This is a genomic window from Bacillus sp. FSL K6-1560 (assembly GCF_038592935.1).
Classification (GTDB): Bacteria; Bacillota; Bacilli; order Bacillales; family Bacillaceae; genus Bacillus; species Bacillus subtilis.
The window spans coordinates 2333209-3255954 of the sequence record NZ_CP151946.1 but is presented as its reverse complement, the minus strand read 5'-3'; the positions used below and the strand labels follow the sequence as shown (position 1 = coordinate 3255954).

The window sequence follows — 922746 nt, the reverse complement described above, 5'->3', positions numbered from 1 at the left end:
GGATGGCCGTCCTTCATCAAGGCGATCGGACGAAGCTTGAAATCAGCCCGAATCTGTGGGCGGGGATCGGCCTGGTCAGAGGAGGGGCAGGAACAGCTCTTGTCGGTGATCCGCAGACGATTGCCGACCGGATAGCGGAGTACCAGGCACTCGGCATAGAATCGTTTATATTCTCCGGCTATCCGCATTTAGAAGAAGCGTATTATTTTGCAGAGCTTGTATTTCCGCTTTTGCCGTTTGAAAATGATCGGACGAGAAAGCTTCAGAACAAAAGGGGAGAAGCGGTAGGAAACACTTATTTTGTCAAAGAGAAAAATGCATGAGTTTAACTAAAATACAGCCCCCCGAACATGGTATGATATTCAAAAAAAGGGGGCTTTTTTTCTGAAAACATTGAGAAGCGCGGCAGTCATTTGCCTCATAGCTATGCTGTCAGCATGCGGACATTCAAAACAGATGGAAATCAAAGCGGCGGACATATCAGATCTTGAAAAAAACAGAATGGATGTCGCAGCTTCACAGGCATTCACTGCCGAAGCCGTCAATATCGGTGAAGGTATTTCTTCAGCTGACATGTACATCGAACATTATCAAAAGGGAAAGCTTGTTGAGAGGTTTGGACCGGTTCGTGCAGATTATTCAGAGGAAAAACCCGATACCATACAATTTGTTTATTTTGAGAATGAAGAGGGGGAAGGAAAGAATAAACATACCACCATTCATTTTGGCATTGTGGATAAACAGGGAAATATAGCGGCTGATTCATCGGTGAAACGCGACGATAGCACAACACAGGAAATGACTCAGAATATTTCATCGCCGGAACCGATTACTTTCGAGAAGCCTGCTTTGATCGGCAGCAGTATTAGAGGGACTGACGAGACAATGCACACCTCTGAACATAAAAAAGAGCTCATTAAGCATCAAGATGCGTTACTGTATTATGTGGAATTGCATCATTAGAGTGGGCGGCTTCAAGCCGTCTGTTTTACAAAGCGGTATGCTTGCTTTTTTGAATGGTGCATGATACATTTTAAATCGTAACAATTTCGATTTAAAGGGAGGCTATGTGACTTGGCTAAAAAATCAAAAGTGGCAAAAGAGTTAAAACGCCAACAGCTTGTTGAGCAATACGCTGGTATTAGACGCGAGTTGAAGGAAAAAGGAGATTACGAGGCACTCAGCAAGCTGCCAAGAGATTCAGCACCGGGAAGGCTTCACAACCGCTGCATGGTAACGGGGCGCCCGAGAGCATATATGAGGAAGTTTAAAATGTCCAGAATCGCTTTCAGGGAGCTGGCCCATAAAGGCCAGATTCCCGGTGTGAAAAAAGCAAGCTGGTAAGAAAAAACTCCGGCCGATTACAGCGCGCCGGAGTTTTTTTCGTTTTTCTTGAAAGAGATGACGTAGGAAAGGTGCTGGATGATCATGATGATAAACACAATAATAATAGGGAAAAACGGAATGCGCGATTGAAATAGCGGATAAAAAATGAGAAGAACCGCTGCGGCAGGCAGCGAGAAGTAGACAGCGATATATGACGCGCGACATGCTTTTGCCGTCATCATCTGCTCTCTTTCATCCTGCTCTTCAAACTCATCAGGCAGAAGAAGCTGTTTTCTGGCAGGGCGGCTTTTTTTCTGTAAGTACAAATAAACCGCAGACGCCGCAACAAACAGAATAAAGGGGGTGAGGTTTAATTCAAACACCATCCCGCCGCTCTTTGTGCGAAAAAAAGATGCAATTCCTTCTGACGCTTCAAAGTATGCAATCAGCGTCCAGCATGCAAGGCCAAATAACACAAGTTGAAAAGCTGCTTTTGTTTTCATGCTCATCTTAGTTTTCCTCCTCTAACCAAAAGACATCCTCCATTTTCATGGAGAAGGCTTTGCAGATTTTCAGTGCTAACAGCAGTGAGGGAACATAATCGCCTTTTTCAATCGCTGCCACAGTCTGTCTTGTGACGCCGACTGTTTCTCCTAGTTTTTCCTGAGAATAGCCGAAGCGTGCCCTCAGCTCTTTTACTTTATTTTTCATCATGACGTCTGTCCCCTTCACAATCTCGATTGATTATATTGTATAGTATACTTAACATTATGTAAATGGAACTTAACAACTTTACAAAAAGATAACTTTTTTTCGACAAAATTTTTATATTCCCTTGACGAAAAATAAATAAACATGTAATATAAAAAAAGTCAGAGCGGTACTGTTGCTGACAATCATAAATGCGGGTGTAGTTTAGTGGTAAAACCTCAGCCTTCCAAGCTGATGTCGTGAGTTCGATTCTCATCACCCGCTCCATACATACGTTATTAACGCAGTGTTTCGTTTCTCAGATAAACGAAGTATTGCGTTTTTTTATGTAAAAAAGAACACGACATTCGTGTTCTTTTACGTAAGCCAATGTACTGTATGGGTGCCGCCGTGAATTTGTTCAAACATTTTCGTTAATGATGATAAGAGGTTAACAGCGCTGCTTTTCTCAATCGATGGCGGGAAAAAAATGATTTGCAGCATATTCTTAGTCTCGTTTGAAACGGGATAGTGGTTGACGTTGTTTTTGAAATCGCCAAAAATGCCGTTTTCATCAGAGAAAAGCAGTATGTTTTCTTTTTCTCCCAATGAGATCCGGACCGGCTCATGAAGCTTTCCGGCATCATAAATCATAATAGGCAGAGAATATTTTAATGCGAAAAAATCGATTGTGTCATGGGCCGAGTCTTTACTTTCCATGAATTGTTCCTTGGATATCGGGACCAGCATGTCCTCCATTGGGGTTGTTTCTCCCTCAAATGAAGGGTTAAGCTGTTTAAAGAGTTCCTGCCATTCCTTGACGAAGGATTCATCGGATATACCGCCGTCCGCATAGTCGAAAAACAAGGATTCTTGAAACAGGCGGAGTCTGCCTTTCAGCATTTGCGGTGAGGAGCCGACTTCGATATTCTCATAAATGACAGCAGCTGCATGTAAGCCGGCCGCACGTTCAGTAATAACAGAATCAAGTTTGATATTCACTAGCATTCACTCCAGTTACGTGATATCAACCTATTATAAACGCTGTATCGTTTTATCACAAAGAAAGGAGGCTGTGCAAAACATGAACGTTTATCAGCTCAAAGAAGAATTAGTTGAATACGCGAAAAGCATTGGCGTGGACAAGATTGGTTTTACGACCGCTGATACTTTTGACAGTTTAAAAGACCGTTTGATTCTTCAAGAATCACTCGGCTATCTCTCCGGCTTTGAAGAGCCGGATATCGAAAAAAGGGTGACGCCGAAGCTTCTTTTGCCGAAAGCGAAATCAATAGTGGCAATTGCTCTCGCATATCCTTCCAGAATGAAGGATGCGCCGAGAAGCACGAGAACTGAGCGCAGGGGCATTTTTTGCAGAGCTTCCTGGGGAAAAGACTATCATGATGTGTTGAGGGAAAAGCTTGATCTGCTGGAGGATTTTCTAAAAAGCAAGCATGAGGATATCAGAACGAAGTCAATGGTTGATACAGGTGAATTGTCTGATCGCGCCGTTGCGGAACGTGCCGGAATTGGATTCAGTGCGAAAAACTGTATGATCACAACACCCGAGTATGGCTCTTATGTGTATTTGGCGGAAATGATCACAAATATCCCTTTTGAGCCTGATGTGCCGATTGAAGATATGTGCGGGTCCTGCACGAAATGCTTGGATGCCTGTCCGACGGGAGCCCTGGTTAATCCCGGGCAGCTTAATGCGCAGCGCTGCATCTCTTTTCTAACCCAGACAAAAGGATTTTTACCTGATGAATTCCGGACAAAAATCGGAAACCGCCTGTACGGGTGCGATACGTGCCAAACGGTATGCCCTCTCAATAAAGGGAAGGATTTTCATCTTCATCCGGAAATGGAGCCTGATCCTGAGATTGCCAAACCGTTATTGAAGCCGCTTTTGACCATCAGCAATCGGGAATTTAAGGAGAAATTCGGGCATGTCTCAGGTTCTTGGCGCGGGAAAAAACCGATTCAGCGAAACGCCATTCTCGCGCTAGCGCATTTTAAGGATGCTTCCGCACTGCCTGAATTGGCGGAACTGATGCATAAGGATCCGCGTCCTGTCATCAGGGGGACAGCCGCATGGGCAATCGGAAAAATCGGAGACCCCGCATACGCGGAAGAGCTTGAAAAAGCGCTGGAAAAAGAGAAGGATGAAGAGGCAAAGCTGGAAATTGAAAAAGGAATTGAGTTGCTAAAAGCTTCAGGCATGACTAAACAAGGCCTGTCCTGACATACGTATAGAGCAGAAGGAAAAAACACTTGAGATCATCCAAGTGTTTTTTCTCTATAAAAAAGTATGGCGGGTGGGGTGAACTTGAAGTACATTTTAGAACAATTAGCGGAGGAGCGGCTGGGCTTTCTGGTTAACGGGCATGCTATGAGACAGGAGTCTCAAGTCGGAGACCTTAAAGTCATGGAGCGTAAGAAAAAGCTTCTGGAAAAACGTAAAGTTGACATCATAAAAGCGAAAGCAAAGGCCGTGATTAATCATGTGCGGGTTGAGGATGACGGAACGACCTGCCTTTCGTATACCATCCATTACGAATACGTGTGTAAGGAACAAGATGACAGCTTGTATATAGAAGAGCACATAGAGGAGCGAATGGCTTTCCTGTATGATCACATTTTGATTAGTGATCAGGAAATTGCGAAAAAGCCGGCTGGATTTCATGAAGGGACCAGTATTATTGACTATTCTGAAGCTGAAGAGGAAAGAGAAGCGTTTGGCAGGGCTTTTCAATACGATCGTCTCGGCGCTGTCCAATATGCCGAGAAATTTTGGAACAAGCGCAATCCTGCTTATAAAAATTTCAGCGATAACTGTACAAATTTTATTTCTCAGTGTCTTCATGCAGGAGGCGCGCCGATGCGCGGTCATCCGAACAGGGGATCAGGCTGGTGGATGAAACAAAGCTCATGGAGCTACAGCTGGACGGTGGCTCACTCTATGAAAATGTATTTGTCGAATTCAAAGGCCGGACTGCGTGCGGTGCGGGTGAAATCAGCGGAAGAACTGATGCCGGGCGATGTGATTTGCTATGACTTCGAAGGAGACGGCCGGTTTAATCATACAACGATTGTCGTGGCAAAGGACAAAGGCAATATGCCGCTTGTCAACGCCCAGACCTATGACAGCCGGATGAGGTATTGGTCATATGAGGATTCTACGGCATACACGCCGTCAATACGATATGCCTTTTTTCATATCGTTGATGATACGACAAAAGAGTAATTAATGTTATAATGATGGGCGGATAAGAAAAACAGAGGTGAACATTGTGGCATTACATGTCGTTTTATATCAACCAGAAATTCCCGCTAACACAGGGAATATTGCACGTACTTGTGCAGCAACCAATACAACGCTACACCTGATTCGTCCGCTCGGCTTTTCAACGGATGATAAAATGCTGAAGCGTGCCGGACTCGATTATTGGGAGTTTGTTAACGTTGTGTATCATGATTCGTTAGAAGAATTGTTTGAGGCATATAAAAAAGGCAAGTTTTTCTTTATTACAAAATTTGGCCAGCAGCCTCATACATCATTTGATTACACTGATCTTGACGAGGATTATTTCTTCGTGTTCGGAAGAGAAACAAGCGGTTTGCCAAAAGATTTAATTCAAAATAATATGGACCGCTGCCTGCGTCTTCCGATGACAGAGCACGTCAGATCGTTAAATCTGTCCAATACTGCCGCGATTCTTGTTTATGAAGCGCTGCGCCAGCAAAATTACCGTGATTTAAAATAGTGAAAAAACCCGCTCATCGATGATGGGCGGGTTTTTTTGCGGATGTTGAAATGCTTTGTTTCGTTTTTGGGCTTAACAACGTAACAGTGTTATGTTACAATGTACCCATCAAAGGAGCTGGACTTATGGAAAAACAATTAATCTCTAAAAAAGAATTACTTGAAAGAACATCGATTTCATACGGTCAGCTGTATCGATGGAAGCGGAAAAACTTAATACCTGAGGAATGGTTTATTCGTAAATCCACATTTACAGGGCAAGAGACGTTTTTTCCGAGAGAGGAGATTTTAAAACGTATATCAATGATTCAAAAGATGAAAGAAAATTTGTCTTTGGATGAAATGAGGGAAATGCTGTCGCCGAAAATGAAGGATGTCAGCATGACCGCTGATGAATTGCTTCATAAAGGTTTGGTTTCAAGGCCTGCTCTTGAAGCCTATTCAGAAGACGGAGGAAGTCCGGTTTTTTCATCCAGCGATTTGCTTTCGCTGTTTGTACTTGAGGGCCTGCTGCAGTCTGGAAATGTCAGCCTTGCAGAAGCAAAAATGGCTGCAGAGGTATTAAAGAAGCATGATACTGAAGAGATTGAAAAACAGACGGAGCTGATTGTGCTCCGCAAGCTCGGTGTTACAACTTGTTTTATAGCGGCTGCGGCGGACAGCATTTTGTTTGAATCATCCGTAAAGGTTGTGGAACGGGTAGATTTATTAAAAGCTTCAGAGGAATTAAAAACAACATTTATGCAGGAGGGCCATCAATGGATGTAGTGGAAAAGCTGGTGATAAACGGATCAGGAAGTTCAAAGGGAGGAACATTTCAATCTGTTGAGATTAATGGCAGCGGGACAGTGGCCGGGGACGTGGAGTGTGACACTTTTTCTTTTAATGGAAACGGAAAAGCCGACGGCAGCGTCAAAGCGAAAGCGGTAACCATCAGCGGTTCAGGAAAGATACATGGAGACGTTGAAGCAGAATCTATCCGGATGAATGGCACTGGTTTTATTCAAGGAGAGGTATCTGCAAAACAATTGAAAATCGCTGGATCATCAACATTTGGCGGCACTGTCAAGGCTGATGGCATTGACATTAGCGGAAAAGCTGTCATGGAAGCAGATTGTGAAACAGAAACCTTTCAATCAGAAGGGAAATGCAAAATCAGCGGGCTTTTAAATGCAGACCAGGTGATCATTAAGCTTTCTGCAGGGGAAAGCTATGTGCGGGAGATCGGCTGCCGCCATCTTCAAGTGACCTGCAGAAAAGGAATGCTGACATTGCTCAGATTAATGCCGCAGCCTGTTCTAACAGCAGAGCTGATCGAAGGTGACGTGATTGAACTGACAAATACAAAGGCGAAAACCGTGCGCGGAAATAAAGTGGTCATCGGCCCGGATTGCCAGATTGAAACCGTCGAATACAGCGGGGACTATACCTGTGACCCAAGCGCGTCGGTTGAAACATCCACAAAGTTGTAAGGAGGATCGTAATGGAGACAACAAAACTGGGAAATTTAAAATTATATGGCGCTGGGCATGCCGCAGGAGGCGCGTATCACAATGTCAGCATCAAAGGAGAAGGTGTAGTTGGAGAAGGGCTGTCTGCTGTAGGCTGCCGCATATACGGAACGGGCCTTTTTCTCGGAAAAGCAGAGACTGAGCGGCTGCGTGTGCTCGGAGAAAGTGAATGTAAAGGCGATCTGACAGCTGGCAAAATCAATATATATGGGACAATGAAAGTCAGCGGCTCACTTCAATTTGATCGATTCAATCTGAAAGGCCAGACTGAAATTGGCGGGAATATGACTGGAGAATCCTGCGATGTGAAAGGGAAGCTTAGCGTAATAGGTGATTGTGAAACAGAAATGTTCCATGTCACAGGCTGTGTTGATGTATCGGGGTTATTAAATTCGGGTGAGATCAAGCTGAGATTGAGCCATGATATAAGCCATGTGCAGGAAATCGGCGGAACAACAATTACAGTGAAAAGACGCGCGAGTTTTTTTAGCCGGAAGAAAGGGAAGCTGATCGCCGATGTCATAGAAGGAGATCGGGTTTATTTGGAGAATACCGAAGCGGCAGTTGTCAGGGGAAAAGAAGTGATCATCGGGCCGGGATGCAGCATCGGAACGATTGAGTACGAAAACAAATGTGAATGCGATCCGCATTCACAGATTAAAGAAAAAACAAAACTGTAAAACATTGTTCTGTTATACAAAAAGGTGCTCTTTCAGGAGCACCCTTTTTTATTCTTTTCCAGGCTTGCTATCGTATCCTGCGGTAAAAATTGATACTAAAAAAGTGACAATGACACCCATCATGATGATTGTTTTCACCGTCTCTCCCCCTCTTCAATTTTTCCGTGCTGTCCGAGTCTGGATGATTCTGTATTTTTCTTTATTATGAACGGTCGCTGTCTGCCTTGTCAACGATGTATAAGTATCTTTATTTTTAAGAAACCAAAGCATGTATCACGGGATGGCGGCATAGATTGTATCAAAGTACCTTATTTGCATAGTGTATCAAACATGATAGAGGAGGTCCTTATGGATATATTAAAGAAAATTGAACAGTACAGAGAGGAAGAGCAGCGGCTGAAATGGGAAGGAACTTTCGCCGATTATTTGGAGATTATTAAAGAAAATCCGATGGTCGCGCAATCTGCTCATTCTCGAGTTTTTAATATGATAAAAGACAGCGGGATAGAGGAGATTGACGGACGCAAGAAGTACAGTTTTTTTGACCGCGAGCTGTTCGGGCTTGAAGAATCTCTGGAGCGTCTTGTGGAAGAGTATTTTCATCCGGCTGCCAAACGTCTAGATGTCAGAAAGCGGATTCTATTGCTGATGGGGCCTGTGAGCGGTGGTAAATCTACGCTGGTCACAATGCTTAAAAAAGGTCTCGAAGCATACACGCTGACAGATAATGGCGCTGTATATGCGATTAAAGGCTGCCCGATGCACGAGGACCCTCTACATTTAATCCCCCATCATTTACGCGATGACTTTTACAGAGAATACGGCATTAGAATAGAAGGAAGTCTTTCTCCTTTAAATGTCATGAGGCTGGAGGAAGAGTACGGAGGAAGAATTGAGGATGTGAAGGTGGAGCGCATCTTCTTTTCAGAAGATAAGCGTACGGGAATTGGAACATTCAGTCCCTCTGATCCGAAATCTCAAGATATCGCCGATTTGACGGGGAGTATTGATTTCTCAACAATCGCCGAGTACGGTTCCGAATCAGATCCGCGCGCTTACCGGTTTGACGGAGAGCTGAATAAAGCGAACCGCGGGATGATGGAGTTTCAGGAGATGCTGAAATGTGATGAGAAATTTCTCTGGCATTTGCTTTCCTTGACACAGGAAGGGAATTTTAAAGCTGGGCGGTTTGCGTTAATTTCTGCTGATGAGCTGATCGTGGCTCACACGAATGAAACGGAGTATCGCTCATTTATTTCTAATAAGAAGAATGAAGCCCTGCACTCAAGAATCATCGTGATGCCGGTTCCTTATAATTTAAAAGTGTCTGAGGAAGAGAGAATTTATGAAAAAATGATCGCAGAAAGCGATGTGGCGGATGTTCATATTGCCCCGCATACGTTGAAGGTCGCCGCGATGTTCTCAATCCTTACCCGGTTAAAAGAGCCGAAGCGGTCGGATATTGATCTGGTCAAGAAAATGAGACTGTATGATGGAGAAAGTGTGGAAGGATATAATTCTGTCGACGTTGAGGATATGAAAAAAGAATATAATGATGAAGGCATGAGCGGCATTGATCCGCGGTACGTGATCAACCGGATTTCTTCAACGATTATCAGAAAAAATATGGAATCGATTAATTCTCTCGATGTCCTTCGCTCCTTAAAAGAAGGTCTTGATCAGCACCCATCAATTTCAAGCGAGGACAGGGAGCGGTATTTGAATTTTATTTCTGCCGCCCGCAAGGAATATGACGACATTGCGAAAAAGGAAGTTCAAAAAGCGTTTGTGTATTCGTATGAAGAATCAGCAAAAACACTTATGGACAATTACCTCGATAACGTAGAGGCTTATTGCAATAAAAATAAGCTTCGTGATCCTTTGACAGGAGAGGAAATGAACCCTGACGAAAAGCTGATGAGATCCATCGAAGAGCAGATCGGCATTTCGGAAAACGCCAAAAAAGCGTTCCGCGAAGAAATTTTAATCCGCATCTCGGCCTATGCGAGAAAAGGCAAGCGGTTTGATTACAATTCCCATGAAAGACTGCGTGAAGCTATTCAGAAAAAGCTGTTTGCTGATCTGAAGGATGTCGTTAAAATTACGACCTCAACAAAAACGCCGGATGAGCAGCAGCTGAAAAAGGTAAATGAAGTCGTGGCCCGTTTAATTGATGAGCACGGCTACAACTCGACGAGCGCCAATGAGCTGCTGAAATATGTCGGCAGCCTGCTGAACCGATAAGCAACGTGACCCGTCCGAATAGGGCGGGTTATTTTGTCCCATTTTCTAAATAGTTTGTCAATTAAACGTGCATATGTGCATATGATGAATATAAATCTTTCAAAAGACTTGTTTCATAATCTGGCACAAGCCGGAATACGTATGTATCACGACCACAAATGGTTAAGGAGGGGAATTCATGTCCCAAAATGACAGCGGCCATTTTTTGATTTCTGAGGAAAACTGGTCCCTCCATCGCAAAGGCTTCGATGACCAGCAGCGCCACCAGAAAAAAGTGCAGGAAGCGATCAAAAACAATCTTCCGGACCTCGTAACTGAGGAAAGCATTATTATGTCTAATGGAAAAGATGTAGTGAAGATCCCAATCCGTTCACTTGATGAGTATAAAATCCGTTATAACTATGATAAAAATAAACATGTAGGGCAAGGAGACGGCGAGAGCCAGGTTGGAGATGTTGTGGCCCGGGATGGATCAGACAAAAAACAAGGGCCTGGAAAAGGGCAGGGTGCCGGTGATCAGGCAGGCGAGGATTATTATGAAGCGGAAGTTTCATTAATGGATTTAGAAGAAGCGCTTTTTAAAGAATTAGAGCTTCCGAATCTCCAGCAAAAAGAGCGGGACAATATCATTCATACAGATATCGAGTTTAATGATATCCGTAAAACAGGGTTAACCGGTAATATTGATAAGAAAAGAACGATGATGTCAGCCTTTAAACGAAACGCAATGTCAGGAAAACCGTCGTTCTACCCAATTTATCCGGAGGACCTGAAATATAAGACGTGGAATGACATCACAAAGCCCGAATCAAAAGCCGTCGTTTTAGCCATGATGGATACAAGCGGCAGTATGGGGGTTTGGGAAAAATACATGGCCAGAAGCTTCTTTTTCTGGATGACCCGTTTTTTGCGGACAAAATACGAGACTGTGGAAATTGAATTTATTGCCCATCATACAGAAGCAAGAGTGGTCTCGGAGGAGGATTTTTTCTCAAAGGGAGAAAGCGGCGGAACCATTTGTTCTTCCGTATATCGGAAGTCGCTTGAGCTTATTGATGAAAAGTACAATCCCGCCCGCTATAACATTTACCCGTTTCATTTTTCTGACGGTGACAACCTGACATCTGATAACGCGCGCTGTGTGAAGCTGGTCAATGATATTATGAAGAAGGCCAATCTGTTTTGCTACGGCGAGGTCAATCAGTACAACAGGCATTCAACGTTAATGTCTGCATATAAAAATGTAAAAGATGAGAAATTTAAGTACTATATTTTAAAACAGAAATCTGATGTTTTTCAGGCTCTAAAGAACTTTTTCAGAAATGAAGAGTCTGGTGTAAGCCATCAATTTTCGTAATGAAAAGCCCATTTCAGGGCTTTTTTTATTTAATAAAAGCAAGAAAACGCTTGCGAAAAAAATACGGGAGAAAAAGAAATTTTTCCTTTGACAAATCTTCTTTCATTTATTAATATTTTATCTTGTGAACTATTATTGAGGAATGAGGTGAAAAGGAGTTGACTGAATCAGAACGTGCTTTGCTCACTTTTGAACAGCTCTTCGATACGTCTCGGGCGATATATAAAAAACAGAAGAAGATATTGGAGATTGTGCTTGAGCCTTTTGATATTACAGTCCTTCAATATTTGCTGATGTTTAAAATTCATCAAAGCGGAAGCACCCCGCTAAGCAAGCTGGCAATGTCGCTTGATCTTAAGCCTGCTTCTGTGACGCGGATGACAGATATTCTGTATAAGCGCCAATTGATGAATCGATATGACAGTCCGGATGACCGCCGTATCGTCATGATTCAGTTAACCGAAGAGGGGGAAGAACTGATAGAAAAAGCCGCTGTGCAATATGCAAAAATGGGTGCTGGCTTGTACCAAAAGCTTGATACCTCCCAGCTGCAGTATTTGCGCAAACTAGCCGGAAGCTTAACGAAGCTTGCTGAAGGCTGTTCAGAAAAAAGCGGTAATTAAAAACTTCTCACATATTTTCACCAGCTTTCCGCAAAATGATAGAGGATGAAACGAAAGGAGAAAACAAAATGAACAGAGGACGTTTAATTCTGACCAACATTATCGGTTTGATTGTTGTTCTTGCAATTATAGCTGGAGGTGCTTACTACTATTATCAAAGCACAAACTACGTAAAAACAGATGAAGCAAAAGTAGCGGGCGATATGGCTGCTATTACTGCTCCAGCGGCAGGTAAAGTATCTGACTGGGATCTGGACGAAGGAAAAACAGTGAAAAAAGGCGACACAGTTGCAAAAATCAAAGGCGAACAAACTGTTGACGTAAAATCCATTATGGATGGAACAATTGTGAAAAACGAAGTGAAAAACGGACAAACCGTACAAGCTGGTACAACAATTGCACAAACGATTGACATGGACAACCTATACATCACAGCAAATATTAAAGAAACAGATATTGCGGATATTGAAGTAGGAAATAGTGTAGACGTAGTAGTTGACGGAGATCCTGATACTACATTTGACGGTACTGTAGAAGAAATTGGTTATGCGACTAACTCAACTTTTGATATGCTTCCTTCTACAAATTCAAGCGGAAACTACACAAAAGTAACACAAAAAATTCCTGTGAAAATTTCAATCAAAAACCCATCTGATAAGGTGCTTCCTGGAATGAATGCATCTGTTAAAATTTCTGAGTAAAACAGATCAGTCATCAAACCATGAAAGGAGGTTGTCTTAGATGGCTACAGGCAAAGAAAAAAATGCAAAAAACCCTATGTCATTGCTGATTGTGCTAATGGCGGGTTTATTTTTGGCAATTCTAAACCAAACACTGCTTAATGTTGCAATGCCGCACTTAATGACTGAATTTGGCGTAAGTGCAACGACGATTCAGTGGCTGACAACAGGTTACATGCTTGTTAACGGTGTATTGATTCCGTTATCTGCTTTCCTGATTACACGATTTGGCCAGCGGAGTCTCTTTCTCGTCGCGATGTTTTGTTTTACGCTCGGTACGTTAGTCTGCGGTATCGCACCTAACTTCTCTACAATGCTGATCGGCCGTTTGATTCAGGCCGTGGGCGGAGGTATCTTGCAGCCGCTCGTTATGACAACCATTCTGTTAATTTTCCCGCCTGAAAGCAGGGGGAAAGGAATGGGGATTTTCGGGCTAGCGATGATGTTTGCTCCAGCGGTCGGCCCGACTCTTTCCGGGTGGATTATTGAGCATTATACATGGCGCATTATGTTTTACGGACTTGTGCCGATCGGCGCAATTGTTATCATTGTGGCTTTCTTCATCTTTAAAAATATGGTGGAGCCGCAAAAAATCAAACTCGATACTCTTGGCGCAATCCTCTCGATTGTCGGATTCGCCTCCTTATTATACGGAGTCAGTGAAGCCGGGTCTGACGGCTGGACCGACCCGATTGTATTGTCTACAGTTATTATCGGAGCCATTGCAATTGTTGCTTTTGTTGTTCAGCAATTGCGTCATGATGATCCGATGCTTGATTTCAGAGTGTTTAAATATGACATTTTCTCACTCTCGAGTGTCATTAATATCATTATAACAGTGGCACTTTACACTGGTATGTTCCTTTTACCGATCTATCTGCAAAACCTGGTCGGCTTTACGGCGCTTCAATCCGGTCTGCTTCTGCTTCCGGGTGCGATCGTTATGCTGATTATGTCACCGATCTCAGGTATTTTGTTCGATAAATTCGGACCGAGACCGCTTGCGATTATCGGGCTTCTCGTGACAGTGGTAACAACCTATCAATACACGCAATTGACAATTGATACACCATATACACACATCATGCTGATCTATTCAATTCGTGCATTTGGTATGTCTCTCTTAATGATGCCAGTCATGACAGCCGGGATGAACCAGCTTCCTGCCCGTCTGAACAGCCACGGAACGGCGATGAGCAACACGCTTCGCCAAATCAGCGGATCAATCGGAACAAGTTTAATTACGACGATTTATACAAACCGGACGACATTCCATTATTCACAAATTGCAGATAAAACAAGCACGGCGGACCCGAACTTCCTCCATGCGTTCCAAAATGCAGTTTCGAATTTAATGGTGAATATGAATGTGTCTTATGATACGGCGAAAACATATGTGTACTCACATATTTATAAACACGCGTCACTCGATTCCAATGTCATGGGGATAAATGATGCCTTTATGTGGGCAACCTTATTCTGTGTAGCAGGTTTGATTTTAAGTATCTTCCTGCGTGACGTCAGAAAAGATAAATTGCGTAAGAAGAAAAAAGAGGAGCTTTCATTACTTCCTGCTCCAAAAGAAGCTAAGGAATCTTAATCTGTACAGGGAGGTTTCCTGAATGAAAATTTATGTAGTGTATGATAGTGAAGGCGAACATACTAAAGTGCTTGCAGAAGCGATTGCTGAAGGCGCGAGAGAAAACGACGCGGCTGAAGTGTTCATCGACCATGTAGATCAGGCTGATATCCGCAAGCTTAAAGATATGGATGCGATTATTTGGGGATGCCCAGGGCATTTCGGAACAATCAGCTCCGGTCTTAAAACTTGGATCGACAGACTTGGCTACTTGTGGGCTGAAGGCGAGCTGATCAACAAAGTCGGTGCTGTCTTCTGCACAACGGCAACAACACACGGCGGCTTGGAAATGACAATGCACAATTTAATCACGCCGATGTTCCACCAAGGCATGATCGTTGTCGGACTGCCTGGCAACGTGCCTGAAAACGCACTTTATGGCTCTTATTACGGAGCAGGTGTCACTTGTCCGGTAGACAGTGATGAGTTAATGTCTGAGGAAGGTATTCAGCTTGGACGCGCGTTGGGAAGACGTGTCAGCCAAGTCACAGGAAACCTAACAGCAGGACAGTAAGGAGAGGTTGAAATGGCCATTATTATAGCAATTATTGCTGCTGTCATTGTCATTGCGGCCCTTATTACATTTAATGTCCGCAGCGCCTCACCTGGACCTGAGAAGCAAGACGCAACTGATAGAATCGCACCTCCAGAAGAGGAAAAAAACGAAGCGCATTACCCTGCTGAAGCAAGGGCTGCCGAGCATACGCCATCCGTTGTCAAAAACGATTCCCCAAAAGAGAAGCGTGACACAATGGGTGATGATATTTACAGGCAAGCGCTGCAAAAGTTTAAGCATTCTGATGAAGTTCATGCAGAAGAAGAGGTCACTGAGGAAAGTGACAAAATGCAGGACCGCAGCTATCGTGATGCGCTGCTCTCTATGAAAAATAAGAAAAAGTAATGAAAAAGGCAAATCCGTTTACTCATGCGGGTTTGCCTTTTTTGCTGTTTCCATCAATTATGTTTTTATCAAATAAATCCATGGAATATGTTGTATTCCACCTTGATCTAGTGTACTATGTTACTCATACACCGAGGATTTTTTCCGGGAGGTAAAGACATGAATTCTTTTTTAGGTTTATTAAAGAAAGATATCAAGCTTTCAAGAATGTGGCTGCTAGTATGGATATGCGGAATCATTTTCTTATTGGGAACAGGCCATATTATAGCTTCTCGCACGAAAGAACCTCTAGTCATTTTTGGTTTTTTTGTTGCAGTTGCTTTTTTTCTGCTTTTCTTATCTCCTGTTTTTGTGTTTTATCACCTTCGCAAGGAAGGGAAATCACAGCTTTGGCTGTACAATCCAAATGGCGGCTTATGGCTGTTTTCTTCTAAATTGGCAGCATCTTTGCTCTATCAATTTGTGATTCAGTTGGCATTAACAGCCTATGGCATATGGATGTATCATATGCTCTCTGTAAAAAATCTGCTGGAGCATCAAGTTGATATAACGAGTACAGTGGCTTTGCTGAATATGTATGGGCTTATTTCTTCGTTAGATATGTCAGTAACAGTCATTGTATTTTGGACTGTTTTTCACTCTCTCAGAAATTGGCGCGGAATGCGGTGGGCTGCGATGGTTCTGTTGGTTGCAGTGTGGTTATTCTTCGATGAATACATCATAAGCCCTTTGGTTGAATCTCAAAAGCATTTCTGGCCTGTAACAGTCTATTGCAATTTTGATTTCCACTTCCACAATGTTTGGAGATTGGAACTAAAACCTATCCATCTGTCTGTGCTAGGGTTTCCTATTGCTATAGTCATCACGTTCTTGCTGCTCATCATGGCTTCAAAACTGCTTGATCGTAAAGTAGAGGTGTAAATATGGACAATCAATTCCAATCCTCGAAACCGATTTATCTGCAGATCGCTGATCAGATCTTTTATAGGCTGGTCAGGAAGGAGCTGCTCCCAGGAGACAAGCTTCCTTCAGTAAGAGAAATGGCGATTCAAACTAAGGTAAATCCCAATACAATTCAAAGAACGTACAGTGAGATGGAAAGGCTGGGTATTGTGGAGACAAGAAGAGGTCAAGGGACGTTTATTGCGGAAAAAGCAGAAATCGTAGACGAGCTGAAAGACAAGCTGACACGAGAGGTGCTGGAAGGCTTTGTCAAGCAAATGAAAGAGCTAGGGCTAACGAAAGAGGAAATGTTAGAAGGGATTAAAACATTCACAGAGGGAGGCTAAAATGGAAATCAAGCTAGAACATGTATCAAAAAAATACGGCCGCCATACGGCCGTCAATGATGTGTCAATCACCCTATCATCCGGACGGATTTATGGCCTGATCGGACCGAACGGCAGCGGCAAGTCAACGACCCTGAAAATGATGGCTGGCCTTCTGTTTCCGACTTCAGGATTTGTGAAAGTTGATGAAGAGCAGGTTACGAGAGAAATGGTGCGTCAAACGGCTTATCTTACTGAGCTTGATATGTTTTATCCGCATTTCACTGTTAAAGATATGGTGAATTTTTATCAGTCGCAGTTTCCTGATTTTCAAACAGAACAGGCTTATAAGCTATTGAATGAGATGCAGCTGAATCCGGAAAAAAAGATCAAAAAGCTATCAAAAGGAAATCGGGGCCGGCTGAAAATCGTTCTTGCTTTAGCGAGACGGGCAGACGTCATCTTGCTTGATGAACCTTTTTCCGGGCTTGATCCGATGGTCAGGGATTCCATCGTAAACAGCCTTGTGTCGTACATTGATTTTGAGCAGCAGATTGTCGTGATCGCGACACATGAAATTGATGAAATTGAGACTTTGTTAGACGAAGTAATCATCCTCGCCAATGGAGAAAAAGTTGCGCAGCGTGAAGTAGAAGATATTCGTGAACAGGAAGGCATGTCTGTGTTGCAATGGTTTAAATCAAAAATGGAAGTTTGCTAGAAAGAGGAGGAATATGATGAAAACAGTGTTGGAATTGAAAAACGTGACTAAAAACATCAGAGGCCGAACGATCATTGATGATCTCAGTTTTACGATTCGTGAAGGCGAGGTATTCGGTTTTTTGGGACCAAACGGAGCGGGGAAAACGACAACCATCCGGATGATGGTGGGGTTAATGAAGCTGTCGAAAGGTGATGTCCTCATTTGCGGCCAATCAATTACGAAAGAATATGGCAAGGCGATTAAGCATATTGGAGCGATCGTTGAGAATCCCGAGCTGTATAAATTTTTGAGCGGATATAAAAATCTCCAGCAATACGCAAGGATGGTCAAGGGTGTCACGAAGGAAAAAATTGATGAAGTTGTTGAACTGGTCGGTTTAACAGACAGAATCCACGACAAGGTGAAAACATATTCTCTGGGGATGAGACAGCGTCTTGGCTTGGCACAATGCCTTCTGCACGATCCGAAAGTGCTGATTTTGGATGAACCGACAAACGGCCTTGATCCGGCGGGGATCAGAGAAATCAGAGATCATTTAAAGAAGCTGACCCGAGAAAGAGGAATGGCTGTCATCGTTTCAAGCCACCTGCTGTCAGAAATGGAACTGATGTGTGATCGAATTGCGATTCTGCAAAAAGGAAAGCTGATCGATATTCAAAATGTAAAAGATGAAAACATTGATGAGAACGATACATATTTCTTCCAGGTTGAGCAGCCGAATGAAGCCGCTGCTGTTTTAAATCAGTACGATTTGCTGAGTAAGACAAATGGTGTAGAAATCAAACTGGCTAAAGACGAAGTCCCTGCGGTTATTGAATTGCTGGTGATGCAGCAAATCCGTATTTATGAGGTCAAGGTCATAACAAAATCATTAGAGGACCGTTTCTTAGAAATGACAGGTGAAACAAAAGAGGAGGTTCAACATGCTTAATTTGATTTATAATGAGTGGCTCAAAATTTTCAGCCGTGCCGGAACATGGGTGATGATCGGAATTCTGGGGCTGACAATGGTTGGATTTGCATTTTTGGCGAATCATTTTTCTGCTGGTGAATCAAATTCCCATTGGAAACAAGAACTTCAAGCACAAAACGCCGAATTAAAGAAAGAAATCAAAGAAGATCCTTCACTGAAAGATGGGTATAAAGAAACAATCACACTCAACGACTATCGCATCGAGCATAATATCCCTAGTGACACGGGCTATACGGTATGGTCTTATGTAACGGATTCAGCAAACTTTACAATCCTTACCGGTCTGTTTACTATTATCATCGCGGCCGGAATTGTCGCGAACGAATTTAATTGGGGAACGATTAAGCTATTAATGATTCGGCCGCTCAGTCGTTTTCAAATTTTGATGTCCAAATATATTACAGTTCTCCTGTTTGGGCTCCTGTTGCTGTTGATTTTATTTATCGGTTCTACTTTATTAGGGTTGATCTTCTTCGGAACGGGTGGTGAAACCGCCGCGAATATTCATTTAATCTATAAGGATGGCCATGTCATTGAGCAAAACATGATGGGGCATTTGGCCACAACGTATCTTTCTGAATCCGTCTCGGCTTTAATGGTGGCGACGATGGCGTTTATGCTGTCTGCGGTATTCAGAAACAGCTCTCTTGCGGTTGGTTTTTCCATCTTCTTGTTGGTTGCCGGTACGACTGCAACTGCATTTATTGCAGCGAAATTTGACTGGGCAAAGTATATATTGTTTGCTAATGTCGACTTGACTCAGTATGTGGATGGCACACCGTTAATAAAAGGGATGACTATGACGTTTTCTCTCGTCATGCTGGCGATCTACTTTATCATCTTCCTGTTGCTTGCTTTCGGAATCTTCATGAAGCGGGATATTGCAAACTAATAAATAAAGCTGTTTTGCTTATGCAAAACAGCTTTTTTGTCAAAATAAAAACTGCAGGTTTGCACCTGCAGTTTTTCATATCAATTTATGCTTACGCTTCTTTAGTAACGTTAGCAGCTTGTGGTCCGCGGTTTCCTTCAACGATTTCAAAAGAAACAGCTTGGCCTTCTTCTAAAGTTTTGAAGCCTTCGCCTTGAATAGCAGAGAAATGAACGAATACATCGTCTTGACCTTCTACTTCGATGAATCCGAAACCTTTTTCAGAGTTGAACCATTTTACTTTACCTTCTAACATGAAATTTCCTCCTAAAGCGATCATAACGCTTAAATTCACTATTCTTGCTCTTAACAAACTTTCAAGACGAAAACTCTTACAAAACTTTCTTCTTAAAGATAGTTCGAACAAAAATAATTACCTTTACTCTACCAGTAATCTTCAGAAAAAACAACTGCTTATTGAAACTTTTTTCGGAAAATACCATATTTATTTTTCAATTTGATATTTATTTGCGGTAATTCATCTGCTTTCTCGATATGTGATCATACGTTTGCCTTAGTATTCCTTCATTTTGGGAAGATAAGTAATAGGAATTGACAACCTTATTGGATATGAGTAAGGTAAAAGTTAATCAATATTACAAATGACAACGTTTATCAACTAAGAGAGCGTATGATTTTTATGTCTGATATTGCTTGCATGCTCTAATACATAGATAGGAGTATGGTCACAATGAAAAAGTGGCTTATATGCAGTTTCGTCCTTGTTCTTCTCGTTTCATTTACTGCATGTTCACCGTCTGCAGAACATGAATCGATAAAAATCGGGATTGCTGAGTCTGACGAGGCAATATGGAACTATATTGCTCAAAAGGCTGAAGAGGCAGGGCTGGATATTCAGCTGATCCCTTTTTCTGATTATGCGGAGTCTGATATCGCACTTGCTAACAAAGAAATTGATGCCAACGCCTTTCAAACCATTTCATATTTTCAGTCGTTCACCCAAAAATACAAACTTAATTTGACGCCGCTCGGGACGACATACATAACGCCTATGGGCATTTATTCAAAACGATATGACCGAATCCAAGATATACCGCGAGGAGCTGTCGTTTCTGTTCCGGATAGAGCGTTCGATTTTGGCAGGGCGCTTACGGTGCTCCAGGAAGCGGGTTTGCTAACGCTGAAAAACGGATTTAACGGAACAGGTTCAGTTGATATGATTAAAGATAATCCGAGACACCTGAAATTAAAAGCTGTCCGGCAACAGGATGCAGTGAGCGGTGCCGACGTGTTTGTCATGAAACCATCAGAAGCAAAAAAAGCGGGCCTGAACCCGAAAAAGCATACGCTAAAGAGCGGCGGACTCATGTCTGGGGAAGAGATGAATTTGATTGTTGTCAGAGCGGAGGATCAAGATCGGGAAGCGCTGCAAACCATTCTTGAGCTTTATCAAGCTGATGATACAGCGGCATTTATAGAAAAAGAATATCAGGGAGATCTTGTCCCGGCTTTTCTGCCTTTGAAACGTCTTTCAGATTGGAAGAATGAATTCGAACATTGAATTCATTCTTTTTTTTCTGAAAAACACACTCTGTTCCGTCCCGTTTCTTTGGCTTTGTAAAGCATTTGATCGGCAAGAATGGGCAAGGATCCTGGCTGTTCCGTATTATTGGGGTAATGAGCGGCCCCTAGTGATATCGTAACTGAAAGTTCTTCGCCGTTTGTTAATACAATCGGTACATCGCTTACAGTGCTCCTGATCCGTTCAGCGATCCGGGCTGCTTTATCAAGAGAACAGTTCGGCAGGAGAACGGCAAATTCTTCACCGCCGATCCGAGCGGCAGGATCTGTATTTCGGATGCTCTGCTTCAGACGTAACCCCAGCTCTTTGAGCACCTGATCTCCTTCATGATGGCCATATTGGTCATTGATGGTCTTAAAATGATCGATATCCATATAAATCAGTGCAAATTGAAAATGCGGGGTATCGGCCGCCTGCTGATACAGAGCTTTTGTGGTTTCTTCAAACTTTCTTCGGTTATACACGCCTGTTAAAAAGTCAAAGTGCGCCTGAAACTTATATTGTTTAAAAAGAAGATGTGCATTTGTTTCATGATCAATAATATATAAACTGAGCATGCCGCCCGCTATTGATATGATCCAAAAATACAAATGAAGTTCGTATGAATGTAAATCTATAAGAAAATAAAAGGAAAAGGAGATCAAGCTATTTGTGATTATTAAAAGATAGAAAGCATGTTTTAGTTGAACTTTTTTTCTTCTAGAAACAATGAGTGACGGAATGGCAGCGATACAAATGATAATAACCGAGTATAGTGCAGATGTGTTCATCGTAATCAGCAAGCGGCCTGCAGTGATCATGGCCAGGGCCGTTGCCGTTGAAACCCAGCCTCCATAAAGAGCGGCAATCATAATAGGGATATTTCGAAGATCAATAATTGAATGCTGATAGGTAAATCCAAAAACCATCAGAATAACCCCGAGCAAACCGCAGGCCAGTCCTTTAACAGCTTGAAAGGATATGCTGTCTTTTTTATGTACTAGCCTTTCTTTAAACAGGTGGGTGAAGAGATAATTAAATGTGATTAAAATGGTCAAATTTACAAACAGTTCTTTCAGCAAATATTATCACCCTTATATAAGGTACTAAAGATGGAAGGGAAAGAAAAGAACAAAAAAGGCATTATATAAGGTTTTTTTACTTGAATTGACAAGTTAAAATAATTCGCACTTGACCCATCGGAATTAGTGTAATATAGTAAATGAGAAAATTTGAAGGGAGAGTTTACCTGCTTTGGAGACTTTACTGGTTGTATTACATGTATTTATTTTATTTTTACTTATCTTAGGGCTCTTTGTTATGCAGAAAAAACATGTTTCCTTCTCTAAACGTGTATTTACTGCGCTGGGGCTGGGGATTGTATTCGGATTTGCGCTTCAGCTGATTTACGGCCCGACTTCAAATATAGTCATTCAAACAGCCGACTGGTTTAATATTGTCGGGGGCGGATATGTCAAATTGCTTCAGATGGTTGTCATGCCGCTCGTCTTTATTTCGATTCTCGGCGCATTTACAAAGCTGAAGCTGACAAAAAATCTTGGAAAAATCAGTGGTTTGATTATCGGGATTTTAGTAGCAACAACAGCTGTTGCTGCAGCTGTCGGTATCGCGTCCGCGCTTTCATTTGATCTGCAGGCGATTCAGGTTGACCAAGGAAGTACAGAGCTTTCACGGGGACAGGAGCTTCAGCAGAAATCAGAGGATATGACAGCGAAAACGCTGCCGCAGCAGATTGTTGAACTGCTGCCTGGAAACCCGTTTTTAGATTTCACGGGAGCTAGACCGACTTCAACGATCGCTGTCGTTATTTTTGCCGCTTTCCTTGGAGTGGCATTCCTCGGCGTAAAACACAAACAGCCGGAACAGGCAGAAACATTTAAAAAACTGGTTGATGCCGTTTATGCCATTGTTATGCGTGTTGTCACACTCATTTTGAGACTGACGCCTTATGGGGTGCTGGCCATCATGACAAAAACAATTGCCACGAGTGATCTTGACAGCATTCTAAAACTGGGCATGTTCGTGATTGCTTCATATGCCGCGTTAATCACTATGTTTATCATTCATTTGCTGCTGCTGACGTTCAGCGGCTTGAATCCGGTGATTTATTTGAAAAAAGCGGTGCCTGTACTTGTATTTGCATTTACGTCAAGGTCTAGCGCAGGTGCTTTACCGCTGAATATTAAAACACAGAGAAGCATGGGTGTACCGGAGGGAATCGCAAACTTTGCCGGTTCATTTGGTCTTTCGATCGGCCAAAATGGATGTGCCGGCATTTATCCTGCGATGCTGGCGATGATGATTGCTCCGACTGTCGGCCAAAATCCATTTGACCCGGTGTTTATTATCACTGTTATCGCAGTCGTTGCCATCAGCTCCTTCGGTGTTGCCGGAGTCGGCGGCGGAGCGACATTCGCGGCGCTTCTTGTTTTATCATCATTAAACATGCCTGTCGCGCTCGCAGGTTTATTAATCTCAATTGAACCGTTAATCGACATGGGGCGTACTGCTTTGAATGTCAGCGGAAGCATGACATCCGGTCTTATTACAAGTAAGGTCACAAAGGAAATTGATCAAGGGGCATTTCATGATCAATCCAGAGTGATTGAAGCTGAAGAAGCGTAACATATGAAAACGTGTAATCCGACAGGATTACACGTTAATAAGACCCATGAACCTTGTAATATAAAGGTTTCATGGGTTTCTTTTTCTCATTTTTGGGGAAGATCAGCCGGCATTGCTGATCAATGGATTGATTTAATTGAAATGAAAATTGCTTTTTTAACGAGTATTCATGGTATCTTGGAAGACGCTAACTAATCTGAGGCACACATAAAAGATTCCTGCTAGAAGATGAGTATCCAAATCTAATTCAATCGTGCTTCATTGAATTAAAAAAGTTCATAATGAACCTCTTCGCATTATTTTTCTATTAACATTGAATACTTTCGATACACTTTATAGAAACTGGCCGCAAATAAAACAACCATAAGGGCGGGAAGCGACCTCAAAAGAGCAAATGGAGTTTCAAATAAAAATGCTTTCCAAAACCATTCACCTTTCATACTCCAAAGACCTTCAGTTAAATATAAACCTGAATCCTTATAGATCATATAAGAAAAAAACAAACACATGAAACCTAAACCAGAAGAATAATTCATCAATCTTTTATAATAATTACTCTTTGATTGGCGATCCGAGAAGATTTCATTTTGACCATCATCTTCTTTTTGCCAATATCGAATCCCACTAAGCCAAGGGCCATTTATATAATTCCAACCGAAGTCTTCATATATCCCTTTGTAATCTTGGAACTTTTTCTTTGGTAAAATATCTTGGTAATCCAGTCTGATCACATATCTCTTGTCGGTTTTTACGAAAGTGTATATTCCTAATCCACTAATATTTGTACAACGATAGCCTTTTTGTAATTGCTCGTTCAGCCATTGTTCCTCTTTTTCAATATCAAAAAACATCTTAAATTTCTTCATTCGATTCACTTCCTTCGTACAAGGATAAAATATGCAATAACCTATCTTGTTCCATTTTTAAAATGGCGCTTCCTTCTTCAGTTATCATGTAAACTTTTCTCCGGCCTGACTCTCCAACAGGTTCAATCCAACCATGCTTATTCAAGTTTTCAATTGCACCGTATAATGTACCCGCTGCTAAAATAACAGTACCGTTACTTATCTTTTCTATCTTCTGCATTACGGCATAGCCATGGAGCGGCTCACGCAGAGCTAATAAAATATAATGCATGGTTTCAGACAATGGTAATAATTTGTGTTTCATATCTGCACCCTCTATTCAGTTCGACTATATAGTTCAACTTAATAATAATGTAATACAGTTCAACTGAATAGTCAACAGTATTTTCCAACGCTCGAGTAAATTCTAAATGTTGAGTGTTGAAGCAAGAAACAAAATGAATAGTGTTCTGTCCTTTTCAGCTTGATGAGGGAGCTAATAATGAATCGATAAAGATTGCTTCGGATAGAGTGGCAGCATAAACAAAAAAATCCTTCAAACGTTCTCATTGAACGAAAGAAGGATTTTTTTAGCTCATCAATTGCACTCAAAAACAGGCGGGGAAATATAGAAAATTTAAAAGAAAAAACCACCTTAAAGGGCAATATAATTAACTATTTGAGCCCTTATGCAATCTGACAGGTTACACGTTTTTTTAACGGCCGGGTTCTAAGTCCTCCAACATTTCCATCATCGTGTTGTCGTCCATGACATTCATTGCGCTTTGTTCAAAATGGATGGGTTCAGCATAATGCGGCTGTCTTTTTTTCGCGGCTGTCTCAGTTTGCCTAGTTTGAGACTGTGTATGCTGATGCTGTGGTTGCTGCTGTCCTGCGTGCTGGTGCTGACGGCCATTTTGCCGCTGGCTTTGATGCTGCGAACGGTCCTGGTTATCACCGCTGCCGCCGCCAAATGCTTGTTTGACTATGTTTCCTACATTAGAAGCATCAAACGTGTTATTTTCTGAATTTCGTCTGTTCATTTGTCCTGTGATAAACCCGCTGATTCTGTGGCGGATCTGAGGTGATAATGCAGCAATAAGCATAGTTGATCCTATGATCAATGCTGCGGTGCTGATTCCTCTTCGCTGGTTGAACAACATGATCCCTCCTTTGCAGTGTATTCATATTTTCCCCCTCATTAGACAAATTAACCGTTATATTTCCCGGGAAAGCATTTCCTCCAGATTTGCATGCATAATTAAAGCCAGTTAGAAAAACCTATACGTAAAGTGATAAAGGAGGAATTCACATGCTTGGAAAAAAACAAGTTCTTGCGTCTGTGCTTCTTATCCCTTTGCTTATGACTGGCTGCGGTGTGGCCGACCAAGGTGAGGGCAGACGTGATAATAATGATGTAAGAAATGTAAATTATCGAAATCCGGCCAATGACGATATGCGCAATGTAAACAACCGGGATAATGTTGACAACAATGTTACTGATAATGTCAATAACAATAACAATCGTGTAAATGACGATAATAACAACGACCGGAAACTCGAGGTTGCTGATGAAGCAGCTGATAAAGTAACAGACCTAAAAGAAGTAAAACATGCCGATGTCATTGTTGCTGGAAATCAAGCTTACGTTGCAGTCGTTTTAACTAATGGAAATAAAGGTGCAGTAGAAGACAATTTGAAGAAAAAAATAGCCAAAAAGGTAAGATCTACTGACAAAAACATTGATAATGTTTACGTTTCAGCTAACCCTGATTTTGTAGAGCGTATGCAAGGATATGGAAAGCGCATTCAAAATGGTGACCCAATCGCCGGATTATTTGATGAATTTACACAAACTGTACAGCGCGTATTCCCTAACGCTGAATAAATAAAAAAAGCCGCACAATTTGTGCGGCTTTTTCTTTGCGTTAATGACACACTGCGAACTCAGGCTGCATAGAGTAAAAATAAAAAGGTACAAGACGGACCGGCTCAGGGAGGGAGACGTTTGCGGGATGGCATAGGAAAGCGTGCGGCATCCGCTCTATTCCTGTGCGGAGTCCTTGTGATGCTGGCTGTAAGCTCAGCCATCGTATCAAGCGCGATGTATATCCTGTCTTTTCCAGGTCAGGCATCTGGAATAACAAAAGACCAAGTGACGAAGCACATGAAGAAAGAGTCATTCAAACAGGCCGATATTTATTACACTTCTAAGGAAAAGCCCCTACTGCCATTGACGAAAAAAACGCTTGAATATGCGGTCAGTATTAATCAGATTATGATTGGATATTCGAATCAAAAGCCTATTGACATTATTTTTTTTCCTAATGAAAAACAGATGGAGGCTTACTCCGGTTTATTGGATGTAGTTGGTTTTTATTCTGAACGGGAGCAGCTGATCGGATTGTTGCCTGAAGAGAAAAAGAAACTGTTAGAAGGGGACGAGGTAGCGGTTTATTTGTACCAGAGATTGTTGATTCATGAATACTCGCACCATGCGTTTCATCAGAAATTGAAGGAGCTTGAGACGGATCCCGATGAGTTTCCGTTATGGTTTCATGAAGGGTTAAGTGAGTGGATTGCGAACTATGAATTGCTCATAGACCCGATCACGTTTTCTGTCGTGCCCTTTGACCGTTTGCAGACTGATCGAGACTGGCAGGAAGCCAGAGCCGAATATGACACTGATGTCTATTTGCAAAGCTTTTATATGATCGATGAGCTGACCGGCAAATACGGGAAAGACATTATTTCAGAAATGATTAAGGAAACAGCAAAAAAAGGGGACTTTGAAAAAGGGTTTAAATCAGCAACAAAGGAAAGTCTTGATCAATTTGAAAAAGATTTTAAGAAAAAATTCGAAAAAAACAGTGCGGCATTGGATAGTATCTATCCAATGCCTTTGTTATTAGTGAAGTCCTTGCTGACCCATTCCGCCTTGTGTCGGAGGTATTTGTCCTTGGGCAGGGGCGAATGAATTTCTCAGCTGTTCCATATCCTGCGCATCAAGCTGAGGAACCTGGTAATAGCCGTGTTTGTTTTGGTATAGGAAAATTTCAAATGCCATTTCAACATACTCCTGAATTTGCGCAGACAGTACGCGTCTTACGGCCGGATTTGTCATTTCCAGAGAAGCCATCGTCAGCATAGAAGCTTGTGCTTTAATCGCGCAAAGCATTTGTCGGCTGATGATGCTGTCATCAATATCATTCATGGATTGAACAGGTTTTTTAGGCTGTGACGGCTGCATGCCGTAAACAGTCTGATTGTCTTCCTTCATCATATAAGTTGCTGTTTTTTGTGAAGGTTCGCTTCCTGTTTTGAAGCATTCTGCAGTTATATTGTATTGAGATGTGATGAATTGATGTTGACGATCAAGGATGTTTAATAATTCTTGATCCTTACAGAATTGTCTCAGCATCATAAACTGATCAAGCACAGTAAGTGTTCCGGAAAGCACCTCATGCATATCAAACATTTCATGTCCGCCATGGTTTTTATGCGGTTTGCCAGGAATACCTTTGTTCATTTGGGATTGCTGCTGCTGATTGAACTGATCCAAACCGAATTCCTCCTTTTTTTTCAGATCAGCTGTATTTTGTGTCAGTCTGCCGCTTATTATGCAGAAGCCTGAAAGGAATTATATGCTGTCTGTCGAAATGATAGACAGACAAAGTCATTGTCATTATGTGTATATTAAGGGAGGAAATATGATGAGGCGTATTCTGCATATTGTGTTGATCACGGCATTGATGTTCTTAAATGTAATGTACACGTGCGAAGCTGTAAAAGCAGCTGAACCGCAGCAGCCTATATCAGTTGAGAAGGCAATACAGCAAAAAGAAGGACAGGCGCTTATCGAAGGATATGCAGTCGGCCAGACTGTTTCCCCACTGCATTATAAGCTGACAAGTCCTTTTTCAAATGATTATAATGTCGCGCTGGCAGACCGTAAAAACGAGACATCGCCTGATCACATCCTTCCTGTGCAAATCCCCTCCGCCTTCAGAAGCCAATTTGGGCTGCAAACCAATCCGCTTCTTCTTGGGAAAAAGATAACGGTTCAAGGAAAGCTTGAAAATTACTTTAACACGACAGGACTTAAAAACGTTCAGTCGATGAACGTAACCGATGACACGAAAACTCCGCCGGCTGAACAGCCAGTGACCATAAATGAAGCACGGGGAAGGCTGAATGAAGAAGTAACGATAAAAGGGATCATTACAGCTGATCAAAACGCAATCGGAGGCGGGAAGCTGTCGACCTTTTTGCAAGATGAAACCGGAGGCATTAACATTTATTCGCCATCCCCTGAACAATTTCCCGAATTAAAAGAGGGTATGGATGTCACGGTGACAGGGAAAATCACGTCTTACCAGGGGCTGAAAGAAATCGTTCCAAGCTCATCAGGCATCAAAATCAACCAGTCAAATCAATCCCTCCCCGCCCCCAAACACTTAACAATCAATGAACTTATTAACGGCAGCCTAGGTGATCAGTATGAAGGACGCCTTGTGAAACTAACCGCTTTTGTTTCCTCAATTCCAAGTTCTCCTGCCGGCGGCGGTTACAATGTAACAATGATTGATGACGACCATCATGCAATGACGCTCCGGGTTATGAATGAAACAGGGGTGATAGACGAGCTTGATGAGGGCAAATGGTATGACTTTACCGGTGTGTTAAGCAGATACCAAACCTTTCAGCTGCTTCCGCGAAAATTGGCTGACCTGAAGCTGCTTGAAGAGCAGCCTGCACCTCCGTCTGCGGAGGGAGAATATGAAGGGATTGTTGACCGGGTCGTTGACGGCGATACCATTCATCTCAAATCTCCGGTGCTTGGCACGACAAAAATCCGGTTTGTAAATGTAGATACACCCGAAACATATCACACACCAAAAAATGACGCAGATGAAAATCAATTAAGATTTGGCAAAAAAGCATCTGACTATCTAAAAACGGTTCTGTCCCCAGGTGATAAAATTACTGTCAAGGTCGGAAGTGAAGCCAAGGACAGCTATGGCAGACTTCTCGGACAAGTCATAACCGAATCAGGATCAAACGTGAACTTAGAGCTTGTGAAAAATGGATATGCTCCGACGTATTTTATTTGGCCGGTTGACAATGAAGAGGATTACCAGCAGTTTCAGGCCGCAGTAGCCACTGCAAAAAAAGACCAAAAAGGAATCTGGAATGAAAACGATCCGCTCATGGAAATGCCGTTTGAATTCAGAGCCAGAGAGCAAAGGAAAGGCTTGACAAGATATGTAGGGGATTCGTCGAATAAAACATATGTGCAGCCAGCTGACTGGAAGAAGGTAGCTGTGGAAAACAGAATTTTCTTCGCTTCAGCAAGTGAAGCGGAGAGCGCGGGATATAAAAAAAGGCAAACGGCACCTCAAGAACATGTGCCGCTTAGAATTCTCAGCATGAATGATTTGCATGGCAAAATTGATCAGCAATATGAGCTTGATCTTGATGGAAATGGAACTGTAGACGGCACGTTTGGACGCATGGATTATGCCGCCGCATATTTAAAAGAAAAAAAGGCTGAAAAGAAAAACTCGCTGATTGTGCACGCAGGAGATATGATCGGCGGAAGCTCTCCAGTTTCCTCTCTTCTTCAGGATGAACCGACTGTAGAACTGATGGAGGACATCGGATTTGATGTCGGAACCGTGGGAAACCACGAATTTGATGAAGGCACGGATGAACTGCTGAGGATCTTAAATGGCGGTGATCATCCGAAAGGCACAAGCGGTTATGATGGACAGAACTTTCCCCTTGTATGTGCCAATTGTAAAATGAAATCAACTGGAGAGCCCTTTTTGCCGGCTTATGACATCATAAATGTGGAGGGCGTACCCGTTGCTTTTATCGGAGTTGTCACACAGTCGGCAGCTGGCATGGTTATGCCTGAAGGAATAAAAAATATCAAGTTTACAGATGAAGCAACAGCGGTGAATAAGGCGGCCAAAGAGCTGAAGAAAAAAGGCGTGAAGGCCATCGCGGTTCTCGCACATATGTCAGCTGAACAAAACGGCAACGCCATTACCGGTGAGTCCGCTGATCTTGCAAACAAAACAGATTCTGAAATTGACGTGATTTTTGCCGCGCATAATCATCAGGTTGTTAACGGTGAAGTGAATGGAAAACTGATTGTTCAAGCGTTTGAATATGGAAAAGCGATAGGTGTCGTTGATGTAGAGATCGATAAAACGACAAAAGACATTGTCAAAAAGTCCGCGGAAATCGTATATGTTGATCAAAGTAAAATCGAACCGGATGTCAGCGCGTCAGCCATTTTAAAGAAATACGAAACAATTGCGGAACCGATTATCAGCGAGGTAGTCGGCGAAGCCGCTGTTGATATGGAAGGGGGGTATTCAAATGACGGCGATACACCTCTTGGAAACCTGATTGCGGATGGTATGAGAACTGCCATGAAAACGGATTTTGCCCTTATGAATGGCGGCGGCATACGTGAAGTGTTGAAGAAGGGCCCAATTACGTGGGGAGATCTTTACAATATTCAGCCATTTGGAAATGTGTTAACGAAGCTTGAGATTAAAGGAAAAGATTTAAGAGAGATTATCAATGCTCAAATCTCGCCGGTTTTTGGGCCTGACTACAGCATCAGCGGGTTTACGTATACGTGGGATAAAGAAACCGGAAAAGCAGTTGATATGAAAATGGCAGATGGCACCGAGATCCAGCCCGATGCCACATATACATTGACCGTCAACAACTTTATGGCGACGGCGACAGGAACCAAATATCAGCCAATCGGACTGCTGGGAAAAAATCCGGTGACAGGGCCTGAGGATTTGGAAGCGACAGTTGAGTACGTGAAGAGTTATGATGAGCCAATTGCGTATACAAAAGAGGGAAGAATTAAGCTTGCTGAAGCCAGTGATATTGAAGACCCTGTAACAGAAGACCCTATTACGGAAGAGCCTGGAGATGATCCGGTGACGGAGGATCCGATTAAAGAGGATCCAAGGCCAGGTGAAGATTTGCCTGATATAAAAGAAACTCCGGGAACAGCACCGGTTCATCAGCTGCCGCCTTCAGCCATTTCGAGATTCAATGAAATACCAATCAACAACACAAAAACCGCTGATACTGCTAATAGCATCAGCACATTGCCGTTACGAAACGAGGGCGGGGAAAGCGGGTCTGAGCATCCGCTTCCAGATACATCAGCAAACTACTATAACTTTATCGTAATGGGTGCGGCGGTGACATTGTCAGGAACTTATCTATATGTCAGAAGAAAAAGGAGCGCCTCCAGAACGTGAAAAAAGTTATTCCACTATTCATCATTGCTGCCGGCCTAGTGATCGCAGGCTATGGAGGCTTTAAATTGATCGATACGAATATGAAAACAGAACAGACATTAAAAGAAGCAAAACTGGCGGCTGAAAAGCCGCAGGAACTTTTGGGGACGAAAAATAGCACAGATCAAGCAAAGAACAAAGCATCATTTAAGCCTGAGACCGGCCAAGCGAGCGGCATTTTGGAAATACCGAAAATCAATGCAGAGCTTCCGATCGTGGAGGGCACCGATGCTGATGATTTAGAAAAAGGTGTCGGGCATTACAAGGACAGCTATTATCCTGATGAAAACGGACAAATTGTGCTGTCGGGGCATCGGGATACCGTGTTTCGCCGGACGGGAGAGCTGGAAAAGGGGGATCGGCTCCGCATTCTCCTGTCATATGGAGAATTTACATATGAAATTGTAAAAACAAAAATTGTCGATAAGGATGACACATCTATTATCACGCTCCAGCATGAAAAGGAAGAGCTGATTCTGACGACCTGTTATCCGTTTTCATACGTCGGAAATGCCCCGAAGCGCTATATTATATATGGAAAACGAGTGACTTAAAAAGCCGAGGCAGTGCCTGCGGCTTTTCTTCATGAAAAATATATGCGGCAAAGGTTTTCCATATCAGCAGGGAAAGGGGCTTCAGCAACTATGAGCTCGTCTGTTATCGGGTGAACCGCTTGTACTTTATTGGCGTGCAGTGCCTGCCTGTTTAGCAGCTTGCTCCCGCCTCCGTAAAGCGAGTCTCCTGTCAACGGATGGCCGAGGCTCGCCAGATGAACACGGATTTGGTGTGTTCTGCCTGTTTCCAGCTCTAATTCAACGAGTGACAGCCGTTCTTTCGCATTGCTGGCCATTACCTTGAAATGAGTGACGGCTGTTTGCCCGCCTGGTGAAACCCGGCGTCTTGTCGGGTGTGACCGGTCTCTGCCGATTGGTGAATTAATTGTCCCTTTTTTCGTCCGTAGCTTACCTTCAGCGATGGCGGTATACGTACGCTTCAGCGTCTTTTTCTCTAACTGCTGGTCTAAGATGGCGTGTGCCAAACGATGCTTGGCAAAAACGATAGCGCCAGATGTATCCTGATCAAGACGATGGACGTGGCGCACCTTACATGTTTCGCCATTTATCTGATAATGATAAGCGATCAAATTAGCCAGTGTGCCGGTTTGCCCATCCTCATTCGGATGCGTCGCGATGCCAGCGGGTTTATTGACGATGAGCATATGATTGTCCTCATATAAAATATCAAGCTCGCCATACTCCGGAATGACCGAAGATGCTTCACTTTCCTGAAGATCAATGAACACACGGTCTCCCTTTTTTACAATCATATTGTTTAAGACGGATTCGTGATTGACCTTTATCTGTTGATGGGACATCCAGTCTTGTATCACTGGTTTAGAAGCTTTGAGCGCTGTTTTGAGTACGGAAAACAGCCATTGGCCGTCCTGTTTTTCATTGATGAGGATCTCAAGCCCTCTGCCTTTTTGGTTCATGTTAAATGGCTCCTTTTCGAAGCGGAAGGCTGCTGTTTCTCATAGGAAACACTTACCTTAGCTTTCGCGTTTTTTTCTGTGCTATTCTTGAGTAAGACTTAGGATATTCGATGGCAAGAAAGGTGATTGACGTGAGAATTGTGAACGCAGCAACTGCAGAACAGGAGAGCTTTATCAAGGAGCTGTCTATGGAGCTGATCCATGATGTATTTCCTCTTTATTTCTCCGAACTGGACATTCAGCGCTTTAAAAAGAAAGGCGTTCTGTCTTTAAATAACCATTATTACCAAGGAACATTAAAAGAAGCATTTCAAATTATGGCTTGTCTGCAAATGATACATATTATCCTGACCAAGCCTTCGCCGCACTCTGATTTGAGTGATCAGGCGATTTTTGAAAAAAACAGCAAGATGCTGAATGATTTTGGGATTTATTTTCCGTTTGCTTTTTCTGACTTTCAAAAGAAGACTAACAAAGCCTTTTTCGGTCAAAGAAGGCTGATATAATCATGCGGCAAGGGCTTTTCTATTTTTAGAAAAGCTCTTTTTGTATCAGAGAAATCATATCATAAAACCTTTCCTCTAACTCCCTTTTTAAACGGCTCGTGTCTGAACATACTAATGATTGAAAGGGGTGCTGACAATGAGTTCAGTTAAAGATACAATGACAACGCAGGTGGCAACCGTTTCTCCGAATCAAACGATTCAGGAAGCGGCTTCTCTAATGAAACAGCATAACGTCGGGGCGATCCCCGTTGTAGAGCAAGGTGTTTTAAAAGGAATGCTGACTGACCGTGACATTGCATTAAGAACTACAGCTCAGGGCCGTGATGGCCAGACACCCGTTTCAGAAGTGATGTCAACAGAACTCGTATCAGGAAACCCTAATATGAGTCTGGAAGACGCGTCGCAGCTGATGGCCCAGCACCAAATCCGCCGCCTTCCTATTGTAGATCAAAACAATCTAGTCGGGATCGTTGCGCTTGGAGACCTGGCAGTCAATCAGATGTCGAACGAGTCTGCGGGATCAGCGCTGACAAACATTTCTCACCAAAACATTCATTAATAAGAAAGAGCTTGCAGTGTGCAGGCTCTTTCTTCACATAAAACCTTACTTTTTGAAAGCAGACTTGTTTCGGGGTATAGTTGAGTGTATACATATGTCTCAATTCGGACTAAAGGAGTTGTACCCAGTGATTAAAGCGTTAATTTTTGATTTTGACGGGCTTATTCTAGATACAGAAACACACGAATATGAGGTTCTTCAGGAAATATTTGAAGAGCACGGCTCAGTGCTGCCGCTATCTGTCTGGGGGAAGGTCATCGGAACTGCTGCGGGTTTCCGGCCATTTGACTATTTAGAAGAGCAGATCGGGAAAAAGCTGAACCATGAAGAGCTCACACAATTGAGAAGAGAGCGGTTCGCCAAACGCATGGAAACAGAAAAAGCGAGACCTGGTGTCGAAGCGTATTTGAATGCGGCAAAGGATTTAGGCTTAAAAATAGGCCTTGCCTCCAGCTCTGATTATAAATGGGTTTCCGGCCATTTGAAGCAAATCGGCCTGTTTGATGATTTTGAAGTTATTCAAACGGCTGATGATGTGGAAGAGGTGAAGCCGAATCCTGAACTCTATTTATTGGCGGCAAAGAACCTCGGGGTATCGCCAGCGGAATGTCTCGCGTTTGAGGATTCTGTCAATGGTTCGATTGCTGCGAAACGTGCAGGCATGAAGTGTGTCATTGTCCCGAATAAAGTAACGGGTACCTTGATGTTTGAAGACTATGATCACAGGCTTGAATCAATGGCGGAGATGGAGCTCGCCCTATTGCTTGATCATCTGAACTCACAAAACTAGAAAGGAGCGAGTAGGTTGTCTGAGAAATTAGATTTGACCCGGTTTGAAAAGAAAATGGTGATCCGCAATATCGAAGAGAAAGACATCGACAAGATTATCGATCTTCAAAAGGACTGCTTTCCAGGAATGGAGCCTTGGAAGCGGGAGCATTTAATCAGCCATTTGGAGCATTTTCCAGAAGGGCAGTTTTGTGCAGAATTCGAAGGTGAAATTATCGGTTCGTGCTCAAGTCTCCTGATTAACTTTGATGAATATGATGACCGCCATACGTGGCAGGACATTACAGATGACGGTTATATCACCAACCATAATCCTGACGGCTTGAATATGTATGGAATTGAAGTCATGGTGGACCCGAAGTACAGACGAATGAAGATTGGCCACCGTTTGTACGAGGCGAGAAAGGACTTAGCCAGACGCTTAAACCTGAAAAGCATCATCATAGGCGGACGGATTCCAAACTATCACAAATATGCAGAGGAAATGACAGCGAGAGAGTATGTTGAACAGGTGACACGCCACCAAATTTACGATCCGGTTCTTTCTTTTCAGCTGATGAACGGCTTTACCCTTATGCGAATTAACCCGAACTATCTCCCGGATGATACAGCTTCGATCAAGTATGCGACGCTGATGGAATGGAATAATGTCGATTATCTACCGCAGCAGACAAAACGCTATTATAAATCGGCGTTCCCTGTTAGAATTTGTGTGATTCAATACGAAATGAAGAAAATTTATTCCTTTGAGGAATTTGCGAATCAAGTAGAATACTATGTCGATGTTGCTTCCGACGCAAGATCTGATTTTGCGGTGTTCCCGGAAATTTTTACAACCCAGCTGATGTCCTTCCTTGAGGAACGGTCACCGAGCTTGGCGGTGCAGAGAATTACCGAGTATACAGAAGATTACATCAGCCTGTTTACTGACTTGGCTGTGAAGTATAACGTCAACATTATCGGCGGATCTCATTTCGTCGAAGAGGAAGGCAAGATCTATAATATCGCTTACCTGTTCAGACGGGACGGAACAATCGAAAAGCAATACAAACTCCATATTACGCCGAATGAACGCAAATGGTGGGGGATCAGCGCAGGAGACCAAGTTCGCGTGTTTGATACGGACTGCGGGAAAATCGCGATCCAGATCTGTTATGACATTGAATTTCCTGAGCTTGCCCGGATTGCGGCTGATAAAGGAGCCAAAATCATCTTTACGCCATTTTGTACAGAAGATCGTCAAGGCTATCTGCGTGTCAGATACTGTTCGCAGGCTAGAGCGGTTGAAAATCAAATTTATACGGTTATCTCTGGAACGGTCGGAAACCTTCCGCAAACGGAAAACATGGATATCCAATACGCCCAGTCAGGCATCTTTGCCCCGTCTGATTTTGAATTCGCTCGTGACGGCATTGTCGGCGAAACAAACCCGAATATTGAAATGGTCGTCATCGGCGATGTTGACCTGGAAATTCTCAGAAGACAGCGCCAAAACGGTACAGTGCGCCAGCTAAAAGACAGACGGCGTGATATTTATCATATTCAATATAAAAAATAATTCCCAAAAAACCTGCCTGAATTGGCGGGTTTTTTAAAACAAAAGCGGAATTGTTTAGGTGCTATCTTTAAAATAAAAGTAGGTATAGTGGAGGTGCCTTATAGAGTTTCTGTATTTTCGCCATTTCCTATATCATACAGAAAACGGCTAGGCTTCACATTGCTATTGCAATGGCTGTCCAAGTTGTTTCGAGTGCGACCTTTATCAGTACGATGCTGAGCATTGCCACTTTGCCTGTTTTGCTTTGGAAGCTGCATCCTCTTTCTTCTTGAGAAAGGGGATGTTTTATTATTTACGCGGTTTATTGACTCTGACCCGGTCTGGCTTTATATTGAAGGCAGGGAAATCATCACCAAGACATCACATAAAGAGAAGGTCTGTTTCAATTGAATTGGCATTATAGGGAACGCTAATGAAATGGAGATGATGGGGATGGAAAACATTCAGCAAAATCAGGGATTAAAGCAAAAAGATGAGCAATTTGTGTGGCATGCCATGAAGGGAGCGCATCAAGCGGACAGCCTGATAGCCCAGAAGGCCGAGGGGGCCTGGGTAACCGACATAGACGGACGCCGCTATTTGGATGCGATGTCCGGTTTGTGGTGCGTCAACATTGGTTACGGCAGAAAGGAGCTTGCGGAGGCTGCCTATGAGCAACTAAAGGAGCTGCCTTACTACCCGTTAACGCAAAGTCACGCACCCGCAATTCAACTGGCGGAAAAGCTGAATGAATGGCTTGGCGGCGATTATGTTATCTTTTTTTCCAACAGCGGATCGGAAGCAAACGAAACTGCTTTTAAAATTGCCCGCCAGTACCATCTGCAAAACGGCGACCACAGCCGTTATAAATTCATCTCAAGATATCGGGCATACCACGGCAATACATTGGGAGCGCTCTCAGCTACCGGACAGGCGCAGCGGAAATATAAATACGAGCCTTTGAGCCAAGGATTTCTGCATGCAGCTCCGCCAGATATATACCGGAATCCTGATGATGCAGACACGCTTGAAAGCGCAAATGAAATCGACCGCATCATGACATGGGAATTAAGCGAAACGATTGCCGGGGTCATTATGGAGCCCATCATTACAGGCGGGGGCATCCTAATGCCGCCGGACGGATATATGAAAAAGGTGGAGGACATTTGCCGGCGCCACGGAGCCCTTTTGATTTGCGATGAAGTGATCTGCGGGTTTGGACGGACAGGTGAGCCGTTCGGGTTTATGCACTACGGTGTGAAGCCTGATATCATTACGATGGCAAAGGGAATCACAAGCGCGTATCTGCCATTGTCAGCGACTGCTGTGAAACGGGACATTTTCGAAGCGTATCAAGGGGAAGCTCCTTATGACCGTTTCCGCCACGTAAACACGTTCGGCGGAAGCCCGGCTGCCTGTGCTTTGGCGTTGAAAAACCTGCAAATTATGGAGGACGAACAGTTGATTCAGCGATCCCGCGATCTTGGAGCAAAGCTTTTAGGTGAGCTTCAAGCTCTGAGAGAACACCCGGCAGTCGGGGATGTTAGAGGAAAAGGGCTGCTGATCGGAATCGAACTCGTCAAAGACAAATTGACTAAAGAGCCAGCTGATGCCGCCAAAGTAAACCAAGTGGTTGCGGCGTGCAAAGAAAAAGGGCTGATCATCGGCAAAAACGGCGATACAGTCGCCGGCTACAACAATGTCATCCAGCTTGCGCCGCCATTTTGTCTGACAGAAGAGGACCTTTCCTTTATCGTGAAAACGGTGAAAGAAAGCTTTCAAACGATATAATATAAAAGTGAATTATTAAAGGAGCACATGATGAGTTTTCACAACCAGCCGATCTTACCGGCTATTCGCAATATGAAGCAATTTGATGAGTTTTTGAGCAGTTCGTTCTCTTACGGTGTTATTCTTGATATTCATCTCGGGCAGCTGAAGGGCGTGATCAAAGAAGCGCAAAAGCACGGAAAGAACATGATGGTGCACGTCGATCTCATTCAAGGGATTAAGCATGACGAATACGGTGCGGAATTTATATGCCAGGATATCAAGCCCGCTGGGATTATTTCCACAAGATCGAATGTGATTGCCAAAGCGAAGCAGAAGAAAATTTATGCCATTCAGCGCCTGTTTTTGCTTGATACAAGCGCGATGGAGAAAAGCATGGAGTTTATCGGCAAGCATAAGCCTGACTTCATCGAAGTGCTTCCCGGCATCGTTCCGTCACTCATTCAGGAAATAAAAGAGAAAACAGGGATTCCCATCTTTGCCGGGGGTTTCATCCGTACGGAAGAGGATGTAGAGCAGGCATTGAAAGCGGGGGCTGTAGCTGTCACAACGTCTAATACCAAATTGTGGAAAAAATATGAAAACTTTTTGACGGAAAGTGATTGACACCGCTTTCATGCACTGATACAATTGCACTAGGTTAATACATTGTGATGGAGAACTCGGAGACCACAGCAGCTCTTTACGGCAAATGTTTATGCATCCGTAAAGCGGTTTGTTGTGGTTTTTTTATTCTCTTCTTCTCTATCATGCTTTTTAATCGTGACTTTAGGAGGAATGTGCTATGACAGCATTTTGGGGAGAAGTCATCGGTACGATGCTGCTTATCATTTTTGGTGCAGGTGTTTGTGCAGGTGTCAATTTAAAGAAATCGCTTTCATTCCAGTCTGGCTGGATTGTTGTTGTATTTGGATGGGGATTGGGTGTTGCCATGGCGGCATACGCGGTTGGCGGCATCAGCGGTGCCCATTTGAATCCGGCGCTAACGATAGCGCTTGCATTTGTAGGAGATTTTCCTTGGAAAGAGGTTCCGGTTTATATTGCGGCGCAAATGATCGGAGCGATCATCGGTGCGGTGATTATTTACCTGCATTACCTCCCGCACTGGAAGTCAACGGATGATCCCGCTGCCAAGCTGGGTGTTTTCTCAACAGGGCCCAGCATTCCGCATACATTTGCAAACGTTTTAAGCGAAGTGATTGGGACATTTGTCCTTGTACTTGGAATCTTGGCCATTGGGGCAAATCAATTTACAGAAGGACTTAATCCTTTAATCGTCGGTTTCCTCATTGTAGCAATCGGTATTTCTCTGGGAGGCACCACCGGCTATGCTATCAATCCTGCACGTGACTTAGGTCCGCGGATAGCCCACGCCTTTCTTCCGATTCCGGGGAAGGGCTCATCAAACTGGAAATACGCATGGGTTCCGGTAGTCGGCCCGATTTTAGGCGGATCATTCGGCGGCGTATTTTACAACGCTGCATTTAAAGGGCACATCACAAGCAGCTTCTGGATTGTAAGCGTTATATTGGTTGTGGTATTGTTAGGACTCTATGTTTATACGAAATCACATTCTGCTAAAACATTATCAAATTCTAAATATATTTAAACAAAGGGGAGACATCTTATGGAAACGTACATTTTATCCTTAGATCAGGGGACGACAAGTTCAAGAGCGATTCTGTTTAATAAAGAAGGCAAAATTGTCCACTCTGCTCAAAAGGAATTTACACAATACTTCCCGCATCCTGGCTGGGTTGAGCATAATGCCAATGAAATTTGGGGCTCTGTCCTCGCGGTTATCGCCTCAGTCATCTCTGAATCAGGAATCAGCGCTTCTCAAATTGCCGGCATCGGCATCACGAACCAGCGCGAGACGACGGTTGTGTGGGATAAAGATACAGGAAGTCCTGTCTATAATGCAATCGTTTGGCAGTCCAGACAGACGTCCGGCATTTGTGAGGAACTTCGTGAAAAAGGATATAATGATAAATTCAGAGAAAAAACTGGGCTTTTAATCGATCCATACTTCTCCGGCACGAAGGTGAAGTGGATTTTAGACAATGTGGAAGGCGCGAGAGAAAAAGCGGAAAAAGGCGAGCTGCTGTTTGGAACGATTGATACGTGGCTCATTTGGAAAATGTCAGGCGGAAAAGCGCATGTGACCGATTACTCCAATGCCTCAAGAACACTGATGTTTAATATTTACGATTTAAAATGGGACGATGAACTGCTCGACATTCTAGGCGTACCGAAATCCATGCTCCCTGAAGTGAAGCCGTCCTCTCATGTGTATGCGGAGACTGTTGATTATCACTTCTTCGGAAAAAATATCCCGATTGCTGGAGCGGCAGGCGACCAGCAGTCCGCATTGTTCGGCCAGGCATGCTTTGAAGAAGGCATGGGGAAAAACACTTACGGCACAGGATGTTTCATGCTGATGAATACCGGGGAAAAAGCAATTAAGTCCGAACACGGGCTTTTGACAACAATCGCTTGGGGCATTGACGGAAAAGTGAACTATGCGTTAGAAGGAAGCATTTTTGTCGCAGGCTCTGCCATCCAGTGGCTTAGAGACGGTTTGAGAATGTTCCAGGATTCATCGCTAAGCGAATCTTATGCAGAAAAAGTGGATTCAACTGACGGCGTGTATGTCGTTCCGGCCTTTGTCGGACTGGGAACGCCTTACTGGGACAGCGATGTGCGCGGTTCGGTTTTCGGCCTGACAAGAGGGACAACAAAAGAGCACTTTATCCGTGCGACACTGGAGTCATTGGCTTATCAGACAAAAGATGTGCTTGACGCAATGGAAGCAGATTCAAACATTTCATTAAAGACGCTTCGTGTAGACGGAGGAGCTGTAAAAAACAATTTCCTAATGCAGTTCCAAGGAGACCTGTTGAATGTTCCTGTGGAGCGCCCGGAAATTAATGAAACGACTGCACTTGGCGCGGCTTATTTGGCAGGTATCGCTGTGGGATTCTGGAAGGACCGTTCTGAAATCGCGAACCAGTGGAATCTGGATAAACGGTTTGAACCTGAATTAGAAGAAGAAAAACGAAATGAGCTGTATAAAGGCTGGCAAAAAGCCGTAAAAGCAGCTATGGCTTTTAAATAAAGTAATACTATGGTATAATGGTTACAAGTTAATAAGAACGGTCCTGAGATGAGGAGAGACCACAGCACCAAAGTGTAAGCATGCACTTTGGCTGTTGTGGTCTCTTTTTCTATTTACCGTGACAACAAGGAGGAAACGTAATGATGAAACATCAATTTTCAAGTCTTGAAAGAGATCGCATGCTGACAGACATGACGAAAAAAACATATGACCTATTTATTATCGGAGGAGGAATTACAGGAGCCGGAACAGCTCTTGACGCGGCATCAAGGGGAATGAAGGTCGCACTAAGCGAAATGCAGGACTTTGCGGCGGGAACATCAAGCCGATCAACGAAGCTGGTACATGGCGGCTTGCGCTATTTAAAACAATTTGAAGTCAAAATGGTCGCTGAGGTAGGAAAAGAGCGGGCGATTGTGTATGAAAACGGCCCGCATGTCACTACACCGGAATGGATGCTGCTTCCGTTTCATAAAGGCGGCACATTCGGTTCATTTACAACATCTATTGGGTTAAGGGTTTATGACTTCCTTGCAGGTGTGAAAAAGTCAGAACGAAGAAGCATGCTTTCAGCAAAAGAAACGCTGCAAAAAGAGCCTTTGGTGAAAAAAGACGGCTTAAAAGGCGGCGGGTACTATGTGGAATACCGCACTGACGATGCGAGACTGACCATTGAAGTCATGAAGGAAGCGGTGAAATTCGGGGCAGAGCCTGTGAATTACTCCAAAGTGAAGGAGCTTCTTTACGAAAAAGGCAAAGCCGTCGGCGTATTAATTGAAGATGTGCTGACAAAGAAAGAATATAAAGTGTATGCGAAAAAAATTGTCAATGCTACAGGCCCTTGGGTCGATCAGCTCAGAGAAAAAGACCATTCGAAAAACGGAAAGCATTTGCAGCATACAAAAGGCATTCACCTTGTATTTGACCAGTCTGTCTTTCCGCTGAAACAGGCTGTATATTTCGATACACCTGATGGCCGGATGGTATTTGCGATTCCTCGTGAAGGCAAAACATACGTGGGAACAACAGACACTGTTTACAAAGAGGCGCTGGAGCATCCGCGGATGACAACGGAGGATCGTGATTATGTCATCAAATCAATCAATTACATGTTCCCGGAACTGAATATTACTGCGAATGACATCGAATCCAGCTGGGCGGGGCTGCGTCCGCTGATTCATGAAGAAGGCAAAGATCCTTCTGAAATTTCACGGAAAGACGAGATTTGGACATCTGACTCAGGCCTGATCACCATTGCCGGCGGAAAACTGACTGGATACAGAAAAATGGCGGAGCACATCGTTGATCTTGTCCGTGATCGCTTAAAAGAAGAGGGCGAAAAGGATTTTGGACCATGTAAAACGAAAAACATGCCAATCTCTGGCGGGCACGTCGGCGGTTCGAAAAATCTTATGTCCTTCGTTACCGCGAAAACAAAAGAAGGAATTGCAGCCGGTTTATCAGAAAAAGACGCAAAACAGCTTGCGATCAGATACGGCTCTAACGTAGATCGCGTCTTTGACCGGGTAGAAGCGCTGAAAGATGAGGCCGCGAAACGCAACATTCCGGTTCATATTCTTGCTGAGGCAGAATACAGTATAGAAGAAGAGATGACTGCAACCCCTGCTGACTTCTTTGTCCGCAGAACGGGACGTTTATTTTTCGATATCAATTGGGTAAGAACATATAAAGATGCCGTTATTGATTTTATGAGCGAGCGATTCCAATGGGATGAGCAGGCGAAAAACAAACATACAGAAAACCTCAACAAGCTTTTACACGATGCGGTCGTACCGCTTGAGCAATAAATCATAACGGGCTGTCTGCAGCCCGTTATTTCTTTTTGCGTGCCGAAAGGGCCAGATCTCAGGTTATCAAGTGACAGAGGCACCCGCTTCATATAAAATAATGGCATAAGCTGATACATAGGAGGACGAATATGACTTGGAGAAAGAGCTATGAACGCTGGAAACAGACAGAACATTTAGATCCGGAATTAAAAGAGCGCCTTATTGAATTAGAGGGAGATGAACAGGCCCTTGAGGACTGTTTCTATAAAGACCTTGAATTCGGTACCGGCGGAATGCGCGGGGAAATCGGCGCCGGGACAAATCGGATGAATATTTACACTGTGCGCAAAGCATCGGCTGGGTTTGCGGCATACATCTCGAAGCAAGGTGAGGAAGCGAAAAAACGGGGCGTTGTCATTGCTTATGATTCCCGCCATAAATCTCCGGAGTTTGCGATGGAAGCGGCAAAAACACTTGCGACACAAGGCATTCAAACATACGTGTTTGATGAGCTTCGCCCGACGCCAGAGCTGTCATTCGCTGTCAGACAGCTGAACGCTTATGGGGGAATTGTAGTAACGGCAAGCCATAATCCGCCTGAATATAACGGCTACAAAGTATACGGGGATGATGGCGGCCAGCTGCCTCCAAAGGAAGCGGACATCGTCATTGAGCAGGTAAACGCGATTGAAAATGAGCTAACGATCACAGTGGACGAAGAAAATAAGTTAAAAGAAAAAGGCTTAATCAAAATCATCGGTGAAGATATTGATAAAGTTTATACAGAAAAACTGACGTCCATTTCTGTACATCCTGAATTATCGGAAGAAGTAGATGTAAAGGTTGTTTTCACACCGCTGCATGGAACTGCAAATAAACCGGTCAGACGCGGTCTTGAAGCACTCGGCTACAAAAATGTAACGGTTGTCAAAGAACAGGAACTGCCGGATTCAAACTTCTCCACTGTTACCTCGCCGAACCCGGAAGAGCATGCGGCATTCGAATATGCCATTAAGCTTGGGGAGGAGCAGAATGCAGATATTCTCATCGCGACAGATCCTGATGCTGACCGCCTTGGCATCGCGGTGAAAAACGATCAAGGCAAATATACAGTGCTGACAGGAAACCAAACCGGAGCGCTGCTGCTTCATTACCTGCTTTCTGAAAAGAAAAAACAAGGCATCCTGCCTGATAATGGTGTTGTTCTCAAAACGATCGTCACAAGCGAAATCGGCCGTGCTGTAGCTTCTTCATTCGGCCTTGATACGATTGATACGCTGACAGGCTTTAAGTTTATCGGTGAAAAGATTAAGGAATACGAGGCATCAGGCCAGTATACCTTCCAATTCGGTTATGAAGAGAGCTACGGTTATTTAATCGGGGATTTTGCCCGCGATAAGGACGCCATTCAGGCTGCGCTTTTGGCAGTTGAAGTTTGCGCGTTCTATAAAAAACAGGGAATGTCATTGTATGAGGCGCTCATCAATCTCTTTAACGAGTATGGTTTTTATCGTGAAGGGCTGAAATCCCTGACGCTGAAAGGCAAACAAGGAGCAGAGCAAATTGAAGCGATTCTTGCTTCCTTCAGACAAAATCCGCCGCAGAAAATGGCGGGCAAACAGGTTGTCACAGCAGAAGATTACGCTGTAAGCAAACGGACGCTTCTGACTGAAAACAAAGAAGAAGCTATCGACTTGCCAAAATCAAATGTACTGAAATACTTCCTGGAAGACGGGTCTTGGTTCTGTCTTCGTCCTTCTGGAACTGAGCCGAAGGTTAAATTTTATTTCGCCGTAAAAGGGTCATCTTTAGAAGACAGTGAAAAGCGACTTGCCGTCCTTTCTGAAGATGTAATGAAGACGGTTGATGAAATTGTTGAGTCGACTGCAAAATAATTCAAGTATGAGCTGGGTCATTGTAAATGATCCAGCTTTTTCTTTTTCTCATCCAAAAGTCTGAAAGAAAATCATCCCATCAGTGAAGTAATGAAATACAAAAAACTGGTATAATCTTAAATACAAGATCAATGCCGGAGTGAGAAACGTGAGCAAAACGAGGATGGAAAAATTAAAAACGCTGAAAACGATTGCGGAAACCTTAAATCAAGGGCACGATATCAAAGCAACACTGGATGAGGTTTTAAAAGAGTTGCTGAGTCTGACAAACCTTCAATCCGGATGGATTTTTCTGATCGAAGAAGATGGGTCTTATACGTTAGCGGCCGACGCTTATCTGCCCCCGGCTTTAAGCCGCAAGGAAAAAGTGCTGATGTGCGAAGGGGAGTGTTACTGCCTGACGAAATTCAATAACGGAGGGCTTAGAAAGGCTGCAAATATCATGAACTGCAAACGCATCGAATCAGCAGAAAACCTGCATTGTTTTGACACAGAAGGGATTACGCATCATGCAACTGTGCCTTTAGAAGACGGGGACAGAAGATTCGGATTGTTAAATGTAGCGGCGGCCGGAAAAACCATGTTTGATGAGGAAGAGCTGCATTTACTCGAGTCTGTCGCCTTTCAGATCGGAACGGCAATCCAGCGTATGAGGCTTTCTGAATATCAACAAAAAAATGCTCTTTTAATGGAGCGTAACCGCCTCGCTCAGGAGCTTCACGATTCAGTCAATCAAATGCTGTTTTCCGTCAGTTTAACTGCCAAAGCTGCGAAGACACTAACAAAAGATGAAAATTTACAGCAGATGATTGATTTCATCCAAAACCTATCACAGGACGCGCTCGCAGAAATGAAAGCGTTAATTTGGCAGCTTCGCCCCGGAGGATTGGAAAAAGGGCTGGCTGAAGCCATTAAAAGCTATGGTGCGCTCATTGGATTGAAGATCATTTTTACACAAAAAGGCTGTCCTGTTCTGACTGATGAGCAGGAGCATATGCTATGGCGTGTCGTACAGGAAGCTTTAAATAACTGCAAAAAGCATGCCGGAACGGATACGGCGTATGTTAGTCTGACTGCTTCTTTGTGCCATGCGGAGCTGGATATCATCGATCATGGGGCAGGATTTCGCTATGAAGCCCATGCCGATCTGCCTTCACTTGGCATCAAGGGTATGAAAGAACGAGCGGAAAAAGCCGGAGCTAAGTTTTGGATTGAGTCAGCGCTTGGAACTGGAACAAAGCTGTCCATCAGGCTTCCGCTAACAAGCCGAAAAGGAGGGGCGGTATGAAAATTGTCATTGCTGATGATCATCATGTTGTCAGAAAGGGTCTGCGTTTTTTCTTTGCCACCCAGGATGATATTGAAGTTGTCGGAGAAGCTGCAACTGGAATAGAAGCTCTCCGTGTCATCGAAGAGACAAAGCCGGATCTTGTGCTAATGGATCTGTCTATGCCCGAGATGGACGGCATTCAAGCCATTAAAAAAGCAATACAGCAATTTCCGGAGATGAATATCATTGTGCTGACGAGCTACTCTGATCAGGAGCACGTCATCCCCGCGCTTCAGGCAGGCGCGAAGGCGTATCAATTAAAGGATACGGAGCCCGAGGAATTGGTGAAAACACTAAGACAAGTGCATGCTGGCGAATACAAGCTTTCTACAGCTATTATGCCCCATGTGCTGACACATATGAAAAATCAGCACGACCCGGAAAAAGAAAAATACTATCAATTAACAAGAAGGGAAAAAGACGTTCTGACTGAAATAGCGAACGGGAAAAGCAATAAAGAAATCGCAGCATCCTTGTTTATTTCAGAAAAAACAGTAAAAACCCATGTATCGAATCTTTTAGCAAAACTTGAAGTGGCCGATCGCACGCAAGCAGCGCTTTTCGCAGTGAAATATAACCTGAATGGAGAGATCTTAAAATGAACATGTTAGTCATAAATGGCACGCCTAGAAAACATGGCAGAACAAGAATTGCAGCATCCTATATTGCAGCTCTGTATCACACGGATTTGATTGATCTAAGCGAGTTTGTATTGCCGGTTTTTAACGGTGAAGCGGATCAATCTGAACTGTTGAAGGTACAGGAGCTTAAGCAACGCGTTACAAAAGCGGATGCGATTGTATTATTATCGCCTGAATATCACAGCGGCATGAGCGGCGCTTTAAAAAATGCCTTGGATTTTCTAAGCAACGAACAATTCAAATATAAGCCCGTTGCATTATTGGCAGTAGCGGGAGGCGGAAAAGGCGGCATCAATGCGCTGAACAATATGAGAACTGTGATGCGGGGTGTCTACGCCAATGTCATCCCAAAGCAACTGGTGCTTGATCCGGTGCATATTGATGTTGAAAATGCTACAGTGGCTGAAAACATTAAGGAAAGCATAAAAGAGCTTGTCGAAGAACTCAGCATGTTCGCAAAAACAGGAAATCCCGGCGTCTAAACGCCGGGATTTGTTTATGTGAGAAGGGCTATTTGATCTTCATAAGTCAGCTCAGTGGCATGATCAATATAACGGAGAAGGGAATACAGCATCTTTTCTAAAACGGCGTAATCCTGTTCAAAATGATACGCATGCAGAAAATGCTCAATTCGTTTTGATAACAAATCGTCCTCTGTACGCACCATTAAAATTAATAAATTATCCCATTGAGAACGATGGGTGTAATAAAGCGCTTTATCGTAATCGGCATAATCCATGAATCGCTTCTCCTTTCTTGGGTGAGAAGTTCATGATTAGTTTATGCCGCATCTTCTGTTATTGACGGGGCAAAACTTGCCGTCTGCGTCAGTAAAGGGGTAGCAATATGAGGGAGACATAAAATCAAAATGCCTGAATGAAGATATCGCTTTTGGTAAACCTATGAGGGAACATATTCTGGGTACAGGAGACTGAAAAAATGAAATCTCTGCCGTATACCATTGCGCTTCTTTTTTGCGGATTGATTATCGTGTCAATGGCCGCAAAAGGTCATTCAACGGACACAAACGAGTCCGTTCAAAAGTGGGAACAGCTTGCCTGGAGCAAAATTCAGGATGAATATAAGGGCGCTTCATTTTCTGATTATGCTTATATGGGGCGTACAGAGGTGAATGATCAGCAGACGAAAGATGTCTTTCGGGTGACAGTCAGACAGAAAGATGACACTTTTTCTGTTCGGGCCGAAGTCTATTTTCATCCGGTGACAAATCATATGATCAGCATCAACGTCTTTAGGCTCTAATAAAAAACTGTACAGCCGTTAAGGCCGCACAGTTTCTGTTTTTAGAAATATCGTTTTGCACCGAGATAGCGCTGTTTCCAGTAAGAGTTATTCATATTGGAAATGACAACTCCGGAATCGTTGGCATTTATGAATTCCCCGTTGCCTAGGTAAATTCCGACGTGGGAAGGGCCGGCTTTATATGTTGTAAAGAAAACGAAATCTCCGACAGCAGGCTGGCTAACTGATTTCATTGTGTTCCAATATCCCGCTGCCGTTAATCTAGATACGGATGTGACTTTGTTCAGTACATAGTAAATGAATCCGCTGCAGTCAAACCCGGACGGTGTCGTGCCTCCCCAGCGATACGGAACCCCAAGCTGCGCTTTAGCGGCCGAAATCATTGTGTTAATCTTCGCACTCGTTGAGCTGGTGGTGTTTGAAGAACCGGATGAAGACGATGATGAAGCTTTTCCGGAAATGACCAGCTTTTGGCCAACCTGCAAGACATCCGTTTTTAAATTGTTTTTCTCACGAATCTGCTGAGCTGTTACATTAAATTTTTGTGCAATCACCCATAAGGAATCACCGCTTTTCACCGTGTATGTAGTCGTCGTGCCGGAGCTTGCATTTGACGAAGAAGACGACGATGATGAAGAGCCTGAAGATGCTTTACCTGTCAGCTTCAATACTTGTCCAACGTAAAGCACATCTGATTTCAGATTGTTGATATTTCGGATTTGCTGTACAGTCAGGTTATAGTTATTTGCGATTTTCCAAAGTGAATCACCGCTTTTAACGGTATATTTAGTTGTTGCTGAAGTTTGGTTCGATTTGGATGAATTGTCTTTAGAAGACGTATCAGAGCCGCTTGATTTTGTTTTCAACACCTGATTCACGTAAATGATGTCTGATTTTAAGTTGTTCAAGACCTTCAATTCAGCGATGGACATATTGACTTTGTTTGCAATTTTCCAAAGTGAATCTCCAAGCTGCACCTTATATGTTCCCGTAGAAGATGAAGAACTTGAACTCTTATTAGAACTGCTTTTTGAACTGGAGCTTGAACTCTTATTGGAACTGCTTTTTGTACTGGAACTTGAAGAAACAGTACCGGACACCTTTAATTTCTGCCCAGCACGAATTAAATCGCTGCTTAGTCCGTTTAATTTTTTCAGTTCCTGCACCGTCATTTTAAACTCATTTGCGATCAGCCAAAGTGAATCTCCGCTTTTCACTGTGTAAACAGAACTTCCGCTCTTCTTGGTTGTTGAGCTTGAAGTAGATGAAGAAGTGCTGGATTTGCTGCCTGGAATAGTAAGCGTCTGGCCGATCGACAGAACAGTAGTCGAAAGATGATTGGCGGATGTGAGGGCCGCCACACTTGTGTTATAGGTTTGGGCCAGTTTCCATAAAGAATCTCCGCTTTTGACCTTAATCGTTGCTGCTTCAGCTGGTGTCACTACTAAAGTTGTGCCGACAATCGCAGATGCTGTCAGCCCTGCTGCTAATTTCTTTTTCATCTTAGCTCTCCTTTTTCCCCCAATGATTTTGCATTTGCTGTTTCTTTTTTATATCGGCACATTTGTCTCATCGTTTTGCCTTTTTATAAAATTAGCCATATTATCTTAACAATAAGGGGGAAAAAGGGCATAAAAAAAAGAAGGAATCTTGATTCATTCCTTCATTTTTAAAAGCATCATGATATCTTCTTTGTTTTTGACGAGGTCGCGCAGTGTGTATCTGTCTAAAACTGCGAGGTAGGCCAAAAGCGCTTCATTCAGCACATGTTTTAAGCCGCACACCGGGGAAATAACGCAGAGATTCTTGTTCGCATCAAAACATTCAACAATATTAAAATCGTCCTCCGTTTTTCTGACAACCTCACCGATGTTGATGTCTTCAGGGTCCATGCCTAATCGTATGCCGCCGCCCCGTCCGCGTATCGTTTCTACGTAGCCGAGCTGGCCGAGCCTGTATATGACTTTCATGAGATGATTTTTTGAAATAGAATACGTTTCGGCAATCTGTTTTATATTTGAAAGTTCTCCGGGACGCTCTGCAGCCAGAAAAATCAACACTCTTAATGAATAATCTGTATAATTGGTTAACTTCATAATAAGACCTCAGAATAAGACATTTTCTATATCTTATCATAATCGATTGAAAAATGAAAAAAAAGGAATTAAAAAACATGCACCCAGCTGGGTGCATGTTTTTTGCTTACATGTCATTCGGCGGATTTTGGTTTTTACGGTTTTTTTCGATTTCTGTGTTTTGCATTTTGCGTTCAAATGTAGACAGATAACGTGATGCAAAATCCTTACCGCCAAGGCCGAAGGATAAACCAAAAGCAAGTGCGAAGCCGCTAAGAACGATGATGAACGCGGAATTGACGATTGTCGCAGCGACACCAAGCTGATCCAGGGCCATAAAGAAAGCAAGTGCGATAATCGTATATTTAGCAATAGGCGCTAAAGACTTGAATTCCTGGCCTTTTATCATGCTTGAGAGCACTTTTCTCACCAATTCTCCTGCGTAAAGGCCGAGTCCGAGAATGAATACTGCGACAAGGACATTCGGCAGATACGCGATGATGCCGGTGGCAATTTCTACGAGGAAGTGCAGCCGAACAATTTGAAGCGCCTCAGCTGTAAAGAGCAGAATGACAATGATTTGCGCAATCATACCGACAACTTGAGACAAGGACAGCTTTGCAGGCGTTCCGGCTTCCATGCCCATTTTCCCTAAGACAGAATCAAAGCCTGCGCGATGGAGCAGTCCGGACACCATGGATTTCACCCATTTTCCTGCCCAGATACCCGCTAATACAAGCACGATGGCAATCATGATGTTCGGAAGCATGTTTAAAATCGTATTCAGCATAGAGACAGCTGGTTTTGAAATGCCGGCGACATCCAGCTGATCAAGCGCTGAAATGACCACCGGAATCATAATGAGCACATAAGCGATTGTTCCGATGACTGCTGAAAGGCTTGTGTCTTTTAAGTAAATTGATAAACCCATACGTGCCGCGAATCTTTCCGTGCCGATGCTTGCAAGGAAATTCGTAATGATATCACGGACAAGGCGGGCAACAAGCCAGCCGATTAATACGATAAGCGCCGCTGCAAATAATTTCGGCAGAAAAGCGAGCACGCTTTCCATCATATTTGTAAAAGGACCTGAAATGCCGCTGATTTTCAAAGAAGATAAGACCCCTGGCAGAAAAACAAGCAGCACGAGATAAAAGACAATTTGTGAAGCGGTATTGACAGCCTGGTGAATATCTTTTCCTTCAGACACCAAATTCCACTTGCGCAGTTTGTCACTCGTGTTCAGCTTCATCCCGATTTTTTTGACAAGGAAGCTCAAAACAGAGGCTGCAGCCCATCCTAACAGCAGAATGAGTCCGGCTTTCAGCACGCTTGGGATCGCAGCTGCAATCGCCGAAAGCATACTGACAAACGGCGATGCCACTGTTGTCAGGTGCAAAATGTTAAAGAATAAAATAAAGACGATGATCAGTGCGATAAAATAAACGACCTTGCTTATAACTTTTTCTGAGGAATAGCGTGAAGGCTTTTTCCCAGCAAAGAGCTTGTCGTCGATTTTTGTTTTGCTGAGTCCTTTGTATACCGCTTTTTCAATGATTTTAGCAATAGCCCAGCCGATTAATAAGACGAGTAAAGCAATGATTACGTTTGGCAGCTTACTGAGATAAGAAGAAAGCACGTCTGCTACATTCAATTGGTATCGCTCCTTTTTCGTAGTATGGTGTGTGTTTACCCACTGATCCAATAAGCAAACAGATGAATGTGCCGGGGGAATTTTTTCTTGCCCGAGTGAGACTATCATCTTTTGTATGGCGGGCTCATACATTATAGATAAGTCCAAGTAGGGGGGATTCGGTTGAACGCGGAGGAGAAGAAGGGATTACAGCGGGCAATTGAGGAAATTACCGAAATTGCAAAAGGATTCGGCCTTGATTTCTACCCGATGAGATATGAAATCTGCCCGGCTGAAATTATTTATACATTTGGCGCGTACGGGATGCCGACAAGATTCAGCCACTGGAGCTTCGGCAAGCAGTTTCATAAGATGAAGCTGCACTATGATCTAGGGTTAAGTAAGATCTATGAGCTGGTCATTAACTCAGATCCATGCTACGCTTTTTTACTGGACAGCAACTCACTGATCCAAAATAAATTGATTGTCGCACACGTTCTTGCCCATTGCGATTTCTTCAAAAACAACTGCCGTTTCCAAAACACGAAGCGCGATATGGTGGAAAGCATGGCGGCAACAGCTGAACGGATAAAACACTATGAACAGGTTCACGGGATAAAAGAAGTGGAATCTTTTTTAGATGCGATCCTTTCGATTCAGGAGCATATCGATCCGTCGTTGGTCCGACCAAAGCTCCAATGGAGTGTGGATGATGAGGAAGAGGAGATTGAAGAGGCAGCCACGCCTTACGATGATCTATGGTCTTTGGATGAAAAGAAACCGAAAAAACAAGTGAAAAAATCGAAAAAACCGTTCCCGCCGCGGCCTGAAAAAGATATCCTGCTTTTTATCGAGGAGCATTCCCGGGAGCTGGAGCCATGGCAGCGTGATATATTAACGATGATGAGAGAGGAAATGCTTTATTTCTGGCCTCAGCTGGAAACCAAGATTATGAATGAGGGCTGGGCTTCCTATTGGCACCAGCGAATTATACGTGAGCTTGATTTAACCTCTGATGAAGCGATCGAGTTCGCCAAGCTGAATGCAGGTGTCGTTCAGCCGTCCAAAACAGGCATTAATCCTTATTATTTAGGGCTGAAAATATTTGAAGACATTGAGGAGAGGTACAACAACCCGACGGAGGAAATGAAGAAAATGGGCGTGCAGCCTGACTCCGGCCGGGAGAAAATGTTTGAGGTCAGGGAGATTGAATCCGATATCTCTTTCATCCGCAATTATTTAACCAAAGAATTAGTCATGCGCGAGGATCTTTATTTGTTTCAAAAACAGGGCCGAGATTATAAAATCATCGATAAACAGTGGAAGTCGGTGCGCGACCAGCTCGTAAGCATGCGGGTAAATGGCGGTTTTCCATATTTGACAGTAAACGACGGCGATTATATGAAAAATAACGAGCTCTATATTAAGCATTGGTATGAAGGAATAGAGTTAGATTTGAAATATTTGGAGAAGGTGCTTCCTTATTTATTCCAGCTTTGGGGAAGAAGCGTGCACATTGAGTCTGTGCTTGAGGATAAGGAAGTCATGTTTTCGTACGACGGAAAAGGTGTTCACCGCAGATATTTATAAAAAAGAGGATGCAGCGTTCTGCATCCTTTTTATTTTCCAGTTTTTAAAATCTTAAATATGATGTTTGCCTGGTCCGTATTGTTAATCAATCCGCGGAATTTTTCTTTTCCGGGGCCGTACGCGTATACCGGTACTTCTTCGCCGGTATGATCGGTACTCGTCCATCCGCTGTTGGAGCGAGTATTAAAAATCTTGATGATGGCTTTGTAGGCCCCTTTGCTTTTGTCAGCCTGTGCAGCTGCTTCAACGCTTTTGATTTCTTCAGATGTGACTTTCAGATTGCCATAGCGGGCGAGCACATCTTTAACCGGCTTGCCTTCACTGATTTTTTTGGCCATGAATTCAGGTGTTTTCTTAGCGGAGAGAATCGGTTCTGCGTGCCAATTCTTTTCCCCGTTTGCGCCAATGGTAAAGCCGCCGGTTGTATGGTCAGCAGTTGCAATCACAAGTGTATGTTTGTCTTTTTTCGCAAATTCAATCGCGGCTTTATAGGTCTGTTCAAAATCTTTAACCTCGCTCATGGCTCCTACTGTATCATTGTCATGGGCCGCCCAGTCAATCTGGCTCCCTTCGACCATCAAGAAAAATCCTTTTTTATTTTGGTTCAGGCGATCAATTGCTGAAACCGTCATGTCTTTGAGAGACGGTGTTTTACTGTCACGGTCGAGCGCTTTAGCAAGCCCTCCATCTGCGAAAAGCCCGAGCACCTGCTGATCTTTATTTTTTTTCAATGCTTGTTTAGTTGTCACATAGCTGTAGCCGGCTTGTTTGAATTCCTTTGTCAAGTTTCTGTCCTTGCGGTTAAAATAAGATTTTCCGCCGCCGAGCAGCACGTCTATTTTATGTTTGCCTTTTATTTTGTCATCCATATAGCTGTTGGCGATTTGGTCCATGTTTTTCCGTGATTCATTGTGAGCGCCATATGCGGCTGGAGTGGCGTGGTTAATTTCAGACGTGGCGACAAGCCCTGTTGACTTGCCTTGCTGTTTGGCCTCTTCAAGTACAGATTTCACTTTTTTTCCGTTTTTATCGACGCCAATTGCATTGTTATATGTCTTAACGCCTGTCGCTAATGCTGTTCCGGCTGCTGCTGAATCTGTAATATTATAGTCAGGGTCATCCGGATGCGTCATCATCATGCCTGTCAGGTTCCGGTCAAATTCTGTTAACTTCGGGTTATTCGGTGTGTCACCGTTATTTTTCATGGAACGGTAGGCTCTTATGTAAGGCGTCCCCATGCCGTCGCCTATCATCACAATGACATTTCTGATCTCAGCTTTGTCTTGTTTTTTGGCGCTGGCCTTTTCTGTTTGCTGAAGCTCAGCTCCGGCAAAGATTCCAGCTGTAAGGACAGAAACAGCGGCGATTGGCAGAAGTTTTGATTTCATATTTTGAAACAAACTCATTTTTTTCATGCCTCCTTTAATGTATTCCGTTTATCATGTTAGGGAAATTTTGTTAAATGCGGCTGTTGATCATGTAAACAATAAGTAAAGCCTTGTAAGGAAATGAAAAAACGCTTTTCGTTATCTTGCCTTATTTGATGTAAAGCATTCATTTTTCAGAAAAATCTTTACCTCTCTGTCTTTGCATGATATGTTTGTTTAAATAAAAAAACTGCGGATAACCACAGCTCTCCTCGAATATTCTTTATCACTCATTTTTCCGATATATGAGCCGACCCCGAAAGTTTTTCATTTATTTCCTTTATGTTGAAAAACATCCCATAAAACATGACAAAAGCACTCGTTTTTTGTCACCTTTGCAACGAAAATGAAATATTTAATACCCTTAAAAACTTTTTTTTAGAACGAATAATTAAGAAATTTGTCACATGAAGTCAAGACTATTTCTGATGGGAATCTATCCTTATAATAGAAGTCAATAAGATTAATTAAAAAAAGAGATACATATATAGAGAGTTAACATTTGGGGAGGAAAATATGAAAAAGCAAATCATTACAGCTACGACAGCAGTTGTTTTAGGATCGACGTTATTTGCAGGAGCGGCATCTGCACAAAGCATTAAGGTGAAAAAAGGCGACACGTTATGGGATCTTTCAAGAAAATACGACACAACGATCAGTAAAATTAAATCAGAGAACCACCTTCGTTCAGACATTATTTATGTGGGACAAACTTTATCGATTAACGGCAAATCTACAAGTTCAAAAAGCAGCAGTTCTTCTTCCTCTTCTTCTACATACAAAGTAAAGAGCGGGGACAGCCTTTGGAAAATTTCAAAAAAATACGGCATGACAATCAATGAACTGAAGAAGCTGAATGGCTTAAAATCAGATTTGCTTCGTGTTGGACAAGTCCTGAAACTGAAAGGTTCAACTAGTTCAAGCAGCTCCAGCTCATCAAAAGTGTCATCGTCTTCAACTTCTACTTATAAAGTGAAGAGCGGAGACAGCCTTTCTAAAATTGCGAGCAAATACGGTACTACGGTTAGCAAATTAAAAAGCTTAAACGGCTTAAAATCAGATGTAATCTATGTCAACCAAGTATTGAAGGTGAAAGGTACAAGCACAAGCAGCTCAAAACCTGCTTCATCTTCATCATCTTCAAGCAGCAAAACGTCATCTACATCACTTAATGTGAGCAAGCTGGTTTCTGATGCAAAAGCGTTAGTCGGAACGCCATATAAATGGGGCGGAACGACAACTTCAGGCTTTGACTGCAGCGGATTCATTTGGTACGTACTGAATAAACAAACAAGTGTGGGCAGAACAAGCACTGCAGGATACTGGAGTTCTATGAAGAGCATTGCCAGCCCGTCTGTTGGTGATTTCGTCTTCTTCACAACATATAAATCCGGCCCTTCTCACATGGGGATTTACATTGGAAACAACAGTTTCATTCATGCAGGATCTGACGGCGTACAAATCAGCAGCCTGAACAACAGCTACTGGAAGCCTCGTTACCTCGGTGCGAAAAGATTCTAATTTTTAGAGAAAACCCGTTCATTGGAACGGGTTTTTTTCATTAGACGGAGCACAGGCGTTTTGGTTGCTCCTAAAAATGAAAATGTGATAAAAAATCCAAGAATTTTTTTTCTTTCTTATTTTCATAAAGGGCAATCGCGTAAGCGCCGGCATAGGGCAGCTGTACAGACTGATAAGGAATTCTGATCATCTGTTTCTCTGCTAACTCACGCTTTACTGTAGATAAAGGCAGAAATGAAACTCCGAGTCCTTCCTTGATAAACCGTTTCGTTATATGTGTTTGAGTGACCTTCATTGTTCTCACAAATGGAAAAGTCATTCTGACTTGACGGAGCAAGTCGTCCCAGTAATCAGGATGATTGTGGGTCAAAAGCAGGTATTGTTCGAGCACCTCTTTGGCATCAATTTCGTTGTCTTCTATGAAACGCTTATCGGGCGGGGCAACAAGGACGACAGGGTCTTTGTATAAGCAGTGGCAGCTTAAAGAAGAAGACTGTACCTTTAAACAGCTTAGTCCGATATCTGCTTCCCCGGCTTTAATCAGTGACGCGATTTCCGCTGATTCGAAAATCGTAACCGCCATTTCTGTTTCCGTATTCATTGCTGTGTACCGTTTCATGACAGAAGGAAGCACAGTATCTGCAATAAGCGGAGAAACCGCGAGCTGTAAGGTTTGAGAGTAGCCTTGTCTCACTCTGTGAAGTTCTGCCATGCTGTTTTCATAATCATCAAGAAGCCTGAGCGCATACGGCAAATACGCCCTGCCTTCATCAGTCAGCTGGATTTGCCTGCCTTTACGCTCGAACAGCTTGCAGCTGATTTCTTTTTCTAATTGCTTGATATGTACGGTCACAGTGGGCTGAGATAAGAAAAGCGTTTCCGCCGTTTTTCGGAAGTTTTCATATTTTGCAGCGGTCACAAAGGTGTGAAGCCATTTGAAATCCATTTCTATTCTCCCTCTGATTAATATTTTTAATTAATTCCCTTTAAAATATTCATTATTTTTTAAATATTATATTTACTATAATAACAGAAAAGGATAGGGGGAATACAAATGGTACATTACGGATTAAAGGGAATTACATGTGTAGAAACATCCATCAGCCATATTGATGGTGAAAAAGGGCGTCTGATTTACAGAGGACATCATGCAAAAGACATCGCACTGAATCATAGCTTTGAAGAAGCGGCTTATTTGATTTTATTTGGAAAACTGCCTTCAACTGAAGAATTGCAGGTATTTAAAGATAAGCTGGCTGCGGAACGGAATCTTCCGGAACACATTGAGCGCTTGATTCAATCACTGCCAAACAACATGGACGATATGTCGGTGCTGAGAACGGTTGTTTCAGCATTGGGGGTAAATACGTACATATTCCATCCGAAAACAGAGGAAGCAATCCGGCTGATTGCAATCACGCCTTCCATCATCGCATACAGAAAAAGATGGACGCGCGGTGAACAAGCAATTGCACCTTCTTCCCAGTACGGACATGTCGAAAACTACTATTATATGCTCACAGGTGAACAGCCTTCAGAGGCAAAAAAGAAAGCGCTTGAAACCTATATGATTCTGGCCATGGAGCACGGCATGAACGCATCCACTTTTTCGGCACGAGTCACGTTATCAACAGAGAGTGATTTAGTGTCAGCCGTCACGTCTGCTCTCGGCACGATGAAAGGTCCGCTGCACGGAGGCGCTCCTTCTGCGGTGACAAAAATGCTTGAAGACATTGGAGAAAAAGAACATGCTGAAGCATATCTGAAAGAAAAACTCGAAAAAGGAGAGCGCTTGATGGGATTCGGCCACAGGGTGTACAAAACAAAAGACCCGCGGGCAGAAGCTTTAAGACAGAAAGCAGAAGAGGTGGCCGGCAATGACCGTGATCTTGATCTTGCGCTGCATGTAGAAGCAGAAGCGATTCGTTTGCTTGAAATCTACAAACCGGGACGAAAGCTGTACACAAATGTTGAATTTTACGCGGCTGCAGTGATGAAGGCCATCGATTTTGACGATGAATTGTTTACTCCGACCTTTTCAGCAAGCCGAATGGTAGGGTGGTGCGCCCATGTGCTGGAACAGGCAGAAAACAACATGATTTTCCGCCCGTCAGCGAAATATACTGGTGCCATTCCCGAGGAAGTTCTTTCATAACATATTTTGGCGTTTATTCATTTCTGTCGTGTGGTAACGTTCAGTATCAACCACATGTCTAGGAGTGATGAATGTGAACCCAATGGACAGACAAACAGAAGGACAAGAACCGCAGCATCAGGACAGACAGCCGGGCATTGAATCAAAAATGAACCCGCTGCCGCTGTCAGAGGACGAGGATTATCGAGGAAGCGGAAAACTGAAAGGAAAAGTCGCGATCATTACTGGAGGCGACAGCGGAATAGGGAGAGCAGCAGCTATTGCCTTTGCTAAAGAGGGGGCTGATATCTCCATTCTATACTTAGACGAGCATTCGGACGCAGAGGAAACACGTAAACGGATCGAAAAGGAGAATGTCCGCTGCCTGCTTATCCCGGGAGATGTCGGGGACGAGAACCATTGTGAACAAGCTGTGCAGCAAACAGTGGACCATTTTGGTAAACTTGATATCTTAGTGAATAACGCCGCTGAACAGCATCCGCAGGACAGCATTCTCAAAATTTCAACAGAACAGCTGGAAAAAACCTTTCGCACAAATATTTTTTCCATGTTTCATATGACGAAGAAAGCTTTGCCTCACCTGGAAGAGGGGAGTGCCATTATTAATACGACATCGATTACCGCTTATGAAGGGGATACGGCGTTAATTGATTATTCCAGCACAAAGGGTGCGATTGTCTCCTTTACGCGTTCCATGGCGAAGTCGCTTGCAGATAAAGGCATCAGAGTGAATGCGGTGGCGCCCGGTCCGATTTGGACACCGCTTATTCCGGCGACATTCCCTGAGGAAAAAGTGAAACAGCACGGCTTGGATACCCCAATGGGAAGACCGGGACAGCCGGTTGAGCATGCAGGCGCCTATGTTCTGCTGGCGTCTGACGAATCTTCCTATATGACAGGGCAGACCATTCATGTGAATGGCGGCCGTTTTATTTCAACGTAATCAACGAAAAACCAGCTCCAGAGCTGGTTTTTTTGTATGGTAAAAAATTTCAAAATAAAAAATTTGTCGATTTTTCTAACAATTTTGTTTTCATTTTTGCAATTTTATATATAATATTGAGTAGGAGAAAGGAATGATTCGCGACCAGTACAAATATAGTAGAAAAAAAGAAAAATGACCATTGTTGCTCATGAATTCAGAAAATTCAAATAAAATATATAAAAATAGATGATCGGGAGTTGAAGGGGAATGAAAGGGAGCGTTTTTAGGAAGAAGAGCATTCAGGATTTAATCGCTGCGACGAGCGGAGAAAAATCTTTAAAAAGAGAATTAGGGGCATTTGATTTAACATTGCTTGGAATCGGCGCCATTATTGGCACAGGGATTTTTGTTCTGACGGGAACAGGTGCAGTCACGGCCGGTCCCGGGCTGACGATTTCATTTGTTGTGGCGGCGTTGGCTTGTTTATTCGCTGCCCTGTCTTACGCGGAATTTGCGTCAAGTGTGCCTGTTTCAGGTTCGGTGTATACATTCACTTATGCGACATTGGGAGAGCTTATGGCCTTTATTATCGGGTGGGATTTAATTTTAGAATATATGCTGGCGGTAAGTGCAGTGTCGGTTGGCTGGTCTGGTTATTTCCAATCGTTTTTATCAGGGCTCGGCATTCATCTTCCGGTTGCTTTAACAGCGGCACCGGGCGCAGTGAAAGGCACCTTTACCCTGTTTAATCTTCCTGCATTCGTCATTGTAATGGCGATCACATATTTGCTTTATTTAGGCATCAAAGAATCAAAAAGAGTCAACAATATCATGGTTATCTTGAAGATACTGGTTGTTCTGCTGTTTATCGCGGTGGCAGCCGTTTACGTGAAGCCGCACAACTGGCAGCCGTTTATGCCAATGGGCTTTGGCGGCGTGTTCAGTGCAGCGGCGCTCGTATTCTTTGCTTTTATCGGATTTGACGCTGTATCCTCTGCTGCGGAAGAAACGAAAAATCCCGCGAAGGATCTGCCTAAAGGCATTATTTTCTCTTTATTGGTTTGCACGATTTTATATGTCACCGTATCAGCGATCATGACTGGGGTTATCCCGTTTGCTCAATTTGCGGGTGTAGATCATCCGGTTTCTCTAGTTCTTCAAAGCGCAGGGCAAAATTGGGTGGCAGGCATCATTGATATTGGCGCCGTGCTGGGAATGACAACAGTTATGCTCGTCATGCTTTACGGGCAGACACGCGTCATGTTTGCCATGTCGCGTGACGGGCTTGTGCCGGACTCACTTTCTAAAGTGCATCCAAAGCACAAAACACCTTATGTAGCCACTTGGTTTTTCGGAACGATGTCGGCGCTTCTCGGCTCACTTGTTCCGCTGGATGAACTTGCAAAGCTGGTGAACATCGGGACGCTGTCGGCATTTGTACTGATTTCTGTGGCAGTTATCGTTTTGAGAAAGAAGCAACCGGATCTTCCGAGAGCCTTTAAATGCCCGGGAGTTCCGTTTATCCCAGGCCTGGCGATTCTGTTCTGCCTGTTCTTGATTTTAAATCTGGGGTGGGTGACGATTGTTCGCTTCCTAGTGTGGCTGTTAATCGGCTTGGTAATCTATTTCCTGTATTCAAGAAAGCATTCAAAATTAAATCAATAACCTTTTGATAAAGAGAGCGGCCATACAGGCCGCTCTCTTTTCTGTTCTTGGCAAATGAATCTATAGAAATGAAGACAAAAATAAGAGATAATATAGGCTGGAAAGGAAGTGACGTTTATTGTCTGAGCAAAAACCAGTCCAATGGGCTTCGAAAATCGGTTTCGTCATGGCAGCGGCCGGCTCGGCTATCGGCTTGGGCGCGATTTGGAAGTTCCCTTACGTAGCGGGGACCAATGGGGGAGGAGCCTTTTTTCTTATCTTCGTGTTATTTACCATCCTCTTAGGCTATCCGCTTTTGGTGGGGGAATTTATTTTTGGAAGACGGAACCAGACGAATGCCATTGATGCATATAAAAAAGAAGCGCCGCGATCAGCTTGGTTTCTTACAGGGTGGATCGGCGTAGCCGCGTGTTTCTTAGTGCTGTCGTTTTACAGTGTAATTGGGGGATGGATTTTACTGTATATCGTAAAAACGGCGTCAGGCTCACTGTCCGGGCTTTCTCAAGCACAGTATGGCTCTCTTTTTGCTTCTATTATCCAAAATCCGGTGCAGACGCTCGCGGCTCAGCTTGTCTTTATGGTACTTACTGTCATCGTTGTCGCAAGAGGGGTTCAAAAAGGGATTGAACGGGTAAGCGCGGTGATGATGCCGATTTTGTTTTTATTGTTTATTCTGCTCGTTCTTCGGTCTCTTACGCTTAATGGTGCAATGGAAGGCGTAAAGTTTCTGCTTGTGCCTCATTTCGGCGATCTGACTCCGGAATCCATATTATTCGCGCTGGGACAGGCCTTCTTTACGTTAACACTGGGGGTTTCGGTGATGGTGACCTACAGCTCCTATTTGCCGAAAACACAAAATATCCCTCGTTCGGCAGCCTCCATTGTCTTGATGAATATCATTGTGACACTCTTGGCAGGTTTGGCTATTTTTCCGGCGGTTTTCTCATTCGGTTTTCAGCCAAATGAAGGACCGACACTGCTGTTTACAGTGCTTCCGGCCGTTTTTGAACAGCTTCCGTTCGGCACGTTGTTTTTTATCGGTTTTCTCGTTGCATTTTTATTTGCAGCCTTAACCTCAGCATTTTCGATGGTTGAAATTATCGTTGCCACAATCGGAAAAGGGGACGAAAAGAAGAGAAAAAAACTGTCATGGACGAGCGGGCTTTTGATCTTTTTGGTCGGAATCCCATGCTGCTTGTCTTATGGCGTATTGAGTGATGTGCACCTATTTGGCAAAACATTTTTTGATATTGCCGATTTTTCCGTCAGCAATGTTTTGATGCCTTCAGGCGCTCTGTTAATTTCTCTATTTATCCCGCTGAAAATATCGAAAAGCGAACTCTTGGCTGAAATGCGAAATGGATCAAATGCAGGTAAAGCATTCTTTTACACGTGGTTTTATTTGCTTCGTTTTATCGTGCCGCTTGCCATTATTATCGTGTTCTTAAATTTAATCGGAATTTTATCTTTTTAAAAAACAGGCTCCGTTTCCGGGGCCTGTTTTTTATTTAATAAGATGATATCAACGGTGCCCATGCCGTTTTCAGTTTTTGGATGCCGAGCCTGATGTCCTCTTCTGACAAACCGCCATAACCGATTAAGACAGAAGCAAAAGGCGTCTGTTCTTTATATGAGGGAGACACGGGATAGATAGTTACACCGTGGTCTGCGGCTGCTTGTATTGCTTCTTCCTCACTTGCTGGAAACAAAAGGCGCAGCAGAATGTGAAGCCCCGAGTTCTTACCGAGAATCTCAACGGTGTTTCCCAGTTCAGAGCGAATGGCTTCTAACAGGATAGTGTGTTTTTTTCGGTATAAGCTTCTCATTCTATTTATGTGTTTTTGCCACTCTCCGGTTTCGATGAAGTCTGCCAGTGCCAATTGCGAGTGGGCAGAAACGGTCTGCTTCATTAACTGAGCATTGTTTTGGATCGGTTCCATGAGTTCAGGGGGCACAATCATGAAGCTGAGCCGCAAGGAAGGCAGAAGTGACTTTGAAAAAGTGCCCAGATATATGACTCTGCCATTCGGATCAAGACCCTGTAAAGACGGAATGGGATGGCCGCTGTAGCGAAATTCTCCATCGTAATCATCTTCTATAATGAATGAATTTGTTCCTGCCGCCCATGCCAGCAGCTCCTGTCTGCGGGTAATCGTCATAATGGTCCCAATCGGAAACTGATGCGAAGGAGTCGTATACATGAGATAAGGATTCTGACGGTAGAGCTCATCCGGCAGGACGCCTTCTGCATCAGAACAAATCGGAGTGACATCCATGTGATTTGCTTCAAACATCCTTCTTGAACGGTAAAAGCCTGGTTCTTCAAAACCGATTTTTGTACCTGGCTTTAGCGAAAGGCAAAGAATTTGCAGAAGCACGGTGGTTCCTGCGCCGATGATAATCTGGCCGGGTTCGCAATTTACTCCCCGAGACAGCTTGACGAATCGGGCAATCATGTGCCTGAGTTCGTATTCTCCTTGAGGGTCGCCAGAGGTGTGAAACGATCTGGAATAGCGATCAAGACTTTTTACTATGCTTTTTCTCCATGCGTTAAAGGGAAAGAGGGTCGGGTCAACGTTGCCCTGATGGAAGTCAATAGCAGGTGCGTTCTTTTCATGTAATCCCGGCTGTACAGACTGCTGAAAATGGTCAGGAGCTGTCGGGAATCCTTGTTCTACTTCCGCCGCGAACCAGCCGATTTTCGTCTTGCTTTTGACATAGCCCTCAGCAGTTAATTGCTCTTAAGCCCGTTCTATAGTTGCCGTGCTGACATCGAGCAAGCTGGAGAGCCTGCGTTTTGACGGAAGTCTTGTTCCCTTTGTTATTCGCGCATGTGAAATTTCTTGTTTAAAAAAGGTATAAAGCTGCTCATACAGCGGTGTTTTGCTCTTTTTATCAAGAAACGGCGTAATATCCATCTCATGTCTCCTTTATATCTGGCATGGTCATTTTTTCTGATATTGGCTATTTGGCTAATGCCATTTATTAGCTATGATCATTGTAACGAAAGGAAAGGGGATTGAGAAGATGATCCATATGAAACAATTAACCTCGAAAGAAGAATGGGCTGAGTCGTATCCGATTATGAGTGAATTGAGAACAGAACTGGATATAGAGACGTATTTACAAAGGCTTGAAGCCTGTGTGCAGAAAGAATCGTATATGCTGTTTGCCTTATATGAAAATACAGCAATCAGAGCGCTGTGCGGGGCTCTGCCGAGAGTTTCCATTCATAAAGGAGAGCACTTGTGGATTGCGGATCTTGTTACAACGGCACCTTGCCGATCAAAGGGATACGGCAAAATGCTTTTGGATTATGCCTCAGACTGGGCGAGAAAAGCCGGACTTGGTTTTGTCAGTCTTTCATCTGGCCTTCAGCGTAAAGACGCACATCGATTTTATACAGATAAAATGGGTTTTACTATAGAAAGTTATTTGTTCCGAAAACCGGTGTAATGAAAAAAAGACGCCTGAAAAGGCGTCTTTTTTAAAAGCCAAACTGTAAATTCGTATCTACAGATACAATGGTATACACACAAATAATCACAAAGAGATTAAGGATGACGCCGAGCAGGCCGGGACCTGTGCGCCCTCTCTTGATGAAGAGTTCAACAACGCCGAACGGAACGGCAGCCATGGCGAACGGAAGCATTTGATAGGAATAAAACGTGACGTTGCTGATAATGGCCAAATTCAGCAACAGCAGGGACAGAACCGCTGTCCCGACAGAGATCCAGCCGAATACATTGTGTTCTTTAAAAATTCTTACCAGTTCCATAATTCCACCTCGCCGACATTCGCTGATTTTACAGATTTATTTTTCAGCATGCGCTGGATTTCCTTGGTTGGCCCTGTAACGACCGAACCGTATACATTGACACCGTTTTTCTCTACATAATCTAATCGGTTATCTACATTCAGGTCTTTCCGTTTTGAAATGACCTGAGCCCATTTTTCGTGTTTGGACATGAATTTTAGGGCGTTGATAAACTGATCGCCATTCGACTTGCCTTTTGTATTAAGGGCGGCCAAGAACTTTGAATCCTTTCCAGGATAGCCAAGAGGTTCTGTGGAAGCTGTCTTATTTGTGTTTTTCTCTGTTTCGATTGCGTTCCACAAAAAGCTCACATCATAGCCTTTGAATTTGTTATACACGTCTTTTGTCGGATATGCACGGTCATATGAAAGGTAGACCTCTGATACCGTTCCTTCAGGCAATGTGCTTAACGTTTTTTCTGCTTTTGCGGTCGTTTGTTCAGACTTGTTTGAAGGATGTGTAAAGTAATGGCCGGTTTTATTCACTTCTAAGTCATAGTAGTTTACTGCCGGCGCTTTTACTTTGTTATAAAACATTTCAACCCGTTCATTCCCTACGGCAGCCGTCTTCGTGCCAATCTGCTTTTGCAGCGGGAATTCCGTATTCATTCCAAATAGCTTCACTTGGCTTTTCAGTCCGGAAGTATCAACAAGAACATTCGGCATGGTCAGGGCTACAGTGACCGCGGCAGTTTCCATAAACTCATTGCCGGTGCTATGTTTTCCACCCATTCCGTAATAGAGGTAGCTTCCCAGCGTACAAAGCGGCAAAATCATCAATGTCGAAATGACGGCAAGCACAGAAATTCGCAAATAAGACTTGCGTTTGCCGTAGGCTAAAATCGCTTTTTGTTTTTCAGGACTGATGCTGAGATCCCAATCGTTATCGTCCTCTAGTTCGCTGTCAATCAGTTCCTGATATACTTCGAGCTTCTCAAGTTCTTCCTCAAATGCAGTCATTTCCTGGTCGCTCATTTCCCCATTTTTATATTGATCAAAACGCTTTTTAAATTCTTCATTCATCATTAACACCTCTATTATAAAGTGCTTTCAGCCGCTGTCTGGCACGAAATAAAACACTTTTAAAATTCGCCTCTGAAATATTCATAATATGGGATGCTTCTTTGTAGTTTAACTCTTTTAAATAATATAGCGTTAAGGCCTCCCGATAATTATCGGGGAGCTCGGACATATAACCAGTCAGCACTTCCTTTATCTCTACCTGATGGGCAGGACTTTGAACAGCATTTTGAAAGAGGCTTCCGATTAAGTCATCAGAAATGGTTACTTCTTTCTTATGCTTTCTGACGTAATCAATGAAGGCGTTTCGCGCCACTTGAAAAAGCCAGGGCTTTACTTTGCTGTGATCATAGGAGTGAATGTGTATGTATGCCCGCATAAAGGTTTCCTGCAGTAAGTCTTCAGCAAGATGCTTGTCTTTTGTCATGGAGAGCAGGAACCTGTAAACATCATTCATGTACATTTGGTAAATTTCATCGATCGTCACTGCCTTTTCTCCCCTCTATGTTATACACGCATAAGAAAGGTTTAAAGTTGCACATTACATGCAAACGGCTTTTTTATACCTAATCAAACACCATTACTATATAGTACCCAAAAATGGCCGCAAAAGATAGTGCGGAGAAAGGTTTAACATTTTTTCCAGAGGGGAAAAGATAGTGAAAAAGTGAAGGAGTGGCACAATGGAATATACCAGTATAGCAGATACAGGAATAGAAGCCTCCAGAATCGGCCTCGGCACATGGGCCATTGGCGGAACGATGTGGGGAGGCACTGACGAAAAAACATCGATTGAAACAATCCGCGCCGCTCTTGATCAGGGGATTACACTGATTGACACCGCGCCGGCTTACGGCTTCGGGCAGTCCGAGGAAATTGTCGGAAAGGCAATCAAAGAGTACGGCAAAAGAGACCAGGTGATTCTCGCAACGAAAACGGCTCTGGACTGGAAGAACAACCAGCTGTTCCGCCATGCGAACAGAGCGAGAATTGTAGAGGAAGTTGAGAATTCTTTGAAGCGGCTTCAAACAGACTATATTGATCTTTATCAGGTGCATTGGCCCGATCCGCTTGTGCCAATTGAAGAAACGGCTGAAGTCATGAAGGAATTATATGATGCGGGAAAAATCCGGGCGATTGGCGTCAGCAATTTTTCAATTGAGCAAATGGATACATTTCGCGCCGTCGCACCTCTCCATACGATTCAGCCTCCATATAATCTGTTTGAAAGAGAGATGGAAGAGAGTGTTCTTCCTTATGCGAAAGATAACAAGATAACAACATTATTATACGGCAGTTTATGCAGAGGGCTGTTAACAGGCAAAATGACCGAAGAATATACATTTGAGGGCGATGATCTGCGTAATCACGATCCAAAATTCCAGAAGCCCCGCTTTAAAGAGTATCTTTCTGCTGTCAATCAATTGGATAAGCTGGCGAAGACACGTTATGGAAAATCAGTGGTTCACTTGGCTGTCAGATGGATCTTAGATCAGCCGGGAGCGGATATCGCTCTTTGGGGAGCAAGAAAGCCTGGGCAGCTTGAGGCCCTATCTGAGATTACAGGCTGGACGCTGAACAGTGAAGATCAGAAAGATATCAATACTATATTGGAAAATACGATATCAGACCCTGTCGGACCGGAGTTTATGGCCCCGCCGACCAGAGAGGAAATATAACAAAAGCTGAGGGCGAATCCTCAGCTTTTTGGCGTTTTAACGGGAGAAATCTTAAAAATTAGTACCAGGTAATAAAAAATGTTGTTATAATAGATGACAGAAAGAATCATTGATTACGACAAAGGAAGTGCGATATGTATAAGTTTTGTGCAAATGCTTTAAAAGTTATTCTTTCTCTTCGCGGAGGAGTGAAGGTGTATAACAAAGAAAACCTTCCGGCCGATTCAGGTTTTGTCATCGCGTGTACACATTCCGGCTGGGTTGATGTGATTACACTCGGAGTCGGGATTCTTCCTTATCAAATACACTACATGGCGAAAAAAGAGCTTTTTCAAAATAAATGGATCGGTTCGTTTCTGAAGAAAATTCATGCCTTTCCGGTAGATCGGGAAAATCCCGGGCCAAGCAGTATTAAAACGCCGATTAAGCTGCTGAAAGAAGGAGAGATCGTCGGTATCTTCCCAAGCGGAACAAGAACCTCTGAGGATGTGCCTTTGAAAAGAGGTGCGGTGACGATTGCGCAAATGGGGAAAGCGCCGCTTGTCCCCGCTGCATATCAGGGCCCTTCAAGCGGAAAAGAATTATTCAAAAAAGGAAAAATGAAGCTGATTATCGGTGAGCCTCTTCACCAGGCTGATTTTGCCCACCTGCCTTCAAAGGAAAGACTTGCAGCAATGACAGAGGCTTTGAATCAGCGGATTAAAGAACTAGAGAATAAACTTGATCAGCTATAAGGCGTTCTGAGAGATTACCCTGAACTGTAAAAATAAGAAAAGCACCTTATACAAGGTGCTTTTCTTATTATGCTTCCTGCTGGTTAGCTGTCTCCAGAAGTTCTTCTTCTTGAAGCTTTTTCACTTCAATATATGCGACGTGGTGGCCGTCAATTTCATTAATAATGAATTCGCAGCCCTCTTCGATGATGGAATCATCTTTTTCAACATCGTATTTTTGAGTAAGGAACCAGCCGCCGATTGTATCGACTTCTTCGTTCTCTAAATGAATGCCTAGCAGGTCGTTTACTTGGTCAATTAACACTTTTCCGTCAAGAATATAATGGCCTTCGCCGATTTTGCGGATTTCGCTAATTTCATCAATATCAAATTCGTCGCGGATTTCACCGACAATTTCCTCAATGATGTCCTCAACCGTCACAAGCCCGGCAGTACCGCCGTATTCATCAGACAAAATGGCCATGTGGACCCTCTCTTTTTGCATTTTGACAAGCAGGTCTTGGATCGGCGCAGATTCAATGACATGAATGATAGGGTTGACGAATTGAGAAATGGTGGAATCAACAGATACCTCACCGCTGATGCAGGCGGTCAGCACTTCTTTAATGTTAATAACCCCGATAATGTTATCTTTATCGCCCTCTTCCACAGGGTAGCGGGTATATTTTTCAATCTGAATGATGTCCATCATTTCAGAAATCTTGATATCATGCGGAAGGCTGACAATTTCGGTCCGCGGAATCATAATTTCTTTCGCGAGCCTGTCGTCAAATTCAAAGATTTTATTCACATATTTAAACTCTGATTGGTTGATTTCACCGCTTTTATAGCTTTCAGACAAAATGATTCGCAGCTCTTCTTCTGAGTGAGCCAGTTCGTTTTCTGAAACGGTCTCCAGGCCAAATGCTTTGGTCAATAACCGTGCGGAATTGTTCAAAAGCCAAATGAATGGGAACGCGATGCGGTAAAACCAAATCAGCGGTTTCGCAAACAGCATAGACACTGCTTCCGCCTTTTGGATAGCGACTGTCTTAGGTGCAAGTTCTCCGACAACAACGTGTAAGAACGTGATAATGGCATACGCAAAAATAAACGATATGACATGTGAAAGGGAACCTGGAACGTTCATTTGTACGAAAAGCGGGTGAAGCAGCCTTTCAATCGTTGATTCACCTAAAACCCCTAATCCGATGGAAGTCAATGTAATTCCGAGCTGACACGCAGATAAATATTCATCAAGATGCGTGGTCACTTTTTTTACGGCTATTGCTGCTTTATTTCCTTCCGCGATCAGCTGATCGATCCGTGAGCCTCTGATTCTGATAATGGCAAACTCAGATGCCACGAAAAATGCCGTCAGGGCGATTAAAACAGCAATTAAAATCAAATTCACTATGTCCAATTAGAACCTTCACTCTAGCAATGAGAATGAAGGTAACACCTCCTGTTAGATAAAATGGTTTTAACTTAACAGCAGCATAAATGATTGGAACACGGCGAGCTTTTCAGGCGGGAGTTTGCTTTTCAGCTTGTCACGATCCTCGGGCTTCAGCCGTTCAAACCGATGCAAGATTCCGGAGATGTTTTGATTCATATGATCAATTTCTAATGCCAGATTTCCAATTTCATCATCAAGTTTAGCTGAAGAGGGAAACTGGTTCTCCAGTCGATCTTTAATATCGGACAGGGCCAATCGCTGCTTCTTGCAATCTACAATAAATATAAGTCGTTTGAGTGCATTTTCGTCGTAGTAACGGTAATTTGAACAGGATCTGGCCGGCGTAAGCAGACCGAGATTCGTATAATAATCAACTGTCCGTTTCGTTACTCCGGCGAGTGCCGCTAGTTCACTGATGCGATAAGTCTCAGCCCCATCTATATCCCTCCCAACCATCACGTTATAGTTATGAGAATAGTTTAATATATGAACGGTGTCTTGCACAAGTTTATTGTTTTTTTCAGACCGGAATTGGAAGTTGTGGAATTCATCATCTGATTGAAGTAACATAGGAAGATAGAATTTTCAAATTTTTTATATGCGGAAGGGACAGATGAAATTGGCTGGGTTATCCCGGGAAGTTGAAGAAAACTTAAATAAAGGATCATGGATTCGCAAGCTGTTTGATGAAGGTGCAAGGCTGAAGAAGGAGTTCGGGGAAGACCAGGTATTTGATTTTTCACTCGGCAACCCGATTGTTGAACCGCCTGAAGCTTTTAAGAGAGCGTTAATAGAGGAAGCTGAAAAAGGCAGCCACGGATACATACAAAACCAAGGGCTTCCTGCAGCGAGAGAAAAAGTCGCGCAATTTCTGGGGGCGCGTTTTGAAGCTGATTTCTCAGCGGAGCGTATCGTCATGACGGTGGGCGCGGGAGGCGCTTTGAATGTTGCGTTAAAAAGCATCGTAAACCCTGGGGAAGAGGTCATTATTCTCGCACCTTATTTTGCCGAATATAAGTTGTATATTGAGAACTACGGGGGAAAGGCCGTCAGCTGCCCGTTGACAAGCCGGTTTGAGATCGACATTGAAGCGGTAAGGCAATCGATCACTCCACAGACGAAAGGGCTGATCCTCAATACACCGCATAACCCCACAGGCACGGTTCTCAGCCGGAAAAATATAGACGATTTAGGCGCTTTATTAAAAGAAATAGAAGAAAAGAGCGGCCAGACGATTTATGTGCTGTTTGATGAACCGTACAGTCAATTAATCTATGATGAAGAGCTGGCAAATCCGTTTCAATCGTACCATCGTGTGATATTGGCTAGCTCATTCAGTAAAGATCTCGGCATAGCCGGGGAGCGGCTCGGATATATCGGATTGGACAGCCGAATGCCGGATGCGGACCTTTTGATCAACGCTTTTGTGTATTGTAATCGAACGCTTGGATTTGTGAATGCCCCTGTCATGATGCAGCGGGCTGTGGCACGAATGGATGATTTAAGAGTAGACGCGAGCGCTTATAAAGAGCGCCGGGATTTAATGGTAGACATTTTAAAAGAAGCCGGTTTTGAATTTGAAATGCCAAAGGGAGGTTTCTTTGTTTTTCCGAAATCGCCGATTGAAGATGAAGTTGCATTTTGCGTGCATGCCGCCCAAAAATACAAATTATTAATTGTGCCGAGCAGCGGTTTTGGAATGAGCGGGCATTTCCGATTATCCTTCAGTGTGCCGATCGAGCAGATTAAAAACTCACGGGACATTTTCATTTCTTTATATAAAGATTTTGCTTAAGAAGGCAAAGAAAAGAAAACAGTTTTCAAGGCTGTTTTCTTTTTATATCCGCAAAATCCTTCCTCTTCGAATCCAGACAGGCGCAGAATTGACAAGCAGGCATGCAGTTAAGGTTTTCTTCATGATAAAAGTCTAAAAATTAAAAATCATTTTTGGAATGAGTTGTGTTACAATAAAATATACAATTTATAATCAAACTTTGACTTTTGGAGGTGGTATGATGGGGCCCTCTGCTTAGGCAACAATACACCGCGTACCTCAATGTTAAGGAAAAATGATTATATCAGGAGGTGACTCCTTATCCTTTGTTGAGAGGATAGGGTTAAATGGACGATATTGACAGTCTGATTTTAATTGGCGTGCTCATTGCTTTAACCGCGTTTTTCGTTGCAAGCGAGTTTGCGATTGTTAGAGTGAGGAGATCCAGAATAGATCAGCTTATCACAGAAGGAAACAAACGGGCGATACTCGCAAGGCGTGTCATTACAGATTTGGATGAATATTTATCCGCATCCCAGCTAGGCATTACATTGACATCAATCGGGCTTGGCGTACTGGGTGAGCCGGCCTTTGAACGGCTGCTGCATCCACTGTTTGAACCGCTCGGCTTGCCAGACTCGGTTTCACATGCAGCCTCTTTTGCAGTCGCGTACGGCTTGATCACGTTCCTGCACGTTGTTGTAGGTGAACTGGCCCCGAAAACGGTCGCGATTCAAAAGGCAGAACAGCTGACTTTACTGATAGCGGGCCCTTTGCGTTTATTCTATTTGCTCCTGTTTCCGTTTATTTGGATCCTCAATGGATCGGCGCGGCTTTTATGCGGGATGTTCGGTTTGAAGCCTGCGTCAGAACATGATGGTTCCCATTCTGAGGAAGAACTCAGGATGCTGTTATCTGAGAGTTTAAAAAACGGAGAGATTAATCCGTCTGAATATAAATATGTGAATAAGATTTTTGAATTTGATAATCGGATCGCCAAAGAAATTATGATACCGCGGAAGGAAATGGCTGCTGTGTCAACTGAGATGACGATGGCCGAGATGCTTGAAGTCATGCTGAAGGAAAAATACACGCGCTGGCCAGTCACAGATGGAGACAAAGACAGTGTGATCGGTTTGGTCAATACGAAGCATTTGTTTTCTGATTTGCTGTTTATGACAGAAGAAGAACGAATGAAGATGACGATCCATCCGTATGTGAGGCCGGTCATCGAAGTGATTGAAACGATCCCGGTTCATGACTTGCTGATTAAAATGCAGCGCGAGCGCATTCATATGGCTATATTGTCGGATGAATACGGAGGAACCTCGGGACTTGTGACGACAGAGGATATTCTTGAGGAAATTGTCGGAGAGATCAGAGATGAATTTGATGAAGATGAACAGCCGCTGATCCAAAAGCTTGGCGACGGCCATTATGTGATGGATGGAAAGGTTCGGATCGATCAGGTGAACAGCCTTCTTGGCGCATCGATTCAAGAAGACGTCGATACGATCGGCGGGCTGATATTAAAAGAAAACATCGATATTGAGGCTGGTGAATCCATTCGCATCGGTTCATATACGATAAAGGTGCTGAAGATGGACGGCCGATTAATCAAGCAAATCGATATAAAAGAAGAAGCCGGCAACACAACCGGGATTACGGCGCACCACAAGCTGCCGCTGCCTGAGCCTGTGATGCTGAACAGTGCAACCTTGAGCGAGAAATAAGCTCAAGGTTTTTTTACATTGTGATTGTCCAGCCGCACCAAAATGCCAAAAGCGATCCGCAAAGTGTCAGGGCGATGTACAAGATGCTTTCTATTACACGTTTGGCCATAAGGAGTTGAATACTTTCAACGCTGAAGGTGGAAAAGGTCGTAAAGGCGCCAAAAAACCCCGTGCCGATGATAAGCGAGACCGAAGCATTTGCAACGTGAAGTCCTGTAAATATTCCGAGCCCGAGAGCACCGAGAATATTGACTGTCAGTATGCCAATGGGCAGGCTCAGACCTTTGGTTTTGGCGGTTATGACATTGCCAAGCCAGAAGCGAAGCATTGCGCCAAGTCCGCCCCCTATGAAAATACCCGCTAGTGTCATCTTTCCTGCAGCCCCTTTCTTTGCTGAATGCCTGCTATGCGCCGTCCCGCAAAAACACCAATCAGTGCAAATATGATCCCTGATATCAATGAGGCTGCCACATATAAAAGAGCCAATGAGGGTTGTCCTTGCAAAAGCATCACTGTTTCCTTAGAAAACGTGGACATTGTTGTGAAGCCTCCGCAAAAGCCGGTGCCTAAAAAAGCCGACTGCAGAGGCCGTTTTGCCCCGATCATAAAAAATCCGGTCAAAATGCCTAATAGAAGGCTGCCTGCCGCATTTTCCAGCCAGGTTGCCGCCGGGAACTGACCGGTGTGTATCCATAAGTTTAATCCGTATCGGAGGCAGGCGCCAAGCGCGCCTCCGATAAAAACCGCGCTATATATTTTCATGTTTGCCATCCTTTATGATGAAATCCGGGTAATCTGTAACGATGCCGTCCACGCCCATGGCTTGTAATTTTGCCGCTGTCTTTTGATTGTTGACAGTCCATGCAAATATGTTTAAGCCATTTTTATGGACGGAGCCGATCATCAGACGGTTGAGCCGTGTGTATTTTATATTGACATAGTTTGCAAAAGAGCGGAAGGCCTTCATCTGATTTCTGGACAGCATGCCAAAGTTGGGCCTTGTAATGACCGCTGTCGGAATCGAAGGATAAAGCTCGCGGAACCTTTGGACGGAGCGGAACTGAAAGGATTGAACAATATTATTGATAGAAAAAGAAAATTGCCCTAATAGCTGTCCTACCTCTTCTTCAATTCCGACTTGAGACGGATGGCCTTTTAGTTCAATTAAAAGGCCGATTTTTTTGTGGTAGCGCTTGAGCACCGCTTCCAGGGTCGGAATACGCTCTCCTTGAAAAGCGGGACCGTACCAGCTTCCTGCATCGAGTTTTTGCAATTCCTCCAAGGTAAAATCCTTAACAAAGCCCGATCCGTTTGTTGTTCGGTCAACCCTGTCATCGTGTATCACAACAATCTGCCTGTCTTTTGTAAGCTGGACATCCAGTTCGATCATATCTGCATTCATTTTCACCGCAAGGTCAAATGCGGCAATCGTATTTTCCGGAGCGTAGCCGGATGCTCCGCGATGGGCAATGATGTACAAGCTAAGTCAGCTCCTCGTATGGGCATTTCTGTTATTGTATCAAATCCATATATGCACCGCGATACAAACTGGTGAATTTTTTCTGCCATATCGGAATGGTCCGGGCTGAGGAATGCGTATAACTAAAAAAAGACACTCAGCGTATCAGAACACATTTCGTCAGAAAATTAGGTCTTTCGACATGTTCACAACAAAATATGATCCTTTATAATAGCAAAAAAGGAGGCGAGATCATGGGAAAAGGGAGAATCAGAGTGGAGGAAAGAATTAAAGCCGAAACGGATGCTGAAATGCAAAAAGCAACTCTCCTTGATCAGACACAAACGAAAAAAGGTAAGTGACTGTCCCTATTGAATCTGGCTGATAGATGAATTGAGAAATGACCCCGGCGTTTCGCCGGGGTTTTGTGCTGCAAAAGACATTTAAATGAACATCCTTACGAATATTTTAGTATAATAAACAATTGATTGGGATAGAGGGGAGACAGTCATGCCGGATTATCTGCAGCAGTATTTTACGCTTGATATCATCATTCAAATCGGCATCAGCTTGGCGATTTTGCTGGTGTTTCTTATACTTAGAAAATTATTCACAAGATATTTCTTTAACCTGCTTTTTAATTTGACAAACCGGCCGAAAACAGAAATTTTTAAACAGGTGGTTCTGGCGTTTGATAAACCGGCCAGATGGTTTTTTGTTGCCCTTGGGCTGTTTTTAGCGATCCGGTATTCACCGTTTTTAGATGCGCAAATGCCGGTCATCAGCAAAATATACCGCTCACTGATTGTGGCGCTCTTGTGCTGGGGTCTTTGTAATTTGACCGCAACATCGTCGTTTATCTTCCATAAGGTGAATCAGCGCTTTGAGCTTGACATGGATGACATTCTGGCCCCGTTTTTATCCAAATTGCTCCGTTTTGTGATCATTGCGCTCAGTGTCAGTGTGATCGCTCAGGAATTCAATTATGATGTCAACGGATTTGTAGCGGGCCTTGGTCTTGGCGGACTGGCTTTTGCGCTTGCCGCGAAGGATACCATCAGCAACTTCTTCGGCGGTATTATTATTATTACTGAAAAGCCGTTTACAATTGGTGACTGGGTGGAGACGTCGACAGTAACAGGATCAGTCGAGGATATTACCTTTAGGAGCACGAGATTCAGAACAGCACAGGGGGCGCTTGTAACGGTGCCGAACTCTACGCTGTCGATGGAAGCGATCACGAACTGGACAAGAATGACCAAACGCCAGATTACGTTTTCCATCCATGTGTCCTACGCTACGCCGATTGAGAATCTTGAACGCTCCATTCATTCTCTCAGAACAATGCTCTTAGAGCATGAGGGCGTTGATAATGAAACAATCATGGTCAACTTTGATACGTTTGCCGACAGCTACTACAATTTATTTTTTAACTTCTATACAAAAACGACGGTTTGGGCTGAAAACCTTAATATTAGAGAGGATATCAACTATAAAATTATTGAGATTTTAGGTGCAGAAGGTGTCCAGTTTGCGTATCCCGGCCAAATGGTTGTTGTCAAGCAAAAGCACGAAAGCGACCCATTCCAGGTGAATCTAAATAAAGAGGAAAAGGAACGGGCTTAAAAGAGAGACTTCGTCTGACAGAGGCGGAGTCTTTTTCATGGTAAAATAAGAGAAAAAGGCGGTGTTGAGTTGGAAGCATTCAAAAATATTCTACATGAAGCACAGCGAATTGTTGTGCTGACCGGAGCGGGAATGAGCACAGAATCAGGGATTCCCGACTTTCGTTCAGCAGGGGGCATTTGGACGGAAGATGCCTCAAGAATGGAAGCGATGAGCCTTGATTATTTTTTAAGTCATCCGCGTCTGTTTTGGCCCAAATTCAAAGAATTGTTCCAGATGAAAATGAGCGGCAGCTTTGAACCGAATGAAGGACACTTGCTTTTAGCTGAGCTGGAGAAGCAAGGGAAGCAGGTCGATATTTTCACGCAAAACATTGACGGTCTTCATAAAAAAGCGGGGAGCAGGCATGTATACGAACTGCATGGTTCTATCCAGACAGCAGCTTGTCCGGCATGCGGCGCCCGATATGATCTTCCCCATTTGCTGGAGCGGGAGGTGCCGGAGTGCACGGCGGCCGGAAACAATGGGGACATTTGCGGAACGGTATTAAAAACCGATGTTGTTCTCTTTGGCGACGCCGTCATGCACTTTGACACCCTTTATGAAAAGCTGGATCAAGCAGATCTTTTATTGGTTATCGGCACGTCTCTCGAAGTGGCTCCGGCTAGATTTGTGCCTGAGGATGCAAGTCTGATTCCCGGCATGAAGAAAGTCATCATAAACCTTGAACCAACGTATTGCGACAGCTTGTTTGACATGGTCATCCATCAAAAAATCGGTGAGTTTGCCCGAAGTTTGGGAATAAAAAAGTGAGCCGCCTTATGCGCCTCACTTTTTTATTCATGAACAGGAACCATTGTGTCCTCTAACACTCCGAAGGAATAGCCTTTTTCTTTTAATTTATTGATTAGTACCGGCAGCGCGTTTACGGTAGCGGGAAGATCATGCATGAGAATCACATTCGGGCGGCCTGAAGAGCTGTGTTCCATATTTTCAAGCTGCTCTAACACGGCCGTCACATACTTTGAATTTCGGTATTTCCAGTCCATGCTGTCAATCGTCCAATCCCAGTACACAAAACCGTCTTTCTCAAGATTGCGGATTTGTGAGGGGGTTAGTGACGGCTTGCTTCCGTATGGCGTTCTGACAAGAGCGGTTTTATATCCTGTAATGTCCTGCAGCGTGTCACGCGCCTCCTGCATTTCTTTTAGCGGAGATGTCGGTGTTTGATAGAACAATCTGTTATTGTGGGTAACGCCATGTAAACCGAGTGCGTGGCCTTCCTTTTCTGCTCTTTTCACAGCTTGTTTGAATTCGTTCATCCGCGGTGACAGCATAAAAAACGTCGCTTTTACATCAGCGCTTTTCAGCACATCGAGCAAGCGGTTTGTAAAGGCTGACGGGCCGTCATCGAAGGTTAAGTAAACCATTTTATCTCCCATGTCCTGCTTTGTCTGCAGATGTTTTATCAGCAGATCGGGGGAGTCGTTTTTCAGCTTAAGGCTTTCCTTCTCATCTCGAAGCTGTCCGTTAGTTGTGACAGTGACTTCCTTTGCTTTCGTTGAACTGTTAGAATAACCCAAAATCACCATAAGCAAAAGCAGCACACATAAAACTGCTAAACTTGCAAATTTAAAAGCAAGCGAAACTGCAGAAGGAGAAGCCTCTCCTCTCGTTTGTCGCATAACAATCTCTCCATTGGCATAAAATCTCTACATAATGCTGTACAGCAGGCAGCTTATGAAGATGCCTTATGTTTACAACCTATGTATTACCAGTCAAGTATACAGGAATAAAACTGGAAAGCACATAGAAAATTTGTCGAAATGTCAGATTTTAAGGAAAAAATAAACTCCTTTCCGCTATAGATCTCTTGATCTTTCTGTTTTTCAGCTTGTCCAATATGGTAGAATTAGTGATAATGACAGCTTGAATGACATCAGGGACATCTCGAAAAGGGAGGGCTTTTATGAAGGTTTTAGTCAATGGCCGGCTGATTGGGCGTAGTGAAGCATCAATCGATTTGGAAGATCGCGGTTATCAGTTTGGTGACGGCATCTATGAAGTGATCAGGGTGTACAAAGGAGTATTGTTCGGCTTACGTGAGCATGCAGAGCGTTTTTTCAGAAGTGCTGCTGAAATCGGAATTTCACTGCCATTCAGTATAGAAGATCTCGAGTGGGACCTGCAAAAGCTTGTACAGGAAAATGCGGTCAGTGAGGGAGCGGTATACATTCAGACAACAAGAGGTGTGGCCCCGCGAAAACACCAGTATGAAGCCGGCCTCGAGCCGCAGACTACTGCCTATACGTTTACGGTGAAAAAACCGGAGCAAGAGCAGGCATACGGAGTGGCGGCCATTACAGATGAGGATCTTCGCTGGCTAAGATGTGATATCAAAAGTCTGAATTTACTGTATAATGTCATGACGAAGCAAAAGGCCTATGAAGCGGGAGCATTTGAAGCCATTTTACTTAGGGACGGCGTTGTTACGGAGGGTACATCCTCTAACGTTTATGCCGTTATCAACGGCACGGTGCGAACACATCCGGCTAACCGGCTCATTCTCAATGGAATTACACGGATGAATATTTTAGGACTGATTGAGAAGAATGGGATTAAACTGGATGAGACTCCTGTCAGTGAAGAAGAGTTGAAACAGGCGGAAGAGATCTTTATTTCGTCAACGACGGCAGAAATTATTCCGGTTGTGACGCTCGATGGACAATCGGTCGGAAGCGGGAAACCCGGACCGGTGACCAAACAGCTTCAGGCTGCTTTTCAAGAAAGCATTCAACAGGCTGCTAGCATTTCATAAATGAACGAAGAAAAGAGCCCGCTTTTTACAGCGGGACTCTTTTTATTTTTTAACAAATCCAATCAAAATGGAGATCATTGGCGATATATAGAGGAAGAACGTAAACGGGATGTAGTCTATGACTGGAACACCAAGTGCGCTCGCCATAAATGCGCCGCTGACGCCCCAAGGAATCAATGGGTTAATTAATGTTCCGCCGTCCTCTAATGATCTTGTCAGAAATTTTCGCTGGATGTTTCGTTTGTCATATAAAGATTTAAATGATTGTCCCGGTATTAATATCGATAAATACTGTTCGCCCGTTGCCAAGTTGACGCCGATGCTTGAGCAGACAGTTGCTGCAACAAGACGGCCTTTTGAGCGGATGCCTTTCATGACGCCTTCCAATAGTGCAGAAATCAATCCGATTTTCTCCATCAATCCGCCGAGTGCAAAAGCAATCATAATGAGAGAGACAGAGCCCATCATGGATTGCAGTCCGCCTCTGTTAATAATTTTAGCGGCTGCCTCATTGTCAGTTTCGAAAGTTGTGCCATTTTGCAAAGCTGTCATAAACGCCTGCAGGCTGCTGTCGGGTACAAAAATAGCAGTCAAAATTCCCGAGGAAATAATTCCGGCAGTCAGAACGGGGATTACTGATACCCGTTTTATTGCCAGCAAAACGACTAAGAGCGGAGAAAGAAGGGCCCACGGTGTCACGTTTGCGGCATCTTTTATTCCGGTTATGACCTGCTGAATATTCTCGGTTGAAGCAGCGTCCGCTGACACTGATGAACCGAGAAAGTAAAACAGAACGACAGTGATGAGCAAAGCTGGAATGGTTGTGCCCATCATATGGCGAATGTGTTCAAAGATCGGTATTTCGCCTATTCCGGCTGCAAAGTTGGTTGTGTCCGACATCGGCGACATTTTATCCCCAAAACAAGCGCCGCATATGACTGCGCCTGCTGTCCATTCAAGCGGAACGCCAGCCGCGCTCGCCACGCCGATCAGCGCTACTCCGATTGTGCTTACAGTTGTCAGGCTTGAGCCAACAAGTGTGCTGATGATCATACATGAAAACAAAGCAGTCAACAGAAGGTGGCTTGGTTCAATAAAGGATAGGGCATAAACTGTCACAGTCGGTATTGCGCCGCTGTACATCCAGGCGCCGATTAAGATGCCGATCAGCGCTAGAACAATAATCGGCTGTACGCCGTTTTTGATCCCGTCTACAATCCCTTTTTCAATACTCTTCCAGGAAAATCCAAACCATAAAGCTGCTGCTGAAAGCATGACAACACTTAAAAACAGCGGGATATGAGGTTCTACATGAAGCAAGAATAAGCAAGAAATAATAATGCATAACATCAATATAAATAAACCGACGGCTAACGGAAACGTCAGCTTTTTTTGAGAATCCAAAATAACACCCCATATTTATCTTTAATGCTTTTGTGCTTTTGGGCACGAAAGCATTATAACAGAAAAAAACGAAAATCTATGTTTTTTCACAATTATGAATATAAAAGAAGTGAGCACAGGGCGTGCTCACTTTACAATCAGGACGGGTATATCCGATTTCGCTGAAAGCTTTTCACTTACACTTCCGAATATTAGCTTTTTCAGCCTGTTTTGGTCTCTGCTTCCGGTTACGATCATATCGGCAGAAATGCGGTTTGCATGCTCGATAATTGATTCAGCCGGATCGCCTTCTAATATATCGATATCTCCATCTGCCTGCTGTTCATTCAGCATCATTCTTGCTTCGGCGATGACTTCTTCCGTACGGTCTTCATAGATCATTGGCTCAGGTGATGTTACATCCGATATCAGCGGATCAGGAACACTTGTCATGCCTCCGCTGATATAGCTTGCCTCAGCTGCGGGTCTGGGCGGGTCGATGACGGTCTGATTGTCTTTCATATCATGTGAATGGGCGACGGTAATAGCGGCATTTACGGTTTTAGCAAGATCAATGGCTGTCTGAAGCGCTTTCTTACTATTTTCACTTCCGTCAAACGCAACAATGATACGGTCAGCATGGAACATCCTTCTCACCCTTTCAAAGCGTCTTACAACACTACTACCCGAATTTGAGCACCATTAACCTTTTCCTATTCAAGTAATGATTGACAATAAAAGGTTTTGTTTATATGATGATAAAAAGATGAAATCAGAATGGAAGGAGGGTTTGCTATGCCAAGGAATTTGCGTGTCTATCAAACAGTTTCATATTGGCGCGGCAAACCTTTTGTTCTGTTTTCGTGAACGGTTTTTTAGGTCGGACCGCGCGCTGAAAAGCGCTGTGCGTAACATATCGGTTAAAAAAGGCATGGAGCTGACGCTTCATGCCTTTTTTATATACAAAATCTAAGGAAAGACAGGTGTATGGGATGTGAAGACCAATACAGAGGCGAGGGCTGTTCGTGCCAAGTTGGATGAAAAAAGCTGCAAGGAAAAAATAGAAGGCGGCTGATGAGGAGATGGGGATAGATGTTTTCAGTTTTGAAAAAGCTTGGCTGGTTTTTTAAGGCGTACTGGCTGCGCTATACGATTGCGATTGTCCTTTTATTAGCAGTCAATGTCATTGAAATGTTTCCGCCTAAGCTCTTGGGGAACGCCATAGATGTTATGAAAGCAGGGGCATTTACTGCGGAAGGGCTGCTGTTTTATATCGGTATCTTTTTTGTGCTGACGGCGGCCGTGTATATCATGTCTTATTTTTGGATGCATCAGCTGTTTGGCGGAGCGAATCTGATGGAGAAAATTCTTCGTACGAAGCTGATGGGGCATTTGCTGACTATGTCGCCGCCGTTTTATGAAAAAAACCGAACAGGCGATTTAATGGCACGAGGGACAAATGATCTTCAGGCCGTCAGTTTAACCACAGGGTTTGGCATCTTGACGTTAGTTGATTCTACGATGTTTATGATGACGATCTTTTTGACAATGGGGTTTTTGATCAGCTGGAAGCTGACCTTTGCCGCCATTATCCCGCTTCCAGTCATGGCGATTGCAATCAGTCTATATGGAAGTAAAATTCATGAGCGGTTTACTGAGGCCCAAAACGCGTTCGGGGCGCTGAATGACAGAGTGCTGGAATCTGTTTCAGGCGTGCGGGTGATTCGCGCGTATGTTCAGGAAACAAACGATGTTCGCCGGTTTAATGAAATGACCGCTGATGTTTATCAGAAAAATATGAAAGTGGCTTTTATTGATTCACTGTTTGAGCCGACGGTGAAACTGCTTGTCGGCGCAAGCTATCTGATTGGGCTCGGCTACGGAGCGTTTCTTGTATTCCGGAACGAGCTGACGCTTGGAGAGTTAGTGTCCTTTAACGTTTATCTCGGCATGATGATTTGGCCGATGTTTGCAATCGGTGAACTCATTAACGTGATGCAGCGCGGCAATGCGTCATTAGACCGGGTAAATGAAACTCTTTCTTATGAAACGGATGTGACAGATCCAAAACAGCCCGCTGATCTTAAAGAGCCTGGAGATATCGTTTTCAGTCATGTCAGCTTTACATATCCAAGCTCAACAAGTGACAATCTTCAGGATATTTCATTTACGGTGCGAAAAGGGCAGACTGTCGGGATTGCAGGTAAAACCGGGAGCGGAAAAACGACAATTATTAAGCAGCTTTTGCGCCAGTATCCTCCAGGTGAAGGGAGCATTACATTTTCAGGTGTACCGATTCAGCAAATCCCTCTTGACCGTCTCCGCGGATGGATCGGATATGTGCCTCAGGATCATTTACTGTTTTCACGGACTGTAAAAGAAAATATTTTATACGGAAAACAGGATGCAACTGATAAAGAGGTTCAGCAAGCCATTGCCGAAGCACATTTTGAAAAAGATTTGCACATGCTTCCGTCCGGTCTGGAGACAATGGTCGGTGAAAAAGGCGTGGCACTGTCAGGCGGGCAGAAACAAAGAATTTCGATTGCGAGAGCACTCATGGCGAATCCGGAAATCTTGATTCTGGATGATTCACTATCCGCTGTAGATGCCAAAACAGAGGCTGCAATTATCAAGAACATCAGAGAAAACCGCAAAGGAAAAACGACATTTATTTTGACACACCGATTATCCGCGGTAGAGCACGCTGACCTGATCCTTGTGATGGACGGCGGCGTCATTGCTGAGAGAGGCACGCATCAAGAACTGCTGGCCAATAATGGGTGGTATCGGGAACAATATGAAAGACAGCAGCTGTTCACTGCGGAAGAAGGGGGAGCAGGGGCATGAAAATAGGAAAAACGTTATGGAGATACGCACTTCTTTATCGAAAATTGCTGATCACAGCCGTCCTTTTGCTAGCTGTCGCCGTCGGTGCAGAACTGACTGGGCCCTTTATTGGCAAAAAAATGATAGACGACCATATCCTCGGCATTGAGAAAACATGGTATGAAGCTGCGGAAAAAGATAAAAATGCCGTTCAGTTTCACGGCGTCTCATATGTCAGAGAGGACCGGTTGCAGGAGCCTGTTTCAAAAGCAAAAGAAGCGCATATTTATCAAGTGGGAATGGCGTTCTATTTTGTTGATCAGGCTGTCAGCTTCGACGGGAATAGAACGGTTTCTGACGGGAAGCTGACGATCACAAACGGAGACAAGAGCCGGGCATATGCTGCCGAAAAGCTGACTAAGCAGGAACTTTTCCAGTTCTATCAGCCGGAAATAAAGGGAATGGTGTTTCTGATCTGCCTGTATGGGGGCTTGCTTGTGTTTTCGGTATTCTTTCAATACGGACAGCATTATCTGCTGCAGATGAGCGCCAATCGGATTATTCAAAAGATGAGGCAGGACGTGTTTTCGCACATACAGAGTATGCCGATTCGCTATTTTGACAACCTTCCGGCCGGAAAAGTCGTTGCGAGGATTACCAATGATACGGAGGCTATCAGGGATTTATATGTCACAGTGCTTTCAACATTTGTGACAAGCGGAATCTATATGTTCGGGATATTCACGGCTTTGTTTCTGCTTGATGTGAAGCTTGCGTTTGTATGTCTGGCAATTGTGCCGATTATCTGGCTGTGGTCTGTCATATACCGGAGATATGCGTCATATTACAACCAAAAAATCCGCTCGATCAACAGTGACATTAACGCAAAAATGAATGAGTCAATTCAAGGCATGACCATTATTCAGGCTTTCCGCCATCAAAAGGAAACAATGAGAGAATTTGAGGAATTAAATGAATCACATTTTTATTTCCAAAACAGGATGCTGAATTTAAACTCCTTAATGTCCCATAATTTGGTCAATGTCATCCGCAATCTTGCGTTCGTCTGTCTGATCTGGCATTTTGGCGGTGCGAGCCTGAATGCGGCCGGGATTGTTTCTATCGGTGTGCTGTAAGCGTTTGTCGATTATTTGAACCGGTTATTTCAGCCGATCACAGGCATCGTCAATCAGTTTTCAAAGCTGGAGCTTGCAAGGGTCTCCGCCGGGCGTGTTTTTGAACTGCTTGAAGAAAAGAATACGGAAGAAGCGGGTGAACCGGCGAAGGAGCGCGCGCTGGGGCGGGTTGAATTTCGTGATGTGTCATTTGCGTATCAAGAAGGTGAAGAGGTATTAAAGCATATTTCCTATACTGCGCAAAAAGGCGAAACCGTAGCGCTCGTCGGCCATACCGGATCAGGAAAAAGCTCGATTTTGAATCTGCTGTTTCGTTTTTATGATGCGCAAAAAGGTGATGTCTTAATTGATGGAAAAAGCATTTACAACATGTCAAGACAGGAACTCAGATCCCATATGGGCATTGTGCTTCAGGACCCGTACTTATTCTCGGGTACAATCGGATCTAACGTAAGCCTGGATGACGAAAGAATGACTGAAGAAGAAATAAAAAATGCACTGCGGCAAGTCGGTGCTGAGCCTCTTCTTAAGAAGCTTCCTAAAGGCATTAATGAGCCCGTGATTGAAAAAGGCAGCACGCTATCCTCTGGAGAGCGGCAGTTAATTTCTTTCGCTAGAGCTTTGGCGTTTGATCCCGCGATCTTGATTTTAGATGAGGCAACGGCGCATATTGATACAGAGACAGAGGCCGTGATCCAGAAGGCGCTTGATGTCGTCAAACAAGGACGCACCACCTTCGTCATCGCTCACCGGCTTTCCACAATCAGAAATGCTGATCAGATTTTGGTTCTTGATAAAGGAGAAATTGTTGAGAGAGGGAACCACGAGGAACTGATGGCATTAGAAGGCCAATATTATCAAATGTATGAACTGCAAAAGGGACAGAAACATTCCATTGCATAACGCTCAAAAACCCAAAACAATCGTGTTTTGGGTTTTTGGTTTATGTAGTCAATAAGCCAGTCCGACACGGTATCCGACATACTCACCTGTAACGAGCTCACGATATAAAAAGTCCGCAGTATCGCCGACCGAAATGCTTGTGCCGCCCTCAGGCAAAACGTTACGCTCCGTACGATAAACGCCGGTTGCTGTTCCGTCCGGGAGGTAAGTGGGGCAGATGATTGTCCAGTCTAATGATGATTCTTTAAGCATTTCGTATACTTTTGCATGCTCCTTGGCTGCGCGGGTCTGCTTTCGTTTCGATTCATTTGTTTCAAACCGGTATTTTCCCGGTTCATATCGGGAATCTAGGATCCCTGCGGTGCCGATCGTAATAAGCCGTTTGATATGCTGTTCCTCCATAGCGGAAAGAATGTGTGCCATAGCAGTTGACAAGGTATCATCACCATCTGTGCCTAGACAGCTGATCACGATTTCAGCATTCTCCATTATTTTTTTCACATCTTCTAAGCGGCGGGCGTTCCCCATGATGGTTCTGTCTTTTGAAAGGGGAAGACAGCATGTTGAGATCTGATCAGAGCGAAAATATCAAATCTTTCATCTGCTGCAGCTTGTGTTAAAAAGGCTTGTCCGACGCGGCCGCTGGCTCCTAATAAAGCGATTTTCATCAAAAAACCTCCTCGCCTTTCATTATAAAAGGATGTTCTCAGTTTGAACAGCGCGGGAAAGAATACCTGTACAAATAAACAGAACGATGGGAAACATATTCATGAATCATGGATACACTTACGAATTGAACCAGCTCCCAATTCACAATGGTGATGAATGACACCCCGATTCCCTCCCTTTTTTTCTAGGATATGTGGAGCAGGAAAAAAGGGTGACAAAATAAAGAGAGCGCGGAAACCGCGCCCTCTATAGCCATATATTGAATTGTTATTGAACTCTGCCGCCCATTTGCTGCTGAGCGAAAGATACTAAACGTTTTGTGATTTCTCCTCCGACAGAACCGTTAGCGCGAGAAGTTGTGTCCGCTCCAAGGTTAACGCCGAATTCAGAAGCGATTTCAAGTTTCATTTGATCGATAGCCTGAGCTGCGCCAGGAACTAGTAAGTCATTTGAAGAGTTTTGGTTAGCCATGTGTAAAATCTCCTTTTTATTTAGTATGGTTGGGTTAACTGGAGTTGCACCAATCTGTGAACCCTTCTCGGGTGTCACTGCCGCCTCGGCGTAACCCAATGCTTTGCCGGCTTGTTACTACGTATTATGTTAAAATGGCCGGAAACTCATGCGGAGAATTGTGTGGTAAATCTTGAGAAAGCAAAAAAAGCTTAGCCGTTTAGGCTAAGCTAGTCATAAATATGAAAAAGCATCAGTTCATGTATCTCGTTTGTAAGAGCAGGCTCGTCAGCGCGGGTGGGAAACAAGTCTCCCCATTCAATCTCACCGCTCTTATGATAGATGCCTTCATAATGGGTCCCTTTATAATAAAATGAAATTTTCCATCCGGGCAGCTTTTCTTTTGGGAACAAAGGTTTCCAGCTGAAATGAGAAATCATTACGGCCACGCTCCTTACATTTGGTATCAATTGACCTAAATAAAAACGGCTTATGTTCATTGTATCATTGTTTCAGAACATCATTGAAGAGGCCTTAATATGCAGATTGTCCCAGATTTGGATAAAGATAAGCCCGCTTTATTAAAAAAGCGGACAGGTTACGAAGGCCACAATGCTTCAGGAGATGTGATTGCCTTCTCAGATAAATATGACGCGTATTCAAAGCTTCTTCGTTTTGTAAGAGAATCAACATGATGCAAATTTGGATGAGAAAAAATGCTTCGGCCTGGGCGCGAATTCGCTTCAAACATCCATACTTTACCGTTCTGATCAATGCCAAAATCGAAACCAATCTCCCCGATAAACCCCTCGATATGATCATGAAGGACATGGCTTGCCGTCAGTGCCGCTGCAGAAAGCTTTTTTATGACCTCAACTCTTTCAGCGGGATCATCGTATACTTCCGCAAGTGTCTTTACAGTGCCGCCGTTAGAAAGATGTGTTGTAATGCTGTTCTTTCCGGAAATTTTTACGGCGATTGCTGTCACTGTCCATTTTCCTTTTCTGTTTTTATTGGTATGGACACGGAAATCCGCTGGTTTGCCTTGAAATTCGATGAGATCAACACCTTGCTGAATGAGAAAGTCGGACGTGTTGTGCTGTTTTTGAAATTCTGCAAGGAATGAGGCGGCATCGGAATAATCAATCGAAGTAAATGTTTTGGCGTCATTCGTATGCTTTACCGTCAGGCCGCCATCTGTTCTTTTCAGCTGATAAATGCCGGTGCCGAGTGCTCCATTTGCCGGTTTGATATAGACTTTTTTGTATGCGCCACAGAGCTCATCTATCAGCTCCACAGACGGTGTCAGCTCGGATCTAGGCAAAAAGGGTGCCGTTCTCGGATCTTTTTCGAGCAATTGATGAACGTTCCATTTATTGAAAAACGTTTTATTAAACCATGGGATCTGATATTCATCGATCAGCCTCTTTTTTGTATGTTGCAAGAGAAGTGAATCTTCAATTTTTCGGTTCGGCAAACGGTCATAAACGACGTTCGGCAATGGAACAATTTTTTTCTCCCAGCCGTTTTCCCTGTAAAGGAGGCCTTCAATTGTGCCTTCCTCCCAATTGATTTGGTGCGCGCCAAAAACGAAGCAGTAGCCTCCGGCTTGCTCGTGTAACGTGACAAGTTTAGAAAAAAAGAGGGAACGATCCTTAAATGGACGTTCAAGAGATACAGTAAACCCTGCCGTAAAGATGCCGACTAACGGCCCGATATGCACTGTATGATCATGAATCAGTATATCAGCCCTGCTTCGGTGGGGGAGCAAAAGCTCATGAAACAGATTTTCAGAGAGCAGCACGGTTTGTTCCAGATGCCGTCTGTAAGCAACGTGGCATCTGACAACCTTCGTTCCGAATGCGGCATGCAAAAGTCCGTCTCGCTTCAGCGAAGAGGGCAGAAACAGGGTGTTTTCACTGGTTTTGTCTATGCCGATCAAAAACCGTTTAGGATTCACGCGGAAGAACTCCTTTCTGGCTTTGCTCAGAAAACAGATATTGGCAGCGCTTTAGGGGACAAGTGTACAGATGTTCTTTTTGCTCGGGAGAGACACGCAGGATTGACTTCCTGCCTGGTTTGGAATTGATATCTAAAATCCAAATTCTCCCGTCCTTAGCAAGACATATATCAAGACCGAGTTCAAACAACGGCCCGTAGCGCTCGTCAAGATAATACGGAACCGATTGGGTAATCGAAAACACATCATCTAGTAAAACCACTTGCTGTTTTTTCGGTATATCTTCAAACCAGGAGTCAAATGTCAGCGCATCAGATCCGCCTGACAAATTGGCCAGCAGCCCGTGTTTGTATCCGCGTCTTACTGCCTTTCCGACTGTATTCCATTCACCTGCTTCGTTTTTTTCCATAAACAGACGAATATCACAAGGGTATTGTTCCTTATCTTGAATGTTTAAGTAAGGCTGAAGCAAATATTGATGCTGAAGCACTTTTTTGCACCATGTTTTAAAAGAAGTCTGGTTGGAAAACGTTTTTGTCTGCTTATCCTTTCCGATGTGATAAGTAGCAGTGATGTTTTTCTTGCCCAGCTTCAAAAGAATCACGCCTCTGCCTCCCGCGCCGAATGCCGGTTTAAGGATGCAGGCTTTTTCTTTGGATAAAAAGGATTGAATTTGTTCGTAGCGGTTCACCTTTATCGTTTCGGGAATATAGGGATTGATTACAGAGTGCTGCTGCAAATCGTGAAGGACGGTCCACTTATCAGGAAGACCCCGCCCGATAAATTCCGTTTTCGGATATTTTTTGAGCCACTCAACGATTGGTTTTGCTTTTTGGGAATGTGAATCCTTGCCGTAAAAACAGCGATCATAAATATAATCTGGAATCGCCATTTCAGTTTCGTTCCATGTGCTGCTGGCCGAATGATAGACCGATGCTTTGACACGCAAAGTGTCAGGTAAAATATCAAATGGTGTAAACCGGATGAAACGTATGCCGAATTCGGGTGCTCTTTTGGCCAGTTCTGCGGAATAATCCGCTTCATGCTGGCGGGATAAGGACATAAAACCGAGTGTTATCATGGTGAGACTCCCCCTTTTATTCAAAAGCTGCCGGCGGGTGTCCGCAGCTTTACACTAAATACATGTAAGACGAACGCAGCTGACGGTATTCTACTTTACAGAATACGATTCTTCACCTTGCCCTATTCCAAAAGAACAAGCTGATTTTCTAAGAACAGGAATTTGTCTCCTCGTTTGCTAAGTGATTGCATGAGCCTCTATAATACGTATAGGTACATAATCTATATGAAAAAAGCTGAAGCACAGATGGAGGAAGATGAATAGGAATGGGTATTGCAGGAACCTTTATTTTTATGATCGTGATCGGCGCTGCCATTGGAGCGGTGACCAATCATTTAGCAATTCAAATGCTGTTTAGGCCGTATAAAGCGTACTATTTGTTTGGGAAGCGAGTTCCTTTTACGCCCGGGCTGATTCCAAGACGGCGAGATGAGCTTGCAAAACAAATGGGACTGATGGTAGTCAATCATCTCTTAACCCCTGAAGGCATTAAAAAGCGGCTCGTCTCTGATGCAGCCAAAACGCAGGCTCTTCGAGTGGGGGAACAGCTGATTCAAAAGCTGTCACTTTCTGAAGTGACAGTAAAAGAAGCTCTTGAAAAAGCTGGGATGAAGCGCCCCGAAAAAGCTGCTGATGCATGGATCAGCAGCTGGACCGATGATAAGTTGAATGAGCTTTTCCGCCAATACGGGGACCAATCGTTAAAAGAGCTGGTGCCTATAGAGGTGCAGGAAAAGCTTGAGGAAAAAATTCCGATGATTTCAGGATATATATTGTCACGGAGTGTCCGTTATTTTGAAAGTGATGAAGGAAAAATCCGTCTTGGCAATATGATTGATGACTTTTTAAAAGAGCGCGGCATGCTTGGAAGCATGGTGCAAATGTTTCTTGGCAATTCAAGCCTTGCGGATCGCGTGCTGCCGGAGCTGCTGAAATTCTTGCGGAATGAGGAAACAAATAAATTGCTTTCTGATCTCTTAAAAAACGAATGGGGCAAGCTGAGGGAGTATACGTTTAATGAAGCAGACGAAAAATGGAATGCAAAGGCGCTCATTTTCAGTTTGAAACGAAGAATGCTGCAAGCATTTTCGACTGCCCCTTTCTTCAACAATACGATTGGCACGCTTACCGTCCGCTATGAATCTGAGCTGACCCAGCAAATGCTGCCGGCACTGTTAGACAAATTGCTTGAAGGGATTTCGTCCAACCTTGAAAGTGTCTTAAAACGGTTGCGTCTTGAGGAAATCGTCAAGGAGCAGGTGGATCAGTTCCCGGTGGAGCGTCTTGAAGAAATGGTGCTGTCCATTTCAAAAAAAGAATTTAAAATGATTACCTATTTGGGGGGGCTTCTCGGCGGAATTATAGGCGCGATTCAAGCACTGTTTGTCATCCTTTTTTAAGAAGAAATGGGTTTTGATTAATGAAAGGATCTCCATAGTCTGTTATAGTGGAGTGGTATGTCAAACGGCAATGATGAAAGGAGCTATTTACAATGGCTGTTAATTTTTATGATGTAGCGTATGATCTGGAAAATGCATTACGCGGGAGCGAAGAGTTCACCCGTTTAAAAAACCTTTACGACGAAGTTAACGCAGATGAATCAGCGAAGCGCATGTTCGAAAACTTCCGTGATGTACAGCTTAGACTCCAGCAAAAACAAATGGCAGGAGAAGAGATTACACAAGAAGAAGTGACGCAGGCTCAAAAAACAGTTGCGCTTGTACAGCAACACGAAAAAATTTCTCAGCTGATGGAAGCGGAGCAGCGCATGAGCATGCTGATTGGTGAATTGAACAAAATCATTATGAAGCCTTTGGAAGAGCTTTACGGCAGTGTTGAAGGCTAATAAGCAAAATCCCTTCTTGGATAAGAAGGGATTTTTTATTCATTCAGCAAACTTGGAAATCCAATGAATCTTTTACCTCTCCATTGATGATGACTGATAATGTATGAATTCCTTTGTAATGCTTTCTGGTGGTTAAATCCTTAAAGGATTGGATTCTTGTGTATGATTTCGTTTCGTTTTTTCGTAAATTTGTTTCTGTTATTTTAAATACTTTCTGATGACGCTGGCCTCTTGCTTTTACAAAATCAATTGCGTACTCAATTCTTACTTTTTGATCCCTGTCTGAATGAATATAGAAAGAAAATTCTAGGCTTTCGCCAATAACTATACGTTTGGGCTGGCATGTTAAATCATGTAGTTGTATCGAATCAGCATTTTCATAACCAAAAAGCGCTAAGGCCTGTTTATCACCCTTTTTTAATAAGGTCCGATAGGCGTGTTTGATAATCCAGTCTGTATGGGGATATGTTCCGTACCATTGATCTGCGACTTTACTCAGTAAATGAGGATGCGTTTTTGATATATCATTAAGGTTGTTGGCCACGCTTTTCCTTACATATAAGGACTCGTCCTGCATCAGCTTCTCAAGGATCGGCAATACGGGGGAAGGGTCCGATTTCAAAGCTGGTATCGATTTTCCCCATGGCAGGCGGGGCCTGCTGCCTTCGCTCGCAAGTCTTCTCACGTGTTCATTTTTATGCTCAGACCATGCAAGCAATTGGGCAATCATCTTTTCTTGATCTAACAGCAAAAAAGGCCTTACAGCAAATTCTGAGGTCGAATATTGCGTAAAGTATTCCAATGCCTTTATTGATTCTTCCCAATGCGCTAACCCGTACTGTTCCACATAATCTGGAAATAAAATTCCGCTGAGTCCTTTAAAATGAGGGGCTGTATCCCGTAAAATTGTGAGCGCTTCAACGTATTGTTTTGGCAAAGTTTCGTATAAAGAAACTGTCACGCGGCGCATCCGCTCTTTTAAAGTGAGTTCAGGCCAGTCCTCCAGCCGTAATGTATCCAAGAATCTGTTTTTGTTAAAATCAGGATAGGATGACCTTACATGATGGATCAACTGAGATATCAGTTCTTCATTATATATTTCTTTTAAATCAGCCATATAAACACCGCTTTTTCGTTTATTATTTATATTGTATGGGAATGTACGTTCTGGATCAAGTGTATAGTCCTAAAAATTAACAACTGATCCTACCACGGATATACAAAAGTTGGTTACTTTTTTTAGTTAAAAAAACCCTTGTCATCGGAAAGGAAAACTGAGATAATAACATTGAAAGCGCCTACACTTACCTATTTCAAATGGATACGGTCGCATATCATGCCGTTATATAGAGGGGATAAGCAACAGAGAGTAAGTGTTCGGAGCGCATCATTGGTCAAACAAGGGGTTCCTGATACATGATTTTTCGTAAATCGAAATAACGATATTAGGGAGAATGGCTGCTTCGATCGTATCCTATCAACAAGCCATACATAAAGTCTGCTGAGCCAGGCTTTTTTTGCTTTAAGAAAAGGTTGTTCTAAACACAGAGACAGGGTCATATCCTATACACAAGTACAGTCATCAAGGAGGGGGACATCTCTGTGTCAAAACAATTGCTTGCCTTAAATATAGATGGAGCGCTGCTTCGGTCGAACGGGAAGATTCATCAGGCAACGAAAGACGCGATTGAATATGTAAAGAAAAAAGGGATTTACGTCACACTTGTGACCAACCGTCATTTTCGCTCAGCACAGAAAATAGCGAAATCGCTAAAGCTTGATGCCAAGCTGATCACCCATAGCGGGGCATATATCGCTGAGAAAATTGACGCCCCGTTTTTTGAAAAAAGAATTTCTGATGATCATACCTTTAACATTGTTCAAGTGCTGGAGAGCTATCAATGTAATATTCGGCTTCTTCACGAAAAGTATTCCATCGGAAACAAGAAAAAGGTGAATTCGAATTTATTGGGGAAAGCACTCATTCATCCGTCTGACCCGATCTTTTATCCAGTCCAGTTCGTTGAATCATTAAGCGATCTCCTCATGGATGAGCCGGTGAGTGCACCCGTCATCGAGGTGTACACGGAGCACGACATTCAGCATGACATTACAGAAACGATTACAAAAGCCTTCCCTGCGGTGGACGTGATTCGCGTAAACGATGAGAAGCTGAATATCGTCCCGAAAGGTGTCTCGAAGGAAGCGGGTTTGGCCCTCGTCGCTTCAGAGCTGGGCCTGAGTATGGATGATGTCGTGGCCATTGGGCATCAGTATGACGATCTGCCGATGATCGAACTTGCCGGTCTTGGGGTAGCGATGGGGAATGCCGTTCCGGAAATTAAGAGAAAGGCAGATTGGGTTACAAGGTCCAATGACGAGCAAGGTGTCGCTTATATGATGAAGGAATATTTCCGAATGCAGCAGCGAAAAGGATTTCTTGATAAGTTCCACATGAAACGTGTGTAAAAAAGCCGCTCGCGCCCTGACAGGTGCGGCGGCTTTTTTGCCGGATTGATTTTAGCAGTTTATTTCTGTACACTAAAGAAAGTTTTGAATCTGATAAATTAGGTGATGAAGTTGCAAATTAAAATAGAAGGCATACATGATGACCGCCTGCATCGGCCTCTGCAAAATATTGCAAATTTGTTTTATGAAGAGTGCGAGCTTGCGTATGGCGGAGAGGAGCCCGCAGATTTTGTCATTTCTTTAGCGTTGTCACAAACGGATGAGCATGTGACGGTTTCGGGAGAAGTGAAGGGTACTGGCATAAAGGAACAGCATACAAAATTCTTTTCTCCCGGCATGAATGAAAAAGAAGCTTTTAAGCAAGTGAAAAACACAATTTCTTATGTGTATCTCAATCTTCTTCAGGCGCATACGGGCATTACGCAGAAGTGGGGAATCCTCACAGGAATCCGGCCCACAAAGCTGCTTCATAAAAAACTGCAAAGCGGAATGTCCAAGGAGCAAGCGCATGCTGAGTTGAAAAAAGACTATTTAATTCATGATGAAAAAATCATGCTAATGCAGGAAATTGTTGATCGTCAGCTGGCGGCAGTGCCGGATTTGTACCGAGTAAAGGATGAAGTCAGCATTTATATCGGCATTCCGTTCTGCCCGACAAAATGCGCGTATTGCACATTCCCTGCGTATGCCATCCAGGGACAGGCAGGCAGAGTCGGCTCATTCCTATGGGGACTGCATTACGAAATGCAGAAGATCGGTGAATGGCTGAAGGAGCATGATGTTAAGGTTACAACCATTTACTTTGGCGGCGGGACGCCGACAAGCATTACAGCGGAGGAGATGGATCTGCTGTATGAAGAAATGGTCCGCTCCTTCCCGGATGTGAAAAACATTCGTGAGATTACGGTGGAGGCCGGTCGTCCTGATACGATTACAGAAGAAAAACTCGCCGTTTTAAACAAATATGACATTGATCGGATCAGCATCAATCCGCAATCCTATGAAAACGAAACGCTAAAGGCGATCGGGCGGCACCATACGGTTGAAGAGACCATTGAGAAATATCATCTGTCACGCCAGCACGGCATGAATAATATTAACATGGACTTGATTATTGGTTTGCCTGGGGAAGGCGTGAAGGAGTTCAGGCACAGTCTTTCAGAAACAGAAAAACTGATGCCGGAATCCCTTACCGTTCATACTCTTTCATTTAAACGGGCGTCAGAAATGACGAGAAACAAGCATAAGTACAAAGTTGCCGGCAGGGAAGAGGTTTCTCAAATGATGGAAGACGCGGTAGCCTGGACGAAAGAGCATGGGTACGTGCCTTATTATTTATACCGCCAGAAAAACATTCTTGGAAACCTTGAAAACGTCGGATACTCTTTGCCGGGACAAGAAAGCATCTACAACATTATGATTATGGAAGAGGTCCAGACGATTATTGGCATCGGCTGCGGTGCTGCTAGTAAATTTATTGATCGGGATACAGGGAAAATTACGCATTTTGCGAATCCGAAAGATCCGAAATCGTACAATGAGCGCTTCGAGCACTACACGGACGAAAAAATCAAATATTTAGAGCAGATTTTTGAAAAAACGACAAAGCAGCACTGATTACAGTGCTGCTTTTTTTATCCCTGTTTTTTTGCGGGCTGAACCTCAGGCTTCCATTTAAATACCTTGTTCAGCAAGCGGTAAATTCGTTTTGATTCCTTTGTGACAAGCGGTCCCAAAATCGCCAGAATGAGGACATATAATGCGGCAAACGGCTTTAATGTGGCTGACAGTCCGCCGGCTATTCCGAGATTCGCAACGATAATCGAAAATTCTCCCCGCGATACGATCGTCAGCCCGATATTCGATGAAGCCTTATGAGAAAGCCCTGCGCGTCGTCCTGCCACCATTCCGGCGATAAAATTTCCCAGAATGGTCAAAATCACTGCCCCCAACGCAAGCCAAACCGCTTCACCAAGCGAAAACGGATCGATACTGAGGCCGAAGCTGAAAAAGAACATCGCACCGAAGAAGTCGCGAAACGGAACAACGAGGTGTTCAATCCTATCGGAATGCTCTGTTTCTGAAAAGACCAAACCGAGCAGCAGCGCGCCGATTGCTTCTGCTACATGAATCGTCTCGGAAAACCCGGCGATAAAAAAGAGTGCTGCGAAAATGACGATAATAAACACTTCGTTTGAGCGAATGTCCAACAGTTTGTTCAACAGCGGCGGGAGTTTTCTTGCTGCGATAAAAAACAGCAGCATATAACCGAAGGCGATCAAAATGGACAAGAGTGCACTCCCTACGGATGTCGCATCACCTAGTATAAGGCCGGAAACAACGGACAGATATACGGCAAGGAAAATATCTTCAAACATGATGATGCCGAGAATCAATTCGGTTTCCGGGTTGGCGGTCCTTTTTAAATCAACGAGCACTTTTGCGACAATCGCACTTGACGAGATTGTGATGACTCCTGCGAGGATGAGGACTTCCAGAAAGGAAAATCCGGTGATAAACCCGTAAAGCAGTCCGAGGCTGAAGTTAATCAAAATATAAATCGTCCCGCCGACCGCGATTGATTTTCCTGATTTGATTAACTTCCCGACAGAGAATTCGAGTCCGAGATAGAAGAGGAGGAACAGTACGCCCATTCGCCCGAAAAACTCGATGATTTCACTGCTTTGAATAAATGTTAGATCAATAATCCCCATTTTCGGCGCGTGCGGTCCAACAAGCATTCCCAGCACAATCAGAAACGGAATAATCGAAAATTTAATTTTATTGGCGATCACACTGGCGATTGCTACAAGGACAAGTGCAGTTCCGACTTCAAATACAAGATGGTCCATCGGGGCTCACACGCCCTCTCCAGAAAGAAAATCGTGAATCAGTTTCTTCAGATGCTTTCTCTCACCTGAGAGGACAAGGGTGTCATTTTCTTCAATAATCGAATCGGCTCCGGGATTTAGGAGTTTTTCCTGGTTGTGTTTGATAATGGCAATCACAGTGACATCGTAATTCTGGCGAACATCAAGCTCTCCGAGTGTGCGCCCAATCGATTTGGCGCCTTTTTCGACCTTAAACCATTCAATAATAAGATCGCTGAAGGCCATTTCGATGGACTCCAGAGCTTGCGGTTTATAGACCATGCCCCCGAGAATAGCTGCAATTTGCCTTGCTTCAGAATCATCCAATGAAATATTTGAAAGAAGCTCATCCGGGTCCCGGTCATTAAACCGGTAAATTTCCCTTCTTCCGTCATCATGAATGATAATCGTCATTTTTTCGTGGCTTCTTGTTTCGATTTCAAACTTTTTGCCGATGCCCGGCAGATCGTTTTCTTTAATATTCAATGAAAATCCCTCCGAATGTAGTGTTGGCAGTATGGGGTGAGTTACAAATAAAACTTGAGCAAATTATATTCGGAGGTAATTAGACTGGTATTTGACAGGGACGGCCCAAGCCTTTTCCAGCCTGTTTATCAGCGGTTCGTCAAGTGGTTTGACAGAGAGCTGCCTGACAGACTGTGCCAGCGGGCTGTACTCTTTGATCAGCTCAGCCGGGTGCATGCTGCCCGGCGACGGCGTTTTTGCCGATTGTGTTTCCTGCGGATATGAAGTCATAGGCACATAGCTGTCAGTGCTTGCTTCAAACTGGGAAGGCAGAACCACGTCCGAAGGGGGAAAGTACACCATAAATAAACTTAACAGAAAACTGATCAGCAATTTATCCATGTTCCTTTCCTCCCTTCTCATCAAGATATCCCTTCTTTTTCACTATATAAAACTTTATGTTTCCATTCAAACAATATGCATTTTTCAGTATCTATTGACCTTGAAAAATAAAAAGGTTTATTTGAGGATGGCGGGGAATGTATAGGAGAAAGAAAAAAAGTAAGCGCATACATGGAGGTGCTTTATATGGAGTTTGTTCAATATGCATGTAATGGGGCTGTTGCAGAGATTATCCTGAATCGGCCTGATGCCCATCACGCCCTGAATGAACAGATGCTGTCTGAATTGAAGGAGGCAGTCGAAATGGCGGCTGCAAGCGAGGCGCTCATCGTTCTCCTGAGAGGAAGCGGGAAAGGCTTTTCGGCCGGCGGTGATATCAGGATGATGACGTCAGAGCATGACTCTGATCAATTTAAACGGCTGATGGATACGATTGAGGCTGTCACCCTGAATTTATATCAGATGAATAAAGTGACAATTGCAGCCATTCATGGCGCTGCTGCGGGACTGGGCCTGAGTTTGGCGCTTTGTGCGGACATTGTGCTCGCTGAAAAAAACGCCGTCCTCGCGATGAATTTTATCGGCATTGGGCTTGTTCCGGACGGCGGAGGACATTATTTGCTGAAGAAAAGAATCGGTGAAGCAAAAGGGAAAAAACTGATTTGGAGCGGAAAAAAACTATCTGCCTCAGAAGCTGCCGATATGGGGCTTCTTGATGGGACATTTGCCGGAGATCCTGCCGAAGGCGCAAGACCCATTATCGAAACCCTGTTGGCCTCCCCTCTTTTGGCGATGATCGAAACGAAAGCTATTTTTCAAAGCCTCCAGATTGAAGAACTGAAAAAAGTGCTATCCCTTGAGCGCAGCGCCCAAGAGAGAATGAGAAGGACCAAGGATCACCAAGAAGGAATCCGTGCCTTTTTAGAAAAACGGGAGCCGAAGTTTCAAGCGTAACAGATCAGCCGGAAAGCTGATCATCTGTGAAACAAAATCAGCTTTCCGGCTGCATTGACTAAACGATGAGAATGACTATGAAGCTCTTTTTCTTTTAAGAGGGCTTCACCATGCGTTTTTGCCGCTTCTTCATGTTCTGCCTCGAATCGCTCGTTTACCAGCGTGTTCCCCGAAGGATCAAATACGGTAAGGAAATAATCAGCCATCAGGTTTCTCCTCCATTTTAAGGTTTATCAGTCTTTCTTCATTTATATTCTAAAAAGGAAATCAAAATCCTTTATTATGCTTTATCCAAAATTAGTATATAATGGGTCAGGGAAGGAGGAGATTCAGTGCTTACAATTGATCACGTAACGAAGACATTTGGAGATTATAAAGCCGTTGACGGATTGGACTTAGATATTCCGGAACAGCAAATGTTCGGTCTGTTAGGCGCAAACGGAGCGGGAAAAACGACGACGTTTCGCATGATCCTAGGATTATTAAGCATTACGGAGGGCTCAATCAGCTGGAAGGGCCGACCTGTGAATTATCATATCAGCAACAAAATCGGTTATTTGCCGGAAGAGCGGGGCCTTTATCCGAAAATGAAGGTAAAGGATCAGCTTGTCTATCTCGCCAGATTAAAAGGGATGGAGAAGCGGGAGGCTGTAAAAGAGCTCGGGACATGGCTTGAACGCTTCAATATTACAGATTACGAGAATAAGAAGGTGGAAGAGCTTTCAAAGGGGAATCAGCAAAAAATCCAATTCATTTCGGCAGTTTTGCATAAGCCGGAGCTGCTTATTCTTGATGAACCTTTCAGCGGCCTGGACCCTGTCAATGTTGAGCTGCTAAAAGAGGCTGTGATCTCGCTGAAAAACAGCGGCGTTTCTATTTTATTTTCAAGCCATCGGATGGAACATGTGGAGGAGCTTTGTGAGAACCTTTGCATATTGCAGAAAGGAAAACCGGTTGTACAAGGCAAGCTGAAGGAGATCAAGCGTTCTTTCGGTAAAAAGAATGTTACCATTCACTCCGATGACGATCTGCGCTTTTTGCAGTCCCATGAAGGCATTCTTCAATGGAAGGAAATGGCAGACGGCGTCAAGCTGCAGATTGCCAATGAAGACATTTCTCAAGAGATTTTTGCTATGCTCCAAGGAAAAGGGTTTATCAGAAAGTTTGAGCTTGAAGAGCCGTCACTGCATGATATTTTTATAGAAAAGGTGGGGGCCGTCTATGAATAAATTTTGGATCATGCTTTCTCATACATACAAAAATAAGATTATGGCAAAATCCTTTATTATTTCGACTGTCATCACGGTGCTGCTTGTTTTAGTTGTAACGAATCTGGAGTCGATCATTTCTTTGTTTCAAGGTGACGATGCGAAAGAAAAAATCGCCGTTGTTGATGAAACAAACGAATTATATCCGGTTTTTTCTAAGCAGCTGAAAGCGGTGGATACTGACGGCGATCTTGATGTGAAGCTGTCGAAGCAATCGGAGGATGAGGTCACAAAGCAAGTCAAAGATGAATCACTCGATGGCATGCTCATCATCAAACGAGATGAAAAAGGGACCATTTCAGGAATATATAAAGCGTTAACGATTTCTGATGAAAGCACGTATCAAACACTGCAGCAGGCGCTGACGCAAACCAAAACAGCTGTCGGAACAGCGGAGCTCGGCGTGTCGCAGGAAACGATTAGCAGCCTTTATGCGCCCGTTACTGTGGGGCAGAAGGCGCTGAAAGAAGGGGCAAAGTCTGAGGAAGAGCTTGGCCAGACGGTAGGGCTTGTTTACATTATGCTGTTCGTCATTTATTTTTCGGTGATTATGTATGCCAGCATGATAGCGATGGAGGTCGCTACAGAAAAATCTTCGCGAGTTATGGAAATCCTGATCTCAAGTATGCCGCCGATCCAGCAAATGTTTGCAAAGCTGCTTGGTATTGGGCTTGTCGGGATCACACAGCTTGCTATTATTATAGGAGCCGGCTCTCTGTCGCTTAAGCTGAACCAAAAGAGCGAAACGGCTTCATCTGTCGGCGGATTCCTTAATTTGACCGACGTATCTGCAACCACTGTCATCTATGCTGTCATTTTCTTTTTGCTCGGATACTTTTTGTACGCGACACTTGCCGCGTTTCTTGGCAGTGTCGTCAGCAGAATAGAGGACGTGCAGCAAACGATCACGCCGATGACGCTTTTGGTTGTCGCCGGTTTTATGATCGCGATGTTCGGTTTGAATGCGCCTGACGCAGGATTTATTACGGTAACTTCGTTTATTCCGTTCTTTACGCCAATGATTATGTTCCTGCGCGTCGGCATGCTTGATATTCCGTTCTGGCAGGCTGCTGTCGGAATCGGAATCACACTGCTCACCATTGTCATACTGGCCGTTATCGGCGCCAGAATTTATAAAGGCGGTGTATTAATTTACGGCAATTCAAGCGCGTTCAAAGCGATCAAACAAGCGCTTCGTTTAGCGAAAAACTGATTGGAAAACAGCCTGGGGATTCTCAGGCTGTTTCTTTATTGACAGAACGTGCATTCGCAAGAATTCGGTGCTAAAATAAGGGTACTTCATCCTGGGAAGGAGCAGAATGTTGACTGATCTAACCTTTATTCATGCGGCAGATCTTCATCTTGACAGCCCGTTTTACGGGATATCGCATCTGCCGGAGCCGATTTTTGCCCGGATTAAAGAAAGCACGTTTGCAAGCGTGAGACATATGATAGACGCCGCAGTGAGAGAGCACGTTGATTTCATTTTGCTGGCGGGAGATCTATTTGATGAAGCCAATCGAAGCTTAAAGGCTCAGCTCTTTTTGAAAAAACAGTTTGAAAGACTCAGAGAGTGCGGGATTTCGGTATACGTCATCTTTGGGAATCACGATCATCTTGGCGGGGAGTGGACGCCGATTGAATGGCCTGAGAATGTCCATATTTTTTCGTCCGCTGTTCCAGAAGAAAAATCGTTTTTTAAAGAAGGCAGGCGCATAGCAAGCATTTACGGTTTCAGCTATCAAGCAAGAGCAGTGACGGAAAACCAAGCCGCCCGCTATCGGAGATCAACTGACGCACCGTTTCATATCGGCATGCTCCACGGCACGCTGTCAGGATCTGAAGGACACGATCCGTATTGCCCGTTTACACATGACGACCTCGTGAAAAGCGGGATGGATTATTGGGCGCTTGGCCATATACATAAACGCCAGGTTCTATCTGCCGAGCATCCGGCAGTCATTTACCCGGGAAACACGCAAGCACGCCATATAAAGGAGACGGGAGATAAAGGTTATTATCTCGTTCATGTGACAAACGGAGATATATCTTATGAATTTCAGAGAGCGCATGATGTCCTGTGGGAAAAAGCGGCGGTTGATGTGACGGAGGCAAAGAATATGACAGCCCTCTTCCAAATGGTGGAGGACACGTTTTCGAAGCTGCGGAAAAAGGGGAGCCCTGTTTGTGTAAGGCTTGTTTTACAAGGGACGGCGCCGGAATGGCTGCTGGAGGCGCCAAAAGGCACCTTGGATGAGTTTCTTGAAGCTCTTCAGGAACAAGAAGCGGAAGAGGAACATTTCGTTTGGCCTCTTAGATTGGACGATGAGACAGAAAACGAAGCAAACCTAACAAACCTTGATCCTTTTTTTGGCGGTTTATTTGAAGACATTGATCGCAGCGATCTGTCAGACGTGCTGGAAGGGCTTGAGCGGCATCCAGTGTATAGAAGGCACGCGGACCGGTTTAGCCAAGAGGAGGTAAAGGAAATAAAAGAGCAGGCACAGATATTATTGAAAAGACAGCTTAAGGTGCTTGATACATGAGGCGGTGACAGCTTTGCGAATTATATCTTTACATATCTACCAATACGGAAAATTTTCCAATCGAACCTTTCACTTTTCCGCCTCTCCTGTCCAAGTCATCTACGGATTAAATGAGGCAGGAAAAACGACGATGATGTCATTCATTGAAAGCATGCTGTTCGGTTTTCCGAAAACGAAAAAATATGAACCGAAAACAGGCGGTGTCTACGGCGGTGTTCTTGAAGCTGAACATCCTGAGTATGGGGTGCTGAAGATCGAACGGACGAAAGGGACTGCCGAAAAACTAAGCGTGTACACAGAAAAGGGCGAAGTAAAGCAGGGAGATGTTTTAAAGCAGCTGTTCCAGGGCACAGACAGGTCGTTGTACAAAGCCATATATTCGTTCGACGTATTCGGGCTGCAGGAAATTCACGCCTTTAATCGGGACAAGATAGGGGAATTTTTGCTCTTTTCCAGCTTGTTTGGTGCTGAAGCCGTATCAAAGCTTGATTCAAGGCTGACGAAGGAAAGCGAAAGGCTCTATAAACCAAATGGGCGAAACCCTCAATTGAATCAGGAGCTGGAAACGCTTAAGCAGCTGGCAGTGAAGCTAAAACAGGCTGAAGCAGAGGAAGCGGGCTATCATCAGCTTCTCGGGGAAAAACGAATGCTTGAAGCCCGCCTTGCAGCCGCGGAAACCGAATTGAAAGAGACGGCGGGACATATCCGAATGATTGAGGGAGCGATTGAGCGAAAACCATTGCTAAATGAAAAAGCGACACTCGAACAGGTGATTGCAGAATTTCCGGAACATGTAGGACAATTTCCTGCTGACGGCCTGCATCAGCTGGAAAAATATGAATCCCATCTTCACCCGAAATCAGCACAGCTTGAGGCGCTTCGGGTGAAGATGGCGGAGTTGGACAAACAGAGGCAAAAGCTTATCCCCGATAAAGAACTATTGGCGAAAGAAACGCTGATACAAGAGCTTTCGGCAGCGTTTCATATGTACCAATCCTGGGGAGAACAACTGGCAGCCATTCAGGCACAGCTGCGCCAGACGTCTGCGCAGACAGCGGCAGGGCTGGAACAGCTCAATAAAACGGATGAAAATGAGCTCCTGAATATGAACACCTCATATGATTATGAATGGCAGCTTCAGCAAGCGGTGCAGCAATATGTACAGGCAAGAGACAGAAAACGGCAACTTGACGAGACATTTGAACTTGCCCGGCAAGAGCTGGAAGACACGGAAAAGGCCGTTCGTGCCGCTTCGTCCGCGATTCTTGAAGATAGCCAAAGAAAAGATAAAGAAGCTGCTCTTAGAGCATATGATGAAACACAGGGGCAGCACCAAGAGCAAGCGAAGCTCAGAGAACAGCTAACGTTTTTTGAAAGACAGCAGGCTAAACAGAAAAAGACTGTCATTGCAGCTGGTATGTTGTTCATCGTTCTCTTTTCTCTGCTGAGGCAATGGATTCCCGCCATAAGTTTCGGCGCTGCACTTATTGTGTATTGGCTTGTATCAGGAAAATCGTCTTCTCGAAACAGCCGAGAGACAAGACAGCCCATGACGGATATTTCACCAGCAGAAGCTGAAATGCTTAGAGAAGCGTTATGGGAGGATGACCGCAATAAGCAGCACCTTCTCACACAGCGTGCAGCGCTCCAGCAAAAAGAGGCGGCGTATGAAAGGGTCATCCAGCAGTTTGAACAGTGGGAAGCCGATATGGCCCCGTCCTTTACACAGGTCGAGCGTTTTATGAATGAGCTCGGATTTAAGGAAGATCCATCATTTTTGCTTGATGCATACAGCTTAATGAAGGATGTCAAAAAAGAAGTGAAAAAAAAGCATGAGCTGACCATTGAAGCAGGCAGGCTGAAAAAGCACCGGAGAACATTCGAAGAACGCGTCAGTATGCTTCTTCCCGTGAATCAGAGTCAGGATATCTCCATTTCGGACGCCCTTCACACATTGCGGAAAAACATTGAACGTGAAAAAGAAATCGAGAAGCAAAAAAAGGAAATTGAAACAGATATTCATTATACAAAGGAACAGATGCTTGAGCTTGAGCAAGAAATACAATATTTCCACGCACAGATCGAACAGTTATTTGCCGCGGCTGCTGCAAAAGACAGAGATGCGTTTTTTGCCATAGCCGACATCAGCAGGCAATTGAAGGATACGGAGAACAAGCTTCATCACGTAAACGCACAGCTTCAAGGCGGGTACCCGGAGGAACTTGAACTGGCGGATTCCAATACGCTTTCTGAATTGAAAGATAAGCAATTTGTTGAGAATGAAAGAAAAGAGCGGCTGACTGAGGAGATCGAGCAGCTCCGCAGCCAAATCGCACTGCTCTCAGTCAAACAGGAACAATTAGAGGCTTCGGGATTGGTCTCAGACCTCAAGCTTCAAACCGAAATGCAAAAAGAACGTGTAAAAGAAACGGCTAAAAAATGGGCCTCGATACAAATGGTCAAACAGGTGATCAGAAACAAATTGGAGCGGCATAAAAAAATCGAGCTTCCGCGCCTTCTGGAGACGGCAGGAGAATTCTTCCGCCCTCTGACTGACGGAAACTACCAAACCATTTATTTTTCCGAAACGGATGATTCGATCATGGTTATGCATCGCGATGGAACTGTCTATCATGCGGAAGAGCTGTCACAAGGGACGTGTGAACAGCTGTATACAGCGATCCGATTTGCTTTGGCCGTTACGCGCCAGGGTGGGTCAAAGCTTCCATTCCAGCTTGACGACAGTTTTGTTCATTTTGATCAGGAAAGGCTGAAACGTGTATTACAAGTTCTGTATGATTTATCTGAAGGCGGTAGGCAGATTTTATATTTTACATGCCATGAGCACGTAAAAGATGCATTTCATAGCAGCCAAATCATCCATTTGGTGTCATAAAAGAGGTTCTATAGCTGAAAATCGGTATGTGATATACTGGTATTATGTAAGATACGGAGGGAGCTTTAATAGAATGGCTAAAGGGATTATGCTACATGAGGTTGGCGAACAGGTGGACCAGTATCTATTGATTAAATCCTCGACGAAAGGGATTGCAAGCAATGGAAAACCGTTTCTGACGCTGATGCTGCAAGACCAGTCAGGCGATATTGAAGCGAAGCTGTGGGATGCCAAGCAAAGTGATGAAGTGACCTATGCGCCGCAGACGATTGTCAAGGTCGTCGGCGATGTTCATCATTATCGCGGACGCACCCAGCTGAAGCTTAGAAATATCAGACCGGTAAGCGAGCAAGAAAACGTCAATATTGATGATTTTTTAGAAACCGCGCCGATTCCGAAAAATGAAATGATGGATACCATCACTCAATATATATTTGAAATGAAAAATCCGAATATCCAGCGAATCACAAGGTTTTTGGTTAAAAAACACGAAGCTGAGTTTATGGATTATCCGGCGGCTACGAAAAACCACCATGAGTTTGTCTCAGGTTTGGCGTATCATGTTGTCTCTATGCTGAACCTGGCGAAAGCAATAGCAGATTTATATCCGTCTCTCGATCGTGATCTGCTTTACGCCGGTGTTATCCTGCATGATCTTGGAAAAGTGAAGGAGCTGTCCGGCCCTGTTTCCACTTCATATACGGTTGAAGGCAATTTGCTCGGCCATATTTCAATCATGGTGACAGAGCTTTCAAAAGCGGCTGAGGAGCTTCAAATCGATTCTGAAGAGGTGTTAATTCTTCAGCATTTGATTTTGAGTCATCACGGCAAAGCAGAATGGGGCAGCCCGAAACCGCCGATGGTGAAAGAAGCGGAAATTCTTCACTATATAGACAATCTGGATGCAAAAATGAATATGATGGACAGAGCGCTTGAACGCGTGAAGCCGGGCGAGTATACTGAACGTGTATTTGCACTGGAAAACCGTTCCTTTTATAAACCGACATTTCATAAATAACGTAAAAAGGACTGATGCTGACATATTCAGCTCAGTCCTTTTTGATGCGTCTTTCCCGCACATAACTCGTCTCATTCCCGCATATGGTTAAGAATAAAGAATCTATGCAAAGGGGGAGGAGCCCGTGTTATTTTTTCCGTGGTGGGTGTATCTTTGTATTGTAGGCATCATTTTCAGCGCATATAAACTTGTGGCGGCAGCCAAAGAGGAAGAAAAAGTAGACCAGGCTTTTATTGAAAAAGAAGGGCAGATTTATATGGAGAGGATGGAAAAGGAGCGAGAACGCCGCAGTTCTCAGCAGCATGAAGAAGAAAATCAAAACCATTCCATCGCATAAAAAAAGCTGTGCGGCTCAATGAGCCTGCACAGCTTTTTTATTATTTGGAACTGCTTGAAGAACTGCTAGTAGAAGCAGAAGTGTTAAATGTATCCTTCAAATCTTTATCCTTCACATCGATGTCAGCTTTTTTCATTACTTTTTGAACGGCTGCTTGCACAGCTGTGTTGTCATTAAGTTTTTGGTCGAGAACATCAGATTTCAGCTCTTTTTTCATATCTTCATATTTTCCGCGCTCTTCAGTCTTTTTGATGATATGGTAGCCAAATTGTGTTTTCACAGGATCGCTGACTTCGTTTGTTTTCAACTTGAATGCAGCTTTTCTGAATGTGGCATCCAGTTGTTCGTTATCTTTTGAAATCCAGCCAAGTTCGCCACCGTTTGTAGCTGAGCCTGTGTCTGTAGAGTATTCCTTCGCAAGAGCATCAAATTTCTCGCCTTTTTTCAGCTTTTTCTCTATTTCCTCAGCTGTCTTTTTGTCAGCGACAAGGATGTGGCTTGCGCGAATCTGGCCTTTTAAGCCTTCCCAGTATTCTTTAATTTCATCATCTGTAACTTTGATGTTATCTTTAGCCGCTTTTTGTGTCAGCAATTCATATTTTACTTGTTCTTTCAGGTAATCTTTGCCATATTGCTTTTCGAGGGCAGTATATTGATCGCCAAGCTGCGTTTTGTATTCTTTCAGCTTGTTGTCAATTTCTTTATCCGAAACTTTATACTTCTTGTCCAATACTTTTTCTTGCACTAGCTGTGTCAGTACGCTTGCGCCAGCTGTTTTCTTCATGTTTGTGTAAAGCTCGCCTTTTGTTACATCGCCTGCGTCTGTTTTTGCGATGACTTCTTTGTCGCCGCTGCTGCAAGCACTGAGAGCGAGGATGCTTGTAGCAGTGATAGCTGCTATTGCGATTTTCTTCATTGTTTTCAAACACTCCTAATCATTCCAAATTAAATTACCTATGCGTATCATAACATATTGTGGCTTTCTGTAAAAAGATTTTAAATAAAGGGCATTCGTCTAGTCAAACTTTTGCTGATGACATACTTATATATTGATCAAGAAAAGGAGGTATGTAACATGAGCGGAGGATACTCTAACGGATTCGCGTTGCTCGTAGTACTGTTCATTTTGCTTATCATCGTAGGTGCAGCTTACATCTACTAAGCAGACCGAGGATCGCTTGCAACATAAGCGATCCTTTATTTTCACTAGCGCCTAATCGTTTCAAACATGAATTGCATAACATGTAATTGGTAAATAAAGCTTATTACAGGAGGTGCTTTTTAAGATGGGTGAAGTATTTGCAGGCGGATTCGCTTTATTGGTTGTGTTATTTATTTTATTGATTATCATCGGCGCTTCTTGGCTGTACTAATCAACATAAAAAAGCATAGCTGCTTAATCAGCAGCTATGCTTTCTTTCGTATTTACACTGTAAAGGAGATCTCCACAAACGAAGAGATCAGTAAAATTAATATAGATACATTAATAAATCGGAATACCTTATCTTGCCGCTCTTCAGGAATCTCTCTGACAAGGCATAATGTATTGGTGAGCCTGTTTATGAAATATAAAATAAACACGGCAGCCACGATAAAATAGAATAAAATGATGGGAGATTCCCCCTCTCTCTGAACTGTCCCATATTACATTACCAAATATTTATTAAAAAAGATAGAATGCAAATTGAAAAATCGCCACCAGCACCAGGGTTTGACTACTTTTCAACAAGAATATCCAAGCCGTCTGCTTCCTGATCAATAAAAGCGGTTTTCGGTGCTTTTATCAGCTTGAGAGCCAGCAGGAAATCAGGCAGACAGTAGCCGGCGTGAATGCCCGAGATCATGCAGAAATAATGAGCATGATTCGGAAATGCCAGTGCTGCGTAAAACAATACCGGTGTAATCAGCAAGAACGGGCTGACCAGTGAAATGAGCATTGTTGTTTTTGGTATACGTTTCCATGTGCGCATGCGCAATATGTAAAACTTTTTTTCTATTTTTCTTTTTTTGCAGATGATTGGCAGGACATGGATGACTTTATGTACAAATAAAATAACGACGAGCAAACCGCCGAATAAAGATACATATTCATCGCTTAAGCTTGTGCCAGGCCGCAGCAGCTCAAAAGCTAAAAAGGTAGATATAAAAACCAAAATCATAAAACATACAGCAGTTAATATTATGCGAACGGCGCCATAATCCTTCATGAGATTTATGGTCTTCCAGCAATTCATCAAAGTCATCCTTCCATACATCTTGAATAGAATCTCAAAATAATTTACTCCTCCCAAGAGAAAAAATCAATGCTTTTTTAAGAAAAAATATCATCCGGCAGGTATTTTTTTGAAACAAGCAAACAAACTGCGAAATATGGGGTTAGAACTTTCTTCTCAGTGAATTATCAGCTAAAATAAGATTAAAGATAGAAAGAAGTGGTGTGGATGGATTCGATGGATCATCGCATTGAGCGATTAGAATATTACATACAATTATTAGTGAAAACAGTAGATATGGACAGGTACCCCTTCTATGCGCTTCTCATTGACAAAGGGCTGAGCAAGGAAGAAGGGGAAGCGGTTATGAGGATATGCGATGAATTGTCGGAAGAGCTGGCAACACAAAAAGCGCAAGGATTTGTAACCTTTGATAAGCTCCTTGCGCTTTTTGCCGGACAGCTGAATGAAAAATTAGATGTTCATGAAACGATTTTTGCCCTGTATGAGCAGGGGCTTTATCAAGAGCTGATGGAAGTCTTTATCGACATCATGAAGCATTTTGATTAACTGTTTACAGGTTCGAGCTCTTCAGCCGGTTCATCCGCCGCACTGTCCTTTGCTTTTTTCTTCAGTTTTCCGTTTACGCTTTCAAAGTCATTGTCAATATTGGTGAGTGACGTTTCGAAAATTTCCATAAAATCATCGCCGTAGATATGGCGTATCATACACATCATTTCTGCCACTTCAGGAAATTTTCCGAATAAATGATACAAAGGCTGTGACCCTTTAAAAACAGCGTTGCGTGTCGGATCAAATTCCTCAAGCAAGCTCCAGAATACCTCGGTACCTTCCTCAGTCAATTGGACATATGTGTTCCGTTTATCATTCAGCCGTTTGGAGAACCTTAAATATCCCCGTTCTTCCAGCTTTTTTGAAAAGTTGAATGCGGTTGATACGTGCATGACCCCGAACTTCGCGATTTCAGAAATGGAAGCTCCATTCAATTGATACGCAATCCATAAAATATGATGCTCATTAATATTCAGGTCATACGGTTTGAGCCATTGCTGCCAATCCTTCTCGATTGATTTCCAAAGAGCCTTGCTAAGCTGAGCCATTTTCTGGGTGAAGACTAGAGCTTCTTTCACATCATAGGGCGGTTCCACTCGATTCATTACGTCACCTGCTTCTCTTTTTCTTTTTCTCTATTATGCCAATAAAATAAAGATTAATAAAGATGAAAATGTAAGAATTTTTTAATAAATTCACAAACCATTGCGGCGGAAGGGTTTTTCGGCCAAAAAAAATACGGGTCCAATTTTGGCCCGCATTTTTTTCTTTTGAATAGGATATTAGTTTTGTAAGGTTTTCTCCAGCTGTCTGATTTTCTCTTCGATATCGGCAATTTCTTTTTGCAGATCCTGCTGGTGGGGCTTGATCTCTTCCTGCCATTTTTTAATTGACGTTTGGAGCTCGCCGCCCACGTCTTTAATAACATCCGTGCTTTCTTTTGCCGCTTTGATCAGCTGGTCTTTTAATGCAAGCCCGTCTGACTTTAAGCGTTTGATTGTTTCTTCAAAAGAATCATAATTGGTTTTCATTTTTTCACGCAGCTGCTTTCCTGAGGAAGGTGCAGTAAGAAGAACCGCTGCTCCTCCGATGATGCCGCCTACGAATAGTCCTGTTAATAGAGAACGTCCGCTCGCCATTACAATCACCCCGTCTTTTTCTTCAAATAGGATTCATTCAGCATTTTTCATTTTTGTTGAAAGCCTGAACTTCTATACATAGCTTGCTTTATTTTAGCATATTTTTTAAGTGAAAAGGAGGGAGAAGGTTGTCTGTCTTTTTGATTGTGTTATCCTGCATCACCCTTGCCTTCGCTTCAGGCGCTGTTTACTATATCAGACTTCTCAGCCAGGCTGCTTCTTATCCGCCCAAGAAAGTCATCCGGCAGAAAGCGCTTGTTTGTTCAACCGGAACCGCCTTTACACTATGTCTTATCTTTTTCACAAAACTCCTCGCTTAAAACATGCTGACATGCTGCGAGCGCTCTGTTCAAAAAAACCTCTCCCGGAAGCGGAAGAGGTTTTGTGTGACAATTATTTAGCAGCTTCCATAAAGCTTGAACGTCTTAAAATGGTTTGCACAATCGGATAAATAATGATCATTGAGATTGTATTCAGCACAGCGGCCGGCAGAACAACAGCCGCGAACAATGCGGCGAAACCGCCCGGCAAACCGACGATCAATAAAGCTGACGATAGAAACACAATTCCTGATAAGATGGTCCCGATCACTGTCAGCACAGCGGCTGCACCTGTTTTGCGGCTCTTTCTGAACAAGAGAAACAGGGAGAAGAACAGAAACGCTGATACCGGTTTATCAATGATGTTAGGGATCTGTCCAGCTGGAAACGCGGTTGTAAGCGCGGAAATGATTCCGGTCACGATCCCGATGACGAGTACATTTTGCACTCGCGGGAACAGCAGAATGCCCATGAACATCATGATCAGCATCATATCTGGTTTCATGCCGCCTAAAAAGGGCGGAATAATGGAATGAAGCGCTGCGCCGATTGCGGCAAACAGAGCCATAATGACTAACTCTTTTGTTTTCATAACTATGCTCTCCTCTGCTAAGCTTTTTGCCCTCCAATAATATGCTCATCATTTATTGCGAAGGCTTTACAGAATGTGTTATGCAAACAGTATACCAAACGGACGGTTTGCATAGCCAGACTTTTTACTCATTTTCCTGCTGGAATTTCTTCATGAACGCAGCTAATTTTTCACAGTCTTCGAGAGAGACCGCGTTATAAATAGAAGCGCGGCAGCCTCCCACCGAACGGTGTCCGCCAAGGCCGATCATCTTCGCATCTTTTGCTTTCTGGACGAATGTTTTCGTTAATTCGTCATCCCGAAGCGTGAAGGTGACATTCATGCGTGAGCGGCTGTCTTTTCTGGCATGTCCTTTATAGAAGCCGTTGCTTTCATCAATACAGCTGTAGAGAACCTGCGCTTTTTGTTCATTGCGCTGTTCAACAGCTTCCACACCGCCGTTTTCCTTGAGCCATTCCAGAACGAGGCTCAGCATATAAATCGCAAATGTCGGCGGAGTGTTGTAGAGTGAATCCGCTTTGACATGCGTGGAATATTTCAGGATTTTTGGGACGTTCGCATTTTCATTTTGCAGCCAGCTTTTTTTCATGATGACTACAGTCACGCCGGAAGGACCGAGGTTCTTTTGGGCGCCTCCGTAGATCACGTCAAATTTAGACACATCGATTTTTCTGCTTAAAATATCGCTGGACATGTCGGCTACGAGCGGAATTGGAGAATTCGGAAACTCCTGCCACTGAGTGCCGAAAATTGTATTGTTGGATGTGATATGTAAATATGCGCCGTCTTTTACATCCGTAAGGTCAACCTCTGGAATATAGCTGTAATTGTCTGTTTCACTTGTAGCGGTGATAGACGTGTTTCCGAACAATTTCGTTTCTGCCAGTGCTTTTTCAGACCAAGCGCCTGTCATGACAAAATGTGCGGTTTTTTCAGGTGTTAAAAAGTTCATCGGAAGCATTGAGAATTGAAGGCTTGCCCCGCCTTGAAGAAACAAGATATCGTAATCTTCCGGAATGCCCATCAGTTCGATTAAGAGGCTTTTCGCTTTTTGGTGCACCGCTTCATACTCTTTGCTGCGGTGGGAAAGCTCCATAACAGACATGCCGGATTCGTTAAAATCAATAAATTCTTTCTGTGCTTTTTGCAGAACTTCCAGTGGCAGCGCTGCAGGACCTGCGTTAAAATTCGTTGTACGTTCCATTATGATCTCTCCCTGTTTTCCACGTTAATGTATAAAATAATACAATTATCCTATCACAAAAATTCAGTTTTTTGATAAAAAATTAGAATTATCAAAAGAAATTGACGGATGTTTGCGAAATGTTCACAAAATAAAATAACCTCATCTTATGATGAGGCCAGGCGTTTTGCGATAGAGGAAGAGATGTTCTGCAGATCCTCCGGTTTATAATCATCAGCATGCGTTTTCCAAACCGCTCCGAATCCATCTCCTTTTCCGTAGCGAGGGATAATATGCATATGGTAGTGGAACACAGATTGTCCAGCTTTTTCGCCGTTATTGTTCAGCGTATTTAAGCCGATCGGTTCAAATTCATCCCGGATAGCGCGGGCGATTTTCGGAACAGCATGGAAATATTGTTTTGCTAATTCATCTGTAAATTCATATACATTCTCAATATGTGTTTTCGGAATGACAAGCGTATGGCCTTTTGTCACTTGGCTGATATCAAGAAAGGCAAGTACATGTTCATCTTCATACACCTTCGCGGATGGAATGTCGCCGGCAATAATTTTACAAAAGATACAATTCTCTGCACAATGCATGAGGGTTCCTCCTTATGAAATTGTTTAGTATGTATACATTCATCGTACCACAGAAATGCAGAAAATAGAAAACAGGATGAACGGCGAGCGTTCACCCTGAATGCAGAGGAAGAGCTTATATGAAGAAAATGTGTTATGCCTTTGGTAAGCACCTCATTTGTCAATAAAATGAAGACTTGTTTAATGCCTAACGATTCCTGCGATAAACACCTCATTTGACAATTTGCTTCATACATGAAGAATTCATCAATTCAGTGAAGAGAAATGGTTTGAGCATTGGACATGTTTATTTTCTATCCAACTGTTTCTAAGACGTCTTTGACAAACACCTCATTTTTCAGTTGATATGCTTTTCCTCTACAACTATTATGATGTCCAGAACCCTGTCTCTTTATGACAGCAAATTCATCATTTGTTAAAAGGGAATTGTTTCAAATCAGGCCTTGTTTTTGGTACTATGAAGAAAAACACTATAAGGGGAGAAACTATGTCTCTGCTATCGGTAAAAGACTTAACCGGCGGATATACAAGGAATCCGGTTTTAAAAAACGTATCATTCACCCTTGAACCGAATCAAATTGTCGGCTTGATCGGGCTGAATGGTGCTGGTAAAAGTACAACAATCAGACATATCATCGGGCTGATGGACCCGCATAAAGGTTCAATCGAATTAAACGGTAAAACGTTTGCTGAGGATCCGGAAGGCTACCGTTCACAATTTACCTATATACCTGAAACACCTGTTTTATACGAAGAATTGACGCTGATGGAGCATCTTGAACTAACAGCCATGGCATATGGACTGTCAAAAGAAACGATGGAGAAAAGGCTGCCTCCGCTTTTAAAGGAATTCCGAATGGAAAAGAGGCTGAAGTGGTTCCCGGCCCATTTTTCTAAAGGAATGAAGCAGAAGGTTATGATTATGTGCGCATTTTTGGCAGAGCCTGCGCTCTACATTATTGATGAGCCTTTTCTAGGGCTTGATCCGCTTGCCATTAACGCGCTGCTTGAGCGGATGAATGAAGCGAAAAAGGGCGGGGCGAGCGTGCTGATGTCAACGCACATTTTGGCAACGGCAGAACGCTATTGCGATTCGTTTATTATTTTACATAACGGCGAGGTGCGGGCGCGCGGCACGCTGTCAGAGCTCAGAGAGCAGTTTGGAATGAAGGACGCGGCGCTGGACGATTTGTATCTTGAGCTTACAAAGGAAGACGCTGGCCATGAATAATATGCTTGATATTTGGCAGTCGCGGCTGCAGGAGCATATCAAAGAAACAAGAACATACATGAAATATATGCTCAATGATCACCTCGTCATTGTTTTGATTTTTTTTCTAGCGGGCGCTGCAAGCTGGTACAGCAAATGGATACGGGACATTCCCGCTCACTTTCCGTCCTTTTGGGTGATGGCCGTGCTGTTTTCGCTCGGGTTGACAAGCTCTTATGTGCGAACGCTTTTGAAGGAGGCTGACCTTGTTTTCTTATTGCCTCTTGAAGCAAAAATGGAGCCTTACTTGAAGCAGGCGTTTGTCTACAGCTATGTGTCTCAGCTGTTTCCGCTTATTGCGCTGAGCATCGTTGCGATGCCGCTTTATTTCGCAGTCACACCGGGGGCTTCGCTCGTATCGTATGCCGCGGTCTTTGTCCAACTGTTGCTGCTGAAAGCGTGGAATCAGGTAATGGAATGGCGCACGACTTTCCAAAACGACCGCAGCATGAAACGGATGGACGTCATCATTCGATTTGCGGCGAATACACTCGTTCTTTATTTTGTTTTCCAATCTGTTTATATGTATGCGCTTCTCGTCTATGTCATTATGGCTGTTCTTTATCTGTATATGTCTTCCGCAGCAAAACGGAAAACATTTAAATGGGAAAGCCATATTGAGTCCGAATTGAGACGAAAGCAGCGTTTCTATCGGATTGCCAACCTGTTTACTGATGTGCCGCATTTGCGAAAGCAAGCCAAACGCAGAGCTTATCTCGACTTTTTGCTGCGGCTCGTGCCGTTTGAACAGCGCAAAACATTTGCCTATATGTTCACCCGCGCCTTTTTGCGTTCGAGTGATTATTTGGGCATTCTTGTCAGATTAACGATCGTTTTCGCGCTGATCATTATGTATGTCTCAGCCAGCCCGCTGATTGCCGCGGTTTTGACTGTGTTTGCCATTTTCATTACGGGCATTCAGCTTCTGCCGCTCTTCGGCCACTTTGACCATCTGGCGCTTCAAGAGCTGTACCCTGTGAAAAAAGAAACAAAGCTGAAAAGCTATTTCTCTCTATTAAAAACTGCACTTAGTATTCAAGCGATGCTGATGTCTGTTGCATCTGCCTATGCAGCCGGCTTGACCGGTTTTCTGTACGCGCTGATCGGTTCTGCCGTTCTGATTTTTGTTGTTTTGCCTGCTTATATGACAACCAGGCTGAAAAAGCACGGAAAGCTGTGAACTGAAAAGAGGTAATCAAATGACAGATAATCAGCTGCTGATGCAGGAAGCTTTGGAATGGAAAATGCATTTTTTGCGAAAGGATTCCATGTTTGAACGCTTTTCGAAGCGTGTCCAGACGAAGGTGAATGAACGGATTCCTGAAAAAATCCATACGGTCGTCACCGAGAGTGTGAGAAAAATGGTAGAAGCGACAATGGCCGGCTCCAATATCATCACTTATAAAAAGGATACAAGTGCACTGTCGCTCAGTGAAAAAAATGAATTGGCGAAAAAAACGATTGTTTCTTATCAGAAAGTGGCAGCTGCTGAGGGAGTCGGCACCGGAGCGGGCGGCATTTTTTTAGGCATTGCTGATTTTCCGCTGCTGCTTTCAATTAAGATGAAGTGTTTATTTACCTTGTCTTCCATTTACGGCTTTAATGTCAAGGATGCACAAGAAAGGATGTTTTTGCTGCTCGTGTTTCAGCTTGCGTTTTCGAGTGATGATGGCCGTAAATCGCTTTTTTCTGTCATCGAAAATTGGGAGACGGAGAAAAAGAGCATCGACTGGAGAGTGTTCCAGCAGGAATATCGCGATTATATCGACGTCGTGAAGCTTTTTCAGCTTTTGCCGGGCGTTGGAGCGGCAGTCGGCGGAATTGCCAATTATAAGCTGCTTGCTCAGCTTGGAGAAACGGCAAGACATGTTTTTCATCTGAGGATATTAAAGGAAACAGCCGGAGAATAAACACTCCGGCTGTTTTTTTATAGCTGATGATAGGTGATCGCAGCGCCGGCAAGGACCTTGGCCGCTGTCAGCATGGCTTTTTCGTTGATATCAAATTTCGGATGGTGGTGGGAATAAACTCGGTCTGGCTGTTCGGGAGCGGCACCTGTAAAGAAAAAAGTGCCTTTCACGTTTTGTAGGTAATAAGCAAAATCCTCGCCGCCCATTTGCGGTTCACCGTCAATGACCTGCTGAACGCCCTCGGTATTCTTTGCGGTGCTCACCAAGTGGCTCGTTTCGGCAGGATGGTTCACAACCGCCGGATAACCCTGTTCATAGGTGTACTCATAGGACGCGCCGTGCATGCTGCATATTCCTTTTACAACCGCTTCAATTTCTTTCTCCAGAATGTCCCGGACATTTTCATCAAAAGAACGCGCTGTGCCGATGAGTACTGCTTGGTCTGCGATGACATTAAACGGATTGTCGGCGATGAAGGAGCCTGTCGAAATGACGGCGGATTGAATCGGATTGACTTTGCGGCTGACAATGTGCTGCAAAGAGGAAACGATTTGCGAACCGATCAGGACGGCGTCTTTAGTATCATGCGGATGAGCGCCGTGGCCGCCCTTTCCGAAGACTTTAATCGTAAATCGGTCTGCCGCCGCCATTACGGCGCCGGGGCGGCAGAGAATAGTTCCGAGCGGCTCAGTTGCCCAAAGATGAGTGCCGAATATCACATCCGTGTTTTCTAGACAGCCGTCATCGATCATTGGCTTTGCGCCTCCCGGATAATATTCTTCTGCATGCTGGTGGATCATCACAAATGTTCCCTTCAGTTCATGTCTGTTTTGGTGAAGGACCTTGGCCACTGCGAGAAGAGCTGCGGTGTGGCCGTCGTGGCCGCATGCATGCATGACACCAGGCACTTTGGAGGCGTAAGGGACATCTTTTTCATCTTGAATGGGGAGAGCGTCAAAGTCGGCCCTCAAAGCGACTGTAGGGCCGGGTTCGCTTCCTTCTATATATGCTAAAACCCCTCTGCCGCCAACGTTTGTGCGGATTGGGACTCCTAACGATTCATAATAGGAAGCAATAAATGCGGCGGTTTTTTCTTCTTGAAATGAAAGCTCAGGATACATATGAAAATGGCGCCTGATCTCAACCATTTCTTCAAAACAGCCGTCGAGCTGTTTGTTTATCTCTTTCTGCAGTGTGGATATGGACAAAGCCGCTTCCCCCTTTTCTATGTTTTCCATGATTGTATAGAAAAAGTCTGAATATTTCAACTCGTGCTGTTTTAAAGCATCATCACAGCTGCGAGGGTTGTCACCAAAAGGCCAATCGCGACGGGAATGAAGTTTTTTCTGGCAAGCTCAAAAGGATCAACTTTGCAAATGGCCGCCGCGGGAATCAACGCCCATGGGACCAGTGTTCCTCCGCCCACCCAGATGGCAGAGATTTGTCCGAGCGCGGTCAGAACGGCGGGATCGGCATGGAGAGCGGACGAAAAGAGCTTTGCGATGGAGCCGGCGAGAGAAATGCCAGAAAATCCTGAGCCGTCAAGGCCTGTTATGGCTCCAGCGGCAGTTAATGCAGCGGCGGCAAGCTCCTTTGACATAGGCATCATATGGGATAAAGCAATGCCAAGATCGTTGACAATGCCGTGGGAACCTTTAGGGAGTGAAGTGCCCAGTATGCTCTCATAGCCTGAGTCGCCAAGATAAAAGAAAGCGGCAATCGGGATGACGGGGCCGAAAACCTTAAAACCGAACTTAAATCCGTCAATAAAATAGCCGGTGATTTTTTCAAGCCCTTTATGCTTATACACGAAAAAATGAACGGTAAAGAGGATACAAATTGCAGACCCGCCAATTAACGCGGTGGCATCATTTCCTTGTAGGTTAAACAAGAGCATGCAGGCGATATCTGCAAGAAAGGCAAGCGGAATCAAAAAAGCCAGTATGGACCGCAGGCGTTTTGGCAAGTACAGCGAGTTGTCTTGTTCGCCGGAAAGAACGGGGGAAAAAGAAGCGAGATGCTTCTGCTTTTTGCGTTCGCGCTGAATCATGATAAAGGCAGCGGTTGTTGTTGTCACACCCATAATCAGCACAAGCGGAATGCTGGCCGAGACGACATCACCGACTGGAATGCCTGCTGCATCTGCAGTCAGCTTTGGCGCCGCCTGAATGACAAAGTCTCCTGAGAGGGCAAAACCGTGTCCGAATAAGTTCATGGCCATGGCCGCGGCAAGAGGCGTCAAACCGGCACGTGCGGCTGCGGGGAGCAGGACGGCGCCGATCAAAGCGACACCTGGAGAAGGCCAGAAGAAGAGAGAAATGGCGAACATCAGGCCTCCAATCAGCCAATAGGCAGTCACAGGCCCTCTCACAAGGCTTGCAAAGGGAGAAATCATCGCTTCATTTATCCCTGTTTTTGTTAACAAATCACTCATCGAAACGATAAAGCAAATGATGAAAATCGTGGGCAGCAGTTCGCCGGCCGCATAGATAAAGCTGTGGAATAAACTGCTGACAGAAGCTGAAAGTGAATGGCTGGCCCATAGCGATATGATAAAAATGCCGAATAGAGAAATAAATGTCGTGTCTTTTCTCAGCAGCATAAATAGGATAATTGCTCCGATAAAAAACACATACAGAACATGGACAGACAAAATCCCGACTTCCATCATCGATCACTCCTTCCGCTTACAGATTATTCATAGGCGGGCGGAAGGTGCCGGGACAGAGGGGAGGGTTATGATGGAAGATGAACATTGATCTGTTTCAGCTGCTCAATCAGATGATGCCTTAATACTCTATTCGCTTTTTGCAGATGTTTTGGGAAGCATTCAGGAGAAAAAAATGACGCACCCTTCAGCAAGCCAGTTTTTTCTATAGGCGATGCTGCTTTCCGATGGCTCTAAATATGAATCATCCTCGTGCTGCATTTCGTAATCATCAAATCCGAACTGAAAACCGCAGCACGGGCAGATTTCATGAGAATGATTGCCTTCATGATCATATGGCGGTTCAGCCAATCCCTTAAACCCGCAGACTGGGCAAGTATGCTTCATTTTGCTTTCCTCCCAATAAAATAAGCTGCCGGACATGCCGGCAGCTATTCGACAGCGAAATATGTGGTGACATAGGAAGGCCGGGAGAAGATCGACGTTGTGTCAATTCCGGCAGATGTATCGCGTTTTTTGTGGGCTTCTTTGTAAGAACCGGACTGCTGCCAGTCTTGAAAGGCGCTTTCCGTTTCCCACAAGGTCAGAATGACATAGGTGTCACTGTCAAGCGGACGGAGCACTCGAATTGCTTCAAAGCCAGGCTCGTTTTCGACTTTTCCCGCTCTGTTTTTAAATCTGTTTTCAAACAGCGGACGCCCTTCCTGAGTAACGGCAATATTGTTCAATACTGCAAAACCAGGATGTTTGATCTCTCCGACTTGGTCAATGACTTCATAAGCGTGTGGTGCCTGGAAAACGGTATCTCCGTTTGTTTCATGAATTAAAATGGCGTTTTCCTGCCCCTGCATCAAAAGGATATTTTCTGAGGGATGCTTCTGTACGATCGTTTTTAAAAAATCGGCTGTCCCATATGTAATATAAACCTTCATATCAGCCACCTCCTGCTTGCTAGTATATCAAAACAATGGTATAAGTTTCTATTGGCGAGTGCTTCGAACATAATTCCAAACAATTTTTCCCATACTACCTTTAGAAAGGCGAGGTGAGTTCATGTTTAAGATAAAGAAAAAGAAACTTTTTATACCTATCATTATTTTAGTGTTAACTGCTTTTCTCGCTTTAATAGGATATATTTCAATTATTTTTCTCGGCCATTATGTCATAGATGAAAAAAAGCTTATTCTTCATGCTTCTTCAAAAATTGTTGATCAAAACGGAGATGAGGTTGCAAGCCTGTATACAGAAAATCGCGAGCCGGTCTCGATCAATGAGATTCCTAAGCAGGTCAGAGAAGCGTTTATCGCTGTTGAGGATAAAAGGTTCTATGAGCATCACGGCATTGATGCAAAATCTGTCGGAAGAGCAGTGTATCGCGATATATTAGCAGGCGGAAAGGTGGAAGGCGGAAGCACGATCACCCAGCAGCTTGCCAAAAATATTTTTCTGACACATGACAAAACGTTTCTAAGAAAAACAAAAGAAGTGATCATTGCGATCAATCTTGAACGGGATTACAGCAAGGACAAGCTGCTTGAAATGTATTTAAATCAGCTTTACTTCGGACATGGGGTTTACGGCATACAAGCGGCGTCCCACTATTATTTTAATAAAGAAGTAAAAGATTTGACTGTATCTGAAGGCGCTGTTTTGGCCGCTATTCCGAAGGCGCCTTCTACGTACTCTCCAATTTTGCACCCTGATAAAAATAAGGAGCGGCGTGATACAATTCTAGGTATGATGAATGACCAAGGCTATATCAGTGCGAAAGAGGCTGTCACCGCACAGGGCCGAACGCTTGGACTGCACGTGAAGAAACAGTCGGAAACACCTTGGTTTGACAGCTACATTGACCTTGTGATCAAAGAGGCGGAAGACAAGTATTCCATTTCCGGAGAGCAGCTTCTTCAAGGCGGATACACGATCAAGGTGCCGCTCGATTCGAAGCTGCAGAAGACGGCTTACCAGGTGATGAAAGAGGGAAGCTATTATCCCGGAACAGATCAGAATGCCGAGGGAAGCGCGGTCTTTATTAATAACAAGACAGGCGGTGTAGAAGCGGCCATCGGCGGAAGGGATTACACATCCAAAGGATATAACCGTGTCACAGCTGTCCGCCAGCCGGGTTCCACATTTAAGCCGCTTGCTGTATACGGACCGGCGATGCAGGAAAAGAAATTTAAGCCATATTCTCTATTGAAGGATGAGTTGCAGTCCTACGGAGATTATACGCCGAAAAACTACGACAGCCGGTATGAGGGCGAAGTCACTATGTCTGACGCCATTACGTACAGCAAAAACGCGCCGGCTGTCTGGACGCTGAATGAGATCGGCGTCGAAACAGGAAAATCTTATTTGAAAGCAAACGGCATTGATATCCCTGATGAAGGACTTGCTCTCGCTCTAGGCGGCTTGGAAAAAGGCGTTTCGCCGCTCCAGCTTGCCGGCGCGTTTCATACATTTGCCGCGAATGGAACGTATACGGAACCCTTCTTTATCTCGAGCATAATAGATGAAGACGGAGAAACAATAGCCGATCATAAAGAGGAAGGAAAGCGGGTTTTCAGCAAGCAGACGTCTTGGAATATGACGAGAATGCTGCAGCAGGTAGTCAAAAAGGGAACGGCCACGTCCGGCACCTATCACGGCGACCTGGCGGGAAAAACAGGTTCTACATCTTATACAGGCGTCTCCGGCGCGACAAAGGACGCCTGGTTTGCAGGCTATACGCCGAAAATAACCGGGGCAGTCTGGATGGGCTATGACAAAACGGATCAAAACCATTATTTGAAAGCCGGGAGCTCATACCCGACGCGGCTGTTTAAGGATATTTTGACACAGGCAGGAGAAACCGGTCATGTGTTCACAAAGCTTAAAAACGTTAAAGAACTGGAAAGCCCGATTGAGCTGAAGCCGGTCAAAACACTCACAGCCGATTACACATTTAAAGCAGCGGGGCTCTTTACTATTGAATTAAAGTGGGACGCTCAAGAGGATGATCGGGCCGTATACAGAATTTATGTAAACAAGGACGGCGAGGAGTCGCTTCTTGATTCGGTTGAAGGGAAGGGAAGCTATGAAATTCCTTATGCCAACTTATTTTCGGGCGCGTCTTATAAAATTGTGCCTTATAATACACAGACAAAAAGAGAAGGGGAAGGAACCGATTACGTTCAGCCAAAATTGTTTTCCTCTTAATGGAATTCGGCGATTTTTTGAACTTTGAGCTACATTTCTATACCATTTGCCTAAAACAAGGTATAGTGTAATAAGTCAAGAAATACGAACGTATGGTTGCCGTATGAAAGGTGGAAATCAGATGAGTAAACGAGAAACGTTTAACGAGACGTTTTTAAAAGCTGCGCGGGGAGAAAAAGCGGATCACACGCCTGTGTGGTATATGAGGCAAGCAGGGCGCTCACAGCCGGAATACCGCAAGCTGAAGGAAAAGTACGGATTGTTTGAGATTACCCATCAACCCGAACTTTGTGCGTATGTCACAAGACTGCCGGTTGAGCAATACGGAGTCGATGCTGCAATCCTTTATAAAGATATCATGACGCCGCTGCCGTCAATCGGTGTGGATGTTGAAATCAAAAACGGGATCGGTCCTGTGATTGATCAGCCAATCCGGTCTCTGGCGGACATTGAAAAACTCGGCCAAATTGATCCGGAACAGGACGTGCCGTACGTGCTTGAGACAATTAAACTGCTTGTCAATGAGCAGCTGAACGTCCCGCTCATCGGTTTCTCAGGTGCGCCTTTTACGCTTGCAAGCTATATGATCGAAGGCGGCCCGTCGAAAAACTACAATAAAACAAAAGCCTTCATGTACAGCATGCCAGATGCATGGAATCTGCTGATGTCCAAGCTTGCCGACATGATCATCGTGTACGTGAAAGCGCAGATTAAGGCAGGCGCAAAAGCGATTCAAATCTTTGATTCGTGGGTCGGCGCATTGAATCAGGCAGATTACAGAACATACATCAAACCCGTAATGAACCGGATTTTTTCAGAGCTCGCAAAGGAGAATGTGCCGCTGATCATGTTTGGCGTCGGCGCAAGCCATCTTGCAGGTGATTGGCATGACCTTCCTCTCGATGTTGTCGGGCTTGACTGGAGACTCGGCATTGCTGAAGCCAGATCAAAAGGAATTACTAAAACAGTGCAGGGCAACCTGGACCCGTCCATTTTGCTTGCGCCATGGGAAATCATTGAGCAGAAAACGAAGGAAATACTTGATCAGGGTATGGAGTCAGACGGCTTCATTTTCAATCTTGGCCATGGGGTATTTCCTGATGTCAGTCCCGAGGTTTTGAAAAAACTGACAGCATTTGTCCATGAATATTCACAAAACAAAAAAATGGGTCAATATTCCTAAGCATATCTTTTGGTATCTTAATGATATCCTGTCAAAATGTTTGTATCAGATCATTAAAGAGGGTGTAAACAGTGAGTAGAAAGAAAATGGGGCTTCTCGTGATGGCGTACGGCACGCCTTATAAGGAAGAAGATATTGAACGTTATTATACACATATCAGAAGAGGCAGAAAGCCTGAACCTGAAATGCTTCAAGATTTGAAAGACAGATACGAAGCGATTGGCGGCATTTCACCGCTTGCCAAAATCACAGAAGAGCAGGCGCATAATCTGGAACAGCACTTGAATGAAATTCAGGATGAGATTACGTTTAAAGCGTATATCGGACTGAAGCATATCGAGCCGTTTATTGAAGACGCCGTAGCAGAGATGCATAAGGATGGCATTACAGAAGCAGTCAGCATCGTACTGGCGCCGCATTTCTCCACGTTCAGCGTTCAGTCCTACAACAAACGCGCCAAAGAAGAGGCTGAAAAACTCGGCGGCTTAACGATTACGTCAGTTGAAAGCTGGTACGATGAACCGAAGTTCGTGAAATATTGGGTTGACCGAGTGAAGGAAACATATGCGTCAATGCCTGAGGATGAAAGAGAAAACGCAATGCTCATCGTATCCGCACACAGCCTGCCGGAAAAAATCAAAGAATTTGGAGACCCGTACCCGGACCAGCTGCATGAATCGGCGAAATTGATTGCTGAAGGCGCAGGCGTTTCCGAATATGCTGTCGGCTGGCAAAGTGAAGGGAACACGCCTGATCCTTGGCTCGGACCCGATGTTCAGGATTTAACACGTGATTTATTCGAACAAAAAGGCTATCAAGCATTTGTATATGTTCCTGTTGGATTTGTCGCGGATCACTTAGAAGTGCTTTATGATAATGATTATGAATGCAAAGTGGTGACTGACGATATCGGCGCAAGCTATTACCGGCCGGAAATGCCAAATGCCAAGCCTGAATTTATTGATGCTTTGGCAACAGTCGTATTAAAAAAATTAGGACGTTAAAGAAGGCGATGAACATGAGTGACGGCAAAAAACATGTAGTCATCATCGGCGGCGGCATTACCGGTTTAGCCGCCGCCTTCTATATGGAAAAAGAAATCAAAGAAAAGAATCTGCCGCTTGAACTGACGCTTGTTGAGGCAAGTCCGAGAGTCGGCGGAAAAATCCAGACTGTCAAGAAGGACGGCTATATCATCGAAAGAGGGCCAGACTCATTTCTGGAACGAAAGAAAAGCGCCCCGCAGCTTGTTAAAGACTTAGGTCTTGAGCATTTGCTTGTCAACAATGCGACCGGACAATCCTATGTGCTTGTAAACCGCACTCTGCATCCAATGCCGAAGGGCGCTGTAATGGGGATACCGACAAAAATTGCGCCGTTTGTTTCTACGGGTCTGTTTTCTTTGTCTGGGAAGGCGAGAGCTGCAATGGATTTCATCCTGCCTGCTAGCAAAACAAAGGATGATCAGTCATTGGGAGAATTCTTCCGCAGACGTGTCGGAGATGAAGTGGTCGAGAACTTAATCGAGCCGCTTCTATCAGGGATCTACGCAGGCGACATTGACAAGCTCAGCCTGATGTCGACATTCCCGCAATTTTACCAGACGGAACAAAAGCATAGAAGCCTGATTCTCGGCATGAAAAAAACAAGGCCTCAAGGCTCAGGCCAGCAGCTGACGGCAAAAAAACAAGGGCAGTTCCAGACTCTGTCAACCGGTTTGCAGACCCTTGTAGAAGAGATCGAAAAGCAGTTAAAGCTGACGAAGGTGTATAAAGGCACAAAAGTGACCAAACTCAGCCATAGCGGCTCTGGCTATTCGCTCGAACTGGATAACGGCGTCACACTTGATGCTGATTCAGTAATTGTGACTGCTCCGCATAAAGCGGCTGCGGGAATGCTTTCTGAGCTTCCTGCCATTTCTCATTTGAAAAATATGCACTCCACATCCGTGGCAAACGTCGCTTTAGGTTTCCTTGAAGGCTCCGTCCAAATGGAGCATGAGGGCACGGGTTTTGTCATTTCAAGAAACAGTGACTTTGCGATCACAGCCTGTACGTGGACGAATAAAAAATGGCCGCACGCAGCGCCGGAAGGCAAAACGCTGCTTCGAGCATATGTCGGAAAAGCTGGAGACGAATCCATTGTCGATCTATCAGATAATGACATTATCAACATTGTGTTAGAAGACTTAAAGAAAGTCATGAACATAAACGGCGAGCCGGAAATGACATGTGTCACCCGATGGCATGAAAGCATGCCGCAGTACCATGTCGGCCATAAGCAGCGTATCAAGGAGCTGCGTGAAGCACTTGCATCTGCGTATCCGGGTGTTTATATGACAGGCGCTTCTTTCGAAGGTGTCGGCATTCCCGACTGCATTGATCAAGGAAAAGCTGCCGTGTCTGACGCGCTTACCTATTTATTCAGCTAAAACCTCCGCTTTATCGCGGAGGTTTTTTTGATGTGCAATGGCAATATTGTGTAAAAAAATGATTGAATTGAACAGCAGGTTATGATACATTTGCATATGTACTTAATGACTAAAATGTTCAAACGGTCAGTTTCGAGGTGAATACAATGTCAATAGATCGAAAAAAGCTCATTTTGGAGGCGGCTACAAAGTCTTTCACGCAGTTCGGGTATAAAGCGACGACAATGGATCTTGTCGCAAAACTTGCGAACGTGGGGAAGGGAACCATTTATACTTTTTTCAAAAACAAAGAAGAGCTGTTTGACGAGATTTTCACTACTTTATTAAAGGAAATGAAGCAAAAAGCGGATGAAGCGATGGAGCCGAACCTTCCGTTCCATGAAAATGTGCACAGAGCGCTGTTTGCCATTCTGGAGTTCAGGAAAACACATCAGCTGACGATTAAAATTTTCCAAGAAAATGCCGAGATTGGTACAATGGCAGTTCAGGAAGTGATCCAGAAAATGGAGCGAGCCATACTGTCTTATATCAAAAGTAAGATTGAAGACGGGATCAAAAGCGGCGCAATCAAGCCGTGCGACCCTGAACTGACAGCCTTTGTGATGCTGAAGCTTTATATCGCGCTCATTTTTGACTGGGAAAAACAACACCCCCCGCTTGATAAAGAGACAATTGCGGGACTGCTTGAATTGTATGTTGTCAAAGGATTGTCAGCGAACTAGATAATCCTTTCTCTTTGCAAGAAAATGACCATTTTTCATGATGAGTCAGTTTTAGAATGGAGGCATCAGGATGAACACAATACGAAGTCAGTGGAAAGACATCGTAACAAGTAAAAAATTATTGATTCCCATCATCGCCATTTTGTTTGTCCCGCTTATTTACAGCGGCGTATTCTTAAAGGCTTATTGGGACCCGTACGGCACAGTTGACCAGCTGCCTGTCGTTGTCGTCAACCAAGACAAGGGAGCAACGTATGAAGGAGAAAAACTTCAAATCGGTGATGATCTGGTCAAAGAATTAAAAGATAATAACAACTTTGATTGGCATTTTTCCAATGATCTCGACCAATCGTTAAAGGACTTATTGAATCAAAAATATTATTTAGTTGTCGAGATTCCTGAGGATTTTTCTAAGAATGCCAGCACTGTATTAGACAAAAATCCGAAAAAATTGGATCTGAAATACCACACAAATGCAGGTTCTAACTATGTAGGGGCAACGATCGGCGAAAAAGCGATTGATAAACTGAAAGCCTCTGTTTCAAAAGAAGTGACCGAGCAATATACGAAAGTTATTTTTGATAACTTTAAAGATATCGCAAAAGGTTTGAGCGACGCGAGCAGCGGCGCGAAAAAAATTGATGACGGCACAAAGGATGCGAAAAACGGAAGCGCACAGCTGAAAGAAAATCTGGCGAAGCTGAAGGAAAGCACCGCTACCATCAGTGACAAAACAGCGCAGCTTGCAGATGGAGCGGCTCAGGTGACGAGCGGCATCCAATCACTTGACAGCTCGCTCGGTAAATTCCAGGACAGCAGCAACCAGATTTATGATAAATCTGGTCAACTTGCAGCAGGATCAGGCGAACTGACAAGCAAGATGAATGAACTTCTTGCTGGACTTCAAAATGTGCAGAAGGGTGCGCCTAATCTTACTAACGGGCTGGATCAGCTCAACAGTAAAGCGCAAGAAGAGTCGGAAAAAGCAGCAAAAGCGGAAAAACTCATAAATGCGCTCGATTTAACGAAGCTTGAAACTGCTGTAAACAATCTGGAAAAATCAGAAACTGCGATGAAGGAATTTAAAAAACAGCTGTCTGACTTTGAAAACAGCTTAAAAAACCGTGATCAGGCATTCAAAAATCTCATCAATTCGAGTGATTTCTTAACAGCGGAGCAAAAAAGCCAGTTGATCAGCTCTGTTGAAAAGCAACTTCCGAAAGTTGATGCGCCTGATTTTGATGAAATTTTAAGTGGACTTCCTGCAGCTGATCAGTTGCCTGACATCGCAACGATAAAAAGCTCTCTTGAAGACGTGAAAGCGCAGGTGGCGCAGGTGAAAGCCATGCCGGAAGCTACATCTAAGCTTTATAACGGCGCAAAAACAATCCAAGATGCAATTGACAGATTAACTGAGGGAGCTGATAAGATATACAATGGTTCACAGAAGCTGACAGATGGCCAAACTAAACTGACAGCGGGTATCGGTGAATATAATAAGCAGTTCGCAAAAGCAAAAGCGGGCTCAGAGCAATTGGTGACAGGAAGCAGCCAAGTATCCGGCGGATTGTTTAAGCTGTTAGACGGGTCTAAACAGGTCCAAAGCGGATCATCAAAACTTGCAGACGGATCTGCATCACTTGATACAGGTTTAGGCAAGCTATTGGACGGCACAGGAGAGCTGTCTAGTAAGCTGAAGGATGCGGCTGATCAAACAGGAGATATCGATGCTGATGATCAAACATATGGCATGTTTGCGGATCCGGTTAAAACCAAAGATGATGCCATTCATTCCGTTCCTAACTATGGAACAGGGCTGACACCTTATATCCTGTCAATGGGCTTGTATGTCGGCGGCATCATGCTGACGGTTGTCTTCCCGCTGAAGGAAGCGTCAGGACGTCCGAGAAACGGTTTTGAGTGGTTCTTCAGCAAATTCAATGTCATGATGCTTGTAGGAATCATTCAATCATTGATTGTGGCGACGGTTCTTCTATTGGGAATTGGTCTCGAGGTAGAGAGCACGTGGAGATTTTACGTGTTTACAATCATTACGAGTCTCGCTTTCCTGGCGATGATTCAATTTTTGGCTACAACGATGGGCAACCCTGGACGTTTTATCGCAGTCATTATTTTAGTGCTGCAGCTGGGAGCGAGCGGAGGAACCTTCCCGCTTGAATTGCTCCCGAATTTCTATCAGGTCATCCATGGCGCATTGCCGATGACCTACAGCATTAACGGATTCAGAGCGGTCATTTCAAACGGTGACTTTGGCTACATGTGGCAGATGGCCGGCGTCTTAATCGGCATCGCCCTCGTCATGATTGCACTAAGCATTACTTACTTTACAATGTTAAGCCGAAAGGAAGAAACATCAGAAGAACAGCCGGCTTCATAAAGAAAAAGAACTTGTTTCCTTGGAAACAAGTTCTTTTTTTGTTACATTCCCCATTTAATTATCAATCCTGTATAGGTTAATCCGCCGCCAAACCCGAAAAGCAAAACGATTTGATCTTTTTGCAGCTTCCCGGCTTTCACTGCGAGATCGAGCGCCAAAACAATTGAAACCGAAGACGTGTTTCCGTAATGCTCAACACTAGTGAGCGTTTTTTCAATCGGGAACGGTGTTTTTTCACAAATTGACTCGATCATGCGCAAGTTGGCGCTGTGAGGAACAAACCAATCGAGATCATCAGAGCTGAGTCCTGCTTTATGTAAAAGCCGTTCAAATTCGCCAGGGACGGTTCTTGCGGCCCATTTATATACCTCGCGTCCGTTTTGCACCATTTTTCCAGAACCGACAAGCTGCACACCGTTTATTTCATTTCGCAGTCCGGCACGATACAAAATATCGCCGCCGTTCCCGCTTGTTCCTTGTACAGACGCAAGAAATCCCGGCGTCTCTTCATCTCGTTCCACTAACAGCGCACCAGCGGCATCGCCGAACAGAACGCATGTCGTTCGATCGGTATAATCCGTTACCTTTGATAACGTCTCTCCGGCGATCACGAGAATTTTTTGATGAAGGCCAGATGTGATCAATCCATTTGCCAAATGGAGGCCGTAAGTCAGCCCGGCGCATGTCGCATTAATATCCAGCGCGCCGGTGCTTTCCCAGCCGAAATATTCCTGTACGCGGCATGCCGTACTTGGAAAGGCGTAATCGGATGTGGTTGTGGCAACGAGGATCATATCGACATCATCAAGTGTTCCTTTATAACGGCTCTTGAGATTCTTCACCGCTTCTATGCATAAATCAGAGGTAAATTGATGTTCATCTGCAATCCGGCGTTCTCTCATTCCTGTGCGCTGAACGATCCATTCATCAGAGGTATCAACGATCTTTTCTAAATCTGCATTGGTTAAACGTCTGCTCGGCGCATAGGTGCCGATAGCTGTAATTTTTGCTTTTGACATATGAATCACTCCTTATGGTCAGATTATAACACTAGATATTAGTATCTGGTACTAAAAAGAAGGTTTTTTTACAAAAAAAGAGAAGTGTAGAATAGGGAATCTATGAAAAAGAAAAAGGAGGCTGAAAAATGGTCAGTCAAGAAGCAGTAGTCTTTTTGGCATTATCCGGGGCTATTGCGTTTCTGTTGCCAATCGGGCTGATTGTATGGTTTAAGCGAAAGTATGGCGCCTCGCTTAAGGTGTTTTTTATTGGCGCTCTCACGTTTTTTGTCTTCGCTCAGCTGCTGGAAGGCGGCGTTCATGTTTATGTACTGCAAGTGAATGAAATGACGAAAGAAGTGATGCAACATCCATTATGGTATGGCGTTTACGGCTGCTTGATGGCCGGAATTTTTGAGGAGTGCGGAAGGTATATGATGATGCGATTTTTTATGAAGCGCCATCATACCTGGGCGGATGGTCTGGCTTTCGGGGCAGGCCATGGCGGGCTTGAAGCCATCCTGATTACAGGCTTGTCCTCTATCTCACTTATTGTATACGCATTTGCAATCAATAGCGGGACGTTTGAACAGCTTTTGGTCAATGGCGACGTCAAACAGGCGCTTTTGCCGATACAGGAGCAGCTGCTGCATACTCCTTCGTATGAATGGATGCTGGGCGGAATAGAAAGAATCAGTGCCATTGCCGTCCAAATTGGGCTGTCTCTGCTTGTTTTGTACGCGGTTAAAAGCCGCCGGCCGCTGTTTTTGTTGTATTCTATTCTTTTACATGCACTGTTTAATGTACCGGCGGTTTTATATCAGAGAGGAATCATAGAGCATGCTGCAGCTGTTGAAATCATTATTGCTCTTATAGCGGCTTTATCAGTTTATTGGATTGTAAAAGCAAAAAGGGTGTTTCAATAAAAGGTCCAAGCAGCAGCAATGCCCGCTTGGAAAAATGTGAATGGAAATATTCATTAAGCATGGGTCATCAGAATATTTCTGATTCAGTCTTTAGCAATGACAGCAAGAATGTCTGTGTTTTTTACAAGAGAAACAATGGTGTTTCTTTTTCTTCTTCTCGCAAGGGTCATGGCATTCTTTCTTTTTCTTGCAATGGTCGTGGAAATCTTTATCGAACCACTCGTCAAAGAACCAAAAATCATCGAACCAATCGTGACAACGACATTTCTGTTCATGTGAATGACGACAGCACATAGAAATCCCTCCTCTTCCCATGCTCTCTACAGCATATGAGAGATTGATAGGAAAAGATTGGACGGGTCCCTCGGGAAAAGAGTATATTTTAAGTAGAAAATAAAAGGAGGAATGCCCTATGACGTCTGTACGTAAAACGATGGAGCTCATTAAAGAACTGGTATCGATCCCAAGCCCGACCGGAAATACATATGAGGTGATCAATTATATTGAAAGCCTTTTAAAAGAATGGAAGGTAGAAACGGTTCGGAACCACAAGGGCGGCTTAATTGCAACGCTTCCAGGACGCGACACATCCCGGCATCGCATGCTGACTGCGCACGTTGACACCCTCGGCGCTATGGTAAAGGAAATTAAAGCGGACGGCCGGCTGAAAATCGATTTAATCGGCGGGTTCCGCTACAACTCGATTGAGGGGGAGTATTGCCAAATTGAAACCGCCTCAGGAAAAACGTACACAGGCACAATCTTAATGCATCAAACGTCTGTGCACGTATACAAAGACGCGGGAAAGGCTGAGCGGAATCAAGAGAATATGGAGATCCGCCTAGATGAACCTGTTCACTGCCGGAAAGATACGGAGGAGCTTGGCATTGGCGTCGGAGACTTTGTGTCGTTTGATCCACGTGTCGAGATCACATCAAGCGGATTTATTAAATCGCGCCATTTGGATGACAAAGCAAGCGTCGCCTTATTGCTCCGCTTAATTCATGAAATTCAAACAGAAGACATTGAGCTGCCGTATACAACCCATTTTCTTATTTCCAATAATGAAGAAATCGGTTACGGCGGGAATTCGAATATTCCTCCTGAAACAGTTGAATATTTGGCGGTTGATATGGGCGCTATCGGTGACGGGCAGGCGACAGATGAATATTCAGTATCAATCTGTGTGAAGGATGCGAGCGGGCCGTATCATTATCAGCTCAGAAAGCATTTAGTTCAATTAGCCGAGAAGCATCATATCGACTATAAGCTTGATATATATCCGTACTACGGGTCTGATGCGTCAGCAGCGATCAAATCCGGGCATGATATTGTGCATGGCCTCATAGGGCCGGGAATTGACGCTTCCCATGCATTTGAACGTACCCATAAATCATCTCTTCGCCATACCGCTAAGCTTCTGTATTACTATGTACAGTCACCAATGGTATAAGGGGGAGGGCCAATGAAGATTTATAAGCTGAAAAGCACATTCGGCTGGGAAGGTGATGACGGGTTGGGAGAACAGCTGATTCAGCAGATCCTTGCCGGAGAAAAAACCGCCACGTGCGCGCCGAAATCATTGTATTCAAAAGATGAATTGAGGGACGTTTATCAAACAGCGGGTCAGCTTGTTACCGTTTATGATAAACATGACAATCCAAGATGCAATATAAAAGTGACAGATGTCTTTGAAACCACCTTTGGTGCGCCTGATATGAGGTTAGTCAAAGGAGAGGGCAATGGAGACCGAATTGAGGAGTTTCAAGAGGATCATCGGATGGCATGGGCGGAACTGATCAAAAGCGGTGAACTGGAGCTGAATGAGGATACTGTTTTGATTACAGAGCTGTTTGTGCTTGTTAAAGATTAAAAAAAGCCTGCGGGGCAAGAACCCCGCAGGCTTTTCATTAACCAGAAATGGTTGCGTTTTGTTCTGTTTTCGATTGGGACATAACAGTTTCTGCTTTCGCAGGATTAAACATGCCTTCCCATTTAGACATCACAACGGCAGCAAGCGCGTTACCAGTCAGGTTGACAACTGTACGTGCCATATCCATGATGCGGTCTACGCCGGCAATAAAGGCAAGTCCTTCAGCCGGAACGCCGATGGTGCCAAGCGTTGCAAGCAAGACAACAAAAGAAGTACCAGGTACGGCAGCCATCCCTTTGGATGTCACCATTAAGACGAGCACAAGCGTAATTTGGTGCCAAATCGTCAAATCAATGCCATATACCTGTGCTAAAAAGAGTGCGGCAATAGATTGATAGAGAACGGAACCGTCTAAGTTAAACGTGTAACCGATCGGAATGACAAATGAAACAATGCCTTTTGGACATCCGATTTTCTCCATTTTTTCCATGATGCGCGGAAGAACCGTTTCAGAGCTGGACGTACTGAACGCCAGTAAGATTTCGTCCTTCATGTAAGCAAGGAACTTGAAGATGCTGATGCCGGCAATTTTTGCGACAATCCCGAAAATAACAATTAAGAAGAAAGCAAGCGCGACATAAACCAATCCGACGAGCTTTCCGAGAGAGATAAGAGAACCGAGTCCGAATTTAGACACAGTCACTCCGATAAGAGCGAAAACGCCGAATGGCGCCACTTTCATCACAAGGTTTACAACGTGGAACATGGCATGGGATACACCTTCAAAAAAGGCTAATACAGGCTTGCCTCTTTCACCGATCGCGGAAATACCCAATGCAAATAGTACTGTAAAGCAGATGATGGCTAGAAGATCCCCTTCGACCAATGACTGGAAGAAGTTTGTCGGCACAATATGGAGGAACGTTTCTGCCACTGATTTATTACTTTGTTCTTTTTCAGTTTCAACATATTGACTGATGTCCGATTTTTGAGCTTCGTGTATATTAACTCCTGTACCCGGATGGAAGATGTTTGCAAGGGCTAGTCCGAGAATAATGGCAAAAGTCGTGATGATCTCGAAGTACAGAATCGTTCTGAAGCCTAATTTACCGACTTGCTTTCCATTTCCTGCACCGGCTACACCGATGATTAAGCTGGAGACAACAATAGGAATCACTATCATTTTGATTAAGCGTAAAAAGAGATCCCCGATTGGCTGCAGGTAAGTAGGCAATGCTGGGTTGCCATACCAAATGACGCCAACAATGACACCTAGAATAAGTCCAACGAATATTTGTGTGGCTAATCCAAACTTAATTCTTTTCATAGATTACCTCCCAAAAAACAAAGTATCAACATATATCATGAATAGACATATATTTAATCTCACTATTAGATCAAATTATAATAGATAAGAAATCAATTCGTCTATAGTAAATTATATTTCGAAAATAAAGAATATTCAATGACATTATGATAATCACCAGAATTATCTAAAAACAGGTGAACTTTGACCTAACCTGACTATTATTTCAAAATTAAGAGATATGTGAAAAAATAAGAAAATCCCACGCGTAAGGCGCGGGATTTTCGCTCATTACAAATCGTTTACTTTTATACAGTCATTGCAGATATTACCATAACACTCATGCTGCTCTTCTATCTTTTTTCCGCATTCCGCACACTTTTTCGAAGGCAGGTTTCTAAAAAATTCTGTGATTTTCCCCAGCATAACCAATCCCTCTTTCCCCTTTGTAGTGATTTCATTGTAATATAACAGATCGCAAAAATCAATAACTGTTTTGATACAATGTTTAAAACATGCTTTTTTCAAGAAAAATGGGTATATTGAAGGAGGATCAATTTTTTTTGAAAAGATAGGAGGACATTATGAAAGTTACAGTTATCGGATGCTATGGCGGTTTTCCGGCCGCAAATGAAGCGACGTCAGGCTATTTGTTTCAGTCAGGTGATTACTCTCTGCTTGTTGATTGCGGCAGTGCCGTTTTGTCTAAGCTGTTCGGATATGTGCCGGCGGAAAAGCTGGATGCGGTCGTTCTGTCTCATTATCACCATGACCATATCGCTGATATCGGACCGCTGCAATTTGCCAAGCAAGTCGGTTCGTTTCTCGGCAAAGGAGAGCATACGCTTCCGATTTACGGACATGATGCTGATATAGAACAGTTTCAAAAGCTTACATATAAAACACATACAAAAGGGATCGCCTATCAGCCGGATCAGCCGTTGACTGCCGGTCCGTTTACGATCACCTTTTTAAAAACGATTCACCCGGTGACGTGCTATGCCATGCGGATTACTGACGGCAGCCACACTGTCGTTTATACTGCTGATTCCAGCTATCAGGATTCATTTATACCGTTTTCGAAAGATGCTGATTTATTGATCTCAGAATGCAATTTTTATGCCGATCAAGACGGAACAAGTGCAGGCCATATGAACAGCCTGGAAGCCGGGCGCATTGCAAAAGAAGCGGGAGCGGGAGAACTGCTGCTGACCCATTTGCCGCATTTTGGCGTGCATGACAACCTTCGCAAAGAAGCGAAAACCGTTTTTAACGGAGAAGTGAATATTGCGAAATCAGGTTTTGTGTGGGAAGGATAAAGGAGGAGCACCATGTTATTTATAGACAATCAAAATATCAATGATCCGCGGATCAATCTTGCTATCGAGGAGTACTGTGTAAAGCATTTAGACCCTGAACAGCAATATTTGCTCTTTTATGTGAATCAACCGTCTATTATCATTGGGAAAAACCAAAATACAATAGAAGAAATCAATACAAAATATGTTGAGGAAAACGGGATTATCGTCGTCCGCCGTTTATCAGGCGGGGGCGCTGTGTACCATGATCTGGGGAACTTGAACTTCAGCTTTATTACCAAGGATGACGGGGACAGCTTTCATAACTTTAAAAAATTCACTGAGCCAGTGATTCAGGCGTTACATCAGCTTGGGGTTGAAGCCGAATTAAGCGGCCGGAACGACATTGTAGTAGATGGCCGGAAAATATCCGGAAACGCTCAGTTTGCAACGAAAGGCCGTATTTTCAGCCACGGCACCCTCATGTTTGATTCAGCCATTGATCATGTTGTATCAGCATTAAAGGTGAAAAAGGATAAAATTGAATCAAAAGGCATCAAATCGATCAGAAGCCGAGTGGCAAACATCAGTGAGTTTATCGATGATAAAATGACCACCGAAGAATTCCGCAGCCATTTGCTTCGCCATATTTTTAACACAAACGACATTGGAAACGTGCCGGAGTATAAGCTGACGGAAAAAGATTGGGAGACCATTCATCAAATTTCGAAAGAGCGCTATCAGAATTGGGATTGGAACTACGGCCGCTCACCAAAATTTAACCTTAATCATTCGAAGCGTTATCCGGTTGGATCGATCGATTTGCGCCTGGAAGTCAAGAAAGGCAAAATCGAGGACTGCAAAATCTTCGGAGATTTCTTCGGTGTCGGTGATGTATCTGAAATTGAAAACCTGCTGGTCGGAAAACAATACGAACGCAGCGTCATCGCTGATGTGCTCGAAGGTGTGAATCTCAAGCATTACTTTGGGAACATTACGAAAGAGGATTTCCTTGATCTGATTTACTAAGGCAAAACACATCGTTTGAAAGAGCGGTTGTGTTTTTGAAATAATGGAGGCAGGAGGGATTCACATGAAAGTGTTTTTAATCGGAGCGAACGGACAAATCGGGCAAAGACTCGTCTCTTTATTCCAAGATAATCCTGATCATTCCATCAGAGCGATGGTCAGAAAAGAAGAACAGAAAGCGTCTCTTGAAGCTGCCGGTGCAGAAGCTGTGCTTGCGAATCTGGAGGGCAGCCCGGAAGAAATCGCCGCTGCGGCAAAAGGTTGTGACGCGATCATTTTCACAGCCGGTTCCGGCGGCAGCACAGGCTATGATAAAACGCTGCTGGTGGATCTTGATGGAGCGGCAAAAGCCATTGAAGCTGCGGCCATTGCCGGAATCAAACGGTTTATTATGGTCAGCGCCCTGCAAGCCCATCACCGTGAAAATTGGAATGAGGCACTCAAGCCTTATTATGTGGCCAAGCATTATGCTGATAAAATTCTGGAAGCGAGCGGTTTAACCTATACGATTATCCGTCCGGGAGGCCTTCGCAATGAGCCTGGAACGGGAACTGTTTCAGCAGCGAAGGATCTGGAGCGGGGATTTATTTCCCGTGATGACGTTGCAAAAACGGTCATTGCCTCTTTAGATGAGAAGAATACGGAAAATCGGGCCTTTGATCTGACAGAAGGAGATACGCCGATTGCCGAAGCATTGAAGAAACTATGACAGTACTGACACTCAGGGCTTTTTGCTCTTGAGTGTTTTTTTCTGTTTCTCTATAATGGAGAAGAAAGCTTGGCTTCAATAATGAATGACTATTCATTCACTTAAGGGGTGGGAGAATGAATCTTGTTTCAAAATTGGAAGAAACAGCATCTGAGAAGCCCGACAGCATCGCATGCAGGTTTAAAGATCACATGATGACGTATCAAGAGCTGAATGAATATATTCAGCGATTTGCGGACGGCCTTCAGAAAGCCGGTATGGAGAAAGGGGACCATTTAGCTTTGCTGCTTGGCAATTCGCCTGATTTTATCATCGCGTTTTTTGGCGCTTTAAAAGCTGGGATCGTGGTTGTTCCCATCAATCCGTTGTACACGCCGACAGAAATTGGTTATATGCTGACAAATGGCGATGTAAAGGCAATCGTGGGCGTTAGCCAGCTTTTGCCGCTTTATGAGAGCATGCATGAGTCGCTGCCAAAGGTTGAGCTCGTCATTTTATGCCAGACGGGGGAGGCCGAGCCGGAAGCTGCGGACCCAGAGGTCAGGATGAAAATGACAACGTTTGCAAAAATATTGCGGCCGACATCTGCCGCTAAACAAAACCAAGAACTTGTCCCTGATGATACCGCGGTTATTTTATATACGTCAGGAACGACTGGAAAACCGAAAGGCGCGATGCTGACTCATCAGAATTTGTACAGCAATGCCAACGATGTTGCAGGCTATTTGGGAATGGATGAGAGGGACAATGTAGTCTGCGCTCTTCCCATGTTTCACGTGTTTTGTTTAACCGTCTGTATGAATGCACCGCTGATGAGCGGCGCAACTGTCTTGATTGAGCCTCAATTCAGTCCGGCATCTGTTTTTAAGCTTGTCAAGCAGCAGCAGGCGACCATTTTTGCCGGTGTGCCTACAATGTATAACTACTTGTTTCAGCATGAAAACGGAAAGAAAGATGATTTTTCTTCGATCCGGCTGTGCATTTCGGGAGGCGCGGCCATGCCAGTCGCGTTGCTGACGGCGTTTGAAGAAAAATTCGGTGTTACCATTTTGGAAGGCTACGGGCTCTCGGAAGCATCACCCGTCACGTGCTTTAACCCGTTTGACAGGGGCAGAAAGCCGGGCTCCATCGGGACAAGTATCTTACATGTCGAAAACAAGGTCGTAGATCCGCTCGGACGCGAGCTGCCCGCTCACCAGGTCGGTGAATTGATCGTGAAAGGCCCCAATGTGATGAAGGGCTATTATAAAATGCCGATGGAAACAGAGCATGCATTAAAAGACGGGTGGCTTTATACGGGGGACTTGGCAAGACGGGATGAGGACGGCTATTTTTACATTGTTGACCGGAAAAAAGACATGATCATTGTAGGAGGATACAATGTGTATCCGCGGGAGGTGGAGGAGGTGCTGTACAGCCATCCGGACGTCAAGGAGGCGGTTGTCATCGGCGTGCCGGACCCCCAAAGCGGGGAAGCGGTAAAGGGATATGTGGTGCCGAAACGCTCTGGGGTAACAGAGGAGGACATCATGCAGCACTGCGAAAAGCATCTGGCAAAATACAAGCGGCCTGCCGCCATTACGTTTCTTGACGATATTCCGAAAAATGCGACGGGGAAAATGCTCAGACGGGCACTGAGAGATATTTTGCCCCAATAAAATGAAAAAGCGAAGCGGTTAGCTTCGCTTTTTCATTTTCAATCCTTTGCTTCTTTTTTAATAATATTTAGCAGCGCCTTTGTATCATTTTTGCTCAATTTGTAGTATGTGCCATCCTTCGAAAAAACGGCTTGCTGGCTGCCGTCAATCCATAGTCTGAATGAGTCATACCGGTCTTTATGAAACTTGATTGTCCCTTCGTAATCAGGGGCTGATGTTTTTTCTGTCTTCACCTGTTTTCCCTGATTCATAATATCCAGCATATCTTTGACGTGCTGTCTTTTTTCAATCTCGATATCTTCCTGGCCGCTTGAAGACAGTGTGATCAAATCCGCGTCTACCGATTGATACACATCGCCTGATCGGCTGTAAAGATAAAAAAATGCGATAAACACAAGACCGATTACCACGATGGCTGCCACTATTTTTTTCATTTGCATCACTCCAAACATTGTTAGTTTTCCCAGCGATCGGGCTTTCCATGCTTAAAAGGGTGGAAAAGTGCGGAACACAGCTTGGTTCTAAGAATTTGAATTTATGATTACAATAGAAGTAACGGGTTGATGTGAGGAGTGAGGCGTTATGCGCAAGTGGATTGCGGCAGCAGGACTTGCTTACGTGCTGTACGGGCTGTTTTTTTATTGGTATTTTTTCCTGTCGGGTGATTCCGCAATACCGGAAGCCGTGAAAGGGACGCAGGCTGATCCGGCTTCTTTCATGAAGCCGTCTGAGTTGGCAGTGGCCGAGCAGTATTCGAATGTCAAGAATTTTTTATTTTTTATCGGGGTACCACTTGATTGGTTTCTGTTTTTTGTTCTGCTTGTCAGCGGTGTTTCAAAGAAAATCAAGAAATGGATCGAAGCGGCCGTGCCTTTTCGTTTTTTGCAGACCGTTGGTTTTGTGTTTGTGCTTTCGCTGATTACAACATTGGTGACGCTGCCTTTAGATTGGATAGGCTATCAAGTATCGCTTGATTATAACATTTCCACACAGACAGCGGCCAGCTGGGCTAAGGATCAGGTTATCAGCTTTTGGATCAGCTTTCTAATCTTTACGCTTTGCGTTCTCGTATTTTATTGGCTGATCAAAAGGCATAAAAAAAAATGGTGGTTATACGCCTGGCTGTTAACAGTGCCGTTTTCGCTGTTTCTGTTTTTTATTCAGCCGGTCATTATCGATCCTTTATACAATGATTTTTATCCGCTGAAAAACAAAGAGCTTGAAAGCAAAATTTTAGAGCTGGCAGATGAAGCCAATATTCCGGCTGACCATGTATATGAAGTGAACATGTCAGAAAAAACAAATGCGCTGAATGCCTATGTTACAGGAATTGGGGCCAATAAACGGATTGTATTGTGGGATACGACGCTGAACAAACTTGACGATTCAGAAATTCTGTTTATTATGGGCCACGAAATGGGCCATTATGTCATGAAGCACGTTTACATCGGTCTGGCTGGCTATTTGCTCGTGTCGCTCGCCGGATTTTATGTCATTGATAAGCTTTACAAGCGGACGGTTCGCCTAACCCGCAGCATGTTTCATTTAGAAGGGCGGCATGATCTTGCGGCACTTCCGCTGTTATTGCTTTTGTTTTCTGTTTTGAGCTTTGCGGTGACGCCTTTTTCTAATGCTGTCTCACGTTATCAGGAGAATAAGGCTGACCAGTATGGGATCGAGTTGACAGAGAACAGAGAAGCCGCTGTTAAAACGTTTCAGGATTTGGCCGTGACGGGGCTGAGCCAGGTTGATCCTCCGGTGCTTGTGAAGATTTTCAGAGGCAGCCATCCGTCGATCATGGAACGGATTCAACATGCGGAGAAAGAAGAGAATGCGCCGGAACATCAGGATGCTGACAAATAAAAAGAAGCAGGTATGGAGGAACCTGCTTCTTTTTACTATTATTGTGCAGCTGCTTGTACGTTGATTAACCCTTTTCCATAGTAGAAAGAGTTTCCAAGATATGTTGCAGTGCTTTCTAAACGATCACGGACTTGCGCGTTTGTCCAAGTCGGGTGCTTAGAAAGAATTAACGCTGCTGCTCCGGCAACGTGAGGAGTCGCCATGGACGTGCCGTTGTAAGCACCGTAAGTGCCTCCAGGAAGTGTGCTTTGGATGGATACGCCAGGAGCCATCACATCAAGCTCAGAACCTGCGCTTGAGAATGAAGCTCTTTGGTTGCTGCTGTTTACCGCACCTACCGCAATAGTAGAAGGATATTTTGCAGGGTAGCCGACTGTGCTTGAGCTTCCGGACGAACCTTCGTTTCCGGCAGCGGCAGCAACGACGATACCGCTGGAAACGGCTTTGTCAACGACTGTTTTCAGCGCTGTAGAACCAGTAGGTCCGCCAAGGCTCATGTTGATAACATCCATATTGTTGGAAATGGCCCACTCAATGCCGTTAATAATCCAGCTATATTGGCCGCTTCCTGTTGAATCAAGCACTTTTACTGCATATAATGATGCGCTTGGCGCTACGCCCAGAACACCGATTGAGTTATTAAGAGCGGCAATCGTACCGGCTACATGCGTACCGTGAGAACTGCCGTCCTGGTATGGGTTTGTTTCAGAAGGTACGAAGCTTGCTCCGCCTCTGACGTTTAAGTCAGGATGAGAAGAGTCAATTCCGCTGTCAATAACAGCTACTTTTACGTTAGAGCCTGTGTAGCCTTGAGAGTGAAGAGCCGGCGCTTTAATTTGAGAAATGCCATAAGGAACAGATTGCGCATATTCATGTGCAATATGATCTTCTTCCACATATGCAACGCTCGGATCTTTTTTCAATTCTTTTACAGCTTTTTCATCCAATGTTGCTGCGGCCGCGTTAACATACTTAAATTGCTTTTGAACCTTTCCGCCTTTTTCAGAAATAACATCCTTTTTCTTGGCGGAACTCATGGCACTCATTGTCTGTTTAAATCCGACAATGTATTTCTTTTCTGTACTGCTTTTTCCGGCAGCCTGCGCAGACATGTTGCTGAATGCCATCGTAAAGATTAACGTTAACGCAAACAACAAGCTGATCCACAATTTTTTGCTTCTCACTCTTTACCCTCTCCTTTTAAAAAATTCAGAGTAGACTTACTTAAAAGACTATTCTGTGAATTTATTGTAATAGATGGAATAATATTTTAGTAGACCCATTTTTTTGAGATGATTTTATCTCTATTTAGGTATATCATCTCTCGCTATTTCCGTAGAGACTCGAAATAACTATTTTCATACAGAAAAGAACGAAAATAGACATGAGTAAATGTTCATTATGCTGAAATGTCATGCTTTTTTAGGTTAAATGCTCCTGAGTCCCGGCAAATTCCTGTCGAAAAAATTCGTTCAAATGACCTGCATATGCTTCCGTGAGAACAATGGATATTATCGTGATATTTTTTCAAAGCATGATGATAAAAGTATTCTGAAAAATAAACTTTACAGAAAATGGATATAATGAAAAAATTATTGAGAGGGAGGAAGAAATAAGATGAACATTCGCCAAGCAAAGACATCAGATGCGGCCGCCATTGCGCCGTTGTTTAATCAATATCGGAAATTTTATAGACAGGCATCCGATTTGCAAGGGGCGGAGGCTTTTTTGAAAGCTCGTTTGGAAAATCACGAGTCTGTTATTTTGATAGCAGAAGAAAATGGAGAATTCATAGGCTTTACCCAGCTCTATCCAACGTTTTCTTCTGTGTCAATGAAAAGGATCTACATATTAAATGACTTATTTGTCGTTCCTCATGCGCGTACAAAGGGAGCCGGCGGCCGGCTGCTTTCTGCCGCAAAGGATTATGCAGGGGAAAACGGGGCAAAATGTTTAACGCTTCAGACTGAGCACCACAACCGGAAGGCAAGAAGCTTGTATGAGCAAAACGGCTATGAAGAGGATACCGCATTTGTCCATTATTCTCTCAATGTGCCGGCGAAGTGAAAATGGCGGCTTGATGATTTGGTTTTTTGAACGTTCTTCGGTTACGATATAAATGAAAAGGAGTGTGCCGAATGTCAACGTTATTTCAAGCATTGCAGGCAGAAAAAAATGCCGATGATGTTTCAGTCCATGTGAAAACCATATCAACAGAGGATTTGCCGAAGGATGGTGTCCTGATTAAAGTTGCTTATTCCGGCATTAATTACAAAGATGGTCTGGCCGGAAAAGCAGGAGGCAATATCGTCAGAGAGTATCCGCTTATTTTAGGCATTGATGCTGCGGGTACGGTCGTCTCTTCCAATGATCCGCGTTTTGCGGAGGGGGATGAGGTGATCGCGACAAGCTATGAGCTCGGTGTCTCCCGTGATGGCGGATTAAGTGAATACGCTTCGGTGCCTGGTGACTGGCTGGTGCCTTTGCCACAGAATCTTTCGTTAAAAGAAGCGATGGTGTACGGAACGGCGGGATTTACTGCGGCGTTATCAGTGCATCGGCTTGAACAGAACGGTCTGTCTCCGGAAAAAGGCAGCGTGCTAGTCACAGGAGCAACCGGCGGTGTCGGCGGAATTGCGGTTTCGATGCTGAACAAGCGGGGCTATGATGTGGTGGCAAGCACCGGAAACCGGGAGGCGGCTGATTATTTGAAACAGCTCGGTGCAAGCGAAGTAATCAGCAGGGAAGATGTCTATGACGGAACGCTTAAGGCGCTGTCCAAGCAGCAATGGCAGGGAGCGGTTGATCCAGTCGGCGGAAAACAGCTTGCCTCGCTTTTAAGCAAAATTCAATACGGTGGATCTGTCGCAGTGAGCGGCTTAACCGGCGGAGGAGAAGTTCCGGCAACGGTGTATCCCTTTATTCTTCGCGGAGTAAGCCTGCTCGGAATCGATTCAGTATACTGTCCGATGGACGTCAGAGCCGCTGTTTGGGAGCGCATGTCTTCTGATCTCAAGCCTGATCAGCTGCTGACCATCGTGGACAGGGAAGTATCATTGGAAGAAACGCCGGGTGCGTTAAAAGATATTTTGCAAAATCGCATTCAAGGAAGAGTGATTGTGAAGCTTTAACAGGATCAGCTTGCAGAGAATGTTATTTTTCTGCAAGCTTTTTTGTGGACAGGATGATCAGCTGCTGGACTGCTGTGTCGCGAAACAAGATTTTCATGTAAGCGGAACTTTCTCTTCTCATTTTAAAAAATAATTGGTGATAATGATTCTCATTCCGTGTTATACTACTCTTGGACATCTTAACCATAGAAACTACCAACAGGAGAGACTGGAACATATGAAAAAAACACTGATTATTCTTACAGTTTTACTTCTTTCTGTCTTAACGGCTGCTTGCTCGTCTTCAAGCGGCAATCAAAACAGTAAAGAACATAAAGTGGCGGTAACACATGATTTAGGGAAGACAAATGTGCCTGAGCATCCGAAGCGGGTTGTTGTTCTTGAGCTTGGTTTTATTGATACACTGCTTGATCTCGGCATTACGCCTGTCGGGGTTGCCGATGACAACAAAGCGAAGCAGCTGATCAACAAGGATGTGCTGAAGAAAATTGACGGCTACACATCTGTCGGCACTCGCTCACAGCCAAGCATGGAAAAGATCGCTTCATTAAAACCCGATTTAATTATTGCTGACACGACCCGGCATAAGAAGGTGTACGATCAGCTGAAAAAAATAGCGCCGACGATTGCGCTTAATAATTTAAATGCTGATTATCAGGATACAATTGACGCTTCACTTACGATTGCAAAAGCAGTCGGCAAGGAGAAGGAAATGGAGAAAAAGCTGACGGCGCATGAAGAAAAGCTTAGCGAGACAAAGCAGAAAATCAGCGCGAACAGCCAGTCCGTGCTTTTGATCGGAAATACAAATGATACGATTATGGCCAGGGATGAAAACTTCTTTACATCAAGACTTTTAACACAGGTCGGCTATCGATATGCAATCAGTACGTCAGGCAATAGCGATTCAAGCAATGGCGGCGACTCTGTGAATATGAAAATGACACTGGAGCAGCTGCTGAAAACAGATCCGGATGTGATCATCCTGATGACAGGAAAAACAGATGACCTCGATGCCGACGGTAAACGCCCGATCGAAAAGAATGTCCTTTGGAAAAAACTGAAGGCAGTGAAAAACGGGCATGTATACCACGTGGACCGTGCGGTGTGGTCTCTGCGCCGCAGTGTAGACGGGGCGAATGCCATTTTGGACGAGCTTCAAAAAGAGATGCCGGCTGCTAAGAAATAAAAGAAAAGACAGGCAAACGCCTGTCTTTTTCTTATTTGATAAAGCCGGATAAGTGGCTGTTAATATTATAGTCTTTTATCCGCCATTTTTCTTCTGCAAATTCAATGTTGCTGAGGCAGGCGTTGACGAGACGGGTGCTTTGAAGCTCCGGGTCACCGCCGGATATTTCCGTCAGCAGGGCGTGAATTGCCGCACCGTGCGCCACGATCAGCACCTTCTTGTTTGGATACGCCTGGTTCACTTTTGCCAAACCGCCCATCAGCCTGTCAGTGAGTTCTTCTAACGTTTCCATATTCGGATAGATGTTATCTGGATAGCGCTTTGTCCGTTCCTCCAGCGGCATGCCCTCCGCGTCGCCGTAATCGCGTTCCTTAAAATCATCCATCTCGACTATCGGAAGATGCAGATATTCATTAATAATTTCCGCGGTTCTTTTCGCTCTTTTCAGCGGGCTCGTCACAATAATATCCCAAGAAAAGTCCTTTACATATTCTCCGGTTTCTCTGGCTTGGCGTTCACCTGTTGCGTTTAGCGGAATATCGGTTTTGCCTTGGCATTTTTGCTGCAGGTTCCAATCGGTTTCTCCATGTCTTACTAAACAAACGGCTGTCATAAAATCCCCTTCCTGACTTTATTCATATCACTATTATACTAAATCGAAAGCGTGCATCCTATGAAAAAGCCTATGCAAGAACTTCAAATAATAACGCCAGCCCGATTCCGCCGCCGCTTCCGATGGCTGCAACAGCATATTGACAGTCTGTCCGTCTTTTCGCTTCATAAAACAATCTGGTTACCAGAGCTGCACCTGATGCACCGTATGGATGGCCAAGAGCTAATGCGCCGCCGCGCACATTGATTTTTGAAAAGGGAATGCCGAGTTCTTTCGAGCAGACACAAATTTTGACGGCAAAGGCTTCATTGATTTCAAATAAACCGATATCCTCAGGTGTTACATCGTGTGTATGTAAGAGGTTACGGATCGCATCAACCGGTGCCGCGGGCGGATAGTTGGGGTGAATCCCACTGACTGCGCTGCCGATAAACCGGAGCACAGGCTTAAGTCCCAGGGCTGCCGCTTTTTCTTCTTCCATTACCAAAAGAGCCGCTGCTCCGTCTGCTATGCCGCTGCTGTTGGCTGCTGTGACTGTTCCGGAGCTGGTGTCGAAAACCGGCTTTGCACGGGGAATAATCGCTTCTATTGGCCGCGTTTTCAAAAATGCTTCGTCCGTCTCCAATTCCCCGAGAGGAACAATTTCTTCACGGTAAAATCCTCCATCATGCGCGTTCCTGCTGCGTTGATGGCTGAGAAGGGCGTACTCATCCTGCATGCTTCTGCTGATGGAATAGCGTGCAGCCGTATATTCTGCCGCAATGCCCATGTCTGGATCGCCGATGGCATCTGGAGAAAAGCGGGCCCGTTCTGAAAAAGGGGATTGGCTGCTGCTTTCTGAGCCGCCCGCGATATACATCGTGCCGGCTCCCGCTTGAATAAGGCTGCAGGCATAGCGCACAGCTTCAAGGCCGGAGCCGCACTGTCTGTCAATTGTCATTCCGGGAACCGATAAAGGCAGTCCGGCTTGAAGGGCTGACAGTCTGGCGAGGTTGCCGCCTCTGCCGGTAGCGTTTCCGAGAATGACCTCGTCAATTTGATCCTCTAGCTTTCGGCTGAGACAGCGGATGATGGAAGCTGACAAATCCTCCGGCAGGAAGGGCTTCAGCAGTCCGTTTTGATTTCCAAAGATCGTTCGTTTTGCATCAACAATAACCGCATTCATTTATACTGTATACTCTCTTCCAGCCATTTTTTCACGCTGGAACGGGCAATTTTTCCGCTGCTCGTTTCCGGCAAGCTGTCTGCAAACACCCATTTTTTCGGAATTTTATAGGAGGCTAATTTCTGTTTACACAAGGCTTTCAGTGTTCTGGCATTAGCGTTTCCATGAATGACAGCTACAGCGATTTCTCCCCAATACTCGTCGGGAATGCCAACGACAGCCGCGCTTTCAACCTCTGGGCAGGCGAGAAGCACACGTTCAATTTCTTCTGGGAAAATATTTAATCCTCCGTACACGATCATCCCGTTTTCTCTTCCTGATATGTATAGAAAGCCCTCTTCATCAACATAGCCCATATCATCCACTGTCATCCATTCATCTGGTGTGCTGCCGTTCACATAGCCGGAAAACCGCATCGGGCTGTTGACAAATATTTTTCCGACTTCGCCTGGCTGACAGCGTTCTCCTTCAGCGTTGCGGATTTCGATCCGGACATTATGAAAAGGGCGGCCCGCTGAATGCGGTTTCCGTTTGCTGTCTTCCGGTGAAGAAAACGTCACAAAACTAAGCTCTGATGTGCCGTAAAAATCGTACAGCTTGAGATGAGGCCATGCAGCGGCAAGCTTCTCCTTGGATTCTGCCGGCCAGTCTGCGCCGGATGAAATGATTTTGACGGGACTGTCGGGAAAACCCTCAATCCTTGTGAGGGCGTCTGTCATCGTCGGTACGGTATAGAGAACACTGATGGATTCACGGCACAGCCATTCCTTCGCTTTGGCAGGAGAAAACTTTTTCAGCAAACAAACGGTTCCTCCGAGAAACAAAGTGCTGACTGCCCCGTATAAGAAGTGAGAGGACATTAACGTCCCGGGAATCAATACCGTGTCATTTGATGAAATCGAAAAATCTGTTTCTGTACAGGTAAAGCTCTCTATCCATGAGCGGTGAGATCGCCTAAAGGCCTTCGGTTTTCCTGTCGAGCCCGACGTAAATCCCATATAAAAAGGGTGCTCCGGATCAATGGTAGGCAAGGGATCAGCGGTTGCTTCAGAAATATCTGCCATACAGTTATCCAGCAAAACAACAGGTGTCTGGCTATCTGCCAGTTTGTTTTTGAAAAAGGCTAAAGTAACCACAAGATCCGCATTGCTTATGGACAGCCGCTCCTTACATTCAGCCGGGCTCCAGCGTGTGTCGATGGGAATGGCTGTGCATCCAGCTGCTGCGGCTCCGGCAAACAGCTGTAAAAACGCCAGACTATTTGGGAGCAGGATCGCCACACGATTCGGCATGCTCGGCTGTGACCGCAGCCAATTTGCGGTTTGAGAGACAAGCCGATCCCAATCATGGTACGTGATTTGCTCCGAATCAGTCTGGATCGCTACACGGCCGGGCGATGTTTCGGCAGTAGATGAATAGGTATGAGTAATTGTCATGTAGTGTCATCCTCCTTTTGTAAACATCGTATCAGAAAGAGACAAGGCTTGAGTGATTTTTATCGCCAGAAATGCAGATACAGCCGCTTTTATCAAATCACCAGGCACATATGCAAGGCTCATGAAGGCGGCCTGTGACAAATCAATATGCATGATAAAAGCTTGTACCGGTATACCAAGCAGATAAATAAAGATGATGCCGAATACGATATGAGTGAAAAAGAGACGCAATACTGTCACCTTCCGCAGCCTGTTAGCGGCTAAACTGATCAGCCATGAAGCGAGGGGATAAGCAATCAAAAAGCCTGCGCTCGGTCCGAAAAACACACCAAAACCGCCTCGTCCGCCGGGCAACAGCGGCGCTCCGAAGGCGACGAGCAGCAAAAAGACAAGCTGGCTTAAGAAAGCAGACTTTGGCCTGAGGATGCTGCCTGCCAACATGACACCAAGCGTTTGCAATGTAATCGGAACGGGTGTAAAGGATAAGAAGAGAGGGGGCATAAAGCCGAGCACTGCCATCAGCGCGGTGAAAATCGCAATATGCATCATGTCGATTAATTTCAGCATGTGAAATCCTCCAAACAGTAATCAAATATGGTTATACAATAAATGCAGGTAATTATTATGTCAACTTATTTTTAATTTGAGTTTACATAATGAACACAAAAAAACCGGCCGTATGGCAGACCGGTTTTTGATGGTTATTCTTCTGTCAGGATGACAAGCGAATCAACGGAAGCGGCCACATGGGAAACGGCGCGGCTGACTTCCTGAAGCCCTCCAAGAAAGGCTTGCAGATCGACGTCGATTTTGCCTGATTGCTCTTTGCTGATTTTCATGCTGTGGACGATTTCATCGAATAAGCGGTTAATTTGCGTCATTTTTTCTTTACTTTCGCTGACTAGCTCATTCACGTCTTTGATATGCTTGGATACAATGTTGATTTGTGTATTCGTATTGTTCACAAGCTCAGAAACAGTTGAGACGGTTTTTTTCGTGTCCTCAGAAAGCTTCCGCACTTCATTTGCCACGACAGCAAAGCCTTTGCCGTGTTCTCCGGCGCGGGCGGATTCAATAGATGCATTGAGCGAGAGAAGGTTTGTTTGTTCAGCTATACCTGTGACGATGCCGAAGATTTTTTCAATTTGCTGCGCGATTTCATCCAGCTTGACCATTTCTTTTTCGATTTGGACAAGGCTTGTATCAATTTTGTTCATCTGTTTTTGCTGGACTTCTAGCTCTTTTTTTCCGCCGATCGACTTTTCTTCAACAGTGCTGGATGTTACAGTGCCGGCTTTGGATGCTTGAGAAATGCCTTCAGATTTGTCCACAAGCTCTTGAACTGACCTGCTTGTTTCTGAAAACAGATTGGCAATCGATCCAGAGGTTTCTTGAATTTTCTGATGAAGAAGGTTTTTCTTTTCTTCTTGTTCATCACGGGTCTGGTTGTACTCGCTTTGAAATGCTTCAAGGACAAGCTGCTGTTCTAAGTTCAAGATTTTTGTTGTTGCTTTAATGGCTTTCAGCAGTTCTTGCTGATTTGTAATGGATGCTTCATAAATGTCAATCATTGACAAAAGAAGCTCTTGAAACGCACCCATATACCATTTTGGCAAAAGGCCGATTCTTAAATGGATGGAGGCGATTCGGTTACGCTTTTCAATGAATTCATCATCGATAACGCCTGCAAACATTTCCTGAATATGCCGTTTTAACGTTTGTTTTAAGCGGTCAACTGAGCTGTGATCATTAATGATATCCATCAATGAGCTTTCATGGTCAAGGTTTTTATAAAACGCATCAACGATATTTACGATATTTTCTTGAATGAGTGGCTGAAGCTGCTCTAACACGTAAAGCTCAGCATCTCCCAACCTGACCATTTTGAGCTGTTTTTTGACATCTGCATGTTTGTTTGTGAGCTGAATGCGGTTTTTTTGCTGTCCGTTTGAATCTGAAAAGTAAGCTGTTTCTTGTTTTCTGTCTTTTTTAAATAACAATACAATGATCCCCCTTGGGAAAAATATAATTTTTACTTTTTGGCTTTTTAAGCCTTTTACTTTTTTATCGGCCAAGGGAAACATGAATGAAGCTGCAGATGAAAAATATTTGAAAACCGTTCATTAAAATGAACGGTTTAATCGAGATCTATTTGTTTTAATGGTTTAATGGCCGGGCCCTCTACAACTTCGCCAGATGGCTTAAAGCGTGATCCGTGGCACGGACAATCCCACGTATGCTCACTGTCGTTCCACTCGACCTCGCAGCCTAAATGGGTACAAGTCGTATCAACGAGATGGAGGCAGCCTGTCTCATCCCGAAATGCTCCCGCTCGCCTGCCGTTTATGGTGACGGCTTTCCCTTCTCCTGGCGAAATGTCTTCAAATTGGACATCTGGCCTCTCAAGCTTTCCTTTAATCAAATGCTTGGCGACATCGGCATTGTAGGAAATCACTTTCTGCAAGCCGGGATTCAGATGGAAACGGGACGGCGTGAAAATGCTTTCGTATGGATTGTCTTTTTTCTCCACAAGGTCTGACAATAAAGTGGCTGCGACAGCTGATGACGTCATGCCCCATTTTTTGAACCCGGTCGCTACTAGAATATTGTCCTCATTTTCCGACATCGGCCCGATAAACGGGATTTTGTCGATCGTCACTAGATCTTGTGTGGACCAATAATATGGAATGCTTTCGATGCCGATGGAGCTTTCGGCCAGTTGTCTCAGTGTTTCATAATGTGTAGACATGGCTTTTCCCTGGCCTGTTTTATGGCTTACTCCGCTGAAGAGAATCAGCTTTTCACCGTTTACAACCGTATAGCGGAGCGCCACTGACGGCTGATCGATACTCAAATACATGCCCTCGGGATACTCGATCTTCGGCTTGATGGCAAGGACATAAGATCTGTCGGAGTACATTCTCGCAGCATATAATCCGCCTCCGTCATAAAAAGGGAAGTGGGAACAGCATATGATAAAGCGGCTCTTAATGGCGTGCCGGCTTTTTGTTACCACTTCGGGCCTTTCGCCTTTTTTGATATCAAGCGCAACGGTCTCTTCATAAATTCGGCCGCCTTTTTGAACAATTTGCTCCAGAAGCGCTTTTAAGTATTGAAGCGGATGAAATTGAGCTTGATTCTTCATGACAAGCGCCAGCTTAGAACCTAAGGGAATTGGAAGATCCTTGATAAGGTCTCTTTCAATTCCGAGCTTTGTGTATGCCTCATGCTCGGTGCGGATTTTTTGAACAGCGTTTTCATTTGCCGTATAAAGATATGCGTCTTGCTCGATCCATTCACAATCAATTTGATGTTCATCCACAATGCCTTTTATGTAATCAATTGCGTTTTGGTTTGCTTCATAATAAAGCCTCGCATGGTTTAATCCGAAATGGCGGATAAATTCATCGTATATCATGTCATGCTGTGCGGTAACTTTAGCAGTTGTATGTGCAGTGGTTCCGTTAAGAACCTGATTTGCTTCAATCAAAACGACACGGAAGCCTCTCTTCGTAAGTTCATATGCCGTTGTGATTCCCGTAATCCCGCCTCCGATAATGGTGACGTCACATTCAGTGTCCTCTTGAAGCGCAGGAAAAGAAGGCAGGTCAGTTGATGTTTTCCAGTATGTTTCAGGTGCTTCCTTTGCAAAATGTTGATTAGCCAAGCCGTTATACCTCCAATCAGATTTATTCTTAATTTTTCCATATTCTATCTTTTCATACATAGGAAGCAGGCATTGTTCATAACATAATAAGGTTGAAAAGGAGTGATTTCATTGGCGAATCAAAAAAAGAAAACATTACCGCCTCAGCACCAGAACCAGCAGCCTGGTTTTGAATATCTGATGGACCCGCGTCCGGTTTTTGATAAGCCGAAGAAAGCGAAAAAATTAGAGGGCAAAACCGCTATTATTACTGGAGGAGACAGCGGGATTGGACGCGCTGTCTCGGTGTTATTCGCAAAAGAAGGGGCTAATGTGGTCATTGTGTATTTGAATGAACATCAGGACGCCGAGGAAACAAAGCAGTATGTAGAAAAGGAAGGGGTAAAATGCCTGCTGATTGCAGGAGATGTCGGGGATGAAGCGTTTTGCAATGATGTGGTCGGGCAGGCAAGCCAAGTGTTTCCATCCATTGATATATTGGTTAACAATGCGGCTGAGCAGCATGTCCAGCCCAGCATTGAAAAAATCACCAGCCACCAGCTGATCAGAACCTTCCAAACAAACATTTTTTCCATGTTTTACTTAACAAAGGCAGTGCTGCCTCATTTAAAAAAAGGGAGCTCTATTATTAATACCGCTTCAATTACCGCCTATAAAGGCAATAAAACGCTGATCGATTATTCAGCGACAAAAGGCGCGATCGTTTCGTTTACAAGGTCCCTTTCCCAGTCGCTTGTTCAGCAGGGCATACGGGTCAATGCAGTGGCACCGGGTCCCATTTGGACACCGCTTATCCCGGCCAGCTTTGCCGCAAAAGACGTGGAAGTGTTTGGTTCAGACGTGCCGATGGAACGCCCGGGACAGCCGGTCGAAGTGGCGCCAAGCTATCTATACCTTGCCAGCGACGATTCCACATACGTCACAGGGCAGACGATTCACGTCAATGGCGGAACAATTGTGAACGGATAATAAAAAGCCAATCCTTGAAGGATTGGCTTATTCGCTCTGCTTGAGCGCTGCATATTCTTTAGAGAGCGTAAGAAACGCATCTTTATCTTTTTCGTCCAAGGCTTTGTTAATTTGGTCCGTCAGCATGGCAAGCCGACGGTTATACAAGGATTCATCGAGCACCATTTGAATGTAAATATCCGTCATTGTGACATCGAATTCTTTTGTTTTTTGCGTGTTGCGGGACTTCATGAGCTCAGTGTACGATTTTTTCTCTTTCATAAAGAATCCCCCCAATGCCTTTTTTATAGTATATGGATAACGGTCGAAAAAATCAATAAATTTTTATAATTTTTAGACAACTAATACTTGGCAATCTATCGACATATCCTGCAAAATGCCGTAAACCGGCAAATCTTATGAAAGTAAAATCGGTTTATTACTAGTCATTTAGTACCATTAAATATCATTAAAAGATGATTTTATCTTAAATGTTAAAAAAACCTGTCGTTTTACAAAAACAGATGATAGATTATTAGTATAAATTTTGCAGAAAAAGGATGGAGGCCATAATATGAGTCAGAAAACAGACGCACCTTTAGAATCGTATGAAGTGAACGGCGCAACAATTGCCGTGCTGCCAGAAGAAATAGACGGCAAAATCTGTTCCAGAATTATTGAAAAAGATTGCGTGTTTTATGTCAACATGAAGCCGCTGCAAATTGTCGACAGAAGCTGCCGATTTTTTGGATCAAGCTATGCGGGAAGAAAAGCAGGAACTTATGAAGTGACAAAAATTTCACACAAGCCGCCGATCATGGTGGACCCTTCGAACCAAATCTTTTTATTCCCTACACTTTCTTCGACAAGACCCCAATGCGGCTGGATTTCCCATGTGCATGTAAAAGAATTCAAAGCGACTGAATTTGACGATACGGAAGTGACGTTTTCAAATGGGAAAACGATGGAGCTGCCGATTTCTTATAATTCGTTCGAGAACCAGGTATACCGAACAGCGTGGCTCAGAACCAAATTCCAAGACAGAATCGACCACCGCGTTCCGAAAAGACAGGAATTTATGCTGTACCCGAAAGAAGAGCGGACGAAGATGATTTATGATTTTATTTTGCGTGAGCTCGGAGAACGGTATTAGAAAAATAGGAAGGAGCTGACCGAACAGGGCAGCTCCTTTCATAAAGCTATGCCGTCGGAATTCCTCCGGTGATGCCATATACCTGAGATGTCACATAGCTTGAATTCTCTGAAGCTAGAAATACATAAACATCGGCCAATTCCACTGGCTGACCAGCGCGATTTAATGGAGCTGGCGGCGTGCCTTGTCCGAATTTCGGGATGTTTTCCGTCGGCTGTCCGCCGGAAATTTGCAGCGGTGTCCAAATTGGTCCGGGTGCAACTGAATTTACTCTGATGCCTTTGGAAGCAAGCTGTTTTCCCAGTCCAACGGTAAAGCCGATAATGGCGTTTTTTGTTGCTGCGTAATCTAACAACATCGGGCTTGGATTATAGCCTTCAACTGAGGTAGTTGTGATAATTGAAGCTCCCTCCGGCAAATACGGAAGCGCCGCTTTTACAACCCAGTAAAGGGAAAAGACGTTCACTTCAAATGTTTTATAGATTTGTTCAGTAGGCAGATCTTCGATGTTTTCGACCGCTTGCTGTTTGCCTGCAACGAGCGCTAGCACATCAAGTCCGCCGAGTTTGTGATGCGACTGTTTGACTAGATCTTGGCAAAAGGATTCGTCGCTCAAATCTCCGGGGATCAGCACTGCTTTTCGGCCTTCTGCTTCAATCAGCTCTTTTACCTCTTCAGCATCTGGCTGTTCCTCGGGCAAGTAGTTAATGGCCACATCGGCACCTTCTCTGGCGTAAGCAATCGCGGCAGCGCGGCCGATACCGGAATCGCCGCCCGTGACAAGCGCTTTTCGACCCGTTAGTTTACCTGATCCTTTGTAGCTTTTTTCTCCGCAATCAGGGACAGGCTTCATGTTCTTTTGCAGGCCTGGCGGCTCTTGATATTGTTCAGGAAATTCATCATGAAAAAATGCTTTTATAGGATTCGTAAGATTTGAATCAGACATCATCAACGCTCCTTTTCTGTTTGGTGTACATTCGTATGTGTACCCCTGAGCATAAGCAGAAAAACATGTTTTGGCAGTTTGAATAGTGAAGGAAAAAGAAAACAAGAAAAAACAAAGACTTCTTCCATATTTATCTTGTCAAATAAGACTATATGAATTATGATAAATTCGAGCTATAAATCAACTAAATATTGGGTGTTGGGGGAGTGAATCGTCATGAAAAAAGCGGCCGCGGTTTTGCTGTCACTCGGTCTCGTTTTCGGTTTTTCATACGGAGCTGACCATGTGGCGGAAGCCAAAACAAAGGTGAAGGTCTATAAGAACTGCAAGGAGTTAAACAAAGTATACAAAGGCGGAGTGGCTCGCACTTCGAAGGCGAAAAACAAAGGCGGAAAAACAAAGTACAAGCCTTACGTTTCTAAGGCGCTTTACGATGCCAATAAAAAGAAAGACCGCGATAAAGATCTTATCGCCTGTGAACGGTAAATAAGAAAAAGCAATCTGGTGTCCAGATTGCTTTTTCTATTGCTTAAGCCGCCTGATCGGCCGCAGCGCTTTTCGCCTTCCTTGTCATAAGGCTGACTGCCATCATGACCGAGATATTCAAAAGCAGGGCAACGATGCCTACATTCAAGTCTTTTGCGGCTTGCGGCAGCGCCGGAAATAAAGTGCCGATCGTCGTTTCCGTCATTGTAATATAAGTAACTGCTCCGACACCTGCAATAATGCCGGCGAAGGCTCCTTGCTTTGTCACCATATTATGCTTGAACAGGCTGAACAAAAGGGCGGGGAATAGCTGTGTGACAAGGCTGTAGCCCATCAAAAGCAACGTAACGATGGTATTCCCGCCTTTGATGGTAAAATACACCGAAATCAACGCAATCACCGGCACTAAAAACTTAGCAAGAGCCGATACCTGTTGTTCTGTCGTGCGGGGCGCAATTACCTTGTACACATTTTTTGCAAACAGCGTGGAGGCGGACATTAAGATCATAGACCCTGGCACAAGTGCTGTCAGCAGTCCGGCAGCACCGATAATTCCGACAAACCAAGGGTCAAATGCTTGCAGAGACAGTCTCAAAAGCGATAGATCCCCGTCTGCGCCTTTCAGATCTGGAACTTGCAGGATAGCCGCGAAGCCGACGAAAAGGACGAAGAGCAGGACCAGCTGGTACAAAGGCATGATGATGGCGTTTTTACGAAAGACTTTTGGGTTTTCGGCTGAATACGAAGCGGAAAACGTGTGAGGCCACATGTAAAACCCGAGCGCTGTCAAGAGTACGGTTGAACTGAACCAGGCCACACTTTGTCCCGATTCGGGGAGCGTAAGAAAGCCAGGCTTTGCCGTTTCAATCTGCTGAAACATGTCTTGAAATCCGCCGTAGTAATGAATTGGCAAATACACACCTAAAAACAGAACGACAACCAGAATCATGATGTCCTTCACAACCGATATCCAGGCAGACCCGTGAATGCCTGAAACCATAACATAAACCGTGATGGAAACAGCGCCGATCCAGATGGCGGCGGTCGGGGTGATTTTGCCGTACGAGGTTTCCGATACAATCAGCCCGAGGCCTTTCAGCTGCAGCACAAGATAGGGAATGAGTGCGGCGATGCCGACCAGTGAAACGAGAATGCCAAGCAGCGGACTGTTGTATTTTTTTGTGAAAAAATCAGACTGCGACATTAGTTTATGCTGTTTCGCGTACGTCCAAACTGCTGGAAGAAGCCAGTAAGAAAGGATGTAGGCCAGACATCCGTAGGCGATGATATAAAAGGCTGGACCGCCCTTTCCGTAGGCCCAGCCGCTGCCGCCGAGAAACGTAAAAGTAGTATAAATTTCGCCTGCCATCAAAAGGAAGACGAACACAGTTCCGAAGCCGCGCCCTCCAACCGTCCACTGCTCCAGGTTCATGTCTTTTCCTTTTTGGGCGCGTATACCGAGAAAAATACTCAAGAGCAGGACACCGAAAATGATGATGAGAGCTGCATTCATTCTGCTTCCTCCTTTTTATTTTCCTTGTCGAGGACATACACAATCGCCATCAGCGCAGAGGTCAAAAGAGCCCACATCACAATATAGGCAAGAATAAACGGCATGCCGAACACATAGGGGGTCACCTTATTTGCAAAAGGGATGCCGAGTAAGATTCCGATAAAGGGCAAAGCGGCAAGAACGTGAATCAGTTTCATAGAATCCTCCTTCTATTTAGGATTGGGGTGTACAAGCCCAAGCGTACTGAAAATGATGTCGCAGATATGGCAGCACATGTCACTTTTTAGGGTGAAAGGCTGTGGTTCGAATTATAAATAAATTTATTTTGTTTGTATAGTGTGAATTGTCTGAAATTAATGCTCTGAATCGCCCGAAGAGGGAACGGGCAGTATGATTCAAAAGGCTCGGAGTCTGTCCGGGGCAAATAGATAGTATGTTAATAATTCGCTGACCTGCTCACGGATTCGCGGATTAAAATAGCGATGGTTTTCTTCATAACCGTCGATGACAAATGTATAGAACGTAAAGGCTTCATCGCGTTCCGTCTCGCGGATTGCAATTTTTCTTTTCCTCAGTTCTTTTCTGACCTCCATCAAATCCTTTTGTGCTATTTTTAATGATTCGCTGATAAGCTGTTTATAAGGATGCTTCAATTTTAATGTGCTTTCTTCAATTCCGGCGAGATCACGGTTAAAAATCGTAATGGCCATGGGCAAAAAGAGAGCCCGTTCAATTAAATCGTATATTTCCTCCTGCAGATTTGGCATGTTGACTCCTTCTTTCTAAGGGAACGTTTGTTCTATTTGTATTCTATATCGGCTGGTGAAATGTTTCAAGACAGAAAAAATCACCAAAACTTTTTAGTTTTCTGCTGATAATGTGTAGAATAAGGATAGACAAACCCGGTAAGGAGTATAAATGTTGGAGCATTTTTTATCCTATTTGACACAAGAACATTTAACTGAATTATTTCAAAGCTATAGGGCTTTCGGTCCGCTCATAGCTGTGCTGCTGCCTTTAATTGAAGCATTTCTCCCGTTTTTGCCGCTGATCGTGTTTGTGGTGGCGAATACGAACTCGTTTGGCTTGTGGGAAGGATTCATCCTGTCTTGGGCGGGATCAACTGCTGGTTCCATTCTCGTATTTTTGATTGTCCGTCAATACGGACAGAGAAAATTGCTTGGATTTATCCGCAGTCATCCGTCTGTCAGAAAGCTGATGTTATGGGTGGAAAGACACGGCTTCGGTCCCATGTTTCTTCTGCTTTGTTTTCCATTTACACCGTCAGCCGCGGTGAATGTTGTTGCCGGTTTGTCAAGGATCGGAACGCGGCCGTTTATTTTGGCGGCAGCCTCGGGGAAGCTTGTCATGATTTTTATGATCAGCTTCATCGGATATGATCTGCACGCGCTGATTACACAGCCGATTCGAACGGTCATCGCCGTATTGGTGATCACTGTCTTATGGTATGTCGGCAAAAAGGTGGAGCGGTATCTGCATGTAAGAGCCAGTCATCGTGAGCATGATGGAGGGAGACAGTAACATGAAAAAACGGTTTTGGTTTCTTGCCGGTGTAGTGTCCGTTGTTCTCGCCATTCAGGTTAAAAATGCTGTCTTTATTGATTACAAGGTAGAAGGCGTCAGTATGAACCCGACCTTCCAGGAAGGAAACGAATTGTTGGTCAATAAATTTTCGCATCGATTTAAAACCATCCATCGTTTTGACATCGTCCTTTTTAAAGGCCCTGATCATAAAGTGCTGATTAAACGGGTAATCGGCTTGCCCGGTGAAACGATCAAATATAAAGATGATCAGCTGTATGTGAACGGAAAGCAGGTTGCTGAGCCATTTTTGAAGCATTTGAAATCTGTTTCTGCCGGCAGCCATGTAACGGGTGATTTTTCTTTGAAAGATGTGACGGGAACAAGCAAGGTGCCGAAAGGAAAATATTTTGTCGTTGGAGATAATCGCATATACAGCTTCGACAGCCGGCATTTTGGTCCGATAAGAGAAAAAAATATTGTCGGTGTGATTTCTGATGCCGAATAAAAAGACGCTAATGGAAGAGGCGTCTTTTTGTATGCCGTTTGGAAAAATGTGTTGAAGAAAAATTTGTAAGGAGCTATAATCAAAATTGTTACATGTGTAACAAAATTTATATATATTTTGATTGGAGGGCCGTTTTTATTGGTTTTTGTTCGTTTTTCATGAAACAAAAGGAGTGGTGAATGATGAAATATGAAGCAGTGATTATAGGAGGAGGACCGGTTGGATTTATGCTGGCTTCTGAGCTTGCGATGGCCGGAGTGGGAACATGTGTGATTGAACGGCTTGAAAAACCTGTTCCGCATTCCAAGGCGTTGACGCTGCATCCCCGAACGCTGGAGCTTCTTGAGATGAGAGGGATTTTAGAGCGGTTCGTATCCAAGGGAAGCAAGATACCTTCCGGACATTTTTCAATGCTGGATACCCGTCTGGATTTTTCAGGCTTGGATACGAGCTGTCCTTACACGCTTTTGCTCCCGCAGTCCAAAACAGAAAAGCTGCTTGAAGATCATGCACGAAGCCTGGGAACAGAGGTGTTTCGGGGTGCCGAGGCGCTGGCGGTTACGCAAAACGGGGAAGCGGTCCAAACGATTTTTAAGGATCGGGACGGCAGTGTACGGACGATCACAAGCAAGTTTGCCGTTGGTGCAGATGGCGCCGGGAGTACCGTCCGGAAACAGGCGAAAATTGAGTTTCCGGGAACAGACAGCACTGTCACCGCTGCGCTTGGGGATGTGGCGCTCCTTTCTCCGCCGGCGTCAGGCGTGCTGTCCCTTTGCACAAAAGAGGGCGGTGTTATGATTGTTCCGTTATCTTCAGACCGATATCGTGTCGTTGTGATCAGCCCTTATTGCACGCAAACGCCGAAAGATGTGCCTGTGACTGAGGAAGAGCTGAAAGCTGACCTCCTGCGAATTTGCGGAACTGACTTTGGTTTAAGCGACCCTTCGTGGATGTCGCGGTTCGGGAACGCCGCGCGCCAAGCGAAACGGTATCGGGACGGCAGAATCTTTCTTGCGGGTGATGCCGCGCATATTCATTTTCCAGCGGGCGGGCAAGGACTGAATGTCGGCCTTCAGGATGCAATGAACCTCGGGTGGAAACTGGCGGCGGCCATCAAAGGCTCTGCGCCTTCATGGCTTTTGGACAGCTACCATGACGAGCGGCATCCGGCAGCTGAAGGGCTCCTGAGAAACACGGAGGCACAGACAAAGCTGATCGATTTCACTCAAGCAGGCCTCCATTTGCGAAGCATGATGTCGGAGCTGCTGGCCTTCCCTGATGTCAATCGATATGTAGCGGGGCAAATTTCTGCGCTCGATGTCAGATATGAAGCTGATCGTACCATGCCGCCGAATCGTTTGAACGGGGCACGGCTCCCTGACATGAAGCTGATTCTTTCCGACGGCAGTTCGGAATGGCTGTACAGCTTTCTCCAAAACGGGACATTCGTTTTGCTGTCATTGAGGCAGGAAGCTGATGATCATATCGAAGTGAAAGGCTTACGTACGGTAACCGCCTCGCTTGCAGAACCGAATGAAAAGTTGCGGGATGTGCATACCATATTGATTCGTCCTGATGGACATGTAGCCTGGGCGGTGGATGCATCAGCGCCCGATTGTGCCGAGGTGATTCAAAAAGGGATCAGCCGCTGGTTTTCCGTCACCAGCCGAGTATAATTCAATTCGATTGTTTCATCTGTAACAAAACGGTATGATAGAAGAAACAATCGAATGAAAAAGGATGGAAGACTCGATGAACACAGATCATACGAAACGCAATCTTTTTGAATTGTATGCGGAGCTCATACATCAGCAGGAGAAATGGGAGGGGCTTATTAAAGTCTTTTTATCTGACGAATTGAGGAAGCTGGATGTAGAGCACGGGAGTAAATCTCAATTGACGATGACAGAAATTCATTTTCTATCCTGTGTCGGGGACAATGAACCAATTAATGTCACGTCGATAGCAGAAAAAATGAATACGACAAAAGCGACTGTATCACGCATCAGCACAAAATTGCTCGGCGCAGGCTTCCTTCACAGAACACAGCTCAGCGATAATAAAAAGGAGGTCTACTTCCGATTGACGCCTGCTGGAAAAAAGCTGCACAGTTTGCACAAATATTATCATCAGAAGGCTGAACAGCGTTTTCTGTCATTTTTTGACCGCTATACCGAGGAAGAGATTCTTTTTGCGGAACGGCTGTTTCGGGATCTGGTGACAAAATGGTATCCGTCGTCAGAAGAAATTGAAGGGGGGCTTCCTAGCATTTTTAAATAAAAAAACACGCACTGCGGTGCGTGTTTTTCACTTTTTTCTATCTTTTTCAAGGCTGTAACGTAAATCAGATTTCCTCTTGAAGAATGAAATTCAAGATGTTCAGGAATTTGCACTGCTTATACGATATGTCTATTAGTATCTTTATTTTATACGTTTTTTACTGTGTTTTTGATGCTTTGTTTTCAAGTGAAATAGGGTCTTCTGTTTTAGTTCTCCTAATCTTTACAGAAATACCTACTAGAATGACCGCCATAGTTGTAAATATTCCCATGGTTAATAAGATCGTATCCTGATTTAAACTCCATCCAATTAAGAAAGAGATGATCGCTCCTCCGAAACTTGCCGAGGCAATAAATAAACTTGTAACTTCGTCAATGTACTTCTGAATAATGATTGATGCTAGTGTTAAGGCGATGGGAAATATCCCCGCTATACTTAGGCCAATCAAAAATGTACCACTCAATTGAAGTATTGGGTTACTTATATAAGAGAAGGCAATCAACAAAACAATTAAACAACTACAACTAAAAAGAAGGTATTTGGAAAAATCAAGCCTTCTACTTACGAAACCAATTAGTATTCTTCCTATGATGATCCCCACCCAGAAAAAGGAGACACTTATAAGACTAATTTGTTCATTGTCTTGATTTATCATGATTGAAGGTAAAAAATTGGCAAAATTTGTTTCAATTCCGGCATATAGGAAAGCAAAAAATACAAAAAAGCCTAATTGCTTTGATTTTTTTCTATCTCCTATAAAGTATTGAAATGCTCCCCCATCTGGAAAGGTCACTTGTTGGTTAGCATTCTTAGCGTACTCTCGGTTCTTAGACAAGAAAATTAACCACCCTACGAATAGGACGAATAAAAAGGTGAATATACAGTAATACGGTAAAAACCAGTTATTGATATCTATGAAGGAATTAATTAATAATGGGAAAGATAAAGCGCCTAATCCAAAGAGAACTTCCAGCTTACTCATTTTTTCTGCATTACTTTCGAAATTAGCAATAACAAATGAACCAACTGTCGTTTCTAATGTGCCTGCCCCATATCCTAAGAGAAAAGCCATTACAACAATATAATACCAATCCTTAGTTAGAAAAAAGATACTTAACGCTACAAGCATTATTGTCAAAGCTAAAGTAAGTGTCCTAAAATGACTGTATTTCTTAATCATTAACGGTGCGATTAATACTCCGCTTAGAAATCCGGTAAACTGAAAGAAGATTATGACCGAAATATCATCTGTTGTCTTGTTAAAAGCCTCTAATAGAAATGGTGTCAAACTCCCTGTTGATATATGGATAATACCTACTGTAAAAAAGAAAGCATATCCGAATAAATATGTCCCTCTTAACATTCATTACACCCCTATATGAAAAAGCAGGAAAGTAAATTCCTGCTTTTTTAGTAACTTCTCTCTTTGAAATACTAGTTGACTGCTGAAACAGACATTGGTTGAGAGTTGCTGTCTTTCTCAAAGAACATTTCTAATACTTCCTGAGATCTAAAACCATCACTAAAAGAAGGGATCTCAACCCAATCATTCTGAGTTGATGCAATCCAATTGATTAACTCGCTTCTAAAAGAATCAGCCCATCCATAAAACTCGTTTGGCGGATCGTTTAATAGGCTTTGCGGTACTGGGCAGTCTACCACGTTCAAGCCATCTATGAGTTTGTAAACGTGAGGATTACTTGTGTGGTATTTAAACTCTTTTTTGTGTCCAACTACCTCAATGCTAAAACCACAGTCTTCAGGTACAGAACATTTTGATGTGATGATATTTACAAATACCTTGTTCTTCAGCTGGCCATAAATTTCTGCATAGTCATCTACAAGTACCTGTTTATCCTCTTTTGTTTTTACATTTGTGTTCATCTTTGCCCTTACTGATTCTGTGATGAAATCACTCTCGAACAAATACCATACCATGTCAATAAGGTGAATACCCAGATCCCCCAATGACCCGCTGGTTTTCTTACTATTAGCGTCATCTCTCCAAGTAAACTTCTTACGTCTAAGGGCACTATTTTTCTTGAAGTGTACTTTTATGGACAGGATGTTACCTAGTTCATTATTGATAATTAAGCTTTTTAAGATATTTACGTAAGATAAATATCTATAATTAAATCCCATACTGGCTCTTACGCTCAACCTTTCAGCAGTATCTTTCATTATGCCTGCTTCTTCAAGAGAAATAGCCATAGGCTTTTCACACAAAACATGCTTATGTTTTCCTAATGCTTGCAAAGCATGTTCTTTATGGCAAAAGTTTGGTGATGCTACAATTAAACCTTCTGAGGCATCAATTAGTTCATCTACGTTTTCAAATGACTTCCCGCCGAAAGTTTTCACAAAGCTTTCCGCGTTTTGTTGATTTATGTCATATACCCCTACTAACTCTGCATTTTTTATTGTAGATAAAGCAGTTGCATGCGCTCTTGCAATACCACCTGCACCTATGATGCCTATCTTGTTCATTTTTATTTCCTCCTCATGATCCAATTAATTTTTTTAAGGTATTAGTAATTCCTTTTGAGTACTCACTATCAGTTATAAGGTGGTGCAAGTTTTTGGCTTCCTGTGTTGCATTTTTTAGCAGATATCCATTCCCTACTGTCTGTAACATACGAACATCATTTCCACTATCCCCAAATGCGATAGCTCTTTCGGTATTTAGGTTGTATTTCTCTAACATAAACGTTACAATTTCATTCTTTCCTGTCCCTATGGGGATAAAATCTACATCATAGCTGTCTTCTGGATCGCCTGCTAAGGGATTACACCGATTTATATTTACTGAAACGCCGTATTCTTCGCAGATTTTTTCAATTGCTAATAGGTTTTTCTTGTCGTTTATTTCATCTTGTTCCTGATAGTAGAAGTTATGCTTATACCGTGACTTTCCTAATTGAGTTTGAGGATTCAAAAGAATGTTATGATTTTCATGCAGCTGTTTCACAAGTTTTTCAACCTTTTCTTTACTAAACCCTTCATTTATGCGACTGTTCCACTTGTTATCTTGCTGACCGAAGTTATGCTCTGAAAAGTACGTAATTTCAGTTCCAAGATCACTAGCTATAAAATGCGGAAAATATCTAAATTTTCCTCGTCCCATTTTATCGATAATAGATTCTATACTGCTCCCAGTAACCCATCCGATTATTAGTTCCCCATCTTTACTTTTTTGTTCTAGATAGTCTTCGAGTTCATAAATGTCTTGTTGTTTTTGTTCGTCGATTGTATGCGGAAAATACGTTTCATCAAAATCACAAAAAACAATATACTGAGGATGTTCAACCGTGGATAACGTTTTATACTCCGATTTCTTGCTTAATAACATGAAACAGTCCCTCCATTACTCTGTCTTGTTCTTCTAAAGTAAATGACGGATATAAAGGCAAATGCAGTACCTGACTATGAGCCTTTTCCGTATGAACCAATGGGAGTCCTGCATACTTGTCCTGTACTAAAGGAGTTTTTTGCATATGAGACAGTATTGGATAATATACATCTGTTTGAACACCAAAATCTTCATTTAATTTAGTCATGATATCTGCCCTATCTTCTGTTCTTACCTTAATAGGAAACAGATGCCATACATGATCTTCACTTAATTCTGGTAATTCAATAAAGCCTTTATTCTGCAACTCTGCTAATTGGGTAATGTATCTATCCGCCAAGAACAGTCTTTTGAAGTTGTTTAATGAAAGGTACTTCATTCTCTCTAAACCAATTGCTGCCTGTAAATTGTCCATTTTTGAATTAAATCCAAAATTGATGACTTTCTTATTTTTCACATTTACTTCAAAACCATGATAACTAAATTGAATGCATTTTTTAGCGAGTTCTTCATTATCAGTTGCTATTGCCCCAGCCTTGCCACATACACTAAAATTCTTATAGGGATTAAAACTTAATGTAGTGATGTCTGCATACTTTCCTAAGTCTGTCAGTCCAATTCCTTGGCAGGCATCTTCAATTACTTTTAATTTATAACGATTTGCGATTTGACGGATATGCTGCATGTCTGAATGTTTTCCGTATAAATGCACAGGTAGAATAAACTTTGTATAAGGAGTTATTGCTTCTTCAATTTTGTCAGGATCGATGCAGAATGTTTGTGGGTTAATATCTACATATATAGGAACGCCTCCCACAGCTAACACAGCATTTTCAGTAGCTGAAAAGCTATTAGCCGGCATGATAACTTCATCCCCTGGGTTTAACCCTAAAGCCAATAAACCTATCATAATAGCATCGGTTCCACTGCTTGTTGCAATTACATACCTTTTATGTAAATATGTAGATAAAACGTTTTCGAATTGCTCTAAATAGGGACCACTCGTAAATTTTCCAGTTGGCAAAACTTCAGTTAATGTATTTAAGATATCTTCCACTTCATCATTGGTTATTAATCTGTCTACAGGCAAAAAAGGGACTTTACTGATTTCACGATTTTTTTGATAGTTGAAAAGATCATGTTCAATATCTATCTTTTCCTTTAATACTTGTTTCCACCGCTCGTTTACAATACTGTCTTCAATAACAAGTTCTTTTCCTTGTACGTCACCTTTTAAGTGTTTTAATAGTGACATGTTTTCTTTGCTTTTACCTGAAATCTTAACCTGTTTTTGCATGAACAGTACCTCCAATGATTTTATAATCTAAAAATTTATTACAAATTTATCCTAATTTCTGAAATCGGTAACATGTCAACAACTTTTTTAAGGAAGGGAAAATATGCCTACAATTGATGAAATAGCAAAATTATGCAATGTGTCTAAAACCACAGTGTCAAGAGTATTGAATAATCATCCGTATGTGTCGAAAGAAAAAAGAGATATGATCTTAAAGGCAATTAACGATCTTGACTACACTCCCAATTATTTAGCTCGGAATTTTAGGAGAAATAAGACACAAACGATAGCTTTATCGGTTCCGAGTATTGACCATCCATTTTTTGCTCAATTAATAAAAGGGGTCTCACATGAAGCACTGTTTAAGAATTACAAGGTAATTGTATTTCAGACCTTTTATGACAAACAGACAGAGCTAGAATTGTTAGAGTTATTGAAGCATAAAGAAGTGGATGGTATTATTCTTGGAACTTTAGAAAATGAATGGGATCAGATATCCCCTTTCTTAAAGTATGGTCCTATCTTATTATGTAATGAATATCATCACTCAGCGGACATAACGATAATTGGGTATGATGAATTTGAAGCTACATACATGGGGGTAGTACATTTAATTGAAAGAGGGCATAAAAAAATTGGGTTTTGTTTTGATACTCCATATAGCGAAGCTCAATGTCAGAGGAAAGAGGGTTATTTGAAAGCTTTACAAGATTACGATTTACATCATAGAAGCGAATGGATATTCGGCGAAATGTTTAATATCGAGGATGGCTTTCGTGTTTTTCATAAGATAAAGGATCTAAAGGACAGACCCTCAGCAATATTTACAGGAAATGATCAAGTCGCCGCAGGGATTATTAAACAGGCGATGAAAAATGGCTTTAAAGTTCCAGAAGACTTAGCTGTAATTGGTTTTGACAACCAATTGATCTGCCAAGTCGTTACTCCGACCATAACAACAATTGATATCCCCGTAATAGAATTAGGTCAACAGGCTGTGTTGAAAATCATCGAGTCCATTTCGGGTAATGCCACTTTAAACAGAAGAATTATTAAACTGCCAACAAAGCTTATTATAAGAGAATCAACGTAACGATAGATTTCCCTTTATCATTTTATATCTTTATATAAGAAAAAGAGGTTATTCATTTTAACCTCTTTTTCAATCGTAAGTCGTCAATTATTTCTTTCATTTCACCCTCTGGCAGCACTCACTTCAAACCTGATCCATTAACAACGAAATATCCGCTTATATTTCCCCATCTCGATGGTTTGCGAATTAAAAGTTCTTGAACCCTTTTTTCAACTAGGCACTACTGCCGCTGATTGAGCTCTTTTTGTCTTTTTTTTCACCATGAAGATGGTGAAGCAGGCGATAAAACGGCGGCAGCAGGGCAATAACCAGAATGACGCGAATGACCTGAACCGCAACGACAAAGGTGGAATCAGCATGTAAGGTAACTGACGTCGTCGCCATCTCTGCAATCCCGCCGGGCGCAAATGCCAGAACAGAAGTGATGAGCGAAATTCCTGTCAGCTCGGAAACGATCACGGCGCTCAAAAACATTGCTGCAATTAAACCGACGGAAGAGACAAACCCGACGATGATAATACGAGTGACGCCGGCAAACATGCTTTTGTACATCTTAGAGCCGATCGTTGCCCCGAGAAATACTTGTGATACATGGTTAGCTTGTGACGGCCACCATGCCATCATGTCGTGCCCTGTCACCGCAGCTCCGCCAACATGTACAATTGCTACACCGAGCATGCTGCCGAGCAGCCATGGAGCTGGAAATTTTAAAAATTTCGCAGCTTTGCAAGCTCCCCAGGCAGCGAGAATAAGAATGATGGTCCACAAAACGGGAGCGAGCCTAAAATCTGTCGTTGCAGAAGAAATTGTCTCTGCTGCGGCACTTGCGGTACGATCTTGTTTTGTATAGATCAGAATGACTAAAAACGGAATGGAAAGCACCACGAGTAGCACACGCATCATTTGAACGAGGCTGACTATAGCGGTATTGGCGCCTACTTCCTGTGCGATGCTCGGCATGGCGGAAAGTCCGCCGGGAGCGGTGCCGACAAAGCTAGTCATCATATCCGTTTTGCTGAAACGCCAAAGCACATATCCTGATAGCATGGCCAGCAGGATAGACAATATCAGCATAACGCCGACTGAAAACCAATGGTCTTTGAGAACAGAGAGAACGGATAAATTCAGCTTTTGGCCCAATTCGATGCCGAGGATCATCTGCCCGAGGGCGAGCCATCGTCGGTTAATTCCTTTTTGGTCTGGTGCCATCATCAGCCATGCCGGCCGTATCATGGCGAGGCAGCAGGCGACAATCAGTGTTCCGATCATCCATCCAATTGATATTCCGGTTAATGAAAGAATAAACCCCCCGGCTGCACTGATTGCGATAAACCATAGATCTTTGAGGAGATTTTCGTCTTTCTTCAATGTAAAACCCTTCTTCCTTTTTCACGTAACACTCCAATTGTTCACGTAGTGAATGTATTTATTACTATAGTATATTTTTGTTGATAAAGAAATTATGAATTATTTTCTATAAGCGATTCACTTTTCTTATGACCTTGTGTTCGAGCTTTTCTATTGTGTAAGTCAGAGATAAACCCGCTGTCAGCAGACACACGGCAAGAGCGTAAAAAATCACTTCTCCGCCAAATGATGTCAGGATCAGCCCACCTGCCAGCGGTCCGATTGAGCGGGATATATCCCAATGCAGACCATAGACAGCATAAAACCGGCCCAGCAAATGAGGCGGCGCCAATTTAGATATGAAGGTCTGGATGTGGGTTAGCCCGATGCTTTCGCCAACCGTCATCACCGCTGCCGTCACTATAAGCATTGTCAGGGAGGTTGAGCATGCAAAACCGGCAGCCGCAAGGGAGTAGCAAATATAAGTAATGAAAAGGATTGTTTTCATTGAAAGCTTTTCGGTCCCTTTGACAAGAGGAACTTGGAGAACAAAGCTGAATAAAGCTTTTGCCGCCGAGTAGATCGTCAGTATTGACAGATAATCAGAAAACATGTTTTTGCTGAAGAGCCTGTATGTTGTTTCTGTTTGTGCATATAACATGCTTATGGGGAGAGAAAGCAGCAAAAGAAGCAGGACAGGCCTGTATATCATAAAGCTCGCAGATATTTTCGGGGTAACAGCTGGGTGTAGCGGCTTTGTCTCAGGCAGTTTCAGTGCAGCGATCAGAAAGTAGATAAACAATGCCGCAGCATCTAATGCGAATATCCACACGGGGTTATGATTGTAAAGAAGCATCCCCACTAGCGGCCCTGCCGTCAGACCCGCCGAATAGATCGCATTGATGACCGCAAACACTTCCGAACGTCTGCTTTCCGGCGTGCTTTCAGCGATTTGGGCGCGGGAAGCGGGAATGTACAACGATCTTCCGATGCCATTCATGACATAGAGAATAGCGAAAACATACGCATGCTCAGCAAATACAAACCCTGTCATTGCCGCTGATTGAAGAAGCAATGCGGTCAAAATCGCTGTGCACCGCCCAATCCGGTCCGCCGCCTTTCCTGCAGCGAGCGTCAGGAAAATATCAGCAAATGGCTGAAGGCTGATGATCAGCATTGGCATCATGATACTGCCGTTTAATTGTTCATGCAGATACAGCACCATAAAAGGTCCCATCATTGCACCTGTCAGGCTTGTCAGCAATTCGCCGAAAAAGCGGAGCCGAACGGGAGCGGTATATCTCGATTTTATAGAGTGAAAACTGGTCAACATGTGATCGCCGCCTTTCGCTGTTTGATATAGTAGTAGTGTATAGAAGGGGCGGCGGCCCAAAAAGTGAAGAAAAGAAGAGATAAAAGTTCCCCTTTTGTCGGGAGGTGCGGGGATTGAAGCTGATAGAGCACTATGTGGCGCTTGTAAAAACAGGCTGCGCCGAGTATGGACAAATGAACGAAATGACGCTCACTGAGATTGCCGACTGTTTATTTTGTACAGTAAGAAATGCAAAGCTCATTTTACATAAGCTAGAGAACAGCAATTGGATTATCCGGGAAAGCGGGGCGGGGCGCGGCCGTAAATCTAAAATCGCGTTTCTTCGGAGGCCTGAGGAATTGCTTCTTCAAACTGCAAAGGAATATACCATGTCAGGAAAGCTTAAAAAGGCAAAGGAGCTGCTTCAGCAGTATCAGTCCGCATTTCCGGGGCTTCAAAACGAATATAACATGTGGCTTTCAGAGGTGTTCGGATTTGTGACGGAGACGGGCGAGAATGGGGCGAAGGATGTTCTGCGGCTGTTCATCGCGCCTGAATCTGTCAGCAGTTTGGATCCATGCCAAATATTTTTGCGGTCTGAGGGCCATTTCGTCAAACAGATATTTGATACACTCTTGACGTTTGATTCGGATATACAGGAGCCGAAGCCTCATTTGGTTCATGGATGGGAAGAGGTCGGAAAAAAACAATGGAGATTTTTTCTTCGAAAAGGTGTGACATTTCATAATGGACAGCCGCTGACATCACGGGACGTTGCGTTTACGTTTCAGCGCTTTTTGGAACTGGGTGACAACCCGTATAAATGGCTTCTGCACGGAGTGAAACAAGTCTTAGAAAAGGGCCCTTATTGTGTGGCACTCATACTCGATAGGCCGAATGCGCTTTTGCCGTATGCTCTTTGTGATGAACGGCTGTCCATACTGCCGGCAGAACAGGGCGGCGGGAAAACTGGAACAGGGCCTTTTCAGGTGAATCAGCAACACAGCGGGATGCTTGTGCTTGAAGCCAATGAGCGCTACTTCAAGGGACGCCCCTATTTGGATCGCGTTGAGTTTGTGTTTTCTGAGCAAGCCGGAGAGATGAACGGTTTTACCATTCAAGAAAAACAAACATGTCCTGAGCAGCAAACTGTTTTTGATGAGCGGCATGTTCAGTATTTGTCGCTCAATCTGAAAAAGAAGGGGCCTCTTCAGCACCAAAGCTTTAGAAAAGCGCTCCGGCTGCTGATTTCCTCTGAACGGCTCGTTCGTGAAGCGGGAGGGCACCGAAGAATCCCGGTTACGTCCTTTTTGCATCCGAGTTCTTTTGAGTGGGAGGGCGTTTCGCCATCTGAATTGTTGAAGAAAAGCGGTTACGAGGGCGAAACAATCGTGCTTTATACCTTTTCGGAAACGGATCATCGTGAGGACGCCGAATGGATTCAAAATATTTGCGCCCAGCACGGTATCAGGCTTACACTTCAATTCTGTGATGCTGCTGATCTGCGACGGCCGGAAACCGTGCAGATGGCGGATATCATTCATGACAGTGCGACGTTTTATCAAGACAGCGAGTTTGGTTTTCTGCATTTGCTGCTGTCGGAGAACAGTTTCTTGTATCAGCATCTATCTGAAAAGCTGACACAGATTTGCTCAGGAATGACAGAGCGGATGTTTTCCATGCCTGATCGCTGTTCGAGAATCAACATCCTGCGTGACATTGACCGGCAGATGATACAGGAGCTGAACGCGATCCCGCTGTATCAAAATGTGCTCCAGGTGACATCAAGTAAAAATGTAAAAGGCCTGGTGCTTGATGAAGAGGGATGGATTGATTTGTACTCCGTATGGCTGTCCAAATAAAAAGAGGGTTCTTTTTTGAACCCTCTTTTTTACGCTGCCATGCTGCGGCATTGTTCAGCACAGGTGAAGCAGGCTTTCGCACATGCTTGGCAATGATCATGATCGTGCTTTCCGCATTCAGTGCCGCATGCTTCACAAATATCGGCGCAAAGTGCACAAATTTCTTTCATAAACGGGCTGTCCGTTTGCATGGCTTTGACCGCCAGCGCGCAAATATCCGCGCATTCCCTGTCAAGCCGGATGCATCCGCTGAGATGATGCTGCACGCTTTCTTCCAAGCATTTAGTGAAACAATGATTGCAAGCCTTCATGCAATCGCTGCAAGCCTCAATACAAGCTTCAGAATATTGCTCCATGGTTGATCCCCCTGTATGGAAGTATATGGTTTTATGTTTCCCGGCTGCATTTGAAAAAAACAGGGGAGTGTGTTTTTAGCTAAGGGGATATGTACATATACCCTGAACGGGTATATCTAACGTTCCATCAGATAGTATAGGAACCAGACAGCGTGATTTTGTTCATCACGTGCTGCGCGCGTAAAGACGCCTTTCGCTTTTAAGTTTGACGTTTCCTCGGCCGCACGCAAGTAAAAGTCGACGGTTTCTTGTTCATCTTTAAAAGCGGCGTCCAGTCCTCTTGTGAAATTGTCCGGGCATTCTTCCGTTTGTTTCGGCATGATGTGTTTGCCGGTAATTGAACCATACAGTGTGGAAAATTCACGGAGGTGGCGAATCTCGTCACGCCTGATTTCTTCAATCTGTTTTCTGACCTCATCGCTGTGGGCGAGTTCGGCAAGCTTGCGGTAGCATTGAATGGCACTGAATTCTCCGTTGATGGCCTTCTGCAAATTCCGAATCAAAACAGGATCTTCCCTGTATGGCACCGGATAGGGATAGTAGCTGTAATGCAAGGGGATTCAACTCCATTCTTAGGAATTGGGCTTCTGTAAAAGTATATGTTGGGCAGGGAGAGATGTGCGGAGATAATCAGCTTTTTATATGTGAAAAGGCCGTTTTTACCAATAGATCAGATTGGTCATTTTCGTCAACATTCGATAAAATATATAGAGATAAAAAGAGAGGGGTCTTCTAATTTGGGAGCAGAGTTTTTAGTAGGCAGGTCCGGGAGTGGAAAAACGAAGCTGATCATCGACAGCATTCAGGATGAATTGCGCCGGGCTCCATTCGGGAAGCCGATCATTTTTCTAGTCCCGGATCAAATGACGTTTTTAATGGAATACGAGCTTGCTAAAACGCCAGATATGGGCGGGATGATACGCGCTCAAGTATTCAGTTTTTCACGATTGGCCTGGCGCATCCTCCAGCATACGGGAGGAATGAGCAGGCCGTTTCTGACGAGCACCGGCGTACAAATGCTCCTGCGGAAGCTCATTGAGGAGCATAAACAGGAGTTCAAAGTCTATCAAAAAGCGAGTGACAAAAGCGGGTTTACCGCACAGGTTGAGCGGATGCTGACAGAGTTTAAGCGCTATTGTCTGGAACCGGAGGATATCCGCCGGATGGCGGAAAGCGGAACGGCTTCCGAGTATCGCGGAGAACGAGTTTTATCTGAAAAGCTCCATGACTTATCAATTCTGTATCAGCAAATGGAAAAAAGCCTCGCAGACCAATATCTTCACTCTGAGGATTATTTGACATTGCTGGCAGAGCATATCCCGCTTGCGGAAGATATAAAAGGCGCCCATATCTATGTGGATGGCTTTTATCAGTTTACACCGCAGGAATTCAGGGTGTTGGAGCAGCTTATGGTTCATGCGGAGCATATCACGTTTTCGCTCACAGCGGACAAGCCGTCATATGAGCGGGAGCCGCATGAACTGGAATTGTTCAGAATGACGGGGAAAACCTATTACCGCCTGCATCAGAAGGCGAAGGAACTGAATTTGGACATTACGTATAAAGAGCTGAGCGGGACTGAGCGGCATACAAAGACGCCGGAATTGGCGCATCTAGAGGCACAGTATGAAGCGCGTCCGGCCGTTCCATACGCAGAAAAACAAGAAGCCCTTACTGTGATGCAGGCCGCAAACAGACGGGCTGAGCTGGAAGGCATTGCCCGGGAAATTCACGCCCTAGTCAGAGAGAAGGGATATCGCTATAAGGATGTAGCCATTCTTGCGCGCCAGCCGGAAGACTACAAGGATATGGTGAAGGAAGTTTTCGCAGATTACGAGATTCCTTATTTCATTGACGGAAAAGCATCTATGCTGAACCATCCGTTAATTGAATTTATCCGGTCAAGCCTTGATGTTCTGAAAGGGAATTGGCGTTATGAAGCGGTGTTTCGCTGCGTGAAAACCGAACTGCTATTCCCGCTCAATGAACCGAAGGCCAAAGTGAGAGAACAGGTCGATCAGCTCGAAAATTACTGTATCGCCTATGGTATTAAAGGCGACCGCTGGACAAAGGGCGATCGGTTCCAATACAGGCGTTTTGTGTCATTGGATGATGATTTTGCGCAGACTGATCAGGAAATCGAAATGGAAAACATGTTGAATGACACCCGCGATTGGATTGTTCCGCCGCTTTTTCAGCTTCAAAAACGCATGAAAAAAGCGAAGACGGTTCAAGAGAAGGCGGAGGCGCTCTATCGTTATTTAGAAGAGACGGATGTGCCGCTGAAGCTGGATCAGGAAAGGCAGCGTGCTGAGGATGACGGCAGAATCATTGAAGCGCAGCAGCATCAGCAGGCGTGGGACGCAGTCATTCAGCTGCTTGAGGAGTTTGTTGAAATGATGGGAGATGATGAGATTTCTCTTGATTTGTTTCAGCAAATGATAGAAGCCGGCGCGGAGTCGCTTACATTTTCTTTAATTCCGCCTGCGCTTGACCAGGTGTTTGTCGGCAATATGGATTTGTCCAGAATGTATGGCACCTCCTGCACCTTTGTGCTCGGGGCAAACGACGGCGTTCTGCCGGCACGCCCTGATGAAAACGGAGTCCTGTCGGATGATGACCGGGAATGGCTGAAAACGATTGGGGTTGAGCTATCCTCAGGCGGACGGGAGCGTTTGCTTGATGAGCATTTCCTCATCTACATGGCATTTTCAAGTCCGTCTGACCGGCTTTACGTATCGTATCCGATTGCTGATGCGGAAGGAAAAACGCTTTTGCCGTCGATGATCGTTAAGCGGCTGGAAGAACTGTTTCCATATCATAAGGAGCGCCTGTTAACAAATGAACCTGAACAGGTCAGCGATGAGGAACAGCTGATGTATGTCGTGAATAAAAGCGTGGCACAGTCCTTTACCGCGAGCCAGCTCAGGTTATGGACCCGGGAATACGACATCAGCGACGTCTGGTGGAGCACGTACAATGTGCTGATGAGTGAGCCGGACAGGCTGCAATCGAAAAAGCTGTTCTCAAGCCTGTTTTTCCGGAATGAAGTGAAGCAGCTTGAACGCAGCGTGTCGAGACAGCTCTATGGAGAACGCATTCAGGGCAGTGTATCGAGAATGGAAACCTTTAACGCATGCCCGTTTTCCCATTTTGCGTCACACGGGCTGCATTTGAAGGAACGGCAATTCTTCAAGCTTGAAGCACCGGATATCGGCCAGCTGTTTCATTCCAGCTTAAAGCTGATTTCTGACAGGCTGCGTGAGCAAAAGCTGGATTGGCGCGATTTAACGAAGGAGCAGTGCGAGCTGTTTTCCTATGATGCGGTAGAACGGCTGGCACCGAAACTGCAAAAGGAAATTCTGCTCAGCTCAAACCGGCATTATTATGTGAAGGAAAAACTGCAAAAAATTGTGACACGTGTGTCCGGCATTTTAAGCGAGCATGCGAAAGCGAGCGGATTCGTACCGATCGGGCTTGAACTGGGCTTTGGAGGAAAAGGGCCGCTTCCGCCGCTGACCTTTCAACTGAAAAACGGCTGTACGATGGAACTCGTCGGGCGAATTGACCGTGTTGATAAGGCTGAAAGCTCAAAAGGCCTGCTCCTCAGGATTGTCGATTATAAATCAAGCGACAAAGGCCTTGACTTAGCGGAAGTATATTACGGATTGGCACTGCAAATGCTGACGTACCTTGATTTATCGATTACACATTCAGCTGACTGGCTCGGGATGAGGGCGACGCCTGCCGGAGTGCTGTATTTCCATATTCATGACCCGATGATTCAATCTAATCTCCCGCTTGGGCTTGACGAGATTGAACAGGAGATCTTTAAGAAATTTAAAATGAAGGGCTTGCTCCTCGGTGATCAGGAAGTGGTTCGCCTCATGGATACAACCCTTCAAGAGGGACGTTCAAATATCATAAACGCCGGCTTGAAAAAAGACGGATCTCTTAGATCAGACTCGGCCGCAGTCGGTGAAAAGGAATTTGATCTTTTGACAAAGCATGTGCGCCGCACCTTCCAGGAAGCGGGCGAACAAATCACCGACGGACGCGTATCCATTGAGCCGTACAAAATGAAGAACAAGACGCCGTGCACATACTGTGCGTTCAAATCAGTATGCCAATTTGATGAATCACTGGAAGAAAACGAGTATCGCCCATTAAAGGCTGAAAAGGACAAGACGATACTTGAGTGGATAAAAAAGGAGGCGGATGGCAATGAACATTCCTAAACCGGCAGACAGCACATGGACAGATGACCAATGGAATGCCATTGTTTCAACCGGCCAGGATATTCTTGTGGCAGCGGCTGCGGGCTCTGGTAAAACCGCTGTGCTCGTTGAACGAATGATTCGGAAAATCACCGCGGAGGAAAACCCAATAGATGTAGACCGTCTTCTCGTTGTGACATTTACAAACGCCTCAGCGGCAGAGATGAAGCACCGAATCGCAGAAGCCTTGGAAAAAGAGCTTGTACAGCGCCCCGGCTCGCTGCATATCAGACGCCAGCTTTCTCTTTTGAACCGGGCCAGCATTTCGACGCTCCATTCCTTTTGCCTGCAAGTGCTGAAGAAATATTACTACTTGATCGATCTTGATCCGGGCTTTCGGATAGCTGATCAGACGGAAGGTGAGCTACTGGGGGATGAAGTGCTTGACGAGCTGTTTGAAGACGAATACGCAAAGGGCGAAAAGGCGTTTTTTGAGCTTGTTGACCGCTATACGACAGACCGGCATGATCTGGATCTGCAATTTCTCGTTAAACAGGTGTACGAGTATTCCCGATCCCATCCAAACCCGGAGGCGTGGCTGGAAAGTTTTGTTCATTTGTATGATGTATCAGAAAAGAGCGCCATCGAGGAGCTGCCGTTTTATCAATATGTCAAAGAAGATATTGCAATGGTGCTTAACGGGGCGAAGGAAAAGCTCTTGCGCGCGCTTGAGCTGACGAAAGCGCCGGGCGGCCCGGCGCCGCGTGCTGACAATTTTCTTGATGATCTTGCGCAGATTGATGAACTGATTCAGCATCAGGACGATTTCAGTGAACTATATAAGCGGGTGCCCGCCGTCTCTTTTAAGCGTGCCAAAGCAGTAAAAGGGGATGAGTTCGATCCAGCGCTCCTTGATGAGGCGACAGATTTGAGAAACGGTGCAAAAAAACTGCTTGAAAAGCTCAAAAACGACTACTTCACGCGAAGTCCTGAACAGCACTTGAAAAGCCTAGCCGAGATGAAGCCTGTCATTGAAACGCTCGTACAGCTTGTCATCAGCTATGGAAAACGATTCGAAGCTGCGAAACAGGAAAAATCAATCATCGATTTTTCTGATTTGGAGCATTACTGTTTAGCGATTTTGACAGCTGAGAATGACAAAGGTGAACGTGAGCCGAGCGAGGCTGCGAGGTTTTATCAGGAACAGTTTCATGAGGTGCTCGTTGATGAATATCAGGATACCAACCTCGTGCAGGAATCGATTCTGCAGCTCGTCACAAGCGGTCCGGAGGAGACTGGTAACCTGTTTATGGTAGGAGATGTCAAACAGTCGATTTATCGATTCAGGCTTGCGGAGCCGCTTCTTTTCCTCTCTAAATACAAACGGTTTACAGAGAGCGGAGAAGGCACGGGGCGGAAAATCGATTTAAATAAAAATTTCCGAAGCCGGGCTGATATTTTAGACAGCACAAACTTTTTATTTAAACAGCTGATGGGCGGCAAAATCGGTGAGGTCGATTATGACGAGCAGGCTGAGCTGAAGCTTGGTGCAGCGTATCCGGACAATGACGAGACGGAAACAGAGCTGCTGCTGATCGACAACGCAGAAGATACGGATGCAAGCGAGGAAGCAGAAGAGCTTGAAACGGTGCAGTTTGAGGCAAAAGCCATCGCTAAGGAAATTCGCAAGCTGATTTCATCGCCGTTTAAGGTGTATGACGGAAAAAAGAAAACACATCGCAATATTCAATACCGAGATATCGTGATTTTGCTCCGTTCGATGCCGTGGGCTCCGCAAATCATGGAGGAGCTGAGAGCACAGGGCATACCGGTTTACGCCAATTTAACGTCAGGCTATTTCGAAGCGGTCGAAGTCGCCGTCGTGCTTTCTGTGCTGAAGGTAATCGATAATCCGTATCAGGATATACCGCTTGCCTCTGTGCTGCGCTCACCGATTGTCGGAGCAGATGAAAACGAGCTGTCTTTGATCCGGCTTGAAAATAAAAAAGCGCCGTACTATGAGGCGATGAAAGACTACCTGGCTGCTGGTGACCGGAACGATGAGCTTTATCAAAAGTTAAATACGTTTTACGGACATCTGCAAAAATGGCGCGCGTTTTCGAAAAACCACTCAGTATCTGAGCTGATTTGGGAAGTGTACCGCGACACCAAATATATGGATTATGTCGGCGGCATGCCGGGCGGAAAACAGCGCCAGGCCAATTTGCGTGTTCTTTATGACAGGGCGCGTCAATATGAATCAACGGCATTTCGCGGCTTGTTCCGTTTCCTGCGGTTTATCGAACGCATGCAGGAGCGGGGCGATGATCTTGGTACGGCGAGAGCGCTCAGCGAGCAGGAGGATGTTGTCCGCTTAATGACGATCCACAGCAGCAAAGGGCTCGAATTTCCAGTCGTGTTTGCAGCAGGTCTCGGCCGGAATTTCAACATGATGGATTTAAATAAATCGTACCTGCTGGATAAGGGGCTCGGATTTGGCACGAAGTATATTCATCCGCAATTACGCATCAGCTATCCGACACTTCCGCTCATTGCGATGAAGAAAAAAATGCGCAGGGAGCTGCTGTCAGAGGAATTGCGTGTGCTCTATGTTGCATTAACGAGAGCGAAGGAAAAGCTGTTTCTGATTGGCTCATGTAAGGATCATCAGAAACAGCTTGCAAAATGGCAGGCATCCGCGTCCCAAACTGATTGGCTTCTGCCGGAATTTGACCGCTATCAGGCGAAAACGTATCTAGATTTCATCGGCCCGGCTCTTGCCAGGCACAGAGACTTGGGGGATTTGGCTGGTGTGCCAGCACACGCTGACATCTCAGATCACCCGGCTCGTTTTGCCGTTCAAATGATCCATTCCTATGATTTGCTTGATGATGATCTGGAAGAAAGAATGGAAGAAAAAAGCGAGCGCCTAGAAGCGATCCGCCGAGGTGAACCAGTTCCCGGCTCGTTTGCGTTTGATGAAAAAGCCCGCGAGCAGCTGAGCTGGACATACCCGCATCACGAGGTGACGCAAATTCGGACAAAGCAATCGGTTTCTGAGATCAAAAGAAAAAGAGAGTACGAGGATGAATACAGCGGCAGGGCCCCTGTAAAACCGGCTGATGGAAGCATTCTGTACAGACGTCCCGCTTTTATGATGAAAAAAGGCCTGACAGCGGCAGAGAAAGGGACTGCCATGCATACGGTTATGCAGCATATCCCGCTGTCACATGTGCCGTCGATAGAAGAAGCTGAGCAGACGGTTCACAGGCTTTATGAAAAAGAGCTTCTCTCTGAAGAACAAAAAGACGCTATTGATATAGAAGAAATCGTGCAATTTTTCCATACAGAAATCGGCGGACAGCTGATCGGTGCTAAGTGGAAGGACCGGGAAATACCATTCAGCTTAGCGCTTCCGGCCAAGGAGATCTATCCTGATGCACAGGAGGCAGATGAGCCGCTTTTAGTGCAGGGTATCATTGACTGTCTCTATGAAACTGAGGACGGATTATATCTATTGGATTATAAGTCGGACCGGATTGAGGGCAAATTCCAGCATGGATTTGAAGGAGCGGCCCCGATCTTGAAGAAACGATATGAAACGCAAATTCAGCTGTACACGAAGGCAGTGGAGCAAATTGCAAAAACAAAGGTAAAGGGATGTGCGCTTTATTTCTTTGACGGAGGGCACATTCTGACATTATAGCGAGATCCATAAGCTCCGGAATTTCAGGCGGAGCGGGTCTCGTTTTCTATATAAAAGAGAGGTGAAAGTATTTGCGGATTTTACATACGGCTGACTGGCATCTTGGAAAAACGCTTGAAGGAAGAAGCAGGCTGAGTGAACAGGCCGATGTGCTGGATGAACTGAATACGATTGTAAAGGATGAGCAGATCGATGCCATTGTAATGGCGGGGGATGCATTTGACACCGTAAACCCGCCAGCTTTAGCCGAGCAGCTGTTTTATGAAAGCCTGTCTGCGCTTAGCGACAGAGGAAAGCGCCCGATCGTTGTCATTGCCGGAAACCACGATAATCCTGACCGTTTGTCCGCCGCTTCACCGCTGACACATGAAAACGGCATTCATTTAATCGGTTATCCGACAACAGAGCCGATTCATATTGAAGTGCCTTCAGCAGGAGAGCTTTTGGCGGTTGGAGCACTGGCGTACCCATCTGAAGCGCGGTTAAATGAAGTGCTATCCGATACGTTTGATGAAAAGCTGCTCCGTGATCACTATGATGTGAAAATCAGGCAGGCGTTTGAGCATATGACAAGCCGGTTCCGGAACGATGCAGTGAAGATTGCCGCCAGCCATATTTATGTGGCAGGCGGAAACCAAACCGATTCAGAGCGGCCGATTGAAGTCGGCGGTGCATACACGGTGGCTGCTGAAAGCCTGCCGGCAGATGCCGCTTACGTTGCGCTCGGCCATTTGCATCGCCCGCAAACGATCAAGCGGGCGCGGACGCTTGCGCGTTATTCAGGATCTCCGCTCGCCTACAGCTTTTCTGAAGCGGGCTACGCTAAATCAGTGACGATTGTGGACGCAAAGCCTGGGGAAGAGGCCACTTGGCAAGAGGTGTTATTATCAAGCGGCAAGCCACTTGTGAAGTGGAAAGCGGCAAATGGATTGAGTGAGGTGTACAGCTGGCTGGATGAAGGCAGAGATCAGAATGCTTGGATTGACCTGGAAATCCGTGTCGCGGACCAGCTGTCACTTGAAGAGATTCACAGGCTGCGGAAGGCGCACCCGGGCTTTATCCATATCAGGCCGGTTTTTGAAGAACAGAACAAAGACCGGGAACGGATCGAGGTTAAACATGTCTCAATCGAGGACCGCTTTAAGAAATTTTATGAAAAACAAACTGGCGGTGCGGTGCCGGATGAAGAAATGGTGAAGCTGTTTTTAGAGCTTGCATCAGGCGTTGAAGAGGAGGATGCGAAATGAAGCCGATCGCCTTAAGCATTAAGGGGCTCCACAGCTTTAGAGAGGAGCAGACGATAGATTTTGAAGGCCTTTCCGGTGCTGGTGTTTTCGGCATTTTCGGCCCGACAGGAAGCGGTAAATCCTCTATTCTCGACGCAATGACGCTTGCTTTATACGGAAAGGTGGAACGGGCGGCGAATAATACGCACGGTATCTTAAACCAGGCGGAAGATACGCTGTCTGTTTCCTTTACCTTTGCGCTTCAGACGAATCACCAAATCTCATACAAAGTCGAGCGTGTGTTTAAGAGAACGGATGAAATGAAGGTAAAAACGGCACTTTGCCGCTTCATCGAAATCAAGGACGAGCATACGGTGCTGGCTGATAAAGCCAGCGAAGTGAATAAAAGAGTTGAGGAGCTCTTAGGGCTGACGATCGACGATTTTACGAGAGCGGTGGTGCTGCCCCAAGGGAAATTTGCTGAATTTCTGTCTTTAAAAGGGGCAGAGCGCAGGCATATGCTTCAGCGTTTATTTAATTTGGAGCAATATGGAGACAGGCTTGTGAAAAAGCTGAGACGGCAGGCGCAGGAAGCCAATGCGAGAAAAAATGAAATGCTTGCTGAACAGTCCGGTCTCGGTGAGGCGAGCTCAGAGGCAGTGGAGCAGGCTGAAAAGGCTCTCGAACAAGCTGAAGCCCGGCTGGAAGCGATGAGGAAGAACCGTGATCAGGCGAAGGAGCGGTTTACAGAGCATCAGGAGATATGGAATGTCCAAAAGGAAAAATCCGCTTATGAAGAAGAGGAAAAACGTCTCGCAGAAGAACAGCCGCATATAGACAGCATGCAAAAACGCCTGCTGGAAGCAGAAACAGCAGCAGCTCTTAAGCCCTATGCGGACCGGTACGCAGAAGCGATCCAGCATGAGGAACAAGCTGAAAAGGAACAAACGCTAGCCCAAAAGGATTTAGCAGACCGGACAGCTTTCTTTCAGCAAAAACATGACGAGTATGAAGCGTGGCGCCAGCATAAAAGCGAGAAAGAGCCTGAGCTTTTAACAGAGCAGGAACAGCTTTCACGCTTGCAGGAAATCGAAATCAAACTGAGTGAGGCCAAGCAAGAGGAAGAGCGCAAAAAGACTGAACTCCAGCAGAAAGAAGAGGCTCTTCAATCTGTCATGAATGAATTGGAGACGGTAACAGACCGCCTGACACGAGGGCAAAACAGACAGACAGAATTGAAACAGCAGCTCAAATCCCTGCAGGTGACATCCAATGAGCGAAAAAGCTGCCATCAGGCCGCAGAAATGGCATTGCGCATCAGACAAACCGAGGAGCAAATCAAAAAAGAGAAAAAACGAAGTGAAGAATTGAACCTCGTGCTGCAGAAGATGAATGAAGAGAAGAATACACTCGTTCAAAAGACGGAAGCGGAAGAAAACAACATCATTCAGGCATATGAGGCAGTTCAAACTGTGTACCATTTGGTGTGCGAAACGGAACGCTCATTAACACGTATGACGGAAGAGACTAGAAAGAGCCAACACACGCTTCACTTACAGCGTGAAAAAGCAAGGGTGGCACTGCTGACAAAAGAGTTAGCCCAAAAGCTGACTGCCGGTAAGCCTTGCCCGGTATGCGGTTCAACCGATCATGATCCATCTGCCTCAGTACATGAAACATATGAAGCCGACAGCCATCTTGAAGAGGACATTAAGCAGACAGATGTATTATTGACGGAAGCTGCAGCTCTCAGCCAGGAGATTCTTTCAGCCAAAATTACGCTTGAAGAACAGTCCGCGCGCTTTATTGAACAGTGTCCGTTTTTGCAGACAATTCAAGCGCAGAACCTTGAAGCGGCAGCTTCCTTCGAAAATCAGCCGGTGTATGAAGCATTTGAAACTGCCAAATTTGAATGGAAACGAATCAAGCAGGACATTCTTTCTGTTAAGACACGAATGGCACAAATAATCGGCGCCTATCAGGAATCTTTAAAAAAGGCCGAGCAGCTTAATGAAAAAATCGGTTTTGAAAAAAGAGAAGCTGACCGTATTGAAAGCATCATCAACGAGCTTCAATCCTCAATGGACAGCAGTCTGAACATGTTTAAAGAAGCATTTCAGAATCAAACTGTGGACGAAGCAGAAAAATGGCAGCAAGCCATTGAAGAAAAGGACCGGGCTGCAGAAGAATGTGAAAAACGAATTGAGAAGAGTATCGCGTTTCTTGCTGAGCATGAAGCACAAAAGGAAAAACTGCGGGAATTGGGACACCGGCTTGAACGGGAAAAGCTGGAGCTTCATTATGCGGTTGAACGAATCAAGAGCGTGATAGCTGATTATGAGCACGAACTCGGAGATTATGCAAAAGGAGATTCGATTCAAATCAAACTCCGCTCTGTCCAGCAGGATCTAAAGCTGTTAAAGGAAAAAGAACAATCTTTATATGAAGAACTGCAAAGCGCCCAAATGAAGCTCAACCAGGCGAAAAGCCGCGCTTCGGCAAGCGAGCTCACTCTTCAAGAGGCGAAGGGCAGATTGGAAAAAGCAAAAGCTGCTTGGCTTGAGCATACAAAAAACACCTCCATTACCCGGACTGAGGAGGTTGAACAAAGTCTCATCCCAGCCGATGAACTTGAAAAGATGAAAACCGGCATAGACCAGTTTATGGATAAACTGAAGCAAAATGCTGCAAACTTAAAACGAGTAGCAGAGATACTTGCCGGCAGAGCATTATCAGAGAGCGAATGGAACGAAACCGTTGCAGCATTACAAGAAGCTGAGGACGCATTTGGCGCTGCTATAGAGGAAAAAGGCGCGGCCGCAAAAGCACTGGCTGTCATTCGCGACCATCATAAACGGTTTAATGAAATTGAAGCTGAACTGAAAAAATGGCAGACGCATATCGACAGGCTGGACAAGCTGCAAGCTGTGTTTAAAGGCAATACCTTCGTCGAATTTTTAGCTGAGGAGCAGCTTGAAAGCGTTGCGAGGGACGCCTCAGCAAGACTCAGTATGCTGACAAGACAGCGCTATGCCATCGAAGTAGATTCAGAAGGCGGCTTCGTGATGCGGGATGACGCGAATGGAGGCGTAAGACGCCCGGTTTCCAGTTTGTCTGGAGGAGAGACCTTCCTCACCTCGCTTTCACTTGCTCTTGCGCTGTCTGCGCAGATCCAGCTTCGCGGGGAATACCCGCTTCAGTTCTTTTTCTTAGACGAAGGCTTCGGCACACTGGATCAAGATCTGCTTGATACGGTTGTAACGGCCTTGGAAAAACTTCAGTCAGACAATCTGGCTGTCGGTGTCATCAGCCATGTGCAGGAACTGCGTGCACGGCTTCCGAAAAAGCTGATTGTCCATCCGGCTGAACCGAGCGGCCGCGGTACGCGGGTATCACTTGAGTTGATGTAAGGGAGGAGCGGATATGGCAAAGCAGACTGCCGGAATATGTGAGCTGTGCGGCCGGAGCAATGTCCAGCTGACAGAGCATCATCTCACACCGAAAGAGGAAGGCGGAACGTTTTTGCCGACAGCGATGCTCTGTATTCCTTGTCATAAACAGATTCATGCCTTATATACCAATCAAGAGCTCGCTGTACGTTTAAACGGAATGGCTGAACTCAGAAGCGATCCAGAGCTTGCCCGGTTTGTCAAATGGATCAGAAAACAGCCGCCTGAGAAGCTGATCAAAACTAAGAAATCAAATGAACGAAAAAAGAAAAAATGACTAAAAAGCAGCCCTCTCTTTGCAGAGCGGCTGCTTTTATCCGTTTCCAACCATATCCTGATCGTTGACATCGGGGTCTATATAATTTGTCGCGTTGACTGCATTATTTAATAGAAGGAAATCTCCCGTGTTTCCTGCTCCCGAACCGAGCGCAGATTTTGAAGAGCTTTTCGGAGAAAGGTAAAAGGAATCACCAAAGTTTACGACTCCGCCCGATATGGAATTGATAGCTATAGGCCCGACAATTGCTGGCATAAACGACACCCTTTATCGAAGTCTCTGTTTATTATATGTTCTTGGCGGGCGATTGTGAGCGCGGAGACTGAATCTGTCTGATATGTTTGATTCTCGCATCACCGCGGATAAGCGAAGCTGAACCAGCATGTAAAACAGAAGAGGCGGACACCCCTTGAATTTTGATGCTGCGAACATAAATAGCCGGCACCTCGTGGCAAAATGCGCTTTGTACACCTGTTTCGCGAATCGGCTTCACTGCCTGCTGCTGAAAGATTTGGTACTCCTTTTTGTTAAATGAGCCTTCATTATTGTAAAACGTGGACAGAGAACGCTGAACAGCAAATACTTTTACACTCATATCGATTTCATTTGTGTCGCCAACTTGAAACACACTTGCGATCCCGAGGGAATTACACTTAACTAGTCTGATGCGTGATATGCGTTTAAGCATTATTCTGGCGTAATCGGAGCAAACGGCCCGATAATAAGAGATTCAGGCGGTGTATCAAAAATAGAAGACAGGTAGATGGATTCAGTGTCTCCGATGTGGAAAACGGAGGAACTGGACACACCGTTCATCCGGATGTCCCCGACTTCCAAGCTGCGGTTGATGACTGTAAAGATCATGCTTGCTCATCTCCTTTCATTTCTGATGGAATATGCTCCAGAAAGTGTTCTACAGCGCGGATGACATCACGCTTCACATGCTCAGCGATATGTTCTGCATATTGTGCAGGCGGTGTATTTTCTTCTTTTTTGATATGGGACATATAATAGTGAATCCGGCTGTCCATTTGTTTTCTGATGTCTTCAATAACATGATGTCTGTTTGTATCGTCAAGTCTGCTGTCATATTGGTTTTCAAGCTGTTCCAAAATATCTGGGATTTCTTCGGTTAAGTACATGTCGACATTCTGGCGGATCTGCTGCATGAGCTGAGCGCTCTCTTCCTGCTGCATCATCCCGATTTGCGGTGTCGACTGGCTGACTTCAAAGTTTTGGACGCTGTTCGGGTCAGTCGGATTTAAGCCGATATTCAAAGTCCCGTCGAGCCTTTCAATTTTCAGCTGATCAAATTTATACTCCACACGCTCAATGGTAGTGGCCGGCCGCTGTTTCATCGTATTCATTTCAGTTTGAATCTCTTTCAGCTGACGTTCGAGCTGCTGAATGTGAATCGCCTGCTGCTGAACGAAGGAATTCAAGTTTTGCAGGTAAGAGGAAACAGATTGATCATACATGTTCTTTCACCTCTTTCATATGATTAACGGCCAGGAGGCTGGAGCGGGACCAATGAACCTGTGTCGGGCTCCTGCAGCTGGAGCGGTTGCCCTGAGCCAGAAACTTCTGGTGCCGGTTCTACATAACTCCCTGTATTATACAAATTTGACAGAGACTTGATTGATCCGGCGCTCCCGATTTGCAGAATGGAGGAGTTGCTGATTGATTCCAGCCGGAGATAGTTGATTTGAATGGTTTGATTAATATAGAAGTTCATGAGCCTCACTCCTTTTACGCATTGGCCACGATCGGCTGATCAACCGCATCATTGTCATACACATTCGTCGCGTTTTGATAATTCATCACCTTGAGGCTGTCGCCGGTATTAAAGCGCTGCCAGCACCGGCAAACGTTCTGACCTGAGCCTGAGGAGAAATCGTAATGCAGTCCCCGATGTGAACGACTCCGCTCGTACCAATCGCATTAATTTTAAACGCTCCGACAATGGCCGGCATACGAGCACATCCTTTGTTGAAAAATTAAAAAAAGACAGGTAAAGTGAAATGACAATTCTGATTTCAATTGGGCTATTCACGATAGCTTATGACAAACGCACATATGTGTGAGAGAAATTTTAAGGGGACATATCGGCTCTTTGTGAAAGCGTTTTATTTTTTCGGGCCGTTATGTTTAAACATGGCAAAAGAGGATGTTGGGTATAAATTGAGCGGAAATGCGGCGAAGGATGCCGCTATCCGCCTATGGTGATTTTTGTTTATTTCTTTGGTGTTTTTGCGTGTAGAATGCTTTTTGGAGTATGTCGTGCTGCGGTATTCGATTTTTGGGCGGGCACATTCTCGCCCTGAGGTATATCTCAGAAGTGCTGAGCAAAAATCGGAGTTACATGTGGTGTATTCTAATTGTTATAGAAAATGATTTACATACGGGAGTTTTCAAGATATCTCCCAAAAATCATTTCTTCTTTAATCCGGGTATTCAGCAGGATATCCAGCTCTTGGCTGCATTGAATCGTTTCTTTTGAATTCATGCCGTATTTTTGTGCGGTTTCAATTAGTGTGATCCTCATTTCTTCAATTTTACTGTTCATTACGCTATCTCCAATTCTAGATTTTATTTTGATATAAATACAGGATATCGTTAGTATAACCTATTTTGGCTCAAAAGGTTGCCTTTCGTCAATTTGACTAAAATAGCGACAATTTTTGCTGCGGCCTTTTTTAATGGAGAAAGGACTAAAGTCTTGCTAAGTGTGCTTGCAAAAAGTCCTGCCGTTCCTCAATTTCTCTAAGTATGTTGGTCTGCTCCTTTTCGATTTGAAAGGGGCTTTTTTTGATAAAAGGATCATCAGCAGCACTTTGACAAATGTCAAGGTGCCATTCGTTGATGAGAGGAGATAATCGTTCAATAGTAAACGACCGCTTCAGCACGTTTTTCATTAAGGTGTGATATTGCGACCTGAAGGCGGGAATGGATAGAAGCCTTGACGAAAGCGTCTTTCCTTTTGTCAGAAGCGGGTCTTCTTCATACCATTCTTGTACGGCAAGCGATCTTGTCTCCATCGGGGAAACGTAAAGCCGACCGGATTCGTTTAAACAAACTGTGTAGTAAAAGCCTTGATTGGTGCAGGCGTTGCCGATCAGCCACAAAAAAAACAGCTTGACATCCAGATACAATTTAATCCTTTCAGCCAATTCGTCATCTCCGGCTGTGCGGATCAGTATGAAAAATTCATGTAAGAATGCCGAGAAATCATTGTTAAAAAGGGACAATGGAACCCTTGGATCGGCCGTCTTCACTCCGTAACTCCTTTTACCGGCTGGCTGATGGTTCTTGATGTTCAAATAAATGCCTTCAGGCTGGCCATTGATGGTCAGAAAGCTGTACGAGGCAGCGGGAGCAGGTACGCCGATCTGGTCAAAAAAACAATAGGCGAGTCTGCGCCGCATCAGGGACGGATCATCCTGTTCTGCATTCAAAAAAAGTGTCCTTTCACCAAGCAGAGACTTTTCCCAGCTGATTTCATAGGATGCCTTTTCCGCTCTGTCACGCTGTGTGAGAAGAATGGGAGAAACAGATCGATCTGTTACGAAAAGCCCCTTGGCTGTACCTTTCCTTTTCAGCTGCTCCCGATGAAAAAATAAATGCACGCGCTCCATATTCTTTCCTCCTTCTCAAAACGACATTTGTATGATATGTAGAGCAAGCCCGTCCTGAAACGAAATGAAAACGGAATTGAGAAAAAGGGATTTCAGCATTCGACAGAGAATACATGAAGGAGCATTCTGATTTAAAAGATGATGGAGGAATAACATGAAATTTGCGACAGGGGAACTTTACAACCGAATGTTTGTCGGCCTGATCATTGACGATGAGAAAATTATGGATTTGCAGAAGGCTGAAAAAAAACTGTTTGAACTTGAGACGATTCCGGGATCGCTGATTGAATGTATCGCAGAAGGGGATAAATTCGTTGCGCATGCAAGGCAGCTGGCCGAGTGGGCAAAGAAACCGAATGATGAGCTGGGATCATTTATGTATTCATTATCTGAGGTGAAGCTCCATGCACCCATTCCGAAGCCATCAAAAAATATCATCTGCATCGGCAAAAACTACCGGGATCACGCGATTGAAATGGGGAGCGAGGCTGATATTCCGGAGCATCCGATGGTATTTACAAAATCGCCGGTAACGGTTACGGGGCATGGTGATATCGTAAAGAGCCATGAAGAGGTTACCTCCCAGCTTGATTATGAGGGAGAACTTGCTGTCGTGATCGGAAAAAGCGGGACTCGCATTTCAAAAGAAGATGCATATGACCATGTTTTCGGATATACGATTGTGAATGATATCACGGCGCGTGATCTGCAAAAAAGGCATAAGCAGTTTTTTATCGGAAAAAGCTTGGATACGACATGTCCGATGGGGCCCGTGCTTGTACATAAATCATCTATTCAGGAGCCAGAGCGCCTCAAGGTTGAAACAAGAGTCAACGGCGAGCTGCGCCAATCCGGTTCGGCAAGCGATATGATCTTTTCCATTCCGGAATTAATTGAAACCCTCTCAAAGGGGATGACGCTTGAAGCGGGCGACATTATTGCCACCGGTACGCCGTCTGGTGTCGGCAAGGGGTTTACGCCTCCAAAATTCTTGCGGTCAGGTGACAAAATTGATATTACAATTGATCCGATCGGAACGCTGTCAAACCAAATTGGCTGAATAAAACTGAAGGGCGGACCCGGACCCGCCCGTTTTTTCTGATAATCATCTTTGTGACAGAGGACAAGTTCATGGTACTATAAGTGGGGTAATTTATCTGATAGGGGGAACATATATGACACACCTACATATTACGACATGGGTGGTAGCGCTGATTCTGCTTTTCGTCAGCTACTCGCTGTATTCGTCAGGAAGTGCAAAGGGCGCAAAAATCACTCATATGATTCTGCGGTTATTCTATATCCTTATTATTTTGACAGGAGCTGAGCTGTTTGTCCGTTTCGCCAACTGGAACGGAGAATACGCCGGCAAAATGATTCTGGGCATTATCACCATCGGCCTGATGGAAATGCTCCTCATCCGCAAGAAAAAAGAAAAATCAACAGGAGGCCTGTGGGTCGGCTTCGTCATTGTCCTTTTGCTGACAGTGCTGCTCGGTCTGCATTTGCCAATTGGTTTTCAATTGTTTTAATAGAAAAACCTATGAACCCGGCTCTTTGATAGAGTTGGGTTTTTTTATATTTATCCCCTCATATTCCAAATCATTTAAAATAACCTTAAAATTCCCTGTAAGCGGTATCTCGTCCTATGAAATTATGATACCTTCAAGGAGATTCATTATTTTGCAGGAGGGATAACATGAAACGCAGAAAATTCAGCTCGGTTGTGGCGGCAGTGCTTATTTTTGCACTGATTTTCAGCCTTTTTTCTCCGGGAACCAAAGCTGCAGCGGCCGGCGCGATCGATCAGGCGGCTGCTCTGGAAAACGGCAAAGAGCAGACAGGCGCCATGAAGGAGCCGGAACAGGTGAAATGGTACAAAGTGACCCCGGGAGCAACGGATATTCAGAAAAACTCACATATGGCACTGACCGTAAAGAGTGATTCAGTACTGAATGTATCTGTATATCCAAGTAAGGAAAAAGCGCTTAAAGATGAGACGTTTGAGATGTACCGTTCTTTCACAGCGGAGGATGGAAAAAGCGAAGTCATCTTTCCATACGCGTGGAACGGCCCTTACTATGTAAAAGTTGAATACCTCGGAGAAGAAGAGCCAGAGGACGACGGAACGGCAGAAGCAGCTGCAGAAGCTGCAGAAGCCAAGTATACGATCGGGTATAAAGGCACCAAAAAACAGCCGTCAGATTTAGAAGAGGAAGAAGCTTGTCCGGTTGAAATGAGTGTCGATCAGAAGAAATCAGGAAAAGGCATACTGGATAAGCTGAGAGCGATTCGTGATGAGCAGCTGAGCCAAACAGCAGAAGGCAAAGAACTGACAAGCCTTTATTACAAAGCAGCACCGTTTATCGTTGCAAAACTCGCACTCAATAAAACAGCAAGAAATGAAATCTATCAGGATCTTGTGACATTAAAGCCGTTATTTGACGATGTGTCAGAAAACGGAGCATCATCTTCGTATAAGGTAACTGAAAAAGATCAAAAAGCGATCAACCGGCTATATGATAAAGCTTTGCAATCAGTCCCGTCTTTCCTTAAAGAGGAGATAAAGAAACAAGCGGACCGACTAAATATGAAGCAGCTGCAAGGCAAAACAGCCGGAGCCATTTTAACAGAAAACAATATTGCAGCAAAAAGTGAAGTTCAGACAACAAAGGTTATTTTCAAGGTGAAGGACAATAAAAGCCTCTCATCCGTACATAATGAAATGAAGGGCTTTTCTGCAAGCGCGCAATCGAAAAAAGACATATCCAATGTGAAAAAGGCAAAGAAACTGTTTGACAATCTGTATTCATTTGAACTTCCGAAAGACGAGAAACAGAACGGCGCATATACGGCAAGCGCCAAAAGGGTCAAAAGCGCTGCTGCGACACTATCCAAGATGTCCAATGTAGAGTTTGCGGAACCCGTGCAGGAATACAAAAGCCTGGCAAACGATATTCAGTACCCTTATCAATGGCCGCTTAAAAACAACGGTGAAAACGGCGGTGTCAAAAATGCGGATGTGAAATATGAGCCTGCCAACACATTGCTGTCCAAACGCAAGCTTAACGATACACTCATTGCAGTAGTAGACACAGGCGTAGACAGCACGCTTGCTGATTTAAAAGGAAAAGTAAGAACAGATCTCGGACACAATTTTGTCGGACGGAATAACAATGCAATGGATGATCAGGGGCATGGGACGCATGTCGCAGGCATTATTGCGGCCCAAAGCGATAACGGCTATTCAATGACTGGATTGAATGCCAAAGCAAAAATCATCCCTGTAAAAGTGCTTGATTCCGCAGGTTCCGGAGATACTGAACAAATTGCTCTCGGCATCAAATATGCTGCTGACAAAGGAGCAAAGGTGATTAATTTAAGTTTAGGCGGAGGCTACAGCCGCGTGCTTGAATTTGCTTTGAAGTACGCAGCTGACAAAAATGTCTTGATTGCCGCAGCCAGCGGGAATGATGGAGAAAATGCCTTATCTTATCCTGCATCTTCTAAATATGTGATGTCAGTCGGCGCAACGAACCGCATGGATATGACCGCTGATTTCTCTAACTATGGAAAAGGTCTGGACATCTCTGCTCCAGGGTCTGATATCCCGAGCTTAGTGCCGAACGGAAATGTCACGTACATGAGCGGAACGTCTATGGCGACGCCGTATGCTGCCGCTGCTGCAGGATTGCTGTTTGCTCAAAATCCTAAGCTGAAAAGAACAGAAGTTGAGGATATGTTGAAAAAGACGGCAGATGATATTTCCTTTGAAAGTGTCGATGGCGGAGAAGAAGAGTTGTATGACGATTATGGCGATCCGATTGAAATTCCGAAGACACCTGGTGTAGACTGGCATTCAGGCTACGGGCGGCTGAACGTCATGAAGGCTGTCAGCGCAGCTGATTTACAGCTTAAGGTCAACAAGCTGGAAAGCACTCAAACAGCTGTCAGAGGAAACGCGAAGGAAGGCACACTTATCGAGGTGATGAACGGCAAAAAGAAACTCGGCAGCGCCAAAGCCGGAAAAGACAATGCGTTCAAGGTTAATATCGCGACTCAAAAACAGGATCAAGTACTGTATGTGAAAGCAACAAAAGGCGATGCGAAAACATCGTATAAAGTTGTCGTCGTCAAAGGAAAACCTTCCGGCACACCGAAAGTAAACGCGGTGAAAACGAAGGATACGGCAGTAAAAGGGAAGGCAAACAGTAAAGCGATGATCAGAGTGAAAAACAAATCAAAGAAAGTCATTGCTTCTGCCAAAGCTGACGCAAAAGGAACGTTTTCGGTGAAAATCAAAAAACAAAAAGCCGGAACGGTGCTGTACGTCACGGCTGCGGATACAGATAAAAAAGAAAGCAAGGAAGCAAAAGTTGTTGTTGAAAAGTAACCAAAAAGCGGTGCTCGATGCACCGCTTTTTTATTTGCGCCCCCGTTGGACTGCTGAATACATAATGGATCGCTTTCCGTTTGAAGCCGTCCATTCAAAACGGTCTCCTGTCCCTTCGTTGCTGTAGTGATGCTGCATCGCGCATTGTGCGGTGTCATTTGAAAAGTGATAAAAGGACACACCCTGCCCCGCCGAAGTATTCGAAAAGACTCCTTTATTATAAGAAAAGACGCAATCGAATACCGATAAGCCGAAGCTGTGCAAGTGCTGCAGAAATGCGAGAAAGGTTTCGTCGTCAAGCGAATCCAAAAGCGCCATAAGCGGCCGCTTGACTGATTTCTCATAGCGGATGCGTTCTCCCCCGGAAAGGGAGATGTTTTCTTCACCGCATGCCAGAACCAATTGATCCTGGAAGCCGGCTTGCTCCCACTTTCCTTTATGATGGACCCAGATTGGGCTGTGTTGGAGAGTGTCCGCCAAAAGTATATCACCTTCTCCGTTTTCGATTAAACAGATGCCGTCTTCAATGAGGATGGTGCCGTATTCCCATTTTCGTTCCTCTGTATATATCAATTGTTTCCGTTTCATGCATGCTGTCTCCTTTTTCTTCATTCCTCTCTTTTCTTTCCAATTCAAGCCTGTCCCATACAACTCTTTTATGGACAAATCAACTATCTGCCTATAGATGCATAAACTTACTAAGGTGCTGAAAGAAACGAAATTGTTACGACAGAAACGGGATTGGAGCTGATATCACATGTGTGGAATTACGGGTTGGGTCGATTTTAAAAAGCAGCTCGTCCAGGAAAAACAAACGATGGACAGAATGACAGACACTCTTTCCAAACGAGGGCCTGATGATTCAAACGTTTGGGGGGAGCACCATGTTTTATTCGGACATAAAAGACTTGCGGTTGTTGATATTGAAGGCGGACGCCAGCCGATGGCGTGTACCTATAAAGGGGATACGTACACCATTATTTACAATGGCGAGCTTTATAACACGGAAGATTTGCGCAAAGAATTGCGGGCGCGGGGACATCAATTCGAGCGTACGTCAGATACCGAGGTGCTTCTGCACAGCTACATCGAATGGCAGGAAGACTGTGTCGACCATCTCAATGGCATATTCGCTTTCGCTGTGTGGGATGAAAAGCGTAATTTGCTGTTTGCCGCGAGAGACCGTCTCGGCGTAAAGCCGTTTTTTTACACGAAGGAAGGCTCTTCATTTCTCTTCGGGTCGGAAATCAAAGCAATCCTCGCGCACCCTGATATAAAAGCGCGAGTGGACAGAACGGGACTTTCTGAAATTTTCGGTCTTGGACCGTCCAGAACCCCGGGCACTGGCATATTTAAAGGCATAAAAGAAATCCGCCCGGCTCATGCGCTGACATTTTCCAAAGACGGACTTAATATTTGGCGTTATTGGAATGTTGAAAGCGAAAAACATACGGACAGTTTTGATGACACGGTTGCCAATGTCAGATCGTTATTTCAGGACGCGGTGACGCGGCAGCTTGTATCGGATGTGCCTGTTTGTACGTTCCTATCAGGCGGTCTGGACTCAAGCGCAATTACAGCGATTGCGGCGGGCCATTTTGAAAAGGAAGGAAAAGCACCGCTTCATACTTATTCGATTGATTACGAAGAGAACGATAAATATTTTCAAGCAAGCGCATTTCAGCCGAATGATGACGGACCATGGATTGAAAAAATGACAGAGACTTTCGGCACGACGCACCACAAATGCGTCATCAGCCAAAAAGATCTCGTTGATCATTTGGAGGAAGCTGTACTGGTCAAAGACTTGCCGGGAATGGCGGATGTCGACTCATCCCTGCTGTGGTTTTGCCGGGAAATCAAAAAGGACTTTGTCGTCAGCCTATCGGGAGAGTGCGCGGATGAGATTTTCGGCGGGTACCCGTGGTTCCATACGGCAGATGTTGAGTCTGGCTTTCCATGGATGAGATCAACGGAGGAGCGGATCAAGCTGCTTTCTGACTCATGGCAGAAAAAATTGAATCTGAAAGAATACGTAAATGGCAAATATGAAGAAACCTTGGCAGAAACGCCATTATTAGATGGTGAAACGGGTGTGGATAAAGCAAGAAGACAGCTGTTCTATTTAAATATGCTTTGGTTTATGACGAACCTTTTGGATCGGAAGGATCGCATGAGCATGGGGGCGAGCCTGGAAGTGCGGGTGCCGTTCGCCGATCACCGGCTTGTGGAATATGTTTGGAATATTCCGTGGGAAATGAAAATGCATGATAATCGGGAAAAAGGCATTTTACGCAAAGCGCTTGAAGGTATTTTGCCTGATGACATTCTGTATCGCAAAAAAAGCCCGTATCCGAAAACCCATCATCCGGAATATACAAAAGGCGTCAGCGAATGGCTGAAAACGATCAGAAGCCAAAAGGACTCCGTGCTCCATACCTTGCTAGACAGAAAACAATTAGATCAGCTTTTAGAAACGGAAGGCTCCTCCTTCAAGGTGCCGTGGTTCGGGCAGCTCATGAAGGGGCCTCAGCTAATCGCCCATCTTGCTCAAATTCATACATGGTTTGAAGCGTATCGCATTGATATTGACGAGAGGTAGGTTCAATGCAAATGTGATTAAAATCCAGAGATGTATAGATTTAAATAAGAAGGATAGATGAGCAGGGAAATATATGCTCTATCTATCCTTTTTTGTACAACGCACTATCGAATTGCCCCCGCATTCCTTCAATAAGAATGAATAGGTTTTAATGTTCTGCCGATAAAACTAGCTGATACCGGGCTTAACTTTAATTCCCTAGCCCATACAGAAAGTTGACCAATATGGTGAATTTCGTGAGCGATGATATGGTGTAATATTTCATCTCGCGTATATAAAACACCTGTCTCCCAAGGAACGCTTACAAGTTCATCTTTTATTTGATCTGAATGTGTTTGTAAAACATCAATTATTTCAGTTCGGAATGTATTTGAGAGAGATTTCACTTTATTGAGTGTTTGATAATCAGCGAACTGAACAGCGATATCTTCTTTTCCTTGGATAGCACGAATCCAACTATATTCCACATCAATAATATGAAAAAGGGTATATAAAATATTCTCTACTCCGCCAAGACGGTTATTAAGTAATTCTTCAGTGGTTAGTTGATGACACCAAGTAAACCATTGATCTCTAACCTGCCAGTTATATTCAAAAAATTTTATCACTGAACTCACTCCAATACTATCATGTATCCTAACAATTAGCCCTTTTTTCCGTGATTCCTCTATTATTGAAGTGATGATTGAGAAATGTTTACATTCTACCTGTTGTATGGCATTAAAAATAATAATGTATATCTCGTCGATGATGCTGTACGTCTTGTTACTTTTACAAAGTAAGAATCGGCATTTTCTTCATATACAATTAGGAAAAAACATACTAGACTTGAAGAAGCAGTGATACATAGGAGTGAGAAAAATGAAAGAGATAAAAGAAGCTTACCAGCAATGCGGACAGATTGTTGGCGAATACGCGCCAGCCTGTTTCAAAGCATTATCATATCTCCCGCTAAAGCAAAGACAAGCCTCTTGGGCAGTATTGTCGTTTTGCCACACGGTGGCCAGTGCAGACGAAAAGGTATTGCCCGCATTTGAAGCTAAAGCTGATCATGTTTACCAAAGGACAAATAACGGTAATCAACATCTATGGAAGGCTTTTGATCATGCGTATCGGACCTTTACATTGGAAAGCGAACCTTTTCGGGAGTTTATTGCCGCACAAAAAGAAGACGCCAAGCCGTATGATGACCTTGATGAACTGCTCATGTACGCATATCGGACGGGCGGTTCTGCCGGATTGATGCTGCTGCCGATACTGACACGCCGAAAACAAGATCTGCTCAAACAAGCAGCCGTCTCTCTAGGCTTGGCCATACAGCTGGTTCGCTTCTTAAGTGATCTTGGCACAGATCAGCAAAAAAACCGCATTCCCCGTCAGGTAATGCAGCAATTCGGCTATACAGAGGCTGATCTCCAAAAAGGCACCGTAAATAAAGCGTTCACAATGACGTGGGAGTATATCGCTTTTGAAGCAGAAGCCTACCTTGAAGAGTGTCAGGATGCCTTGCCGCTATTTCCGCAGTATTCTCAAAAAACGGTGAAAGCCGCTCTTCATTTGCACCGGGCTGTTTTAGAAAAAATCCGGGCAAAGCAGCACGATGTATTTCAACATCACTTCGCTCTTACAGAGACCGAAGTGAAGCAGATTCTGTCTGATATCTAAAAAACACCCGGCCTTGATTGAGCCGGGTGTTACGCCATACCTTTTTGTATCCAGATACGTGAGCGCCATCTTCTGTACATTAAGATTCCCCGGACCCATTCATCCGCGATAAAAGAAATCCAAATGCCGGCAAGACCGAAACCGAGGTGGATGCCGAAAAGATAAGCAAGCGGGAGGCCAATGCCCCACATTGAAATCATTGCCATGTAAACCGGGAATTTCGCATCCCCCGCAGCCCGCAGAGAGTTAATGATAATGACATTAAACGAGCGGCCTGGTTCAAGAATAATGGTCATGGCAATCAATAGGCTTGCAGTTGCTATAATGTCAGGGCTTTGTGTGAAGAGTCCGATCAGGTCTTTTGAAAAGATTGTCATCAAAACAGAGGTAGCCGCAGCAATTCCGAGTGCCCAATATAAGCTCTTCATGCAGCGCTCATAAGCGGCATCAAATTGTTTGCCGCCGATATAACGGCCGATTAAGATTTGTGTACCCTGGCTGATCGCAGTGCCGAACAGCAAAATAAACATCGTAATATTTTGCGTATACACTTTTGTTGTCAACGCCTGCGCGCCCATGATGGCGATAAAATACGTGACTATCATTTGCGACAGGTTGTATGAAAGCTGCTCTCCCGCAGAAGGAATGCCGATTTTCAGCAGCTTGCGCAAATGCTCTTTATGCATATGAAAGACTTTTTTCAGCGACATCTTCAGCTGGATGCGTTTGTTGACAATCACAATCATCGCGATTAATCCGATGACGCGGGCGATAGATGTGGACATGGCCACACCGGCAACGCCGAGGACAGGAAAGCCGAACAAACCGAAAATCACAACAAAGTTTCCGGCAATGTTTAAAATGTTCATGCCGATAGTGACAAACATTGTATCTTTTGTGTAGCCGTAGCTTTTTAAGATCGCGCTGAATGTCATGATTAAAGCCTGAATAAAGGACAGACCTCCGACAACTTGTAAAAAGACTTTCGCATCAGGCATCAGTGCGTTTGATAATCCCATCATATGAAGCAGAGGGACAGCCGCGAAAAAGACGACGGCGCTGATGGCCAGGCTGATGAAGAAGTTGGCGCCGATTGACACATAAGCGACTTCCATGGCTTCTTTCTTTTGCCGTGAGCCTAGAAATTGTGAAATGATAACGGTCGTTCCTGTTGCGATAAAGCTGAACATCACGATAATTAAATTTAAAATCTGGTTGCTGACGCCGACTGCTGCCACGCTGTTATCCGAGTATTGGCTGAGCATCAGTGTATCGGCATTACCCATAAACATATATAATGAGACCTCAATAAAGATCGGCCAAGTAAGCGAAAATAATGAGAACGTTTTGTCAGCGGGTTTTTTCAAAGCAGTTGATTTGAAGACAGCTTGTTTCATAGTGTCTAACCCCTTTCGTAAATAAAATCAACGTTTTAAAGTGTACCTCCATTTCCTTATAATAAAAAGGGATAGAAACGATACTTCTTGTAAAAATCCGACTTAAAAAGGAGGATGATTCAAATGCCTCGCATCCTGTTTACAGTCCCGCCTTTTCCGGTATTTATCGCAGCTGGGGAAGGAGTTTTTAAAAAAGGAGAAACCCATGTGAAACGTGTATTCTCCGTGTTTGATCTGATATATGTCAAACAGGGAACGTTATATATAACGGAAAATGAAACATCGTTTTCTGTTGAAGGCGGCGAGTACATCTTGCTTTCTCCCGGTCTTGAACACTACGGGACGAAGGGCAGTGATGAAGCAACCTCCTACTATTGGCTTCACTTCGATGAACATCGATATGAATTTACGGCAAAGGGAGGCAGCAACTGGTCTGAGCTTCAGCAGGAAAAAGGGAGCTTCGAAGAGCCGGCCCGCTACGGATTGGCTTTGCCGAGAAAAGGCAAGGTGCAGCGCCCGCAGTTTATGGCCCAGCAGTTTGAAAGACTGATTGATTACTCCGCGGAAAACTCCGATTTGCCGCTCAGAAAGCAAATCTTATTTGAGGAGCTGATGCTGCATCTTCAAAAAGAAGCGTTCCAAATACCGTCTGCGAAAGAGCGGGTAGCCTGGGAGGCGGCCCGGTACTTACAGGAGCACTATAAGGAAAAGACGACAATCAAGGATCTGTCGCTCGCCCTTCACTATCATCAGGATTATGTGAGCCGCTGCATGCAGCAGGTGCTCGGCGTAACTCCGGCACAATACACGAACCGGGTGAGAATGACGGAAGCGAAGCGTCTTTTATCCTCTACAAATGATAAAATGGGCGTTATTGCGGAAACGGTCGGAATGGAAGATCCGACATACTTTTCAAAACTCTTTAAGCAGATAGAAGGCATTTCACCAATTGAATACCGGAAAATTGTCAGCCGGAAAGTTCAATAACCAGACGAGGGATGAACATGAAAACAACAATTTACGATGTGGCAAAGGCGGCGGGTGTCTCGATCACAACTGTGTCCCGTGTGATAAACAATACGGGGAGAATCAGCGATAAAACACGGCAGAAGGTCATGAATGTCATGAATGAAATGGCATACACGCCCAATGTCCACGCCGCGGCGTTAACGGGAAAACGAACGAATATGATTGCTCTCGTGGCGCCTGATATTTCAAATCCGTTTTACGGCGAACTGGCCAAAAGCATTGAGGAAAGAGCGGATGAGCTCGGTTTTCAAATGTTGATTTGCAGCACCGATTACGATCCGAAAAAAGAAACAAAATATTTTTCTGTGCTGAAACAGAAAAAGGTGGATGGCATTATTTTTGCAACAGGGATTGAAAGCCATGACAGTATGTCTGCTTTGGAGGAAATCGCCAGTGAACAAATTCCGATTGCCATGATTTCTCAGGATAAGCCGCTTCTTCCGATGGATATTGTTGTGATAGATGACGTTCGTGGCGGATATGAGGCTGCCAAGCATCTTCTGTCACTCGGCCACACGAACATCGCCTGCATTATCGGAGACGGGTCAACGACAGGCGAAAAAAATAGAATCAAAGGCTTCCGTCAGGCGATGGAGGAAGCGGGCGTGCCCATTGATGAATCACTTATCATCCAGACGCGGTTTTCCTTGGAAAGCGGCAAGGAAGAAGCGGGAAAATTACTCGACAGGAACGCTCCGACTGCTATTTTTGCCTTCAACGACGTATTGGCTTGTGCCGCCATACAAGCTGCGAGAATAAGAGGCATAAAAGTGCCGGATGATCTTTCTATCATTGGTTTTGATAATACGATACTCGCAGAAATGGCGGCTCCGCCCCTGACAACCGTAGCCCAGCCGATAAAAGAGATGGGGCGGAGCGTCATCGAACTGCTGGCAGAAGCAATAGAGGGAAAACGAAAGGCGAAACAAAAAATAGTGCTCCCGCCTGAGCTTGTAGTCAGACATTCTACATCACCGCTCAACACATGAGCCCGCTAATGAGCGGGTTTTTTCATTATGACAGTTGAAGCAAAAAAAAACATATTGCGTGTAAACCAATGGCAGTGTAAAATGAAACCATCTTTTGAGAAAGCGCTTGCGCAAAATGGCAGAGCGGATAGAACCGCTGTTTTTTTAGCTGTTAAGAGAAAGCGCTTTCTCAAAGCGAGCCTGAAATGAGATAAAGGAGAGGATGGGACGTGGAACATCAAGTAAGATGTGCAGTATTGGGATTAGGAAGGCTCGGTTATTATCATGCGAAAAATCTCGTCACCAGTGTGCCGGGGGCAAAGCTGGTTAGTGTCGGTGATCCGTTAAAAGGGAGAGCGGAGCAGGTTGCCAGAGAACTCGGTATCAAAAAATGGTCAGAGGACCCGTATGAAGTGTTAGAAGATCCCGGCATTGACGCTGTCATTATCGTAACGCCGACAAGCACACATGGTGATATGATCATCAAAGCAGCTGAGAACGGCAAACAGATCTTCGTTGAAAAACCGCTGACATTAAGCCTTGAGGAATCAAGAGCAGTTTCTGAAAAAGTGAAAGAGACAGGTGTCATCTGCCAAGTCGGCTTTATGAGACGGTTCGATCCCGCATACGCAGATGCCAAACGGCGGATCGACGCTGGAGAAATCGGCAAACCTATCTATTATAAAGGCTTTACGCGCGACCAAGGCGCGCCTCCCGCAGAATTTATCAAACACAGCGGTGGAATTTTTATTGACTGTTCCATCCATGACTATGATATTGCCCGTTATTTGCTAGGGGCGGAAATCACTTCTGTTTCAGGCCACGGCAGGATTCTGAACAATCCGTTTATGGAGCAGTATGGCGATGTGGATCAGGCGCTGACGTATATTGAATTTGACTCCGGCGCAGCGGGGGACGTCGAGGCAAGCAGAACCTCTCCATACGGACATGACATCCGGGCGGAGGTGATCGGGACAGAGGGCAGTATTTTCATAGGGACATTGAGAAATCAACATGTGACCATCCTATCGGCTAAAGGGAGCAGTTTTGATATCATTCCAGACTTTCAAACTCGTTTTCATGAAGCCTACTGCTTGGAGCTTCAGCATTTCGCCGAGTGTGTCCGGAATGGAAAAACACCGATTGTGACTGATATTGATGCGACGATCAATTTAGAAGTGGGTATCGCCGCAACCAATTCCTTTCGAAGCGGCAGGCCGGTACAGCTAGATGTGAAGCGCGCTTATACAGGTATGTAAAAGCTAATATGTTGCATTTGAGGCTTTCCGCAAAAAAAAGCAAGGACATTTTAGCCCTTGCTTTCTCTTTTCTCATATAAATAGTACATATAATCAGTAGGTACGCCTAAATGGCCCAGCTGTCTCAGCATGGCGGTTACGTTCCCTCTGTGGTAAGTGCCGTGATTGACGACATGCAGGATGGTGTCTGCATAGGTTGATTCCAGTGTACCTAGTTTCGGATGCTGCATTGTGAAGGTCTGTTCTAAGTCCGTCTGGCGGCTGAAGAAATCATGATACTGTGACTCCAGCTCGGCAGCGTGCTGTTTAATCGCTGCCATATTACCTTGCGCGGACTCTAATTTGCCTGCGCTGTCTATAATCTCTTGGTAGGCCACTCCCGAAAGAACATTCAGCCAAATGTAGTCAGCCCTGCACATATGAAGCAGCACGTCGCTGACAGAAGGAAATACGCTCTTTACTTCTTGATAGGCAGTTCCCTCCGGCAGGTTTTCGATATGGTTAAATATTTTCTTGTTTGCCCATGAATGATAGTCATAAAACTGTTTTGCATCAGTCATCAGCATGCCTCCTTTTCTAAGAAATTCGTTGTTTTCATTCGTTTCTCCTTCAATTGTAAAAGAGTGACACCCCAAAATATCCTGCCGCTGCCCACATTACCGCTGCAGAGCATTTGTTTACGATCACCATTAGCCTGCCGCTCGTATCTATCGTCTGAAACAACCGGCCCGCTATTGCAAGGCTGATAAACCAAATCCAAGACACAGCGATGCAGGCGGCCATAAAGAGCCATTTCTCAAGCCCCGAATATTGAAGAGAGCTCGTGCCGATGACGCCGATCGTGTCCAGAATGGCATGCGGGTTTAAAAGAGAAACAGCGGCCGCAAATGCAACTTGCTTTTTTGGTGTGAACGTATGTTTCTCATTTTGGCTTGTGTTCGGACGGCTGTTCCAAGTCACCCAGCCCATATAGAGCAAAAATAAAAATCCGCCGGCCATCATGACTGTCTCAAACACAGGCAGCTCCTGCACAATGACAGACATGCCCGCAACGGCTAATACGATTAACATGGTATCGCAGACTGAAGCACTGATGACAGCTGGGAGAGCCCGCCAAATATGCTTTTGCCACGCGCCTTGCTGAAAAATAAACACATTCTGCACTCCCAGCGGCAAAATTAAGCCAAACGCGAGCACAATTCCGTGAATGATTGCATTCATGCTGAAAAAGCTCCCTTCACATTTTTTTCAATCATAAGAGAGATTGTCACTAAAGTCTCCAGCCATTTGGTTGGGTTAGGAACCAGCCAAATGTATAATGTGTAAAAAAGGGGGGCATGACCTTGTCGCAATGGCAGCCAAGCCGAAAGTCGGATGTTCCGCTGCATCGGCAGATCGAACAATATATGAAAGACAAGATTCTTCACGGAGAGTGGGCTGTAGGGACGAAAATCCCCTCACAGAGAACGCTGGCCGGCATGTTTCAAGTCAACCGCAGCACAGTCACAGCAGCCATAGATGAACTCACGTCTCAAGGCTTGTTAGAGGGAAGAAGAGGCGGCGGTACGAAGGTTGTAAACAGTACTTGGAGCGTGCTGGCGGCTGAGCCTCCGCTTGATTGGAGCGATTACGTCCGTTCGGGCATTCATCGCGCCAATTCTTCCATCATTCAAGCTATTAATCAGAACGAACCAAGAGCGGATATCATCAGATTAGGGACTGGAGAACTTTCACCGGATCTTGTGCCTGCTGACACAATTGGACGGATGTTTCAGCAAATCAATCCGGGCGTCCTGTCTTTAGGATATGAGCAGCCGAAAGGAAACCGTAAACTGCGGGAGGCAGTGGCCGACCATTTAAAAGGAAAGAAGATCCATGTGTCACCGGCTGCAATTTTAATTGTGTCCGGTGCACTTCAGGCACTTCAGCTCATCTCAATTGGACTTTTAAAACGAGATTCTGTCATTTTGACGGAGAAGCCGTCCTACCTTCAATCCTTGCATGTATTTCAATCAGCTGGGATGCGGCTTCGCGGCTTGCCGATGGATGATGAAGGGGTCAAAGCGGGGCTTGTTTCTTCTAATCGAAAACAATATGGAGGACAGCTGCTTTACACGATTCCGTCGTTTCATAATCCGACAGGCACAGTCATGTCAGAGCAGCGAAGGAAAGAGATCATCAGCCTGTCAAAAAAAGAGCAGATGCCCATCATTGAGGATGATGCGTACGGTGATTTATGGTTTGAAGAAAAACCTCCGCAGCCGTTGAAAGCAATGGATCATGAGGGCAATATTCTGTATCTGGGCACGTTTTCAAAAACGGTTAGCCCCGGTCTGCGAATCGGCTGGCTTGCCGGTCCGGAGCCGGTTATTGAAAGGTTGGCGGACATTAAAATGCAGACAGACTACGGATCAAGCGGCCTGTCCCAGTGGGCGGCTGCCGAGTGGCTGTCACAGGGGTATTATGAAGAGCATCTGACTTGGGTACGCAGGAAGCTTAAAGAAAGGAGAGGCGCCGCCGTTCATTTTCTCGAGCGGTATGCCGGGGACATTGCCACGTGGCGGATTCCCGCAGGCGGATTTTATATTTGGGTGACATTTCACAAAAACCTGCCTGTCAGCCGTTTCTTTTATGGATTGCTGAAACGGCAGGTGCTTGTGAATCCCGGCTACATTTATGACGGTGAAGACCGAAACAGCATCAGGCTGTCATATTCCTATGCATCTCTTGGAGATTTGGAAACTGGCATTAAAGCGGCAGCTGAAACAGCACGCCGCCTGATGATGTCCTAGGCTTTGGTTATACGATGACAGCTCCCAGTGCCCTGGCGAAGGCAATCGCGTGCTCAGGTGCGATTTTGCAGCCTTTCAATTTGTCGAGGGAGACATGAAGCTGTTCAAAACGGCACGTGCTGATGTCCATGTTTTGAAGGGACGTGCCGGTAAAGCTGGCGCCTTCCAATTCGCATCCGTCAAAGTGTGTCTGCTGGAGCACCGTATCGCTGCATTCACTTTGCATAAGAGCACAGTGATCAAATCGAACTTGTTTCATATTTGAATACGAAAATGAGCTGAAATGTCCGTGGCATTCCTCGAATGAAACATTCCGCAGCGTTGCTTCCGCCACATTCATTCCAACCATTTTTGACTGCTTAACTGAAGTTCTGTGAATGACAGCCCCGCTGAAATCGGCGTTTGATAAATCGCACTTTTCAAAGATCACATCGGTCAGTTCAATATGCCGAAAAGACACATCGATAAAGACGACATTTCTGAATACCGTTTTTTCAACACAGAGTCTTTCGATATCTTCGCCGCAGATTGTACAATCTTCAAACAGATGCATGCTGATTACATCATCCTGCGTCACGGCATCATGAAAATCTGCGGTTTGCAGGTTTTCTGGTATGTTTGGTTTTTGAATTGCGATTTTATTCATGTGATGACATCCTTTGCTGCCCGAAAAACAGAGGCTTCCGGGTTCAATTTAATAGATCGTTAAGGAAATTGATACATATAGTAAATCGTGAAGAGCCTTTTCTTGGTATAGCAGCCCGCTTGTTTTGTAAGCATAAATGGAAAGATTCCTATACGTCAAGGCGTTTACAGGCCGGGAAAGCCAAAGGGAACAGGAGGAATGCGGAATGGGGCATTACATCAAAACCGAGGAGCATGTGACACTGTTTGTAGAGGATATCGGACATGGAAGGCCGATCATCTTTTTGCACGGGTGGCCGTTGAATCATAAGATGTTTGAATATCAAATGAATGAGCTTCCGAAAAGGGGATTTCGTTTTATCGGCGTTGATTTGCGGGGATATGGGCAATCTGACCGCCCTTGGGAAGGCTACGATTATGACACGATGGCCGATGATGTGAAAGCAGTCATTTATACGCTGCAGCTTGAGAATGCGATTCTCGCCGGTTTTTCAATGGGCGGCGCCATTGCAATTCGTTATATGGCAAGGCATGAAGGAGCCGATATTGATAAGCTGATTTTACTGTCTGCAGCGGCCCCCGCGTTTACAAAACGCCCGGGTTATCCGTACGGGATGAGGAAGCAGGATATTGACGATATGATTGAATTGTTCAAAACGGATCGGCCCAAAACACTGGCTGATTTAGGGAAACAGTTTTTTGAGAAAAAAGTGTCTCCAGAGCTTAGGCAGTGGTTTCTCAATCTGATGCTGGAGGCTTCCTCCTACGGGACGATCCACTCGGGCATCGCATTAAGAGACGAAGATCTCAGGAAGGAACTTGCTGCAATCAAGGTGCCGACGCTGATCCTGCACGGGAGAAAGGATAAAATTGCGCCGTTTGATTTTGCGAAAGAGTTGAAGCGCGGCATCAAACAGTCGGAATTGGTTCCGTTTGCAAACAGCGGGCACGGAGCATTTTATGAGGAAAAAGAGAAGATCAACAGTTTGATTGCGCAGTTCTCCAACTCATAAGAAAAAACCCGACATTGATCGGGTTTTTTATATAATTCCTCTGTTTTGAAGTGCGTTAATGATGAGATCAGCTCCATCGGAAATAGAGGTCTGGTCTGACTCAATGATGAAATCGGGTGAAAGCGGCGCTTCATACGGAGAATCGATCCCGGTGAAATGTTTGATCTCTCCGTTTCGCGCTTTTTTATAAAGCCCTTTTGGATCGCGCTGTTCACAAACATGCAGCGGGCACTTCACATAAATTTCGAAGAACTCACCTTTAGGAAAGAGTGCTCTAACCATGTCCCGATCCTCTCTGAATGGAGAAATAAAAGCCGTTAAAATCATTTGCCCGCTGTCGACAAACAGCTTCGCCACTTCTCCGATCCGGCGGATGTTTTCAATCCTGTCACCAGTCTGAAATCCAAGATCTTTGTTTAAGCCGTGGCGGATATTATCACCGTCAAGCACGTAGCTCTGAATGCCCTTGCGGTAAAGCTTTTCATCGACTGCATTGGCCAGCACCGATTTTCCGGAGCCGGACAAACCTGTAAACCAGAGGACGCAGCTTTTGTGTCCGTTTAAGGACTGTCTGTCAGACTTTGAGATGGCAGCGGGATGCCAAATGATGTTCGGATTGTGTGTCATTGCAATTCCCCGCTGTTTTGTTTGATGGCAACAGGCTGTTGGTGAAGTCCCTTGATCAGCACGGCTGCGACCTCAGGCCGGCTGAATTCTTTAGGCGGCTTTTTGCCTTGGCGGAGAAGCTCTCTCACTTTTGTGCCTGATAAGTGGATGTGGTCTCTTGAGCTGTGCGGACATGTTTTGGAGGTGCCCATGTTTCCGCATTTTCGGCAATAAAAGCTGTGCTCAAAAAACATCGGCTTGATGCCCAGCTCTTCCTCTGTGAATGATTGAAAAATATTTTGGGCGTCGTATGTTCCATAGTAGCTGCCGACACCCGCGTGATCACGGCCTACAATAAAATGGGTGCAGCCGTAATTTTTTCGGACGAGCGCATGGAAAATCGCTTCCCGCGGACCTGCATAACGCATGGCGGCAGGGAAAACCGATAACATGACACGATCCTTTGGATAATAGTGATTAAGCAAAGCCTGGTAGCTCTCCATTCTGATATCGCTTGGGATATCGTCTGACTTTGTTTCTCCGACAAGCGGGTGAAGCAGCAGACCGTCGACCGTTTCTAATGCTGTTTTTTGAATGTATTCATGCGCTCTGTGAACAGGGTTCCTGGTTTGAAAGCCGACAATCGTCTTCCAGCCGAGTTTTTGAAAGGCCGCTCTTGTTTCTGCGGGCGTTGCATAAAACTGTTCGAAAGATTTGTCAGGCAGGCGGCTGACCGTGATAGGCCCTCCGATATAGTAATCCGGGCGCGCCAGCAATTTTTTTACGCCTGGGTGGGCAGGATCGTTTGTTTTAAAAACAGACAGTGCTTCTTGTGTTTTATCAGGCTGGTATATATCGGTGACTGTGATCATGCCGTAGGTAACACCGTCTTTCACAAGCTTGACGTGATCTCCGGCAGACAGCTGTTTTGCTGTTTTTTCTCCGACAGGCAGCGTAATCGGCAGGCTCCACGGCAAGCCGTTTGCCAGCCTCATTTCCTTCACAACACGATGATAATCTTTTTCTCCCAAAAAACCTGTTAACGGGCTGTATCCGCCGATCGCGATAAGCTCCAGATCACTCAGTGCAAGCTGATCCAGCTCTGCTTGGCACGCGCACCCTTCAAAATGGCATGCGGGATCACAGCGGTTGATTAATACCCCTCCATGGGGTTCGTTTCCATTCAACGTGTTCAACCTCCATTTATACGTTTCCTTGTTTTCTTTTCTGCAGTTAATTAAAGTTTGACATCAGCGTCTCAACATCATTTCGATTCTCACATCAAGAACCTGCCGTCCGCTATTCTTGATGCAGGCCGCATTCTGTTTTCTCCCGTCCGGCCCATCTTCCAGCCCTCTCATCGTTCGGGTCCGGGGAAGGCAATGTACACATTTCACAGCCTATGCTCGGATAATGTTGATCGTGCAGTTTGTTATAAGGCAAATTGTGCAGGCGGATGTACGTCCAAACGTCATCCCATGTCCAGTGGATGAGCGGGCAAATTTTGATGAGCTTAAACTTCTGGTCCAGGTTTACGTATTGAATATGCTTTCTCGTTGGCGACTGCTCCCGGCGCAGTCCTGAAATCCAAGCTGTCATGCCGGACAGGTGCTTTTTGAGCGGTTCAATTTTCCGCAATTGGCAGCAGAGGTTCGGGTTATGCTTCCATAGCTCTCCGCCGTACTTCGTCCGCTGTTCTGTTAAGCTCAGATCGGGTTCGAGCATCTGGATTGCAAATCCCGGATATCGCTCTTTGACGGTCTCGATCAGCTCATATGTTTCCTGAAAATGAAGCCCGGTATCCAAAAAGATGATGTGTGCGTTTTTGTTGATTTTTGATATTAAGTCTAGAAGCACCATTCCTTCTGCGCCAAAGCTGCATGCGTACACAATCTTTTCTCCGTACGTTCGGTAAGCCCACTTCAACACATCGAGCTCATCGATCAATTGATCCGTTATCTGTTTGGACAGCATGTCGTTCCATGTGTCATATGTGATGGTTTCGTTCAACGTTTTCCCCCCGTTTGCATCTGCTTTTTTTATCTATTGATCGAGTTATAGGCAGACTATTCATTTTTTGCATAAAGGTTCAGGGTTTTTACGTGCCGCGCCCGCCTAAAATGAGGTGCGGAACCATTAAGAGCCCGGCTGAATATGCTTTTTAGCAAAATGGTTTTATGCCCAAGGAGAGGTAGTATGCCGATTGCCATTTATCAGGGGCATCATCATTCGCTTGCCCCGGCGGACATTAACATCGTCATTGATGTCATCAGAGCTTTTACGGTCGCCCATTATGCGTTTATCGGCGGGGCGAAAGAGATTTTGTTGGTCCGGACAGCTGATGAAGCCTTTGCGCTGAAAGACACCTATCCGGATTATGTTTTGACGGGAGAGGAAAAGGGGGTCGGTATCAGCGGATTTGATTTAGATAATTCTCCAAAACGTATGGCTGGGCTGGATATGGCGGATAAGCGCCTAATCCAGAAAACAACAAACGGCGTCACAGCAGCATTGGGGGCGCTGAACGCAAAGCATCTGTTCGTAACTGGATTTTCCAATGCCAAAACAACGGCAGAGCATGTGAAAAAGCTCGCCGCAAACGATTGTGTCGTGAACATTGTGGCTTCCCACCCATCAGGTGATGACGATATGGCGTGTGCGGAGTATATCAAAGGCATCATTGAAGGGACAAATGCGGTAACGGCTGCGGAGGCGATTCAAAGAATAAAACGCTCTTCTGTTGCAGAGAAATTTTTTGACAGCCGCCAGCCATTGTTTGATTCGGAAGACATCGTTTACTGTACAAAAGAACTGACGGGCGATTTTGTGATGAAAGTGAAACAAGATGGAGAAGTTCCAACGATAGAGAGGGTCATAATATGAATGATTTTTCACTAGAATTGCCAGTGAGAACAATTAAGCCGAGAGAAACCGGACAGTCCATTTTAATTGATAACGGCTATCCCTTGCAATTTTTCAAAGATGTCATAGCCGGAGCGTCCGACTATATTGATTTTGTGAAATTCGGCTGGGGCACATCATTACTTACGAAAGATCTTGAAGAAAAAATCAGCACACTGAAAGAACATGACATTACATTTTTCTTTGGCGGCACACTGTTCGAAAAGTACGTAAGCCAGAAAAAAGTGAATGAATTTCATCGGTACTGCACCTATTTCGGCTGTGAATATATTGAGATCTCAAACGGTACGCTCCCGATGACAAATAAAGAGAAAGCGGCTTTCATTGCCGATTTTTCTGATGAATTTCTTGTGCTCAGTGAGGTGGGCAGCAAGGATGCGGAATTAGCAAGCCGGCAAAGCTCTGAGGAATGGCTTGAATATATCGTTGAGGATATGGAAGCGGGCGCAGAAAAAGTGATTACAGAAGCCAGAGAAAGCGGAACGGGAGGGATCTGTTCCAGCAGCGGCGATGTCAGATTTCAAATTGTTGACGACATCATTTCCTCGGATATTGATATCAACAGGCTGATTTTTGAAGCGCCTAACAAAACGCTTCAGCAAGGGTTTATTCAAAAAATCGGGCCGAATGTGAATCTGGCCAATATTCCATTTCATGATGCCATCGCGTTGGAAACGCTGCGTTTAGGGCTAAGATCCGATACCTTTTTTCTGTAAAATAGCGGCTGCGGGGCTCTCGTCGTGAAGAGAGCCTCTGCCTATTATTTTTTATGGCGGTACATAGGCGTGAGATAGGGAAGTGAGGTCAGACGGATGTTGTAGATGAAGTCGATGACTCTTGTCGATATCACTTGGCATATGAGGGCTTGAATGACGATGCCCCAGTCAATAATAGACGCGGTGACCATAAAAATGATGCAATTCATGATGAGCAGGATCGTTCCGGGATTCCCGCCGCGGTAGATAGAAATCATCAGAGCAAGTGCTCCGAACCCTCCGTTTGAAATTTTATATTTGTATAAAAGTCCGATGCCGAGTCCCAATAACACTGCGCCGCTTGCCAGATCAAGCCACAGATTAGATGTGATATCCGGAAAAACCGCATCAAAGATCAATACCGAGACAGAGGTGACGGTGATAGAAGCGAGGGTGCCGGTGAATGTTCTCATCTCCAGCCATTTTAAAGCGGTAAAAAGCATTGATACATTCACAGCCCACACTGAAAATCCGTGGGGGATTTGAAACAGATAATGCAATAGCACCGCAATACCTGCTGCACCGCCTGTTGGGATATCATGCGGAAATAAAAACAAGGACATGCCGAGTCCCTGTAGTACGCCGCCTACGACAATCATAAACGTAAGTTTTGCTTTCATCAGCAGTTCAGCCATTAAGTCATTTGCTCCTTTATGAAAAGACTTGTCCGCTGTTTTCATTTTATGAGGCTGTCCATTATTTATGTCTCAAAATAAAGAAATGGCCCAGCTTAATATGCTGAGCCATCCCACTTGTAGCGATTGACGATCTCCATATTGATCTCTGTTCCAATGCCTTTTCCTTTCGGGATGTGGACCATTCCTTTTGAAGGCTGCAGGCTGACGAGATCTGTAAAAGGATTCTCCATGACGTCCCACTCGATCGGTTCAATGTGATCGTTCTTCATTTTAGACCATGGGGGCAGACAGGCTTGTGCAAATAAAGCATAGAGCCGTGAGAGCGATCCGTCATATGCATGGGCGGATGCTCTGACGCCGAAATAACGCGCGAGCTGGAGGCAGTCCCGAAACTCATCAATTCCGTTGACATGCATGACATCGGGCTGAATGATATCCAAACAGCGCTGTGAAAGGAGAGGCACATATTGCGCCGGGCCTTTCATGTTTTCTCCACCGGCAACAGGAACAGACAAACGGCTTCGAAGCATAGCGTAATCCTGCGGGTGATCAAAGGGCAAAGGCTCCTCAAGCCAGCCAATGTTCGTCCATTCGGAGAAATAGCGCTCCCATTTAAAAGCCGCAGCGGCATCGTAGCTTTGGTTTGCGTCCAGAATCATCGTAATGGAGCTGCCTGCTGTATGCTGCAGCGCATTGATGTGCCGGACATCCTCCTTGAATGAAGTCCCGCCAATTTTGACTTTGATTTGCTCAAACCCTTTTTTCAACTGGGCTTCAACATTGGAGACTGAGCGGCTGATCCATTGCGGGGAATCTGAGTACGATTGAAAAGACGCGTACACAGGAATCTCCTCTCTGTATCGCCCGCCCCATAATTCGCAAACCGAACAATCCGCAGCTTTGGCTGCAATCTCTGTCAGCGCCATGCTTACAGCGGAGGCCGCCCGCTGGTGCCATTTTTGAATCGTGCGCACTAATGACAGGCGGCTGCCGGCCTGTTTTCCTAATAGAAACGGGATGATCCGCTTCGTAAAACCGACATGGAGAGCAGGGAGCCAATCAACGCATTCTCCCCAGCCGTCTATCCCGCTTTCGGTGATAATCCTAATGAGATAACAAGTCCGATATCGTTTAAACCCATTGGCATCTCCGTATGGCTTTTCTAATCGGTGAAATAGCGGAAAGGTTTCAATCCGTACAATTTTCAAACTGGGTGCTACCTTTCCTCAGCGGGCTGGAGCCGATTGCCAGCCATTTTAGGGTCTTCTTTTTCTTTTGTTTCTTCATTGTTTTGCTTCACATGGATGAGCATCATCACAAGAATCCCGACAACGAGAGTCAATCCCGCGATGCTTAAAAACATGCCGGGTCTGGACCATTGCATCAGGCGGCCGAAAATCGGAGGACCGATCGCTACCCCTAAGAAACGTACAGAGCCGTACAGCGAGGTGACAAATCCCCGTCTTTCTTTGCCGACAGCCCCGGTAATAAAACTGTTCACACAAGGAAGGACAAGACCTGAGCCTATACTGCTCAGTACAAGAACACTGATAAAAAGGACAAGATTTTCAATGAATGACAGTGCCGCGTAGGATACGGTCATGAACGCCAATCCAAGTACGATCAGCTTTTTCATTAACGATTGCTTTTGCCCGATTTTGCTTCCTGTTGTATAGGACGTCACACACATAACCAAAAGCGGGATCGCTAAAATCAAGCCTTTTTTCACGCCGTCGGTGTCGTAAGTTTTTTCAAGAACATCTGAGAGATAAAACAGGATGCCGAATAAAGTAAACAAACAGGTCGCACCGGCTAAATAAGCGGTAAACAGCCATCTGCCTTCATGTTTAAAGACACTTAACAGCCCTTTTGCATATTTTCCGATTGGTGGCGGTTCTTTTTCCTTTTTCTTTTCTTTAATAAAAATCCAAGTCAGTACGATCGAAATGATACAAAACACAGGAAAGGCAAAAAACGCGCCATACCAGACAAGCAGGGCGATCAGCGAGCCAATGATCGGCGATAGCACTTTCCCCATGCCGTTTGAAGCTTCAACAAGGCCGAGCACCTTGCTCTCCTGGGCGCCTTTAAACAGATCTCCCGTCAGTGCCATGGCAATTGGGCCGGTTCCGGCTGCCCCGATTCCCTGTAACGCTCGTCCTGCCATGACCCAAGGATAGGCATTGTCAAAAAAACCTGCCGCAAACCCGGCTAACAAACCGCCGGCACCATACAAAATTAAGCAGGGAATAATGATGACTTTCCTTGAGAATCGGTCTGCGAGATAACCGACAATCGGAATCGCAAAAGCTGCAATCAAGGAAAATACTGTGATCACGAGACTGACTTGAAATTGTGATAAATGAAGTTCAGATTTCATTTTTGGCAAAATCGGAATAAGCATCGAGTTTCCTAGGGTTAATATTAAAGGGATTGAACCGATTGCTACAACCGTCATTCCGTTATTTTGTTTTGATGATTCCATCTCAGAGCACACTCCTTTTCTTCTGCTTAGAATGTCCCTGATGGCTTCGTTTATTCAGCGATCAGACAGCAAAAAACCGAACAGAAGATACCTGTTCGGGAAAAAAGAGGGTTAACCGAGAGCCTGTGAAATCAAAGCATATAAGTGTCCATTTTGAATAGGCGCTTTTTTCTGATAGAACAAAAGCGGAGGTTCATCATCTTTACGAAATCCCATTTCTATCAGGCTGTCATGCAGAGACGTGTGTTCACTCGGTATATCGATTCGCATGGGCCCTTGTTTGCCGGCCGCCAGCCTGTTAATTATTTGTGCTGCAACATCTGATGATGGAGCGATGATAGGGCCGAATTTCAAATTGGCCGGTGTCTGTACAGAAAGTCCGTAGCCAATTAGCTGTCCGTCATGATTTCTGGCGATGATACATTCGCATGAAGCAGAAATAAGCTGCTGCAAAAGATTTGATCGATCTCCGCCAAAGGCAGCCAGATCCGCCGCGGTTAAGTCGTGAAAGTCTTGTTCTCTAAAGGATGTCAGTTCAGCATCAAGCTTTTTTGTATAAGGTTGAAAACTGTGACAGCTGTACTTTCGCACTGAACCTGCCGTATGAAAACCTGCTTTTTCATAAAGCGGCAAACCTTCTTTTGTGGCGCAAAGCCTGATGGCGGTGTTTTCACCCGTTTGGGTGATACAGGCGTTTACCATACGCCGGCCGAGGCCGAGCCGTTGATATTCTTTGTCCACGATCACGAGGCCGATAGAAGCAAGCCGGCCAAACAAAAACAAGCCGATGCAGGAAATAATATCACCGCTGACATTTTGATAGCCGAAAAAGCGTCCTTGCTGGACAAGCAGTGCCAGCTCTTGTTCGCCGTAATCCGGCCACCCGGCTTGCCTGCAAAGCCGCAATAGACTAGGGATATGTTCTTCATGAAGCTTAATCAGCTTATCGATTACCCTCATACAGATCACCTGCTTGTTTCGAGTTTTTTATACATGATGATATGAGTGCCTATGCCGGGAATCTCAAACGGTTCGCCGAGTACTTCCCACCCAAGCTTTGAATAGTAGCCTTTCACATGGCTTCTGGCATTGCACCAGACTGCCTGAACGCCGTTCTCCGCCAGTTTCTCTTCCGCGTGTTTGATCAGCGTGCTCCCGCCTTTTTGATCGCGATATCCTTCAAGCGTTGCCATGCCTCTCAGCCGATATGCTGGGGATTCTGTTATTAATGGCTGATTTTGCGGGGAAAAAGAAGCGATGCTGATCAGCTTTCCTTCAAAAAATGCGCCGAGATGAAAGGAGCCTTTTGCATGATCCTCTTCATATTTGCATTGTTCAATGGATTGATGGGGACGCAGAATGCGGTGCCGGATTTCATATGTATCTTCCGCGGAAATGGTTTTGACTTCGAGCATAATGTTCCTCCTCATGACTGTTTTTCTATATCGTAACACGAATCCCGTTGAAAAAGACCGCCCGATTGGATCAGACAGTCTTTTAAGGGATTAATGCAAAAAGATATTTTGGCGCTGCTCATCTTTTTGCTGAATATAGGAAGTGAGCTCGGCGGTTAAGTCAGATCTGAGGAAAGGCGTTATCAAGTAGATGCCGTTAAACAGCTCGCATGCCGTATCCAGCAGGGAGCGTGCAATCGCAAGGCCTTCCGCCTTTTGCTTTTCTTTATCTTCACCGGCATGGGCCATTTTTTCGCGAATCGTATCAGACAGCTTAATGCCGGGAATTTCATTATGGATGAATTCGGCATTCCGGCTGCTTGTCAGCGGCATGATGCCGATATAGATCGGCGTCTTCAGATGTTTTGTTTCGTTATGGATATCGACAAGCTGCTGCTCGGAATAGACAGGCTGAGAAACAAAATAATCTGCGCCGCAATCTATTTTTTTCTCAAGCCGTTTTACCGCTTTATCCAGATGGCGGACGTTAGGATTAAATGCGGCGGCAACCGAGAAATTCGTTTTCTTGCCGAGCGGTTTTCCAGACAGAGACAGACCTTCATTGAATTGTTTGATCAGCCTGATTAAATCAAAAGATGTTAAATCATATACAGACGTCGCACCAGGAAAATCCCCAATTTTAGAAGGGTCACCTGTAATAGCAAGCACGTCATTCAGCCCTAACGTATCAAGGCCCATTAAATGTGACTGTAAGCCGATAATGTTACGGTCACGGCACGTAATATGGACAAGGGAACGCATATCGAGCTGCTGCTTGATGAGAGCGCCGCAGGCAACATTGCTGATCCGCGGGGTCGCCAGAGAATTGTCGGCGAGTGTCAGGGCATCGATTCCCGCTTCTTTTAATTCGGCAGCAGCGGACAGAAATTTGTCAAAGCTCAGTTTTTTCGGCGGATCCAGTTCTACGATAATAGAGCGTTTTTTCGCCGCGATCTCATCCAGGCCGGGCTCGGTTCGCTCGTGATGAACAGAAATGAATTCTTTCGCCCGGGTTTTGACTTCTTTTTCTGTAATCGGAGCCAGTCCGCCAACTGCTTCCGCCATCGCCCTGATGTGATTCGGCGTTGTGCCGCAGCAGCCGCCGATAATCCGCGCGCCTTGCTTACGGAATTCTGACGCGCTGTTTTGAAAATACGTGTCGTCTGTTTCATAGACGAGCCGTCCCTCTTCAAGCGAAGGAAGACTGCTGTTCGGATAAACGGATAAGAAGACGTCATCAAAAATTGGCACTTCGCTGAGCGCTTCAATCATGTGATAAGGGCCGAGGCGGCAGTTAATGCCGACGATATCAGCTCCGAGATCCGCAATCGAGCGCAATGCGTCAGAAAGCGGCGTTCCGTCCTGCAATACGCCTTGCTCGTGCATGGAGACATTGAGCATAATCGGAAGATCAGTCTCTTTGCGCGCGATTTTCAGCACTTCACGGGCTTCTTCCAAATCATAATATGTTTCTAACAGCAAGCCATCCGGCTCTTCATGCAGCAGCAGATACAACTGCTCGCGGAAGCTGCGCTTAATTTCGTCAAGACTGTACGCGTTTTTATTAAATGTCCGTATGCCGCCCATCGTTCCAAGCACGTATGCATCGCCTGCTGAAGCCCGCGCGATCTTTACGGCCTCCTGATTCATTTTTTTGATGTCATCCTCAAGACCGTGTCTGGATAATTTAATATAGTTGGCCCCGTACGTATTCGTTTGAATAATGTTGGCTCCCGCTTCAACATACGCTTTATGTATGCGCTGAATTTCCTCCGGCTTTGAAATATTGAGCTCCTCAAAACACCTGTCAATGCCATAGGAGTAGAGGAGTGTCCCCATGGCGCCGTCACCGATTAACACCTGTCTTTGCAAATCTTCTAAAAGTCCCATTGTCTGCCTCCTTTATTCACGTCAGCAAGGAAAAAAGAGAAATAAAAAAAGTCCTCTTAAGAAGAAGACTTTGTCAGTGATTTTGTCTCTTCTTATCTTCCAAGCTGTTCGAGCTTGCTGGATTTAGCACCTTGGTCATGGCTGATCGCCATTACACCGGTTGCTGAAGCTTCGTCGGGCCAGTCCCTCTGCTTCTCTTGATAAGAACGGATATGAAATTTTCGTGTCAGGAAGTGCCAAAAGATACCTGGCGTTTTTCCCTTTCTCCAAATTTACCGAAAATAAAGACAATAATCAATAGGAATCAGAAAATTTATCTGAAATTTATAAATTGAACGTCAATTGGCAGGTCTGCTCCCCGCACAGCTGAGATAATCTGCTGCAGGTCATCTTTGTTTTTTCCGGTGACACGCACTTGATCATCCTGCACCTGAGACTTTACTTTCAGTCCGGAGTTTTTGATGATCGTATTGATTTTTTTTGCGTTGTCCTTGTCAATGCCTTGAACAAGCTTTGCACGCTGGCGCACCGTTCCGCCTGACGCGTTTTCAACCTTGCCGTACTCAATGTTTTTTGTCGGTACGTTTCGTTTAATCAATTTGCTGACCAGCACATCTTTCAGCTGGCTTAATTTGAAGTCGTCATCAGAAACGAGGACCAGCTCCTCTTTATCTAAAGAAATGTCGCTTTTGCTGCCTTTAAAGTCATATCGGGTACTGATTTCCTTCAGTGCGATTTGGATTGCGTTTTGCACTTCAGGCAATTCTACCTTGGATACAATATCAAATGAGCTTTCTTTTGCCATATGAAAACCTCCATAACATTTAACTTATGTGTTGATTATAGTAGAATAAAGAGAAACTTCCAACAGAACAAAGAATCAATTTGTGATGATTGGAAAAAATGTTAACAAAATCCGCAGAGAATAAGCGGAACAGGAAGGACGATAGCATGAGACCAGGGCAGCAATTAACCTTGAGTATAGATCACCAAACCGACTTCGGTTACTTTTTAACCGATGGGGAAGATACGATTCTCTTACATAACAGTGAAATGACTGAGGATATCGAGGACAGAGACGAAGTAGAAGTCTTTATATACGTAGACCAGCAGGAAAGGCTTGCGGCCACGATGAAAATTCCGGTCATCAGCGCGGATGAATATGGCTGGGTTGAAGTGGTGGATAAAGTGGAAGATATGGGCGTTTTCGTTGATGTCGGTTTATCGAAGGATGCACTAGTCGCAACTGAGCATTTGCCGCCGTATGAAGATGTCTGGCCGCAAAAAGGGGACAAACTTTACTGTATGCTGAAGGTGACGAACCGGGGGCGCATGTTTGCGAAACCAGCGCCGGAAGATATCATCAGCGAACTGTTTACCGACGCTTCAGAAGATCTGATGAATAAAGAGCTGACAGGTACGGTGTACAGGCTGATCGCATCGGGTTCATTCGTGATCACGGATGACGGTATCCGCTGTTTTATTCACCCGTCAGAAAGAAAAGAGGAGCCAAGACTCGGTTCAAGAGTCACAGGCCGGGTGATTCAAGTGAAAGAAGACGGTTCAGTCAACTTGTCGCTGCTTCCAAGAAAACAGGATGCAATGTCAGTTGATGCTGAGTGCATTCTAACGTATATGAGAATGAGAAACGGTGCCATGCCGTACAGTGACAAAAGCCAGCCTGACGATATCAGAGAACGTTTTAATATGAGCAAAGCCGCCTTTAAACGCGCGCTGGGCCATTTGATGAAAAACGGAAAAGTGTATCAGGAAAATGGATGGACATACGAGAAAAAATAGCATGAAAACGGCTCGCCTGCAGCAGACTGCGGAGCGAGCCGTTTTTTTATGTCTAGTTTAATTCATCAACCAGCGTTCTGATTGCCATTTCGCGATCCACATTGTCTGAAATCGCAATCGGCGTAATATCAATGGCGAGAATGATCAGAATCAGGGCACCTGCTGCAGCAACATAAGAAACATAATAGAAATAGTTAGCGGTATCAACAGTGTTGACAAGCTCGGCCTGAACTCTGGATGTATCATCCTTGGAAGCGGCGATTTCCTTTGCAGCTTCTACTTTTTCTTCAACGATTTGACCTGCTTTTTTCAGCAGTTCATCTACTTTCAATGCATCTTTGCTGTAAACAGCTTTCTTCAGGTTATCAAAAAAGTCAGCATCCTCTTTTTTAATATCAGCGACAACCTGATTGGCAAAAGCCTTTGCCTGTTTTGTGTTGAGTTTGTCTGTCATCGCTTTATTAAAGACCTCTGGAAGCTGTTTGCCAACTTCCCCTTGGGCAAACACAAAGCCTTTAAAAATTTCCTCACCTGAATACTCAAGCTGCTTTGCCTGTGCCACACTTTCTTGCTGCTTCACCAAAAACACAGTCGTCACCAATACAACCGACAAAAAAACTAGAAACGCCTTCTTCAAACTGAAACCTCTCCCTTCTTGTGTTTTTTATTCCACAACAGTCTGCGAATATATGTAAATTGAATCGTGGAATCGATAGGAGTGAGATACAATATCAAAATGCCGGCCATGATAATGGAAAAACTGATAAGGCCTAGCATGATTGCAAAAATCTCATGCATAAAAACAGCGATAATCAAAATCAATCTCCAATGCCTCTTCGGCGCAAACAGCGCCGCGAAGATGACAATTTGAACCAGCAGCGTCCCCCATGTCGGAATCACCACGAACGGACTTGTTACAATTGGCTTCGTTAACGCCTGAAAAAAGCCGTTGAAGCCAATGGTTTTTTCCTGGGCAAAATAATAGACGGCCGTTCCGTCCACCCATTCCTGCTGAGACAGCTTAGCGACGGTAGAGTGAAAATAAAGCACCGCCACTTGGATTCTGATCACAAAATAAGAAATAAAAGCTGTTATTTTTCCAAGTGTTCTTTTGCCCTCTATAGGTCTCGTGCTCCAATGCCATTTTCTCGGATCGGTCAGCGTGATGGGAAGCAATAAAAAGGTCATGACGGCTGCTGCCTGCTCGCCTCCGTCGATGACGATCAGCGATGACTGCAGGCTGTAACTGACATACCAATGCAGAACCCCGGTGATTCTGGGGCGCCAGCCAATGACAACAAGCACCAGAATGGCAATGAAGACCCATCTGAAAAGATTTAACATCATATAGTTATTTTCGCCGAGGCAAAAGAGACTGAGATTCATTTTACAAGCTGGATAGCTGCTGATACCGCTGGCTGGCTTCATAATGAGGCTCGGGTGATTGATGAGCAGCGTCAGCAGGCTGGATAGCGCAATGATGCTTCGCGCGAGGCCGTATACATTTGTCCACGGGTTTCTTTCGTCCCATCTGGTGATGGTCTGTTTTATGTTTTCGAGCATGAAATCACAACCTTGACTATGCTTTTTACCTGATAAGACGAAGGGGTGTATTTAGAATAGCTCCAAGGAACAATATCCTCTTTCGTCAAATAGTAGCTGCCACAAAGCAGCGGGCGGGGAGCGGGTGTTTTTAATTGCACGGTTTTGGCTTTGCTTTTGCATGCACCGAGGTCCTTTTTTTTACATGCTGTCCACTGTTCCTTGCCGACTTGGCTGTAGATCACGCCCATTTCAACGCCTTGTGACCGCCCATACCGATACAGGCCGAATAGGTTGTCAGCCCTCATATTGGGCCATCTGACCTTGGCGCTGGCATTTTCAGCCTCATATAAGCCGATTGCAGTATCACGCGGATTTTTGCTAAAAAAGCCCCAGCCCTGAGGGAGGATGCTGGACATGAGAAATTTGGAGTCCTTTGTCAGCGGAATCGGGGTTGTCCCTAAGCTGCCAATAATAGAAAACAGAAATAGCGAACCCCAAAGGATTGAAAAAATGACAAAAAATGATATCGATTTCTGCATTCGACTGCTCCTTTTAACCTGAAGAATCGTTTTTACACTTTTCATAATATAAAAACATTTATGTAATAAAAAGGTTAAAAAGTATGAGAAATTCCATTTTTGTTAAAAGGAAAAACAGGACATTTTACACTGCTATATGTGATTGATATATAGTGGTTTTTTCGATATATTTAAACCATGAAAACGAATCAAGTTAATGACCGCTGGATTGTTCAATTTCGAAAAGGGATTTTCGAGCTGGCCATCCTATCCCTTCTGCGTTCTAAACCGATGTACGGTTATGAGCTGACGTCATCCTTAAAAACCACCTCGGCGCTGGCTATTTCAGAGGGAGCGATTTATCCGATTCTGAAACGTATGACCGAGAAGGGATGGATCGAATTTTTTTGGGAAGATTCACTGGACGGCCCGAAAAGAAAGTATTACAAAATGACGCAAAAAGGAGAAGAAATGTTAAAAGAACGGCTGGAGAAATACCTGGAAACCCATCAAGCCTTACTGTCTTTATCGGGGGATTTGCTATGAATGGACAGCTTATCATTGACCGATACATGGAGGAACTAAATGCAGAGCTGGCGAATATGCCTGATGTAGAGAGAGAAAACGCTATCGACGAATTAAAGGGGCATATCACCGCTTTCGTTCAAGACAGAATCAAAGCCGGCCTTAGTGAAGAGGAACTGCAGGAAGCTGTTGAATCTGAATTTTCTCATCCGAAGGAGCTTGCCGAATTGATGATGGGTGATGGGGGAGAGACGAAAAGGAGGAGGTCTTTATTGGGCAAAAGCTGGCTTTCGGTCCTTCTCATTGTCACGATTATTGCCCTGCCGCTGCTGCCGTCCGACTTCAGACAGCTGCCGCTGGCTGTTTATTTAATGGTGCTCGCCGGATATGTATGGAAGCGAAAAAAATTGATGATGTTTGCAGGTGTCAGAAAAAACAAAATGCGCTCTCAAAAGGAGATTGTTACGATTTCGCGAGTCGGTGCGGTTTATCTGCTGTTTTTAGCAGTGCTGCTTCTTTTGAGCCCGTTCCTCAATGCGCTTGTCGTCCTGCTGCTGATTGCAGTAAGCTGCGCCGCTTTTTTTCTTTTTCTTAACATCAAGTAATCTTGTAGGAGGCTGTAAGATGGAAATCAGCATCAATTATCTATTAATTGTCATCGCGCTTTTATTCTTTGTGGTTGCCTATTTTGTCGGAATCAAAAAACAAACCTGGATGCTGGCTGGGTTTAACGAGGCGCGTATACGGGATAAAGACCGGCTGGCCAGAATAGCAGGCTACTTTTTCTTGAATTCCGGTTTGTTCATTTTGCTGAATAGTTTTATCTCATTTCAAGGTCAGGAGCAGCTCATACCTCCGCTTATACTGGCATATGGAGCAGGGGTTATTATTTATGTCAATAAAAAATTAGTAGAGTAGAAAAAGAAGGGCAGAGCGAAATATCTCCGCCCTTCTTTTTTGGGAAAATAAGAACGAAGCACCACATACAAGTTTTTGTATTTTTGATAGGATGAAGAAAAATGGTAGATTCCAAAATAGGAAGGATGTGGTGTTTTGCGCAACCTGACCAAGACATCTCTATTACTGGCCGGCTTATGCACGGCGGCCCAAATGGTTTTTGTAACACATGCCTCAGCTGATCAAAGCATCAAATACGACCATACGTATCAAACCCCTTCATACATCATCGAAAAGTCATCGCAGAAGCCGGTACAAAACACAACCCAGAAAGAATCGCTATTTTCCTATCTTGACAAGCATCAAACGCAGTTTAAGCTCAAAGGGAATGCGAACAGTCATTTTCGCATTTCGAAAACCATAAAGGATCCAAAAACAAAACAAACGTTTTTTAAATTAACGGAGGTTTACAAAGGAATTCCGATTTACGGCTTTGAACAAGCGGTCGCGATGAAGGAAAACAAACAAGTGAAAAGTTTCTTTGGAAAGGTGCATCCGCAAATCAAGGACGTCTCCATCACACCGTCTATTTCTGAGAAAAAAGCAATACATACAGCAAGGCGTGAGCTCGAGGCTTCCATTGGAAAAATCGAATATCTTGATGGGGAACCAAAAGGCGAATTATATATCTATCCACACGACGGTGAATATGATCTCGCCTACCTTGTGAGACTCTCGACATCTGAACCTGATCCTGGCTATTGGCATTATTTCATCGATGCCAAAAACGGAAAGGTCATTGAGTCCTTTAATGCCATTCATGAAGCGGCAGGTACAGGAATCGGCGTATCAGGTGATGAAAAAAGCTTTGACGTCACAGAACAAAATGGGCGCTTTTATTTGGCTGACGAAACAAGGGGAAAAGGGATCAATACATTTGACGCGAAGAACCTGAACGAAACCTTGTTTACGCTTTTGTCTCAACTAATCGGGTATACGGGCAAAGAAATAGTCAGCGGCACGTTCGTATTTAATGAACCTGCGGCTGTAGACGCACACGCAAATGCGCAAGCCGTTTACGATTATTACAGCAAGACATTTGGCCGTGATTCTTTTGATCAAAACGGAGCAAGAATTACGTCTACCGTGCATGTCGGCAAACAATGGAACAATGCTGCGTGGAACGGTGTCCAGATGGTATACGGGGATGGAGATGGTTCGAAATTTAAGCCGCTGTCTGGATCGCTCGACATTGTCGCGCATGAAATCACACACGCAGTCACACAGTATTCCGCCGGTCTTTTATATCAAGGAGAACCCGGTGCATTAAATGAGTCCATTTCTGACATTATGGGCGCGATGGCTGACCGTGATGATTGGGAGATCGGCGAAGATGTCTATACTCCTGGTATTGCAGGAGATTCATTGCGGTCATTGGAGGACCCATCTAAGCAGGGAAATCCAGATCATTACTCGAACCGCTACACAGGAACAGAGGATTATGGCGGAGTCCATATCAATTCGTCCATTCACAATAAAGCAGCTTATCTTCTTGCAGAAGGAGGCGTGCACCACGGTGTACAGGTTGAAGGGATTGGGCGTGAAGCAAGTGAACAAATTTACTATCGGGCTTTAACATATTATGTAACGGCATCTACAGATTTCAGCATGATGAAGCAAGCGGCGATTGAAGCTGCCAATGATTTATACGGTGAAGGCTCGAAGCAATCAGCTTCAGTCGAAAAGGCGTATGAGGCTGTCGGAATTCTATGAGCAAACAAAAACAGTCAGACTCTGTGTCCTGACTGTTTTTGTTTGCTCATTTTCTTAAAAAGAATATCGCCAATGTACCTGGACCGGCATGCGAGCCGATTGCTGAACTGATTGGATGCATAATGATTTCTTTCGGCTTGAACGCTTCCTCAATCAGGTGTTTCATGTCCGTGGCTTTTTCTTTGTTCGCGGCGTAGCTGATCCCGACGGTTTGATTGCTCCAATCATCCCCGCGCTCTTTCATAAGCTCGATGATCCGTTTGAAAAGTTTCTTCTGTCCGCGGATTTTTTCCAGAGGCACAAGCTTGCCGTCCTCCATCTGAAGCAGCGGTTTAATATTCAACAGGCCGCCGACAAAAGCGGACGTTTTGGATATCCGGCCGCCCCTCGCGAGATATGTTAAATCATCAACGGTAAAAATGTGTTCAAGCTGGCTGCAAAAGTTCTTTACAGACGTTTCAATTTCTTGTATTGTATTCCCGTTGATACAGAGATCGGCAGCATGCCGGACAGCCAGACCGTATCCTAATGAAGCGCATTTGGAATCAATGACCCGCAAATCGAAATCGGGGAATTCCTCCTTCACTTCATTGGCGATCATTACAGCTGTCTGATACGTGCCGGAGAGACCTGAGGAAAAGGCAATGTAAAGAGCGGGATCACCTGTTTCGGCATATTGCAAAAACACATTTTTAATCGTTTGCGGTGAGGCTTGGGACGTCTTAGGGGTTTCTCCATTTTGCATCGCTTCAAATATTTGATCCGCATGAATTGTGACTGCATCTTCGAATTCTTTATCGCCGAGAGAAACCCTGAGCGGAATAAAGCCAATGCCTTTTTCTTCAAAATAAGAACGAGGCAAATCAGTGGCGCTGTCAGCGATGAGATGAACTGTCATATTGCTTCCCTTCTTTCCGTTATCGCTCGTTATCATGAGAGTTAAGCCAACTATATCATATTAATTTGCCAAAATCGTGTTCAAATATTTGTTTTAAGGGAAAACATAATAAAGAAGAAAGAGCGGAGGAACATGCCATGGTACTAGATCAAACAAAAAAATTACTCATCGTCATCATCGGCGCTTTACTCAATGCTGCCGGGCTGAACTTATTTTTGATACCTGCAGATGTATATGCCAGCGGATTTACAGGTGTTGCCCAGCTTTTATCAAGCGTCGTTGATCAATATGCCCCCTTTTACATATCGACGGGAACGCTCTTGTTCCTCTTAAACATTCCGGTCGGTATTTTAGGATGGCTGAAGGTCGGCAAATCGTTTACAGTGTACAGCATTTTAAGTGTCGCACTCACTACTCTGTTTATGGGGATCCTGCCGGAAACAAGCCTGTCACATGACATTTTGCTGAACGCGGTGTTCGGCGGCGTCATTTCCGCAGTCGGTATCGGCTTAACATTAAAATACGGAGCTTCGACAGGCGGGCTTGATATCGTCGCCATGGTACTTGCAAAGTGGAAGGATAAACCCGTCGGCACGTATTTCTTCATTCTGAACGGGATTATCATCTTGACGGCAGGATTATTGCAAGGTTGGGAGAAAGCATTATATACCCTGGTTACACTATATGTGACAACGAGGGTGATCGACGCCATTCACACTCGCCACATGAAGCTTACGGCAATGATTGTGACGAAAAAAGCGGACGAAATCAAGGAAGCCATTTACGGAAAAATGGTGCGCGGCATCACAACTGTTCCGGCAAAAGGAGCTTTTACGAACGAACAGAAAGAAATGATGATTATCGTCATCACGAGGTATGAACTGTACGATTTAGAAAAGATCGTCAAAGAAGTTGATCCGAAAGCATTTACGAACATCGTTCAAACGACAGGGATTTTTGGTTTCTTTAGAAAAGACTGACGAAAGCAGGTGGAAGTCGTGAAACGGCTGCTTGTGATGCTTCTCCCCGTGCTGCTTTTGATAGGCTGCGGGAAAGATGAGCAGACAGAACCCGATAAGGAGGTATCAGGCGGAATGGAGAATCAAGAGGTTGTTTTATCTATTGACGCAATTCAGGAGCCTGAACAAATCAAGTTTAACATGTCGCTGAAGAACCAAAGCGAACGTGCTGTCGAGTTTCAATTCAGCACAGGGCAAAAATTTGAACTTGTCGTGTATGATTCTGAGCACAAAGAAAGATACCGTTATTCGAAAGACAAAATGTTTACGCAGGCTTTTCAAAACCTGACGCTTGAATCTGGAGAAACATATGATTTCTCTGATGTGTGGAAGGAAGTCCCTGAGCCCGGAACCTATGAGGTCAAGGTGACATTTAAGGGCAGGGCGGAAAATCTCAAGCAGGTTCAGGCTGTTCAGCAGTTTGAAGTCAAATAAGAGGCTATGGCGAGTCGCCATAGCCTTTTTTTATTGCAGTTTGTCCAGCTGATTTTGAAATTGATGCAACTGTTGACGTTCCGCATCTGTCGAATTGGCATACGCAGAAGATACAGCATTTTTGGCTCTCAGAATCGCTTGCTCCTGATCGCCTTCCTCAAAGCCGTTTGTCACCATGACCGCCTGTTGAACAAATGATTTTGCCTGCTGAAATAGTTCATTTCTCATTTAATATTCATACTGCCTTTCAGCCGAGTCTCGTGCCGCGGCATGCTGGTGAGCTTCTTCTAAAGTAGACCGATATGGAAATCTTGCGGCGTGTAGCCCGATGGAGTCTTTACCCTGCTGAATAAACCTTCTGGATTTGCTTCGTTTACCCATTTTGAGACTGCCCCCTTCCATACTTTGACGAGATGAGTCGTCTTCAATAGTATGGTGGGGGAAAGTAAGGTTTATGAGTGGGAAAAATTAATACGGACCTTCTTTAAAGTGAGAAATATTCTTTCAAAAACCTTGCCACGCCGTCCTCTTCATTTGTGGCCGTAGTTCGGTTGGCAATCTGCTTGACCGCGTCAATTCCATTTCCCATTGCAACGCCGCAGCCTGCAAATTCAAGCATTTCCAAATCGTTATCCTCATCTCCAAAAGCAATGATCCGCTCCCTAGGCACGCCGTAATAATCGCTGATTTTCTGCAGGCCGACCGCTTTATTCATGCCGCTTTTGATAATTTCAATGACATGCCACGGAGCGGCCCATCTTCTATGGTCGATCACCTCGGCATGCACATCCGATAAATATGAGCGTATTGCCGGCACATCCTCTTCCTTTGCATGTATGAGTACGGACGTCACATCTTCACCGAGATTTTCCCGCAAGTCTCCGACCGTTACATTTGTTGTGTTCATGTTAAAGGCATCAATCAGGTGCTCATCATGGTAATGAAAGTATACGTCATCAATGACTTCAGCAAGCACGTTATGTACGTTGTAGCTCTCGCTGATATCCACGAGCTGTTTGACAACATCAAGCGGCAGCGACGTATGATACCGTCCCCAGCTGTCGTCTTGCGGATGATGGACAAATGCTCCGTTAAAATTGACAATTGGCGTTGTCAGCTCCATCTGCTGGTAGTACATGGAACTTGAACGATACGGACGGCCTGTTGAGATGCAGACATGATGCCCGTCATCTTTTAGGCGCTGTATCGTCTGAAGGGTGTTTTCAGATATGGTTTTATCATCCTTTAATAATGTTCCATCTAAATCTAATGCGATTAAATAGGGTTTTGTCTCCATGAAAAGCTCCTTTAACCTTAGATTTTGCTTGTTTTGCCTTACTTACAGTGTAGCTTTTTACCATCTTTATTGTCTACATGTTACACTTATGATTATGGTTATCCTAAGGAGGGGCACATTGTGATACAAATTGAGAATCAAACCGTTTCCGGTATTCCGTTTTTACATATTGTAAAGGAAGAGAACAGGCACCGCGCTGTTCCTCTTGTGATCTTTATCCATGGTTTTACAAGCGCGAAGGAACACAACCTTCATATTGCTTATCTGCTTGCGGAGAAGGGTTTTAGAGCCGTTCTGCCGGAGGCTTTGCACCATGGGGAACGGGGAGAAGAAATGGCTGTCGAAGAGCTGGCGGGGCATTTTTGGGATATCGTCCTAAACGAGATTGAAGAGATCGGCGTACTTAAAAACCATTTTGAAAAAGAGGGCCTGATAGACGGCGGCCGCATCGGTCTCGCAGGCACGTCAATGGGCGGCATCACAACGCTTGGCGCTTTGACTGCGTATGATTGGATAAAAGCCGGCGTCAGCCTGATGGGAAGCCCCAATTACGTGGAGCTGTTTCAGCAGCAGATTGACCATATTCAATCTCAGGGCATTGAAATCGATGTGCCGGAAGAGAAGGTACAGCAGCTGATGAAACGTCTCGAATTGCGGGATCTCAGCCTTCAGCCGGAGAAACTGCAACAGCGCCCGCTTTTATTTTGGCATGGTGCAAAAGATAAGGTCGTGCCTTACGCGCCGACCCGGAAATTTTATGACACGATCAAATCCCATTACAGCGAGCAGCCGGAACGCCTGCAATTTATCGGAGATGAAAACGCTGACCATAAAGTCCCGCGGGCAGCTGTGTTAAAAACGATTGAATGGTTTGAAACGTACTTATAAAGCACGAAGTTATTAACAAGAGCTGAATTTACGTTATACTGTAGAAAAAAGGAGTGAGGGAACGTGGAAGAAGCATTAAAAGAAAACATCATGGGCGCCCTGGAACAGGTTGTCGATCCTGAGCTTGGCGTTGATATCGTGAACCTTGGTTTGGTATACGACGTTGACATGGATGAAGACGGCTTAACGCACGTGACGATGACACTGACATCAATGGGATGCCCTTTAGCGCCGATTATCGTGGATGAGGTGAAAAAAGCATTAGCGGACCTTCCTGAGGTGAAAGACACAGAGGTTCACATTGTATGGAATCCGCCTTGGACTAGGGATAAAATGTCCAGATACGCAAAAATTGCGCTTGGCATTCAATAAAACAAAAGAGGACAGCCTGATATGTGAGGCTGTCCTTTTTTACAGCTGAAAGGAGTGAAAGGAAATGATGTACCTGCTGGCAGTTTTATGCCCGCCGCTTGCTGTTTTGTTTTCGGGAAAACCGTTTCAGGCCTTGCTGAATCTCATATTGACCTGTATCTTTTGGCTGCCGGGCGCGATTCACGCCTGCTTTATCGTCGCCGACCACCGTGCCGAAAAACGGGCAAGAAGATAATTTGGAAAAATGAGGACGCAGTCATGGTATAATGGTTATAAAAAACAGCAGGGAGAGCACTATGAAAAAGAAATTGCTTGCATTCGCGCTTTGTACTGGCGCGTATGCGGCCCTGTTTGCGTACTCTGTGAACCCAGAGCAAAAAACAGACACAAGCGAGATGACGGATGTCAGCCGCCTGATGCCTGTAAAAATAAAGCAGACAGTGAAAGGGCAGGAAGAGGAAACGCTCATTGACACAGTCAAAGAGGCAAATCGAAAAAACATAAAAATTTCAATCGCCGGGGCCCAGCACTCCATGGGCGGCCATACATATTATGAGGACGGCATCGTTCTCGACATGACGGGCTACAACAAAATCCTGTCACTCGATCAAGAGAAGAAAACCATCAGGGTGCAAAGCGGTGCAACGTGGAATGATATCCAGAAATACGTGAATCCATACGGACTCGCGGTAAAAGTCATGCAGTCACAAAACATTTTTACAATCGGCGGATCTCTCAGCGCAAATGCACACGGACGTGATATTCGCTACGGCTCGCTGATTGATACAGTCAAATCATTTCGGCTTTTAAAAGCTGACGGGACGATTATCACTGTCACTCCAAAAGATGATTTGTTTACGGCGGTCATCGGAGGGTACGGCCTTTTTGGCGTGATTCTTGATGTAACGCTTGAGCTGACAGATGATGAGCTGTATGTCATGAAGACAGAAAAAATGAATTACAGCACATACTCAGACTATTTTTCAAAGCATGTAAAAGGAAATCCAGATGTCCGAATGCATCTGGCGCGAATTTCAACAGCGAAAAAAGGATTTCTGAAAGACATGTATGTCACGAATTACGTATTGGCTAATCATCAGGATCAGCTGTCCTCATACAGCGAACTTAAAGAAGACGAGTATACGGGAGCCACAAAGTTTGCACTCGGTTTGTCAAGACGGTATGAATGGGGCAGGAATTGGCTGTGGGACACACAGCAATCCTATTTCCTGAGCCAAAACGGCACAGAGATTTCACGCAATAACGTCATGCGGTCCGAATCAAAGTTTCTTGAGTATGAAAACAATGACAACACAGATGTTTTGCAAGAATACTTTGTGCCCGTGAAGGAGTATGGGTCCTATATTGATGACCTGAGACAAACGCTGTCGGACGAAGATCTGAACCTGCTGAACATTACGATCCGCTACGTGCAGAAAAATGAAAAGGCCGACCTTTCCTATGCGAAGGACGATATGTTTTCGCTCGTACTATTAATAAACGAGGGCTTTTCAAAAGAAGACCAGGCAGATACTGCCCGAATCATCAGGCACATGACAGACGTTGCCATCAAGCACGGCGGCAGCTATTATCTGCCTTATATGACCTACCAGACAAAAGCGCAAATGAGACAGGCATATCCGAAAAGTGAAGCGTTTTTTCAGAAAAAACGAACCTATGACCCGGATGAGCGCTTTATGAATTACTTTTATCAGAGGTATAAATAATGGGGAAAAACAAATTAAAATGGCTGACATTATCACAAAGCAGCGTGTTTTTCGCAAGCAGCTTAATCTTTCCGTTTTATATTCTGTTTGTGAAAAATATCGGCTCAAGCTACACACAGTTCGGTTTTTCCTACGGATTGTTCGGGTTGAGCGGAGCGCTCATTTACCCGCTCCTCGGACGGCTGTCTGAAAGGTTTGACAGCCGTTATTTTCTGCTTCTGAACTCGTGGGGGATGGCTGTTCTGCTTTTATATGTCCCGCATATCGGAAGCGTCGTTCAAGTGTACATCGTCCAAGTGCTGTTAGGGCTCTTTGGAGCGATGCAAAAGCATGGAGAAAAAGTGCTGATCGCTAATTTTACAGACAGCGGAGAGCGTGGAAAGAAGATTGGAAATTACCATTTTTGGACAGCTGTCTTTTCAGCAGCAGCCATTATGCTCGGGGGCTTTCTCGCTGACTTTTTTACAGTGCAAATGATTTTTTATGCAAGCTCTATTCTATATTTTTTGAGTGGATTGATGATGATGAAAACAGGCTGACGCGGTCAGCCTGTTTTTTTTATGCGTCTGAAATGCGGCGCCGCATCAACGTTTTTGTGCTGGAGTCGTGCTGATTTTTTTGAGCGAAATTTCCATTGAACAGAAAATTTATAAATGAATAAAAATATTAAATATACGATTGAATTAATTTTTATTCATGTTATAATGTTAAATAATTTCACAAAGACCAAGAGGGTGAACTTGTTTTGAAAATAGGAATTGTAGGTGCTACAGGATATGGAGGCACCGAACTTGTCAGGATTCTTTCGCATCATCCTCATGCAGAGGAATGCATACTTTATTCATCCAGCGGAGAAGGGAATGTCTATAGCGAGGGTTATCCTCATCTTACCGGCTTAGCGGATCAGCAGCTGAAGCCGATTGATATGAATACGATCAAACACGAAATAGATATCATGTTTCTCGCTGCGCCGCCCGGAGTATCAAGTGAATTGACTCCAAAGCTGGCAGAAGCGGGAATTCCGGTTATTGATCTGTCAGGTGATCTGAGGATACAAGATCCGGCTGAATATGAAAAATGGTATAAACGGACAGCGGCACCGAAGGCGGTGATTCAAGAGGCGGTATACGGTCTGGCAGAACTGAATCAACAGCAAATTCAACAGGCGAAACTCATTGCCAATCCAGGCTGTTTTCCAACAGCTGTTTTGCTTGGCCTCGCACCATTGGCTCAAAAGAAACTGCTCGATGAATCTTTCGTTATCGTTGACGCGAAGACGGGTGTTTCCGGAGCGGGAAGAAAAGCATCCATGGGAACCCATTTTTCTGAGCTGAACGACAATTTTAAAATTTACAAAGTCAATGAACATCAGCACACGCCGGAAATTGAGCAGGCGCTGAATGAATGGCAGCCAGGCCTCGGGCCCATTACATTTTCGGCTCACTTGGTTCCGATGACAAGGGGCATTATGGCGACGATGTATACCAGATTAACCTGTGATCTATCAGCAGATGACCTGCATGATTTATATTCGGAATTTTACCAAGATTCATATTTTGTGAGAGTGAGGCCAAAAGGTCAGTACCCGCAAACGAAAGAAGTGTACGGCAGCAATTTCTGTGATATCGCCGTGACCCTCGATGAGAGAACGAACAGAGTCACGATCGTCTCGGTAATCGATAATTTAATGAAGGGTGCCGCCGGTCAGGCAGTGCAAAACTTTAATTTGATGAATGGCTGGAATGAAGAAACTGGACTCACCATCACGCCAATTTATCCATAGAACGGGAGAGAATCGAACCATGATTCAGTTAAGTGAAGATCAAATTGTAAAAGTAACAGGTGATGTATCCTCGCCAAAAGGGTTTCAGGCAAAGGGTGTGCATTGCGGACTGCGCTACTCGAAAAAAGACCTCGGCGTCATTATCAGCGAGACACCGGCCGTGAGTGCAGCGGTTTATACCCAAAGCCACTTTCAGGCTGCTCCGATCAAAGTGACACAAGATAGCTTAAAGCACGGACCGACACTGAAAGCCGTCATCGTCAACAGTGCCATTGCCAATGCCTGCACGGGAGAACAAGGCCTAAAGGACGCATACACAATGCGGGAGAGCTTTGCTTCACAGCTTGGCATTGAGCCGGAGTTTGTCGCTGTTTCATCAACGGGTGTCATCGGCGAGCATTTAGACATGGAAAAAATCCACGCGGGGATCGAACTGCTGAAAGAAACACCTGCGGGATCAGGCGATTTTGAGGAAGCCATTTTAACAACTGATACGGTGATCAAGCAGACGTGCTATGAACTGGCAATCGGCGGCAAAACAGTCACGATCGGCGGAGCGGCCAAAGGCTCAGGGATGATACACCCGAACATGGCCACGATGCTGGGATTTGTGACAACTGACGCGGCAATCGAAGAAAAAGCGCTGCAAAAGGCGCTTCGAGAAATCACTGACGTTTCATTTAACCAAATCACAGTTGACGGAGAAACATCCACGAACGATATGGTATTAGTTATGGCGAATGGCTGCGCCGAAAACGAGTGCCTGACAGAAGACCATCCAGACTGGCCGGTCTTTAAAAAAGCACTCATGCTCACTTGTGAGGATCTAGCTAAAGAGATTGCCAGAGACGGAGAAGGCGCGACAAAACTAATTGAAGCACAAGTACAGGGAGCGAAAAACAATCTTGATGCAAACGTCATTGCCAAAAAGATTGTCGGCTCAAATCTCGTGAAAACGGCAGTATACGGAACAGATGCCAACTGGGGGCGGATCATCGGAGCCATTGGACACTCCGCAGCTCAAGTGACGGCAGAAGAAGTAGAGGTTTATCTTGGCGGCCAATGCCTGTTTAAGAATAACGAGCCTCAGCCATTCTCTGAATCTCTCGCCAAGGAATACCTTGAAGGAGATGAAATCACCATTGTCATCAAGATGGATGAAGGGGACGGAAACGGGAGAGCGTGGGGCTGTGACCTGACCTATGACTATATCAAAATTAACGCGAGCTATCGCACGTAATAAAGGGGAGCGAAATGAAGAAAACAATCGTTTTTAAATGCGGGGGAAGCGTCATCCGTGAGCTGTCGGAGGAATTTTTTCAAAATCTGAAAGAGCTGATGGCGTCAGGCTGGAAGCTGGCGATCGTACATGGCGGGGGACCGGAAATCACGAATATGCTGAAACGGTTAAATATCAAGACAGAGTTTTCGGGCGGACAGAGGAAAACAACGAAGCCGGTGCTGGAAGTGGCGGAAATGGTTTTATCCGGTTCTGTCAATAAATTTTTCGTTGCTGAGCTTGCCAAACACGGACTGCGAGCCGCAGGCATTTCTGGAAAGGATGGAGGTCTTTTGGAGGCTGATTATCTAGATCCGGAAACATACGGAGAAGTGGGAGAAATCAAAAAAGTCGATGCGTCCATGGTGAACGCGCTGATGGAAAATGGCATCATCCCCGTTATTGCGCCGCTGTCTATGACAAGCGACTGCAAAACGCTGAATGTAAATGCTGATCTGGCTGCTTCAGCAGTCGCCGGAGCGCTTGAAGCCGATAAGCTGATGTTCGTAACGGATGTCGATGGAATCATGAAGGAAAAGCAGCGTCTGGACGTCCTGACCCCTAAGGAGATTCAGATGCTGATCAAGCAGGAAGTGATCACAGGAGGGATGATCCCGAAGGTCAATTCAGCCTTGTCAGCTTTATCAGATCAGGTGTCTGAAGTCATGATCGTAAACGGAAAAGGATCATTCTTCGCAGAACAAACCTTTCAAGGGACAAAAATCGTCAAAGCAAAGGAGGCTGTTTCATGAGCAGCTTGTTTCAAACCTACGGCCGTTGGGATATTGACATCAAAAAAGCAAAGGGAACGTACGTTGAGGATCAAAACGGCAAAACGTACCTTGATTTCATTCAGGGGATTGCGGTATCAAATCTAGGACACTGCCATGAAGCGGTGACAGAGGCAGTCAAAAAACAGCTTGACAGCGTATGGCACGTATCAAACCTGTTTCAAAACAGTCTCCAAGAGCAAGCGGCGCAGAAGCTGGCAGCGCATAGTGCGGGAGATCTTGTCTTTTTCTGCAACAGCGGCGCGGAGGCGAATGAAGGTGCGATAAAGCTTGCCAGAAAAGCAACTGGAAAAACAAAAATCATCACTTTTCTTCAGTCGTTCCATGGCCGCACGTATGCAGGGATGGCTGCGACCGGACAGGATAAAATCAAAACAGGCTTCGGCCCGATGCTTGAAGGCTTTCACTACCTGCCATACAATGATCCTTCTGCTTTTAAAGCTCTTGGGGAGGAAGGCGATATTGCCGCGGTGATGCTTGAAACAGTGCAGGGAGAAGGAGGAGTCAATCCGGCGAGTGCTGAATTTTTATCAGCCGTACAGTCGTTTTGCAAGGAAAAGCAAGTCCTTCTTATCATTGATGAAATCCAGACCGGCATCGGACGGACGGGAAAAGGCTTCGCATATGAGCACTTCGGACTCTCACCGGATATCATCACAGTCGCCAAAGGATTGGGAAACGGCTTTCCGGTCGGCGCTGTCATCGGAAAGAAACAGCTTGGAGAAGCGTTTACCCCTGGTTCTCACGGAACGACTTTCGGAGGAAACATGCTGGCGATGGCTGCTGTGAATGCCACATTGCAAATTGTATTCCAGCCTGACTTTCTGCAAGAGGCTGCTGACAAAGGGGCGTTTTTAAAAGAACAGCTTGAGGCAGAGCTAAAGAGCCCTTTTGTTAAACAAATCCGAGGTAAAGGATTAATGCTTGGAATTGAGTGTGATGGCCCGGTTGCTGACATTATTTCTGAATTGCAGACATTAGGCTTGCTTGTATTGCCGGCCGGCCCGAACGTGATTCGGCTGCTGCCGCCGCTCACCGTGACTAAGGATGAAATAGCAGAAGCCGTCAGCAAGCTGAAACAGGCAATCGCTCATCATTCCGCTGTAAACCAGTGATTTTTTTCGATATAAAGGCATAAAAATTCATTTTTATAATTAATTATTCATCAAGAGGTGGGCTGTTAGATGGAAGGTTATTTAGTGTTAGAAGATGGGACATCGTTCAGCGGCGAGCTGGACGGTCATGAAAACTGTACGGGAGAAGCTGTTTTTTTCACAGGAATGACAGGCTACCAGGAAGTGCTGACAGATCCATCATATAAGGGACAGATTATTGTATTTACCTACCCGCTGATTGGCAACTACGGCATAAATGAAAAGGATTTTGAAAGCAAGAAACCGCAAGTAAAAGCCGCGGTTGTCTATGAGGCGTGTGATCACTTTTCTCATTATGAAGCGGTATACAGCCTCAAGGAGTATCTACAGAAATGGAACATTCCGCTGTTAACCCATGTTGATACGAGGGCTGTCGTGAAGAAAATCCGGGCAAACGGGACGATGGGTGCGACAGTCACAGCCTCTAAAGAAGGAGCTGAGATTGCCCTTCAACCAGAGAATGTGGCAGAGCAGGCTTCCGCCCAGGAAATCAGCACATTTGGCGACGGGAATAAACATATCGCTCTCATTGATTTTGGCTATAAAAAGTCAATCGCATCATCACTTGTCAAACGAGGCTGCAAGGTTACCGTGGTGCCATACCAGCAAATGGAGGCCGTATACAACATCAAACCCGATGGCATTGTGCTATCGAACGGACCTGGAGATCCGAAAGCAATCCATCCATATTTAGGAAAGATCAAAAGCATCATCAGCCGCTTTCCGACTCTAGGCATTTGTCTCGGACATCAGCTGATCGCGCTCGCGTTTGGAGGGAATACTTTTAAGCTGCCATTCGGGCACAGGGGAGCTAATCATCCGGTCATCGACCGTGAGACGAAACGGGTCTTTATGACAAGCCAAAACCACAGCTATGTGGTTGATGAACAGTCGATTAATGAAGAAGAGCTCACGATCAGGTTTCATCATGTCAATGATACGTCAGTTGAAGGGCTTGCCCATAAAAAACTGCCTGTCATGAGTGTTCAATTCCACCCGGAAGCCCATCCCGGACCTGCGGAAAGCGAATGGATTTTTGATGATTATCTAAAGAATGTGATACCAGCAAGGAGAGAAATCGCGCATGCCTAAAGACACCAGTATTTCAAGCATATTAGTAATCGGCTCAGGCCCGATCATCATCGGGCAGGCGGCAGAATTTGATTATTCAGGCACTCAAGGGTGCATCGCGCTGAAGGAGGAGGGCTACCGGGTCATTCTCGTCAACAGCAATCCGGCGACAATTATGACTGATGAAGCCTTCGCTGATGAAATTTATTTTGAGCCTCTGACAGCAGAAAGCCTGACAGCCATCATTAAGAAAGAACGGCCTGATGGGCTTCTTGCCAATTTAGGCGGTCAGACCGCGTTGAATTTAGCGGTGGAGCTTGAAGAAACGGGTGTTTTAAAAGAGCACGGCGTCAAACTCCTCGGCACATCCGTTGAAACGATACAAAAAGGAGAGGACCGGGAAAAATTCCGTTCGTTAATGAATGAATTAAAACAGCCCGTGCCGGAGAGTGAAATTGTTGATAACGAGGCCGATGCCCTCCATTTTGCGGAATCCATCGGTTTTCCTGTTATTATCAGACCAGCTTACACATTAGGCGGAAAGGGCGGAGGAATCGCCCCTGATAAAGAAGCCTTTACAGCTATGATTAAGCAGGCGCTATTAGCAAGCCCGATCAATCAATGCCTTGTCGAAAAAAGCATTGCCGGCTTTAAAGAAATTGAATATGAAGTCATGCGTGACAGCAATAACACATGCATTACCGTCTGCAATATGGAAAATATCGATCCGGTCGGCGTGCATACAGGTGACTCTATCGTTGTGGCGCCGTCACAAACATTGACAGACGAAGACTATCAAATGCTGCGGACAGCAAGTCTGACGATCATCTCAGCACTTGATGTTGTAGGCGGCTGTAACATTCAATTCGCGCTTGATCCATTCAGCAAGCAATATTACGTCATTGAAGTGAATCCGCGTGTAAGCCGGTCATCGGCTCTCGCATCTAAAGCGACCGGTTATCCGATTGCGAAGATGGCCGCGAAACTGGCAGTCGGATACACCCTTGACGAGCTGAAAAATCCGCTCACAGGCTCGACTTACGCAAGCTTTGAACCGGCACTGGACTATGTGATCGTCAAATTTCCGCGCTGGCCGTTTGATAAATTCAAAAACGCAGACCGCAAGCTTGGCACAAAAATGAAAGCCACCGGTGAAGTGATGGCGATTGAGCGGAATTTAGAAGCGGCGATACAGAAGGCAGCCGCGTCCCTTGAGTTAAAAAATATCGGAACACACCTTCCAGAGCTCAGCGGGTTGTCAATTGATACGCTATGGGATTTGGCAATCACTCCGGATGACCGCAGATTTTTCGTTGTCATGGAGCTGTTGAGCCGCAGCGTGACGATTGATGACATTCATGCGAAAACAAAAATTGATCCGTTTTTCCTGCATACCTTTAACAACATCATCAAATTGGAAAACCGCCTGATGGAAGCAGGGAGTGATCTCTCTTTTGAATTATTGAAAAAAGCAAAGGAAAAGGGATTCTCAGACGCAACGATTGCCTCACTGATCGGCAAAACAGAGGTAGAGGTGCGCGCGCTTCGCAAGGAGATGGGCATTACACCTTCCTTCAAAATTGTCGATACATGCGCGGCTGAGTTTGATGCGAAAACAAACTATTTTTACTCCACATATTTCGGAGAAACCGATGGAGACATCAGCCGCAAAGAGAAAAAACGCGCGCTCATTATCGGATCAGGCCCGATTCGGATCGGCCAAGGCGTTGAATTTGATTACAGTGCGGTTCACGGCGTGCTGACACTGCAAGAGCTTGGGTTCGAAACCATCATGATTAACAATAACCCGGAAACGGTCAGCACCGATTATGAAATTGCGGATCGCCTGTATTTTGAACCGATGACAACGGAGCATATTGTAAACGTGGCGGAGCAGGAGAATATTGATTTTGCAATTGTGCAATTCGGCGGCCAAACTGCAATCAATGCTGCTGAAGCACTCGAAAAAGCCGGCATTACCCTTCTCGGCACTTCGTTTGAAACGCTCGATGTGTTAGAGGATCGGGATCAATTCTATCAACTTCTTGATGAGCTGGGATTGAAGCACGCAAAAGGAGAAATTGCCTATACAAAAGAAGAAGCCGCTTCAAAAGCGAGTGAGATCGGCTATCCGGTGTTAATCCGCCCATCTTATGTTATCGGCGGAATGGGCATGATCATTGTTGACTCGCAAGCCCAGCTTTCTCAGCTGCTGAATGATGAGGACAGCATGCCATACCCGATTTTGATTGATCAGTATGTGTCTGGAAAGGAAGTCGAAATTGATTTGATTTCCGACGGCGAGGATGTCTTTATCCCGACATATACCGAGCATATTGAACGGGCGGGTGTCCATTCGGGGGACAGCTTTGCCATTCTTCCGGGACCGTCCATCACGAGCGGGCTGCAGCAGGGCATGAAAGATGCGGCACAAAAAATTGCCCGGAAACTTTCATTTAAAGGCATCATGAACATTCAATTTGTGATCGACAATGGAAACATACTCGTTCTTGAAGTGAATCCGAGAGCGAGCCGCACGGTTCCTGTCGTCAGCAAAGTAATGGGCGTTCCGATGATTCCGCTCGCCACACGACTGCTGGCGGGAGCGTCCTTAAAAGATCTAAATCCGGCAGTTCAAAATCATCATGGAGTTGCCGTGAAGTTCCCTGTTTTTTCTTCTCATGCGATCCAAGATGTGGATGTCAAGCTTGGGCCGGAAATGAAATCAACGGGAGAAGGCATGTGTGTCGCATATGATGCTAACAGTGCCTTGAAAAAAATCTATACAAGAGTCTGGAGTCAAAAAGGCAGCATTTATTTGCAAAACGTTCCGGAAGATGTGAAGGAGTTAGCAGAAAACGCAGGTTTTACAATACATGAAGGAACATTTGCCTCATGGATGGAACAGGAAGGAAAATCGCTCCACATTAATCTGAGCGGTTCTGAAGAAGCACGCAAAGAACGTTTGGAAGCCATGACGCACGGCATCCCCGTCTTTACAGAAGAAGAAACTGTGCGGGCGTTTTTACAAAGCGGTTCAGGCCATCCGCAGCCTGTATCTCTCAAAGACCTCTATAAAAAGGAAGTGGCATCATGCACACAGTGACGCAAACCAGTTTATACGGAAAAGATTTATTAACGTTAAAGGACCTTAGTGAAGAGGATATAAACGCCTTGCTCGCAGAGGCCGGTGAGCTGAAACAAAACAAAATTCAGCCTATATTCCATGGCAAAACCTTGGCGATGATTTTTGAAAAATCATCAACGCGGACACGTGTTTCATTTGAAGCGGGCATGGCGCAGCTCGGCGGGAACGCCCTCTTTCTAAGCCAGAAAGATCTGCAGCTGGGGCGCGGTGAGACTGTCGCTGATACGGCAAAAGTGCTGTCAGGCTATGTGGATGCCATCATGATCCGGACCTTTGAACATGAAAAGGTGGAGGAACTTGCCAAAGAAGCTGACATTCCGGTGATCAATGGACTTACTGATAAATACCATCCATGCCAGGCGCTGGCGGATCTCTTGACGATTAAGGAGATAAAAGGGAAGCTTAAAGGCGTAAAAGTCGCATACATCGGTGACGGAAATAACGTGGCGCACTCCTTGATGATCGGCTGCGCGAAAATGGGCTGTGATATCTCGATCGCTTCGCCAAAGGGATATGAAGTGTTAGATGAAGCAGCTGAAGCGGCAAAAACATATGCACTTCAATCCGGCTCTTCTATCACGCTGACAGATGATCCGATTGAAGCTGTAAAAGACGCGGACGTGATTTATTCTGATGTGTTTACAAGCATGGGGCAGGAAGCGGAAGAGCAAGAACGTCTTGCTGTCTTTGCGCCTTATCAGGTGAATGGGGCGCTAGTCAGCCATGCCAAGCCTGACTATACATTTTTACATTGTCTCCCTGCGCATCGTGAGGAAGAAGTGACTGCGGAGATTATTGACGGGCCGAACTCTGCAGTGTTCCAGCAGGCGGAAAACCGTCTTCATGTGCAAAAAGCACTGCTGAAGGCCATTTTATACAAAGGGGAATCATCAAAAAACTGCTGAGCCAAACTCAGCAGTTTTTTTGATGGCAACATATTCACAGCCGCTTAGGCGCATACTACAGCAAAAAGGAAAAGGAGGAAAAACAGTGGGACAGCAGCACCAATTCCGGCCCGGACAGAAAGCGCCTAATAACGGTGTCTACGTAGAAATCGGCGAGACAGGGAGCATGGTTAAAAACCCTCAAAAGGTCCATCTGTCAGCAGGGGAAATGTTTCCCGAAACATCAAACCACAACCGGTTGTGGACCTACAAAAGAAAGCCGTGACCACTAAAAAACCCAAAACAATAAATGTTTTGGGTTTTTTGGCTTTTTAATGCTGGCTTGCATTTTTGTTCATAGGCATGATTTCTGCTAAAACCATGATTAAGACATACAGTACAACAGCAATGACAGATGATGTTTTGAAATTATACGTAACGCTGTTCATGCTTGCAACCAAGTAGCATGCCATATGTGATAAAAGGAACGTCCAAATAAAGGCAATAATATATCGCACGTTTCCACCTCGTCCTTCTCATTCTATTCTAAAAGTTATCATACCATACAAAAAGCGAAGGGGGAATCCAATTTTAGCAGAAAGTGAGGTGACAAAAGAGTCTGATTCGTCACACTTTAATGGTAAAATATAAAACGTCAATCAGTATAATAGCCAAAAATGCAAAAGGCTAGGACTTTACCTTATTCGTTTCTTTTCTATTTACATAAGATAGCGTGAGATGAAGTGTGAAAGGAGGCGGGCAAGCGATGGGAATAACGGAAAGATACTTTCAACTGGGAACGGAGCATAATGTCATTCATCTGCCCTATCGCCCGAACGGCTTCGGCATCTTTATCTTGGGGGACAGAACCCACTTTGTCGGACATCATTCAAGCTTTTGGCAGCAGCATTATGGCAGAAATCAGCTTCTGAGCATGTTGATGAATGAAGGATACACTCTTTTTAACAGCAATCTGTTCGGAAGGCATTGGGGGGCGGAAAAAGCAGTCACCTATGCCAAACAGCTGATACATTCTGTGCTGAAGCAGGAAATCCTCAATCCGAAGATTCATATTTTAGCAGAAGGCATGGGTGCTCTCGTGGCCGATGAACTGCTTCGTTTTTCCCCGGATCATATCCGCTCAGCCGCAATGTTGAATCCTTGTCTCGATCTTCAGGCACATTATGAATCGGAAAAAGAAAATAAATTTTTCTATAAGCAATTTTTGAAAGAAGTATCGAAAAGCTACGGAATTTCTGAAAAAGAAGCGGAAGCGCTTCGTTATAAAACAATTCAAAGCTACCCGAGCGGCGTACCGGTTCATATATGGCAGCGTATGACCGGAGCTCCATATCCCTACAGTGTACATGCGGAAGTTTTCAAGGAAAAACAGCAAAAGCAAGGCTCACCGGTCGACATGACATTTCATTTATTTGAGCATCCAAGCAGAATTTATGCATCAATTTGCAAATTCTTTCACAGTCATGAAAAAGAATTATAGAGAATATAATGACAACAGCCTTCTCTTTTGCGGAGGCTGTTTTGTTTTGGGAAATGAAAAACCGGAAGGGCGGCAGATGCAATGGAATCAACGCTGATTGTAGGTGCGGACGAATTTTTCGGCCTTTCATTATGTGAGCGAATGATGGATGAAGGCATACATGTTGACGTTGTTCTGGCGGAAACAGAAGATAAAATGAGACAAATGTACTTAGAAGAAAGACTCATGTGGCTTGGGAGAAATGAACTCTTTCGCCAGCTTGAGCACATTGGAGATCAAAAGTATGATACAATTTGTATCCAGTTCGGAAGTTTTTTGCCTTTAGACCAATGTGATTCTCCTTATATTTTAGTATATGAAGAAGACCGAAAAGAATGGGAAAAACGTGAAAAAACAGGCTTGGAAAAAACCGTGATCCTGCCGAAAATGTATGGGCCATGGAAAGAAGAAACAGAGGGAAAAGGCTATTATACAAACGACGTGGCTGACGAGTTGCTGAGATTCCTGTTAGAACCAAGCCGTCATAGCAAAGATCAGCTTTTTGAATTGCAAGTCACAGAGAAAACCTCAAAAGAAGAAGCAAAAACAAAAATTATCGAGTGGAAAAGACAATTTTCATCAATTTTCGACAAATATTAAGAAAAACCTTCCATGTTTCGAGTTTTCTAGATACAATAAACGTATAAAAATAATACATGTTATAGCTTGTCAAAAGGAGTTGAACATGACTTGATCACAAGGCTTGTCATGATCTTTTCTGTCCTCCTTTTATTGAGTGGATGTGGACAAACTCCGTTCAAAGGAAAAATTGAGAAGGTCGGCATGCTCTTTCCTGATACGATTAATGACCTCGTATGGGGCACAAAAGGGTATAAAGGATTACTGAATATACAATCCAAATACAATGTGGACGTCTATTATAAAGAAGGCGTTAAAACAGAAGAAGATATCATAAATGCGATTGAGGATTTTCATAAGAGGGGCGTCAATCTGCTCTACGGCCATGGGAGTGAATATGCTGAGGTGTTTAACTTGGTCGGCGAAGATTATCCAGATATGGAATTCGTCATTTCCAATGCGAAAGCGAAAGCTGATAATGTAACGAGTGTCCATTTTAGCGGAGAAGCAATGGGCTTTTTTGGAGGAATGACTGCTGCCCATATGTCGAAAACGAATCAGGTCGGTGTAATTGCCTCCTTTACGTGGCAGCCTGAGGTTGATGGTTTTATCAAAGGGGCCAAGTATGAAAATCCGGATATAGAGGTAAATACGAAATATACGGATCATTGGGATGATGATACAACAGCAGTAAAGCTTTATCAGAAAATGAAGAACGAAGGCGCGGATGTTGTGTATCCCGCCGGAGACGGGTATAATGTTCCTGTTATTCAGCAAATCAAAAAAGACGGTCTTTATGCCATTGGCTACGTCACAGATCAATCGGATCTGGGCGAGAATACCGTATTAACCAGCACGGTGCAAAATGTGGACAAGGCCTATGAAATCATTGCTGAACAATTTAACAAAGGCACCCTTGAGGGCGGCGACCATTACTACGACCTGAATACGGGAGTCGTTGAGATGGGGACATTCAGCCCGCTCGTCGATAAAGACTTTCAGCAAAGAATCGCCAAGCTGATCAAAACATACAACAAAACAGGCGAGCTGCCAAAAAACGAATAATGGAGTGACGTCACATGCAGCACGAAAAATCACTTGAATTCTTGCAAATTGCCATGAAATATCTCCCTGAAGCGAAAGAACAGCTTGAGAAATCAGGCATTGAGCTCTCAATGGAGGCCATCCAGCCGTTTATGAATCTATTTACAACGGTAATGGCGGAAGCTTATGAGCTTGGCAAGTCTGACGCTAAATCTGAAACAGAATAAGAAGAAGCCACTTTTTTGAAAGTGGCTTTTCACATGATTTTCTTTTTAATAGCGGAGAGCATGGGCGCAAGCTCCTTTAAAGCGGGCTTGATTTGATCAAGAGAGTTCATAATTGAACCGATTTGGTCCATAATATGCATGTAATGAATCGTCTCTTCGTCGTTTGTCTGAGAAACCTGAGAAACCTCCTCTTGCTGTTCCTCCTTCTCTTCTGTTGGTTTTGCTGCATCGCCGAACATCATTCTTGAAAACACATCCAACTGCATACGCCTCCTTTCCATATACCATACTCTATGAGTAAGATGAACTGATAGTTTAGACGAATATATTGCCATGTGAAAAAAAATAGGATAGAATTAGTACCTGATACTAATAATTGATCACAACCTGATTGATCTTCTAAATTTAAGATATAAAGGAGTCTTCCCTTATGAAAGCTGGAATACTTGGTGTTGGACGTTACATTCCTGAGAAGGTTTTAACAAATCATGATCTTGAAAAAATGGTTGAAACTTCTGACGAGTGGATTCGTACAAGAACAGGAATAGAAGAAAGAAGAATCGCAGCAGATGATGTGTTTTCATCACATATGGCTGTTGCAGCAGCGAAAAATGCGCTGGAACAAGCTGAAGTGGCTGCTGAGGATCTGGATATGATCTTGGTTGCAACTGTTACACCTGATCAGTCATTTCCTACGGTCTCTTGTATGATTCAAGAACAGCTCGGCGCGAAGAAAGCGTGTGCTATGGATATCAGCGCGGCTTGTGCGGGCTTCATGTACGGGGTTGTAACCGGTAAACAATTTATTGAATCCGGAACCTACAAGCATGTTCTAGTTGTCGGTGTAGAGAAGCTCTCAAGCATTACCGACTGGGAAGACCGCAATACAGCCGTTCTGTTTGGAGACGGAGCAGGCGCTGCGGTAGTCGGGCCAGTCAGTGATGACAGAGGAATCCTTTCATTTGAACTAGGAGCCGACGGCACAGGCGGTCAGCACTTGTATCTGAATGAAAAACGACATACAATCATGAATGGACGAGAAGTTTTCAAATTTGCAGTCCGCCAAATGGGAGAATCATGCGTAAATGTCATTGAAAAAGCCGGACTTTCAAAAGAGGATGTCGACTTTTTGATTCCGCATCAGGCGAACATCCGTATCATGGAAGCTGCTCGCGAGCGTTTAGAGCTTCCTGTCGAAAAGATGTCTAAAACTGTTCATAAATATGGAAATACTTCTGCCGCATCCATTCCGATCTCTCTTGTAGAAGAATTGGAAGCCGGTAAAATCAAAGACGGCGATGTGGTCGTTATGGTAGGGTTCGGCGGAGGACTAACATGGGGCGCCATTGCAATCCGCTGGGGCCGATAAAAAAAGGTGAGGTGCACACAAGATGACTAAAAAAAGAGTAGTTGTTACAGGACTTGGAGCATTATCTCCACTTGGCAACGACGTCGATACAAGTTGGAATAACGCAATCAACGGTGTGTCCGGAATCGGTCCGATCACTCGTGTTGACGCTGAAGAATATCCGGCAAAAGTTGCCGCTGAATTAAAAGATTTTAATGTTGAAGATTATATGGATAAAAAAGAAGCCAGAAAAATGGACCGCTTTACACAATATGCGGTTGTGGCTGCGAAAATGGCGGTTGAAGATGCAGATCTTAACATTACCGATGAGATCGCACCGAGAGTCGGTGTTTGGGTAGGCTCCGGTATCGGCGGACTTGAAACACTAGAGTCTCAATTTGAAATCTTCTTAACAAAAGGCCCAAGACGGGTAAGCCCGTTTTTCGTGCCAATGATGATTCCTGACATGGCGACAGGCCAGATTTCTATTGCATTAGGAGCAAAAGGGGTGAACTCTTGTACGGTTACAGCATGTGCTACAGGAACGAACTCCATCGGTGACGCGTTTAAGGTTATTCAGCGCGGCGATGCAGACGTGATGGTCACAGGCGGAACAGAAGCGCCGCTGACAAGAATGTCATTCGCCGGCTTTAGTGCCAACAAAGCGCTGTCTACTAATCCAGATCCGAAAACAGCGAGCCGCCCGTTTGATAAAAACCGTGATGGCTTTGTCATGGGGGAAGGTGCAGGGATTATCGTTCTTGAAGAACTTGAGCATGCCCTGGCCCGCGGCGCTAAAATTTACGGAGAAATTGTCGGCTACGGATCAACCGGAGACGCTTATCATATCACAGCGCCGGCCCAAGACGGTGAAGGCGGAGCGAGAGCGATGCAAGAAGCCATTAAAGATGCAGGCATTGCACCTGAAGAAATTGATTACATCAATGCTCACGGGACAAGCACGTATTACAACGACAAATACGAAACAATGGCGATTAAGACCGTTTTTGGCGAGCATGCGCATAAACTTGCGGTAAGCTCTACAAAATCGATGACAGGCCACCTCTTAGGAGCAGCCGGCGGTATTGAAGCCATTTTCTCTATCCTGGCCATTAAAGAAGGCGTGATTCCGCCGACAATCAATATTCAAACACCTGACGAAGAATGTGATTTGGATTATGTGCCTGATGAAGCCCGCAGACAGGAACTTAATTATGTTCTCAGCAACTCATTAGGATTCGGCGGACACAACGCAACATTAATCTTTAAGAAATATCAATCATAATCAAGCCAAACCGGCTGCCCCCAAAAGGTAGCCGGTTTTTTTTGTGTGCATAGGATTAAAAGAGGAGGCGATCACATGAGTGTAGAACAAACATATAGCTGGCTCAGGAAGGCTGATTCAATAGTTGATTTGGCGCATTACATTATCCCGCTTTTTTCAGGTGCGGAGAAAAAGAACTGGAAGGGCATTCTGGGACACCTTCAGCATCATGGGATGTTTAAAAACATAAAAGAGGGTATTCAGACTGTTTCCAAGCTGAAGGAAAAAGGTTTTTACGGACATATCCAAAAGGAAGAACAGTACCTCAAAAACAAATGGCAAGGTCCTGATGTACCAATTGTCACGCTGCCGGTTGATGAACGAAACAGGAGAATTCGTTTAGAATTCGGATCAAAATCAGGACTCGCCTTTCAAGACAAAATGTTCCTTTTTCTTTCGTCAGATTTAGATTTTGGGTCAGTATCTGCCCTTATGACGCATGAGTATCATCACGTTTGCCGGTTAGGTCATCTGACAAAAGAGGAAAAGGATGTCACATTACTTGATACAATCATCATGGAAGGGCTGGCGGAATATGCTGTTTATGAGAGGTTCGGCCGAAGTCAAACGGCTGAATGGACGACTTGGTATACACCGGAGCAGCTTCAGGTTTTATATGAAAAAAAGATTGCGCCCCATCGGGATATCAAACGGGATAATCGATTATTTCCCCAGCTGTTATTCGGCAAAGGATATCAGCCAAAAATGCTTGGATACGCAGTTGGATTCAATATTGTAAAAAAATATTTAACTGCCAGTAAGGCAAGCACCGCAGACGGACTGTCCATTCCTGCTGAGACCTTTTTGGATGCAATGCTTTAAAAGGATAAAATAATGGAATTTCATTAATAATATTACATTTATCCTAAAAAATTCTTGATTTTGCAAAATGATTGTAATAATATACAACTATAAAATTTTTCGATAATTCAATATTATTTATTATTTCTGAATAAAGGGATTGCTTTCTCTTGAAAACGTTTGACAACAAGAGGGGGGAAAGGGGAGCTAGCATGAGCACACTTTTAGAAGTGAATAATTTAAAGACTTATTTTTTCAGGAAAAAGGAGCCGATCCCTGCGGTTGACGGAGTCGATTTTCACATCAGCAAAGGCGAAACCGTCGCACTTGTAGGTGAATCGGGCTCCGGAAAAAGCATTACTTCTTTATCAATTATGGGCCTCGTCCAAAGCTCAGGCGGAAAAATCATGGACGGCTCTATTAAACTCGAAGACAAAGACCTCACCTCATTCACTGAAAACGATTATTGCAAAATCCGCGGTAACGAAGTATCCATGATCTTTCAGGAACCAATGACCTCCCTTAATCCGGTGTTAACAATCGGAGAACAAATTACCGAAGTGCTGATTTACCATAAAAACATGAAGAAAAAAGAAGCCCGTCAACGGGCTGTTGAACTCTTGCAGATGGTCGGTTTCTCCCGGGCGGAGCAAATTATGAAAGAGTACCCGCATCGGCTGTCCGGCGGTATGAGACAGAGGGTGATGATTGCCATCGCACTGAGCTGTAATCCTAAACTGCTCATTGCCGATGAACCAACGACAGCGCTGGACGTGACAATACAAGCCCAGGTGCTGGAGCTCATGAAAGATCTCTGTCAGAAGTTCAATACATCGATTCTTCTGATCACACACGACTTAGGTGTCGTGTCTGAAGCTGCCGATAGAGTGATTGTCATGTACTGCGGACAAGTCGTGGAAAATGCTACCGTTGATGACTTATTTTTAGAACCGCTTCATCCGTATACAGAAGGCCTGCTTACGTCAATTCCTGTTATAGATGGAGAGATTGATAAATTAAATGCGATTAAAGGCAGTGTGCCTACACCGGATAATCTGCCGCCGGGATGCCGTTTTGCCCCAAGGTGCCCGAAAGCTATGGATAAGTGCTGGACAAATCAGCCTTCGCTTTTGACACACAAAAGCGGAAGAACGGTGAGATGCTTTTTATATGAGGAAGAGGGTGCCGAACAATCATGACAGCAGCTAATCAAGAAACAATCTTAGAGCTTCGTGACGTAAAAAAATACTTTCCGATCCGGTCAGGCCTTTTTCAAAGAAAAGTCGGTGATGTAAAAGCGGTGGATGGTGTTTCATTTTCGTTAAAAAAAGGAGAAACACTCGGAATCGTTGGAGAGTCGGGCTGCGGAAAATCGACTGCCGGCAGAACGATGATCAGACTGTACAAACCGACAGAGGGCCAAATTCTTTTTAAAGGGCAGGATATTTCCAATCTGTCAGAGGAGAAGCTGCGGAAGAGTGTCCGCAAAAATATTCAAATGGTTTTCCAAGATCCATTTGCTTCGTTAAACCCGAGAAAGACCCTGCGTTCCATCATAAAGGAGCCGTTTAATACGCACAACATGTATACCATGCGTGAACGAAACGAAAAAGTTGAAGAGCTGCTTGCAAGAGTAGGGCTTCACCCGTCGTTTGCCAGCCGTTATCCCCATGAATTTTCCGGCGGCCAGCGCCAGCGGATCGGCATTGCCAGAGCACTCACTTTGAATCCAGAGCTGATCATTGCAGATGAGCCGGTTTCCGCACTTGATGTATCCATTCAGGCCCAAGTGATTAACTTGATGGAGGAATTACAGGAAGAATTTAATCTTACGTATCTATTTATCTCTCATGATCTGAGTGTCGTCCGCCATATCAGCGACAGAGTCGGAGTAATGTATCTTGGCAAAATGATGGAACTGACCGGCAAGCATGAGCTTTATGACAACCCGCTTCACCCATATACCCAAGCGCTTTTATCCTCCGTTCCGGTTACAAGAAAAAGAGGATCTGTCAAACGTGAACGCATTGTCCTGAAGGGAGAACTGCCTAGTCCGGCCAACCCGCCAAAAGGCTGCGTATTCCACACAAGATGTCCTGTTGCAAAATCGATATGCAAGGAACAAATACCAGAATTTAAAGAAGCTGCTCCCAGCCACTTTGTGGCTTGTCACCTTTATAGCTAATGTTGCCCGCACAGCTTTGAGAGGGGGTATGCACACTACATAAACAACAGCTGAGAAGAACGAACATTTCAAGAGGGGGAATATCTAATGAAAAGACGGAAAACCGCACTGATGATGCTAAGTGTATTGATGGTTCTGGCCATCTTTTTATCAGCCTGCTCGGGATCAAAATCAAGCAACAGCAGCGCGAAAAAATCAGCAGGCAAACCGCAGCAAGGCGGGGATTTGGTTGTAGGGTCAACTGGGGAGCCAACATTGTTTAATCCACTCTATTCTACAGACGTTTCCAGTTCAGATATTGAAGGGATGATCTATAGTACATTATTAGAAACGGATGAAAAACTAAATGTGAAACCTGCTTTAGCTGAGAAAGTAACGGAATCCAAAGATGGCCTGACTTATGATGTCAAAATTAGAAAAGGTGTAAAATTCCATGATGGAAAAGAACTTACAGCCGATGACGTTGTTTTCACTTATAGCATCCCTTTAAACAAGGACTATAATGGTGAACGCGGTTCTGGTTTTGAATCACTAAAATCTGTTACAAAAAAAGGTGATTATGAAATTGAATTTAAATTAAAGAAAAAGGATGCGTATTTTTACAATGTTGTTTTAGGCAGTTACGGTATTCTGCCTAAACACATTTTAGGGAAAGTGCCTGTTGCAGATTTAGGCGAAAATGAATTTAACAGAAAGAATCCAATTGGTTCGGGTCCATTCAAGTTTGTTGAATGGAAAAAGGGTGATTATGTAAAACTTGAAGCAAATGATGACTACTATGGCGGAAGACCGTATTTAGATACAGTGACAGTTAAGACGATTCCTGATTCTAATGCCGCTGTTGCTCAATTAAAAGCTGGGGATATTGACTTCTTTGTTGTACCAGGCACAGACATTGAGACAGTTAAAACATTTGATAATGTTCAAGTTAAATCAGATCTTGGTTTGAACTACAGCTATATTGGATGGAATGAAAAAAACGAATTATTTAAAGACAAAAAAGTCCGCCAAGCTCTTACGTATGCGCTTGATCGAAAAGCAATGGTAGATCAGGTGTTAAATGGTGATGGTAAAGTTGCAAACGTTCCTGAAAGTCCGCTTTCTTGGAACTATCCAAAAGGTGATGTACCTACATTTGATTACAATCCTAAAAAAGCTAAAAAGCTCTTGGGAGAAGCAGGATGGAAAGATACAGATGGAGACGGTTACCTTGATAAGGACGGAAAAAAATTCTCATTTACCATTAAAACTAACCAGGGTAATAAGATTCGGGAGGATTTAGCAGTTGTTGTTCAGCAGCAACTTAAAGAAGTAGGAATTGAAGCAAAACCGCAAATTGTGGAATTTAGTGCTCTAATCGAACAGACAAATCCACCAAATTGGGATTATGATGCATTGTTGCTTGGATGGAGTCTAGCTACGTTCCCTGACCAATACACGATCTTCCATTCAAGTCAGTCTAAAAATGGATTGAACAATATTTGGTACAAAAATCCTGAGGTTGATAAACTTTTAGTTGAGGCAAAGTCAATTACAAACAGAGAAGAATATCAGAAAAAATACGAAGAAATCTATAAATTGATTGCTGAGGATCAGCCTTATTCATTCCTGTTTTATTACAATTATCATAGGGCAATTCCGACAAACATGCATGGATATGTATTCCATCCGAAAAATGACTTATATCATATTGAAAAATGGTGGCTTGAACAATAATAATTAAATCCCTAGAGAGGGGAGGATCAAGCAAGCATCCTTTCCTCTTTATCCTATTTTAGAAAAGGGGACAAGAATATGGTTACATATATTGTTCGTCGAACATTAATGTCTCTGCCAATTCTTTTGGGCATTACAATTTTATCATTTGCGATAATGAAAGCGGCGCCAGGTGATCCGATGTCACTTATGATGGATCCGACAATCAGCCAAGCTGACAGAGCCAAATTTATTGAAAAGTATGGACTCAATGATCCAGAACCTGTTCAGTACTTAAAATGGCTTGGGAACATGCTCCAAGGCGACTTTGGGACATCTATTGTGAAAAAGGGGACACCAGTTTCCGATCTAATCCTTTCACGTTTGCCAAATACTCTGGTGCTTATGGTTTTTTCAACTCTTGTTGCTCTTCTGATTTCAATTCCTTTCGGTGTTCTTTCTGCAAAACGCCCTTATTCTAAGCTTGACTATGGTATAACCGTCACGTCATTTTTGGGGCTGGCAATACCAAATTTCTGGTTCGGATTAATTCTTATTATGGTTCTTTCCGTAAATCTCGGTTGGTTTCCTACGGGAGGTGTCGGCACTTTAAACGCTGACTTTAACATTTTTGATAGGCTCCATCATTTAATTTTACCTGCGTTTGTTTTAGCAACTGCGGATATGGCAGGTATTACTCGTTATACAAGATCAAGTATGCTTGATGTATTAAAGCAAGATTATATAAGAACAGCTCGAGCCAAAGGATTCAAAGAAAATAAAGTGATTTTCAAACATGGTTTGAGAAATGGCCTGCTTCCTGTTATTACAATTTTCGGATTGATGATTCCATCATTTATTGGCGGTGCTGTAGTAGTTGAACAGATTTTTACTTGGCCGGGATTAGGGAAGTTATTTATTGATTCGGCATTCTCTCGAGATTATCCGGTTATTATGGCCATGACTGTGATTTCTGCTGGTTTGGTTGTACTGGGGAACTTGATTGCAGATATTTTGTATGCATTAGTTGATCCGAGAATTGAATATTAAAAGGGGGTGGCACACATGACACATCCAAACACTGCGGCTCCCTCTAATGAGGTAAAGCTAAAAGAAAATATTAGAAAAAAACCAGAAACAATGACTAAGATCTTTTTTGAGAAATTTTTTAAAAATAGGCTTGCTGTTGTTGGGGGTATAATTTTAACAGTTATCATCTTAATGGCGGTCTTTGCTCCTTTTATTGCGCCTTACTCGCCTGAGAGTCAATCTCTTTTAAACAAACTGAAGCCGCCAAGCGCTCAAAATCTAATGGGGACGGATAAGTTTGGGCGCGATATATTTACAAGGGTGTTATATGGTGCCCGTGTGTCTTTATTAGTTGGTTTTGCTTCCGTAATTGGTGCGATTACAATTGGTACGGTTGTTGGAGCCTTAGCAGGATACTTTAGAGGAATAGTAGATGCTGTATTGATGAGGGCTGTCGACGTAGTTTTATCTATTCCGGATATTTTTCTGCTTATTACCTTAGTTACAATTTTTCAACCGGGAATGGATAAGTTAATTTTGATTTTTTCTCTGACGGGCTGGACTACAACAGCGAGACTAGTCAGAGGAGAGTTTCTATCCCTACGGTCAAGGGAATTTGTATTGGCTGCTAAAACAATAGGCACAAAAAATCACAAAATTATTTTTTCGCATATATTGCCGAATTGTATTGGGCCAATTATTGTTTCCGCAACTCTAAAAGTAGGCAGTGTCATTCTAGCTGAATCAACGCTAAGCTATTTGGGTTTCGGTATCCAGCCGCCAATCGCTAGCTGGGGAAACATGCTTCAGGATGCTCAAAACTTTACAGTAATGATTCAAGCATGGTGGTACCCGTTATTTCCCGGGCTATTTATTTTAATGACCGTTTTATGCTTCAACTTTGTCGGTGATGGCCTGCGGGATGCGCTTGACCCGAAAAATATTAAATAAAAATGAATATCATATCTGTTATAAAATATCACCAAATCAGAAAAAAGCAGGTCTCCTTTTGTCAGAAAATATACAAAGAGATCTGCTTTTTATGATTCTTACATAAACCCAGTGATTCCAGATTTCCTCAATCTCTTTGGAATAATTTCTCTATCCCTTGCCTATACTGTGGACAACAGTTTTTATAAAAGTGAGGGGTTAGAGATGTTATTTCTTCATGATGTGTGGGTCAATTGGTTTGAAGGGGAAGAAAATGGCTACAATGTATGCCACTTTCACGAATGGCGCAAGGAAGATACGGTTGAGCTTTTGGATCAGGTGCCGCTGTTAAGGGTGCCGTCAGTACTGTTTCATTACATAGAAAACGATTTGTCAGAGCTTCCGAAAGGTTTGCTTGAAGACGTACATCAGAAATCGTACATTCGGAAAAATCATGAGCGGACAAAGCTTGAGTATTGTTTTGTCGTAACAGACGGAATCGGCATTTTAGCTGTAGACACGATCGGCTACACGATCCCTGTCAGAAAAAGCCGTCTGATCCCAAGACAGGAGCAGCTCGTTTATGAAATGGTAAAAGATGTAGAGCCTGAAACATATGAATTTGAGCCAAAGAAGCTGGAATCCTCCAAGGAATATCACATCTTATCATTAGCACCAGAACATGTCAGAGGACTTACAAGAAAAGAACGGCAAATTAAGCAGCTGATGTTTATGGCGCTTGACCAATTAAAAGGGCTGAAAAACCGAGCGGAAATTGGCTACTGGTACACAGAGTGGAATCCGCATATGTATGAACAAATCAAAAGGATGAGCTTTGAAGAGATTTGGGACATGCTGTATAACGAAACAATTGAAGGCTGGTCGGACAAGCACCTAGCTTTTTGCGAAAACCTAATAAAAGGACAGCCTTTTTTCGAAAAGCTTTGGGAAATGGAAAACGAATCAAAGGTCAACTAAAAAAACCGCTCTTTGCAAAGAGCGGTTTTTTGATTAGCGTCTTTTTCTTCCAAGACCCATGGCATTCTCCATTTTTTTCAGCATTTTGTTTGCTGTCCGGTTCGCTCGTTCCGCGCCTTCATCAAGAATCCGGTCTAATTCTTCAGATTCTATCAGCTCGTAATAGCGGTCCTGGATCGGTTTTAATGCGTTCACCACGACTTCTGCCAAATCACCTTTAAACTCGCCGTAGCCTTTTCCTTCGTACTTTGCTTCAAGCTCTTCAATTGTCGTATTGCCGAGGATTGAATAAATTGTAAGAAGGTTGGAAACGCCCGGTTTGTTTTCCTTATCAAATTTGACAATGCCTTCAGAATCCGTTACAGCGCTTTTGATTTTCTTTTCAAGCTGCTTCGGCTCATCCAGCAGGGTAATATAAGCTTTCTGGTTCGGATCAGATTTGCTCATCTTCTTCAGCGGATCATTCAGAGACATGATACGTGCACCGACTTTTGGAATTTTCACTTCCGGAATCGTGAAGATGTCGTTGTATTTTTTGTTGAAGCGTTCTGCGAGATTCCGCGTCAGCTCAAGGTGCTGCTTTTGATCCTCACCGACAGGCACAAGATCCGTTCCGTACAGCAGAATATCAGCGGCCATCAGCGGCGGATATGTTAACAGGCCGGAGACGACAGCTTCATTGCCTTTGGATTTGTCCTTAAATTGAGTCATCCGCTCAAGCTCGCCGATATATGCGACACACTGCATCATCCATCCGGCCTGCGCATGCGCGGGGACCTCTGATTGAATAAACAATGTTGCTTTTTCTGGATCAAGTCCGACAGCTAAGTAAAGCGCTGCGAGATTGCGGATATTCTTTCTAAGCTCAAGCCGGTCTTGAGGAACAGTTATCGCATGCTGGTCCACGATGCAAAAATAGCTATTATAATCATGCTGCAGTTCGACAAACTGCTTCATTGCACCGATATAGTTGCCGAGCGTCACTGAGCCGCTTGGCTGAATGCCTGAAAAAATCGTTTGTTTCATGAAAACATCAACCTCATTTCTTAAAACATAATAAAAAAGGCTCATTCTTCCCCTGTAAAAAAGGGACGAATGAACCGTGGTACCACCCTGATTATTCCATTAAAATGAAATCACTCTGACGTTTGTAACGGAGACTGCTCCGGCTGAGCCTACTTTTTTCCAGTTCGGTCAGCTGCTCCAAAGTCCATTCCACATTGCCCGTTATCTGCTCCCAGCACCGCAGACTCTCTTCAAACAGGTGAAATGTGTACTACTCTTTTTCATAGCAAGCTTTTCTTTTGATTGCTTCATTATAAATCAATTATAACCAATTGTCATCATGAAAAAACATTCTTTTTTCCAGTAAAATTGTAATAATATAAATAACATGCTTGTTGTAAAATCCTTAAATGATAACTGCTATCAGCGTAAAAACAGGCAGATATTATATGTAAAAAGCAATATGGGCAGAAAACACATGAAAAAGTTTTTAATCAATTTATGCTTTAAATGGTAGAAGGATATTATGTTCATGGAAGAAAAACTAACGAAGTTTAAATATTTTAAATTGATAAAATAATATTGCAATAAATTATTTGTTTCATTATAATGAACTTGTTCACTCTATTGTTACAGCTTTTTTACAAAAATAATCAGAAAAGACGGAACAGAATAAAAGTTGTGGAAACTCAGGTTCATTTGTCTGATATTTCTGAGGATTTAGCCGTAAGGAGCTGAAAATTATTATTAGGGGGTTTGCGAATATGAAAAAACGTTGGTCGATTGTCACGTTGATGCTCATTTTCACTCTCGTGCTGAGCGCGTGCGGCTTTGGCGGCAGCGGATCAAACGGTGAAGGGAAAAAGGACAGTAAAGGAAAGACGACACTTAACATTAATATTAAAACTGAGCCGTTCTCCTTACATCCGGGATTGGCAAATGATTCAGTATCAGGCGGTGTCATCCGTCAGACTTTTGAAGGATTGACACGCATCAATGCAGATGGGGAGCCTGAAGAAGGCATGGCATCCAAAATCGAAACAAGCAAGGACGGTAAAACATATACATTCACTATTCGTGATGGTGTGAAATGGTCTAATGGAGACCCTGTAACAGCACAAGATTTTGAATATGCTTGGAAATGGGCGCTTGACCCTAATAATGAATCACAATACGCTTACCAGCTCTACTACATAAAAGGTGCTGAAGCGGCGAATACCGGAAAAGGCAGCCTAGACGATGTGGCAGTAAAAGCTGTGAATGACAAAACGCTGAAGGTTGAATTAAATAACCCGACGCCATATTTCACTGAATTAACTGCGTTCTATACGTATATGCCGATCAATAAGAAAATTGCAGAGAAAAATAAAAAGTGGAATACAAATGCCGGAGATGATTATGTATCAAACGGGCCGTTCAAAATGACGGCATGGAAACACAGCGGTTCTATTACTCTCGAAAAAAATGACCAGTATTGGGATAAAGACAAAGTCAAACTGAAGAAAATCGATATGGTTATGATCAACAATAACAATACGGAACTAAAAAAATTCCAAGCTGGCGAACTTGATTGGGCCGGTATGCCGCTCGGACAGCTTCCGACAGAATCCCTGCCGACCCTGAAAAAAGACGGTTCTTTACATGTTGAGCCGATTGCAGGAGTGTATTGGTACAAATTCAACACTGAAGCTAAGCCATTAGACAACGTCAATATCCGTAAAGCTTTAACATATTCGCTTGACCGTCAGTCGATTGTTAAAAACGTTACGCAAGGAGAGCAAATCCCGGCAATGGCTGCAGTGCCGCCTACAATGAAGGGATTTGAGGATAACAAAGAAGGATACTTCAAAGACAATGATGTCAAAACAGCAAAAAAATACCTTGATAAAGGCCTAAAAGAAATGGGCTTAAGCAAGGCATCTGATTTGCCAAAAATCAAATTGTCTTACAACACTGATGACGCACACGCGAAAATCGCTCAAGCAGTACAAGAAATGTGGAAGAAAAATTTAGGCGTTGATGTTGAGCTTGATAACTCAGAGTGGAATGTCTATATTGATAAGCTCCACAGCCAAGATTATCAAATCGGCCGTATGGGCTGGCTCGGCGACTTCAATGATCCTATCAACTTCCTTGAATTGTTCCGTGACAAAAACGGAGGAAATAACGATACAGGCTGGGAAAATCCAGAATTCAAAAAGCTTCTGAATCAGTCACAAACTGAAACAGATAAAACAAAACGTGCAGAGCTGCTGAAAAAAGCAGAAGGTATTTTCATTGATGAAATGCCGGTTGCCCCAATCTATTTCTATACTGATACTTGGGTACAGGATGAAAACCTAAAAGGTGTTATCATGCCAGGTACTGGTGAGGTTTATTTCAGAAACGCATATTTTAAATAAGGCTACGTCTGAAAATAAAAGACCTCAAGGTATATGGGGAGAAAAGCCCCATATACCTTTCTTACTGATGGAGTATAAAAATGTAAAAACCATGGAGGTGTTCCCCCTTGCTAAAATATATCGGAAGACGCTTAGTCTATATGATTATCACACTATTTGTGATTGTAACTGTGACATTCTTCTTAATGCAAGCAGCACCGGGCGGGCCATTTTCAGGTGAGAAAAAGCTTCCGCCTGAAATTGAAGCAAATTTAAATGCGCATTATGGCTTGGACAAGCCGCTGTTTGTACAATATGTCAGTTATTTGAAATCAGTTGCAATGTGGGATTTCGGACCGTCATTTAAATATAAAGGTCAGAGTGTTAACGACCTGATCAGTTCAGGTTTCCCCGTTTCATTTACTCTTGGAGCAGAAGCTATTCTCCTCGCTTTAGCGTTAGGTGTATTGTTTGGGGTCATTGCAGCCCTTTACCATAATAAGTGGCAGGATTATACCGTCGCGATTTTAACGATATTTGGTATTTCGGTTCCGAGCTTTATCATGGCGGCTGTTCTGCAATATGTGTTCTCCATGAAGCTTGGGCTGTTTCCGGTCGCGGGGTGGGATTCCTGGGCATACACCTTTTTGCCTTCAATCGCACTTGCTTCCATGCCGATGGCGTTTATTGCCAGACTTTCCCGTTCAAGCATGATCGAAGTGTTAAACAGTGATTATATCCGCACAGCGAAAGCGAAAGGGCTGTCCCGCCCAGCGGTTACAGTGCGGCACGCCATTCGAAACGCGCTTTTGCCGGTTGTTACATATATGGGCCCGATGGCCGCACAGGTCTTAACGGGGAGCTTCATTATTGAAACCATTTTTGGGATCCCGGGGCTTGGTGCACACTTCGTCAACAGTATTACAAACCGTGATTATACGGTCATTATGGGTGTAACGGTGTTCTTCAGCGTCATCCTGCTATTGTGTGTATTAATCGTAGATGTGTTATACGGCATTATTGATCCAAGAATCAAGCTTTCCAAAGCAAAGAAAGGAGCCTAGGCCATGCAGAACATTCCAAAAAACATGTTTGAACCAGCCGCAGCGAATGCCGGCGATGCAGAAAAAATAAGTAAAAAGAGCCTTTCCCTCTGGAAAGATGCGATGCTTCGCTTCCGCAGCAATAAGCTTGCAATGGTCGGGCTTATCATTATCGTACTTATTATCCTTATGGCAATTTTTGCGCCGATGTTCTCAAGGTATGATTATTCAACTACTAATCTCTTAAATGCGGATAAGCCGCCTTCAAAAGATCACTGGTTCGGAACAGATGATCTTGGACGGGACATTTTCGTCCGTACATGGGTAGGGGCGCGAATCTCAATCTTTATCGGTGTTGCAGCCGCTGTTCTTGATTTGCTGATCGGTGTCATTTGGGGGAGCATTTCAGGCTTCCGCGGAGGCAGAACGGACGAAATCATGATGCGAATCGCTGATATCCTTTGGGCAGTTCCTTCATTATTAATGGTTATCTTACTGATGGTTGTTCTTCCGAAAGGTCTATTTACGATTATTATTGCCATGACGATTACAGGCTGGATTAATATGGCCAGAATCGTGCGCGGACAAGTGCTGCAGCTGAAGAATCAGGAGTATGTGCTTGCATCACAGACACTGGGTGCAAAAACATCCCGTCTTCTGTTTAAACATATCGTGCCAAACGCAATGGGTTCTATTTTGGTCACGATGACACTGACAGTTCCTACTGCAATTTTCACAGAAGCCTTTTTAAGCTATTTGGGACTTGGTGTTCCGGCTCCGCTGGCAAGCTGGGGAACGATGGCTTCTGACGGATTGCCTGCATTGACCTATTATCCGTGGCGTTTATTCTTCCCTGCCGGATTTATCTGCATTACAATGTTTGGTTTCAACGTTGTCGGCGACGGATTAAGAGACGCATTGGATCCTAAGTTACGTAAATAAGGGAGTGATACGGGTGACACGCCTATTAGAAGTAAAAGATTTAGCAATTTCATTTAAAACATATGGCGGAGAGGTCCAGGCGATCCGCGGAGTGAATTTCCATCTGGATAAAGGGGAGACGCTGGCCATTGTTGGAGAATCAGGTTCCGGAAAAAGTGTAACCTCTCAAGCGATTATGAAGCTGATTCCAATGCCTCCGGGTTATTTCAAACGCGGTGAGATCCTGTTTGAAGGAAAGGATCTGGTGCCGCTGTCCGAAAAAGAAATGCAAAATGTCCGGGGAAAAGAGATCGGCATGATATTCCAAGATCCGATGACCTCTTTAAATCCAACGATGAAGGTCGGTAAACAAATTACGGAAGTGCTTTTTAAACACGAAAAGATCTCGAAGGAAGCGGCTAAAAAACGCGCGGTTGAACTGCTGGAATTAGTCGGTATCCCAATGCCGGAAAAGCGGGTGAACCAATTTCCGCACGAATTTTCAGGCGGGATGAGACAGAGGGTTGTCATTGCCATGGCGCTTGCAGCGAATCCGAAACTTCTGATCGCCGATGAGCCGACAACTGCTCTTGATGTAACGATTCAAGCGCAAATTCTGGAATTGATGAAGGATTTGCAAAAGAAAATTGATACGTCCATCATCTTTATTACACACGATCTTGGTGTTGTGGCAAATGTTGCTGACCGGGTCGCTGTCATGTACGCGGGACAGATTGTAGAAACAGGTACGGTAGACGAAATTTTCTACGATCCGAGACATCCGTATACTTGGGGGCTTCTTGCATCCATGCCGACACTGGAAAGTTCAGGAGAGGAAGAGCTGACTGCCATTCCGGGCACACCGCCTGATTTGACAAACCCGCCAAAAGGAGATGCTTTTGCCCTGCGGAGCTCTTACGCGATGAAAATCGATTTTGAACAGGAGCCGCCAATGTTTAAGGTATCCGATACTCATTATGTAAAATCGTGGCTGCTTCATCCTGACGCGCCAAAGGTAGAGCCGCCTGAAGCGGTAAAAGCGAAAATGCGTAAACTGGCAAACACGTTTGAAAAACCTGTCTTAGTGAGAGAAGGTGAATAAATTGACTGAAAAACTATTAGAAATCAAACATTTAAAACAGCACTTTGTCACGCCGAGGGGAACGGTTAAGGCTGTAGATGATTTATCATTTGATATCTATAAAGGTGAAACATTAGGGCTGGTTGGTGAATCTGGCTGCGGTAAATCGACAACAGGCCGAAGCATTATCAGGCTGTACGAAGCAACCGATGGTGAGGTGCTGTTTAACGGTGAAAATGTGCACGGGAAAAAATCGCGGAAAAAGCTGCTGGAATTCAACCGCAAAATGCAGATGATTTTCCAAGACCCATATGCATCCCTGAATCCGAGAATGACAGTTGCTGATATTATTGCTGAAGGCCTTGATATTCATAAGCTGGCGAAAACGAAAAAAGAGCGGATGCAGAGGGTCCATGAACTATTGGAAACAGTTGGTTTAAACAAGGAACACGCGAACCGCTATCCGCATGAATTTTCCGGCGGCCAGCGCCAAAGAATCGGGATTGCCAGAGCGCTTGCTGTTGATCCGGAATTCATTATCGCGGATGAGCCGATTTCCGCTTTGGATGTATCCATTCAAGCGCAGGTCGTGAATTTAATGAAAGAACTGCAAAAAGAAAAAGGGCTCACATACCTGTTTATTGCCCACGATTTATCGATGGTCAAATACATCAGTGACCGCATTGGAGTCATGTATTTCGGGAAACTGGTTGAGCTTGCGCCGGCAGATGAGCTGTATGAGAATCCGCTTCACCCATATACAAAATCATTGCTTTCTGCGATTCCGCTTCCTGATCCGGACTATGAGAGAAATCGCGTTCGCCAGAAATATGATCCGTCTGTCCATCAATTAAAGGATGGGGAAACGATGGAATTCCGTGAAGTCAAACCGGGACATTTTGTGATGTGCACGGAAGCCGAATTTAAAGCTTTTTCATGATTCATCAATCCTTCAAGAGATTTCTCTTGAAGGGTTTTTTTGCGTCCTCATAGAAAGTGAGAATGATAACATTTACAATTAGAGGAAAAAGCGGAGGCGAAATACCATTCAATTTCTGCATAACAAAAATGTTTTTGCGCTATTGCTGTCTCAATCTTTTCAATCCTTAGCAGGAGTCCTCGTCACAATCGTTTTAATGGTCCGGGTCTATCAAATGACTGACTCCGTTTTTTTGGCGGGCCTTATTTTATCGTTCATGTCGTTTGCGAGTATAGCAGCAAGCTTTTGCGTCTCTCCGGTGCTTCGCATTCTCGGTTTTAAAAAGGTGCTTGCGGGAGCGAATCTGCTGAGAGCGGTCTTTACAATCCTGATGGCATACAGCGTCACTCATCACGGACAGGCATTCTTTTGGATTACGCTGCTGTTTGTGTTTTGTTTTTCCTTCGCGGGCGCTTTTTTTCAGCCGGCAAGATTTGCGCTGCTGCCGATTATTGTTCCAAAGAAGCAATATGTAAAAGCGAATGGTGTGATCTCCCTCTCGAATCAATTGTTCTTAACAGCAGGCTGGGGCCTTGGAGGCCTTCTGACGTACGCCATCCCTTTTGAACTCGTTGTCGGCGCTGCCATTTGCCTGTTTGTTCTATCGGGAGCTTCCATCAGTGTGCTGCATGTTAATGAAGAAGAGGATGCAGGAACTGCTGAAACAGCATCTGTCAGAAGTATATGGAAGGATTTAATGATCATCCCTATTGTAAGAGACATTACTGTAATGGACATGATAGAAGCTTTGGCGGGTTCCGTATGGTCATCTGCTATTCTCCTCGCATTTACTGCGGCTGTTTTGCATGAAACAGAGGTGTGGTGGGGGATGTTTAACGCTTCCTATTTTATAGGCGCAATTGTCGGCAGTGTGATTGCCATTCGTTTTTCTTCTTTTTTTGAGCGGAATATGGGCTATGCCATTATGTTCAGCTCGCTTGTAATGTCGGCGCTGACCCTTTTGTTTTCATTTTCTCCAGTCCCATTTTTATGCGCTCTGGCTTGTGCTGCAATGGGGCCTTTTTATCAGGTGCGTGATATTTGCCAGGAAACCATGCTGCAGGAGGTTATTCCCGAGCAGAAACGAATCGGAATCATGGCTGCAAAAAATGCGATTTTGACTCCTTGGTCAGGCGTCACCTACTCCATTATGGGGCTAGTGGCTGATGCTGCTGGTGCGAAAATAGCTTTTATCGCGGCTGCTGCATTATATATCATGACATTTCTGATTGCACTGGCGCAGCCCCGCCTGATTCATTACAGGCGGGAAAACCGAGTTCAATGAGATACACTTCAAAATGAACGGAGCAGCTGGCTCCGTTTTTGCTGAAAAAAAATGAAACCATGGCGGAAGTTCGCACGTCTTTATAGATGTAAGGCTGTTTAAACAAGAAGAAATGGGGTATATCTAAAAGTATGAAGACAACGAACTCATAAGGAGCAAATCAATGAACTGGTATGAAAAGCTTAGCGAGTACTTTCCAATTGAAGAAATGAAATCAAAAGCGCATATGGAAGCTCTTCTGAAAGAGCGAAGCGATATTTATCATAAAGATGAAGGCAAACATCATATTTTAATGTTTGCGGAATTCGATTCTTTTATCTTCGTTGATTATCTGTATGTGTCTAAGGATGCAAGAGGGCAGGGGCTTGGCGGCAAATTGATCGCGAAGCTGAAAAAGAAAAATAAGCCCATATTGCTCGAGGTGGAACCTGTGGATGAAGATGATACTGATACAGAAAAACGCCTGAGGTTTTATCAAAGAGAGCATTTCAAGCATGCTCAGTCAATTGGGTACCGGCGCCGGTCATTGGCTACGAATGAAGTAAACAAGATGGAGATTCTGTACTGGTCACCAAAAACAGAATCAGAAGAAGAAATTCTTGAAGCCATGAAACAAACATATGAAAACATTCATACTTATAAAGACGAGAAATGGTACGGGGAATCGTACGAAAAAACGGATGAAGTCCTGAAACTCATTGATGAAGAAAAACAAAAAAATATTTTCGATCAGTTAAGCTAATTGAGAATTAGAACATATCATGAACATTAAAAATTTGCTGGATTGACACATTTTTTTCTTAGGATACTGTTCACACTTACTTTTTTATAGTATAATACCTGTAAAGATTCCTTTTTTAGAGTAATTTCAATTTAAGAATAAAATAGATGTTCATCCTACTAATTAGAGGAGTGAAGATGAATGGTTACACTATACACATCACCAAGCTGTACTTCATGCAGAAAGGCGAGAGCGTGGCTCGAGGAGCACGATATTCCATTTGTAGAAAGAAACATTTTCTCTGAACCTTTATCAATTGATGAAATAAAACAAATTCTTCGAATGACTGAGGATGGAACAGATGAAATCATCTCAACCCGTTCAAAAGTATTCCAAAAACTGAATGTGAACGTTGAATCTATGCCGCTGCAAGATTTGTACCGCTTGATCAACGAGCATCCAGGTTTGCTTCGCCGTCCGATCATCATTGACGAAAAACGTTTGCAGGTCGGATATAACGAAGACGAAATCAGACGTTTCCTGCCAAGAAAAGTTCGCTCTTTCCAATTAAGAGAAGCACAGCGTTTGGCAAACTAATAGATCGTATCATCAAAAGAAGGCTGAGTCATCAGCCTTCTTTTATTATTTTTCAACCTGCTGGTAATAAATGCTCGCAAGAATGACAAACGCAACCGTCAAAATGGGGAGGAGCGTTTCAACTGTGCCGTGCTGCGCCATAAAAAGCGACAGCTTTTTGTCTCTGACAATCATTTCTCCGCCAGTATAAGCAAGCAGCCCGCTTCCCGCGTAAATCAGAAGCGGTATTTTCTCTAGTGCAATATGGATGAGTTTGCTGCCCCAAATAATAACCGGAACCGATACACACAAACCTATAACAACGAGAGAAAACTCACCGTGTGATGCTCCCGCAACTGCGATGACGTTGTCCAGCGACATAAAGAGATCTGCAAGCACAATCGTTCGTATCGCTCTCCACAGGGAGGTGCTGCTTTTAATGTGTTTCGTGTCTTTTTTTTCAATCAGCAGCTGATATCCTAAATACAGCAGGAAAATTCCGCCGGCGCACTGCAAGAACGGAATGTTCAAAAGATATACTGCTGCACTTGTTAATCCGATTCTCATGGCAACGGCAATAAATGTTCCGAGAATAATGGCTTGCTGTCTTTGCTTGTCCGGCAAATGTCTGCTGGCCATGGCAATAACAACCGCGTTATCTCCGCCGAGGATCAGGTCAATCCCAACAATGACAAGCAGAGAAATCAGATAGTCATGCTCCATGAAGCGGCACCTCGCTTTCAGTCCTTCGCTTGTACTACTACTATATGAGACAGGTCGTATTTTATGATATCAGCCGCCTGAACTGCCGTTTTTTAGGCAAAGGTGCATTTTTATTTCTTTTGTGACTGTTTTATCATAAAATAGAAATACAAAGGAATTCACACTGGCCTTGGTTAAGGTTAAGATGTGGACGGAATGGGTAAAGTGTAGTAAAGTACAATTAATCGGGAGCTTAGATGTCCCTTCAACATCTTATATAGAAGGGAAGGTTGGCAAATGGAAATTGAAAGAATTAACGAGCATACAGTAAAATTTTATATGTCTTACGGAGATATTGAAGATCGCGGTTTTGACAGAGAAGAAATTTGGTATAACCGTGAGCGCAGTGAAGAACTATTCTGGGAAGTCATGGATGAAGTTCATGAAGAAGAGGAATTCGCTGTGGAAGGCCCACTTTGGATTCAAGTTCAGGCACTGGACAAAGGATTAGAAATCATCGTCACAAAAGCCCAGCTTTCCAAAGACGGACAAAAGCTCGAACTGCCGATTCCTGAGGATAAAAAGCAAGAACCAGCATCTGAGGATCTTGACGCCTTGCTGGATGATTTCCAGAAAGAAGAGCAAGCCGTCAATCAGGAAGAGAAGGAGCAAAAGCTTCAATTTGTCTTGCGATTTGGCGATTTTGAGGATGTTATTTCTCTATCTAAATTGAACGTTAACGGAAGCAAAACGACTTTATATTCGTTTGAGAACCGATATTATTTATATGTAGATTTTTGCAATATGACTGATGAAGAGGTTGAAAATCAGCTAAGCATCCTGCTGGAGTACGCAACTGAATCCTCAATCAGCATACACCGTCTTGAAGAGTACGGCAAGCTGATTATTTCAGAGCATGCTCTAGAAACGATAAAAAAACACTTTGCATCATAGCAAACCGATTTCCTTCCGGAAATCGGTTTTTTTTATGCACGAAAATGCCATTTTAGAGATGTGAAAAATCAAAAACATATAGACAAGCAGAAAATACAGCGAACAGGAGTTGATCATCTTTTCCAGAAAGTATACTTCATCTGGAAAGGAGAGATGACAATTGTTTAGTGCTGTGACTGAAGACGGCCAACTGTTTCACCTTCTAGGCGCTCAGCAAAACCAGAAATTAAAGCGGAGACGGTTCTTCTGTCCGGTATGCGGGGGAGAGCTAGCTGTGAAGCTCGGACTTCAAAAAGCGCCGCATTTTGCCCATAAACAGAACAAGTCCTGCTCCATAGACATCGAACCGGAAAGCGCCTACCACTTAGAAGGAAAAAGACAGCTGTATGTATGGCTGAAAACACAACGGGCTTCACCAATATTGGAGCCGTATATAAGGACAATCAACCAAAGACCGGACGTCATGGCAAGGATCAAGGAGCATATGCTTGCTGTTGAATATCAATGCGCCACTATCGCTCCAGATGTCTTTCAAAAGCGGACAGAGGGCTTCAAACAAGAAGGAATCATCCCGCAGTGGATTATGGGATACAGCCGCTTAAAACGGACTGCTTCGTCCTTTTATCAGCTTTCAGCTTTTCATTGGCAGTTTATCAATGCAAGTCCATACAGAGAACTGATATGTTATTGTCCTGAAAGGCGTTCTTTTCTCCGGCTCAGCCACATCATTCCATTCTACACAAACCATTCTTATTCCTCAGTCCAAACGATCCCTATCCATCGTGCAGGTGCAGGCGATCTTTTTTTCACTGAACCGAAACCCTCAATTCAATATTCAGGCTGGACGAAAGCGATTCACCGTTTTCGCCATAAACCCCATCGGTTTAACTCAAAGGAAATAAATCGCCTTAGGCTGCTGTTTTATGAGAAGCGGCAGACGCCTTTTTCTTTTCTGCCAACTGAAGTGTTTGTTCCTGTTAGAAAAGGGGCAGTTTTTAAGAGTCCGGTTTTTGTGTGGCAAGGGTTTCTTTATTTGTTTATGACGGATCTTGGAGATAAACGTGCGCCAATTCGTTTTTCAGCCGTTTTGCAGCAGTGCAAACTGCACATTTATAATAAGTACATTGCACTCAGGTTTGAATGCAGCGAAGAGTGTCTTTCAGAAGCGGTTAAACAGTATATTGATTTTTTGTGCAAGAAGGGATTTTTAAGGGAGACTCAGAAAGAAGTATATGTGCTGAATCAGCCTGAAGGCGGCATACACTCAATGCAGGATCTCATAGAAAGAGACCGCAGCTGTTTTATAGAATGAGTTTGTCTTATTTGGCTCACCCTAAGACAAAGGTGGTGGGCAGGCTGTGAAAGGCACAAAAGGAAAGGTTTTTCGTGTTTTTACTGCTTTTTTGGCATTCGTTCTCTTCATTACTGCATATGATTTGACAAAAGGCAGTGAAAAACCGGAAGATATTCACAACACAAGTTTATTGAGAAACAGCTGTTTTTTCAATTGGCTTGAATCAAAGAAGACGAGGGGGATCACCATGACTGAGGAAAAAAAAGCAAACCAACTGCCTGACAGAAGTGAGGTAAAGGCAGAAGACACATGGAGACTTGAGGATATTTTTCCTAGTGATGAGGCCTGGAATAAAGAATTTCAAGCTGTAAAAGAATTAATTCCGAATTTATCTAAGTATAAAGGAAAGCTGGCAGATTCAGCTGATCATTTATACGAGGCTCTTACGTATCAAGATAAAGTGATGGAGCGGCTGGGTAGGCTGTACACATATGCGCATATGCGCTCAGACCAGGATACTGGGAACTCCTTTTACCAGGGGCTGAATGACAAGGCGGGAAACCTGTATACACAGGCCGCAAGCGCGACAGCTTATTTGGTTCCGGAGATTTTATCCATAGAAGAAGACAAACTGCAGCAGTTCATTCTTGAAAAAGAAGAATTAAAGCTGTACTCTCATGCGATTGAGGAGATTACAAAGGAACGTCCGCATGTGCTGAGCGAGAAGGAAGAGGCGCTGCTTGCTGAAGCTTCCGAGGTACTGGGGTCATCTTCAAATACATTCAGCGTGTTAAATAACGCAGATATTACGTTCCCGTCCATTAAAGACGAAGATGGGAATGAAAAACAGATCACTCACGGCAATTTTATTAATTTCTTGGAAAGTGAAAACCGTGAAGTCCGCAAAAATGCGTTTGACGCAGTGTATAAAACGTACGGACAATATAAAAACACAATGGCCACGACGCTAAGCGGCACTGTGAAAAAGGACAACTTCTACGCGAGAGTGAAAAAGTACAAGTCCGCGCGTGAGGCTGCGCTTTCTAACAACAGTATTCCTGAGGAAGTATACGATAACCTTGTTAAGACGATTAATAAGCATTTGCCGCTCCTGCACCGCTATATTGCGCTAAGAAAGAAAGTGCTTGAGCTTGATGAAGTGCATATCTATGACCTGTATACACCGCTTGTGAAAGATGCTGGGATGAAGGTGACATACGAGGAAGCCAAAGATTACATGCTGAAAGGCCTCGCACCTTTAGGGGAAGAATATGCCTCTATCCTAAAAGAAGGACTGGAAAACCGCTGGGTGGACGTTTACGAGAATAAAGGCAAACGCAATGGGGCTTATTCATCAGGAGCTTACGGCACGAATCCGTATATTTTGATGAACTGGCATAATAACGTCAATAATCTCTTTACGCTCGTGCACGAGTTTGGACATTCCGTACACAGCTACTATACGAGAAAGCACCAGCCTTATCCATACGGCAATTACAGTATCTTTGTCGCGGAAGTTGCCTCTACGACAAATGAAGCTCTCCTTGGCGAATATTTGCTGAACAATTTAGAGGATGAAAAACAGCGCTTATATATTCTCAACCATATGCTTGAGGGCTTCAGGGGAACGGTCTTCAGACAAACGATGTTCGCTGAATTTGAACATCTGATCCATACAAAGGCGCAAGAAGGCGAGCCGCTTACACCTGAGCTTCTGACAAATGTCTATTACGACCTGAATAAAAAGTATTTTGGAGACGGCATGGTGATTGATAAGGAAATCGGCCTTGAATGGTCGCGTATTCCGCACTTCTATTACAATTACTATGTGTATCAGTATGCGACAGGGTACAGCGCTGCCCAAGCATTAAGCAGCCAGATTTTGAAGGAAGGAAAGCCGGCGGTTGACCGTTATATTGACTTCCTGAAAGCGGGAAGCTCACAATACCCGATTGATGTCCTGAAAAAAGCGGGTGTTGATATGACGTCTCCTGAGCCAATCGAAGCCGCGTGCAAAATGTTTGAAGAAAAACTTGATGAAATGGAAGAGCTGCTGATGAAAGTCAAGCAGTCTTAAAAAAGTAAGCCTGTGCGGGACGCACAGGCTTTTTTAAAACCCTTTAAAGGTTTTCCGGTGATTCAAGCGGTAGAGGGTAAACAAAATAGACAGAAACAGCAGAGGAGAGGTAATATAAAGCGGCAGCATATGCATCATGCCTAAGATATTCAAGCAGAAAAAAACAGCAATGCACACAATTGAGATCAAAGTAGACATCATGGCGGTCCTCCTCGTCCTTTTTCCTTATAAGGATATGAGTGAATGCACTTCGTTATGTTTTGTGACAAAAATATGAACATTAAGCATAGAGGTTGTCAAAAGTCGACATCTTTTGTTATCATAAGGATGTGAAATTGATCACAAACAAACATTACCCCTTTGTTTGACCGTGAAAAATTTCTCCCATCCCCTTTGTTGTCGTTAAGACATATGAAACCGCGCTTATCCCGGCGCGGTTTCTTTAGTGCTAAAAACAGAACATATGTTTGGTTATGGCGTAAAAAAACAGCCTCAAGCATATGCACGCCTGCGGCTATTTTTCACATGATTGATATTCATCAGAATAAGTGCTGAGAGACTTCCAAAACATTCCGTGTTTGGCTTCCACTTTGGCAACCTTTTTAGCAAACGCCAGTTTTTTCATTTCTTTTTCTACCTCTTCAAGGCTCAGGTCATATACAAGAGCAATTTCCTTCGAGGCAACGAAGCGGAAATATTCAATAAAACATTCTAAAGGCGGTGTTTCCGACGGCTTCGGCTCGTCGCCAAGCATCTCAAATAAAATTTCTTCATATACATCATATGAGTAGCTGCCAGGAACTTTAAGCCCTTCATCCTCATGCTGCGTATTAAAAAACGTCAGTGTCGGATTAACAGAAACATCCATCTCAGCAGCAATTTTCATGTCACATTGAAGCGCCTTGACCGCACTTTGAGAATGCAGATCTTTTTTGAATTCTTCAAGATCGAGACTTGTATTTTCAGCAATCTCCAAAAGCACGTTTTCATCCGTAATATTTTTCTTTGAAACAAATAGGCTCTCCTGCATATTTCTGAGAAATTGCATGCCGGCTTTTCGTCCTTGCAATTCGGCTGCTTTAAAAGCGAGAGCAGCCATATAAGGCGATGAAAGCGGCTGATCCTGTTCGAACCAGACATTGCCGTCACATGACATGCCAGAGCGGCTCGCGATCTTTTCCCATGCTTCTGCGAGAAGATGCTTTTTTCGCTTTTTATTTAAAGCGGTAAGGCTTGCGGAAGCGATAATGCGTAAGGTGAAAAAACGTCCGTATCTGATTTTCAGCTTTTTGATGACGGGCTCTAAGGACCAGCATTCAGGACATAAAGGGTCTACAAACATATAAATTTCAAGCGGTTTTTTTGGATGACCGTGGCAATGGGCGAAGTATAGCTCATGCTGATAGTTTGTCAAGATGATCGATCCTCCGCTTCCGTTTGATTCACCATATGCCTTGCTGTCAACTCCAGCCGGCCAAACAAAAACTCACGAATTTCGCCCTCCAGCCCTACATGGTCCATTGCGTCCTTCATACAGCTGAGCCACGCATCAGCTCTCTCGTTTGTAATTGGAAAGGGAAGATGCCTTGCTCTGAGCATAGGATGGCCGTGCTCCTCAGTATAAAGCGGAGGCCCGCCTAAATACTGAGTTAAGAATTGCTTCTGTTTCCTAGCGGTTTCTGTCAAATCGCTAGGAAAAATCGGCTTCAGCAAAGGATGAGACGCGACACGCTCATAAAAAGTATCAACAAGTTGCGATAGAAGTTCTTCTCCAATCGCTTCATAAGGTGCGTTAAACGATTGTCCCATGTTGACTACTCCTTTAAATATGGCTAATAGGAATCATAAATCCTATTGCAAAAAGTAATTTTCTGTATTTCATTGTTTCATCTAGATTTATTTTAGCAACAAGGCATCATTTCTACAAACAAACTGCCTTTTATGCGTTTGATGACTCATTTCGGCTGACAGCCGGGGTTTGTATTTCATATCATATCACATAAAAATCAGGAATGCGTAAGATTTCACTTCGCAAAAAAACCAGAGGGAAAGAGCACCTCTGGTTACGCGTAATAAGCTGAAGTTATTTTTTTTACATAGTTTTGCGTTTCTTGGAAAGGAGGAATGCCTCCGTATCGGTCAACATTCCCCGGTCCGGCGTTGTAAGCCGCTAATGCCATAGACACATTGCCGTCGTATTTATCCAGCATTTGTTTTAAATATTTCGTTCCGCCCTCCACATTTTGCTGCGGATCAAGCGGATTGGAAACGCCAAGTGAGCTTGCTGTTGACGGCATCAGCTGCATGAGGCCCATCGCACCTGCTCCGCTGACCGCTTTTGCATTAAAGCCTGATTCCTGTTTGATGACGGAACGGATCAGTTTTTCATCAACGCCATATTTATCAGCGGCTTTTTTAATCGCACTGTCAATAGAGAAGTCTCCCGAACTGATCTGATTTGCTTCATGTTTGTTTGAAGCTGAATCTGCAGCAGCTGTTTCAGTGCTTTCTGCCGCTTTTGTGACTGAACCTGAATTGCTGCTCGTATATGAGTTAAGCCCATACGCTGAAAGCAGTGACGGCGTTGTTGTATTCGCGCTGTTCAGCATGCTGAGCGGGCTTGGCGATGAAGAAGGTGCTGATTGCTGAGATGTCAGACCGTTTGTATATTGGCTGAGCAAAGAGCTAAAACTTGAAAGCGGGCTTTCCGTATTCTGAGTGTCCGAGCTGCTGCGTGCATTAGATATGGACTGTAGTGCCTGAAGCTGAAGTAAAGCTGCCCAATTCGTTACATTCACGATGTCATTCCACCTTATATAGACTTTCGTTTTTCTTCATAAAAACGCAGAATTTTATTTTTGGTTTCGCGCTGAGGAATGCTGAATTGCTGAAGCAGCTTTTCGAAGGCTTGTCTGCCCTCATACCAATCCGCCGCCTCAAATTCAATTTCATAGTCCTCTTTATTTAAATATCGGCTGTGGTCTAAAACTATTAAGCCTTTTTCTGTTTCTTTTTCCGCACGGTTTGTTGCTAAAGATCCAAAGTATTGAATGGCATCCGTATCGATCTGAAGCTTGTGCAGCTGGTCCTTCACGGGGCCCTCGGGAACTGAAAATCCAGCGAGATCTGATATCTCTGAAAGCTGCTGGTGCGTTTCCAGAAGCCCCACATCAGCCGGCTCCTTTAATGTAAGGACATACTTTCCGTTTTTTCTGCGGATACGAAGCGCAGCATGTTTTTGTTTCAGCGCGAAGCTGTCTGTATCAAAATAATGATTCTTTTGATCTGTAAAATCTTTTTCTGTCAGTTGGAGTGCCGATGCTATGTTTTTGAATTCTTGTTTGGTCAGCATATTTTTAAATTCGATTTCAATCTCTTGGCTCATGATGCTCTTCCTTTCCGCCCTGTAAATCTTATTTTTACTATTATCTCTTTAGATGTTAGGTTTATCAATATCGAGCTCGATATGATAAAATGAATCTGTACTTTGTTTAAAAAAGGAGAGCATTATGCAAAACAGAATCGAAATTTTGAATGCAACATTATCGGATGATCAGCTTCGCCTTGCCTGTCAGACAGAAGGAAACGAAGCGGAACGCAAGCCGTCAGGTCAAATGCTTGTTGATTCTGACCACTTTGCTTTTGTATACATACTTGAATTAGCTGATTCTTTTGAATATGTCATTATAAAGGAACATGTATGGCCAGAACTGAAGCAGGCCCATGCACAAAAAACACCGGTTGTTTTAGAGGCAGGAGACCAAACAATTGAACTGGCAGGCCTGCATGAGGAGCTGGAATATCTTTTAGAAAATATAAAAGATAATGCAAACTATGGAGAAGAAATGGAAGAAAAAGTGAAACGCGTGTTTTTATAGAAACTGGTTCGGAATTGGGGGATGTATGATGGATGACAAACAATGGGAGCGTTTTTTAGTGCCGTATCGCCAGGCTGTCGAAGAGTTGAAAGTGAAGCTCAAGGGGATCCGCACACTATATGAATACGAGGACGACCATTCACCGATCGAATTTGTGACCGGACGCGTCAAGCCTGTGGCCAGCATACTTGAAAAAGCGAGACGGAAAAGCATACCGCTGCATGAAATTGAAACCATGCAGGACATTGCTGGCCTTAGAATCATGTGCCAATTTGTCGATGACATCCAAATCGTAAAAGAGATGCTTTTTGCCAGAAAAGATTTCACCGTTGTGGATCAGAGGGATTATATTGCGGAACATAAAGAGAGCGGATACCGATCATACCATCTTGTTGTGCTGTACCCTTTGCAGACGGTATCCGGAGAAAAGCATGTTCTCGTAGAAATACAGATCCGTACACTGGCGATGAATTTTTGGGCGACCATTGAGCATTCATTGAATTATAAATACAGCGGAAACATTCCTGAAAAAGTAAAACTAAGGCTTCAGCGCGCTTCTGAAGCGGCTTCCCGGCTTGATGAAGAGATGTCGGAGATCAGGGGTGAAGTACAGGAAGCTCAAGCTGCCTTTTCAAGAAAGAAAAAAGGAAGCGAGCAACAATAGGTAAAGGGGAAGAAGAGCATGAAATTTGCCGTATCATCAAAAGGAGATCAAGTTTCTGATACGCTGAAAAGCAAAATACAGGCGTATTTATTGGATTTTGATATGGAACTGGATGAAAATGAACCGGAAATCGTTATTTCAGTCGGAGGCGACGGAACGCTTTTGTATGCTTTTCACAGATACAGCGACCGCTTGGACAAAACAGCATTTGTCGGCGTTCACACAGGTCATCTGGGTTTTTATGCCGACTGGGTTCCTCATGAAATTGAAAAACTTGTTCTTGCCATCGCGAAAACGCCGTATCATACAGTCGAATATCCGCTTCTCGAAGTCATTGTGACCTATCACGAAAACGAGCGGGAAGAAAGATACTTAGCTTTGAATGAATGTACGATTAAAAGCATCGAAGGAAGCCTTGTTGCTGATGTGGAAATCAAAGGGCAGCTCTTTGAAACCTTCCGGGGCGACGGCCTCTGCCTGTCAACTCCATCAGGCAGCACAGCCTACAATAAGGCGCTGGGCGGAGCGATTATCCATCCGTCTATCAGGGCGATCCAGCTTGCGGAAATGGCTTCAATTAATAACCGCGTGTTCCGTACGGTGGGGTCACCTCTGCTTCTCCCATCCCATCATGATTGCATGATTAAGCCGAGAAACGAAGTTGACTTTCAAGTGACGATTGACCACTTAACCCTTCTCCATAAGGATGTAAAGTCGATCCGCTGCCAAGTTGCATCCGAAAAAGTGCGGTTTGCGAGATTCCGTCCGTTTCCATTTTGGAAAAGAGTCCAGGATTCGTTTATTGGAAAAGGTGAATAGAAAGAGGACATATCGTGGAGCATTTTTTTATCAGAAAGAACATTACTTCCGCTGAGGACGGGATGACTGTAAAGGAATATGCCAGTGAACTGGGAATTTCAAAACGTCTGCTGACCGATATTAAGTTTGGCGGGGGCGACCTGCAGATTAACGGTGAGCATGTGACGGTCAAATACGTTTTGAAAGAGGGAGATCTTCTTATCGTGAAGTTTCCTGAGGAGCAGGTGAGCGAGACGCTGTTGGCAGAGCCTGTTCCGCTCGATATCCTTTATGAGGATGAACATGTGCTTGTGATAAACAAGCAGCCGTATGTGTCATCAATCCCTTCGAGAGAGCACCCCTCCGGCAGCATTGCCAATGGAATTATTGATCATTATCAAACAACCGGAGTGAGGGCGACAGTTCATCTTGTCACCCGGTTAGACCGGGATACATCAGGTGTCATGCTTGTTGCCAAGCATCGATTTGCCCACTCCATTTTATCGTCTGCGCAAAAAAACGGCCTTGTGAAACGCCGGTATGCGGCAGTGGTTCACGGGCGGATGGCACAGATGGAGGGAACAGTCGATGCTCCGATTGGCAGACATCCTGACAGTATAATTGAACGGACGGTAACGCCAGACGGCCAGAAGGCTGTTACGCATTTTTACGTCACATGTGCAAATGACGATATGACCTCGGTGACGTTGCAGCTTGAGACTGGACGAACCCATCAAATTCGTGTTCATATGAGTTATCTCGGGCACCCGTTGTGCGGCGATACACTGTACGGCGGAACGAGACAGGAAATTGGCCGGCAGGCTCTGCACAGCGAGCATCTTTCGTTTATCCATCCGCTGACACAGGAGAACATGACGTTTCATGCTCCACTGCCTCAGGATATGAGAAAACTGATAAAAGGAGAGAATCATTGATTCTCTCCTTTTTTATATGGGGCGAAATCTTGATTCGTCGTAAGGCAGGGAGCTTGGAACAGAGACGGTTTCTATTTCTGGAAAGCGAAAGCCTGTCAGTTGATTTCCGAACACGCAGCCTGTATCAATGTTGATGGTGCGATTGACCTTCCGAGGCTCTTTCACAGGTGTATGACCGTATACCACCCAAGCCTTTCCGTTATAGGCTGCCGCCCAATCACGTCTGACGGGTCTGCCGTCCGGATATGTTTCACCCGTCACGTCACCGTAAAGCACAAAGTCCTTCACTCTCCGGGTATATTTGCCGATATCGTCAGCTCTTATGCCAGCATGGGCGACAACTAATTCTCCATTATGTAAGATGTCGTAAAGCGGCGCTGTTTCGTACAGCTTCATAAACTGTTCGCTGACTGATTTTCTCTCATCTTTAGAAAGTTCCTCAAGCTCTGCCGCTGTTGTTTCGAGACCATGCATCACTTTTACGGGATTTCCTTTTAAGTAACGATATAATTTATTGCAATGGTTTCCCGGGACATAACGCACAGCGCCTTTTTCGTAAGCGCCGGCTACAAATCGGATGACCTCTATCGATTTGGGCCCTCTGTCAGTTAAATCTCCGGCAAAAACAAGCACCCTGCCTTCTTCATGGATAGGTACTCCATTTTTGATTGTATAGCCAAGCTTTTGGATTAATGCAGTCATTTCGTCATAGCAGCCATGAATATCGCTGATGATATCGTAAGCCATGCGGTATCCTCCTTACCGATTGTTTTATTTATTATGAAGCAAAGTGTTGTGAGTCATCACAAGCTTTTATGTGCAAATTATAGAAGAAGAATCATTTTCTAAACAGGATTAAGACCTTATCACTTTATTTTTCATCATCACCCTTGTTAAAATCGCGTTATGTTTTTTAAAAATGAGGTTTTGTTCTCTGAGTGAGAACTAGCATAACCCTGACTTAAAAAGGAGGTTCTGATTATGGCGCATACATCTGTCGCATCTTTAGTTGTTGTACTTATCGTTGCATTTTTGACACCCATCCTTTTGCATCGGTTTAAACTCAGCATCCCGGTTGTTGTTGCTGAAATCATTATGGGGCTGATTATTGGGAAAAGCGGCCTTAATTTAGTTGTGGAGGGTGACACCTGGCTCCAGACACTCTCTATGCTCGGATTTATCTTTTTAATGTTTTTAAGCGGGCTTGAAATTGATTTTTCGTCGTTTGAGAAAGGAAAGAAAAAGCAGTTCCTGCCGAATGGCAAGGAAGCGCCGAATACGTTTGCTGCGGCATCTGTTATTTTCGTCGGTATTTTTATTTTATCATTGCTCTTGTCCTATGGGTTCGTCTTGGCCGGATTTATCCAAAATGCATTTTTGATGACCCTGATTATTTCAACGATTTCATTAGGCGTTGTCGTTCCAACATTAAAAGAAGAACGGATCATGAATTCGAATATCGGGCAGATTATTTTACTTGTTGCTGTCATTGCTGATTTGGCCACGATGATTCTTCTTGCTGTTTTTTCTTCTTTATACGGAGAGGACAGCGGAAACATGTGGCTCCTGATGATTCTGTTTGCGGCCGGAGTGGTGCTTTACTTTTTCGGCCGGGTCTTCAAACATCGCTCTTTTGTTCAATCCATGTCAAAAGGGACGATCCAGATCGGGACGCGTGCCATTTTTACGTTAATCATTGTACTCGTTGCCCTGTCTGAATCACTTGGGGCGGAAAATATTCTCGGCGCTTTCTTAGCGGGGGTTCTTGTTTCCCTGCTTTCGCCAAACAAAGAACTTGTTCAGCAGCTGGACTCATTCGGTTATGGGTTCTTAATACCGATTTTCTTCGTGATGGTCGGTGTGAAGCTTGATATTTGGACTCTTTTCCAGGATAAAACAATTTTAATCATGATTCCGCTCCTGCTGCTGGCGCTGTTAGTCAGCAAAATCATTCCTGTCATGTACCTAAAGAAGTGGTATGATAACCGAACCATTTTCGCGTCTGGTTTCCTGCTGACATCAACGCTTTCGCTCGTGATTGCCGCTGCAACAATCGGCCAGCAGCTTCACGTGATCAGTGCAAATATGTCAGGAGCGCTAATTTTAGTAGCTGTCATTGCAAGTATTTTTACGCCGATCTGTTTTAAAAAATTATACAAACGGGAAGAGCAGCCGGAGGAGAAAAAGACGATTACGTTCATTGGCGCCAATCAAATGACTTTGCCTGTTACACTTGAATTGCCAGAGGAAGAGTATGACGTGCGTGTTGTACACGTCTACCAAGAGAATGCGGAGGAAAAGCTGTCAGAATCAGTGTTTGCTGTTGAAACAATTTCTGACTATGAACACGAGACGCTTGAATCACTCGGCATTTTTGAAACGGATATCCTCGTTGTGGCGACAGGAAATGAAGATATGAATGCAGACATTGCATTACTTGCAAAAGAAAAAGGCACAGAAAGAGTCATTGCAAGCGTAGGATCACCGGAGCATGAAGCAGCTCTGAAGGAGCAGGGAATCAGCATCTTTTCTATTCTGCTGTCGACAAAAACGCTGCTTCGCGCACTGATTGAAGCGCCTGGCGTCATGAAGCTGCTCACGAACCAAGAGTCTTCGCTGTATCAAATTAATATGGAGAACAGTAAATATGATGGTGTCATTTTACGGGAATTCCCTTTAACAGGTGACGTCATCTTTGTCAGGGTCTTCAGAGGTGTGGACAGCATCGTTCCTCATGGGGATACAAGGCTGAAACTTGGAGACCGTTTAATTGTCACCGGATCTCGGGGGTACGTAACGGATCTTAAGAAAACATTGGAAGGATAAATCTTGACCAAATAAGGATTCGTGTTAATATAGAGGTGCAGAACAATTCAATATGTATTCGTTTAACCACTAGGGGTGTCCTTCATAAGGGCTGAGATAAAAGTGTGACTTTTAGACCCTCATAACTTGAACAGGTTCAGACCTGCGTAGGGAAGTGGAGCGGTATTTGTGTTATTTTACTATGCCAATTCCAAACCACTTTTCCTTGCGGGAAAGTGGTTTTTTTATTTTCAGAGGGGGAATGATTTGTGAAGTTTTCAGAAGAATGCCGCAGTGCAGCCGCAGAATGGTGGGAGGGGAGCTTTGTCCATCCGTTCGTTCAAGGAATCGGTGACGGAACGCTTCCGATTGACCGTTTTAAATACTACGTACTTCAGGATTCCTATTATTTAACGCATTTTGCAAAGGTGCAGTCATTTGGCGCCGCTTATGCGAAGGACCTTTATACAACGGGGCGGATGGCAAGCCATGCCCAAGGTACATATGAGGCGGAAATGGCGCTTCATCGGGAGTTTGCCGAGCTGTTGGAAATCAGCGAGGAAGAGCGTAAGGCGTTTAAGCCGTCTCCTACTGCGTACTCTTATACATCCCATATGTACCGTTCGGTTTTGAGCGGGAATTTCGCTGAAATCTTAGCGGCCCTGCTGCCATGCTATTGGCTCTATTACGAGGTTGGTGAGAAATTGCTGCATTGTGATCCGGGGCATCCAATTTATCAGAAGTGGATTGGCACATATGGCGGTGATTGGTTTAGACAACAGGTCGAGGAGCAAATCAACCGCTTTAATGAGCTGGCGGAAAACAGCACGGAGGAAGTGCGTGCCAAGATGAAAGAGAATTTTGTCATCTCCAGCTACTATGAATATCAATTTTGGGGAATGGCCTATCGAAAAGAAGGCTGGTCTGACAGCGCCATAAAAGAGGTGGAGGAATGTGGAGCTTCACGCCATAACGGATGACAGCAAGCCGGTAGAAGAGCTAGCGAGAATCATCATTACGATTCAGAATGAAGTTGATTTTATTCATATTCGGGAACGCTCAAAATCGGCGGCGGATATTTTGAAACTGCTCGAGCTTATTTTTGAAGGCGGTATAGATAAACGAAAACTGGTGATGAACGGGCGCGTGGATATTGCGCTTTTCTCTACTATTCACCGCGTGCAGCTGCCAAGCGGCAGCTTTTCACCAAAGCAGGTCAGAGCCAGATTTCCACACCTTCATATCGGGAGGTCGGTGCATTCACTGGAGGAAGCGGTTCAAGCAGAAAAGGAAGACGCGGACTACGTGCTGTTCGGCCATGTGTTTGAAACGGATTGCAAAAAGGGTCTTGAAGGCAGAGGAGTATCTTTGCTGTCAGATATCAAACAGCGGATTTCCATCCCGGTTATAGCCATCGGGGGGTTGACGCCGGACAGGTTAAGAGACGTAAAACAAGCAGGGGCAGACGGCATTGCTGTTATGTCAGGAATTTTCTCTTCCGCTGAGCCCTTGGAAGCAGCCAGACGATATTCCCGCAAGCTAAAGGAGATGCGCTATGAAAAGGCATTATGAAGCAGTGGTGATTGGAGGCGGAATTATCGGTTCCGCGATTGCTTATCATTTGGCAAAGGAAAACAAAAGCACCGCATTGTTTGAAAGCGGAACAATGGGCGGCAGAACGACAAGTGCCGCCGCCGGTATGCTGGGCGCCCATGCCGAATGCGAGGAACGTGACGCGTTTTTTGATTTCGCCATGCACAGTCAGCGTCTGTACAAAGGTCTTGGAGAAGAGCTTTATGCATTATCTGGTGTGGATATCAGGCAGCATAACGGCGGTATGTTTAAGCTTGCATTTTCTGAAGAAGATGTGCTGCAGCTGAGACAGATGGACGATTTGGACTCTGTCAGCTGGTATTCAAAAGAAGAGGTGTTAGAAAAAGAGCCGTATGCGTCTGGTGACATCTTTGGTGCATCTTTTATTCAGGAGGATGTGCATGTGGAGCCTTATTTTGTTTGCAAGGCATATGTGAAAGCAGCAAAAATGCTTGGGGCGGAGATTTTTGAGCATACGCCTGTCCTGCATGTCGAACGTGACGGTGAAGCCCTGTCCATCAAGACCCCTAGCGGAGACGTATGGGCTAATCATGTTGTCGTTGCCAGCGGAGTGTGGAGCGGGATGTTTTTTAAACAGCTCGGACTGAACAATGCTTTTCTCCCTGTAAAAGGGGAGTGCCTGTCCGTTTGGAATGATGATATCCCGCTGACAAAAACGCTTTACCATGATCACTGCTATATCGTACCGAGAAAAAGCGGCAAACTGGTTGTCGGCGCGACAATGAAGCCGGGAGACTGGAGTGAAACACCGGATCTTGGCGGATTGGAATCGGTTATGAAAAAAGCAAAAACGATGCTGCCAGCTATACAGAATATGAAGGTGGATCGTTTTTGGGCGGGACTCCGGCCGGGAACAAAGGATGGAAAACCGTACATCGGCAGACATCCTGAGGACAGCCGTTTTTTATTTGCGGCGGGCCATTTCAGAAATGGGATCCTGCTTGCTCCCGCAACGGGCGCTTTGATCAGTGACCTCATCATGAATAAAGAGGTCAACCAAGACTGGCTGCACGCATTCCGAATTGATCGCAAGGAGGCGATTCAGATATGATCCTACAGCTGAACGGTAAAGACGTGAAGTGGGAAAAAGACACAGGTACAATTCAAGACCTGCTGGCGTCTTATCAGCTTGAAAATAAAATTGTTATCGTGGAAAGAAATAAAGAAATAATCGGGAAAGAACGCTATCACGAGGTTGAGCTTTGTGATCGTGATGTCATTGAAATTGTCCATTTTGTAGGAGGCGGATGAGCATGTTAACAATTGGCGGAAAATCATTTCAATCAAGATTGCTGCTGGGCACGGGGAAATACCCATCGTTTGACATTCAAAAGGAAGCAGTAGCTGTTTCCGAGTCTGATATTTTAACATTTGCTGTGCGGAGAATGAACATCTTTGAAGCATCTCAGCCGAATTTTCTGGAACAGCTTGATTTATCCAAATATACGCTTTTGCCGAATACAGCGGGCGCCAGCACTGCTGAAGAAGCGGTTCGGATTGCAAGGCTGGCGAAAGCGTCAGGCCTTTGTGACATGATTAAAGTTGAAGTCATCGGATGCAGCCGTTCCTTGCTGCCTGACCCTGTTGAGACATTAAAAGCGTCTGAACAGCTTCTTGAAGAAGGCTTTATTGTGCTCCCGTACACGTCGGATGACGTTGTGCTGGCGAGAAAGCTGGAAGAGCTCGGCGTTCATGCCATCATGCCGGGTGCATCTCCGATTGGATCAGGACAAGGAATCTTAAATCCTTTGAATCTGTCGTTTATTATTGAACAGGCGAAAGTGCCGGTCATCGTGGATGCTGGAATCGGCTCGCCTAAAGATGCGGCATACGCAATGGAGCTTGGAGCGGATGGCGTACTGCTCAATACGGCTGTATCGGGAGCTGACGATCCTGTGAAAATGGCTCGTGCCATGAAGCTCGCGGTGGAAGCAGGACGCCTTTCTTATGAGGCGGGCCGAATCCCGCTTAAGCAATACGGAACGGCAAGCAGTCCGGGAGAAGGTCTTCCTGTATGACGGGCAGGTATTCAAGGCAGGAGCTGTTTGCTCCGATCGGCCCATCCGGCCAGAAAAAATTGAAAGAAGCGCGCGCCGTGATTATCGGCGCCGGCGCGCTCGGAACAGCCAGTGCAGAAATGCTGGTGAGAGCGGGAGTCGGCTCTGTGAAAATTGCCGACAGAGATTATGTTGAATGGAGCAACCTCCAGCGCCAGCAACTTTATACAGAAGATGATGTCAAAAAAGAAATGCCGAAAGCAGCCGCTGCGGAGCGCCGTCTCCGTTCGATTAACAGCGATGTTGATGTGACCGGCCTTGTCATGGATGTGACAGCAGAAAATATCTTCGAGCTGGTTAGGGATGCATCGATTATTGTGGATGCGGCTGATAATTTTGAAACCCGCCTGATCGTAAATGATGCTGCGGTAAAGGAAGGGATTCCTTTTCTTTACGGTGCCTGTGTAGGGAGCTACGGCCTCACCTTTACCGTGGTGCCGGGTTCTACTCCTTGCCTGCATTGCTTGCTCGATACACTTCCGGTTGGCGGAGCAACATGTGACACAGCCGGCATCATCAGTCCGGCTGTTTTGCAGGTAGCAGTCTTTCAGGTAACAGATGCACTGAAGCTGCTGACGGGAGAGGAGTGCGAGCCGGTGCTGCGCTCCTTTGATTTGTGGAAAAACGAGCGGTCAGAAGTGAGAGCGGCCAGTCTCAAACATGACGCATGCCCAAGCTGCGGCACAAAGGATTTTCCGTTTTTATCTTATGAAAATCAAACAAAAGCGGCTGTATTGTGCGGCAGGAACACGGTGCAGATCAGATCATCTATTACGAAAGAAGCGGATCTTGAAGCGCTTGCCGGTCAGCTGAGGCAGGCCGGGCTTGAAGTAGCTGCGAACCCGTATTTAATTTCCTGCCGCTCGGATGATATGAAAATGGTGCTGTTCCGGGACGGCAGAGCTTTGATCCATGGAACAAATGATATTGCCCGGGCAAAATCCATTTATCATAAATGGATCGGGTAATAAAAGGAGTGTAGTGTAATGAGTATATATAAAGCATTGACAATCGCCGGATCAGATTCAGGCGGCGGCGCAGGGATACAGGCTGATATTAAAACCTTTCAGGAGCTTGATGTATTCGGAATGTCTGCGATTACAGCGGTAACCGCACAAAATACGCTTGGCGTTCATGGGGTGCATCCGCTGACTGTAGAGGCGTTGAGACAGCAAATTGACGCTGTTGCTGAGGATTTGAGACCGGATGCAGTCAAAACGGGAATGCTCTGGAATGCCGACATGATTGAAGAAGTGGCAAGAAAAATTGACGAGTACGGATTCAATCGTGTAATTGTTGATCCGGTTATGATCGCAAAGGGCGGGGCATCCTTGCTGCGTGATGAGTCAGTTGCCACCTTAAAGGAGTTGCTCATTCCAAGAAGCTACGCGATTACGCCGAATGTCCCGGAAGCAGAAACGCTGACAGGAATGACAATCAGCTCGCTGGATGACCGGAAAAAAGCAGCGGAGCAGCTCGTCAAGATGGGTGCGCAGCATGTCATTATCAAAGGCGGGCACCAGCCTGAGGACAATCACATTACTGACCTTCTTTTTGATGGCAGCATGTTTATGCAAATCACCCATCCTTATATCAATACGAAGCATACGCATGGCACAGGCTGCACCTTTGCTGCGGCTTTAACGGCCCAAACGGCTAAAGGAGACAGCATCCATCAGGCATTTGAGGTTGCGGCCAACTTTGTCCGTGAAGCGGTGGAAAATACGCTCGGCATCGGATCGGGACACGGGCCGACAAACCATTTCGCTTTTAAACGAAACAGCTTAAATACAAGCCGATGAGATCACCAGCTGATGGTGATCTCTTTTGCGTTTGCTACGGTATGCGCTTTTCATCTGGACAAGGTTATGATATGATAGGAATTAAGATCAGGTACTAATACTATGTCTTTATTAAATATAGGAGGCTTTATACATATGAATTTTTCACTTGAAGGCCGCAACATTGTTGTGATGGGGGTAGCCAACAAACGCAGCATCGCCTGGGGCATTGCGCGTTCTTTACATGAAGCGGGTGCACGTTTGATTTTCACATACGCTGGTGAACGCCTGGAGAAATCCGTTCACGAGCTTGCCGGAACATTAGACCGCAACGATTCCATCATCCTCCCTTGCGATGTTACAAACGACGCAGAAATCGAAACTTGCTTCGCAAGCATTAAGGAGCAGGTCGGTGTAATCCACGGTATCGCGCATTGTATCGCGTTTGCCAACAAAGAAGAGCTTGTCGGCGAATACTTAAACACAAATCGTGACGGCTTCCTTTTGGCTCATAACATCAGCTCATATTCTCTGACTGCTGTTGTCAAAGCGGCACGTCCGATGATGACTGAAGGCGGAAGCATTGTCACTTTGACGTACCTTGGCGGAGAGCTTGTGATGCCAAACTACAACGTCATGGGTGTAGCAAAAGCTTCTCTTGATGCAAGTGTGAAATATTTAGCTGCTGACTTAGGAAAAGAAAATATCCGCGTCAACAGCATTTCTGCCGGCCCGATCAGAACATTATCTGCTAAAGGCATCAGCGATTTCAACTCTATCTTAAAAGACATCGAAGAGCGTGCACCGCTTCGCCGCACGACAACACCTGAAGAAGTGGGCGATACAGCTGCGTTCTTGTTCAGCGATATGTCCCGCGGGATTACAGGTGAAAATCTTCACGTTGATTCTGGTTTCCATATCACTGCCCGCTAAGCAGGATCTATATCAAGCAATCCCGAATAGGGATTGCTTTTTTATTTCTTCTGATTTTCAGCTTTCTGTCATATAGATAGAATATGACACAATCGGAGGGATGAAGATGTCTAATAAGAAAAGAAACGCGGATAAAAAACCGCTCATGTATATTGTTCAGCCGGATTATGCAGAAACTACAAGGTCATCCATGCAGGAGATTGTCATCAAAAGAAAGGCCGACAAACCCGCTCCGCCAAAAGCTGAGGAAAAGCCGGCTTACCATGAGAAGCAGCAGGAGGAAGCCGTGGCACAGGATGTCCTGCAAGAAGACCAAAAGCCTGCAGCCGAACCAGTGAGTCAGCAAACACAAGAGGCGAGAGAGCCAGAGAACATAAAAAGCCAAGAGGAACAGAAGGCAGAGCCGCAGGCCGTAGAAGAAACCGTTGAACACGAGCCCCCGAAAGCAGAAAAAAAGGAAGAGCCTGCACTTGAGGCCCGGAAGCCTGAGAAAGAACCGGAAGCTGTCCATAGTGCTGATAAAGCGGAGGAAAAAGCACCGCCGGCACGAAAAGTGAAAAAACCGATGAGCAAGATGACGATCCACGAAAAAATTGATTTTTTAACAAAGCTGCCTCATAACATGCCGAGAGCGCTCTGTTTGATTGAAGCCAATGGAAGAACGTACAGGGGCGTAATTGTCGGAAGAAGAAATGATTCCGTCCTGCTTCGAACAACCGGAAACGGAGCCCCAACCGAACTGGCAATCGATGATATTACCTCTTTGCACCCGCTCGGTTTTTAACGGAAAAGAAAAAAGCTGCCCGGCTGATGTTGCCGGACAGCTTTTTTTACATAGAGAAAAGCCTGCAGGCCTGCAAGCTTTTCCAGCTTATGATTAATGATGATGTGTACGATTGATTAATCGAGGATTTAAGCAGTTGATTGCGCAGAAGCAGTCTAAATCAACTTCAATACAGTAGTTCGTTTTTTCGAGTCGGAACACTTCACACACCGTATCTTTATCGGTGAAGTCCAAAATGTGTTTGTGTTCGTCAAATGCGATTAATAATGACAGTGTTGCGCAGCTTCCATGCACTCTTTCGACCCTGAAAAATACTGTATTAAAGCAAGGGCCGTTATCGAGTTCGCCGACATTTCCGAAGGCGACTAATGGCGTTGATTTTGATGTAAATATTGCAAAAGGCACTGTGTCGCCTAACGAATGGCTTACAGATAAAAGCTTAGAGTGGCAGCCGGTCGGGCAGTCTTCTTCAACAGCGTTTTGCAGATCTTCAATATTTTCTACAGCTTCACGCACGCAGCTTGATGTTTTCTGGCTCATATTATCCCTCCTGCCTTATAAATTTGAGACTGGCGAAATGATGGAGAGTCAGCTGCCTCACGCTGGAAGCAGCTGAATGATTTGCACCTGTAATAGAGTTTGGAAGGGGATTCCTCTTTACAAGTGTTTATCCATTGTGATGATGCTTTTTATCTTTGTGAGGCGATGTTCTGTCAACTAGCTCTGGTGACAGGCACTGAATCGCGCAGAAGCATCCGAGATCCACTTCAATGCAGAAATCTGTTTTTTCTAGCCCGAAGAAATCCGGGTCGCAAGGGTGGCAAACACTTAAGGTATCGCCTTTGACATCGACCGGGCGTAAAATAGAAAGTGTTGCACAGCAATCGCATAATTTTTCGACGCGGAAGAAAATGGATTCAAAGCATTGCATATCATCCACAAATCCCCCTACGTTTCCGAATGTGGAGAACAATCCGCCTTTTTTATCAAAAACGAGAAACGGAATTGTGTCTTTTCCAGCAATCGTAGGGTTTAAAAGGTTGGTATAGCAGCCAGTCGGACACTGTTCTTCAACTGCCTCCTGCTCTGCTAAAATCTTTTCCACTGCATCGCATACACAGTTCTCATGCCGGCCATGGGTTTTTCCGCAGCTCATTGATTTCAGCTCCTTCTTTATAGGGTATTTGACTTTAGTCCTTAACAACATATGTACCCGTGCCCCACTTGGTGTGGGTGAACGTCTATATATTCATCATATGCTTGGAAAATAAGAAAAAGCAGAGCGTTTTTAGCTCTGCTTTTAGAGTTAGAGGATTCCAACTGCGATAATTGTAGCGGCAAGTGTCTGTGTCAGTGTTTGGATCGATAGTGCAATATCTGTATCGGTTGTTGTGACATTAACATTTCTAGAGTTTTCAATCACTAGTTTTTGACGGTTTGACTGCTTGTTAACAGATTGTTGCACTAAGTCTTGGATGACTTGATCTGCTAAATCACCGTCTGCTATTGATAAGTTTACAATTGTAATGACAGCAGTTTGGAGGGCGGCTTGAATGGATGCAGCAACTTGAGTGTCAGTAGACGTAACATCAATGTCGCAAGAATCTCTAACGATAATCATTTCTTCAGATGTTTGTTTGTTAAGGCTTAGCTGATCAAAATCTTGAAATGCGTTAGCATCTTCTCCTCCAGAACAAACGTCATGACAAACCGCTTCTCTTTTATAGCCGCTACCCGGGTGTGTACATGAATTATCTAGGGCAACCCATGAGTAAGGTCTTGATTCCATTTGTTTTCCTCCTTTCGTTTACTTTAGTAGATGATGACAGTTCATATTTTGTATAAGCAAATATCATGGTTTTAGATACCTATTTTAAATATTATCGTTTTTTCTTTGACGTACGCGATCTCTCAGTGTTGTTCGACGTCTTTTTTGCGGCGCTGCTTCTTGTTCTGCTTTTTCAGCATCTGCCTTTTTCTTATTGACTCTTTCAACAAATTCGTTAGCCTGTTTTTGAAGGTCATTTACCATTGTAATAATCGCTTGTTTTTGAGCTTCTGATAAGTTGCGTTTTTTATCTTCTGTTACATTGTTTTTGTTCAGTACATCTGAAACAAGAAGTTTCGTTAGGGGGTCGATATTTGCTTCTAGTTCTTCTTTGTTTTTTTGCAGTGCATCTTTTTCTTCGGACATGTTATTCACCTCGACTTCTATAAAATTAGAAAGAAAGGGCTACAGAATGTCAGCTTCTGTTATAAGAGCGATTAATGTTTGGGTTAAGAGCTGAACGGATGCCATGATGTCTGTAGCTGATAAAGTGATTGTGATATTATAGCAGTTTATAATTTTGATTTTTACTTTCTTTCGGCTATGTGCTGTAGAGCGTGCTATCAGATCACTCGCAACAATGTCTGCTATATCGCTATCGCTGATAAGAAGCTGGGTTGTAACAGTGATTAAAGCTGAAACTGCTGATTGCAATGAAAGTGCAAATGTGGTGTCTGATTTATGAATCGTAATCTTTTCAGAATCAATAATTTCTATATAATTATCATGTTCTTCAGCCAGTTCTTTAAACATTTTTGAGTAGAGTGTGTCAACATTTTCTTGGACAGACATAACCTTCACTCCTTTCTTATCCATACTCTATATAATGCAAATGGGGTGCAGAGCGGAATAATAAAAATAACCAATTTTCTGCCGGACAAGATACAATTCATGAAGAATAGGGTTTTGGCATATATGTGAAGGGATCATGATTGGCAAAGGAGTGAACGAGTGGTTATAAATGGGCTGACAATTGTTCTTCTATCGCTTGCGGTCTTTCGGCTCGCCCGCCTGCTGGTGTTTGACACGATTATGGCGCCGCTTCGCAGTCTGTTTCATGAAGAGAAGGAAGAAAAGGATGCGGACGGGAACATTGAAACCTATATCGTGATTAAGGGAACCGGTGTCAGGGCGTTTATTGGTGAATTGCTGAGCTGCTATTGGTGCACAGGCGTGTGGTGCGCCGGCTTTTTGATTTTATGCCAGGCGTTGATCCCGCAAGCGGCGCAGTGGCTGATTTTACTTTTGGCGATCGCCGGCCTTGCCGGCATCATAGAAACGCTCGTATCAAAATGGCTGCAAGAATAAGGCGTTACTACCAGCAACTTTCTGTCAGAATACGCATAAAGTAGCATATATGACATAAGGAAAGGAAGGGGACAAAAATGAATCAGCATCATAAACCTTCCCAAAAATCTCCATATACAGATTCATCGTATCAATCAAAAAAGATAAAAAAGAAAGGCTGCGGGTGCGGAAATAAAAAGAAAAAGCCTCAATAGCCTGGCAAAGAAACCGGAGAACTCCGGTTTTTTGTTTTTTTAACGGGGCGGCCTTGCTCAGCATATATCATAAGCGGGGGGATAAAAGTGAATGAGTTTGAAAAATGGATAGAAGGAAGATATGAACCTCACGAACAAAAGCAAAAAAAGCATGAAGACACGATGGGCAGTATCAGAAAAGACTTGGATGCATTTGATAAAGCCGGTCTGGAATTTGAAGATGAGATTGAAGAGCTGGCTGAAAAAACAGAGGCCTTACTTAAAAAACATCAAGCTCAATATGATCAATCGTAAATCCGCAAACGCCCTATGCGAATATCCAAGCCGATCCCAGCAGCTCACATAGTGTATAGAGAGTAAAGGAGGTGCTTATCTATGGGCTTTGGATACGGATTCGGCGGCGGCTACGGCGGCGGCTGTTATGGCGGTTATGCTGGCGGTTACGGCGGCGGCTATGGTTCAACATTTGTTTTGTTGGTCGTATTATTCATTCTCCTCATCATCGTAGGTGCATCTTTCTTTTAAGATGTATTGAGGAAGTACGGGTTATAACCCGTGCTTCCTTGCCTTGTGTTTATTTTTTAAAATGTTGGAAAAGCACATTGTATTATGTGCATTCATACAATACCGTATTACTCCGCCAAAAGGAGGCGCATTATGGATAATCAATTTTTTAAGAACATCGAAAAGAAAACAGGTGTGAAGATGCAGGATGTAATGAATCTTGCCGGATCACTCCAAAACGCTAATTTTAAAGATGAAAATACAGTGCGCAGTGTGATTAACCGCGTAGCGCAGATGGCAAACAGACGCGTGCCAAAAGAATTAGAAGATAAAATTGTGGAATCTATTACAAGCGGAAAAGAAAAGCTTGATTTTGGCACGATTTCTAAAATGATGGATAATAAATAAGTGGATGGCCTGGCTGACTCACTGCAGCGGGCCTTTTTTTACAGTAAAAACCCGGCAGTAATCTGCCGGGCTGTTAATGATGCAAGGGCTGTCTTGCTTTCTGTAGAAGGGGATACAAAAATCTTGAGCGGTTGGCTGTTTTGCCGCGCCTGTTAGCGGGGCAAGACAAATATAAATGCTGTTTCGCCCGGGTCATGGCTACATATAAAAGGCGTCTTTCCTCCTCAAGAGCGGCCTCGTCTCCTTTTCTTGCCGTTTCTAATGAGAAATCGTGCGGAATCGAGCCGTCTACAGTGCCTAACACGTAGACTGTTTTGAATTCAAGGCCTTTTGACCGGTGAATGGTCATCAGCTGAACGCCATGTTCATCCGTTCTGTTTTTCTCAGCGGCCCTCATATGGTCTACGTGGGCAAGAAAGTCAGGAATCGTTTTGAACTTCTTGGCGACAACCTTGATGTCGCGCAGGTCATCGGAACCTTTTTCCAGCTTGTTGCCCTCATTGCCCCGCTTTTTTAAATACTCGGAGAAGCCCATTTTTCCTTCTGCAAAGGTGATGGCTTCTACGGGCTTCATCGTGCGGAGGCTTGCAAAAAACGGTACGATTTTCTTGATTTTGTCCAGCTGGAATGGCTTCAGATCAGGCAATTTGGCCAGCGCTTTGATCATGGTACAGTCCTCTGTGATCGAGAGCGCCTTCAGCGTATTCAAAGCGGACTGTTTTAAAAACAAGGCGGGAAGCAAGTGTTTAATCGCCTCGGTGTCATCCTCATTTTGGCTGGCGTACAAGTAGGCGAGAATCTGGCGGACGATCCGTCTGCTATAAAACGATTGGACGCCGCGGTCAGCTGTATACGGAATTGACGATTGATGAAGCCTTTCATATATAGCACGGCCTCCGCTGTTTGTGCGGTAAAGAACCGCAAAGTCTTCTGGACTGGCTCCATTTTGAATTTTTTCTTTGATATCGGAAACGACCATTGTGGCTTCTTCCTCTTCATCATAAGGATAAAACAGCACAGGGACCTGAATGTCATCGCGGGCCGCTTCAAGCGTTTTGGCATATCTGTTTTTGTTCTTTTTCACAACGATATCAGCACTAGAGACGATCGGGTGCGTAGACCTGTAGTTCGCAGTTAAATAGATCGTCTTCGCTCCCGGATAATCCTTTTGAAAATCAAGAATGAAAGACGGGTTGCTTCCGCGAAACGCGTAGATGGACTGGTCATCGTCTCCGACACAGCACAGGTTTTGCTCCGGGCTGGCGAGCATTTGCATGATTTTGTATTGAACCGGATTAATGTCCTGAAACTCATCAATTAAGATATACGTAAACCGAGATTGATATTGTTCCAGAAGGTCAGGCCGCTCGATAAACAATTCATAGCAGGCTGAAGCCATGTCATCAAAATCAAATTGGCTGTGTTCTTTTTTCTGGCGTTCATAATGTTCATATAAACGATAAACTTGTTTTTCCCACTCATCTTTTAGAGGGATGCGTTCATTTGGGACATAAGTGTTTTTCCAAAAACCGATCTGCTGCAGAGCTTGGTCAACTGGGAATTCTTTCTCATCGATGCCTTCTTCATAGAGTGCTTTTTTGATATATTGTTCCCGCTGCCACTCCATTTTCAGCAGATGCTCACCGTTCCATTTAGCAGAATTAGAGTGATACAAGATCTTATAAAACAGACTGTGGAATGTTCCTGTCACAAGTCTTCTGACTTTTGCCGGCTGTAATCCGTACTGGTTCGCCATACGCTCTTTCATTTCAGCGACAGCTTTTGTTGTAAAGGTGACAAGCAGCATATTTTCAGGCGGTATGCCTAAGTGTTCGATCATGTGGGCGGCACGGGCTGTCAGCACCCGTGTTTTTCCGCTCCCCGCACCTGCAAGCACAAGCAGCGGGCCCTCTGTTTCCGTGACAGCTTTCAGCTGATCCGTGTTTAAACCGACAGACGGAAAAAGGCTCGTATCGGGTTCTATTGTTTTTGGCACAAATGGTGTTCCTGGTTTAATGCTTCTAGGACGGTGCCATTCTGTAACAGCTGGGGACGGGTCAGCGGCGATCGCTTTTCCCTTGGGTAAACGAATGACACCAGATTCCTGATCATCTTCTTTTTTCCCCTCTTTAGAGGGCTTCGGTTCGCACGCCTCCTCACATGCCGGAAAATCGCCTGGCTGGCGATGGATAAACTCTGGCGGATCGGCGATGTTAAGCCGTAACAAAACGGGCTTTCCGCAATGAGAACAAAATAAATGTCCTTTTATTCCCTCTTCAAAGAGGAATTGATAATGTTCTCTCGAATATGTATGTAAATGTATGATTCTATCATTCAGTCGGGCGCATTTCAAAAAGGGGTCCTCCCAATCAAAAGGTGTTCATTACAGACAATGACTATCATATCAAAAGAAATGTGTTTCAAAAAGTAAGTTTAAGGGAAAAGAGACAGCAGAGGGGTGGGTATTGTATGATATATGCAGGTCAAATTCAGAACCAGCAATACGCTCAATATGCTAATAGAACGATTGGACATAAGCAGGATTATGCCGGAACCGAAAAAATCAGCTATGTCCCGTTTCAGCGGGTATACAAAGAACTGGAAAAGCAGCAGGAGAATCAAACGGCAGCTGAAAGAAAAGTAAACGAGATGAAACGTAAGCGCTCTCTTTATAAGAGATTGCGAGAAAAAGGAATGGGCACATATATTAATCGATATGTATAAAAAACCGTTCATACCAGAGAACGGTTTTTTTATATGCAGTAAAAATCCGGATCTCAAAAGATCCGGATGCGTTCAGTCCTTCATCATTTGTAAGTGCGGAATGCCGGCATCGAGGAATTCTTTTTCAGAAAGCACGCGATACCCGTGTTTCTTGTAAAACGGCACAGCCTGTGTTTGCGCGTTTAAAATGAAACCGGAAGCGCCTCCGTCTGCCGCGGCTTTTTCGAGCGCTTTCATAATGATGCCGCCGACACCGGCTGAGCGGTGGCTTTTCAGTACGCAAATCCGCTCTAACTTGCCGTAGCCGTCCTTCATGCGCCATCTTCCGGCACCGACTGGCTTTTCACCGTCATACACGACGATATGCTCTGACTCATTTTCAAGTTCGTCAATTTCTTCTTCAGCAGGCACGTTTTGTTCTTTGACAAAGACTTCTTCTCTTACATAGAATGCATCTTTCAGTTGTTCTTCATTTTTTGCGATAACTGCTTTCAAACATTATTCTCCTCTGCCTAGCAAGAAGGTTTCATATACTGTCCACGATCCGTTTTCCAACTGGTAAAGCAAGTGGAAACGGTCAACGATTTCTTCATGCGACACTTCCTGCATTTTTAATTGTCCCAGCACATCTGAATGCTCATCGTCGGAAAGATTTTGGCCGACCGTCACATGCGGAACGAAATTATATTCCTGTTCTCCTGCCAACACACCGGTGTATAGCTTTTCATTGAGTGTTTTTAACTCTTCCGTCGGTTCTGCTTTGATGTAAATGACATTATTGACAGGCGCAAATGAGCTGTATTTTGTCATTTTGAGAACGAGTGGGTGGGACTCTTTTGCGATGTTTCTTAAATGTGATACGAGCTGATCCGCTTTCTCCTCCGCGCATTCAAAGGATGCTCTCAGCGTCAAATGAGGCGGGATTAGAGAGTAGCTTGGGTCATAGCGCTTTCTGTAAGAGTTTGCAAGGTCTTGGAGCTTTTTTGATGGAAATAAAACGATTCCGTATTTCATATTATGTCCCTCCTGGAAATAAAGTATGATAGAGTGTTAAAGCATTTTTTTCAGCGCCGGGGTGATGAGCGGCTGCCAGTATGTCCATTTGTGGTCTCCGTCAAATGGCTCGAAATCATAATCGGAAAGCTTTTTCTCCAGCAGCTGTTTCAGCTCCCGGTTCGGTTCTGTAAAGTCCAGAATGTTCCCGTCTGTCGTGTGGACGTCAGTTTCTTTTGTTCCGATTTGGTGATAAATAGAGAGGTGTTTGATATCGTCTGACTGTTTTACGGCTTCTAGTACGTGTTTGTCAACATAGGGAGACTGCATGATGATGTTGCCAAACATATTCGGATAATCAAGCGCTGTCATAAGTGACACGGTTGCTCCGAGCGAATCACCGATCAGCGTTCGGCCGTAACCGATCTGATAGGTTGGATACTCATCATCTGCAAAAGGAACGAGCTCATGGGCGATGAACCGTTTATAAGCCGAAAATTTTGAACCCTCCGGATGATAGGTGTTTCTGCGCTCTTTTACATCCTTATAAGGAACACCGATAATAATGCTCCGGTCTATTTCGCGTTTCGACAGCAATTCCTCAACCTGTCTGCCGATCCTCCCCAGCCTGAAATAATCGTGGCCGTCCTGCGCGATAATAACATGGTATTTATAAAGCGGGGAGTAGTTGGACGGCAGATAAACAAGCAAGGTCATTTCCTCGTTAAGCTCTTTTGAAAAGAATTTCTTTTCTTGCACTGTGCCGTTTTTCGGTGCCATAAAAACATTCCTCCAGGACATCACTATACTTTCTTGCATTTTCAATTATTGTACCATGAATTATTAGAAATTTCTCTCTTTAAACGGTTCGGCACACGAAGAAAAAAGTGTTGAAATAAACTGTGAATTGCGCTAATATAAAACAATCAGAAAATTGAAATCGATATTTCTTATCGTGAGAGGTGGAGGGACTGGCCCTTAGAAACCTCAGCAACCGGCTTGTTTTGCATGTGCAAAGCGCCAAGGTGCTAAATCCAGCAAGCGTTTTTTATGCTTGGAAGATAAGAAGAAGCGTTAAACCCCTTCTTCTTATGAAGAAGGGGTTTTTATTTTGAAAAGGGAAGGTGTCAGCTATATGTCACAGCACGTTGAAACGAAATTAGCCCAAATTGGGAACCGTAGCGATGAAGTCACGGGAACAGTGAGTGCTCCTATCTATTTATCAACAGCATACCGCCACAGAGGGATCGGAGAATCTACCGGATTTGATTATGTCCGCACAAAAAATCCGACACGCCAGCTTGTTGAGGACGCGATCGCTAACTTAGAAAACGGCGCGAGAGGGCTTGCCTTTAGTTCGGGAATGGCTGCTATCCAAACGATTATGGCGCTGTTTAAAAGCGGAGATGAACTGATCGTTTCATCGGACCTATATGGCGGCACGTACCGTTTATTTGAAAATGAATGGAAAAAATACGGATTGACTTTTCATTATGATGATTTCAGCGATGAGGACTGTTTACGCTCTAAGATTACGCCGAATACAAAAGCGGTGTTTGTGGAAACGCCGACAAACCCCCTCATGCAGGAGGCGGACATTGAACATATTGCCCGGATTACAAAGGAGCACGGTCTTCTGCTGATTGTAGATAATACATTTTATACACCGGTCTTGCAGCGGCCGCTTGAGCTGGGAGCTGACATTGTCATTCACAGCGCAACCAAGTATTTAGGCGGGCATAACGATCTGCTTGCTGGACTTGTCGTGGTGAAGGATGAGCGGCTCGGAGAGGAAATGTTTCAGCATCAAAATGCAATCGGCGCAGTCCTGCCGCCATTTGATTCGTGGCTTCTGATGAGAGGAATGAAGACGCTGAGCCTCAGAATGCGTCAGCATCAGGCAAACGCGCAGGAGCTTGCGGCGTTTTTAGAAGAGCAGGAAGAAATTTCGGATGTGCTGTATCCCGGAAAAGGCGGCATGCTGTCCTTCCGTCTGCAAAAAGAAGAATGGGTCAATCCGTTTTTAAAAGCACTGAAGACCATTTGTTTTGCAGAAAGCCTCGGCGGGGTGGAAAGCTTTATTACATACCCTGCGACCCAGACGCACATGGATATTCCTGAAGAGATCCGCATCGCAAACGGGGTGTGCAATCGGTTGCTGCGCTTTTCTGTCGGTATTGAACATGCGGAAGATTTAAAAGAGGATCTAAAACAGGCATTATGTCAGGTCAAAGAGGGAGCTGTTTCTTTTGAGTAAACACAATTGGACGCTGGAAACCCAGCTCGTGCACAATCCATTTAAAACAGACGGCGGAACCGGGGCGGTCAGTGTACCGATTCAGCACGCCTCGACTTTTCACCAATCTTCATTTGAAGAGTTCGGGGCATATGATTACAGCCGCTCTGGCACGCCGACAAGAACAGCTCTCGAAGAAACAATTGCCGCACTGGAAGGCGGAACAAGAGGATTTGCTTTCAGTTCAGGCATGGCTGCCATCTCAACAGCATTTTTACTGCTGTCACAGGGTGATCACGTTCTTGTGACAGAAGATGTATACGGCGGAACCTTCCGTATGGTGACAGAGGTGCTGACCCGGTTTGGCATTGAGCATACGTTTGTCGACATGACGGATCGTAATGAAGTGGCGCGGAGCATCAAGCCGAATACAAAGGTCATTTATATGGAGACGCCATCAAATCCGACACTTGGGATTACGGATATTAAAGCGATTGTTCAGCTTGCAAAAGAAAACGGCTGTCTGACCTTTCTGGACAATACATTCATGACACCGGCACTGCAGCGTCCGCTTGACCTCGGCGTGGATATTGTACTTCACAGCGCGACAAAATTCTTAAGCGGACACAGCGATGTGCTCTCAGGTTTGGCTGCTGTCAAAGATGAAGAGCTTGGGAAGCAGCTGTATAAGCTGCAAAACGCGTTCGGCGCCGTCCTTGGCGTACAGGATTGCTGGCTTGTCCTGCGCGGATTAAAAACATTGCAGGTCCGTTTAGAGAAGGCGAGTCAAACAGCCCAGCGGCTTGCGGAATTTTTCCAGAAGCATCCGGCGGTGAAGCGCGTGTATTATCCGGGACTGGCTGATCATCCCGGCGCTGAAACCCATAAAAGCCAGTCAACGGGAGCGGGCGCCGTGCTATCTTTTGAGCTTGAAAGCAAAGAGGCCGTTAAGAAGTTAGTCGAGAATGTGTCACTCCCAGTCTTCGCTGTCAGCCTTGGCGCCGTGGAATCGATTTTGTCCTATCCGGCAACGATGTCTCATGCGGCAATGCCTAAGGAAGAGCGTGAAAAACGCGGTATCACTGATGGCCTGCTCCGTCTGAGTGTCGGCGTCGAACATGCAGACGATTTAGAACACGATTTCGAACAAGCGCTGAAAGAAATTGCTCCAGTTGCGGTTCGTTAAAAAAGAAGCCGGGGATGGCCCGGCTTCTTTTATTATTGTTCGTCATCAGGATTCAGAATCGCGAGGACTTGATGATCCTCCCAAACGCCATTAATTTTTACATTTTTTCGGGCGATGCCTTCTTTATGAAATCCCGCTTTTTCTAAAACACGCATGGACCCGAGATTACGGGGCATCACACCGGCTTCAATCCGATGCAGTTTCAATTCGTGGAACGCATAATCAACAACCAATCTGACTGCCTCTGTCATAATGCCCTTTCCATTATGGGCTTTGTCTAAAAAATACCCGATGAACGCAGTTTGCAGCGCGCCACGGATGATTTGAAAGAGCGAAACCGTCCCGATTAATCTATCGTCTGGCGCTGTAAAGATGCCAAAATGATATTCTTCATCTTTCTCAAGTCTTTCCTGATACTCGGTTATCCGTTTTCTTTGCCCCTCAACCGTATAGTAATCGTCTGTGCGTATCATAGAAAACTGTTCGAAAAAATCTCGATTTTCACTTTGCAGCCGCAGGTTTTCTTCGGCATCCGTTACTTCTAAAGGTCTAACATAAATGGTTTTTCCTTTTAACATACAGTGATCTCTCCGTTCTCGTGTCAGCATTCCTCTTACATTATTCTCAGGGAAATGCAAATATCCTTTTTATAAGAAGGAAGAAAACCAATTTCCCATAAAAGTGCCAACATAGTTGCCGATTAAGTAGCCGAGCGTACCGACAAGCATGATCGGGGCGACAAGCTCCCGCCATCCCTTGGCAATTGCCATCGCAGCCGCAGTCGTCGGTCCCCCGACAGTAGCGTTGACGGCGAGCAGAATTTCTTCAAGCCGCACGCGGAACAATTTTCCGGCAGCTAAGGAAACCGCTAAATTGCTGATCGCAATGATAAACACGAATAATAGAATAAGGGGGGCATTCGTGACGATTAAACGGAGATCTGCAGGAATGCCGATCACCACAAAAAACAAATAAATCAAAAAGGTTCCAAGTTCCTGAGATCCATTGAGCCTTTCAAAAAAACGCGGGAAAAGAAAAATGATAAGAACAGTTAAAGACGTAAGCACCAGGTACTGATCGCCAAGCGTACCGGTCAGCAGGGGATGAGAAAAAATGCTTTTAAAATAACCGGAAACCTTCATACTAACCGCAACAAGCGCGAAAGCGGCACCGGCATTAAAAGCGATATCCTTTAAGGAAATATCCTTCCGTTTCCAATAGCTTTCAGCACTGTTTCCGCTGTTTCCATCGGCTTTTACCTTCTCTTCAAACGGCATGGCATAATGCCGCTGAAACCATTTGAGTGCAGGAATGCTGATTAAAATAAAAAACAAAAGCGCCATCATAAAATTATCAGCCACAACGGTAGCCGACACATATTCACCAGGCGTCTCAAATTTTGCCGCCATCGCCGCAAAGTTGACCCCGCCGCCGATATAAGAGGCGCTGATCATCCCACCGATTTTATCTAAATAAGGAATATGCTGTTTGAGTAGAAAAAAAGCCAGGATACTGCCAAGCACTGTTCCAACGGAGCTAATCAGAAAAATAAACAGCAAACGCCTGCTTTCCTTAAAAATTTGCCGAACATTGATCTGAAACAATAAAAGTGGTATCGCCAGTGGTACCACATAAGACCACACAGTGTCATACACAGGCGACTCAACAGGAAGCACTCCTACATTTGTAAACACCATAGCACCTGCAAGGGCGATAATAGCGCCCGACACAGCGGACGCCCACTTAAAGCGCTGCTCCAGCCCGATACTCACTGCCGCCCACACCGCAATAAACCCCCATAATACCCATACATCATCGGAAGAAATCAAAGAATGCAAAACCCCATCACCTCTATTGTTAGAAAATTAAGACATATTATAATAGCCGATGAACAGAACAGCAAGTCCGAAAAAAGTTTTTCTAAAAAAGCAGTTGACGAATAGAAGGGAAGGTTATATAATAGAACTTGTCAGAAAGACAACAACATACCCAGCAACACATACATATCATGATTCCGTAGCTCAGCTGGGAGAGCGCTACCTTGACAGGGTAGAGGTCGCTGGTTCGAGCCCAGTCGGAATCATAGCTTAAACCCTTGCGCAGCAAGGGTTTTTTACTTTGCTTATTTATTGATTTTGTCATCATTCATCGAGTTGGGGACGAATTGGGGACGGAAGTTTTTTAAGCTGATTTTGAAGTGAATTCAAAATCAGCTCTGTTTCTATGCTAGGTTAAAGTTTCAATATTCTTTTCGATTTTTTGAATAACTTGTTCGAGCCATATGATTGGAGATACGCCGTAACTAAGAACGTCCACTCCGTCAGCAGCTTCATCGATAAAATCATTCTTTTCTTCATCCGAATAATCGCTGTTAAAAAAATCTTTCAATGCAGCTATATCAGTTTCTTGCTCTTTTTTTGGAATCTCTTCTAAGTATTCGTCCAGTGCTGACTCTGGAGCTTCTATATCTTGATGAAATATACCTCCTAGAAATTGAAATACAGGTTCAGATATTTCGATTTCAATCATTACTTATCACCACCAAGAAAAGTTAACTTCAAATCTGAGAAATGGTGCGTATCTTATTCTATATAACTTTCTGTTATATCAATATCATTTGTCATTTCTAAGTCAGGGTATTTTTCATCTAATTTTTCTTAAACAATTAATAAGTTCTTTACTTTGTAAACTTTTAGCTAAATCTTCAAATACTTCACTGATCCAATATAAATCTTCTTTATTACAATTTTCTAATAGCTAATTGTATTTTCTTCAGGTATCGATGGATATTATGAACCAGCTACAAAAGCGAAATTGAAGTAATATAAAAAGCCCTCTTAAAATGGGGGCCTTTCAGTGTTTCTTTTAAATAGCTTCTTTTAGTTGTTCTATTACACTTTTCAACCATTCTATAGGTGGTAATCCAATTGTCGGGAAATATATCTCTGCATTAGACTTTATAATGTCTTCCTTTTCTTCTTTAGTTAGATCACTATTTAGAAACTCTTCGCAAAACTTAACTGTAAATAGCAAACCTTCTTTACTAATTTCCTCAATAAATTCGTCTAATGCGTGTTCAGGGGATCGGATATCTTGATGAAATGTTGCACCTAAAAAATTTTCTAATTCGTCTAAGAAATCATAACCTTCATCCATGATACTTCCTCTCTTTCTATTTGGTTGGATATCCTGTAAGAATAAAGTTACCGTTGTTATCTTTTTTGAGTATAATTTTTGCGTTTGTAACGTTTTCTACTAGTTCTGAATTTCTTGATACACTTCTGCCGATTATTTCTCCATCGCCCTTGTATCTTAACATTAATTTAGGTTTTTTAGGATCATCAATCCAATTTTCGATTTTCTTTATATTTTTTGGATCGTTTAAAACTGAATTAGCAATTCTCTCAGCAGTAGCCCTATCTTTAAAAGTAGATGAAGCTGTAATATGTGGGTTAGGATCGGTTCTCAGTCTTTCTATTAATTCTTCGTCGGTCTTCCCCACATGTCTTTCTATAAGATGCCCGCCTTTTGCTTCATGAGCAGCTAATCCCCCGCCAGGTGCGAGAGGGGTGCTATCACCTTGTTTGACATTACCTGTACCCATGTTGTTAGAACTTTCAGATCTTCTGAGAACACTCTCTTTTTTATCTTCCGCAATACTTTTTAGCAGCGGAGTATTTTTCACGTTAATGGTTTTCTCAGCATCTTGAAGGATTCCTTCTAATGCAGGAGTATATCGATTTACAGGAGAATTGACAAACTGTTTTACAGACTTTCCACCTTTCTTAATTGTGCCACCAGCTGCTTTCCCAACTTTAGCAAGATCTTTCGAGCCTGTTGAGACAGAGGACTTTCCAGCTTTCAATAACAGAAGACTTCCGCCCAAATAAGTAACATAGTGCAGCCGTGTGTATGCATCCCCGTGAATCATTTTTGTATCCCAATTATCCTTCAATGTGTCGACCATACTTTGAAAGGCAGCTTGATAGTCGTATTCCAGAACTGTATCCAGCACTTTTTGAGGATCCTTGTTTAAGTTGTCAATTGTCCAACCGATATTCCATCCGAATTGAATGGCTCCTTCACCGGTATCCTTGGCAAGATCGTATAAACCAACAATCGCACCCTTGGCGCCATCAACTATGATTTGCAACACTTCTTTTCCGTTATCCATGAAAGCTTTACGCTGTTCAAGAAATGAAACAAATTCAAGCTGTTCAGGGGTAAGGTTCTCATAGCCGACCTTCTTGGCAATTTCTAAGTATTCATCCGGATCTGTTACTCCGTCAGCTAGCTTCTTCTTTAGCTCTTTGATTTCTCGTTCTTTCGCTTTATCTTTCTTGATCTTCAAATAAGCTTCAGTCTGTTTCTCGATATCGCCTTTTCTCTTATGTATATCACTTTCTCGATAAGCCTTGGCATTATAATGGATTGGTGTAGCATTCTTGCCTTTGCCTGTGGATTCCTCAAGCTTTTGGAAGTCCTTCTTGATGAATTGCTCGTTTGGCTCTGATTGGGCATATTCAGTAACAAGTGCTTCGTCCACGCTGCCTAGTTTATCGACTGTTTTTTTGCGTTTGTCCTCCGCATCGGCGAGTTCGTCTTTAAAGTCCTCAGTTGAAAACAGATTAAGCGGAAGGATATCGTCGATATTATGTAAGATATCTTTCATGGCTTTCTTTTGTTCAGACATAATAGATTTTGATTTTGTGTAGGCGTTAGCCAGCTCGTGTTCTAAGAAGGATTCTTCTATATAAGCATCAGATAAGCTGGCGTCCTCTAGAGTGCCTGAAATGCTTGTCAAGAAAGCAATTTTCATATCAAGTAAGTCAATCCAATTGTCAGCCACACCCACATGATCTTGATAAAATGCTTTAATGTTGTCAGCGCCTTTGCCGGAAAACTCACTGTCATCTAAATCAGCTACAGCTTTAAAAGCCTTTTTTAGATTGACCATCTGACTTCTTAATTCATTGTATTCTTTTGCGCGTTTATCTGCTTCAGAAAGCAGTGATTTGGCTTCAAATACTTTCATGTTCATATCCTTTCGTTTGAATAGCTCCAAAAAGATTTTACCATGGGAAAATGAAGAAATAGACAGCGATGTGATTCAAAAGTGTGAAATGAATAATTTGATCTGTGTCAATTTACCTATTCGGATTATTTGTTTGGAAACTGATGACGCAGTAAGACGATTCCAGCTGATGAATGGTTTAAATAAATCCTAATGGCATTTATGGCCCGAAAACTAAAGCGAAGCTCGAATCCCTTCTTAAATAAAAAAGCCCTTCCCGATTGGGAGGGCTTTTTCTCTTATTTAATAGAAACGTGATGTGTGTACCAGTTTCCGGTTGCAGTGAATCGTAATTCCATATGGCCGTGGCGGTTACCTCCATACTTTACAAACGTGTAATCAGAATTGGCGATTGCATCCTTAGGCGTTTTATCAATGTTTGCAATTTTCTTGGAGGTGATTTTACCATTCCAGCCAGCAAAACCTGAAGCGGATGCACTTGGCGGGCTTTCCCACTTTGTTATTTTCTTTCCATATTCGTATGAATAGTTGTCACTTACTCGAATATCATATAATTTTATCCCTGTAAACTTTACAGCGTAATAGCCACTTGCAGTTTTATTTTGGGTGGCCTGTGTTTTTATCTTTTCCATTCCCATATCTGTACTTACGCCCGTTTCCACAGTGAAACCATTACCGAGATCAATTTCTTGATATGGATGATCTTTGCTGACATGCATACTGTTTAAAGCCTTATTCACTTATTTAACAGTGGGGATTTTCTCAGATGAAAGGGTTCTCAAGTTTTTTTGTTTTGTTACCTCGTGAAAGGTCGCCTTATCAATAATCAGATCAGAATTCTTGTCCACTTTTTCGGCAGCATTTGCACTTTGAAGACTAAACAGAGATGAAAAACTCAAAGCTAGGGCAAAAACCACACCCACAAGTAACTTTTTCATTTTATCCCTCCTTAATGTTATCGTCCCCATCTTATCTTAATGTATAATATTGGTAAAAGAGACGAAAGTAACAAATGATGCTATTGATTAAAGTATTAGGCTTTGAAGGAGCGGGAAGATTGAAAAGTAAATGAATGGTTTTACCCATTTAAACAACCTTATATCACGTGTATATTGGATTGTAGGGGAGGGATATCATGGTCAAGATCATATTGGCATTTGTTTATCTATTTGGCTTCGTTGTGTTGAGCAATTGGGCTTTCGACGGAATATTTTCCGAGAGCTATTTCTCGCCAATCGGTTTCCTTTGGTCTATCTTATTTACATTTTTCATAGGGGTTTATACCGGCTTGCCTTTAATCTACAAAAAGTTTACTCAATCAAGCCGTTTGACTTTGAAAAGTAAAAAGCCGATTTATTTCACTATCGGTACAGCCGTTATTCTCTTTGGGCTTTATTTTCTCAAAAACGAAATCGCCCCCTATTTTATGCTATGTGGCTATTTTTTAACTCTGGCATCAGGTATAGCCCTGACCATCTTATTACAGCCCAAAACCAACAACTGTAAAACAGTATAACCAACAAGAATTAATTAAAAGCCCGTCGTTTTTTAGACGGGCTTTATACAAATTTAATCAAATTCGAGATACGAAAGCATTATTTCGTGCCGCAGCTTTAATAGCTGGAGATAGACTGCTACTTTTTCATTTTTCTCCATCATATCGAATTCTTTTTCAACTTTTTGTTTCATTTCTTTTGCTTTCTCAACTCGACCCTGTTTTATGACAACATACCAATGATTAATGTCTGTAGTTACGTAATGATATGGGATTAAATCCGAAACAGACAATCAAATACCTCCTTTTATTTACATATATTTAATATTATACCACTAAGGACACCCTCTAAAAGAATTATTTTTTGAAAAGTCCATCTATTTAGACTGAAAAAAGGTCAGAATAAACATAAATAAGGACTGTATCGTCTGATATGAACTCTTTAGCTTGCTTTAGAATTTAAGAAAGCTGATCTAAAAGGCACTCGAAGTCGTCTAATGATTTATAAATGGCATCTATCTTTTTCAAGAAAATGTTATAATGAAAAGCCATAAAATGATAGGAGGGGGAATTTCGATGCATTACATAACGGCATGTTTAAAAATCATCAGTGATAAAGACCTTAATGAGATAATGAAGGAATTCAAAAAACTTGAGGAAGAAACGAACAAAGAAGAGGGTTGTATTACATTCCATGCTTATCCGCTTGAGCCATCAGAACGTAAAATAATGCTTTGGGAGATTTGGGAAAACGAAGAAGCTGTGAAAACCCATTTCACGAAAAAACACACAATAGACGTTCAAAAACAAGAATTAACGGAAGTAGAATGGTTAATGAAAAGCAATGTGAATGATTAAAAAGGCGTCTTCAAAAGAGACATTCAAAAACTAAGAAGCGGAAAGTTGTTGGCGGATTGTTGTCCAACTCCGACAACAATATCATGCGGAGAATTAAATACATTTATTAATAATAAGTTTAAAAGCTTGGAGAAAAAAATGAAAAAGAAAACCCAAATTATACTTTCCCTTTTAGCAGCACTTATAGTTATATTGATAGCACTACCAGTTCTATCTCCTGTTGTTTTTACAGCTGCTTCTGAAAAAGGAGCAATCAGACACGAAATTTATAAAAGAGGATATCCCTATCAGAGCTACTTTGCAGTTCTCCAAAAAGAAGGTGACAATGAATCTGGGAATCTTTATGATGTGAATTGGCTTGATTGGAAAGGTGAAACGGGACAAACGCCTCACTTATGCTATTCAAAAAAAGCATCAAACGGTAAATACAAAGTAGACTGTGGAACCGGGCCGTAAAAAAATGCCCGAGATGAAAGGTCTGCGGATACTGATCACTGGACAGAGAACGCTGTGCTTTGGTTGGTGTCCGTTTTTTATTTCGTATACTAAGCTGACATAAAACGAAAACAAGAAGCTATCACAGAATCAGGTCGTTTCTAGCAGTTAACTCAAAATCATAAAATCGCATTTTTCCGGAAGCTTCGGTAAAAAACGAAACTTTTGTCTCTATGATTTTATTTTATAATGTAAACGGTTTCTTATATAGTATACTTATACTATCAATTTGCTCAAGTAGATACTGACAGGAAGGATAGAAAAACAGATGGAATACATAAATACAAGACAAAAAGAGATTTTGTATCTGTTGTTATCTGAACCTGATGACTATTTAGTTGTGCAAGATTTCGCAGATAGGGTACAGTGTTCTGAAAAAACAATCCGGAATGATTTGAAAGTGATCGAGGATTATCTCAATGAGCATTCTCATGCACAGCTTATTCGAAAACCAGGGTTGGGCGTTTATTTACATATAGAAGAACAAGAAAGGACCTGGCTAAGCCAACAATTACACACTGAACATTTTTCTTCTAGGCAGCGGAGCGATGAAGAAAGAATGCTGCACATTGCTTATGACTTATTAATGAATCCGAAGCCTGTTTCCGCAAAAGACATTGCTGCTCGGCATTTTGTCAATCGATCTTCCATAAAAAAGGATTTATACGCAGTAGAAGAGTGGCTGAAGCGTTTTGATCTCACGCTGGTTTCTAGGCAGCGGCTTGGATTAAAGGTTGAAGGGAACGAAAGAAATAAAAGAAAGGCATTGGCAAGAATATCTGATTTGATCCACAATACAGCGTTTACCAGCCAATTTATTAAAAGTAAGTTTTTACATTATGAAGTAGACTTTGTGACGAAAGAAATCAAATCACTACAAAAAAAGCATTCCCTCTATTTCACAGACGAAACGTTTGAAAGTTTGCTGCTGCATACATTGTTAATGGTCCGCCGCATCAAAATGAAGCAGCCGATTTCATTGTCCCCAAAAGAAATGGCGGCAGTAAAAAAGAAGAAAGAATATAAATGGACATTTGCTTGTTTACAGCGGCTTGAACCGGTTTTTGCAATCCGCTTCCCAGAAGAAGAAGCCGTGTACTTAACATTACATATATTGGGCGGTAAAGTTCGCTATCCATTGCAGACAGAAGAGAACCTTGAAAATGCTGTGCTTCCTAAGGTTGTAGGGCATTTAATCAATCGTGTTTCAGAGCTGAAAATGATGGATTTTCATAAGGATCAGGATTTGATCAATGGTTTGAACATTCATCTCAATACTGTGCTACAACGGCTGAGCTACGACCTTTCTGTAGCAAATCCTATGCTCAATGACATCAAAAAGATGTACCCTTATTTGTTCCACCTCATCATTGATGTTTTGGAAGAGATCAATCAAACTTTTGATCTTCAAATTCCTGAGGAAGAGGCAGCATATTTGACATTGCATTTTCAGGCAGCGATCGAACGGATGCAGTGCAGCAGCGAGACACATAAAAAGGCGATTATCGTCTGCCACATGGGGATTGGGATGTCACAATTGCTGCGGACAAAAATTGAACGGAAATATCACCAAATCGCTGTAATGGCTTGTATTGCAAAGGCCGATTTAAAGGATTATATCAAAAAGCATGAGGATATTGATCTTGTCATATCCACCATTGCGCTGGAGAATATTACGGTTCCCCATATTGTTGTATCTCCGCTTTTAGAGCCTGGCGAAGAGAAGAAATTAAGTGCGTTTATACGTCAGTTGGGCGAATCACACCGCCAAAAACAAAAAACGTTTCAGATGCTGAACAATACGACTCCTTTTTTGGTTTTTTTGCAGCAGGAGGCGGAGCATCGCTACAAGTTAATCGAACAGCTGGCGACAGCTTTGTTTGAGAAAGGCTATGTTGATAAGGACTATGCGGTTCATGCGGTGATGAGGGAAAAAATGTCGGCGACAAATATTGGGTCAGGCATTGCCATTCCTCATGCAAACGCTAAATTTATTAAACAATCAGCAATCGCGATTGCCACATTAAAGGAGCCGCTTGAATGGGGAAATGAAAAAGTTTCGCTCGTTTTTATGCTGGCTGTCAAACACGAGGATCAAACCATGACAAAGCAGCTGTTTAGCGAGCTTTCATATCTTAGCGAGCAGCCGGCCTTCGTCCAGAAGCTGACGAAAGAAGCCAATGTCATGACATTTTTATCTCATTTGGATTATTAAAGCAGGGATTATTCCTTGCTTTTTTTTGTTATAGGGAAAAATGCCTTTATTACCGGAACCTATGGTAAAAAAAGCGATTTTAATGAGCTGATTTCAGTATACAGTTGAGACAAGATCTTATTATTCACACTTTAAAGGAGGTTTCCTATGAAACTGTTAGCGATTACATCTTGTCCGAATGGAATCGCCCATACGTATATGGCAGCGGAAAATCTGCAAAAAGCTGCTGACAGACTGGGCGTTAGCATCAAAGTTGAGACCCAGGGAGGGATTGGTGTTGAAAATAAGCTAACCGAAGAGGAAATTCACGAAGCGGACGCAATCATTATTGCTGCAGACCGCTCGGTAAACAAAGACCGGTTTATAGGCAAAAAACTGCTGTCTGTGGGGGTACAGGACGGCATCCGCAAACCGGAAGAATTGATTCAAAAAGCTCTTAACGGGGATATACCGGTCTATCGTTCCGCTTTAAAATCGGAATCCGGTAATCATCAGGAGAAGAAACAAAATCCAATTTACCGTCATTTAATGAACGGCGTTTCATTTATGGTTCCTTTCATTGTTGTCGGCGGATTATTGATAGCGGTTGCATTAACTCTAGGAGGGGAGAAAACACCTAACGGCTTAGTTATTCCGGATGATTCCTTCTGGAAAACGATTGAACAGATCGGCAGTGCTTCATTTTCATTTATGATTCCGATTTTAGCCGGCTATATCGCCTATAGCATCGCTGATAAACCGGGACTTGTGCCAGGGATGATCGGCGGTTATATTGCGGCGACTGGAAGTTTTTATGACAGCGCAAGCGGCGCCGGATTCCTCGGGGGGATTATTGCCGGGTTTTTGGCTGGATACGCGGCACTTTGGATCAAAAAATTAAAAGTTCCAAAAGCAATCCAGCCGATTATGCCGATTATTATTATTCCGGTATTTGCATCACTGATTGTAGGTTTAGCGTTTGTGTTTTTGATCGGCGCGCCTGTAGCTCAAATTTTCGCCTCTTTAACAGTTTGGCTGGCGGGGATGAAAGGGTCGAGCTCGATCCTTCTGGCATTGATTTTAGGGGCGATGATCTCATTTGATATGGGCGGCCCCGTAAATAAGGTGGCGTTTCTGTTTGGATCGGCAATGATTGGAGAAGGAAATTATGAAATTATGGGACCAATTGCTGTCGCCATTTGTATCCCCCCGATTGGCCTTGGCATTGCGACGTTTTTAGGAAAAAGAAAATTCGAGGCATCTCAAAGAGAAATGGGGAAAGCGGCATTTACGATGGGACTCTTCGGCATTACTGAAGGAGCGATTCCATTTGCGGCGCAGGACCCTCTGCGCGTTATTCCAAGTATTATGGCAGGCTCAATGACAGGTTCTGTGATTGCCATGATTGGCAATGTGGGAGACAGAGTGGCGCACGGCGGACCTATCGTTGCAGTGCTTGGCGCAGTTGATCATGTCCTGATGTTTTTTATTGCTGTGATTGCAGGATCTCTTGTCACTGCTCTGTTCGTCAATGTACTAAAAAAGGATATTACGGCGTCTCCTGTGCTCAGTGAAACTGCACCGCCCTCCGCGCCAAGTGAAGCTGCGGCAGCAAATGAAATAAAGCAGCCAATTCAAAGCCAAAAAGCTGAGATGTCGGAATTTAAAAAACTGACAGACATTATCAGCCCGGAATTAATTGAACCAAATTTATCGGGGGAAACGAGGGATGACATCATAGATGAATTGATTCAGAAATTGTCCCGAAGAGGTGCGCTGCTTTCAGAGAGCGGGTTTAAACAAGCCATTTTGAATCGTGAACAACAGGGAACAACGGCGATTGGCATGAATATCGCGATTCCGCACGGAAAGTCTGAGGCGGTCAGGGAGCCGAGTGTTGCCTTTGGGATCAAACGATCAGGTGTTAATTGGAATAGCCTGGATGGATCAGAAGCTAAATTAATCTTTATGATTGCTGTACCGAAAGAGAGCGGGGGAAACCAGCATCTCAAAATACTGCAGATGCTATCTCGAAAGCTAATGGATGACAATTATAGGGAGCGGCTGCTCTCCGTGCAAACAACAGAAGAAGCATACAAGCTGCTAGAAGAAATCGAATAAAGCGGGGGATTTTCATGACGATTGAACCGTTATTTTTCAAGCCTATTTTCAAAGAAAGAATTTGGGGCGGGACCGCTTTAGCTGATTTTGGCTATACCATTCCGTCACAACGAACAGGGGAGTGCTGGGCTTTTGCCGCGCATCAAAATGGTCAAAGCGTTGTCCAAAACGGAATGTATAAGGGGTTCACGCTCAGCGAATTATGGGAACATCACAGACATTTATTCGGACAGCTTGAAGGAGACCGTTTCCCTCTGCTTACAAAAATATTAGATGCTGACCAGGACTTATCTGTTCAGGTGCATCCGAATGATGAATATGCCAACATACATGAAAACGGTGAGCTTGGAAAAACAGAATGCTGGTACATTATTGATTGCCAAAAAGATGCCGAGATTATTTATGGCCACAATGCAAAAACAAAGGAAGAACTAACTACCATGATCGAGCGTGGAGAATGGGATGAGCTCTTGCGCCGTGTAAAGGTAAAGCCGGGGGATTTTTTCTATGTGCCAAGCGGTACTGTTCATGCGATTGGAAAAGGAATTCTTGCTTTGGAGACGCAGCAGAACTCTGACACAACCTACAGATTATATGATTATGACCGAAAAGATGCAGAAGGCAAGCTGCGCGAGCTTCATCTGAAAAAGAGCATCGAAGTGATAGAGGTCCCGTCTATTCCAGAACGGCATACAGTTCACCATAAACAAATTGAGGATTTGCTTACAACGACATTGATTGAATGCGCTTACTTTTCGGTGGGGAAATGGAACTTATCAGGATCAGCAAGCTTAAAGCAGCAAAAACCATTCCTTCTTATCAGTGTGATTGAAGGGGAGGGCCGTATGATCTCTGGTGAGTATGTCTATCCTTTCAAAAAAGGAGATCATATGTTGCTGCCTTACGGTCTTGGAGAATTTAAACTCGAAGGATATGCAGAATGTATCGTCTCCCATCTGTAACATGGCAGGGCTTGAGAAATAAATTTGCGAGTGAAGACGCCTATTCTCCAGCAATATCTAAATAAGATAAGAGTTTAATAGTCGGAGAAGAAATGTTACACTCTTTTCTGTATATGGTAAAGAATGAAAAAACACGATTCGGTTGGTAGTCCGGATGCATGATTGAGAATGTCAGTAACCTTCCCCTCCTCGGGATGTCCATCATTCTTTAATATCTTTTATGAGGAGGGAATCGTTATGAAATTAACGATTTACTACGATGGTCAGTTTTGGGTAGGCGTTGTTGAAGTTGTGGACAATGGAAAGCTAAGAGCCTTTCGTCATCTTTTTGGCAAAGAGCCGAGGGATTCTGAAGTATTAGAGTTTGTTCATAACCAACTCCTGAATATGTTGGCCCAAGCTGAGCAGGAAGGAGTGAGTTTACAAGGCAGACGTCAAAAAAAGATCAATCCAAAAAGATTGCAGCGCCAGGTTTCAAAAGAGTTGAAAAACGCCGGAGTAGCTTCTAAAGCTCAAGAGGCGATAAAGCTAGAGCTTGAAGCAAGAAAGCAAAAGAAAAAACAAATAATGAAAGAACAACGAGAACATGTAAAAGAGCAAAGGTATATGTTCAAAAAGCAAAAAGCGAAAAAGAAGCACAGAGGTAAATAATCCAAACAAAAGCAGGCGCAGTGCCTGCTTTTGTAATTAAGAACTCTACTTTGTAACATATATCCAATGCATATAATCCGCTGATTTATGATTCAATATAAACCCTAACTTCTCCAAGGTTTTTTGTGAGCCTAGATTATCATGTTCGCATCTTGCGGTGATCCGGTTTACTGTTTCTTGGTTTAATGCCCAGTTTATTAGTTTTTGGGCGGCTTCCACACAATAACCTTTGCGGCGATGACTTTTATTTGTTGCAAAACCGATTTCAATCATGCCATTTTCGTCTGGGTCACCTAAAAATCCAGTTCCCCCAACAATTTCATGACTGTCCTTCTTTACAATAATCCATGAATCAAATCCTTTTGTTCCATTGTTTTTGACTAAAATCTCGCGGAAATAAGGTATCGCTTCAAAAAAATCAGAATTTGGCCATTCACCATTTGTTTCATAACCTAAGTCTTTGATAGCCTGATGATCTTGTTTAGACGCGGCGTCAAGAAGGGGAATATCAATCGTTTTTAATCGTAATCGATTCGTCTCAAGGAGAACCATATATCTAATCCTCTTTTCTTTTTACTGGGAATAATGATAACATATAACAATTTTCTCTGATACCTTGGCAGTAGAGAAAGATGAAGAAATTGAGGGGAATTGAAAGAGTGACAGGTAAGAGTTTGCCCAGACCAAAAACGGGTAGGAAAATACCGATGTTAATGTGTCCCTACCCGTTTTTCTGTTCCTGAATGCAGGGTTTCTGATAACATGTTGTGCTACCTTTTCGCAATCAAATAAAGCGATATAGCTCTTTGGGTTTGCACAGGATTATGAATGATAATGACCCATTGGTTTCTTCGTCTTGGAAAGCTTGCTACAGCATACAATGGAGCAGTATCGCGCGGAGTGAATCCACCATTTATCACGTTGATATCTCTTCCTTCAAGATGACAAACTAAGTATTCACCTGGATTGATGACCTGTTGGTTCGTCCATGCGTAAGAATAAAAGCCGTCTCCAAGATCTTCGGTGGAAGATGGGGGGACAAAGCCATCTACAGTCAATGTGATTTCTCTTCTTCGCTGTCTTTCTGAAAAGTCTGGACTTCTTTGAGGGTTATGAGTATGTGAAAAGTAAGGAATTAACGCAGGGCCATAAAAGTAATGATACAAAGCAACCACTCCTTTATTTTCCATTCATACAAATTGTATGTGAGAGTTATTTGTTCATTCCTGTTTTGTTCCATGTAGTCTAATAATGGGCTATAGGCGTCCAAGGAAATCAATTTGTCCTTTCGTTGATTCAATGCTAGTAACCTTGAAAATGCAGGTTAGGATGATAGAATTTACATATTACTGCAAGAAGTTAGACATACATCATTTTGATAGTGGGTGAAAACAATGGCGAAAAAAAATGACAAAAACAAATGCGGTTCGTCTGATAGAACAGCAGAACATCTCTTATGAGGTATTAGGGTATAAAACAGACGGCCAGCCGGTAGATGGCATCTCTGTTGCGGAAAAAATCGGTTATCCTTTGAAATATGTATATAAAACGTTGGTTGCAGCAGCAGGAACAAATCATTATTATGTCTTTGTTGTACCCGTTGCAGAAGAGTTAGATGTAAAAAAGGCAGCAAAGGTGACAGGGGAAAAGAAAATAGAAATGATTGCAATGAAGGAGCTATTAGCGGTAACTGGCTATCTTCGCGGCGGCTGCTCGCCAATTGGCATGAAAAAATTGTTCCCGACCTATATTGATTCATCTGCAGAAACGCTTGATTTTATCATTGTGAGTGCAGGGAAAATCGGTATGCAGCTAAAGTTGGCGCCACAGGATTTAGCAAGATCATGTGATGCCGCATTTGCAGAAATTGTATAGATGCAGATATAGGGGGAAACAAAAAAGCTTAGTCATATCGATTAAGCTTTTTCCGCATCCCTTTCAAATATGATTTCAAAATAAGCAGCTGCCCCATACCCATCTATACTGGGAGCGAAAATCTGAACAAATCTCCAGCCTCTTTTCGCATAATCATGGATGATTTGCTGGTAGTCTTCTTTAGGCCTTCTTCTCATCGTACTCAGCTCAACTCTTACGAATTCATATTCTTTCATCGTTTGATCCCTCCTATTAAGGTATACGCATAATTGAGCAAGAAGTTCCAAAAACCTAGGTTAAGGTCTGCCTCACTAAACACAGGAACATCTTGAAGAGTCAAGGGGCTATAAAAACGAATTTCACCGGGTCAGCAGTCCAAATGAATCTCTTGCTTATTGCATTTGACTGAGTATATAAGTAAAAAAAGAGCGGCCAGAACATATAAGAAGGAGATGATCATTAACGCACTCATAACAGGGTAGTGTTTAGCGGAGTAGACGAAAAAATCAAGCTGTGAAATTTGTTTGGGGCTGCTGACGGCATCAATTCCATTAAGCAGTTTTGAGAGTTTAGCAGTATAGTTCCAATCAAATCGATCTGAAACAAGCTCGCTTCCTTGATACCAATTAACAGCAGCTAAAAACAGAAATACCATAATAGAAAATCCAAGCTGAACAACTAAAAATATTCCCTTCACTTTTGTATGACCTCCAAATCTATGAATATGGGAAAATCAAACAATATATTACCACCGTATGGGTTATTCTTGCAATTTCACTTCCATACAACTCAAACGCAAGTCTATTTTTTTGTTTGTTTTTGGCTTATAATACCTGATGATGGAAAAAGAGTGCGGGTTTATAGATTAGAGAAACAAATGTATTTATTTGTGGAGAGAGTATAGAAGCATTCGATTAATCTGCTTTTTCACAGAAACGGTTTTCATCTGTTTGCCTGAGCTTTACAATTGGCTGGCAAAAAAACAATGATTTCTTTCAATCAAAACATGCAACGATGCGACATATTTTATATCTTGATGACTTATCTCATTGCCTTTAAGTCATCCTATCGAGAAAGCGATGGTATTTTATGAACAAAGAAACCCTAAAAAACATACTCATGATTTTTTCAATATGCGCAACCCTCCGAGAAACCGATGGTATGCGCATAGCTGATAGCTGGATTTTGAGTGAGATTATACGATTTTTGATTTGCATGGTTGTGTTTTTTGCCATGACATTTCTATTAGATGCTGTTTTTCCAAACAAAAAAGAGTCACATTAATGTGTGGCTCTTTTTGCATCATCTGATCAGAAACATCATAAATGAATCGATCATCATGATGAAGAACAGCAAGCAAAAATAAATAAGCGAGTAGACAAACATATCCTTTGCCCACTTCACGTCATCGTCTATTTTGAATCCCTTGATGCTTTTTTTGATCCATATGCCTCCGAGAACCAAGGCTGCTAAAAAATAAAATGGGCTCATATGGCCGGTGCCGAGAGAGAAAGGAAATAATAGCGTGACCGGCACCAGGACGGCAATATATTGCATCATTTTTATTTTTGTTACATGATTTCCTTTGACTACTGGCAAGAGCGGAATGCCAGCGGCACGATATTCCTCTTTGCGTCTTATCCCAATCGCCCAAAAATGCGGCGGCTGCCACAGAAACATAATCGTGTACAACAGCACTGCTGTCATACTGAAGTCACCGGTTACGGCACAATACCCCATCAATGGCGGCGCAGCTCCTGGAAAGCTCCCGGCAAATGTGCTCCACACAGACGTTCGTTTCACCCATACCGTATAGATGATCGCATAAAAAATAAAGGCGGCCAGTCCGAGAAAGGCCGTTAATGGATTAAGGGAATAAAGCATGGCAAGACCTGCGATTCCTAACACAGAGCCATATGTTAAGATCATGGCTGGCGGCATTTTCCCTGTGACCGAGGCCCTGCTGCGAGTGCGTGCCATTTTTGCGTCCATATGCCGATCAAAATAGTTGTTATAGACAGTGCCGGAAGCCATCACAAACGCGGTTCCCAACATTGCTGTTACCATTGTCATCAAAAAAGCCATGCCGGTTAACGTTTTTTCTGCGCTTGCAAACGCGATCCAAAACCCGCCGAAGGCTGCTATCGAGTTTGATATGATAATGCCGGGTTTTGCAAGTTTGATAAAATCGTAAATGGTTACCCGGTTTGAAGCTTTTATGTATTTTGTTTCAGATATGGCTGCAGAATCTCTTGTATTCTCCAAAAATAGACGCCTCCCCCTAAAACTGCATGCTTTTGTTATCGTAACAAGAGGGATACGGAATCACAATTATTTCCTATATTTGTCATGATATTGTCATTTTTAAAACAAAAAAATGGGGAGCTGGACTGCCCCCATTTTGATATGCGGCGACTAGTAACCGTAACCTCCGCCATAACCGCCGCCGTAACCGTACCAAGGGTAGTAAGGTGGTCGCGGGCGCGGGTAGTAATAAGGCGGGCGCGGATAAAACGGGTAGAACGGATAATAATAAGGCGGATAAAATGGCCGTCTCGGACGCGGATAATAATAAGGCTGTCTTTCATCATAAGGGGTAATTTGTTCAAATGGCTGTTCATTCAAAGGGTAATCCAAGAGGAAAACCTCCCTAGCTTTTTTTATTCCTTTTACCATATTCTTGATGCTTAAGTTGGGTGTATGTACATTCATGAAACTCGGTTTTTTTTTATGATGAAATTCCTTAAAAAGGATTGACATGAACTTCTAAATCTCATAGTATTACAAATGTGAAATAAATGTTACTACAATGTTACAAAAGCATTTCTAAATAGATACAGTTCCAACTGATGAAGAGTAAATCGAAATGGCTACGAAAGAAGGAGTTTTTGTTGTTGGCAAAAAGAATCAAATGGTTTCATGTATTAATAGCAGTTGTATGTGTGGTGGGCCTTATCGGCTTTTTCCATAATCATTCATTGAAAAAAGAAACGGTCATGAATAAAGTAAGAACTGATTCTCAATATGGGAATGTTGAGATCGCAACGCTTGTGAATGACGGGAAAACTTTTAATTACGCGGTTAACTATCCCGTTTTCAAAAATGAAAAAATGGATTCGGCATTAAAAAGATTCGCAGAAAAAGAGGTTCGTCAATTTCAAAAGGAAACAAAAGACGTTGACCAAGAGCATAAGACAAAACGCAACGAATTAAATGTTGATTATAAAATTGTCCATTATGCCAAACAGACAGTGGCGATTGTATTTAATGAATATAAATACATCGGCGGGGCACACGGGCAAACCGTGAAAAAAACGTTTAACTATGATTTTAGTAAACAAGCGTTTCTTTCCATTGATGATATTTTCAAAGAGGACGCTGACTACTTACATAAGCTTTCGTTAATCGCTTATCACGAACTGAAAAAGAATAAGGACATTGCAGCGGACGATGCACTGTTAAAGGAAGGGACGGCTCCGAAAAAAGAAAATTTCAGCCGCTTTGCCATCAAGGAGGATTATATCGAACTTTACTTTGACACATATCAGGTTGCAGCAGGCTATCTTGGAGAGCAATCGATTGCCATTAAGAAAAGTCTTTTGAAAGACATTCTGAAAGAACAATATATTGATAAAGCAAAAAATAAAAATAAAATCAAAGAACAAAAGCCGAAGCATGAAGTGATTTCTTTACCCAAAGAGGAAACGGTTGATCCAAATCAAAAAGTCATTGCGCTTACTTTCGACGACGGCCCGAATCCTGCGACAACAAATCAGATTCTAGACTCCTTGAAGAAATATAAGGGTCATGCCACGTTTTTTGTTTTGGGGAGCAGGGTTCAATATTATCCGGAAACGCTAATAAGAATGCTGAAAGAAGGAAATGAGGTGGGGAACCATTCATGGAGCCATCCACTTCTCACAAGGCTTTCAGTGAAAGAAGCGTTAAAGCAGATCAATGACACGCAAGACATCATTGAAAAAATAAGCGGATACCGCCCGACGCTTGTAAGACCCCCATACGGCGGCATTAATGATGAACTGCGGAGTCAAATGAAAATGGATGTTGCGTTATGGGATGTTGACCCGGAAGATTGGAAAGACCGTAACAAAAAAACAATCGTTGACCGTGTCATGAGTCAGGCGGGAGATGGAAGAACCATTTTAATTCACGATATTTACCGCACCTCTGCTGATGCGGCCGATGAAATTATGAAAAAGCTCACCGATCAAGGATATCAATTGGTGACGGTTTCTCAGCTTGAAGAGGTTAAAAAACAAAGAGAAGCGAAATAAATTACAAAAGGCTGTCCGTACGGACAGCCTTTTTTCTATTTAATAAGAGCCTGTGGTCGCCCAAACATTTAAGTTTGGTCCTGAATACTTGCCGAAAGCGTAAGAAGTCCTTGGATCTAAATCATATACCATCGGTGTATAGCAAGACTTTTGGCCGGCCACCGCTTTTCCATTGCCGCCTGCAGAATCACAATTATATCTCTTTCCGTCCGTGTTTCGGGTAATCTCCGCATTTGCTTCAAAGCCAGACGTCAATGTATTATTCATCGTGATTTTTGCCCAAGCCGTTTTACATGTACTGCTGAATTTAAGCTCGACTACTCCGATGACTTGATTGCTGGCATTCACTAAGTTTGAGGATTTTTTTGTAGAGCCGGTGGACGCACAATCATTGTAATAAGGGCTTTTTCCATCGTAGGCATGGGTTTCCGCATTGGCGGGTACTCCTTTGACGGCAAAAACAAATACTACTGCGAATAACACCAATGAAGCCTTCGTAAACAGTCTTTTCATATCCTTTATGACCTCCTTAATATGGCAAACAATAAATCATACGGAGGAACAATCAAAACATGCATGCTTTTTTGTGAACAATAAAGGCGGCCGGGAGGATGGAGTTATTGGCCGCCTTTGGTGTGAGGTTAAGCTTTTACATCAATGGTTTGTCCGAGAGTCGGATGCTGAATCATCTTTAAGGTTTGATCGGCATTTTGCTGGGCGGTGTCCAGCATTTTTTTCGTTAAAGCGATATTAACATTCTGGGCAAGGGATGCTTGATGCATTGCAACTGATAAAGCAGGAATATCCATCGTTCCACCTCCTATGCCTTACCTATCGGCGGGTTTGTATGATTTTACAGTGAAAAATGGCTTAATTTTCGCTGTTGACCCTTACGCTGCGGCATATCGTATGTTTTTGACAAGGAGGGAATCAGGATGAATCTAGTAATGGAAAAGACCTTTGAGCAATACGAAAAGCTGTTTTCAATGGAAGAACAGAAAAGAGAAGATGTATTTAGGTATACGATGATGAGGCCGTTTGAAAAGATGTGGACCGCCATCCAAGTTCCGCTGAAAGCGAAGGAGCCAAACGGCTATGATGTGATCATGGCTGCGAAAATGCTGGGCTATTTGGATGTCCGTGATGCTGAAAGCGGCCAGAAAGCACTGCAAATACTGAAAGAATCACATGTTTCAGAGACAGCTGAATCTGCACTTCGGCAATGCATATTTTTTGCTGAGCGCGAACAGCTGCGGGTGAATGCAGAGGAGATCAAATTCGGCCTTTATATCGCTGATCCAAATAAACTTCAGCTGCAAAAAGGCTACTGCGGGTTTGGCGGGATACCGGGCTTTATTCATGTATGGATTGATCCGAACCGTTATAACCTGCCAAGGATTCCTTCAATTATTGCTCATGAGTTTCATCATAATGTGCGGTTTTCGTATATAGATTTTCATCATGGCTCTGTAAGTGTCGGGGATTATCTTGTGATTGAAGGATTGGCGGAATCATTCGCCAGAGAGCTGTTTGGTACGGAACGATTGGGCCCTTGGGTAACTCGTTTTGATCATGAAGATTTGCAATATTCCATTGATGTGATTAATGAGGTGCTGGATGTGAAAGGATTTTCGGAAGTCAGCCGTTATATGTTTGGTGATCCAATTGCTAACGACCAAGGCTTTAAGCCTGCAGGTTTATCGGCTTTTGCGGGTTATGCGGTTGGCTATCATGCCGTTCAGTTATTTATGAATCAACATCATATCACGATAAGCGAGGCCACGCGTTTGGATGCGAAGACCATTCTTTCTCAGTGCGGATTGTTTTCCAAATGAAAAAAAGCGTCACATACAGCGGCGCTTTTTGATTCCCAAAACCAGCAGTTCTATGGCGGCACAGGCGGCAATTCCGATTGTATATGCTTCGATATCGCTCCATAAAAAACCGTACCCCAGTACAAGTCCGCCAAGAGAAGTATCCCTAATCTGATCGATCCATTCGGCATGATAGAGCTGGCTGAATTCAATGACAAAACAGAAAGAAAGACTGATAATGCCCGTTATCATTGTCTTCAGCCTCCGAAATAGAAATCCGCATCCCGTAAAGATCATGGCGGCCCACAACGAGTCCCCAAGATAAGTATTGAGGGTATCAGGAAGAACCCTGGAGTATGCTCTGGATCCAAGCCCCAGCCCAATGATCAGTATGGTGAAAACTGCATATATCCATCGATTTCGCTTCATTGCGAATTGATACCCCGTCTCTGCTTCATCTCCCTGTATTGTAAGGAATATAGCTTTTATTTGTCCACTAAAAAAGCGGCTGAATAGCCGCGTAGGGTGTTTATTTTGCTTTTAGGTTTACATGGTCGGCTGTCTGATCCGTGCCTATTACAAAATGGAGTTCATAGCGGCCTGTATCATATACATAATCGATTTCATCGGTAAACGGGACGGTTAACACCCGATTTGCTGGCCCTAATTGCTTCTGCAGCACTTCCGGCGTAACTCCGCCTAAATTCAGCTGCCGTTCCACACCGGTTCCAAAGTAACGGATTTCTGAAATTGTCATGTCTTTATGATAGGAAAATCCGTAGCCCGGCTGTCCCATATTCCAGTGATATAAATCAAATCGATTGTCTCCCCCGACTGGTCTTTCCGGTTCCCCAAACGCAGCGTGGACATCCCCTTTTGTGCTTTTGTTAATGGTAAGGCCTTGCGCCTGCTGAGGCATTTCCCCTTTATAGGCGGTGTTATAGAGGTTTTTGACAAGCTCGGCGGCTGATTGATTCGTGTTTTCTGAGAGCGTGTTTGTTTGAGCTGCGGCCTTTGCCGGTGCTGAAAAGGACGCAGCCCCAAAGCCGGTAAAACAGCTTGTTACTGCTGCCGCAGCGGTAATAGCAGACATTGTCTTTTTCATGTTGATCCCTCCTTATTGATCTACCATCCCGTTTCCCGGTGTTAGTGCAATAAAACATGTGAGTGCGCTTTGTATGTTTTATTGAGTTGTTGTAAGGGAACTGAAATAGGTAATTCGGTATAAAGCAAGAAAGGGGAATGGAGATGGCTGGCAAGAAAAAAATCACAATAAACGGCGTTGAAATGGAAGCGTCCGAGGAACAGACGGTGCTGCAGCTTTTGAATAACAGCTCGATTGAAGTGCCGCAAGTTTGCTATCATCCAAGCTTAGGACCGATTGAAACATGTGATACGTGCATCGTCAGCATCAATGGTGAGCTGAAGAGGTCGTGCTCCGCTGAATTAAAGGATGGGGATATCATTGATACGCTCTCACCTGACGTGAAAAAAGCGCAGGTCATCGGGATGGACAAGATTTTATATAATCATGAGCTTTATTGTACAGTTTGCGATTACAACAATGGGGGATGCGAAATACATAATACGGTGAAGGAAATGAAAATCAATCACCAAAGCATTCCGTTTGATCACAAGCCATACCATAAGGATGAATCCCATCCGTTTTATCGGTATGATCCAGATCAATGTATTTTGTGCGGACGCTGTGTTGAGGCATGCCAGGACGTTCAGGTAACTGAAACGCTGACCATTGACTGGGAGCGGAAACGCCCGCGCGTCATTTGGGATAACGACGTGCCGATCAATGAGTCGTCATGTGTGTCATGCGGCCATTGTTCAACGGTCTGTCCGTGCAACGCGATGATGGAAAAAGGAATGGAAGGGGAAGCCGGATATTTAACAGGCATCAATAACGAAACGCTGCGACCGATGATCGAGATCACGAAAGGCGTAGAGACAGGCTACGGCTCGATTCTCGCGATTTCTGATATGGAATCCGCTATGCGCGATGAACGAATCAAAAAAACGAAAACCGTCTGCACGTATTGCGGCGTCGGCTGCAGCTTTGATGTCTGGACAAAGGGCAGAGACATTCTGAAAGTAGAGCCGCAGGAGGAAGCGCCAGCCAACGGCATTTCTACTTGTGTGAAAGGCAAGTTCGGCTGGGATTTCGTCAACAGCGAAGAACGCCTGACAAAGCCGCTGATCCGTGAAGGTGACCATTTCCGTGAAGCAGAGTGGGAGGAGGCGTTATCGCTGATCGCCAGCAAGTTCACTGAATTAAAAGAGGCGTTTGGCCCGGATTCTCTCGCTTTTATTACATCTTCTAAATGTACAAATGAAGAATCCTATCTTATGCAAAAGCTGGCCAGAGGGGTCATTGGCACAAATAATGTGGACAACTGCTCTCGCTATTGCCAATCTCCTGCGACTGCCGGCCTGTTCCGGACAGTCGGCTATGGCGGTGATTCAGGATCAATTACAGATATCGCGCAAGCGGACCTTGTTTTGATTATCGGTTCGAACACGTCTGAGTCGCATCCAGTCTTATCCACTCGGATTAAACGGGCTCATAAGCTGAGAGGGCAGAAAGTGATCGTCGCGGATATCAGAAAACACGAAATGGCAGAACGCTCCGATTTATTTGTCCAGCCGCGTGCCGGATCGGATATCGTCTGGCTGAATGCGATCGCCAAATATTTAATAGAAAACGGCAAGGCCGATGAACGATTTTTGAGAGAAAGAGTGAACGGACGGGATGAATATGTAAAAAGCCTCGCGCCGTACACACTTGAATATGCTGAGGAGAAAACCGGGATTGATCGAGAAACCCTTATCCAAATGGCAGAGATGATCGGGCAAGCTGACAGTGTGTGCGCATTGTGGGCGATGGGCGTGACACAGCATATTGGAGGAAGCGACACGAGCACGGCGATCTCTAACCTGCTGCTTGTGACAGGAAACTACGGAAAACCGGGAGCAGGTTCTTACCCATTGCGCGGTCATAATAACGTGCAGGGAGCAAGTGACTTCGGGAGTATGCCTGACAGAATGCCAGGCTATGAAAAAGTGACGGATGAACAAGTCCGCCAAAAATACGAGCGTGTGTGGGGTGTGCCGCTGCCGAAAGAGCCGGGTATGACCAACCACGAAATGATTGAAAAAATCCATTCCGGACAGCTGAAAGCGATGTATGTAAAAGGTGAAGAAATGGGCCTGGTGGATTCCAATATCAATCATGTACACGCCGCATATGAAAAGCTTGATTTCTTTGTGGTGCAGGACATTTTCCTTTCACGTACAGCGGAGTTTGCTGATGTGGTTCTTCCTGCGAGCCCAAGCCTTGAAAAAGAAGGAACGTTTACAAACACAGAACGCCGGATTCAGCGTTTGTATCAGGTATTTGAACCGCTGGGTGAATCAAAGCCGGATTGGCAGATTATTATGGAGGTTGCCAATAAGCTTGGCGCCGACTGGCACTATAAGCATCCTGCAGACATTATGGAGGAAGCAGCCAAGCTGTCGCCGATTTATGCCGGTGTCACCTATGAACGTCTTGAGGGCTATAATTCCCTGCAATGGCCTGTAAATGCTGATGGAAAGGATTCGCCTTTACTCTTTACAGAGCGCTTCCCTTTCCCGGACGGCAAGGCCATTCTCTACCCTGTCCAGTGGACAGAGCCTGAGGAATTCGGTGAGGAATATGATATCCATGTCAACAATGGGCGGCTCTTGGAGCATTTCCACGAAGGGAACCTGACTTACAAATCAAAAGGGATTTCGGAGAAAACACCGGAAGTGTTCTTAGAAATTTCTCCTGAGCTTGCGGCAGAACGAGGGATTCAGGACGGAACCCTCGTCAGACTCACATCGCCTTTCGGAAATGTCAAAGTGAAGTGCCTGATTACTGATCGAGTCAAAGGGAAGGAAGTATATCTGCCAATGAACGATTCAGGGGAAGCGGCGATCAACCTGTTAACAGGCAGCCATGCCGATAAGGATACCGATACGCCTGCTTACAAAGAAACATCGGCCAAGATGGAAATTTTAAAGCACGACGGAATCAGCCCGCTGCCTAAGATCAACCACCGCAACGGCAATCCGCAGCCGCAAATCGGTGTGCAGGTTCAAAAGAAATGGGCGCGGAAGGATTATATTTTTCCTGGTGACGCTGTGAAAAGGGGGATGGGCCATAATGGCTAAAGCGATTAAACGAATCCAAAAAATCGAGGTAACCGAAGAGGATCAGCGAAAGCGTGATTTGCGGGAAATTGAAGATGCTCTAGTTGATCACAAAGAAGCGATTCTCGAAACCTTGCATATGCTGGGCCATTTGAACGAGCGCGGTGTCCTGCCGTTGCTCCGCGGCCTTTTTGGCCAAGGGGATAAAGTTCTTGATATTCTGGTAAAAAATGCAGATACAGAGGAAACAGCCAATACGCTAAAAAATCTGCTTCTTCTGTTTGGAACACTCGGCATGCTGGACGTGAAGCAGCTGGAGCCTCTCATTTTGAAAGTGAATGCGGGTGTGGCAAGCGCTGTAGAACAGAAAAACAGCGAAGAAAAGACAGGTTATTTTGATATTATCCGCTCGCTAAAAGACCCGGAAATCAACAAATCAATTACACTGCTCTTTTCCTTTTTAAAAGGAATGGGACAAGATACAAAGGAGCTGGAACGCACGACGCAGCCTCCGGAACACCAAAAACATCATCAGGAACCTCGAGAGAAAAGAGGAATGAATAAGCGAGATTGACTTCCCACCCGAGCGGCTTCAGCCAGCTCGGGTTTTTTGATGAAAAGGTCTAATGGACTAGTAAAAAATATTCAAATACTAGGAAGAAGTAAGATTGTGATGAATGAGATAGAAATAATCGTTACTTTCTTACCTGTTAAGAAAAGGAAAAATCTGATTATAATAGAAATCGATTACTTTAGATGGGGGAACAATCATGAAAAAAGTCTTATTACTATTATTTGTCTTGACGATCGGGTTAGCGCTTTCAGCGTGCAGCCAATCGAGCGATGCGTCAGAGAAGGAAAAAACGAAAGAGAAAAAATCGCAAGAAGAGCTTGAAAAGGAACTTGATAAGGAATTGAAAAAAGGCGGTGAGCCGAAGACCAAAAAAGATGATCAAATACATAAAATAGGAGAAACATTTAAAGCAGGACATACGAATTTTACAGTGAATAAAGTTGATAGAGTGCAAAAAGGTGAATATATGAATGTTGGCGGAGCTGTAAATGAGGAGACAAAAACAATAAAAGATGATGAGGAACGGCTTATTATAGAAGTTACGATGGAAAATATAGGGAAAGATTCGATAAGCTACAATTTTATCGGGTTTGATTTAAGAGATAAGAATGATCAATCAGTGCGGCCTGTTTTTTCTATAGAAGAGAAGGGCAGAATCCTTATGGGAGGAACACTAGTATCGGGGAAAAAGGTTACAGGTGTACTCAGTTATGTCATCCCTAAAGGAGAACAGAAACATTACACACTGGTATATAATCCGTTTTTAGCTGATACAAATAGCAGTAATACAGAAGAGAGAGTAAAGGACGATATTGATTACTTGGTGAAGTTAGATTAGAAGCTAATTTACAGTTGCACGTTTTTCATCTGTGGAAAACGTGCATTTTTTATAGCGAAACTTGACTTGAAAGGATGAGTGATAAAAGTGCAAACCAAATGGCTGGAACGGGCACAGCGGATTCGGGCGATCGCACAGGCGGGGCTTGCTTTTTCCAAGGATGTGTACGACAGGGAGAGGTACGAAGAGCTAATGAAGCTCAGCGCGGAAATGATGGCGGATTACTCACAGACGGACATTGAAGTTATCACTGATTTATGGAAAAGGGAGAGCGGCTATCCGACACCGAAAGCGGATGTGCGCGGCGCAGTATTCCGAGAGAATCAGATTTTGCTTGTCCGGGAGAAGCATGATGAGCTGTGGTCGCTGCCGGGTGGATTTTGCGAGATTGGTTTATCGCCAGCTGAAAACGTCGTCAAGGAAATCAAAGAAGAGTCGGGGTACGATACAGAGCCGTCTCGATTGCTGGCCGTGCTAGACAGCCATAAACACTCTCATCCCCCTCAGCCTTATCACTATTATAAAATCTTCATCGCATGCAGCATGACGGGCGGGCAGGGGGAAACAGGGATCGAGACGAATCATGCCGCTTTTTTTCCGGAAGACAGCCTCCCGCCGCTTTCTCCAAAACGAAACACACCCTCACAGCTTAGCATGCTGTTTGACTTTTTGCGCCATCCGGACAAGAAAACGATATTTGACTAAAAAAGAAAGAGCCTATGGGCTCTTTCTTTTTTATAATGTAATGTGTTTTTCGTTGGCGAGTTTCAGAAGGGTCAAAATAGAATCGGCTTGTTTATGGCCGAGTTTTTGCTTTAATTTGTTTTCTTCAACTAATCGGCTGCCATAAATTTTGACAGAGGCTTTGTCGACGACAGTATGCCAGTTTTCCTGTTTTTTTCCCTCAACAAGCGGTTTTTCATGTCTCTCAGAAAAAGAGAACACAAAGAGTACGAATGCAAGTGAAAGTAGGATTCCGACAACTTGTTTTTTGTAATCAGTCTGTGCTGCCACGTTGTTCTCTCCTTCACCTTTTACCTTCTATTTAATCATAGAACCAAATTATTTTACATAATGGGAAAGTCATTTTTGGAGTTAGTGCATTTGGTTGAAAACAGAGACGTTTTTTGAGCGGAGCGGTGCAATTGAATCCATATTGGATTTGCGTGCTTATGCCTAAGGTCACGTTGTGAGCCAAAACAGCAGTGCAGAATAGAAAAAAATTGAAAGATTATGGTAAGATGAACGAAATTCGAGGGGGAATATATGATGCCTGCATCGAACATCGTGATCGCCTGCCTGCTGTTATCAATTTAATTATTTGTGGTAGTCCCTCTCTTTTTCGAAAGCGGGAGGTGAAGTGGAACATTCATTGCTGAATTTTTTCAAGGGAGTGACCATAATGAGTGTGTTAAACCGCCGGCAAGCCTTGCAGCGAGCGCTGCTCAATGGGAAAAACAAACAGGATGCGTATCATCCGTTTCCATGGTACGAATCGATGAGAAAGGATGCGCCTGTTTCCTTTGATGAAGAAAACCAAGTGTGGAGCGTTTTTCTTTATGATGATGTCAAAAAAGTTGTTGGGGATAAAGAGCTGTTTTCCAGTTACATGCCGCAGCAGACAAGCTCTATTGGAAATTCCATCATTAACATGGACCCGCCGAAGCATACAAAAATCCGTTCAGTCGTGAATAAAGCCTTTACTCCGCGCGTGATGAAGCAATGGGAACCGAGAATTCAAGAAATCACAGATGAACTGATTCAAAAATTTCAGGGGCGCAGTGAGTTTGACCTTGTTCACGATTTTTCATACCCGCTTCCGGTTATTGTGATATCTGAGCTACTGGGAGTGCCTTCAGCGCATATGGATCAGTTTAAAGCATGGTCTGATCTTCTGGTCAGTACACCGAGGGATAAAAGTGAAGAAGCTGAAAAAGCCTTTTTGGAAGAACGAGATAAGTGTGAGGAAGAACTGGCTGCGTTTTTTGCCGGCATCATAGAAGAAAAGCGAAACAAACCGGCGCAGGATATTATTTCTATTTTAGTGGAAGCGGAAGAAACAGGCGAGAAGCTGTCCGGTGAAGAGCTGATTCCGTTTTGCACGCTGCTGCTGGTGGCCGGAAATGAAACCACTACAAACCTGATTTCAAATGCGATGTACAGCATATTAGAAACGCCAGGCGTTTATGAGGAACTGCGCAGCCATCCTGAACTGATGCCTCAGGCAGTGGAGGAAGCCTTGCGTTTCAGAGCGCCGGCCCCGGTTTTGAGGCGCATTGCCAAGCGGGATACGGAGATCGGTGGGCATCTGATTAAAGAAGGTGATATGGTTTTGGCGTTTGTGGCATCGGCAAATCGTGATGAAGCAAAGTTTGACAGGCCGCACATGTTTGATATCCGCCGCCATCCCAATCCGCATATTGCGTTTGGCCATGGCATCCATTTTTGCCTTGGGGCTCCGCTTGCCCGTCTTGAAGCAAATATCGCGTTAACGTCTTTGATTTCTGCTATTCCTCATATGGAGTACGTCAGTATCACTCCGATTGAAAACAGTGTGATATACGGATTAAAGAGCTTCCGTGTGAAAATGTAATAGATAAGGAGACTGGAGATTCATGAAAAAGTACCATATTTCGATGATCAATATCCCGGCGTACGGACATGTCAATCCTACGCTTGCTTTAGTAGAGAAGCTTTGTGAGAAAGGGCACCGTGTCACGTACGCGACGACTGAGGAGTTTGCGCCCGCTGTTCAGCAAGCCGGTGGAGAAGCATTGCTCTATCATACATCCTTGAATATTGATCCTAAGCAAATCAGGGAGATGATGGAAAAGAATGACGCGCCCCTCAGCCTTTTGAAAGAATCACTCAGCATTCTGCCGCAGCTTGAGGAGTTATATAAGGATGATCAGCCTGATCTGATCATCTATGACTTTGTTGCGCTGGCTGGTAAATTGTTTGCTGAAAAGCTTAATGTTCCGGTCATTAAGCTCTGTTCGTCATATGCCCAAAATGAATCCTTTCAGTTAGGAAATGAAGACATGCTGAAGAAAATAAGAGAAGCAGAGGCTGAATTTAAAGCCTACTTGGAGCAAGAGAAGTTGCCGGCTGTTTCATTTGAACAGTTAGCTGTGCCGGAAGCATTAAATATTGTCTTTATGCCGAAGTCTTTTCAGATTCAGCATGAGACGTTCGATGACCGTTTCTGTTTTGTCGGCCCCTCTCTCGGAGAACGGAAGGAGAAAGAAAGCCTGTTGATTGACAAGGATGATCGCCCGCTTATGCTGATTTCTTTGGGTACGGCGTTTAACGCATGGCCGGAATTTTACAAGATGTGCATCAAGGCATTTCGGGATTCTTCATGGCAAGTGATCATGTCGGTTGGGAAAACGATTGATCCAGAAAGCTTGGAGGATATTCCTGCTAACTTTACCATTCGCCAAAGTGTGCCGCAGCTTGAGGTGTTAGAGAAAGCTGATTTGTTCATCTCTCATGGCGGGATGAACAGTACGATGGAAGCGATGAACGCAGGTGTGCCACTTGTCGTCATTCCGCAAATGTACGAGCAAGAGCTCACTGCAAATCGGGTTGATGAATTAGGCCTTGGCGTTTATTTGCCGAAAGAGGAAGTGACTGTTTCCAGCCTGCAGGAAGCGGTTCAGGCTGTATCCAGTGATCAAGAGCTGCTCAGCCGCGTCAAGAATATGCAAAAGGATGTAAAAGAAGCTGGCGGAGCGGAGCGTGCGGCAGCTGAGATTGAAGCGTTTATGAAAAAATCCGCTGTCCCGCAGTAAAAACATAAAAACCGAAATCAATTTGATTTCGGTTTTCTGTTTAAATATTTTTTTTCATCCCGCATCTCCGGCATTCTCTAAGAAATTTTCCGCCTTTTACAGAGCTTTTGAACAGTGTGTAATCACAGTTGTCGCAGCGCCCGCTGCGGGCGTCCGGATATTCATTGAATTCGTAAACAATCGATGTATCGTAGCCTTTTGTTTCATATTCTTCTTTTTTTGTTTCCATGTCGATCCTCCGTTACAAGACGTGTCTGCTGTTTATCTTACAGCAAGCTTCCGGCGTATTCAATGGATTTTAGGAGGTTGGGTTTATCTTGATTTCTCCCTTGGTTTGCGCCAAAATAGCTTTATTAAGCTTATATACATAAAAAGCCTATGCAAAGAGGAGAGGAAACGGGTATGGGAAAAGGGTTACTTGGAAAACGCGTGGCAATCGGTGGCTCACGAAAAACGGAAGAAATTAGTACAATCATTGAAAAACAGGGCGGAATACCTGTCATCCGGCCTCTCCAAGGTACTGTTTACTTAGCAGAGAAGCAGGTGGAGCCGGATTTGCGGACGTTTGCGGAAGAGAAAGCTGACTGGGTCATTTTCACGACAGGCATCGGGTTGGAGACTCTTGTCGATATGGCAGAGAAAATTGGACTGAAAGATGAGTTTCTGCAGGCCATTCGCCAAGCGAAAGCGGCATGCCGGGGATACAAAACGCTGTCTGCGCTGAAAAAGCTTGGGATCACACCGGAAGCTTCGGATGAAGACGGGACAACAAGAGGCTTAATCCGTTCTTTGGAGCCTCACGACTTTTCAGGAAAAACAGTCATGGTACAGCTTCATGGCGAAAAAGCGCCGGCTCTCATGGCATTTCTTGAAGAAAAAGGCGCGTCTGTCCTGCCGATTCTGCCTTATCAGCACATCCCGCCGGAGGAGGAAACGGTGGAGCGGTTATGCCGAGAGCTGATGAACGATGAGGTCGATGCCGTTTGTTTTACAACGGCCATTCAGGTTCGTTCCCTGTTTGATTTTGCCAAGGGGCGAGGTTATATCAATGAAGTGAAGAAGGTATTCGAAGAACGCGCCATCGCAGCTGCTGTCGGAAAAGTGACTGCTGAAGCACTGCGGGAAGAGGGCATTACGAGACTGCTTGCGCCAGAGATTGAGCGGATGGGTGCGATGATTGTTGAGCTGGCCAAGTATTATGAAGAAAAGGAATAACAAGTACAAAAAGCCGCTTTTCCCTCGGAAAGCGGCTTTTGTCTGTCATTCATTCTGCTTCAGCTGCTGATGAACGGTGAATAATGATGGGTATGTCAGCACGCTTAAGATTACACAAGTCAGCGCGGCTGAGGCCATCGTTGTAAACACGATTAAGAGTTGAAAGCGTACTGCCTGAATCGGGTCCGCGCCGGCTAGAATCTGGCCAGTCATCATGCCGGGAAGCTGGACAAGACCCAGTGTTTTCTGGCTTTCGAGCGTCGGGATCATACTCATTTTCATCGCTGAGGTAAGAATGCGCTGTATGGATTGCTTCGGTGTGCCGCCAAGTGACAATATTAATTGAATTTCTTCTTTGCGAACGCCGACTTCTGAGTTAAGCCGGTTTAGAAACAAACTTGAGAGCACCATCGAATTTCCGATGACCATCCCGCTGATCGGAATGACATATCGTGCCGTAAGCGGAATGATATGAAGAGACAGCAGAATTCCCTGCGTCACAATTTCTACGATTGCTAACGCGGCAAACACCCTCCAAAACGAACCGATAGTATTTTTCTTTCGCTTGATGACATTTTGCGCCGCCACCGCGAGCATTAACAGCACCATCAGCAGGATAAAAACAGGGTGGTCTCCGCGAAAAATCAGCGACAAAACATAACCGATGATAAGCAGCTGCACCGCGGCCCGGATGGTGGCGATGATCATGTCTTTTTCTACACCGGCTTTAAAGGATTTTGATAAAAACAAGGCGATCAAAACAAAGATCATCGTTAAAGAGAGAGAAAGGTAATCCATTACCGAGTGCCTCCCTTCAAAAATTCTTTCGCTGCTTCATGCTGCGGAGCGGAGAAAAATGTGTCGGTTTCAGCGATTTCAAGCAGCCGGCCATCTGCCATAAACCAAATGGTATCGGCTATTCGTTTTGCCTGCTCCATATTATGAGTGACCCACATGACTGTCCATTTTTTCTCTTGATGCTGACGTTTGATCAGTTCTTCAATCTCAAGAGCAGAAACCGGGTCCAAGGCCGATGTGATTTCGTCCAACAATAGAATGGAGGAAGGATTTGAGAGCGTTCTGGCCAGTGACAGTCTTTGCCGCTGCCCGCCCGATAAGTCTCTGGCGCTTCTGTCTAACAACTCTGGCGGCAGCCCTGCAAGCGAAGCCAGCTTTTCAGGAGAGTACAGCTGGGATTGATGCAGCCTTTGTACAAGACTTAAATTGTCACGCACTGTCCCGTCGAGCACGGGAGCCGATTGAAACGCGAGGGCTGCCGTTCGCCTCAGCTCATTGACATTCCATTCTCTGACTTCCTTTCCGTATATGTTGACTTCGCCGCTGTCAGGCGTTCTCATTAAATTACACATAGAAAGGAGGGTGCTTTTGCCTGAGCCGGAAGGACCTAAAACGGCTACGATTGCGCCCTGTTGAATGTCTCCGGTGACATCCTGCAGCACATCATAGGTTTGTCCATCTTGTTTATAGCTTTTTCTGACTGATCTGAAGGAGATGGCTGGTATGTTTTGTGTTTGATCGTTTGCTTCCATTACAATAATCACCTTTCAATATAAGTAGGCTGACATTATATTTAACTATAACGTGAAACAGATTCCTTTTGGTAGCACAAATAAAGGAGAACAGGCTTTCACCCATTCTCCTGCAGATGCTACGCAGTCAGATTTGACTGTGCTTTCTTTTTCGGTTTTCTCGGCTGTGAAGCGAAGGTATGTAACATCATCCCCGCTATTATAATGAACAAACCGGCAAATGATAAAAGAGATGGGAAAACGCCTGACAGCAGAACAATTTCACCAAGCAGCGCGAAAATCACTTCACCGGCTTGAGTGGCTTCAACAGCTGCGAGTTTTTGCGGATTGTCTCTTACCATATCAGTGGCCCAGAAAAATAAAACCGTCGCAATGATGCCTGAGCTGACGGCAACGATAAAGGATTGAACGGTTTGACTTGCTGTTGGAAGGCCATCTGACCACCAGCCGTAAGCTGCTAATATAAGCCAGAATGGAAGGCTTGCCAATGTCATTCCAAGCACGCGCTGAAATGTATCAAGCCGGCCTCCGTATTCTTCGAGCATTCTCCTGTTTCCTAACGGATAGGCAAAAGCCGCAATGACAACCGGCAGCACACTGAAAAGCAGCATCCTCCCAGAAAGCGATTCTGCATGCTGAAGCTGAATCAGAGCCGCTCCAACCAGGATGATCATGGAAGTGCCAAGTGAAACCAGGGGAATCTTTTGGCGAACGAGCTGCGGACCGCCCGGCATATCTTGTTTGACATAAAACAAAGGAGATAAGAGCACCCCGGCTACAATTGTAATTTGCCAGGTTCCGGCTATGAGCCACCCCGGACCGTATGCAGCCGCAAATGTAATCGGCGCGTAAAAAAGCACGAAGCCGACGAAGCTCCATTTGATCCAATAAAACGGCTTTTTCCTCATCTCTAGTAAGAGAGGCGTGAATGTCCCTCTCATGATGACAATCAAACATAAAAACGGCACCATAAAAATAAAGCGCAGCGAAGAGCTCCAAAGCCAGCTGCCTCCTGATAACTCCATCGCTCTGTTTAATATAAAGGTAACGGCGAAAAAGAGTGAAGCCAATATTCCGATAACGATAGCTTTCATGATATCCCTCATTCTGGCATTATTTTTTTATACTATACTATTCGGTATCATGCAGATCAATGGAATCATGAGAAAAACATCATGTTTTGCGAACCGCTATGTGTGGAAGACAAAAAAGGGAGGTGAAATTGATGGAAAAAGAGACACAGACATACTTCTTTCCGGATGACGGCAGGATTCCGAATCACCCTGATTTTCCGCTCGTGGTGTATCAAAACGCGCTTAAGGACACCGGACTGGCAGAGCGGATCGTCATCCGGCATGGCTGGTCAAACAGCTGGTCAGGGAGTGTTTTTCCATACCATCATTATCACAGCAATACGCATGAAGTCCTGATTGCCCTTAGGGGAGAGGCTGTGATTCAGTTTGGGGGAGAAAAAGGGGCTGCCATCCCTTTCAAATCAGGCGACGCAGTCGTGATTCCAGCCGGAGTCGGACATAAAAAGCTCAGCTCAAGTCCCGATTTTACTGTCCTTGGCGCCTATCCCGGTGGCGTTCAGTATGATATGAAGACGGGGAAACCGAATGAGCGGGAGGAAGCGCTCAAACAGATTAAGCAGGCGGCGTTGCCGGCGAATGATCCGATCACAGGAAAAAGAGAGCCTCTATTGGAAATATGGGTAAAGTGAAGGGGAGAAATTGCTGGATTGTCAATAACTAGTGCCGCAGAAACGATATGACATGAGCTCCATATAAATTAATTTCATAATCGAAGCAATTCACGTTCAAATTTTGTTCAAAAAGTGTTATCATATAGAAGGTAATCGAATTGGAGTTTTTTGTGTTTGCTATTTTCAGAGAGAGTAAAGGATTTTGACTTATTCAATTGTTTATTTTTAGATAAAAATAATACTGAATATGGCAAGATGAAAAACTGGGTAGTAAACATTTATTTTTGTAAATGATTGTGCACGAATTCACAATCCTTATTCTTATGCCTTAAAAGCGTGAGACAGGGAGAGGCACTACCCTTTCCAAAAAAATCAGCAAACTGCTTATAGTAAAGGAGAATTGGATATGCCAGAAACAATCGATCAAACAAATGCGTCTGTCAGCCAAAGCCAGCAAGATCTTATTGATCAGCTATTAAAGCCAGAAGTTCAAGAATCATTGACTGTTTTAGTTGACCAGCTTCCGAAGCTGACTGAGTTAGTGAATATTTTAACGAAGTCTTATGATTTCGCTCAGTCTGTAGCGACTGACGAAGTGTTAAAGAGCGACACAGTCGGTGCGATCACTGAAATTCTCGAGCCTGTAAAAGAAACAGCGAAAGAAGTAGCTGCGACTGCGATTGAAGCAAAAGACCGCGCGGAAGCAAGCAACGAAACAATTGGTCTTTTCGGCCTTCTTCGCATGCTGAAAGATCCTCAAGCTCAAAAGCTGTTCCGTTTTGCTAACAGCTACCTTGAAGTCATGAACGAACGCGAAAACCAAAAATAATCTCAGATTCAAATTGATATAAAGGACGGAGGATATACGATGTCAAAACATATTGTCATTCTAGGCGCTGGTTATGGCGGAGTTCTTTCTGCTCTAACAGTTCGCAAACATTACACAAAAGAACAAGCACGCGTGACAGTGGTAAACAAATACCCTACTCACCAAATCATTACGGAATTACACCGCCTTGCTGCAGGCAACGTGTCTGAAAAAGCGGTTGCAATGCCATTAGAAAAACTTTTCAAAGGCAAAGACATTGATCTTAAAATTGCGGAAGTAAGCTCTTTCTCTGTTGATAAAAAAGAAGTTGCGCTTGCTGACGGTTCTACATTAACTTACGATGCGCTTGTTGTAGGTCTTGGTTCTGTAACGGCTTACTTCGGCATCCCAGGTCTTGAAGAAAACAGCATGGTATTGAAATCTGCTGCTGATGCGAACAAAGTCTTCCAACATGTTGAAGATCGTGTGCGCGAGTACTCTAAAACGAAAAACGAAGCAGATGCAACAATCCTTATCGGCGGCGGCGGCTTAACAGGTGTTGAGCTTGTTGGTGAGCTTGCTGACATTATGCCGAACCTTGCGAAAAAATACGGCGTAGACCATAAAGAAATCAAATTGAAACTTGTTGAAGCAGGTCCGAAAATCCTTCCTGTTCTTCCGGATGATCTTATCGAACGTGCGACTGCAAGCCTTGAAAAACGCGGCGTTGAGTTCTTAACAGGTCTTCCTGTTACAAATGTAGAAGGAAACGTAATTGATCTGAAAGACGGATCTAAAGTTGTTGCCAACACATTTGTTTGGACTGGCGGCGTACAAGGTAACCCATTAGTCGGTGAATCAGGTCTAGAAGTGAACCGCGGACGCGCGACTGTAAATGACTTCCTGCAATCTACATCTCATGAAGATGTATTCGTTGCTGGAGACAGCGCAGTTTACTTCGGTCCAGACGGCCGTCCATACCCGCCAACTGCACAAATCGCATGGCAAATGGGTGAGCTGATCGGTTACAACCTATTCGCTTACCTGGAAGGCAAAACGCTTGAAACATTCAAGCCAGTAAACTCTGGTACACTTGCAAGCCTTGGACGCAAAGACGCGGTTGCCATCATTGGTGCTAATTCTACACCGCTTAAAGGTCTTCCTGCTTCCTTGATGAAAGAAGCAAGTAACGTACGCTACTTAACTCACATTAAAGGACTTTTCAGCCTGGCTTACTAATCCTTTTAATGAATCTGACATTGCCAAAAGCGTTCCTTACCGAGTGCTTTCTGGCAATGTCTTTTTTATGTTTATGACAGCGTTAACATTTCATTTTCAAAAAAGAGATTGATCCCAGAGGAATATAAAGGTAAAATAAAAACAAATCAAAATGTTAACGTTAACATTTTGAAATAGAATGAAAGACGGTGAGGACATGGAACCCTTCATGGGCGAAAACTTTTTATTGAAAAATGAAACCGCTGTCAGCCTCTATCATAATTATGCGAAAGACATGCCAATTATTGATTACCACTGCCACTTAAGTCCGAAAGAAATCTATGAAAATAAGACATTTCAAAACATCACGGAAGCCTGGCTGTATGGTGACCATTATAAATGGCGCATCATGAGAGCCAATGGAATTGAGGAGACATACATCACCGGAGATGCGCCTGATGAGGAGAAATTTATGGCTTGGGCGAAAACCGTGCCGATGGCGATCGGCAATCCGCTCTATAACTGGACTCACTTAGAATTGCAGCGTTTTTTTGGCATTTATGAGATTTTAAACGAGAAGTCTGGGCCGGCTATATGGAAACGGACAAATGAACTGCTCAAAGGGGAAGGCTTCGGGGCAAGGGATTTAATTGTGAAATCAAATGTAAAAGTTGTGTGCACCACAGATGACCCTGTTGATTCTCTTGAATACCATCTATTATTAAGAGAAGACAAAGACTTTCCTGTCAGCGTGCTGCCTGGATTTCGGCCGGATAAAGGACTTGAGATCAATCGTGAAGGCTTTCCTGAGTGGGTGCAGGCGCTTGAAGATGCCGCCGCCATATCGATTACAACCTATGATGAGTTTTTAAATGCGTTGGAAAAACGAGTACGATTCTTCCACTCAGCCGGCGGCAGAGTTTCTGATCACGCGATAGATTCAATGGTATTTGCCGAAACAACAAAAGAAGAAGCTGGACGGATTTTTTCTGACAGATTACAAGGAACAGAGGTTTCTTATGAAGATGAGAAGAAATTTAAGACACATACGCTTCAGTTTCTTTGCGGTTTGTATGCGGAGCTCGATTGGGCGATGCAGTTTCATATCAACGCTTTAAGAAACACGAATACAAAAATGATGAAAAGGCTCGGACCTGATACAGGCTATGATTCAATGAACGATGAAGAAATTGCTAAGCCTTTATACAAGCTGCTGAACTCAGTTGAGATGAAGAACCAGCTGCCGAAAACGATTTTATATTCACTGAATCCAAATGATAACTATGTCATCGCCAGCATGATCAACAGTTTTCAGGACGGTATTACCCCAGGAAAAATACAATTCGGCACAGCCTGGTGGTTTAACGATACTAAAGACGGGATGCTCGACCAAATGAAAGCGTTATCAAATGTTGGCCTTTTCAGCCGTTTTATCGGCATGCTCACCGATTCCAGAAGCTTTCTTTCGTATACGCGCCACGAATATTTCAGGCGGATCGTCTGCAATTTGATTGGAGAATGGGTGGAAAACGGCGAAGTGCCGCGCGATATGGAGCTTCTGGGAAGCATCGTTCAGGGGATTTGCTATGACAATGCGAAACACTACTTTCAATTTCAAGAAGAGAAAGCAAACGTGTAACAAAGTATCCGCTCAGTATCGCTGAGCGGATCACTATCCGAAAATTCTTAAGACACAGAGGTGGAACATGCGAACTGAACTGGCAAATAAGGTTGTGTCGGTCGAAACGGAAAAAAGGCTTTCATTGAAAGAGAAAATGTCCTATGGTTTTGGTGATTTTGGCAACGGTTTTATGTTTGATCTCGGCCAGATTTATTTATTGAAGTATTTCACTGATGTAGCGGGAATCCCCGCTGCGATGGCCGGCGGCATTTTTTTAGTCAGTAAGCTGTTTGCAGCGATAACAGATCCAATTGTCGGCTCATCAATCGATTATCGCAAAAATATCGGCAAACGGGGGAAATTCAGGCCTTATCTATTAATCGGCAGCATCGTGCTTGCGGTGCTTACTGTTCTTATTTTTCTGTCTCCCAATGTATCAACGACCGGAAAACTGATTTATGCATATGCATCCTATATGATTTGGGGCATCGGCTATTCGTTTGTGAATATTCCGTACGGCTCATTAGGGGCAGCGATGACTCAAAATTCTGAGGACCGGACCTCCATTTCGACGTTCCGCCAAATCGGATCACTTGGCGCCTTGTTTATCACAAGTGTGGCTGTGATGCCGCTGCTCGTCCAGTTTGATAATCCGAAGGTCGGCTACCCAGTGGTCATGGGCTTGTTCGCCGCGCTCGGTGTGTTTTGGTTTTATATTTGCTACCGCAACTGCAAAGAGCGCATTGTCATATCGGAAGCACCAAAAGAAAAATTAACACTCTCATCTGTCGTCAAAACATTTATTACAAATAAACCGCTGTTAACCCTTGTCCTGATGACGATTTTTTCAATTTCCGCATACAACATTAAATCCGCCATGCTCGTCTATTTCGCACAATATAACTTGGGCAATGTTGAATTAATGGCTTATATGAACTTCATCATTATTGGTTCTTCCTTTTTGGGCGTCGTATTCCTTCCAAAGCTCGTCAAGATGTTTGGAAAGAAACGAACGGCAATGATCGGCTTCGGCATCAGTGTGGCCGCGGATCTGATCAACTTTATGCTCCCATCTAACGTATATGTGTTTACAATTCTCGCCAGTATCGCCTTTATCGGAATCAGTATCCCAAATGGCATCACGTGGGCTCTTGTCTCCGATATTATCGACTATGGCGAATGGAAATCCGGTGAACGGAAGGAAGCAACGACATATTCACTTTTCAATTTCTCAAGAAAGCTTGCTCAATCTTTGTCTGGCTTTCTCTCGGGGATCGGTTTGGGGATTATCGGCTATGTCCCGAATGCAGTCCAGACAGCACAGGCGCTGATTGGCATCAAAGCGCTTCTGCTTCTGTATCCGGCCATTGCTTTGGCATTAGCGATGATCATTATCGGCTTTCTTTATAAACTCACAGACCAGCAGCATGCTCAGATCGTTCAGGATCTTCAGCAAAAGATCTGACAATATAATATAGAGAATATTTAAAATAATTTGTAAATAAAATGTGTTTGTAGGGGGTTCGCTAGGAGAGTGCCCAAAAAACTGAAAAGGAAGGAGGCACTTGCTTGAAAACGATAACAATTGCAGCTAAAGAAGCAAAGGAACTCGTTCGGCAAAAGCTGGCCAGTGCCGGTTTGAATGAACGAGATGCTGAAAAAGTAGCAGATGTTCTCGTACACGCTGATTTGCGCAATGTACATTCGCATGGCGTGCTGCGCACAGAACACTATGTGAACAGGCTTTTAGCGGGAGGGATCAATCCTGGGGCACAGCCTGTTTTTAAAGAAACGGGGCCTGTGACCGGGGTGCTTGACGGAGACGATGGTTTCGGTCATGTGAATTGCGACATGGCGATGGACCATGCAATTGACATGGCGAAGAAAAAAGGAGTCGGCATGGTCACGGCCGTAAACAGCAGCCATTGCGGAGCGCTAAGCTATTTTGTGCAAAAAGCGGCTGACGAAAAGCTGATCGGAATAGCAATGACGCATACAGACAGTATCGTTGTCCCGTTTGGGGGGAGGACTCCTTTTTTAGGGACAAATCCGATTGCTTACGGTGTTCCGGCTAAGCATAAAAAACCGTTTATCCTAGATATGGCGACATCCAAAGTGGCTTTTGGGAAGATTCTGCAGGCCCGTGAAGAGGGCAAAGAAATTCCTGAAGGATGGGGAGTCGATGAAAACGGAGAAGCAGTAACTGATCCTGACAAGGTCGTCTCACTTTCAACATTCGGGGGCCCGAAAGGCTATGGACTATCGATTGTGGTGGATGTGTTTTCAGGATTGCTGGCGGGCGCGGCTTTTGGCCCTCATATTGCCAAAATGTACAGCGGCCTTGATCAAAAAAGAAAGCTGGGGCATTACGTTTGCGCGATCAATCCAGCCTTTTTTACTGACTGGGATACGTTTTTAGAGCAGATGGATGCCATGATTGATGAACTGCAGCAATCACCGCCGGCTGTTGGATTCGAAAGAGTGTATGTGCCCGGCGAGATCGAGCAGCTGCATGAAGAAAGAAATAAGAAAAACGGAATTTCTATCGCTCGGAGCGTGTATGAATTCTTAAAAAGCAGGTGAGTAAAATGAAAGCGGTTCAAGTACGAAAAGCGTATGATCTGGTGACAGCGGAGGTGAAGAAGCCAGTTCTTTCAAAGGATGATGAAGTGCTCGTGAAAGTCAAGCGAGTCGGCATTTGCGGTTCAGACATGCACATTTATCATGGAACGAATCCGCTTGCTACCCTCCCGAGAGTTATCGGACACGAGGTAACGGGACAAGTGGAGGCAGTTGGTGCGAATGTACAGAGCCTAAAACCCGGTGATCATGTGGTGATTGAGCCGATTTCTTATTGCGGATCGTGCTATGCCTGCCGCAAAGGGCGGCCGAATGTTTGCGCCAAGCTTTCTGTATTTGGCGTACATGAGGACGGAGGCATGCGGGAATATATTGTGCTTCCGGAAAGGCAGCTTCACGCGGTCTTAAAGGACTTGCCTTGGGAGGAAGCAGTCATGGCCGAGCCTTATACGATAGGCGCCCAGGCAGTGTGGAGAGGCCAGGTGAAAAAAGGTGATACCGTCCTGATCCAGGGAGCGGGGCCCATCGGGATCTGTGTGTTGAAAATGGCAAAGCTGGCGGGCGCTGCTGTCATGATGACTGACTTGAACAACGAGCGGCTGGCATTTGCGAAAGAAAACGGCGCCGATGCTGTTGTAAATGTCCAAGCAGAACATGTTGCCGAGCGTGTCCTTGAATGGACTGGGAATGAAGGAGCAAACGTGGTCATTGATGCTGTTTGCCTGCCGGAGACTTTTGCACTTTCAATTGAGGCTGTGTCACCGGCGGGACATGTGGTTGTGCTTGGATTTGATGAAAGAGCTGCTCAGATTTCACAGCTGCCAATTACAAAAAAAGAAGTCACGATAACCGGATCGCGATTGCAGACCAATCAGTTTCCAAAAGTGGTAGAGCTTTTGAATGGAGGCCGGTTAGTGCATAACGGACTGGTGACCCATACATTTTCAGTTGATGACGTTCATCGCGCATTTCAGTTTATTAAGGAGCATCCAGATCAGGTGCGGAAAGCCGTCATCACGTTTGATTAAATGACTGAATCCGGAGGTGCGAGCATGAATATGACATTCCGATGGTATGGACGAGGCAACGATACAGTCACACTTGAACACGTGAAGCAAATTCCCGGAGTCAAAGGCATCGTTTGGGCTCTCCATCAAAAGCCTGTCGGCGACGTGTGGGAAAAAGAAGAAATCAGAGCCGAGACCGAATATATTCAATCCTATGGTTTTCATGCTGAAGTTGTAGAAAGCGTGAATGTTCACGAAGCGATTAAACTTGGGAACGAAGAACGCGGCCGGTATATTGAAAACTACAAGCAAACGATCCGCAACCTTGCCGGATTTGGCGTGAAAGTGATCTGCTATAATTTTATGCCGGTTTTTGACTGGACACGCACGGACATGTTCCGGCCGCTAGAAGATGGATCGACCGCTCTGTTTTTTGAAAAGGCCAAGGTGGAAAGCCTTGATCCTCAAGAGCTGATTCGGACGGTGGAGGATGCATCTGACATGACACTGCCGGGGTGGGAGCCCGAAAAATTGGCTCGGATCAAAGAGCTTTTTGCTGCCTACAGAACGGTCGATGAAGAAAAGCTATGGGACAATTTATCATTCTTTTTGCAGGAAATTCTTCCTGTTGCTGAGGCCTATGGTGTTCAAATGGCCATTCATCCGGATGACCCGCCGTGGCCGATTTTCGGACTGCCGCGCATTATCACAGGAGAGGCAAGTTATAAGAAACTGCGGGCGATATCAGATTCACCGTCTAATTGTATCACCCTTTGTACAGGTTCAATGGGAGCCAATCCCGCTAACGACATGGTGGAGATCGCTAAAACGTATGCCGGCATCGCTCCATTTTCACATATTCGCAATGTGAAAATTTATGAGAATGGTGATTTTATTGAAACATCTCATTTAACAAAGGATGGTTCAATCAACATTCAAGGCGTGATGGAAGAACTGCATAAGCAGGATTACGAAGGATATGTCAGACCGGATCATGGGCGCCATCTTTGGGGCGAGCAATGCCGCCCGGGATATGGCTTATACGATCGGGCACTTGGCATCATGTATTTGAACGGGCTGTGGGACGCCTATGAAGCAATGGCAAAAAAAGAGGTGGACGTATGATCCCGCTGCATGAGAACCTGGCTGGTAAAACGGCTGTCATCACTGGCGGCAGCGGCGTGCTTTGCTCTGCGATGGCACGGGAGCTAGCCCGTCATGGCATGAAGGTGGCGATATTGAATCGGACGGCTGAAAAAGGCCAAGCGGTCGTGAAGGAGATAACGGCGGCTGGCGGCACAGCGTGCGCTGTTGCTGCGGATGTGCTGGACAGGATGTCACTGGAGCGGGCAAAGGAAGACATCCTTGGCCAATTTGGCGCTGTTGATCTGTTAATTAACGGGGCTGGCGGCAATCATCCTGCCGCGATAACCGATGTGGAGACATATGAAGAAGCGGGAGAAGGCCAATCCTTTTTTGATATGGATGAGAGGGGCTTTCTAACTGTATTCTCCACCAATTTCACCGGTGCGTTTCTGGCCTCGCAAGTGTTTGGTAAAGAACTGCTGAAGGCACATTCACCCGCGATTATCAATCTTTCTTCGATGAGTGCTTATTCACCTATGACGAAGGTTCCGGCATACAGTGCCGCCAAAGCATCGATCAATAATTTTACGATGTGGATGGCTGTTCATTTTGCCGAAACCGGGCTGCGGGTCAATGCGATTGCCCCAGGCTTCTTTCTGACAAAACAAAATCATGATCTGCTGATCAACCAAGACGGAACATTCACCAGCCGATCTCACAAAATTATTGCGGGAACACCGATGAAGCGCTTCGGAAAACCCGAGGATTTGCTCGGTACGCTTCTTTGGCTGGCGGATGAATCCTATTCCGGTTTTGTCACTGGGATCACCGTTCCTGTCGATGGAGGATTTATGGCTTATTCAGGTGTGTAACGAAAGCGATGCAACAGAAACTGAACCAATATAGGGGTGAGGTTGAGATGTTTTCAAAAGATAAGCTTCCCGTTATCCTTTTTTTGTTCCTGGCAGGGGTGATTAATTACCTGGATCGCTCGGCGCTTTCCATTGCAGCTCCTTTTATTCAGGATGATCTCACATTGTCTGCCACGCAAATGGGCTTGATTTTCAGCAGTTTTTCGATTGGTTATGCCATTTTTAACTTTCTTGGGGGCGTGGCATCCGACCGCTATGGGGCAAAGCTGACCTTGTTTGTCGCGATGGTTGTTTGGTCGCTGTTTAGCGGAGCAGTCGCCCTCGCTTTTGGCTTTGTCAGCCTGCTGATTATACGCATTCTCTTCGGAATGGGAGAAGGCCCGCTTTCGGCGACCATCAACAAGATGGTGAACAACTGGTTCCCGCCGACCCAGCGGGCGTCTGTTATCGGTGTAACCAACAGCGGCACGCCGCTCGGGGGAGCCATTTCTGGCCCGATAGTCGGCATGATCGCAGTGGCGTTCAGCTGGAAGGTATCCTTCGTTCTCATTATGATTATTGGATTGATATGGGCAGTGCTCTGGTTCAAGTTTGTCAAAGAAAAGCCGCAAGAGACGATGAAGGAAGCACCGGCAATAAAAGCAGAAACGTCTCCCGGAGAAAAAATTCCGCTCACCTTTTACCTGAAGCAAAAAACGGTCCTGTTCACGGCGTTCGCTTTTTTCGCTTACAACTACATCCTCTTCTTCTTTTTGACGTGGTTTCCGAGCTATCTTGTCGACGAACGGGGATTAAGTGTTGAATCGATGAGTGTCATTACGGTCATCCCGTGGATTTTAGGCTTTATCGGGCTGGCTGCGGGGGGATTTGTTTCTGACTATGTGTACAAAAAAACGGCCCGAAAAGGTGTGCTGTTCTCGCGCAAGGTTGTGCTTGTCACGTGTTTGTTTTCATCAGCTGTCCTGATTGGTTTTGCCGGGCTTGTGGCAACGACTGCGGGGGCTGTCACTCTTGTCGCTCTGTCAGTGTTCTTTCTTTATTTGACCGGTGCTATCTATTGGGCTGTCATTCAAGATGTGGTTGATCAAAACAATGTCGGTTCTGTTGGCGGCTTCATGCATTTCCTCGCCAACACGGCAGGAATTATCGGCCCGGCTCTAACCGGATTTATTGTTGACCAAACAGGCACGTTTTCTGGAGCATTTTTGCTTGCCGGAGGGCTGGCTGTCTTCGCTTCACTTGCTGTGATTCGTTTTGTCCGTCCAATCATTGGCAAGCCAGCAGGAACAGAAGCTGAGAATCCTGTGTCTTATTAATCTGGAAATATAGTGGGAGAGGCGGTATGTTTGATGATACAATATACAGTAAATAATCGCAGCCGGTATGATAAGGAAGGGAATTAGATGGTAACCATAAAAGATATCGCAAAACTCGCAAACGTATCCCACACAACCGTTTCCAGAGCACTCAACAACAGTCCTTACATCAAAGAACATACGAAGAAAAAGATATTAGAGCTAGCAGAGCAGCTCAACTATACACCAAATGTAAATGCGAAAAGCCTGGCGATGCAAAAGTCGCATACGATCGGGCTGTTCTTTACAAGCATTACAAACGGAACCTCACACAGCTTCTTTGCAGACACAATCAAAGGCGTCAATCAAGCCATAAGTGAGGATTACAATCTGTATGTGCGCGGCATTGATGATCTGAAAAACTATGACTCCGTTACACCGATGAGGTATGACGGCATCATTTTAATGAGCCAAAGTGACATTGATAATTCTTTCATTTACCATATTCGCGAAAAAAACATTCCGCTTGTCGTGCTGAATCGTGATATTGATGATCGCACCATCACGAATATTTTGTCCAATGACAAGGAAGGCTCTCAAGAAGCTGTAGAATACTTCATTCAGTCCGGCCATCAAGACATCGCCATCATCGAGGGGATCGAAGGCTTTAAATCCTCCCAGCAGCGAAAGGAAGGCTACTTATCTGCACTGATTCAACATCATATTCCGATCAAGCATGAATACAGTGTCAAAGGACAGTACGATATGGAAAGCGGCTTTCAAGCGATGGAGAGGCTGCTGGCACTGCCGAATCCTCCAACCGCTGTTTTTTGTTCGAATGATGACATGGCAATCGGAGTGATGAATGCGATATTCGCAAAGGGCCTGCGCGTTCCTGATGATATTTCGGTGATTGGGTTTGATGATATTGGGTTTTCACAGTACATCACGCCAAGACTTACAACAGTAAAGCGCCCAGTGGAGAAAATCAGCGTGCTCGGTGCGCAAAAACTCTTGTCTCTGATCAGCGAGCCCGAAACAAAAGCAGAAAAAATCTTGGAAAACACAAAATTCATGGTGCGTGATTCAGTCAGACGATTGACGACGTGATGCCCCGTTTTTCAGCGGGCATTCTTTTATAAAGAAAAATGTTAACGTGTGCATAAAAAGAGGGAGGCAATAAGGATGCAGAAACTGAATAAAAATGTGTACGATCACTATACTCGGTATCCAGAAAAAATTCTCCAATTCGGAGAAGGAAACTTTCTTCGGGGATTTGTTGATTGGCAGATTGATCAATTGAATCAACACGCTAATTTTAATGGGAGCGTGGCAGTTGTCCAGCCAAGAGGCTCAGAAAAAATCAAACGATTAAATCAGCAAGATGGATTATATACGCTTTTTTTACAAGGAATGAAAGACGGAGAAGCGGTAAACGAGCATATGATTATCAACTCAATAAGCCGGGGGATTGACCTGTTTTCTGATTATGAAGCATACAAAGAATTGGCATCAAGCGAAAGGCTTCGGTTTATCATCTCCAACACCACTGAGGCTGGGATTGTATGTGATGAAAAAGATCGTTTAGAGGATAGGCCGCAAAAAACATTCCCTGGGAAATTAACTGCATTTCTCTACTTCCGCTATCAGGCTTTTAAAGGAGATCAGACAAAAGGGTGTGTCCTAATCCCATGTGAGCTGATTGAGAACAACGGTGAAAAGCTGAAGGAAACGGTTCTTCATTATGCAGGTCTGTGGAAGCTGGAGGAAGGATTTACACAGTGGATTCATGAGGCTAATACATTTTGTAATAGTTTAGTAGACCGGATTGTTCCGGGTTTTCCCGTCGACAGCATTGATGAGATCACGGCGGATCTTGGCTATCAGGATGATTTGATAGTTGTGGGAGAGCAATATTATTTATGGGTTATCGAGGGGCCTGATTGGATTGGAAAAGAACTTCCCTTTGCGGCTGCAGGGCTCCATACAAAGATCGTCAGCGACCTCACCCCATACCGGACTAAAAAAGTAAGAATTTTAAATGGCGCTCATACAGCAATGACGCCAGTGGCTTTATTATACGGCTTGAAAACTGTTAAAGATGCTGTCGAGCATCCGGAAGTGGGGCGATTTATAAGAGAGCTGATTGATGACGAAGTTCTTCCTGTTTTAAAAATGGAAGGTCTTTCTCAGTATGCTGACGATGTGCTGAACCGTTTTAAAAACCCGTATATTAAGCATTACCTGGAAAGCATTGCATTGAACTCCGTTTCCAAATTCAAAACGAGAAACCTGCCGACTCTTAAGGAATATGCTGAACAAAAGGGACAGCTTCCTGAACGCTTGGTGTTTTCTTTCAGCGCTCTTCTGTATTTTTATCATAATAATGAGACATTGCAGGATGATCCGGCAGTGCTTCAATTTTTCAAAGAGGTTTGGTGTCAGGAGGATGGCGACATGCTTCGGATTGCATCAAGAGTGTTAGGCGAACAGCGGCTGTGGGGGGCAGATCTCAATGAGATACCGAAGCTGACTGATAGAGTCGCTGTTTACTTGAATCTTATTCATGAGCTGGGCATGCAGCGGGCTCTTGAACAATACTGCATACAAGGGGGAGAGGTACGTTGAAGTCGTTTATAAAGATTCATAAGCAAGATAATGTCCTTCTTGCTCTGCGGGATATCCAAAAGGGAGAGAGGCTGCATGCGGACGGCGTGTCGATTGAAGTAAAAGATGATATAAAAAGAGGCCACAAGATTGCATTGCAGCCTATTAAAGAAAATGACAGCATCATTAAATACGGGTTTCCAATCGGTCATGCATCACAAGATATCTCGATCGGAGAGCATATTCATGTCCATAATACGAAAACAAACCTGTCTGATATCCAATCATACAGCTATACACCGAGATTTGATGAAAATCCGTATACTAATGAGAACCGGACGTTTAAAGGTTTTAGAAGAGAAAACGGAGATGCGGGTGTACGGAATGAATTGTGGATTGTCCCAACTGTCGGCTGTGTCAATGGAATAGCAGAAAAAATGCTGCAGCGTTTTGTCAGAGAAACAGGGGATATCGCTCCATTTGATAACGTACTGGTGTTAAAGCATCAATACGGATGCTCGCAGCTTGGCGATGATCACGAAAATACGAAGCAAATCCTGCTGAATGCCATTCGCCATCCAAATGCCGGCGGCGTCTTGGTGTTAGGGCTTGGCTGTGAAAACAATGAGCTGGCAAGAATGAAGGAAGCACTGCAAGATGTGAACTTGAAGCGGGTGAAGTTTCTGGAATCCCAGTCGGTGACCGACGAAATGGAGGCAGGCGTTGCTTTGCTGAAGGAAATTCATGAAGCGGCCAAAGGAGATAAGAGAGAAGACATTCCGCTGTCTGAACTGAAGATCGGGCTGAAATGCGGAGGTTCGGACGGTTTTTCCGGCATAACCGCAAACCCGCTGCTAGGCCGTTTTTCAGATTATCTCATTGCACAGGGAGGGAGCACGGTGCTGACGGAAGTACCGGAAATGTTCGGCGCAGAAACCATCCTGATGCAGCGGGCTGCCAATGAAGAAGTGTTTCATAAGATAGTCCAATTAATCAATGATTTTAAACAATATTTTATCAAACATGATCAGCCGGTGTACGAAAATCCTTCACCGGGCAACAAAGCGGGCGGCATTTCTACACTTGAGGATAAATCGCTGGGCTGTACGCAAAAAGCGGGGATTTCTCCTGTCACGGATGTCTTGAAATACGGGGAAGTGCTCAAGACAAGAGGGCTGACGCTTTTGAGCGCGCCAGGCAATGATTTGATCGCCTCCTCCGCATTGGCGGCGGCCGGCTGCCAAATTGTCCTCTTTACAACGGGGAGAGGCACGCCGTTTGGCACCTTTGTCCCGACGGTGAAAGTAGCGACAAACACCGAGCTGTATGAAGCGAAGCCGCATTGGATTGATTTTAACGCAGGCCTTTTAGCAGAGGATGATGTTCATGAGGAATATGTGCTGCGTGAGTTTATCCACTATATGGTTGAGGTGGCAAGCGGCCAGCTTGTGAACCATGAAAAAAATGATTTCAGAGAACTCGCCATTTTTAAATCGGGTGTGACGCTATAATAAGAAAAGGCTATCCTTCAAGCGGATAGCCTTCTTCATTAAATCAATTTTAAACCGCTGACTAAAATAATGGACGCCATAATAAATTGCAGCGGACGCGGGGAGAATCGAGGCGAAAGATGGCTTCCGATCAGCACGCCGGGAATTGAACCAATGAGCAGATTAGCTGCCAGCATGTAATCCACGCTTCCGAAGCTAGCGTTCAAAATGCCTGCTGCCGTAACAAGAAGAAATGCATGCGCGATATCGGTTCCGACAATCTGTGACGCTTTCATGTTAAATAAGTAAATCATGGCGATTGCAAATAATGAGCCGGAACCGATTGATGTTAAGCCGACGATAAACCCAAACACAACACCAATAAGAATCGTCAGAGCCCGCTTATTTTCAAGCGGCATCAGCTGCCAGCGGTTGGGACGAAGTTTTCTATCCAAAAACAAACGAACGATGATTGAAATGGCAACCAGCGTTAACACATATCCTAGAGCGTGCTTAATAATTTCTTCCTGATGCTGGTGAAAGGCGGGGAACAAATGCAAGATGCCAATGGCTAGCGAAGCACTCGGAATACTGCCGATGGCTAAGTATTTTACCAATTTAAAGTTAATCGTTTTCTGCCGCCAATGGGAGGCAACGCCAAAGAGCTTTGTGATCGAGTTATATACAAGATCTGTACCGACCGCGATGGAAGGATTAATTCCAAGCACAATTAAAAGGGGAGTTAATAAGGCCGCTCCACCCACTCCCGTCAATCCGACTAAGGCTCCGACAAACAAACCCATCAATATGATGCTTACACTCATGATAAAGGCCTCCTGAAAACCCGACTATTTTTATCAGATTATATATGATTAGGACGCGTTAATCAATTAAATTTTTTGAATTTTTGCACGTTAGCTGCTTGAAATTTTGGTATGCTCAATATCTCTATTCATTTGCCCTATAATGAGTGTCTGGACGAAATCGAGAAGTACTAAAGGCGCAAAAAAAAGATACCTCTTAACAGGTATCTTTTTTCTTGTTTACGCTACATGCGCTGCTGATAGAAAGGAAGCTCAGTGTGGCCCATTTCACGCACATAAACGAACAGGTTGCCTTTATGGTGAATTTCATGCTCCATTGCAAGCTGAAGCAGCGCGCGGCCTGTGACTTTTCTGCCGAAAGCGGATGTCAGATCAATTTCTCTGTCCAGCTGCTCTTCAGTCAGCTGTTCAAGGATAGCGACCGTTTTTTCTGTATATGTTTTTGCCAGAACATTGAGGTCTGTTTCTGTTTCTTCCTGCTTGTTTTGAAATGGTGAGGCATTGCCTTCCTTAATGACATTTGCGAACAAGTGGAAAGACGTAAGAATGTGTTTGACCAGCTCTTCTGCTGACATTGATGTTTCTGCCGGTTTGTAGCTGTAATGGTCTTTGCTGATTTTTTCGGCAAGCTCATTGGTCACGTTTCGATGGGATAAAAAATGGCTGACAATTTGATTGGATTGGCTCATTATGATCTCCTCCATATGTAAAAATAAATGGTGCAATGAAATCCTATATCAACGGTTATGAATTCACAAGTAATATGCTGTGGGATGAAACAAAATGCTATGTCAATCGTATATATAACGTTCACAAAACATGAAATGGAGTATAAACATGACTAATATACCTTTCATTTATCAGTACGAAGAAAAAGAGAATGAAAGAGCTGCGGCGGGCTACGGCACTTTCGGTTACCTTATCACACGGATTGAAGAAACGCTTTATGATCAATACGGTGTATTCTATGAGCTCTATGCCAGTGATGATCCAAATACGGAATACTGGGAGCTTCTTGTAGAAGATGTCCGCAGCGGTTCATTGGAGCCTGAGCATGTGGCATATATATTTGAAAAGCTTGAAAAGAAAACCTTTGCTTACGATGAAGATGAGAAAGAACCGGATTATACCGTCTATAAGTCTATAAGAAACAGTGTATACGCGTATCCTGAAAAGGGAGTTGCTTTTGCCAGAATTCCATATTTTCAAGATGGGAGCATTATGAGTTTTGATTGTCTGTTTGCGGTTAACGATGAAAGGATGCGTGCATTTCTGGAGGGAGTCAGACCGCGTCTTTGGGAAAAAAGCAAGCGGAAAGTGACCGTGTTTACGGATGGAGATGGAGGGACTTCAAGAGAGCAGGAAGCCATTGTCAGAGAGGTTCAGCGGAGTCAAGTCATCATGAATCCGCTATTGAAAAAGGAGATATACAGATCAATTGATCAGTTTTTTCATAATGATAAATCGTTTTATCAAACATATGACATCCCTTACAAGCGCGGCATTCTGTTATATGGACCTCCTGGAAACGGAAAGACGACGTTAGTGAAGTCGATCGCAGGCAGTATCGATGCACCTGTTGCTTATTGGCAAATTACTGAATTTACGTCGAGCGAGACAATAGAAGAAGTCTTTCAGGCAGCGAGACGCCTCGCTCCTGCAGTTCTGGTCATCGAGGATATAGATTCGATGCCGGAAGATGTGCGGTCCTTTTTTCTCAATACGCTGGACGGCGCGACATCAAAAGAGGGGCTATTTCTCATCGGTACGACAAACTATCCCGAAGAGATCGATCCAGGTTTGATGAATCGTGCAGGGCGATTTGACCGTGCCTATGAAATCGGGCTTCCGGATGAAGAGCTGCGGCTGGAATATATGAAAATGAGAGGCTTTGGCATCTTTTTGAGTGAAGGAGAAATAAAAAACGCCGCAAAACTTACAGAAGGCTTTTCCTTTGCACAGCTGGGAGAATTATATGTATCTTCAGCCCTTCAATGGCACCAAGAAGGGAATCACCATATTGAAACCATGGTGAAAAACATGACAGGAGAGCAAAGAAAAAGCCAGCGGGGAAGCTGGATGGAAAGAAACAAAGTCGGTTTTCACTAAAAGAAAGCACGGGTGTTTGAAAAACCCGTGCTTTTTTGTTGCGGTTAGCCGAAATTCGACAATTGCGGTTATTTTGCGTTCTTCTTTTTCTTGTAAATATGATAAAATATGACATATCTCGGGTAATTCAAAAGGGGGGATTAATTGAGGATGAAGCAGACGATTCCGTCCTCTTATGTCGGGCTTAAAATTAATGAATGGTATACTCATATCCGGCAGTTCCACGTCGCTGAAGCCGAACGGGTCAAGCTCGAAGTAGAAAGAGAAATTGAGGATATGGAAGAAGACCAAGATTTGCTGCTGTATTATTCTTTAATGGAGTTCAGGCATCGTGTCATGCTGGATTACATTAAGCCTTTTGGAGAGGACACGTCGCAGCTAGAGTTTTCAGAATTATTAGAAGACATCGAAGGGAATCAGTACAAGCTGACAGGGCTTCTCGAATATTACTTTAATTTTTTTCGAGGAATGTATGAATTTAAGCAGAAGATGTTTGTCAGTGCCATGATGTATTATAAACGGGCAGAAAAGAATCTTGCCCTCGTCTCGGATGATATTGAGAAAGCCGAGTTTGCTTTTAAAATGGCTGAGATTTTTTACAATTTAAAACAAACCTATGTTTCGATGAGCTACGCCGTTCAGGCATTAGAAACATACCAAATGTATGAAACGTACACCGTCCGCAGAATCCAATGTGAATTCGTTATTGCAGGTAATTATGATGATATGCAGTATCCAGAAAGAGCATTGCCCCACTTAGAACTGGCTTTAGATCTTGCAAAGAAAGAAGGCAATCCCCGCCTGATCAGTTCCGCCCTGTATAATCTCGGAAACTGCTATGAGAAAATGGGTGAACTGCAAAAGGCAGCCGAATACTTTGAGAAATCTGTTTCTATTTGCAAGTCGGAAAAGTTCGATAATCTTCCGCATTCTATCTACTCTTTAACACAAGTTCTGTATAAACAAAAAAATGACGCCGAAGCGCAAAAAAAGTATCGTGAAGGATTGGAAATCGCCCGTCAATACAGTGATGAATTATTCGTGGAGCTTTTTCAATTTTTACATGCGTTATACGGAAAAAACATAGACACAGAATCAGTCTCACACACCTTTCAATTTCTTGAAGAACATATGCTGTATCCTTATATTGAAGAGCTGGCGCATGATGCTGCCCAATTCTATATAGAAAACGGACAGCCCGAAAAAGCACTTTCATTTTATGAGAAAATGGTGCACGCACAAAAACAAATCCAGAGAGGAGATTGTTTATATGAAATCTAAATGGATGTCAGGTTTGTTGCTCGTTGCGGTCGGGTTCAGCTTTACTCAGGTGATGGTTCATGCAGGTGAAACAGCAAACACAGAAGGGAAAACATTTCATATTGCGGCACGCAATCAAACATGATGCATAAAAAAAGACCCTTAGGGGTCTTTTTTATTTCTTCAGCTTCCATTCTTTTATCGTCAGCTCAGAAGATCCACTTGCCACCAGCGGATCCGCATGGCCGATTTCCGCTGCCTCTTCCAGTGAATCTGCTTCGATGACATACGCTCCGCCTGTGGCGTCGCTAAATGGCCCAAACATTTTTAAACGTTTTTCTGCTTGTAAACGATCCAGAAATTCATAGTGCCCAGCCACATGCTCCTGATTAAATTTCTCCGTTCTCATTGTCAGCATTAAATATGTATACATATTCAGACCCTCCGTGAACTTCAGTTTAACACATTTATCCATATTACGGTGATAGATGATATGAGCTTTTCGTCCTACGAATGCCACCTATTTATGAAAAAAGAAAAGGAGAGATGATAGGTGAGCATTCCAGTAAAGAAAAATTTGGTTTCTGAGGCGAAATACGCGTTGAAGTGTCCTAATGCAATGTCCGCTGAATACATTACCATTCACAACACGGCAAACGATGCATCAGCGGCCAATGAAATCAGCTATATGATCGGGAACACAAGCTCGACAAGCTTTCATTTTGCGGTCGATGATCAAGAGGTGATTCAAGGTCTGCCGCTTAACCGAAACGCTTGGCACACTGGTGACGGCACAAACGGTCCGGGAAACCGCAAATCAATCGGTGTTGAGATTTGCTACAGCAAATCGGGAGGCCCGAAGTATGAGGCAGCTGAAGCCTTGGCGATTTCATTTGTTGCACAGCTTTTGAAGGAGCGCGGCTGGGGCATCGATCGTGTGAGAAAGCACCAGGACTGGAACGGAAAGTATTGCCCGCACCGCATTTTATCAGAGGGGCGCTGGGATCAAGTGAAGGCGGCAATTGAAAAGGAATTAAACGGGGGCTTATCAGCTAAAAAAGCTGCAGTCTCTTCTTCAGCGTCTGTATATCATGTGAAAAAAGGCGACACATTGTCAGGGATTGCCGCATCACACGGAGTCAGTGTGAAAACGCTGCAAAGCATCAATCATATTACTGACCCGAATTACATTAAAGTCGGACAAGTGATCAAACTGCCTCAGACGGCATCTGCTTCTAAAAGCCATGCCGCATCCTCATATCCGCTCCCATCCGGCGTGATCAAAGTGACAAGCCCGCTGACGAAAGGGACAAAAGTAAAGCAGGTGCAGACCGCTTTAGCCGCTCTTTATTTTTATCCTGATAAAGGAGCGAAAAATCACGGCGTTGACGGCGTTTATGGACCGAAAACAGCAAATGCAGTGAAACGTTTTCAGTCTGTCAGCGGTTTAACGGCTGATGGGATTTACGGTCCGAAAACGAAAGCGAAGCTGGAGGAAAAGCTGTAAATGAAAAGCCGGAAGCTGTGAAGCTTCCGGCTTTTTATCTTACATACAGACTGCGGCAAGCACCTTTTGAATATCATAAATGCTCTCATCTTTTTTAAACTGCTTTGAGACGGCAGGAAGTTCTGCGCCGGAGATCCAAATTTTCAGCTCTGAATCGAGATCAAAGCGGCCGGCGGTTTCCACGCTGAATCTGGAAATGCTTTTGTACGGAATCGATTGAAATTCCGTTTTCTTGCCTGTGATTCCCTGTTTATCCACAAGGATAAGCCGCTTTTCAGTAAAGACAATCAAATCGCGAACCAGCTTAAACGCGGCTTCAACATTCTCACCCTCCAGCAAAATATGGGCAAGCTCTTCTTTCACAGCTGCCGTTGACAGTGTTGATGCATTGCCGAGTAATCCATCAATAAACCCCATCATATACCTCCTCTGCGTATTCTATCAAATCATACTATAAAAAAGGTTTTCATTCATGGATGAGTAGAGTAAACTGGTGCTGACTGGTAAAGGGGGCGTTCAAAATGACAGATAGGTATGACAGCTTTGCAGCCCTTTCTGCTTCTGAGTCGGAGTACCGGATTATTTATGAGGAGAAAAACGGAAGTGAGCTTATCGTCCTCGGTCCCCACGGCGGCAGAATTGAGCCTGGCGTCAGTGAATTGGTGCGGGCATTTTCGGATCGATGTTCCATCTATTTGTTTGAGGGTCTAAAGCCGCGAAGCAACCGTTCCTTGCATCTCACTAGCATTCGTTTTGATGAGCCGCTGGCTTTAGAAAAAGTGAATGACCACCATTACGCATTAGCGTTTCACGGGTATTATGATCCAAACATCCCGCATACTTTGGTCGGCGGGGCGGATCGTAAAAAAGCCAAGCTCATTTGTGAGCGTCTGAATGAAGCGGGTTTTAGCGCCGAGCTCACTAATGAGAAAGACCGCCTGGCAGGTGTACACCCAAACAATATTGTCAATCGGACGAAAAGAGAAATGGGGCTGCAATTGGAGGTGAGCACGGCACAGCGAAACGCGCTGTTCTGCAATTTTGGGTGCCGTGATAAAAGCTACATACAAAACGATTTGTTTGATCGATATGTGGAAGCTGTCAAGCTTGGCTTTTATACATAAAACGAAACGGGACCTGCACTGTCAGCCTATTCCTTCATACGCTGGGATTGTGCGAAAGTGTAGGGAGGAATGATTCATGTTTTATCATATAAAAGAGCTTCAATATCAAGCAAAGCCAGCTCATCCCGATCCGGTTTATGCGAAAAAACTTCAAGAGGTGCTCGGCGGCCAATTCGGTGAAATTAGCGTCATGATGCAGTATTTGTTTCAAGGGTTTAACTGCAGGGCGGATGCTAAGTATAAAGATTTGTTATATGATGTGGGGACCGAAGAGATCGGGCACGTAGAAATGCTGGCAACGATGATTTCCAGGCTTCTGGACAATGCACCCGCGGATGTACAGGAGGATGCTTATAAAAGCAATCCTGCTATCGCAGCAGTCATGTCAGGGATGAATCCTCAGCACGCGATTGTGTCCGGATTGGGGGCGATGGCATCAGATAGTGAGGGCTATCCGTGGAATGCAAAATACATTATCTCAAGCGGAAACCTGCTGGCCGATTTTCGCGCTAACTTAAATGCGGAGGCCCAAGGACGCCTTCAGGTGACACGGCTTTATGCCATGACCGATGATCCAGGGGTAAGAGATATGCTGTCATTTTTGATTGCAAGGGATACCTATCATCAAAATATGTGGTACGCGGCCATTAAAGAGCTGGAGGAAAGAGAACGGGATATTGTCGTCCCGACGACGTTTCCACGTGAGCTCGAAAAGCAAGAAGTCTCCTATGATTTGTTTAACTTTTCCAGGGGGGATGAAAGCTCGCAAGGAAGATGGGCACATGGGGAAGCCTTTGACGGCCGGGGTGAATTCAGGTATATCCCGGCTCCGATTGCGTTCGCATCTGCGCCTCATCTTAAACCGGCGCCCATGTGGCTGCATAATACAGTTCCCCCAATGTCGAAATGTTAGGTTCTCTTCTGGGCTGAGGAATATATCCTTAGCCCGTATTTGATCAGATGTTTTTGCCAATATGATATAACGCTTTTTCCTCAGCGACCTGCAAGTGCTGCTGATCGCCTTCCTCGTACGCATTTGGCCGCTTGTGAGATAATAAATAAGCGAGCCGCTTCTGAAATTGAATACCTGCTTTACGCCGTTCAAACATGTCAAGCCTTTTATCAGCAAATTCCTTTGTTACCCGGAATACCGCCGCAATTGTGGCGAGTGCCTGGCTTCTCCATTGCGGCAGTTCCATCTGCAACAGCATAAAGGTTGGCACACAGAAGTGGTACATAAATTGATTTGCCTGGAATTCTTGAAGCTCTCTGAAGAGCTTGTTCATCTGAAAATGATTGCCTGCATGCTTTAACACGTGGCACAGTTCATGGCCAAAATCCTCCCATTGCTCTTCCCGTGACTTTTTTTGGTTCAATACGATACTGTACATGCCGTCGTATTTCACCATCATGCTCCCCATATCCTCAAAATGCACCCAAATATCCAGATCCTTTGCGATTTTTAGCATGTCAATGTGATGAGGGGATGTGATGCCCAGCCGGCCGTATAAATTTTTAACGTATTCCTCCAGATGTGATAAGTAATCGCCCAATTGAATACTCCCTTTCGAACGTTTGTTCTGTTTTTAGCGAGAAAGAAAAGCCCGTATAGGACTGGAAAGTAGTGTAGAAATCTTTCCCTTTTCTTTAAAAAATAAACACTTTTTTCTTTATATCGGTCTACTTTTTATATGTTTTAGAGAACAGAGAACGATTTATTTATTTTTCGGTTTGCGGTTTTTCTCTTTTTCTTTTAAATAGTTGATAAATTCGATGGCCTGCTGTTTGCTTTCTGGGGAAAAATCCTGCATATCGCGGTATGCAAGCTGCAGGTCCGGATCTGAGAACATATCGTCATCGGATTTTTTGTCTTTTCCCGTTAATAAGTAATCAGTCGTTACTTGAAAGTAATCAGCCAGCTTTTGGAGTGTGTCGTAATCAGGTTCGCTTCGCCCATTTTCATAGTGGGAATATCGTGCCCGTGACACACCGATGTGTGATGCGATTTCTTCCTGTGTCCTTTTCCCTCTGAGACTCTTCAATCTGCCGCCTATCATACTATGACCTCTCTTTTTTAAACTCCCTACGTTACTTATGATTATAGATACAATATGTATCAAAATAAAGTTATGATAAAAAAAGTATCAAAAATAACTTGATGATACAGTTCGTATCGTTTATACTTGGTAACAGTTGATACGAAATGTATCGAAAACAAACCAGGAGAGTGATCACATGTATCCAATCCAAATTGTTTTTAGTGAAAATCCCATAGATCAGCGCCATCTCGGACAATCCGGCGGCACCATTTCGTTTACGGCATGCGGCCTTCCGGTGTTCCACTTTGAAACGCAAGAGCAGTTTCAAGCATACATGATGTTAAAGGGAGAAGCGGTGTACAATGAAAAACGATAAAAGCTATCCTTTTCCGACGTATTCAGGGTTATTGAATTCAGAACATTATGACAAAATGGGCCCGGCGCTATGGCTGTTTCTCTGGTTTATCAGCTCAACAACAAAAGAAATCGAAAAAGACGGGGTAAGCTGGGGCATCGTACTCGGCCATAAGCCGTTAAAAGCGAGAGAAATGGCGGCAGTCTTCGGCGTAAGTGAAAAAACCGTCAGAAGATGGCTGGAGCTTCTCGAAAACCATGATTACATAAAGGCCGTCCGTGCGCCATACGGACTGATGATTTCGGTCAAGCATTCCAAAAAATTCAGCTTCAGATCGGACAATACTGTACACGGGTGTCTAAAAGAACGGCCATTTTCGCCGCAGACACCGGACACAAACGACCGTACAGATATAGATAAAACAAACAAATATACTGCTGCTGATGATGCAGTGGATCACATTGCGAAGCGGTTTACACAATTACGGTCGGCTCAAGAAGGACGCACCGTGTATCCTTCCTCAAGAGATTATCAAGCCATCGCCCGCATTGTTGCCATCGGCGTTCCTGTCACGCAAACAATCAAATGGCTTGAAGAATGCTTTCAGGCTTTTGAAAACCGGCGGACCGCCGCTTCTGAAACAATCAAGGCTTTTCGCTACTGCTCGAAATTCATTGAAGACAGATTTTTCGCGCAGCAAGCCAAAAAGAATGCCGCAATTCAGCATGAGAGGATGAAAAAACATGACAAAACGAACAATCGAACAGATTTTGGACGAGCTGAGAAGAGGGAGACGTCCATTACTGGCGGACAAACCGGCCGAATCAGACGCAAGCAGGTATGATTGCCTGCGCTGCAAGGATCAGGGAGGTTATCTCGTCAGGCAGAATGGCCTGGAAGTCTGGACGATGTGCAGCTGCATGGCAGAACGGAAAGTGAAGCGGCTGCTGGGTGCAAGTGAGATTACCCACGCTTTCAGACAGCTCGGCTTCAAGGAATTCCGCACGGAGGGAAAGCCGCAGGCCATAAAAGACGCATTTGAGTGTACAAAAGAGTATGTTGCCGATTATGAACAAATCAAGGATTGCCGAAAAAACAGCATTGCCCTTTTAGGACAGCCCGGATCAGGGAAAACACACCTTTTGACTGCCGCTGCCAACGAATTAATGAGAACATGCTATGTGCCTGTCATTTATTTTCCGTTCGTGGAAGGCTTTACTGATCTGAAAAATGATTTTGCCCTATTAGAAGCGAAGCTGAACCGGATGAAGCAGGCGGATGTGCTGTTCATAGATGACCTGTTTAAACCGGTTAACGGCAAACCCCGCGCTACAGATTGGCAATTAGAGCAAATGTATTCGGTACTCAATTATCGCTACTTAAATCATAAACCGATTTTGCTTTCTAGCGAGCTGACAATTGAAGCACTTGTACGGGTTGATGAAGCGCTCGGCACGAGAATCTATGAGATGTGCAGTGACTATCTAGTGATTATCAAAGGAGCAGCCTACGAGCTTAACCATAGATTGGAGGGCGTCAGATAATGTGCAAGCTTTGTCAAACAAAGAAAGTCATTGTGGAACATACCGGTATTGGAGTCGTTTTTCATCCATGTCCGAACTGCCGGTCCGGCACTGACTTAACGCCTGTCATTCAAAAGCTGGAGCAAATGCTGACAGCGGGAAAAGCGAGGCTGAATATCTATGATTAAACAGCTGACTGCACTAATCGCTTTGCTGTTTCGGGCAAAGCGAACAGAAAAAAACATTGAACAATGGTATAAGGACGACGGGAAGTGAAAGTGTTGGCAAAGACAAAACAGGCAGAGAAAAGCCCTGCGCCGTGGTGTGCTGTCCCGTGCGGGGATACGAAACCGATCTATATTTATTCAGCTTACAGTGAAGAAGAAAAAGAAAGATTCCCATATTCAAACGGACGGCTGATTGCCGCTGTATTTGACCTCAGCTCGTATTCGCAAAAAAGCAATGCCGCTTTGATGGCCGCTGCGCCTGAATTGCTGGAAGCGTCTAAAGCAGCGCTTGATTTTCTGAAAGGGAATTCTGTTCATTCAAAGGAGCGTATCATTCAGCTATTAGAAAAAGCTGAAGCAAGCGCTGCACCGAAAAGGGGAGGAAATAAAACATGATTCATCCTAAAAAACTGCAGCATATCGATTCCATCACGCTTAAGAGCCAGCTGGAGGAAGGGAAAATCCGTGTCATTATTGTGGATGGCATCAAGCAAGAAGCATGGATCACAGAAGCGCCCGAGCATGGAAAAACGCTCGTCGAAACAAGAAAGGGCGATCTTGCCCGTGTGGAATTTGAAATCGGCTACAAATTAAATTAAAGCGAAAACAGAATACGTCCAAGACGGAAAGCCTGCGGACACTGATCAACTGCACAGCATTTGTGCGTTGATTGGTGTCCGTTTTTTATTTGCCAAAAATGAGGAGGATCATAGAATGCAAGACTTACTATTTGAATATAAACGCACGCTCAAACAAACAAGAATACAATATAAACCGCTCGCTGAGGCAGATGAATCCGTGCTCTCAGCTGAAGAGCTGAAGGATAAAAAAATCATCAGAAATATGATTACTGATCTTGAATATGTAACAGAATGGCTTGAAAAAGGAAGGCAGCCCGGCATCAGACGGGCGATTGACCGGCGTGATGCCTACCAGCGGCTGATGATCAAGGACCCGAGAATCATCGAATCATTTTCCAGCGCTATGATGTTTGAGCCGGACGGACAGGTATCAGAAGAAGACAGAGAGAGAATTCGAGAAGCATTAGCCCTGTTAACGGACAGAGAAAAGGAAATGTTTTTGCTGCATAAGGTAGAATGTTTTTCTTATGAACGGATCGCCGATCTTCTCGGCGTAAAAAAATCGACAGTGCAAACGACGATTAAACGGGCGAGTTTAAAGATGCAAAGACAGCAGGAAGAAATGAATCGATCACTTGCCTGAAAGCTTGTCATACGTTTGCCACCTATAAGTGAATAGAGCATGACACATAAGCGGCTGGCATGATCAGCCGCTTTTATGAATAAATAACCATGCTGGAGGTGGCGGTGATGCCGTAGCATGAAAACACAACAGCGCGAACAAGCATTAGCAATCTATCAACAACATCAAGGAAAGATCACAAATCGGGCGATTGCGGACACAATCGGTGTTTCCGCGAAAACAATCGGCATCTGGAAAAAACAAGACAAATGGAAAGAGGCCCTGTTTTCTGCGTCCAAAAACGAACAAAAACAGCGCCCTATAGACAACGATGAATTAAATGAACGCCAGCGGCTGTTTTGCCTGTATTACGTCAAAAGCTTCAATGCCACACAGTCAGCAATCAAAGCGGGCTATTCTCCGGACAGCGCTCATGTGACGGGCAGCCGGCTCTTAAAAAACGAAAAGGTCGCTGCTGAAATCAGACGCATAAAAAAAGAAATGGTCAATGAGATGTTTATTGAAGCGATGGATGTGCTGCAGGTTTATATCAAGATCGCGTTTGCGGATATTACGGACTATGTGACCTTTGGAAAAAAAGAGGTCCAGGCTGTCGGGAAATCGGGTCCGCTGTTTGATGAAGATGATAACCCGATTATGAAGGAAATCAGCTTTGTCGATGTCAAAGACTCGGGGCTCGTTGACGGCACCATTGTAACGGAAGCAAAGCTTGGCAAAGAAGGCATTGCCATCAAGCTTGCAGATAAAATGAAGGCGCTTGAGAAGCTGTCCCTATATTTTGATTTGTTTCCGGATCAATTTAAACAAAAAATTGAAAATGAGAAATTGAAGCTTGCCAAACAAAAAGCGGAGAAAACAGATGACAGCCAGGAACCGATTGAAATTATGATCAAACGAAAAGAGGGCAAGTCATGATTGTAAAAGAAATCAACCCTCATTTCGAAGATTACGTGTTCAATTGGGAGCAGACGTACCAGTTTCTCGTCGGCGGCTACGGCTCATCCAAAAGCTATCATACGGCATTGAAAATCGTGCTAAAGCTGCTGAAGGAAAAACGGACGGCCCTTGTGATCCGGGAGGTGTTCGATACCCATCGGGATTCGACCTTCGCCTTGTTTCAAGAGGTGATCGAAGAGCTCGGTCTCACAAAGGCTGTGGCATCTCTTTCTTCCCCGCTGCAGCTGCGATTTCACAATGGCAGCCGGATCATGTTCAAAGGAATGGACAATCCGGCAAAATTAAAATCGGTTCATAATATTTCATTAATATGGATTGAAGAGTGCTCAGAGGTGAAGTATGAGGGGTTCAAGGAATTAATCGGACGTCTTCGCCATCCTGAGCTGAAGCTTCATATGATCTGTACCACCAATCCCGTCGGCACCTCCAATTGGACGTACAGGCATTTTTTTCGGGACGAACGCAATAAACGGTTTGTGCTGGATGACAGCGAACTTTACGAAAAGCGGACAATTGTGAAGGGAGATACGTATTACCATCATTCCACCGCTAACGACAATCTTTTTCTCCCAGAAAGCTATGTGAAACAGCTTGACGGGCTCAAAGAATATGATCCCGACCTGTACCGGATTGCCCGCAAAGGAAGATTCGGCGTCAACGGGATCAGGGTGCTGCCGCAGTTCGAGGTACTCCCGCATGATCAAGTGAAAAAATGTATCGCAGCCATCAGCAAGCCAATCTTTCGTACAGGCATGGATTTTGGATTCGAGGAATCCTATAATGCCGTCGTCCGGCTTGCTGTAGATCCTGAGAAAAAATACCTCTACATTTATTGGGAGTATTATCAAAACAAAATGACAGATGACAGGACGGCTGAGGAGCTGCGTGAGTTTATTGAGACACAGGAATTGATCAAAGCCGACTCGGCTGAGCCGAAAAGCATTCAGTATTTCCGCCAGCAGGGCTTTCGGATGGTTGGAGCCAGAAAGTTTCCCGGCTCCAGGCTTCAATATACCAAAAAGGTAAAACGGTTCAAAAAAATCTTCTGTTCGGATCGCTGTGAAAATGTCATCTATGAGCTCAAGACACTTACGTATGCCAAAGATAAAAACGGAGCTCTGATTGAGGATGAATTCACGATTGACCCGCATACGCTTTCTGCCATTTGGTATGCGCTTGATGATTATGAGGTTGCTGATATGAAAGAGACAGCACACAAACGAATCCGGCCGAACCGAGAAAGGAGGAGGTCATAAATCATGCACAATCAAACAGTCAGAGCAACTGTATTTAAAGCCAATGCCGCGGCTCCTCAGACAAAGCAAATCTATGAAGATGACTTTTCTGAGCTGTACGGAGAGGACATTATCGCTCCGCCCTACAATATCATCGAGCTCAAAACCATTGCCGAATACTCGACTATTCTTCAGCAATGCATTGATGCGTACAGAGTGAATATTACAGGCTTTGGATTCGATGTTGAGTACACATTTGATGTCAACGCAAGTGATGTCGATCAGGCAAAAAAGAAAAGAGCGGAAAAAGACTGGGCCAGACTCGAAGCCTTTTATAAATGTCTTCACTTTGATGAATCAGCTGAAATGATTTTAGGCTATGCCATCGAAGACAGAGAAAAAACAGGCAACGGATTTATGGAAGTGCTTCGCGACGGGGCGGGAAAACCTGCCGGCATCGAATATTTAGATGTGAAATATATGCGTGTATGCGGAGCCGGCGAGCCTGTAGAGGTTTCATTTGTATATGAAGAAAACGGGAAAATGAAAAGGATCAAAAGGCAAAAACGCTTCCGAAAATATGTGCAGATGATCAATGGAAAGAAAGTGTTTTTTAAAGAATACGGCGATCCGCGAAAAATGGATATGCGCACAGGTGAATATGTAAACACATTGGCAGAGAAGTATCAAGCAAATGAAGCCATTCACCTCAAAATCGGAAGCGGCGTATACGGTGTACCCCGCTGGATCGGCAATATTGTCAATTTATACGGGGCCCGAAAAGCAGAAGAGCTCAATTTTATGTATTTTAAGCAGGGACGTCACGTCCCCGCTGCGATTACAGTGGAAAACGGGATGCTGTCTGAAGCTTCTTACCGGGAGCTGCAGGAATACATGAATGATCTTGAAGGTGTTGAAAACGCCCATAAATTTCTCCTGATCGAAGCGGAAGGAATCGCAAAAGAAAAGGATCTCCACGGAGGCGAGGATATTACGCCGGTTTCCGTGGAAATCAAATCCTTGGCTGAAATTCTCCAAAACGACGCCCTGTTTCTTGAATACGATGAAAAAAGCAGAAATAAGCTGCGTTCCGCGTTCCGTCTCCCGCCGCTGTATACAGGCGAGGCCCAGGAATACAACCGGGCGACAGCTGATACTGCTAGAAAAATTACGGAGGAGCAGGTTTTTCAGCCGGAGCGAAAAACGCTCGTGAATAAACTGAATACGCTGCTTTTGCCGGAGCTGAATATCCATGACGTCAGGCTGACATTAAAAGGACCAGACTTTCGTGATCCGCTTGAGATTGCAAAGGTGCTCGGTCCTTTTATTACAGCAGGAGCAGTCTCGCCGAATGATTTACGCGACCTTGCCGGACGGGTGCTTGGCAAAACACTGGAGGAGTGGCCGGAGGACATTTATAAACGGCCTGCAGGACAGGATGCGGAAAAGACAAACCTGACTGCGCTCATGCAGGAGTTGAAAGAAAGCATCGAAGATATCAAAACGTCCTGAAGGGAGGTGAATCAAGCAGGTGGCGCGAGAATTAAGAAATGCCAAAATCAGCTTTGTCAGTTATGTGGACAAGGCGGCTAACCAGACAGAATTTTTCTTTACGAAGTCAGCCGCACCTCCGTCATTTGAAAAAAAGGTTCGGCTGTTTACAAAAAGTGAGCAGGATGAACAAAAGCTCGTGTACGGAATCGTGTATGAGCCTGATGTTCCTGATGCCCACGGCGATTTTATGACCGCCGAGGAAATTGAAAAAGCGGCGCACGGTTTTCTCGCGGAGGCACGGGAGATTGATATCAATCACAGCTTTGAGGGCGGAACCGGCGTCGTGGTCGAGTCCTATGTGGCGCCCGATGATTTTATGATCGGGTCAAAGCGGATTACAAAGGGCTCATGGGTACTCGTGACAAGAGCGTCTGACGAGGTGTGGGAACAGATTAAGGCTGGAATTATCACCGGCTACAGCATGGCTGGCACTGCAGATGTGTATGAAGAAGAACCGGTCGAAAAAGCAGGGTTCTTTAGTGTATTCAAGCAAATGCTTGCTGACAAAACAGGGAAGGAGACTGAAGAAATGAGAAAAGAAGACATGAAAGAATCATTTGAGCATGCGCTTTACCCTCTGCTCAAACGGCTTGAGCGGATTGAAAAAAACACAGACACGGAGGAAAAGCCGGAGCAGACGGGTGATGACGAGCGTCTGAAAAAGCTCGTTGAAGACATGCTTGCCCCGCTGATCGAACGCATCGAGGCTTTGGAAAAAGCGCGAGGCGCGTCTAAGCAGACAGCGGACGATACGGGCGGCAATACAGAGCAAGTCAAAAAATCAATCTGGAGCGGACTGCTGTAAAACCAGTCAAGGAGGAGGAAATCAATTGAGAAATCAAGAGATCATTCGGAAAGCGGAAATGTCGCTTTCTGCTTTAAAAAGCGGCGGGCTTATGAATCCTGCGCAAGCATCGGCTTTTATCCGCATGGTGCAAAACACGCCGACCATTTTCAGTGAATCCCGCGTGATTCAAATGGAAAATGACTCGCAAAAATTTGAGAAAATCGGCTTCGGCCAGCGTATTCTGCGGGCTGCGCAAGAAGGAAAAGCACTGTCAAACGACGAGCTGACAGTTCCAACGACAAGCACTGTCCAGCTGAACACGAAGGAAGTCATTGCGGAAATTAACATTACGTATGACACACTTGAAAACAATATTGAAAAAGACGGCCTGCAGCAGACAATCATGCAAATTTTAGCAGAGCGCGCAGCAGTTGATATTGAAGAGCTGATCGTTAACGGTGATACAGCATCAGCTGATCCGTATCTGGCACAGCTGGACGGCATCCGTAAACAGGCGGTTTCCCATATCGTTGACATGAACGGTGAAGAACTGTCCAGAGCGACATTCAAGAAAGGCTTAAAGGCAGTTCCGCCAAAATATTTGCGCATCCCTCAGGAATTCAGATTCTATACGTCTCACGGCTTAGAAGTTGAATGGAAGGACCGCGTGGCAGACCGCCAGACAAACCTTGGGGACCAGGCTGTTCAGGGCGGCTTGTCAACAGCATTCGGCGTACCGGTCAAAGGAGTATCCAATATTCAGCCGTACACAGTCGGTGAGGGAGACGCGCAATATGACGCTTCTGATATCATTCTCACACATCCGAAAAATATCATTCTCGGCTTCTCCCGCAATATCCGAATTGAAGTCGACAAAGACATCCGCTCCCGTAAATTCATTATTGTCTTAACGGCCAAGCTGGACAGCAAGTTCGAGGAAGAGGATGCCTGCGCGAAATTAATTAACGTAAAAGAATAATAGAAACGAGGTGGTCAGCTCATGCTCATTGAACCGACTGACGTAGCCTCCTATTCGGTCTATGATCGGGTGAAAAACAGGCCGGAAGAGCTGCTGGCGCAGGATATCATCGAGGCGGAAGCAGAAGCGGCTCTCATCACGGGCCACCGCTTTGAAGACAGCTTGTATGATCCGCTGCCCGGTAAGGTGAAGCTGGCTTTAGTAAAGCTTGCCCAGTATTTTGCGCTTGTCAACAGCGATGAATCTGCCTCATCAAGCTATCAGTCTGAGAAAATGGGGGATTATTCCTACACGGTTTCCGGAGAAGGCGGGATTCAGCGGCCTGAGGTGTATCATTTGCTCGAAGAGTTTATCAAGCCGGGCTACGTCCCTGAATCCTCCAGACTGAAGGTGAGATCTTTATGAGCTACAAGCAGATGCTCATTCACCGCTGCGACATTTATCATGAAGCAGCCCAAGCGCCGTCTGCAGGCCGATTTGGGATTCCGGCAGACAGGCTGCAGCCGGTGACTTCATATCCCGATACACCCGATGAACAAGATGTCCCTTGTTATTTTACCGAAAAAACACAGCAGCTGGTTCAGGAGGAGCCGGATCAAACTGTATATCACAGCTTTCTCGTCCATTTTCCGTTGTCAGCGGATATCCGCGTGAACGATAAAATCATTTGGGAGAATCATAAATATATACTAAAGCTGCCGAAAAGGATCAGACATCATCATTGGGAGGTCGTCGCAGTCAGGGATGAAAGCCTATGAAAATAGCGGGATTGAAACAGCTGAACACGGCATTAAAAGAAGCGGCTTCAGGCGGTTTTTCCAGACAGGCGTCCCAGTGGCTTGAGGAGTGCGGGCAAGATTTTCTGGAGATCGTCCAATCTGAACTCATCAGCACACAAACGATTGATACAGAAAAACTGCTCAGTTCCTTTGAGAAAGGCGCAGAGGACAATCTCTGGATTGTGCAAAGCGGCGGGCTTTCGCTTGAGGTGGGAACACAGCTTGATTACGCCTCATTTCTTAATGACGGCCATTGGACGTCAAAACAAGATGTGAGATGGGTGCCGGGGCGTTTTCAAGGCTCACGGTTTATTTATGATCCAGCTGCTTCAAGGGGAATGGCGCTCAAGAGAAAATGGATACCGGGCACGGGCTACTGGGATCATGCACTGCTTTTATATGAACAGCTGTTTGAAAAATCGATGGAAAGCAAACTGCGCCAGTGGCTGAAGAAGCTGTAAAGGAGGAGCAGGATGAACAGTGAAACAGGATCGATCATGGCGTTTTTGTACAGCCGGTGGTCTGTTCCCATTTATGAACGCGAGCTTCCTGATCACTTTCAGGTGCCGTCGTTATACGTCCCGCCACCATCTGTTTTCGAGGAAACAGATACGGTCTCCACATTTAAAAAAACCTACAGTCTCAATGTAAAACTGTTTCATCTGGACTCCGTTCAGGCGCTGGATGAAGCGGACAGGCTCGCGGATGCCATCAGAGAAGCGAGAAATATGATTCCGCTGCTGAGTGAATCCGGTGAGAAGACGGGGGATATGGTTCGCATCTCCCAAATCGAGACAAGGGTAGGAGACAGGGGCGAGGCGGCCATGGTGATCAGGTGGAGCAGCCGATATTATTATCACAAAACAGAACAGCCTGTCTTACAGGATATCGACATGAACAGCGGGGTGAAATAAACGGTGTCAAAGGACAAACAACAGAAGAAGGCTGTACATACAAAGAGCCGGGAAGCTCTATTTGATACAGCGGATTTGATTAAGCACGCGAAGGAACTGTTCGGCGTTAAGCCGGATATTCTTCAGGGGGCTTTATTTGGCGTGGATCAACCACGTATGACGAAATCAGAAGCCAACCAATTGATTCAAACATTTCTAACCAAGGAGGTCATGTCATCATGAATGGCGGAACATTTACAACAGGCAAAGAAAAAGAACGTGCAGGCATTTATTTTAACTTTAAAACGACGGCACAGGAGCGGGTATCACTCAGTGAACGGGGAACAGTCGCACTTCCGGTCGCATCAAGCTGGGGTGAAGCGAAAACGTTCGTCTCCATTTCCAGTGTTGAAGACCTAAACAAAAAAGTGGGCCTCAGCATCGATGACCCGTCTTTATTGCTGCTGCGTGAAGCGAAGAAAAATGCGAAAACGGTATTGATGTACCGTCTAACCGAAGGTGTCCGAGCGTCTGCTGATATTGCTGAAGGCGTCAAAGCAACTGCAGTATATGGCGGAACAAAAGGAAATGACATTATCATCCGCATCAATCATAATGTGCTGGATGCTAATTCTTTCGATGTGACAACATATATGGACGAATCAGAGGTTGATAAACAGACTGTCAAAAAGGCTGAAGAATTAACAGCTAACGGCTATGTCACTTTTACCGGAACAGGCGATCTTTCTTCAACGATTCCTCTCACTGGATCAGAAGGAGACACTGCAGCTGAGACGCTGAATGCATCCGCGGGAATCCGTTTATCCGGCGGTACGGATAAAGCCCCTGTTAACTCCGACTATACAGATTTCTTAGCCGCGGCTGAAACGGAGAGCTTTGATGTGATTGCGCTGCCTGTTGCAGAAGGTGACCAGTTGAAGGCGACGTTTGCTGCTTTCATTAAACGCCTTCGCGACGGCCAAGGACAAAAAGTGCAAGGCGTCACAGCCAATTATGCTGGTGATTATGAAGGCATCATCAACGTAACCGAGGGTGTGCTGCTTGAAGATGGCACGGAAGTTACACCGGACAAAGCAACAGCTTGGGTAGCTGGAGCGAGTGCAGGAGCAACCTTTAACCAATCACTTACATTTGTAGAGTACGAAGGCGCAGTTGATGTGTTACACCGCCTTGACCACGATACGATTGTTGAACGTCTGGGCAAGGGTGAATTTTTATTCACATTCGACGCCCGTGATAAATCCGTCAGCGTAGAAAAGGACATTAACTCACTCGTGACGTTCACAGCTGAGAAAAACAAGAAATTTGCAAAGAACAAAATCGTTCGTGTCCTGGATGCTGTGAATAATGATTTAACACGCGAGCTGAAAGCCTTAATTAAATCAAGAAAAGGCAGCGGAAGCGATATCCCGGCATCTGAAGACGGACTGCAGTATGTAAAAACGATGATCACGCAATACATGACAACGCTTCAGGATGCAGGCGGCATCACTGGCTTTGATTCCGATGAAGATATCACAATTTCAATGAATGAAGATCGTGACGGCTTCTTGATTGACCTGGCTGTACAGCCTGTCGACGCAGCAGAAAAATTCTACTTTAATGTGGAGGTAAATTAATATGGCATTAAAAGCACAAAACACAATCTCAGGAAAAGAAGGCCGCTTATTTCTCGATGGTGAGGAAATGGCGCATATCAAAACATTTGAAGCAAACGTCGAGAAAAACAAGTCTGAAGTCAACATTATGGGCCGCCGCATGACAGGCCATAAAACAACAGGGGCAAATGGAACAGGGACCGCGACGTTCTACAAAGTCACATCAAAATTCGTGCTATTGATGATGGACTATGTCAAAAAAGGCAGCGACCCTTACTTCACGCTCCAAGCTGTGCTGGATGATCAATCCTCCGGCCGGGGCACAGAGCGAGTCACACTGTACGACGTCAACTTTGACTCTGCGAAAATCGCAAGCCTTGATGTCGATTCAGAAGCGTTAGAGGAAGAAGTTCCATTTACATTCGAAGACTTCGACGTCCCTGAAAAGCTATCTGACACGTTTTAATCAAAGCTGAATCAAGCCCATACGCAGACCTTTCTCAGAAAGGTCTGTTTTTTAAAGATGAAACCAAACAATAGACAAGGGAGTTTTTTACATGAGCGAGAAGAACGAAAACGTATATGATCTTTCCTTTTTTATGCCGGGAAAAACAATTGAAGCTGAGGAAATCAAAGTGCCGATCTCAAAGCGTTTTGTTGATAAAAAAGGGAATGTCATTCCGTTTATTTTAAAACCAATTACTACTGAACGTATTGATGAATTAGAGAAAGAAAACACCACATTTAAAAATGTGAAAGGCCGCGGCCGTGTCAAAGATTTAGACTCCCAGCGCTTTTATGCGAGAATTGCCATCGAATCTACTATTTATCCTGATTTTCGTTCAAAAGATTTAAGGGAAGCATACAAAACTGCGGATCCGGTAGAAGTTGCCAAACGTGTATTATCTGTTGGGGGAGAGTATGCGAACTGGCTGAATAAAGCAATTGAAATCAATGGTTTTGAAGATGATCTTGAAGATCTAGAAGAAGAAGCAAAAAACTAGTAAAGGATGGCGATAAGGAAGCTGTGTATTTGTACTATGCAATGCATGAGCTTCATTACTCGCCATCCCAACTTCTTGAATTATATGAAGCACCAAAACATTTTAAAGCTCTTTTATTTGGGTTGATAGGTTATAAGCTAGATCTATTAGAAAAAGAATCAAGGAGAGGAGGGAACTAATATCGCAAAATTAACAGCCCGTTTTGATCTCGAAGACAAGGTATCTAAAAAACTAAAACGGATACATAAAGGATTCCAAGAGGTCGAAAAAAAAGTCAAAACCATTAATCGGCAAATCAAAATCAGTATCAGAGCGGAAGATCAGGCATTTTACCGGCTGAGAAAAATAAACGACTATATCATTTTGAAATTCGCGAAATCGCTTGAAATTAAAGTTGTACTTGATGACCAAGTCACTTCAAAGCTTGATGCAATTGAAAGAAAACTTAAACGGCTGCCGAAAGAAACGAAGCTGACTGTCTCTTTGGTAGACCGGACAGCAGCTGCGTATAAAAAAATAAAGAAGATGCTTTCTAATCAAAAGCTATCATTCCTTTTGATTCCAGATGACAAGGTTACTTCTACAGTTAAAAGGATTATCGGTTATATTAAGAAAAATTTGAAAAACGGATACACAGTCAAACTAAAGGTCATCGATGAAATCACCAAAACAGTTAATCGATTAACAGCACTTCTCAGGAAATTTGAAAAAACCTATTATGTAAAAGTGGTTGTTAAAACAAAAGTATCAGATAAAATCAATAAAAAAGAAAGCCCGATTAACAAAGAAACTTCTAAGAGAGAATCAGACAAATCCTCAGATAAAGGCTCTGATAAGAGCTCAGATCAAAAACCTGGTTGGGTCGGAAAAATAAAAGGTTGGCTGAAGGATTGGTGGACAAAATCAGCTTGGCCTTGGATCAAAGATACGCTCAATGAAATAGGCAAAGCTTTTTTGGATCGTTTCAAAGAGAGATTGATAGAAAAGCTGAAAAATGATGTGTTTGATAAGATCATTGATAAAATTCTAGGACCACAAAAAAAGGACGATTCTGGTGAAAATTCTGACACAGATAAAAAAGTCCTTAACCGTAATACAGGAGGAAATTGTTGCTGTGACTGCTGTGAAGGCGGTATCAGCCCGGGCACTAAAAATAAAAAAACCTATAGAAAAAAGAAAAGCCCCACAAAGGCTCCAAACAGAACACTCAAGGTTCCTGGAGAGGTGATAAGAAGACGCCAGAGCGGCACACCTGCTGAAAGTGCACCTAGGACCTCGGGTTCCAAGTTAAAGAACTGGCTTGGAGGGTTAAAATCGCTAGGGAAAGATTCATCCAAACTAGGTAAAGCGTTCAGAGGAATGGGAAAGGCTGTTCCATACGTAGGATCTGCTTTAGCAGTGTTTGATTTAGCTGGAATCAATAAAGATAATGCTGGCGAAAAGGTTGGTTCAATCGGAGGACGCATTGCCGGAGCGGAAGCTGGTGCAACAGCCGGAGCGGAAGCTGGTGCAACGATTGGATCTTTCGTTGGTCCGGAAGGTACAGCAATCGGCGGGGCAATCGGCGGAATTGGCGGCGGGTTAGTAGGCGGAATCGGCGGCGAAGAAGCAGGTAAGAACATTGGTAAGATGTTTGATACTTCTCAAATCAAAGAGAACATTTCAAATACATTATTTAATGGTGATTGGTGGAATGAAAAATGGACAGGTGTTAAAACAACAACGAGTGATACTCTCGGAGGCCTTAGTGATACGTGGACTAATATAAAAGATACAGCTTCTACTACTTTTTTTGACTCAAATTGGTGGGCTGAAAAAGCTGGTTATGCATACGGTACATTAGAGTCTACGCTTTTCAACAGTGATTGGTGGGGCGGAAAATGGGAATCGGTAAAAGGTTGGACACAGGAAAAATGGGATCAAGCTTCCTCTGTATGGAACTCTGTTAAATCAAAAGTAAAAGAAACAGTCTTTAATAAAGATTGGTGGTCCGGTAAGTGGGAAGGCGTTAAGAGCTGGGCTCAAGAAAAATGGAACGGTGCCGTTTCTGTTTGGGAATCAATTAAGTCGAAAGTAAAAGAAACAGTCTTTAATAAAGATTGGTGGTCCGGTAAGTGGGAAGGTGTTAAAGGCTGGACAAAGGAAAAATGGGAAAATACAAAGTCACTTTGGAAAAAATTCAAATCTACACTTGAGGACAGCCTATTTAATAAAGACTGGTGGTCTGGAAAATGGGATTCAGTAAAAGAGTGGGGAAAAAATATATTAGGAGATTCTTGGGATGCTATAAAGTCTACAGGTGGGAAGGTAGTAGAAACTGCTCAAAAAGTGGGCGGCGGAATGAAGTCTTGGGTTCAAGAAAAGGTAGAGCATTTTCAAAATGGACGAGAGAAAGCTCACAGAGACTTTGGAATGAAAACTGATAAAAACGCCTCAGGTGGTTTTATTACGAAACCAACTATTTCTTGGATCGGTGAAGCGGGTAAGGAATTTGTCATTCCAGTCGACAACAATCGCGGCCGCGGCAAAATGCTTTTAGCGCAAGCCGCAGCGAAATTGGGCATGCATGTGGTCGATGATATGGCATCAGCCTCTACACTTTCAGGTGGGACAGCTCTAAACACTGTTGGCAGCCAATCTGCTTCAATGCCATCTTCTCTTAATACATCTAGCCTTAACGGCCAAGCTTCAGACCTCGGACAGCAATTTTCAGAGGGCTTTGGTAAAGGCATCAGCAATCAGCCGGTCAAAATGGAAGACTGGAAAAAGAAAAACATCAATACGCCATTTACACAAATGATTTCTGCTTCACCAAATTACGGTAAACAAATGGTAAGCGGGTATGCCAAGGGCCAAAACGGCACTGCAACCGGAACGGACGGCTTTTTGCAATCAAAAGTTAAAACGCCGTACCAAGCTACTGTAAATAAATCGTCATCATGGGGGACAGGTACGGTCAAAGGCTTTGCGCAAGGACAAAACTCAACCCAAACAGGGACTGCACAGTATGTGAGTACACATGTTGACAAACCGTTCCTGCGTTCAAAAGACACATCGAACAGCTGGGGCTCCGGTTTGATCGGAAACTTTGTGACAGGTATGAATTCTAAATCCAGTGAAGTAAAACAAGCAGCAAAGGATATGGCCAAGAGAGTGGAACAGGCTTTCCGTGAAGAATTAGATATCCATTCGCCTTCTCGAGTCATGATGAGCTTGGGGCGTTTTGCCTCTGTCGGTGTTGTAAAAGGACTGGATTCTGTCGATGTGAAAAAATACGCAGAAAAACAAGCCGGTTCATTGGCAGCTGCTTATTCCGGAATGGGTGCAGTAGGGGGAAATGTGAAACAGTGGCTTATGGCAGCAATGATGGCCACAAAAACACCATTAAGCTGGCTACCAGGATTGATGACAATTGCAAAGTTTGAATCAGGAGGCAACCCTAACGCCATTAACCTGTGGGATAGTAACGCGAAGGCAGGCAATCCATCCCAAGGGCTCATGCAGACAGTACCAACCACTTTTAACGCACATAAAGCACCGGGTATGGGTAACATTAAAAACCCGATTCACAACGCAGCTGCTGCGATCGGCTACATTAAAAGCAGATATGGATCAATCAACAATGTGCCGGGTATTAAAAGCTTGAATCATGGCGGACCGTATGTCGGTTACGCAAACGGCGGGCTGATTACAAAAGAACAAATTGCCCGTGTCGGAGAAGGAAACAAGCGGGAATGGATCATTCCGGAGGAGCGAGGTATCCGCGGCCGCTACCTCCTTCAGAGAGCTGCGCAAGCTCTGGGAATGGAAGTGACAGATCCGTCTCAATCCCAGCAGTCTGAGCTATCTCGAGGACAAGTTTCCGCTGTTACTTCAGCTAGCCGGCCAACCGCAGCGGTTTCTGGATCAAAAGAGATTTATATTCAATTTAACGGTGACCAGCATTTCCATAATGGACAAGACGCCGAAACCCTTGCGGCGAAAATCAAGCAGGCGCTTATAGATGAACTGCAAAAGGATATCAATATTGGAACGAAGGGGGTCGTTGCATTTGACTAAATCCGTATATGAATTTTGGATTTCACAAGGGAAGGACAAGCTGCGGCTCCCCGTTCTTCCCGACCAGCTGAATATTTCAAATACGGTTCAGAATGAGACGGTTAAAGTAGCCAAGTTCGGTGACCTTACATTTATTGACGAACAAGGCGCGAAAGAAATTTCGTTCTCTTCGTTTTTTCCGAAGAAATACAGCCCAATAGCTGAATATCAAACCTTCCCGTCGCCGGAAAATGCGATAACAAAAATTGAAAAATGGATGAAGGCCAAAAAACCGGTTCAGTTTTTGATTACGGGAACTAAAGTGAATTTAACATGCAGTATTGAAGGTTTTTCCTATAGCGAAGGCCAGCAGGATATAGGTGATCGTTCCTTTGATATTCAATTAAAAGAATACAAAACCGCTTCCCCGCGGAAAATCAAGCAAAAGAAAAAAACAAAGGCAAAACGTCCGTCGAAGGCTGCGCCGAAGACGTACACAGTGAAAAAGGGAGACACGCTATGGGACATTGCAGGCAGATTTTACGGGAACAGCACTCAATGGCGCAAAATTTGGAACGCCAATAAAACAGCAATGATCAAACGAAGCAAACGGAACATCAGGCAGCCGGGCCACTGGATTTTTCCCGGCCAAAAATTAAAGATACCGCAATGAAACAGGTGATGTATGATGATAGAACTGTTCGTCATTAAAGACACAGAGTGGCTTGAGCTGGTTGCAGAAAGCGTATCGCTTGAAGGCCATCGTTATCAGGCGCCGCGCTCCATTGAAGCGACCATCGTCACCAAACAGGGCGACCAGACGTATTACAGTGTCTCAGAAGGAGATACGGTCTTGTTTAAATGGAAGGGAAAAGAGCTGTTTCGGGGCATTGTTTTTGCAAGAACCCCGGACGAGCATACGCTTGCCTTCAGCGCTTATGACATGCTGCAGTACCTGGTCAAAAACCAGGATATGTACGTGTTTTCCAATCAGCGGGCCGACCAGATCATCAGAAGGATTGCTAGTGACTTCCAGATACCGACAACCTCGATCGCGAACACAGGCCATACGATCAAAAGTCTTGTCATTAAAAATGATACGACATTGTATGACATCATATTAAAAGCGCTGAAACAGACGAAAAGCCAGACAGGACGACATTACCAGCTGTATTCGGAAAAAGGAAAGCTCGGTCTGCGCGCTTGGCCAGATCTGTCAGAGCTATGGGTGCTTGAAACGGGCGTCAATATCACAGGCTACCAATACAGCACTTCTATAAACGACACTGCTACTCGGGTGGTGCTTCGCCGGCAAAAGGACAATAAGACATATAAAGCCTCTGCTAAGGACAGTTCAGGCTTAAATAAATACGGTGTGCTTCAATATACGGAAACGGTCACAGATGACATCAACCAGGCACAGCTTCAGCAGCGGGCAGATGTACGCCTTGCTGAAAAAAAGGGCGTGAAAAAAGAACTGAAAAATATTCAGGCAGTGGGCATCCCGGAAGTGCAGAGCGGCTTGCCCGTCTATATTTCGATTCCAGAGGCCGGTATCAAGAAAACCTATTGGGTAGATACGGACCGGCATGAATTTAAAGGAACGAAACATACGATGACGATCGATGTTGTCGAAAAGAATACGATGCCGGAAGGAGTATCCTGATGAGATTAAGTGAGGCTATAAAACATTTGGCAGTCGGCGCAATTGACGCTGAGTCTCCGGTAGAACTGCTCCCGGCTGAAGTCGTTTCAGTTTCTCCTGTGGAAATCAAATTAAAAGAAAACAGCAAACTGATCATACCGGAAGACGCCATCATTATCCCAAAACGAATGCAGTCCGGAGGAGACGATGCACTCGAGCCGGGGGATCGCCTCATGACCGCGGCTCTGACTGGCGGGCAATCGTTTTTTATTTTAGATAAGGTATAGACAAACCGCTTCAGTACGAAGGGGTTTTTATTTAGCATGTAAAAGGAGTGGGCATCATGGCCCTGACACCAGAAGTGGAGTTTGAAGATATTGAAGAGGAGAGCGAAATCATTGAAACCTCGCAAACGTACAAAATAGATTTTGAAAACGGAAGAATTACGAATGAGCTGATTACCGGGCTTGAAGCGATCAGGCAGTTCGTGTATATCGCCTTACAGACAGAACGCTATGCGTATTCCATATACAGCCATAATGTCGGAAACGAGCTTCAGGATGTGCTGACAGATCATGAGACGACGGATGCCTATAAAAAGATGGAGATCCCGAGGCTGATAGAAGAGGCGCTGGTTTATGATGACCGGATATCGGCTGTAACAGATTTTGAGATTGAAAAACAAGGCGACGCGTTTCATGTGTCCTTCGTGGTGGAGACGGATGAAGGAACGCTTGAGATTGAGGAGGTGATTGGCGAAGATGTTTGAAGATCAGACTTTTGAAGCGATTATGGAGCGTATGCTGAACAGCATTTCCGCAGATATTGACACAAGAGAAGGCAGCGTCATTTATAATGCGTTAGCCCCGGCGGCGGCCGAGCTTGCGAAGTCTTATATATGGCTGGATACTGTGCTTGAGCTAGTTTTTTCTGATACCGCACAAGGCGAATTTTTAGACAGGCGTGCAGTGGAAGCGGGAATTGAACGGACAGCCGCGACAAAGGCGGTCAGAGCGGGAGAGTTTACATCTGGAGTTACTATTCCTGTCGGCTCACGCTTTTACGTGGATAATCTTTATTTTCAATATACGGCAGACGGGACGCTCATCTGTGAAACACCTGGTGAAGCGGGAAACGCCAATCTGACCGGACGTAATTTACTGTCATTGGATACCATTCCCGGTTTAGAAACGGCCATAGTCAAAGAAATCCTGATTCCGGGACGCGAGGAAGAGGGAGATGACAGCTTGCGAGAACGGTATTTTACAAGGGTTCGGCGTGAGGCCGTCAGTGCCAATAAAATGCATTATAAAGAGTGGGCTGAGGAAGTGGACGGTGTGGGAAAGGCAAAGATCTTCCCGCTTTGGAACGGTGAAGGCACGGTCAAAATTGTCGTCACCAATGCGAATCTTGAGCCCGCTTCTCCTATTTTAATTCAAAAAGTGAAAGATTATATCGACCCTGAACCAGGACAGGGAGAGGGACAGGCGCCAATCGGAGCCGTTGTCACAGTGGAGAGCGCGGTCTGGAAAGAAGTTGAGATTTCTGCCGAAGTGCTGCCTGAGATCAATCACTCAATTGATGAAGTGAAGTCAGAAATTGAGGAAGGCGTTTTAAATCTCTTTAAGAAAATGGCTTTTGAAGATAACGTCATCCGCCTTTCTCAAATTAACAATATCGTCTATAATTCACCATCAGTCAGTGACTACTCCAATATTCAAATCAACGGCACGTCTGAAAATCTGGTGCTGAGCGACGTGGAAATTCCTAAGCTTGGGCAGGTGAAGATCATTGAGCAAACAAGATGACATGACAGCGTATCTGCCGCCGTTTCTTACCAGCCTTAAAGAAATGGCTGAGCTGCTGAAAGCGGAAGCGCCTGAGTTTGATAAACAAAATGACAGCATATTTGATCTGACGGATCAGTTATTCGTACCGACGGCGACATGGGGGCTCAGCCGCTGGGAAAAGATTTTAAACGTACCGCGGGAATCAGGTGACACTGATGAGATCAGACGATTGAGGCTCATTTCCAAAATGTCGAACATCCCGCCAATCACATACAGGGCCATTGAGCAGGCGGTAAGCCGTTTCTTGAAAAACCCGTCTGCACAGGTCCGCCTGCTTCCCGGCGAATACCGATTTAACGTCGATATCAATGTTGATGACCTCCAGCACATGAATGAGCTGATCGAAGCGATAGAAAACATGAAACCCGCTCATTTGGCGTATACGCTCAGAGGCGGATTGAATGAGACGCTACAAATCAAAGATACAGTCATCCTGAATCACCGCAGATACCGAACAGCCAGTGAGCTCAAGGTCGGTTATTCTGTCACTCTTAACAACAATGAGGTGGTTTTAACTTGATTTCAACCATATACAGAGAACGCACAGCGGCTGATCTAAAAAGCAGAATCGATCACGTGCTGCTCAACGGCCAAAAAACAGAAATAGTAGAGCTTGCCATTGACGGTGCGACCGTCACCGTTCTGACAAAACGTGAGGAAGACATCAAGCATATCGAAACGGTACAAATTTTTGACGAGCTGGGCAACGTCATTACAGAGAGAAAGACTGACCTGGACGTCAGCGAAAACAGAACACTCGATTTCAGATTTACTTTTGAGGTGGTGTAAACATGGCATACGAAGAAAAAACAGACTGGCTTCCGGACGACCCAATCAACGAAGATGACGTCAACCGCTGGGAAAAAGGAATAAAAGACGCCCACACCGATCTGGCTGCTCACAAAAACGACATGAACAACCCCCACAACACAACAAAGGCGCAAATCGGGCTGGGGAACGTGGATAATGTGCAGCAGGCGGCGAAGAAGGATTTTGACAAGCATGAGCAAGATCAGGTGCGGCATGTTACAAATAATGAACGAGTGATTTGGAATAATGCGCAGTTGTCAAAACTTACAAATGATGATGGTTCAGTCTTAATCAAAATTGGACAAGGTTATGATTTTCATAGTGTAGCAACAGCTCAAATGACAACCTTTACTTTCTATACATTAAAAGAAGGGATTAATACACCGCCTCAATCTACACGCGGCATTTATCTATATTCTTCCCCGACATATGGTGAAGCAATAGCTTTATCCGATGATAGAGGCTTATGGAGGAAGTCTTTAGTTGGTGGCACCTGGTCCGATTGGGTAAAGTATGAAACTGAAGAAGGCGCTCAAAAAAAGGTAAATAGCCATGAAGAAAAAGTTGAAATACACGTTACTCAGAAAGAAAAAGACAAATGGAATAAATCTCAATTAAGTAAGATATCAGGTGATGACGGTCAGCCTTTATTTAACTTAACAACTGATTTCCACACAGAGCTTCAAAATTACCCAACATTGACATATTTCTCATATGAAAAAACTGCAGCAAATGCCCCGCCTAGTGGAGGTCGAGGAATCTGGATGTGCAGTACTGGAAGGACATATGGGCATGTAATAGTAATGACAAATGATAATAGAACTTTTCGAAAATCATTGGCAAACAATGTGTGGACTGATTGGCTTGAATTAGAAACTACAGATGGAGCACAAAAGAAAGTTGATGAGCACGCAAAAAACTCTTATGTGCATATCACTTCTGCTGAAAGATCGAAATGGGATGCTGCTCAATTAACTAAATTAACCAGAGATGATGGGAAAAGAACTCGTATACCGGATAGTACAGATATACTCTCATTAACTACAGGTTTTTATTATGGTGCGGGAACTACCATGATTAATAGTCCTGCTGATGGCGATGGTTCTTGGTTCAATTATGATGTTATTGAAGGAGATTCTGGAAGAAAATCAATTTTTGCGTCCAGAAGTTATGATAATACGCTTTGGTTTGGATCAGTTCATACAGATGGTGTATTTAAAGGGTGGAATAAACTGGAGACGGAAACGGGATCTCAGAATAAAGCAGACAAAGCTCTTTCTGATGCAAAGTCTTTTGTGCAAGCTAACTACTCAAATGAAAAACTCACAGTTCTTACAGGAGTTAATGCTATTACAGATGCTAGGATAGGTGGAAACGACTATCCTAAAGGCATTACTATTATGGATATTGGTCAAGGAAATACTACTGGTTATCCCCTTGGTTATGGAATCGTGAAAAATGAGAAATATCATGACTATAGATTCACTCAATTTTTTTACGGTACTGGAAATGAATCAAATAGTTATTTTGATAGTACTGGAACATGGATTCGTCATTGGTGGAATGGTTCTGGGTGGACCGCATGGCAAAAGGTATCAGGGTTTGCACATGCGAATATAGGAACAACCGGGAAGCAACTTCTGATTAAAGGTGAAAAACAGAAAATTGGTTTTAATAGAAAGATAAAGGACAGTCATAATGCCTTTGACATTAATAATTGCCGGTTTATCTGTCCAAACAGCGGAATGTTTTTAGTCAATGCCGGTGTATATATTGAAAACGTTCAGAGATATGCCAACTATGAATTAGAGATTTACTTGAACGGAACGATTTATAAAAATATAGCACATTATAGAAATAGCCCTGCAAGCCCGTCTGATACCACAGATTTCAATGTAGGAGTATATGGAGCTGCCACTGTTCCAGCTGATAAGGGTGACTATATAGAGATGTATCTTTATGTGGGTTATGATGGTAATACTTCACGGTATATCACTGATAACTCAGGGTGGTATAACTACTTTGATATTACAGAAATCGGCGGAAGAAATTACCCGAGAGTTTAGGAGGTACCTTTATGATCTTATATGATGCCATTATGTACAAGTATCCAAACGCAGTATCGAGAAAGGATTTTGAATTGCGTAATGACGGGAACGGTTCATACATTGAGAAATGGAATCTCCGGGCCCCGTTGCCGACTCAGGCAGAACTCGAATCCTGGTGGGAGGAATCACAAAAAAATCCGCCGTATGAGCCGCCCGATCAGGTAGAGCTTCTCGCTCAGGAGTTGTCGCAGGAAAAGTTGGCACGTAAGCAGCTTGAAGAGCTGAACAAAACTTTGGGAAGCGAGCTGGCAGGTATTAAGCTTTCACTACTTTCTTTGAAAGGAGATTACTCTGAATGAATTATTGGGTGCTAGCCCTTTATTATGAGTGGGCGACAGCGGATATGGTAAAGCAAGCATTAGCATATAAAGACTGTTCAATTGAGGATCTGGCAGAGGGTGTGAACAAAAAGCTGATCACAGCTGACCAGTATAAAGAAATTACCGGTAAAGCCATGTAGTAAGGCTTTTTTATTTTGCCTGTTTTTAGATCAAAGGAGGATGAAGATGGTGAAGTATCAATATGAATTTCCTCTCGATAGGACTGGAAAAGCCGGCGCTGTAAAGCCCTATCGAGGAGGAAAAAATGATTTTGTGACACCTGTTTCGAATTTGTCAGGCGTAGCGGAGATTTTAACAAATGCTTCCTTAAAGGCGACTGAGGCATATAGTCAGCTCGGGCAGGACAGGCTTGGCGCAGTTCTGATTTCGAAAGTGAAGGGCTGGGCGTATGCAGATCGTGAAGGTACGCTCTTTATAGAAGAAAGCGACAACAACAATGTTTGGACAACGACAGCAGCAGTTAATGTCGCAGCAGGTGTCCTGACAGCGACGGACTGGGTATACCTTTCTAAACGCTATTACCGCTTCCGTTATGTGAACGGGAATCTTCAGCAATCTGAGTTTGTATTATACCAATCAGTCGGTGCGGGTGAGATGGATGTGCGTGTCAATGGAAAAACGCCTTTACAGATTGACTTTGCGGATAATCAAACACACGATGGACGGCTGAAAGTCGAGGCTCGCAAAATATTTGACTTTGTCTTTCATGAAAATGCAGAGTCCGCCGGCGAGGGGGCTGCCTTACCTGTTGACGGTGCCGCGCATTTACTCGTTGAAGTCTACGGCACAGCAGAAATGAGCGAAGTCAAATTTTGGGGCAAATCGGTGTCAGGACAGAAACTGCCGATCAGAGGCGTGAAAACTGATGATGCTACCACTGCCTCCAGTACATTAGGAAAAGCCGAGGCATGGGCCTTTGATATTAAAGGGTTTAAGGAGATTATCATGGAGATTAACAGTATCACCGGCGGTACTCTTTCGGTAAAAGGGACCGCGGTTTCATAACAGTCTCGGCCCTCGGAAGGGAGGTGATCTGCATGTGAAGGAGGAGTGAGAGATGCAGCAAGAGGCAGATGTGAATGTGTTTCAGCAAGATTTATTAGACATGAAAGGCGAGCACAAAGCACTTGAGCAGAGGGTTTCTGCATTAGAACGCGTGTCTGACCGGCAAGACCAGCAAATCATGACGCTGAACGAAAAATTAAACAAAATTGAAGAAAACACCACGTGGATTAAACGCACCATCACAGGTGCCATCATTACAGCAGTGTCTACAGGCATCATTGGCGGAGCCATCGCCATTATGTACAGCCTGCTGCAGCATTAAAGGGGGATTTTCATGAACACGTTTGACAAGGGCACGGTCATCAGGACGGTGCTTCTTTTAATTGCTTTAATCAACCAGACCATGCTGATGCTCGGCAAATCACCATTGGACATTCAGGAGGAGCAGGTCAATCAGCTCGCTGACGCCCTTTATTCAGCCGGTTCCATTGCATTTACAATTGGAACGACACTTGCCGCTTGGTTTAAAAACAACTATATAACAGAAAAAGGGAAAAAACAGCGCGACTTGTTAAGGGACAATAATCTGACGAAATAAGGAGAGATGAAAATGGTTAACATTATTCAAGACTTTATTCCGGTTGGCGCAAATAACCGTCCAGGCTACGCAATGACGCCGCTCTACATTACGGTGCACAATACAGCGAATACCGCAGTAGGGGCAGATGCTGCAGCGCATGCCCGCTATTTGAAAAATCCTGATACGACGACAAGCTGGCATTTTACAGTTGATGATACAGAAATTTATCAGCATCTGCCTTTGAATGAAAACGGCTGGCATGCGGGAGACGGAAATGGCAGTGGCAACCGGGCTTCTATCGGAATTGAAATTTGCGAAAATGCCGATGGCGATTTTGAAAAAGCAACAGCAAATGCCCAGTGGCTCATCAAAACATTAATGGCTGAACAAAATATCAGTCTCGCCAATGTCGTCCCTCATAAGTATTGGTCAGGGAAGGAATGTCCGCGAAAATTGTTAGATACGTGGGATTCGTTCAAAGCAGGAATTGGGGGAGGCGGCAGCCAAACTTACGTCGTGAAACAGGGCGACACGCTCACATCCATAGCGAGAGCATTTGGTGTTACGGTTGCTCAGCTGCAAGAGTGGAACAATATCGAAGACCCGAATCTTATTCGCGTTGGTCAAGTATTAATTGTAAGTGCTCCATCGTCCACTGAAGAACCCGAGCTCTATCCGCTCCCTGATGGTATCATTCAATTGACAACACCTTATACCTCAGGAGAACACGTCTTTCAGGTGCAACGAGCACTTGCGGCTCTGTATTTTTACCCTGATAAAGGCGCTGTCAACAACGGAATTGACGGCATTTACGGCCCGAAAACAGCTGACGCAGTCGCGCGTTTTCAGTCTGTTAACGGCCTGACTGCCGACGGTATTTACGGACCTGCGACGAAAGCGAAGATCGCAGCGCAATTAAGCTGATCACAGACCACAAAAATCCCGGAGCTGGTTCCGGGATTTATTTTTTCTTCTTCAACTTTTTAATAATTCCAGCACTGCGCTCCCTCACCCGAAGCGAGTACCCGGAAAGCCCAAACCTTCCGTAATCAACAAACTTCACACGCCTCACCAATTTTTTCACTGTATCACCTGACATTATCCTCTGTTTGTATTTATTATATGTAACCCTTTAAGAAAAGGAATAAGGACAAGAGCTGTTTTCCCTTGTCCTTTTAGTGTGATCATGCTTTTTTTCGTTTATACTCGTCAATCAGCCGTTCGTTTTCTTTGAAGATTCTTGCTGTATGCGGACTGACTTGATAGCTTGCGACACTGGTGGTTGAACGTTTTTTCAGGATTTTAAACGGCTTCGCCGCTCTGGGCTCGCATCTGTTTTGAAACGCACGTTCCATTATCCTTCACCTTCCTCCTCAATTGGCAGCACCAAATCATATATGCTCGTTAATGACGTAAATAGCAAATAATCAAATTCCGTGACAATGCTGTCAGACGTCAGCTTGATGACATAGTTCTGTGTCTCGATGGTAAAAGGGATGAGAACCACTTTTCCGTATTGGTCGTAATAAACATCCTTTCGATCGAGCCGTGTTTGTACATCTGCCGGATCATCCATATGCTCGGTTAACCGGTCTTTATCAGCCTGTGTCGAATAGTGGCAAAGAGAGGCCGTTAAGTTCATTTTATCAGCATAGGTTTTCAGCAGCTTATCAATACCTTCAGCATAAGCATCTATACTTCCATAATAAACATGGATCGGTTCGTTTTTCAATAGGTATTGGTATGTTTTCAGCCGATTGAGGTACATGTGGAGCATTTCGTTGTTTTCTTCAAGAATTTCTCTTGTGTCTGTTTCAAGCTCGCTGCCGGCCAGTTTTTTGACGTATGCACTTAAGAAGATAAAAGCATCAATCAAAGCAAAACTGACTGCGACAATGAGATACCGTTCCCAGTGGGTAAATAGGGAAGTGGGCTCATATGTCCAGTATACCATAGCGCCCAGAACAAACAGCAAATACCAAGTTTTCCGGATGGCGGACATTTTTTCTTTGACCTTCGCTTCGAAACGCCACGTGGCATACACGTATAACCCCAGTCCGGCCACGATGCACCAGACCATGATCTGAAAGAATAAAACCATATTCGAATCCCTCACATCTGAAATAGGTTCTGCTTATTGTATTCGAGAGATCCGGATGGTTTTCCTGTTCCATCAAAAAAACCGCTCCTTTGACAGAAGCGGTGTGACATTAAAATATCATATTTAAAATAAAGTAGGCGATGGCACCAAGTGTCGCTGAAATAGGAAGCGTGATGACCCATGTAATGAGCATTCGCTTGGCCGTACCCCAGTTTACGCCTTTTACGCGGTGGGACGCACCGACGCCAAGAATTGATGAAGAAATGACGTGGGTTGTACTGACCGGCAAATGAATAAACGTGGCGCCGAAAATAATGGCTGCTCCGGTTAAGTCAGCGGAAACACCGTTTACCGGACGGATTTTCATGATCTTTCCGCCAACGGTTTTGATGATTTTCCAGCCGCCGATTGATGTTCCGAGACCCATGGCTGTCGCGCAGGCGAATTGCACCCAGGTAGGAATATCATTAGCAGAAGTATGTAAATTCGCTGTGATGAGAGCCATTGTGATAATTCCCATTGCTTTTTGCGCATCGTTTGTTCCGTGTGTATACGATTGCAGGGCAGCTGTTACAATCTGCACTCTGCGGAATTGCTTATTCGTTTTCGCCAAGTTGCTGTCTTTGAAAATCAGCTTAACGATGCTATAAAGAATAAAACCAAGGACAAAGGCAATAATTGGTGATAGAATCAGTGCTTCAATGATTTTAATGAAGCCCTTATAGTTTAACGCTGTAAATCCGGCTGCCGCAATGGCTGCACCGGCAATAGCGCCGATGATGGCATGGGATGAGCTGCTTGGGATACCGTAGTACCATGTGATAAGGTTCCAGGCAATTGCAGCGAGTAGCGCAGCCAAAATGACAACAGAGCCATTTTCCAGCGTATAAGGATCTACGATGTCTTTCGTAATGGTTTTGGCAACACCTGTAAACGTCATTGCTCCGATAAAGTTCATCACAGCCGCCAATATAATGGCATGGCGCGGTTTCAACGCTTTTGTTGATACTGAAGTCGCAATTGCGTTTGCCGTATCATGAAACCCGTTGATGAAATCAAACGCCAGAGCACAAATGACTATTAGTATCGTTAATATTAATAGAATATCCATTTTTACCCCTCGTTACGCGTTTTTCATAATGATGGTTTCAAGATTATTGGCAACACTTTGACAAGAGTCGGCGATTTCTTCAAGCGTTTCGTAAATTTCACGATATTGAATGACTTTGATTGGGTCTGTTTCATTTCCGAAAAGATTCTTTAATGATTTTCTGTGCAAGTTGTCACAGCTGTGCTCATACTCTTTTATTTTGATTGCGTGAGGCTGAATATCCTTTAAGCGATTTTCTGCCAGCAGCTCGATCGTAATCAAAATCTCTTTCGCGCATTCTCTGATGTATCCGCTGAATTTATCGATATGCTCGTCTGATGAAGTAATTGAGAAAATCTCCATCATGGCAGAGAAATGTTCGATTCCGTCAAGCACATCATCCAAGCTGTTTGTCAGCTGAAGGATATCTTCGCGCTCAATAGGAGTGATGAACGCTTTGTTAAGCTCTTTAATCATGACATGAACATGATTGTCACCTTTTGTTTCATATTCCTTTAACGTATCTGCAAATTCTTTAAGAGTCGTTTGGTTAGTGACCTTAAAATTCACAAAATATTCTGCAGTTTCGTCTATGTTCTTTGCAATTTCTGTTAAAAGGAGTGAGAACTTATCTTTTTTTCTTCTTATCATTAAAAACCCTCCATAGTTTGAATGAACAATGCACACATCAAATTATTATATAGCCTTTTGTCGAAAAAAAACAGGTAAAGTCGAAAAAAACGTATCTTGACTTTTTTGATAAATCGTGTCTCCTTATTTTGACCTACTTCGCTTTAAAAAAACGACCCAAGTTTGCAAAAACTTTCTGCTTAACGTAAAAAGTATATCAAAAGTTGTGTTTTTCCTGTCAACTTTTATCTTCTGTTTCACCAAAAAACGGTTCCCTAAACAAGGGAACCGTTTTATCAGCTTGCTTTTCGTTTTTTCATCCCGTAATAGACAGGCAGTCCGGCAAGGCCGATGAGGATGGATAATCCGCAGCTCATTGTATCTGTAATGAGTGTGCTGCCTAACACAAAGAAGGAGCCCGCGATTGCCAGAATTGGCATAAATGGATAAAGCGGAACACTGTAGGCGCGCTTTTTTCCCTTTGCTCGCTTGCGGAGAATAAACACTGCAAAAAAGGCCATCACATAAAAGATGTAGATCATGAAAATGGAGATTTCTGAGAGCTTATCAGGGTTGCTGATCAGCATCATAATCAAAGCTAAAGCAATTTGAAAAGAAATTGCAATCCATGGTGTGCGGAACGACGGGTGTACATGTGACAGTTTTTCAGCAAATGGAAGCTGTTTGCGTTCCGCCATTGCAAATGAAACACGCGGGAAAGAAAGCACCTTTCCATTTAAGCACCCAAAGATGCTGACGATAATCCCTACACTGATCAGCTTTCCACCAATTGACCCGAACAGCATGGTTGCCGCGGTGCTTGTCGCATTTTCACCAAGCGTGACTATTTCGTTCGCTGACAGGATGTGGAGCAATGCAAAATTAATGAAAATATAGATCGCCGTTACAATTAATAATCCGCCCGTCATAGCGCGTGGCAGCAGCTTTTCGGGATTTTTCATTTCTCCGCCGAGAGCGGCAAGGAGAATCCATCCGTCATAAGCAAACAACGTAGCTAAAATAGCCGCCCCGAAGTTCATATCGGAAATGCTTTCGTTTACTGCTGTGAAGATGTGCTGATCGCCTTTCCAAAGGCCAAAGATGATGATGCAGGCAATCGGAATCAGTTTTCCGATCGTTGTCAGCGTTTGGACAAAACCGCCATATTTTGTACCAATAATATTAATGACGCATAAAAAGAGAACTGCTATGATTCCAATGACTTTTGATAGTCCAGATCCCCAGCCGAAAAGATTCGCCATTAAAGATCCAAAATATAAACCCAGCGCGCCGATAATCGCCGGACCGTAAATGATAATCTGCACCCAGCCGCACAAAAATCCCCAAAACTCGCCGTACACTTCTTCAAGGTACGTATAAAGCCCGCCGGTTTTTGGAATCTGCGTTCCGATTTCCGCGATTGTCAAACCGCCCGCCAGTGTTAAAATACCGCCTAACAGCCAGGCGAAAAGCGCCGTTTTTGAATCACCTGAATAAGCAAGCACAGCGCCGGGCTTCATAAAAACACCAGAACCGATAATGGTTCCGATGACAAGAGTAAGGGCAAACAAGAGGCCTATCTCTTTTTTCAAACCGTTGTCTTCAGTATGCATGTCCTTAACCTCCTAGGATGTTGAAGCTTCATGTTGAAGAATCTATTTTTTCATATTGTAAACCCTATTTTAGAAAAGTGAAATAAAATAAATTTTCTGATTTTCGAAATTTGCTTTGTGTACAGCAGATAAAACTGTGGAAACACCTGTTTTAACAATCTATAAACGAATAAAATTCATGATGTTTATTTGTAAAGTTCGTGTTTTCTGTATTAGGATTTTAGCCAGTACAGAGGGGAGATGAGAATTCAGAAAATGAACGAACCTTCGGTGAAGCTGATATGTTGACTTTCTCATGCGAATAAAATACTTTGTTATTAGAACAATAAATATACAATTATGATATGATATCTCGAAATCGAGATAAAATAACCTGGAGGGACAGCATATGAAAGTTAACGGCATTCACCACGTATCGGCATTAACGGCCGACGCACAAAAAAACTTGGATTTCTATAAGAAAGTATTAGGATTAAAGCTCGTCAAAAAATCCGTCAATCAGGATGAACCGACAATGTACCATCTGTTCTACGGAGATGAAGTGGCAAACCCGGGAACTGAGCTGACGTTTTTCGAGATTCCCCGCATTGCACCGTTTCATGCGGGAACAAACAGTATTTCTTCTATTGGTTTGCGCGTCCCAAGCACAGAAGCCCTGCATTACTGGAAAGAACGTTTTGAAGAGCAGCAAGTAACGCACAGCGGCATCTCCAAAAGAGCCGGACGTGACATATTGGCATTTCAAGATCATGAAGGGCAGCGACTTGTGCTGACTGCTGATGAGGAAGGAAAAGGATATGGCCTGCCTGTTAAACAGAGCGGCATACCGGAAGAATTTTCGTTTCGCGGGTTAGGGCCGGTTGAACTGACTGTGCCATATGCTGAACCAACCTTACACGTATTGACGAATATTCTTGGATTTACAGAAATCAGCCGTGAACCAGTCGAAGGGCAAGGAACCGCCGTTATTCTGGAATCAGGAGAAGGCGGTGCTGCAACGGAAATCCATTTAATAGAAAGAAACGATCTTCCGCGCGAGCGTCAAGGCAAAGGGAGTGTTCACCACGTCGCATTTCGGGTAAGAGATGAAGAAGAACTTGCCGGGTGGCACCGGATCATCAGCCGTGAAGGCTTTAGCAATTCAGGCATAGTTGAGCGCTACTATTTCAAGGCGCTGTATTTCAGAGAACCGAACGGCATTTTGTTCGAGTTATCAACAGACGGACCGGGCTTTATGGTAGATGAAAATCTTGATGAGCTTGGCCAAACGATCGCTCTTCCGCCGTATCTTGAGCATCGAAGAGCTGAAATTGAAGCAAAATTGAAACCGATCCAGTAAATTGTGATTCATTTGCCTTCCGGCGTGCCGGAAGGCTTTTTTATTTTGGGAAAACGCATCGCCGATTACGATTTGGAGAAAGGGCTTGAAACCAGCTGTATATAGGATGATTGGCATGAAATGGCCTCGGCAAAAATATTGTCTTTGTTTATTAATAGTTTATTCATATTTGCTTGTTACACTATTTCAAAGTTAGACAAAAAGGAGTGAAAAATAAGTGGAAAAGAAAAAACGCGAGCTGGATATTTTCCTCATCCTCATTTTGCTCGCATCTGCATTCTTAAATATCTATAACATCTGGAATGATGATACGGTGAATCCTTATTACACCGCGGCAGTTACAAGTATGATGCAAAGCTTTCATAATTTCTTTTATGCTTCGTTCGATGCTGCCGGCTTTATAACAGTGGATAAACCGCCTGTTACATACCAAATCCAAACGATCAGCGCACTGATATTCGGTATGCACGGGTGGAGCGTCATTCTGCCTCAGGCATTGGCGGGTGTAGGTTCAGTCCTTCTTATGTACTTGCTGATAAAGCCGACATTCGGAAAAACGGCGGCGCGTATTGCCTCATTTGTTATGGCATGTACGCCGATAGCTGTAGCTGTAGCACGTACAAACAATGTTGATGCATTACTGGTATTTTTCTTATTGCTTGCTACATGGCTTCTCTTTAAAGCGATCAGAACAGGAAAGCTGATCTGGCTGTTAGCGGCATTTTTCGTTGTTGGGGTAGGTTTCAATACAAAAATGCTGCAGGCTTACATGATTTTACCGGCCTTCCTATTGTTCTATTTGATTGCGGCAAATGCCGCGGTGAAGAAAAAAATCATTTCGCTGGTAAGTGCGTTAGCCGTATTAGCAGCCGTTTCGTTATCGTGGCCGCTCATTGTCGACAATATCCCTGCAAGCAAGCGGCCTTATATCGGAAGCAGCCAAACCAACTCTGTTTTGGAATTGGCTTTCGGCTATAACGGAATCCAGCGGCTGACAGGCCAAAATTCAGGCGGCGGCCAGGGTGCGCCAAACAAAGACGCTTCAAAAGAAATGTCTTCTTCTGATAACACTCAAGCACCGCCTAATCAGTCATCAAGCAGCAGCTCATCAAGCGATGGTAAATCCTCAAATGGCAATATGACGGCACCTCCATCCAATGGCCAAATGCCAAGCGGAGGAGAAATGCCAAGCGGCGGTCAAGGAGGCCCTCCAAGCGGCGGAGATGGCGGCCAAGGCGGACCCGGCGGAGACGGAGGGAAAGGCGGTACAGGAACCGGTTCGAAAATGCAATCAGGTTCAGGGATGTTTGGAACGGGAACACCTGGTCCACTGCGGCTTTTCCAACAAGAGTTATCTGATCAAATCAGCTGGCTTCTGCCATTTGCGATATTTGGAATCGCAGGCTTACTGATCGCTGGCGCAAGAGAAAGAAGAAGATTATCTATAGAGCAGAAGGAAACGGTGTTCTGGGTTGCGTGGCTTGTACCGATTGCCGGATTCTTCAGTGTCGCAGAATTTTTCCATCATTATTATCTCATCATGCTGGCACCGCCGATTGCGGCTCTTGTCGGTGCGGGATGGGTTGCTCTTGTTCATCTGTACCGCAATCAGACAGGCTGGAAAGCATGGCTTTTGCCGGGAGCAATTATTGCGACAACTGGATTTGAATTGTTTATTCTCAGAAACTACAACGATCAAATCGGTGCAGGCTGGAGCATCGGTGTAGGTGTTATCGGCGTGTTGTCAGCAATTGCTTTGCTGCTGTTAAAACAGCGCCAAAAACCGTTCAGTTATTATGTTTCACTTGCAGCTCTCCTCGCATTGCTGGTGATGCCGATTTATTGGGCAAGTACACCACTTCTGTACGGAGGCAACAGCTCACTGCCTGAAACAGGCCCTCAGCTCGCATCAATGAGCGGAAAAGGCATGGGAATGTCTGATGCGACTGTAAATGAAAAACAGATCAAATATCTAGAGGAGAATAACTCCGGAGCTGAATACCTATTCGCCACAACCGATTCGAACACAGCGGCACCATATATCATTAAAACGAAAAAAGCTGTCATGGCTATTGGCGGATTCAGCGGTTCTGACCCGGCTATCACGCTGACTCAATTCAAAAAGCTTGTAAAAGAAGGAAAAGTGAAATACTTCTTGGCTTCTGGAATGGGAAGAGGCGGAAACAATGACATTGTTGAATGGGTTGAGAAAAATGGAAAAGAAGTAGCATCAGAAAAATGGCAATCAAGTTCTGATCAAAAAACAGAAAATACTGATTCAGCTGATACATCAAGCAGCAAGGCTTCAGGTAAAAACGGAAAAATGGGCGGACCTGGCGGAATGAATCAGTCAGCAACATTATACGAACTACATGCTGATGAATAGGAGGCAAAAACATGAGCAGACATATTCAATATTCAATTGTTGTACCTGTGTATAATGAAGAGCTTGTCATTCATGAAACCTATCAGCGCTTAAAAGAGGTCATGGATCAAACGAAGGAAAACTACGAGCTGCTTTTTGTCAACGATGGCAGCAAAGACCGCAGTATTGAGATTTTAAGAGAGCACAGCCTGATCGATCCGAGAGTGAAAATTATTGATTTTTCAAGGAATTTTGGACACCAGATCGCCATTACGGCGGGTATGGACTATGCACAGGGGAATGCAATCGTCGTCATTGACGCCGATTTGCAGGACCCTCCTGAACTGATTTTAGATATGATTGAAAAGTGGAAGGAAGGCTATGAGGTCGTGTACGCCGTGCGGACTAAACGAAAAGGGGAAACCTTTTTCAAAAAACAAACCGCGGCTATGTTTTACCGGCTTCTCAGCGGTATGACAGATATTGATATCCCGATTGATACGGGGGATTTTCGTCTCATGGACAGAAAAGTCTGTGATGAAATGAAGAGATTAAAAGAAAAAAATCCATTTGTCAGAGGGCTAGTCAGCTGGGTGGGCTTTAAACAGACAGCGGTCGAGTATGTACGTGATGAAAGGCTTGCCGGAGAAACAAAGTACCCGCTCAAGAAAATGCTGAAGCTGTCAATGGACGGCATCACGACATTTTCACATAAACCGCTGAAGCTGGCAAGCTATGCGGGGATTTTAATGTCAGGTGCTGGATTTCTGTATATGTTTATCGTGCTGTATCTGAAGCTATTCACAGACAGCACGATTACCGGCTGGTCATCACTTATTGTGATCCAGCTCCTGTTCAGCGGCATTGTCCTTCTGATTTTGGGCGTGATCGGCGAATATATCGGCAGAATCTACGATGAAGCCAAAGACAGGCCGCTTTACATCGTCCAAAAATCGTATGGAATTGAAAATAAAAGACTCTATAGAGACCAGCATATGTCATAACCTTAAACCCCCTGTCCGTTACGGACAGGGGGTTTTTATGCTCTGCGCACGATCTAAAGCAAAAGATGCTGATAGATATATGGAAATTGGGTAAAGAAGAGATTGTGAGCTTGTACTGCGGTTCAGTCATGCCGAAATAAAAACAGCAAAACTTAAAGATTTCGTCATCGGCTTTGCTGCATGTCAGCTGTTAGATTGGGGGGCTTTTAAGAAACGCATGATTAGAGCCGTACCAGTTATGTTTAATAGAATACTGGTACCCAATACAATTCCCCACGTCAACGTCGATTCAGATAGAAGAAAGCCCAGCAAAAGAAAAGCCAATCCTGCGCAGATCATACTCAGTCCCACGGTTTTCATGTTCATGCCTCCTGGCAAACGATGTTTCTAGCGTCTGATGAGAATGATGTCAATCTGTATGATATACGGATATCTCGTCAGAAAGTTTCATAGAACAATTAGGTCTTTTATCTAATAAAAAGCCTCAGACCGCTTTTGCGGCCTGAGGCATTATGTCTTACGAAGTTTTCTCTTCTTTTTGATCAAGTTTAATTTTTTTCGTCATTTCTTTGCCGTTTCGGAGAATTTTCACTTCAACGGTATCACCGATCTTTGCGTCTTTATATAAGATATTGCGCAATTCACTGCCTGTATCAATTTCTTTACCTTTTAGGCCGATGATAATATCCTCCGCTTTTAATCCGGCCTTTTCAGCAGGAGAGCCTGAAGCGACCTCACGGATGTAAACACCTTTATTCAGCTGGCTGCCGAACAGGCCGAGTGTGCCTTCTTGGTAATTTTGCGGCACTTGTTCCAGATCAAGCATGCTGACACCGATATATGGACGTTCAATTTGTCCTTTAGAAAGCAGTTCTTCAGCAATCGGTTTTACGTCATTGCTTGGAATGGCAAATCCGATACCCTCAACATCATCCTCACTGATTTTCATACTGTTAATGCCGACAATTTTGCCGTCTGTATTTAACAAAGGACCGCCGCTGTTACCTGGATTAATTGCTGCGTCTGTCTGAATGACGTTAATGCTCGTTTCGCCGGCTGATGTAGACATTGAAACCGTTCTGTCCACGCCGCTAACAATTCCTTGTGTTACTGTGCGGGACAGATCTTTTCCAAGCGGATCCCCAATCGCAATAACGGTCTCGCCTGTTCTGAGATCAGATGAATCACCGAAGTTTGCCACTTTTGTGACGTGGTCATCACTGATTTGGAGGACGGCTAAATCAGTTAACGAGTCACTGCCTACCAGCTTTGCAGTAACCTCAGTGCCGTCATATAAAGATACCTTCAGTGATGATGCCCCTTCTACGACATGGTTATTTGTAATGATATAAGCCTTGCCATTCTCTTTTTTGAAAATGACACCTGACCCTGAACCGCTTTCTGTATCTTCGCTGGAATTAGAAGAACTAGAGCCGAACAAAGAGCTGTTTGATTGTGCCTGAAGATTTGTAATGCCGACAATCGCTGGTGAAAGGTCTTCTACCATATCTGAGATTTTAGAAGAGTCCTCGCTCTTGAATGCAGATGAGCTGCTTGAGCTTGATGAGCTTTTTTTAGATTCAGAGGAGGTGCTTGTTGCTGTAACAGATTGCGTTTGCTGCTGGCTGGATGATTGTTTTGCAGTGTCCTGAGAATCATGGTCGCCAAGCGGTGTAAACGTGTAAATGCCAAGGGCAAGACTGCCGCCGATCACTCCGCCAAGCAACGGTCTGAACCATCCGAATCCTCGTTTTTTCTTCTCCTGATCATGAATGACATTGCGGGCCGAGTAGGAGGTGCTCTGATCGTTCTCTTTCGTTAAAAAGACCTCATTCTCATTACCTTTCGTTCTGTTTTCATCACGATAGTTATCCATCATGTTCACTCCGTTTCTCTATTTTCACATGTCTATTTATATTGATAGGTTTATGACTTGAGTTTATCATAAACAAAAACTGTGGGATAAAAATGAAAAGATTATGGGAAATTGTGAAAAAGTGCGGAAAACGGTACACTTCATATTGTATATGAAAGGACTGAGTCGATGGAACAGATTGGATTGATTGGATATGGCAGCATGGCGGATATGATCGCCAGACAGCTGTTGAAACATGAACAAATAAAAGAGAATGAGCTATTTATTGAGACGAGAACGAAGGGGGAGCGGCTGCGGGCACTCCTGTCAGATTATCCAAACGTATCGGCTGATCCGTTGGAGAATTGGGCAAATACGTGCCAATTGATTTTGATATGCGTCCCGCCGCTCCATGTCATCGAAACAATGCGCCGTCTGCACCCGTATGTGAACAGAAATACTCACATCGTATCCATAGCTGCCGGTGTGCCGCTGCGTCTTTTGGAGGCAGAAACAGAAGCCGGTGTATCACGTGTTATTCCTGCCATTACGTCCGAAGCAGAAGCGGGCATCTCACTTGTCGTTCACAGTGAAGCACTGGCTGCGGAGAAGAAAGAGCATCTGAATGAATTGTTATCGGTTTTCAGCCGTGTACGAGAAATCAAAGAATCGAATGTTGATGCGGCCAGCAATTTAACGAGCTCGGCACCGGGATTCATAGCGGCAATCTTCGAAGAGCTGGCACTGTCTGCGGTCAGAAACAGCAGCTTGTCCAAAGAAGAAGCCTTTGATTTTCTGATTCATTCGTTATACGGAACTGGCAAGCTGCTGATCGAAAAAAATATGTCTTTCGAGGAGACGCTGGAACGTGTCGCAACCAAAGGCGGAATAACGGGAGAGGGGGCTGAGGTGATACGCGCCTCTGTGCCTGACGTTTTTGATGAGGTGTTTGAAAGAACCCTGAAAAAATATGAACTGCTTACAGAACAGGTTGGTAAACAGACATGAATCCTTGAAAGAGGATTCTTTTTTTATCACTGAATGGTTGAGATTTTCCCCAGTTATATTGCATTTTTCCTCTTTTTTTAATATAATTTGTTAGAATATTCATAATTTAGTAAAAAAGGAGGAGCTCTATGAAATTGTACATGTCAGTAGATATGGAAGGTATTTCGGGTCTTCCGGACGATACCTTTGTGGATTCCGGCAAGCGGAATTATGAACGCGGACGGCTTATCATGACTGAAGAAGCAAACTACTGTATTGCTGAAGCGTTTAACAGCGGGTGTACCGAGGTGCTGGTCAATGACAGTCATTCGAAGATGAATAATCTGATGGTTGAAAAGCTTCACCCTGAAGCAGACTTGATTTCTGGTGACGTCAAACCATTTTCAATGGTGGAGGGACTGGATGATACGTTTACAGGCGCTTTGTTTCTCGGTTATCATGCGAGAGCCTCGACTCCCGGTGTCATGTCACACAGCATGATTTTCGGCGTCCGTCATTTTTACATAAACGATCGGCCTGTCGGTGAGCTTGGATTAAATGCATACGTTGCCGGTTATTATGATGTCCCGGTATTAATGGTAGCCGGGGATGACCGGGCGGCGAAGGAAGCGGAAGAGCTTATCCCGAACGTGACGACAGCCGCAGTCAAACAAACCATTTCAAGATCCGCAGTGAAGTGCTTGTCCCCTGCGAAAGCCGGACGGCTGTTGACAGAAAAAACCGCGTTTGCCCTGCAAAACAAGGACAAAGTCAAGCCGCTCACCCCGCCTGACAGGCCGGTTCTGAGCATTGAATTCGCCAATTATGGCCAAGCAGAATGGGCGAATCTGATGCCGGGAACGGAAATCAAGACGGGAACTACAACCGTTCAATTTCAGGCGAAGGACATGCTTGAAGCCTATCAGGCGATGCTTGTCATGACTGAGCTTGCGATGCGGACATCATTCTGCTAAAGGGGTGTTTTAGGCTTTGGCGCGATACATGATAAAGCGTTTTTGGGCAATGGCAGCTACGATTTTGGTGATTACCACCCTGACTTTTGTTCTCATGAAGGTCATTCCCGGATCTCCTTTTAACGAGGAGAGAGGCACAAATGAAGCCGTTCAAAAAAATCTCGAAGCCTACTATCACTTAGACGATCCTCTCATTTTCCAATACATTTTCTACTTAAAATCCATCATTACATTCGATTTCGGACCTTCAATAAAAAAACCGTCGGACAGCGTAAATGATATGCTGGAACGCGGATTTCCCGTTTCCTTTGAGCTTGGGATGACAGCGATTGTCATTGCTGTGATTTCTGGGCTGGTGCTGGGCGTAATCGCTGCACTCCGCCGCAATGGCTTTTTGGACTACGCTGCGATGAGTCTTGCAGTACTCGGCATCTCCATCCCGAATTTTATTCTGGCAACATTGCTCATTCAGCAATTTGCTGTCAATCTCAAACTATTTCCCGCTGCGACATGGACGAGCCCGATTCATATGGTGCTTCCGACCGCAGCGCTTGCTGTAGGGCCAATGGCGATCATTGCCAGGCTGACACGCTCGAGCATGGTTGAAGTTCTGACACAGGATTATATCCGCACAGCAAAAGCAAAAGGGCTTTCTCCGTTCAAAATTATCGTAAAACACGCACTCAGAAATGCACTCATGCCCGTCATTACCGTTCTGGGCACACTCGTCGCCAGCATCTTAACAGGAAGCTTTGTCATTGAAAAAATCTTTGCCATTCCGGGAATGGGAAAATATTTTGTTGAAAGCATTAATCAGCGGGACTACCCCGTGATTATGGGAACGACCGTTTTTTACAGCGTCATTCTGATTATCATGCTGTTTTTGGTCGATTTGGCCTACGGTCTCTTAGACCCGCGCATTAAACTGCATAAGAAAGGGTGAAGCGTGTGAATCTCCCTGTACAAACGGATGAACGCCAGCCAGAACAGCACAATCAGGTGCCTGATGAGTGGTTTGTCTCGAATCAGGAAAAAAATCGGGAAGTTGATTCGGTCAAGCGGCCGAGTTTATCATACACGCAGGATGCCTGGAGGAGGCTGAAAAAAAATAAATTAGCGATGGCCGGACTCTTTATTCTTTTATTTCTTTTTGTCATGGCAGTTATCGGGCCCTTTTTATCGCCCCATAGTGTCGTACGCCAATCGCTGACAGAACAAAATCTTCCGCCCTCAGCCGATCATTGGTTCGGCACCGATGAACTCGGCCGGGATGTGTTTACCCGAACATGGTATGGCGCGAGAATCTCGTTGTTTGTCGGCGTGATGGCAGCACTGATTGATTTTTTGATCGGTGTCATTTACGGAGGCGTTGCCGGCTATAAAGGCGGCAGGATTGACAGCATTATGATGCGGATTATCGAAGTGCTGTACGGCCTGCCGTACCTGCTTGTTGTCATTTTGCTGATGGTGCTCATGGGACCGGGACTGGGCACTATTATTGTGGCGCTGACTGTGACCGGGTGGGTCGGCATGGCGAGAATTGTAAGAGGCCAGGTGCTTCAGATTAAAAATTATGAATATGTACTCGCCTCGAAAACCTTTGGTGCGAAAACCTTTCGCATCATCCGAAAGAATTTGCTGCCGAATACTATGGGAGCGATCATCGTACAAATGACATTAACCGTACCTGCCGCCATATTCGCAGAATCATTTTTAAGCTTTCTCGGCCTCGGCATACAGGCTCCGTTTGCAAGTTGGGGCGTGATGGCGAATGACGGCCTGCCTACGATTTTATCTGGGCATTGGTGGCGCCTGTTTTTTCCGGCCTTTTTCATATCTCTGACGATGTACGCGTTTAATGTGCTGGGGGACGGATTGCAGGATGCGCTTGACCCTAAGCTGAGGAGGTAGCTGTATGGAAAAAGTTCTGTCAGTCCAAAATCTGCACGTGTCTTTTACGACTTACGGCGGGACGGTTCAGGCGGTCAGAGGGGTGAGCTTTGATTTGTATCAAGGAGAAACCTTTGCGATCGTCGGCGAATCCGGCTGCGGCAAAAGCGTTACCTCCCAAAGCATCATGGGCCTGCTTCCGCCTTATTCGGCGAAGGTGACAGACGGCAGCATTCTATTTAAAAACAAAGACCTTTGCCGTCTCTCTGACAAAGAAATGAGAGGTATCAGGGGAGCCGACATTTCTATGATTTTTCAAGACCCGATGACGGCGTTAAACCCTACGCTGACTGTCGGCGACCAGCTGGGGGAAGCGCTATTGCGCCACAAAAAAATGAGCAAAAAAGCGGCGCGGAAAGAGGTGCTTTCCATGCTGTCATTGGTTGGTATTCCAGATCCCGAAGAGCGCCTAAAGCAATATCCCCACCAATTCAGCGGCGGCATGAGACAGCGGATTGTCATTGCGATGGCGCTGATTTGCGAGCCTGACATCTTAATTGCGGATGAACCGACCACCGCCCTAGATGTAACCATTCAGGCACAGATTTTAGAGCTGTTTAAAGAGATTCAGAGAAAAACGAATGTGTCTGTCATTCTGATTACACATGATTTAGGGGTCGTTGCCCAGGTAGCTGACAGAGTCGCAGTCATGTATGCCGGGAAAATCGCGGAAATCGGCACGAGAAAAGATATTTTTTATCAGCCGCAGCACCCTTATACAAAAGGACTGCTGGCTTCTGTTCCGCGGCTGGATTTAGATGGCGCTGAGCTGATCCCAATCGACGGAACGCCGCCGGATTTATTTTCGCCTCCGCCGGGCTGCCCGTTTGCCGCCCGCTGTCCGAACAGGATGGTTGTGTGTGACAGGGTGTACCCGGGCCAGACGATCAGATCTGACTCGCACACCGTCAACTGCTGGCTGCAGGATCAACGAGCAGAGCATGCGGTGCTGTCAGGGGATGCGAAGGATTGAACATAAAAAGGGGGAAGAGGATGAAACGAGTGAAAAAGCTATGGGGCATGGGTCTTGCATTAGGACTTTCGTTTGCGCTGATGGGGTGCACAGCAAATGAACAGGCCGGAAAAGAAGGCAGTCATGATAAGGCAAAAACCAGCGGAGAAAAGGTGCTGTATGTAAATAATGAAAATGAACCGACTTCATTCGATCCGCCGATCGGCTTTAATAATGTGTCATGGCAGCCGTTAAATAACATCATGGAGGGGCTGACGCGTCTTGGCAAAGATCATGAGCCCGAGCCGGCAATGGCGGAGAAGTGGTCTGTTTCGAAAGATAATAAAACTTACACATTTACGATTCGGGAAAATGCGAAATGGACAAACGGAGATCCTGTAACAGCCGGAGACTTCGAATACGCGTGGAAGCGGATGCTTGATCCGAAAAAAGGCGCTTCATCGGCATTCCTAGGTTATTTTATTGAAGGCGGCGAAGCATATAACAGCGGGAAAGGGAAAAAAGATGATGTGAAGGTGACGGCAAAGGATGATCGAACCCTTGAAGTTACACTGGAAGCACCGCAAAAATATTTTCTGAGCGTTGTGTCCAATCCTGCGTATTTTCCGGTAAATGAAAAGGTCGATAAAGACAATCCAAAGTGGTTTGCTGAGGCGGATACATTTGTCGGAAACGGCCCGTTTAAGCTGACGGAATGGAAGCATGATGACAGCATCACAATGGAGAAAAGCGACACGTATTGGGATAAAGATACAGTGAAGCTTGATAAGGTGAAATGGGCGATGGTCAGTGACAGAAATACAGATTACCAGATGTTTCAATCAGGGGAACTTGATACCGCTTATGTCCCTGCTGAGCTGAGTGATCAGCTGCTTGATCAGGATAACGTCAATATTGTTGACCAGGCGGGTCTCTATTTCTATCGATTTAATGTCAACATGGAGCCGTTTCAAAATGAAAACATCAGAAAAGCCTTTGCGATGGCTGTGGATCAAGAGGAAATTGTAAAGTATGTCACGAAAAATAATGAAAAACCGGCGCGTGCCTTTGTATCGCCTGGGTTTACGCAGCCTGACGGCAAAGATTTCCGTGAAGCAGGCGGAGACCTGATCAAGCCTAACGAAAGCAAAGCGAAGCAGCTGCTCGAAAAGGGCATGAAGGAAGAAAACTATAATAAGCTTCCTGCGATCACGCTTACTTACAGCACAAAGCCGGAGCATAAAAAGATTGCCGAAGCTATTCAGCAAAAATTGAAAAATAGCCTTGGAGTCGATGTAAAGCTGGCCAATATGGAATGGAACGTATTTTTAGAGGATCAAAAAGCGCTGAAATTCCAATTCTCTCAAAGCTCATTTTTGCCTGATTACGCGGACCCTATCAGTTTTCTGGAAGCCTTTCAAACGGGAAATTCGATGAACCGCACAGGCTGGGCCAATAAAGAATACGATCAGCTGATCAAACAGGCGAAAAATGAAGCCGATGAAAAAACACGGTTCTCTCTTATGCATCAAGCTGAAGAGCTGCTCATCAATGAAGCGCCGATCATTCCGGTTTATTTTTATAATCAGGTTCACCTGCAAAATGAACAAGTAAAAGGAATTGTCCGTCACCCTGTCGGCTATATCGATTTAAAATGGGCAGATAAAAACTGATGGCGGTGATTGAGGAAATACTGCTTCTTTATGCGAAGGAGCGGTATTTTTTCTCTTTCTTGCACGTATACGTAGGGTGCAGAGCAAATGAAAGGAGTGTTTTCGTTGAATTACAAGCCGAAAGCGCTGAAAAAGGGTGATACAGTCGGAGTGATCGCGCCCGCAAGTCCGCCGGATCCAAAAAAGCTTGACACCGCGCTTTTATTTTTAGAAGAGCTCGGTCTTCAGGTAAAGCTGGGCAAGGCGCTGAAAAACCAGCACGGCTATTTAGCGGGACAGGATGATGAGCGGCTGGCGGATCTCCATGAGATGTTCAGAGACGAGGAGGTAAAAGCAGTGTTGTGCGCATGCGGGGGTTTTGGGACAGGACGTATCGCCGCGGGCATTGATTTCAGCTTGATCCGCAAACACCCTAAAATCTTTTGGGGATACAGCGATATTACGTTTTTACATACTGCCATTCATCAAAACACAGGTCTTGTCACCTTCCATGGCCCAATGCTCAGCTCGGATATTGGCTTTGACGACGTTCACCCGCTGACAAAAGCGTCATATAAGCAGCTCTTCCAGGAGACGGAATTCACCTATACAGAAGAGCTTTCTCCGCTGACCACGCTTGTTCCTGGAAAAGCGGAAGGCGAGCTTGTCGGGGGAAATCTGTCTTTGCTGACGTCTACACTGGGCACGCCATTTGAAATTGATACGAGAGGAAAGCTTCTGTTTATTGAAGATATTGACGAGGAGCCTTATCAAATCGACCGGATGCTGAATCAGCTGAAAATGGCGGGGAAGCTGACGGACGCTGCGGGAATTCTAGTTTGTGATTTTCACAATTGTGTCCCGGTGAAGCGAGAGAAGTCTCTCTCGCTTGAGCAAGTGCTGGAAGACTATATTATTTCTGCGGGCAGGCCTGCTCTGAGAGGATTTAAAATCGGCCACTGCTCGCCAAGTATTGCCGTTCCGATCGGTGCGAAAGCTGCTATGAATACAGCAGAAAAAACAGTCGTAATAGAGGCAGGCGTTTCAGAAGGGGCGCTGAAGACATGAAAATCATTCGAATCGAAACAAGCCGAATCGCTGTCCCGCTGACAAAGCCGTTTAAAACCGCGCTTCGCACTGTGTATACGGCTGAATCAGTCATAGTAAGGATTACTTATGACAGCGGTGCAGTCGGATGGGGAGAAGCACCCCCGACGTTAGTGATTACAGGAGACAGCATGGATAGCATTGAAAGTGCCATCCACCATGTGTTGAAGCCGGCATTGCTTGGAAAAAGCCTGTCCGGCTGTGAGGCCATTCTGCACGACATCCAGCATCTTCTTACAGGAAATATGAGCGCGAAGGCTGCTGTAGAAATGGCGCTATACGACGGCTGGGCGCAGATGTGCGGGCTGCCGCTTTATCAAATGCTTGGCGGATATCGAGATACGCTGGAAACAGATTATACCGTCAGTGTCAACTCACCTGAAGAGATGGCAGCTGATGCCGAGAATTATCTCAAACAAGGCTTTCAAACGCTGAAAATAAAGGTCGGAAAAGATGATATTGCAACAGATATTGCCCGTATCCAGGAAATCAGAAAACGTGTCGGATCAGCTGTGAAACTGCGTTTAGACGCTAATCAGGGGTGGACGCCGAAGGAAGCGGTAACTGCCATTCGGAAAATGGAGGATGCGGGTCTAGGCATTGAGCTTGTCGAGCAGCCTGTCCATAAAGATGATCTCGCTGGGCTTAAAAAGGTGACAGATGCAACAGATACGCCGATTATGGCTGATGAAAGTGTTTTTACACCGCGCCAGGCGTTCGAAGTTCTGCAAACCCGGAGCGCAGACTTGATCAATATTAAATTGATGAAAGCGGGCGGCATCAGCGGAGCAGAGAAAATTAATGCCATGGCGGAGGCCTGCGGGGTGGAGTGTATGGTCGGCAGCATGATCGAAACGAAGCTGGGCATTACGGCCGCGGCGCATTTTGCGGCAAGCAAGAGAAACATCACACGCTTTGATTTTGACGCGCCGCTGATGCTGAAAACAGATGTATTCAAAGGCGGCATAACATATAGCGGCAGCACGATTTCGATGCCTGGCAAACCGGGCCTCGGAATCACCGGGACTGCGCTTTTGAAAGGGGAAAAAGAGCAATGATGCACACTGTCATATCAGCAGTGGCCAACATCTGGACAGCGCCTGATTCACCGCGTCCGTCTGATCAATTCATGCTTCAACCGACTGTAAGGATCAGAGACTGGCTGGAGCGCATGACGTATGATGAACGGCTTGGATTATGTACAGACAATGTAATCCAAACTCAGGTTCTTTTTGGCGAAAAGGTACTTGTGATGGCAGAACAGGGGGAATGGGTTTCTGTGATCGTGCCTAGCCAGCCAACCCGAAAGGATCCGCGCGGATACCCAGGCTGGATGAAAAAGAACCAGCTGGAAAAATCTATGCCCATCCATTCACAACACGATGTGATGATCAGCAAACCTGCTGCCTTTTTGTACAAAAGCAATGGAGAAAAGGAGATCGAATTGAGCTTTTTGACGGTTCTCCCCTTCATTGCAAAAGAAAACGGATATTTTAAGGTTTCGACTGTTTTGGGAGAAAGGTTTGTGAAGCAAAGTGATACAGTGCCTGTCAGCCAACAGAAAGGGACTGATGAAGACATCATTCAAACGGGTGCGTTTTTCCTTGGCCTTCCCTACCTGTGGGGAGGGATCAGCGGGTTTGGGTTTGATTGCTCCGGATTTATGTACAGTATATTTAAGGCAAATGGATATAGCATCCCCCGTGATGCGGGAGATCAGGCTAAGGCGGGGAAGGGTGTCGCGCTTGATGATATGAAAGCCGGTGACCTGCTGTTTTTTGCTTATGAGGAAGGAAAAGGAGCGATTCATCACGTCGGTCTCTCCGTTGGCGGCGGGAAAATGCTTCATTCTCCAAAGACAGGAAAATCAATCGAAATCATTACATTAAAAGAGACAATCTATGAAAAAGAACTTTGTGCGGTGCGCCGCTGTTTTTCAGAATAAGGAGGGAGACAAATGACGCCACTGCCTTTGTTAGAGGTCAGCCAGCTGAAAATGCATTTTGACGCAGGGAAAAAGCGGACAGTCAAAGCCGTCGACGGGGTCACCTTTCAGATTCGTGAAGGAGAAACGTTCGGGCTAGTCGGGGAATCAGGGTGCGGGAAATCAACCTTGGGGAGAGTGCTGATGCGCCTTTATCAGCCGACAGAAGGAAGCGTGACATACCGCGGCACAAATCTTCATGCACTGAGTGAAAAAGAGCAGTTTGCCTTCAACCGCAAACTGCAGATGATTTTTCAGGACCCTTATGCTTCACTTAACCCGCGCATGACCGTTCGAGAAATTATTTTGGAGCCGATGGAGATTCACAATCTCTACAATACCCATAAAGCGCGGCTTCTCGTCGTGGACGAGCTGCTTGAGGCAGTTGGGCTTCACCCCGATTTTGGCAGCCGTTATCCGCATGAATTCAGCGGCGGGCAAAGGCAAAGAATCGGGATTGCGAGAGCACTGTCGCTGAATCCTGAATTTATCGTGGCAGACGAACCGATTTCTGCACTTGATGTCTCTGTTCAAGCGCAGGTGGTCAACCTGCTGAAGCGGCTTCAAAAAGAGAAAGGGCTTACGTTTTTATTCATTGCCCATGATCTTTCGATGGTGAAGCATATCAGTGACAGGATCGGTGTTATGTACTTAGGACACATGATGGAAATTACAGAGAGCGGCACCTTGTATCGTGAACCGCTCCATCCCTATACAAAGGCGCTTTTGTCCTCGATTCCGATTCCAGATCCTGAATTGGAGGACAAGCGTGAGCGTATTCTCTTAAAAGGAGAGCTGCCGAGCCCGGTCAATCCGCCAAGCGGCTGCGTGTTTCGTACCCGCTGTCCGGAGGCGATGCCTGAATGTGGAGAATCTCGTCCCCAGCTTCAAGAAATCGAACCCGGCCGTTTTGTCGCTTGCCATTTGTATCGAAATGCTGAAACGAAGGAAAAAGTGAGATAAATAAAAAGAGTGGCTCCTTTTTACTAGAGCCACTCCATTTGTTTTATACTTGATGTAAAAACTTTACACAAACCGGGTAAGGGACAGAAACCGTTGATGGGAGGAGTGTCAATCGGCCGGTTTCTTTGTCTCTTTCAAACAAGACAAGGTTGCCTGTTTCTTCATTTGAAGCAACGAGGAACCCTTCCGTTGGGTCAAGTACAAAGTCACGAGGCCAGTTTCCTTCTGTCGACACTCTTTCTACGAAAGCCAGCTCTCCTGAATATTGATTCACTTCAAATACGGCGATACTGTCATGGCCGCGGTTTGCGACATAAACAAAACGTCCATCCTGCGTGACATGAATTGCGCTTCCCTGGCTGTTATCTGTAAAATCATCAGGGATGGCAGAAACGACTTGGATTTCTCTAAATTCGCCGGCTGTCGGGTTGTATTCAAGCGCAATCACTTCATTGCTTAATTCTGTCATGACATAAGCGTATTTTTCTTTCGGATGAAAAGCGATATGGCGAGGTCCTGCACCGGGAGCGAAGGAATGGCTTCCGGATTCAGTCAACACGCCGTCATTCAGCTTATAGGTGTACAGCTTATCTATACCTAAATCAACCGCTACCACATAATTGTGTTCAGGTGTGAACCCCGCGTAGTGTGTATGCGGTTTTTCTTGTCTTTCGTGCGGCCCTTTTCCTGTGTGAGCGGCTTCTGAAACAGGTGATTGCAAGCTGCCGTCTTCCTGAACCGGAAAAACGTGTACCTTCCCGCTGTGATAATTGGCAGTCAGGACGAATTGATTTTGATCATCAATGCTTACGTGACATGGCGAAGGGCCATCAATTAACTGATGATTCAGAAATGTCAACTCGCCGCTGTTTTTATCGATTTGATAGGCAGCAACTCCGCCTTGGCCGTCTGCTTTTTCGATGGAATAAAGGATGGTGTTGTTTTTATTCGGCGCCACATATGTCGGGTTGCCCAGCTTAGCGGCCAGCTTTGGCTCGCTGAGTGCTTTTTTCTCAGTATCAAGCTCAAATGAATAAATTCCTTCGCTTCCGCCTTTTGTATACGTCCCGACATATCCTATGTATTTTGTCATGCGATTTCCCCCTTAAAAATGATGTCACCTCTATATTAACGTATCTTGATAAAATAAGCTGTTCAAAACATGAAAAAGGGGAAGATTCTTCATTCGCCTCGAATCAGCGGCATTGTGCAGCACCTGAAGGAGCCGCCTGATTTAATAATTTCTGACAGGTCAATTTCGATAATGTGATAGCCTCTTTTCGATAGCTGTTGATTGACATGGCGGTTGCCAGGGAGACTGATGATCGTTTTTTTTCCGATTGAAAGGACGTTGGTGCCAAGCGTAAATTGTTCGTCCTCGGGCACCTCAATAAGATCATAACGTTTTGCTAGCATATCGGCTGCATCTGGCTCAATGGCCTGTGGATAAATTAACGCTTCGCTTTCAGATACAATGTTAAATACGCAGTCCAAATGCAAAAATTTTTCATGAAGCTTCACTGGAACGATCGTATATTCAGGAAGTGCCTCTTCCAGCTGGCCGATAGCTGAAATGTCGGTGCGCTGGCTGATTCCGACATAAACAATGTCATCATCGATAATGACGTCTCCGCCTTCAATACTCGTATCAAGCATGCGGGTGTAAGAGATACCTTGGCTGTGAAAAAAATCTTTTATAACGGCTTCTTCTCCTTGGCGAATCGGTTCAGTCATGCTTGACAGAAAGGCTTTTTCTCCGATGACAAATCCTATGTCCCTAGTAAAAACCTGCTCTGGGAGCCCGTCGCGAACGGGTAAAAGGATGACCTCAACGTTGTGTGACCTAAGTGCCTCCACTAAGCGGCTGTGCTGGTCGTTAGCGGTTTTTACATGAATATTGTCATCTTCAAAATGTTTTTGTGTTTCGTTTATAACATCTTTTATGGTCATGTGCTCAGGTTTGCATAAGATCACTTTCTGAAGTGTGCCGTATTCCGTTCGGCATACCGTTTTGTGCTGAGATTTCGGGATGGATACGTCCATTTGTTTTTCCTCCTAAAGTGTGAAGAATACATTTATTATTCCCTCATCATGAAAATCATTAAACCATTTTAAATTTTAGACAAATGGAAGAGAATATTGTTTAATAGGAGAATATAAGTGCATTTAGCTAAAAGATCAGACATCAAAGGGGAGAAAGGTATGGAAACACCGGAAACAAGATTTTGTAAAGAGTCAAAGGTTGTGAAAACCAGCAGGGTGTTCCCGCTTGACACGAACAACCATAATACGCTGTTTGGCGGAAAATTAATGAGCTACATAGACGACATTGCCTCTATTTCAGCGGCGCGCCATTGCAGACGTGAAACGGTAACAGCTTCAATGGATTCTGTAGATTTTTTAAAGCCGATCGGGCAAAAGGATTCTGTCTGCCTAGAGTCATATGTGACATGGGTCGGCACATCTTCTATGGAAGTATTTGTGAAAGTTATTAAGGAACATTTGATGACTGGCGAACGGGAACTCGCTGCCACATCCTTTTTGACATTTGTCGCATTAGATTCAAATGGCAAGCCGGTGCCTGTACCGAGGGTTGTACCGGAAACAGAAGAAGAAATCATGCTGCATAATACAGCTGTACAGCGCGCTAATGAACGTAAGAACCGCAAGAAACACAGCCAGGCGCTTGCAAATGCGCTCGGAACTGATAAGCCTTGGTGAACGTTAAACCCAAAACATAAGTTGTTTTGGGTTTTTTTTTGTACTTTTCAATGGTGATTATTACAATGGTTAGTCCATTTTTGCTAGGGGATTCTATAAAAAAGCAACAAATGTCATGTTAAATTGATAATTTTGTGACAACTTTATTAAAGATTCATTTTAGATATATCTTTTATTCGTAAGATCATGTATTTTAAAGATATATCCTGAATACATCTTTTCGAAAGGATTGTTTATAAAATGTTAGATAACAAAACAATCGAAATTATTAAAAGCACTGTACCTGTATTGCAACAGCATGGAGAAACAATCACTGGCCGTTTTTACGATCGGATGTTTCAAGACCATCCAGAGCTTTTGAACATTTTTAATCAAACAAACCAAAAGAAAAAAACACAGCGAACTGCACTGGCAAATGCCGTTATTGCAGCTGCGGCAAACATTGACCAATTAGGAAACATCATTCCGGTTGTCAAACAAATCGGCCACAAGCACCGCAGTATCGGAATTAAGCCTGAGCACTACCCAATCGTCGGTAAATATTTGCTGATTGCGATTAAAGATGTATTGGGAGACGCTGCAACTCCTGACATTATGCAGGCATGGGAAAAAGCGTACGGAGTCATTGCTGACGCGTTCATCGGAATTGAAAAAGACATGTATGAACAGGCTGAAGAGCAAGCCGGCGGCTGGAAGGAGTATAAGCCATTCGTTATCGCAAAAAAAGAGCGGGAAAGCAAAGAAATTACATCCTTCTATTTGAAACCGGAAGACGGCAAGCCGTTACCTGAATTCCAAGCAGGGCAATATATCAGCATCAAAGTGCGGATTCCTGATTCTGAATATACGCATATCCGCCAGTACAGCCTGTCTGATATGCCGGGAAAAGACTATTATCGAATTTCAGTGAAGAAAGATGGTGTCGTGTCTTCCTACTTACACGATGGGCTGCAGGAGGGAGATTCAATAGAGATCAGCGCACCGGCAGGGGACTTTGTTTTAGATCATGCATCACAAAAAGATCTCGTTTTGATCAGTGCCGGAGTTGGCATTACACCAATGATCAGCATGCTTAAAACATCTGTTTCCAAACAGCCTGAACGGCAAATTTTGTTCATTCATGCGGCGAAAAACAGTGAATATCATGCATTGCGCCATGAAGTAGAAGAAGCAGCAAAACATTCTGCTGTTAAAACAGCATTTGTGTATCGCGAGCCGACAGAGGAAGACCGTGCAGGTGATCTGCATTTTCATGAAGGACAGATTGATCAGCAATTCCTCAAAGAACTGATTGCCAACACAGATGCGGATTACTATATTTGCGGTTCACCGTCGTTTATTACGGCAATGCATAAGCTTGTATCAGAGCTCGGATCAGCGCCGGAATCTATCCATTACGAGCTATTCGGCCCGCAATTAAGTTTGGCGCAGTCCGTTTGAACACATACATGAAACTCTTCTCCTTTCAGAGAAGAGTTTTTTATTGAGATATAAGAAGGTAGACAAGCGCCGGTTTCTACATCCGGACAATCACAGACCCGCCGCCATTTGTGCATACACGGTTTTGCTGTTCTTGCATTGTTCTCAGCAATTCATTGTTTACCTCAATCGCTCTAATTAGTTGCTCCATCCTTAGCTCCAAACCGGCCAGCCTGTCGATTGTTTGCTGCTGGTAGCCCGCGGGTTGGGGAGCCAATGGCAGATCAAAGGGCCAATGGGTATTCGACTTCTGATTTTTCATATTGCGTATTGCGCCTCCAATCGGTGTCACTTTCTATTATGTTATGTTCAGGCGATGTGCACGTTCGCCTATTTAGACACTGATGCATAGCGGGCCTGCCACGGGGCACAATAGGCTCAATATGACCAGCGGATGGAGGTAAAGATCGGTGTTATGGATGGTATGGGTATTTTTACTGAAGCCAGTTATCGTATTTTCGATTGCATATATTTTGTTTCGGCTTGCCGGTAAAAAAGCTGTGTCACAAATGAACAATTTTGATCTGCTTTTGACCTTCGCAATCGGAACCATTATCAGTGAGCCGATCCTTACATCCAAGCTGCCGATGTCAATTTATTATGCGGGTGCTTTTTTGGTGCTTTATCTTATCATGAGCAAGCTCTCTTTATCTAATAAATGGCGATGGCTCCTGGTCGTGAGCCCGACTGTCCTAATCCGAAACGGGGATATTGATGAACGCGGCCTTCGTAAAGAAAGGCTGACTGTTAATGAGCTGCTTGGAAAGCTGAGGGAAAAGGGCTATGCCGACCCGGCTGACATTGATCTTGCTATCATTGAAGAAACGGGAGAAGTAAGCGTCATCCCGAAAGAGGAAGCGAGAGCGGTGCAGGTGCGGGATTTGAATATGGAAGCTGAACGGAATTTTATCCCGATTCCGCTCATACTGGATGGCGAAATCCTTGATCATAATTTGAAATATCTCCAAAAAAACCGATCCTGGCTGTTTGAGAAGCTTGAGGAAAAAGGGTACAGCCCCAAACTGCTGTCTTCGATTACCCTTGGCACGATGAATGCACGCGGTGATATATCCCTTGATTTAAATACCGCTAATGAACCGCAGCATGATCCTTACTTATATAAACCGGGAAATAACAATTAAGATGGCTCTCTCTTGTAATGAGAGCTTTTTTCTTTTTTAAAGGGAATTTTTGTTTGGTGTCAAATGTACCTAGTTAGGAGGGGAACTGAACATGAAGGACTTATCCATAAGAAACGACATGGCGCCAACGGTCAGTTTGCTGTATTCCGCAGTGGAAGAAAACAGTCTCCGTCTGGCTTCCATCGTAAGCCATATGACACACAGTGAACTTTACTATAAGGGGCGCTGCCAAACAAAAAACAGCACGGCTCAGCTTTTGCACCATATCACAAATGTTGATATCAGATGGGTCTGGCGTATCAAGGAAAATCGGATACCGGACCATATTGAACAGGCATACGGCCCGATGACAGATGAAAGCGGACGGCTGCCTGAACCGGTGAATCAGCCAGACTTAGATGAACTCCTGAAAAGACATCAGCATGTAGTTGAGGAGTTGAAATCGGTATGCTTCACTTTAACTGAAAATGCTTTGAACCAGCCGCTTTCTTTTGAAGGTGACACCGCGACGATACGATGGGGAATTTGGCATATGGCAGATCATAACCGCTATCATCAGGCACATATTGAAGCTCTCAAAAAAGAATGGAAGCAGGATGTGGCGAAATATGAACGCTAAAACGAAGCTTGTGACTGATCGAATTCGTTTGCGCTGTATGGAAGATCGGGATCAAGCCACTTTGTTTGGGCTGCTTTTTAATGATCCTGACGTCATGAAATATTATTCCGGTTTAAAAGATAAGAGGCAAACCCGCGAGTGGGTCAATTGGAACCAACGAAATGAAAAAGGGTACGGCGTTAGTCTGTGGATCGCCGAAGATAAGCGGACAGGGGAGTTTTTGGGGCAATGCGGCATCGTTCCCCAGCAGATCGAAAATCAAACCGTAATGGAAATTGGCTATATGTTTGCCCGCCGCCACTGGGGGAACGGCTATGCGCAAGAAGCGGCTCGGGCCTGTCTGGACTATGGCTTTAACGAGCGGCAGTTCGGCAAAATGACGGCTTTGATTGATCCAGGTAACAAAGCGTCCATACGGGTAGCGGAGAAAATCGGCATGCATTACAGCAAAACGATCAGAAAATGGAATAAACCGATCGCGGTATATGAAAGAAAATCTTACAATTGAAAGATAGAGCTGAGTTTAGTATCATGATATCATGTAAAGTTTTCTAGGGTTCCGCATGTCAATTGACATGGACTGGTCCGAGAGAAAACACATACGCGTAAATAGAAGCGCGTATGCACACGGAGGGAAAAAAGCCCGGGAGAGTCAATCTCATGTGAGACGACTGTCCGGGGTTTTTTTGTTTTCGGAGAATCTTAATAGATAGAAAGGAATGACTCAAAATGAAATGGGGATTGGTCGTGCTTGCCGCTGTTTTCGAGGTTGTTTGGGTGATAGGCTTAAAGCACGCTGACTCAGCCTTAACATGGAGCGGCACTGCCATCGGCATCATATTCAGCTTTTACCTTCTAATGAAGGCGACTCACAGTCTGCCTGTTGGTACCGTGTATGCCGTCTTTACCGGGCTCGGCACAGCGGGAACAGTACTTAGTGAAATCGTTCTCTTTCATGAACCGGTTGGATGGCCGAAGCTATTGTTAATTGGCGTGCTCTTAATCGGTGTAATCGGGTTGAAGCTTGTGACACAGGATGAGACAGAGGAAAAAGGAGGCGAGGCATAATGCTGCACTGGATCAGTTTACTGTGCGCGGGCTGTTTAGAAATGGCCGGCGTGGCCCTTATGAATCAATATGCGAAAGAAAAAAGCGTGAAATGGATGCTGTTGATCATTGTTGGTTTTGCCGCTTCATTTTCCTTGCTGTCGTACGCAATGGAAACCATTCCGATGGGAACGGCTTACGCGGTCTGGACAGGAATTGGCACCGCCGGCGGGGCGCTTATCGGCATCCTCTTTTACAAGGAGCAGAAAGACGCCAAACGGATCTTCTTTATCGCGTTGATTTTATGCTCAGCAGTTGGTTTAAAAATTCTGTCATAAATTGATTTTTATCAAATCTTCAGTATAATGGATAAATAGTTTAGACTTACAAAGATAAGAGGGATTATTCATGAAATCATATATGACTCAGCGGTTGGACGAATACCGTGACGGAAATGAGGATAAAGGGCGGCTCTTGGTCAGCTGCCCCGATCAGCCGGGTATCGTCTCTGCAGTTTCCGCGTTTTTATTTGAACACGGTGCCAATATTATAGAATCAAATCAATATACGACAGACCCTGAAGGCGGCCGGTTCTTCCTGAGAATCGAATTCGACTGCGCAGGCATTCGTGAGAAAAAAACATCACTTCAGGCGGCGTTTGCCTCTGTAGCGGATAAATTCGACATGACATGGAGCTTAACTTTGGCAAGTGAATTGAAGCGTGTCGCCATTTTTGTTTCAAAGGAGCTTCATTGCCTGCATGAGCTGATTTGGGAATGGCAAACCGGCAACCTGATGGCGGAGATCGCTGTTGTCATCAGTAACCATGAGGAAGCGAGAGAGCTGGTTGAGCGCCTGAACATTCCATTCCACTATATGAAAGCGAACAAAGACATCAGAGCGGAAGTCGAAAAGAAGCAGCTTGAACTGCTGGAGCAGTACGATGTTGATGTCATCGTTCTCGCACGCTATATGCAGATTCTAACTCCTGATTTTGTTTCGGCTCATCCGAATCGCATCATCAATATCCACCATTCATTCCTGCCAGCTTTTATCGGTGCGAATCCGTACAAACGGGCCTACGAGCGCGGCGTGAAACTGATCGGTGCGACATCTCATTATGTGACAAACGATCTTGATGAAGGGCCGATCATTGAACAGGATATTGAGCGTGTGGACCACCGCGATAATGCGGAAGCGCTGAAAAACATCGGAAGAACAATTGAACGCAGCGTGCTTGCCCGTGCTGTGAAATGGCATTTGGAAGACCGTGTCATCGTTCATGAAAATAAAACAATCGTCTTTAACTAGACTGCAAGAGGCCCGCGCAAAGCGGGCTATTTTTGATGACAAAAAACCTTGACAAGTGTCTTTTTTCTTTGCATAATATAAAAAAATCATTGAGCGTTGAAGAGGATTAGTAAGCAGACCTTTCTGTGACAGAGAGCAAAATGAATCGCTGAAACATTTTGCCGCATGAAACCTGCCGAACCTGCCTTGGAGTCCTAGGGGGAAAACCTAGGCGCATAACCTGGCGTTACAGGAGAGCGGAGCGTGCACAAGCGCGTTCAATCAAGGTGGTACCACGGAAACCCATTTCGTCCTTATGAATCAGGATGAAATGGGTTTTTTTATTGTAGAAGAGCCGCGGAGGAGAATAAATGAAAAAACAAAGAATAGTAGTGAAAATAGGAAGCAGTTCGCTCACGAATAGCAAAGGAAGCATTGATGAGGCAAAAATCAGAGAGCATGTTCAGGCGATTTCCGTGTTAAAAAAAGCGGGGCATGAAATGATTCTGATTACCTCGGGTGCCGTAGCGGCGGGGTTTTCCAGCCTCGGTTATCCATCTCGTCCCGTTACCATCAAAGGAAAACAGGCGGCGGCCGCGGTCGGACAAACACTGTTAATGCAGCAATATATGAATCAATTTAAACAATACTCACTGACTCCGGGACAAATCCTTTTAACGAGAAATGATTTTTCGAAAAGAGAACGGTACCGAAACGCGTATGCTACGATAATGGAATTATTGGAACGCGGCGTCATTCCGATTATCAACGAGAACGATTCTACGTCTGTTGAAGAATTGACATTCGGAGATAATGATATGCTTTCTGCGTTAGTCAGCGGATTGATTCACGCGGACCAGCTCATGATTCTCACCGACATTAACGGACTGTATGATGCCAATCCAAATGAAAATCCTGAGGCGAAACGATTTGATTATTTGCCGGAGATCACGCCTGAATTGCTTGGATATGCAGGTTCAGCTGGATCAAAGGTCGGCACCGGCGGAATGAAATCAAAGCTGTTAGCCGCACAAACCGCGCTGTCTCTGGGAGTGAAAGTATTCATTGGAACTGGCAGCGGAGAGCAAAAACTTGCGGACATTTTGGACGGCAGGGGAGACGGCACTTATATCGGAGACAAAGAACTATCTTCGGTTAACAACACAAGGCAGTGGATTCAGTTCCACTCGCCGATATCGGGAGAAATTATCATTGATGCGGGTGCCGAGGAGGCGATGATCCATAATGGAAGCAGCCTTTTGCCCGCTGGCGTTGTGGGTGTGAACGGAAGCTTTCCGAAAGGGGCGGTCGTGGAAGTCAGGGGACCGGGCGGCGTGATCGGCAAAGGCCAAACCCATTACTCCTCTGAGGAGATTATGGAAGCCAAAGGAAAACGCAGTGACGAACTTGATTTTGAGAAAACGTTTGAGGTTATTCATAGGAATGACTGGGTCAATGTAAACGACTAGGAGGCGGAAAAATGAGTGAAGTTTCTGTAAAAGCGAAGCTGGCGAAAGAAGCAGCAGCCGAAATGATCATGAAAACAACAGCCGAGAAGGATGAGGCGCTCAGCCTCATTGCAAACGGACTCCGCAAAGAACTTGATTTTCTCTTGGCGGAGAATGCAAAAGACATTGAGAACGGAAAAGAGAATGGTTTAACACCGGACATCATTGACCGTCTCACATTGGATGAGAAACGGATACGCGATATCGCGGACGCGGTGGAGCTCTTAATCGACTTAGCGGACCCAATCGGCGACTCTCTTGAAACGATTGAAAAAGAAAACGGCCTGTTTATTGAAAAAATCCGTGTGCCGCTCGGTGTCGTAGGAATGATTTATGAGGCGAGGCCAAACGTCACAGTTGATGCGGCTACCCTTTGCCTGAAGACAGGGAACGCGGTTGTGCTGCGGGGAAGCTCCTCAGCCATCCACAGCAACAAAGCGCTCGTCAGTGTCATTCACAGAGCACTTGAGCAATCAGCGCTTCCGATTCACGCTGTGCAGCTGATTGAGGATACGAGCAGAGAGACAGCAAAAGAGCTCTTTACGTTAAATGATGGCTTAGACGTATTGATTCCGCGCGGAGGCAAGAAACTGATTGATCTCGTTGTGAGAGAATCAACAGTTCCTGTATTAGAAACGGGAGCAGGAAACTGCCACATATTCATTGACGAAACAGCCAAACCGCAAATGGCAGAAAAGGTTGTCGTAAATGCCAAAACGCAGCGCCCTTCCGTATGCAACGCGATTGAATCATTGCTGATTCACAAGGCTTGGGCAAGACAGCACGGGAAAGAATTGCTGGACCAGCTGGAAAACGCGGGAGTTGAAATTCGCGGTGATGAATTGGTATGTGAACTCCATCCTTCAAGCAAACAAGCATCAAAAGAAGATTGGGAAACCGAATTTTTAGCGCCTGTCCTCAGCGTAAAGACGGTTGAAAACGTCCAAGAAGCTGTGAAGCATATCCAACAATACGGCACCAATCATTCAGAAGCGATTTTAACTGAAAATGACAAAAACGCGGCATATTTTCAAACGGCTGTCGATGCTGCCGCGGTCTATCATAACGCGTCAACCCGCTTTACCGACGGCTTTGAATTCGGCTACGGAGCCGAAATCGGCATCAGCACGCAAAAGCTTCATGCAAGAGGACCGATGGGGCTTCCTGCACTGACTTCTACAAAATACATCATTAAAGGAACTGGGCAAATCCGTGAATAGCGGGGCAATGTTCAATGAAAAAGCTTATCTCATTACGAGATAAGCTTTTTTATACGTGAAAAATTGACATTTCAAATTTAATTGTGTACAATTTAATTGTATAAAATATATTGGGGGAATGAAAAATGAGTCAGCCATTATTTACAGCAACTGTTTCAGCGGTAGGAGGAAGAGAAGGAAAGGTCATTTCATCAGACCGCGTTCTTGAGCTTGATGTCGCAATGCCGGGGACACCGAGAGCCAAGAAATTAGAAAAAGCGACAAATCCAGAGCAGCTGTTTGCAGCAGGTTATGCAGCTTGCTTTGACAGCGCCCTGCAGCTTGTCGCAAGAACAGAACGGGTAAAAGTAGAGACAGAGGTTACAGCAAATGTTAGCCTGTTAAAGGATGAAGCGGACCAGGGCTATAAGCTGGGTGTGACGCTGCAAGTAAAAGGAGAAGGAGTCAGTGCATCAGAATTGGAGGCGCTTGTGAAAAAAGCGCACGGCGTCTGCCCGTACTCAAAAGCAACCTCCGGAAATATTGATGTGACACTTGAAGTTGCTGAATAAATAAAAAGAGGATGCCTGTACAAGGCATCCTCAATTTTTTTGATGAAGTGTTTCCAGCAATGTATATAGAGTGGATTTTAACTGTTTGAGATCCTCCCCAGACTGCTTTGAGAGCCCCAGAATTGTCTCTGGAATGTCAACCGCTTTTTCTTTTAAGAACGCTCCGTCCTCTGTCAGGCTGATCAACACGGACCGCTCATCCTCTTCAGATCTTTTTCTCGTAATCAAACCCTGTTGTTCCATTCGTTTAAGCATCGGAGTGAGCGTTCCTGAATCTAAATACAGCTGTTCGCCCATTTTTTTGACAGTAAGCGTTTCATGTTCCCATAACAAAAGCAAAGCCAAATATTGAGGGTATGTTATATTCAGCTTATCAAGCAGCGGCTTGTATTGCTTTGTCATTTCCCGCGAACTTGCATATAGCAAAAAACATAGCTGATTCTCCAATTTCATATGATCAAATTTATTTTCCATTTTGTTCACCAACTCTTTTTTGTCATTCGATTCTATTGTATCTGAAAAACCTCACTTTTCCTATTCTCGGCAAACATAGCATGTTTAAAAAGATCAGAAAGGGAAATATAACAACTAGATACAAATAAGGAGGTTGGGAAATATGGCACTATTTACAGCAAAAGTAACCGCGCGAGGCGGACGAGCAGGACATATTACATCAGATGACGGTGTTCTTGATTTTGATATTGTCATGCCAAATGCCAAAAAAGAAGGACAAACCGGCACAAATCCGGAACAGCTCTTTGCGGCAGGGTATGCTGCATGCTTCGGCGGCGCGCTCGAACACGTAGCCAAAGAGCAGAATATCGAAATTGATTCGGAGATTGAAGGGCAGGTCAGCCTCATGAAGGATGAGAGCGACGGCGGGTTTAAAATCGGTGTCACACTTGTTGTGAACACGAAAGATTTAGATCGGGAAAAGGCACAAGAGCTTGTCAACGCCGCTCATGAATTCTGTCCTTACTCAAAGGCAACCAGAGGAAATGTTGATGTAAAACTAGAATTAAAATAATGACCGGCATCCTGAGTGTTCTCAGGATGTTTTTTGGTGTCGGAGCATGCGGGGCGGGCACAGATTTATGATAAAACTTCAGAGAAGCGTTTGAAGCATGCCTTTAAACCAAAAGTTACAGGTGAAGCGGGCGGCTGGCTCGGTGTCTGCCAAGCTGAATTCCGGCGCGCATGATTGCTGTTTTGTATTTGCACAGGGCATAGCGCTACTTGGAGAAATAACAAGGACCAGGCCGCGCATGCCTGATCCTTTTAATATTCTTTCTTATTGGCGAAGTTCCGCCATGCTTGAAACGGGGATAAATGCTCTGTTAGTGTCACTTGATAAAAGGGGATCGATCTTTCTTCAGCAGGTTTATCAATTTCTTTATAAATGAATGAATCATCAAACCCGGCTTCGGCAGCGTCTGTGTGCTCAGCTGCATAGAAAACGGCTTTAGGCCGGGCCCAGTAGATGGCGCCCAAGCACATTGGGCATGGTTCACAGCTCGTATACAAAATGCAGTCATCAAGCTGGTATGCTCCTAGCACCTTACAGGCTTTTCGAATAGCTGTGACTTCCGCGTGGGCAGTCGGATCATTGCTTGTTGTGACGTTGTTCTGTCCCTCTGCAATAATGGCTCCGTCTTTCACGATAACGGCTCCAAAAGGCCCGCCGATTCCTGCATTCACTCCTTCACATGCGAGAGTGACAGCCCGTTTTAAGAACGTTTCATGATTCATCCCAATCCTCCTGTCAATAGAGTGTTATTAGTATAGCCGAAAAGAATGCAAAGAACATTCTTAAAAAAGTGCAAAATAAACAAAGTAATTGGGGGATTTGCTAAAATAAGAAACTATTGTGGCTGTATTATAGAAAAAAACCATCTGCCAAATGCAGATGGTTTTTTCAAATTATACTAGCTGTGTCTGCTGTGCTCTTGCCTGTTTTGCAGCTTCAACCATGTTTTTCAATGCTGCAACCGTTTCTTCCTGCTGTCTTGTTTTCAATCCGCAGTCTGGATTTACCCAGAAGCGGTCAGTCGGACAGACGGCAAGCGCATCAACGATAATATTGTACATTTCTTCAGTTGACGGCACACGAGGGCTGTGAATGTCATATACACCAAGGCCAAGCCCTTTCAAATACGGGTGGTTTTTTAAGTAATCTAAAAATCCTCCGTGGCTTCTGCTATGTTCGATTGTAATCACATCGGCATCAAGATCATTGATTGTATCAACGATATCTTCGAAGTTGCTGTAGCACATATGTGTATGAATTTGTGTCTCGTTTTTCACGGAAGAAGTGGTTAATCTGAAAGCTTCTGCCGCCCAAGTCAAATACTCATCCCAATCGCGGGTTTTTAATGGAAGGCCTTCACGCAGCGCTGGTTCATCGACTTGAATGATTTGAATGCCTGCGTCTTCAAGCGCTTTAACTTCTTTGCGAAGGGCAAGCCCGATTTGGAAGGCGATTTCTTTCCTCGAGATGTCGTTTCGAGGGAAAGACCAGTTTAAGATTGTAACCGGGCCCGTCAGCATTCCTTTTACATGCTTGGAAGTCAATGACTGTGCGTAGACTGTGTCTTTCACTGTCATCGGTTCAATAAATTCAACATCTCCGTAAATGACTGGCGGGCGGACACAGCGTGAGCCGTATGATTGAACCCAGGCATATTTAGTGAAGGCGAAACCGGCCAGCTTTTCACCAAAGTATTCGACCATGTCTGTCCGTTCAAATTCGCCGTGAACAAGGACATCAAGCTCCAATTCTTCCTGAATATCAATCCATCTTTTTGTTTCCGCATTGATAAAGTTTTGATACTGTTCATCGGACCACTCAGCTTTCCGCCATTTTTGGCGTGCGCTCCGCACTTCAGCAGACTGCGGGAAGCTGCCGATCGTTGTCGTCGGCAAAAGCGGAAGGCCGAGAGATTCATTTTGCAGGGCTAAACGTTCTTCAAACGGAATCGGGCGCTTGAAGTCTTTATCAGTTAATTGCTCAAGCTCTTTCTTTTGTTCAGAATTGGCGCCTGTTGCAAACTGTTTAAGCGCCTGGATATCAGCCTTAGCCTGCTGAATCTCTTCGCTGATCGCCGCTTTTCCTGATACTAAGCCTTCTTTCAAAGCTGTCAGCTCGGCCAGCTTTTCTTTTGCGTAGGATAATCCGTTCAATAGGTCTTTTTCCAAATGCTCATCAGGGTGTTTCGCTACCGGAACATGCAGCAGGCTGCTGGAAGGCTGAATCCACAGTTCATCAACTTTTGCAATGCTGAGAATATCAAGAACGGCATCGAGACGCTCTTCAAGGTCCGCTTTCCAAATGTTGCGTCCGTCGATAACACCGGCTGCCAGCACTTTGTCTGTCGGAAAGCCATGTGTTTTAAGCTGTTCCAGGTTTCTGCCTTTGTCGTGAACGAAATCAAGGCCAATACCCTGAACCGGGTAAGAGATCAGCTCTTCATAAGCATCAACAGAATCAAAATACGTCTGCAAAAGCACATTCAAGGATGAAAGCTCACTTGTAATGCTTTCAAATAATTCTTTTACACCGCGGACATCTTCACTAGAGGCGGTAACGAGCGCCGGCTCATCGATTTGAACCCATTTTACGCCTTCTTCTTCAAGCTCTTTCAAAAGCTGTACATATAATGGCACAAGGCGTTTTTGGATCGCTTTTGCTTCAGACGGTTCATAGCCTTTAGCAAGCGTAACGAACGTATAAGGGCCGACAATCACAGGCTTTGTTTCCACACCGTATTCCTGTTTGATCCGGCGATAATCTTCGAGTTGTTTGTTTCTTGTCAGACGGAACTCAATGCTCTCGTCATATTCCGGAACGATGTAATGGTAATTTGTATTAAACCATTTTGTCATTTCACTAGATACGGCGTCTTTGATTCCGCGGGCGATAGCGAAGTATGTATCGGTAGCATCAGTCAAATGTCTGAAACGTTTCGGGATCCAGTTGAAGCTGACTGCTGTGTCGAGTACATGGTCATACTGTGTGAAATCAGAAACAGGCACAACATCAATCTGCTGGTCAATTTGTGTTTTTACTGCGGATAAAAAAAGTTCGTCGATTTGCTTCAAAAACGTATCTTTATCAGTACTGCCTTTCCAATACGCTTCAAGTGCTTTTTTCCATTCCCGGTTCAGTCCGATTCTCGGAAATCCTAAATTCGATGTTTTGATGGTTGTCATTGTTTCTCCTCCTTTATATGTAAAACACTCTCGTTAACCCGCGGATACAGGCTCCTAAGAGGTTTTCTCACAACAAAAAGCCTCTTTCCCATGAGAGAAAGAGGCTTTTCTGCGTAAAACACTGCCTCTCTCATCTCTCAGATTCAATCTGATGGAATTAGCACCGTGCCTTATGAGACATCAGTCTCGGCGCGAAAAGCAGTGCGCCCCATTTCACAATGGTATTACGGTCGGTTGCTGTTGGGGTCAAAAGGCCAATCCCTCGCCCAACTCTCGATAAGAGAAAATGTTATTAATTTTTTGAAAAGTTGAATCATTTGTTGGTAATCTTAACAGTAATTCAAATTCATTGTCAACATAGAATTTGAAATTTTTATTTATATGATGTGGTGTATATTATATAAGAAAAATAATCTTATAGGGTCAACAAATGTGATTGCTCTGCTTTTTCTGCGAGCTCATCAGGAGCTGTTAAATACAGGAATCCATTGCCTGCCAGCGTTTTTGCAATTTCAAGAGGAAGTGTCCTGCGGATTAGCTGTGCGAAAACTTCAGATTCAGAAAGCTTTCTTTGAAATGATTCTTCTTCATAGCTTTTGATTAAAGCAAGCGCTCCGCTGACATGAGGGGCAGCCATTGAAGTGCCGGTCAGCTTACCGTACTTCTTGTTGGGAAGGGTGGATAAGATATTTTCTCCTGGTGCCACAAGGTCAATCTCTTTATTTGCGTTAGAAAATTCTGATAATTCTCGCGCTACTGAAACAGATCCAACTGCAATGACTTCGTTATAAGCTGCGGGGTAGGAAAGCTCTTCTGTGCGTTCGTCGCCGTCACCCTCATTTCCCGCTGCACAAACGACAAGCACTCCGTTTTTGACTGCGTTTTTCACTGCTTCTTCCAGCTCTGGCACATCGCTTGGCCCTCCAAGGGACATTGAGATGATGTCGACTTTCTGTTCCACCGCGTAATTGATGCCGTTTATTATCCATTCGTATTGTCCGCTGCCGTTCTCGCCGCCAAGAACCTTCACAATCAATAGGCTTGCCTCAGGCGCGACTCCGGCAATGCCTCCGTTTGAATCATTAGCTGCAATCGTTCCGGCGACGTGTGTGCCGTGTCCGTTGTAGTCGGAAATCGCATCTTCCTTGCCGCCGTCGTCATCCGTGAAGTTCTTTCCGCCGATGATTTGATTTTTTAAATCAGGGTGGCTTGTGTCGCAGCCCGTGTCTAATACAGCAACTTTAATGTTTTTGCCTTTTACCCCTTTTGCCCACATTTCTGGCGCCTTAATCACTTTAATGCCCTCAGGAAGCTCGTTTACATCCATGATCTGCTCATTCGTCACATACGGGATCAAGCGGATTTCACCATTCATAAAAAAGCCCTCCTTTTTTATGCTTGCAAGTGGATTCAAGGGTGTTGCCTCATATTATATGAAAAAAGCAAGCGCTCGGACAGAGCCATTTGAAGCATTTTGAAAAAATAGGATACACACCAAAGAATTAGTAATCTTCAAAATATTGGATGGCTTCAACATGTATGACTGGGATTCAACTGTAAGTCAAGTTATAATAGTGTTGGGGAAAGGAGCAGTGTCATGAAACTGAATGAAAAATTATATGCATTTTTTTCAGAGCATGTGGAACAAATGGCCGAGGAATGGATTGAAACGATGGAGGAAAGTGATCCGAATTCGCTTTACGCCCTACATAATGCAACAGTAACGGAAGAATTGAAAGAGCAGGACAGAGAATTTTACCGGCATCTGAATTACATGTATGTTTTACCGGAAAAACAATTTCTCGAAGAGTTTCAAGAGTGGGTCATAGAGCTGACCAACGATCAAAAACATCTCGACACACCGGTTCAGTATGTCATTCGGGAGTTTATGAGAAACAGGAGATTATATACGAAGTATTTTGAGAAGTTCGCAGAAGAAAATGAGTCAGCGTTTGAACCGGGAGAGAAGCAAAAATGGGCTGATTTGATTGTAAAAGTATTTGATTTCACCATATATACATTCGTTGATCACGCTGAAATGAATGCCAAGCAGCAATTAAACGCCCAAAGAGAAATGATATTGGAACTAAGCTCACCTGTCATTACCCTGAGCAAATCAACAGCTCTGCTGCCCCTTGTCGGTGACATTGATACCGAACGGGCGAAGTTTATTCTGGAAAACACGCTTCAAGCTTGTGCGAAAAGGCGTGTGGAGCATCTGTTAATCGATCTGTCAGGTGTTGTTGTGGTGGATACGATGGTGGCGCACCAGATCTTTAAATTGATTGAGGCGCTTAATCTGATCGGTGTCCGGTCAACCCTGTCAGGAATCAGGCCTGAAATTGCGCAAACTGCTGTACAGCTGGGGATTGACTTTTCGAATATTACCATTAAAACCAACCTTGCCCAAGCATTAAACTATCATCAATAAAAAAATCCGCTATCTGTGATAGCGGATTTTTTATGATGCGAAACATAAAGATACGAGAAAGGATCCCGCGAATAATAAGAGGACGAGGCAAAAGAACACCCAGTCGCGCCGGTTCACGCTCAATGTCCTGTAGTATGTCCGGTTTCTGCTTCCTGTAAATCCTTTCGATTCCATCGCAAGCGCTGTCCGTTCCGCTTTTCTGATGGCGCTTGCCAATAGCGGTATGGTATATCGTTTTAACGCACCGATTTTATTCATGATGCCGCTCTCCGCCGCTCCTCCTCTGATTTTATGAGCCTGCTGAATCAGCTGGACCTCATCCTTTAACAGCGGAAGAAAGCGAAATCCTGCAATGACACCGTACGCGAGCTTTGGTGAGAGCCTGCACTGCTGGACAAGGCTCAGCATAAATAAAATCGGATCGGTTGTAAAAACAAACATCATCGATAAGGCGGAAAAGCATAAAATACGAAACCCGAGAGAGATGCCGACAGACACATTATCGCTGTTAATGGAGATAGGGCCTGCTTGAAACAAAAAATTATCCGGTGTTGTCGGCACTTTTCCAAAAACTGCGGCTGTCCACACGCATCCGAATGCTAAAATCAAAAACGGAATCGTAAACAACAACCATTTTTTCAATGGGATTCCGGCCGCCAGTAAAACGCCCGCAACGATGATGATATAAAAACATGCCGGAGTGTAAGGGTTGTAAATAAATGACAGCATGACGACACAACAAAAAACCGCCGCCGCTTTCACAGTCGGATTAATGAGATGTAACGGCTGCTTCATCACGCACCTCCTCTTGAAATGCCATCCATTCATATAGAAGGGGAAGGGTGAGCTTTGTTTTTTGAACAAGCCCTGTTTCTTGAGAAAACAACTGCGCTGGAGATCCGTCAAAGGCCAGGCCTGTATCGTGAAGCACAAGCACGCTGTCAGCATACGAAGAGACTAGCTCCATATCGTGTGTAATCATAAGGACAGCAGTTCCCTCTGCCTTGATACGTTGAATCATTTCCATGCATTCAGCCGCCGTGCGGGCATCCTGGCCAAAGGTTGGTTCGTCTAATAATAAAACCTTTACGTCATGCATGAGCATAGTAGCTACGCTCAGTCGCCGTTTTTGCCCTTGGCTGATCGCAAACGGATGATGATCAGCCAAATGCGCAAGACCAAAACGCTGCAGCAGGTGTTGCGCTTTTTTCTCAGTTTCAGCATTTGCTTTCTGGCCGAACAGAAGCTCGTCATACACCGTATCGGTGACGAATTGATGCTCAGGGTTTTGAAAAACAAATCCCATCCGTTTACGCAATTCTTTTTCTTTATATTTCTGCAGCGGCTGATCATAGAGAAGGATTTTGCCGCTTTGCGGTTTCATGAGACGGGCCAGAACTGATAGGAGCGTCGATTTTCCAGTTCCGTTCGGACCGACAAGCACCGTTAAAGAGCCTTCGCGCAACGAAAAGCTGATGTCTTTGAAAATTGCCTGCTGTCCTCTCGCGAACGAAAGGCTGCTGACTTCAAGCACACTCTCCCCAGAAGGGGCTTTCTTCTTTTTGACATGCCCGGCAGGAATAGGCTCTTTGAACAGCATCTCTTTTGATAAAGTAAACGGCATACTCAGCTTTTCCTGCAGATGACAGACCTTTGGAATGGCGATGCCCAATTTCTTTAGTGTCTCCGCTTCATGCTTAAATAGATTTTTCGTTAGGCCATCCAGTGCCTTTTTGCCTGATTTGTCGAGTACGATCGTTCTCTCAATCCAAGGCGCCCATTCATCAAGCTGGTGCTCAATGACGAGGAGGCTGAAACCTTTTTCCCGCTGAAGATCCTTCATCAGATGAACGAACTCCCGCGCTGAGAAAGGGTCTAAAAGAGAAGTCGGCTCATCTAAAATAATAAGCTCAGGCTCCATCGCCAAAATACAGGCGAGAGCCACTTTCTGCTTTTGTCCTCCTGAAAGGGTTGAGATCGTTTTTTCTTTTAAATGGGTAATGCGTAATTTTTCTAATACGGCGTTGATTTTCTCTGTCATTGCTTCTTTTGGAATTTGCAGATTTTCCAGCCCGAACGCAATTTCGTCCTCCACCGTCAGCATGCAGAACTGCTGATCAGGATCCTGAAAAACGACCCCGGCATGCTGAGTAATCGTTTCGGAGGTTTCAGCATCTGTGACCGGCTGTTGAAATAGAAAGACATGTCCGGACTGAACGCCGTCGCAAGCCTCCGGATATAGACCGTTTAAACAAAGGGCGAGCGAGCTTTTACCGCATCCGCTCGGTCCTAATAATAAAACACATTCTCCTTTTTGAAGCTCAAACGAAATGTCTTGAAAAACCGGTTTCTCGTCTTCTTCATAAGAGAAGCTGAGCTGCTCAACCGTCAGAAGCTCATCAAAAGCTTGCATGTTCTGACGCCCGCTTCCGTTTCTTTTTCAGTTCCTTTCCGAGTGCCATTCCGTTTAACACACCTGTATAAGCGAGAGAGTCGCTGACAGCTTTTCCGAGAAGCCCCGCCAAAAGCGCGCCGGAAATGAGGCGGATCACAAGCATAATGAGCAGATAACCTGGTGAATAGGCTGCATAGCCAGAAACAAAGAGATCATAGATAAAGCTGGCTACTGAAGACCCCATACCGGCCAGCATAAGGACAGGGAGAGAGTATGCTTTCCAGCGTGTTGCAAGAAACACAGCCTCAGCCCCGAGTCCTTGAACAATGCCAATGACGATGACCATCGGGCCAGACGGATTTCCCAGCAGGCACTCAACGAGAGCGGCAATGATTTCAGAAACGAGCGCCGCACCCGGTTTTCGAATCATGTACGCGGCGATCACAGAAACGATAAACCAAATGCCGTAAATCGGTTCATAGGCGATTGGCCCAAACATACCTGCAAGCACGTTTCCGAAATGTGTAAATAATAAATAAACAACGGCAAATACGATACTGATAACCGACATGATGACAATTTCTTTTACTTTCCAGCTTTTCATTTTATCCCTGCTTTCTGTTTTTTCTTGATGGACTGTTAGCCGAAAGATTCACAGTCATGGTGATATGGTTTGTTTGCTGCTCGGCCATGCGGAAAACGGCTTCCAATGTGCTGAATACGTCATGCGCATCCCCGTCAAGCTCGCTCGCGTAATGGACACTCTGTACGAAAGTGCCTTGGGCTTTTGCAATGTCGACAGCCTTCATAATCAATCCCATATAATCCGGCTCGTTCATTGGATAAAGGGCAAATTGGCACGGCGCTTCCGCCTTCAAGCCTCGGACAGCATCATCATTGACACGCTTATCACCTTTGGAAAGATATGTATCCCCCTGTGTGTCACCCGGGCATCCAATGGAAAACGTGCCGTTCATGACGATGTGTTGTTCGCTGTTTGCTGCATGAAGGTAAATGGCTTTTGCAGCATCGAATACATGATCAATCGATCCGCGTAACACCGTGCTGATATGGTCGGTTTTCGTCCATACCTTGGATGTATCTGTTTTTTTCAGCGCAGACTTGATCACACTGATAAAATCATCCGTCATCGGATATAAAGAGAAGCGAAAACCGGCGATTTTGCTTGTACCGCAAATATGCTCCATTTCTCCGACCTCCTGTTTTTTTGGTAAAATAAAAAACTGCATATCCTAAGGGAATATGCAGTCATAGATCGATTAAGCGCACAAAAAAATACACCATTCGGTCAACCTGCACTTCCCCACGCTGGTATTATCCAGATCGGGTCATAAGGGATCAAAGCGCGTTTCTTCCGCGCTTTATCTCAGCCAAAACAGCACCCCTAGTGCTTTCCGTATACAATTTTTTATTTTGACATCATAATAGATGATAAGAATCATTTTGTAAACAACGAAATCATTTTTTTCATATAGGGACAGGAGAGGATGATCACATTTGGACAAAGGACACATATTAATTGTGGAAGATGAAGAAAAAATCGCCAGGGTTCTTCAGCTTGAATTGGAATATGAAGGATACAGCGTCACGATCAAACACAATGGCACAGAAGGTCTTGATGCGGCAGCGGAAGGCGGGTATTCCTTGGTGCTTCTTGATGTTATGCTTCCGGGGCTTAGCGGACTGGAAGTGCTGCGCCGCTTGAGAAAAACGGATTCGCAGACACCGGTCATATTATTAACGGCGCGAGACAGTATTCCTGATAAGGTAACAGGTCTGGACATCGGTGCGAATGACTATGTCACCAAGCCGTTTGAAATCGAGGAATTGCTTGCGAGAATCAGGGCGGCGCTGCGACAAAATGGAACAAAAACTGAAGATATCGGCACCTTTCTTACATATGACGATTTGCGGGTGAACGAAAAAACCCGTGAAGTGAGACGCGGAGACAAAGAGGTGGAATTAACGCCGCGGGAATTTGATCTGCTCGTCTATATGCTAAAGCATCCGCAGCAAGTGCTGACACGGGAGCAAATTCTAAGCTCGGTATGGGGATTTGATTATATCGGTGATACAAATGTCGTGGACGTCTACATAAGATACATCAGAAAAAAACTGGACTATCCTTACGAAAAACAGCTGATCCATACGATTCGAGGGGTCGGCTATGCCATTAAGGGGTAAACGATGAAGCTGAAGACCAAGATTCATCTATACACTTCGATATCACTGTTGATTTTATTAATTTTGGTTCATACCGCAGTATATCTCATTTTTTCGTCTGCGCTGACATCAAAGGATGCGGCCCGGCTTGCTGATGAGACGGATAACATTGCCGAAGCGCTGCGTGCCGCTGAAACAGAAGGAGTGGCTTTGCAGGATATGCTGCAGGCCTATCTTCCGGCAAATGGCATGGTGCGTGTAGTGAATGGTGATCAAAAAGCCGTTATGACGATCACAAAAGAAAAAGCCTATAAAGATTTTCCTCTCTCTTTTCATAGCGGCGAAACGGCAGATGTGAGGAAACATGACGGCAAGCTGTTTGCCGAGGCTGCTGTTCCGGTGATTTGGACCGATGGACAAGTGGTGTCTCTTCAGCTGGTTGAAAGATTGGAGAACACAGAAGAGAGTCTGTTTCTGCTGAAAATCATCTTAATCGCTGCAAGTGCTGCTGTCTGCATTGCTTCTTTTTTTGCAGGCAGCTTGCTTGCCCGCCGTATCATCAATCCGATCAGACGATTAATGATCACAATGAAAGACATACAGCGAGACAAAGAATTTAAAACGATTTCTTTAGAAGGACAGTCCAACGATGAATTGTATCAAATGGGGCTGACATTTAATGAAATGGCAATGATGCTGAAGGAGCACTATGATAAACAGCAGCAATTTGTTCAAGATGCTTCACACGAATTGAAAACCCCGCTCACTATTATAGAAAGCTACAGCAGTCTGATGAAGCGGTGGGGGGCAAAAAAGCCGGAGGTGCTTGAGGAGTCGATAGAAGCCATTCACTCAGAAGCGGTGCATATGAAAAAACTGACCAATCAGCTTTTGGCGCTGGCCAAAAGCCATCAAGGACTCGAGGTTGATCTGAAAACAATCGATCTGATTGAAGCGGCGCGCGCGGTTATGCAAACGCTCCAGTCCGTTTATCAGCGTGACATATTGCTTGAAACAGATAAAGAGAGCCTGCTTGTAAAGGCTGATGAAGAACGCATCAAGCAGCTGTTGACCATTTTGCTTGATAATGCAATAAAGTATAGTGAAAAGCCTATTGAGATGTCAGCCGGAACGAGGAATGGACGGCCATTTCTATCAGTGAGGGATGAAGGCATCGGAATACCTGAGGAGCATATCCCGCATTTGTTCGAACGGTTCTACCGGGCAGATGAGGCACGAAACAGAAAAACAGGCGGAACGGGTTTAGGCCTTTCCATTGCCAAGCAAATCGCTGATGAGCATGGCATTGAGCTGTCTGTCAAAAGCAAGCCGGGACAAGGAACAGCTGTCACCATGCAATTCAGCGAACAGAATGGGGGAGGCCGATGACTAAAACAATAAAAACAGTATCTTTTGCTGCAGCAGCCATTTTAGTTGTCATCATCTGTACGTTTCTCATCATTCGGCAAACCCATGAGAACGTATTGTCAAAGGAGACTGTCGTAAAAAAAGTTGAAGCCTCTTATGAAGGCAAGGTCACGAAAGCAACACAATCAAAGGATAAAAAAACATATGATATAACCCTTGAAAATCCAAAGGGAACTTACTTTGTAAAAGCAGACGCAATATCGGCTGACATTCTTTCAATGAATAGAGTAAAAGCAGTAAATCCATCTGCCATGACAGAAAAAGAAGCTGAGCATCTTGCGCTTGAGCGGGTGCCGGGAACGGTCAAAAAACAAACACGGCAAAGTCAAGTTGCCACTTATACCATACAAAAAGAAGACGGGAAAACATACGAAGTGAAGGTAGACATGCAGGCAAAAACAGTCTTGTCTGCCGATCAAATCAGCAGCAAAGATCAACAAAAAACGCCGATTACGAAAAAAGAAGCCAAAACAATTGCAGAGCGAAAAACGGGCGGAACAGCGGATGACGCAGATCTCGAAGAAAGTGAGGGCACTCTCATCTTTGAAGTAGACGTTGATCTTCCTGATAATAAGGAAGCGACAGTGAAAATCAATGCCTACACAGGAAAGGTAGCTAACATTGTGTATGAAGACTGACGGTTTCTCATCAAATTCTCATCTTGCTCTCGTTTTCCTTTCATGTTGAGTGTGTAAACTGTACTCATACAAAACAAAGGAGGACTCACAAATGCTCAAGAAAAAATGGATGGTCGGTCTTTTAGCAGGGTGCCTAGCGGCCGGAGGATTCAGCTACAACGCGTTTGCCAAAGAAAACAATGAAAACAGACAGGCTTCTTCTAAGACGGGTGCACTCACTGAACAAGAAGCAGAAGCAATTGCTAAAACAGTTGTTGACGGCACAGTAGAAGACATTGACAGAGACCTTTACAACGGCAAAGAAGTCTATGAAGTGGAGATTGAAAAAGAAGGTGAAGACTACGACGTTTATGTAGATATTCATACAAAACAAGCGCTTAATGACCCGTTAAAGGAGAAAGCAGAACAAGTCGCCATAACCAAAGAAGAAGCTGAAGAAATTGCTTTAAAGCAAACAGGCGGAACCGTAACAGAAAGTAAGCTTGACGAAGATGACGGTGCTTACATCTATGAAATGGAAATCCAAACGAAGCAAGGAACTGAGACAGAATTTGAAATTTCTGCAAAAGATGGACGCATTATCAAACAGGAGATAGATGACTAATCAAAACCCCCGCTGCAGCGGGGGTTTTTCATGATAAGAAATCTTCTTTTGGACAATCTAAGTAGAAAAGGAGGCGAAACGCATGGAAAAGAAAGAGGAGCAATACATCAATCAGGCTGAATATGTCCCTCATCCGACGAAGGAAGGAGAGTATGCCTTATTTCTTCATGAAACGTATCATTTGCTTTCTGATGATGACGAGACACAAACAACAGAATAAGGGCTTAGGCCCTTGTTTTGTTCCGTAATTGTGATGTAAGCGCATTTATTACTTTTTTGAGTTGACACAGCTTGTTTTTTTCTGTAATCTCAGTGTGTCAATTCAATTAGGAACTTCGTTAGGTGAGGCTCCTGTATGGAGATACGCTGCTGCCCAAAAATGTCCAAAGACGCCAATGGGTCAACAGAAATCATCGACATAAGGTGATTTTTAATGCAGCTGGATGCTTGTCCTATGCCATACAGTGCTAAAGCTCTACGATTGAAGGCGCCCGCACGCTTTTTTTGCCGTGCTTCTTTCACCTTCAATCCCGAAGGCTTTTTTTATGCCTTTAAAACGAAACCAATCAAAGGAGGTGCGGAGTATGGATTCTCCCCATTCGAGTCAATCTGAAGAAGTACCCATATACTATGACAGCAAGACAATTGATTACACGATGAGGAGACGAACTGCCGCACCTTCTGGCGAGGCCGGCACGTCTCCGTAGAGGAGGTACGAGTCCCGATGGTTCAAAACATGACCTATGACGAACTCATTTTACGCATCATTATTTTACTTCGAGACGGGAAAATCAGGGATTTCAGAAGTGTTATTGATGAGCTTCAGCCCTATGACATGGCATTTATTTTTAAAGAAATGCCGGAAAAACACCGCGCCCGCTATTTATCTTATTTAACTGTAGACGATATCACTGATATGATCGGGGAGCTGGAACGCGAATTTCAGCTTGTCGTCTTAAATAAAGTCGGAAAAACAAAAGCAACACTGGCGATGAACAAAATGGACAACGATGACCTCGCTCAATTGCTTGAAGAAATGGACGAAGAACTGAAGGAACAGCTTTTGTCCAGCATGGAAGCGTCAGAGTCAAAAGCTGTACAGCTCTTAATGAATTACCCGGCTGATTCAGCGGGACGCATGATGACAAACCGGTATGTGTGGATTCCTCAGCATTACACGGTAAAAGACGCGGTCGTCAAACTGAAAAGCTTCGCTGAAATAGCTGAATCGATCAACTACTTATATGTTATTAATGAAAGCAAACAGCTGGTTGGGGTTCTTTCCTACCGCGATTTGATTCTGGGTGAACCTGAAGAAAAGGTGCAGGATTTAATGTTTACCCGCGTCATATCAGCAGATGCTCTTCAGGACCAGGAAGAAGTTGCCCGCCTGATAGAACGTTACGATTTTTTGGCAATACCGGTTGTAGAAGAAAACAACGTGCTTGTCGGCATTGTGACGGTCGATGATATTATCGACGTCGTTATTCGGGAAGCTGATGAGGATTACGAAAAATTTGCAGCTTCCGGTAAAGACATCACCTTTGACACAAAAGCTTACGTGGCGGCATACCGGCGCCTGCCATGGCTGATTTTACTCTTGTTTATCGGACTGATTTCAGGAAGCATTATCAGCTATTTTGAAGACGCGCTGAAGCAGGTTGTCGCGCTTGCGTTTTTCATGCCGATGGTGTCAGGGATGACAGGAAATACGGGAACACAATCTCTCGCGGTTGTCATCAGAGGTTTGTCTAAAGAAGAAATGAACAAAAAAACGATTGTGCGCCTGATCTTCCGGGAGTTCAGAACAAGTATTTTTATCGGAGCGGTTTGTTCTGTGCTGATTGCGATTGTCTCCATCATATGGCAGGGGAATGCGCTTTTGGGATTTGTTGTCGCCTCTTCACTGTTCTTAACCTTAATCATCGGCACGATGTCAGGAACGATTATCCCTATTATTTTGCACAAACTGAAAGTAGACCCGGCGATTGCTTCTGGACCGCTGATTACAACGTTAAACGATATTTTATCTTTATTAATCTACTTTGGCATTGCCACTGCATTCATTCACTCATTATAAACGTAAAAAGTCCGTCTCAACTGCGAGCCGGACTTTTATTATTTAACGGTTTTTGTACCGAAAGTGAGCATTAAGCTGCCCCTCCAGCATTTTTTTCCGCACTTGCGGATCGTTTTTTAACATCTGTTCTTTTTTGCGCATATCCTTTAAAATCTCTGCCGTCTGTACGCCGTCTTCACGCTTATTGGCGATATCCATCAGCCGCTCCACATCGGCAAAAGAGTATTTTCTTGTCCCCCTTGAAGAACGCTGCGGGTAAATGAGCTTTCGTTCCTCATAATACCTGATCTGTCTTACGGACAATCCTGTCAATTCACTCACAATTCCGATTGAAATCACTTTTTTGTCTTTATAAGAATGATCTTCTGTGGTCATTTTTCCACCCCTGGATGTCTTTTGATAATAGTATATAAAAAACAAAGAGAAAAAACCTGACGCTTGTCATATTTTCTAACATCAAATAGAAGATTTTTGAAAAAATACGGAAGAAAAATTAACAAGAATAATGCGTAACACCCAAGCGCGTTTTATCCTTTATGTAACGAATCAAACGAGGAGGAAGGATAATCATGGAGGAAGAAAAGGCGGTCTCACTGGCAAAAGAAATTATAGAGTTGGATATCAAGCGTGATGAAATGCTGGAGACGTTTATGCAGCTTGCCGGAGAACAGGCTTTTCAATTATTAAGATCGGTTCAAAACGGACAATACCGAAAATCTTCGTAAACATAAATTCTTTACATTAGATTCATACCACGTTCATTTAAAAAGAGTATCTTTTGTATAGGATACCTCAAAATGAAGGAGGACGCTATGAGTAATTTATTGAAATCCGCTTTAGAAAAAGAACGACGCCATTATTCTGAAAAACTCTATCAGATTGGGGTTTATAATAAAGAGGTCATGAACAAAATGACGATTTCTGAGCTTCGGAAAGAATACGCTTATTTCTTTCGAAGCATTACAAATCATAAAAATTATCCTTATACAAGATAATGTATAAGGATTTTTTTGCTTTTAGAAGGAATTTCTCGAATTATAGCGAATACGTATAGTAAGGGACTGAACTCTTATTATATGTAAGGGTTTTCATTATTTTTTTATAAAAATCCTATATACGAGGTAGATATGATGAGATTATCGTTTAACGAAGAAGAAGTTGAGCGTGCGATGAATTTGTACAGAGTTTTTGCAAGGGCTTTCAAAAGTGTGTCCGAACATAGTATCCGTGATAGCAAAGAGCACGGTTTTAATCCCACTGAATTTGCTGTACTGGAGCTCCTGTACACAAGAGGCCCGCAAAAATTACAGCAAATTGGGTCGAGACTTCTGCTTGTAAGCGGAAACGTCACATATGTTATTGACAAACTAGAAAGAAACGGGTTTTTAGTAAGGGAGCAGGACCCGAAAGATAAACGCTCTGTTTACGCACATTTAACTGACAAGGGAAATGAGTATTTGGATAAAATTTATCCGATTCATGCACTGCGTATTGCGAGAGCGTTTTCAGGTCTTTCGCCTGATGAACAGGACCAGCTGATCGTCCTGCTCAAGAAAGCAGGCATACACAGCCAGCATTTGCTGTTTCGTTAACTATTCTACACTCTCTATTTCAGGAGAGTGTTTTTTTGTTTCCATATGATTCTTTTTAAAACATCTTCAATCTTCCTATCAGACATTTCGCCAAGGTATCCATTGACGTGTTTTTTATACTCCTTCATCTGTTCGTTCGATTGAAAAAATACCGCGATATACTCTTCTGCTTTCTGCATGTCCCAGTTTCTCATATCTGTGACGAGCTTCCTTTCATGTAGAAGGTTTAAATTCATTTCCTCCTGTCCCGGCAGTGCATGATAAATAAATACCGGAAGCCGTTTCTGTAAGCATTCACTGATGGTCACGCCTCCGGGTTTAGTCATGATGCCTGTCGCCTGTTCGTACAAACGGTTCATCTCTGCTTTGCTGTGAAGGTAAGGAATTGCCTCAATCAAGGGGTGGTGTAAACTTTTGACATAGGAGTAGAGCTTTTCGTTTCTGCCGCATAATATTTTGTATAAGATCTTTCCGCCTGGCGACAGTTCCTGCACCCATTTTAAAATCCCACCGACCCCCATGCTGCCTCCTGTGATGATGATGGTATATGGCGAGTGGTGCTGCAAGGTATCTGCTGATTCCATTTCAAAATTTCGGTGAACTGGAATGCCGGTCAAGTATATGTTGTTCTGATCGATCCCCTCTGATATTAGCTGCTTCTTTACTTCCGTGCTCGGAACAAAATGGTAATCAATGTTCTTCCGTCCCCATAATTGATTCACGAAAAAATCAGTGTATACATTCACAACCGTCAGATTCGGATATTCAGGCTTTAGTCGGTTCAGCAGATAAGAAGGCAGCGCATGTGTGCAGAAGGCGATATCAGGCTGTTTTTCTTGGAGGATGTGCCTCATTTGCTGTGTGAACAGCCATTCGTACATGAAATAGCGTTTGTCATGCTGAAATTCTCCGCAGGCGAGGAGCCTGTAAATGCCGCTGTACGTTTTCGGGAAATATTGAATCCATTTTAAATAAGCCACGGAGGACAATTTTTCTAAACGGCTATACGCATGTGAAAAGATATCAATCTTTTCAGCTGCCAGCCCTTGAGACTCTAATTCAGCCTGCAATGCATCAGCCACATGATGATGGCCGGTGGAAATGCTTAAAAAAGGAAAAATGAGAATGTTTTTCATGACAGTCCTCCTAAAAAAATATGGCAACTATATTTTGAGGAGAACGTTCACAAAATATAAGGGTGTTTTTGATCATAAGGAAGGTGAAAAGATGAAAACTTGTTTCCTTTCCATATGGAGAGTGGTTGACCCGATTTATTTCTTTTTTTCAAGGCTGACCTTGGTTGACAAAGATCGTAAAAGCGTCTTTCGAGTCAGGCTGACGAAGTACAAAGGACATCATGTCGTGCTTAGCGACGGAACGCATATAAGAAAAAATGATGTGCTCGTTAAAATCCACCTGCATAACATAAAGCTGATCAGGGAGCTGCAAAGCATTGAGAGCGCAGTCAGAAAGGGAATCATTATTTATCAGAAAGTATATCAATCGATGCCGCTTCTTCTTGACTATATTAACAATCATAAAAAAAGCGAGAAAATCAAAGGAATCATTGGGATTACAATGCTTGACAAAGGTGTGGAAAGGCTCGGCTTTGATGTGATCACCCCGGTGAATCCTTTTTACAGATGTTTTAAAAAAGTGTCCCATGTGCCGATTTTATATTTGACTTCAAAGCCTGTGAGCTTGCGGCATTTACCGAATTCATCCTATTTGTTTATCTCAAAAGAAAAGCTGCAGAAAACCTATCAAAAAAAAGACTGATGCCTCGGTCAGCACAGTCTTTTTTGATTAAATCTGATGAAATGTCACTTCAGGACGGCTTCCGACACGGATATTTACGCCGGTTTGTCCCAAGCCCTCGCTGATATAAAATGGTTTATCGTGATGATAATGAAGGCCTTTAATCATGTTCATTCGCACGAGCTTTCCCATTTTCACCAAATGATACGGTTTTGGCCAGTGAATTTGCCCGCCGTGAAAATGCCCTGACAGCAGGTAATCATAATGAACATCCTTCATATCCAGAATAATATTTGGGTCATGTGTTAAGACAAGATGATAGCCATTTTCCAGACTTTGATAAGAGCCGTTGATATTACTCCGATTCGTACTGTAATCATCAATGCCAATAATATTGACTGGCCCTGCAGCCGTCTCGATTCGAACATGTTCATTTTGCAGCGTGATACAGCCGTTTTCCTCTAAAACTCGCTTCAATCTCTGAAAGTCCTCTTCTTTCAATACATAATCGTGGTTACCGAACACCGCGTACATTCCATATGCAGGCTTCAGCTTTTGCAAGGCGTTCAAGTAACCTGCCAGCTTCGGAATATTACGTTTCCGATCAAGAAAATCCCCGGTAAGAGCAATGATGTCCACAGGCTGATCTTTTGTTAAATGATACAGCTTCTCAGGTGAGACAGAAATGTTTTCCAAGTGAAGATCTGATAAATGAAGGATATTTAATTTTTTTCTGGCTGGAAGGCCGTCTTTTTGGTCGATTGAAATGGTGTTGACTTTCACATCTTTTGTATTGCGGTTCGCTTTATATAGAAATGGCACAAATACGAGTATGGCCAATGAAAGTAAGATTGTAAACAAAATATATCCCCTCCCTTCTATCAGTATAGTAAGTGATCAAGCCCTATGGATAGCGGGAATTAATGGGTAGAGACAGGTTGAAAAACGGATTGTCATATGATGAATGATTTGGAAGGGAAAAGGGATAATAAATTTTGACACATGAGGCAGAACATGCCGACGGAGTCAGAATAACAAATGGATGTGTAAGCAATGTTACGATTGATGAGACAACAAAAAAAAGAAACATATTATCTCTGGATCGCATTATTTCTTCTTTTATTGTATGTATCCCCGCTTTTTATTTTAAAGGAAGATGCCCATATCCGGGTCCACGATAATTTAGATTCCAACATCGCTTGGTACAAGGTTCTGGCCGATAGCGGAGAAATCGTCGGCAAGGTTGACGCTGCCATTCCGCAAATCATTAACGGGCTGCCCCGGGATGCCTTTGGCACCGAGTGGAGCGGAATTGTTTGGCTCCATGCTTTCTTTTCTTCCATGACCGCCTATGCAATAAGCCAGACGGTTACAAGAGTTGTCGCTTTTTTTGGAATGTATGTACTGCTGAAGAAACATATAATCCCGGAACCAAAAGCGGCTTTCATTCGAATTGGCGTATCGCTTGCATTTGCCTTAACACCTTTCTGGCCTTCGGGAATGCTGAGTACGCTTGGGTATCCTTTGGCACTGTGGGCTTTTTTAAATATCCGAAAAGGGGATATCTCATGGAGAGAGTGGCTGACGCTGGGCTTGCTCCCTCTATACTCAAGCTTTGTTCTAGGCTTTTTCTTTTTCCTGGCAGGGATGGCGTGTTTTTGGCTGTATGATGCCATTACAAAAAGAAGATGGAATTTGATGTTCTTAGGCAGTATTGCATTTATGACGAGTATTTATCTTTTCGTTGAATATCGGCTTGTCTATTCGATGCTGTTTGAGCACGCACCGATGCATCGTATCGAATTTATCTCATCCAGGCATGACGTTTGGCATTCTCTTCGGCTATCCGTAAAAAACTTTGTCTATGGCCATAATCATGTGATGACCGTTCATACCGTTGTCATCCTTCCGATCCTGCTGGTCGTATTTGCTGCTCTGCTGTTCAAACGAAATCGGACAAAGCCAGAAAATGTTTATCTGTTTTTATGTGTGCTTAATTATGGATTGTCATTATGGTATGCGTTTTGGTTCAACAAAATTTGGGCTGTTCCAAAGCAGAAATTTGCCTTTTTAGCTGAATTTAATTTTGCCCGTTTTCATTTTCTTCGGCCGCTTGTTATATACGTGAGCTTTGCGCTTGCTTTATATCTCATTTGGCGGATGGGGAAAGGATGGAAATGGCTTGTGTACGCCGCAGTCGCTGCACAGCTGATGGTGTTGGCGCCTTTTAATGAAGAATATACGTATGGCGTTCATTACAACGCGCCGACATTCAAGGAGTTTTATGCATCGGAGCAATTCAAAGAGATTAAGGAATATATCGGACGTCCGCAGGATTCGTACAGGGTGGCGAGCATCGGACTGCATCCGTCTATCGCCCAATATAACGGGTTTTATACGTTAGATACGTATAACAATCTGTATCCGCTTTCATATAAATATGAATTTAGGAAAATCATCGAAAAAGAGCTGGAAAAAAATTCTCGGCTGAAACAATACTTTGATGAATGGGGCAGCCGCTGCTACCTTTTTGTCGATGAACTCGGTAAACGATATGATTTCAAAAAGAACTCGAAGAAAACGATCAACAACCTTCAATTAAATACAGATGTATTTAAAAAAATGGGCGGACGGTACATTTTTTCTTCAGTTCCGATCATGAATGCTGAACAAAACCATCTCGCGCTCGTAAAGACGTTTGACCATAAAGATTCCGCCTGGCGCATTTATTTATATGAAACAAGATAAGGAGGATATCGATTGAAACAGTCACAGCCAGTATTAACCATCGTCGTCCCGTGTTTCAATGAAGAGGAAGTGTTTCAAGAAACAAGCTGTCAGCTGACAGAGGTTGTAGATGATTTAATTGAAGAAAAATTAATTGCTGAAGACAGTAAAATTCTGTTTGTCGATGATGGCAGCAAAGACCGCACTTGGGCTTTAATTGCTATGGAGAGCATAAGAAACAAGAAGGTTACCGGCTTAAAATTAGCCTGCAATGTCGGCCACCAAAAAGCGCTTTTAGCCGGACTGCATAAAGCGAAGAATAGGTCAGACTGCGTCATTTCGATCGATGCTGATCTTCAGGACGACATCTCTGTGATCCGGGATTTTATGCTGAAGTATCATGAGGGCTGCGAGATCGTTTACGGTGTACGCCGGAGCAGAAAAACCGATACCTTTTTCAAGCGCACGACCGCGTTAGGGTTTTATCGTCTCATGAATAAGCTTGGGATTAAATTAATTTATAATCATGCTGATTTTCGTTTAATGAATAAAAGGTCCCTTGAAGAGCTTGAGCGTTATCCGGAAGCGAATCTGTTTTTAAGAGGTATTGTCCCTATGATCGGCTTTAAATCGGCCGAAGTGTTGTATGACCGCAAGGAACGCTTTGCCGGCAAAACGAAATATCCGCTGAAAAAGATGCTATCCTTCGCTTTTAACGGGATTACTTCATTCAGTGTCGCACCAATTCGATTCTTTACGCTTTTAGGGTTTGTTTTGTTTTTCCTCAGCGCTGTGGCAGGGATTGGCGCGTTTATTCAAAAGCTGCTCGGCCATACGAATGCAGGCTGGGCGTCTCTCATCATATCCATTTGGTTTTTGGGCGGGTTGCAATTGATGGGAATTGGCATCATCGGAGAGTATATTGGAACGATTTTTTCTGAAGTGAAAAGACGGCCGAAATACGCGATTGATATTGATTTGTATAATGAGCAGCTGAGCCCGCTCCAGCGCCAGGAAAAAGAGCGGTTAGAAAAAAAGTACAGTTAAACGGAAAGAGCTGACTTCATTAGTCAGCTCTTTTTCTTTAACTGATGCAATATGGCGCTAAGCGGTTCGTCTTGCGGGTTGCGGTAAAAATCAAAAAATGGGCAGCCCTGCTTCTTAATTCGATCGATGACCGTATCAATTGTAAACAGAGCGGGTGTTAAAGATGATTGCACCTCATGCCAGTAGAGAGGGGCTGCGACAGTCCCAAGCTCATTTCCTCTCGTCGAATAAGGACAGATAATCGTTTTTCCTTCTGCATGCTGCAAATAATCAAGATACAATTTGCCGTGTCTGTTTTTAATCAAGCGTTCAGTGGTAAATAGCTCGGGAAATGCATTGGTGCAGTACTCTGCGATCAGCTGCGTAAATTGGCGTGTTTCTTCATACGTAAATGCCTCGGGAGACAAGGGAATATAAAGCTGGATGCCTTTGTTGCCGGACAGCTTCGGGTACGATGTGATGCCAAAGGAATCCAACAGCCGCTTCAGTTCATTTGCGGCCTGCACGGCCATAAGAAAGTCATCTCGCGAAGGCGGGTCTAAATCAATGACAATCTCAGCCGGACGCCTGCTTTTAATGGTTTGAAAAGGAACGTGAAACTCCAAAGCAAGCTGGTTACAAAGCCATAGCAATGTAGACATATCCTCACAGACAATATGTTCATGGCTTCCATCATAGAAAGATTGAACAAAATCCGGCGCATAGTCCGGCTTGTTTTTTTGGAAAAATGATTCGCTCCTAGATCCATGCGGATAGCGGATGACGGTGACAGCCCGGTTTTTCAGAAATGGGAGCAGATAGTCACTGACTTCAATCATATACTGAATAAAATCTTCTTTTGTTTTTTTATTCTTTTCAAATATGATTTTATCCAGGCTTGTGAACTGGAGCTTTGGGTGAACCGGTTTGGAGTGTCGTATGACTTGCGCATATGTGCATTCGGTCCAGTCCATTTGGAATTCGAAACCGATAAACGATACCTCTCTTAATGTGCCTTGGAGAATTGTTAAGTATTGAACAGCTGCACAAATCGAAGGTTCAAGCGTAAATTCGCCTGAGGGTGTTTGCTGTCCGTGCTGTTCCATAATCTCGCGTATAGCGCTTTTTTCCTCATCGCGCATTCCGTGCGAGACAGAGGCAATCGGTGTCATTATTCCGTTTTTTAACACAGATACCGTCAGAAACCCGTTGTTAGGGTTGAACCCTGTTATGCAAACATAAGCTTGTTTAAAGTTTTTATATTTGAGCCAATCGGACGACCGCTTCTTTTCAAGCCATTTGCTGTTTGTTTTCTTCGCTACAATTCCTTCTCCGTCATATTTTATTACCATCTCCCAGAGTTGATCAAAATGATCATAACAGGGAATGGATTGAATGGTTTCTTTTGCGTAAGGATCTGGAGATGCAGGAAGCTTTGCTGCGGATATGAGTTCACGCAGAGATTTTTTGCGGTCCAAATACGAAAGAAGCGTTACATCTTCTCCGCTTCGCTCTAACAAATCAAAGGCGAGAAAGCAGCACGGCCGCGCGTTTGCCGATTCCTGAATCTTGTCTGGCCTTTTCAAACGCCCCCGCACTTGAAGGTGTTCAAAATCTGCACGACAAGGATTCACCAAACATACGATTTCACCATCAAGTGTCAGCGGAAGCTCTTTTTCCATGTGCTGAAAGGCAGTTTTGGCGAATTGTGTGATTTCAGGGAAGGTGCTGCTGAGCTCCACACCATTTCTGCTGGTTAAGGTCACACCTGAAGAATGGATGCGGAGAATACAGCGGTACCCATCATATTTTACTTCGTAACGCCATTCTGCTCCGATTGGCGGTGACGAAGTTAAGATCGGCTGCATGGTAAACGCCATGGGCTATGACGTGCCGGAGGCTTTTTTTCTAGTTGTTTTTTGTTTTTTATCTCCGGCTCCTTTCGGTTCAGCGGCTTGTGCAGGTGCGGCAGCCGGTGTCTCCCTGTTCGGCCTTCTGGTTCTGTCAATGCTGGCTTGCAGAGCGCTTACCAGGTCAATGACATCTTCACGAGGTGGCGCTTTATCAGGAGTGACGGCCGTTTCTTTATTTTCTAGCTTGTCGTTGACTCTTTGCAGCAGCGCCTGTCGGTACGTGTCTTCATATTTCTTAGGCTCAAACTCAGCAGTCAGTTCATCTATTAAAGTGATAGCGGTTTGCAGTTCCTTATCGTTTACATTCGATTGATCAGGTACACCTGGGACATGAGCGGCGCTTCTGACCTCATCCGGATAATGGATAGACTCCATGACGATACAATTTTCATAAACGCGGAGAATCGCCAGCTGCTGCTTTGACCTGATTGTCATATTGGCGATACCGATCTTTCCGGTTGAGCGCAGCGCCTCACGCAGCAGGGTATAGGCCTTTGTCCCATTATCCCCGGGGCCGACAAAGTAGGAGCGGTTAAAATAAATCGGATCAATTTCCTGAAGCTGAACAAAGTCAACAATCTCAACTGCTTTCTCCTCATGCTCCTGTTTTAAGCTTTTTAAATCTTCGTCCGTCAGCACTACATATTTCCCTTTTACATATTCATATCCCTTCACAATTTCATCAGGACTAAGAGTTTTTTCGCAATTTGTGCAAACTTTCTCGTATTTGATTGGTGCGTGATCCTCTTTATGGAGGCTGCGCAGTTTAATATCTTTATCTTCTGTGGCCGCATATAGCTTGATGGGGATGTTTACTAATCCGAAGCTGATCGATCCCTTCCACATTGTATGCATATCGATAAACCCCTTTTTTTCTTTAGTGTGAAGAGAAGGAGTACGATTCATGTGTAGTAACTTATGGGTGAAAAAAATCCGGCGCTGTTATTGCGACGGCTGTTCAATAATGAATTGTTCGAATTGTTCCGGAGGTATTGGCCTGCTGAAAAAGAAGCCCTGCAAATGGTCGCAGCCTTTTTCATATAGAAGCTGCTTTTGAGCTGCATTTTCCACACCTTCGGCAATCACCTGCAAAGACAGCTGATGCCCCATGGCAATAATAGCTCCGGTAATTTGCTCTGATTTAGGATGGGTCTGAATATCGTCAATAAATGATTTGTCAATCTTCAGCCTGTGAATCGGGAAGTCCTTCAAATAGCTAAGGGAGCTGTGACCAGTACCGAAATCGTCAATACTGATTCTGATTCCTAATTCTGTAAGGGATGACAAAACCTTTTTGGAGTGATCGAGATTGTCCATTGTCATGCTTTCCGTCACCTCCACTTCAAGAAGCTGCGGAGGAAGCTGGTATTTATTAAGCGTATCCTTGATGAGGGGAATCAGATCTTCGGATTGGAACTGTCTGGCGGAAATATTAATGGCGACAGAAAGATCATAGCCTTTGTCGTGCCAAATCCTTGCCTGCTTGCATGCTTCATCTATAATCCACTTTCCGATATCAATAATAAGTCCCGTTTCTTCTGCGACACCGATGAATTCTCCGGGCGGACGCAGTTGCCCGTCTGGTGTCACAAGGCGTATCAGTGCTTCTGCTCCTGTCATTTTTTGTTTTTTTACACTGAATTGCGGCTGATAATGCAAGACAAATCTATCGTTTTCGATTGCTTCTCTGAGTACCATCTCTTGGTTAAGCTTGACGGTTTCTTTGTTGCCAATTGAAAAAGAATAGTATCTGTATTTGCTTTTGTTTCGTTCTTTAGCCGCATACATCGCCATATCAGCCTTTTTCATCAATTCAAGGCCATCAGTCCCGTCTTTTGGAGATATCGCAATCCCGATACTGACAGATGTGACAAGGGTGTGATCTTGAATCTTGAAAGGTTTTTTGAATTTTTGGATAATTTTTCTTGCTAAAACATCTGCTTCGCCTGTTCCTGTATTGGCGTCTGTTAATATAATAATAAATTCATCACCGCCAAGACGGGCGATAAATCCGTTATCAGGGACTACAGATGACAAACGTTTAGCCGCAAACTGAAGCAGTTGATCGCCGACATTATGCCCTAATGCATCGTTAATCACTTTAAACCGGTTTAAGTCGAGAAAGAAAACAACGGTGTTATAATGCAAGGTATGCTCGCGATTCAGTACCTTTGTTAGATGAGAGATGGCATGTCTTCTGTTAGGTAAGTCTGTAAGCGAATCATAATGAGCCATTCTATGGATTTCTTTTTCTGCTTTGTACTGCTTCGTCATGTCTTTGCAAATGACATAAATGCTGTCTAGTTCCTGATTGACCTCAACAGGTATAAGCGTAATATTTAAGTGAAACTGGCCTTTTTCAGTGATAAGATCGCTATCGCTGTTCATCGCTTGTTTATCTTTTTTAACTTGCTCAAAAAGGCGCTTAATCTTCTGTGATGTGTAATTCCTCCAGTCATGCATGCTGAAGCCAAATTTGCTGATCATTTCCTCACCAGCGTGATTGGAAGATATTATGTCTCCTTCTAATGATAAAATAAAGATTGCATCAATATTGTGGACGATTAAAGACTGAAATCGCTGTTCGTTATCTTTTATGCGTTCGCTCTGTTTAATAAACTTTCGATCTGCATGGGAACTGAATAACAATAACGTTTGGATACAAAAAATAATTAAAGTAACAAAAATTGACCAATGAAACGTTTGCACCTCCATATGGCTTCCGGGCGGAGCCATGTCCTTATGGAAAGTTGCCGCAAGCATCCCTGTGTAGTGCATGCCCGAAATCCCAATGCCCATTACAATTGAACTGACGACTTTATAGAATATAAGATGCTCAGAATGTTTTTTCACGGCCAAGTCAAAGAATATTTTTAACGAGACGAAAGAGGCTGCAATCGCAATGATAATTGAAACTGTAAATAAAATCGGTTCGTAAATAATCATTACCCGGGAAATGGCAGACATTCCGATATAGTGCATAGAAGCAATAGATGCGCCAAGCACAACTGATCCGGTAAGCAGTCTGTAATATGTAAGAATGTGCCGGCTGACAAAATATAATGACACAAATGATCCCGAAACAGATGCGCCAATGGCTGCCATTAAAGGCATGAATTCATATTCCATCGGCATTTCCATATGGACCGCCATCATCCCTACAAAATGCATTGACCAAATACCGAATCCCATAATAAGTGAGCCGCCGATCAGCCAAATTTTACTTTTTAAGCCTGTATTGATGGTGACTTTCCTTGAAAGTTCAAGGGAAATATACGAGGCGGTACAGGCGATAAGAAAAGATAAACATATGAGCGTCGTATTATATGTAACGTGTATTTCCAAATGGAGATTCCCCCCGTATCGTGTGTTCCAGTCTTGTTGACTCTCTTTATTATCGGCTGCTTAACCGCAGAGTTTCAGCCTTCAAAACGATAGAAATACGAGGGAGATCTATTTTTAGTTCAACTGACCGTGAAAAATGTGTTAAAATCATCTTGACGTTTTCCAAAAAAACAAAAATGTATGATACATAAACATGAAACAAGGGAGTTGGTGGCTATCGAAGAGCTGGTTATGTCATGGATAGAAGCATTTAAAAGCTTATCTTATTTTGGAATATTTCTAGCGCTCAGTATTGAGTTTATCCCGGCCGAAGTCGTCTTGCCGCTTGCGGGCTATTGGGTATCTAAAGGCGATATGACACTTGCCGGCGTTGTTTTGGCAGGATCGCTTGGGGGAGTGGCCGGTCCGCTTACGCTGTATTGGATAGGCCGGTACGGAGGAAGGCCGTTTCTTGAACGTTTTGGGAAGTATCTCTTTATTAAACCTGAAGCGCTTGATAAGTCAGATGAATTTTTCAAAAAACATGGAGGCTTTGTCGCCTTCAGCGGCCGTTTCTTGCCTGGCATCAGGACATTGATTTCCATACCGTGCGGAATTGCAAAAATGAATGTTTGGGTGTTTTCGCTTTATACATTCATTGCTATGCTTCCGATTACATTTGTATATGTTTATCTCGGTGTGAAGCTCGGTGAAAATTGGAAGGAAGTCGGCTCTATTCTTGATCAATATATGCTTCCGATCGGGATAGCCATTTTGGTGCTTTTCCTGCTCTACTTACTGATGAAAAAGAGGAAGAAACGCACGCACTCCGAACAATTATCTGTATTTTTGAAAAATAAACGTTGACAAATCATTGCGCTGCGCATATCATTGACGTATAAAATCATATTTCTTGAAATCCCAAAGGGGAGTAGCGTCCGGAATGTATTCCGGAAACAAAGTCGTCATTTCATGGATTGTATCCATCGGCTTTGTTGGCATGCCTGAATTCATGTCTAGCAAGACCTTTGCCTTATGTCGGCAAAGGTCTTTTTTGCATGGTCCGGCCGGCATAAGATCGGATGAAGAGAAAGAAAACAACTTTTTTGGGAGGGTATCATTTATGGATGCAGCATTATTATTAGAGTATGGTTGGGTTCTTCTCGTCTTGATCGGGCTGGAAGGGATTTTAGCCGCCGATAACGCGCTGGTTATGGCGGTAATGGTAAAACATTTGCCGGAGGAAAAAAGAAAAAAAGCGTTATTTTATGGATTGGCAGGGGCTTTTGTTCTGCGATTTGGCTCTTTATTCGCCATTTCATTTTTGGTCAACGTATGGCAGGTTCAAGCGATTGGCGCGATCTATTTGCTGTATATCTCAGCAAGCCACTTATTGAAAAGATATGTATTTAAGAAAGAAGACACACATAAAGAGACGAAGCAAAGCGGTTTTTGGCCGACTGTTTTAAAAGTTGAACTGGCAGATATCGCGTTTGCTGTTGATTCCATCTTAGCAGCAGTAGCGCTGGCGGTTACACTTCCTGGGACATCACTCCCGAAGATCGGCGGACTTGACGGAGGACAATTTCTCGTCATTTTGGCCGGCGGTATCATCGGACTGGTGATCATGCGGTTTGCGGCTTCCATGTTTGTGAAGTTATTAAAGGAACGTCCAAGCCTAGAAACAGCAGCCTTTGTGATTGTCGGCTGGGTCGGAGTGAAGCTTGCTTTATATACGCTTGCCCATCGCGACATAGCGGTTGTTTCTGAGCACTTTATCCATTCTGGAACATGGAAGCTGATATTCTGGGGTGTCTTAGCAGCAATCGCGGTTTGCGGCTGGTTTATGTCAGGTGGGAAAAAACAGCCGGAGGGCGCACAAAACGAACAAAAAAACAGCACCCGTGAACGGGCGTAATCTGAAAGACTCTGCTTAAAAGCAGAGTCTTTTTGTGTTTGAAGCGTTTTCATAAGCGAAATAAAATAACATTTTTATAACATCTTTGTTACAAAAAACACGCATAAAACCCCCTTAATTCTTTAGAAAGGCACGAAATCATGTATAGGACGTCAGAATGGTTTGTCATAATTGAGACATTGGAAATCAATATTTCTTTTTCTCCTTTGCGAATCCCTATCAAATTAGCTATCATTAATGAGTAGTTATAGGGAGGAACTGAGGTGAAACCAGTGCTTAGCCTTTTGTTTAAATTGGGAAAAAAGAAGCAAACACTTGAAAAAGCTGTTGAGAGTATACAAAAAGGCAATAAAGATCTGCAAAATGAATTAATACAGCAATATAAGCCATTTATCGCAAAGACGGTTTCATCCGTTTGTAAACGATATATAGATGAAAAAGACGATGAGTTCAGTATTGGACTGATCGCGTTTAATGAAGCTATAGAAAAATATTCACCTGAAAAAGGAAATTCTCTGCTCGCATTTGCTGAGCTTATTATAAAAAGAAAAGTCATTGATTACATTAGAAAAGAAGCCAGAAGCGCACAAAATATAAATATCGATTTACAGGAAGGAGACGATCAGGAGTCATCACAAAGCCTGATTGAAGCCGAGCTTTCCATAGATGAATACCGCCGTCAGATTGAACAGGAGCAGAGGCGGGAGGAAATCCTCTATTTTCAAAAGCAGCTCAAGGATTATGGTTTATCGTTTAAAGAACTGCTTGAAAATTCTCCAAAGCACACGGATGCAAGGCAAAACGCCATAAAGGTGGCAATGACGCTTGTTGAACATGAAGAATTGGCCGCTATCCTGTATACAAAGAAGCAGCTTCCGGTCAAACAGCTTGAACAGCTTGTCTCTGTAAGCCGAAAAACGATTGAGAGAAACAGAAAATATATTATTGCGATGTGTATTATCATTACGGGTGATTATATTTATTTAAAAGATTATCTTAAAGGGGTGCTGCACTCATGAGAAGAGGGATTATAGTAGAGAAAAATAAAAAATTCGTCACGTTGCTGACCCCTGACGGACAATTTTTAAAAGCCAAAAATGATCGACACAGCTATGAAATCGGAGAAGAAATCATGCTTCCGAGTGAAACACGCATGGGCAGAAGGGCCAGCTTTTTTGATTTTTTTAAACTGCGCCCTTTCAAAATGGGGATTTTTACGATGACTGCTATTATGCTCTTTATTTTTATAGTTCTCCCCGTTTTTTCTAATAATAAGGCCTATGCGTATATGACAATCGATATCAATCCAAGCGTCGAAATGGCGTTAAACAGCGATTATGAAGTGATTGAACTGACGCCTCTAAACGATGAGGGACAGAAAGTCGTGAATGATATAGATGATTGGGAGAAGACTGATTTTAAAAAGGTGATTGACGATATTATAACCGACTGCAGTGAACACGGGTATGTAAAGAAATCGAAAGAAATATTGATTTCCACTGTTTATGAAAACACAGAAGACAATACATATAAAAAGGCTGTGAAAAAACAGCTGAATGATGTGACTGAAAAATATAAAACGACATACCGCATGGAATCTCTCGAGTCAGATATGCAAACGAGGGAAAAAGCGAAGAAAGAAGGCGTCTCAACAGGCAGCTACATCAAATCAAATGAAAAGAATGACAATAAAGATTTAAAAGATGACTCCAGCAAACCATCCGGGGAAGAGGATCAAAAGAGTGATGAAAATGAGGATGAAAACAACGATCAAACTGACACCCAGGACAGCAAGCAAGGAGATAATGAACAGCTGAATGATGCGGATTCCGGAGACCAGAAAGAAGATAAAGCGGATGACCAGATTGATGATAGTGACAAAGATAAAAAAATAAAGGAATCAGATGAAAATACAAATACCGAAAAAGATGGGGACCATGAGCAAACCCCAATACAAGATCCTCAAGATAAAGGAAATGAAAATAACGGCGCTGACAAGGGTCAAAGCCAATATCACAGGGACTGGAACAATGGTGAACAAGGCAAGAACCGTTCTTCGTCCAGAAGGGATAACGCTTCAGACCGACGTAATCCAAACGGCTACAGCAGTGATAATAATTCAGCTCAAAATGAAGATTCGCCGAGTGCCCCCGGCGAATAAAGACCTGAATTTATTTAGTTGTGCCATTTAATTGTGATTGTGCTTGCTGTACCAGCCGCTTTGTCATTTCTCCGCCTACAGAGCCGTTAGCGCGTGCGACTGTATCAGAACCAAGGTTCACACCGAATTCTTGAGCCACTTCGAGTTTAAATTGGTCTAGTGCCTGCTCCACCCCTGGAACAACGAGTTTATTTCTGCTCGCCATCTTTTTCATCTCCTTTTTCGATAAAGAAATTCTTAACGCGTATTTAGTTTGAAATATACGGGGTTTATTTATGCTGGCAATTGTTGTGGAGAAAAATAAAACCCCGGCCTCTGAGCCGGGGTGACGCAGACTATAGAATGTCTGCTGTCATTTTATGTGCGGTTGCCTGAATATGGAACGTCAAAATGGAGAGAACTGTAATGGCGATAATTTGTCTGATTTTAAGCCATTGGCCGTCATTCAGTTCTTCAAAACGGTGACGGAGACGCTCTGTCTCCTGTTCGGCGATCTCCTGTAGATTGGATTCTTTCATAGAAGGAGTATCTTGGTGATGGATGGCATCAAGCACATATGCGCAGCTTTCATAATAAGCAATCGGGCTGATGACATCATCAGATCTGTCTGAGATTGTGTTAAAGGCCACTTTTAAAATAGCCCGTATGTGTTCAAAGTCATAAATGGATTTTAAATCACGTACAATTAAAAGAATAACTGCCTGTTCAACTGAGTATTTTTTGCCCAGCTCAGGGTGTCCGATCAGATCTTTGATATCACGCTTTACCCAGTTTTGAATCGCGGTTGACTTTAACGAAGTCAGCTCGCATAAGTTGCCAAGCTCTACGATTTCATTTGTAGAAAGACCGTATTCTTTTTTCTGTTTTTTTCGTTCGTATCTTGTAAGAAATTCAGGAATTTCTAGATGATTGGCTGCTTTTTCTGCTGACATGTTCGCTGATTGGACGAGAATGTCGAGCGGGCTATGTTCTCCTTGTCCTTTTAGGGAATAGAGCAGCCGCACCATATCGGTTCGAGAGAGTTTAAAAATGTTCATTGTTCACCTCTTTAAACAATTTGACGCGGATATAGGTCTATGTATAAATTCAAAGTTCAAGCGTCAGCAAATTACATTAACATCATACGTCGAATTCCTTGCATTTTCAAATGGATGTTTTATAATTTAAATATACGGGTTCTTTTGAACTTAAAATAACGGAGGTTGTTATGGCGAAAAGAATTTTTCTGTTTATTCTAACGAATATTTTGGTGCTTACAACAATCGGGATCGTTTTGTCTGTTTTAAGCTCTGTTACAGGAGTCGGGACGTATTTTACAGCTGATGGCGGTATCGATCCAATGGCGCTTCTTGTGTTCAGTTTAGTCGTTGGATTTGTCGGTTCCTTTACGTCTCTTGCGATGTCCAGATGGATGGCAAAGACGATGATGGGCGTCAGAGTGCTGAATCCGAAAAAACACTCGCTCAGCTATGAGGAACAGCAATTGGTTGATCGTGTTCACAGATTAAGCCGCTCTGCCGGTTTAACGAAAATGCCGGAAGTCGGGATTTACCGTTCACCTGAAGTAAACGCGTTTGCGACTGGACCGTCAAAACGCCGTTCACTTGTCGCAGTATCGTCAGGGCTGCTGGAGCAGATGGATGACGCAGCGGTTGAAGGTGTGCTTGCCCACGAGGTCGCGCATATCACAAATGGTGATATGGTAACAATGACGCTTTTACAAGGTATCGTTAATACCTTTGTCGTCTTTTTATCGCGTATTGCCGCTTGGATAGCAAGCCGTTTTGTCAAAGAAGATCTAGCACCGATCGTTCATTTTATTGCAATGATTATTTTTCAGATTGTCTTTTCGATACTTGGCAGCCTGGTTGTGTTTGCGTATTCACGCCATCGTGAATTCCATGCTGACAGGGGAGGAGCGGATCTTGCCGGCAAGGACAAGATGATTCATGCGCTGCGGACGCTTAAAAGCTATTCTTCCCGGATTATGGAAGACGATCAGACAGCTGTCCAAACGTTAAAGATTAATGGCAAGAAGCGCTCTTCGCTTTTCTCTACTCACCCTGATTTAGATGAGCGAATCAGACGGCTGGAAGCTAAATAATACAAACACATTGTTCCTCTGAGAGAATTCTCAGAGGTTTTTTATTTTATCCATTGACTAAAATCATAAAAAAATAAGCAAGTTAAGAAAATGTTTCGTAAAAGCCTTTAAAAATGGACCTAATATCTTTAGAATAATTACCGTACTTAAAAAGAGAGGCAGAAGGATTTTACATGAGATTAAAGTTTGGAAAATTGATACAGGCCTTGTCACCGGCCCAGCTGATCGCATTATATTATTTTCTTGCAGTTACTGTGGCCGTTATATTGCTGAGTTTGCCGGCGGCCCATAAACCGGGGGCAGATTGGACGTTTATTGATGCGCTTTTTACAGCTGTCAGTTCAGTCAGTGTAACGGGGCTGACAGTTGTTGATACAGCTGATACATTCAGCACAATAGGGATTTTTATATTAGCATTTGTTCTGCAATTTGGCGGAATCGGAATTATGACGCTCGGAACGTTCATTTGGCTGATCATGGGAAAACGAATCGGGCTGAAAGAACGGAAGCTGATTATGGTTGATCAAAACCAATCCCAGTTTTCAGGAATTGTCAATCTGATGAAGCAGGTACTGTTTCTGATCTTGTGGATTGAATTTTTTGGCGGGCTGATACTCGGCACATATTTCTTAACCTACTATGACTCCTATCAGGAAGCCTATTTACACGGATTTTTTGCCAGTATCAGTGCAACGACAAACGGCGGATTTGATATTACCGGTAATTCGATGATTCCATTTCGCCACGATTACTTTGTGCAGTTTATTACAATGCTTTTAATTATATTTGGAGCGATTGGATTTCCCGTGCTTGTTGAAGTAAAGGATTTCCTGTTTTCAAAGCATCGGCGTTATCCATTTACGCTTTTTACAAAGATCACGACGATTACGTTCGGCTCACTTGTCTTGTTTGGAGCCATTGGCATCTTTGCCCTGGAAGCAAACCATGCGTTCGTAGGAAAATCATGGCATGATGTTTTGTTTTTGTCCCTGTTTCAATCAACGGCAACCCGAAGCGGGGGGCTGGCAACAATCGATATCAGCCAATTATCAGATTCCACACTCTTTTTTATTTGTGCGCTGATGTTTATTGGAGCGTCGCCAAGCTCAGTCGGGGGAGGCATACGGACAACGACTTTTGCTTTGAACCTTCTTGCGCTGTTTCATTTTGCCCGCGGCAATAAGGCCGTAAAGGTATTCAAACGGGAGCTTCACCCTGCTGACTTGATGAAGTCGCTTGTTGTCACGATGATGGCGATCCTGCTCGTTTTTGGCGCGACACTCATTCTGACCATTACAGAAAAGCATTCCCTGCTGGAGCTTTTGTTTGAAGTGTGCTCGGCATTCGGTACAACCGGCCTGTCGCTTGGAATTACGGCAGATTTGAGCAGTGTTGGAAAATGCGTCATTATGATTGTCATGTTTATCGGGCGAATCGGCATTCTAACCTTCCTGTATCTGATCGGAAGAAAGGAAATTGAAGCGAACTATCACTATCCGAAAGAAAGAGTGATTATCGGATAGGCAAAACACCGCATACTTTGCGGTGTTTTTTGATTGCCAAAAAAAAGATGTGTGCCTCCTGTTCAGTTGGAGAACCTAACTTCGACAGGTGCAATTTACGCTCCTGCATCTTAAAATGTCTGAAAACTGGCGAGGAGGATTCGTATGAAGCGTAAAGCTGAAGTGAATGAAGCCATTAAAAATAACAATACACCTACCGAGAGCATGGACCCCAATTCATATAAGACACAATATCATGACGACCCCAATTTTAGAGGGGCAAACCGCAATTCCAAACAGGGCCAGCAGGGAGGCATGTAGTTGTGAAGAAAAACCGTCATAGCAGAGACATGCAAAATCATAAAAAGCCTATGAATAAAAAGGTGCTGGAGGAAGAGTTCTCAAGTGAACTTGGGGATTACAATGCCGGGAAGATCATCGAAACGCTGGAAGTCACCAAGCCTGAAAAGAAAAAAGAAAAAAACAAAAATAAAAAACAAAAATAAAAAAGACCTCTTAGGCGGCGTCCGCTTAAGAGGTGCTTTTTCTATTTTAAATAAGCATTTTTGCCCGTTCCTCTGACAAATTGCAATAAGTTGGTCATCCTCAGCTCAATGAAGGGCTGAGCGACTGTCTTAACAAAGTTGCTGGAGAGGACTGATGTCAGGGCTGCTGTTAAAAGCAAGAGGATCACTAAGCTTTGATAGTCAGTAAGCCAATCCTCAAGCCCGACCTGCCGTAATGTTTTAATAATAAACCCGTGAAGCAGATACACGTAAAATGTCCGGGTTCCCCATTTGGTAAAGAAATACCTTTTTTGCGGAACAAGCGCTAAAAAGCTGAAGGTTGCCCCAAAGGCGAGTACATACCAGCCGATTCGGGATAGTCCGCTTACCAGGGTAACGTCTCCAAATGAAGAATACGGTTTTGAACCAAACAGAAAAGAATAGTCAAAATCGATGCCCCAGCAGATGACGAATACTGCGGCAAGCACTCCGAGCGCAATTTGTTTGCCGCGTTTTGATCTCAATAAATCAAAATGATGTTTATTTAAATAAAAACCGACAAGGAACATCGGTAAGAATACGAATGTCCGTGACAAGCTCAGCGTGCTGCTGACAAAGTCCAGATAACCGATCAGCACGGCGATTCCGCAGCTGACAAACAGCGCCCACTGTTTTGAAAGCTTTGAAAAAGGATATAGGAGCAGGTTCCAAAAGAATAAGCTTACAAGAAACCATAACGACCATTGCGGATCAATCGGGTTCACATTTGCCATGCTTTCATCTTGCATAATGTAATAAAAGACGGAATAAATGATTTGGAAAATCAAATACGGAATAATCAGCTTGACCGCCAGCTTTTTTACATATCCCGCCCGTTTAAAGCCTTTCGCGAAATAACCGGATACAAGAATAAATGCAGGCATATGGAATGTGTAAATGAACTTGTAGAGGTAGAGCATAAAATGATTATCATTAATAAAGGAACGAAGGATATGACCGAATACAACAAGGAATATTAATAAAAATTTTGCGTTATCGAAATAACTGTCCCGCGATTTACTCATAGCATCACCTTCTCTTTCATCAATCACTAAGAGATTATTCCCTGCTGGTACATATTTTAAAATAAAAGATGAAAAAGGAATCTAAAAAAATGCTGATTGTTAGGTCGATGTAAAGTGACGGTAAGGATCGTAGAAAATGTCTTCGTAATGTAATGGCGCTGAAATTTTCTGAAATTTATAGGGCAAATGAAGGAAGTTCCCGCATTTTGTAGAAATATTGAGGGATAGGTTTTGAAGAAGGAGTGTACATGCATGGAAACTCTTGGTGTCCAGACAAACTCGGAGCTGCGAGAGGAACTGAATCGTCTCAAAGAAGAAAACGCGCGACTGAAAAAGGAATTGAATCAGCATCAAGTGATTGTCAACAATACGCTCGATGCTATTTTTATTTGTGATAACGAAATGCGGATTGTTCAGGCAAATGAAGCAACAGAAAGGATGCTTCAAGTTGACTCGGAAGATTTGAAAAAGCGTTCTGTTTTGGATTTTTTGTTTTCCATTCCAAAGGATGAACTGAATCTTTCCGTAAAGAAGTTTTTTAAAAAAGGCTTTCTGTGGAAGGAGGTTCCGATCAGGCTTGATTGCGGGGCAACAAAATACATAGAGTTTCTGGCCAAAAGAGGTATTGGTGAGGATTTCTTTTTTGTTGTCATGAGGGACATATCTTCTAAGAAGATTCTGGAGCGGGAATTCTCTATGAATGAACAGCTTTTTAAGGACTTGTTTGACAGAGCAGTTGACGGAATCGTCCTGTTTGATAAAGATGGCGGTTTTATTGATGCCAATTTGTCCTTTTGTAAAAGCTTTGAAATCAATCATAATGAGCTGTCTCATTTATCTTTGTATGAGTTCATAGACAGCGGCTCACGAAAAGATTTCGACAATATCTGGAAGGCGCTCAACCGCAAGGGAAAAGCGAAGGGGGAGCTGCCTGTCAAGCTTCGTTCAGGAGTTCAAAAACTATTTGAATTCACGATTACATCAAACATCATCAGCGGTTTTTATATGTCCATTATGAGGGATATCACAGAGAAGCGGTCTATGGAGCTGCAGCTCTTTAAAAGTGAGGAGCGCTTCAGAGAAATCTTTGAAAATGCAATGGACGCCATCATCATCTGGTCGAATGACGGAAGAATCGTAAAAGCGAATCAATCTGCCTGTAAAATTTTTGAGCTGCCGATGAATTTGCTGTTGAAAAGAAAGCTGTGTGATTTTCTCGTTGACTCGCAGCAGAAATACAGCATAACGAAGAGGAAATACGCAAAATACGGAGAGATCAGAGAAGAGCTGCTGTTTCAAATGGGGAACGGCCAATTCAAAGAGTTTGAATTTACTTCAAAACGGACAATCCTTGAAAATCAGCATTTGACGATCTTAAGAAATGTAAGTGACAGAAAGCGAATGGAAAAGGAGCTTCGGGAAAGCGAGCTGAAATTCAGAAAAGTGTTCAACGGCTCAATGGACGGCAATGTATTGTTCGACAATCAATACAGGATCATCGACGCCAACCCGTTAGCAAGCCATATTTTGGGCCTGTCACATGAAGAGATCAAACAGCACAGCCTGTTAGATATTATTTCTGCTTATGAAATAGAAAATCTGGCATCACCGGCAAGGCAGATTAATTTTGATGAAATGGACAACGAAATTCCATTTTTGCTGAGCAGCGGTGATAACAGAAAACTCGAATTCTCATTTAAACGGAATATTATTCAAAATATGAACTTGGCTATCTTTAAAGACGTAACAGAGCGAAAAGAATTGGAGGAGCGCCTGCGCAAATCAGATACCCTTCATGTTGTCGGCGAACTCGCAGCAGGCATTGCTCATGAAATCAGAAATCCGATGACTGCTCTTAAAGGCTTCATTCAGCTTCTGAAAGGGAGTGTCGAGGGAGACTACGCCCTTTACTTCAACGTGATCACCTCAGAACTAAAGCGCATCGAATCCATCATCACCGAATTCTTGATTTTAGCCAAGCCCCAGGCCATTATGTATGAGGAAAAACATGTTACCCAAATTATGAGGGACACGATAGACCTTCTAAATGCGCAAGCCAATCTCAGCAATGTACAAATGCAACTTGATTTAATTGACGACATTCCCCCGATTTACTGTGAACCGAATCAGCTGAAACAGGTTTTTATCAATATATTAAAAAACGCCATCGAAGTGATGCCTGACGGCGGAAATATTTTTGTAACGATAAAGGCATTGGATCAAGATCATGTTCTAATCTCCTTAAAAGACGAGGGAATCGGAATGACAGAAGATAAATTAAAGCGACTTGGTGAACCGTTTTATACGACAAAGGAACGGGGAACTGGACTTGGGCTTATGGTAAGCTATAAAATTATTGAAGAACATCAAGGCGAGATTATGGTAGAAAGTGAAGAAGGGAAGGGCACCGTTTTCCATATTACGCTTCCTGTCAGACAGAATGCTGAAGAAAGAAGGAATGATGAATGAACTACTATACGACAGCCGAAACGCCGCTCGGTGAACTTATCATTGCCGAAGAGGAGGACCGGATCACTCGTCTATTTCTCAGTCAGGAAGATTGGGTGGATTGGAAAGAAACGGTTCAGAATACTGAGCACATGGAAACACCTAATCTTGCAGAAGCGAAACAACAGCTTCAAGAATATTTCGCAGGCGAAAGGAAGACATTCTCCCTGCCGCTCAGCCAAAAGGGCACTCCTTTTCAGCAAAAAGTGTGGCAAGCGCTGGAGAGGATTCCATATGGCGAATCCCGAAGCTATGCGGATATTGCCGCTGCTGTCGGCAGTCCGAAAGCGGTGCGCGCTGTCGGGCAGGCTAATAAACGTAACGACCTGCCGATTTTTGTCCCGTGCCACAGAGTGATCGGCAAAAACAGTGCGTTAACAGGATACGCCGGAAGCAAAACGGAGATCAAAGCATTTTTGCTAAACATCGAGCGAATCTCCTATAAAGAAAAATAAAACATATGGCACGTTCCCTTTTTTCACGGCCGACATATCATTTTATTAAGTTAAAAAAGTTGGTCTGATGAAAAAGGAGGACAAAGCAATTGAAGCCGAGCCGCTCTGAGAAACTTGCCGTTTTTGCCGAACTGTTTGTGAAACTGCATATCTTATCAAGCACTCAAAAAGATGAAATCATCAATGTTAACAAAAAGAAACAAAAAAACCGCTGACTCGGCTCCAAATGAGCAAAGTCCAGCGGTTTTTTAATGCACCTTTTCTCCTCTAAACAGCTGTTCAATCTCTTCTTCATAGTTTCCGGTCATAATCCCTTTTTCTGTGATGATTCCTGAAATGAGATCATGAGGTGTAATGTCGAAAGCGGGATTAAAGACAGGCACATTGGATGGAGCGGTCCGAACTCCGGAAATCTGCCTGACTTCCTCGGGATCTCGTTCCTCTATCGGGATATCAGCGCCGCATTTGACCTTTGTATCAAAGGTAGATAAAGGTGCGGCGACAAAAAACGGAATATCAAAGGCGTTTGCTAAAATAGCAAGACCGTATGTGCCGATTTTATTTGCCGTATCACCGTTCTTTGCAATTCGGTCGGCTCCGACGATAACAGCGGAAATTTGTTTTTCCTTCATCGTATGGGCGGCCATGCTGTCTGTGATCAGAGTGACATCAATGCCCCCCTGCATCAGCTCCCAAGCAGTAAGGCGTGAACCTTGCAGGACAGGCCTTGTTTCACAGGCATAAATGTGTAATCCCAAATCTTTTTGTTTGGCCAAGTAAAACGGAGCTAGCGCCGTTCCATAGCGGCTTGTCGCGATTGAGCCGGCATTGCAGATCGTCATGATCCTGTCGCCTTTTTTGAAAAGCTGCACGGCGTTTTGGCCGATCAACCGGCACGTTTCCTCATCCTCGACCTGAATCTGAATGGCTTCATGGACAAGGTTTGTTTTTGCTTCATTTACGGAAATCGCGTTTTCGACCGAATGACTCAGTCTCTCAAGCGCCCATGACAAATTAATGGCGGTAGGCCGTGAGCTGTTTAAATATTGTTTGATGTCTTCCAGTCTGCGGCGGAATTCCGTGACATTGTCTGTTTCAATGTCTTTGGCAGCAAGCGCCAGTCCGAAGGCAGCTGTAATGCCGATCGCCGGAGCGCCCCTTACTTTGAGCGTGACAATCGCATCAAATACATCCTCTTTCGTCGTCAGCTCCAAATATTCCGTCTCATCAGGAAGCTTTTGCTGATTTAAAATGGTAATAGCTGTTTCTTTCCATTCAACAGAACGTGGAACAGCAAATGAATGGGTCATGAATAGATCATTCCTTTACAAGTAACTTAAATAATTCAATAACATCTGTTATCGTTTTGAATTCCGAACGTTTTTCGATAAAGGCTGTGCCGGTTTCGAGCGCCAAGCGTTTTCTGCCGATTCGTTTATCAAACGGCACGATCGTATCCAGGTCAGCTACATGGGCAAGGCCGATCGTGCGTCGTATCAGCTCACAGCCCGCAAATCCGATTGCTTCTTCAAAAATATGGCTGAGCGTATCAGTGAGGTAACCGTCGATGTTGGCGTAAACATCCAGACTGTCCTTCTGCCAGGCTTCACTAAACGTCTCCTTAAACGTTTCCCAGACCTGGTTGACATGTTCATATAACGGCTCTCTGTCAGCCTCGTCACGGCTGAGTGCGTTCAAAAATAAGTTGGCGATAAATTGCCCTACATCAAAGCCGATCGGTCCGTAAAAAGCAAACTCAGGATCAATCACCTTTGTTTCGTGCTCACTTGCGAAAATGCTTCCTGTATGCAAATCACCATGAATCAACGTTTCTGCAGACGTTAAAAATGACTTTTTCAGCTTAGCGGCTTCGATTTTAACGCTGTCATTATTCCAAAGCTTTTCGACAAAAGGACGAAGCTCTTCTTCAAAATCATTTGTGTCATGGTCGAAGAAAGGATCTGTAAAAACAAGTCTTTCCGTAATGTCGCATAGCTCTGGATTTGTAAACTGTTTAACAAGCTGTTTTTTCACCTTAGGTTCAAGCGCGTAATCTGATGAGTAGAAAAGTGTTTTTCCTAAAAATTCACCGATGTGCTGCGACAGATGAGGATAGTTTTCACCCTCAATGAGTCCTTTTCTTGCGATCTTGAGATGAGAGAGATCCTCCATGACGGTAACCGCCATTTCCGTATCAGAATAAAACACTCTTGGAACCAGGTGAGGCACATGCTCGCCCTGACGGATGAGAGCGCTGCTTTCGATTCTTGCACGGTCGATTGTCAGCGGCCAGCTTTCTCCCACCACTTTTGCATACGGAACCGCCTGTTTAATGATCAATGCTCTGTCATGTTCTTGATCATAAATATGAAAAACGTAATTTAAGTTGCCGTCTCCGATCTCCTGGCATGTCAGCGTGCTTTTGCTTGGAAATAGGCCAAGCTTCACCGCCAACGCCACAGCGGAGCTTTCATTTAACGTTTCGTATAAAGGTGTTTTTGTGACTCCCATCATCATAACCTCCAATTATGTAATTAATTAATATGTGGCCGTAAAAAAGCCTCCTTCTCAGAGAGAAGGAGGCTTAACATCTATGTCCGCCTCTCTTATCTCTCAGATCAGATCTGAATGGAATTAGCACCGTGCCTTAAGAGACCAGCGTCTCGGCGCGAAAAAGATGCGCCCCATTTCACAATGGAATTACGGTCGGTTGCTGTTGGGGTCAAAAGGCCAAATCCCTCGCCCAACTCTCGATAAGAGAATATATTCACTTGTTTGACAATTCTAATTTATCAGTTGATGAACATGGTAACAGGTAATTTAGTTAGTTGTCAATATATTTTTTAATATAAATCTTTTCTGATATCATCGAAAACAGGAATGCTCTCCCGAACTTCTGCGCTTTCTTGAAGGTCGATTTCCGCTCGGACTATGCCTTCTTCCCGGCCGCCTTCAGCAAGTACACGCCCCCATGGATCAATAATCAGGCTATGTCCTGCAAATTCATTATCCGGATTTGAACCGGTACAATTGCAGGCTGCGACAAAGCATTGGTTTTCAATGGCTCGCGCAATAAGCAGGCTTTTCCAATGATCAAGGCGGGGAAGAGGCCATTCCGCAGAAATAAACAGCACGTTGGCGCCTTTTGTCGTATGTTTTCTGATCCATTCCGGAAAACGGATATCGTAACAGATCAATCCAGAGCTTTTGACGCCGTCAAGCTCAAAGTATCCGTCTTCGGAACCGGCTGATAAATACAGATGCTCATCCATCAGCTGAAAAAGATGGGCTTTTCTGTACTCTTTAATGATTTGCCCTTCCTTATCCGCGATGTACATTGTATTATAAACATCAGAATTCTTCCTGACAGCGACCGATCCGGCGACAATATGAACACCATGTTTTTTTGCCGTTTTCTTCAGCCAGCTCTGAGCGGAGCGGCCGTCTTCATCAGCGAGTTCATCAAGATTGGCCAGATCATATCCGGTCGTCCATAATTCAGGCAGAACAAGAACATCAGCATGTTTGCTTTCTTTTTCGATGAAAAATTCAGCCTTTTTTATATTTTCCGAAGGTTTTCCGTATGAAATATCAAATTGAAGACAAGATATCGTCCATTTCATCTTTTTAACACCCCAAATTTTTCTTTACTTTTTTCATTTAACCATATATGATGATGGACTATCATTTCAAGATTTTTTTAGAAGGTGAGAATAGATGAAATTTGAACAGTCTCATGTATTGAAGGAATTGCCTAAACAATTCTTCGCTTCTTTGGTGCAGAAAGTGAACCAAAAGCTCGCAGAAGGACATGACGTTATCAATCTGGGACAGGGAAATCCAGATCAGCCGACTCCTGAACATATTGTTGAGGAGATGAAACGAGCTGTTGCTGATCCTGAGAATCATAAATATTCGTCTTTTCGCGGCTCATACCGTCTGAAGTCAGCGGCTGCTGCATTTTACAAAAGAGAATACGGCATTGATCTGGATCCGGAAACCGAAGTCGCTGTATTATTCGGCGGAAAAGCCGGTCTAGTCGAGCTCCCGCAATGCTTGTTGAATCCCGGTGATACGATTTTAGTTCCCGATCCGGGTTATCCTGATTACTGGTCGGGTGTCACATTTGCAAAAGCAAAAATGGAAATGATGCCGCTCGTAAAGGACAGGGCGTTTCTCCCTGATTACAGCAGCATAACCGCTGAAGTAAGGAAACAGGCGAAATTGATGTATTTAAATTATCCGAATAATCCGACCGGAGCTGTTGCTACTTCCGAGTTCTTTGAAGATACCGTGCGTTTTGCGACTGAAAACGGAATCTGCGTCGTTCACGATTTTGCTTACGGCGCTGTCGGATTTGACGGCTGCAAGCCTTTAAGCTTTTTGCAGACTGAAGGTGCGAAGGATATCGGAATTGAAATTTACACGCTGTCAAAAACGTATAATATGGCAGGATGGCGGGTTGGCTTTGCCGTCGGAAACGCTTCGGTCATTGAAGCGATCAATCTTTATCAAGACCATATGTTTGTCAGTCTTTTCAGAGCGACTCAGGAGGCTGCAGCAGAGGCACTGTTAGCCGATCAGACGTGTGTGGCAGAGCAAAATGCCAGGTATGAGAGCAGGAGAAACGCTTGGATCACGGCATGCCGGGAAATCGGCTGGGATGTAACAGCTCCCGCAGGTTCTTTTTTTGCATGGCTGCCTGTGCCTGAAGGCTATACTTCTGAGCAGTTCTCAGATCTTTTGCTGGAAAAAGCGAATGTGGCAGTTGCGGCTGGAAACGGCTTCGGTGAATATGGCGAGGGCTACGTCAGAGTCGGACTTTTAACAAGTGAAGAAAGACTTAAGGAAGCCGCTTATCGAATTGGCAAACTGAACCTGTTTACCCAAAAAAGCATTGACAAGACCTTATAACGATGGGATAATTCAAAATAATTTATAAAATCTATATTTTCTTATCAAGAGCAGGCAGAGGGACGAGCCCGATGAAGCCCGGCAACCGACTTATAAAGCACGGTGCTAATTCTTGCAGCTAGCGGCTGAGAGATAAGATTCGGACGAGAAACGAAACCTCTTTAGACGCGATTGCAGTTTGAAGAGGTTTTTTGATATGGATGAAAATGAAAGGAGCTCTGGCATGAGTGAGTTATTAGCGACATATCTCCTGACCGAACCGGGAGCCGATACAGAGAAGAAAGCAGAACAAATCGCAACAGGATTGACAGTAGGCTCCTGGACTGATCTGCCCCTTGTAAAACAGGAGCAAATGCAAAAGCACAAGGGGCGGGTGATAAAAGTTGAGGAGAGAGAGGGAACTGCTGCATCAGAAAAACAAGCGGTCATCACAATTGCCTATCCTGAAATCAATTTCTCTCAGGATATTCCGGCTTTGCTGACAACAGTGTTTGGCAAGCTGTCCCTGGACGGAAAAATCAAATTAATCGATCTTCACTTCTCTGAAGCATTTAAGCGTGCATTGCCGGGACCGAAGTTTGGCGTATACGGCATCCGGAAGCTGCTGGGAGAGTTTGAGAGACCGCTGTTAATGAGCATATTTAAAGGCGAAATCGGAAGGGACCTGAGTGATATTAAAGAACAGCTCCGGCAGCAGGCGCTTGGCGGAGTTGACTTGATTAAAGACGATGAAATTTTCTTTGAGACAGGTCTAGCGCCTTTTGAAACAAGAATTGCAGAAGGAAAGCAAATATTGAAAGAAACGTATGAGCAAACCGGACATAAAACGCTGTATGCGGTGAATTTGACCGGACGTACGGCTGATCTGAAAGACAAAGCGAGACGCGCCGCCGAATTGGGAGCGGATGCGCTTTTGTTTAATGTCTTCGCTTACGGCTTGGACGTTATGCAAGGCCTTGCAGAAGATCCTGAAATCCCAGTTCCGATTATGGCGCATCCAGCAGTGAGCGGAGCGTTTACGTCTTCTCCGTTTTACGGTTTTTCTCACGCTCTTTTACTCGGAAAATTAAACCGATATTGCGGTGCTGACTTCAGCCTCTTTCCGTCTCCATATGGTTCGGTTGCGCTTCCAAGAGCAGATGCACTGGCGATTCATGAAGAATGTGTGAGAGAGGATGCTTTTAACCAAACATTTGCTGTTCCGTCAGCAGGCATTCATCCCGGCATGGTTCCGCTATTAATGCGTGATTTCGGCATAGACCACATTATTAACGCCGGAGGAGGCGTACATGGACATCCGAACGGTGCCCAAGGCGGGGGGCGAGCGTTCAGAGCTATTATTGATGCGGTCCTAGAGGCCCAGCCGATTGATGAAAAAGCCGAACAATGCAAGGATCTTAAGCTTGCGCTAGATAAATGGGGAAAGGTTGAAGCCGTATGACGACTCGAAAACCTTTTATTATTTGTGATTTTGACGGAACAATCACGATGAACGACAACATTATAAATATCATGAAAACATTTGCTCCCCCAGAGTGGGTGGCATTAAAAGACGGCGTACTTTCCAAAACGCTGTCGATCAAGGAAGGTGTCGGGCGGATGTTCGGCCTTCTGCCCAGCCGTTTAAAAGAAGAGATTACAAGTTTTGTATTGGAAGATGCAAAAATCAGGGAAGGCTTTCGGGAATTTGTAGCATTTATCAATGAGCACGAGATTCCGTTTTATGTCATAAGCGGTGGAATGGACTTTTTTGTATATCCTTTGCTTGAAGGCATTGTGGAGAAAGACCGCATTTATTGCAATCATGCTTCATTTGACAATGACTATATCCATATTGACTGGCCTCATTCCTGCAAGGGTACATGCAGCAATCAATGCGGGTGCTGTAAGCCGTCGGTCATCCATGAACTTTCTGAACCGAACCAATATATCATCATGATCGGTGATTCGGTTACAGATGTGGAGGCAGCAAAGCTGTCTGACCTATGCTTTGCAAGGGATTATTTATTAAACGAATGCCGGGAGCAAAACCTCAATCATCTTCCGTATCAAGATTTTTATGAGATCAGAAAGGAAATTGAGAATGTAAAGGAGGTACAGGAATGGCTGCAAAACAAGAACGCTGGCGAGAGCTCGCTGAAGTAAAACGGGAATTGGCAGAGAGAGATTGGTTTCCGGCTACTAGCGGTAATCTGTCAATTAAGGTTACAGATGAGCCTTTAACATTTCTCGTCACTGCAAGCGGAAAAGATAAACGCAAAGAGACGGTTGAAGATTTTCTGCTGGTCGATCAAAACGGAGAGCCTGCTGAAAGCGGGCATTCTCTGAAACCGTCAGCAGAAACGCTTTTGCATACACATTTGTACAATAAAACCAATGCCGGATGCTGCCTGCATGTCCATACGGTAAACAATAATGTGATTTCAGAGTTATACGGAGACCAAAAGAAAATCACATTCAAAGGCCAGGAAATTATAAAAGCACTCGGCTTGTGGGAAGAGAACGCAGAAGTGACCGTTCCGATTATAGAAAATCCGGCACATATCCCGACGCTTGCGGCACTGTTTGCGGAAGAGATTTCAGAAGATTCAGGAGCTGTTCTGATCCGAAATCATGGTATTACGGCTTGGGGGAAAACAGCATTTGAGGCAAAAAGAGTGCTTGAAGCGTATGAATTTTTGTTCAGCTACCATTTGAAATTGAAAACACTCCAGCCTCAGCTGGTTAAATAAAAGGAGGAATTGAAATGGCTACAATTCGAATTCATGATGAGGCAAATACAACGATTGAAAATCAAGAGGAAGTGGCAAGCTTTTTGGACAGTCAAGAGGTTATTTATGAGCAATGGGATATCACGAAGCTTCCGGAACATCTCTCAGAGAAATATGACCTGACAGAAGAAGAAAAACAGCAAATTCTTGATACCTTCGAAACTGAAATTAAAGATATCTCAACCCGCCGCGGCTATAAAGCACAGGATGTTATTTCATTGTCAGACAGCAATCCGAAACTTGATGAACTGCTTGAAAACTTTAAAAGAGAGCATCACCATACAGACGATGAGGTTCGTTTTATTGTAAGCGGACACGGTATTTTTGTCATTCAAGGCAAGGACGGCACGTTTTTTGATGTCCGTTTAAACCCTGGAGATTTAATCTCCGTGCCTGAGAATATCCGCCATTACTTCACGCTTCAGGAGGACCGCAAAGTTGTCGCGGTGAGAATTTTTGTCACAACTGAAGGCTGGGTTCCGATTTATGAAAAAGACAGCGTGAATCAATAAGCATGAGATAGCCCCGTTCATCGAACGGGGCTTTTTATATTTATTGCAAACGCCACTTTTCATACTGTGACAGTTCTTTTTTAATCAGTGTCCAAATCAAACCTAAAACAGCTGCATCGTCAATGAATCCAAGACCGAGGATTACGTCTGGAATGATATCGAGCGGCATGACGATATACAGGATTGCGGCAGTTAACAGCAAAAGTGTTTTAACCTGTGAACGAGGGTAGTCGCCATTTCGCCAATCGCGAAGCATCTGAAAAAAAGTAGTGATGTGCTGGATACATTTTTTTCGGTTTTTCCTCTTTAAAATCGCTTTTCCGCCTGCCGCTCCGAGCATTATTGCTTTCTTTTTCTTCATTGGGCATACCTCCTGCCTGGCGGCGTGTTTAAGATATTCTTCACCTGGGTATTGTTCTTCTAATCCTATCAATATATCTATTATACCTGAAAAATTAACTTATTTAATGAAAATATGTTTACAAATAAAGTATAATCTGTAATAATGCACAATAACCCAATCAAACTTGTTTCCTATTTCTTAGCGGCGAGGGGTGAAGTGAATGGGCGGTTCTTCTGAACAAGAAAGATTGTTGGTGTCTATTGATGAAAAAAGAAAGTTAATGATAGATGCCGCTAGAAAGCAGGGATTTACAGGGCATGACACGATCAGGCACAGTCAGGAGCTGGATTGTTTAATAAATGAATATCATCAGCTTATGCAAGAAAACGAACATTCCCAAGGGATTCAAGGCCTTGTAAAGAAATTAGGCTTGTGGCCCCGCAGAGATGTTATGCCAGCATATGATGCAAATAAATAGCGGCCTATCAGATGCATATATAAAGAGAGAGCTTTTCGGAAGCGCTCTTTTTTTCTGGAAAAAATTCATATGAAAGAGGGAACTAATGAAGGAACTGGCGATTCTCATTACCGAAATGGTCAATCAATTTCATGATGCTTTTATTTCCTTATGCGGAATATTTGGCATTCATTTAACTGACAAAGAAATGCATTTTTGGGTGATCGGCATTTTTGGCATATTCTTTTTCGGCGTCACTCACGCTGTGTTTACATGGCTTTCTAAATGGAGTATGACAGCCTTGTCCTTTATCTATACTGTTACAGTCATCATTGTCATCGTATTTGCGATTGAGATTCAGCAAAAGGTGACGGGTAGAGGGAATATGGAGTTTTTAGATGCCACGGAAGGTATAAAGGGTTTTTTAGTATTTTTTATGTTTTTTTTGCTTTTGAAAATGCTGTTGCGTTTCATCAAAATCCTTTTTTCTGGAAGACCAGCAAGCAAATCGAATGGCAATGCCCGATCACGAAGATAAAAAACCCTCCTGACATGGTCAGGGGGGCTATGATGCGGATACGGGGAGGGTGATTGTCACCTCTGTGCCTCTTCGCACTTCACTTTCAATATGAATAGAGCCTCCGTACATCAGCACGATCCGTTTACAAACAACAAGGCCGAGACCGGTTCCTTTTTCTTTAGAAGTAACAAAGGGAAGGAAGATGTGATCCAGCATTTCCTGAGAAATCCCTTCACCGTTATCCACAACTTTGATTATGGCTTTTTTATCTAAAGCTCCTAGGGAGATCGTCAGTTTGCCTCCTTCAGGCATTGACTCGAGGCCATTTTTTGCTACATTTAAAATCACTTGTTTAATATGATCTTTTGTACATTTTACGAGTAAGGGCTGCTCGGTTAAATACTGTAATTCGACTTCAACATTGTATAGATTGCCCTCAGAATAAATGATCGGCATAATTTCTCCGATAATGTCCTGAAGTGAGTTCAGCTCCCATTTTTCAGCTGTCGGCTTGCCGAGAACGAGAAACTCACTCACTATTTGATTGATGCGCTTTATCTCCTGTTCGATAATGGAGAAGTAAAGCTGATCTTCCTCACCTTTATATTTCTTTTGCAACAGCTGAATAAAGCCGCTTATCCCGGTGAGGGGGTTACGGATTTCATGGGCTGTGCTGGCAGCAAGCGTCCCGATCAGCTCTAATTTTTGCGCCTCGTTTTCTGAGCGCTCCAGCTGGGTCTGCCGCTTCAGCAAATAATACAGCACGAGAATAAAAAGGATATTCAGCAGAACAATAATACATGAAAGCGGAAGCACAAGGCTTTTCGACAGTTCTTCTATTGTGACCGGGTTCGGATAGACTTTCATATTCCAGCTGATATCATCCAGATATCCGCTGACAGGTTTCTGATCCTCTGCATGAGAGGCTTGTCCGCTCGCAAAAATCATTTTCCCGTCTTGGTTCACAACTTCAATATAAACATCAGGGCTCAGCAAGTTAATGAGATTTTTCAAATAATCAATTTGAATAGCTGCGACAAGATAATCTGTCACATTTCGTTTTGAGTCCAAAACAGGCACACAAATTGTGAAAATTGGCTGACCAGTAATTCTGCTCGAATAACTATCTGAAATGACTGTCTTTTTAGTTTCCTTTGCTTTTGTAAAAAAAGATCTGTCGGCCAGGTTTACTTTCGTTTTTAATTCGGTTGTGCTTGCGGTGACGTCTCCTTTGGCATTGAGAAAATAGAGACCGGAAAATCTCGGCTCTGAATCAAAGGTCTTTTCCAAAATTGACTGCATTTTCTTTATATCAACCGGTCTGTCGATGGCGATGGACAAGGAGGTCATTCTCGCCATTGTTTCTCCGATTAAATAATTGATTTTGTTGCGGTGAAGGTTTAGCAGGACACTTGCTTCTTGTTTATGTTCTGCAGCTATTGTATCTTTTTCTTTTTCATATACGAAAAAGCTGATGACGATTGCCGGAATCACGACCAGTATGATATAAAGTTTGACTCTCCCGCAGGCGCCTTTTAGTATTTTCAATTTGCATCGCTCCAACATACACCTGATTAGAGGTATTATATCATTGTTTCTTCTTCTTTAATAAGAAAAAATAACCAAAAAAATTAGAAAAAGGTGTTGGCATGCTTACATTTTAAAAAAGAAGAGAAATATTGGAAAGATTTTTATTGACATTTTGGTCTTTGTTTATTAATGTTTCTCTGTAACGGTTTCTAAAAGGATGATTGAGACATGACAGAAAAATCACTGAAGTTATTTATCGTGCTGTCGCGCGCGTATCGGTCTATTAACGATCATATGAATAAGCATATTCATAAGCATGGGCTGAATCCGACTGAATTTGCTGTGCTAGAGCTTTTGTACCATAAAGGTGATCAGCCGCTGCAGCAGATAGGAGATAAAATTCTCTTGGCTAGCGGGAGCATCACATACGTTGTAGATAAGCTGGAGCAAAAAGAACTTCTCATTCGGAAAGCGTCTCCTACAGACAGACGAGTGACATTTGCGCAAATTACTGAAAAAGGCATCGGTCTTTTGAACGATATTTTCCCTGATCACGCTGCTGAAATTGATGAAATGATCAGCGTATTAAGCGAAGAAGAGGTAGAGATGTGCACCGAAATGTTAAAAAGAGTAGGATTAAACGCAAAACAGTTTCATAATAAGTAAAAAAAGGAAGCCTGATATGTCACAAGGCTTCCTTTTTTGCTATTTTTCATTTGTTTCCGCTGCGCCTCTTGGCAAAATGAGAACTTCAACCCGCCGGTTTTTGCTTCGGCCTTCCGCAGTTTTGTTGGAAGCCACCGGTTTATACTCGCCATAACCCTTGGCGCTGAACACTTTTGCATCGAGCTTGGGGTTTTCAATCAGGAGCCCCATAAAGTTTACCGCTCTCATGACGCTTAAATGCCAGTTTGATTGGAATTCAGAATTTTTAATTGGCATATTATCAGTATGTCCGCTGATAATGATATTTCTTGGCGGGTTAATCACAAGAAGATTTGAAATCTCTTTTGCAAGCGGCACATCTTCCTTACGGATGGTCGCTTTTCCAGAATCAAAGAAGATGCTGTCTTTAATCGTAATCAGAAGGCCTTCACTAGTCATCTTCGTCTCCAGCTGATGTTCCAGCTTTTTATCTTTGATGAACTTTTCCACCTGGCTCTTCACATTTTCAAGTTCTTCTTGATCAGCTGCTTTTTCTTTTTCTTTCTTGTTTTTCTCTTTCTCTTCTTTTTCCTTTTTCACTTCATCGATGCCGTCTGACTCGTTTTCAGGAGGAGTGACACTGGAGTAGTCCAGTACACCGGTTCCGCCTGTAAAAACTTCATTAAATGATTTTGAGAGCATTTGAAACTTAGCTGCGTCAATCGAGCTGCTCGCGTACAGCACAATAAACAATGCCAGGAGAAGAGTAAGGATGTCGGCGTAAGGAACGAGCCATGATTCATCAACGTGCTCGTCCTCATGCTTCTTCTTCTTTTTTCTCGCCATTTTGCGCCTCTCCTTGTTCTGCAAATTTCAAGCGGTCCTTCGCAGGAAGATACATTAAAAGCTTTTGTTCGATGACTTTCGGTGCTTGTCCTTCTAAAACGGATAAAACACCTTCAATCATGACCTCACGCAGTTTTACTTCCTGTTTTGATTTTCGTTTTAATTTATTTGCGAAAGGATGCCATAACACATACCCTGTAAAGATACCGAGAAGTGTGGCAACAAAGGCGGCACTGATGGCGTGTCCAAGCTCATCTGTGTTATCCATATGAGAGAGAGCGGCAATCAGCCCGATTACAGCGCCGAGTACTCCAAGTGTCGGAGCGTACGTTCCTGCTTGTGTAAAAATAGCGGCTCCTGCTTGGTGCCTGTCCTCCATTGCTTCGACTTCCTCTGTCATAATATCTCTTATAAATTCCGCGCTTTGCCCGTCAACAGCCATGCTGAGCCCGTTTTTCAAGAAAGCATCATCTACATCCTCAATGCTTGCTTCTAAAGCAAGCAGACCTTCGCGGCGTGCAAGCTGAGCCCATTCAGAGAACATAGGAATGAGTTCCTCTATTGTGAGCTGTTTATTTTCCTTAAATAACACTCGAAACAGCGTAGGCACTTTTTTAATTTCTTTTGTTGGGAACGCAATAACGACTGCTGAGATTGTCCCGGCGATAATAATTAAAATGGCAGCGGGGTTTGCAAGGGCGCTGAAACTGACGCCTTTCAGAACCATCCCGACGCTCAATGCCACAAAAGCAAGAATAATACCGATTAACGAAGTTTTATCCATAGTTTTCACCAAATCCTTTTTTACTAGCTTGTCTATGGTTAATATCGGTTTTGGTGCCCGGAACTTTAGGGACATTGTGAATTTGTTCATGAAATATTCAAGGAAGAGGCATAGAAGGGAGAAATAAACAAAAACGGGCTCTCCAAAATTGAAAAGCCCGGGGGTCTACTGAAATTAGCAGCTTGCTTGCAAGCTGTCCTTCAGATGGTATTCATATAATAGTAGAAATACATATTCACTGTATATAAACATGTTCCATCCCTCCTTAAAAAAAGTGTAAAGGATGAAGGGAAGTAGCGCTTCAGGAGAAGGGACGGTAATTTCTAAGTCAAGAGTATGAAAGTATAAAAAAAGCGGCTTCCTAAAAGGAAACCGCTGATTGTTATTTTGCTCGCACTTTGATTTTATCATCTTCTAAAATCACGTGAAAACTGGTGATCTCGCCATTATCAAGCAGCAGATCGGTCATTTCATCCTCAACCCATTCTTGGATGGTTCTTCTAAGCGGACGTGCACCGAATGAAGGGTGGTAGCCCAGCTCAGCGATTTTTTCTTTCGCTTCATCTGTAACATTCAAGCTAATGCCCCGTTCAGCCAATGTTTCTTCAAGTTCTCCAAGAAGAAGGCTGACGATTTTGACAAGATGTTCTTTTTCCAATGAGCGGAACTCAATAATGCTGTCAAAACGGTTGAGGAACTCAGGTTTAAAGAACATGCTCAGTGAATCAATCAATGTTTGTTCTTCGATGACACTGTCATCTGATTGGAAACCGACTTTCGTTTGTTTCTCACCAGCACCCGCATTACTTGTCATGATGATCACTGTGTCTTTGAAGCTTACAGTTCTGCCTTGGCTGTCTGTCAGACGGCCATCTTCCATAATTTGCAGGAACATATGCTGAACGTCTGGGTGTGCTTTTTCAATCTCATCCAGCAACACAATGCTGTAAGGATTGCGGCGCACTTTCTCAGTTAATTGTCCAGCTTCCTCATGGCCGACATATCCAGGCGGTGAACCGATAATTTTAGATACGGCGTGTTTCTCCATGTATTCGCTCATATCGAGTCGGATAATAGCGTCTTTTGTGCCGAATAATTCATCTGCCAGTGTTTTAGAAAGCTCTGTTTTCCCTACGCCGGTAGGACCGACGAAGAGGAAGGAGCCGACTGGTCTGTTTTTGGATTTTAAACCGGCGCGGCTTCGTCTTACCGCCTTTGCCACTTTTTGAACAGCGGCTTCTTGTCCAATCACGCGTTCATGAAGTTTTGCTTCAAGCTCTTTCATTTTCGTTTGTTCGTCTGCCTGCAGTTTGCCGACAGGGATGCCTGTTTTTTGTTCAACAATTTCCTGAATGTGCTCAGCTTCCACAGTGACAGCGGTATGAGCGGAGGAGCTGTTCAGTTTTTTCTCCAATGCGAGTTCTTCATCACGGAGTTTTGCCGCCAGTTCGTAATTTTCTTCTTCCAGGGCTTTTGTTTTTTCGGCTTCAATTGCAGTTAAGCGTTCAGCGGCATCCTCATCATTCAGTTCATCAATTAACAGGTTGGCTTTTGAACCTGCTTCATCTAATAAATCAATTGCTTTATCCGGCAGGTGTCTGTCCTGAATGTAGCGGGATGATAAAGTGACACACGCTTTGATTGCTTCATCACTGAATGTTACGCCATGGTACGCCTCGTATTTGTCTTTAATCCCTTGCAGAATGAGGATAGCCTGTTCAATTGAAGGCTCCTGCACCATGACAGGCTGAAAACGTCTTTCCAGCGCGGCATCTTTTTCGATTTGACGATATTCTTTCAGTGTTGTCGCGCCAATGACTTGCAGTTCGCCTCTGGCTAGGGCCGGTTTGAGAATGTTGCCGGCGTCCATTGATCCTTCTGCAGAGCCTGCGCCGACGAGAAGGTGAATTTCATCAATGAACAGAATGACATTTTTTCGTTCCTTCAGCTCAGTGATCAGCTGTTTCATTCTCTCCTCAAATTGGCCTCTGATCCCTGTGTTTGCAACAAGGGATGCAACATCAAGCAAATATAGCTCTTTGTTTTTCAGTTTGTTTGGAACATCACCTTCAGCAATTTTTAAAGCGAGCCCTTCAGCGATGGCAGTTTTCCCTACACCCGGCTCACCAATAAGAACCGGATTGTTTTTGTTCCGGCGGTTTAGAATTTCGATCACTCGCGCCACTTCATCATCACGGCCGATGACGGGGTCAATGAGACCGGCTTTTGCACCGTTTGTAATATTTTGAGCCAGCTCATCAAGCAACCCTTTTTTTCCGCTTTGTTTTGCTGCGCTCTTTTCTTTCGGCTGGAATGCCTGTTCAAACGGAAATCCGAAAGATTGAGGACCCATACTCATTGAAGGTTTACGGGTCAGTTCGTTATAGCAAGTTTCACAAAGAACCATCTGTTTATGAACGGAATTTATTTGCATGTTAAGGCGAATCGTCGCCTCGTTTTGATGACAATGTTGACAACGCATTTGCCAAAACCTCCTTAATAATTTGACCTTCTTTGACCAATGAAAGTGAATAAAAAGGTCTATTGGATTTGACCTTCTTTGACTATTAGTATACGGCAAACTTAACGGCATTCAAACCAATATGCTCAAAGCAGACTGAATATTTGACTATCTTTGACCAATTGATTTTTAAAAAAGGCCGGTTTGTTTGACCAACTTTGATTAATAGTATACTCTGACCATCTTTGACTTTCAAGTCTTTTGCACAACTTTTTTTAATTTGTTACAAAGTAAAACATGTTTTCTTCGTCTTTTCAAGGAACTTGTCTCATAGGTTATAAAAAGGCATCTATGGACAAAACTGCGGTTCGTTCGGAGGGGAGAAATGGAACAATCAAAAGGGTCTGCAAGTCAGCTTGCTTTTGTGTATGTCGGCACAGTAGTCGGAGCTGGATTTGCGACTGGCAGAGAAATTGTTGAGTTTTTTCTGAAGTTCGGCTGGTTCGGTTTATTCGGCATTCTCGTCAGCGGCGGAATGTTTACGTTTCTGGGCGCCAAGCTGATGATCATTTCAAAGCGAATCAATGCCAAGTCATATCAAGAAATGAACATCTTTTTGTTCGGGGCGGCGGCTGGGCGGATTATCAATGTATTTATGCTGTTTGTTCTCCTCGGAGTTACATCTGTCATGCTTTCAGGAGCAGGGGCGCTTTTTGAGGAACAATTGGGGATGTCCGCTCAGATTGGGATGCTCATTACAATCGGTCTGAGCTTAATTGTGATGACTAGAGGAGTAAAAGGCATTTTCGGTGTCAATGTGTTTGTTGTTCCCCTTTTAATCCTCTTTTCAATGATTGTAGTGGCCGACTCTTTTATATTCAGCGAATCACGAAACGCAGCTCAGTGGGTCTGGCCGCATCGCTGGGATTGGCTGTTATCAGCTGTTTCTTACGGGGCTTTGAATTTATCGCTTGCCCAAGCAGTTTTGGTTCCGCTGGCGAATGAAATGTCCTCGGAGAAAGTGATCAAAAAAGGCGCTTTAATCGGAGGGACGATGCTGACGATTGTGCTGTCCGCGAGTTTTCTGTCTTTGTCGACTCTTCCGGATGTATTTTTATATGATATACCGATGGCGCAAGTGGTTTATCTCTTTGCACGTTCTGTCCATTTGATTTATTTACTCATTATTTTCGGAGAAGTGTTCACATCAGTTATCGGTAATCTATATGGATTAGAAAAACAAGTGCAAAGCTTTCTTCCAGTGAAAAGCAAATATATCTTTACAGCTATTATGATCACGGCTTATATTACGAGCCAAATAGGGTATGGCAAGCTTATTTCAACGATTTATCCCTTGTTTGGCTATGTGAGCTTGGCCTTAATAGGCGCTTTGCTATGCAAAAAGGCTCCTCGACGGCGCAGTTTATAAATATATATAATGAAGCGAACCGTCACTATAGAGCGATAATTGATCTAGGAACCGGGGATTGACTTTTTTATTGTCATGAAAAACAACATTATGGTAAGATAGCAGAAGTGAAAAAATTGAAGAAAATCCGTGCGATATGCGGGAGAGGTTCTAGCTACACCCTCTATAAAAAACTAAGGACGAGCTGTATCCTTGGATACGGCCTTTTTTATGTTTTTCTAGAGCACCTTCCGAAAAAAGGTGTTTTTTTGCGTGAATTAGCTGTAGCGATGTCTCTCGCCGGCGTTTTTATTGCGGAGAAGGAGAGGAATCATGAAAAAAGAAAAAGCAATTGTCGTATTTAGCGGCGGTCAAGACAGCACAACATGCTTACTGTGGGCCTTAAAAGAATTCGAAGAAGTCGAAACGGTGACTTTTCATTATAATCAGCGACATTCGCAGGAAATTGAAGTGGCAAAATCCATTGCGGAAAAGCTTGGTGTGAAAAATCATTTGCTTGATATGTCACTTTTAAATCAGCTTGCACCGAATGCCCTGACTAGAAATGATATTGAGATAGAAGTAAAAGACGGCGAACTGCCATCCACATTCGTTCCAGGCCGCAATTTGGTATTCTTATCCTTTGCGTCTATCCTGGCTTACCAAATTGGCGCGCGCCACATTATTACAGGAGTTTGCGAGACAGACTTCAGCGGTTACCCTGACTGCCGTGACGAATTCGTGAAATCTTGCAATGTCACGGTAAATCTGGCAATGGAGAAGCCGTTTGTGATCCACACGCCTCTCATGTGGCTCAATAAGGCGGAAACGTGGAAGCTTGCAGATGAGCTTGGCGCGCTGGATTTTGTGAAAAACAACACGCTGACATGCTATAACGGCATCATCGCAGACGGCTGCGGCGAATGTCCGGCATGTCACCTTCGTTCAAAAGGTTATGAAGAATATATGGTGATGAAAGGAGAGCGTGCATAAATTGTTATCTCAAATTTATCCGCAGGCCCAGCATCCTTATTCGTTTGAACTGAATAAGGACATGCATATCTCAGCCGCTCATTTTATCCCTCGGGAAAGTGCGGGAGCGTGCAGCAGGGTTCACGGGCATACGTATACCGTAAATATAACCGTTGCCGGCGACGAACTTGACGATTCAGGCTTTCTTGTCAATTTCAGCGTACTCAAAAAACTGGTGCACGGAAACTATGATCACACGCTATTAAATGATCATGAAGATTTTTCTCAGGACGACCGGTATTCGCTGCCGACAACTGAAGTCGTGGCGAAAACGATTTATGATAACGTACAGGCTTATTTAGACACTTTGGAGAATAAGCCGACCTGTGTACAGGTGTTTGTCCGTGAAACACCGACAAGCTACTGTGTCTACCGTCCGAAAAAGGGTGGTTTGAATGGCTAAAGGAATTCCTGTATTAGAAATTTTCGGCCCGACGATTCAAGGAGAAGGCATGGTGATCGGACAGAAAACGATGTTCGTCCGGACAGCCGGCTGCGATTATTCCTGCAGCTGGTGTGACTCCGCTTTCACTTGGGACGGGTCTGCTAAAAAAGATATTCGCTGGATGACGGCGGAGGAGATTTTTGCGGAGCTTAAGGACATTGGGGGAGACGCGTTTTCTCATGTGACGATCTCAGGCGGTAACCCGGCTCTGTTAAAACAGCTGGATGCTTTTATTGAACTGCTGAAGGAAAATAACATCCGTGCAGCGCTTGAAACTCAAGGGACCGTTTATCAGGATTGGTTTACGCTGATTGATGACCTGACAATTTCTCCAAAACCGCCAAGCTCAAAAATGGTAACGAACTTTCAAAAGCTTGACCACATTTTAACTTCACTTCAAGAGAATGATAGACAGCATGCTGTCAGCTTGAAGGTTGTCATCTTTAATGATGAAGATCTGGAATTTGCCAAAACTGTGCACAAGCGGTATCCGGGAATCCCGTTTTATTTACAAGTCGGAAATGATGACGTGCATACGACAGATGATCAGTCACTGATTGCACATTTGCTTGGAAAATATGAAGCGCTTGTTGATAAGGTAGCTGTCGATGCGGAGCTGAATCTCGTCAGAGTGCTCCCGCAGCTGCACACCCTGTTATGGGGCAACAAACGCGGAGTATAATAGAAAGGAAGATGAACATGACGACAAGAAAAGAATCAGAATTAGAAGGTGTAACATTGCTAGGCAACCAAGGTACAAATTATTTGTTCGAATATGCACCGGACGTGCTGGAATCCTTCCCTAATAAACATGTAAACCGTGACTACTTTGTAAAATTCAATTGTCCGGAATTCACATCTTTATGTCCTAAAACAGGGCAGCCTGACTTTGCGACAATCTACATCAGCTACATTCCTGATGAAAAAATGGTTGAAAGCAAATCATTAAAGCTGTATCTATTCAGCTTCAGAAACCATGGTGACTTCCACGAGGACTGCATGAATATCATCATGAATGACTTGATTGAATTAATGGACCCGCGCTACATCGAAGTATGGGGCAAATTCACGCCAAGAGGCGGAATTTCCATCGATCCATACACAAACTACGGAAAACCTGGCACGAAATATGAGAAAATGGCCGAGTACCGCATGATGAATCATGACTTGTATCCGGAGACGATTGATAATCGTTAATTATTCCGTTGTGTGATACGGAGTGTGAAACGAAGTGGAGTCACAGTAAAATCCGAACATTCAGTGCTAATTTTCAGCGGAATTGTGACCGAGTCACAGCGAATTGTGACCGGAGTGTGACCCGCACTAAGCTCAATAAAAGTGGGAAAAGTCAAACCTGAAAATGGCTCTACTCATGGAAATTTTATTAAAAAGTGTGACCTGAGGTGCAACCTGAACTGTGACTTTTATGCAGTGAAAAATTGATAGTACAGAAGCAGATTAAGGCGTACAATTTGTACGTCTTTTCTTTTTTATCCGAAAGAAAAAATGCCTATCTAGAGATCATAGGCATTAAATATTATTATCAATATCTTCATTATTTTTTGGCTAAGTTTCTGAATCTTCTCTTTAACATTTGAAACAGCTCTTTTTTGAATTTCATCAAAGTTCTCCTGAATATAATCGACACTTCTTATTAGAACTTCACTTTCAAAATTGAATATCTGATTTATTTCTGACTGTTCTTCATCTGTTAGGTGATGGTATTGAAGTTGTTTAGCATTTACTTCAGCAGCTACATCAATCCTAACTTAGTTGTTCTGGTTGTACAATTTCATATTCACCTTCTGCATACTCTTGCTCCGCATAATGGCTTCCCCATTGACAGAGCTCCTGTAAGATAGGTTTAAGAGATTCTCCAAGTTCAGTGGATGAATATTCAACCTTCGGCGGTACTTGATTATACATCTTTCTGCTCACAAGTCCACTGGCTTCAAGCTCTCTAAGTGTTTGAATCAGCATTTTCTGAGTTATATTTGGGATAATGCGGTTTAATTCACTCGTTCTCTTTGGTCCATTCATTAAAAAGTATAATACAAGGCCTTTCCATTTTCCGCCAATAACTTCCTTTGTCACTTCAAACCCACAACTAAATTTTTTTTTCATGTCTAAAGCTCTCCATTCCACATTTATTACTTTTTAGTTACTATATCACAAAAAAGTGGGTACTTCCGATAATGTGCTTACTGAAGGATACTATATCTTGTAAGTTGTTCTTCAAGTACTTAAAGGTACTAGACATAAAATAAAATTAATTCAAAAGGAGTGTTAAGTATGGGTAAATTTGAAGGTAAAATAGCGCTTGTAACGGGTGGAACAAGTGGGATTGGTCTTGCTACAGCACAAAAATTTGTAAACGAAGGTGCATATGTTTATATCACGGGACGTAGACAAAACGAACTTGATAAAGCTGTTAACCAAATTGGCAAGAACGTAACCGGTGTTCAAGGTGATATTTCTAAGCTTGAAGACTTAGACAAACTATATGACATTATAAAGCAGGAAAAAGGTAAGTTGGACATTCTTTTTGCTAATGCAGGCATCGGCAACTTCCTTCCATTAGGTGAAATTACCGAAGAGCAGGTTGATAGAACGTTCGACATTAACGTTAAAGGAACCATCTTTACTGTTCAAAAAGCATTATCACTATTCCCGGACAAAGTAGGTTCTATTATTGTAACGGGCTCTACTGCTGGATCAATTGGCAACCCAGCGTTTAGTGTATATGGAGCATCTAAAGCAGCATTAAGAGCACTAGTTCGCAACTGGATTCTTGACCTAAAAGGTACTGAAATCCGTGTAAATGTGGTTAGTCCAGGAGGTATTCTTACACCTGCCTACGATGAGCTTTTTGGTGATGCACTTGAAGAGGTACTGGAAAATAGCAGAAATACTGTTCCAGCTGGAAAAGTTGGGACACCTGAAGAAGTAGCAAACGCTGTATCTTTCCTTGCTTCAGACGAAAGCAGTTACTTGACGGGTGTTGAATTGTTCGTAGATGGCGGGCTAGCACAGGTATAATTTCACTGCGCAGAGATTACAAATAGTCCCCAAAAAAGGTTAATGGGGATTTACTTGAAGAAGTCGCATAAAAAAGTCGTTTTCCTTAAAGGACAGGGAATTCGACTTTTTTATGTTTGAATTTGATTAACGTTGTAAATTCGCATTTTCCTGGGGCTACCACTAAATGACCTGTAAAAAAGATTACTTTGTGAATAAATGTACTTAAAGTAACGGGGGCTCTTGACTTTTAATAAAAAATAATATCCCTGTCCTTGTATTCTAATACTTTTGAAAATATTTAAAGGAATCCTTATGTCCTGAATAACCACATAGGAAAATATGTTGTAGGTTGCTTTCTTTTTTTGTGGGGCATCCCACACAAGCTATCACGTGATCTCACACCTGAACGTTTTTTTATAGACTAGTACCGCGACAAGTTATATTACATATACATACCAATAAAGTAGACATTAAAAAGTGAAAGAGAGGATGGAAATGTGTGAAAATTCTTTTCCTTGAGAGTCATCCCATGTGGCTCTATGGTTTACCGAATGGGTTTAGGGAAGCAGGACATACCGTAATGATTTCCGGTCCTGTAAGTCGGGAAAATATCACTGAAATGATAGACGAATTTAAACCAGATCTAATAGTATCTATGGGATGGACACCAGAGCATTCAAGGGAAAAGCAGGCCTGGATTCGCAACGCTACTAAAAAGGTGAATATCCCTCTCGTTTATTGGGCAACTGAAGACCCGCTGCACACTCAAAACTTTACTATCCCATTAATTAAAAAGATGAAACCAGATTTTGTTTTCACGGTTACGCCTTCTCTGTGTAAAACTTATGAAAGCATGGGGATTAAAGCAGCTCACTTAGACTTTGCATTTCACGAAAGTATACATCACCAGATTAAACCATTAGCGAAATACAGTTGTGATATAGCAGTGGTGGCTAATGCTTACCCTAATTTTCTTGAAGAACATCCGGAAGTGTTCCGTTCGTCCTCTTTAAAAACGCTTATTCGTCCTCTTATACGGAAGGGTATTCGCATTGATTTTTGGGGGAGAAACTGGGAAAAAATGAGTAAATGTATAGGAAGAGAAATTCCCCGCAATTGGATCCATGGATACCTTGATTATACTGAAGCATATAAAGTTTACAGTTCAGCAAAAATCATTATCGGTTTGCAAAACTGTGAAAGCCAACTTACACAACGCACCTATGAGATTCTTGGTTCCGGGGGGTTTTTATTGACATCGGATACACCAGCAGTTCGAGGTAAATTCAAACCTGGCCGCGATCTCATCGTTTCTTCCTCCCCAAAAGAAACATTGGAAAAGGTTAAATACTATTTGAATCATGATAGCGAGAGAAAAAAGATTCAGATAAACGGTAAAAAGGCTGTAAAGAATGATTCCTATCGGCATAGAGCCGAGAGAATGCTTGAGGTGCTAAAAAGCAGAGGAATTATAAGAAACTTAGGGGAAACCATTCATTATGTAGATGTTCTCAAAGAAAAATACGTGATCCATCATGTTACTCCCGGTGAAACATTATCAATAATTGCCAATAAGTATAATGTTTCCCTGCAGCAACTCATGGAGCTTAATCATTTCAAATCAGATCAAATATATGCTGGACAAATCATTAAGATTAGAAAGAAACGGTTTAGAAATATTAATAACAAATTATTCTAAAGGAGAGTAATATGAATGAAGGGGAAAATACCTAAAATAAGAAATCAAGCGAATAAAGTAAAAAGAACTTCTCGTTATATGGAATTTCCCGTGACATACGAAGTATATCATGTGGAATCCGGCGATACATTATGGACGATTGCCAAATCCTTTAAAATTCCGGTACAACAACTTATGAATCTTAATAAGCTTTCTTCAGATAGAATTTATCCTGGACAAATTATAAAGATAAGAGAAAGGTAATCTTTGAGGTTTCGGAAACGAATCAAATTGAAATGGCAATCCTCATTTTTTTATTTGTGGGGAACTTGATATTTTTGGGGATGAAGGGGTTATGAGATGTTTCAAATGAGCTATTTCTATTCTGGATTAGGATGGGATTTTATTCAACACGTTGATCAAACGAACGGAGTATTAAATGTTGTGTCTCCTGATTTTTTCTATATCAGAAAAGATGGATCATTACTTCTCCGTTCAGCTAATCCCGATGTGATTAAAGCTCTTCATAGAAGAAAATTAAAAGTAGTTCCTTTTCTAAGCAATCATTGGGATCAGGATTTGGGACGATTTGCATTAATGAACCGAGTTCTTTTAGCTAAACAAATTTCTCATGCAATAGAAGAACTGGATTTGGACGGAGTTAATATCGATATAGAAAACCTTACAGAAAAAGATCGGAATCTATTTACAGATTTTGTTAGATTGGTAAGGGAAAGTATTCCTAGACATAAAGAAGTATCAGTTGCAGTGGCGGCAAATCCTTTTGGCTGGACGAAGGGCTGGCACGGATCATATGATTACGAGTATTTAGCTAAATATGCAGATTATCTTATGGTTATGGCCTATGATGAAAGCTGTCTTGCTGGGCCTACCGCAAGTGTAGGATGGGTGGAAAAGTCCATTCAATATGTTCTGACCCAAAAAATCTCTCCTCAAAAACTAGTTTTAGGATTGCCATTCTATGGCCGCTGCTGGATGGAAGGCCAATCTGCCTCTCAAGCCATTCCCCTTTACCTTGTTGACTCATTAGTAAAAAGGCATAGCGGGACAATTATTTTTGACACAAAGAGTCAATCTCCAAAAGCTATTTTTACTGTCAATCACGATAACAAAGGGCCGTTGCCTTCGGGAACATATACATTATGGTTTGAAAATGAACAGTCACTCAGAGCAAAAATAAAACTAGCTCAAAAATATAATCTGAAAGGTCTTGGCAGCTGGAGTCTTGGACAAGAAGATGCGTCAGTCTGGAATACAGTGTTTAAAAATATATAATGATTTATAGTTCAGAACAAAATTCGAAGATAATTGCAATGAATCTCTAAATGGACATACTGAAAGGAGTTTATTACGAGTGCGGGTAAAACAGTGAGGGCATTCCATAGGCCCTTCTCCCGAAATGTTCTATACTAGGCATTACATTGGGCTTGAAATACACATTCAAACTTATGTTATAGTACGCATTTCAAGTAATTACGGATGTGTTGAATTTATTCTGCTTCCATGATTTAAGTCATACACATGCTACCTTGATAGCAGGATTATTGCATTTCATTCAGAATTGTTCAGGATCGATATGGAAGCGCACGACTAACTAGAACTTTAAAAGCATACACTCATATACTTCCTGAATGGATGCTGGTTTATCAAAAAAACATGATGAGAATTGATTGACCGCTCTCATTAAAGGATGGGGAAATTCAAGGCGCCAAGGTACGCATGGTGAAACATGACTTGTTGATAATCGACCATATAGTTTCTCCTTAGAAATGAGGGGGTTTTTACATAAAAAAGACGAGCGAATCCGGGGGGAATTCCACTCGCCGCTTTCTAATGAAAAGACGGGATGCTGGATGGCAGCTCGTCTGTTTTATTATAATTTAACGAACGTATGTTTGTAAAGGTGTCTTTTCGAGTGAATTGGTTCATATAACCGTTAAGAACAGATTCATTGTAAACATTCGCTAAGGTATGCTAAGATGCATGGACTATAAAGGAGTGATATGAAGTGAAGACATTGCGGTTAAACAATGTAACGTTAGAAATGGCTGCATATCAAGAGGAGAGCGAGCCGAAGCGAAAAATTGCATTTACCTTAAACGTTACGAGTGAGACTTACCATGATATCGCTGTCCTGTTGTATGAAAAAACGTTTAATGTCGAGGTTCCGGAACGCGATCTTGCCTTCCGGGGGGAAATGACAAATTATTCAACATCATTGACCAACCTGTACGAACCAGGGGCCGTCAGCGAGTTCTATATAGAAATAACGGAAATAGACAAAAACGCCGATTCATGATCGGTGTTTTTTATGTAAAAAAGCTGCCGGCCGGCAGCTTTTGAGAAAGCGAATTTCATATGTAAGGTGTTAAATTGTCCGTCTTGCAGTTTTTGAATAAATGTGGAAATAAGGAGGTTTTAATAGGAGTCTCTGATGATCTTATAATTTTTATGATTAACAACTGTCAATGAATCTAACTCAAGATCCCGATAGTTATCCATGATCGTCACATCAACGATAACAGAATTCTCATTTACTTTTTCAACAACACCGGTTAATCCGTTTTTAAATTCAATGACATTCCCAACCTTAGCGATTTTCACAAGCTTCCTCTCCTTTAAACATAATAATGCCTTTTGAAAGTATTTTGCAGTATTTTCATTGAGAAGTAAAGCGATAAGGAGTTTTATCTCCCTTATGAATTGTTCTGTCGCTATAAAGATGATATATTGATTTTCGTCAATAGAAAGAAAAGGGGGGATTTTCGTTGCGTCCCGAAGAAATAACAGAAATGATTGAACAGCTGCGCACCGGCGCCATAAACGAACTGAGAGTCCAGAAAGAGCATTTTCTTGATTTCAGGGCCGTGTTATCTAAACAAGATGATTTTAAACATTTCCGAGGAATTGCCCAGCAAGGCGGAGATGTTATTTTTCAATACTTAGAACAGCCAAGAAGCTGAAGGTTTCTCATACGTGAGAAGCCTTTTTATCATATATGACAGAATACAAGCCTTTTATTACAGCTGTCTGTAACAGGCGTAAATAAAATGTAAAGTGTCAAAGATGGATAAACATGTTTTAATTTGACAATATTTATAGAATTTCAGACTGTTTTTTTGCCATTAAGCAGTGAGTCATCCTCTTTATTCCATCCTGATACCTCCTTGGGAGAGTTGGAAAATCTTTTTCCGTGAAAATGAATGGATCTCTTGTTAAGGTTATGAAGTGTTTTTTGGAGCACTTTAAGGAGGAAACTGTATGACAACGAAATTCACTGCTCTGGCTGTTTTTCTTCTTTGTTTCATGCCTGCAGCCAAAATTGAGCATACACAAGCTTCACTACTGAGCGCAAAGAAGACAAAACATGAAGAAGCGAAATGGCTTACACATATAGATCGAAATACGAATGAATCTTTCCCTTCACTGTCTGCTGATAAGGACAAGAAAATAAAACCGATTAAGCTATCAGCACACACTGAAAAGAAAGAGAAAGATAAACCGGACAAAACAAATGATGAGAAAGAAACATATACACAGTCTGAGAAAGAGTTGCTGTCCCGTCTCGTTCACGCAGAGGCCAAAGGAGAATCATATAAAGGCAAGGTCGCTGTAGCAAGCGTTGTACTGAACAGGACGGAGAAAAAAGGTTTTCCTGATACGATAAGAGGAGTTATTTATCAGAAAAACGCCTTTGAACCGGTCGCAAACGGGAGCATTAACCAAAAGCCTGATAAAGAATCGATTGAAGCTGCCGAAGAAGCGTTGTCCTCAAAAAATAGAGAAACAGATGCCATATTCTTTTATAATCCGAAAACAGCGTCAGATAATTGGATTCGTTCAAGAAAAATCGTAGAAAAAATCGGCAGACACGTTTTTGCCGTCTAAGCATAGAAGAGACAATTTGTCTCAGCTGTGCTTTTTTTCATATAAAGAGTAAAAATAAAATAATTTTTGAACTTGTCTCATATGATGTTGGTAGTACAAGAGACAAGGAGAGACATCATGAATCGATTTGTGAAAGGGATCATTCTTTTATCCATTGCCGCCTTTTTCGCTGAATGCCTTGAATTTTTCGTCAATATGATTTTGGCGCGGGAGCTTGGCGAGCATGGGATGGGGCTTTACATGAGTATTTTGCCCACGATCTTTTTAATTATTGTCATCGCGAGCCTGGAACTGCCGATATCCATTTCTAAATTCATTGCCGAGTCAAATCCTAAGCTTCATGAAAGCATGCTGAGGCACGCTTTCAGAATGACAGCCATTTTTACTGCTTTTTCTACTATCGCCGCTAGTATTGCGCTTCCGTTTATACCGGTATTTGATACATACCACCCGTTTATTAAAGGGATTGTCATCGGCTTAATTCCTGTTGTCGCCTTTACTTCAATCGCCAGGGGCTACTTTATGGGTGTGCAGAAAATGGGGAAGATCGCAATTGCCAATGTGCTGAAAAAAATCATCCAGCTCTTGTGCTTATTCCTCTTTTTTCAATGGTACTCATTTGAATTGGACATGGCTGTGCTGATTTCCTTGTTTGTTCTAGTCGTGAGTGATGTGGTCGTGCTTGTTTATTTATATTCACAATTTATCATGGCAAGGCGGACGTTATCCGGCCAGCAGCACATTCATTTGCGCGGAAAGGATGTAAGGAAAAGACTGCTTGCTGTTTCAATTCCTACAACAGGACTGCGCATTTTTCATGCGGTTGTCAATGCAATTGAACCCTTTTTAGTAAAAGGAGCTCTTTTGGCTGCGGGCGTTGCCGGGACAGCGGCGATCGATCAATACGGAATGCTGGCAGGAGTGGCTGTGACGATAGGGTCGTTCCCTGCTTTTATTGCCCATTCGTTAATGGTCGTCATGATACCGAGTATTTCGGAAGCTTATGCACTTTCTCAGTATGACATCGTGTTAAAAAGGCTGAAACAGTCGATTTTCATTACATTAGGTTACGGTATACCTGCCGTCTGGGTCATGTTCCAGTTTGCGGGACCTCTCACGCATTTGTTTTTTCACTCTCCTGAAGCGCAGTATTACTTGCAGCTGTTGTGGCCTTACTTTCTCTTTCATCTGTTTGTCATGCCGCTGCAGGCGTGCTTAATCGGGATGGGTTTTGTGAAAGAGGCTTTTTATCACAATGTATGGAGCCATATCGTTGCGCTAAGTATGATGTATGTACTGGGATCAATGGAGAATCTGCAAATGCTCGGGATTATCCTTGGAATGAACACTGGCATGATTCTTTTGACGAGCCTGCACTATGCCACGATCTGCAAAGCATTGAAGGTATCCGTATTTCTTACGGGAGGGACCAGAACGCCGCGAATTGAAGGATGATAAAGGAACTGCAGGGGCAAGCTAATTGAAAAGCATGAAAGGAAGATTCCATGTTGACGAAGCGCTTGCTTACTATATACATTATGTTATTAGGGTTGATTGCATGGTTTCCAGGTGCGGCACAAGCTGAGGAAAAACAGCCTGCTGTTCCCGCTGTTTTTCTTATGAAAACGATAGAAGGGGAGGACATCTCGATTCCGAATAAAGGGCAAAAAACAATTCTCCATTTTTGGACGTCATGGTGTCCGCCCTGCAAAAAGGAGCTTCCGCAGTTTCAATCGTTTTATGATGCCCATCCATCCGACAGTGTAAAGCTGGTAACGGTGAATTTAGTGAATTCGGAACAAAATCAGCAAGTCGTTGAAGACTTTATTAAAGCAAATAAGCTGACGTTTCCAATTGTCCTTGACTCAAAAGGGGAATTGATGAAGGAGTATCATATCATCACGATCCCAACATCATTTTTGCTGAATGAAAAGGGAGAAATTGAAAAAACAAAAATTGGCCCGATGACGGCGGAACAACTGAAGGAATGGACGGAAGAATAGCTGAGAGCATCGACTCTCAGCTTTTTTCATATAGAGAAGAAGTGAGTAAACATTAATGATAATTATTATCAAAAAGAAATTAAAATAATTATAATTGAAATTCTCTTCGTGCGTGCTATAATAAAGGAAGACATCAAGAAATAACTGACGATAAAGCTGCCTTTTGGGCAGCGATTTTGTTTTTATAAGAGAAATGAAGATGATTTACGTTCTCAATTAGAGAGGAGAATTCGATATGAATGAACAAGTTATCGTTCAACGCGACCCGCACGAGCCATTGAAAACAGACAAGAGGGAAAAAAACTGGGCACAGCACGCGGAGCTTATTGCTGCACTTGTATCAGGAGCTCTTATTTTGGCAGGCTGGCTCTTATCCGGATATCAGGTATTATCCATAATACTTTTCTTGCTGGCTTTTGTGATCGGCGGATTTGCTAAAGCAAAGGAAGGAATCGAAGAAACACTCGAATCCAAAACGCTGAATGTAGAACTTTTAATGATTTTCGCTGCCGTTGGTTCCGCCTTGATCGGATACTGGGCAGAGGGTGCTATTTTAATATTTATTTTTTCCTTAAGCGGAGCTTTAGAAACATACACGATGAATAAAAGCAGCAGAGATTTAACGTCTTTAATGCAGCTTGAGCCTGAAGAAGCGACATTGATGGTCAATGGTGAAACCAAAAGAGTTCCGGTTTCAGACTTGCAGGCCGGTGATATGATTGTGATCAAACCTGGAGAACGCGTAGCGGCAGACGGTATCATTGAATCGGGCTCGACAAGTCTTGACGAGTCGGCTTTAACAGGTGAATCAATGCCTGTAGAAAAAAACAGAGGCGACGCTGTATTCACAGGAACGGTGAATCGCAATGGCTCCTTGACTGTCCGTGTCACGAAAGCAAATGAAGATTCGTTATTCAGAAAAATTATCAAACTGGTTGAATCAGCGCAAAATAGTGTTTCACCCGCGCAGGCTTTCATCGAACGATTTGAAAATGCTTATGTGAAAGGTGTGCTAATTGCGGTGGCGCTCCTTTTATTCGTCCCGCACTTTGCGCTGGGCTGGAGCTGGAGTGAAACCTTCTACCGCGCAATGGTGTTTATGGTTGTCGCGTCACCTTGTGCGCTTGTCGCCTCTATTATGCCGGCGGCGCTGTCCCTGATTTCAAATGGCGCCCGCAACGGTATGCTTGTGAAAGGAAGCGTCTTTCTTGAACAGCTGGGCTCAGTGCAAATGATCGCCTTTGATAAAACCGGCACTGTAACAAAAGGCCAGCCTGCCGTAGAGACGATCAGAATAGCAGAAGGATTCAGTGAAGCGGAAGTTCTTGAGGCTGTCTATGCCATCGAAACGCAATCAAGCCATCCGCTCGCCCAAGCCATAACGGCGTACGCTGAAAGCCGCGGCGTGAATCAGTCCGGCTACATATCTATAGAAGAAACCTCAGGGTTTGGCGTTATGGCAGAAGTGTCGGGTGCGAAATGGAAGGTCGGTAAAGCAGGTTTTATCGGCGAGGAAATGGCAGCACAATTTATGAAACAAACAGCATCAGATGTCATTCAAAGCGGTCATACAATTGTATTTGTGAAAAAGGATGATCAAATAGCAGGCTGTATCGCACTGAAGGACCAAATCAGGCCTGAAGCAAAAGAGGTCATGGAAGAACTGAACCGACTTGGGATTAAAACGGCCATGCTGACAGGAGATCACGAAGACACGGCTCAAGCGATTGCCAAGGAAGCCGGCATGACAACTGTCGTGGCAGAATGCCTGCCTGACCAAAAAGTGAATGAAATCAAACGGTTAAAAGAAGAATTCGGAACGATTGCAATGGTGGGTGACGGAATCAATGACGCGCCGGCACTCAAAGCGGCGGATGTCGGCATTGCGATGGGCGGCGGAACAGATGTAGCACTTGAGACCGCTGATATGGTCCTCATGAAAAACGATTTGAAAAAGCTCGTAAACATGTGCCGCTTGTCTCGGAAAATGAACAGGATCATCAAACAAAATATCGTGTTTTCTCTAGCTGTAATCTGCCTGCTGATTTGTGCAAACTTTTTGCAGGTGATGGAATTGCCATTTGGCGTGATTGGTCATGAGGGCAGCACGATTTTGGTCATACTAAACGGTTTAAGACTCCTAAAATAAAACCAGCAGCCTAATCAGGCTGCTGGCTTTTTATGTATCAAGCTTTCCCTTCATTTTTGTCATTATCAGATCTTTTCATAACTAGGATGAGAGCGAGGGTGCAGCAAAGGAAACCCGCTGCACAGCCTATGATAGAGCTGTAATAATAAAAGCCCACCATCTTCATCCCGATAAAAGGAGCGGAAATTCCCAAAACCGTTAAGAGCATAACTGCTTTTCGTCTGAAAAAATTCATCAGCAAACGGAACAACCCCCCTGCGATTGAACGTTACTGTCAGTATACAGGAAGAGGAGCAGGAAATAAAATGCATTAGAAAATGAAGGCGTCGTGAAAGGCAAACACCGGTAAAACCTGTTACAATGGAAGACAGAACAATGCATTGCAAATGGCAGGGAGGAACAAGAAGTGAATAGAATACAACGCGTCTCTTCATGGCTGAAGGAAGCGGGGCATACTGCCGCATTTATTCATACGAAAGAAAATGTTTTTTACTTAACCGGTTTTTACACAGAGCCGCATGAAAGATTAATGGGGTTATTTATTTTTCAAGAAGAGGAGCCTTTCTTTGTTTGTCCAGGAATGGAAGCAGGACAGGCCCGCAACGCAGGCTGGAATCATGAAATCATTGGCTATGCGGATCACGAAAATCCGTGGGAGCTGATAGAGAAGGCCTTGAAAAAGCGAAATATCAGCATACATACGCTTGCGGTCGAAAAGGATTCAATCTCGCTATCTCGTGCAGAACAGCTGAAGCACGCGACGGGCGGGGCTCAATTTGTTTCAGCAGAAGAAACACTCAATCAATTTCGCCTGATTAAAGATGACAATGAAATTCGTTTGCTGAAAGAGGCGGCAAAGCTTGCGGATTACGGTGTTGAAGTCGGCACAGCCGCTTTGCGTGAAGGCATCAGTGAAGTGGAAGTGCTCGCTCAAATTGAGTATGAGCTGAAGAAAAAAGGAATTCAGGGCATGTCTTTCTCTACAATGGTTTTATTCGGAGAAAAATCAGGCCAGCCACATGGAAATCCTGGTACAGCCACGTTGAAGAAAGGTGATTTTGTATTATTTGATCTCGGTGTTATTCTTGACGGCTATTGCTCTGATATTACAAGAACGTTTGCTTACAAAACCATCAATCCGAAGCAGGAGGCCATTTACGAGACTGTACTTCAAGCGGAAAAAGCCGCGATTGAGGCAAGCAAACCCGGTGTGAGAATCGGAGATCTGGACTTAACCGCCCGCGGAATCATTGAAAAAGCGGGATACGGTGACTATTTTCCTCACCGGCTTGGGCATGGACTCGGAATTTCTGTCCATGAGTATCCATCAATGAGCCAGGCCAACGATACACTGCTGCAGGAAGGCATGGTCTACACGATCGAACCGGGGATTTATGTGCCTGAAATCGGCGGCGTGCGCATTGAGGATGACGTTCACGTAACAAAGGACGGGGCAGTTGCTCTGACCCAATATCCAAAGGAATTAATCATACTGCCGTAATAAGAAATAAAAAAGGACTTTGTTCTCGACATCGTCCTTTTTTATCTGCATTAAATAAAAAAATCATCAAATGTTCGAAAGGGTTTAATTTCATGTTTTTGGTTGAGAGGTTTTACAGCAAGACAGCTGCCACCGAGAACAGTGAGACATAACCCAATTAAAATGAAGAAACCCATGTGATCTTCTCCTTTCAGCTAAAAACACAAAAAGATATCTGGTACGTCCATATCATATTGTATGAAACGCATTCCAGATCAAGGGGATTTAGAAAGAAGGGAATCTATGGCTAATATTAAAGACATTGCAGAGAAAGCCGGTGTCTCTGTTACAACGGTTTCCCGAGTCATAAACAATCATCCATACGTCAGTGAAGACAAACGAAAAAGAGTGTTTGAGGCAATGGAATCATTGGAGTACACGAGAAATATTCACGCTGTACATTTGTCGAAAGGATTTTCAAACATGATTGGTGTTGTCTTGCCGACGGTTAATCTGCCATATTTTGCAGAGCTGATTGCAGGAATAGCCGACGCAGCCGCGGAATCCGGGGTTCACCTCTCTTTATTCCAAACAAACTATGAGGTACAAAAAGAAATCTTTGCGCTGTCCCAATTAAAGCAGCGCCAGGTTGACGGCCTGATTTTTTGCTCAAAGGCGCTTGCTGATGAGAAACTCATGGAATGGGAGGGCCCGATTTTGCTTTGCCAGAATTCAGATATTGCCCGCTTCCCAACCATCAGCATTCCTCACCAAGAAGCATTTCGGAACGGCTTGGACTATTTAATTGCCAAAGGGCACAAAAAAATAGCCATCTGTTTGGCAAGAAAAAAAGGCATGAACAGTCATTTTCGAATCAAAGCCTACAAAGAGGCATTGGAAGAGATCGGGGAGGCATTTCGTGAAGACTGGGTAATTGAGAAAGCGATTACAATCAATGATGGGAAGGCGCTTTTTCATAAATGGAATACGTGGAAGGAAAAGCCGACGGCTATTTTTGTTGCCAATGACCAAGTCTCAGCAGGGCTTTTTCTTGAAGCAAAGAACCAGCGGGTGTCAGTACCGGATGAGCTTGCAATCTTAAGCGTTGATAACCACGAAATCAGCCAAGCGCTTGGAATCACAACGATCGATATTCAGACAAGGGAAATGGGAAAGCAGGCATTTGCCATACTGGAAAAAAGAATTCAAGGACAGCCGATTGAAAGGAAAGTTCTGGATTACCGTCTCGTCGAAAGATCGACTGTTTAGTGAATGCATTGAAAAAAGGTTTGACGTGCATTCTGTTCGTTATGTACGATATGAGGTATTGAATGACAAAGGAGCTGAGGATCGTGAATGGGTCCTTCACAGTGAAAAAGGTACTGAATAATAACGTATTAATTGCTTCTCATCATAAATACAGCGAAGTCGTTTTAATCGGAAAAGGTATTGGTTTCGGAAAAAAACAAGATGATGTCATTGAAGATAAAGGCTACGATAAAATGTTTATTTTAAAAGACGAGAAGGAACAAAAGCAGTTTAAAAAGCTCCTTGACTATGTTGATGAAAAGCTCGTTGATATTTCAAACGATGTCATCTATCACATAAGCAATAGGACTAATCACTCATTAAATGAACATATTCACATTGCGTTGACAGACCATATCGCATTTGCGATCAAAAGGCAGCAGCAGGGATTTGATATGAAAAATCCATTTCTAATGGAGACTCAGTCACTATATCCTGAGGAGTACCAAATTGCCAAAGAAGTCATAGATATGATCAATGAAAAAGCGGGAATCTGCCTTCCGGAAGGGGAGATTGGTTTTATCGCTCTGCATATCCATTCAGCGTTGACAAACCGTCCGCTGTCCGAGGTCAATCAGCACTCTCAGCTCATGGCGCAGCTTGTCGAGGTGATTGAAGACTCATTTCAAATGAAAGTAAATAAGGAAAGTGTCAACTATTTGCGGCTGATCAGGCATATCAGATTTACAATAGAAAGAATTAAAAAAGAAGAACCGACTAAAGAACCAGAAAAATTAATGTTGTTATTGAAAAATGAATATCCGCTATGCTACAATACAGCTTGGAAATTGATTAAAATCTTGCAGCAAACATTGAAGAAACCAGTTCATGAGGCGGAAGCGGTTTATCTGACGCTTCATCTGTACCGATTAACCAATAAAATTTCATAAATTCAGTTTATCCTTATAACGTGTTACTGATTCGATCAGGCATGAGTGATTGAGGGAAAAAAACGGGAAGTTCATTCTCGTTCTTTTGCGCACCCAATTTTGCTCATGCCTTTTTGTTGTGTAAAAGGGCAAATGTAAACGGTTAAACTGGAAGACTTACGCCTGTGAATTCGTTGTCATGATTTTTAGCTGTAAGGTCAGACTAGTAAAAAGAGGAGGTCAATTCTTATGTTTAAAGCATTATTCGGCGTTCTTCAAAAAATTGGGCGTGCGCTTATGCTTCCAGTTGCGATCCTTCCGGCTGCGGGTATTTTGCTTGCGATCGGGAATGCGATGCAAAATAAGGACATGATTCAGGTCCTGCATTTCTTGAGCAATGACAATGTTCAGCTTGTAGCAGGTGTGATGGAAAGCGCTGGGCAGATTGTTTTCGATAACCTTCCGCTTCTTTTCGCAGTAGGTGTAGCCATCGGGCTTGCCAACGGTGATGGAGTTGCAGGGATTGCAGCAATTATCGGTTATCTTGTAATGAATGTATCCATGAGTGCGGTTCTTCTTGCAAACGGAACCATTCCTTCGGATTCAGTTGAAAGAGCCAAGTTCTTTACGGAAAACCATCCTGCATATGTAAACATGCTTGGTATACCTACCTTGGCGACAGGGGTGTTCGGCGGTATTATCGTCGGTGTGTTAGCTGCATTATTGTTTAACAGATTTTACACAATTGAACTGCCGCAATACCTTGGTTTCTTTGCGGGTAAACGTTTCGTTCCAATTGTTACGTCAATTTCTGCACTGATTCTGGGTCTTATTATGTTAGTGATCTGGCCTCCGATCCAGCATGGATTGAATGCCTTTTCAACAGGATTAGTGGAAGCGAATCCAACCCTTGCTGCATTTATCTTCGGGGTGATTGAACGTTCGCTTATCCCATTCGGATTGCACCACATTTTCTATTCGCCGTTCTGGTATGAATTCTTCAGCTATAAGAGTGCTGCAGGAGAAATCATCCGCGGGGATCAGCGTATCTTTATGGCGCAGATTAAAGACGGCGTACAGTTAACGGCAGGTACGTTCATGACAGGTAAATATCCATTTATGATGTTCGGTCTGCCTGCTGCGGCGCTTGCCATTTATCATGAAGCAAAACCGCAAAACAAAAAACTCGTTGCAGGTATTATGGGTTCAGCGGCCTTGACATCCTTCTTAACGGGGATCACAGAGCCATTGGAATTTTCTTTCTTATTCGTTGCTCCAGTCCTGTTTGCGATTCACTGTTTGTTTGCGGGACTTTCATTCATGGTCATGCAGCTGTTGAATGTTAAGATTGGTATGACATTCTCCGGCGGTTTAATTGACTACTTCCTATTCGGTATTTTACCAAACCGGACGGCATGGTGGCTTGTCATCCCTGTCGGCTTAGGGTTAGCGGTCATTTACTACTTTGGATTCCGATTTGCCATCCGCAAATTTAATCTGAAAACACCTGGACGCGAGGATGCTGCGGAAGAAACAGCAGCACCTGGGAAAACAGGTGAAGCAGGAGATCTTCCTTATGAGATTCTGCAGGCAATGGGTGACCAGGAAAACATCAAACACCTTGATGCTTGTATCACTCGTCTGCGTGTGACTGTAAACGATCAGAAAAAGGTTGATAAAGACCGTCTGAAACAGCTTGGCGCTTCCGGAGTGCTGGAAGTCGGCAACAACATTCAGGCTATTTTCGGACCGCGTTCTGACGGGTTAAAAACGCAAATGCAAGACATTATTGCGGGACGCAAGCCTAGACCTGAGCCGAAAACATCTGCTCAAGAGGAAGTAGGCCAGCAGGTTGAGGAAGTGATTGCAGAACCGCTGCAAAATGAAATCGGCGAGGAAGTTTTCGTTTCTCCGATTACCGGGGAAATTCACCCGATTACGGATGTTCCTGACCAAGTCTTCTCAGGGAAAATGATGGGTGACGGTTTTGCGATTCTCCCTTCTGAAGGAATTGTCGTATCACCGGTTCGCGGAAAAATTCTCAATGTGTTCCCGACGAAACATGCGATCGGCCTGCAATCCGACGGCGGAAGAGAAATTTTAATCCACTTTGGTATTGATACCGTCAGCCTGAAGGGCGAAGGATTTACGTCTTTCGTATCAGAAGGAGACCGCGTTGAGCCTGGACAAAAACTTCTTGAAGTTGATCTGGATGCAGTCAAACCGAATGTACCATCTCTCATGACACCGATTGTATTTACAAACCTTGCTGAAGGAGAAACAGTCAGCATTAAAGCAAGCGGTTCAGTCAACAGAGAACAAGAAGATATTGTGAAGATTGAAAAATAAGGGTGTTAGTACGCCGTGCTTGTCAGATGACAAGTACGGTTGTATGATATAATATTGTGAAGTAATAAAGCTTTAAGTTAAAAGGAGAATGATAAAAATGGCACAAAAAACATTTAAAGTAACTGCAGATTCTGGAATCCATGCTCGTCCTGCGACAGTTCTTGTACAAACTGCTAGCAAATACGACGCTGACGTTAATTTAGAATATAACGGCAAAACAGTTAACCTTAAATCTATTATGGGTGTTATGTCTTTAGGTATCGCTAAAGGCGCTGAGATCACAATCTCTGCTTCCGGAGCTGACGAAAACGATGCTCTTAACGCTTTAGAAGAAACAATGAAAAGCGAAGGACTCGGCGAGTAATGCAAGAATTAAAAGGGATTGGTGCTTCAGCCGGCATCGCGATTGCAAAAGCATACCGGCTTGAAGAGCCAGATTTAACGGTTGAAAAGAAAAACATCTCTGATTCTGAAGCGGAAGTAAGCCGTTTTGATGAAGCGATTGCACGTTCAAAAGAAGAGCTCGAAAAAATCAAAGAGCACGCTTTGAAAGAACTGGGTCAGGATAAAGCTGATATTTTTTCTGCTCACCTTTTAGTTCTCAGTGACCCTGAGCTTCTGAACCCTGTGAAAGAAAAAATCAGCACTGATTCAGTGAACGCTGAATTCGCTTTAAAAGAAACGTCTTCTATGTTCGTTACCATGTTTGAATCTATGGACAACGAATATATGAAAGAGCGTGCGGCAGATATCCGCGATGTAACAAAACGCGTAACCGGCCACCTGCTTGGCGTCGAAATTCCAAACCCAAGCATGATCTCAGAAGAGGTTATTATTGTCGCTGAAGACTTAACACCGTCTGACACAGCTCAATTAAACCGTGAGTTCGTAAAAGGATTCACTACTGATATCGGCGGACGCACATCTCACTCTGCCATCATGGCACGTTCTCTTGAGATTCCAGCAGTTGTTGGAACGAAAGCGGCTACAGGCACGATCCAAAACGGCGTGACTGTTATCGTTGACGGTATCAATGGCGATGTCATTATTGACCCATCTGCGGAAACTGTAAAAGAGTATGAAGAAAAACATAATGCTTATTTGGCTCAAAAAGCTGAGTGGGCGAAGCTTGTCAATGAACCGACTGTCTCAAAAGACGGACATCATGTAGAGCTTGCAGCGAACATCGGTACTCCTGATGATGTAAAAGGTGTTCTTGAAAACGGCGGAGAAGCAGTTGGCCTTTACCGTACAGAATTCCTTTACATGGGAAGAGATCAGCTGCCTACAGAAGATGAGCAGTTTGATGCTTACAAAACGGTTCTTGAGCGTATGGAAGGAAAATCAGTCGTCGTGCGTACACTTGATATCGGCGGAGACAAAGAGCTTCCTTACCTGCAGCTTCCTAAAGAAATGAACCCGTTCCTGGGATATAGAGCGATTCGTCTTTGCCTTGAAGAGCAAGAAATCTTCAGAACACAGCTTCGCGCGCTGCTTCGTGCAAGTACATACGGAAACTTGAAAATCATGTTCCCTATGATTGCGACAGTTAACGAATTCAAAGAAGCAAAAGCGATCCTTCTTGAAGAGAAAGAAAAGCTCGTAAAAGCGGGACAGGCTGTATCTGACGATATTGAAGTCGGAATGATGGTTGAGATTCCGTCAACTGCAGTCATCGCTGATCAGTTTGCTAAAGAGGTTGATTTCTTCAGTATCGGAACAAACGACTTGATCCAATACACAATGGCAGCTGACCGTATGAATGAACGTGTATCTTACCTGTATCAGCCATACAACCCGGCAATCCTTCGCTTAATTACACTGGTAATTGAAGCAGCACACAAAGAAGGAAAATGGGTTGGCATGTGTGGAGAAATGGCAGGAGACGAGATTGCGATTCCAATCCTTCTCGGCTTAGGCTTAGATGAGTTCTCAATGAGCGCAACGTCTATTCTTCCGGCAAGAACACAGATCAGCAAATTGTCTAAACAAGAAGCTGAGTCATTCAAAGAGAAAATCTTATCTATGAGCACGACAGAAGAAGTTGTCGCGTTCGTAAAAGAAACCTTCAAGTAATGTACAAAAACCAGACGGCCTCCGGCCTGTCTGGTTTTTTTCATAAGTAAGGGTATAGAAGGACACAATAACATGGCTAGGAGGGATAGTATGTCAAACCAATTTAACGCAGGAGATACTGTTTATGTGATCTACAGAAATCCGCACGCTGCCAATGTAGCTCACATAAAGGAAGCCGAAATTGTGCACCATCCATACCATGAAGGCGAGCTTTCCCTGTTTATTTATGAAACCTATCATCCGTTCGCAGAGGACGATGCTGTGTTTGCAAGCTATGAAGAAGCTAAATCGCTTTACAAAGAACTCTTTGATATTGATCCGTATGAGTAACAAGGAAATCATTACAACTCATATCCTTTCCGCCTAGTGAGAAAAGTAACGTTAGTAAAGGAAAAGGATGTGGCATCATGCAGAACCCATTTGTTCCGCAGCTTGTATATATAGAACCGAGGGCGCTGGAATACCCGCTAGGCCAAGAATTACAAGAAAAATTTGAGAATATGGGCATTGAAATCAGAGAAACAACATCCCACAATCAGGTGCGTAATATTCCTGGGAAAAATCATCTTCAGCAATATCGCAATGCGAAATCAACTTTAGTTATCGGTGTCCGGAAAACATTAAAGTTTGATTCATCCAAACCCTCGGCTGAATATGCCATTCCGTTTGCAACAGGCTGTATGGGGCATTGTCATTACTGCTACCTGCAAACAACCATGGGATCAAAGCCGTATATCAGAACTTATGTAAACGTCGAAGAGATTTTGGATCAGGCAGATAAGTATATGAAGGAGCGCGCACCAGAGTTCACAAGGTTCGAAGCATCATGTACGTCTGACATTGTAGGAATTGATCATCTGACACACACGCTGAAGCGCGCCATTGAACATTTTGGCCAAAGTGATCTCGGAAAGCTCCGATTTGTAACGAAATTTCATCATGTCGATCACCTATTAGACGCAAAGCATAACGGGAAAACGAGATTCAGATTCAGTATTAATGCCGACTATGTGATTAAAAACTTTGAGCCGGGAACTTCACCTCTTGATAAGCGGATAGAGGCGGCAGTAAAAGTTGCAAAAGCAGGCTACCCGCTAGGCTTTATTGTTGCTCCGATTTATATTCATGAAGGCTGGGAAGAAGGATACAGACATCTGTTTGAAAAGCTTGATGCTGCTTTGCCGCAGGACGTTAGGCATGACATAACGTTTGAATTAATTCAACACCGTTTTACAAAACCGGCCAAACGAGTGATAGAGAAAAATTATCCGAAGACGAAGCTCGAATTAGATGAAGAAAAGCGCCGTTATAAATGGGGACGCTACGGGATCGGAAAATATATTTATCAGAAAGATGAAGAGCATGCACTTCGAGAAGCACTTGAATCCTATATTGATACCTTTTTCCCTAACGCGAAAATTGAATATTTCACTTAAACGGGCTGTTGTGATCAACAGCTCTCTTTTTATAAAAAGGATTTTTCCATTCCATCAAAACGCCGTAATTCAATGATTCTTTATCCTCTACATAATTGCTTACTACACGAATAGGTGAACGCCCGCAACGGAGGAGAAAGGACAGCACAGGGTCGTTTTTCCTGCCTTCCATCACATCTTCAACGTACTGAACAGCACTGATCTCGTGTGCGTATTTATGATATAAAGGAATGCGGCCGCCGCCGAGAAGGCGCTCCAGTCTCTTATCAACAGTCAGCTCATACATCGTATTCATCAGCCATTTTCCGATTCCAAGCTTTCGATAATGAGGAGAAACAGAAATATCCACTACATATAAAGTATTTCCATAAGGTTCATGGTTTTTAATCGATCCGTTGTCTGTTGCTTGTGCCCATGTATGGTCAGGAGATTCAGGCTCAAATTGTACAATAAGAGCAGTCATGGAACCGATAATTCTGCCATTGATGAGCGCGCATAAAGCGCCTTCTGGAAAGGTTTTGATATGGCTGGCAAGCTGGTCCTCTGACCACAGCAATTCCTGGGGAAACGGAGGAGGAAAACATTCTTTTTGAAGAGAAATCAGCCTCTCGATGTCAGTCTCAGTGTAGTTTCTGATGGTCAGAGCCTCAAATTTTCTGCCGTCGTGCACATACATTTGTTTTAGTATGATCATCACTCTCCTTATGTTGTTTCATTATAACGAAAATTGAATTTTCAGTAAATATATTCTGATTTTCTTATAATTTATTTTTTGATTATTCATTTTTCAAACGAAAGGGCCGATATAGAAATTAGGAGGGGATTGGTTTGTTTAAAAAACTTCACATGAAGATTGCTGTTTTTGTTTCGATTATGTTAATCGTCACAGTTGTTCTATTAATGCTGTCTTCTTATTTGACGCTAAAACCGATGATTACAGAGGATGGGAAAAATACAACTCAAAACGTGACGCAGTCACTTGAACAAAATATTGAATTGCAATTAAAGAGTTATGCCATTTCGTTATCAAGATTGGCTAATGGGGAATTAACGCATACATTTGTAAAGAAACCAAGTAAAGAAGCTGCTCGGCTGTTTCACGATGACATTAAGCAAATCAAAGACAACGATGATTATGTTGCGATGGCTTACATAGGCACCGCAAAAAAAGAAATGTTTACATATCCAAAAGCGGATTTCGCTGAGGATTACGATCCAACATCAAGACCATGGTATAAGCTTGCAGCTGAAACCCCGGATCAAGTTGTTTGGACGGAACCTTATAAAGATGTCGTGACAGGAGACATGATTGTTACTGCATCGAAAGCGATCTTAGACGGGCAAAAAGTGATAGGGGTTGCCAGCTATGACTTGAAACTCTCTGCTATCCAGAGTATGGTCAATAAACAAAAGGTGCCTTACAAAGGATTTGCCTTTTTAGCTGATGCGAGCGGCAATCTTTTAGCCCATCCGTCAAATCAAGGAAAAAATATATCAAAGGATCAAACACTGCAAACCATCGCATCCGAGAAAAAAGGGATACAAGATGTGAATGGGAAAATGGTTGTGTACCAAACGATTGGCGAGACAGGCTGGAAGGTCGGAACGCAATTTGATACCGATCAATTAATGTGGATTTCAGATAAAATGAATCGGGCAAATCTTTGGATATCATTGATTGCGCTTATCATAACAATTATTCTCAGCTACTTCCTGGCCAAAACGATAACCGGTCCGATACAGCAGCTGATCGCAAAAACGAAAGCTGTTTCCGCAGGCGATTTAACAGTGCGCGCGGAATCAAAATCTAAGGATGAAGTCGGTATTTTAACAAGAGATTTCAATCTGATGGTTGAAAATATGAAGGAAATGGTTGAGCAAGTGAGACTCTCTTCAGGGAAAGTATCTGACACCTCTGAACAACTAACGGCTGTCTCTGCCGAAACTAATGAAACAAGCGGCCAAATTGCAAAAGCGATTGAAGAAGTAGCCGCAGGAGCATCGGAACAGGCTTCTGAAGTTGAAACCATTAATGAAAAATCGGAAAGCCTGTCAACGAAAATCAGGCAAATCGCTGAGGAGGCAGGCGGAATTAAAGAACGCTCAAAATCGTCCGAGGATGCAAGCTATAAAGGACTTGACGCGCTCGGCCAGCTGCTGATGAAATCAAACGAAGCCAATATGGAAACCAAAAAGGTTGAAACGATGCTGCTGGATTTGGAAAATCAAACTAAGAATATTGAAGAAGTCGTTACAGCGATTTCAAACATATCTGATCAAACCAACTTGCTTGCCTTAAATGCCAGTATTGAGGCAGCCAGAGCCGGAGAAAGCGGGCGCGGTTTTGCCGTCGTAGCCGATGAAGTGCGGAAGTTAGCTGAGCAATCAGCCCTTTCTACAAAGCATATCAGCGAGACTGTGAAGCTTATCCAGCTTGAGACAAAAGAGGCCTCTCACGCGATGGTTGAGGCAAGCAGAATGAATGATGAACAAAACAGTGCCATTCACGAAACTGGAGAGGTATTAAATACGATAACTGCAGAAATGCAGTCACTGGTACAAGGTATTGATCACATTTACGCGGAAATTCAAAGAATGAGTGAAGAACAGCTTGCGATTTCTGAAGCTATTCAAAGCATTTCAGCCATATCACAGGAATCAGCTGCCGCAGCAGAGGAAGTGAACGCATCAACCGATGAACAACTTGTCACCCTTGATAAAGTCAAACACTCAACGGAAACACTAAAGCATGCAAGCCAAGAGCTTATGAACACAATTGCAAAATTCACATTGTAATCCAATTACATCCCCAAACATCATTTGTTTTGGGGATTTTTTATGTTATAAGATGAATAGATATGGTAGTCTAAAAAATGAAGGAAAAATGATAAATTTTAACTAAAATCAAAACGAAACATCTGGGAGGAATGACCTTGAAAAAAACAATTGGTTTTATCGGTCTTGGAGTGATGGGAAAGAGCATGGCATCACATATTCTGAATGACGGCCACCCTGTTTTGGTGTACACCCGGACAAAAGAAAAAGCAGAAAGCATACTTCAAAAAGGCGCGATCTGGAAAGATACGGTCAAAGATCTTTCGAAAGAAGCGGATGTCATCATTACAATGGTCGGCTATCCCAGTGATGTTGAAGAAGTGTATTTCGGAAGCAATGGAATTATTGAAAACGCAAAAGAAGGCGCATATCTTATTGATATGACGACATCTAAGCCTTCGCTTGCGAAGAAGATTGCTGAAGCGGCCAAAGAAAAAGCATTGTTCGCTTTAGACGCTCCTGTTTCCGGTGGAGACGTCGGTGCACAAAACGGAACACTCGCGATTATGGTCGGTGGAGAAAAAGAAGCTTTTGAAGCCTGCATGCCGATTTTCTCTTTAATGGGAGAGAATATTCAGTATCAAGGACCGGCTGGAAGCGGACAGCATACCAAGATGTGCAATCAGATTGCAATTGCAGCCGGTATGATCGGTGTTGCTGAAGCGATGGCTTATGCCCAAAAATCAGGCCTAGAGCCAGAAAATGTTCTGAAAAGCATCACAACGGGCGCAGCCGGAAGCTGGTCATTGTCAAATCTTGCTCCCCGTATGCTGCAAGGCAACTTTGAACCGGGATTTTATGTGAAGCATTTTATTAAGGATATGGGAATTGCACTAGAGGAAGCAGAATTAATGGGGGAAGAAATGCCAGGCTTGTCGCTCGCAAAATCCTTATATGACAAGCTAGCTGCTCAAGGTGAAGAAAACAGCGGAACACAGAGCATATATAAGCTTTGGGTGAAATAAAAAGACTGCTTGTATCTTGCAGGCAAGCATTAGGCTGTCGTGAAAATCTCGATAGCCTTTTTTTGGACTATAAGTGCGTAAAAGAGAAAAATACCACTTGTTTTAATTAATTGACAAAACGGAAGGGTGAAAATAAGAACATGATTCTATAATTCTAGCTTTAAGAAAGAATCAATAGCTTAACCTATACATTCAACATCAGTGACTATTTTTCTGATGATCTAAATGCTGATTTGTTTTGTTTATTGATTTATTCTCTGAGATAGGATTATGGGGTAATATTCTTATTACTAAAGCGGCTTTGGAGTGAAGTCGATTTAGCATTGCCTCCTATCTCAGAAAAGTGAGTATAGGAGGCTTTTTTTGTAGATTATTATTGATGGGGGTATTGATATGAAGCTTGAACAGCAAGAAATAAATATTTTACATTCTGATTCTGGTCCATACGGGATAGCCATTTCACCCGAAGGAAAGGTATGGTTTACTCAACATAAAGCTAACAAGATCAGCTGTCTTGATAAGACGGGCCAAATTCAAGAGTATATTGTCCCGACACCTGATGCTGGAGTCATGTGTTTAACGGTGTCTTCAGAAGGTGATATTTGGTTTACAGAAAATAGGGCTAATAAGATAGGGAAACTGACAGCAAAACGGCAATTTATAGAATATCCATTGCCGCATCAACATTCAGCCCCATATGGGATTACGGAAGGTCCAGACGGAGATATCTGGTTTACTGAGATGAATGGAAATCGTATAGGTAAATTGACATCAGAGGGCAAAATTCATGAATACGAACTGCCTAATGAAGGATCGTACCCTTCTTTTATTACGTTGGGTTCAGATCACTCACTTTGGTTCACTGAAAACCAGAATAATGCTATCGGTAAAATAACTGAATCAGGTGAGTTAACGGAGTTTCCGATTCCTACACCAGCAGCAGGACCGGTAGGCATTACAAAAGGGCATGATGATGCACTTTGGTTTGTAGAGATAGTGGGTAATAAGATAGGTAAGATTACGGTTTCCGGTGACATAACTGAATATGATATCCCTACACCAAATGCACGGCCTCACGCTATCGCTGCAGGTGTAAGATCTGATTTATGGTTTACCGAATGGGGGGGAAATAAAATCGGAAGGCTGACAAGTGATCAAACAATTGAAGAATATACAATCAACACACCTCATGCTGAGCCTCATGGAATAGGATGCGATAATGATGGCACAGTATGGTTTGCATTAGAATGTAACAAAATAGGGAAATTAAAATTAACTAAATAAAGGAAAAGAGGATCCTTTGCATCTCATGCGAAACCTATGTTGCTCAACCTGACCCAAACATTTCTCCTTTATTATAAAAAGTCAAATCTATCAATGGCATAAATCTGTTGCAGCAGCTTTGCTATTGAAGGTGAAAGAAAAACGGATTGTAGTGAATATGTTCCCTTCGCAGCCGGATGAAGAAGACTGCCGTAACTTGACCTTGCTTGGCTGGGGGTCTGGCAGCTTTTTTCTGTTTCTCCATACATTTAGATGAATACAAAAAAAGCTTGTAGAAAAAACATGGTTTTCTCTACAAGCTGAAGATTACCTGTATCGTACAGGATTATTTTCCGATGAATTGTTGTGTCCAGATGCTTCCAGACTCAACGTAGCCAACACCGATGTGAGTAAAGTTAGGGTTTAGAATGTTTTTTCTGTGTCCTTCACTGTTCATCCAAGCTTTTACTACTTCTTCTGGTGTCTTTTGGCCCTTCGCAATGTTTTCACCTGCTGTTTTGTAGCTGATTCCGAAAGATTTCATCATATCAAACGGTGAGCCGTATGTTGGGCTTTGGTGATCAAAGTAGTTTTTGTCCTTCATATCCTGAGATTTTGCTCGTGCAGATTTGCTTAACGTTTCATCAATTTGAAGCGGCTTTAAGCCTTGTTTTTGTCTTTCTGCATTTGTAAGCTCAACAACTTTTTTCTCATATGCACTTACAGATGAAGGTGCAGATGTCGTTGTGTTTGTTTTTTCAGCAGTTGCAGGTGCTTTAGAAGCAGTGTTTTGATCAGCAGCTGCTTTTTCAGTAGTCTTTTGTGCAGGTTTTGCCGTTTCTGTCTTTTGAACATCCTGAACTTTCACGTTAGATTGCTTCGCATGTTTTTGAAGAAACTGCTTAATCTCTTTTTCGTTTGCAGCGTTTAACGTTTTGATATTTGTGTTAATATGCAGTTTTTTCACTGCATCGTTAAGTGACATGTTTTGTACTGTGTTCCCCGTTTTTACTGTAACCACAGGCTGGCAGGAGAGTTCTTTCGCTGATGCTTGCTGTACGCCCCCGAATGTGAATAATCCAACCGCAGCGGCAGCAGATAAAATAAATGCTTTCTTCATTAGTTCGTAACCTCCTAGAGTTGTTTGTTTCTACAGAAAAATCATAACATAGCTTTTTTGTCATAAAGATTCCAGCACTTTCCTTTGACAAATAGAGATTGTCATTTTCGTAAAGTAAATGCGTTGAATCACTAAGAATAAGGGAATCAGCGGTATATATGATTTTATCGTACCGTTACATAGCTTCCTTTTTTTTGAACCGTTAGTTATATTTTAATGTGTTTTTATATTGACAGCTTTTTTTACTCCTTTTCGCTGTAACAACTATTACAAAGGTGTTACAATTAATCTCAGTATATGTAAATTTATTGAATGATTTGAGAGGGGTAACCAGAAGTGACTGAAATAGGACGTGAACCAAAGAAAAAGAGCAAAGGAAACAGAGCAATCAGAATGAACCTTTTTTTCCTAGCTGTCTTTGTTCTATTCACTGCATTAATTTTTAAGCTCGGGGTTGTTCAAATTGTTGAAGGCGAACAGCATGAAGAAGACGCTGAGAAATCAAATGCAAAAACAGCTTACTATCCTGCGCCTCGCGGGAAGATGTACGACAGAAACCAGAAAGTTGCTGTCGATAACCAGAGCGTTCCAGAAATTGTGTATGTATCAACATCTAGCACAAAAACAGAAGATAAAATCAAAACAGCGAAGCGGCTTGCTTCTTTCATTCATATTGATACCGAATTTTTGAAGGAAAGGGATCTTCGTGATTACTGGATCGCAGCTCATCCGAAAAAAGCCGCCGCTCTGCTTAAGGAATCAGAAAGCAATCTGAAAGGAGACCAGGCTTACAAGCTTCAAATAGAGCGTGTTCCGGATCAAGAATTAAAGGCTATTCAGCAAGATGACGAAGAAATGGAAACTGCTGCGATATATACAAGGTTTTCAAGCGGAAATGCTTACGAACCTCAAATCGTAAAGGCAATGAATCCAAATAAGAGCAATAGCAATGGAAAAAACGGAGCGCTGCTTGATGAGAAGAAAAACTCCTCGCAAAGACCAAAAAATGACTTAACATATGATGAAATTTCCATTGTTTCTGAGCATTTAGAAGAACTTCCGGGAATCGATATCGTAAACGATTGGACACGAAAATATCCTTATGACAAAACCCTTTATTCTGTTTTCGGGGGCGTCACGACACCTGATCAGGGCCTGCTGAGCGACCGGAAAGATTTCTACTTAACAAGAGGCTATGCGAATAATGACAGGGTGGGAAAAAGTTATTTAGAGTATCAATATGAAGAATATTTAAATTCGCATAAAGAAAAAGTGGAATACGTAGAAGATAATAAAGGAAATGTCGTCAGCCAAAAAACCATTGATAAAGGCAGCAGGGGATACGATCTTCAGCTTTCTTTTGACATGGAGCTTCAGGCAAAGGTAGAAAAGATCATTGAAGAAGAAGTAAGAAACAGCCGTGCACGCGGAAATTACATGCTTGACAGAGCCTTTGCCGTGATGATGGACCCGAATAACGGCGATATTTTATCGATGGCAGGCAAAAAGATAGATTTAAAAACCAACAAAATTGAAGATTATGCGATAGGGGCATTTACCACCCAATATGAAATGGGATCAGCAGTAAAGGGGGCCACCGTGCTAGCCGGCTATCAGGACGGGATTCCGCATTATAAATATTTTGTTGACATGCCACTGTATTTTGCAGGAAACGGTAATAAGCCTAAGAAGTCGTATATGAATATGGGAACTATTAATGAATTAACGGCATTGCAAAAAAGCTCAAACGTATACATGTTTAATGTCGCCATGCACATTGCCGGTGTCACATACAAGCCGCATGGACCTCTTCCTGCTGACCAGAAGGATTTAAACAAAATGAGAAATTACTACAGCCAATTTGGCCTGGGAGTAAAGACAGGTATTGATCTTCCGCAGGAATCAGCCGGAATGCAAACTACACCTGATGCGGTAGGGGGGTTAATTTTAGACTTGGCCATTGGACAATACGATACATATACACCGCTTCAAATGGCACAGTACATCTCATCAATTGCCAATGGGGGCTACCGTGTTCAGCCAAGAATTGTTACAAGTATCCATGAGCCCAGCAAAAAAGAAGGCCTTGGGAAGACCATTGAACAAAGAAAGCCAAACATTCTCAACAAAATTAACAACTCAGAAAGTGACATTCAGCAGGTGAAGACCGGAATGAAGCTAGTTACCACTTCAGGGACAGCAAAAAATACGTTTACAGAAGATGTATCAGGGAAAACGGGAACAGCGGAAACATTTTACTACGGCACGAATCGCAACTGGTGGGGGAAAAAAACATACAATCTGACTTTTGTCGGCTATTACCCATCGAAAAATCCAAAAGTGGCTTTTAGTGTTGTTGTTCCATCAGTAAATGATGATGATAAGATCAATAAAATTATTGCCAAAAGAGCTATCCACGCCTACGCAGAGCTCGAAAAAAAACACAGTAAAAAATAAAAAACAGGGTGCACAACTAAAAGATTGTGTGCCCTTTCTTTTATTCAAAAATTGACGTTCACCATAAGAATAGAAGGAGAATACTCATTTTCTAGCGAATCATACTAGGTAAAAGTCAATCTGTATATGTCGAAACACGATGATCATGCAAAGGAGGGATTCTGTGGAACAGGATACGCAGCATGTTAAACCACTTCAAACAAAAACCGATATTCATGCAGTCTTGGCCTCTAATGGACGCATCATTTATATATCTGCCAACTCCAAACTGCATTTGGGCTATCTCCAAGGAGAGATGATCGGATCATTCCTCAAAACGTTTCTGCATGAGGAAGACCAATTTTTAGTTGAAAGCTATTTTTATAATGAACATCATCTGATGCCGTGCACCTTTCGTTTTATTAAAAAAGATCATACGATTGTGTGGGTGGAGGCTGCGGTAGAAATTGTTACGACAAGAGCTGAGCGGACAGAACGGGAAATCATTTTGAAAATGAAGGTTCTTGAAGAAGAAACAGGCCATCAATCCCTAAACTGCGAAAAACATGAATTCGAACCTGCAAGCCCGGAATCGACTACATATATAACGGATGATTATGAACGGTTGGTTGAAAATCTCCCGAGTCCGCTATGCATCAGTGTCAAAGGCAAGATCGTCTATGTAAACAGCGCGATGCTCTCAATGCTGGGAGCAAAAAGCAAGGATGCTATTATTGGTAAATGGTCCTATGAATTTATTGAAGAAGAATATCATGATATCGTGAAAAACAGGATTATACGAATGCAAAAAGGAATGGAAGTCGGAATGATTGAACAGACGTGGAAAAGGCTTGATGGCACACCTGTTCATTTAGAAGTGAAAGCATCCCCGACCGTCTACAAAAACCAGCAGGCTGAGCTGCTGCTGCTGATCGATATCTCTTCAAGGAAAAAATTCCAAACCATCCTGCAAAAAAGCCGTGAACGATATCAGCTGCTGATTCAAAATTCCATTGATACCATTGCGGTGATTCACAATGGAAAATGGGTGTTTATGAATGAATCGGGAATTTCCCTGTTTGAAGCGGCTACTTATGAGGACTTAATTGGCAAAAACATATACGATCAGCTACATCCTTGCGATCACGAGGATGTAAAAGAGAGAATCCAAAACATCGCCGAGCAAAAAACAGAATCTGAAATTGTCAAGCAATCCTGGTTCACCTTTCAGAACAGGGTCATCTATACGGAGATGGTCTGCATTCCGACGACCTTTTTTGGTGAAGCGGCCGTCCAGGTCATTCTTCGGGACATTTCAGAGAGAAAACAAACAGAAGAATTGATGCTGAAATCGGAAAAATTATCAATCGCAGGGCAGCTCGCGGCGGGAATCGCCCATGAGATCCGCAACCCTCTTACAGCGATCAAAGGATTTTTACAGCTGATGAAACCGACAATGGAAGGAAACGAACATTACTTTGATATTGTGTTTTCTGAACTCAGCCGTATCGAATTAATACTCAGTGAACTGCTCATGCTGGCGAAACCTCAGCAAAATGCTGTCAAAGAATATTTGAACTTGAAAAAATTAATTGGTGAGGTTTCAGCCCTGTTAGAAACGCAGGCGAATTTAAATGGCATTTTTATCAGAACAAGTTATGAAAAAGACAGCATTTATATAAACGGGGATCAAAACCAATTAAAGCAGGTATTCATTAATTTAATCAAAAATGCAGTTGAATCAATGCCTGATGGGGGAACAGTAGACATTATCATAACCGAAGATGAGCATTCTGTTCATGTTACTGTCAAAGACGAAGGGGAAGGTATACCTGAAAAGGTACTAAACCGGATTGGAGAGCCATTTTTAACAACAAAAGAAAAAGGTACGGGGCTTGGATTAATGGTGACATTTAATATCATTGAAAACCATCAGGGAGTTATACATGTGGACAGCCATCCTGAAAAAGGCACAGCGTTTAAAATTTCATTTCCAAAAAAATAAAACAACGGCTTAAACGCCGTTGTTTATCGTCTGCATTGCTTCACGTTTTTTTAATACAAATAATTCTAAACGGTCCAGGCCTTCTCTCAGTGTGTCCAGCGAGTACGCAAAAGACAATCTTACATATCCTTCACCATATTTTGAGAACGAGCTGCCCGGCACGAGTGCCACACCAGCGTCTTCCAAAAGAGCCATACTAAAATCAAATGAAGTCATTCCAAATGATTTAATAGAAGGGAAGATATAAAACGCACCGGACGGTTTAACTACGTCAAGTCCCATGGAAACAAGACGGTCATAAACATAGTCCAGACGTTTTTTGTATTGTTCTCTCATAATCAATGCGTCGTCAAAGCCGTTTGTGACAGCTTCAAGCGCGGCTTTTTGAGAAATGGATGAGGCGCACGACACATTGTATTGATGAACCTTTAAAATGTGCTTTGCAATGTCTTTCGGTGCAAATAAAAATCCAATTCTCCAACCGGTCATGCTGTGGGATTTTGACAAGCCGTTAATGACAATTGTTTGATCCCGCAAATGGTTTGCGATGGAGTAATGCGGTCTGTCATATGTTAATTCACTGTATATTTCATCGGACAATACGAAGACATTTCTGCCTTTTAAAAGGGCTGCGATGCTTTTCAGTTCTTCTTCAGATAAAGTCACGCCGGTAGGATTTGACGGATAAGGAAGCACGACACACTTGGTGTTGGGTGTCAGAGCATCTTCAATCAGCCGGGCGGTAAGCTTAAAGCCGTGTGATGTAGTATCAACAATGACAGGCTTGGCCCCGCACAAATTAATAATAGGTTCATAGCCCGGATAAATAGGCCCTGGCATAATGACTTCATCACCGGGAGATAAAATCGTCCGGAATGCAGCATCAATGGCTTGGCTTGCGCCTGTTGTGATGATAATTTCAGATTCAGCATCATAGTTGAAATCCGCTTTTTTCTTCATATAAAGCTGCACAGCTTGTCTCAGCTCCAGGTAGCCGGCATTCGGAGTATATGACGTCACGTTTTCATCAATGGCTTTTTTTGCGGCAGCTTTCACATGATGCGGTGTGAAAAAATCAGGCTGGCCGATTGTAAGTGAAATGACGTCTTCGTGTTGGGCTACAAGATTCGAGAATTTGCGTATTCCTGAAATTTCGATCTCTCTTGCTTTCGGATTCAGCAAATGTTCCATAATTCATCACCTTAACAAATATAATGAGTTTATCCTATTTTACCACTAGCTGATCATTTGTCACCTTTTTAACTGATATATTTCGATTGTATGCGCCTTTTTTCTAAACATACCTTTCTTTTCAGAAAAAAAGAAGACAACCAGCGATTTGATTGTCTTTATTGTATCATGTTCTATTATTGTTTATATGTGCCAATTTCATTAATAGCCATAATCAAAATGAAGGTCTTCGTGCCAAATCAGATACGGAGGATGCTCTTCTCGAAGGTCAGCTGATTCTTTCTTCATATTCAGGTAAGTTTCTTCACTGATATCCTCTAAAACAGTCATTTCGTTTTCATTAAATATTACTAAGGTACCCATTATTTACACCCTTCTTTGGAAAAATCCTTGACTATTTTATCACTGTTAGTTGGAAAGTCAATGGTTATTAGGAAAAAAGTTTCTTTTTTGAGGAACTCGGCTTGTTGCCTTCGGAATTCGATTTTGAAGAGCTGCCATTCACTTTTTACAAATTACGCCGATATATACAGTACAATACTGAATGCGAATAGCGAGGGATTGAATTGTCGTTACAACAATACGAAATTTTATTGGATTCTGGTACAAATGAATTAGAAATTGTGAAGTTTGGCGTGGGTGAAAATGCTTTCGGAATTAACGTCATGAAGGTAAGAGAAATTATTCAGCCTGTCGAGGTGACATCAGTGCCTCACTCCCATCAGCATGTAGAAGGAATGATTAAACTCAGAGGAGAAATCCTCCCTGTGATCAGTCTCTTCTCATTTTTTGGAGTAGAGCCTGAAGGATCAAAAGATGAGAAATATATCGTGACTGAATTTAATAAACGGAAAATTGTTTTTCATGTCGGCTCTGTTTCTCAAATTCACAGAGTATCCTGGGAAGCGATTGAAAAGCCGACATCGTTAAATCAAGGAATGGAGCGGCACCTTACCGGGATTATTAAGCTCGAAGACCTGATGATCTTTTTGCCTGACTATGAAAAAATTATTTATGACATTGAATCAGATTCAGGTGTGGACACGTATAATATGCATACCGAGGGCTTCGATGAAAGAAGAACTGATAAAAAGCTTATCATTGTAGAGGACTCACCGCTTTTGATGCGCCTCTTGCAAGATGAATTAAAAGAAGCAGGGTACAACAATATCGCTTCGTTTGAAAATGGAAAAGAGGCATATGAATACATTATGAACCTTGCTGAAAACGAAACTGATTTATCAGAACAGATTGATATGATCATCACTGATATTGAAATGCCAAAAATGGACGGACACAGGCTCACAAAGCTGCTGAAGGAAAATCCGAAAAGCTCAGATGTGCCGGTTATGATTTTCTCATCGTTAATTACGGATGATCTGCGTCACCGCGGCGAAGTTGTAGGCGCAGATGAGCAAATCAGCAAGCCTGAGATCAGTGATTTGATTAAAAAAGTGGATACGTATGTTATTGAATAAATAAAAACAGCCGTTGCCAGAAAGAGGCACGGCTGTTTTTATTTTAAAAGTAACTCTCGCCAAGTTTTTTAAAGACCGGTTTATGGTAAGCTGGCTGCTGGCGATTTGGCACTAGCGGCTTTTCTTTTATGCCGACATATTCTTGCAAAAGGTGTTTCGCTTTTGTTAAAGACATTTGAGCTTTAGGATTTCGGTACGATTGATTAAGTGTACCTAAATGCGGAAGATGTTCGAAGTCTTCTTTAGTTGGAGGCATGTGAAAATAGTAGTCTCCGATTGAGATAAGCACGTCCGATTGCTGTTGGCTGAACCTTGGATTTTTTGAAAAATGAAGCCCTATTTTCTTTCCTTTACCTTCTTTTACAAGCTTTTGCAAAGCCCGTTTTTTCAGCAGATATAGGTATTTAGGGTTGGGGGCGGTTTTTGCATGGCGGTTCACAGTGTAAACTGCTTTTGAAAGATTTTCTACGGTTGGCTGCAGATCTTTCGTATATGCATGGTCGTCCATTATTTCTCTCCTTTGCTCTTATCAATTTCTATATGTTTAGATTATACTTTTTTAAAGTTGAAATGCAAATATTGAATGTAAAAATGCGCTTTTTTCTAAGAAAAAAAGCGCATTTTTAACCTGCATTATACAGATCTTGCCTTCTTTTTCGGCTGTTCTTGAAATGCTTCCTGAACATTCACTTCCACAGCCTGAGCACTGTATTTTGGCAGTGCAATAAAATAAAAAATAAAAACGAGCAGGATAATAACACCCATGCCGTAATAAAGATAATCAATGTTTGATACAAACTTAGGGAATAACAGTGCGACTAAGCCAAGTGTCAAAGACTGTGCAAACATCATAAAAGGGTCTTGCATGCCGCTTACACGTCCCATCAGTTTTGGATGAACAATTTTGGGCATCCACCCTCCGATTGCAATGTTGATCGGTCCGATGCACATTCCCAGTGCAAAAGCTGCCGCGTAATACACCCATAAAATATTGGTGTAGCCGAGGACGAAGATCAGCAAACCTGCAATGAAAATCGGTATCGACATTAAAAAGTGCGGCTTCACTTTTTTAGAGATGATCGTGCCGATTACGCTGCCCGCCAGCAGCCCAAACCCGAGTGCGATCGTAAATACAGACGTATGCCACTCATAACGGTCAGGCGCCAATCCATATTTCATTGTAAACATCGGCAATACGGCGAATCCTCCGTTGACAAATCCAAAAATGAAGAAGCCGAAAATAAGAGATGCCAGCAATTTGTTTTTTAAAATATAGAGGATGCCTTCTCTAAAGTCATTTATTGAATCCTTAACAGAAGTCTTTCTCCAGCTGAATGCACCGTTTGGCTGTCGGGCTTCTTTTGGAATCCGGCAGCTGCGGATCAGCAGCCCGGAAATGATAAAGCTGACAAAATCAAGAATAATGGCGCCTTCAATACCGATGGTGTTGTACATAAACGCGCCTATACCGACTCCAAACACCATAAAAATGCTAAAAAGCATCTGATTAAGCCCTGCGGCTTTCGCATAATGCTCCTTCGGCAGAATGGCTTGTACCAAACTGTTTTCTGCCGGAAAGAAAAACTTTGTTACAGCGCTTCTGATAAATAAGATACAAAAAACAAGAGGAATATTGCCGGTAAATAAAGTGAAAAAAAGCACGACAGTCAGGCCTGCTCTGATCCAATCACAATTTTCTGCCACCTTTTTTCTGTCAAACCGGTCCGCGACGACTCCCACGATCAGAAATACAAATATGGTCGGAAGAGAATACATCAGCTCCGCCAAGGTCGTATATGAAGGCTGGCTGCTGAATCGGTCCAGCAAAAAAAAAGCAAAGGCCATGTTGCCTACTGTCGTGCCCATTTGAGAAGCGAGTGCTGCGAAAAATAGACGAACAAAATTACGATTTTTAAATATATCCATAAAAACGCTCCTTACCCTAAAGGTCCCACTTTATCATATTATAAACCGCCTGTTTTTGAAACAAATAAGAAAACATTACCGGTTAATCGTGACTCTCGTTCCGTTTGGCACAATTGAAGCAAGTTCGATCACGTCTTTGTTATGCATGCGAATGCAGCCTTTAGAAACAGCCTTACCAATCGAAGCGGGATTATTCGTCCCATGTATTCCGTAGTGCTGCTTTGAAAGGCTCAGCCAATAAGCGCCAAATGGGCCGCCGGGATTGCGCTGGCGGTTAATAATGTAAAACTCGCCAGTAGGCGTTTGCGTTAGTATTTTACCAACGGCGATGGGATAGGTTTTCATTACCCGATTATTTAGGAACAGCGTAAGGGTCTTCGCTCCGATTGAGACTGCGATATGATACGGAATTGTATAAGGGTCCGGCAGTCCGGGGATGACTATGGACTGTCCCGCGGTGAGCCCTGCCTGCAGTGACGGATTAGCCTGGAGTAATGCAGCCGTGCTGATTCTGAAATCAGCCGCGATGCTGTTCAGTGTATCACCTTGCTTCACCTGGTACGTAAGCAGTTTCCTCATCCTCCTTTTTTACTTATAAGTATTGATGAGGAGCCCATCCTGCTACATTAATTTGTGCTTTTTAAGGTGAAGACAGTGATTTCAGGCTTGGCCAGAAACCGCAAAGGCAGCCTGGTCATCCCGAGGCCTCGGTTTACGTAAATATGAGTGCTGCCCATTTGATACATTCCCTCTGTGTAGACTTTTCCATATGGAGGCGTAATAATCGGTCCGTAAAAAGGCAACTGAATCTGGCCACCGTGTGTATGACCGGAAAGCTGAAGGTTCACGGGATAATCTGTTGTTTTCAAGGCTGCATCAGGTTCATGGACGAGAAGAATGGAAAAAAGCCTGTCGCTCAGCCTTGAAAGGGTGCCTTCATAATCTGGGTTTCCCAGCATTAAGTCATCAAGCGAAGCAATCTCGATTTTGCTGCCATCTGCGAGTGACAATGTTTGATAGCCATTGCGATATACCGTGAAACCTCCGGCCGTCATCAGGCTTTTGTAAACGGCAGTTCCATAGCCTCCGTGATCATGATTGCCGTAAATACAAAGCTTGCCGAATGGAGCATTAAGCTTTCTCAATAATGGAATGACTGCCTGGTGGTGCTGGTACGTATCAGGATTATCAATAATATCACCTGTAAAAACAATGAGATCAGGTTTAGATTCATTAATTGTAAGAATGACAGTTTTTAAATCTTCGAGAGTAAAGTAATCACTCAAGTGTGCATCGCTGAACTGCACGATTTTAAAACCGTCAAATCCGTGCGGGATGAGAGAGCTTTTTATTGTGTGTTCGGTTGTCTCGATCATATGCGGCTCGAGATACCTGGCATAGCCATATCCCCCGCCGGCCGTTAAAGCCCCGGCAGCAAGAGCGCCGAACATTCCTTTTAGAAATTGTCTTCTGGACATCTTTTTCATTTCAAACCAACCTTTAATAGAGTTTTTCTATTATATCATCTGTATCTGATAAAAATCTCATATGAGCATGTGCTGACAGAGGCAGGGATATAATGATAGAATATTATTGAATGAATACTCATTCACAATTGGAGGGATAAACATGGAAAAAAAAGCGGTAATTATTACCGGCGGGTCAAGCGGCATGGGAAAAGCGATGGCAAAAAAACAGGCTGAATTAGGGTGGCACGTTATGGTGACAGGGAGGAACCATGAAGCACTTGAGGAAACAAAAAAAGAAATTCAGACCTTTGAGGGACAGGTCGCTTGTTTTCAAATGGATGTCCGTTCCGATTCCGCCGCTTCAGACATGATTAAAGAAGCGATAAAAGCCTTTGGCCGGCTTGACGCGCTGATTAACAACGCGGCCGGAAACTTTATTTGTCCGGCAGAAAAGCTAACGCCCAATGGATGGAAAGCCGTTATTGAGATTGTTTTAAACGGCACATTTTTTTGCAGCCAAGCAGCGGCAAGGCATTGGATTGACCAGAAGCAGCAGGGTGTCATTTTAAATATGGCAGCCACGTACGCTTGGGGAGCGGGAGCGGGGGTCGTTCATTCCGCTGCAGCGAAAGCGGGGGTATTGTCATTGACAAGAACGCTGGCCGTTGAATGGGGGAGCAAATACGGCATTCGTACAAACGCGATAGCCCCCGGACCGATTGAACGAACAGGCGGTGCGGAGAAGCTATTTGAATCGGAAAAAGCGATGGCCCGCACGATGAACAGTGTGCCGCTCGGCCGATTGGGCACACCGGAGGAAATCGCCGCTTTGGCAGCGTTTTTGCTTTCTGATGAAGCATCCTATATAAACGGGGATTGTATCACAATGGACGGGGGGCAATGGCTGAATCCTTATCCGTTTTAAAGAATATTAATCTTTGGATTCAATGTGGTATAATCAGACAAAGATAGAGAAGCAGGTGATAACATGTTGGATCCACTTGATATTTTAACGAACATTGATGATGTCCTTCCATATTACCAGGCGATTTTCAGTGCCGAGGAACAGAAGGTTGTCGGATATGAGGTGCTTGGACGAATTTTGGCAGATTCAGAAATCCAAAGTCTCGGGCCCTTCTTTTTAGATGCGGGGATACCCGAAGAATATAAATTAGAGGTTGATAACAGAATTATCCGCCAGGCTCTAGACCGCTTTTTAGAGGCGGATTCTGATCTGCTGATTTTTATGAATCAGGATGCCAATCTGCTGATGCTGGATCATGGTGAAAGCTTTCTGGAGCTTCTGAAAGAATATGAAGCGAAGGGAATCGAACTCCACCGTTTTGTGCTTGAAATTACAGAGCACAATTTTGAAGGGGATATTGAGCAGCTCTACCATATGCTTGCATACTATCGTACATACGGAATTAAAATCGCAGTTGACAACATCGGAAAAGAAAGCAGCAACTTGGACAGAATCGCGTTGCTCTCACCAGATCTGTTAAAAATCGATTTGCAGGCGCTGAAAGTGTCACAGCCGTCACCGTCATATGAGCATGTGCTGTACAGCATATCTTTATTAGCAAGAAAAATCGGTGCGGCGCTGCTGTACGAAGACATTGAGGCGAACTTCCAGCTTCAGTACGCCTGGAGAAACGGAGGCCGCTATTTTCAGGGCTATTACTTGGTGTCTCCATCTGAAACGTTTCTAGAGAGAGATGTATTGAAACATAGACTAAAAACTGAATTTCACCAATTTATCACACATGAGAAAAAGAAACTGGAAACCATCTATGAGCACTCCGAACAGTTTTACAAACGAGTGCATCAGGCTGTGACCTCTTTGAGAAAAAACAATCTGTCTTCTGATGATGACTTTATTAAAAAGCTGGCGGAAGAGCTGACAGATTGCAGCTTCAGGATTTACATGTGTGATGAAGAAGGCGATCAGCTGACGGGAAATGTGTTTAAGCAGGATGGGGAATGGATTTATCAGCCGGAATATGCGGAAAAGAACTGGAGCTGGCGTCCTTATTTTCTGGAGAACATTATGCGAATGAGAAATCTCAGAAAAGGTTTTTTCAGTGATCTGTACAGTGATTTAGAAACAGGTGAAATGATCAGAACGTTTTCATATCCGATGGATGATCAAATGTATTTATTTATAGACTTGCCTTATTCTTATTTATATGAGCAGGACGGACTGATTTAACGGCTGAAAGGCCGTTTTTTTTATGAAATGAAAAAAATATCAAAAAACGATTGACATTGATACTGAGAATCATTATCATTTAATTATAGAGAGAAGCTACTCTCTGTTCCCCAACCCCTCTATCAGATCAAGATCCGAAAAAACTTGGCGCTACCCCCGCCAAGTTTTTTATTTGTCAAAGCATAGGACAATCCAATGAAACAATAAACCTAACTAGTGGTAAACGTTTAACACGGGGAGAAACATTGAGTGCCGAACACCCCTGACACTGTTGCACGGGTGTTCAGTTCCGTTGTTTACCTCTATCCAGCATGACTCCCATTGATTATGGCCACGCGGAACTTCACCATAACATTCAAAAGAAGGTTTTGACAAAGTTGCAAAAAGGCATTCTTAATGCTGCAAAGATTCGAAAAAAATTATAATTGTGTGCATGACATTCAAAAAAAGCCTCAAACTAAAGAAAAATCGTTTTTTTCACTTTTTTTCTTTGCTTAAATTCAGCAGTGAAAATGCCATCCTGTCCGACTTTATGGTATGATGCTCAATAGAACTTGTATTATAATAAATACTTGTTGATTTGAAGTTGCTTTTTGAAAGGAGTCTTTTTTTAGAATGTCACAATTAATGGGTATCATCACACGGCTGCAAAGTCTGCAAGAAACAGCGGAAGCGGCTAACGAGCCAATGCAGCGTTATTTCGAAGTGAATGGTGAGAAAATATGCAGTGTTAAATATTTCGAAAAAAATCAAACGTTTGAACTGACGGTTTTCCAAAAGGGTGAAAAACCTAACACCTATCCGTTTGATAATATCGACATGGTTTCCATCGAAATCTTTGAACTTCTTCAGTAAGATTCCTGAAATAGGGGGAACAAGCTTCCGCCTTTGCAAAAGTAATCGAAATAAACGGTAAGGAACATACTTGTTTCATGGTTGTAAATCCTTGAAAAGGAGTGTCGTGATGGCTGATTCTTTTCTGTTTTATAATCTTTCAGAAGCACAGATGACCTTTCAAGATGTGATGGAACGGCTTAAAGCCTTTGTTCAAAAGGACCCCCGTTCTTCTTATGTGTTATCGATCGGAACCGATTCACAGGTTTACCGCGATTACACAAAGTTTATTACCGCATTGCATTTGCATCGTACAGGCAAGGGAGCTTGGGGCTGCTTGAAAAATCATACAGTCGACAGACCCATACATAGCCTTCGGGAGAAGATTTCGTTAGAAACGGCGTACAGCCAAGAAACGGCCGCTCATATTCTTGATGGACACTTAATGGATATTACCGATCTGCTCCTGCCCTTTACCGGTGAGGGGGCGGATCTTACCTTTGAAGTTCACTTGGATATTGGGAAAAAAGGGCTTACAAAAGATCTGATCCAAGAAATGACTGGACGTATTACCTCCATGGGGATTGAGGCCAAAATAAAGCCGGATTCATACACTGCCTTCAGCTATGCAAATCGTTTCACAAAATAATTTGGCTGAAAAAGCCAAGGTAAATGTCGAATTATGCGGTTGACGTTTGTTATCTGATTACTTATTCTAGCGGTAGAGCTGAAAGTAAGTTGTCTTGCTTTCAGAGGTATTCAGTATAAAACAGGGGGCCTGATTGCGAATGAGTCTTATCGGTGAACGATTTACAGAAGAAGAACAAAAACTTCTGCTGAATATCCTGATCAACCATGAGTATGCCATCGAGCTATTAAGCAGTGAGATCAACGATATAGAGACAGGGACCAAAAACGTTGACGGAACCACCTACAAAAAACTTGTAACGCTATACGACCGATTTCGATTTGAAAATTAATGGGACACCCTATAATTGATACTCCACAAAGAGTATCTTTTTTATTGAAAGGAAACTTTTCGACAAATACTGATAAAGTTTATATTATTGCAATATAGGGAATGTATTGATGATGAAAATGAAAAGGGGTCGAAAACATGATAAGCTTACAATCAGATCAACTTCTTGAGGCAACAGTCGGACAATTTATGATTGAGGCGGACAAAGTAGCGCACGTGCAAGTCGGAAATAACCTTGAGCACGCATTATTAGTATTGACAAAAACCGGATACACAGCCATCCCGGTTCTGGATCCTTCCTACCGTTTACATGGCTTAATCGGGACAAATATGATCATGAACAGTATTTTTGGACTTGAGCGAATTGAGTTTGAAAAGCTTGACCAAATCACTGTTGAGGAAGTCATGCTGACCGACATTCCGCGCCTTCATATCAATGATCCGATTATGAAGGGATTCGGCATGGTCATTAATAATGGATTTGTCTGTGTTGAAAATGACGAGCAGGTATTTGAAGGGATTTTTACGAGAAGAGTCGTTTTAAAGGAATTGAATAAGCATATACGCTCGTTGAATAAGTAGGCTGTACGGCCTATTTTTATTATATAGCCAGAGCGAAAAAAAAGAAAGCGCATACATAATTTAAACGAGAATAGGGCTTGAATAAGAAACTAAGATTTTATTAGAATGGGAGATAAGAAAAACTTATTGATAACAAAAAGGAGGACGACATGCAGCTTCAAGAGCTTCATATGCTCGTAGTTTTAGCTGAGGAATTAAATATGAGAAAGGCGGCAGAACGGCTTTTTGTATCTCAGCCGGCTTTATCTCAGCGCTTACAAACCATTGAAAAGGCGTGGGGAACAAAAATCTTTTTAAGATCCCAAAAAGGATTAACGGTAACGCCCGCCGGTGAGAAAATCATTCAGTTTGCGAATGATGTGACATTAGAGCAGGAAAGAATAAGAGAAAATATTGACGAGCTTGAAGGTGAAATTCACGGCACATTGAAGCTTGCCGTCGCCTCCATAATCGGTCAGCATTGGCTCCCTAAAGTCCTGAAGACGTATGTTGAAAAGTATCCGAATGCAAAGATCTCGCTCATAACCGGGTGGAGCAGCGAAATGCTGAAAAGCTTGTATGAGGATCAGGTTCATATCGGCATTATAAGAGGCAACCCTGAGTGGAAGGGGCGCAAAGATTACTTAATGACAGATCATCTGTATTTAGTGGATACTGAAATTTCCTGCATCGAAGATATTGCCCATACAGAACGGCCGTTTATCCAGTTTAAAAGTGACAGCACTTATTTTCAGGAAATTCAGCACTGGTGGCATCAAAAATTTAAAACGTCGCCGAAACAGACGATATTGGTTGATCAGATTGAAACGTGCAAACAGATGGCACTGCACGGAATCGGTTATGCCATTTTGCCGTCTGTTACCCTTCAAAATGAAGATAAAGTGAATAAAATGCCTCTTTTAGACATGAAAGGGCATCCGATCGGTCGGGATACATGGTTATTAGGTTATGAGCCTGCCTTTGAACTGAAACAAGTTCAAGCTTTTGTACAAGTGATAAAGGATATGCTGGACCAGGAAAATCCATTTTAAAGACAGCGAGGTGCTGTCTTTTTTTATTTATCTGTTGACAATGAAAATCATTATCATTTAAAGTGATACATATGATATTGAAAATCATTATCAATTAATGGGGTGATAACATGGCTAAAGCCTTGATTACATATGCCAGCATGTCAGGAAATACAGAAGACATTGCCTTCATAATAAAAGATACGCTTCAGGAATATGAGTTGGATATCGATTGTGTCGAGATAGATGATGTGGATGTGTCTTGTTTAACCTCCTATGATTATGTACTGATTGGCACCTATACATGGGGGGACGGCGATTTGCCCTACGAAGCGGAGGATTTTTTCGAAGAGGTCAAACAGCTTCAGCTTAATGGTTTAAAAACAGCCTGCTTCGGGTCTGGCGATTATTCTTATCCAAAGTTTTGCGAAGCGGTGAATTTGTTCAATGCCATGCTGCAAGAGGCGGGAGCTGCTGTTTACCAGGAAACACTAAAAATTGAATTAGCGCCTGAAACAGATGAAGATGTGGAAAGCTGCCGAGCGTTTGCGAGAGGTTTTCTTGCATGGGCAGATTATATGAACAAGGAAAAAAGCCATGTTTCATAAAGGAGCAACTGCTGTTACGGCATCGGCGTTTTCTGGATATTTTGTGGCGGTACAAGGAGAAGGCATTTTTCATTATTCTTTGGAGCAGGGCTGGAGAAAGCTTTTTCGTTTGAAAAGTAAGATACACTGTATCAGCTACATAGGGCCTTACTTATTTGGCGTTGGTGAAAAGGGAACAGTCATTCGTTCGGCTGATGAAGGGAAAACCTGGACGATGTCGAGCTTTCCGACAAATGCAACAGTGTGGGCGATTACCGGCAGAAACAACGGGTTTGTCTGCGCCCACGGTAAGCATTGTATTTATGTATCGGATGATTTTGGTGTCTCATGGCGCGTAGTCAAACCTTTTGCCGAATTTCATAATCCCCCTGTTATCCGGTCGCTATGCCTTCACGGGGGCAATCTTTTTATCGGCACGCAAATACACGAATATTTTGGCGGTATTTGGGCTTACGACATTAAGCGTGACACTGTCCAAGTTGTCAAAAAAGAAAAAAACCGGATGACGGCATCCATGCTCGTGTTCAATGAACATTGGCTGGTGGCGGCGATGGGTTCTGTGAAAGGAAAGCACGGTGCTGTCACTGTACAGAATCTTTTGAATGGTGAAGAATTTATCATTCAATCCAGTATGATCAGAAAAGAAGAGTCATTTCTTGATCTTTCAGAGGATGATGGCATTATATATGTCACTACAACACAAGATGAAAACGGTTTTTCGAGAATTTACCAGGCTGATCTCGAAGCCCGGTCGTTAAAATGGTTCGATACCATTAAGGGACATGGATGGAGAGTGGCCAATCAGAAAGAGAATTTCTTTTGCGCAGGCTTGTATGAATGTAAATTTGTCCAGCCGTACGAAGTTTCAGCAATGATTCATTAGAGGAGGAACAAGGAATTGGCGAAGATTTTGCTCGTTTATGCAACAATGTCAGGCAACACTGAAGCTATGGCAGATTTGATTGAAAAGGGGCTTCAGGAGGTGGAAGCAGAAGTAGACCGTTTCGAAGCAATGGATATTGATGATGCCCAGCTGTTTACCGATTATGACCATATCATAATGGGAACCTATACGTGGGGAGACGGAGATCTGCCTGATGAATTTTTAGATCTGGCTGAAGACATGGATGAGATTGATTTTTCCGGCAAAACATGCGCTGTATTCGGTTCCGGTGATACAGCATATGAATTTTTCTGCGGAGCGGTTGATACGCTAGAGGCAAAAATAAAAGAACGCGGTGGAGACATTGTGCTGCCTTCGGTAAAAATCGAAAATAATCCAGAAGGTGAAGAAGAGGAAGAATTAATAAACTTTGGGAGACAATTCGCAAAGAAAAGCGGGTGCGCTGTCTGATCACTCACTGGGAACTGCTAAAACGGCTGTTCCTTTTTTTCTTGTCTTTGTATCTTTCCTTTGATACAGTAATGAGGTAGAAAATCAGGAGGAGGACTATACATATGAAAATGATGGACGCAAATGAAATTATTTCATTTATTCAAAATAGTACAAAATCAACACCTGTAAAGGTTTACGTGAAAGGTGAGCTGGAAGGAATCAATTTCGGCGAATCTGCGAAAGCTTTTATCAACGGAAACACTGGTGTCGTTTTCGGTGAGTGGAGCGAAATCCAAACAGCAATCGAAGAAAACCAAAGCAAAATCGAAGACTATGTGGTTGAAAATGACCGCCGCAATTCTGCGATCCCAATGCTTGATCTTAAAAACATCAAAGCGCGTATCGAGCCGGGCGCGATCATCCGCGACCAAGTTGAAATCGGTGATAACGCAGTCATCATGATGGGTGCTTCTATTAATATCGGTTCAGTCATCGGCGAAGGCACAATGATTGATATGAACGTTGTGCTTGGCGGACGAGCTACTGTCGGAAAAAACTGCCATATCGGCGCGGGTTCTGTACTTGCGGGCGTTATTGAGCCGCCATCCGCTAAACCGGTTGTGATTGAAGACGACGTCGTAATCGGCGCAAATGCTGTTGTGCTTGAAGGTGTAACAGTAGGTAAAGGAGCTGTTGTTGCTGCGGGAGCGATCGTGGTAAACGACGTTGAGCCATACACTGTCGTTGCAGGCACACCAGCTAAAAAAATCAAAGACATTGATGAAAAAACAAAAGGCAAAACTGAAATCAAGCAGGAATTACGCCAGCTGTAAGGAAAAGTTTGATAAAAAAGGCGTGGATAATATATCCACGCCTTATTCGTATAGGCAGGAGGAATAGAAATGAAGAAAGAGGAGCTCATCGCAATTCGCAGAGATCTGCATCGTATACCGGAGCTTGGATTTCAGGAGTTCAAAACCCAGCAGTATTTATTACATGTCTTGGAACAATATCCGCAAGACAGAATTGAAATTGAGAAATGGCGAACAGGGCTTTTTGTAAAAGTGAACGGGACGGCGCCGGAAAAAATGCTGGCGTACAGAGCGGATATCGATGCGCTTTCTATAGAAGAGCAAACTGGTCTTCCATTCGCATCAGAGCATCACGGCAACATGCACGCCTGCGGTCACGATTTGCATATGACGATTGCACTCGGCATTATTGATCATTTTGTTCACCACCCAGTCAAACATGATTTGCTTTTTCTATTTCAGCCGGCAGAGGAAGGGCCTGGCGGTGCGGAACCAATGCTTGAGAGCGATGTATTAAAAAAGTGGCAGCCTGATTTCATCACTGCACTTCATATTGCTCCAGAGCTACCGGTAGGCACCATTGCGACAAAAAGCGGCCTTCTATTTGCGAATACATCAGAGCTAGTCATCGATCTGGAAGGCAGAGGGGGACATGCGGCATATCCGCATTTGGCTGAGGATATGGTTGTAGCGGCAAGTACACTTGTCACCCAGCTGCAAACGATTATCTCTAGAAACACAGATCCGCTAGACAGTGCTGTTATTACAGTTGGTACCATTACCGGAGGCTCGGCACAAAATATCATTGCGGAAACGGCCCACCTGGAAGGCACGATCCGCACGCTTTCTGAAGAATCGATGAAACAGGTTAAGGAACGGATTGAAGATGTAGTGAAAGGAATCGAAATCGGATTCCGCTGCAAAGGAAAAGTGACATACCCGTCTGTATATCACCAAGTTTACAATACGAGCGGATTAACAGAAGAATTTATGTCTTTTGTTGCTGAACATCAACTGGCGACAGTAATTGAAGCAAAAGAAGCAATGACTGGAGAGGATTTTGGCTACATGCTGAAAAAATATCCCGGCTTCATGTTCTGGCTCGGCGCTGATTCTGAACATGGGCTTCATCATGCTAAGCTGAATCCCGATGAAAATGCGATAGAAACAGCGGTTAATGTCATGACAGGTTATTTTTCTGTTTATGCCAATTAAGTACAAATGAAAGAATAAAATTCCATAAAATGAGCACTCTAGTAAACGGAGGTGTTCAAAAATGGCTAAAAAAATTGGAATTGAACAATCGTTATCAGATGTAGAAGCTGCTTTAAAAGAAAAAGGATATGACGTTGTAATGATGAAAAGCCCTGCTGATGCTCAAGGCTGTGACTGCTGTGTCGTAACAGGTCTTGATAATAATGTGCAAGGGATAGCCGATACGGTAACACAAGCACCTGTCATTACAGCTTCCGGGATGACGGCTGAAGAAATTTGCAGCGAAGTTGAGAGCAGAATTCAGTAATAAAAAAACCGAAGCAAAAAGCTTCGGTTCTTTTATTTATTCTGTTTCTTTAGGGAAAGCGCGGTCGAACGCGTTCTTTATTTCTTTTCTCAACACTCGTTCGACTCGCCACTGTTCCATATTTTCTGTTTTGGCAATGACCCTGATTACAATTTCAGAAGTCCCCAGTTCTTGAATCCCGATGACATTTGGGCCTTCTTTTATTTGTGGAAGAGCCGCTGCCGTTTCATCACAAACCTGCTGTAAAATATGAATCATTTCATCAATATTTCTTTCAGCCGGCACTTTAATGTCAACAAGAGCCTGCATGGTACCACGAGAATGATTGCTCACGTTTGTGATGTTTCTGTTGGGGATGTAATGCAGTGTTCCGTCAAAGCTGCGGATTTGAGTTGTCCTTAAGCCAACCTGCTCGACAATTCCGTCAAAGGTGGAAACGGTAATATAATCTCCGACATCCAATTGTTTCTCAAGCAAAATAAAAAAACCTGTCACGATATCACTGACAAGCCCTTGGGCGCCAAATCCGACAGCCAGGCCGACGATTCCTGCCCCCGCTAAAAGAGCGCTTGGATCATAATGAAACAAATCTAGAACCATGACGAAAAATATGAAAATCAATGTATAAGCAAATATGTTAAGAGTCAGGCTTCGGAGCGTATGTGCACGTCCGATAGACAAGCTATTCTGCTCCTCGAATTTTGCAAACAGATGTTTAATGATTTTCATGCCTAATGATCGAACGATAAAATAGAGCAATATCATAATGGCGAGTTTAATGAGCAGAACACCGGCATTTGTAATCAGTCCCGCCCAATCATATTGTTTAATAAAGTCCATGTTGAGCTCCTTTTCTAATTGATTGCTGCACATTGAGACTAGTTACCCTGTACATGACCATGTTAAACGTTTTATTCAAAAATGTCGAAGCCAAAGACATACATGATTTGTTAAAAATTGACTCAGGAAATCTGCTTTTATATAATGGCATTGCAATATAACTAAAAATGGTTAATCACCCTTTATTTTCATGCGATTTTGACCTTTAAGCCAAACAATAAATTGGAGGGATACATATGGCAGAACGTATGGTAGGTAAACAAGCTCCTCGTTTTGAAATGGAAGCAGTCCTTGCAAGCAAAGAATTCGGCAAAGTAAGTCTTGAGGAAAACATGAAAAACGACAAATGGACAGTGCTGTTCTTCTATCCAATGGACTTCACTTTTGTTTGTCCGACAGAAATTACAGCAATGTCCGACCGCTATGACGAGTTCGAAGATCTTGATGCAGAAGTCATCGGGGTTTCAACTGATACCATCCATACTCATTTAGCTTGGATCAATACAGACCGCAAAGAAAACGGTCTTGGCCAGCTGAAATACCCGCTTGCTGCTGATACAAACCATGAGGTATCCCGTGAATATGGCGTTTTAATCGAAGAAGAAGGTGTGGCTTTGCGCGGATTGTTTATTATTAATCCTGAAGGGGAGCTCCAATACCAAACTGTTTTCCATAACAACATTGGACGTGATGTTGATGAAACGCTTCGTGTTCTCCAGGCGCTGCAAACTGGCGGACTCTGTCCGGCTAACTGGAAACCAGGCCAAAAAACACTTTAATTCTTTCCAAGAACGAAAAGCGGTCTAGCATATTCGTTTGGCCACTCTGTTAAATAGGAGGGAAAAAGCAATGAAATTACGTCAGCCCATGCCGGAATTGACGGGAGAAAAAGCTTGGTTAAATGGTGAAGTGACGAGAGAGCAATTGATTGGGGAAAAGCCGACGCTTATTCATTTCTGGTCCATCAGCTGCCACTTGTGCAAAGAAGCGATGCCGCAAGTGAATGAATTTCGTGATAAATATAAAGATCAACTGAATGTTGTAGCTGTGCATATGCCCCGTTCCGAAGATGATCTTGACCTTGGTAAAATTAAAGAAACAGCCGCTGAACACGATATCACTCAGCCGATTTTTGTTGACAGTGACCATGCTTTAACCGATGCATTTGAAAATGAATACGTACCTGCGTATTATGTGTTTGATAAAACAGGACAGCTCCGTCACTTCCAAGCCGGCGGGAGCGGTATGAAAATGCTTGAAAAACGTGTGAACCGCGTTCTGGCTGAAACGGAATAGGTATCTGACTAAATAGTATTTCCTAAAAACCTGATCACATCAGGTTTTTTATTTGTGCAAAAAGCAATGGAAGAAGAGTAAGAAGCTTATTTTTCCAAATTTGGGTATAGGAATTGATGGTTTGTTTGATTGATACGCTAGAAAACACAGCTAATTTTTGATGTTTTTCCTCAATTTTAGATAAATCTCATATCTCATAACTCGAAAATTGTAGATATTACACTAAATTTCTTTAAAGAAGTAAGTAAAATATATATTTTCAACATTATACCAAATAAACTAGAAAGCCCCTTAATCCCTTGAGAATAAAGGACTCTTTTGAAAAATAAAACATTTTCAGAAAATAAGGAATTTTTCATAGAGTAAATATAATAGTAAAATGCTAAAATAATAGTTGATAAAATTACTTTTGTAATCTAATATCTTAATTAAAGATGTTAATTTTGATAGGGGGTACATTGAGGAATGTTTAATGAAAGAGAAGCTTTGCGCTTGCGGTTAGAACAATTAAATGAAGCTGAAGTGAAAGTCATTCGTGAATATCAAATTGAACGTGATAAAATATACGCAAAATTAAGAGAGCTGGACAGAAATGGAAGCCCTTCCGAAATCAAAAAGGATTTCCGTTCTGAAAAAAAACCTGACTCTCTGCCGGTTCTCGCTGAGCTTGCGGCTCAGGAAATCAGAAGCTATCAGCCGCAATCACAGCAGCAGTCTGTCCAGCCTCAGCTTCAATCTATTTCCTCTCTTCCTGCCGGTATACCAGACGGAACAACACGAAGAAGAAGAGGAACGGCAAGACCGGGATCAAAAGCAGCGAAGCTGCGTGAAGCTGCTATTAAAACATTAAAACGCCACAACGCGGCGATTAAGAGCTCCGAGCTTCAAAAAGAGATTGAAAAAGAAAGCGGTCTTGAAATCCCTAATATGACAACGTTTATGCAAAGCTTAATTAAAATGTACCCGGAAGTGAAAAAACCATATCGCGGGCAGTACATTTTAGAGGGTGAAATCGAATCTGCAGAATCAGCTGAATCAGCTAATGAATAAATATAAAGAAAAACTGCTTGGCATCGCTCAAGCAGTTTTTTTATTGAGGTTTTTTCTGTGAAGGTTTGTTTTCTTTTTCAAGATTAAGCTTATACACCCACTTTTGATAAGGCTTTTCTTCAGCGGCTCTGTTTTTCAGCTCTTCGATTGTATGGCTCTTGGCCTGGTCTGATGATTGGGCGCGGGCAAGCTGTTTTTGGAGCACATGTATCTGTTTGGTGACATCTTCAAGGATGGTCTCTACATGATATGGCTGCGCGTAGGCCGCTGGAGCTTCTTCTTCCGTTTTTTCTTTTTGTTTCGTGCCGCCATCAATATCGGCAAAATGAGAAGCAATCCAGGCATCGCTTTCATCAAGCTGCCGTTTATACGATATAATAGTTTCGTGAAATAATTTTTCTTTCGTTTTTTCTATGTCTAGCAGTCTTTCTTTCGTTTCTATGATTCGATCTTTCATATGATCAACTTCTATTTTAATATGTTTTAGCTGATATTCTTTTTCTACCATTTGCTCTTTTAGACGCCCGTTTTCGGCTTTTATCAATTCGGCTTGCTGTTTTGCCTGAAGCAGTGCATTTTGTTCTTGCTCAATTGAGGCTTGAAGTTCGCTGATCCGTTTATGAAGATTTTTATTTTCTTCTTCGATTTTGACTTTAGCAATATGAAGTTTATGTTTTTCTTCGATTTCGGCTCTGCGTTTATAGGTTTCAGCAGATAGAAACTCCTGCAAAACAACGATTTTATCAAGCAGTTCAGCTCTTATTTGGTGCAGGGTTTGGCTGGTGTGGGAGGCATGTTTTTCTTTTGTTGACATATGTGTTAATTCGGCAGACAGCTGCTGGAGCTTTTCTTTCATATCGTTATTTTCTTTGAGCAGTTTGTTATTTTTCTGATGAAAGTAGCTTGCTTCAAGTTCAGAAATCAGCTTATGGCACCTTGAAAGCTCGGATTTTAAATAAAGGTTCTCCTGAGACACGTCGTGGAAAAAAGGACCTGATCTTTTCATTCGAACCATCTCCCTCATGATGTTAACACTACAATATGCAAATACTGAACAGCTATTCCTCTTTAATAAACAGACAAGCAGTAGCGTTGAGCCTTTGCTTTTGCTATGCTTTTAACGAAACTAGAGGTGAGATGATATGAAGCATGTAAACGTACTGCTAGCAGGGGGAGCCTCGCGGCGATTTGGAGAACCGAAGGCGTTTGTCAAATGGAAGGGCAGGATGCTTTACGAATGCGCTAAAGAGGCACTTGGAGAACAAACGGTTATCATCAGCCGTCCCGAATTTATTGATAGATTTCAAGAAAACGGTGAAAATGAAGTGTATCAAGATGCTGAGCCATTTCAAGGCATGGGGCCATTGGCTGGTATATATACCGCTTTTAAAAAGACAGACGGTGATCTTTATACTGTTCTTTCCTGTGACACACCGCTGATACAAAGAAGGACGATGCTGGAGCTCAAACGTCTGATGACTGCCGGTGCGGACGCGGTAGTCCCAATTTCAGACGGACAAGTGCAGCCATTGATTGCGATTTACCACAAACGTATCATGCCAGTTCTATACGATCAGCTTTCTGAGAAGAGGTTGAGAATATCAGATTTATTAGGCAGAATTTCGGTTTGTTACGTACAGGCTGAAAATATCGGAGCAAACCCGGCAGAGTTTATCAACATTAATACACGTGATGATTTTAGCTGTTTGGAAGAAAAATCGAACTCCCTCAAGCGGGACTGACGGGGCAATAACATGATAAGATGACATAAAAGATAAGGAGAACAGGTTTGATGGAGGAACGTTATTCACGGCAAATCAGATTTAAGCAAATTGGGGAAGAGGGCCAGAAAAGACTGGCAGACAGCCATGTGCTGATTGTCGGAGCGGGAGCGCTCGGCACTGCAGGAGCTGAAGGGCTTTCGAGAGCGGGAGTCGGTACTATTACCATTATTGACCGTGACTATGTGGAGTGGAGCAATCTTCAAAGGCAGCAGCTTTATACAGAAAGCGATGCCAAACTCCGCATGCCGAAAGCCATGGCTGCCAAAGAGCATCTATCAGCGATTAACAGCGAGATACATATTGAGGCGTATGTTACCGAAGGAACAGCCGAAACGCTTGAGCCGCTGATTGAAAAAGCAGATGTCGTGATCGACGCGACAGATAATTTTGAAACCCGCATGCTGATAAACGATCTTGCCCAGAAAACAAAGACACCTTGGGTCTATGGCGCCTGTGTAAGCAGCCAGGGAATGTTCATGACTGTCATTCCCGGAGAAACCCCTTGTCTGTCTTGTTTGTTTGAGCAAATTCCTGTCGGCGGGGCGACGTGTGATACTGCCGGCATTATTCCGCCTGCTGTGCATATCGTTTCAGCATATCAGCAGGCTGAGGCATTAAAGCTGTTAACCGGCCAAAAAGAAGCAATACAGCGGGGGTTTGTGACATTTGATGTCTGGAACAATTCGCATATGAAGATTAACGTTAATCATGTACGCCGTGAGGAATGCCCATCTTGCGGAGCTAATGCGGTATATCCTTATCTTCAGGATTGGAACACACCAAAAGCTGCTGTACTATGCGGCCGTGATACAGTGCAGGTAAGGTCAGAATCATTAAAAAGAATCCCGAAACAGGAGCTCATTAAGCGGCTGAAAACAATCGGCAAGGTCGAGGCTAATGCGTTTTTGCTGCATATTTTTTACGAGGATTTCAGAATTGTCATTTTCAATGACGGACGGGCACTGGTGCATGGAACAAATGATGTGAAAGAAGCCAACTCCGTGTTGGCAAGAGTGATTGGACTGTAACAACAGGAGGGGTCAGAATGCTGGAGAAAAGAACACCGATACCGGTAGACGAGGCAGTTCGGCGTGTCTGCCATTTTCAAAAACAAGGTGAAACAGAATGGGTGGCGCTTGAAGACAGCCTTCATCGGTTTTTAGCCGAAGATATAACTGCGGATCACCACGTACCTGCGTTTGACCGTTCGCCATACGATGGTTTTGCTGTCAGAGCGTGCGATACGGCAGAAGCTTCACGTGAAAACCCAGTTCGGTTTGAAGTTATTGACCATATTGGAGCGGGAGCAGTATCTGAAAAAGAACTTGGCCCGTTTCAGGCCGTGCGGATTATGACTGGCGCGCAAATCCCTGAAGGGGCAGATGCAGTCGTCATGATTGAACTGACTCAAGCCTTTGAGGAGAATGGGAAGTCATTTATGTCTTTAAAACGCCGCTTTCAGACGGGGGATAATATTTCAAAAACAGGTGAGGACGCTCAAAAAGGGAGTGTTTTACTGACAAAGGGCACCCGGGTGACACCAGGAGTGACGGCTCTTTTGGCAACATTCGGATACGCATCTGTGCCTGTCGTGAGAAAGCCTGTAGTCGGGATTATCGCAACCGGTACCGAATTGCTGAATGTCAGTGATCCGCTGGAACCGGGAAAAATCCGCAACAGCAATGCGAGTATGGTATATGCGCAAGCGATAGAAGCAGGCGCAACACCGCTTTATTTAGGGAAAATCTCTGATGAATTGGATAAAAGCTTTGCTGCAGTTAAAGAAGCGATGAAAAAGGTGGACTTCCTGATCACAACTGGAGGTGTGTCAGTCGGTGACTTTGACTTTTTGCCTGCGATCTATGAAAAACTCGGAGCGGACGTGCTGTTTAATAAAGTTGCCATGCGCCCGGGCAGCGTGACAACGGTGGCGCATGCAAACGATATGCTGCTGTTTGGCCTTTCAGGTAATCCGTCGGCATGCTATGTCGGTTTTGAACTGTTTGTCAAACCGATAATCCAGACATGGCTGCTCAATGAAACACCGCATTCAATTTGTGCGGAAGCTGTTTTGACCAAGGATTTTCCGAAGCCGAACCCATTTACCCGATTTGTTCGTGCGCTCGTGCACCATCAGGAAGGGAAGCTGTTGGCGACACCCGTTGGCTTAGATAAGTCGAGCTCTGTCACATCACTTGCAGATGCCAATGCATTTATTATCCTGCCGGGCGGCACGCGAGGCTACGAATCTGGCAGAACGGTTCAAGTACTGCTCATCAGAGAAGAGAATGGAAGTGAATGGCCTTGGTCCGTCCTTTCCCGATCGTCCAAGTTGTAGGATTTCAAAACAGCGGGAAAACAACGTTTATTGAGCGCATTCTTGAAAAAGCCTCTGAACAGGGAGTCCATTTGGGCTGCCTGAAGCATCATGGTCACGGCGGTGAACCGCAAACGCTCACGGAAGGAAAAGACACGGACCGTTACAAGGCGGCAGGTGCTGGTGTAACAGCGGTAGAAGGTGCTGGTGTGTTACAGCTGACTGCCCGCCGCAATTGGGATTTGGCACGGCTGATTGAGTTATACCAATTTCTCGAAACAGACTGTCTTCTGATTGAAGGCTTTAAAAAAGCCCCTTATCCTAAAGTGGTTATCCTAAGTGAAAAGGAAGATCTGGAAGCGCTGCAAGCAGTAAATATAATCGCCATCATCTATAGAAAAAAAGAGCATATGACAGAGCATCAGGGATTACCCGTTTTTCATGCGGATGATCCGGTTGCCGTGGATTTTGTGCTTTCACAGCTGAAGGGGGAATCTGCATAATGGAACGGTTTGAGATTACGAAAACACCCATTAATACTGAAAACATCATCAAAAAAGTGGAGAAACGGGAAGCAGGAGCCATTACAACATTTATTGGTACGGTTCGGGAATGGACAAACGGAAAAAGAACGGTTCGGCTTGAATATGAGGCATATGAACCGATGGCCGTGCAAATGCTTGCTCAAATCGGCGCTGAAATCGAAGAAAAATGGGAAGGTGCCTCAGCTGCGATCACGCACCGTATAGGTGTGCTCGATATCGGTGAAGCAGCGGTAGTGATTGCTGTATCTTCTCCCCATCGAAAAGCCGCATATGAAGCCAATGAGTATGCGATTGAACGCATTAAACAGATTGTGCCGATTTGGAAAAAAGAAATTTGGGAAGACGGTGAGCAATGGATCGGCGACCAGCTAGAAACAACAGCTTATCCGAACGGAAAACCAGACCTAAGCGAGGGAGAGCAGCATGATTAAAATTCTTTTATTTGCAGGACTGGCTGAACAGGCCGGTACACAAGCAATAGAAATAGATGTGGAACAAGCAACCACAGATGAAATAAAAGCGAGTCTAAAAGAACAATACGGTCTTGAATCTATTGATACGGCTATGATTGCCGTTAACGAAAGCTATGTAAAAGAAAATACCTCTGTATCTTCGGGTGACACGGTAGCCATCATACCGCCGGTCAGCGGGGGATGAAAACCGGACGGCATTTCAGCCGTCCGGTTTTTCTGTATTTCATTGGCATATCCCCAAGTATCCTCAGCATACAATGATTTTCTGTAAGCGTTTATTCTACATATGTTACTCCCTATAAAGTAAGAGACTCACTCCATAATTAGACTGAAATTTTGAAAAATAATAGAAATTTATTTCGGGTATCGATATAGTGAAGATGATAAATGTTGGAAAGGTGCTGGATATGGAGACATTTAAAAGATTAAAAATGTATTATTGGCCGTACAGAAAAGTGTTTATGTGGTCGCTTCTAGCCATGCTTTTGATGACTGCAATTACTGTCGTTTATCCGATTATCCTGCAAATTACGATTGATGAGATCGTGCTGGGACGGCAGTTTCAGCTTGCGGCGTGGGTCAGCTTAGGATTTATTGCGGTAATGGTTTTGAAAGGAATGGCTACCTTTTTTCATCAGTATTTAGGTGATATGTTCGGGATCAAATCCGTTTATCGGCTGAGAAATGGTCTGTATGAAAAACTGCAGCGGCTTTCTTTTTCTTACTATGATAACGCGAAAACAGGAGATTTGATGTCCAGGCTGACTGCTGATGTTGAAGGGCTTCGTTTTTTCTTATCATACGGTCTCGCTGAGCTCATTCGCTTCGGCCTGCTGGTAGCCATCAGCCTGTCGGTTATGTTTTACTATTCTGTTCCTCTCACGCTTGTGACAATAGCTGTTCTGCCATTTCTCGCGGTTGCGGTATACCGGTTTGACAAAAGAGTCCATCCCGCCTTCAGAGGCATCCGCAAATCGTTTGCGAAACTCAATACAAAAGTTCAGGAAAATATCAGCGGCATTAATACGGTTAAATCTCTTTCCAGGGAAGATTTTCAGATCAGCACTTTCAATAAAGCCAATGCAGAATACAGGGCGCAGTATTTACAAACATCATCCATCTGGTCTGCGTATTTCCCTTTAATGGAGTTCATTGGTAACATTTGCATTGTAGCTCTCCTCTCATACGGCGGTTACTTGGTTATGCAAAATCAGCTCAATCCCGGCGAGCTTGTTGCTTTCTTCAGCCTTGTCAATTATATGATGTGGCCCATTATGAACTTAGGTTTTGTCATCAATATGTTCTCTCAAGCAAAAGCGTCAGGGGAACGCCTGCTCGACATTCTGGAAAAAGAAGAAGACATTACAGATCATCCTCATGCTTTGCATAAACAAAAATTAACCGGAGATGTCCATTTCAAAAATGTTTCTCTTGCATACGGAAAAGAACAAACAAACGCGCTGTGCAATGTAAGCTTTGAGGCAAACAGCGGGAAGGTAATCGGACTGTTGGGCCCGACAGGTTCAGGCAAAAGCTCAGTGACACAGCTTCTCACCAGATTTTACAGTCCTGTTAGCGGAATGATTACCATTGATCACAAACCAATCACAGATTATTCGTTAAAAACCCTTCGTTCCAATATCGGGGTCGTACTTCAAGAATCCTTCCTGTTTTCATCTACGATTAGATCAAATATTTCGTATGGGCGGCCGGATGCCTCAATGGAAGACGTCATCGAAGCGGCAAAAAGGGCGCAGGCTCATAGCTTTATTATGGAGCTTCCTGATGGGTATGACACCATGCTGGGAGAGAGGGGAATGGGGCTTTCCGGCGGGCAGAAACAGCGTATTGCCATTGCGAGAGCCATCTGCTTGAACCCGAGCATTTTAATATTGGATGATGCCACAAGCGCAGTAGATATGCAAACAGAGCACAGCATACAGCTTGCCTTAAAAGAAGTCATGAAAAACCGCACAACCTTTATCGTCGCTCACCGCATTTCTTCACTGAAACACGCCGATGAAATTCTCGTTTTTAATAAAGGACGCATTCGTGAAAGGGGAACACATCACGAGCTTCTTGAAAAAGGCGGCTACTATAAAAAGATTTACGATTTGCAATACCGTGATGTCAAAATGATTAATGAGCCGCATGAGGTCGGATAGGGAGGGGCCAAATGAAACAAACGAAAAAACAGGGGATTTTAGAGCGTTTCTATTACTCTTCAGATGAAATCATTGAAAAGCCGTTTAACTGGGCTCAAATGTGGCGGCTGCTGAGCTATGTCAAACCATATCGAAAAACAATTTTGCCGCTTTCTTTTCTCACCGTATTGATTGGCACTGCTGTGAAGCTTGTGATCCCCATTCTGATCGGCATTTATGTTCTTGATCAAGCGATTACAGGAAGAAACTCGGAGCTGCTGATTCAGCTCATTTTTATTATTAGCGGTTTATATGTCCTCAATTACGCCGCCAATGTGTTAAGAATCAGGTGGATGAATCAGCTTGGCCAGCATGTCATTTACGATTTGCGACAGCATTTATTTACCCATGTGCAGCGCTTATCCCATCGATTTTTTGATCAGCGGTCGGCGGGATCGATCTTAGTCAGGATCATGAATGATATTAACTCTCTTCAGGAGCTCTTTACAAGCGGAGTCATCAATTTGTTGACCGACTTGCTGCTTCTGGCCGGCGTGATTATTATTTTGTTTACGCTGAGCCCTGAGCTGACTATAGCCATCATGGTGACATTGCCGATTATGTTTTTTATTTCAACAAGTCTCAGAAAAAAAATACGCCGATCCTGGCAAACGGTACGGCTGAAGCAATCGAAGCTCAACTCTCATCTAAACGAAAGCATTCAGGGCATCCGGGTCACACAGGCATTTACGCAGGAAGAAGAAAACATGGCGTATTTTGACGGTGTCAATCAGGAGAACTACGAATCATGGCGGGAAGCAACTAGAAAAAATGCCATGTTCCGTCCGCTTGTAGAAATGACGAATGCGATTGGGACGGCTGTCTTGATTTGGTATGGAGCCACACTCATCATGAATGAAACCATTACGATTGGCGTTTTCGTTTCTTTTGCTTTCTATCTGGGAATGTTTTGGGAACCTATTTCGAGACTGGGTCAGGTCTATAATCAGCTGTTAATGGGGATGGCATCATCAGAACGGATTTTTGAGTTTCTGGACGAACAGCCAAATGTCAAGGAGAAGCCGAATGCCATTCATAATGAAAAGATAAATGGGGAGATCAGTTTTGAAGAGGTTGAATTTTCGTATGATGAAAAACGAAAAGCCCTTCACGCCGTTTCTTTCTCTATTCCTGCGGGCTCGACGCTTGCGCTTGTCGGGCATACAGGGAGCGGGAAGACGACGATTGCCAATTTAATCAGCCGTTTTTATGATGCGACCGGAGGCACCATTAAAATAGACGGTATACCGATTAAGGATCTTTCCCTTGCCAGTCTGCGCTCTCAAATCAGCATTGTCCTGCAAGATACATTTATTTTCTCCGGGACCATCATGGAAAATATTCGTTTTGGAAGGCCAAATGCTTCGGATGAAGAGGTGATGAAAGCGTCCCAAGCGGTCGGAGCGGATGAGTTTATTTCCGATTTAGCGGAAGGATACGCAACAGAGGTAGAGGAAAGGGGCAGCGTACTGTCTGCCGGTCAGCGTCAGCTCATTTCATTTGCAAGAGCATTGCTCGCCGATCCGGCTATTATCATCCTTGACGAAGCAACGGCAAGCATTGATACAGAGACAGAAGTAAAAATTCAGCAAGCGTTAAAAACGCTTCTGAAAGGGCGTACAGCAGTGATGATCGCTCACAGATTGTCTACGATCCGCGACGCCGACCGCATCATTGTTCTTGATCACGGCAGGAAAATAGAAGAAGGGAACCATGATCAGCTGCTCGTTAAAGGAGGCATTTATGCCGGGCTTGTGAAAGCGCAATACAGCACAGCGATAGAATAATATGAAAAGCCTTCAATATTGAAGGCTTTTGGAAATTTATTAGAAAAACATGAAACTTTTTGATATCCTTCCCGTACTATTTGTTAGATATTCTCAAGGAGGTTTTGAAATGGAAACGAATGTAGAAAAAAACAGCGGAACGGCGACTGAAAAGCCTTCACTTTTCGGAGTAATCACAAGTCCGTCCGTTCAATTTGAAAGAATAAGAGAAAGGCCGGTTGTATGGGGACCGCTTTTGATTGTTGCAGCAATTATCATCGTCGGTGCCGTGCTGCAATCACTCGGTACGGATTATAGTGAGCTTTTGAAAAGCCAGGATACGCAAGGGCTATCTGCTGAACAAATGGAAACTGTCGCAACAATAACCAAATTTGGCGGAATGGCAGGCGCTATTATCGGCGGTATCGCAGCATTATTTATTGCCCCTCTTATTTATTGGCTCTGTGTAAAAATATCAGGCGGAGTTACGACATATAAAAAAATGCTTTCTCTCGGTCTGTTTGTCTCTTTAATTAGCAGTCTCGGATTATTGGTTAATGGAATCGTTGCTTTTACGACTGACGTGAATCCTCTTTACAGCACGACGTCACTGGCAGGGATTATCCCATCTGACGGGGCTCTTGCCAGCGTGTTAAATACCTTTGAAATTTTCAGCATCTGGAGCTTTGTATTATTAGCAATCGGACTTCACAAAACGGGAGGCATCTCCAAAAAAGCCGGGTGGATTTCAGCAATCATTCTATTCGGGATTTTAGTTGTATTTTCGCTCTTTTCAGGTTTAATCAATTCTGTGGCGGGTGCATAAGTTCATGAAAAAAGTCTGGATCGGAATTGGCATCGCTGTTATAGTCGCTCTTTTTATTGGAATCAATGTATACCGGTCTGCCGCTCCAACAAGCGGCAGCGCCGGCCAGAAGATACAGACGGGGAGCGTTGAAGAAAATGAAATCTCATCAACGGTTATGGTTCCCGGCACGCTAAAATTTTCAAATGAACAGTATGTCTTTTATGAAGCGGATAAAGGGACATTAGAAGACATTAAAGTAAAGGAAGGCGATAAGGTAAAGAAGGGCACACCTTTAGTTACCTATACAAATGAGCAGCTGAGCCTGGAAAAAGAACAGAACCAGTTAACGTCTGAATCCAACCGGCTTCAAATTGACCAAATTCAAGAAAAGATAAAAGCGTTAGGTAATAAAGAAAAAGAACTAGAAAAACAGGTAGGAAAGAAAGAAGCAGAAAAACAAATCGAATCTGAACGGACAGAGCTTCAAATGCAGAAAAAAACAGCTGAAATCGAATTAAAACAAACTGAGCTTCAGCGGCAGTCACTTGCCAACCGGGTGTCAGATTTAGAAGTGAAAAGCGAAATTGAAGGCACCGTTATTTCTGTCAACCAAGAAGCGGCATCCAAAAAGTCAGATATTCAAGAGCCTGTCATACATATCGGCAACCCAAAAGACCTTGTCGTCTCAGGGAAATTGTCTGAATACGATACATTGAAAGTCAAAAAAGGCCAGAAGGTCACACTCACTTCAGATGTAATACAGGGTAAAACATGGAAAGGTACGGTTTCCGCAGTCGGGCTTGTTCCGGATCAGCAGGAGAGCGCTGCGGCACAAGGAACAGAACAGGCGGTCCAATACCCGCTTCAAGTGAAAATAAAAGGAAATCTTCCAGAAGGAAAGCCAGGCTTTAAATTTATCATGAATATTGAAACAGATAAACGGAAAGCAAATACGCTTCCTTCAAAGGCAGTCAAAAAAGAAGATGACCAATATTATGTGTATACAGTAAAAGACGGAAAAGCAAAGCGAGTTGATGTCAAAATCGGCGAAGTGACAGATGACCTGACAGAAATTAAAGAGGGGCTTACCCAAGATAATCAAGTCATTTTGAATCCATCTGATCAGGTGACTGACGGAATGGAAGTGAAATCTTAAATGATTCAGCTTTCTAATGTGCGAAAAAGCTACCAGATCGGAAAGGAAACGTTTGATGTTCTCCATTCTATTGATTTGGACATTCATCAAGGTGAATATGTCTCGATTATGGGGCCGTCAGGATCAGGAAAATCGACGATCATGAATATTATCGGCTGTCTTGATCGGCCGACTTCCGGTACATATCAATTGGACGGCGAAGACATTTCTTCATATAAAGATAAAGAACTGGCGGCAGTCCGTAACCGGTCCATCGGTTTTGTATTTCAGCAATTTCAGCTTCTTCCGCGGCTGAACGCAAAAAAAAATGTCGAGCTGCCGATGATTTATTCCGGGATAGGCAAAAAGGAACGTCAAGAGCGGGCTGAGAGAGCATTGGAAAAGGTCGGGTTAGCCGATCGAATGCTCCACATGCCCAACGAGCTGTCGGGCGGGCAGAAGCAGCGGGTGGCGATTGCGAGGGCGATCGTGAATGAGCCGAAATTGATTTTAGCTGATGAACCGACCGGCGCGCTGGATACGAAAACAAGCGAGGCGATTATGGATCAGTTTACAGCATTAAATGCCGAGGGAACGACAATCGTTCTGGTTACTCACGAGCCTGAAGTAGCAGATTGCACGAATCGGATCGTCATGGTGCGTGACGGAAACATTGTTCCTGCCAGCTCCGGACAAAGGAGTGTGGGAGAATGAGCCTGTTGGAAAACATCAGAATGGCTCTAAGCTCTGTCCTTGCCCATAAAATGCGTTCGATCTTAACGATGCTCGGCATTATCATTGGTGTAGGCTCTGTCATTGTTGTCGTTGCGGTAGGACAGGGCGGCGAGCAAATGCTGAAGCAGTCGATCAGCGGCCCGGGAAATACTGTGGAGCTGTACTATATGCCTAGCGACGAGGAGCTTGCAAGCAACCCGAATGCCGCAGCTGAATCTACGTTTACAGAAAACGATATTAAAGGTTTAAAAGGAATAGAAGGCATTAAACAAGTCGTTGCTTCGACTTCTGAAAGTATGAAAGCGCGTTATCACGAAGAAGAAACCGATGCTACGGTTAACGGAATAAATGATGGATACATGAATGTCAATTCTTTAGAAATCGAAAGCGGCAGAACATTTACCGACAATGACTTTCTCGCGGGGAATAGAGCCGGAATCATCTCTCAAAAGATGGCTGAAGAACTGTTCGATAAAACCTCCCCTTTAGGTGAAGTTGTCTGGATAAACGGACAGCCCGTTGAAATTATCGGCGTGCTGAAAAAAGAAACAGGCTTGCTTTCTTTCGGTTTAAGTGAAATGTATGTGCCATTTAATATGATGAAATCCTCTTTTGGCACAAGTGATTTCAGTAACGTATCATTGCAGGTCGAATCAGCAGACGACATAAAATCGGCTGGAAAAGAAGCGGCACAGCTGGTAAATGACAATCATGGCACAGAGGATTCGTATCAAGTGATGAACATGGAAGAGATTGCGGCCGGAATTGGCAAAGTAACGGCAATTATGACGACGATTATCGGCTCAATTGCAGGTATTTCCCTTTTGGTCGGCGGAATCGGTGTCATGAATATTATGCTCGTATCAGTCACAGAACGGACGCGGGAAATCGGAATCAGAAAATCACTTGGTGCGACGAGGGGACAGATTCTGACTCAGTTTTTAATTGAATCAGTCGTATTGACGCTGATTGGCGGACTGATCGGGATTGGTATTGGATACGGAGGGGCCGCGCTTGTTTCAGCCATTGCGGGCTGGCCGTCACTCATATCCTGGCAGGTTGTATGCGGGGGCGTGCTGTTCAGTATGCTTATTGGTGTTATTTTCGGCATGCTTCCTGCAAATAAAGCCGCAAAGCTTGATCCCATTGAAGCGCTGCGTTATGAGTAGCCTCATGCAACATGCATGAGGTTTTTTTATGTTTAGTGATTTCTACTATGAATATAAAAGACTTTTTTCATTAAAATAAGAAGAAAATGTCGTACAATTGTCCTTATTTTTGTCGAATTTACAGTTTACAAACCCTATAGACATACGTTAATATGGAGAAACGTGAAAGATTTTGATAGTTATTGAATGAATTTGAATGATTTTAGTTGCCTAAACCGAAAATAGCGTTTACAATGAAATTGTATTCAAAATGAATACGTTTTCATTAGGAGGTGAAGCATGCTAACTCCTGAACGGCATCAATTGATTATTGATCAAATAGAAAAGCATGATGTGGTAAAGATTCAAGAGCTTATAAATCTGACTAATGCTTCTGAATCAACAATCAGAAGAGATTTATCGACCCTTGAAGAACGCGGTTTTTTAAAGCGCGTTCATGGTGGAGCGGCCAAGCTTTCCGATATCAGACTTGAACCCGATATGCTTGAAAAATCATCCAAAAACCTTCACGATAAACTGAAGATTGCTGAAAAAGCAGCTTCTCTTTTAGAAGAAGGGGATTGCATTTACCTTGATGCAGGCACGACGACATTGCACATGATTGATTTTATGGATAAAACCAAAGATATTGTCGTTGTCACAAACGGGGTAATGCATATCGATGCATTAATAAGGAAAGAAATTTCTTTTTATCTGCTTGGAGGATACGTAAAGCACAGAACGGGCGCGATTATTGGAGGCGCTTCATTGATTGCCATGGACCAGTACAGATTTGACAAGAGTTTTCTGGGGACAAACGGTGTCCATACAGAGGCTGGATTTACAACGCCGGACCCTGATGAGGCCCTTTTAAAACAGAAAGCGATCAAACAGGCAAAACACGCTTACGTCTTAGCAGACCCTTCGAAGTTCGGAGAAATTTCATTTTCGGCATTCGCCGGAATAGGCGACGCAACAATCATTACGACTGACGCTGAAGAGCTTACATTCGATAATTACCAAGAAAAAACTGTCGTAAAGGTAGTGAAACCATGATTTACACTGTAACACTTAATCCATCTGTCGATTATATAGTTCACGTTGAAGATTTTACTGTAGGAGGCCTGAACCGTTCTTCGTATGATACCAAGTATCCAGGGGGCAAAGGCATCAACGTATCGAGACTGCTGAAAAGACACCATGTGGCGTCTAAAGCGCTCGGATTCGTCGGCGGATTTACCGGAGAATATATCAAAACATTTTTACGGGAAGAAAACCTGGAAACAGCTTTTTCTGAAGTAAAAGGGGATACCCGTATCAATGTAAAGCTGAAAACGGGTGATGAAACTGAAATTAACGGGCAGGGACCGACAATTTCGGATGAAGATTTCAAAGCCTTTTTAGAACAGTTCCAATCTTTGCAAGAGGGAGATATCGTTGTTCTTGCAGGAAGCATTCCATCTTCACTCCCTCATGATACTTATGAAAAAATCGCAGAGGCCTGCAAACAGCAGAACGCACGAGTTGTTCTGGATATCTCAGGCGAGGCTCTTTTGAAAGCAACAGAAATGAAACCATTTTTGATGAAGCCAAATCATCATGAGCTTGGAGAAATGTTCGGCACGGCCATTACATCTGTTGAGGAAGCCGTTCCTTATGGGAAAAAGCTTGTAGAACAAGGCGCTGAACATGTAATCGTATCAATGGCCGGAGACGGAGCGCTTCTGTTTACGAACGAAGCTGTTTATTTTGCTAACGTGCCAAAGGGGAAATTGGTAAACTCAGTCGGAGCAGGGGATTCCGTTGTTGCAGGTTTCCTTGCCGGAATTTCCAAACAGCTGCCGCTTGAAGAAGCATTCCGCTTAGGAGTTACTTCAGGCAGTGCTACCGCGTTCTCTGAAGAACTTGGAACAGAAGAATTTGTCCAGCAGCTTCTTCCTGAAGTTAAGGTCACACGTCTATAGAGGAGGAAACACAAGTGAAAATAACTGAGCTTTTAACGAAGCATACGATAAAGCTTAATATTGAGAGCAAAGAAAAAGAAAATGTTATTGACGAAATGGTCACTGTTCTTGATAAGGCTGGAAAGTTAAATGACCGACAAGCCTATAAAGAAGCCATTTTAAATCGCGAAAGCCAAAGCTCCACGGGTATCGGTGAAGGAATCGCTATCCCCCATGCGAAAACGGCAAGCGTTATCAACCCGGCGATCGCGTTCGGACGTTCAAAAGACGGCGTCGATTATGAATCATTAGACGGCCAGCCGGCTCACTTAGTGTTCATGATCGCGGCGACTGAAGGCGCAAACAACACTCATCTTGAAGCATTGTCAAGACTTTCAACGCTGTTAATGCGTGAAGAAATCCGTAAGCAGCTCCTTGAAGCTGAGTCTGAAGATGCCATCATCGACATTATTAATCAGCACGATAAAGATGATGACGAAGAGGAAGAGGAAGAAGAAGAAGCGGCACCAGCACCTGCCGGAAAAGGGAAAATTTTAGCGGTTACTGCATGCCCGACAGGTATTGCCCATACATTCATGGCTGCTGATGCCCTTAAAGAAAAAGCGAAAGAGCTTGGTGTGGAAATTAAGGTCGAAACAAATGGGTCAAGCGGCATTAAGCACAAGCTCACTGCCCAAGAAATCGAAGATGCACCTGCAATCATTGTCGCAGCGGACAAGCAGGTTGAAATGGAACGTTTTAAAGGCAAGCGCGTACTTCAAGTTCCTGTAACGGCGGGTATCAGACGTCCGCAAGAGCTTATCGAAAAAGCGATGAATCAAGATGCGCCGATTTATCAAGGCAGTGGCGGCAGTTCAGCAGCTTCAAACGACGATGAAGAAGCGAAAGGCAAGTCTGGAAGCGGTATCGGAAACGCGTTTTATAAGCACCTGATGAGCGGTGTCAGCAACATGCTTCCGTTCGTAGTCGGCGGCGGTATTCTCGTTGCGATTTCATTCTTCTGGGGAATTCACTCTGCTGATCCGAATGATCCTAGCTACAACACGTTTGCAGCAGCATTAAACTTTATCGGCGGCGACAATGCATTAAAACTGATTGTTGCAGTTCTGGCCGGTTTCATTGCGATGAGTATTGCAGATCGTCCTGGTTTTGCGCCTGGTATGGTCGGCGGATTTATGGCAACTCAAGCGAATGCTGGATTCTTAGGCGGCTTAATTGCCGGATTCCTTGCCGGTTATGTCGTGATTTTACTGAAAAAAGTATTTACGTTTATCCCTCAGTCACTTGATGGATTAAAACCTGTTTTGATTTACCCGCTGTTCGGTATTTTTATCACTGGTGTATTAATGCAATTTGTCGTCAATACACCTGTAGCAGCTTTTATGAATTTCTTAACAAACTGGCTTGAAAGCCTTGGTACTGGAAACCTTGTGTTAATGGGTATTATCTTGGGCGGCATGATGGCGATCGATATGGGTGGCCCGCTTAATAAAGCAGCCTTTACGTTCGGTATCGCCATGATCGATGCAGGCAACTATGCGCCTCATGCAGCAATCATGGCCGGCGGTATGGTTCCTCCGCTTGGTATCGCACTTGCAACAACCATTTTCAGAAACAAATTCACTCAGCGTGACCGTGAAGCTGGTATTACATGCTATTTCATGGGAGCTGCTTTCGTAACAGAGGGAGCGATCCCATTTGCTGCGGCTGATCCGCTTCGCGTCATACCAGCTGCTGTAGTCGGTGCAGCTGTTGCCGGCGGATTAACTGAATTCTTCCGAGTAACGCTTCCGGCCCCTCATGGAGGAGTATTCGTAGCTTTCATTACAAACCATCCGATGCTTTACCTTTTAAGTATCGTGATCGGTGCTGTCGTGATGGCAATTATCCTCGGTATCGTCAAAAAACCTGTTACAGAAAAGTAAGAAAAAAAGCGTCCTTGGTTCGAAAGGACGCTTTTTCTTATCCGGCCGGCAGGGAGCGCGGTTAAGTTATGTATTTTATTCTTTTTTATGATAAAGTAAAAGAAGAGAAACAACTGACATAGCAATTGTCTAGGAGGAAACACTTTGACCGAGGAAAAAAATACGAATACTGAGAAAACGGCGAAGAAAAAAACCAATACGTACCTGGAATGGGGTAAAGCGATTGTCATCGCTGTTCTGCTGGCTCTCCTGATCCGTCACTTTTTGTTTGAACCGTATTTAGTTGAAGGTTCATCTATGTATCCCACATTACATGACGGAGAAAGGCTGTTTGTGAATAAAACAGTCAACTATATCGGCGAGCTGAAGCGCGGAGATATCGTTATTATCAACGGTGAAACTTCTAAAATCCATTATGTAAAAAGATTGATCGGAAAGCCTGGAGAAACCGTTCAAATGAAGGATGACACGCTTTATATAAACGGTAAAAAAGTAGCCGAGCCTTACTTGTCTAAAAACAAGAAGGAAGCAGAAAAACTTGGTGTCAGTCTGACAGGAGACTTTGGACCGGTTAAGGTTCCGAAAGGCAAATACTTTGTCATGGGAGATAACCGGCTGAATTCTATGGACAGCCGAAACGGGCTGGGACTGATCGCGGAAGATCGAATTGTCGGCACATCGAAGTTTGTCTTTTTCCCGTTTAACGAAATGCGTCAAACAAAATAAAAACGCCTTGCTGGCCTAGGACAGCAGGCGTTTTTATTTTGAAAAAGAAGCGACCAATGCAATGCATAAAACCGTGATGAACACTGAACCGATAATAGCCAGCACACTGAAGAAAAGGTGAACCTGTTTGTTCTCTTTTCCGCGCTTTTCTAAAAGCCGTTTAGAAAAAATGTGCGAAAATATGTAAATAAGGGCTATGCCTATATATAAGCCGATATCTTTGGCGGTAAAGCCTGTTACGGCAAGGTAAAAGCCCGTAAAAAAGATCAGTAAGCAATATTCAGTAAGTGTTAAAAGCCTCAACGTGTTCCTCCATGAGAGTGTGTAATTTTCCGAGCGGATGCATTCTCTCTCTTTAATTGTAACACAGCTGGCTGGTTTGGGTGTATAAGTGTTTTCTCTCTGTTTTATCAGGGAATCATTTCTCTTGCCCTGCTTTCATGGTATACTTTTATTGATGATAGACATGATGGAGGATAATAAATGATTGCTGTAAATAATGTAAGCTTGCGGTTTGCGGATCGCAAGTTATTTGAAGATGTTAATATTAAATTTACCCCAGGCAACTGCTATGGGTTAATTGGTGCAAACGGTGCCGGTAAATCAACGTTTCTAAAGGTGCTGTCAGGCGAAATCGAGCCTCAGACAGGCGACGTGCATATGAGTCCTGGTGAGCGTCTTGCCGTCTTGAAGCAGAACCATTTTGAGTACGAAGAGTATGAAGTGCTGAAAGTGGTCATTATGGGCCACAAACGCCTGTATGAAGTCATGCAGGAGAAAGACGCTATTTACATGAAGCCTGATTTCTCAGATGAGGATGGGATTCGTGCTGCTGAGCTAGAAGGTGAATTCGCGGAACTGAACGGTTGGGAAGCGGAAAGTGAAGCTGCGATCCTGTTAAAAGGCCTTGGTATCTCAGAAGATCTGCACACAAAAAAGATGGCAGACCTCGGCGGTTCGGAGAAGGTAAAAGTTCTCTTGGCACAGGCATTATTCGGCAAGCCGGATGTTCTGCTGCTCGATGAGCCGACGAACCACTTGGACCTTCAGGCAATCCAGTGGCTTGAAGAGTTTCTGATTAACTTTGAAAACACAGTTATTGTCGTATCCCATGACCGTCACTTCTTAAATAAAGTATGTACGCACATTGCCGACCTTGATTTTAACAAAATTCAAATCTATGTAGGAAACTATGATTTCTGGTACGAGTCAAGCCAGCTGGCGTTAAAGCTTTCTCAAGAAGCGAACAAGAAAAAAGAAGAGCAGATTAAACAGCTTCAAGAGTTTGTCGCTAGATTCAGCGCCAATGCGTCTAAATCTAAGCAGGCTACATCAAGAAAGAAACTTCTCGAAAAAATCACGCTGGATGATATTAAACCGTCTTCCCGCCGCTATCCTTATGTTAACTTCACGCCGGAACGGGAAATTGGAAATGATGTTCTTCGCGTGGAAGGCTTAACAAAAACAATCGATGGCGTAAAGGTGCTTGACAATGTCAGCTTTATTATGAATCGAGAAGATAAAATTGCTTTCACTGGCCGAAATGAACTTGCTGTTACTACGCTGTTTAAAATCATTTCCGGGGAAATGGAAGCTGACAGCGGAACGTTTAAATGGGGTGTTACCACATCTCAAGCGTATTTTCCAAAAGACAACAGCGAATATTTCGAAGGCAGTGATCTGAACCTTGTAGACTGGCTTCGCCAATATTCTCCGCACGACCAAAGTGAGAGCTTTTTACGCGGTTTCTTAGGACGCATGCTGTTCTCTGGAGAAGAAGTCCACAAAAAAGCAAATGTACTTTCTGGGGGAGAAAAGGTCCGCTGTATGCTGTCGAAAGCGATGCTTTCTGGCGCCAATATTTTAATTTTGGATGAGCCGACCAACCATTTAGACCTAGAGTCCATTACAGCGCTCAATAACGGCTTAATCAGCTTTAAAGGCGCTATGCTGTTTACTTCCCATGACCATCAGTTTGTGCAGACCATTGCCAACAGAATTATAGAAATTACACCTAACGGCATCGTCGATAAGCAAATGAGCTATGACGAGTTCCTTGAAAATGCTGATGTGCAGAAAAAATTGACTGAACTATACGCGGAATAAAAAAAGCAGAGATTTCTCTGCTTTTTTTGATACCTAAATATGAAAGGAGATCACAACATGAAATTTTTGGTTGTCGGAGCAGGTGGAGTAGGTGGGTATATTGGCGGACGGCTTTCGGAGAAAGGAAATGATGTGACATTTCTCGTGCGCCAAAAACGAGCTGAGCAGCTGAAAAAAACCGGGCTTGTCATCCATAGTGAAAAAGGGAATGTATCATTTCAGCCCGAACTAATCAGTGCCGGAGAAACAGGGCAATTTGATGTCGTTATCATTGCTTCTAAAGCATACTCGCTTGGTCAAGTGATAGACGATGTCAAACCATTTATCCATCAGGAATCTGTCATTCTCCCTTTTTTAAATGGGTACCGCCACTATGAGCAGCTATTTGCGGCATTTTCAAAAGAACAGGTGCTGGGCGGCCTGTGTTTTATAGAAAGTGCTTTAGACAACAAAGGAGAAATTCATCATACGAGCGCATCGCATCGTTTTGTATTTGGAGAATGGAACGGCGAGCGTACGGAGCGGATAAGAGCGCTTGAAGAGGCATTTTCAGGTGTGAAGGCTGAAGTCATCATTAGCGGGCATATCGAGAAGGACATTTGGAAAAAGTATCTCTTTATTGCAGCGCAAGCGGGGATCACAACGTTATTTCAACGACCGCTTGGCCCAATCCTCGCCACAGAAGCCGGACGTCACACGGCCCAAACTCTTATTGGGGAAATTTGCGCTGTTTTACGAAAAGAAGGTGTTCCGGCTGATCCGGATCTTGAGGAAGAGAGCTTTCGTACGATGACCAGCATGTCTTATCATATGAAGTCCTCCATGCTTCGGGATATGGAAAACGGCCAAACGACAGAAGGCGACCACCTGCATGGATTTTTGCTTGAAAAAGCTAAACGTTTATCTCTCGCTGCACCAGTATTAGAAACAGTTTATGCGAATCTGCAAATGTATGAAGCAGAAAAATAAAAAAAGGAGGCGGAAAAGCCTCCTTTTATTTACTTAAAAAGCCCAATTTCCGTTTCTGAAGATAGGCTCTCTTTTCCCGTCTGCCGTAATTCCGTCAATATTCATATCCTTAGAACCGATCATAAAGTCCACGTGTGTAATGCTTTCATTTAGACCTTCTTTGACAAGCTCTTCACGAGACATCTGCTTTCCGCCTTCAATATTAAAGGCATAGGCGCTTCCGATCGCCAAATGATTTGACGCGTTTTCATCAAACAGCGTGTTATAGAAAAGAATGTTTGATTGTGATATAGGCGAATCGTAAGGAACAAGTGCCACTTCACCCAAATAGTGAGAACCTTCATCTGTTTCCACCAGTTCTTTTAAAATATCCTCACCTTTTTCAGCTTTAATGTCGACTATACGGCCATTTTCAAACGTCAGGGTGAAATTTTCAATAATATTTCCGCCGTAGCTTAATGGTTTTGTGCTTGATACCACACCGTCAACCCCGTCTTTTTGCGGCAGCGTGAACACTTCTTCTGTCGGCATATTGGCCATAAACTCATGGCCGCTTTCATTCACGCTTCCCGCACCTGCCCAAACATGCTTCCTAGGCAGCTTAATTGTTAAATCAGTTCCTTCAGCTTGATAATGTAAGGCAGCGTAATGTCTCTCGTTCAAATGGTCAACTTTTTCATGAAGATTTTGGTCATGATTGATCCACGCCTGAACCGGGTTGTCTTCATTTACGCGCGTCGCTTTAAAAATTTCTTCCCACAGAAGGTGGATCGCTTCCTCCTCTGATTTGCCAGGAAACACCTTGTGAGCCCAGCCTGCTGATGCCGCACCTACGACAGTCCAGCTGACTTTGTCTGATTGAATATATTGTCTGTATGTATGTAATGCTTTGCCTGCTGCTTTTTGGAATGCCGCAATCCGTTTGGAATCTATACCTTTTAGCAAGTCTGGGTTTGACGACACAACAGAAATGAAAGCAGCTCCATTTTTGGCAAGCTCTTCTCTGCCTTTTGCTTCCCATTCAGGATATTCTTCAAATGCTTCAAACGGCGCAAGTTCGTATTTTAATTTGGCGACTTCGTCATCCTGCCAATTCACGGTGACGTTTTTTGCGCCCTTTTCATATGCGTGTTTTACAATTAAACGGACAAAATCCCGAACGTCTGTTGAAGCATTTACGACTACATACTGGCCTTTTTGGACATTAACGCCGACTTCTACCGCCAGCTGTGCATATGTATTTAATTTCTGTGAAAATGAATCCATGAATCATTCCTCCAAGCTTTTTTCTCATCATATCAAATATGATCCTATAAAGGAAAGAAGGAGCCCAAAGTGAAAAACCCAAAACGACACGTCTTGGGTTTTTCAATATTATGGATGATTCAGTTTTACAGTGCCGCCTGCAGGCGAATGAGGCATATTTGCCAAAGAAATGCTCATGCCTCCAAGAATAATACCGCTTAAAATGGCTGCGATCGCTACTCTTCTTCCTAAATCTCTTAGCATCTGTTTCCTCCTTAACGTTTCTCCATTTCCCACAATATGAAGGAAGTGAGGAAAAAAGAAGCAAGAAATTTGCCGCGTGTGAGAATTTTGCGGGTAAAGACTATTTAATTGCCTTTTGCAGCTTATCAATCACTTCTAAAGAACGGCCTGTGCCGATTGCTACAGATTCAAGCGGGTTTTGCGCCACGTGTACAGGCACGACAATCTCTTCTGTGAGCCATTCTTTAATTCCATTAAGGAGCGCGCCGCCGCCTGTTAAAATAACGCCGCGATCAACAATATCTCCGCTCAATTCAGGCGGACAGTCCTCAAGTGTCGCTCTGATGGCTTCAAGAATATGCAGGAGGGATTCACGCATTGCATCTTGAATTTCGTTGGATTGAAGCATAATGGTTTTTGGAAGACCTGTCACGAGGTCGCGTCCCCGAATTTCCATTGTCTCTGGTATATGTTCAATCAGAGCATGGCCAATTTCCATTTTTACCTGCTCAGCTGTGCGTTCGCCGATCAGCAAATTGTATTTTTTACGGACGAAAGAAACGATATCCTCATCAAGCTGGTCTCCGCCGATCCTGATAGAATGGCAGGAAACAACGCCACCGAAGGAAATAATAGCGACCTCTGTCGTCCCTCCGCCGATATCTACTACCACATTGGCAACCGGCTCATCAACTGGTAAATCCGCTCCGATGGCGGCTGCAACTGGCTCTTCGATTAAATGAACGTTTTTCGCGCCGCAATTTTTCACCGCATCACTGATGGCGCGGCGTTCTACTGCTGTTGAGCCTGATGGTGTGCAAACGACTACGTTCGGTTTTCTGAACGACATGCCGATGCTTTTTGCGGCTTTTTTCATAATGTGCTTTAGCAGGTCAGTTGTCATATCATAGTCTGCGATCACGCCATCTTTCATCGGTCTGACAGCGACAATTTTTCCCGGTGTTTTACCGATCATGTTTTTCGCATCAGCTCCGATTGCAAGCACTGCTTTTGTCGTCGTATCCACTGCGACAACAGATGGTTCATTTAGGATAATCCCTTTATTTTTGCTGTAAACAAGTATATTAGCTGTTCCTAAGTCAATCCCGATTTCAGTTGATTGAAACATGTTTTCACCCAATCTCTATCCTAATTTAATATGATTCTACATTTAAAGTTTCTCAGAAATACTGCGATTTTTGGGGGTGTGCGTCGGTAAAGAAATGTTTTTGTAAAAAATCAAGGAACTGTGTAACAGAAGTAATACATTTTTCGGTTTTATGGAAAAAATATCTTGTAATTCTTATAGAAAGCGGGAAACTTTTTCAAAGTTTCATTCGTCTACGATATATTGAGGTACATCCTTAAAACATTACATGAGAAAAGAAACATTTAAAGGAAGAAGGGTTTTTATGAAATCAATAGGTGTTGTGAGAAAAGTAGATGAATTAGGCCGCATTGTCATGCCGATTGAGTTGAGACGGGCATTGGATATTGCCATAAAAGACAGCATTGAGTTTTTTGTTGACGGAGATAAAATTATCTTGAAAAAGTACAAACCTCATGGCGTTTGTTTAATGACTGGAGAAATCACTTCAGAAAATAAAGAATACGGCAACGGTAAAATTACGCTAAGCCCTGAGGGTGCACAGCTGCTTCTCGAAGAAATTCAAGCCGCTTTAAAAGAATAAAATTATGCTAAAAAAGGCGGAGTGATGTCATCTCCGCCTTTTTTGCGTGCCAATTTTTGATTACCGCCGCCTAAGATAAGACATCAAGATATTTGGTAATGAATGATTTGGGATACTTTACATATTTTACTCAATTATTTGTCGAAGAATGGTACAATAAGTAGAGAAACACAAGCGGCAGGTGGTCATATGAGAAAATATCAAGCTCGTATCATTTCCATCATTTTGGCAATGATTTTTATAATGTTTTGGGATTATTTATTTTATTTTATAGGCAAAAACCCGATTAATTGGCCTGTTGATATTGTGTATACTGCAGTCACGCTGGTAAGTGTCTGGATGCTGGCTTATTATATTGATGAGAAACAGCAGCTGGTTAAGAAAATGAAGGATAACGAATGGAAGTATAAACAGCTTTCTGAAGAAAAAAACCGCATCATGGATAATTTGCAGGAAATCGTATTTCAAACGAATGCAAAAGGCGAAATTACATATTTAAACCAAGCGTGGGCATCAATAACCGGCTTTTCAATCAGTGAATGTATGGGAACAATGTATAACGATTACTTCATAAAAGAAAAGCACGTAGCCGACCACATTAACACCCAAATCCAAAACAAAGCGTCTTCTGGCATGTTTACGGCAAAATACGTGACAAAGAACGGCACGATTTTTTGGGGAGAAGTTCATTATAAACTTTACTATGACCGGGATGACCAATTTACAGGCAGCCTGGGTACAATGTCAGATATCACTGAGCGGAAAGAGGCTGAAGATGAGCTCATTGAGATTAATGAACGGCTGGCGAGGGAATCTCAGAAACTATCAATCACAAGTGAACTTGCCGCAGGTATTGCTCATGAGGTCAGAAACCCTTTAACATCTGTCAGCGGTTTCCTCCAGATTATGAAAACACAATATCCGGACAGAAAAGACTATTTTGACATCATCTTTTCAGAGATTAAAAGAATCGATTTAGTGCTCAGCGAGCTGCTGCTGCTTGCAAAACCGCAGGCAATCAGATTTAAAACACACCAGCTTAATGAGATCTTGAAACAAGTCACGACATTGCTTGATACCAATGCAATTCTGTCCAATATCGTCATAGAGAAAAATTTCAAAGAGACAGATGGCTGTATGATTAATGGAGACGAAAATCAGCTGAAGCAGGTCTTTATCAACATCATTAAAAACGGAATTGAGGCAATGCCAAAGGGTGGTGTCGTAACCATTTCAACTGCTAAAACCGCCTCTCATGCAGTGATAAGCGTAAAGGATGAAGGAAACGGCATGCCGCAGGAAAAGCTGAAGCAGATTGGCAAACCTTTTTATTCAACAAAAGAAAAGGGCACTGGACTGGGACTTCCCATTTGTTTGAGAATCCTGAAGGAACATGACGGGGAATTGAAAATCGAAAGTGAAGCTGGAAAAGGCAGCGTCTTTCAAGTGGTTTTGCCTTTAAAATCAGACAGCTGAGAGGAGAAAAATAAAGTGAACTCGCTTCTGTTTGTATACGGGACATTAAGAAAGTATGAAAAAAACCATCATTTGCTGGCACAATCGGCATGTATCAATGAGCAGGCGAGAACAAAGGGAAGTTTGTTTGCTGCAAAAGAGGTGCCCACAGCTGTTTTTTATGGTGAAGGCTATATATACGGCGAAGTATATGAAGCAGATGAATTGTGTATACATAAGCTCGATCAATTTTTTCAAGGATATCATAAACAAACGGTGTTTGTAGAAACGGATGTCGGGATTAAAAATGCGCTTATTTATTTTATGAACAAAGACGGGTTTGCCGGCTTTACGAAAATAAGCAGCGGCGACTGGAAAGAACATCAGATGATCAGCAAATCGAAAAATCCCATTTATTATTTTGCCTATGGATCATGCATGGATAATGCCCGCTTTCAAAAAGCGGGAGTCGATCACTATTTTCAAGATCCAGTAGGAAGAGCTGTTTTAAAAGGATACACAACCCGCTTCACGCTAAAAAGGGATGACGGTTCAAGAGCGGACATGTTGGAAGACGGAGGAACAACAGAAGGCGTTTTATACCGTATCCCTTATTCTGCTCTCTCCTATCTATATAAAAGGGAGGGCGTCGAATCTCTTACGTATCGGCCGGCATTTGTAGACGTTGAAGCTGGCGGTAGGCACTACAAAGACTGCTTAACCTTTCTCGTCCTCCAAAAAGAAGCGGAAATTGCCCCGCCTCAGCACTATCAGATTGAAATCGAACGCGGAGCGGAGCTGTATTTGTCGCCTGAGTTTACTGAAAAGCTCAAGCGGCATATGAATTCGCTGCCAAAAGGATAACACTGTAACAAAAGAATATGATAAAATTTGATCAATATCATGTCATATAAAGGAGCACCACGATGAAAAAAGAATTTGCGGTAATTGGGCTGGGCCGTTTTGGTGGCAGTATTTGCAAAGCATTAAGCGAAGAAGGCGTCGAGGTTATGGCAATGGATATCGATGAAGATAAAGTCAACGAGTATGCCAAGATTGCATCTCACGCAGTTATCGGTGATTCGACAGACGAATCTGTCCTGAAAAATTTAGGCCTGCGAAATTTTGACCACGTTATTGTAGCAATCGGGGAAAATATTCAAGCGAGTATTTTAACGACACTCATTCTGAAAGAACTTGGCGTCCATACGATTACAGTTAAAGCGCAGAACGATTATCACGAAAAAGTGCTGTCTAAAATTGGCGCGGATCACATCGTCCACCCAGAACGCGATATGGCAAAACGAATTGCGCATAATATCGTGTCCAACAATGTACTTGACTATTTGGAGCTGTCTGAAGAGCATAGTCTTGTTGAAATCGTAGCTAACAGCCGCCTGGCTGGAAATACACTTCTCGATTTAGATATTCGCGCAAAATACGGTATTAATATCGTAGCCATAAAAAGGGGCAAGGAAGTCATCGTATCACCGCTTGCAACCGAAGTCATCCACCAAGAAGATATACTCATTGTTATTGGATCAGTTACAGACATCTCCCGTTTTGAAAAAAGAGTTCTTCATACTAAATAGCAGTCAAATAAGCCGTCCTCAAAGGGCGGTTTTTCATATTATCAGAATATAACAACTTTAATGAACTGAGCGCCAATTTCTTAAAATTTCATTGACTAAGCACAGGCGTTCCGATAGCATATTGTACCATATAATAAAAAAGAGGAGGGGCCTATTTGAATAAAGAAGCGCTAGTCAATAGGCTGAATGCTTCAGCCAAAAGACAAAAAGCTGATATCGTCATTAGGAACGGAAAAATCATGGACGTATATAATCAAGAATGGATATATGAAGATATTGCGATTACAGATGGAGTTATTGTAGGCCTCGGTGAGTATGAAGGCGAAAATATTATTGATGCAGAGGGACAAATGATTGTTCCGGGTTTTATTGATGGACATGTACATATTGAGTCATCAATGGTTACACCGATTGAGTTCGCTAAAGCAGTGTTGCCTCATGGCGTGACGACGGTTGTTACAGATCCGCATGAGATCGCAAATGTGTCTGGTGAAAGAGGGATTGTGTTTATGCTTGAACAAGCTCGGCATACACCTTTGAATATCCATTTTATGCTTCCTTCCAGTGTGCCTGCCGCAAGTTTTGAGCGATCAGGCGCAATTCTCAAAGCTGCCGATCTCAAGCCTTTTTATGAAGAAGAAGAAGTATTAGGGCTGGCTGAAGTTATGGATTATGTGTCGGTTCAGCAGGCTGAAAAAGACATGGTTCAGAAACTGCTCGATGCCCGTGTTGCAGGAAAACGGATAGACGGTCATTTAGCTGGTTTATCAACAGACCTCATTAACATTTACAGAACCGCATTTGTCTTAAATGACCATGAAGTAACATCGAAGGAAGAAGCCCTTGATCGTATCAGAAGGGGCATGTATGTCATGATGCGTGAAGGATCTGTCGCCAAAAACACGCTCAATGTGCTGCCGGCGGTGAATGAAAAGAACGCACGCCGGTTCTTTTTTTGTACGGATGATAAGCATGTGGATGATTTATTGTCAGAGGGAAGTGTAAACCATCAGGTGAAAATGGCGATTCAAGCCGGACTTGATCCGTTTTTAGCCTATCAATTAGGAAGCCTCAATGCGGCCGAATGCTACGGATTAGATACAAAGGGAGCGATTGCCCCGGGTTTTGACGCTGATTTGCTCTTTGTATCTGATCTGGAAAATGTCACTGTCACAATGACGATGATAAAAGGGCAGACTGTTGCTGAAGACAGCAAAGCGGTCTATCAGGATCATGCTTCAACTGCAGCACCAGATCAGGCACTGCTTGATTCTGTTAAGCTTGCTGCTCCTCTTAACAAACAGGATTTTCATATGCCAATCGATTCAGAGCAGCAGATCAATGTCATTCAAATCATACCAAATCAGCTTGAAACAAGATTAGTACAAGTTCCGGCTCCTGTTGCCCGCGAATTTGAGCCTGACACTGAGCTTGATTTGTTAAAGATTGCAGTTGTTGAGCGGCATAAAGGATTAAAAGAAACCGGACTTGGTGTTGTGAAAGGTTTTGGATTCAAGAGCGGAGCGATTGCCACAACCATTTCACACGACTCCCATAATATTATTGCTGTCGGAACGAATGATGAGGATATCGCGGCGGCAGTTAATAAGCTGCAGGAAATTGGCGGAGGATTAACGATTATAAAAAATGGGGAAGAGCTCCATTCAGTACCGCTGCCGATTGCAGGGTTATTATCCGACCAATCTGCAGAGCAAGTGAATCAAAGCTTGCTGACGCTTCATGATAAATTGCCGTTAATCGGTTTCACAGGCGGATTTAATCCATTTTTGACATTGTCGTTTTTAGCGTTGCCTGTCATTCCTGATATTAAAATGACGACTACGGGCTTATTCGATGTAAAATCATTTCAACACATATCACTGCAATAAAAAGAGGCACTCCCTTAGGGAGTGCCTCTTTTTTTAAACCTCCATAATGATCGGCAGGATCATTGGACGGCGCTTTGTTTTTTCGTACAAGAAAGGTGCAAGCGTGTCTGTAATCTCGTTTTTGATTTCAGACCATTGAGTCGTTTTTCGTTCCATTACTTTTTGTAAGTGATTTGAAATGAGCTCTTGAGCGTCGTTGATCAAGTCGCCAGATTCTCTCATGTACACAAATCCTCTGGAAATCAAATCTGGACCCGCTGAAATCTTGAAGTCGTCCATGTCAATGCTGACAACAACGATGACAAGTCCTTCTTCAGAGAGAATTCTGCGATCACGAAGTACGATATTGCCAATATCACCGATACCGCTTCCGTCAATGTACACTGAACCGGACGGGATTTTTCCTGCAACTGAAGCCTCGTCGCCTTTAAGCGCTAATACTTCACCATTATCCATGATAAAGCAGTTTTCCTCTGGGATGCCACAATCTGTTGCAAGTTTGACATGCATCTTTTGCATTCTGTACTCACCGTGAATCGGCATGAAGAATTTAGGTTTGATTAAACGAAGCATCAGCTTCTGTTCTTCCTGTCCGCCGTGACCGGATGTATGGATATCGTTAAGAGGGCCATGAATAACCTCAGCACCCGCACGATACAGCTGGTTGATTGTTCGACTCACGCTGATTGTGTTGCCTGGGATAGGGGATGAAGAAAATACGACTGTATCCCCAGGATTGATTGAAATTTGGCGGTGTGTGCCGTTTGCAATTCTTGATAACGCCGCCATTGGTTCCCCTTGGCTTCCTGTACATAAAATTGTTACTTTATTAGCAGGCATACGATTGATTTCGTTATGCTCAATAAACGTATTTTTAGGACAGTTAATATAACCGAGTGTCTGTCCAATTTCGATAGCCGATTCCATACTGCGTCCAAATACGGCAACTTTTCTTCCATTTTGTACAGCAGCTTCAATTACCTGCTGCAAGCGGTGAATATTCGACGCAAATGTAGCGAAGATAATTCGGCCGTCCACCTTGCGGAAAATGTCATGAATGCTTTCTCCTACACGGCGCTCAGACATGGTAAACTCCGGATTTTCACTGTTTGTGCTGTCTGAAAGAAGGCACAAAACGCCTTCTTTACCGATTTCGGCCATTTTCGTTAAGTTTGCCGGCTCGCCGACTGGAGTAAAGTCGAATTTAAAATCCCCAGTATGTACGATGTTTCCGGGCGGCGTTTTTACAACAATGCCGTAGGAATCCGGAATACTGTGTGTTGTTCTGAAGAATGACACAGCCGTTTTGCGGAACTTTACAATATCATCCTCGCCGATAATGTTCAGTTTCGTCTGTCTTAATAATCCATGCTCTTCAAGTTTATTCCGAAGTAAGCCGATCGCGAGTTTTCCGCCGTATACAGGAATATTCACTTGTCTGAGCAGGTATGGAATACCGCCGATGTGGTCTTCGTGCCCGTGGGTGATAAAAAGCCCTTTAATTTTATCTTCGTTTTTGACTAAATACGTATAATCAGGGATGACGTAGTCAATTCCGAGCAGTTCGTCCTCGGGAAACTTGATCCCCGCATCAATCAGTACAATTTCATCCTGGAATTGCACCGCGTACGTATTTTTACCGATTTCGCCCAAACCTCCGAGGGCGAAAACAGCAGTCTGATCATTTTTTACAAATTTCATACCGCTCATAACTCCAATACTTTAAAATTTTCGCTCTGTTGTTCATATTCTAAGAATGCACCATCAACAGGTGTAATAAACTCAATATTAAATTTCTTTTCTTTCAGCTTTGTTCTGACGTCACGCTCAGATACGCCTTCAATATAAAGTGAATCTGTCTTTTCCCGAACAGGTACTTCGTCAGCCTTCTCTTGATAAAATACCTTATAAATCATTCCAAATCTCTCCTTAAATGCCGTATGTTAGACTCGCTCATTCTATTATATTCGAAAACGGAATATAAGGAAAGCCTTGAGCAAAATAAGGATCTCTCAAAAAGTGAAAGATCCCTTGTCAGGCAATTGCTTTCTTACGGAGCATTCCGTTCCATTGTCTTCTGAGTTTCTTTCTTAATTTACGCAGCATTAGCCAGTCCCTCCTTTAAATGAAAAATTTGTCCCAGAGTTCTTTTATACAAATAGTATACGGAGATTGAGGAAGACTTTTCGTGGTTATTAATGGAATTTAATATGATTTTTGAACGAAATTGTTTGCTGAATGACAATCTTTTTGTATGATGAGGGTGGGAATTGCAGACCAAGACGATAAAGGGGAAGTTGCGATGGATTCTAAATTAATCTTTTTTGATATTGACGGCACAATATATGATCATGATAAGAATATACCGGAAAGTACGAGAAAAACCGTGGCGGAGCTGCAGCGCCAAGGGCATCATGTGTTTATTGCCAGCGGCCGGTCTCCATTTTTGGTTAAGCCGATTTTGGAGGAGCTGGGCATCCACTCATTTATTTCCTACAATGGACAGTTTGTTGTCTTTGAAAATCAAGTGATTTATAAAAATCCGCTGCCTGAAGATGCAATCAGACGATTATTAAAGCAGGCGGATGAAGGCAAGCATCCTGTTGTGTTTATGGCCGAGGACACGATGAAAGCGACTGTTGCGGATCACCCTCATGTTCTCGAGGGAATCGGCAGCCTTAAAACCGATTACCCAGAGGCCGATGACCTTTTTTATGAAGGAAAAGAAATTTTTCAGCTTCTTTTATTTTGTCAGGATGAAGAAGAAAAAGCTTATGCCGCTTTTCCTGAGTTTGATCTGGTTCGCTGGCATGAGCTATCGACTGATGTTCTGCCGCACGGAGGTTCGAAGGCAGAAGGAATCAAAAAAGTGATTGAGCGTCTTCCGTTTGATATCGGCGATACATATGCTTTCGGCGACGGATTAAATGATCTGCAAATGATTGAATATGTAGGGACAGGCGTTGCTATGGGAAATGCTGTTCCCGAACTGAAAGAAATCGCGGACTTTGTAACAAAGCCGGTGGACGAAGATGGAATTGCATACGCTGTCAAAGAATTGGGCCTTTTAAAATAAAGAAACGGCTGGCATTGTGCCAGCCGTTTTTTCTTTTAGCGCTCAATTGCGATTGCATTTTCAGGTTCTTTGAAAGGATTTTCCTTATCAATATGATCATAGAACATAACGCCGTTCAAATGATCGATCTCATGCTGAAACACAATAGCCGGAAATCCTTTTAAACGAATATCAATATTTTCGCCTTCTAGTGTTGTTCCTTTTACTCTGATGCGAGCATAGCGGGGAACATAACCGGGAATCGCTTCATCTACAGAGAGGCAGCCCTCGCCGCTTGTTAAGTAGCTTTTTTCAACTGAATGGCTGACGATTTTAGGATTAAACAGAGCATAGCTGTATAATTTACCGGAAGCATCTTCCGCATGAACGGCGATCATTCGTTTTTTGATATTAATTTGAGGAGCTGCGAGCCCTACGCCAGGGCGCAGCTTGTATTTTTCGGCTAATTCCGGATTTTGGCTGTTTTTAACAAATTCGATCATGTCGGCCAGCTGCTGTTTTTCTGCATCAGTTGGAGGCAGCTCAACAGGTTCGGCAGTCTCTCTGAGGGCTGGATGGCCGTCACGTACGATGTTTTCCATAGTAATCAAGAAACTTCACTCCTAAAGCTTAATATGTAAATTATATCGGATTTCTTCACAAAGGTGCAACGAAACGAATGACCAGCCGTATATGGCTGGTCAATTTCATGCTGTGTGGTTAGCAACAGCCTCCGCCTAAATAAGCAGCTCCGACAATGATTAACAGAATGAATAAAACAACGATTAGCGCAAAGGTGCGGCCGTAGCCATATCCGTAGCCACCATATCCGTAACCACCATAACTGCAGCAGCCTCCGCCGTAACCATATCCATACATATTACATAACCTCCTCTTTTAATTACGCCAGAGCCTTTATAAGTAGGCATAGCGTCTAATATAACCTATGTAAAAACAAAAAAGTTGTATGGTCATCTGTCCTGATTTTTCACTTTTTTGATTTAATTTCAGTATTGCATTAATACAGCACGACTATTGCCAAATGTCCCCATGGATTCTATAGTAGAAATTGTCAAGATTGGGGGTTTTAACGTGAAAGACGCAATAAAACGGCGGCTTGGAATGAAGATCGGAGCTTTTTGTGCCATGGCACTGATATTAACAGGATGCATGGGACAGGACCCGGTTGATTCACTTCATCATTCATTAGAAAAAGCCGCGGAATCGGAAAAGCCATTTCAAGAAGAACAAAAAACACTCAAAGAATTAGAGGCCAAAGAAAATCAGCTTTACGATAGTGTTATGAAGCTCAATATGGATGATTATAAAAAAATTGTTGCTTTATCTGATAAGGCGCTTGAAAATGTCAGCAAGCGCGAAGAACACCTAAAGCTTGAAAATGACAGCATGAAAAAATCGGAAACGGAATTTGAGGAAGCAAAAACGTCAGCGGAACATATTAAGGAAAAAGACATAAAAGAAAAGGCCGATGCCGCAGCAAACCATATGGAGAAAAGATATACATCATATGGCACTATGTATAAAGAGTATAAAAAAGCGCTTGAGCTTAATAAAAAACTGTATATGCAGCTGAAAGACAAAGATTTGACAAGAGATGATCTGGATCAGCAGATCGATAAAGTCAATGCTTCTTATGAAAAGATCCTTAAATATAGCGGAGAATTTAATGAACAAACCGAAAAATATAATAAAGCCCGGGAAGATTTATATGATGCTGTAGGCTATCGTGTGAAAAAGAGCTGACTCGATCAGCTCTTTTTTTGAATGAAATGCGATTCGGATTTCGTTCAAAATTTTCATTTCTATTGTAGTACAGCATAGTAAGGTATACTAGTACAGTTTTGGGTGCGGTTGGCATCTGTTTTTTTGTTGAAAATGTAAAGCGAATACATTTATTGAAAATCAGCGATGAAAACGATTGACGGTTCTTCTTTATTTGGTGTAAACTAATCCATGTTAAGCGGTGTTGTATTAGTTTTTTACAACTTCGAAATAATACAGTTCAAAGCAGAGTGTAACTATCCTACATAAAAGGTTTTGGCAAACTGGGGATCGGCTAAAATATAATACGACTTACTGCTGATACTTTAGGGTACCCTAAGTTTGTATGTATAAAAGGAATGCACGTCTAATGACTGTTTAAAAGAAAGGAAGAGGTGACTTAGTATGGCTGCAAAAACGAAAAAAGCTATCGTTGACAGTAAGAAGCAATTTGATGCCATTAAAAAGCAGTTCGAAACGTTCCAAATTTTAAATGAAAAGGGAGAAGTCGTGAATGAAGCGGCGATGCCTGATTTAACTGATGATCAATTAAAAGAGCTAATGCGCCGCATGGTATTTACGCGTGTGCTTGACCAACGCTCTATCTCATTAAACCGTCAAGGACGTCTCGGATTTTACGCTCCTACTGCGGGTCAAGAAGCTTCTCAGATTGCAACGCATTTCGCGCTTGAAAAAGAAGACTTTGTTCTTCCTGGATACCGTGATGTGCCTCAGTTAATTTGGCACGGCCTTCCATTATATCAAGCGTTTCTTTTCTCTCGCGGACATTTCAGAGGAAACCAAATGCCTGATGATGTGAATGCCCTTTCTCCACAAATCATTATCGGTGCTCAATACATTCAAACTGCCGGTGTTGCGCTAGGTCTTAAAAAACGCGGTAAGAAAGCTGTCGCAATCACTTACACTGGTGACGGCGGAGCTTCTCAAGGGGACTTCTACGAAGGAATTAACTTTGCCGGAGCTTATAAAGCACCTGCGATCTTCGTGGTACAAAACAACCGTTACGCGATTTCAACTCCTGTTGAAAAACAATCTGCAGCTGAAACAATTGCACAAAAAGCTGTAGCTGCCGGTATTGTCGGCGTACAAGTAGACGGAATGGATCCGCTTGCTGTATACGCAGCAACTGCTGAAGCACGCGAGCGCGCAATCAACGGCGAAGGTCCAACACTAATTGAAACACTTACATTCCGTTATGGCCCGCACACAATGGCTGGTGACGATCCTACTAAATATCGTACAAAAGAAATCGAAAATGAGTGGGAACAAAAAGATCCGCTTGTACGTTTCCGTGCGTTCCTTGAGAACAAAGGCTTATGGTCTGAAGAAGAAGAAGCAAAAGTAATTGAGGATGCGAAAGAAGAAATTAAGCAAGCGATCAAAAAAGCTGATGCTGAACCGAAGCAAAAAGTAACTGATTTAATGAAAATCATGTACGAAAAAATGCCTCACAACCTTGAGGAGCAATTTGAAATTTATACACAGAAGGAGTCGAAGTAAGCCATGGCGCAAATGACAATGATTCAAGCAATCACGGATGCGTTACGCACAGAACTGAAAAATGACGAAAATGTCTTAGTTTTCGGAGAAGACGTTGGTGTAAACGGCGGCGTATTCCGTGCGACAGAAGGATTGCAAAAAGAATTCGGTGAAGACCGTGTGTTTGACACGCCACTTGCTGAATCTGGTATCGGCGGTCTTGCCCTTGGTTTAGGCTTAAACGGCTTCCGTCCGGTAATGGAAATCCAATTCTTCGGATTTGTTTATGAAGTAATGGATTCAGTTTCTGGCCAAATGGCTCGTATGCGCTACCGTTCTGGCGGACGCTGGACTTCACCTGTAACAATTCGTTCTCCATTCGGCGGCGGTGTTCATACTCCTGAACTTCACGCTGACAGCTTGGAAGGTCTTGTTGCACAACAGCCTGGTATCAAAGTTGTGATTCCATCAACTCCTTACGATGCCAAAGGGCTTTTAATTTCTGCGATCAGAGATAATGATCCTGTTGTCTTCTTAGAACACATGAAGCTTTACCGTTCTTTCCGTCAGGAAGTTCCTGAAGAAGAATACACAATTGAGCTTGGAAAAGCTGACGTGAAACGTGAAGGTACTGATCTTTCAATCATCACTTACGGCGCAATGGTTCATGAATCATTAAAAGCTGCTGAGGAGCTTGAAAAAGACGGCATTTCTGCTGAAGTTGTCGACCTTCGTACAGTAAGCCCACTTGATATCGATACAATTATCGCTTCTGTAGAAAAAACAGGACGCGCGATTGTCGTTCAAGAGGCACAAAAACAAGCCGGTATTGCTGCAAACGTAGTAGCAGAAATTAATGACCGTGCGATCCTGAGCTTGGAAGCACCTGTACTTCGCGTTGCAGCGCCAGATACAGTATTTCCTTTCTCTCAAGCGGAGAGCGTATGGCTTCCAAACCATAAAGACGTTCTTGAAACAGCAAGAAAAGTGCTTGAATTTTAATCAAACTGCATAATCGAGAGGGAAGATGAACGTTTTCCCTCTATTATATATCTGTTTTCAATGCTTACGATGTAAACTTTAAAATTGCTTAATCAAACTAGGAGGTCGAGAACTGTGGCATTTGAATTTAAACTTCCAGATATCGGGGAAGGTATCCACGAAGGCGAAATCGTAAAATGGTTTGTCAAGCCTAACGACGAGGTAGACGAAGATGATGTACTGGCTGAAGTCCAAAATGATAAAGCAGTAGTAGAAATTCCTTCACCTGTTAAAGGAAAAGTATTAGAATTAAAAGTTGAAGAGGGAACGGTTGCAACTGTTGGACAAACGATTATTACGTTTGATGCACCTGGTTACGAAGATCTTCAATTTAAAGGCAGCGACGAGTCTGACGATGCGAAAACTGAAGCACAAGTTCAGTCAACTGCAGAAGCTGGACAAGACGTTGCGAAAGAAGAGCAAGCTCAAGAGCCTGCAAAAGCTACTGGCGCAGGACAGCAGGATCAAGCTGAAGTTGACCCGAACAAACGCGTGATCGCTATGCCTTCCGTACGTAAATATGCTCGTGAAAAAGGCGTAGACATCCGTAAGGTTACTGGTTCAGGCAACAACGGACGTGTTGTAAAAGAAGATATCGACAGCTTTGTAAACGGAGGAGCGCAAGAAGCTGCACCGCAAGAAACAGCTGCACCACAAGAAACAGCTGCTAAACCGGCTGCTGCACCAGCTCCAGAGGGCGAATTCCCAGAAACACGCGAAAAAATGAGCGGTATCCGTAAAGCAATTGCAAAAGCGATGGTTAACTCTAAACACACTGCTCCTCATGTAACGTTAATGGACGAAGTGGACGTAACAAACCTTGTTGCACATCGTAAACAGTTCAAACAAGTTGCTGCTGATCAAGGAATCAAGCTGACTTACTTGCCTTACGTTGTAAAAGCTCTTACATCTGCACTGAAAAAATTCCCTGTTTTAAACACGTCAATTGACGATAAAACAGATGAAGTCATCCAAAAACATTACTTCAACATCGGTATCGCTGCTGACACTGAAAAAGGCTTGCTTGTACCGGTTGTGAAAAATGCAGATCGTAAATCTGTCTTTGAAATTTCTGATGAGATCAATGGCCTTGCAACAAAAGCTCGTGAAGGCAAGCTTGCTCCAGCTGAAATGAAAGGCGCATCTTGCACAATTACAAACATCGGTTCTGCCGGCGGACAATGGTTCACTCCGGTTATCAACCATCCAGAAGTTGCGATTCTTGGTATCGGACGCATTGCAGAAAAAGCGATTGTTCGTGATGGCGAAATCGTAGCAGCTCCAGTCTTAGCTCTTTCTCTCAGCTTCGACCACCGTATGATCGACGGAGCAACTGCGCAAAATGCATTAAATCACATCAAGCGTTTACTGAACGATCCACAATTAATTTTAATGGAGGCGTAATGTTATGGTAGTAGGAGATTTCCCTATTGAAACAGATACTCTTGTAATTGGTGCGGGACCTGGCGGCTATGTAGCTGCCATCCGCGCTGCACAGCTTGGACAAAAAGTAACAGTCGTTGAAAAAGCAACTCTTGGAGGCGTTTGTCTGAACGTTGGATGTATCCCTTCAAAAGCGCTGATCAATGCAGGTCACCGTTATGAGAATGCAAAACATTCTGATGACATGGGAATCACTGCTGAGAATGTAACAGTTGATTTCACAAAAGTTCAAGAATGGAAAGCTTCTGTTGTCAACAAGCTTACTGGCGGTGTAGCAGGTCTTCTTAAAGGCAACAAAGTAGATGTTGTAAAAGGTGAAGCTTACTTTGTAGACAGCAATTCAGTTCGTGTTATGGATGAGAACTCTGCTCAAACATACACGTTCAAAAACGCAATCATCGCTACTGGATCTCGTCCTATCGAATTGCCAAACTTCAAATATAGTGAGCGTGTCCTGAATTCAACTGGCGCTTTGGCTCTTAAAGAAATTCCTAAAAAGCTCGTTGTTATCGGCGGCGGATACATCGGAACTGAACTTGGAACTGCGTATGCTAACTTCGGTACTGAACTTGTAATTCTTGAAGGCGGAGATGAAATTCTTCCTGGCTTCGAAAAACAAATGAGTTCTCTTGTTACACGCAGACTGAAGAAAAAAGGCAACGTTGAAATCCATACAAACGCGATGGCTAAAGGCGTTGAAGAAAGACCAGACGGCGTAACAGTTACTTTCGAAGTAAAAGGCGAAGAAAAAACTGTTGATGCTGATTACGTATTGATTACAGTAGGACGCCGTCCAAACACTGATGAGCTTGGTCTTGAGCAAGTCGGTATCGAAATGACGGACCGCGGTATCGTGAAAACTGACAAACAGTGCCGCACAAACGTACCTAACATTTATGCAATCGGTGATATCATCGAAGGACCGCCGCTTGCTCATAAAGCATCTTACGAAGGTAAAATCGCTGCAGAAGCTATCGCTGGAGAGCCTGCAGAAATCGATTACCTTGGTATTCCTGCGGTTGTTTTCTCTGAGCCTGAACTTGCATCAGTTGGTTACACTGAAGCACAGGCGAAAGAAGAAGGTCTTGACATTGTTGCTGCTAAATTCCCATTTGCAGCAAACGGCCGCGCGCTTTCTCTTAACGAAACAGACGGTTTCATGAAGCTGATCACTCGTAAAGAGGACGGTCTTGTGATCGGTGCGCAAATCGCCGGAGCAAGTGCTTCTGATATGATTTCTGAATTAAGCTTAGCGATTGAAGGCGGCATGACTGCTGAAGATATCGCGATGACAATTCACGCTCACCCAACATTGGGCGAAATCACAATGGAAGCTGCTGAAGTGGCAATCGGAAGTCCGATTCACATCGTAAAATAATTTTCATATCAAAAACAGCCCTCGCTCAAAGCGGGGCTGTTTTTTTATTTTGACAGCACATGCTGTAATGGTTTAATGATGTCTTCTTTCTTTTTCACACACCCTTCGATTTTCACCACGACATGGCGCTGATCAACAACCATAAGGGTAGGGACAGTTTCAATCTCATCTTCCCAGCCTTCTTTTTTATCATAGACCTTCATTTTATCTATTTGCTCGGGATAATCTTTTTCTAAATCAAGCAGTGCATCGTAATAAGGCGCTTCCTGGTCTATTTGGTTCTCATCAGAAAAAAACAGGATTTGTGTATGATGAATGTTGTCAATCCGGCTTTTTTTCATCGGATTGATGGTGGAAAGCGTACAGCCCGATAAAGCAAATACTATTATCAGCATGGGGAATACCGCGCGATATCGCATCTATCTTCTCCTCTGTATAAACAGTAGTTAACTAGCTTTAGTTTATCACGAGAGGCGGCTTAATCTGCTTCTTGTTACCTAATTGTTATATAATTGAAACCGTTTTTAAAGTGAGATTACATATTATATCAATCGTTTAAAATAGCAACCTGGGGTATATTGAATTTTTTGCTGCATTCTTGGATGAAAGTTCAAGAAAACGTGAAATTACATTATGTGCTGTGGCATATATATCGAGTAAAGCTTCTGTATGAAGAAGATATTGTATGATGGAAAATGGAAAAACAAGGTGAATATGATGAGATGAAATAAAATGTGTTATACAGTTTGTTGTTGACATTTTAAATGTGACATATTAATATAATAACAACAAAAGAAATTAAGCGTTTTCAAATTTCAAAGAAATGGGGAATAAGAGATGGGTACGATTGTTTGCCAAGATTGCAACGAAGCCATTCATTACTTTGAAGATGAGAAAGTGACAACATTATACGGAACATGCTGCGGACAATGTCAATGTCCTGTTGATGAAGAGTAAAAAAAGCATGCGGCTTAAAGCCGCATGCTTTTTATTTTTTATTGAATTGCTTTTTGTTCTTTGATGACTCGGATCATATGTAAAGTCGAGTCCTCAGGTCCTTGAACAGGGAGGCCTGCGTCAAGGTTTTTAAAAATGTAGCTGATGTTTTCTTCTGTAATAATTTCTCCTGGGATGAAGATTGGAATACCAGGCGGATATACCATGACAAATTCAGCAATAATCCGTCCGGATGCTTCTTTTAATGGGATGACTTCCGTATTTGCATAGAAAGCATCACGCGGAGTCATTGCCAATAAAGGTATTTCTGGAAGCAGAACCTCAGTTTGCTGATGTGTTACATCTTGTTCTGACATTTGCTGTGCGATCTCAGTTAAAGCCTCTACAAGCCGGTCTGCATCATTTTGGCTGTCACCAGGAGTGAAAATACACAAAATATTGTACAGATCAGAAAGTTCAACCTCAATATTAAAGGATTCACGAAGCCACTTTTCCACGTCATGTCCTGTCAGGCCAAGACTTTTCACAGAGATAATCAATTTTGTCGGATCATAGCTGTAAGCTGCTTTCGACCCAAGAATCTCAGAACCGACACAATAAATGCCTTCAATCTGGTTGAGGCGATCTCTCGTCTGATTGGCAAGCTTTAGTGTTTCCTCAGCAAGCTGGTGGCCTTCTGTTGCAAGGCGTTTTCTGGCAACATCCAAAGAAGCAAGAAGCAAGTAAGAAGTTGACGTAGTTGTCAGCATGCTCAGGATGGATTGCACTCTGTCTTTTGATACAAGGCCCTCTCTCATGTTTAAAATCGAACTTTGCGTGAGTGATCCGCCCAGCTTGTGTACACTTGTCGCTGCTATGTCCGCTCCTGCCTGCATAGCCGATAGCGGCAATTCGTCGTGAAAATGAATGTGAACGCCGTGTGCTTCATCCACAAGCACTGGCACATCAAACGAATGAGCGAGTTCTACGATGCTTTTTAAGTCGGCTGCAACACCGAAATATGTCGGGTTGATGACGAGAAGCCCTTTTGCATCCGGATGTTCGGTAAGCGCCCGTTTAGCAGATTCAAGTGTAATGCCGTGGGAGATGCCCAATTCATTGTCAATTTCAGGATGGATAAAAATTGGAACCGCTCCGGAAAATACAATAGCTGTCATAATTGATTTATGAACATTTCTTGGAATAATAATTTTATCACCAGGTCCGCAAACAGCCATTACCATTGTCATAATGGCGCCGCTTGTTCCTTGAACAGAAAAAAATGTATGATCCGCTCCAAATGCTTCAGCAGCCAGATCTTGTGCTTGTTTAATAATGCCTTTTGGCGCGTGCAGATCGTCTAATGGTTCAATATTAATTAAATCTATGCTTAACGCGTTTTCACCGATAAATTGTCTGAATTCTGGGTCCATTCCTGCCCCTTTTTTATGGCCGGGAATGTGGAATTGAACAGGCTGTCTGCTTGCATGCTTTTTCAGTCCTGTGTATAAGGGTGTTTCATGTTGCGACAATTGTTTTCCCACCTTTGTAATCATACCTATGCATAATAGTGTGTATTAAAATCAGTTTCTCAACCGTTTTTTAGACGTAAAACAAATGAATTATATTATGAACTTGAAAGAATGTAAAGAACAATTTATGATCAAATGAAGATGCTTTCTCTTAAGGGAAGTAAATCTACAAGGAGTGAAGAAAATGGAGTATCAATATCCGATGAATGAAGATTGGACAACCGAAGAAGCAGTGGATGTGATTGCATTTTTCCAGCAGGTTGAGCTTGCATATGAAAAAGGGGCGGATCGTGAAGAACTGCTTAAAGCTTACCGCCGTTTCAAGGAAATTGTACCGGGGAAAGCCGAAGAAAAAAAGCTATGCGGCGAGTTTGAGGAACAAAGTACATATTCTCCTTATCGCACGGTCAAACAGGCGAGAGAATCTGATCACGCGAAGATTAAGATGTAAGAAAAAGAGCCGGGGGATATCCCGGCTCTTTTTTATGCTTGTGATACTTTTTGGGTGAGACGGTACAGAAAAGCCAGCTGCTTAAAGGCATCGTCGATACGCTGAAGGAATTCCTGGTTATTCATATTCAGCACTTCTTCTTTTTGGAGCTGGATGCCGCATAACAGCTCAGCTTTCTTTACAGTCTGCAAACGCTCAAACAGTGTCTTCAGCTGTTCCTTGTCCATTTCAGACTGTTTATGTACTCCCGGTTTTGTGTGATCTGCAGACCAAACGAAGCTGTCAGGGATATTTTTCGTAATGGTTTCTTGGTTCATTTCAAGCAATTTGCCGTATTCTTCTTTGATAGGGGATTCATAAATAATCGCGAACCACACAAAGACGTGGCTTTCCCATAAACCAATTTGGAAATGTGGCAGTTTTTTATAGCCTCTTTTGCTGTTTGCGAACGCCACCCAGCTGTCAGCAGGGGGATTGACGGATCTTCTTGCATGCTTTGCCACATGCGGAAACATTTCATCTCCGGTTAAAGCTGATAAAGTTGGGGCAAAATGTTCGCCTAGAGCTGTAAGCTTCGGACGGACCGTCTCTTTTAATACTTCCATGCGCGCGTCTAAGCCTTCTATTGTAAATGTGTTAAAGTCCTCTTCAGTGAAACGCATTTGTGTCATGATCTTCCTCCTTCATGCTAAGTATACATATTTTATCACAGTTCATACGAGCTTCAAAAAGATTGAGTGCGTTTGAAGTAAGGGGAAATGTGGTAATAAACGAATAGGTAAACACACAATTTTCAGAATCATGTTGCGCGTAAATAGAACAATCATACGATATAAAAAGTAATCATTGTTGAATGGCAAAATGGGATGCTTTTTTACAAACAAATGATCTCTGGAAGGGGCGAAAGACAATGAGGCAAGTTGTAAAAGAGGGATTTAAGGAAGAGAAAAACAATCGTGTTGCTGTCTGGAGACTAGAGGTTGATTATGAATTGGCAACCCTATATGAAGCAATGCAGAAAGAAAATGAAGAGCAGATTGAACAAAGCAAAAACAAACTTGAGCGACTTAGAAAAGAATGGATTCGTCTTAACGGGTAAAAAAGCGATAGTGAAAACGAACCGCATGAATGGTTCGTTTTTACGTGAGAAGGGATATTTTTCATTTTCCTTGCTTTTTCATTGCCGTTATCAGTATCCTATAAAATAAAAGGTCTACATAGAAGAGAGGTACGAACGAATGACAAATTGGACGGAAATTGATGAGATTGCAAAGAAGTGGATAAGAGAAGCAGGCGCGAGAATTACACAATCCATGCATGAAAGCCTGACAATTGAAACGAAATCAAATCCGAATGATTTAGTCACCAATATTGACAAAGAAACCGAAAAGTTTTTCATTAATCGAATTCAAGAAACTTTTCCGGGACATCGGATACTCGGTGAAGAGGGGCAAGGAGACAAAATCCACTCACTTGAGGGAGTCGTATGGATTATTGATCCGATTGATGGGACGATGAATTTTGTGCACCAGCAAAGAAATTTTGCGATTTCCATTGGGATTTTTGAAAACGGTGAAGGGAAAATCGGTTTAATTTATGATGTGGTGCACGATGAGCTGTATCACGCATTTAGCGGCAGAGGAGCTTATATGAATGAAACGAAGCTGGCTCCATTAAAAGAAACCGTCATTGAAGAAGCGATTCTTGCCATTAATGCAACATGGGTAACGGAAAACAGAAGAATTGATCAAAGTGTGTTAGCGCCACTTGTGAAAAGAGTCAGAGGCACACGCTCCTACGGTTCTGCCGCTTTAGAGCTGGCAAATGTCGCGGCAGGAAGAATAGATGCTTACATCACGATGCGGCTTGCGCCATGGGACTACGCAGCCGGCTGTGTGCTGTTAAATGAAGTAGGAGGCACCTATACGACCATTGAAGGAGAGCCGTTTACCTTTTTAGAAAACCACAGTGTGTTAGCCGGAAACCCATCTATACATAAAACGATATTTGAAGAGTATCTTCATGCTCGGAAGTAGGCTATTTGAGCAGGATGATCTCAGCTTGTTAGAAAAGCTCGCGGAGGCTCATCCTGTATGGAAAGAGGAGGAGTTTGGAGATAAAGATGCAGAAGACTATATCATTTCCTACTCCATGTACAACGGTTCATGGCTTGTATGGGAAAAAGACGGTATGCCTGTTGCCGTCAGCTACCATCTCGAGTGGTCTCCTTCAAACGGTAAGCCGTGGCTCGGAACGGTCCTGATTGACCCGGCTGAAGAAAAAAAGGGACATGCGAAGATGATCATTGAACAGATCAGCAAATTGCTTAGAGCGAAACATAAAGCGATGTTTGCGGGAGTTCCCATTGAGCGCAGTGAATGGATACTGTTTTTAAGCCAATGCGGATTTGAACAGCTGAAAACGGAAAAAGATGAGAAAGGCAAATCATTTATGATCCTGGTGAAGCCTTTAGCAGAAGCTGCCATATGATAATGGCAGCTTATTTGCTGCATGCGGGTTCAATAAAAAGCCTCTCAAACATTGAGAGGCTTCTGATAATTTGAAAATTATTTTTTTACCGCATGAATATAATGAATCGTTTCAAACGCTGACAAATTGTCTTTTCGATTACTAAAGAAAAGGTCATTAATGTCGTCTGGTGATAGATGTTCATAGATCAGTAAACCAGATGACTCTAACAGATGTTCAATCTCTTGATAAGTGAAACATGATTTCATCGGTTCCCCGCTTGCGGCAGCCATCTTCACCATATGTTCAACTCGATTTGACGTCCCTTTTGCTGTAAAAAGTGTTTCGTCCGCATAATCAAAAACAATAGAGCTTCCAGGCGGGACATGAGAAAATAAATTGCTGATCAAGCTTGCATTTTCTTCCCGTGTTACATAATAAGACACTCCGAGAAGGCTGAAGAATGTTTTTGTGTTTTTAAATCCTTCATCTAAGAGAGGATCATACGAAAACGTTTTGGTGAAATCCATAGGAACAAAATGAAGATGACTCGGAATTGTCAGATTTGCATCCTTCAGCTTATTTTTTTTGAATTGCTGTGTAGCCGGATGGTCAACCTCGAAAACCTGTAAGCTGTTTTCTAATTCTGGATGCCGAAAGCAGAAAGTATCCAGCCCCGCTCCAAGAATGACATACTGTTTTGCCCCCAGGATTAATTCGTTGTGCAAGACTTTTTCACAATAAGAAGCACGTGCTAGGGGCGTGGGAGACAGCTGGATTTGTGCAACCCATTTTAATATTTTTTCAGGATCATTTTGAAGACGTTCGGCGATCTCTTTGTTGAAAAACGATATTCCTTGAATCATATTTTTACTGATGTCGATAAACTCTTTTTCGTTAATGAGATCTTTTGCGATAAAATCATCAAAAATAAGAGGTGTGTCATATCGGCTGTGATATGCACGGGCAAAAGCTGAAATTAGAGACGTTAAGCTGGACTCATTTTTCCTCATGAAATGATCCTCCACAAAAAATAAGATTCCCCTGGCCAGGAGAATCTTATTATACATACAAATATATTGATAGTAAATTTTAGCATAAATAAATTTTTTTGTCAATGTTTTTGCTCTTGACTGGACGCGCGATCCTTCACATAGCCACGTGACCTGTAGCAGAATTCGTCTATCAATTATGTGGACTGAATCATTAGCTTTTATAAAATGCGCACTTGCGGCTGCATCCTTCTTTTTGCAGATCAGAAGCCGTTTCTGTCTCATGGCAGCATCTTTTCGTCGTTTCTGCTGAGAGAGAAATCAAGATATGTAACAAAAAAAGCCTGAGGGATCTCAGGCTTTTTCTAATATTACAATCCAACAGCATTCCAGGCTGCTTCAACTTTAGCGGCATCAGTTGAGCCGTAGAGGTCACGGGCAGACTGAATGAGAGCTGCCTTGGCATCTTTGAACGTGGAAGAAGGCGTGAGGTACGTTGTTAACGCACGGTAATAGATTTGCTGTGATTTAGATACACCAAGTTTTGTGATGGTGTTGTAAGCGGCTTTGTTTGGAATTCCGCTGTTTGTGTGTACACCGCCATAATCGCCTTCATCTGTGTTTGGAAGGTTTCTGTAATTGGCGTAATTGTCAGGCTGGTTGTATTTTGTAGGGTTGGACAGGCTGCGAAGAGCAGGCTGGCTGACCGTAATGTCTTCACCGATGTCCCAGTCTTCTGTATCGTTAAAATACCCGAATACGTCAGAGAAAGACTCGTTTAATGCACCTGGCTGATTTTCATAAATCAAGTTGGCTGTTTCTTGGGTGACGCCATGTGTCATTTCATGCGCTGTCACATCTAATGAGCCGGAAAGCGGAGAGAAGAATGAACCGTCGCCATCACCGTAAATCATCTGGTCTCCTGTCCATGCAGCGTTATTGTATTGAGTGCCATAGTGAACGGAAGAAACGATTTTACTGCCTTTGTTATCATAGCTGTTTCGTTTAAAGTTTGAATAAAAATAATCGTACACTTTACCGAGGTTATAGTGTGCGTCAACGGCTGCCCGCTGTGATGAAGATGTAAATGTTTTCGTTGTGCTTGAGACAAGCGTGCCCGGAAGGCGGCTTTGTCTGTTTTGCAAGTCATATGTGATGATTTGGGTGCCAGTTGGTTTTGAAAGATCTCTTAGAACATATTTTCCGCCTTCATAAGAGATGTTCAATGGAACAGTTGCGCCCTTTAGAGTTGTTCCGCTTCCAGTGGCGGCGGCATGTTCTACTTTATTTTGCTGTTTTAAAATGCTGCCTGTTTCGGCGTCAACTAAGACTTCCCAGTTTGCAGGTTCAGGCTCGACATAGCGAATCGTCACGTCGTAAGCAAGACGATAGCTGCCGTCTTTTGTTTCTATCGCTTTCAATTCGGCTTTATTGCTGTTTTTGGCCGCTCCGTTAGAAACAGCGTCTGGTGATTTGCCGATAGCTTTGAAAGCGAGTGCCAGCGCTTTTTCAGAAGAGACTTTTTGGCTGTTATCTGTTTTTGCAGCAGATTGATTGTGTAATTCACCATTGACCGCATAGACATTATCGGATTTATCGACGTGAACGATCACTTGCGAATCTTTAATTGGCACTCCGTTAACGACAGGCGCATATCGAAAGTGCTTGTATCCAAGGGCATCAGTCGTGCTTTCAACAAGCTTCAGCCTTTTGGAAGGATCACCTTTAAAAATGTTGCTGTTCTTTTTCAAAAACTGCTTGACAGCCTTGTCATTTGGTGCAGAGAGTTCTGATTGCGCAATCGCATTTTTGGAGAGGAAATTTGTTTGATTCTCTTTAAGCTGATGACCTTCAGCAGCCTGAACACCAGGAAGGCTGATTGATAAACTCATAAACGAAGCAGCGACAGCAACAGACAATTTCTTACCTAAACCCACAATAAATCCCCCTTTTTGAAAATACTGAAAACTTTATATTGTTATATTAAACTAGCATTCTGGAATACTCAACAAAAACTAACATAACTAGACAAAATTGATAGTATTGTCCTGTGTTTGTTTTTGTTGAATAATATCAAGATGAGTCAAGTGTCATGTGACGGTTCACTCAAGAGTTATGTTTTTTACATATCAAGGGGAAGATGAGATATTTTTGTTTCATCTTGAAACTTTTTGAAAAGTCCGCTGTCTAACCGAATGAGGCCTTAATAAGAAGTAAAGGATTGTTGTTCGTGTTGGAGTTATTCAGTCATTATGTATTGCATTTCGAACGTTATTTTATATTAAGCAGACAAAGCACCCTGCTGATTCAATGGTCAATTGTTGTTCTGGCGGGTTTATATCTTTTGGGGCATCATCCCAAAATAAACCGGCAGCGCACAATGTTCTTGGCGGGTGTTATGTTGCGGATTGTGCTGCTGGCGGGAGTGTCTGTTGAACTTATTCACCAGGTGCAATCAACAAACTTCACCAGCGCTTACTTAAGAGAGGACGGAAAAGAACTGTTGCCGCTGCTGCATTTTTTGTTATACGGATATGTGCTGCTGACGGCTTTTCACTATATGTTGATGCCGCGTGATCATGGTGGAAAGGGTAAGTTTTATACGTTCGACCTTGCCGTTGTCAGTTTGCCAATCGTACAAATGATATTCAGTTTCTTTACGTATTGGAAGGAAAATCCGGATGGAGTCGAGCCAATTGCATTCGTGTTTCTGTTTTTCATTATTACTCTTTCTATTGTGTTGAATGTTGTGTTTTTCAAGCTGTATTGGAGAACAAATAAGATTTTACTAGGCTTATTTTATACGCTGATTATCGGACTGCTTGTCTTGCTGCTTGCGCCATATCCCAATCAAATCTCAAAAGATTATGGTGCAGTAATGCCATATACGATTTATTTGGCAATGGCGGGATTTTTGATGAGCTATCATCTGTTCCAAAAGTCAGGAAAGGTTTATGTGCGTGTGAATAAGTGGGTGACGAGGGCTGTCATGGTGTTTTTTGTCCTGCTGTTAAATCCGATATATAACATAGGAACGGCTGCTTTCGCTGTATCAAAGCCAGCAAATGTCCATGATTCATTCAATTTTGTCGGGGAGCACATTTCATCAGAAAAAGCGGAACAGATACTAAAGTCATTTTTTCCTACGGATGAAACACTTTATTTGCACGATACAAACATGGATGTGCATTATTTCTACTCATTTGAAAGCAAGAGTTATAAAGTTGAGGTAGATGAAGTATCGCAGCTGATTCGTAATTATGAATACTTACAAAAAGCGCATGGGAAAAAGCTAACGAATCAGGAGTACAAGCGAAAGTCCATCGCTTTCCTTGAGCGACACGGACGTGTGTTACATAAGGATCATATCGAAACAAAGGTATCAAATGAGGACGGCCAGACAGTCGTACGTATATACCTGAAAAACCAGCTTCATAAAAAAGATCATGCTGATGATGGCGCGGTATTTTATTGGGAAAAGGAAACCTTAATGGGGTTTAGTGAAGATCCATCGATTTACCAGCTTGACTCTCTATTGCATGTTCATATAACAGAACAAGACATTCAAGACAAAGTGGAACAAATGTTTACAGCGCTGAACATATTGAAACAGCCTTATCAGATCACTGATATTGAAAGCAATAGCCTGCTCGGAAGCATGGTGAGAGTTGAAACAAAAGATGGAATTGTATTGGAGTTTGATGGAGAATCCGGTAGTTTACACAGTCTCTCGATTCCAATGAAAAAGGAAATTTCACTGACTAACAGCCGGCTGCAGCGGCAGGTATTAACGGTCTTCGATGCTGATGTATCAGAAATGAAGAAAAAAAGCAGTCAGAGTGACATGGTGATGTATACTGATTCTTCTAAAACATATGAGTTTTTTGAAGATCAAGGTCAGCTAAACGTTTATGTATACAGCGATACACCTAATCAGTCATTCCCCTATACATATCGTAATGGAACATTGGCTTACGAAAAGGTAGCTTCTCTATATCAGGATGTTATTTACAAAAAGCGTATGCGTCCGATTATCGTTCAAAGAGGGGATGAACGGCATTATGCATGGCTGATCATTATTCAGCCGTTTGGTTCAAATCGCCATGATGCCTATGTAGTGGATGGAGAAACACAAGAGGTGAAAAGTCTTTATGAATCATAAAGAAAAAGAGTCTGTTTTTTTAGACTTATACGACCTGTATAAAGAAGGAGAGCTAGAGGATGAATCAATGGAATGGATGAAACAGCATGAATCCCTATTTCAAAAGAATGCGGAAGACTTAAAGAGTAAAACTTGTTTAAAGAGAAGTCCCGGTGCTGAAGAAGAAAGCCAAATCAGATATATGAAAGTATACCTGTCTTCCATGTATATCTGTTTCATTTTATTGGCCATTTGGATGACGGTGTGGTTTTACTTTTAATGAAGCATAGGGATTCCATTGAGAACTTGTATCGGCAGTATTATCAAGAAATTTTAAATTATTTATTCAGAAGGACTCATCATCTTGAAACAGCCAAGGACTTAGCGCAGGACACGTTTGTGAAAGCTCTTAACGGTCTGGCTTCGTTTAGGGGGCATTCTTCCATCAGAACATGGCTCTACACCATTGCGCATCATACCTTTATCAATTGGTACCGCAGGGATGTCAAATACCAATTTACTGATATCAGCAAAAATGAAGGGGTAACGCAAACAACTTATGAGCAGCCTGAACAGTATCTGTCACGAACGGTGAAAAGCGAAACACTGCGGCAGGAGCTCCTGAAGTTAAAAGATCAGCATCAATCCGTTTTGATTTTAAGAGAATTCCAAGACCTTTCTTATGAAGAAATCGCTGAGATATTAGGATGGAGTCTTTCTAAGGTGAAAACCACATTGCACCGGGCTAGATTAGAGCTAAAGAAACACATGACGAAAAGTAGAGAGGAGGAGCGGATATGACCTGCTTTCTAGTAAGAGACCTGCTTCCTCTGTATCTTGAAAGTGATTGCAAAAGAGAAACGGAACACGTTATAGAAGAGCATTTAAAAATGTGCAGCAGCTGCAAAGACATGTATGACACGATGGCTGAGCCATTTGAATTGGAAAGCGAACAGGCCGTTGAGGAGGCTTATCTGCCGGAAGAAGAACTGCGTTTTAAACAGAGGTACTATGGATTACTTATCATGAAAGCTGCCTGCTGGTTTGGAGCGGCGGTTGCCATGATGCTGATCATCAAATTGCTGATATAAAAAAAGCGCTTGTCCGATTCCGGCAAGCGCTTTTTCACATTAAGCCTGGGGATGAATCATATCGTAAATAGCGGCAAGCTGTTCTTGTGACATGGCACTGAAGAGTTTTTCATAAACGTCAGCTTGCAGTGGCGTTGCACCTGCTTGTAGCGCTGCGTCTTTATCATAGCTGTACACATCATCTTGTAGCACAATGGCTGCTTGAAGAATGTGAATCTTGAGAGAAACAGCGGAGAAAAATTGTTCAAGTGCAAGTGCTTCTTTTTCTGTGAAGCCAAGTTCAACTGCTTTTTCTGTATCAAATTTGTAATTTCCATCCTCGAGATACACACATTGTGAAACAATGCTGAAAAATTCTGATGTCGATTCCCAGAGTGTAGCAATTACCTGAGCCTCTTCTTTTGTCATTCCTAACTCGACAGCTTTTTCGCTGTCAAAATAATATACACCGTCTTGTTCGTATATACATTGATTTAATATATCAATGAATGTATTGAGATCTTCGTTAGTGCTCGCCTGATGCTGGAGTTGAACAGCAGTGTTATCAACCAGTGTTTTTGCGCTGGCTGCATCAGGACCGAACGTTAATAGAGCAGCTGATGTCATTGCGGCAGTCGTTAACATAGCTTTTTTTACAAATGTTTTCTTCATGTTTCTTCTCTCCCTTTTATGAATTGTGCTACAAATTCCATTATAGGGAGTAGTTTCCGGTGGAGGAATAGGCGCTATGGTATTTTATGTGTATCGTTGCCGAACTACTTTTTGAAGGCTGCACGTGTGATCGTTAGAACGATTGTCTATGTATGAAGGCTGTTTTGCATCTTCCTGACTAAGAAACAGGGGAGATAAGGCTTAAGAAATGAAAAACACCGCTTTCTTTGCGGTGTTTTTTGATTACAATGTCGCCGGCGGGGCAATGCTTTTAATCAAGCAAGCCTTGTTCGCGCATTTTCTTTTTTAATGTAAATCCGCCGCCCATGACAGCGCAAACAAGTACAATGCTGGCGATAATGCCTGCAGGGCTTTTTTCAGCGATAAAGACGCCGATCAGCATAATGCTGAAAACCGCTGCAAATGCAAATAATAGTAAAAGCCAATTCATTTTTTTCATAAATTCCATCCCCTTTTACGTCTTATATTAAGTTTACAGAAAAACGTGACGCTTTTAAAGAGGATGTGTGATATAATATGAAAGTTATCTAATTTTTTTAGGAGATGAAAAAGTGAAACTTCGAAATGATCTTCGCAACATCGCGATTATTGCCCACGTTGACCATGGGAAAACGACTCTAGTCGATCAGCTTTTACATCAGGCTGGTACGTTCCGTGCCAACGAACAGGTTGCTGAACGCGCAATGGACTCTAATGATCTTGAACGCGAACGCGGCATTACAATATTGGCGAAAAATACTGCGATTAACTATAAAGATACACGTATCAATATTTTGGACACCCCTGGACACGCAGACTTTGGGGGAGAAGTAGAACGGATTATGAAAATGGTTGACGGCGTAGTGCTTGTCGTTGACGCATATGAAGGCTGTATGCCTCAAACTCGTTTTGTTCTGAAAAAAGCTCTTGAGCAAAACCTGAACCCTGTTGTTGTTGTAAACAAAATTGACCGTGACTTTGCTCGTCCAGAGGAAGTTATCGATGAAGTTCTGGATCTGTTCATTGAGCTTGATGCTAATGAAGAGCAGCTCGAGTTCCCAGTGGTATATGCTTCCGCGATTAATGGAACAGCGAGTCTTGATCCGAAACAACAGGATGAAAACATGGAAGCTTTATATGAAACCATTATTAAGCATGTTCCGGCACCTGTTGATAATGCAGAGGAGCCGCTTCAATTCCAAGTTGCCCTTCTTGACTACAACGACTATGTAGGCCGTATCGGAATCGGACGCGTATTCCGCGGCACAATGAAAGTCGGACAGCAGGTTTCTCTTATGAAGCTTGACGGGACGGCAAAGTCATTCCGTGTTACAAAGATTTTTGGTTTCCAAGGCTTAAAGCGTGTGGAAATTGAAGAAGCAAAAGCGGGAGACCTCGTTGCGGTTTCCGGGATGGAAGATATCAACGTTGGTGAAACGGTATGTCCTGTAGACCATCAAGATCCGCTTCCGGTGCTTCGCATTGATGAGCCGACACTTCAAATGACATTTGTCGTGAATAACAGTCCGTTTGCAGGCCGTGAAGGCAAATATGTAACGGCCCGCAAAATCGAAGAGCGTCTTCAATCACAGCTTCAGACGGATGTGAGCTTGCGTGTTGAGCCGACAGCTTCTCCTGATGCTTGGGTTGTTTCAGGACGCGGTGAACTGCACTTGTCAATTTTAATTGAAAATATGCGCCGTGAGGGCTATGAGCTTCAAGTGTCAAAACCTGAAGTTATTATCAAAGAAATCGACGGCGTACGCTGTGAGCCTGTTGAACGTGTGCAAATTGATGTTCCTGAAGAGCATACTGGCTCTGTCATGGAATCAATGGGTGCCCGCAAAGGCGAAATGGTTGATATGATCAACAACGGAAACGGCCAAGTCCGTCTCATCTTTACAGTTCCTTCCCGCGGATTGATCGGTTACTCTACAGAATTCCTATCATTAACACGCGGATTCGGTATTTTGAACCATACGTTTGACAGCTACCAGCCGATGCAGGCGGGCCAAGTCGGCGGACGCCGTCAAGGTGTACTTGTGTCAATGGAAAACGGAAAAGCAACATCATACGGTATTCAAGGAATTGAAGACCGCGGTGTCATCTTCGTTGAGCCGGGTACTGAAGTATACGAAGGAATGATCGTTGGAGAGCATAACCGTGACAATGACCTTGTTGTTAACGTCAGCAAAATGAAACAGCAAACAAACGTCCGTTCCGCGACAAAGGATCAGACAACTACAATTAAAAAAGCGCGCATCATGTCTCTTGAGGAGTCTCTAGAGTACTTAAACGAAGATGAATATTGTGAAGTAACACCTGAATCCATCCGTTTAAGAAAGAAGATCCTCAATAAGAACGAACGTGAAAAAGCAGCTAAAAAGAAAAAAACAGCAGGATTGTCTTAATCTCGTGCAGAATTTGAAAAGATAGAACCCGTACGTTTACAGGGGAGGGAATCTTTTTGAATGACGTAAGCGAACGCCTGTCGTTCTTCGCCGCTCTATATCAAGTAGACCGGCAGCCTGCGGCAGGCATGTGGCTGCTGTACGGCACGATTTTTGTGTTGGCCGTTATTGTATTTAAGCTTGGATTTGCTAAACGGCTTCCTGTATTAAAATCTGCAGTGGTGTATGTATTTTTGGCGTTGGGCTGCACTGTTTTGACTTTTTTAGGGGTGTTTTTGCCCGTGGCAGAAGGATTGGTCGTCGCTGCGCTGATTTTAATCATTTACAAAATCCGGCTGTATCAGTCGAAAAAAGGACAGTCTGCAAAATCATAAAAGACTCAGCTTTCAGCTGAGTCTTTTTTGTGTTCTGTATGGTTAAGCGGCCGCTTTATTTTTTGACTTTTTCTTTTTTCTGCTGTCCCGGGTGAAAAGTAAATTTTCCCGTTTTCAGCCGTTCCTCTGTTTTTTTGGCAATCCGATCGTGGCATTCCTGGCACATATATGTATGGATCGGGCGGTTTCGAAGCCGTTTCGCGATCAGGGTATCATCATCAATTGTTTCAATTATATCGCAAATAGAACATTTGACCCTCATCATATCACCTCTTTCACTAACATGTATTATAGCACGGATCAGAAGCTGTCCAAAATAAGAAAAAGCTAAAGCGCAAGGCTATAGCTTAGTCATTGTTGTTCTTTTTCATATGATGATCAGATTGATCGTTTTGCTCCTTCTCCATTTCCTGCTGCTGTTTTCTATTTAATTGGTCATTTTGCTGCTTTGTTTGCGGTTCGTCTTCATTGTCAATCACATCGTTAGGCACTTCGGGAAGCACTCGGCCGACAATTGCAGCTAATTCATCCAGTATGCCTGTTACCGGACGGCCCTCGCTGATTTCTCTGCTCATTTCGCGAAGGCGGCTGACCGTATCGGGATCAGCAATGACTACTGCGTTGGCGCCATATCGATCATTCTTTAGCGCCTGAGCTACAGAATATTTAATGGTTTCCACTTTGCTTCTGTCCAAAGTATCATCGACATCAATCCCAACAACAGCATAACCTCCCAGCACAACGGCTGTTGCATCCTTGACGTCGGGGTTTTTTTCAGCAACGCTGACAAGATGTTTGGCAATATCCGTTCTTGTTCCATTGTTTTTTGTTTCTTGAGTTGTGTCCTTTACGTGAATCGGTTTAGTCTCCTGCTGTCTTGTTGATTCTTTTTCAACATTCTGGCCCTGTTTTCCTTGTTGATAGGCACAAGCGGACAGGATAAGTGTCAGCTGTATGATAATGAAAAGAATTCGCACTTGCGGGTTCCCTCCTTAAAATGCTTTCATTAATTTTATTGTTGAATTAACCTTCTATCTTTATGCACAAAAACATATATTTTAGCAGGCATTCATCTTTTTCATCAAAAGAGAAGCAGGAAGAACTTTGACCCTTATATCAGGAGGCTGAGACTTGAGTAAAATTTATGTGTTAGATACGAATGTGTTATTACAGGATCCTAACGCGATATTTTCTTTTGAAGAAAATGAGGTTGTCATCCCTGCTGTCGTTTTAGAAGAGGTTGATTCAAAAAAACGGTATATGGACGAAGTTGGGAGGAATGCAAGGCACGTATCTAAGCTAATCGATGCGCTAAGACAAAAGGGCAGGCTGCATGAGCATGTCCCGCTTGACACCGGCGGCACACTGAGAATTGAACTGAATCATCGTTCGTTTCACCAGCTGCAAGAGATCTTTATTGAAAAGACGAACGATAATCGCATATTAGCGGTTGCGAAAAACTTAAGCCTCGAGGAAGAAACCAAGGAAAATGGCAGGCCGGTTATCCTCGTCAGTAAGGATGTACTGGTCAGGGTTAAAGCCGACGCAATCGGACTGCTTGCTGAAGATTTCTTGAATGACCGGGTTGTGGACAATGATGAAATGTACAGCGGCTATAAGGATTTATATATCAGCCAGCAGCTGTTCAGCTCTTTTTACGGGAAAAATCAAATTTCAATAAACGATGTGAAACAGCATGCGTTTTATCCGAATCAGTTTGCTTTAATGAAGGATGAGCTAGGAGGATCCTCCTCGGCAGTCGGAATTGCAGACAAAACCGGAACGGTATTAAAAAGACTCGTATTTGATGATGAACATATATGGGGAATCAGGCCGAAAAATGTACAGCAGACAATGGCATTAGAGCTTTTGCTGCGGGAAGATATTCCGCTTGTCACCCTGATCGGCAAAGCGGGAACCGGCAAAACGCTCTTAGCTTTGGCGGCAGGGCTATTACAGACAGAAGACTTGGGAATATACAAAAAGCTGGTCGTCGCAAGGCCGATTGTTCCTGTTGGCAAGGACATCGGATATTTGCCAGGCGAAAAAGAGGAAAAGCTAAAGCCTTGGATGCAGCCGATTTTTGACAACTTAGAGTTTCTGTTTAATGCGAAAAAACCAGGGGAGCTTGATGCTATTTTGGCGGGAATTGGCTCAATTCAGGTAGAGGCGCTGACTTATATCAGAGGGAGAAGCATTCCAGATCAATTTATTATCATTGATGAAGCGCAAAATTTGACCAGGCATGAGGTGAAAACTTTGCTGACGAGAGTCGGTGAAGGCAGTAAAATTGTCTTAATGGGTGACCCTGAACAAATTGATCACCCATATTTAGACAGTCTGAATAATGGTTTGGCCTATGTGGTTGAGCGGTTTAAAGGACAACCCATCTCAGGCAGCGTGAAGCTGTTAAAAGGTGAGAGATCAGGTCTCGCCCAGCTCGCAGCTGATTTGCTGTAACATTAAATGATTTCGATCTCTTTTACATCGGTAATCGGCTGTTTGTGATGGACCGGGTCTTCAAAGTAAATATGCACGGGGCCGCCTTCTTGAATCGGCTTGCCTGCCTCACTGAAATGGACAATACTGTTCAGAGCGGTTTCCAGAGAAACGGCGGCCTTTCCCGAACTTGTGACAAATACACATTGTGTCGCAGAGCTGTTCGGCTCAGCATTTTTCAGGACAGTCCCAAGTCTCATTGCGAAACTGCCGTTCATCAGTTTTTGCTTCTCATATTGCTTTTCCGTCTTTAATGTAGGCGGCGCGATTCGCCCCTCTCTGATGACGCGTTCCGGATCAAGGTCGGATTCATCCCCGGCTGATTGTAAATATGTGTCTTGACTGTCCCCTTTGCGGTCAAACGAAAATTTGCGATCATCAAAAATCCATACGCTTGGATCAATGGTAATTGGATATGTAACATTGCCTTTTACTTGGATAACGCTCATGATATGACCCCCTTCTCTCAAAATTATAAAAGTTTTCGCATGAATTGTCACTTTGTGTACAAATTATGTGTATTGAAATGCTGAGGGAACGAGGGTGTTTGCATGGTATGCCGGCATAATGATGAGCTTGAAGCCTTAGTGAAAAAGGCGAAAAAAGTAACGGACAAGGGGGAAGTAGCCAGCTATATTCCCGCCTTGGCAAAAGCTGATAAACACGACCTGTCAGTGGCGATTTATTATTCCAATAATGTTTGTCTGTCAGCAGGTGACGTAGAAAAAACATTTACGCTTCAAAGTATATCGAAAGTCCTTTCCCTTGCTTTGGTGTTAATGGAATACGGCAAAGATAAGGTCTTCAGTTATGTTGGACAGGAGCCGACCGGTGATCCGTTTAATTCAATTATCAAGCTCGAAACGGTGAATCCGAGCAAGCCGTTAAACCCTATGATTAATGCCGGGGCATTGGTAGTGACAAGTCTGATAAGAGGAAGAACGGTGAAAGAGAGACTTGATTATTTGCTTTCTTTTATCAGAAGGCTGACAAACAACCAAGAGATTACATACTGCCGGGAAGTGGCTGAATCTGAATACAGCACTTCAATGATTAATCGGGCGATGTGTTATTATATGAAGCAGTACGGCATTTTTGAAGATGATGTAGAAGCAGTAATGGATTTATACACGAAGCAATGCGCGATTGAGATGAACAGCTTGGATTTAGCGAAAATCGGATCTGTATTTGCATTGAACGGCAGACATCCAGAGACTGGGGAGCAAGTCATCTCAAAAGATGTCGCTAGAATTTGCAAAACGTTTATGGTGACGTGCGGAATGTACAATGCAAGCGGGGAATTCGCAATTAAGGTCGGAATTCCTGCGAAAAGCGGCGTATCCGGCGGGATTATGGGCATTTCGCCTTACGATTTCGGGATCGGCATATTCGGCCCCGCATTAGACGAAAAAGGGAACAGCATTGCAGGTGTAAAGCTTTTGGAAATAATGTCTGAGATGTACAGGCTGAGTATTTTTTAATTTATGTCATATGCTTAAATCCTCTTGCATTTTCTGTTGATACCCTTTATGATAAATAGAAGAATTAGGTACTCGCCTGGGGAACGGAGGGATACTTTTGGCTTCAGAGATGATAGTTGACCATCGGCAAAAAGCTTTTGAACTCTTAAAAGTGGACGCTGAGAAGATTTTGAAGCTGATCCGAGTACAAATGGATAACTTAACGATGCCTCAATGTCCTCTATATGAAGAGGTTTTAGATACTCAAATGTTCGGGCTTTCGAGGGAAATCGATTTTGCTGTCCGCCTGGGATTGGTTGATGAAAAAGACGGTAAAGACCTTTTATACACATTGGAACGCGAATTGTCTGCTTTACATGACGCGTTTACAGCTAAATAAATGATAAAACTCAAACTTATTAACAGTTTGGGTTTTTTTATAACCGCTATTTTTCTCTCATCTCATAAAAGACGGTCTTTTTTTACACATTCCTTCCGAATCGTATAGAGATTCTTCGTCTCGTTTGATAAATTGTAGTAAAATAAAAAAGATAAATACATAAAAACCATAGATAATGGAAGTTAGAAGCAGGGAAGAGGATGTTATGTTAAAAAAAATGCTAAAATCTTATGATTACTCACTGATATTCGCAATCGTTTTATTATGCGGATTCGGTTTAGTGATGGTATACAGCTCAAGCATGATTACGGCTGTTTCACGATATAACGTAAGCAGTAACTTTTTCTTCATGCGGCAGCTGTTTGCTTTAATTGCGGGTGGCGCTCTATTTATACTAATGGCTTTGTTTCCTTACAAGGCACTGGCCCATCAAAAGTTTCAGAAGGGGATACTGCTTGTATCTGTTCTTGCGCTTATCTCACTGTTTGTTTTCGGGCATGTTGCCGGAAACGCGCAGAGCTGGTTTAAAATCGGCGGAATGAGTATCCAGCCGGGGGAGTTTGTGAAACTGGTCGTGATTTTATACCTTGCAGCCGTATATGCCAAAAAACAAAGCTATATCGACCATCTATTAACTGGGGTAGCCCCTCCGGTAGTCATGACGCTTGTGATTTGTAGTTTAATTGCCATGCAGCCAGATTTCGGTACAGCCATGATTATCGGGCTGATTGCAACGTGCATGATCTTATGCTCCGGATTCAGCGGAAAGACACTGATGAGGCTTGTGATACTGGGCGGAATCGTTTTGATTTTAGTCAGCCCGATTATCTATTTGAATCAGGATAAAATTTTAACTAAAGGCCGCTTAGCGCGTTTTGAGAGTCTTGAAGACCCATTTAAGTATGCAAACTCATCAGGTTTGCAAGTGATCAATTCTTATTATGCGATCGGCTCAGGCGGCATTTTCGGTCTGGGGCTCGGTGAGAGTATCCAAAAATACGGATATCTGCCTGAATCACACACTGACTTTATTATGGCTGTCATTGCTGAAGAGCTCGGCATTTTTGGGGTTTTGTTTGTGATTTTCTTATTGGGTTTTGTCGTCATAAAAGGTTTTTATATTGCCAGAAAATGCGAGGACCCGTTTGGAAGTCTTCTAGCGATCGGCATTTCAAGCATGATTGCCATCCAGTCGTTTATTAACCTTGGCGGTGTCAGCGGATTAATTCCGATTACAGGGGTTACCCTGCCATTTATCAGTTACGGGGGCTCTTCTTTGGTGCTGCTGCTGGGGAGTATGGGGATATTAGCGAATATCAGCATGTTTGTAAAATATTCAGAGAATAAGAAAAAGAGAGAACCCTTGGCGACGAAGGGACTGAAAAAGAAACAGCTTAAAAAAACTGTTTATCAGTAAAAAACAAGTGTGTACAGGGGAAGGATATTCCGCTATGATAGATTATATTCCATTCGGGTAAGGGGGAAAAAAGTTTGTCTCAGCAATCGATACAAAAAGTATTAGTAGCAAACAGGGGAGAAATTGCAATCCGAATATTCCGGGCGTGTACCGAGTTGAATATTCGTACAGTTGCGGTCTATTCAAAAGAAGATTCCGGTTCCTACCATCGGTACAAAGCGGATGAAGCATACTTAGTCGGTGAAGGGAAAAAACCGATTGATGCTTACCTGGATATTGAAGGGATCATTGATATTGCGAAAAGAAACAAAGTCGATGCAATTCATCCGGGATACGGTTTCTTATCTGAAAATATTCATTTTGCGAGACGATGTGAAGAAGAAGGCATCGTATTCATTGGTCCAAAATCCGAGCATCTCGATATGTTTGGTGACAAGGTAAAAGCGCGTGAGCAGGCAGAAAAAGCCGGAATCCCCGTGATTCCCGGAAGCGACGGTCCTGCCGAAACGCTTGAAGCTGTTGAACAATTTGGACAATCTAACGGTTATCCGATTATCATTAAAGCTTCGCTTGGCGGCGGCGGCCGCGGTATGCGGATTGTCAGAGCTGAAAGTGAAGTCAAAGAAGCATATGAACGTGCAAAATCAGAGGCGAAAGCAGCCTTTGGCAATGATGAAGTTTATGTAGAAAAATTAATTGAAAATCCGAAACATATTGAAGTTCAGGTGATTGGAGACAAGCGGGGCAATGTCGTCCATCTTTTTGAGAGGGATTGCTCCGTTCAAAGACGCCATCAAAAGGTCATTGAAGTGGCGCCGAGTGTCTCGCTGTCACCTGAATTAAGGGACCAAATTTGTGAGGCGGCAGTTGCGCTTGCCAAAAATGTAAACTATATAAATGCGGGGACGGTCGAATTCCTTGTTGCAAACAACGAGTTCTACTTTATTGAAGTAAACCCTCGCGTACAAGTTGAACACACGATAACAGAAATGATTACTGGTGTCGATATTGTTCAAACTCAGATCCTTGTTGCTCAAGGACACAGCCTTCACAGCAAAAAAGTAAATATTCCTGAGCAAAAGGACATTTTTACAATCGGCTATGCCATTCAGTCACGGGTTACGACTGAGGATCCGCAAAATGATTTCATGCCTGATACAGGAAAAATCATGGCTTACCGCTCAGGCGGCGGTTTTGGTGTCCGTCTTGATACCGGAAACAGCTTCCAGGGCGCCGTGATCACACCATACTATGATTCACTTCTCGTTAAGCTTTCAACTTGGGCTTTAACATTTGAACAGGCAGCTGCCAAAATGGTGCGAAACCTTCAGGAGTTTAGAATCAGAGGCATAAAAACGAACATTCCGTTCCTTGAGAACGTTGCAAAACATGAGAAGTTCCTGACAGGGCAATATGATACATCTTTCATTGATACAACGCCTGAATTATTTAATTTCCCTAAACAAAAAGACCGCGGAACGAAAATGCTCACTTACATCGGCAATGTGACAGTAAACGGTTTCCCCGGAATCGGGAAAAAAGAAAAACCGGCGTTTGACAAACCGTTAAGCGTAAAAGTAGACGTTGATCAGCAGCCTGCCAGAGGAACAAAGCAAATTCTCGATGAAAAAGGCGCAGAAGGGCTTGCAAATTGGGTTAAGGAGCAGAAATCTGTCCTTTTAACTGATACGACATTCAGGGATGCCCACCAATCGTTATTGGCAACTAGAATCAGATCGCATGATTTGAAAAAAATCGCAAATCCGACGGCTGCGTTATGGCCTGAACTATTCAGTATGGAAATGTGGGGAGGCGCGACCTTCGATGTAGCCTACCGATTCCTGAAAGAAGATCCGTGGAAGCGTTTGGAAGATCTTCGCAAAGAAGTGCCGAATACCTTATTCCAGATGCTGCTTCGCTCATCAAATGCGGTCGGCTATACGAATTATCCGGACAATGTGATTAAAGAATTTGTGAAGCAATCAGCTCAATCCGGTATTGATGTGTTTCGTATTTTCGACAGCTTAAACTGGGTAAAAGGGATGACGTTAGCCATTGATGCCGTTAGGGATACCGGCAAAGTGGCAGAAGCTGCGATTTGTTATACGGGAGATATCCTTGACAAGAACCGGACGAAGTACGACCTTGCATATTATACATCGATGGCGAAGGAGCTTGAGGCGGCCGGAGCCCATATTCTCGGGATTAAAGATATGGCAGGGCTGTTAAAACCGCAGGCTGCATATGAACTCGTTTCTGCGTTGAAAGAAACGATCGACATTCCGGTTCACCTTCATACGCATGATACGAGCGGAAACGGTATTTATATGTATGCGAAAGCTGTTGAAGCCGGCGTTGATATCATAGACGTGGCGGTCAGCTCAATGGCGGGATTAACGTCACAGCCTAGCGCGAGCGGATTTTATCATGCGATGGAAGGCAACGACCGCCGTCCGGAAATGAATGTCCAAGGCGTTGAATTGCTGTCCCAATATTGGGAGTCGGTGCGTAAATATTATAGTGAATTTGAAAGCGGAATGAAGTCTCCGCATACTGAAATTTATGAACACGAAATGCCAGGGGGCCAATACAGCAACCTGCAGCAGCAGGCCAAGGGAGTAGGCCTTGGCGACCGATGGAACGAAGTCAAGGAAATGTACAGACGCGTGAACGATATGTTCGGTGACATCGTCAAGGTAACGCCTTCCTCAAAAGTTGTCGGAGATATGGCACTTTACATGGTGCAAAACAATCTGACTGAAAACGACGTTTACGAAAAAGGCGAATCTTTAGATTTCCCTGATTCTGTCGTGGAGCTTTTCAAAGGAAATATCGGCCAGCCTCATGGCGGATTCCCGGAAAAACTGCAAAAGCTAATCTTAAAAGGGCAGGAGCCGATTACAGTCAGACCGGGCGAACTGCTTGAGCCGGTGTCATTTGAAGCGATCAAACAGGAATTTAAAGAGCAGCATAACTTGGAAATTTCAGATCAGGATGCTGTGGCATATGCCCTTTATCCTAAAGTCTTCACTGATTATGTGAAAACGACAGAAAGCTATGGAGACATCTCGGTATTAGATACACCGACATTCTTCTACGGCATGACATTAGGTGAAGAGATAGAAGTTGAAATTGAGCGCGGCAAAACGCTGATCGTTAAGCTGATTTCAATCGGTGAGCCTCAGCCTGATGCCACCCGCGTCGTTTATTTCGAACTCAACGGGCAGCCGCGTGAAGTAGTCATTAAAGATGAAAGCATTAAGTCTTCCGTTCAGGAAAGGCTGAAAGCAGACCGGACAAATCCAAGCCACATCGCAGCTTCTATGCCTGGAACAGTTATTAAGGTATTGGCTGAAGCAGGCACAAAAGTCAATAAAGGTGATCATTTGATGATTAATGAAGCGATGAAAATGGAAACAACGGTTCAGGCGCCTTTCTCAGGAACAATCAAGCAGGTTCATGTGAAAAATGGTGAGCCGATCCAAACGGGAGATCTGCTCCTTGAAATTGAAAAAGCATAATAAACAAAGAGTGTATATCATTTGATATACACTCTTGTTTTTTTATATAGAAAATGTGGAGTGAAACAGATGGTTAGAAGAGATATAAGGGGACTTCAGAGATTATACAATACTGTCACAAGCCCAAAATAAATAGAGGCTTATACAGCCAATATTTTAGATGCTTTGTAGTATGCCGTGCATATTTCTTTAAGCACTATCTGATTTAAAAGGCTTTAATACTTATGTTCGCGGGCTATAGATCCATATGAAATTTCTATAATCACGATAAGAAAGGGGACAGACCGAAGTGAGCTGCTCACTGATCATCAAATTCAGCAAAGGCTGGCCATTGAAACAATAAAGCGCCAAAACAAGACATGAAAAAAGACCAAAGCCGCCTAAGGCTTTGGTCTTGAGTCCTTATGATTGCCTAGATTCATAACGGAAACGAGCAATCAATAATAAGAAGTAGCATAGAACGCCAAACAGACAGGCAATAAAGAACGAGTGGGCAAGTGCAAAGCCCAGAGCCAGTTCAGAGTATACGATCATAATCCCGGACAGTGCCTGTAATGTAATGAAAATAAGACATGAGATCCATCCCCAAAAGATCTGTTTTTGATCTTTATAGGAGATAATAGCATGAACAGCGGCAACAATAATCCATACAAATAACAGTAAGGCTGCTGCTCTGTGGCCCATTTGCACCCATTCATGGAATTGGGTCGGAAGTCCATTGTTCAGCGGGCTGCACAGCGGCACATCAGGACATGCCAGGCTTGATTCAGTGTGTCTTACATATGCGCCTGTATACACAACGATATAGGAATATATTAAAATTCCTATCATGTGAAATTGCATCTTTTTGCCGATTTGAAGCGGCTTAACCAGTGTTCTGACTGATTTATCAGCTTCAAATATGAGCAATGTCAAAATAAGCACTGAAGCAAAAGAAATTAATGAGATGCCGAAGTGAAGCGCCATAATCAGCGCGTTCGAACCGAATACGACAGCCAATGCGCCAAGCAATGCCTGAAGAAATAAAAAGATAATTGACATGATCGCGAGAAACGTTGTTTCACGGAAAATCGGCGTGATTTTTCTCCATGACCAAAACGCAAGGCTTAGCACAAGGATAATAGAGATTCCGCTTGCGAATCGGTGGCTCCATTCAATAATTGAAGCCGGATTCAGTTCAGGGAAAAAACGGCCGTGACACAGCGGCCACTGTCTGCCGCATCCTTGGCCGGAACCTGTTTTTGTAACGAGGGCACCCCCGATTAAAACAATTAGCATGACAAATGTCGTCAGAACACCGAGAGCTTTTAATGCTTTATTCATACAATATTCACCTTCTTAACATACTGCTGCAATTTTATATACGTTCCAAGTGTAAGCGAATATGTGTTTTGTGGCAATTCCCAGAGCCTTTTGTTCACAAAAATATAATAGAATGACGGCTTCTGGAAAATGTACACTTGATTATTCATGCCGGGTCTGATAGAAATAAGGTAAACGCAATGCCGATTTGGAGATTGCCTTTATCTTTGGTAAAATTCATAAAAAGTTCACAAATAAATTCCTGTTTGTCGTTTAATATTTAATAGGATGTTTTTTTACAAGATGTTATCTTGTATGATAGAGTTGCAGGTTATTTTATTCTCCTGCGTTAGGTTTGTAAGGGAGGTTTACGTTATGGCTAACTCCAGAATCTTAAATGATACAGCTATAGACGGACAAATTGAAGAAACAACGGCATGGAAAGATTTTCTGTCCCTTATTAAAATAGGGATCGTCAATTCTAACCTCATCACGACTTTCACTGGAATGTGGCTTGCACTGCATATATCCGGTTTAAGTTTTTTAGGCAATATAAACACCGTTCTTCTTACGTTAATCGGGTCTTCACTGATTATTGCGGGCTCCTGCGCGATCAATAACTGGTATGACCGGGACATTGACCATCTTATGGAGCGTACGAAAGTAAGACCGACGGTTACGGGTAAAATTCAGCCGAGTCAGGCGTTATGGTCTGGAATTTTGCTGGTTGCTTTAGGATTGATCATGCTGCTGATGACAACTGTCATGGCTGCTGTTATCGGTTTTATCGGAGTCTTTACGTATGTTGTATTGTACACAATGTGGACGAAACGCCGCTATACGATTAACACAGTAGTAGGAAGCGTTTCCGGTGCAGTGCCGCCGCTTATTGGATGGACGGCAGTGGAAGGGAATATCGGTGTCGTAGCATGGGTGTTATTCATGATTTTATTTATTTGGCAGATTCCTCACTTCTTAGCATTGGCTATTAAGAAAACAGAGGATTACAGAGCTGCAAATATTCCGATGCTTCCTGTCGTATACGGATTTGAAGTGACAAAAAGACAAATTATTGTGTGGGTTGCGTGCCTGATGCCGCTTCCGTTTTTCCTTGGTAGTCTGGGTCTTCCGATTGTCATTCTCGGCTTGCTGTTAAATATCGGCTGGCTGATTCTTGGCTTAATGGGATTCCGCTCCAAGAATATCATGAAGTGGGCAACGCAGATGTTCGTTTACTCGCTTAACTACATGACAATCTATTTCGTTGCCATGGTTGTCTTGACGCTTTTCTAAAAAATAGATATGATGCTTGTTTTATCGCTTCAAAATAAACGATGACAACTAGTAAATGCCGCCTTGACCTCTTGTTTAATCAGGCGGCTTTACTTTTATACATAGATGGCATTTTGAGTAAAAAAACTCATAATTTAAGAGAAGAGGAAATGTAAGTGCTTTATTGGTGATAGGTTGGATGGCGATAGATTTCGATCCGCTTTCCGCCTTTGTATTGACCAGAAAAGGGGTTGGGTGAAATGGTAAAGCATTGGCGTCTTATTTTATTATTAGCCTTAGTGCCGCTTCTATTAAGCGGATGTGGAAAACCTTTTTTATCCACGCTCAAGCCTGCTGGCGAGGTGGCTGATAAACAGTATGACCTGACAGTGCTCAGCACATTGATTATGGTGGTTGTTGTTGCAGTAGTATCTGTTATCTTCTTTTATGTGATTGTGAGATTCAGAAGATCACGGGTCGGTGAGAACACGATACCGAAACAGGTAGAGGGGAATAAATTTTTAGAAATCACATGGACCGTGATCCCGATTTTGCTGCTCATTATTCTTGTGATTCCTGTTGTATTATATACGCTGGAGCTAGCGGACACATCACCAATGGATAAGAAAGGCCGCAAAGCTGAGGATGCTCTTGTAGTCAATGTTAGGGCAAATTTATACTGGTGGGAGTTTGAGTACCCTGATTACGGCATTATCACAAGCCAGGAGCTGATTGTACCGACAGATCAGCGTGTATATTTTAATTTAAAAGCCTCTGATGTAAAACATTCCTTCTGGATTCCTTCAGTTGGAGGAAAACTTGATACGAATACGGATAATGAAAATAAGTTCTTCCTGACATTTGATTCAAAACGAAGCAAAGAGGCAGGAGATATGTTTTTTGGGAAGTGTGCAGAGCTTTGCGGCCCTTCACATGCGCTGATGGATTTTAAGGTGAAGACAATGTCTGCAAAGGAATTTCAGGGCTGGACAAAAGAAATGAAAAACTATAAATCTACAGCAGAGAGCGATTTGGCTAAGCAGGGTGAAGAACTGTTTAAAGAGAAAAACTGCCTGAGCTGCCATGCGGTAGAGCCGAATGATAAGCGTGCAGAAGCCGCTAGAACGGCACCCAACTTGGCGACCTTTGGTGAAAGGACAAAAGTGGCAGGGGTGAAAGAGGCCAACAAAGAAAATGTGAAGGCTTGGCTGAAGGACCCTGACAGCATAAAGCCGGGGAACAAAATGACAGGCACATATCCAAAGCTCTCAGACAGCGAAACAGATGCGCTTTATGAATACTTAAAAGGCTTAAAAGCGGAAAGCAAGTAGGGAAGAAAGGGAGATATTGGGGGAGGTCACATATGTTGAATGCGCTTACAGAAAAGCGGACGCGCGGATCTATGCTTTGGGATTATTTGACGACGGTGGACCATAAAAAAATCGCGATTCTTTATTTAGTGGCAGGGGGATTCTTCTTTCTTGTCGGGGGAATTGAAGCGATGTTTATCAGAATTCAGCTGGCAAAGCCGGAAAATGCGTTTCTCAGTGCTCAAGCGTACAATGAAGTAATGACTATGCACGGAACGACGATGATCTTTCTGGCTGCGATGCCGCTCTTATTTGCCTTGATGAATGCGGTTGTGCCTTTGCAGATCGGGGCTCGGGACGTTTCGTTTCCATTTTTAAACGCGCTTGGTTTTTGGCTCTTCTTTTTCGGGGGCATTTTCTTAAATCTAAGCTGGTTTTTGGGCGGAGCGCCAGATGCGGGCTGGACGTCATATGCCTCACTTTCGCTTCATTCTAAAGGGCACGGCATAGACTTTTTCGTCCTCGGACTCCAAATATCGGGGCTCGGGACGCTGATAGCCGGGATTAACTTTTTGGCTACGATTATCAACATGAGGGCTCCGGGCATGACGTATATGAGGCTGCCTTTGTTTACATGGACGACATTTGTGGCCTCGGCATTGATTTTGTTCGCGTTTCCGCCGCTTACGGTTGGATTGGCTCTCATGATGCTGGATCGGCTGTTCGGAACCAATTTCTTTAATCCGGAGCTTGGCGGAAATACGGTCATTTGGGAACATTTATTTTGGATCTTCGGCCACCCGGAGGTTTATATCCTAATTTTGCCTGCATTCGGTATTTTTTCTGAGGTCATCCCTGTGTTCGCCAGAAAGCGTTTGTTTGGCTATTCTTCAATGGTTTTTGCAATCGTGCTCATCGGCTTTCTGGGCTTTATGGTTTGGGTGCACCACATGTTCACGACTGGTCTCGGCCCGATTGCAAATGCGATTTTTGCGGTTGCAACAATGGCTATCGCGATTCCGACCGGGATTAAGATTTTTAACTGGCTGTTGACGATTTGGGGAGGAAATGTGAAGTATACAACCGCTATGCTGTATGCTGTCTCATTTATTCCATCCTTTGTGCTCGGCGGTGTGACGGGAGTCATGCTGGCAGCTGCTGCGGCTGATTATCAGTTCCATGATACGTATTTTGTGGTTGCGCACTTCCACTACGTCATTATTGGCGGTGTTGTATTCGGCCTTTTAGCCGGTGTTCATTTCTGGTGGCCGAAAATGTTCGGTAAAATTCTGCATGAAACGATGGGGAAAATTTCATTTGTATTGTTTTTTATCGGCTTTCACCTCACGTTTTTCATTCAGCATTTTGTCGGCTTAATGGGGATGCCGCGCCGGGTTTATACGTTTTTGCCAGGACAGGGTCTGGAAACCGGCAACTTGATCAGTACAATCGGGGCGTTTTTTATGGCGGCAGCTGTTATCCTTCTGCTGGTCAATGTCATATGGACATCGGTAAAAGGTGAATATGTAGGTGCTGATCCATGGCATGACGGACGTACGCTGGAATGGACCGTTTCTTCACCGCCGCCGGAGTATAACTTTAAACAGCTTCCTTTTGTCAGAGGACTTGATCCGTTTTGGATTGAGAAGCAGGCAGGGCACAAATCAATGACGCCGGCGGAACCGGTTGATGATATTCATATGCCAAACGGCTCAATCCTGCCGCTCGTCATTTCCTTCGGCCTTTTTGTCGCAGCGTTCGGGCTGCTGTACAGAAGTGATTACGCTTGGGGCCTGCCGGTGATCTTTATCGGGCTCGGCATCACATTTATTACGATGCTGCTTCGTTCAGTAATTGATGATCACGGCTATCATATTCATAAAGAGGAACTGCCGAACGATGATAAAGGGGTGAAGGCATAATGCAAGTTCAAGAAAAATTCACCGCAGAAACCTTTCCAGCTTCTCCTGAAAAAGTAACCCTGGAAGGGAAAAATAAATTTTTAGGCTTTTGGCTTTTTCTTGGCGGAGAGACTGTTCTGTTTGCGTCTCTCTTCGCCACGTTTCTTGCGCTTCGGAATTCAAATGCCGGTGATCCGCCTACGACGGAAATGTTCGATGTGACACTTGTATTCATTGCCACAATGCTTCTATTAACGAGCAGTTTAACGAGTGTGTACGCGATGTACCACATGAAGAACTTTTCCTTCGGCAAGATGCAGCTTTGGCTGGGAATTACGATTTTATTGGGGGCGGGCTTTTTAGGACTGGAAATCTATGAGTTCAAGCATTACACCCATGAATTTGGCTTTACCATCACAAGCTCTGCCCTTGGTTCTGCGTTTTACACGCTTGTCGGTACACACGGCGCCCACGTGGCATTTGGGCTTTTGTGGATCAGCACGCTTATGATCCGCAATGCCAAGAGAGGGCTGAATCTGTATACGGCGCCTAAGTTTTACGTTGCCAGCCTTTATTGGCACTTTATTGATGTCGTGTGGGTCTTCATCTTTACCGTTGTATATTTAATGGGGATGGTGGGATAAACATGGTCGATAAAAAAAGCAGAGGGCATATCAATAGCGACCTTGAATTTAAGAAAAAAAAGCATGCCCGAGAGATGAAATATCAAGTCCTGTCTTTTGGTTTAATGATCGGTCTTACGATTGTTGCATTTCTGACTGTGGCCACGGACGGTGTCGGCAGCTGGTTTACGATTCCTTTCATTATTTTGCTAGCTGCAATTCAAGTCATTTTTCAGCTGTATTATTTCATGCATATGAATCAGAAAGGGCATGAGGCGCCGGCACTGTTTTTGTATTCAGGGGTGTTTGTCGCGTTTATCACTGTGCTTGCGTTTGTGACAATTATATGGTGGTAATTTGAAACAGCCGCCGGAGGTGAAGAAATGAATCAGTTGGAGATATTCGGGTTTCGCGCGATGTGGAGCCCTTATCTTTTTTGTATCCTGTTAGGCATTACGGCGCTTTATCTCTATTTTTACAGGCGAATGTCTTCAAGGCCAAATCGAATAACTGGTAAAGAGATGGTATGCTTTCTGTCGGCGATGCTGTTTTTATATGCAGCCGAGGGAAGCCCGGTTGATTTGCTCGGACATATTATGTTCAGCGCACATATGGTGCAGATGGCCGTCCTGTATTTGGTTGTCCCGCCGCTGTTAATCGCGGGAATTCCTGCATGGCTCTGGGAAAAAATCATTTTCAGGCCTTCAATCAAACCGTTTTTTTCCTTTTTTACGACGCCTTTAATTGCTTTGCTTTTGTTTAACGGCATTTTTTCTTTATATCATGTACCGCTTATATTTGATACTGTCAAAACGGATCCGTTTTACCATACATTAATCACTTGGCTTATCTTTGTGCTTGCGTTCTTCATGTGGTGGCCGCTTGTTCATAAGGTTGAGCGTCTACGGCAGCTCAGCGGCTTGATGAAGCTGGGTTATATTATGGCGGACGGTATGCTGCTCACACCTGCTTGCGCCTTGATCATGTTCAGCGGTGCACCGTTATACGCCACCTATACAGATCCGGCTTTATGGGCTGAGGCAATGAGGCTTTGTGTGCCAGCGGATATGATGGGGCAGGTCCCATTAACAGGGCCAGAGATGTTGAATACACTGCCTTTGTTAGAGGATCAGCAGCTCGGAGCAGTCATGATGAAAATCATTCAGGAAATTGTGTACGGTACTTTTTTGGCCATTATTTTTTTCCAATGGGTGAAGAAAGAAAGGGAAAAGGACGGGCAGGAGGAGCCGCCGTATATTCAGCAGACGATATCATAAAAGGTACAGCGAAATATGCTGTACCTTTTCGTTACATTTGAACTGTTTTTAACATGTCGGCTATGTCCTGAATCAGTGCCTTGCTTTTTGTTACAACCTGTACGGGAAACTCTTCCGTTTCTCCATATTCTACTCCATGCGGGTAGTAATGCTTTCCTAGGAGAGGGGACATTAATTGAATCACGGCGCGCCCGCTTCCGACATCGCCTTCTGCCGCAATACCTTGTATCCGCAGGTAAAACGTACCCTCAATCGTCGAAAACTTCTTGTCATAGGTGACTCTCTCGTAATCCCATTGACCCGCTCTAATGAGACCTTTGCTTTCCATTAAGTCGTCTAGCCAACTGAGCTCAGCCTTAACCCCTTCAAGTCCGCTTTCAGTAAACTTCAACACTGACCCCTCCTTATAAAAATTACCTTTCCTGACAATCATAGTATGAAAGCGTTAAACTTTCAATGAATCTTCTTCTTTTGAAAGTATGCAAAAATTAAATTTTGACGACAATAGCACTAGACTAAAGGAGGTTAAACGGATGACAAAAATAAAAGATCTGATGACAGCCGACTTGCAATATTGCACGGTATTAGATAATGTATATGAAGCTGCAGTAAAGATGAAGGACGCAAATGTAGGAGCGATTCCGGTAGTTGATGAGGACGGGGAAACATTGGTCGGCATCGTAACCGACCGCGATCTCGTATTAAGAGGAATCGCCATCAAAAAACCGAACTCGCAAAAAATCACTGACGCGATGACTGAAAAACCTGTCAGTGTGGAGGAAGATGCTTCAGTCGATGAGGTTCTTCATTTGATGGCATCGCATCAGCTCAGAAGGATACCAGTTACAAAAAATAAAAAACTGACTGGAATTGTCACGCTTGGTGATCTTTCTTTATCTGAGCAAACGAATGAACGTGCCGGCAGCGCCTTATCGGATATTTCCGAAGGTGATAATAGAGAAGAAGGCTTTTTTCATTAACACATAAATCTTTGACATGTTAAATAGGCTGTATTGTAATGGGATGTAAACAAGAGATTGTGAATCGCCACGGGGGTGATAGATTGAAAAATATATTGAGAGCAATGGTTATCCTTTTGATTATCTGCGGAACTTATGTTCTGTTTATTCAATATGGATCTGTTCCTGAAAAGAAATCAAATGACAGCGAGCCTCAGGTGTCGAATGAGGAAGCGCAAAGCGGCAAACGAATACATATGCCGACTTCAGGGTTATTGTCCTTCATGGGCAAGCCCGCCGATGAAGTAACGAAAAAGCTTGGGGAACCTGAACGTATTGACCCTTCGGCTTATGATTACGATTGGTGGGTATACAATCAAGGTAAGGATCAATATATCCAAATCGGGGTATTAAACAATAAAGTGGTCACATTATTCGCGTCGGGTAATGATATTAACGCCAAGCCTTTCAAAATTGGAGAATCAACTGGCGATGTATTCAAGACCACCCAGGTGGCACCATTTGTGAATGTAGAGTATAAAGGAAATTCCTATCGGTTTGAATTTTCTGAAGAAGATATCAATACAAGACCGACTGTAAAGGTAGGAAAGATGTATGTCCAGCTGTATATGGACAAATTTGAGGGGAAGCTATCCAGCATCAGGGCGTTTGATGCGCAGACCTTTGTAAAGCAAAGACCTTATGAGGTAGTGTACCGCGGGGAATTAATTAAACCGAAAGCCGTTTCAGATGAGAAATGGAAAAAGATCCAAACAACGAGCGAAAAGCAAATCCTTGATTTGACGAATGTCATACGCGTTAAACATGGACTTGCGAAGCTTGAATGGGATCAGCCAACGGCGGAGGTGGCGTTTGGACATAGTGAGGATATGAAGGAAAATAATTATTTCTCCCATGTTTCTAAAAAATACGGCTCGCTGAAAGACCGCTTAGAAGAAGGGCATGTTGACTTTCAGCAAGCGGGAGAAAATATCGCATACAATTATGTGGACGGTCCGGCCGCTGTAGAAGGCTGGCTGAATAGCGAAGGCCATCGAAAAGCGCTTCTGAATTCAGATTATACGCATCTTGGTGTCGGAGTAGACCGGAAATATTACACCCAAAATTTTATTAAGCGATGGTAATGAAAGCCGCGGACGAATGGTTCCCGGCTTTTTCTATTTCCATACAAGCTGGTCTGAATGAATGTGCTGATAGCTTACAGATAAGGCCATTTCCCATTCCTTCAGTCAGGCTTTTTCACCAGTGTATAGGGATATCGCTAAAAATTCATTTGGGAATGAATATAGGCGAACACAATGCCCCACAAAACGATACATTGTAGTAGGTAACGATTTTCGGAGGGGGTGAGGATTGTGGCGAATCAACATGCCAATCATTCAATCAATGACTTTAAACAATTCGTCAAAAAGCATCCCAAGCTGATAAAAGAAGTACGCAAAGAACAAAGAAGCTGGCAGGACGTATATGAAAATTGGGTCCTCTTCGGGGAGAGCGATCCGATTTGGGATCCGTATCGGGAACCGGAAGCAGCTTCTGAAGCTGTGCCTGAAACACCGCAAAAAAATGATTTTGTCTCGAAAATGGTGACAGCGGTGAAAAAGATGGATGTCAATCAAATGAACGAACAAATCAATAAAATGAGCCAGTCGATCTCATCGTTGCAAAGCCTTCTTAATACATTTTCCGGAAGCGGACAGAAGCATTCTCAGCCAGGTTCTGGACAGCATCCTTTTTCTTTTCGAAAGGATTAAAAAAGGGGAGCTCATATGCGCAAAGAGGTTCAGGAATATATTTTAGCAAACGAAGAACGGAAACGATTCATCAGAGAACAGCCGATATGGTACCGCAGACTTTCAAGAAAACCGGATGATCTGTCCTCCTTTCAGCTTGAAATGATGAATTTTTATGAAAAAACCATTCCGCATCGGGTGAATCAGTTTACGAACGGGATTCAAATGGCGCAAATGATGATGCAAATGTTTCAAGCGATGCGGACAAAAGATTAAAAGACCCTGAAAAAGGGTCTTTTTTCATGCGGTCATAAGGTTTTGTATACGGCTGCGGTTAAGCATTTTCCAATTGGCTGGTTTCGTGGTAAACTAACAACTGGAGGTGCATGTTATGTATGCGACGATGGAATCCGTGCGGCTTCAAAGTGAAGCTCAGCAGCTTGCCGAGATGATTCTGCAGTCGGAGACGGCTGAGAACTACCGCAATTGTTACAAGCGTCTCCAGGAAGATGAAGAGGCAGGTCGGATTATTCGTTCTTTTATCAAAATAAAAGAGCAGTATGAGGATGTACAGCGTTTTGGCAAATATCATCCTGACTATAGAGAAATATCCCGGAAAATGAGGGAGATCAAACGTGAGCTGGACCTGAACGACAAGGTGGCTGACTTCAAGAGAGCTGAAAATGAGCTCCAGTCCATTCTTGATGAGGTCAGCGTTGAGATTGGGACAGCTGTTTCGGAGCATGTGAAAGTTCCGACTGGGAACCCTTATTTTGACGGTTTGTCTTCATGCGGAGGCGGCTGCGGTTCAGGCGGAAGCTGCGGATGTAAAGTGTCCTGACGAGACTGGCCGTCTCGTCTTTTACATATAAGAGAAAACAGGCAGGTGATTGTATTGGAGAATAGGCGCCAGGGCATGGTTGTGTATCTGCACTCCCTAAAGCAGAGCAAAATGCTGAGGAAGTTCGGGAATGTGCACTATGTATCAAAACGATTAAAATATGTCGTACTGTACTGTGATATGGACCAAATTGAAAAAACAATGGACAAGATTGCATCTTACTCATTTGTGAAAAAAGTGGAGCCTTCTTATAAACCGTTTTTAAAATTGGAATTCGAGTCAAAGCTTGATAAGGCAAAAGAATACGATTATAAAATCGGCATATAGCTATAAAAAAATCCCCGCAGGCATCTGCGGGGTCCTTCTATTCCTTAATATGTTAAGGAGAAGGCAAAGGGAGAGGAGAAACCGGAGGAAGAACTTATGGGGAAACGTAAGTCTTCTCCGCGGTTGGCAACAACATCCTCTAGATGCTGTTGCTTATAGTATGGACAAGGATCATGCTGCCTATACACCTGTTTATCAAGATTAGCGTTCATTGTTTGGAAGAATGCTTTATGTTAAGATAGGATTGATTTTTTTCTATGTACATAGCGGCGTCCGGCCGAATAAAGAAACAAAATAGCTTTTAGAAAAAGTGGTGTGGAACATGAGAGTAATTTCTGGATCAAAAAAAGGCCGTTCACTAAAGGCTGTACCCGGAACATCAACAAGACCGACAACCGACAAAGTGAAGGAATCCATTTTCAATATGATCGGCCCTTATTTTGACGGGGGCAGGGGACTTGACTTATTCGCAGGGAGCGGAGGTCTTGGAATCGAAGCGCTTTCACGCGGGTTTGAGCATTGTATATTCGTTGACCGTGATTTTAAAGCGATTCAAACGGTAAAATCTAATTTGAAAACGCTGGAGCTTACAAAACATGCACAGGTATACCGCAATGATGCGGAACGTGCTTTGCACGCTGCTGCTAAAAGAGAAACCGGCTTTCGCGGAATTTTTCTCGATCCGCCGTATAAGGAACAAAAGCTGAAAGCACTTTTAACTTTGATTGACGAATATCAAATGCTGGAAGAAGACGGCTTTATCGTCGCTGAGCATGACAGAGAGGTCAAGCTTCCCGAAACCGTAGGAGATCTTGTGATGACAAGAAGAGAAACCTATGGGCTTACAGGTGTGGCGATTTATAAAAAGAGGGGGTAGTGAGGTGGCGAGTATAGCTGTCTGTCCCGGCAGTTTTGATCCGGTGACCTACGGGCATCTGGACATCATCAAACGCGGGGCGCATATTTTTGAACAAGTGTATGTATGTGTGCTGAATAATTCTTCAAAAAAGCCTTTGTTCAGTGTGGAAGAACGGTGTGAGCTTCTGAGAGAAGTGACAAAAGACATTCCGAACATAACAGTTGAAACATCGCAAGGCCTGTTAATTGATTATGCAAAAAGAAAAAATGCGAAAGCGATTTTAAGAGGCTTGAGAGCTGTATCTGATTTTGAATACGAGATGCAGGGGACATCAGTAAACCGTGTGCTTGATGAATCCATTGAGACATTTTTTATGATGACAAACAATCAATATTCGTTTCTAAGTTCAAGCATCGTAAAAGAAGTGGCGAGATACAACGGCTCGGTATCAGAGTTTGTACCGCCGGAAGTAGAGCTGGCGCTTCAGCAAAAATTCAGACAAGGATGAGGGTTTTGACTCATCCTTTTTTTGTTCCGTTTGTCAGTCTGTAAGAAAAAATGATAATGTACGTAAACAGCGCGCTTAGTGTGACAGCAGGTCCGATCTGCACAAGCAGATTCCAGCCGTTTATAAAGGCAGTTGGCATGTCACTGCTGTTAAGAGATTTAAATACATACTGATATGGATCATGCCATGCCGTGTAAAGAGGTTTCCATAAAAGCATGACGAAGACAGCGGCATAAACGCCCTGCAGCAAACGTGCGATAAAGAATGGTTTAAATCGAATGTCGGTTTCCGATAAAATACCTGCCACCTGAGCTTGTACGGAAAAGCCGCTAAACCCGAGAATAAAGCTGACGATAATGGCTTTTTGCAGAAGAGAAACATCTGTCTCGCTGACAAGCTTGCTGCCTAATGTAATTTCAAACATCCCTGATAAAAGCGGAATGTCCAATTGAGTCGGAAGCTGAAACAAAGTCAGTGCTCCTTTTGTGAAAACAGACAAAACATCAGTCAGCTGGACCACTGACAACAGCCGATTGAAGACAGAAAATAAAATAATAAAGCCGCCTACCATAAGAAGCGTTTGAACAGAAGACGTCACGGCGTCGCCTAAAATTTTACCCAAGGGCCGTTTTTCTGCAAGTCTGGCGGTATGAAGAGCGTGTAAAGCATCTTTGACTGAAGGGAAAGGTATCGTTTTCTTTCTTCTGAGTTGCTGCTCTTCCTTGCGGCCATAGGAACGCATTGTTAAACCGACGGCAAGATTCCCCAAATAGTGTGCAGAAGCTAATAAAATGCCTAGTGACGCGTTTTGAAAGAAACCGACGGCAACAGCGCCGAAAATAAAGAGCGGGTTTGAAGAATTGGTAAACGACGCGAGCCGTTCTGCTTCTACTCTTGAAATCTGATTTTCCTGCCGCAGACGGGCAGTGAGTTTTGCGCCCGCTGGGTTTCCTGATGCCATTCCCATAGCAAGAACGAAGCCGCCGACACCCGGCACGCGAAAGATCGGCCGCATAAAAGGCTCAAGCAAAACACCGACAAATCGCACAATGCCAAAGCCGATTAAGAGTTCGGACAGAATAAAAAATGGCAGCAATGACGGAAATACAACCTCCCACCACATAGACAGCCCGGTTTTAGAGGCTTCGAATGAGGCCTGTGGATGTGAGATGACAGTCGCTGTTAAAAAAAGAAAAAACGAGGCAATCAAAAGTGTATTAATCTTCGACAAGTTCATTCTTACCTCCCCGATGCTAAAAATGCCCAATGACATGTATATCATGATAAAATAATGTATGATGTAAAACGGCCAAGCAGTACCTGTCCTCTTGATTCTTTGTACTAATATACGAGCATAGGGGTTCAGTTTAGACCATAGAATTCGGTATACAGGGAATTCAGGCAGGAGGTTAACGCTTTGGCCAAACCTAAAATCGGGTTAGCGTTAGGATCGGGAGGGGCCAGAGGGCTTGCTCATCTCGGTGTGCTTTCCAGTTTACATAAGCACCAAATTGAAGTGGATATGATTGCAGGAAGCAGCATGGGCGCTTTGGTGGGCAGTTTTTACGCCGCCGGACATGACGTGGCAACGATGAAAAAAGTAGCCAAAGCCTTTAAACGAAGGCTTTATGCTGATTATACGGTGCCGAAGCTCGGTTTTTTAAAAGGTGACCGCGTCAGACAGCTTGTGCATGCTTATACATTCGGAAAACCGATTGAAGAGCTCCAAATCCCGCTGGGCATTGTTGCGTGTGATCTACAGACGGGAGAAAAGATTGTGTTCCGAAAAGGATCAGTGTCAGATGCAGTGAGGGCCAGCATCAGCATCCCGGGTATCTTTATTCCGCAGCGGCTGGACGGACGCCTTCTTGTAGACGGCGCGGTCGTCGATCGAATTCCGGTTTCTGTTGTGAAAGACATGGGAGCTGATATTATCATCGCTTCGGATGTTTCCAGGGTTCGAAAAACTGAAACAGCAGTGCATATTTTTGATGTGATTATGCAAAGTATGGATATACTGCAAAATGAATTAGTGCGGCATCAAACAATTGCCGCAGATATCATGATTCGCCCTTCCCTTGAAACATACAGCTCAAGCTCGTTTGCCAATATTGAAGAAATGATATCGGCAGGCGAAGAGGCGACAAACCGAATGATCAGCAAGATAAGAAAAGAAATAGAGAATTGGGAGGGCTCATAATTTGCTACGTAAAAAACATTTTAGCTGGATGCTCGTCATCCTCATACTGATCGCCGTTTTATCATTTATAAAACTTCCATACTATATTACAAAACCGGGAGAAGCGACAGAGCTTGCTTCATTGATAAAAGTGGAGGGAGGCTACCCGGAAAAAGGAAGCCTGTCCTTAATGACTGTTAAAGTGGGACCGGCTAATCCGTTTACATATGTGTGGGCAAAGATGCACCCTTATTATGAAATTGTTCCTGATGAGAGCATTAAGGAGGAAGGCGAGTCAGATAAGGAGTATATGAAAAGACAGCTCCAAATGATGAAAAGCTCGCAAGAAAATGCGGTTATAGCCGCCTATCAAAAGGCAGGAAAAAAAGTCAGCTATTCCTTTAACGGCATATACGCAAGCTCTGTTGTAGAAAACATGCCGGCAAAAGGGAAAATAGAAGTCGGTGATAAAATCATCAGCGCAGACGGCAAAAACTATCAGTCTGCTGAAAAGCTGATTGATTATATCAGCAGCAAAAAAGCGGGAGATAAAGTCACGTTAAAGATCGAAAGAGAAGAAAAAGAAAAGCGTGTCACCCTTACGTTAAAACAATTTCCTGATGAGCCGGATCGGGCAGGAATCGGAGTTTCGCTTTATACAGACAGAAACGTGAAGGTAGAGCCTGATATTGATTTTGAAATTGAAAATATTGGCGGTCCGTCAGCAGGGTTAATGATGTCCCTTGAAATCTATAATCAGCTGACAAAACCAGACGAAACAAAAGGCTACGATATTGCGGGAACAGGTACCATTGATGTTGATGGGAAAGTAGGCCCGATCGGCGGCATTGATCAAAAAGTCGTCGCCGCAGACAAAGCCGGAAAAGACATTTTCTTCGCGCCAAATCAAAACGGCGCCAGCAATTCCGATTATAAGAACGCAGTAAAAACAGCAAAAGATATTGATTCAAATATGAAGATTGTGCCTGTTGATACCATGCAGGATGCGATTGATTATTTGAATAAGCTGAAAGCGAAAAGCACCTGATTCTCAGGTGCTTTTTCTATACATTTAAAAAGTGTTGTTCATCTTCATCATATCGAATCGGTGCATGTCCGTATTCCTGCAGGTCAAACTCAGTTCTCAGCGGCTCTTCTATCGGCAGGCTGTAAATCCTGCTTGCTTTTACGTCCAGATCGAGAGCTGGATGGGAGAAAGAGGACAGTTTGCTGACAAGCGGAACAGACAGTGCTTTTTTCTTTTCGGATAAATAAGCCTGTCCTTTTTTTGTCATGCCGAGAAGCCTGATATACGGCGCCTTATCGTTGTCAAGCAGCTTTTGCATATCCTGTTTTTTTGTTCTGGTTAAAATGTGTGTATTCATCCGCTGGAGCCTTGTCCACGTATAGCGTTTTGTTTTCAGCAGTTCCATAAATTCCTGATAGGAGCTGGATTTTCTGATCGAACGAAGAATTCTGTGCTCTAAACCTTCCTCCACCTCGTATACTTGCTGTAATTCCTGTGCCGTTACAGTTGAAAGGCTGTATTTTAAGTAAGAAAAGTAGCTCTCAGGTGTATGCCACAATCCGAAAGATTTGCGGTAAGCTGCTAATTCACGTGCAGATGCAGCAGGGAGAAAACGAAGGCAGGCTTCGAGATTCTGGCCAGTCATCGCTTTTCTGATGCTTGTGGCGCTTGCAATGTGGTTTTCGCCTTCAGGGAGATCGGCATCATGATAGTCCGAAGAGATGCGTGCCGTGGTATAAGGTTTCATAGGGTATCCCCCGGTTAGAATCGAAGTCACATACTGGTACCCCAAAATGTTATTTGGTTTTGACAAGTCAAGTGCACTTTCGGTATGCAAAATGGAGCTGAAGGCGCTAGCCGCCGCTGCTGGGTAACTCGTCCCCGTTTTAAGTTCTTCTTTAATTCGGTCATCAAATGTATGTTTATGCTCACCAATAAGCTGTGCTGTTTCTAAAAACGGCTTGATATCCCCATTTTCACTCCCGAAAAACAGCGCCTTACATTCAAGTTCGTTCAGGATGGAAACACTGCCGCGTGCAAAAATGTCTGCTTTTTGCACGGCATAAAGATAAGGCAGCTCAATAACAAGATCAACTCCGCTTTGCAGCGCCATTTTTGTTCGGGCCCATTTTGACACAACAGCCGGTTCCCCACGCTGTAAAAAATGCCCGCTCATGACCGCGACAGCCGTGTCACATCCGGTTTGCCGCTTTGCTGTTTGGGCATGATAAAGGTGACCGTTATGAAAGGGATTATATTCAACCACCAATCCGACAGCTTTCATATTTTTTCCGCCTTTCTTGCTATGTTTAGAAACGTATGGTACATTTGCAAATGAAAACTCTTACGCCTTATTTTTGTTTTAAGTGTATGCATAGCATATTCCGCTGTCAACGATACTTCAATGGCAGCATTATGCTGTAAAGAAAAAATATTGACAAAAACAATCTTAAAAGCTATAATCATGTTTGTTGCTTTCCTGAGGTGATACAAATGAAATGGACGATTTATCAGCTGCATCAAATGCCAAAACAAAGTTTTGAGTTTGATGAAACAGTTGAGTTAAATGAGCTGACAAAGCTGAATTCTGACATTCGCCGCATTTCTCCCGTCCGGGTGAAGGGCAGAGCGGATATCAAATCCAAACAGGTTTCGTTTGATTTTACAATTTCAGGCGAAATGATTTTGCCATGCTCAAGAACACTCGTTGATGTCCCGTATCCATTTGAAATTTCAACAAAAGAACTGTTTATATTTCATCACACGGATGATATAGAAGATGATGACGTTCATATTGTTGAGGACGATACTATCGACTTAACTCCGATCGTGAAAGAAGAAATTCTTTTAGAAATCCCTATGCAAATCTTTTGTGAATCTGAACAAGAAAAAGGAGCTGCTCCTCAAGAAGGAAAGGATTGGCAAGTCATTTCGGAAGAAGACAAGAAGAATCAAGTTGATCCGAGACTTGCAGCCCTTGAAAAGCTCTTAAAACAAGATGATGAATCTTAACTCTTTAAGGAGGTGGGAATAATGGCTGTACCTTTTAGAAGAACTTCTAAAATGAAGAAAAGATTGCGCCGTACACATTTCAAACTTAATGTACCTGGTATGACAGAATGTCCGTCATGCGGAGAGATGAAGTTGTCTCACCGTGTATGCAAAGCATGCGGATCATACAACGGCAAAGACATAAATGTAAAAAGTAACTAATAAGAAAAGCGCGGGGTGAAAGCCCTGCGCTTTTTCTTTTTCTCTTCCTGTCAGCTTGCGGAAAATTTGTGAGTGCAAATAGTCTATCTAATCTATTACCGGCATATGTATGAGATAAATAAGCTGACATGGAGGGAGATTGAATTTGACCATTACAAGACAAGATGCTTGGACTCAGGATGAGGATTTGCTGCTGGCAGAAGTGGTGCTTCGTCATATTCGAGAGGGAGGAACACAGCTTTCAGCCTTTGAGGAGGTTGGGAGGGCGCTGACCAGAACCGCGGCAGCCTGTGGTTTCAGGTGGAACTCGTATGTGAGAAAACAATACCAGTCAGGTATAGAGCTTGCAAAAAAGCAAAGGAAAGAACTGAGAAAGCAAATCGGCGTTCATTCGGTCAATATGCCGAATTCCATGAAGCAGACTGCCTCGGCATCGTCAGAAGGAAAACGAGATTTGTCCATTCAGGATGTCATTCAATTTCTCGAACAATTCAAAGAAGCGCCGTCTGCACAAGAATTTCAGCTTGAAAGGGAAAAATTGAAGGAGCAAATCCAATCGTTGCAAAAAGAGCTTGAGGATTTGCGGAGTGAAAATCAGACATTGCGGGATCAGCTAGAGATGACAGAAGAGGATTACAAGGCACTGATCGATATCATGGATCGGGCCAGAAAAATGGTTGTTTCGAAGGAAGACGGAAGAATGAAAAAAGCGGCTCAAGAAACGTAAAGAAACGCCTAAAATGAACCGGCCCTATAGTAAGAATAGGCCGGTTGTTTTGATTTCTATGCAGACTCTCCCGGTGTCATTTCATGATCCATATCAGGATGCCAGATGAGCGGGTTTTCCCCTTTGTCCCGCGCCATATCATACTTAACAGTTTTAAAGTTCATTTTGTTCCAAAATTCCGCTGATTTCATTCTCGGATTTGTCCGGATCGGCATTTTGAATGATTTTGCAAATTCAACCAAGGCTCTCCCGTATCCCCTGTTCTGGTAGCCCGGAAGAACCTCAAGCTTCCACAGCTCCAAATAATCCTGGCGGTTGTCAAAATAGGGATTCGATTTGCCGTTAACTTGATACAGACTCATTCGTGCTACAAGTTTATCGCCAAAATAAATCCCGTAAAAAGGCGAGGTGCTGTCATTTTCAATAATATTATCCTGAAGTTCTTCAAGCATTGAAAGCTCCTGAATGCCGTATTCTTTGAATTTCTTGAATTCTTCCAGCGTTTTATAGTTGATAAGCAGACGTTCTACCTTTGTCAAACAAATCTCCCCCTTTGTTGTTTCTACATATATTGTAAACGCTTTATTTAAAAAATCCAAATATTTAAACTTTAATTTTAAGCACATGGGATCTTTGAGAAGTAATTTCTTCTTACTTCTGCTATGATAATACGTAAATGCTAAATTGGGTGTGACATCATGAAAATTGGAATTATCGGCGGAGGCTCCGTCGGTCTTTTATGCGCCTATTATTTGTCACTTTATCACGACCTGACTGTTGTGACGAGGCGGCAAGAACAGGCTGCGGCCATTCAGTCTGAAGGAATCCGGCTTTATAAAGGCGGGGAGGAATTCAGGGCTGATTGCAGTGCGGACACGAGTATCAATTCGGACTTTGACCTGCTTGTCGTGACAGTGAAGCAGCATCAGCTTCAATCTGTTTTTTCGTCGCTTGAACGAATCGGGAAGACGAATATATTATTTTTGCAAAACGGCATGGGGCATATCCACGACCTAAAAGACTGGCACGTTGGCCATTCCATTTATGTTGGAATCGTTGAGCACGGAGCTGTAAGAAAATCGGATACAGCTGTTGATCATACAGGCCTAGGTGCGATAAAATGGAGCGCGTTCGGCGATGCTGAACCAGACCGGCTGAACATCTTGTTTCAGCATAACCATTCGGATTTTCCGATTTATTATGAGACGGATTGGTACCGTCTGCTGACGGGCAAGCTGATTGTAAATGCGTGTATTAATCCTTTAACTGCTTTATTGCAGGTGAAAAATGGAGAACTGCTGACAACGCCAGCTTATCTGGCTTTTATGAAGCTGGTATTTCAGGAGGCGTGCCGCATTTTAAAACTTGAAAATGAAGAAAAGGCTTGGGAGCAGGTTCAGGCCGTTTGTGGACAAACGAAAGAGAATCGTTCATCAATGCTGGTTGACGTCATTGGAGGCCGGCAGACGGAAGCTGACGCCATTATCGGATACTTATTGAAGGAAGCAAGTCTTCAAGGTCTTGATGCCGTCCACCTAGAGTTTTTATATGGCAGCATCAAAGCATTGGAGCGAAATACAAACAAAGTCTTTTGAGCTTTTTCGGTAACATGCTATACTCATTTCGGATCACTAACTATTTATTGGAGAAAGGAAGTTCTAGAAGATGCAGCTAACTGAACTTTCCATCAAAAATCAGAATGTGTTTGTACAGCACTATATAGATGGCAAAGAAGAAATGTCTTCTTTTTTTGATTACAGTATTCATCATAAGGACATGTGGCGCGAAAGACTGGAAGACTTATCTTCCCGGTTTTTCGCAAGAGAGGAATTGGCGGCGTACTTAACCTCTTACCATAATAAATTCGGTTCAAGTGCGATGCAGTCTGCTATTGAGAAGCTGAAGGACCCGTCAAGTGCAGCTGTAGTCGGCGGACAGCAGGCAGGACTTTTAACAGGACCGCTTTACACCATACATAAAATCATTTCAATCATTGTTTTAGCAAAGCAACAAGAAAAGGAACTGCAAGTGCCTGTCATACCAATCTTCTGGGTGGCTGGAGAAGACCACGATTTGGATGAGATTAATTTTGTTCACACATCTGAAGAGAATGGGCCTGTGAAAAAAAAGCTGCCTCAGTCTTATTGGAAGAAATCATCAGCAGCGAATACATCGCTTGATCAGGAAAAGTGTGCCGCGTGGATAGATGATGTTTTTGCCGCTTTTGAAGAAACAGACCATACGAATACACTTCTCGACAATGTGAAACGATGTTTAAGGGAATCTGTTACGTTTACTGACTTCTTTGAACTGCTGATCGCGGATTTGTTCCAAGAAGAGGGCTTAGTTTTATTAAATTCTGGAGATCCGGGGATTAAAAAGCTGGAAACTGCCATGTTCCAAAAGATTCTTCGAGAAAATGATGAACTCGCCCGGGCTATATCAGATCAGCAGGCCTTCATGCGTCAAGCAGGCTACAAACCGATTATCGAGTCCGGAAAAGAGCAGGCGAATCTGTTTTATGAATACGAAGAAGAGCGTTTTTTAATTGAAAAAGATAACGGCCGATTTGTCATCAAAGAGCTTGATCTAGGATGGACGATGGATGAACTTCATACACATATGGAAGAACATCCAGAGCGTTTCAGCAACAATGTTGTAACGAGGCCGTTAATGCAGGAATTTCTCATTCCGACTTTAGCATTTATTGCAGGGCCTGGAGAAATCAATTATTGGGGCGAGCTCAAACAGGCTTTTGCGGTGATGGGCTTTAAAATGCCTCCTGTCATGCCAAGGCTGAACATTACGATACTTGAGCGGCATATTGAGAAAAAACTGGTTGAACGGAATATCTCATTACAAGACGCGATTGAGCGCGGAACGGAGAATCAAAGAGAGACATACTTCGAGCGCCAGATTCCGGAAGAGTTTACGGCGGTGATGGATCAGGCGAAAAGCCAAATTGAAGCGATTCACAAAACGGTCCGGCAGGAGGCGTTAAAGGTTGATCAAAGCATGGAACCTTTACTCCTGAAAAATGCCGCTTTTATTCAGGATCAGCTTCAATTCTTAGAGCGCACGGTGACGAAGCGAATTGAAGAAAAAGAAGGCTACGTTTTGAAGGATTATGAAAGAATTCAAAATAGCATTAAGCCGCTTCTTGCGCCGCAAGAACGGATTTGGAATATCATGTATTATTTGAACAGGTATGGTCCAAAATTCTTCACAACATTCAAGAATCTGCCATTTTCTTTTCAAAATCAACATCAAGTTGTCAAACTTTGAAATAAAGTTTTAAAGAACCCTGAATAGTTCAGGGTTTTTTTTTATGGGTAAACAGTGTAAAATGAAGTTGTGGAGCGAAGTGGTGAATAGTGGTGAGTTAAGGAGAGAAAGTGGGGCAAGAGATCATGTTTATGGGTGAATATCAGCATACCATCGATGCGAAAGGCCGCATGATCGTACCCGCTAAATTTAGAGAAGGCCTAGGTGAGCAATTTGTGCTGACTAGAGGACTTGACCAATGTCTCTTCGGCTACCCTATGCACGAATGGAAACAAATTGAAGAAAAACTAAAAGCTCTTCCTCTCACAAAGAAAGATGCCCGCGCGTTTACCCGTTTCTTCTTTTCAGGGGCGACTGAATGCGAACTGGACAAGCAAGGCAGGGTAAATATCGCATCATCTCTATTGAATTACGCCAAACTGGAAAAAGAATGTGTTGTTATCGGGGTTTCTAATCGAATTGAATTGTGGAGTAAAGTAATTTGGGAACAATACACAGAAGAGCAAGAAGATTCATTTGCTGAAATTGCTGAAAACATGATTGGGTTTGATATATAATGATTCTTCGTGTATAACACTCTAAAAACAATTTCAATTCATCCTGATAAAAGGTGGGACCAACACAATATGTTTCAACACAAGACAGTACTTCTTCGTGAAACCGTAGACGGACTTAATATTAAACCAGACGGTACATATGTAGACTGCACACTCGGCGGAGCTGGGCATAGTACATACTTATTGCAGCAGTTATCCGAGAAGGGGCGTTTAATCGCTTTTGACCAAGATGATACGGCATTACAGCATGCTAAAGAAGTGTTGTCCGATTATAAAGGACAGCTCATTCTGATTAAAAGCAATTTCAGGTATTTAAAAGAATGTTTGAATGAACAAGGCATTACAGAAGTAGACGGCATTTTATTTGATTTAGGGGTGTCCTCTCCGCAGCTGGATACACCGGAGCGCGGATTCAGTTACCATCATGACGCACCGTTGGACATGAGGATGGACCAGTCGGCTACGCTTTCGGCGAAAGAAGTCGTTAATGAGTGGCGCTATGAGGATCTCGTCCGTATTTTCTTTAAATACGGAGAAGAGAAGTTCAGTAAACAGATCGCCAGAAAAATTGAGGAGGCAAGAATGAAGTCTCCTATTCAAACTACGGGCCAACTGGTCGATCTAATAAAAGACGCGATTCCCGCTCCAGCGAGAAGGAGCGGCGGACATCCCGCTAAACGCGTGTTTCAGGCAATCAGAATTGCCGTAAACGATGAACTTAGGGTGTTTGAAGAAGCTTTGGAGCAGGCAATTGAGGTTCTGAAGCCAGGGGGCAGGGTATCAGTCATTACCTTCCACTCGCTAGAAGACAGAATTTGCAAAACCACTTTTAAAGAAAAGTCGTCGCTTCCGGAACTTCCTCCGGGGCTTCCTGTTATACCGGAAGAGTTTGAACCGGAGCTGAAGCTCATCACACGAAAACCGATTACGGCATCTCAAGAAGAGCTTGAAGAGAACAACCGGGCTCGTTCTGCCAAGCTTCGGATTGCTGAAAAAAGAAAATAACGAAACGCGAACGCAAAATTAAAAGGAGGTCATCAGCCTATGAGCAATTTAGCTTACCAACCAGAGAAACAGCAGCGGCATGCGATCAGTCCTGAGAAAAAAGTGATTGTCAAGAAAAGGGCTTCCATTACTCTCGGAGAAAAAGTGCTTCTTGTCCTCTTTGCTGCGGCGGTGCTCAGCGTATCGCTTTTGATCGTATCGAAGGCGTATGCGGCATATCAAACCAATATTGAGGTGCAAAAGCTTGAGGAGCAAATTTCATCCGAAAATAAGCAAATTGGTGACCTCGAAAAAAGCGTTGCTGATTTAAGCAAACCGCAGCGCATTATGGACATTGCGAAAAAGAACGGCTTGAATTTAAAAGATAAAAAAGTGAAAAACATACAGGAATGATTCAAATGCCAAAAAAGAATAAATTTATGAATAGAGGAGCAGCGATTCTAAGTATTTGTTTCGCTCTCTTTTTCTTTGTCATCCTGGGGAGAATGGCATATATTCAAATAACCGGAAAAGCGAACGGCGAAGTGCTTGCGACAAAAGCGACAGAGCAGCATGAAAAGAAACGGACCATCGAAGCGAGCCGCGGCTCAATTTTAGACCGAAAAGGAAAAGTCATTGCAGAGGACACAGCGACGTATAAACTGATTGCGATTCTCGATAAAAAAATGACCACTGATGTCAAGCATCCTCAGCATGTTGTAAACAAAGAAAAAACAGCGGAAGCATTGTCTAAAGTGATAAACTTGGACAAGGCCGACATCCTTGATATCTTAAATAAGGAGGATGCAAAACAAGTCGAGTTTGGCTCAGCTGGCCGGGATATTACGTATTCGCAAAAGCAAAAAATCGAAAAGCTGAAACTCCCGGGCATTTCATTTTTACGGGATACAAAACGCTATTATCCAAACGGGGTTTTTGCATCCAATTTAATCGGCTATGCTGAGGTTGATCAAGACACAAATGAAATTTCCGGCGCGATGGGGTTAGAAAAAGTGCTGGATAAGTATTTGAAGGAGCGGGACGGATATGTGACATATGAAAGCGACAAATCCGGCTGGGAGCTCCCGAACAGCAAAAATAAAATTACAGCGCCAAAAAATGGTGACAATGTATATTTAACCATTGACCAGAAAATTCAAACCTTTTTGGAAGACAGTATGACAAAAGTGGCGCAAAAGTATAATCCGAAAAAAATCATGGCCGCAGTCGTTGATCCGAAAACGGGCAAAGTCCTTGCCATGGGACAGCGCCCAAGCTTTGATCCGAACAAGCGCGATGTGACAAACTACTATAATGATTTGATTTCATATGCGTATGAGCCCGGATCAACTATGAAGATCTTTACACTCGCTGCTGCGATGCAGGAAAACGTGTTTAATGCGAACGAACAATATAAGTCAGGAACATTTGAAGTTGGCGGAGCACCTGTTAGGGATCATAATAACGGTGTAGGCTGGGGTCCGACAACCTATCATGACGGCGTCCTAAGGTCGTCGAATGTCGCTTTTGCGAAACTGGCGAAAGAAAAGCTGGGATATGACCGCCTCAATCAATATTTGCACAAGTTCAATTTTTACCAGAAAACAGGTATTGATTTGCCAGGAGAAGTCTCCAGTAAAATCAACTTTAAATATGAATTTGATAAGGCGTCAACTGCATACGGCCAAGCGTCTGCGGTCACACCAATTCAGCAGCTTCAGGCCGCGACGGCAATTGCGAATGACGGCAAAATGATGAAGCCTTATGTCATTGACCATATCGTTGATCCTGATAAAGATAAAACTATTTATCAAAATAAGCCGGAATCAGCCGGAACTCCGATTTCTGCAAGCACTGCGAAAAAGGTGCGGGATATATTGGGAGAAGTCGTTACATCGAAGATCGGAACAGGACAAGCTTATAAAATCGAAGGTTTTGATGTTGCCGGGAAAACAGGTACTGCGCAAATAGCCGGTAAAGGCGGATATTTAGACGGCACAGATAACTATATCTTTTCATTTATGGGTATGGCACCAAAAGATGATCCTGAGCTTTTAATTTATGTTGCTGTACAGCAGCCGCAGCTAAAAGCAGGACAGAACAGTTCAGAACCAGTTTCTGAAATCTTCAACCCAACAATGAAAAACAGCCTGCACTACCTGAACATTGAACCAACTGAAAAATCTGACTCAGATAAGGAAGAAACAAAAGCGCAGACAATGCCTGATTTAACAGATCAAACGGTAGCTGCTGCTCAAAAGAAAGCAAAAGAGGAGAATCTCACACCAATTGTCATCGGCAGTGATGTCGCTGTAAAAGAACAGTATCCGAAAGCGGATGAGGAAGTTCTCACCAATCAAAAGGTCTTCCTGAAAACGGGCGGCAAAATCAAAATGCCTGATATGACTGGCTGGTCGAGAAGAGAGGTTCTTCAGTACGGTGAGCTCGCGGGAATTCATATTGAAGTAAACGGGCAAGGCTACGCTGTCAGCCAAAGTGTTAAGAAAGACAAAGAAATCAAAGACAAAACCGTAATCAAGGTTAAGTTTAAAAATCCTGATTAAAAAGAAAGCCTGCGTTATACAGGCTTTCTTTTTTATGCCTTCAGAGGAGCATCGTTCTACCTGTCCAATTTCAGGCATAAAATGAAACAAGCCTAAATAAGGAGTGAACGGTCTCTTGCGCGTCTCGAATGTAACGGTTAGAAAACGTTTATTATTTGTTTTGCTTTTTGGCGTGATCGTGTTTCTGATCATTGATACAAGGCTGGGGTATGTTCAGTTTGTGATGGGCGAAAAACTGACTTCGCTGGCGAAAGATTCCTGGAGCCGGAACTTGCCGTTTGAGCCGGAGAGAGGCGAGATACTGGATCGGAATGGTGTGAAGCTCGCAACAAACAAAAGTGCGCCGACCGTATTCGTCGTGCCGCGCCAAGTTCAGAATCCGATGAAAACGAGCAAGCAGCTTGCGGCGGTGCTCAATATGTCAGAAGAAAAAGTATATAAACATGTGACAAAAAAAGCGTCAATCGAAAAGATCACTCCTGAAGGGAGAAAAATTTCAAATGAGAAGGCAAAGGAAATTAAAGCGCTTGATTTAAAAGGTGTGTATGTTGCGGAGGACAGTATCCGTCATTATCCGTTCGGCAGCTTTTTATCTCATGTGCTTGGATTTGCAGGAATTGACAACCAAGGACTCCTTGGACTTGAAGCCTATTACGACGATGATTTAAAAGGGGAAAAAGGTTCTGTTAAGTTTTATACAGATGCCAAGGGGAAGAAGATGCCTGATGAAGCGGATGACTATACGCCGCCTAAGGATGGGCTTGATATGAAGCTGACGGTTGATTCAAAGGTTCAGACGATAATGGAAAGAGAGCTTGATAACGCTGAGGCCAAATATCATCCGGACGGCATGATTGCCGTAGCCATGAATCCGAAAAACGGAGAAATTTTGGGGATGTCTAGCAGGCCTGACTTCGACCCTGCTGATTACCAATCTGTTGATCCGTCCGTCTACAATCGAAATCTGCCAGTATGGAGCACGTATGAACCGGGATCTACCTTTAAAATTATTACACTTGCAGCAGCCCTTGAAGAGCAAAAAGTAAATTTGAAACGGGATCAATTTTATGATAAAGGGCATGCGGAAGTGGACGGAGCGAGACTGCGGTGCTGGAAAAGAGGCGGGCACGGGCTGCAGACGTATCTGGAAGTTGTGCAAAACTCCTGCAACCCGGGGTTTGTTGAATTAGGCGAGCGCTTAGGAAAGGAAAAGCTTTTCAAATATATCAAAGACTTTGGTTTTGGACAAAAAACGGGGATTGATCTCCAAGGCGAGGGAACCGGCATCTTATTTCCGCTTGAGAGAGTGGGCCCGGTGGAGCAAGCAACTACGGCTTTCGGACAGGGAGTATCCGTCACGCCGATTCAGCAGGTCGCAGCAGTATCCGCCGCTGTAAACGGAGGAACGCTCTACACACCTTATATTGCAAAGGAATGGATCGATCCTGTTACGAAGAAAACGGTCAAAAAACAATCACCAATCGCAAAGAAACAAGTCATTTCTGAGGAAACATCCAAACAAATCCGCTATGCTCTAGAAAGCGTCGTCGCAGAAGGCACCGGCCGCAATGCATTTGTAGAAGGATATCGTGTCGGAGGAAAAACAGGAACGGCACAAAAGGTTAAAGATGGAAAATACCTTGAGAACAACCATATTGTATCATTTATTGGTTTCGCGCCCGCCGATGATCCGAGTCTAGTCGTCTACGTTGCAGTGGATAACCCGAAAGGCACGATTCAGTTTGGCGGAACGGTGGCAGCGCCTATTGTCGGAAATATTATGAGAGACAGTCTGCCGGAACTTGGTGTGAAGCCCCGGAAAAATCAAATCGAGAAAAAATACCAATGGAACGACACAAAAACAATAGAAGTTCCGAATGTTGTAGGGATGTCTGTCTCAGATCTTGAGTCACTATTGGTGAATCTCAATGTGGATGCTTCCGGGAAAGGGAGCAAAATCGTTAAACAATCGCCAGCTGCCGGAACGAAAGTAAAAGAAGGCTCAAAGATACGCGTGTATTTGACTGAAGAAGATGAAAAGGAGGCAGCCGATTGATTCGGGCTGCCTATTCTTTTATTGCAGAAAAAATGCTGATATCTTTCAAGATTAGCTGGATGTATCCTTTTATTTACGCTAAAATATGAACTGTATGCTTAAAATCATTACCACATCATTTGATGTGACTTCAATGATAAAAAGAACGAATTAGAATGTTGAGAGGTTTGATACGATGAAACTTACAAAGCTGCTTACATACTTAACAACCGAACCTTCTGTAAACGACTCACAAGACCCTGAAATAACTTCAATTGAGATGGACTCCAGGGAAGTAAAGAAAGGGAGTCTTTTTGTATGTGTAAAAGGGTATACGGTGGATGGCCACGATTTTGCGCAAAAAGCAGTAGAAAACGGTGCAGCGGCTATTGTGGCAGAAAGAGAGGTCGATGTGAATGTTCCTGTTATTATTGTCCGGCAGTCACTTCGCGCGCTCAGCGTTTTGTCTGATGCGTTTTACGGACAGCCGACGAAGAAGCTTCAGCTGATTGGGATAACAGGGACAAACGGCAAAACATCAACGACCCACATGGTCGATGAGATTCTGAAAAAAGCGGGAAAACGCACAGGCTTGATCGGTACAATGTACATGAAAATCGGAGACGAAACACTTCCTGTTAAAAACACGACTCCGGAAAGCGTAACGCTGCAGAAAACGTTTAAGAAAATGAATGACAAGCACGTTGACACTGCAATCATGGAAGTTTCTTCCCACGCTTTGTCTTTAGGACGCGTCCATGGCTGTGATTATGATATTGCCGTGTTTACGAATTTAACACAGGACCATCTGGACTATCATAAAACGATGGATGAGTACCGGCATGCAAAAAGCTTGCTCTTTTCCCAACTTGGCGGGGCTTTCAACCATGAACATCCAAAGCGTGCCGTCCTGAATGCTGACGATGAGGCGAGCGCTTATTTTGAAAAGGTAACAGCTGCGCATATCTCTACATACGGAATTAAAAACGATGCTGATGTGATGGCGAAGAACATCAGTATCACTGCACAGGGCACAAGCTTTGATCTCGTGACAAACAAAGGCACGAAGCACATCACGATGTCTCTCGTCGGACAATTTAATGTGTATAACGTGCTGGCCGCTGTTGCGACATGTATTGCAGCAGGCATACCGTTTGAAATCATCACTGAGGCTGTTGAAGAATTGCATGGTGTAAGAGGCCGTTTTGAATTGGTCAATCAGCAGCAGGAGTTTCCTGTCATTGTAGACTACGCGCACACACCGGACAGCCTTGAAAATGTGCTGGAGACATGCAGAGATATGACGGAAGGAAAGCTATTTGTCGTTGTCGGCTGCGGAGGAGACAGAGATAAGACGAAGCGCCCGAAAATGGCTAAAATTGCTGTGGAGCTGGCTGACGAGCCGATTTTCACGTCAGATAACCCGAGAAGCGAAGATCCTCGCGCGATTTTAAGAGATATGGAAGCCGGAGTAGAGAACGCATACTATCACAGTATTGCAAACCGCGAGCAGGCGATCTTTTTCGCAATTGCCAATGCCAAAAAAGGCGACGTTGTCCTCATTGCCGGAAAAGGACATGAAACCTATCAGCAGATCGGAAATGAAACTTTCGATTTTGATGATACTGAAGTAGCGGCGAGAGCCATTGTTGAACTCAATAAGAATAAGACGAATTCATAGGAAAGAGATGTTACTGAATAATGGAGCTTGAAAAGATTTTTCATATGGAAAAAAATCATGAATATGATAACTACGTATGTCGTTTGAAAGAAACAGGAGGAGAAAAGGACAATGCTTGAGCAAGTCATTCTGTTTACAATTTTAATGGGGTTTTTAATTAGTGTTCTGCTCTCTCCGATTCTTATTCCGTTTTTAAGAAGATTAAAATTCGGCCAGAGTATTAGAGAAGAAGGACCGAAATCACATCAGAAAAAATCAGGGACACCGACAATGGGCGGGGTCATGATCATACTTTCTATCATAGTGACAACAATTGTGATGACACAGAAGTTTTCAGAAATAAGCCCCGAAATGGTGCTGCTTCTGTTTGTTACGCTAGGCTACGGTTTGCTTGGCTTTTTAGATGATTACATCAAGGTTGTCATGAAGCGCAATCTTGGATTGACATCAAAGCAAAAGCTGATCGGACAAATTATTATTGCAGTTGTATTTTACGCCGTGTATCATTACTACAATTTTGCGACGGATATTCGCATCCCTGGAACTGACTTATCATTTGATCTTGGCTGGGCTTACTTTATCCTTGTGCTCTTTATGCTTGTCGGCGGATCAAACGCAGTTAACCTGACTGACGGCCTTGACGGGTTATTATCCGGTACTGCGGCGATTGCCTTTGGCGCCTTTGCCATTCTGGCATGGAATCAGTCTCAATATGACGTAGCGATTTTCTCAGTTGCCGTTGTCGGTGCAGTTCTGGGCTTCCTTGTATTTAATGCTCATCCGGCCAAAGTTTTTATGGGAGATACGGGATCGCTTGCATTGGGAGGAGCCATCGTTACCATTGCCATTTTAACGAAATTAGAGATCCTGCTGGTTATCATCGGCGGTGTATTCGTTATCGAGACATTATCCGTTATTTTGCAGGTCATCAGCTTTAAAACGACAGGTAAACGAATCTTTAAAATGAGTCCGCTTCATCACCATTATGAGCTTGTCGGCTGGTCTGAATGGAGAGTAGTCGTGACGTTTTGGACTGCGGGACTTTTGCTTGCCGTTTTAGGAATTTACATCGAGGTGTGGTTATAAGTGGAAAATGATCAATTTTTACAGAAACAGCATTTTTTAATTCTTGGGCTTGCGAAAAGCGGATATGCGGCGGCCTCCATTCTTCATGAAAAAGGCATTTATGTTGCAGTCAATGACCAAAAGCCTTTTGAAGAAAATGAACCGGCACAAAAGCTTTCTGAAAAAGGAATCGAAGTTGTTTGCGGAGAGCATCCAGTTTCTCTGTTCGATCAGCATCAAATCACGATTCTGATCAAAAACCCGGGAATTCCTTATGAAAATATTATGGTTCAGGAAGCGGAGAAACGAGGCATTCCGGTTTGGACGGAAATTGAGCTCGCTTACTACCTGACCAGCGCCAAGTTTATCGGGATTACCGGATCGAACGGTAAAACGACCACGACAACGCTAATTTACGAAATGCTCAAAGCTGACTCGCAAAAAGCACTGATTGCCGGAAACATCGGCACAGTCGCAAGTGAGGTTGCCTATCATGCTGATGGAGATGAATGGATCGTTACTGAACTGTCTTCGTTTCAGCTGATGGGAACACACGCTTTCAGACCGGAAATCAGCCTGATTTTAAATGTATTTGACGCCCATCTGGATTATCACCATACGCGCGAAAACTATGAAAAAGCGAAACAGAAAGTATACCTTCATCAGACTGCTTCAGATAAAGCCATTGTCAACCAGGATGATGAAACCGTCGTGCGTCTTGCTGAAGCCGGAAAAGCCGAAATCGTCCCGTTTTCAGTCAGCAAAACGCTTGAACAGGGCGCATATGTAAAAGACAGTATGATTATGTTTAACTGCGAAGCCATTCTTCCTCTGGAAGAGGTTGTACTGCCCGGTGCTCATAACCTGGAGAACATTTTAGCAGCTATTGCAGTTGTGAAAACGGCAGGAGCTTCCAATGAGGCGGTTAAAAAGGTGCTGACAAGCTTTACTGGTGTGAAGCACCGCCTCCAATATGTCACAACTGTGAATGGCCGCAAATTTTATAACGACAGTAAAGCAACAAACATTCTGGCGACAAGCAAGGCGCTTTCAGCTTTTGATAAGCCGGTCATTCTGCTTGCGGGCGGACTGGATCGCGGAAATGGTTTTGATGACTTGAAACCTTATATGAAGCATGTCAAAGCAGTGCTTACATTTGGCCAGACGGCGCCAAAACTTGAGAAACTCGGCAATGAACTGGGAATACAACATGTCAAACGTGTCGATAATGTTGAACAAGCAGTATCTGCGGCGTTTGCGCTCTCAAATGAAGGAGATGTCATCCTGCTGTCACCCGCGTGTGCGAGCTGGGATCAATTCAAAACATTTGAAGAACGCGGTGACATGTTTATAGATGCCGTGCATATGCTTAAGTAAGGGCTTGTCTTGAAGTAAATCGGCAGCCCTAATGACTTTAAGCTTGGGGTGTCGATTGCTTTGACTACTAAAAAAACATCGCCTGATTTGTTATTGGTCATCATTACGTTATTATTATTAACAATCGGATTAATTATGGTGTACAGTGCGAGTGCGGTATGGGCGGATTATAAATTTGACGACTCATTCTTTTTCGCGAAACGGCAGCTTTTGTTTGCGGGAATCGGCGTCATTGCTATGTTTTTTATCATGAATGTCGATTATTGGACTTGGAGGACATGGTCCAAATTGCTGATGGTTATCTGCTTTTTCCTTCTGGTGCTTGTTTTGATACCGGGCGTCGGAATGGTGCGGAACGGTTCAAGAAGCTGGATCGGAGTCGGAGCATTCAGCATACAGCCTTCAGAGTTTATGAAGCTTGCGATGATTGCATTCCTTGCTAAATTTCTCTCTGAAAAACAAAAAAACATCACATCGTTCAGACGGGGGTTCGTCCCCGCACTTGGCATCGTGTTTTCAGCATTTTTGATTATCATGTGCCAGCCTGACCTCGGAACGGGGACAGTAATGGTCGGAACTTGTATTGTCATGATTTTTGTAGCCGGCGCGCGGATTGCCCATTTCGTCTTTCTCGGGCTGATCGGCCTCAGTGGATTTGTTGGGCTCGTATTATCGGCTCCATATCGAATTAAGCGGATTACCTCATACTTAAATCCATGGGAAGATCCGCTCGGAAGCGGATTTCAGATCATTCAATCGCTTTATGCAGTGGGGCCCGGCGGGTTGTTCGGAATGGGGCTTGGACAAAGCAGACAGAAGTTCTTTTATCTGCCTGAGCCGCAAACAGACTTTATTTTCGCCATCTTGTCAGAGGAGCTGGGCTTTATCGGGGGAACACTTATTTTGCTCCTCTTCAGCGTCCTGCTGTGGAGAGGAATCAGAATTGCGCTTGGTGCGCCTGATCTGTACGGAAGCTTTGTCGCAGTCGGCATTATTTCAATGATTGCCATTCAAGTCATGATCAATATCGGCGTAGTCACGGGCCTGATTCCTGTAACAGGCATCACGCTCCCGTTTCTGAGCTACGGAGGCTCTTCATTGACTCTAATGCTGATGGCAGTTGGTGTGCTGCTGAATGTAAGCCGCTACTCGAGGTATTAACGAATGTATGTCCAAGCTTCCTGTCTAACATGAAGCTTGGAAACAATTGATGCGATAACCCTGTCCAACAAAACAGGGTTATCGTTATGTTATAGAGAAACTTAGACTGGGGGAAAAGAAATGCGAATTGCAATAAGCGGAGGCGGTACAGGGGGACATATTTATCCTGCGCTTGCTTTTATTAAAGAAGTGCAAAGACGTCATCCTAATGTGGAATTTTTATATATCGGAACAGAAAACGGGCTGGAGAAAAAAATTGTTGAGCGGGAGAATATACCGTTTCGTTCAATTGAAATTACAGGATTTAAAAGAAAATTGTCATTTGAAAATGTCAAGACTGTGATGCGTTTTCTGAAGGGCGTCAAAAAGAGTAAATCGTATTTAGCGGAATTTAAGCCCGATGCCGTAATTGGAACGGGCGGTTATGTATGCGGGCCGGTTGTCTATGCCGCTGCGAAAATGGGAATTCCGACTATTGTCCATGAACAAAACAGCCTGCCGGGCATCACGAATAAGTTTCTTTCAAAATATGTTAATAAAGTAGCGATTTGTTTTGAAGAAGCGAAATCACATTTTCCTAGCGAGAAAGTTGTATTTACGGGAAACCCGCGAGCCTCTGAAGTCGTCTCAATAAAGACGGGACGATCAATGGCTGAATTTGGGCTTTCTGAAGAGAAAAAAACGGTCTTAATTTTCGGCGGAAGCCGAGGCGCTGCACCGATTAACCGCGCTGTCATTGATATGCAGGATGCGCTGAAAACAAGAGACTATCAAGTGCTGTATATCACCGGTGAAGTTCACTATGAAAAAGTAATGAATGAGCTGAAAAGCAAGGGTGCCGCTGATAATATGGTCACAAAGCCGTTTCTTCATCAAATGCCTGAGTATTTAAAGGCCATTGATGTCATTGTGGCCAGAGCCGGTGCGACAACGATTGCCGAAATTACTGCTCTCGGAATCCCAAGTGTTCTGATCCCGAGTCCATATGTGACAGCGAATCACCAGGAGGTCAATGCGAGATCTCTTGGCCAGCATGATGCGGCGATTGTACTGAAAGAAACAGAGCTCAGCGGGGAGAAGCTGATTGAAGCGCTAGACCGGATTGTACTGAATGAGCAAACGTTAAAGGAAATGAGCGAACGAACAAAGTCACTCGGTGTTCCTGACGCGGCTGCCCGTTTATACAGCGTACTCGAGGAATTAAAAAAATAGTAGAAAAGCAAATGGAATGCGGAGGTTTACGATGGAGAAAGTGATACAGGAATTAAAAGAACGCGAAGTCGGCAAGGTTCTTGCAAATGAACCGCTCGCGAATCATACAACGATGAAAATCGGCGGACCTGCGGATGTATTGGTCATTCCAAGCAGTGTGGATGCTGTTAAAGACATCATGGACGTGATTAAAAAATATGATGTGAAGTGGACAGTCATCGGCCGCGGATCAAATCTTCTGGTTTTAGATGAAGGAATTAGAGGCGTAGTAATCAAGTTGGGTGCGGGTCTTGACCATTTGGAGCTTGAAGGGGAACAAGTAACAGTCGGAGGCGGTTATTCAGTGGTCCGCCTTGCTACATCATTGAGCAAAAAAGGCCTGTCCGGTTTGGAATTTGCTGCCGGCATTCCAGGATCAGTCGGCGGAGCGGTTTATATGAATGCCGGCGCTCACGGTTCTGATATGAGCGAGATCCTCGTCAAAGCGCATATTTTATTTGAAGACGGAACGATTGAGTGGCTGACAAATGAGCAGATGGATTTCAGCTACAGGACATCTGTACTGCAAAAGAAACGCCCGGGCGTTTGCCTTGAAGCTGTTTTACAGCTGGAGCAGAAGGATAAGGAATCAATCGTTCAGCAAATGCAAAGCAATAAAGACTATAGAAAAAATACACAGCCGTATTCAAGCCCTTGTGCGGGAAGCATATTCAGAAATCCGCTTCCGAATCATGCCGGGAACCTTGTAGAAAAAGCAGGCTTGAAAGGATATCAAATCGGCGGTGCAAAGATATCGGAGATGCACGGAAACTTCATCGTCAATGCGGGGGGAGCATCAGCAAAAGATGTGCTTGATCTCATTGACCATGTGAAAAAGACAATCCGTGAAAAATACGAGATTGATATGCACACAGAGGTTGAAATCATCGGCGGAAATCGCTGATTCAAGTTCTGACTGAAGCTGTTCATATGATATACTGTAAGCAAACGACAAACGGCATCATAGTATGCCGTTTGTTTTGGAATAGACAGACTTTTAACAGCTGTTTCATTTGAATGAGGTGAACAGGCAATGAACCCGGGTCAAGACCGAGAAAAAATCGTTAACATTGAAGAGCGGATCCCTAAAATTAAAGAGCAGAGGAAACAAAAGGCCAACCGCCGTCTCATTTCATTTATTATGCTCTTTTTTATTATGGTGCTGATCATTGTTTACCTGCAAACACCAATCAGTAAAGTATCAACAATCTCTGTTACAGGGAATGAAAATGTATCAAAAAAGGAAATTATCGACCTTTCCGATATTAACAGCGGAGATACTGAGTTTTGGAGTTTGGACAAGCAAAAAACAGAAAAGAAGATTCAGCAAAATAAATTAGTGAAAAAAGCGGAGATCAGCAAATCGCTTCCTAATAAAATCAACATTGCAATCGAAGAATATAAAGCGATTGCTTATTTAGAAAAAGACGATGTGTACTATGAAGTGCTTGAAAACGGCTCAGTTCTGCCAAACGAAGTAACGCCAGATGATGCCGGACCGATTTTAGTGAATTGGACAAACGCGAAGAAGCGGTCTCAAATGGCCAAGCAGCTCGATGCGTTGTCAAATTCGTTAAAACAGTCGATTTCAGAGATTTATTATACGCCTGTAAAAATGGATGAAAACCGTATTAAGTTGTACATGAACGACGGTTATGTTGTCACTGCATCTATTAAAACGTTTGCAGACCGAATGAAGACGTATCCTTCTATTATTTCTCAGCTAAGCAGCAATAAAAAAGGAATCATTCATTTAGAAGTTGCCACCTATTTTGAAGAGTTTGGGAAAAGCGATAAAGCTGCTAAAAAGGAAGATGAAAATTGAGGGGCAAATCAGCAGTCCTTCTTTCCTTGATTATGCTTATCGCAGGCTTTTTGATTTCATTTTCTTTTCAAATGACAAAAGAAAACAACAAAAGCGCGGCTGAGACGGAAGAGTGGAAAAAAGAATATGCGCTGAGAGATGAACTTCTGAAACAAGAGAAAGAAAATAAGAAGCTTGAAAAAGAATTATATCAAAAGCAAAACAAAGTCCGCCAGGCGGAAAATAAGCTGAAGAAAGAGAAGTCGGAATACTATAATGTCCTCGAAGATACAGAAAAATACAGGATGTATATTGGGGAAGTCGGTGTGCAGGGAGAAGGCGTTGAGGTGACATTGGAAGATGCGTCATACATACCGGAAGGGGAGAATGTGAATAGTTACATCGTTCACGAAAGCCATATCTTCCAAGTAGTAAACGAACTGTATATCTCAGGAGCGGCAGCTGTCGCCGTTAATGGACAGCGTTTGACGCATGATTCGTATATCAAATGCAATGGTCCTGTGGTAACAGTAGACGGGGTGCAGCATCCCGCTCCGTTTACGGTATCCGCTATTGGAGATCCAGATGTCCTGCTACCCTCGTTAAATATCGCAGGAGGCCTAATTGATCAGCTGTCAATGGATCATATTTCTGTGTCGGCAGAAAAAGAGAAAAACGTACAAATGAAACCGATTCTGAAAACGAAGGAATGACTGAAAAAGCGGGTGAAATAGATTGAAAATAAAGCGTTCCTTCATAAGCATCAGTGTGCTTATGGTCATCTTCGGCCTGATGATATCTGTTCAGTTTAATTCGTTAAAGCACCCCAAAGTCCGGGATACAAGAGATATGTGGGATATTAGGGAAGAGCTGACATCAGAGCAGAAGAAGCAGGAAAAGCTGCTGTCTGAAATAAACAAATATGACAAACTGCTGAATAGCTATTCGCAAGCGAAAGAAATGACAAAAGAAACCGCGCTAAATAATACCTTGCAATCCTTAAAAAAAACAGCCGGCATGACCGATATAACAGGTAGCGGAATTGTCATTACGATTTCCCCGCTTTTTTCTGAAAGCTTAACAGGAGAGCCGGTCGAAAATCCGCCTCCGGATTTGCTGAAAAAGCTGATTAATGAACTCAACTCCTACGGTGCAGAGCATATCTCGATTAACGAGCGAAGAGTTGTGAATCATACAGTCATCAGAGATATAAACGGCACTACAAAAATAGACGGATACGCCCTTGACGATTATCCTTTAACAGTAAAAGTGCTTGCCAAAGATCCGGACATGTTACACAGCAGAGTGAAGGGGTCAGGCCTTGAGGATCTTTTTGCATCTGAAAATTTAGCATTAAAAGCCGGTAAATCTGAAAGCAAACTAACATTAAAAGCATATGACAGACCACTGGACGTACAACAGCTGAAACTGCTTAAAGACTGAAAAGGAGGAGAATTGTCATGTGGCTGCCCGTGTTGGGACTGGTGCTCGGAATAGCGATTGGACTAATGACAAACTTAACGATACCGAGTGAATACTCAAACTATTTATCGCTTGCGGTGCTTGCCGCACTTGATACATTAATCGGCGGAATCAGGGCGCATTTACAAGGTACATATGATGAAATGGTATTTGTTTCCGGTTTCTTTTTTAATATTATATTGGCAATAAGTTTAGCTTTTCTGGGAGTCCATCTTGGTGTAGACTTGTATTTAGCAGGTATATTCGCATTTGGAGTCAGATTATTTCAGAATATAGCCGTTATCAGAAGAAATCTACTAACAAAGTGGACTCTTTCTAAAAAAAATAAAAAAAATGTGATATAAAAGAGGATATACATAGGATATAACGAATATTTTCAATAAACATAAAATGTGAAAAGCACATAAAAATATTCTGTTGTTATTTTTTGTTACACACTTGTAAAGCCACATTCATTGTATTGTTGTTCCGCAAATAATAGAATAGAAATGATCGAAATGTGAGGAGGTGCCATAGAATGAACAACAATGAACTTTACGTCAGTCTTGACATCGGTACGTCCAATACAAAAGTGATCGTCGGAGAAATGACAGATGATTCCCTTAATATTATCGGTGTGGGAAATGTACCGTCTGAAGGGTTGAAAAAAGGCTCAATCGTTGATATAGATGAGACCGTTCATTCTATAAGAAAAGCGTTTGACCAAGCTGAAAGAATGGTAGGTTTTCCGCTTAGAAAAGCTATTGTCGGCGTTAATGGAAATTATATCAATATTCAAGATACAAACGGTGTTGTAGCAGTTTCCAGTGAAAATAAAGAAATTCAGGTTGAAGATGTACGCCGTGTCATGGAGGCGGCACAGGTTGTTTCCGTACCGCATGAACAGCTGATTGTTGACGTCATTCCTAAACAGTTTATCGTAGATGGAAGAGATGAAATCACCGACCCGAAAAAAATGCTAGGTGTGCGTTTAGAAGTAGAGGGCACCTTGATCACCGGTTCAAAAACAATCTTACATAACTTACTCCGCTGCGTTGAAAGAGCTGGTATTGAAATAACTGATATTTGCCTTCAGCCGCTGGCAGCCGGTTCTGCTGCATTATCAAAGGACGAGAAAAACCTTGGTGTGGCTCTCATTGATATAGGGGGAGGGTCAACAACCATTGCCGTATTCCAGAACGGACATCTCACTTCTACCCGTGTCATTCCTCTCGGAGGCGAAAATATCACCAAAGATATCTCCATCGGATTGAGAACGTCAACAGAAGAAGCAGAACGCGTGAAAAAGCAATTTGGACATGCCTACTATGACGAAGCCTCGGAAGATGAAATATTTGAGGTAACCGTTATAGGCACCAATCAAAAACAAACATTTACACAGCAAGAAGCAGCGAATATCATTGAAGCGAGAGTAGAGGAAATTCTTGAAATTGTTTCAGAAGAGCTTCGCAGTATGGGAATTACCGATCTGCCGGGAGGTTTCGTGCTGACAGGAGGACAAGCAGCTATGCCGGGTGTCATGTCTTTGGCACAGGATGTGCTGCAAAACAATGTCAGAGTGGCAAGCCCGAATTATATCGGTGTAAGAGATCCTCAATATATGACGGGAGTGGGCCTGATCCAATTCGCCTGCCGGAATGCAAGAATCCAAGGCAGAAAAATAGGCTTTAAGATGCCTGAAGAAGCGATACAGGAAATCGCAGTCTCATCATCTGAGGAACAAGAGCAGCATCATCACCAAAATGAGGTGCAGCAGCGGCCAAAAGGAAAACAAAAAACACAAGCCGAACATAATAAACAGAGCAAAATGAAAAAACTATTAAGCATGTTTTGGGAATAGATAGATAGTCATTCGGCAGATTAGGAGGATTTAGCATGTTGGAGTTCGAAACAAACATAGACGGCTTAGCATCAATTAAAGTAATCGGAGTAGGAGGCGGCGGTAACAACGCCGTTAACCGAATGATTGAAAATGAAGTGCAAGGAGTAGAGTATATCGCGGTAAACACGGACGCTCAAGCTCTTAACCTGTCAAAAGCAGAAGTGAAAATGCAAATCGGCGCAAAGCTGACTAGAGGATTGGGAGCAGGTGCGAATCCGGAAGTCGGGAAAAAAGCCGCTGAAGAAAGCAAAGAGCAGATTGAAGAAGCACTTAAAGGTGCTGACATGGTATTCGTGACAGCTGGTATGGGCGGCGGAACAGGAACAGGTGCCGCACCGGTTATCGCACAAATCGCGAAAGACTTAGGCGCATTAACAGTCGGCGTTGTGACAAGACCGTTTACCTTCGAAGGACGCAAAAGACAGCTTCAGGCTGCAGGCGGAATCTCGGCAATGAAAGAAGCGGTGGATACACTGATCGTGATCCCGAACGACCGTATCCTTGAAATTGTTGATAAAAACACACCGATGCTTGAAGCATTCCGTGAAGCGGATAACGTACTTCGCCAAGGGGTTCAAGGTATTTCTGACTTGATTGCTACACCTGGTCTTATCAACCTTGACTTTGCTGATGTGAAAACAATCATGTCAAACAAAGGATCTGCTTTGATGGGTATCGGTATTGCTACTGGGGAAAATCGTGCGGCAGAGGCAGCAAAAAAAGCAATTTCCAGCCCGCTTCTTGAAGCGGCCATTGACGGTGCGCAAGGCGTCCTCATGAACATCACTGGAGGAACAAACCTCAGCCTATATGAGGTTCAGGAAGCAGCAGACATTGTCGCTTCGGCATCTGATCAAGACGTAAACATGATTTTCGGTTCTGTTATTAATGAAAATCTAAAAGATGAGATTGTGGTGACAGTGATTGCAACCGGCTTTATCGAACAAGAGAAGGACGTGACGAAGCCTCAGCGTCCAAGCTTAAATCAAAGCATCAAAACACACAATCAAAGTGTTCCGAAGCGTGAGCAAAAACGTGAGGAGCCTCAGCAGCAGAACACAGTAAGCCGTCATACTTCACAGCCGGCTGATGATACGCTTGACATCCCGACATTCTTAAGAAACCGTAATAAACGCGGCTAATGTAAAGGACAAAATCGTTTTCGATTTTGTCCTTTTTTGTTTTTCTCTTCACACTTTCCTTCTTATAAAGTCTTTTTCCCTATTGCTTCCTTCGCTTAGTAACAAAACAGATAATTAGACCCATTTATTTTTGTGACATTTTTATCATTTTCATATATATGGAAATCGAATGACATGAAACGACAATATCTGTAATTTAGATTGTCTACAGTTAATATACAGCGATGTTCTGACAAACCATTCATTATTAAAAGGAGGGACGACACTTTTTTTAAAAAGCATGTTGAAAAAGGGGGATGAAAATGAGGAAAAAAACGAAAAACAGACTCATCAGCTCTGTTTTAAGTACAGTTGTCATCAGTTCACTGCTGTTTCCGGGAGCAGCCGGGGCAAGCAGTAAAGTCACCTCACCTTCTGTTAAAAAGGAGCTTCAATCTGCGGAATCCATTCAAAACAAGATTTCGAGTTCATTAAAGAAAAGCTTTAAAAAGAAAGAAAAAACGACTTTTCTGATTAAATTTAAAGATCAGGCTAACACAGAAAAAGCAGCAAAAGCGGCTGTTAAAAAAGCGAAATCGAAGAAGCTGTCTGCCGCTAAGACGGAATATCAAAAGCGTTCTGCTGTTGTGTCATCTTTAAAAGTCACAGCCGATGAATCCCAGCAAGATGTCCTAAAATACTTGAACACCCAGAAAGATAAAGGAAATGCAGACCAAATTCATTCTTATTATGTGGTGAACGGGATTGCTGTTCATGCCTCAAAAGAGGTTATGGAAAAAGTGGCGCAGTTTCCCGAAGTGGAAAAGGTGCTTCCTAATGAGAAACGGCAGCTTTTTAAGTCATCCTCCCCATTTAATATGAAAAAAGCACAGAAAGCTATTAAAGCAACTGACGGTGTGGAATGGAATGTAGACCAAATCGATGCCCCAAAAGCTTGGGCACTTGGATATGATGGAACTGGCACGGTTGTTGCGTCCATTGATACCGGGGTGGAATGGAATCATCCGGCATTAAAAGAGAAATATCGCGGATATAATCCGGAAAATCCTAATGAGCCTGAAAATGAAATGAACTGGTATGATGCCGTAGCAGGCGAGGCAAGCCCTTATGATGATTTGGCTCATGGAACCCATGTGACAGGCACGATGGTGGGCTCTGAACCGGATGGGACAAATCAAATCGGTGTAGCGCCTGGCGCAAAATGGATTGCTGTTAAAGCGTTCTCTGAAGATGGCGGCACTGATGCTGACATTTTGGAAGCTGGTGAATGGGTTTTAGCACCAAAGGACGCGGAAGGAAATCCCCACCCGGAAATGGCTCCTGATGTTGTCAATAACTCATGGGGAGGGGGCTCTGGACTTGATGAATGGTACAGAGACATGGTCAATGCCTGGCGTGCGGCCGATATTTTCCCTGAGTTTTCAGCGGGGAATACGGATCTCTTTATTCCCGGCGGGCCTGGTTCTATCGCAAATCCGGCAAACTATCCAGAATCGTTTGCAACTGGAGCGACTGATATCAATAAAAAGTTCGCTGACTTTTCTCTTCAAGGGCCATCTCCATATGATGAAATAAAGCCGGAAATATCTGCACCGGGCGTTAATATTCGTTCATCCGTTCCCGGTCTGACATATGAGGATGGTTGGGACGGCACATCAATGGCAGGGCCGCATGTATCCGCTGTTGCTGCACTGCTGAAACAGGCGAATGCCTCACTTTCTGTTGATGAGATGGAGGATATATTAACCAGCACGGCTGAACCGCTCACGGATTCAACATTTCCTGATTCACCGAATAACGGATATGGCCATGGTCTGGTGAATGCTTTTGATGCTGTATCCGCTGTTACAGATGGATTAGGGAAAGTGGAAGGACAAGTTTCTGTAGAGGGGGATGACCAAGAGCCTCCTGTCTATCAGCATGAGAAAGTAACTGAAGCTTATGAAGGTGGCAGCCTGCCACTGACTTTGACAGCTGAAGACAATGTGAGTGTGACATCTGTAAAGCTGTCCTACAAGCTTGATCAAGGCGAATGGACGGAAATAACGGCTAAACGAATCAGCGGTGATCATCTAAAAGGAACGTATCAAGCAGAGATCCCAGACATAAAAGGAACTAAACTAAGCTATAAGTGGATGATTCACGATTTTGGCGGTCATGTCGTTTCGTCTGACGTATACGATGTAACAGTGAAACCAAGCATCACGGCGGGATATAAGCAGGACTTTGAAACTGCACCCGGCGGCTGGGTTGCGAGCGGAACAAATAATAACTGGGAATGGGGAGTTCCGTCAACTGGCCCAAATACAGCAGCATCCGGAGAAAAAGTATATGGAACGAATTTGACAGGAAATTATGCCAACTCAGCAAACATGAACCTTGTTATGCCTCCTATTAAAGCACCTGATTCAGGAAGTCTGTTCCTTCAATTTAAAAGCTGGCACAATTTAGAGGATGATTTTGATTACGGCTACGTTTTTGTTCTTCCGGAAGGTGAAAAGAATTGGGAGCAGGCTGGTGTCTATAACGGAAAGACATCAAGCTGGACGGAGGAAGAAATTGATTTATCGGCTTATAAAGGCCAAAACATTCAAGTGATGTTTAACCTTCAATCTGATGAAAGCATTGCAAAAGAGGGCTGGTATATTGATGATGTAGTGCTTTCTGACAAATCAGCCGGAAAAACAGTCAAAAAGAATAAGCTGGGCGTCGAAAAGCCGTCTGGAAAGCAAAAGAAAAAGCCAGTAAATCCGAAAAAGGCTAAGCCATCTGCAAACACAGCGGTAAAACATCAGAACAAGTCTATACAGCCTCAAGTTTTGCCGCTCAGGGCACAAGTCAGTGTAGTGGAAACAGGAAAATCAACATATTCAGATCAATCCACAGGGCAGTACACGCTGAAGCACAAAGCGGGAGACTATACGCTTATGGCAGAAGCATATGGTTATCAGTCGAAAACACAAAAAGTATCTTTAAAGACGGATCAGACGACACAAGCTAATTTTACGTTAGAAGAGATGAAGAAGGGCACATTAAAAGGCACGGTCATCAATAAAACGACAGGAGAGCCGGTAAAAGGCGCTTCCGTTTATGTTGTAGAGGATGCTGCGGTGGAACCGGCTATGACAAACGACAAAGGTGAATATACGCTGGAGGCCTATGAAGGCGCTTATACGATTAAAGTCGCTGCACCGGGTTATTACAGTGATGAATTTTCCGTTGAGTTAAAAGGTGATGTTACAAAAGAAACTGCATTGAAGCCTTTTGTCGGTTACCCGGGTGAAATTGCATATGATGACGGAACAGCGGAGAATGCCAATTCCTATTTTGCTGCCGGGAACGGATGGGCAGTAAAAATGACGCTCGCTGACGGCAAGGACAAAGGCATGCTTACAGGAGGGCTGTTCAGATTCTGGGATACAGAGTTCCCTGATCCCGGCGGCACAGAGTTTAAGGTTGAGGTATACGATGCCACAGGAAAAGACGGAGCACCGGGCAAGAAAATTGCCGGGCCATTTAACGCTGAAGCTCTTCGCAATGGCGAGTGGACTAAGGTAGATCTCAGTTCAAAAGGGATTATGGTCGATAGAGACTTTTATCTCGTATATATCCAGTCAAAACCTGATCCGTATTCACCTGGACTGGCAATGGATGAAACCGGCAAGAATTCCGGCCGCAACTGGCAGTATATAGGTGGACAATGGGAGCCGGGTGACGAAGCAGACGGCAACTATATGATTCGCGCATTAGTTAATTATGAAGCTGCTGTACCTGAGATTACTTCACCGACAGACAAATCATACACAAATAAGGAGAACGTCACTGTAAAAGGAAACGCTTCTCCTGGCACAACGGTACACATTTATAATGGAGAGAAAGAAGCAGGAGAAACGAAAGCTGCCGCGGACGGCACGTTCCAGACAGGCATCACACTCAACAAGGGTGAAAATGAGCTGACGGCAACTGCATCAACTGACAACGGAACAACAGATGCCTCCAGCCCAATCACGGTCACGCTTGATCAAGAAAAGCCTGAGTTAACGCTGGACACTCCAAAGGATGGCGGGAAAACAAATAAAGAAACGCTGACTGTCAAAGGGGTTGTATCCGATGACAATCTGAAAGACGTCAAGGTGAATGGCAAAAAAGCAACAATAACTGATGGTTCATACTCAGCCCGTATTCTTTTGGAGAATGGAAGCAATGAAATCAAGGTGATTGCTACAGACTTGGCAGGCAACAAAACCACGAAAAAGGCTGTCATTGATGTCAATTTTGACAAGCCTGTCATTTCCGGCTTAATTCCGGGAGAGGATAAAAACTTAAAAGCTGGTGAATCTGTGAAAATCGCTTTCTCAAGCGCTGAGGATTTAGATGCAACGTTTACCATTCGTATGCCGCTGACCAATGCAAGAGCGAGTGTGCAAAATGCCACCGAACTCCCGTTAAGAGAAATTTCTCCGGGAAGATATGAAGGCTATTGGACAGCCACTTCTTCTATTAAAGCAAAAGGAGCAAAAGTAGAAGTGATCGTCCGAGATGATTATGGAAATGAAACAAGAAAAACTGCGAATGGAAAACTTAATATCAACACAGAAAATTAAGTGGAAAAAAGCTGCCGTCATTGGCAGCTTTTTTTATATCCTCTCATTATACTTCCTCGACAAATTAAGCAGATTTCCCTGAAAAATTGTATTTTCCTCTCAACATTAATTGACAGACTTTCCCACAGAGCTTGCTTTATACTTATGAAGCAAGAAGGGGAACAGCGTGAGGCAAGAAAGAAAGGAGTCAGATGTGAAAATCTATTTAGATGTCATTTGGCTGTTAAACTTTTGTTTTGATGCACTTTTGCTTTTGCTCACGGCATTTATTTTAAAACGGCATGTAAAAAAAAGAAGACTGGTAGGCGGAGCGTTCATCGGTTCCAGTATTGTCCTTTTGATGTTTACTCCTTTTTCGCCGATTGTTGAACATCCGGCTGGGAAGCTAGCTTTTTCAGTTGTGATTGTGGTGGTGACATTTGGCTTTAAAAGATTTCGGTTTTTCTTTCAAAATTTGTTTTCCTTTTATTTTGCCACTTTTTTAATGGGGGGAGGAATTATCGGAGCCCATTCTTTGCTGCAGTCAAATTCTATTGTTCAAAACGGTGTTATGATTACCAATCAAACAGGGTTTGGAGACCCGATCAGCTGGTTGTTTATTGTTGGGGGCTTTCCAGTATTATGGTTTTTTTCTAAAAGAAGAATTGAAGATATTGAAACAAAAAACATTCAATATGAGGAACGAGTCAGCGTGCAGGCAGATTTGGGCAGCCAAACACTTCATGTCAGAGGCCTGATTGATTCCGGTAACCAGCTGTACGATCCTCTTACAAAAACACCGGTAATGATCATTTACATTGATAAACTGGAGCCGATTTTCGGAACAGCCGAAACGATGATCATTCGAAACACAGACCCATTGGAAGCCATCGAACAGCTCGATGATTCCTTTCGCTTTTTAGATAAAATGAGGTTGATTCCATACAGGGGAGTTGGTCAGCAAAATCAATTTCTATTATGCGTTAAACCGGATCACGTAACGATTATGACAAAAGAAGAAATGATTTCTGCAGATAAATGTTTAATCGGCATCAGCACAACAAAGCTGTCGGCAGATGGAGAGTTTGACGCGATTATTCATCCGAAAATGCTTTCGGGCAAGGCTGTCAAACACGTTTCATAATGTTCGCAAATGTCCGTTACTTATCATACTCAAACGGCGTGACATTTAGAAGGGAGAGGAAGATGAAAAAACTGAAATTACGGTTGACGCACCTCTGGTATAAGCTGCTGATGAAACTTGGGCTGAAAAGTGATGAAGTCTATTACATAGGCGGGAGTGAAGCCCTGCCGCCTCCATTATCTAAAGATGAGGAGCAGGTTTTGTTAATGAAGCTCCCCAACGGCGATCAGGCGGCGCGAGCCATTCTAATTGAACGCAATTTGCGTCTGGTCGTATATATCGCCCGTAAATTTGAAAATACGGGAATCAATATAGAGGATTTAATCAGCATCGGTACCATCGGTCTAATCAAAGCTGTGAATACATTCAATCCAGAAAAGAAAATCAAGCTTGCTACCTATGCCTCCCGGTGTATAGAAAATGAAATCCTGATGTATTTAAGAAGAAATAACAAAATCCGTTCAGAGGTTTCCTTTGATGAACCGCTTAATATTGATTGGGACGGCAATGAGCTTTTGCTTTCTGATGTGCTCGGCACTGACGATGACATCATCACTAAAGACATAGAAGCTAACGTCGATAAAAAGCTCTTGAAAAAAGCGCTTGAACAGCTTAATGAGAGAGAAAAGCAAATCATGGAGCTGCGGTTTGGGCTTGTCGGTGAAGAAGAAAAAACCCAAAAGGATGTAGCGGATATGATGGGGATTTCTCAGTCTTATATTTCGCGGCTTGAGAAAAGAATTATAAAAAGATTGAGAAAAGAGTTCAACAAAATGGTGTAAAAAATTTTATGGTTAGAACCCCTTGATTTTACAGGGATTTCCTGATTTCGACAGTTTTTCGGTCTGAGTGCAGTGCATATTTTTCCCACCCAAGGAGATACTTAACGTTGTACAGCAGCTCCTGTAGGGAGGGAAAAAAGTGTCGAGAAATAAAGTCGAAATCTGCGGGGTGGATACCTCCAAATTACCAGTACTCAAGAATGAAGAGATGAGAAAGCTGTTTAGGCAGCTGCAGGATGAAGGCGATGATTCAGCAAGAGAAAAGCTTGTAAACGGGAACTTGCGTCTTGTCTTAAGTGTCATTCAACGATTTAATAACAGAGGGGAGTATGTTGATGACTTATTTCAAGTCGGCTGCATCGGACTAATGAAATCCATTGATAATTTTGACCTAAGCCACAATGTTAAGTTTTCAACATACGCTGTACCTATGATTATCGGAGAGATCCGCAGGTATTTACGCGATAATAACCCGATCCGTGTCTCAAGATCACTCCGGGACATCGCTTACAAGGCGCTTCAGGTAAGAGAGCGGTTAATCAGTGAGACAAGCAAGGAGCCGACTGCAGAAGACATCGCAAAAGTTCTTGAAGTACCGCATGAGGAAATTGTATTTGCGCTTGATGCCATCCAGGATCCGGTTTCTCTATTTGAACCGATCTATAACGACGGCGGAGACCCGATCTATGTGATGGACCAAATCAGTGATGAGCGTAACACAGATTCACAATGGATTGAAGAGCTGGCTTTAAAAGAGGGCATGAGAAGGCTGAATGATAGGGAAAAAATGATTTTGAGAAAGCGATTCTTCCAAGGGAAAACCCAAATGGAAGTCGCCGAGGAAATCGGAATTTCTCAAGCGCAGGTGTCCAGACTTGAAAAAGCGGCTATCAAACAAATGAATAAAAATATTCATCAATAATGAAAAGCCTTTAAAACGATGTTGTTTTAAAGGCTTTTCTATTGATTATGGATGGTTTACGTTTTGGAAAAAGTAAGGTATCCTAGTTCGTACAAAGTTTTATGAAAATTAAAACAATTATAAAAGGCAATAAAGAGGAGGACCACGATGATTTTGCAGCTTGACAATGTCTCACTAAAACGGAATGGGAAATGGATACTGAGAGATATTCATTGGAAGGTGGAAGAAAAGGAAAATTGGGTGCTTTACGGCCTAAATGGCGCCGGGAAGACAGCGCTGTTAAATATGCTTTGCTCTTATTATTTTCCAACATCAGGCGAGATGCAGGTGCTTGGCCATGAATTTGGCAAAACAGAGCTTGGGGAAAAGCTCAGACGTAAAATTGGCCTCGTCTCAGCAGCTCTTCAGCAAAAATTGTATCCGGCAGATTCAGCCTTTGAAATTGCTTTGAGCGGAGCTTACGCTTCGATTGGGTTATATGAAACGCCAAGTAAGAAAACCAGGGAAAAAGCGATTGGTTTGTTAGAGGACTTGGGAGCAATTGAATATGCCGATCGCCGCTATGAAACCCTTTCTCAAGGGGAAAAACAAAGAGCGTTGATTGCTAGAGCACTAATGGCCGATCCAGAGTTGCTGATACTGGATGAACCAGTCACAGGACTGGATTTTATTGCCCGGGAAAAGTTGTTAGATACGATTACATACATTGCAAACAAAGAAAATGCACCATCTATCCTTTATGTGACTCATCATGCTGAAGAAATTTTGCCTGTCTTTGATAAAGCCCTTTTATTAAAACAGGGAGAGGTCTTTGGATCCGGAGAAATAAAGGAAATGCTTACTGATCAAATACTTTCCGCTTTTTTTGATACGCCAATCCATGTATTATGGAATCAGGATCGGCCGTTTTTAACTAGAGCTGAGCCGATAACGAATGCCTGACAAATATATATATTCATCCTAGGGGTGCTTTGCGAAGCTGAGAGAGACTTTGTCTCAACCCTTTTGACCTGATCTGGATCATGCCAGCGGAGGGAAGCGGTGAAAAGCGGAGTACATCGGACTCCGTTTGTTTTTATTAAGCCGTTTCATCACATTTGAAACGGCTTTTTTGATTTTAAAGAATAGGAGCGGATTTACATTGGATCAACAAATAGACTCTTTGCAAAAAAAAGTGGAAGAACAAAAGGAGGAGCTTATTCAGCTTGCTAAAACACTGATTTCTTATCAAACACCCGCTCCGCCTGCAAGAAATACAGAGGGCATTCAGTCATGGATTGCGGGATTTTTAAATGAATTGGGATTCTCGATCGACAAATGGGATGTGTACCCTGGAGATCCCAATGTTGTCGGCAAGCTAAAGGGAACAGATTCAGCAGATTATTACAGCCTGATTATCAATGGTCATGTAGATGTGGCAGAGGTAAAAGAGGATGAAGAATGGAAGCACGATCCGTTTCATCCCATTGAAAAAAACGGTCTCTTAATCGGGCGAGGCGCTTCCGATATGAAGGGCGGAATAGCTTGTGTGCTGTTTGCTGTCAAATTAATTCGTGAAGCCGGCATTGAACTTCCAGGTGATCTGATTCTGCAATCGGTTATTGGGGAGGAAGTTGGAGAAGCCGGCACACTTGAATGCTGCAAGAGGGGCTACCACGCTGATTTTGCAATTGTCGCGGATACGAGCGATATGCATATTCAAGGCCAAGGCGGTGTCATTACAGGCTGGATCGAAATCAAAAGCAGTCAAACATTTCATGATGGAACGAGACGGAATATGATTCACGCAGGCGGAGGAACATTCGGAGCAAGCGCAATTGAAAAAATGGCAAAAATCATTGCGGGGCTCGGTGAACTTGAGCGCCACTGGTCCATTATGAAAAGTTATCCCGGTTTTAAACCAGGCACAAATACGATTAACCCGGCAGTTATAGAAGGCGGCAGACATGCGGCTTTTATAGCGGACGAATGCCGGCTGTGGATCACAGTCCATTTTTATCCGAATGAAACCCATGACCAAGTGGCAGCGGAAATAGAAGATTACGTCAATCGGCTGAGTGACAGTGATATTTGGCTTAGGGAAAACCGCCCTGTATTCAAGTGGGGAGGCTCATCTATGATAGAAGACAGAGGAGAAATTTTTCCGGCATTGGAAGTTGACCCTGGCCACCCAGGCGTCTTAGCGCTAACTGCCTCTCATGAGAAAGTGAAACGGGAGTGTCCAATTATTGACGTTTCTCAATCAGTTACAGATGGCGGATGGCTGTATGATGCCGGTATTCCATGCGTAATATACGGTCCTGGAGATCTGCACAATGCACACTCTGTGAACGAGAAGGTATCGATTGAGCAGCTAGTAGAGTATACAAAAATTATACTCGATTTTATCATCAGCTGGTGCAGCCGGAAAAAAGAACAATGACATGAAAATTTCTTCTTGCTGACAAGGTTCAGCCTGCCCGTTCATATACTTGAACAAAAGGACGGAAAAAGGACGTGATGGAATGATCAGCATTTCAGAATTTCAGGTAAAGGATGTCGTCAATGTCTCAAACGGAAAAAAGCTGGGGAGTATTGGTGATATTGATATCAATGTGACTACTGGAAAAATTCAGGCGATCATACTCGGAGGAAATGGGAAAGTTCTCGGATTTTTTGGAAAAGAAGAGGAATTGGTCATTCCATGGCGAAATATAGTAAAAATCGGGGAAGATGTAATCTTAGTCCGATTAAGTGAACCGCATGCATAAACCTGCTTGTCTGCCGCAGATTGGCAAATGCCGGAAGTCTCGATTCTTCCGGCACATTTCATTTAGAAATATGCAAATCGGCGCTCAACGTATGCAGTAAGATGTGGTAAAATAAGTGGGAAATTCCGCTTTTTTAAATGTTTGTCGAAAGGTTGGATCATCATGAATACATATCACCCATTCAGTCTTACCACACCCTCGACACTCATGATACAAGACTGGGCTCAAACGAATCAAAACAACAAAGAGGTCATTGCCGGATTTACGACAAAAAACGGCGGTGTCAGCCAAAAGCCTTTTGAATCGTTAAATACAGGATTGCACGTTCATGACAAAGATGCAGATGTAGTTAAAAATCGTGAATATATTGCCGATATGTTTAATACTGATTTGCAGTCTTGGGTATTCGCTGATCAGACACATGATAATCGCGTTCAGAAAGTGACGCAGAGGGATAGGGGAAAAGGCGCCCGTGAGTATCAAACGGCTCTAAAAGCAACGGACGGGCTCTATACAAATGAAAAAAATGTATTTTTGGCATTATGCTTTGCTGATTGTGTGCCTCTATTCTTTTATGATCCGGTTAAGTCGCTTGTCGGAGTCGCCCATGCCGGGTGGAAAGGCACCGTCAAACAGATTGGCAGAGAAATGGTGAAGCAATGGACTGAGAAGGAAGGTTCAGATCCCTCAGATATTTACGCTGTTATTGGCCCGTCTATCAGCGGTGCATGCTATACGGTAGACGACCGCGTCATGGATGCTGTCCGCGCATTGTCGGTTTCAGCAGACCTTGCCGTTAATCAGACGGCAAAGGCACAATATCAGCTTGATCTGAAAGAGCTGAACCGTCTTATACTGATGGACAGCGGTTTGGCAAGTGAACAAATTTCTGTCAGCGGTTTATGCACGGAAAGCGAGCCGTCTCTTTTCTATTCTCACCGCCGCGATCAGGGGAAAACTGGACGGATGATGTCCTTTATCGGAATGAAGGAGGCATAAAAGATCTTGCGTGTTGTTGATAATTTACGACATATAAACGAACGAATAAACGAAGCATGTAACAGATCGGGCCGCAGCTCCGATGAAGTTACGGTTATTGCAGTCACAAAATATGTATCACCTGAAAGAGCACAGGAGGCAGTAGATGCTGGCATCACCTGCCTCGGAGAGAATCGGGATTTGGAACTGCTCCGCAAACAGGAATTGATGAAAGGGAATCCGGAATGGCATTTTATCGGCAGTCTGCAATCAAGAAAAGCAAAATCTGTCGTCAATTCGGTTTCCTATATCCATTCCCTAGACCGGCTCTCATTAGCGAAAGAAATTGAAAAACGGGCTGAAGGCACTGTACGATGCTTTGTGCAGGTCAATACCTCTCTTGAGCCTTCTAAACACGGCATGAAAAAAGAAGAAGTCATTCCATTCATACAGGAGCTTTCCGGTTTCGAACATATCCTTGTTGCCGGGCTGATGACAATGGCTCCGCTGACTGATGATCAAGATCAGATCAGAAGCTGTTTCAGGTCGCTGAGAGAACTCCGTGACCAGGTTCAGAAGCTGAACCAGCCGAACGCTCCGTGTACTGAACTGTCGATGGGCATGTCAAATGATTTTGAAATTGCAATTGAAGAAGGAGCTACTTATATTAGAATCGGCTCATCGTTAGTCGGAAATGAAACAGGGGGTGTACAGCAATGAGTATGAAAAATAAACTGAAAAACTTTTTCTCAATGGAAGATGAAGAATACGAATATGAATATATTGAGACAGAGCGGGAATCTCATGAGGAGCATGAGCAAAAAGAAAAGCCGGCTTACAACGGGAATAAACCTGCGGGCAAACAGAATGTAGTGAGCTTGCAAAGTGTTCAGAAATCCTCTAAAGTGGTGTTGAGTGAGCCGCGCGTTTATGCGGAGGCGCAGGAAATAGCCGACCATTTGAAGAACCGGCGGGCAGTTGTCGTCAATCTTCAGCGGATACAGCATGACCAGGCGAAGCGGATTGTTGACTTTTTAAGCGGAACCGTTTATGCCATCGGCGGCGATATTCAAAGAATCGGCTCAGATATTTTCCTCTGCACGCCTGACAACGTAGATGTATCAGGCACAATTTCTGAGCTCATATCTGAAGACGAACATCAGAGGTGGTAAAGCGAGATGATCCTTTATCAAGTTTTTTCGGTTTTAAGCTTATTAATCACAATATACTCATTTGCCCTGATCATATATATTTTTATGTCATGGGTGCCGAGTACGAGGGAAACAGCAGTCGGGCGTTTTTTGGCTTCGATTTGTGAACCATATCTCGAACCATTCAGAAAAATCATTCCTCCGATTGCAATGCTGGATATTTCACCAATCGTAGCAATACTTGTGCTTCGGTTTGCGACAACCGGCTTGTGGGGACTTTATCGCATGATTGCGTTTTAATGTGACAGTTTGATAGGGGCTTGGCAGCAGCCAAGCCTCTTTACATAGAAGGGAAAGACGATGAGCGATATATATCAGCACTTCAGAAAAGACGAGCGGGCCTTTATTGATCAAGCGCTCGAATGGAAAAGAATTGTCCAGGAGCAGTACAGGATGAAGCTGACCGACTTTTTAGATCCCCGAGAGCAGGTCATCCTCTCTGCTGTTACGGGACAGGCAGATGTCGGGCTTGCCTTTTCCGGCGGCTATGACAGAGCGGAGCGGAAACGGGCGATTCTGTATCCAGAGTACATTACTCCGGAAGAATCAGATTTTGAACTGCAGGCGTTTAACGTCCGTTATGCTGACAAGTTTGTCTCAGTAGATCATCGTTCTCTGCTTGGTGCATTAATGGGCATAGGATTAAAGCGGCAAAAATTCGGTGACATCGTGTTTTCTGAGACAGCAGTGCAATTGATTGTCTCAGCCGATACCGCTGATTTTGTGGCTGCACAGCTGACCCAAGCAGGCAAAGCGGCGGTCAGCCTAGAGAAAATCGACTTGTCAGACCTTAACATTCCAGCAGTTGATGTCGAAATAAGAGATGACACGGTTTCTTCTTTAAGGCTTGACGCCGTCTGCGCCTCTATGAGCAGGCAATCCCGCCAGAAATCACAGACGCTTGTGAAAAACGGCCTTGTGAAAGTGAACTGGAAGGTGGTTGAAGATCCTTCATACATAGTCGCGGAAGGGGACATGCTGTCAATCAGAGGTTTTGGCCGGTGCAGCTTAACAAAAATCGAAGGGAAAACCAAAAAAGACAAATGGAGAGTTACGTTTGAACGACAAAAATAGTCGGTTTTTCAGTTTTTTTCTCCATCTGTGCGAAATTTGTTTTATAATGTGAACTAGATAACCGTACTGAAATGTAAAAATGGAGGTGGCATCATGCCATTAACGCCAAATGATATTCACAACAAGACGTTTACAAAAAGTTTTCGCGGATATGATGAAGATGAAGTAAATGAATTCCTAGCCCAAGTCAGAAAAGATTACGAAATTGTTCTCCGCAAGAAAACTGAGCTTGAAGCGAAAGTCAATGAGCTTGATGAAAGAATCGGACACTTTGCCAATATTGAGGAAACATTGAATAAATCAATTTTAGTTGCCCAGGAAGCGGCTGAAGACGTAAAACGCAATTCTCAAAAAGAGGCAAAGCTGATCGTTCGGGAAGCGGAGAAAAACGCTGATCGCATTATCAACGAATCGTTATCAAAATCAAGAAAAATTGCAATGGAAATTGAAGAGCTGAAAAAACAGTCTAAAGTGTTCAGAACACGTTTCCAAATGCTGATCGAGGCTCAGCTCGATCTTCTGAAAAATGACGATTGGGATCATCTCCTTGAGTATGAAGTCGACGCTGTATTTGAGGAAAAGGAATAAATTCTCTGATTATCTTGACATTTTCTTAGCTTGTCGAATATAATACGTTCATAAATTCAGATGAAAAAACGGTTGAAAGGGACAGTCATGTTTCCTTCAGGCCTTCATAGCGACCCGGAGATGGTGAGAGTCCGGGATGGCCGGAATCATGTAGATCAGCCCTTTAGTTTCCTTGCTGAACTCACAGTAGGTTAGGACGTTCATCACGTTACGATGCTCAAGAGGAAAAAGCGTATGCTGGCTTTTTCTAAAAGGGTGGTACCGCGAGATAAGCTTTCTCGTCCCTTATGGGATGAGAGGGCTTTTTTTATTTTCTGAAAAAATGCAGTGGAGGAATGAAAATGGATTTTAAAGACACGCTCTTAATGCCAAAAACAGATTTCCCGATGCGTGGAAATTTGCCAAACCGTGAGCCTGATATTCAAAAGAAATGGGAGGAAGAGGATATCTATCGTCTTGTGCAGGAACGGACGAAAGACCGCCCGAAATTTGTTTTACATGACGGACCTCCGTATGCTAACGGCGACATCCATATGGGCCACGCGCTTAACAAGATTTTGAAGGACTTCATTGTCCGCTATAAATCAATGAGCGGCTACAACGCACCGTATGTACCGGGCTGGGATACACACGGATTGCCAATTGAAACAGCTCTGACAAAAAACAAAAAAGTCAACCGCAAAGAAATGTCAGTAGCGGAATTCCGCAAACTGTGCGAAGAGTACGCTTGGAAGCAAATCGAGGGACAGCGTGAGCAATTTAAACGTCTTGGTGTTCGCGGTGACTGGGAAAACCCATATGTGACATTAAAACCGGAATACGAAGCGCAGCAAATCCGCGTATTTGGTGAAATGGCAAAACGAGGCTACATTTACAAAGGCCTTAAACCGGTTAACTGGTCACCTTCAAGTGAGTCTGCTCTGGCTGAAGCCGAGATCGAATATCAAGACAAACGTTCAGCATCAATTTACGTCGCTTTTGGTGTAAAAGACGGAAAAGGCGTTCTTGAAAACGGCGAGCGCATCATCATTTGGACAACAACGCCTTGGACAATTCCGGCGAACCTCGGAATCTCAGTGCACCCTGATCTTGAGTACAGCGTGATTGCAGTAGGTGAAGACCGCTTTGTCGTAGCAAGTGCATTAGTCGAAAATGTTGCATCGGCATGCGGATTTGATCAGTATGAAGTGACAAGAACGGTCAGAGGGAAAGACCTTGAGAACATTATCGCTGAACACCCGCTATATGGCAGAGACTCTCTCGTTATGCTTGGTGAACACGTAACAACTGATGCCGGAACAGGCTGTGTTCATACAGCGCCAGGACATGGGGAAGATGACTTTATCATCGGCCAAAAATACGGTTTAGATGTGCTTTGCCCGGTTGATGAAAAAGGTGTAATGACAAGCGAAGCTCCTGGGTTTGAAGGCATGTTCTATGATGATGCAAACAAAGCGATCACACAGCAGCTCGATGAAAAAGGCGCACTTGTGAAGCTTGAATTCATTACTCACTCTTATCCGCATGATTGGAGAACAAAAAAACCAACCATTTTCAGAGCGACAGCGCAATGGTTTGCGTCTATTAAAGATTTCAGATCAGACCTGCTGGATGCCATTAAAGAAACCAAATGGGTTCCTGAATGGGGCGAGCAGCGTTTGCACAACATGGTTCGGGACCGCGGAGACTGGTGTATTTCCAGACAGCGTGCGTGGGGTGTGCCGATTCCGGTATTTTATGCTGAAAACGGAGAACCGATTATTACAGATGAAACCATTGAACATGTTTCTGAATTGTTCAGACAGCACGGATCAAACATTTGGTTTGAAAAAGAAGCAAAGGATCTTCTTCCGGAAGGCTTTACGCATCCTGGCAGCCCGAACGGCACATTTACAAAAGAACAGGATATCATGGATGTTTGGTTTGATTCAGGCTCTTCACATCAAGCAGTGCTTGAAGAACGTGATGACCTCGTTCGCCCGGCTGATTTATACCTAGAGGGATCTGACCAATATCGCGGCTGGTTTAACTCTTCTCTTTCTACAGCAGTAGCCGTAACAGGGAAAGCGCCGTATAAAGGTGTGCTCAGCCATGGGTTCGCACTGGATGGAGAAGGACGCAAGATGAGTAAATCAATCGGTAACGTTGTTGTTCCGGCTAAAGTTATGAAACAGCTTGGTGCCGACATCTTAAGATTATGGGTATCTTCAGTGGATTATCAGGCGGACGTTCGCGTGTCTGACGCCATTCTAAAGCAGGTTGCGGAAGTATATCGTAAAATCCGCAACACGTTCCGTTTCCTTCACGGCAACCTTTTCGATTTTGATCCAAAAACAAATGCGGTGGCTGTCGAAGATCTTCGTGAAGTGGATCAGTATATGCTGATTAAGCTGAACAAGCTGATTGATAAAGTGAAAAAAGCGTATGATGAGTACGAATTTGCGGTTGTGTATCACAGCATTCATAATTTCTGCACAATCGAATTGAGCTCATTCTACCTTGATTTTGCAAAAGATATTGTCTACATCGAGCATGCGGATCATCCGGATAGACGCAGCATGCAGACAGTATTCTACGAAACGCTTCTTGCATTAGTGAAGCTTTCTGCGCCTATCCTTCCACATACGGCAGACGAATTGTGGTCTCATTTAACATTTGTTGAAGAGCAGAGCGTTCAGCTGACCGATATGCCGGAAACAGTCGCGGTTCCAAACAGTGAAGCGACTGAAGAAAAATTTGACCGCTTTATGGCTCTTCGTGATGACGTGTTAAAAGCATTAGAAACTGCGCGAAATGAAAAAATTATCGGTAAATCTTTGGAAGCAAACCTGAAATTGTATCCAAACAAAGAAAACAAGGAGCTCTTGGCTTCCATAAAAGAAAACCTTTCTCAGCTGTTTATTGTGTCTGAACTGACAATCAGCGAAGAAAATGATGCGCCGAACGATGCGCAAAGCTTTGCGACGGGTAAAATCGCTGTCGAGAAAGCGGAAGGCGAAATGTGTGAGAGATCACGTGTGATTTCAAAAGATGTAGGTGCAAATCCGAAATATCCTACACTTTCATTACGCAACGCTGAAATCGTTGAAAAATACTATCAAAAATAATGAAAAGGGCCCGGCGTAAAAGCCGGGCTTTTTTTGTGCCAAGAGTGACATCCTTTAGAACGGCAGGAAAAATCTTATGGGCTTTAGATCATCATTCATAGGCAACAATAAAGGTACTACGTTAAGAGCAGGAGTTGTGAAGAATGAATGATCAACTGACCGCAATTTATACGGAACTTCTTCTGATGAAAGAAGAATTACAGTCGAGATTATTTGAGTATTCTTGCTTTCAGGTTTCTACAAGCCCGCAAGCAGCAATCAATCATAAACAAAAAGCAACTCTGATCTATCATATTAAAGAAGAGCTTCAAGACGTTCTCCTTGCATTGTCCAAAATCGAAAACGGCACATTCGGATACTGTGAAGAAACAGGGGCCCCCATTCCTCTTTCAAAGCTGGCGGTGCTGCCGACGGCCCGAACAGCAAACGATTTTCTTTATTCTGTCCAATTTGAGAAAAAAACGCTTCCGATATGGAAATCAACGGATATCGAATATGGTCAGGCACTGTATGAATAACAGTGTCTGTCCGGTTAATATGCCTGATATTTCTTTACTCCAGTGCTTTTTATTGATAAAATGCATAATGGATTAAAGTAACCGTAAACTGGAGGAACGTTTGTGCTGTATTATATGATTGCACTACTTATTATTGCAGCCGATCAATTGACAAAATGGCTAGTTGTTAAGAACATGGAACTTGGCCAAAGCATTCCGATCATTGATCAGGTATTCTATATCACCTCCCATCGCAATACGGGTGCTGCATGGGGGATATTAGCGGGTCAAATGTGGTTTTTCTACCTCATAACAACCGCTGTTATTATTGGTATTGTTTATTACATACAGCGTTATACAAAAGGACAAAGGCTTCTTGGCGTTGCCCTCGGACTTATGCTTGGCGGTGCCATCGGCAACTTTATCGATCGGGCTGTCAGACAGGAAGTTGTGGATTTTATCCATGTTATTATTGTCAATTACAATTACCCGATATTTAACATCGCGGACTCTTCACTATGTGTCGGCGTAATGCTTTTATTTATACAAATGCTGTTGGACAGCGGGAAAAAGAAAAAGGAGCAATAGCATGAATCAAATTGATATAACCGCTTCAGAAGAACAAAAAAGTGAGCGGATTGATAAATTTTTGGCATCGACTGAGAATGATTGGTCAAGAACCCAGGTTCAGCAATGGGTAAAAGACGGACAGGTTGTCGTGAACGGAAGCGCGGTGAAAGCGAATTATAAAATTCAGCCGGGTGATCAGGTGACCGTCACTGTACCCGAACCGGAAGCGCTCGACGTCCTGGCAGAGCCTATGGATCTGGATATTTATTATGAGGACCAGGATGTGCTGGTCGTCAACAAACCTCGCGGAATGGTTGTTCACCCAGCACCCGGGCATCTTACGGGCACACTTGTAAACGGCCTTATGGCTCATTGCACAGACCTTTCCGGAATAAATGGCGTGATGCGTCCGGGTATTGTTCACAGAATCGATAAGGACACGTCCGGTTTATTAATGGTGGCGAAAAATGATATGGCACACGAGTCACTCGTAAACCAATTGGTCAACAAAACGGTCACCCGAAAATATACGGCCGTTGTCCACGGGCTTATTTCTCATGATGACGGCACAATTGACGCGCCGATCGGACGAGATAAGAAAGACCGTCAAAGCATGACTGTGACACGTGATGGCAAAAACGCTGTCACTCATTTTCATGTACTAGAGCGTTTTCAGGATTTTACGTTAGTGGAATGCCAGCTTGAAACAGGGAGAACCCATCAAATTCGTGTTCATATGAAATATATCGGATTCCCATTAGCAGGCGATCCGAAATACGGCCCAAGAAAAACAATCGACTTTAATGGCCAAGCGCTTCACGCGGGAGTTTTAGGTTTTGACCATCCACGAACAGGAGAATATGTCGAATTTGAAGCGCCGCTTCCTGAGGATATGGCAGAATTAATCGAAAACCTCAGAAAAAACGGTTGACAGAGGGTTTCTTTTCTGAAATAATAAACGAAGCTGAATAGATTCTTTAAAACAGTCCAGAGAGGCTGAGAAGGATAACGGATTGACGGGATGCGTGTATAGGCGCGCACCTTGTCCTAAAACCCCTCTATGCTCTGGCAGGAGGGGTTTTTTCTTCTATATGAACTGTGAGGTGTCACACATTGAATCAAAAAGCTGTCATTCTCGACGAACAGGCAATCAGACGGGCGCTGACCAGGATTGCTCACGAAATGATCGAACGCAATAAAGGAATGAATAACTGCATCCTTGTCGGCATTAAGACAAGAGGGATTTACCTGGCAAAACGCCTTGCGGAACGCATTGAACAGATTGAGGGAAATCCTGTTACAGTCGGTGAAATTGATATTACTCTTTACAGAGACGATCTTTCTAAAAAAACGAGCAACGATGAACCGCTTGTAAAAGGTGCAGATATTCCGGTAGATATCACAGATCAAAAAGTCATTCTCGTTGATGATGTTCTGTATACCGGAAGAACAGTCAGAGCAGGAATGGATGCGCTTGTTGATGTAGGCAGACCTTCCTCCATTCAGCTTGCAGTGCTTGTGGACAGAGGACACCGGGAGCTGCCGATCCGAGCGGATTATATCGGGAAAAACATCCCGACATCAAAGTCAGAAAAGGTTATGGTTCAGCTTGATGAGGTAGACCAAAACGATCTCGTCGCCATTTATGAAAACGAATAATAGATCACCTTTTTAAGGGCAATCCAGAGAGGTTGCAAAGAGGTGCACAACAAAGGCCCAAAAAAGCATTCGGCAGGTCTTTGTATGCCTCTTTGCGTAAAAAAGCAAAGAGGTTTTTTTATACAGTCATTGAGTCATCCTAAAATGAAAGTCAACAATCAGGGGGAAATCATCATGAGTAAGAAAAAAGTAAATTTAGGGGTCAGGGATGTCCCGACACCTTTCTCTTGGGTTTCATTCAGCCTTCAGCATTTGTTTGCCATGTTTGGCTCAACCATTTTGGTTCCGAAGCTCGTCGGAATGAGTCCTGCTGTGGCGTTGGTGACAAGCGGCATCGGAACACTGGCGTACCTTCTTATTACGAAAGGGCAAATTCCGGCGTATCTCGGTTCATCCTTCGCCTTTATTTCTCCGATCATTCTGGTAAAAGCGACCGGCGGGCCGGGAGCGGCAATGGTTGGAGCGTTTCTTGCAGGGCTGGTGTACGGGCTGATTGCCTTATTGATCAGGCAGCTTGGAACAGGATGGCTGATGAAGATTCTCCCGCCTGTAGTCGTAGGGCCTGTTATTATCGTCATCGGGCTGGGACTGGCAAGCACTGCGGTAAACATGGCGATGTATGCTGATCCAAACGCGAGTGAGTTGGTCTATAGCTTAAAGCACTTTAGTGTCGCAGGAGTTACGCTGGCAATTACGATTATTTGTGCGATTTTCTTACGAGGATTTCTAAGCCTGATTCCGGTTCTGATTGGAATCATTGGCGGATACCTGTTCGCCCTTACTCAAGGGATTGTCAACTTCCAGCCGGTGCTTGACGCGAAATGGTTTGCAGTGCCTGAATTTATCATTCCGTTCAAAGATTATTCACCGTCAGTTACACTCGGCATCGCAGCCGCAATGGTTCCTGTCGCATTTGTCACAATGTCAGAGCATATCGGCCACCAAATGGTGCTGAGTAAGGTTGTCGGACAAGACTTCATTAAAAAGCCAGGTCTTCATCGCTCTATTATGGGTGACAGTGTGGCGACAATCCTCGCTTCCCTGATCGGCGGTCCGCCGACAACGACTTACGGAGAAAACATTGGCGTGCTGGCCATCACAAGAGTATTCAGCGTCTTTGTCATCGGAGGAGCGGCAGTGATTGCTTGTTGCTTCGGCTTTATCGGCAAAATTTCAGCGCTGATCAGTTCAGTGCCGTCAGCGGTCATGGGAGGCGTCTCCTTCCTGCTGTTCGGAATCATTGCTTCAAGCGGCCTGCGAATGCTGATTGACAACAAAATTGATTATGAAAACAACAGAAACCTCATTATTACATCAGTTATCCTTGTCATCGGTGTAGGAGGCGCTTTTATCCAAGTGTCTCAGGGCGGATTCCAAGTGTCAGGAATGGCGCTTGCCGCAATTGTCGGTGTCATCTTAAACCTGATTCTTCCGCAGGCGAAGGAAGAGCAGGCAGACACATCTGAACAACATCATATTTAAAACCTTTTAATGAAAGTCCAGAGAGGCTTGGAAGGGTTATGAAGAGAAGGAAGCTTCAATGCTGCCCTCTATTTAACCATACCCCGAGTCTATCTTAGACCGGGGTTTTTTTTCAGCCTTAAGTTGAAAAGAGAGGGGAAAGAACATGAAGCATTTAACGACGATGAGTGAACTCAGCACTGAGGAAATCAAAGATTTGCTTCAAACAGCACAAGAGCTCAAAAGCGGAAAAACAGACAATCAGCTTACAGGAAAGTTTGCCGCAAACCTGTTTTTCGAACCGAGCACGAGAACGCGGTTCAGCTTTGAGGTCGCAGAAAAAAAGCTGGGCATGAATGTGCTAAACCTTGATGGAACAAGCACAAGCGTGCAAAAAGGCGAAACCTTATATGACACGATCCGGACGCTCGAATCAATCGGTGTGGACGTCTGCGTCATCAGGCACAGTGAGGATGAGTATTATGAAGAGCTTGTCAGCCAGGTGAACATTCCGATTCTGAATGCGGGAGACGGATGCGGCCAGCATCCAACACAATCACTGCTTGATTTAATGACGATTTATGAAGAGTTCAATACGTTCAAAGGGCTTACCGTCTCCATTCACGGCGACATCAAGCATAGCAGAGTGGCAAGGTCAAATGCGGAAGTGTTGACAAGATTGGGGGCCCGGGTCCTATTTTCCGGCCCTTCGGAATGGCAGGATGAAGAAAATACATTCGGCACGTATGTCTCAATGGATGAAGCAGTTGAGTCTTCCGATGTTGTCATGCTGCTGCGCATTCAAAATGAACGACATCAGTCAGCTGTCAGCCATGAAGGCTATTTAAACAAATACGGCTTGACCGTAGAACGGGCTGAGCGTATGAAGCGGCATGCGATCATCATGCATCCTGCTCCGGTAAACAGAGGAGTGGAGATTGATGACAGCTTAGTAGAAAGCGAAAAATCAAGAATCTTCAAGCAAATGCAAAATGGCGTATTTATCAGAATGGCAGTGATACAGCGTGCCTTACAAACCAATGTGAAAAGAGGAGAAGCAGCGTATGTCATATCTCATTAAAAACGGCTGGATACTAAACGAAAATGGTGAAAAAACACAAGCGGATATCCGAGTGACTGGAGAAACCATCACCGCAATCGGCAAGCTTGATGCAACGGATAATGAAACGGTAATTGATGCAAAAGGTTTGCTCGTTTCACCTGGGTTTGTTGATCTCCACGTGCATTTCAGAGAGCCGGGCGGAGAGAAAAAAGAAACTATTGAAACCGGGGCAAAAGCAGCGGCACGCGGCGGCTATACTACAGTAGCAGCAATGCCGAATACGCGGCCGGTTCCTGATACAAAGGAGCAGATGGAATGGGTGCAAAACAGAATTAAAGAAACATCATGCGTAAGAGTTCTTCCATATGCATCCATTTCGATCAGACAAATCGGCGATGAAATGACAAACTTTGAAGCGTTAAAAGAAGCCGGGGCATTTGCTTTTACAGATGACGGCGTTGGTATACAGACAGCAGGAATGATGTATGAAGCGATGAAACGGGCAGCCGCAATTGACAAAGCGATTGTTGCACATTGCGAGGACAACTCCTTAATTTACGGAGGGAGCGTACATGAGGGGACATTCTCCAAAGCGAACGGGCTAAACGGCATTCCTTCTGTGTGTGAATCGGTTCATATTGCTCGCGATGTGCTGCTGGCTGAGGCGGCAAACTGCCATTATCATGTATGCCATATCAGCACAAAAGAATCTGTCAGAGTTGTACGCGATGCGAAAAAAGCGGGAATCAGAGTGACAGCAGAAGTATCGCCGCATCATTTGCTGCTTTGTGATGAGGACATCCCGGGGCTGAACACAAACTATAAAATGAATCCTCCGCTCCGCAGCCCAGAAGACAGAGCTGCTTTAATTGAAGGTCTTTTAGACGGAACAATTGATTTTATCGCAACAGACCATGCACCGCATACGGAAGAAGAGAAGAACACAGAAATGAAGCTGGCGCCATTCGGAATTGTCGGCTTAGAAACAGCATTCCCGCTTCTTTACACACACTTTGTCAAAAATGGCAGCTGGTCACTGAAGCAGCTGATTGACTACATGACAATCAAGCCATGCGAAGCGTTCGGTCTCCCATATGGAACATTACAAACGGGGCAAGCTGCGGACATTACGTTAATCGATTTAGAAAAAGAAGCAGTTATAGACAAAGAGACATTTTTATCAAAAGGAAAAAATACACCATTCAACGGCATCAGTTGCACCGGCTGGCCGGTCGCTACAATTGCGGCAGGGAAGCTTGCTTATGAAGAGGGGAGACTTGTCAAATGAAGAGACGATTAGTACTGGAAAACGGAGCGGTATTCGAGGGAGAAGCCTTCGGAAGCTTAGAACACAACATGGGAGAAGTCGTTTTTAATACTGGGATGACAGGCTATCAGGAAATTTTATCTGATCCTTCTTACTGCGGACAGATCGTAACATTAACATACCCGCTTATCGGAAATTACGGCATTAACCGTGATGATTTTGAATCCATTACTCCTTTTGTGAAAGGGCTGATCATCAAAGAATTATGTGAGCTGCCTTCCAACTGGCGTTCAGCATACACCTTAGACGAGTATTTAAAAATGAAAAACATTCCCGGACTCCAGGGGATTGATACAAGGAAGCTGACAAGAATGATCCGCACGGCAGGCGCGCTAAAAGGAACATTCGCTTCATCTGATGAAGATATCGAAGCAGTGCTGAAAAGACTGAACGAAACGGAATTGCCAAGAAATCAAGTATCCCAAGTATCAGCAAAAACAGCATATCCGAGCCCGGGAAGAGGCAAACGCATCGTCTTGGTTGACTTCGGCATGAAACACGGGATTCTAAGAGAGCTGAACAAACGGAAATGTGACGTCATCGTTGTGCCTTACAACATTACAGCGGAAGAGGTGCTTCAGCTGAAACCGGACGGTATCATGCTTTCTAACGGACCTGGAGACCCGAAGGATGTGCCTGAAGCGATTGAAATGATTAAAGGTGTTCTTGGAAAAGTGCCATTATTCGGAATATGTCTCGGCCACCAATTATTCGCGCTGGCTTGCGGGGCGAATACTGAAAAAATGAAATTCGGCCACAGGGGCTCAAACCACCCGGTAAAAGAGCTGGCTACAGGAAAAGTTGCCTTAACATCTCAAAACCATGGATATACAGTTTCGTCTATCAGTAAAACAGAACTGGAAGTGACGCATATCGCAATTAACGACGATACGATTGAAGGGCTGAAGCATAAAACATTGCCGGCATTTACGGTTCAATATCATCCCGAAGCCTCACCTGGTCCTGAGGATGCCAACCATCTATTTGACAGATTCATCGAAATGATCGAAACAACAGAGAAAGAAGGGGAAGCGGTATGCCAAAACGCGTAGACATTAACAAAATTTTAGTAATCGGATCTGGACCGATCATCATCGGCCAAGCAGCAGAATTTGACTATGCGGGAACACAAGCCTGTCTTGCTTTGAAAGAAGAAGGTTATGAAGTCATCCTTGTCAACTCAAACCCTGCCACGATCATGACAGATACAGAAATGGCTGACCGGGTTTATATCGAACCGCTCACACCTGAATTCCTGACACGAATCATCAGAAAAGAGCGCCCAGATGCCATTCTTCCTACACTCGGAGGCCAAACCGGTTTGAATCTTGCGGTTGAGCTTTCTGAAAGAGGTGTTCTGGCAGAATGCGGCGTCGAAGTGCTTGGCACAAAACTGTCTGCGATTCAGCAAGCTGAAGACCGTGACTTGTTCAGAACATTAATGAATGAACTGAATGAACCGGTGCCTGAAAGTGAGATTATCCACTCCCTTGAAGAAGCAGAAAAATTCGTCAGTCAAATTGGATTCCCTGTCATTGTCCGCCCGGCATATACATTAGGCGGAACAGGCGGAGGCATCTGCTCGAATGAGACAGAGTTAAAAGAAATCGTTGAGAACGGCTTGAAATTAAGCCCGGTACACCAATGTCTGCTTGAAAAAAGCATCGCCGGCTATAAAGAAATCGAGTATGAAGTCATGAGAGACAGCCAGGATCACGCCATTGTCGTTTGTAACATGGAAAACATTGATCCAGTTGGAATCCATACTGGAGACAGTATTGTTGTCGCGCCGAGCCAAACGCTCAGCGATCGCGAATATCAGCTCTTGCGGAATGTATCGTTAAAACTGATTCGCGCGCTTGGAATCGAAGGCGGATGTAACGTCCAGCTCGCTTTAGACCCAGACAGCTTCCAATATTACATTATTGAAGTAAATCCGCGTGTCAGCCGTTCATCTGCCCTTGCATCAAAAGCAACGGGGTACCCGATTGCAAAGCTCGCTGCTAAAATTGCAGTCGGACTTTCATTAGATGAAATGATGAACCCGGTGACAGGAAAAACATATGCAGCATTTGAACCAGCTCTTGACTATGTCGTATCCAAAATTCCGCGCTGGCCGTTTGATAAGTTTGAATCAGCAAACAGAAAGCTTGGCACGCAAATGAAAGCGACAGGTGAGGTCATGGCAATCGGCCGCACGCTTGAAGAGTCATTGCTGAAGGCAGTGAGATCACTGGAAGCGGATGTGTATCATCTTGAATTGAAGGACGCCGCTGACATTTCAGATGAGCTTCTTGAAAAGCGAATTAAAAAGGCCGGTGATGAACGCTTATTCTACTTAGCTGAAGCGTACAGAAGAGGCTACACGGTAGAAGACCTCCATGAATTTTCCGCTATCGATGTCTTCTTCTTGCATAAGCTGTTCGGAATCGTACAGTTTGAAAAAGAATTGAAGGCGAATGCGGGCGATACAGATGTGCTGAGACGGGCAAAAGAACTCGGCTTCTCTGATCAGTACATTAGCCGCGAGTGGAAAATGAAAGAATCCGAGCTTTACAGCTTGAGAAAACAAGCGGGGATTGCGCCGGTATTCAAAATGGTAGATACGTGCGCGGCGGAATTCGAGTCAGAAACGCCATACTTCTATAGCACATACGAAGAAGAAAATGAATCTGTCGTTACAGATAAGAAAAGTGTGATGGTGCTTGGTTCGGGTCCGATTCGAATCGGTCAGGGTGTCGAGTTCGACTATGCGACGGTTCACTCTGTATGGGCAATTAAACAAGCAGGCTATGAAGCCATTATTGTCAACAACAACCCGGAAACCGTTTCAACAGACTTCAGCATCTCAGACAAGCTGTATTTTGAACCGCTTACGATTGAAGATGTTATGCACATCATTGACCTTGAACAGCCAATGGGCGTCGTCGTACAGTTCGGCGGACAAACTGCGATTAACCTTGCTGACGAGCTTTCTGCACGCGGAGTGAAAATCCTTGGAACTTCATTAGAAGATTTAGACCGTGCAGAAGACCGGGATAAATTTGAACAAGCGCTTGGAGAACTTGGTGTTCCTCAGCCGCTTGGCAAAACAGCGACATCAGTTGATCAGGCGGTAAACATCGCAAGTGATATCGGTTACCCGGTATTGGTACGCCCTTCCTATGTACTTGGCGGCCGGGCGATGGAGATTGTGTATCATGAAGAAGAGCTGCTTCATTACATGAAAAACGCAGTTAAAATCAATCCACATCACCCTGTATTAATTGACAGATACTTGACAGGAAAAGAAATTGAAGTCGATGCAGTATCCGACGGTGAAACAGTCGTCATTCCGGGAATTATGGAGCACATTGAACGTGCGGGCGTTCACTCCGGAGACTCAATCGCTGTTTATCCGCCTCAGTCTCTCACAGAGGACATTAAGAAAAAAATTGAACAATACACGATCGCATTGGCTAAAGGGCTGAATATTGTCGGTTTGCTCAATATTCAATTCGTCTTGTCGCAAGGCGAGGTGTACGTGCTAGAAGTGAATCCGAGATCAAGCAGAACCGTACCGTTTTTAAGCAAAATTACGGGTATCCCAATGGCGAATCTCGCAACAAAAATCATTCTTGGTCAAAAGCTGGCTGCGTTTGGCTATACAGAGGGCCTTCAGCCTGAACAGCAAGGTGTATTTGTAAAAGCGCCGGTCTTCTCCTTTGCCAAGCTGAGAAGAGTGGACATTACGTTAGGGCCTGAAATGAAATCAACAGGTGAAGTCATGGGGAAAGATTCGACACTTGAAAAGGCGCTCTACAAAGCCTTGATTGCTTCAGGTATTCAAATCCCGAACTACGGTTCCGTGCTTTTAACAGTAGCTGATAAGGACAAAGAAGAAGGGCTTGCCATTGCTAAGCGGTTCCACGCGATCGGCTACAACATTTTAGCGACGGAAGGAACGGCAGGCTACTTGAAAGAAGCTTCCATTCCAGCGAAGGTCGTCGGAAAAATCGGTCAGGATGGCCCGAACCTGCTTGACGTCATCAGAAACGGAGAAGCGCAGTTTGTCATCAATACGCTGACAAAAGGAAAGCAGCCGGCAAGAGACGGTTTTAGAATCAGACGTGAATCAGTAGAAAATGGTGTTGCCTGCCTAACATCTTTAGATACGGCAGAGGCGATATTGCGAGTGCTGGAAAGCATGACATTCCGTGCTGATCAAATGCCGGCAGTCAACACAAATCAGGAGGCGGCAGTCACTATATGAAAAAAGCGTATTTGACAGTATGTTCTAACCAGCAAATTGCAGACCGGGTGTATCAAATGGTTCTGAAAGGGGAGCTTGTCCAAGGGTTTACAACCCCTGGACAGTTCCTTCATCTTAAAGTGAGCGAAGCGGTTACGCCTCTTTTGAGAAGACCAATCAGCATCGCAGACGTCAACTTTGAAAAAAATGAAGTCACCATCATTTATCGGGTAGATGGGGAAGGGACAAGACTCTTGTCACTGAAGCAGCAGGGAGAATTTGTGGATGTCCTCGGGCCTTTGGGAAATGGCTTTCCTGTTAATGAAGTTCAACCCGGAAAGACGGCTTTGCTGGTAGGAGGCGGAGTAGGTGTGCCGCCTCTCCAAGAGCTGTCGAAACGCTTGAATGAAAAAGGGGTAAATGTCATCCACGTTTTAGGATTCCAATCGGCAAAGGATGTTTTTTACGAGGAAGAATGCCGGCAGTACGGAGACACGTATGTGGCAACAGCTGACGGAAGCTACGGGGAAACCGGATTTGTCACAGATGTGATTAAACGGAAAAATCTAGAGTTTGATATCCTCCTCAGCTGCGGGCCGACACCGATGCTCAAGGCGTTAAAACAGGAATATGCCCATAAAGAAGTATATCTGTCCATGGAGGAACGAATGGGCTGCGGAATCGGCGCATGCTTCGCGTGTGTGTGCCATACAAACGAAAGTGAGACATCCTATGTAAAAGTATGTCTCGACGGGCCTGTATTTAAAGCTCAGGAGGTGGCGCTGTAATGCTAGAGGTGAAATTGCCGGGACTTGATTTGAAAAACCCAATCATTCCTGCATCAGGCTGCTTCGGTTTTGGAAAAGAATTTTCACATTTTTATGATTTGTCTTGTCTTGGAGCCATCATGATTAAGGCTACGACAAAGGAGCCGCGCTTTGGGAATCCGACGCCGCGGGTAGCTGAGACTGGTGCTGGAATGCTCAATGCGATCGGTCTCCAAAATCCGGGGCTGGATAGTGTGTTGCATAATGAGCTGCCGTGGCTTGAGCAGTTTGATACGCCGATCATTGCCAATGTCGCAGGTTCTCAAGTCGAGGATTATGTTGAAGTCGCAGAGCATATTAGCAAAGCGCCTAATGTTCATGCTCTTGAATTGAATATTTCCTGCCCGAATGTGAAAACAGGCGGAATCGCTTTTGGCACGAATCCTGAAATGGCTGCCGATTTGACAAAAGCGGTGAAAGAGGTTTCGAATGTACCCGTTTATGTGAAGCTTTCTCCGAACGTGGCCAATATCACAGAAATTGCATTAGCGATCGAGGAAGCGGGAGCGGACGGTCTTACGATGATCAACACACTAATTGGCATGAGACTCGATTTAAAAACCGGCAAACCGATATTAGCGAATAAAACAGGGGGACTTTCAGGCCCTGCTGTGAAGCCGGTTGCCATTCGCATGGTGTATGAAGTCAGCCAGATGGTCAACATCCCGATTATTGGAATGGGAGGCGTGCAAACGGCTGAAGATGCCCTGGAATTTCTTCTCGCGGGAGCAAGCGCAGTCGCTGTCGGAACAGCAAATTTTGTGAATCCTTTTGCCTGTCCAGAGATTATTGAACAGCTCCCATCTGTTTTGCGCCAATACGGCTATCAATCAATTGAAGAATGCATCGGAAGGAGCTGGAATCATGAAAAACAACCTGCCCATCATCGCGCTTGATTTTGCATCAGCTGAAGAAACACTCGCGTTCTTAGCTCCTTTTCAGCAAGAACCGTTATTTGTAAAGGTTGGAATGGAGCTTTTTTATCAAGAAGGGCCATCGATCGTGAAACAATTAAAAGAAAGAAACTGCGAGCTGTTTTTAGATCTCAAGCTTCATGACATCCCGACTACTGTAAACAAAGCGATGAAGCGCCTTGCCAGTCTTGGAGTAGACCTCGTCAATGTTCATGCTGCTGGGGGCAAAAAAATGATGCAGGCAGCTCTCGAAGGCTTAGAAGAAGGTACGCCGGCTGGAAAAAAACGTCCGTCACTGATCGCGGTAACCCAGCTGACAAGCACATCTGAACAAATCATGAAAGATGAACTGCTGATCGAAAAATCTCTGATTGATACGGTTGTGCACTACAGCAAACAGGCGGAAGAGAGCGGACTGGATGGAGTGGTCTGCTCTGTTCATGAAGCAAAAGCCATTTACCAAGCGGTGTCGCCTTCATTTCTGACTGTCACTCCGGGGATCAGAATGTCAGAGGACGCTGCGAATGACCAAGTCCGCGTAGCGACGCCTGCCATTGCAAGAGAGAAAGGTTCATCTGCGATTGTGGTAGGACGCTCGATTACAAAAGCGGAAGACCCGGTAAAAGCCTATAAGGCTGTCAGACTTGAATGGGAGGGAATTAAATCTTGAAACAAATCATCGCAAAACATCTATTAGACATCCAAGCTGTATTTTTACGTCCGAACGAGCCGTTCACATGGGCAAGCGGCATTTTATCTCCAATCTACTGTGACAACCGCCTTACGCTATCTTTCCCAGAGGTCAGAAATGATGTCGCCTCAGGCATCAGCAAGCTTGTCAAAGAGCATTTTCCCGAAGCTGAAATGATTGCGGGAACAGCAACCGCGGGTATTCCTCATGCTGCTCTTGCGGCTGACCGTTTGAATCTTCCGATGTGTTATGTGAGGAGCAAACCGAAGGCGCACGGAAAAGGCAATCAGATTGAGGGAGCTGTTCAAGAAGGGCAAAAAACAGTCGTCATTGAAGACTTAATTTCCACAGGAGGCAGCGTGCTTGAAGCTTGTGCAGCTTTACAAGCGGCCGGCTGTGAAGTGCTTGGTGTCGTCTCAATCTTTACGTACGGACTTCCTAAAGCGGAGGAAGCCTTCGCAAAGGCAGAACTGCCATACTACTCATTAACTGATTATGATACGCTCACAGAGGTCGCGCTTGAAAACGGAAATATTCATTCAGATGATCTAAAAAAGCTGCAAACATGGAAACGAAATCCCGAGTCAAAAGATTGGTTTAAAAAATAAAAAATAAATTCAAATGATGTAAAGAGGCTTCAAAGCCTTGCTGTACTTGAAAACAGGCTGTGAGGCCTGTTTTTTTATTAATCCTATAAAAAAAGTCGGGTTGACTTATGTTAGAATTGTGCTAAAATTTACTACAAATCTAAAAACTTATCAAGAGCGGCTGAGGGACTGGACCTATGAAGCCCGGCAACCTGCATAGTTTGTAAGGTGCTACTTCCAGCAAAATGAATTCCATTTTGAAAGATAAGGGCTGCATGCTGTTCCTGTCTTTCTTTCCGCCGGATTGAAAGTTTTTTATTTTAAGAGGAAAAAAGGCTGTCTGTGATATCAGCAGCCGCGAATCACATTACAATTGGGAAAAGACAACCGGCAGAAAGCTACTGTTTGTTTGTCTCCGAAAGGAGGAAAGAAGAAATGTTAACGTACGATAATTGGGAAGAACCAACGATTACATTTCCGGAAGACGATCCTTATAAAGGAGCGCTGTCAGTTTTAAAATGGGCATACGGCCATTACGGCAATCAGCTTGTTTATGCCTGCAGTTTCGGAATTGAGGGAATCGTTCTGATTGACTTAATTTATAAAGTGAAAAAAGACGCAGAGATTGTGTTTCTTGATACAGGACTTCATTTTAAAGAAACCTATGAAACAATTGAACGAGTGAAAGAGCGTTATCCGGGTCTTAATATCATCCTGAAAAAACCAGACCTCACCCTTGAGGAACAAGCCGAAGAACATGGTGACAAACTGTGGGAAAGAGAGCCGAATCAGTGCTGCTATCTTAGAAAGGTCGTTCCTTTAAGAGAGGCGCTTTCAGGACATCCAGCCTGGCTTTCCGGCCTGCGCCGTGATCAAGGGCCAAGCCGTGCCAATACGAATTTCTTAAACAAAGATGAAAAATTCAAGTCAGTAAAAGTTTGCCCGCTTATCCATTGGACTTGGAAAGACATTTGGAGATACACATCCCGGAATGAATTGGACTACAATCCGCTTCATGACCAAGGATATCCAAGTATTGGCTGTGCGCCTTGCACTGCTCCCGCTTTTACAGCAGAGGATTTGCGCTCAGGCAGATGGAATGGTATGGCGAAAACAGAATGCGGACTGCATGAATAAGGAGCTGCAAAATGGAATTAGCCGCTATTTTATTTAGCTTGTTTTTCGCGATGAATATTGGTGCAAGCGGCGCTGCAGCTTCGATGGGGGTTGCTTACGGCTCCGGAGCCATCAAAAAGAAAACTTACGCTTTGATCCTATGCGCAGTCGGTGTCTTTGCCGGGGCGGTCATTGGCGGAGGCGAGGTTGTAAAAACAATCAGCTCCGGCATTATTCCTGAGCAGACGATTACACTGACGATTGTTTGCATCATTATTGGAGCTGCTGCACTGTCGCTCTTTACTGCTAATCTGCTCGGCATTCCTTTGTCGACAAGTGAAGTAACAGTCGGCGCGGTTGTCGGCGTGGGAGTGGCTTATAAAGTATTGTTTGTGAACAATCTTCTGATCATTGTGTCATTTTGGGTTTTTGTCCCGCTGTTCGCTTTCGGCTTCACCTATTTCGTATCTAAGCTGTTTCGTTATTTTAAGATTGAAGTAAAATCTTCTAAAAAGCAAAAAATCCTCGGTATTGTTTTGTTAGTTGCCGGATTTTTCGAAGCATTCTCTGCAGGCATGAATAACGTGGCGAATGCTGTTGGCCCGTTAGTAGCTGCCGGTGTGCTTGATGTCGGAAAAGGAACCTTGTATGGAGGAGCTTTTGTTGCTCTTGGCGCACTGTTATTAGGCCGGCGTGTGTTAGAAACAAACGGGAAGAAAATTACAAGATTCTCCAAAGGAGAAGGCATTCTCTTATCCGGTACAGGAGCGGGACTGGTGATCATCAGTTCTGTATTTGGGATGCCGGTGCCCTTGGCGCAAGTCACGTCATCGTCTATTATCGGAATAGGCATGGCAAAAAACGGGCCGAACGTGTTCCATAAACAAGTTGTTCAAACGATGCTGAAGGTATGGATCGTATCGCCGTTTTTATCTTTATCGATTTCTTATCTGCTTGTATCCTTGTTTTTAAAAGCGGATTATTATTCGATCTTTATCATGGTAAGTGTGCTTTTAGCGGCGGGCGGTGCCGTCAGCCTGACAAAGGCCATTCGTAAAGAGAGACGCTCAGTCCACGAACAAGGCGGGGGAATCTGATCATTAATCTGAGTAATTTTATAAGTTAACTAGGAGGAGATGGATATTATGAGCTTAGCACCACACGGAGGAACATTAGTAAACAGAGTAGATGAATCATATGATGTGAGCGGCATCCAAAAAGAAATTGAACTTGATTTAATTTCTTTCGCGGATTTGGAATTGATCGGTATCGGTGCATACAGCCCGATTGAAGGTTTCTTTAATGAAAAAGATTACGTATCTGTAGTCGAAAACATGCGTCTTTCTTCCGGCGTTGTCTGGTCTCTTCCGATCACGCTTCCGGTCGATGCGCAAAAAGCAGCGGAACTGTCACTTGGTGAAACGGTAAAGTTAACGTATGAAGGAGAAACATACGGCGTTATCCAAATCGAAGATCTGTACGTGCCTGACAAACAAAAAGAAGCTGTCAATGTGTACAAAACAGATGAACAGGAGCATCCTGGTGTTAAAAAGCTGTTCAGCCGCGGCAATACATATGTCGGCGGGCCGATTACGTTGATTAAAAAAGCTTCAAAACAGTTCCCTGAATTTACATTTGAACCGTCAGAAACGAGACGCCAGTTTGCGGAAAAAGGCTGGGAAACCATTGTCGGTTTCCAAACAAGAAACCCTGTTCACAGAGCGCATGAATACATTCAAAAAACGGCTCTTGAAACAGTAGACGGCTTGTTCTTGAATCCGTTAGTAGGTGAAACAAAATCTGATGACATTCCAGCTGATGTACGGATGGAAAGCTACCAAGTGCTTCTTGATCATTATTACCCGAAAGATCGCGTTTTCCTTGGTGTCTTTTTAGCGGCGATGCGTTATGCAGGCCCTAGAGAAGCAATTTTCCACGCGCTTGTCAGAAAGAACTACGGCTGCACACATTTCATCGTCGGCCGTGATCATGCAGGTGTAGGTGACTATTACGGAACATACGAAGCACAGGAGCTGTTTGACACATTTAAACCTGAAGAACTCGGGATTACACCGCTGAAATTCGAGCACAGCTTCTTCTGTAAAAAATGCGGAAATATGGGAACAGCGAAAACTTGCCCTCATGGCAGAGAGCATCACGTCATTTTATCAGGCACTAAGGTAAGAGGTATGCTGAGAGACGGTGTGCTGCCGCCTGCTGAATTCAGTCGAAAAGAAGTCGTAGAAGTGTTAATCAAAGGGATGAAGAAAAAAGAAGAAGTAGGCGTATCTTAAGGAGGAATGGCAGTGACAAATCGCGATATTGTATGGCATGAAGCCTCTATCACAAAAGAAGAGTACCAGCAAAAAAACAAGCATAAAAGCTCCATTCTCTGGCTGACAGGGTTAAGCGGCTCAGGCAAATCAACGATTGCCAACGCCGCTGCGAGAGAATTGTTTGAGCAAGGCTACCAAGTCATTGTGCTGGACGGGGATAATATCCGTCACGGCCTAAATAAGGATCTTGGTTTTTCTGATGAAGACCGAAAAGAAAACATCCGCCGGATCGGAGAGGTGGCGAAGCTTTTTGTTCAGCAGGGAACCATTGTGATTACTGCTTTTATCTCTCCTTTCCGCGAGGATAGACAACAGGTTCGCGAGCTTGTGGAAGCGGGCGAATTTAATGAAGTCTACATTAAATGCGACCTTGATATTTGTGAACAAAGAGATCCGAAAGGGCTTTACAAAAAAGCAAGAAACGGCGAGATTCCGTTCTTTACAGGAATTGATTCTCCTTATGAAGAACCGGAAGCTCCAGAGCTCGTTCTTGATTCAGGACAGCATGACCGTGAAGCGTGTAAAAATCAGCTGATCGAGTTTGTTAAACAAAAATTGAGCTGAATATGATCTGCTGCGTTCTTCTCAGATGCCGGAATGCAAGCGAGAACATCATCACAGCGAATCTTCTGGAAGAACTCGAATAGATCGGGGGAAATACGATGGGGAAAGTATATATTGTAGGAGCGGGTCCCGGTGACCCTGATCTGCTGACAATTAAAGCGCTGAAAGCCATTGAAAAAGCTGATGTCATCTTATATGACAGATTAGTAAATAAAGAGATTTTACAATATGCCAAAGAGCAAGCAGACCTGATCTACTGCGGGAAGCTTCCGGATTTTCATACGATGAAGCAGGAAACCATCAATCGATTTCTTGTGAAGTATGCGCAAAAAGGGAAAATGGTTGTCAGACTGAAAGGCGGAGACCCTTTTGTGTTCGGGAGAGGAGGGGAAGAAGCGGAATGCCTCTCTGAAAATGGAATTCCGTTTGAAATCATCCCCGGCATTACGTCTGGAATCGCGGCAGCCGCTTATGCCGGAATTCCTGTTACTCATCGGGAGGCGGGCTCTAATGTCGCTTTTGTAACGGGTCACTATAAAAAAGAAGAAGATTTTGAGGAAAAGTGGAAAGCGCTGGCTACAGGAATTGATACACTTGTCATCTATATGGGTATCAAAAACGTGCAGCAGATTGAGAGAAAACTCCTTGAAAATGGCCGGGACGGTTCTACGCCGGCAGCCTTTATTCATTGGGGAACAACGGACAAGCAAAAATCTGTTTTTTGTACAGTTGACACCCTTTCAGAAACGGTGATAAAAGAAAACATTACAAATCCGAGTTTAATTGTCATTGGAAATGTTGTAAATTATCACTATAAGCTGGAATGGTTTGAATCTGAACTGAAAAAACAAGATTTAAGCGAGGCGTTGTAAAAATGAAACAAGCAATTTTATATGTCGGCCACGGCAGCCGGGTCAAAAAAGCGCAGCAAGAAGCCGCAGCCTTTTTGGAAGGATGCAAGGCCCACATCTCTGTGCCAGTACAAGAAATCAGCTTTTTAGAGCTTCAGGAGCCGACAATTGAGACAGGATTTGAAGCATGTGTGAAGCAAGGCGCCACTCATATCGCAGTGGTGCCTCTGCTTCTTTTAACAGCTGCGCATGCAAAACATGATATTCCGGAAGAAATTGCCCGTGTTGCATCCCGATATCCGTCAGTCCGCATTTCATACGGAAAGCCGATCGGGATTGACGAAGAAGTAGTCAAGGCTGTATATCACCGAATGAAAGACATAGGTGTTCCATATGAAAATGCCAGAGTGGTGCTCATCGGAAGGGGAAGTTCAGATCCAGATGTCAAAAGAGACGTAACCGGTATTGCTAATCTTCTTCAGGAAATGGTTCCAGTCAAGGAAGTCATTCCGTGCTTTTTGACAGCATGCGGCCCGAATTACAAAGAGGTTTTTTCAGAACTTAAAAAAGATGACGGCATAACAACCTTTATCGTTCCATATTTGCTCTTTACGGGTATGCTGATGAATGAAATCGAACGAGAGGTTCAGAAATTAAAAGCTCATAATCCGAACGTCTACCTCTCTTCCTATATCGGTTTTCATCCTCATGTGAAAAACGCATTTTTGAACCGTGTGAGAGAAACTGCGGCAAATCCTGAGGGACAATTTGATTTTGATGGAGGTTCATATGCTTCCGCTGCACATTAGCCTGGAAAAGAAGAAGGTTGTCATTGCGGGGGGCGGAAGCATCGCTCTCAGAAGGCTGAAAACGGTGATTTCTGAGGGAGCTGATATAACGCTCGTCAGTCCGGATGTTGAACCGGAAATCAAGCAAATGGCAGAAGAGCGACGTATCAAATGGGAAAAACGGACAATTGAAAAAGAAGATTATCTCAATGCTTTCTTCATTATTGCTGCGACGGATAATGCGGCAGTGAACAAAGAAATTGCCCAATCCGCTTCGCCTTTTCAGCTTGTCAATTGTGTCAGTGACGCTGAGCTTGGCAATGTATATATGCCGAAAATCGTAAAAAGAGGGCATGTCACTGTGTCTGTTTCTACAAGCGGAGCCAGTCCAAAGCACACGAAAGAGCTTGCTGAAAACGTGGATAAGCTGATTGACGGCGATTTTGTTGCTGAAGTGAACAGGCTTTATCAGATGAGAAGAAAGAAATAAGCCAGAGCATACAAATGCTCTGGCTTTTCTTTATGCGGCTCAGCTTTTTTTCAGCTTGATGACCGTATCAGCATCAGGCGTGACAAAGACGGTATGCTGGCTGTCATAGGTGACGAAGCCGGGCTTCGCGCCGTTTGGTTTTTTGACATGCCTGATTTTTGTATAATCTACAGGCACTGAACTTGAATCTTTAGCTTTTGAAAAATAAGCTGCAATTGTCGCGGCTTCCAAGATTGTTTGCTCATCCGGTTCGCTGCTTCTGATCACAACGTGGGAGCCGGGAATGTCCTTCGTGTGAAGCCAGATATCGTCTCTGGCCGCCGCTCTGGTCGTTAAATATTCATTTTGGCGATTGTTCTTACCCACTAAAATTGTCAGGCCTGAGGTGGATTCATATGTTTCTAACACCGGATTGTGCGGTTTTTGCTTTTTCTGGCCTTTTTGCTGCTTAGGGCGTAAATATTTGCCCTCTACAAGCTCTTCCCTGATTTCGCCGATATCCCGGGGAGAAGCGGACGAAAGCTGCTGAATCAGCTGATCAAAATATTCGATCTCTTCCTGTGCCAGCCTGATTTGCTCCTCGACAACCGCGACCGAATTTTTCGCTTTCTGATACTTCGTGAAATAGGCCTGTGCGTTTTCAGAAGGCGTTTTGTTCGGGTTTAAAGGAATCGTGATTGTCGGGCTTTCTTCATCATAATAGTTGATGACCTCGGCCTGTTTATCACCTTTTTTCAACATATATAAATTAGCGGTTAAAAGCTCTCCGTAAAGCTGAAATTCCTTCGCGTTTTCCGAATACTCCAAGGTTTTCTCTAATTTTTTGATTTTGTTGGCATTCTTCTTCCGTTCGTTCACAACAAAACGCTCAAGATCCTGAGCCTGCTGTTTGACTCGGTCTCGTTCAGCTTTGCCGAAATAAAAACGGTCGAGCAGTTCGCTTAATGAATCAAAACGGCGCGCTTCGCCCTTTAGATGAGTCAGCTCCAGCAGATAAAAATATTCCTTTCCGTTTACAGTCGTAATGTTGGGAATGAAGCGGTGCTCTGTCACTTCGGCAAACAGTGCCAGCAACGCTTTTGGCAGTGTGACTTTGTTAGCAAGGCCTGCTCTGTGAACCGCTTCTTTGGCGAAAAGCGGAGACACGCCTGAAAAGTGGTCGACAATTTGTTTATCAAGCCTTCCTTCTTGAAAGCTGAGGTGACGCAAAATATCATCTTCTGACGCCTCAAGAGGCGATATTTTGTCCTGAGCAGGCGGAAGCTTATAATCTTGGCCGGGCAGTACTGTACGGTAGCTGTTCATTGACGGTGATAAATGCTTAAGTCCGTCGATAATCACATTTTCTGCTGCGTCAGTCAAAATGATATTGCTGTGGCGGCCCATAATTTCTACATAAAGCTTTCGTACGGTTTCATCGCCAATTTCGTTTCGGCTTTTGATATGAAAAATCATAATGCGGTCTAAGCCCGCTTGTTCAATTTTCTCAATGAATCCGCCTTCGATATGCTTTCTCAGCAACATGCAAAACATTGGCGGTTCGCTTGGATTTTCATAAGCTTGTGCCGTGATATGCACCCGTGAATAGCTCGGATGTGCCGATAATAATAGTTTTTGGTTTTTTCCCTTGGCACGTATGTGGAAAATCACATCGTGCTTATATGGCTGATGGACTTTTGTAATTCGTCCGCCCATTATTTTCTCGTTAAGTTCGTGTGTCATTCCGTATGTAAACATGCCATCAAACGACATATGCAATACACCCTCTCATTCTTCCTGCATTCGATAATTATAGCATGAAATGGGACGAGTCAGAATAAGCATGCTTATAGAGTGATATCTCTATAAGAGAGCAGGGGAGTGGACGAGCGGAATGAAGTTTCATGAAATGGGACAAACAGATTTACTAGAGGCAACCAATACGTCCATGAAACAAGGATTAACAGAAAAAGAGGTAAAAAAACGCCTTGACAAGCATGGACCAAACGAGCTGCAAGAAGGGAAAAAAACTTCAGCGCTTCTCTTGTTTTTCGCGCAGTTCAAAGATTTTATGGTGCTTGTGCTTCTGGCGGCAACGTTAATCTCAGGTTTTCTTGGTGAATATGTAGATGCGGTTGCGATTATTGCGATTGTGTTTGTGAATGGCATACTCGGCTTCTTTCAAGAAAGGCGTGCTGAGCAATCTCTTCAGGCTTTAAAAGAGCTTTCAACACCGCATGTCATGGCACTCAGGGAAGGAAGCTGGACAAAGATTCCTTCTAAGGAACTTGTGCCGGGTGATATTGTGAAATTTACGAGCGGGGACAGAATTGGCGCAGACGTTCGAATTGTTGAAGCGAGAAGCCTTGAAATAGAAGAATCAGCGCTGACCGGGGAATCTATCCCGGTTGTGAAGCATGCTGATAAATTGAAAAAACCGGATGTTTCACTTGGCGATATTACCAATATGGCATTTATGGGAACGATTGTGACCCGCGGCAGCGGTGTGGGGGTTGTCGTCGGGACAGGAATGAATACGGCTATGGGGAAAATTGCCGACATGCTTGAATCAGCAGGGACATTGTCAACCCCGCTGCAAAGAAGACTGGAGCAGCTCGGGAAGATTTTGATTGTTGTTGCATTGCTTCTGACCGTACTTGTCGTTGCTGTCGGTGTTATTCAGGGTCATGATCTGTACAGTATGTTTTTAGCAGGTGTCTCGTTAGCGGTAGCCGCTATTCCGGAGGGGCTGCCGGCGATTGTGACAGTGGCGCTTTCGCTTGGTGTACAGAGGATGATTAAACAAAAATCCATTGTTAGAAAGCTTCCTGCTGTTGAAACGCTTGGGTGTGCGTCTATCATTTGTTCAGATAAAACAGGGACAATGACCCAAAACAAAATGACGGTGACACATGTTTGGTCCGGGGGGAAAACATGGAGAGTGGCAGGGGCCGGCTATGAACCGAAAGGAAGCTTCACACTAAACGAAAAAGAGATCAGTGTCAATGAACATAAGCCGCTTCAGCAGATGCTTCTGTTCGGAGCGCTTTGTAACAACTCCAATATTGAGAAAAGAGACGGCGAATATGTGCTTGACGGAGATCCGACAGAGGGAGCGCTGCTCACCGCGGCAAGAAAAGGCGGTTTTTCAAAGGAGTTTGTTGAATCAAACTACCGGGTGGTCGAAGAATTTCCGTTTGATTCTGCACGGAAAATGATGACTGTCATCGTAGAGGATCAAGACAGAAAGCGCTATATCATTACAAAAGGTGCACCGGATGTACTGATGCAGCGATCTTCCCGTATTTATTATGACGGCTCAGCGGCTCTTTTTTCAAATGAAAGAAAAGCAGAAACAGAGGCGGTATTAAGACATTTGGCATCACAGGCGCTCAGAACGATAGCCGTCGCCTACAGGCCGATAAAAGCAGGCGAAACACCGTCAATGGAGCAGGCGGAAAAAGATCTGACCATGCTTGGCCTTTCAGGTATCATTGATCCCCCGCGGCCGGAAGTCAGACAGGCGATAAAAGAATGCCGTGAAGCAGGAATTAAGACCGTTATGATTACAGGTGATCATGTAGAAACTGCTAAAGCGATAGCGAAAGACTTGCGCCTCCTTCCGAAAAGCGGCAAAATCATGGACGGCAAGATGCTGAATGAACTTTCTCAAGAAGAGCTTTCTCATGTGGTGGAGGATGTATATGTATTTGCCCGCGTTTCCCCTGAACATAAACTAAAAATCGTAAAAGCCTATCAGGAGAACGGGCATATTGTGGCGATGACGGGAGACGGCGTCAATGATGCTCCTGCCATTAAACAAGCTGATATCGGCGTCTCTATGGGCATTACCGGGACAGATGTGGCCAAAGAAGCATCATCTCTTGTTCTCGTAGATGATAATTTTGCGACGATTAAATCAGCGATAAAAGAAGGCAGGAACATCTACGAAAATATCAGGAAGTTTATCAGATACCTGCTGGCGTCTAACGTCGGAGAAATCCTTGTCATGCTGTTTGCGATGCTGCTCGCCCTTCCTTTACCGCTCGTTCCGATTCAGATTTTGTGGGTCAACTTGGTGACGGACGGATTGCCGGCAATGGCGCTCGGCATGGATCAGCCGGAAGGAGACGTAATGAAGCGCAAGCCCCGTCATCCGAAAGAAGGGGTATTTGCCCGCAAGCTAGGATGGAAGGTCGTTTCCAGAGGATTTTTAATCGGAGTTGCCACTATTTTAGCGTTTATCATTGTGTACCACCGCAATCCGGAAAACTTAGCTTATGCCCAGACGATCGCGTTTGCCACATTGGTGCTCGCTCAGCTTATTCACGTGTTTGACTGCCGCAGCGAAACTTCTGTTTTCTCTAGAAATCCGTTTCAAAACCTGTATTTAATCGGCGCGGTATTGTCATCCATTTTGCTGATGCTTGTAGTAATCTACTATCCGCCGCTTCAGCCGATTTTCCATACTGTAGCCATCACGCCGGGGGACTGGATGCTCGTCATCGGTATGTCCGCCATCCCTACTTTTTTGCTGGCGGGGTCACTTTTAACAAGAAAAAAATAAATTCATATGATATAATCTTAGGGGTAATAGCGTGTCTATTGCCCTTTTATTATGAGAACAGGGAAGAATTGGGTGTTTTAAAATGATACGAAGTATGACAGGCTTCGGCAGTGCAAGCAAAACACAAGACGATCTCTCTGTAAGCGTTGAACTTAAATCTGTGAACTACAGATTTAAAGAAGTGAACGCTCGTTTGCCAAGGCCTTTGCTATATTTTGAAGATAAGCTGAAACAGACCATTCTGCAGCATATTCAGCGCGGAAGAATTGAGCTTTTCGTATCCGTTGACAGTGATATGCTTGTTGAGAAAAGGCTTGAAATTGATTGGCCGCTGCTCGATGAGTTTGTCGCAGCCGCGAGAGATATGAAGAAGCGGTATCAATTGTCTGCAGAGCCCGATGTAATGGATTTCTTTAAGCTTGATCATGTCGTCCAGGTTCATGAAGAACAGACGCAAAATGACAAGCTGGAGGCGTTGATCATCGATGCTGCAGAAGAAGCGGTAAAAGGTCTCTGTGAAATGCGTGAAAAAGAGGGGCTGCTCTTAGCGAAAGACTGCCTGATGCATATTGACCAGCTTGAAGAGCTGGTGAGAGAAACTGAATTGCTGGCTGCAGATGTCGTATCTCGTTACCGGGAACGGCTGTACGCCAGAATCAAAGAATGGACTGAAGATGTATTAGACGAGAGCCGGCTTGTAACAGAATGCGCTATTTTTGCAGACCGCTCTGATATCACTGAAGAGATTACAAGGCTGAAGAGCCACTTCGCCCAGTTTCGTGATATATTAGCTAGTGGCGGAGCTGTCGGGCGCAAACTCGACTTTCTTGTTCAGGAGCTCAATCGGGAAGCAAATACGATCGGCTCAAAAGCAAATGATCATCAGATCACAAAGCTTGTCGTTGAAATGAAAAGTTCTATTGAAAAAATAAAAGAACAAGTGCAAAATATAGAATAGTGACTGTGCGTATTGTTTACAGACGGTCTTACTAGGCTAAACTAGAGACGTCTATTTTACAGGGGGAACGTAGAAGATGACGATTAAACTGATTAATATCGGATTTGGCAATATCATCTCCGCCAATCGGATGATTTCGATTGTCAGCCCGGAGTCTGCGCCAATCAAACGGATGATTCAGGATGCAAGAGACCGCGGAATGCTAATTGACGCTACATACGGACGAAGAACCCGTGCAGTTGTCGTCATGGATAGTGATCACATTATCTTATCTGCCGTCCAGCCTGAGACAGTTGCACACAGACTTTCTGTTAAAGAAGAAATTATGGATGAAGGGCAGGGGTAATTGCCGCATGAAAGAAAGAGGGTTATTAATCGTTCTCTCAGGTCCCTCAGGAGTTGGTAAAGGAACGGTTCGACAAGCGATCTTTTCGCAGGAAGACACAAAATTTGAATATTCGATTTCAGTAACCACAAGAAGTCCAAGAGAGGGCGAAGTGAACGGAGTCGATTATTTTTTCAAAACAAGAGACGAATTCGAACAAATGATTGCGGACAACAAGCTGCTTGAATGGGCAGAGTATGTCGGCAATTATTACGGCACGCCAGTCGATTATGTTGAACAGACGCTTCAAGATGGAAAAGACGTCTTTTTAGAAATTGAAGTTCAAGGGGCTCTTCAAGTGAGAAATGCTTTCCCGGAAGGCCTATTTATTTTCCTTGCGCCTCCAAGCCTTTCTGAACTGAAAAACAGAATCGTGACACGAGGCACAGAAACAGACGCTCTGATTGAAAATCGAATGAAAGCCGCAAAAGCTGAGATCGAAATGATGGATGCTTATGACTATGTCGTTGAAAACGATAATGTCGAAACGGCTTGCGATAAAATCAAAGCAATCGTTCTTGCTGAACATTTGAAGCGTGAACGCGTTGCACCAAGATATAAGAAAATGCTGGAGGTTGAATAATCAATGTTAGATCCGTCAATTGATTCTTTAATGAATAAATTAGATTCAAAATATACGCTGGTGACTGTTTCTGCGAGACGCGCACGTGAAATGCAAATCAAAAAAGACCAAATGATTGAACATACGATTTCACACAAATATGTAGGCAAAGCTTTAGAAGAAATTGATGCAGGCCTGCTTTCGTTTGAAAAGGAAGACCGCGAATAGTAGCACAAGTAGCAACCTATATCATGTAGGTTGTTATTTTTTTCCGTGCGGTTTTGTAAAGTGCAGAGGGGGAGAATTCATTGCTTAACAATCGAAATGTGTTACTTTGCGTGAGCGGAGGCATCGCTGTTTATAAAGCCTGTGCGTTAACGAGCAAGCTGGTTCAGGCAGGAGCAAATGTCAAAGTGATTATGACTGAATCCGCTTGCCGATTCGTTTCACCGCTGACATTTCAGGCATTGAGCCGCCACGAAGTCTATACAGATACATTTAAAGAACAAAATCCAAGCGTTATTTCTCATATTGATGCTGCAGACTGGGCTGACTTGATTATCGTAGCACCGGCTACTGCAAATGTGATTGGAAAACTGGCAAACGGCATCGCTGATGATATGCTGACGACAACATTGTTGGCAGCAACGGCTCCCGTTTGGATCGCGCCGGCAATGAACGTTCATATGTATGACCACCCGGCAGTCAAACGAAACATTTCTGTTCTTTATCAGGACGGTTATCGTTTTATTGAGCCAAGTGAGGGCTATTTAGCATGCGGTTACGTAGGAAAAGGCAGATTGGAAGAGCCGGAAAACATCGTAAAGCTGGCCGAAAAACATTTTGCTGAAGAAACATCCGCTCCTTTAGAAGGCAAGCATGTGGTCATTACAGCCGGTCCAACGCGGGAAGCGGTTGATCCTGTCCGGTTTTTTACCAATAAATCGACGGGCAAAATGGGCTACGCGCTAGCGGAGGCTGCTGTTCAGCTCGGCGCACGGGTAACCTTAATTTCTGGGCCTGTTTCACTTGATCAGCCTAAAGGCCTTGCTGAGTTTATCCCGGTTCAATCGGCTGCGGATATGCGCGAAGCTGTGCTCTCTGTGTATGACGCAAGCGATATAGTCATTAAAACAGCTGCGGTAGCCGATTTTACGCCGAAAACAGTATTTGACCATAAAATGAAAAAACAAGACGGCGGCATGACCTTAGAACTGAAAAGAACAGTCGATATTCTGAAAGAATTGGGCGAGAAAAAGAAAGAGCAGATTTTGGTCGGATTTGCCGCCGAAACACAAGACATTGAACACTATGCACGTAAAAAGCTCGCCGCTAAAAACCTTGATTTGATTGTGGCAAATGATGTGAAAGCAAATGGGGCCGGTTTTGGTGCTGATACGAATATCGTGACAATCTTTTTCAAAGACGGGCATAAACGCGAACTCCCGATTATGTCTAAGCTCGATGTTTCTTTTGAAATCCTTCAGGAGATCGCAGCCCTCTCAAAACAAACCGGAGAGCGCTCATGAATTTTGCAGAAGTCATCGTTGATGTCAGCACCAAAAATATAGACAGGCCTTTTGATTATAAAATCCCAGACCATCTCAAGGGCATGATCAAAACGGGGATGCGGGTCATTGTTCCGTTTGGCCCCCGTAAGATTCAAGGGTTTGTGACAGCAGTCAAAGAAGCATCTGACCTATCGGGAAAATCTGTCAAGGAAGTAGAGGATTTATTAGATCTTACACCTGTTCTGACAGAGGAGCTTATGGATCTGTCATCATGGCTGTCAGACAAAACGCTGTCTTTTAAAATAACGGCGCTTCAAGCAATGCTGCCTGCCGCCTTAAAGGCGAAATATGAAAAAGAATTAAAAATTGCACACGGCGCCGATCTTCCGCCGCAAGTGGAACGGCTGTTTTCTGAAACAAAGACGCTTTTGTATTCAGATATACCCGATCATGATACGCTGAAACTGATTCAAAGGCATGTTCAAAAAGGGGACATTGACGTGACGTATAAAGTCGCGCAAAAAACCAATAAAAAAATGGTCAGGCATATTCAGGCAAATGCGAGTAAAGAAGAGCTTGCTAAGCAGGCTGAGGGATTGTCCCGCCAAGCAGCAAAACAGCAGGCGATTCTTCACTTTCTCATCTCTGAGCCGGAAGGTGTGAAAATTCCTGCAGCGGAATTGTGCAAAAAAACGGACACGAGCTCTGCAACCATCAAAACCCTTATCCAAAAAGGGCTTTTGAAGGAAAGCTATGAAGAGGTTTACAGAGATCCCTATCAGGACAAAATGTTCAAAAAAACAGAGCCCCTGCCGCTGACAGACGAACAGAGGGCTGCCTTTGAGCCCATACGCGAGACATTGGACAGCGATGAGCATAAAGTGTTCCTCCTTCACGGCGTGACAGGAAGCGGAAAAACGGAAATTTATCTGCAATCAATTGAAAAAGTACTGGCGAAAGGAAAAGAAGCCATCGTCCTCGTACCCGAAATATCGCTGACGCCGCAAATGGTCAACCGTTTCAAGGGCCGCTTCGGCTCCCAGGTGGCAGTCATGCACAGCGGTTTATCCACAGGAGAAAAATATGACGAGTGGCGTAAAATCCACCGGAAGGAAGTACGGCTTGTCGTCGGTGCCAGATCCGCCATTTTTGCTCCGTTTGAAAATCTCGGAATGATAATCATCGATGAAGAGCACGAGTCTTCCTATAAACAGGAAGAAATGCCGCGCTATCATGCGAAAGAGGTGGCAATCAAGCGGGCTGAGCATCACAGCTGCCCGGTTGTATTAGGGAGTGCTACGCCGACATTAGAGTCATATGCAAGAGCGCAAAAGGGCGTATACGAGCTTCTTTCACTGAAGCACCGTGTTAACCACCGGGTGATGCCTGAGGTTTCGCTTGTCGATATGAGAGAGGAGCTTAGAAACGGCAATCGCTCGATGTTTTCAGTTGAATTGATGGAAAAGCTTGAAGAAACGATTGCCAAGGGAGAGCAGGCGGTGCTGTTTTTAAATAAGAGGGGCTATTCTTCCTTTGTGATGTGCAGGGATTGCGGCTATGTCCCGCAATGCCCGCACTGCGACATTTCCATGACGTATCATCGTTACGGCCAAAGGCTGAAATGCCATTATTGCGGACATGAAGAGCCTGTTCCGCACACTTGTCCTGAATGCGCAAGCGAGCATATCCGCTTTTTCGGAACGGGAACACAGCGAGTGGAGGAAGAGCTGACAAAAGTGCTGCCAAGTGCGAGGGTGATTCGGATGGATGTTGACACGACATCACGGAAAGGCGCCCATGAAAAATTACTGTCAGCTTTCGGAGAAGAAAAAGCGGATATTCTTCTCGGAACGCAAATGATCGCGAAAGGGCTTGATTTTCCGAATGTCACGCTTGTCGGAGTGTTAAGTGCTGATACAACACTTCATATTCCTGATTTCAGATCGGCTGAAAAAACATTTCAGCTGTTAACGCAAGTCAGCGGCCGGGCAGGCAGGCATGAAAAGCCCGGCCATGTCATCATTCAAACGTATACACCGTCTCATTACAGTATCCAGCTGACGAAGACACACGATTATGAAACGTTCTATCAGCATGAAATGGCCCACAGGAGAGAGCAATCCTATCCGCCATACTACTATTTGGCTCTTGTGACTGTTTCTCATGAGGAAGTGGCGAAAGCAGCGGTTACAGCTGAAAAGATCGCTCATTTTTTGAAAGCAAACTGCGGAGCTGACACGAAAATTCTCGGACCAAGCGCGTCGCCGATAACCAGGATCAAAGATAGATATCGCTATCAATGCGTGATAAAATACAAACAGGAAACCCAGTTATCCGCTTTATTGAAGAAGATACTGGAACATTATAAACGCGAAATTGAACAAAAACATGTAATGATTTCAATTGATATGAATCCTTATATGATGATGTAAGATCTCACGTCTTGGAGGGTAACAAATTGGCAGTAAAAAAGGTCGTCACACATCCTGCGGAGGTTTTGGAAACACCTGCGGAAACCGTGACTGTTTTTGATAAAAAGCTAAAAAAACTGCTTGATGATATGTACGACACCATGCTTGAAATGGATGGTGTCGGACTGGCAGCGCCGCAAATCGGCATTTTAAAAAGAGCGGCCGTCGTAGATATCGGGGATGACAGAGGGAGAATTGATCTCGTTAATCCTGAAATTTTAGAAAAAAGCGGCGAGCAAACCGGAATTGAAGGATGCTTGAGCTTTCCTGGCGTCTATGGTGATGTCACACGTGCCGATTATGTCAAAGTGCGTGCGTTTAACCGTCAGGGAAAACCGTTCATTCTGGAAGCGCGAGGCTTTTTAGCAAGAGCCGTGCAGCATGAAATGGACCACTTAGACGGTGTGCTGTTTACATCTAAAATAAGTAAATACTATACAGAAGATGAACTAGCGGATATGGAAGGATGATTTGATGACGAGAATCGTATTTATGGGAACGCCGGATTTTTCAGTTCCTGTTTTAAGAACCCTGATAGAGGACGGATATGAAGTAGTGGGGGTCGTCACACAGCCGGACCGTCCGAAGGGCAGAAAAAAAGTACTGACACCTCCTCCGGTAAAGGAAGAGGCATTGCGTCACGGCATCCCGGTTCTTCAGCCGGAAAAAGTCAGATTGACAGAAGAAATTGAAAAAGTGCTGGCATTAAAGCCTGACCTGATTGTAACGGCGGCATTCGGACAAATTTTGCCTAAAGAGCTTCTCGACAGTCCAAAATACGGCTGCATTAACGTTCACGCATCCCTTTTGCCGGAACTGCGCGGCGGTGCTCCGATCCATTATTCCATTCTGCAGGGAAAGAAAAAAACCGGGGTTACCATTATGTATATGGTAGAAAAATTGGATGCCGGGGACATGATCTCAAAAGTGGAAGTGGATATTGCAGAAACCGACAATGTCGGAACACTGCACGATAAATTAAGCGTTGCTGGCGCGAAGCTATTGTCTGAAACGGTTCCAAACGTCATTGCCGGCAGCATATCACCTGAAAAGCAGGATGAAGAGAAAGCGACGTACGCGCCTAATATCAAAAGAGAGCAAGAGCTGCTCGACTGGTCTAGAACGGGCGAAGAGCTTTACAACCAGATCCGCGGCTTAAATCCTTGGCCTGTTGCCTATACGACGCTTAATGGACAAAACTTGAAAGTGTGGGAATCGAAAAAAACACCCGCACCAACAACAGCTGAGCCCGGCACAGTCGTTGCGGTGGAAAAGGAAGGGATTATCGTTGCCACAGGTAACGAGACGGCTCTGTTATTAACCGAACTCCAGCCGGCAGGCAAAAAACGAATGAAAGGCGAAGACTTTGTGCGAGGCGCTCATGTTGAAACCGGTGATGTGTTAGGAGTAAACAATGAAAAAAACTAGTGTTCGTGACATCGCCCTTGAAGCGCTGATCAAATTAGAACAAAACCAGGCATACAGCAACCTGCTGCTGAAATCGGTCATTAAATCAAATGAACTGAGTGATCAGGACAGAGGGCTTTTGACTGAACTTGTCTATGGTACATTACAAAATAAGATCGCGCTTGATTATATGCTTAAACCGTTTATCAATAAGCCTCAAAAGGTAAAGCCGTGGGTGATTCAGCTTCTTCGCCTATCCTTATATCAAATGGAGTATTTAGAGAAGATTCCAGACAGGGCAGCCATCCATGAAGCGGTTGAGATTGCTAAAATCCGCGGACACAAAGGCATTGCTTCATTTGTCAACGGCGTGCTCCGTTCTATTCAGCGCGAAGGTGTTCCATCCTTTGACGCGATCGAAGATCCTGTCCGCCGGCTGGCGACAGAAACAAGCCATCCGGAATGGCTTGTGAAAGAGTGGGCGGATGCGTATGGATTTGAAGCTGCGGAAAAGATTTGCCGCATCCATCTCATTCCGCCGAAGCAGACGCTGCGTGTCAATCAAATGAAAGCAGACAGAGCTGAGCTGCTTGACCAAATGGCTGCTGAGGAAATCGAAGTTGAAAAAGGCGACCTCGCTGAAGATGCTGTGAAGCTCTTAAAGGGAACAATTGCCGGAACTCATTTCTTCCAAAACGGCGAAGTTTCCATCCAGGATGAGAGCTCCATGCTCGTCGCCCGCGCCCTTGATCCTAAGCCCGATGAAACAGTGCTTGACGCGTGTGCGGCGCCTGGCGGAAAGTCGGCTCATATCGCAGAATTAATGAAGAACAAGGGGAGTGTTACGTCGCTTGATCTTCACAAACATAAAGTGAAGCTAATCAAAGAAGCGGCAGATCGGCTTGGCCTGACAATCATTCATGCGGAAACAATGGATGCAAGAAAAGCAGGGGAAACGTTTGAAAACGAACAGTTTGACCGAATATTGGTCGATGCCCCGTGCTCAGGTTTCGGTGTTATCAGAAGAAAGCCGGACATGAAATACACGAAAAAGCCTGACGACAGCGCGCGTCTAGCTGAAATCCAGCTGTCGATCTTGAGGGAAATCGCACCATTAGTAAAAAAAGGTGGCACTCTTGTCTACAGTACGTGTACAATGGACCGGACAGAAAATGATGAAGTAATACATGCGTTTATACAAGAACATCCTGATTTTGAACCCGATTTGTCTCTTGAAAAGCGGCTGCCTGAAAAGGTGAGACCCTTTGTTCGGGATGGAAGGCTTCAAATCCTTCCTCATTATTTCGGAACAGATGGTTTCTTTATTTGCAGCATGAGAAAGAAGGGATAAGCAATGGCAGAACTTAATAAAACAAAAGTAAGAAAAGAATTGCGGACAGAGCGTCCGTCGATTTATTCTTTTGAATTAGATGAAATCAAACAATGGCTGACAGATAATGGAGAGAAACCGTTCCGTGCAGCCCAGATCTTTGAATGGCTATATGAAAAACGCGTATCTTCTTTTGAAGATATGACAAACCTCTCAAAGGACCTGCGTGAGAAATTAAACACTCACTTTGTGTTAACAACGCTGAAAACGGCTGTTAAACAAACCTCTCAAGACGGTACGATGAAATTTTTGTTTGAGCTTCATGACGGTTATACCATCGAAACCGTTTTAATGAGGCACGAGTATGGCAATTCTGTATGTGTAACGACACAAGTCGGCTGCCGTATTGGCTGTACATTCTGCGCGTCAACGCTTGGAGGCTTAAAACGAAACCTTGAAGCGGGGGAAATTGTCGCTCAAGTAGTCAAAGTGCAAAAAGCTCTTGATGAAACGGATGAACGTGTCAGCTCTGTCGTGATCATGGGAATCGGCGAACCTTTTGATAACTTTAACGAAATGCTCGCTTTCTTGAAAATCATTAACCATGACAAGGGCCTGAATATCGGTGCTCGCCATATTACGGTCTCTACGAGTGGAATCATCCCGAAAATTTACGAATTTGCTGATCAGCAAATGCAGATTAACTTTGCAATTTCTCTGCACGCGCCGAACACAGAAATCAGAAGCCGTTTGATGCCGATTAACAGAGCATATAAATTGCCTGATCTAATGGAAGCCGTTAAATATTATATTAATAAAACAGGACGCCGCATCAGCTTTGAATACGGGCTGTTCGGAGGCGTAAACGACCAGGTGGAACACGCCGAAGAGCTTGCCGACTTGCTGGAAGGGGTCAAATGCCACGTGAACTTGATTCCGGTAAACTACGTGCCTGAACGGGACTATGTGCGCACACCGCGTGATCAGATTTTTGCTTTTGAAAAAACGCTGAAATCCCGCGGAGTAAATGTCACAATCCGAAGAGAGCAAGGACATGACATTGACGCAGCCTGCGGTCAGCTTCGCGCGAAGGAGCGTCAAGACGAGACGAGGTGATGAGGGTTGTTAACAGCCTTAAAAACAGATACAGGAAAAATCCGCCAGCATAATGAAGATGATGCGGGGATATTCAAGGGGAAAGATGAATTTATATTAGCGGTTGTCGCTGATGGCATGGGCGGCCATCTTGCTGGAGATGTTGCGAGCAAGATGGCTGTGAAAGCCATGGGGGAGAAATGGAATGAAGCAGAGATGATTCCAACTGCGCCCTCGGAATGTGAAAAATGGCTCATTGAACAGATTCTTTCGGTAAACAGCAAAATATACGATCACGCTCAAGCCCACGAAGAATGCCAAGGCATGGGGACGACGATTGTATGTGCACTTTTTACGGGGAAAACGGTTTCTGTTGCCCATATCGGAGACAGCAGATGCTATTTACTTCAGGACGGTGATTTCGTTCAAGTGACAGAAGACCATTCGCTTGTAAATGAACTGGTTCGCACTGGAGAGATTTCCAGAGAAGACGCTGAACATCATCCGCGAAAAAATGTGTTGACGAAGGCGCTTGGAACAGACCAGTCAGTCAGTATTGACACCCGTTCCTTTGATATAGAACCCGGAGACAAACTGCTTCTATGTTCTGACGGACTGACGAATAAAGTGGAAGGCACTGAGTTAAAAGACATCCTGCAAAGCGATTCAGCTCCTCAGGAAAAAGTAAACTTGCTTGTGGACAAAGCCAATCAGAATGGCGGAGAAGACAACATAACAGCAGTTTTGCTTGAGCTTGCTTTACAAGTTGAAGAGGGTGAAGATCAGTGCTAATCGGCAAGCGGATCAGCGGGCGTTACCAAATTCTCCGCGTTATAGGCGGCGGGGGAATGGCCAACGTTTATTTAGCTGAGGATATCATTCTAGACCGTGAAGTCGCAATTAAAATCCTGCGGTTTGACTATGCAAATGACAATGAATTTATCAGACGTTTCCGCAGAGAAGCCCAATCCGCATCAAGCCTCGATCACCCGAATATTGTCAGCATTTACGATTTGGGCGAGGAAGATGATATTTATTATATTGTCATGGAATACGTTGAAGGCATGACGCTTAAAGAATACATAACAGCAAATGGGCCGCTTCACCCTAAAGAAGCGCTGAACATCATGGAGCAAATTGTCTCAGCCATCGCTCATGCCCATCAAAACCAGATTGTTCACAGAGACATCAAGCCGCATAACATTTTGATTGATCATATGGGAAATATCAAAGTAACGGATTTTGGAATTGCGACGGCACTAAGTTCGACCACAATCACCCATACCAATTCAGTTCTGGGCTCGGTCCATTACTTATCACCTGAACAGGCCCGGGGCGGCTTAGCCACAAAGAAATCGGATATTTATGCGCTTGGAATCGTTCTATTTGAGCTTTTAACCGGCCGTATTCCGTTTGATGGAGAGTCAGCAGTCAGCATCGCCTTGAAGCATCTTCAAGCGGAAACTCCTTCGGCAAAAAGGTGGAATCCATCGGTCCCCCAAAGCGTTGAAAACATCATACTCAAGGCAACTGCCAAAGATCCTTTTCATCGCTACGAAACGGCTGAAGACATGGAAGCAGACATAAAAACAGCTTTTGATGCCGACAGACTCAATGAAAAGAGATTTACGATTCAAGAAGATGAAGAAATGACAAAAGCGATACCTATCATTAAAGATGAAGAACTTGCTAAAGCTGCTGGCGAAAAAGAAGCTGAAGTGACAACCGCACAAGAAAACAAAACAAAGAAGAACGGCAAAAGAAAAAAGTGGCCGTGGGTTTTGCTCACGATATGCCTCGTTTTTATCACAGCTGGAATTCTTGCTGTCACTGTTTTTCCGTCGCTTTTCATGCCTAAGGATGTCAAAATACCTGATGTCTCCGGAATGGAATACGAAAAAGCCGCAGGGCTCTTGGAAAAAGAAGGTTTACAGGTTGATTCCGAGGTGTTGGAAATCTCAGATGAAAAAATTGAAGAGGGCCTGATGGTAAAAACGGATCCTAAAGCGGATACCACAGTCAAAGAAGGCGCCACGGTCACCCTTTATAAGAGCACCGGAAAAGCAAAAACGGAGATCGGTGATGTGACAGGCCAAACGGTCGACCAGGCAAAAAAAGCGTTGAAGGACCAAGGGTTTAAACATGTAACAGTAAATGAAGTGAATGACGAGAAAAATGCGGGCACTGTCATTGACCAAAATCCTTCAGCAGGGACTGAGCTTGTCCCGAGTGAAGATCAAGTCAAACTTACAGTCAGTATCGGACCCGAAGACATTACGCTTAGAGACTTGAAAACCTATAGTAAAGAAGCAGCGTCTGGATATCTGGAAGACAACGGATTGAAGCTTGTAGAAAAAGAAGCATACTCAGATGATGTTCCAGAAGGACAGGTTGTCAAACAAAAACCAGCAGCAGGTACGGCAGTAAAGCCGGGAAACGAAGTTGAAGTGACATTCTCTCTCGGACCAGAGAAAAAACCTGCGAAAACAGTGAAAGAAAAGGTCAAGATCCCCTACGAACCAGAAAATGAAGGGGACGAGCTTCAAGTGCAAATCGCGGTTGACGATGCAGATCACAGCATCTCTGACACTTACGAAGAATTTAAGATAAAAGAGCCGACTGAACGAACGATCGAACTAAAGATTGAACCCGGCCAAAAAGGGTACTATCAAGTAATGGTAAACAATAAAGTTGTCAGCTACAAAACCATTGAGTATCCGAAAGATGAATAACAAGGAGGGAAAATATGCCTGAGGGCAAAATTATTAAGGCGCTAAGCGGCTTTTACTATGTACTGGATGAATCAGAGGATTCAGATAAAGTAATACAATGCAGAGGAAGAGGCATTTTCAGAAAAAACAAAATTACCCCTCTTGTCGGTGATTACGTTGTGTACCAGGCTGAAAATGACAAAGAAGGATATCTTATGGAAATTAAAGAAAGAACCAATGAGCTTATCAGGCCGCCAATTTGCAACGTTGATCAAGCGGTCCTGGTTTTCTCAGCGGTTCAGCCTTCTTTCAGCACGGCATTGCTTGACCGCTTCCTGGTTCTCGTTGAGGCCAATGATATTCAGCCGATTATATGCATTACTAAAATGGATCTGATTGAAGATCAAGATACAGAAGATACGATACAAGCCTATGCAGAAGACTATCGGAATATTGGTTATGACGTATACCTTACCTCCTCTAAGGACCAAGATAGTTTAGCGGACATCATCCCGCATTTTCAGGATAAAACAACGGTATTTGCCGGTCAGTCCGGTGTTGGGAAATCCTCGCTTCTCAACGCGATCAGCCCGGAGCTCGGATTGAGAACAAACGAGATTTCCGAGCATTTGGGCCGCGGGAAACACACAACCCGCCACGTGGAGCTGATTCACACGTCCGGAGGTTTGGTTGCAGATACACCGGGATTCAGCTCGCTTGAATTTACAGACATTGAGGAAGAAGAGCTGGGCTATACCTTCCCTGATATCAGAGAAAAAAGCGCTTCATGCAAATTTAGAGGCTGTTTACATCTGAAAGAGCCGAAATGTGCGGTGAAACAAGCTGTTGAAGACGGGGAATTAAAGCAGTATCGCTATGACCATTATGTTGAATTTATGACGGAGATTAAAGACAGAAAGCCGAGGTATTAGCATAATGATAAAGGTTGCACCATCTATTCTTTCCGCTGATTTTGCCGCTTTAGGCAATGAGATTAAAGATGTAGAAAAAGGCGGAGCCGATTGTATTCATATTGATGTTATGGACGGCCATTTTGTCCCGAATATCACAATCGGTCCGCTGATTGTAGAAGCAGTCCGGCCGGTAACGGATCTGCCGCTTGATGTCCATTTAATGATAGAAGAGCCGGATCGTTATATCCCGGCTTTTGCGAAAGCAGGCGCAGATATCCTGTCTGTGCATGCTGAGGCATGTCCGCACCTGCACCGTACCATCCAGCTCATTAAAGAGCAAGGAGTGAAGGCCGGAGTAGTTCTAAACCCGCATACCCCTGTACAAGTCATCGAGCACGTTTTCGACGATCTTGATCTTGTTCTTTTAATGACGGTGAACCCGGGCTTCGGCGGGCAGAAATTTATTCATTCAGTCCTTCCTAAAATAAAAGAGGTTAAGCGAATGGCGGATGAAAAAGGAAAAAAAGATCTGTTAATTGAAGTAGACGGCGGCGTCAACAAAGAAACCGCTCCGCTCGTCATTGAAGCGGGCGCAAATTTACTCGTTGCCGGTTCAGCTGTTTATGGCCAGTCTGACCGCAAAAAAGCAATTTCTGAAATCAGAGGAAGTAAATAAGCAGCTTTAGAAAAGAGCTGGGCATACAATAGCCTAAGCTCTTTTTCCTGTATGCAGAGAAAGGAATCAGAGATGAAAACAATTAATATCGTTGCGGGAGGCCCGAAAAATCTCATTCCCGATCTAACCGGCTATACGGATGAACACACGCTTTGGATCGGTGTTGACAAAGGCACCGTCACTCTCTTAGATGCCGGGATCATTCCTGTTGAAGCCTTTGGAGATTTTGACAGCATAACAGAGCAAGAACGCCGGCGAATAGAAAAAGTCGCTCCCGCCCTTCATGTGTATCAAGCAGAAAAAGATCAAACAGATTTAGACCTCGCCCTTGATTGGGCGCTGGAAAAGCATCCGGATATTATTCAGATTTTCGGCATTACAGGCGGCAGAGCTGATCATTTTTTAGGAAACATTCAGCTTCTGTATAGAGGTGTAAAAACGAACATAAAAATTAGGCTGATAGACAAACAAAATCATATTCAAATGTTCCCTCCTGGTGAATATGATATTGAGAAGGATGAAAATAAGCGATATATCTCCTTCATACCGTTTTCCGAAGACATACATGAGCTGACCCTGACCGGTTTTAAATATCCTCTAAATAATTGTCATATTACGCTCGGTTCAACACTATGTATTAGTAACGAACTCATTCATTCACGAGGTACTTTTTCGTTTGCAAAAGGCATATTAATAATGATAAGAAGCACGGATTAAGCATGTGCTTTCATTCAATTGCTGAAAACAATGAACAAGGCGGTTACGGGACGTTATAGGAGGGGACAAAAATGAAATTTTACACCATTAAATTGCCGAAGTTTTTAGGAGGAATTGTCCGGGCGATGCTGGGCTCATTTAGAAAAGATTAAGGCCCAGGGGTTCAAAGCCCTCTTTCACCACATAAAAACGCCTGCCACATATCGGGGCAGGCGTTCATTTTGTTATACACGCTCAACTTTACCGGATTTCAAAGCTCGAGCAGATACATATACTTTTTTAGGTTTTCCGTTCACAAGGATACGAACCTTTTGAAGATTCGCGCCCCAAGTGCGCTTAGAAGCGTTCATTGCGTGAGAACGGTTATTCCCAGCTGTTGTTTTTTTACCTGTGATAACGCATTTACGTGCCATTTGTTTCCCTCCTCACTTGCACAAAACATCTACTTTTTAACATTCATATAATCTTAGATGCTTTCGATATGGATACTTTAAATAATTTACCACAGCTAAAAAACGTTTGCAACTATTGTTTCATCATCTTTCAAGAAAATTCACTTGACATCTTGCGGAAACAGCAGCGCTATAGTATATGTAGAGGTACGGCCAGCGATTATTGCCTGGTCTTTTCATAATGGAAACCATATAGTAGAATAGCTGTAACTCTATGCATTCGAAGGAGGAACTAGTGTGTCCATTGAATTAAGAACGAAGTACGGACAGATTGATATATCTAATGAAGTCATCGCGATGGTTGCAGGAGGCGCGGCGGTTGACTGTTACGGCATTGTCGGCATGGCCTCTAAAAACCAGATTAAAGACGGACTGACTGAAATCCTTCGGAAAGAGAATTTCAGCAGGGGTGTCCAAGTTCGCCAAGAAGGAGAACAGATACATATCGACATGTATATCATTGTCAGCTACGGCACGAAAATTTCTGAAGTGGCACATAATGTCCAAACAAAAGTAAAGTACACAGTAAATCAAACCATCGGACTGGCAGTGGATTCTGTCAATATTTATGTCCAAGGCGTACGAGTGACGAACCCGTAGTTAGGAGGAGTAGGATTGTCTATCAGAACATTAGACGGCAGAACCTTTGCCGAGATGATTCTTGCGGGAGCGCAGAATCTGTCTCAAAACGCCAGTGCAGTTGATGCACTGAACGTGTTTCCGGTGCCGGACGGTGATACGGGAACAAATATGAACCTGTCGATGACTTCCGGAGCAAGAGAAGTTGAACAAATGGATACGGATGATATCGGGAAGGTGGGCTCCGCGTTATCTAAAGGGCTGCTCATGGGAGCACGCGGAAATTCAGGAGTTATCCTATCCCAATTGTTCCGCGGATTTAGCAAAAACATTGAAACGAAAAAAGAAATTAATGCACTTGAGTTTGCCGCTGCGCTGCAAGCAGGTGTAGACATGGCGTATAAAGCTGTCATGAAACCTGTAGAGGGCACCATTTTAACAGTTGCAAAAGACGCTGCAAAAAAAGCAATGATCTTAGCAGAAAAAGAAACCGATATCACTGCGCTGATGACTGCAGTGACAGAAGAAGCAGAGGCGTCTTTAAACCGCACCCCTGAATTGCTACCTGTCCTAAAGGAAGTAGGAGTTGTCGATAGCGGGGGCAAAGGCCTGCTCTGTGTGTATGAAGGTTTTCTTGCTTCATTAAAAGGTGAAACTGTACCTCAGAAAGCAGTTCTTCCGTCACTTGACGACATGGTCAGCGCAGAGCATCACAAGAGCGCGCAAAGCATGATGAATACCGAAGATATTGAATTTGGATTCTGTACCGAAGTGATGGTTAGGCTTGATCAGACAAAAAGAGAGTTCGACGAAGGCACGTTCAGGCAAGACCTCAGCCAGTTCGGAGATTCTCTGCTTGTGATTGCGGATGAATCGCTGGCGAAGGTTCATATTCATGCTGAAGAGCCGGGAAACGTGTTAAACTACGCCCAGCATTACGGTGAATTGATCAAAATAAAAATAGAAAATATGAGAGAACAGCATACCTCTATCATCAGTCAAGAAAGCAAACCTGCAGACAACGAAACACCGCCGGCAAAACAGCCGTATGGCATTGTGACTGTAGCGATGGGAGAAGGAATTGCAGACCTATTTAAAAGCATTGGCGCTTCTGTTGTGATTGAAGGCGGCCAGACCATGAACCCAAGCACTGAGGATATTGTTGATGCCGTGAAGTCTGTAAATGCAGATACGGTATTTATCCTGCCTAACAACTCCAACATTATCATGGCTGCTAACCAAGCAGCCAGCGTAGTGGATGAACAGGTTTTTGTCATTCCTGCTAAAACGGTTCCGCAAGGGATGTCAGCTCTGCTGGCTTTTAACCCGGATCAAGAAGCTGAAGCGAACGAGGCCAATATGCTAAGCGCCATTCAGCAAGTAAAAAGCGGACAGGTGACGTTCTCAGTCAGAGATACTCATATTGACGGTAAAGACATTAAAAAAGGCGACTTTATGGGCATTCTGAATGGAACGATTATCGGCACTTCTGAAAATCAGCTGTCAGCCGCGAAAATGCTGCTGTCAGAAATGATCGGAGAAGATGATGAAATCGTGACCATTCTATATGGTGAGGATGCGTCTCAGGAAGAAGCTGAGCAGCTTGAAGCGTTTCTCAGTGAAAAGTACGAGGAGATTGAGGTTGAGATCCACAATGGGAAACAGCCTCTGTATTCGTATATAGTTTCAGCAGAATAGAAGGGCAATTTGCCCTTCTATTCTTATGTCTGCTTTTAAGTGCGGCAGCGCTGTAACGCGCCCGCTTGCCATTTTATATCTGATCAATTAGTCTAGAAGCAAAGCGCTAATAAGCTCTGGTTCATAAGGAGGAATAGCATGAAATACAGAAGCGTTTTTGATATTATCGGCCCGGTTATGATCGGTCCGTCCAGCTCTCATACAGCGGGAGCTGCTAGAATCGGGAGAGTGGCCAGAAGTTTATTTGGCAGAGAGCCTGAGCGCATCATTGTATCTTTTTACGGCTCGTTTGCGGAAACGTATAAGGGCCACGGCACAGATGTCGCGATTATCGGCGGATTGCTTGATTTTGATACATTCGATGAACGGATTAAAACCGCTATAAAAATTGCAGAAGCTAAAGGAATTGATATAGAGTTTCGGGTAGAAGACGCAGTCCCGGTCCATCCGAACACAGCAAAAATCATCATTTCTGATGAAAAGGGTGAGCTTGAACTGACGGGTATTTCGATTGGCGGAGGAAAGATTGAAATCACAGAATTAAATGGTTTTGAGCTCCGGCTGTCAGGAAATCATCCGGCCATATTAGTTGTTCATAATGACAAGTTTGGCACAATTGCCGGTGTTGCCAATGTTCTGGCGAAATTTTCAATTAACGTAGGACATATGGAAGTAGCCCGGAAAGATATCGGCCAGCTTGCGCTGATGACAATAGAGGTCGATCAAAATATTGACGACCACATTCTCGACGAGCTGTCGAAGCTGCCGAATATTATTCAAGTGACAAAGATTGCTGACTAGCGAAAAGGGTCAGGAGGAGCCAGTTATGTTTCGTAATGTAAAAGAATTAATTGAGATTACTAAAGAAAAACAAATATTGATCTCTGATGTGATGATAGCTCAAGAGATGGAAGTAACAGAAAAAACAAAAGAGGACATTTTTCAGCAGATGGATCATAACCTGTCTGTTATGGAAGCGGCGGTTCAGAAAGGACTCGAGGGAGTTACGAGCCAAACGGGCTTAACAGGCGGAGATGCCGTTAAATTGCAGGCCTATATTCGATCAGGAAAAAGCCTGTCTGGCCCGCTGATTTTAGATGCTGTATCGAAAGCCGTTGCAACAAATGAAGTAAATGCAGCCATGGGAACCATCTGTGCGACACCGACTGCAGGTTCTGCCGGTGTGGTGCCCGGTACGTTATTTGCTGTAAAAGAAAAGCTGAATCCAACAAGAGAACAAATGATCCGCTTTTTGTTTACAGCCGGGGCTTTCGGATTTGTCGTGGCTAATAACGCAAGCATTTCCGGCGCCGCCGGAGGATGTCAGGCAGAGGTTGGATCAGCTTCAGGCATGGCGGCTGCGGCCATTGTTGAAATGGCAGGAGGAACACCCGAACAAAGCGCGGAAGCCATGGCCATTACATTAAAAAATATGCTAGGCCTCGTGTGCGACCCTGTTGCAGGGCTTGTTGAGGTGCCTTGCGTGAAACGGAATGCGATGGGCGCGTCAAATGCGATGATTGCCGCTGATATGGCATTGGCGGGCATTACAAGCCGTATTCCATGTGATGAGGTTATCGATGCCATGTATAAAATAGGCCAAACGATGCCAACTGCACTTAGAGAAACAGGCCAGGGCGGTTTAGCGGCAACACCGACAGGAAGAGAATTAGAGAAAAAAATTTTCGGAGGAGCGCTAGGTTCACGTGAAACAACATCAGCAAACTAGTATAGCTAACATTAAGGGTATTGGGCCGGAAACAGAAAAAACATTACACGAACTCGGTATTTATGACATTTCTGATCTTCTGAATTATTTCCCTTATCGCTATGATGACTACGAGCTGAGGGATTTAGAAGAAGTAAAGCATGATGAAAGAGTCACAGTCGAAGGGAAGGTTCATTCAGAGCCTTCTCTTACCTATTACGGAAAAAAACGAAACAGGCTGACATTCAGGCTTCTGGTCGGCCACTATTTAATTACAGCCGTATGTTTTAACCGGCCTTATTTGAAGAAGCAGCTTTCGCTCGGCTCTGTGGTGACGGTTTCAGGTAAATGGGACAAGCACCGCCAAACCATCTCTGTTCAGGAGTTGAAAAACGGGCCGCATCAAGAAGACAAAAGCATTGAACCAGTGTATTCTGTGAAAGAAAATGTTACCGTCAAAATGATGAGGCGCTTTATTCAGCAGGCGCTGACCCAATATGCAGACTCACTTCCTGATCCTCTTCCGGAAAAGCTAAGAAAAAGCTATAAACTGCCTGACTATTATCAAGCGTTAAAAGCAATGCACCAGCCTGAAACAAGGGAAGCATTAAAGCTTGCCAGACGGCGGTTTGTTTATGAAGAATTTTTGTTGTTTCAGTTGAAAATGCAGGCGTTCCGAAAGGCGGAAAGAGAGCAGACACAAGGGATACGGCAGCGTTTTTCAAACGAAGAACTCATGAGATTTATCAAAAGCCTCCCGTTTCCCCTCACAAACGCCCAGTCACGCGTTCTTCGCGAAATAACAGCAGACATGTCTTCTCCATACAGAATGAACCGTCTTCTTCAAGGGGACGTTGGATCAGGAAAAACGGCAGTCGCCGCCATTGCACTGTATGCCGCGATCCTATCCGGATACCAAGGAGCGCTCATGGTGCCGACAGAAATTCTGGCCGAGCAGCATGCTGATTCGCTCGTTTCGCTATTTGAAAAATGGGACGTCAGCGTTGCTCTTTTGACAAGCTCTGTTAAAGGGAAGCGGCGAAAAGAACTGCTTGAGCGTCTTGCGGCGGGTGAGATTGATATTCTTGTAGGAACCCACGCTTTAATCCAAGACGAGGTGGAGTTTAAGGCGCTGAGTCTCGTTATTACTGATGAACAGCACAGATTTGGAGTTGAGCAGCGCAAAAAGCTTCGGAACAAAGGGCAGGATCCCGATGTTCTCTTTATGACAGCCACTCCAATCCCAAGAACGTTAGCGATCACAGTGTTCGGTGAAATGGATGTATCTGTCATTGATGAGATGCCGGCTGGACGAAAGCGAATCGAAACCTATTGGGTAAAACATGACATGCTGGATCGTATATTGGCATTTGTCGAAAAAGAATTAAAGCAAGGCAGGCAGGCTTATATCATCTGTCCGCTGATTGAAGAATCAGACAAGCTTGATGTGCAAAACGCCATTGACGTGTACAATATGCTTTCTGATATTTTTCGGGGAAAATGGAATGTCGGCCTTATGCATGGAAAGCTGCATTCCGATGAAAAAGACCAGGTCATGAGAGAATTCAGCGCAAATCACTGTCAAATTCTCGTATCAACCACTGTTGTGGAGGTTGGCGTGAATGTTCCGAATGCAACGATTATGGTGATTTATGACGCCGACCGTTTCGGACTATCACAGCTTCACCAGCTGCGCGGCCGTGTTGGACGGGGTGAGCATCAATCTTTCTGTATTCTGATGGCTGATCCAAAATCAGAAACAGGGAAAGAACGGATGAGGATCATGTCGGAGACCAATGACGGTTTCGAGCTGTCTGAAAAGGATCTGGAACTGAGAGGTCCCGGTGATTTCTTCGGAAAAAAACAAAGCGGAATGCCGGAATTTAAAGTGGCGGACATGGTTCATGATTACAGAGCGCTTGAAACGGCAAGGCAGGATGCTGCGAATCTTGTGGCTTCTGACGCGTTCTGGAAGGAGCCGGAATACGCTGTGTTAAGAGATGAATTGCTGAAGAGCGGAGTAATGGACGGGGAAAAATTAAGCTGAGTATCAGAAGTTTTTGGTGTTCAGCCAGAAACAATCGTTGCATTCCAATCTATGAAATTATATACTACTATTAGTACCTAGTCTTAATTGTCCGGATGGTGTTTAGATATGAGAAGAAATAAGAGAGAACGCCAGGAATTACTTCAGCAGACGATTCAAGCAACCCCCTTTATTACAGATGAAGAACTAGCGGGTAAATTCGGGGTGAGCATCCAGACGATACGTTTGGACCGCTTAGAGCTTTCCATACCTGAACTGAGAGAAAGAATTAAGAACGTGGCAGAGAAAACACTTGAGGACGAAGTGAAGTCCCTGTCACTTGATGAAGTTATCGGAGAAATTATTGACCTTGAGCTGGATGATCAGGCGATATCCATTTTAGAAATAAAACAGGAGCACGTGTTCAGCCGGAATCAGATTGCGAGAGGACACCATTTATTTGCACAGGCGAATTCTTTGGCCGTTGCAGTCATTGATGACGAGCTGGCGCTGACTGCCAGTGCAGACATCCGCTTTACAAGACAGGTAAAGCAGGGTGAACGTGTCGTAGCAAAAGCGAAAGTGACGGCTGTCGAAAAAGAAAAAGGAAGAACGGTTGTCGAAGTGAACAGCTACGTTGGCGAAGAAATTGTTTTTTCTGGACGCTTTGACATGTATCGTTCAAAACATTCATAAAGGTGGAGCATGCATGAGAATAGCTGTAGATGCAATGGGAGGAGACCACGCTCCCAAAGCTGTTATTGACGGAGTTATAAAAGGTATAGAGGCATTTGATGATCTCCATATCACACTTGTCGGTGACAAAACAACGATAGAATCACATTTAACAACTACATCAGATCGCATCACGGTGCTGCACGCAGATGAAGTGATTGAGCCTACGGATGAACCTGTCCGTGCCGTGCGAAGAAAAAAGAACTCATCTATGGTTCTTATGGCGCAGGAGGTTGCGGAAAACAGAGCTGACGCCTGCATTTCAGCAGGGAATACCGGTGCATTAATGACAGCCGGTCTCTTTATTGTCGGAAGAATTAAAGGAATTGACCGTCCGGCGCTTGCCCCGACACTTCCGACTGTTTCGGGAGACGGATTTCTTCTCCTTGATGTCGGCGCCAATGTCGATGCCAAACCGGAGCACCTCGTTCAATATGCCATCATGGGTTCTGTTTATTCTCAGCAAGTGCGCGGTGTCACTTCACCGAGAGTCGGACTTTTAAATGTCGGAACAGAAGATAAAAAAGGAAACGAACTGACGAAGCAGACGTTTCAAATTTTAAAAGAAACAGCAAACATCAATTTTATCGGAAACGTGGAAGCGCGAGACCTTTTAGATGATGTGGCGGACGTTGTAGTAACAGACGGCTTTACCGGGAATGTTACACTCAAAACGCTGGAAGGCTCTGCGTTGTCTATTTTTAAAATGATGAGAGACGTAATGACGTCTACTTTGACATCCAAGCTTGCAGCAGCTGTGCTGAAGCCAAAATTGAAAGAAATGAAAATGAAAATGGAGTATTCGAATTATGGCGGAGCAAGTCTTTTTGGCTTAAAAGCGCCTGTGATCAAGGCGCACGGCTCTTCAGATTCAAATGCTGTATTCCATGCGATTCGGCAAGCAAGAGAGATGGTCAGCCAAAATGTGGCTGCGCTCATTCAGGAAGAAGTGAAAGAAGAAAAAACAGATGAGTAGTCTGGAGGTTTTTACATCGTGAGTAAGATTGCATTTTTATTCCCGGGTCAGGGATCACAATTTATCGGCATGGGAAAAGAGCTTTATGAGCAGGTGCCTGCTGCAAAGCGTCTGTTTGATGAAGCTGATGAAACGTTGGAAACAAAACTCAGCTCGCTTATTTTTGAGGGGGCTGCTGAAGAATTAACACTTACATACAATGCGCAGCCTGCTTTGCTTACGACAAGCATCGCTGTTCTTGAGAAATTTAAAGAATCTGGCATTACACCTGATTTCACAGCAGGACACAGCCTTGGTGAATATTCTGCACTGGTTGCGGCTGGCGCTCTGTCTTTCAAAGATGCTGTTTATACCGTCAGAAAGCGCGGAGAGTTTATGAATGAAGCGGTGCCGGCTGGCGAAGGAGCAATGGCTGCGATTCTCGGCATGGATGCTGAAGCATTAAAGCAAGTAACCGATAAAGTCACAGAGGAAGGCAACCTTGTACAGCTTGCGAATCTCAACTGTCCTGGCCAAATCGTCATTTCCGGAACAGCTAAAGGGGTTGAGCTTGCATCTGAACTGGCAAAAGAGAACGGCGCAAAACGCGCAATTCCGCTTGAAGTAAGCGGTCCGTTCCATTCTGAACTGATGAAACCGGCTGCTGAAAAGCTGAAAGAGGTATTGGACGCCTGTGACATAAAAGACGCTGACGTTCCGGTCATCTCAAATGTTTCTGCTGACGTGATGACTGAAAAAGCAGATATCAAAGAAAAACTTATTGAGCAGCTTTACTCTCCGGTTCGTTTTGAGGAAAGCATTAACAAGCTGATCGCAGAGGGTGTTACGACTTTTATTGAAATCGGTCCCGGAAAAGTGCTTTCAGGCCTTGTGAAAAAAGTAAATAGACGGTTAAAAACAATTGCTGTATCAGATCCGGAAACGATCGAGCTGGCAATTCAAACGCTTAAGGAGGAGAATGATAATGCTTAATGATAAAACGGCTATTGTCACTGGCGCATCCCGCGGAATCGGCCGCTCAATCGCCCTTGATCTGGCAAAAAGCGGAGCAAATGTTGTCGTGAACTACTCCGGCAATGAAGCGAAAGCAAATGAAGTGGTAGATGAAATCAAATCAATGGGCAGAAAAGCAATTGCTGTAAAAGCGGATGTATCAAATCCCGAAGATGTACAAAACATGATAAAAGAAACATTGTCTGTTTTTTCTACGATTGACATTCTGGTTAATAATGCGGGAATTACAAGAGACAATCTCATCATGAGAATGAAAGAAGACGAATGGGATGACGTCATTAACATTAACCTGAAGGGTGTTTTCAACTGCACAAAAGCTGTTACAAGACAAATGATGAAACAGCGTTCAGGCCGCATTATTAACGTATCGTCTATCGTCGGCGTCAGCGGAAACCCTGGACAGGCCAACTACGTGGCTGCAAAAGCCGGCGTCATCGGTTTAACCAAGTCTTCTGCTAAAGAGCTCGCCAGCCGAAATATTACGGTAAACGCAATAGCGCCAGGATTTATCTCAACTGATATGACAGATAAACTTGCAAAAGACGTTCAAGACGAAATGCTGAAACAAATTCCGCTCGCGCGCTTTGGTGAACCTAGCGATGTCAGCAGTGTTGTCACGTTCCTAGCTTCAGAAGGAGCCCGTTATATGACAGGCCAAACGCTTCATATTGACGGCGGAATGGTGATGTAAGTTTTTTCTCGAAAATTTCATCATAGTTTCTCTAGTTTTTTAAAAACGAATCCACTATAATACTTGAGGGGAGGTGAATTGCTATGGCAGACACATTAGAGCGTGTAACGAAAATCATCGTAGATCGCCTTGGCGTTGATGAAGCAGACGTCAAACTTGAAGCTTCTTTCAAGGAAGACTTAGGTGCTGATTCCCTAGATGTAGTTGAGCTTGTTATGGAACTTGAAGACGAGTTTGATATGGAGATTTCTGACGAAGATGCTGAAAAGATTGCAACAGTCGGCGACGCTGTGAACTACATACAAAACCAGCAATAAGCTGATGCTAAAAGTCCCGCCGAAACGCGGGGCTTTAGCCCTTTATTCGTGCAGTTATTACAGCATGCCGCTTTTACGCGCGCTGTATCCGGTTTAGTCAGAGAAGCGCGGTGAACCTGATGTGCCTATGGAGGTTACTATGTCAAAACACTCACATTATAAAGATAAAAAAAAGTTCTATAAAAAAGTAGAACAATTTAAAGAGTTTCAAGAACGGATTTCGGTTCACTTTCAAAATGAAAAGCTTTTGTATCAAGCATTTACACATTCATCTTATGTGAATGAGCATCGGAAAAAGCCGTATGAAGATAATGAAAGGCTTGAATTTTTAGGTGACGCTGTTTTGGAACTGACGATCTCCAGATTCTTATTTGCCAAATACCCGGCTATGAGTGAAGGAGATTTGACGAAATTGAGAGCCGCAATTGTTTGCGAACCGTCTCTCGTTTCATTGGCTCACGAGCTGTCATTCGGCGATCTTGTCCTGTTGGGTAAAGGCGAGGAAATGACAGGCGGAAGAAAGCGTCCTGCTCTATTGGCGGATGTTTTTGAGGCATTTATCGGAGCCTTGTACCTTGACCAAGGATTAGAGCCGGTCGAAAGTTTCTTAAAAGTTTATGTGTTCCCTAAAATTAACGATGGTGCTTTTTCTCATGTGATGGATTTCAAAAGCCAGCTGCAGGAATACGTGCAGCGGGACGGCAAAGGCTCTCTGGAGTATAAAATCTCCAACGAAAAAGGACCTGCGCACAACCGTGAATTTGAAGCCATCGTATCTCTAAAAGGTGAACCACTCGGAGTCGGAAACGGCCGTTCAAAGAAAGAAGCCGAACAGCACGCTGCTCAGGAAGCTTTAGCTAAATTGCAAAAACACCATACGAAACAATAAAATCCCCCTTATGACTCAGGGGGATTTCAGTATGTATGCCGTCTTATTTCACCAATGTTTATGATAGAATTGAAATACTTATTACATAAGGAGGATCGCTATGTTCCTCAAACGTTTAGACGTTATAGGATTTAAATCATTTGCAGAACGGATTTCCGTAGACTTCGTTAAAGGCGTGACAGCAGTTGTCGGGCCGAACGGAAGCGGAAAAAGCAACATCACGGATGCCATTCGCTGGGTTCTCGGCGAACAATCGGCACGCTCTCTTCGCGGCGGAAAAATGGAGGACATTATTTTTGCCGGGAGTGATTCAAGAAAGCGATTAAATCTAGCTGAAGTTACGCTTACTCTTGATAATGATGATCATTTCTTGCCAATTGACTTCCACGAGGTGAGTGTCACAAGACGTGTGTACAGATCAGGTGAGAGTGAGTTTCTGATTAACAATCAGCCATGCCGCTTGAAAGATATTATTGATTTATTTATGGACTCTGGGCTTGGTAAAGAAGCATTTTCTATTATCAGCCAAGGGAAAGTGGAAGAGATCCTGAGCAGCAAAGCGGAGGATCGCCGCAGTATCTTTGAAGAAGCGGCCGGGGTGCTTAAATATAAAACGAGAAAGAAAAAAGCAGAAAATAAACTGTTTGAGACACAGGACAATCTAAATCGGGTAGAAGATATATTACATGAGCTTGAAGGACAGGTTGAACCTCTTAAAATTCAAGCTTCAATAGCGAAAGACTATCTTGAGAAAAAGAAAGAGCTGGAGCATGTTGAAATTGCGCTGACTGCCTATGATATCGAAGAGCTGCATGGTAAATGGTCGACTCTTAAAGAGAAAGTGCAGATGGCAAAAGAAGAAGAGCTTGCTGAATCGTCTGCTATTTCTGCGAAAGAAGCAAAGATTGAGGATACAAGGGACAAAATACAAGCGCTTGATGAGTCAGTAGATGAACTCCAGCAAGTTTTACTGGTAACTAGTGAAGAGCTGGAAAAGCTCGAAGGCCGTAAAGAAGTCCTGAAAGAACGAAAGAAAAACGCTGTGCAAAACCAAGAACAGCTTGAAGAAGCCATCGTTCAGTTCCAGCAAAAAGAAACGGTTCTGAAAGAAGAGCTTTCGAAGCAGGAAGCTGTCTTCGAAACGCTTCAGGCTGAGGTGAAGCAGTTAAGGGCGCAAGTAAAAGAAAAACAGCAGGCTCTCAGTCTTCACAATGAAAATGTCGAAGAGAAAATCGAGCAGCTGAAAAGTGATTATTTTGAGCTGTTAAACAGCCAGGCTTCGATACGCAACGAACTCCAGCTTCTTGATGACCAGATGTCCCAATCCGCTGTCACATTGCAGAGACTTGCGGACAACAATGAAAAGCATCTGCAGGAACGGCGTGATATTTCTGCGCGTAAAGCCGCATGTGAAACGGAATTTGCTCGAATTGAGCAGGAGATTCACAGTCAAGTCGGTGCATATCGTGATATGCAGACAAAATATGAGCAGAAAAAGCGTCAATACGAAAAAAATGAATCCGCTCTGTATCAGGCATACCAATACGTTCAGCAAGCGAGATCAAAAAAGGACATGCTTGAGACGATGCAGGGAGACTTTTCTGGCTTTTTTCAAGGTGTTAAAGAAGTGCTAAAAGCGAAAGAGCGCCTTGGTGGAATTCGCGGAGCGGTTCTTGAGCTGATTTCTACAGAACAGAAGTATGAAACGGCCATTGAAATAGCGCTCGGCGCTTCTGCTCAGCATGTCGTGACCGACGATGAACAATCTGCCCGAAAAGCGATTCAATATTTAAAGCAGAATTCCTTCGGCCGGGCGACGTTTCTGCCTCTTTCTGTTATTAGAGACCGCCAGCTTCAAAGCCGTGACGCGGAAACAGCCGCCCGACATTCATCATTTCTCGGGGTTGCCAGTGAACTTGTCACATTTGATTCTGCGTATCGAAGCGTCATCCAGAATCTTCTTGGAACCGTTCTGATCACAGAGGACTTAAAGGGTGCAAACGAGCTTGCAAAGCTTCTCGGGCACCGGTACCGCATCGTAACCCTTGAGGGAGATGTTGTGAACCCCGGTGGTTCAATGACGGGCGGCGCGGTTAAAAAGAAAAATAACTCCCTCCTTGGAAGAAGCCGGGAGCTAGAAGATGTGACGAAACGGCTCGCTGAAATGGAAGAGAAAACAGCACTGCTTGAACAAGAGGTCAAAACCCTTAAGCAATCCATTCAGGATATGGAGAAAAAACTGGCTGACTTAAGAGAAACCGGGGAAGGCTTAAGGTTAAAGCAGCAGGATGTGAAAGGCCAGCTGTACGAACTTCAAGTTGCCGAGAAAAATATCAATACCCATTTAGAGCTCTATGACCAAGAAAAATCTGCTCTGTCTGAAAGCGATGAAGAGAAAAAAGCGCGCAAACGCAAGCTTGAAGAAGAGCTCTCTGCCGTATCTGAAAAGATGAAACAGCTTGAAGAGGACATAGACAGACTGACAAAACAAAAACAAACGCAATCCTCAACGAAAGAGTCTCTCTCCAACGAGCTGACTGAGCTGAAGATCGCTGCGGCCAAAAAAGAGCAGGCTTGCAAGGGGGAAGAGGACAACCTTGCCAGGTTAAAGAAAGAGCTCACTGAAACAGAGCTTGCGTTAAAAGAAGCAAAAGAAGACTTAAGCTTCTTAACGTCAGAGATGTCATCTAGCACCAGCGGCGAAGAAAAGCTGGAAGAGGCAGCAAAACATAAATTGAATGACAAAACGAAAACGATCGAACTGATTGCATTAAGGCGCGATCAGCGCATCAAGCTTCAGCATGGGCTTGATACGTATGAGCGTGAGCTGAAAGAAATGAAACGTCTGTATAAACAAAAAACAACGCTCTTAAAAGACGAAGAAGTCAAACTCGGACGGATGGAAGTCGAGCTTGATAATTTACTCCAATACTTACGGGAGGAATACAGCTTGTCCTTTGAGGGGGCAAAAGAGAAATATCAGCTTGAAACTGATCCAGAGGAAGCCAGAAAGCGCGTGAAGCTGATTAAACTCGCAATTGAAGAGCTGGGTACCGTGAACCTCGGAAGCATAGATGAGTTTGAGAGGGTCAACGAACGGTACAAGTTTCTGTCGGAACAAAAAGAAGATTTAACAGAAGCGAAAAATACCTTGTTCCAAGTGATTGAAGAAATGGATGAAGAAATGACGAAGCGCTTTAACGACACATTCGTCCAAATCCGCTCACACTTTGATCAAGTTTTCCGCTCCTTATTCGGAGGAGGGCGAGCTGAACTGAGGCTCACCGATCCTAACGATCTGCTTCATTCAGGAGTCGAGATTATCGCTCAGCCGCCGGGGAAAAAGCTGCAAAACTTAAACCTCCTGTCAGGCGGAGAGCGTGCGCTTACTGCTATAGCGCTCTTATTCTCAATCCTAAAGGTTCGTCCAGTGCCGTTTTGCGTCCTTGACGAAGTAGAGGCTGCGCTCGACGAAGCGAATGTGTTCCGATTTGCGCAGTATTTAAAAAAATACAGCAGTGATACCCAGTTTATTGTGATTACCCACAGAAAAGGAACGATGGAGGAAGCGGATGTGCTTTATGGCGTAACCATGCAGGAATCCGGTGTTTCCAAGGTAATCTCCGTTAAGCTGGAAGAAACAAAAGAATTCGTTCAGTAACGAGGAAAGAGGTTAAAAGATGAGCTTTTTTAAAAAATTAAAAGAGAAAATCACAAAACAGACAGATTCCGTATCTGAAAAGTTTAAGGATGGCCTTGAAAAAACAAGAAACTCCTTTCAAAACAAAGTGAATGATCTTGTATCCCGTTACCGTAAAGTGGATGAGGATTTCTTCGAAGAGCTTGAAGAGGTTCTTATCAGCGCGGATGTCGGTTTTACAACCGTTATGGAATTAATAGATGAACTGAAAAAAGAAGTCAAACGCAGAAATATTCAAGATCCAAAGGAAGTCCAGTCAGTGATTTCTGAGAAACTGGTCGAGATTTATAACAGCGGAGATGAGCAAATTTCAGAACTGAACATCCAGGATGGGCGTTTAAACGTAATCCTTCTGGTAGGTGTAAACGGCGTCGGGAAAACAACAACGATCGGAAAGCTTGCCCATAAAATGAAACAAGAAGGAAAATCTGTCGTACTTGCCGCCGGAGACACTTTCAGAGCGGGAGCTATTGAACAGCTGGAAGTATGGGGAGAGCGTACAGGAGTGCCTGTCATTAAGCAGACGGCCGGAAGCGATCCGGCGGCTGTCATCTACGATGCTGTTCATGCTGCGAAAGCAAGAAATGCCGATGTATTAATTTGTGATACGGCAGGTCGTCTCCAAAACAAAGTAAATCTCATGAAAGAGCTTGAAAAAGTAAAACGTGTTATCGAAAGAGAAGTTCCTGAAGCTCCGCATGAGGTGCTGCTTGCCCTTGATGCCACGACCGGCCAAAATGCAATGGCTCAGGCAAAAGAGTTCTCTAAAGCAACAAATGTTACCGGCATTGCTTTAACGAAGCTTGACGGTACGGCAAAGGGCGGTATCGTCCTTGCGATTCGCAACGAGCTTCACATCCCGGTTAAACTAGTCGGTTTAGGAGAAAAAGTTGACGATCTTCAGGAATTTGATCCAGAATCCTATGTGTACGGACTCTTTTCAGATTTAGTGGAAAAAGCCGACGATTAAGAAAAAGGCCCCAACATCTTGGGGCCTTTTCTTTTTTATCTTCTTACTTGATAGGCGAAATGATAAAGGCTGTTATCAGTGGATACCAGTCTTGACTCACCAGAAAAAACTCTGAATGGGATGATGTCATAGTAATGAACGGAAACAGATGTGTAATACGTGTAATACCCAGCAGCTGGCCCCAAATACATTGGAACCTCAAATGTTCCGTTTGCATCAGTCGTTCCTGAAGCAGTTTGTGTTGTGTTTCCGACCTTCGTGTCCGCTTCAAATCTTACGGGCGCGTTTGGCACTGGCTGTCCGTTTTGGTCGAGTAATTTGCCGCTTACTGTAATATTGTACTTGACTCGCCAATATTGACCTTGTCCGTAATTGATTTTACCGTATACCCCTCCATCTGTGCTGATATTTGTGATTGAGGCCTTATAAGGTGCCTCAGCAGCGTCTGCTTGCTGTGCCGGGAAACCTATTGTAAACAGGGCTGCCAGACATAACATAAACAATAAACCGATTTTTTTCATAAAAATCCTCCTTTAAATAGGGTTCATATACAATATCGGAATAAATTGGATGATATTTAGCGCATTTTGGAAAAAACAATCAATGCTTTGACAAGATAAAAACTTGACAGTCTCAACAAAACCGTGTAAACTAAGTTATCGTAAAGGGATTTGACTTAACAAAGGGGAGAGCTCAAATGTCACTCGAAAAGACAACGAGAATGAATTATCTGTTTGATTTTTATCAGTCGTTGTTGACGTCAAAACAGAAGAGCTATATGTCGCTTTATTATTTGGACGATTTCTCCCTAGGCGAAATAGCCGAAGAATATGAGGTTTCAAGACAAGCTGTTTATGATAACATCAAACGAACAGAAGCGATGCTTGAACAATATGAAGATAAGCTGCTCCTTTTGAAAAAGTTTCAGGAGCGTAAAGAGATGTTTAATAAGCTGAAGGAGCTTGCTTCCGGTTCAAAAGAAGAGGAAGAAATTACAGCTCTGATTGAAGCGCTTGAGAAATTAGATTAGGAGGCGGCAAACTATGGCATTTGAAGGATTAGCCGACCGACTGCAGCAGACGATTTCTAAAATCCGCGGAAAAGGGAAAGTCAGCGAACAAGATGTAAAAGATATGATGCGTGAGGTTCGTCTTGCGCTGCTTGAGGCTGACGTTAACTTTAAAGTAGTCAAAGATTTTGTCAAAAAAGTAAGTGAACGCGCTGTAGGCCAAGACGTCATGAAAAGTCTGACGCCCGGCCAGCAGGTCATTAAAGTTGTTAAAGAGGAACTGACTGAGCTGATGGGCGGCGAAGAGAGCAAAATCGCCGTCGCAAAAAGGCCGCCGACTGTTATTATGATGGTCGGTCTCCAAGGTGCCGGTAAAACGACAACAAGCGGTAAGCTTGCGAATCTGCTGCGCAAAAAGCATAATCGCAAACCGCTGCTGGTTGCTGCCGATATTTACCGCCCAGCCGCAATTAAACAGCTGGAAACACTCGGCAAACAGCTTGATATGCCTGTTTTCTCTCTTGGCGATCAGGTCAGTCCTGTAGAAATAGCTAAACAGGCTATTGAGAAAGCCAAGGAAGAACATTATGACTATGTCATTTTGGATACGGCAGGCCGCTTGCATATCGACCATGAACTGATGGATGAACTGACCAACGTCAAAGAAATCGCGAATCCGGAAGAAATTTTCCTGGTTGTCGATTCAATGACCGGTCAGGACGCTGTGAATGTTGCCAAAAGCTTTAATGAACAGCTCGGTTTAACCGGTGTTGTGTTAACTAAGCTGGATGGAGACACACGCGGCGGGGCTGCGCTTTCTATTCGCGCTGTCACAAACACGCCAATTAAGTTCGCAGGTTTGGGCGAAAAGCTTGATGCGTTAGAGCCGTTCCACCCTGAACGCATGGCATCAAGGATTCTCGGCATGGGCGACGTGCTGACATTGATTGAAAAAGCACAGGCCAGCGTTGATGAAGACAAAGCCAAAGAGCTGGAACAAAAAATGAGAACGATGAGCTTCACATTGGACGATTTTCTGGAGCAGCTCGGGCAAGTCAGAAACATGGGGCCGCTTGATGAGCTTCTGCAAATGATGCCGGGTGCAGGTAAAATGAAAGGCCTGAAAAACATCCAAGTTGATGAAAAACAGCTGAATCATGTGGAAGCAATCATTAAATCAATGACTGTTCTTGAAAAAGAACAGCCGGATATCATCAATGCCAGCCGGCGGAAGCGGATTGCAAAAGGAAGCGGGACATCCGTACAGGAAGTCAACCGTCTGCTTAAGCAGTTTGATGAAATGAAAAAAATGATGAAGCAGATGACAAACATGTCAAAAGGCAAGAAAAAAGGGTTTAAGCTACCTTTTATGTAATCGGTTATACATGATAAAACCGTTGTTAAGAAAAAACACTTTACAAACACTTTTATCATTGTTAATATACTATCTTGTTGAAATATTTTCGGAGGTGCTAGTAAAATGGCAGTAAAAATTCGTTTAAAACGTATGGGAGCAAAAAAATCTCCTTTCTATCGTATTGTTGTAGCAGATTCTCGTTCACCACGTGACGGCCGTTTCATCGAAACAGTCGGAACTTACAACCCGGTTGCAAAACCAGCGGAAGTAAAAATTGACGAAGAGCTTGCTCTTAAATGGCTTCAAACTGGAGCGAAACCATCTGATACAGTTCGCAACTTGTTCTCTAGCCAAGGAATCATGGAAAAATTCCACAACGCTAAACAAGGCAAGTAATGACTGATCAACACTTGGAAGATTTGATTGTCCACATTGTGACGCCGCTTGTTGATCATCCAGATGACATTCGCGTCATAAGAGAAGAAACCGATCAAAAGATTGCGCTGCGCTTATCTGTCCATAAGTCAGATACCGGTAAAGTTATCGGAAAGCAAGGCCGGACTGCAAAAGCGATTCGAACAGCTGTATTTGCAGCTGGCGCACAGTCTTCTAAGAAAGTTCAATTTGAAATATTTGACTAAAAGGGAGAGGGCCGGCACCTCCCCTTTTTTTACACGCAAAAAAAGGGTAAACTGATAGAAGCTTAGGCAAAATAGAAAAGTCTGGGCGAGTAAAAGTTTTAAAAGCGGGGAGCTTGGTGCGATGCAAATTATTCACCGTGTAGCCGTTATGCAAGTCTTAACCGAGCGCAGCAAAGAAAAGCTTTTAGCTTCTTTTGCCGAAAAGAAACAAATGCTTGAACGAGAATGCAGCCAGCTCTATTTTCAGCTTAGAAAACATGAGAAAGAACAGCAAAACCCTGATATGATTGAACAATTTAAAAAGGCAATAGAAAAGCGAAAAGATGATATAAAAATCATCGATTTTCAAATTGCCCAAGTACATACATTGCCGCTTGGCAGTGAGTTGAAAGAAAAGGAAGTCGATGCGCTGCTGACGATTGAAGCCGGGGATGACTGGCATGAGAAAACAGCAGCGAACACCATCGTCATAAAAGACGGAAAAGTAATTGAAATTCGCCAGAGGTGATCATATGACAAAGCGATGGTTTAACGTAGGCAAAATCGTAAATACCCACGGAATCAAAGGCGAAGTGCGGGTGATTTCAAAAACAGATTTTGCCGAAGAACGATACAAGCCGGGAAACACGCTGTATTTGTTTATGGACGGCCGTAACGAACCAGTGGAGGTAACGGTAAACACACATAGACTGCATAAGCAATTTCATCTCCTGCAGTTTAAAGAAAGACAAAACCTAAATGAAGTAGAAGAGCTGAAAAACGCAATCATTAAAGTTCCTGAAGAAGAATTAGGAGAGCTGAATGAGGGTGAATTTTATTTCCACGAAATTATTGGGTGTGAAGTATTTACTGAAGAAGGCGAACTCATCGGAAAGGTCAAAGAAATTTTGACGCCTGGAGCCAATGACGTTTGGGTCATCGGACGAAAAGGAAAAAAAGACGCACTCATTCCTTACATTGAATCAGTGGTCAAACATATCGATGTCAGGGAAAAGAAAATTGAGATTGAACTCATGGAAGGGTTAATAGACGAATGAAAATCGACTTTTTGACGCTGTTTCCCGAAATGTTTGAAGGCGTGCTCGGCTCATCAATTCTTCAAAAAGCCCAGGAAAAAGATGCGGTGCAGTTTCAAGTCGTAAATTTCCGGGAGTACTCTGATAACAAGCACAATACTGTTGATGATTATCCTTATGGCGGCGGGGCAGGCATGGTTCTCAAGCCTCAGCCTGTTTTTGACGCGGTCGAGGACCTGACATCAAAGGCAGCCGCTGCTCCGCGTATTATCCTCGTATGCCCGCAAGGTGAGCGTTTTACCCAAAAAAAAGCCGAGCAATTAGCAAAGGAAGAGCATTTGCTGTTCATTTGCGGCCACTATGAAGGCTATGATGAACGCATTCGCGAGCACTTGGTAACGGATGAAATATCAATTGGCGATTTTGTTCTGACGGGCGGTGAGCTCCCTGCAATGATGATCGCAGACAGTGTGGTCAGACTGCTTCCGGGTGTACTGGGTAAAGAGGCTTCCCATATTGAGGATTCCTTCAGCACCGGACTTTTAGAGCACCCGCATTATACAAGACCGGCAGATTACAAAGGTTTAAAAGTGCCTGAAACACTCTTGTCAGGAAACCATGCAAAAATTGAAGAATGGCGGAATAAAGAATCGATCAGAAGGACCTACCTAAGACGTCCGGATCTGTTGAAAGACTACCCGCTTACAGAGCAGCAAAGAAAGTGGATTTCTGAATGGGAAAAAGAATAGATTTTATTGCATAGGCTATGAAATTGTGATAAGATACTACTTGTGGCTTAAGCGGGCTTATCCGCTGCAAGCTTGAAAACGATGTTCCGCTGTGCCGGTTTTTGTGGCCAAGAGCATCTGTTGGAAGGAGTTGAAAACGATGCAAAAACTAATTGAAGATATCACAAAAGAACAGCTTCGTACTGATCTTCCTGCGTTCCGTCCTGGTGACACTTTACGTGTACACGTTAAAGTTGTTGAGGGTAACCGTGAGCGTATCCAGATCTTTGAAGGTGTTGTGATTAAGCGTCGTGGTGGTGGAATCAGCGAAACGTTCACAGTTCGTAAGATTTCTTACGGTGTTGGCGTTGAACGTACTTTCCCAGTACACACACCAAAAATCGCGAAAATCGAAGTTGTACGTTACGGTAAAGTACGCCGTGCTAAACTTTACTACCTGCGTGAACTTCGCGGAAAAGCGGCTCGTATTAAAGAGATCAGACGATAATGATAACGAACGAAAAGAGCTTGTTACCTGTAACAAGCTCTTTTTTTATACAGAATTTGAAAATGCCGGACAGGCATCGTAAAATACATAAAGGACAACAATGAATCATGCATACTGAAGATAAAGGCGGTGTTCGTGTCACATGACAATTCAATGGTTCCCGGGCCATATGGCAAAAGCAAGAAGGGAAGTAACCGAAAAATTAAAATTAATCGATATCGTATATGAATTGGTAGATGCCAGAATTCCAATGTCATCAAGAAACCCAATGATTGAAGATATTCTAAAAAACAAGCCGCGAATTATGCTGTTAAACAAGGCTGACAAAGCAGATGCGGCAGTTACACAGCAGTGGAAAGAGCACTTTGAGAAGCAGGGGATCCGCTCTCTGTCTATTAATTCTGTAAATGGACAAGGGTTAAATCAAATTGTGCCTGCATCAAAAGAGATCCTCCAAGAAAAATTTGACCGGATGCGTGCGAAAGGTGTGAAGCCGAGAGCGATTCGTGCTTTGATTATCGGTATTCCAAACGTCGGAAAATCAACACTCATCAACCGGCTTGCAAAGAAAAACATAGCAAAAACGGGAGACAGACCTGGTATTACGACCTCTCAACAGTGGGTCAAAGTTGGGAAAGAATTAGAGCTATTAGATACACCGGGAATTTTGTGGCCTAAATTTGAGGATGAGCTTGTCGGTTTGAGACTGGCAGTCACCGGGGCTATTAAAGACTCGATTATCAATTTGCAGGACGTGGCCGTGTTTGGTCTTCGTTTTCTCGAAGAACATTACCCAGAACGGCTCAAGGAGCGTTATGGCCTTGAGGAGATCCCAGAGGACATTGCCGAGCTGTTTGATGCAATAGGTGAAAAGCGGGGCTGTCTCATGAGCGGTGGGCTCATTAACTATGATAAGACGACTGAAGTCATCATTCGCGATATTCGCACTGAAAAGTTCGGCAGGCTGTCATTTGAACAGCCGACGATGTAAAGGCGCGCAGAAATGCGGGTCTTTATTTTTTCTTGGCTGAACCGATACATACAGTAAGGGAGAAGAGAAAGTGAATACATTAACCGTAAAGGACATTAAAGACCGTTTGCAGGAAGTGAAGGATGCACGAGACCCATTTATTGCCCAATGCGAAAACGACCCGAGAAAAAGCGTTCAAACGCTTGTAGAGCAATGGCTTAAAAAGCAAGCGAAAGAAAAAGCGCTGAAAGAACAATGGGTGAATATGACTTCCTATGAAAGGCTGGCAAGAAACAAAGGATTTCGCTTGATTGCAGGTGTTGACGAGGTCGGCCGGGGGCCATTGGCAGGACCAGTTGTCGCCAGCGCAGTCATCCTTCCAGAGGAATGTGAAATACTTGGGCTGACAGACTCCAAAAAGCTTTCAGAGAAAAAACGCGAGGAATATTACGAGCTTATTATGAAGGAAGCACTGGCGGTCGGGATAGGAATTGTAGAAGCTACTGTGATTGATGAGATCAATATATATGAAGCTTCAAAAATGGCAATGGTGAAAGCGATACAAGATTTGTCGGCTACACCTGATTATTTGCTTGTTGACGCAATGACACTTCCGCTCGACACGGCTCAGGCGTCAATTATAAAAGGCGATGCCAAAAGCGTGTCTATTGCGGCAGGTGCGTGTATCGCAAAAGTGACGAGGGACCGAATGATGAGCGCTTATGCCGAAACGTATCCCATGTACGGCTTTGAAAAAAATAAAGGCTATGGGACAAAAGAACATTTGGAAGCTCTCGCTGCATACGGCCCAACTGAATTGCACCGCAAAACTTTCGCTCCTGTTCAATCTTTCAGATAAATCACCATGGACAAGGAGGCACCTATTTAAAATGAACATACGAAATGATGTGCAAAAGGCTCTGCAGCACCTTTTCGGGCGTACAGCCGTCCCGCAGGAAACATCAAAAGTAAACGAAGCGCTAAACGGGGAGAAGCGTCTCCTCTTAGGAAAAGTGCTTCGTTTACTAGGAGATCAGCATGCCCTGATCCAAGTCGGCAATCAAACTGTTCAGGGAAAACTTGAAACCCAGCTTCGTCCTCAGGCATACTATTGGTTTTCCTACGAAAAAAAAACGGCAGAGCAAACAGGCCGTCTTCAGGTCGTTCAAAGCTTTGATCAAAATCCTAAAACCATTCAGGATGCAGCTGGCAAGCTTTTAAATGCCATGTCAGTGAAGACGTCAAACGCAGCTCTCATGATGACAGGAGCGATGCTGAAGAGCAAAACACCCGTAACAGAAAATGATATCAAAACAGCTGTCCGCTGGATGGACACGCTGCCTTCGCAAGACACAAAAAAAGCAGTTGAAACGGTTCTCTTCGCTTTAAAGCGTGATCTTCCCATTCACTCCGAGATTTTGAATGGTGTTCACGCTGTGAAATCGCCTGTTCCGTTGCATCAGCACGTATCCCAGCTGCTACAGGCAATCGACCAAAACCCTCAGCAGAGCCAAATGATGTCAAAGCTAAAGGAAGCAGTTACGGTGCTTTTAAATAGTGAAATCGATGTCCATGCAGAACGGCTGATTGATAAGCTTATTTCTTTAACCGACAATACGAAAGCACCTTCTCCGACGAATACAGCTGGAAGCAGGGAGCTTAGCACACCAGCTGGCTCCCCCGGAAAAGCCAGCCTGCCGATTGCAAATCACACAGCAGAACATAGAAGCATACAAGAAGAGCCTGTTAAAACAGCAGCAGACATTCCAATTAAAGAAGCCCGCCAGCTGCTGGTGAAGCTGACGGAATCTGCTGAAAAAAACAGTCTCCAAATTGTGAAAGTAGCAGCAAATTGGATTAAAGCGGCTGCTTCATCGGGTGATAGTAAGTCACTTGCAGCTTCAGCAGTTTTACAAGCGGCACAAGTCACAGACCAGGAAGCCGAAGTCTTTTTAAAGGCTGTTCAGCAGACAGCACCCCATTTGGCGGATAAGGCAGATGTTCTTTCTTTCTTATCCAAAGTGAAAACGGCAATCGGCGCAAGGGACGAGGTTGCGTTCATTAAAGCGTTTGAACAAGGAAGCGCAGTCACATCTGGCGAAATGCAATCCATCAAGCTGGCTCTTTCTGCCTTAAGAGCATCGCATGAGGTAGCCGAACCAGTCAAACAAGAAGCCGATCAGCTTTTTCATAAATTAAATGGCCAGCTTTTCATGCAGCAGGACCATCCATCATACAGCCAAATTGTAATGTCATTTCCGATGTTTTCGAAGTCAGGGGTTCAGGACATGACTGTTCTGTTTAAAGGAAAGAAAGAAGCGGATGGAAAGCTTGATCCTTCCCATTGCCGCCTTTTGTTTTTGCTGCAGCTTGATACACTAAAAGAAACCGTCGTTGATTGCTTGGTACAGCAAAAAGTCATGACCATTACAATAGAGACTGATTTCGAGCTGCAGGCTGCGATCGATCCGATGGTGCCCGCGCTTAAACAGGGGCTAAAGGAAATGGGGTACAGCCTTTCAGGGGTAAACGCTAAAAAAAGGGTTCACACCGAAGAAAAGGCTTCAATCGATCAATATATAACAAGTATCAGTGATCAGGAAGTGGATGTGAAAATATGAAAGAGCAGACACCGATCAGAAAAGCTGTTGCTCTCCATTATGACGAACAAAAAGACAAGGCGCCGAGAGTGATTGCCACAGGGAAGGGCCATGTAGCTGACAACATTATCAAAGAAGCGAAAAAAGCAGGGGTCCCGATTCAAGAAGATCGGACCCTTGTCGAATTAATGCGCCATTTGACGGTAGATGATCAAATTCCTGAAGCTCTTTATGAAACGGTAGCCGAGATTTTTTCATTCATTTACAAATTGGACGAAAGCGTAAAAAACAAAAAATAGCTAAAATATTCCCCATCCTTCTTTGAAATTTATGTTTTTAATAAAGTAAAAGTTTGAATGTTTAGAAGGATTAAAAGATTTTGCATCGAACTGTAGACAATTCTTCCAGTATTATTATAGAATGAAAGCGCAGTCTATTTTAGTTTTGTTACATAAGTTAGGAGGATGGGAAATGAATATCCATGAGTACCAGGGAAAAGAAGTCCTCAGAAAATATGGGGTATCTGTTCCTGAAGGTAAAGTGGCTTTTACAGCAGAAGAAGCAGTTGAGAGTGCAAAGAGCTTATCCAGCTCGGTTTATGTCGTAAAGGCTCAAATTCATGCTGGCGGTCGAGGCAAAGCTGGTGGGGTAAAAATAGCAAAATCATTAGACGAAGTAAAAGCGTATGCCGAAGAACTATTAGGGAAGACCCTAGTTACACATCAGACGGGTCCGGACGGCCAAGTAATAAAACGCTTACTTATTGAAGAAGGCTGCGATATTAAAAAAGAATATTACATCGGTCTAGTGCTTGACCGCGCCACTTCAAGAATCGTTTTAATGGCTTCTGAAGAAGGCGGAACGGAAATTGAAGAGGTTGCGGAGAAAACACCAGAAAAAATCAAAAAAGCTGTCATTGATCCGGCTGTTGGCCTTCAAGGCTATCAAGCCAGAGAAATTGCATTCGCTATTAATATTCCAAAAGAGCTCGTGGGAAAAGCTGCTAAATTTATGCTTGGACTATATAAAGCGTTTGTTGAGAAAGACTGCTCAATCGCCGAAATCAATCCGCTTGTTGTGACTGGCGACGGAAATGTGATGGCGCTTGATGCAAAATTGAATTTTGACAGCAATGCGTTGTACCGACAAAAGGACATTATGGAATACAGAGATTTGGATGAAGAAGATCCGAAAGAAATTGAAGCGTCCAAATATGATCTAAGCTACATTTCCCTTGATGGAAATATCGGCTGTATGGTAAACGGCGCGGGACTTGCAATGTCTACGATGGATATTATCAAGCATTATGGAGGAGAACCGGCCAACTTCCTTGATGTGGGCGGCGGTGCAACCGCGGAAAAAGTCACGGAAGCATTTAAAATCATTCTTTCTGATCAAAACGTTAAAGGGATTTTTGTCAACATTTTCGGCGGCATTATGAAATGTGATGTCATCGCAGAAGGGGTTGTTGAAGCGACTAGACAAGTTGGTTTGACATTGCCGCTTGTCGTCCGTCTTGAAGGCACAAACGTGGATCTAGGGAAGAAAATCCTTAGTGAATCAGGATTAAACATTACATCTGCGGAATCAATGGCTGACGGCGCGCAGAAAATCGTATCCTTAGTTTAAGAAAGAATGAAAGGCAGGGGACCAAATAATGAGTGTTTTCATTAATAAAGATACAAGAGTTATTGTGCAAGGGATTACAGGTTCTACCGCTTTATTTCATACGAAGCAGATGCTCGAATACGGCACAAATATCGTTGGCGGTGTAACACCTGGAAAAGGCGGAACAGAAGTGGAAGGTGTTCCTGTATTTAATACAGTGGCTGAAGCAGTTCAAACGACCGGCGCTAACGCGTCTGTTATATATGTGCCCGCACCGTTTGCAGCTGATGCGATTATGGAAGCGGTAGATGCGGAGCTTGATCTCGTGATTTGTATCACAGAACATATCCCGGTTTTGGATATGGTGAAGGTCAAACGCTTCATGGAAGGCAAGAAAACGAGACTGATAGGGCCGAACTGTCCTGGTGTCATTACGCCTGAAGAGTGTAAAATCGGCATTATGCCCGGATACATCCATAAAAAGGGTCATGTAGGCGTTGTATCACGTTCAGGAACATTAACATACGAAGCGGTGCACCAGCTCTCAGAAGCGGGTGTAGGGCAATCTACAGCTGTTGGAATCGGCGGCGACCCTGTAAATGGAACAAACTTTATTGACGTTTTAAAAGCGTTTAACGAAGATCCTGACACACACGCAGTCATCATGATTGGCGAAATCGGCGGTACGGCCGAAGAGGAAGCGGCAGAGTGGGTAAAAGCCAACATGACAAAACCGGTAGTCGGTTTTATCGGCGGTAAAACAGCACCTCCTGGGAAGCGCATGGGGCATGCAGGCGCCATTATTTCCGGCGGAAAAGGGACAGCTGATGAAAAAATCAAAACCCTTAATGCATGCGGAATCGAAGTTGCAGAGACACCTTCTGTCATGGGTGAAACCTTAATCAAGGTGCTGAAAGAGAAGAACTTGTTCGAAACTTGTAAAACGCATTAATAAAAAAGGGACAGCCGTCAAGGCTGTTCCTGCTTTTTCTAACAAAAGGAGGTCAATCTATTGGATCAGGCCGCTGCCTGCCTAACGATTTGCAGGATCAATCAATTATTATCCCCATCCCTTCTATTAAAATGGTGGAAAGCCGATCCGTCTATGTCGCTGACATCACCTGTGTTACAAACGGTTACTCGTGATCAAATAAAAGCAGCTGCATTAAAAAACGAAATAGAACAACTTTATCCAAAGCTCCAGCGTGTACTTGCTGCTTATCGTGAGCAAGGCATTAACACCATCCCTATTTCTTCAAAGCAATATCCTTTCTGGCTTAAAAGCATTTATGATCCCCCCGCCGTACTGTTTGCAAAAGGTGATATGACTCTTCTTTCGAAAGGGAGAAAAATTGGAATTGTAGGGACAAGAAATCCAACAGCTTATGGGAAACAAGTTGTCAATCATCTTACAAAAGAGATCTGTCGTAAAGGTTGGGTGATTGTCAGCGGACTGGCGTCTGGGATAGACGGAATGTCCCATGCTGCAAGTATTAAGGCGAAGGGGCGGACAATTGGCGTCATTGCAGGCGGATTTCAGCACATTTATCCCCGAGAAAACCTTCAGTTAGCAGATCACATGGCTAAACACCATATCCTGCTGTCAGAGCACCCACCTGAAACTAAACCCCAAAAATGGCATTTCCCTATGAGAAACCGTATTATCAGCGGACTAAGTGAAGGCGTTATTGTCGTTCAGGGCAAAGAAAAAAGCGGTTCGCTGATTACTGCCTATCAAGCATTGGAACAAGGGAGAGAGGTATTTGCCGTACCCGGTTCATTGTTTGACCCTTACGCCGGAGGTCCTATAAAACTGATCCAGCAGGGGGCTAAAGCCATATGGTCAGCAGAGGATATTTTCGAGGAACTTCCTGAGAGAAACGTTCAATATACGGAACCCTTTTGAATTATCGTTTGACAAACGGTATTGTAATATTTAATAATAGTGAGGATTTAAAGTTGCATATTGTTTTCTATTTAATTAATGACGTTCATGATAAAGAATGAAATGTTGAAAGCCAAATAAAGACAGCTGCAAAAATAAAATTGAAATATCTTGAAAAGAGAGAGAACACCTCTTGAGGGGGATGAAAATGTCTGATTATCTAGTCATCGTGGAATCGCCCGCTAAGGCGAAAACGATTGAACGTTACTTAGGTAAAAAATATAAAGTAAAAGCATCAATGGGACATGTCCGGGATCTTCCAAAAAGTCAAATGGGAGTTGACATAGAACAGAATTTTGAACCGAAATATATTACCATTCGAGGTAAAGGCCCGGTATTAAAAGAGCTGAAAACGGCTGCGAAAAAAGCCAAAAAAGTGTATCTCGCAGCCGACCCCGACAGAGAAGGGGAAGCGATTGCATGGCATTTGGCACACAGTCTTGATTTAGATCTCAACTCAGACTGCCGTGTGGTGTTTAACGAAATTACAAAAGACGCTATTAAGGAATCGTTTAAGCATCCCCGCATGATCAATATGGATTTAGTGGATGCACAGCAAGCGAGACGTATTTTAGACAGGCTTGTCGGATATAAAATCAGTCCGATCTTATGGAAAAAAGTCAAAAAAGGGCTTAGCGCAGGACGCGTGCAATCCGTTGCCCTCCGTTTGATTATTGACCGTGAAAAAGAGATTAACGACTTTAAGCCTGAGGAATATTGGACAATTGACGGTACATTCTTAAAAGGTCAAGAAACCTTTGAAGCGAGCTTTTTCGGGAAAAACGGCAAAAAACTTCCTTTAAATAGCGAAGCTGATGTAAAAGAGATTCTTTCTCAGCTCAAAGGGAATCAATATACAGTTGAAAAAGTAACCAAAAAGGAACGCAAACGTAATCCTGCTTTGCCTTTTACCACTTCTACCCTGCAGCAGGAAGCGGCTCGCAAGCTCAATTTCAGAGCGAAAAAAACGATGATGATTGCACAGCAATTATATGAAGGAATTGATTTAGGAAGAGAAGGAACGGTTGGGCTGATCACGTATATGAGAACGGATTCAACCCGTATTTCAAATACGGCTGTTGATGAAGCAGCTGCATTTATTGATCAGACATATGGAAAAGAGTTCCTAGGCGGAAAACGGAAGCCTGCGAAAAAGAATGAAAATGCCCAGGATGCCCACGAAGCAATTCGGCCGACATCAGTTCTTAGAAAACCAAGTGAATTAAAAGCAGTCCTCGGCAGAGACCAAATGAGACTGTATAAATTAATTTGGGAGCGTTTTGTTGCCAGCCAAATGGCACCGGCTGTTCTCGATACAATGAGTGTCGACCTGACAAACAACGGTTTGACATTTCGTGCAAATGGAAGTAAAGTCAAGTTTTCCGGGTTTATGAAGGTGTATGTTGAAGGAAAAGACGATCAAATGGAAGAAAAAGACCGGATGCTGCCTGACTTACAAGAAGGCGACACGGTATTATCAAAAGATATAGAACCTGAGCAGCATTTTACCCAGCCGCCTCCGCGATATACTGAGGCCCGGCTTGTTAAAACCCTTGAAGAACGCGGTATCGGCCGTCCATCCACATATGCTCCGACACTTGATACTATTCAGCGGCGCGGCTACGTGGCATTGGATAATAAACGTTTCGTTCCGACTGAATTAGGTCAGATCGTTCTTGACTTGATCATGGAGTTTTTCCCTGAGATCATTAACGTTGAGTTTACAGCTAAAATGGAGAGAGATCTTGATCATGTTGAAGAAGGAAATACCGAATGGGTCAAGATTATCGATAATTTCTACACCGATTTTGAAAAACGCGTGAAAAAAGCCGAATCGGAAATGAAGGAAGTTGAGATTGAACCAGAGTATGCTGGAGAGGATTGTGAATTGTGCAGTTCTCCAATGGTATATAAAATGGGACGGTACGGTAAATTCTTAGCTTGCTCCAACTTCCCTGACTGCCGGAACACGAAACCGATTGTGAAACAAATTGGTGTGAAGTGCCCGAGCTGCGGAGAAGGAAACATTGTTGAGCGAAAATCGAAAAAGAAACGGGTGTTTTACGGCTGTGACCGTTATCCGGACTGTGAATTCGTATCATGGGACAAACCAATTGAACGAAAATGCCCGAAATGCGGAAAAATGCTCGTCGAGAAAAAACTCAAAAAAGGCATACAAGTCCAATGCGTGGAATGCGATTATAAGGAAGAACCACAGAAGTAGCGGTGAGCAGGGTCTTGCTCACCTTCTTTGTGTGTTAAAAGAAGGCCTTGAATAATAAACTAGGAGATGTGAAAGATGAACCAACGAACAGTGAATGTAATCGGAGCCGGACTTGCAGGAAGTGAAGCAGCATGGCAGCTTGCCAAACGGGGGATTCAAGTCAAATTGTATGAAATGCGTCCAGTTAAACAAACGCCTGCGCACCATACAGATAAATTTGCAGAGCTTGTCTGCAGCAACTCTCTTCGCTCTAATACGCTTGCTAACGCTGTCGGTGTATTAAAGGAAGAAATGCGTGCACTTGATTCAGCTATTATCGCTGCGGCTGACGAATGTTCGGTGCCTGCCGGGGGCGCTCTTGCAGTAGACCGTCATGAATTTGCCGCAAGTGTGACAAATCGGGTGAAAAATCATCCAAACGTAACCGTTATTAATGAAGAAGTGACTGAAATTCCTGAAGGCCCTACTATCATCGCAACGGGTCCGTTAACATCTGAATCGCTGTCTGCCCAGCTGAAGGAGCTGACTGGAGAGGACTATTTATATTTTTATGACGCAGCGGCGCCGATTGTAGAAAAAGACAGCCTTGATATGGATAAAGTGTATCTGAAATCCCGTTATGATAAAGGTGAAGCAGCATATTTGAACTGCCCGATGACAGAAGAAGAGTTTGACCGTTTTCATGAAGCATTAACATCAGCAGAAACAGTGCCGTTAAAAGAATTTGAAAAAGAGATTTTCTTTGAAGGCTGCATGCCGATTGAAGTCATGGCAAAACGGGGTAAGAAAACAATGCTTTTCGGTCCGATGAAACCGGTTGGTCTAGAGCATCCTGTTACAGGAAAACGCCCTTATGCCGTCGTTCAGCTCAGACAGGATGATGCTGCGGGAACACTTTATAATATTGTAGGATTCCAGACTCATTTAAAATGGGGAGACCAAAAGGAAGTTCTCAAGTTGATTCCAGGACTTGAAAATGTAGAAATCGTCAGATATGGCGTGATGCATAGAAACACATTTATTAACTCTCCTAGCCTGTTAAAGCCGACTTATCAATTTAAAAACCGCAGTGATCTGTTCTTTGCAGGCCAAATGACGGGAGTAGAAGGATATGTGGAATCAGCTGCCTCAGGACTTGTAGCAGGCATTAATGCGGCGAAGCTTGTATTGGGAGAAGAGCTTGTGATCTTCCCTCAGGAAACAGCAATTGGCAGTATGGCACATTATATTACAACAACAAACCAGAAGAACTTCCAGCCGATGAATGCAAACTTTGGGCTTTTGAAAGAATTGCCAGTTAAAATTAAAAATAAAAAAGAACGAAATGAACAATACGCGAACCGTGCGATTGAAACAATTCAAACAATTTCGAAAACAATATAGGTATTGATTGCAACCTGAGCGCGATTTGTGATACCATTTAAAAGCCCTTCCTGGGGAGGTATTAGGCATGGAGAATGTTAAGAATTTCGTAAAGTTATTCGTTGAATATTTACAAATTGAAAAAAATTATTCACAATATACTATTGTGAATTATGTGGATTCAATTGAAGAATTCGAGACTTTCCTGCGCGTTCAAGGTATAAATGGATTTGAAGAAGCTGCATATCAAGATACTAGGATTTTTTTGACAGAAGCCTATGAAAAAGGTTTATCGAGAAGAACAATAAGCAAAAAGATATCTGCATTAAGAAGCTTTTATAAGTTTCTGATGCGGGAAAAGCTTATTGAAGAAAATCCGTTTCAGCTTGTTCATCTGCCAAAACAGGAGAAACGGATACCGAAGTTTCTATATCAAAAAGAGCTTGAGGAGCTGTTTGAAGTTTCAGATATAAGCCAGCCGGCCGGAATGAGGGATCAAGCGCTGTTAGAGCTGCTCTATGCCACCGGAATGAGGGTCAGTGAATGCTGTTCCATAACTATTAACGACGTTGATTTATTTATGGACACTGTGCTTGTTCACGGCAAAGGCAAGAAGCAGCGCTATATCCCCTTTGGGTCTTATGCCCGCGAAGCGTTGAAGGTATACATGAATAGCGGAAGACAGTGCTTGCTGATGAAGGCAAAAGAACCTCATGATCTATTATTCGTAAATCAAAGAGGCGGACCGCTTACAGCCCGTGGCATCAGACATATTTTAAGCGGGCTTGTTCAAAAAGCGTCAAGCACTTTACATATCCATCCGCATATGCTTCGACATACGTTCGCCTCGCATCTGTTAAATGAAGGAGCGGATTTGAGAAGCGTTCAAGAACTGCTCGGGCATTCCAATCTGTCTTCTACACAGATATACACGCACGTTTCGAAGGAAATGTTGAGAAACACATATATGTCTCACCATCCAAGAGCATTTAAGAAAAATTAAAGGAGGCCCTTTATGTCATCTTTTCATGCGACCACAATATTTGCCGTACAGCATAAAGGACGAAGCGCTATGTCCGGAGACGGCCAAGTAACATTTGGTCAGGCTGTTGTCATGAAACACACGGCACGGAAAGTGAGAAAACTGTTTAACGGCAAAGTTCTTGCTGGCTTTGCGGGATCTGTTGCAGACGCTTTCACTTTATTCGAAAAGTTTGAAGCTAAGCTTGAAGAATATAACGGCAACTTAAAACGGGCGGCTGTTGAGCTTGCGAAGGAATGGCGCAGTGATAAAGTGCTAAGAAAGCTCGAAGCCATGCTGATTGTTATGAATCAGGATACTTTGCTTCTCGTATCGGGAACAGGCGAGGTGATCGAACCAGATGACGGCATTCTCGCGATTGGATCAGGAGGCAATTACGCTTTGGCAGCGGGAAGAGCTCTGAAAAAGCATGCCGGGGAAAGCATGTCTGCAAGTGAGATTGCCAGAGCCGCGTTAGAAACAGCAGGCGAAATTTGTGTTTACACGAACGATCAAATCATACTGGAAGAGCTTGAATAGAAAGGACTTGAGGCGCATGGAAAAAAAACCGTTAACTCCTAGACAGATTGTAGATCGGTTAGACCAATATATTGTCGGTCAGCAAAATGCGAAAAAAGCTGTCGCCGTGGCATTAAGAAACCGCTATAGAAGAAGTCTTCTGGATGAAAAGCTGAAGGACGAGGTCGTTCCGAAAAACATTTTAATGATGGGTCCTACCGGCGTCGGGAAAACTGAAATTGCCAGACGAATCGCTAAGCTTTCAGGTGCGCCATTTATCAAAATTGAAGCTACTAAATTTACCGAAGTCGGCTATGTAGGCAGAGATGTTGAATCAATGGTCAGAGATCTTGTGGAGACTTCTGTTCGGCTTATCAAAGAAGAGAAAATGAATGAAGTAAAGGAACAGGCAGAAGAAAATGCAAATAAACGCATTGTTCGTCTGTTAGTTCCCGGGAAGAAAAAACAATCTGGCGTTAAAAATCCGTTTGAAATGTTTTTTGGAGGCAGCCAGCCGAATGGTGAAGATGAGGCGGAGAGCCAGGAAGAAGCAAACATCGAAGAAAAAAGAAAACGAATGGCACATCAGCTGGCTTTAGGAGAGCTCGAAGACTACTATGTAACAGTAGAAGTCGAAGAGCAGCAGCCTTCTATGTTTGACATGCTGCAGGGCTCGGGTATGGAGCAGATGGGTATGAACATGCAGGATGCGCTGAGCGGATTAATGCCAAAGAAAAAGAAACGGCGCAAAATGACAGTCAGAGAAGCCAGAAAAGTCCTGACGAATGAAGAAGCAAGCAAACTCATCGATATGGATGAAGTCAGCCAGGAAGCTGTTCAGAGAGCAGAAGAGAGCGGGATTATCTTTATCGATGAGATTGATAAAATCGCAAAGAACGGCGGTGCATCTTCTTCTGCCGATGTTTCAAGAGAAGGCGTTCAGCGGGATATCCTGCCGATTGTTGAGGGCTCAACCGTTGTCACAAAATATGGTTCTGTAAAAACAGACCATGTATTATTTATTGCAGCAGGAGCGTTTCATATGGCCAAACCGTCTGATTTGATTCCTGAGCTGCAGGGGCGTTTCCCGATTCGTGTAGAACTGAACAAACTCACGGTAGACGACTTCGTGAGAATTTTGGTTGAGCCGGATAATGCGCTGCTGAAACAATATCAGGCATTATTGCAGACAGAAGGTATATCTCTTGAATTTTCTGACGAAGCTATTCATAAGATTGCTGAAGTTGCTTATCATGTGAACCAGGACACAGATAATATCGGTGCGAGACGCCTTCATACAATACTTGAACGCCTATTAGAAGATTTGTCGTTTGAAGCTCCAGATGTAACGATGGAGAAAATAACGATTACACCTCAGTATGTCGAAGAAAAGCTCGGAACGATAGCCAAAAACAAAGATTTAAGTCAATTTATATTGTGAAAAATTTAATATGAGGAATGTTTAGGAGGATTATTTATCATGGCTTTATTACAAAAAACAAGAATTATTAACTCCATGCTGCAAGCTGCGGCAGGGAAACCGGTAAACTTCAAGGAAATGGCGGAGACGCTGCGGGATGTAATTGATTCCAATATTTTCGTTGTAAGCCGCAGAGGGAAACTCCTTGGGTATTCTATTAACCAGCAAATTGAAAATGATCGTATGAAAAAAATGCTTGAGGATCGTCAATTCCCTGAAGAGTATACGAAAAATCTGTTTAATGTCCCTGAAACATCTTCTAACTTGGATATTAATAGTGAATATACTGCTTTCCCTGTTGAGAACAGAGATCTGTTCCAAGCTGGTTTAACAACAATTGTGCCGATCATCGGAGGCGGGGAAAGATTAGGAACACTTATTCTTTCACGTTTACAAGATCAATTCAATGACGATGACTTAATTCTAGCTGAATACGGCGCAACAGTTGTCGGAATGGAAATCCTAAGAGAAAAAGCAGAAGAAATTGAAGAGGAAGCAAGAAGCAAAGCTGTCGTACAAATGGCTATCAGCTCGCTTTCTTACAGTGAGCTTGAAGCAATTGAGCACATTTTTGAGGAGCTTGACGGAAACGAAGGTCTTCTTGTTGCAAGTAAAATTGCTGACCGTGTCGGCATTACCCGTTCTGTTATTGTGAACGCACTCAGAAAGCTGGAGAGCGCCGGTGTTATCGAGTCTAGATCATTAGGAATGAAAGGTACTTATATCAAGGTGCTAAACAACAAATTCTTAATTGAATTAGAAAATCTAAAATCTCATTAATCACAAAAAGAACCCTTTTTGAGGGTTCTTTTTTTATTTCAAATAAAGGAAATCAATAAGCTTTATTTCCTGGGTTGAAAGTCTTTCTATGTAATAATTTTAATAAATTTTGCATTTTTCTTCAAAAAGTTTCAAAAATGCCGAAAAGAAAGGAGAAAAAACAGAAATTCTGCTATTTTCAGGCTTATATCAAGGCGAGAAATGTAGTTCTAACAATCTAGGACTTTATACCTAGTTGTAAAATAGATAATTGTGAGGACATTTTTTTACACGAACTTCATAGACTTTATGCCTGTTATTTCTTACAATAAGCATATAGTTTTACAATTCTCGACAAGGATATTGAGGGTGAAAAAAACTGAAATGGAGGTAAGTGGATTTGAGCTTATTTTCTGGAACGATACAAAATCTTGAAAATGCCTTGAGTAGAGCGGATATTAAGCAAAAAGTCATAACTAATAATATCGCCAATATAGATACACCGAACTATAAGGCAAAAAAAGTCTCTTTCCAAAATTTATTAGATCAAGAATCCTCGCGTCTTGAAGCGATAAAAACAGACTATCGTCATGTTGATTTTTCTGATAATGATTCGAATTATTCAATTGTTGCGAGCGGAGATACATCGTATCAGCAAAACGGAAACAATGTTGATGTTGACAAAGAGATGACAGAATTGGCGCAAAATCAAATCAACTATCAAGCTTTGGTTGAAAGAATGAACGGTAAATTTAATTCGCTGAAGACCGTATTAACAGGAGGAAAATGATGACAGCTTTTCATAGCTTAAATGTTTCAGCATCGGCTTTAACAGCTCAGCGAGTCAGAATGGACGTTGTATCATCTAACTTAGCAAATATGGATACGACAAGAGCTAAGCAGGTGAATGGAGAGTGGGTGCCTTACAGAAGGAAAATGGTCTCCCTTCAGTCAAAAGGTGAATCGTTCTCTTCCATTCTCAATTCTCAAATGAGCGGAAGCGGTAGTGCTGGAAACGGTGTGAAGGTTTCAAAAATTACGGAGGATGATTCGGATTTTAATCTTGTCTATGATCCGACAGACCCTGATGCAAACGCTGAAGGATATGTACAAAAGCCTAATGTTGATCCATTAAAGGAAATGGTTGATCTTGTCAGCAGCACCAGATCATATGAGGCGAATGTCACGGCGATGAATGCTACAAAGGGAATGCTGATGAAGGCATTAGAAATCGGAAAGTAGGTGAATGAATGTGATTAATGCAATTTCTCCTTTTCAGGTTCAAAATACTCAAAACACTCAAAATGCAACAAATCAAGTAAACAATAGCCAAAAAACAGATTCTTCAAATCAAACAAGCTTTTCGGAGCTTTTAAAAAACTCTATTAGTTCGTTAAATGAGTCCCAAGTAGCTTCTGACAACATGACTAATGCCTTGGCTGCAGGAAAAGATGTAAATCTTGATGAGGTCATGATCGCTGCTCAAAAAGCTAGCATCTCTCTAACTGCAGCAACAGAGTTCCGCAATAAAGCTGTGGAAGCTTATCAGGAGATTATGAGAATGCAAATGTAGGGGGTCTGACGATTTAGAGAAAGAGTGGAATGACCGGGGGTTAACATGAATCGTACTCTAATGCAAATGAAAAACAAAACGAGTGAGTTTTGGAAAAATAGATCTAAACTACAAAAGATTTTAATGGTTAGTGCTTTAGCGGCAATTATTATTATTGGAATTATTATTAGTGTTTTTGCTTCAAATTCTAAAATGGCGCCGCTGTACAAAGATTTGTCTGCCGAAGAAGCAGGACAAATCAAAAAAGAATTGGATGCAAAAAAAGTTCCAAACGAACTTTCGAATGGCGGTACAGTGATTAGTGTTCCGGAGGATCAGGTTGATTCTTTGAAAGTGCAGATGGCTGCAGAAGGACTTCCTAAAACGGGATCAATTGATTATTCGTTTTTTGGACAGAATGCCGGCTTTGGTTTGACAGACAATGAGTTTGATATGGTGAAAGTGAAAGCTACACAGACAGAACTGTCAAACTTGATCAATGAAATGGACGGCATTAAAAATTCAAAAGTAATGATTAATCTCCCGAAAGACGCTGTGTTTGTCGGTGAGGAGCAATCTGCAGCATCTGCATCAATCGTTCTGCAGATTCAACCGGGTTATACACTTGATCAAAGCCAAATCAACGGATTATATCATCTGGTATCTAAAAGCGTGCCAAACCTAAAAGAAGATAACATCGTCATCATGGACCAAAATTCTACATACTACGACAAATCAGACAGCGATGCAGGGTCCTACGCGGATAGTTATTCTTCTCAGCAAGGAATTAAGTCTCAAGTTGAAAAAGACATTCAAAAACATGTACAGTCACTGCTGGGTACGATGATGGGCCAAGATAAAGTCGTTGTCTCCGTTACAGCAGACATTGATTTCACAAAAGAAAATCGGACAGAAGACATTGTCGAACCTGTGGATAAAGAAAACATGGAAGGTATTGCAGTCAGCGCTGAAAAGGTATCTGAAACATATCAGGGCGACGGTGCAGCCAACGGCGGAACTGCCGGAATCGGCGAGGAAGATGTTACAAATTATAAGGCTGACGGTGAAAATACCGAAAGCGGGAACTACGAAAAAAACAGCAACAAAATCAATTACGAGGTTAACCGAATTCATAAAGAAATCGCTGAAAGTCCTTATAAGGTCAGAGATTTAGGGATTCAAGTAATGGTAGAGCCGCCTGATGCCAAAAACACTGCGTCGCTATCAACTGAAAGACAGGATGATATACAAAAAATCCTTTCAACTGTAGTCAGAACATCTTTGGATAAAGATGAAACGCAAAATCAGAATTTATCTGATGCTGATATCAATAATAAGATTGTTGTTTCCGTTCAGCCATTCGACGGAAAAGTCAATTTGGATACAAATACGGAAGAATCCTCAGGTATCCCGCTGTGGGCATATATTGTAGGCGGTGTTTTAATCGCAGCGATCATTGTTCTGATCATTATGCTTATCAGAAAGAAACGGGCGCAAGAGGATGAATTTGAGGAATATGAGTATGAGGTTCCTCAAGAACCAATCAATTTGCCTGATATCAACGAAGAGGAAAATGAAACAGCGGAATCAGTCAGACGAAAACAGCTTGAAAAGATGGCGAAAGACAAGCCGGAAGATTTTGCAAAACTGCTGAGAAGCTGGCTGGCCGAGGATTAGGAGGAATTAGAAATGGCGAGACGTGATCAAGATAAGCTTACAGGAAAACAAAAAGCAGCCATTCTCATGATTTCCTTGGGGTTAGATGTGTCAGCTTCTGTCTATAAGCACTTAACCGATGAAGAAATTGAAAGGCTTACTCTGGAAATATCAGGTGTTCGAAGCGTCGATCATCAAAAAAAGGATGAAATCATAGAAGAATTTCATAATATAGCCATTGCGCAAGATTATATTTCTCAAGGCGGTTTAAGCTATGCAAGACAAGTTCTGGAAAAGGCGCTTGGAGAGGATAAGGCGGAGAACATTCTAAACAGGCTGACTTCTTCTTTGCAGGTTAAACCATTTGATTTTGCCAGAAAAGCGGAGCCTGAACAAATTTTGAATTTTATCCAGCAAGAGCATCCGCAGACGATGGCGTTAATCTTGTCTTATTTAGATCCAGTGCAGGCTGGGCAAATTTTATCCGAGCTGAATCCTGAAGTACAGGCTGAGGTTGCGAGAAGAATCGCGGTCATGGATAGAACGTCTCCAGAAATAATTAATGAGGTAGAACGGATTCTGGAACAAAAATTATCTTCTGCATTTACTCAGGATTATACACAAACAGGCGGAATTGAAGCTGTTGTGGAAGTGTTAAACGGGGTAGACAGAGGGACAGAGAAGACGATCTTGGATTCATTGGAAATTCAGGATCCCGATCTTGCTGAAGAGATTAAAAAGCGGATGTTTGTCTTCGAAGATATTGTCACACTTGATAACCGTGCCATTCAGAGAGTCATTCGCGATGTTGAGAACGACGATTTGCTCCTTTCATTAAAGGTTGCAAGCGAGGAAGTCAAAGAAATTGTATTCAACAATATGTCACAGCGTATGGTTGAAACCTTCAAAGAAGAAATGGAATTTATGGGCCCTGTACGCTTGAAAGATGTAGAAGAAGCTCAATCGAGAATTGTAAGCATCGTCAGAAAGCTTGAAGAAGCCGGTGAAATTGTGATAGCAAGAGGCGGAGGGGATGATATTATTGTCTAATATCATTAAACAAGAATCATCTATTTCTCCACAAAAGGAAAAAAGAAAACTTTCTATACAAGAGGTGCGTATTGATCATTCTCACCTTTTGCAGGCTGAAGAGAACCCGGAGGCGCTTATGGCCCGAGTGAAAGAGGAAGCTGACCGGATTTCTGAGCAGGCAAACAGTCATATAGAAAATATTCGCCGTCAAATTGAACAGGAGAAAAACAATTGGGCGGCTGAAAAACAGAAGCTTATTGAAGAAGCAAAAGCCGAGGGCTTTGAACAAGGAGTAGCGCTGGGCAAAGCTGAGACAATGAAACAGTATGCCGAACTGATCGGCCAAGCAAACAGTATAACTGAAATGTCCAGAAAAGCTGTTGAGGACAAGCTTGAAGACGCTAATGAAGAAATCGTTGAGCTTGCCGTTGCCCTAGCAAAAAAAGTTTGGCAGCAAAAGTCTGATGATAAAGAGGCTTTCCTCCTGCTTGTACAACAGGTTATAAACGAAGTGAAGGAATATGACGATATATCAATTTATGTTGATCCATATTACTATGAGACAATCTTTCAGCAAAAAGATGAAATCCAGCAGCTTCTTTATAAAGAATGCCGGCTTGGCATATATGCTGATGAAAAAGCTCAAAAAGGAACCTGTTATATTGAAACTCCTTTTGGCAGGGTAGATGCGAGTGTTGACACACAATTGATGCAATTGAAAGATAAACTTCTGACAGCGCTGGAAGCAGGTGCAGCTGAATGAAGACACAGAGTCTGATAGATTGTATAGAAATGACTGACTCGTATAAACGGTACGGAAAAGTCAAGCGGGTAATCGGCCTGATGATTGAATCAAAAGGGCCAGCAAGCTCAATTGGCGACGTGTGCCTGATTTATGCAAAAGGACAATCTGGGAAAGTCATTAAAGCTGAGGTAGTCGGCTTCCAGGAAGAAAATATTTTGCTTATGCCTTATTTAGAGGCTGCGAGCATTGCACCTGGCAGCATTGTAGAAGCTACTGGGGAATCACTTCGGGTTAAAGTTGGAACGGGACTGATCGGACAAGTCATCGATGCTTTTGGAGAACCGCTTGACGGAAAACTTCTGCCGAAAGGGCTTTCGCCTGTATCGACGGAGCAATCACCGCCCAACCCGATGAAACGACCGCCTATCCGTGAAAAGATGGGTGTTGGAGTCAGATCAATTGACAGCTTGCTGACAGTCGGGAAAGGCCAGCGGATTGGAATTTTTGCAGGAAGCGGTGTCGGAAAAAGCACATTAATGGGGATGATCGCCAAGCAGACAGAGGCTGACTTAAACGTCATTGCACTTGTCGGAGAACGCGGACGAGAGGTTCGGGAGTTTATTGAAAAAGATCTTGGGAAAGAGGGGCTGAAACGATCGATTGTAGTTGTTGCCACCTCAGACCAGCCAGCATTAATGAGATTGAAAGCGGCATATACAGCGACTGCAATTGCCGAGTATTTCCGAGATAAAGGCCAAAATGTCATGTTTATGATGGATTCTGTTACAAGGGTGGCAATGGCGCAGCGAGAGATTGGATTGGCTGCCGGAGAGCCTCCGACAACAAAAGGCTATACACCTTCAGTGTTCGCTATTTTACCTCGTTTACTAGAACGAACAGGTGCAAACGAGCATGGAACCATTACGGCATTTTATACAGTGTTGGTAGACGGGGATGACATGAATGAGCCGATTGCCGATACTGTACGCGGAATTTTAGACGGACATATTGTGTTGGACAGGGCGCTTGCCAATAAAGGCCAGTTTCCTGCAGTTAACGTACTAAAAAGCATCAGCAGGGTGATGTCAAACATTTCAACAAAACAGCATCTGGATGCGGCAAATAAATTCCGTGAACTTTTATCGACATATCAAAATTCGGAAGACCTCATTAATATCGGAGCTTACAAAAGAGGATCATCCAGAGAAATTGATGAAGCGATACAATTTTATCCGCAGCTTATTCAATTTTTAAAGCAGGGAACAGACGAACCGGCTTTATTGGAAGAAAGCATTGCTGTATTAACTAGTTTGACAGGAAATGAGGAATAAACGTGGCTTATCAATTTAGATTCCAAAAGCTACTGGAACTAAAAGAAAATGAAAAAGACCAATCCTTGTCCGAGTATCAGCAATCAGTTTCTGAATTTGAAAACGTTGCTGAAAAATTATATGAAAATATGAGCAAAAAAGAATTGCTAGAACAAAATAAGGAAAAGAAATTAAAAAGCGGCATGAGTGTACAAGAAATGAGGCACTACCAACAATTTGTCTCAAATCTTGATAATACGATCTATCACTATCAAAAGCTTGTCATTATGAAAAGAAATCAAATGAATCAAAAACAAGAAATTTTGACAGAGAAAAACATTGAAGTGAAAAAGTTTGAAAAAATGCGTGAAAAACAGTTTAAAATGTTTGCTCTTGAAGATAAAGCTGCAGAAATGAAAGAAATGGACGATATTTCGATTAAGCAGTTTATGATTCAAGGCCATTAGGAGCGAATGTAATGTCCGGCAAAAAGAAAGAATCAGGTAAGTTCCGTTCGGTTTTGCTTATCATTATCCTCCCGCTGATGTTTCTACTAATCGCAGGGGGGATTGTTCTTTGGGCTGCTGGTATCAATGTCTTAAAGCCGATACAGGATGCTGCGGCAAAAACGCCGGTTCTTAAAGAATTGGTCCCTGAAACCGAAAATAAAAAAGACACAGCATCAAATAAGGATAGCAGTAATACAGCAGCTCTGGAAAAGACCATTAAGGATCAAAAAAGTGAAATCGGTATATTGAATAAAGATTTAGAAACAAGTAAATCGGAAATCGATAGGCTCAATCAAAAGATCCGTTCACTTGAAAAGACAGCTGAGGATCAAAAAAAGTCATCAGAAGATCATACTGAAGGATCAGCAGACTCGAAAGCTTCATCTGAAAATGACAAAGTGATCAGTGTGTACAAAAGCATGGACAGCGGAAAGGCTGCTAAAATTATTGCCCAATTAAAGGAGAAAGAAGCACTGAAAATATTGAATGGCCTAAGCAAAAAGCAGCTTGCTGACATATTGGCGAAAATGACTCCTGAGCAAGCAGCAACCTATACAGAAAAAATTGCTGCCAGCCAAGAATAGGGGGAATGAAAGGTGAAGCTGCTTGAATTAGCGGGACCTTTGCTGCAAACCACAACGGGTTTTGCCGCTAAAAACATGAAAAGTAGCCGGGGAGTTTTTCAAAACTGGCTTATTTCTGAGGCAGGATTGAAGGAACTCTCAGAACAAGGAAAGGGAACTCCTAATTCCGAAGATCAGCTTTTAGCAGATGCGCTTAAAAAGATCGGTGAATGGCTAAATGCAAGTCCTGAAGACCAAGACAAACAAAATGCGGATCTTTTGCAAACATTAAGCAAACTGACAGGGAAGCAATTGGATGCGAATGCTCTGCAAATAATGCAAAATCTTTTGCAAGCAGTTGAATCAAAAATGTCAGACGGGACGGATCAATTGCTCACAGAAACGGAGAAAATCTTTTCAGAAGCTAAAACGGCTCGGAATGCCAATGATTCTGTTTCTGACATTAATGGAGCACTGAAGTCGGATACAGAGCAATCAAATCAGGAAAATGAAGTATCCGATGCTGCTAAAGAGCTTATCTATATCCAGATGTTCATTAGCCAGCTCGTAGAAGGGAATAAGCTGACTGATCGCGGGAATGGCAATGAAGCTCATGCCATTTACCAAAATGGAGATCAATTCCTATCTGCATTAGAAAAAAAGGGTGTATCTCAACAACTCATTCAGGATCTTAAACAGCAAATATTCACTAAAGCTGAGTCAAGTTCAAAACTTTACTCCATGACAGTGTCAGAGCTGAAAAGTTTTCAAAGCTTAATGGACCAAATGTCTATGCTTCCTCAAAAAGGGACCAAAGAATGGAGTCTAGCTGAAAGCCAGCTGAAAGCCTTCTTGTTATCGAAATCATCCGAATCATCACAAGACTTTGGGAAGCGTGTTCTCACACCGCTTTCGCAGAGTTCATCCAGCAAAAATGCATCGGATGTTTCTGGAAGTTTTCAGCCTGTAGATAGTAAATCAGGACTCCAAATGCTGTTTTCGGGGCATCGGAGCATAGGAGGAGTTCAAACACTTGATCTGCAGCAGATGTCATCTGATATACCAAATGCCGAAACAAAAACGGTGGCTGATCAAGTGATTAATGCGTGGAAGCAGATGAAATATACGCCTTTCGGCAGATCGACGGGAAGTTTCACTATTCGGCTGAACCCTGAACATTTAGGATTTGTCACAATCAAGCTGACAAATGAAAATGGAATGTTTCAGAGTAAAATCATAGCATCTAGCCAATCAGCAAAAGAATTGCTTGAACAGCATCTTCCTCAGCTGAAGCAATCATTGCCGAATATGGCCGTCCAAATTGACCGTTTTACTCTTCCGGTCCAAAGCGGGGATCAGCCGATATACGGCCAGCTTGCTGATGAACAGAAACAGCAGCAAGAGGGGCAGAGACAGCAAAGACAGAAGAAGCAATCAAATGATTTTGGCGATCTGCTCGATGAAGTGTCGATGGTTGAAATGGAGGAAGAAGAATGACTTCTATAAGTTCAGAATATAAACTGCCTGAAAAAACGAACACTGTGTCGACGAACAACAGCAGCTTGGGGAAAGACGAGTTTTTAAAAATATTAATGACTCAAGTTCAAAACCAAGATCCGCTTAACCCGATTGACGATAAAGAATTTATCAGCCAGATGGCGACTTTTTCAAGCTTGGAGCAAATGATGAATCTGAATACGACAATGACTCAATTCGTTGAAAACCAAGATCCGTTTACAACGTATGTTGATTGGATGGGAAAAGAAGTATCTTGGACTGATGGTAAAAGTGCAACAGATAAAACAGGCACAGTAAGCTCTGTTAAACATTTTAAAGGAAATTATTATCTCGTTCTTGATGATGGGACCGAGATCAGTCCTGCGAATGTCATGTCTGTGGGACAATCATCTAAATAAAAACATCTGGGGGAATATATTATGTTACGTTCACTTTATTCTGGAATCAGCGGTATGAAAAACTTTCAAACAAAGCTTGACGTAATCGGTAACAACATTGCCAACGTAAATACAGTAGGATTCAAAAAGAGCCGTGTGACCTTTAAAGATATGGTAAGCCAAACGATTGCCGGCGGTTCTGCTGCTGGTGCAACAATCGGCGGAACAAACTCTAAGCAAATCGGTTTAGGTTCATCATCTGGCACAATTGATACAATTCATTCAACAAGCGCGACACAAAGTACAGGAAGAACACTTGATTTAGCAATTGACGGCGACGGTTACTTCCGAATTGATACAGGCGCCGGAACAGCTTATACAAGAGCTGGAAACTTCTATTTAGATAACACTGGAACATTGGTTACAGGTGATGGCTACCATGTGTTAAATATGAATGGCGGAACAATTAAAATTCCTACTGATGCACAAAGCTTCACTATCGGTTCTGATGGTAAGGTATCGATCGTTGATGCCGGAGGTCAATCACAAGACGGCGGACAAATCGGGATTGTGACTTTTGCAAACAGTGACGGATTGGATAAAATCGGGAGCAACTTATACCGTGAATCTTTAAACTCTGGTACGGCCAGTGCAGCCAACCAGCCTGGTGATGGCGGTACAGGTTCCCTTAAAGTGGGGTTTCTCGAAATGTCTAACGTCGATTTAACTGACGAATTTACTGAAATGATCGTAGCCCAGCGCGGATTCCAATCAAACTCAAAAATTATTACAACATCTGATGAAATCCTTCAAGAACTGGTTAACCTTAAACGTTAAGGAGGGAGGGGAGGCGAGTAATCGCTTCTCCGCTGTTTTATGATTAAAGTAACCCGTTTGAACGGGCAGCCCTTTACACTGAATGCGCTATTTATTGAACAGATTGAATGTTTTCCGGATACTACAATTACTCTGTCAAATGGTAAGAAGTTTGTAGTAAAAGAAGATGAAGAAGCTGTTCTGGAAAAGATCGCAGCTTTCTACCGAAAAATACAAATATTTGCAATGGATCAAGGAATAGAGGAACCGGAATGAAGAAAAAGTTAATGATCATATTACTAATTATTCTTATCGTAATTGGTGCTCTCGGGGCGGCGGCTTATTTTGTTTTAGGCGGAAAGTCCGAAAAAAGTGAAGCGAAAAAAAGTATTGATGAAATCGTTGCGTCTTCTGTTGATGTAGAAGAGATCACAACAAATTTAAAGTCTGATAACATTATCCGTCTTGCTATTAAACTTGAAACTGATTCTGATAAATCAAAAGAAGAACTTGAGAAACGTGATTTCCAAGTGAAAGACGCTGTTATATCACTGCTGGCTGATACGAATGCTGATCAGATTGAGGGAGACAAGGGAAAAGAAACCTTTAAGAAGGAACTAAAAGATAAAATAAATAGCTACCTCCAAGAAGGAAAAGTAGAGAAAGTGTATATTACCTCCTTTAATCTGCAATAAAGCATAATTTGACAGAATACGGAGGTGAGGAAAATGTCAGGAGAAGTTCTCTCCCAAAATGAAATAGATGCACTGCTTTCTGCAATATCAACAGGTGAAATGGACGCTGAAGAGCTGAAAAAAGAAGAAAAAGAGAAGAAAGTCAAGGTTTATGATTTCAAACGTGCGCTACGGTTTTCTAAGGATCAGATCCGCAGTTTAACGAGAATTCATGACAATTTTGCAAGACTTCTTACCACTCATTTTTCTGCTCAGCTCAGAACCTATATTCACATATCTGTCAGTTCTGTTGACCAGGTCCCGTATGAGGAATTTATCAGATCGATCCCGAACATGACGATTCTGAATTTATTTGATGTCCATCCGATGGAAGGCAGAATTATGATGGAGGTCAACCCCACGATAGCTTATACGATGATGGATCGGGTCATGGGCGGGATTGGAATCAGTCATAACAAGGTTGACAGTTTGACAGAAATTGAAACAAAAATCATTTCTAATTTATTTGAAAATGCACTGGGTAATTATAAAGAAGCTTGGCAGTCAATTGCTGATATTGAACCGGAAATGACTGAGTTTGAAGTGAATCCGCAATTTGTTCAGATGGTATCTCCTAATGAAACAGTCGTGGTGATCTCGCTCAATACTCAAATTGGTGAAATCAGCGGTGTCATTAATCTCTGTATCCCGCATATCGTACTCGAGCCGCTCATACCGAAGCTTTCAGTCCACTATTGGATGCAATCAGACCGAAATGAGCCAAAGCCTGAGGAAACAAAGTCGCTTGAAAAACGTATCATGACAGCACAAATACCTGTCGTGGCCGAGCTCGGCACATCTGAACTGACGATAGAAGAGTTTTTAAGTTTAGAAGTCGGAGACTGCATAACTTTGGACAAATCAGTCACGGATCCTCTTACTGTATTGGTCGGAGATAAGCCGAAATTTTTAGGACAAGCCGGCCGGGTGAATCGAAAACAGGCAGTGCAAATTTTAGATCACGACATAAGAGGTGAACAAGATGGAGAATAATAGATTATCTCAAGATGAGATTGACGCGCTTCTTAACGGTACTGGCAGCACGCTTGATGAGCCAGAGGTTCCGGAAGTAGATGACTTATCGGAAATGGAGCGTGATGCGATCGGTGAAATCGGTAATATTTCATTCGGCAGTTCTGCGACAGCACTTTCAACGCTTTTAAATCAAAAGGTCGATATTACGACTCCAAGCGTAACGGTCATTCCAAGAAGTAAAATCAGCGATGCGTTTCCTGAACCGTATGTAGCGATTGAAGTGAATTATACGGAGGGCTTCAGCGGAAGCAACCTGTTAGTCGTGGAACAAAGTGACGCGGCGATCATTGCTGACTTAATGATCGGGGGAGACGGAAAAGGTGCGGACCCTTCACTGGGTGAAATCCATTTAAGTGCGGTTCAAGAAGCAATGAACCAAATGATGGGATCGGCTGCCACATCAATGTCTACTGTATTCAGTAAAAAAATTGATATTTCACCTCCTCGGGTTGAATTGCTGGATGTTACTGAAGAAAAGGGTACAGACCGTATTCCTGATGATGAAATGCTGGTGAAAGTTTCTTTCAACTTAAAGGTGGGAGAATTAATAGACTCCAGCATTATGCAGCTTTACCCATTGACATTTGCGAAAGATTTAATTTCAAGCCTTATGAACTCAGAAAGTGCAGAGGAAGAAGAAACGGTGCAGCCTGAGGTTACATACGAACAGCCGAAAGAGCCTGTGACGCCAGAGCCGCGTATTGAACCGAAGCAACAGCAGCAGCCGCCAAAAAGGCAGGGAACAGCAAAAAAAGCAGCGCCAGTTCAGGTTTCACCGGTGGAATTTTCCGCGTTTGATCCAAACGAAGCTGTACAAGCCCCTATTCATAATCTGGATATGCTTTTGGATATCCCGCTTTCGATTACTGTTGAGCTTGGCAGAACGAAGAGAAGCGTAAAAGAGATTTTAGAGCTTTCTGCCGGAAGTATTATCGAGCTTGATAAATTAGCTGGTGAGCCTGTAGATATTTTAGTTAATCAGCGTATCGTTGCCAAAGGCGAGGTCGTTGTCATTGAAGAAAACTTCGGAGTGAGAGTCACTGACATTTTAAGCCAGGCAGAGCGCATTAATAATTTAAAATAACGAAACACAAGGAGAGAGATAGATTATGGCACATAGAATTTTAATTGTAGATGACGCAGCATTTATGAGAATGATGATTAAAGATATTTTAGTTAAAAATGGTTTTGAAGTTGTGGCGGAAGCTGAAAATGGAGCACAAGCGGTAGAGAAATATAAAGAGCATTCACCTGACCTTGTTACTATGGATATCACGATGCCAGAAATGGATGGTATTACAGCATTAAAAGAAATTAAACAAATTGATGCGCAGGCAAGAATCATCATGTGTTCTGCTATGGGACAGCAATCAATGGTTATTGATGCCATTCAGGCCGGCGCTAAGGATTTCATTGTGAAACCTTTCCAAGCTGACCGTGTGCTTGAAGCAATCAACAAAACATTAAGTTAAAGGGTGTACGACTGTTGAAAAAGAGTCAATATTTTATCGTTTTTATTTGTTTTTTCGTTTTATTGAGTGTACATCCGATTGCTGCTGCCGCGGCAGACTCTGATAATTCAACTGTAAACGAATGGTTTCAAAAGAAAGATGAAAAAACTGCAGATCAATCAGAGCAAAAGAAAGAAAAAACAACAAAAACTGCTGATGAGACGGAGGGAGCGGCTGCTCCTTCTGTCTCAGCTTTTGATTTTGTAAAGATGATTTTCGCTTTATTGTTTGTTATCGTGCTGATTTACGGGCTGGTTAAGCTCATGAACAAAAGAAATCGGCTCCTAAAGCCTTTTCAATATGTTGAAAATATTGGCGGCACATCGGTCGGCCAGAACAGATCCATACAATTGATCAAGGTTGGGAAAAGTGTGCTCGTCGTCGGTGTAGGAGAGACGATCCAGCTACTGAAAGAAATTGAGGATGAAAAAGAGATTGAAGTCATTCTCAGTCAGCATGAAGAGGCAATGTCAAGCAAAATAGAGTGGCAAAAGTTTGTGAAGCCGCTTAAGAGTTCTGAACATCAGCCGCAGCAAAAACTGCCTTCATTTTCAAAAGCATTAAAAGAGCAACTTGAAGAGTTAAAACAAAACCGTTCTGAAGGAAAGAAGAAAGGCCCACGTCATCATGAATGAGTTTATAAATATTTTCAGTTCAAGCGATCCGGAAAACGTAAGTTCGACTGTTAAATTACTATTATTGTTAACTGTATTTTCAGTGGCGCCTGGAATATTGATTCTTATGACTTGTTTTACTCGCATCGTCATTGTTCTGTCATTTGTCAGAACTTCACTTGCGACGCAATCTATGCCCCCAAACCAGGTTCTAATCGGGCTTGCGCTGTTTTTAACATTTTTTATTATGGCTCCTACTTTTTCAGAAATTAATAAAGAAGCGCTGACCCCATTAATGGACAACAAAATCAGCTTGGATGAAGCGTATACGAAAGCTGAGGAACCGATTAAAGAATTTATGAGTAAACACACAAGGCAGAAGGATCTGGCGCTGTTTATGAATTACGCGAAAATGGATAAACCTGAATCATTAAAGGATATTCCGTTAACAACAATGGTTCCGGCTTTTGCCATATCGGAGCTTAAAACAGCATTTCAAATAGGTTTTATGATTTTTATCCCTTTTTTAATTATAGATATGGTAGTGGCGAGCGTCTTGATGTCAATGGGAATGATGATGCTGCCCCCAGTTATGATTTCTCTGCCCTTTAAAATATTACTTTTTGTTTTGGTAGACGGCTGGTATTTAATTGTGAAATCTTTGCTTCAGAGCTTTTAGGGTAGGTGCTAAACGTGAGTTCAGAATTTGTAATTTCTATGGCGGAAAAAGCCGTATACGTAACGCTGATGATCAGCGGGCCATTATTGGCTATTGCTTTACTGGTCGGTTTAATTGTCAGCATATTTCAGGCGACAACTCAAATCCAGGAACAGACTTTGGCGTTTATTCCGAAAATCGTGGCGGTTCTCCTGGCTCTCATTTTTTTTGGTCCGTGGATGCTGTCGACGATTCTTTCATTTACAACAGAGCTGTTTTCTAATTTAAATCGTTTTGCAGGGTAATGTAGAGATGAATTCAATTATTGACTTATTTCCTGCTTTTTTATTGGTTTTTATTAGAATCTCTGCTTTTTTTGTAACAATTCCGCTATTTGGACATCGAAATGTGCCAGCTGTTCATCGCATAGGTTTTGCTTTTTTTCTTGCGGTCATTTGTTTCAGCACCATTGATAAACCGCCCTCTTTGGAGATAGATGAGCACTATATGCTTTTGGCGTTTAAAGAAGCTTTGGTCGGCCTATGTCTGGGTTTAATTGCTTATATGATGATTGCCGCAGTGCAGATTGCCGGCTCGTTTATTGATTTTCAAATGGGATTTTCAATAGCAAACGTTATTGATCCGCAAACCGGTGCACAAAGTCCGTTGATTGGCCAGTTTATCTATACGATGGCACTTTTGTTTATGCTGAGTGTCAATGCCCACCATTTGTTGCTGGATGGTATTTACTACAGCTTTCAGTATATTTCAGTTGATCAGGCATTTCCGAATTTCGGCGATGAAAAGTTTGCCTATTTTATTGCGAAAAGCTTTAATGCAATGTTTATTATCGCTTTTCAAATGTCAGCGCCGGTTGTGGCCAGCTTGTTTCTAGTTGATTTAGCATTAGGCATCGTGGCTCGAACTGTTCCGCAGTTAAATGTATTTGTGGTCGGTCTGCCTTTAAAGATCGCTGTCAGTTTCATCATGCTCATTGTATGTATGTCCGTTATCTTCGTCGTTGTCCGGAATGTTTTCAGTTTAACGATTGAAACGATGCGGAATCTTTTAGCATTGGTCGGTGTTTCTTAATGAAGCTTAGAGTTGACCTGCAGTTTTTTGCGGGAGAGAAGACAGAAAAAGCAACTCCGAAAAAACGGAAGGATACGCGAAAAAAAGGGCAGGTAGCCAAAAGCTCGGATGTCAATACCGCCGTTTCTTTACTGGTAATATTCCTTTCGCTTATTGCAATTGGTCCGTATATGAGAGACAGGCTGCTGTCATTCATAGAAACATTTTATACCGAATCGCTCACAATGAAGCTCTCAGAATCAAATGTGCATACATTGTTTGTCAGCTTATTAAAGGATATGGGCATAATACTCGCACCGATTTTGCTTGTTGCTCTTGTTGCAGGAGTCGTAAGCAACTATATGCAGGTTGGGTTCTTATTTTCTGCTGAAGTGATACAGCCTAAGCTTGAAAAACTGGATCCGATCAAAGGCTTTAAACGAATATACAGTATGAGGGCGATTGTAGAGCTGATTAAATCAATTTTGAAAATCGTAGTCGTCGGTTTTGCGGCTTTTGCTGTGCTTTGGCTGCATTATGGAGAAATTCTCCGGCTTCCTCTCCTGACACCCGAAGAGGCACTATCTTTCGTTTCAAAACTCACTTTGTGGATGGGACTAAGCGGTGCAGGTGCATTGTTGATTCTTGCTGGTCTTGACTATTTATATCAGAGATTTGATTATGAGAAAAATATCAAAATGTCAAAACAAGATATAAAAGACGAGTACAAAAAATCTGAAGGTGACCCGATTATTAAGTCTAAAATTAAACAAAGACAGCGGGAAATGGCGATGAGGCGGATGATGCAGGAAGTTCCAAAAGCAGATGTCATTATCACAAACCCGACTCACTATGCGATTGCTTTGAAATATGATGAAGAAAAAATGGACGCTCCTTATATTGTTGCAAAAGGTGTCGACCACCTGGCGTTAAAAATCAGGAAAATTGCTAAAGAGCATGATGTCATGATGGTAGAAAACAGACCGCTTGCCCGTGCGTTATATGATCAGGTGGAAATTGACCAGGCAGTGCCGGAAGAATTTTTTAAAGTTTTAGCAGAAATTCTGGCTTACGTATATAAAACAAAACAAAAAGTATATTGAATTTTTCGATTTAAAAGGAGAGAAAAAACAGCATGTCAACAAGAGATTTATCCGTTTTAATAAGTGTTGTCCTCATTGTGGCGATGCTGGTGATTCCATTTCCTCCATGGCTGTTAAGTATTTTGATCATTATTAATATTTCTCTTGCGTTGATCGTGCTTCTCACCACAATGAATATGCAGGAAGCGCTTCAGTTTTCGATTTTTCCGTCACTGTTGCTGCTTTTGACCCTATTTCGTTTGGGCTTGAACGTCTCAACTACCCGTTCAATTCTTTCACACGGTGAAGGAGGGAAAGTCGTCGAGACTTTCGGAAATTTCGTTGTTGGCGGAAATGTATTAGTTGGACTCGTTGTATTTATCATCCTTATTATTATTCAGTTTATCGTCATTACAAAAGGTGCTGAACGTGTTTCCGAGGTTGCAGCAAGGTTTACGCTGGACGCAATGCCGGGGAAGCAGATGAGTATTGATGCTGATTTAAACGCAGGGATGATTACCGAACAGGAAGCGAAGCATCGCCGCGAAAAAGTGGCAAGAGAAGCAGACTTTTATGGAGCAATGGACGGTGCCAGTAAATTTGTGAAAGGTGACGCCATTGCCGGAATCATCATTGTGATGATCAATATTATTTTCGGAATCGTGATCGGAATGCTTCAGCAGGGCATGTCCATTCAAGAGGCTGCTTCACACTTTACGATGCTGACTGTAGGGGATGGAATTGTTTCGCAAATCCCGGCACTGTTAATTTCTACGGCTACGGGTATTGTGGTCACAAGAGCTGCCTCTGAAGGAAACTTAGGGCATGACATTACAGGCCAGCTGTTTGCGTATCCAAAGCTTTTATACGTCGCAGCAGCTACGATCATGCTTTTAGGTATTTTCACTCCGATCGGCATCCTTCTGACGGGGCCGCTTGCGGGATTGCTTGCTTTTGGCGCATATACACTATCTAAATCAGGTAAGGAAAAAGAAGAAGTGGATGAGATTCTTGAGGAAGAGGCTGAGGTGGACGAGCTAAAAAGCCCTGAAAGTGTTGTTCAGCTTCTGCATATAGATCCGATAGAATTTGAGTTTGGATATGGCCTGATACCGCTTGCTGATGCCAATCAAGGCGGTGATTTATTAGACCGAATTGTTATGATACGCCGTCAGTTGGCTTTGGAACTCGGCCTTGTCATTCCTGTCGTGCGAATCAGAGATAATATAGCGTTGCAGCCTAATGAATACCGATTGAAAATTAAAGGAAACGAAGTAGCAAAAGGCGAGCTGTTGCTTGATCATTATTTAGCGATGTCGCCTACTCCTGAGGACGATCTCATTGAAGGGATTGAAACAGTGGAGCCTTCATTTGGACTGCCGGCTAAATGGATTAGCGAAGCGGTAAAGGATGAAGCCGACATGCTTGGTTATACAGTAGTTGATCCTGCATCAGTCGTTTCAACGCATATTACGGAGAAAATTAAGCAGCATGCCCACGAATTGATCGGAAGGCAGGAGACAAAACAGCTGATCGATCACTTGAAAGAATCGTATCCAGTCCTGGTTGAAGAGGTTACGCCGAATCCATTGTCTGTCGGTGATATTCAGAAAGTGCTTGCTAAGCTTTTAAAAGAAAAAGTTTCAATTCGAAACTTAGTAACGATTTTTGAAACACTTGCTGACTATGGGAAATTAACAACAGATTCTGATCTTTTGACAGAGTATACAAGACAAGCGCTTGCTAAACAAATTACAGCCCAGTTTGCCAAAGAAAATGAAGTGTTGAAGGTTGTTACTTGTTCGGGCCGTGTAGAAAAAGCAATAGCAGACGGTGTGCAGCAGACGGAACACGGGAACTATTTATCACTTGAACCAGATATTTCAGAAAGTATAGTGCGCTCTGTCGCCAAAGAAGCTGAACAGCTCTCATTACGTCAGGAAACCGCGATTCTTCTTTGCTCGCCGCCTGTCAGAATGTATGTGAAGCAGCTTCTGGAACGGTACTTCCCTGATCTTCCGGTACTCTCTTATAACGAACTTGAGGCGAATGTTGAGGTACAAAGCATTGGAGTGGTGGATATTTAATGAAAATAAAAAAATTTACTGCTGCTTCAATGCAAGAAGCGGCACTTCTCATCAGAAAAGAGTTAGGTAATGAAGCGGTCATATTAAATTCGAAAAAAATTAAAAAGCGAAAATGGTTTGGCCTCGTCAACAAGCCTGCTGTTGAAGTAATCGCCGTATTGGATCAGGACTTTCTTGAGAAAAAAACGCCTCAGAAGGCAGCTGAACCGAAACAAACATTAAAAACTCCGGTCAGCAGTCCGAAAATAGAGGAGAGAACATATCCCCCTCAAGTTCCGGCGCAACAGGAGCTAGGTGATTTTTCAGCATATCAATCTGTACTTCCTGAGCCGCTGCGAAAAGCAGAAAAGCTTTTGCAAGAAACAGGGATCAAAGAGTCTACGAAAACGAACACTCTGAAAAAATTGCTTCGCTTCTCTGTTGAAGCAGGCGGCTTGACTGAAGAAAATGTTGTCGGCAAACTTCAGGAAATACTATGCGATATGCTGCCCTCAGCAGACAAGTGGCAGGAGCCAATTCATTCAAAATATATCGTTCTCTTTGGTTCAACAGGGGCTGGTAAAACAACTACACTGGCTAAACTCGCAGCCATATCTATGCTTGAAAAACATAAAAAAATCGCTTTTATTACAACAGATACGTATCGTATTGCAGCTGTTGAACAGTTGAAAACATACGCTGAACTGCTGCAGGCTCCTCTGGAAGTTTGCTATACAAAAGAAGAATTTCAGCAGGCGAAGGAGTTATTTTCTGAGTATGATCATGTGTTTGTTGATACAGCCGGAAGAAACTTCAAGGACCCGCAATACATTGATGAACTGAAAGAAACGATTCCTTTTGAGAGCAGCATTCAGTCATTTCTTGTTTTATCCGCGACTGCAAAATATGAAGATATGAAGCATATTGTCAAACGGTTTTCATCCGTCCCTGTCAATCAGTATATTTTTACGAAAATAGATGAAACGACTTCCTTAGGTTCTGTATTTAATATACTGGCAGAATCAAAAATAGGTGTCGGGTTTATGACAAACGGACAGAATGTGCCTGAGGATATACAGACTGTATCTCCACTTGGTTTTGTGAGGATGCTGTGCAGATGAACAGATATGACCAAGCAGCAACTTTACGGGCGAAAATGGAAAAACGTGAGCGCGTTCTGCCGATGGTTTATTCACAAAAAGCGAAGACACTTGCTGTCATTAGCGGCAAGGGCGGTGTTGGAAAATCCAATATTACCTTAAATATGGCACTTGCGCTGCAGGATAAAGGTAGGAAGGTGCTGCTCATCGACCTTGATATCGGGATGGGGAACATTGATATATTAATAGGAAATTCATCGTCTGCCACGATAATTGATGTTTTAACCGATCGTAAGCCTTTGCTCCAGTCATTATCCATTGGCCCAAAGGGTTTGCGGTATATATCAGGGGGAACCGGTCTTGATGTGATGTTTCAGCTCGATCAGAGAAAATGGACGTTTTTTGCCAATGAACTTTCTCATGCATTAAGCCAGTTCGATTATGTGCTGTTTGATATGGGAGCGGGCTTATCAAAAGATCAACTGCCTTTTATTTTATCAGCAGAAGATATTTTGATTATAACAACTCCCGAGCCGACGGCCATTATGGACGCATACAGCGCTGTCAAGCACTTGGTTTTGACAGAAAATAAGCTTTCAATGAAGGTGGCTGTCAATCGGTGCCGTGACCAAAAGGAAGGGCTAGACGCTTTTGCCCGCCTCTCCCGTACAATTCATATGTTTTTGGATGTTCAGGTTCAGTTTGCCGGTTCCGTTTCTGACGATGTGATCGTGAGCAAAGCGGTTGTCGAACAGGTTCCTTTTTTCATAAAAAGCCCTCAGGCAAAAGCCAGCCGGTCAGTCCGTATTTTAGCGGACGCCTTGTTTGAAAGAGAAGAAACGAGACACAAAGAAGACAAACAGACATTTATTGAGAAATTATCTTCTTTTTTAATGAGGAGGGCTTAATTTGATTCGTGTGCTTGTAGTTGATGATTCAGCTTTTATGAGAAAAATGATAAGTGATTTTCTGACCGAGGAAAAGCAGATAGAAGTAATCGGAACTGCGAGAAACGGAGAAGAAGCGCTTAAGAAGATTGAATTATTAAAACCGGATGTTATTACTCTTGATGTGGAAATGCCGGTCATGAATGGGACAGATACGCTCCGCAAAATTATTGAGATTTATAACTTGCCGGTCATTATGGTGTCTAGCCAGACCGAGAAAGGTAAAGAATGCACAATTAATTGTTTGGAGATCGGTGCCTTTGACTTTATCACAAAGCCATCAGGCTCAATATCTCTGGATCTATACAAAATTAAAGAACAATTAGTTGAGCGTGTCGTCGCGGCAGGACTTTCCGGCAAGCGGAAACGTCCTGTTTCCCAGACAGTTCGGCCCGAACCTATTGTGCGTGCTGTCGTTAAGCCTGAATTAAGCAAACCGAAACCTGGCACGGGCAGACAAATTGTGTGTATCGGCACATCAACAGGCGGTCCACGGGCGTTACAAAAGGTGATACCGAAGCTCCCTAAGGATTTGAACGCACCAGTGGTTGTCGTTCAGCACATGCCTGAAGGGTTTACTGCTTCTTTGGCTGATCGGCTGAATCATTTATCTGACATTCAGGTAAAAGAAGCAAAAGATGGTGAAGCAGCTCTTAACGGCTGTGTTTACATAGCACCGGGCGGAAAAAACATATCCGTTATTAAAAACAGCGAAGGACTCCAGGTTGTGCTTGATAACCATGACACACCAAGCCGTCATAAACCATCTGCTGATTATTTATTCCGTTCTGTCGGGAAACTGACAGATTATGAAAAAGTAGCGGTTATCATGACCGGAATGGGCAGTGACGGCACTGCTGGGCTAAAGGAAATGCTAACAGCCGGCAATGTGAAAGCCATTGCGGAGTCTGAAGAATCTTGTGTCGTATACGGGATGCCAAAAGCTGCTGTTAAAGCGGGTCTCATTCATGAGATTAAACATGTGGAAGATATCGCAGCATCCATCACAAGCTGTGTGAAAAAAGAGAGGGTGTGATTCAAATGGATATGAATCAGTATTTAGATGTCTTTATTGATGAGAGTAAAGAACATTTACAAACATGTAATGAAAAGCTTCTTCTTTTAGAGAAAGACCCGACTGATCTTCAGCTCGTACATGATATATTCAGGGCTGCCCATACATTAAAAGGAATGAGCGCAACGATGGGCTACACGGATTTAGCACATCTTACCCATCTGCTTGAAAACGTGCTGGATGCAATCCGAAACGGAGACATGGAAGTCACCTCAGACTGGCTGGATATTTTGTTTGAAGCTCTGGATCACCTGGAAGCAATGGTTCAGTCTATTATTGATGGCGGGGATGGTAAAAGAGATATCTCGGAAGTGAGTGCCAAGCTTGATGTGAATGGTGCGCACGCTGAATCCGCTGCCTCCGCTGAACCTGCAGAAGCACAGAGTTCAGCATCTGATTGGGAATATGATGAATTTGAACGCACAGTTATACAAGAAGCGGAGGAGCAAGGCTTCAAACGATATGAAATCAAGATTTCTCTGAACGAAAACTGTATGTTAAAAGCAGTTCGTGTCTATATGGTGTTTGAAAAACTAAATGAAGTCGGAGAAGTAGCCAAAACAATTCCAAGTGCTGAAGTGCTTGAAACAGAAGATTTTGGAACTGACTTTCAAGTTTGTTTCTTAACACATCAATCAGCGGAAGACATTGAACAATTAATCAATGGCGTGTCGGAAATTGAGCATGTTGAAGTCATTCAAGGGGCTCCTTTAACATCAGCTGAAAAGCCTGAAGAATCTAAGCAAGAAGATTCACCAGCAGCAGCTGTACCTGCGAAGCAGGAGAAACAAAAACAGCCTGCTAAAAACGATGAACAGGCGAAGCATTCAGCCGGCGGATCTAAAACAATTCGTGTCAACATTGACAGGCTTGATTCTTTAATGAACTTATTTGAAGAGCTTGTCATTGACCGCGGGCGTCTCGAGCAGATTGCGAAAGAGCTTGAGCACAATGAACTGACTGAAACGGTTGAACGAATGACGAGAATTTCCGGAGATTTGCAATCGATTATTCTGAATATGAGAATGGTCCCGGTTGAAACTGTTTTTAACAGATTCCCGAGAATGATTCGCCAGCTTCAGAAAGAGCTGAATAAAAAAATTGAACTCTCGATCATCGGTGCGGAAACTGAACTGGATCGTACAGTAATTGATGAAATCGGAGATCCACTCGTTCACTTGATCAGAAACAGTATTGACCATGGTATCGAGGCGCCGGAAACACGTTTGCAAAAGGGAAAACCGGAATCAGGAAAAGTTGTGCTTAAAGCTTATCACAGCGGCAACCATGTCTTTATCGAAGTAGAGGATGACGGCGCAGGCCTTAATCGCAAAAAAATTCTGGAAAAAGCGCTTGAGCGCGGGGTCATAATGGAAAAAGAAGCTGAAACCTTAGAAGACAACCAAATTTACGAATTGATTTTTGCTCCGGGGTTCTCAACTGCTGACCAAATTTCTGATATTTCCGGCCGCGGTGTAGGACTTGACGTTGTAAAAAACAAACTGGAGTCTCTTGGCGGTTCAGTCAGTGTGAAATCAGCCGAGGGTCAAGGCTCTCTATTCAGCATCCAGCTGCCGCTTACCTTGTCTATTATTTCAGTTCTGCTGATTAAGTTGGAAGAAGAGACATTTGCCATTCCGATTTCTTCAATCATTGAGACAGCAGTTATTGACAGAAAAGACATTTTGCAAACGCATGACCGTGAAGTGATTGACTTTAGAGGGCATATTGTCCCTGTCGTTTATTTAAAAGAAGAGTTTAAAATAGAAGATACAAGAAAAGATGCGGAACAGCTCCATATCATTGTCGTGAAAAAAGGCGACAAACCTACTGCATTTGTGGTGGACTCCTTTATTGGCCAGCAGGAAGTTGTGCTGAAATCACTCGGAGATTATTTAACAAACGTCTTTGCAATTTCCGGAGCTACTATTTTAGGAGACGGAGAAGTAGCGCTCATTATTGATTGTAATGCACTGATTATTTAACCATTCGAGGAGGTGTCTCACATGACTGCAGAAATTAAAACAGGCGAAAAAATGATAGTCTTTATGGTAAATGGCAAAGAATATGCCATTTCCGTCACTCAGGTGAAATCAATTGAAAAATGGCAAAAGCCAACGAGGGTACCTGGCGTCGAACCATATATTTGCGGGGTAATCAATTTACGCGGGGTGGTGACTCCGGTTATTGATTTAAGAAAACGCCTGAATTTGCCAGAGTATGAAATTACCGATGAAACACGAATTATCATTATTGCTTATCGTGATATTGAAGTCGGCTGGATTGTGGATGAAGCGAACGATGTGATTACCGTACACGAAAGTGAAATAGAATCTGCTCCAGAAGGCGTTCAGAAAGATACGGATGTGTCGATCGAACAGATTGTGAAACAAGAGAACAGACTCTTAAATATTATTGATGCGAACGCGGTTTTGGATAAAGAATCATCTCAGTCCGCTGTGCCCGATCAAGCTTAATCTTAAAGGGGTTATGACATGAGTATTTTTAATGGAATCAAAGAAGAGCAGATGGACATTTTGCGGGAAGTCGGCAATATAGGCGCCGGCCACTCCGCCTCTGCAATGGCCCAGCTGTTAAATAGAAAGATAGATATGGAAGTCCCATTTGCAAAGCTGCTGTCTTTTGATGAGCTTGTTGATTTTTTCGGCGGCGCCGATGTCCCGGTTGCCAGCATCTTTTTAAGAATGGAAGGCGATTTAACGGGTTCAATGTTCTTTATAATGCCTTTTTTTCAGGCGGAGCAGTTTATCAGAGAGCTGATTGGAAACCCCGATTTTGACATAGAGGACTTAGGTGAAGACCACATGAGCTCATCCGCTTTGCATGAACTGGGCAATATTTTAGCGGGGTCATATTTAACAGCTTTGGCGGATTTGACGAAACTCCAGCTCTATCCAAGTGTTCCTGAAGTCTCTTTGGACATGTTCGGAGCAGTGATCAGCGAAGGGCTGATGGAGCTCAGTCAGGTTGGAGAACACGCCATTGTTGTCGACACGTCAATTTTTGACCAAAGCCATCAGCAGGAGCTGAAAGCGCATATGTTTATGCTGCCGGACTATGATTCATTTGAAAAGCTCTTTGTCGCCTTAGGTGCATCATTATGAGTACAACTGAGGCTGTTGTTATAAAGGTTGGGATTGCTGACGTGAAGATCGCCCGCTTCCCGGATACCATCCGGACCTCTGGTTTGGGCTCATGTGTGGGGCTGGTGCTTTATGATAAAGAAAAGCAAACGGCGGGTCTTGTTCATGTCATGCTTCCGGATTCGACGTTATCGAAAACTGCCGAGCTCAACCGGGCTAAGTACGCTGACACCGCCGTACAGACCACGATTGATATGCTGATAGAAGCGGGATGCCGGAAATTTGCATTAAAAGCAAAGCTGGCCGGCGGATCAGAGATGTTTAAATTTAAATCGACTAATGATTTGATGAAGATCGGACCGAGAAATGTATTAGCGATAAAAGAACAGCTGTCTTTATTTAATATTCCTATTATTAGTGAAGATACGGGCGGCTCAAGCGGCCGGACGATAGAATTTGAACCGAAGTCCTGCATGCTGCATATTCGAACTGTTAAACAAGGTGAAAAAACGATTTAATTAAGGTATTAGGGGGATAACAATGCAATCCTTGAATTATGAAGATCAGGTGCTTTGGACGCGCTGGAAAGAGTGGAAAGATCCTAAAGCCGGTGACGACTTAATGCGCCGTTACATGCCGCTTGTCACATATCATGTAGGCAGAATTTCTGTCGGACTGCCGAAATCAGTGCATAAAGACGATCTTATGAGCCTTGGTATGCTTGGTTTATATGATGCCCTTGAAAAATTTGACCCCAGCCGGGACTTAAAATTTGATACCTACGCCTCGTTTAGAATTCGCGGCGCAATCATAGACGGGCTTCGCAAAGAAGATTGGCTGCCCAGAACCTCGCGCGAAAAAACAAAAAAGGTTGAAGCAGCAATTGAAAAGCTTGAACAGCGGTATCTTCGCAATGTATCGCCCGCGGAAATTGCAGAGGAACTCGGAATGACGGTACAGGATGTCGTGTCAACAATGAATGAAGGTTTTTTTGCAAATCTGCTGTCAATTGATGAAAAGCTCCATGATCAAGATGACGGGGAAAACATTCAAGTCATGATCAGAGATGACAAAAATGTTCCGCCTGAAGAAAAGATTATGAAGGATGAACTGGTTGCACAGCTTGCGGAAAAAATTCACGAACTCTCTGAAAAAGAACAGCTGGTTGTCAGTTTGTTCTACAAAGAGGAGTTGACACTGACAGAAATCGGACAAGTATTAAATCTTTCTACGTCCCGCATATCTCAGATCCATTCAAAGGCATTATTTAAATTAAAGAATCTGCTGGAAAAAGTGATACAATAATGAATTTCATGGTTAGCGAGTGAAAAACATGTCAACACTATTATGGCTTTTAAGCTTTACGCTCCACGGCGTTCTTCTGTACGCTGTCATTATCCTGTATACGAGGCTCGCTGCAGTGAAAGAAACAGAAAAACAGCAAAAACAGATACTTGAAGAGACGGAAAACACCTTGGCGGCATTTCTGCTTGAATTAAAAGAAGAAAATGAGAAACTGATAGAAAATAAAGCTTCATCTGCAAGTCAATCAGATGAAGAATCCCAAAAGCCAGGCATTCAGACCTCTGAAACATATCAAGAGCGGGATCCAGTCCAAGAGGCAGAGAATCTTCCTGAACATATTGAAGGTCTGATTACAGAGGTTGACCGTCGGGAAGAGATTGTAAACAGTGAGGTCCAATCATTTGAAGACCAGGTCATAGAATTATATGAACAGGGATATTCGGCAAGTCAAATTGCCCAGAAAATGAAGAGCGGAAAGACAGAAATCGAGCTATTTTTAAAATTTCGCTCCAAAGGTGTAAAGGATTCTTGATTGTCGGATAAAGCTGTGTTATATTATGTCTTGGTGTTAAATACACACGCTTAACGATTTATGCAGAGGGTGCTGCAGGCGGCAGTTCTGCACAAAAATGACCTAAGCGGAGGAAAAAAACCATTATATTAGGAGGAAATAACATGTCAGTCATTTCTATGAAGCAATTGCTTGAAGCTGGTGTTCACTTCGGTCACCAAACACGCCGTTGGAACCCAAAAATGAAGCGTTACATTTTCACGGAGCGTAACGGAATCTACATCATTGACCTTCAAAAAACAGTCAAAAAAGTAGAGGAAGCTTACAACTTCACTAAAAATCTTGCTGCTGAAGGCGGAAAAATCCTTTTCGTCGGAACAAAAAAACAAGCTCAAGATTCTGTTAAAGAAGAAGCTCAACGCTCTGGCATGTACTATGTCAACCAACGCTGGTTGGGCGGTACATTAACAAACTTCGAAACAATCCAAAAACGTATTAAACGTCTTAAAGACATTGAAAAAATGCAAGAAAACGGTACGTTTGATGTACTTCCTAAAAAAGAAGTCGTTCAATTGAAAAAAGAATTAGAGCGTCTTGAAAAATTCCTAGGCGGAATTAAAGATATGAAGGATCTTCCTGATGCATTATTCATCATCGATCCTCGCAAAGAGCGCATCGCTGTTGCGGAAGCTCGCAAATTAAACATCCCTATCATCGGTATCGTAGATACTAACTGTGATCCAGATGAAATCGATGTTGTTATCCCAGCGAACGATGACGCTATCCGCGCTGTTAAACTTCTAACTTCTAAAATGGCAGATGCAATCTTAGAAGCGAAGCAAGGCGAAGAAGAAGCGGAAGTTGCTGAAGAAACTGCACCAGAAACAGAAACAACAACTGCGTAACCTATTCAAAAGGTGATAAGAGGGACTGCCTTTTATCACCTTTTTTCAAGAAAAATGTGTAATATACATACTCTTGTTTAAACATATAAGGAGGAATACAAATGGCAATTACTGCACAGCAAGTAAAAGAACTGCGTGAAAAAACTGGCGCGGGCATGATGGATTGTAAAAAAGCGTTAACTGAAACTGACGGAGATATGGACAAAGCAATTGACCTTTTAAGAGAAAAAGGGATTGCAAAAGCAGCGAAAAAAGCTGACCGTATCGCAGCAGAAGGTTCTACTCTTATTAAAACTGACGGCAACAAAGGCGTTATCCTAGAAGTAAACTCTGAAACTGATTTCGTTGCGAAAAACGAAGGTTTTAAAGAGCTTCTTAACACTTTAGCTGACCACCTTCTTGCAAACACGCCAGCTGATGTTGAAGAAGCAATGGGCCAAAAAATAGAAAATGGCTCAACTGTTGAAGAGTACATCACAAGCGCAGTTGCTAAAATCGGTGAGAAAATCACTCTTCGCCGCTTTACAGTTCTTACAAAAGACGACAGCTCTGCATTCGGTGCGTACCTTCACATGGGCGGCCGCATCGGTGTATTAACTGTTCTCAACGGTACAACTGATGAAGAAACTGCGAAAGATATCGCAATGCACGTTGCTGCAGTTAACCCTCGTTACATTTCTCGTGATCAAGTATCTGAAGAAGAAACAAATCATGAGCGTCAAATCTTAACTCAGCAAGCCCTCCAAGAAGGCAAACCTGAAAACATCGTAGCGAAAATGGTTGAAGGCCGTCTGAACAAATTCTTCGAAGAAATTTGTCTATTAGACCAAGCGTTCGTTAAAAACCCAGATGAAAAAGTGAAACAAGTTATTGCAGCGAAAAACGCTACTGTTCAAACTTTTGTCCGCTATGAAGTTGGAGAAGGCATCGAAAAACGTCAAGAAAACTTTGCTGAAGAAGTAATGAACCAAGTGAAAAAATAATGGTGAAAAGATTTCGCGGCTAAGTCGCGTCTTTTCAGGCAGTATAGGGGACACATTTTGTGTTCCCTATTTTTAAAACTATATTTACAAACCTTTTTTTCTCTTGCATAATAGAAAACGGCAATGTTTACACTTGGAGGTTATCATGGAAAAACCAAAATACAAACGTATCGTATTAAAGCTTAGCGGGGAAGCATTGGCAGGAGAACAGGGAAATGGAATTAACCCGACTGTCATTCAATCCATTGCAAAGCAAGTGAAGGAAATCGCTGAGCTTGAAGTCGAAGTGGCTGTTGTAGTAGGCGGCGGCAACTTATGGCGCGGAAAAACAGGAAGTGATCTGGGCATGGACCGCGCGACTGCTGACTATATGGGAATGCTGGCGACAGTAATGAATTCGCTTGCTCTTCAAGACAGCTTGGAAACACTCGGAATCCAGTCCAGAGTGCAAACATCCATTGAAATGAGACAAGTTGCTGAACCGTACATAAGAAGAAAAGCGATACGCCACTTAGAGAAAAAACGTGTCGTTATTTTCGCTGCGGGTACAGGAAACCCATATTTCTCAACTGATACGACAGCTGCACTGCGGGCTGCTGAAATTGAGGCAGACGTTATTTTAATGGCTAAAAATAACGTTGACGGTGTGTATAATGCTGATCCTAGAAAAGATGAATCAGCTGTTAAGTATGAATCACTTTCTTATCTTGACGTTCTTAAAGACGGCCTGGAAGTCATGGATTCAACAGCTTCCTCTTTATGCATGGACAATGACATTCCGCTTATCGTCTTTTCTATTATGGAAGAAGGAAATATCAAACGTGCCGTTATCGGTGAATCAATCGGAACGATCGTGAGGGGGAAATAACGTGTCAAAAGAAGTATTAACTCAAACAAAAGAAAAAATGGAAAAAGCAATTGCTGCTTATCAGCGCGAATTGGCTACTGTACGCGCAGGCCGTGCAAATCCATCATTATTAGATAAAGTAACGGTTGAATATTACGGAGCGCAGACACCTTTAAATCAGTTGTCTTCTATTAACGTGCCTGAAGCTCGTATGCTCGTTATCACACCATACGACAAAACAGCAATTGGCGATATCGAAAAAGCGATTTTAAAAGCTGATTTAGGTCTTACACCAACAAGTGACGGCAATATGATTCGAATTGCAATTCCGGCACTAACAGAAGAGAGACGGAAAGAATTAGTGAAAGTTGTAAAAAAATACGCTGAAGAAGCAAAAGTCGCTGTTCGTAACGTTCGCCGTGATGCTAACGATGATCTCAAAAAACTTGAGAAAAACGGAGACATTACTGAGGATGAACTGCGTGCTTCCACTGAAGACGTTCAAAAACTGACAGATGAATATGTGTCAAAAATTGACAGTGTCACAAAAGACAAAGAAAAAGAAATCATGGAAGTTTAATGAAAAACTATGTACAATAGATAATAGTGAAAAGACCCTCTCATGTTTACAGGGGGTTTTTTTGTTAATACTGTTGATTACATTGATTATCAACAGGTAATGTAACCTTTTTGGGTGACGGAGGAATCTCATGCTCAACATACTCAAAAATTGGAAGAATCAGCAAACTGCGGCTTCCAACTTAGAACGTTATACAAAAGAAGACATACTTAAGGGAGAAATTCCCGAACACATCGCCATTATCATGGATGGAAATGGCCGTTGGGCTAAAAAACGCTCTCTTCCCAGAATTGCAGGCCACCATGAAGGGATGAAGGTGGTAAAAAGGACCACGAAGCTCGCAAACGAATTAGGTGTCAAAGTACTGACATTGTATGCATTTTCAACAGAAAACTGGAAAAGACCGAAAATGGAAGTCGATTTTTTAATGAAGCTACCGGAAGAATTTTTGAATACGTATCTTCCAGAGCTTGTTGAGGAAAATGTACAGGTTCGGATCATTGGGGATGAAACGGCTTTGCCCGCGCACACATTACGTGCGATTGAAAAAGCTGTACAGGACACGGCGCAAAACGACGGAATGATCCTTAATTTTGCTCTTAACTATGGAGGCCGTACTGAAATTGTCAGTGCTGCAAAATCACTCGCGGAAAAAGTGAAGGAAGGCTCTTTGAATATTGAAGACATTGATGAATCGCTTTTTTCTACTTATTTGATGACTGAATCTTTGCAGGATCCTGAACTTTTAATTCGAACGAGCGGCGAGATAAGGCTGAGTAATTTTATGCTATGGCAGGTTGCCTACAGTGAATTTGTCTTTACTGACGTCTTGTGGCCTGACTTTAAAGAAGATCACTTCTTGCAGGCGTTAGGAGAGTTTCAGCAGAGAGGCCGGAGGTTTGGCGGAATTTAGAGGATGGTGGACATGAAACAAAGAATTTTGACAGGTGTTCTGGCAGCAATTGTATTTTTATTTTTGGTTATTGTCGGGAAATTGCCGTTCACCATATTAATTTATGCTATGGGCAGTGTGGCGCTTTTTGAACTTTTACGGATGAAAAAGCTGAAGCTGGTTTCACTGCCGGGTTTGATCGGTCTTTTATTATTGTGGATGTTCTTATTGCCAAGCCAGTATTCGTTTTTTGAAGCGGACGGAATTTCCAAAATGGAAATCGCTTTATTTGCGGTACTGCTATTGCTGACTTACACAGTGTTGGTCAAGAACACCTTTACTTTTGATGAAGTCGGGTTTATTACGCTTGCAGCAATTTACATCGGAATGTGTTTTCATTATTTTATCGAAATCAGAAATCTTGACCAATTCGGATTAACATACATTTTTTATGCGTGTGTTGTTATTTGGTCCACCGATTCCGGTGCCTATTTTGTCGGTAAATCGCTTGGGAAGCGGAAACTGTGGCCTGAAATCAGTCCGAATAAAACAGTTGAAGGGTTTGCAGGCGGAATTGTCATCGCACTTGTATTGGCGACGATTTTTCAGCTTGTTGCACAACTTCCGATTCCGTATATCTATCTGCTGTTGATCACGCTGTTTTTGTCTGTTTTTGGACAACTGGGAGATTTAGTGGAATCCGCCTTGAAAAGACATTACGATGTAAAGGATTCTGGGAATATCCTTCCCGGGCATGGCGGTATATTAGACCGTTTTGACAGTTTCTTGTTTGTCATGCCTTTCTTGTACTTTCTGCTTGCCCTTTTTTCATAAAAAAGTCTAATATGAATATGAGACTGATCATGCAGCAATAAGAATAGGAGTAGTGGCAACTTTGAAAAATATTTGTCTTTTAGGAGCAACAGGATCAATCGGCGAACAGACTCTTGATGTACTGCGTGCACATCAAGACCAATTTCAGCTGGTATCTATGTCGTTTGGCAGAAATATTGATAAGGCCGTTCCAATGATTGAGGTCTTTCAGCCGAAGTTTGTCTCTGTCGGTGATCTGGATACATATCATAAATTAAAACAAATGTCTTTTTCTTTTGAATGCCAAATCGGGCTGGGAGAAGAAGGACTGATAGAAGCAGCAGTGATGGAGGAGGTTGACATTGTTGTCAACGCTTTGCTTGGAAGCGTCGGTCTTATCCCGACATTAAAGGCAATTGAACAGAAAAAAACAATTGCGCTTGCAAATAAGGAAACTCTTGTCACTGCAGGGCATATAGTAAAAGAACATGCTAAGAAATATGATGTTCCGCTGCTGCCTGTTGACAGTGAGCATTCAGCCATTTTTCAAGCTCTTCAAGGCGAACAGGCTAAAAACATTGAACGCCTCATCATTACGGCATCCGGCGGAAGTTTTCGGGACAAGACGCGGGAGGAGCTCGAATCAGTAACAGTTGAAGATGCATTAAAACATCCAAACTGGTCAATGGGTGCAAAAATTACAATTGATTCGGCTACAATGATGAATAAGGGATTAGAGGTGATCGAGGCACACTGGCTTTTCGATATACCTTATGAACAAATTGATGTGGTTTTACATAAGGAGAGCATCATCCATTCAATGGTTGAGTTCCATGATAAAAGTGTGATCGCACAGCTCGGAACTCCGGATATGAGAGTCCCCATTCAATATGCGCTCACTTATCCTGACCGATTGCCATTACCAGATGCGAAAAGGCTTGAATTATGGGAAATCGGCAGCCTTCATTTTGAGAAAGCTGATTTTGACAGGTTCCGATGCTTACAATTTGCTTTTGAATCAGGTAAAATAGGAGGAACAATGCCGACAGTGCTAAATGCGGCAAATGAAGTAGCTGTCGCTGCCTTTTTAGCTGGCAAGATACCGTTTTTGGCTATTGAAGACTGTATCGAAAAGGCACTAACCCGCCATCAATTACTGAAAAAACCGAGCCTGGCGGACATTCAAGAAGTGGACAAAGATACCCGGGGATACGTCAATTCAATACTCACATAAGGTGGTATGTTCGTGAATACAGTTATAGCGTTTATCATTATTTTCGGAACGCTCGTTTTCTTCCATGAACTGGGCCATTTATTGCTAGCCCAAAGAGCGGGAATTCTCTGCCGTGAATTTGCGATCGGCTTCGGTCCAAAGATTTTTTCTTTCAAAAAAAATGAAACAGTTTATACGATCAGGCTGCTTCCGGTCGGCGGATTTGTTCGTATGGCCGGCGAAGATCCGGAAATGATTGAGGTGAAACCCGGATACACGGTCGGGCTTCTGTTTAATAAGGAAGATCAAGTTGAGAAAGTCATCATCAATCAAAAGGAAAAATATCCGGATGCATTAGTCATTGAAGTGGAAACAGCGGATCTAGAGCATGACATGAAGATCACCGGTTATGAACAGGGGAAAGAGGACGAACTTTCCAGCTTTACTGTCAGCGAAACATCCTTTTTTATTGTAGACGGAGAAGAAGTGCAGATTGCGCCGTATAATCGCCAATTTGGTTCCAAACCTGTGTGGCAGCGGATTAAAGCAATTGCTGCAGGGCCGATTATGAACTTTATTTTAGCTTACGTCATTTTAGTGATGCTTGGGCTGATTCAAGGCGTACCGTCAAATGAACCTATGCTCGGGCAGCTGACAGACAATGGACGGGCAGCTGAAGCAGGGCTAAAAGAAGGGGATTATATCCAAAGCATTAACGGAGAGAAAATGAGGTCTTGGACTGACATTGTCTCCGCTGTAAAAGAAAACCCGGAGAAAGAAATGGACGTTGCAGTAAAAAGAGATAACAAAACGCTTCATATTTCGGTGACTCCGGAAGCTGTTAAAGATGAGAACAAAAAAACAATCGGACGTTTCGGTTCCTATGCGCCGACTGAAAAAGGCGTACTCTCAGCGGTTGCTTACGGCGCGACATCAACAGTTGATGTCACCAAAGCCATTTTAACCAATCTGAGCAAATTAGTAACAGGCCAATTTAAACTCGATATGCTGTCAGGTCCTGTCGGCATATATGACATGACAGACCAAGTGGCGAAAACAGGGATCGTGAACTTATTTCAGTTTGCGGCGTTTTTAAGCATTAATCTTGGGATTGTCAACCTGCTTCCGATTCCGGCACTTGACGGAGGAAGACTGTTGTTTCTATTTATTGAAGCGATTCGGGGCAAACCGATTAACAGGGAAAAAGAAGCATTTGTTGTGTTTATCGGAGTAGCTTTCTTAATGCTTCTTATGCTGGTTGTCACATGGAACGATATCCAGCGGCTGTTTTTGTAAACGAAAAGTAAATCAATCAGAGGTGCGAAGAAATGAGACAAAGCTTGACGCTTATTCCTACGCTCCGTGAAGTTCCAGCTGATGCCGAAGCAAAAAGTCATCAGCTTCTTCTGAGAGCAGGATTTATCAGACAGAATACGAGCGGGGTATACAGCTATATGCCTCTTGCGTATAAGGTGATTCAAAACATTCAGCAGATTGTTCGAGAAGAAATGGAGAAAATTGATGCCGTAGAAATGCTCATGCCTGCGTTGCAGCAGGCAGAGACATGGCAGGAATCAGGCAGATGGTATACGTATGGTCCCGAACTGATGAGACTAAAAGACCGTCATGGCCGTGAATTTGCTTTAGGGGCAACGCATGAAGAGGTTATCACTTCGCTTGTTCGCGATGAGGTTAAATCTTATAAGCGTCTCCCTCTGACTCTTTATCAAATTCAGTCTAAGTTCAGAGATGAAAAACGTCCTCGCTTCGGTTTGTTAAGAGGCCGCGAATTTATTATGAAGGATGCGTACTCTTTCCATGCATCTGCAGAGAGCCTGGATGAAACGTATCAAAAAATGTACGAGGCCTATTCTAATATTTTTGCCCGCTGCGGCATTAATGTAAGACCTGTTATCGCTGATTCAGGCGCAATGGGAGGAAAGGATACGCACGAATTTATGGCACTTTCTGCGATCGGAGAGGATACGATTGCGTATTCTGATGAATCACAGTACGCGGCTAATATCGAGATGGCTGAAGTTCTTCACCAGGAAGTTCCTTCAGATGAAGAGCCTAAAGCTCTAGAGAAGGTTCATACGCCTAACGTGAAAACAATCGAAGAACTGACTGCGTTCTTGCAGGTTTCGGCTGAAGCGTGCATTAAGTCAGTATTGTTTAAAGCTGATGACCGTTTTGTCTTAGTGCTTGTAAGAGGGGATCATGAAGTTAACGATATTAAAGTGAAAAACTTGCTTCATGCAGAAGTTGTAGAGCTTGCCACACATGAAGAGGTCATTCAGCAGCTCGGAACAGAGCCAGGCTTTGTAGGCCCTGTCGGTATTCATCAGGATGTGGAAGTATATGCCGATCAAGCTGTGAAAGCAATGGTTAATGCTGTTGCCGGGGCAAATGAAGGAGATCATCATTATAAAAATGTCAATGTGAATCGTGACGCGCAAATTAAAGAATTTGCTGATCTTCGTTTTATTAAAGAAGGTGATCCTTCACCAGACGGCAAGGGAACGATCCGTTTTGCTGAGGGAATCGAAGTCGGACAAGTCTTTAAGCTCGGAACACGCTATTCAGAAGCGATGAATGCGACATATTTAGATGAAAACGGACGCGCGCAGCCAATGCTGATGGGCTGTTACGGAATCGGTGTGTCAAGAACGCTTTCTGCTATTGCTGAACAGCATCACGATGAAAAAGGATTAATATGGCCAAAAAGCGTTGCCCCGTACGATCTTCATATTCTTGCATTGAACATGAAAAACGATGGGCAAAGAGAGCTTGCTGAAAAGCTGTATGCCGATTTAAAAGCGGAAGGCTATGAAGTGCTCTATGACGACCGTGCTGAGCGTGCCGGTGTAAAATTCGCTGATTCAGATCTAATCGGCCTTCCAATCCGCATCACTGTCGGAAAACGGGCTGACGAAGGAATCGTCGAAGTGAAAATTCGTCAAACTGGTGAGTCAACTGAGATTTCAGTAGACGAATTATCTGCGTTTATCAGCAAGCAGTAATCACCATAACGATTTATCAAAAAACATGTTAAAATAGAAATAATAGAAGGTACCTCATTGCCTGAGGTACCTTCACTTATGATGTTTTTAGGGAGGGATACTGTCTTAATGGAACAGTTATCAGTAAACAGAAGGCAGTTTCAAATTCTTCTGCAGCAGATTAATATGACAGATGATACCTTCATGACATACTTTGAACATGGCGAGATTAAAAAGCTGACAATTCACAAAGCTTCTAAATCTTGGCATTTTCATTTTCAATTTAAATCTTTGCTGCCTTTTCAAATATATGACACATTAACAATGAGGCTGACGCAATCGTTTGCCCACATAGCAAAAGTGACATCTTCAATTGAAGTTCAGGATGCCGAGGTCAGTGAAAGTATCGTTCAAGACTACTGGTCACGCTGCATTGAAGAACTGCAGGGCATTTCGCCGCCGATCATCAGTCTTTTAAACCAGCAAAAACCGAAGCTGAAGGGCAATAAACTGATTGTCAAAACCAAAACAGATACAGAAGCGGCTGCGCTAAAGAACAAATACAGTTCCATGATACAAGCAGGCTACCGTCAATTTGGCTTTCCGGATCTTCAGCTTGATGCTGAAATATTTGTATCCGAGCAGGAAGTTCAAAAGTTTCGGGAGCAAAAGCTTGCGGAAGACCAAGAGCGGGCTATGCAGGCCTTGATTGAAATGGAGAAGAAAGATAAAGAAAGTGATGAAGACCAAGCACCATCTGGTCCTCTTGTTATCGGTTATCAAATTAAAGATAACGAGGAAATCCGGACACTTGACAGCATCATGGACGAAGAACGAAGAATTACGGTCCAAGGTTATGTGTTTGATGTGGAGACGCGCGAGCTGAAGAGCGGGCGCACGCTGTGTATCTTCAAAATTACAGACTATACAAATAGTATTTTGATCAAAATGTTTGCACGTGAAAAAGAAGATGCGGCACTGATGAAGTCTCTGAAAAAAGGAATGTGGGTAAAAGCACGCGGAAGCATTCAAAATGATACATTTGTCAGAGACCTTGTCATGATCGCAAATGACGTAAACGAAATAAAAGCAAAAACCCGTGAAGATTCAGCACCTGAAGGAGAAAAAAGAGTGGAATTGCATCTTCATTCCCCAATGAGCCAAATGGATGCTGTTACGGGTATCGGAAAGCTTGTCGAACAGGCGAAAAAATGGGGGCATGAGGCCATCGCTTTGACTGACCATGCTGTCGTTCAATCCTTCCCTGATGCGTATTCTGCGGCCAAAAAGCATGGAATTAAAATGATTTACGGGATGGAAGCGAATCTCGTGGATGATGGCGTGCCAATTGCTTATAATGCCGCACATCGTCTGCTCGAAGAAGAAACTTATGTTGTTTTTGACGTTGAGACGACAGGATTGTCTGCTGTATACGATACCATTATTGAGCTGGCTGCAGTAAAAGTAAAAGGCGGAGAAATTATTGATAAATTTGAGGCGTTTGCGAACCCGCATCGTCCGCTTTCCGCCACAATCATAGAGCTGACAGGGATCACTGATGATATGCTACAAGACGCTCCGGATGTCGTAGATGTAATAAGAGATTTCAGAGAATGGATTGGCGATGATATCCTTGTCGCTCATAATGCAAGCTTTGATATGGGATTCTTAAATGTAGCCTATAAAAAGCTTCTTGAAGTCGATAAAGCTAAAAACCCAGTCATTGACACGCTAGAACTAGGACGTTTTCTCTATCCGGAATTTAAGAACCACCGGCTGAACACACTTTGTAAAAAGTTTGATATCGAACTCACACAGCATCACCGTGCGATCTATGATACTGAGGCAACCGCTTATTTGCTTCTGAAAATGCTGAAAGACGCAGCTGAAAAAGGTATTCAGTACCATGATGAGTTGAATGAAAATATGGGTCAGTCCAATGCTTATCAAAGATCAAGACCGTATCACGCAACATTACTTGCCGTGAACAGCACGGGACTTAAAAATTTATTTAAGCTTGTGTCACTTTCTCATATTCATTATTTTTACAGAGTGCCGCGTATTCCGAGATCTCAGCTTGAGAAATACAGGGAAGGGCTGCTGATCGGTTCTGCCTGTGACAGGGGAGAGGTTTTTGAGGGAATGATGCAAAAATCGCCTGAAGAGGTGGAAGATATCGCGTCATTCTATGATTACCTTGAGGTTCAGCCGCCTGAAGTGTATCGTCACTTGCTGGAGCTTGAACTGGTCCGTGATGAAAAAGCGCTGAAAGAAATTATTGCGAATATCACGAAGCTGGGGGAAAAGCTTAATAAACCGGTTGTTGCTACGGGAAATGTTCATTACTTGAATGATGAGGATAAAATCTACAGAAAGATTTTAATATCCTCACAAGGCGGGGCAAATCCGCTGAATAGGCATGAACTGCCGAAAGTGCATTTCAGAACGACAGACGAAATGCTTGAAGCTTTTTCTTTCTTAGGTGAAGAAAAAGCGAAGGAGATCGTAGTCACCAATACCCAAAAGGTTGCTTCTTTAGTTGATGACATCAAGCCGATTAAAGATGATTTATATACGCCGAAAATCGAAGGCGCTGATGAAGAGATCAGAGAAATGAGCTATCAGCGTGCAAGAAGCATTTACGGAGAAGAGCTGCCTGAAATTGTCGAAGCGCGGATTGAAAAAGAGTTAAAGAGTATTATTGGCCACGGATTTGCTGTTATTTACTTGATCTCTCACAAACTTGTAAAACGTTCACTAGATGACGGGTATCTCGTTGGTTCCCGTGGTTCCGTAGGATCTTCATTAGTTGCGACACTTACTGAGATTACTGAGGTAAACCCGCTGCCGCCGCACTATGTTTGTCCTGAGTGTCAGCATTCTGAGTTCTTTAATGACGGTTCTGTCGGTTCTGGTTTTGACCTGCCTGACAAGACATGTCCTCATTGCGGAACGCCTTTGAAAAAAGACGGCCATGATATTCCATTTGAAACGTTCTTAGGATTTAAAGGGGACAAAGTACCTGATATCGATTTGAACTTCTCAGGGGAATATCAGCCGCAAGCACACAATTACACAAAAGTATTGTTCGGAGAAGACAATGTATATCGTGCGGGAACAATAGGCACGGTGGCAGAAAAAACAGCCTACGGTTATGTAAAAGGCTATGCCGGAGACAACAATCTTCATATGCGCGGTGCCGAAATAGATCGGCTCGTACAGGGATGCACAGGTGTAAAACGTACAACTGGACAACACCCTGGCGGTATTATCGTAGTTCCGGATTATATGGATATTTATGATTTTTCACCGATCCAGTTCCCGGCAGATGCCACAGGTTCAGAGTGGAAAACGACTCATTTTGACTTCCACTCCATCCATGACAATCTGTTAAAACTTGATATTCTTGGACACGATGACCCGACTGTTATTCGGATGCTTCAAGACTTAAGCGGAATAGATCCGAAAACAATTCCGACGGATGATCCTGAAGTGATGAAGATCTTCCAGGGAACCGAATCACTCGGTGTGACTGAAGAACAGATTGGCTGTAAAACGGGCACTCTTGGAATTCCTGAATTCGGAACCCGATTTGTCCGGCAGATGCTTGAAGATACAAAGCCGACCACTTTTTCTGAGCTCGTTCAGATTTCAGGCTTGTCTCACGGAACTGATGTATGGCTTGGCAATGCACAGGAGCTCATCCACAATAATATTTGTGAGCTGAGTGAGGTTATCGGCTGCCGTGATGACATTATGGTTTATTTAATCTATCAAGGCCTTGAGCCGTCCCTTGCCTTTAAAATCATGGAATTCGTGCGTAAAGGAAAAGGATTAACGCCTGAATGGGAAGAAGAAATGAAAAATAACAATGTCCCAGACTGGTATATTGATTCTTGTAAAAAGATTAAATACATGTTCCCGAAAGCCCACGCCGCGGCATATGTCTTAATGGCAGTCCGCATTGCTTACTTTAAAGTGCATCATGCTCTTTTGTATTATGCGGCTTATTTTACCGTTCGTGCAGATGACTTTGATATCGATACAATGATCAAGGGCTCTACAGCAATCAGAGCGGTAATGGAGGATATAAACGCTAAAGGACTTGATGCTTCACCGAAGGAAAAGAACCTTCTGACTGTTTTAGAATTAGCGCTTGAGATGTGTGAGAGAGGCTATTCATTCCAAAAAGTCGATTTATATCGCTCTAGCGCTACAGAGTTTATTATTGACGGCAACAGTCTTATTCCGCCGTTTAACTCTATTCCAGGGTTAGGGACGAACGCTGCTTTGAACATTGTAAAAGCTCGCGAAGAAGGCGAATTCCTCTCAAAAGAAGATTTGCAAAAGAGAGGGAAAGTATCAAAAACGATTTTAGAGTACTTAGATCGCCACGGCTGTCTGGAATCACTGCCTGATCAAAACCAATTGTCACTGTTCTAATATGGAAAGCAGAATTTCTCAGAAATTCTGCTTCTATGCATACATAAGCGCAAAAAGTGCCATCGTAATATTAGAGTTTCTGTCACTTGCTTAGGTATGAAGGTAAGCGTATATCCATTTGCAATAAAAATATGGTTATGGTATAGTTTTATTGGAAATGCTAACGATTACCGAGGCAAAGAGTGGGGAAACCCGCTCTTTTGTATTGAACAGGAGAATTTTGTCTCGACATGTTCATCGTTTACTTTTTAGCCCCTGCTCTTTTGAAGCAGGGTTTTTATGCAGAGTGACGAGACGAATATGAGATCGACAGCACAAGGAGGAAGAACATGAGCAAAAAAGTGACTGACACCGTTCAAGAAATGGCTCAGCCAATCGTAGACAGCCTTCAGCTGGAACTCGTTGACATTGAATTTGTCAAAGAGGGCCAAAGCTGGTTCCTTCGCGTGTTTATTGATTCCGATGACGGTGTGGATATTGAGGAATGTGCCAAAGTAAGCGAAGCTTTAAGCGAAAAGCTTGATGAGGCAGACCCAATCAGCCAAAATTACTTTCTTGAAGTCTCATCTCCAGGAGCTGAGCGTCCGCTAAAGAAAAAAGCCGATTTCGAAAAATCACTAGGGAAAAACGTATACATTAAGACGTATGAGCCTATTGACGGCGTAAAAGTGTTTGAAGGTGAACTGGCTGAATTTGATGGACAAACAGTGACAGTTGAGATCACGATCAAAACAAGAAAGAAACGGATCAATATTCCGTATGAAAAGATAGCTAATGCAAGATTAGCTGTTACATTCTAATGAATACAAATGTTTAAGGGGGGAGACCGTTAAATGAGCAGTGAATTATTAGATGCTCTCACGATTCTTGAAAAAGAAAAAGGCATCAGTAAAGAAATTATCATCGAAGCAATCGAAGCTGCGTTAATTTCTGCTTATAAGCGGAATTTTAATCAAGCGCAAAATGTACGGGTGGATCTAAACCGTGAAACTGGCTCCATCCGTGTATTTGCAAGAAAAGATGTCGTTGACGAAGTATACGACCAGAGATTAGAGATCTCAATTGAAGAGGCACAGGGCATCCATCCGGAATATATGGTCGGAGATGTCGTCGAAATCGAAGTTACACCTAAGGATTTCGGGCGCATAGCTGCTCAAACAGCGAAGCAGGTCGTCACACAGCGTGTGCGCGAAGCTGAGCGCGGCGTGATCTATTCTGAATTTATCGACCGTGAAGAAGACATCATGACAGGGATCGTCCAGCGTCTGGACAATAAATTTATCTACGTGTCTTTAGGCAAAATAGAAGCCTTGCTGCCGGTTAATGAGCAAATGCCGAATGAAAGCTACAAGCCCCATGACCGCATTAAGGTATATATCACAAAAGTAGAAAAAACAACGAAGGGCCCGCAGATTTATGTGTCAAGAACACATCCAGGCCTGTTAAAGCGTTTGTTTGAAATTGAAGTGCCTGAAATTTATGATGGAACTGTCGAGCTAAAATCTGTTGCCAGAGAAGCCGGCGACCGTTCAAAAATTTCTGTTCGCACAGATGATCCTGACGTGGATCCTGTCGGTTCATGCGTAGGGCCTAAAGGCCAGCGTGTGCAAGCAATCGTCAATGAATTAAAAGGTGAAAAAATTGACATTGTCAACTGGTCCAGTGATCCTGTAGAATTTGTCGCGAATGCGCTCAGCCCTTCCAAAGTGCTTGATGTCATCGTTAATGAAGAAGAAAAAGCGACAACTGTTATTGTTCCTGATTACCAGCTGTCTCTGGCAATTGGCAAAAGAGGACAAAACGCACGCTTAGCTGCTAAACTGACAGGCTGGAAGATTGATATTAAGAGCGAAACGGACGCAAGAGAACTTGGAATCTATCCGAGAGAACTTGAAGAAGATGATGAGCCGCTCTTTACGGAGCCTGAAACTGCTGATTCGGATGAATAAGAGGTGACTTTAGGTGAATAAACACAAAAAGATCCCATTACGCAAATGTGTAGTGACTGGTGAAATGAAGCCTAAAAAGGAACTGATCCGAGTTGTACGGTCAAAAGAAGGCGAAATCTCAGTGGACCCGACCGGAAAAAAGAATGGGCGGGGTGCTTATTTAACGCTGGATAAAGAGTGCATCTTAGCAGCAAAAAAGAAAAACACTTTGCAAAATCAATTTCAATCACAAATCGATGACCAGATTTTCGATGAATTGCTGGAACTGGCGGAAAAGGTGAAAAAATAAAATGTCTGGAATGGAATGGTTTCCCTTGCTGGGTCTGGCCAATCGAGCTCGTAAGGTCGTGTCAGGCGAAGACTTGGTAATAAAAGAAATCAGGAATGCGCGTGCAAAGCTTGTCCTGCTTACAGAGGATGCATCATCTAACACAGCAAAAAAAGTAACTGACAAGTGCAATTATTATAAAGTCCCTTATAAAAAAGTCGAGAGTCGCGCGGTTCTTGGACGCTCTATCGGTAAAGAAGCCCGTGTCGTTGTCGCCGTCACTGACCAAGGTTTTGCGAATAAGCTGATCAGCTTGCTCGATTAATATTTTTGGGGGTGAACGAATGGCTAAAATGAGAGTATACGAATATGCAAAAGCGTTAAATGTTTCAAGTAAGGAAATTTTGACCGCACTGAAGAACATGGATTTAGAAGTGAATAATCACATGGCCATGCTTGAAGAAAAGGCCATTAAAAAGCTTGATGCCAAATATAAAAAAGGCGGCGCAGCTGCTAAATCTCAAAAGCCAGCAGAAACGAACAAAAACAAACAGCCACAAGGGGTTAATCAGCAATCAGCTGGAAATCAACCAAATAAAATTCGAGACGGAAAGAAGAATGACGTGCAGAATAATCAATTTAACAAAAACAAGAAGAATAACAACAACAAAAAAAATAAACGCAACAACAATAATAAAAACCAACATCAGCAAAAGCCTGTAAAGCCGAAAAAAGAGCTTCCTGAGAAAATTACATTCTCTGGCACTTTAACAGTTGGCGCACTTGCTGAAGAGCTTGGCAAAGAGCCTTCAGAAATCATTAAAAAGCTGATGCTTCTTGGCGTAATGGCAACTATTAACCAAGAGCTTGATAAAGACACAATCGAACTCATTGCATCAGAATATGGTGTTGAAACAGAAGAGGTCATTGTGCTTGAAGAAACAGAGCTGGAAAAATACGAAGAGCCTGATAATGAAGAGGATCTTGAAATTCGTCCTCCTGTCGTGACAATCATGGGCCACGTTGACCATGGGAAAACAACGCTTCTTGACAGCATCCGTAAAACAAAGGTTGTTGAAGGAGAAGCAGGCGGAATCACTCAGCATATCGGCGCTTATCAAATTGAAGAGAACGGCAAGAAAATCACGTTTTTGGATACACCAGGCCACGCCGCATTTACAACAATGCGTGCACGCGGTGCAGAAGTAACTGATATTACGATTCTTGTCGTAGCTGCCGATGACGGTGTCATGCCGCAAACAGTTGAAGCGATTAACCATGCAAAAGCAGCAGAGGTTCCAATCATCGTTGCTGTGAATAAAATAGATAAAGAATCCGCAAACCCTGACCGTGTGATGCAAGAACTGACGGAATACGGACTTGTCCCTGAAGCTTGGGGCGGAGAAACCATTTTTGTGCCGCTTTCCGCTTTAACTGGAAAAGGCATTGATGAGCTCGTTGAAATGATTTTGCTTGTCAGTGAGGTAGAGGAACTGAAAGCGAATCCGAACCGTCAGGCAAAAGGAACGGTTATTGAAGCTGAACTCGATAAAGGCAGAGGGTCAGTCGCGACATTGCTCGTACAGACTGGAACACTGCATGTCGGTGATCCGATCGTAGTCGGCAATACATTTGGCCGTGTCCGTGCAATGGTTAACGACATTGGCCGCCGTGTGAAAACTGCCGGCCCGTCAACTCCGGTTGAAATTACCGGTTTGAATGATGTCCCTCAAGCGGGAGACCAATTCCTTGTCTTTAAGGATGAAAAAACAGCTCGTTCTGTCGGTGAAGCCCGTGCTTCGAAACAGCTTGAAGAGCAGCGCAGCGATAAAGCGAAGCTCAGTCTTGATGATTTATTCGAGCAAATTAAGCAAGGTGATGTAAAAGACATCAACCTCATCGTAAAAGCTGACGTTCAAGGATCTGCTGAAGCTTTAACGGCTGCACTTCAAAAAATTGAAGTAGAAGGCGTTAAAGTGAAAATCATCCATACAGGCGTTGGTGCGATTACTGAATCAGACATTATCTTGGCATCTGCTTCCAATGCAATTGTTATCGGGTTTAATGTGAGACCGGACGGAAATGCTAAGAGTACGGCTGAAGCTGAAAATGTAGATATTCGACTTCACCGTATCATTTACAAAGTAATCGACGAGATTGAAGCTGCCATGAAAGGTATGCTTGATCCTGAATATGAAGAAAAAGTAATTGGTCAAGTAGAAGTACGCCAAACATTCAAAGTATCTAAAATCGGTACAATTGCCGGCGGATATGTTACTGAAGGAACCATTACGCGCGACAGCGGCCTCCGTTTAATTCGTGACGGCGTCGTCATCTTTGAAGGCGAAGTAGATGTTCTGAAACGCTTTAAAGACGATGTGAAAGAAGTTTCACAAGGCTATGAATGTGGTATTACAATTAAGAAATACAATGACATTCGTGAAGGTGACATCCTTGAAGCGTTTGTCATGCAAGAAATTGAAAGAACGTGATCGGATTTGCGGAGTGTGAATGCATCATTTATGATGCAGGATCGCTAAAAGAAAAGCGTGCCGTTCTGAAGCGGGTTTTAACCAGGGTTCAAAACAAGTTCAATGTTTCGATTTCGGAGATTGGCTATCAGGACACCTGGCAAAGAACCAGCTTCGGAATCGCCGCTGTTTCTTCCTCTCGCGTTCAAACAGAAAAAGAACTGCAACGCGTCCTAGCGTTTATCGATTCTTTTCCTGAAATTGAACGGACGATCACTAGGACAGAGTGGTTTTAACTTAGAGGTGATTGAATTGAGTATGAGAGCAAACCGTGTCGGCGAGCAAATGAAAAAAGAACTCGGTGATATTATCAGCCGCAAGCTGAAAGACCCGAGAATTGGTTTTCTGACAGTAACGGATGTACGTGTATCAGGTGATTTGCAAATTGCAAAGGTGTATATCTCGGTTCTCGGTGACGAGAAAAAACGGGAAGAAGCGCTGAAAGGGCTGGCAAAAGCGAAAGGATTTATCCGATCCGAAATCGGCAGCCGCATCAGACTTCGAAAAACGCCTGAAATTGAATTTGAGTTCGATGAATCAATCGATTACGGGAATCGGATCGAAACACTGATTCACGAATTACATTCAGAGAAACCATCTGAATAAAAAATGAGAGGATAGGCGTATATCGTCTGTCCTCTTTCTTCGTTTAAAAGAAAAAAGCTCAAAAGAAGGAGTGAAAGGCAAATGGTTAACGGAGTTCTCCTTTTACATAAACCTGTTGGCATGACATCGCACGACTGTGTCATGAAGATCCGAAAGCTGTTAAAAACAAAAAAAGTAGGACATACAGGAACGCTCGATCCGGAAGTGTCAGGCGTGCTTCCGATTTGTGTAGGAAGAGCGACAAAAATAGTCGAATACTTAACTGAAAAATCTAAAACGTATGATGCAGAAATAACGCTTGGCTTTTCAACCACTACAGAGGATCAAACCGGAGAAACGGTGGAAACAAAGCCTGTCAATCACGACATTGATAAAGCGGATGTAGAAAAGGTTTTAAACAGTTTAAAGGGGAAACAAGAACAAATTCCGCCCATGTATTCCGCTGTAAAAGTAAACGGCAAAAAATTATACGAATACGCAAGAGCAGGGATTGAAGTAGAACGTCCAAAACGTATGATAACCATTGAAGACATTGCCCTGACGACAGAGATTAAACATCATGGAGAAACCGCAAGCTTCCGGTTTACAGTGACTTGCTCCAAAGGGACCTATGTAAGGACGCTGGCGGTCATGATCGGAGAAAAGCTCGGATATCCGGCTCATATGTCTCATTTAATCCGTACGGCATCCGGAGATTTTTCTCTCGACGAATGCTTTACTTTTGATGAGCTCGAAGCACAGGCCCAATCCGGAACCGTGGAAGAGCATACAGTTCCTATTGAACGTGCGCTCAATCATTTGCCGAAATGGATCATAAGTGATACATTAGCTAAGAAAGTAGAAAATGGGGCTTTGCTTGAGACGCCCGAGCAGTTTTCTGAAATGACAAGTGAAGACCGTATCGCCGTCTTTACTGAATCCGGAACCTGTTTGGCGATCTATTTCCCTCATCCTGCAAAAAAAGGGCTGTTAAAGCCGGCAAAAGTATTGATGCAAAAAAGCGAACAATAGAAAAAAGGTGACCGTTCTGTGAAGACGATACATATTACACATCCTCATCATTTAATAAAAGAGGAGCAGGCAAAATCAGTGATGGCGTTAGGATATTTTGACGGCGTTCATCTCGGGCATCAAAAGGTAATCGGCACAGCGAAGCAAATAGCCGAAGAAAAAGGTCTGACATTGGCTGTGATGACCTTTCATCCCCATCCTTCTCACGTGTTGGGCAGAGATAAGGAACCTAAGGATCTGATTACGCCTCTTGAAGACAAAATAAATCAAATTGAACAATTAGGTACAGAAGTTCTGTATGTCGTTAAATTTAATGAAGTGTTTGCTTCTCTTTCTCCTAAGCAGTTTATAGACCAGTATATTATCGGCCTTAATGTGCAGCACGCAGTGGCAGGCTTTGACTTTACGTACGGCAAATACGGCAAGGGAACAATGAAGACCATGCCGGATGATTTAGACGGAAAAGCTGGGTGCACAATGGTAGAAAAATTAACGGAGCAGGATAAAAAAATCAGTTCTTCGTATATCCGTACCGCGCTTCAAAACGGAGATGTTGAATTGGCGAATGTCTTGCTTGGACAACCTTATTTTATTAAAGGAATTGTCATTCATGGTGATAAAAGAGGGCGGACCATCGGGTTTCCGACAGCGAATGTCGGTTTAAATAACAGCTATATCGTCCCGCCCACAGGTGTATATGCCGTAAAAGCGGAAGTGAACGGCGAAGTTTACAATGGCGTTTGCAATATTGGCTATAAGCCAACGTTTTATGAAAAGCGCCCTGAGCAGCCTTCCATCGAGGTCAATCTGTTTGATTTCGATCAAGAGGTATATGGAGCCGCTATAAAAATCGAATGGTACAAACGGATTCGGAGCGAGCGGAAATTCAATGGCATCAAAGAATTAACAGAGCAAATTGAGAAAGATAAGCAGGAAGCCATCCGTTATTTCAGCAATTAACGGAAATAACTTGCAACGCACGCAAATTTTATTCTAAAATATTTGCATATAGGCACGATTTTTAGTATGATAGTTTTCGTAGTCTTAAAACCATTGCTTGGCAATCCGAAGTCACCGACGGTTGCTAGGTAACTGGGGCTAAATATGATTTGGAGGTGAAACAGGATGGCAATTACTCAAGAGCGTAAAAACCAACTCATCAATGAGTTCAAAACACACGAATCTGATACTGGATCTCCAGAAGTTCAGATCGCTATCCTAACTGACTCAATTAACAACTTGAACGAGCATTTACGTACTCACAAGAAAGACCACCACTCACGTCGCGGTCTTCTTAAAATGGTAGGTAAGCGTCGTAATCTTCTTACGTATCTGCGTAATAAAGACGTAACTCGTTACCGTGAGTTAATTAACAAACTAGGCTTACGTCGATAATCGTAAAAAGCGGGAGGATTCCCGCTTTTTTATCGTATTAAAGCGAAATTTCTTATAACAAATCATTGAAATCCTTTTACATACTACTTTGACATTGATATGTTCAATTCATTTCGTTCATAATAGGAGTAATTGATTATTTCACACAACGAAGAGAGGAGTTCGTAATTGTATGGGACAAGAAAAACATGTCTTTACCATAGATTGGGCCGGAAGAACGCTTACCGTTGAAACCGGCCAGCTTGCCAAACAGGCAAATGGTGCTGTGATGATCCGCTACGGTGATACAGCAGTACTTAGTACAGCAACCGCTTCAAAAGAACCTAAACCGCTTGATTTCTTCCCTCTTACTGTAAACTATGAAGAAAGATTATATGCGGTAGGGAAAATTCCGGGCGGATTTATTAAAAGAGAAGGACGTCCAAGTGAAAAAGCGGTTCTTGCCAGCCGTTTAATTGACCGTCCGATCCGTCCTTTGTTTGCCGATGGATTCCGTAATGAAGTTCAAGTCATCAGCATTGTCATGAGTGTTGACCAAAACTGCTCTTCAGAAATGGCTGCCATGTTCGGTTCATCTCTTGCACTTTCTGTATCGGATATTCCGTTTGAAGGACCGATTGCAGGGGTTACTGTCGGACGCATTGATGATCAATTTATCATTAACCCGACAGTCGATCAGCTTGAAAAAAGCGACATCAATCTTGTCGTTGCCGGCACGAAAGATGCGATTAACATGGTAGAAGCGGGAGCGGACGAAGTTCCTGAGGAAATCATGCTTGAGGCCATTATGTTCGGCCATGAAGAGATTAAACGCCTGATTGCATTCCAAGAAGAAATTGTTGCAGCAGTCGGCAAAGAGAAATCTGAAATTAAGCTCTTTGAAATTGATGAAGAGCTTAATGAAAAAGTAAAAGCTTTGGCAGAAGAGGATCTGCTGAAAGCCATCCAAGTTCATGAAAAGCATGCCCGTGAAGATGCCATTAACGAAGTGAAGAACGCAGTTGTGGCAAAATTCGAGGATGAAGAACATGATGAAGACACAATCAAGCAAGTGAAGCAGATTTTATCCAAGCTGGTGAAAAATGAAGTTCGCCGCCTGATTACTGAAGAGAAAGTAAGACCGGACGGCCGCGGTGTCGATCAAATCCGCCCGCTCTCTTCAGAGGTTGGCCTCTTGCCAAGAACGCACGGTTCAGGTCTATTTACAAGAGGACAAACTCAAGCCCTCAGCGTATGTACGCTAGGTGCTCTGGGAGATGTGCAAATCCTTGACGGCTTAGGTGTCGAAGAGTCAAAACGGTTTATGCATCATTACAATTTCCCGCAATTCAGCGTTGGGGAAACAGGACCGATGCGCGGACCGGGACGTCGTGAAATCGGACACGGAGCACTGGGTGAGCGTGCGCTTGAGCCAGTTATTCCGTCTGAAAAAGACTTCCCTTATACTGTCCGTCTTGTTTCAGAAGTGCTTGAATCAAACGGTTCTACATCTCAAGCAAGCATTTGCGCAAGCACACTTGCAATGATGGATGCTGGTGTACCGATTAAAGCGCCAGTTGCTGGTATTGCGATGGGTCTTGTCAAATCAGGCGAACATTACACTGTCTTGACTGACATCCAAGGCATGGAAGACGCGCTCGGAGATATGGACTTTAAAGTAGCAGGAACCGAAAAAGGCGTAACGGCCCTGCAAATGGACATTAAAATTGAAGGCCTTTCCAGAGAGATTCTTGAAGAAGCGCTTCAGCAGGCGAAAAAGGGCAGAATGGAAATCCTCAACAGCATGCTTGCAACATTAAGCGAATCAAGAAAAGAGCTTTCTCGATATGCGCCTAAGATCTTAACAATGACCATTAATCCTGATAAAATCCGCGATGTCATCGGACCAAGCGGAAAACAAATCAATAAGATCATCGAAGAAACCGGTGTTAAAATTGATATTGAGCAGGACGGCACAATCTTTATTTCCTCTACAGATGAAAGCGGCAACCAAAAAGCGAAAAAAATCATCGAAGACCTTGTTAGAGAGGTTGAAGTCGGCCAACTTTACCTAGGTAAAGTGAAACGGATTGAAAAATTCGGTGCTTTCGTTGAAATTTTCAGTGGAAAAGACGGTTTGGTGCACATTTCAGAGCTTGCGCTTGAACGCGTAGGGAAAGTTGAAGATGTTGTAAAAATCGGAGACGAGATTCTTGTCAAAGTCACTGAAATTGATAAACAAGGACGAGTGAATTTATCCCGCAAAGCGGTGCTCCGTGAAGAGAAAGAAAAAGAAGAACAACAATCTTAAATGAAAACATAAAAGGAGCCTGGGAGACCCGGCTTCTTTATTTTGAAGCTTTTCAAAAGCAGGCGGGTTCTACCTTGTCCTTCTCCTTCATAATGTGAGGTGAGGGGGGACAGAACATGTACAAAAAATTTGTACCGTTTGCCGTTTTTTTATTTCTTTTTTTTGTCTCATTTGAGATGATGGAAAATCCGCATGCACTTGATTATATAGGGGCAATGAAAAAAGATACGGTGACTGTCACGGCGTCAAAAGACCCGTTATATGAAGAATTGCTTCAAAAAGCGCCGGAGTACGAAGTTAAGCCCCAGAATGCAAGAATTGATAAAGTGTGGAAAAGCATTCCAGGCTACAATGGATTAAAGGTCAATATTGAACAATCATATAAAAAAATGAAAAAGCATGGTGAGTTTCGGGAAAAAGATTTGGTGTACAGTCAAGTAAAACCAAGTGTTCATCTTGAGTCACTTCAGCCTGAGCCTATTTATAAAGGAAATCCTGACAAACCGATGGTGGCTTTTTTAATCAATGTGGCATGGGGAAATGAGTATTTGGAAAAAATGCTCCCTATTCTGCAAAAGCACCAGGTTAAAGCTACGTTCTTTTTAGAAGGCAATTGGGTGAGAAACAATGTACAGCTCGCTAAGAAGATTGCAAAAGACGGACATGAAATCGGAAATCATTCATACAATCATCCGGATATGAGCAAACTGACTACAGGAAGAATTTCCGAGCAGCTCGACAAGACTAATGAACAAATAGAACAAACGATCGGCGTTAAGCCAAAGTGGTTCGCTCCGCCAAGCGGAAGTTTCAGAAAAGCGGTTATCGACATTGCAGCAGAGAAACAGATGGGAACAGTCATGTGGACAGTTGATACAATCGATTGGCAAAAGCCGGCTCCGTCTGTACTTCAGACGAGAGTGTTAAGCAAGATACATAATGGTGCCATGATTTTAATGCATCCGACTGACCCTACGGCGGAAAGTCTTGAAGCGCTGATTACACAGATAAAAGACAAAGGATATGCGCTTGGAACAGTCACTGAACTAATGGATGAAACAAGACTATTGAAGTAACAGATGAAGGCAGCTTGTCTTTGAATAGGAGGAACAAATTTGATTAAACGATATACGTGTCAAAATGGTGTAAGAATTGTGCTGGAAAATAACCCGACAGTCCGTTCTGTTGCGATCGGCGTATGGATCGGCACAGGTTCGAGACATGAAACGCCGGAGATAAACGGAATTTCTCACTTTTTAGAGCACATGTTCTTTAAAGGGACGAGCACAAAATCTGCACGCGAGATAGCAGAATCTTTTGATCGTATTGGCGGCCAGGTCAATGCGTTTACTTCAAAGGAATATACCTGCTACTATGCAAAGGTGCTTGACGAGCATGCGAATTACGCGCTGGACGTATTAGCAGATATGTTCTTTCATTCAACGTTTGATGAAAACGAGCTGAAAAAAGAGAAAAATGTAGTATATGAAGAAATTAAAATGTATGAAGATGCGCCGGACGACATTGTACATGATTTATTGAGCAAAGCCACTTACGGCAATCATTCTTTAGGCTACCCAATTCTAGGCACGGAAGAAACGCTTGCTTCCTTTAACGGTGACTCTCTCAGACAATACATGCATGATTATTATACGCCGGACCGAGTGGTGATTTCGGTAGCGGGCAATATATCTGACAGTTTTATCAAAGATGTAGAAAAATGGTTCGGGTCATACGAGGCGAAAGGCAAAGCGACAGGCCTTGAGAAGCCTGAGTTCCACACGGAAAAACTGACGAGAAAAAAAGAAACAGAGCAGGCTCATTTGTGCCTTGGATTTAAAGGCTTAGAGGTTGGCCATGAACGTATTTATGATTTAATCGTCCTCAACAATGTGCTCGGAGGCAGCATGAGCAGCCGGCTGTTCCAAGATGTGCGTGAAGATAAAGGACTTGCTTATTCTGTTTACAGCTATCACAGCTCATATGAGGACAGCGGAATGCTCACTATTTACGGTGGAACGGGTGCAAATCAGCTTCAGCAGCTGTCGGAAACAATTCAAGAAACCCTTGCCACATTAAAACGTGACGGCATTACCTCAAAAGAACTGGAAAACAGCAAAGAACAAATGAAGGGAAGCTTAATGCTGAGCTTAGAAAGCACAAACAGCAAAATGAGCCGAAACGGAAAAAATGAACTGCTGCTCGGCAAACATAAAACATTAGATGAAATCATCAATGAATTAAACGCCGTGAACTTAGAGCGTGTTAACGGCCTTGCCAGACAATTGTTTACCGAAGACTATGCATTAGCACTTATCAGCCCTTCCGGCAATATGCCGTCTTAAAAAGGAAAGCCTGCTCCATAATGGAGCAGGCATTTTTTAATCCCTTTCATCATACATAGTACAAGGGGGTGACAGACATGCGGCTCAGTGAATTATCAGGAAAGGAAATTGTAGACATCAAAAGAGCTGAACGGCTCGGAGTGCTCGGCCAGACCGATTTGGAAATCAATGAACAGGATGGACAGATTACAGCACTCCTCATTCCCACAGTTAAGTGGTTTGGTTTGAGAAAGCAAGGTCATGACATTCGTGTCCCATGGCACCATATTCAAAAGATCGGTTCAGATATGATTATATTAGATGTACCTGAGGAAATGCCTCCTCGACAAGAGTAAATAGCCCAATTGACTGTGAAGCGGGCTCTAAAGAAAACATCTGAAACATCGGCTGCCGGAGCCGATGTTTTTTTATATGGAAAAAGCGCATCTTTTATATTCACCAGTATTTTCTTTTGATCATAAGATGAAGGGGAGCTTAACAACTAGAGATCCAGTATATACAAAGAAGGTGAACGTTTAGAATGTTAACCGGATTGAAAATTGCAGTTATCGGCGGTGACGCAAGACAGCTCGAAATTATAAGAAAGCTCACTGAACAGCAGGCTGACATCTATCTTGTCGGTTTTGACCAATTGGATCACGGTTTTACCGGGGCAGTAAAATGCAATATTGATGAAATTCCTTTTCAGCAAATAGACAGCATCATTCTTCCAGTATCCGCGACAACAGGAGAAGGTGTCGTATCGACTGTATTTTCTAATGAAGAAGTTGTGTTAAAACAGGACCATCTCGACAGAACGCCTGCACATTGTGTCATTTTCTCAGGAATTTCTAACGCCTATTTAGAAAACATTGCAGCTCAGGCAAAAAGAAAACTTGTTAAACTGTTTGAGCGGGATGACATTGCGATATACAACTCTATTCCGACAGTAGAAGGAACGATCATGCTGGCTATTCAGCACACGGATTATACGATACACGGATCACAGGTGGCCGTTCTCGGTCTGGGGCGCACCGGGATGACGATTGCCCGTACATTTGCCGCGCTCGGGGCGAATGTAAAAGTGGGGGCAAGAAGTTCAGCGCATCTGGCACGTATCACTGAAATGGGGCTCGTTCCTTTTCATACCGATGAGCTGAAAGAGCATGTAAAAGATATAGATATTTGCATTAATACCATACCGAGTATGATTTTAAATCAAACGGTACTTTCTAGCATGACACCAAAAACCTTAATATTGGATCTGGCCTCACGTCCCGGGGGAACGGATTTTAAATATGCCGAGAAACAAGGGATTAAAGCACTTCTTGCTCCCGGGCTTCCAGGGATTGTCGCTCCTAAAACAGCTGGGCAAATCCTTGCAAACGTCTTGAGCAAGCTTTTGGCTGAAATACAAGCTGAGGAGGGGAAATAAGGATGTCTTCATTAAAAGGAAAAAGAATCGGGTTTGGGCTGACCGGGTCGCATTGCACATATGAAGCGGTTTTCCCGCAAATTGAGGCGTTGGTCAACGAAGGAGCTGAAGTCCGTCCGGTTGTCACATTTAATGTAAAATCTACAAATACCCGATTTGGAGAGGGCGCAGAATGGGTTAAAAAAATTGAAGACCTGACTGGATATGAGGCCATTGATTCGATTGTAAAGGCAGAACCTCTTGGGCCGAAGCTGCCCCTTGACTGCATGGTCATTGCGCCTTTAACAGGCAATTCAATGAGCAAGCTTGCAAATGCCATGACGGACAGTCCGGTGCTGATGGCGGCAAAAGCGACAATCCGAAACAATCGGCCTGTCGTTCTGGGTATCTCGACAAATGATGCTCTTGGTTTAAACGGAACAAATTTAATGAGGCTCATGTCAACAAAAAATATCTTTTTTATTCCATTCGGGCAAGACGATCCCTTTAAAAAACCGAATTCAATGGTAGCCAAAATGGATCTGCTACCGCAAACGATTGAAAAGGCACTCATGCACCAGCAGCTTCAGCCGATTCTAGTTGAGAATTATCAGGGAAATGACTAAATTTACAGAAAATCTTTCCCAAACTAAAAAATTCGGTCATCACCCGCATATTCTATGGTAAAATAAAACGTAAAATCATAGTCAAATCAATTCAATGAAGCTGATTGGCGGAAGGAGTTTTACAGATGGGAAGAGGTTTACACGTAGCTGTTGTCGGAGCGACAGGGGCTGTGGGACAACAAATGCTTAAAACACTTGAAGACAGAAACTTTGAAATGGACACACTTACATTGCTATCTTCAAAACGCTCTGCGGGGACAAAAGTCACGTTTAAAGGCCAAGAGCTGACTGTTCAGGAAGCTTCTCCTGAGAGCTTTGAAGGGGTAAATATTGCTTTGTTCAGCGCCGGCGGAAGCGTATCACAAGCATTGGCACCAGAAGCTGTAAAACGCGGCGCTATTGTTATAGATAATACGAGCGCGTTCCGCATGGATGAAAATACACCGCTTGTTGTGCCAGAAGTGAATGAGGCAGATTTGCATGAACACAACGGCATTATTGCCAATCCAAACTGCTCTACAATCCAAATGGTTGCGGCACTTGAACCGATCCGCAAAGCATATGGCTTAAACAAGGTCATCGTATCAACTTACCAGGCAGTATCAGGAGCGGGTAATGAAGCTGTAAAAGAGCTTTACAGCCAAACACAGGCGATTTTAAATAAAGAAGAAATAGAGCCTGAGATCATGCCTGTAAAAGGTGACAAAAAACACTATCAAATCGCCTTCAACGCGATTCCGCAAATCGATAAATTCCAAGATAACGGCTATACGTTTGAGGAAATGAAAATGATAAATGAAACGAAAAAAATCATGCACATGCCTGACCTTCAAGTAGCGGCTACATGTGTGAGACTGCCAATCCAAACTGGGCACTCAGAGTCCGTCTATATCGAAATAGACCGTGATGACGCTACCGTTGAAGATATTAAAAATCTATTGAAAGAAGCTCCGGGCGTGACACTTCAGGATGATCCAAGCCAGCAGCTTTATCCGATGCCTGCTGATGCTGTCGGCAAAAACGATGTGTTTGTGGGCCGCATCCGCAAAGACTTGGACAGAGCAAACGGTTTTCATTTATGGGTTGTTTCTGATAACCTATTAAAAGGCGCGGCATGGAACTCTGTTCAAATTGCAGAAAGCCTGAAAAAACTAAACCTCGTATAAAAGAGAGAATTTTTTAAAGACGAATAGAAGAGAGTAAGGCGCTATCAGCCTGCTCTCTTCTGTTACGTCCGAATAATTTGGAGTGAAAACAGTGAAGATAATTGTTCAAAAGTTCGGCGGAACATCAGTAAAAGATGATAAAGGCCGCAAACTGGCTTTAGGGCATATTAAAGAAGCAATCAGTGAAGGATATAAGGTTGTCGTTGTCGTTTCAGCGATGGGCCGAAAAGGAGACCCGTATGCAACAGATTCTTTGCTCGGGCTGCTTTACGGCGATCAGTCAGCGATTTCTCCTAGGGAACAGGATTTGCTTTTATCTTGCGGAGAGACTATTTCCTCTGTCGTCTTTACAAGCATGCTGCTTGATAACGGTGTGAAAGCAGCTGCGCTGACAGGGGCTCAGGCTGGCTTTTTAACGAATGATCAGCATACCAATGCGAAAATCATTGAAATGAAACCGGAGCGTTTATTCAGTGTGCTCGCCAATCATGATGCGGTAGTCGTCGCAGGCTTCCAGGGCGCAACTGAAAAGGGTGATACAACTACAATCGGCAGAGGGGGCAGCGATACGTCTGCAGCCGCACTCGGAGCAGCTGTTGATGCGGAATACATCGATATTTTCACCGATGTAGAAGGCGTGATGACTGCTGACCCAAGAGTGGTGGAAAATGCAAAACCGCTTCCTGTTGTGACGTATACAGAAATCTGCAACCTGGCGTATCAGGGGGCCAAGGTCATTCATCCGCGTGCTGTGGAAATCGCAATGCAGGCCAAGGTTCCGATCCGCGTCCGTTCGACTTATTCGAATGATAAAGGTACATTGGTGACATCACATCACTCTTCCAAGGTCGGCAGTGATGTTTTTGAAAGGCTGATTACGGGAATCGCCCATGTCAAAGATGTCACGCAGTTCAAAGTGCCTGCGAAAATCGGCCAGTATAACGTTCAGACTGAAGTGTTCAAGGCTATGGCAAACGCTGGAATCAGTGTCGATTTCTTTAACATTACACCTAGTGAAATCGTCTATACGGTAGCCGGAAATAAAACAGAAACAGCTCAGCGTATTTTAATGGATATGGGCTATGATCCAATGGTGACGAGAAACTGCGCGAAGGTATCGGCGGTCGGCGCGGGCATTATGGGTGTTCCCGGTGTTACGTCCAAAATTGTATCGGCTCTTTCAGAAAAAGAAATTCCGATCCTTCAGTCGGCTGACAGCCATACGACGATATGGGTGCTCGTCCATGAAGCGGATATGGTTCCTGCTGTAAACGCTTTGCATGAAGTGTTTGAACTTTCGAAGTAAATGTGATTGAATCATGATGAGGTGAATAAAATGAATTTCGGAAATGTGTCTACAGCGATGATTACACCCTTTGACAATAAAGGGAACGTAGACTTTCAAAAACTGTCTACACTGATTGATTACTTGTTGAAAAACGGAACGGATTCTTTAGTAGTAGCGGGAACAACTGGAGAATCTCCGACCCTTTCAACTGAAGAAAAAATTGCGCTTTTTGAATATACGGTAAAAGAAGTAAACGGACGGGTGCCCGTTATCGCTGGTACTGGAAGCAACAACACGAAAGATTCCATTAAGCTGACAAAAAAAGCTGAGGAAGCGGGCGTGGACGCTGTTATGCTTGTTACCCCGTATTACAATAAACCTTCTCAAGAAGGAATGTACCAGCATTTTAAAGCAATTGCGGCAGAGACATCTCTTCCGGTTATGCTCTATAATGTTCCTGGCCGTACGGTTGCTTCTCTTGCTCCTGAAACGACGATCCGTTTGGCGGCGGACATTCCGAATGTGGTTGCGATTAAAGAAGCAAGCGGAGACCTCGAAGCGATTACAAAAATTATTGCTGAAACACCGGAAGACTTCTATGTCTATTCAGGGGATGACGCTCTGACGCTTCCTATTCTTTCAGTTGGAGGAAGAGGAGTTGTATCAGTGGCGAGCCATATTGCAGGCTCTGATATGCAGCAAATGATCAAAAATTATACGAATGGGCAAACAGCTAATGCGGCACTGATCCATCAGAAACTGCTGCCGATTATGAAGGAACTGTTTAAAGCGCCTAATCCTGCTCCAGTCAAAACAGCGCTTCAGCTGAGAGGTCTTGATGTCGGTTCTGTGCGTCTGCCTCTAGTCCCGTTAACTGAGGATGAACGTCTGAGCTTAAGCAGCACGATCAGCGAACTGTAAGAAAATTTCATACAGTGAAACAAACGCGGTCATTCTCACATTCAGCTGAGTTTGACCGTTTCTTTTACATATTGGTTTTCCCTAAACCTTCTGCTTTATCTTGTTTTCTAAATTTACTTTCAGTTATAATAGGAACAAGTGATGATGGACGGGTATGAGACTAGGAGGATATAGATTTTGAAAAAGAAAAATACAGAAAACGTTAGAATTATCGCCCTTGGCGGTGTCGGAGAGATTGGGAAGAACCTTTATGTCATTGAAATTGACTCAGACATATTTGTCGTTGATGCCGGCCTTATGCATCCAGAAAACGAAATGCTCGGTATTGATGTAGTGATTCCTGACATATCATATTTGATTGAACGGGCTGACCGCGTCAAGGCAATCTTTTTAACGCACGGGCACGATGAAAATATCGGCGGCGTTTTTTACTTATTAAACAAGCTGTCCGTTCCAGTGTACGGAACAAAACTGACGCTTGCACTGTTAAGAGAGAAATTAAAACAATACGGACATAACCGAAAAACTGATTTAAGAGAAATTCACTCAAAATCTGTCATTACATTTGAATCAACAAAAGTATCGTTCTTTAGAACGATTCACAGCATTCCTGATTCTGTAGGTGTGAGCTTTAAAACATCACTTGGATCTATTGTATGCACGGGAGACTTCAAATTTGACCAAACACCTGCACTTAATCAGACGTGCGACATTGGCGAGATCGCCAAGATCGGCAATAGCGGCGTGCTCGCTCTGCTTTCTGACAGTGCAAATGCGGAACGGCCGGGTTACACCCCTTCGGAAGCGGCTGTCAGCGGAGAAATTTCGGATGCGCTGTATAATTCACAGAACCGGGTGATTATTGCTGTTTTCGCATCCAATATTAACCGGATTCAGCAAGTCATTCATGCAGCGGCTCAAAATGGCAGAAAGATTGCCGTAGCCGGAAAAAATCTTCAATCTGTCCTGCAGCTGGCGAGAAAGTTAGGATACATTGAAGCAGATGATGAATTGTTTATTTCTGTACAGGATGTCAAAAAATATCCGAAGCGCGAAGTGGCCATTATTACAGCCGGAAGCCAAGGTGAACCATTAGCTGCTTTGACAAGAATGGCAAACAAAGCTCACAAACAGCTGAACATTGAAGAAGGGGATACGGTGGTCATTGCGTCAACTCCGATTCCCGGGCAGGAACTCATTTACTCTAAAACAGTAGATCTTCTTGCGAGAGCCGGTGCACAAGTCATCTTTGCCCAAAAGCGTGTTCATGTATCAGGCCACGGCTCACAAGAAGAGTTAAAGCTGATGATCAACCTGCTTAAACCAAAATATTTGATTCCTGTAAACGGCGAATACAGAATGCAAAAAGCTCATTCAAAAATCGCTGAAGAAACCGGCATGAAGCGCAGTGACATCTTCTTAATTGAAAAAGGAGACGTCGTTGAATTCCGCGGCCAAAACGTAAAAATTGGGGATAAAGTTCCTTACGGCAATATTTTAATTGATGGTTTAGGTGTCGGTGATATCGGCAATATCGTATTGAGAGACCGCCGCTTGCTTTCACAGGACGGAATTTTAATCGTTGTCATTACACTTGATAAACAAAAGAAACATCTTGTATCAGGACCAGAAATTATCACTCGCGGCTTTGTTTATGTAAGAGAGTCTGAAGGTCTAATCGTACAGGCTACTGAGCTCGTCCGGTCCATCGTGACAGAAGCGACTGAAACATCAAATGTCGAATGGTCAACGCTGAAGCAGGCAATGCGGGATGCTTTGAACCAATTCCTTTATGAAAAAACGAAACGTAAACCGATGATCATCCCAATTATTATGGAAGTATAATGACTGACTAAAGACCGGAGCTGCTCCGGTCTTTATTTTTTGTCCTTCAAGCCGGGATTGAATGAAGTATCTTTGTTCATAATACAAAGAGAAACTCGGAAAGGATGAAAGCGAGATGGATCATCGTATGGAAAACACAGAAGAAGAGCGTCCTGAAAAAAATGATGCGAAGGACAGCATTATGAATAAAATACAGCAGCTTGGTGAAACGACGCTTCCGCAGCTGCCCCAAGATACAAATATTCATTGTCTGACCATTATCGGACAAATTGAAGGCCATGTTCAGCTTCCTCCGCAAAACAAAACAACAAAATATGAACATGTCATCCCGCAGATTGTGGCAATTGAACAAAATCCCAAAATTGAAGGCTTGCTGATCATATTAAATACTGTCGGAGGAGATGTTGAAGCTGGTCTTGCAATAGCGGAAATGCTTGCATCTTTATCGAAACCGACCGTTTCTATCGTGCTTGGCGGGGGGCATTCCATCGGCGTTCCGATTGCTGTATCCTGTGATTACAGCTATATCGCCGAAACAGCAACGATGACGATTCATCCAGTTAGGCTCACCGGGCTGGTCATCGGGGTGCCGCAAACGTTTGAATACCTGGATAAGATGCAAGAAAGAGTTGTTAAATTTGTGACAAGCCATTCCAATATAACCGAAGAGAAATTTAAAGAGCTAATGTTTTCAAAAGGAAACTTAACACGCGATATCGGAACAAATGTAGTCGGTAAGGATGCAGTTAAATACGGATTGATCGATCACGCAGGCGGTGTCGGACAGGCAATCAATAAACTGAATGAGCTCATCGACGAAGCAAGGAAAGAAGAAGGACGGATGATTCAATGATTCTTTATACCGTGATGCCGCAGGAAATTGTGTTTGCAGAACAGAACCAAGAGACAAGCGCACATGAGCAAATTGAATATAAAGGTGTACCGCTTCTAGTCGAAATGAAAGGGAATGAAGCGGAAGTCATTCAAATCATGAGCACCAATCCAATGCATTTTCTGCATCCGGACATTTCACCCGGACAAAAGCTGAAATTAAACGTATAAGAATCCAACCCTTTTTTAAGGGCAAAATATGCTATAATAGGGGAATCCTACAGAAAAAACGCAGCCTGTAAACGGCTGCTTTCTTCATTATGTATGAACTTACATTTTTTAACGCAGTAAGGTGATGAGTGTGGCAAAGAAAAAACGAAAATCAAGAAAAAAACAGGCGAAACAGCTAAATATAAAATACGAGCTCAACGGATTGCTGTGTATAGCCATTTCAATTATCGCAATCTTGCAGCTGGGGGTAGTCGGGCAAACGTTTATCTATTTGTTCCGCTTTTTTGCTGGAGAGTGGTTTATTTTATGCTTGTTAGGTTTATTGGTGTTAGGAGTCTCACTGTTTTGGAAGAAAAAAACCCCAAGCCTTTTAACGAGACGAAAGGCCGGGTTGTACTGTATCATCGCAAGCATATTGCTGCTTTCTCACGTGCAGCTATTTAAAAATTTGACGCACAAAGGGTCTATTGAGTCTGCAAGCGTGGTGCGCAATACGTGGGAATTGTTTTTAATGGACATGAATGGCAGCTCTGCTTCACCTGATTTAGGCGGAGGGATGATCGGTGCGCTGCTGTTTGCGGCTTCACACTTTTTGTTTGCGTCGACTGGTTCTCAGATCATGGCGATTGTCATGATTTTGATCGGAATGATTTTAGTAACAGGACGCTCGCTACAAGAAACGCTAAAAAAGTGGATGAGCCCGATTGGACGTTTTATAAAAGAACAATGGTTAGCATTTATTGATGATATGAAATCCTTCAAATCAAATATGCAGTCATCGAAAAAAACGAAAGCGCCGAGCAAAAAACAAAAACCGGCCCGCAAAAAACAGCAAATGGAACCGGAGCCTCCTAATGAAGAGGGGGATTATGAAACAGTATCGCCTCTTATTCATTCAGAGCCGATTATCTCAAGCTTTTCTGATCGTAATGAAGAGGAAGAGTCTCCAGTTATAGAAAAGCGCGCCGAACCTGTGTCGAAGCCGCTTCAGGACATCCAACCGGAGACAGGTGATCAGGAAACTGTTTCTGCTCCTCCTATGACCTTTACAGAGCTCGAAAATAAGGATTACGAGATGCCGTCACTGGATTTGCTGGCAGATCCGAAGCATACCGGCCAGCAGGCTGATAAAAAGAATATTTATGAAAATGCCAGAAAGCTTGAACGCACATTCCAAAGCTTTGGCGTAAAGGCGAAAGTCACACAGGTTCATCTCGGACCGGCCGTAACAAAATATGAAGTATATCCTGATGTCGGAGTGAAGGTTAGCAAAATTGTCAATTTAAGCGATGATTTAGCGCTTGCGCTTGCTGCGAAGGATATCAGGATCGAAGCGCCTATACCAGGCAAATCAGCAATCGGAATTGAAGTTCCAAACGCAGAAGTGGCAATGGTTTCGCTGAAGGAAGTGCTGGAGTCTAAATTGAATGACAGACCGGATGCGAAGCTGTTAATTGGACTCGGCCGCAATATTTCAGGTGAAGCTGTATTGGCTGAGTTAAACAAGATGCCCCACCTTTTGGTCGCAGGCGCAACCGGTAGCGGGAAAAGTGTCTGTGTCAACGGCATTATTACAAGTATTTTAATGCGCGCGAAACCGCATGAAGTGAAAATGATGATGATCGATCCTAAAATGGTAGAGCTAAATGTCTACAACGGGATTCCGCATTTGCTTGCTCCGGTTGTAACCGATCCGAAAAAAGCGTCGCAGGCTTTGAAAAAGGTTGTCAATGAAATGGAGCGACGGTACGAATTATTTTCTCATACGGGTACACGAAATATTGAAGGATACAATGATTATATAAAACGCGCCAACAATGAAGAAGGAGCGAAACAGCCAGAGCTGCCCTATATTGTTGTCATTGTGGACGAGCTTGCCGATCTCATGATGGTCGCTTCATCTGATGTGGAAGATTCGATTACGAGATTGTCCCAAATGGCGCGGGCTGCTGGCATCCATCTTATTATTGCGACACAGCGGCCATCGGTGGATGTTATCACAGGGGTGATCAAAGCGAACATTCCGTCACGAATCGCGTTCAGCGTATCTTCACAGACGGATTCAAGGACCATTCTTGACATGGGTGGCGCTGAGAAGCTTCTTGGCCGCGGCGATATGCTGTTTTTACCTGTAGGGGCTAATAAACCTGTCCGTGTGCAGGGAGCATTTTTGTCGGATGACGAAGTGGAGAAGGTCGTCGACCATGTGATTACGCAGCAGAAAGCGCAATATCAAGAAGAAATGATTCCTGAGGAGACAACGGAAACTCATTCCGAGGTTACTGATGAACTTTATGATGAAGCTGTTGAATTAATCGTCGGCATGCAGACGGCATCTGTTTCAATGCTGCAAAGAAGATTCAGAATCGGCTATACGAGAGCGGCGCGCCTGATTGACGCAATGGAAGAACGCGGTGTTGTCGGACCGTATGAAGGCAGCAAACCTAGGGAAGTATTATTATCAAAAGAGAAATATGATGAGCTCTCTTCTTAATGAAGGGAGTTCCGCTTTCTATAGTTGTCAATAATAACATTATGTAAACTGGTCACCTTTCTATTTATTTTTTCGACAAAACATGATATAGTTGTCCCAATTGTTCAATAATTTTTATCGAAAGTGGTTTACGGAGGGGAAACATGTCTACAAAAGCTGATAATCGGCACTTGTATTTGAAAGTAATTGAACGAATTAAAGAGGATATAAAAAATGGGATCTACACTGAGAAGGAAAAGCTGCCTTCTGAATTTGAGCTTTCCAAAAAGCTTGGTGTCAGCAGAGCAACGCTAAGAGAAGCCTTGCGGATACTGGAAGAAGAGCATGTGATTATCAGAAGGCATGGTGTAGGCACTTTTGTCCATTCTAAGCCGTTATTTCTTTCGGGCATTGAACAGCTGAACAGTGTAACCAAGATGATAGAACAGGCGAATATGACCCCTGGCACGATTTTTCTATCATCACAAGTGCTTATGCCGTCTGAAGATGATACGAAGAGATTTCATTTGGCAGAAGGGCAAGAACTTTTTTACCTTGAACGAGTCAGGACAGCTGACGGACAGCCGATTGTGTATTGTATAGACAAAATTCCGATGAATATTTTGCCGAATTCTTTTTCTCATCAGCAAGAATCTATGTTTGACCTGCTTGAGAAAAATTCAGGCTCCGTAATCAGCTATGCAGTAACTGATATAGAACCGATCGGTTATCACGATACCATTTCTCCAGTACTTGAATGCGATCCGGAAACAGCTCTTTTGCTGTTAAAACAAACCCATTACGATCAGCACGATAAACCGGTGCTTTATTCTTTAAATTATTTTAGAGCAGATAAATTCAGATTTCATGTTTTGCGTAAACGATTCTAAAAACGGACGCCTGTATGTGTCTGTTTTTTTATTTGCACTGATTCATGTTTCTTTGTACATACTTTCATTCCGGTTAACGCAATATATAAGGGATGACAAGAAAGTGAATGGGTGAAAATGTTGAGAGAGAAAAATGGAATGAAAAATATTATTGCATTGTCTTCCGTCCCGCTTGTGATGACACTCGGGAACTCCATGCTGATTCCTGTTCTTCCGATGATGGAGAAAAAGCTGTCTGTGACTTCATTTCAAGTGTCTTTAATCATTACTGTATATTCAGTAGTAGCAATTATTTGCATTCCGATTGCCGGATATTTGTCGGATCGTTTCGGGAGAAAAAAAATATTGCTTCCATGCCTCCTCATTGCAGGATTGGGGGGAGCGGTAGCTGCTTTTGCCTCGACCTATATGAAAAATCCTTATGCTATGATCTTGGCGGGGCGGGTTCTTCAAGGCATTGGTTCTGCAGGTGCCGCTCCGATCGTCATGCCGTTTATCGGCGACTTGTTTAAAGGAGACGATGAAAAGGTCAGCGCTGGTCTTGGCGATATTGAAACCGCCAACACGTCAGGGAAGGTACTGAGTCCCATACTTGGAGCCTTACTGGCTTCTTGGTATTGGTTTGTACCGTTTTGGTTTATTCCGTTTTTCTGTTTGATCAGCTTTTTGCTCGTATTGTTTTTGGTGGCCAAGCCTGAAGAAGATGAAGATGCGCCTGCTGTTTCTGAGTTTATTAAGAGTGTGAAGAAAATTTTTAAACAGGATGGTCGCTGGCTTTATACGGTCTTCATTATCGGGTGTGTCATTATGTTTTTGTTATTTGGCGTATTATTTTATTTATCAGATACGCTGGAGAACAAGTATGCCATTGACGGAGTAGCTAAAGGCGGATTACTGGCAATCCCACTTTTGTTTTTGTCAACCAGTTCTTTTATAGCTGGCAAAAAGATCGGTAAAGATAAAGGCCGAATGAAATTTTGCGTTGTTACAGGAATGATTCTGTTAACCCTTTCGTTTATTGCCTTGTGGTGGAACCACAGTTTTTATTTTTTATTTGTCTTTTTAAGCTTTGGCGGGATTGGGATTGGAATGGCTCTTCCTGCTTTAGATGCATTGATAACCGAAGGGATTGAAAGTGAACAATGCGGAACCATTTCCTCCTTCTACAATAGCATGCGCTTTATAGGAGTAGCTCTCGGTCCACCTGTTTTTGCTGCATTAATGTCTAATGCAAACTGGATTATTTTCATACTCTCGGCGTTTTGCAGCATCGTTTCTTTATTTTTAGTGCTCTTTACTGTAGATGCTAAAAAAAGTGAAGAAGAAGAAAAAAACTTAGGGACGGTCTAGCCAGCCGTCTTTTTTTGCGCTTTCTTGCACAGTTTACAACTGTACCTATACAGCATGCGGAGGTTATTGTTTCCTTATAAATCCTACAGTTGCTATAATTACATGAAAGAGTGTTTCTGCGAATGCTGAAAATTGGTCATAATACATACTAATTAAGAAATGAACGAAGGAGGTTCCATATGTCATATGTTAATGAACTCAAATCAAAGCACGGCGGTTTAACCGCACACATTGTAAAAACAGAAAAATTCAAAACCGTCTCGCTTATTTTTAAGATGCTTGCGCCGCTGACAAAGGATCAAGTCACCAAAAGAGCGCTGCTCCCGCATGTGCTTCTTCGCGGAACGAAAAGCCATCCGAAAACCGCAGAATTGCGTTCATACCTGGATGAGCTGTACGGCACGTCAGTATCCGCTGATCTTACGAAAAAAGGAGAGCGGCACGTCATTACGTTCATGCTTGAAATCCCAAATGAAAAATATTTAAAAGACCAAACGCCGCTACTTGAGAAAGGGCTCCAGCTTCTTGCAGAAATCGTCTTTTCACCTGCTTTGGAGGGAGACGCTTTTCAGTCACAATATGTGGCTCAAGAAAAACGGACGCTTAAGCAAAGAATCCAAGCCGTCTATGATGATAAAATGCGCTATTCGAATTTAAGGCTGATACAGGAAATGTGCAAAAATGAGCCTTACGCGCTTCATGTCAATGGTGAAATCGACGATGTCGATGACATTACGGCAGAGCAATTATACGAAACATACCAAAGCGCTATCCAAAAAGACCAGCTTGATTTATATGTAGTTGGCGATGTGGACAGTAACCAGGTACATTCGGCAATTGATAAGTATTTCAAAACAGAAGAGCGCACTCTTGGCACGATTGAAAACAATCACGCTGATGAAAAAGTTCAGCCAAAAGAAGTAATTGATGAAGAGGATGTCAAGCAAGGAAAACTGAATATCGGCTACCGCACCAGCATCACTTATACAGATCAGGATTATCCTGCTTTACAAGTGTTTAACGGATTGTTCGGCGGATTCTCTCATTCTAAACTTTTCATTAATGTTCGGGAAAAAGCCAGTCTTGCTTACTACGCGGCTTCGCGTATAGAAAGTTTTAAAGGCTTGTTAATGGTGATGTCTGGCATTGAAGTGAAAAATTATGAACAGGCGGTTTCGATTATTGCTGAGCAATTCCAGGCAATGAAAAATGGCGATTTCAGTGAGCAGGATATAGCACAGACAAAGGCCGTCATTCGAAATCAAGTGCTGGAAACGATTGATACAGCATACGGTTTATCTGAATTTTTATATCAGCAGGCTGCTGCTCAAGTCGAGATTCCTATCGAAGACTTTCTTGCCAATATTGAGAATGTCACAAAAGAGGATATCATTAAAGCCGGCGAAAAGATTCAGCTTGATACGACTTATTTCTTAAAAGGGACGGAGGGTGCATCTTGATCAAACCAATCGAATATGAACAGCTTCAGGAGACGCTGTATCATGAAAAAATGTCCAACGGCCTTGATGTTTACGTTTTGCCGAAAAAAGGATTCAACAAGACATATGCGGTCTTTACAACAAAGTACGGCTCGATAGATAACCGGTTTGTCCCTTTAGGTAAAAACGAGATGGTTCACGTGCCGGACGGGATTGCTCACTTTCTTGAGCACAAGCTGTTTGAGAAAGCGGACGGAGACGTTTTTCAAGATTTCAGCAAACAGGGGGCTTCTGCCAATGCGTTTACGTCATTTACAAGAACGGCTTACCTTTTCTCAAGCACATCAAATGTTGACCGCAATTTAGAGACGCTTATCGATTTCGTACAGGACCCATATTTTACTGAAAAAACGGTTGAAAAGGAAAAAGGGATTATCGGGCAGGAGATTAATATGTACGACGATAACCCTGATTGGAGGCTTTACTTCGGGGTCATTGAAAACATGTACAAAGAGCATCCTGTCAGAATTGACATAGCGGGAACAGTGGAAAGCATTTCACATATTACAAAAGACCTTCTTTATGAATGCTATGAAACGTTTTATCACCCGAGTAACATGCTCCTTTTCATTGTCGGACCTGTAGATCCTGAAGCGATTATTTCTCAGGTAAGAGAAAACCAGGGGAAAAAGCCGTATACTGATCAGCCGGAGATCAAACGGGAAGAAGTGAAAGAGCAAGAAGCGGTTTTCCGAAAAGAAAAAGAGATCAAAATGAACGTGCAGGGACCGAAATGCCTTGTTGGGCTGAAATCCAAAAATCCGTTTAAATTAGGCAAAGAGCTCTTAAAGCATGAACTTTCAATGAACTTATTGCTTGAAGCTCTTTTTGGCAAAAGCTCTGCCCAGTATGAATCACTTTATGAAAAAGGATATATTGACGAAACGTTTAGCTTTGATTTTACTGCTGAATATGGGTTTGGTTTTGCGGCGATCGGCGGAGATACGCCTGAGCCTGATCAGTTAGCTGAAGACATTTCAAGCATGCTTTTGCGCGCCGGTGAACTGATTACTGCTGAAAAGATTGAACTTGCCAGAAAGAAAAAGATCGGCACATTCTTAAAAGCGCTGAATTCCCCTGAATACATCGCCAATCAATTTACCCGTTATGCGTTCTTGGATATGAGCCTGTTTGACGTTGTAACGGTACTCGAGCAGATTACCCTCGAGGATGTCCAGAACGTAATACAAGAGGAAATTGCTGCAGACAGACTGACTGTCTGCAAGGTTGTTCCTAAATCATAAACAAAACATCCCTCCAGTGTGAGGGGTGTTTTTCTGCGGAAAGAAGGAAAGAGGATGAACAAAACAGCACTAATCACCGGAGCAAGCGGCGGCATTGGCAAAAGCATCAGCGAAACCCTTGCGGCTAAGGGATACAATCTGCTGCTGCATTACAATACAAATCAATACGCGGCAGCGGAGCTTGCTGAAAAACTAAGTCAGATGTTTGGCGTAAATGCGGAGATATTACAAGCTGATCTGTCCGCGCAAGATGGAGCAGATAAGCTGACAAGTTCAATTGTTCAGCCGATTGATGCGATTGTTTTAAACAGTGGAAGAAGCCATTTTGGGCTGATTACGGATGTAGATAACGCAACAGTCCAGGAAATGGTTCAGCTTCATGTGGCGAGTCCGTATATGCTGACGAGAAACCTTCTGCCAGGCATGATTCGGAATAAATCGGGAGCGATTGTGGCTGTCAGCTCGATTTGGGGAGAGACTGGAGCATCCTGTGAAGTACTGTACAGCATGGCAAAAGGAGCTCAGCATTCATTTGTAAAAGGATTGGCTAAGGAGCTGGCGCCAAGCGGAATCAGAGTAAACGCAGTAGCGCCAGGTGCAGTTGATACAAATATGATGAATCAATTCACCGCGGCTGAAAAAGAAGAGATCGCTGATGAGATTCCGATCGGCCGGCTGGCCCGGCCGCAAGAAATTGCTGATGCAACAGCTTTTCTCCTGTCTGAAAAAGCGTCATATATTACCGGCCAAATTCTGTCGGTGAATGGCGGCTGGCACTGCTGACACGAAAATATTCGGTGTATAGTTTCTTTTGTGAAGGACACAATAATCTTGTAACTTCACATGAAATGGAGGAAACAAGCATGTCAGTATTAGAAAACTGGGATAGCTGGAAAAACTTCCTTGGCGACCGTCTGAACTATGCGCAAGATAAAGGTATGAGCCAGGATACGATTACAGATCTTGCGACAGAAATCGGCAGCTACTTGGCTAATGAAGTGGAATCTAAGAACGAGCAGGAAAAAGTGCTGGCAGATCTTTGGAGTGTAGCATCAAAAGATGAACAGCACGCCATTGCCAATATGATGGTTAAGCTTGTTGAAAATAACAGCACTCACTAGGAAGAGAGGGGATTTTTCCTCTCTTTTTTATGTTTTCCTCATCACAGCAACATTCTTCTTTCTAATTAGAGAAAAATGCTTTATGATAAAGGAAGGTAAAATTTTGCCACAATGAAGGGGGTATATCATTTGGCAAAGCTCGAATGGTATTTTGAATATGAAATTCAAGTGAACCGCCCCGGACTGCTCGGGGATATTTCATCTCTTCTTGGGATGCTTTCTATCAACATCGTAACGATAAACGGCGTCGATCTTTCCAGAAGGGGAATGCTCCTCAGGTGCCGCCATATAGATCAAATTAAACGATTAGAATCAATCTTAAAAACGATGGAAACAATTAAAGTAACGAAGCTTAGAGAACCGAGGCTTCGCGACCGACTTGCCGTACGCCACGGCCGTTATATTCAACGGGATGCCGATGACAAGAAAACGTTCCGCTTTGAACGGGACGAGCTTGGCTTATTAGTCGATTTTATGGCCGAATTGTTCAAAAAAGAAGGCCATAAATTAATCGGAATCAGAGGTATGCCGCGTGTCGGGAAAACGGAATCGATTGTAGCCTCTAGTGTGTGTGCAAGCAAAAGGTGGCTGTTTGTGTCATCAACCTTGCTGAAGCAGACCATAAGAAGCCAGCTGATTGCCGATGAATACAGCACTGAAAATGTCTTTATCGTTGACGGAATTGTGTCAACACGAAGAGGATCGGAACGCCATCTCCAGCTGGTCCGAGAAATCATGCGGCTGCCTGCAACAAAAGTGGTGGAGCATCCGGACATATTCGTTCAAAATACAGAGTATACACTAGATGACTTTGATTATATTATTGAACTGAGAAATGACCCTGATGAGGTTATTACATATGAACATGCCGAGGAACCCCAAATGTTTGATCAATCCGGGTTTTCAAGCTTTGATTTTTAAAATTGGAAGGTGTTTGTTGTGACTGAACTAGGAATCCGGCTCAAAGAAGCCAGAGAGGAAAAAGCAATGTCATTGGATGATCTCCAAGCGGCAACAAAGATTCAAAAAAGGTATTTAACCGCCTTGGAGGAAGGAAACTATGACATTATTCCGGGGAAGTTTTATGTTCGGGCATTCATCAAGCAATATGCAGAAGCCGTTGGGCTTGATGCGGATCAGCTGTTTGAGGAGCATAAAAAAGATATCCCTAATACGTATCATGACGATGTGTCTGAAAAGATCTCCGGCATGAATCTTCAAAAGGAAATGCCAAAGCCAGCATCTAAGGCGCTGGAGCTGCTGCCAACGATACTTGTTATTCTCGGCGTGATTGTCGTGATTGCCATTGTGTACGCGATCATTCAGTTTGCCAATCACAAAAACAGTGATGATCACAATGCGGCATCAGAAAAAGCAATTACGCAAAGTGAGAGCAAGTACGAAATCCCTAAAGATTCAACGCTGAAAGAGAATCAAAATAACAGCTCTGAAAAAGAGACAGACACTAAAAAAGAAACGAAAGAAAACGAAGATAAGAAAAAAGAAAATGACAGTGATAAGCTGGAGATTAAAGCTGCTGGCACTGAAGGATCGTTAACGACTTATGAAGTGTCCGGCGCTGATAAAATCGAGCTGGAACTGAAGGCATCAGACAGCTCCTGGATTCGAGTGCGCGATGAAAACAGCAGCTCTTTAAAAGAAGGAACGCTGAAAAAAGACGAGACCTATAAAAAAGACATAACTGATCAGAAACAAGTTGATATCCGCACCGGATATGCACCTAATCTGAAAATAAAAATCAACGGTAAGGTTCTTTCATATGAACTTGATCCGAAAAAAGTGATGGCACAAACTATAAAGATTGTAAATAAAAAGGAAGAAAAGTCATCTTAATTACCAGATGACTTTTCTTCACGTCCGAGTATGAAATTGGAGGGGCTTTATGTTTAACTTACCAAATAAAATCACACTAGCTAGAATCGCATTAATCCCAATCTTCATGATTATCATGCTGGCGCCGTTTGACTGGGGCAGGCTCGAAGTTGGAGACGAATCGATCCCGGTCGCACATTTGGCGGGGGCCATTCTATTTATTATTGCATCTACAACAGACTGGGTGGACGGGTATTATGCCCGAAAATTGAATCTCGTAACAAACTTCGGGAAATTTCTTGATCCGCTTGCGGACAAACTGCTGGTATCCGCAGCGTTAATTATCCTTGTTCAATTTGATCTCGCTCCAGCTTGGATGGTCATTGTGATTATCAGCAGGGAGTTTGCCGTGACAGGTTTAAGGCTTGTCTTAGCCGGAACAGGAGAAGTCGTAGCTGCTAACATGCTTGGTAAAATCAAAACCTGGGCACAGATTATTGCGGTATCCGCATTGCTTCTTCATAATCTTCCATTTGAACTTGTGTCATTCCCGTTTGCAGACTTGGCACTGTGGGTAGCCGTCTTCTTTACTGTCGTCTCAGGATGGGAATATTTCTCTAAAAACTGGGAAGCGTTAAAAACATCTAACTAAGAAAGAAGGACTTCGTCATGGAATTTCCAAAAAAAGCAGAAATAATTGCAGTCGGTTCAGAGCTGCTGCTTGGCCAAATCGCCAATACAAATGCTCAATTTATCAGCAAACAGCTCGCTGAAATCGGGGTCAACGTATTTTATCATACAGCGGTCGGAGATAACCCGGAGCGGCTGAAGCAGGTCATCCGCATTGCTGAAGAACGCTCTGACTTCATTATTTTTTCAGGAGGGCTTGGACCCACAAAAGATGATCTGACGAAAGAAACGATTGCAAATACGCTGGGACGTCCGCTTGTGTTAAATGATGAGGCATTCCAATCCATTGAGGACTATTTCAAACGAACAAAACGCACGATGTCACCTAATAACCGAAAACAGGCGCTTGTGATCGAAGGTTCTGACGTGCTGGCGAATCACTTTGGAATGGCCCCGGGAATGCTCACAGAGCATGAATCGCGCTATTATATGCTTCTTCCTGGACCGCCGAGTGAATTGCGTCCAATGTTTGAAAACGAGGCAAAGCCTCTTCTGCTGAAAAAGATGGGTTCAAATGAAAAAATTGTGTCAACCGTTCTTCGCTTTTTCGGTATCGGTGAATCTCAGCTTGAAGCCGATTTGGAAGATATTATTGATGCGCAAACCAATCCGACAATTGCGCCTTTGGCGGCTGATGGAGAGGTGACGCTGCGTCTGACAGCCAAACACGCCGATGAAAAGGAAACAGAGCGTCTGTTAAAAGAAACAGAGGCCGTTATCTTAGAGCGTGTCGGTGAATTTTTCTATGGTTACGATGATACTTCTCTTGTAAAAGAGCTATCTATAGCGTGCAAGGAAAAAGGCATTACAATTTCTGCGGCAGAAAGTTTTACCGGAGGGCTGTTTTCTGAATGGCTGACGGATCATAGCGGTGCCTCAAAATTATTTGCCGGGGGCGTTGTTTGCTATACAAACGACGTGAAGCAGAATGTGCTTGGTGTCAAGAAGGAAACATTAGATCGTTTTGGGGCGGTCAGCAAGGAGTGTGCATCCGAACTGGCTAAGGGTGTTCAAAAACTCACTGGCAGCGATATCGGCATTAGCTTTACTGGTGTAGCAGGACCTGATGCTCAAGAAGGGCATGAGCCTGGGCATGTGTTTATCGGCATTTCCGCAAATGGTAAAGAAGAGGTTCACGAGTTTCACTTTGCTGGCTCCAGAACGGGAATCAGAAAACGCGGCGCTAAATACGGCTGCCATTTAATCTTAAAGCTTTTAGAGCAAAAATAATATTTTCAGCACATTATCCTCCTAAGAAAACATGATTTCTCTGATACATTATGATATTTTGATAGGAATCACGCCAAGAAAAAATCCGAATATGCGTTCGCTTTTTTCTTGGCAAATCCCTTCAAACAGGGTATAGTATATGTAGTGGTAACATAAAGGAGGAAAAAATAGAATGAGTGATCGTCAGGCAGCCTTAGATATGGCTCTTAAACAAATAGAAAAACAGTTCGGCAAAGGTTCCATTATGAAACTGGGAGAAAAGACAGATACAAGAATTTCTACTGTACCAAGCGGCTCCCTCGCTCTTGATACAGCACTGGGAATTGGCGGATATCCTCGCGGACGGATTATTGAAGTATACGGTCCTGAAAGCTCAGGTAAAACAACTGTGGCGCTTCATGCGATTGCTGAAGTTCAGCAGCAGGGCGGACAAGCCGCGTTTATCGATGCGGAGCATGCGTTAGATCCGGTATACGCGCAAAAGCTCGGTGTTAACATCGAGGAGCTTTTACTGTCTCAGCCTGACACAGGCGAGCAGGCGCTTGAAATTGCGGAAGCATTGGTTCGAAGCGGGGCAGTTGACATTGTCGTTGTCGACTCTGTAGCCGCTCTCGTTCCGAAAGCGGAAATTGAAGGCGACATGGGAGATTCTCATGTCGGTTTACAAGCACGCTTAATGTCTCAAGCGCTTCGTAAGCTTTCAGGGGCCATTAACAAATCGAAGACAATCGCGATTTTCATTAACCAAATTCGTGAAAAAGTCGGCGTTATGTTCGGGAACCCGGAAACAACTCCTGGCGGCCGTGCGTTGAAATTCTATTCTTCTGTGCGTCTTGAAGTGCGCCGTGCTGAACAGCTGAAACAAGGCAACGACGTAATGGGGAACAAAACGAAAATCAAAGTCGTGAAAAACAAGGTGGCTCCGCCGTTCCGTACAGCCGAGGTTGACATTATGTACGGAGAAGGCATTTCAAAAGAAGGCGAAATCATTGATCTAGGAACTGAACTTGATATCGTGCAAAAAAGCGGTTCATGGTACTCTTATGAAGAAGAGCGTCTTGGCCAAGGCCGTGAAAATGCAAAACAATTCCTGAAAGAAAATAAAGATATCATGCTGATGATCCAGGAGCAAATTCGCGAACATTACGGCTTGGATAATAACGGAGTAGTGCAGCAGCAAGCTGAAGAGACACAAGAAGAACTCGAATTTGAAGAATAAAAATAAAATAAGTTTCAAATGATACAAAAGGCTGAGTGAAAAACTCAGCTTTTTTGTATTTTGCAAAAAAATGATAAAAATATTGCTTTTTTTGACAACTTTTTTATGGCTTTATTCGTCTAACAAAACGTGTGCAAAATGGAATTTATTTTGGGAGGAAAAAATGAATGACAAGCCCAACCCGCAGAAGAACTGCGAAACGCAGACGGAGAAAACTAAATAAAAGAGGAAAACTGTTGCTTGGTCTTTTAGCAGTGATGGTTTGCATTACGATTTGGAATGCTCTTCATCGAAATAGTGAAGAAAACGAACCATCTCAAGAAACTGCAGCGGTTTCAAATACCGATCAGAAAAAAGAGGTCAAAAAGAAAACTGCCAAAAAATCAGAGGAACAAATCAAAACAGTGGATCGAAATCAAAAAATCAGCAATTATTTAGAAGAGATCGGTTTCAGCGGAACAGCCATGATTGTCAGAAATGGAGAAATCGTAACAAATAAAGGTTTTGGCTATGCTGACCGTAAACACTACATTCAAAATAATCCATTGACATCTTTTTATGTCGGTTCATCACAAAAAGCGCTGATTGCAACTGCTATTTTGCAGCTTGAGGAAAAGGGGAAACTTCAGACAAGTGATCCGGTAAGTACGTATTTACCTCATTTTCCTAACGGACAAACGATTACTTTGAAGAATCTGCTTACACATACATCGGGGATAAACGGACATATTGAAGGAAACGGCGCCATTACGCCGGACGATTTAATAAAAGACATAGAACTGCAGGGAATCAAACGTCAGCCGGGCGTATGGGACTACAAGGATTCCAACTATTCTGTTCTCGCTTATATTATTGCTGAAGTAAGCGGTGAGCCCTATGAACAGTACATAAAGAATCATATTTTTAAACCTGCGGGAATGACGCATGCAGGCTTTTACAAAACATATGAAAAAGAACCTTATCCTGCTGTCGGGTATAAGATGGAGGGCAGCAAAACAGTTACACCGTATATACCTGATCTATCCCAGCTGTATGGAGCCGGTGATATTTATATGAGCGCTATAGATATGTACAAATTTGACCAAGCGCTGATAGACGGAAAACTGTATTCGCAAAATAGCTATGAAAAGATGTTTACGCCAGGGAGCAGCTCTACATACGGCATGGGATTTTATGTTGCTCCCGGAAGCTATTCAAACCATGGTGTGATGCCGGGCTTCAATATCTTGAACAGCTTTAGCAAATCGGGGCAAACCATTGTTATTTTGTTCTCAAACATTCAAAATAATGCTAAATTGGGCCAAGTGAACAATAAAATATACCAGCTTCTAAATCAAGAATGATTGGTGATCTTCTTTTGGATGAATTACATTCGGCACGTGAAAAGACGACTGGCCTGCAAACGTTAAGATGGCAAGCTTGACAAGTATTTCCGACACATTTACAATGAAGTTGTAACATTTGTTTTTTTAACATGATTGTTAAACCATTTAAACTTGACAAGGGCGATGAACACACTCATTCCCTGTGAAGGTTCTGTATGTTGAGAAAACTAGACAATGTACATGCCGACACTTTTTAAGCAACAACCAAGTTCATAGCAAGAGGAGGTGAAAGTATGACCCCAATTATGATGGTTCTCATCTCCATTTTGCTGATTCTACTCGGTTTAGTTGTTGGCTACTTTGTTCGTAAAACCATTGCCGAAGCGAAAATTGCGGGCGCACGCGGTGCAGCCGAGCAAATTCTTGAAGATGCAAAGCGTGATGCTGAAGCACTGAAAAAAGAAGCTCTGCTTGAAGCAAAGGATGAAATCCACAAACTTCGAATAGATGCTGAACAGGAAGTTCGTGAAAGACGAAATGAGCTTCAAAAACAAGAAAACCGTTTACTCCAAAAGGAGGAAAACCTTGATCGCAAACATGAGGGAATTGATAAACGGGAAGCGATGTTGGAGAAGAAAGATCATTCTCTGAATGAACGACAACAACATATTGAAGAGATGGAAAGCAAAGTGGATGAGATGATTCGTATGCAGCAGTCAGAGTTGGAACGAATTTCGAGTCTGACTCGTGATGAAGCAAAACAAATCATTCTTGAGCGGGTTGAAAACGAGCTTTCACATGACATCGCCATCATGACAAAAGAAACTGAAAACCGTGCGAAAGAAGAGGCGGATAAGAAAGCGAAAAACATTCTTTCACTCGCCTTACAGCGCTGCGCAGCGGACCACGTTGCCGAAACAACGGTATCAGTTGTCAATCTTCCAAATGATGAGATGAAAGGACGTATCATCGGACGGGAAGGGCGTAACATTCGTACGCTTGAAACGCTGACAGGAATTGACCTGATTATTGATGATACGCCTGAAGCTGTCATTCTTTCCGGATTTGATCCGATCAGACGTGAGACAGCCAGAATTGCTCTTGATAAACTCGTTCAGGATGGCCGTATTCATCCGGCACGGATTGAAGAAATGGTTGAAAAATCTCGCCGCGAGGTCGATGACTATATTCGTGAGATGGGTGAGCAAACGACATTTGAGGTTGGCGTTCACGGCCTCCACCCAGATCTCATCAAGATCCTCGGCCGCTTAAAGTTCCGTACAAGCTACGGTCAAAATGTGCTTAAGCATTCCATGGAAGTCGCATTCTTGGCCGGTCTAATGGCATCGGAGCTTGGTGAAGACGCAAAGCTTGCTAAACGTGCGGGTCTTCTTCACGACATCGGGAAAGCAATTGACCATGAAGTAGAAGGAAGCCACGTTGAAATCGGGGTAGAGCTTGCGACCAAATATAAAGAGCACCCAGTCGTGATTAACAGTATTGCATCACACCACGGGGATGAGGAGCCGACTTCCATTATCGCTGTGCTGGTAGCTGCAGCAGATGCGCTTTCCGCTGCAAGACCTGGCGCAAGAAGTGAGACGCTCGAGAATTATATTCGAAGACTTGAAAAACTCGAAGAAATTTCTGAGTCCTACGAAGGTGTTGAAAAATCATTTGCCATTCAGGCTGGACGCGAAGTGCGTATTATGGTGAAGCCGGATTCAATTAATGATCTTGAGGCTCATCGACTGGCGCGAGATATCCGCAAGCGAATTGAGGACGAGCTCGATTATCCAGGTCATATTAAGGTGACAGTAATCAGAGAGACTCGAGCCGTAGAGTATGCAAAATAAAGTGATGCGCTAAGCATCACTTTATTTTTTTGACGACAAGGAATTTTCAAGAAGAAAGGATTTACAAAATGAGAATTTTATTTATCGGAGATGTTGTCGGTTCACCGGGCCGTGACATGGTCAAAGAATATGTACCAAAGCTAAAAACAAAATATAAGCCTCACTTTACTATTATTAATGGTGAAAACGCCGCACATGGAAAAGGCCTGACGGAAAAAATTTATCACAGCCTAATCCAGTCCGGCGCAGATGCAATCACAATGGGGAACCACACATGGGACAAAAAAGAAATATTTGATTTTATAGATGACGTTCCGAACTTGGTTCGCCCGGCAAACTTTCCTGAAGGAACACCGGGGAAAGGGATCACATATGTGAAAGCAAACGGCAAAGAACTAGCAGTCATTAATTTGCAGGGACGTACGTTTTTGCCGCCGCTTGATGACCCGTTTTTAAAAGCGGACGAATTGATCGCAGAAGCTGCGAAAAGAACACCGTACATTTTTATCGACTTTCATGCCGAAGCGACAAGTGAAAAGCTCGCACTTGGCTGGTACACGGATGGGAGGGCGTCGGCTGTAGTAGGAACTCATACACACGTGCAAACAGCGGATAACCGCATTTTGCCGAAGGGAACGGCATATATTACTGATGTGGGAATGACTGGCCCGTATGACGGTATACTGGGGATGGACAGAGAGACGATTATTAAGCGATTCAAAACGAACCTTCCAGTCCGGTTTACTGTCGCTGAAGGAAAAACAACGCTCAGCGGAGTTGTCATTGACATTGACGATCAAACGAAAAAAGCCGTGAAAATTGAGCGTATTTTAATCAACGATGATCACATGTTCTTTGAATAGTTGAACATATGGTTATTTTATAAAAATATTAAAAAGAAAAGCAGGAATATAGCAACTCCTTAGTGAATATAGTAAAAATGGAAGGTAGCCCGCTATTTTTGAAAAGCATTGTGGGGATGGCTTTTTGGATAGCAACATCTAATAATGATTGTTCTAATGAACACTCACTTATCCATTGTAAAACTAAGGGGGAGCAGAAATGGAAATCTTAAAAGTTTCAGCAAAATCGAGTCCAAATTCAGTGGCAGGTGCGCTTGCAGGCGTGTTGAGAGAGCGAGGAGCCGCCGAGATTCAAGCGATCGGAGCGGGTGCATTAAACCAGGCTGTAAAAGCTGTGGCGATTGCCAGGGGATTTGTGGCGCCTAGCGGCGTTGATTTGATTTGTATTCCGGCTTTTACAGATATTCAAATCGATGGGGAAGAAAGAACAGCGATTAAATTAATCGTGGAGCCTCGCTAAAAACAAATAAAGCATTCTCAACCTGTTTGCGTAATGCAAACAGGTTGTTTTTCATTTATTGTGATATTTTCTCCCGATAGTATTTTTAGCACATAAATGAGCGAATATACAAAATCAAAAATGAGCTAAAACGTTTCAAAAAAAATTCCGCCCATTTTTCAAGACAGATACTTTTGTCCTTCTGGAGAAGACAGTGCTGTTTACGCTTATTCCATATCATGGTACAATCCGAATATAACAAGAATTTTTCAAGGAGGATTGTACATGCAGAGTGGAAAGATGAAAGCTCTAATGAAAAAGGACGGGGCGTTCGGTGCTGTGCTGACTGAAGTTCCCATTCCTGAGATTGATAAACATGAAGTCCTCATAAAAGTGAAAGCCGCTTCCATATGCGGCACGGATGTCCACATTTATAATTGGGATCAATGGGCACGTCAGAGAATCAAAACACCCTATGTTTTCGGCCATGAGTTCAGCGGCATCGTAGAGGACGTGGGAGAGAATGTCAGCAGTGTAAAAGTGGGAGAGTATGTGTCTGCGGAAACACACATTGTCTGTGGTGAATGTGTCCCTTGCCTAACAGGAAAATCTCATGTGTGTACCAATACTGCTATAATCGGAGTGGACACGGCAGGCTGTTTTGCGGAGTATGTAAAAGTTCCAGCTGATAACATTTGGAGAAATCCCGCTGATATGGACCCGTCGATTGCTTCCATTCAAGAGCCTTTAGGAAATGCAGTTCATACCGTACTCGAGAGCCAGCCTGCAGGAGGAACGACTGCAGTCATTGGATGCGGACCGATTGGTCTTATGGCTGTTGCGGTTGCAAAAGCAGCAGGAGCTTCTCAGGTGATAGCGATTGATAAGAATGAATACAGGCTGAGGCTTGCAAAACAAATGGGAGCGACTTGTACTGTTTCTATTGAAAAAGAAGACCCGCTCAAAATTGTAAGCGCTTTAACGAGTGGGGAAGGAGCAGATCTTGTTTGTGAGATGTCGGGTCATCCCTCAGCGATTGCCCAAGGTCTTGCGATGGCTGCGAATGGCGGAAGATTTCATATTCTCAGCTTGCCGGAACATCCGGTGACAATTGATTTGACGAATAAAGTGGTATTTAAAGGGCTTACCATCCAAGGAATCACAGGAAGAAAAATGTTTTCAACATGGCGCCAGGTGTCTCAGTTGATCAGTTCAAACGTGATCGATCTTGCACCTGTTATTACCCATCAGTTTCCGTTAGAGGAGTTTGAAAAAGGTTTCGAACTGATGAGAAGCGGGCAGTGCGGAAAAGTAATTTTAATTCCATAAAGGGGGATAAACATGACGAAGGAATTTGAGTTTTTAAAAGCAGAGCTTGATAGTATGAAAGAAAACCATACATGGCAAGACATAAAACAGCTTGAATCTATGCAGGGCCCATTTGTCACAGTGAATCACCAAAAAGTCATTCAGCTATCTTCTAATAATTACCTCGGATTCACTTCACATCCTAGACTCATCAACGCCGCACAGGAGGCCGTTCAGCAGTATGGAGCCGGCACCGGATCAGTGAGAACGATTGCCGGTACATTTACAATGCATCAAGAGCTTGAGAAAAAGCTGGCAGCCTTTAAAAAAACGGAGGCGGCACTTGTATTCCAATCAGGCTTCACAACAAACCAAGGCGTACTTTCAAGTATTCTATCAAAAGAGGATATTGTCATCTCAGATGAATTGAACCATGCCTCTATTATTGACGGAATTCGACTGACAAAGGCGGATAAAAAGGTGTATCAGCACGTCAATATGAGTGATTTAGAGCGGGTGCTGAGAAAGTCAATGAATTATCGGATGCGTCTGATTGTGACAGACGGCGTATTTTCCATGGATGGCAACATAGCTCCTCTGCCTGATATTGTAGAGCTCGCTGAGAAATATGACGCATTTGTGATGGTGGATGACGCCCATGCATCCGGAGTACTTGGCGAAAACGGCAGGGGAACGGTGAATCACTTCGGTCTTGACGGCAGAGTTCATATTCAGGTCGGAACATTAAGCAAGGCAATCGGAGTGCTCGGCGGCTACGCTGCAGGTTCAAAGGTGCTGATCGATTATTTGCGCCATAAAGGCCGTCCATTTTTATTCAGCACATCTCATCCGCCGGCTGTCACTGCAGCTTGTATGGAAGCGATTGATGTCTTGCTTGAAGAGCCGGAGCATATGGAGCGCTTGTGGGAGAATACTGCCTATTTTAAAGCAATGCTTGTGAAAATGGGTTTGACTCTCACAGAGAGTCAAACGCCGATTCTTCCTATTTTAATAGGTGATGAAGGTGTGGCAAAGCAATTTTCAGATCAGCTCCTTTCCCACGGTGTTTTTGCCCAAAGTATCGTTTTCCCGACTGTAGCAAAGGGAAAAGCCAGAATTCGCACGATTATAACAGCAGAGCACACCAAAGATGAACTGGATCAGGCGCTTGATGTCATCGAAAAGACGGCAAAGGAGCTCCAGCTATTGTAACAAGAGGAAGAGTTTACTCTTCCTCTTTTGATTCCTTATTGATTATTATTCTCAATGAGTGTACAATGATAGGTTGCCAGTTGTGCAGAGCTTCAATAACCTTTATACTGAAGGGTGGAAGTTTGGTTTGAAAGGAGAAAATATGACATGAATGAAAAACAAAAATTAGAGAGCGGACAAGTTAATCCATCGGACAAAAAATCCGAGAAGGATTACAGCAAGTACTTTGAAGCTGTTTACATTCCGCCTTCTTTAAAAGACGCGAAAAAACGAGGCAAGGAAGCCGTTACTTATCATAATGACTTTAAAATTTCTGAACAATTTAAAGGATTGGGAGACGGAAGAAAGTTCTATATCCGTACGTACGGCTGCCAAATGAATGAACACGATACAGAGGTTATGGCAGGGATCTTTATGGCGCTCGGTTACGAAGCGACAAACTCTGTTGACGATGCCAATGTCATTTTGTTAAATACATGTGCAATCCGTGAAAATGCTGAAAACAAGGTGTTTGGTGAGCTCGGGCACTTAAAAGCACTGAAAAAAAACAATCCCGATCTGATTTTAGGCGTGTGCGGCTGTATGTCCCAAGAGGAATCAGTCGTGAACCGTATTTTGAAAAAACATCCGTTTGTCGATATGATTTTCGGAACGCATAACATTCATCGCCTGCCGGAGCTTTTGTCAGAAGCATACCTTTCAAAAGAAATGGTTGTAGAAGTTTGGTCTAAGGAAGGGGACGTTATTGAAAACCTTCCGAAAGTCCGAAATGGAAAAATTAAGGGCTGGGTCAATATCATGTACGGCTGTGACAAATTCTGTACGTATTGCATTGTGCCTTACACACGCGGAAAAGAAAGAAGCCGCCGCCCTGAGGATATCATTCAGGAAGTGAGAAGGCTCGCAAGTGAAGGCTATAAGGAAATTACTCTGTTAGGCCAAAACGTAAACGCGTATGGAAAAGACTTTGAAGATATGACGTACGGACTTGGTGATTTGATGGATGAACTGAGAAAAATCGATATCCCGAGAATCCGTTTTACAACGAGTCATCCGCGCGACTTTGACGACCGCCTCATTGAAGTGCTGGCAAAAGGCGGAAATCTGCTTGATCACATTCATCTTCCGGTTCAATCAGGAAGCTCAGAAGTTCTGAAGCTGATGGCCCGCAAATATGACAGAGAGCGTTACATGGAGCTGGTGCGAAAAATTAAAGAAGCAATGCCAAACGCTTCATTGACAACGGACATTATCGTCGGATTTCCAAATGAAACGGACGAACAGTTTGAAGAAACGCTTTCTCTATACCGTGAAGTGGAGTTTGACAGCGCCTATACGTTCATTTACTCTCCGCGTGAGGGCACTCCGGCTGCTAAGATGAAAGATAATGTACCGATGCGTGTGAAAAAAGAACGCCTGCAGCGTCTGAACGCGCTGGTGAATGAAATTTCTGCTAAAAAAATGAAGGAATACGAAGGCAAGGTTGTCGAAGTATTAGTTGAGGGTGAAAGCAAAAATAACCCTGATATTCTTGCCGGCTATACGGAAAAAAGCAAGCTTGTCAATTTCAAAGGGCCGAAGGAAGCCATCGGCAAAATCGTCCGCGTGAAAATCCAGCAAGCGAAAACATGGTCGCTTGACGGAGAAATGGTAGGAGAAGCAATCGAGGTGAAATAAGATGACGCTCTACTCAAAAAAAGACATTGTGCAGCAGGCACGAAACCTTGCAAAAATGATCTCTGAAACAGAAGAGGTTGATTTTTTCAAACGGGCTGAAGCGCAAATCAATGAGAATGACAAAGTGTCCACAATTGTTAATCAGATTAAAGCCCTGCAAAAGCAGGCTGTCAATCTGAAGCATTATGAAAAGCATGAAGCGCTCAAACAAGTAGAAGCAAAAATTGACGCGCTGCAAGAAGAGCTTGAAGAGATTCCTGTTATCCAGGAATTCAGAGACTCGCAGATGGAAGTAAATGACCTACTGCAGCTCGTTGCACACACCATTTCTAACCAAGTCACAAATGAAATCATCACATCAACCGGAGGCGACCTGCTGAAAGGGGAAACCGGTTCAAAGGTGAAGCATTCAAATAACAGCTGTTCTCTCTAAACACGGTGCCTAAACAGGCCCGTGTTTTTTTATCATTTGTGCGGTTAAAATGAACTAAATAATCTATGTACCAAATGTTCAATTGGTTTTTCTGTGCTCAGCCGCGTATAAACTTTATCGCACTTATAAGTAAAGTTTCTAGGCACCCCTGCATACAATGGAACAGAAACTTTGTATTTTTATATTTTATTTATAAAAATGCACACTAGACAAATGCCCAGCATAAGATAACACGAAGAAGAACAAGGAGGCATGCCGGAATGTCTGAATACAGGGAAATTATTACGAAGGCAGTAGTAGCGAAAGGCCGAAAATTCACCCAATGCACCAACACCATCTCGCCTGAGAAAAAACCGAGCAGCATTTTGGGTGGTTGGATTATTAACCACAAGTATGACGCTGAAAAAATTGGAAAAACGGTAGAGATTGAAGGGTATTATGATATAAACGTATGGTACTCTTACGCGGACAACACAAAGACAGAGGTTGTCACAGAACGGGTAAAATACGTAGATGTCATTAAACTCAGATACAGAGACAATAATTACTTAGATGATGAGCATGAAGTGATTGCCAAAGTGCTTCAGCAGCCAAACTGCCTTGAAGTGACCATTTCGCCGAATGGAAATAAAATCGTTGTGCAGGCAGAAAGAGAATTTTTGGCGGAAGTGGTAGGGGAAACAAAGGTAGTTGTTGAGGTCAATCCTGACTGGGAAGAGGATGACGAGGAAGATTGGGAAGATGAGCTTGATGAAGAGCTTGAAGACATCAACCCGGAGTTTTTAGTGGGAGATCCTGAAGAATAAAAAAGGGACTAGGGGAGACAGTACCCCCAAGTCTCTTTTTTATATTGATATATCATTCTTTTATCACTTTTTGTTTATGTTATAATGAAGGTTGGAAAATAGAAACGTTGATACATAGTGAGGGATTAAACAATGGCCGGTTATACGCCTATGATACAGCAATATTTAAAAATAAAGGCAGAGCACCAGGATGCCTTTTTATTTTTTCGCCTGGGTGATTTTTATGAAATGTTTTTTGAGGACGCCAAAAAAGCGTCACAAGAGCTGGAAATTACGTTAACGAGCAGAGACGGCGGTGCGGCTGAAAAAATACCGATGTGCGGTGTGCCGTATCATTCTGCTTCCGCGTATATCGAACAGCTTATTAAAAAAGGATACAAAGTGGCGATCTGTGAACAGACGGAAGATCCGAAAGCCGCAAAGGGCGTTGTGAAAAGAGAAGTAGTTCAGCTGATTACGCCCGGAACTGTAATGGACGGCAAAGGCATCCATGAGTCGGAAAATAATTTTATCGCATCTGTTTCAGCCTGCTCGAACGGATACGGACTTGCGCTGTCTGATTTAACAACGGGAGAAAATTTGGCTGTTTTGATTGAACGGCTTGAAGACGTCATATCAGAAATTTATTCAGTCGGCGCACGGGAAATCGTGGTTTCAGGAAGCTTGGATGCCGATACAGTGGCACAGCTGAGAGAGCGGTGCGGTGCAACGATTTCAATTGAAGACGGAGAAACAGACGAACACGTAACGATCATTGAGCACTTAAATAATGAAGATATAACAAAAACATTTCTGCGCTTATATACGTATTTGAAAAGAACCCAAAAGCGCAGCCTTGATCATCTTCAGCCCGTGCAGGTGTATGAGCTTGAGGAAGCGATGAAAATTGATTTGTACTCAAAGCGTAATCTGGAGCTGACCGAAACGATCCGTTCAAAAAATAAAAAAGGCTCCCTTTTGTGGCTGCTGGATGAAACAAAAACGGCAATGGGAGGCCGGCTGCTTAAACAGTGGATTGACCGGCCGCTTATCAGAGTCAATCAAATCGAAGAGCGCCAAGAAATGGTGGAAACATTGATGTCCCATTTCTTTGAACGGGAAGATCTGCGTGAACGTTTAAAAGAAGTGTATGACTTAGAACGCCTTGCCGGCCGCGTTGCATTTGGAAATGTCAATGCCCGGGATTTGATTCAGCTGAAGGAATCGTTAAAGCAAGTTCCTGGCATCAAACAGCTGGTTGCTTCATTGGCTCATGACAAGGCCAAGGAACGTGCAAAGCGCATTGACCCTTGCGGGGATGTACTTGAACTGCTGGAAGAAGCGCTGTACGAAAACCCTCCTTTATCGGTAAAAGAAGGGAACCTGATTAAAGATGGTTATAATCAAAAGCTTGATGAATATCGTGATGCAAGCAGAAACGGAAAAGACTGGATTGCCCGCCTGGAACAGCAGGAGCGGGAATACACAGGCATTCGCTCTTTAAAGGTCGGCTTTAATAAAGTTTTCGGTTATTACATTGAAGTGACTAAAGCAAACTTGCATTTGCTTGAGGAAGGGCGTTATGAGCGGAAGCAGACGTTAACCAATGCCGAGCGCTACATTACACCTGAATTAAAAGAAAAAGAAGCGCTCATTTTAGAGGCGGAAAATAACATCTGTGAGCTGGAGTACGAGCTGTTTACCGAGCTGCGCGAGAAAGTGAAGCAGTATATTCCGCGGCTGCAGCAGCTTGCAAAACAGATGAGCGAGCTGGACGCACTGCAATGCTTTGCGACAATCAGTGAAAATCGTCACTACACGAAACCAGAGTTCTCTAAAGATGAAGTCGAAGTGATTGAAGGCAGACACCCGGTTGTTGAAAAAGTCATGGACAGCCAGGAATATGTCCCGAATAACTGTATGATGGGCGATAACAGACAAATGCTTCTCATTACAGGTCCAAACATGTCAGGGAAAAGCACGTATATGAGACAAATCGCGCTCATTTCCATTATGGCGCAAATCGGCTGCTTTGTACCCGCGAAAAAAGCGGTGCTCCCGATTTTCGATCAAATTTTTACGCGAATCGGCGCTGCAGATGATTTGATTTCCGGACAAAGTACATTTATGGTAGAAATGCTTGAAGCGAAAAATGCGATTGTCAATGCGACGAAAAACAGCCTCATTCTGTTTGATGAAATCGGGCGGGGAACGTCCACTTATGACGGCATGGCGCTGGCACAGGCGATTATTGAATATGTTCACGATCATATCGGCGCCAAGACGCTGTTCAGTACACACTATCACGAGCTGACCGTTCTTGAGGACAAGCTGCCCCAGCTGAAAAACGTTCATGTTCGCGCTGAAGAATATAACGGAACGGTTGTCTTTCTTCATCAAATTAAAGAAGGTGCCGCTGATAAAAGCTATGGTATCCATGTAGCTCAGCTTGCCGAACTGCCGGGAGATCTGATTGCGCGCGCCCAAGATATTTTAAAAGAGCTTGAGCATTCAGGAAACAAACCGGAAGTGCCGGTGCAGAAACCTCAGGTGAAAGAAGAGCCGGCACAGCTGTCCTTTTTTGACGAAGCGGAAAAGCCGGCTGAAACACCAAAGCTTTCAAAAAAAGAAAAGCAAGTGATCGATGCTTTCAAATCACTTAATATACTGGATATGACACCGCTTGAAGCGATGAATGAAATGTACAAGCTGCAAAAGAAATTACATTAAAACGGGGTGATGAATGTGGCAAAAGTCATCCAGCTGTCAGATGAGCTTTCAAATAAAATAGCGGCGGGCGAGGTTGTGGAACGGCCCGCCTCAGTCGTCAAAGAATTGGTGGAAAATGCGATCGACGCTGACAGCACAGTCATTGAAATCGATATTGAGGAAGCAGGCCTTGCATCCATTCGGGTCTTGGATAACGGCGAAGGAATGGAGAATGAAGATTGCAAGCGAGCTTTCCGCCGCCACGCAACGAGTAAAATAAAAGATGAAAATGATTTATTCAGGGTGAGAACGCTCGGTTTCAGGGGAGAAGCCCTGCCGAGTATCGCGTCAGTCTCTCATCTGGAGATTACAACAAGCACTGGTGAAGGAGCTGGGACGAAGCTCGTCCTCCAAGGAGGAAACATCATTTCCGAATCGCGTTCCTCAAGCAGGAAGGGAACTGAAATTGTCGTTTCCAACCTGTTTTTTAACACACCGGCCCGTTTGAAATATATGAAAACCGTTCATACAGAGCTTGGAAACATTACAGACGTGGTTAACCGTATTGCTCTGGCGCATCCAGAGGTATCGATCCGCCTGCGCCATCATGGGAAAAACCTGCTTCAAACGAACGGAAACGGAGATGTGCGCCATGTACTGGCAGCGATTTACGGCACGGCTGTCGCCAAAAAAATGCTTCCGCTGCATGCGAGCTCCTTGGATTTTGAAGTAAAGGGATATATCGCCCTCCCAGAGATTACACGGGCGTCGAGAAACTATATGTCGTCTGTGGTCAATGGCCGTTACATTAAAAATTTCCCGCTCGTCAAAGCGGTTCATGAAGGCTATCATACGCTTCTGCCGATCGGACGCCATCCGATTACTTTTATAGAAATTACGATGGACCCGATTTTAGTCGATGTCAACGTGCATCCATCGAAGCTTGAGGTCCGGCTCAGCAAGGAAACAGAGCTTCATGACTTAATTCGTGACGGAATTAAAGATGTATTTAAACAGCAGCAGCTGATTCCGAGTGCCCAGCTCCCGAAAAAATCGGCACCTGTTATCAAAAATGAGCAGCAGTTCATAACCTTTGATGAAAAGCCTCCGGAAAAAAAAGTTCCGGAAAAATCGACTGCGCCATCTTATTCACCAATGAAGCTCAGCTCAGTCGTGAAAGAGCCGGTTGATGCGGAGGAAGAATTGCCACCTCTCCAATTTGATGCTCCTCCTATCGTTGATCAGAAACAAATCCTTGAGGTGTCCGATGTTTCAGCGAAAGAGCCAGATACATTTGAGCAGGAATGCCATGAGGGACAGCAGCAGCCAGCGTCTGAGCGGGTTCCAATTATGTACCCGATCGGCCAGATGCACGGGACTTATATATTGGCACAAAACGAAAACGGCCTGTATATTATCGACCAGCACGCCGCCCAAGAACGTATTAAATATGAGTACTTTCGTGAAAAGGTGGGGGAGGTTGAGCCTGAGGTGCAGGATATGATTGTACCGCTGACGTTCCACTACTCCACAAATGAGGCTTTGATTATTGAACAGCACAAACAAGAGCTCGAAAGCGTCGGTGTCTTTTTAGAGTCATTCGGCTCTAACAGTTACATCGTCCGTTGCCACCCGGCCTGGTTTCCAAAGGGAGAAGAAGCAGAGCTTATAGAAGAAATCATTCAGCAGGTGCTCGACTCCAAAAATATAGATATTAAAAAACTCCGCGAGGAAGCGGCGATTATGATGAGCTGCAAAGGCTCCATCAAAGCAAATCGCCACCTCAGAAACGATGAAATCAAAGCGCTTCTGGACGACCTCCGAAGCACATCAGACCCATTTACATGCCCGCACGGCCGCCCGATCATCATTCACCACTCGACATATGAGATGGAAAAGATGTTCAAACGCGTGATGTAGCGGGGGTGGTAGGCATTGATCCATTCTCTGAATGGATCAATGCTTTTTTTTGTACTCCTTCGAGTGTCAGATTATAAGAAACAGTTGTAAACGTGTGAGCAGTGTTAACGCATTATACTTCATGGTTCCTCCGTATAACAAAATATCCATTTACAGGCAATTGGGATTAATGTATATTTTGGGTGAGGAGGTGGAAACATATGGAATGTGGTCCGAAGATCATTATCTTTTTGGATGAACTTGATGATCCAAATGTGAGAATCATTTTAGAATGCAGAATTTAAATTACAACATTGTGTTTTGCTCCCTGTTCGTGTGAACAGGGAGATTTTTTCGTTTATATAACTGTTGATGTCCAAATATAGGGTGTTATGAATTTTCCATATCTGCCATCGGCTTTAAGCTGCTTCTCTATTAGGCTGGTTATCAAAAGCAAGTTCAATGAAAGCCATGAAAGCTGATATCACAACAAGCAAGATATCTGGAATATAAATAGACTGCATAAAGTAATCTGCAAAACAAATTGTTATAAGATTGCTGATAAAATACAGTATAAAAGCAAAAAGTGCAGTCTTTTTCAATGAAAGTGATTTTGCCAAAATGATAGAGAGAATCTTTGTGAGTGGGTCTATGATTAAACCTACAGCAAAGCAGGCTAAAATAAATAAAGCTAATGTTTGATTGGAAGCGTATGTGATGCCAAGTATGGAGAATAAGCCTTTCATCCCGAAGAAAAAGCCGCCGAAGATGACTGCAAGCGCAATGGCCGCGATAAAAGTGATAGATACAATTCCGATTAATTTTGATCTCAGGTTAAAATCTTTAGAGTGCTCGTTCTGTTCTTTTTGGTTCAAGTATGACACTCCCTTCCCCTGCTTACTCATACAAACAGCACCCTTGAATCAGCCCAAAATATCTATAAGTCTATTTTCTAACGAAAATAGTATAGCATATTTTAACAAAACCAAAAAAGGTCCTTTCCACTGGGGAAGGGCCTTTTTCTTCATGTTAACTCCTGAGATTCGCCGAAGCTTTCTCTTTTTTTGGCCAAATAAAATAGCTGGCTGTAATGAGAAAGTCAATGCCTATAATGACAGTCCACAGTTTAAGAATGCCGCTCAACGCCTCGGTTCGGGCAGAGTCATTGATAAAATAGATCATCCCTGCCAATAGTCCCGCACCAATTAAGTAGGCCAGCACATGTCTTAGCCAGCCTTTCGCACCGTGCTTGGCATGGTCCATTCCAAAACGTTTCAGCGGTTTTGCGCCTTTTTTTGTCACATAATATTGAAATTTTTCATCTGCCCATTGAATCATTTGTTTTCCATAAGCGATCGATATACCGATGTAAACAGCTGCAATCCCATGGGCTGCGGTCGCTGAGGCTCCGCGGTAAAGGTCCACACCAGTTACCGCTAACAAGATCAAATCGATAACTGGAGTTAAGGCAAGGAATAGCAGTCCTAATGTATGTCGTTTGAATACGTAGCGTACAGCAAGCCCCAAAACAATGACAACCCAAAACGCAATTTCACAGAAAACAATCATCCATGCGATACCGTTCAATCCATTTCCCTCTTTTCAATACAGTTGTATTATTTTAATAATATGTTATCATCTTTGTTTTTGTAACACAACTGTATTATAAAAATTGCCCTCTCATTTTTTTCTTGTTACAATAAAGCTATGCCAAAACAAATTGACCATGAGAAAAGAAGAAAACAAATTGCAGAAGCAACGTGGCGCGTCATTTTAGAACGAGGGATGGAGGGAGCATCAGCCAGAAATATTGCAAAGGAAGCAGGATTGTCATTAGGTGCGCTGCGCCATTATTTCTCTACACAGGATGAATTGCTTGCTTTTGCAATGAAACTTGTCCAAGAAAAGGTGACGGACCGAATTAAGGACATTGCAGTGAGGGATTTGCTCCCTAAGAAAAAAGTGTTGCAAATTTTGCTTGAAATGGTCCCAACGAATGAAGAAACGATTAGAGAGATGGAGGTTTGGTTTGCTTTTACTGCTTACGCCAGACATAAAAAGGATATGTTTGATGCGAATCATGACGGGATTTTCAGCGGCATGCGGGATCTGATTGCCTATTTAGATGAATCCGATTTACTGAAGCAGAATGCTGATAAAGACATTGAAGCTGAGAGACTTTACGCGCTTGTTGACGGCTTGGCTTTACATGCCATGCTTGACCCTATGCGAGTGAATAAAGACCGAATTAAGCGGGTCATTATGCAGCATGTAGAGTCAATTTGCGTGGAAGATACACGTGAGACACAAAAACGACATCCTTAAGGCGCTAGTGCGAAAAGCGATTCTTGTTGGGCATGCGTCCAAAAGAGTCGCTTTTTTATTTTCAAAGAACAAGGATCTCTGAAAAAAATGGAAAACAATCATGCTGTTTGGTAAAGTGGAATGAAAGACGGACTGAGGGGTGAACACTGGTCCATCGTTTAAGAACTTTACATGATAGGGATGGTATAAATGAATCTTACTTACAAGGTGCATCCAATTAAAACAAGGTATCAGGGCTGGACGAATTATTGCTATATCATTGAAGATATTGTAAGCAGATCTGCAATTGTTGTTGATCCCTCATGGGAATTGAGTAAGATAACCACTACACTTTCTGAACTCGAAGCGGAATTAAAGGCAGTCGCATTGACACACTCTCATTATGATCATGTAAATCTGGTAGACCCGCTGACGAAGATGTTTAACGCTCAAGTTTATATGTCAAAAAAAGAAATTGATTATTATCAATTCCGATGCAGAAATTTAATTAGCCTAGATGATCATCAGACAATCAGCATAGGAAACACAAGAGCACAATGCCTTCTCACACCGGGGCATACAGCCGGCGGAATGTGTTATTTGTTTTCTGAGAGTATTTTTACCGGAGATACGGTGTTTACAGAAGGGTGCGGCATATGTGAGGATGATGGCAGCTCTGCGGAAGAGATGTTTGATAGTATTCAAAGAATAAAGTCGGAGGTTTCACCCCATGTACGGGTGTATCCTGGTCACTCATTTGGCAAATTGCCCGGCCATTCGATAAAGGATCTTTATCAGCATAATATTTACTTTCAAATTGATAAGAAAGAATATTTTGTGAAATTTCGCACTCGTAAAAACCAAAAAGGTATTTTTGATTTTAAATAATCCTTCTGAATCTATTATCCTATTTTTCTTCGAATATCTAAATGATTTTTATTTTCGAAAATGATTACATAGATGGGTGTTATTTATTTTGAAAACTCATTTGAAAGAAAATGAAGCGCATTATCATGATATGGCGCCCTATACGTAATCCGGGTCTTTTTTCTTATGTTCTGTTATATCTCCTGATCCTTTATTCCTCAATGGAAAAAAGCAGAAAAACAATCGAGCAAATTGTAGGAAAAATTAACTTGACGGATAATATTTACAGAGGTTACCATCAACATGAACATGCTACTATTTATCCGGTCATCACTATTATAAAGTCATACAGAAGTGAAACACATCTACTAATCGGAAGGGTGGCTTTGAGAGAATGATCACATATGTTTTTCCAGGTCAGGGTTCACAGAAACAGGGAATGGGCAGCGGCCTATTCGATGAATTTAAAGAACTGACGGATCAGGCAGATGAGATCTTAGGATATTCAATCAAACGTCTTTGCCTGGAAAATCCTTATTCCAATTTAAACAAAACGCAATTTACTCAGCCGGCGTTATATGTGGTAAACGCACTAAGCTATCTGAAAAAAATCAAGGATGAAGAAGTTAAACCTGACTTTGTCGCCGGGCACAGCTTGGGTGAATACAATGCGTTATTTGCAGCTGAAGCCTTTGATTTTAAGACAGGTTTACAGCTTGTCAGAAAAAGAGGCGAACTGATGAGTCTGATAAGCAACGGCGGTATGGCAGCTGTTATGGGACTAAATGAAGAGCAGGTTGCAAAGGCTCTGAAAGAATATCATTTACATGATGTTGATATCGCTAATGTGAATGCCCCATATCAAATTGTAATTTCAGGAAAAAAAGATGAGATTGAAAAAGCCGCATCTCTTTTTGAAACGATGACTGAAGTTACAATGGTACTCCCCTTAAACGTAAGCGGCGCGTTTCATTCCAGATACATGAATAAAGCAAAAGAAGAATTCGAGGAATTCCTTCATGCCTTTTATTTTTCGCCTCCGTCTATCCCGGTTATTTCTAATGTGTATGCCAAACCGTATACATACGAATTCATGAAACAGACGCTGGCTGATCAAATTAATCACTCAGTGAAATGGACTGACAGCATAAGATACTTAATGAAAAAAGGCCATATGGAGTTTGAGGAGGTAGGGCCTGGAAATGTTTTAACTGGGTTAATTCATCGCATAAAGAAAGATGCGGAAGCAATGCCCCGCTAAAGCATTTGCCCCTATGGCCGTGTACCTCATCAATCAGGTCTAAACACAGATTTCCTTTCATTTAAGGTATAAAGTTTTAAAGATTCAATCGTTCGATTGACACTGTTTCTAATTGAATAACTTTATATACTGTTACATAAAGAGGCTGATAAATTAAGTTAGACATTTGAACTATGTCAGCCGGTCTGTCAAACCATCGCTCCCACATCTAGATGGTCCATTTTTTAACCTCACCCACCAATCATAGAGTCGATGTTCTTTGCTGATCCTGTTATCATGTTACATCAATTTTGAGATATCAACATACATCTACGATCACATCATAAATGAACTGCATCCAGAGCACCAATAGCAATCCTTCCAAGTTGAATCTCCTTTACTTTTTCACATATGTCTTTTCCATTTATTAATTTCATTTCAATCGCTGCTATGTGCTTTACAACATACATGGAAATAAGAAATCCAATAGCCGTCATAAATATAAAAAAAGAAGGTTATACACATGAATGAACCGCTTGTTTTTATGTTTTCCGGGCAAGGTTCCCAATACTATCACATGGGGAAAGAACTATTTAAGGAAAATACCGTGTTTCGCCAATCTATGCTTGAAATGGATGACATTGCAGCACGGCGAATTGGCACATCCATTGTTGAAGAAATCTACCATCCAGGTAAACGTATGTCAGATCCGTTTGACAGTATTCTTTTTTCCCACCCCGCCATTTTTATGATTGAGTATTCCTTATATAAGGTTTTGGAAGACAGGGGAATCTCTCCTGATTACGTATTGGGATCAAGTCTGGGAGAATTCGCAGCAGCGGCAGTTTCTGGTGTGTCAGACGCAGAGGATATACTGGATTGCATACTTGAACTGGCTATTATCATCCAAAATTCCTGCGATAAAGGAAAAATGGTGGCCATTCTGGACAAACCGCAATTGCTGAATGATTATCCGCTACTGTTTGGAAATAGTGAACTCATTTCTATCAATTATGATTCGCACTTCGTCATTTCTGGTGAAGAAGATCATATAAGGAAGATTATGGAGGATTTAAAGGAGAAGCAGATTCTTTGCCAGCTGCTTCCTGTGGCCTATGCCTTTCATTCTTCGCTTATTGATCCGGCAGAGAGTGCCTATGCAGAATTTTTAAGATCAAAATCTTTTAAAAAACCGTCAATACCGATTGTATCGAGCTTAACGGGAAGCTGCCTTCACGTAATGGACGAGAATTTCTTTTGGAATGCGGTCAGAAAGCCAATGATGTTTCGTGAAGCGATTCGATATTTGGAAAGCCAGCATACATGCAAGTTTATCGATTTAGGGCCATCCGGCACCTTAGCTGCTTTTGTGAAACAGCTGATTCCGGGTGATTCAGCTGACCGTTGCTGCTCAATCATAACACCATTTCATCAGGAGCTGAAAAATCTGAATACGGTTGAGTATTTCCGTACACCAGAAAGGAAGTTTACAAGATGATTACATATGTCTTTCCAGGGCAAGGCTCCCAGCAAAAGGGGATGGGACAAGGCCTATTTGAACAATATCAGCATTTGACTGATCAAGCAGATCAAATATTGGGCTATTCAATAGAGAAGCTATGTACCGAAAAATCATATCTGGATGTAAATCATACTGAATACACGCAGCCGGCTTTGTACGTTGTTAATGCACTTAGTTACTTGAAGAGAGTAGAGGAGACCGGCAGAAAACCTGATTTTGCGGCAGGACATAGCTTAGGAGAATACAATGCGCTGATGGCAGCCGGTGCCTTTGATTTTGAAACCGGATTAAAGCTCGTCAAAAAAAGAGGAGAATTGATGGGACGAATTACAGGGGGCGGAATGGCTGCTGTGATCGGCCTGAGTAAGGAACAAGTTACAGCCGTTTTAGGAGAGCACCGTCTTCATGACATTGATGTGGCAAATGAAAATACGCCCCGGCAAATTGTGATTTCTGGCCCGAAAAAAGAGATTGAAAAAGCTCGGGCTGTTTTTGAAAACACCAAGGATGTAAAGCTGTTTCATCCATTAAATGTGAGCGGAGCTTTTCATTCCAGATATATGAATGAAGCCAAACAGGTATTTAAGCAATATATTGACTCATTCCAATTTGCACCTTTGGCGATCCCGGTTATCTCCAATGTCTACGCAGAGCCATACCATCAAGACAGATTAAAAGATACATTATCTGAACAGATGGACAACACAGTGAAATGGACGGACAGCATTCGTTTCCTGATGGGAAGAGGAGAAATGGAGTTTGAAGAGATTGGGCCTGGAACTGTTTTAACCGGTCTCATTCATCGGATTAAAAATGAGTCTGAACCATTGACATATGTACCGAAAAAGAACCCCGCGATCAGTGCGCATCTAAAGGAACAGGCGGAAGCCGCTGACCATCAATCGAATGTTCAAGCCGGGATTACGGCAGAATCTTTAGGAAGTGCTGAATTTAAACAAGATTATCATCTTACATATGCTTATCTTGCAGGAGGAATGTACCGCGGCATTGCTTCGAAAGAAATGGTAGTAAAGCTGTCAAGAGCGGGAATGATGGGGTTCTTTGGCACAGGAGGTCTGAGGCTGAAAGAGGTTGAAGATGCGATCCATGCTATACAAGGTGAATTAGGGAAAGGACAAGCCTATGGCATCAATCTGGTCCACAATATGAAACATACTGAATCAGAAGAAAAAATGATCGATCTTTTATTGAGGAATCAAGTGAGCATTGTGGAGGCTTCAGCATTTTTAAGTGTCACTCCTGCATTAGTAAGGTACCGCGCAAAAGGAGTGAAACGAAATCAAAATGGTGACGTTATATGCTCAAATCGTCTCATAGCAAAAATATCACGGCCGGAAGTTGCAGAATCATTTCTGAGTCCTGCGCCTGAGAATATGCTGCAAAAGCTTTTAGGAGAAAATAAAATCACTATGAACGAAGCTGAGTTGTTGCGGTGTATTCCGATGGCTGACGATATTTGTGTAGAAGCTGATTCAGGTGGTCATACAGATGGCGGTGTAGCATACAGCCTGATGCCGGCGATGACATCTTTAAGAGATGAAATGATGAAAAAATATCAATACCGGAAAAAAATAAGAGTTGGTGCAGCTGGAGGAATTGGAACACCTGAGGCAGCGATGGCGGCTTTTATGCTAGGAGCTGATTTTATTCTAACAGGCTCAATCAATCAATGTACGGTTGAGGCGGCAACAAGTGATAAAGTAAAGGATTTGCTTCAGCAGATGAATGTACAAGATACAGCCTATGCGCCTGCAGGTGATATGTTTGAATCGGGCAGTAAAGTGCAGGTGCTAAAGAAAGGTGTGTTCTTTCCCGCACGGGCAAACAAGTTATATGAACTGTACCAGCGGTATGGGTCTATACGTGAGCTGGATGCAAAGATGCTGGCCCAGCTTGAGGAGAAATACTTTAAACGCAGTATAGAAGACATATATAAAGATATTGCATTGCATTATCCCGCGGCAGACATTGAGAAGGCTGAACAAAACCCGAAGCATAAAATGGCTTTGATTTTCCGATGGTACTTCAGATACAGCTCAAAATTGGCAATCAGCGGAAGCGAACATTCGAAGGTTGATTATCAAATTCACTGCGGTCCCGCGCTGGGAGCCTTTAATCAATGGGTTAAAGGATCGCAATTAGAAAATTGGCGAAACCGCCATGTGGATGAAATCGGGAAAAAATTAATGACAGAAACGGCGGTATTGCTTCATGAACGGATGCAATCGATGTATCAGCCGTCGCATGAAACAGACAACATAAAAATGAAAGTTTGAATATTATGAAAATACACCTATAAAAATCATTAAAATAATCCCTCGAAGGAGAGAGCGTATTATGGATAAACAGAGAATCTTTGAAGTACTAATCACCAATATTTGCGAGGTGCTCCCTGAATTAGACGGACACAGATTTGAGCCTGAAGATCAGTTAGTTGAGCTAGGAGCTGACTCTGTAGACAGAGCTGAAATTATCACGATGGTGCTAGAGGATTTATCGTTAAAAATCCCTCGCATTGAGCTATCCGGGGTGAAAAACATCGGTGAATTAGCTGAGGTGCTTTATGACAAAGTGCAATCTGCCTGAGGTGGTGGTGACCGGTGTAGGCGTTACGGCCTCTATCGGTCAAGGGAAAGAGGACTTTGCTTCCTCGCTGCTGTCCGGCAGACATGCCTTTGATGTCATGAAGCGTTCAGGCAGACAAAAAGACAGCCGGTTTATCGGAGCCGAAATTGCGTCATTGTCTTATCCTGACCGACTCTCTAAAAAAATGTTGCGAAAAGCATCATTCTCCAGCCGCGCTGCATTGGTAACTCTCACAGAGGCTTGGGAGGAGGCTGAATTGGACGATGCAGATTCCTCACGTATCGGACTGGTTGTTGGCGGATCAAATTTTCAACAGAGAGAAAACTTTGAAGTTTATGAAAGGTATCAAGACCGCTCCGGTTTTATTTCTCCGGCGTATGGTCTGTCTTTCATGGACAGCGATCTTTGCGGGATATGTACAGATCAGTTTGGCATCACGGGATTAGCATATACGGTGGGAGGAGCTTCGGCCAGCGGCCAGTTAGCAGTCATTCATGCGATTCAGCAAGTCCTGTCAGGCGAAGTTGATACTTGCATAGCACTTGGTGCTTTAATGGATCTTTCTTATATGGAATGCGAGGCGCTAAGGGCTTTAGGCGCTATGGGGACGGACAAATATGCTGATGAACCTGAAAATGCGTGCCGTCCTTTCGATCAAAACAGAGACGGGTTTATCTATGGAGAATCGTGCGGTGCATTGATAATAGAACGAAAGGAGACGGCTTTACGAAGAGGTCTAAAACCTTATGCAGCATTGTCTGGCTGGTCAATCAAACTGGACGGAAACCGGAATCCTGATCCTTCATTAGAAGGAGAGATTCATGTCATCCAGAAGGCACTGGAGCGTGCCAGGCTTTTACCAGAAGATATTGATTATATTAATCCTCATGGAACAGGCTCTTTTATTGGAGATGAAATAGAATTAAAGGCGCTCCGTGCATGCCGGCTTTCCCATGCTTATATCAATGCAACAAAATCGATAACCGGACACGGGCTTAGTGCGGCGGGCATCGTAGAGATTATTTCTGTTTTGCTGCAAATGAAAAAATCTGCCCTGCATCCGAGCAGGAATTTGGATCATCCAATCGATGATTCCTTTCATTGGGTAAATGAGAAATCGATTTCATACCGCATCAAAAATGCGCTGAGCTTAAGCATGGGGTTTGGCGGAATGAACACCGCGGTTTGTATACAAAACATTGAGAAATGTGGAGGCGAATCATAAATGGTTTCAGCCGGAATAGAAGCGATGAATGTCTTTGGCGGAACGGCATACCTTGATGTCATGGAGCTGGCCAAATACAGACACTTAGATACTGCGAGATTTGAAAACTTATTAATGAAAGAAAAAGCGGTAGCACTGCCTTATGAAGATCCCGTGACCTTCGGAGTCAATGCAGCTAAGCCGATTATTGATGCTTTATCTGAAGCAGAGAAGGACCGGATTGAATTGCTGATCACTTGCTCTGAATCCGGGATCGACTTTGGGAAATCGTTAAGTACATATATCCATGAATATTTAGGTCTCAACCGCAACTGCCGTTTGTTTGAGGTTAAACAGGCGTGTTATTCAGGGACAGCGGGATTTCAGATGGCGGTGAATTTTATATTATCCCAGACTTCTCCGGGTGCCAAAGCACTGGTTATCGCCAGTGATATTTCACGTTTTTTAATCGCTGAGGGCGGAGACGCTTTAAGCGAAGATTGGTCTTATGCGGAACCGAGCGCCGGAGCGGGAGCGGTGGCCGTTTTAGTTGGCGAAAATCCCGAGGTGTTTCAGATAGATCCCGGAGCAAATGGTTATTACGGCTATGAAGTGATGGACACGTGCCGCCCCATTCCCGACAGTGAAGCGGGAGATTCTGATCTGTCTTTAATGTCATATTTGGATTGCTGCGAACAGACCTTTCTGGAATATCAAAAGCGTGTACCGGGTGCCAATTATCAGGACACGTTTCAATATCTTGCTTACCATACGCCCTTTGGCGGGATGGTGAAAGGCGCGCACCGGACAATGATGCGTAAGGTGGCGAAGGTGAAAACATCCGGGATTGAGACGGATTTTTTAACTCGGGTAAAACCAGGGTTAAACTACTGTCAACGAGTTGGAAATATTATGGGGGCAGCCTTGTTTCTGGCATTGGCCAGCACGATAGACCAAGGGAGGTTTGATTCGCCTAAACGAATTGGCTGTTTTTCCTACGGATCCGGCTGCTGTTCTGAATTTTACAGCGGAATTACAACTCCGCAAGGCCAGGAGCGTCAGCGAACATTTGGTATTGAGAAGCATTTGGACCGCCGGTATCAGCTCTCCATGGAAGAGTATGAGCTATTGTTTAAGGGGAGCGGGATGGTGCGGTTTGGGACGCGCAATGTAAAGCTGGACTTTGAGATGATACCGCGTATCATGCAGTCCACTCAAGAGAAGCCGCGCTTGTTTTTAGAAGAAATTTCTGAGTTTCATCGGAAGTACAGGTGGATCTCGTGACCTATCAAACGATAAAGGTCCGCTTTCAAGCGTCGGTTTGCTATATTACCTTTCACCGTCCTGAAGCGAATAATACGATTAATGACACGCTGATAGAAGAATGCTTGCAAGTGTTAAATCAATGTGAAACATCAACGGTGACGGTTGTCGTTTTAGAGGGGCTTCCCGAGGTGTTTTGTTTTGGAGCTGATTTTCAAGAAATCTATCAGGAAATGAAAAGGGGCAGAAAACAGGCAAGCTCCCAAGAGCCTCTCTATGATTTGTGGCTGAAATTGCAGACCGGCCCTTATGTCACGATTTCGCATGTCAGGGGAAAAGTGAATGCCGGCGGTATTGGATTTGTATCTGCCACAGATATTGCCATTGCTGATCAGACGGCGTCATTCAGTCTCTCTGAGCTGCTATTCGGCCTGTACCCTGCTTGTGTTTTACCGTTTCTGATCCACCGTATCGGCCGGCAGAAAGCGCATTATATGACGCTTATGACAAAGCCGATTTCCGTTCAGGAAGCCAGTGAATGGGGGTTAATAGATGCTTATGATGCTGAAAGTGACGTGCTGCTGAGAAAGCATTTATTGCGTTTGCGGAGGCTGAATAAAAAAGGAATCGCACATTATAAACAGTTTATAAGCTCACTTGATCATCAAGTCAGTCGTGCGAAAGCCACCGCTTTAACTGCAAATCAAAACATGTTTTCTGATCCTCAAAACCAAATGGGAATCATCAGGTATGTTGAAACAGGACAATTCCCATGGGAGGATCAGTAACCGTTTCAATCAGAACCATTAGGAGGACATCATGACGCATTCTGTTGTAGAGCTTATCGAAATTGAATCCGCCATTATTCAGGTAAAGATGCAAGATCGCACTCATAAAAACGCGTTTTCACAAGAACTTACGGATGGTTTAATTCAAGCGTTTGAATACATACGGCAGAACCCCAAATACAAAGCGGTTATTTTGACAGGATATGATAATTATTTTGCTTCAGGAGGAACGCAAGAAGGACTGCTTCGAATTCAACAGGGATTGACCAAGTTCACTGATGACAATCTTTATTCTCTGGCGCTGGATTGTGAGATTCCAGTTATTGCGGCAATGCAGGGCCATGGAATTGGAGGCGGCTTTGTCATGGGGCTCTTTGCTGACATAGTCATTCTGAGCAGGGAAAGCGTGTATACGGCTAATTTTATGAAATACGGATTTACTCCTGGAATGGGCGCTACCTTTATCGTTCCTAAAAAACTGGGTTTCAGCCTGGCCCAGGAAATATTATTGAATGCGGGCAGCTACCGCGGAGCTGATCTTGAAAAAAGAGGGGTTCCCTTTAAGGTGCTGCCCCGTGCAGAAGTGTTAAATTATGCAGTGGAGCTGGCGCAAGAATTGGCGGAAAAGCCGAGAAACTCACTGGTTACACTGAAAGATCATTTGGTTGCCCCGCTTCGCGATCAGCTGCCGCGCGTCATTGAACAGGAATTGATGATGCATGAGAAAACATTTCATCATGAAGAAGTCAAAAGTAGAATCAAAGGTTTATATGGTAATTAACTGAAATATATATAAATTTTGCAGGTGAAATGGAGGCAGCGTGATGAGAAATAATGATAATATCCGCATATTGGCTAATCCTTCTGTCAGTCATGGTGAGCCTTTACATATATCTGAAAAGCAGCCGGCAACAATACCTGAAGTTTTATACAGAACGGCGGCGGAGCTTGGGGATACAAAGGGAATCATTTATTTGCAGCCGGATGGAACTGAAGTTTACCAATCATACAGACGATTATGGGATGATGGACTGCGTATTGCGAAGGGGCTTCGCCAATCAGGCCTGAAAGCAAAACAAAGCGTGATTTTGCAGCTTGGTGACAATTCACAGCTTCTCCCTGCGTTCTGGGGGTCTGTGTTAACAGGGGTTGTTCCGGCTCCGTTAGCCGTTCCGCCAACGTATGCTGAATCGAGCAGCGGCACTCAAAAGCTGAAAGACGCATGGACGCTTCTTGGCAAGCCAGCGGTGATTACGGACCGAGGGATACACCAGGAAATGCTCGATTGGGCAAAAGAACAAGGGCTTGAAGGGTTCAGGGCAATTGCTGTAGAGGATCTGCTCAGCGCTGAAGCGGACACAGATTGGCATCAATCCAGTCCCGAAGACTTAGCGCTTTTATTGCTGACTTCAGGCAGTACGGGAACGCCCAAAGCAGTTATGCTTAATCATCGTAACATTATGAGCATGGTGAAAGGGATTATTCAAATGCAAGGCTTCACCAGAGAGGATATTACGTTTAACTGGATGCCGTTTGACCATGTCGGAGGGATCGGAATGCTGCATTTGCGGGATGTTTATCTTGGCTGTCAGGAAATTAACGTCTCAAGCGAAACGATCTTAATGGAGCCGTTGAAATGGCTGGATTGGATTGATCATTACCGAGCTTCTGTTACGTGGGCGCCGAATTTTGCGTTTGGTCTGGTCACTGATTTTGCAGAAGAAATAAAAGATAGGAAATGGGATCTGTCTTCAATGCGATACATGCTCAATGGCGGTGAAGCAATGGTAGCCAAGGTAGGGCGCAGAATACTTGAGCTTTTAGAACCACATGGACTGCCTGCTGACGCCATCCGACCTGCATGGGGAATGTCCGAAACTTCATCGGGTGTTATTTTTTCTCATGAATTTACCCGGGCTGGAACAAGTGATGATGATCATTTTGTTGAAATAGGCTCTCCAATCCCCGGCTTCTCTATGAGAATTGTGAATGACCATAATGAATTGGTTGAAGAGGGCGAGATCGGCCGTTTTCAAGTCTCGGGTCTTTCTGTTACTAGCGGTTATTACCAGCGGCCTGATTTGAATGAGAGTGTGTTTACAGAAGACGGCTGGTTTGAAACCGGAGATCTTGGCTTTTTGCGAAACGGGCGCTTAACCATAACAGGCCGTACGAAAGATGCAATTATCATTAACGGCATTAATTATTACAGTCATGCAATTGAGTCTGCAGTTGAAGAATTATCTGAAATTGAAACTTCTTATACTGCTGCTTGCGCTGTCCGTCTGGGCCAGAATTCAACAGATCAGCTGGCTATCTTCTTTGTTACTTCCGCAAAATTAAATGATGAGCAGATGTCTCAGCTTCTTAGAAACATACAATCCCATGTCTCACAAGTGATCGGAGTCACCCCGGAATATTTGCTGCCTGTACAAAAAGAAGAGATTCCAAAAACGGCTATCGGAAAGATCCAGCGCACCCAGCTAAAAACTTCATTTGAAAATGGAGAGTTCGACCGCTTGCTACATAAACCCAATCGGATGAACGATGCGGTCCAGGATGAGGAGATACAGCAAGCAGACCAGGTGAAAAGAGTAAGGGAAGAAATACAGAAGCATCTGCTCACCTGTTTGACTGAGGAGCTGCACGTTTCCCGCGATTGGGTGGAGCCAAATGCAAATATCCAAAGTCTTGGTGTGAATTCTATCAAGTTGATGAAGCTCATTCGATCGATCGAGAAAAACTACCATATCAAACTAACAGCCAGAGAGATACATCAATATCCTACAATTGAACGCTTAGCCAGCTATCTATCAGAACATGAAGACCTCAGCAGCTTGTCTGCTGACAAAAAGGGCACGGACACATATAAAACCGAACCGGAAAGGAGTCAGGCAACTTTTCAGCCTCTCTCTGAGGTTCAAAAAGGATTATGGACATTGCAAAAAATGTCACCCGAAAAAAGTGCATATCACGTACCTCTCTGTTTTAAATTTTCGTCAGGGCTTCACCTTGAAACATTACAGCAGGCTTTCGGCCTTGTATTGAATCAGCACCTAATCTTAAAGCACGTCATCCAAGAGAAAGACGGAATGCCATTTCTTAAAAATGAGCCAGCACTTTCAATTGAAATCAAGACAGAAAATATCTCAAGTATGAAAAAGTCTGATATTCCTGCTTTTCTTAGGAAGAAAGTAAAGGAGCCGTATGTAAAGGAAAACAGCCCGTTAGTCCGTGTCATGAACTTTTCCAGATCTGAACAAGAGCATTTTTTATTAGTTGTCATTCACCATTTGATTTTTGACGGAGTTTCGTCTGTCACATTTATACGCAGTCTGTTTGATACCTATCAGCTTCTTTTAAAAGGACAGCAGCCGGAAAAAGCTGTTTCTCCTGCCATTTATCATGATTTTGCGGCATGGGAGAAAAACATGCTTGCCGGCAAGGACGGTGTGAAGCATCGTACATATTGGCAGAAACAGCTATCGGGAACTTTGCCGAATCTTCAGCTGCCTAAGGTCAGCGCAAGTTCAGTCGATTCTGAGTTTAGAGAGAATACATACACCAGGCGGCTGTCCAGCAGCTTCATGAATCAGGTCAGAACGTTTGCGAAAGAGCATTCTGTAAATGTCACGACGATATTCTTAAGCTGCTATATGATGCTGCTTGGCCGTTACACCGGCCAAAAGGAACAGATCGTCGGCATGCCGGCCATGGTGAGGCCGGAAGAAAGATTTGATGATGCCATTGGACATTTTCTCAATATGCTCCCGATTCGGAGTGAGCTGAACCCGGCAGACACTTTTTCTAGCTTTATATCAAAATTGCAATTAACGATATTGGATGGGCTTGATCATGCAGCATATCCTTTTCCAAAAATGGTGAGGGATCTGAATATTCCTCGCAGTCAAGCAGGTTCACCGGTATTTCAAACCGCTTTTTTCTATCAGAATTTTCTTCAATCCGGAAGCTATCAAAGCTTGCTGAGCCGCTATGCTGACTTCTTTTCTGTCGATTTCGTTGAGTATATTCACCAAGAGGGCGAATACGAATTAGTATTTGAACTGTGGGAAACAGAAGAAAAAATGGAGCTGAACATCAAGTACAATACTGGGCTGTTTGATGCGGCTTCTATATCCGCCATGTTCGACCATTTTGTTTATGTAACAGAGCAGGCGATGTTGAATCCTTCTCAGCCTTTAAAAGAGTATTCTTTATTACCTGAGGCAGAGAAGCAGATGATTCTCAAAACATGGAACGCCACAGGAAAAACGTATCCATATATAACTTTTCATGAGTTGTTTGAGCAGCAGGCGAAAAAGACGCCTGATAGAGCGGCTGTCAGCTATGAAGGTCAAACATTGACGTATCGGGAGCTTGATGAAAGAAGCACACAGCTGGCCATTTATTTGCAGGCGCATGGAGTGGGTCCTGACCGTCTGGCGGGGATCTATGTGGATCGATCGCTGGACATGCTAGTGGGTTTATTAGCGATCCTCAAGGCTGGGGGAGCGTATGTGCCGCTAGACCCGTCCTATCCGGCTGAACGATTAGAATACATGCTTGAGGACAGTGAAGTTTTCATTACACTGACGACATCGAAATTAGTAAATACGTTGAGTTGGAATGGTGTCACAACAGCTCTTTTAGATCAAGATTGGGATGAAATTGCTCAAACAGCCTCTGATCGAAAAGTGCTTACACGCACTGTCACGCCAGAGAACTTGGCATATGTCATTTATACATCCGGCAGCACAGGAAAGCCAAAAGGTGTCATGATACCGCATAAAGCTTTGACAAACTTTCTCGTTTCGATAGGGGAAACACCAGGTCTTACGGCAGAGGATAAAATGCTTGCTGTCACAACCTACTGTTTTGATATCGCAGCTCTGGAATTATTTTTGCCTTTAATAAAGGGCGCACACTGCTATATTTGTCAAACGGAGCATACAAAAGACGTTGAAAAACTGAAACGGGACATCCGCACGATCAAACCGACAGTGATGCAGGCAACCCCCGCTACGTGGAAGATGCTCTTTTATTCAGGCTGGGAAAATGAAGAGAGCGTGAAAATTTTATGCGGTGGCGAAGCATTGCCTGAGACATTAAAACGATATTTCTTAGATACGGGCAGTGAAGCCTGGAATATGTTCGGGCCAACCGAAACAACTATCTGGTCAGCGGTTCAGCGCATTAACGATGAATGCTCTCATGCCACGATAGGAAGGCCAATCGCCAATACACAAATCTATATTACGGATTCTCAGCTCGCGCCAGTGCCGGCAGGTGTCCCGGGTGAGCTGTGCATTGCAGGAGACGGTGTGGCGAAGGGCTACTACAAAAAGGAAGAATTAACGGATTCGAGATTCATTGACAACCCTTTTGAGCCTGAGTCTAAGCTTTATAGAACGGGAGACATGGCCCGCTGGCTTCCGGGAGGGCGAATTGAATATATAGGCCGCATCGATAATCAAGTAAAAATCCGCGGATTTCGTATTGAACTTGGTGATATTGAAAGCAGGCTAAGTGAGCATCCCGGCATTCTGGAATGCGTTGTGGTCGCAGATATGGATAACCTAGCCGCCTATTATACAGCTAAACATGCAAATGCTTCCCTCACAGCGAGAGAGCTGCGTCATTTTGTGAAAAACGCTTTGCCTGCCTATATGGTGCCTTCTTATTTTATTCAGCTTGATCATATGCCGTTAACTCCGAACGGAAAGATAGATAGAAACAGCCTTAAGAATATCGATTTGTCAGGGGAGCAGTTAAAGCAAAGGCAGACCTCTCCTAAGAACATTCAGGATACTGTTTTTACCATTTGGCAGGAAGTGCTGAAAACGAGTGATATTGAATGGGATGACGGATTTTTCGATGTGGGCGGGGATTCGCTTCTCGCGGTCACTGTGGCTGATCGTATCAAACATGAACTATCCTGTGAGTTTTCTGTCACAGACCTGTTTGAGTATTCAACCATTAAAAATATCAGCCAGTACATCACTGAACAGCGAATGGGCGATGCAAGTGACCATGTGCTGATAGAACCGCCAGCTCATATAGAAGATCAGTCTACCGAGATGAGTGATCTCCCAGACTATTATGATGATAGTGTGGCGATTATTGGCATATCGTGTGAATTTCCAGGGGCAAAAAATCATGATGAATTTTGGGAGAACCTCAGAGACGGCAAGGAAAGCATTGCGTTTTTCAATAAAGAAGAGCTTCAGCGCTTTGGCATTTCAAAGGAGATAGCGGAGAATGCCGACTATGTCCCGGCTAAAGCTTCAATTGAGGGGAAAGACAGATTTGATCCAAGCTTCTTTCAAATCTCTCCTAAAGACGCTGAATTTATGGACCCTCAGCTTCGGATGCTGCTGACTCATTCATGGAAAGCAATAGAAGATGCCGGTTATGCTGCGGGACAGATTCCGCAAACCAGTGTTTTTATGTCGGCAAGCAATAATTCTTATCGCGCGCTGTTACCGTCAGATACAACAGAGAGCCTGGAGACGCCGGACGGCTATGTTTCGTGGGTGCTTGCACAGAGCGGGACGATTCCGACAATGATTTCTCATAAGCTCGGGCTGAGAGGGCCAAGCTATTTCGTTCATGCCAACTGCTCATCATCTCTGATTGGATTGCATTCTGCCTATAAAAGCCTGCTGTCGGGTGAATCTGATTATGCTTTAGTTGGCGGGGCAACGCTGCATACTGAGTCAAATATCGGATATGTGCATCAGCCGGGGCTGAACTTTTCGAGTGATGGACATATTAAAGCTTTTGACGCTTCAGCTGACGGAATGATAGGCGGTGAGGGCGTTGCTGTTGTATTGCTGAAAAAAGCAGCTGATGCAGTAAAGGACGGGGATCATATCTATGCCTTGCTGAGAGGCATTGGTGTAAATAACGACGGCGCTGACAAAGTCGGCTTTTATGCTCCAAGCGTTAAAGGCCAGGCTGACGTGGTTCAACAGGTCATGAATCAAACGAAGATACAGCCTGAATCCATCTGCTATGTAGAAGCACACGGAACCGGAACGAAGCTGGGGGACCCGATCGAGCTGGCGGCTTTAACAAACGTTTACAGGCAATATACAAATAAAACGCAATTTTGCGGCATTGGGTCGGTGAAAACTAATATCGGACATTTAGATACAGCCGCCGGTCTTGCGGGCTGCATTAAAGTCGTGATGAGTCTTTATCATCAAGAGCTTGCACCGAGTATCAATTATAAGGAGCCGAATCCAAATACAGACTTAGCCAGCTCTCCTTTTTACGTCGTCGATCAAAAGAAAACGTTAAGCCGTGAGATCAAAACGCACAGGGCTGCACTTAGCTCGTTCGGGCTTGGCGGGACAAATACCCATGCTATTTTTGAACAATTCAAAAGGGATTCTAATAAGAGAAAGATAGACGGGACTTGCATCGTCCCGATCTCGGCGAAAAATAAAGAGAGGCTGCAAGAGTATGCCGAAGACATTCTGGCCTATTTGGAAAGAAGAGGGCTTGAGAACAGCCATCTGCCTGATTTTGCGTATACCCTTCAGGTGGGGCGCGAAGCGATGGAGCATCGCGTTGTCTTTATTGCCGATCATATAAATGAGTTAAAACAGAGGCTCACAGATTTTATCAATGGAAAAACAGCGATTGAAGGCTGTTTTCAAGGAAGTAAGCACAATGCCAGAGAGGTTTCATGGCTGACGGAGGATGAGGACAGCGCTGAACTCATACGTAAGTGGATGGCCAAAGGAAAGGTAAACAAGCTTGCAGAAATGTGGAGCAAGGGAGCACATATAGATTGGATGCAGCTTTACAAGGGTGAGCGCCCAAACAGAATGAGTCTGCCGACTTATCCATTTGCAAAGGAACGATACTGGCCGTCGCTGGATGACCGCAAACCGGTGGCGCAGATATCCGGAAATCAGACAGGGATCGGCTCTATTCATCCATTGCTTCATCAGAATACATCTGATTTTTCTGAACAGAAATTCAGTTCGGTTTTCACTGGTGACGAATTTTTCCTGAGAGACCATGTAGTAAGAGGAAAGCCTGTGCTTCCTGGTGTTGCGTACCTTGAAATGGCGTACGCGGCTATAAACCAGGCGGCAGGAAGTGAAATTGGCCAAGATGTCAGAATCAGATTGAATCATACAGTCTGGGTTCAGCCTGTTGTGGTTGACAGACATTCAGCTCAAGTGGATATCAGTCTCTTTCCTGAAGAAGATGGAAAAATCACCTTTGACATTTATAGTACACAGGAAGACGGGGACGACCCTGTTATTCATAGTCAAGGCAGCGCGGAGCTGGCATCTGCCGCCGAAACACCGGTCGCAGATCTCGCTGAAATTTCACGCCGCTGCGGCATAGGAAAGATGTCGCCTGATCAATTTTACGAAGAAGGCAGAAGCAGAGGAATGTTCCATGGTCCGGCCTTTCAAGGAATTAAGAATGTGAATATAGGAAACAGAGAGGTTTTGGCGCAGCTGCAGCTTCCGGAAATCGTTTCTGGAACGAATGAACAGTTTGTGCTGCACCCAAGTATCATGGACTCCGCCTTGCAGACAGCAACGATATGCATCATGCAGGAATTAGCGGATCAAAAGCTGATTTTGCCATTTGCGCTTGAAGAGCTTGAGGTGATCAAAGGCTGTTCGTCTTCTATGTGGGCTTATGCTCGCTTAAGTGACAGCGACCGCTCCGGAGGGGGTGTCCAGAAAGCGGATATCGATGTCATTGACGAGAGTGGAAGCGTATGTGTCAGGATCAAAGGATTCTCAACAAGAGTATTAGAAGGAGAGGTTCATCCTTCAAAGCCTTCATCACGGCACGAACGCTTAATGCTTGAACCGGTGTGGGAAAAACCGAATGAAGAACGAGAGGACGAAGATCCTTCGTACACGGAGCATATCATTGTTCTCTTCGAAACTGAACGAAGTGTCACAGACAGCATTGCCTCCCACATGAAAGATGTCCGTGTGATTACTCTGAATGAAGCTGAAGGACATATTGATGAACGTTATCAATGTTACACGCAGAACATTTTTGAACTCCTGCTAAGCAAGGTCCGTGAGCTTTCTGCAGGCCGTATCATCATTCAAGCGATTGTTCCGCTGGAAAAAGAGAAGCAATTGTTTGCCGGCGTTTCTGGTCTGTTTAAAACAGCAGAAATAGAGTTCAGCAAACTGACTGCTCAGGTCATCGAAATTGAGAAACCTGAAGAGATGATAGACCTTCACCTCAAGCTGAAAGACGACAGCCGGAGACCATTTGACAAACAGATTCGATATGAGGCTGGACACCGTTTTGTGAAAGGCTGGAGGGAAATGGTGCTTCCTTCAGCTGATACGCTTCACATGCCGTGGAGAGACGAAGGCGTTTATCTAATCACAGGCGGAGCAGGAAGCTTAGGCCTTCTGTTTGCAAAGGAAATTGCCAATCGAACTGGCCGGTCTACTATTGTGCTGACGGGACGATCTGTTTTAAGTGAGGATAAGGAAAACGAGCTGGAGGCTCTTCGAAGCATCGGAGCGGAGGTTGTCTATCGGGAGGCTGATGTAAGTGATCAGCATGCGGTTCGTCATCTTTTTGAGGAAATCAAAGAAAGATATGGCACTCTCAATGGAATTATTCACGGTGCAGGCAGCATTAAAGATCACTTCATCATTCATAAAACGAATGAAGAGTTTCAAGAAGTATTGCAGCCAAAAGTAAGCGGGTTGTTACATGTAGACGAATGCAGCAAGGATTTCCCATTGGACTTTTTCATTTTCTTCTCATCTGTTTCGGGATGTTTAGGAAACGCTGGACAAGCCGATTATGCGGCAGCCAATTCGTTTATGGATGCATTTGCTGAATACCGCCGTTCTCTTGCGGCATCAAAAAAGAGATTCGGCTCCACCATTTCCTTCAATTGGCCGTTATGGGAAGAAGGCGGTATGCAAGTCGGCGCTGAAGATGAAAAGAGAATGCTGAAAACGACTGGAATGGTCCCGATGCCGACAGATAGTGGCTTGAAAGCATTTTATCAGGGGATAGCATCTGATAAGCCGCAAGTTTTTGTGATGGAAGGACAGCTTCAGAAAATGAAGCAAAAACTGCTTTCCACAGGATCGAAAGCCAAGCGGAACGAGCGGAACGATCAGAGAAAGGCGGATCAGGATCAAGGACAAACTAGAAAATTGGAAGCAGCCTTAATCCAAATGGTTGGCGCAATTTTGAAAGTAAACACTGACGATATCGATGTCAACACAGAGCTGAGTGAGTACGGATTCGACTCAATTACATTCACTGTCTTTACAAACAAGATCAACGAAAAATTTCAGTTGGAGCTAACACCGACCATTTTCTTTGAATATGGTAGCGTCCAAAGCCTGGCTGAATATGTAGTTGCTGCGTATCAGGGCGAATGGAATCAAGATACTACTGCTAAAGGCATAGATGAAAGAACAAACTCATTGCACAGTTTAAACAGCCTGGAGGCATCATTAAGCAACATGGTCAGTGCAATTTTAAAAGTAAATAGTGAAGATATTGATGTCAATACAGAGCTGAGTGAATACGGATTTGATTCCGTTACATTTACGGTCTTTACAAACAAGATTAACGAAGAATTTCAGTTGGAGCTAACGCCGACCATTTTCTTTGAATATGGAAGCATCCAAAGCCTGGCTGAGTATTTGACTGCTGAACATGAGGACACCCTGGTTCAGGAGCGCGAAAAACCAGAGGGGCAGGAAGAGTTACAGACAAAATCCCCTGAAGCGCCGAAAATCACATCACGTAGAAAGCGCCGCTTTACACAGCCTGTTATTGCAAAAGCAGAAAGAAACAAAAAGCAGGCTGCCGATTTTGAGCCGGTTGCAATTGTCGGCATCAGCGGCCGATTCCCTGGCGCTATGGATATAGACGAATTTTGGGAAAACCTAGAAGAAGGAAAAGACAGCATCACAGAAGTTCCAAAAGATCGATGGGATTGGCGGGAGCATTATGGAAACCCAGACACTGACGTCAATAAAACCGACATCAAATGGGGCGGGTTTATTGATGGTGTCGCAGAGTTTGATCCGTTGTTTTTTGGTATTTCGCCGCGAGAAGCTGATTATGTAGACCCTCAGCAGCGCTTGTTAATGACATACGTGTGGAAGGCACTGGAAGATGCGGGTTGCTCGCCGCAAAGCCTTTCGGGTACAGGGACCGGTATCTTTATCGGTACGGGAAACACCGGTTATAAAGATCTATTCCATAGAGCGAATCTTCCAATTGAAGGCCATGCTGCTACAGGTCATATGATTCCTTCGGTAGGCCCGAATAGAATGAGTTATTTTTTAAATATTCATGGTCCGAGCGAACCAGTAGAGACGGCTTGTTCCAGTTCTCTTGTAGCCATTCACCGTGCTGTGACTGCGATGCAAAACGGTGATTGTGAGATGGCGATCGCTGGAGGCGTGAATACGATCTTAACCGAGGAGGCGCATATTAGCTACAGCAAGGCGGGGATGCTCAGCAAAGACGGCAGGTGTAAAACCTTCTCTGCCGATGCGAATGGCTATGTCAGAGGTGAAGGGGTCGGAATGGTCATGTTGAAAAAGCTGGAAGATGCCGAGCGCGACGGAAATCATATTTACGGCGTTATTCGGGGGACAGCGGAAAATCACGGCGGAAGAGCCAATACCCTGACATCGCCTAATCCGAAAGCACAAGCTGATTTGTTGGTGCGTGCATATCGCCAAGCAGGCATAGATCCAAGCACTGTCACATATATCGAAGCACATGGAACAGGGACGGAATTGGGCGATCCGATTGAAATAAATGGGCTGAAAGCCGCGTTTAAGGAACTATCCAATATGAGAGGCGAGAGCCAGCCGGATGTTCCGGATCACCGTTGCGGCATTGGCTCAGTTAAAAGCAATATCGGTCATTTAGAGCTAGCAGCAGGTATTTCCGGTTTGATCAAGGTGCTTTTGCAAATGAAGCATAAAACGTTAGTGAAAAGCCTGCATTGCGAGACGCTTAACCCTTATCTTCAGCTGACTGACAGTCCGTTTTACATCGTTCAGGAAAAACAGGAATGGAAGTCTGTCACAGATCGTGACGGAAACGAGCTTCCACGCCGTGCGGGAATCAGTTCGTTTGGGATTGGCGGAGTAAACGCGCATATTGTGGTTGAAGAATATATGCCAAAAGCCAATTCAGAACACACGGCTACAGAACAGCCAAACGTAATGGTGCTGTCGGCTAAAAATAAAAGCAGGCTGATGGATCGTGCTTCGCAATTGCTTGAGGCGATTCGCAATAAAAAATATACAGATCAGGATTTGCACCGCATCGCTTACACCCTGCAAGTCGGGCGCGAAGAAATGGATGAGCGTCTGGCGTGTGTTGCGGGGACGATGCAGGAACTTGAAGAGAAACTGCAGGCGTTTGTTGACGGTAATGAAGAAACAGACGAATTTTTCCGGGGACAGTCTCATCGAAATAAAGAGACCCAGACTATATTTACAGCAGATGAAGATATGGCGTTGGCACTTGATGCTTGGATCAGAAAAAGAAAATACGCCAAACTTGCTGATTTATGGGTCAAAGGGGTCTCAATCCAGTGGAACACATTATACGGAGAGACCAAACCGCGCCTGATCAGCCTCCCTTCATATCCGTTTGCGAAGGATCACTATTGGGTGCCGGCAAAGGAACATTCAGAAAGAGACAAAAAAGAACTGGTTAATGCGATTGAAGATCGCGCCGCATGCTTTTTGACAAAACAATGGAGTTTGAGTCCAATTGGCTTAACAGTGCCGGGGACAAGAACCGTTGCTATCCTGAGCAATCAAGAGACAGCAGATTTAGCAGCAGAAGTGTCTTCGTATTTTCCGAATCATGTCTTATTAGATGTGAGCCGGATAGAAAATGATCAGTCAGACATTGATTGGAAAGAGTTTGACGGCCTAGTGGATGTCATCGGATGCAGTAAAGATGATGAGGGCCGGCTGGATTGGATTGAATGGGTGCAAGGACTGGTTGAATTCGGGCATAAAGAGGGGCTCAGGCTGCTTTGTGTGACGAAGGGGCTCGAATCGTTTCAAAACACATCTGTCCGGATGGCTGGCGCCTCACGAGCTGGGTTGTATCGAATGCTCCAATGCGAGTACAGCCATCTTATATCAAGGCATATGGATGCTGAGGAGGTTACTGATCATCGCCGTCTCGCGAAGTTGATCGCTGATGAGTTTTATTCCGAATCTTATGATGCGGAGGTTTGCTACAGGGATGGTTTACGGTATCAAGCTTTTCTAAAAACTCATCCGGAAACAGGTAAGGCCACGGAACAGAACGCGGTCTTCCCGGAAGATCATGTGCTTCTCATTACAGGCGGCACACGAGGCATCGGGCTATTATGCGCACGACATTTTTCGGAGCACTATGGAGTGAAAAAGCTGGTGCTGACCGGACGAGAGGAGCTTCCTCCGCGAGAGGAATGGGCTCGTTTTGACACCTCGAACACATCAGTGGCCCAGAAAATCCAGGCAGTGAGGGAACTGGAAGCACAAGGTGTGCAGGTGCAGATGCTGTCCTTTGCTTTATCTGATGATGCTCAGGTTGAGCAAACGCTGCAACATATCAAGCGAACATTAGGACCGATTGGCGGTGTCATTCATTGTGCAGGTCTGACGGATATGGATACGCTGGCATTTATCCGAAAAACTTCAGATGATATTCAGCGGGTGCTGGAACCTAAGGTGTCAGGTCTTACAACGTTATATCGCCATGTGTGTAACGAGCCTTTACAGTTTTTTGTCTTATTTTCTTCTGTTTCAGCCATTATTCCGGAGCTTTCGGCGGGACAAGCTGACTATGCGATGGCCAATAGCTATATGGATTATTTTGCAGAAGCACATCAGAAACATGTGCCGATCATCAGTGTTCAGTGGCCGAACTGGAAAGAAACCGGTATGGGTGAAGTGACAAATCAAGCGTATCGGGAAAGCGGCTTGTTGAGCATTACGAATTCAGAAGGCTTACGTTTTCTAGATCAAATTGTATCGAAAATGTTCGGACCGGTTGTTCTCCCTGCAATGGCGAATCAAACAAACTGGGAGCCGGAACTGCTGATGAAGAGGAGGAAACCGCATGAGGGCGGTTTGCAGGAAGCTGCTTTACAGAGCCCGCCAGCCAGAGACATTGAAGAGGCCGATGAAGTTTCAAAATGTGATGGATTATTATCTGAAACACAGTCCTGGCTTGTTGATCTGTTTACCGAAGAGCTGAGAATAGATCGTGAAGACTTCGAGATTGACGGGTTGTTTCAGGATTATGGCGTGGATTCGATCATTTTGGCACAGGTGCTCCAGCGTATAAACCGCAAATTAGAGGCAGCGCTCGATCCATCGATTCTATATGAATACCCGACAATTCAAAGGTTCGCAGATTGGCTGATCGGTTCTTATTCCGAAAGGCTGTCCGCTTTATTCGGAGGCAGGATATCGGATGCATCAGCACCTTTGGAGAACAAAATAGAGGCGGAGGTATCTGTTCCTGCGGAGGATCGAGCTCTTACACCTCAGATGCAGGCGCCAGCGACTTTGTCACCGGACTCTCATGCAGAAGATATTGCCGTTGTCGGACTCTCTTGCCGATTCCCTGGAGCAGATACATTGGAATCATATTGGTCGTTACTATCCGAGGGGCGTTCGTCAATCGGCCCGATTCCGGCAGAGCGTTGGGGCTGTAAGACGCCATATTATGCCGGCGTGATTGATGGCGTCAGCTATTTTGATCCTGATTTCTTTTTGCTTCACGAAGAAGACGTAAGGGCGATGGATCCGCAAGCACTGCTCGTGTTGGAAGAGTGTCTGAAACTCTTGTATCACGCCGGTTATACACCTGAGGAAATAAAGGGCAAGCCCGTCGGTGTTTATATCGGAGGCAGAAGCCAGCACAAACCTGATGAAGACAGCCTTGATCATGCCAAGAATCCGATCGTGACAGTCGGCCAAAATTATTTAGCAGCTAATCTTTCACAATTTTTTGATGTCCGCGGCCCGAGTGTTGTAGTTGATACCGCATGCTCGTCAGCTCTGGTCGGAATGAATATGGCCATTCAGGCGCTGCGTGGCGGAGATATTCAATCCGCCATAGTCGGCGGTGTCAGCTTGCTGAGCTCAGATGCCTCTCACAGGCTGTTTGACCGGCGCGGCATTTTAAGCAAGCATTCATCCTTCCATGTGTTTGATGAGCGTGCTGACGGAGTTGTGTTAGGTGAAGGCGTCGGAATGGTTATGCTAAAAACCGTAAAACAGGCACTGGAAGACGGAGATACCATATATGCTGTCGTGAAAGCGGCCTCGGTCAATAATGACGGAAGAACGGCGGGGCCTGCAACACCTAATCTTGAGGCGCAAAAGGAAGTCATGAAAGATGCGCTTTTCAAAAGCGGAAAAAAACCAGAGGACATCAGCTACCTTGAGGCAAACGGGTCAGGTTCAATCGTAACCGATCTCCTTGAGCTAAAAGCGATCCAATCAGTGTACCGTTCTGGGCACTCATCGCCTCTTTCTCTTGGCTCAATCAAGCCGAACATCGGGCATCCGCTATGTGCTGAAGGGATCGCCAGCTTCATTAAGGTTGTGCTGATGCTGAAAGAGCGCCGCTTTGTCCCATTTTTATCAGGTGAAAAAGAGATGGCGCATTTCGATCAACAGAAAGCGAACATCACGTTCAGCCGAGCCCTGGAAAAATGGACAGATTCGCAGCCTACTGCGGCTATTAACTGCTTTGCCGATGGGGGGACGAATGCCCATGTCATCGTAGAGGCGTGGGAAAAAGATGAAAAACACGCCATCAAGCGCAGTCCAATATCGCCTCCTCAATTAAAGAAACGAATGCTTTCGCCAGGCGAGCCAAAGCTGGAAGCGGAGACTTCAAAAATGACTGCGGCAAACATATGGGATACTTATGAGGTGGAGGTCTAACGTGAAAAAGATAACGAAACAACTCACATTATCGTTAAAAAATCCGTTTATTTATCACCATGTGGTTTACGGACAAAATGTCCTGCCGGGATTGGCTTATATCGATATAATCTACCAGATATTCAGAGAACACGGTTTCTCCTGCTCAGAGCTTCAGCTGCGGAATTTATCCATCTATCAGCCATTGACGGCGGAACAGGATGCAGTAATTGTTTTGAATATCCAATGCGCGGAGAAAAAAGAAGGACAGTGGCAAATCACAGCCAAGGGAATTGAAAAACGTGATGGGAAAGAAGCTTCAGAAGAAAAGCTCTATATGAAGGCTGACATGCACGCAGACTCCCCAGCCATATTTGAAGAAACACTGGATCTCAATCAAATCAAAGCATCTGCACAGAACGTTGTTCAGCTTGATGATGTATATGAACAATGCAGACGTCAGGAATTGGTGCACAGCGAATATATGAAAGCAAGTGGCTGCATCTATGAAGAGGAAGACGGCGTCCTTCTTGAGCTTTCTCTCGGTTCGGAAGCCATGCTTCACGCAGAAGGCTTTATGTTTCACCCGACTCTCATAGACGGGAGCGGGGTGGGTGCCAATCATTTGCTCACATCTTTGCTTAAAGGAGAACAGAGGCTGTATTTGCCTCTGTTCTATGAATCCTTTTCAGCTTCTGCACTTTTGCAAACGGATTGCATGACAAGAATTAAGCGCTCCTCCGTCCGGCGGGAAAAAGAGCTGATTTATGTAACACTTGAATTTTTTAATGCGTCGGGAGAAAAAGTGGCTGAGTTGAAAAACTTTACAAGCAAACTGGTGCGAGAAGCGGAGCTGATTAGCGGAAAACATCAAGATGCACAGGAGACACATATGACAAGAGCGGACACTGCTGAGCGTGATAAACCTGCTGACATGGTATCTTCTCCCGTTAATTCCTTTAGTGGGGCTGAACAGTTCGTAAGTCAATTAATCGCAGAGAAAATCAATAAGCCGGTAGAACAAGTTGAAAAACATGTCGGTTATTACCAAATGGGACTGAATTCATCGGGCTTGCTTGAGGTGGTAGAAACGATCAGTGATAAGATCGGTGAGAGTCTTTCGCCGACTCTTCTGTTTGAGCATACCACCATAGCGGAGCTGTCAGCGTTTCTTGCCGAGGAATATGCTGAGCATTTTTGTGCCGCTGGTTCTCTTGGCCAGAATGAAAGAGCACGGGTTTCCGACAGCATAAACGACCATAAGACTGTTGAAGCTTCTCGTCCTGCACCTATTGAGGCAGCAGGCGATATTGCGATTATCGGCTTGGCGGGCAGGTATCCGAAGGCAGCCAATATTCATGAATTTTGGAACAATCTGAAAGAGGGGAAGGACTGCGTTAGCGAGATTCCTGAGTCGCGCTGGGATTGGCAGCGACTTGAAGGAATCACATCTCCTTCGGGTAAGGACATTTCCAAATGGGGAGGATTTATTGATGATCCCGACTGCTTCGATCCTCAATTTTTCAGAATCACGCCAAGAGAAGCGGAGACAATGGACCCTCAAGAGCGGCTGTTTTTAGAAACATGCTGGGAAACGATTGAAGATGCGGGCTATACGCCAAAGACGTTGGCCAAGCCTAAAGGACGAAATAAAAGGCAGCATGTAGGAGTTTTTGCCGGTGTCATGCACAAGGATTATACATTAGTCGGAGCTGAAGAAGCATCAGCAGAAAATGTGTTTCCTCTTTCGCTCAACTATGCGCAAATCGCCAACCGTGTTTCTTACTTTTGTAATTTCCACGGTCCGAGTATGGCTGTCGATACGGTATGTTCATCCTCTTTGACCGCAGTGCACTTGGCGTTGGAAAGCATACGTCACGGTGAGTGCGATGTTGCGTTAGCAGGCGGAGTGAACCTGTCTTTGCACCCGAATAAATATATGACATACGGGGTCTGGGATATGTTTTCCACTGACGGACACTGCCGTACGTTTGGAAAGGATGGGGACGGTTATGTGCCTGCCGAGGGTATAGGCGCGGTTTTATTAAAGCCTTTGCGCCAGGCGGAGGAAGACGGAGATCGCATTTATGCAGTTATTAAAGGAAGTGCTGTGAATCATGTGGGCACTGTAAGCGGCATTTCAGTGCCGAGCCCTGTTTCTCAAGCTGATCTGATTGAGACATGCTTGGAGAAAACGGGAATCGACCCGCGGACGATCAGTTATGTGGAAGCCCATGGAACCGGCACGTCCTTAGGAGATCCGATCGAAATACAGGGATTAGTGAAAGCGTTCCGCCAATATACGCAGGATCGGCAGTTCTGTTCAATCGGTTCTGTAAAGTCAAACATTGGGCACGCCGAATCCGCCGCGGGGATCAGCGGTTTAAGCAAGGTTGCCCTTCAGCTTCACCATCAAAAACTTGTGCCTTCTTTGCATTCGGAAGAACTGAATCCTTACGTTGATTTTGAAAAGTCTCCATTTTATGTACAGCATGAAACAGAAACGTGGAAGCAGCCTGTTATCAAGGAGAATGGGGGAGAGGTCCCTTATCCGCGGCGGGCCGGTATTAGTTCCTTCGGAGCAACTGGTTCAAACGCACATATTATCCTTGAGGAATATATTCCTCAAACAGCGGAGCAGGACGTTTCTTTGTCCTCAGATTCTGACATATCCGCAGTTATTCCGCTTTCTGCCCGTAATCAAGAACGTCTCCGTGTATATGTAAAACGTCTCTTGGATTTTCTTCATGATGGGATTCAGATTAAAGATTTGGCGTATACATTGCAGGTAGGCCGTGAACCAATGGAAGAACGGGTTTCTTTCTTAGCATCCGGAATTCAAGAATTAAGCGACCAATTGAAGGCTTTTATAGAAGGACAAAAAACCATTCAGCATTGCTGGAAGGGCCGCGTGTCAAGAGGAAGCGAACCATCGCGTCCCGCCGAATCGGTACATAAATTGCTGGAGCAAAGAAAACTCGATCAAATTGCGGAGCAGTGGGCGAACGGATCTGTGGTTGACTGGAAGCTGCTTTACGACGGAAACAAACCAAAGCGGATCAGCCTGCCGACTTACCCATTTGAGAGGGTGCGTTATTGGGTGCCGAAAGCGGAGAAAAAGACTGATCGTTTAAAGGAGGAGCGACACATCCTGCATCCTCTCCTGCATCAAAATGTGTCCGACATATCGGGTGTCCGCTTCCGTTCAGCGTTTACAGGACGTGAATTTTTCTTGAAGGATCATGTCATAAAGGGCGAACACGTTTTACCTGGCGCAGCTTTATTGGAGATGGTTCGGGCAGCTGTGGAAAGGGCAGCTGCGGATCAGTTCCCGACAGGATTCCGACTCCGGAATATCGTCTGGGTCCGGCCGTTCGCCGTCACGGAACAGCAGAAAGATATAGATGTACGTCTATATCCTGAGGAGAATGGTGAGATTACATTTGAAATCTGTCGGGACCCTGAAAGCGCAGAGGAGTCGCCGATTGTATATGGACAAGGGAGTGCAGTGCTTTGTGAGGCTGGTGAAAATCCGGTCATCAACATTGAAGAACTGAAGGCAGGCTATAATGGCCGGACGCTGTCACCTTTTGATTGCTACGAGGCTTATACAGAAATGGGTATTCATTATGGTGACAGCCACAGAGCGATCGACAGCCTATATGCCGGCGAAAACGGAGTTCTAGTGAAATTGACGATGCCTCCTGTAATCTCTGATACAGAAGACCATTATATTCTGCATCCGAGCATGATAGATTCGGCATTTCAAGCATCTATCGGTTTGAGGCTGGGAGGAGCTACGAGTTTAGAAGACAGAAAGGCAATGCTGCCTTTTGCCATACAGGATGTCCACATCTTCAAAGGCTGCGAGGCATCTATGTGGGCGCGGATCACATATAGCGAGGGCAGTACAGCTGGGGATCGTATGCAGAAGCTTGATATCGATTTATGCAATGAAGAGGGGCAGGTTTGCGTGCGATTGACGGGCTATTCTGCAAGAGTGTTAGAAACAGATCAAGAAGGTCCTTCTGAAGCGACTGACACGCTATTGTTCGAACATATTTGGGAAGAACGTGCTGCAGAGAGGCAAGAGCTCATAGAGTACGACACACATAAAATCGTTGTCTGTGATGTTGGAGAACAAATGGAAAGCCTCCAAAATCATCTTGACTGTACAGTTCTGCAGCATGATACAGAGACAATTGATGAACGGTTTGAAGGTTATGCCATACAGTTATTTGAAGAAATCAAACAGCTAATGCACTCAAAAACAGGAGGACATACATTCATTCAAGTGGCGGTGCCTGCGTTGGACGAGCCTCAGCTATTAAGCGGCTTAACTGGATTGCTCAAAACGGCTGAACTGGAAAATCCAAAACTGACAGGACAGTTGATCGAAATAGAAACCGGGATGTCAGCTGGTGACCTATTCGAAATATTGGAGGAAAACAGACGCTATCCGCGTGACACGCATATCCGCCACTGGCAAGGGAAGCGATTTGTAAGCAAGTGGAAAGAAGTGTCTGGTGAGCACCTAAGTGCTGACATGCCATGGAAGGATAAAGGCGTGTATCTGATCACAGGCGGTGCGGGCGGTCTTGGATTCATCTTTGCAACTGAAATTGCAAACCAAACGAATGATGCGGTTGTGATCCTGACAGGACGCTCTCCGCTTGATGAAAGGAAGAAGAAGAAGCTTAAAGCCTTACAGAAACTTGGCATCCAAGCGATTTACAGACAAGCTGATCTGGCTGACAAACAAACGGTTGATGCCTTATTAAAAGAAACCCAAAACGTTTATGGAGACTTAGATGGCATCATTCACAGCGCCGGTTTAATAAAAGATAATTTCATTATAAAGAAAAAGAAAGAAGAGGTTCAAACCGTTCTTGCTCCAAAGGTAGCAGGACTGATTCACCTTGACGAAGCAACGAAAGATATTCCGCTCGATTTCTTTATCCTTTTTTCCTCAGGTGCCGGAGTAGTAGGAAGCGCGGGACAGGCTGATTACGCAATGGCCAATGCATTTATGAATGCATTCAGCGAATATCGCAATGGCCAAGCAGAGCTGCACAAGCGTTACGGAAAAACTCTTTCAGTGTGCTGGCCGCTGTGGAAAGACGGGGGCATGCAAATTGATGCGGAAACTGCAAGGATGCTGAAAAGAGAAACAGGCATGGTGGCCATGGAAACAGATCGTGGGATTCAGGCGCTATATCATGGCTGGACGTCAGGGAACCCGCAAGTGTTAGTTGCTTCCGGTGTTACTGATCGGATTCGTGCATTTTTACATGAAACGGGACATGGCAAAGGCCAATCTCACAATATCAAAAAAAGCAGTCTCAATCAGGAGGCAGAAAAAGCAGACATCATCGGGGAAATTGATGAAGAGATACTAAGAGAAAAAGCGGAGAACTATTTTAAACAGGTGCTTTCTTCGGTGATTAAGCTGCCAGCTGGCCAGATTGATGCTGAAGCTCCTCTCGAGGATTACGGGATCGATTCTATCATGATCATGCATGTAACGGGTCAATTAGAAAAAGTATTCGGATCTTTGTCCAAGACGCTGTTCTTTGAATACCAGGATATTCGGTCATTAACCCGGTATTTTATTGATTCCCGCAGAGAAAAACTGCTGGACATCTTGGGATTTGAAACGGGAAAACCTTCTGTTGAAAGAAAATCAGAACCTGAAAAACAAGAAATCCCAGTTATCCCAAGAAAGTCTGGATTTCTTCCTTTGCAAGATAAAGAGCAGAAGCAGGTAAGAGAGAAGGAAACGGAAGAAATTGCGATCATCGGTATCTCAGGTCGCTATCCGCAGGCAGACAACATTGATGAATTATGGGAAAACCTGAGGGACGGGCGAGACTGTATTACGGAAATTCCTGCAGACCGCTGGGATCACAGTCTTTATTATGACGAAGATAAAGACAAGCCTGGAAAAACCTACAGCAAGTGGGGCGGCTTCATGAAGGATGTAGACAAGTTTGACCCGCAGTTTTTCCATATTTCGCCGCGTGAGGCAAAATTAATGGACCCGCAAGAGCGTTTATTTTTGCAGTGCGTGTATGAAACGATGGAAGACGCAGGCTATACAAGAGAGCACCTCGGCCGTAAGCGTGATGCTGAGCTTGGCGGAAGCGTCGGTGTTTACGTCGGTGTCATGTACGAAGAATATCAGCTGTACGGGGCACAAGAGCAGGTGCGGGGAAGGTCTCTGGCTTTAACGGGAAATCCATCATCCATCGCGAACCGGGTATCTTATTATTTTGATTTTCACGGACCGAGTATTGCATTAGACACCATGTGTTCTTCTTCTTTAACGGCTATCCACTTGGCCTGCCAAAGCCTGCAGCGCGGAGAGTGTGAGGCGGCATTCGCGGGCGGCGTGAATGTGTCAATCCATCCAAATAAATATTTGATGCTCGGGCAGAACAAATTTATGTCCAGCAAAGGCCGATGTGAAAGCTTCGGACAGGGCGGAGACGGCTATGTGCCGGGGGAAGGCGTTGGAGCAGTGCTTTTGAAGCCATTGTCTAAAGCAGTTGAAGATGGTGATCACATTTATGGAATCATTAAGGGGACAGCCATCAACCACGGGGGAAAAACAAACGGGTACTCAGTGCCCAATCCGAATGCCCAAGCAGATGTCATCAAAAAGGCGTTTGTGGAAGCGAAGGTTGATCCGCGGACAGTCAGTTACATCGAAGCCCACGGCACGGGAACCTCTCTCGGTGATCCTATTGAAATCACAGGGCTGTCCAAAGTGTTTACGCAAGAAACCGATGACAAACAATTTTGTGCAATAGGGTCAGCCAAATCAAATATCGGGCACTGTGAGAGTGCGGCAGGTATTGCAGGAGTAACGAAGGTATTGCTCCAAATGAAATACAGGCAGCTTGCGCCTTCCCTGCATTCAAACGTGCTGAACCCGAATATTGATTTCCTTAACTCGCCGTTTAAAGTACAGCAAGAGCTAGAAGAGTGGAGGAGGCCGATCATCAGTGTCAATGGCAAAGACATCGAATTACCGAGAATCGCAGGAGTCTCTTCATTTGGTGCCGGGGGTGTGAACGCCCATATTTTAATAGAAGAGTATGCTCCGGAACCTGTGGAGGAACGTTTACCAGCGAGGAAACAGCCGGCTGTCATTGTGCTCTCAGCAAAAAATGAGGAAAGACTTCAGAAACGCGCGAAGCGATTGCTGCATGCCATTCGTGAACAAACATATGTTGAAGCAGATTTACACCGAATTGCCTATACGCTGCAAGTCGGCCGGGAAGCGATGAACGAACGGCTGGCGTTCGTTGCGGAAACGATGCAGGAGCTTGAAGAAAAGCTGTATGAATGTATCTCCGGAACAGAAAATCGTGAATATGTCTATCGCGGACAAGTAAAGAGCAACAAAGAAGCCATTGCTGCTTTTGCTGCTGATGAGGATATGTCAAAAACAATTGAGGCATGGCTGCAAAAAGGCAAATATGCGAAGGTTTTAGACCTATGGGTAAGAGGTTTGCGCATCGACTGGAGCACGCTATATCAGGATCAAAAACCGCGGCGCATCAGTTTACCTGTCTATCCTTTCGCAAGAGATCGCTATTGGATAGACGTACATGCAATGGCTGAGGAAAAAAGAACGGAGGAGCCATTCGCTCCGGTACAGCCCGTCCTTCCAAAGCCGTCTGTAGCCAGAGAAGCCAGCGGCAAGCCTGCCAATATTACGTTACAGCCTTTAATGACCAATCAGGATCGTTTAGAGCGTGTTCCATCAGATACAGAAACAGAGACGATCACGGCGGAAGCCTTGTGCGATGAACTGACAGCGGGCTTAGCGGAAGTGCTGTACATGGACCAAAACGAGATTGATCCAGACGAAGCATTCATAGATATCGGTATGGACTCGATTACCGGGCTCGAATGGATAAAAGCAATAAATAAACAGTATGGCACATCACTAAATGTCACAAAGGTATATGATTATCCGACAACACGTGATTTCGCTGTTTACTTAGCACACGAGTTAAGCACACAAGCTGGGGAGAAAAAACAAACGGAGACGTACACGCCGATCAGACAAAAAACAGCGGTACCTGCTGCTAAACCGGCTAATATATCTCTGCAGCCGTTAGAACATCATCAGCCAGTGCAAGAGGAAGCTGAAGAAACGATTCAATATGCAGCGGCAGAAATATCTGCATCAAGACAATATACTGTAGCAATTGAAACGCTGCATGAAAACTTGAGGGAAAGCATAGCAGACGTGTTATACATGGAGCCATACGAGGTGGATATTGACGAAGCGTTCATAGATATCGGAATGGACTCGATTACCGGACTCGAATGGATAAAAGCGGTGAACAAGCAATACGGAACGTCTTTTACGGTAACCAGAGTATATGATTATCCAACGATAGGTGATTTTGCCGAAATGCTAAAGTCCGAGCTTGGAACTCATCTTGATAGAAAGATAGAGCATACTGACTCTTTCGAAGCAGCCCAGCAAAAGCCAGCAGCATCATCTAATCCAAAGCCGGCAGAACGGCCCCTTCAGCCTGTTCAACATCCAAAAAAGAAAGAACATGTGAAGAAAACGGTTCCTGTTCATCAAGACCGCCCGGAGGATGCGATAGCGATTGTCGGGATGTCGGGAAGATACCCGGGCGCTCGTAATGTAAGAGAGTACTGGGATAACCTGGTTCATGCGAGAAATGCCATTCGGGACATTCCAACATCACGGTGGGATGTAGACAAATACTATGATCCTGTCCTCAACAAAAAAGGGAAAGTCTACTGCAAATCAATGGGGATGCTGGATGATATTGAACATTTTGATCCGTTGTTTTTTAATATTCCGCCGTCAGAAGCGGAACTGATGGACCCGCAGCATCGAATCTTTTTGCAGGAAGGCTATAAAGCCTTTGAGGATGCCGGATATAATGCCCGAACATTAAATGAGAAAAAATGCGGCGTTTATCTTGGGATTATGAGCAATGAATATGGAGTTATGCTGAATCGGCAGGCAAGAGCAAATGCCACCGGGAACAGCTTTGCGATCGCTGCGGCGCGTATTCCGTATTTTCTTAATTTAAAAGGGCCAGCGATTCCTATTGATACCGCATGTTCATCTTCATTGGTCGGCACACATTTAGCGCGCCAGGCACTTATAAACAAAGAAATTGATATGGCGCTGGTCGGCGGGGTCAGCTTATACCTGACGCCGGAATCTTACATGAGTATGTGTGAGGCCGGCATGCTTTCACCTGATGGACAATGTAAAGCATTTGACAATAGCGCGAATGGTTTTGTGCCCGGCGAGGGTGCGGGTGCGCTGGTTCTGAAAAGGCTGAAAGATGCGGAAGCGGACCGTGACCATATTTATGGCATTATCATTGGCTCGGGTATTAATCAGGACGGGAAAACAAACGGAATCACGGCACCGAGTGCGAAAAGCCAAATGGATCTGGAAAGAGACATATATGAAACATACGGTATACATCCTGAGAGTATCAGTTATGTCGAGATGCACGGCACAGGAACAAAACAAGGCGATCCAATTGAATTAGAAGCTCTGGCCACCGTATTTCAAGAAAAAACAGACAAAAAGCAGTTTTGCGCAATCGGTTCCGTCAAAAGCAATATTGGCCATACATCCGCGGCGGCAGGAGTAGCCGGGGTTCAAAAAGTGTTATTGTGCATGAATCATAAAACACTTGTGCCGACATTGAACTTCACGACACCGAATGAGCATTTTGAATTTGAGCATTCTCCTTTATACGTTAATACGGAGCTTAAGCCTTGGGAAACGGGTGATGGAAAACCGCGGAGAGCATGTGTGAGCTCCTTCGGATATAGCGGAACGAATGCCCATATTGTGATAGAGGAATATCAGCCTGACAAGAGGAACGATCGATTAACAAAGCAGCACCGCTCAGCATTATTTGTACTCTCAGCGAAAAAAGAGAAGCAATTGAAGGCCTATGCGGAAGCAATGAAAGATTTCGTAACTTCCAATGAAGATATCGATCTGGAGGATATGGCATACACACTTCAGACGGGCCGGGAAGCAATGGATTATCGCATGGCGTTTTTGGCGGATTCGAGAGAAATGCTGATCAAAGCTTTAGATGATTATTTGGCTGAAATGCCGAACGGCAGCATATTTGCTGCTCACGTGAAAACGAAGAAGAGCGAAATCAAGCTGTTTGAAACGGATCATGATGCCAAAGCATTGCTGCAAACATGGATAGAGAAAAAAAGGCTGGAGAAAGTAGCAGAGCTATGGGTGAAAGGGCTGCAGATAGATTGGAACAAGCTTTATGGGGAATACACGCCTCGCCGAATCAGCCTGCCTGCTTATCCGTTCGCGGAAGAGTATTACTGGCTGCCAACTCAAGAAGGTGAACCCGAAACCATTGCTACAGCTCTGCCTCAATCCGAACTGATGCCAAAGCGCTGCTTTCTGCGTAAACAGTGGCAGCCTTGTCCGATTGAACCGGCAGAAATGACGAATCAAACCGTCGCCATTTTGGCAAATGAGGAGACAATGGCATTAGCGGAAGAGCTTTCGACGTATTTCTCGAAATACCGTATATTTGACAGTCAAGAGCTGGAGCGGGTATCTGCTGCTTACTATGAACACGTTGCTGGAGCAATCGATCTGATCGGATGCGGAACGAGCCACGAGCAGTCTTTGGGCTGGATAAACTGGCTCCAAAAGCTGATCGAGCAAGGACGTACAAGCAAGCATCATTTGACGATCTTGGGTGTAACAAAGGGGCTGGAGGCCTATGCAAATGACGCTGTTCATTTGTCTGGTGCTTCGCGGGCCGGTTTATACCGCATGCTTCAAAGCGAGTACAGCCACCTTACTTCAAGACATGCAGATATGGAATGCGAAGCCTCTCATGAGGAGCTGGCCGGACTGATTGCAGCGGAGTTTTATGCCAAGAGCACAGAAGCAGAAGTCTGTTATCGAAACGGTCAGCGATATCGCGCATATTTGGCAGAGCAGCCAGCAGAAGCCGCTCTTAGTCATAAGCAAGTATCGTTTTCAACAGACAAAGTCCTGCTTATTACAGGCGGGACAAGAGGTCTCGGCTTGCTGTGTGCGCGGCATTTTGTGAAAACATACGGCGTTAAGCGGCTGGTCCTTATCGGCCGTGAAGAGCTTCCGCCGCGTGACCAGTGGAATTCGGTAAAAATGGCCTCGTTTGCCGAGAAAATAAAAGCCGTTCAAGAGCTAGAAGACATGGGTGCGCAAGTTCAGGTGCTGTCTCTGGATCTCACAGACAGGGTTGCTGTCGAACAGAGCCAGAAGACAATACACGAAACAATGGGGGCGATTGGCGGAGTCATCCATTGTGCCGGGATGGTGAACAAACAAAACCCGGCTTTTATCAGAAAATCACTAGAAGAGATCGGACAGGTGCTTGAACCGAAAGTTGAAGGTCTGCAAACGTTGTTTGACCTGCTTCAGGATGAACCATTGGCGTTTTTCACCTTGTTTTCATCAGTATCAGCGGCCATCCCTGCACTAGCAGCAGGACAAGCTGATTACGCGATGGCAAATGCTTTTATGGATTATTTTGCGGAGGCTCATCAAGATAAATGTCCCATTGTAAGCATTCAGTGGCCTAACTGGAAGGAGACCGGTTTAGGCGAGGTTCGAAGCAAAGCTTTAGAACAAACTGGATTGATCAGTTTGACAAACGACGAGGGATTACAGCTGCTTGACCAGATTCTATCAGACAGACAGTATGCTGTCGTGCTGCCGGCAGTACCAGATACAAACGTTTGGAAGCCGGATAAGCTAATGAAGCCGTCACTGCCTGTCGAAGCTCTCTCGCATCCTGAGACGAAAGAGCAAACCGGCACTCGCAGCCTGTTCCCTGAAACAGTCGACTGGCTCGTAACTCTTTTTTCAGATGAACTGAAAATAGCTGCAGAAGACTTTGAAACGGATGAACCTTTCCAAGAATACGGAATCGACTCGATTATATTGGCCCAGCTGGTACAGCAGATGAACCAACAATTAAATGGAGATATTGATCCGTCAATTTTGTTTGAATACCCGACAATAGAATCCTTTGCACACTGGCTCATTTCGAAATATGACATATCAGCTGTTTTACAGCCATCTGTTCCTGAGAAACAGACACCTCTCAAGCCGCAATCAGCAATGAAACAGAAGCTGGTGCCAGAACAGCGGCCGCAACAGATAAGCCATGAAAAAACGGCACTTCTTGCTGAGGACATCGCTATCATCGGTCTTAGTTGCAGGTTCCCAGGAGCAGAAACCCTAGAGGAATACTGGGAACTAATACGTGATGGACGGTCTGCGATTGTGCCTGTTCCGCCTGAACGATTCGGGAACTCCAGCTCAAATTACGCGGGCCTCATTGATGAAATGAACCAATTTGATCATGATTTCTTCATGATGTCCGAAAACGATGTCAGAGCGATGGACCCTCAAGCTTTGGCTGTATTGGAGGAAAGCTTGAAGCTGTGGTATCACGCCGGTTATACAGAGAAAGAAGTGAAAGGCATGAGGGCTGGTGTTTATATAGGAGGCCGCAGCCAGCACAAGCCTGATCCGGTCAGTCTTTCAAAAGCAAGAAATCCGATAGTCGCTGGCGGACAAAACTATTTAGCAGCTAACATTTCACAATTTTTTGACTTGAAGGGACCGAGTATTGTCCTGGATACAGCTTGTTCCTCTGCGCTGGTGGGGCTGAATATGGCCATTCAGGCTCTGCGAAGCGGAGATATTGAGGCAGCGGTTGTAGGCGGCGTCAGTTTGCTTGATGCTGATGCGCATCGAATGTTTTATGAGCGCGGACTTTTATGTGACAAACCGTCATTCCATATTTTTGATAAGCGGGCAGACGGTGTCATTTTAGGAGAAGGCGTGGGCATGGTTCTCGTCAAAACCGTCAGCCAAGCGGTTGAAGACGGAGATTCCATATATGCAGTCATTAAAGCCGCTGCGATTAATAATGACGGAAGAACGGCTGGCCCATCATCTCCGAATCTCGAGGCACAAAAGGACGTCATGCTGTCAGCGCTTGAAAAAAGCGGCAAAAAGACTGAAGAGATCAGCTATCTCGAAGCGAACGGATCGGGGTCGGCAGTAACAGATTTACTTGAATTAAAGGCAATCCAGTCCATTTACCGTTCTGAATCAAAGGCTCCGTTAGGGCTGGGATCGGTGAAACCTAACATCGGCCATCCATTATGTGCAGAGGGGATTGCGAGCCTGATTAAAGTAGCTTTAATGCTGAAGCATAGACAATTGGTTCCGTTCCTGTCAGGTAATGAAAATATGCCGTATTTTGATATAGAAAAAACAGATTTGTATTTCAGCAGATCGCAAGCCGAGTGGAAGGAGACAACGCCGGCTGCGGCAATTAATTGTTTTGCAGATGGCGGAACGAACGCCCATCTCATTATAGAAGGCTGGAAAGACTCGGCTGAGCGTCCAATTAGAAGAAAACCTCTGCCTTTACCGGAATTAAATAGGCAGCCCGTTTTAATCAAACCATCAGCTCAAAACGTGCAGAAAAAAGTGCATTCAGACACAGGGGCTTCAAAAGATATGTTTTGGAAAACTTTCAAATAAGAGAGGAGTGGGAAAATGATAACTGAACAACTGCACATTTCATTAAATAATCCAATCATGTCCAACCACAAGGTATATGGACAAGCGTTATTACCCGGCCTTGCTTATATAGATTTAATCTACCAAGTATTCCAGGAACATGGTTATGCATACCAAGAGCTTGAATTAAAAAACCTGACCATTTTTTATCCTTTGATTGCAGATGAGTCATATGACATTGCCCTGACCATTCATGTGTCTGAAAGAAAGGAAGGGACATGGTCCATCATCATCGACGGACAAAAACAGCATGGAGAATCACTATCTGACAAGAGACAATATGTGACTGCTGACATGCATCGTAAAGAGCAAACTTCTTTTGCCGAATCAATAGACCTTAATCAGTGGAAAAGTACAGCTGATAGGATTCTGAATTTAGATGAAATCTATGAACAATGCCGTTCTCAGGAGTTAGTGCATACCGGCATGATGAAGGCAAAAGGGCGGATTTATGAGGCCAAAGAGGGGGCTGTAATTGATTTAGCAGTCGGACAGGAAGCGTTGCGTCATTCTGAAGCTTTTCTGTTTCATCCGACGCTTATTGACGGCAGTGGCATAGGTTCAAGCTGCCTGATCTCAGATCAAACGATGTACCTGCCATTGTATTATGAATCGTTTTCTGCTTCAGAACGATTGCAAAAAGGATGTACAGCACGGATCCTCTCCTCATCTGTGCGCCAAAAGAAAGAACTCACTTATATGACGATTGAATATTTTAATTCAGCAGGACAAAAAGTGGCCGAGCTGAAACAATTTGCAGGCAAGTCTGTACGGAATATGTCAGCATTTCATTCTGCAAAAGAAATTCAAGAAGAAAGAGCTGCTGTCTCTCAGAACATCAGTCGGGACTATCCCGCATTTGAAATGTATTTGCGTCAGCTGCTTGCTAAGCAGCTTGAAAGGCCGGCAGAACAAATGGATATCCACGCTGGGTACTATGAGCTTGGTCTGGATTCTCCGTCATTGCTTACCGTGGTTCAGGAAATTGGAGATAAGGTTGGAGCGGATCTTGCTCCGACACTGCTGTTTGAATTTACAACAATTGCAGAACTAGCTGCTCATCTTGCTGATCACTATTCAATTGGAGAGGCGGACGATGCTGTCCGCCAATCTCCTTCACCAATTGATGGTGTTACCTCTTCACCAGAGATCGGGGAGGACATAGCCATTATCGGAATGGCGGGACGCTATCCTAAGGCGAAAAATATACAGGAATTTTGGGAACAGCTTAAAGCGGGTACCGACTGCATCACAGAGATTCCAAACTCACGCTGGGAATGGAAAGAAAACAATGGACTGGATTCACCTTCGGGCAAGCCATTGTCAAAATGGGGCGGGTTTATCGAGGATGCTGATTGTTTTGATCCTCAATTTTTCAGAATCTCTCCGCGTGAAGCGGAAATGATGGACCCTCAGGAACGGTTATTTTTAGAGACGTGCTGGGAAGCTATTGAAGATGCGGGTTATACACCAGAGACAATTGCTTCACCGCAGGGAGAAAATAAAAGACAGCATGTCGGTGTGTTTGCCGGCGTTATGCATAAGGACTATTCCCTTATAGGAGCTGAAGCTCTATCAGAACACAATCCATTTCCTTTATCGCTGAATTATGCGCAAATCGCCAACAGGGTCTCTTACTATTGTAATTTCCACGGCCCAAGCATGGCGGTGGACACGGTCTGCTCTTCCTCATTAACTGCGGTTCATTTGGCAATAGAGAGCATCCGGAATGGAGAATGCGAGGCCGCGCTTGCCGGAGGCGTCAATTTGTCACTGCATCCGGCTAAATATATCAGCTATGGCAGTGTAGGGATGCACTCAAGTGACGGCTATTGCCATACTTTCGGCAAAGGCGGGGATGGCTACGTATCTGGAGAAGGTGTCGGCACAGTATTGCTAAAACCGCTGCGAAAAGCTGAACAGGACGGTGACCGAATCTATGCTGTCATCAAAGGCAGTGCGATCAATCATGTAGGGAAAGTAAGCGGAATTACAGTACCGAGCCCGGTAGCTCAAGCTGATGTTATCGAAGCGTGTCTAGAAAAAACAGGAATTGACCCGCGCACCATCAGCTATGTTGAAGCCCATGGCACTGGCACCTCATTGGGAGATCCGATTGAAATACAGGGGTTAGTAAAAGCTTTCAGCCGCAATACGCAGGACAAGCAATTCTGTTCAATCGGTTCTGTTAAAACGAATATTGGCCATGCTGAAGCTGCAGCCGGCATTAGCGGCTTAACGAAGACTGTCCTGCAGTTGCATCATAAAACCTTGGTGCCCTCATTACATTCAGAAGAGCTGAATCCTTATTTGAAGCTCGATCAAACCCCATTTTTTGTCCAGCATGAAACAAAGGAATGGGAGCAGCCATCTTTTACAGAAAACGGGGTGGACGTCACATATCCCCGCCGCGCCGGTTTAAGTTCGTTTGGCGCTTCAGGATCAAATGCGCATCTTATTTTGGAAGAATATATTCCGGCAGAGAGCCATTCAGAGACGATTTTAACGAAAAATGAAGAAATAGTGATACCTTTGTCTGCGAGAAACAAAGATCGTCTGCAGGCTTACGCTCTTAAACTTCTTGATTTTCTTAGCGAGGACGTCAATCTTTTAGCGTTAGCTTATACCATGCAGGCAGGACGGGTTGAAATGGAGGAGCGTGCGGCCTTCATCGTAAAAGACATAAAAGATTTAACGGCTAAACTTCGGGCGTTTGCCAATGGCGAAGAAGAGATCGAGGGCTGCTGGACGGGACGAGCCAAGGAGAATCAGGAGGCGGCTGGGCCAACTTCGGTAAATGCGCTGAATAACCATTTGACAACAGACAGCGAAATGATGGAAATGGCGAAAGCATGGGTTCAAGGAAAGCGGGTCACCTGGGACGACCTATACGGCGATCGCAAGCCGCTTAAAATCAGTGTTCCGACCTATCCGTTTGCAAGGGAGCGCTACTGGATCCCGGTTCCTGAAATGAAAACCAGCACTGTGAATCATATCTTACATCCGCTGGTGCACCGCAATACATCAGACTTTACTGAGCAGCGCTTTAGCTCTGTATTTACAGGCACGGAATTTTTCCTTTCAGATCATGTTGTACAGGGGCAGAAGATTTTACCGGGCGTTGCCTATTTAGAAATGGCAAGGGAAGCAGCGGAAAAAGCTGCAGGCGATCTGGACGGCGAACAAAGAGTGGTGTCGCTTAAAGACATTGTGTGGGTGCGTCCTATCACGATAGAAAGTGAACCAAAAGAAATACATATTGGCCTTTTTCCTGAGGATAACGGGGACATTTCCTTTGACATTTATAGCAACTCTGAACATAAAGAAGAAGCCCTGACGATACACTGCCAAGGCCGCGCTGTCATTTCAGATGAAGCGGACACTTCCATTTTAAACCTTTCATCAATACAGACAGAATGCAGTTTGGACACAGTGACGTCAGAACAATGCTATGCAGCGTTTCGAAAGATTGGGCTTGACTATGGAGAGGGCTATCAAGGGATTGAAAAAGTCTATGTCGGCAAAGATCAATTGCTTGCAAAAATCTCGTTACCCGCTTTTCTAAAAAACGACAAGCAGCATTTTACGCTCCACCCGAGTTTGATGGATTCCGCGTTCCATGCCACGGTCGGTTTTATCGTTAGCTCAGTCAATGCCACTGGACAAGCTCAGACGCTGTCTCTTCCATTTGCGTTGCAGGAGGTTGATATTTTCAGCCCATGTCCAGAGAATATATGGTCTTATATTCGATATAGTTCAGACAGTAAAGCGGAGGACAAAGTCAGAAAGTATGATATTGATTTATGTGATGAGAACGGACACGTTTGTGTGCGAATGAAGGGTGCCTTGATGCGGGCACTTGATGGAGAGCGGCATTCAAGGTCTCAACTAGTAACTGATTCTCAGCTGACCGGGCATACGATGATGATCCCCGTCTGGGAACCAGTCTCTCTAGAAGCGGAGGATAATGCTTCGTTTGCTGGTACACGAGCTGTTTTATGCGGTGCTGCTGAAGCTGATCGGGCATTCATAAAGCATCATTATCCGCAAGTTTCCTTTATCGATATCCGGCCTGCAGATGACATTGAGGGAATAGCGGTCAAACTGCGAGCGTACGGAAGCATTGACCATGTATTGTGGATTGCCCCGTCACACCGGGGAAGTATAGGTAGTGATGGACAAGGAGAAGCTGTTCTTCACTTATTTAAGCTTGTGAAAGCATGCCTGCAATTAGGCTATGGCGAGAAACAACTTGAATGGTCTCTTGTGACCGTCCAAGCACAGCCGGTTACGCAACATGAGGCAGTACAACCCGCTCATGCAAGCATTCATGGGCTTGCCGGCACAATGGCAAAGGAATATCCACACTGGAAAATCCGTCTTCTCGATCTTGAAAAAGGCTGCACATGGCCGGTAAATCACATGTTTGCGCTCCCAGCTGACCGCCTTGGCCATGCTTGGGCCTATCGTAATCAGCAATGGCATCAGCAGCAATTGATCCCATATCGGCACTCACTGTCAGGCGACACGCTATATCGGAAAGGCGGAGTCTATGTGGTCATCGGAGGAGCCGGGTATATCGGAGAGGCGTGGAGTGAGTACATGATCCGCCGCTACCAGGCGCAAATCGTTTGGATTGGGCGAAGTCAACTTAATGCTGCCATCCAGTCAAAAATAGACCGACTTTCGGCGCTTGGCCCTGAGCCTTTCTACATTGCAGCCGATGCAGCTGATAAGCATTCATTGCAGCAGGCTTATGATCAAGTGAAAATGCGCCATCCTCATATTCACGGGATTGTTCACTCTGCGATGGTTTTATTTGAGCAAAGCCTGGAAAAAATGAAGCCGGAAGAATTCACCGCTGGACTGGCGGCGAAGATCGATGTCAGTATTCGGTTGGCCCAAGTGTTCTGCCAGGAGAATGTAGATTTTGTTTTATTCTTCTCTTCGCTTGTAGCCCATATCAAAAATGTGAAGCAAAGCCATTATGCCTCTGGCTGTACATTTGCAGATGCTTTTGCTCACCAGCTTTCTCAGAGCTGGGCATGCCCTGTAAAAGTCATGAACTGGGGATATTGGGGGAATAGTGAAGCGGCTGAGGATGAACATTATGTACAGCTCATGAATCAAATCGGCTTAGGTTTAATTGAGTCTGCGGAGGCTATGAAGGCGCTGGAAGCATTGCTTTCTGGGCCAGTCAGCCAAACAGCTTTCATTCATACGACAAAGCCTGTAGCAGTCGAAGGTGTGAATCAGAATGAATTCATCACTCTTTATCCGGAGCAACCTTCAGCAGATGCAGAGAGCCTGATGGAGCGTCTGCCGACTACGGCACGATTTCAAAGAGTGACACATGAAGAGCTTGATGATCTTCTTTACAGGCTGTTGTTAGGACAGCTGCAAACGGCCGGGCTGTTTGATGGTTATACATTATCGGTTGAACGTCTTCAACAATATAAGACTCGTGAATTTTATGGAAAATGGATTCGGCAAAGCAGCGAATTTCTCTTGCAGCATGGCTATCTTAAGAAAGTTGGAGATTCATTGGTGAGGAAGGACCAAGCAGAGGATATCGAGCTGCTTTGGCAAGAATGGAATGCGAAAAAAGAAAAGTGGCTTAAAGACAGCGAGACAAAGGCGATGGTTGTCTTAGCAGAGGCCATGCTGAAAGCATTACCGGATATTTTGACAGGGAAAGTCCCTGCAACAGATATCATGTTCCCGCATTCCTCGATGGAACTGGTGGAAGGCATTTATAAGCATAACCAAGTGGCAGACTATTTTAATAAAGTGCTTGCCGATACATTATTAGCTTATCTGGATGAACGTCTGAAGCACGACCCTGAGGCATCGATTCGCATTATGGAAATAGGCGCAGGCACAGGCGGCACGAGTGCCGGAATCTTTGAAAAACTGAAACCATATCAAAAGCACATCAATGAATATTGCTATACAGATCTGTCTAAAGCATTTTTGCTGCATGCAGAAAAGGAATATGGGGCGGAAAATCCGTACCTGACATATCAGCTTTTTGATGTGGAAAAACCGATTGACCAGCAGGAATTTGAAGCGGGAGGCTATGATGTCGTCATTGCCGCTAATGTCCTTCACGCAACAAAAAATATCCGTCAAACACTGCGGCATACAAAAGCAGTAATGAAAAACAACGGAATGCTGCTGCTGAATGAAATGGCGGGAAACAGCCTGTTCCCTCACATCACCTTTGGTCTTTTGGAAGGCTGGTGGCTGTATGAAGATCCTGCAGTGCGGATTCCCGGCTGTCCAGGCTTACATCCTGACAGCTGGAAAGCGGCACTTGAAAGCGAAGGCTTTGAATCTGTCTTTTTCCCGGCCGAGGCGGCACATGATCTGAGTCACCAAATCGTCGCAGCCTCAAGCAACGGGCTGGTTCGCCGTATGATGAAAAATGTGATCTTGCCGGAGAAGGTTGTTTCACAAGCGTCTAATCAGGAGCCAGCCTACATTCATTCCATAGATTCAGAGGAAGCTGGACAATCAAAACATGCTCTCCTAAGAGAAAAAAGCACAGAATATATGAAAAAACTAATCGGGGAAACGTTGAAAATTCCTGCTGGAAAGATTGAGGCATCTGAACCGCTTGAAAAGTACGGTATTGATTCTATCGTTGTTGTCCAGCTGACGAATACATTGCGTAAAGAAATTGACCATGTAAGCAGCACTTTATTTTTCGAGTACCAGACCATTGACGCATTAGTGGAGCATTTCATCAAAACAAAAACAGAAGCGCTGATGAAATTAACAGGTCTTGACCGTCAAGTTCTACAACAGACACCGGCCGAAAGCAGAACCCAATCTTCACAGAAACCTGATCAGGCCGCTAAAAGAACACGGCGCTATCGCAAGCTTGGCTTCAGCGGGGAGAAAGAAACACCGACAAACACTCTTGCAAGCCGTGACGTTGCTATTATCGGCATTTCTGGACGCTATCCTCAGGCGGAAACAGCAGAAGACTTTTGGAACAACCTAAAAGAAGGAAGAAATTGTATTGAGGGAATTCCGAAAGATCGCTGGGATTGGAAAGCTTATTACGATAAAGAAAAAGGAAAAGAAGGATCAATTTATACGAAATGGGGCGGATTTATCAAGGATATGGACAAGTTTGACCCATTATTCTTTCAGATTTCTCCGCTTGAGGCAGAAAGAATGGACCCTCAGGAGCGATTATTTCTGCAAACCGCTTATGCAAGTATTGAAGACGCGGGATACACGCCTGACTCGCTCTGTTCAAGCAGAAAAATCGGCGTCTTTGCCGGAGTCATGAACAAAAATTATCCGACCGGCTACGGCTATTGGTCTATCGCCAACAGAATATCCTATTTACTGAATTTCCAAGGCCCGAGTCTTGCAGTCGATACAGCCTGCTCATCCTCCCTGACAGCGATTCATTTAGCGCTGGAAAGCATTTATAGCGGATCGAGTGATTGTGCCATTGCCGGCGGTGTCAATTTAGTTGTCGACCCGGTTCACTATCAGAATTTATCTGTCATGAATATGCTCTCTGCTAGTGATACATGTAAATCATTCGGCGATGATGCAGATGGATTTGTCGACGGTGAAGGCGTAGGCGCCATTGTGTTAAAGCCGCTGCAGCAAGCAATAGCAGACGGTGACCATATTTACGGTGTGATAAAGGCAAGTGCCATTAATAGCGGAGGAAAAACAAATGGATACACGGTTCCAAATCCTCATGCACAGGCACAGGTAATTAAAGAAGCAATGGAGCGCGCCGACATTCCTGCCCGAACCATCAGTTATTTAGAGGCGCATGGAACAGGCACTGCATTAGGAGATCCGATTGAGATAGCGGGGTTAACAAAAGCATTTGAGAAAGATACGCAGGAGAAACAGTTTTGTGCGATCGGCTCCAGCAAATCAAATATCGGTCATTGTGAAAGTGCAGCCGGAATTGCAGGGCTGACAAAAATACTTTTTCAGTTTAAATATGGCCAAATTGCACCATCATTGCATGCTCAGCGGTTGAATCCGAACATCGAGTTCAGCCATACGCCATTTGTCGTTCAGCAGCAACTTGGTGAATGGAAACGCCTGGTGATTGGCGGGCAAGAGGTGCCTAGGCGCGCTGGCTTGAGCAGTTTTGGCGCCGGAGGGTCCAATGCCCATATCATCCTGGAAGAATATATTCCAAGGACGGGGGCGCAAACGCCGAAAGACCATCCTCCAGCGCTGATTGTGCTGTCGGCCAAAAACATGGAACGCTTGCAAGAAAAAGCGGAACAGCTGCTTACAGCCATCAAACAAAAAAGGTACCGCGAAACAGACCTGATCAGGATTGCCTATACCTTGCAAACAGGCCGTGAAGCAATGGAGGAACGACTGGCCTTTATAGCGGAATCACTAGAGGATCTTGAGAGAAAGCTGAACGATTTTATCGAAAACAAAGCAGACAGCCTGTATCTGGATCGCATCGATGATAACAAAAAAGCGTTAGCAGTCTTATCAGCGGATGAGGATACGGAAAAAATCATAGAAGCATGGATGAGCAAAGGGAAATACACGAAACTGCTGGATCTTTGGGTGAAAGGCTTGTCTTTCGACTGGGGCATGCTGTACGGCACCCAAACGCCTGTCCGGATCAGTCTTCCGGCATATCCATTTGCAAAAGAACGTTACTGGGCACCAGGCGCGGCAAAGGCTCCGGCGTCTATAGAACAGGATCATGATCAGCAAACAGAAGAACCTTTCAAGGTTATGACTTTTCAAGAAGTGTGGAAAGAAGAGTCGGCTACTCTCACATCGAAACGTATCAAAACGCTCATCTGTTTTCTGACTGAAAGAGAAAAGCAAAACGCATTTGCTTCAGCCCTGAAAAACGTTGATCAAGACACTAAGGTCATTTTTATATCACAGGGCGAAGTGTACAGCAAACAGTCTGAATATAGCTACCAGATTGTGCGGCAAGAACCCGTTACTTTAGAAAAGGCCTTCCAGAGCATTAAAGAAGAACTTGGAGAACCAGATGCAATCCTCTATATGTGGCCTATGGAAGACAAGCGCTGTATAAAGGACCATTCCTGTATTGTTTACCTATTACAAGGTATGTCCGCAGCAAAGCTTTATCCTTCACGGCTGCTGCTGGCAGGATGTTTTGAAGATGGTCTTGACAGAAGCTATCTGGAATCATGGATTGGCTTCGAACGTTCACTCGGGCTTGTCCTTCCGCACACAAAAGTGACTGGAATCTTTCAGCCGGCGGAACAAGGATCGATGGATGATTGGACACGTAATATATGGGCAGAATTACAGGCTACAGCTGAACAAACGGTTTTGTATCAGAATGCGAAACGATATGTAAATCACATTGAACAGACAACGATACAACCGGACGACAGCAAATTGAAGTCTGGCGGTACTTACCTGATTACAGGCGGTGTAGGAGGGCTTGGTTATTTATTTGCCAAGCATTTGGCCAAAAACTATGCCGCAAACCTGATTTTGACAGGGCGGTCGCCTTTTAATGATGAGAAGCAAAAGCAAATAAAAGAATTAAAGGATCTAGGCGGCGAAGCGATGTATGCAGAAGCCGATGTGTCTGATCCTATCGCAATGGGAGACTGCGTAAAGAGAGGGAAAGACCGATTCGGTGCCATCAACGGTGTCATTCATGCAGCCGGAATCGAAAGCGACTCTGCTATTTTTGACAAAAAGATCGAAAGCTTCCAGCGCATCATTGAACCGAAAATCAACGGCACGATAGCGCTTGATGAATGGCTTAAAAATGAAGTCCTTGATTTTATGTGTTATTTTTCTTCTTCTTCTGCGGTTTTAGGGGATTTTGGATGTTGTGATTATGCGATTGGCAACAGGTTTCAGATGGCTTACGCACAATACAGAAATGAGCTGCATAACGGTAAAACGTTTGTCATCAGCTGGCCTGTATGGAAGGATGGCGGAATGAAGATCGGTGATGAGGAAACAACGGATATGTACCTGAAATCAAGCGGCCAACGCTTCCTAGAAGCCGAGGAAGGCATCCGTATGTTTGAGCACATCCTAGCTCAGCAGGATGCTCAGCATCTCGTCATAGCCGGTCAGCCCAGCCGTGTCAGCCGATTTTTAGGAATGACTGAACCAGCTATTCCAGAACCGGCCACTCAAGCCCCTCTAGCGCAAGAAAACAAGGATGAGGTAAAAAAGTTAAGCGTTGAAAAGCGTTTAGAACACGACTTGAAAGAGCATATTCACACATTGCTTAAGATTTCAAAGGACAAGCTGAATTTGAACAAAAATTGGGCCGACTTCGGATTTGATTCAATCTATTTGGCTAAATTTTCGAATGTGTTATCAAAGCATTTCAACATCGAAGTGACACCGGCTTTATTTTTCGGCTATTCGACTTTACAAGAATTGATCGGCTTTTTCTTAACCGATCATAAAGAGCTGATTGAAGCATTTTACCGGGATGATGCATCAGAAGCGCAAAAGCCCCCTGAAGCTTATGCAGCAATTCCTGTAGCTTTAGAACCAGAAACCAGTAAAAAAAGCATTCGGCAGGTTCACGATGAGCCTATTGCCATTATCGGCATGAGCGGCAGGTTCCCTCAAGCTGATTCGGTCCATGAGCTGTGGGATAATCTGAAAAACGGTAAATCGTGTATCTCTGACATCCCGGGCGAACGCCGGGACTGGGGGAGAGCTAACAGAGATCCAGAAAAAGCAGTGCCAAGGTGGGGTGCATTTTTGAAGGACATAGACCGGTTTGATCCGCTGTTTTTTCAAATATCGCCTAAAGAAGCCGAAAGCATGGACCCGCGCCAGCGCATTTTTCTAGAGGAAGCATGGCACACGTTTGAAGACGCCGGCTATATGGGAGATCGGATAAAAGGAAAATCCTGCGGTGTTTATGTAGGTGTGGAAGAAGGGGAATATGCGCATCTAACCGGAGATACGGATTACATTAACGGAACACAAAACGCCACATTGTCTGCGAGAATCGCATACGCATTGGATTTAAAAGGGCCTAATATGGCTTTGACAGCAGCATGTTCATCTGGACTGGTGGCGATTCACCAGGCATGTTCAGCTCTGCGTCAGGGGGATTGTGAAATGGCTTTAGCCGGCGGCGTCAGCTTGAATATTTCTCACATGTCTTTTGAGGCGCTGACAAGGGCCGAAATGCTGTCTCCGAACGGACAATGCAAAGTGTTTGACCAGGATGCCAATGGTCTTGTGCCAGGTGAAGCGGTGGCTGCTGTTCTCTTGAAACCATTATCAAAGGCAATTGAAGATAAAGATCATATTTATGGCTGCATCAAAGCCAGCGGCGTGAATTACGATGGCAAAACCAACGGCATTACTGCGCCAAATCCTTTTAGCCAGGCAGAATTGATCGAAAACATTTATGAAAAAAATGAAATCAATCCGCTCGATATTCAATATGTGATGGCGCACAGTACCGGCTCGAATCTTGGTGATCCGCTTGAGGTCCAAGCGTTAACGAGCGTGTTCAGCAAATATACGAAGCAGAAGCAATTCTGTATGATCAGCTCAATTAAACCTTTAATCGGACATACATTTGCAGCGTCAGGAACGGTTGCTTTAATCAGTATGCTGATGGCTATGAAAAACCAGATCATTCCGGCCACTCATCACTGTGAATCGGAAAACCCGTATATTCCGTTTAAAGAAAGCCCATTTGTGCTTTGCAAAGAAAACCGTTCGTGGATCAGGAAAAATCAGAAGCCGAGGATGGGAACGATCAGCACGACTGGAATCAGCGGCACCAATGCACATGCAGTCATTGAAGAATACATTCCGGATGATCAGCCGTCCACACAGCGGCATCAAGGGTCACCGCAGATCATTGTGCTTTCAGCCCAAAATGACGATCGGCTTCAGGATGCTGCCTGCCGCATGATTGCGTATCTGGAGCAGAATCATAACCTTTCTTTACCTGATGTGGCATATACGCTTCAGGTTGGGAGAAAAGCCATGGAAGCAAGGCTCGCGATCGTTGTAAACAATCAGAAGCAATTGGTGCGAAAATTGAAGGAATATGTGGAAGCAATGAAGAATGGTGGGGTATCAGGCCAACAGAGATCCCTTTATACAGGATATACAGAAGGGATTTTAGAAGAACAAGATGAAGCAGTTCTGCAAGCTCTCGCAAAAGAAAGAAATTTGGAAAACATCGCGGAATGCTGGGTGAAAGGATATCAGATTCCTTGGGAACTCCTTCATGATGGCGATGACGTTCGGATGGTTTCTTTACCTGGTTATCCATTTGCAAGGGAACGGTATTGGATTTCGTCAGGCACTCAGCAATCAGAGGCCGTTAAACAGCATTCACAAGATATGAAAACAGAGATTGACGAGCCGAATGGAAAAACCCATATTCAAAAGATCATTGTTCAATTTTTAGCACGAGAATTGGGCATATCTGAGGATCGAATCAATTTCAAAAGAAACTTCCTGGATTATGGGATGGATTCAATTCTTGGCCGAAAATTGATGCGGCATATCGAAAAAACCACGCAGCTGAAGATGGCCGGCCGGGACATCCTTGAATGTCAGACAGTCCAAGCTCTATCTGACCATTTGGCCTTAAAAGCGGAAAAACAAAATCATAGCGCAGCAGCACATCACATAAAGGGCACGTATACAGACGAGCAAATCATCGGATTGATGCAAGAGGTGGCGCTAGGGAAATTGGATTTTAAGAGTGTGCAAAACATCATAGAAGGGAGTAAATCGTATGAATCATAAAGAAATTCTCGATGCCTTCAGATCAGGAGAATTAACCATTTCTGAGGTGGAAGAACATCTTAAAGGCATGAAGCGGCAGTTGAAAAGCCCGCTTTCAGAAGGGCAAAAAGGGCTGTGGATGCTTCAAAAAATGTCTCCTGGGATGAGTGCATATAACATTCCTTTATGCTTTCGCTTCAGCAAACCAATACATGCAGAGACGTTCAAGAAAGCCCTTCTGTTTGTACAGAGACAATATCCGGTCTTAGCCAGTGTGATTCAAGAAGAAAATGGCATTCCATTTCAATCGGTTCAGTTATCAAAGGATCTTTATTTTGTGGAAGAGGATATATCAGCAATGAAATCAGCAGATATTTTGCCTTTTCTAAAAGAAAAAGCAAAAGAACCTTTCCAGTTGGAAGCTGGTCCGTTATGGCGCACACACCTTTTTCATCGGTTAGAAGAATGCATTGTTCTTATAACAATTCACCATATCATATTTGATGGTGTGTCGATGCTGACATTGATATCGGCGCTATTCGAAGCGTATCAACAATTGCTGAATGGGATTGAACCCTTGCAGCAGCCATCAACAGCTGATTATTACGATTTTGTCGATTGGGAAAAACGGATGCTGACTGGCAGAGAAGGGGAAGAGCATCTCGCTTACTGGAAAGAACAGTTGTCTGGGAGTCTGCCAGTTCTTGATTTGCCTGCTGACCGTCCGCGGTCTTCAGCACGAAAATTCAAGGGGCAAGCTTATAAAAGCTTGCTCCCCCATCACCTGAGAAATCAAATTAAATCGTTTGCCCGCACCAATCATGTGAATGAATCGGTTGTGTTTCTCTCCATTTACAAAGTACTGCTGCATCATTATACAAAACAAAAGGATATCATTGTTGGCGTTCCGACAATGGGTCGGCAAGAAGACAGATTTGAAACCCTAATCGGTTATTTTATCAATATGATGGCTGTTCGGAGCAAGAATATCGGATCTCAGCCATTAACAGCATTTATTCGGGAACTGCAGCTGACAGTGGCTGACGGTCTGGATCATGCGGCGTTTCCGTTCCCTGCATTGGTAAGAGAGCTGAATGTAGACCGCTCGGCCGCGGATTCTCCGGTTTTTCAAACAGCCTTTCTGTACCAAAATTTTTTTCAGGCAACAGGTTTGCAAAAAGTGCTCGAACCGTATCAAACGCTTGGCATCGAATATATTGAAGACATTCGGCAAGAGGGTGAATTTGAGCTGGCGCTCGAAATATATGAGCAAGAAAATGAAACAGTGCTTCATCTTCTGTACAACCCTGATTTGTACGAACTGTCCTCCATTGAAAGCATGATGGAGAACTATATGAAGCTCGCGCAGCACATGATGGAGGACCCGTCTTTGCCGCTTGAAGCTTACTCTTTGCAATTAAATCAAGAACAAACTAGTTTGCTGGAACAATGGAATGCGACAGGGACAAACATCGCAAATGACAAGTGTATACATGAGGTGTTTGAGGAAAAAGCGAAACAAATCCCTGATGCGGTTGCTGTCATGTTTGAAGACAGATCACTTACATATAAAGAAGTAGATGAAAAAAGCACATCTGTGGCAGTCTACCTTCAACATCAGGGTGTTGGACCTGAACAGCCCGTTGGCATTTGTGCAGAGCGTTCGTTTGATATGATCATCGGAATTTTAGGAATACTGAAAGCTGGCGGAGCGTATGTACCGTTAGATCCAAGTTTTCCGCAAGAACGATTAGAGTACATGCTCAAAGACAGTCAGGCATCCATTGTCCTCACCCAACCTAACGTTCATGATAGGATCAACGGATTAACTGGCAGCCGTGTAAAAGCGATCAATATCGAGTTAGCTTGCCGAAACGATTATACAGACCAGCAAAGCAGCGGTTTAAAGCGGGAAGTAAAACCGGAACACCTCGCTTATATTATTTATACATCGGGAAGCACTGGAGAGCCTAAAGGGGTTATGGTAGAGCATCGGAGCATTATGAATACCCTGAATTTTCTTGAATCTCACTATCCTGTAACGGCTGAGGATGCATATCTATTGAAGACGAACTATGTGTTTGATGTATCGATCTCAGAATTATTCGGATGGTTTATTGGAGACGGCCGTCTTGTGATTCTTCCGCCTAATGGGGAGAAATCACCGCAGCTTTGCATGGATTATATTGAAACATATAAAGTGACTCACATTAATTTTGTGCCGGCCATGCTGCATGTTTTTTTAGAAATAGCGAAAGACAACAAGCGATTCACAGAGGATGGTCCGCTGAAGTATATGATGGTTGCAGGTGAAGCCTTCCCTAAAGAATTAGTGAAAAAGGCGGTATCACTCTTTACAAACTGCCGTGTTGAAAATATATACGGACCGACGGAAGCCTCCATTTACGCTGCGTATTTCGGATGCGGAAAAGGAGATATCGCGAGTCACCATACACCGATTGGAAAGCCTGTCTCCAACACGAAAATTTACATTGTGGACCAGCATTTGAAGCCTGTCCCGATCGGAAAGCCTGGTGAGCTTTGCATCGCTGGAGCCGGCTTAGCAAGAGGCTACTTTAAAAAGCCGGGGCTTACGGCTGAAAAATTTATTGATAATCCCTTTGAACCAGGGACGAAGCTATATCAATCGGGTGATTCAGCAAGGTGGCTTCCTGACGGCAACATAGAATACTTGGGACGGATTGACAGCCAAGTCAAAATACGTGGTTTTCGCGTAGAGCTGGGCGCAATAGAAACAAAGCTGAGTGAATTTCCGGGCATTTTAGATCAGGCGGTAGTGGTGAAGCAGCTGGAGGGCCATCAACAGCTCGCTGCTTATTATACAGAGGAAAGCGGACATGCCTCTGCCAATCCAAAAGATCTGCGCCTTCATTTAAAATCGAGTCTGCCCGAATATATGATACCTTCACACTTTATCCGCTTAGATGAGCTTCCATTATCGCCCAGCGGAAAAGTGAACCGTAAAGAATTAGAAAAACGCGATATCGTGTTCAACAGAAGGAAACCAAATCACTTGCAATTAACGGAAATAGAGGATCAGGTGCTGCGCATTTGGGAGGAAACGCTCAAGGTCAGCGGAATTGGGCCGGAAGACGGATTTTTCGATGCGGGCGGCGATTCGCTTCTGGCTGTAGCTGTGGCTGAACGAATCAAAAAAGAATTCGATTGTGAGTTTCATGTTACTGAGCTGTTTGAGTATTCCACGATCCGTGCAATCAGTGAATACATTTTGGAGATGAAAAACTCAGATCTAGCCGGGACACAAAATGAAGATCATTATGATATCAAAAAAGATAGAAAACACCTAGAACAGAAGATTCCTCCTTATTTTGACGACAGTGTTGCGATTGTGGGGATATCTTGCCAGTTCCCGGGTGCGAAAAATCATCATGACTTCTGGAACCACATCAAAGAAGGCAAAGAAAGCATACGATTCTTTTCTGAAGAAGAGCTTCGCGCAAATGGAGTTCCTGAAGAATTGATACAGCATCCTGACTATGTGCCGGTGCAATCTGTGATCGAAGGGAAAGATTTATTCGATCCCGGTTTCTTTCAAATCTCGCCAAAAGATGCTGAGTATATGGACCCTCAGCTCCGCCTCTTATTGCTGCACTCCTGGAAAGCGATTGAAGATGCAGGATATGTGGCTAAGGAAATTCCGGCAACAAGTGTATATATGTCTGCAAGCAGCAATTCATATAGAACGTTATTGCCGAAGGAGACAACAGAAGGACATGAATCACCGGATGGCTATGTCTCATGGGTTTTAGCCCAAAGCGGAACCATTCCCACAATGATCTCACATAAGCTCGGATTAAAAGGGCCAAGCTATTTTGTTCATTCTAACTGTTCTTCATCACTAGTCGGTTTATATCAAGCATACAAAAGCCTGACATCGGGCGAATCACAATATGCGCTTGTCGGAGGCGCAACATTGCACGCACAATCAGCGATCGGCTACGTGCACCAAAACGGGTTGAATTTTTCAAGCGACGGGCATGTAAAGGCGTTCGATGCTTCGGCGGACGGAATGGCCGGAGGTGAAGGCGTAGCAGTCATCCTGCTGAAAAAAGCTGTGGATGCCGTAAAAGACGGAGACCATATTTATGCCATTATGCGCGGAATAGGCATCAATAATGATGGGGCAGAGAAGGCAGGCTTCTATGCGCCTAGTGTAAAAGGCCAAACAGAAGTGATACAGCATGTATTGGATACAACCAAGATCCATCCTGAAACGGTCAGTTATATTGAAGCACACGGTACGGGAACGAAATTAGGCGATCCTATTGAGATGTCTGCGCTAAATAAAGTGTACAAGCAATACACCGACAAAACACAATTTTGCGGAATTGGTTCAGTGAAAACGAATATCGGCCATTTGGATACAGCTGCGGGGTTAGCCGGATGCATTAAAGTTGCGATGAGTTTATACCATAATGAACTTGCACCGACCATCAATTGTACGGAGCCGAATCCGGATATAAAGTTTGAAAGCTCTCCTTTTTATGTTGTCCGTGAACGAAAATCGTTAGAGAAACACGCAGGTGTCCATCGGGCGGCTCTGAGCTCATTCGGCCTTGGCGGAACTAACGCCCATGCAATATTTGAGCAATATGAAAACATTTCTGATGCAAGTACCGAAAACGAAGGCAATCAGCCTTACATCATTCCTATATCAGCTAAAAATAGTGAACGGCTCCAAGTATACGCGAAGGAAATGCTGTCCTATATCAGACAAGACGAGCAAAGACATTTCTCTTTAAGAGATATTGCATATACCTTTCAAGTCGGCCGTGAAGCAATGGATAACAGGATCGTTTTTATAGTGAACGATCTGGAAGAATGGAAACATCAGCTGGGAGCTTTTGTGACTGGAAAGCCGCTCACAGAAGGCTGTATTCAAGGAGAAAAAACGAGAATGACATCCGCTGAACAGCTGCTTGGAAATGCTGAAGCAGATGATATGGCTTCATCACGGATATCAAAAGAAGAATTGAGAAAGCTTGCCGAGATGTGGGCAAATGGCTTTCACGTTGAATGGCGCAGGCTCTATCCAAATACAAAGCCACGCCGCATCAGCTTGCCGACATACCCTTTTGCCGAAGAACGCTACTGGCCTGAAAGCAGCACCGGCGCTATCACAACAATTGAACCATCTCGTTTGCATCCTTTGGTGCACCATAATACATCGGTTCTGTCAGAGCAGCGTTTCAGCTCCATTTTCACAGGACAAGAGTATTTTATTGCCGAGCATGTCATTAAAGGCATGGCGATTTTGCCGGCGGCGGTCACGCTTGAAATGGCAAGAGCCGCTATAGAACAAGGAATTGGCGGATTGGAGGATCATGAAACTGGAATCAGGCTGAAAAATGTCGTGTGGGTTCGCCCGGTTGTAGCAGGAAGTGAGCCGGTTCAGGTAAATATCGGACTTTACGATGAAGATGGCGGACACATTGCTTATCGGATGTATGGCGAGCCGGAATCCGCTGATGCAGAACCAGTTGTATATAACCAAGGTAAAGCGGAATTGATTCATTTAAAGCAAGAAAAAGCACTGGATCTTTATAAGATCAAGAAACAATGTGATCAAAGCAAAATGGATGCTGCGTCGTTTTATGAAGGGATGATCGGCGCCGATTACGGTCCAGGTTACAAGAGTGTAGAGGCCGTATATAAAGGCGACGGCCAGCTGCTTGCCAAATTATCACTGCCGGAATCTGTCTTGCATACGTCAGACGATTATGTTCTTCACCCAAGTGTAATGGACGGGGCGTTACAGGCGGCTGAATATTTGCAAAATGTCGTCAGAGCGGAACTTTCAGACACTGAAGACTTTAAGGCAGCACTGCCATTTGCCCTGGAGGAACTTGAGGTCTTTGGTCAGTGCGTTTCTGACATGTGGGTTTATGTTCAATTCAACTCGAAAAACAAACCGGGAGATTTGATACAGAAAGTCGATATTGATCTATGCGATGAGCATGGCACGATTTGCGTGCGGATGAAAGGATTTTCGACGAGAGTGATGGAGGCAGATATACAAACCGAACCATCAAAAATGAACGCTGAAACTTTATTGCTTCAGCCCGTTTGGCAAGAACAAAAGGCAGCTGAAGGCGCGGCAGCAAAAAAATATGCAGAGCATCTCGTGTTCCTATGTGAATATGATCATGTGACGAGAGAACAGATTGAAGCAGCCATCGAGGATGTCCATGTATACAGCCTGGAAGCAAGGCCTTCTTCAGTAGATGGGCGTTTCCATTCTTATACAGAACAAGTGTTTAAAAAGGTAAAAGAGATCATTCGTACGAAACCGAAGGACGGCATTCTCGTTCAGATCGTAACCTCTGCAGAGGGAGAACAGCAATTGTTTTCAGGGTTGACAGGACTGCTGAAAACAGCTTGTCAGGAAAATGCCAAACTAACCGGCCAAATGATTGAAGTCAGCAGTGAAGAAAGTGGAGAAAGCATTGCTGGCAAACTGTTAGAAAATCAAATGAGCAGCGATTCATATGTCAAATATCAAAACGGGACACGGTATATTGCTGATTGGCGTGAAATCAAACAGGCAAAAGGAGACGGCAGCAAACCGTGGAAAGATAATGGCGTTTATCTCATTACAGGAGGTGCCGGCGGACTAGGTCATATTTTTGCAAAGGAAATTGCGGAACAAACGAAAAATGCGACAGTCATTCTGGCAGGCCGCTCACTTCTTAGCGAAAGCAAAAGCAAAAAGCTGGAAGAGCTTCATAGCAAGGGGGCTGACATCACCTACCGGCAAACAGATGTTACCAATAAAATTGAAGTCTATCAGCTCATTGACGACATTCAAAAAAGATATGGCCGTCTGAACGGTATTCTTCATAGTGCCGGAATCATCAAGGACAGCTACCTGGTTAATAAACAGGCAAAAGATCTGCACGATGTACTGGCGCCTAAAGTAAAAGGGCTTGTTTATCTAGACGAAGCGAGCAAGGATTTGCCTTTAGACTTCTTTATTCTCTTTTCATCTCTTTCAGGAAGTTTAGGGAGCATTGGCCAGTCTGACTATGCGGCAGCCAATGTATTTATGGATATGTATGCAGGCTATCGAAATAGGCTTGCCGACCTCAGCCAGCGGCATGGGAAGACGCTTTCTGTAAACTGGCCTTTATGGAGAGATGGAGGCATGCAGGTCGATCAAGAAACTGAGAAAAGGCTTGTGCAACTGGCCGGTATTGTTCCTATGAGGGCGGAAAAAGGAATTCAGGCATTATATCAAGCACTTCATTCAGAGGCAAACCAAGTAATGGTGATCGAAGGCGATGTGCAGAAAATAAAACAAAACATGCTGGCAAAAAAAGCCTCCGCACCTATGGAAAAGAAGGAAGCAGAACACATGACTGAACAAATAAATAGCATTGATACAGACAGTTTGCTGGATAAAGTAAAGGCGATGTTAAAGCGAGAGATCGCCAAGCTGTTAAAGGTCAAGCTTGAAACGATTGATGATCATGCCGAGATGACGGTGTATGGTTTTGATTCTATCTCCATGACTGAATTCACCAACCATATCAATCGCGTCTATCAGTTAGAGCTGACGCCAACCGTATTTTTTGACCACCCGACGATTCATGCGTTTGGCAAGCATTTGTCAGAAGAATATCAATCGGTATTTGCGAAGACATTTGCTGTGCGCGCTGCATCGGCTCAGCTTCAGCCTGCTGCGAAACAGGAACAAGCCGTGCGTGCCAAAGCTAAAAGACGCAGAAAGCAGCAAGTCATGCTGCCAAACGCCATACAGAGTGATGCAGGGCCTGAGCCAATTGCCATTGTGGGCATAAGCGGGATTTTCCCTATGGCGAAAGATGTTGAGGCGTACTGGAACATCTTAAAAGAGGGCAAAGACTGCATGACGGAAATCCCGAAAGATCGCTGGGATTGGCGTGAATATGAAGGTGATCCGGCGAAGGAAGTCAATAAAACGAACGTGAAATGGGGCGGTTTTATTGACGGTATTGCAGATTTTGATCCATTATTCTTTGGCATTTCCCCGCGTGAAGCTGAACAAATGGAACCTCAGCAGCGCTTACTGCTGACTTACGCCTGGAAAGCGATCGAAGATGCAGGATATTCGGCGAAAAGGTTGTCAGGCACAAAGACCGGCGTCTTCATCGGAACGGGAAATACAGGATACAGCTCTCTTCTATTTAAAGCGAATTCGGCAATAGAAGGATCAGCGGCAGCCAATACGAGCCCATCGGTCGGTCCGAACCGGGTCAGTTATTTCCTTAATCTGCATGGGCCGAGCGAACCGATTGATACAGCGTGCTCAAGTTCACTAGTGGCGATCCACCATGCCATCTCTTCAATTGAGGAAGGCACTTGTGACATGGCATTAGCCGGCGGTGTAAATACGATTATCCTTCCTGAGGTGTATATCAGCTTTGATAAGGCGGGAGCACTGAGCAAAGAAGGAAAATGCAAGACGTTTTCAAATCAAGCCGATGGTTTTGCGCATGGGGAAGGTGCCGGCATACTGTTCCTGAAAAAATTAAAAGCGGCTGAAGAAGCGGGAGACCATATTTACGGAGTCATAAAAGGCAGTGCAATCAATCACGGCGGCCGTGCAGCCTCTTTAACGACTCCCAATCCGAAGGCGCAGGCAGATGTTATTCAGTCGGCATATCAAAAAGCGGGAATCGATCCGAAAACCGTGACCTACATTGAAGCCCACGGAACCGGGACGGAGCTTGGAGACCCGGTTGAAATTAACGGTTTGAAATCAGCTTTTAAAGCATTGGGTGTAAATGAAGGAGACACATCAGCCAATCCTTACTGCGGATTAGGGTCTGTAAAGACAAACATCGGCCACTTATCGCTGGCAGCCGGTGCAGCAGGAGTTATTAAAATATTATTGCAGCTTAAGCATAAAACCTTAGTGAAAAGTCTGCATTGCGAAAACGTGAATCCATACATTCAGCTGAAAAACAGTCCGTTCTATATCGTACGGGAAACGGAAGAATGGAAAGCGCTGAAAAATGAACGGGGAGAAGAGCTTCCTCGACGGGCAGGTGTCAGTTCATTTGGAATCGGCGGGGTAAACGCCCACGTGATTATCGAGGAATATATTCCGGAAGCATCCGATGAGAATATACCATCCATCACGCCGGAACATCCGGGTATCTTCGTTTTATCGGCTAAAAATGAAGCGCGGCTAAAAGAACATGCACAGCAGCTGGCAGATGCGCTTGATAAGCAAACATATAGTGACGTAAATCTCGCCCGAATCGCTTATACACTGCAAGCCGGACGGGATGCGATGGAAGAACGTCTCGGGATTATTTCGGGTTCCATTGAGGATGTACAGCAAAAGTTAAAACACTTTGCAGCAGGCAAAAGCGGTGTGGAGGATGTATTTAAAGGCAGGATTGATAAAGGCACACTCCAAATGCTGACAGAGGACGAAGAGATTCAAGAAGCTGTCGAGAAATGGATGGAACGGGGAAAGTATGCAAAATTGCTTGAATTATGGGTAAAGGGGCTTGATGTAGACTGGACGAAATTGTATGGCGAGAATCTGCCAAAGCGCATCAGCTTGCCGACGTATCCTTTCGCAAAAGACCGTTATTGGATCTCTGATCATATTGAAAAAATCGGCAGCATTGATGCAAATCAAGCAGCCTCCCGCCTTGGCGGAGCCGTGCTGCATCCATTAATGCATCAAAACACATCGAATCTCTCGGAACAAAGGTTTAGCTCTATTTATACGGGAGAAGAGTTTTTCCTTGCTGATCATGTTGTGAAAGGCCAACGGATTTTGCCGGGAGTGGCTCATCTTGAATTGGCGCGGGCAGCTGTTGAGCAGGCCGCAGAGGTAGAAGGTGTACCGTGCACCATGAAGCTAAAGAATGCGGTGTGGGTGCGGCCTATTGTTGTAGAGGATCAGCCACAGCAAGTACACATTAGGCTTTTACCGGGAGAAAATGGTGAGATCTCTTATGAAATCTATGGTCATTCAGACGTTACTGGCGAACAGTCAATCGTCTACAGTCAAGGCAGCGCGGTATTGAATCCTGCTGAAAATCTGCCGGCGGTTGATTTGCAATCTCTGCGGGAGCAGTGTCAGGAAAGTCATTTCAGCGTAAACGAAGTATACGACACCTATCGAATGATTGGATTTGAATATGGTCCTGCTTATCGCGGAGTGAAAAAAATCTATACAGCTGAACAATTTGTTTTGGCAAAATTGTCATTGCATCCGTCAGCTGCAGATACGCTCAGCCAATACAAAATGCACCCTGGGCTGATGGATTCTGCTTTGCAGGCGTCAAGCATTTTGACAGGCGCCGGGGATAACCAGCTGACACTGCCTTTTGCGGTCCAGGAGCTTGAAGTCTTCGGAGCATGTTCGTCAGAAATGTGGGTCTACGCAAGATACAGCCAAGGCAGCAAGGCAACTGATAAGGTGCAAAAGCGCGATATTGATGTTTTAGATGAGAGCGGCAATGTTTGCGTACGGATGAAAGGATTATCTTTCAGAGCAGCGGAAGGCGGCTCTGGATCGGCGGAATCTGATCAAACGCTGGAAACCCTGATGTTTGAAGAAAAATGGGTGCCTAAGGATTTTAAAAAAGAAAGTCCTGAGCCTCATTACGAACGGCACATTGTCATGCTTTGCGACATGAATGGCCTCTCAAAAGATCGCATTGAATCAAGAATGACAGGAGCGGAATGCATCGTTTTGGAGTCATTCCGCGAAGGACTTGCAGAGAGGTTCCAGGATTATGCCGAACAAGCGCTTGAGACGGTCCAGGGTCTTCTCAAAAGCAGACCTCAGGGCAATGTTCTGATCCAGCTGCTTACCTCTGCACAAAGAAAGCAGTACTCATTCTCAGGGCTATCGGCGCTCCTTAAAACTGCCGGCTTGGAGAATAAAAAACTAATCGGCCAGACGATTGAAATCGATTCACATGAAAATATTGAAAGTGTGATAGAAAAACTGAAAGAGAATAAAAGGCACACAGAAGATCAGCACATCAAATATGAAAAAGGCAAACGGTACATCAATGATCTGGATGAAATGCAAATAGATGATCGGGAAATAAGCATGCCGTGGAGAGATAAAGGTGTTTACCTCATCACGGGCGGCGCAGGAGGACTTGGGTTTATTTTTGCAAAAGAGATTGCTCGCCAAGCCGAACAGCCTGTGCTCATTCTGACAGGCAGATCCGCGTTGAATGCGGATCAGCAGGCGGAGCTTAACGAACTTCAGCAATTAGGGGCTCGCGCAGAATACAGGCAGGTTGACGTGACACAAACGGAAGCAGCCTCCGAGCTTATCACAAGCATTACGTCTGATTACGAAGACTTGAATGGTGTCATTCACAGCGCTGGGCTGATTAAAGATAACTATCTTATGAGCAAAACCAATGAAGAGCTGACACAAGTTCTCGCTCCTAAGGTGAAAGGGCTTGTGAATGTGGATGAGGCAACCGAGCATCTTGCGTTAGATTTCTTTATCCTCTTTTCTTCAATATCAAGTGTTGCCGGCAGCGCGGGACAGGCCGATTATGCAATGGCTAATGCATTTATGGACAGTTATGCTGCTTATCGAAATGCGCTTGTAACCGCCATGTACAGGCACGGACAAACGTTGTCAATCAATTGGCCGCTCTGGAAAGAAGGCGGCATGCGCGCGAATAAAGAAATTGAAAACATGACGTTGAAAAACACAGGTGTGACTCCAATGCGGACCGAGACCGGCATTCAAGCGCTGTATAAAGGTTTGGCATTTGGCAAAGATCAAGTCATCGTCATGGAAGGATTCAAAGACATGATGAGGGAAAAGCTGACTCAAAAGCCGTCTTCTGATGATGTACCAATGAAAACAGTGCAAGTCCCGGTGACATCTGAAGCGAGAATGGATCAAGGGAATATGTTTGACCACATTCAAGAAGTTTTAAAGCAAACAATCTCTCAATTGCTCAAAATCAAACCTGAAGAGATTGACCAGGACATGGAGTTTAATCAATATGGATTTGATTCGATTACGTTAACTGAATTCGCAAATACACTGAATGAGAAGTACAAGCTGGATCTTACGCCTACGATCTTCTTTGAGCACGCAACTGTTTATGCATTTGCAGGGTATCTGTCAGAAGAATATCCAAATGCTTTTACAGCTCAAACGCCTGCCAAAGCTGAGGTGCTGATGCAGCCTGTCGAACAGAATATAAAAAATATGATGTTTTCGACTGAAAACCGCTTTGTAAAACCTTCGGCAACACCAATGCAAAAGGAAGCTGATCACAAGCCTGAGCCTATTGCGATTGTTGGGATGAGCGGCGTTTTCCCAAAGGCAAAAGACATTGAGGAATATTGGAAGAACCTGTTATCGGGCACGGATTGTATTACAGAGGTTCCAAAAGACCGCTGGGATTGGCAGGAGTATTACGGAGACCCTCTGAAAGAAGCGAATAAAACAAACGTCAAATGGGGCGGTTTTATTGATGAAGTAGCTGACTTTGATCCATTGTTCTTCGGCATATCTCCGCTGGAGGCTGAGCAGATGGAGCCTCAGCAGCGCCTGTTAATGACCTATGCGTGGAAGGCGGTAGAAGAAGCGGGACACTCAGCGAGAAGCCTGGCAGGAACCAAAACGGGCATCTTCATCGGGACAGGAAACACAGGGTACAGTTCACTTCTGTCAAATGTAGACATCGAAGGCTCAGCGGCTGCGAATATGAGTCCTTCTGCAGGACCGAATAGAGTCAGTTATTTCCTGAACATTCATGGACCGAGTGAACCGATCGACACTGCGTGCTCAAGCTCTTTGGTCGCCATTCATCATGCGGTTTGCGCCATTGAAAATGGAAACTGTGAAATGGCGATTGCGGGAGGGGTCAACACGGTCGTAACTCCGCAAGGCCATATCGCCTATGATAAGGCCGGGGCGTTGAGCAAAGAAGGAAGATGCAAAACATTTTCTGACAAAGCCGATGGATTCGCAGTCAGTGAAGGTGCCGGCATTCTCTTTCTGAAAAAGCTGACAGCGGCTGAACGAGACGGTGATCATATTTACGGTGTCATTAAAGGAAGTGCGGTAAACCACGGTGGCCGCGCAAATTCTCTAACGACTCCTAATCCGAAAGCTCAGGCGGATGTCGTAAAAACAGCATATGAAAAAGCGGGAATTGATCCAAGAACCGTAACTTATATTGAAGCGCATGGGACTGGAACCGAGCTGGGCGATCCAGTAGAAATCAACGGCTTAAAAGCGGCATTTAAAGAGCTGTATGAAAAAACGGGGGACCCGGCTGTTCATGGCAGCCATTGCGGACTTGGATCAGCGAAAACAAACATCGGCCACTTATCGCTTGCGGCCGGTGTGGCGGGTGTCATTAAAGTGTTATTGCAGCTCAAGCATAAAACGCTTGTCAAAAGTCTGTACAGTGAAACTGTTAATCCGTATATCAGACTGGACGACAGCCCGTTTTATATTGTGCAGGAATCGAGAGAGTGGCAGGCGCTTCGGGATGAAGCCGGCCGAGAGCTGCCGCGCCGCGCAGGTATCAGTTCGTTCGGGATAGGCGGCGTCAATGCCCACGTGGTCATTGAGGAATATATTCCGAAAGAAACAACCCATCCTGCAACAGCACTAGCTGTGACAGCACAGCACCCGGGCATCTTTATTTTGTCGGCAAAGGATGAAGATCGTCTGAAAGACCAAGCCCGGCAATTAGCAGACTTTATCAGCAAGCGATCTATCACTGCTCGTGACCTCACTGATATTGCTTATACACTCCAAGAGGGGCGTGATGCAATGGAGGAGAGATTAGGGATCATCGCTGTCTCGACTGGAGACTTGCTGGAAAAACTGAACCTCTTTATAGAAGGGGGCACCAATGCGAAGTACATGTACAGAGGCAGAGCAGAAAAAGGTATCGCACAAACATTGAGATCAGATGACGAAGTACAGAAAACGCTCAACAATAGCTGGGAGCCTCACATATATGAAAGACTGCTTGATTTATGGGTAAAAGGCATGGAAATAGGCTGGAGTAAACTGTATGACGGCAAACAGCCGAAACGCATCAGCCTCCCTACCTATCCATTTGCGAAAGAACGCTACTGGATAACGGATACGAAAGAGGAGGCAGCCGCCCATCAAACAGCTTTAAAAACAGTCGAATCAGCAGCTTTGCATCCATTGATACATGTCAACACATCTGATTTGTCAGAGCAGCGTTTCAGCTCGGCCTTTACAGGTGCTGAGTTCTTTTTCGCCGATCATAAGGTGAAGGGGAAACCGGTTATGCCGGGCGTGGCATATCTTGAGATGGTTCATGCTGCCGTTACAAGAGCAGTGAGAAGAACCGAAGATCAACAATCTGTTATTCACATCAAAAATGTTGTGTGGGTGCAGCCGATTGTGGCGGACGGCCAGCCTGTGCAAGTGGATATCAGTCTAAATCCCCAGCAGGACGGCGAGATTGCTTTTAACGTCTATACAGAGGCTGCACACAATGATCGAAAGATACATTGTCAAGGCAGTGCTTCAATCCGCGGGGCAGGAGACATTCCAGTCCAGGATATCAGCGCGCTTCAAGACCAATGCAGTTTAAGCACACTCTCACACGACCAGTGTTATGAATTGTTTAAGGCGATCGGCATTGACTACGGACCTGGTTTTCAAGGGATAGATCGGCTTTACATCGGCCGCAATCAAGCCTTGGCAGAGCTTTCTCTGCCTGCTGGTGTAACTCACACACTGAATGAATTCGTTCTTCATCCAAGTATGGCCGACTCTGCTTTACAAGCGTCGATCGGGCTAAAGCTGAATTCCGGTGACGAGCAGCTTTCTCTGCCTTTTGCACTGCAAGAGCTAGAAATATTCAGCCCGTGTACAAATAAAATGTGGGTGTCTGTGACATCTCGTCCTAATGAGGACAAAATACAGAGACTGGATATTGATTTGTGTGATGAACAAGGCCGAGTGTGTGTAAGAATCAAGGGGATTACCTCAAGGCTGCTGGAAGAAGGCATACAACCGCCAGACGGGCCGACATCACTAGGAAACTCCAAAGCAACTCTTAACGGAGCGCTTCTTATGGCGCCGATATGGGATCGAGTGCAGCTGGAGAAGAGGAGCATTTCGCCTGCTGATGAGCGTGTTGTCATCCTCGGAGGGGATGACAACAGCAGAAAAGCTGTTCAAAGGGAGTTTCCGTTTGCCAAGGAGCTGTACATTGAGCCGAACGCATCAATTCATAGAATTACAGGCCAGCTTGAAGCACTCGGATCGTTTGACCACATCGTGTGGATGTCTCCTTCTCGTGTGACAGAGTGCGAAGTCGGCGATGAAATGATTGAAGCCCAAGATCAAGGCGTCATTCAAATGTATAGGCTCATTAAGGCAATGCTTTCTTTAGGCTATGGACAGAAGGAGATAAGCTGGACGGTCGTGACGGTGAATACACAATATGTTGATCAGCATGATATTGTCGACCCGGTCGATGCCGGGGTGCACGGCCTGATCGGTTCAATGTCAAAAGAATATCCAAATTGGCAGACAAAGCTGATCGATGTTAAAAAATACGAAGACCTGCCGTTATCTCAACTCCTTTCCTTGCCTGCCGATCAAGAAGGGAATACGTGGGCCTATCGAAACAAGATTTGGCATAAGCTTCGTCTAATTCCAGTACACAACAATCAACCGGTGCACACGAAGTATAAGCACGGAGGTGTTTATGTTGTCATAGGCGGAGCTGGCGGTATTGGTGAGGCGTGGAGTGAATATATGATCAGAACATATCGGGCGCAGATCGTTTGGATTGGCAGAAGGAAAAAGGATGCAGCCATTCAAAGCAAGCTGGACAGACTTGCGCGTCTAGGGCCAGCCCCGTATTACATTCAAGCTGATGCGGCTAACCGAGAGGAATTAGAACGAGCGTATGAAACAATGAAACAAACGCATCGAGAAATCAACGGCATCATCCATTCTGCGATTGTCTTACAAGACCGAAGCCTGATGAATATGAGTGAGGAATGTTTCAGAAACGTTCTTGCTGCAAAGGTTGATGTAAGCGTGCGAATGGCCCAAGTTTTCCGGCATGAACCACTGGATTTTGTTTTGTTTTTCTCTTCCGTACAATCGTTTGCAAGAGCTTCCGGACAAAGCAACTACGCTGCGGGCTGCAGTTTTAAGGATGCTTTTGCACAACGGCTTTCTCAAGTATGGCCTTGTACAGTGGCCGTGATGAATTGGAGTTATTGGGGAAGCATTGGTGTTGTTTCATCACCGGATTACCAGAAGAGAATGGCTCAGGCAGGCATAGGCTCAATTGAAGCCCCTGAAGCAATGGAAGCTTTGGAATTGCTGCTCGGGGGACCGCTGAAGCAGCTAGTGATGATGAAAATGGCAAACGAAACGAATGATGAAGCGGAACAGACAGAAGAAACGATTGAAGTGTACCCGGAAACTCACGGCTCCGCCATTCAAAAGCTGCGAAGCTATCACCCGGGTGACAGCACAAAGATTCAACAACTGTTATAGGAGGGGAAGCGCCAATGCTGAACACAGAAGACATTCTCTGTAAAATGCTTTTCGCACAATTACAGTCCATAGGGTTTTTCACAGAAAGTAAATCCCAGCCGGTATTGGAGAATTTCTATGGCAGATGGTTTGAAGAAAGCCAATCGATTTTAGAACGGCATCAATTTCTCAAGCGAACGGAGAACGGATATGTTCCAACACGCTCAATAGGCACCATGAGCGAGCTGTGGAAAGAATGGAATGAACAAAAATTTGACCTGCTTCAAGACAATAATATGAAAGCCATGGTGACATTGGTGGAGACAGCACTTAAAGCCTTGCCGGAGATTCTGACCGGCAAGGCGTCAGCCACCGATATCCTGTTTCCGAATTCATCTATGGATTTAGTAGAAGGGGTCTATAAAAACAATCAAATCGCAGACTATTTTAATGATGTTCTTGCAGATACGTTAACAGCCTATCTGCAAGAACGTCTGAAGCAAGAGCCTGAGGCGAAGATTCGAATATTAGAAATCGGAGCCGGGACCGGCGGGACAAGCGCGGCTGTTTTTCAAAAATTGAAAGCATGGCAGACACATATAAAAGAATATTGTTATACAGATCTGTCTAAAGCTTTTTTAATGCATGCAGAAAATAAGTATGGTCCTGACAATCCATATTTGACATATAAACGATTTAATGTCGAGGAGCCGGCGTCTGAACAGCATATTGATGCGGGAGGCTACGACGCGGTCATCGCGGCAAATGTGCTTCATGCCACAAAAAATATCCGGCAGACATTGCGAAATGCAAAAGCAGTTTTGAAAAAAAACGGGCTGCTCCTTTTAAATGAAATAAGTGATCATAATATATATTCGCATTTGACGTTCGGCCTTTTAGAGGGCTGGTGGCTGTATGAGGATCCTGATCTCCGCATTCCGGGCTGCCCGGGCCTGTATCCGGATACTTGGAAAACGGTGCTTGAGAGTGAAGGATTTCGCTATGTTTCCTTTATGGCTGAACAATCGCATCAGCTCGGCCAGCAGATCATTGCCGCTGAAAGTAACGGAGTCGTCCGTCAAAAGAAGAGAACGGGGGCAGAAGAAGATCCAAGCCATCTACAAATGAATGCTGAAATCGATCATTCACAGGAAAGCGATTCTCTCATCGAACAAACGGCACAATTTGTGAAGCATACGCTGGCAAAATCAATCAAACTATCACCAGAACGTATTCACGAAGATACGACATTTGAGAAGTATGGAATTGATTCGATTTTGCAGGTGAATTTCATTCGTGAATTAGAAAAAGTGACGGGAGAGCTTCCAAAAACCATTTTATTTGAACATAACAACACAAAAGAACTCGTCGAATATTTAGTAAAGGGGCATGAAAATAAGCTCCGGACAGCATTGTTAAAGGAAAAAACGAAGCCTGCAAAAAATGAAGCTCCACTTCAAACAGAGCGTACAGATCCTAATAAGCCATTTACTTTTCATACACGCCGCTTTGTTACAGAGCAGGAAGTCACGGAAACTCAGCTAGCAAATACTGAACAGCCAAAAAAAGAAAAGACAAGTAATTTGCAAGGAACACATTTTAATGATTCTAGTACAGAAGATATCGCAATAATCGGGGTAAGCGGGCGCTATCCGATGTCTAACAGTTTAGAAGAGCTTTGGGGGCATTTAATCGCCGGAGACAATTGTATTACAGAGGCACCGGAATCCAGATGGCGCACATCTTTATTGAAAACATTATCAAAAGATCCAAAAAAGCCGGCAAATAAGAAACGCTATGGCGGATTTTTACAAGATATAGAGGCATTTGACCATCAGCTTTTTGAGGTGGAGCAAAACCGGGTGATGGAAATGACACCGGAACTCCGTTTATGTTTAGAAACCGTCTGGGAAACGTTTGAGGACGGCGGCTATACGCTAACCCGGCTGGATAAATTGCGGGATGATGACGGAGTAGGTGTTTTTATAGGGAATATGTATAACCAGTATTTTTGGAATATCCCATCTTTAGAGCAGGCAGTCCTCAGCTCAAATGGGGGAGACTGGCACATTGCAAATCGCGTTTCCCACTTTTTTAACCTGACCGGACCGAGTATCGCTGTCAGCTCAGCATGCTCTAGTTCATTAAACGCCATACATCTTGCGTGTGAAAGCCTGAAATTGAAAAACTGCTCAATGGCGATTGCTGGGGGTGTCAATTTAACACTCGATCTCTCTAAATATGATTCTTTGGAGCGTGCCAATCTGCTGGGAAGCGGCAATCAAAGCAAAAGTTTTGGCACAGGAAACGGGCTTATTCCCGGGGAAGGCATCGGAGCTGTCCTGTTAAAACCGCTTTCGAAGGCAATGGAAGATCAGGATCATATTTACGCTGTGATCAAAAGCAGTTTTGCCAACCATAGCGGCGGAAGACAGATGTATACAGCTCCGGATCCGAAACAGCAAGCAAAGTTAATTGTCAAGTCGATTCAGCAGTCGGGCATTGATCCAGAGACTATCGGCTATATTGAATCGGCGGCAAATGGTTCGGCGCTGGGCGATCCTATTGAAGTAATTGCCTTAACAAACGCGTTTCAACAATATACAAACAAGAAACAGTTTTGTGCGATAGGCTCTGTCAAATCCAATCTGGGGCATTTAGAGGCGGCTTCCGGTATTTCTCAGCTGACAAAAGTGCTGCTGCAGATGAAGAAAGGGACGCTGGTGCCGACAATTAATGCGATGCCTGTCAATCCAAATATTAAGCTGGAACACACGGCTTTCTATCTTCAGGAAGAAACAGAGCCATGGCATCGCTTGAATGATCCTGAAACTGGAAAACAATTGCCACGCAGAAGCATGATCAATTCCTTCGGAGCGGGGGGAGCCTATGCCAATCTTATTATAGAAGAATATATGGAGACGGCCCCTGAGAAAGAACATATCGCTCCCCGCCAGCAGGAATTCACTGCCGTTTTTTCAGCCAAAACAAAATGGAGCCTGCTTAGCTATCTAGAAAATATGCAATTGTTTTTAGAGAAGGAAGCTTCTCTGGATATTGAACCCGTTGTACAGGCTTTACACAGGAGAAACCATAATTTAGAGCATAGGGCTGCATTTACAGTGACATCGACTCAAGAGCTGTTCGAAAAACTAAAGGTGTTCCGAACATCAAGAGAAAGCTCACTCCAGCAAGGCATCTATACATCATTCGATTTACAGCCATGTGCGGAATCAGCATCTAGGGATAGAGAAATAAACGCAGCAGAGCAATGGGCACAAGGGGCATCGATTGCTTTTAAAGAAGCTGATATAGGGAACCGAACAGGCTGGGTTCATCTGCCTCACTATGCATTTGACCATAATACATCATTTCATTTCGATGTATCGTCTATCAATGAGAAATCGTCAGATGTTGAAGACAATATCAATCAGCCGGTCATTCAAGATCAATTCACTTATGATGAGCCTTACGTTCAAGGACACGTCTTCAACAATGAACGGGTGCTTGTCGGTGCCACATATGGCAGTCTGGCCATTGAAGCATTTTTTAACCTGTTCCCTGAGGAAAACAGCGGCCGTATCAGCAAATTAAGTTATACCAGTCCAATTGTCATCAAACAAGGCGAGACCATTGAACTTCAGGCAAAGCCGCTGCAAAAAGATCAAGTCATAGAACTGCAAATCATGTATCGCGAGCCGTCCTCTGGTTTGTGGAAGGCTGCCGCAATCGGACAATGCGGAATCGGTTCTTTTGAGCCAAAAAAAGTCAATATCGAGAACGTTAAGCATTCATTAACTAAGCTTCATCACATCGATCAGATGTATAAAACCGGAAACGGTCCTGAATGGGGAGAGTTATTTAAGACAATTACTCATCTCTACAGAGATCACAAGTCTATACTGGCAAAAATTCGCCTGCCCCAAAGCGGGCTGGCAAACGGGCACCATTACATTGTAAGCCCATTGATGACAAACAGCGCGTACTTGGCTATCCTCAGTTTCTTAGAGCAGTTTGACATGACAGGCGGCTTCCTGCCGTTTGGAATCAATGATATCCAGTTTACAAAGCAAACGATAAAAGGGGATTGCTGGCTTTTGATTACATTGGTTAAGAATACAGGTGACATGCTGCTGTTTGATGTAGATGTGGTCAATGAGTCGTCAGAAACAGTGCTGCACTACTCGGGCTACTCGCTTAAACAGCTTCGTATTTCGAATCAAAGAGGAAATCAAAATAAGGCCATCAAAGCCAGCAATCTGAAAGCTCGTATCAGAAGCTATGTAACAGATAAACTGGCAGTAAACATGGCCGATCCGTCAAAATTGTCAATTGCAAAAGCGCATATCATGGATTTTGGAATCGATTCTTCTCAATTGGTTGCACTGACAAGGGAGATGGAAGCAGAGACAAAGATCGAATTAAATCCGACTCTGTTTTTTGAATATCCGACTATTCAAAAGCTAATCGACTTTTTTGCGGACAAACATGAAGCATCATTTGCTCAGCTGTTTGGTGAAGCTCATCAGCAGGAAGAACGCCCAGCTCAAATTGAAAACCAAATGAAACAGATTCCGGCATACGAGACGAACACGGATAAAACAATCGAACACGCGGCAGACGGCATAGCCATTATCGGCATGTCGGGACAGTTTCCGAAAGCAAACAGCGTAACGGAATTTTGGGATAACCTTATCCAGGGAAAGAACTGTGTCTCTGAAGTGCCGAAAGAACGCTGGGACTGGCGCAAATATGCCGCAGCCGATAAGGAAGGGCAATCAAGCCTTCAATGGGGCGGTTTTATAGAAGGAATAGGTGAGTTTGATCCCCTGTTTTTTGGCATATCGCCTAAAGAAGCGGCGAATATGGACCCACAGGAGTTTCTGCTCTTGATACATGCATGGAAGGCGATGGAAGATGCAGGCTTAACAGGGCAGGTTGTATCCAGCCGCTCGACAGGGGTATTTGTCGCAGCCGGCAATACGGATACAGCTGTGGTTCCTTCCCTAATTCCAAACCGTATATCCTATGCACTTGATGTAAAAGGGCCAAGTGAATATTATGAAGCTGCCTGTTCCTCAGCTCTAGTGGCTTTGCACAGAGCTATACAATCCATTCGAAATGGCGAATGTGAGCAAGCCATTGTCGGGGCTGTGAATTTGCTGCTTTCACCAAAAGGCTTTATTGGCTTTGACTCAATGGGCTATTTGAGTGAGAAAGGACAGGCCAAATCCTTTCAAGCAGATGCAAATGGCTTTGTCAGAAGTGAAGGAGCAGGAGTTCTCATCATTAAACCATTGCAAAAAGCCATTGAAGATTCTGACCATATTTATTCGGTTATTAAAGGTTCAGGTGTATCGCATGGCGGCAGGGGAATGTCACTTCACGCGCCAAATCCGGCCGGCATGAAGGATGCAATGCTGAAGGCTTATCAAGGAGCGCAAATTGATCCCAAAACGGTGACCTATATAGAAGCACATGGGATCGCCTCTCCATTGGCAGACGCGATAGAAATAGAGGCGTTAAAGTCTGGCTGCAGTCAGCTCGAATTGGAACTTCCACAGGAAGTACGGGAGGAAGCGCCATGTTATATCAGCAGCTTAAAGCCGAGCATCGGACACGGTGAACTCGTCTCCGGCATGGCTGCTCTTATGAAGGTCAGCATGGCGATGAAGCATCAAACAATACCAGGCATATCCGGATTTTCGTCTTTGAATGACCAGGTGTCATTAAAGGGCACCCGTTTCCGAGTGACTGCCAAGAATCAGCAATGGGGGGATTTAAGTGACGCTGCAGGCAAAAAAGTTCCGCGCAGAGCGAGTATCAACAGCTATAGCTTTGGAGGCGTAAATGCGCACGTCATTTTAGAAGAATATATTCCTTTACCAAAACCACCTGTTAGTATGAGTGAGAATGGTGCCCACATTGTGGTTCTTTCTGCAAAGAATCAAGACAGGCTAAAAGCAATTGTTCAACAGCAGCTTGACTATGTGAATAAACAACAAGCACTGTCATTACAAGATTATACTTATACACTCCAAACCGGCCGAGAGGAAATGGAAGATCGCCTGGCGCTCGTCGTCCGCAGTAAAGAAGAACTGGTAATCGGCTTGCAAGCCTGCTTAGCAGAAAAAGGCGATAAGCCGAAGAGTTCTGTACCTGTCTTTAGCGGAAATGCAGAAAATGGCTCGTCAGATATCGAAGCCTTGCTGGATGGTCCATTAAGAGAAATGGTGATCGAGACTTTGTTGTCTGAAAACAACCTTGAAAAGATCGCGTTTTGCTGGACAAAAGGGGTGCAAATCCCATGGGAAAAGCTTTATCAAGGAAAAGGTGCCCGCAGAATACCGTTGCCAACCTATCCATTTGAAAAGAGAAGCTGCTGGAACGGCTTTCAAGCAGTAGAGAATACGCCTTCTGTTTCACAGGATGAGCGTATCAACAACAGCAGCGATCATCACATATTAGCAAATGTACTAGGGATGGCTCCGGATGAACTGCAGCCTCATAAGCCATTGCAGGAGTATGGATTTGATTCAATTTCTTGCATACAGTTATTACAGCAATTGCAATCAAAGGTGGACCCTCTCATTGCCTTGACGGAGCTTCAAGCATGCCATACTGTTCAGGACATGATGGACTTGATCGCAAAGAAACAGGAGGATACATCCTTACAAAATGATCAAGCTCGCACGTTTCCGGAATTGATACCGTTAAATGACGGCAAGCGGGGGCGCCCTGTCTTTTGGTTCCATGGCGGAGTAGGAGGAGTTGAAATCTATCAGCAATTTGCACAAAAGAGCCAGCGCCCTTTTTACGGCATTCAAGCCAGAGGATTCATGACTGATTCTGCTCCTTTGCACGGAATTGAACAAATGGCTTCCTATTATATAGAGATCATTCGATCCATACAGCCTGAAGGTCCTTATGATGTAGGCGGATATTCCTTAGGCGGGATGATTGCATATGAAGTCACTCGCCAGCTGCAAAGCCAAGGCCTTGCTGTCAAAAGCATGATGATGATTGACTCCCCATATCGTTCTGAGACAAAAGAGAATGAGGCATCTATGAAAACGTCAATGCTGCAAACAATTAATACGATGCTGGCATCGATTGCGAAACGGGAAAAGCTTACGGATGTTCTCATCAGCCGTGAAGAGGTGGACATAAGCTTAGAGGATGAAGAATTCCTGTCTGAGTTGATTGACTTGGCAAAAGAACGAGGGCTAAACAAACCAAATAAGCAAATACGTGCGCAGGCTCAGCAAATGATGAAAACACAGCGCGCCTATGATTTGGAGTCGTACACTGTTAAGCCTCTCCCTGATCCTGAGACGGTAAAATGTTATTATTTCCGCAACAAAAGCAGGTCCTTCTTTGGTGATTTAGACACTTATTTCACTTTATCAAATGAAAAAGAACCGTTTGATCAAGCTGCCTATTGGGAGGAATGGGAGCGGCAAATTCCCCATTTCCACCTGGTGGATGTCGATTCTAGCAACCACTTCATGATATTAACCGAACCGAAAGCGTCAACAGCCATGTTAGAATTTTGTGAAAAGCTTTATTCAAACAGGGGAGTAGTGAATGCGAATTTCCTTAAGGCTTTCCGAAAGAAACATGAAGCGAGGGAAGAAAAAGAAACAGATGAATTGGTGAAGCGCTGAGAAAACACAAACGCCCCCTCTTTTAAAAGGGGGCGTTTTGAATGTTATTTTGAAAGTGAAACAGGGAGACTTTCTAATCCTCTTAAAAAGACATTTTTTCTCCATTGAATGTCATCAGGTGCAACCGCAAGTTCAATATCAGGAAATCTCTTCAGAAGGGCGTTAAATGCAATGTGGCCTTCCAGCCTGGCAAGAGGCGCTCCTAAGCAGAAATGAATGCCAAAACCGAAAGAAATATGTCTGTTAGGCGACCGATTTATATTTAATATTTCGGGGTTCTCAAAAAAATTCGGGTCGCGATTGGCCGATCCAATGCCTATAAAAATCATGTCTCCTCTTTTGATCGAATGCCCCTTATATGTAAAGTCTTCAATGGCCCACCGATTTGCCATCATAACGACAGGTGAGGTGTATCGCAGCAATTCTTCAACCGCTGTAGCGATCATTTCAGGCTGCTGCTTGAGCTTCTCACATTCCTTCATGTGCTGCAGCAATGCGAGGGTGCCTGAGCCGAGTAAGTTAACAGTTGTTTCAAGGCCGGCTACAACGAGCAAGAACAGCATCGAATAGAGCTCTTTTTCGCTTAACTTGCAGCCGTTTTCCTCAGCATGCACAAGTTTGCTGATTAAATCGTCTTTTGGCTTTATCCTTCTGTCATGGATCAGCTTGGCGATATAATCTTTAAATTCACGAAGAGCCTGATTTGTCAGCTCTCTATTACCTTCAGAGGTATCAACCATCGCATTGGTCCAGATTTGAAACTGTGACCGATCTTCTTTTGGGATTCCCATCAATTCAGATATAACAATAAAAGGCAAAGGGGAAGCGAAGGATTTCATAATATCCGCTTTATTTTCTTTTTCCATTTCATCTAAAAGCTGTTCAGCAATTTGTTCAATGCTGCCGCGCAGATTTTCAATGGTTCGGGGAGTAAATGCTTGATGAACAAGTGATCTCAGGCGGGTATGGTCAGGTGTGTCTTTTGCCAGCATATGATCGGATACAAAATCGATATCTTCACTAACGTTGAGCATTTTGATTTGTTCTTGGTTCATCACATTTTTTACGTCTCTTGTAATTCGATTGTCTTTTAAAAAGGCCATACAATCATCGTATCGGGTAATTAACCAGGCCGGATATGTGGCTCCGAACCGTTTTAATTCAAATCGGTGAATGGGCTCTTCCTCTCTAAATCGCCCTAAAACTGAAAAAGGATTGTGATGAAACTCTTTACCATGCGGATGAAACATCAATTTTTCCATTTGCATTCTCCTCGCCTAATAGGGTAAATAGATGAATCAAATTGCTGAATTAGTTTACAAAAAACAGAATGATTTGAAATGTAATCCTGTCTCTAAAACTATATATCTATTTTAGGAGTCATTCAATAGGGTGAAGAACGAAAAAAGTGAAAAACGGCTCGATATAAAGCAGCGCCTTTGAACGAAAGCTCAAAGGCGCTACGCTGTATTATTTTGATGAAAGTGACTGTCAGCTGTGCTGGATATCAATTGTATATACTGCACGATCTGTTACGACCTTCAATCCTTCGTTTTCTTGGTGAATATGAATGTCACCTAATAAAGGAATCTCATAGGCATTTTGCGGAAGCGGTACATTTCCGTCCTCAGTGAATGTTGTTCCTTCGCCTTCTAAAACAAGCTCTTCTTTCGCAACATAATCATCAGGATGATTCGTACTGCGTATAGCCACTTTTTGAAGGTGGAGAACAATCTGATCCAAGTCTGATATCTCTTCATCATGGGTCAATTCACCTTTTCTAATATCAAGCGTCTGGCCGACTTTTGATTCCAGCCATTGAGAAAGCTGTGTATTCGTGTGTGCCATCAATATTCCTCCTTTTGATTTACACGATACTATTCCCAATTGCTGCATCTTTTACACGGAAAAGAGCCGCCTCACTCTTTATGTATGAAACAATTCGCTGTTGAGAGCCTTGATATAGCGTACGGCAGAACGCTGGACCGCTTCACTGGCATTTTCTTTGACAACTTTAGAAAAAGCATTGTAAAGCCGGTTGAATTGAAGCGGTTTTACTTTGGCTGCTAATTCTTCAACTTTGGAGGCGGGAAGGGGAATGAGATTTGGGTAGCTGTACATAAAGCTGACCCAGTTTCGGTCCGCCGCAACCGTAATGATATCTCCGGTCAATAGACACCCTTTCCCTTCATTGCCCTTGCTCCAATGCAAAACAGCACCGCCTTTAAAATGTCCGCCCAGTCGGTAAAGGTCCAGTCCCGGCTTTACGTTGAGCGTTTCCCCTGACCAGAAGTGAATGTGATTGCTTGGCCTTGTCACCCATTCTTTATCATCCTCATGGATATAGATCGGCGCCTGAAACGCTTCAGCCCACTCAACCTGAGTAGAGTAATAATGCGGATGAGACAAGGCGATGGCTTGAATACCGCCTAATTCGTTGATTTGGTCAATTGTCTTTTGGTCAAGATATGTCATGCAATCCCACAGCACATTGAAGCCATTATGCTGGATAAGATGGGCTGTTTGTCCAATCGCAAACTCTGGTTCAGTTTTGATGCTGTAAAGATGCTCTTCTTCCTTTTGGAGGATGTTTTGAAGGTTTCCTTTCTCACGCATGTCTTCAAGGGTTGTCCAAGTTTGTCCATCGGGATGAATATACTGTCTTTCATCCTCGCAAATCAGACACGAGTTGGGCGGATCTACAGTCTGTGCATGTTGCACACCGCATGTGTTGCAGATATAATATGGCACTTTCTTCACTTCCTTCATCTATTTTCCATTATTTTACCTTATGATTATGAATATTCAAACAAAAAACCGGCAGTTCTGCTGAAAGAGAATTGCCGGCTTTTGATGATGTTTATTGGCCGGGAACGGAATTTTCTGCGTTGACAGCGCCCGCTCCGTAGATATTCGGATCTTCATCTTTCCATTTGTCCGTGCCGTTTTTCAAAAGCTCTTTTACTTCATCGGGGGTAAGATCCGGGTTTTGCTGAAGAATTAAAGCTGCGATTCCTGCGCAAATCGGTGTTGCCATCGAGGTTCCTGACATTGTAAAGTACTGAGACCCTACACGGCTTGACTTTTGGAGCTTATCAATATAAGAATTCGGAGAGCGAAGGGAAATAATATTAACACCCGGCGCTAAAATATCGGGCTTTTCTTTCCCGTATACTGTCGGGCCGCGGCTTGAGAAGGAAGCGACAGTATCATCATCGCTGCTTGCAGTATTGTTATCGTCAAGCGCACCTACTGTAATCACCTTTTCGCTCACGCCCGGGCTTGCAATGGTCTGCGAATCAGGGCCTGAGTTTCCGGCAGCGACACAGACGACAATCCCTGCGCTCCACGCTTCCTCAACCGCTCTGACTAACGGATCTTCCTGTTCATGATCATATCTAAGGGCATCGCCCCCGAGCGACATGCTAATAATATCAATCGGTTCATCGGGGTTGTCCTCATTATATTGAATACACCACTCAACACCCTCTATAATATCTGCTAACGTTCCTGAACCCTGCTTGTTTAATACCTTTACGCCGATGAGATTGGCTTCCGGTGCAGGTCCGCGGTATTGACCGGAAGAGGATGCACCGCTGCTTGCGACATCACCTGCACAGTGTGTGCCATGACCATTATCATCGTACGGCTCTGTTTTTTGATTGACCATGTCCGCGAATCCGATAATTCTGCCTTCTAGATCAGGATGCGGGTAGATTCCTGTATCGACAACAGCGACAGTAACACCTTTTCCTGTCAGGGTTTGCCCGTTTCTGACGACTTCCTTCGCATGGCTTGCTTCGGTTGCCGTGTCTAAAAGCGCTTTGACTTCGCGGTTTAAATACACTTTACGGATATTGCTGCATTCAGAGAGAAGGGAATGTAATGCTGAAGGAGTAACCTCCGCGCTGCAGCAATTGATTTTGTTGAAGCGGCTTTTTAGCTTGCTGCGTTTTTCTTTTTGCAGCACCTCTCCAGCCATTTGAAAGCCGGTCTCGTGACAGCCTTCCTCAAATTCGATAATGACTGACATTTTTTTTCTGTTTTGCAATTTGGTTTCGAAAAATTTATGCAAGAAGCAAGGAGTCCATTTGAAGGGCTTGTAAAGCTGCAATACGGTTTCCCGTAACGGCCAATCTAGCTTGTGAGCATTTGCTCTCACCATTTGTACCATAGAGTACCCAAACATGTATTTTCCTCCTATTATAAGGTTCTCTGTATACTCTATGAACAGATGATAGGTTTGGTAAGTTTGTTTGTCCTCTATAAGAGACAGACAAGAGTTTGTTTTTCTGAATCTTTCGCATTAGATACGATAGATTCAGAAGTTGAGGAAATCATTGGGGATTGAAAAAGAACGTTTGTTCGTATTATAATGTGATCATATCAAACTGGGAAGGGGAGAGCAACCGTATGAATTTCTACTTGCACCGATCTTTGGAAAGCCAAATGCCAATCAGCATTATATATATGAAGAAAGACGGAACGATTAGTAAAAGAACGATTATTGTGAGACAGAAAAGCAAAACGAAAATCAAAGCATTTTGTTTTTCGAAACAACAGATCAGAACATTTTTATTGGACTCTATCCTCTCCTGTGATTTTGTGAGAACAAATAAGCAAAATCTCTATTCTGCAGGCCGGTAACAGCTGTCCGTCTCAGCAACCGGGCAGCCTGTTACTAAAACCCTCCTTAAACCTATATACATTTATTTGCCAAGTGAGGTTGTTCCTACCTTTTTTGTCTTTCCTCTCAACCTTTTTTCACTCTTATTTGAAATGAACCGCTAATAACCGTGACAATCAATTGATTTTTTGAAACCGGGAACTTTTTCACTGATGATATTGTGTATACAATGGTAAGATAAAACCTATTGGCTAAACCTCATATAATGAACCGCGCCATTCTTATGAAAGGAGTTAAACATGAGAAGATTTTTACTAAATGTCATATTAGTCTTAGCCATTGTCTTGTTCTTGAGATATGTTCATTACTCATTGGAACCAGAACCATCAAATCAGCCAGATACATATTCAAATTTCAGCAGCTTGGCAGAGAATGAGAGCCCAGCCGATTACGATATTTCATATAATGAGAAAAAAGGAAGCAAAGTCTTAATTATGTCTCCGCATGGCGGAAGAATTGAAGGCGGAGTAAGTGAGCTTGTTCGTTATTTCAATAATGAATACTCTACATACCTGTTTGAAGGGTTGAAGTCCCACGATAACCAAACGCTGCACATTACAAGCACCAACTTTGATGAGCCATTGGCAAAAAAGAAAATCAAGGAGCATCAATATGTGGTGGCTTTTCACGGATATAAAGGAGAGAACAAGAATACGCTTGTAGGGGGAACAGACCGAAAACGGGCGAAAATGATTGTGAGAGCCCTTGAGCGGAGAGGGTTTTCCGCTGAGTTAGCGTCGTCTAAAAGCGGTCTTGCTGGATTGAATGCCGAAAACATTAATAACCAAGGGGAAACGGGGCTAAGTATCCAGCTGGAAATCAGCCGTGAGCAGAGAGAAGCATTTTTTGATGATTTTTATTATAAAAATAGAAAATACACAAAGAACAGTGAATTTTATGCTTATGTCAGTGCGATCAAAGGTGTCCTGGAAAAAGAGTATTCGTAACAAGCAGATCAGAAGACAAAATAAGAGAAGATCAGTAGACTGAAATAGGATAAAAAAGGAGGCAAAACAATGGCAGATCATCATTTTTATTTAAAAGCGAATTGGCCGGGTAACCGCAATGATGTCGGTACGATCGAAAGCGGAAACCTGATCACATCGATTTCCATTCCTAAAGAAATGGATGGCCCGGGAGAAGGGACCAACCCAGATGAAATGCTTCTCGGGGCGGCAGCGACCTGTTACATTATTACACTTGCAGCGATGATGGAGAGAAGCGGGCTGGAAAAAGAAGACTTACAGATGGAGTCAGAAGGCATTGTCGACGTCACAAAAGGAGTCTTTACATACAAAAAGATCATTCACCGTCCCTCTGTCGTGCTTAAACATGATGCTTCACAAGACGACGTCGCATTGGCGCACAAGCTTTGTAAAAAAGCGGAGTCGTCATGCATGATTTCGCGTGCAATTCAAGGAAATGTCGAGCTGCAGCTTGAAGCCTCTGTGAAACTGGGTGGAGAATAAAGAAAACAGACGGTCACTCACAGGCCGTCTGTTTTTTATCTTCAGCGTGGGCTTTCGATTGATTTAGCACGACCACGCCTGCAATGACAAGCGTGAGACCGAATACACCTTTTAAACTGATGGTTTCGCCAAAAAGCAAAAACCCGACAATTGCTGTAAGTGCGGTACCAACGCCCGACCATGTTGCATACGCGCTTGATAAGTCAATTGTTTTTAAAGAAAAGCTTAGAAACGTAAAAGCAGAAAGAAATCCGACTATGACTCCGGCAATGGGCCAGGCTTGTGTAAATCCTTCTGAAAGCTTCAGCATCGTGCTCCCAAACACTTCAGATACAATGGCGAGAGCCAAATAAAGCAATCCTCTCATCTTCATCACTCCTTTACTGCCAATTAAGTAACACGACCCCTGATAGTAATAAAAGAATCCCGATAAGCCCTTTGGCATTCAGATCTTCCTTGAACCATTTTACTCCGATCACTGTCGTCAGCACCGTGCCCGCCCCGCTCCAAGTCGCATAGGAGAGGCTCAGGGGAATATGGTTTAAAGTCAGGGACAGCATATAAAAGGCGAGGGAATAGCCAATAACGACCAAAGCACTTGGCTTCCACTTTTTGAAGCCATCAGATACTTTCAGCATGGCTGCTCCTATCGATTCCGAACATATGGCAATCGTGAGGAATATATATCCTATCAACATCATGAATTCTCCTCACTATATTTTTAGATTAGAAAAAACTTCAGCTAGAAAAATATTAGTGTATGCCTATGTATGAGTCAAGAGATTCATTTTCACACACTTAAAAAGACCCCTTTTTAAGGGGTCTTGTGCGTTTAATAATAAAAAGGGAACGGGGCATACGGATAATAGGGGTATCCGCCATACAAATAAGGATTAAATAAAGCGCTTCCTATAAGCCCGCCTGCAAGGCCGCCGATAAACGGTCCTCCAAAAAATCCGAATGGCCGGCCAAACCCATAACCAAATCCGGGTCTTCCAAACCCGTAACCGAACCCGAACGGTCTTCCAAACCCAAATGGTCTCCCGAATCCGAACGGCCTTCCAAATATTCTTGTATCTTCAGGGCTGAAATGCTCTAACTCGTTCATGTTTTCTTTCCTCCTGTAATAAAGTGTAGATGATGCAGTGTATTCACCCTGCCCGGATTTGATTGGGCGAATCGAGGAAAAGGAGGATGTGAACACATTGGGCCTGTATCAGTCTGACTGGTCAAAAGCACCGCCCCACGCACATGCTTATCATGTCAAAACAACGAGAGAACAGGGCCATTATCATCTCATCGAAGGGTTTACTCAGCCGGCAAACGGATCAAATACCGATCAGCATACACATTACTATACAGGGATCACTTCATTTGAAAACGGCCATTTTCATCGGTATTACGGAATCTCAGGACCGGCGATTCCCTTAGCAGATGGCACACATTATCATGAAATCGAAGAAACGACGTATCTGGCCTATAACGAGCCGATTGAGATCCAGTACGGAGGGGTTGTGTACGATCCCGGAGATGACAGAAGAAAAACGCATCGTCATACCCTGAAAGGAAAGACAAGGGAAATTGTCGGCAATGAGCCGCTCGGCTGGTAGAAGGATGTTTACCGATGCAAAAAAAGGGCAAGATGGATAGGTGGTTGTCCATGTTGAATGCTATAATGGGGGGAGATTTATAAAAGAGAGTGATACATATTGAATAATACGAAGCAGCCCGTTGTCATTTTAGTCGGACCGACGGCAGTGGGGAAAACCAATTTAAGTATTCAGCTAGCCAAATCCTTAAACGCGGAAATTATCAGCGGAGATTCGATGCAGATTTATAAAGGGATGGATATTGGAACAGCTAAAATTACCGAACAGGAGATGGAGGGAGTGCCCCATCATCTGATTGACATTTTAGATCCCCAAGACTCTTTCTCTACTGCCGATTATCAAAGCTTAGTAAGAAATAAAATCAGCGAGATTGCAAATAGAGGAAAGCTTCCGATGATTGTCGGCGGTACAGGGCTTTATATACAATCTGTGCTTTACGATTATACATTTACGGAAGAGGCAAATGATCCCGTGTTTCGAGAGAGCATGCAAATGGCTGCTGAGCGGGAAGGCGCTGACTTTCTTCATGCCAAACTTGCTGCAGCAGATCCCGAGGCAGCAGCTGCGATTCATCCGAATAATACAAGAAGAGTCATTCGCGCACTGGAAATTTTACATACGTCCGGAAAAACGATGTCCCAGCATTTGAAGGAACAAAAACGAGAACTTCTGTACAATGCAGTGTTAATTGGCCTGACAATGGATAGAGACACGCTCTACGAAAGAATTAATCAGCGGGTCGATATGATGATGCAGTCAGGCCTTCTTCCGGAAGTGAAACGCTTATACGACAAGAACGTGAGAGACTGTCAATCAATACAGGCGATAGGCTATAAAGAGCTGTATGCATATTTTGACGGTTTTGTGACACTTTCCGATGCTGTCGAACAGCTAAAGCAGAACTCGAGGCGGTATGCGAAACGCCAGTTGACGTGGTTTCGCAACAAAATGCAGGTCACATGGTTCGATATGACACCGCCTGTTGATATGGAGCTGAAAAAAAAGGAAATTTTCACACATATAGCAGGAAAACTCGAACTTTAATCGAAACTGTATGATATAGAGAATCAAGGAGGACGAAACATGAAACCGATTAATATTCAGGATCAGTTTTTGAATCAAATCCGGAAAGAAAATACGTATGTCACTGTTTTTTTGCTGAACGGCTTTCAGTTGCGGGGCCAGGTGAAAGGCTTTGATAACTTTACCGTATTGTTGGAATCGGAAGGTAAGCAGCAGCTTATATATAAACATGCGATCTCAACGTTTGCGCCGCAAAAAAACGTCCAGCTTGAACTCGAATAGATCAAAAAATGCCATGTCAAGACATGAGGAAAGGCTGCCGGGGGTTCCCGGCGGCCATTTTTAACATTCATCCACTTTTGCTCCAAGCTTTTTTTTGTAAGCTGACCATGCCAAGGCATGGTCTTTTTTTATGAGAACAACATACGGAAGTAAAAATGGTATATTATGTATAAAATGAATTTGGGAGTGATCGACCTTGTTTGAAAGTGAAGCAGAACTGAGACGAATCAGGATTGCACTTGTATGGATAGCTGTCTTTTTACTGTTCGGGGCGTGCGGGAATCAAGATACCATTATTGAAACAGACAGCGGCAATTCAGACTATGAAACGCCTCAGCCCACCTCGTTTCCACTTGAACATAACCATTTTGGCGTTATGGAGGACGGCTATATCAAAATTTATGAGTATAATGAGTCCCGCAATGAGGTAAAGCTGAAGAAAGAATACGCGGATGATGAGCTTGAATAAAATTCACAAGCATTCGAATTTACAAAGCGGATGCCAGCCGCTAAACTAAATACAGACACAGATCAAACAGAGGGTGAAAACATGAAGCATAAAGTGATCGTGAATCATTGGGAAGAAATTTGCGAAGATGATTCTTGCTATGAATACGGAACAAGTATCATTGTGAACGGAAAAGAATTAATCAGAGAAGCGTCAATTATCACTGCTTTGAAGGCGGTTTTAGAAGAGATCGGCGCGGATGTTGAAATAGAAGAAACAGTAGAGAGCGAAAAATGCTGTGATAGCTTAAGAAAAAAAAATCTAGACTACTAAGCAGTTTTTTTTCATGTTATGATATACATCGGCTAAAAACGACACCCCGAGTAGGACGAGAGATGATTCTCGTTCTGCTCTCTTTTTTGGGCCCTAATGAGTCTGCCCATTTGCCTGATTTGATCAAAATATGAATTTTTCATAAAAACGAATCTATATATTGTGTTTTTGCTAGAGGGTAGTATACTATATATAGTGTTAGTGATGAGAGATTCATATTTTTTGATAGGTCGTGATAAAACGTGGTACAAATCATATTTGATTCGAAAACAGGGAATGTTCAGCGGTTTGTGAATAAAACAGGCTTTCAGCAGATACGCAAGGTGGACGAAATGGACCACGTGGACACTCCGTTTGTTTTGGTCACCTACACGACAAACTTCGGCCAGGTACCGGCATCAACACAATCATTTCTCGAAAAATACGCCCATCTCTTATTAGGAGTCGCTGCGAGCGGCAACAAAGTATGGGGCGATAACTTTGCAAAAAGCGCCGATACCATTTCAAGACAATATCAGGTGCCGATCTTGCACAAATTTGAACTCAGCGGCACATCTAAAGACGTTGAATTGTTTACTCAGGAGGTAGAAAGAGTTGTCACAAAATCAAGTGCCAAAATGGATCCAGTTAAATAACGAAATCATGATCCAAAAAGATGGGAAATTCCAGTTTGATAAGGATAAAGAGGCTGTACATAGCTATTTTGTAGATTATATCAATCAAAACACAGTCTTCTTTCACGATTTAAAAGAGAAGCTGGATTATTTGGTTGAAAATCAATACTACGAAGAGGAATTCTTAAGCCTTTATTCTTTTGAAGACATTAAAGAAGTGTTTAAGACAGCTTACGCTAAGAAGTTTCGTTTTCCTTCCTTCATGAGTGCGTTTAAATTCTATAATGACTATGCTTTGAAAACGAATGACAAGAAAAAAATCCTCGAGCGTTATGAGGACCGGATCTCAATTGTTGCGCTGTTCTTCGCTAACGGCGACACTGAGAAAGCAAAAGAATATGTAAACCTGATGATCAATCAAGAATATCAGCCGAGCACACCGACATTTTTGAATGCCGGCAGAAAACGCCGCGGTGAACTTGTGAGCTGCTTCTTGCTCGAAGTTAATGATTCTTTAAATGACATTTCAAGAGCAATCGATATCTCCATGCAGCTTTCTAAGCTTGGCGGCGGGGTTTCTCTTAACCTGTCCAAGCTTCGCGCGAAAGGTGAAGCCATTAAAGATGTTGAGAATGCGACAAAAGGCGTTGTAGGCGTCATGAAGCTTCTTGATAACGCGTTCCGTTACGCTGACCAAATGGGACAAAGACAAGGGTCCGGCGCGGCGTATTTAAACATTTTCCACCGCGATATCAATGATTTTCTTGATACGAAAAAGATTTCTGCGGATGAAGATGTGCGCGTCAAAACGCTTTCGATCGGTGTTGTCATTCCGGATAAGTTCGTTGAGCTTGCACGCGAGGACAAAGCGGCTTATGTATTCTATCCGCACACGATTTATAAAGAGTACGGCCAGCACATGGATGAGATGGACATGAACGAAATGTACGACAAGTTTGTCGACAACCCTCGGGTGAAAAAGGAAAAAATCAACCCGCGGAAACTGCTTGAAAAATTGGCGATGCTTCGTTCTGAATCAGGCTATCCATACATCATGTTCCAAGATAACGTCAATAAAGTGCATGCGAATAACCATATTTCCAAGGTCAAATTTTCTAACCTTTGCTCTGAAGTGCTGCAGGCATCTCAAGTTTCTTCATACACAGACTATGATGAAGAAGATGAAATCGGTCTGGATATTTCCTGCAACCTGGGTTCGCTTAACATTCTCAATGTCATGGAGCATAAATCAATCGAAAAGACAGTCAAGCTTGCGACAGACTCTTTAACACACGTGTCTGAAACAACTGACATCCGTAATGCGCCTGCTGTAAGACGGGCAAACAAAGCGATGAAATCAATCGGCCTCGGTGCTATGAACCTTCACGGCTACCTTGCGCAAAACGGCATTGCGTATGAAAGTCCGGAAGCGCGTGACTTTGCAAACACGTTCTTTATGATGGTGAACTTCTACTCCATCCAGCGTTCTGCGGAAATCGCAAAAGAGAAGGGCGAAACATTTGATCAATATGAAGGCTCAACCTATGCGACAGGTGAATACTTTGACAAATACGTTTCTACTGATTTCTCACCGAAATATGAAAAAATAGCTAATCTGTTTGAAGGTATGCATATCCCGACGACAGAGGACTGGAAAAAGCTAAAAGCATTTGTGGCTGAACATGGTATGTATCACAGCTACAGATTATGCATTGCGCCGACAGGCTCTATCTCATACGTTCAATCAAGCACGGCGTCTGTTATGCCGATTATGGAACGGATTGAAGAACGAACATACGGCAACTCAAAAACGTACTACCCAATGCCTGGGCTTGCATCTAATAACTGGTTCTTCTATAAAGAAGCCTACGATATGGACATGTTCAAGGTTGTGGATATGATCGCCACTATCCAGCAGCACATTGATCAGGGAATCAGCTTCACATTGTTCTTAAAAGACACAATGACGACCCGTGATTTAAACCGAATCGATCTGTATGCACATCATAGAGGAATTAAAACCATTTACTATGCAAGAACGAAAGATACTGGGCAAGACAGCTGCCTTTCTTGTGTTGTTTGATTAAAGGAGAGTTTATAGTGACAAAAATTTATGACGCAGCAAACTGGTCAAAGCATGAAGACGATTTTACCCAAATGTTCTATAACCAAAACGTGAAACAGTTCTGGCTTCCGGAAGAGATTGCTTTAAACGGAGATCTTCTCACATGGAAGTACCTCGGGAAAAATGAGCAGGATACTTATATGAAGGTACTGGCCGGACTTACGCTTCTTGATACAGAGCAGGGGAATACGGGGATGCCGATCGTGGCTGAACACGTAGATGGCCACCAGCGGAAAGCGGTGCTGAACTTTATGGCGATGATGGAGAACGCTGTCCATGCGAAGTCGTACTCTAATATTTTCATGACCCTTGCACCGACTGAAACGATCAATGAAGTATTTGAATGGGTTAAACAAAATAAATATTTGCAGAAAAAAGCGCAAATGATTGTCGGGCTTTACAAAGCCATTCAAAAAGATGATGAAATTTCACTGTTCAAAGCGATGGTTGCTTCCGTCTATCTGGAAAGCTTCCTTTTCTACAGCGGTTTCTATTATCCGTTATATTTCTACGGACAAGGAAAACTGATGCAAAGCGGTGAGATCATTAACCTGATCCTTCGTGACGAAGCGATTCACGGCGTGTATGTCGGTCTCCTTGCTCAGGAAATTTATAATAAACAGACAGAAGAGAAAAAAGCAGAGCTTCGTGAATTTGCGATTGACCTTCTGAATCAGTTATATGAAAATGAGCTTGAATATACAGAGGACTTGTACGATCAAGTCGGACTCTCACACGATGTAAAGAAATTCATCCGCTATAATGCGAATAAAGCGCTGATGAATCTTGGATTTGATCCATACTTCGAAGAGGAAGATATTAATCCGATCGTTTTAAACGGATTAAACACAAAAACAAAATCACATGACTTCTTCTCTATGAAGGGAAATGGCTATAAAAAAGCGACAGTTGAGCCGCTCAAAGATGATGACTTTTATTTTGAAGATGAAAAAGAGCAGATATAATATCTGCTCTTTTCGGCTTGAAGGTTCAAATGAGGAGGACGCAGTACCCATGGGAAAAATGGACGAAATGATTTTAGTTGCCCCGCGCGATGATGTGTTTAAGAAAGAAAGCTTAACCTTCCAGGGCGTGTACAGTGAAGATCGCAGAGTAGCAGAAATCATGGCTCAGATTGAAGCGGCCTATCGTGAAATGAGAAGAGGGGACGCAGAAGAAGATCCGCGTTTCAAGCAGCCGATACCTTATGTCGTCATTAAGCGTGAAGATGAAGTTTTTCTTTACGAGCGGCTGGCTGGCGGCGGTGAATCGCGTCTGCACAACAAGCTTTCTCTCGGCTTTGGCGGCCATATGAACGCCATCGAAGGGACAGCTTCATTTGCTGAAGTCTTAAAGCTGAACACAGACCGTGAGCTTGAGGAAGAACTGCAAATAAATGAAGAAGATAAACAGGCGATTGTCACACTGGGATTGATCAATGATGATGAAAACAGTGTTGGCAAAGTGCATATCGGTATTCTTTCTGCGCTTCAATTAAAGCCTGGGGCACAAGTGGAAGTGAAGGAGAAAGAACAAATTGCGGGTAAATGGATGAAAGTTTCTGAATTAAAACAGGAAGACATCTACAACCGTCTGGAAACATGGTCACAGTTTGTTGTTGATATTCTTGAATAAAAAAACCCGGTTTCTCGCGATGAGGAGCCGGGTTTTTTTATGAGACGCTCGTCCCTGTCTCGGCTATGATTCTAGGATCACAATAGCGTCAAAGCCGGCATTTTTCGCTCTGGCAGCGAGGGTGTCTGCATTGTCTTTGGATGAAAATGCGCCAATCTGCACTTTGTATAATCCGTCCTTTAAAAGGACAATCGAGTCAAAACCTTTGGCTTCGGCTTTACTTGCGAGCGAGTCGGCATTCGCTTTGACTTTAAATGCGCCGATTTGAACCTTATATAACCCTGAGCTGGAAGTCTTTTTAAGGTTAAAGGCTTGCTCCAGCCCGTTTGCATGTCCTCTCGCTAAGCTTTGAATAAAACTGCTCGTTTTCAGCTTATTTGCATCGGCAACGGTATCAATGAAGCCGTTCTCGGTCAAGAGGGCAGGCATTGCCGACTCCCTTAGGACGTGGAAGTTCGCTGTTTTTTTGCCGCGATCGGCAAAGTCGACAGCTTGTATCACTTCAGAGTGAATTGTCGATTGATAAGTCGTCGTCGGAGCTCCTACACCTGGATAAATATAGCTTTCAAAACCTGTGCCTCCCCCGGAATTAACGTGAATGGACAAAAAGAAATCTGCTCCCCAGTTATTTGCGGCATTTGTCCGGTCGTTTAAGCTGACATATTGGTCGCTTGTCCGGCTCAGCAGCAAAGAAACGCCTTCATATTCATTAGTTAATATCGTACGTAAGGCTAAAGCGATTTGCAGGGTTAACGTTTTTTCCTGAAGGCCATTACCTGTTGCGCCTGGATCAGAACCGCCATGGCCAGGATCAATAAAAATTTTAACCATTTTTCATCACCTCATTACAGGATATGAAAAAACACGGCTTCTGCTTGTACGATTATCATTCAACTGAAAAATGAGGAAATAACCCTTTCACACCGGGAATTATTTCTCGGGAAAGCGCACAATTCAACATGAAGCGACAACAGATACGGCCCAAAATGAAATATGTGCATATGCCATATGTTTGTATGTACTATGGGTTCGGTTAACCTGCACTGATTCCTGCTGATTTTAAGCTTTACGTTCATAAGCATTTGAAACGTAAATTGATGAGAAAAGCTCCTTTCATTAAAGACACCACTTTATAAATCGAAAAAAAGAAAAACACTTCAGGTATCTTACGGCGGGTAATACGCTTCGTACAAAAAACAGCCCGTTGCATGAAAAAAGGATTGGCGAATGGGGATAATAATGAGAAAAAGAAGCTCACTATAATACTCTGACAAATGATTAAAAACAAAATCTCATGGTTTGTCCACCCCATGTCCGTGAATACAATAAGAAATAAAGTATTTCTCGGGAAAGCGCAGGATTCCTTATTGTTCCCGAAAAAAGCAATTGTTTCGACACATGATAGGCGTTTGTCACAATCGGCATCCGCTTGAATATCATATAGAGAGAACAGAGAGGTGAAGATGTTGGAGCGCGCTGTGACTTATAAAAACAACGGACAGATCAACATTATTCTGAACGGGCAAAAGCAGGTGCTGACGAATGCTGAGGCAGAGGCGGAATATCAGGCTGCATTGCAAAAAAACGAAGCAAAGCACGGCATTTTGAAGGAAATCGAAAAAGAGATGAGCGCATTAGTTGGGATGGAGGAAATGAAACGCAACATCAAGGAAATATACGCCTGGATTTTTGTGAACCAAAAACGCGCGGAGCAAGGCTTGAAGGTTGGAAAGCAAGCGCTGCACATGATGTTTAAAGGAAATCCGGGAACGGGAAAAACGACGGTTGCACGGCTCATCGGCAAGCTGTTCTTTGAAATGAATGTCCTGTCAAAAGGCCACTTAATAGAAGCGGAGCGGGCTGACCTGGTCGGGGAGTATATCGGACACACCGCCCAAAAGACGAGAGATTTAATCAAAAAGTCATTAGGTGGCATTTTGTTTATAGACGAAGCCTACTCGTTGGCAAGAGGCGGCGAAAAGGACTTTGGGAAAGAAGCGATCGACACACTTGTCAAGCATATGGAAGACAAACAGCATGAGTTTATTTTGATACTCGCCGGATATTCACGGGAAATGGATCATTTTCTCTCGTTAAATCCCGGTCTCCAATCAAGATTTCCCATCTCCATTGATTTTCCGGATTACTCTGTGACACAGCTCATGGAGATTGCGAAACGAATGATCGATGAAAGGGAATACCAGCTCAGTCAAGAAGCTGAATGGAAATTGAAAGATTACTTAATGACAGTGAAAAGCACGACAAGTCCCATTAAATTCAGCAATGGACGTTTTGTCAGAAATGTGATCGAAAAATCGATCAGAGCACAAGCCATGAGGCTTTTAATGGGAGACCAATACTTAAAAAGCGACTTGATGACCATCAAAAGCCAAGATCTTTCCATTAAAGAAGAAGCATCTGGATCTGCATAGACCTCTCAGTTTTTGAGAGGTCTGTTTTTGCTCGTATTTCCGCTTTTCAAAGCAATCGATTTGTGGTATACACATGCAGGGTTTGGTATGATAATACTACTGCCCAATATGCAAAAGAAAGGAACATCCATTTGAACGAACAAGAAACGATTCAGGAGAAAGCCATTTTAGTCGGATGTCAGCTGCCGCATATCACGGATGAGCATTTTGAAAATTCTATGGAAGAGCTAGCATCTCTGACGAAAACAGCAGACGGAAAAGTACTGACCAGCGTCACACAAAAACGGAACAGGGCTGACGCCGCTACATATATAGGAAAAGGGAAGGTAGAAGAGCTGAAGGCACTGGTGGAAGAGCTTGAAGCTGATCTCCTCATCTTTAATGATGAACTGTCGCCAAGTCAGCTGAAGTCATTGGCAACAGCAATTGAAGTGAAGATGATTGACCGCACGCAATTGATATTAGATATTTTTGCAAAGCGGGCGAGAACGAGAGAAGGCAAACTTCAAATTGAGCTGGCTCAGCTGCAATATGCACTGCCGCGTCTGACGGGACAAGGGATCAACCTTTCCCGGCAAGGCGGTGGAATTGGGGCAAGAGGTCCCGGGGAAACGAAACTGGAAACCGACCGCCGCCATATCAGAAATCGCATTCATGAAATCAACACACAGCTTTCCACTGTCATTCGCCATAGAAGCCGATACCGTGAAAGAAGAAAGAAAAACGGTGTGCTTCAAATTGCGCTTGTCGGCTATACAAACGCAGGGAAATCAACATGGTTCAACCGTCTGACGAGTGCTGACAGCTATGAAGAAGACCTCCTGTTTGCCACGCTCGATCCGATGACCAGAAAAATGGTCCTGCCAAGCGGCTACAGTGTTCTTCTATCAGATACAGTAGGATTTATTCAGGATCTTCCGACGACATTGATTGCTGCATTCCGCTCAACGCTTGAGGAAGTAAAAGAAGCGGATTTAATTCTGCATTTAATTGATTCTTCAAATGAGGATTATGCGGGACATGAAAAAACAGTGCTTCGGCTGCTTGAGGAGCTTGAAGCAGATGATATCCCGATGCTGACGGCTTACAATAAACGTGATCAAAAACTGCCTGATTTTATACCGTCCGCCGGAAGGGATCACATTATGGTCAGTGCGAAATTTGAGGACGACGCTGAAATCTTTAAAGAAGCGATTCAGCGCTATTTGCGCCAAGAACTGTTAACGTCTTTTGAAGCACATGTGCCGGCAAGTGAAGGGAAGCTCCTTTCCAGAATCAAATCGGAAACGATGGTAGACCGCTTCTATTTTAATGAAGAAAATGAACAGTATGACATATCCGGCTATGTCCAAGAAGAGCAAAGTATCATCGGTGAATTAAAGAAGTATATGTAGGAAGGAAATATAAAGACATGTTTGACACATTAACACACGGAGAATTATTGAAGAAAACGGCAATGGAAGTGGAAGCGGACATTGCCGGCATTCATAAACAAATAGAAGAAATCAGCGAGCGAAATGAGTGGAGAGTGCTTCAAAGCTATAGAAAACACAAAGTAAGCGACACTCATTTTACGCCGTCTACTGGATACGGCTATGATGATATCGGAAGAGACACGCTTGAAAGCATATATGCGGATGTGTTTGGCGGAGAAGCGGGGCTTGTAAGGCCGCAAATCATTTCAGGCACACATGCCATCTCAATTGCTTTGTTCGGTGTCCTCAGACCGGGGGACGAGCTCCTTTATATCACGGGCAAGCCGTATGATACGCTAGAGGAAATTGTGGGCGTCAGGGGTGGAGAAAACGCTGGATCGCTAAAGGATTTTCAAATCGGCTATAATGCGGTTGATCTGACGAAAGATGGAAAGATAGACTATGATGCAGTCGCCGCTGCGATCAATCCGAAAACCAAAGTAATCGGCATTCAGCGCTCAAAAGGATATGCGAATCGCCCTTCTTTCTTAATTAGTGAAATAAAAGAAATGATACGTTTTGTAAAAGAAATCAATGAAAACCTGATCGTCTTTGTGGACAACTGTTACGGAGAATTTGTGGAAGAGCTTGAGCCTTGCCATGTTGGAGCCGATCTGATGGCGGGATCTCTCATAAAAAATCCGGGCGGCGGCCTTGCGAAAACAGGCGGCTACCTTGTCGGAAAAGCGAAATGGATTGAAGCTTGCTCATACCGTATGACGTCACCAGGTATCGGCAGAGAAGCGGGGGCATCTCTTTACTCGCTCCAAGAAATGTACCAAGGCTTCTTTTTGGCGCCTCACGTTGTGTCTCAAAGTTTAAAGGGAGCGGTGTTTACAGCGAGATTCCTTGAAAAACTTGGCTTCACTTCAAACCCGAAATGGGATGCAAAAAGAACGGATTTAATACAATCCGTTGAGTTTTCTGACAGAGAAAAGATGATTGCCTTTTGTCAGGCCATACAATTTGCATCGCCAATCAATGCTCATGTGACGCCTTATCCAGCCTACATGCCGGGATACGAAGATGATGTCATTATGGCAGCAGGCACGTTTATTCAAGGAGCAAGCATCGAATTATCAGCTGATGGCCCTATCCGCCCGCCGTATGTAGCGTATGTTCAGGGAGGATTAACCTATTCGCATGTGAAGAATGCCATATGCAGTGCAGTGGATTCATTGATGGAAAAGCAATTAATTTAAATTTTTTAAAAATTTCTCTGAATTCGATGTTAAGAATCCTTACATCTTATTGACACAAAATATAACATCACCTATAATGAAACTAAGTTAAGAAAAGGAGGAAATTGAGATGAGTGATAATATTCGCCGCTCAATGCCTTTATTTCCAATAGGAATTGTCATGCAGTTAACTGAGTTATCAGCAAGACAAATTCGATATTATGAGGAAAATGGACTAATATTTCCAGCCAGAAGTGAAGGGAATAGACGATTATTTTCATTTCATGATGTAGATAAACTGTTAGAAATCAAGCACCTGATAGAACAAGGTGTAAACATGGCAGGAATTAAACAGATTCTGGCGAAAGCCGAAGCCGAGCCAGAGCAAAAACAAAGTGAGAAGACGAAAAAACCAATGAAACATGATCTGTCCGATGACGAACTGAGACAGCTCCTGAAAAACGAGCTCATGCAAGCCGGCCGTTTTCAAAGAGGGAATACATTCCGTCAAGGCGACATGTCCCGCTTCTTTCATTAATCCGTTAGCAACTGTTTTGCTATATACATTTACCTTTTAAGAGGAGGAATTTTACCAAATGGCAAAGTACACTAGAGAAGATATCGAAAAATTAGTAAAAGAAGAAAACGTGAAGTATATCCGTCTTCAATTTACTGACATTCTTGGAACAATCAAGAATGTTGAGATTCCTGTAAGCCAGCTTGGAAAAGCGCTTGATAATAAAGTCATGTTTGACGGTTCTTCTATTGAGGGATTCGTTCGTATCGAAGAGTCAGACATGTACCTGTATCCAGATCTAAATACATTTGTTATCTTCCCATGGACAGCTGAAAAAGGTAAAGTAGCACGTTTCATCTGTGATATTTATAATCCGGATGGCACACCTTTTGAAGGTGACCCGCGAAACAACTTAAAACGGATTCTGAAAGAAATGGAAGACCTCGGCTTCAGTGATTTTAACCTTGGACCTGAGCCTGAATTCTTCTTATTCAAATTGGACGAAAAAGGCGAGCCAACGCTTGAACTAAACGACAAAGGCGGATATTTCGACTTAGCTCCAACTGATTTAGGAGAAAACTGCCGCCGCGATATCGTACTTGAGCTTGAAGAGATGGGCTTTGAAATCGAAGCGTCTCACCACGAAGTAGCACCTGGTCAGCACGAAATCGACTTTAAATATGCTGGAGCAGTCCGCTCTTGTGATGACATCCAAACATTTAAACTAGTTGTCAAAACAATTGCCCGCAAACACGGCCTGCATGCGACATTTATGCCAAAACCATTGTTCGGTGTGAACGGTTCAGGTATGCACTGCAATCTATCACTCTTCAAAAATGGTGTTAACGCATTCTTTGACGAAAACGCAGATCTTCAGTTAAGTGAAACAGCGAAACACTTCATTGCAGGTATCGTGAAGCACGCAACAAGCTTTACAGCAGTAACAAACCCGACAGTAAACTCATACAAACGTCTTGTTCCTGGCTATGAAGCACCTTGCTATGTAGCATGGAGCGCGCAAAACAGAAGCCCGCTTATCCGTATCCCGGCTTCTCGCGGCATCAGCACACGTGTAGAAGTACGCAGCGTAGACCCAGCTGCTAACCCATACCTTGCACTTAGCGTATTGCTCGCTGCAGGATTAGACGGAATCAAAAACAAACTGGAAGCGCCGGCTCCAATCGACCGCAACATCTATGTGATGAGCAAAGAAGAGCGCATGGAAAACGGAATCGTTGACCTTCCAGCAACACTTGCGGAAGCACTAGAAGAATTCAAATCAAACGAAGTCATGGTCAAAGCGCTGGGCGAGCACCTATTCGAACACTTCATCGAAGCAAAAGAAATCGAATGGGATATGTTCCGCACGCAAGTACATCCTTGGGAACGCGAACAGTATATGTCTCAGTATTAATCTTTCAATCCCTTGGCACTATTGGTGTCAGGGGATTTTTTGATTCGTTAACAATTTTGATAACTTAATATAAATCATAGAGCGCCCACAAAACACCCACAAAAAAACAATAAAAAATTACTCCATAATAGTGGAGATATAATTTTCGTACTTATTCATTGAATCCCTATCAATCTTTTTGCTGATATGTGAGTAAATATCTGACGTAACTTGAATACTTTTATGACCCAGTCGTTCTTCTACATATTTCATTGAAGCACCTGACTCAAGGAACAAAACAGCATGTGTGTCATGAAGGGCGTGAATAGGGAGTTTCTAGACCAGCTTTATTTAGTATTCGGACAAAAGCATTATAATGTGAACCATCTTTGCGAGTGAAGACTAAGTTAAGGTCATGGTGATAGATCCCGTTAAGCTGAAGTTTATCTTTGTTTTGTCGTTTTCTAAGTTCGTGAAGTTCATTTACCAACCTTTGATCAATAGTAATAATACGCCTGGATGTATAAGTCTTAGGGTCGCCAAATAATTCATCTTTTGAAGCTGCTTTAAAATCTAGAGTTTTAGAAATTGAGCTGGTTTTATTTTTTAAATCAATATCTGACCACTGTAAAGCAGCAGTCTCGCCTTTGTGCATGCCAGTATTTCCGAGTGTTTTAAAGAAAATATAGTACATATAACCATATTCATATGCTACACGTAAAAAAAGAGGTATGTCATCGCAATTGATAAACTCCATATAGTATTCTCGTTTTTTATTTGTTTTAATCTCGATACCATAACAAGGATTTTTTTGAGCTTTCCTAATATTGCTGCTTTCTCCATTGCATTTCGCATTGTTGTATGGATAATTTTGGTGTTTAATACAATAATTGGTTATCGTTGCCGCTCGGCCGTCTGTCGGGAAAACTGCTTTTTGCTTAAACGTTGCGGCAAATTCTATGGGCAGTTCAGTAAATCAATATAGCGGCGGTGCAGTAGGTATTTTCTCTCTTGAAATGTCACGTAAGCAGCTCTTAAAAAGAATGGCGTCCATTCTCGGAAATATCAATGCAGATGTGCAATGAGAACAGGAAATTTGACAGCTAATGATTGGAACAAGCTTTCACAAGCAAATGATATTCTCGGTTCCGCTGATCTAAGAATATTTGACCGCCCGGGCGTCACAGTAAATGAGATATGGTCAAAGGCAAGGAAAATGAAACGGGAGTATGCCGGCAAGGATATCTTGATCATTATTGATTATTTGCAACTGATTACAGGTTCAGCAAAGCACAGGGGGAACAGAACACAGGAAATAGGCGAAATAAGCCGTATGCTCAAGCATATGGCTCGAGAGTTAGACATTTGTGTGATTGCTCTTAGTCAGCTTTCAAGGGGCGTTGAACAGCGGCAGGATAAGCGCCCGATGATGTCTGATATTAGGGAATCAGGGCAAATTGAGCAGGATGCGGATGTCATTGGGTTTCTTTATCGGGACGATTATTATGACAAGGAAAGCGAAAGTAAAAACATAATTGAAATCATTATTGCTAAACAGAGAAACGGTCCTGTTGGTACTGTCTCATTGGCGTTCATTAAAGAATATGGATTGTTCTTAAATTTGGAGCGCAGGTTTGAAAGTTAGAGATTGGTATCGAGAAGCGCTGCGGCATAATTATTATTCTCTCATTCTGCTGATAGAGTTTTTGGTTTATGAGAAGAAAACCATAAACCTGCAGGATCCGGAACAGGCGCTAAATTTTTATTTACAGGAAAGATTTAAGGATAAAATGAACGCTTATTTGTTGGCATACGAGCAGCGGGTTAAGGAAGGAAACAAGAGATTTGGGGATTGAATATTGAAATCTTATTTGGTTGGGAATTATTGAAACTATCTTCCATTCAGATCGTAAGATTAGTTGGAGGAGGGATAATATGAATATAGATAAAGAAATATTTAAGATGGCACTAGAGATAAAACGTGCTAAGAGTTTCAAAAATGTGTTTTGGATATCATCTTTTTTAAAATCTAAAGAAGACCGAAGGAAAAAGAGGCTTTTCTTCTTTCTGGGGGTTGTTGGTATAATAGCTTACTTTCTAATCGGAAGGGAATTTTTATTTAAAAATTTATATTATTTATTTGAAGAATTAACTGCTATATTAAATATCTCAAAGTATAACGCTATTATATTCACTATAAGCCTTTCAATCTTTCCAATTATGGCGATAATTGCGATTACTTTAAGGAAATACGCAATGTTGGTTGACCCTGAATGGGAGATTGGTGATTTATATTATTCACTTTCATATAGGGCCATAAAAAAACATTTAAATAGAAAAAAATATAATGATAAAGTTATTGAACAACGCATTTTACCTTATATAATTTCGAAAAACTCCAATCTTGAGTTATATTCAATTGGTTCATTTCTTAAAATTGTTATACCATCTATTGTAGTAGCTATACCTGTTAGTATTTTTGGGATAGGCTTTACAACAAGTATTAATGATAACACAGCCAATCTAGGAGATTTTAAGAGCTTTTTATTAGCCCTTGGAGTTATTACAGGTATGTTATGATTTATTGGAGCAGCATCATTTAAAGCACTACCTTCTTTAAATATTTTTAGTGAAAAAAAGCATATAAGGAACTTGAGCTAATTTTACAAGGATATTTATTAGAGAAAGAAGTTAAACTTGATAGTAGAAAGAAGATAAAGAGAAAAGTTTAAATTATGTCCAAGACGGAAAGCCTGCGGACACTGAGCCTACAGCTATAACGCTGTTTGTTTCGGTGTTCTTTTTTTTACTAAAGAACTCCCTAATGACAACAGATTGATATGTGGGGTTAGCACGTTGAGGGGGAGATTGTAAATTGATAAAATAGGATGATAAAGAAAAAGAAGGTGTTAATTGATGAATTTAGTAGATAGCTTTAAAACGCTTTTGGCCTCCTTTGGAGTGCCTACTATCGTTATTACAAGTATATTCATTGCTGCGAATCTTTTTAAGGTTTTTCAGCCTATTACTATGTTTTCTTCAGTTGTTTTTGAACAAAAGCTGTTCTCTAAGGAAAAAATGTTCATTGTTAAATTATGCAAGTACATTTTTTATACATTAGCCTGGATGGTTATTTTTGCCTCCTTAGGGGAGACATTAAGAGAAAAACTCAATTGGGATTATAATAGAAACTGGTCTGTTACAGCTGAAGTCATAATAGGGATAATAATTATTGTCCTTGTATCTTTAAATGAAATAAGAAACCCTGAGCATAAAATGTATAAGATAAAATCTAATGGTTTTTTTAAAATTTTTATGGTTTGTTTATATTTGTTGCTTTTATTCATTTTCTACATTCAGGTATATTTATTGCTCGCTTTTCCTCAATTCAAAGAATTTGATATGTTAACTGCTGCTATATTGATGTTTTTTATAACCTGTACTGCGATTCCTGTTATAACAGGAATTGTATTTAAGTCGATTAATTTAACATACGAGAAACATGTTTTTATAGAAGATGAAGATAAAAATGAGTGGTTCATATTACATCCAATAAGTAAGGAAGTCATTTTATTGGGAGATAAATATGACCCTAGATTATGCACAAAAACTATGGTAGTGAAATTAGAAGACTTATATAAAAAGCCGATAAAAGTCTATAAAAATTAAGTCCAAGACGGAAAGCCTGCGGACACTGAACCTACAGCATTAGCGCTGTTTGTTCAGTGTCCTTTTTATTTTGAATAATCAGGAGGTTAAATATGAATCAAATGACATTAAACCTGCCTCAGATTGACGAAGAAGCCACTAAAGCAAAAGCAGAGCAGCTGCTTGATCAATACCGGTTATATCTCTTACAAGTGCCAGATGATTTTTTACCAAAGGTTACACCAACTTATAGCGTTGTTCCGCCGAGTATTACGAATGAATTTCATTCATCGACAGAAGATGCAGCATTAAAACGTCTTGATTGGGAGATTCAGCGTGATAAATTTCTAAAAAGGATTCAAAGGGCTGTTAACCGGCTTACTCAAAGAGAACGACAGGTCATTGTCATGCTCTATATGCAGCCGGAAGAAATGTATGATTATGAAGTGTATGGTGAAATGGACCTGAGCGCGCGCAGCTATTCTCGTGTTAAAGCAAAAGCTCTTTACCGATTGGCATTTGCTCTGAGGGAAGAGGTTTATAAGAAAGTGTCACCAGTTAAAGAATGAATTACAAGGCTTATCTATATGGATAAGTCTTTTACGTTGCATTTTTTTTCAATTCCAGGTGCGTAATTCAGTTTAAGGATATTGGTCGAAAACAAAGAGGACAAGGGGGCGGCTTGGTTCAACGAGTTGCAAAGTATAGTAAGATATGGATAATTCCTAGATTTGTTAGTAAGATTTAAGTTAAGGGAAACAAACAGGAGGAAACTATAATGATATTGCCAATTGAGAAGTGGTTAAATGAACAGGAGTTTAAAGAAGATATAAAGGATTTATTTATTGAGTCTATAACATGTTATAAAGCTTCAGCTTATAGGGCAGCGCTTTTATTTTCTGTGTTAGGTTTTCAGTCAATTATTAAAGAACGGATACTCAATTCAGAAAAGCCAACAAACATAAAAGATCAAAAATGGGGTGCTATAACTAAAAACTTAAGAAAAGATGATTCTTGGGATAAAGAAGTTAACGAATGTATAAAAAGAAACGATGAAAATAGTAGAATTTTTGATTTAACAGATGATCTGAGGCAACAAGCTGCTTACTGGAAAAACAGGAAAAATGATTGTGCGCATTCTAAACAAAATATAATTGATTATTCTCATGTAGAATCTTTCTGGCTATTTTTAAAATCAAACCTACCCAAATTTGTTGTAAATGGTGGGGTAGATTCATTGTTACAAACGATAGATAAACACTTTAATCCTGATTTTACTAGTATAAAAGCAGATCCCACCAAATTATTAAAAGAAGTGTCTCTTATATTAAATAATGATGAAGATATAGATAAGTTTACACAAGGAATCTATGAAGTATTCTTAAAATACGATGATCTTCATCCAATATCCCCCAATGAAAGAGAGTTATCTTTTTATAATGAACTGATTAAACTTCCAAGAGTATCTCAGAGTGTAGTTGATTTAATTAAGCAGAGGGGGGCTTTGGGTCTTGAGGCACAGTTTTTATATGATTACCCTCAATCAATCACTAAATTTTATCATAGTGAAGAAGGGGCCCGGAATTTTTGGAGAACAAAACTAATAAAAATGGGTTATAGAAAGTTTAAAATCTTAGCGGCTTTATTAAGAAATGGATTGATTGATAATGAGAAAGAAGAGGCTATAGATTTTTTTATAAGGAATATCTCAAATGAGAAATTTAATGAGGATGTAAATGTTATTAGTGATTTGCAAAAAAATGGATATTTTGATCACTATAAAAAAATTGTGTTTGAAGATAGATTAATAAATGTTTTTGATTGGGCTAATAGCGCAAGACATTCAATTGATGGGCATTTGGATGTGATTGGTTTAGATGATGTTGTTTGTGAGTCAATAAACAGTGTTTTTTCTTCAGGGTTTTATCCATGGGATATGCAGAAAACTCTATATATGTATTTCCTTGATGAAAGTAAAAGTGCTAAATATATCAATGTATGTTCATCTTTAGGAATAGTGCCAACAAGTAACTTAGGGTTTTAATATATGGCACAAGCTTGGCAGGATAACGGCACACCATTTTGTTTTATGTAATGTATTATGGCAGTAGGCAAATAAATCGACAGGCGCTTTCCCTCGGGCGAGTGCTTTTTCTATAAAAAAGAGCAGCCAGCCGGCTGCTCAATAAATAATTATTTTTTGCTTGTGTTAAATTATATTTCAATGGTTTTGTTTAAGTTAACTTAAGACAATTAAGACCTTGGATTTTTATAAATCCCAAGATGTTCTTTAATTGCATCTTGAAGTAGATGAGAGTAATTGATCTTATGCTCTTTTGCAATCTCATCCATCCAACGTGGAATTGTTAATGTTTTCTTAACAGCTGCGTTTTCCATTTCATGACGGAAAGGCGGCATCCAGGTTTCAATTAGTACGATGCTTTGACTTTCTTCAGTTTTAATTTCCTTGGTAGGTGTTGCTGCAGGAATCTCGTCACCATCTTGCTCAAGTCCGTATAGATGTAATGCCATAGCTTCTTTTGCCATGGTAAGAGCTTCTTCGTCTGTATTGCCACATGTTATGCAACCTGGTAAGTCAGGAAATGTAACTGTGATTCCGTCATCGTCATAATCGAAAAGGGCTGGATAAATGTAACGATCTTTTTTCATTTGATGCAAAACCCCTTTTTCATTTTATTATATCATTATTTATTTCATTAACTCCTTTGGCAAGGAGGGCTATTCTAGCCCTGCCTGCTCAAGGATTGATTTTACTGTTCTTTTTGGTAAGTCTTTTTTTGGATGTGGGATGGTCACAAGTCCTTTTTTATGAGGATGTCTAAACTGATGATGACTGCCTTTTACTCGGACTTCGTACCATCCATCATTTTTAATTAGTTTGATTATTTCTCTGGAACTCATTAGATGTTTACCATCTCCTTTCTATACTCTCATTATAACACGTATAAAAATACGTGTAAAGTTTTAATTAAAGTTAGGGGACTTTTTTTCGACAAATTCTGCAAATTATTTCTTATTTCTTCTCTTTTGCCGATAATATAAGGTGGGAGGTGAGAAAATGGATTTAGGAGACAGAATAGGTCTTGTAGTAGCTACTGCAATATTCACACTTTTAGGAAACATTTTGTTTAAGTTTTTTCAAAATAGAACTGATTTTATGGTAAGTATAAAGCAGTTTAAACGAGATCATTACTACAATCAGCTTAATAAGTTGTATATGGAACTTTATGCAATAGTATGTCAATCAGAATTTTTGAGAAAATTTCATCACATAGATGAAATGAACTCTATGAAAGAGGTTCCTTTTGTAGAAATAAAAAGAAAAATCGAAAAGATACAACTAAACTTAGTGACAGGTGAGGAAGAATTAACAGGTGAGGATGTAGAGACAGCTATAACTAGGTTTAATAAGGAAAATATTATTTCGTTAATTATGGATAACAAACAATATGCTTCTCAGGAATTGTTAAAGTTAGCTGTTGGATACAGATATTGTTATGAATACTATACAAATAATAATCTTGTGGAACCTGAATTAGAAACGTTTCAAAAAACTGAGTTGGATTATATTTATAAGATTGTTACGAGAATAGTAATGGAAACTAATGAAAAACTCAAATTTTGTAAAATGGATTTTAGCGATGCAGAACGCAAAACCGGGAAACTAGACAATCAAATTTATGTTGTAGACAATTAATCCAAAGAGGCTAGAGGGTGGGAAACCTTTGCTAGAACTTTTCAAATCACTAGGTATACCGATTTTAGCCTCTGCCTTCACAATACTCTTTACTACAGTTCTAACTTTGGTGAAGGAAGTCTGGCTTGAAAAAAGAAATCATATACAGCTATTAGAAAAAGATAAGTTAAAACTATTATATAATAAGCTGTTTGCTATTAAATTAAAATTTTATGATAGGTTAGATTTTGCAGATATATTTAGTAACGAAACAGAACCATTACCTAATCCAGATTTTAGTGTTTGGGATCATACGATTGATTTAGTCAAGCCTCTAATTGATGAGCATATTCACCTCTTAGAAGAAAGAGATGTAGAGATATGGGGGCTTTTTTTAGAAGCAGAGGGGGCTGAATATTTTTACGAAGAGGCATACTTTCCTAAATATAGAGCTTTTCTGGTTTTCCTAGAAAGTACCTCTAGAACATACTTAAAGTTATATAAGAAATATCACATCTGAAGAAGCACCTCTAAAGTGTTTTTATTCATTGACGCTTTCCTGATCGAGAGGGCGTTTATAGTTTGAGAAAAATATTAAAGCCCCGCGTTCGATGACAAGGGCTGAGTGTACTCCTAATGCAACGCGAGGCCTTAATAAGAGCGAAAATTTTTAATCGTAGGTGCACTCGCTCATGAGTGATTTATTTCCATGAAAAGATGGATTTATTCATTCTATAAAGTGCTTTTTCACAATGGCGAAATTTATATTAAATGTCTATGAACAATAAGGCAGTAGGTGGGAATCACAAATGGATAATCAACTATACATATGTCCAGAATTTAAAAAGTTTCAGTTTGATAAAGTACAATCATTAATACAAGACGTAAATGAAAGACGTTCAGGCGGATTATGGACATCGAGTTATATTCCAGGTAAAGGATCAAATTGGATGTTAGGACCAAAATTCGTTAGAGAATTTGTTGAATATAATAAAGGTTATTTATTTAAAGTTAAAAGTAAAGCTAACATTTTGCACATTAAATGTTATGAAGATGAGGAATACTTTAAAAAATTCTATAATTCTAATCCTGCAAATGTCGCTAAAGAATTTGATGCTTTACATCTAGATATAGACTATATTGAAATGATAAAGGCAAAGTTTGAGCAATCTTTTTTTCTTTTCTGGTCAACTGAAAGTACTTGGTGGTTCAATGTGAATAATCTAGAACTATTAAAAGTATTTGATGGAAGAGAATTAAAAAACATGTTAATTAAAAATTAATAACATTATTTAAACGTCTTTTTTATAAAGGCGTTTTTTAATATGAATAATTATGAAAGTAATATTAACTAAATTGGAATGATGTTTTATAAGGACGGTCGAGTTTAATGCCTCTTAAGCCATTAAGAATATGCGCCGCCCCTGGGTGCCCCAGCCTCACCCGTGGCCGGTACTGCGATACACATGAGACACAGCAACAAGAAGAAATAAAACATTACAACAAACATTCAAGAAACAAAACAATAACAAGTTTTTATAAATCAAAAGATTGGAAACGAACAAGACAACTTGCATTGATAAGAGACAATTATCTTTGTCAGCATTGTTTGAAAGATCATTGCTTCACTTCGGCTGATATGGTGCATCATATTGTGGAAGTAAAGGAAGATTGGGCGAAAAGATTAGACTTGTACAACCTTGTAAGCCTGTGTAACGCCTGTCACAACAAGGTTCACGGGAGTAAGGGCAAGTGACCCTCCCCCCTATCCAAATCTCTGGAAAGGCAACGTTTGGAGAACGGCGCCCCCTCTTCTGCAAACAAACACCGCTTTTCAAAGTTCCGGAAAAACAAAATACCCTCCCGGCGAAATTGCCGAGAGGGCTTGGTACGACTGGTTTTGTTGTTAATTCCATCGTATCACGATTGGTGAAAAAAACAAGCAAAAAATGCAACTTTTTTGATGTGGAATGAGGTGAGAACATGCCGAGACCTGCAAAATCCGCGACGCTTCAATTGATACAGGGCAACCCAAATAAAAAGAATACGGAAGAGCTGGCCGCCCGGGCTGAGCACGAGAAGAAAATGAAAATGCGATCCGATAATATAAAACCGCCATCGTGGTTGGATAAGGTCGGGAAAAAAGAATTCAAACGGGTTGCTGCTCTATTAACAGAAGTTGAAATCATCACGGAAGCGGACATCAGCGTGTTGGCTGCCTATTGTAATGCATATTCGCAGTATGTATCAATTTCTAAAATCATTGAAGAAGACGGGATCATGGTCCATACAGAAGGAAAAGACAAAGACAGCAACCCAATAAAGCTTGTTGGTGAAGAGCATCCTTTGTTAAAGCGGCAAAAGAATTATTTTGATCAAATGAAATCAGCAGCGAATGACTTTGGCCTTACACCGTCTGCCCGGGCAAAACTTGCTATCACCCGTACCCAGGAAGAGCGGGAAAAGACGGCTGCGGAGAAGGAGTTTAAAAACGTATGAAGACAATCAAACAATTTCTCATTGATTACTCGCGCGATGTGATATCGGGTGAGATTGTGGCGTGTGAAAAACACATATGGGC

At 43.8% G+C, this 922746-nt stretch carries 899 protein-coding genes, 2 tRNA genes, 13 pseudogenes, 12 riboswitches and 2 other annotated features (2 of these 928 cut by a window edge); of the genes and pseudogenes, 668 read left to right on the top strand and 246 right to left on the bottom strand.

The window, feature by feature from the left end:
- From ssuD to rpsN, 3 genes are all read left to right on the top strand, one after another.
- Positions 1-323: the final stretch of an FMNH2-dependent alkanesulfonate monooxygenase gene (gene ssuD, locus NYE22_RS17415; RefSeq protein WP_003245787.1), read on the top strand. 808 nt of this gene lie to the left of the window's left edge; 323 of the gene's 1131 nt are visible here — the last part of the coding sequence; its start codon lies beyond the left edge, outside the window; it ends in the stop codon at positions 321-323.
- 103 nt (positions 324-426) lie between these two features.
- On the top strand, positions 427-963 hold the full coding sequence (locus NYE22_RS17410; protein WP_032725752.1) for a hypothetical protein: 537 nt from the start codon (positions 427-429) through the stop codon (positions 961-963).
- A gap of 111 nt (positions 964-1074) precedes the next feature.
- The gene (gene rpsN, locus NYE22_RS17405) at positions 1075-1344 is read left to right on the top strand and encodes a 30S ribosomal protein S14 (protein ID WP_003233455.1); all 270 of its coding nucleotides are present in this window, start codon (positions 1075-1077) and stop codon (positions 1342-1344) included.
- Positions 1345-1361: 17 nt separating this feature from the next.
- Here the strand turns inward: rpsN and NYE22_RS17400 are convergent, their stop codons facing one another.
- Positions 1362-1835: a hypothetical protein gene (locus NYE22_RS17400; protein WP_047182327.1), complete on the bottom strand. Its 474-nt coding sequence runs from the start codon at positions 1833-1835 to the stop codon at positions 1362-1364.
- 1 nt (position 1836) lies between these two features.
- The gene (locus NYE22_RS17395; protein WP_009966860.1) at positions 1837-2037 is read right to left on the bottom strand and encodes a helix-turn-helix transcriptional regulator; all 201 of its coding nucleotides are present in this window, start codon (positions 2035-2037) and stop codon (positions 1837-1839) included.
- A gap of 193 nt (positions 2038-2230) precedes the next feature.
- Here NYE22_RS17395 and NYE22_RS17390 point away from each other — a divergent pair.
- Positions 2231-2304, top strand: a tRNA-Gly gene (locus NYE22_RS17390).
- Positions 2305-2394: 90 nt separating this feature from the next.
- Here NYE22_RS17390 and NYE22_RS17385 read toward each other — a convergent pair.
- The gene (locus NYE22_RS17385; protein ID WP_003233449.1) at positions 2395-3018 is read right to left on the bottom strand and encodes a B3/4 domain-containing protein; all 624 of its coding nucleotides are present in this window, start codon (positions 3016-3018) and stop codon (positions 2395-2397) included.
- An 82-nt stretch (positions 3019-3100) separates the two neighbouring features.
- Here NYE22_RS17385 and queG point away from each other — a divergent pair, with 82 nt between their 5' ends.
- From queG to NYE22_RS17290, 19 genes are all read left to right on the top strand, one after another.
- Positions 3101-4261, top strand: coding sequence for a tRNA epoxyqueuosine(34) reductase QueG (queG, locus tag NYE22_RS17380; protein WP_342412011.1), 1161 nt, complete (start codon positions 3101-3103; stop codon positions 4259-4261).
- A 66-nt stretch (positions 4262-4327) separates the two neighbouring features.
- Positions 4328-5263, top strand: a complete 936-nt coding sequence (locus NYE22_RS17375) for an amidase domain-containing protein (protein WP_342412010.1) — start codon at positions 4328-4330, stop codon at positions 5261-5263.
- 37 nt (positions 5264-5300) lie between these two features.
- Positions 5301-5783, top strand: coding sequence for a tRNA (uridine(34)/cytosine(34)/5-carboxymethylaminomethyluridine(34)-2'-O)-methyltransferase TrmL (gene trmL / locus NYE22_RS17370; RefSeq protein WP_010886453.1), 483 nt, complete (start codon positions 5301-5303; stop codon positions 5781-5783).
- 125 nt (positions 5784-5908) lie between these two features.
- Complete coding sequence (locus NYE22_RS17365) at positions 5909-6550, top strand: YhbD family protein (protein WP_283934175.1); 642 nt, start codon at positions 5909-5911, stop codon at positions 6548-6550.
- Positions 6541-7254 (top strand): polymer-forming cytoskeletal protein, encoded by a 714-nt coding sequence (locus NYE22_RS17360; RefSeq protein WP_021479697.1) that lies wholly within the window; start codon positions 6541-6543, stop codon positions 7252-7254. Before NYE22_RS17365 ends, NYE22_RS17360 begins: the two co-directional genes overlap by 10 nt.
- 11 nt (positions 7255-7265) lie before the next feature.
- The gene (locus tag NYE22_RS17355) at positions 7266-7973 is read left to right on the top strand and encodes a hypothetical protein (RefSeq protein WP_032725262.1); all 708 of its coding nucleotides are present in this window, start codon (positions 7266-7268) and stop codon (positions 7971-7973) included.
- Positions 7974-8321: 348 nt separating this feature from the next.
- Positions 8322-10217: a serine/threonine protein kinase PrkA gene (gene prkA, locus NYE22_RS17350; RefSeq protein ID WP_003239626.1), complete on the top strand. Its 1896-nt coding sequence runs from the start codon at positions 8322-8324 to the stop codon at positions 10215-10217.
- Between the two features lie 178 nt (positions 10218-10395).
- On the top strand, positions 10396-11574 hold the full coding sequence (gene yhbH / locus NYE22_RS17345) for a sporulation protein YhbH (RefSeq protein ID WP_003233432.1): 1179 nt from the start codon (positions 10396-10398) through the stop codon (positions 11572-11574).
- A 158-nt stretch (positions 11575-11732) separates the two neighbouring features.
- Entirely contained in the window at positions 11733-12197 is a 465-nt protein-coding gene (locus NYE22_RS17340; RefSeq protein WP_003233431.1) for a MarR family transcriptional regulator, read from the top strand.
- 35 nt (positions 12198-12232) lie between these two features.
- Entirely contained in the window at positions 12233-12898 is a 666-nt protein-coding gene (locus NYE22_RS17335; RefSeq protein ID WP_014476241.1) for an HlyD family efflux transporter periplasmic adaptor subunit, read from the top strand.
- A gap of 40 nt (positions 12899-12938) precedes the next feature.
- Positions 12939-14537 carry an MFS transporter gene (locus NYE22_RS17330; protein WP_003233429.1) on the top strand — a complete coding sequence of 533 codons (1599 nt, stop codon included), beginning with the start codon at positions 12939-12941 and terminating at the stop codon, positions 14535-14537.
- A gap of 22 nt (positions 14538-14559) precedes the next feature.
- A complete protein-coding gene (locus tag NYE22_RS17325) occupies positions 14560-15090 on the top strand; it encodes an NAD(P)H-dependent oxidoreductase (RefSeq protein ID WP_003233428.1) in 531 nt (176 codons plus the stop codon).
- Between the two features lie 12 nt (positions 15091-15102).
- Positions 15103-15477 (top strand): hypothetical protein, encoded by a 375-nt coding sequence (locus NYE22_RS17320; protein WP_086343617.1) that lies wholly within the window; start codon positions 15103-15105, stop codon positions 15475-15477.
- Positions 15477-15632, top strand: a complete 156-nt coding sequence (locus tag NYE22_RS17315; RefSeq protein WP_003233426.1) for a hypothetical protein — start codon at positions 15477-15479, stop codon at positions 15630-15632. The genes NYE22_RS17320 and NYE22_RS17315 overlap by 1 nt, the downstream gene beginning before the upstream one ends.
- Before the next feature lie 4 nt (positions 15633-15636).
- Entirely contained in the window at positions 15637-16398 is a 762-nt protein-coding gene (locus NYE22_RS17310) for a hypothetical protein (protein WP_038829220.1), read from the top strand.
- A gap of 2 nt (positions 16399-16400) precedes the next feature.
- Positions 16401-16766: a GntR family transcriptional regulator gene (locus tag NYE22_RS17305; protein WP_003233424.1), complete on the top strand. Its 366-nt coding sequence runs from the start codon at positions 16401-16403 to the stop codon at positions 16764-16766.
- A 1-nt stretch (position 16767) separates the two neighbouring features.
- The gene (locus tag NYE22_RS17300) at positions 16768-17466 is read left to right on the top strand and encodes an ABC transporter ATP-binding protein (protein ID WP_015252494.1); all 699 of its coding nucleotides are present in this window, start codon (positions 16768-16770) and stop codon (positions 17464-17466) included.
- Between the two features lie 16 nt (positions 17467-17482).
- Complete coding sequence (locus tag NYE22_RS17295; protein WP_038829223.1) at positions 17483-18400, top strand: ABC transporter ATP-binding protein; 918 nt, start codon at positions 17483-17485, stop codon at positions 18398-18400.
- Positions 18393-19334, top strand: coding sequence for an ABC transporter permease (locus tag NYE22_RS17290; protein ID WP_003233421.1), 942 nt, complete (start codon positions 18393-18395; stop codon positions 19332-19334). Before NYE22_RS17295 ends, NYE22_RS17290 begins: the two co-directional genes overlap by 8 nt.
- Positions 19335-19425: 91 nt before the next feature.
- Here the strand turns inward: NYE22_RS17290 and cspB are convergent, their stop codons facing one another.
- Complete coding sequence (gene cspB, locus NYE22_RS17285) at positions 19426-19629, bottom strand: cold shock-like protein CspB (protein ID WP_003224086.1); 204 nt, start codon at positions 19627-19629, stop codon at positions 19426-19428.
- Between the two features lie 435 nt (positions 19630-20064).
- Between cspB and NYE22_RS17280 the strand changes: the two genes are divergently transcribed.
- Complete coding sequence (locus NYE22_RS17280) at positions 20065-20895, top strand: MetQ/NlpA family ABC transporter substrate-binding protein (protein WP_342412009.1); 831 nt, start codon at positions 20065-20067, stop codon at positions 20893-20895.
- A gap of 2 nt (positions 20896-20897) precedes the next feature.
- On the opposite strand, the gene dgcK is transcribed toward NYE22_RS17280, so the two are convergent.
- The gene (gene dgcK, locus NYE22_RS17275; RefSeq protein ID WP_342412008.1) at positions 20898-21977 is read right to left on the bottom strand and encodes a diguanylate cyclase DgcK; all 1080 of its coding nucleotides are present in this window, start codon (positions 21975-21977) and stop codon (positions 20898-20900) included.
- 172 nt (positions 21978-22149) lie between these two features.
- Here dgcK and tcyP point away from each other — a divergent pair, with 172 nt between their 5' ends.
- Together tcyP and NYE22_RS17265 are read left to right on the top strand one after the other, a co-directional pair.
- On the top strand, positions 22150-23541 hold the full coding sequence (tcyP, locus tag NYE22_RS17270; protein ID WP_283934179.1) for an L-cystine transporter TcyP: 1392 nt from the start codon (positions 22150-22152) through the stop codon (positions 23539-23541).
- Between the two features lie 3 nt (positions 23542-23544).
- A complete protein-coding gene (locus NYE22_RS17265; protein ID WP_032725269.1) occupies positions 23545-23736 on the top strand; it encodes a hypothetical protein in 192 nt (63 codons plus the stop codon).
- Positions 23737-23837: 101 nt separating this feature from the next.
- On the opposite strand, the gene NYE22_RS17260 is transcribed toward NYE22_RS17265, so the two are convergent.
- The 3 genes from NYE22_RS17260 to NYE22_RS17250 form a co-directional block, all read right to left on the bottom strand.
- The gene (locus NYE22_RS17260; protein ID WP_032725270.1) at positions 23838-24407 is read right to left on the bottom strand and encodes a DUF2812 domain-containing protein; all 570 of its coding nucleotides are present in this window, start codon (positions 24405-24407) and stop codon (positions 23838-23840) included.
- Positions 24394-24711: a helix-turn-helix transcriptional regulator gene (locus tag NYE22_RS17255; RefSeq protein ID WP_021479686.1), complete on the bottom strand. Its 318-nt coding sequence runs from the start codon at positions 24709-24711 to the stop codon at positions 24394-24396. Before NYE22_RS17255 ends, NYE22_RS17260 begins: the two co-directional genes overlap by 14 nt.
- 391 nt (positions 24712-25102) lie before the next feature.
- Entirely contained in the window at positions 25103-25549 is a 447-nt protein-coding gene (locus NYE22_RS17250; RefSeq protein WP_342412007.1) for a hypothetical protein, read from the bottom strand.
- Positions 25550-25698: 149 nt separating this feature from the next.
- On the opposite strand from NYE22_RS17250, the gene NYE22_RS17245 reads away from it, so the two are divergent.
- The gene (locus NYE22_RS17245) at positions 25699-26274 is read left to right on the top strand and encodes a YhcN/YlaJ family sporulation lipoprotein (protein ID WP_038829230.1); all 576 of its coding nucleotides are present in this window, start codon (positions 25699-25701) and stop codon (positions 26272-26274) included.
- 120 nt (positions 26275-26394) lie between these two features.
- Positions 26395-27363, top strand: coding sequence for a hypothetical protein (locus NYE22_RS17240; RefSeq protein WP_342412006.1), 969 nt, complete (start codon positions 26395-26397; stop codon positions 27361-27363).
- Here NYE22_RS17240 and NYE22_RS17235 read toward each other — a convergent pair.
- The gene (locus NYE22_RS17235) at positions 27295-27948 is read right to left on the bottom strand and encodes a spore coat protein (protein ID WP_120027925.1); all 654 of its coding nucleotides are present in this window, start codon (positions 27946-27948) and stop codon (positions 27295-27297) included. The genes NYE22_RS17240 and NYE22_RS17235 overlap by 69 nt on opposite strands.
- 82 nt (positions 27949-28030) lie before the next feature.
- On the opposite strand from NYE22_RS17235, the gene yhcR reads away from it, so the two are divergent.
- Complete coding sequence (yhcR, locus tag NYE22_RS17230; protein ID WP_161985870.1) at positions 28031-31687, top strand: endonuclease YhcR; 3657 nt, start codon at positions 28031-28033, stop codon at positions 31685-31687.
- Positions 31684-32280, top strand: a complete 597-nt coding sequence (srtA, locus tag NYE22_RS17225; protein WP_072175840.1) for a sortase SrtA — start codon at positions 31684-31686, stop codon at positions 32278-32280. The genes yhcR and srtA overlap by 4 nt, the downstream gene beginning before the upstream one ends.
- A gap of 29 nt (positions 32281-32309) precedes the next feature.
- Here the strand turns inward: srtA and NYE22_RS17220 are convergent, their stop codons facing one another.
- Complete coding sequence (locus NYE22_RS17220; RefSeq protein WP_342412005.1) at positions 32310-33218, bottom strand: RluA family pseudouridine synthase; 909 nt, start codon at positions 33216-33218, stop codon at positions 32310-32312.
- 110 nt (positions 33219-33328) lie between these two features.
- Here NYE22_RS17220 and NYE22_RS17215 point away from each other — a divergent pair, with 110 nt between their 5' ends.
- The 13 genes from NYE22_RS17215 (at position 33329) to yhdA (ending at position 47656) form a co-directional block, all read left to right on the top strand.
- Positions 33329-33724 carry a YhcU family protein gene (locus NYE22_RS17215; protein WP_003233401.1) on the top strand — a complete coding sequence of 132 codons (396 nt, stop codon included), beginning with the start codon at positions 33329-33331 and terminating at the stop codon, positions 33722-33724.
- Positions 33725-33860: 136 nt separating this feature from the next.
- A complete protein-coding gene (locus NYE22_RS17210) occupies positions 33861-34283 on the top strand; it encodes a CBS domain-containing protein (RefSeq protein ID WP_003245462.1) in 423 nt (140 codons plus the stop codon).
- 127 nt (positions 34284-34410) lie between these two features.
- Complete coding sequence (locus tag NYE22_RS17205; RefSeq protein WP_003233396.1) at positions 34411-35073, top strand: HAD family hydrolase; 663 nt, start codon at positions 34411-34413, stop codon at positions 35071-35073.
- 15 nt (positions 35074-35088) lie between these two features.
- Positions 35089-36630, top strand: coding sequence for a bifunctional GNAT family N-acetyltransferase/carbon-nitrogen hydrolase family protein (locus tag NYE22_RS17200; RefSeq protein ID WP_032725279.1), 1542 nt, complete (start codon positions 35089-35091; stop codon positions 36628-36630).
- Between the two features lie 417 nt (positions 36631-37047).
- Entirely contained in the window at positions 37048-38400 is a 1353-nt protein-coding gene (locus NYE22_RS17195; protein WP_003233390.1) for an aspartate aminotransferase family protein, read from the top strand.
- A gap of 27 nt (positions 38401-38427) precedes the next feature.
- The gene (gene glpP, locus NYE22_RS17190) at positions 38428-39006 is read left to right on the top strand and encodes a glycerol uptake operon antiterminator GlpP (RefSeq protein WP_080121267.1); all 579 of its coding nucleotides are present in this window, start codon (positions 38428-38430) and stop codon (positions 39004-39006) included.
- A gap of 178 nt (positions 39007-39184) precedes the next feature.
- Entirely contained in the window at positions 39185-40009 is an 825-nt protein-coding gene (glpF, locus tag NYE22_RS17185) for a glycerol uptake facilitator protein GlpF (RefSeq protein WP_003233386.1), read from the top strand.
- 18 nt (positions 40010-40027) lie between these two features.
- Positions 40028-41518 carry a glycerol kinase GlpK gene (gene glpK, locus NYE22_RS17180; RefSeq protein ID WP_003233384.1) on the top strand — a complete coding sequence of 497 codons (1491 nt, stop codon included), beginning with the start codon at positions 40028-40030 and terminating at the stop codon, positions 41516-41518.
- A gap of 140 nt (positions 41519-41658) precedes the next feature.
- Positions 41659-43326 (top strand): glycerol-3-phosphate dehydrogenase, encoded by a 1668-nt coding sequence (gene glpD / locus NYE22_RS17175; RefSeq protein WP_021479678.1) that lies wholly within the window; start codon positions 41659-41661, stop codon positions 43324-43326.
- Between the two features lie 131 nt (positions 43327-43457).
- Entirely contained in the window at positions 43458-45203 is a 1746-nt protein-coding gene (gene pgcA / locus NYE22_RS17170; RefSeq protein ID WP_021479677.1) for a phosphoglucomutase, read from the top strand.
- Positions 45204-45351: 148 nt separating this feature from the next.
- Positions 45352-46491 carry a two-component system sensor histidine kinase YhcY gene (gene yhcY / locus NYE22_RS17165; protein ID WP_032721229.1) on the top strand — a complete coding sequence of 380 codons (1140 nt, stop codon included), beginning with the start codon at positions 45352-45354 and terminating at the stop codon, positions 46489-46491.
- Complete coding sequence (gene yhcZ / locus NYE22_RS17160; protein WP_342412004.1) at positions 46488-47135, top strand: two-component system response regulator YhcZ; 648 nt, start codon at positions 46488-46490, stop codon at positions 47133-47135. The genes yhcY and yhcZ overlap by 4 nt, the downstream gene beginning before the upstream one ends.
- Positions 47132-47656, top strand: coding sequence for an FMN-dependent NADPH-azoreductase (gene yhdA, locus NYE22_RS17155; RefSeq protein ID WP_038829245.1), 525 nt, complete (start codon positions 47132-47134; stop codon positions 47654-47656). Before yhcZ ends, yhdA begins: the two co-directional genes overlap by 4 nt.
- Positions 47657-47670: 14 nt before the next feature.
- Here yhdA and NYE22_RS17150 read toward each other — a convergent pair whose 3' ends face one another.
- Positions 47671-47913, bottom strand: coding sequence for a YhdB family protein (locus NYE22_RS17150; RefSeq protein WP_003233373.1), 243 nt, complete (start codon positions 47911-47913; stop codon positions 47671-47673).
- Between the two features lie 200 nt (positions 47914-48113).
- Here NYE22_RS17150 and NYE22_RS17145 point away from each other — a divergent pair, with 200 nt between their 5' ends.
- Positions 48114-48437, top strand: a complete 324-nt coding sequence (locus NYE22_RS17145; RefSeq protein WP_014476269.1) for a YqzG/YhdC family protein — start codon at positions 48114-48116, stop codon at positions 48435-48437.
- Between the two features lie 41 nt (positions 48438-48478).
- Here NYE22_RS17145 and lytF read toward each other — a convergent pair whose 3' ends face one another.
- From lytF to NYE22_RS17130, 3 genes are all read right to left on the bottom strand, one after another.
- Positions 48479-49939 carry a peptidoglycan endopeptidase LytF gene (gene lytF, locus NYE22_RS17140; RefSeq protein ID WP_342412003.1) on the bottom strand — a complete coding sequence of 487 codons (1461 nt, stop codon included), beginning with the start codon at positions 49937-49939 and terminating at the stop codon, positions 48479-48481.
- Between the two features lie 153 nt (positions 49940-50092).
- Entirely contained in the window at positions 50093-50533 is a 441-nt protein-coding gene (gene nsrR / locus NYE22_RS17135) for a nitric oxide-sensing transcriptional repressor NsrR (RefSeq protein ID WP_283857219.1), read from the bottom strand.
- Between the two features lie 106 nt (positions 50534-50639).
- Positions 50640-52298 carry a mechanosensitive ion channel gene (locus NYE22_RS17130; RefSeq protein WP_080121272.1) on the bottom strand — a complete coding sequence of 553 codons (1659 nt, stop codon included), beginning with the start codon at positions 52296-52298 and terminating at the stop codon, positions 50640-50642.
- A 30-nt stretch (positions 52299-52328) separates the two neighbouring features.
- Between NYE22_RS17130 and spoVR the strand changes: the two genes are divergently transcribed.
- Positions 52329-53735: a stage V sporulation protein SpoVR gene (spoVR, locus tag NYE22_RS17125; RefSeq protein WP_014479295.1), complete on the top strand. Its 1407-nt coding sequence runs from the start codon at positions 52329-52331 to the stop codon at positions 53733-53735.
- Between the two features lie 29 nt (positions 53736-53764).
- On the opposite strand, the gene phoA is transcribed toward spoVR, so the two are convergent.
- The gene (gene phoA, locus NYE22_RS17120; protein ID WP_342412002.1) at positions 53765-55150 is read right to left on the bottom strand and encodes an alkaline phosphatase PhoA; all 1386 of its coding nucleotides are present in this window, start codon (positions 55148-55150) and stop codon (positions 53765-53767) included.
- Positions 55151-55678: 528 nt separating this feature from the next.
- On the opposite strand from phoA, the gene lytE reads away from it, so the two are divergent.
- Positions 55679-56683, top strand: a complete 1005-nt coding sequence (lytE, locus tag NYE22_RS17115; protein ID WP_003244816.1) for a peptidoglycan endopeptidase LytE — start codon at positions 55679-55681, stop codon at positions 56681-56683.
- 70 nt (positions 56684-56753) lie between these two features.
- Here lytE and citR read toward each other — a convergent pair whose 3' ends face one another.
- Positions 56754-57629, bottom strand: a complete 876-nt coding sequence (citR, locus tag NYE22_RS17110; RefSeq protein WP_003233357.1) for a transcriptional regulator CitR — start codon at positions 57627-57629, stop codon at positions 56754-56756.
- A 108-nt stretch (positions 57630-57737) separates the two neighbouring features.
- On the opposite strand from citR, the gene citA reads away from it, so the two are divergent.
- The 4 genes from citA to NYE22_RS17090 all read left to right on the top strand — a co-directional run bounded on the left by citA (position 57738) and on the right by NYE22_RS17090 (position 62902).
- Entirely contained in the window at positions 57738-58838 is a 1101-nt protein-coding gene (gene citA, locus NYE22_RS17105; RefSeq protein WP_032721234.1) for a citrate synthase CitA, read from the top strand.
- Between the two features lie 73 nt (positions 58839-58911).
- Positions 58912-59781, top strand: coding sequence for an SDR family oxidoreductase (locus NYE22_RS17100; protein ID WP_032721235.1), 870 nt, complete (start codon positions 58912-58914; stop codon positions 59779-59781).
- Positions 59782-60030: 249 nt separating this feature from the next.
- Entirely contained in the window at positions 60031-61428 is a 1398-nt protein-coding gene (bcaP, locus tag NYE22_RS17095) for a branched-chain amino acid transporter BcaP (RefSeq protein ID WP_232566717.1), read from the top strand.
- Between the two features lie 118 nt (positions 61429-61546).
- Positions 61547-62902: a sodium-dependent transporter gene (locus NYE22_RS17090; protein WP_342412001.1), complete on the top strand. Its 1356-nt coding sequence runs from the start codon at positions 61547-61549 to the stop codon at positions 62900-62902.
- A gap of 34 nt (positions 62903-62936) precedes the next feature.
- On the opposite strand, the pseudogene NYE22_RS17085 reads toward NYE22_RS17090, so the two are convergent.
- Positions 62937-64346 (bottom strand): annotated as a pseudogene (locus tag NYE22_RS17085) (PLP-dependent aminotransferase family protein).
- Between the two features lie 109 nt (positions 64347-64455).
- Here NYE22_RS17085 and NYE22_RS17080 point away from each other — a divergent pair.
- Positions 64456-64884: a GNAT family N-acetyltransferase gene (locus NYE22_RS17080; protein WP_009966899.1), complete on the top strand. Its 429-nt coding sequence runs from the start codon at positions 64456-64458 to the stop codon at positions 64882-64884.
- A gap of 31 nt (positions 64885-64915) precedes the next feature.
- Here the strand turns inward: NYE22_RS17080 and NYE22_RS17075 are convergent, their stop codons facing one another.
- The 3 genes from NYE22_RS17075 to sigM are packed head-to-tail and all read right to left on the bottom strand — an operon-like array spanning position 64916 to position 66751.
- Positions 64916-65206, bottom strand: coding sequence for an anti-sigma-M factor (locus NYE22_RS17075; RefSeq protein ID WP_003233341.1), 291 nt, complete (start codon positions 65204-65206; stop codon positions 64916-64918).
- The gene (locus NYE22_RS17070) at positions 65194-66270 is read right to left on the bottom strand and encodes an anti-sigma factor (RefSeq protein ID WP_010886459.1); all 1077 of its coding nucleotides are present in this window, start codon (positions 66268-66270) and stop codon (positions 65194-65196) included. The genes NYE22_RS17075 and NYE22_RS17070 overlap by 13 nt, the downstream gene beginning before the upstream one ends.
- Positions 66260-66751: an RNA polymerase sigma factor SigM gene (gene sigM, locus NYE22_RS17065; RefSeq protein ID WP_003224177.1), complete on the bottom strand. Its 492-nt coding sequence runs from the start codon at positions 66749-66751 to the stop codon at positions 66260-66262. Before sigM ends, NYE22_RS17070 begins: the two co-directional genes overlap by 11 nt.
- A gap of 196 nt (positions 66752-66947) precedes the next feature.
- Here sigM and akrN point away from each other — a divergent pair, with 196 nt between their 5' ends.
- Together akrN and NYE22_RS17055 are read left to right on the top strand one after the other, a co-directional pair.
- Positions 66948-67943: an aldo/keto reductase AkrN gene (akrN, locus tag NYE22_RS17060; RefSeq protein ID WP_021479663.1), complete on the top strand. Its 996-nt coding sequence runs from the start codon at positions 66948-66950 to the stop codon at positions 67941-67943.
- A gap of 134 nt (positions 67944-68077) precedes the next feature.
- Positions 68078-68677: a 1-acylglycerol-3-phosphate O-acyltransferase gene (locus NYE22_RS17055; protein ID WP_003233335.1), complete on the top strand. Its 600-nt coding sequence runs from the start codon at positions 68078-68080 to the stop codon at positions 68675-68677.
- A gap of 67 nt (positions 68678-68744) precedes the next feature.
- On the opposite strand, the gene NYE22_RS17050 is transcribed toward NYE22_RS17055, so the two are convergent.
- Together NYE22_RS17050 and cueR are read right to left on the bottom strand one after the other, a co-directional pair.
- Positions 68745-70079 carry a hemolysin family protein gene (locus NYE22_RS17050; protein WP_342412000.1) on the bottom strand — a complete coding sequence of 445 codons (1335 nt, stop codon included), beginning with the start codon at positions 70077-70079 and terminating at the stop codon, positions 68745-68747.
- Between the two features lie 60 nt (positions 70080-70139).
- Positions 70140-70571 (bottom strand): Cu(I)-responsive transcriptional regulator, encoded by a 432-nt coding sequence (gene cueR, locus NYE22_RS17045; protein ID WP_010886460.1) that lies wholly within the window; start codon positions 70569-70571, stop codon positions 70140-70142.
- Between the two features lie 157 nt (positions 70572-70728).
- Between cueR and NYE22_RS17040 the strand changes: the two genes are divergently transcribed.
- Both NYE22_RS17040 and NYE22_RS17035 read left to right on the top strand, forming a co-directional pair.
- Complete coding sequence (locus NYE22_RS17040) at positions 70729-71910, top strand: pyridoxal phosphate-dependent aminotransferase (RefSeq protein ID WP_342411999.1); 1182 nt, start codon at positions 70729-70731, stop codon at positions 71908-71910.
- Between the two features lie 326 nt (positions 71911-72236).
- The gene (locus tag NYE22_RS17035) at positions 72237-73622 is read left to right on the top strand and encodes a hemolysin family protein (protein ID WP_003233322.1); all 1386 of its coding nucleotides are present in this window, start codon (positions 72237-72239) and stop codon (positions 73620-73622) included.
- A 13-nt stretch (positions 73623-73635) separates the two neighbouring features.
- Here the strand turns inward: NYE22_RS17035 and crcB are convergent, their stop codons facing one another.
- Genes crcB through NYE22_RS17020 form a run of 3 tightly spaced genes read right to left on the bottom strand, consistent with a single transcriptional unit; the run spans position 73636 to position 75102 of the window.
- Positions 73636-73992, bottom strand: coding sequence for a fluoride efflux transporter CrcB (gene crcB, locus NYE22_RS17030; RefSeq protein WP_041335608.1), 357 nt, complete (start codon positions 73990-73992; stop codon positions 73636-73638).
- Positions 73989-74384: a CrcB family protein gene (locus NYE22_RS17025; RefSeq protein WP_163135566.1), complete on the bottom strand. Its 396-nt coding sequence runs from the start codon at positions 74382-74384 to the stop codon at positions 73989-73991. Before NYE22_RS17025 ends, crcB begins: the two co-directional genes overlap by 4 nt.
- Positions 74371-75102, bottom strand: a complete 732-nt coding sequence (locus NYE22_RS17020) for a glycerophosphodiester phosphodiesterase family protein (protein WP_014479309.1) — start codon at positions 75100-75102, stop codon at positions 74371-74373. Before NYE22_RS17020 ends, NYE22_RS17025 begins: the two co-directional genes overlap by 14 nt.
- A 233-nt stretch (positions 75103-75335) precedes the next feature.
- Between NYE22_RS17020 and NYE22_RS17015 the strand changes: the two genes are divergently transcribed.
- The 3 genes from NYE22_RS17015 to srtN all read left to right on the top strand — a co-directional run bounded on the left by NYE22_RS17015 (position 75336) and on the right by srtN (position 77520).
- Complete coding sequence (locus NYE22_RS17015; protein WP_009966908.1) at positions 75336-75443, top strand: YhdX family protein; 108 nt, start codon at positions 75336-75338, stop codon at positions 75441-75443.
- Between the two features lie 148 nt (positions 75444-75591).
- On the top strand, positions 75592-76707 hold the full coding sequence (gene mscY, locus NYE22_RS17010; RefSeq protein ID WP_124048257.1) for a small-conductance mechanosensitive channel protein MscY: 1116 nt from the start codon (positions 75592-75594) through the stop codon (positions 76705-76707).
- 69 nt (positions 76708-76776) lie between these two features.
- The gene (srtN, locus tag NYE22_RS17005; protein WP_038829265.1) at positions 76777-77520 is read left to right on the top strand and encodes a sirtuin NAD-dependent deacetylase; all 744 of its coding nucleotides are present in this window, start codon (positions 76777-76779) and stop codon (positions 77518-77520) included.
- 23 nt (positions 77521-77543) lie between these two features.
- Here srtN and NYE22_RS17000 read toward each other — a convergent pair whose 3' ends face one another.
- Positions 77544-78392, bottom strand: a complete 849-nt coding sequence (locus NYE22_RS17000; protein ID WP_342411998.1) for a polysaccharide deacetylase family protein — start codon at positions 78390-78392, stop codon at positions 77544-77546.
- Between the two features lie 284 nt (positions 78393-78676).
- Here NYE22_RS17000 and dat point away from each other — a divergent pair, with 284 nt between their 5' ends.
- A complete protein-coding gene (dat, locus tag NYE22_RS16995; RefSeq protein ID WP_015483020.1) occupies positions 78677-79525 on the top strand; it encodes a D-amino-acid transaminase in 849 nt (282 codons plus the stop codon).
- A gap of 42 nt (positions 79526-79567) precedes the next feature.
- Here the strand turns inward: dat and nhaC are convergent, their stop codons facing one another.
- The gene (gene nhaC, locus NYE22_RS16990) at positions 79568-80929 is read right to left on the bottom strand and encodes a Na+/H+ antiporter NhaC (protein WP_077670569.1); all 1362 of its coding nucleotides are present in this window, start codon (positions 80927-80929) and stop codon (positions 79568-79570) included.
- A 126-nt stretch (positions 80930-81055) separates the two neighbouring features.
- Positions 81056-81556, bottom strand: a complete 501-nt coding sequence (locus NYE22_RS16985; protein ID WP_015252456.1) for a universal stress protein — start codon at positions 81554-81556, stop codon at positions 81056-81058.
- Positions 81557-81719: 163 nt separating this feature from the next.
- On the opposite strand from NYE22_RS16985, the gene NYE22_RS16980 reads away from it, so the two are divergent.
- From NYE22_RS16980 to bmrD, 3 genes and pseudogenes are all read left to right on the top strand, one after another.
- Positions 81720-81881: a hypothetical protein gene (locus NYE22_RS16980; RefSeq protein WP_032725298.1), complete on the top strand. Its 162-nt coding sequence runs from the start codon at positions 81720-81722 to the stop codon at positions 81879-81881.
- Positions 81882-82000: 119 nt separating this feature from the next.
- Positions 82001-83758, top strand: a complete 1758-nt coding sequence (gene bmrC / locus NYE22_RS16975; RefSeq protein WP_342411997.1) for a multidrug ABC transporter ATP-binding protein BmrC — start codon at positions 82001-82003, stop codon at positions 83756-83758.
- Positions 83755-85776, top strand: a pseudogene (gene bmrD / locus NYE22_RS16970) (multidrug resistance ABC transporter ATP-binding protein/permease BmrD). Before bmrC ends, bmrD begins: the two are co-directional and overlap by 4 nt.
- A 48-nt stretch (positions 85777-85824) precedes the next feature.
- Here the strand turns inward: bmrD and NYE22_RS16965 are convergent.
- From NYE22_RS16965 to spaC, 6 genes and pseudogenes are all read right to left on the bottom strand, one after another.
- A pseudogene (locus tag NYE22_RS16965) lies at positions 85825-86444 on the bottom strand (SDR family oxidoreductase).
- A gap of 38 nt (positions 86445-86482) precedes the next feature.
- Positions 86483-86608, bottom strand: coding sequence for a hypothetical protein (locus tag NYE22_RS16960; protein WP_003245136.1), 126 nt, complete (start codon positions 86606-86608; stop codon positions 86483-86485).
- 104 nt (positions 86609-86712) lie between these two features.
- The gene (sspB, locus tag NYE22_RS16955) at positions 86713-86916 is read right to left on the bottom strand and encodes a beta type acid-soluble spore protein SspB (RefSeq protein ID WP_003233287.1); all 204 of its coding nucleotides are present in this window, start codon (positions 86914-86916) and stop codon (positions 86713-86715) included.
- Between the two features lie 209 nt (positions 86917-87125).
- Positions 87126-87344 carry a YheE family protein gene (locus tag NYE22_RS16950; RefSeq protein ID WP_342411996.1) on the bottom strand — a complete coding sequence of 73 codons (219 nt, stop codon included), beginning with the start codon at positions 87342-87344 and terminating at the stop codon, positions 87126-87128.
- Positions 87345-87493: 149 nt separating this feature from the next.
- Positions 87494-88855: a spore coat associated protein YheD gene (yheD, locus tag NYE22_RS16945; RefSeq protein ID WP_021479651.1), complete on the bottom strand. Its 1362-nt coding sequence runs from the start codon at positions 88853-88855 to the stop codon at positions 87494-87496.
- Positions 88845-89936 (bottom strand): spore coat associated protein SpaC, encoded by a 1092-nt coding sequence (spaC, locus tag NYE22_RS16940; protein WP_070548756.1) that lies wholly within the window; start codon positions 89934-89936, stop codon positions 88845-88847. Before spaC ends, yheD begins: the two co-directional genes overlap by 11 nt.
- A 266-nt stretch (positions 89937-90202) precedes the next feature.
- Here spaC and NYE22_RS16935 point away from each other — a divergent pair, with 266 nt between their 5' ends.
- A complete protein-coding gene (locus NYE22_RS16935; protein WP_021479649.1) occupies positions 90203-91336 on the top strand; it encodes a DUF445 domain-containing protein in 1134 nt (377 codons plus the stop codon).
- A 92-nt stretch (positions 91337-91428) separates the two neighbouring features.
- Positions 91429-91782, top strand: coding sequence for a YlbF family regulator (locus tag NYE22_RS16930; protein WP_003224239.1), 354 nt, complete (start codon positions 91429-91431; stop codon positions 91780-91782).
- Between the two features lie 43 nt (positions 91783-91825).
- Here NYE22_RS16930 and NYE22_RS16925 read toward each other — a convergent pair whose 3' ends face one another.
- Positions 91826-92899 (bottom strand): DNA alkylation repair protein, encoded by a 1074-nt coding sequence (locus NYE22_RS16925; RefSeq protein ID WP_161985883.1) that lies wholly within the window; start codon positions 92897-92899, stop codon positions 91826-91828.
- Between the two features lie 485 nt (positions 92900-93384).
- Between NYE22_RS16925 and NYE22_RS16920 the strand changes: the two genes are divergently transcribed.
- Both NYE22_RS16920 and NYE22_RS16915 read left to right on the top strand, forming a co-directional pair.
- Positions 93385-94251, top strand: coding sequence for a Cof-type HAD-IIB family hydrolase (locus NYE22_RS16920; RefSeq protein ID WP_003233277.1), 867 nt, complete (start codon positions 93385-93387; stop codon positions 94249-94251).
- Between the two features lie 111 nt (positions 94252-94362).
- On the top strand, positions 94363-95868 hold the full coding sequence (locus tag NYE22_RS16915) for a coproporphyrinogen III oxidase (RefSeq protein ID WP_014479327.1): 1506 nt from the start codon (positions 94363-94365) through the stop codon (positions 95866-95868).
- Between the two features lie 17 nt (positions 95869-95885).
- Here the strand turns inward: NYE22_RS16915 and khtU are convergent, their stop codons facing one another.
- From khtU to khtS, 3 genes are all read right to left on the bottom strand, one after another.
- Positions 95886-97103, bottom strand: a complete 1218-nt coding sequence (khtU, locus tag NYE22_RS16910; RefSeq protein ID WP_003233272.1) for a K(+)/H(+) antiporter subunit KhtU — start codon at positions 97101-97103, stop codon at positions 95886-95888.
- A gap of 6 nt (positions 97104-97109) precedes the next feature.
- Complete coding sequence (khtT, locus tag NYE22_RS16905; RefSeq protein ID WP_003233269.1) at positions 97110-97607, bottom strand: K(+)/H(+) antiporter subunit KhtT; 498 nt, start codon at positions 97605-97607, stop codon at positions 97110-97112.
- Positions 97608-97670: 63 nt separating this feature from the next.
- Entirely contained in the window at positions 97671-98009 is a 339-nt protein-coding gene (gene khtS, locus NYE22_RS16900) for a K(+)/H(+) antiporter modulator KhtS (RefSeq protein WP_080286178.1), read from the bottom strand.
- A gap of 165 nt (positions 98010-98174) precedes the next feature.
- Between khtS and NYE22_RS16895 the strand changes: the two genes are divergently transcribed.
- Positions 98175-98942 (top strand): enoyl-CoA hydratase, encoded by a 768-nt coding sequence (locus tag NYE22_RS16895; protein ID WP_342411995.1) that lies wholly within the window; start codon positions 98175-98177, stop codon positions 98940-98942.
- Between the two features lie 20 nt (positions 98943-98962).
- Here the strand turns inward: NYE22_RS16895 and NYE22_RS16890 are convergent, their stop codons facing one another.
- A complete protein-coding gene (locus tag NYE22_RS16890) occupies positions 98963-99148 on the bottom strand; it encodes a YhzD family protein (protein ID WP_069964086.1) in 186 nt (61 codons plus the stop codon).
- A 126-nt stretch (positions 99149-99274) separates the two neighbouring features.
- Between NYE22_RS16890 and NYE22_RS16885 the strand changes: the two genes are divergently transcribed.
- From NYE22_RS16885 to yhaL, 6 genes are all read left to right on the top strand, one after another.
- A complete protein-coding gene (locus NYE22_RS16885) occupies positions 99275-100171 on the top strand; it encodes an ABC transporter ATP-binding protein (RefSeq protein WP_342411994.1) in 897 nt (298 codons plus the stop codon).
- Entirely contained in the window at positions 100164-101423 is a 1260-nt protein-coding gene (locus tag NYE22_RS16880) for an ABC transporter permease (RefSeq protein WP_153256651.1), read from the top strand. The genes NYE22_RS16885 and NYE22_RS16880 overlap by 8 nt, the downstream gene beginning before the upstream one ends.
- A 106-nt stretch (positions 101424-101529) precedes the next feature.
- Positions 101530-102756 (top strand): exonuclease SbcCD subunit D, encoded by a 1227-nt coding sequence (locus NYE22_RS16875; protein ID WP_014479332.1) that lies wholly within the window; start codon positions 101530-101532, stop codon positions 102754-102756.
- Positions 102757-102760: 4 nt separating this feature from the next.
- Positions 102761-105652: a DNA repair/recombination ATPase SbcE gene (gene sbcE, locus NYE22_RS16870; protein ID WP_080351450.1), complete on the top strand. Its 2892-nt coding sequence runs from the start codon at positions 102761-102763 to the stop codon at positions 105650-105652.
- Positions 105653-105725: 73 nt separating this feature from the next.
- Positions 105726-106670 carry a 3'-5' exoribonuclease YhaM gene (gene yhaM, locus NYE22_RS16865; protein WP_003245698.1) on the top strand — a complete coding sequence of 315 codons (945 nt, stop codon included), beginning with the start codon at positions 105726-105728 and terminating at the stop codon, positions 106668-106670.
- A 124-nt stretch (positions 106671-106794) separates the two neighbouring features.
- Entirely contained in the window at positions 106795-107007 is a 213-nt protein-coding gene (gene yhaL / locus NYE22_RS16860; RefSeq protein WP_003233252.1) for a sporulation protein YhaL, read from the top strand.
- Positions 107008-107047: 40 nt separating this feature from the next.
- On the opposite strand, the gene NYE22_RS16855 is transcribed toward yhaL, so the two are convergent.
- Entirely contained in the window at positions 107048-107923 is an 876-nt protein-coding gene (locus NYE22_RS16855) for a peptidylprolyl isomerase (protein ID WP_072173867.1), read from the bottom strand.
- Between the two features lie 159 nt (positions 107924-108082).
- Here NYE22_RS16855 and yhzE1 point away from each other — a divergent pair, with 159 nt between their 5' ends.
- On the top strand, positions 108083-108169 hold the full coding sequence (yhzE1, locus tag NYE22_RS16850) for a sporulation protein YhzE1 (protein ID WP_003327753.1): 87 nt from the start codon (positions 108083-108085) through the stop codon (positions 108167-108169).
- 124 nt (positions 108170-108293) lie between these two features.
- On the top strand, positions 108294-108380 hold the full coding sequence (yhzE2, locus tag NYE22_RS16845) for a sporulation protein YhzE2 (RefSeq protein WP_003155248.1): 87 nt from the start codon (positions 108294-108296) through the stop codon (positions 108378-108380).
- A gap of 52 nt (positions 108381-108432) precedes the next feature.
- Here the strand turns inward: yhzE2 and NYE22_RS16840 are convergent, their stop codons facing one another.
- Together NYE22_RS16840 and NYE22_RS16835 are read right to left on the bottom strand one after the other, a co-directional pair.
- A complete protein-coding gene (locus NYE22_RS16840; RefSeq protein ID WP_024571667.1) occupies positions 108433-108615 on the bottom strand; it encodes a hypothetical protein in 183 nt (60 codons plus the stop codon).
- Between the two features lie 107 nt (positions 108616-108722).
- Positions 108723-109241: a DUF3267 domain-containing protein gene (locus tag NYE22_RS16835; protein WP_003245590.1), complete on the bottom strand. Its 519-nt coding sequence runs from the start codon at positions 109239-109241 to the stop codon at positions 108723-108725.
- Between the two features lie 207 nt (positions 109242-109448).
- Here NYE22_RS16835 and NYE22_RS16830 point away from each other — a divergent pair, with 207 nt between their 5' ends.
- The gene (locus tag NYE22_RS16830; protein WP_009966921.1) at positions 109449-109790 is read left to right on the top strand and encodes a YhaI family protein; all 342 of its coding nucleotides are present in this window, start codon (positions 109449-109451) and stop codon (positions 109788-109790) included.
- Here the strand turns inward: NYE22_RS16830 and NYE22_RS16825 are convergent.
- Both NYE22_RS16825 and NYE22_RS16820 read right to left on the bottom strand, forming a co-directional pair.
- Positions 109787-110398, bottom strand: a complete 612-nt coding sequence (locus NYE22_RS16825; RefSeq protein WP_003239501.1) for an HTH-type transcriptional regulator Hpr — start codon at positions 110396-110398, stop codon at positions 109787-109789. The two genes, NYE22_RS16830 and NYE22_RS16825, sit on opposite strands and share 4 nt — an antisense overlap.
- A gap of 177 nt (positions 110399-110575) precedes the next feature.
- On the bottom strand, positions 110576-110932 hold the full coding sequence (locus NYE22_RS16820; protein ID WP_003245875.1) for a YtxH domain-containing protein: 357 nt from the start codon (positions 110930-110932) through the stop codon (positions 110576-110578).
- A 128-nt stretch (positions 110933-111060) separates the two neighbouring features.
- Between NYE22_RS16820 and NYE22_RS16815 the strand changes: the two genes are divergently transcribed.
- On the top strand, positions 111061-111252 hold the full coding sequence (locus NYE22_RS16815; protein ID WP_014476318.1) for a hypothetical protein: 192 nt from the start codon (positions 111061-111063) through the stop codon (positions 111250-111252).
- Positions 111253-111325: 73 nt separating this feature from the next.
- Here NYE22_RS16815 and trpP read toward each other — a convergent pair whose 3' ends face one another.
- From trpP to NYE22_RS16800, 3 genes are all read right to left on the bottom strand, one after another.
- Positions 111326-111844, bottom strand: a complete 519-nt coding sequence (gene trpP / locus NYE22_RS16810; protein WP_003233236.1) for a tryptophan transporter TrpP — start codon at positions 111842-111844, stop codon at positions 111326-111328.
- Positions 111845-111968: 124 nt separating this feature from the next.
- Positions 111969-113048, bottom strand: a complete 1080-nt coding sequence (serC, locus tag NYE22_RS16805; protein ID WP_003233234.1) for a 3-phosphoserine/phosphohydroxythreonine transaminase — start codon at positions 113046-113048, stop codon at positions 111969-111971.
- 146 nt (positions 113049-113194) lie between these two features.
- Complete coding sequence (locus NYE22_RS16800) at positions 113195-113632, bottom strand: HIT family protein (RefSeq protein ID WP_003233231.1); 438 nt, start codon at positions 113630-113632, stop codon at positions 113195-113197.
- 487 nt (positions 113633-114119) lie between these two features.
- On the opposite strand from NYE22_RS16800, the gene ecsA reads away from it, so the two are divergent.
- From ecsA to NYE22_RS16785, 3 genes are read left to right on the top strand one after another with little or no spacing between them, the layout of a single operon-like run.
- Positions 114120-114863, top strand: coding sequence for an ABC transporter ATP-binding protein EcsA (ecsA, locus tag NYE22_RS16795; RefSeq protein WP_003233230.1), 744 nt, complete (start codon positions 114120-114122; stop codon positions 114861-114863).
- Complete coding sequence (ecsB, locus tag NYE22_RS16790) at positions 114856-116082, top strand: ABC transporter permease EcsB (RefSeq protein WP_342411993.1); 1227 nt, start codon at positions 114856-114858, stop codon at positions 116080-116082. The genes ecsA and ecsB overlap by 8 nt, the downstream gene beginning before the upstream one ends.
- 19 nt (positions 116083-116101) lie before the next feature.
- Entirely contained in the window at positions 116102-116812 is a 711-nt protein-coding gene (locus NYE22_RS16785; RefSeq protein WP_024571661.1) for an EcsC family protein, read from the top strand.
- 17 nt (positions 116813-116829) lie between these two features.
- Here NYE22_RS16785 and sndC read toward each other — a convergent pair whose 3' ends face one another.
- The 4 genes and pseudogenes from sndC to hmoB form a co-directional block, all read right to left on the bottom strand.
- Entirely contained in the window at positions 116830-118020 is a 1191-nt protein-coding gene (gene sndC / locus NYE22_RS16780; protein WP_120027942.1) for an N-acetyl amino acid acetylase SndC, read from the bottom strand.
- 71 nt (positions 118021-118091) lie between these two features.
- Complete coding sequence (locus tag NYE22_RS16775; protein ID WP_167568700.1) at positions 118092-119483, bottom strand: hypothetical protein; 1392 nt, start codon at positions 119481-119483, stop codon at positions 118092-118094.
- A 65-nt stretch (positions 119484-119548) separates the two neighbouring features.
- Positions 119549-119867: pseudogene (locus NYE22_RS16770) on the bottom strand (hypothetical protein).
- Between the two features lie 44 nt (positions 119868-119911).
- Entirely contained in the window at positions 119912-120412 is a 501-nt protein-coding gene (gene hmoB, locus NYE22_RS16765; RefSeq protein WP_003244748.1) for a heme-degrading oxygenase HmoB, read from the bottom strand.
- 121 nt (positions 120413-120533) lie between these two features.
- On the opposite strand from hmoB, the gene NYE22_RS16760 reads away from it, so the two are divergent.
- The 6 genes from NYE22_RS16760 to NYE22_RS16735 all read left to right on the top strand — a co-directional run bounded on the left by NYE22_RS16760 (position 120534) and on the right by NYE22_RS16735 (position 129412).
- Positions 120534-122678, top strand: a complete 2145-nt coding sequence (locus tag NYE22_RS16760) for a transglycosylase domain-containing protein (RefSeq protein WP_049140677.1) — start codon at positions 120534-120536, stop codon at positions 122676-122678.
- 121 nt (positions 122679-122799) lie between these two features.
- The gene (gene hemE / locus NYE22_RS16755) at positions 122800-123861 is read left to right on the top strand and encodes a uroporphyrinogen decarboxylase (RefSeq protein WP_277710063.1); all 1062 of its coding nucleotides are present in this window, start codon (positions 122800-122802) and stop codon (positions 123859-123861) included.
- A 71-nt stretch (positions 123862-123932) separates the two neighbouring features.
- Positions 123933-124865, top strand: coding sequence for a ferrochelatase (gene hemH, locus NYE22_RS16750; protein WP_014479346.1), 933 nt, complete (start codon positions 123933-123935; stop codon positions 124863-124865).
- 14 nt (positions 124866-124879) lie between these two features.
- Positions 124880-126292, top strand: coding sequence for a protoporphyrinogen oxidase (hemY, locus tag NYE22_RS16745; RefSeq protein WP_141949380.1), 1413 nt, complete (start codon positions 124880-124882; stop codon positions 126290-126292).
- A gap of 146 nt (positions 126293-126438) precedes the next feature.
- On the top strand, positions 126439-127014 hold the full coding sequence (locus NYE22_RS16740; RefSeq protein ID WP_014479348.1) for a TetR/AcrR family transcriptional regulator: 576 nt from the start codon (positions 126439-126441) through the stop codon (positions 127012-127014).
- A 70-nt stretch (positions 127015-127084) separates the two neighbouring features.
- Positions 127085-129412: a YhgE/Pip domain-containing protein gene (locus NYE22_RS16735; RefSeq protein ID WP_342411992.1), complete on the top strand. Its 2328-nt coding sequence runs from the start codon at positions 127085-127087 to the stop codon at positions 129410-129412.
- Positions 129413-129453: 41 nt separating this feature from the next.
- Here NYE22_RS16735 and fabHB read toward each other — a convergent pair whose 3' ends face one another.
- Positions 129454-130431 carry a beta-ketoacyl-ACP synthase III FabHB gene (fabHB, locus tag NYE22_RS16730; protein WP_029317561.1) on the bottom strand — a complete coding sequence of 326 codons (978 nt, stop codon included), beginning with the start codon at positions 130429-130431 and terminating at the stop codon, positions 129454-129456.
- A 128-nt stretch (positions 130432-130559) separates the two neighbouring features.
- On the opposite strand from fabHB, the gene NYE22_RS16725 reads away from it, so the two are divergent.
- Positions 130560-131336: a YhfC family intramembrane metalloprotease gene (locus NYE22_RS16725; protein WP_277710060.1), complete on the top strand. Its 777-nt coding sequence runs from the start codon at positions 130560-130562 to the stop codon at positions 131334-131336.
- Positions 131337-131419: 83 nt separating this feature from the next.
- On the opposite strand, the gene NYE22_RS16720 is transcribed toward NYE22_RS16725, so the two are convergent.
- Positions 131420-131611, bottom strand: coding sequence for a hypothetical protein (locus NYE22_RS16720; RefSeq protein ID WP_003245634.1), 192 nt, complete (start codon positions 131609-131611; stop codon positions 131420-131422).
- 137 nt (positions 131612-131748) lie between these two features.
- On the opposite strand from NYE22_RS16720, the gene NYE22_RS16715 reads away from it, so the two are divergent.
- Together NYE22_RS16715 and NYE22_RS16710 are read left to right on the top strand one after the other, a co-directional pair.
- Entirely contained in the window at positions 131749-132789 is a 1041-nt protein-coding gene (locus NYE22_RS16715) for a M42 family metallopeptidase (protein WP_014479351.1), read from the top strand.
- A gap of 12 nt (positions 132790-132801) precedes the next feature.
- Positions 132802-133209 (top strand): ASCH domain-containing protein, encoded by a 408-nt coding sequence (locus NYE22_RS16710; protein WP_003233192.1) that lies wholly within the window; start codon positions 132802-132804, stop codon positions 133207-133209.
- Between the two features lie 37 nt (positions 133210-133246).
- Here NYE22_RS16710 and gltT read toward each other — a convergent pair whose 3' ends face one another.
- Positions 133247-134536 (bottom strand): glutamate/proton symporter GltT, encoded by a 1290-nt coding sequence (gltT, locus tag NYE22_RS16705; protein WP_003245579.1) that lies wholly within the window; start codon positions 134534-134536, stop codon positions 133247-133249.
- A 270-nt stretch (positions 134537-134806) separates the two neighbouring features.
- Positions 134807-134941 (bottom strand): protein YhfH, encoded by a 135-nt coding sequence (gene yhfH, locus NYE22_RS16700; RefSeq protein WP_003244802.1) that lies wholly within the window; start codon positions 134939-134941, stop codon positions 134807-134809.
- Positions 134942-135099: 158 nt separating this feature from the next.
- Between yhfH and NYE22_RS16695 the strand changes: the two genes are divergently transcribed.
- The 4 genes from NYE22_RS16695 (at position 135100) to lcfB (ending at position 139209) form a co-directional block, all read left to right on the top strand.
- Entirely contained in the window at positions 135100-135834 is a 735-nt protein-coding gene (locus NYE22_RS16695) for an MBL fold metallo-hydrolase (protein ID WP_003233185.1), read from the top strand.
- 12 nt (positions 135835-135846) lie between these two features.
- On the top strand, positions 135847-136842 hold the full coding sequence (lplJ, locus tag NYE22_RS16690; protein ID WP_338733053.1) for a lipoate--protein ligase LplJ: 996 nt from the start codon (positions 135847-135849) through the stop codon (positions 136840-136842).
- A gap of 64 nt (positions 136843-136906) precedes the next feature.
- Complete coding sequence (locus NYE22_RS16685; protein WP_101501953.1) at positions 136907-137551, top strand: SDR family oxidoreductase; 645 nt, start codon at positions 136907-136909, stop codon at positions 137549-137551.
- A 116-nt stretch (positions 137552-137667) separates the two neighbouring features.
- Positions 137668-139209 carry a long-chain-fatty-acid--CoA ligase LcfB gene (gene lcfB, locus NYE22_RS16680; protein WP_342411991.1) on the top strand — a complete coding sequence of 514 codons (1542 nt, stop codon included), beginning with the start codon at positions 137668-137670 and terminating at the stop codon, positions 139207-139209.
- A gap of 38 nt (positions 139210-139247) precedes the next feature.
- Here the strand turns inward: lcfB and NYE22_RS16675 are convergent, their stop codons facing one another.
- A complete protein-coding gene (locus NYE22_RS16675) occupies positions 139248-139643 on the bottom strand; it encodes a hypothetical protein (protein WP_014479359.1) in 396 nt (131 codons plus the stop codon).
- 148 nt (positions 139644-139791) lie between these two features.
- Here NYE22_RS16675 and NYE22_RS16670 point away from each other — a divergent pair, with 148 nt between their 5' ends.
- Entirely contained in the window at positions 139792-141072 is a 1281-nt protein-coding gene (locus NYE22_RS16670; protein ID WP_161985894.1) for a M48 family metallopeptidase, read from the top strand.
- Positions 141073-141110: 38 nt separating this feature from the next.
- Here the strand turns inward: NYE22_RS16670 and aprE are convergent, their stop codons facing one another.
- Positions 141111-142256: a subtilisin AprE gene (gene aprE, locus NYE22_RS16665; protein ID WP_029726299.1), complete on the bottom strand. Its 1146-nt coding sequence runs from the start codon at positions 142254-142256 to the stop codon at positions 141111-141113.
- A 433-nt stretch (positions 142257-142689) separates the two neighbouring features.
- On the opposite strand from aprE, the gene NYE22_RS16660 reads away from it, so the two are divergent.
- From NYE22_RS16660 to NYE22_RS16650, 3 genes are all read left to right on the top strand, one after another.
- Positions 142690-143139: a GNAT family N-acetyltransferase gene (locus tag NYE22_RS16660; RefSeq protein ID WP_122895189.1), complete on the top strand. Its 450-nt coding sequence runs from the start codon at positions 142690-142692 to the stop codon at positions 143137-143139.
- 71 nt (positions 143140-143210) lie between these two features.
- Positions 143211-144203 carry an acryloyl-CoA reductase gene (locus tag NYE22_RS16655; RefSeq protein WP_003233163.1) on the top strand — a complete coding sequence of 331 codons (993 nt, stop codon included), beginning with the start codon at positions 143211-143213 and terminating at the stop codon, positions 144201-144203.
- 217 nt (positions 144204-144420) lie between these two features.
- Entirely contained in the window at positions 144421-145392 is a 972-nt protein-coding gene (locus NYE22_RS16650; protein WP_003233159.1) for an ABC transporter substrate-binding protein, read from the top strand.
- Positions 145393-145423: 31 nt separating this feature from the next.
- On the opposite strand, the gene phoE is transcribed toward NYE22_RS16650, so the two are convergent.
- The 6 genes from phoE to NYE22_RS16620 form a co-directional block, all read right to left on the bottom strand.
- On the bottom strand, positions 145424-146005 hold the full coding sequence (gene phoE, locus NYE22_RS16645) for a phosphatase PhoE (protein ID WP_003233157.1): 582 nt from the start codon (positions 146003-146005) through the stop codon (positions 145424-145426).
- A gap of 70 nt (positions 146006-146075) precedes the next feature.
- Positions 146076-147170, bottom strand: coding sequence for an acetyl-CoA C-acyltransferase (locus NYE22_RS16640; protein ID WP_342411990.1), 1095 nt, complete (start codon positions 147168-147170; stop codon positions 146076-146078).
- Entirely contained in the window at positions 147167-148606 is a 1440-nt protein-coding gene (locus NYE22_RS16635) for an acyl-CoA synthetase (RefSeq protein ID WP_342411989.1), read from the bottom strand. Before NYE22_RS16635 ends, NYE22_RS16640 begins: the two co-directional genes overlap by 4 nt.
- 6 nt (positions 148607-148612) lie before the next feature.
- A complete protein-coding gene (locus NYE22_RS16630) occupies positions 148613-149173 on the bottom strand; it encodes a biotin transporter BioY (RefSeq protein WP_003233151.1) in 561 nt (186 codons plus the stop codon).
- Positions 149174-149307: 134 nt separating this feature from the next.
- Positions 149308-150606 carry a heme-based aerotactic transducer HemAT gene (gene hemAT / locus NYE22_RS16625; protein ID WP_003245216.1) on the bottom strand — a complete coding sequence of 433 codons (1299 nt, stop codon included), beginning with the start codon at positions 150604-150606 and terminating at the stop codon, positions 149308-149310.
- A 137-nt stretch (positions 150607-150743) separates the two neighbouring features.
- A complete protein-coding gene (locus NYE22_RS16620) occupies positions 150744-152273 on the bottom strand; it encodes an FAD-dependent oxidoreductase (RefSeq protein WP_163135586.1) in 1530 nt (509 codons plus the stop codon).
- A gap of 111 nt (positions 152274-152384) precedes the next feature.
- Here NYE22_RS16620 and NYE22_RS16615 point away from each other — a divergent pair, with 111 nt between their 5' ends.
- Positions 152385-153242 carry an SDR family oxidoreductase gene (locus NYE22_RS16615; protein ID WP_172861555.1) on the top strand — a complete coding sequence of 286 codons (858 nt, stop codon included), beginning with the start codon at positions 152385-152387 and terminating at the stop codon, positions 153240-153242.
- A gap of 27 nt (positions 153243-153269) precedes the next feature.
- On the opposite strand, the gene NYE22_RS16610 is transcribed toward NYE22_RS16615, so the two are convergent.
- A complete protein-coding gene (locus NYE22_RS16610; RefSeq protein ID WP_003233142.1) occupies positions 153270-153503 on the bottom strand; it encodes an IDEAL domain-containing protein in 234 nt (77 codons plus the stop codon).
- Between the two features lie 292 nt (positions 153504-153795).
- On the opposite strand from NYE22_RS16610, the gene comK reads away from it, so the two are divergent.
- A complete protein-coding gene (comK, locus tag NYE22_RS16605) occupies positions 153796-154374 on the top strand; it encodes a competence transcription factor ComK (protein WP_029317573.1) in 579 nt (192 codons plus the stop codon).
- A 46-nt stretch (positions 154375-154420) separates the two neighbouring features.
- Here the strand turns inward: comK and NYE22_RS16600 are convergent, their stop codons facing one another.
- Complete coding sequence (locus tag NYE22_RS16600) at positions 154421-155320, bottom strand: SDR family oxidoreductase (protein WP_041851019.1); 900 nt, start codon at positions 155318-155320, stop codon at positions 154421-154423.
- Between the two features lie 216 nt (positions 155321-155536).
- Here NYE22_RS16600 and NYE22_RS16595 point away from each other — a divergent pair, with 216 nt between their 5' ends.
- Positions 155537-155806 (top strand): excalibur calcium-binding domain-containing protein, encoded by a 270-nt coding sequence (locus tag NYE22_RS16595; protein ID WP_038829151.1) that lies wholly within the window; start codon positions 155537-155539, stop codon positions 155804-155806.
- A gap of 43 nt (positions 155807-155849) precedes the next feature.
- On the opposite strand, the gene NYE22_RS16590 is transcribed toward NYE22_RS16595, so the two are convergent.
- From NYE22_RS16590 to NYE22_RS16580, 3 genes are all read right to left on the bottom strand, one after another.
- On the bottom strand, positions 155850-157319 hold the full coding sequence (locus NYE22_RS16590; protein WP_160244072.1) for a sodium:solute symporter: 1470 nt from the start codon (positions 157317-157319) through the stop codon (positions 155850-155852).
- Positions 157316-157516 carry a DUF3311 domain-containing protein gene (locus NYE22_RS16585; protein ID WP_003224377.1) on the bottom strand — a complete coding sequence of 67 codons (201 nt, stop codon included), beginning with the start codon at positions 157514-157516 and terminating at the stop codon, positions 157316-157318. The genes NYE22_RS16590 and NYE22_RS16585 overlap by 4 nt, the downstream gene beginning before the upstream one ends.
- A gap of 198 nt (positions 157517-157714) precedes the next feature.
- Entirely contained in the window at positions 157715-158086 is a 372-nt protein-coding gene (locus NYE22_RS16580) for a carboxylesterase family protein (RefSeq protein ID WP_161985896.1), read from the bottom strand.
- A 151-nt stretch (positions 158087-158237) separates the two neighbouring features.
- Here NYE22_RS16580 and NYE22_RS16575 point away from each other — a divergent pair, with 151 nt between their 5' ends.
- The 4 genes from NYE22_RS16575 (at position 158238) to NYE22_RS16560 (ending at position 161649) form a co-directional block, all read left to right on the top strand.
- Complete coding sequence (locus NYE22_RS16575) at positions 158238-158861, top strand: TVP38/TMEM64 family protein (RefSeq protein ID WP_161985897.1); 624 nt, start codon at positions 158238-158240, stop codon at positions 158859-158861.
- A 1-nt stretch (position 158862) separates the two neighbouring features.
- Positions 158863-159369 (top strand): signal peptidase I, encoded by a 507-nt coding sequence (gene lepB, locus NYE22_RS16570; RefSeq protein ID WP_003233128.1) that lies wholly within the window; start codon positions 158863-158865, stop codon positions 159367-159369.
- Between the two features lie 179 nt (positions 159370-159548).
- Positions 159549-161045, top strand: a complete 1497-nt coding sequence (locus NYE22_RS16565) for a monooxygenase (protein WP_161985898.1) — start codon at positions 159549-159551, stop codon at positions 161043-161045.
- 76 nt (positions 161046-161121) lie between these two features.
- On the top strand, positions 161122-161649 hold the full coding sequence (locus NYE22_RS16560) for a MarR family transcriptional regulator (RefSeq protein ID WP_342411988.1): 528 nt from the start codon (positions 161122-161124) through the stop codon (positions 161647-161649).
- A 157-nt stretch (positions 161650-161806) separates the two neighbouring features.
- On the opposite strand, the gene glcP is transcribed toward NYE22_RS16560, so the two are convergent.
- From glcP to ntdA, 4 genes are all read right to left on the bottom strand, one after another.
- Positions 161807-163012 carry a glucose/mannose transporter GlcP gene (gene glcP / locus NYE22_RS16555; RefSeq protein WP_161621465.1) on the bottom strand — a complete coding sequence of 402 codons (1206 nt, stop codon included), beginning with the start codon at positions 163010-163012 and terminating at the stop codon, positions 161807-161809.
- 71 nt (positions 163013-163083) lie between these two features.
- A complete protein-coding gene (gene ntdC / locus NYE22_RS16550) occupies positions 163084-164136 on the bottom strand; it encodes a glucose-6-phosphate 3-dehydrogenase NdtC (RefSeq protein ID WP_072175675.1) in 1053 nt (350 codons plus the stop codon).
- Between the two features lie 13 nt (positions 164137-164149).
- Positions 164150-164998 carry a kanosamine-6-phosphate phosphatase gene (gene ntdB, locus NYE22_RS16545; RefSeq protein WP_017696578.1) on the bottom strand — a complete coding sequence of 283 codons (849 nt, stop codon included), beginning with the start codon at positions 164996-164998 and terminating at the stop codon, positions 164150-164152.
- Positions 164970-166295 (bottom strand): 3-dehydro-glucose-6-phosphate--glutamate transaminase, encoded by a 1326-nt coding sequence (ntdA, locus tag NYE22_RS16540; protein WP_342411987.1) that lies wholly within the window; start codon positions 166293-166295, stop codon positions 164970-164972. The genes ntdB and ntdA overlap by 29 nt, the downstream gene beginning before the upstream one ends.
- A gap of 103 nt (positions 166296-166398) precedes the next feature.
- Between ntdA and ntdR the strand changes: the two genes are divergently transcribed.
- Positions 166399-167388, top strand: coding sequence for an NTD biosynthesis operon transcriptional regulator NtdR (ntdR, locus tag NYE22_RS16535; RefSeq protein WP_021479607.1), 990 nt, complete (start codon positions 166399-166401; stop codon positions 167386-167388).
- Positions 167389-167601: 213 nt separating this feature from the next.
- Here the strand turns inward: ntdR and NYE22_RS16530 are convergent, their stop codons facing one another.
- Positions 167602-168756, bottom strand: coding sequence for an AbrB family transcriptional regulator (locus NYE22_RS16530; RefSeq protein WP_021479606.1), 1155 nt, complete (start codon positions 168754-168756; stop codon positions 167602-167604).
- A 106-nt stretch (positions 168757-168862) separates the two neighbouring features.
- Positions 168863-170068 carry an MFS transporter gene (locus NYE22_RS16525; RefSeq protein ID WP_125121288.1) on the bottom strand — a complete coding sequence of 402 codons (1206 nt, stop codon included), beginning with the start codon at positions 170066-170068 and terminating at the stop codon, positions 168863-168865.
- Positions 170069-170181: 113 nt separating this feature from the next.
- Here NYE22_RS16525 and NYE22_RS16520 point away from each other — a divergent pair, with 113 nt between their 5' ends.
- Complete coding sequence (locus NYE22_RS16520) at positions 170182-171909, top strand: SgrR family transcriptional regulator (RefSeq protein ID WP_342411986.1); 1728 nt, start codon at positions 170182-170184, stop codon at positions 171907-171909.
- A 29-nt stretch (positions 171910-171938) separates the two neighbouring features.
- Here NYE22_RS16520 and NYE22_RS16515 read toward each other — a convergent pair whose 3' ends face one another.
- Together NYE22_RS16515 and NYE22_RS16510 are read right to left on the bottom strand one after the other, a co-directional pair.
- Positions 171939-172265 (bottom strand): four-helix bundle copper-binding protein, encoded by a 327-nt coding sequence (locus tag NYE22_RS16515; RefSeq protein ID WP_069964091.1) that lies wholly within the window; start codon positions 172263-172265, stop codon positions 171939-171941.
- Positions 172266-172381: 116 nt separating this feature from the next.
- Positions 172382-172819, bottom strand: coding sequence for a ferritin family protein (locus NYE22_RS16510; RefSeq protein WP_003245806.1), 438 nt, complete (start codon positions 172817-172819; stop codon positions 172382-172384).
- A gap of 183 nt (positions 172820-173002) precedes the next feature.
- Here NYE22_RS16510 and addB point away from each other — a divergent pair, with 183 nt between their 5' ends.
- The 5 genes from addB (at position 173003) to hlpB (ending at position 185140) form a co-directional block, all read left to right on the top strand.
- Complete coding sequence (gene addB / locus NYE22_RS16505) at positions 173003-176503, top strand: helicase-exonuclease AddAB subunit AddB (RefSeq protein WP_339202481.1); 3501 nt, start codon at positions 173003-173005, stop codon at positions 176501-176503.
- Positions 176490-180188 (top strand): helicase-exonuclease AddAB subunit AddA, encoded by a 3699-nt coding sequence (addA, locus tag NYE22_RS16500; RefSeq protein WP_342411985.1) that lies wholly within the window; start codon positions 176490-176492, stop codon positions 180186-180188. Before addB ends, addA begins: the two co-directional genes overlap by 14 nt.
- A gap of 71 nt (positions 180189-180259) precedes the next feature.
- Positions 180260-181435, top strand: coding sequence for an exonuclease subunit SbcD (gene sbcD / locus NYE22_RS16495; RefSeq protein ID WP_072175670.1), 1176 nt, complete (start codon positions 180260-180262; stop codon positions 181433-181435).
- On the top strand, positions 181432-184824 hold the full coding sequence (gene sbcC, locus NYE22_RS16490; RefSeq protein ID WP_302896981.1) for an exonuclease subunit SbcC: 3393 nt from the start codon (positions 181432-181434) through the stop codon (positions 184822-184824). The genes sbcD and sbcC overlap by 4 nt, the downstream gene beginning before the upstream one ends.
- A 13-nt stretch (positions 184825-184837) precedes the next feature.
- Positions 184838-185140, top strand: coding sequence for an HNH nuclease-like protein HlpB (gene hlpB, locus NYE22_RS16485; protein ID WP_015252406.1), 303 nt, complete (start codon positions 184838-184840; stop codon positions 185138-185140).
- 36 nt (positions 185141-185176) lie between these two features.
- Here hlpB and NYE22_RS16480 read toward each other — a convergent pair whose 3' ends face one another.
- The 8 genes and pseudogenes from NYE22_RS16480 to NYE22_RS16445 form a co-directional block, all read right to left on the bottom strand.
- Positions 185177-185395, bottom strand: a complete 219-nt coding sequence (locus tag NYE22_RS16480) for a spore germination protein (RefSeq protein ID WP_003233096.1) — start codon at positions 185393-185395, stop codon at positions 185177-185179.
- 31 nt (positions 185396-185426) lie between these two features.
- Entirely contained in the window at positions 185427-185828 is a 402-nt protein-coding gene (locus tag NYE22_RS16475; protein WP_041851009.1) for a spore germination protein GerPE, read from the bottom strand.
- On the bottom strand, positions 185828-186004 hold the full coding sequence (gerPD, locus tag NYE22_RS16470; RefSeq protein ID WP_021479597.1) for a spore germination protein GerPD: 177 nt from the start codon (positions 186002-186004) through the stop codon (positions 185828-185830). Before gerPD ends, NYE22_RS16475 begins: the two co-directional genes overlap by 1 nt.
- Positions 186001-186618 carry a spore germination protein GerPC gene (locus NYE22_RS16465; protein WP_014476381.1) on the bottom strand — a complete coding sequence of 206 codons (618 nt, stop codon included), beginning with the start codon at positions 186616-186618 and terminating at the stop codon, positions 186001-186003. The genes gerPD and NYE22_RS16465 overlap by 4 nt, the downstream gene beginning before the upstream one ends.
- A 23-nt stretch (positions 186619-186641) precedes the next feature.
- Positions 186642-186875 (bottom strand): spore germination protein GerPB, encoded by a 234-nt coding sequence (gene gerPB, locus NYE22_RS16460; protein WP_003233090.1) that lies wholly within the window; start codon positions 186873-186875, stop codon positions 186642-186644.
- A gap of 14 nt (positions 186876-186889) precedes the next feature.
- Positions 186890-187113 (bottom strand): annotated as a pseudogene (locus tag NYE22_RS16455) (spore germination protein).
- A 422-nt stretch (positions 187114-187535) separates the two neighbouring features.
- Positions 187536-187706 carry an aspartyl-phosphate phosphatase YisI gene (gene yisI / locus NYE22_RS16450; RefSeq protein ID WP_003233086.1) on the bottom strand — a complete coding sequence of 57 codons (171 nt, stop codon included), beginning with the start codon at positions 187704-187706 and terminating at the stop codon, positions 187536-187538.
- A gap of 145 nt (positions 187707-187851) precedes the next feature.
- Positions 187852-188775, bottom strand: coding sequence for a CotH kinase family protein (locus tag NYE22_RS16445; protein WP_342411984.1), 924 nt, complete (start codon positions 188773-188775; stop codon positions 187852-187854).
- Between the two features lie 154 nt (positions 188776-188929).
- On the opposite strand from NYE22_RS16445, the gene NYE22_RS16440 reads away from it, so the two are divergent.
- From NYE22_RS16440 to wprA, 3 genes are all read left to right on the top strand, one after another.
- Positions 188930-189835, top strand: a complete 906-nt coding sequence (locus tag NYE22_RS16440; RefSeq protein WP_003245441.1) for a fumarylacetoacetate hydrolase family protein — start codon at positions 188930-188932, stop codon at positions 189833-189835.
- 115 nt (positions 189836-189950) lie between these two features.
- Positions 189951-190307: a YisL family protein gene (locus tag NYE22_RS16435; protein ID WP_003244937.1), complete on the top strand. Its 357-nt coding sequence runs from the start codon at positions 189951-189953 to the stop codon at positions 190305-190307.
- A 167-nt stretch (positions 190308-190474) separates the two neighbouring features.
- Complete coding sequence (gene wprA / locus NYE22_RS16430) at positions 190475-193168, top strand: cell wall-associated protease WprA (RefSeq protein WP_125121294.1); 2694 nt, start codon at positions 190475-190477, stop codon at positions 193166-193168.
- 30 nt (positions 193169-193198) lie between these two features.
- On the opposite strand, the gene NYE22_RS16425 is transcribed toward wprA, so the two are convergent.
- Entirely contained in the window at positions 193199-193780 is a 582-nt protein-coding gene (locus NYE22_RS16425) for a DUF2777 domain-containing protein (protein ID WP_072175688.1), read from the bottom strand.
- A 145-nt stretch (positions 193781-193925) separates the two neighbouring features.
- Between NYE22_RS16425 and asnB the strand changes: the two genes are divergently transcribed.
- The gene (gene asnB, locus NYE22_RS16420; protein WP_032725365.1) at positions 193926-195770 is read left to right on the top strand and encodes an asparagine synthase (glutamine-hydrolyzing); all 1845 of its coding nucleotides are present in this window, start codon (positions 193926-193928) and stop codon (positions 195768-195770) included.
- A 128-nt stretch (positions 195771-195898) separates the two neighbouring features.
- Here the strand turns inward: asnB and NYE22_RS16415 are convergent, their stop codons facing one another.
- Positions 195899-196378 carry a DinB family protein gene (locus tag NYE22_RS16415; RefSeq protein WP_077670602.1) on the bottom strand — a complete coding sequence of 160 codons (480 nt, stop codon included), beginning with the start codon at positions 196376-196378 and terminating at the stop codon, positions 195899-195901.
- A gap of 231 nt (positions 196379-196609) precedes the next feature.
- Here NYE22_RS16415 and farP point away from each other — a divergent pair.
- Positions 196610-197435: pseudogene (farP, locus tag NYE22_RS16410) on the top strand (farnesyl diphosphate phosphatase).
- 29 nt (positions 197436-197464) lie between these two features.
- Here the strand turns inward: farP and NYE22_RS16405 are convergent.
- Positions 197465-198832, bottom strand: a complete 1368-nt coding sequence (locus tag NYE22_RS16405) for an MATE family efflux transporter (protein ID WP_014476390.1) — start codon at positions 198830-198832, stop codon at positions 197465-197467.
- Between the two features lie 123 nt (positions 198833-198955).
- Here NYE22_RS16405 and NYE22_RS16400 point away from each other — a divergent pair, with 123 nt between their 5' ends.
- The 3 genes from NYE22_RS16400 to iolX all read left to right on the top strand — a co-directional run bounded on the left by NYE22_RS16400 (position 198956) and on the right by iolX (position 202088).
- On the top strand, positions 198956-199819 hold the full coding sequence (locus NYE22_RS16400; protein ID WP_041345118.1) for an AraC family transcriptional regulator: 864 nt from the start codon (positions 198956-198958) through the stop codon (positions 199817-199819).
- Positions 199820-199836: 17 nt separating this feature from the next.
- The gene (gene degA / locus NYE22_RS16395; RefSeq protein ID WP_003245813.1) at positions 199837-200850 is read left to right on the top strand and encodes a transcriptional regulator DegA; all 1014 of its coding nucleotides are present in this window, start codon (positions 199837-199839) and stop codon (positions 200848-200850) included.
- A 209-nt stretch (positions 200851-201059) separates the two neighbouring features.
- On the top strand, positions 201060-202088 hold the full coding sequence (gene iolX, locus NYE22_RS16390; RefSeq protein ID WP_038829187.1) for a scyllo-inositol 2-dehydrogenase: 1029 nt from the start codon (positions 201060-201062) through the stop codon (positions 202086-202088).
- Positions 202089-202138: 50 nt separating this feature from the next.
- Here the strand turns inward: iolX and NYE22_RS16385 are convergent, their stop codons facing one another.
- A complete protein-coding gene (locus tag NYE22_RS16385) occupies positions 202139-202648 on the bottom strand; it encodes a DinB family protein (protein ID WP_032725371.1) in 510 nt (169 codons plus the stop codon).
- 49 nt (positions 202649-202697) lie between these two features.
- Positions 202698-203359: pseudogene (locus NYE22_RS16380) on the bottom strand (LysE/ArgO family amino acid transporter).
- A 66-nt stretch (positions 203360-203425) separates the two neighbouring features.
- Between NYE22_RS16380 and NYE22_RS16375 the strand changes: the two are divergent.
- On the top strand, positions 203426-204880 hold the full coding sequence (locus NYE22_RS16375) for a PLP-dependent aminotransferase family protein (protein ID WP_161985905.1): 1455 nt from the start codon (positions 203426-203428) through the stop codon (positions 204878-204880).
- Positions 204881-204887: 7 nt separating this feature from the next.
- Here the strand turns inward: NYE22_RS16375 and NYE22_RS16370 are convergent, their stop codons facing one another.
- On the bottom strand, positions 204888-205526 hold the full coding sequence (locus NYE22_RS16370; protein ID WP_003233060.1) for a pentapeptide repeat-containing protein: 639 nt from the start codon (positions 205524-205526) through the stop codon (positions 204888-204890).
- 205 nt (positions 205527-205731) lie between these two features.
- Between NYE22_RS16370 and NYE22_RS16365 the strand changes: the two genes are divergently transcribed.
- Entirely contained in the window at positions 205732-206538 is an 807-nt protein-coding gene (locus NYE22_RS16365) for an alpha/beta hydrolase (protein WP_014479411.1), read from the top strand.
- Between the two features lie 27 nt (positions 206539-206565).
- On the opposite strand, the gene cysC (NYE22_RS16360) is transcribed toward NYE22_RS16365, so the two are convergent.
- From cysC (NYE22_RS16360) to NYE22_RS16350, 3 genes are all read right to left on the bottom strand, one after another.
- A complete protein-coding gene (cysC, locus tag NYE22_RS16360; protein ID WP_003245829.1) occupies positions 206566-207165 on the bottom strand; it encodes an adenylyl-sulfate kinase in 600 nt (199 codons plus the stop codon).
- Complete coding sequence (gene sat, locus NYE22_RS16355) at positions 207162-208331, bottom strand: sulfate adenylyltransferase (RefSeq protein ID WP_038829192.1); 1170 nt, start codon at positions 208329-208331, stop codon at positions 207162-207164. Before sat (NYE22_RS16355) ends, cysC (NYE22_RS16360) begins: the two co-directional genes overlap by 4 nt.
- A gap of 112 nt (positions 208332-208443) precedes the next feature.
- Entirely contained in the window at positions 208444-209154 is a 711-nt protein-coding gene (locus NYE22_RS16350; RefSeq protein ID WP_342411983.1) for a phosphoadenylyl-sulfate reductase, read from the bottom strand.
- Positions 209155-209340: 186 nt separating this feature from the next.
- Between NYE22_RS16350 and NYE22_RS16345 the strand changes: the two genes are divergently transcribed.
- Together NYE22_RS16345 and NYE22_RS16340 are read left to right on the top strand one after the other, a co-directional pair.
- Entirely contained in the window at positions 209341-210027 is a 687-nt protein-coding gene (locus NYE22_RS16345) for a 2-phosphosulfolactate phosphatase (RefSeq protein ID WP_342411982.1), read from the top strand.
- Positions 210024-210782, top strand: coding sequence for a phosphosulfolactate synthase (locus tag NYE22_RS16340; protein WP_342411981.1), 759 nt, complete (start codon positions 210024-210026; stop codon positions 210780-210782). Before NYE22_RS16345 ends, NYE22_RS16340 begins: the two co-directional genes overlap by 4 nt.
- A 44-nt stretch (positions 210783-210826) precedes the next feature.
- Here NYE22_RS16340 and NYE22_RS16335 read toward each other — a convergent pair whose 3' ends face one another.
- From NYE22_RS16335 to NYE22_RS16305, 7 genes are all read right to left on the bottom strand, one after another.
- Positions 210827-211456: a YitT family protein gene (locus NYE22_RS16335; protein ID WP_009966972.1), complete on the bottom strand. Its 630-nt coding sequence runs from the start codon at positions 211454-211456 to the stop codon at positions 210827-210829.
- A 95-nt stretch (positions 211457-211551) separates the two neighbouring features.
- Entirely contained in the window at positions 211552-212667 is a 1116-nt protein-coding gene (locus NYE22_RS16330) for a mandelate racemase/muconate lactonizing enzyme family protein (RefSeq protein WP_021479580.1), read from the bottom strand.
- Between the two features lie 8 nt (positions 212668-212675).
- Complete coding sequence (locus tag NYE22_RS16325) at positions 212676-213944, bottom strand: MFS transporter (protein ID WP_014476404.1); 1269 nt, start codon at positions 213942-213944, stop codon at positions 212676-212678.
- Positions 213945-214055: 111 nt separating this feature from the next.
- Positions 214056-214904, bottom strand: coding sequence for a GNAT family N-acetyltransferase (locus tag NYE22_RS16320; RefSeq protein ID WP_342411980.1), 849 nt, complete (start codon positions 214902-214904; stop codon positions 214056-214058).
- Positions 214905-214909: 5 nt separating this feature from the next.
- Positions 214910-215359, bottom strand: coding sequence for a GNAT family N-acetyltransferase (locus NYE22_RS16315; protein ID WP_342411979.1), 450 nt, complete (start codon positions 215357-215359; stop codon positions 214910-214912).
- A 90-nt stretch (positions 215360-215449) separates the two neighbouring features.
- Positions 215450-217288 carry a bifunctional homocysteine S-methyltransferase/methylenetetrahydrofolate reductase gene (locus NYE22_RS16310; RefSeq protein ID WP_029317597.1) on the bottom strand — a complete coding sequence of 613 codons (1839 nt, stop codon included), beginning with the start codon at positions 217286-217288 and terminating at the stop codon, positions 215450-215452.
- Positions 217289-217377: 89 nt separating this feature from the next.
- Positions 217378-217495, bottom strand: a riboswitch (SAM riboswitch).
- Positions 217496-217601: 106 nt separating this feature from the next.
- A complete protein-coding gene (locus NYE22_RS16305; protein WP_015715659.1) occupies positions 217602-218093 on the bottom strand; it encodes a YajQ family cyclic di-GMP-binding protein in 492 nt (163 codons plus the stop codon).
- Positions 218094-218191: 98 nt separating this feature from the next.
- Between NYE22_RS16305 and NYE22_RS16300 the strand changes: the two genes are divergently transcribed.
- On the top strand, positions 218192-219088 hold the full coding sequence (locus NYE22_RS16300; RefSeq protein WP_015252384.1) for a S1 RNA-binding domain-containing protein: 897 nt from the start codon (positions 218192-218194) through the stop codon (positions 219086-219088).
- 52 nt (positions 219089-219140) lie between these two features.
- Here the strand turns inward: NYE22_RS16300 and NYE22_RS16295 are convergent, their stop codons facing one another.
- The 3 genes from NYE22_RS16295 to NYE22_RS16285 are packed head-to-tail and all read right to left on the bottom strand — an operon-like array spanning position 219141 to position 221172.
- A complete protein-coding gene (locus NYE22_RS16295; protein WP_003244950.1) occupies positions 219141-219725 on the bottom strand; it encodes a sporulation delaying protein family toxin in 585 nt (194 codons plus the stop codon).
- On the bottom strand, positions 219722-220651 hold the full coding sequence (locus NYE22_RS16290; RefSeq protein WP_342411978.1) for a sporulation-delaying protein SdpB family protein: 930 nt from the start codon (positions 220649-220651) through the stop codon (positions 219722-219724). The genes NYE22_RS16295 and NYE22_RS16290 overlap by 4 nt, the downstream gene beginning before the upstream one ends.
- Positions 220636-221172, bottom strand: coding sequence for an SdpA family antimicrobial peptide system protein (locus NYE22_RS16285; protein WP_021479574.1), 537 nt, complete (start codon positions 221170-221172; stop codon positions 220636-220638). Before NYE22_RS16285 ends, NYE22_RS16290 begins: the two co-directional genes overlap by 16 nt.
- Positions 221173-221349: 177 nt before the next feature.
- Between NYE22_RS16285 and NYE22_RS16280 the strand changes: the two genes are divergently transcribed.
- The 4 genes from NYE22_RS16280 (at position 221350) to nprB (ending at position 224346) form a co-directional block, all read left to right on the top strand.
- Positions 221350-221697 (top strand): PadR family transcriptional regulator, encoded by a 348-nt coding sequence (locus NYE22_RS16280; RefSeq protein WP_003245674.1) that lies wholly within the window; start codon positions 221350-221352, stop codon positions 221695-221697.
- Complete coding sequence (locus NYE22_RS16275) at positions 221694-222281, top strand: hypothetical protein (RefSeq protein ID WP_046160269.1); 588 nt, start codon at positions 221694-221696, stop codon at positions 222279-222281. The genes NYE22_RS16280 and NYE22_RS16275 overlap by 4 nt, the downstream gene beginning before the upstream one ends.
- A gap of 19 nt (positions 222282-222300) precedes the next feature.
- The gene (locus NYE22_RS16270; protein ID WP_003233021.1) at positions 222301-222594 is read left to right on the top strand and encodes a DUF3784 domain-containing protein; all 294 of its coding nucleotides are present in this window, start codon (positions 222301-222303) and stop codon (positions 222592-222594) included.
- 135 nt (positions 222595-222729) lie between these two features.
- On the top strand, positions 222730-224346 hold the full coding sequence (nprB, locus tag NYE22_RS16265; RefSeq protein ID WP_286317515.1) for a neutral protease NprB: 1617 nt from the start codon (positions 222730-222732) through the stop codon (positions 224344-224346).
- 46 nt (positions 224347-224392) lie between these two features.
- On the opposite strand, the gene NYE22_RS16260 is transcribed toward nprB, so the two are convergent.
- Positions 224393-225244 (bottom strand): DegV family protein, encoded by an 852-nt coding sequence (locus tag NYE22_RS16260; RefSeq protein WP_003245785.1) that lies wholly within the window; start codon positions 225242-225244, stop codon positions 224393-224395.
- 137 nt (positions 225245-225381) lie between these two features.
- Between NYE22_RS16260 and NYE22_RS16255 the strand changes: the two genes are divergently transcribed.
- Together NYE22_RS16255 and NYE22_RS16250 are read left to right on the top strand one after the other, a co-directional pair.
- Complete coding sequence (locus NYE22_RS16255; protein WP_003245017.1) at positions 225382-226224, top strand: YitT family protein; 843 nt, start codon at positions 225382-225384, stop codon at positions 226222-226224.
- A gap of 18 nt (positions 226225-226242) precedes the next feature.
- Entirely contained in the window at positions 226243-226698 is a 456-nt protein-coding gene (locus NYE22_RS16250) for a BsuPI-related putative proteinase inhibitor (RefSeq protein ID WP_069322520.1), read from the top strand.
- A 30-nt stretch (positions 226699-226728) separates the two neighbouring features.
- On the opposite strand, the gene NYE22_RS16245 is transcribed toward NYE22_RS16250, so the two are convergent.
- The 3 genes from NYE22_RS16245 to yitU form a co-directional block, all read right to left on the bottom strand.
- A complete protein-coding gene (locus tag NYE22_RS16245; protein WP_003245613.1) occupies positions 226729-226926 on the bottom strand; it encodes a DUF3813 domain-containing protein in 198 nt (65 codons plus the stop codon).
- Positions 226927-227079: a hypothetical protein gene (locus NYE22_RS16240; protein WP_003245103.1), complete on the bottom strand. Its 153-nt coding sequence runs from the start codon at positions 227077-227079 to the stop codon at positions 226927-226929. It lies immediately after the preceding gene.
- 103 nt (positions 227080-227182) lie between these two features.
- Positions 227183-227995 carry a 5-amino-6-(5-phospho-D-ribitylamino)uracil phosphatase YitU gene (gene yitU / locus NYE22_RS16235; RefSeq protein ID WP_021479570.1) on the bottom strand — a complete coding sequence of 271 codons (813 nt, stop codon included), beginning with the start codon at positions 227993-227995 and terminating at the stop codon, positions 227183-227185.
- Between the two features lie 120 nt (positions 227996-228115).
- On the opposite strand from yitU, the gene NYE22_RS16230 reads away from it, so the two are divergent.
- The 13 genes from NYE22_RS16230 to NYE22_RS16170 all read left to right on the top strand — a co-directional run bounded on the left by NYE22_RS16230 (position 228116) and on the right by NYE22_RS16170 (position 241378).
- Positions 228116-228883, top strand: coding sequence for a prolyl oligopeptidase family serine peptidase (locus NYE22_RS16230; protein ID WP_003233006.1), 768 nt, complete (start codon positions 228116-228118; stop codon positions 228881-228883).
- Positions 228884-228946: 63 nt separating this feature from the next.
- Positions 228947-229255: a metal-sulfur cluster assembly factor gene (locus NYE22_RS16225; protein WP_014479422.1), complete on the top strand. Its 309-nt coding sequence runs from the start codon at positions 228947-228949 to the stop codon at positions 229253-229255.
- A 64-nt stretch (positions 229256-229319) separates the two neighbouring features.
- On the top strand, positions 229320-229490 hold the full coding sequence (locus tag NYE22_RS16220; RefSeq protein WP_161619703.1) for a YqaE/Pmp3 family membrane protein: 171 nt from the start codon (positions 229320-229322) through the stop codon (positions 229488-229490).
- Between the two features lie 61 nt (positions 229491-229551).
- On the top strand, positions 229552-230982 hold the full coding sequence (locus NYE22_RS16215) for an FAD-binding oxidoreductase (protein ID WP_049140715.1): 1431 nt from the start codon (positions 229552-229554) through the stop codon (positions 230980-230982).
- A complete protein-coding gene (locus tag NYE22_RS16210) occupies positions 230982-231521 on the top strand; it encodes an MFS transporter (protein ID WP_003232993.1) in 540 nt (179 codons plus the stop codon). The genes NYE22_RS16215 and NYE22_RS16210 overlap by 1 nt, the downstream gene beginning before the upstream one ends.
- Before the next feature lie 206 nt (positions 231522-231727).
- Positions 231728-232765: an N-acetyl-gamma-glutamyl-phosphate reductase gene (gene argC, locus NYE22_RS16205; RefSeq protein WP_124048300.1), complete on the top strand. Its 1038-nt coding sequence runs from the start codon at positions 231728-231730 to the stop codon at positions 232763-232765.
- A gap of 19 nt (positions 232766-232784) precedes the next feature.
- Positions 232785-234005, top strand: a complete 1221-nt coding sequence (gene argJ, locus NYE22_RS16200) for a bifunctional ornithine acetyltransferase/N-acetylglutamate synthase (protein ID WP_342411977.1) — start codon at positions 232785-232787, stop codon at positions 234003-234005.
- Between the two features lie 14 nt (positions 234006-234019).
- On the top strand, positions 234020-234796 hold the full coding sequence (gene argB / locus NYE22_RS16195) for an acetylglutamate kinase (protein ID WP_014476417.1): 777 nt from the start codon (positions 234020-234022) through the stop codon (positions 234794-234796).
- Complete coding sequence (locus NYE22_RS16190; RefSeq protein ID WP_021479563.1) at positions 234793-235950, top strand: acetylornithine transaminase; 1158 nt, start codon at positions 234793-234795, stop codon at positions 235948-235950. The genes argB and NYE22_RS16190 overlap by 4 nt, the downstream gene beginning before the upstream one ends.
- A 69-nt stretch (positions 235951-236019) precedes the next feature.
- Entirely contained in the window at positions 236020-237081 is a 1062-nt protein-coding gene (locus tag NYE22_RS16185; protein WP_021479562.1) for a carbamoyl phosphate synthase small subunit, read from the top strand.
- Entirely contained in the window at positions 237074-240166 is a 3093-nt protein-coding gene (locus NYE22_RS16180) for a carbamoyl phosphate synthase large subunit (RefSeq protein ID WP_014476420.1), read from the top strand. Before NYE22_RS16185 ends, NYE22_RS16180 begins: the two co-directional genes overlap by 8 nt.
- A complete protein-coding gene (gene argF / locus NYE22_RS16175) occupies positions 240154-241113 on the top strand; it encodes an ornithine carbamoyltransferase (protein WP_014476421.1) in 960 nt (319 codons plus the stop codon). Before NYE22_RS16180 ends, argF begins: the two co-directional genes overlap by 13 nt.
- Before the next feature lie 85 nt (positions 241114-241198).
- Positions 241199-241378, top strand: coding sequence for a YjzC family protein (locus tag NYE22_RS16170; RefSeq protein WP_003245356.1), 180 nt, complete (start codon positions 241199-241201; stop codon positions 241376-241378).
- Positions 241379-241424: 46 nt separating this feature from the next.
- Here the strand turns inward: NYE22_RS16170 and NYE22_RS16165 are convergent, their stop codons facing one another.
- Positions 241425-241610: a DUF2929 domain-containing protein gene (locus tag NYE22_RS16165; protein WP_003245236.1), complete on the bottom strand. Its 186-nt coding sequence runs from the start codon at positions 241608-241610 to the stop codon at positions 241425-241427.
- A gap of 248 nt (positions 241611-241858) precedes the next feature.
- Between NYE22_RS16165 and NYE22_RS16160 the strand changes: the two genes are divergently transcribed.
- The 4 genes from NYE22_RS16160 (at position 241859) to comZ (ending at position 244482) form a co-directional block, all read left to right on the top strand.
- On the top strand, positions 241859-242593 hold the full coding sequence (locus NYE22_RS16160) for a hypothetical protein (protein ID WP_342411976.1): 735 nt from the start codon (positions 241859-241861) through the stop codon (positions 242591-242593).
- 81 nt (positions 242594-242674) lie between these two features.
- A complete protein-coding gene (locus NYE22_RS16155; RefSeq protein ID WP_342411975.1) occupies positions 242675-243232 on the top strand; it encodes a hypothetical protein in 558 nt (185 codons plus the stop codon).
- Positions 243233-243322: 90 nt separating this feature from the next.
- Entirely contained in the window at positions 243323-244276 is a 954-nt protein-coding gene (gene med, locus NYE22_RS16150; RefSeq protein WP_014476425.1) for a transcriptional regulator Med, read from the top strand.
- Positions 244277-244290: 14 nt separating this feature from the next.
- A complete protein-coding gene (gene comZ, locus NYE22_RS16145; RefSeq protein WP_003224559.1) occupies positions 244291-244482 on the top strand; it encodes a ComG operon transcriptional repressor ComZ in 192 nt (63 codons plus the stop codon).
- Positions 244483-244511: 29 nt separating this feature from the next.
- Here the strand turns inward: comZ and yjzB are convergent, their stop codons facing one another.
- Complete coding sequence (gene yjzB, locus NYE22_RS16140; protein ID WP_072173825.1) at positions 244512-244748, bottom strand: spore coat protein YjzB; 237 nt, start codon at positions 244746-244748, stop codon at positions 244512-244514.
- Positions 244749-244912: 164 nt separating this feature from the next.
- Here yjzB and fabH point away from each other — a divergent pair, with 164 nt between their 5' ends.
- The 9 genes from fabH to NYE22_RS16095 all read left to right on the top strand — a co-directional run bounded on the left by fabH (position 244913) and on the right by NYE22_RS16095 (position 254772).
- Complete coding sequence (gene fabH, locus NYE22_RS16135) at positions 244913-245851, top strand: beta-ketoacyl-ACP synthase III (protein WP_003232971.1); 939 nt, start codon at positions 244913-244915, stop codon at positions 245849-245851.
- A 22-nt stretch (positions 245852-245873) separates the two neighbouring features.
- The gene (gene fabF / locus NYE22_RS16130; protein WP_003244890.1) at positions 245874-247115 is read left to right on the top strand and encodes a beta-ketoacyl-ACP synthase II; all 1242 of its coding nucleotides are present in this window, start codon (positions 245874-245876) and stop codon (positions 247113-247115) included.
- A 75-nt stretch (positions 247116-247190) separates the two neighbouring features.
- Positions 247191-247976, top strand: a complete 786-nt coding sequence (locus NYE22_RS16125) for a DUF2268 domain-containing protein (protein ID WP_342411974.1) — start codon at positions 247191-247193, stop codon at positions 247974-247976.
- A gap of 191 nt (positions 247977-248167) precedes the next feature.
- Positions 248168-249154, top strand: a complete 987-nt coding sequence (gene appD / locus NYE22_RS16120) for an oligopeptide ABC transporter ATP-binding protein AppD (RefSeq protein ID WP_003232965.1) — start codon at positions 248168-248170, stop codon at positions 249152-249154.
- The gene (gene appF, locus NYE22_RS16115) at positions 249151-250140 is read left to right on the top strand and encodes an oligopeptide ABC transporter ATP-binding protein AppF (RefSeq protein ID WP_041056494.1); all 990 of its coding nucleotides are present in this window, start codon (positions 249151-249153) and stop codon (positions 250138-250140) included. The genes appD and appF overlap by 4 nt, the downstream gene beginning before the upstream one ends.
- Positions 250141-250227: 87 nt before the next feature.
- The gene (locus NYE22_RS16110; protein WP_076457861.1) at positions 250228-251856 is read left to right on the top strand and encodes a peptide-binding protein; all 1629 of its coding nucleotides are present in this window, start codon (positions 250228-250230) and stop codon (positions 251854-251856) included.
- 78 nt (positions 251857-251934) lie between these two features.
- Positions 251935-252885 (top strand): ABC transporter permease, encoded by a 951-nt coding sequence (locus NYE22_RS16105; protein ID WP_342411973.1) that lies wholly within the window; start codon positions 251935-251937, stop codon positions 252883-252885.
- A gap of 15 nt (positions 252886-252900) precedes the next feature.
- Positions 252901-253815 carry an oligopeptide ABC transporter permease gene (gene opp4C, locus NYE22_RS16100; RefSeq protein WP_342411972.1) on the top strand — a complete coding sequence of 305 codons (915 nt, stop codon included), beginning with the start codon at positions 252901-252903 and terminating at the stop codon, positions 253813-253815.
- Between the two features lie 204 nt (positions 253816-254019).
- Positions 254020-254772, top strand: a complete 753-nt coding sequence (locus NYE22_RS16095) for a YjbA family protein (RefSeq protein ID WP_003239298.1) — start codon at positions 254020-254022, stop codon at positions 254770-254772.
- A gap of 33 nt (positions 254773-254805) precedes the next feature.
- Here NYE22_RS16095 and trpS read toward each other — a convergent pair whose 3' ends face one another.
- Positions 254806-255798: a tryptophan--tRNA ligase gene (trpS, locus tag NYE22_RS16090; protein WP_003245134.1), complete on the bottom strand. Its 993-nt coding sequence runs from the start codon at positions 255796-255798 to the stop codon at positions 254806-254808.
- A gap of 58 nt (positions 255799-255856) precedes the next feature.
- Positions 255857-256071, bottom strand: a binding site (T-box leader).
- 470 nt (positions 256072-256541) lie between these two features.
- Between trpS and oppA the strand changes: the two genes are divergently transcribed.
- The 8 genes from oppA (at position 256542) to spx (ending at position 264785) form a co-directional block, all read left to right on the top strand.
- Positions 256542-258179 (top strand): oligopeptide ABC transporter substrate-binding protein OppA, encoded by a 1638-nt coding sequence (gene oppA / locus NYE22_RS16085; protein WP_063335040.1) that lies wholly within the window; start codon positions 256542-256544, stop codon positions 258177-258179.
- Between the two features lie 107 nt (positions 258180-258286).
- Positions 258287-259222, top strand: coding sequence for an oligopeptide ABC transporter permease OppB (oppB, locus tag NYE22_RS16080; RefSeq protein WP_003245554.1), 936 nt, complete (start codon positions 258287-258289; stop codon positions 259220-259222).
- 3 nt (positions 259223-259225) lie between these two features.
- Complete coding sequence (oppC, locus tag NYE22_RS16075; RefSeq protein ID WP_003232954.1) at positions 259226-260143, top strand: oligopeptide ABC transporter permease OppC; 918 nt, start codon at positions 259226-259228, stop codon at positions 260141-260143.
- Positions 260144-260147: 4 nt separating this feature from the next.
- Positions 260148-261224: an oligopeptide ABC transporter ATP-binding protein OppD gene (gene oppD, locus NYE22_RS16070; protein WP_014906294.1), complete on the top strand. Its 1077-nt coding sequence runs from the start codon at positions 260148-260150 to the stop codon at positions 261222-261224.
- Between the two features lies 1 nt (position 261225).
- Complete coding sequence (gene oppF / locus NYE22_RS16065; RefSeq protein WP_003239287.1) at positions 261226-262143, top strand: oligopeptide ABC transporter ATP-binding protein OppF; 918 nt, start codon at positions 261226-261228, stop codon at positions 262141-262143.
- Positions 262144-262249: 106 nt separating this feature from the next.
- A complete protein-coding gene (locus NYE22_RS16060; RefSeq protein WP_080286182.1) occupies positions 262250-263467 on the top strand; it encodes an MFS transporter in 1218 nt (405 codons plus the stop codon).
- Between the two features lie 163 nt (positions 263468-263630).
- Entirely contained in the window at positions 263631-264209 is a 579-nt protein-coding gene (locus NYE22_RS16055; RefSeq protein WP_003224597.1) for a GNAT family N-acetyltransferase, read from the top strand.
- Between the two features lie 180 nt (positions 264210-264389).
- Positions 264390-264785 carry a transcriptional regulator Spx gene (gene spx, locus NYE22_RS16050; RefSeq protein WP_014476435.1) on the top strand — a complete coding sequence of 132 codons (396 nt, stop codon included), beginning with the start codon at positions 264390-264392 and terminating at the stop codon, positions 264783-264785.
- A gap of 45 nt (positions 264786-264830) precedes the next feature.
- Here the strand turns inward: spx and NYE22_RS16045 are convergent, their stop codons facing one another.
- Positions 264831-265487, bottom strand: a complete 657-nt coding sequence (locus tag NYE22_RS16045) for a TerC family protein (RefSeq protein ID WP_003232944.1) — start codon at positions 265485-265487, stop codon at positions 264831-264833.
- A 169-nt stretch (positions 265488-265656) separates the two neighbouring features.
- Between NYE22_RS16045 and NYE22_RS16040 the strand changes: the two genes are divergently transcribed.
- Together NYE22_RS16040 and mecA are read left to right on the top strand one after the other, a co-directional pair.
- Complete coding sequence (locus NYE22_RS16040; RefSeq protein WP_119122854.1) at positions 265657-265797, top strand: hypothetical protein; 141 nt, start codon at positions 265657-265659, stop codon at positions 265795-265797.
- Positions 265764-266420 (top strand): adaptor protein MecA, encoded by a 657-nt coding sequence (gene mecA, locus NYE22_RS16035; RefSeq protein WP_003245194.1) that lies wholly within the window; start codon positions 265764-265766, stop codon positions 266418-266420. The genes NYE22_RS16040 and mecA overlap by 34 nt, the downstream gene beginning before the upstream one ends.
- On the opposite strand, the gene NYE22_RS16030 is transcribed toward mecA, so the two are convergent.
- Positions 266415-266537 (bottom strand): hypothetical protein, encoded by a 123-nt coding sequence (locus NYE22_RS16030; RefSeq protein ID WP_003245684.1) that lies wholly within the window; start codon positions 266535-266537, stop codon positions 266415-266417. The two genes, mecA and NYE22_RS16030, sit on opposite strands and share 6 nt — an antisense overlap.
- A 43-nt stretch (positions 266538-266580) precedes the next feature.
- On the opposite strand from NYE22_RS16030, the gene coiA reads away from it, so the two are divergent.
- Together coiA and pepF are read left to right on the top strand one after the other, a co-directional pair.
- Positions 266581-267732, top strand: a complete 1152-nt coding sequence (gene coiA / locus NYE22_RS16025) for a competence protein CoiA (protein WP_342411971.1) — start codon at positions 266581-266583, stop codon at positions 267730-267732.
- Positions 267733-267961: 229 nt separating this feature from the next.
- A complete protein-coding gene (gene pepF / locus NYE22_RS16020; RefSeq protein ID WP_342411970.1) occupies positions 267962-269791 on the top strand; it encodes an oligoendopeptidase F in 1830 nt (609 codons plus the stop codon).
- 33 nt (positions 269792-269824) lie between these two features.
- Here the strand turns inward: pepF and NYE22_RS16015 are convergent, their stop codons facing one another.
- The 5 genes from NYE22_RS16015 to NYE22_RS15995 form a co-directional block, all read right to left on the bottom strand.
- Positions 269825-269992: a hypothetical protein gene (locus NYE22_RS16015; RefSeq protein WP_003244944.1), complete on the bottom strand. Its 168-nt coding sequence runs from the start codon at positions 269990-269992 to the stop codon at positions 269825-269827.
- 313 nt (positions 269993-270305) lie between these two features.
- Complete coding sequence (gene spxH, locus NYE22_RS16010) at positions 270306-271205, bottom strand: protease adaptor protein SpxH (protein WP_003245184.1); 900 nt, start codon at positions 271203-271205, stop codon at positions 270306-270308.
- The gene (locus NYE22_RS16005; protein WP_003232928.1) at positions 271202-271600 is read right to left on the bottom strand and encodes a group 2 truncated hemoglobin YjbI; all 399 of its coding nucleotides are present in this window, start codon (positions 271598-271600) and stop codon (positions 271202-271204) included. The genes spxH and NYE22_RS16005 overlap by 4 nt, the downstream gene beginning before the upstream one ends.
- Positions 271601-271854: 254 nt before the next feature.
- On the bottom strand, positions 271855-272589 hold the full coding sequence (gene cwlQ, locus NYE22_RS16000; protein ID WP_342411969.1) for a bifunctional muramidase/murein lytic transglycosylase: 735 nt from the start codon (positions 272587-272589) through the stop codon (positions 271855-271857).
- Between the two features lie 14 nt (positions 272590-272603).
- Positions 272604-273176, bottom strand: a complete 573-nt coding sequence (locus NYE22_RS15995) for a CYTH domain-containing protein (RefSeq protein WP_342411968.1) — start codon at positions 273174-273176, stop codon at positions 272604-272606.
- 124 nt (positions 273177-273300) lie between these two features.
- On the opposite strand from NYE22_RS15995, the gene NYE22_RS15990 reads away from it, so the two are divergent.
- The 4 genes from NYE22_RS15990 to NYE22_RS15975 are packed head-to-tail and all read left to right on the top strand — an operon-like array spanning position 273301 to position 276066.
- Positions 273301-273669: a hypothetical protein gene (locus NYE22_RS15990; protein WP_021479543.1), complete on the top strand. Its 369-nt coding sequence runs from the start codon at positions 273301-273303 to the stop codon at positions 273667-273669.
- Positions 273670-273697: 28 nt separating this feature from the next.
- The gene (yjbM, locus tag NYE22_RS15985; protein WP_003245294.1) at positions 273698-274333 is read left to right on the top strand and encodes a GTP diphosphokinase; all 636 of its coding nucleotides are present in this window, start codon (positions 273698-273700) and stop codon (positions 274331-274333) included.
- A gap of 18 nt (positions 274334-274351) precedes the next feature.
- Positions 274352-275152, top strand: a complete 801-nt coding sequence (locus NYE22_RS15980; RefSeq protein WP_003232918.1) for an NAD kinase — start codon at positions 274352-274354, stop codon at positions 275150-275152.
- A 14-nt stretch (positions 275153-275166) separates the two neighbouring features.
- Positions 275167-276066, top strand: coding sequence for an RluA family pseudouridine synthase (locus NYE22_RS15975; protein ID WP_021479542.1), 900 nt, complete (start codon positions 275167-275169; stop codon positions 276064-276066).
- Between the two features lie 12 nt (positions 276067-276078).
- Here NYE22_RS15975 and prpE read toward each other — a convergent pair whose 3' ends face one another.
- On the bottom strand, positions 276079-276813 hold the full coding sequence (gene prpE / locus NYE22_RS15970) for a bis(5'-nucleosyl)-tetraphosphatase PrpE (protein ID WP_077670622.1): 735 nt from the start codon (positions 276811-276813) through the stop codon (positions 276079-276081).
- 234 nt (positions 276814-277047) lie between these two features.
- Between prpE and NYE22_RS15965 the strand changes: the two genes are divergently transcribed.
- The 10 genes from NYE22_RS15965 (at position 277048) to cotO (ending at position 286040) form a co-directional block, all read left to right on the top strand.
- A complete protein-coding gene (locus tag NYE22_RS15965; RefSeq protein WP_342411967.1) occupies positions 277048-278892 on the top strand; it encodes a monovalent cation:proton antiporter family protein in 1845 nt (614 codons plus the stop codon).
- A gap of 61 nt (positions 278893-278953) precedes the next feature.
- A riboswitch (TPP riboswitch) is annotated at positions 278954-279062 on the top strand.
- A gap of 78 nt (positions 279063-279140) precedes the next feature.
- Positions 279141-279851 carry a thiaminase II gene (tenA, locus tag NYE22_RS15960; protein ID WP_049140728.1) on the top strand — a complete coding sequence of 237 codons (711 nt, stop codon included), beginning with the start codon at positions 279141-279143 and terminating at the stop codon, positions 279849-279851.
- The gene (tenI, locus tag NYE22_RS15955; protein ID WP_049140729.1) at positions 279826-280443 is read left to right on the top strand and encodes a thiazole tautomerase TenI; all 618 of its coding nucleotides are present in this window, start codon (positions 279826-279828) and stop codon (positions 280441-280443) included. The genes tenA and tenI overlap by 26 nt, the downstream gene beginning before the upstream one ends.
- Positions 280427-281536: a glycine oxidase ThiO gene (thiO, locus tag NYE22_RS15950; RefSeq protein ID WP_342411966.1), complete on the top strand. Its 1110-nt coding sequence runs from the start codon at positions 280427-280429 to the stop codon at positions 281534-281536. The genes tenI and thiO overlap by 17 nt, the downstream gene beginning before the upstream one ends.
- The gene (gene thiS / locus NYE22_RS15945; protein WP_072173897.1) at positions 281536-281736 is read left to right on the top strand and encodes a sulfur carrier protein ThiS; all 201 of its coding nucleotides are present in this window, start codon (positions 281536-281538) and stop codon (positions 281734-281736) included. The genes thiO and thiS overlap by 1 nt, the downstream gene beginning before the upstream one ends.
- Complete coding sequence (gene thiG / locus NYE22_RS15940) at positions 281733-282503, top strand: thiazole synthase (RefSeq protein WP_010886483.1); 771 nt, start codon at positions 281733-281735, stop codon at positions 282501-282503. The genes thiS and thiG overlap by 4 nt, the downstream gene beginning before the upstream one ends.
- A complete protein-coding gene (gene thiF, locus NYE22_RS15935) occupies positions 282500-283510 on the top strand; it encodes a thiazole biosynthesis adenylyltransferase ThiF (RefSeq protein WP_064671240.1) in 1011 nt (336 codons plus the stop codon). The genes thiG and thiF overlap by 4 nt, the downstream gene beginning before the upstream one ends.
- A gap of 18 nt (positions 283511-283528) precedes the next feature.
- Complete coding sequence (gene thiD / locus NYE22_RS15930; protein ID WP_014479462.1) at positions 283529-284344, top strand: bifunctional hydroxymethylpyrimidine kinase/phosphomethylpyrimidine kinase; 816 nt, start codon at positions 283529-283531, stop codon at positions 284342-284344.
- Positions 284345-284479: 135 nt separating this feature from the next.
- Positions 284480-285256 (top strand): enoyl-ACP reductase FabI, encoded by a 777-nt coding sequence (gene fabI, locus NYE22_RS15925; protein WP_003232896.1) that lies wholly within the window; start codon positions 284480-284482, stop codon positions 285254-285256.
- Between the two features lie 100 nt (positions 285257-285356).
- Positions 285357-286040 (top strand): spore coat protein CotO, encoded by a 684-nt coding sequence (gene cotO / locus NYE22_RS15920; RefSeq protein WP_010886484.1) that lies wholly within the window; start codon positions 285357-285359, stop codon positions 286038-286040.
- A 93-nt stretch (positions 286041-286133) separates the two neighbouring features.
- Here the strand turns inward: cotO and cotZ are convergent, their stop codons facing one another.
- The 5 genes from cotZ to NYE22_RS15895 all read right to left on the bottom strand — a co-directional run bounded on the left by cotZ (position 286134) and on the right by NYE22_RS15895 (position 288660).
- Entirely contained in the window at positions 286134-286580 is a 447-nt protein-coding gene (gene cotZ, locus NYE22_RS15915) for a spore coat protein CotZ (RefSeq protein ID WP_003244982.1), read from the bottom strand.
- A 127-nt stretch (positions 286581-286707) separates the two neighbouring features.
- Positions 286708-287196 carry a spore coat protein CotY gene (gene cotY, locus NYE22_RS15910; protein WP_003239243.1) on the bottom strand — a complete coding sequence of 163 codons (489 nt, stop codon included), beginning with the start codon at positions 287194-287196 and terminating at the stop codon, positions 286708-286710.
- A 150-nt stretch (positions 287197-287346) separates the two neighbouring features.
- Entirely contained in the window at positions 287347-287829 is a 483-nt protein-coding gene (locus NYE22_RS15905) for a spore coat protein (RefSeq protein WP_014479466.1), read from the bottom strand.
- A gap of 84 nt (positions 287830-287913) precedes the next feature.
- A complete protein-coding gene (locus tag NYE22_RS15900) occupies positions 287914-288234 on the bottom strand; it encodes a hypothetical protein (protein WP_014479467.1) in 321 nt (106 codons plus the stop codon).
- Between the two features lie 39 nt (positions 288235-288273).
- Complete coding sequence (locus NYE22_RS15895; RefSeq protein WP_014479468.1) at positions 288274-288660, bottom strand: spore coat protein; 387 nt, start codon at positions 288658-288660, stop codon at positions 288274-288276.
- 159 nt (positions 288661-288819) lie between these two features.
- On the opposite strand from NYE22_RS15895, the gene yjcA reads away from it, so the two are divergent.
- The 4 genes from yjcA (at position 288820) to spoVIF (ending at position 290282) form a co-directional block, all read left to right on the top strand.
- A complete protein-coding gene (gene yjcA, locus NYE22_RS15890) occupies positions 288820-289176 on the top strand; it encodes a sporulation protein YjcA (protein WP_014476457.1) in 357 nt (118 codons plus the stop codon).
- Positions 289177-289457: 281 nt separating this feature from the next.
- On the top strand, positions 289458-289664 hold the full coding sequence (locus tag NYE22_RS15885; protein WP_014479470.1) for a hypothetical protein: 207 nt from the start codon (positions 289458-289460) through the stop codon (positions 289662-289664).
- A gap of 81 nt (positions 289665-289745) precedes the next feature.
- A complete protein-coding gene (gene yjcZ / locus NYE22_RS15880; RefSeq protein ID WP_003232872.1) occupies positions 289746-289895 on the top strand; it encodes a sporulation protein YjcZ in 150 nt (49 codons plus the stop codon).
- A gap of 132 nt (positions 289896-290027) precedes the next feature.
- Positions 290028-290282, top strand: coding sequence for a sporulation-specific transcription regulator SopVIF (gene spoVIF / locus NYE22_RS15875; RefSeq protein WP_003232870.1), 255 nt, complete (start codon positions 290028-290030; stop codon positions 290280-290282).
- 73 nt (positions 290283-290355) lie between these two features.
- Here spoVIF and NYE22_RS15870 read toward each other — a convergent pair whose 3' ends face one another.
- Positions 290356-292635 (bottom strand): ATP-dependent helicase, encoded by a 2280-nt coding sequence (locus NYE22_RS15870; RefSeq protein ID WP_021479533.1) that lies wholly within the window; start codon positions 292633-292635, stop codon positions 290356-290358.
- Positions 292636-292751: 116 nt separating this feature from the next.
- Between NYE22_RS15870 and NYE22_RS15865 the strand changes: the two genes are divergently transcribed.
- A complete protein-coding gene (locus NYE22_RS15865) occupies positions 292752-293006 on the top strand; it encodes a hypothetical protein (protein ID WP_003232866.1) in 255 nt (84 codons plus the stop codon).
- Positions 293007-293078: 72 nt separating this feature from the next.
- On the opposite strand, the gene NYE22_RS15860 is transcribed toward NYE22_RS15865, so the two are convergent.
- Genes NYE22_RS15860 through NYE22_RS15850 form a run of 3 tightly spaced genes read right to left on the bottom strand, consistent with a single transcriptional unit; the run spans position 293079 to position 294779 of the window.
- Entirely contained in the window at positions 293079-293501 is a 423-nt protein-coding gene (locus NYE22_RS15860; RefSeq protein ID WP_003245407.1) for a GNAT family N-acetyltransferase, read from the bottom strand.
- A gap of 3 nt (positions 293502-293504) precedes the next feature.
- Entirely contained in the window at positions 293505-294020 is a 516-nt protein-coding gene (locus NYE22_RS15855; protein WP_003232861.1) for a YjcG family protein, read from the bottom strand.
- Positions 294021-294056: 36 nt separating this feature from the next.
- Complete coding sequence (locus NYE22_RS15850; RefSeq protein ID WP_003245358.1) at positions 294057-294779, bottom strand: esterase family protein; 723 nt, start codon at positions 294777-294779, stop codon at positions 294057-294059.
- Between the two features lie 167 nt (positions 294780-294946).
- Positions 294947-295067: riboswitch (SAM riboswitch) on the top strand.
- 67 nt (positions 295068-295134) lie between these two features.
- Here NYE22_RS15850 and metI point away from each other — a divergent pair.
- Together metI and metC are read left to right on the top strand one after the other, a co-directional pair.
- Positions 295135-296256: a cystathionine gamma-synthase/O-acetylhomoserine thiolyase gene (metI, locus tag NYE22_RS15845; RefSeq protein WP_003232857.1), complete on the top strand. Its 1122-nt coding sequence runs from the start codon at positions 295135-295137 to the stop codon at positions 296254-296256.
- Positions 296249-297421: a cystathionine beta-lyase gene (gene metC, locus NYE22_RS15840; protein WP_014479474.1), complete on the top strand. Its 1173-nt coding sequence runs from the start codon at positions 296249-296251 to the stop codon at positions 297419-297421. Before metI ends, metC begins: the two co-directional genes overlap by 8 nt.
- A 32-nt stretch (positions 297422-297453) precedes the next feature.
- On the opposite strand, the gene NYE22_RS15835 is transcribed toward metC, so the two are convergent.
- Both NYE22_RS15835 and NYE22_RS15830 read right to left on the bottom strand, forming a co-directional pair.
- Positions 297454-297999 (bottom strand): GNAT family protein, encoded by a 546-nt coding sequence (locus NYE22_RS15835; protein WP_342411965.1) that lies wholly within the window; start codon positions 297997-297999, stop codon positions 297454-297456.
- Between the two features lie 69 nt (positions 298000-298068).
- Positions 298069-299259, bottom strand: a complete 1191-nt coding sequence (locus tag NYE22_RS15830; protein ID WP_009967022.1) for a DUF819 domain-containing protein — start codon at positions 299257-299259, stop codon at positions 298069-298071.
- A 172-nt stretch (positions 299260-299431) separates the two neighbouring features.
- Here NYE22_RS15830 and NYE22_RS15825 point away from each other — a divergent pair.
- Positions 299432-299504 (top strand) — tRNA-Val (locus tag NYE22_RS15825).
- A 143-nt stretch (positions 299505-299647) separates the two neighbouring features.
- Here NYE22_RS15825 and NYE22_RS15820 read toward each other — a convergent pair.
- The 6 genes and pseudogenes from NYE22_RS15820 to NYE22_RS15795 form a co-directional block, all read right to left on the bottom strand.
- Complete coding sequence (locus NYE22_RS15820; RefSeq protein WP_153255914.1) at positions 299648-299950, bottom strand: contact-dependent growth inhibition system immunity protein; 303 nt, start codon at positions 299948-299950, stop codon at positions 299648-299650.
- Between the two features lie 53 nt (positions 299951-300003).
- A pseudogene (locus NYE22_RS15815) lies at positions 300004-300175 on the bottom strand (hypothetical protein); the annotation flags it as partial.
- A 111-nt stretch (positions 300176-300286) separates the two neighbouring features.
- A complete protein-coding gene (locus NYE22_RS15810) occupies positions 300287-300577 on the bottom strand; it encodes a contact-dependent growth inhibition system immunity protein (RefSeq protein WP_101502002.1) in 291 nt (96 codons plus the stop codon).
- A 16-nt stretch (positions 300578-300593) separates the two neighbouring features.
- Positions 300594-302456: a T7SS effector LXG polymorphic toxin gene (locus NYE22_RS15805; RefSeq protein ID WP_161985926.1), complete on the bottom strand. Its 1863-nt coding sequence runs from the start codon at positions 302454-302456 to the stop codon at positions 300594-300596.
- 278 nt (positions 302457-302734) lie between these two features.
- On the bottom strand, positions 302735-303175 hold the full coding sequence (locus NYE22_RS15800; RefSeq protein WP_128740254.1) for a hypothetical protein: 441 nt from the start codon (positions 303173-303175) through the stop codon (positions 302735-302737).
- Positions 303176-303196: 21 nt separating this feature from the next.
- Complete coding sequence (locus NYE22_RS15795; protein WP_128740255.1) at positions 303197-303394, bottom strand: hypothetical protein; 198 nt, start codon at positions 303392-303394, stop codon at positions 303197-303199.
- Between the two features lie 197 nt (positions 303395-303591).
- Between NYE22_RS15795 and NYE22_RS15790 the strand changes: the two genes are divergently transcribed.
- Positions 303592-303972 carry a hypothetical protein gene (locus NYE22_RS15790; RefSeq protein WP_029317635.1) on the top strand — a complete coding sequence of 127 codons (381 nt, stop codon included), beginning with the start codon at positions 303592-303594 and terminating at the stop codon, positions 303970-303972.
- A 53-nt stretch (positions 303973-304025) separates the two neighbouring features.
- On the opposite strand, the gene NYE22_RS15785 is transcribed toward NYE22_RS15790, so the two are convergent.
- Entirely contained in the window at positions 304026-304244 is a 219-nt protein-coding gene (locus NYE22_RS15785) for a hypothetical protein (RefSeq protein WP_342411964.1), read from the bottom strand.
- Positions 304245-304491: 247 nt separating this feature from the next.
- On the opposite strand from NYE22_RS15785, the gene NYE22_RS15780 reads away from it, so the two are divergent.
- From NYE22_RS15780 to NYE22_RS15755, 6 genes are all read left to right on the top strand, one after another.
- Positions 304492-304809, top strand: a complete 318-nt coding sequence (locus tag NYE22_RS15780) for a putative quinol monooxygenase (protein ID WP_015252322.1) — start codon at positions 304492-304494, stop codon at positions 304807-304809.
- Positions 304810-304947: 138 nt separating this feature from the next.
- Positions 304948-305265 carry a hypothetical protein gene (locus NYE22_RS15775; RefSeq protein ID WP_041345315.1) on the top strand — a complete coding sequence of 106 codons (318 nt, stop codon included), beginning with the start codon at positions 304948-304950 and terminating at the stop codon, positions 305263-305265.
- A 307-nt stretch (positions 305266-305572) separates the two neighbouring features.
- Positions 305573-307519 carry a mannose transport/utilization transcriptional regulator ManR gene (gene manR / locus NYE22_RS15770; protein ID WP_153256686.1) on the top strand — a complete coding sequence of 649 codons (1947 nt, stop codon included), beginning with the start codon at positions 305573-305575 and terminating at the stop codon, positions 307517-307519.
- Between the two features lie 147 nt (positions 307520-307666).
- On the top strand, positions 307667-309619 hold the full coding sequence (gene manP / locus NYE22_RS15765) for a PTS mannose transporter subunit IIABC (RefSeq protein WP_342411963.1): 1953 nt from the start codon (positions 307667-307669) through the stop codon (positions 309617-309619).
- Positions 309620-309633: 14 nt separating this feature from the next.
- Positions 309634-310581 carry a mannose-6-phosphate isomerase, class I gene (gene manA, locus NYE22_RS15760; protein WP_124048316.1) on the top strand — a complete coding sequence of 316 codons (948 nt, stop codon included), beginning with the start codon at positions 309634-309636 and terminating at the stop codon, positions 310579-310581.
- Between the two features lie 168 nt (positions 310582-310749).
- Positions 310750-311232 (top strand): YjdF family protein, encoded by a 483-nt coding sequence (locus tag NYE22_RS15755; RefSeq protein WP_124048317.1) that lies wholly within the window; start codon positions 310750-310752, stop codon positions 311230-311232.
- A gap of 45 nt (positions 311233-311277) precedes the next feature.
- Here NYE22_RS15755 and NYE22_RS15750 read toward each other — a convergent pair whose 3' ends face one another.
- On the bottom strand, positions 311278-311784 hold the full coding sequence (locus tag NYE22_RS15750) for a GNAT family N-acetyltransferase (protein ID WP_342411962.1): 507 nt from the start codon (positions 311782-311784) through the stop codon (positions 311278-311280).
- 218 nt (positions 311785-312002) lie between these two features.
- On the bottom strand, positions 312003-312398 hold the full coding sequence (locus NYE22_RS15745; protein ID WP_009967031.1) for a hypothetical protein: 396 nt from the start codon (positions 312396-312398) through the stop codon (positions 312003-312005).
- Between the two features lie 241 nt (positions 312399-312639).
- On the opposite strand from NYE22_RS15745, the gene ybaK reads away from it, so the two are divergent.
- Positions 312640-313107, top strand: a complete 468-nt coding sequence (gene ybaK, locus NYE22_RS15740; RefSeq protein WP_342411961.1) for a Cys-tRNA(Pro) deacylase — start codon at positions 312640-312642, stop codon at positions 313105-313107.
- A 41-nt stretch (positions 313108-313148) separates the two neighbouring features.
- Here the strand turns inward: ybaK and NYE22_RS15735 are convergent, their stop codons facing one another.
- The 4 genes from NYE22_RS15735 to NYE22_RS15720 form a co-directional block, all read right to left on the bottom strand.
- Positions 313149-313343, bottom strand: a complete 195-nt coding sequence (locus tag NYE22_RS15735; protein ID WP_003232825.1) for a DUF4177 domain-containing protein — start codon at positions 313341-313343, stop codon at positions 313149-313151.
- Positions 313344-313474: 131 nt separating this feature from the next.
- Positions 313475-313804, bottom strand: coding sequence for a YjdJ family protein (locus tag NYE22_RS15730; RefSeq protein ID WP_070548830.1), 330 nt, complete (start codon positions 313802-313804; stop codon positions 313475-313477).
- Positions 313805-314409: 605 nt separating this feature from the next.
- Complete coding sequence (cyoE, locus tag NYE22_RS15725; protein ID WP_170948340.1) at positions 314410-315411, bottom strand: heme o synthase; 1002 nt, start codon at positions 315409-315411, stop codon at positions 314410-314412.
- A gap of 111 nt (positions 315412-315522) precedes the next feature.
- Positions 315523-315744 carry a spore coat protein gene (locus NYE22_RS15720; RefSeq protein WP_172884202.1) on the bottom strand — a complete coding sequence of 74 codons (222 nt, stop codon included), beginning with the start codon at positions 315742-315744 and terminating at the stop codon, positions 315523-315525.
- 254 nt (positions 315745-315998) lie between these two features.
- Here NYE22_RS15720 and pdaC point away from each other — a divergent pair, with 254 nt between their 5' ends.
- A complete protein-coding gene (pdaC, locus tag NYE22_RS15715) occupies positions 315999-317402 on the top strand; it encodes a peptidoglycan-N-acetylmuramic acid deacetylase PdaC (protein WP_342411960.1) in 1404 nt (467 codons plus the stop codon).
- A 39-nt stretch (positions 317403-317441) separates the two neighbouring features.
- On the opposite strand, the gene NYE22_RS15710 is transcribed toward pdaC, so the two are convergent.
- Both NYE22_RS15710 and NYE22_RS15705 read right to left on the bottom strand, forming a co-directional pair.
- Positions 317442-317915, bottom strand: a complete 474-nt coding sequence (locus NYE22_RS15710; protein WP_014476498.1) for a YjfA family protein — start codon at positions 317913-317915, stop codon at positions 317442-317444.
- Positions 317916-318043: 128 nt separating this feature from the next.
- Positions 318044-318211 carry a YjfB family protein gene (locus NYE22_RS15705; RefSeq protein ID WP_014476499.1) on the bottom strand — a complete coding sequence of 56 codons (168 nt, stop codon included), beginning with the start codon at positions 318209-318211 and terminating at the stop codon, positions 318044-318046.
- A 126-nt stretch (positions 318212-318337) separates the two neighbouring features.
- On the opposite strand from NYE22_RS15705, the gene NYE22_RS15700 reads away from it, so the two are divergent.
- The gene (locus tag NYE22_RS15700) at positions 318338-319237 is read left to right on the top strand and encodes a DUF2268 domain-containing protein (RefSeq protein ID WP_342411959.1); all 900 of its coding nucleotides are present in this window, start codon (positions 318338-318340) and stop codon (positions 319235-319237) included.
- A gap of 9 nt (positions 319238-319246) precedes the next feature.
- Here the strand turns inward: NYE22_RS15700 and NYE22_RS15695 are convergent, their stop codons facing one another.
- The gene (locus NYE22_RS15695; RefSeq protein WP_032725488.1) at positions 319247-319645 is read right to left on the bottom strand and encodes a DUF2809 domain-containing protein; all 399 of its coding nucleotides are present in this window, start codon (positions 319643-319645) and stop codon (positions 319247-319249) included.
- Between the two features lie 100 nt (positions 319646-319745).
- The gene (locus NYE22_RS15690; protein ID WP_014476503.1) at positions 319746-320321 is read right to left on the bottom strand and encodes a YjgB family protein; all 576 of its coding nucleotides are present in this window, start codon (positions 320319-320321) and stop codon (positions 319746-319748) included.
- Positions 320322-320464: 143 nt separating this feature from the next.
- Here NYE22_RS15690 and fdhF point away from each other — a divergent pair, with 143 nt between their 5' ends.
- The 4 genes from fdhF (at position 320465) to NYE22_RS15670 (ending at position 325518) form a co-directional block, all read left to right on the top strand.
- Positions 320465-323422 carry a formate dehydrogenase subunit alpha gene (fdhF, locus tag NYE22_RS15685; protein ID WP_064671265.1) on the top strand — a complete coding sequence of 986 codons (2958 nt, stop codon included), beginning with the start codon at positions 320465-320467 and terminating at the stop codon, positions 323420-323422.
- Positions 323415-323975 (top strand): DUF1641 domain-containing protein, encoded by a 561-nt coding sequence (locus tag NYE22_RS15680; RefSeq protein ID WP_342411958.1) that lies wholly within the window; start codon positions 323415-323417, stop codon positions 323973-323975. Before fdhF ends, NYE22_RS15680 begins: the two co-directional genes overlap by 8 nt.
- Before the next feature lie 196 nt (positions 323976-324171).
- Entirely contained in the window at positions 324172-324813 is a 642-nt protein-coding gene (locus NYE22_RS15675; protein ID WP_342411957.1) for a DUF4352 domain-containing protein, read from the top strand.
- A gap of 78 nt (positions 324814-324891) precedes the next feature.
- Entirely contained in the window at positions 324892-325518 is a 627-nt protein-coding gene (locus tag NYE22_RS15670) for an NUDIX hydrolase (protein ID WP_077670633.1), read from the top strand.
- Between the two features lie 30 nt (positions 325519-325548).
- Here NYE22_RS15670 and NYE22_RS15665 read toward each other — a convergent pair whose 3' ends face one another.
- On the bottom strand, positions 325549-325827 hold the full coding sequence (locus NYE22_RS15665) for a hypothetical protein (RefSeq protein WP_003232791.1): 279 nt from the start codon (positions 325825-325827) through the stop codon (positions 325549-325551).
- A 388-nt stretch (positions 325828-326215) separates the two neighbouring features.
- Between NYE22_RS15665 and yjiB the strand changes: the two genes are divergently transcribed.
- Both yjiB and NYE22_RS15655 read left to right on the top strand, forming a co-directional pair.
- Positions 326216-327406 (top strand): monooxygenase YjiB, encoded by a 1191-nt coding sequence (gene yjiB / locus NYE22_RS15660; protein WP_019712505.1) that lies wholly within the window; start codon positions 326216-326218, stop codon positions 327404-327406.
- Positions 327407-327428: 22 nt separating this feature from the next.
- A complete protein-coding gene (locus tag NYE22_RS15655; protein WP_038828749.1) occupies positions 327429-328607 on the top strand; it encodes a glycosyltransferase in 1179 nt (392 codons plus the stop codon).
- 40 nt (positions 328608-328647) lie between these two features.
- Here NYE22_RS15655 and NYE22_RS15650 read toward each other — a convergent pair whose 3' ends face one another.
- Complete coding sequence (locus NYE22_RS15650; protein ID WP_003232781.1) at positions 328648-328836, bottom strand: hypothetical protein; 189 nt, start codon at positions 328834-328836, stop codon at positions 328648-328650.
- Positions 328837-329009: 173 nt separating this feature from the next.
- Between NYE22_RS15650 and NYE22_RS15645 the strand changes: the two genes are divergently transcribed.
- On the top strand, positions 329010-329822 hold the full coding sequence (locus NYE22_RS15645) for a uroporphyrinogen-III synthase (protein ID WP_003245334.1): 813 nt from the start codon (positions 329010-329012) through the stop codon (positions 329820-329822).
- A gap of 45 nt (positions 329823-329867) precedes the next feature.
- Here the strand turns inward: NYE22_RS15645 and fetB are convergent, their stop codons facing one another.
- From fetB to NYE22_RS15630, 3 genes are all read right to left on the bottom strand, one after another.
- Positions 329868-330620 carry an iron export ABC transporter permease subunit FetB gene (gene fetB, locus NYE22_RS15640; RefSeq protein WP_003232776.1) on the bottom strand — a complete coding sequence of 251 codons (753 nt, stop codon included), beginning with the start codon at positions 330618-330620 and terminating at the stop codon, positions 329868-329870.
- Complete coding sequence (locus NYE22_RS15635; RefSeq protein ID WP_003232774.1) at positions 330620-331372, bottom strand: phosphate ABC transporter ATP-binding protein; 753 nt, start codon at positions 331370-331372, stop codon at positions 330620-330622. The genes fetB and NYE22_RS15635 overlap by 1 nt, the downstream gene beginning before the upstream one ends.
- A 119-nt stretch (positions 331373-331491) precedes the next feature.
- On the bottom strand, positions 331492-332466 hold the full coding sequence (locus NYE22_RS15630; RefSeq protein WP_070548841.1) for a multidrug resistance efflux transporter family protein: 975 nt from the start codon (positions 332464-332466) through the stop codon (positions 331492-331494).
- A 131-nt stretch (positions 332467-332597) separates the two neighbouring features.
- On the opposite strand from NYE22_RS15630, the gene NYE22_RS15625 reads away from it, so the two are divergent.
- The 13 genes from NYE22_RS15625 to NYE22_RS15565 all read left to right on the top strand — a co-directional run bounded on the left by NYE22_RS15625 (position 332598) and on the right by NYE22_RS15565 (position 347682).
- Positions 332598-333095 carry a cupin domain-containing protein gene (locus NYE22_RS15625; protein ID WP_033884358.1) on the top strand — a complete coding sequence of 166 codons (498 nt, stop codon included), beginning with the start codon at positions 332598-332600 and terminating at the stop codon, positions 333093-333095.
- Positions 333096-333483: 388 nt separating this feature from the next.
- Entirely contained in the window at positions 333484-333906 is a 423-nt protein-coding gene (locus tag NYE22_RS15620; RefSeq protein WP_003220510.1) for a DUF1641 domain-containing protein, read from the top strand.
- Between the two features lie 39 nt (positions 333907-333945).
- Positions 333946-335124: an FAD-dependent oxidoreductase gene (locus tag NYE22_RS15615; protein WP_003232765.1), complete on the top strand. Its 1179-nt coding sequence runs from the start codon at positions 333946-333948 to the stop codon at positions 335122-335124.
- 196 nt (positions 335125-335320) lie between these two features.
- Positions 335321-336742, top strand: a complete 1422-nt coding sequence (gene uxaC, locus NYE22_RS15610; protein ID WP_038828741.1) for a glucuronate isomerase — start codon at positions 335321-335323, stop codon at positions 336740-336742.
- Positions 336743-336809: 67 nt separating this feature from the next.
- Complete coding sequence (locus NYE22_RS15605) at positions 336810-338189, top strand: MFS transporter (protein WP_032725496.1); 1380 nt, start codon at positions 336810-336812, stop codon at positions 338187-338189.
- A 104-nt stretch (positions 338190-338293) separates the two neighbouring features.
- Complete coding sequence (allD, locus tag NYE22_RS15600) at positions 338294-339307, top strand: ureidoglycolate dehydrogenase (RefSeq protein WP_021479490.1); 1014 nt, start codon at positions 338294-338296, stop codon at positions 339305-339307.
- 5 nt (positions 339308-339312) lie between these two features.
- Positions 339313-340332, top strand: a complete 1020-nt coding sequence (locus NYE22_RS15595; protein ID WP_077670640.1) for a zinc-binding alcohol dehydrogenase family protein — start codon at positions 339313-339315, stop codon at positions 340330-340332.
- 24 nt (positions 340333-340356) lie between these two features.
- A complete protein-coding gene (gene uxuA, locus NYE22_RS15590) occupies positions 340357-341436 on the top strand; it encodes a mannonate dehydratase (RefSeq protein ID WP_077670641.1) in 1080 nt (359 codons plus the stop codon).
- Positions 341433-342269 carry an SDR family oxidoreductase gene (locus NYE22_RS15585; protein ID WP_283857283.1) on the top strand — a complete coding sequence of 279 codons (837 nt, stop codon included), beginning with the start codon at positions 341433-341435 and terminating at the stop codon, positions 342267-342269. Before uxuA ends, NYE22_RS15585 begins: the two co-directional genes overlap by 4 nt.
- Positions 342270-342316: 47 nt before the next feature.
- Positions 342317-343585 (top strand): MFS transporter, encoded by a 1269-nt coding sequence (locus tag NYE22_RS15580; RefSeq protein ID WP_021479487.1) that lies wholly within the window; start codon positions 342317-342319, stop codon positions 343583-343585.
- An 87-nt stretch (positions 343586-343672) separates the two neighbouring features.
- On the top strand, positions 343673-344674 hold the full coding sequence (locus tag NYE22_RS15575; protein ID WP_161985935.1) for a LacI family DNA-binding transcriptional regulator: 1002 nt from the start codon (positions 343673-343675) through the stop codon (positions 344672-344674).
- Positions 344675-344749: 75 nt separating this feature from the next.
- Positions 344750-346192, top strand: a complete 1443-nt coding sequence (locus tag NYE22_RS15570; RefSeq protein WP_161985936.1) for a tagaturonate reductase — start codon at positions 344750-344752, stop codon at positions 346190-346192.
- Positions 346189-347682 (top strand): altronate dehydratase family protein, encoded by a 1494-nt coding sequence (locus tag NYE22_RS15565; RefSeq protein WP_134991562.1) that lies wholly within the window; start codon positions 346189-346191, stop codon positions 347680-347682. The genes NYE22_RS15570 and NYE22_RS15565 overlap by 4 nt, the downstream gene beginning before the upstream one ends.
- A gap of 38 nt (positions 347683-347720) precedes the next feature.
- Here NYE22_RS15565 and NYE22_RS15560 read toward each other — a convergent pair whose 3' ends face one another.
- Entirely contained in the window at positions 347721-348485 is a 765-nt protein-coding gene (locus NYE22_RS15560; protein WP_014476525.1) for a sulfite exporter TauE/SafE family protein, read from the bottom strand.
- Positions 348486-348709: 224 nt separating this feature from the next.
- Positions 348710-349174 (bottom strand): DinB family protein, encoded by a 465-nt coding sequence (locus tag NYE22_RS15555; RefSeq protein WP_015715724.1) that lies wholly within the window; start codon positions 349172-349174, stop codon positions 348710-348712.
- A gap of 148 nt (positions 349175-349322) precedes the next feature.
- Here NYE22_RS15555 and yjoB point away from each other — a divergent pair, with 148 nt between their 5' ends.
- From yjoB to phrA, 3 genes are all read left to right on the top strand, one after another.
- Positions 349323-350594 carry an ATPase YjoB gene (gene yjoB / locus NYE22_RS15550; RefSeq protein WP_072175748.1) on the top strand — a complete coding sequence of 424 codons (1272 nt, stop codon included), beginning with the start codon at positions 349323-349325 and terminating at the stop codon, positions 350592-350594.
- Between the two features lie 144 nt (positions 350595-350738).
- A complete protein-coding gene (gene rapA / locus NYE22_RS15545) occupies positions 350739-351875 on the top strand; it encodes a response regulator aspartate phosphatase RapA (RefSeq protein ID WP_015252291.1) in 1137 nt (378 codons plus the stop codon).
- Positions 351865-351999: a phosphatase RapA inhibitor PhrA gene (gene phrA / locus NYE22_RS15540; protein WP_003245487.1), complete on the top strand. Its 135-nt coding sequence runs from the start codon at positions 351865-351867 to the stop codon at positions 351997-351999. Before rapA ends, phrA begins: the two co-directional genes overlap by 11 nt.
- Positions 352000-352029: 30 nt before the next feature.
- Here phrA and NYE22_RS15535 read toward each other — a convergent pair whose 3' ends face one another.
- Entirely contained in the window at positions 352030-352287 is a 258-nt protein-coding gene (locus NYE22_RS15535) for a YciI family protein (RefSeq protein ID WP_003232731.1), read from the bottom strand.
- A gap of 120 nt (positions 352288-352407) precedes the next feature.
- Between NYE22_RS15535 and NYE22_RS15530 the strand changes: the two genes are divergently transcribed.
- Positions 352408-353361: an N-acetylmuramoyl-L-alanine amidase gene (locus tag NYE22_RS15530; RefSeq protein ID WP_014479545.1), complete on the top strand. Its 954-nt coding sequence runs from the start codon at positions 352408-352410 to the stop codon at positions 353359-353361.
- Positions 353362-353400: 39 nt separating this feature from the next.
- Here NYE22_RS15530 and NYE22_RS15525 read toward each other — a convergent pair whose 3' ends face one another.
- Positions 353401-353778, bottom strand: a complete 378-nt coding sequence (locus tag NYE22_RS15525; RefSeq protein WP_015715726.1) for a PH domain-containing protein — start codon at positions 353776-353778, stop codon at positions 353401-353403.
- 104 nt (positions 353779-353882) lie between these two features.
- On the opposite strand from NYE22_RS15525, the gene NYE22_RS15520 reads away from it, so the two are divergent.
- Positions 353883-354485 carry a poly-gamma-glutamate hydrolase family protein gene (locus NYE22_RS15520; RefSeq protein ID WP_161985937.1) on the top strand — a complete coding sequence of 201 codons (603 nt, stop codon included), beginning with the start codon at positions 353883-353885 and terminating at the stop codon, positions 354483-354485.
- Between the two features lie 76 nt (positions 354486-354561).
- Positions 354562-355398, top strand: a complete 837-nt coding sequence (locus NYE22_RS15515) for a manganese catalase family protein (RefSeq protein ID WP_003245071.1) — start codon at positions 354562-354564, stop codon at positions 355396-355398.
- 43 nt (positions 355399-355441) lie between these two features.
- Here the strand turns inward: NYE22_RS15515 and NYE22_RS15510 are convergent, their stop codons facing one another.
- On the bottom strand, positions 355442-356038 hold the full coding sequence (locus NYE22_RS15510) for an ImmA/IrrE family metallo-endopeptidase (protein WP_003232721.1): 597 nt from the start codon (positions 356036-356038) through the stop codon (positions 355442-355444).
- A 162-nt stretch (positions 356039-356200) separates the two neighbouring features.
- Complete coding sequence (gene xre, locus NYE22_RS15505; protein WP_003232719.1) at positions 356201-356542, bottom strand: HTH-type transcriptional regulator Xre; 342 nt, start codon at positions 356540-356542, stop codon at positions 356201-356203.
- A gap of 178 nt (positions 356543-356720) precedes the next feature.
- Here xre and NYE22_RS15500 point away from each other — a divergent pair, with 178 nt between their 5' ends.
- From NYE22_RS15500 to NYE22_RS15320, 37 genes and pseudogenes are all read left to right on the top strand, one after another.
- Positions 356721-356900, top strand: a complete 180-nt coding sequence (locus tag NYE22_RS15500) for a hypothetical protein (RefSeq protein WP_021479481.1) — start codon at positions 356721-356723, stop codon at positions 356898-356900.
- The gene (locus NYE22_RS15495; protein WP_276353742.1) at positions 356887-357723 is read left to right on the top strand and encodes a phage portal protein; all 837 of its coding nucleotides are present in this window, start codon (positions 356887-356889) and stop codon (positions 357721-357723) included. The genes NYE22_RS15500 and NYE22_RS15495 overlap by 14 nt, the downstream gene beginning before the upstream one ends.
- Complete coding sequence (locus NYE22_RS15490) at positions 357623-358423, top strand: ATP-binding protein (protein WP_015252287.1); 801 nt, start codon at positions 357623-357625, stop codon at positions 358421-358423. The genes NYE22_RS15495 and NYE22_RS15490 overlap by 101 nt, the downstream gene beginning before the upstream one ends.
- The gene (locus tag NYE22_RS15485) at positions 358423-358590 is read left to right on the top strand and encodes a hypothetical protein (RefSeq protein ID WP_003245588.1); all 168 of its coding nucleotides are present in this window, start codon (positions 358423-358425) and stop codon (positions 358588-358590) included. Before NYE22_RS15490 ends, NYE22_RS15485 begins: the two co-directional genes overlap by 1 nt.
- A gap of 84 nt (positions 358591-358674) precedes the next feature.
- Entirely contained in the window at positions 358675-359025 is a 351-nt protein-coding gene (gene xkdD / locus NYE22_RS15480) for a phage-like element PBSX protein XkdD (protein ID WP_161619675.1), read from the top strand.
- On the top strand, positions 359022-359228 hold the full coding sequence (gene xtrA, locus NYE22_RS15475; RefSeq protein ID WP_342411956.1) for a phage-like element PBSX protein XtrA: 207 nt from the start codon (positions 359022-359024) through the stop codon (positions 359226-359228). The genes xkdD and xtrA overlap by 4 nt, the downstream gene beginning before the upstream one ends.
- Before the next feature lie 115 nt (positions 359229-359343).
- The gene (locus NYE22_RS15470; protein WP_014479550.1) at positions 359344-359853 is read left to right on the top strand and encodes a sigma-70 family RNA polymerase sigma factor; all 510 of its coding nucleotides are present in this window, start codon (positions 359344-359346) and stop codon (positions 359851-359853) included.
- Positions 359854-359970: 117 nt separating this feature from the next.
- Positions 359971-360768 carry a phage terminase small subunit gene (gene xtmA, locus NYE22_RS15465; RefSeq protein WP_029317665.1) on the top strand — a complete coding sequence of 266 codons (798 nt, stop codon included), beginning with the start codon at positions 359971-359973 and terminating at the stop codon, positions 360766-360768.
- Positions 360765-362066, top strand: coding sequence for a PBSX family phage terminase large subunit (locus tag NYE22_RS15460; protein WP_041850936.1), 1302 nt, complete (start codon positions 360765-360767; stop codon positions 362064-362066). The genes xtmA and NYE22_RS15460 overlap by 4 nt, the downstream gene beginning before the upstream one ends.
- Positions 362067-362069: 3 nt before the next feature.
- On the top strand, positions 362070-363557 hold the full coding sequence (locus NYE22_RS15455) for a phage portal protein (protein WP_003232695.1): 1488 nt from the start codon (positions 362070-362072) through the stop codon (positions 363555-363557).
- 19 nt (positions 363558-363576) lie between these two features.
- Positions 363577-364404 (top strand): XkdF-like putative serine protease domain-containing protein, encoded by an 828-nt coding sequence (locus tag NYE22_RS15450; protein WP_064671282.1) that lies wholly within the window; start codon positions 363577-363579, stop codon positions 364402-364404.
- Positions 364405-364429: 25 nt separating this feature from the next.
- Positions 364430-365365, top strand: a complete 936-nt coding sequence (locus NYE22_RS15445; protein WP_003232690.1) for a phage major capsid protein — start codon at positions 364430-364432, stop codon at positions 365363-365365.
- A 21-nt stretch (positions 365366-365386) separates the two neighbouring features.
- Positions 365387-365770, top strand: a complete 384-nt coding sequence (locus tag NYE22_RS15440) for a DUF3199 family protein (protein ID WP_021479474.1) — start codon at positions 365387-365389, stop codon at positions 365768-365770.
- On the top strand, positions 365767-366123 hold the full coding sequence (locus NYE22_RS15435; protein ID WP_123373437.1) for a YqbH/XkdH family protein: 357 nt from the start codon (positions 365767-365769) through the stop codon (positions 366121-366123). Before NYE22_RS15440 ends, NYE22_RS15435 begins: the two co-directional genes overlap by 4 nt.
- Entirely contained in the window at positions 366120-366605 is a 486-nt protein-coding gene (locus NYE22_RS15430; RefSeq protein ID WP_342411955.1) for an HK97 gp10 family phage protein, read from the top strand. The genes NYE22_RS15435 and NYE22_RS15430 overlap by 4 nt, the downstream gene beginning before the upstream one ends.
- 12 nt (positions 366606-366617) lie before the next feature.
- Positions 366618-367058, top strand: coding sequence for a phage-like element PBSX protein XkdJ (locus tag NYE22_RS15425; protein ID WP_003232680.1), 441 nt, complete (start codon positions 366618-366620; stop codon positions 367056-367058).
- Between the two features lie 3 nt (positions 367059-367061).
- Positions 367062-367280 carry a hypothetical protein gene (locus NYE22_RS15420; protein WP_003232679.1) on the top strand — a complete coding sequence of 73 codons (219 nt, stop codon included), beginning with the start codon at positions 367062-367064 and terminating at the stop codon, positions 367278-367280.
- The gene (locus tag NYE22_RS15415; protein ID WP_124048335.1) at positions 367277-368677 is read left to right on the top strand and encodes a phage tail sheath family protein; all 1401 of its coding nucleotides are present in this window, start codon (positions 367277-367279) and stop codon (positions 368675-368677) included. The genes NYE22_RS15420 and NYE22_RS15415 overlap by 4 nt, the downstream gene beginning before the upstream one ends.
- Position 368678: 1 nt before the next feature.
- Complete coding sequence (locus tag NYE22_RS15410) at positions 368679-369122, top strand: phage tail tube protein (protein ID WP_003232677.1); 444 nt, start codon at positions 368679-368681, stop codon at positions 369120-369122.
- 91 nt (positions 369123-369213) lie between these two features.
- Positions 369214-369660 (top strand): phage-like element PBSX protein XkdN, encoded by a 447-nt coding sequence (locus NYE22_RS15405; RefSeq protein ID WP_003232676.1) that lies wholly within the window; start codon positions 369214-369216, stop codon positions 369658-369660.
- Between the two features lie 29 nt (positions 369661-369689).
- Positions 369690-369839, top strand: coding sequence for a hypothetical protein (locus NYE22_RS15400; protein WP_003239113.1), 150 nt, complete (start codon positions 369690-369692; stop codon positions 369837-369839).
- A 1-nt stretch (position 369840) separates the two neighbouring features.
- On the top strand, positions 369841-373719 hold the full coding sequence (locus NYE22_RS15395; protein WP_342412787.1) for a transglycosylase SLT domain-containing protein: 3879 nt from the start codon (positions 369841-369843) through the stop codon (positions 373717-373719).
- Positions 373712-374371 carry a LysM peptidoglycan-binding domain-containing protein gene (locus NYE22_RS15390; protein ID WP_046380957.1) on the top strand — a complete coding sequence of 220 codons (660 nt, stop codon included), beginning with the start codon at positions 373712-373714 and terminating at the stop codon, positions 374369-374371. Before NYE22_RS15395 ends, NYE22_RS15390 begins: the two co-directional genes overlap by 8 nt.
- 15 nt (positions 374372-374386) lie before the next feature.
- Complete coding sequence (locus NYE22_RS15385; RefSeq protein WP_326243183.1) at positions 374387-375364, top strand: phage portal protein; 978 nt, start codon at positions 374387-374389, stop codon at positions 375362-375364.
- The gene (locus NYE22_RS15380; protein WP_015252273.1) at positions 375364-375630 is read left to right on the top strand and encodes a DUF2577 family protein; all 267 of its coding nucleotides are present in this window, start codon (positions 375364-375366) and stop codon (positions 375628-375630) included. Before NYE22_RS15385 ends, NYE22_RS15380 begins: the two co-directional genes overlap by 1 nt.
- A 56-nt stretch (positions 375631-375686) precedes the next feature.
- Complete coding sequence (locus NYE22_RS15375) at positions 375687-376112, top strand: DUF2634 domain-containing protein (RefSeq protein ID WP_326243182.1); 426 nt, start codon at positions 375687-375689, stop codon at positions 376110-376112.
- Positions 376105-377151 carry a baseplate J/gp47 family protein gene (locus NYE22_RS15370; protein WP_326243181.1) on the top strand — a complete coding sequence of 349 codons (1047 nt, stop codon included), beginning with the start codon at positions 376105-376107 and terminating at the stop codon, positions 377149-377151. The genes NYE22_RS15375 and NYE22_RS15370 overlap by 8 nt, the downstream gene beginning before the upstream one ends.
- Entirely contained in the window at positions 377135-377713 is a 579-nt protein-coding gene (locus NYE22_RS15365) for a YmfQ family protein (RefSeq protein ID WP_342411954.1), read from the top strand. The genes NYE22_RS15370 and NYE22_RS15365 overlap by 17 nt, the downstream gene beginning before the upstream one ends.
- Positions 377710-377982 (top strand): hypothetical protein, encoded by a 273-nt coding sequence (locus tag NYE22_RS15360; protein ID WP_003232665.1) that lies wholly within the window; start codon positions 377710-377712, stop codon positions 377980-377982. The genes NYE22_RS15365 and NYE22_RS15360 overlap by 4 nt, the downstream gene beginning before the upstream one ends.
- 2 nt (positions 377983-377984) lie before the next feature.
- A pseudogene (locus NYE22_RS15355) lies at positions 377985-378248 on the top strand (terminase); the annotation flags it as partial.
- 93 nt (positions 378249-378341) lie between these two features.
- Positions 378342-380069: a terminase gene (locus NYE22_RS15350; RefSeq protein ID WP_250620363.1), complete on the top strand. Its 1728-nt coding sequence runs from the start codon at positions 378342-378344 to the stop codon at positions 380067-380069.
- Positions 380070-380080: 11 nt separating this feature from the next.
- On the top strand, positions 380081-380410 hold the full coding sequence (locus tag NYE22_RS15345) for an XkdW family protein (protein ID WP_032725528.1): 330 nt from the start codon (positions 380081-380083) through the stop codon (positions 380408-380410).
- Positions 380407-380571, top strand: a complete 165-nt coding sequence (locus NYE22_RS15340; protein ID WP_014479563.1) for an XkdX family protein — start codon at positions 380407-380409, stop codon at positions 380569-380571. Before NYE22_RS15345 ends, NYE22_RS15340 begins: the two co-directional genes overlap by 4 nt.
- Before the next feature lie 46 nt (positions 380572-380617).
- The gene (xepA, locus tag NYE22_RS15335; protein WP_124073160.1) at positions 380618-381457 is read left to right on the top strand and encodes a phage-like element PBSX protein XepA; all 840 of its coding nucleotides are present in this window, start codon (positions 380618-380620) and stop codon (positions 381455-381457) included.
- Positions 381458-381509: 52 nt separating this feature from the next.
- A complete protein-coding gene (locus tag NYE22_RS15330; protein ID WP_014479565.1) occupies positions 381510-381779 on the top strand; it encodes a hemolysin XhlA family protein in 270 nt (89 codons plus the stop codon).
- Between the two features lie 12 nt (positions 381780-381791).
- Complete coding sequence (locus NYE22_RS15325; RefSeq protein WP_014479566.1) at positions 381792-382055, top strand: phage holin; 264 nt, start codon at positions 381792-381794, stop codon at positions 382053-382055.
- 12 nt (positions 382056-382067) lie between these two features.
- Positions 382068-382961 (top strand): N-acetylmuramoyl-L-alanine amidase, encoded by an 894-nt coding sequence (locus NYE22_RS15320; RefSeq protein ID WP_015715742.1) that lies wholly within the window; start codon positions 382068-382070, stop codon positions 382959-382961.
- Positions 382962-382998: 37 nt separating this feature from the next.
- Here the strand turns inward: NYE22_RS15320 and spoIISC are convergent, their stop codons facing one another.
- The 6 genes from spoIISC to steT form a co-directional block, all read right to left on the bottom strand.
- Complete coding sequence (gene spoIISC / locus NYE22_RS15315; RefSeq protein ID WP_003232648.1) at positions 382999-383136, bottom strand: three component toxin-antitoxin-antitoxin system antitoxin SpoIISC; 138 nt, start codon at positions 383134-383136, stop codon at positions 382999-383001.
- 85 nt (positions 383137-383221) lie between these two features.
- Positions 383222-383392 (bottom strand): three component toxin-antitoxin-antitoxin system antitoxin SpoIISB, encoded by a 171-nt coding sequence (gene spoIISB / locus NYE22_RS15310; RefSeq protein ID WP_003232646.1) that lies wholly within the window; start codon positions 383390-383392, stop codon positions 383222-383224.
- Complete coding sequence (gene spoIISA / locus NYE22_RS15305; protein ID WP_003244695.1) at positions 383392-384138, bottom strand: toxin-antitoxin-antitoxin system toxin SpoIISA; 747 nt, start codon at positions 384136-384138, stop codon at positions 383392-383394. The genes spoIISB and spoIISA overlap by 1 nt, the downstream gene beginning before the upstream one ends.
- Positions 384139-384247: 109 nt before the next feature.
- A complete protein-coding gene (locus tag NYE22_RS15300; RefSeq protein ID WP_021479458.1) occupies positions 384248-385249 on the bottom strand; it encodes an inorganic phosphate transporter in 1002 nt (333 codons plus the stop codon).
- Positions 385250-385261: 12 nt separating this feature from the next.
- On the bottom strand, positions 385262-385879 hold the full coding sequence (locus tag NYE22_RS15295; protein ID WP_003218470.1) for a DUF47 domain-containing protein: 618 nt from the start codon (positions 385877-385879) through the stop codon (positions 385262-385264).
- Between the two features lie 275 nt (positions 385880-386154).
- Entirely contained in the window at positions 386155-387471 is a 1317-nt protein-coding gene (steT, locus tag NYE22_RS15290; protein ID WP_015252262.1) for a serine/threonine exchanger, read from the bottom strand.
- A 388-nt stretch (positions 387472-387859) separates the two neighbouring features.
- Between steT and NYE22_RS15285 the strand changes: the two genes are divergently transcribed.
- The 4 genes and pseudogenes from NYE22_RS15285 to NYE22_RS15270 all read left to right on the top strand — a co-directional run bounded on the left by NYE22_RS15285 (position 387860) and on the right by NYE22_RS15270 (position 392179).
- On the top strand, positions 387860-388810 hold the full coding sequence (locus NYE22_RS15285) for a ring-cleaving dioxygenase (protein WP_015252261.1): 951 nt from the start codon (positions 387860-387862) through the stop codon (positions 388808-388810).
- Between the two features lie 108 nt (positions 388811-388918).
- Positions 388919-389020: pseudogene (locus NYE22_RS15280) on the top strand (hypothetical protein); the annotation flags it as partial.
- A 7-nt stretch (positions 389021-389027) separates the two neighbouring features.
- On the top strand, positions 389028-391196 hold the full coding sequence (locus NYE22_RS15275; protein ID WP_161985945.1) for a glycosyltransferase family 39 protein: 2169 nt from the start codon (positions 389028-389030) through the stop codon (positions 391194-391196).
- An 11-nt stretch (positions 391197-391207) separates the two neighbouring features.
- Entirely contained in the window at positions 391208-392179 is a 972-nt protein-coding gene (locus NYE22_RS15270; protein WP_015715747.1) for a glycosyltransferase family 2 protein, read from the top strand.
- 183 nt (positions 392180-392362) lie between these two features.
- On the opposite strand, the gene NYE22_RS15265 is transcribed toward NYE22_RS15270, so the two are convergent.
- Complete coding sequence (locus NYE22_RS15265) at positions 392363-392539, bottom strand: hypothetical protein (protein ID WP_166668692.1); 177 nt, start codon at positions 392537-392539, stop codon at positions 392363-392365.
- Between the two features lie 157 nt (positions 392540-392696).
- Positions 392697-394055, bottom strand: a complete 1359-nt coding sequence (htrA, locus tag NYE22_RS15260; RefSeq protein ID WP_015715749.1) for a serine protease HtrA — start codon at positions 394053-394055, stop codon at positions 392697-392699.
- 168 nt (positions 394056-394223) lie between these two features.
- Here htrA and proG point away from each other — a divergent pair, with 168 nt between their 5' ends.
- From proG to NYE22_RS15210, 10 genes are all read left to right on the top strand, one after another.
- Positions 394224-395042 carry a pyrroline-5-carboxylate reductase ProG gene (gene proG, locus NYE22_RS15255; protein ID WP_133953372.1) on the top strand — a complete coding sequence of 273 codons (819 nt, stop codon included), beginning with the start codon at positions 394224-394226 and terminating at the stop codon, positions 395040-395042.
- Between the two features lie 128 nt (positions 395043-395170).
- Positions 395171-395995, top strand: a complete 825-nt coding sequence (gene dppA / locus NYE22_RS15250; protein ID WP_014479576.1) for a D-aminopeptidase DppA — start codon at positions 395171-395173, stop codon at positions 395993-395995.
- Positions 395996-396011: 16 nt separating this feature from the next.
- A complete protein-coding gene (dppB, locus tag NYE22_RS15245) occupies positions 396012-396938 on the top strand; it encodes a dipeptide ABC transporter permease DppB (protein ID WP_003245446.1) in 927 nt (308 codons plus the stop codon).
- Positions 396939-396943: 5 nt separating this feature from the next.
- Positions 396944-397906 carry a dipeptide ABC transporter permease DppC gene (dppC, locus tag NYE22_RS15240; protein WP_133953370.1) on the top strand — a complete coding sequence of 321 codons (963 nt, stop codon included), beginning with the start codon at positions 396944-396946 and terminating at the stop codon, positions 397904-397906.
- Positions 397907-397910: 4 nt separating this feature from the next.
- Positions 397911-398918 carry a dipeptide ABC transporter ATP-binding subunit DppD gene (gene dppD / locus NYE22_RS15235; RefSeq protein ID WP_015715751.1) on the top strand — a complete coding sequence of 336 codons (1008 nt, stop codon included), beginning with the start codon at positions 397911-397913 and terminating at the stop codon, positions 398916-398918.
- 2 nt (positions 398919-398920) lie between these two features.
- Positions 398921-400570, top strand: a complete 1650-nt coding sequence (dppE, locus tag NYE22_RS15230; protein ID WP_072174130.1) for a dipeptide ABC transporter substrate-binding protein DppE — start codon at positions 398921-398923, stop codon at positions 400568-400570.
- 87 nt (positions 400571-400657) lie between these two features.
- Positions 400658-401617 (top strand): LD-carboxypeptidase, encoded by a 960-nt coding sequence (locus NYE22_RS15225; RefSeq protein WP_342411953.1) that lies wholly within the window; start codon positions 400658-400660, stop codon positions 401615-401617.
- Positions 401614-402714 carry an L-Ala-D/L-Glu epimerase gene (ykfB, locus tag NYE22_RS15220; protein WP_160243995.1) on the top strand — a complete coding sequence of 367 codons (1101 nt, stop codon included), beginning with the start codon at positions 401614-401616 and terminating at the stop codon, positions 402712-402714. The genes NYE22_RS15225 and ykfB overlap by 4 nt, the downstream gene beginning before the upstream one ends.
- A complete protein-coding gene (gene eepC / locus NYE22_RS15215; RefSeq protein ID WP_342411952.1) occupies positions 402711-403601 on the top strand; it encodes a gamma-D-glutamyl-L-lysine dipeptidyl-peptidase in 891 nt (296 codons plus the stop codon). The genes ykfB and eepC overlap by 4 nt, the downstream gene beginning before the upstream one ends.
- Positions 403602-403613: 12 nt before the next feature.
- Positions 403614-404603: an oligopeptide/dipeptide ABC transporter ATP-binding protein gene (locus NYE22_RS15210; protein ID WP_003232600.1), complete on the top strand. Its 990-nt coding sequence runs from the start codon at positions 403614-403616 to the stop codon at positions 404601-404603.
- A 43-nt stretch (positions 404604-404646) separates the two neighbouring features.
- Here the strand turns inward: NYE22_RS15210 and pgl are convergent, their stop codons facing one another.
- Together pgl and NYE22_RS15200 are read right to left on the bottom strand one after the other, a co-directional pair.
- Positions 404647-405696 carry a 6-phosphogluconolactonase gene (pgl, locus tag NYE22_RS15205; protein ID WP_070548863.1) on the bottom strand — a complete coding sequence of 350 codons (1050 nt, stop codon included), beginning with the start codon at positions 405694-405696 and terminating at the stop codon, positions 404647-404649.
- 89 nt (positions 405697-405785) lie between these two features.
- A complete protein-coding gene (locus NYE22_RS15200; protein ID WP_032725552.1) occupies positions 405786-406646 on the bottom strand; it encodes a dimethylarginine dimethylaminohydrolase family protein in 861 nt (286 codons plus the stop codon).
- Positions 406647-406805: 159 nt separating this feature from the next.
- Here NYE22_RS15200 and NYE22_RS15195 point away from each other — a divergent pair, with 159 nt between their 5' ends.
- Together NYE22_RS15195 and hmpA are read left to right on the top strand one after the other, a co-directional pair.
- Positions 406806-407324, top strand: a complete 519-nt coding sequence (locus tag NYE22_RS15195) for an acyl-CoA thioesterase (RefSeq protein WP_003232595.1) — start codon at positions 406806-406808, stop codon at positions 407322-407324.
- Positions 407325-407564: 240 nt separating this feature from the next.
- Entirely contained in the window at positions 407565-408764 is a 1200-nt protein-coding gene (gene hmpA / locus NYE22_RS15190; protein WP_003232593.1) for an NO-inducible flavohemoprotein, read from the top strand.
- A gap of 76 nt (positions 408765-408840) precedes the next feature.
- Here hmpA and NYE22_RS15185 read toward each other — a convergent pair whose 3' ends face one another.
- Positions 408841-409065 (bottom strand): hypothetical protein, encoded by a 225-nt coding sequence (locus tag NYE22_RS15185; RefSeq protein ID WP_032725555.1) that lies wholly within the window; start codon positions 409063-409065, stop codon positions 408841-408843.
- Between the two features lie 148 nt (positions 409066-409213).
- Here NYE22_RS15185 and NYE22_RS15180 point away from each other — a divergent pair, with 148 nt between their 5' ends.
- The 9 genes from NYE22_RS15180 (at position 409214) to NYE22_RS15140 (ending at position 416180) form a co-directional block, all read left to right on the top strand.
- Positions 409214-409945 (top strand): DUF421 domain-containing protein, encoded by a 732-nt coding sequence (locus NYE22_RS15180; RefSeq protein ID WP_015715759.1) that lies wholly within the window; start codon positions 409214-409216, stop codon positions 409943-409945.
- A gap of 91 nt (positions 409946-410036) precedes the next feature.
- Positions 410037-410564, top strand: a complete 528-nt coding sequence (locus tag NYE22_RS15175) for a DinB family protein (protein WP_049139777.1) — start codon at positions 410037-410039, stop codon at positions 410562-410564.
- The gene (locus tag NYE22_RS15170; RefSeq protein WP_021479443.1) at positions 410554-411072 is read left to right on the top strand and encodes a GNAT family N-acetyltransferase; all 519 of its coding nucleotides are present in this window, start codon (positions 410554-410556) and stop codon (positions 411070-411072) included. Before NYE22_RS15175 ends, NYE22_RS15170 begins: the two co-directional genes overlap by 11 nt.
- Positions 411073-411104: 32 nt before the next feature.
- A riboswitch (guanidine-I (ykkC/yxkD leader) is annotated at positions 411105-411216 on the top strand.
- Between the two features lie 77 nt (positions 411217-411293).
- Complete coding sequence (ykkC, locus tag NYE22_RS15165; protein WP_003232583.1) at positions 411294-411632, top strand: multidrug efflux SMR transporter subunit YkkC; 339 nt, start codon at positions 411294-411296, stop codon at positions 411630-411632.
- Positions 411632-411949, top strand: a complete 318-nt coding sequence (gene ykkD / locus NYE22_RS15160; RefSeq protein ID WP_161985948.1) for a multidrug efflux SMR transporter subunit YkkD — start codon at positions 411632-411634, stop codon at positions 411947-411949. Before ykkC ends, ykkD begins: the two co-directional genes overlap by 1 nt.
- A gap of 70 nt (positions 411950-412019) precedes the next feature.
- The gene (gene purU, locus NYE22_RS15155) at positions 412020-412922 is read left to right on the top strand and encodes a formyltetrahydrofolate deformylase (protein WP_041850915.1); all 903 of its coding nucleotides are present in this window, start codon (positions 412020-412022) and stop codon (positions 412920-412922) included.
- A 350-nt stretch (positions 412923-413272) separates the two neighbouring features.
- Entirely contained in the window at positions 413273-414370 is a 1098-nt protein-coding gene (proB, locus tag NYE22_RS15150) for a glutamate 5-kinase (RefSeq protein ID WP_017695098.1), read from the top strand.
- Positions 414371-414381: 11 nt separating this feature from the next.
- Complete coding sequence (gene proA / locus NYE22_RS15145) at positions 414382-415629, top strand: glutamate-5-semialdehyde dehydrogenase (protein WP_014476586.1); 1248 nt, start codon at positions 414382-414384, stop codon at positions 415627-415629.
- Between the two features lie 125 nt (positions 415630-415754).
- Positions 415755-416180 (top strand): organic hydroperoxide resistance protein, encoded by a 426-nt coding sequence (locus NYE22_RS15140; RefSeq protein ID WP_003232574.1) that lies wholly within the window; start codon positions 415755-415757, stop codon positions 416178-416180.
- Positions 416181-416210: 30 nt separating this feature from the next.
- Here the strand turns inward: NYE22_RS15140 and ohrR are convergent, their stop codons facing one another.
- Positions 416211-416654: an organic hydroperoxide resistance transcriptional regulator OhrR gene (gene ohrR / locus NYE22_RS15135; RefSeq protein WP_342411951.1), complete on the bottom strand. Its 444-nt coding sequence runs from the start codon at positions 416652-416654 to the stop codon at positions 416211-416213.
- 142 nt (positions 416655-416796) lie between these two features.
- Between ohrR and NYE22_RS15130 the strand changes: the two genes are divergently transcribed.
- Positions 416797-417207, top strand: coding sequence for an organic hydroperoxide resistance protein (locus NYE22_RS15130; RefSeq protein WP_003232570.1), 411 nt, complete (start codon positions 416797-416799; stop codon positions 417205-417207).
- 26 nt (positions 417208-417233) lie between these two features.
- Positions 417234-417410: pseudogene (locus NYE22_RS15125) on the top strand (hypothetical protein).
- A gap of 48 nt (positions 417411-417458) precedes the next feature.
- On the opposite strand, the gene guaD reads toward NYE22_RS15125, so the two are convergent.
- The 3 genes from guaD to isp form a co-directional block, all read right to left on the bottom strand.
- Positions 417459-417929, bottom strand: coding sequence for a guanine deaminase (gene guaD, locus NYE22_RS15120; RefSeq protein WP_038829040.1), 471 nt, complete (start codon positions 417927-417929; stop codon positions 417459-417461).
- Positions 417930-418100: 171 nt separating this feature from the next.
- Positions 418101-420389 carry a 5-methyltetrahydropteroyltriglutamate--homocysteine S-methyltransferase gene (gene metE, locus NYE22_RS15115; protein WP_095252593.1) on the bottom strand — a complete coding sequence of 763 codons (2289 nt, stop codon included), beginning with the start codon at positions 420387-420389 and terminating at the stop codon, positions 418101-418103.
- 127 nt (positions 420390-420516) lie between these two features.
- Positions 420517-420672, bottom strand: a riboswitch (SAM riboswitch).
- 132 nt (positions 420673-420804) lie between these two features.
- A complete protein-coding gene (gene isp, locus NYE22_RS15110) occupies positions 420805-421764 on the bottom strand; it encodes a serine protease Isp (RefSeq protein WP_014476592.1) in 960 nt (319 codons plus the stop codon).
- A gap of 222 nt (positions 421765-421986) precedes the next feature.
- On the opposite strand from isp, the gene rsbRB reads away from it, so the two are divergent.
- On the top strand, positions 421987-422820 hold the full coding sequence (rsbRB, locus tag NYE22_RS15105) for an RsbT co-antagonist RsbRB (protein WP_003232560.1): 834 nt from the start codon (positions 421987-421989) through the stop codon (positions 422818-422820).
- A gap of 30 nt (positions 422821-422850) precedes the next feature.
- On the opposite strand, the gene thiX is transcribed toward rsbRB, so the two are convergent.
- From thiX to thiU, 4 genes are read right to left on the bottom strand one after another with little or no spacing between them, the layout of a single operon-like run.
- Positions 422851-423615, bottom strand: a complete 765-nt coding sequence (gene thiX / locus NYE22_RS15100) for an HMP/thiamine ABC transporter permease ThiX (RefSeq protein ID WP_342411950.1) — start codon at positions 423613-423615, stop codon at positions 422851-422853.
- On the bottom strand, positions 423590-425233 hold the full coding sequence (locus NYE22_RS15095; protein ID WP_342411949.1) for an energy-coupling factor transporter ATPase: 1644 nt from the start codon (positions 425231-425233) through the stop codon (positions 423590-423592). The genes thiX and NYE22_RS15095 overlap by 26 nt, the downstream gene beginning before the upstream one ends.
- Positions 425220-425819 (bottom strand): ECF transporter S component, encoded by a 600-nt coding sequence (locus tag NYE22_RS15090; RefSeq protein WP_070548869.1) that lies wholly within the window; start codon positions 425817-425819, stop codon positions 425220-425222. The genes NYE22_RS15095 and NYE22_RS15090 overlap by 14 nt, the downstream gene beginning before the upstream one ends.
- A gap of 1 nt (position 425820) precedes the next feature.
- Complete coding sequence (gene thiU / locus NYE22_RS15085; protein WP_072174122.1) at positions 425821-426423, bottom strand: HMP/thiamine ABC transporter substrate-binding protein ThiU; 603 nt, start codon at positions 426421-426423, stop codon at positions 425821-425823.
- A gap of 96 nt (positions 426424-426519) precedes the next feature.
- A riboswitch (TPP riboswitch) is annotated at positions 426520-426632 on the bottom strand.
- A 101-nt stretch (positions 426633-426733) separates the two neighbouring features.
- Here thiU and ykoG point away from each other — a divergent pair.
- The 7 genes from ykoG to mgtE all read left to right on the top strand — a co-directional run bounded on the left by ykoG (position 426734) and on the right by mgtE (position 432149).
- Positions 426734-427420 (top strand): two-component system response regulator YkoG, encoded by a 687-nt coding sequence (gene ykoG / locus NYE22_RS15080; protein ID WP_033884992.1) that lies wholly within the window; start codon positions 426734-426736, stop codon positions 427418-427420.
- A gap of 3 nt (positions 427421-427423) precedes the next feature.
- Entirely contained in the window at positions 427424-428788 is a 1365-nt protein-coding gene (gene ykoH, locus NYE22_RS15075; RefSeq protein ID WP_064671308.1) for a two-component system sensor histidine kinase YkoH, read from the top strand.
- Positions 428785-429465 (top strand): PepSY domain-containing protein, encoded by a 681-nt coding sequence (locus tag NYE22_RS15070; RefSeq protein WP_003244905.1) that lies wholly within the window; start codon positions 428785-428787, stop codon positions 429463-429465. The genes ykoH and NYE22_RS15070 overlap by 4 nt, the downstream gene beginning before the upstream one ends.
- A 91-nt stretch (positions 429466-429556) precedes the next feature.
- The gene (locus tag NYE22_RS15065; RefSeq protein WP_077670673.1) at positions 429557-430069 is read left to right on the top strand and encodes a PepSY domain-containing protein; all 513 of its coding nucleotides are present in this window, start codon (positions 429557-429559) and stop codon (positions 430067-430069) included.
- 82 nt (positions 430070-430151) lie between these two features.
- Positions 430152-430289 carry a transcriptional regulator SplA domain-containing protein gene (locus NYE22_RS15060; RefSeq protein WP_342411948.1) on the top strand — a complete coding sequence of 46 codons (138 nt, stop codon included), beginning with the start codon at positions 430152-430154 and terminating at the stop codon, positions 430287-430289.
- A 107-nt stretch (positions 430290-430396) separates the two neighbouring features.
- A riboswitch (M-box (ykoK) riboswitch) is annotated at positions 430397-430562 on the top strand.
- Between the two features lie 91 nt (positions 430563-430653).
- Positions 430654-430776: a hypothetical protein gene (locus NYE22_RS15055; RefSeq protein WP_009967087.1), complete on the top strand. Its 123-nt coding sequence runs from the start codon at positions 430654-430656 to the stop codon at positions 430774-430776.
- A gap of 17 nt (positions 430777-430793) precedes the next feature.
- The gene (mgtE, locus tag NYE22_RS15050; RefSeq protein WP_003232543.1) at positions 430794-432149 is read left to right on the top strand and encodes a magnesium transporter; all 1356 of its coding nucleotides are present in this window, start codon (positions 430794-430796) and stop codon (positions 432147-432149) included.
- Between the two features lie 42 nt (positions 432150-432191).
- Here mgtE and tnrA read toward each other — a convergent pair whose 3' ends face one another.
- A complete protein-coding gene (gene tnrA / locus NYE22_RS15045; protein WP_003232541.1) occupies positions 432192-432524 on the bottom strand; it encodes a MerR family transcriptional regulator TnrA in 333 nt (110 codons plus the stop codon).
- A 194-nt stretch (positions 432525-432718) separates the two neighbouring features.
- On the opposite strand from tnrA, the gene NYE22_RS15040 reads away from it, so the two are divergent.
- From NYE22_RS15040 to NYE22_RS15030, 3 genes are all read left to right on the top strand, one after another.
- Positions 432719-432874, top strand: coding sequence for a hypothetical protein (locus NYE22_RS15040; protein ID WP_003232538.1), 156 nt, complete (start codon positions 432719-432721; stop codon positions 432872-432874).
- An 87-nt stretch (positions 432875-432961) separates the two neighbouring features.
- On the top strand, positions 432962-433144 hold the full coding sequence (gene ykoL, locus NYE22_RS15035) for a stress response protein YkoL (protein WP_003245766.1): 183 nt from the start codon (positions 432962-432964) through the stop codon (positions 433142-433144).
- A 132-nt stretch (positions 433145-433276) separates the two neighbouring features.
- A complete protein-coding gene (locus NYE22_RS15030; protein WP_003232536.1) occupies positions 433277-433741 on the top strand; it encodes a MarR family transcriptional regulator in 465 nt (154 codons plus the stop codon).
- Between the two features lie 14 nt (positions 433742-433755).
- On the opposite strand, the gene NYE22_RS15025 is transcribed toward NYE22_RS15030, so the two are convergent.
- Entirely contained in the window at positions 433756-434877 is a 1122-nt protein-coding gene (locus NYE22_RS15025; RefSeq protein WP_041850907.1) for a glycosyl transferase, read from the bottom strand.
- Between the two features lie 91 nt (positions 434878-434968).
- Between NYE22_RS15025 and NYE22_RS15020 the strand changes: the two genes are divergently transcribed.
- Complete coding sequence (locus NYE22_RS15020; protein WP_031314982.1) at positions 434969-435520, top strand: hypothetical protein; 552 nt, start codon at positions 434969-434971, stop codon at positions 435518-435520.
- 27 nt (positions 435521-435547) lie between these two features.
- On the opposite strand, the gene NYE22_RS15015 is transcribed toward NYE22_RS15020, so the two are convergent.
- Complete coding sequence (locus NYE22_RS15015; RefSeq protein ID WP_342411947.1) at positions 435548-436360, bottom strand: metallophosphoesterase; 813 nt, start codon at positions 436358-436360, stop codon at positions 435548-435550.
- Between the two features lie 192 nt (positions 436361-436552).
- On the opposite strand from NYE22_RS15015, the gene NYE22_RS15010 reads away from it, so the two are divergent.
- Positions 436553-438247, top strand: a complete 1695-nt coding sequence (locus NYE22_RS15010; protein WP_014479610.1) for a DUF6044 family protein — start codon at positions 436553-436555, stop codon at positions 438245-438247.
- Positions 438248-438259: 12 nt separating this feature from the next.
- On the top strand, positions 438260-439273 hold the full coding sequence (locus tag NYE22_RS15005; RefSeq protein ID WP_021479427.1) for a glycosyltransferase family 2 protein: 1014 nt from the start codon (positions 438260-438262) through the stop codon (positions 439271-439273).
- Positions 439274-439296: 23 nt separating this feature from the next.
- On the opposite strand, the gene NYE22_RS15000 is transcribed toward NYE22_RS15005, so the two are convergent.
- From NYE22_RS15000 to NYE22_RS14990, 3 genes are read right to left on the bottom strand one after another with little or no spacing between them, the layout of a single operon-like run.
- Positions 439297-441132 carry a DNA ligase D gene (locus NYE22_RS15000; RefSeq protein WP_342411946.1) on the bottom strand — a complete coding sequence of 612 codons (1836 nt, stop codon included), beginning with the start codon at positions 441130-441132 and terminating at the stop codon, positions 439297-439299.
- Positions 441133-441135: 3 nt separating this feature from the next.
- The gene (locus NYE22_RS14995) at positions 441136-442071 is read right to left on the bottom strand and encodes a Ku protein (RefSeq protein ID WP_074794217.1); all 936 of its coding nucleotides are present in this window, start codon (positions 442069-442071) and stop codon (positions 441136-441138) included.
- Positions 442072-442107: 36 nt separating this feature from the next.
- On the bottom strand, positions 442108-444510 hold the full coding sequence (locus NYE22_RS14990) for an EAL domain-containing protein (RefSeq protein WP_342411945.1): 2403 nt from the start codon (positions 444508-444510) through the stop codon (positions 442108-442110).
- 180 nt (positions 444511-444690) lie between these two features.
- On the opposite strand from NYE22_RS14990, the gene NYE22_RS14985 reads away from it, so the two are divergent.
- From NYE22_RS14985 to rsgI, 4 genes are all read left to right on the top strand, one after another.
- The gene (locus tag NYE22_RS14985) at positions 444691-445356 is read left to right on the top strand and encodes a DedA family protein (RefSeq protein ID WP_342411944.1); all 666 of its coding nucleotides are present in this window, start codon (positions 444691-444693) and stop codon (positions 445354-445356) included.
- 76 nt (positions 445357-445432) lie between these two features.
- Positions 445433-446407 (top strand): TerC family protein, encoded by a 975-nt coding sequence (locus NYE22_RS14980; protein WP_009967096.1) that lies wholly within the window; start codon positions 445433-445435, stop codon positions 446405-446407.
- Positions 446408-446670: 263 nt separating this feature from the next.
- Complete coding sequence (gene sigI, locus NYE22_RS14975) at positions 446671-447426, top strand: RNA polymerase sigma factor SigI (protein WP_003245855.1); 756 nt, start codon at positions 446671-446673, stop codon at positions 447424-447426.
- Complete coding sequence (gene rsgI, locus NYE22_RS14970) at positions 447423-448568, top strand: anti-sigma-I factor RsgI (RefSeq protein WP_032725586.1); 1146 nt, start codon at positions 447423-447425, stop codon at positions 448566-448568. Before sigI ends, rsgI begins: the two co-directional genes overlap by 4 nt.
- 10 nt (positions 448569-448578) lie before the next feature.
- Here rsgI and sspD read toward each other — a convergent pair whose 3' ends face one another.
- Both sspD and htpK read right to left on the bottom strand, forming a co-directional pair.
- Positions 448579-448773: an acid-soluble spore protein SspD gene (sspD, locus tag NYE22_RS14965; protein WP_003218568.1), complete on the bottom strand. Its 195-nt coding sequence runs from the start codon at positions 448771-448773 to the stop codon at positions 448579-448581.
- 130 nt (positions 448774-448903) lie between these two features.
- Complete coding sequence (htpK, locus tag NYE22_RS14960; protein ID WP_021479421.1) at positions 448904-449605, bottom strand: transcriptional regulator HtpK; 702 nt, start codon at positions 449603-449605, stop codon at positions 448904-448906.
- 170 nt (positions 449606-449775) lie between these two features.
- On the opposite strand from htpK, the gene htpX reads away from it, so the two are divergent.
- The 4 genes from htpX (at position 449776) to NYE22_RS14940 (ending at position 452680) form a co-directional block, all read left to right on the top strand.
- On the top strand, positions 449776-450672 hold the full coding sequence (htpX, locus tag NYE22_RS14955; RefSeq protein ID WP_003232513.1) for a protease HtpX: 897 nt from the start codon (positions 449776-449778) through the stop codon (positions 450670-450672).
- Positions 450673-450845: 173 nt separating this feature from the next.
- A complete protein-coding gene (gene ktrD / locus NYE22_RS14950; RefSeq protein ID WP_342411943.1) occupies positions 450846-452195 on the top strand; it encodes a Ktr system potassium transporter KtrD in 1350 nt (449 codons plus the stop codon).
- A gap of 144 nt (positions 452196-452339) precedes the next feature.
- Entirely contained in the window at positions 452340-452495 is a 156-nt protein-coding gene (locus NYE22_RS14945) for a hypothetical protein (RefSeq protein WP_003232510.1), read from the top strand.
- A 2-nt stretch (positions 452496-452497) separates the two neighbouring features.
- Positions 452498-452680: a hypothetical protein gene (locus NYE22_RS14940; protein WP_015715779.1), complete on the top strand. Its 183-nt coding sequence runs from the start codon at positions 452498-452500 to the stop codon at positions 452678-452680.
- A 41-nt stretch (positions 452681-452721) separates the two neighbouring features.
- Here NYE22_RS14940 and NYE22_RS14935 read toward each other — a convergent pair whose 3' ends face one another.
- On the bottom strand, positions 452722-453744 hold the full coding sequence (locus NYE22_RS14935) for an acyltransferase family protein (RefSeq protein ID WP_342411942.1): 1023 nt from the start codon (positions 453742-453744) through the stop codon (positions 452722-452724).
- A 252-nt stretch (positions 453745-453996) separates the two neighbouring features.
- Between NYE22_RS14935 and kinE the strand changes: the two genes are divergently transcribed.
- The 3 genes from kinE to NYE22_RS14920 all read left to right on the top strand — a co-directional run bounded on the left by kinE (position 453997) and on the right by NYE22_RS14920 (position 456922).
- A complete protein-coding gene (gene kinE, locus NYE22_RS14930; protein ID WP_342411941.1) occupies positions 453997-456213 on the top strand; it encodes a sporulation two-component system sensor histidine kinase KinE in 2217 nt (738 codons plus the stop codon).
- The gene (gene ogt / locus NYE22_RS14925) at positions 456210-456707 is read left to right on the top strand and encodes a methylated-DNA--protein-cysteine methyltransferase (protein WP_015715780.1); all 498 of its coding nucleotides are present in this window, start codon (positions 456210-456212) and stop codon (positions 456705-456707) included. The genes kinE and ogt overlap by 4 nt, the downstream gene beginning before the upstream one ends.
- A gap of 89 nt (positions 456708-456796) precedes the next feature.
- Positions 456797-456922: a hypothetical protein gene (locus tag NYE22_RS14920; RefSeq protein WP_342411940.1), complete on the top strand. Its 126-nt coding sequence runs from the start codon at positions 456797-456799 to the stop codon at positions 456920-456922.
- A gap of 33 nt (positions 456923-456955) precedes the next feature.
- Here NYE22_RS14920 and mtnA read toward each other — a convergent pair whose 3' ends face one another.
- The 3 genes from mtnA to NYE22_RS14905 all read right to left on the bottom strand — a co-directional run bounded on the left by mtnA (position 456956) and on the right by NYE22_RS14905 (position 460330).
- The gene (gene mtnA, locus NYE22_RS14915) at positions 456956-458017 is read right to left on the bottom strand and encodes an S-methyl-5-thioribose-1-phosphate isomerase (protein WP_302896939.1); all 1062 of its coding nucleotides are present in this window, start codon (positions 458015-458017) and stop codon (positions 456956-456958) included.
- 7 nt (positions 458018-458024) lie between these two features.
- Entirely contained in the window at positions 458025-459218 is a 1194-nt protein-coding gene (mtnK, locus tag NYE22_RS14910) for an S-methyl-5-thioribose kinase (RefSeq protein ID WP_032725589.1), read from the bottom strand.
- A 92-nt stretch (positions 459219-459310) separates the two neighbouring features.
- Positions 459311-459467, bottom strand: a riboswitch (SAM riboswitch).
- 83 nt (positions 459468-459550) lie between these two features.
- Positions 459551-460330, bottom strand: a complete 780-nt coding sequence (locus NYE22_RS14905; RefSeq protein ID WP_003232495.1) for a carbon-nitrogen family hydrolase — start codon at positions 460328-460330, stop codon at positions 459551-459553.
- A 94-nt stretch (positions 460331-460424) separates the two neighbouring features.
- On the opposite strand from NYE22_RS14905, the gene mtnE reads away from it, so the two are divergent.
- The 5 genes from mtnE (at position 460425) to mtnD (ending at position 464904) form a co-directional block, all read left to right on the top strand.
- On the top strand, positions 460425-461621 hold the full coding sequence (mtnE, locus tag NYE22_RS14900) for a methionine-glutamine aminotransferase (RefSeq protein WP_041850898.1): 1197 nt from the start codon (positions 460425-460427) through the stop codon (positions 461619-461621).
- Positions 461622-461659: 38 nt separating this feature from the next.
- Positions 461660-461760: riboswitch (SAM riboswitch) on the top strand.
- An 84-nt stretch (positions 461761-461844) separates the two neighbouring features.
- A complete protein-coding gene (gene mtnW, locus NYE22_RS14895; protein WP_302896937.1) occupies positions 461845-463062 on the top strand; it encodes a 2,3-diketo-5-methylthiopentyl-1-phosphate enolase in 1218 nt (405 codons plus the stop codon).
- A complete protein-coding gene (gene mtnX / locus NYE22_RS14890) occupies positions 463059-463766 on the top strand; it encodes a 2-hydroxy-3-keto-5-methylthiopentenyl-1-phosphate phosphatase (protein ID WP_003232486.1) in 708 nt (235 codons plus the stop codon). Before mtnW ends, mtnX begins: the two co-directional genes overlap by 4 nt.
- Positions 463724-464353, top strand: coding sequence for a methylthioribulose 1-phosphate dehydratase (locus tag NYE22_RS14885; RefSeq protein WP_032725591.1), 630 nt, complete (start codon positions 463724-463726; stop codon positions 464351-464353). Before mtnX ends, NYE22_RS14885 begins: the two co-directional genes overlap by 43 nt.
- A 14-nt stretch (positions 464354-464367) precedes the next feature.
- Positions 464368-464904, top strand: a complete 537-nt coding sequence (gene mtnD / locus NYE22_RS14880) for an acireductone dioxygenase (RefSeq protein ID WP_003232483.1) — start codon at positions 464368-464370, stop codon at positions 464902-464904.
- A 40-nt stretch (positions 464905-464944) separates the two neighbouring features.
- On the opposite strand, the gene NYE22_RS14875 is transcribed toward mtnD, so the two are convergent.
- A complete protein-coding gene (locus tag NYE22_RS14875) occupies positions 464945-465265 on the bottom strand; it encodes a YkvA family protein (RefSeq protein ID WP_003232481.1) in 321 nt (106 codons plus the stop codon).
- A 202-nt stretch (positions 465266-465467) separates the two neighbouring features.
- On the opposite strand from NYE22_RS14875, the gene spo0E reads away from it, so the two are divergent.
- Both spo0E and NYE22_RS14865 read left to right on the top strand, forming a co-directional pair.
- Positions 465468-465725, top strand: a complete 258-nt coding sequence (spo0E, locus tag NYE22_RS14870; RefSeq protein ID WP_003218598.1) for an aspartyl-phosphate phosphatase Spo0E — start codon at positions 465468-465470, stop codon at positions 465723-465725.
- Between the two features lie 85 nt (positions 465726-465810).
- Positions 465811-466242 carry a hypothetical protein gene (locus tag NYE22_RS14865; protein ID WP_003245685.1) on the top strand — a complete coding sequence of 144 codons (432 nt, stop codon included), beginning with the start codon at positions 465811-465813 and terminating at the stop codon, positions 466240-466242.
- A gap of 27 nt (positions 466243-466269) precedes the next feature.
- Here the strand turns inward: NYE22_RS14865 and kinD are convergent, their stop codons facing one another.
- Positions 466270-467790, bottom strand: a complete 1521-nt coding sequence (kinD, locus tag NYE22_RS14860; RefSeq protein ID WP_015252216.1) for a sporulation kinase KinD — start codon at positions 467788-467790, stop codon at positions 466270-466272.
- Between the two features lie 192 nt (positions 467791-467982).
- Here kinD and mhqR point away from each other — a divergent pair, with 192 nt between their 5' ends.
- Positions 467983-468420, top strand: a complete 438-nt coding sequence (gene mhqR, locus NYE22_RS14855) for a MarR family transcriptional regulator MhqR (protein WP_003232475.1) — start codon at positions 467983-467985, stop codon at positions 468418-468420.
- Positions 468421-468459: 39 nt separating this feature from the next.
- On the opposite strand, the gene motB is transcribed toward mhqR, so the two are convergent.
- From motB to clpE, 3 genes are all read right to left on the bottom strand, one after another.
- On the bottom strand, positions 468460-469245 hold the full coding sequence (gene motB, locus NYE22_RS14850; protein WP_003232473.1) for a flagellar motor protein MotB: 786 nt from the start codon (positions 469243-469245) through the stop codon (positions 468460-468462).
- Positions 469217-470029, bottom strand: a complete 813-nt coding sequence (motA, locus tag NYE22_RS14845; protein WP_003244739.1) for a flagellar motor stator protein MotA — start codon at positions 470027-470029, stop codon at positions 469217-469219. Before motA ends, motB begins: the two co-directional genes overlap by 29 nt.
- Positions 470030-470411: 382 nt before the next feature.
- Entirely contained in the window at positions 470412-472511 is a 2100-nt protein-coding gene (clpE, locus tag NYE22_RS14840) for an ATP-dependent protease ATP-binding subunit ClpE (protein ID WP_029317717.1), read from the bottom strand.
- A 364-nt stretch (positions 472512-472875) separates the two neighbouring features.
- On the opposite strand from clpE, the gene NYE22_RS14835 reads away from it, so the two are divergent.
- The 5 genes from NYE22_RS14835 (at position 472876) to queF (ending at position 476572) form a co-directional block, all read left to right on the top strand.
- Positions 472876-473919, top strand: coding sequence for a hypothetical protein (locus NYE22_RS14835; RefSeq protein WP_342411939.1), 1044 nt, complete (start codon positions 472876-472878; stop codon positions 473917-473919).
- 138 nt (positions 473920-474057) lie between these two features.
- A riboswitch (PreQ1 riboswitch) is annotated at positions 474058-474102 on the top strand.
- A gap of 129 nt (positions 474103-474231) precedes the next feature.
- Positions 474232-474891: a 7-cyano-7-deazaguanine synthase QueC gene (gene queC, locus NYE22_RS14830; RefSeq protein WP_021479407.1), complete on the top strand. Its 660-nt coding sequence runs from the start codon at positions 474232-474234 to the stop codon at positions 474889-474891.
- Positions 474884-475333 carry a 6-carboxytetrahydropterin synthase QueD gene (queD, locus tag NYE22_RS14825; RefSeq protein ID WP_003232462.1) on the top strand — a complete coding sequence of 150 codons (450 nt, stop codon included), beginning with the start codon at positions 474884-474886 and terminating at the stop codon, positions 475331-475333. The genes queC and queD overlap by 8 nt, the downstream gene beginning before the upstream one ends.
- Positions 475326-476057, top strand: a complete 732-nt coding sequence (gene queE, locus NYE22_RS14820; protein WP_003232460.1) for a 7-carboxy-7-deazaguanine synthase QueE — start codon at positions 475326-475328, stop codon at positions 476055-476057. Before queD ends, queE begins: the two co-directional genes overlap by 8 nt.
- 17 nt (positions 476058-476074) lie before the next feature.
- A complete protein-coding gene (queF, locus tag NYE22_RS14815; RefSeq protein WP_003218613.1) occupies positions 476075-476572 on the top strand; it encodes a preQ(1) synthase in 498 nt (165 codons plus the stop codon).
- 567 nt (positions 476573-477139) lie between these two features.
- On the opposite strand, the gene NYE22_RS14810 is transcribed toward queF, so the two are convergent.
- Positions 477140-477499, bottom strand: a complete 360-nt coding sequence (locus tag NYE22_RS14810; protein WP_161621542.1) for a winged helix-turn-helix transcriptional regulator — start codon at positions 477497-477499, stop codon at positions 477140-477142.
- Positions 477500-477667: 168 nt separating this feature from the next.
- Here NYE22_RS14810 and NYE22_RS14805 point away from each other — a divergent pair, with 168 nt between their 5' ends.
- The 5 genes from NYE22_RS14805 to NYE22_RS14785 all read left to right on the top strand — a co-directional run bounded on the left by NYE22_RS14805 (position 477668) and on the right by NYE22_RS14785 (position 482394).
- Entirely contained in the window at positions 477668-478414 is a 747-nt protein-coding gene (locus NYE22_RS14805; RefSeq protein WP_003245309.1) for a glucose 1-dehydrogenase, read from the top strand.
- Positions 478415-478895: 481 nt separating this feature from the next.
- On the top strand, positions 478896-480095 hold the full coding sequence (gene ykvP, locus NYE22_RS14800; RefSeq protein WP_342411938.1) for a spore protein YkvP: 1200 nt from the start codon (positions 478896-478898) through the stop codon (positions 480093-480095).
- 15 nt (positions 480096-480110) lie between these two features.
- Positions 480111-480338 (top strand): LysM peptidoglycan-binding domain-containing protein, encoded by a 228-nt coding sequence (locus tag NYE22_RS14795; RefSeq protein WP_251232905.1) that lies wholly within the window; start codon positions 480111-480113, stop codon positions 480336-480338.
- Between the two features lie 96 nt (positions 480339-480434).
- Positions 480435-481370: a glycosyl hydrolase family 18 protein gene (locus NYE22_RS14790; RefSeq protein ID WP_342411937.1), complete on the top strand. Its 936-nt coding sequence runs from the start codon at positions 480435-480437 to the stop codon at positions 481368-481370.
- A 733-nt stretch (positions 481371-482103) separates the two neighbouring features.
- Positions 482104-482394, top strand: a complete 291-nt coding sequence (locus NYE22_RS14785; protein WP_003245399.1) for a YkvR family protein — start codon at positions 482104-482106, stop codon at positions 482392-482394.
- Between the two features lie 119 nt (positions 482395-482513).
- On the opposite strand, the gene NYE22_RS14780 is transcribed toward NYE22_RS14785, so the two are convergent.
- Positions 482514-482699 carry a YkvS family protein gene (locus NYE22_RS14780; protein WP_003232446.1) on the bottom strand — a complete coding sequence of 62 codons (186 nt, stop codon included), beginning with the start codon at positions 482697-482699 and terminating at the stop codon, positions 482514-482516.
- Positions 482700-482863: 164 nt separating this feature from the next.
- Here NYE22_RS14780 and NYE22_RS14775 point away from each other — a divergent pair, with 164 nt between their 5' ends.
- The 5 genes from NYE22_RS14775 (at position 482864) to pfeT (ending at position 488135) form a co-directional block, all read left to right on the top strand.
- Positions 482864-483058 (top strand): hypothetical protein, encoded by a 195-nt coding sequence (locus NYE22_RS14775; protein WP_003218622.1) that lies wholly within the window; start codon positions 482864-482866, stop codon positions 483056-483058.
- Positions 483059-483356: 298 nt separating this feature from the next.
- Positions 483357-483983 carry a cell wall hydrolase gene (locus tag NYE22_RS14770; protein WP_003232442.1) on the top strand — a complete coding sequence of 209 codons (627 nt, stop codon included), beginning with the start codon at positions 483357-483359 and terminating at the stop codon, positions 483981-483983.
- A 117-nt stretch (positions 483984-484100) separates the two neighbouring features.
- Entirely contained in the window at positions 484101-485438 is a 1338-nt protein-coding gene (ykvU, locus tag NYE22_RS14765; protein WP_342411936.1) for a sporulation protein YkvU, read from the top strand.
- A 50-nt stretch (positions 485439-485488) separates the two neighbouring features.
- Positions 485489-485986: a sporulation thiol-disulfide oxidoreductase StoA gene (gene stoA, locus NYE22_RS14760; protein ID WP_003245444.1), complete on the top strand. Its 498-nt coding sequence runs from the start codon at positions 485489-485491 to the stop codon at positions 485984-485986.
- Positions 485987-486221: 235 nt separating this feature from the next.
- Positions 486222-488135, top strand: a complete 1914-nt coding sequence (gene pfeT / locus NYE22_RS14755; RefSeq protein ID WP_072174299.1) for a metal-transporting ATPase PfeT — start codon at positions 486222-486224, stop codon at positions 488133-488135.
- 37 nt (positions 488136-488172) lie between these two features.
- Here pfeT and NYE22_RS14750 read toward each other — a convergent pair whose 3' ends face one another.
- Positions 488173-488376, bottom strand: coding sequence for a hypothetical protein (locus tag NYE22_RS14750; RefSeq protein ID WP_342411935.1), 204 nt, complete (start codon positions 488374-488376; stop codon positions 488173-488175).
- A gap of 165 nt (positions 488377-488541) precedes the next feature.
- Between NYE22_RS14750 and papB the strand changes: the two genes are divergently transcribed.
- The 8 genes from papB (at position 488542) to splB (ending at position 497653) form a co-directional block, all read left to right on the top strand.
- Entirely contained in the window at positions 488542-489636 is a 1095-nt protein-coding gene (gene papB / locus NYE22_RS14745) for a di/tri-peptidase (RefSeq protein WP_015715797.1), read from the top strand.
- A gap of 282 nt (positions 489637-489918) precedes the next feature.
- Positions 489919-490884, top strand: coding sequence for a LacI family DNA-binding transcriptional regulator (locus NYE22_RS14740; protein WP_038827528.1), 966 nt, complete (start codon positions 489919-489921; stop codon positions 490882-490884).
- Positions 490885-490946: 62 nt separating this feature from the next.
- On the top strand, positions 490947-491813 hold the full coding sequence (gene glcT, locus NYE22_RS14735) for a ptsGHI operon transcription antiterminator GlcT (RefSeq protein ID WP_003218635.1): 867 nt from the start codon (positions 490947-490949) through the stop codon (positions 491811-491813).
- 228 nt (positions 491814-492041) lie between these two features.
- Complete coding sequence (ptsG, locus tag NYE22_RS14730) at positions 492042-494141, top strand: PTS glucose transporter subunit IIABC (RefSeq protein WP_003244661.1); 2100 nt, start codon at positions 492042-492044, stop codon at positions 494139-494141.
- A gap of 97 nt (positions 494142-494238) precedes the next feature.
- Positions 494239-494505 (top strand): phosphocarrier protein HPr, encoded by a 267-nt coding sequence (locus NYE22_RS14725; protein ID WP_003154654.1) that lies wholly within the window; start codon positions 494239-494241, stop codon positions 494503-494505.
- On the top strand, positions 494505-496217 hold the full coding sequence (ptsP, locus tag NYE22_RS14720) for a phosphoenolpyruvate--protein phosphotransferase (RefSeq protein ID WP_003218638.1): 1713 nt from the start codon (positions 494505-494507) through the stop codon (positions 496215-496217). Before NYE22_RS14725 ends, ptsP begins: the two co-directional genes overlap by 1 nt.
- A 90-nt stretch (positions 496218-496307) precedes the next feature.
- Positions 496308-496547: a splAB operon transcriptional regulator SplA gene (gene splA / locus NYE22_RS14715; protein ID WP_003218644.1), complete on the top strand. Its 240-nt coding sequence runs from the start codon at positions 496308-496310 to the stop codon at positions 496545-496547.
- Positions 496548-496624: 77 nt separating this feature from the next.
- Complete coding sequence (gene splB, locus NYE22_RS14710) at positions 496625-497653, top strand: spore photoproduct lyase (RefSeq protein WP_003232425.1); 1029 nt, start codon at positions 496625-496627, stop codon at positions 497651-497653.
- On the opposite strand, the gene NYE22_RS14705 is transcribed toward splB, so the two are convergent.
- A complete protein-coding gene (locus NYE22_RS14705) occupies positions 497646-498347 on the bottom strand; it encodes a GNAT family N-acetyltransferase (RefSeq protein ID WP_064671324.1) in 702 nt (233 codons plus the stop codon). The two genes, splB and NYE22_RS14705, sit on opposite strands and share 8 nt — an antisense overlap.
- A 134-nt stretch (positions 498348-498481) precedes the next feature.
- Between NYE22_RS14705 and mcpC the strand changes: the two genes are divergently transcribed.
- The 3 genes from mcpC (at position 498482) to NYE22_RS14690 (ending at position 502737) form a co-directional block, all read left to right on the top strand.
- Positions 498482-500449, top strand: coding sequence for a methyl-accepting chemotaxis protein McpC (gene mcpC, locus NYE22_RS14700; RefSeq protein WP_342411934.1), 1968 nt, complete (start codon positions 498482-498484; stop codon positions 500447-500449).
- 137 nt (positions 500450-500586) lie between these two features.
- Positions 500587-501453 carry an NAD(P)-dependent oxidoreductase gene (locus NYE22_RS14695; RefSeq protein WP_015715802.1) on the top strand — a complete coding sequence of 289 codons (867 nt, stop codon included), beginning with the start codon at positions 500587-500589 and terminating at the stop codon, positions 501451-501453.
- 393 nt (positions 501454-501846) lie between these two features.
- Positions 501847-502737: a virginiamycin B lyase gene (locus NYE22_RS14690; protein ID WP_041850890.1), complete on the top strand. Its 891-nt coding sequence runs from the start codon at positions 501847-501849 to the stop codon at positions 502735-502737.
- Between the two features lie 325 nt (positions 502738-503062).
- Here the strand turns inward: NYE22_RS14690 and NYE22_RS14685 are convergent, their stop codons facing one another.
- Entirely contained in the window at positions 503063-503836 is a 774-nt protein-coding gene (locus NYE22_RS14685; protein WP_003232419.1) for a CAP domain-containing protein, read from the bottom strand.
- A gap of 336 nt (positions 503837-504172) precedes the next feature.
- On the opposite strand from NYE22_RS14685, the gene NYE22_RS14680 reads away from it, so the two are divergent.
- Together NYE22_RS14680 and kinA are read left to right on the top strand one after the other, a co-directional pair.
- Positions 504173-506293 (top strand): penicillin-binding protein 2, encoded by a 2121-nt coding sequence (locus NYE22_RS14680; RefSeq protein ID WP_124048357.1) that lies wholly within the window; start codon positions 504173-504175, stop codon positions 506291-506293.
- A 163-nt stretch (positions 506294-506456) separates the two neighbouring features.
- Positions 506457-508277 (top strand): sporulation histidine kinase KinA, encoded by a 1821-nt coding sequence (gene kinA, locus NYE22_RS14675; RefSeq protein ID WP_101502063.1) that lies wholly within the window; start codon positions 506457-506459, stop codon positions 508275-508277.
- 9 nt (positions 508278-508286) lie between these two features.
- Here kinA and NYE22_RS14670 read toward each other — a convergent pair whose 3' ends face one another.
- Entirely contained in the window at positions 508287-509468 is a 1182-nt protein-coding gene (locus tag NYE22_RS14670; RefSeq protein ID WP_342411933.1) for an aminotransferase A, read from the bottom strand.
- Positions 509469-509669: 201 nt separating this feature from the next.
- The gene (locus NYE22_RS14665) at positions 509670-509831 is read right to left on the bottom strand and encodes a hypothetical protein (RefSeq protein WP_219144865.1); all 162 of its coding nucleotides are present in this window, start codon (positions 509829-509831) and stop codon (positions 509670-509672) included.
- A 203-nt stretch (positions 509832-510034) separates the two neighbouring features.
- Here NYE22_RS14665 and cheV point away from each other — a divergent pair, with 203 nt between their 5' ends.
- Positions 510035-510946 (top strand): chemotaxis protein CheV, encoded by a 912-nt coding sequence (cheV, locus tag NYE22_RS14660; RefSeq protein WP_014476655.1) that lies wholly within the window; start codon positions 510035-510037, stop codon positions 510944-510946.
- A 43-nt stretch (positions 510947-510989) separates the two neighbouring features.
- Here the strand turns inward: cheV and NYE22_RS14655 are convergent, their stop codons facing one another.
- The 4 genes from NYE22_RS14655 to NYE22_RS14640 form a co-directional block, all read right to left on the bottom strand.
- Positions 510990-511454 (bottom strand): YkyB family protein, encoded by a 465-nt coding sequence (locus tag NYE22_RS14655; RefSeq protein ID WP_342411932.1) that lies wholly within the window; start codon positions 511452-511454, stop codon positions 510990-510992.
- A gap of 125 nt (positions 511455-511579) precedes the next feature.
- On the bottom strand, positions 511580-512872 hold the full coding sequence (locus tag NYE22_RS14650) for an MFS transporter (RefSeq protein WP_014479656.1): 1293 nt from the start codon (positions 512870-512872) through the stop codon (positions 511580-511582).
- 75 nt (positions 512873-512947) lie between these two features.
- Positions 512948-513442 carry a L,D-transpeptidase family protein gene (locus tag NYE22_RS14645; RefSeq protein ID WP_072174092.1) on the bottom strand — a complete coding sequence of 165 codons (495 nt, stop codon included), beginning with the start codon at positions 513440-513442 and terminating at the stop codon, positions 512948-512950.
- 56 nt (positions 513443-513498) lie between these two features.
- Positions 513499-514359 (bottom strand): metallophosphoesterase, encoded by an 861-nt coding sequence (locus tag NYE22_RS14640; RefSeq protein ID WP_024573035.1) that lies wholly within the window; start codon positions 514357-514359, stop codon positions 513499-513501.
- 142 nt (positions 514360-514501) lie between these two features.
- On the opposite strand from NYE22_RS14640, the gene fadH reads away from it, so the two are divergent.
- From fadH to NYE22_RS14575, 13 genes are all read left to right on the top strand, one after another.
- Positions 514502-515266 carry a 2,4-dienoyl-CoA reductase gene (gene fadH, locus NYE22_RS14635; RefSeq protein WP_015383534.1) on the top strand — a complete coding sequence of 255 codons (765 nt, stop codon included), beginning with the start codon at positions 514502-514504 and terminating at the stop codon, positions 515264-515266.
- 63 nt (positions 515267-515329) lie between these two features.
- Positions 515330-516553, top strand: a complete 1224-nt coding sequence (locus tag NYE22_RS14630; protein WP_342411931.1) for an EAL-associated domain-containing protein — start codon at positions 515330-515332, stop codon at positions 516551-516553.
- 615 nt (positions 516554-517168) lie between these two features.
- Positions 517169-517408: a DUF1797 family protein gene (locus NYE22_RS14625; RefSeq protein WP_003218671.1), complete on the top strand. Its 240-nt coding sequence runs from the start codon at positions 517169-517171 to the stop codon at positions 517406-517408.
- A gap of 109 nt (positions 517409-517517) precedes the next feature.
- Positions 517518-518036 (top strand): ribonuclease H-like YkuK family protein, encoded by a 519-nt coding sequence (locus NYE22_RS14620; protein ID WP_003232389.1) that lies wholly within the window; start codon positions 517518-517520, stop codon positions 518034-518036.
- Positions 518037-518169: 133 nt separating this feature from the next.
- Positions 518170-518367 (top strand): AbrB antirepressor AbbA, encoded by a 198-nt coding sequence (gene abbA, locus NYE22_RS14615; protein WP_010886502.1) that lies wholly within the window; start codon positions 518170-518172, stop codon positions 518365-518367.
- Between the two features lie 137 nt (positions 518368-518504).
- The gene (gene cbpB, locus NYE22_RS14610; protein WP_003218674.1) at positions 518505-518948 is read left to right on the top strand and encodes a cyclic-di-AMP-binding protein CbpB; all 444 of its coding nucleotides are present in this window, start codon (positions 518505-518507) and stop codon (positions 518946-518948) included.
- Between the two features lie 149 nt (positions 518949-519097).
- A complete protein-coding gene (gene ccpC / locus NYE22_RS14605; protein ID WP_003232387.1) occupies positions 519098-519979 on the top strand; it encodes a transcriptional regulator CcpC in 882 nt (293 codons plus the stop codon).
- Positions 519980-520089: 110 nt separating this feature from the next.
- Complete coding sequence (locus NYE22_RS14600) at positions 520090-520566, top strand: flavodoxin (RefSeq protein ID WP_014476664.1); 477 nt, start codon at positions 520090-520092, stop codon at positions 520564-520566.
- The gene (locus NYE22_RS14595; RefSeq protein ID WP_032725604.1) at positions 520556-521449 is read left to right on the top strand and encodes a hypothetical protein; all 894 of its coding nucleotides are present in this window, start codon (positions 520556-520558) and stop codon (positions 521447-521449) included. The genes NYE22_RS14600 and NYE22_RS14595 overlap by 11 nt, the downstream gene beginning before the upstream one ends.
- A 15-nt stretch (positions 521450-521464) precedes the next feature.
- The gene (locus NYE22_RS14590) at positions 521465-521920 is read left to right on the top strand and encodes a flavodoxin (protein ID WP_308153846.1); all 456 of its coding nucleotides are present in this window, start codon (positions 521465-521467) and stop codon (positions 521918-521920) included.
- A gap of 104 nt (positions 521921-522024) precedes the next feature.
- Complete coding sequence (dapD, locus tag NYE22_RS14585) at positions 522025-522735, top strand: 2,3,4,5-tetrahydropyridine-2,6-dicarboxylate N-acetyltransferase (RefSeq protein ID WP_003218680.1); 711 nt, start codon at positions 522025-522027, stop codon at positions 522733-522735.
- Between the two features lie 69 nt (positions 522736-522804).
- Positions 522805-523929 carry an N-acetyldiaminopimelate deacetylase gene (locus NYE22_RS14580; RefSeq protein ID WP_043857415.1) on the top strand — a complete coding sequence of 375 codons (1125 nt, stop codon included), beginning with the start codon at positions 522805-522807 and terminating at the stop codon, positions 523927-523929.
- Between the two features lie 61 nt (positions 523930-523990).
- Complete coding sequence (locus NYE22_RS14575; RefSeq protein ID WP_003232382.1) at positions 523991-524236, top strand: YkuS family protein; 246 nt, start codon at positions 523991-523993, stop codon at positions 524234-524236.
- 36 nt (positions 524237-524272) lie between these two features.
- Here the strand turns inward: NYE22_RS14575 and mscT are convergent, their stop codons facing one another.
- A complete protein-coding gene (gene mscT, locus NYE22_RS14570; RefSeq protein ID WP_003244994.1) occupies positions 524273-525076 on the bottom strand; it encodes a small-conductance mechanosensitive channel protein MscT in 804 nt (267 codons plus the stop codon).
- 236 nt (positions 525077-525312) lie between these two features.
- Between mscT and ahpA the strand changes: the two genes are divergently transcribed.
- The 3 genes from ahpA (at position 525313) to rok (ending at position 527422) form a co-directional block, all read left to right on the top strand.
- Positions 525313-525855, top strand: a complete 543-nt coding sequence (gene ahpA, locus NYE22_RS14565) for a biofilm-specific peroxidase AhpA (protein ID WP_003245371.1) — start codon at positions 525313-525315, stop codon at positions 525853-525855.
- Between the two features lie 70 nt (positions 525856-525925).
- Positions 525926-526372: a thiol-disulfide oxidoreductase YkuV gene (ykuV, locus tag NYE22_RS14560; RefSeq protein WP_014476671.1), complete on the top strand. Its 447-nt coding sequence runs from the start codon at positions 525926-525928 to the stop codon at positions 526370-526372.
- A 465-nt stretch (positions 526373-526837) separates the two neighbouring features.
- A complete protein-coding gene (rok, locus tag NYE22_RS14555) occupies positions 526838-527422 on the top strand; it encodes a transcriptional regulator Rok (protein WP_014113628.1) in 585 nt (194 codons plus the stop codon).
- Positions 527423-527462: 40 nt separating this feature from the next.
- Here rok and cse15 read toward each other — a convergent pair whose 3' ends face one another.
- The gene (gene cse15 / locus NYE22_RS14550; protein ID WP_342411930.1) at positions 527463-528428 is read right to left on the bottom strand and encodes a spore protein Cse15; all 966 of its coding nucleotides are present in this window, start codon (positions 528426-528428) and stop codon (positions 527463-527465) included.
- A 136-nt stretch (positions 528429-528564) separates the two neighbouring features.
- Between cse15 and NYE22_RS14545 the strand changes: the two genes are divergently transcribed.
- From NYE22_RS14545 to lepB (NYE22_RS14470), 16 genes are all read left to right on the top strand, one after another.
- Entirely contained in the window at positions 528565-529164 is a 600-nt protein-coding gene (locus NYE22_RS14545) for a molybdenum cofactor guanylyltransferase (RefSeq protein ID WP_014479670.1), read from the top strand.
- A 50-nt stretch (positions 529165-529214) separates the two neighbouring features.
- Positions 529215-530234 (top strand): molybdopterin-synthase adenylyltransferase MoeB, encoded by a 1020-nt coding sequence (locus NYE22_RS14540; RefSeq protein ID WP_003232375.1) that lies wholly within the window; start codon positions 529215-529217, stop codon positions 530232-530234.
- Positions 530235-530251: 17 nt separating this feature from the next.
- A complete protein-coding gene (gene glp, locus NYE22_RS14535) occupies positions 530252-531544 on the top strand; it encodes a gephyrin-like molybdotransferase Glp (RefSeq protein ID WP_003232372.1) in 1293 nt (430 codons plus the stop codon).
- Positions 531505-532026: a molybdopterin-guanine dinucleotide biosynthesis protein B gene (mobB, locus tag NYE22_RS14530; RefSeq protein WP_042974935.1), complete on the top strand. Its 522-nt coding sequence runs from the start codon at positions 531505-531507 to the stop codon at positions 532024-532026. Before glp ends, mobB begins: the two co-directional genes overlap by 40 nt.
- Entirely contained in the window at positions 532026-532499 is a 474-nt protein-coding gene (locus NYE22_RS14525; RefSeq protein WP_003232367.1) for a molybdenum cofactor biosynthesis protein MoaE, read from the top strand. The genes mobB and NYE22_RS14525 overlap by 1 nt, the downstream gene beginning before the upstream one ends.
- Positions 532492-532725, top strand: a complete 234-nt coding sequence (gene moaD / locus NYE22_RS14520; protein WP_014476678.1) for a molybdopterin converting factor subunit 1 — start codon at positions 532492-532494, stop codon at positions 532723-532725. Before NYE22_RS14525 ends, moaD begins: the two co-directional genes overlap by 8 nt.
- A gap of 223 nt (positions 532726-532948) precedes the next feature.
- On the top strand, positions 532949-534706 hold the full coding sequence (locus NYE22_RS14515) for an ABC transporter ATP-binding protein (protein WP_106073887.1): 1758 nt from the start codon (positions 532949-532951) through the stop codon (positions 534704-534706).
- Between the two features lie 11 nt (positions 534707-534717).
- Positions 534718-536532 (top strand): ABC transporter ATP-binding protein, encoded by a 1815-nt coding sequence (locus NYE22_RS14510; RefSeq protein ID WP_342411929.1) that lies wholly within the window; start codon positions 534718-534720, stop codon positions 536530-536532.
- A gap of 109 nt (positions 536533-536641) precedes the next feature.
- Positions 536642-537337, top strand: coding sequence for a toxin SDP protection protein YknW (gene yknW / locus NYE22_RS14505; protein ID WP_087961931.1), 696 nt, complete (start codon positions 536642-536644; stop codon positions 537335-537337).
- 4 nt (positions 537338-537341) lie between these two features.
- The gene (locus NYE22_RS14500) at positions 537342-538475 is read left to right on the top strand and encodes an efflux RND transporter periplasmic adaptor subunit (RefSeq protein ID WP_342411928.1); all 1134 of its coding nucleotides are present in this window, start codon (positions 537342-537344) and stop codon (positions 538473-538475) included.
- Entirely contained in the window at positions 538476-539168 is a 693-nt protein-coding gene (gene yknY / locus NYE22_RS14495; protein WP_003232356.1) for an ABC transporter ATP-binding protein YknY, read from the top strand.
- Positions 539165-540358: a sporulation-delaying-protein transporter subunit SkiZ gene (skiZ, locus tag NYE22_RS14490; RefSeq protein WP_029946207.1), complete on the top strand. Its 1194-nt coding sequence runs from the start codon at positions 539165-539167 to the stop codon at positions 540356-540358. The genes yknY and skiZ overlap by 4 nt, the downstream gene beginning before the upstream one ends.
- 279 nt (positions 540359-540637) lie before the next feature.
- Positions 540638-541393 carry a DeoR/GlpR family DNA-binding transcription regulator gene (locus NYE22_RS14485; RefSeq protein ID WP_014476685.1) on the top strand — a complete coding sequence of 252 codons (756 nt, stop codon included), beginning with the start codon at positions 540638-540640 and terminating at the stop codon, positions 541391-541393.
- Positions 541390-542301, top strand: coding sequence for a 1-phosphofructokinase (gene pfkB / locus NYE22_RS14480; RefSeq protein ID WP_003244923.1), 912 nt, complete (start codon positions 541390-541392; stop codon positions 542299-542301). The genes NYE22_RS14485 and pfkB overlap by 4 nt, the downstream gene beginning before the upstream one ends.
- 14 nt (positions 542302-542315) lie before the next feature.
- A complete protein-coding gene (locus NYE22_RS14475) occupies positions 542316-544226 on the top strand; it encodes a PTS fructose transporter subunit IIABC (protein ID WP_038427634.1) in 1911 nt (636 codons plus the stop codon).
- Between the two features lie 144 nt (positions 544227-544370).
- A complete protein-coding gene (lepB, locus tag NYE22_RS14470; protein WP_003232348.1) occupies positions 544371-544952 on the top strand; it encodes a signal peptidase I in 582 nt (193 codons plus the stop codon).
- Positions 544953-544985: 33 nt separating this feature from the next.
- On the opposite strand, the gene NYE22_RS14465 is transcribed toward lepB (NYE22_RS14470), so the two are convergent.
- Positions 544986-545255, bottom strand: coding sequence for a hypothetical protein (locus NYE22_RS14465; protein ID WP_003232345.1), 270 nt, complete (start codon positions 545253-545255; stop codon positions 544986-544988).
- A 180-nt stretch (positions 545256-545435) separates the two neighbouring features.
- On the opposite strand from NYE22_RS14465, the gene NYE22_RS14460 reads away from it, so the two are divergent.
- A complete protein-coding gene (locus NYE22_RS14460) occupies positions 545436-547058 on the top strand; it encodes an ATP-binding cassette domain-containing protein (protein ID WP_003232344.1) in 1623 nt (540 codons plus the stop codon).
- 57 nt (positions 547059-547115) lie between these two features.
- Entirely contained in the window at positions 547116-548027 is a 912-nt protein-coding gene (locus tag NYE22_RS14455) for a ketopantoate reductase family protein (protein WP_161985968.1), read from the top strand.
- Between the two features lie 33 nt (positions 548028-548060).
- Here the strand turns inward: NYE22_RS14455 and NYE22_RS14450 are convergent, their stop codons facing one another.
- The 3 genes from NYE22_RS14450 to mreBH form a co-directional block, all read right to left on the bottom strand.
- Entirely contained in the window at positions 548061-549293 is a 1233-nt protein-coding gene (locus tag NYE22_RS14450) for an aminopeptidase (protein ID WP_003232341.1), read from the bottom strand.
- 108 nt (positions 549294-549401) lie between these two features.
- Positions 549402-549536: a protein YkpC gene (locus tag NYE22_RS14445; RefSeq protein ID WP_003238865.1), complete on the bottom strand. Its 135-nt coding sequence runs from the start codon at positions 549534-549536 to the stop codon at positions 549402-549404.
- A 100-nt stretch (positions 549537-549636) separates the two neighbouring features.
- Entirely contained in the window at positions 549637-550644 is a 1008-nt protein-coding gene (gene mreBH / locus NYE22_RS14440) for a cell shape-determining protein MreBH (RefSeq protein WP_161985969.1), read from the bottom strand.
- A 283-nt stretch (positions 550645-550927) separates the two neighbouring features.
- Here mreBH and abhA point away from each other — a divergent pair, with 283 nt between their 5' ends.
- From abhA to ade, 5 genes are all read left to right on the top strand, one after another.
- The gene (abhA, locus tag NYE22_RS14435; RefSeq protein ID WP_003244728.1) at positions 550928-551206 is read left to right on the top strand and encodes a transcriptional regulator AbhA; all 279 of its coding nucleotides are present in this window, start codon (positions 550928-550930) and stop codon (positions 551204-551206) included.
- A gap of 189 nt (positions 551207-551395) precedes the next feature.
- On the top strand, positions 551396-552682 hold the full coding sequence (gene kinC / locus NYE22_RS14430) for a two-component sensor histidine kinase KinC (RefSeq protein WP_021479369.1): 1287 nt from the start codon (positions 551396-551398) through the stop codon (positions 552680-552682).
- 15 nt (positions 552683-552697) lie between these two features.
- The gene (locus NYE22_RS14425) at positions 552698-553525 is read left to right on the top strand and encodes a gamma-glutamylcyclotransferase (RefSeq protein WP_342411927.1); all 828 of its coding nucleotides are present in this window, start codon (positions 552698-552700) and stop codon (positions 553523-553525) included.
- A 62-nt stretch (positions 553526-553587) separates the two neighbouring features.
- On the top strand, positions 553588-554253 hold the full coding sequence (gene ktrC, locus NYE22_RS14420) for a Ktr system potassium transporter KtrC (protein ID WP_003222311.1): 666 nt from the start codon (positions 553588-553590) through the stop codon (positions 554251-554253).
- 155 nt (positions 554254-554408) lie between these two features.
- Positions 554409-556142: an adenine deaminase gene (gene ade, locus NYE22_RS14415; protein ID WP_049139897.1), complete on the top strand. Its 1734-nt coding sequence runs from the start codon at positions 554409-554411 to the stop codon at positions 556140-556142.
- A gap of 33 nt (positions 556143-556175) precedes the next feature.
- Here the strand turns inward: ade and rnjA are convergent, their stop codons facing one another.
- Positions 556176-557843 (bottom strand): ribonuclease J1, encoded by a 1668-nt coding sequence (gene rnjA, locus NYE22_RS14410; protein WP_003245660.1) that lies wholly within the window; start codon positions 557841-557843, stop codon positions 556176-556178.
- A gap of 5 nt (positions 557844-557848) precedes the next feature.
- Positions 557849-558058, bottom strand: a complete 210-nt coding sequence (gene rnpZA, locus NYE22_RS14405) for an RNA polymerase subunit omega 1 (protein WP_003222303.1) — start codon at positions 558056-558058, stop codon at positions 557849-557851.
- Positions 558059-558444: 386 nt separating this feature from the next.
- Between rnpZA and NYE22_RS14400 the strand changes: the two genes are divergently transcribed.
- On the top strand, positions 558445-559218 hold the full coding sequence (locus tag NYE22_RS14400) for a Cof-type HAD-IIB family hydrolase (RefSeq protein ID WP_021479366.1): 774 nt from the start codon (positions 558445-558447) through the stop codon (positions 559216-559218).
- Between the two features lie 35 nt (positions 559219-559253).
- On the opposite strand, the gene def (NYE22_RS14395) is transcribed toward NYE22_RS14400, so the two are convergent.
- A complete protein-coding gene (gene def / locus NYE22_RS14395) occupies positions 559254-559808 on the bottom strand; it encodes a peptide deformylase (RefSeq protein WP_003245474.1) in 555 nt (184 codons plus the stop codon).
- A gap of 109 nt (positions 559809-559917) precedes the next feature.
- The gene (locus NYE22_RS14390) at positions 559918-560076 is read right to left on the bottom strand and encodes a YjcZ family sporulation protein (RefSeq protein ID WP_014476697.1); all 159 of its coding nucleotides are present in this window, start codon (positions 560074-560076) and stop codon (positions 559918-559920) included.
- Between the two features lie 213 nt (positions 560077-560289).
- Here NYE22_RS14390 and NYE22_RS14385 point away from each other — a divergent pair, with 213 nt between their 5' ends.
- From NYE22_RS14385 to lpdA, 5 genes are all read left to right on the top strand, one after another.
- Positions 560290-560961 (top strand): YkyA family protein, encoded by a 672-nt coding sequence (locus NYE22_RS14385; protein WP_342411926.1) that lies wholly within the window; start codon positions 560290-560292, stop codon positions 560959-560961.
- A gap of 423 nt (positions 560962-561384) precedes the next feature.
- Positions 561385-562500 (top strand): pyruvate dehydrogenase (acetyl-transferring) E1 component subunit alpha, encoded by a 1116-nt coding sequence (pdhA, locus tag NYE22_RS14380; RefSeq protein ID WP_003222294.1) that lies wholly within the window; start codon positions 561385-561387, stop codon positions 562498-562500.
- 3 nt (positions 562501-562503) lie between these two features.
- Positions 562504-563481, top strand: a complete 978-nt coding sequence (gene pdhB, locus NYE22_RS14375) for a pyruvate dehydrogenase complex E1 component subunit beta (protein WP_014113660.1) — start codon at positions 562504-562506, stop codon at positions 563479-563481.
- Between the two features lie 114 nt (positions 563482-563595).
- Positions 563596-564924, top strand: a complete 1329-nt coding sequence (pdhC, locus tag NYE22_RS14370; protein ID WP_003232311.1) for a pyruvate dehydrogenase complex dihydrolipoyllysine-residue acetyltransferase — start codon at positions 563596-563598, stop codon at positions 564922-564924.
- Positions 564925-564928: 4 nt separating this feature from the next.
- Positions 564929-566341 (top strand): dihydrolipoyl dehydrogenase, encoded by a 1413-nt coding sequence (gene lpdA / locus NYE22_RS14365; RefSeq protein WP_003232309.1) that lies wholly within the window; start codon positions 564929-564931, stop codon positions 566339-566341.
- Positions 566342-566385: 44 nt separating this feature from the next.
- On the opposite strand, the gene slp is transcribed toward lpdA, so the two are convergent.
- Positions 566386-566760, bottom strand: a complete 375-nt coding sequence (gene slp / locus NYE22_RS14360; protein WP_003245672.1) for a peptidoglycan-associated lipoprotein Slp — start codon at positions 566758-566760, stop codon at positions 566386-566388.
- A gap of 418 nt (positions 566761-567178) precedes the next feature.
- On the opposite strand from slp, the gene NYE22_RS14355 reads away from it, so the two are divergent.
- Positions 567179-567298: a GapA-binding peptide SR1P gene (locus NYE22_RS14355; RefSeq protein ID WP_003232305.1), complete on the top strand. Its 120-nt coding sequence runs from the start codon at positions 567179-567181 to the stop codon at positions 567296-567298.
- Between the two features lie 38 nt (positions 567299-567336).
- On the opposite strand, the gene speA is transcribed toward NYE22_RS14355, so the two are convergent.
- The gene (gene speA, locus NYE22_RS14350) at positions 567337-568809 is read right to left on the bottom strand and encodes an arginine decarboxylase (RefSeq protein ID WP_014479695.1); all 1473 of its coding nucleotides are present in this window, start codon (positions 568807-568809) and stop codon (positions 567337-567339) included.
- A 184-nt stretch (positions 568810-568993) separates the two neighbouring features.
- Between speA and NYE22_RS14345 the strand changes: the two genes are divergently transcribed.
- Positions 568994-569260, top strand: coding sequence for a UPF0223 family protein (locus tag NYE22_RS14345; RefSeq protein ID WP_003245382.1), 267 nt, complete (start codon positions 568994-568996; stop codon positions 569258-569260).
- Between the two features lie 32 nt (positions 569261-569292).
- On the opposite strand, the gene NYE22_RS14340 is transcribed toward NYE22_RS14345, so the two are convergent.
- Complete coding sequence (locus NYE22_RS14340; protein ID WP_014479697.1) at positions 569293-569931, bottom strand: YktB family protein; 639 nt, start codon at positions 569929-569931, stop codon at positions 569293-569295.
- 239 nt (positions 569932-570170) lie between these two features.
- On the opposite strand from NYE22_RS14340, the gene NYE22_RS14335 reads away from it, so the two are divergent.
- The 3 genes from NYE22_RS14335 to NYE22_RS14325 all read left to right on the top strand — a co-directional run bounded on the left by NYE22_RS14335 (position 570171) and on the right by NYE22_RS14325 (position 571750).
- Positions 570171-570359: a hypothetical protein gene (locus tag NYE22_RS14335; RefSeq protein ID WP_009967148.1), complete on the top strand. Its 189-nt coding sequence runs from the start codon at positions 570171-570173 to the stop codon at positions 570357-570359.
- A gap of 139 nt (positions 570360-570498) precedes the next feature.
- Positions 570499-571296: an inositol-1-monophosphatase gene (suhB, locus tag NYE22_RS14330; RefSeq protein WP_069322571.1), complete on the top strand. Its 798-nt coding sequence runs from the start codon at positions 570499-570501 to the stop codon at positions 571294-571296.
- Between the two features lie 25 nt (positions 571297-571321).
- Positions 571322-571750, top strand: coding sequence for a GNAT family N-acetyltransferase (locus NYE22_RS14325; protein WP_153255999.1), 429 nt, complete (start codon positions 571322-571324; stop codon positions 571748-571750).
- 77 nt (positions 571751-571827) lie between these two features.
- On the opposite strand, the gene NYE22_RS14320 is transcribed toward NYE22_RS14325, so the two are convergent.
- A complete protein-coding gene (locus NYE22_RS14320; protein ID WP_161477011.1) occupies positions 571828-572742 on the bottom strand; it encodes a class I SAM-dependent methyltransferase in 915 nt (304 codons plus the stop codon).
- A 350-nt stretch (positions 572743-573092) separates the two neighbouring features.
- Entirely contained in the window at positions 573093-574658 is a 1566-nt protein-coding gene (gene nprE, locus NYE22_RS14315) for a neutral metalloprotease NprE (protein WP_003245026.1), read from the bottom strand.
- Between the two features lie 284 nt (positions 574659-574942).
- Between nprE and NYE22_RS14310 the strand changes: the two genes are divergently transcribed.
- From NYE22_RS14310 to sigQ, 4 genes are read left to right on the top strand one after another with little or no spacing between them, the layout of a single operon-like run.
- A complete protein-coding gene (locus tag NYE22_RS14310) occupies positions 574943-576883 on the top strand; it encodes a hypothetical protein (RefSeq protein WP_342411925.1) in 1941 nt (646 codons plus the stop codon).
- Positions 576873-577142, top strand: coding sequence for a hypothetical protein (locus NYE22_RS14305; protein WP_120028055.1), 270 nt, complete (start codon positions 576873-576875; stop codon positions 577140-577142). Before NYE22_RS14310 ends, NYE22_RS14305 begins: the two co-directional genes overlap by 11 nt.
- On the top strand, positions 577142-577663 hold the full coding sequence (gene ylaC, locus NYE22_RS14300; protein WP_120028586.1) for an RNA polymerase sigma factor YlaC: 522 nt from the start codon (positions 577142-577144) through the stop codon (positions 577661-577663). Before NYE22_RS14305 ends, ylaC begins: the two co-directional genes overlap by 1 nt.
- Positions 577660-577953, top strand: coding sequence for an anti-SigP sigma factor SigQ (gene sigQ / locus NYE22_RS14295; protein ID WP_124073190.1), 294 nt, complete (start codon positions 577660-577662; stop codon positions 577951-577953). The genes ylaC and sigQ overlap by 4 nt, the downstream gene beginning before the upstream one ends.
- A 39-nt stretch (positions 577954-577992) precedes the next feature.
- Here sigQ and NYE22_RS14290 read toward each other — a convergent pair whose 3' ends face one another.
- Together NYE22_RS14290 and NYE22_RS14285 are read right to left on the bottom strand one after the other, a co-directional pair.
- Complete coding sequence (locus NYE22_RS14290) at positions 577993-578604, bottom strand: hypothetical protein (protein WP_021479358.1); 612 nt, start codon at positions 578602-578604, stop codon at positions 577993-577995.
- A 271-nt stretch (positions 578605-578875) separates the two neighbouring features.
- Positions 578876-579064: a YlaF family protein gene (locus NYE22_RS14285; protein ID WP_003245500.1), complete on the bottom strand. Its 189-nt coding sequence runs from the start codon at positions 579062-579064 to the stop codon at positions 578876-578878.
- Between the two features lie 112 nt (positions 579065-579176).
- Here NYE22_RS14285 and typA point away from each other — a divergent pair, with 112 nt between their 5' ends.
- Positions 579177-581015: a translational GTPase TypA gene (gene typA / locus NYE22_RS14280; protein ID WP_003232278.1), complete on the top strand. Its 1839-nt coding sequence runs from the start codon at positions 579177-579179 to the stop codon at positions 581013-581015.
- Positions 581016-581071: 56 nt separating this feature from the next.
- A complete protein-coding gene (locus NYE22_RS14275) occupies positions 581072-581389 on the top strand; it encodes a YlaH-like family protein (protein ID WP_003232274.1) in 318 nt (105 codons plus the stop codon).
- Positions 581390-581444: 55 nt separating this feature from the next.
- Here the strand turns inward: NYE22_RS14275 and NYE22_RS14270 are convergent, their stop codons facing one another.
- A complete protein-coding gene (locus NYE22_RS14270) occupies positions 581445-581654 on the bottom strand; it encodes a YlaI family protein (protein WP_080286191.1) in 210 nt (69 codons plus the stop codon).
- Positions 581655-581736: 82 nt separating this feature from the next.
- Positions 581737-582366 carry a YhcN/YlaJ family sporulation lipoprotein gene (locus NYE22_RS14265; RefSeq protein ID WP_038827801.1) on the bottom strand — a complete coding sequence of 210 codons (630 nt, stop codon included), beginning with the start codon at positions 582364-582366 and terminating at the stop codon, positions 581737-581739.
- A 154-nt stretch (positions 582367-582520) separates the two neighbouring features.
- Here NYE22_RS14265 and NYE22_RS14260 point away from each other — a divergent pair, with 154 nt between their 5' ends.
- Positions 582521-583849, top strand: a complete 1329-nt coding sequence (locus tag NYE22_RS14260) for a PhoH family protein (RefSeq protein ID WP_038827802.1) — start codon at positions 582521-582523, stop codon at positions 583847-583849.
- Between the two features lie 2 nt (positions 583850-583851).
- Here the strand turns inward: NYE22_RS14260 and NYE22_RS14255 are convergent, their stop codons facing one another.
- Positions 583852-584337: a hypothetical protein gene (locus tag NYE22_RS14255; RefSeq protein WP_003245279.1), complete on the bottom strand. Its 486-nt coding sequence runs from the start codon at positions 584335-584337 to the stop codon at positions 583852-583854.
- Positions 584338-584439: 102 nt separating this feature from the next.
- Between NYE22_RS14255 and glsA the strand changes: the two genes are divergently transcribed.
- The 4 genes from glsA (at position 584440) to pyc (ending at position 590686) form a co-directional block, all read left to right on the top strand.
- Positions 584440-585369: a glutaminase A gene (glsA, locus tag NYE22_RS14250; RefSeq protein WP_003232263.1), complete on the top strand. Its 930-nt coding sequence runs from the start codon at positions 584440-584442 to the stop codon at positions 585367-585369.
- A gap of 97 nt (positions 585370-585466) precedes the next feature.
- On the top strand, positions 585467-585748 hold the full coding sequence (locus tag NYE22_RS14245; RefSeq protein WP_003245286.1) for a YlaN family protein: 282 nt from the start codon (positions 585467-585469) through the stop codon (positions 585746-585748).
- Positions 585749-585953: 205 nt separating this feature from the next.
- The gene (ftsW, locus tag NYE22_RS14240; RefSeq protein ID WP_095010675.1) at positions 585954-587165 is read left to right on the top strand and encodes a cell division protein FtsW; all 1212 of its coding nucleotides are present in this window, start codon (positions 585954-585956) and stop codon (positions 587163-587165) included.
- A 74-nt stretch (positions 587166-587239) separates the two neighbouring features.
- Positions 587240-590686, top strand: coding sequence for a pyruvate carboxylase (gene pyc / locus NYE22_RS14235; RefSeq protein WP_161985972.1), 3447 nt, complete (start codon positions 587240-587242; stop codon positions 590684-590686).
- Positions 590687-591088: 402 nt separating this feature from the next.
- Here pyc and ctaA read toward each other — a convergent pair whose 3' ends face one another.
- On the bottom strand, positions 591089-592009 hold the full coding sequence (gene ctaA, locus NYE22_RS14230; RefSeq protein WP_003232254.1) for a heme A synthase CtaA: 921 nt from the start codon (positions 592007-592009) through the stop codon (positions 591089-591091).
- 354 nt (positions 592010-592363) lie between these two features.
- Between ctaA and cyoE (NYE22_RS14225) the strand changes: the two genes are divergently transcribed.
- The 6 genes from cyoE (NYE22_RS14225) (at position 592364) to ctaG (ending at position 598371) form a co-directional block, all read left to right on the top strand.
- Complete coding sequence (cyoE, locus tag NYE22_RS14225) at positions 592364-593281, top strand: heme o synthase (protein WP_003232250.1); 918 nt, start codon at positions 592364-592366, stop codon at positions 593279-593281.
- Positions 593282-593520: 239 nt separating this feature from the next.
- Positions 593521-594591, top strand: a complete 1071-nt coding sequence (gene coxB, locus NYE22_RS14220) for a cytochrome c oxidase subunit II (protein ID WP_014663859.1) — start codon at positions 593521-593523, stop codon at positions 594589-594591.
- A gap of 32 nt (positions 594592-594623) precedes the next feature.
- Positions 594624-596492 (top strand): cytochrome c oxidase subunit I, encoded by a 1869-nt coding sequence (gene ctaD, locus NYE22_RS14215; protein ID WP_032725638.1) that lies wholly within the window; start codon positions 594624-594626, stop codon positions 596490-596492.
- A complete protein-coding gene (ctaE, locus tag NYE22_RS14210) occupies positions 596492-597115 on the top strand; it encodes a cytochrome c oxidase subunit III (protein ID WP_038828405.1) in 624 nt (207 codons plus the stop codon). Before ctaD ends, ctaE begins: the two co-directional genes overlap by 1 nt.
- Before the next feature lie 2 nt (positions 597116-597117).
- On the top strand, positions 597118-597450 hold the full coding sequence (gene ctaF / locus NYE22_RS14205; protein ID WP_003232242.1) for a cytochrome c oxidase subunit IVB: 333 nt from the start codon (positions 597118-597120) through the stop codon (positions 597448-597450).
- Positions 597451-597477: 27 nt separating this feature from the next.
- Positions 597478-598371 (top strand): cytochrome c oxidase assembly factor CtaG, encoded by an 894-nt coding sequence (ctaG, locus tag NYE22_RS14200; RefSeq protein WP_161985973.1) that lies wholly within the window; start codon positions 597478-597480, stop codon positions 598369-598371.
- Positions 598372-598402: 31 nt separating this feature from the next.
- Here the strand turns inward: ctaG and NYE22_RS14195 are convergent, their stop codons facing one another.
- Positions 598403-598765 (bottom strand): YugN family protein, encoded by a 363-nt coding sequence (locus tag NYE22_RS14195; protein ID WP_080474471.1) that lies wholly within the window; start codon positions 598763-598765, stop codon positions 598403-598405.
- A gap of 139 nt (positions 598766-598904) precedes the next feature.
- Here NYE22_RS14195 and NYE22_RS14190 point away from each other — a divergent pair, with 139 nt between their 5' ends.
- The 8 genes from NYE22_RS14190 to coaD all read left to right on the top strand — a co-directional run bounded on the left by NYE22_RS14190 (position 598905) and on the right by coaD (position 603619).
- Positions 598905-599351 carry a CBS domain-containing protein gene (locus NYE22_RS14190; protein ID WP_003221362.1) on the top strand — a complete coding sequence of 149 codons (447 nt, stop codon included), beginning with the start codon at positions 598905-598907 and terminating at the stop codon, positions 599349-599351.
- Between the two features lie 83 nt (positions 599352-599434).
- On the top strand, positions 599435-600475 hold the full coding sequence (locus tag NYE22_RS14185) for a CAP domain-containing protein (RefSeq protein WP_041850862.1): 1041 nt from the start codon (positions 599435-599437) through the stop codon (positions 600473-600475).
- 231 nt (positions 600476-600706) lie between these two features.
- Positions 600707-601105, top strand: coding sequence for a YlbD family protein (locus NYE22_RS14180; RefSeq protein ID WP_120028060.1), 399 nt, complete (start codon positions 600707-600709; stop codon positions 601103-601105).
- A 15-nt stretch (positions 601106-601120) separates the two neighbouring features.
- A complete protein-coding gene (locus NYE22_RS14175) occupies positions 601121-601360 on the top strand; it encodes a YlbE-like family protein (RefSeq protein WP_003232231.1) in 240 nt (79 codons plus the stop codon).
- A gap of 115 nt (positions 601361-601475) precedes the next feature.
- Positions 601476-601925 (top strand): regulatory iron-sulfur-containing complex subunit RicF, encoded by a 450-nt coding sequence (gene ricF, locus NYE22_RS14170; RefSeq protein WP_003221370.1) that lies wholly within the window; start codon positions 601476-601478, stop codon positions 601923-601925.
- Positions 601926-601979: 54 nt separating this feature from the next.
- Positions 601980-602252, top strand: coding sequence for a YlbG family protein (locus NYE22_RS14165; RefSeq protein WP_009967171.1), 273 nt, complete (start codon positions 601980-601982; stop codon positions 602250-602252).
- A 322-nt stretch (positions 602253-602574) separates the two neighbouring features.
- Positions 602575-603129, top strand: coding sequence for a 16S rRNA (guanine(966)-N(2))-methyltransferase RsmD (gene rsmD, locus NYE22_RS14160; protein WP_120028061.1), 555 nt, complete (start codon positions 602575-602577; stop codon positions 603127-603129).
- A 4-nt stretch (positions 603130-603133) separates the two neighbouring features.
- Positions 603134-603619: a pantetheine-phosphate adenylyltransferase gene (coaD, locus tag NYE22_RS14155; protein WP_003245283.1), complete on the top strand. Its 486-nt coding sequence runs from the start codon at positions 603134-603136 to the stop codon at positions 603617-603619.
- Between the two features lie 10 nt (positions 603620-603629).
- Here the strand turns inward: coaD and spoVV are convergent, their stop codons facing one another.
- Positions 603630-604856 (bottom strand): dipicolinic acid transporter SpoVV, encoded by a 1227-nt coding sequence (spoVV, locus tag NYE22_RS14150; RefSeq protein ID WP_070548913.1) that lies wholly within the window; start codon positions 604854-604856, stop codon positions 603630-603632.
- A 180-nt stretch (positions 604857-605036) separates the two neighbouring features.
- Between spoVV and NYE22_RS14145 the strand changes: the two genes are divergently transcribed.
- Positions 605037-605819, top strand: coding sequence for a patatin family protein (locus NYE22_RS14145; RefSeq protein ID WP_003232221.1), 783 nt, complete (start codon positions 605037-605039; stop codon positions 605817-605819).
- Position 605820: 1 nt separating this feature from the next.
- Positions 605821-606846: a protease DdcP gene (ddcP, locus tag NYE22_RS14140; protein WP_003245451.1), complete on the top strand. Its 1026-nt coding sequence runs from the start codon at positions 605821-605823 to the stop codon at positions 606844-606846.
- 16 nt (positions 606847-606862) lie between these two features.
- On the opposite strand, the gene NYE22_RS14135 is transcribed toward ddcP, so the two are convergent.
- Positions 606863-608110: a nucleotidyltransferase gene (locus tag NYE22_RS14135; RefSeq protein WP_046160387.1), complete on the bottom strand. Its 1248-nt coding sequence runs from the start codon at positions 608108-608110 to the stop codon at positions 606863-606865.
- Positions 608107-608292, bottom strand: coding sequence for a hypothetical protein (locus NYE22_RS14130; RefSeq protein ID WP_003232215.1), 186 nt, complete (start codon positions 608290-608292; stop codon positions 608107-608109). Before NYE22_RS14130 ends, NYE22_RS14135 begins: the two co-directional genes overlap by 4 nt.
- A gap of 27 nt (positions 608293-608319) precedes the next feature.
- On the opposite strand from NYE22_RS14130, the gene NYE22_RS14125 reads away from it, so the two are divergent.
- The 3 genes from NYE22_RS14125 to gerR all read left to right on the top strand — a co-directional run bounded on the left by NYE22_RS14125 (position 608320) and on the right by gerR (position 609766).
- Entirely contained in the window at positions 608320-608838 is a 519-nt protein-coding gene (locus NYE22_RS14125) for a DUF177 domain-containing protein (protein ID WP_014479718.1), read from the top strand.
- Between the two features lie 21 nt (positions 608839-608859).
- Positions 608860-609039 (top strand): 50S ribosomal protein L32, encoded by a 180-nt coding sequence (gene rpmF / locus NYE22_RS14120; RefSeq protein WP_003154457.1) that lies wholly within the window; start codon positions 608860-608862, stop codon positions 609037-609039.
- 145 nt (positions 609040-609184) lie between these two features.
- Positions 609185-609766 carry a sporulation specific transcriptional regulator GerR gene (gerR, locus tag NYE22_RS14115; RefSeq protein WP_342411924.1) on the top strand — a complete coding sequence of 194 codons (582 nt, stop codon included), beginning with the start codon at positions 609185-609187 and terminating at the stop codon, positions 609764-609766.
- 56 nt (positions 609767-609822) lie between these two features.
- Here gerR and NYE22_RS14110 read toward each other — a convergent pair whose 3' ends face one another.
- On the bottom strand, positions 609823-610305 hold the full coding sequence (locus tag NYE22_RS14110) for an N-acetyltransferase (protein WP_014476736.1): 483 nt from the start codon (positions 610303-610305) through the stop codon (positions 609823-609825).
- Positions 610306-610464: 159 nt separating this feature from the next.
- Between NYE22_RS14110 and NYE22_RS14105 the strand changes: the two genes are divergently transcribed.
- The 53 genes from NYE22_RS14105 to sirC all read left to right on the top strand — a co-directional run bounded on the left by NYE22_RS14105 (position 610465) and on the right by sirC (position 669147).
- Complete coding sequence (locus NYE22_RS14105) at positions 610465-611361, top strand: 2-dehydropantoate 2-reductase (RefSeq protein ID WP_161985975.1); 897 nt, start codon at positions 610465-610467, stop codon at positions 611359-611361.
- Between the two features lie 70 nt (positions 611362-611431).
- Positions 611432-613051: a bacillithiol biosynthesis cysteine-adding enzyme BshC gene (gene bshC, locus NYE22_RS14100; protein ID WP_342411923.1), complete on the top strand. Its 1620-nt coding sequence runs from the start codon at positions 611432-611434 to the stop codon at positions 613049-613051.
- Positions 613052-613176: 125 nt separating this feature from the next.
- Complete coding sequence (gene mraZ, locus NYE22_RS14095) at positions 613177-613608, top strand: division/cell wall cluster transcriptional repressor MraZ (protein WP_003221402.1); 432 nt, start codon at positions 613177-613179, stop codon at positions 613606-613608.
- Positions 613609-613677: 69 nt separating this feature from the next.
- Complete coding sequence (gene rsmH / locus NYE22_RS14090) at positions 613678-614613, top strand: 16S rRNA (cytosine(1402)-N(4))-methyltransferase RsmH (RefSeq protein ID WP_014479723.1); 936 nt, start codon at positions 613678-613680, stop codon at positions 614611-614613.
- A 39-nt stretch (positions 614614-614652) separates the two neighbouring features.
- Positions 614653-615006, top strand: coding sequence for a cell division protein FtsL (gene ftsL, locus NYE22_RS14085; RefSeq protein ID WP_003232200.1), 354 nt, complete (start codon positions 614653-614655; stop codon positions 615004-615006).
- Entirely contained in the window at positions 615003-617156 is a 2154-nt protein-coding gene (gene pbpB / locus NYE22_RS14080; RefSeq protein ID WP_342411922.1) for a penicillin-binding protein 2B, read from the top strand. Before ftsL ends, pbpB begins: the two co-directional genes overlap by 4 nt.
- Before the next feature lie 115 nt (positions 617157-617271).
- The gene (locus tag NYE22_RS14075; RefSeq protein WP_003245048.1) at positions 617272-619212 is read left to right on the top strand and encodes a stage V sporulation protein D; all 1941 of its coding nucleotides are present in this window, start codon (positions 617272-617274) and stop codon (positions 619210-619212) included.
- 175 nt (positions 619213-619387) lie between these two features.
- Complete coding sequence (locus NYE22_RS14070; protein WP_342411921.1) at positions 619388-620872, top strand: UDP-N-acetylmuramoyl-L-alanyl-D-glutamate--2,6-diaminopimelate ligase; 1485 nt, start codon at positions 619388-619390, stop codon at positions 620870-620872.
- Positions 620873-620983: 111 nt separating this feature from the next.
- On the top strand, positions 620984-621958 hold the full coding sequence (gene mraY, locus NYE22_RS14065) for a phospho-N-acetylmuramoyl-pentapeptide-transferase (RefSeq protein WP_072175964.1): 975 nt from the start codon (positions 620984-620986) through the stop codon (positions 621956-621958).
- Positions 621959-623314 carry a UDP-N-acetylmuramoyl-L-alanine--D-glutamate ligase gene (murD, locus tag NYE22_RS14060; protein WP_253136623.1) on the top strand — a complete coding sequence of 452 codons (1356 nt, stop codon included), beginning with the start codon at positions 621959-621961 and terminating at the stop codon, positions 623312-623314.
- A 60-nt stretch (positions 623315-623374) separates the two neighbouring features.
- Positions 623375-624475, top strand: coding sequence for a stage V sporulation protein E (spoVE, locus tag NYE22_RS14055; RefSeq protein WP_003244810.1), 1101 nt, complete (start codon positions 623375-623377; stop codon positions 624473-624475).
- 120 nt (positions 624476-624595) lie between these two features.
- Positions 624596-625687, top strand: coding sequence for an undecaprenyldiphospho-muramoylpentapeptide beta-N-acetylglucosaminyltransferase (murG, locus tag NYE22_RS14050; RefSeq protein WP_014479726.1), 1092 nt, complete (start codon positions 624596-624598; stop codon positions 625685-625687).
- Positions 625688-625718: 31 nt separating this feature from the next.
- On the top strand, positions 625719-626630 hold the full coding sequence (gene murB / locus NYE22_RS14045) for a UDP-N-acetylmuramate dehydrogenase (protein ID WP_003232182.1): 912 nt from the start codon (positions 625719-625721) through the stop codon (positions 626628-626630).
- Positions 626631-626759: 129 nt separating this feature from the next.
- Positions 626760-627551, top strand: a complete 792-nt coding sequence (gene divIB, locus NYE22_RS14040) for a cell division protein DivIB (protein WP_161985979.1) — start codon at positions 626760-626762, stop codon at positions 627549-627551.
- Positions 627548-628243, top strand: coding sequence for a DUF881 domain-containing protein (locus NYE22_RS14035; protein WP_015483203.1), 696 nt, complete (start codon positions 627548-627550; stop codon positions 628241-628243). Before divIB ends, NYE22_RS14035 begins: the two co-directional genes overlap by 4 nt.
- A 22-nt stretch (positions 628244-628265) precedes the next feature.
- On the top strand, positions 628266-628973 hold the full coding sequence (locus NYE22_RS14030) for a DUF881 domain-containing protein (RefSeq protein ID WP_080529288.1): 708 nt from the start codon (positions 628266-628268) through the stop codon (positions 628971-628973).
- 17 nt (positions 628974-628990) lie between these two features.
- Positions 628991-629356, top strand: a complete 366-nt coding sequence (locus NYE22_RS14025) for a small basic family protein (protein ID WP_003238683.1) — start codon at positions 628991-628993, stop codon at positions 629354-629356.
- Positions 629357-629529: 173 nt separating this feature from the next.
- A complete protein-coding gene (gene ftsA, locus NYE22_RS14020) occupies positions 629530-630852 on the top strand; it encodes a cell division protein FtsA (protein WP_003232169.1) in 1323 nt (440 codons plus the stop codon).
- A gap of 35 nt (positions 630853-630887) precedes the next feature.
- Entirely contained in the window at positions 630888-632036 is a 1149-nt protein-coding gene (gene ftsZ / locus NYE22_RS14015) for a cell division protein FtsZ (RefSeq protein WP_021479331.1), read from the top strand.
- 302 nt (positions 632037-632338) lie between these two features.
- Positions 632339-636640, top strand: a complete 4302-nt coding sequence (locus tag NYE22_RS14010; RefSeq protein WP_342411920.1) for a bacillopeptidase F — start codon at positions 632339-632341, stop codon at positions 636638-636640.
- Positions 636641-636833: 193 nt separating this feature from the next.
- Positions 636834-637763, top strand: a complete 930-nt coding sequence (spoIIGA, locus tag NYE22_RS14005) for a sigma-E processing peptidase SpoIIGA (protein WP_038828183.1) — start codon at positions 636834-636836, stop codon at positions 637761-637763.
- A gap of 62 nt (positions 637764-637825) precedes the next feature.
- Entirely contained in the window at positions 637826-638545 is a 720-nt protein-coding gene (sigE, locus tag NYE22_RS14000) for an RNA polymerase sporulation sigma factor SigE (RefSeq protein ID WP_003221446.1), read from the top strand.
- Between the two features lie 139 nt (positions 638546-638684).
- Positions 638685-639467: an RNA polymerase sporulation sigma factor SigG gene (gene sigG, locus NYE22_RS13995; protein WP_009967190.1), complete on the top strand. Its 783-nt coding sequence runs from the start codon at positions 638685-638687 to the stop codon at positions 639465-639467.
- Positions 639468-639614: 147 nt separating this feature from the next.
- Complete coding sequence (locus tag NYE22_RS13990) at positions 639615-640409, top strand: ABC transporter ATP-binding protein (RefSeq protein ID WP_021479328.1); 795 nt, start codon at positions 639615-639617, stop codon at positions 640407-640409.
- 10 nt (positions 640410-640419) lie between these two features.
- Positions 640420-640521: riboswitch (TPP riboswitch) on the top strand.
- Positions 640522-640608: 87 nt separating this feature from the next.
- Positions 640609-641889: an N-formyl-4-amino-5-aminomethyl-2-methylpyrimidine deformylase gene (ylmB, locus tag NYE22_RS13985; protein WP_169037498.1), complete on the top strand. Its 1281-nt coding sequence runs from the start codon at positions 640609-640611 to the stop codon at positions 641887-641889.
- Between the two features lie 82 nt (positions 641890-641971).
- The gene (locus NYE22_RS13980) at positions 641972-642217 is read left to right on the top strand and encodes a YlmC/YmxH family sporulation protein (RefSeq protein ID WP_003232153.1); all 246 of its coding nucleotides are present in this window, start codon (positions 641972-641974) and stop codon (positions 642215-642217) included.
- A gap of 162 nt (positions 642218-642379) precedes the next feature.
- On the top strand, positions 642380-643216 hold the full coding sequence (gene pgeF, locus NYE22_RS13975; RefSeq protein WP_124073203.1) for a peptidoglycan editing factor PgeF: 837 nt from the start codon (positions 642380-642382) through the stop codon (positions 643214-643216).
- A 6-nt stretch (positions 643217-643222) separates the two neighbouring features.
- Positions 643223-643915: a YggS family pyridoxal phosphate-dependent enzyme gene (locus tag NYE22_RS13970; RefSeq protein WP_043857459.1), complete on the top strand. Its 693-nt coding sequence runs from the start codon at positions 643223-643225 to the stop codon at positions 643913-643915.
- The gene (sepF, locus tag NYE22_RS13965; RefSeq protein WP_003244791.1) at positions 643912-644367 is read left to right on the top strand and encodes a cell division protein SepF; all 456 of its coding nucleotides are present in this window, start codon (positions 643912-643914) and stop codon (positions 644365-644367) included. The genes NYE22_RS13970 and sepF overlap by 4 nt, the downstream gene beginning before the upstream one ends.
- Before the next feature lie 6 nt (positions 644368-644373).
- On the top strand, positions 644374-644646 hold the full coding sequence (locus NYE22_RS13960; RefSeq protein WP_003221463.1) for a YggT family protein: 273 nt from the start codon (positions 644374-644376) through the stop codon (positions 644644-644646).
- 60 nt (positions 644647-644706) lie between these two features.
- Positions 644707-645480 (top strand): RNA-binding protein, encoded by a 774-nt coding sequence (locus NYE22_RS13955; protein ID WP_015383612.1) that lies wholly within the window; start codon positions 644707-644709, stop codon positions 645478-645480.
- 93 nt (positions 645481-645573) lie between these two features.
- Positions 645574-646068: a septum site-determining protein DivIVA gene (divIVA, locus tag NYE22_RS13950; RefSeq protein WP_003221468.1), complete on the top strand. Its 495-nt coding sequence runs from the start codon at positions 645574-645576 to the stop codon at positions 646066-646068.
- A 62-nt stretch (positions 646069-646130) separates the two neighbouring features.
- Positions 646131-646357: a binding site (T-box leader), on the top strand.
- A 52-nt stretch (positions 646358-646409) separates the two neighbouring features.
- Positions 646410-649175, top strand: coding sequence for an isoleucine--tRNA ligase (ileS, locus tag NYE22_RS13945; RefSeq protein WP_161985982.1), 2766 nt, complete (start codon positions 646410-646412; stop codon positions 649173-649175).
- Positions 649176-649318: 143 nt separating this feature from the next.
- Positions 649319-649693 (top strand): sporulation-related RNA polymerase-binding protein YlyA, encoded by a 375-nt coding sequence (gene ylyA, locus NYE22_RS13940; RefSeq protein WP_014476755.1) that lies wholly within the window; start codon positions 649319-649321, stop codon positions 649691-649693.
- 102 nt (positions 649694-649795) lie between these two features.
- Positions 649796-650260 (top strand): signal peptidase II, encoded by a 465-nt coding sequence (lspA, locus tag NYE22_RS13935; protein ID WP_003245047.1) that lies wholly within the window; start codon positions 649796-649798, stop codon positions 650258-650260.
- A 1-nt stretch (position 650261) separates the two neighbouring features.
- Entirely contained in the window at positions 650262-651173 is a 912-nt protein-coding gene (locus tag NYE22_RS13930; protein WP_003245307.1) for an RluA family pseudouridine synthase, read from the top strand.
- Positions 651174-651355: 182 nt separating this feature from the next.
- Positions 651356-651901 (top strand): bifunctional pyrimidine operon transcriptional regulator/uracil phosphoribosyltransferase, encoded by a 546-nt coding sequence (gene pyrR, locus NYE22_RS13925; RefSeq protein WP_003232127.1) that lies wholly within the window; start codon positions 651356-651358, stop codon positions 651899-651901.
- A 174-nt stretch (positions 651902-652075) separates the two neighbouring features.
- Complete coding sequence (gene pyrP, locus NYE22_RS13920) at positions 652076-653383, top strand: uracil permease PyrP (protein ID WP_015483210.1); 1308 nt, start codon at positions 652076-652078, stop codon at positions 653381-653383.
- A 145-nt stretch (positions 653384-653528) separates the two neighbouring features.
- Positions 653529-654443 (top strand): aspartate carbamoyltransferase catalytic subunit, encoded by a 915-nt coding sequence (locus NYE22_RS13915; protein WP_041335901.1) that lies wholly within the window; start codon positions 653529-653531, stop codon positions 654441-654443.
- Positions 654427-655713: a dihydroorotase gene (locus tag NYE22_RS13910; protein ID WP_161985983.1), complete on the top strand. Its 1287-nt coding sequence runs from the start codon at positions 654427-654429 to the stop codon at positions 655711-655713. Before NYE22_RS13915 ends, NYE22_RS13910 begins: the two co-directional genes overlap by 17 nt.
- The gene (locus NYE22_RS13905) at positions 655710-656804 is read left to right on the top strand and encodes a carbamoyl phosphate synthase small subunit (protein ID WP_003232115.1); all 1095 of its coding nucleotides are present in this window, start codon (positions 655710-655712) and stop codon (positions 656802-656804) included. Before NYE22_RS13910 ends, NYE22_RS13905 begins: the two co-directional genes overlap by 4 nt.
- Positions 656789-660004 (top strand): carbamoyl-phosphate synthase (glutamine-hydrolyzing) large subunit, encoded by a 3216-nt coding sequence (gene carB, locus NYE22_RS13900; protein WP_342411919.1) that lies wholly within the window; start codon positions 656789-656791, stop codon positions 660002-660004. The genes NYE22_RS13905 and carB overlap by 16 nt, the downstream gene beginning before the upstream one ends.
- Positions 660001-660771 (top strand): dihydroorotate oxidase B electron transfer subunit, encoded by a 771-nt coding sequence (gene pyrK / locus NYE22_RS13895; RefSeq protein WP_032725668.1) that lies wholly within the window; start codon positions 660001-660003, stop codon positions 660769-660771. Before carB ends, pyrK begins: the two co-directional genes overlap by 4 nt.
- Positions 660771-661706, top strand: a complete 936-nt coding sequence (locus NYE22_RS13890; protein ID WP_032725669.1) for a dihydroorotate dehydrogenase — start codon at positions 660771-660773, stop codon at positions 661704-661706. Before pyrK ends, NYE22_RS13890 begins: the two co-directional genes overlap by 1 nt.
- A complete protein-coding gene (gene pyrF, locus NYE22_RS13885) occupies positions 661675-662394 on the top strand; it encodes an orotidine-5'-phosphate decarboxylase (protein ID WP_003232107.1) in 720 nt (239 codons plus the stop codon). The genes NYE22_RS13890 and pyrF overlap by 32 nt, the downstream gene beginning before the upstream one ends.
- Complete coding sequence (gene pyrE / locus NYE22_RS13880; protein ID WP_015715860.1) at positions 662391-663023, top strand: orotate phosphoribosyltransferase; 633 nt, start codon at positions 662391-662393, stop codon at positions 663021-663023. Before pyrF ends, pyrE begins: the two co-directional genes overlap by 4 nt.
- Before the next feature lie 144 nt (positions 663024-663167).
- Positions 663168-663273, top strand: a riboswitch (SAM riboswitch).
- Positions 663274-663437: 164 nt separating this feature from the next.
- Positions 663438-664139, top strand: a complete 702-nt coding sequence (locus NYE22_RS13875) for a phosphoadenylyl-sulfate reductase (protein ID WP_003221498.1) — start codon at positions 663438-663440, stop codon at positions 664137-664139.
- Between the two features lie 11 nt (positions 664140-664150).
- On the top strand, positions 664151-665215 hold the full coding sequence (gene cysP, locus NYE22_RS13870) for a sulfate permease (RefSeq protein ID WP_029317784.1): 1065 nt from the start codon (positions 664151-664153) through the stop codon (positions 665213-665215).
- 48 nt (positions 665216-665263) lie between these two features.
- Positions 665264-666412, top strand: coding sequence for a sulfate adenylyltransferase (gene sat, locus NYE22_RS13865; RefSeq protein WP_003245745.1), 1149 nt, complete (start codon positions 665264-665266; stop codon positions 666410-666412).
- A gap of 12 nt (positions 666413-666424) precedes the next feature.
- Positions 666425-667018, top strand: a complete 594-nt coding sequence (gene cysC, locus NYE22_RS13860) for an adenylyl-sulfate kinase (RefSeq protein ID WP_015252120.1) — start codon at positions 666425-666427, stop codon at positions 667016-667018.
- 98 nt (positions 667019-667116) lie between these two features.
- Positions 667117-667890: a uroporphyrinogen-III C-methyltransferase gene (gene cobA, locus NYE22_RS13855; protein ID WP_029946173.1), complete on the top strand. Its 774-nt coding sequence runs from the start codon at positions 667117-667119 to the stop codon at positions 667888-667890.
- A 2-nt stretch (positions 667891-667892) separates the two neighbouring features.
- Positions 667893-668678: a sirohydrochlorin chelatase gene (gene sirB / locus NYE22_RS13850; RefSeq protein ID WP_277710002.1), complete on the top strand. Its 786-nt coding sequence runs from the start codon at positions 667893-667895 to the stop codon at positions 668676-668678.
- Complete coding sequence (sirC, locus tag NYE22_RS13845) at positions 668659-669147, top strand: precorrin-2 dehydrogenase (protein ID WP_003232091.1); 489 nt, start codon at positions 668659-668661, stop codon at positions 669145-669147. The genes sirB and sirC overlap by 20 nt, the downstream gene beginning before the upstream one ends.
- Before the next feature lie 39 nt (positions 669148-669186).
- On the opposite strand, the gene rqcH is transcribed toward sirC, so the two are convergent.
- Positions 669187-670899, bottom strand: coding sequence for a tRNA modification protein RqcH (gene rqcH, locus NYE22_RS13840; protein WP_342411918.1), 1713 nt, complete (start codon positions 670897-670899; stop codon positions 669187-669189).
- 121 nt (positions 670900-671020) lie between these two features.
- Here rqcH and NYE22_RS13835 point away from each other — a divergent pair, with 121 nt between their 5' ends.
- The 17 genes from NYE22_RS13835 to spoVM all read left to right on the top strand — a co-directional run bounded on the left by NYE22_RS13835 (position 671021) and on the right by spoVM (position 688582).
- Positions 671021-673693, top strand: coding sequence for a calcium-translocating P-type ATPase, SERCA-type (locus NYE22_RS13835; protein ID WP_015252116.1), 2673 nt, complete (start codon positions 671021-671023; stop codon positions 673691-673693).
- Between the two features lie 82 nt (positions 673694-673775).
- Positions 673776-674651 carry a YicC/YloC family endoribonuclease gene (locus NYE22_RS13830; RefSeq protein ID WP_009967215.1) on the top strand — a complete coding sequence of 292 codons (876 nt, stop codon included), beginning with the start codon at positions 673776-673778 and terminating at the stop codon, positions 674649-674651.
- A gap of 76 nt (positions 674652-674727) precedes the next feature.
- Positions 674728-674997: an extracellular matrix/biofilm regulator RemA gene (gene remA, locus NYE22_RS13825; RefSeq protein ID WP_003154355.1), complete on the top strand. Its 270-nt coding sequence runs from the start codon at positions 674728-674730 to the stop codon at positions 674995-674997.
- Positions 674998-675004: 7 nt separating this feature from the next.
- Positions 675005-675619, top strand: a complete 615-nt coding sequence (gene gmk / locus NYE22_RS13820) for a guanylate kinase (protein ID WP_003232083.1) — start codon at positions 675005-675007, stop codon at positions 675617-675619.
- Positions 675620-675622: 3 nt separating this feature from the next.
- Positions 675623-675826 carry a DNA-directed RNA polymerase subunit omega gene (gene rpoZ / locus NYE22_RS13815; RefSeq protein WP_003221520.1) on the top strand — a complete coding sequence of 68 codons (204 nt, stop codon included), beginning with the start codon at positions 675623-675625 and terminating at the stop codon, positions 675824-675826.
- Between the two features lie 80 nt (positions 675827-675906).
- Entirely contained in the window at positions 675907-677127 is a 1221-nt protein-coding gene (gene coaBC / locus NYE22_RS13810; protein ID WP_017694849.1) for a bifunctional phosphopantothenoylcysteine decarboxylase/phosphopantothenate--cysteine ligase CoaBC, read from the top strand.
- Entirely contained in the window at positions 677124-679541 is a 2418-nt protein-coding gene (gene priA, locus NYE22_RS13805; RefSeq protein WP_342411917.1) for a primosomal protein N', read from the top strand. Before coaBC ends, priA begins: the two co-directional genes overlap by 4 nt.
- A 26-nt stretch (positions 679542-679567) precedes the next feature.
- A complete protein-coding gene (gene def, locus NYE22_RS13800) occupies positions 679568-680050 on the top strand; it encodes a peptide deformylase (protein WP_015383630.1) in 483 nt (160 codons plus the stop codon).
- Between the two features lie 4 nt (positions 680051-680054).
- Entirely contained in the window at positions 680055-681008 is a 954-nt protein-coding gene (gene fmt, locus NYE22_RS13795) for a methionyl-tRNA formyltransferase (RefSeq protein WP_161985986.1), read from the top strand.
- Positions 680995-682338, top strand: a complete 1344-nt coding sequence (gene rsmB / locus NYE22_RS13790; protein ID WP_161985987.1) for a 16S rRNA (cytosine(967)-C(5))-methyltransferase RsmB — start codon at positions 680995-680997, stop codon at positions 682336-682338. The genes fmt and rsmB overlap by 14 nt, the downstream gene beginning before the upstream one ends.
- 3 nt (positions 682339-682341) lie before the next feature.
- A complete protein-coding gene (rlmN, locus tag NYE22_RS13785) occupies positions 682342-683433 on the top strand; it encodes a 23S rRNA (adenine(2503)-C(2))-methyltransferase RlmN (protein ID WP_015252110.1) in 1092 nt (363 codons plus the stop codon).
- A 6-nt stretch (positions 683434-683439) separates the two neighbouring features.
- Positions 683440-684204 (top strand): protein-serine/threonine phosphatase PrpC, encoded by a 765-nt coding sequence (gene prpC / locus NYE22_RS13780; protein ID WP_161619549.1) that lies wholly within the window; start codon positions 683440-683442, stop codon positions 684202-684204.
- Complete coding sequence (gene prkC / locus NYE22_RS13775) at positions 684198-686144, top strand: serine/threonine protein kinase PrkC (RefSeq protein ID WP_015252109.1); 1947 nt, start codon at positions 684198-684200, stop codon at positions 686142-686144. The genes prpC and prkC overlap by 7 nt, the downstream gene beginning before the upstream one ends.
- Before the next feature lie 14 nt (positions 686145-686158).
- Positions 686159-687055 carry a ribosome small subunit-dependent GTPase A gene (gene rsgA / locus NYE22_RS13770; RefSeq protein WP_014476783.1) on the top strand — a complete coding sequence of 299 codons (897 nt, stop codon included), beginning with the start codon at positions 686159-686161 and terminating at the stop codon, positions 687053-687055.
- Between the two features lie 4 nt (positions 687056-687059).
- A complete protein-coding gene (gene rpe, locus NYE22_RS13765; protein ID WP_003232058.1) occupies positions 687060-687713 on the top strand; it encodes a ribulose-phosphate 3-epimerase in 654 nt (217 codons plus the stop codon).
- A gap of 72 nt (positions 687714-687785) precedes the next feature.
- Positions 687786-688430, top strand: a complete 645-nt coding sequence (locus NYE22_RS13760) for a thiamine diphosphokinase (protein ID WP_161985988.1) — start codon at positions 687786-687788, stop codon at positions 688428-688430.
- A gap of 71 nt (positions 688431-688501) precedes the next feature.
- Positions 688502-688582, top strand: coding sequence for a stage V sporulation protein SpoVM (gene spoVM, locus NYE22_RS13755; protein ID WP_003221545.1), 81 nt, complete (start codon positions 688502-688504; stop codon positions 688580-688582).
- 72 nt (positions 688583-688654) lie between these two features.
- On the opposite strand, the gene rpmB is transcribed toward spoVM, so the two are convergent.
- A complete protein-coding gene (rpmB, locus tag NYE22_RS13750; RefSeq protein ID WP_003221548.1) occupies positions 688655-688843 on the bottom strand; it encodes a 50S ribosomal protein L28 in 189 nt (62 codons plus the stop codon).
- A 276-nt stretch (positions 688844-689119) separates the two neighbouring features.
- Here rpmB and NYE22_RS13745 point away from each other — a divergent pair, with 276 nt between their 5' ends.
- From NYE22_RS13745 to ftsY, 13 genes are all read left to right on the top strand, one after another.
- On the top strand, positions 689120-689482 hold the full coding sequence (locus NYE22_RS13745) for an Asp23/Gls24 family envelope stress response protein (RefSeq protein ID WP_003232054.1): 363 nt from the start codon (positions 689120-689122) through the stop codon (positions 689480-689482).
- 15 nt (positions 689483-689497) lie between these two features.
- Positions 689498-691159: a DAK2 domain-containing protein gene (locus NYE22_RS13740; RefSeq protein WP_003245033.1), complete on the top strand. Its 1662-nt coding sequence runs from the start codon at positions 689498-689500 to the stop codon at positions 691157-691159.
- Between the two features lie 138 nt (positions 691160-691297).
- A complete protein-coding gene (gene sdaAB, locus NYE22_RS13735; RefSeq protein WP_213419703.1) occupies positions 691298-691960 on the top strand; it encodes an L-serine ammonia-lyase, iron-sulfur-dependent subunit beta in 663 nt (220 codons plus the stop codon).
- 25 nt (positions 691961-691985) lie between these two features.
- Complete coding sequence (gene sdaAA / locus NYE22_RS13730) at positions 691986-692888, top strand: L-serine ammonia-lyase, iron-sulfur-dependent, subunit alpha (protein ID WP_003232049.1); 903 nt, start codon at positions 691986-691988, stop codon at positions 692886-692888.
- Positions 692866-694914: an ATP-dependent DNA helicase RecG gene (gene recG / locus NYE22_RS13725; protein ID WP_014479767.1), complete on the top strand. Its 2049-nt coding sequence runs from the start codon at positions 692866-692868 to the stop codon at positions 694912-694914. The genes sdaAA and recG overlap by 23 nt, the downstream gene beginning before the upstream one ends.
- A gap of 108 nt (positions 694915-695022) precedes the next feature.
- A complete protein-coding gene (fapR, locus tag NYE22_RS13720) occupies positions 695023-695589 on the top strand; it encodes a transcription factor FapR (protein WP_003232044.1) in 567 nt (188 codons plus the stop codon).
- 13 nt (positions 695590-695602) lie between these two features.
- Positions 695603-696604: a phosphate acyltransferase PlsX gene (gene plsX / locus NYE22_RS13715; RefSeq protein ID WP_003232041.1), complete on the top strand. Its 1002-nt coding sequence runs from the start codon at positions 695603-695605 to the stop codon at positions 696602-696604.
- A gap of 18 nt (positions 696605-696622) precedes the next feature.
- Positions 696623-697576, top strand: a complete 954-nt coding sequence (gene fabD / locus NYE22_RS13710; protein ID WP_015383644.1) for an ACP S-malonyltransferase — start codon at positions 696623-696625, stop codon at positions 697574-697576.
- Positions 697569-698309, top strand: coding sequence for a 3-oxoacyl-[acyl-carrier-protein] reductase (gene fabG / locus NYE22_RS13705; RefSeq protein WP_003232035.1), 741 nt, complete (start codon positions 697569-697571; stop codon positions 698307-698309). Before fabD (NYE22_RS13710) ends, fabG begins: the two co-directional genes overlap by 8 nt.
- Before the next feature lie 83 nt (positions 698310-698392).
- Positions 698393-698626 carry an acyl carrier protein gene (gene acpP, locus NYE22_RS13700; RefSeq protein WP_003154310.1) on the top strand — a complete coding sequence of 78 codons (234 nt, stop codon included), beginning with the start codon at positions 698393-698395 and terminating at the stop codon, positions 698624-698626.
- Between the two features lie 139 nt (positions 698627-698765).
- The gene (gene rncS / locus NYE22_RS13695) at positions 698766-699515 is read left to right on the top strand and encodes a ribonuclease III (protein ID WP_003232030.1); all 750 of its coding nucleotides are present in this window, start codon (positions 698766-698768) and stop codon (positions 699513-699515) included.
- 100 nt (positions 699516-699615) lie between these two features.
- The gene (gene smc, locus NYE22_RS13690) at positions 699616-703176 is read left to right on the top strand and encodes a chromosome segregation protein SMC (RefSeq protein WP_124048382.1); all 3561 of its coding nucleotides are present in this window, start codon (positions 699616-699618) and stop codon (positions 703174-703176) included.
- 19 nt (positions 703177-703195) lie between these two features.
- Positions 703196-704185 carry a signal recognition particle-docking protein FtsY gene (gene ftsY / locus NYE22_RS13685; protein WP_003232026.1) on the top strand — a complete coding sequence of 330 codons (990 nt, stop codon included), beginning with the start codon at positions 703196-703198 and terminating at the stop codon, positions 704183-704185.
- A 35-nt stretch (positions 704186-704220) separates the two neighbouring features.
- Here the strand turns inward: ftsY and NYE22_RS13680 are convergent, their stop codons facing one another.
- The gene (locus NYE22_RS13680) at positions 704221-704706 is read right to left on the bottom strand and encodes an Ig-like domain-containing protein (protein ID WP_003245834.1); all 486 of its coding nucleotides are present in this window, start codon (positions 704704-704706) and stop codon (positions 704221-704223) included.
- 176 nt (positions 704707-704882) lie between these two features.
- Between NYE22_RS13680 and NYE22_RS13675 the strand changes: the two genes are divergently transcribed.
- From NYE22_RS13675 to mutL, 108 genes are all read left to right on the top strand, one after another.
- Complete coding sequence (locus NYE22_RS13675; RefSeq protein ID WP_021479302.1) at positions 704883-705215, top strand: putative DNA-binding protein; 333 nt, start codon at positions 704883-704885, stop codon at positions 705213-705215.
- A 13-nt stretch (positions 705216-705228) separates the two neighbouring features.
- Positions 705229-706569 (top strand): signal recognition particle protein, encoded by a 1341-nt coding sequence (gene ffh, locus NYE22_RS13670; RefSeq protein WP_161985992.1) that lies wholly within the window; start codon positions 705229-705231, stop codon positions 706567-706569.
- 105 nt (positions 706570-706674) lie between these two features.
- Positions 706675-706947, top strand: a complete 273-nt coding sequence (gene rpsP, locus NYE22_RS13665; protein ID WP_003220815.1) for a 30S ribosomal protein S16 — start codon at positions 706675-706677, stop codon at positions 706945-706947.
- Entirely contained in the window at positions 706947-707192 is a 246-nt protein-coding gene (locus NYE22_RS13660; protein ID WP_014476792.1) for a KH domain-containing protein, read from the top strand. The genes rpsP and NYE22_RS13660 overlap by 1 nt, the downstream gene beginning before the upstream one ends.
- Positions 707193-707313: 121 nt before the next feature.
- A complete protein-coding gene (locus NYE22_RS13655) occupies positions 707314-707700 on the top strand; it encodes a YlqD family protein (RefSeq protein WP_014476793.1) in 387 nt (128 codons plus the stop codon).
- A gap of 4 nt (positions 707701-707704) precedes the next feature.
- A complete protein-coding gene (gene rimM / locus NYE22_RS13650; RefSeq protein WP_003232013.1) occupies positions 707705-708229 on the top strand; it encodes a ribosome maturation factor RimM in 525 nt (174 codons plus the stop codon).
- Positions 708226-708957, top strand: a complete 732-nt coding sequence (trmD, locus tag NYE22_RS13645) for a tRNA (guanosine(37)-N1)-methyltransferase TrmD (protein WP_003232011.1) — start codon at positions 708226-708228, stop codon at positions 708955-708957. Before rimM ends, trmD begins: the two co-directional genes overlap by 4 nt.
- 139 nt (positions 708958-709096) lie before the next feature.
- Positions 709097-709444, top strand: coding sequence for a 50S ribosomal protein L19 (rplS, locus tag NYE22_RS13640; protein ID WP_003220825.1), 348 nt, complete (start codon positions 709097-709099; stop codon positions 709442-709444).
- Between the two features lie 142 nt (positions 709445-709586).
- The gene (gene ylqF, locus NYE22_RS13635; protein WP_021479300.1) at positions 709587-710435 is read left to right on the top strand and encodes a ribosome biogenesis GTPase YlqF; all 849 of its coding nucleotides are present in this window, start codon (positions 709587-709589) and stop codon (positions 710433-710435) included.
- Positions 710436-710505: 70 nt separating this feature from the next.
- Positions 710506-711273 (top strand): ribonuclease HII, encoded by a 768-nt coding sequence (rnhB, locus tag NYE22_RS13630; RefSeq protein WP_021479299.1) that lies wholly within the window; start codon positions 710506-710508, stop codon positions 711271-711273.
- A 31-nt stretch (positions 711274-711304) separates the two neighbouring features.
- Positions 711305-713035, top strand: coding sequence for a hypothetical protein (locus NYE22_RS13625; protein WP_161985993.1), 1731 nt, complete (start codon positions 711305-711307; stop codon positions 713033-713035).
- Entirely contained in the window at positions 713032-713313 is a 282-nt protein-coding gene (locus NYE22_RS13620; RefSeq protein WP_003232001.1) for a FlhB-like flagellar biosynthesis protein, read from the top strand. The genes NYE22_RS13625 and NYE22_RS13620 overlap by 4 nt, the downstream gene beginning before the upstream one ends.
- A 172-nt stretch (positions 713314-713485) precedes the next feature.
- On the top strand, positions 713486-714643 hold the full coding sequence (gene sucC, locus NYE22_RS13615; RefSeq protein WP_003244732.1) for an ADP-forming succinate--CoA ligase subunit beta: 1158 nt from the start codon (positions 713486-713488) through the stop codon (positions 714641-714643).
- A 28-nt stretch (positions 714644-714671) separates the two neighbouring features.
- Positions 714672-715574 carry a succinate--CoA ligase subunit alpha gene (sucD, locus tag NYE22_RS13610; protein WP_024572248.1) on the top strand — a complete coding sequence of 301 codons (903 nt, stop codon included), beginning with the start codon at positions 714672-714674 and terminating at the stop codon, positions 715572-715574.
- A gap of 60 nt (positions 715575-715634) precedes the next feature.
- On the top strand, positions 715635-716528 hold the full coding sequence (dprA, locus tag NYE22_RS13605; RefSeq protein ID WP_015715882.1) for a DNA-processing protein DprA: 894 nt from the start codon (positions 715635-715637) through the stop codon (positions 716526-716528).
- Between the two features lie 187 nt (positions 716529-716715).
- Positions 716716-718791, top strand: coding sequence for a type I DNA topoisomerase (gene topA / locus NYE22_RS13600; protein ID WP_003245599.1), 2076 nt, complete (start codon positions 716716-716718; stop codon positions 718789-718791).
- 75 nt (positions 718792-718866) lie between these two features.
- Positions 718867-720174: an FADH(2)-oxidizing methylenetetrahydrofolate--tRNA-(uracil(54)-C(5))-methyltransferase TrmFO gene (gene trmFO, locus NYE22_RS13595; RefSeq protein WP_015715883.1), complete on the top strand. Its 1308-nt coding sequence runs from the start codon at positions 718867-718869 to the stop codon at positions 720172-720174.
- A 67-nt stretch (positions 720175-720241) separates the two neighbouring features.
- Positions 720242-721156 carry a tyrosine recombinase XerC gene (gene xerC, locus NYE22_RS13590; protein ID WP_161985994.1) on the top strand — a complete coding sequence of 305 codons (915 nt, stop codon included), beginning with the start codon at positions 720242-720244 and terminating at the stop codon, positions 721154-721156.
- A 12-nt stretch (positions 721157-721168) separates the two neighbouring features.
- On the top strand, positions 721169-721714 hold the full coding sequence (gene clpQ / locus NYE22_RS13585) for an ATP-dependent protease subunit ClpQ (protein ID WP_003238555.1): 546 nt from the start codon (positions 721169-721171) through the stop codon (positions 721712-721714).
- A gap of 7 nt (positions 721715-721721) precedes the next feature.
- Positions 721722-723134: an HslU--HslV peptidase ATPase subunit gene (gene hslU / locus NYE22_RS13580; protein ID WP_255220399.1), complete on the top strand. Its 1413-nt coding sequence runs from the start codon at positions 721722-721724 to the stop codon at positions 723132-723134.
- Positions 723135-723173: 39 nt separating this feature from the next.
- Positions 723174-723953, top strand: coding sequence for a GTP-sensing pleiotropic transcriptional regulator CodY (gene codY / locus NYE22_RS13575; protein WP_003220850.1), 780 nt, complete (start codon positions 723174-723176; stop codon positions 723951-723953).
- Between the two features lie 379 nt (positions 723954-724332).
- Complete coding sequence (gene flgB, locus NYE22_RS13570; RefSeq protein WP_161985995.1) at positions 724333-724722, top strand: flagellar basal body rod protein FlgB; 390 nt, start codon at positions 724333-724335, stop codon at positions 724720-724722.
- Positions 724722-725174 carry a flagellar basal body rod protein FlgC gene (gene flgC / locus NYE22_RS13565; protein WP_021479294.1) on the top strand — a complete coding sequence of 151 codons (453 nt, stop codon included), beginning with the start codon at positions 724722-724724 and terminating at the stop codon, positions 725172-725174. The genes flgB and flgC overlap by 1 nt, the downstream gene beginning before the upstream one ends.
- 10 nt (positions 725175-725184) lie before the next feature.
- Entirely contained in the window at positions 725185-725505 is a 321-nt protein-coding gene (gene fliE / locus NYE22_RS13560; protein WP_003238544.1) for a flagellar hook-basal body complex protein FliE, read from the top strand.
- Between the two features lie 45 nt (positions 725506-725550).
- Positions 725551-727161 carry a flagellar basal-body MS-ring/collar protein FliF gene (gene fliF, locus NYE22_RS13555; protein WP_342411916.1) on the top strand — a complete coding sequence of 537 codons (1611 nt, stop codon included), beginning with the start codon at positions 725551-725553 and terminating at the stop codon, positions 727159-727161.
- A 12-nt stretch (positions 727162-727173) separates the two neighbouring features.
- Positions 727174-728190 carry a flagellar motor switch protein FliG gene (gene fliG / locus NYE22_RS13550; RefSeq protein WP_003231981.1) on the top strand — a complete coding sequence of 339 codons (1017 nt, stop codon included), beginning with the start codon at positions 727174-727176 and terminating at the stop codon, positions 728188-728190.
- Entirely contained in the window at positions 728183-728935 is a 753-nt protein-coding gene (gene fliH, locus NYE22_RS13545; protein ID WP_032725764.1) for a flagellar assembly protein FliH, read from the top strand. Before fliG ends, fliH begins: the two co-directional genes overlap by 8 nt.
- Entirely contained in the window at positions 728932-730248 is a 1317-nt protein-coding gene (gene fliI, locus NYE22_RS13540) for a flagellar protein export ATPase FliI (RefSeq protein WP_014479783.1), read from the top strand. Before fliH ends, fliI begins: the two co-directional genes overlap by 4 nt.
- 2 nt (positions 730249-730250) lie before the next feature.
- Positions 730251-730694: a flagellar export protein FliJ gene (fliJ, locus tag NYE22_RS13535; RefSeq protein ID WP_003231977.1), complete on the top strand. Its 444-nt coding sequence runs from the start codon at positions 730251-730253 to the stop codon at positions 730692-730694.
- 11 nt (positions 730695-730705) lie between these two features.
- Positions 730706-731320, top strand: a complete 615-nt coding sequence (locus NYE22_RS13530) for a MotE family protein (RefSeq protein WP_032725699.1) — start codon at positions 730706-730708, stop codon at positions 731318-731320.
- A gap of 12 nt (positions 731321-731332) precedes the next feature.
- Positions 731333-732796 (top strand): flagellar hook-length control protein FliK, encoded by a 1464-nt coding sequence (locus NYE22_RS13525; RefSeq protein ID WP_342411915.1) that lies wholly within the window; start codon positions 731333-731335, stop codon positions 732794-732796.
- Positions 732793-733215, top strand: coding sequence for a flagellar hook assembly protein FlgD (gene flgD / locus NYE22_RS13520; RefSeq protein ID WP_003231970.1), 423 nt, complete (start codon positions 732793-732795; stop codon positions 733213-733215). Before NYE22_RS13525 ends, flgD begins: the two co-directional genes overlap by 4 nt.
- A 21-nt stretch (positions 733216-733236) precedes the next feature.
- Positions 733237-734031 carry a flagellar basal body rod protein FlgG gene (flgG, locus tag NYE22_RS13515; protein ID WP_014476809.1) on the top strand — a complete coding sequence of 265 codons (795 nt, stop codon included), beginning with the start codon at positions 733237-733239 and terminating at the stop codon, positions 734029-734031.
- 39 nt (positions 734032-734070) lie between these two features.
- On the top strand, positions 734071-734286 hold the full coding sequence (gene swrD / locus NYE22_RS13510; protein ID WP_003231966.1) for a swarming motility protein SwrD: 216 nt from the start codon (positions 734071-734073) through the stop codon (positions 734284-734286).
- Entirely contained in the window at positions 734283-734705 is a 423-nt protein-coding gene (fliL, locus tag NYE22_RS13505; RefSeq protein ID WP_003231964.1) for a flagellar basal body-associated protein FliL, read from the top strand. Before swrD ends, fliL begins: the two co-directional genes overlap by 4 nt.
- 33 nt (positions 734706-734738) lie before the next feature.
- Complete coding sequence (gene fliM, locus NYE22_RS13500) at positions 734739-735737, top strand: flagellar motor switch protein FliM (protein WP_003220879.1); 999 nt, start codon at positions 734739-734741, stop codon at positions 735735-735737.
- Positions 735727-736863: a flagellar motor switch phosphatase FliY gene (gene fliY, locus NYE22_RS13495; RefSeq protein ID WP_014479788.1), complete on the top strand. Its 1137-nt coding sequence runs from the start codon at positions 735727-735729 to the stop codon at positions 736861-736863. The genes fliM and fliY overlap by 11 nt, the downstream gene beginning before the upstream one ends.
- A gap of 25 nt (positions 736864-736888) precedes the next feature.
- Complete coding sequence (gene cheY / locus NYE22_RS13490; RefSeq protein WP_014476812.1) at positions 736889-737251, top strand: chemotaxis protein CheY; 363 nt, start codon at positions 736889-736891, stop codon at positions 737249-737251.
- Between the two features lie 14 nt (positions 737252-737265).
- Positions 737266-737925, top strand: a complete 660-nt coding sequence (gene fliZ / locus NYE22_RS13485; RefSeq protein WP_046160405.1) for a flagella biosynthesis regulatory protein FliZ — start codon at positions 737266-737268, stop codon at positions 737923-737925.
- Positions 737918-738583, top strand: a complete 666-nt coding sequence (gene fliP / locus NYE22_RS13480; protein WP_003245692.1) for a flagellar type III secretion system pore protein FliP — start codon at positions 737918-737920, stop codon at positions 738581-738583. The genes fliZ and fliP overlap by 8 nt, the downstream gene beginning before the upstream one ends.
- A gap of 14 nt (positions 738584-738597) precedes the next feature.
- Positions 738598-738867 (top strand): flagellar biosynthesis protein FliQ, encoded by a 270-nt coding sequence (fliQ, locus tag NYE22_RS13475; RefSeq protein WP_003220888.1) that lies wholly within the window; start codon positions 738598-738600, stop codon positions 738865-738867.
- 7 nt (positions 738868-738874) lie between these two features.
- Positions 738875-739654 carry a flagellar biosynthetic protein FliR gene (fliR, locus tag NYE22_RS13470; protein WP_003245510.1) on the top strand — a complete coding sequence of 260 codons (780 nt, stop codon included), beginning with the start codon at positions 738875-738877 and terminating at the stop codon, positions 739652-739654.
- Positions 739654-740736 carry a flagellar biosynthesis protein FlhB gene (gene flhB / locus NYE22_RS13465; RefSeq protein WP_014479790.1) on the top strand — a complete coding sequence of 361 codons (1083 nt, stop codon included), beginning with the start codon at positions 739654-739656 and terminating at the stop codon, positions 740734-740736. The genes fliR and flhB overlap by 1 nt, the downstream gene beginning before the upstream one ends.
- A gap of 32 nt (positions 740737-740768) precedes the next feature.
- A complete protein-coding gene (gene flhA / locus NYE22_RS13460) occupies positions 740769-742802 on the top strand; it encodes a flagellar biosynthesis protein FlhA (protein ID WP_003231947.1) in 2034 nt (677 codons plus the stop codon).
- The gene (gene flhF, locus NYE22_RS13455; protein WP_342411914.1) at positions 742802-743902 is read left to right on the top strand and encodes a flagellar biosynthesis protein FlhF; all 1101 of its coding nucleotides are present in this window, start codon (positions 742802-742804) and stop codon (positions 743900-743902) included. Before flhA ends, flhF begins: the two co-directional genes overlap by 1 nt.
- The gene (gene flhG / locus NYE22_RS13450; protein ID WP_124048386.1) at positions 743893-744789 is read left to right on the top strand and encodes a flagellum location/number ATPase FlhG; all 897 of its coding nucleotides are present in this window, start codon (positions 743893-743895) and stop codon (positions 744787-744789) included. Before flhF ends, flhG begins: the two co-directional genes overlap by 10 nt.
- A 1-nt stretch (position 744790) precedes the next feature.
- Positions 744791-745864 carry a protein-glutamate O-methylesterase CheB gene (gene cheB / locus NYE22_RS13445; RefSeq protein ID WP_043857507.1) on the top strand — a complete coding sequence of 358 codons (1074 nt, stop codon included), beginning with the start codon at positions 744791-744793 and terminating at the stop codon, positions 745862-745864.
- Positions 745865-745869: 5 nt separating this feature from the next.
- Complete coding sequence (cheA, locus tag NYE22_RS13440) at positions 745870-747888, top strand: chemotaxis protein CheA (RefSeq protein ID WP_342411913.1); 2019 nt, start codon at positions 745870-745872, stop codon at positions 747886-747888.
- A gap of 21 nt (positions 747889-747909) precedes the next feature.
- Positions 747910-748380 carry a chemotaxis protein CheW gene (gene cheW, locus NYE22_RS13435; RefSeq protein ID WP_003231938.1) on the top strand — a complete coding sequence of 157 codons (471 nt, stop codon included), beginning with the start codon at positions 747910-747912 and terminating at the stop codon, positions 748378-748380.
- 18 nt (positions 748381-748398) lie between these two features.
- Positions 748399-749028, top strand: coding sequence for a CheY-P phosphatase CheC (gene cheC / locus NYE22_RS13430; RefSeq protein ID WP_003231935.1), 630 nt, complete (start codon positions 748399-748401; stop codon positions 749026-749028).
- Positions 749025-749525, top strand: a complete 501-nt coding sequence (cheD, locus tag NYE22_RS13425) for a chemoreceptor glutamine deamidase CheD (protein WP_003244852.1) — start codon at positions 749025-749027, stop codon at positions 749523-749525. The genes cheC and cheD overlap by 4 nt, the downstream gene beginning before the upstream one ends.
- A gap of 22 nt (positions 749526-749547) precedes the next feature.
- Positions 749548-750312, top strand: coding sequence for an RNA polymerase sigma-28 factor SigD (gene sigD / locus NYE22_RS13420; RefSeq protein ID WP_032725704.1), 765 nt, complete (start codon positions 749548-749550; stop codon positions 750310-750312).
- Positions 750313-750340: 28 nt separating this feature from the next.
- A complete protein-coding gene (swrB, locus tag NYE22_RS13415) occupies positions 750341-750844 on the top strand; it encodes a swarming motility protein SwrB (RefSeq protein WP_181219169.1) in 504 nt (167 codons plus the stop codon).
- Between the two features lie 143 nt (positions 750845-750987).
- Entirely contained in the window at positions 750988-751728 is a 741-nt protein-coding gene (gene rpsB, locus NYE22_RS13410) for a 30S ribosomal protein S2 (protein ID WP_003220918.1), read from the top strand.
- 101 nt (positions 751729-751829) lie between these two features.
- A complete protein-coding gene (tsf, locus tag NYE22_RS13405; RefSeq protein ID WP_342411912.1) occupies positions 751830-752711 on the top strand; it encodes a translation elongation factor Ts in 882 nt (293 codons plus the stop codon).
- Between the two features lie 145 nt (positions 752712-752856).
- The gene (gene pyrH, locus NYE22_RS13400) at positions 752857-753579 is read left to right on the top strand and encodes a UMP kinase (protein ID WP_003220923.1); all 723 of its coding nucleotides are present in this window, start codon (positions 752857-752859) and stop codon (positions 753577-753579) included.
- Between the two features lies 1 nt (position 753580).
- Positions 753581-754138: a ribosome recycling factor gene (gene frr / locus NYE22_RS13395; RefSeq protein ID WP_003231927.1), complete on the top strand. Its 558-nt coding sequence runs from the start codon at positions 753581-753583 to the stop codon at positions 754136-754138.
- Positions 754139-754268: 130 nt separating this feature from the next.
- Entirely contained in the window at positions 754269-755051 is a 783-nt protein-coding gene (locus NYE22_RS13390; protein WP_003231925.1) for an isoprenyl transferase, read from the top strand.
- 3 nt (positions 755052-755054) lie between these two features.
- On the top strand, positions 755055-755864 hold the full coding sequence (cdsA, locus tag NYE22_RS13385; protein ID WP_080474475.1) for a phosphatidate cytidylyltransferase: 810 nt from the start codon (positions 755055-755057) through the stop codon (positions 755862-755864).
- A 61-nt stretch (positions 755865-755925) separates the two neighbouring features.
- Positions 755926-757077 (top strand): 1-deoxy-D-xylulose-5-phosphate reductoisomerase, encoded by a 1152-nt coding sequence (gene dxr, locus NYE22_RS13380; protein ID WP_003245155.1) that lies wholly within the window; start codon positions 755926-755928, stop codon positions 757075-757077.
- 6 nt (positions 757078-757083) lie between these two features.
- On the top strand, positions 757084-758352 hold the full coding sequence (gene rseP / locus NYE22_RS13375; RefSeq protein ID WP_010886508.1) for an RIP metalloprotease RseP: 1269 nt from the start codon (positions 757084-757086) through the stop codon (positions 758350-758352).
- 32 nt (positions 758353-758384) lie between these two features.
- A complete protein-coding gene (gene proS, locus NYE22_RS13370; protein WP_003231918.1) occupies positions 758385-760079 on the top strand; it encodes a proline--tRNA ligase in 1695 nt (564 codons plus the stop codon).
- Positions 760080-760187: 108 nt separating this feature from the next.
- Complete coding sequence (locus NYE22_RS13365) at positions 760188-764501, top strand: PolC-type DNA polymerase III (protein WP_032725706.1); 4314 nt, start codon at positions 760188-760190, stop codon at positions 764499-764501.
- A 329-nt stretch (positions 764502-764830) separates the two neighbouring features.
- Positions 764831-765301 carry a ribosome maturation factor RimP gene (gene rimP, locus NYE22_RS13360; protein WP_003231915.1) on the top strand — a complete coding sequence of 157 codons (471 nt, stop codon included), beginning with the start codon at positions 764831-764833 and terminating at the stop codon, positions 765299-765301.
- Positions 765302-765334: 33 nt separating this feature from the next.
- Positions 765335-766450, top strand: coding sequence for a transcription termination factor NusA (gene nusA, locus NYE22_RS13355; protein WP_342411911.1), 1116 nt, complete (start codon positions 765335-765337; stop codon positions 766448-766450).
- 13 nt (positions 766451-766463) lie between these two features.
- Entirely contained in the window at positions 766464-766739 is a 276-nt protein-coding gene (gene rulR, locus NYE22_RS13350) for a glucose-induced regulator RulR (RefSeq protein WP_009967250.1), read from the top strand.
- A gap of 1 nt (position 766740) precedes the next feature.
- On the top strand, positions 766741-767043 hold the full coding sequence (locus NYE22_RS13345; protein ID WP_003220946.1) for a YlxQ family RNA-binding protein: 303 nt from the start codon (positions 766741-766743) through the stop codon (positions 767041-767043).
- A 19-nt stretch (positions 767044-767062) separates the two neighbouring features.
- The gene (infB, locus tag NYE22_RS13340) at positions 767063-769210 is read left to right on the top strand and encodes a translation initiation factor IF-2 (protein WP_047182617.1); all 2148 of its coding nucleotides are present in this window, start codon (positions 767063-767065) and stop codon (positions 769208-769210) included.
- On the top strand, positions 769207-769485 hold the full coding sequence (locus NYE22_RS13335; RefSeq protein WP_003231905.1) for a DUF503 domain-containing protein: 279 nt from the start codon (positions 769207-769209) through the stop codon (positions 769483-769485). Before infB ends, NYE22_RS13335 begins: the two co-directional genes overlap by 4 nt.
- Before the next feature lie 16 nt (positions 769486-769501).
- Positions 769502-769855, top strand: a complete 354-nt coding sequence (gene rbfA, locus NYE22_RS13330) for a 30S ribosome-binding factor RbfA (RefSeq protein WP_009967251.1) — start codon at positions 769502-769504, stop codon at positions 769853-769855.
- 81 nt (positions 769856-769936) lie between these two features.
- Positions 769937-770866 carry a tRNA pseudouridine(55) synthase TruB gene (gene truB / locus NYE22_RS13325; RefSeq protein WP_015252083.1) on the top strand — a complete coding sequence of 310 codons (930 nt, stop codon included), beginning with the start codon at positions 769937-769939 and terminating at the stop codon, positions 770864-770866.
- An 18-nt stretch (positions 770867-770884) separates the two neighbouring features.
- Positions 770885-771826 (top strand): bifunctional riboflavin kinase/FAD synthetase, encoded by a 942-nt coding sequence (ribF, locus tag NYE22_RS13320; RefSeq protein ID WP_342411910.1) that lies wholly within the window; start codon positions 770885-770887, stop codon positions 771824-771826.
- A gap of 165 nt (positions 771827-771991) precedes the next feature.
- Positions 771992-772261, top strand: a complete 270-nt coding sequence (gene rpsO, locus NYE22_RS13315) for a 30S ribosomal protein S15 (protein ID WP_003220957.1) — start codon at positions 771992-771994, stop codon at positions 772259-772261.
- Between the two features lie 172 nt (positions 772262-772433).
- Entirely contained in the window at positions 772434-774551 is a 2118-nt protein-coding gene (gene pnp / locus NYE22_RS13310; RefSeq protein WP_003231897.1) for a polyribonucleotide nucleotidyltransferase, read from the top strand.
- A gap of 116 nt (positions 774552-774667) precedes the next feature.
- The gene (locus tag NYE22_RS13305) at positions 774668-775627 is read left to right on the top strand and encodes a polysaccharide deacetylase family protein (RefSeq protein ID WP_064671390.1); all 960 of its coding nucleotides are present in this window, start codon (positions 774668-774670) and stop codon (positions 775625-775627) included.
- A gap of 39 nt (positions 775628-775666) precedes the next feature.
- On the top strand, positions 775667-776896 hold the full coding sequence (locus tag NYE22_RS13300) for a pitrilysin family protein (protein WP_003245717.1): 1230 nt from the start codon (positions 775667-775669) through the stop codon (positions 776894-776896).
- Between the two features lie 77 nt (positions 776897-776973).
- Positions 776974-777231: a YlmC/YmxH family sporulation protein gene (locus NYE22_RS13295; protein ID WP_003231890.1), complete on the top strand. Its 258-nt coding sequence runs from the start codon at positions 776974-776976 to the stop codon at positions 777229-777231.
- Positions 777232-777416: 185 nt separating this feature from the next.
- A complete protein-coding gene (gene dpaA, locus NYE22_RS13290; RefSeq protein WP_003231888.1) occupies positions 777417-778310 on the top strand; it encodes a dipicolinic acid synthetase subunit A in 894 nt (297 codons plus the stop codon).
- A 2-nt stretch (positions 778311-778312) separates the two neighbouring features.
- Positions 778313-778915: a dipicolinate synthase subunit B gene (gene dpaB / locus NYE22_RS13285; RefSeq protein ID WP_003231884.1), complete on the top strand. Its 603-nt coding sequence runs from the start codon at positions 778313-778315 to the stop codon at positions 778913-778915.
- 125 nt (positions 778916-779040) lie between these two features.
- Positions 779041-780081, top strand: coding sequence for an aspartate-semialdehyde dehydrogenase (gene asd / locus NYE22_RS13280; RefSeq protein WP_003244674.1), 1041 nt, complete (start codon positions 779041-779043; stop codon positions 780079-780081).
- Positions 780082-780172: 91 nt separating this feature from the next.
- Positions 780173-781387 (top strand): aspartate kinase, encoded by a 1215-nt coding sequence (gene dapG, locus NYE22_RS13275; RefSeq protein WP_015483233.1) that lies wholly within the window; start codon positions 780173-780175, stop codon positions 781385-781387.
- A gap of 30 nt (positions 781388-781417) precedes the next feature.
- A complete protein-coding gene (dapA, locus tag NYE22_RS13270; RefSeq protein ID WP_014476832.1) occupies positions 781418-782290 on the top strand; it encodes a 4-hydroxy-tetrahydrodipicolinate synthase in 873 nt (290 codons plus the stop codon).
- 177 nt (positions 782291-782467) lie between these two features.
- Positions 782468-784135, top strand: a complete 1668-nt coding sequence (gene rnjB / locus NYE22_RS13265; protein WP_003231875.1) for a ribonuclease J2 — start codon at positions 782468-782470, stop codon at positions 784133-784135.
- Between the two features lie 115 nt (positions 784136-784250).
- Entirely contained in the window at positions 784251-784988 is a 738-nt protein-coding gene (gene tepA, locus NYE22_RS13260) for a translocation-enhancing protein TepA (protein WP_003245712.1), read from the top strand.
- Positions 784985-785197, top strand: a complete 213-nt coding sequence (gene tepJ, locus NYE22_RS13255) for a TepA modulator TepJ (protein ID WP_003231871.1) — start codon at positions 784985-784987, stop codon at positions 785195-785197. The genes tepA and tepJ overlap by 4 nt, the downstream gene beginning before the upstream one ends.
- 130 nt (positions 785198-785327) lie before the next feature.
- Complete coding sequence (gene spoIIIE, locus NYE22_RS13250; RefSeq protein ID WP_041850823.1) at positions 785328-787691, top strand: DNA translocase SpoIIIE; 2364 nt, start codon at positions 785328-785330, stop codon at positions 787689-787691.
- Between the two features lie 143 nt (positions 787692-787834).
- Positions 787835-788560, top strand: coding sequence for a GntR family transcriptional regulator (locus NYE22_RS13245; protein WP_003245732.1), 726 nt, complete (start codon positions 787835-787837; stop codon positions 788558-788560).
- Between the two features lie 138 nt (positions 788561-788698).
- Positions 788699-789910, top strand: a complete 1212-nt coding sequence (gene bcbE / locus NYE22_RS13240; protein ID WP_031600514.1) for a bacillibactin exporter BcbE — start codon at positions 788699-788701, stop codon at positions 789908-789910.
- A gap of 179 nt (positions 789911-790089) precedes the next feature.
- The gene (locus NYE22_RS13235) at positions 790090-791370 is read left to right on the top strand and encodes a pitrilysin family protein (RefSeq protein ID WP_342411909.1); all 1281 of its coding nucleotides are present in this window, start codon (positions 790090-790092) and stop codon (positions 791368-791370) included.
- On the top strand, positions 791367-792653 hold the full coding sequence (locus tag NYE22_RS13230) for a pitrilysin family protein (RefSeq protein WP_070548981.1): 1287 nt from the start codon (positions 791367-791369) through the stop codon (positions 792651-792653). The genes NYE22_RS13235 and NYE22_RS13230 overlap by 4 nt, the downstream gene beginning before the upstream one ends.
- Before the next feature lie 54 nt (positions 792654-792707).
- Positions 792708-793436: an EF-P-5 aminopentanone reductase gene (gene efpI, locus NYE22_RS13225; protein ID WP_038828260.1), complete on the top strand. Its 729-nt coding sequence runs from the start codon at positions 792708-792710 to the stop codon at positions 793434-793436.
- An 80-nt stretch (positions 793437-793516) separates the two neighbouring features.
- On the top strand, positions 793517-793774 hold the full coding sequence (locus tag NYE22_RS13220; RefSeq protein WP_003245199.1) for a DUF3243 domain-containing protein: 258 nt from the start codon (positions 793517-793519) through the stop codon (positions 793772-793774).
- 129 nt (positions 793775-793903) lie between these two features.
- Positions 793904-794695, top strand: coding sequence for a YmfK family protein (locus tag NYE22_RS13215; protein WP_003220998.1), 792 nt, complete (start codon positions 793904-793906; stop codon positions 794693-794695).
- Between the two features lie 66 nt (positions 794696-794761).
- Positions 794762-795628, top strand: a complete 867-nt coding sequence (rodZ, locus tag NYE22_RS13210) for a cell shape determination protein RodZ (protein WP_014476837.1) — start codon at positions 794762-794764, stop codon at positions 795626-795628.
- Positions 795629-795677: 49 nt separating this feature from the next.
- Positions 795678-796259, top strand: a complete 582-nt coding sequence (gene pgsA / locus NYE22_RS13205) for a CDP-diacylglycerol--glycerol-3-phosphate 3-phosphatidyltransferase (protein ID WP_003244753.1) — start codon at positions 795678-795680, stop codon at positions 796257-796259.
- 17 nt (positions 796260-796276) lie between these two features.
- Entirely contained in the window at positions 796277-797527 is a 1251-nt protein-coding gene (locus NYE22_RS13200) for a competence/damage-inducible protein A (RefSeq protein WP_003231847.1), read from the top strand.
- Positions 797528-797699: 172 nt separating this feature from the next.
- Complete coding sequence (recA, locus tag NYE22_RS13195) at positions 797700-798746, top strand: recombinase RecA (RefSeq protein ID WP_003245789.1); 1047 nt, start codon at positions 797700-797702, stop codon at positions 798744-798746.
- A gap of 167 nt (positions 798747-798913) precedes the next feature.
- Positions 798914-800089 (top strand): serine hydrolase domain-containing protein, encoded by a 1176-nt coding sequence (locus tag NYE22_RS13190; RefSeq protein WP_015715899.1) that lies wholly within the window; start codon positions 798914-798916, stop codon positions 800087-800089.
- A 275-nt stretch (positions 800090-800364) separates the two neighbouring features.
- Complete coding sequence (rny, locus tag NYE22_RS13185) at positions 800365-801927, top strand: ribonuclease Y (RefSeq protein WP_003221010.1); 1563 nt, start codon at positions 800365-800367, stop codon at positions 801925-801927.
- 68 nt (positions 801928-801995) lie between these two features.
- The gene (gene ymdB, locus NYE22_RS13180; protein WP_003245138.1) at positions 801996-802790 is read left to right on the top strand and encodes a 2',3'-cyclic-nucleotide 2'-phosphodiesterase; all 795 of its coding nucleotides are present in this window, start codon (positions 801996-801998) and stop codon (positions 802788-802790) included.
- Positions 802791-802989: 199 nt separating this feature from the next.
- On the top strand, positions 802990-803250 hold the full coding sequence (gene spoVS, locus NYE22_RS13175) for a stage V sporulation protein SpoVS (RefSeq protein ID WP_003154135.1): 261 nt from the start codon (positions 802990-802992) through the stop codon (positions 803248-803250).
- A 264-nt stretch (positions 803251-803514) separates the two neighbouring features.
- Positions 803515-804558 carry an L-threonine 3-dehydrogenase gene (tdh, locus tag NYE22_RS13170; protein ID WP_014664024.1) on the top strand — a complete coding sequence of 348 codons (1044 nt, stop codon included), beginning with the start codon at positions 803515-803517 and terminating at the stop codon, positions 804556-804558.
- A 12-nt stretch (positions 804559-804570) separates the two neighbouring features.
- Positions 804571-805749 (top strand): glycine C-acetyltransferase, encoded by a 1179-nt coding sequence (locus tag NYE22_RS13165; protein ID WP_038828267.1) that lies wholly within the window; start codon positions 804571-804573, stop codon positions 805747-805749.
- A 147-nt stretch (positions 805750-805896) separates the two neighbouring features.
- Entirely contained in the window at positions 805897-807426 is a 1530-nt protein-coding gene (gene miaB / locus NYE22_RS13160; RefSeq protein WP_014664026.1) for a tRNA (N6-isopentenyl adenosine(37)-C2)-methylthiotransferase MiaB, read from the top strand.
- A 1-nt stretch (position 807427) separates the two neighbouring features.
- The gene (ricA, locus tag NYE22_RS13155; protein ID WP_003231834.1) at positions 807428-807859 is read left to right on the top strand and encodes a regulatory iron-sulfur-containing complex subunit RicA; all 432 of its coding nucleotides are present in this window, start codon (positions 807428-807430) and stop codon (positions 807857-807859) included.
- A 260-nt stretch (positions 807860-808119) separates the two neighbouring features.
- Positions 808120-808665, top strand: a complete 546-nt coding sequence (gene cotE / locus NYE22_RS13150) for an outer spore coat protein CotE (RefSeq protein ID WP_003231833.1) — start codon at positions 808120-808122, stop codon at positions 808663-808665.
- 132 nt (positions 808666-808797) lie between these two features.
- The gene (gene mutS, locus NYE22_RS13145) at positions 808798-811374 is read left to right on the top strand and encodes a DNA mismatch repair protein MutS (RefSeq protein ID WP_003244841.1); all 2577 of its coding nucleotides are present in this window, start codon (positions 808798-808800) and stop codon (positions 811372-811374) included.
- 15 nt (positions 811375-811389) lie between these two features.
- Complete coding sequence (gene mutL, locus NYE22_RS13140; protein WP_041850821.1) at positions 811390-813273, top strand: DNA mismatch repair endonuclease MutL; 1884 nt, start codon at positions 811390-811392, stop codon at positions 813271-813273.
- Positions 813274-813671: 398 nt separating this feature from the next.
- Here the strand turns inward: mutL and NYE22_RS13135 are convergent, their stop codons facing one another.
- Both NYE22_RS13135 and NYE22_RS13130 read right to left on the bottom strand, forming a co-directional pair.
- Positions 813672-814127, bottom strand: a complete 456-nt coding sequence (locus NYE22_RS13135) for a regulatory YrvL family protein (RefSeq protein ID WP_021479270.1) — start codon at positions 814125-814127, stop codon at positions 813672-813674.
- A 154-nt stretch (positions 814128-814281) separates the two neighbouring features.
- Positions 814282-814839, bottom strand: coding sequence for a hypothetical protein (locus NYE22_RS13130; protein WP_282627388.1), 558 nt, complete (start codon positions 814837-814839; stop codon positions 814282-814284).
- A gap of 120 nt (positions 814840-814959) precedes the next feature.
- On the opposite strand from NYE22_RS13130, the gene NYE22_RS13125 reads away from it, so the two are divergent.
- The 16 genes from NYE22_RS13125 (at position 814960) to NYE22_RS13050 (ending at position 891596) form a co-directional block, all read left to right on the top strand.
- On the top strand, positions 814960-815577 hold the full coding sequence (locus tag NYE22_RS13125; RefSeq protein ID WP_342411908.1) for a TetR/AcrR family transcriptional regulator: 618 nt from the start codon (positions 814960-814962) through the stop codon (positions 815575-815577).
- Positions 815578-815766: 189 nt separating this feature from the next.
- Complete coding sequence (locus tag NYE22_RS13120; protein WP_029726478.1) at positions 815767-816444, top strand: MBL fold metallo-hydrolase; 678 nt, start codon at positions 815767-815769, stop codon at positions 816442-816444.
- A gap of 110 nt (positions 816445-816554) precedes the next feature.
- Positions 816555-816821 carry a hypothetical protein gene (locus NYE22_RS13115; RefSeq protein WP_342411907.1) on the top strand — a complete coding sequence of 89 codons (267 nt, stop codon included), beginning with the start codon at positions 816555-816557 and terminating at the stop codon, positions 816819-816821.
- Entirely contained in the window at positions 816818-817684 is an 867-nt protein-coding gene (gene fabD, locus NYE22_RS13110) for an ACP S-malonyltransferase (RefSeq protein WP_021479264.1), read from the top strand. Before NYE22_RS13115 ends, fabD (NYE22_RS13110) begins: the two co-directional genes overlap by 4 nt.
- Positions 817685-818186: 502 nt before the next feature.
- Positions 818187-819161, top strand: a complete 975-nt coding sequence (locus NYE22_RS13105; RefSeq protein ID WP_161621585.1) for an acyltransferase domain-containing protein — start codon at positions 818187-818189, stop codon at positions 819159-819161.
- Positions 819158-821482: an ACP S-malonyltransferase gene (gene fabD / locus NYE22_RS13100; RefSeq protein ID WP_342411906.1), complete on the top strand. Its 2325-nt coding sequence runs from the start codon at positions 819158-819160 to the stop codon at positions 821480-821482. The genes NYE22_RS13105 and fabD (NYE22_RS13100) overlap by 4 nt, the downstream gene beginning before the upstream one ends.
- Positions 821483-821543: 61 nt before the next feature.
- A complete protein-coding gene (locus NYE22_RS13095) occupies positions 821544-821792 on the top strand; it encodes an acyl carrier protein (RefSeq protein ID WP_003231809.1) in 249 nt (82 codons plus the stop codon).
- Entirely contained in the window at positions 821770-823017 is a 1248-nt protein-coding gene (gene pksF / locus NYE22_RS13090) for a polyketide biosynthesis malonyl-ACP decarboxylase PksF (RefSeq protein ID WP_342411905.1), read from the top strand. The genes NYE22_RS13095 and pksF overlap by 23 nt, the downstream gene beginning before the upstream one ends.
- Positions 823018-824280 carry a polyketide biosynthesis 3-hydroxy-3-methylglutaryl-ACP synthase PksG gene (pksG, locus tag NYE22_RS13085; protein ID WP_342411904.1) on the top strand — a complete coding sequence of 421 codons (1263 nt, stop codon included), beginning with the start codon at positions 823018-823020 and terminating at the stop codon, positions 824278-824280.
- On the top strand, positions 824268-825047 hold the full coding sequence (locus NYE22_RS13080; protein ID WP_342411903.1) for an enoyl-CoA hydratase/isomerase: 780 nt from the start codon (positions 824268-824270) through the stop codon (positions 825045-825047). The genes pksG and NYE22_RS13080 overlap by 13 nt, the downstream gene beginning before the upstream one ends.
- Before the next feature lie 31 nt (positions 825048-825078).
- Entirely contained in the window at positions 825079-825828 is a 750-nt protein-coding gene (locus tag NYE22_RS13075; RefSeq protein ID WP_021479258.1) for a polyketide synthase, read from the top strand.
- A 43-nt stretch (positions 825829-825871) separates the two neighbouring features.
- Positions 825872-841012: a polyketide synthase PksJ gene (gene pksJ / locus NYE22_RS13070; RefSeq protein WP_342411902.1), complete on the top strand. Its 15141-nt coding sequence runs from the start codon at positions 825872-825874 to the stop codon at positions 841010-841012.
- Positions 840996-854612 carry a polyketide synthase PksL gene (gene pksL / locus NYE22_RS13065; RefSeq protein ID WP_342411901.1) on the top strand — a complete coding sequence of 4539 codons (13617 nt, stop codon included), beginning with the start codon at positions 840996-840998 and terminating at the stop codon, positions 854610-854612. Before pksJ ends, pksL begins: the two co-directional genes overlap by 17 nt.
- A 15-nt stretch (positions 854613-854627) precedes the next feature.
- Entirely contained in the window at positions 854628-867416 is a 12789-nt protein-coding gene (gene pksM, locus NYE22_RS13060) for a polyketide synthase PksM (protein ID WP_342411900.1), read from the top strand.
- 67 nt (positions 867417-867483) lie between these two features.
- Positions 867484-883950 (top strand): amino acid adenylation domain-containing protein, encoded by a 16467-nt coding sequence (locus NYE22_RS13055; protein ID WP_342412781.1) that lies wholly within the window; start codon positions 867484-867486, stop codon positions 883948-883950.
- 14 nt (positions 883951-883964) lie between these two features.
- Positions 883965-891596: a beta-ketoacyl synthase N-terminal-like domain-containing protein gene (locus NYE22_RS13050; protein WP_342411899.1), complete on the top strand. Its 7632-nt coding sequence runs from the start codon at positions 883965-883967 to the stop codon at positions 891594-891596.
- A gap of 44 nt (positions 891597-891640) precedes the next feature.
- Here NYE22_RS13050 and NYE22_RS13045 read toward each other — a convergent pair whose 3' ends face one another.
- From NYE22_RS13045 to aprX, 4 genes are all read right to left on the bottom strand, one after another.
- A complete protein-coding gene (locus tag NYE22_RS13045; protein WP_021479252.1) occupies positions 891641-892858 on the bottom strand; it encodes a cytochrome P450 in 1218 nt (405 codons plus the stop codon).
- A 229-nt stretch (positions 892859-893087) separates the two neighbouring features.
- Complete coding sequence (locus tag NYE22_RS13040) at positions 893088-893444, bottom strand: hypothetical protein (protein ID WP_003231786.1); 357 nt, start codon at positions 893442-893444, stop codon at positions 893088-893090.
- Between the two features lie 78 nt (positions 893445-893522).
- Positions 893523-894347: an MBL fold metallo-hydrolase gene (locus tag NYE22_RS13035; protein WP_080474477.1), complete on the bottom strand. Its 825-nt coding sequence runs from the start codon at positions 894345-894347 to the stop codon at positions 893523-893525.
- A gap of 109 nt (positions 894348-894456) precedes the next feature.
- Entirely contained in the window at positions 894457-895785 is a 1329-nt protein-coding gene (gene aprX, locus NYE22_RS13030) for a serine protease AprX (RefSeq protein ID WP_064671408.1), read from the bottom strand.
- 224 nt (positions 895786-896009) lie between these two features.
- Here aprX and NYE22_RS13025 point away from each other — a divergent pair, with 224 nt between their 5' ends.
- From NYE22_RS13025 to NYE22_RS13015, 3 genes are all read left to right on the top strand, one after another.
- Positions 896010-896243 (top strand): hypothetical protein, encoded by a 234-nt coding sequence (locus NYE22_RS13025; RefSeq protein ID WP_014476869.1) that lies wholly within the window; start codon positions 896010-896012, stop codon positions 896241-896243.
- A 279-nt stretch (positions 896244-896522) separates the two neighbouring features.
- Entirely contained in the window at positions 896523-897230 is a 708-nt protein-coding gene (locus NYE22_RS13020) for a poly-gamma-glutamate hydrolase family protein (RefSeq protein WP_003245758.1), read from the top strand.
- Between the two features lie 69 nt (positions 897231-897299).
- Positions 897300-897752 carry an OsmC family protein gene (locus tag NYE22_RS13015; protein ID WP_003231775.1) on the top strand — a complete coding sequence of 151 codons (453 nt, stop codon included), beginning with the start codon at positions 897300-897302 and terminating at the stop codon, positions 897750-897752.
- 13 nt (positions 897753-897765) lie between these two features.
- Here NYE22_RS13015 and ebrB read toward each other — a convergent pair whose 3' ends face one another.
- The 3 genes from ebrB to NYE22_RS13000 form a co-directional block, all read right to left on the bottom strand.
- On the bottom strand, positions 897766-898119 hold the full coding sequence (gene ebrB / locus NYE22_RS13010; protein ID WP_003245163.1) for a multidrug efflux SMR transporter subunit EbrB: 354 nt from the start codon (positions 898117-898119) through the stop codon (positions 897766-897768).
- 13 nt (positions 898120-898132) lie between these two features.
- Positions 898133-898450: a multidrug efflux SMR transporter subunit EbrA gene (gene ebrA / locus NYE22_RS13005; RefSeq protein WP_015483253.1), complete on the bottom strand. Its 318-nt coding sequence runs from the start codon at positions 898448-898450 to the stop codon at positions 898133-898135.
- A gap of 134 nt (positions 898451-898584) precedes the next feature.
- The gene (locus tag NYE22_RS13000) at positions 898585-898860 is read right to left on the bottom strand and encodes a hypothetical protein (RefSeq protein WP_003245252.1); all 276 of its coding nucleotides are present in this window, start codon (positions 898858-898860) and stop codon (positions 898585-898587) included.
- An 88-nt stretch (positions 898861-898948) separates the two neighbouring features.
- Here NYE22_RS13000 and NYE22_RS12995 point away from each other — a divergent pair, with 88 nt between their 5' ends.
- The 9 genes from NYE22_RS12995 (at position 898949) to NYE22_RS12955 (ending at position 905822) form a co-directional block, all read left to right on the top strand.
- On the top strand, positions 898949-899362 hold the full coding sequence (locus tag NYE22_RS12995) for a YmaF family protein (protein ID WP_003231769.1): 414 nt from the start codon (positions 898949-898951) through the stop codon (positions 899360-899362).
- Positions 899363-899461: 99 nt separating this feature from the next.
- On the top strand, positions 899462-900406 hold the full coding sequence (miaA, locus tag NYE22_RS12990; protein WP_021479248.1) for a tRNA (adenosine(37)-N6)-dimethylallyltransferase MiaA: 945 nt from the start codon (positions 899462-899464) through the stop codon (positions 900404-900406).
- Between the two features lie 39 nt (positions 900407-900445).
- Positions 900446-900667 (top strand): RNA chaperone Hfq, encoded by a 222-nt coding sequence (hfq, locus tag NYE22_RS12985; RefSeq protein ID WP_003221097.1) that lies wholly within the window; start codon positions 900446-900448, stop codon positions 900665-900667.
- Positions 900668-900863: 196 nt separating this feature from the next.
- Positions 900864-901136, top strand: a complete 273-nt coding sequence (locus tag NYE22_RS12980; RefSeq protein WP_014479841.1) for a YmzC family protein — start codon at positions 900864-900866, stop codon at positions 901134-901136.
- 81 nt (positions 901137-901217) lie between these two features.
- The gene (locus NYE22_RS12975; RefSeq protein WP_003245262.1) at positions 901218-901448 is read left to right on the top strand and encodes a hypothetical protein; all 231 of its coding nucleotides are present in this window, start codon (positions 901218-901220) and stop codon (positions 901446-901448) included.
- A gap of 242 nt (positions 901449-901690) precedes the next feature.
- A complete protein-coding gene (nrdI, locus tag NYE22_RS12970) occupies positions 901691-902083 on the top strand; it encodes a class Ib ribonucleoside-diphosphate reductase assembly flavoprotein NrdI (protein WP_003231758.1) in 393 nt (130 codons plus the stop codon).
- The gene (nrdE, locus tag NYE22_RS12965) at positions 902043-904145 is read left to right on the top strand and encodes a class 1b ribonucleoside-diphosphate reductase subunit alpha (protein WP_014479842.1); all 2103 of its coding nucleotides are present in this window, start codon (positions 902043-902045) and stop codon (positions 904143-904145) included. Before nrdI ends, nrdE begins: the two co-directional genes overlap by 41 nt.
- 17 nt (positions 904146-904162) lie before the next feature.
- Entirely contained in the window at positions 904163-905152 is a 990-nt protein-coding gene (nrdF, locus tag NYE22_RS12960) for a class 1b ribonucleoside-diphosphate reductase subunit beta (protein ID WP_003231754.1), read from the top strand.
- 49 nt (positions 905153-905201) lie between these two features.
- Positions 905202-905822: a hypothetical protein gene (locus NYE22_RS12955; protein WP_249851037.1), complete on the top strand. Its 621-nt coding sequence runs from the start codon at positions 905202-905204 to the stop codon at positions 905820-905822.
- 63 nt (positions 905823-905885) lie between these two features.
- Here the strand turns inward: NYE22_RS12955 and cwlC are convergent, their stop codons facing one another.
- Positions 905886-906653 carry a sporulation-specific N-acetylmuramoyl-L-alanine amidase gene (gene cwlC / locus NYE22_RS12950; protein WP_014476879.1) on the bottom strand — a complete coding sequence of 256 codons (768 nt, stop codon included), beginning with the start codon at positions 906651-906653 and terminating at the stop codon, positions 905886-905888.
- A gap of 632 nt (positions 906654-907285) precedes the next feature.
- On the opposite strand from cwlC, the gene spoVK reads away from it, so the two are divergent.
- The 5 genes from spoVK (at position 907286) to glnA (ending at position 912841) form a co-directional block, all read left to right on the top strand.
- Positions 907286-908254 (top strand): stage V sporulation protein K, encoded by a 969-nt coding sequence (gene spoVK, locus NYE22_RS12945; RefSeq protein ID WP_003231746.1) that lies wholly within the window; start codon positions 907286-907288, stop codon positions 908252-908254.
- Between the two features lie 131 nt (positions 908255-908385).
- Positions 908386-909648, top strand: a complete 1263-nt coding sequence (gene hflX / locus NYE22_RS12940; protein ID WP_032725748.1) for a GTPase HflX — start codon at positions 908386-908388, stop codon at positions 909646-909648.
- Between the two features lie 17 nt (positions 909649-909665).
- Complete coding sequence (locus NYE22_RS12935; protein WP_029317829.1) at positions 909666-910931, top strand: aminotransferase class I/II-fold pyridoxal phosphate-dependent enzyme; 1266 nt, start codon at positions 909666-909668, stop codon at positions 910929-910931.
- 109 nt (positions 910932-911040) lie between these two features.
- Complete coding sequence (gene glnR / locus NYE22_RS12930; RefSeq protein WP_014476884.1) at positions 911041-911448, top strand: transcriptional repressor GlnR; 408 nt, start codon at positions 911041-911043, stop codon at positions 911446-911448.
- Between the two features lie 58 nt (positions 911449-911506).
- Positions 911507-912841, top strand: a complete 1335-nt coding sequence (gene glnA / locus NYE22_RS12925) for a type I glutamate--ammonia ligase (protein ID WP_003231737.1) — start codon at positions 911507-911509, stop codon at positions 912839-912841.
- A 289-nt stretch (positions 912842-913130) separates the two neighbouring features.
- On the opposite strand, the gene NYE22_RS12920 is transcribed toward glnA, so the two are convergent.
- Positions 913131-913577, bottom strand: a complete 447-nt coding sequence (locus tag NYE22_RS12920; protein ID WP_231940252.1) for a site-specific integrase — start codon at positions 913575-913577, stop codon at positions 913131-913133.
- A gap of 133 nt (positions 913578-913710) precedes the next feature.
- Here NYE22_RS12920 and NYE22_RS12915 point away from each other — a divergent pair.
- The 6 genes and pseudogenes from NYE22_RS12915 to NYE22_RS12890 all read left to right on the top strand — a co-directional run.
- Positions 913711-914465 (top strand): annotated as a pseudogene (locus NYE22_RS12915) (DnaB-like helicase C-terminal domain-containing protein); the annotation flags it as partial.
- Entirely contained in the window at positions 914455-914676 is a 222-nt protein-coding gene (locus NYE22_RS12910; protein WP_029726456.1) for a hypothetical protein, read from the top strand. The pseudogene NYE22_RS12915 and the gene NYE22_RS12910, both read left to right, overlap by 11 nt.
- 79 nt (positions 914677-914755) lie before the next feature.
- Positions 914756-915400 carry a hypothetical protein gene (locus NYE22_RS12905; RefSeq protein ID WP_342411898.1) on the top strand — a complete coding sequence of 215 codons (645 nt, stop codon included), beginning with the start codon at positions 914756-914758 and terminating at the stop codon, positions 915398-915400.
- Between the two features lie 336 nt (positions 915401-915736).
- The gene (locus NYE22_RS12900; protein ID WP_029726454.1) at positions 915737-916489 is read left to right on the top strand and encodes a hypothetical protein; all 753 of its coding nucleotides are present in this window, start codon (positions 915737-915739) and stop codon (positions 916487-916489) included.
- 92 nt (positions 916490-916581) lie between these two features.
- Complete coding sequence (locus tag NYE22_RS12895; protein ID WP_342411897.1) at positions 916582-917037, top strand: ArpU family phage packaging/lysis transcriptional regulator; 456 nt, start codon at positions 916582-916584, stop codon at positions 917035-917037.
- Between the two features lie 209 nt (positions 917038-917246).
- A complete protein-coding gene (locus NYE22_RS12890; protein WP_342411896.1) occupies positions 917247-918512 on the top strand; it encodes a hypothetical protein in 1266 nt (421 codons plus the stop codon).
- A 209-nt stretch (positions 918513-918721) separates the two neighbouring features.
- Here NYE22_RS12890 and NYE22_RS12885 read toward each other — a convergent pair whose 3' ends face one another.
- Both NYE22_RS12885 and NYE22_RS12880 read right to left on the bottom strand, forming a co-directional pair.
- Positions 918722-919138: a type II toxin-antitoxin system HicB family antitoxin gene (locus NYE22_RS12885; protein ID WP_268469807.1), complete on the bottom strand. Its 417-nt coding sequence runs from the start codon at positions 919136-919138 to the stop codon at positions 918722-918724.
- A 69-nt stretch (positions 919139-919207) separates the two neighbouring features.
- Positions 919208-919390 (bottom strand): type II toxin-antitoxin system HicA family toxin, encoded by a 183-nt coding sequence (locus NYE22_RS12880; protein ID WP_010329616.1) that lies wholly within the window; start codon positions 919388-919390, stop codon positions 919208-919210.
- 157 nt (positions 919391-919547) lie between these two features.
- Here NYE22_RS12880 and NYE22_RS12875 point away from each other — a divergent pair, with 157 nt between their 5' ends.
- From NYE22_RS12875 to NYE22_RS12850, 6 genes and pseudogenes are all read left to right on the top strand, one after another.
- A complete protein-coding gene (locus tag NYE22_RS12875; RefSeq protein ID WP_339202598.1) occupies positions 919548-920186 on the top strand; it encodes a hypothetical protein in 639 nt (212 codons plus the stop codon).
- A 28-nt stretch (positions 920187-920214) separates the two neighbouring features.
- Positions 920215-920685, top strand: a complete 471-nt coding sequence (locus NYE22_RS12870) for a hypothetical protein (RefSeq protein ID WP_339202600.1) — start codon at positions 920215-920217, stop codon at positions 920683-920685.
- Positions 920686-920974: 289 nt separating this feature from the next.
- Positions 920975-921448 carry a hypothetical protein gene (locus tag NYE22_RS12865; RefSeq protein ID WP_339202602.1) on the top strand — a complete coding sequence of 158 codons (474 nt, stop codon included), beginning with the start codon at positions 920975-920977 and terminating at the stop codon, positions 921446-921448.
- Positions 921449-921555: 107 nt separating this feature from the next.
- On the top strand, positions 921556-921921 hold the full coding sequence (locus NYE22_RS12860) for an HNH endonuclease (RefSeq protein WP_342411895.1): 366 nt from the start codon (positions 921556-921558) through the stop codon (positions 921919-921921).
- A 227-nt stretch (positions 921922-922148) separates the two neighbouring features.
- Positions 922149-922664, top strand: a complete 516-nt coding sequence (locus NYE22_RS12855) for a phage terminase small subunit P27 family (protein ID WP_163136870.1) — start codon at positions 922149-922151, stop codon at positions 922662-922664.
- A pseudogene (locus tag NYE22_RS12850) lies at positions 922661-922746 on the top strand (terminase large subunit); its annotated part runs 127 nt beyond the window's last position; the annotation flags it as partial. The gene NYE22_RS12855 and the pseudogene NYE22_RS12850, both read left to right, overlap by 4 nt.

Coding starts and splice junctions, on each gene's coding strand:
- NYE22_RS17260 (WP_032725270.1), bottom strand. CDS start 24,407: ATGAAGAAATTTAAGATGTTTTTTGATATTGAAAAAGAGGAACAATGG.
- NYE22_RS14445 (WP_003238865.1), bottom strand. CDS start 549,536: ATGCTAAGAGATTTAGGAAGAAGAGTAGCGATCGCAGCCATTTTAAGC.
- NYE22_RS16580 (WP_161985896.1), bottom strand. CDS start 158,086: ATGCCAAATCTGCAGGAGGAAATATACGATTTAATTGAACGGGCTCTC.
- NYE22_RS15415 (WP_124048335.1), top strand. CDS start 367,277: ATGAATGGCGGAACATTTACAACAGGCAAAGAAAAAGAACGTGCAGGC.
- kinC (WP_021479369.1), top strand. CDS start 551,396: ATGAGAAAATATCAAGCTCGTATCATTTCCATCATTTTGGCAATGATT.
- NYE22_RS15780 (WP_015252322.1), top strand. CDS start 304,492: ATGAAAAGCCATAAAATGATAGGAGGGGGAATTTCGATGCATTACATA.
- recA (WP_003245789.1), top strand. CDS start 797,700: ATGAGTGATCGTCAGGCAGCCTTAGATATGGCTCTTAAACAAATAGAA.
- rodZ (WP_014476837.1), top strand. CDS start 794,762: ATGTCATTGGATGATCTCCAAGCGGCAACAAAGATTCAAAAAAGGTAT.
- cobA (WP_029946173.1), top strand. CDS start 667,117: ATGGGGAAAGTATATATTGTAGGAGCGGGTCCCGGTGACCCTGATCTG.
- NYE22_RS15750 (WP_342411962.1), bottom strand. CDS start 311,784: ATGGTTCTCCTTGAGACGAATCGATTACGATTAAAAACGATTGATATT.
- ebrA (WP_015483253.1), bottom strand. CDS start 898,450: ATGTTGATAGGATATATATTCCTCACGATTGCCATATGTTCGGAATCG.
- clpQ (WP_003238555.1), top strand. CDS start 721,169: ATGTCATCTTTTCATGCGACCACAATATTTGCCGTACAGCATAAAGGA.
- NYE22_RS15430 (WP_342411955.1), top strand. CDS start 366,120: ATGAAAATAGCGGGATTGAAACAGCTGAACACGGCATTAAAAGAAGCG.
- ktrD (WP_342411943.1), top strand. CDS start 450,846: ATGAGATTAAAGTTTGGAAAATTGATACAGGCCTTGTCACCGGCCCAG.
- NYE22_RS15700 (WP_342411959.1), top strand. CDS start 318,338: ATGAATCTAGTAATGGAAAAGACCTTTGAGCAATACGAAAAGCTGTTT.
- divIB (WP_161985979.1), top strand. CDS start 626,760: ATGAACCCGGGTCAAGACCGAGAAAAAATCGTTAACATTGAAGAGCGG.
- NYE22_RS14515 (WP_106073887.1), top strand. CDS start 532,949: ATGGAGACATTTAAAAGATTAAAAATGTATTATTGGCCGTACAGAAAA.
- NYE22_RS15615 (WP_003232765.1), top strand. CDS start 333,946: ATGTCAAAACATATTGTCATTCTAGGCGCTGGTTATGGCGGAGTTCTT.
- miaB (WP_014664026.1), top strand. CDS start 805,897: ATGAATGAAAAACAAAAATTAGAGAGCGGACAAGTTAATCCATCGGAC.
- yhcZ (WP_342412004.1), top strand. CDS start 46,488: ATGAAAATTGTCATTGCTGATGATCATCATGTTGTCAGAAAGGGTCTG.
- rsgA (WP_014476783.1), top strand. CDS start 686,159: ATGCCTGAGGGCAAAATTATTAAGGCGCTAAGCGGCTTTTACTATGTA.
- ylaC (WP_120028586.1), top strand. CDS start 577,142: ATGAAGCATAGGGATTCCATTGAGAACTTGTATCGGCAGTATTATCAA.
- NYE22_RS15705 (WP_014476499.1), bottom strand. CDS start 318,211: ATGGATATTCCTGCTTTATCAGTTGCAATGCATCAAGCATCCCTTGCC.
- NYE22_RS13620 (WP_003232001.1), top strand. CDS start 713,032: ATGAAAGAGCAGACACCGATCAGAAAAGCTGTTGCTCTCCATTATGAC.
- cysP (WP_029317784.1), top strand. CDS start 664,151: ATGGAATTAGCCGCTATTTTATTTAGCTTGTTTTTCGCGATGAATATT.
- pbpB (WP_342411922.1), top strand. CDS start 615,003: ATGATTCAAATGCCAAAAAAGAATAAATTTATGAATAGAGGAGCAGCG.
- NYE22_RS15650 (WP_003232781.1), bottom strand. CDS start 328,836: ATGGAAACAAAAAAAGAAGAATATGAAACAAAAGGCTACGATACATCG.
- NYE22_RS17145 (WP_014476269.1), top strand. CDS start 48,114: ATGAAATCTCTGCCGTATACCATTGCGCTTCTTTTTTGCGGATTGATT.
- yhdA (WP_038829245.1), top strand. CDS start 47,132: ATGAACATGTTAGTCATAAATGGCACGCCTAGAAAACATGGCAGAACA.
- NYE22_RS13115 (WP_342411907.1), top strand. CDS start 816,555: ATGAAGCGCATTATCATGATATGGCGCCCTATACGTAATCCGGGTCTT.
- fetB (WP_003232776.1), bottom strand. CDS start 330,620: ATGGATTACCTTTCTCTCTCTTTAACGATGATCTTTGTTTTGATCGCC.
- ftsY (WP_003232026.1), top strand. CDS start 703,196: ATGAGCTTTTTTAAAAAATTAAAAGAGAAAATCACAAAACAGACAGAT.
- thiG (WP_010886483.1), top strand. CDS start 281,733: ATGAGCATGTTAACAATTGGCGGAAAATCATTTCAATCAAGATTGCTG.
- NYE22_RS13910 (WP_161985983.1), top strand. CDS start 654,427: ATGTCATATCTCATTAAAAACGGCTGGATACTAAACGAAAATGGTGAA.
- NYE22_RS15710 (WP_014476498.1), bottom strand. CDS start 317,915: ATGAAAAGACTGTTTACGAAGGCTTCATTGGTGTTATTCGCAGTAGTA.
- NYE22_RS16655 (WP_003233163.1), top strand. CDS start 143,211: ATGTCAACGTTATTTCAAGCATTGCAGGCAGAAAAAAATGCCGATGAT.
- NYE22_RS16895 (WP_342411995.1), top strand. CDS start 98,175: ATGGAGTTTGTTCAATATGCATGTAATGGGGCTGTTGCAGAGATTATC.
- NYE22_RS16190 (WP_021479563.1), top strand. CDS start 234,793: ATGAGCAGCTTGTTTCAAACCTACGGCCGTTGGGATATTGACATCAAA.
- mgtE (WP_003232543.1), top strand. CDS start 430,794: ATGGTTCAAAACATGACCTATGACGAACTCATTTTACGCATCATTATT.
- yjiB (WP_019712505.1), top strand. CDS start 326,216: ATGAGTGTGTTAAACCGCCGGCAAGCCTTGCAGCGAGCGCTGCTCAAT.
- pgeF (WP_124073203.1), top strand. CDS start 642,380: ATGAATACATATCACCCATTCAGTCTTACCACACCCTCGACACTCATG.
- NYE22_RS15655 (WP_038828749.1), top strand. CDS start 327,429: ATGAAAAAGTACCATATTTCGATGATCAATATCCCGGCGTACGGACAT.
- lcfB (WP_342411991.1), top strand. CDS start 137,668: ATGAATCTTGTTTCAAAATTGGAAGAAACAGCATCTGAGAAGCCCGAC.
- gltT (WP_003245579.1), bottom strand. CDS start 134,536: ATGAAAAGAATTAAGTTTGGATTAGCCACACAAATATTCGTTGGACTT.
- thiF (WP_064671240.1), top strand. CDS start 282,500: ATGACGGGCAGGTATTCAAGGCAGGAGCTGTTTGCTCCGATCGGCCCA.
- ktrC (WP_003222311.1), top strand. CDS start 553,588: ATGAAAAAAGAATTTGCGGTAATTGGGCTGGGCCGTTTTGGTGGCAGT.
- NYE22_RS15410 (WP_003232677.1), top strand. CDS start 368,679: ATGGCATTAAAAGCACAAAACACAATCTCAGGAAAAGAAGGCCGCTTA.
- mscT (WP_003244994.1), bottom strand. CDS start 525,076: ATGGACTTTATTAAACAATATGATTGGGCGGGACTGATTACAAATGCC.
- NYE22_RS14885 (WP_032725591.1), top strand. CDS start 463,724: ATGGCTGCAAAACAAGAACGCTGGCGAGAGCTCGCTGAAGTAAAACGG.
- NYE22_RS17150 (WP_003233373.1), bottom strand. CDS start 47,913: ATGGATTATGCCGATTACGATAAAGCGCTTTATTACACCCATCGTTCT.
- lpdA (WP_003232309.1), top strand. CDS start 564,929: ATGGTAGTAGGAGATTTCCCTATTGAAACAGATACTCTTGTAATTGGT.
- cse15 (WP_342411930.1), bottom strand. CDS start 528,428: ATGAAAAGATCAGGTCCTTTTTTCCACGACGTGTCTCAGGAGAACCTT.
- ylyA (WP_014476755.1), top strand. CDS start 649,319: ATGAATGATCAACTGACCGCAATTTATACGGAACTTCTTCTGATGAAA.
- pfkB (WP_003244923.1), top strand. CDS start 541,390: ATGATTTACACTGTAACACTTAATCCATCTGTCGATTATATAGTTCAC.
- NYE22_RS14545 (WP_014479670.1), top strand. CDS start 528,565: ATGAAGCATGTAAACGTACTGCTAGCAGGGGGAGCCTCGCGGCGATTT.
- thiO (WP_342411966.1), top strand. CDS start 280,427: ATGAAAAGGCATTATGAAGCAGTGGTGATTGGAGGCGGAATTATCGGT.
- fliY (WP_014479788.1), top strand. CDS start 735,727: ATGGAGAATAATAGATTATCTCAAGATGAGATTGACGCGCTTCTTAAC.
- infB (WP_047182617.1), top strand. CDS start 767,063: ATGGCTAAAATGAGAGTATACGAATATGCAAAAGCGTTAAATGTTTCA.
- NYE22_RS13235 (WP_342411909.1), top strand. CDS start 790,090: ATGTCATATGTTAATGAACTCAAATCAAAGCACGGCGGTTTAACCGCA.
- NYE22_RS17355 (WP_032725262.1), top strand. CDS start 7,266: ATGGAGACAACAAAACTGGGAAATTTAAAATTATATGGCGCTGGGCAT.
- pyrH (WP_003220923.1), top strand. CDS start 752,857: ATGGAAAAACCAAAATACAAACGTATCGTATTAAAGCTTAGCGGGGAA.
- NYE22_RS13655 (WP_014476793.1), top strand. CDS start 707,314: ATGCAAATTATTCACCGTGTAGCCGTTATGCAAGTCTTAACCGAGCGC.
- NYE22_RS15210 (WP_003232600.1), top strand. CDS start 403,614: ATGACGCCACTGCCTTTGTTAGAGGTCAGCCAGCTGAAAATGCATTTT.
- NYE22_RS16425 (WP_072175688.1), bottom strand. CDS start 193,780: ATGAAGAAAAAGGAGACAGCATGCATGAAACGGAAACAATTGATATAT.
- rny (WP_003221010.1), top strand. CDS start 800,365: ATGACCCCAATTATGATGGTTCTCATCTCCATTTTGCTGATTCTACTC.
- guaD (WP_038829040.1), bottom strand. CDS start 417,929: ATGAATCATGAAACGTTCTTAAAACGGGCTGTCACTCTCGCATGTGAA.
- NYE22_RS15380 (WP_015252273.1), top strand. CDS start 375,364: ATGAGATTAAGTGAGGCTATAAAACATTTGGCAGTCGGCGCAATTGAC.
- NYE22_RS14135 (WP_046160387.1), bottom strand. CDS start 608,110: ATGAAAGCTGTCGGATTGGTGGTTGAATATAATCCCTTTCATAACGGT.
- NYE22_RS15500 (WP_021479481.1), top strand. CDS start 356,721: ATGTATCCAATCCAAATTGTTTTTAGTGAAAATCCCATAGATCAGCGC.
- NYE22_RS14270 (WP_080286191.1), bottom strand. CDS start 581,654: ATGATGAGGGTCAAATGTTCTATTTGCGATATAATTGAAACAATTGAT.
- sirB (WP_277710002.1), top strand. CDS start 667,893: ATGAAACAAGCAATTTTATATGTCGGCCACGGCAGCCGGGTCAAAAAA.
- ecsA (WP_003233230.1), top strand. CDS start 114,120: ATGTCTCTGCTATCGGTAAAAGACTTAACCGGCGGATATACAAGGAAT.
- glcT (WP_003218635.1), top strand. CDS start 490,947: ATGACAAAGGAGCTGAGGATCGTGAATGGGTCCTTCACAGTGAAAAAG.
- NYE22_RS14740 (WP_038827528.1), top strand. CDS start 489,919: ATGGCTAATATTAAAGACATTGCAGAGAAAGCCGGTGTCTCTGTTACA.
- NYE22_RS14795 (WP_251232905.1), top strand. CDS start 480,111: ATGAAGGGGAAAATACCTAAAATAAGAAATCAAGCGAATAAAGTAAAA.
- trpP (WP_003233236.1), bottom strand. CDS start 111,844: ATGAAAACAAAAGAGTTAGTCATTATGGCTCTGTTTGCCGCAATCGGC.
- cspB (WP_003224086.1), bottom strand. CDS start 19,629: ATGTTAGAAGGTAAAGTAAAATGGTTCAACTCTGAAAAAGGTTTCGGA.
- NYE22_RS14345 (WP_003245382.1), top strand. CDS start 568,994: ATGGAGTATCAATATCCGATGAATGAAGATTGGACAACCGAAGAAGCA.
- glpD (WP_021479678.1), top strand. CDS start 41,659: ATGATGAAACATCAATTTTCAAGTCTTGAAAGAGATCGCATGCTGACA.
- NYE22_RS12890 (WP_342411896.1), top strand. CDS start 917,247: ATGATATTGCCAATTGAGAAGTGGTTAAATGAACAGGAGTTTAAAGAA.
- flgD (WP_003231970.1), top strand. CDS start 732,793: ATGACTTCTATAAGTTCAGAATATAAACTGCCTGAAAAAACGAACACT.
- khtU (WP_003233272.1), bottom strand. CDS start 97,103: ATGGACCATCTTGTATTTGAAGTCGGAACTGCACTTGTCCTTGTAGCA.
- opp4C (WP_342411972.1), top strand. CDS start 252,901: ATGACACATCCAAACACTGCGGCTCCCTCTAATGAGGTAAAGCTAAAA.
- NYE22_RS16400 (WP_041345118.1), top strand. CDS start 198,956: ATGCCTCGCATCCTGTTTACAGTCCCGCCTTTTCCGGTATTTATCGCA.
- rqcH (WP_342411918.1), bottom strand. CDS start 670,899: ATGTCGTTTGATGGCATGTTTACATACGGAATGACACACGAACTTAAC.
- xtmA (WP_029317665.1), top strand. CDS start 359,971: ATGAAAACACAACAGCGCGAACAAGCATTAGCAATCTATCAACAACAT.
- NYE22_RS13835 (WP_015252116.1), top strand. CDS start 671,021: ATGAAGTTTCATGAAATGGGACAAACAGATTTACTAGAGGCAACCAAT.
- NYE22_RS15865 (WP_003232866.1), top strand. CDS start 292,752: ATGATATATGCAGGTCAAATTCAGAACCAGCAATACGCTCAATATGCT.
- hmoB (WP_003244748.1), bottom strand. CDS start 120,412: ATGAAGGTTTATATTACATATGGGACAGCCGATTTTTTAAAAACGATC.
- NYE22_RS16560 (WP_342411988.1), top strand. CDS start 161,122: ATGAACACAGATCATACGAAACGCAATCTTTTTGAATTGTATGCGGAG.
- NYE22_RS12855 (WP_163136870.1), top strand. CDS start 922,149: ATGCCGAGACCTGCAAAATCCGCGACGCTTCAATTGATACAGGGCAAC.
- NYE22_RS16610 (WP_003233142.1), bottom strand. CDS start 153,503: ATGAAAGAGAAAAAATCGTACACTGAGCTCATGAAGTCCCGCAACACG.
- NYE22_RS14595 (WP_032725604.1), top strand. CDS start 520,556: ATGTTTCATAAAGGAGCAACTGCTGTTACGGCATCGGCGTTTTCTGGA.
- NYE22_RS15405 (WP_003232676.1), top strand. CDS start 369,214: ATGAGCGAGAAGAACGAAAACGTATATGATCTTTCCTTTTTTATGCCG.
- splB (WP_003232425.1), top strand. CDS start 496,625: ATGCAGAACCCATTTGTTCCGCAGCTTGTATATATAGAACCGAGGGCG.
- NYE22_RS16635 (WP_342411989.1), bottom strand. CDS start 148,606: ATGACAATTACTCATACCTATTCATCTACTGCCGAAACATCGCCCGGC.
- yhfH (WP_003244802.1), bottom strand. CDS start 134,941: ATGCTGGGGAAAATCACAGAATTTTTTAGAAACCTGCCTTCGAAAAAG.
- ricF (WP_003221370.1), top strand. CDS start 601,476: ATGTATGCGACGATGGAATCCGTGCGGCTTCAAAGTGAAGCTCAGCAG.
- NYE22_RS15790 (WP_029317635.1), top strand. CDS start 303,592: ATGGTCAAGATCATATTGGCATTTGTTTATCTATTTGGCTTCGTTGTG.
- xerC (WP_161985994.1), top strand. CDS start 720,242: ATGGAGAATGTTAAGAATTTCGTAAAGTTATTCGTTGAATATTTACAA.
- xtrA (WP_342411956.1), top strand. CDS start 359,022: ATGATTCATCCTAAAAAACTGCAGCATATCGATTCCATCACGCTTAAG.
- nusA (WP_342411911.1), top strand. CDS start 765,335: ATGAGCAGTGAATTATTAGATGCTCTCACGATTCTTGAAAAAGAAAAA.
- NYE22_RS15095 (WP_342411949.1), bottom strand. CDS start 425,233: ATGCAAGCTTTTGATGAGCTTCTGACGGTTGAGCAGCTCAGCTTCTCT.
- NYE22_RS16935 (WP_021479649.1), top strand. CDS start 90,203: ATGGGTATTGCAGGAACCTTTATTTTTATGATCGTGATCGGCGCTGCC.
- cueR (WP_010886460.1), bottom strand. CDS start 70,571: ATGGTTGGGAGGGATATAGATGGGGCTGAGACTTATCGCATCAGTGAA.
- sspB (WP_003233287.1), bottom strand. CDS start 86,916: ATGGCTAACCAAAACTCTTCAAATGACTTACTAGTTCCTGGCGCAGCT.
- comK (WP_029317573.1), top strand. CDS start 153,796: ATGAGTCAGAAAACAGACGCACCTTTAGAATCGTATGAAGTGAACGGC.
- NYE22_RS13015 (WP_003231775.1), top strand. CDS start 897,300: ATGGCAGATCATCATTTTTATTTAAAAGCGAATTGGCCGGGTAACCGC.
- NYE22_RS13220 (WP_003245199.1), top strand. CDS start 793,517: ATGTCAGTATTAGAAAACTGGGATAGCTGGAAAAACTTCCTTGGCGAC.
- NYE22_RS17400 (WP_047182327.1), bottom strand. CDS start 1,835: ATGAGCATGAAAACAAAAGCAGCTTTTCAACTTGTGTTATTTGGCCTT.
- NYE22_RS15435 (WP_123373437.1), top strand. CDS start 365,767: ATGAGCTACAAGCAGATGCTCATTCACCGCTGCGACATTTATCATGAA.
- NYE22_RS16005 (WP_003232928.1), bottom strand. CDS start 271,600: ATGGGACAATCGTTTAACGCACCTTATGAAGCGATTGGAGAAGAACTT.
- NYE22_RS14510 (WP_342411929.1), top strand. CDS start 534,718: ATGAAACAAACGAAAAAACAGGGGATTTTAGAGCGTTTCTATTACTCT.
- cotZ (WP_003244982.1), bottom strand. CDS start 286,580: ATGAGCCAGAAAACATCAAGCTGCGTGCGTGAAGCTGTAGAAAATATT.
- rpoZ (WP_003221520.1), top strand. CDS start 675,623: ATGTTAGATCCGTCAATTGATTCTTTAATGAATAAATTAGATTCAAAA.
- remA (WP_003154355.1), top strand. CDS start 674,728: ATGACGATTAAACTGATTAATATCGGATTTGGCAATATCATCTCCGCC.
- NYE22_RS16375 (WP_161985905.1), top strand. CDS start 203,426: ATGACCTTGTCGCAATGGCAGCCAAGCCGAAAGTCGGATGTTCCGCTG.
- ebrB (WP_003245163.1), bottom strand. CDS start 898,119: ATGAGAGGATTGCTTTATTTGGCTCTCGCCATTGTATCTGAAGTGTTT.
- NYE22_RS15515 (WP_003245071.1), top strand. CDS start 354,562: ATGTTTTATCATATAAAAGAGCTTCAATATCAAGCAAAGCCAGCTCAT.
- NYE22_RS16695 (WP_003233185.1), top strand. CDS start 135,100: ATGAAAGTTACAGTTATCGGATGCTATGGCGGTTTTCCGGCCGCAAAT.
- queC (WP_021479407.1), top strand. CDS start 474,232: ATGAAAAAAGAAAAAGCAATTGTCGTATTTAGCGGCGGTCAAGACAGC.
- NYE22_RS15495 (WP_276353742.1), top strand. CDS start 356,887: ATGAAAAACGATAAAAGCTATCCTTTTCCGACGTATTCAGGGTTATTG.
- NYE22_RS15200 (WP_032725552.1), bottom strand. CDS start 406,646: ATGGACGTATCCATCCCGAAATCTCAGCACAAAACGGTATGCCGAACG.
- NYE22_RS16055 (WP_003224597.1), top strand. CDS start 263,631: ATGAACTGGTATGAAAAGCTTAGCGAGTACTTTCCAATTGAAGAAATG.
- NYE22_RS13990 (WP_021479328.1), top strand. CDS start 639,615: ATGATTTTGCAGCTTGACAATGTCTCACTAAAACGGAATGGGAAATGG.
- coxB (WP_014663859.1), top strand. CDS start 593,521: ATGGTAAAGCATTGGCGTCTTATTTTATTATTAGCCTTAGTGCCGCTT.
- NYE22_RS13365 (WP_032725706.1), top strand. CDS start 760,188: ATGGAACAGTTATCAGTAAACAGAAGGCAGTTTCAAATTCTTCTGCAG.
- NYE22_RS16590 (WP_160244072.1), bottom strand. CDS start 157,319: ATGAATGCAGCTCTCATCATCATTTTCGGTGTCCTGCTCTTGAGTATT.
- NYE22_RS13625 (WP_161985993.1), top strand. CDS start 711,305: ATGAACATACGAAATGATGTGCAAAAGGCTCTGCAGCACCTTTTCGGG.
- NYE22_RS16045 (WP_003232944.1), bottom strand. CDS start 265,487: ATGGAGCATGACTATCTGATTTCTCTGCTTGTCATTGTTGGGATTGAC.
- NYE22_RS16985 (WP_015252456.1), bottom strand. CDS start 81,556: ATGTTCCATGCTGACCGTATCATTGTTGCGTTTGACGGAAGTGAAAAT.
- gerPB (WP_003233090.1), bottom strand. CDS start 186,875: ATGAACTTCTATATTAATCAAACCATTCAAATCAACTATCTCCGGCTG.
- NYE22_RS15645 (WP_003245334.1), top strand. CDS start 329,010: ATGGGAAAAGGGTTACTTGGAAAACGCGTGGCAATCGGTGGCTCACGA.
- NYE22_RS16280 (WP_003245674.1), top strand. CDS start 221,350: ATGAAAACGAATCAAGTTAATGACCGCTGGATTGTTCAATTTCGAAAA.
- NYE22_RS14285 (WP_003245500.1), bottom strand. CDS start 579,064: ATGAAAAAAATGAATTGGCTTTTACTATTATTTGCATTTGCAGCGGTT.
- efpI (WP_038828260.1), top strand. CDS start 792,708: ATGAACAAAACAGCACTAATCACCGGAGCAAGCGGCGGCATTGGCAAA.
- NYE22_RS16725 (WP_277710060.1), top strand. CDS start 130,560: ATGGTCAGTCAAGAAGCAGTAGTCTTTTTGGCATTATCCGGGGCTATT.
- NYE22_RS13055 (WP_342412781.1), top strand. CDS start 867,484: ATGAAGCGGCAGTTGAAAAGCCCGCTTTCAGAAGGGCAAAAAGGGCTG.
- glsA (WP_003232263.1), top strand. CDS start 584,440: ATGGTATGCCGGCATAATGATGAGCTTGAAGCCTTAGTGAAAAAGGCG.
- NYE22_RS16720 (WP_003245634.1), bottom strand. CDS start 131,611: ATGAACAGAAATGTCGTTGTCACGATTGGTTCGATGATTTTTGGTTCT.
- NYE22_RS17195 (WP_003233390.1), top strand. CDS start 37,048: ATGGAGATGATGGGGATGGAAAACATTCAGCAAAATCAGGGATTAAAG.
- NYE22_RS16185 (WP_021479562.1), top strand. CDS start 236,020: ATGGAAGGTTATTTAGTGTTAGAAGATGGGACATCGTTCAGCGGCGAG.
- sbcC (WP_302896981.1), top strand. CDS start 181,432: ATGAAGCCGATCGCCTTAAGCATTAAGGGGCTCCACAGCTTTAGAGAG.
- ykkC (WP_003232583.1), top strand. CDS start 411,294: ATGAAATGGGGATTGGTCGTGCTTGCCGCTGTTTTCGAGGTTGTTTGG.
- ccpC (WP_003232387.1), top strand. CDS start 519,098: ATGCAGCTTCAAGAGCTTCATATGCTCGTAGTTTTAGCTGAGGAATTA.
- pfeT (WP_072174299.1), top strand. CDS start 486,222: ATGAATGAACAAGTTATCGTTCAACGCGACCCGCACGAGCCATTGAAA.
- comZ (WP_003224559.1), top strand. CDS start 244,291: ATGCAGCACGAAAAATCACTTGAATTCTTGCAAATTGCCATGAAATAT.
- degA (WP_003245813.1), top strand. CDS start 199,837: ATGAAAACAACAATTTACGATGTGGCAAAGGCGGCGGGTGTCTCGATC.
- spx (WP_014476435.1), top strand. CDS start 264,390: ATGGTTACACTATACACATCACCAAGCTGTACTTCATGCAGAAAGGCG.
- pksF (WP_342411905.1), top strand. CDS start 821,770: ATGACAAAGTGCAATCTGCCTGAGGTGGTGGTGACCGGTGTAGGCGTT.
- cysC (WP_003245829.1), bottom strand. CDS start 207,165: ATGACACACAATCCGAACATCATTTGGCATCCCGCTGCCATCTCAAAG.
- ntdA (WP_342411987.1), bottom strand. CDS start 166,295: ATGCAAAAACAGGTTAAGATTTCAGGTAAAAGCAAAGAAAACATGTCA.
- cotE (WP_003231833.1), top strand. CDS start 808,120: ATGTCTGAATACAGGGAAATTATTACGAAGGCAGTAGTAGCGAAAGGC.
- NYE22_RS14685 (WP_003232419.1), bottom strand. CDS start 503,836: ATGAAGAAAGCATTTATTTTATCTGCTGCCGCTGCGGTTGGATTATTC.
- NYE22_RS16465 (WP_014476381.1), bottom strand. CDS start 186,618: ATGTATGATCAATCTGTTTCCTCTTACCTGCAAAACTTGAATTCCTTC.
- NYE22_RS14255 (WP_003245279.1), bottom strand. CDS start 584,337: ATGAGCGTTATCCAAGTAAAAGGCAATGTTACATATCCAATTACCATT.
- mutS (WP_003244841.1), top strand. CDS start 808,798: ATGGCCGGTTATACGCCTATGATACAGCAATATTTAAAAATAAAGGCA.
- mecA (WP_003245194.1), top strand. CDS start 265,764: ATGGAAATTGAAAGAATTAACGAGCATACAGTAAAATTTTATATGTCT.
- argB (WP_014476417.1), top strand. CDS start 234,020: ATGAAGAAAACAATCGTTTTTAAATGCGGGGGAAGCGTCATCCGTGAG.
- NYE22_RS14770 (WP_003232442.1), top strand. CDS start 483,357: ATGACAACGAAATTCACTGCTCTGGCTGTTTTTCTTCTTTGTTTCATG.
- NYE22_RS14580 (WP_043857415.1), top strand. CDS start 522,805: ATGAAGAAAGAGGAGCTCATCGCAATTCGCAGAGATCTGCATCGTATA.
- NYE22_RS13830 (WP_009967215.1), top strand. CDS start 673,776: ATGATACGAAGTATGACAGGCTTCGGCAGTGCAAGCAAAACACAAGAC.
- rseP (WP_010886508.1), top strand. CDS start 757,084: ATGTTCGTGAATACAGTTATAGCGTTTATCATTATTTTCGGAACGCTC.
- mscY (WP_124048257.1), top strand. CDS start 75,592: ATGCCGGATTATCTGCAGCAGTATTTTACGCTTGATATCATCATTCAA.
- NYE22_RS15625 (WP_033884358.1), top strand. CDS start 332,598: ATGGAAAAAGAGACACAGACATACTTCTTTCCGGATGACGGCAGGATT.
- NYE22_RS17375 (WP_342412010.1), top strand. CDS start 4,328: ATGGCGGGTGGGGTGAACTTGAAGTACATTTTAGAACAATTAGCGGAG.
- NYE22_RS15485 (WP_003245588.1), top strand. CDS start 358,423: ATGTGCAAGCTTTGTCAAACAAAGAAAGTCATTGTGGAACATACCGGT.
- NYE22_RS13120 (WP_029726478.1), top strand. CDS start 815,767: ATGAATCTTACTTACAAGGTGCATCCAATTAAAACAAGGTATCAGGGC.
- bcaP (WP_232566717.1), top strand. CDS start 60,031: ATGAAAGGGAGCGTTTTTAGGAAGAAGAGCATTCAGGATTTAATCGCT.
- NYE22_RS13190 (WP_015715899.1), top strand. CDS start 798,914: ATGACAAGCCCAACCCGCAGAAGAACTGCGAAACGCAGACGGAGAAAA.
- NYE22_RS16260 (WP_003245785.1), bottom strand. CDS start 225,244: ATGACAGTTCATCTCATCGCTGACAGCGCCACTGATTTGCCTCGTTCT.
- NYE22_RS15170 (WP_021479443.1), top strand. CDS start 410,554: ATGAACGCTAAAACGAAGCTTGTGACTGATCGAATTCGTTTGCGCTGT.
- fabHB (WP_029317561.1), bottom strand. CDS start 130,431: ATGTCAAAAGCAAAAATTACAGCTATCGGCACCTATGCGCCGAGCAGA.
- NYE22_RS15820 (WP_153255914.1), bottom strand. CDS start 299,950: ATGATTGAAATCGAAATATCTGAACCTGTATTTCAATTTCTAGGAGGT.
- phoE (WP_003233157.1), bottom strand. CDS start 146,005: ATGACAGCCGTTTGTTTAGTAAGACATGGAGAAACCGATTGGAACCTG.
- ykfB (WP_160243995.1), top strand. CDS start 401,614: ATGAAAATCATTCGAATCGAAACAAGCCGAATCGCTGTCCCGCTGACA.
- murB (WP_003232182.1), top strand. CDS start 625,719: ATGGAGAAAGTGATACAGGAATTAAAAGAACGCGAAGTCGGCAAGGTT.
- spoVK (WP_003231746.1), top strand. CDS start 907,286: ATGTTGGAGCGCGCTGTGACTTATAAAAACAACGGACAGATCAACATT.
- NYE22_RS12865 (WP_339202602.1), top strand. CDS start 920,975: ATGGATAATCAACTATACATATGTCCAGAATTTAAAAAGTTTCAGTTT.
- mtnW (WP_302896937.1), top strand. CDS start 461,845: ATGAGTGAGTTATTAGCGACATATCTCCTGACCGAACCGGGAGCCGAT.
- splA (WP_003218644.1), top strand. CDS start 496,308: ATGTCAAACCAATTTAACGCAGGAGATACTGTTTATGTGATCTACAGA.
- ftsZ (WP_021479331.1), top strand. CDS start 630,888: ATGTTGGAGTTCGAAACAAACATAGACGGCTTAGCATCAATTAAAGTA.
- glpF (WP_003233386.1), top strand. CDS start 39,185: ATGACAGCATTTTGGGGAGAAGTCATCGGTACGATGCTGCTTATCATT.
- NYE22_RS17320 (WP_086343617.1), top strand. CDS start 15,103: ATGGCCATTATTATAGCAATTATTGCTGCTGTCATTGTCATTGCGGCC.
- murG (WP_014479726.1), top strand. CDS start 624,596: ATGCGAATTGCAATAAGCGGAGGCGGTACAGGGGGACATATTTATCCT.
- NYE22_RS16210 (WP_003232993.1), top strand. CDS start 230,982: ATGGGGAAAAACAAATTAAAATGGCTGACATTATCACAAAGCAGCGTG.
- lepB (WP_003233128.1), top strand. CDS start 158,863: ATGAAAAAACGGTTTTGGTTTCTTGCCGGTGTAGTGTCCGTTGTTCTC.
- NYE22_RS16310 (WP_029317597.1), bottom strand. CDS start 217,288: ATGGGACTTTTAGAAGATTTGCAAAGACAGGTGTTAATCGGTGACGGC.
- NYE22_RS15460 (WP_041850936.1), top strand. CDS start 360,765: ATGATTGTAAAAGAAATCAACCCTCATTTCGAAGATTACGTGTTCAAT.
- flhF (WP_342411914.1), top strand. CDS start 742,802: ATGAAAATAAAAAAATTTACTGCTGCTTCAATGCAAGAAGCGGCACTT.
- NYE22_RS12920 (WP_231940252.1), bottom strand. CDS start 913,577: ATGGAGTTTATCAATTGCGATGACATACCTCTTTTTTTACGTGTAGCA.
- yhcR (WP_161985870.1), top strand. CDS start 28,031: ATGCTGTCTGTCGAAATGATAGACAGACAAAGTCATTGTCATTATGTG.
- pgcA (WP_021479677.1), top strand. CDS start 43,458: ATGACTTGGAGAAAGAGCTATGAACGCTGGAAACAGACAGAACATTTA.
- NYE22_RS14455 (WP_161985968.1), top strand. CDS start 547,116: ATGAAATTTTTGGTTGTCGGAGCAGGTGGAGTAGGTGGGTATATTGGC.
- gerPD (WP_021479597.1), bottom strand. CDS start 186,004: ATGATCTTTACAGTCATCAACCGCAGCTTGGAAGTCGGGGACATCCGG.
- NYE22_RS14485 (WP_014476685.1), top strand. CDS start 540,638: ATGCTAACTCCTGAACGGCATCAATTGATTATTGATCAAATAGAAAAG.
- NYE22_RS13980 (WP_003232153.1), top strand. CDS start 641,972: ATGATCAGCATTTCAGAATTTCAGGTAAAGGATGTCGTCAATGTCTCA.
- NYE22_RS14400 (WP_021479366.1), top strand. CDS start 558,445: ATGGATTCTAAATTAATCTTTTTTGATATTGACGGCACAATATATGAT.
- sucC (WP_003244732.1), top strand. CDS start 713,486: ATGAATATCCATGAGTACCAGGGAAAAGAAGTCCTCAGAAAATATGGG.
- NYE22_RS13530 (WP_032725699.1), top strand. CDS start 730,706: ATGTCCGGCAAAAAGAAAGAATCAGGTAAGTTCCGTTCGGTTTTGCTT.
- NYE22_RS14010 (WP_342411920.1), top strand. CDS start 632,339: ATGAGGAAAAAAACGAAAAACAGACTCATCAGCTCTGTTTTAAGTACA.
- NYE22_RS16030 (WP_003245684.1), bottom strand. CDS start 266,537: ATGATCAACTCCTGTTCGCTGTATTTTCTGCTTGTCTATATGTTTTTG.
- NYE22_RS16575 (WP_161985897.1), top strand. CDS start 158,238: ATGTTGGAGCATTTTTTATCCTATTTGACACAAGAACATTTAACTGAA.
- NYE22_RS16480 (WP_003233096.1), bottom strand. CDS start 185,395: ATGCCAGCAATTGTCGGGCCTATAGCTATCAATTCCATATCGGGCGGA.
- ybaK (WP_342411961.1), top strand. CDS start 312,640: ATGACAAAAACAAATGCGGTTCGTCTGATAGAACAGCAGAACATCTCT.
- NYE22_RS14460 (WP_003232344.1), top strand. CDS start 545,436: ATGATTGCTGTAAATAATGTAAGCTTGCGGTTTGCGGATCGCAAGTTA.
- NYE22_RS15225 (WP_342411953.1), top strand. CDS start 400,658: ATGAAAGGAGTGTTTTCGTTGAATTACAAGCCGAAAGCGCTGAAAAAG.
- NYE22_RS15580 (WP_021479487.1), top strand. CDS start 342,317: ATGTTTTCAAAAGATAAGCTTCCCGTTATCCTTTTTTTGTTCCTGGCA.
- glpP (WP_080121267.1), top strand. CDS start 38,428: ATGATGAGTTTTCACAACCAGCCGATCTTACCGGCTATTCGCAATATG.
- fliL (WP_003231964.1), top strand. CDS start 734,283: ATGAAGAAAAAGTTAATGATCATATTACTAATTATTCTTATCGTAATT.
- NYE22_RS15735 (WP_003232825.1), bottom strand. CDS start 313,343: ATGAAAGAATATGAATTCGTAAGAGTTGAGCTGAGTACGATGAGAAGA.
- NYE22_RS14125 (WP_014479718.1), top strand. CDS start 608,320: ATGAAATGGACGATTTATCAGCTGCATCAAATGCCAAAACAAAGTTTT.
- NYE22_RS15900 (WP_014479467.1), bottom strand. CDS start 288,234: ATGTCCGAAGAAAAAGATGCACTGCAAAAAAACAAAGAAGAACTAGAA.
- NYE22_RS12875 (WP_339202598.1), top strand. CDS start 919,548: ATGGATTTAGGAGACAGAATAGGTCTTGTAGTAGCTACTGCAATATTC.
- NYE22_RS17035 (WP_003233322.1), top strand. CDS start 72,237: ATGGACGATATTGACAGTCTGATTTTAATTGGCGTGCTCATTGCTTTA.
- spo0E (WP_003218598.1), top strand. CDS start 465,468: ATGGGCGGTTCTTCTGAACAAGAAAGATTGTTGGTGTCTATTGATGAA.
- pdhA (WP_003222294.1), top strand. CDS start 561,385: ATGGCTGCAAAAACGAAAAAAGCTATCGTTGACAGTAAGAAGCAATTT.
- htpK (WP_021479421.1), bottom strand. CDS start 449,605: ATGAACATTTTTAAACTCTCTCGAACCGATATGGTGCGGCTGCTCTAT.
- htpX (WP_003232513.1), top strand. CDS start 449,776: ATGGCGAAAAGAATTTTTCTGTTTATTCTAACGAATATTTTGGTGCTT.
- NYE22_RS14905 (WP_003232495.1), bottom strand. CDS start 460,330: ATGAAATGGACGATATCTTGTCTTCAATTTGATATTTCATACGGAAAA.
- yhbH (WP_003233432.1), top strand. CDS start 10,396: ATGTCCCAAAATGACAGCGGCCATTTTTTGATTTCTGAGGAAAACTGG.
- NYE22_RS16105 (WP_342411973.1), top strand. CDS start 251,935: ATGGTTACATATATTGTTCGTCGAACATTAATGTCTCTGCCAATTCTT.
- NYE22_RS15675 (WP_342411957.1), top strand. CDS start 324,172: ATGAAAAAAGTCTTATTACTATTATTTGTCTTGACGATCGGGTTAGCG.
- lytF (WP_342412003.1), bottom strand. CDS start 49,939: ATGAAAAAGAAATTAGCAGCAGGGCTGACAGCATCTGCGATTGTCGGC.
- oppA (WP_063335040.1), top strand. CDS start 256,542: ATGAAAAAACGTTGGTCGATTGTCACGTTGATGCTCATTTTCACTCTC.
- flgG (WP_014476809.1), top strand. CDS start 733,237: ATGTTACGTTCACTTTATTCTGGAATCAGCGGTATGAAAAACTTTCAA.
- NYE22_RS14665 (WP_219144865.1), bottom strand. CDS start 509,831: ATGGGTACCTTAGTAATATTTAATGAAAACGAAATGACTGTTTTAGAG.
- ricA (WP_003231834.1), top strand. CDS start 807,428: ATGACGCTCTACTCAAAAAAAGACATTGTGCAGCAGGCACGAAACCTT.
- NYE22_RS14540 (WP_003232375.1), top strand. CDS start 529,215: ATGGAGGAACGTTATTCACGGCAAATCAGATTTAAGCAAATTGGGGAA.
- fabD (WP_021479264.1), top strand. CDS start 816,818: ATGATCACATATGTTTTTCCAGGTCAGGGTTCACAGAAACAGGGAATG.
- fabI (WP_003232896.1), top strand. CDS start 284,480: ATGAATTTTTCACTTGAAGGCCGCAACATTGTTGTGATGGGGGTAGCC.
- xepA (WP_124073160.1), top strand. CDS start 380,618: ATGGTGAAGTATCAATATGAATTTCCTCTCGATAGGACTGGAAAAGCC.
- fliP (WP_003245692.1), top strand. CDS start 737,918: ATGAATGAGTTTATAAATATTTTCAGTTCAAGCGATCCGGAAAACGTA.
- thiD (WP_014479462.1), top strand. CDS start 283,529: ATGAGTATATATAAAGCATTGACAATCGCCGGATCAGATTCAGGCGGC.
- NYE22_RS15560 (WP_014476525.1), bottom strand. CDS start 348,485: ATGAGTGTAAGCATCATATTGATGGGTTTGTTTGTCGGAGCCTTAGTC.
- manA (WP_124048316.1), top strand. CDS start 309,634: ATGACGATTGAACCGTTATTTTTCAAGCCTATTTTCAAAGAAAGAATT.
- ffh (WP_161985992.1), top strand. CDS start 705,229: ATGGCATTTGAAGGATTAGCCGACCGACTGCAGCAGACGATTTCTAAA.
- NYE22_RS17365 (WP_283934175.1), top strand. CDS start 5,909: ATGGAAAAACAATTAATCTCTAAAAAAGAATTACTTGAAAGAACATCG.
- proA (WP_014476586.1), top strand. CDS start 414,382: ATGAGTGAAGTTTCTGTAAAAGCGAAGCTGGCGAAAGAAGCAGCAGCC.
- NYE22_RS14025 (WP_003238683.1), top strand. CDS start 628,991: ATGTGGCTGCCCGTGTTGGGACTGGTGCTCGGAATAGCGATTGGACTA.
- cotO (WP_010886484.1), top strand. CDS start 285,357: ATGAAGATGTCTAATAAGAAAAGAAACGCGGATAAAAAACCGCTCATG.
- NYE22_RS17335 (WP_014476241.1), top strand. CDS start 12,233: ATGATAGAGGATGAAACGAAAGGAGAAAACAAAATGAACAGAGGACGT.
- NYE22_RS17280 (WP_342412009.1), top strand. CDS start 20,065: ATGAAAAAGTGGCTTATATGCAGTTTCGTCCTTGTTCTTCTCGTTTCA.
- mtnD (WP_003232483.1), top strand. CDS start 464,368: ATGGCTACAATTCGAATTCATGATGAGGCAAATACAACGATTGAAAAT.
- NYE22_RS14600 (WP_014476664.1), top strand. CDS start 520,090: ATGGCTAAAGCCTTGATTACATATGCCAGCATGTCAGGAAATACAGAA.
- NYE22_RS16685 (WP_101501953.1), top strand. CDS start 136,907: ATGAAAGTGTTTTTAATCGGAGCGAACGGACAAATCGGGCAAAGACTC.
- hlpB (WP_015252406.1), top strand. CDS start 184,838: ATGGCAAAGCAGACTGCCGGAATATGTGAGCTGTGCGGCCGGAGCAAT.
- skiZ (WP_029946207.1), top strand. CDS start 539,165: ATGAGCCTGTTGGAAAACATCAGAATGGCTCTAAGCTCTGTCCTTGCC.
- pksG (WP_342411904.1), top strand. CDS start 823,018: ATGGTTTCAGCCGGAATAGAAGCGATGAATGTCTTTGGCGGAACGGCA.
- NYE22_RS16875 (WP_014479332.1), top strand. CDS start 101,530: ATGTTGACTGATCTAACCTTTATTCATGCGGCAGATCTTCATCTTGAC.
- dat (WP_015483020.1), top strand. CDS start 78,677: ATGAAGGTTTTAGTCAATGGCCGGCTGATTGGGCGTAGTGAAGCATCA.
- NYE22_RS14290 (WP_021479358.1), bottom strand. CDS start 578,604: ATGAAGAAAACATTTGTAAAAAAAGCTATGTTAACGACTGCCGCAATG.
- NYE22_RS13905 (WP_003232115.1), top strand. CDS start 655,710: ATGAAGAGACGATTAGTACTGGAAAACGGAGCGGTATTCGAGGGAGAA.
- sdaAA (WP_003232049.1), top strand. CDS start 691,986: ATGTTTCGTAATGTAAAAGAATTAATTGAGATTACTAAAGAAAAACAA.
- NYE22_RS16800 (WP_003233231.1), bottom strand. CDS start 113,632: ATGCATTGTGCAGAGAATTGTATCTTTTGTAAAATTATTGCCGGCGAC.
- manR (WP_153256686.1), top strand. CDS start 305,573: ATGGAATACATAAATACAAGACAAAAAGAGATTTTGTATCTGTTGTTA.
- NYE22_RS17295 (WP_038829223.1), top strand. CDS start 17,483: ATGAAAACAGTGTTGGAATTGAAAAACGTGACTAAAAACATCAGAGGC.
- khtS (WP_080286178.1), bottom strand. CDS start 98,009: ATGAGAAGGGAGGAAAGGAACATGGATAAATTGCTGATCAGTTTTCTG.
- rpsB (WP_003220918.1), top strand. CDS start 750,988: ATGTCAGTCATTTCTATGAAGCAATTGCTTGAAGCTGGTGTTCACTTC.
- NYE22_RS16585 (WP_003224377.1), bottom strand. CDS start 157,516: ATGAAACTGATTCACGTTCTTGCCGCTTTGCCCTTTATCGGAATCTTA.
- NYE22_RS12935 (WP_029317829.1), top strand. CDS start 909,666: ATGTTTGACACATTAACACACGGAGAATTATTGAAGAAAACGGCAATG.
- NYE22_RS14105 (WP_161985975.1), top strand. CDS start 610,465: ATGAAAATTGGAATTATCGGCGGAGGCTCCGTCGGTCTTTTATGCGCC.
- NYE22_RS15140 (WP_003232574.1), top strand. CDS start 415,755: ATGAGTCAGCCATTATTTACAGCAACTGTTTCAGCGGTAGGAGGAAGA.
- NYE22_RS15680 (WP_342411958.1), top strand. CDS start 323,415: ATGGCTAAAGCGATTAAACGAATCCAAAAAATCGAGGTAACCGAAGAG.
- NYE22_RS14450 (WP_003232341.1), bottom strand. CDS start 549,293: ATGGATTCATTTTCACAGAAATTAAATACATATGCACAGCTGGCGGTA.
- NYE22_RS16630 (WP_003233151.1), bottom strand. CDS start 149,173: ATGCTGAAATTAATCGACATGATGCATATTGCGATTTTCACCGCGCTG.
- ykoH (WP_064671308.1), top strand. CDS start 427,424: ATGAAGCTGAAGACCAAGATTCATCTATACACTTCGATATCACTGTTG.
- NYE22_RS16785 (WP_024571661.1), top strand. CDS start 116,102: ATGACAGATAATCAGCTGCTGATGCAGGAAGCTTTGGAATGGAAAATG.
- NYE22_RS13680 (WP_003245834.1), bottom strand. CDS start 704,706: ATGAAAAAAATCGGTTTATTGTTTATGTTATGTCTGGCAGCCCTGTTT.
- NYE22_RS16015 (WP_003244944.1), bottom strand. CDS start 269,992: ATGATGTCTACTTTGATCTCAATTGTGTGCATTGCTGTTTTTTTCTGC.
- NYE22_RS13000 (WP_003245252.1), bottom strand. CDS start 898,860: ATGAACGAGTTAGAGCATTTCAGCCCTGAAGATACAAGAATATTTGGA.
- spoVIF (WP_003232870.1), top strand. CDS start 290,028: ATGGATAATCAATTTTTTAAGAACATCGAAAAGAAAACAGGTGTGAAG.
- hemE (WP_277710063.1), top strand. CDS start 122,800: ATGAGTAAACGAGAAACGTTTAACGAGACGTTTTTAAAAGCTGCGCGG.
- NYE22_RS15065 (WP_077670673.1), top strand. CDS start 429,557: ATGCTCAAGAAAAAATGGATGGTCGGTCTTTTAGCAGGGTGCCTAGCG.
- rpsO (WP_003220957.1), top strand. CDS start 771,992: ATGGCAATTACTCAAGAGCGTAAAAACCAACTCATCAATGAGTTCAAA.
- NYE22_RS16435 (WP_003244937.1), top strand. CDS start 189,951: ATGACACACCTACATATTACGACATGGGTGGTAGCGCTGATTCTGCTT.
- NYE22_RS15570 (WP_161985936.1), top strand. CDS start 344,750: ATGCAGAAACTGAATAAAAATGTGTACGATCACTATACTCGGTATCCA.
- appF (WP_041056494.1), top strand. CDS start 249,151: ATGACAGCAGCTAATCAAGAAACAATCTTAGAGCTTCGTGACGTAAAA.
- suhB (WP_069322571.1), top strand. CDS start 570,499: ATGACAAATTGGACGGAAATTGATGAGATTGCAAAGAAGTGGATAAGA.
- NYE22_RS13390 (WP_003231925.1), top strand. CDS start 754,269: ATGCTCAACATACTCAAAAATTGGAAGAATCAGCAAACTGCGGCTTCC.
- ogt (WP_015715780.1), top strand. CDS start 456,210: ATGAACTACTATACGACAGCCGAAACGCCGCTCGGTGAACTTATCATT.
- uxaC (WP_038828741.1), top strand. CDS start 335,321: ATGGAACCCTTCATGGGCGAAAACTTTTTATTGAAAAATGAAACCGCT.
- NYE22_RS15330 (WP_014479565.1), top strand. CDS start 381,510: ATGCAGCAAGAGGCAGATGTGAATGTGTTTCAGCAAGATTTATTAGAC.
- NYE22_RS15575 (WP_161985935.1), top strand. CDS start 343,673: ATGGTAACCATAAAAGATATCGCAAAACTCGCAAACGTATCCCACACA.
- NYE22_RS15895 (WP_014479468.1), bottom strand. CDS start 288,660: ATGTCTGTCCAAGAAAATGTTGACACACTCTACTCAAAAATGTTTAAA.
- NYE22_RS12905 (WP_342411898.1), top strand. CDS start 914,756: ATGAATATAGATAAAGAAATATTTAAGATGGCACTAGAGATAAAACGT.
- akrN (WP_021479663.1), top strand. CDS start 66,948: ATGGAATATACCAGTATAGCAGATACAGGAATAGAAGCCTCCAGAATC.
- NYE22_RS16385 (WP_032725371.1), bottom strand. CDS start 202,648: ATGACTGATGCAAAACAGTTTTATGACTATCATTCATGGGCAAACAAG.
- NYE22_RS15980 (WP_003232918.1), top strand. CDS start 274,352: ATGAAATTTGCCGTATCATCAAAAGGAGATCAAGTTTCTGATACGCTG.
- tdh (WP_014664024.1), top strand. CDS start 803,515: ATGCAGAGTGGAAAGATGAAAGCTCTAATGAAAAAGGACGGGGCGTTC.
- NYE22_RS15905 (WP_014479466.1), bottom strand. CDS start 287,829: ATGGAATCAAGACCTTACTCATGGGTTGCCCTAGATAATTCATGTACA.
- kinD (WP_015252216.1), bottom strand. CDS start 467,790: ATGTTGGAGCGATGCAAATTGAAAATACTAAAAGGCGCCTGCGGGAGA.
- oppC (WP_003232954.1), top strand. CDS start 259,226: ATGCAGAACATTCCAAAAAACATGTTTGAACCAGCCGCAGCGAATGCC.
- addA (WP_342411985.1), top strand. CDS start 176,490: ATGAACATTCCTAAACCGGCAGACAGCACATGGACAGATGACCAATGG.
- NYE22_RS16300 (WP_015252384.1), top strand. CDS start 218,192: ATGTTAACAAAATCCGCAGAGAATAAGCGGAACAGGAAGGACGATAGC.
- NYE22_RS15440 (WP_021479474.1), top strand. CDS start 365,387: ATGCTCATTGAACCGACTGACGTAGCCTCCTATTCGGTCTATGATCGG.
- rsmD (WP_120028061.1), top strand. CDS start 602,575: ATGAGAGTAATTTCTGGATCAAAAAAAGGCCGTTCACTAAAGGCTGTA.
- isp (WP_014476592.1), bottom strand. CDS start 421,764: ATGAATGGTGAAATCCGCTTGATCCCGTATGTGACGAATGAGCAGATC.
- NYE22_RS13040 (WP_003231786.1), bottom strand. CDS start 893,444: ATGGCACACACGAATACACAGCTTTCTCAATGGCTGGAATCAAAAGTC.
- dpaA (WP_003231888.1), top strand. CDS start 777,417: ATGTTAACCGGATTGAAAATTGCAGTTATCGGCGGTGACGCAAGACAG.
- cheC (WP_003231935.1), top strand. CDS start 748,399: ATGAGTATTTTTAATGGAATCAAAGAAGAGCAGATGGACATTTTGCGG.
- NYE22_RS15795 (WP_128740255.1), bottom strand. CDS start 303,394: ATGAAAAAGTTACTTGTGGGTGTGGTTTTTGCCCTAGCTTTGAGTTTT.
- NYE22_RS14190 (WP_003221362.1), top strand. CDS start 598,905: ATGACAAAAATAAAAGATCTGATGACAGCCGACTTGCAATATTGCACG.
- NYE22_RS14985 (WP_342411944.1), top strand. CDS start 444,691: ATGATACATAAACATGAAACAAGGGAGTTGGTGGCTATCGAAGAGCTG.
- appD (WP_003232965.1), top strand. CDS start 248,168: ATGAGCACACTTTTAGAAGTGAATAATTTAAAGACTTATTTTTTCAGG.
- ykkD (WP_161985948.1), top strand. CDS start 411,632: ATGCTGCACTGGATCAGTTTACTGTGCGCGGGCTGTTTAGAAATGGCC.
- NYE22_RS14305 (WP_120028055.1), top strand. CDS start 576,873: ATGAATCATAAAGAAAAAGAGTCTGTTTTTTTAGACTTATACGACCTG.
- NYE22_RS17075 (WP_003233341.1), bottom strand. CDS start 65,206: ATGGAACTGGTAAGAATTTTTAAAGAACACAATGTATTCGGCTGGATC.
- NYE22_RS14935 (WP_342411942.1), bottom strand. CDS start 453,744: ATGAGTAAATCGCGGGACAGTTATTTCGATAACGCAAAATTTTTATTA.
- NYE22_RS15350 (WP_250620363.1), top strand. CDS start 378,342: ATGACAACCTTTACTTTCTATACATTAAAAGAAGGGATTAATACACCG.
- fabD (WP_342411906.1), top strand. CDS start 819,158: ATGATTACATATGTCTTTCCAGGGCAAGGCTCCCAGCAAAAGGGGATG.
- NYE22_RS15385 (WP_326243183.1), top strand. CDS start 374,387: ATGATAGAACTGTTCGTCATTAAAGACACAGAGTGGCTTGAGCTGGTT.
- pksL (WP_342411901.1), top strand. CDS start 840,996: ATGAGGTGGAGGTCTAACGTGAAAAAGATAACGAAACAACTCACATTA.
- NYE22_RS15020 (WP_031314982.1), top strand. CDS start 434,969: ATGAAAACTTGTTTCCTTTCCATATGGAGAGTGGTTGACCCGATTTAT.
- rplS (WP_003220825.1), top strand. CDS start 709,097: ATGCAAAAACTAATTGAAGATATCACAAAAGAACAGCTTCGTACTGAT.
- fliG (WP_003231981.1), top strand. CDS start 727,174: ATGGCGAGACGTGATCAAGATAAGCTTACAGGAAAACAAAAAGCAGCC.
- NYE22_RS16930 (WP_003224239.1), top strand. CDS start 91,429: ATGGCTGTTAATTTTTATGATGTAGCGTATGATCTGGAAAATGCATTA.
- NYE22_RS17360 (WP_021479697.1), top strand. CDS start 6,541: ATGGATGTAGTGGAAAAGCTGGTGATAAACGGATCAGGAAGTTCAAAG.
- metE (WP_095252593.1), bottom strand. CDS start 420,389: ATGACAACCATCAAAACATCGAATTTAGGATTTCCGAGAATCGGACTG.
- yisI (WP_003233086.1), bottom strand. CDS start 187,706: ATGAACAGTAAAATTGAAGAAATGAGGATCACACTAATTGAAACCGCA.
- NYE22_RS15810 (WP_101502002.1), bottom strand. CDS start 300,577: ATGGATGAAGGTTATGATTTCTTAGACGAATTAGAAAATTTTTTAGGT.
- NYE22_RS14355 (WP_003232305.1), top strand. CDS start 567,179: ATGGGTACGATTGTTTGCCAAGATTGCAACGAAGCCATTCATTACTTT.
- ctaD (WP_032725638.1), top strand. CDS start 594,624: ATGTTGAATGCGCTTACAGAAAAGCGGACGCGCGGATCTATGCTTTGG.
- NYE22_RS13050 (WP_342411899.1), top strand. CDS start 883,965: ATGCTGAACACAGAAGACATTCTCTGTAAAATGCTTTTCGCACAATTA.
- NYE22_RS15025 (WP_041850907.1), bottom strand. CDS start 434,877: ATGAAAAACATTCTCATTTTTCCTTTTTTAAGCATTTCCACCGGCCAT.
- NYE22_RS15175 (WP_049139777.1), top strand. CDS start 410,037: ATGAAGGACTTATCCATAAGAAACGACATGGCGCCAACGGTCAGTTTG.
- sirC (WP_003232091.1), top strand. CDS start 668,659: ATGCTTCCGCTGCACATTAGCCTGGAAAAGAAGAAGGTTGTCATTGCG.
- NYE22_RS16775 (WP_167568700.1), bottom strand. CDS start 119,483: ATGATGGAAGTCGGGATTTTGTCTGTCCATGTTCTGTATGTGTTTTTT.
- NYE22_RS16835 (WP_003245590.1), bottom strand. CDS start 109,241: ATGAATTGCTGGAAGACCATAAATCTCATGAAGGATTATGGCGCCGTT.
- NYE22_RS15555 (WP_015715724.1), bottom strand. CDS start 349,174: ATGAGCCAATCCAATCAAATTGTCAGCCATTTTTTATCCCATCGAAAC.
- mhqR (WP_003232475.1), top strand. CDS start 467,983: ATGACAGAAAAATCACTGAAGTTATTTATCGTGCTGTCGCGCGCGTAT.
- lplJ (WP_338733053.1), top strand. CDS start 135,847: ATGTTATTTATAGACAATCAAAATATCAATGATCCGCGGATCAATCTT.
- NYE22_RS16290 (WP_342411978.1), bottom strand. CDS start 220,651: ATGCTCGAAAACATAAAACAGACCATCACCAGATGGGACGAAAGAAAC.
- rsbRB (WP_003232560.1), top strand. CDS start 421,987: ATGAAACTGAATGAAAAATTATATGCATTTTTTTCAGAGCATGTGGAA.
- NYE22_RS15620 (WP_003220510.1), top strand. CDS start 333,484: ATGCCAGAAACAATCGATCAAACAAATGCGTCTGTCAGCCAAAGCCAG.
- bshC (WP_342411923.1), top strand. CDS start 611,432: ATGCAGCTAACTGAACTTTCCATCAAAAATCAGAATGTGTTTGTACAG.
- ctaF (WP_003232242.1), top strand. CDS start 597,118: ATGGTCGATAAAAAAAGCAGAGGGCATATCAATAGCGACCTTGAATTT.
- NYE22_RS15265 (WP_166668692.1), bottom strand. CDS start 392,539: ATGAAAACCGTGGGACTGAGTATGATCTGCGCAGGATTGGCTTTTCTT.
- NYE22_RS15295 (WP_003218470.1), bottom strand. CDS start 385,879: ATGATAAGAAGAAAAAAAGATAAGTTCTCACTCCTTTTAACAGAAATT.
- NYE22_RS16855 (WP_072173867.1), bottom strand. CDS start 107,923: ATGAAGAAAATCGCAATAGCAGCTATCACTGCTACAAGCATCCTCGCT.
- uxuA (WP_077670641.1), top strand. CDS start 340,357: ATGAATATGACATTCCGATGGTATGGACGAGGCAACGATACAGTCACA.
- NYE22_RS14835 (WP_342411939.1), top strand. CDS start 472,876: ATGGAACAATCAAAAGGGTCTGCAAGTCAGCTTGCTTTTGTGTATGTC.
- NYE22_RS13345 (WP_003220946.1), top strand. CDS start 766,741: ATGTCTGGAATGGAATGGTTTCCCTTGCTGGGTCTGGCCAATCGAGCT.
- NYE22_RS16710 (WP_003233192.1), top strand. CDS start 132,802: ATGAAGATTTATAAGCTGAAAAGCACATTCGGCTGGGAAGGTGATGAC.
- NYE22_RS13960 (WP_003221463.1), top strand. CDS start 644,374: ATGATCCTTTATCAAGTTTTTTCGGTTTTAAGCTTATTAATCACAATA.
- queE (WP_003232460.1), top strand. CDS start 475,326: ATGGCTAAAGGAATTCCTGTATTAGAAATTTTCGGCCCGACGATTCAA.
- rimP (WP_003231915.1), top strand. CDS start 764,831: ATGAGCAAAAAAGTGACTGACACCGTTCAAGAAATGGCTCAGCCAATC.
- NYE22_RS14070 (WP_342411921.1), top strand. CDS start 619,388: ATGAAACTTACAAAGCTGCTTACATACTTAACAACCGAACCTTCTGTA.
- NYE22_RS16445 (WP_342411984.1), bottom strand. CDS start 188,775: ATGGAGCGCGTGCATTTATTTTTTCATCGGGAGCAGCTGAAAAGGAAA.
- NYE22_RS17220 (WP_342412005.1), bottom strand. CDS start 33,218: ATGAACCAAAAAGGCAGAGGGCTTGAGATCCTCATCAATGAAAAACAG.
- swrD (WP_003231966.1), top strand. CDS start 734,071: ATGATTAAAGTAACCCGTTTGAACGGGCAGCCCTTTACACTGAATGCG.
- NYE22_RS14130 (WP_003232215.1), bottom strand. CDS start 608,292: ATGATTATAGCTTTTAAGATTGTTTTTGTCAATATTTTTTCTTTACAG.
- NYE22_RS14650 (WP_014479656.1), bottom strand. CDS start 512,872: ATGGATATATTTAAAAATCGTAATTTTGTTCGTCTATTTTTCGCAGCA.
- bcbE (WP_031600514.1), top strand. CDS start 788,699: ATGAAAAATATTATTGCATTGTCTTCCGTCCCGCTTGTGATGACACTC.
- cheY (WP_014476812.1), top strand. CDS start 736,889: ATGGCACATAGAATTTTAATTGTAGATGACGCAGCATTTATGAGAATG.
- rnpZA (WP_003222303.1), bottom strand. CDS start 558,058: ATGATTTATAAGGTATTTTATCAAGAGAAGGCTGACGAAGTACCTGTT.
- ykoL (WP_003245766.1), top strand. CDS start 432,962: ATGAGTAATTTATTGAAATCCGCTTTAGAAAAAGAACGACGCCATTAT.
- NYE22_RS16275 (WP_046160269.1), top strand. CDS start 221,694: ATGAATGGACAGCTTATCATTGACCGATACATGGAGGAACTAAATGCA.
- NYE22_RS15800 (WP_128740254.1), bottom strand. CDS start 303,175: ATGCATGTCAGCAAAGATCATCCATATCAAGAAATTGATCTCGGTAAT.
- NYE22_RS16670 (WP_161985894.1), top strand. CDS start 139,792: ATGCGCAAGTGGATTGCGGCAGCAGGACTTGCTTACGTGCTGTACGGG.
- NYE22_RS16440 (WP_003245441.1), top strand. CDS start 188,930: ATGAAATTTGCGACAGGGGAACTTTACAACCGAATGTTTGTCGGCCTG.
- divIVA (WP_003221468.1), top strand. CDS start 645,574: ATGCCATTAACGCCAAATGATATTCACAACAAGACGTTTACAAAAAGT.
- crcB (WP_041335608.1), bottom strand. CDS start 73,992: ATGACACTAGCGGGTATTTTCATAGGGGGCGGACTTGGCGCAATGCTT.
- NYE22_RS17040 (WP_342411999.1), top strand. CDS start 70,729: ATGAAATTGGCTGGGTTATCCCGGGAAGTTGAAGAAAACTTAAATAAA.
- NYE22_RS14865 (WP_003245685.1), top strand. CDS start 465,811: ATGAAGGAACTGGCGATTCTCATTACCGAAATGGTCAATCAATTTCAT.
- cheD (WP_003244852.1), top strand. CDS start 749,025: ATGAGTACAACTGAGGCTGTTGTTATAAAGGTTGGGATTGCTGACGTG.
- NYE22_RS14525 (WP_003232367.1), top strand. CDS start 532,026: ATGGAACGGTTTGAGATTACGAAAACACCCATTAATACTGAAAACATC.
- phrA (WP_003245487.1), top strand. CDS start 351,865: ATGAAATCTAAATGGATGTCAGGTTTGTTGCTCGTTGCGGTCGGGTTC.
- NYE22_RS15270 (WP_015715747.1), top strand. CDS start 391,208: ATGAGCAGACATATTCAATATTCAATTGTTGTACCTGTGTATAATGAA.
- eepC (WP_342411952.1), top strand. CDS start 402,711: ATGATGCACACTGTCATATCAGCAGTGGCCAACATCTGGACAGCGCCT.
- NYE22_RS14790 (WP_342411937.1), top strand. CDS start 480,435: ATGTTTCAAATGAGCTATTTCTATTCTGGATTAGGATGGGATTTTATT.
- NYE22_RS16110 (WP_076457861.1), top strand. CDS start 250,228: ATGAAAAGACGGAAAACCGCACTGATGATGCTAAGTGTATTGATGGTT.
- queG (WP_342412011.1), top strand. CDS start 3,101: ATGAACGTTTATCAGCTCAAAGAAGAATTAGTTGAATACGCGAAAAGC.
- NYE22_RS16270 (WP_003233021.1), top strand. CDS start 222,301: ATGGAAATCAGCATCAATTATCTATTAATTGTCATCGCGCTTTTATTC.
- swrB (WP_181219169.1), top strand. CDS start 750,341: ATGTCAACACTATTATGGCTTTTAAGCTTTACGCTCCACGGCGTTCTT.
- NYE22_RS15345 (WP_032725528.1), top strand. CDS start 380,081: ATGATCTTATATGATGCCATTATGTACAAGTATCCAAACGCAGTATCG.
- glcP (WP_161621465.1), bottom strand. CDS start 163,012: ATGTTAAGAGGGACATATTTATTCGGATATGCTTTCTTTTTTACAGTA.
- acpP (WP_003154310.1), top strand. CDS start 698,393: ATGGCAGACACATTAGAGCGTGTAACGAAAATCATCGTAGATCGCCTT.
- cheA (WP_342411913.1), top strand. CDS start 745,870: ATGGATATGAATCAGTATTTAGATGTCTTTATTGATGAGAGTAAAGAA.
- NYE22_RS13875 (WP_003221498.1), top strand. CDS start 663,438: ATGTTAACGTACGATAATTGGGAAGAACCAACGATTACATTTCCGGAA.
- rncS (WP_003232030.1), top strand. CDS start 698,766: ATGTCAAAACACTCACATTATAAAGATAAAAAAAAGTTCTATAAAAAA.
- spoIISB (WP_003232646.1), bottom strand. CDS start 383,392: ATGGAACGTGCGTTTCAAAACAGATGCGAGCCCAGAGCGGCGAAGCCG.
- steT (WP_015252262.1), bottom strand. CDS start 387,471: ATGCATACTGAAGACAACGGTTTGAAAAAAGAGATAGGCCTCTTGTTT.
- NYE22_RS17310 (WP_038829220.1), top strand. CDS start 15,637: ATGAATTCTTTTTTAGGTTTATTAAAGAAAGATATCAAGCTTTCAAGA.
- rnjA (WP_003245660.1), bottom strand. CDS start 557,843: ATGAAATTTGTAAAAAATGATCAGACTGCTGTTTTCGCCCTCGGAGGT.
- flhB (WP_014479790.1), top strand. CDS start 739,654: ATGAAGCTTAGAGTTGACCTGCAGTTTTTTGCGGGAGAGAAGACAGAA.
- NYE22_RS15000 (WP_342411946.1), bottom strand. CDS start 441,132: ATGGCGTTTACCATGCAGCCGATCTTAACTTCGTCACCGCCAATCGGA.
- truB (WP_015252083.1), top strand. CDS start 769,937: ATGGTTAACGGAGTTCTCCTTTTACATAAACCTGTTGGCATGACATCG.
- NYE22_RS16675 (WP_014479359.1), bottom strand. CDS start 139,643: ATGAAAAAAATAGTGGCAGCCATCGTGGTAATCGGTCTTGTGTTTATC.
- NYE22_RS14705 (WP_064671324.1), bottom strand. CDS start 498,347: ATGATCATACTAAAACAAATGTATGTGCACGACGGCAGAAAATTTGAG.
- NYE22_RS15285 (WP_015252261.1), top strand. CDS start 387,860: ATGAAAGTTAACGGCATTCACCACGTATCGGCATTAACGGCCGACGCA.
- NYE22_RS16650 (WP_003233159.1), top strand. CDS start 144,421: ATGAAAAAAACACTGATTATTCTTACAGTTTTACTTCTTTCTGTCTTA.
- fadH (WP_015383534.1), top strand. CDS start 514,502: ATGGAAAAAAAAGCGGTAATTATTACCGGCGGGTCAAGCGGCATGGGA.
- NYE22_RS16215 (WP_049140715.1), top strand. CDS start 229,552: ATGAAAAAGAAATTGCTTGCATTCGCGCTTTGTACTGGCGCGTATGCG.
- yhaM (WP_003245698.1), top strand. CDS start 105,726: ATGGCTAAAGGGATTATGCTACATGAGGTTGGCGAACAGGTGGACCAG.
- NYE22_RS12900 (WP_029726454.1), top strand. CDS start 915,737: ATGAATTTAGTAGATAGCTTTAAAACGCTTTTGGCCTCCTTTGGAGTG.
- NYE22_RS17080 (WP_009966899.1), top strand. CDS start 64,456: ATGATCCATATGAAACAATTAACCTCGAAAGAAGAATGGGCTGAGTCG.
- NYE22_RS15605 (WP_032725496.1), top strand. CDS start 336,810: ATGCGAACTGAACTGGCAAATAAGGTTGTGTCGGTCGAAACGGAAAAA.
- NYE22_RS17265 (WP_032725269.1), top strand. CDS start 23,545: ATGAAAACGTGTAATCCGACAGGATTACACGTTAATAAGACCCATGAA.
- NYE22_RS15490 (WP_015252287.1), top strand. CDS start 357,623: ATGACAAAACGAACAATCGAACAGATTTTGGACGAGCTGAGAAGAGGG.
- ykuV (WP_014476671.1), top strand. CDS start 525,926: ATGAAATTACGTCAGCCCATGCCGGAATTGACGGGAGAAAAAGCTTGG.
- dapA (WP_014476832.1), top strand. CDS start 781,418: ATGAATTTCGGAAATGTGTCTACAGCGATGATTACACCCTTTGACAAT.
- NYE22_RS16595 (WP_038829151.1), top strand. CDS start 155,537: ATGAAAAAAGCGGCCGCGGTTTTGCTGTCACTCGGTCTCGTTTTCGGT.
- pepF (WP_342411970.1), top strand. CDS start 267,962: ATGACTGAGGAAAAAAAAGCAAACCAACTGCCTGACAGAAGTGAGGTA.
- NYE22_RS16285 (WP_021479574.1), bottom strand. CDS start 221,172: ATGCAGAAATCGATATCATTTTTTGTCATTTTTTCAATCCTTTGGGGT.
- NYE22_RS15775 (WP_041345315.1), top strand. CDS start 304,948: ATGAAAAAGAAAACCCAAATTATACTTTCCCTTTTAGCAGCACTTATA.
- NYE22_RS16315 (WP_342411979.1), bottom strand. CDS start 215,359: ATGCTCGAAGTCAAAACCATTTCCGCGGAAGATACATATGAAATCCGG.
- NYE22_RS14640 (WP_024573035.1), bottom strand. CDS start 514,359: ATGAAAAAGATGTCCAGAAGACAATTTCTAAAAGGAATGTTCGGCGCT.
- NYE22_RS17025 (WP_163135566.1), bottom strand. CDS start 74,384: ATGAAAATATATAGCGCGGTTTTTATCGGAGGCGCGCTTGGCGCCTGC.
- NYE22_RS16715 (WP_014479351.1), top strand. CDS start 131,749: ATGACGTCTGTACGTAAAACGATGGAGCTCATTAAAGAACTGGTATCG.
- NYE22_RS15990 (WP_021479543.1), top strand. CDS start 273,301: ATGCAAAACAGAATCGAAATTTTGAATGCAACATTATCGGATGATCAG.
- NYE22_RS14670 (WP_342411933.1), bottom strand. CDS start 509,468: ATGGAACATTTGCTGAATCCGAAAGCAAGAGAGATCGAAATTTCAGGA.
- ctaG (WP_161985973.1), top strand. CDS start 597,478: ATGAATCAGTTGGAGATATTCGGGTTTCGCGCGATGTGGAGCCCTTAT.
- fliR (WP_003245510.1), top strand. CDS start 738,875: ATGAATTCAATTATTGACTTATTTCCTGCTTTTTTATTGGTTTTTATT.
- codY (WP_003220850.1), top strand. CDS start 723,174: ATGGCTTTATTACAAAAAACAAGAATTATTAACTCCATGCTGCAAGCT.
- yjbM (WP_003245294.1), top strand. CDS start 273,698: ATGGATGACAAACAATGGGAGCGTTTTTTAGTGCCGTATCGCCAGGCT.
- NYE22_RS16255 (WP_003245017.1), top strand. CDS start 225,382: ATGGTACTAGATCAAACAAAAAAATTACTCATCGTCATCATCGGCGCT.
- argF (WP_014476421.1), top strand. CDS start 240,154: ATGCACACAGTGACGCAAACCAGTTTATACGGAAAAGATTTATTAACG.
- NYE22_RS16160 (WP_342411976.1), top strand. CDS start 241,859: ATGGGAATAACGGAAAGATACTTTCAACTGGGAACGGAGCATAATGTC.
- NYE22_RS16640 (WP_342411990.1), bottom strand. CDS start 147,170: ATGAATGCGGTTATTGTTGATGCAAAACGAACGATCTTTGGAAATCAA.
- NYE22_RS16600 (WP_041851019.1), bottom strand. CDS start 155,320: ATGTCTGATTCAAATCTTACGAATCCTATAAAAGCATTTTTTCATGAT.
- NYE22_RS14175 (WP_003232231.1), top strand. CDS start 601,121: ATGCGCAAAGAGGTTCAGGAATATATTTTAGCAAACGAAGAACGGAAA.
- rsgI (WP_032725586.1), top strand. CDS start 447,423: ATGAGAAGAGGGATTATAGTAGAGAAAAATAAAAAATTCGTCACGTTG.
- NYE22_RS17300 (WP_015252494.1), top strand. CDS start 16,768: ATGGAAATCAAGCTAGAACATGTATCAAAAAAATACGGCCGCCATACG.
- dpaB (WP_003231884.1), top strand. CDS start 778,313: ATGTCTTCATTAAAAGGAAAAAGAATCGGGTTTGGGCTGACCGGGTCG.
- slp (WP_003245672.1), bottom strand. CDS start 566,760: ATGCGATATCGCGCGGTATTCCCCATGCTGATAATAGTATTTGCTTTA.
- NYE22_RS14630 (WP_342411931.1), top strand. CDS start 515,330: ATGTTGGATCCACTTGATATTTTAACGAACATTGATGATGTCCTTCCA.
- NYE22_RS16660 (WP_122895189.1), top strand. CDS start 142,690: ATGAACATTCGCCAAGCAAAGACATCAGATGCGGCCGCCATTGCGCCG.
- NYE22_RS14875 (WP_003232481.1), bottom strand. CDS start 465,265: ATGAAGAAAAAGAAAGCAATAATGCTCGGAGCGGCAGGCGGAAAAGCG.
- rpsP (WP_003220815.1), top strand. CDS start 706,675: ATGGCAGTAAAAATTCGTTTAAAACGTATGGGAGCAAAAAAATCTCCT.
- fapR (WP_003232044.1), top strand. CDS start 695,023: ATGAGAAGAAATAAGAGAGAACGCCAGGAATTACTTCAGCAGACGATT.
- NYE22_RS14335 (WP_009967148.1), top strand. CDS start 570,171: ATGAGGCAAGTTGTAAAAGAGGGATTTAAGGAAGAGAAAAACAATCGT.
- spoVV (WP_070548913.1), bottom strand. CDS start 604,856: ATGAACTTGTCGAAGATTAATACACTTTTGATTGCCTCGTTTTTTCTT.
- NYE22_RS14340 (WP_014479697.1), bottom strand. CDS start 569,931: ATGACACAAATGCGTTTCACTGAAGAGGACTTTAACACATTTACAATA.
- NYE22_RS15805 (WP_161985926.1), bottom strand. CDS start 302,456: ATGAAAGTATTTGAAGCCAAATCACTGCTTTCTGAAGCAGATAAACGC.
- NYE22_RS12895 (WP_342411897.1), top strand. CDS start 916,582: ATGAATCAAATGACATTAAACCTGCCTCAGATTGACGAAGAAGCCACT.
- NYE22_RS17245 (WP_038829230.1), top strand. CDS start 25,699: ATGCTTGGAAAAAAACAAGTTCTTGCGTCTGTGCTTCTTATCCCTTTG.
- NYE22_RS17315 (WP_003233426.1), top strand. CDS start 15,477: ATGAAAAAGGCAAATCCGTTTACTCATGCGGGTTTGCCTTTTTTGCTG.
- NYE22_RS17000 (WP_342411998.1), bottom strand. CDS start 78,392: ATGCGACAAACGAGAGGAGAGGCTTCTCCTTCTGCAGTTTCGCTTGCT.
- rsmB (WP_161985987.1), top strand. CDS start 680,995: ATGAAAAAAACTAGTGTTCGTGACATCGCCCTTGAAGCGCTGATCAAA.
- rsmH (WP_014479723.1), top strand. CDS start 613,678: ATGTTTCAACACAAGACAGTACTTCTTCGTGAAACCGTAGACGGACTT.
- topA (WP_003245599.1), top strand. CDS start 716,716: ATGTCTGATTATCTAGTCATCGTGGAATCGCCCGCTAAGGCGAAAACG.
- cbpB (WP_003218674.1), top strand. CDS start 518,505: ATGATAAGCTTACAATCAGATCAACTTCTTGAGGCAACAGTCGGACAA.
- NYE22_RS13915 (WP_041335901.1), top strand. CDS start 653,529: ATGAAGCATTTAACGACGATGAGTGAACTCAGCACTGAGGAAATCAAA.
- yknW (WP_087961931.1), top strand. CDS start 536,642: ATGGAAACGAATGTAGAAAAAAACAGCGGAACGGCGACTGAAAAGCCT.
- NYE22_RS16325 (WP_014476404.1), bottom strand. CDS start 213,944: ATGGAATCATCAAAACAAAATAACGGAATGACGGTTGTAGCAATCGGT.
- NYE22_RS14655 (WP_342411932.1), bottom strand. CDS start 511,454: ATGGACGACCATGCATATACGAAAGATCTGCAGCCAACCGTAGAAAAT.
- sigE (WP_003221446.1), top strand. CDS start 637,826: ATGAAAAAACTGAAATTACGGTTGACGCACCTCTGGTATAAGCTGCTG.
- priA (WP_342411917.1), top strand. CDS start 677,124: ATGAATTTTGCAGAAGTCATCGTTGATGTCAGCACCAAAAATATAGAC.
- NYE22_RS17410 (WP_032725752.1), top strand. CDS start 427: ATGCTGTCAGCATGCGGACATTCAAAACAGATGGAAATCAAAGCGGCG.
- kinE (WP_342411941.1), top strand. CDS start 453,997: ATGGAAACTCTTGGTGTCCAGACAAACTCGGAGCTGCGAGAGGAACTG.
- NYE22_RS15695 (WP_032725488.1), bottom strand. CDS start 319,645: ATGAAGCGAAATCGATGGATATATGCAGTTTTCACCATACTGATCATT.
- prpE (WP_077670622.1), bottom strand. CDS start 276,813: ATGGCTTACGATATCATCAGCGATATTCATGGCTGCTATGACGAAATG.
- NYE22_RS13200 (WP_003231847.1), top strand. CDS start 796,277: ATGGAATTTCCAAAAAAAGCAGAAATAATTGCAGTCGGTTCAGAGCTG.
- hfq (WP_003221097.1), top strand. CDS start 900,446: ATGAAACCGATTAATATTCAGGATCAGTTTTTGAATCAAATCCGGAAA.
- NYE22_RS15185 (WP_032725555.1), bottom strand. CDS start 409,065: ATGAAAAATCAGAAGTCGAATACCCATTGGCCCTTTGATCTGCCATTG.
- fdhF (WP_064671265.1), top strand. CDS start 320,465: ATGGCTGGCAAGAAAAAAATCACAATAAACGGCGTTGAAATGGAAGCG.
- NYE22_RS14390 (WP_014476697.1), bottom strand. CDS start 560,076: ATGTATGGATATGGTTACGGCGGAGGCTGCTGCAGTTATGGTGGTTAC.
- NYE22_RS13295 (WP_003231890.1), top strand. CDS start 776,974: ATGCGGCTCAGTGAATTATCAGGAAAGGAAATTGTAGACATCAAAAGA.
- ileS (WP_161985982.1), top strand. CDS start 646,410: ATGGATTTTAAAGACACGCTCTTAATGCCAAAAACAGATTTCCCGATG.
- NYE22_RS14725 (WP_003154654.1), top strand. CDS start 494,239: ATGGCACAAAAAACATTTAAAGTAACTGCAGATTCTGGAATCCATGCT.
- pyrK (WP_032725668.1), top strand. CDS start 660,001: ATGAAAAAAGCGTATTTGACAGTATGTTCTAACCAGCAAATTGCAGAC.
- mtnE (WP_041850898.1), top strand. CDS start 460,425: ATGAAATTTGAACAGTCTCATGTATTGAAGGAATTGCCTAAACAATTC.
- NYE22_RS14575 (WP_003232382.1), top strand. CDS start 523,991: ATGGCTAAAAAAATTGGAATTGAACAATCGTTATCAGATGTAGAAGCT.
- tepA (WP_003245712.1), top strand. CDS start 784,251: ATGGATCATCGTATGGAAAACACAGAAGAAGAGCGTCCTGAAAAAAAT.
- cdsA (WP_080474475.1), top strand. CDS start 755,055: ATGGTGGACATGAAACAAAGAATTTTGACAGGTGTTCTGGCAGCAATT.
- yjoB (WP_072175748.1), top strand. CDS start 349,323: ATGACTAATATACCTTTCATTTATCAGTACGAAGAAAAAGAGAATGAA.
- NYE22_RS15425 (WP_003232680.1), top strand. CDS start 366,618: ATGAACAGTGAAACAGGATCGATCATGGCGTTTTTGTACAGCCGGTGG.
- tepJ (WP_003231871.1), top strand. CDS start 784,985: ATGATTCTTTATACCGTGATGCCGCAGGAAATTGTGTTTGCAGAACAG.
- NYE22_RS15370 (WP_326243181.1), top strand. CDS start 376,105: ATGTTTGAAGATCAGACTTTTGAAGCGATTATGGAGCGTATGCTGAAC.
- rpe (WP_003232058.1), top strand. CDS start 687,060: ATGATAAAGGTTGCACCATCTATTCTTTCCGCTGATTTTGCCGCTTTA.
- spoVM (WP_003221545.1), top strand. CDS start 688,502: ATGAAATTTTACACCATTAAATTGCCGAAGTTTTTAGGAGGAATTGTC.
- NYE22_RS16760 (WP_049140677.1), top strand. CDS start 120,534: ATGTTTAAGATAAAGAAAAAGAAACTTTTTATACCTATCATTATTTTA.
- thiU (WP_072174122.1), bottom strand. CDS start 426,423: ATGGAGCATATTTGCGGTACAAGCAAAATCGCCGGTTTTCGCTTCTCT.
- NYE22_RS15690 (WP_014476503.1), bottom strand. CDS start 320,321: ATGAAAAAGACAATGTCTGCTATTACCGCTGCGGCAGCAGTAACAAGC.
- glpK (WP_003233384.1), top strand. CDS start 40,028: ATGGAAACGTACATTTTATCCTTAGATCAGGGGACGACAAGTTCAAGA.
- NYE22_RS17305 (WP_003233424.1), top strand. CDS start 16,401: ATGGACAATCAATTCCAATCCTCGAAACCGATTTATCTGCAGATCGCT.
- NYE22_RS14625 (WP_003218671.1), top strand. CDS start 517,169: ATGTCACAATTAATGGGTATCATCACACGGCTGCAAAGTCTGCAAGAA.
- hemY (WP_141949380.1), top strand. CDS start 124,880: ATGAGTGACGGCAAAAAACATGTAGTCATCATCGGCGGCGGCATTACC.
- NYE22_RS16820 (WP_003245875.1), bottom strand. CDS start 110,932: ATGGCGAGCGGACGTTCTCTATTAACAGGACTATTCGTAGGCGGCATC.
- dppA (WP_014479576.1), top strand. CDS start 395,171: ATGAAATTGTACATGTCAGTAGATATGGAAGGTATTTCGGGTCTTCCG.
- NYE22_RS15325 (WP_014479566.1), top strand. CDS start 381,792: ATGAACACGTTTGACAAGGGCACGGTCATCAGGACGGTGCTTCTTTTA.
- ptsG (WP_003244661.1), top strand. CDS start 492,042: ATGTTTAAAGCATTATTCGGCGTTCTTCAAAAAATTGGGCGTGCGCTT.
- NYE22_RS16830 (WP_009966921.1), top strand. CDS start 109,449: ATGGATTCGATGGATCATCGCATTGAGCGATTAGAATATTACATACAA.
- NYE22_RS16565 (WP_161985898.1), top strand. CDS start 159,549: ATGATGAAATATGAAGCAGTGATTATAGGAGGAGGACCGGTTGGATTT.
- ntdC (WP_072175675.1), bottom strand. CDS start 164,136: ATGAACAAGATAGGCATCATAGGTGCAGGTGGTATTGCAAGAGCGCAT.
- NYE22_RS17325 (WP_003233428.1), top strand. CDS start 14,560: ATGAAAATTTATGTAGTGTATGATAGTGAAGGCGAACATACTAAAGTG.
- NYE22_RS16180 (WP_014476420.1), top strand. CDS start 237,074: ATGCCTAAAGACACCAGTATTTCAAGCATATTAGTAATCGGCTCAGGC.
- NYE22_RS16525 (WP_125121288.1), bottom strand. CDS start 170,068: ATGTTGACCAGTTTTCACTCTATAAAATCGAGATATACCGCTCCCGTT.
- NYE22_RS16220 (WP_161619703.1), top strand. CDS start 229,320: ATGATGTACCTGCTGGCAGTTTTATGCCCGCCGCTTGCTGTTTTGTTT.
- tnrA (WP_003232541.1), bottom strand. CDS start 432,524: ATGACCACAGAAGATCATTCTTATAAAGACAAAAAAGTGATTTCAATC.
- sucD (WP_024572248.1), top strand. CDS start 714,672: ATGAGTGTTTTCATTAATAAAGATACAAGAGTTATTGTGCAAGGGATT.
- NYE22_RS15585 (WP_283857283.1), top strand. CDS start 341,433: ATGATCCCGCTGCATGAGAACCTGGCTGGTAAAACGGCTGTCATCACT.
- NYE22_RS17070 (WP_010886459.1), bottom strand. CDS start 66,270: ATGATGAATGAAGAATTTAAAAAGCGTTTTGATCAATATAAAAATGGG.
- ctaE (WP_038828405.1), top strand. CDS start 596,492: ATGCAAGTTCAAGAAAAATTCACCGCAGAAACCTTTCCAGCTTCTCCT.
- rok (WP_014113628.1), top strand. CDS start 526,838: ATGTTTAATGAAAGAGAAGCTTTGCGCTTGCGGTTAGAACAATTAAAT.
- NYE22_RS13890 (WP_032725669.1), top strand. CDS start 660,771: ATGCTAGAGGTGAAATTGCCGGGACTTGATTTGAAAAACCCAATCATT.
- fliI (WP_014479783.1), top strand. CDS start 728,932: ATGAAGACACAGAGTCTGATAGATTGTATAGAAATGACTGACTCGTAT.
- spoIISA (WP_003244695.1), bottom strand. CDS start 384,138: ATGGTTTTATTCTTTCAGATCATGGTCTGGTGCATCGTGGCCGGACTG.
- ftsW (WP_095010675.1), top strand. CDS start 585,954: ATGTTAAAAAAAATGCTAAAATCTTATGATTACTCACTGATATTCGCA.
- ntdB (WP_017696578.1), bottom strand. CDS start 164,998: ATGTTATTAAGCAAGAAATCGGAGTATAAAACGTTATCCACGGTTGAA.
- NYE22_RS15635 (WP_003232774.1), bottom strand. CDS start 331,372: ATGGAAGCAAACGATCAAACACAAAACATACCAGCCATCTCCTTCAGA.
- sdaAB (WP_213419703.1), top strand. CDS start 691,298: ATGAAATACAGAAGCGTTTTTGATATTATCGGCCCGGTTATGATCGGT.
- ftsL (WP_003232200.1), top strand. CDS start 614,653: ATGAGCAATTTAGCTTACCAACCAGAGAAACAGCAGCGGCATGCGATC.
- NYE22_RS16475 (WP_041851009.1), bottom strand. CDS start 185,828: ATGCTTAAACGCATATCACGCATCAGACTAGTTAAGTGTAATTCCCTC.
- serC (WP_003233234.1), bottom strand. CDS start 113,048: ATGGAACGTACAACGAATTTTAACGCAGGTCCTGCAGCGCTGCCACTG.
- glp (WP_003232372.1), top strand. CDS start 530,252: ATGCTGGAGAAAAGAACACCGATACCGGTAGACGAGGCAGTTCGGCGT.
- yitU (WP_021479570.1), bottom strand. CDS start 227,995: ATGGAGACAAAACCCTATTTAATCGCATTAGATTTAGATGGAACATTA.
- moaD (WP_014476678.1), top strand. CDS start 532,492: ATGATTAAAATTCTTTTATTTGCAGGACTGGCTGAACAGGCCGGTACA.
- argJ (WP_342411977.1), top strand. CDS start 232,785: ATGATTCAGTTAAGTGAAGATCAAATTGTAAAAGTAACAGGTGATGTA.
- rlmN (WP_015252110.1), top strand. CDS start 682,342: ATGGCAGAACTTAATAAAACAAAAGTAAGAAAAGAATTGCGGACAGAG.
- asd (WP_003244674.1), top strand. CDS start 779,041: ATGGGAAGAGGTTTACACGTAGCTGTTGTCGGAGCGACAGGGGCTGTG.
- mtnA (WP_302896939.1), bottom strand. CDS start 458,017: ATGACCCATTCATTTGCTGTTCCACGTTCTGTTGAATGGAAAGAAACA.
- NYE22_RS12955 (WP_249851037.1), top strand. CDS start 905,202: ATGGGAAAAATGGACGAAATGATTTTAGTTGCCCCGCGCGATGATGTG.
- proS (WP_003231918.1), top strand. CDS start 758,385: ATGAGACAAAGCTTGACGCTTATTCCTACGCTCCGTGAAGTTCCAGCT.
- NYE22_RS13930 (WP_003245307.1), top strand. CDS start 650,262: ATGAATCAAATTGATATAACCGCTTCAGAAGAACAAAAAAGTGAGCGG.
- spoIISC (WP_003232648.1), bottom strand. CDS start 383,136: ATGTCAGGTGATACAGTGAAAAAATTGGTGAGGCGTGTGAAGTTTGTT.
- carB (WP_342411919.1), top strand. CDS start 656,789: ATGCCAAAACGCGTAGACATTAACAAAATTTTAGTAATCGGATCTGGA.
- motA (WP_003244739.1), bottom strand. CDS start 470,029: ATGGATAAAACTTCGTTAATCGGTATTATTCTTGCTTTTGTGGCATTG.
- fabG (WP_003232035.1), top strand. CDS start 697,569: ATGCTTAATGATAAAACGGCTATTGTCACTGGCGCATCCCGCGGAATC.
- NYE22_RS16125 (WP_342411974.1), top strand. CDS start 247,191: ATGAGTGTAGAACAAACATATAGCTGGCTCAGGAAGGCTGATTCAATA.
- proB (WP_017695098.1), top strand. CDS start 413,273: ATGAAAAAACAAAGAATAGTAGTGAAAATAGGAAGCAGTTCGCTCACG.
- NYE22_RS15535 (WP_003232731.1), bottom strand. CDS start 352,287: ATGTATACATATTTAATGCTGACAATGAGAACGGAGAAATTTAATCAG.
- pyrF (WP_003232107.1), top strand. CDS start 661,675: ATGAAAAACAACCTGCCCATCATCGCGCTTGATTTTGCATCAGCTGAA.
- rimM (WP_003232013.1), top strand. CDS start 707,705: ATGACAAAGCGATGGTTTAACGTAGGCAAAATCGTAAATACCCACGGA.
- mreBH (WP_161985969.1), bottom strand. CDS start 550,644: ATGTTTCAATCAACTGAAATCGGGATTGACTTAGGAACAGCTAATATA.
- smc (WP_124048382.1), top strand. CDS start 699,616: ATGTTCCTCAAACGTTTAGACGTTATAGGATTTAAATCATTTGCAGAA.
- manP (WP_342411963.1), top strand. CDS start 307,667: ATGAAACTGTTAGCGATTACATCTTGTCCGAATGGAATCGCCCATACG.
- spoVS (WP_003154135.1), top strand. CDS start 802,990: ATGGAAATCTTAAAAGTTTCAGCAAAATCGAGTCCAAATTCAGTGGCA.
- NYE22_RS12860 (WP_342411895.1), top strand. CDS start 921,556: ATGCCTCTTAAGCCATTAAGAATATGCGCCGCCCCTGGGTGCCCCAGC.
- NYE22_RS17250 (WP_342412007.1), bottom strand. CDS start 25,549: ATGTTGTTCAACCAGCGAAGAGGAATCAGCACCGCAGCATTGATCATA.
- pdhB (WP_014113660.1), top strand. CDS start 562,504: ATGGCGCAAATGACAATGATTCAAGCAATCACGGATGCGTTACGCACA.
- dppD (WP_015715751.1), top strand. CDS start 397,911: ATGGAAAAAGTTCTGTCAGTCCAAAATCTGCACGTGTCTTTTACGACT.
- htrA (WP_015715749.1), bottom strand. CDS start 394,055: ATGGATAACTATCGTGATGAAAACAGAACGAAAGGTAATGAGAATGAG.
- NYE22_RS14620 (WP_003232389.1), top strand. CDS start 517,518: ATGGCTGATTCTTTTCTGTTTTATAATCTTTCAGAAGCACAGATGACC.
- glnA (WP_003231737.1), top strand. CDS start 911,507: ATGGCAAAGTACACTAGAGAAGATATCGAAAAATTAGTAAAAGAAGAA.
- stoA (WP_003245444.1), top strand. CDS start 485,489: ATGTTGACGAAGCGCTTGCTTACTATATACATTATGTTATTAGGGTTG.
- NYE22_RS16245 (WP_003245613.1), bottom strand. CDS start 226,926: ATGAGAAATGAACTATTTCAGCAGGCAAAATCATTTGTTCAACAGGCG.
- spaC (WP_070548756.1), bottom strand. CDS start 89,936: ATGATAACACTCGGTTTTATGTCCTTATCCCGCCAGCATGAAGCGGAT.
- NYE22_RS15030 (WP_003232536.1), top strand. CDS start 433,277: ATGATGAGATTATCGTTTAACGAAGAAGAAGTTGAGCGTGCGATGAAT.
- NYE22_RS14500 (WP_342411928.1), top strand. CDS start 537,342: ATGAAAAAAGTCTGGATCGGAATTGGCATCGCTGTTATAGTCGCTCTT.
- NYE22_RS14805 (WP_003245309.1), top strand. CDS start 477,668: ATGGGTAAATTTGAAGGTAAAATAGCGCTTGTAACGGGTGGAACAAGT.
- NYE22_RS16925 (WP_161985883.1), bottom strand. CDS start 92,899: ATGGCTGATTTAAAAGAAATATATAATGAAGAACTGATATCTCAGTTG.
- NYE22_RS16095 (WP_003239298.1), top strand. CDS start 254,020: ATGTTATTTCTTCATGATGTGTGGGTCAATTGGTTTGAAGGGGAAGAA.
- abhA (WP_003244728.1), top strand. CDS start 550,928: ATGAAATCAATAGGTGTTGTGAGAAAAGTAGATGAATTAGGCCGCATT.
- ymdB (WP_003245138.1), top strand. CDS start 801,996: ATGAGAATTTTATTTATCGGAGATGTTGTCGGTTCACCGGGCCGTGAC.
- fliM (WP_003220879.1), top strand. CDS start 734,739: ATGTCAGGAGAAGTTCTCTCCCAAAATGAAATAGATGCACTGCTTTCT.
- NYE22_RS13105 (WP_161621585.1), top strand. CDS start 818,187: ATGAATGAACCGCTTGTTTTTATGTTTTCCGGGCAAGGTTCCCAATAC.
- NYE22_RS13045 (WP_021479252.1), bottom strand. CDS start 892,858: ATGGAAAAATTGATGTTTCATCCGCATGGTAAAGAGTTTCATCACAAT.
- yhzE2 (WP_003155248.1), top strand. CDS start 108,294: ATGGGTGAAGTATTTGCAGGCGGATTCGCTTTATTGGTTGTGTTATTT.
- asnB (WP_032725365.1), top strand. CDS start 193,926: ATGTGTGGAATTACGGGTTGGGTCGATTTTAAAAAGCAGCTCGTCCAG.
- NYE22_RS16405 (WP_014476390.1), bottom strand. CDS start 198,832: ATGAAACAAGCTGTCTTCAAATCAACTGCTTTGAAAAAACCCGCTGAC.
- NYE22_RS13125 (WP_342411908.1), top strand. CDS start 814,960: ATGCCAAAACAAATTGACCATGAGAAAAGAAGAAAACAAATTGCAGAA.
- NYE22_RS15340 (WP_014479563.1), top strand. CDS start 380,407: ATGAATTATTGGGTGCTAGCCCTTTATTATGAGTGGGCGACAGCGGAT.
- ftsA (WP_003232169.1), top strand. CDS start 629,530: ATGAACAACAATGAACTTTACGTCAGTCTTGACATCGGTACGTCCAAT.
- NYE22_RS13955 (WP_015383612.1), top strand. CDS start 644,707: ATGAGCGATATATATCAGCACTTCAGAAAAGACGAGCGGGCCTTTATT.
- NYE22_RS16240 (WP_003245103.1), bottom strand. CDS start 227,079: ATGGGTAAACGAAGCAAATCCAGAAGGTTTATTCAGCAGGGTAAAGAC.
- plsX (WP_003232041.1), top strand. CDS start 695,603: ATGAGAATAGCTGTAGATGCAATGGGAGGAGACCACGCTCCCAAAGCT.
- ylqF (WP_021479300.1), top strand. CDS start 709,587: ATGACAATTCAATGGTTCCCGGGCCATATGGCAAAAGCAAGAAGGGAA.
- NYE22_RS13075 (WP_021479258.1), top strand. CDS start 825,079: ATGACGCATTCTGTTGTAGAGCTTATCGAAATTGAATCCGCCATTATT.
- ptsP (WP_003218638.1), top strand. CDS start 494,505: ATGCAAGAATTAAAAGGGATTGGTGCTTCAGCCGGCATCGCGATTGCA.
- phoA (WP_342412002.1), bottom strand. CDS start 55,150: ATGAAAAAAATGAGTTTGTTTCAAAATATGAAATCAAAACTTCTGCCA.
- NYE22_RS17210 (WP_003245462.1), top strand. CDS start 33,861: ATGAGTTCAGTTAAAGATACAATGACAACGCAGGTGGCAACCGTTTCT.
- glnR (WP_014476884.1), top strand. CDS start 911,041: ATGAGTGATAATATTCGCCGCTCAATGCCTTTATTTCCAATAGGAATT.
- NYE22_RS17130 (WP_080121272.1), bottom strand. CDS start 52,298: ATGTATGAGCCCGCCATACAAAAGATGATAGTCTCACTCGGGCAAGAA.
- pksJ (WP_342411902.1), top strand. CDS start 825,872: ATGAGAAATAATGATAATATCCGCATATTGGCTAATCCTTCTGTCAGT.
- sat (WP_003245745.1), top strand. CDS start 665,264: ATGAGCTTAGCACCACACGGAGGAACATTAGTAAACAGAGTAGATGAA.
- NYE22_RS13095 (WP_003231809.1), top strand. CDS start 821,544: ATGGATAAACAGAGAATCTTTGAAGTACTAATCACCAATATTTGCGAG.
- ykvU (WP_342411936.1), top strand. CDS start 484,101: ATGAATCGATTTGTGAAAGGGATCATTCTTTTATCCATTGCCGCCTTT.
- NYE22_RS15995 (WP_342411968.1), bottom strand. CDS start 273,176: ATGAGCCAAGAGATTGAAATCGAATTTAAAAATATGCTGACCAAACAA.
- cheW (WP_003231938.1), top strand. CDS start 747,910: ATGACTGCAGAAATTAAAACAGGCGAAAAAATGATAGTCTTTATGGTA.
- mtnX (WP_003232486.1), top strand. CDS start 463,059: ATGACGACTCGAAAACCTTTTATTATTTGTGATTTTGACGGAACAATC.
- NYE22_RS15855 (WP_003232861.1), bottom strand. CDS start 294,020: ATGAAATACGGAATCGTTTTATTTCCATCAAAAAAGCTCCAAGACCTT.
- NYE22_RS13025 (WP_014476869.1), top strand. CDS start 896,010: ATGAATTTCTACTTGCACCGATCTTTGGAAAGCCAAATGCCAATCAGC.
- trpS (WP_003245134.1), bottom strand. CDS start 255,798: ATGAAACAAACGATTTTTTCAGGCATTCAGCCAAGCGGCTCAGTGACG.
- yjcZ (WP_003232872.1), top strand. CDS start 289,746: ATGGGCTTTGGATACGGATTCGGCGGCGGCTACGGCGGCGGCTGTTAT.
- NYE22_RS13675 (WP_021479302.1), top strand. CDS start 704,883: ATGTCACTCGAAAAGACAACGAGAATGAATTATCTGTTTGATTTTTAT.
- NYE22_RS13165 (WP_038828267.1), top strand. CDS start 804,571: ATGACGAAGGAATTTGAGTTTTTAAAAGCAGAGCTTGATAGTATGAAA.
- hmpA (WP_003232593.1), top strand. CDS start 407,565: ATGTTAGATAACAAAACAATCGAAATTATTAAAAGCACTGTACCTGTA.
- fliF (WP_342411916.1), top strand. CDS start 725,551: ATGAATCGTACTCTAATGCAAATGAAAAACAAAACGAGTGAGTTTTGG.
- NYE22_RS15300 (WP_021479458.1), bottom strand. CDS start 385,249: ATGGATATTCTATTAATATTAACGATACTAATAGTCATTTGTGCTCTG.
- NYE22_RS17215 (WP_003233401.1), top strand. CDS start 33,329: ATGGCAAGAAAGGTGATTGACGTGAGAATTGTGAACGCAGCAACTGCA.
- NYE22_RS17015 (WP_009966908.1), top strand. CDS start 75,336: ATGGGAAAAGGGAGAATCAGAGTGGAGGAAAGAATTAAAGCCGAAACG.
- ntdR (WP_021479607.1), top strand. CDS start 166,399: ATGCCTACAATTGATGAAATAGCAAAATTATGCAATGTGTCTAAAACC.
- flhA (WP_003231947.1), top strand. CDS start 740,769: ATGTCAACAAGAGATTTATCCGTTTTAATAAGTGTTGTCCTCATTGTG.
- NYE22_RS16740 (WP_014479348.1), top strand. CDS start 126,439: ATGTCAATAGATCGAAAAAAGCTCATTTTGGAGGCGGCTACAAAGTCT.
- NYE22_RS15835 (WP_342411965.1), bottom strand. CDS start 297,999: ATGTTAAAAGGAAAAACCATTTATGTTAGACCTTTAGAAGTAACGGAT.
- NYE22_RS16305 (WP_015715659.1), bottom strand. CDS start 218,093: ATGGCAAAAGAAAGCTCATTTGATATTGTATCCAAGGTAGAATTGCCT.
- NYE22_RS16155 (WP_342411975.1), top strand. CDS start 242,675: ATGGAATCAACGCTGATTGTAGGTGCGGACGAATTTTTCGGCCTTTCA.
- NYE22_RS13245 (WP_003245732.1), top strand. CDS start 787,835: ATGTCTACAAAAGCTGATAATCGGCACTTGTATTTGAAAGTAATTGAA.
- NYE22_RS15090 (WP_070548869.1), bottom strand. CDS start 425,819: ATGAAAAGCTGGAAAGTAAAAGAAATTGTCATCATGTCGGTTATCAGT.
- wprA (WP_125121294.1), top strand. CDS start 190,475: ATGAAACGCAGAAAATTCAGCTCGGTTGTGGCGGCAGTGCTTATTTTT.
- proG (WP_133953372.1), top strand. CDS start 394,224: ATGGAACAGATTGGATTGATTGGATATGGCAGCATGGCGGATATGATC.
- NYE22_RS15470 (WP_014479550.1), top strand. CDS start 359,344: ATGCAAGACTTACTATTTGAATATAAACGCACGCTCAAACAAACAAGA.
- aprX (WP_064671408.1), bottom strand. CDS start 895,785: ATGTTTGGGTACTCTATGGTACAAATGGTGAGAGCAAATGCTCACAAG.
- NYE22_RS17290 (WP_003233421.1), top strand. CDS start 18,393: ATGCTTAATTTGATTTATAATGAGTGGCTCAAAATTTTCAGCCGTGCC.
- xre (WP_003232719.1), bottom strand. CDS start 356,542: ATGATAGGCGGCAGATTGAAGAGTCTCAGAGGGAAAAGGACACAGGAA.
- NYE22_RS15850 (WP_003245358.1), bottom strand. CDS start 294,779: ATGGCACCGAAAAACGGCACAGTGCAAGAAAAGAAATTCTTTTCAAAA.
- NYE22_RS15070 (WP_003244905.1), top strand. CDS start 428,785: ATGACTAAAACAATAAAAACAGTATCTTTTGCTGCAGCAGCCATTTTA.
- trmD (WP_003232011.1), top strand. CDS start 708,226: ATGAAAATCGACTTTTTGACGCTGTTTCCCGAAATGTTTGAAGGCGTG.
- sigQ (WP_124073190.1), top strand. CDS start 577,660: ATGACCTGCTTTCTAGTAAGAGACCTGCTTCCTCTGTATCTTGAAAGT.
- tsf (WP_342411912.1), top strand. CDS start 751,830: ATGGCAATTACTGCACAGCAAGTAAAAGAACTGCGTGAAAAAACTGGC.
- fabH (WP_003232971.1), top strand. CDS start 244,913: ATGAAAGCTGGAATACTTGGTGTTGGACGTTACATTCCTGAGAAGGTT.
- NYE22_RS15010 (WP_014479610.1), top strand. CDS start 436,553: ATGTTACGATTGATGAGACAACAAAAAAAAGAAACATATTATCTCTGG.
- citA (WP_032721234.1), top strand. CDS start 57,738: ATGGTACATTACGGATTAAAGGGAATTACATGTGTAGAAACATCCATC.
- NYE22_RS16370 (WP_003233060.1), bottom strand. CDS start 205,526: ATGAATAAAATCGCAATTCAAAAACCAAACATACCAGAAAACCTGCAA.
- sepF (WP_003244791.1), top strand. CDS start 643,912: ATGAGTATGAAAAATAAACTGAAAAACTTTTTCTCAATGGAAGATGAA.
- NYE22_RS15055 (WP_009967087.1), top strand. CDS start 430,654: ATGGATTCTCCCCATTCGAGTCAATCTGAAGAAGTACCCATATACTAT.
- NYE22_RS15455 (WP_003232695.1), top strand. CDS start 362,070: ATGCACAATCAAACAGTCAGAGCAACTGTATTTAAAGCCAATGCCGCG.
- gmk (WP_003232083.1), top strand. CDS start 675,005: ATGAAAGAAAGAGGGTTATTAATCGTTCTCTCAGGTCCCTCAGGAGTT.
- yhzE1 (WP_003327753.1), top strand. CDS start 108,083: ATGAGCGGAGGATACTCTAACGGATTCGCGTTGCTCGTAGTACTGTTC.
- yjzB (WP_072173825.1), bottom strand. CDS start 244,748: ATGCAGTTGGATGTGTTTTCAAGAATGATGTTCGGCGATGCAGCAAAA.
- pyrP (WP_015483210.1), top strand. CDS start 652,076: ATGAGTAAGAAAAAAGTAAATTTAGGGGTCAGGGATGTCCCGACACCT.
- NYE22_RS13660 (WP_014476792.1), top strand. CDS start 706,947: ATGACTGATCAACACTTGGAAGATTTGATTGTCCACATTGTGACGCCG.
- sspD (WP_003218568.1), bottom strand. CDS start 448,773: ATGGCGAGCAGAAATAAACTCGTTGTTCCAGGGGTGGAGCAGGCACTA.
- ecsB (WP_342411993.1), top strand. CDS start 114,856: ATGAATAATATGCTTGATATTTGGCAGTCGCGGCTGCAGGAGCATATC.
- NYE22_RS14320 (WP_161477011.1), bottom strand. CDS start 572,742: ATGAGGAAAAATGAGTCCAGCTTAACGTCTCTAATTTCAGCTTTTGCC.
- cotY (WP_003239243.1), bottom strand. CDS start 287,196: ATGAGCTGCGGAAAAACCCATGGCCGGCATGAGAACTGTGTATGCGAT.
- trmFO (WP_015715883.1), top strand. CDS start 718,867: ATGAACCAACGAACAGTGAATGTAATCGGAGCCGGACTTGCAGGAAGT.
- NYE22_RS15630 (WP_070548841.1), bottom strand. CDS start 332,466: ATGAAAGCTATCGTTATCGGAATATTGGCTTCACTCTTTTTCGCCGTT.
- mraY (WP_072175964.1), top strand. CDS start 620,984: ATGCTTGAGCAAGTCATTCTGTTTACAATTTTAATGGGGTTTTTAATT.
- lytE (WP_003244816.1), top strand. CDS start 55,679: ATGAAAAAGCAAATCATTACAGCTACGACAGCAGTTGTTTTAGGATCG.
- NYE22_RS16825 (WP_003239501.1), bottom strand. CDS start 110,398: ATGAATCGAGTGGAACCGCCCTATGATGTGAAAGAAGCTCTAGTCTTC.
- NYE22_RS14690 (WP_041850890.1), top strand. CDS start 501,847: ATGAAGCTTGAACAGCAAGAAATAAATATTTTACATTCTGATTCTGGT.
- NYE22_RS14995 (WP_074794217.1), bottom strand. CDS start 442,071: ATGAATCGTACTCCTTCTCTTCACACTAAAGAAAAAAAGGGGTTTATC.
- NYE22_RS15520 (WP_161985937.1), top strand. CDS start 353,883: ATGACAGATAGGTATGACAGCTTTGCAGCCCTTTCTGCTTCTGAGTCG.
- cyoE (WP_003232250.1), top strand. CDS start 592,364: ATGGCTAACTCCAGAATCTTAAATGATACAGCTATAGACGGACAAATT.
- NYE22_RS16880 (WP_153256651.1), top strand. CDS start 100,164: ATGAATAAATTTTGGATCATGCTTTCTCATACATACAAAAATAAGATT.
- NYE22_RS16340 (WP_342411981.1), top strand. CDS start 210,024: ATGAATGATTTTTCACTAGAATTGCCAGTGAGAACAATTAAGCCGAGA.
- rpmF (WP_003154457.1), top strand. CDS start 608,860: ATGGCTGTACCTTTTAGAAGAACTTCTAAAATGAAGAAAAGATTGCGC.
- NYE22_RS15525 (WP_015715726.1), bottom strand. CDS start 353,778: ATGGGGTTTATTGATGGATTACTCGGCAATGCATCAACACTGTCAACG.
- NYE22_RS13760 (WP_161985988.1), top strand. CDS start 687,786: ATGAAAACAATTAATATCGTTGCGGGAGGCCCGAAAAATCTCATTCCC.
- yknY (WP_003232356.1), top strand. CDS start 538,476: ATGATTCAGCTTTCTAATGTGCGAAAAAGCTACCAGATCGGAAAGGAA.
- NYE22_RS16735 (WP_342411992.1), top strand. CDS start 127,085: ATGAACACAATACGAAGTCAGTGGAAAGACATCGTAACAAGTAAAAAA.
- NYE22_RS12885 (WP_268469807.1), bottom strand. CDS start 919,138: ATGAAAAAAGATCGTTACATTTATCCAGCCCTTTTCGATTATGACGAT.
- pgsA (WP_003244753.1), top strand. CDS start 795,678: ATGTTTAACTTACCAAATAAAATCACACTAGCTAGAATCGCATTAATC.
- flgC (WP_021479294.1), top strand. CDS start 724,722: ATGACAGCTTTTCATAGCTTAAATGTTTCAGCATCGGCTTTAACAGCT.
- cwlC (WP_014476879.1), bottom strand. CDS start 906,653: ATGGTTAAAATTTTTATTGATCCTGGCCATGGCGGTTCTGATCCAGGC.
- NYE22_RS15320 (WP_015715742.1), top strand. CDS start 382,068: ATGGTTAACATTATTCAAGACTTTATTCCGGTTGGCGCAAATAACCGT.
- sigD (WP_032725704.1), top strand. CDS start 749,548: ATGCAATCCTTGAATTATGAAGATCAGGTGCTTTGGACGCGCTGGAAA.
- NYE22_RS12975 (WP_003245262.1), top strand. CDS start 901,218: ATGAAGCATAAAGTGATCGTGAATCATTGGGAAGAAATTTGCGAAGAT.
- NYE22_RS16890 (WP_069964086.1), bottom strand. CDS start 99,148: ATGGCTGATTATTTCCTTACCGTATTTGATCCTTCGGGGAACACGCTG.
- NYE22_RS16335 (WP_009966972.1), bottom strand. CDS start 211,456: ATGGCTGAACTGCTGATGAAAGCAAAACTTACGTTTATGATTGTCGTA.
- NYE22_RS16515 (WP_069964091.1), bottom strand. CDS start 172,265: ATGGAGCAATATTCTGAAGCTTGTATTGAGGCTTGCAGCGATTGCATG.
- purU (WP_041850915.1), top strand. CDS start 412,020: ATGAAATCATATATGACTCAGCGGTTGGACGAATACCGTGACGGAAAT.
- NYE22_RS13020 (WP_003245758.1), top strand. CDS start 896,523: ATGAGAAGATTTTTACTAAATGTCATATTAGTCTTAGCCATTGTCTTG.
- queF (WP_003218613.1), top strand. CDS start 476,075: ATGACGACAAGAAAAGAATCAGAATTAGAAGGTGTAACATTGCTAGGC.
- NYE22_RS15755 (WP_124048317.1), top strand. CDS start 310,750: ATGTCAGTAACCTTCCCCTCCTCGGGATGTCCATCATTCTTTAATATC.
- NYE22_RS15195 (WP_003232595.1), top strand. CDS start 406,806: ATGGAAACACCGGAAACAAGATTTTGTAAAGAGTCAAAGGTTGTGAAA.
- NYE22_RS15375 (WP_326243182.1), top strand. CDS start 375,687: ATGGCCCTGACACCAGAAGTGGAGTTTGAAGATATTGAAGAGGAGAGC.
- NYE22_RS17255 (WP_021479686.1), bottom strand. CDS start 24,711: ATGAAACACAAATTATTACCATTGTCTGAAACCATGCATTATATTTTA.
- nsrR (WP_283857219.1), bottom strand. CDS start 50,533: ATGAAGTTAACCAATTATACAGATTATTCATTAAGAGTGTTGATTTTT.
- NYE22_RS15130 (WP_003232570.1), top strand. CDS start 416,797: ATGGCACTATTTACAGCAAAAGTAACCGCGCGAGGCGGACGAGCAGGA.
- pnp (WP_003231897.1), top strand. CDS start 772,434: ATGGGACAAGAAAAACATGTCTTTACCATAGATTGGGCCGGAAGAACG.
- NYE22_RS16345 (WP_342411982.1), top strand. CDS start 209,341: ATGCCGATTGCCATTTATCAGGGGCATCATCATTCGCTTGCCCCGGCG.
- mtnK (WP_032725589.1), bottom strand. CDS start 459,218: ATGGGAGTCACAAAAACACCTTTATACGAAACGTTAAATGAAAGCTCC.
- pksM (WP_342411900.1), top strand. CDS start 854,628: ATGATAACTGAACAACTGCACATTTCATTAAATAATCCAATCATGTCC.
- NYE22_RS16365 (WP_014479411.1), top strand. CDS start 205,732: ATGGGGCATTACATCAAAACCGAGGAGCATGTGACACTGTTTGTAGAG.
- dapD (WP_003218680.1), top strand. CDS start 522,025: ATGAAAATGATGGACGCAAATGAAATTATTTCATTTATTCAAAATAGT.
- prkA (WP_003239626.1), top strand. CDS start 8,322: ATGGATATATTAAAGAAAATTGAACAGTACAGAGAGGAAGAGCAGCGG.
- ohrR (WP_342411951.1), bottom strand. CDS start 416,654: ATGGAAAATAAATTTGATCATATGAAATTGGAGAATCAGCTATGTTTT.
- bmrC (WP_342411997.1), top strand. CDS start 82,001: ATGTTTTCAGTTTTGAAAAAGCTTGGCTGGTTTTTTAAGGCGTACTGG.
- NYE22_RS15965 (WP_342411967.1), top strand. CDS start 277,048: ATGGCGCATACATCTGTCGCATCTTTAGTTGTTGTACTTATCGTTGCA.
- ahpA (WP_003245371.1), top strand. CDS start 525,313: ATGGCAGAACGTATGGTAGGTAAACAAGCTCCTCGTTTTGAAATGGAA.
- fabF (WP_003244890.1), top strand. CDS start 245,874: ATGACTAAAAAAAGAGTAGTTGTTACAGGACTTGGAGCATTATCTCCA.
- ctaA (WP_003232254.1), bottom strand. CDS start 592,009: ATGAATAAAGCATTAAAAGCTCTCGGTGTTCTGACGACATTTGTCATG.
- NYE22_RS12880 (WP_010329616.1), bottom strand. CDS start 919,390: ATGAGTTCCAGAGAAATAATCAAACTAATTAAAAATGATGGATGGTAC.
- NYE22_RS15595 (WP_077670640.1), top strand. CDS start 339,313: ATGAAAGCGGTTCAAGTACGAAAAGCGTATGATCTGGTGACAGCGGAG.
- NYE22_RS14980 (WP_009967096.1), top strand. CDS start 445,433: ATGTATTCCGGAAACAAAGTCGTCATTTCATGGATTGTATCCATCGGC.
- thiX (WP_342411950.1), bottom strand. CDS start 423,615: ATGAAGCAGCCGTTACATCTCATTAATCCGACTGTGAAAGCGGCGGCG.
- mraZ (WP_003221402.1), top strand. CDS start 613,177: ATGTTTATGGGTGAATATCAGCATACCATCGATGCGAAAGGCCGCATG.
- NYE22_RS14945 (WP_003232510.1), top strand. CDS start 452,340: ATGAAGCGTAAAGCTGAAGTGAATGAAGCCATTAAAAATAACAATACA.
- rpmB (WP_003221548.1), bottom strand. CDS start 688,843: ATGGCACGTAAATGCGTTATCACAGGTAAAAAAACAACAGCTGGGAAT.
- NYE22_RS17055 (WP_003233335.1), top strand. CDS start 68,078: ATGTATAAGTTTTGTGCAAATGCTTTAAAAGTTATTCTTTCTCTTCGC.
- NYE22_RS16320 (WP_342411980.1), bottom strand. CDS start 214,904: ATGAGGGTAATCGATAAGCTGATTAAGCTTCATGAAGAACATATCCCT.
- NYE22_RS15060 (WP_342411948.1), top strand. CDS start 430,152: ATGGAAAAGAAAGAGGAGCAATACATCAATCAGGCTGAATATGTCCCT.
- NYE22_RS13305 (WP_064671390.1), top strand. CDS start 774,668: ATGTACAAAAAATTTGTACCGTTTGCCGTTTTTTTATTTCTTTTTTTT.
- NYE22_RS17330 (WP_003233429.1), top strand. CDS start 12,939: ATGGCTACAGGCAAAGAAAAAAATGCAAAAAACCCTATGTCATTGCTG.
- motB (WP_003232473.1), bottom strand. CDS start 469,245: ATGGCGAGAAAAAAGAAGAAGAAGCATGAGGACGAGCACGTTGATGAA.
- citR (WP_003233357.1), bottom strand. CDS start 57,629: ATGGATTTCAAATGGCTTCACACCTTTGTGACCGCTGCAAAATATGAA.
- fmt (WP_161985986.1), top strand. CDS start 680,055: ATGACGAGAATCGTATTTATGGGAACGCCGGATTTTTCAGTTCCTGTT.
- NYE22_RS14810 (WP_161621542.1), bottom strand. CDS start 477,499: ATGAAAAAAAAATTTAGTTGTGGGTTTGAAGTGACAAAGGAAGTTATT.
- pgl (WP_070548863.1), bottom strand. CDS start 405,696: ATGACAAAATACATAGGATATGTCGGGACGTATACAAAAGGCGGAAGC.
- clpE (WP_029317717.1), bottom strand. CDS start 472,511: ATGCGTTGTCAACATTGTCATCAAAACGAGGCGACGATTCGCCTTAAC.
- mobB (WP_042974935.1), top strand. CDS start 531,505: ATGGCCTTGGTCCGTCCTTTCCCGATCGTCCAAGTTGTAGGATTTCAA.
- metI (WP_003232857.1), top strand. CDS start 295,135: ATGTCACAGCACGTTGAAACGAAATTAGCCCAAATTGGGAACCGTAGC.
- NYE22_RS17395 (WP_009966860.1), bottom strand. CDS start 2,037: ATGAAAAATAAAGTAAAAGAGCTGAGGGCACGCTTCGGCTATTCTCAG.
- NYE22_RS15040 (WP_003232538.1), top strand. CDS start 432,719: ATGGAGGAAGAAAAGGCGGTCTCACTGGCAAAAGAAATTATAGAGTTG.